This window comes from Caballeronia sp. PC1 (genome assembly GCF_021353155.1).
Taxonomy (GTDB): domain Bacteria; phylum Pseudomonadota; class Gammaproteobacteria; order Burkholderiales; family Burkholderiaceae; genus Caballeronia; species Caballeronia cordobensis.
The window spans coordinates 1819721-2742466 of the sequence record NZ_JAJUBH010000001.1 but is presented as its reverse complement, the minus strand read 5'-3'; the positions used below and the strand labels follow the sequence as shown (position 1 = coordinate 2742466).

The following is a 922746-nucleotide window of genomic DNA, read 5'->3' as shown; positions in this document are numbered from 1 at the left end:
CCGCGCGATCCCGCGGTCCGCTCGGAAGAGTGGCATCTGCCGGATCTGCCGTTTCTGCTGCTCGACAAGCGCGGCGAGCCGCAGCGCGCCGGCCGCGCGGCCCTCGGGCTGCTGCCGCGCGCGAGTGCGACCGTGCTGATCGTCGCCGCGCGCGACACGCTGCTGCTTGCCGCGTCCGTGCCGCCGCTCAAGGGTCCGCGCTTGCGCCAGGCGCTGCCGAACGTCGTCGAGGATCAGTTGATTCAGGATCCGCAGACGTGCCACATCGCGGTCGATCCGCTCGAACTCGCCGATGGCAAGCGCGTGGTCGCCGTGATCGATCGCGGCTGGTTCCGCTTCGTGCTCGGCGCGTTTTCGGGCGCGGGGCATCGCAACGTCAAGGCCGTGCCCGCGACGCGCTGCCTGCCCGTGCCGGCCGCGAGCGCTCCCGAAGAAGGCGAGCAAACGGTCGCGGCGCCGACGCCGTTCATCGCCGGGCTGTTCGGTCATGTCGTGTCGACCGCGCCCGCGCTGATCGGCGAGATGGCCGCGCCGTCGCCCGCCGCGTCCGGCACGCCGCGCATCGAGATCGCGATTGCGCGCGGCGAACGCGCGGCGCTCGGCGAAGGCCTCGCGCTGCCCGCCGATTCGATCGAAGCGACGCTGGCCGCGCTTGCGGGCGATCATCCCGCGACGCTGTATTCGCTCGTCGATCTGCCCGGCGACGAGCCGCGTCTGTCCGGCTCGCGCAATGCCGCGGCCGCTATCGCCGGCGCGCAGCCGATCGCCTTCGAAGCGCTCGCGCGCAACGCGCTTGCGAGCCGCTTCGATCTGTGCCAGTTCGAATTCGCCGCGCAGCCGTGGCGTCTCGACCGCGCGACCGTGCGCCGCCTGCGCGTGCCGATCGCGCTCGTGGCGGCGTCGATCATCGTGTCGGTCATCGGCGTCAACGTGCAATGGCTGCAGCTCGCGCGCCAGCGGGACGCCATCAGCGCGCAGATGACCGAGCTTCTGCTCAACGCGTTCCCGAAGACGACCGTCGTGCTCGACGCGCCGGATCAGATGGCGCGCAACCTCGACCGGCTGCGCGTGGCGTCGGGCCAGTTGTCGCCGTCCGATTTTCTGTCGCTCGCCGATGGCCTCGCGCGCTCGCTCGGTCCCGTGCCGGTGAACGGCGTGGCGGGGCTCGACTATCGCGACCGGCATCTTGAAGTGACCTTCAAGCCGGAAACGAAGGTCGATCCCGATCTTTCGAGGCGTCTCGCGGCTAATGGCCTGAACGGGTCGATCGACAGCAACACCGGCAAATGGATGATCAGGAGCGGCCAATGAAAGCGGAAATCGGACGTTCGCTGTCGGAATTCTGGGAAGTGCGCACACCGCGCGAAAAGACGCTGCTGATGTGGGGCGGCATCGCGCTCGGCATCGCGCTGGTGTATCTCGTGCTGTGGGCGCCTGCGTACGAAGGCCGCGCGCGGCTGCGCCAGAGCTTGCCGGCGATGCAGCGCCAACTCGCGACCATGAACGCGCAGGCCAACGAAGCGCGCTCGCTCGCGCCCGCCACGGAAGGCGTGATGCCCACCGGCGGCGCGCTGCGCGATGCGCTCGCGAAGTCGCTCGCGGACAACGGCATGCAGCCGACGCAGATTCAGGTGATCGGCGCGGCGGTGCAGATCCAGTTGAAAAACGCGTCGTTCCCGAACTGGACGATGTGGCTCGACGACGCGCGCAAGCAGTTCAAGGTGCAGGTGTCGGACGCGCGCGTCACGGCGCTCAAGCAGGATGGCCAGGTCGATCTGACCGCTTCGCTGCAACCGGCCGGCACGAAATGAGTTACTGGACGCGACGCATCCGGCTCGCCTTGCCGGCGATCTTCGTGATGCTGATATCGGTCGCGGGCACGCTGCTCGTGATGATGCCCGCCGCGTGGATCGTGCCGCAGTTCTCGAAGGCGACGGGCGGCCACGTGAATCTCGTCGATCCATCGGGATCGCTCTGGCAAGGCTCGGCGACGCTGATGCTCGCCGCGGGCAGCGACGGCGCGGGCGCGACGCTGCTTCCGGGGCGCATCGAATGGACGACGTCGTTCCTGCCGCTTTTCACCGGCCGCATTCACATGACGATGCGCCAGACGGACGCCATGCCCGATGCCGTGATCCTCGATGCCAGCCCGCGCGGCGCGACGCTCACGGCCGGACAGATCGCGGTGCCCGCGACGCTGCTCGCCGGTCTGGGCGCGCCGTTCAACACGCTGGATTTCGATGGCGCGGTGCGGCTCTCGTGGACCGAGTTCCGTTTGCTGAACCGCAACGCTTACGGACAAGTGGTCGTCACGCTCGACGACATGGCTTCGCGCGTCTCGCGCGTGAAGCCGCTCGGTTCATACCGCGTCGCGCTGCAGGCGCAGGGCGCATCCGCGACGATCGATCTGACGACGAGCAAAGGTCCGCTGATGCTCAGCGGCAACGGTTCGATCGCGCCGGAATCGACGTCGTTTCAGGGCACCGCGACCGCCGCGCCCGAGCAGCGCGAGAACCTGGCGGGTCTCTTGAACCTGCTCGGCCGTCACACCGATCCGGATACGGTCGCGCTCACCTTCATGCGATAGAACTCAGCGGCTGGCGGTTTGCGCCGGACCGGAAGCCGGCGCGGGCGCTTCCACGCCGCCCGTCTCGCGATCCATCTGCGCGACGTCCCAGCCGCCGCCGAGCGCCTTCACGAGTCCCACCGACGACACCATGCGCTGCCCCGCGATATTCGCGAGCTTCTGCTGCGCGGTGAACGCCGTGGTTTGCGCGGTCAGCACGTTGATGAACGCGACCGTTCCCGCCTTGTACTGATTGTTGATGATCGCGAGCGCCTGCTGCGCGGATTCGACGGCCTGCTGCTGCACGACGATTTCCTTCTCCAGAATACGCAGCGACGCGAGATTGTCTTCGACGTCCTGGAACGCGGTGAGCACCGTCTGCCGGTAGGTGGCGACGTTCTGGTCATAGGCGGCGCGCGCGGCTTCGGTGCGCGCGGCGCGCAGGCCGCCGTCGAAGAGGGTTGCGGCGATGTCCGGCCCGAGCGTCCAGAAGCGCGACGGCGCGCGCAGCAATTGCGACAGCACCGAGCTTTCGAAGCCGCCTTGCGCCGAGAGGGTGAGCGTGGGGAAATACGCGGCCATTTCGATGCCGATCTGCTCGTTCGCCGCCGCCGCCTTGCGTTCCGCCGAAGCGATATCGGGCCGGCGTTCGAGAATCGCCGACGGCATCTGTACGGGCACGGTGGGCGGTGTCGCGTCGAGCGGGATCGGCGGAATCGAGAACGTCGACGCCGGCTCACCGACGAGCACCGCGATCGCGTGCTCGAACTGCGCGCGCGCGACGCCGTTGTCGATGGCGGATGCCTGCGCGGATTGCAGTTGCGTTTGCGCCTGAATCACGTCCGAACGCGCGACGATGCCCTGCGCGTACTGGTTCTGCGTGAGCTTGAGCGACTGCTGGTAAGCCGCGACGGTCTCGTCGAGGAGCTTTTGCTGGGCGTCCAGCGAGCGCAACTGGAAGTAGCTCTGCGCGAGCGTGGCCTGCGCGGAGAGACGCGCGTTCGCGAGATCGGCGGCGGCGCCCTGCTGGCCCGCCTTCTGACCGGCGACCGTGCGCGAGACGCTGCCCCACAGGTCCGGCTCCCAGCTTGCGTCGAGCGCGAGGCTGAACTGGTTGTTCACCGAGCCTTGCTGGCCGAAGCTGGAACTGCTGGTCGAGCGGTTGCCCGCGCCCGTTCCCGCGCGCGACGCCGACGCCGACGCACCGATGACCGGGAAATAGGCCGCGCGCGCTTCGCCGACGAGCGCGCGCGCCTGCCGGTAAGCCGCCGCGAATTGCGCGATGCTCTGGTTCGACTGATTCAATTGCGCTTCGAGCTCGTCGAGGCGCGTGTCGTTGTAGATGGTCCACCACGCGCCGCGATCGGTCTGGTCGGCGGGCTGCGCGACCTTCCAGCCATCGGGCGCTTCCTTGTAGCTGGCCGGAACGGCGGTGGCGGGGCGCTGATAGTCGGGCCCGACGGCGCAGCCGGCGATAAATATCGCGAGCACGGCGGCAGTCAGGCAGCGCATGGCGGCGGGAGCGGAGGCGGGAAGGGCGGGGCGATACGGCATCTGCTTGTCGGAATTCCTGTCGGCGCGGCTCCGGTCGATGCGACGGAGGGCGAAGCCGAGATGGTAACGGAACGCGGCGCGCGCCGATGTGAGGCGCGCGTCAGGCAGACGTTAGGGTAACGGGTTCGCCGTAAGGCGGGTGTTACGCGGCAGGACGTATCGGTTACGACGCGTTACGGCGCGCCGTCGGTGCACGGCGGGCGGAGCAGCGGCCGCGCGGATGCCTGCTTGGACCCGGCAGCGGACGCCGAATTGCGCCGCCGATGCCGGTTCTCGAACCATCCCATGCCCAGCACCGCGAACGATCCGCCCGGCAGCAGGAACACGATCACATACAACGCGAGTTTCCACGAACTCAGCTTCGCCGGGACGAAGTGACGGGAAGCGTTGGCGATCATGCTGCCGATAGGGCCGATGCGTCGGCGGGCGGTGCGGGCAAAGCGGGTCATGGGTGGGTCCTTCGGGCGTCGAAACGACGCGGCTGGCGATCAGAACATGGTTGCGGGCGGCGCATCTTGCGCGTAACTCGTTGCATAGAATAATATTGACTGAGCAACTATTTTTCAAGATACTGCTGATTGCTTTTCAGCAGTTGTTGCCTTTGCGAAACGCGACCGAGTGTCGCAAGCGCGCATCATCCGTACGATTGACGTGGCATGAACAGCGAACCGCTTTACGATCCCGACACGATTCAACTCGAAACCAGCCTCGGCTACTATCTCGCCAAGGCGCGCAACGTGCTCGTCATGCGAACCGATCAGGCGCTCAAACCGCTCGATCTGACGTCGCCGCAAATCGGCGTGATCATGATGCTGGCGTCGGGGCGGGCGCGCACGCCGCTGGAGTTGTCGCGCGAGATGTCCTACGACAGCGGCTCGATGACGCGTATGCTCGACCGGCTCGAGAAGAAGGGTTTCGTGAGCCGCGCGCGCAGCGAGGCGGACCGGCGCATCGTCGAGCTGAGTCTGACGGCGCGCGGGCGCGATGCGGCGAGCCGTCTGCCGGCGATCGGCGCGGCGATGCTCAACGAGCAGTTGCACGGCTTCAGCCGCGCCGAGCTGGATCTGCTGATCGCGATGCTCGCGCGCATCATCGGCAATACGCCGATGGCGGACTGCGCGCCCTGCGGGATAGACGAAGAACCATCTGATTAATCCGAGAAACCAGGCAATTCTTTGCGCCATTTTCACTGCCTGAGCAGAGAATGCCCCGACAAGAAAATGCTCGCGCCTAATGCGCTTCGAGCACCGGAGAACCGAACATGTCCGCATCCACGACGAGCGCGCCCGCCTCGCCGCCCGCACCGATACCGCTCAAGGGCGGCATCCTCGCCTTGCTCACGATGGGCCTCGCCCTCGGCACCTTCATGGAGGTGCTCGACACGTCGATCGCGAACGTCGCGGTGCCGACCATCTCCGGCAGCCTCGGTGTCGCGACGAGCGAAGGCACGTGGGTCATTTCGTCGTACTCGGTCGCGTCCGCGATTGCGGTGCCGCTGACCGGCTGGCTCGCGCGGCGGGTCGGCGAGGTCAAACTGTTCACGATCTCCGTGCTGCTGTTCTCGATCGCCTCCGCGCTGTGCGGGCTCGCGCACAACTTCGAATCGCTGATCGCGTTCCGGCTGCTGCAAGGCCTCGTCTCCGGCCCGATGGTCCCGCTCTCGCAAACCATCCTCATGCGCAGCTATCCGCCCGAAAAACGCGGGCTCGCGCTCGGTCTCTGGGCGATGACCGTGATCGTCGCGCCGATCTTCGGCCCCGTGATGGGCGGCTACATCACCGATAACTTCACCTGGCCGTGGATCTTCTACATCAACGTGCCGATCGGGATGTTTTCGGCGGCGATCGCGTATTTCCTCCTGCGCGGCCACGAAACCAAGACCACGCAGCAGCGCATCGACGCCGTCGGTCTCGCGCTGCTCGTGATCGGCGTCGCGTGTTTGCAGATGATGCTCGACCTCGGCAAGGATCACGACTGGTTCAGCTCGAACCTCATCGTGACGCTGGCGATCGTTTCGGCGGTGTCGCTCGCCTTCATGTTCGCGTGGGAGCTGACCGAGAAGGAACCGGTGATCGACCTCTCGCTGTTCCGCGACCGCAATTTCGCGATGGGCGTGCTCATCACGTCGCTCGGCTTTCTCGCGTTCTTCGGCTCGGTGGTCGTGCTGCCGCTCTGGCTGCAAACCGTGCTGGGCTACACGCCGTGGCTCGCGGGTCTCGCGACCGCGCCGGTCGGCATTCTCGCGCTGGTGCTGTCGCCGCTCATCGGGCAGAACATGCATCGGCTGAATCTGCGGGTGATCGCGAGTTTCGCGTTCCTCACGTTTGCGTTCGTGTCGCACTGGAACTCGACGTTCACGCTCGACACGCCGTTCCACGAGATCATCTATCCGCGTCTGATTCAGGGCATCGGCGTCGCGTGCTTCTTCGTGCCGATGACGACGATCACGCTCTCCAGCGTTTCCGACGAACGGCTCGCGGGCGCGGCGGGGCTGTCGAACTTTCTGCGCACCTTGTCGGGCGCGATCGGCACGGCGGTGAGCACGACTTTCTGGGAAAACGGCATGATTCGCCATCACGCGCGTCTCACCGAATCGGTGACGCCGTATTCGGCGGGCACCACGGCCTATTCGGATCTGCTTTCGGGACTGGGGCTGTCGGGACAGGCGCTGACGGCGCAACTGGATCGCGTCGTGTCGGCGCAGGCGTACATGATGTCGACCAACGACTTCTTCCGCATCTCCTTCTATGCGTTTCTCGTGCTGGCGGCGATGGTCTGGCTGACGCGGCCGAAGAAGGGCGCGTCAGCCTCGATGGGACATTGATCCGGCGTTACTGCGGCGCGAGCGGCGTGACCGACTGGCCCGGCTGGCTTTCGAGATTGAGCGGGGCGGGCTGATCGAGCGGGCTGACCTGTACGCCGCCCGGAGCCGGCGCGGGCGCCACGGGCGAAACGCCGGCTTGCGGCGTCGCCGTCTTGCGAAGCCCCGGACCGTTGCGCACGAACTGCTTGAAATCCGCGCCCGCCTGCCACGGATTCGGCTCGCAGCCGAGCGGGTGCTCGCAGTGCGCCGCGAAGCCGATGGTCGCGGTGCCTTCGTTGGTCGGCGTCTTCGTGATCTGATACGCGAGCGCGCGCTTGCCGCTCGACGGTCCCGCCGTCTGGATGATCGAATCCGTGATGGTCTGGAGCTTGTACTCCGAGTGGTTCGTCACCCAGACTTGCGCGCGCGCCCACCAGGCGTCGCATTCGGCCTTGCTCATGCACGTGAGCGGCGCGGTGGCCTGTTCCATCGTCGTGCTGCTGACCTGGTCCTGCACCGCGCAGCCGCTCAACACTGCGAGCGACGCGGCCCCCAGCGCGGCCGCGCCGAAGAACTTCTTAATCATTGCTCCCCCGATCGTCGAAAAACTCGGCAACATTTTGACCTCACTCAGCCGATGATGTTGCGGTGCGTTTCCCACTGTTGCACAACCGGAAAAACTTGCCGTTCGCGAAAACCGCGAGCGCGGAAAATTCTGCGTCAGGCGCTCGCGGCGTTCAGTTTGTAGACCTGATAAGCGGCAACGAAGGCATCGAAGGTTTCGGTGTCGCGGCTTTCGACCACCGTCTGCTCGACAAGCGATTTCGCGGCGAGCTCTTCCATCGCGCGCTCTTCGTCGACGGAAAGCGGACGCGCGCGAAAGCCTTCCGCGTGACGCATGCTCAGTTCGAGCGCGAAGTCGTCGAACGACTGGTGCTTCTCGCGCATGATTTGGAGCACGCGCGCCGACGGCGTGAGCGACGCATCCGCGATGCGCGGCCGCAGCGCCGCGAGCGCGCGCGAGTGGTCGTCGTGGCCGTTGAGCGCATCGAGCGTCTTCGCGACGGGCGCGATGGCATCGAAGAGCTCTTCGGCCCATTGCCGCATCGGCACGCTCGCGCCGTCGCGCTGAAGCGCAAGACCCGGCTTGCGGCCTTCCTTCGCCACCGCGCTGAAATTGCCATTCGCCTCGATGCTCGCCTCGCGCGGCAAGAGCGGGCTGTCTTCGAGCGCGCAATACAGCAGATACGCATCGAGAAAGCGCGCGGTTTCGAGCGAAATGCCGGTCGGTACGAACGGATCGATGTCGAGGCAGCGCACTTCGATGTACTGCACGCCGCGCTCGGCGAGCGCATGCAGCGGACGTTCGCCCGAGTGCGTGATGCGCTTCGGACGGATCGTCGAGTAGAACTCGTTTTCGATCTGCAGGACGTTGGTGTTGATCTGCACCCACTCGCCGTTGCGCTGCGTGCCGATGGCTTCGTAGGGCGCGTAAGGCTGGCTCACCGCTTTGGCGAGCACGTCGAGATAGGCGTCGAGATCGTCGTAGCTCGGCAGCAGATCCGCCTGCGCCGGATTGTTCGTGTAGCCGAGATCGCTCATGCGCAGGCTGGTCGCGTGCGGCAGATAGAACGTGTCGGCGTCGAACGATTCGAGATGATGCGCCTTGCCTTCGACAAAGCGCTTGTTCAGCGCCGGCGACGCGCCGAACAGATACATCAGCAGCCAGCTCGTGCGGCGGAAATTGCGGATCAGCGCGAAGTAGCGTTCCGACTGGAAGTCCTGCGCCGACAGCGTGCTCGTGTTGTCGAGCGCCTGCCACGCGCGCCACACCGCTTCGTTGAGCGAATAGTTGTAGTGGATGCCGGCGATGCATTGCATCGTGCGGCCATAACGCAGCGCGAGGCCGCGCCGGTACACCGTCTTCAGCGTGCCGATATTCGACGTGCCGTAATAGCCGAAGGGGATTTCGTCCTCCGGCGGCAGCGAATTGGGCATCGAGTTATTCCAGAGCAACTCGTCGCCCATGTGCGCGTACGCGAAACGATGCAGCGTATCGAGCGAATCGAGCGTCACCGCGACATCCGATTCGGCCGGCGTGATGAGCTCGACGAGCGCCTCGGAGTAATCGGTCGTGATGAGCGGATGCGTCAGCGCCGATCCGAACGCGCGCGGATGCGGCGTCATCGCGAGCTTGCCGTGCGGCGTCACGCGCAGGCTTTCTTTTTCGATGCCGCGCAAGCCGTGGCGCAACGCGTCGGCGTGCGGGCCCGACGCGAGCGCGGCAAGCCTGCGCTCGAATGCGCCGGCCTTGGGGTGAGCGGGATTCTTGTTTGACATTGAAGCGTTCTGCGAGGAGCGCGAGCGGCGTGCGCGCGATCGTATTTTTAGGGTAGCGGGCACTTTAACATTTCGGTGTCAGGCGCGCTTGCACCCAGAAACAGCAAGGGTTTGCGGGCTTTTCGGGAGATTTGCCGGAGCCGCTGTGAACGGCTCGCGAGGGGTGGGAAGCGCTCGCGCGTCGCGATGACGGCGAGCGTTCGGGCGTCAGGCAACCTTGTCGGATTCGCGGTGCGCGCGCTCCGTTTCGAGCAGCACTTCCTTACGCGGCGCGCCCCAGCGATAACCCGCGATCGCACCGTCCTTGCCGATCACGCGATGACACGGAATCGCGAGCGCGACCGGATTCGATGCGCACGCATTCGCGACCGCCCGCACCGCGCGCGGCGAGCCGAGCGATTCGGCGATCTCCGTGTAACTGCGCGTCTGCCCGTACGGGATGCGCCGCAACGCGTCCCACACGCGCCGCTGAAACGCGGTCGCGCCGATGTCGAGCGGCAAGTCGACGCGCTCGCGCGTGCCTTGCAGATACGCGCGAACCTGCGCGATGAACGGCTCCATGCTCGCGGCGTCCTCGACGCGCCTGGCTTGCGCGAAATCGGCGGCAAGCTGCTCGACGAGCGCGGGCGCTTCGTCGCCGAAAGCGATCTTGCACACGCCTTTGTCCGTCGCCGCGACGAGCACGGCGCCGAGCGGGGTATCGGCGGTGGCGTAGCGCACCGTGAGGCCCGCGCCCCCGCGCCTGTACTCGGACGGCGTCATGCCAAGCTCGGCGGGCACCGCTTCGTACATGCGCGACGGCGAGCCGAACCCGGCGTCGTGCGTCGCGCGCGTGACGTCGCGGCCGCGCTGCAACGCGTCGCGCAGCACGCCCGCGCGCTGCGCCGCCTGATACTGCCGCGGCGAAATGCCGACGATCCGCGAGAACAGCCGTTGCAGATGAAACGGGCTCACGTGGACGGCTTCGCTCAACTGCGCGAGCGTCATGCGTTGCTGCGGATCGGCGTCGAGCACCTTGCAGGCGCGCTCGACGATGGCGAGCTCGCGCGGCAGGCTCGTCGGCTGGCAGCGTTTGCACGGACGATAACCGGCGTGCTCGGCGGCATCGGTCGTCGCGAAGAATTCGACGTTCTCGCGGCGCGGCGCCCGCGACGCGCACGACGGCCGGCAGAACACGCCGGTCGTGCGCACGGCGAAGAAGAAGGCGCCGTCGGCGCGCGGGTCGCGGTCCTGGACGGCCTGCCAGCGGCCTTCGTCGGAAGCGAAAGTGGGGTTCGATGCGGTTGTCATGACGACCTCGATGGCTCTTGGGTACGGGACCACTGTAGAGCCGTGCAGTCGAGGTTACGCGCCGATTCTTGCGGTGTCATCGCTAGGCAAAATCCGAAAAGTGACGCGCAGATACCACAACTCGACGCTATAGGGGTTTTTACTAAAATTTCTATTGCGTCGCATCAAGCGCCTGTGTATAGTTGGAACTGTCTCCTCCATGTCTCCTCCTGATATGGATTCAGCCCGCCCACCTAGGCGGGCTTTTTTTCGCCTGTACGAAACGCGACGGCGTAAAAAAACCGGGCGTCGCCGCCCGGTTCCGTATGCACGCTGCTGCGGCCGTTACAGCACGTAGCGGGACAGGTCTTCGTCCTGCGCCACTTCGCCGAGCGCGCGGTCCACGTACGCCGCGTCGATGCGCACCGGCTGGCCCGCATGATTGCCCGCCGCGAACGACACTTCCTCCAGCAACTTTTCGATCACCGTGTACAGGCGCCGCGCGCCGATGTTTTCGGTCTTTTCGTTGACCGAGTAGGCCACTTCCGCCAGACGCCGGATGCCGTCCTGCGCGAAATCCAGATCGACGCCTTCCGTCGCGAGCAGCGCCTTGTACTGCTTGACGAGGCTTGCGTCGGTCGCATTCAGGATCGCTTCGAAGTCCTCGACCGACAGCGAATCCAGTTCCACGCGAATCGGGAAACGCCCTTGCAGTTCGGGAATCAGATCGCTCGGCTTGGCGAGATGAAACGCGCCGCTCGCGATGAACAGGATGTGATCGGTCTTGATCATCCCGTATTTCGTGTTGATGGTCGTGCCTTCGACGAGCGGCAGCAGGTCGCGCTGCACGCCCGCGCGCGACACTTCGGCACCGCCGGTTTCGCTGCGCGACGCGATCTTGTCGATCTCGTCCAGGAACACGATGCCGTTTTGCTCGACGTTCTGCACCGCGCGGCTCTTGACCTCTTCGTCGTTGAGCATCTTGCCGGCTTCTTCGTCGGTGAGCAGCTTGAGCGCTTCCTTGACCTTCACCTTGCGGCGCGTCTTCTTGCCACCGCCGATATTCGCGAACATCGAGCGAATCTGCTCGGTCATGTCTTCCATGCCCGGCGGCCCCATGATGTCCATGCCGGCCTGCGGCATTTCCACGTCGAGCTCGATTTCCTTGTCGTCGAGCGCGCCTTCGCGCAGACGCTTGCGGAAGGTCTGGCGCGTCGCGTTGTCGCCTTCAGCCGGCACGCTGTCGGACGATGCGCTGAAGCCGACCGGCCGCGCCGTCGGCAGCAGGATATCGAGAATCCGGTCTTCGGCGCGGTCTTCCGCCTTCGTGCGCACCTTCTTCATCTCGGATTCGCGCGTCTGCTTGACCGAAATTTCGATCAGATCGCGCACGATGCTGTCGACGTCGCGGCCCACATAGCCGACTTCCGTGAACTTCGTGGCTTCGATCTTGATGAACGGCGCGTCCGCGAGCTTCGCGAGACGCCGCGCGATCTCGGTCTTGCCGACGCCCGTCGGCCCGATCATCAGAATGTTCTTCGGCGTGATTTCCTGGCGCAGCGGCTCGGCGACCTGCTGACGACGCCAGCGGTTGCGCAGCGCGACAGCCACGGCCTTTTTCGCGCGGCCCTGGCCGATGATGTGCTTGTCCAGTTCGGAGACGATTTCGGAGGGAGTCATGGTGGTCATCGCTGGGTTCCTTTACTCGATCGTCTCGATGACGCGATTGTGGTTCGTGTAGATGCACATGTCGCCGGCGATGGTGAGCGCCTTTTCGACGATATCGCGCGGAGAGAGATCGGTGTTCTCGATGAGCGCCTGCGCCGCCGCCTGCGCGTACGCGCCGCCCGAGCCGATCGCGGCGATGCCGTGTTCGGGATCGAGCACGTCGCCGTTGCCGGTGATGACGAGCGTCGTGTCCTTGTCCGCCGTGATCAGCATGGCTTCGAGCCGGCGCAGCATGCGGTCCGTGCGCCAGTCCTTCGCCAGTTCGACGGCGGCGCGCGTCAGGTTGCCCTGATGCTTTTCGAGTTTCGCCTCGAAGCGGTCGAGCAGCGAGAACGCGTCGGCGGTGCCGCCCGCGAAGCCCACCAGCACCTTGCCGCCATAGATGCGGCGCACTTTCTTCGCGCCCCCTTTCATGACGATGTTGCCGAGCGTCACCTGACCATCGCCGCCCAGCGCGACTTTGCCGTCGCGGCGCACGGAGACGATGGTCGTGCCGTGAAATTGTTCCATGTGCGTTCCTTGGATAAACAGACGATGCGTGGCGATGAAAGTCCGCCGCGCAGTCGAGAATTCGATGGAGTGCACGGCGCGGGGTTCCGCCCGGCCTAAGGCTTCGGGCGGACGGCGCCGCGCTCGCGCCCGTCGCATGGATGCTTTTGCGGGGCGCGTCCGGCTCATTTTAGGGCGATGGAAGATTTATCAAGGCGTAGGCCGCCGATGCTTCGCGCGAGGCCCAGGAAAAACACGCCAGAAAAGCAAAAAGGCACACGTCGATGTGTGCCTTTCCCTTGATGCGACTGCCTTCGCGCAGCTTTTTGCGGCGGCGTCTTCCCCGTGGCGGGCGATCCCGCACGACGCCGGCCGGCGGCGAGATCAGTCGCCGAACAGCTTCTGACGCAGTTCGCGGCGTTCCTGAGCTTCGAGCGAGAGCGTGGCCGTCGGGCGCGCGAGCAGGCGCGGAATGCCGATCGGTTCGCCGGTCTCTTCGCACCAGCCGTAGTCGCCGGATTCGATGCGCGCGAGAGACTGCTGCACCTTCTTCAGAAGCTTGCGCTCGCGGTCGCGCGTGCGCAGTTCCAGTGCGTGCTCTTCCTCGATGGTCGCGCGATCCGCCGGGTCCGGCACGATCACCGTTTCCCGCAGATTTTCGGTCGTCTGGCCGGCATTCTTCAGAATGTCCGCTTGCAACTGTTCGAGCCGGTTCTTGAAGAAGGCGAGTTGATCCTCGTTCATGTAGTCCTTCTCGCTCATCTTCAGGATTTCGGCTTCGGTCAAGAGTTTCGTTGTCATCTGCTTGCTTCTTCAATGTAGGGCGATGTCTTCGCAACGCCCGCACTTGCGTTACCCGCATGCAGCGCATCGGTACGCGGTGCTGCGCGACACGCCGATGCGGGGCCGAACTCCTCTGGAAACCGATATTGGATGATGCTCCGGAAAGGCCCAGGCGGTTTTCGCATGGCCCTTGGATTTCCGGCCCCGGTGCTTTGACTTGATTTGCCTTCCCCCGGCAAATCGAGGCATCGTCCCGACGGGACATCCCTTCTCCTAAACATCCCGCGGACGAGCCCGAAGACGCGCCATCAGCGGAACTGCCCTTCTCCAGTGGGGCTGTATTGTAACTGAACCGCAATTTCCGACGAAACCCACGGAAAACCCTGTCAATTCGCGCCGGAATTTCAAAAATATAACGCCTGGACGTGCAAAAAGCGATGTCGGTTCGTGGGCGCGGCTACATACGCGCATCGAAAGTCCGATCGTGAAAAACGCCGCGCACGAACGGCTCGCGGCGGCGTTTTGTTCCTGCGTGCGACTTTGCTCCGCGCGAGTCGCACAAATCAAGCGAGATGCGTGCCGGATTTACTTCACGAGGCAGGCGTCGAGACCGTCGGTGATCAGGTCTTTCGGCAGCTCGATACCGATGAACACCATCTTGCTGTTCTTCTTCTCGATCGGCATCCATTTGCCGGCGAGGTCGCTGCCCATCATCTGATGCACGCCCTGGAAGACGACCTTGCGATCGACGCCCTTCATGTAAAGCACGCCCTTGTAGCGCAAGAGGCGCTCGCCATAGATCTGCAGAATGCCGCCGAGGAAGTCTTCGAGGCGGTTCGGATCGAACGGCTTGTCGCTGCGGTACACGAACGACTTGATCTTGTCGTCGTGATGCGCGTGATGATGGTGATGCCCGTGCTCGTGATCGTGACTGTGATCGTGGCCGCAGGTCGAATGATCGTGGTCGTGCTCATGGTCGTGGCCATGCGCATGATCGTGATCGTCTTCCGCGAGGAAATCCGGATCGATCTCGAGCTTCGAATTCAGGTTGAAGCCGCGCAGATCGAAGATCTCCTTGATGTCCGCGTCGCCGAAATTCACGACCTTGATCGCCGCGCGCGGGTTCATGTGCAGCAGGCGATGCTTGAGCGCGTCGAGTTCGTCGGCGGAAACGAGATCGGACTTCGTGACGAACAGGCGGTCCGCGAAACCGACCTGACGTTGCACGACTTCGTGCTGATCCAGCTGCGAATCGGCGTGTTTCGCGTCGACCAGGGTGATGATCGCGTCGAGCAGGAATTCGTCGGCGACGGTGTTATCCATGAAGAACGTCTGCGCGACCGGACCCGGATTCGCAAGACCGGTCGTTTCGATCACCACGCGGTCGAACTGGAGCGTGCCCGCTTTATTGCGGTTCGCGAGGTCTTCGAGCGCGCGCGCCAGATCGCCGCGGATCGTGCAGCAGATGCAGCCGTTGCTCATCTGGATGATCTGCTCGTTCGTTTCCTGCACGAGGATTTCGTTGTCGATGTTCTCTTCGCCGAACTCGTTCTCGATCACGGCGATCTTCAGGCCGTGCTGCTCGTTCAGGATGCGCTTGAGCAGCGTGGTCTTGCCGCTGCCCAGAAAGCCGGTCAGGATGGTTACGGGAATCATGGTGTCGCCTGTGTCCTTGTCTGTGCGCTGAATCGATTATTGAAACATATTTGTCAAGCCGGTGCCGCTCGCGCCGTTCGCGCGGGAATTCCGCGTACTTTGGGCCAGTCACGCGATTTGCAACAGCAGCCCTTTCAGGTATTCGCCTTCCGGAAACGCCGTCAGCAGCGGATGATCGACGCCCGCGCCGAGGCGCTTGAGAATCCGCGCATCGACGCGCGCGTCCGCCGCCGCGCCCGCGACGATCTTCTGGAACAGATCCGCATCGATCGCGCCTGAGCACGAATACGTGAAGAGCAGCCCGCCCGGACGCAGCAGCTTGAAACCGCTCAGATTGATGTCCTTGTAGGCGCGCGCGGCGCGATCGACGGTTTCCTTCGACGGCGCGAACTTCGGCGGATCGAGCACGATCAGGTCGAAGCGCTGGCCTTCGTCGTAGAGGCGGCGCAGCGTCTTGAAGGCATCGGCGTCGAGCCAGTCGGCTTTGTCCGCGTCGAAACCGTTCGCCTTGACGTTTTCGCGCGCGAGCGCGAGCGCATCGCCGGACGAATCGACGGACACGACGCGCGTCGCGCCGCCTTTCAACGCGGCGAGCGAAAAACCGCCCGTGTAGCAGAAACAGTTCAGCACGTCGCGGCCGGCGGCGTACTGCGCGACCAGCACGCGGTTGTCGCGCTGATCGACGTAAAAGCCCGTCTTGTGGCCGTTTCTCACATCGACGTGATGCCGCACGCCGCATTCGTCCACGATGAACGTCTCGGGCGGCGCGTCGCCCGCGAGCACGCCCGTCGTCTGTTCGAGGCCTTCCTTCTGGCGGATCGAGACATCCGAGCGCTCGTAGACGTTCGGGCAGCCGGTCGCGGCAATCAGCGCCTGCACGATGGCCTCTTTCCACGCTTCGACGCCCGTCGCCATGAACTGGCAGACGAGCTGCGCGTGCGTGCCGTCGTCCGCGACGTAGTAATCGACGATCAGGCCGGGCAGGCCGTCCGCCTCGCCGAAGACGAGGCGCGTGGCGCCGGTGCCTTTCACCATCGTCTGCCGGTGCGCGACCGCGCGCTGCACGCGCCGCTTGAAGAACGCGTGATCGATCGGCTCGGCTTCGTCGAACGACCAGACGCGCGCACGAATCTGCGAGTGCGGACTGTACGAGGCGCGCGCGAGAAAGCGCCCATCGGCGGCGCGCACGACGACGGTCGCGCCCGCTGCGGGATCGCCGTCGATGCGCGCGATGGCGTTGGCGTAAATCCACGGATGGCGGCGAACGAGCGACTTGTCCTTCGCCGGTTTGAGCGTGATGGTGTTCATTGCAATCCGGAAGCGGCGCCGACGACAGACCGAAAACGGCGCTCGCGCAAGTTAATCGCGCTTTTTCGCGCGCGGGTGCGCCGCATCGTAGACGCGGGCGAGATGTTGAAAATCGAGCGAGGTGTACACCTGCGTGGCCGTGATGCTCGCGTGGCCGAGCAGTTCCTGCACCGCCCGCAGATCGCCGCTCGATTGCAGGACGTGCGTGGCGAACGAATGGCGCAGCACGTGGGGATGCACGTTCGACGGAATGCCCGCCAGCAGCGCGAGCCGTTTCACGCGCTCGCGCACCACGCCGGGCGACATGCGGTTGCCGCGCACCGACAGGAAAAGCGCCTGGGCGTCGAGCTTGACGAACTCGCCGCGCACCGCGATCCATGCGCGCAAGGCGTCGATCGCCTTGCTGCCGACCGGAACCTTGCGCTCGCGGCTGCCTTTGCCGCGAACGTGAACTTCGGCGTTCTCGATATCGAGCCAGCTGACCGACTTCTCGAAATGGCGAACGTCGAGGCTCACCAGTTCCGCGAGCCGCAAGCCCGACGAATAGAACAGTTCGAGGATCGCCTGATCGCGCAGCCCTTCGGTCGTATCGGCGCGCGGCGCGTCCATCAGTTGTTGCGCGTGATCGACGGAAAGCGCCTTCGGCAGCGTCTTCTCGCGCTTGGGCGCGCGCACCGTCGCGACCGGATTCGCCGGCATCTCGATGCGCTCGGCGAGCCATCGATAAAACGCGCGCCACGCCGACAGCCGATGCGCGATCGAGCGCGACGACAACCCTGCCGCATGCGCGCGCACGACCGCGCCGCGAATATCCGCCGCGGTCAGCGATTCGAGCGGACGGTCTTTCGCGAGCGCGCGCAGCTCGCTGAGTTCGTGCGTGTAGCCGCGCAGCGTGTGCTCCGACAGATGCCGCTGATGCTCCAGCATCGCGAGATAGTCGGCGATCGCATCCGCGGAGGGCACTACCTTCGGGGCGTCGGCGGCGGCGTTCATGTTCAGTGCGGCAGCAGGCGGGACAGCGCCGCACTCGCGAGCGCCCCGATCTGCGTGAGGAAGTCGGTCGCCATGCCGTCGTGAAAGCGGCGCGGATCGGGCGAGCCCATGACGAGCAGGCCGAAGCTCGGCGCATCCGGGCCGGCCTGCGGATCGCGCAGCGCGATCAGCGAAACGGACTCGACCTTGCGATCGATGTCGGACGGACCATCGCTCGGCGCGACCGTCGCCGATGCCGAGTTCGCGGCGCCCAGCCACTGCGCCGCCGCGAAGCCCGTGTTCACGCCGCAATACGGCGCGGCGAGGCTGCTCGTGAAAATGCGCACTTCCTCGCCGACCTGACGCGCGAAATCCGCCTGCCGATACGCTTCGTCGATATCCCACACGCGCAGCGCGGCATGCGGCACGTCGAAGACTTCGCACAGGCCTTTGCTGATCGTCGCGGGCAGCGCGTACGGATCGCGCTGCGCGATTACGCGCACGGTCCAGCGGTTGAACTTGGACGAGATGCTGTCGTTTTCGTGGCCGTAGCGCAGCAGTTCGGCAAGACGGCGTTCGAGCTGCTTGTTCTTGTCGCGCAGCATTTCCATCTGACGCTCTTGCAGCGACACGGCCGCCTTGCCGTGCGGATTCGAGAGCCGGATGGCGCCGAGCAGTTCCGCGTGCTCGGCGAAGAAATCGGGGTTGTCGAGCAGGTAGTCGGCGACTTCGCGTGGATTCATGATGACGTGGTTGCGTTTAAACGATGCGATCGAGCTCGATTTCGCCTTCGAACACGGTCGCGGCGGGGCCGGCCATGAAAAGCGCGGCGGATTCGTCGCGCGCGCCGTCCCAGGAAATCGTGAGCGTGCCGCCGTGCGTATGAACGCGCACGGGCGAATCGAGCAGACCGCGGCGGATGCCCGCGGCCACCGCCGCGCACGCGCCCGTGCCGCACGCGAGCGTTTCGCCCGCGCCGCGCTCGTAGACGCGCAGCTTGACCGTCTGACGATCGACGATCTGCATGAAACCCGCGTTCACGCGCTTCGGAAAGCGCGCGTGACGCTCGATCAAGGGGCCTTCGGTCAGCACCGGATACGCTTCCACGTCTTCGACGGTCTGCACGGCGTGCGGATTGCCCATCGAGACGGCCGAAATCCAGCGCGTTTCTCCGCTCACGTCGAGCGGCCAGAGCGTGTCGTGGCCCTGCCGAAGCCCTTCGAGTGCTTGCGCGTCGAACGGGACGTGCGGCGGATCGAACACCGGCGTGCTCATGTCGACGACGACTTCGCCGTTCTCCTGCACCGACAGCGTGATGACGCCGTTTTGCACCTGCACGCGCACGCTCGATGCGTTCGTCAGACCGCGATCGCGCACGAACTTCACGAAGCAGCGCGCGCCGTTGCCGCAGTGCTCGACCTCGCCGCCATCGCAATTGAAGATGCGGTATTTGAAGTCGACGCCTTCGATCGTCGGCTTTTCCACGAGCAGCAGTTGATCCGCGCCAACGCCGAAATGACGGTTCGCGAGCGCGCGCACCTGTTCCGCGCTGAGATCGAGCGCCTGCGAGTAGCCGTCGAGCACGACGAAGTCGTTGCCCGCGCCTTGCATCTTGGTGAATTTGAGTTTCATGGCCGCTATTGTATGTGACCTGCGGCGCGCGATTTCGCGCCGCTTGCGCGTCGATCGGGCCTCAATAAAACCCCGGCTCGCCGGGCGGCCGCGTCTTGAAGCGCTTGTGAACCCAATAATATTGCTCCGGCATGTGCGGAATCTGCTCTTCGAGAAACGCGTTCATGCGGCGCGCGTCGGCTTCGTCGTCGCCGGTGGGGTAGTTGTCCCACGGCTCGAAAATCTTCAGCCGATACCCCTTGTAGTTCGGCAGCACCTCGCCGATGAACGGAACGAGCTGCGCCTTGCCCGTTTTCGCGAGCCGGCCGACGGCCGTCAGCGTGCAAGTGGGAATGCCGAAGAACGGCACGAATGTGGAGTTGCGCATGCCGTAATCCATGTCCGCGCCGAGCATCACCGGCTTGCGGTCGCGCAGCCAGCGCAGCACGATGCGCGCGCTGTCGGCGCGGCTCGCCATGTCGGCGCCGAAGCGGGCGCGCTGCGTCTTGGCGAGTTCTTCGATCTGCGGATTCGAAAACGGCTGATACAGCGAGCCGCACTGCCGGTGCAGCGAGTAATTGAGAAAGATCGAGCCCGCCTCGATGCCGACGAAGTGAAATCCGAGAAAGAGCGTGGGCGGCAGATCGGGATCGGAGAGATCGACGGCGCTGTCCAGTTCGATCAGCTTCTCGAGCTTCTTCGCCGAGCCGAACCATTGCACGCTGCGCTCCACGTAACTGCGGATCGCGTGGCGGAAGTGCTTCTGCGCGATGTCCTCGCGCTTTTCGTCGCTCCACTCGGGGAAGCACAGTTTCAGATTCGTATGCACGATGCGCTTGCGGCGGCTCGGGATCTGATAGAGCAGCCAGCCGAGGCCGTCGCCGAAACGGGCGGTGATGCCATACGGAATGAGCGCCAGGAACTTGAGAAAGCCGATGGCGAGCGCGATGCCGATGCGCCCTAGCATGAGCGGCTCCAGCGTGCGGATGAACGATACGGGACCAGATAAGCCAAAAGGGTCGATTCTGTGAAATTCAGGGAAGCCGGTATAATAGAACCTTCGCCGAGTTAATGGACAACTTGCGGGGCGAAGCCGGCCGGCAGCACGAAGCTGCCAACCGGAGAAGGTATCCGCTAAAGCGTCGCCGCTTCAGACTCCAAACGAAGTCGGCTACGTGAATAAAAACCGTAACCAACTGGAGTCTGAAGCGTGAAGAACGACTATCTCTTTACCTCCGAATCTGTTTCCGAAGGCCACCCGGACAAGGTCGCCGATCAAGTCTCCGACGCCATCCTCGACGCCATTCTGTCGCAGGACAAATATTCGCGCGTCGCGGCGGAAACGCTCTGCAACACCGGTCTCGTCGTGCTCGCGGGCGAAATCACGACCACGGCCAATGTCGATTACATCCAGATCGCGCGTGACACCATCAAGCGCATCGGCTACGACAACACCGACTTCGGCATCGATTATCGCGGCTGCGCGGTGCTCGTCGCTTACGACAAGCAATCGCCGGATATCGCGCAAGGCGTGAACAAGGCACATGACGACAACCTCGATCAGGGCGCGGGCGACCAGGGCCTGATGTTCGGCTACGCGTGCGACGAAACGCCCGAGCTGATGCCGCTGCCGATCCACCTTTCGCACCGCCTCGTCGAGCGCCAGGCGAACCTGCGCCGCGACGGCCGTCTGCCGTGGCTGCGCCCGGACGCGAAGTCGCAAGTCACGGTGCGTTACGTCGATGGCAAGGCGCACTCCATCGACACGGTCGTGCTCTCCACGCAGCATTCGCCGGATATCGACCTGCCGCAACTGCGCGAAGCGGTGATCGAAGAAGTCATCAAGCCGACGCTGCCGAAGGATCTCATCAAGGGCGACATCAAGTTCCTGGTGAACCCGACGGGCCGCTTCGTTATTGGCGGTCCGCAGGGCGACTGCGGTCTGACGGGCCGCAAGATCATCGTCGATACGTACGGCGGCGCGGCCCCGCACGGCGGCGGCGCGTTCTCGGGCAAGGATCCGTCGAAGGTCGACCGCTCGGCGGCCTACGCCGGCCGTTATGTCGCGAAGAACATCGTCGCGGCGGGGCTCGCCTCGCGCGCGCTGATTCAGGTTTCGTACGCCATCGGCGTGGCGCGCCCGACTTCCGTGATGGTCAACACGTTCGGCACGGGCCGCGTGTCGGATGCCGAGATCACGAAGCTCGTGCTCGAACATTTCGATCTGCGTCCGAAGGGCATCATTCAGATGCTCGACCTGCTGCGTCCGATCTACGAAAAGACGGCGGCTTATGGCCACTTTGGTCGCGAAGAGCCGGAATTTTCGTGGGAAGCCACCGACAAGGCGCTTGTCCTGGCGGAAGCGGCTGGCACGGAACCGGTCGCGAGCGTCGCTTAACGCCGGCGTTCGTCGCCATTCAGAAAAACGGCAAGCCGCGCGCTTGCCGTTTTTTTTGCGGCGCATTTCTTGCGGGATAGGGCATCGGCACAACCGATCGCGCGGAACCGCCATGTCGTACGACACGCTCCTTTCTCCCGTCACTATCTGCAATCTCGAACTGCGCAACCGCGTCGTGATGGCGCCGCTCGCGCGCCATCGCGCGTCGCAACCCGGCGACGTGCCCGTCGAAATGAACGCTCATTACTATGCGCAGCGCGCGAGCGCGGGGCTGATCGTGACCGAGCCCGCGCACGTTTCGCGGCAAGGTCAGGGCGGCTGGGCCGCGCCCGGCATCCACTCGGACGCGCAGGCTGCGGGCTGGAAGGGCGTTGTCGGCGCGGTGCATGCGCGGCACGGGCGCATCGCGGCGCTGTTGTCGCATGCCGGACGCCTGTCGCACCGGCGCTTGCGCGACGACGGCTCGCCGCCCGTCGCGCCGTCCGCGATCCGCGCGCAACACGCGCAAGTGCTCGTGATGAGGGACGACGGCACGCACGGTTTCATCGAAGCCGACGCCCCGCGCGCGCTCGAAACCGGCGAAATCGCGCATGTTTTGCTTGAGTTCGTCGATGCCGCGCATCGCGCCGCGCGCGCGGATTTCGACCTGATCGAGATCGACGCAGCGAACGGCGGGCTGCTGCATCAGTTCATCGCGACCGGCTCGAACCGGCGCACCGACGCGTACGGCGGCAGCGTCGAAAACCGCATGAGGATCGTGGTCGACGTGCTGGAGGCGGTGGCGGGCGTGATCGGCGCGCATCGCACCGGCATTCGGCTGTCGCCGGCGTTCACCGGCGCGGATATCGAAGATGCCGAAGCGCTGGCGTCGTCGGCGTATCTGGCGGGCGAACTGAAGCGCATCGGCATTGCCTACGTGGATCTCGCCGATGCCGACGACGCGCTGCGCCACGCCCTGCGCGATGCGTGCGATGGCGCGATTATCGCGTCGGGAGAGGGCGGCACGGCGGAGGAAGCGAGTGCGCGGATAGAACGCGGCGACGCCGATGCCGTGTCATTCGGCCGCGCGTTCATCGCGAATCCGGATTTAGTGGAGCGGCTGAAATTGAGCGCGCCGCTCGCCGAAGCCGATCCGTCCACGCTCAACGGCGGCGGCGAGCACGGCTATACCGATTATCCGACGCTCGATTAGCGCGCGGCGAAGGCGTACCAGCCGGCACTGCTCGTCGACAGGCGGCGCGGGCGGCGGCTCGTCAGCGCGGCGGCTTTCGGTTTGGGCGCGGGCGCGCGCAACTGCATCGGACGGCGCAGCAGCGCCTGCAGCGACACGCGGCGCGAAGCCGTGCGCACGCGCAGGTTGAAGAAGAAACCGCGGAACCACGACCGGATGCCGTCGACCGGATGCACGTTCTTCAATTGCTCGGTGAGCGCCTGCGTGCGCGCGGAATGATGGCGCAACGCGCGGATCATGCCGCGGCGGGCAGGACGCGCCGCGCGTGCAGCAGCGCGGGTAAGGCCGATAGCGATTCGGTGGTTCATGTCAGCGGGAGGTCGGTTGCGTGGATGCAAACTCGACGATAGTCGTCTCAAAAATAGCGATCAAGGCATTCGATTCGAAGTGATTCAGCAAGTTGCACCGAACTGTCGCGGCCAATTTACACAAGCATCATTACCGGGGTAAGTCCGCGTTTTCCCTGCCGTTTTATGAAGCGGATGCTGATAAATAATCGGCGAAGCGTTGTCGTGCGGGCCTTTGCGCGATATCGGATTTACAATTCACGTATTCGCCCCAATTCCGGATATAGCGTCGCCGGCATGAGTTCATTCGAATGCCGCCGACGAGGAACTGAAATGTCAGATCAAAACACGCTCAAATCGAAAAAAGATCAGGTTCACGAACTGCGCGAAAAAGGCTACGTGATCGTGAAAGGGCTGGTTCCGAAGGAGCGGCGCGACGCGATGCGCGAAGTGGCGCGCCTGCAGCTTGCCGAGGCCGCCGCGCCGGTCGAGTTCGAAGCCGATCTGAAATATCCTGGCGCGCCGGACTCGAAGGAGGCGCCCGGCGGCCATACGGTGCGCCGTCTGCTCGACGCGTATGCGCGGCATCCGTTCTTAGCGGAGTTCGCGACCTCCCCCGAAGTGCGCGGCTGGATGGAGCTGTATTTCGGCGAAGCGCCGTATCTGTCGCGCGCGCATCACAACTGCATGATGACGAAGCATCCGGCCTACGGCAGTCTGACCGGCTGGCATCGCGACGTGCGGTACTGGGCGTTCGAGCGCGACGACCTCGTTTCCGCGTGGCTCGCGCTCGGCAACGAGACGGTGGACAACGGCGCGCTGTGGTTCGTGCCCGCGTCGCACAAGCTGCCGTTCACGTCGGATCGTTTCGACGCCGCCAAATTCTTCCGCTCGGACCTGCCTGAGAACGCCGCGCTGATCCGCACGGCGGTATCGCCCGAACTGGAAGCGGGCGACGTCGTGTTCTTCCATTGCAACACGCTGCACTCCGCCGGCAAGAACCTCACCGATCAGGTGAAGTTCTCGCTCGTCTTCACGTATCGCGGAGCGAGCAACGCGGCGCTGCCGGGCACGCGCTCGGCGTCGCAACCGGAAGTGCCGCTCGCGTAGGCTTCAGCGCTTCGAGGGAATCGCGAGACCGATCAGTCCCGCGAGCGACGCGACGATGCCGCCCGCGATCAGCCAGATGGTCTTGTTCGTGGGCGAGCCGGTGAAAAAGCGCGCGACGTCGTTGGAGAGCGAATGAAACGACGTGCCGCCGAAGTACAGCAGCACGATGCCGCCGACAAGCAGCGCAACGGAAATCGCTCGGGTCATAACGTGGTCTCGTCGGAAATGGGGCGTCAGATTATTCGGTCTGCGCCCGCGCGTCCAGTCACGCGGCGCGCGCCTGCTCGCGCGTGTAGGGCTGGATCTTGCGCAACAGATCGGCCATCACGTGCTGATGATCGCTCCGGCTCGTCCATGCGCCGAGGTTGTACTTCACGCCGGTGTCGGTGTAATCGGTCACGGCGACCCACGGCGCGGACGGTCCGTCCTGCGTAATGCGCGGATCTTCGCTCATCAGCCTGCGCAATTCGCCGAGCACCTGTTCGACGCCCAAACCATGCTGCGCCTGAAAATTGATGACGACGCGCCGGCGGTCGTTCGCGCTGTAATTGGTGATCGCATTCGCCCAGATGAGGCTGTTCGGCACGTACATGATGATGCCGTCGGCCTTCGTGAGACGCGTCGTGAAAAGGCCGATCTCGTTGACCGTGCCAGCCGTCGTGCCGACGCCTTCGATGTAATCGCCAACGCGAAACGGCCGCAGCAGCAAGAGCATCAAACCGGCGGCGATGTTCTGCAGCGTGCCTTGCAGCGCGAGACCGATGGCGAGACCGGCCGCGCCGAGCACGGTCAGGATGCTGGCCGCGGCGATGCCGAATTTGCCGAGCGCCGCGACGATCGCGACGACGCGGATCGCCCACAGCGCGAGACTGGCGAGCACCGGCGTGAGCGTCGCGTCCACGTTGGTGCGCCCGAGCGTGCGGCGCAGCGCGTTCGCGACGGCGTTCGAGATCCACCAGCCGATCGCGAGAATCAGAATCGCCAGCAGGATGTCGATGCCGTAGGTCACGGCAATCGCGGTAAAGGAATCGTAGGCGGGGCGCAGTCTGTCAATCGGGTCCATCGGTCAAGCTCCTTCATGCGGAATTTGCATTGGTCCGAGTTCGGGCGCGATCGTTCCCCGTGCTGGCCGATCGGCCAGTGCCGAATAACGGGACGGCGGGGCGCGCCGTGCGCGCTCAGCCCCGATTGGCTTACCATTGACGCCCTTGGCAGGCCGCCTCACGCCTGTCGCGAGTCTCATCCAGTCCCATTGAGTCCCATCAAGTCCGCAAATCCGCAGAGGAAATCCGTCATGGCTTACGAAGCAGCGTCCGAGCGTTACTCGCAGATGCAATACCGCACGTGCGGCAAAAGCGGGTTGAAGCTGCCCGCGTTGTCGCTCGGTTTGTGGCACAACTTCGGCGATAGCACGCCGATCTCCACGCAACGCGACATTTTGCGCACCGCGTTCGACCTCGGCGTCACGCATTTCGACCTGGCCAACAACTATGGGCCGCCCTATGGCAGCGCCGAGACCAACTTCGGCCGCATCTTCAAGGACGATTTCCGTCCGTATCGCGATGAATTGCTGATTTCGTCGAAGGCCGGCTGGGACATGTGGCCCGGCCCGTACGGTCAGGGCGGCGGCTCGCGCAAATACGTGCTTGCGAGCCTCGATCAGAGCCTGAAGCGCATGGGCCTCGATTACGTCGACATTTTCTATTCGCATCGCTTCGACGCCGATACCCCGCTCGAAGAAACCGCCGGCGCGCTCGCGACCGCCGTGCATTCGGGCAAGGCGCTGTACGTGGGCATTTCGTCGTATTCGGCGGCCAAGACGCGCGAAATGGCCAAGCTGCTCGCCGAACACAAAGTGCCGCTGCTGATCCATCAGCCGTCGTACAACATGCTGAACCGCTGGATCGAGAGCGAATTGCTCGACACGCTCGACGAGGTCGGCGCGGGCAGCATCGCGTTCACGCCGCTCGCGCAGGGCCTTCTGACGAACAAATACCTGAACGGCGTGCCGCAGGACGCGCGCGTGAACAAGCCCGGCGGCGGCTCGCTGAAAGCGGAACATCTGAGCGACGCGAACCTCGCGCACGTGCGCAAGCTCAACGAACTGGCGCAGAAACGCGGCCAGAGTCTCGCGCAGATGGCGCTCGCGTGGGCGTTGCGCGGCGGCCGCGTGACCTCGGTGCTGATCGGCGCGAGCCGGGCGGAGCAGGTCGCGGAGAATGTCGCCGCACTGAAGAATCTCGATTTCACGAAGGAAGAGCTCGCGGAAATCGATCAGCACGCGCAGGAAGGCGGCATCAACCTGTGGGAGAAGCCGTCCACGGATCAGCGCATCTGACGCGCGCCGTCCCTTGCCGTCCTTTCAGCGGCAAGGGACTTTCCGGATAGCCGAAGCATCCGTTGCTATCATGCGAATTCGGCGGCTTTTCGGCAGCGAGATGCTTCGAGCCGATCCGGTTGCCGACCCTTGCAGCCCGCCGGAACGCATTTTCTCAGCACGCACGTTCGCCCACGAGGCCGGCGTGCGCGCCTTTGCCGCCCTATCGACGTTCGGACCTCGAAGCGACTATCGGGTTAAAATAGCCGATTGCACCAGCCGGGCCGTCTCGTTTTCTGCGAGGCGAACGCAGGGCGCGCGTGATGCGCGGTCTTCGCGCTGTTTCCGAACGAACTCGCGGTCATCATCGATCGATCGTCCTCTTCGCGTAGTGCGGCGCTCCCGGAAGCGCACTTTTCGGCGCCGGGCGTCGGAGTGTCACCGCTTTTGCACAGTTAAAGCACAGTTCAAGAAGCCATGAGCAACCTTAATTCTCAAACCGTTCTGAGCGTCCATCACTGGACCGACACGCTTTTCAGTTTCACCTGCACCCGCGACGCCTCGTTCCGCTTTGAGAACGGCCAGTTCACGATGGTGGGGCTCGAAGTCGAGGGCAAGCCGCTTCTGCGCGCATACAGCCTCGCGAGCGCGAACTACGAAGAGCATCTCGAATTCCTGAGCATCAAGGTTCCCGACGGCCCGCTGACCTCGCGTCTGCAACACCTGAAGGTGGGCGATTCCGTGCTGATCGGCAAGAAGCCCACGGGCACGCTGGTCGCCGACAATCTGCTGCCCGGCAAGACGCTGTGGCTGCTCTCGACCGGCACGGGCCTCGCGCCGTTCATGTCGATCATCAAGGACCCGGACGTCTACGACCGCTACGAGAAGATCGTGCTGACGCATACGTGCCGTTTCGTCGATGAACTCGCTTACAAGGACTTCATCACGGAACACTTGCCGGCGCATGAGCACCTTGGCGAGATCGTGTCCGAAAAGCTCGTGTACTACCCGACCGTGACGCGCGAGGAATTCGCGAACCGCGGCCGCATCACCGACCTGATCGAGACCAAGAAGCTGTTCGCGGACCTCGCCGTGGAGCCGTTCTCGGTCGAAAACGACCGCGTGATGCTTTGCGGCAGCCCGCACATGCTGCGAGACACCCGCGAACTGCTCGACACGATGGGTTTCAAGGAAGGCAGCAACAACCATCCTGGCCACTATGTCGTGGAAAAGGCATTCGTGGGCTGATTGATCGTTCAGCGCTGCGTTTGCACGGAAGCCGGAGCTTCGCGCTCCGGTTTTTTTTCGCCTCGAAGAAGGCGGCGGCGCGAGCGGCGCTGTTACAAATCTCGCTTCGTCAGTAGGTGTTTTTCCTACGCATTATGTGCGCCGAACTTGGCAAAGAACATGAAGTTCGAGCGCCGCGCCCTTGCTAGACATAGATTTATAATATTTTTGAGATATGATTCATCCACGCTGAGACGGCGCGCTTGCGTGCGTAATCCGTCTTCGATGTTACAGAGTGTAAATTTGGTTACGCCGCTCGTGAGATGTCCGAGGACGTAGCTGAGGGTGCGCTCAAAGCGAGGAGTGTGAATGAATCCGTCGGCCACCATCACGCTCGATGAGAGCGCGCATCAGAGCCTGAATCGCCGCGCTTCGTTGCGCGGCGTTCCGTCACCGGCGCCGGACTGTTCCGGCGCGCCGTTCGTCTCGCCTTATTCCGCGCTGATCGACGCCAAGCTCAAGGGCGATCGGCAGATTCAGCGCCTGACCGCCCGCGTGCAGGAACTCGCCGCGCTGCTCGCCGCGACGGAAGAGCGCGCCCGCCAGTCGCTCGCGCAGGATCTCCACGACAACACCGGCACCGCGCTCACCGTCGCGAATCTCGCGCTCGCGCGCGCCGAACACTGGCTGCCGGTCGACGCGCCGCCCGCGCTCGGCGACGCGCTGCATCAGGCGCGCGCGGCGCTCGCGGAGGTCTGCGAGACGAGTCATCGCATCGTCGAAGGGCTGCAGACGCCGGCCTTCGATACGAGTTTTGCCGCGACGCTCGCCGACTGGATCGGAAGCTTCGGCGCGCGCACGGCGATCGCCGTCGATTTCGACTGCCCGGACGATGCGCGCCTCGGCCGCCTGTCGCACGACATGTCGCTCGCGCTCTTTCGCGTGATGCAGGAAGCGCTCGGCAACGTCGCGCGCCATGCGCAGGCGGCGCGCGCAAGCGTGGCGGTATCCGTGGACGCACAGGCGGTGACGCTCATCGTCGAGGACGACGGCGTCGGCATCAGCGCGGCGGCGCGCCGCAAGAGCGGGCGCTTCGGGCTTGCCGGCATGCGCGCGCGCTGCGAGGCGCTCGGCGGCAACTTGCGCGTCGCCGGGGCGAAGCCCGCCGGGACGAGCGTGCGCGCGCGTCTGCCGTGGGCGGCGGCGCGTCCTGGCCTTTTCGCGCTCAGCGTCGTCAACGCCTGAGGCCGCCCGCGATGCTCAAGATCCTGCTCGCCGACGATCACGCCATCGTGCGCCGCGGTGTCGCGCAATTGCTGCGGGAACGCGGCGTGGCGTCGGAAGTGTCGGAAGCCGAAAACGGCGTGCAGGCCATCGCGCTGGCCACGCGCCATCCGCACGACGTCGCGATGCTCGATATTTCGCTGCCCGACGTCAACGGTATCGATTTGCTGAAGCGCATCAAGCGCGAAGTGCCGCGACTGCCCGTCCTGATGTTTTCGATGTATCGCGAGGATCAGTACGCCGTGCGCGCGCTGAAGGCGGGCGCGTCGGGCTATTTGTCGAAGACGGCGGACCCGGCGCTCATGATCGGCGCGATCCAGCAGGTCGCGGCGGGCCGCAAATACGTGAGCCCGGAAATGGCGGAAGCGCTCGCGACCTACGTTTCGCTCGATAGCGACCGCCTGCCGCACGAGAAGCTCTCGGACCGCGAATATCAGACGCTCTGCATGCTTGCATCCGGAAAGCGGCTGACGGACATCGCGCTAACTTTATCTCTTTCAGTTAAAACGGTAAGTGTTTATCGCGCGCGGTTGTTGGACAAGATGAAGCTCGCGAACAACGCGGAGCTTACGTTTTACGTGATGAGCAACCGTCTGGTCGATATGAATCCGGCCATCGCCGGTTGATATTTTTAACTTGTGCAAGATAAAAAAGAGCGGTTTGTCACAAAGCATCGCCATTCTGTGTTGCATGCCCGGATCATGGGCAACATCCGAGTCTCCGATAAAATGTCGGGTTTTCCCGTAGCAGGGGCGCCCGCGCGCGCCAGAAGGAGACTCATCGCAATGTCGTTGTTCCGCAAGAAAAACATCGAGCACATGCTGGCCGGCGCGCACAGCACGTCGCTCAAAAAGACGCTCGGCGCCCTGGATCTGACGTTCCTCGGAATCGGCGCCATCATCGGCACCGGCATTTTCGTGCTGACCGGCACCGGCGCCGTGCAGGCCGGCCCGGCGCTCATGGTGTCGTTCATCGTCGCGGCGATCGCGTGCTGCTTCGCGGCGCTCGCCTACGCCGAGTTTTCATCGACGATTCCCGTCGCAGGCTCCATCTATACGTATTCGTACGCCACGCTCGGCGAGCTCGCCGCGTGGATCATCGGCTGGGACCTGATGCTCGAATACGGGCTCGCGACCTCCGCCGTGTCGGTCGGCTGGTCGGGCTATCTGCAATCGCTCCTGGCGGGCTTCGGCGTGTCGCTGCCGACCGCGCTCACGGCCGCGCCCGGCGCGCTGCCCGGTCAGGCCACCTTCTTCAATCTGCCCGCCTTCCTCGTGATGATGGCCATTACCTGGCTGCTGTCGGTCGGCGTGAAGGAGTCCACGCGCCTGAACAACATCATGGTCGCGATCAAGGTGACCATCGTGGTGCTCGTGATCGCGGTGGGCGTTTTCCACGTGAAGCCGGCCAACTGGCATCCGTTCATGCCCCACGGCTGGTCGGGCGTGTTCGGCGCGGCGGCCGTGATGTTCTTCGCATTCATCGGCTTCGATTCGGTGTCGTCCGCCGCCGAGGAAGTCAAGAATCCGAAGCGCGATCTGCCCATTGGCATCATCTCGTCGCTCGCGGTGTGCGCGGTGCTGTATGTGGCGGTGGCGGCGGTCGTGACGGGCATCGTGCCGTCGGCGCAGTTCGCGAACAATCCGCATCCGGTGTCGTTCGCGCTGCAAGTGGCGGGGCAGAACTGGGTCGCGGGCTTCATCGATCTCGGCGCGGTGCTCGGCATGCTGACCGTGATTCTCGTGATGAGCTACGGCCAGACGCGCATCATCTATGCGATGTCGCGCGACGGCCTTTTGCCCGCGCGGCTTTCGAAGGTGCATCCGCGCTTTTCGACGCCGTTTTTCACGACGTGGCTCGTCGGCATCTTCTTCGGGCTGATCGGCGCGCTCGTGCCGCTCAACGTGCTCGCCGAGCTGATCAACATCGGCACGCTCGCCGCGTTCTCGATGGTGTCCATCGCCGTGCTGATCCTGCGCCGCACGCATCCGGACCTGCCGCGCGCGTTCCGCTGCCCGGGCGTGCCCGTCGTGCCGGTTCTCGCGGTGGCGTCGTGCCTGTTCCTGATGATGAATCTCCAGGCCATGACGTGGATCGCCTTCGCGGTGTGGCTCGTGATCGGCCTCGCGATCTACTTCATGTACTCGCGGCGCAATTCGGTGCTCGGGCGCGCGCCGCTCGAAGCGCCCCGCGCCACCGCCGAAAAGCGCGAAGCCGTGACGCACTGAGCGTCTCGTCTTCACGCAAGCCACGCGAAAGCGCCGCCCGAAAGGCGGCGTTTTGCTTTGCGGGGCACGCCGCGCGGCGCGGAGGGATAAATTTGGGACGGGCGTTCGACGGATAGCGAGGCCTTCCGATTTGTGTTTTACTCATTGCCACAAACACATAACACCCAACCCAGCTGAACGCTCACGCGGCAGTAAAGGCAGGTGCATCGGCGTGAAGCTGGTTCGTCCTCATCAGGAGACAGTGAAATGGCGCTTAGCATCAGCCTGACGGTCAACGGGAAACCCGTGACCGCCACCGTCGAACCGCATCTTCTGCTCGTTCAGTTTCTCCGCGATCAACTCAGGCTTACCGGCACACATGTCGGCTGCGACACGGCGCAGTGCGGCGCGTGCACCGTTCATCTCGACGGCCGCGCGATCAAATCGTGCAACATGCTCGCCGCGCAAGCCGACGGCATGCACGTGACGACCATCGAAGGCATGGCGAAAGACGGCCAGCTTCATCCGATGCAGGCGGCTTTCAAGGAATGTCACGGCCTGCAATGCGGCTTCTGCACGCCGGGCATGGTGATGAGCGCGAGCGCGCTGGCCGCGCAGTCGCCGAATCTCTCGGAAGAAGAAGTGCGCGAGCAGCTCGACGGCAATCTGTGCCGCTGCACCGGCTATCACAACATCGTGAAAGCGGTTCTCCAGGGCGCGCAGGCTATGAAAGCCGGCGCCTGATCACACGCGCATCCTTCCTATTCGATGAATCGCGCCTAAATGGAGACCGCGATGAATGCCCCTGAGCAACAGAAACTGATCGGCGCCGGCGTCAAGCGCAAGGAAGACTATCGCTTCCTGACAGGCGCGGGCCAATACACGGACGACGTCGTCCTGCCACAGCAAAGCTATGGCGTGTTCCTGCGCTCGCCGCACGCGCACGCGAAGATCAAACGTATCGACACCGAAGCGGCGATGAAGTCGCCCGGCGTGATCGGCATTTTCACCGGCAAGGATCTCGCGGGCGAGAACGTCGGCGGCCTGCCTTGCGGCTGGCTGATCCACAGCATCGACGGCACGCCGATGCACGAGCCGCCGCATCCCGTCATCGCGCATGAGAAGGTGCTGCACGTCGGCGATCAGGTGGCGCTCGTCGTCGCGGAATCGGTGAAGGAAGCGAAGGATGCCGTCGAGCTGATCGAAATCGACTACGACGAACTGCCCGCAACCGTCGATACGGGCACCGCAGCCGACGCCGGCCGCCCGCTCGTGCACGACAGCGTGCCGAGCAATGTCTGCTTCAACTGGGGCCACGGCGACAAGGCCGCGGCCGACGCCGCGTTCGCGCAGGCCGCGCACGTCACGACGCTCGATATCGTCAATCAGCGCATGGTGCCGAACGCGATCGAGCCGCGCGCCGTGAACGCGAGCTTTTCGAAGCACGACGACAGCTACACCGTCTACGTGGCGAACCAGAATCCGCACGTCGAGCGCCTGCTGATGGCGGCGTTCGTGCTGTCGCTGCCGGAATCGAAGCTGCGCGTGATCGCGCCGGATGTGGGCGGCGGCTTCGGCTCGAAGATCTTTCTGTACGCGGAAGACGTGGCGCTCACGTGGGCATCGAAGAAAGTCGGGCGGCCGATCAAGTGGACGGCCGAGCGTTCGGAAGCGTTTCTCTCCGACGCCCATGGCCGCGATCACGTCACGAAAGCCGAACTCGCGCTCGACAAGGACGGCAAGTTCCTCGGCATGCGCGTGCATACGACGGCGAACATGGGCGCGTATCTCTCGACCTTCGCGTCGTCGATTCCGACCGTGCTCTACGCGACGCTGCTCGCCGGCCAGTACGCGACGCCCGCGATCTACGCCGAAGTGAAAGCCGTGTTCACGAACACCGTGCCCGTCGATGCCTATCGCGGCGCGGGACGTCCCGAAGCGACTTACGTGGTCGAGCGACTCGTGGAAACGGCGGCGCGCGAAATGAACATCGATCCCGTCGAACTGCGCCGCCGCAACTTCATCCGCTCGTTTCCGTATGCGACGCCCGTCGGGCTCACCTACGACACCGGCGATTACGACACGATCCTGAATCGCGCACTGGAACTCGCGGACATAAAAGGCTTCGCCGCACGCAAGGAAGAATCGAAGCAGAAAGGAAAGCTCAGAGGCATCGGCTACTCCTGCTACATCGAGGCGTGCGGGCTCGCGCCGTCGAACGTGGCGGGTGCGCTGGGCGCGCGCGCGGGCCTCTTCGAAGCGGGCGAGGTGCGCGTGCATCCGACCGGCTCCGTGACGGTGTTCACCGGCTCGCATAGCCACGGGCAAGGCCACGAGACGACCTTCGCGCAAGTGGTCGCGGACCGGCTGGGCATCTCGATCGATAACGTCGAAATCATTCACGGCGATACAGGGCGCATTCCGTTCGGCATGGGCACGTATGGATCGCGCTCGATCTCGGTCGGCGGTTCGGCGATCATGAAGGCGCTCGACAAGGTCGAAGCCAAGGCCAAGAAAATCGCCGCGCATCTGCTGGAAGCCTCGGCGGAAGACATCGAGTTCACGAACGGCGTGTTTCGCGTGAAAGGCACGGACCGCACGAAGACGTTCGTCGATGTCTCGCTCGCCGCGTATGTGCCGCACAACTTCCCGCTCGACCAGATGGAGCCGGGCCTCAACGAAAACGCGTTCTACGATCCGGCCAACTTCACGTATCCGTCGGGCGCGTACGTGTGCGAAGTCGAAGTGGATCAGGACACGGGCGAGACGCGCATCCAGAAGTTCACGGCGGTCGACGATTTCGGCAACGTGATCAATCCGATGATCGTCGAAGGACAGGTGCATGGCGGGCTGGGACAAGGCATCGGCCAGGCGATGCTGGAGCGCTGCGTCTACGACGACAGCACCGGCCAGTTGCTTTCCGGCTCGTTCATGGATTACGCGATGCCGCACGCGATCGATCTGCCGAGCTTCACGGTGGAAACCGCGAAGGGCACGCCATGCACGCACAATCCGCTCGGCGTGAAGGGCTGCGGCGAAGCGGGCGCGATCGGCTCGCCGCCCGCCGTCATCAACGCGATTCTCGATGCGCTCGCGCCGCTCGGCGTGAAGGACTTGCAGATGCCCGCGACGCCGCACCGCGTCTGGACCGCGATGCAGAACGCTCAGCACGCCTGAGACAGGGAGACCGACACCATGTACTCATTCGATTTTCAGAAAGCGGACGAAGCGAAAGCGGCGGTCGCAGCCTTGAGCGCCAACGCCGACGCCAAATTCCTCGCGGGCGGCCAAAGCCTCTTGCCGACCATGCGCCTGCGCCTCGCGCAACCTTCGGCGCTGGTCGACGTGACGCGCATCGCGTCGATGAAAAACATCGCGCTCGATGGCGACAAGCTCACGATCGGCGGCGCGATGTGTCATGCGCAAGTCGCGTCGAACGCGGAGGTGAAGAAAGTGCTGCCGGGCCTCGCGGATCTCGCGAGCCGCATCGGCGACATGCAGGTGCGCGAGCGCGGGACGATCGGTGGTTCGCTCGCCAACGACGATCCCGCGGCGTGCTATCCGTCCGCCGTGCTTGCGCTGAACGCGACCGTCGTGACGGACAGAAGGCGCATCGCCGCGGACGATTTCTTCATCGATATGTATCAGACCGCGCTCGAACCCGACGAACTCATCACCGCGGTCGAGTTTCCGCTCGCGGAGCGCGCGGGCTACGAGAAGTTTCGCAATCCCGCATCGCATTTCGCGCTCGTCGGCGTGTTCGTCGCGAAGTTCAAGGACGGCGTGCGCGTGGCCGTGACGGGGGCGGCGTCGTCGGTGTTTCGTGCGGCCGAGCTGGAGGCGGCGCTGTCGAAGGACTTTTCGGTGGCGTCGGCGCGTGGCGTGAAGATCGCGCCCGACACGCTCAACGACGACATGCACGCGAGCGCCGCGTATCGCGCGCACCTGATTCCGGTGCTCGCGGGCCGCGCGATCGAGCGCGCGATGTCGTTCTGACCGCGATGCAGGGCGAGCCCGCTTCCATCGACGAGACGCTCGCGCGCTTGCGCGAGCAGCAGTACTTCGCCAATCGCGAGCTCGCAACAGCGCTTTTTCTCGCGCTGAAGATGCAGCGGCCGCTCTTTCTCGAAGGCGAGCCCGGCGTCGGCAAGACCGAACTGGCGAAGGCGGCGGCGGGCCTGTGCGGCACGACGCTCCTGCGCCTGCAATGCTACGAAGGGCTGGATACCGCGAGCGCGCTGTACGAATGGGATTATCCGCGGCAGATCATGGCGTTGCGGCTCGCGGAGGCATCGGGCGACAGGCCGTCGAACGACTCGCTGTATCGCGGCGAGTTTCTGCTCAAGCGTCCGCTGCTCCAGGCGCTGCTGTCCGATGCCGCGAATCCCGATGCGCGCCGCGTCTTGCTGATCGACGAAATCGATCGCGCCGACGAGCCGTTCGAAGCGTTCCTGCTCGAACTGCTCTCCGACTTTCAGGTGTCGATTCCGGAGTACGGCACGGTGCGCGCGAAGACGCCGCCGCTCGTCGTGATGACGTCGAACCGCACGCGCGAAGTGCACGACGCGCTGAAGCGGCGTTGTCTTTATCAGTGGATCGGCTATCCCGAACGCGACGTCGAACTGGCGATCGTCGCGGCCCGCGCGCCGGAAGCGGGCAGCGCGCTGCAGGCGAGGGCGGTCGCGTTCGTGCATCGGCTGCGCACGCTGGATCTGTTCAAGGCGCCGGGCGTCGCGGAGACGATCGACTGGTGCCGCGCGCTGGCGGCGCTGTCGGTGTCGGAGCTCGATCCGCAATCGGTGCGGGACACCCTCGGCGTGCTGCTCAAATATCAGGACGACCTCGCACGCATGGACGCGGACACGCTCGCGCAGTGTCTTTCCACCGCGCCATGACGATGGAACCGTTCGCCCGCAACGTCGTGCATTTCGTGCGGCTCCTGCGCGGCGCGGGGCTCGGCATGTCGCCGGCGCATGCGGTCGATGCGCTCGACGCGCTCGGTCACATCGACCTGAACCGCCGCGACGATGTCCGCGCGGCGCTCGCCTGCCTGCTCGTGCACGCGAGCGACGAGCGCGACATCTTCGACGCCGCCTTCGATCTCTTCTGGCGCGATCCCGACTGGGAAGGCAAGCTGCGCGCGCTGCTGCTGCCGAAAGTGACGAACGGCATGCCGCCGCCCAAACGCAACAACCGTCTCGCGGATGCACTGGCGGCGCGCGCGGCGCAATCGCAGGCGCCGGCTGCGGAATCGAAGCCGGAAGAGGCGCACGCGCGCATCACCTTCAGCGCGCAGGAACGCCTGAGCCATCGCGATTTCGACACGCTCTCCGCCGACGAATGGCGCACGCTGCGGCATCAGATTCGCGCGCATCGCCTGCCGCTCGCCACCGAGCCGACGCGCAGACTGAAGGCCGCATCGCGCGGCACGCACGCCGATCTCAAGGCGAGCGCGCGCCACGCCGTGCGCTCCGGCGGCGACTGGACCGTGTGGAAATACCGTGCAGCGGTGGAGCGCAGACCGCCGCTCGTGCTCCTGCTCGACATCTCCGGCTCGATGAGCGCCTATTCGCGCGCCGTGCTGTATTTCTGCCATGCCTTGTTGCAGTCGCGCGAGCGCTTGCAAGTGTTTCTGTTCGGCACGCGCCTCACCAACGCGACGCGCGCCTTGCGCGAACGCGATCCCGATGTCGCGATCGCCGCGCTCGGGCAAAACGTGGCGGACTGGTCGGGCGGCACGCGCATCGGCGCGGCCCTTGCGGAGTTCAACCGGCGCTGGGCGCGCCGCGTGCTCGGCGGCCGGGCGACGGTGCTGCTCGTCACCGACGGCCTGGATCACGAAGCCATCGACGTGCTCGATGCGGAAATGCAAAGGCTCAGGCGGTTCGCGCATCGGCTCGTATGGCTCAACCCGCTGTTGCGCTTCGCCGATTTCACGCCGCGCGCGCGAGGCGTGCGGGCGATCCTGCCGCACGTCGATGCGATGCTCGCGGCGCATAACCTCGACAGCCTTTCCGCCGTCGGGCCGGAACTGGCCGCGCTGTCACGGCACACAGGAGACATCAGATGGAACTGACCGAAACGCATACCTTGCCGGTGCCGCAGGCGCGCGCGTGGGAAGCGCTCAACGACACGTCGATCCTGAAAGCCTGCATTCCCGGCTGCGACAGCATCGACGCGGACGGCGAGAACGCGTACAACGTCGCGATGACGGCGGCGGTCGGCCCGGTGAAAGCGCGCTTCAAGGGCAGAATGGAGCTCACCAATATCGACGCGCCGCATACGTATACGATCGTGTTCGAAGGGCAGGGCGGCGCGGCGGGCTTCAGCAAGGGCAGCGCGACCGTCAACCTCGAACCGGGCGACGAAGCCGACACGACGAAGCTCAGCTACAGCGCGAATGCGCAGGTGGGCGGCAAGCTCGCGCAAATCGGCTCGCGGCTCGTCGACGGCGCAGCGCGTAAGATTGCGGGAGAATTTTTCAAGCGGTTCAGCGCGCAGTTGCAAGGCGGTGAGGCCGCGCCGGAATCGCAGGACTCGCCGGCCGATGAAAATGGCGGCGAGAAGGAAGAGAAAGGAAAGAAATCATGGACAGCGTGGATCTCGAAGTCCTGAAGAACAGCGCGCGATGGCTCGAAGAGGGCAAACGCGTGCTGCTCGTGACGGTGGTGAAGACGTGGGGCTCGTCGCCGCGGCCCGAAGGCGCGATGCTCGCCGTGCGCGACGACGGCCATGTGGTCGGCTCGGTGTCGGGCGGTTGCATCGAAGACGATCTGATCGAGCGCGTGCGGCAACGCGGCATCGAGCAGACGACGCCCGAAGCGGTGAAGTACGGCATCAGCGCGGAAGAGGCGCATCGGTTCGGCTTGCCGTGCGGCGGCACGATTCAGCTCGTGCTGGAGCCGTTGACGGCCGCGAGCGGCATCGCCGATCTGTGCGCGGCGGTTGAAAGCGGCCGGCTCGTCGCGCGCACGCTCGACATGGCGACGGGCGCCGTGCGCCTCGAACCGGCGCGGGCCACCGACGGCGTACTCTTCGACGACGACCGGCTTCTGACCATTCACGGCCCGCGCTATCGCATGCTGGTGATCGGCGCGGGGCAGTTGTCGCGTTATCTGTGCAGCATCGCGGTCGGGCTGGATTATCAGGTGACAGTCTGCGATCCGCGCGAGGAATACACGGAAGAGTGGGACGTGCCGGGCACGACGATCGTGCGCACCATGCCCGACGACACCGTGATGGACATGAAGCTCGACGAGCGCTGTGCCGTGATCGCGCTCACGCACGATCCGAAGCTCGACGACCTCGCGCTGATGGAAGCGCTCAAGACGCCTGCATTTTATGTCGGTGCGCTCGGTTCGCGGCGCAACAATGCGGCGCGGCGCGAGCGTCTGAAAGAGTTCGATCTCAGCGACGCCGAACTCGCGCGGCTGCATGGCCCGGTGGGTATTTTCATCGGTAGCAGGACGCCGCCGGAAATCGCCGTGTCGATTCTCGCGGAAGTGACGGCGGCGAAGAACGGCGTGTCGCTGCCTGAACTCTTGCAGGTCGAAGGCGCGAAAGCGGCGCGAGAAATCGCGGGGAAGGGCGAAGTGTGCGGCGTTTGAGCGGCATCTCAATATTACAAAAACCTGACTGAATGCCGTTCGTGCACGCGGCGCGGCTATATAATAATCGTTCTCATTTGCGCGGCCGCAACGGCGGCTGACGCGAAGCCCGTTTCCTTCTGTTCAACTCATCATCGAATGTCCGGCAAGTTTCTGACCGGCGAGGGCCGGCGCGCAGCCGCACGCGCCGGCTCGCCGACCGACGCCCCTGAACGCGCGAATCGACGTCAGATGAGCCAGCGTGCGTTGCGCGTGTGGTCGATCGTGCATCGCTGGACGAGTCTCGTCTGCACAGCGTTCATGCTGCTGCTTTGTCTGACGGGCTTGCCGCTCGTGTTCGGCCACGAACTCGATATCCTGACCGGCGATGCGATCGAAGCGCCCGCGCTGCCCGCATCGCAGGCCGGCGCGCGCGCGAGTTACGACGCTGTCTTGCAGGCCGCCTTGAAGGAACATGCCGGCCACGTGCCGCAATACATGATCTGGGAGCCGGACGAGCCGCTTCTGCCGATCGTCGTGAGCGCGCCGCGCGCCGACACGCCGCCCGACGATACGCTCAGCACGACCGTCGACGCCCGCACCGCGCAGCCGCTCGGCATGCCGCCGGGCAAGGGCTCGCTTAAGTTCGTGCTGCTGAAGCTGCATGTCGACATGTTCGCCGGGCTCGTCGGCAAGCTCTTTCTGGGCGCGATGGGCGTGGTGTTTCTGGCGGCGATCGTGTCGGGCATCGTCGTGTATCTACCGTTCTGGCGAAAAGTCGGGCTCGGGCGTGTGCGCCTGAAGAAGAAGCGGCGCATCGTGTGGCTCGACTGGCATAACGCCATCGGCATGCTGACGCTCGCGTGGGCGCTGCTCGTCGGCGCGACGGGTTCGATCAACACGCTCGCCGATCTGATGCTCGAAGCGTGGCGCAACGATCAGCTCGCGCAGATGGTCGCGCCGTACCGCGGCCAGCCGCCGGTGACGGTGCGCGCGTCCATCGACGATGCCGTGAAGACCGCGCAGGGCGTCGCGCCGGCGATGATTCCGTCGTTCGTCGCGTTTCCCGGCACGCGCTTCGCGAGCCCGCATCACTATGCCGTCTGGATGCGCGGCGACGGCATTCTCACGACGCGCATCATGCGGCCCGTGCTCGTGGACGCATCGACGGGCGCGGTCACGGATTCACGCGAACTGCCGTGGTATCTGAAAGTGCTGCTCGGCTCGCAGCCGCTGCATTTTGGCGATTTCGGCGGCATGCCGCTCAAGATCTTCTGGGCGGCGTTCGATGTGCTGACGATCGTCGTGCTGGGGAGCGGGCTTTATTTGTGGATGACGCGGCATAACCCGGGGAGGGGGCGCAAGCATCTCCACCTGAAGATTCCGAAATAGCGATCACCTGCACAAGGGTCCGCCAATCCTGATAGCCGAGCAACGGAGCCAAATCGCGAGCGAACCAGAATTCAAGCTCGTCTTCATGAACCTGCTTGATGCTCTCAAACGCGACGCTGGAGACTTAGCAATGTTTAATAGTAGGCCTATCGCTGCAAGGCATTGCCCGAGGCGCTGCCTACGCCAGAAACAAGCATTCAGCAAATCGAGCGCGCACAGAAGAGAGCTCTGGATGACCCGCGGCAAAGCCCGGACGACGATCTAGCGCCATGAACGAAAGCAGCGCGACCATTTCGGTGAAGCCACCGAAATGGTCGCTGCGACAGGCCCGCTCGATCACATCAACCCGCAAGCAATCGCCGCAACCAGCGACGCCGCCACGATCACCACGCCCGCCGTGCGCCGCTTGTTCAGTTCCGTCCACAGCAGCACGCCCGTCAGCGACAGCAGGATGATGCTGCCCGCGAAGGTATCGATGAGCAGCACCCATCCCACGCTCAGGCCAACGCCTTTGTGCAGGTTGGTCATCATCGCGAGGAAGGTGTTTTCGGTGCGTTTCACCGAAACGAAGTTGTTGCCGACCCAGTACTCGGCCTGCACGCTGCCGCCAGGCGACGCCACCATGACCGACCATTGCTCCGGCTGCATCGTGCTCTTGTCGCCCCAGCCGACCGGATGCGCCGGCTCGCGGCGCGCGCGGCCGAGATTGCCGTCGAGTTTCAGTTCTTTCTTGAGCCAGTTGCCCATGTCGCGCGGCGTCTTGAAGCCTTCGGCGGGCAAAGGCATCTGCATCTGCGCCACCTGCGGCTCGCCCGTGGAAATGCGCAGCGGCGGCGCGCGGTGATTCAGCAAAAAGCCCGTCGCGCCGAACAGCAGGCCGAGCAGCGCGCCCCACAAACCGATCCAGCCATGCACCTTGCGCAGCCACTTCAGAAAGGTCGAGCGGCGCGAGCGGTTCTTGCGGACGATCTGCTCGGCATCGTCGATGAGGCGCCCGTGCGGACGGTAGTGCGTCGAGCCGCTCGTCGTGGTCGGCTGCGGATTGAGTGTTTCAGGCGCGTTCACGCGTCTCTCCGAATTCGGGCATTGGCAGGCAAAGCCGCGCCGCGATCGGCATTCACGCGATTCAGACGCGGCGATCGACGATGGGCGGGCAAATGAGAATCGTTATCATTGCATGCGCAGTCAAGCTTTTCAATGCTTTGCGATTGCCTGACAGTGCGTGAATGTCACGAAAAATTTCAGACCGCCCAGAGCGGGCCTTCCTGCATCGCGCCCACCTGCTCGCGCAATTCGAGGATGCGGTCTTCCCAGTAACGCTGCGTGTTGAACCACGGAAACGCCGCGGGAAACGCGGGATCGTTCCAGCGCCGCGCGAGCCACGCGGAGTAGTGAATCAGACGCAGCGTGCGCAACGCTTCGATCAAATGCAGTTCGCGCGGATCGAACTCGCAGAAGTCTTCGTAGCCGGCGAGCAGATCCGCGAGCGCGCGCGATGCGTCCGCGCGTCCGGCCGGCAGCAGCAGCCATAGATCCTGAATCGCCGGGCCCATGCGGCTGTCGTCGAAATCGAGGAAATGCGGGCCGGCGTCGGTCCACAAGACGTTGCTCGGATGGCAGTCGCCGTGCAAGCGCAGATGCCGCACGTCGCCGGCGCGCTCGAAGCATTGCGCGACGCCGTCGAGCGCCATCGACACGACGGTGTCCCACGCCTCGCGCACATCGCCCGGAACGAAGCCGTGCGTCAGCAGAAACTCGCGCGGTTCGCGGCCGAAGGTGTCGATGTCGAGCGTCGGCCGCTCGCGATACGGCTCGATCGCGCCCACCGCGTGAATCCGCCCGATGAAGCGTCCGAGCCATTCGAGCGTGTCGCTGCGGTCGAGATCGGGCGCGCGGCCGCCTCGCCGCTCGAAGACGGAAAAGCGAAAGCCGTCGAATTCATGCAGCGTCCGGCCTTCCAGGGTGCGTGCCGGGACCGCCGGAATCTCACGCGCGACCAGACTCGCGACGAACGCATGCTCTTCGAGGATCGCCGCATTCGACCAGCGTTTCGGACGATAAAACTTCGCGACGACCGGCGGGCCATCTTCGACGCCCACCTGATAGACACGGTTCTCGTAACTGTTGAGCGGCAGCAGGCGGCCATCGGTGCGCGCGCCCGTGGGCATCAGCACGCGGTCGACTGCGTCGAGCACGCGCTCGGGCGTGAGACCGGAGAAGGGCGGCGCGTCGCCGTCGTCGGGAAGGGGCACGCCCTGGGAATCGGGATGGTTCGAGTTCATCCCGGCATTGTGCCGCGCCTTCGCGCGGTTGGCATCGGCGCGCTCAGTGCGTGCGATGCGACGAATGCGCCCGCGTGGCGCTGCGCTCGCTCAATGAACGACCGTATTCGACGGGCGCACGACATCGCCGGTATCGATCAGGTCTTCGAGAAAAAACGGCTCCGTATTGAGCAGTTGGGTGACGCCGGGCTCGCCCGCGTACCAGGCGACCATCGCCATATCGCCGAGAATGCGCATGACGATGCCGCGCGCGCCCTGAGGCACGGCAATATGCACTGAGCGGACAATCGAACCGATTTGCATGATGAATCCCCGTTTCAGCGCCGGCTGAGGATAAAGCGCCGGTCAAATGTTTTCACCAAGCACAGGCTTTTCACGGCTCGTGCACCAGACTGTGCGCCGCGTTCGTTGCGGCAAGCGCGACATAGGCCGTTTCATGAACGGTTGTGCTACCACTTTAACGCAACGCGTCGCGTCGGCGCGATGCCAATCGCCGCCTTGTGTTGTCGATCGCAGACGGCCAGCAGTAATTATGGGGTGATCGACAGCGGACAACGGCCGCCGTATCAGGCAAAACCCTTAGGATCGGCGTATCGTCGAGGATTTTTCAGAGAATACTTCAAACGTGAACGCATCACCGGCACCGCAGCGCCCGCCATCCGGCAACGGCGCGAATCTCGCCGCGAACGCCGCGCCATATCTCGAACGTGGTTCGCGCGCGTACTGGCGCGCGTCGCTTGCGCTGCTGTTCGCCGGTTACGCGACGTTCTCGCTGCTGTATTGCGTGCAGCCGCTCTTGCCCGAGTTCACCCAGGCGTTCGGCGTGAGTCCGGCCGTGAGCGCGCTTTCGGTGTCGGTGAGCACGGCGGCGCTCGCGATCGCCATTTTCATCGCGGGATTCATGTCGGAAAGCTGGAGTCGTCATCGGTTGATGACGCTTTCGCTGCTCGCGTCGTCGCTGCTGACGGTCGTCGCCGCCGTGCTGCCGGACTGGCACGCGCTGCTCGTCGTGCGCGCGCTCGAAGGCTTCGCGCTCGGCGGCGTGCCCGCGGTCGCGATGGCCTATCTCGCGGAGGAAGTACATCCCGACGGCCTCGGCCTCGCGATGGGCCTGTATGTCGGCGGGACGGCTATCGGCGGCATGGCGGGGCGCGTCATCAGCGGTGTGCTCGCGGATCTGTTCGGCTGGCGCATCGCGATCGGCGGAATCGGCGTGCTGGGTCTGCTGGCCACGCTCGCTTTCCGCTCGCTGCTGCCGCCCTCGCGCCGCTTCCAGCCGCGCCGCGGCGTGGGATTCGCGCATCATCGGCGCTCGCTCGCGGGTCATCTGCGGCACGGCGGCTTGCCGTTCCTGTTTCTGCTCGGCTTCGTGCTGATGGGCAGCTTCGTCACGCTCTATAACTATGTCGGCTACCGGTTGCTCGGCGCGCCGTTTCGCCTGAATCAGACGCAGATCGGCGCGATCTTCACGGTTTATCTGACGGGCGTGGTCGCGTCGCCGTGGTCCGGCAAGATGGCCGATGTCTTCGGGCGCGGCCGCGTGCTGATCGCGAGTCTCATCCTGATGATGCTCGGCGTCGCGCTCACCTTGTCGAGCACGCTGCCGTTGATCATCGCGGGCATCGCCTGTCTGACGTTCGGCTTCTTCGCGGGGCATGCGGTCGCGAGCGGCTGGGTCGGGCGGCTCGCCGCGCAGGCGAAAGGACAGGCGGCCGCGCTCTATCTGCTCGCGTATTACCTTGGATCGAGCCTGATCGGCGCCTACGGCGGACATTTCTGGACCGCGTTCGGATGGACGGGCGTCGCCGGACTGATCGGCGTGCTGTTGTTGATCGGACTGGCCGGCGCGGTTTATCTGAACCGGCGCGAACGCGCTGCGGCCGCGTAAAACGAAAGCGGTTTGAAATACGACGAATCTAAGGGTTTACCGTGTCCGCTTAAAAACGGGCGCGTATAAGCCATTGTTCCGCAAGGCTTTGGCTGGCCGCGTCGGTCTTCCAGCGCACGAAGTCGCGCCGACGCCGCCCGAGGAGCGGCCTATACTCGAATCGTCGAGGCGGGCGTTTATCGCGCGACGATCGAAAAGCCAGAAGCAGGACGATGGGAGACGCACTATGACGTACTTCACGATCGGCGACTTCATTCTGATCATCCCGATGGCGCTGGCTGGCGCGCTGTTTCTCGGGGCCATTCCTTGCGCGACGCACTTCAAGAACAACGTGCTGCGCGTATTCGGCGCGCTGTTGGGCGTGCTTGCCGCGTTTCTACTGGTGGAAGGACTGCCCGCGCTGATATGACAGGCGCGCCGTTCAGGCGCGCCCACTCAGGCAGTTTCTTTTACAGATGCTCGCCGAGGAAGGTCAGCGTGCGCCCGTGCGCGAGCGCCGACGCCTTCGCGTTGTACGACGCGCGATCGCCGCAGTTGAAGCCGTGATCAGCCGCCGGGTACACGTGAAGCGCTGAATCCTGGCGGCCCGCGAACTTCTGACGCACGGCGTCCACCGCTTCGGCGGGAATGTGCGCGTCGAGTTCGCCGTAGTGAAACTGCATCGGCACCTTGACCTGTTCGGCCTGGTCGAGCGAATTCTGAATGCCGCCGCCGTAGTACGCCACCGCGAGATCGACCGAACCCTGCGCCGCCGCGAGATACGCGAGACGGCCGCCGAAGCAATAGCCGATCGCCGCGACCTTACCCGTTACTTCGGGCAGCGCGCGCAGCGCTTTGGCCGCCGCGCCGACATCCGCGACTGCGGTATTCGCATCGGTCTTTTGCAGCAGTTCCATCGCCTTCTGACGATCCGCGCCTTCGTAGCCCAGTTCGACGCGCGGCTGCGTGCGCCAGAAAACGTCCGGCGCGAGCGCGACGTAGCCATCGGCGGCGTATTGATCGGCAACGCTGCGGATGTGGCTGTTCACGCCGAAGATCTCCTGCAGGATGATGACGGCGGGGCCGCTGCCCGTCTTGGGCAGCGCGAGATAGCCTTGGAAGCTGCCGCCGTCGGCGGGAATGTCGATCCAGCGGGAAGTCACGGATACGGTCACGTCGAACTCCTTGTCGATGAGAGAGTGAGGCGATGGAGTGTGCCAGCTTTCCCTTTCAGTCGCCCTGAACGCCCGCGCGGCGTCAGGCACGCGCTTTGACGCGCGGCGGCATTTTTAGAGCAGTGGATCTAAACACGCGCTAAAACGGCATTAAAAAGACAGCTTAATGATGCCGGCGGGCAGAGATTATCGGCGCGCGCCCGGCGAACTTGAATGACGCCCAAACCTTTGCGCGCCAATGTCGCGGAAACCCGCATGTACAGGGCGTCTTCGCAGGAAACGCCACCACAAACGGCGGCGTATCACAACTAGCCGTTAATCGGTAGTGACACCAGTATCTTAAAAAGCTTCCCTAAATTAATTTGACAACCCTACACTTGCGCGCAGTGCGGATGGCGGCCGTCACAAATGGCCTGCCGGAAGGACTTGCCAAGTGCATGACGATGCATCCGGCGTGGTCGTCCACGGGACTGAGCGATCGTGATGAAAGACGGGGCACAGGGCGATTACGTTGTTTTTGGGACCGAAACTGGAGACTTACATGAACACCAAGCTTCACAAACTGTTGCCGATCAGCGCTGCAGCCGTGCTGTTCGCTACGTTGGCAACGTCCGCAGCAGCCGACCAGACGGTCAGGATCGGTCACGTCGCTCCGCTGACCGGCGGCATTGCTCACCTGGGCAAGGATAACGAAAACGGCGCGCGGCTCGCAGTCGAAGAAATCAACGCGAAGGGTCTCACGGTCGGCGGCGAGAAGATCACGCTGGTGCTCGACCCGCAAGACGACGCGGCTGACCCGCGTACCGCTACGCAGGTCGCGCAGAAGCTCGTCGACGACAAGGTCGTGGCGGTCGTCGGCCACCTGAACTCGGGCACGTCGATCCCGGCATCGAAGATCTACAGCGATGCGGGCATCGTGCAGATTTCCCCGTCGGCAACGAACCCGGCTTACACGCAGCAAGGCTTCAAGACGACGTACCGCGTCGTCGCGACCGATGCGCAGCAAGGCCCGGCGCTCGCCAACTACGCGGCGAAGCAACTGAAGGTGAAGACGGTCGCTGTCGTCGACGACTCGACCGCCTACGGCCAGGGTCTCGCGAACGAATTCGAGAAGACCGCCAAGTCGCTCGGCCTGAAGGTGATCTCGCATGACGCGACGAACGACAAGGCTGTCGACTTCCGCGCGATTCTGACGAAGATCAAGGGCGAAAACCCCGACGCCGTGATGTACGGCGGCATGGACGCGACCGGCGGCCCGTTCGCCAAGCAAGCCAAGCAGCTCGGCCTGCGCGCGAAGGTCCTGGCGGGCGACGGCGTCTGCACGGAAAAGCTGGCGGATCTCGCCGGCGATGCGACCGACAACATCGTGTGCTCGGAAGCGGGCATGGCGCTCGAGAAGATGGAAGGCGGCCAGGCTTTCGCGGCCAAGTTCCAGAAGCGTTTCGGCCAGCCGATCCAGATCTACGCGCCGTTCACGTATGACGCGGTGTACATCATCGTCGACGCGATGAAGCGTGCGAACTCGGTCGATCCGGCCAAGATTCTCGCCGCAATGCCGAACACGGACTACAAGGGCGTGATCGGCCAGACGACCTTCGATTCGAAGGGCGATCTGAAGCACGGCGTGATCTCGCTGTACGACTACAAGAAGGGCAAGAAGACGCTGCTCGACGTCGTGAAGATGTAATTTTTCGCGGCTAGAGGAAAGCGCGCGGCGCCGAAAGGCCCGCGCGCTTTTTTTATATCTTGAGGCGCCTGAGAATACGCGGGCCGATGAAGGTGATGATCGCGCAGCACGCGGCGACGACGCACAGGCCGATCGGCAGATTGCTGATCTGCGCGACGCCGCCGATCAGCACCGGCCCGAACAACAGGCCGAAGTACGCAAGGCCCGCGACCTGCGCGAGCCCTTCGGCCGCGGTCACGCCTTCGACGCGCGCCGCCGCCGCGAACAGCACCGGCATCATGTTCGCGAGACCCAGGCCCATCAGCGTGAAGCCCGTCATCGTGACGATGACGTTCGGCAGCACGAGCGCCATCACCATGCCGACGAATGCGAGGCCCGCGCTGCCGAAAATCAATTGCGGCGCGCCGAAACGCGCGCGCACCGCGTCGCCGCCGAAACGCCCGGCCGCCATGCCGCCCGAGAACGCCGCGTAAGCCGCGCTCGACACCGAAGGCGTGGCCTCGACGACATCGCGCATGTAGACGGTGGCCCAGTCGTACATGGCGCCTTCCGCGATCAGCGCGACGAGCGCGAGTCCGCCGAGCGCCCACAATGCGCCCGAGCGCCAGCGGTTCGACGACGACGCCTTCGCGTGCTCGTCGTGATGCGGCACGTGCGGCAGCACCGCGGGCATCGATACGAGCAGGACCAGCAGGCTCACGCCCGATGCGAGCGCGAGATGCGCGGCGGGCGCGAGCCCGTGCGCGAGCAGCGCGCCGCCCGCGGCCGCCCCCGCCATGCCGCCGATGCTGAACATACCGTGCAGCGACGACATGATCGGCAGGCCGAGCGCCTGTTCGACCGCGCTCGCTTCGGCGTTCATCGCGACATCGAGGGTCGCCATGCCGAAGCCGAAGATCGCGAGCACGACGAGCAGCATCCAGTAATAAGGCGTTACGAGAATCAACGCGCCGCAGAGCATCATCGTGATGCCGCCCGCCATGCATGCGGCGCGCGTGCCGGCGCGCGCGATCCACGATCCGGTGGTCAGCATGGCGAAGATCGAGCCGCCCGCAACGGCGAGCAGCGCGAAGGAGAGCATGCCCGGGCTCAGCGAGAACTTGTCGCGCACGGTCGGAACGTGCACGCCCCACGACGCGTACATCATGCCCGCGATGAAGAACACTGCCATCGTTGCGTAGCGGGCGCGGGCGCGCGTGGCGCGCGGAAGACTGCGATGCAGCGCGAGTGTCGGATTGGCGTCGTGGGCGGCGGAGGAAGCGGTGGTCGAGTCGGACACGAAAGAAACCGTCGTCGGAAAGATTGCGTGGAAAACAAGGGCGGCCGTGGATGATGCCGCCGGACGCGAAGGCTTTCGATTCTATCGAACGGTCAGGAGACACGCTCGCATGCGCTGCATTAACATCGTCCGACGATCGATGACCGCACGAGGCCCGGATGAACATTCCGTCGCAAGCGCCGCTTCACCTGCTGCATCGCGTGTCCGAGGGAACGCTCGCCACGCATTCGCGCGAGCCGCATGGCTTTCCGTATCCGACGGCGCTTCCGTTCGCGCCGACCGCGCGCCATGTTCCGATGCTGCTCGTCAGCCATCTCGCCGAGCACACGCGAAATCTCCACGCCGATGCGCGCGCTGGCTTTCTCGTCGCGCATGCGGCGGATGGCGGCGTGCTGGAAGGACAACGCCTGACCATGCTCGGCAGTTTCGCGCCCGCCGTGCCCGACGCGCGCGCCGAACTCGCGCGCCGCTATTTGCGCTATCACCCGGACGCCGAGCGCTATCTGCAACTCGGCGATTTCTCCTTCTGGGTGATGTCGGTCGAGCGCATGCGCTATATCGGCGGATTCGGCGCAATGGGCTGGCTGTCGGGCGATGAACTCGACTCGCTGGAGCCGCTTTCGGTTGCGCAAGAAATGTCGCTTTGCGCGGAATTCGACGCTTATCCGGGCCGCCCCGAGAATCTCCGATTATTGGGGATGGACCGATATGGCTGCGATTGGCTGTCGGGAAGTGTGCGCAATCGTTTTACATTCGATTACCCGAAACACACGGACGAAGAATTGAGGGCTGCGCTAATCGGCTTTACCGCGCAGCAAATGGACGCTTCGGGTCAGTGAATTAGCGCGTTGCGGTCCGAATCAACCTCGCTCGGACCGATTCCGAAAATGAAATGACGGCCAAGTTGCCATCCCATGAAACGTTCGGGGCGCGTCATATTGCCGTGTTTTCATCCGATGCCATCACGCAGTGTGCGGCTCGCCTCATTGCCATTTTTTACATTCGAACGATGGTCGCCCCAAACTTCGGATTTTTCGGCAATTGTTACGAAGAAAGATACTAAACTTTTATTGGACGGCAATTTGCGCACGCAGCGATTATAAGAACTGTGTTAATCTCCGTCCCAGTCCGAGGCTATACTGATAATTGAAAGCGAGCGTACCGATTCGCGAGTCAGCACACCACTTAGGGAATTGCCATGCCTTCATACAAGGAACTCCTCGCACAACGCGAGTCTCTCGAACGTCAGATTGAAGAAGCGAAGTCGCGCGAATACGCCGAAGTGCTTAATGAGATCAAGCAGAAAATGGCGGATTATGGCATCACGCTTCAGGAACTGGCTGGCGGCCGGGGCGCAAAAGGCGCGAAGGCGGCACGCAGCAGCCGGGCGGGCGTAGCACCGAAATACCGTGACCCGGAAAGCGGCAGCACCTGGTCGGGCCGCGGTAAGCCGCCGAAATGGATTGCTGGTCAAGATCGGGACAATTTTCTGATCGGCAAGTAATTCCTCGCCGTACCCAGCATTCCAAAGGCCGCGTTTCAAGACGCGGCCTTTTCGTTGTGGCGGGCGTATTTCGTATCGCCTAGAGCGTTCGGGCGGAGTTAAGTAGCTAAATTTTAAAAGATTGGCGCGAACCCTCGAAAGAGTTGGGGCACACGGCTGATAAGATGAGGGAAAGGACGGTTCGGGTAAATTACATGCCGCTTTCGACTACAGGCATTTCCGAAAAACAGCACGTGGCGCGGCGAACCACCTGGACGAGCATTGCCTTAAATAGCGGGCTTGCCACGGCGCAGCTCGTGGTCGGCTTTGTCGCACACTCTCAGGCATTGCTGGCCGACGGCATTCATTCGCTGGCGGACATCGTCTCCGATTTTATCGTTCTAGTTGCCAATCGGCGGGCATCCGCCAAACCCGACGTCGATCATAACTACGGGCATAACCGGTACGAAACGGTCGCCTCGTTATTCCTCGGCGGATTGCTGATCGCGGTCGGCGTTGGAATGCTATGGCGCGCCGGGACGCGCATCGTCAACCTTCAGGATATTCCGCCCGTAAAGGCGGGTGCGCTCGCGGTCGCGATAATCGTGCTCGTTTCGAAGGAGGCACTCTTTCGCTATATGCTTCGCGCCGCCGAACGCATTCGCTCCGCTTTGCTTGTCGCGAACGCGTGGCATGCACGGTCGGACGCGGCGTCTTCGCTCGTGGTCGCGCTCGGGATTATCGGCAGTTTGGCGGGATTCCGAATTCTCGATCCGATTGCTGCCGCCGTCGTGGGTTTTCTCATCGGCAAGATGGGATGGACGTTTGCGTGGGACGCATTGCAGGATCTCTCCGACCGGGCCCTAGACGAAGCGACCGCGCAAGATTTGCGCGGCATCCTGTCGAAGACGCCCGGCGTGCGCGAGGTCCACGACTTCCGTACGCGCAAGATGGGCGACCTGGCCATCGTCGACGCACATGTTCTGGTCGACCCACTCATTTCGGTTTCCGAGGGGCATTACATTGCCGAATCGGCGCGCGCGAACCTGCTGGCGGACTCACGCGTCATCGATGCGCTCATTCACGTCGATCCGGAAAGCGATGCGCTCAATCCGCAGCCCGGCAACTTCCCGCAGCGTTCTGCCGTGACCGACGCCGTGAGCGCCGCATTCGCGCAGCAAGGGCTGCCGGTCGAAGCGTTGAATCTGCATTACCTCGGCAGCGGCTTTAGCGTCGATGTGGTGTTAGCGGCATCGAGCACGATGGATGCGGCCATCCGCCTGAAGGCGATCGACTTCGACGCGCTCAAACGGCAGATCGGCGCGCGCGAGATTCGCGTCGCGCAGGCGCTCCGGTTCGCGCCCGTCACGACGCCGAGACGCGCAATCGATCTGCCGCGATGAAGCGTCGCGTCAGAGCGGCAGTTGCGTGTCGAATTTGATCTCGCGGAGCACGACGCTCGTTCGAACCTGCGCGACCGCGGGAATCTTGAAAATGCGATCGTGCAGGAACGCGTCGTACGCCTTGATATCCGGCGCGACGATCTTGAGGATGTAATCGGACTCGCCGGTCGTGCTGTAGCACTCGGTGACTTCCGGACAGGTGGCGATCTCGCGTTCGAATTGCTCGACGCCGCCTTCCGTGTGCCGGGTCAGATGGATATGCGCAAGCGCGCAGACGTGCAGACCGAGCTTTTCGCGATCGAGCAGCGCGGTATAGCGCTGAATGACGCCCGACTGCTCCATGTCCTTGATGCGGCGCCAGCACGGCGTGCTCGACAAGCCGACCTGGTCGGAGATTTCCTGAACGGAGCGCCGCGCGTCCAGTTGCAGAAGACGCAGGATTTTTTGTGAGAATGTATCGAGAGTCAACTGCGCCTCCGTTCGATCGCGATTTGACTCTAATGGTAGAGGCGTCGGAAAAGAAACGCAATGCAATGCGCCCGCACTGAGGGAGTTTCCCTAACTCGCTGGCCTCATGGCGCGGTTTTACCTTCAGTGCCGTCGTTCGGTTCGTCCGATGGCCGTGCCAGCGCTGCCTGCGACGCCCGTAGCTCCGCGAGCATGTTGCAGAATAGCGCGCCTTGCTCGATGGCGTCGTCGAGCGCGACGTGCGTGTGCGGCAGTTCATCGAACCAGTGCTTCGGCAAGCGCGGCTTGATCGCCTTTCGGTACGGCAGGCCGGTCATCGCGAAGGCGAGCGTCTTGATGTCGAGCGCCGACCACGAGAACGGGCAGCGCTCGGCGAAACGCATCATGTACCAGAACATATAGGTGAAGTCGAAGCCCGCCGGATAGGCGACGAACACGGGCTTGCCCGGCAACGCCTCCACCCATTCCACATAGGCGGGCAGCGCGATTTCCGGCTTCTGAAGATCCTTGCGGCATGCCGCCCACGCATCGGGCTGCGTTTTCCACCACGCGGCCTGGACCGGATGCGGCGCCGCGCCTTCGAGCGTTTCGAGATTCGCGGAGAACGTGGCGATGAGTTGCTTGTCGGCCGTGTACGCCGCCGAGGCGAAGCTCAGCATCGAATGCGGGCCGGGAATCGGACCGTCCGCTTCGACGTCCGTGCTGACGTAGATTTCGGGAACCGCGGTGGCATTGGCGTTCATGCGCTCACTCCGTCGCGCACGTACGCATTGCTGCGCCGTTCTTCGCCGAACGTCGATGCCGGGCCGTGACCCGGCACAAAGGTGACATCGTCGCCGAGCGGCCAGAGCTTTTCGCGGATCGAGCGGATGAGTTCGGCGTGATTACCGCGCGGAAAATCGGTGCGCCCGATGGAGCCGGCGAACAGCACGTCGCCCACGAACGCGAGCCTGTGCTCGCGGCTGAAGAACACGACATGACCGGGCGTGTGTCCGGGGCAGAAATACACTTCCATCGACTCGTTGCCGAATTGCACGGTGTCGCCGTCAGCGAGCCAGCGTTCCGGCGTGAAGGCCTCCGCGTTCGAAAAACCGAAGCGTTGAGTCTGCGCGGGCAACTGGTCGATCCAGAACGCGTCTTCGCGATGCGGTCCTTCTATTTGTATGCCGTAATGCTCCGCGAGCGCCTTCGCGCCGCCGCAGTGGTCGAGATGGCCATGCGTCAGAAGAATTTTTTCGACAGTCACGCCGTGCCGGTCGACCTCCGCGATGATCCGGTCGATGTCGCCGCCCGGGTCCACGATCGCGGCGCGCTTCGACGCTTCGCAGATCACGATGGAGCAGTTCTGCTGAAAAGGCGTCACGGGAACGAGAATGACTTTCATATGACTGTCGGCGGTACAAGTCGGGCTGTAAAAACGTTCATTGTACCGGTGCGGGGAAACCCGCGACGAGGGCGACATCAGCGTGCAAAACCTCAAGAAATCCGGCAATTCTTACGTTCATAGCGAAAATCAATGACGAATTGCACAGTCCGGCGAGCCAAACCCCGCTTTTTTTGTATAATGGCACTACTTGTGCATGGAGTTAACCATGCCGTCACTAGGCGACTGCTGAAACGTTAGTGCGTTTTTACAATCGCCGTCAGTACGCTGTTGGGGGCCAAAAGCCTCGCAATTGCAACTCAAGCACCATCAGTAGGTGCACACGTCTTGTCCGGCCAGACGCCGCGCGTCTGTGAGATGGCCTTAGCTGCCGTCACGCCGGATGGGGCCTACGCCGCCGTTCCTGCGCTCAACCAAGTTGTTATAGCGCACGAATGTGATGCCACGTTCGATGGCGGCATGTGGGGTCTGGTCAGGCTGCCGGGGACAGGTTGCGCCAGACGTGAACAATAACCGGGCGTTTGCGGCACGAGTACGCCGCATCCGAGCACAGTTCGCCGTTCGCTTGACCGAGCGGCGTTCTGCATTGCGCGGAGAAGCCTTGAGCAGCCTTGTGCGCGCCCAGCCGGCGCAGCGCGGCCGCTCCTTTATCGTTGATACACGTCTATGAATGCTCGATTTATTCGACATGTCGGGAGCCTGCTAGCAGTTGGCGTGCTGGCGGGTTGCGCCGCGCCGGGTTCGGGCGATGTCGCATCCAATCCTCAGACAACGAACTCCCTCAGCACGGTCGGTGCCCGCTCGACGGCGCCGCTCGCCTTCGATTCGCACCTGTCCGCACTGCCCGCCGACAAGCCCAGCCCGGCTCCGTCGCTCGCGAACGCCGAGCCGATCACCACCGGCCCGGACGCAGGCAGCTTCGAGCAGAAGGGCAAGGCCTCGTGGTACGGCCGCATGTTCCACGGTCGCAAGACCGCGAGCGGCGAGAAGTTCAACATGAACGCGATGACCGCGGCTCACCGCACGCTGCCGCTCGCGTCGTGGGTGCGCGTGACCAACGAAGCCAACCACAAGACCGTGGTGGTGAAGATCAACGACCGCGGTCCTTATGTGCGCGGGCGCGTGATCGACTTGTCCTACGCTGCGGCGGCCGTGCTCGGCATGCGCGGCGCCGGCACGCAGAAGGTGAAGATCGAAGGTCTCACGCAGCAGGAAGCGCGTGCGGCGCGTGAAGAGCAGGCTCAGGCGCTCGCCGACGACAGCGTGAACTGATCTCTCGCCGTACTGCATCCCGCAGTTCCCTGACGGGCCGTCTCGCGACGGCCCGTTTTCTATTCTTCTGCCGTATCGTCGCGTTTCGCGAGTTTCAGCGCGCGTTCATAGAGCGCATTGCGCGGCGCGCCCGTCAACGTGGCGGCGATGCGTGCCGCGCTCTTCACCGACAACTCTTCCAGTAGCGTCGTGAGCAGCGCGTCGTGCGCGTCGTCGGCGTCCTGCGCTTCGGGCGCGCCTTGCACCACCAGAACGAATTCTCCGCGCTGACGATTGGCATCGGCTTCGAGCCACGCTGGCCCTTCGGCCAGGGTGCAGCGATGCAGGCTCTCATGTAATTTCGTCAACTCGCGCGCGATCAGCAACTGCCGTTCGCCGCCGAAAGCCTCGCCGAGCGCACGCGTCGTTTCCACGATGCGATGCGGCGCCTCGTAGAAGACAAGCGCCATCGGATGATCGGCGAGCGTGCGCAACTGCGTGGCGCGCTGCTTCGACTTGGTCGGCAGAAAGCCGACGAACGAAAATCCCGCGACCCACGCGCCCGCCGCGCTCAACGCCGTCGTGAGCGCGCTCGCGCCCGGCAGCGGAATCACTGGCAAGCCTGCCTCGCGCACGGCATCGACCAGACGCGCGCCGGGATCGGAAATGCAGGGCGTGCCCGCGTCCGACACGCACGCAATGCGCTCGCCGTTCTTCAGATGCGCGATCACGCGTTCGGCCGCGCTGCGTTCGTTGTGCTCGTGCACGGCAATCGACGGCTTCGAGATGCCGTAGCGCGCGAGCAGTTGCGCCGTGTTGCGCGTGTCCTCGGCGGCGATGCGATCCACGAGTCCGAGCACATGCAGCGCGCGCACGGTGATGTCCGCCGCGTTGCCGATCGGCGTGGCGACGACGTACAGCGCGCCCGTCGGATAGTGCTGCCCGGCGGCGAGGTCGGAGATCTGAAGCATGAGCGCGGCGTGGAAGGAAAGGTCGTCATTTTGCCACGCGCTTGCCGCGTGCCATCGCGGCCGCGCGCCGACAACTTTTATGGAGGAACCTTGTCCAAATCGCTCGGCGATGTTTTCGAGGCGCATGCGCTCGACTTTTTGCGGCGGCAACGCATGCGCTTCGTCGCGCGCAACGTGACGTGCCGCGGCGGCGAGATCGATCTCGTCATGCTCGACGAATGCGGCGCGCTCGTGTTCGTCGAAGTGCGCGCGAGAAGGGGCGGGCGCTATGCGAATGCCGCCGCGAGCGTCGATGCGAGAAAGCGCGCCCGCCTCGTGCATGCCGCCCAGCATTTCCTCGCGACATGGCGCGGCGCGTTGCCGGCCTGCCGCTTCGATATCGTCGCGTTCGATGCCGGCCGTATCGCGTGGCTGCGCGATGCGTTTCGCGCCGACGAGGCATGAGCGCGGTTCGCCGCGTGATGCATGCGGTAAACTGCGCAACAACCGGCGCCTTGAGCGTTCAAGCCACACACCGCAGCGTATGCCGCGGCCGATGATCGAGAGTCGATGTCAGTCGAACGTATTCAACAGCAATTCCGCGACAGCGCGGCACTCAAACTCGAAGCACTCGACGCGCTGGCGGTGCCGATCGCGGCCGCCGTCGACACGCTCTTCGGCGCGCTCGCGAACGGCAACAAGATTCTCGTCTGCGGCAACGGCGGCTCGGCGGCCGACGCGCAACGTTTTGCCGCGCAACTGATCGGCCGCTTCGAGCGCGAGCGTCCGGGTTTGCCGGCGATCGCGCTGACGACCGATTCGTCGATTCTCACGGCCATCGGCAACGACTATGCGTTTGAGCAGATCTTCTCGAATCAGGTCCGCGCGCTCGGCCAGACGGGGGACGTGCTGCTTGCAATCAGCACGTCGGGGAATTCGGTCAATGTGCTCGCGGCGATTCAGGAAGCGCACGAGCGCGAGATGATCGTGATCGCGCTGTCGGGCAAGGGCGGCGGCGCGATGTCCGATGTGCTTGCCGAGACCGACATCCATATCAGCGTGCCGTCCGATCGCACGGCGCGCATCCAGGAAGTCCATCTGCTGATCATTCACTGTTTGTGCGACGGCATCGATGCGATGCTGCTCGGCGACGACTGAAACTGAAAAGGGGGAACGGAGTTGACGAACAAGACACGCGTCAAGGCGACGCTAGCCCAGGCCACCCTGGTGGTGAGCCTGTTGTCGGGAGTCGCATTGACGTTGCAGGGCTGCGCGCTCGCGGTCGTCGGCGCGGCGGCCGGCGGCACGTTGATCGCAACGGATCGCCGCACGCTCGGCGCGCAGACGGAAGACCGCGAGATCCAGATCAAGGCGACTTCGCGCATCAACGAGAATCTGCCCGATACGGCGCATGTCAACGTGACCGTCTTCAACCGGCGCGTGCTACTGACCGGCGAAGTCCCCGATGACGCGTCGAAGCAGAAGGCCGAAGCGGTCGTGCGCGACATCAACAACGTGGGCAGCATCGTCAATGAACTGGCGATCCAGGGTGCGAGCTCGATTTCGTCGCGCGCGAACGACTCGTACCTCGAAGGCCGCGTGAAGACCGCGATGGTCGGCGAGAAGGATTTGCGCGCGAACTACTACAAGGTGGTGTGCGAGCGCGGCGTCGTCTATCTGATGGGACTCGTCACGCAGGATGAAGGCGCGCATGGCGCCGATGTCGCCGCGCGCGTGCCGGGCGTCGAGCAGGTCGTGAAGGTCTTCCAGTACATCAAGCCGGAGGAAGCGCAGGCGCTCGAGGCGGCGGCCGCATCCGATGCGAGCGCGGTCTCGGCGGCGAGCGCGCCGGCCGAAGCGACGGTCGGCACGGTGCCCGATTCGGGCGTGAGCTCGCGTCCGCTGGACACGCAGTCGCCCGCGCCGGTGAAGAATTCGGATGTGCATCCGGGCAATCCCGCTCCGGTTCCGGCGGCGAAATGAGCGTGTTGCGTGTGATGTTCGGCGCGGCGGTGGTCGCCGCGTCGTTTGGCGCGGCCGCGGCGGAGCAGCCGGCTTCTTCCGCCAACGCGATGGCGATCGCGCGCGGCAATGCGTGCATGGGCTGTCATGCGATCGATCGCAAGCTCGTGGGGCCTTCGTTCCAGCAGATTGCGGAGAAGTACAAGGGACAGCCGCAGGCGAGCGCGCAGCTCGAAAAGAAGGTGAAGAACGGCGGCGCGGGCGTGTGGGGACCGATTCCGATGCCGTCGCATCCCAGAATGAACGACGCGGATATCAGGACCGTGGTCGCGTGGGTTCTGGCGGGGGCGCCGCAGAAGTGACGGGATGGGCAGCTTGCGCTGATGGCGATTTTGCTGTGGTACAATTTCGATTCGTTGGGGGGGTAGCTCAGCTGGGAGAGCGTCGCGTTCGCAATGCGAAGGTCGGGAGTTCGATCCTCCTCCTCTCCACCACGAATTTCCTTAAAAAACCGGCACTTAGGCCGGTTTTTTATTTGGTATTGCGTCCGTCATCGTTTGGTTTGACACCCCGCAGGGTGACATCAGGGTGACAGACAGTTTGTCTGTCTGATGTCGAGAATGACACACGGTCTCTCGCAGGGTCAATCCTGCGAAGCATATTGTGAGCGCAGCACCATCCTCGCGGCTGGTCTTCCGATCCGCCCGTCCGTTCAGTCTTGAGCCTCGTAGGTCCGTGACTTGATTTTTGCGGCATGTCCTTCCCCCAAGAAATCCTAAACTTTGACTTCAGGTCTGAATCGAAAGGAGGCTGCCATGCGTGACAACCAACGCGGGCTGACCGAAAGCGAAGACGCTCCGACTCGTCGTGTTCGGGCGCAGCGAGAACATCGTGATCGCCATATCGGCGGGAAAATACTGGCGCGACTATCTCCCTCGGCACTAGCTCATTGGCCCGCAGTGGCTAAACAGATGTCTGACGCTGGCGTGTTGGACACCGTTGATGAGGAGGCGCTGGCGCGCTACTGCGAAGCATTCGCGAACTGGTGCACAGACGGTGATCAGCTTGCCGCGAGGCTGATCGACCTTGGTCTGACGGCTAGCCGCAGGGTTCATGCTGAAGCCTACGTTTCGCAAAGCGCAACGCCGCCCCCTCCGGCGACACACACTGGGCCGGAATCGATTCGGCGAGCGCCTAATGCGATCATGCGTCGAGCCGAAATCGAAAGCGAAACGGGCTTGTCCCGATCAACCATCCATCAGCGCATCAAAGCCGGAACGTTCCCGAAGCCGGTGCACCTTGGGGCGCGGTCGGTGGGGTGGCGCGTCGCCGACATTGACGCTTTTTTGTCAGCGCCAGCCGACTACAGGGCATCAAACAGCGGCTTCTGAGATTTTTTATGGCGGGGCCTTCTGCGCCCTTATCACTCAGATTTTCTGGTGGTTAACGGAGGGCTTGCCAAGCATAATATGACACCCGCATCCGCCAATGCCACGAAACAAGCAAAAATGACCGCTCTCGAACTTCTCCTCGATTCCTTCCGCAAAGCAGCCGCATCCGAAAAAGAGAAGGGCACGTATTTCGAGGAGTTGATCCTCTGCTACCTTCGCAATGAGGCCACCTACCGAGACCTGTACAGCGACGTATGGTCCTACGCGGATTGGGCGGCGTCGCAAGGTCTCAGCAAGCAAGACGCTGGCATCGACTTGGTCGCGAAGACGGCGACTGGCGAGGTGCACGCTATCCAGTGCAAGCTATATGCGGCGGACTACAAGGTTCAGAAGTCCGACATTGACAGCTTCTTCACGGCTTCGGGGAAGAAACCCTTCAGTCATCGGATTATCGTCGCCACCACCAGCGCCCCTTGGAGTCACCACGCAGAGGACGCGCTGTTCGATCAGCAGACGCCTGTGACGAAAATCGACTTGGCCGCTCTCGAAAGCAGCCAGATCGATTGGAGCAAGTATCAGCCGAAGATTGCGCCGGTCATCAAACCGAAGAAGCGGTTGCGGGAGCATCAAGTCGCAGCGTTGAACGCGGTCGAACACGGTCTGGCAGACGCGGACCGGGGCAAACTCATAATGGCGTGCGGTACGGGTAAGACCTTCACCAGCCTCAAGATTGCGGAGAAGTTGGCGGGCGCTGGTAAGCGAGTCCTCTTCTTAGTCCCTAGTCTTTCCTTGTTGTCGCAGACGCTGACGGAATGGACGCAGGAAAGCGAGACACCGCTTCACAGCTTCGCCGTTTGCTCTGACACCGACGTTGGCAAGAAGAAGGGCGAGAAGGAAGATGACTCGATCCAGACCTACGTGCACGAACTGCAATACCCGGCGACGACGAGTTCTGCAAAGCTCGCCGCTGAAATGAAGAAGCGCCATGACACGGCCCACATGAGTGTGGTTTTCAGTACCTATCACTCGATTGAGGTCATTAGTCGCGCCCAGAAGGACGGTGAGATGGCCGACTTCGACTTGATCGTCTGCGATGAGGCACACCGGACGACGGGAGCGACGTTCGGCGACGATGACGAGAGCGCGTTCGTTCGGGTCCATGACGGCGATTACATCCGCGCCGCCAAACGCCTTTACATGACGGCGACGCCGCGCATCTACAGCGACATCGCTGAGGCTCAAGCGGAAGAGAAGAAAGCGCGTCTCTACGGCATGAATAAGAAAGAATATGGCGATGAACTATTTGTCATCACCTTCTCAGAAGCTGTCAAGCGTGGGCTGCTGGTCGATTACAAAGTGATCGTGCTGGCGGTTGAAGAGACGCACGTAAACAGGCGTCTGCAAGGTTTGCTGAAAGACAATGACAATCAATTGAAGGTAGACGACGCTGCTCGAATCGTCGGCTGCTGGAAGGCGCTTTCGAAGCAGGGATTGACCGAAGACTTGGCAGGCGACAGCGATCCGATGAAACGTGCCGTGGCCTTTTGTCAAGTCATCGAAGTGTCGAAAGGAGCGAAGACACACAAGGTCAGTTCGAAGCAGATTGCTGGAATGTTCCAAGAAGTCGTGGAAGCGTATCAAGAAGCCGAAGCGACTGAGGAGTTTGAGCAGGCGGCGCGGTTGGTGTGTGAAGCCAAACACGTTGACGGCAGCATGAACGCCAGTCAGAAAGAGGCGAAGCTCGCTTGGCTCAAGGCCGACGCGTCCGAAAATACCTGCCGGATTCTCAGCAATGTGCGTTGCCTATCCGAAGGCGTAGATGTTCCTGCGCTTGACGCTGTACTCTTCCTCACACCCCGCAGTTCGCAGGTCGATGTCGTGCAATCGGTCGGACGTGTCATGCGCAATGCGCCGGGTAAAAAGCGCGGGTACGTGATCCTTCCGGTAGTGATTCCGGCTGGTGTTGAACCGCACGAAGCCTTGAACGACAATCAGACTTATAAGGTGGTCTGGCAGGTGCTACAAGCCTTGCGGTCGCATGACGACAAGTTCGACGCGATGGTGAACAAGCTCGACTTGATCGGCAAAGACACCAGCAAGATGGAAGTGGTCGCCATCACCGACAAGGTTCAGAAGAAGCAGAAGGGCAAGTCGACGAAGAAACTTGGGAAGGGCAAGTTCGATCTCGGCAAGACCGTAAAGAAGGAAACCGCGCCCGCGCAGTCGGAACTGGAATTTGAGATCGGCGAGATCGAGAAGGCAATCTACGCCAAACTGGTCCAGAAGGTGGGAAATCGGCACCATTGGGAAGATTGGGCCAATGACATCGCCAAGATCGCACGGACGCATATCGATCGCATTGCAGGGATCATTGAGAACCCAGACAACGCGAAGGAACGTCAGGCGTTTGATTCGTTCGCCGCCGAACTGCGGGACGATTTGAACGGCAGCATCACGGATGTTGAGATCATCGAGATGCTGGCGCAGCATCTCATTACCAAGCCAGTGTTTGACGCGTTGTTTGAAGATTACAGCTTCGCGAAGCACAACCCGATGTCGATTGCCATGCAGGATGTGCTGGACGCCTTGCAGGAGCACCGACTCGACAAGGAAGCCGACACGCTGGATCGGTTCTATGAAAGCGTTAAGATGCGAGCCGAAGGCATCGACAATGCGGCTGGCAAGCAGAAGATTGTCGTTGAGCTTTATAACAACTTCTTCGCGAAGGCGTTTCCGCTTCTCCGGGACAAACTAGGAATTGTTTATACGCCGGTTGAAGTCGTGGACTTCATCATTCACAGCGTCGCCCACGTCTTGCAAGCCGAATTTGGCCAGACTTTGGGAAGTGAGGGCGTGCATATCATCGACCCGTTTGTCGGTACGGGTACGTTCGTGACGCGGCTGTTGCAAAGCGGACTAATAAAGCCGGAAGAACTGGCGCACAAGTACAAGCACGAAATTCACGCAAACGAGATCGTGCTGCTGGCGTACTACATTGCGGCGGTGAATATTGAAGCCGTGTATCACGGCACCGTCGGTGGCGAATATCAGCCGTTCGAAGGCATTTGTCTCAGCGATACGTTCCAGATGTACGAAAAGGAGGACATGGTGGATACGCTGCTGGCGCAAAACAGTGCGCGTCGGAAGCGTCAAAAGAAGCTCGATATTCGAGTTATCATCGGAAATCCTCCATATTCTGCGGGACAAACCAGCGCGAACGATAATAACCAAAACGTCCCATATCCGGGATTGGATCGTCGCATCGCAGAAACATATGTCGCGGGGGCAACGACTTCATCATCGGTGCAAAAACTCTACGACAGCTATATTCGAGCGATTCGATGGGCGTCGGATCGTGTCGGGGACAATGGGATCATCGGATTCGTCACAAGCGGTGGCTTCTTAGAATCCAACAACGCCACGGGTCTTCGAAAATGCCTCGCGGAAGAGTTTTCCGATATTTACGTGTTTCATCTTCGCGGAAATCAACGGACAGCTGGGGAGCTTTCAAGAAAAGAGGGTGGGAAAATCTTCGGAAGCGGTAGCCGTGCACCAATAGCGATTTCCGTGTTGATCAAGAATCCGCAAGCGAAGCAGCACGGTCGTATTCGGTTCCATGACATCGGTGATTATCTAACCCGCGAAGAGAAACTAGCGCGCATTGCTGAGTTTGGCAGTGTCGAAGGCATCACCGAAAGGAACCTTTGGACTGACATCGAACCCGATGAATATGGCGATTGGCTCAGTCGCCGCGATGGTTCGTTCGGTCAATACATCGTTTTGGGCGACAAAAAAGGGGATCAAGCGAAACTATTCGAGAATTTCTCCCTCGGGGTCGCTTCCGGCCGAGATGTCTGGTGTTACAACGCCTCTCGTTCCGGCATTCTTCAAAATATAAATCGTCTGATAGCGTTCTATAATGAAGAGGTGCACCGTTATAGAGATGCGTGCGCCGGCCTTCCGAAGGATCAGAGGCCGGACGTGAACGACTTTGCCAAAGTTGATCTTACGAGGATAAGCTGGAATTCAACGTTAAAGCGGAGTCTAGAAAACTTCTTGGCATGCCAGTTTGATGGCAGCGCGCTGAGACAAAGCATATATCGTCCGTTCATGCGGCAGTGGATGTATTTCGATCAACGCCTAAACGAACGGCGTTACCAGATGGCGAGCATTTTCCCAGAAGGGAGTGCTGAGAACCGGCTGATCTGCGTTTCAGGCGTCGGTTCAAGGAATTTTTCAGCACTGATGGTCGATTCGATTCCTTGTCTTGACAACATAGAAAAAGGCCAATGTTTCCCGCTGTATCTTTATCGATCCGCGCACATTGATGGAACGTCAGATGACGAGAATCGGCAGGAACCGTTGTTTGAGGAAGATGCGACCATACAGGGCGGGAACGGGTGCGTTTTTGAACGACGAGATGCGTTGACAGACGACGGTCTGGCCCACTTCCGCGCGGCTTATCCTTCGGAAACGCTTGCCAAGGAAGATGTGTTCTATTACGTCTATGGCCTTTTTCATTCGAGGGACTATCGGGAACGCTATTCCGACAATCTTTCGAAGGAGTTGCCGCGCATCCCGTGTGTGAAGACTGCTGCCGACTTCTGGGCCTTCTCAAACGCGGGCCGCAAGTTGGCCGACTTGCACGTCAACTACGAGACGGTCGAGAAGTATTCATTGCAGATCGAGGGCGGCGGACTGCTGCTGACCGACGCGGACTACCGCGTTGAGAAGATGAAGTACGGTAAGAATGGAAAGGACAAGGACCTTACGACCTTGATCTACAACGCCAAGATCACGGTGAAAGGTATTCCGGTTGAAGCGTATGAATATGTAGTCAATGGCAAACCGGCGCTGGATTGGGTCGTTGAGCGACAGTGTGTGAAGACGGATAAGGACAGCGGGATCGTCAACGATGCGAACGATTACGCCGTCGAGACGATGAACAACCCGCGCTACCCTCTGGAACTGTTTCAGCGTGTTGTGACGGTGAGTCTGGAAACGATGAAGATCGTGAGTTCCCTGCCCCCTCTTGACATTCAGCAGCCGGGGGGCACCAATGATACATTGGTGGAGCCGACCGATGCGCCGGACGCATTGACAGTCTGATTAATGTGCAAGGGTCGGTGTCTCGAATGGGAGACGCCGACGCTAGTGACTGAGTTTTCTAGCGGCGACTCTCTAACACCGTAGCTTGATGCTCAGATGCACGGGTCGTGAAGTGTCGAACCGGCTTCGGCCTCGGCAGCATGATCTTCTTTAATGGCTTTACTTCCAAAAAAAAGCCCGCTGTCAGCGGGCTTTTTTTTGAACCTGGTTGATCTAAGCAACAACCGCATGATCAGCGTATTTGGAACGCCGCTCCTTGACAATTGCTGGCATGTGTCGGTTCTTCTGGGCTTCACCGCCAAGGCCCAGCCGCTCATACACCGACCCGCCAATGCCAGGCAACACGTTTTCACCGTCCTTCTCGTCGTCAGTTGCGAACCAGACGTATTGGAATCTCTCCGAGATTTGTTTCGGAAATTCCGCCGACAGTCGCCCCTCTGCGCCTTCCAACATTACGGGTGCTGCGACAAAGACAGCACTGGGATTGCCGGATGAAAGGGCGCGAGTAAGGTTCGTTTTAACTACACAAGCACCGGAAATAATCGACTTGACGACAATAAAGATTGTCCCGGAAGGGTTGAACGTCTCTTTGTATTGCCTAAGAACTGGCGAAATGGAAATACCATCCTCTCTAACTTTCCCATTCCACAGGCATAAAAGACGAGTGCGCTCTCCCAATCCTCGCTCGGCGAGAGATTCAATGAGGCCGCGTGCGAGGAAGTCAGCGTCTTCGACGGTGCAAACCACGCAAATGTCGTGTTCCGTCTCCGGTCGAAGCGTTTCCAAGACGCCTGTGCCCAGATGCATCCCAAGCAAGCGCATTTGTTCGCGGTACTCTGCGACGCCAAGGTCCGAAGAAGCAATCGCGTCTACAAGTGAGCGCGCTTCTGCGTCTTGAATCGCGAATTTTGTGTACGTTCTGCTCATGGCATCAGGTCCCAGAAAGCGTCAATGTCGTTCGGCTTTGCGTTGATAACTCGCTGCTGGAAACGACCGAACTCTTCGCTAGCACAGTCGCGTTCCAATGTCACTGAAACCCCGTCGGCATTCCAACTGAAAAACCCCCTCTTGACACTGTAGCTGAGGCCAGGTATCCGAGCAAGGGCGTCTTTAAAAGCCTGCTGCAAGAATTCAACACCATCTGTGAGGGGGAACACCCGCAACAACTGAGGTGACTGCTTCCGAGCTGACTGAACAATTTCTTCTACCGAGCTACCCCCCAATACTCGAACCCACGCCAGCAACAGGGCGCTGAATGTAGCTTCGAGTTCGTCGTCCTTCGGATTCTCGACGCGGGTAAGAGCCGCCAGTTTTTCCCTTAACGGTGGATGTGAAAGGACCAACTGATTGACACTTCCAAAAAATGGAAAAAATTCGACCGATGAATGCTCGCTGATCTGAGCAGGAATCTTGCCACCCAACTTCGCGGCCAGGTCCGAATCGGCGACGACGAGTTGCACCGCCGGGGCAGGCTTCTGCAGGGCGCTTGCCAGGTCTACCTGAGACTTGAAGTCCGTTTCGATCGGGTGATCGCCGCCCGTCCAGCTCACGGAATCGGAATTCTTACATTGGTAATATTTAGTGGCGCGCTGCGAAGCTATGGCTAGATCGTCAACAAACCCGAAGGCCTGTTCCTCGATGACCGGAAGTGGCTCCGGGTGCTCGACGTGTTCAGCGAGTATTTCGGCAATTTTGAACGCGGCAAACTGGTCCTCGTAACGAGTGCCCTTCTTGCCATTCGTCCCGCCACGGTGTTTATTCTGCAGGTATTTAAGACCGGCTTCGCCGAAAAGACGCATGACAAGAGCGTCATCAAGCGCAGGAGGGGGCGTGTTGTTCGAGTTAACGGAAACGTCCACAGCAGTTGTTCTTAATATTGGCCTTAACCGTTCATGATGCCGTCTTTTCCCGAGGTTTGCAAGCAATGCAGGACCGAGCGACGGAGGTGATGGAGACAATCCACGCGTCCTTAGAATCCTTTCACGGTTGGGACAGTTCGGTCTGGAAACCATGAAGATCGTGAATTCATTGCCCCCTCTTGACATTCAGGAGCCGGGGGCACCAATGACACATTGGTGGAGCCGACCGATGCGCCAGACGCATTGACCGCCCGATTGATGTGCAATGGTCGGTGTCTCGAATGGGAGACGCCGACTGTGTTTAAAGTGGTCGGCAGCCGTCGCGGGCCACACACCATTGAGGAATGTTGCTCTGTAACGACCAATGGCGGCGCGTCAATGATGTGGGTGACTGTTGCTCTAGTGACAGTTGCCAGGTGATGCGCTTCGTGATCGTGACGGTGTGACTGTGATCGAGTGACCGTAGGCGGGCCAGAGCAGTCCGGGATACTGTCAACGCGATGACTGTTTTCTCTGGGTTTGGCCGCGTTTCCATTGTTACCAGTGGGCCGCCACCGTTGTGCTCACACGGATGCTCACCAAAATCACCGGCCTGCACCGTTGAGGAGGGCAACGGTCGGTCCAGTATCCACTGATAACCTGTCTTGGTTAGACCAAGGATGCTGTTCTTACTCTTGTCAAGCCGATCTTTGTATTGCCATCAAAGTGTTAGCGCGCGATCACAATCGATGCCTGGCGTCAAGGTTTGTGTTGTCGAAATCGACAAAATATGGCATAATGTCGTTTCTTGCAGTGGTGATGTCACTAATTGAGCATCATCGCAGTGAGTGCCAAGTGAAGGGTATCTCGCGATTCGCCGATAGCCCGCCTAAGCGGTGATTTATATTACTCACCGCATCTATATGAATTGTCTGGCTGCTTGTTGCCGAAGCCACGCGTTGTATGTCGCACGCGTGATGTTCGCACCTGTTCATGCGAACTTGCGGTGGCAGGCGAAATCCAACCCGAAGATCGATCCTCCGACTGGTACTTCATTGGCGAAGAAATGAGCCCTGCCGTCGGTCATGGGTTGATCGTGTGGCCTCGCATAAATCTGCGCGGGACAATCTCTTCCATGTACCAACAACAACATACCAATACGGAACCGGCGCACGTCGAGTTCCAAGAAAATGAAATCTTCTCGGCATTCGCCGAAGACGCATCAACCGCAAAGGTGCTGCCGGACAGCATCGCTGGTGTTCCAGATGTCGAATTGCAGCCGCAAATGAACCTGTTGCCGCAAGCCAGCATGACTGTTGTATTGTCGCCTGTCCCTGTAACTAAATCATTCTCCTTGTCTGCCGAAGGCGATGTCCCGAAGACAGTTGAAGGTTGGGACGGCGGGTGCGGCATAGGTTAGGCAACCTTCCGATCATGGTCAATTGATTTCGAGCGTGACCGTTTCAAGGCCGCAGCGAGAATCCAGAGTTCATTCACGCCGAGGATTTTTCGGAAGTGCTTCTCAGCTTCCAGGAAGCCCGCGGCTGTCCAGCGCAACGCCATGTCGGCGTCGCGATAGCGCTTCACGCGCCCCGCGACACGGCGCACCGCGCCGTTGGGATTCTCGATGATGTTGGTCGTCGACAGCCCGCGCATGAGCGCCGGCGTCAGGCCCAGCTTGTTCACCGTGAAAGTTTCCTCCAGCCCCTCGAGCAGTGCGGCCGAGGCGTCCGGATAGTCGGCCTTGAGCCACGCCGCGTGCGTCTTGAGCTTGGCGATGCCATCGTCGGTCGACAACTTGTAGGCGGCCTTCATGATCGCGGCGGTTTGCGAAACGCTCTCCTTGGGCAGGCGCTCGAGGACGTTGCGCTGCTTGTGCACACGGCAGCGCTGCACGTGGGCGCGTTCGCCGAAGAACTCCTCGATGGCCGAGCGCAGCGCTTTGGAACCATCGATCACGAACAGGTATTCGCGATCCGCAGGCACGCCGCGCTCGATCAGTCCGCGCAACAGATCCTGACGACCTGGGCGTTCTCACTCGACCCGCTCGCGAGACCCAGGAGGTGTTTCTCGCCGGGGCTGTCCACGCCGATAGCGGCGATGATGTGACGTGAGTCGACGATGATGCCGTCAAGGTAGATCGCCAGAAAGTCCTTGTCATCGAAGCGCCGCCCCATCAGCTCGGTGAGCGCCGTCTGGCTGGCCTTGATGAACTCGCGCGAGACGCTGCTCTTGGAGATGCCAACGGTGCCGGCCATCTCGGGCAGGACCTTGGCATATTTGCGCGTCGACACGCCCGTGACCATGATCTCGTGCACGCGCTCGGCGAGCCGCGGATTCTCGTTCAATTGCTCGTAGGCGGGGACCGGCACTTCGCCGCCGCCACGACGCCGAAGGCGCGGCCGCTTCACGTTCAACTTGCGTTCGTCCATCACAATCTGGCCTTGCTGCGAGCCGTGCCAGCGGATCTCGCCGCCTCTGCGGCCCGGATGCTTCTCGCCGGCGACTTCCGTCGCCGAGATCACCAGCAGTTGCTCGACAAGGCTACGGCCGGCTTCGTGCATCAACTCGTCGATGCTCGCGCGGGTGTTCTGAATCAGATCGAGCATGGGCAACAGGAGCTGACTGTTCTCGGCAAAACAGGCACGCAGTCCTTCCGGGTCCTGCTTGGGCACCACGTGCAACGGCGCGCTGGCGCTTTGGGGCTTCTTCTTGGTACGCTTCATTTGGCGGTTCTCCTTGGTTCCCTGTCCGGGAAGTTGGTCGTCGAAACCCGATTCTCTCGGATTTCCAACGGGGAACCGCCGCCTTCAACCTTCAACTACGCCCGGGACATTGCCCTGCCGAAGGCGATCTTAGAAAGCAGACGCACGGCAATGTCTCCGTCGGCGAACTTTACAGCCTCGATCTCGATTCCATCGAACAGTTTGCCGAGATGCTTCGACGTTTGACGCCAAGGCAATGCTGCATCTATGGGATTCCGCCCGACGCTGCAGTGAAGTTGATGACACAGTCGGCATGGGAAAGTGCCGGTCGTCCCGAAGACGCTGTACCGCGTACAACATCGGCTTTCTGTTGGCCCGATGGACCCGGCATCCTAATGCTCGACTACGATGCTCCGAAGGGCAATGTTGAACCGCTAACCCGCGACGATCTATTTTCTATCCTTCATCGCGCCTGCCCCGCACTGGCTGAATGCGATGCCCTGTGGATGCCAAGCACGTCGTCGGAAATCTACAACCGTGAAACCTGCGAACGCGTTGTAGGAACCAAGGGGCAGCGCATCTACTTCATCGTCGAAGATGCGACTGATATTCCGCGCGCCGGTCAGCAACTGTTGGTTCACCTGTGGGCGGCTGGTCACGGCCACTTCGACGTGTCATCTAGTGGTTCGCTGCTGGAACGTGGTGTCTTCGACGCGACAGTATGGCAGACGAATCGCATCGATTTCGCCGGTGGTGCGGATTGCCAAGCCCCGTTGGAACAGCGACGCGTTCCGTATATTCAGAAGGCCGCTAAACGCATGGTCGATAGCCGGACTGCAATTCCGACGGCGACACCCGAGATCGTGGCCGCTGCCAACAAGTGCAAAGCTGCTGCGAAGGTCGCCGTGGCAACCTCGACTGCGAAGGCACGCGAAGAGTGGCGTAGCGCACGCATCGAGCAGTACGCGAAGTCGAATCCGGCGTTGTCTTCCGACACGGTCACGCGCATGATTGATTTTGCTGTCGATCTGCAACGCAAACAGCTTATGGCCGACTGGCTCATCACCGTCGTCAATGATGAAGGCGATCAACAGACAGTGACCGTCGGCGAAGTGCTGTTCGATCCGCAACGATACGACGGAATGCAGACACTTGACCCGCTGGAACCCGATTACGACGGCGGAAGACCGGTCGGTAAGCTGTTCCTGTCTGGACGCCAGAACCTGTTTAGTTTTGCGCACGGTGGCGTCAACTTTGGTCTGTGCAACAAGACGGTCAAGATCGAGAAGCGCAAAGGCCGCGAACGCGAAATGGTCGATGACGTGTTGAACGTCATGCGCAGACACCCCGAAATCTTCGAATTCGGAAACTCAGTGGTGAGGGTCATCGACGGAAAGCCGGTGAGCTTGAACGACAATTCGCTGCGTTATTGGCTCGGTGGTGTCGTGCAGTTCTATCGTGTTGAGACTAGAAACGAGCGGCAGTTCGAGGTTCTCGAAGAGCCTACGGACAAGTTGTTGAAGATGGTCCTGTCGCCGGGCGTTCCGCGTAACTTCAAGCGTCTGAATGCAGTGATCTTTGCGCCAACATTGCGTCCCGATGGCAGTCTGCTGATCGAACCGGGCTACGATGTTAAGACCGGACTGCTTCTCGAAGTGGATCAGGAATTCGAGATCGCCGTTCCGGTGTCGCCAACCGAAGATCAAGCACGCAAGGCGCTGGAAACGCTGTGGTATCCATTCCGCCGGTTTCCCTTTGTGGACCAACTCGCCCGTTCGGCGCATCTCGCAGCCTTGTTGACCGCAGCTATTCGTCCAGCGGTGCCGACTGTTCCAGCGTTCGGTTACGACGCGCCCACGCAAGGCAGCGGAAAGACCTTGCTTGCACAGTGCGTCGCGGTGCTGACAACAGGTATCAGCCCCGAGCTTTATCCGCCTGTTTATGACGACGCCGAGATGCGCAAGCGTCTGTTCGCTGCGCTGCTGTCTGGTGAAAGGGCAATCTTGTTGGATAACATCGTCGGCACATTCGATAGTCCAGCGATGGCAAGCATGCTCACGACATCGACGTTCAAGGACCGCATCCTGTCAAAGTCTGAGGTCCCGAGCGTTCCTAACAACGCCGTCGTCCTGCTGACGGGCAACAACATGGTACTCGCAGGCGATATGGCAAGACGCGTGGTCTGCTGTCGCATCGACGCGAACATTGAAAGTCCGTTCGGACGTTCCTTCGATGTTGATCCGCTGATCTACTGCCAACAGCATCGCATCAAAATGATAGTTGCCGCGTTGACGTTGATCCGGTTCTGTTTGTCTTCTTCGGGGTTCAAGCCAGAGGTAGGGCGCGTTGCTTCTTTCGAAGATTGGGACAAACTGGTGCGCCAGACGGTCGTTTGTGCCGGGCAAGTACTCAAACCCAACGAGTTCGGCGATGTGATGGACTTGCTGAGGCAGAATCAGTCCGAAGACCCTGAGCGTGACGGACTGCGCGATCTGCTGTGTGCATTGCAGGCGTCCTTCGGCACGCGTCCTTTCACAGCGAACGAAATCTTTTCTGTGTGCAACCGCGCATCGCCGTCGCTCGATGCAAGCGACACGAAGCTGCACGAAGCCGTACTTTCTGTATCAGCAAATCCGAAACTCTCGACCTCTGGAATCGGAAAGCTGCTGAAGTACCGTCGTGATCGCATCTGCGATGGACTGGCACTGAAGGTCGTCAGCGATAACAAGAACGGACGTACTTGGCGAGTGGTCGGCGGGTCGTAGAGGGAGATGTAGGAGATGTAGGAGATATAGGAGATAAAACTAGGTTCTTCAGAAGATAGATTCGGTGACTCTAATAGCTAATGCAGTCTAGTCGAAATCATCTCCTGTATCTCCTTCATCGCCGCCTTCAACGATCGACCGGAACGGTTGCCTTGAGGCTGCTTACAGCCAGTTGGTCACAGAAGGGAGGGATTATCCTTTCGAGGCTATTAGACCCTCGACGACCTCCGCGAATTCTTCCGTCATTCTGATGCACGCGATGATCCGCTCGCATCCATGCTCAAACCATTCTGATGTCGCATCGACGGCCTCTGGCGTGTCCTTCCGCATCACCACGTTCCCATCGATCACCGCAACACCCGAAACGCGTTGGAGCGACAATCTTCCGGTGTTTTGATCATGGACCCAAATGCCGTGGCCGACAGTATTTCTCAAGTCGGCCAAATCGGAAACCTGCTGCTCGATTTCCGAAAGAAGTTGTGGTTCACGCTCCTTGGCGAGCGTATAAGCACACTTTATCGCTTGCAACGCGTCGTCGGCGCGGCCACTCAGGTCCTTCCGGCCCTGTTTCCTCCCCGAATTCATAAGGCGAAGTGCAATGCCAGTAAGCAACCATTCTTCGTAAGCCCATAACGATACGATTCTGCCGATGCCTGACTGCACGTCAGGGGTAAGTTCACGGGTTACGGGGTGGACTCGTACTTGCTCGCCTGTTAAATCAAGTCGCGATCCAATAGACAGTGCAGCAACCGCGGTTGCGGACTTCGGAACGTCGTCGCCCATGGCATCCCCTTAAAAGAAGGCTTACGATTGCGCACTTGTCATGTGTTGAGAACAACTCACCGCGTCGCCACCTCATTCTACTTGCAAAAGATTCGCTGAACTGCGGGACAGATGCTGTCCGAAAAAGGTTGATTGGTATCGAGGGGCAACTGCCCGAGAATCGTAGCGGCCTTTACTTCAACGGACTGTCGTTCAATTGAGTAATCGTTAGCGATTTGAGCGTTCCTGATTTGCTACTATTTTGGAGCGCCAGTACATGAATCTTGCATCCCTTCTCGTTATATTGCTTCAGCGCGCTGTGAAACAGACTTGTGGCCACTAGCTGGACGTTCCGCGGTGATCTGGCGGTGGGCGCGAGTTCAAATGCGATTGGTCGTCCATAACGGGCGATATAAATTCGACCTTTGAAAGTGTTGGAATTGTAACTGGAAACGCGGCCCTCAAACATTTCTGGCGTATCAGCCGAAATAGTTTCCTGAATGTACTCGAACGTTTCCATCGAAAGCTTCACCTTCAACGGGCGTCCGGTCTCGGTAGCTCCTCCAGTGAGAAGAGCGTGTGTTGCCGTCTCCGTCTTCACGATTGGACGATGCATCTCGATGATTGCTCGGTGGGCTTTTTCAATGAGCGCATCCGCCTGATGTTCCTTCACCGAGGGAAGTTCAGCCTTCTTCGCTTTTGCCTCATCGAATAGTGTGCCGAGCGACTTGTTATAGTCAACGTGTACTCCAAGGCTCTCTGAAATGACGTAGTCGTAGAGGGAGAACATCAAATGCCCAATTGGGCTGTTGTTCTCAAGCGTCCCCAACTTAAACATTCCTGCGCCGAGCATCGCAACGACTGCGGTCATTTTCCAGCTTCCGGGAGCGGCCGGTTCGGCATAAATGCGGGCACCCCGCAAAGAGGGTGCCTGCGTAATGATCTCCCCGTTCAAGAGCAAATGAGTGGTCAGCGCCAGAGAACGTTGAAAGCCAATCAACGCTTGGGACACATCGTAGAGGTCGATCGCGTGTTGATCCGCGTCTGCGCCCTCATAGGAAAGCGTGAATCTCAGCCCACTCATTTGTTGCCCTTATCCGTTTTTTTGTTGCGATTGGCCCCGCCCGTTACGAGCTCAAAAAGCACGCGTAGTGTGCCTCACTCGTTATTCATATGGAAGGCGAATGTGGGTTCCAAGAAACGCACAATGGCGAAAAAACTGAAGGCCGCCTCAAGAAATTCCCGTTTCCGGTTTCCCCCGTAGGCCTATCGTGCATTGAACAGGCTGTTGGCAGCCCACCAATGGGGTAACGGCACGGCAGTGAGCGTCCTTTAGGGGTTTGTTCCCAACGCGACACGACAATCACACTGGTGTGGTGCGAGCAAGGCGTGACGATTTTCAGAGAACGGTGCCCGCGTTGCGAGGGTCGGGCGTTCCTCACAGTCACCGTGGCGCGGGGATAGGTAAGGCACCCGCTTGTGCTGGGCCGCCCGGAAAGGGCAATACGCGCGGAATTCCTACTGATTGTATTCTTCCAGCAACTGGTGGCATGCCAGGTTGAAGATTGCAAGAGCAAAATCCGCCGTCAGGCGACGCTTCATTTGCCGGACAGCGCATTCCTAAGACCGAAGCATCCACCATGCAGACCTTTACTACCACAGTTTGTCCGGGCCCGCTCCCTGGTCCCGGATTGGGCGCAGGGGGTCTAATAGAATCACCTATTAATTTTAAATGCGAAATCGCGGGAATGTAAAACATGGCGCCATTGAATTGTGAATTTGCGGTCACAGTAATTGCGTCTTCCAAAGCGCTTACATTGCTGAAATTGCTTACTACCATCAATAATATCCCCTTTATGCCATAACATTGGTTCGCAGCTGGCGCCGGTTACAACGAGATCGCTGGTCAGTATCGTACTGGCTACATTTCCAACATTTCGAAAACGTAGTGAAAGAATTAGGGTGCTTCCGTTTAGTTTGCCATCGATGTAAAAGCCGCCGTCCTTCTGCTTGCACACACTCCAAGCATCGACGATGTTGGGATCGGCAACTAGTTGTAAAAGATTGATGTAGTTAGAATCGCTCATTGAATTGGCAACGTTGCCGCATGCGTTTGTCTTGAAGCTATTCGCGCTCCCTTGGTTATACGATCCACCAAGTTCGACCGGAATACCGTCTACTGGGAACCCAAGTTTCCGCCCGCCGCCGCTGTTATCTTGTGCCGTTTGTAAGCTATTTGAGCAGAAACCATTGGTCAGCGCAGAACGTAGATCGCCTGTCCTAGTACTCTGGTAGGTATTGCGAATACCTTGTTCTAGAATCGCACTGCAATCGTCTGCTCTCGCAAGAGGAAGCGAGAGTGTAAGAAAAGATGGCTATCTTTGTGACCGCTTCCAGCTGCTTTGCGACGCCATGACAGTCTCCTGCGAAAGAGGGTCAGCGTAACTAGCACAGTAGATAGTCTTGCTGGATGCGAAAGGAAGTTGATAGCTCAGGCGTCTGTATTCGTATCGAAAGCCTCCTCCTTGGACAGCCAAGATGTCCGAAATCGAGCACTGACGTACATCCCGAATCAATATGTTCAAAAGTAGGCTTGTAAACCTTCCGTACAGGTAGTAATATTCGGACTCCCTTTTCGGACATGTTGAGGTGTAGATGACACGACTCTTCGGTTACTGCCGGGTATCTACCGCCGACCAAACTACCGACAATCAAGTAAAAGAAATCGAGGCGGCAGGATTCTCAGTAGTGAAGCAGCGGATCATCACCGAGACGGTATCCGGGTCTGTCGCGGCGGTAGAACGTAAAGGCTTCGCCAAGCTCCTCGACAAGCTAGAAGAAGGCGATGTGCTGATCGTTACGAAGCTGGACAGACTTGGGCGCAACGCGATGGATGTACGTGCGACCGTTGAGCGACTCTACGCAATCGGCGTCCGGGTTCACTGCTTGGCGCTTGGCGGCGTGGACCTCACAAGCCCGGCTGGTCGGATGACAATGCAGGTCATAAACGCGGTTGCCGAGTTCGAACGCGACCTTCTCATCGAGCGGACCCAATCGGGTCTTCGACGGGCGAAGGCACAAGGGAAAGTCTTCGGACGACCCTCGGCCCTTACGGAAGCGCAGCGCGCCACTGTAGTCGAACGGCTGAACGCTGGTCTTCCGGTTGCACAAATCGCACGCGAGATGCAAACCAGTAGACAAACGATCATGCGGGTACGGAGTACTGTGACGGCCCAGCAGTGATCGCGCGGGAGTACCCGACGTGTTACCACCGGCGGTGTTGTGTTACCACCGGCAGTACTGCCGACGCGTTACCGAGGTAGTGCCGACCTACGTCACTAGTGGCGCTGCCGACCTGTGTCACCTGTGATGTTACCGATCTGTGTCACCGGTAGTGTTGCCGACCTGTGTCACCTGTGATGTTACCGATCTGTGTCGCCGGTAGTGTTGCCGACCTGTGTCACCGGTGCTGGTACCGCCGACGTGTTACAGGTGGTACTGCCGCCCTATGTCACCGGTGGTGTGCCGACCTGTATCCCCGATCGTGGTGTTGCCGACCTGTACCACCAACATATCGCCAACGACTTGTACTAATCGAACCCGGCGGTTGCAAAAAAATCCCAAGGAGAATTCATGGCGCAAGGTTCTGACTTCATGTCGTTTCAAGCCTGCCGCGACCGACGTGTGGGCGGTATCGTGGGCCTGCTGGTCGGCGACGCTCTGGGCGTGCCATACGAATTTCACGGGCCTGAGGACGTTCCCCAACGGGAACTCCTTGAGATGACGCCGCCGCCCGGATTCCGCCGCGCACACTCCGGCATTCCTACCGGAACGTGGAGCGACGATGGCGCACAAGCATTGGCGCTGCTTGCAAGCCTTCAAGGATGTGGTCGCTTCTCGCTTGTCGATTTCGCGGACAGGCTTCTACGGTGGGAGGGCGACGGCTACATGGCCGTAGACGGACATGTCTTCGACATTGGCATCCAGACTGCCGAAGCACTTTCTCGTTTGCGCGATGGCGTTCCTGCCCGAGAGTCAGGCGGTACCGACGGGTGGGACAACGGAAACGGATCATTGATGCGCGTTCTGCCCTTGGCGCTTTGGCATCGCGGTTCCGACGAAGAACTGGTCCTTGCTGCGCATCTAAGTTCACTGCCGACTCACGGTCATCCGCGTTCGCAGGTTGCCTGTGCGATGTACTGTCTTGTCGCGCGCGGCTATCTGGCAAGTGAAAACGACCCTTGGCCGGTCGCAGATGAGCGTTTGCGGACCATCTATGCTGATTGGCCGAAGGCGAATGAACGTGGGGCATTCATAGCTGAGATTGAGACGCTTCGTGAATTCGGCAGATCGGAACAGCCTCGCGGTACCGGGTACGTAGTTGACAGCCTCTTCTCGGCACGGTCAGCACTGCGTGAAGCGACGTTCGAAGATGTTGCCAAGGCAGCAATCAGCTTTGGTAACGATACGGACACAACCGCTGCGGTTGCGTGCGGATTAGCGGGGATCAGATTCGGCATCGACGGAGTTCCTTCGCGATGGTTGCAACATTTGCGAGGGTTCAACGTCGCCCAATCTTTGTTGAACGGACTGAGGAAAAACGGCCAGCGATAGCTGCTAAGGCGGCGAGCGGGGCGGGGTTGGGCCAGACGACGGTGCCTGCAAGACCAAGGCTCGATGAGGACCACCGCCTTCGGAGCGAGTGTCACCATCAGTAACGCTGCTGACTTCCCGCTACAGTCCCCTTCTAGGTCAACTGAGGCGGGAGGAGATCAATTTTTCTCTCAACGAATCGAGAGCACTGAATTTGCGGGCTTGACGAATTAGTTCGCCAAGCGATACGCCACGTTCCACACTCATATCGAGATGTCGGTAGGTCAATCGTAAGCGGCTCGGCAACTCACCTTGAATGTAGCTGAAACAGTTGGGAGTATCGTGTCCACTAAAGCGAATAAGCGGACACGTGAACACTATCGAAGAAGAGGCGTTGCCGACGCGTCGCCGTCGTCGGCGCTACACCGAAGAATTCAAGGCGCGCGTTGTCGCCGCTTGCCAAGGCACCGGCGTGTCAGTGTCGGCCGTGGCGCTGGAACATCGGCTCAACGCGAATCTATTGCGCCGCTGGCTTGATCAGGCAGAAGGCAAACTTCCAAAGCGTTTGTCTGAAGGCCCGGCAGAAGCTCAATCGACACCCCTACCAGCGTTCGTCCCTGTTGCTATGGGAGTAAAGGAGGTAGCCTCGACGGAGATCCGTGTCGAAGTTCGCCGGGGCAGTCAGTCGATAACCGTGAGCTGGCCGGTCTCCGAAGCCGCGCAATGCGCGACGTGGCTGCGCGAGTGGCTGCGGTGATTCGTGTCGACGAGATCTGGCTAGCAGTCGATCCGCTGGACATGCGGGCCGGCTTCGACACGGCGTTGGGGCGCGTGGTGAAGGTGTTCGGCGCCGCGCATCCGCACCACGCCTATCTGTTCACCAACCGCCGCGCCAACCGACTGAAGGTTCTCGTCCACGATGGCATCGGCATCTGGTTGGCAGCGCGCCGGCTGAACGAGGGGCGGTTCGTCTGGCCGCACGCTGGCAGCGAACCCAAGCAGCAGTTGCTCACGCACGAGCAACTGGCGGGCTTGGTGCTCGGGCTGCCGTGGCAGCGCATCGGCCAAGATGGCGTGATACGCATAATCTGACGCGTTAAGGGCGACGTATACAGTTCTGCTTCTCGCGTTTGCGGGGTTCTGGCAGACTGGTCTGCATGAACCCGCCGGCCGACCTCGACGACCTCAATCCAGAGCAGTTGCGCGCCCTCGCAGCGCAACTGCTCGCCGAGGTCCACGCCAAGGATCTGGAGGTAACGGAGAAACGGCGAGAGCTCGGTGAGCTAGAACGGGAGCTGCATTACCGACAAACTCGCATCGACCAACTGACTCACGAGATCTCCGTGCTCAGGCGCCAGCAGTTTGGCCGGCGCAGCGAACAGCTCAACAGCGAGCAAATGAGCCTGCTTGACGAGGCGATTGATGGCGACCTGGCTGCCATTGAGATAGAGCTCGAAGAGCTCGAGCCTTCACGCAAGCGCCAACACGAACCGTCCAAGCGCGCACCCTTGCCGCCGCAGTTGCCGCGTGTCGACATCCGTCACGAACCGGACAACACGGTGTGCCAATGCGGATGCGAACGTGTTCGTATCGGCGAAGACATCAGCGAGAAGTTAGATTACGCGCCGGGCGTGTTCAAGGTGGAGCGACACATTCGCGGTAAATGGGTATGTCGCCACTGTGAGACGCTAATCCAGGCACCCGTGCCCGCGCACGTCATCGACAAGGGCATCCCAACCACCGGACTTCTAGCGTCGGTACTGGTCAACAAATTCGCAGATCACTTGCCGCTGTACCGTCAGGAGCAGATCTTTGCTCGGGCGGGCCTGGCGATACCGAGATCCACGCTGGGAGCGTGGGTGGGCACATGTGGCGCGCAGTTGCAGCCACTGGTCGACGCCCTTCGTCGAGAGATCTTGCAGCAAGGCGTGTTGCACGCCGACGAAACGCCGGTGCAGATGCTCAGCCCCGGCAAGGGGAAGACGCATCGGGCTTATCTGTGGGCATATACGTCCACGCAATTCAGTCACCTTCGCGCGGTGGTGTACGACTTCGCGGGCAGCCGAGCTGGAGAGCATGCCCGTACGTTCTTAGACGGCTGGCGTGGCAAGCTGGTGTGTGATGACTACGGCGGTTACAAGGCCTCATTTCTTCAGGGCATCACCGAAATCGGCTGCGCAGCTCACGCGAGGCGCAAATTCTTCGAACTGCACGCCAATCACAGCAGCCAGCTTGCTGAGCAGGCGCTACCGTTCTTCACCGAGCTCTATGACATCGAGCGCGATGCCGCGACCTTGGATGTCGAAGCTCGACGCCAACTTCGTAAAAGCCGAGCCAAGCCCGTGTGCGACGCGCTCTATGAATGGCTTGTCACACAGCGGAAACTCGTTTCTGACGGATCGGCCATTGCGAAGGCTTTGGATTACAGCCTGAAGCGCTGGGAGGCGCTGACGCGCTACCTCGATGACGGGCACGTACCAATCGACAACAATTGGGTCGAAAATCAAATACGCCCATGGGCCATCGGCAGGACCAATTGGTTGTTTGCGGGGTCGCTTCGCGCAGGCCAACGTGGGGCTGTGATCATGAGCCTCATTCGCTCAGCGCAACTGAACGGGCACGAACCCCACGCGTATCTGAAAGACATCCTGACACGCTTGCCGGCCCACAAAGCGTGCGATATCGCATCTTTGCTGCCTCATAACTGGCAGCCTCTCACGTCTGTCGCGTAGCCCTTCGCCCGTCAAGACGGGTTCGCTGGCCGCTTACGGTCAATCGGTCCCGGATCACTTTCGACAGTAAACGGCATTCGCGGACATTCGCAATCCCTTCCGTGCGCAACATTCGGCTCAACTCCCTTCGTTGAAGATTCCTGCTCTTACGCTTGCGCTTCAGTGCTTCCTTGATAGATCGGTCAATTGCGATGTCTTGTACATCTCTGATCCACAAGGTGTCTCGTTGGCGCACTAACTCATCTCGGTGGTGTGCATCGCCATACCGCATGTTGCGAAGATCGTGGCCTTCACGCAGTAGACGGATCACTTCGATTCGTTCGGCATCGGGCGCGTGCTCACCCTCATTGCATTCCCGGAGCGTTATCCAGTCCCACATCGTGTCAGCGGCGTCCAATTTTCGTAAGAACGCGTATACGTCTTGTTGCGCTCGGAGAGTGGAATAAACGTGCTCGCGCACGCGGATTTCTACCGCTCTCCTTGTCTTACCAACGTAGAAGTATTCCCGCTTCCCCGCTTCGGCGACCGTAAAAAGTCCGTAAACGATGTAGGGCATGTATTCCGCGTCTCCAAAGGTGTTGCCGGAAGGATAGGAAGGGTACGGACGGCCACTTCAAGCGCGCGCCAATCAAACGGAACTATTTGACCGATGGGGGCCTTCTCTTTACGGTAAGCGGCACATGCTTATAGGTCGGCCGACTCCGCCGATCCTACTTCAGTACGCTGATGCGTATCGGCTGGTCGTCGTCGCCTTGTACTTGCATCTTGTAGCCCCCGGACTTCGAACCAAAGATAATGACTTTCGGTGAATAGGCGTAGTGATAGTGGTAATGGTAATCAGCTTGCTGAATGATATGTCCATCCATGAGTTTATAGACGGTTTCTCCCTCCCATCCGTGAAATTCCCCGTCGATCTGTCCCTCATATGCGCCCTGAGCCACAGCGGTGGCCGAAGTCATTGAGATCACCATTGCCGCCATAGCTATTCTTATCATCGACCCGTATCTCCGAAAAGTTGCACTTATGAAATCATTCACTCTCACCGTTCTATATCGGCAGCGGAGGAGCAAAGTTTATCCTCGTCGTAGTTGCGTCCGAGGATGAACGTTTGCGAGGGGCATCAGATTTCGTGAGAAATCGGGGTGGTGTTGGAATGATGCCATCGGTACGCTATCTGATTGGCGACTGCCTTCGCTCAAACCGTAGTCTTAATCCGTATCTTCGCTAGGTAAGATGTCCTCTGTGAGGATATAGAATCCCAATGCGTCGGCAGCGTCTGGTACGGTGTCGCCAACAAAAATCACATGACCTCGGGGGAATTACCATGAAAAGCAAATCGATTGTTGTCTGTTGCCTGTGTCTGATTTCATGCGCCGCGTTCGCGCGTGGTGGCGGCTTCGGTGGTGGACACAGCAGTTACCATTCGAGCGGGACCGGTGAACACTACGTCAGCGGATACACGCGTAGCAATGGTACGTACGTCGCGGGACATCACCAAACGAATCCCAACGACACCAAGTACGACAACTGGTCCTCAAGAGGGAACGTGAACCCCTACACCGGCAAGCCCGGAACAATCGATCCGTCCAAGTAAGGGCGACTCGGGCAAGGTGCAGATCGCGTAAAGGACGGGAATCTCGATGCGATTTCCCGTAGATGCGGCAGTCACTGACGTGGGCTGCTGCCCTGCTACCGTCCTCGAAGCAGTGCGCACTTGCACCGCCCCTTATCATCGAAATTCAGGCAAGTTCTGATACCGCCTTGGCTCGGGTCAAATCCGCGAAAACTGACGACACGACTCCTACTAAAGGCCAACGCAGAAAGCGCGCAGAGTCGTTCTACTTCGAACGTGCGCAAGGGTTGGTGACTTGCTGGCCGACTGGAACCATCGATGCAACAGGGGAGGAACCTGACATTCTTGTCGAAGGACCAGGGGTACGGTACGGCGTAGAAGTGACCGAGATGCTTCGCGGGAACGTGCGTGCTGTCGAAGAAAGTCGCAGGTTGATTTGCGAGAAAGCTCAGAAGCTATTCCTGCGAAGCGTCGACGCGGACTGCCTTGATGTGAAGGCAATCTTCCGGGAGCATGTCGCGCTAAGTCTAAAAGATCAAGATGCGGCGGCGACCAACCTTGCTGCGATAGTCGGCTGCCGGATCGGGTCGATACCTTCGGGTGTATTGTCGGTTATCCAGTGACACCTGCCATCCATGCGCGATCTCAGTGATGCCGCCGTTGATTCGCTTTGGAAACTGCGTCATGTTCGAGTGGAACCGATATTCATCGCTGACTGATGCTACTCCGGGCAAAGCGATCATCGTTTCCCGTTTCAGAGAGGGATGCACCATCACGTTGATGCGGTTTATCCTCGATGTTGTCTTCACGACGTAGACGATCTGACCGCAGGGGGCCTCGAACTCTGCTAATTTCGTCGTCTCCTTCGTTTGCCTGTATCCGGCTTTTCGGACCTCGGCGAGGATGACGGCAACGCCGTCAGAGGTTGCCCCTAGCTTGGCAGTACCACGACCCTTCCGGGCTACGGGCGTCACCTTTGCCAACGGGGCTGCGCCGGACTTCTGCGTCACCGGTGCTTCGTGGCGAACTATGACTGTAGGGGCAGTTCCTCCGAGACGGGAAGTCGTCGACGTGTGCATCCGCTCATACGCGCGGTCCAGCCACCCGGTCCTGTTATGGACCGGATCGTTGGCATCCAGTTCGTGCTTCGCCACTTCACGAAGGTAATAGCGCGTTGTGCTGCCGCCAGAATTGGACGGATGGCAGAACGATCCCAAGACTTGGTCGCGGCGAACGACGCCTTGCTGCACACACCATTCCAGTGCGGCTTCGGGACATGGACCGAGGCCGACAAATAGTGCCTCGGATTGCATCTCCTCGACTGACGGTAAGAAGCAGTCGCGGAAACATTCGCGAAGAAGTGGTGACTTGATGACTTCGTCGAAGCTTCCTGCGAACATCTTCCCGTTCTTAAAGGCGGCGTGCGGTACGACAGATGTCGAGTGAAGCAGATCGGCATCTGATCCCCACAGCGATTCAACATCCGAGATTCCTAGCAATTTTTCGAACCGGAAGTGCCGTAGCATTTTCAGCAGGTTGGGCCGCATTGAAGGTCCGCCGAACGCGCCGACCTTCTTGACTTCGCGGAGTATCACGTCGATGGGGTGCCCCTGCCTCAGAAGCTCCTGCGCCTTGCCATACGCGAGCGCAAGCTGTGTATTCCCCGGAGTGATACCAACTATGACAAGTTTTGCATCGCAGTTCACATATTCGAACGGTATGTATCGAAGCTCGCAGAACCCGGCTTGCCCTAGACTGAATTGAAGCGCATTGATCCCGTCAGCGCCAGCGCGGCAAATTTCATCGGCGAAGTGGTGGAAGAGATCACGCTCCATCTTATTTTCCTTGTTGTTGGCTTCTCGACGACGGAGAGTAACAATCCAACATGGGATGTGAAAGGGGTTGCCACGGACCTTATGTTCGAAGAGCCGCAGACACCGACCGTCGCAGTCTCAGCAATCGGACGACACGATCTCGACTGTTTAACGTTTGCGAAAGGGTCGCACCTCCGGACGAAGGCGAACCGATTAAAGACTACGAATCTGCGACCGTTATACCGGCTTTGCGCTTAGGTCGAGAGGACGGGAATGACGCGTCGTGTAATTGGAATTGGGCTGGTGCTTGCTTCAATGATGGCTGGCTGCGCTACCCCTCCGCCACAGACAACAGCGGGCGGCATACATCGAATGGTTGGCAAGTCCATCGACTATGCTATTGATGCCTTGGGGTATCCGACATCCGACAGGGAAATCGTTGGACATCGCGTGGTTCTATGGGAGGTCAACGAACAGGTAGGTACCACAGCGACATACGACGAGACATTACGAGCGAAAATAACGAGAAATGTCGTGAAGAAGTGCAAGATTGAATTGGAGATCGGCGCTGACATGCGGGTCATTCGTGGGCGCTATGAGGGCAGCGAACGCGATTGTTATGCTTATCGTGTGGCGATGTACAAAAGAGCCGAAGGTAGGAGTTGAGACCCACGACCGATGAACGGGATCAATCGAGTCGGGGACCGGAATCGACAGAAAGGGAAGCTGCGCAAAGCGTTTGCGAAATACGGCGAGCCTTTTCGCCTTGACGACCTGTTCTCGACCATTGATGACGGCTGCCAATCTGGCATCTGTGCGGATTCATAGAATAAGAAGAAGGGATAGGTGGGATGAGCAAAATCACCGAATCGAAGCCCTCTACGATTGGTCTCGATCCGACCATCCTTGGTGCAGGATGTCGATTCCGACCCAGGACCCGCGAACCGGTGCCAAGGGATTTCGGCGGGTCGAGAGCGAGACAGATATTCTTGTTGTCTTTCGCAAACCGGATTTGACGAGGTTTGCGCTTCATATAGAGAACAAGCTAGCGTCGGGTACGTTCACACCTGACCAGCCCGACCTGTACGCCGGGCGAGCGCGACGGATGGCCGGAAATCCGAAGTACGGCGACTACTCCGACTTCGAAACAGTGCTAATCGCCCCACGGAAGTTCTATGAACGATGGCCCGAGGGTTCTGCAAAGTTCGACTGTTACGTGTCGCACGAAGATATCTCTACGCGTCTTCAGGAATTTGCCGTAAGCGTGGTTTAACGGTTGGTATTGCGGCAGTGCGCCGTTATTGAAAGCCGATAACAAGATAGAAGGTGAAGTTATGAAGAAACTAGTTGCGCTCGCATTCACTGCCATGTTTTCCGGCTGTGCTACCACTGGTACAGACGGCGTAGTGCAGATTGGCCCTGACTTTTACATGATCGGTGGTCTGGGAAAATTCACCGATTTCTCGGCGAGCGCCGTCAAGGCGCGCATGTTCCAAGACGCCTCGAAGTATTGCGCAAACCAAGGTCGTGTTATGTCGCCTGTTGGAAGCACCGGCAGAGATTCAGGCTTCGGGACATACGCGTCCGCAGAGGTACAGTTCCGGTGCTTAGTGGCGCGTGAGTCGCAGCCGTCTACGTGATCACCAAACCGGCAAGTCGAAGCGCGGTCGATGTAGATGATGGACGCAGCCAGCAACACCATAAACGAGTTAGACGGGGTATTCGATGGGAACGATGTGGATGATCCGCTCAGACGGCGGCAGCCTTTACGAGGAGTTTCGCGAACGAGGTATCGCGGCGATAGGCTGGAACCAACTTGCCCCTCATGCCAAAGTCGGCATGACCAGAAAGGAGTTGACCGATCTTTACAGGTCGCTGGAACCGGCAACGAAAGAAAAGACGGCCATCTCCGGGGCATCGCAGGTATGGCGGTTCATGAACGAAATCAAGACCGGCGATCTGGTCGTCACCTATTCTCCTGCGAACCGTACGTACCTGATCGGTAGAGTGACGGGCGACTGCGAATATCGGGCCGATTTGGCGGAAGCGGAAATGTCGTTGGTACGGACCGTTGCTTGGAACGACAAGGAAGTCGAACGTGATAGCTTGACCGACGTTACCAAGAATAGCCTTGGCTCTACGCTGACCGTGTTTGTAATTGCCGGATTCGCCATGCAGGAGCTTCTGGGAGAGGCGACCGGCAAGCCTATGCAGCCAGCCCCCGAGATACCGGAAGATCAAGTGGAAGCCGATCCGCTGTCCGGGATGCAAGCACTCGCGCTCGAACGGATCAAGGACATCATCAGCAAACTGGATTGGGCCGAGATGCAGGAACTGGTCGCCGGAATCCTTCGGGCGATGGGATACAAGACGCAGGTTTCTCCGGCTGGCAGTGACCGAGGAAAGGACATCATCGCGTCCCCTGACGGCTTCGGATTCGAGCATCCACGAATCATCGTGGAGGTGAAGCACCGGAAAGGGCAGATGGGAACGAGCCACATCCGAAGTTTCCTTGGTGGGCGTCACCCCGATGATCGTGGTCTGTTCGTAAGCACTGGCGGATTCAGCAAAGAGGCGTACTACGAAGCTGACCGTGCATCAGTGCCCCTGACGCTGTGGACCTCGGACCATGTCGTGCGTGCGTTGAGCGACCATTATGAAGACACCGACGCCGAGACGAAGCGGCTTGTTCCGTTGAAGCGGACGTATCTGCCAGCCTGAGGCAATTTATGAATTTCACGGAAGCGTTTCGCGGCTACGGGGCAATCCCGACGAATCCGCAATGGGCTTTCAGTGCAGTTTCTGATCGCGGAGACATCGTCGTTAGCTTGTGGCAGCACAAGATCAAGAAAGACCGCGACTTGGCGGCGTTCGTCTACAGAGACTCAATCACCCGGTCTGGTAAGAATCAGCTAGGGCATAAATTGTTCGCCGACCATCTGCAACTTGCGTTCAACGATCAGGCCAGACTTCGAATTGTTGTCGCTACGGCGGAGGATTGGACGTTGGTTGAGGAGGGAAAAGACGGGAGCACGATCCGCAAGACGTTCCACCTGTGGCGGGAAGTGATTGGGAAAGTTCGAGAGTTTGATGGAGACAACTATCTGATCGTGTTTGAACCTGCCTGACCTAGTAGGCGATATATCAGGCGTCGGCGGCACGAACTGTTGAATTGGTATGCGCGAATCACGGGACTGTTGGGAGCATCGACCTTCCTGCCGGCGAATGTCTACAACCTAGAACTCACTTCCAGATGAAAGCAACTGTGCCCGAGTGGTTCGAGATTCTCGATGACGCGACGGAGAAGGTCATGCGACGCATCGCCGCTGCTTCCGCGTCAAACTCGATGTCACTACAGGTCAAATATTCGCCAACTTTGGCGTACTGGTTCATTTGCGACACACTTTCACTCGCAAATCAGGCGAACCGTGAGGGCATGCATGCAAATGCCCTTTCCCTGACTCGTCAGTGCATAGAAGCCGTTAGCGTTATCGAGGTCGGGATATGCAATCATCCCGACGCTGAAGCAATGCTGCTGAAGTGGGATGCTGATCGAGCAACGGCGGGGGAGATGCGCAAGTGGCTGCAAGCTAATGTATGGGTGAACTATGGTACCGGGCTTTGGAATGAGCCGTGGGATGTGTTCATGCGGGAACTTGCAGCCGCGATCCAACCATATGCGCACTACGGTCGCAATCTAGCGCAGTGGCAGCTACGATTTCATGGGTCTGTCGATATTGCTGAAGACTGCACTGCCGGAGCGGAGGGTTTGATGATGGAGTTACGCCCGCGCGCCTATGACGCCCAGAAGGCAACACGAATTACGCTGTTTCACGGGCTCTTAACGTACGTCCTTGGCCGGGTCTGGATGTCGAGCAATCCGGCGGATGGACATTTTGATGCTTTGATGGGTCGTTTGGGGAAGGCTCTTGGCGCGTCGCGATATTTGGACGGGCATGCTACGGATTGGAGCCAACAATTCTGGGCCACGCTGTGGGAACGTGGCGGCGGGACGATTCTAGAATGAAGTCGCTCGACGGCTTTCGGTAGAATTCGTCGTGATATCACGCGCCAAAGGTGCTCCTGTATGCCGATGTGTTTCGTAGTTCAGCCGTTCACCGATACGTATAACAAGCGATTCGATGATCTGTACAAGCCCGCCATCGAGGCTGCCGGGATGGCAGCATATCGGGTCGATCAGGATTCTTCGGCGACTGTGCTGGTCGAAGCAATCGAGAAGAACATCAAGCGAGCGGCGGTGTGTCTCGCCGACATCACGGAAGACAATCCGAACGTTTGGTACGAACTCGGGTTCGCTTACGCAGCCGGTCGTCCGGTAGTGATGGCCTGTTCCGATGAGCGCCAGAAGGCAGGAAAGCGGTTCCCGTTCGACATCCAGCACCGCGCCATCGTAACCTACAAGACTGAATCTCCAAGCGACTTCCAGGCGTTCAAGGACAATCTGACCGAAAGATTGAAGTCCATGCTCGAACAGGGGGAAGTGCTAGAAGAGATGGCGGAGCAGTCGAGCGTCGCCAGCGTTGACGGGCTGTCGTCGCAGGAACTCAATGTTCTCGTTGTCGTCGCCAGCAGTGTTCTTCAAGACGATGATGCTGCTTCCCTGTGGACTGTGCGAAACGATTGTGAACGCGCAGGGTTGAACAACTTGGGCTTCAATCTTGGGTTGCGCCGGTTGAAGGCGAAGGGGTTCATCGATGCCGTCGAGTTGCATGACGAACGCGGGGAGCCTTATTCTGCGGTGCGAGTGACCGAAAAGGCTGGCGGATTCAACCGGTCGATGCAACACCTAGAATCTGCATGAGCAGCGGAGGTGTTGCAAATGAAGCAGCGACCGAGAATCTACTACTCCGAGACCCAGAAAGCGCTGATGTGGGACCGATGGCGCAAGGGCGATACGATTCATCAGATTGCCAAGCTGTTCGATCGCGGGCATTCTTCGATTCAGCGGATACTATCGGAGACCGGCGGCATCCAGCCGGTGCAAAGGCACCGCGCGCCACAGGCATTGACGCTCGCGGAGCGCGAGGAGATTTCCCGCTTCCTGGTGTCCGGATTATCGATTCGGTCGATCGCAGCCAGGCTGGGACGCGCTCCTTCCACTATAAGTCGCGAGTTGCAGCGCAACGGAGGCGGCCAAGGCTATCGAGCAAGCCAGGCGGATGCGATCGCGTGGGAGCGGGCGCGTCGGCCGAAGGTTTGCAAATTGGTGCGCAACCAGACGCTGGCGCGAGTCGTCGCTGCAAAGCTCAACCTGCAGTGGTCCCCTGAGCAGATTGCTGGTTGGCTCAGACATGCTTATGCGTGTTTACGCCGACCGAAAATTGAGCCACTTGTAGGGATCGCGCCGACTGAAAAATGAGCCGGGCAATCAACCTATCCTGCTAGTTTTTCAGGCAGGGTGTTTGGGGATGATCCCGATGACAATGATTGGAAAGGTGCGGCGGATGTTCCACCGCCAAAACAAGTCGGTACGCGAGATCGCGCGTCTCACAAGCCTGTCGCGCAACACGATTAGCAAATACCTGAACATGGATGTTCAGGAGGAGCCGAAGTATCAGCGACGTTCGCAGCCGACCCGACTAGCACCGTTTCATGAGACGCTGGTGCAGGCACTCTGCGTGGACGCACGGCGGCCGAAGAAGGAGCGACGCACGGCCTGGATGCTGTTCCAGGAGATCAAGGCAAGCGGCTACGACGGTTGCTATTCGCGGGTGACCGATTTCATCCGGGCTTGGCGGCAAGGCGAAGGCAAGGCGGCTTCGAAGTCGGCGTTCGTGCCGTTGCAATTCGAGCTGGGCGAAGCGTTTCAGTTTGACTGGTCCGAGGAAGGACTGGTTATCGGCGGCATTTACCGTAAGCTGCAGGTGTCGCACATGAAGCTGTGCGCGTCGCGGGCGTTCTGGCTCGTGGCCTATCCGAGTCAAGGTCACGAGATGCTGTTCGACGCCCATACACGCTCGTTCGCGGCCTTCGGCGGGGTGGCCCGCCGTGGCATCTATGACAATATGAAGACGGCGGTCGACAAGGTCCACAAAGGCAAGGGCCGCACCGTCAACTCGCGCTTTGCGGTGATGTGCGCGCACTACCTGTTTGACGCGGACTTCTGTAACGTGGCCAGCGGCTGGGAGAAAGGCGTCGTCGAGAAGAACGTGCAGGACAGCCGCCTACGTATCTGGATTGAAGCTCGCGAGCAGCGATTCGGCAGCTTCGCCGATTTGAATGCGTGGCTCGGGAGCCGGTGCCGGTCGTTGTGGGAGCAGGTGAAACATCCTGACTATCGCGACCTGAGCGTTGCCGACGTATTCGAGCAGGAGCGCGCCCATCTGATGCCGATGCCGACACCGTTTGACGGCTACGTTGAACGCGCGGCCCGCGTGTCGTCGACCTGCCTGGTGGTAGTCGGACGCAACCGCTACTCGGTACCATGCGAATTTGCAGGCCAGATGCTTAGCACGCGGCTCTATCCGGGGCGTGTCGTTGTGGTGGGCGATGATGCCGTGGTGGCCGAACACGAACGGCTAGCCGACGAGGGTCTGGTGCGATACGACTGGCAGCATTACATCCCACTGATCCAGCGCAAGCCCGGCGCACTGCGCAACGGTGCGCCGTTCCTGGATATGCCCGAGCCGCTGCAACGCCTGCGCCGGGCGCTGCTGCGCGAGATGGGCGGCGAACGCGTGATGGCGAAGGTCCTGGCGCTGGTGCCGGACAGCGGCCTGGACGCTGTGCTGATCGCGGTCGCGTTGGCACTCGAACAGGCACCTCCCTCCGGACGCGTCAGCGTCGAGCACGTGGTGAATGTGCTCTCGCGCATGCGAAGTGTGCAGATGCCGCCTACGATCGATACAGCGCTACAGCTGAGCACCCCGCCGCTTGCCGACACATCGCGCTACGACGGGCTGCGCCCGGCGCTGCAACAGCCGGAGGCCGGTCATGCGTGATCTGATCGTCGAACTCAAGCAGTTGCGGCTGCACGGCATGGCCGCCGGCTGGGCCGAACTGCTTGAGCAGAATAACGTGGAAGTGGCGTCGTCGCAGTGGCTGCTTGAGCGGTTGCTGCAGGCCGAGAGTGCCGATCGGGCCGTGCGTTCGGTCAGCCATCAGATGAACGCCGCGAAGTTCCCGGTGCATCGCGATATCGCCGGCTTCGACTTCGATGGCTCGCCGGTCGATCGCCAGCTCGTCATGCAACTGGCCAGCATGACATTCACGGAGGGCGCGCACAACCTGGTTCTGGTCGGCGGGCCGGGGTCCGGGAAAAGTCATCTTGCGACGGCCATCGGCGTATCCGGCATCATGCACCACGCCAAGCGCGTGCGCTTCTACTCGACCGTAGATCTGGCCAACGCATTGGAGCAGGAAAGGCGCAGGGCCGCGCCGGACGAATCGCCGCGAGCTTGCTGCGTCTCGACTTGGTCATTCTGGATGAACTCGGATATTTGCCCTTCAGCCAAGCCGGCGGAGCACTGCTGTTCCATCTTCTAAGCCGCCTGTATGAGCACACGAGCGTTGCCATCACAACGAACCTGGACTTCGCTGAATGGTCCAGTGTGTTCGGCGACGCGAAGATGACCACGGCATTGCTGGATCGGCTGACGCACCACTGCCACATCGTGGAGACTGGAAACGAAAGCTATCGTTTCCGGCATAGCAGCGCCAGTGCAAAGAAACGCATCCGGTCGCGCGAAGCAGCGCGAAAAGGCGATGCCGCTGGCGTTTCCGAATCCGCCTGACCTCGTTCGCCGCGCAGGGGAAGCTGCTACGAGCTACGCCCTCCGCAGCTTCCCCTGCGCCACGCACTCTCATACGAAGGAGGACAACGACCACGGAAACCCATACACTTATCCACAACCGGTCCCACTTCAGACCGGTCTCCACCCCGGCTCAAAATTCAATCGGCGCGGTGGTTCAAAATTCAATCGGCGCGGACACCGAATACCCCATTCTTGCATCGCGATGCTGAAAACGTGTCCAACAAGCTGTAGTTCTCGCAATGCCGTGCCGGACGAAACTTCTCCGAGGCGGGCATCCCGCCACGACGCGACCATCTGCGGCGTTATCGAGGAGAGCGCGTGCTTCGCGAGGCTGAGTCTTTTGAAAGTTTCAATTCTGTAAGACTCGGCGCGACTTCCCCGCTTACCGCTACTGACTTCTTTGGAGTATCGGTCGAGGAGTTCTCCCAAGGTTGTCATCTGTTGATCTTGCGGGCCGTCGATCCAATGTCCGGCGTCCATAAGGCGTTCTTGCAATCTCGCCCATTTTTCCGCATCTTTCTTCAGGCCAAAGGTCTTCGATTGCGCCGGGTAGCCTTGTCGTTTGACGATTGCTTGCCAGCGGTCGTTGCGTTGTCGAATCGTAGCCATCACTTCTCCGAGGGTGACAGCAGGGTGACAAACCAGTCTGACGATGGGGGCACGAAACGCTAACCCCTTGATCTTGAAGGGTCTCAAGCTGGGAGAGCGTCGCGTTCGCAATGCGAAGGTCGGGAGTTCGATCCTCCTCCTCCCACGAAATTCAAAGGGCCTGGCTAACCGCCAGGCCCTTTTCCATTCCCGCAACACCCTCATCCCAACCCCCCCTCGCGCTAAACTGCCCTCACATTCACGCGCGAGGCATACATGCACTTCAACATCCGTGAAATCGATCACGTCGTGATTCGCTGCCTCGATCTCGACAAGATGATCCACTTCTACCGCACCGCCCTGTGCTGCCCCATCGAAAAAGAGCAGCGCGACCTCGGTTTAGTGCAGATGCGCGCCGGCCGTTCGCTCATCGATCTCCTCGCCGTTGGTGCAAAAATCGATCGCCCCGAGAGCGGCGCCCCCGACGCGGGCCGCAACATGGACCATTTGTGCGTGCGCGTCGAGCCGTTCGATCCCGATGCCTTGCGCGCGCACCTCGAACAGCACGGCGCGCGCATCGGCGAAGAAGCGCGACGGTATGGCGCCGAAGGCTTCGGCCCGTCGCTCTATCTGTTCGATCCCGAAGGCAACATGATCGAGCTCAAGGGACCGCCCGAAGCCTGAGCGTCATTGCGCGCCGGCTTTGAGGACGTTCCAGCGAATCGCAACAGGATCGACGCGTTCGCTGCTCAGCGACGCGTCGCCGTCCTGCATCATCAACTGCAAACGCATCGTCCGTTCGGCCAGCTTGCCGAGCGCTTCTGCAACGCCATCTTCCAGCGACCAGACCGTCACGTTGCGCAAGCGCTCGACCTTGCCCTTCACGCCCTGCCACCAGATATCCGCCGTTCTGCCCGCATAAGCGATGACGATCACGCGCTCCGAGCGGCCGCTCGCCTTTGAGATACGCCGCTCATCGGGCTGGCCGACCTCGATCCATGTCTGAATCTGCCCGGTGAGATCCTTTTGCCAAAGGTCGGGCTCGTCGGTATCGGAAAGGCCTTTGCAGAACTCGAGACGCTCGTCCGCGAAGAGGCCGAAGGCGGCGACGCGCACCATCATCCGTTCATCGGTCTCCGATGGATGACGCGCAATGGTCAGGGAATGATCGCCGTAATAGTGGCGATCCATATCGGCGACCTGGAGGTCGGCCTTGTAGATCGTGGATTTGAGAGCCATTCAGCATCGAACGCCGGTTCTTCGCCGGCGACAAGAATTGTCGATACGCACGACGACGTCGCGCGGAACCGACATTGTGCGTTGAATCGATGCTGATTTGGAAGACGGCAACGCGCGCGCCCGCTGCGGGCACGCGGCATAGCTGACGTTTATTTATCGAATCTTCAAAAACCGCTTATTGATCGATAAAGCGAGCCGCGGTCCACATGCCTTGTGTGTCATTATTCGAGGCATTGACGAATTCCACGTCATGTCCCACCACGCGAATCACGCGAAAATGCGATTCGACCGGAGTCGAAATGCATTCGAACCCCTCAAAAAATTGCTGCATCTTTTGATGCTCGCCGGCTCTCGCATGCTGATCGGCCGAATCGAACTTGTCTTTAGACAAGCAGCCATAAGAATTGGGCCGGAAGGTGAACGTCTGCTGAGGCTGAACGACTGCGTCCTGGGCTTGCGCTACGGAAACGACTGCAAACAACCCCATCATCGCGAAGAGAGCACTGGCGCGTTTCTGCATGTATATAGCCTCCAAACGTAATCGTTTCGACATTAGCTATGTATTTAAAAGCGGATAACCGCAAGACTCATGCTAATTGAGTATCTCGAAGTTGCAAGCATATGTTGTGTGCGATCGCAACACGTCAGAATGTCGCAGGGACGGTAACCAAATAGATCACGCAGTGGATTAAATGAAATTCGTTGAAAAGGCCGCTTCGAGCGAAATGAAAGCCTACGTTTTCGGCCGCAAAGGTGCGGCAATTTGCCTCTCGACGGAGATTGTTGCGCCGCATTAGGCGACCATGCGCGCAAGCCAACAGGGCGCGCGACGTCAAGCTGGCTGAACGGCCTATTGCAAGCCCTGCGCGTTCGTGGATAAATCCACTCATCGAACACAGGAGACCAGCATGACCCTCGCTCAATGGCTGCCGTTCGCGATTGCGTCGGCGATTCTCGTCGCGATTCCCGGGCCGACGGTATTGCTCGTCGTGTCCTACGCGCTCGGCCACGGCCGCAAGTATGCATTTGCGACTACCATCGGCGTCGCGCTCGGCGATCTCACCGCGATGACCGCATCGATGCTGGGCCTGGGCGTGCTGCTCGCGGCATCGGCTGAACTGTTCATGATCGTGAAGTGGGTCGGCGCGGCTTATCTCGTTTATCTCGGCTTCAAATTGTGGCGCGCGCCGGTCGTCGATACGGACGCCGTGCAGCCCACCGGCGAATTGCGAACGGGCCGCATCATGGCGCATGCCTACGCTGTCACGATGCTGAATCCGAAGAGCATCATTTTCTTCGTCGCGTTCGTGCCGCAATTCGTCGATCCGCACGCGGCAAGCGTCTCGCAGATCGCGATTCTGGAGGCGACCTTCGTCGGACTCGCGGCGGCCAACGCGTTCGCGTATGCGTTGCTCGCGTCGGGCGCGCGCAAGGCGATCCGCAAGCCTTCGGTGCAGCGCGCGGTCAACCGCACGGGCGGCGCGCTCCTGATGAGCGCGGGCGTCTTCGCCGCGGCATGGAAGAAGGCGGCATGAGCACGCCCGACGACTGGAGCGCGAGCGCACGGCGCGTCTACTTCGGCTTGCTGGACGACTGGAACCGGCAGGACGCGTCTGCGATGGCGGCGCGTTTTGCCGATCGCGGCAGTCTGGTCGGTTTCGACGGCAGCGCCATCGACGGGCGCGCGTGCATCGAGGCGCACCTTCAGCCGATCTTCGCCCAGCATCCGACGCCGCGTTTCGTAGCAAAGCTGCGCGAGGTGAGGCGCATGGCGAACGGGCAGACGCTGTTGTTGCGCGCCGTCGCGGGCATGTGGCCGCGCGGGGCGACAGCGCTCGAACCAAGTTTGAACGCGGTTCAGACGATGGTGCTGTCGCTCTGCGATGGCGCGTATCGAATCGAGATGTTCCAGAACACGCCGGCGGCGTTTCACGGGCGGCCGGAAGAGAGCGAGAAACTCAGCGCAGAGTTGCGCGAGGTCGGCAAGCCTGACGGCGCGTAGCGCAACGTCGCTTTATTTTCCGATGCAGAAGCGGCTGAAGATCACGCCCAACAAGTCATCCGACGTGAATTCGCCCGTGATCGCGTTGAGATTGTCCTGCGCGAGCCGCAGTTCTTCCGCGAAAAGATCGAGCACTTGCGAGTGCTGATCGGCGTGTTCCGCCGCCAGCGCGAGGTGATCGCGCGCTTCGCGCAGCGCAATCAGATGACGTTCGCGCGCGAGATAGACGCTTTCCGCGCCGGCCTGCCAGCCAGCAATCTTGAGCAACTCGTTGCGCAGCAGCGAGATGCCGTCGCCGGTTTTCGCTGACAGATTCACTTCCCGTGCGTGACCGATGCTGTCGTGCACGGCGGCGGGCGCTCCTGCGAGATCCGTCTTGTTCATCACCCGCACGACCGGCACGCCCGATGGAAACCGCGCGGCGATCAAGTGATCTTCCGGTGTTGCACCCTCGCGGGCATCGAGCAAATGCAGCACGACGTCGGCGCGTTCGATTTCGCCCCACGTCCGCTCGATGCCGATGCGTTCCACTTCGTCCTGCGTGTCGCGCAGCCCGGCCGTATCGATGATGTGCAGCGGAATGCCTTCGACCTGAATCGTCTGGGCGACTTTATCGCGCGTGGTGCCGGCAATCGGCGTGACGATCGCGAGTTCCGCACCTGCGAGCGCGTTCAGCAGCGACGACTTGCCTACGTTCGGCTGTCCCGCGAGCACGACCGACAAGCCTTCGCGCAGCAGCGCGCCCTGACGCGCATCGGCGAGCACCGTGTCGAGCCGCTCGCGGATACGCGCGAGCTTGCCGCGCGCGTCCGCTGCTTCGAGGAAGTCGATCTCTTCTTCGGGAAAATCCAGCGTCGCTTCGACGAGCATGCGCAGCGTGATCACGTCCTCGACGAGCGCGTGAATCTCGCGCGAGAACGCGCCTTCCAGCGAGCGCCCGGCCGAGCGCGCCGCTGCTTCCGTGCTCGCTTCGATCAGATCCGCGACGGCTTCGGCCTGCGCGAGGTCGAGCTTGTCGTTGAGAAACGCGCGGCGCGTGAATTCGCCGGGTTCGGCGAGCCGCAGACCGAAATCGCGGCCCGCTTCGATGGCGCGTTGCAGAATCAGTTGCAGCACGATCGGGCCGCCATGTCCCTGCAGTTCCAGCACATGCTCGCCCGTGTATGAATGCGGCGCGGGGAAGTAAAGGGCGATGCCGCGATCGAGCGCTTCGCCATTGCCGTCGACGAACGGGACGTAACTCGCATGACGCGGCGCGAGCGCCTGGCCGCACAACGCGTGCATCGCCTTTTGCGCGGCAGCTTCGCCCGCCCGGCCGAACGACAGGCGCACGACGCCGATACCGCCGCGTCCCGGCGCGGTGGCGATTGCGACGATCGGATCGGTGTCGTTGCTCAGCATGACGGATAAGGGAATGGTGGCTTCGGAGTGTCGGCATTGTATCGCGGAGCCCGCCGAGCGCTGCCGCGGTGCCGGCGCAAAGCGGTCGCATTCGTTATCTTTTTTGAGATAAAGTGACGAAACGGGGACGAAGAAGAAACGTTGCGTTGGGACGGTACGCCAGGCCCGACCAGCTTCCGAGAGCTGCGCGAAGTATGTTGCTTGAAGGCAACAATCTCTCACGCCTAATGAAGATAAAAGCCGGCAGCATCGAGATAAATCGAACCTAGTTGGTTGATTTGTAAGTGGCATTTGCCTTGCACAATCCAGCCCATGCCTACACCACAAGAAAAAGCCGATTTCTCCGAGCGGCTTAAATTCTCGATGACTCGCGCGCACGAAAGAATGCGCGGCGCGACTGATCTCGCATTGCAATTCAATTTGCGCTATCAGGGCGAGTCGGTTTCGCCGCAGACCGCGCACAAGTGGCTCACCGCGCGTTCGATTCCCACCGTCGATAAGCTGCAGACGCTCGCGGAATGGTTCAAGGTCGATCTGCATTGGCTGCACTACGGGCCGCCGCCGAGTGGCAATCCACAGGCGACGCCGAAACCGCTCGCCCGCGACGAACAATATCCGGCGACAGAGGAGACGCTCGAACTAGCGACGAAGATCGAATCATTGGCACCGCATCATCGGTATTTACTCGAAGAACTCGTCGAGCAGTTTTATGGGGCGGTGAAGCGGTGAATCTCCTTCTGGGGATTTTTCGTAACTTTGGGATAAATTTCCGTGGACTGAATCATCGGCCAAACCGCTACCGCGCAAGGCTCGGGACAGGCGTGGCGATTCCTGTTTGCCAAGCGGCATTTGGTCCGCCAAAAGGCTTTTGGCCGATAGAGAGAGACATTCGCGCATTCTGCACTCTATGAAACGTACTCACTCGCTTACCGTATTCAAGAAGCGGCTCCGCGAAGCGTTGATCGCGAAGCAGCCGGACTTTAATAAGCTGGCGCCTTTTCGCGGCGAAGCATTCAAACCAGGAAGCGGCAAAGCCGTGGCCACTGCCATATATGCCACGTTTGGCGTTCGACTTACGGATGCGACTGCGCAGCGCTGGATTAACGGACAGGGATTTCCGTCAGACAACAATTGGCCGCTCCTAACGGCGCTCGTCGGAAGGTCCCGTGACTGGCTCACAGGCGCATCAGACGCCTTTGGAAATGGCGTCATCACTCTTGAAGCGAGAGAGGCGGTCCATCCGTACGGCAAACTCTCCCCGAAAGAACGGCTGCTGGAGTTGCTTCGAGGGGCGACTCGCATTGTCGATGAAGAATTCTGAATAACAACAAAACGCCCGGCAAGCCGGGCGTTTTCACATTCAAACCAAATCCAACCGCAGCGCTTACGCCGCCTTCACCTTGCTCTTGCCCATCATGCGCGTGATGTAATACTGCTGCGCAATCGACAGCACGTTGTTCACCACGTAATACAGCACGAGACCCGCCGGGAAGAAGAAGAACATGACCGAGAACGCGATCGGCATGAACATCATCATCTTCGCCTGAACAGGGTCCGGCGGCGTCGGGTTCAGCTTGGTCTGCACGAACATCGAGACGGCCATCAGCACCGGCAGGATGAAGTACGGGTCCTGCTGCGACAGATCGTGAATCCAGAGAATCCACGGCGCGCCGCGCATTTCCACCGACGACAGCAGCACCCAGTACAGCGAGATAAACACCGGAATCTGCACGACCACCGGCAGACAGCCGCCGAACGGATTGACCTTTTCGGTCTTGTACAACTCCATCAGCGCGGCATTCATCTTCTGCGGATCGCTCTTCAGGCGTTCGCGGATTTGCTGCATGCGCGGCGTGATTTCCTTCATGCGCGCCATCGACTTGTAGCTCGCCGCTGACAGCGGGAAGAACACCGCCTTGATCAGCACCGTGAGCAGCACGATCGCCCAGCCCCAGTTGCCGACATAACCGTGGATCTTTTCGAGCAGCCAGAAGAGGGGCTTGGCGATGATCGTCACCATACCGTAGTCCTTCACGAGCTCCAGACCCGGCGCGATGCCTTCGAGCATGCGCTCTTCTTCCGGACCGGCGAAGAGGCGCGCATCGACATTCACGCTCTGCCCCGGCGCGACCGTTTGCGCCGGCAGCGTGACGCCCACGCGATACAGATCAGGATCGATCTTCTGCACGTAGATGTCGCGCTTCACGCCCTGCTGCGGAATCCACGCCGACGCGAAGTAGTGCTGCACCATCGCGATCCAGCCGTTGTCCGAAGACGGCTCGAACGATGCCTTGTTCTTGTCGATGTCGGAGAAGTCGATCTTCTGGAAGTGCTTCTGCTCCGTATAGACCGCCGGCCCGATGAACGTATGCGAGAAACGCGGCGTCTCGACCGGCGTGTTGTCGCGCACGAGCTCCATATAGAGCTTGGGCGAGACCGGCGCGGTGCCGACGTTCTCGATCTTCGTGTCGACGTTGATCACATAGCTGCCGCGCGTGAACGTGTAGGTCTTGATGACCTTCACGCCGCCCTTCACCGGCGATTCGAACGCGATCTTCAGCGTCTTCTCGTCGCCCGTCAGCGAGGTCTGGCCGGGCACCGGCGTGAAGACGTCGTTGTGGTTCGGGAAGTCGCCGCCGAGCAGGCCCGTGCGCGCGAGGTACGTGTGGTTCGCCGTGTGATCGAACAGCGTGATGTACAGGTCGGGCTGCTTGCCGTCGCCTTCCTTGAGCAGCGAAAGCTTCGAAAGCGTGCCGCCGCGCGTGTCGATTTCACCCGAGTACACGTCCGTCGTGAACTTGACGAGTTGGGCCTGCGCCGTGGCGGGCGGCGTCGCCGAGCCCGGTGCGGCTGTGCCCGCGGGCGCGTTCGGCAGCTCGGACGGCTGCGCGCCCGGCGTGGCGGAACCCGGTGCGGGATTGCTGGCGGTCTTGGCCGGCTGCGTCGCGCTCGGGAAGAACATCGACGGGCGCCCGTGGTCGCGTTGCCAGTTGTCGAACAGCAGGACAACTGACACGAAGAAGATGACCCATAGGACGGTGCGTTTGATATCCATGCGTTGTCTCAGTGTCGATCGGAAAGCGCTTCAGCGCCGTTTAGTGTTGAAAGCTTGTCTTGCCCGGGGCTTTTAGCGTCCGCGCGCGATTCATGTGCGTTGGGAGGCGGCACGAGATCGACGCCGCCCGCCGAAAAAGGATGGCAGCGGCAAAGCCGCTTCACGGCGAGATACGTGCCATGCGCGGCGCCATGATACTGGATTGCCTCGCGCGCGTAGTCGGAACAGGAAGGATAAAAGCGGCACCGGTTGCCGAGCAGAGGGCTCACAGCAACCTTGTAGAAGCGCAACAACGCGATGAGTGCCGTTTGCATAAGCTTCGCGCCGCGCGCCGGAATCGCGATCCGTGGAAGGCAAATCCGGCGCAATCCGCGCTTCATGACCCAGACGGGCCGGGTGTTTCGTCGACGGCGGGCGCATGAGGCGCCGCCACGGGTTCAACCGAGCGGCGCAGCGCTTCGCGCACGGCACGGTCGAGCAATGCCTCCAGTTCGCCGCCGATGAGCGCCCGAAGGGGCGGCGAGCTTGCGCTCGGCATCGCCTTACGGTCGATCTTCATGTGCAGCCGAATGAGGATATCGAATCCGTTCAACTGCCCGCGGCGCAACCGGAACGCCTCGCGCGCAAGCCGTTTTATCAGATTGCGCGTGACGGCGCGCGGCGCCTGCTTCTTGCCGATCACCAGACCGAGCCGCGCTTGCATCCCCGACGGCTTGCCGTACAGAACGAAGTGCGGCGAGCGACGCCAGGGGCGCAAACGAAAAACGGATGAGAACTCATCCGTTTTCAGCAGCCTTGCGGCCTTGGGGAACGCGGCCTGCGCCGGCAACTGAACGATGTCCTGTCTCAAGACTTCTGTGCGGCGCGTGAGCGGCTCGCTGACTGATGAATCCGACCGCGAGCTGCCATCGGCAGGCTTAGACTGCCAGGCGCTTGCGGCCCTTCGCGCGGCGAGCGTTGATGACCTTGCGGCCGCCAGCGGTCTTCATGCGAACGCGGAAACCGTGGGTGCGCTTGCGGCGCGTAACGGAAGGCTGGTAAGTACGTTTCATGGTGCTCTCACTTGAGTTGATCGACCGCGCGGGCTAAGGCTCCAGTGGGGTCACTGCAAGCGCGATGGCCGGAGGTTCAGGAATTCTGTTTTCGCGGAACCCGCTATTTAAACCGTTTTCCTATTGACCGTCAATAGTTTAGCCCCAGCGAACCCGTATTCCGATACAAATCCGTCCCGCGCGGCGCGTTGATTTGACCCTGTGGATAACTCGCGCGACACCCTCGTTTGGCGTTAGAATCTCGCCTTACTCCCAAATATCCGCCCGCTGCTTCGGCCCGCCAGTCGCCCGCAAACCCTTGCGGCGTAAGCCTCCGGAGCATGCCTGCTCGGCTGTGCCGGGACTTGCCGAACGTTCGGCAAGCACGGCCCGCAGGTGCGGAGCAACCATAACGACCGCATTCGATGAACGATTTCTGGGAACACTGTTCCGCACTGCTCGCGCGCGAACTCACGCCGCAGCAGTACGTCACGTGGATCAAGCCGCTGACCCCGGTCGACTTCGATGCCGACGCGAATACCCTGCGCATCGCCGCTCCCAATCGCTTCAAGCTCGACTGGGTGAAGAGCCAGTTCTCGGGCCGCATCACCGACGTGGCGCGCGACTTCTTCAGCGCGCCCATCGACGTGCAATTCGTCCTCGATCCGAAAGCCACCGCGCGCAACGCGATCGGCGGCGGCCCCGCCGCGGCGCCGCGCCCGACCGCGAGCGCGCCGGTCGCGCCGCGCGCCCCGGCGCCGTCGGCGGCCGCGCCGCAGTCGCCGAGCGTCGTCGCGCACGCGAACGCCACCGCGCACATCAACGCGCTCGCAGCCGAGGCGGCCCAGCAAGCCGCCCAGGCCACGCAGGAAGACCAGGCGGATCTCGACCTCCCGAGCCTCGACGCGAACGAAGCCGCCGCGGGCCGGCGCACGTGGCGTCCGGGCGGCGCGCCGTCGTCGGCCGGCGGTGAAACCGATTCCGCCTACGAGCGTTCGAAACTGAATCCGGTGCTGACCTTCGACAACTTCGTCACCGGTAAGGCGAACCAGCTCGCCCGCGCTGCCGCGATTCAGGTCGCGGACAACCCCGGCATTTCGTACAACCCGCTCTTCCTGTATGGCGGCGTGGGTCTCGGCAAGACGCACCTGATTCACGCCATCGGTAATCAATTGCTGATGGACAAGGCGGGCGCGCGCATTCGATACATTCACGCGGAACAATACGTGTCCGACGTGGTGAAGGCGTACCAGCGCAAGGCGTTCGACGACTTCAAGCGCTACTACCATTCGCTCGATCTGCTGCTCATCGACGATATTCAGTTTTTCTCCGGCAAGTCGCGCACGCAGGAAGAGTTCTTCTACGCGTTCGAGGCGCTCGTCGCGAACAAGGCGCAAGTGATCATCACGAGCGATACGTATCCGAAGGAAATCTCCGGCATCGACGATCGCCTGATCTCGCGCTTCGATTCCGGCCTGACGGTCGCGATCGAGCCGCCCGAGCTGGAGATGCGCGTGGCCATTCTCATGCGCAAGGCGCTTTCCGAAGGCGTGAGCCTGTCCGAAGACGTGGCGTTCTTCGTCGCGAAGCATCTGCGCTCGAACGTGCGCGAGCTCGAAGGCGCGCTGCGCAAGATCCTCGCGTACTCGAAGTTCCATGGCCGCGACATCACCATCGAGCTGACCAAGGAAGCGCTGAAAGACCTGCTGACGGTGCAGAACCGGCAGATTTCCGTCGAGAACATTCAGAAGACGGTGGCCGATTTCTACAACATCAAGGTCGCCGACATGTATTCGAAAAAGAGGCCGGCTAACATTGCGCGCCCGCGCCAGATCGCGATGTACCTGGCGAAGGAGCTGACGCAAAAGAGCCTGCCGGAGATCGGCGAGCTTTTCGGCGGACGCGATCACACGACCGTGCTGCACGCGGTGCGCAAGATCGCGGCGGAGCGCGGCAACGACGCGCAACTGAACCACGAACTGCACGTGCTCGAACAGACGCTGAAGGGCTGACGAACGCGCGAGGCGGCGTCGAGAACACACGCGTCATTTATTGCGCCCGAAAGGCTGTTTTTTGACGAAAACGTCCCCATTTTTAGGGAGCGGTTCCGTTTTGAGGCACAATATAGGTTTAGCCGTCCAAGGCCTGGGCGGCTTTCGAGCGCAAAGCTTTCGCGAGTGACCGGCGGGGGGCCGGCAACGCGTGTTACGAGGTTGTCCGTCGGGCAATTCTGGTGGCGAAACCGGCGGACAGGCCGTCACATCAACGAAGGAACTCTATGCAACTGGTCAAGACCGAACGAGATAATCTTCTAAGGCCGCTGCAAACCGTGAGCGGTATCGTAGAACGCCGCCATACGTTGCCGATCCTCGCAAATCTGCTCATTACCAAGAACGGCGCAGACGTGTCGTTCCTCTCGACCGACCTCGAACTCCAGATCACGACCCGCGCCGATTTCGGCGTCGGCAGCGACCAGGTCGCCACCACGGTCGCCGCGCGCAAGCTGCTGGACATTCTGCGCGCGATGCCTTCGGGCGAAGTCGTGCTCGACCTCTCCGACAAGCGCCTGACCGTGCGTTCCGGCAAGAGCCGCTTCGCGCTGCAGACGCTCGCCGCCGACGAATTTCCCACCGTCAACCAGGCTACTGACTTCGGCGCGAGCCTTTCGGTTCCGCAGAAAACGTTCCGCCAGTTGCTCGGCATGGTCTATTTCGCCATGGCGCAGCAGGACATCCGTTACTACCTGAACGGCATGCTGCTCGTGGTGGACGGCGACCAGCTCATGGCGGTCGCGACCGACGGCCACCGTCTCGCGTTCTCGTCGATGAAAATCGAAGGCTCGTTCGCGCGTCAGGAAGTGATCATCCCGCGCAAGACGATTCTGGAGCTCCAGCGCCTGCTCGAAGACATCGACGACGAACTGAAGATCGACATCGCCGCCACGCAGGTGAAGTTCAGCTTCGGTCAGGTCGAACTCGTGTCGAAGCTCGTCGAGGGCAAGTTCCCCGACTTCCAGCGCGTGATTCCGAAGGCGCACAAGAACTCGTTCGAAATCGGCCGCGAGGAATTGCAGCGCTCGTTGCAGCGCGCGGCCATTCTGACCTCCGACAAGTTCAAGGGCGTGCGCTGCCTCGTCGAGCCGGGCCAGCTCAAGATCATGTCCACGAACGCGGACCAGGAAGAGGCGCAGGAAGAACTCGAGATCGCTTATCAGGGCGATACCGTCGATATCGGATTCAACGTCACGTATCTGCTCGACGTGCTCGCGAATCTGAAGGTCGATACGCTCCAGGTGAGCCTCGGCGACGCCAATTCCAGCGCGCTCATCACGATTCCCGAGAACGAGGAATTCAAGTACGTGGTGATGCCGATGCGCATTTGAAGCGCGCAATACCGAAAACACTCCAAGGGGCGGCGCGCCCCTTTGGCGTTTTTAAGGTGTTTTGAAAAGTTCGAGCAGTAATCGCAGCAGTGTCGAAGCAGTGACGCAGAACCGGAAAAATTCCATGACTGAAAACACAAATTCGCAACCCGACAACAAGCCTGACAACAGCTACGGCGCCTCGTCGATCCAGATCCTCGAAGGTCTGGAGGCTGTGCGCAAGCGGCCGGGCATGTATATCGGCGACACGTCGGATGGCACCGGTTTGCATCACCTCGTTTTCGAAGTGCTGGACAACTCCATCGACGAAGCGCTGGCGGGCTATTGCGACGACATTCACGTCGTCATTCACGCGGACAATTCGATTTCTGTCACCGATAACGGCCGCGGCGTGCCGACCGGCCTCAAGCGCGACGACAAGCACGATCCGAAGCGCAGCGCCGCCGAAATCGTCATGACGGAGCTGCACGCGGGCGGCAAGTTCGACCAGAACAGCTACAAGGTGTCGGGCGGCCTGCACGGCGTGGGCGTGTCGTGCGTGAATGCGCTGTCGGAATGGCTGCGCCTCACCGTGCGCCGCGACGGCAAGAAGCACTTCATGGAGTTCGCGCGCGGCGTCGTGCAGAACCGCGAGATCGTCGAGGAAGACGGCGTGCAGTATTCGCCGATGCCTGTTGTCGGCGACACGGAAAACCGCGGCACCGAAGTGCACTTCCTGGCGGACGCGACCATCTTCGGCAATGTCGAATTCCACTACGACATTCTCGCCAAGCGCATGCGCGAGCTTTCGTTCCTGAACAACGGCGTGCGTATCCGCTTGACGGACCAGCGCACCGGCAAGGAAGACGATTTCGCGTTCGCGGGCGGCGTGAAGGGTTTCGTCGAGTACATCAACAAGGCGAAGCAGGTGCTGCATCCGACCGTGTTCCACGCGATCGGCGAGCGCGAGAACGTGACCGTCGAAGTGGCGATGCAGTGGAACGACAGCTTCAACGAAAGCGTGCTCTGCTTCACGAACAACATTCCGCAGCGCGACGGCGGCACGCACCTCACGGGCCTGCGCGCGGCGATGACACGCGTCATCAACAAGTACATCGTCGACAACGAGATCGCGAAGAAGGCGAAGGTCGAGACGACCGGCGACGACATGCGCGAGGGTTTGTCGTGCGTGCTCTCGGTGAAGGTGCCGGAGCCGAAGTTCAGCTCGCAGACGAAGGACAAGCTGGTGTCGTCGGAGGTGCGCGCGCCGGTGGAGGAAATCGTCGCGAAGGCGCTCGAAGATTATCTGCAGGAAACGCCGAACGACGCGAAGATCATCACGGGCAAGATCGTCGATGCGGCGCGTGCGCGTGACGCGGCGCGCAAGGCGCGGGAAATGACGCGCCGCAAGGGCGTGCTCGACGGCATCGGCCTGCCGGGCAAGCTCGCGGATTGCCAGGAGAAGGATCCGGCGAAGTCGGAGATTTATATCGTCGAGGGCGATTCGGCGGGTGGGTCGGCCAAGCAGGGCCGTGACCGCAAGTTCCAGGCTATTTTGCCGTTGCGCGGCAAGGTGCTGAATGTCGAGAAGGCGCGCTTCGACAAGCTGATCTCGTCCGAGCAGATCGTCACGCTGGTGACGGCGCTGGGCTGCGGCATCGGCAAGGACGATTACAACCTCGACAAGCTGCGTTATCACCGCATCATCATCATGACCGACGCGGACGTCGACGGCGCGCACATCCGCACGCTCTTGCTGACGTTCTTCTATCGGCAAATGCCGGAGATCGTCGAGCGCGGGTATATCTATATCGCGCAACCGCCGCTGTACAAGATCAAGGCGGGCAAGGACGAGCGGTATATGAAGGACGCGCACGAGCTGAATCAGCATATGTTGAAGCTCGCGCTGCAAGGGTCGGAACTGACTGCGAGCGAGGGCGCCGATCCGATTTCCGGCGACGCGCTCGGTGAGCTGGCGCGCGCGTACTTGCTGGCGCAGGCGGTGGTTGACCGCTTGAGCCGTATTTACGACGCAACGGCGCTGGAAGCGGTGATGGACGGCGTGATCATCGATTTGTCATCCGAGGAAGCGGCGGCTGCTTCGGCGAAGCGGCTGGAAGAGCGCTTGCGTGCCGATCCGCTGAAGCCGGAAGTGTCGGTGGAGGCCGCGTACGATCAGGTGCGGGAACTGCGTTCGCTGCGTATCAAGCGGCGTCATCATGGCAACGTGAAGGTGTCGGTGTTCGATGAAGACCTTCAGTTGACCGCCGACTACAAGCAGCTCGTTTCGACGGCGGATACGTTCAAGGGGTTGATCGGCGAAGGCGCGTTGATCAAGCGCGGCGAGCGGTCGATGGCCGTGAACGACTTCAAGAGCGCGATGAAGTGGCTGATCGCGGATGCGGAGCGGAATGTTTCGAAGCAGCGCTATAAGGGGCTGGGTGAGATGAACCCCGAGCAGCTTTGGGAAACGACGATGGACCCGAACGTGCGGCGTCTGCTGCGCGTGCAGATCGAAGACGCGATTGCGGCGGATGGTATTTTCACCACGCTCATGGGCGATGACGTGGAGCCGCGCAGGGCGTTTATCGAGAGTAATGCGTTGCGGGCGGGGAATATTGATGTTTGAGGCTTAAGTCTCTCCGCTCCATCAGACCCGTGTTCGCGAAGAGCGTCACGGGTTTTTCTTTGTCGTCGATGGCTTGTTCGACTAATGAGCACCTCCAGTCTTCCGGAAGTTCTTCAGCGTTTCGCGCATCTGAATATCTGGCAACGCCAGGGCGAGCGCGCGCCTCATAAGCCGCTTCTTGTTTTGCTGGCGCTCGGTTTGTTCGCCCGAGGTGTCAAGGATGTTCCCTTCCGTGAGTTCGAGGGCAAACTGTGCGAGCTTCTTCGCGAATTCGCGCCCGCACGTCGCACGCTTTATCCGGAGATGCCGTTCGTTCGGTTGAGAAACGACGATGTCTGGAAGGTGACGGTCGACACGTCCCCCGAGGTCATCGCGCGCCGAAATGATCTGACGAAGACGCAACTGCGCGGAATGAACGCGACCGGACACTTTTCGGACGAGGTTCATCAACTTCTCCTGCATGATCCGAAGGCGATCAATGCGATCGCCCGCTTGCTGCTCGCCGCGCACTTTCCCGAGAGCATTCACAGCGACATTCTGGATGCAGTTGGCCTTGCGCTCGATGACGAAGCAGCACTTACGGCCTGCGATGGCATCAACGTCGCACGCCGGCGACGCGATCCCGAATTCCGCAGCGACGTGCTCACTGCGTATCAATATCGATGCGCGTTATGCGATCTGGATCTGCGCATCGGGAACATGACGATCGGCCTGGAAGCCGCGCACATCATGTGGCATCAGGCGAACGGGCCTGACGTCGTGGAGAACGGCATCGCGTTGTGCTGCCTGCATCACAAGCTCTTCGATATCGGCGCGTTCACGTTGAGCGATGATCTTCGTGTTCTGGTTTCAGAGAAGGCGCACGGAACCCAGCGCTTCGACGAGGTCTTGCTCAGGCATCACGGCGGGCCACTGAACGCGCCCGTGCGAAGGGAGCACCACCCGGAACAGCGCTTCATCGACTGGCATCGCGAGCAGGTGTTCAAGGGCGGTGCGCGGCCGCTCTGACGTTACGCGGCTTGTTTCAACCCCACCCAAATCTCCGTCACCAAATCCGCCGGTGCCGTTTCCCTCGGATCGTTGACGTAAACCTCAAAAACCGGCGTCTCACCCGTCTCGCGTCCCGACTTCGGCAGCCACTCCCCATACAGCCACTGATACGCGAAACAAAGCTGCGCATACGGCCCGACGTGCGTCAGCACCGCGAACTCGCCGCCCGCGACCTCCACGCGCGACACCGGCGCTTCGAATTTCACGTCGCCGGGAGAGAACAGCTCGCAACACGCCATCGAACGCAGATCGTCTTCGGCCACCGCCGCCGGATCGTCGAAGTAAATGCCGAGCGAGCGCGCCCGAGGGTCCACCAACCCGCGCACGGCGAGCCAGTGAAACAGCATCTCGAACGCGCGCCCGATTTCCATGTACGACCCGCGATGCTCCATCGCAGCGACCGTAAAAGCCCCTTGAGTGCGAATATCAACCTGATGCATCGCCGTATCTCCTGATCGAAAGTCATCGAAAGAAACGAACATCGAAGCGCCGCCTTCGTTGCGAAACTGCCCCGGCGCCATCCTGTAGCTCGCCTGAAACGCCCGCGAAAACGCCTGCACACTGCTGTAACCGGCGCGTTCGGCAATCGAATCGATCGGCACCGCGCCGTGCACGAGCTCATTCGCCGCACGATGCAGCCGCAGCCTGCGCACCGTCGCCGCAGCCGTTTCGCCGTAGAACGCGTGATAAATCCGATGCCAGTGATACGGCGACAAACACGCCACCTCCGCGAGCCGATTGAGATCGAGCGGGTCATCGAGATGATCGTGGATATACGCGACCACGCGCGCGAGCCGCGTCTCGTAAGGCTTTTCGCTCATCGCCAGCTCCGAAGAAATTCGATTCGACTGGCAAGCAAAGTAGCACGACACGCTTTAGCTTTTCTTGCGGACTTTGCGAGACACGGCGCGCTTGCTCTCAGGCCGCGGCCGCGCCTGATGTGAACCGCTCGCTGGCAAACTGCTCGGCAGGCACGTTCGATGCAGCGGCCAACTGCTCGGCCGCCCGGATCAACGCGGGTGGTCCGCAGACGTAAATATCCGGCTGAGCATTCGCACTGGCCAACGCCGCGCGCAGCGCATCGACTGGCGTGCCGCGAAAACCTTGCCACGCATCGCTTGGTCTCCAGACGCACAACTCGACAGAAAGTTGTGGCAGCAGCGGACGGAGTTCTTTGAGTTCGTCTTCGAGGAACAACTCGCTTTCCTCGTTCACGCCGAAAAATAGCCGCGCGTCCTGGATCTCCTGAAAGTCGGCCATGCGCCGCAGCATCGAAAGCATCGGCGCCACGCCCGTGCCGCCGGCGACGAACCAGCGCGGTCGAAGGCTGCCCTCGCGGATGCCGAAGCCGCCCAACGGACCGCGCACGACGATCTGCTCGCCAAGCCGCGCGCGCTCGCGCAGAAAAGTGGAGAAGCGGCCGTCCGGCTGCAATCGGATCATGAATTCGAGCCGTCCCTCCCAATTGCTCGTGTTCGCGAGGGAATAAGGACGACGTTCGTCGGTGCCCGGAATCTCCAGTTCCATGAATTGCCCGGCTTCGAACTCGGCCGCCCAGCCGCCCTCCGCGTCGGGGGAAATTTCCAGCACGAGGCGCACGGTGTGCCGCGCAATCGTGTCGAGGCTCACGATCGTCGTCGTCCGGCGCGGCACGGGCTGGCGCAGCACTTTCGTGTGATCGTAGGGCAGGCTGACTTGCAGATCGCTGCATGGCGTCGTTCTGCACATGAGCATCGCGCCGGCTTGATCGCGTGAGAGTGCGTCGGCGCTGTGGTTGCCCATGCGGAAATCGCCGTGCGTCACGACGGCATGGCACGCACCGCAACTGCCTTTCCTGCACTGCGAGGGCAGCACGATATTCGCCGTCGCCGCGGCGGTGAGCAGGTCTTGATCGGGCGCGCAGTCGAACCTCAGTTGCTGCGCGTCTCGTGTCGTCAAATCGATGCGGAAGGTCATAGCAACGCGATAGGAATAGCCGGACGCGTATCCCGCATCCGGCGAAGGGGCTACGCCGCCTTGGCGGAAAGCGCGGCGGCTAGGTCGGAGCGCGCATCGCCGATCGGCTGAATCGTGAACTTATCGACGAGAATCGCGAGAATGTTCGGCGTCAGAAACGCGGGCAACGTCGGCCCAAGCCGGATATTCCTGATTCCCAGTGCGAGCAGCGTCAGCAGGACGGCCGCCGCCTTCTGCTCGAACCACGAAACGATGAGCGACAGCGGCAAGTCGTTGACGCTGCATTCGAACGCGTCGGCGAGCGCGGTCGCGATGCGGATCGCGGAATACGCGTCGTTGCACTGGCCGAGATCGAGCAGCCGCGGAATACCGCCGATATCGCCGAACGCGTGCCGGTTGAAGCGATATTTGTTGCAGCCGAGCGTCATCACAACGGTATCGTCCGGCGCCTGTTCGGCAAACTCGGTGTAGTAGTTGCGGCCGGGCGCGGCGCCGTCGCAGCCGCCGATCAGGAAGAAATGTTTGATGGCGCCGGTTTTCACGGCGTCGATCACCTTGTCGGCGACACCGAGCACCGCGTGGCGTCCGAAGCCCACGGTGATGGTCTGCTCCGGCGCGGTTTCCGCGAATCCCGGCAACGCCTTCGCAGCCTGAATGAGCATCGAGAAATCGTGGTTCTCGATATGGCGCACGCCAGGCCAGCCCACCGGTCCGGTCGTGAAGATGCGCTGACGATATTGAGGCCGCGGCTCGATGATGCAGTTGGACGTCATCAGGATCGGGCCGGGGAAATTCGCGAAATCCGACTGCTGATCCTGCCACGCGCCGCCATAGTTGCCCGCAAGATGCGCGTACGACTTGAGCCGCGGATACGCGTGCGCGGGAAGCATCTCGCCGTGCGTATAGATCTGAATGCCGGTTCCTTGCGTCTGCTCCAGCAGCGCGTGCAGGTCGCCGAGATCATGGCCGGAGACGAGAATCGCCTTGCCCGCGACCGGTGTCATGCGCACCGCGCCCGGCTCCTGAGGCCCGAAGCGGCCCGTGTTGGCTTCATCGAGGAGCGCCATCACGTCGAGATTCACGGTGCCGAGTTGCAGCGCTTGCGCGAGGAGCGCATCGACATCGACGGGATCGGTGGCGAGGAGGCAAAGCGCCGCTTCGACGCCCGCGTAGATCGCGTCGCTTTCCTTGCCGAGCACCTGCGCGTGATGGGCGTAGGCGCTCACGCCCTTAAGCCCATAAAGCACCAGCGCGCGAAGACCGATGACATCCGCGCCGACCGTCTCGATGCCGGCGTCGATCCCCACGGTCTGCGCCTGTGCGAGCAGGCCCGCCAGGTCGTCGGCCGGCTGCCATGCGGCTGCGCCAGTCGGAGTCTGAACCGGTTGGCCCGCCGCACCGGCGATGTTTTCGTACGATGTCCGCACGCGGTCGCGGTGCTGCGCCGCTTCGCGAAGCAAGACGACGAAGCGCGCGGCATTGAAGTTGACGTTCGTGAGCGTCGTGAACATCGCGTAGAGCATGAAGCGATCGGCTTCGCGGTCGACATGACCCATTGCACGGGCGAGGCTGGTGTATTGCGCGATCCCCTTCACCGCGTGCACGAGCAGGTCCTGCAGATCGGCCGTCGTCGCATCTTTTCCGCAATTTCCCTTCGCGGAGGCGCAACCCGGCTGCGCGCCCGTGCGATCGGTCTGCTCACATTGATAACAAAACACGGTGACTCCTTTTTCATGTCAGTCGTTGATCGGGCAACGAATCACGTCGCGGTAAGAGGCATGGTAAATGCATCTTTAAGCGCGATGACCGCGTGTCGGCGCTTCCATGACGGCCGTCATCGGAAGCGATAAAAATCTGTGACACAACGGCGCGGGCACGCTGGCCGCCGACCCCGCGTACACTCTCGCCTTTGAACCGATCAAACGCGTTACGCATGGAAGAGAGCCACCAAATGTTCACTTGTCGAAATCAGTCCTGCGGCGCGGAATGGGAACTATCGGACGTCGTCATCAAGAACGAGGGCCAGGGATTGCTGTTCCGTTGCCCGATGTGCGGCGCGCGTAACTACGTGACGCGCCACACGGCCGACGACGGCGCGACCACGTACGAGCAGATCACCGACATCCCGCCGCACGGAACACGCTGAAAACATGACGACCGACACCTCCTTCGCCAGCCTGCCGCTTTCGCCCGCGATGCAGTCGAACCTGCAGCAACTCGGCTATCTGTCGATGACGCCGATCCAGGCCGCGAGCCTGCCGCCCGCGCTCGCCGGCCACGATCTCATCGCGCAGGCGAAAACCGGCAGCGGCAAGACGGCGGCGTTCACGCTGCCGCTGCTATCGAAACTCGATTCGAGCCGGTTCGCCGTGCAGGCGCTCGTGCTCTGCCCGACGCGCGAACTCGCCGATCAGGTCACGCAGGAAATCCGCCGCCTCGCGCGCGCGGAGGACAACGTGAAAGTGCTGACGCTTTGCGGCGGCACGCCGATGCGCCCGCAGATTGCGAGTCTGGAGCATGGCGCGCATATCGTCGTCGGCACGCCGGGCCGCATCATGGATCACTTGCAGCGCGAGACGCTCTCGCTCGATGCCGTGCGCACGCTCGTTCTCGACGAAGCCGATCGCATGCTGGACATGGGCTTCTTCGACGACATCGCGTCCGTCGCGCGGCAGTGTCCGAAGGAGCGTCAGACCTTGCTGTTCTCGGCGACGTATCCGGAAGGCATCGCGAAACTGAGCCAGCAGTTCCTGCGCAATCCGCGCGAGGTCAAGCTCACCGAACAGCACAGCAACGCGAAGATCAAGCAGCGCTTCTATCAGGTCGAGGATCACGAACGCCTGCATGCGGTGGGGTTGCTGCTCGATCACTATCGCCCGGTGAGCACGCTTGCGTTCTGCAACACGAAGCAGCAATGCCGCGATCTGCTCGACGTGTTGCGCGCGCAAGGCTTCGAGGCGCTGACCCTGCATGGCGAGCTGGAGCAACGCGAGCGCGATCAGGTGCTCGTGCAGTTCGCCAACCGGAGTTGCTCCGTGCTCGTCGCGACCGATGTTGCCGCGCGCGGTCTCGACATCGCGCAACTGGAAGCGGTGATCAACGTCGACGTGACGCCCGACCCGGAAGTGCATGTGCACCGCATCGGCCGGACGGGGCGCGCGGGCGAAGAGGGCTGGGCGCTGTCGCTCGCGAGCATGGACGAGATGGGCCGCGTCGGCGCGATCGAAGAGGCGCAGCGCAAGGAAGTGGAGTGGCATCCGCTCGACGAGCTGACATCGGCGGAACCGGGACACCTGAAGCCGCCGATGGCGACGCTGCAAATCCTCGGCGGCCGCAAGGACAAGATCCGCCCGGGCGACGTGCTCGGCGCGCTCACCGGCGAAGCGGGCTTCGACGGCAAGCAGATCGGCAAGATAAACGTGATGGACATGGTCACGTACGTGGCTGTCGAACGAACCGCCGCCGATGACGCCGTGCGCAAACTGAGCGTGGGGAAGCTCAAAGGCCGCAAGGTGAAAGTGCGGCGCATGTGAGCTTCACGCCTTCCGGGAAGACTCCGCCGCGATTTTTTCCGATGCGGCCTGCGACGGCTCGCGCGTGACGAGCCGCAAGCCGCTCGCGACGCTGCCCGCGCCCGCGAACGCCGCACCGAGCGAGAGCGCGAGCGTCGGACCATGCTTTCCCGCGATGCTGAAGCACAGCGCGACGAGCGCCGCGCCCGTCGCTTGCCCGATCAGACGCGATGTCGCGATCGTGCCGCTCGCGCCGCCGCTTCGCTCGCGCGGCGCGCTCGACATGAACGCCTTCAGGTTCGGCGACTGAAAGAAGCCGAAACCGGCGCCGCAAATCGCCATGCGGATGCAGATTTCCAGCGCATGCGGCTCGGCGGGCAGCATCGCGAGCGACACCATCCCCACGCACAGAATGGCCAGTCCGACGCCGCCCAGCAAACCGGGCGAGTGGCGATCCGACATGCGGCCCGCGATCGGCGCCATCACCGCGACCAGCGCGGACCACGGCGTCATCAGGAAACCGGTTTCGACCTGACTGCGGCCCAGCACGCTTTCGAAGAAAAACGGCAGCGACACGAACGCGAGCCCCTGCGCGGCGAACGAGCAGATGGCGGTCATCGTCGAGAGCGCGAACATCGGGCGGCGAAAGAGATCGACGGGGAGCATCGGCGCGGGGTGGCCGCGTTCGCGTCGCAACAGCAGCGCGCCGGCGACGAGCGCGATGCCGAACGACGCGAGCACGATCTGCGCGCTCGCGCGCTGTGCCGCCTCGCCGAGCGCGAAGATCAGCGACGCGAACGTGACCACGTTGAGCAGCGCCGCGACGCGATCGAAGCCGTGGGCGGCGCGCTTGGTCTGCGGCAGCGAGCGCCACGCGATCATCAGCGCGAATATGCCGACGGGCAGATTGACCGCGAAGAGCCACGGCCAGGTGCCGAGCGAGAGGACGATCGATGCGACCGTCGGCCCGACCGCGAACGCAATGCCGACGACGAGCGCGTTCAGCCCGACGCCGCGTCCGAGCCGATGCGGCGGAAAGATCGCGCTGATGAGCGCCGCGTTGACGCTCATGATCGCGGCGGCGCCCAGGCCTTGTAGCAGGCGCGCGGCGACGAGCGTCGGCAGCGACCACGAGAACGCGCAGACCGCCGACGCGACGAGAAACACGATGAGCCCGGCGAGATACACGCGCCGATGGCCGAGAATGCCGCCGAGCGCGGCGAGGGGCAGCAGCGTCGCGACCATCGCGAGCTGATACGCGTTGATGATCCAGACGGAAGCGGCGGGCGTCGCGTGCAGATCGGCGGCGATCGCGGGCAGCGCGGTGTTGGCGATGGCGGTGTCGAGCGTCGCGAGCGAGACCGAGAGCAGGATCGCGGCCATGCCGCGGCGCTCGAGCGGGGTCATCGGCGCGTCGGGATCGCGGGCGGAAGTGTGGGGGCGTTCTTCGATGGGCACGGCGGCGATTCGGATGTAAGCGGAAGGAGAATAATCCGAAACGATACGGGAAGTTCGTGCGGTTCGCTGAGCGTGAGCGCGGGAGCTTTCAAAGCCATATCAGCGGTTATGCTGTCGCGTGCCTGTTTATCGAAGGAGACCGATGATGGCGATACGAATCGTGCGGCTCGGGTCGCCGCGCGCGGAGAACGAGGGCTTGCGGATCGGCACGGTGCGCCGGCCGCCGCGCGGGGTGCCCAAGGCCGAGTTTGCCAAGCGCGATTTTTATGACGTGTGGTATCCGGTTTTGTCGCCGACGCAGGCGTTGGTGACGGAAGCGCTGCACGCGGAGAGCGACAAGGACTGGCGCGCGTTCGTGAAGAAGTTCAAGGCGGAGATGGCGGAGCCGGATGCGAGCAGGACGCTGGATTTACTGGCGGCGTTGTCGCACGGCGCTAACTTTTCGGTGGGGTGTTATTGCGAGGATGAAGGGCGGTGTCATCGGTCGGTGTTGCGGGAGTTGTTGGTGGGGCGGGGGGCGGAGGTGGGGTAAAACATGGAGAGACGGGCGGCATTTCCCGATTTTTCCTGCTCGGTATCGACACGGAAGCCAGAAAGCAGAAAGCCCGGTCGCAATGACCGAGCTTTTTCTTGGCTCTATTGATGGACCGAAAATATTAGAGGCCCATGCAATTTTGCGTCGAGTTCTTTTCTATTCGGGGTCAACGTCCAACGACTCGAATTCAACAAGCAGATCCGCACCGATAGATGCACTAACAGAGGCAATCGGCTTGGGCGGTTTGTCTTTGCCCCATGGATATGAACCATCTAAAGTCGAACGCGCTTGTTTGAACTCGGGAGACGCGTAGTCCGTGAGTACATCTACAGAATGGATAATGTTCTGAATCAGGAAGTCTCTCACTAGGCATCGAGTTGCGCCGTTAAATCTCAGACGGACGCGACTTTTTCGGTCGTCAAACATTAATTTCAGTTCGACGATTTCGTTAAACATATCCGCCGATACACCACACAGGTACCAATCATGAAACGAATGATACTGGGCGATCACGCTTGAATTTTCTTCCATGTCAAGGGTTCCAAGGACTGAAAGGGACAACATCAATGCCACCGTCTCTCACTTCGTGGTTCCAATTGTGGGCGTGTGGGCGGAGGCCGTTATGCACGTGGTCGAAGTCGAGATCAATCACCGGCGCTCCTGTGTCCCCGTACAAGCGCATATGCCCGCTACCGGGATTCGTATACCATGTTCCCGGATCACCAGTGTTTGGTGTCTTGGTTTGCTGCGATGCGGCCTCGAAGACGTCACCGCCGGGTAAGTCCGACTGATACTCGAACGGTTGCGCGTCGCTAAGCAACGAACCGCCGCCTCCAGTGTCAGTATCGCTGAAGTTCTTGAATATCGAGTCGCCGCCACCGCTGTCGTCGTCCGAACCTGCGTCGTCATGCGCGGCCCCGGCGACTGCTTCGACAACACGGAGCCAATCGAAACCACTGCCGCCTCCACTGGCGCCGCCGCTGCCGATCGCGTTATCCGCGCCGGATGCGGTAGCTCGCACTGAAGCGAGAGTCGATTCGGCTTCGGCACGCTTGAATGCGGCGAACTCGCGCAGGTCCAATACGTCGTCGCTCCTGGCTTTAAAGCTGACGCCGCCGCCTGGTTTTAGCCAGTATTGTGGCGCATACCACTTGTACACCTCTTGCCCGCTCCACCAGTATCGCTTGCGATTAATCGAGGGCACAAGCCGGCCATCCTGAACGGCTCGGCGCAGCACGCGCGTGATGCCGTCGCCATCGACCGGTACGTCCCAACTCGATACCCGCAACTCATGACGGATGAAATCGACGTACTGGCGGAATTCAGTACTAAGGTAAGTCCTGCGTCGATCGATACGCGCCCGAAACAGCCGGTCGAAATCGCGCCGGTCCTGCGCGATCTGCCTCTCTTGCTCTTTCTCTTTAACGCTGCGCTCGTCGTAGGACAGATCTCCGTACGGGTGAGTCCGCCACATATACCAGTCAATCTGATGGAATTCGCGTCGCGTCATCAACGTGCATTGCAAGCCGAAGCCGCCTGACAGCGGCACATATAGCGCATTGAACGAGCGGCCCCATTCGGGAAACGCCATGTCATCCCCTTATTTGTATAGGATTGCTAATTCTAAAGGATGGCCGTTTTCTGCCCTTGGAATCGTCTCAAGAACGAAGTAACTCGGAACGGGATTTGTAGCCGAGAACACGCCACGCCCGCGCTTCCATCAGCGGGCGGCGCCGCTCAAAGCAAGTCCGTTCGGTGATACGGCGCTTTGACCTTGTTCGTCGCGGTATGCGAGCGCCCGCTCGGCAAGGTGACGCCCCAAGCGTATCGCCCTTGGATGCCATGAGCTGCCTGCGTTCCCCGAATTTTTCCTACGTAGCGCCTACACGGAAGCTAAAAAGCAAAAAGCCCGGTCAGCTTTCGCTAACCGGGCTCCAAAATGCTTGGTGGGGCGTGAGTGACTCGAACACTCGACCTACGGATTAAGAGTCCGCTGCTCTACCAACTGAGCTAACGCCCCAACAGAAGCGAAATTATAGCGTCTGCTTTTGCAGGAGCGCAAGCCCCCGCATCGAAAATTCTTAACTTTTTGAAGAACCCCTCTTACACAACCAACGAGCAGCTCCTCGACGGCCCGGTATCATGGCGCATCCAACCCGGCACACAAAAATGGACGAAACCGCAATCCGCGCCTTGCTCGACAGCATCCTCGCCCCGTGGGTCAAAGAGTTGCAGCTCGCCCCCGAATCCGTCGGGGAAAACACCGTCACGCTGCGCCTGCCTTACTCCGACCACCTGCGCCACGCAGGCGGCGTCATCTGCGGTCAGGTGTTCATGGCCGCGGCCGACACCGCGATGGTCGTCGTCGTCTCGCATGCAATGGGCGGTTTCCAGCCGATGACCACCGTCTCGCTCAACACGACTTTCATGCGGCCCGTGAAAGCCGGCGACGTCCTCGTGACCGCGCGCATCCAGCGCCGCGGCCGCAATCTCGTCTTCGGCGATATCGAACTGCGGGACGCGCAAGGCGAACTCGCCGCGCACGCCACGACAACCTACGCGCTCATCGCCAAGTAAATGTTCGATCAGGTCGTATTCGCCGGCGGCGGCAACCGCTGCTGGTGGCAAGCCGGATTCTGGGACGTCATCCAGCCGGAGCTGAATCTCAGGCCGCGCATCATCGCGGGAATATCGGCGGGCGCGGCCACGGCCTGCATGCTCTACACGAACGAATCGCGCTGGGTCATGCGCTATTACGCCGAAGCGCTGCGCGAGAACAAAAGAAACGCCTACTGGGGCAATCTGCTGCGCGTGCAATCGGTGTTTCCGCATTACCGCATCTATCGTCAGGCCTTGCTCGATATTTTCGCGGACCGCTTTCACGATCTCGCGAAAGCGCCCGAAATCCGTATCGGTGTATCGCATCTGCCGCGCTGGCTCGGCGCGCGCAGCGCGGTCGCCGCGGGTCTGATCGCGTACAACATCGAGAAGTACGTGCGCAAGACGCTGCATCCGACACTCGGACAGGCGCTCGGTTTTCATCCGGAATTCGTGAAAGCGCAGGAATGCGCGACCATCGACGATCTCGCCGATCTGATCCTGCAATCGTCGAGCACGCCGCCGTTCACGCCGATCCTGCGACGCAACGGCCGTCCCGTCCTCGATGGCGGCATGGTCGATAACGTGCCGGTCTCCGCGCTCGATGCATCGCCGGGTCTCGTGCTCGTCATGGTCACGCGGCTCTATCCGCGCGAGCGCATGTTCGTCGTGCCGCACGGCGAGCAAAGGCGCATCTACATTCAGCCGTCGCGCAAGGTGCCGATTTCGAGCTGGGACTATACGAGCCCGTCGCAAATGCAACATGCTTACGACCTGGGCCGCGCGGATGGCGAGGATTTTCTCGAGCGCCTGCCGCGTCTTGCTGAATTGGCCGAACATCTCTCCTGACGAGGAGCACGCCGTGTCGAAGAAGCACACGTACCAACTGACCATCGACTGGACAGGCAATCTCGGCTCCGGCACGTCCGCCTACGACGCCTACTCGCGCGATCATCTGGTGCGCGTCGGCGCGAAGACGGCGATCGAAGCATCGAGCGACCCGGCGTTTCGCGGCGATCCCGCGCGCCATAATCCGGAAGAACTGTTCGTGGCGTCGCTCTCGTCGTGCCACATGCTCTGGTATCTCCACCTGTGCGCGACGAACAAGATCGTCGTGACGGCTTATGTCGATGAAGCCATCGGCACGATGCAGGAGGAAAAGAACGGCAGCGGACGCTTCGTCGATGTGACGCTGCGCCCGCGCGTGACGATCGGCGCGGGAGGCGACGCCGGTCTCGCGGCGCGCCTTCACGAAGAGGCGCACCGCTTCTGTTTCATCGCGAACTCGGTGAATTTTCCGGTGCGCTGCGAGCCGTCGATCGAGATTTCGACGCTCTAGCCGCAGGCATCGCTCAGCGGCGGCGCACGTGCTGAAGCGCTTCCTTGTTGAAGACGCTCGACGTATCGCCGGCATCGAACGCGAGAATATTGCGGAACGCCGCGCCGAAGTACAGTTCGTAGCTCTCGCGTTCCACGTAGCCGATGTGCGGCGTGCAGATCACATTCTCCAGCCGCAGCAGGCCGTAGCCCTGCAGAATCGGCTCGCTCTCGAAAACATCGACCGCCACCATGCCCGGCCGGTTGTGATGCAGCGAATTGAGCAGCGCGTTCTCTTCGAGCAGCTCAGCGCGGCTCGTGTTGACGAAGAGCGCGGTCGGCTTCATGCGCATCAGATCGTCCTGCTTGACGATGCCCGTCGTGTCATCGGTCAGGCGCAGGTGCAGCGTCAGCACATCGCTCTGTTCGAAAAGCGCCTCGCGGCTCTCAGCGACGTCGAAGCCGTCTTCACGCGCCGCGCCCTGCGAATGCTCGCGTCCGTAGACGAGCACGTTCATGCCGAACGCCTTGCCGTAGCCCGCGACCAGCTTGCCGATTTTCCCGTATCCCCAGATACCGAGCGTCTGCCCGCGCAGCACTTGCCCGAGCCCGAAGTTCGGCGGCAGCGCCGATGTCTTCAGCCCCGATTGCTGCCACGCGCCCTGCTTGAGGTTCGCCACGTACTGCGGAATGCGCCGCTGGGCCGCCATGATGAGCGCCCAGGTCAGTTCGGCGGGCGCCACCGGCGAGCCCGTGCCTTCGAGCACCGCGATGCCGCGTTCCGTACAGGCATCGACATCGATATGGCCGCCGCCCGCGCGCCCGGTCTGGCTGATCATGCGCAGTTTCGGACATTTATCGAGCAGTTGAGAGCTGATACGCGTGCGTTCGCGAATCAGCACGAGCGCGTCCACTTCCGAAAGTCTGCTGGCCAACTGTCCGAGACCGCGCACCGTGTTATTGAAGACCTTCACCTCATGGTCATCGAGCAAATGGAAGCAATCGAGCTTCCGGACGGCGTCCTGGTAGTCGTCGAGAATGGCGATTTTCATGGGCATGGGTTGGCTTTTGTTAGGCATCAAACGTGCTGCTTTTTGATCGGAGGCGAGAATGGAGCGTCGCTTAAATTCGGGTAAATACCGATAAATTGCGCTTAATTGTGTCTTATTGCGCTGCATCACAAGATTCGCGCGATGCGGTGTTATGCTTGACTCCCCATTTTTCAGGAGCGTCGTGCGTCCCCGCCAAAATAGAGAATTTCCGCGCATCTAGCGGAAACACGTAATTCAGCGAGGAGGCAGGCCACTTAGTATCTCTTTTTAACAGTTTGTTCCTTTGCGACGCAAGCCGCGAGCAGGTACGGTTTGCTGTCGAAAGAATTCACGCCCGTGACGCCGCATTGGCTTGCGAACCGCATTTCGTGCGATGAAACCCTCTGTCAGAAGTGCACGAAAACGCCCGGCGGTTCGAATCGCAAACGCCTCTCGCATGCAGCGTCGAATGGGCAACTCGGTTTTCATTGCAGAAGAACGGAGACAACTCGATGAACCAGCCCGCAGTAGTCGAAGACCACAATAAAAACGCCGTCGAGATCGAGGCGCCGGCATATGTCCGTCACCGACGACTCATCGAATGGGTGCAGCAAATCGCGGCCCTGACCAAGCCGGACCGCATCGAATGGTGCGACGGCTCGCAGGAAGAATACGACCGGCTTTGCCAGCAGATGGTCGACGCCGGCACCATGAAGAAGCTCAATCCCGAGAAGCGCCCGAATTCCTTTCTCGCGTGCTCGGACCCGTCGGACGTGGCGCGCGTCGAAGACCGCACGTTCATCTGCTCGCAGCGCCGCGAAGACGCCGGCCCGACGAACAACTGGATCGATCCGCAGGAAATGCGCGTGACGCTCGACGGCCTGTTCGAGGGCGCGATGCGCGGCCGCACGATGTACGTCGTGCCGTTCTCGATGGGCCCGCTCGGCTCGCCGATCGCGCATATCGGCGTTGAGCTGTCGGATAGCCCTTATGTCGTGACGAACATGCGCATCATGACGCGCATGGGCCGCGCCGTGTACGACGTGCTCGGCGAAAACGGCGAGTTCGTGCCGTGCGTGCATTCGGTCGGCGCGCCGCTCGCGGACGGTCGCAAGGACGTTCCGTGGCCGTGCAACGACACGAAATACATCGTCCATTTTCCGGAGAAGCGCGAAATCTGGAGCTTCGGCTCGGGTTACGGCGGCAACGCGCTGCTCGGCAAGAAGTGTTTCGCGCTGCGCATCGCCTCGACGATGGGCCGCGACGAAGGCTGGCTCGCGGAACACATGCTGATCCTCGGCGTGACGTCGCCGCAAGGACGCAAGTATCACGTCGCGGCGGCGTTTCCGTCGGCGTGCGGCAAGACCAACTTCGCCATGCTGATTCCGCCCTCCGATCTCAACGGCTGGAAGGTGACGACGATTGGCGACGACATCGCGTGGATCAAGCCGGGCCGCGACGGACGCCTGTACGCGATCAACCCGGAAGCGGGTTATTTCGGCGTAGCGCCGGGCACGAGTGAAAAGACCAACTTCAACGCGATGGCCACGTTGAAGGAGAACGTGATCTTCACGAACGTCGCGCTGACCGACGACGGCGACGTCTGGTGGGAAGGCATGACCGACACGCCGCCCGCGCATCTCATCGACTGGCAGGGCCGCGACTGGACGCCGGATATCGCGAAGGAAACCGGCGCGAAGGCCGCGCATCCGAACGCGCGCTTCACGGCGCCGGCGTCGCAATGTCCGTCGATCGACGCGGACTGGGAAAATCCGGCCGGCGTGCCGATCGACGCGTTCATCTTCGGCGGCCGCCGCTCGAACACGGTGCCGCTCGTGACCGAGGCGCGCGACTGGAAGGAAGGCGTCTACATGGCCGCGACCATGGGCTCCGAAACCACCGCCGCCGCCGCGGGCCAGCAGGGCGTCGTGCGCCGCGATCCGTTCGCGATGCTGCCGTTCTGCGGCTACAACATGGCCGACTACTTCGGCCACTGGCTGAAAGTGGGCGAGCGGCTCGAATCGATGAACGCGAAGTCGCCCAAGTTCTTCTGCGTCAACTGGTTCCGCAAGGGCGACGACGGCAAGTTCGTGTGGCCGGGCTTCGGCGAAAACATGCGCGTGCTGAACTGGATGATCGGCCGCATCGAAGGATCGGCGAAGGGCGAGGAGCACGCGTTCGGCATTTCGCCGCGCTACGAGGACATCGACTGGGGCGCGCTCGGCTTTACGCGCGAGCAGTTCGAGCAGGTCATTTCGGTCAACGACACCGCCTGGCGCGACGAACTCGCGCTCCACGACGAGCTGTTCGCGAAGCTGAAACACGGTCTGCCGGAAGCCTTGCCGCAAGCCAAGGCGGGCATGGAGAAACGTCTCGCGGCGTGATGCCGCACCGGATTGACGTCAAAAACTGAATCAATCCCCAAAACAGCGGGCCGGCGAAAGCCGGCCCGTTTTTTCTTGCCTACACCGTCAAAATTGACGCGGCCAGTACTTTTCAGCATTGCGCCTGCCGGTATGCCGCCAGCCTTGTGTTGTGTGAACAGCAACAATCGGTGATCTTTCATCGATGTAACAAGCCTAACTAGCCGATTTTTTTCGACTTTTTAGTGCTTCCCGGCAACTTCTGCACGATTGCCTCAGTCCTAGGATAATCCTGAATTGCTTTGCAGCAGAATTCAAGCCGCGTAGCGGCAGGAGTTGTCTTATGGATCATTTGCAGTCGATGAGAGTGTTTGTGCGGGTCGCCGATCTCGGGAGTTTCGCCCGGGCCGCGAACGCAATGGACATCTCCAATGCGGTGGCGACGCGCCATGTCGCGGACCTCGAAGGCCGCCTCGGCACGCGCCTGCTCAACCGCACGACGCGCAGCCTTTCGCTCACCGAGTCCGGTCAGGTTTATCTGGAGCGGGCGCGGCAAATTCTCGACGAGCTGGAAGACGTCGAACAAATGGTGGTGGCGCGCAATCACGAACCGCTCGGGTCGCTCAGGATCGTCGCGCCCGTCGTGTTCGGTCTTCATAATCTCGCGCCCGTACTGCAGACGTACGCGCAGCGCTATCCGAAGGTCGTGCCCGATGTGACCCTCGTCGATCGACAGGTCGATCTGGTCGAGGAAGGTTTCGACGTGGGCATCGTCATCGCGCGGCAGGTGAAGAGCGCGAGCGTCGTCACGCGGCGGCTGACCACGGGTTGCATGACCGTCTGCGCGACGCCGGCATATCTTGAAAAGCACGGCACGCCGACGCGGCCCGAGCATCTGCTCGAACATCCGTGTTTGAGTTTGCCGTCCGAGTACTGGGGCGACGAGCGCGTGTTCACCGGCCCGGAAGGCGAAGTGCGCGTGCGTCCGCAAAACGTGATCATCGCGAACAATACGGAAATGCTGCGGCAGTTCGCGCTGCTGGGCATGGGCATCGCGATTCTGCCGAGCTATCTGATCGGCACCGACACGACGCGCGGACAGCTCGTGCGCCTGCTCGGGGACTATCAGTTGCCGCAGGTCGAGATCAACGTCGCGTATCCGAGCCGGCGGCACTTGCCTGCGAAAGTGCGCACCTTTATCGATCACCTCGTCGAGCATTTCAGCCAGACGCCGAATCATCAGCTTGGCGAGCAGTGGATTCGCGATGTCCGTGGCAGGCCGGCGCCGGCGGCGCACGCCCACTACGACCATGCCGACGAAACGGCGACGCCCGCGCCACGCTCGCGTCCGATCGACGGCGAACTCGCGCCGAAGCTGGCCAAACCTTCGCGAACGCGCGGACGCCTGCCTGCCGCTTCGCCGTTCTGAAAGCATCGCGCGAAGCCGCGCAAATGAAAAACCCCCGCGAAGCGATTCGCGGGGGTTTTTCTTTGGCTCGGGGAAAAAAACGGCGATCAGCCCGTTTTGCGCGCCGCCGTCTTCTTCACGGCGGCCTTTTTCGCCGGCGCTTTCTTCGCGGCGGGCTTCGCGCGCGTCGTCTTCGCGGCTACGGCGACATCGCTGTCGCCGCTTTCATCGCCGCTATCGGACTGCGCTTCCGCCGCAGCGCCGCGTTTGGCCGCAGCCGTCTTCGCGCCCGGCTTGGCTTCCTTCTTTTCGAATTCGAAGCCGATCTTGCCGTCCGGCTGCTTCACGAGGAACGCCTTGAAATTGCGTCCCGTGCGCGACGACTTGAAGTTGGTCAGCAAATCCGTGCGGCCGTCGCCCAGCAGCTTTTGCATCTGCTCGCGCGCGATTTCCTGTTGCAAGATCACCTTGCCCGAGCGGAAGTCGCAGGTCTTCGGATTCGATACCGAGTTCTCGCAGACGTAGCTCATGCCGTGCTCGAATACGCGCGATTGGCACTTCGGACACGCGCCGACCGGCGTCTGCTCGGAGAAATCGGGCGGTTCGCCGTCTTCGCCGCCGCTGTCCTGTCCGAAATCGAATTCGAGCTTGTAGTTCTTGATTTCGTCATCGAGCGCGAGCTTGAGAATCGCCGAGAACGGACGGCCCATCTTGCTGCGGAATCCCGACAGCGGTCCGATGGTTTTCTCGCGCAGCAACTCCTCGACTTCCGCGATCTCGAACTGCCGGCCGCCCGGAATCTTCGAAATCGAGAATTCGCACTTCGTGCACGCGAAGCGGCGATAGTTCTCCTTCACCTGCGAGCCGCAATTCGGACACGGCGTTTCGAGCGTCGCGTAATCGCCGGGAATGGTGTCGGAGTCGTATTCCTTCGCGCGCTTGACGATGGTCTGCGTCATCCGCGCGATTTCCTGCATGAACTGATCGCGATGCAGGCTGCCGCGCTCCATCTGCGACAGCTTGTGCTCCCATTGGCCGGTCAGTTCGGGCGCGGTGAGTTCTTCGACGCCGAGCCCCCGCAAGAGCGTCATCAACTGGAACGCCTTGGCGGTCGGAATCAGCTCGCGGCCTTCGCGCACCATGTACTTCTCGCCGAGCAGCCCTTCGATGATGGCCGCGCGCGTGGCCGGCGTGCCGAGGCCCTTCGCGGCCATGGCGTCGCGCAGTTCTTCGTCTTCGACGAGCTTGCCCGCGCCTTCCATCGCCGAGAGCAGCGACGCTTCGTTGTAGCGCGCGGGCGGCTTGGTCACGAGACCGTGCGCTGCGACCTTCTCGACATCGACGTTTTCGTTCTTCTGCACCGGCACGAGATTGCCGTCCTCGCCCGCGGCTTCGCGGCCATAGACCTGCAGCCAGCCCGGTTCGACGAGCACCTTGCCTTCCGTCTTGAAGTGATGCCCCGAGACTTCGGTGATGCGCGTTGTCACGAGATATTCGGCCGCCGGGAAGAACACCGACAGGAAACGCTTCACGACGAGGTCATACAGCTTCTGTTCCGGCTCGGACAGCGATTTCGGCGCCTGCAGCGTCGGGATGATGGCGAAGTGATCGCTGATCTTCGAATTGTCGAAGATGCGCTTGTTCGGCTTCACCCAGCCCTTGTCGAGCACCTGCTTCGCGAACGGCAGATAGTTGTTGCTCTCCTTGAGCATGGTCATCGTGTCCTTGACCGTGCTCAAGTAGTCCTCGGGCAGCGCGCGCGAATCGGTACGCGGATAGGTCAGGACCTTGTGCTTTTCATACAGCGCCTGCGCGAGTCCGAGCGTGTTCTTCGCCGAGAAGCCGAAGCGGCCGTTGGCTTCGCGCTGCAAACTCGTCAGATCGAACAGCAGCGGCGACATTTGCGTCGACGGCTTCGATTCTTCCGTCACCGTGCCGGTCTTGCCGCGGCACGCCGCGACGACCGTTTCCGCCGCCGCGAGACTCCACAGCCGCGAATCGCGCTGCTCGGGATCGTTTTCGACGCGCTTGAACTTCGGATCGAACCAGCGGCCTTCGTAGATGCCCTTCGCCGCGATGAACTCGGCGCGCACTTCCCAATAGTCGCGCGGCACGAAACGCCGGATTTTCTCTTCACGTTCGACGACGATGGACAACGTTGGCGTCTGAACGCGGCCAACGGTCGTCAGGAAGAAGCCGCCGCCCTTGCTGTTGAACGCCGTCATCGCGCGCGTGCCGTTGATGCCGACGAGCCAGTCGGCTTCGGAGCGGCAGCGGGCGGCGTCGGCGAGCGGCTGCATGTCGGCGTCGCTGCGCAGATTCGCGAAGCCTTCGCGGATCGCGGCGGGCGTCATCGATTGCAGCCAGAGGCGCTGGACCGGCTGCTTCGCCTTCGCGTGCTGCGCGATCAGCCGGAAGATCAGCTCGCCCTCACGCCCCGCGTCGCATGCGTTGATGAGGCGGTCGATGTCCTTACGCTTCATCAGCCTCGTCAGCACCTTCAGGCGCGACTCGCTTTTCGCGATCGGATTCAGGTCGAAATGCGGCGGAATGACCGGCAGATTCGTGAAGCTCCATTTGCCGCGCTTGACGTCGTATTCCTCGGGCGCCGCGATCTCGAGCAAATGGCCGACCGCGGACGAGATGACGTAATCGTCGCTCTCGAAATACTCGTCATGCTTGGTGAAGCCGCCCAGCGCACGCGCGATGTCGTTCGCGACGGAAGGCTTCTCAGCGATGATCAGGGCTTTGGACATGACTCTATAAGTGGGTAACTGGCAGCGACCCGGTTTGGGCTGCTTTAACGACCGCTTTATAGCACACGGTTTGTGCAGTGGTAGTCGAAGCGCGTATTTGGACGCTTCGATATGACGCTTGCGAAGCGCATTTCGCGCGCAAAAACGCTCAGGCCGTAACGAGCGCCGGACGCAGTTTCGGCGCACCGACCATGCCCGGCAGCGCGGTCAGATCGGTCAGCATGCGATCGACGATGGACGCCTGAGGCAGCACCGTGCCGAAAAACCGCGTAGTGACCGAATCTTCGATGAGAATTGTCGGAAAATTTTCCACATCGAGGTCGTCGAAGCGGTCGGCGTGATTCTCGATATCGATCCACGCGAAGCAGATATCCGGATGCGCATCCGCCAGCCTGTCGAATCCTTCGCGATATTCGCGGCAGGTGCCGCACCATTCGGCGCACAGACAGGCGACGAACAGCGTGCCGGGCACGGCGATGCGCTCCGCGATGAGATCGGCATCGGTATCGAGATTCAGCGCGGACATGGCGGGTGCGAAATCCTTTATTCGTGTGGACTGCGGGGACGGCTCATTTTTCCGCGAATGTAGCACGACGCAGCTTTACGAGCGCTCCACCGCCGTGTAGCGGCCGCCCGCGAGCGCCGCGATCTGGCCCGCCAGTTCGAGCGGCAGCAAGGCGGCCTGAAGCGCGGCGCCGTCGAGCCCGGTGCGCGCCGCGAGAATCTCCAGCGTCGCGGGCGCGTGGCCGAGCGCGTCGAGAACGCAGGCGGCGTCGTCGCTTATGTCGGAATCCACAATGCGCGCCGATGCCCACGATGCGCTCACCGGTCGCGGCTTCGACCGTGCCGCCGCCGGACGAACAGACGGCAAACCGAACTCTTCGAGCACGTCTTCCGGCGTTTCGACCAGCTTCGCGCCCTGCTTGATCAGCCGATGGCAGCCTTGCGAAAGCGGCGCGTGGATCGATCCGGGAAGCGCGAAGACATCCCGCCCCATTTCGTTCGCGAGCCGCGCGGTGATGAGCGATCCGGAGCGCATCGCCGCTTCCACGATCAGCACGCCGCTCGACAGACCCGCGATCAACCGGTTTCGCTGCGGAAAATTCGCCGAGCGCGCGGGCGTGCCGAGCGGCCATTCGGACAGCATCGCGCCATCGCGGGCGATTTCGTGCGCGAGCGTGTGATGCGCCGCCGGGTACACGAGATCGATGCCCGTGCCGATCACTGCGACCGTGCCGGCGGCGCCTTCCAGCGCGCCGCGATGCGCGGACGCATCGATGCCGAGCGCAAGCCCCGATGCCACCGCCAGTCCCGCGTCCGACATCGCGCGGGCAAAGCGCCGCGCATCTTCCAGGCCTTGCGGCGTGGCGTGCCGGCTGCCGACGATCGCGACCGCGCGCGTCTGGAGCAGATCGAGCCGGCCTTTCGCGTAGAGCAGCGGCGGCGGATCGGGCATGGTGAGCAGCGCTTGCGGATAGGCCGCATCGGCGAACGTCAGAACGTGGTTGCCCGGCTCCGATGCCCATGCCAGCACCGCTTCAATATAGTTGTCGAACGGGACACCTTCGATGCCGGACGGCGGCGCGAGCACGGCTTCGGCGGCGCGGGCATCGGCGGCTTCGGTGAGCGATGCGAAGCTTTCCGAAAGCACTTCGAGCGGCCCGCCGAACGCGCCGAGCAGCGCGCGCAGCGCGAGCGGCTTCAAGCCTTTCGCGTGCGCGAGCCGCAGCCAGGCGCGCAGTTCGTGGGCATCGGGTGTCGAGGCGGTTTTCCCGGTCGGCATGTCAGCGGTCGTCATGTTAAGATTTTTGATCCGGAAACAGATAAAGAAAGGTCGCTCAGGCCGGTCCAGAGCCCGAAGCGACACCGATTGGCCGCTTGCCGGCGGCGTTTGAATCCACGCGATTCACCCGCATATCTTCGGCATGCCGCCCCATTACCCGCAACCTGGCCGAATGGCCGATTTACACGCGTCGCGGCGCGCGTAGACAATCCGAATCATGGCTCTGCTCAAGATACTGAACTACCCGGACAAGCGGCTGAACAAGGTGGCGAAGCCCGTCGTCGTCGTCGATGACCGCATCCGCAAGCTCGTCGCCGACATGGCCGAGACGATGTATGCCGCGCCCGGCGTCGGCCTTGCCGCGACGCAGGTGGACGTGCACGAGCGCGTGATCGTGATCGACGTCTCGGACGCGCACGATCAGTTGATGGTCTTCATCAACCCGGAAATCGTCTGGTCGAGCGATCAGAAGAAGGAATGGGAAGAAGGCTGCCTGTCGGTGCCGGGCATTTACGATTTCGTCGAGCGGCCCGACAAAGTGCGCGTGAAGGCGCTGAACCAGAAGGGTGAGACCTTCGAGCTGGATTGCGATGGCCTGCTCGCGGTCTGCATTCAGCACGAGATGGATCATCTCGCGGGGCATGTGTTCGTCGAATACCTGTCGCAACTCAAGCAAACCCGCATTCGCGGCAAGATGAAGAAGCTGGAAAAGGCGCTGTAATCGATGACTCAATCGCTGCGCGTGGTTTTCGCCGGTACGCCGGAATTTGCTGCCGCCGCGCTCGCGGCCATTCACGCGGCGGGATTTTCCGTGCCGCTCGTCCTGACGCAGCCGGACCGCCCCGCCGGACGCGGCATGAAACTCACCGCGAGCCCGGTCAAGCGTTTTGCCGTGGAGCACGGCCTGAAGGTCGCGCAGCCCACGTCGCTGCGCCGCGCGGGCAAGTATCCGCAGGAAGCGGCCGAGGCCATCGATTTATTGCGCGACACGCCGCACGACGTCATGGTGGTCGCGGCTTACGGGCTGATCCTGCCGCAGGAAGTGCTCGACATCCCGCCGCGCGGCGCGATCAACATTCACGCGTCGCTGTTGCCGCGCTGGCGTGGCGCGGCGCCGATTCATCGTGCGATCGAAGCGGGCGACGCCGAGACCGGCATCACGCTCATGCAGATGGACGCCGGCCTCGACACCGGCGCGATAATCCGCGAGGCTCGCACGCCGATCCTCGCCGGCGACACCACAGCCACGCTGCACGACCGACTCGCGCAGATGGGCGCGGAACTGATCGTCGCGGCGCTGCGCGATCTCGAACGCGACGGCGCGTTGCCGTCCACGCCGCAGCCCGAAGAAGGCACGACCTACGCCGAAAAGATCGCGAAGCACGAGGCCGCGCTCGACTGGCGCCGCCCGGCGCAAGAACTCGCGCGCCAGGTTCGCGCGTTCGACCCGTTTCCCGGCGCGTTCGGCACGCTCGAGAACACCGCGATCAAAATCTGGTCCGCGCAGCCGGTCGACGGTTCCGGCGCGCCCGGAACGATCGCGGAGGTTTCGCCGGACGGCATCGTCGTGATGTGTGGCGAGGGCGCGCTGAAACTCACGCATCTGCAGAAACCCGGCGGCAAGCGCCTGCCCGTGCGCGAATTTCTCGCGGGCGCGGCGATCGAAAAAGGGCAGCGTTTCGCGCTCGGCGAGTCAGTCCGCGACCGGGGCGCGGCGCTAAAATGAGGCGTCTCGACATAGCGATCGCCTGGAGTTTCCGATGCTCGGCATTACCGGTTTCACCTTCTTTCTCATCGCGGTTTTTCTGCTGAATGTCACGCCCGGCCCCGACACCGCGTATATCGTCGGGCGTAGCGTCGCGCAGGGGCGCGGCGCGGGCATCGTGTCGTCGCTCGGCATTTCGGCGGGCTGCATCGTTCATACGCTTGCGTGCGCCTTCGGGCTGACGGCGATTCTCGCCGCATCGGCGACGGCGTTCACGGTCATCAAGATCGCGGGCGCGATCTATCTGATTTATCTCGGCGTGCGGCTGATCTTCGCGAAACACGACGACGCCGGAACCGCGCGCGAGCAAGCAAGCGACAAAGCCGCACCCAAATCGCTCGGACAGCTTTTCGCGCAAGGCTTCGTCACGAACGTGCTGAACCCGAAAGTCGTGTTGTTCTTCGTGTCGTTTTTCCCGCAATTCGTCGCCGCCGACAGCGAGCACAAAACCCTCGCGTTCCTCGCGCTCGGCGTCGTGTTCATCGCCATGAGCACGGTCTGGAACAGCTTCGTCGCGTGGATCGCGGGCAGTGTCACCGAGCGTTTCGCGGGCAAGTCGGCGTCAAGAAGTGGCTGGATCGCGGCGTCGGCACGGCGTTCGTCGGGCTCGGCATCAAGCTCGCGACGACGCATCGATAAATCGCTTCGAATTGCGTCGGCGCGGATTGAATTATTGACGGATGCCCCTATCTAACATTTTGCTTACAATCGTGGTCCCGGTCATGTCGGCCGGGGCAACCGCGCACTTCGCGCACTGCATTTGAGGAGAGGAGCTCCGGACATGTTCAACTGGGTCAAAACCGCGATGCTGATGGCTGCGATCACGGCCCTCTTTGTCGTGATCGGCGGCATGATCGGCGGATCGAAGGGCATGATGCTCGCGCTGATCATCGCGCTCGGCATGAATTTCTTTTCGTATTGGTTCTCGGACAAGATGGTTCTGCGCATGTACAACGCGCAGGAAGTCGACGAAACCACCGCGCCGCAGTTTTATCGCATGGTGCGCGAGCTCGCCACGCGCGCTCAGTTGCCGATGCCGCGCGTCTATCTGATCAACGAAGACGCGCCGAACGCGTTCGCGACGGGCCGCAATCCGGAACACGCGGCGGTCGCGGCGACCACGGGTATTCTGCGCGTGCTGTCCGAGCGCGAAATGCGCGGCGTGATGGCGCACGAACTGGCGCACGTGAAGCACCGCGACATCCTGATCTCGACCGTCTCGGCGACGATGGCCGGCGCGATCTCCGCGCTCGCGAACTTCGCGATGTTCTTCGGCGGGCGAGACGACGAAGGCCGTCCGGTCAATCCGATCGCGGGCATTTTGCTGGCGATTCTCGCGCCGATTGCGGGCGCGCTGATCCAGATGGCGATTTCCCGCGCGCGCGAATTCGAAGCCGATCGCGGCGGCGCGGAGATTTCGGGCGATCCGCAGGCGCTCGCAAGCGCGCTGGAGAAGATTCACGCGTACGCGAGCGGCGTGCCGTTCCCGACCGCCGAGCAGCACCCGGCGACCGCGCAGATGATGATCATGAATCCGCTGTCGGGCGGCGGCATCGCGAATCTGTTCTCGACGCACCCCGCGACGGAAGAGCGCGTCGCCCGTCTGATGGAGATGGCGCGCACGGGCCGTTTCTAACGCTCGTAACGTCGTCATGAAGGCCGTTCCGGTTGCGCCGGAACGGCCTTTTTCTTGTCCGCCCGCCGCCCGCCGGGGCGCGCAATCCCCGCACGTTACAATTCCCCGTTCGCGCGACTCCGCGCACAGCCGTTGACCGTTTCCGTTTCGCCATGACCGACAAGCCTTCCCGGCGGCCCGCCGCCGCGCATTCCCGCCTGAGCGCGCTGCATGTCGCGCCCGATTCGCTCGCGTTCGCGCTCGACAGCGCGGCGCAAGCCGTGGGCGCGGTGCGCGCGGGCTCGGCGCTGCCGGCGGCGTTGCAGACGGTCGTCGGCACCGGCAAATCCGCGGCGGCGCGCGGCGCGGTTCAGGACATCGCGTATCGCACGATGCGCCGTCTCGCGCTCGCCGATGCGCTCCTCCACAAGCTGGTGAAGAAAGCGCCGCCGCCGCATGTGGCCAACGTCCTCGTCTGCGCGTTCACGCTGCTCGCCGACGACGAAGCGCACGCGGCGTATACGCCGTTCACCGTCGTCGATCAGGCCGTGACCGCGATTGCCGCGCGCCGCGAGTTTGCCTTCGCGAAGGGGCTGGTCAACGCGGTGCTGCGCAATTTCCTGCGCGAGCGCGAGAGCGCGATCGACGAAGCGCGCAAGAACGAAGTCGCGCGCTGGAACTATCCGCAATGGTGGATCGACGCAGTCAGACGCGGCCAGCCCGGCGCCTGGGAGCGCATTCTCGAAGCGGGCAATGCGCAAGGGCCGCTCACGCTGCGCGTGAATGCACGGCATGCCAGCGTCGATGACTATCTGGCGCGTCTGCGCGAGGCGCATATCGAAGCGGACGCGGCGGGCCTGCATGCGGTGCGCCTGAAAACGCCGATGCCCGTCGATCGCATTCCCGGCTTCGAGGAGGGCGTCGTGTCGGTGCAGGATGCGGGCGCGCAACTCGCCGCGCAACTGCTCGCCGCGAAGGACGGCATGCGCGTGCTCGACGCGTGCGCCGCGCCCGGTGGAAAGACGGGCCATATTCTCGAACTCGCGGATGTCGATCTGATCGCGCTCGAAAGCGATGCCGAGCGCTCGGGCCGCATCGCGCAGAACTTGACGCGCCTCAAGCTCGATGCGCGAATCGAAGTCGGCGACGCCGGCGATCCCGCGCAATGGTTCGACGGCGCGCCGTTCGATCGCATTCTCGCGGACGTGCCGTGCTCGGCGTCGGGCATCGTGCGGCGTCATCCGGACATTCGCTGGCTGCGGCGCGCGTCGGACATCGATGCGCTCGTCGCCGAGCAGCGACGCATTGTGAACGCGTTGTGGCCGCTCGTCGCAAAGGGCGGCGAGCTGCTTTACGTGACATGTTCGATCTTTCCCGAGGAGGGCGAAGCGCAGGCACGCTGGTTTGGAACCGCGCATGAAGATGCGGTACGATTGGACGCGCCGGGCCAATTGTTGCCGACAGCGGCGCGCGCGAGCGCGGACGCGGTGCAAGGTTCACCGGACAGTACAAATCTCGCGAGTCCGGACCGGGACGCGGAAATCTTCGCGGACCACGACGGATTCTTCTACGCGCGCTTTCAGAAACGGTGACGATCAAACGCTTTTTTCCGCTTCGGCTCGCGGCCGTCATCTGGACTGCGCTGACGCTCTGGCTTACCTTCGCCACAGCCGAACCGGCGTTTGCCGAGACGATCGCCGTGCAGCGCGCGTCTTTGCAGGCCGACAATGCCGGCTGGAGTCTCGACGCGCATTTCGACTTCGATCTCAACAGCAGTCTCGAAGAAGCCGTGAACCGCAGCGTGCCGCTCTATTTCACCATCGACTTTGCGCTGTCGCGGCCGCGCTGGTATTGGTTCGACGAAGAGCCGGTCAACGTGTCGCAGAGCATCCGGCTTTCCTATCAGCCGCTGACGAACGAATATCGCGTGTCCACGGGCGGCCTTCAGTTGCGTTTCGCCTCGCTCAACGAGGCGCTCGCGGTCATCCGGCACGTGACTTCGTGGCACGTCATCGACCGCAATCAGGTGCATGGCGGAGAAACCTATACCGCATCGGTGCGCATGCAGCTCGACATCGCATTGATGCCCAAGCCGTTCCAGATCGATGCGGTGAACAACCGCGACTGGAACCTTTCCTCGGACTGGAAGCGTTTTACATTTACGGCGGCGGAACGTGCGAAATAGATTTCGACGCGGCCGCACGGACATGAAAAGTTTCGTTGTCCGGCTGCTCGTCTCCACGGTTGCGCTCACGGCGGTTCTGCTGCTCGTGATGCTCGCGCTCGCGAGCGCGAACACCGAGTTCTTCGACCGCTATTACGGCTGGCTCTACGCGGCGAACGTGGCGGTGGCGATCGTGTTCATGCTGATCGTCATCAGCCTGGTCGTGATCATCGTGACACGGGTGAGGCAAGGGCGCTTCGGAACGCGATTGCTGGCGAAGCTCGCGCTCATCTTCGCGCTCGTCGGCGTGGTGCCGGGCGCGATCATCTATGTGGTTTCGTATCAGTTCGTGTCGCGCAGCATCGAATCGTGGTTCGACGTGAACGTGGAAACCGCGCTCACGTCGGGCCTCACGCTCGGCCGCGGCATGCTCGAAACCTCGCTCGCCGACTTCAAGAACCGCGGCCGGCAGATGAGCGAGCAGCTCGCGAGCGCCGATCCATCGAGCCTCACGCTTTCGCTGCTGCGCTTGCGCGATCAGTACGGCGTGCAGGATGCCGTCGTGTTCGAGCGTCCGCGCGATCAGTACAACCGCGAGGATCTGTCGTCGAACAACGGCTTGCAGCGCGGTACGGGCTTGCGCACGGTGGCGCAGGCGTCGGGCAATTACTACGCGCTCCTGCCGACCAACGAGCCGACCAGCACGATGCTCAAGGAGGCGCAGGATCATCCGTATGGCGCGATCGAAGGCGAGATAGACGGCGATCCGAAATCGAACGGGCCGAAGGGCGCGCTGCGATTACGCGTGGTCACGAAGATTCCCGATCCGACGACAACGACCGAGTTTCAGCACGTCGACCGCTTCCTGCAGATCGAGCAGCCGGTGAGCCAGGAGCTCGCGCGCAATGCCGATGCCGTGCAGCGCGCGTATCGCGAGTATCAGGAGAAGCGGCTCGGGCGCACGGGCTTGCGCAAGATGTATATCGGCACGCTGACGCTCGCGCTCTTTCTCGCGACCTTCATCGCCATGATGCTTGCGCTCGCACTCGGCAATCAGCTCGCGCGCCCGCTGTTCCTGCTCGCGCAGGGCACGAAGGAAGTGGCTGAAGGCGACTACACGCCCAAACGGGAGATCAATTCGCGCGACGAACTCGGCTTTCTCACGCAGTCGTTCAATGCGATGACGCGCCAGCTATCCGAGGCGCGCGCGGCGGTCGAGAACAATCGCATCGCGCTCGAGCATTCGAAGGCGTATCTGGAAAGCATTCTCGCGAACCTCACGGCGGGCGTGTTCGTGTTCGACCGGCAGTTCCGCCTCGCCACGGCGAATCGCGGAGCGGAGCGCATCTTCCGCCAGCCGTTCGGCGCGCTGGTCAATCAGCCGCTCGATCATATCGATGTCCTCTCGGAATTCGGCGCGATGGTGAAAAAGGCGTTCGCCGAGCGCGATGCGGCATCGAGCGGCTCGGATCATCCGGTCGGCGATCGCGGCCACTGGCAACAGCAGGTCGCGGTGACCGTGCCGGGCGAGAACGATCCGCTCACGCTGCTCGTGCGCGGCACGCAATTGCTGAGCGTGACCGAGAGCGACTCCGAAGATGCGGAGACGACCGGCTACGTCGTCGTGTTCGATGACATTTCCGACGTCATCTCCGCGCAGCGCTCGGTCGCGTGGGGCGAAGTCGCGCGGCGTCTCGCGCACGAGATCAAGAATCCGCTCACGCCCATTCAGCTTTCGGCGGAGCGCCTGCAGATGAAGCTCGCTGACAAACTCGCGCCGACGGACGCCGAGGTGCTCAAGCGCGCGTCGACGACCATCGTCAATCAGGTGCAGGCGATGAAGCAGATGGTCGACGATTTCCGCGAATACGCGCGCACGCCGCCCGCTGTGCTCGGCAATCTGCAACTGAACGAGCTCGTGGGCGAAGTGCTGACGCTTTACGGCATCGAGGACGGCAAGACGCCGATCAAGGTCGATCTCGCGAAGCTGCCGGTGATTCGCGGCGACGCGACGCAGATTCGCCAGGTCATCCACAACCTGCTTCAGAACGCGCAGGACGCGGTGGCGGATGTCGCGGAGCCGCGCGTGCTCCTCGAAACGAGGACAGTAGAATATGGCGAGCCCGATGCTTCGGGTCATGCGCGCGTCGCGGTTCGCCTGACGGTCTCGGACAACGGCACGGGCTTTCCGGCGCGTATCCTTTCGCGGGCTTTCGAGCCTTACGTGACGACGAAAGCGAAGGGCACGGGTCTGGGACTTGCAACGGTGAAGAAGATCGTCGACGAGCATGGCGCGCGCATCGACATACGCAACCGCTCGAAGACAGCGGATGTGATCGAAGGGGCGCAGATATCGATTCTGTTTCTACAACTCGCGGACGATACCGCAGCGCCCGGCGCGACGCCGCCGGGGGCCGGTGCAGCGGGGAATCACGGAACGACAAAAGCAACAGTGCAGACAAGGGCAGCGTAAATGGCAACCATCCTGGTGGTAGACGATGAAATGGGGATCCGGGAACTGCTCTCCGAGATCCTGAGCGATGAAGGTCACGTTGTGGAAGTGGCGGAGAACGCGCAGCATGCGCGCGACTACCGTCTGCAGCAGACGCCCGATCTCGTATTGCTCGACATCTGGATGCCCGACACCGATGGCGTGACCCTGCTCAAAGAGTGGGCCGCGCAGGGCAAGCTCACGATGCCGGTGATCATGATGTCGGGCCACGCGACCATCGACACGGCGGTCGAAGCGACGAAGATCGGCGCGCTCAACTTTCTCGAGAAGCCCATCGCGCTGCAAAAGCTGCTGAAGGCGGTCGAGCAGGGGCTCGCGCACGGCACCGCGCCGGCGCCCGTGGCCGCGGCTGCGAAGCCGCCGGCGAGCGCGAGCGCATCGGGCGTGCCCGTGGCGGCTGCATTGCCGATGGCGTCGTCGCTGAACGCGTCCGGCGATGCGGCTGCGAGCGGCGCGGCGCAGAATCAGGCGGGACAGACGGCGTCCATCTCATTCGATATCCCGTTGCGCGATGCGCGCGACGCGTTTGAGCGCGCGTACTTCGAGTATCACCTCGCGCGCGAGAACGGCAGCATGACGCGCGTCGCGGAAAAGACGGGACTGGAGCGCACGCACTTGTATCGCAAGCTCAAGCAACTGGGCGTCGATCTCGGCAAGAACAAGAGCGAGGTCTGACGGCGTCTTCGACTATTCTGCAGAAAAATGCGCAGAGGGGCTTGAGGGGCGCGATAGTCTCTGCTATAGTTTCACCTCTTCGTTGGCCCGGTAGCTCAGTTGGTAGAGCAGCGGATTGAAAATCCGCGTGTCGGTGGTTCGATTCCGCCCCAGGCCACCAGAATGCAAGAAGCCCGAGAGTGTTATCGCTCTCGGGCTTTTTCTTTTTCCGCGATCCAGTCTCACTTCGGATTCGCCGCGACAAAGTTCTTGAACGCCGTGTACGCAGCCTTTTCCGTCTTGCCGTCGTTCTTCACGAGGCCGTAGCTGCCTTCGCCGTCCGACGGATCATCGTAAAGCTGATACACCTGAATGGCCTGCACGTCGTACTGCGAAGCCAACGACACGAACTGCGCCATCATCCGGTTTCCGACCATGTACGACGCGATTTGCTGATCGCTGCCGTGCCACGGACGCACACCGACCTCCGTCAGCCAGATCGGCTTGCCGAAGCGCTGCAGGACGCGAAGCACGTTGTGGCAACCGGTGCCGCCACAAGCGTTGGTGATGTCGCCTTGTTCCGAATACCAGTGCCATGCGGTGATGTCCCACATCACCACCGGATGACCGCCTGATCCGTCGGGCTGCGTGCCTGCCGCGAGCATCTGATCGAAGCTATAGTGCAGCCAGGTTTCGCCGCCCAGGATGATCTTGCCCGATGTGTCCACCGACTTGATGCCCGCGATCAACCCGCGGATCGCGCCGCGCGCCTTCTGAAAGATGGCGTTGTCGTAGTGTTCCGGATAGACGCCGTCCACGTTGCCGAGCAGTGCGCCGTTGCTGGAGCCGAGTTCGTTCGCGACCTCGTAGTAGGGATAGCGGTATGACTGCGCCGTTTGACGGCCGAGCGCGTAGCCCGCGTCATAAGCGTCGGACTCGCTGTCGAAGTCCGTGCCGACCAGCAGGACGGGGAACACGGTCACGCCGCCCGCGGCCATCATCTTCGCGATGCCGGCGAGCTTGTTCACCGATGCCCGGTTGTACACCTCGTTCCGATACAGCTTCACGCCCAGATTCTGCAATTGGGCAAGCTGTAGCGCCGGGCTCGAGATGTCGTATGCGCCGCCGCCGTTGTTGTGGCCGTTCGCACCGTAGAAGATGCCAGGCGACGTCGATGTCTTGTCACTTGAAGCAGGGGCGCTGCTGGCCGCGACGGGGCTGCTTGCGGCGGTGGCGTCGTTCGTGGGCGTTTCGGTCGTTTTCGTGCTGCTTGCGGCGGTCGCTTCGCTGGCCGAGACGGCGTTGCCCGGTGCGCTTGCTTCCACATTCGTGGTGGCGTTCGGAGCATCCTTGCCGCCGCCGCAGGCGGCGAGAAAAATGAGGGCAGCGAACACGCCGCCGATCAGCGCGACTTTCGGTGCTGAATTCATTCGGATGCCGAAGAATGATGTTTCCGACCGCAGGAGACGTGGCGCGAAGGCAGGCCGCTGAGCGTGCATGCCACCGAAACAAATTACCGATTTATTTCGCCAAAACGAGCAATATTTTCTGAAATTGGCGTCAACGCGCATAGGCTACTATCGGTCAGACGAAAACCAGAAACTGCTTCGTGAAATTCGCCGGTATCGCCGATGAAATGATCGACTCCCGCCACTCGCGCAGCGCTCAGCGAACAACCGTGCCCCGTGATAAAATTCGCGCCGAATTAAGGACTTGCCTCGTCCTCGGACCCGCAAGTCCTTTTCTTTTCGACGCTCCGAAACGCGTGCGCGACGCGCCGCTGTCCCGCTATCGGCGGCATAAGAGGCGTGCGCGTCCGGGCGAAGGCCGCCGGCCTATACTGGACTCGCGGGCATTGCCGCCCGCGTCGCCGCTCATTGCGAAGTCCGGTCGCTCCGACTGCCTGTGCGGCGCGCGACGCCATCTCATTCACGGAGTACGGAGTTTTCACGGTGACTCGTATAGACGCTAAAGACAGCGCGCTCGTGCTGTTCTCCGGCGGCCAGGACTCGGCCACGTGCCTCGCCTGGGCGCTCGAACGCTACAGAACGGTCGAGACGCTCGGCTTCGATTACGGACAGCGGCATCGCGTGGAACTGGAATGCCGCGACGGCTTTCGTGCCGCGATCGCGCGCGAATTTCCGCGGTGGGCCGAGCGTCTGGGCGAAGATCACATGATCGATCTCTCCGTGCTCGGCGCGATCAGCGATACCGCGATGACACGCGAGATCGAAATCCAGGCGACGGCGAGCGGCTTGCCCAACACCTTCGTGCCGGGCCGCAACCTGCTGTTCATGACGATCGCCGCCGCACTGGCGTATCGGCGTGGTTTGAAGGTGCTGGTCGGCGGCATGTGCGAGACGGATTTTTCCGGCTACCCCGATTGCCGCGACGACACCATGAAAGCGCTGCAAGTCGCGCTCAATCTCGGCATGGAAACGCGCTACGCGCTGGAAACGCCGCTCATGTGGCTCGACAAGGCCGATACGTGGCGGCTCGCGGAAGCGCTCGGCGGCGAAGCGCTCGTCGAGTTGGTCCGCGTCGAAACGCATACGTGTTATGTCGGCGAGCGCGCGGAGTTGCATGACTGGGGCTTCGGCTGCGGCCAGTGCCCGGCATGCAAACTGCGCAAACGAGGTTTCGAGGCGTATCGCGCGGGCGAGCAGGTCGACGTCGCGCCGGTTTGATTTTTTATTCGAGGTTCACAGAGCAGTCATGACGTACGCGGTAAAGGAAATCTTCTATACGCTGCAGGGCGAAGGCGCCAATGCCGGTCGTCCGGCCGTGTTCTGCCGTTTCGCGGGCTGCAATCTGTGGTCGGGTCGCGAGGAAGATCGCGCGGACGCCGTCTGCCAGTTCTGCGATACCGATTTCGTCGGCACCGATGGTGAGAACGGCGGCAAGTACAAGACGCCGGCGGAACTCGTCGCGAAAATCGCGTCGTTGTGGCCAGAAGGCGCGGCCCACAAATTCGTCGTGTGTACGGGCGGCGAGCCGATGCTGCAGATCGATCAGCCTTTCGTCGACGCGCTGCACGAAGCCGGCTTCGAAATGGCGATCGAAACGAACGGCTCGCTGCCGGTTCTCGAAAGCATCGACTGGATTTGCGTGAGCCCGAAGGCCGACGCGCCGCTCGTCGTGACGAAAGGCAACGAACTGAAGGTCGTGGTGCCGCAAGACAACCAGCGCCTCGCGGAGTACGAAAAGCTCGACTTCGACTACTTCCTCGTCCAGCCGATGGACGGCCCCTCGCGCGACATCAACACGAAGCTCGCGATCGACTGGTGCAAGCGGCATCCCAAGTGGCGCCTGTCGATGCAGACGCACAAATATCTGAACATCCCCTGAACCGCCGTGCAGACGATTACCCGAAAACTCGAATTCGACGCGGGCCACCGCATCCCCGATCACCGCAGCCAGTGCCGCAACCTGCACGGGCATCGCTACGTGCTCGAGATCACGTTGCAAGGCGATCTCGTCGATGTGGAAGGCGCGCCCGACCGCGGCATGGTGATGGACTTCGCCGACGTGAAAGCGCTCGCCATGGAGCATCTCGTCAACAAGTGGGATCATGCGTTTATCGTCTATGAAGGCGATGTCAAAGTGCGCGAATTCCTCCAAACGCTCTCGGACCACAAAACCGTCGTGCTGGACCGGATTCCGACCGTCGAGAATCTGGCGGCCGTCGCGTTCGACATTCTGGCCGACGTCTACGACGCCCACTACGGCGTCAATCTCAAGCTGAAGCGCCTGCGTCTGTACGAAACGCCGAACTGCTGGGCCGACGTCGAGCGCGGCTGATTGTTTCGACGCGCGCGGCCCGGTCACGTCCGGCGCGCGCGCTTTTGTCACGGTATGATCGTCCGATGAGTCGCCCGTCATTCGCGGCGACGAGCCACGGAGCGCGCATGCCGTCTTCTCTTCCGTCGTTCCCCTTGCCGCGGCTGCGCGCGGTCATCCTTCAACCCGCCGAAGGAGCCGCGCGATGAGCACATTCACCAATCCCCTCAAGCAGCGTTTTTCCGAGTCCGGCACGTTGTTCGGCCTGTGGCTTTCGCTCGGCAGCGCCGATGCCGCCGAAGCGCTCGCGCACGCGGGCTTCGACTGGCTGTGCATCGACATGGAGCACTCGCCGAACGATAGCGCCGACGTCGTCGCGCAGTTGCGTGCGATCGCTGCCGCGCATCTGCCGAGCGAGCCGATCGTGCGCGTGCCGGCCAACGAAGGCTGGCTCGTGAAGCGCGCGCTCGACGCGGGCGCGCGCACGTTGATGTTTCCCAACGTGCAGTCGGCGCAAGAGGCGGCGCGTATCGTCCGGCTCACGCAATATCCGACCGAGGCCGCGCTGCATGGCTTGCGCGGCGTCGCGGGCGCGGTGCGCGCCGCGGCATACGGAATGCGCCGCGACTACATGGCGAGCGCGAATGCGCAAATCGCGACCATCGTGCAGATCGAATCGGTGGCGGCGCTCGAAGCCGTCGATGAAATCGCCGCAACGCCGGGCGTCGATTGCCTGTTCATCGGGCCGGCGGATCTCGCGGCGAGCCTCGGCCATCTCGGCGATGCGAAGCATCCGGACGTGCAGGCGGCGATCGACAAGATCGTCGCTGCGGCGAATCGCGCGGGCATCGCGAGCGGCATTTTCGCGCTCGATGCGGCGAGCGCGAAGCAATACGCGCAGGCGGGCATCAAGCTCGTCGCGATCGCTGCGGATGTGATGTGGCTTTTAAAGGCGACGCGTCAGGCGTTGCAGGAGGCGAGATCATGAAAACCGCCATTGCGTCGACGATCGCGGCGGCGATCCTGTCGATATCGATCGGCGCGGCTCACGCCGACAACGCGCCGAAACCGACGGACATCGCGACGCAGAACGCCGTCGCCGACTACAACGCGGGCAATCTCGTCGCGGCGCGCTCGGAGTTTCGCCGCGCGGCGCAACGGGGCAGCCGGCTCGCGGAATTCAATTACGCGATGATGCTCTTGAACGGCGAAGGTGGCCCCACGGATATCGACGAAGGCAAGAAGTGGTTGCGCCGCGCTGCCGACGCCAACATGACGCATGCGCAATACGTGTACGGCAAGATGTACGACGACGGTCAGTTCGTCGAGAAAGACCCGGCGGAGGCGCATCGCTGGTTTCTGCGCGCGGCGAATCAGGGACACGTGCAGGCCGAACTCGCGCTCGCGAATCAGTTTCTCGACGGACGCGGCACGGCGCGCGACAACACGCAGGCGTTCGCCTGGTACAAGAAGGCGGCGGAAGGCGGCGACATGACGGCGCAATACGTCGCCGGTTCGTTCTACGAGCGCGGCGGCGACGGCGTCGAGCGTAATTTGAATGTCGCGCGCGCGTATTACGCCGCGGCTGCCGCGCAGGGCGATCCGGCGGCGAAGCTCAAGTACCTGCAACTGAGCGCGGAACTGGAAAACAAGAAGCCGCAGTAACGGCGCGAAGACGCGCTAACTCTGCATCAGCCGTTTCTGGCGCGCGACGCTCATGATGAGCCCGACCGCGATGCCGAGCGTCGTCAACGCCGTGCCGCCGTAGCTCATGAACGGCAGCGGCACGCCGACCACGGGCAGAATTCCGCTCACCATGCCGATGTTCACGAACGCGTAAGTGAAGAACGCGAGCGTGAGCGATCCGGCCAGCAATCGCCCGAAGAGGCTCGCGCCGTTTGCCGCGATGTAAAGTCCGCGCGCAATCAGCGCCATATAGAGGAACAGCAGCACCAGTCCGCCCGTCAACCCGAACTCCTCGGAAAAGACGGCGAAGATAAAGTCCGTGTGCTTCTCGGGGATGAATTCGAGGTGCGCCTGCGTGCCTTGCAGCCAGCCTTTGCCGAACGTGCCGCCGGAGCCGATTGCGATCACCGCCTGAATCGTGTGGAAGCCCTTGCCGAGCGGGTCGGAAGTCGGATCGAGCAGCGTGCAGATGCGATGCTTCTGATAGTCGTGCATCATCGGCCAGACAACGTCCGGCTGGCAGATTTTGTCCTGGAAGATCGCGATACCAGCCACCGCGACGACCGCGACCATGAGCACCGGCAGAATCAGCTTGAAACTGAGTCCAGCGAAGTAGATGACGAACATGCCCGCGGCGAACACCAGCACCGCGGTGCCCAGATCCGGCTGTTTCGCGATCAGGCCGACGGGCAGCATCAGAATCAGAAAGCCGACAACGTAATCCCACCAGCGAATGTTGCTTTCGCGCTTCTGGTAGTACCACGCGAGCATCAGCGGCATCGCGATCTTCATCAGCTCGGACGGCTGAATCACTACGCCGACGTTGAGCCAGCGTTTCGCGCCCTTACGCGTCAGCCCGAACGCGGCGACCGCGATCAGCAGCGCCACGCCGACCGTGTAGAGCGGCACCGCGAAGCGCATCAGCGTTTGCGGCGGAATGTTGGCGAGCACCCACATCAGCCCGAAGGTCAGCATGATGTTGCGCAGTTGATCCTCGACGCGCCCCGGCATGTCGAGACTCGCGCTGTACAGCGTCACGATGCCGACGCCGAGCAGCAGAAAGACGATGAGCGCAAGCGGTTTGTCGAAGCCCGCGAACATGCGCTTGGCGCGGTCGATGAGCTCGCGCTTGTCGAGTTGCATGTGCAATTGCATGGCGGTTTCCTTTACTCGTCGATGCCGCCGGACGGCGCGAGAACGCGCACGCCGTCGCTTTCGTTGCCGCGGACCATCGTGGGCGTCGGCTCGGCCGGGCGCTTTTTCGGCGCGGGCGCGCGGCCGGGCGTGGAGGCGGGCAGCGCCGCCGATGGCGTCGACGCGGCGCGAGGCTTCGCGGCCTTCGATGCGGACGCGGGCAGCGCCGGAGCCGACGCCGCTTTCGCGACCGCCGGGTTCGACGCGGCCTGAGGCGAAAATGCCGGCGATGAATTCGCGACCGACGCGGGCAGCGCGACCGCTGCGGGCGGCTGCGCGCCGCCGATCATCGGCAGGCCGGAATCTTCCGTCGCCGATGCAGCCGCGGCAACCGCCGCAGCCTGCGCGCCCGGTTTCAGGCGATCGATCAGATAGTAGTCCAGCACTTTGCGCGCGACCGGACCTGCGGATTCCGCGCCCCAGCCGCCGTTTTCGACGATCAGCGCGATCGCGATCTTCGGCTGCTCGGCCGGCGCGAACGCGATGAAGAGCGCGTGGTCGCGCAGATGCTCAGCCGTGCCGCCGTGGCCGCGATAGTTCGAGCCCTGCAGCGAATAGACCTGCGCCGTGCCCGTCTTGCCCGCCGCGGCATACGGGGCGCCCGCAAACACCTTGGCCGCCGTGCCGTTCGTCACGACGCCTTCCATCGCGCGCTTGATGAAATCGATGTCCTTCTGCGCCACCGGAATCTTGTTGCTCGGATCGCGCACGGTCACGCGCATGTCTTTCGTGATCGGATTCTCGATGTCGCGCACGAGGTGCGGCTTCATCACGACGCCGTTGTTCGCGAGCGTCGCGGTGGCGTGCGCGAGCTGCAGGATCGTGAACGAGTTGTAGCCCTGGCCGATGCCGAGGCTGATGGTTTCGCCTTCGTACCAGCGCTGCTGCTCGGGCTTTCGGTACGCCTTCTTCTTCCATTCCGTCGACGGAAGAATGCCGCGCGCCTCGCCTGCGATATCGATGCCCGTGATCTGGCCGAAACCCCACGGCTTCATGAAGCCAGCCATCGCGTTCACGCCGAGATCGCGCGCGAGCATGTAGAAGTAGGTGTCGTTCGACACCACGATCGCGCGGTTCATATCGACCCAGCCCTGACCCGAGCGCACGTCATTGCGAAAGGTGTGACCGCCGAACGTGAAGAAACCCGGATCCTGAAAGCCCCAGCCCGGCGTGCGCTTGTGCAGCGCCAGCGCGGCGAGCGCCATGAACGGCTTGTACGTGGAGCCGGGCGGATACGTGCCGTGCAGCGGCCGGTTCAGAAGCGGGTGATCCGGCGAATTGTTGAGCGCGTCCCAGGTCGGCTGATCGATGCCGTCGACGAAGGAATTCGGATCGAAGCTCGGCGCCGACACGAACGCGAGCACGTCGCCGGTGGAGGGCTCGATCGCGACGAGCGCACCGCGTTTGCCCGCGAACGCCTGCTCAGCGACCTGCTGCAAGCCGATATCGAGCGACAGCACGAGATTGTTGCCGGGCGTCGCCTGCGTGCGCGACATCGTGCGCACCGGGCGCCCGCCCGCTGTCACTTCCACTTCCTCGAAACCGGTCAGCCCGTGCAGTTCGGTTTCATAGCTCTGCTCGACGCCGATCTTGCCGACGTAATCCGTGCCCTTGTAGTTGTTGGCGTCCAGACGCGGATCGTAGTGATCGGAGCTTTCGTCGTTGGCGTCGCTCGCATCGTCGATGCGTTCCTGATCGCGCTGCGAAATGCGCCCGATGTAGCCGATCACGTGCGCGGCCGTCGTGCCGAGCGGATACTGCCGGAACAGGCGCGCGCGCACTTCGACGCCGGGAAAGCGATAGCGCTGCGCGGTGAATTTCGCGACTTCCTCGTCGGTGAGGCGGGTGCGGATCGGCAGGCTTTCGAAATTCTTGGAGTCTTCGAGCAGCTTCTTGAAACGGCGGCGGTCGCGCGCATCGACCGGAATGACCTGCGAAAGCTCGTCGATGGTCTCGTCCAGCGTGCCGTTGATCTTGGAACGCGTGATTTCGAGCGTGTACGCCGAGTAGTTCTTCGCCAGCACGACCCCGTTGCGGTCGGTGATGATGCCGCGGTTCGGCACGATCGGCGCAACGGAAATACGGTTCTCGTTCGCCTGCAACGAGTATTTGCTGAAATGCCAGACCTGCAGATAGAGGAACCGCAGCCCGATCAGCCCGAAGCAGACGAACACGAACAGTCCCGCCGCCGCGACGCGCAGGCGGAACTTCGACAACTGTTGCTCGGTGTTCTTGATTTCGGTCATGCAGCTTTCGCGGTTTTTCGCGATGTATCGCGATTCAAGTGTAGTTCGCGCGCGTGCGTTTATCCGGCGATGGATCGCGCGCTGTCATGCTCAGATCGGGCGCGTGTCGTCCGGATCGGCGGCGCGCCGCTGCGGCATGAGCAAGAGGAAGCTCGCGATCGGCCAGAGCAGCGCTTCCACGAACCCGTTGATCAGATAGCTCCAGCCAGGGAACGCGGCGCCCGTCATCAGGCGAATGATGAACGGCACGAGATGTGCGCCCACGAGCAGCGGCGCGACGACGAACATCTGCACGGGCAGCGAAATCCACAGCACGCGGCGGTGGATCGTAATCGCGCCGTACGAAAGAAGCGTGTAAGCCAGCGCATGCTCGCCGAGCAGATTCGCGTTATGCACGTCCATCAGGATGCCGAGCATGAACGCGATGCCCATGCCGACTTTGCGCGGCTGGTGCACGTTCCAGAACAGCAGCACGAGCGCGACGAAATCCGGCACGCCGATGAGCCGTCCCCAGGGCATCAGATTCAGCAGGAACGCGGCCGCGAGACTGAACGTGATGAAGTACGGATTGACCGGCTGAAGGATGTATTGCGGACGGTTCATCGCGCGGCTCCCGAGGATGCGGGTTTTGGCGCTTGCGCCTTCTTCGACGGTTTCGCCGCCGCATTCGATGCCGCTTTGGCCGCGGCCGCCTTGGGCGCGGATGCCGGCGCGGGTTTCGCGGCAGGCGCCGCCGCCGCTGCGGGCGCGGACCCGGCCGCCGGAGCCGAGGCTCCCGCCACCGCGGATGCGCCGCTCGCGCCCGCCGCGGCCGCCGCCTTCGGCGCGGCCTTCTTCTTGCCCTTGTTTTCCTTCGCTTCCTTGGCGGCCGCGGCCGCTTCGACTTCGATCGGATTCGGCGGGACGTTCAGGTTGTAATGCAGCACGAGCAACTGACGCGTGCCGCGCACGGCGGCGATCGGCACGCAGACAACACGCGCGAACGCCGTGTCCGCCTGCTTGTCGACGCGCAGCACCTTCGCGACCGGCAGGCCCGGCGGATAGATGCCGTCGAGGCCGCTCGTCACGAGTTCGTCGCCCGCTTGCACATCGGCGCTGATCGGCACGAAGCGCAAATCGAGCGTGTCGCCCTTCGGCGTGCCGTAGATCACGCTGCGCAAGCCGGTGCGCGCGATCTGCACGGGCACGGCCTGATCCTTGTCGGTGAGCAGCGTGACTTCCGATTGCAACGGAAACACGCGCGTGACCTGGCCGATGACGCCGTCTTCGGTGACGACCGGTGCGCCATCCTGGATGTTCTGTTGCGAACCCTTGCCGATGACGACCTTCTGCGTGAACGGATCGCGCGTGTCGTACTGGATTTCGGCGGGCGTCTCGTCGGTGGTCGCGCGCGATTGCAGGGTCAGGAGCGCGCGCAGATGCGCGTTCTCGATGGCGAGTTGCGCCGCATCGCCGGCCTTCACGGAGAGTTCGAGGTTCTTGTCGGCGAGCTTCGCGTTTTCGCTGCGCAAGGTTGCGCTCGTCACGGCGAGGTCCGCCGCGCCCATGAAGATGTCCCGCGGCACGAGCGCCGCGCGCTGCAGCGGGTAGAGTCCCGCGCCGAGCATGCCGCGAACGATTTCGAGCGTGCTGAAGCGAGCATCCGAGATGAGCAGCGCGATGGCGAGCACCACGAAGAAAATCAGGCGCGCGAGCGCGGAGGGGCCTTGCTTGAAAAGTGGCGGCGGACTGTATTCCATGGTCGGCGCCGAGGGCGTGAACGGATGGACAATGCTGCAGGTTATTTCGCCGGCGGCGAAACCTGCCCTACGCTGTTCCGACAACGACCCGGACACATGCCGGGTCGTGCGCGCGTCGCGTTACGCGGATGCTCGTGCGGGTCGCGTCGAAGCACATTGCGCCCGATGAAGGAGCGAAAGTCTTCAACGGGAGGATCACTCGTACGAGAAGATGCTGCCGAGCTTGTCCATGCGTTCGAGCGCCATGCCCGAGCCACGCACCACGCAGGTCAGCGGATCTTCGGCGACGAGCACCGGCAGACCGGTTTCTTCCGCGAGCAGGCGGTCGAGGTCGCGCAGAAGCGCGCCGCCGCCCGTCAGCATCATGCCGCGCTCGGCGATGTCCGCGCCGAGTTCCGGCGGCGTCTGTTCCAGCGCGATCTTCACCGACGACACGATCTGGTTCAGCGGATCCGTCAGCGCTTCGAGGATTTCGTTGCTCGAAATGGTGAAGCTGCGCGGAATGCCTTCGGACAGGTTGCGGCCCTTGACTTCCATTTCCTTGACTTCCGAGCCAGGGAACGCGGAACCGATTTCCTTCTTGATGGCTTCGGCGGTCTGCTCGCCGATCAGCATGCCGTAATTGCGGCGGATGTAGTTGACGATGGCCTCGTCGAACTTGTCACCGCCGACGCGCACGGAGCCCTTGTACACGATGCCGCCGAGCGAGATGACGCCGACTTCCGTGGTCCCGCCGCCGATGTCGACGACCATCGAGCCCGTTGCTTCCGACACCGGCAGGCCCGCGCCGATCGCGGCGGCCATCGGCTCTTCGATCAGATAGACCTGGGATGCGCCCGCGCCGTGCGCCGCTTCCTTGATCGCGCGGCGCTCGACCTGCGTGGACCCGCACGGCACGCAGATGATGATGCGCGGCGACGGCGAGAACATGCGGGATTCGTGAGCGGTCTTGATGAACTGCTTGATCATCTGCTCGGTGACGGTGAAGTCGGCGATCACGCCGTCCTTCATCGGGCGGATGGCCTCGATGTTGCCCGGCACCTTGCCGAGCATTTGCTTGGCTTCCTTGCCGACCGCCTGAATGGTCTTCTTGCCGTTGGGGCCGCCTTCCTGGCGAATCGAAACGACCGAGGGTTCATCCAGAACGATGCCCTTGCCGCGCATGTAGATCAGCGTGTTGGCGGTGCCGAGGTCAATCGCCAGGTCGTTGGAGAAATAGCTGCGCAAAAAACCGAACATTCAAAAATCCTGTCTCGCTGGGTGGCCGTTCGTCGCGAGAAGCGCCGGGGACGGCAGCGGAAAAAATAACGGTTTGCCGCAGCGGCGAACACTCGCCGTGAAGGGCAAATCCGGGATGAAATCTACCGCAGAATGGAACGCCGTACGCAAACGTTTCTCGCAATTGACTGATTCAGGGAGAAAGCCGCTGGCAGAGCGATCCGGAGGTGAGTCGAACGTGTAATGATACCTTATAATTTGTGGGCATCTATAGGAAAAGGATGGCAGTTTTTGCCATCGCCGAACCTGTTTTCGAGGGCTCCTTTCAAGATCGTAACTTGCTGTTGCAGCGAATGTTTTCGAATCTGGGGCCGTCCACGCTTTCTCCGGTGATTCCATGTCTTTGACCCTGACCGACGTAAAACGCATCGCGCACCTCGCGCGGCTCGAATTGCCCGAGCACGAAGCCGAGCCCACGCTCGCGCGGCTCAACGAATTCTTCGGTCTCGTCGAGCAGATGCAGGCCGTCGATACGACCGGCATCGAGCCGCTCGCGCATCCGATCGACGCAATCGAGGAAGTCGCGCTGCGCCTGCGTGACGACGCTGTCTCAGAGCGTGTCGAGCGCGAAGAGTTCCAACGCTCGGCGCCCGCCGTGCAGGACGGGCTGTATCTCGTGCCGAAAGTCATCGAGTAACCGTCGAATTTTCAGCAGAAGCGCGCGGCACGGGGTGCCGCGCTCATCAGGGAACTGCAATGCATCAAAAAAGCTTGACCGAACTGCGCGCCGCGCTCGACTCGAAGGACATCTCCGCCGTCGAGCTGGCGCAGTCGTATCTGCAACGCATCGAGGCCGCGAAGGCGCTGAATGCGTTCATCAGCGTCGATCGCGATATCACGCTCGACCAGGCGAAGGCCGCCGACGCGCTCATCACGCAAGGTCGCGCGGGCGCGCTGACCGGCCTGCCGATCGCGCACAAGGACGTGTTCGTGACGCGCGGCTTTGCGTCGACGGCCGGCTCGCACATGCTCGAAAACTACACGAGCCCGTTCGATGCGACCGTCGTCGATCGTCTGAAGGCGGCCGGCATGGTCACGCTCGGCAAGACCAATATGGACGAGTTCGCGATGGGCTCGTCGAACGAGAATTCGTACTTCGGCGCGGTGAAGAATCCGTGGGACCTGAAGGCCGTTCCGGGCGGCTCGTCGGGCGGCTCGGCGGCGGCGGTGGCCGCGCGTCTCGCGCCCGCCGCGACCGGCACCGACACCGGCGGCTCGATTCGCCAGCCCGCGTCGTTCACGGGCGTCACCGGGATCAAGCCCACGTACGGCCGCGTTTCGCGTTACGGCATGATCGCGTTCGCATCGTCGCTGGATCAGGCCGGGCCGATGGCGCAAACCGCCGCGGATTGCGCGCTCCTGCTCAACGCGATGGGCGACTTCGACGAGCGCGACTCGACGAGCCTGCAACGCGAGAACGAAGACTACACGCGTTACCTCGGCAAGAACTGGAGCGATGACGACGCTTCGAAGCCGCTGAAAGGCTTGCGCATCGGCATGCCGAAGGAATACTTCGGCGCCGGTCTCGCGGACGACGTGCGCGCCGCCATCGACGCAGCGCTGAAGCAATACGAAGCGCTCGGCGCCACACTTGTCGAAGTGACGCTGCCGAAGACCGAGCTTTCGATTCCCGTGTACTACATCATCGCGCCGGCGGAGGCATCGTCGAATCTGTCGCGCTTCGACGGCGTGCGCTACGGGCATCGCGCCGCGCAGTACAAAGACCTGCTCGACATGTACAAGAAGTCGCGCGCGGAGGGCTTCGGCCCGGAAGTGAAGCGGCGCATTCTCGTCGGCACCTACGTGCTGTCGCACGGCTACTACGACGCGTACTACCTGCAGGCGCAGAAGATTCGCCGCATCATCGCGCGCGATTTCCAGGAAGCGTTCAAGCAGTGCGACGTGATCATGGGACCGGTCGCGCCGTCGGTGGCGTGGAATCTCGGTGAAAAGACCGACGATCCCGTGCAGATGTATCTCGCCGATATCTACACGCTCTCCGTGAGCCTCGCGGGCCTGCCGGGCATGAGCGTGCCGTGCGGCTTCGGCGCGGGCGCGCATGCGAATCGGCCGGTCGGCTTGCAGATCGTCGGCAATTATTTCAACGAAGCCCGGATGCTTCAGGTCGCCGACGCGTTCCAGCGCGCGACCGACTGGCACCGCAAGGCGCCTTCAGCCTCGATGTCGGGAGAATGAACATGCAGTGGGAAGTCGTCATCGGTCTGGAAACGCACGCGCAGCTTTCGACCGTCTCCAAGATTTTTTCGGGCGCGCCCACGCAGTTCGGCGCGAGCCCGAACTCGCAGGCGAGCCCCGTCGATCTGGCGCTGCCCGGCGTGCTGCCCGTGATGAACCGCGGCGCCGTCGAGCGCGCGATTCGCTTCGGTCTCGCGATCGGCTCGCACATCGCGCCGCGCAGCATCTTCGCGCGCAAGAACTACTTCTATCCGGATCTGCCGAAGGGCTATCAGATCAGCCAGTACGAGATTCCGGTCGTGCAGGGCGGCACGATCACGATCCAGGTTCCGGCCAACGAGAAGGCCGGCAAGGAAGCGTATTCGAAGACCATCAACCTGACGCGCGCGCATCTGGAAGAAGACGCCGGCAAGTCGCTGCACGAAGACTTCGCGGGCATGACGGGCATCGACCTGAACCGCGCGGGCACGCCGCTGCTCGAGATCGTCACCGAGCCGGAAATGCGCAGCGCCGCGGAAGCGGTCGCGTATGCGAAGGCGCTGCACGGTCTCGTCGTGTGGCTCGGCATCTGCGACGGCAACATGCAGGAAGGCTCGTTCCGCTGCGATGCGAACGTGTCGGTGCGTCCGGTGGGCCAGCAGGAATTCGGCACGCGCGCCGAAATCAAGAACCTCAACTCGTTCCGCTTCCTCGAAGAGGCGATCCAGTACGAAGTGCGCCGTCAGATCGAGCTGATCGAAGATGGCGGCACGGTGGTTCAGGAAACGCGTCTTTACGATCCGGACAAGCGCGAAACGCGCTCGATGCGCAGCAAGGAAGACGCGCACGATTACCGCTATTTCCCGGACCCGGACCTGATGCCGCTCGTGATCGATGCATCGTGGATCGAGCGCGTGAAGGGCGAGATGCCCGAACTGCCGGCGGACATGCAGAAGCGTTTCGTCGATACCTACGGCCTGACGCCGTACGACGCGGGCGTGCTGACTTCGTCGAAGGCGATGGCGTCGTACTTCGAGGCGCTCGTGCAGAAAGCAGGCGAAAGCCAGGCCAAGATCGCCGCGAACTGGATGATGGGCGACGTCTCCGCGCAACTGAACCGCGAATCGCTCGATATCGGCGAATCGCCGGTGTCGGCTGCGCAACTCGCGCTGATTCTGCAGCGCATCGCCGACGGCACCATCTCGAACAAGATCGCGAAGGACATCTTTCAGACGATCTGGGAAGAGAAGGCGACCGACGACGCGGCCGCGGATCGCATCATCGAGGCGAAGGGCCTGAAGCAGATTTCGGACACCGGCGCGCTCGAAGCGATCATCGACGAGGTGCTCGCGGCCAATCAGAAATCGGTCGATGAATTCCGCGCGGGCAAGGAGAAGGCGTTCAACGCGCTGATCGGCCAGGCGATGAAGGCGACCAAAGGCAAGGCGAATCCGCAGCAGGTCAACGAGCTGCTGAAGAAAAAGCTATCCTGATCGCTCGATGTCTTCCAGAACGGGCTGCTGCCGGTTGAGCCTGGCAGCAGCCCGTTTTTTATTGGCGAACGCAAGAACAAGAAACATGGCAAAGAAATCCGAACTCGACGACTTCCGCGTGCCTTTCTTCGAAAGCGGCAAGAAGCTCAAGCCGTTCGATCTGACTTCCATCGATTCCGCCGCGAAGCCGTTTTCCACAGGCTCGAAAGACGCCGACCGCGCGCGGCTCGACGCCATCGGCGTACAGCTCGACGAGCTGCAGGAAAAGCTGCACGCGCAGCGCCGTCAGCGCGTGTTGCTCGTACTGCAGGGCATGGACACGAGCGGCAAGGACGGCACCGTGCGCGCGGTGTTTCAGAACGTCGATCCGCTCGGCTTGCGCATCGTGCCGTTTCGCGCGCCGTCCGAGCGCGAGGCGGCGCACGACTTCCTCTGGCGCGTCCACGCGCAGGCGCCGATGGCCGGCGAGTTCGCGATCTTCAACCGCAGCCATTACGAAGACGTGCTTGTGCCGCGCGTGCTCAAGGCGATCGACGAGGACGAATGCGAGCGGCGTTACCGGCACATTCGCGAGTTCGAATCGCTGCTCGCGGATACCGGCACGACCATCGTCAAATGCATGCTGCATATTTCGAAGGACACGCAGCGCGAGCGCCTGCAGGCGCGCATCGACGATCCGACCAAGCACTGGAAGTTCGATGTCTCCGATCTCGATGCGCGCAAGCAGTGGGACGCCTATCAGTCGGCCTACGCCGATGCGCTCGCCGCGACTTCGACGGAATACGCGCCGTGGTACATCATTCCGGCCGATTCGAAGACGCATCGCAACGTGATGGTCGCCGAACTGCTGTTGCGCACCTTGCAGGGCATGAAGCTCGAATATCCGCCGGCCAAGGAATCGCTGAAAGGCGTGAAGGTCGAGTAAATCCAATCAAAACAAAAGGAAGCGTATGTTTCGCGTGATTACCGCCAATCTGAACGGCATTCGATCGGCCGCCAAGAAGGGCTTTTTCGACTGGTTCGGCGAGCAGAAATCCGACGTGGTGTGCGTGCAGGAAATCAAATGCTCGCAGGACGACCTGACGCCCGAGTTTCTCGCGCCGCACGGTTTTCAAGGCTATTTCCAGCACGCGGTGAAGAAGGGCTACAGCGGCGCGGGCCTCTATACGCGTCATGAGCCGGACGATGTGATCATCGGTTTCGGTTCCGAAGAGTTCGATCCGGAAGGGCGCTACGTGGAAGCGCGCTTCGGCAAGCTCTCCGTGGTGTCGGTGTACGTGCCGTCGGGGTCCAGCGGCGACGAGCGGCAGCAGGCGAAGTATCGCTTCATGGACGAGTTCATGCCGCATCTCGCCGAGTTGTCGAAGGAGCGCGAAGTCATTCTGTGCGGCGACGTGAACATCGTGCACAAGGAAATCGACATCAAGAACTGGAAGAGCAACCAGAAGAATTCAGGCTGTCTGCCGGAAGAGCGCGAGTGGCTCACGAAGCTGTTCGACGATGTCGGTTATGTCGATGTGTTTCGCACGCTCGATCAGCGTCCCGAGCAGTACACGTGGTGGAGCAATCGCGGCCAGGCGTATGCGAAGAACGTCGGGTGGCGTATCGACTATCAGATCGCGACGAAGGAAATCGCCGCGACCGCGAAGACGACGTCGATTTTCCGCGACATCAAGTTCAGCGACCATGCGCCGCTGACGATCGATTACGACTGGAAGCCAGGCAAGAAGAAGTGAATCACCGTCCCGGTTTCTTGAACCGGCCCATGCCCGCATAGTTCGGCAAGGCATCGATGCTCTTGCCGAGCGCCTTCGCGTAGAGCGGCATCATGTCCGACATGCGCTTGAGCAGGTCCTGCCTGCGATCCGGCCCGTACGGATGCAGCCAGACGAAACCGTCGTCGTCGCGGCGCGTGGCCGAATCGATCTTGTTCCACAACGTGACGGCCGCGCGCGGATCGTAGCCCGCGCGCGACGCGATCTCGCTGCCGATCACATCGGCTTCGGTTTCGTCGGCGGGGGAATAGCGCATCGAAAGCAACTCGTCGCCGATGTCCGGCTGTTGCGACGCGTAGTTCGAAAAGCCGAAAAGCTGCGGCATGCCGCCCGACGAAAGCTGCGCCGCCTGCTGCCGCCCGAGCCGCTCGCGCGCGTGTTCGCGCAACGCATGCGCGATCTCGTGGCCGATCATCATGCCGACCTCGTTGTCGTTCAGCCGCAGCTTGTCGATAAGCCCGCTATACACGATGATCTTCCCGCCCGGCAGACAGACCATGCGCTCTTCGGGCGACTTGATGACGTTGATCTCCCACTTCCAGTTCTTCGCGCGATCGTTCCATTTGAGCGCGAACGGAATCTCGTGATTCGCGATATCGCGCACGCGCTTTACGAGCGGGTTGCTGTCGGGAAGCAATGTCTTGTTGCGCTCCGCGTCGTGGATGACCTGCGCGTATTCCTCGGCGGACTGCGCTTCGAGCGTCGCGGGCGGGATCAGGTTGCGAAAGAGCGCCGTATTGCCGAAGCGGATCTGGTTGTTCGGCGCGGAGTAGGGCGGCGGCGTCTTCGGTTCGTCCTGGGCCTGCGCGGACAAAGGCGCGAGCGACGCCCATGTCACGGCGCAAACCAAGGCGCGAAGCGTGAAGGAAACCGTCATCGTTGAGTTCTCCAGGGCGCGATTTTCGGCAACAGTAACATGCCCGGAATGGACAGCGCGACGCAGATCAGGAAGTACGGAAACCATCCCGTCTCAGCGACGATATAGCCGCTGCCCGCCGCCGCGAACGTGCGCGGCACGGCCGCGAGGCTCGTGAACAGCGCGAATTGCGTCGCGGTGTAACGCGGGTCCGTCGTGCTGGCGATGTATGCCGTGAACGTGGCGAGCGTGAGACCCGTGGCGAAGGTTTCGAAGCCGTACAGCACCCCGAGCGCGACTGGCGAAGGCCCGATCTTCGCGAGCCACGCGAAGCCCAGCGTCGCGATGATCTGCAGCACGCCGAAGATCCACAGCCCGCGCGCGATGCCGATCTTCACCAGCGCGATGCCGCCGAGCAAGCCGCCCGCGATGCTCGCCCAGAACGCGACCGCCTTCGCGATCACGCCGATCTGCGCAAGCGAAAAGCCGACGTCGATGAAGAACTTGGTGGCGAGCGCGGTCGCCATCGTATCGCCGAGCTTGTAGAGAAAGATGAAGCCGAGCACGACGAGCGCCGAGCGCCAGCCGTCGCGCGTAACGAACTCGTGAAATGGCTCGACGATCGCCTCGCGCAGATTCTTCGGCGGCGCGCCGTGAATCTGCGGCTCCTTCACGACGAGCGTCATGATGATGCCCGGAATCATGAACGCGGCGGTAATCAGAAACACCGTCTTCCACGGCAGAAAGCCCGCGAGAATCAGCGACAGCGAACCGGGCACGAGACCCGCGACCTTGTATGCATTGACGTGCACCGCGTTGCCGAGCCCTTGTTCGGTATCGGCGAGGAGTTCGCGGCGGTAGGCATCGATAACGATGTCCTGACTCGCGCCGAAGAACGCGACGAGCGCGGCGATCGCGGCGACCGTCCACAGGTTCTCCGCGGGCGAGAAGAACCCGAACGAGCCGATGGCGATCATCACGAGGATTTGCGTCGCAAACATCCAGCCGCGCCGCCTGCCCGGACGCCAGCCCGGATAGCGCGGAATATAGCGGTCCATGAGCGGCGACCAGACGAACTTCCACGTATACGGCAGGCCGATCAGCGCGAACAGGCCGATTTCCTTGACGTTGATGTGCGCGGTCGTGAGCCACGCCTGCAGCAGGCTGTAGAGCGTGAAGAGCGGCAATCCGGACGTGAAGCCGAGAAAGACGCAAATAAGGATGCGCGTGTTGAGAAACGCGCGCCAGCCAGGATGATCTTCGTGAGCAGTTAGAGCGGGCGCCTCGTGTGGCGTATCGGGCATATCGTGAGTAACCGGCGGTTGTCGATGCGTGAGCCGCCGGTCAACGTTACCGGCGCTTCACGCGATAGACCGCAAGACTACCACGCCAGTTCGCGCCCCAACGGACCGGTTGCCCGTCGTGCAGCACCACGCGATCCAGAATTTCGATGCCGACTTCCGGCGCGAGCGCCTCGAAGTCCTTGATCGTCAGCACGCGCACGTTCGGCGTGTTATGCCATTGATACGGCAGCGATTTCGACACCGGCATGCGACCCTGAATCACCGAAAGCCGATGCTGCCAGTAACCGAAGTTCGGAAACGACACGATGCACTGGCGTCCGACGCGCACTGTCTCGCGCAGGATCGCGGCGGTCTGGTGAATCGTCTGCAGCGTTTGCGAGAGGATCGCGAAGTCGAAGCTGTCGTCTTCGAAAAGCCGCAGGCCGTCTTCGAGATTCTGCTGGATCACGTTGACGCCCTTTTGCGCGCACGCGAGCACGCCGGCGTCGTTGATCTCGATGCCGTAACCCTTCACTTCGAGCTCCTCGCCGAGCAGCGAGAGCAACGAGCCGTCGGCGCAACCGAGATCGAGCACGGTCGAGCGCGGTTCGACCCAGCGGGCGATCGCGCGAAAGTCCGAGCGCAGCGCGAGCGAATCAAGCGTGTTCTGGTTCATGCGCCGATCTCCGTGGCGATGCGTTCGTAGTAGGCGCGCATCAGGTTGTGATAGCGCGCGTCGTCGAGCAGGAAGGCGTCGTGGCCGTGCGGCGCGTCGATTTCCGCATAGCTCACGGTGCGCTTGTTGTCGAGCAGCGCCTTGACGATTTCGCGCGAGCGCGCCGGCGCAAAACGCCAGTCGGTCGTGAAGCTCGTGACGAGGTATTTCGCCTGCGTGCTGGCGAGCGCTCTCGTGAGATCGCCGTCGAAGGCTTTGGCGGGATCGAAATAATCGAGCGCGCGCGTGATCAGCAGATAGGTATTGGCGTCGAAGTATTCGGCGAACTTGTCGGCCTGATAGCGCAGATACGATTCCACTTCGAATTCGACATCGAAATTGAAGTTGTACGCGTCGAGCGCGCCTTCGGCACGGCGCAGCGCGCGGCCGAATTTCGCGGCCATGTCGTCGTCCGACAGATACGTGATGTGGCCGATCATGCGGGCCACGCGCAAACCGCGGCGCGGCTTCACGCCGTGCGCATAGTAATCGCCGCCGTGGAAATCGGGATCGGAGAGAATCGCCGAGCGCGCCGTTTCGTTGAACGCGATGTTCTGCGCGGAGAGCTTGGGCGTCGACGCCACCACGATGCAATGCGCGAGCCGTTCCGGATACATCATGCTCCACGCGAGCGCCTGCATGCCGCCGAGGCTGCCGCCCATCACCGCGGCGAAACGCTCGATGCCGAAGCGGTCGGCAAGGCGCGCCTGCGCGTTCACCCAGTCCTCGACCGTAACGACGGGAAAGCTCGCGCCATACGGTTTGCCGGTCGATGCGTCGATGCTCATCGGCCCCGTCGAACCGAAACACGAGCCGAGATTGTTGACGCCGATGACGAAGAAGCGGTTCGTGTCGAGCGGCTTGCCCGGTCCGACCATGTTGTCCCACCAGCCGACGTTCTTGGGATTATCGGCATGAATGCCCGCGACGTGATGCGAAGCATTGAGCGCGTGACAGACGAGCACCGCGTTCGAGCGCGCGGCATTGAGCTCGCCATAGGTTTCGACGACGAGCTCGTAGTCGCCGAGCGACGAGCCGTTCTGCATGGCGAGCGGCTCGGTGAAGCGCAGTGTTTGGGGCGTGACGATGCCGATCGATTCCATTCATTCCGCCTTTGACCAAGCGGCTAAACGGGTGTCGGCGAAGCGCGGGAGAACAGCGGAGCAGCGCGGCTGACGACCTCTTTAGCCGCATTTATAGTGACCCTCGCGCCATGAGCAGTGAGGTTCGCGCGCCCGCAATCGAGTCAGCAAATCGGCGCGTACTTAAAGGATCGAGAAATTCCCGTTCGCGGTGGAGTATAGCGGAAAACGTAATAACGTCGCCAATTGCGGCGCCTTGCGCCCCGGCTTGGATGAGGTGCGTTCCAGCGTCTATATTGACTAATCGTTTCCAGTGTCGGTGAACGGAGATGAAACCGAGCCGCGTCAGACCGCTGAGTCACCTGAAGAGCCGTGCGGCCGAGATGATCCGCAATATCGTCGAGAGCCGCGAGCCGATGCTCATCACGCAGAACGGCGAAGGCCGGGTCGTCGTGCAGGACGTGCAGTCATACGAGGACGTGCATCAGACGCTCGCTCTGCTGAAGATTCTGGCGATGGGGCAGAGGAGCATCGAAGCCGGCCAGTGCGCGAGCGCGAGCGACGTTTTCGCCGAAATCGAACGCATGGACCGCGAAGAAGGCATCAAGTGAAAACCGTCTTCCTCGACCCCGTCAGGCAGGACTTGCGGGACTTCCGGCGCTACGTCATCAACAAGTTCGGCGGCACGGCCTGGGCCGCCACGCGCAACAAGATCGCGGACAGCATCGCGCAGATCGAAGCCGCGCCGCGCGACGGCACGACGCCGCCCGAACTCGTCGACTTTCGCATGTCGGGCTATTACGAAGTCGCGAGCGGCACGAATCGCATCGTCTATAAGGTCGAGGACGACATCATCTACGTGCATCTCGTCGTCGATGCGCGCTCGGACCTCGAAGACATCCTCGCGCGCCGGTTGTTTCGCATGTAGAAGCAATCGGCGCGATAAGCGTCAGAGCGCGTGGCCGCGCATGCCGAGCGTCAGCGCGCGCAGCGACCGCACGGTGCGATCCACGTAATGCGGCCGTCCCGCGCCCGGCTTGCGCACGGAGAGCCCGCCGCTCGACGTGCGCCCGACCGGCAAGTGACCGACGATCCACACCGTGCGAATGCCGAGCCGCCGATAGCTTTTCAGATGCCCGTGCGTATCCTCGACGAGAATCGCGTCGTCGAGACGCACGTGCGCGCGGCGCATGGCGTGGCGCAGCATGGGCGCGTCGGGCTTGGCGCGCCATCGGTCGCCGTGGCGCATGTCCTCGATCGCGATCACGCGCTCGAACAGCTTCGCGATGCCCAGTTCCGCGAGCACAGAACGCGCGTAGAGCGTCGGGCCGTTGGTCAGCACGATCTTGCGGCCCGGCAACGCGCGCAGCATGCGCCCGAGACCGCGTTCGGCGCGCACCATCGAGGGAAGATCGGCGAAGGTGTGGACTTCGCGCAGGAAATCGGCGGCATCGATGCCGTGATGCTTCACGAGCCCGAGCAGCGCCGCGCCGTAGCGCAGCGTGTAGCCGACGCGCAGCCGGTTCGCTTCGTCGAGACCGACGTTCAGCCGGTCCATGATGTACTGCGTCATCCCGCGATTGATCGCCGGGAAAATCGCGTGCGACGCGTGATGCAGCGTGTTGTCGAGATCGAAGAGCCAGACGGGGCCGTGTGTCTTGACGCGGCGCTGGCGGGACTTGCGATGCGCGGTCATGGATGAAAACGCCCGCGCTTGGGCGGGCGTTCGAGGGGCGGGAACGAACTCAATGCGAGCGGATCATCGTGCCGAACGGCTGCTCGGTCAGAATTTCGAGCAGCACCGAATGCTCAATACGCCCGTCGATGATGTGCACCGAGCGCACGCCGCTCTTCGCGGCATCCAGCGCCGAGGAAATCTTCGGCAGCATGCCGCCGGAGATGGTGCCGTCGGCGAAGAGGGCGTCGATCTCGCGCGCGGAAAGGTCGGTGAGCAGATTGCCTTCCTTGTCCATCACGCCGGGGATGTTCGTCATCATGACGAGCTTTTCGGCGTTCAGCACGACGGCGAGCTTGCCCGCGACCAGATCAGCGTTGATGTTGTACGAAAGACCGTCCTCGCCGAAGCCGATCGGCGAGATGACCGGAATGAACGCGTCGTCCTGCAGCGCCTTCACCACCGCCGGATTGATCGCCTCGACTTCTCCGACCTGCCCGATGTCGATGAACTGGCCCGGATTATCGCGATCCGGCATGAGTAGCTTGCGCGCGTGGATCAGCCCGCCGTCCTTGCCCGTGAGGCCGACCGCGTGACCGCCGAAATGATTGATGAGCGTGACGATGTCCTGCTGCACTTCGCCGCCGAGCACCCACTCGACGACTTCCATGGTTTCTTCGTCGGTGACGCGCATGCCCTGGATGAAGGTGCCCTGCTTGCCGATTTTTTTCAGCGCCTGGTCGATCTGCGGGCCGCCGCCGTGCACGATCACCGGGTTGATGCCGACGAGCTTGAGCAGGATGACATCGCGCGCGAAGCCCTGCTTCAGCCGCTCTTCGGTCATGGCATTGCCGCCGTATTTGATCACGACCGTCTTGCCGTGATACTGACGGATGTAGGGCAGCGCCTCGGCCAGGATTTCAGCCTTCAGGGTAGGCGCGATTTGCGTGAGGTCAGGGAGCTCGGACATGGCGGCAAATAAGGCGAGGGCGTTTAAACACGCCGAATTGTACAGGACTGACGCAGCGCAGCAGCTTGGAAATGCGCGGTGCGGGCGCTGCGCCCGGCATGCGATCATGGTTCGATCGGACCGGTGACAAAATGATGAAGGCACTCCGCGAAAACATCGATCGCGACGCGCCCGGCGCTCAGGTCTGCGAGCGCTGCGGCGCGGTGTTCCGCTGCGGCACGCTCGCGGGCGACGAGACCTGCTGGTGCGCGACGCTGCCCCCGCTTTCCGCCGATGCGCTGCGTTCCGGCGCGGGCTGCCTGTGTCCCGCGTGTCTAGCGGCGCAGCTCGGGCGAGCGGCACGTGCCGATTAGCAGGCCGCGCGCCGAGGTGCGACAAATCGCGCCAGATGCCGCAGCTAGCCCGATGCAAGCGGGATAATGTCGCATGAAGCACGAACGCGGCGGCATCATCGGACACTCGACTCAATGCATCGCATAACCAATACCGGACGGGTCAATCTCGGCCATCTCTTCTGGCTTCGCTCGCTCGCGATCATCGGCCAGTTGACGACCATCGCCGTCGTGCAGATCTTTTTCGGCGCGAAGCTCCCGCTGCCCGCGATGCTGCTCGTGATCGCGCTCGAGATGATCTTCAACGGACTGACGTGGCTGCGCGTCGCGCGGGCGCGGCCGGAGACCAATTCGGAGCTGTTCGGCCAGATGCTGGTCGATCTCGGCGCGCTCTCGGCGCTGCTGTTTCTGTCGGGCGGCGCGACCAATCCGTTCGTCACGCTGTATTTGCCATCGCTCGCGATCGCCGCCGCGGTGCTGCCCTGGACGATGATGGCCTGCCTCGCGCTCTTCGCCGTCGCCTGTTACGCGGTGCTGTCCTATAACTACGTGCCGCTCAACATCGAGAATCCGGCGAATCTCTTCGATTATTTCCGCACCGGCCTGTGGATGAACTTCATGGTGAGCGTCGGGCTGATCGGCTGGTTCGTCGCGCGCATGTCGCGGGCGCTGCGGGTGCGCGACGCCGCGCTCGCCGAAGCCCAGCAGCGGCATCTGCGCGATGAGCGGGCGGTCGCGCTCGGCGTTCAGGCGGCGACCGTCGCGCATGAAATGGGCACGCCGCTTTCGACCATCGCGATGCTGTCCGAAGAATTGCGCGACTCCGCCGCGCACGACAGCAATCTCGCGCCCTACGCGGCCGATTTCGAACTGCTCGAACAGCAAATGGCGCTTTGCACGTCGGCGCTTGCGCGTCTGCGCAGCCGCGCGACGGGGCCGTCGAGCCGGCAGGCGCTCGACGAATGGCTGTCGAGCTTCATCGAGCAATGGCGCTTGCGGCACCCGCAGGTCAAGTTCGCGAAGATCGTCGAGACCCCGGCGGATGCGTCCATCGACGACGCAGTGGCCGCCGGCCAAATTTTGACGATTCTGCTCGACAACGCCGCGCGCGCGAGCAGCGAATCGGTGACGTTGCAGGCGTCGCTGGAAAACATCGACGCAACGGATTACGTGCGCTTCGACGTGTGCGATCGCGGTCCGGGCATTCCGCCGGCGCTGCGCGCCTCGCTCGGCGCGGGACCGGTGGACAGCACACAGGGCGGTCACGGCGTCGGGCTTTATCTGGCGTTCGCGGCGGCGGCGCGGCTCGCCGGATCGGTCGAACTGATCGATGACAAGCCGCGCGGCACATGCGCGGTGTTGCGGCTGCCGAATCGCGGCGCGGTCGCGGCGGCGCACGCGGCAGGAACTGAACGAAGTAGCGCGGCCTGAACTCGAAGCAAGGCGCGCCACATCGGCACTACGGAGAAAAAAATGAGCGATACCAACTTTCTGATCATCGACGACGACGAAGTCTTCGCCGGCATTCTCGCGCGCGGCTTGACACGGCGCGGCTACACCACGCACCAGGCGCACGACGGCGACGAAGCGCTGAAGCTCGCCAACCAGCACAAGTTCGGCCAGATCACGGTCGATCTTCACCTCGGCAACGATTCCGGCCTGCGACTCGTCGCGCCGCTGCGCGACCTTCAGCCCGACGCGCGCATTCTCGTGCTCACGGGCTACGCGAGCATCGCGACGGCCGTGCAGGCGGTGAAGGACGGCGCGGACAACTATCTCGCCAAGCCGGCGAACGTCGAAACGATTCTCGCGGCGCTGCACGAACAGGCGAGCGAGCAGACGGCCGAGGAAGCGATCGAAAATCCCACGCTGCTCTCGGTCGCGCGGCTCGAATGGGAACATATCCAGCGCGCGCTCGCGGAGAACAACGGCAATATTTCGGCGACGGCGCGTGCGCTCAACATGCATCGGCGCACGCTGCAGCGCAAGCTGGCGAAGAAGCCGGTGCGGCAGTAACGCGTTTATCGCGCGGGCGTACAGGCGCTCGCGCATGCTTTTATTCGAAGACCGGCGAAAGGGCGACGGCTGCTGCTGCGCTGAAAAGCGAGCGCCCAAAAAAGAACCGCCCAAGCCGGGTGCCAAGGGCGGAAATCGGAGAGTTGCAACGACTACATGCGTCACATGGATCACGCACGTAGACAGCATACGTTGCAGCGTCAGACGTCCATATAAGAAAACTCCCAATTAAGAATCCACTTACTTTGTCTGCCATTCGGCAGTTATTAGTGGATTTCTTTCGTTTCACCTTCCGTTGTTCTTTCGCCGATATTTCATCCTCATTCTCGCGGCGATATCCCCGTCATCCGCGCTCAAGATAGTCGAGACGAGCGCCGTAAAGTCCCTTTGAGCGCGAACCGGAGTTTGCGCCGCGCCGTCCGCGGGCGTCGTCTGCGGGGCGCTGGCTTTTGCGTGGAACCGGAACGAGGCGGGCTAGCGCCGTCCGGCCCGACGAGAGGAGAAATCGATGAAATGGTTTGACCGGCTGTCCGTGCGCAGCAAGCTGTTGCTGTCTTTCGCGGTGGTGATTCTGTTTACCGCGTGCGTGGGCGCCACCGGCGTGGTTTCGCTCGCGAAGATGAACGGCCTGATCGAGGAAATCGGCGAGCGCCACATGGACGGCCTCTATTGGGTCGAGGAAATCAACAAGCACAAGCTCAATACGGATCTCGCCGCCGCGAACCTGACCTTCGCCGACGACACCGGCAAGGAAAAGCTGAAAGCAGGCATGGCCGCCTCGCTCGACAGCATGCACAGCGCGTTCGAGCGTGTGCGGCCGACCTTGCGCTCCGCCGAGGGCATCGCGCGCTACGATGCGGCGAGCAAATCCGTCGCGGCGTGGGAAGACATCGTGCTGATGCAGATGGGCAAGAAGCCCATGCCGATCGACGTCGATCAGATGGGCCTCGTCGCGCGCGCGATCGCCGCAAGCGAGACGGCGCGCGACTCGCTCGAACGCCTCGCCGAATTCAAGCGCACGCGGGCGACCGAGGCGCGCAATCACGCGGCATCGGAATACGAAACGATGCGCGTCGTCATGCCGGCGTTCGTCTTCGCCGCGATGGTGGCGGGCGCGCTGCTCGCGGTGCTGATCGGCCGGCGTCTGTCCGCGCAACTCGGCGGCGAGCCGGCCTACGCGGCCGATATCGCCGACCGCATCGCGCGCGGCGATTTGGCGACGCGCGTCGCCACGCGTCCCGGCGACGACAGCAGCATGCTCGCGAGCCTCGGCAACATGAGCGTGAAGCTCGCGGATATCGTCGGCGGGATTCGTCATTCGAGCGATTCGATCCTGCACGCGTCGAGGGAAATTGCGCAGGGCAACACCGATCTGTCGCAGCGCACGGAAGAGCAGGCGGCCTCGCTGGAGGAAACCGCGTCGAGCATGGAGCAGCTCACGCAAACCGTGCGTCAAAACGCGAGCCATGCCGACGAAGCGAGCGGCCTCGCGCGCGGCGCGTCAGACGTGTCGGCGCGCGGCAGCGAACTCGTCGGCGAAGTGGTGGAGAACATGCGCGAACTGGCGTCGGGCAGCAAGCGCATGACGGACATCATCGCCGTGATCGAGGGCATCGCGTTCCAGACCAATATTCTCGCGCTGAACGCCGCCGTGGAAGCGGCGCGCGCCGGCGAGGAAGGCCGCGGCTTCGCGGTGGTCGCGGGCGAAGTGCGCTCGCTCGCGCAGCGCAGCGCGACGTCGGCGAAGGAGATCAAGGAACTGATCGAAGCGTCCACGGCGCGCGTGGACAGCGGCGCGGCGCTCGCCGAGCGCGCGGGCTCGACGATGGCCGACGTCACGCAGGCCGTGCAGCGCGTGACGGACATCATGACGCAGATTTCATCGGCGTCGCACGAACAGAGCGCGGGCATCGAGCAGGTGAACCGCGCCGTCGCGCAGATGGATCAGGTGACGCAGCAGAACGCGGCGCTCGTCGAAGAAGCCGCCGCCGCAGCGGGCGCGATGGCCGATCAGGCCGAGCAACTGAAGCGTGCCGTCGCGGTCTTCGAACTGGAGCGCGGCGCCTGAGGCGCTGATCCGGACATGACACGTGGCGGGCGAACGACGGCCGAATGGTCGTAATATCGGCTCGCTTGCCACCCGGCAGCACGCTCCGTACACTCGCGCCTGATTTTTCATCACGCGCGCCGCATCGACGGCGCTTCACCGCCCGAGAAGGAGGCCCGCCCCATGTCCGATTCCTATTTCCCGCGCTGGCCGGTCCGGCCGGATGCCGGCGAGGGGCGCGTCGTCGCGCCCGACGAGCGCCTCGCCTGGCCGCAGATGATCGCGATGGGCATTCAGCACGTCGTCGCGATGTTCGGCTCGACCGTGCTCGCGCCGCTCCTGATGGGCTTCGATCCCAATCTGTGCATTTTCATGTCGGGCATCGGCACGTTGCTGTTTTTCGTGCTGGTCGGCGGGCGCGTGCCGAGCTATCTCGGATCGAGCTTCGCGTTCATCGGCCTCGTGATCGCCGTGACGGGCTACGGCGGGCATGGGCCGAACATGAACATCGGAGTGGCGCTCGGCGGGATCATCGCGTGCGGCGTGGCTTACGCGATCATCGGCGCGATCGTCGCGGCGGTCGGCACGAAGTGGATCGAAGCGCTGATGCCGCCGGTGGTCACGGGCGCGATCGTCTGCGTGATCGGGCTGAATCTCGCGCCGATCGCCGTGAAGGGCGTGATGGGCAGCAGTTTCGAATCGTGGATGGCGCTCGTCACGGTGCTGTGCGTGGGCGGCGTCGCGGTGTTCGCGCGCGGCATGGCGCAGCGTCTTCTGATTCTGATCGGCCTCGCGATCGCCTACATCATTTACGCGGTGCTGACCAACGGCATGGGCATGGGCAAGCCGATCGATTTCACGATCGTCGCGAACGCCGCGTGGTTCGGCATGCCGCATTTCACCGCGCCCGTGTTCGAAGCCTCGGCGATGACGCTGATCGCGCCGGTCGCGATCATTCTCGTCGCGGAGAATCTCGGGCACATCAAGGCCGTCGGCGCGATGACGGGCAAGAGCCTCGATCAATACATCGGACGCGCGTTTATCGGCGACGGGCTCGCGACGATCGTTTCCGGTTTCGCGGGCGGCACGGGCGTGACGACTTACGCGGAGAATATCGGCGTGATGGCTGTCACGAAGATTTATTCGACGCTCGTGTTCGTGATTGCGGCGTTGTTCGCGATCGTGCTGGGGTTTTCGCCGAAGTTCGGCGCGGTGATTCAGACGATTCCCGGGCCGGTGCTGGGTGGCGTGTCGATTGTGGTGTTCGGGCTGATCGCCGTTACCGGGGCGCGAATTTGGGTTGTCAATAAGGTCGATTTTTCGGATAACCGGAATCTGATTGTCGCGGCGGTGACGCTCGTGCTCGGGACCGGGGATTTCACTTTGAAGCTTGGCGGGTTTGCTTTGGGTGGCATCGGGACTGCCACGTTTGGGGCGATTATTCTTTATGCCGCTCTACGCAGACGCGAGTCGGGCGTGATCTGACGCGCCTCGGTCACGCGTGCCTTCGCGCGCGTGACCGCTTGATGTTGTGCCTTCTTCCGCGAGTTCTTCGCAACGCAAATAGCCCGATCCGCCGGCGACTGCGTTCATCGTTTTCCCTATCGTTTCATTCGGAATATTCCGGTTAGACACTTTCGAGTCCAGGGCTTAAAGTGCTTCCGGGCGAATTCCTGCCTCGTTGCAGTCGTTTCGTAAGATTGATTAGGTTTCCATATCAAATCGAACCGGGCGACAGGAAGACATGCAGCGGGCCATTCGTTCATTTATAAGATAAAAAACCGATAGACGATAAATAATTATTATGTACTACAGATCAAAATACGAGACCTATCAAGATGCGCTGCGAGATGCGGCCTGGCGCCGTGTGACGGCCGCGCTGTGCTCGTCCGCGGCTTTGCTGTGGGCAACCGAAAGCCAAGCTCAGACGGCGATTGCGGGCGGCACGGCATCACAATTCCCGGATATCGCGGTCGGCCCCGGCGCGCATGCATCGAGCAATGCGTCGGGCACGCCCGGTTCCATCGCGATCGGGTCAAACGCCCAGGCAGGCGACTTGCCGGGCGCGGTTGCGGGGTCGAGCGTGGCGATCGGTAACAGGGCGAAGGCGATCATCGACAGTGCGACGGGCGGCTCAGCGGTCGCACTCGGATTCGGCGCCGATGCATCCGGCGCGGCGTCTCAGGTCGCGATCGGCGACATGGCCCTGGCGTCGGGCAAGAATTCCGTAGCGATCGGCGGCCATCCCTACTCCACCGGTACGTGGGCCACGGGAGACTTCGCGGTGTCGATCGGCGCATCGTCGAAAGCGACGGGATACGGCGCACTTGCCTTCGGCGGCGACGAAACGTCGGGCGCCATCGCCTCCGGAAAATACGCGCTGGCCTTTGGCGCGCAGGCCGTGGCGGCTCAGGACAACACCGTATCGATTGGCGTTGGCGCACGCGCGCTCAATACCAACGACATCGCGCTGGGCACGGGAAGCGTGACGGACACCGCAGTGGGGACGTCATCGGCGGCCATCAACGGACACACGTATGCCTTTGCTGGAACCGCTCCCACGAGCGTGGTCAGTATCGGCTCGGCCGGTTCGGAGCGCACCATGACCAATGTCGCGGCGGGGAGAATCAGCGCGACGAGCACGGACGCCGTGAACGGTTCTCAACTGAACGCGACCAATCTGGCGCTTGAGGCCGAGGACCTCAAGGTCAACAACTTCGGCGCGGGTGCTGCTGCGGCGCTGGGCGGCGGCGCAGCGTTCGATCCGTCGACGGGTGCATTCAACGCACCGATCTACAGCGTGTACGGGCAGACGCAGAACAACGCGGGCGCGGCCCTCGCGGCTTTGCAGAACAACGCGCCGCTGCAATATTCGACGGCTGCTGCGCCGACAGTCGGGCTAGGCGCATCCGGCGTGCCGGTCTCGAACGATGTCACGCTCGTCGGTCCCAACAGCAGCGCGCCGGTCACGCTGCACAACGTGGCGGCAGGCGTGGTGGTGACCGACGCGGTGAACGTCGGGCAACTCGGCACACTGGCTGTCAGCACGGCTGATGCTCTTGGCGGCGGCGCTGCTTTTGACCCGTCCACCGGCAAGGTCAGCGCGCCAAACTACAGCGTGTACGGCCAGACGCAGAACAACGCGGGCGCGGCCTTCGCGGCTTTGCAGAACAACGCGCCGCTGCAATATTCGATGGCGGTTTCGCCAACCGTCGGGCTGGGCGCATCCGGCGTGCCGGTATCGAACGATGTCACGCTCGTCGGCCCCGACAGCAGTGCGCCGGTCAGTCTGCACAACGTGGCGGCAGGCGTAGCCGCTACCGACGCGGTGAACGTGACGCAACTCCAGCAGGCGGAGAACAGGGCGGCAAACTGGTGGATCACCAGCAATCCGGACACACGCACCGCGCCCGTCGCAAGCGGCGCGAATGCGTTGAGCGCGGGCTGCGGCAGCACGGCGTCGGGTGCGAACAGCGCGGCGTTCGGCACGGGCGCCGATGCGCGCGCCGACAACTCCATCGCGCTCGGTGCGAATTCGGTGGCGACGGAGGCCAACACGGTTTCGGTTGGATCGGCGGGGAGCGAGCGGCGCATCGCCAACGTCGCGCCGGGCATCAACGGGACCGACGCCGTCAACGTCAACCAGTTGAGATCCGGCCTGGACGACAACCTGAAGAAGTCGTACGGCGCAACTGCGGCTGCCATCGCCATTGCGGGGCTGCGTTACGACGACCGTCCCGGCAAGGTGTCGGCGGCCGCCGCCGCAGGCTACTACCATAACCAGATGGGCCTTGCGCTTGGTGTCGGCAGCACGTCCGATAACGGCCGTTGGCGCTTCAACGGCGGTCTCACGATGACGCCGACGCTGTCCTCGCCGGATATCGGCGTGGTGGTCGGCATGACGCATACTTTCGAGTAACGCGGCGTGAATGCGGCATCGGCGCGCGAAGCGTTGGCGATGCCGCGCTGTTTGCCACCATCGGTTCGACAACCGAGCGCGGCTGAGGAACCACGCAACGCACCAAGGCATGACAGCCCTCTCGGACGGCAACGCGGCCATTCCACAAAACCCTACCCCCCCGTCCCCCGCTTCCGATTCACAATCGCCGTCTCCGAAAGATCGATCTCCCGCATCAACTTATTGAGCGTCTCATCATTAATCGCCTGCGAGTACCGCAAATTCAACAGTTCAGCCCGCTCGGCCCGTAACGCAGCCATCTTCAACCGCGTCTCCATCATCTCGCTCTTCTTGGCCGCGGCCCGCGGTGCTTCGTCATCGCCCAACTGTTCCAGCCGGCGCCGATACAAACTCATCACCCGCGCCGTCGAATCGGCGCACCGGGCGGACGCGGCTTCATCCATCTGCTCGATCAACTCCTCGTGCGTGTCGTCGATCGCGCGAATCGCCGCTTGCGCCGCGCGCCGCCGCGCCATGCGCTCTTCCGCCGCATGCGGATTCTTCTCGCGCTCGATGCCGCGCAACATCAGCGGCAAACCGATCACCGCGACCAGAAGCGACACGAGAATCACCGCCGACGCGATGAATATCGCCAGATCGCGCCCGGCGAGCGGTGCGCCGTTCTCCAGCGTCACGGGCAGCGACAACACGCCCGCCAGCGTTACCGCGCCGCGCACGCCGCCGATCGTCGTCAGCGCGAGCGTGCGAACACCCGGCGCGGCGCTTTCGAGACCCTGCTTCACCGTCCGGCGCGCCGCGACCCAGCGCAGCGAATACACCCAGACGAAACGCAGCGCGTACAGCGCGATCACCGTCGCGAACACATAGCCGAGCAGAACGCCGACTTGCGCGTCGCTGTCGTGATGCGCCTCGATCACCGCCTGCCCGAGAATGTGCGGAAACTGCAGTCCGAGCAGGATGAACACCATGCCGTTGAAGACGAATTCGATCATCGTCCAGGTGCTCGTCATGCGCACGCGCACCGCGCTCGGAATGCTGTCGCGCAGGCTCTGGATGTTCATCATCATGCCCGCCGAGACCGCCGCCAGAATGCCCGAGCAGCCGAGATGCTCGGCCATCACATACGACGCGAACGGAATCAGGATCGTCAGGATCACGCCGGCGGCGGGATCGTCGTCTTCGGAAAACTTCAGGAGACGCGCCGGAATCTCCGTGACCGCCCAGCTAATCGCCGCGCCGATCGCAAGCCCGCCCGCCGCGATGATGAAAAAGCTGATGGTGGCATCGCGCAGCGAGAACACGCCCGTCAGCGCGGCCGCGATCGCGAATTTCAGTGCGACGAGGCCCGACGCATCGTTCATCAGCGCTTCGCCTTCCAGGATATGCATGAGGCCGGCCGGAATGCGCTTGCGCCCCGCGATGCCCGTCAGCGCGACGGCGTCGGTCGGCGAAAGCACGGCGGCGAGCGCGAACGCGACGGGCAGCGGCATCGACGGAATCATCGCGTGGAGGAAATAGCCGAGCACGACGACGGTGATGAACACGAGCCCGAGCGCGAGCATCAGGATCGCGCGGCGCTGCATGTAAAGCTCGCGCTTCGGAATGCGCCAGCCATCCGCGAACAGCAGCGGCGGAATGAACAGCAGCATGAAGAGCTCCGGATCGAACGTGACGTGCAGGGCGAAGCCCGGCCACGCGAGACACGCGCCGAGTGCGATCTGAATCAGCGGCAGCGGCAGTTTCACGGGAAGCAGCGAAAGGCCGAATCCCGAGAGCGCCACCGCGAGCAGAAGAATGAGGACGGTAAAAACGATTTCCATGTGTGCGATACAGCCGATACCCGTTACGTGCGGCGTCTTACATTGTTTCGATGAGCCGAAAGTTTAGCCCGTGCTCGCCGCGCAGGCAGCGATGCGGGCCGACGACGACGCACCGTGACGGTGCATGTGCACGCGAAATCGCCTGTCGGCGGTGCATCGGACGGGTCGAATCACGGCGATGCGCGGTACGCAGTGCGCATGGAGCTTGCTTTACCGCAAGCCACGGGACATCGAGACTCCCGACGAGATCACCGAGGGCGGCACTTATGACGAAGGCATGCAGGACGTGGGCGACCGATCAGGCGAGGGCATCGGCATGACGATCGCAAACCCCGAAAAGACGACCGTGTGCGCGCGCAGCTTCGAGTTGGGCGTGACATCGGGATACGACCGCTATTCGGTCGAGCATGGAGACTGGACGCTCTCGAGCGTCTTTCAGCCGGTGTTCAGCCTGTCGCACATGCGCGCGGTCGGCTACGAAGGACTGCTGCGCGCGCACGATTCGCTCGATCGGCCGGTGTCGCCGCTCGACGTATTCGGGCAGGCGTCGCGTGTCGGCGAAGCGCTGCAGATCGACCGGCTCGCGCAGGCGCTGCATCTCGAAAACTTCAAGATGCTCGGCGCGAAAGACGAATGGCTCTTTCTGAACGTGCATCCGGGCGCGCTGACCGAGCCGTATCACGCGGCGGCGCTGCTCGCGAATCTCAGGCGGCTCGGCATCGAACCGCGCCGCGTCGTGCTCGAAGTGCTGGAGCACAGCGCCGAGGATATCGAGCGGCTCGCGCTCGCGGTGCAGCAATTCCGCGACCACGGCTTTCTCATCGCGCTCGACGACTTCGGCGCGGGGCATACCAACATCGAGCGTATCTGGCAGCTCGATCCGGATATCGTCAAGCTCGACCGCGTGATGCTTTCGCACGCCGGCCATAACGTGCACGCGCCGCTGTCGGCGCGCACGCTCAAGCAGCGGCGCAACATGGAGGCGGTGCTCTCAGGCATCGTGTCGCTGCTGCACGAAGCGGGCAAGCTCGTGCTGATGGAAGGCGTCGAGACGGAGCACGAAGCGCAACTCGCGCTCGCGAGCGGCGCGGATTTCGTGCAGGGGTTTTTCTTCGCGCGGCCGCATCCCGGCCTGGCCGACGGCATTCACGCGCGCGATGTCATCGGCGAACTGACCGATCGGTATCGCATGCAGACCGAAGCGCGCGAACGGCGCGAAGCGACGCGTCTTCAGCCGTACATCCGCGCGTTCGAGCGCGCGGCGGAACGGCTCGCGGCGGGCGAGCCGCTCGACGAAGTGTGCTGGAATTTCCTCGCGCTCGACCACGCCGCGCGCTGCTTCCTGCTCGATCAGAACGGCCGGCAGGCGGGCCGCAACGTCGTGCTGCGCGCCGACCGTGCCGCGCACGAGGCGCGCTTTCTGCCGCTCATCGACGCGCAGGGCGCTAACTGGCTGCGGCGCCCGTACTTTCGCGCGGCGCTCGGCGATCCCGAGCGCGTGCACGTGACCCGGCCGTATCTGTCGATCAACGAGGCGATGCCGTGCGTCACGCTGTCCGTGGAGACGCGCTCGCAAGGCAAGCGCTGCGTGCTGTGCGGCGACATCGACTGGCTTCCCGAGGACGGTGACTGATCACTTCGCCACGACGACCGGAATGCCCTTGAGCGACGACGCGCCCTTCATCGTGGCGATGGCGGCGCGCACCGCATCGCCCGTCGCCGCTTCGATGCCGAGGCGCGCGGCGATGTCGCGTTCGCTGCGCTTGACCATCGCGACGTTCGCGAGCTTCACGTGGCCGTAGCCGCGCACTTTCTCGAACAGCGCGGCGAGCGCTTTCGTCTCGTTCGCGTTGCCGGCATCGAGACCCGCTAGCGCGCGCGTCATCGTGACCTCGAAGTCATCCGCGAGCTGACGCTCCATGCGGCGTTCGAGCGTCTTGCCGAACGGATCGAGCGCGGTGCCGCGCAGCGCGCGGAACTTCGCGAGTCCGCCGAACACGGGCCACATCCATTGGCCGAAGGTCTTCTTCTTCGGCACGCCGCCGTGCGACAGAACCGGCGGCGCGAGATTGAACTTCACCGCGTAATCCGAACCGGCCGTGCCCTCGAACTGCGCCGCGAGCGACGCGCGAAACGCCGGGTCCGCATGCAGGCGCGCCACTTCGTATTCGTCTTTCACGGCGAGCAGCTTGTAGAACGAGATCGCGATGGCGCGCTTCACGTCCTCGTTCGCCGACGCCTTCCCGACCAGCGCGCGATAACGCCCGACGACCTTCGCGCCGCCATACGCGAGCAAACGCTCTTCACGATCGCTGATGAGTTCGGGCAGCGTCATCTCGCTCATCGCGATATGTTGCGCCTGCACGCGCGCCGTCAGCGATTCGAGCGCTTTCATGTCGTGCGCCGCGAGACGGCCGATGGAAAACGCCAGCTTGTTCGCCGCGACCGCGACATTGTTCAGTTCGATCGCGCGCATGAGCGCCGCCAGCGACAGCGGCACGAGACCGAGCTGCCATGCGAAGCCGAGCATCAGAATGTTCGCGCCGATCGTGTCGCCGAGAAAACGCTGCGCGAGCGCCTGCGCGTCGCAACTGCGCATCGCGTCGCGTGCATTGGGGCCGGCGGCGTGACGCATCTTGTCGAGCAGCGCATCGGCGTGAAGATTCGCCTCGGGGTTCTGCACGAAGCTCGCGTTCGGAATCGCGTGCGTGTTCACGACGATCTTCGTGCGGTCGTGCCGCACCGTCTGCAACGCTTCCGGGCTCGCGCCGACGACCATGTCGCAGGCGAGCAGCAAGTCGGCCTGCTGCGTGTCGATGCGCACCTGGTTCAGCAGCGCGTCCGTGGCGGCGAAGCGCACGAACGACAGCACCGAGCCGCCCTTTTGCGCGAAGCCCATGAAATCGAGCACCGACGCGCTTTTGCCTTCCAGATGCGCCGCCATGCTGATGAGCGCGCCGACCGTCACGACGCCCGTGCCGCCGACGCCCGTCACGAGAATGTCGTAGGGCGCGTTATCGAGCGCGCCTTGCGGCAGCGGCATCGCATCGACGCGGCGCGCGAGCTCGGCGGGATCGAACGCGTGGCCTTCGGCCTTCTTGAGCCGCGCGCCTTCGAGCGTGACGAAGCTCGGGCAGAAGCCGTTCACGCACGAATAATCCTTGTTGCACGACGACTGATCGATGCGGCGCTTGCGTCCAAGTTCCGTTTCGACCGGCTCGACCGACAGGCAATTCGACTGCACGCCGCAATCGCCGCAGCCTTCGCAGACGGCCTCGTTGATGAAGAGGCGCTTGTCCGGATCCGGAAACTCTTTCTTTTTCCGGCGGCGGCGCTTTTCCGCGGCGCACGTCTGGTCATAGATCAGAACGGTGACGCCCGGCGTGTCACGCAGGCGGCGCTGCACGGCATCGAGTTCGCCTCGATGATGAAACGTCGTGCCGCGCGGAAACTGATCTTCGTGGCCGATGTACTTTTCAGGCTCGTCGCTGACCACGATGAGCAGAGCGATGCCTTCCGCTTCCACCTGCCGCGCGATCTGCGGCACGGAAATGCTGCCGTCGACCGGCTGGCCGCCCGTCATCGCGACGGCGTCGTTGTAGAGAATCTTGTACGTGATGTTCGCCTTCGCGGCCACGGCCTGACGAATCGCGAGAATGCCCGAATGGAAATACGTGCCGTCGCCGAGATTCTGAAAGACGTGCGGCGTTTTGGTGAACATGGAATGCGACGCCCAATCGACGCCTTCGCCGCCCATCTGAATGAGACCGGTCGTGTCGCGTTCCATCCACGACGCCATGAAGTGACAGCCGATGCCGGCCTGCGCGACCGAACCTTCCGGCACTTTCGTCGAGGTGTTGTGCGGGCAGCCCGAGCAGAAGTAGGGCGTGCGCTTCACGGCATCGGCGATGTTCGAGAGGATTTGCGGCGCGACGAGATCGACCACCTTGTCGCGGCGATCGAGCGCCGGTTTGTGACGCGCGAGCCACTGCGCGAACACCGGCAGCACGCGCGACGGGCGCAGTTCGCCGAGCGCGGAAAGCAGCGCGGAGCCGTCCTGCGCATTCTTGCCGACGACCACCGGCCGCGCGCCATCGACGCGGTTGTACAAATGATCCTTGATTTGCTGCTCGATGACCGGTCCTTTCTCCTCGATCACGAGCACTTCGCTCAAACCCTCGACGAAGGTTTCGAGCCGCGTCGTTTCCAGCGGATACGACAGCCCGACCTTATAGATGCGCACGCCGGCCGCATCGAGATCCGCGACGGTCAGATCGAGGCGGCGCAGCGCTTCCATCAGGTCCAGATGCGCCTTGCCGCACGTCACGATGCCCACGTTCGCGCGCGGGCTCGGCGCGATCCATTTGTCGATGCTGTTCGTGCGCGCGAAATGGCGCACCGCGTCGATCTTGGCGGCAAGCCGCGCTTCGATCGTCAGGCTCGGCAGATCGGGCCAGCGGTTGTGCAGGCCGCCTTGCGGCGGCGTGAAATCCTGGGGCGCGCTCCAGTCGGTGCGGATCGCGTCGAGATCGACCGTCGAGCCGGACTCGACCGTCTCGGAAATCGCCTTGAAGCCGATCCACGCGCCCGAAAAGCGCGACAGCGCCCAGCCGTAAAGCCCGAATTCCAGCATGTCCGCGACGTTCGACGGATTCACCACCGGCATGTGCCACGAAATCATCGTCTGGTCGCTCTGGTGCGGCATCGACGACGACACGCAGCCGTGATCGTCGCCCGCGACGACGAGCACGCCGCCGTGCGGCGACGAGCCGTAGGCGTTGCCGTGCTTGAGCGCGTCGCCCGCGCGATCGACGCCCGGGCCTTTGCCGTACCACATCGCGAACACGCCATCGACGGTGCGTTCCGCGTCCGATTCCACGCGCTGCGTGCCCAGCACGGCCGTGCCGCCGAGTTCCTCGTTGATCGCGGGCAGAAAGCGCACGTCGTGCGATGCGAGCAGTTTCTTCGCCTTCCACAATTGCTGATCGACCATGCCGAGCGGCGAGCCGCGATAGCCGCTGATGAAACCGGCGGTGTTCAGGTTCGCGGCGCGGTCGAATTCGCGCTGCATCAGCACGAGACGCACGAGCGCCTGCGTGCCGGTCAGGAAGATGCGTCCTTTGGTGGCGGACAGGTTGTCGCCCAACTGGTAATCGGACAAAGCGGGAGGCGAAAAGATATCGGCGGGGACGCGCGCGTTCATGGGTTCTCCGGTCTTTCTAGGTATGCGAGGCAATGCGACATTCTTTGTCGACAAATGCGGAATGTTTTTGCTCACTTGCCCGGATTCCGCGCGCATCGAGAAACATCCGGTCCATTTGGGCGAAGAGCGAGAGGAATTTTCTCGATTCGTCGCGGCTACGCGTATACCCGGATCAGGCGGCGGCGCGCGAAGGGACTAATCTGAACGCCTCGAAGCCGACAAAAAGCGACGCCGATGAAGCTCTTCTACTGGCCGAAGACGCGCGCCTTCCGCGCGCTGTGGATGCTCGAAGAAATGCGCGTGCCGTATGACCTGGCGTTCGTGAACATTCGCGCGGGCGCGCAGAACGACGCCAGCTTCTGCCGCGTCAACCCGATGTCGAAGCTGCCCGCGCTCGAAGACGGCAGCGTGCGCGTCGCCGAGTCGGGCGCGGTGCTGCTCTATCTCGCGGACCGGCATCCGGAAACCGGGCTCGGCGTGCCGCTGCACGATCCGTCGCGCGGCCGCTTTCTGCAATGGATGTTCTTCACCGGCTCGTGTCTGGAACCGGCGATGGCCGAGCGCATGACCGGCGCGCAGGGCAACACCGTGAGCTTTGGATGGGGCGATCTCGGGCGCGTCGAGCACGCGATCGAAAGCGCGCTCGAAGAAGGCCCGTGGCTGCTCGGCGATCCGTTCACCGCCGCCGATATTCTCGTGGCAAGCACATTGCAGATCGCGTTCAAGGCGAAGCTGATCGAGCCGCAGGGCGTGCTCTTCGATTACGTCGAGCGCTCGCTCGCACGCGAAGGCTACGAGCGCGCGTCAGCGATCGACCGGCGCGAGGCGGAGCGGCTCGCGCTCAATACGCACGTGGGCCTCGCGCACCCGTCGAACGAGATTTAGGGAAACGCGCGCGGCTTCGGAATGCCCGCGCCGGCTTCGATATCCGACACCGCGCGCTGGTGCGCGAGTTCGACCGCCTCGGCTTTGTCGGCGAGGCCGTCATCGCCGCCGACGGTCGTCCACGGCTGCACCGCCTTGTCGTGATGACGGATCTCGTATTCCGCGTCCCAGCGCGAGCCTTGCAGCTCGACCGGCCTCACGTGGATGGCGTAGACGCCATAAAGGAAGATCTGCTCCGGCATGATTTCCTCCGATGCATCTAGAGTTCGATTTCGCCAAGGATGCGGTGCGCGAGCGCCCGCGCTTCGTTCAGCGCTTCCTCTTCGTTCCCGGATGCGGCTTCCACTTCGTAGAGCGTCGCATCGGTATCCTCGCCGTCGTCGCGCGCGAGCGAGACGAGACCCTGGAACTTGCCGCCGTCGATGGCGCGCACGCCGATCGTCGCCGTATACAGGCCTTTCGTGTAGGTCGTGTCTTCCATGATGGCTGCGCCTCCCGGCAAGGACGAAATCCATGCTAGCACGCAGTTATTTAACGCGTGCGACAGCTTATTTCAGCAGATCTTCGACCTCTTCCAGCGACGGCGAATGCGCGCCCGAATGCCGGCACGCCGCCGCGCCCGCCGCGAGCGCGAACTTCAGGTGATCCGACCAGCCGCCGTGGCGCGTCATCAGGCTGTAGAGCAATCCGCCGATGGACGCATCGCCCGCGCCGACCGTATCCGCCACTTCGACGCTCGGCGGGCGCGCGCGAAATTGCTCGTCGCCGGCGTAGAGCGTGGCTTCGGCCGAACCGCGCGTGACGAGCACGGTGGCCTGGGGATTCATCGAACGGATTTTCGCGAGCGCGTCGGCTTCCGGCATGCCCTTGAACAGCATGTGCAGATCTTCGTCCGATACCTTGATGAGATCGGCGAGACCCGCCATGTTGCGCAGGATCGGCTCGTAGCCGTGTTCCATCAGATTGCGGTAGTTCGGATCGAAGCTGATCTTCACGCCATGCTCGCGCAACTGCGCGGCGAGCGCGGCGAGCGTGCGCCCGAGCGGCTGGCGCACGAGGCTGATGCAGCCGAAGTGCGCCCATTTCACGCGCTCCATCCAGCCTGGCGGCAGCCGCGACGGGTCGAACGCCAGGTCCGCGCCGTTTTCGCCCATGAAGTAATACGTCGGCGGCTGCGTCTTGTGCACGATCGCGAGCAGTGGCGGGCGCTCTACGCGCTGCATGAAGCGCATGTCGAGACCGGATGCGGCGCTCGCTTCCCACAGGTCGTCGGAGAAATTGTCCGTGCCGAGCGAGCCGGCGCAGGCGGTCGGCAGGCCGAGACGCGCCACGGCGCGCGCGACGTTCCAGCCCGCGCCGCCGGGACGAGAAAGCCAGCTCGACACGTCGGTGCGGATCATGTCGGTGAGGATGTCGCCCGCCGACACGAACTGCGGGAAGTTGGAATGCTCGCTTGCCATGGTGTTCACCGTGAGATTTGGGGCGAAGAAAGCGCGTTCAGCACTTCGTAGCACGCGCCCATCGTGTGATAGTCGGTCTTGCCGGCCGGACTCTTCTCGTCGCCGTACTTGCGGTTGTCGCACGTGAGGATGCGATACCACGCGCCGTATTCGTGATCGACGAAGTGCGCCCAGCTATAGCGCCACAGTTCGTCGTAGCAGTCCCAGAAACGTTCGCGGCCCGTGCGTGCGCCGAGCAGCGCCGCCGCGGCGAAACTTTCCGCCTGCACCCAGAAATATTTGTCGTGGTCGCAGATGCTGTCGTCCGGGCCGAAGCCGTAGTAGAGGCCGCCGTGACGGCTGTCCCACGCGCGGCTGAATCCGGCGTCGAACAGTTCGATGGCGCGGGGGCAAAGCCACGACAGCGCGCGATGCCGCTCCAGAATCAGCAGCAGCTTCGCCCATTCGGTCTGATGCCCCGGCTGAAAGCCCCACGGCCGGAAGATGTTCGAGCTGTCGGATTCGTTGTAGTGCCAGTCCACCGACCAGTCGCGGTGAAAATGCTCCCACACGAGCCCGTGCGACAGCTTCGCCTGCCGCAGCGTGATATTGCCCGCAATCTTTTCCGCGCGATCCAGATAGATGACGTGGCCGGTCGCCTCGTACGCGGCGAGCAGCGCCTCGGTCGCGTGCATGTTCGCGTTCTGCCCGCGATAGGCGGAAAGCTGCCAGTCGGGCGTGGCTTCGTCGGCGTAGAGGCCGGCGTCGGCGTCCCAGAAGCGCTTTTCCATGATCGCGAAGGTTTCGTCGATCATCGGCTTCGCTTCGTCGATGCCCGCCATCGCCGCATGCGCGCACGCGAGCAGCACGAACGCCATGCCGTAGCAGTGGCGCGTGCCGTCGAGCGTGCGCTTCTGTCCGCCGCGCCACTCGATTTCCCAGTCGTAGCCTTCGTTCGCGGCATCCCAGTGGGCGTCGCGCAGGAATTTGAAAGCGTGGCGCGCGTCGTCCTGATAGGCGGCGTCGCCGAAATGGCGGTAGGCCATCGCGTAATTGAAGACGAAGCGCGTGCTGCTGACGAGATGGCGCGTCGTGCGGTCGTAGACGCTGCCGTCGTCCCTGAAATAGTGGAAGAAACCGCCGGACGGATCGCGTGCGTTGGGCGCGTAGAACGCGAGCGTGTCGCGCACGTGCGAGAGCAGGAAGTCGCGGCTGCGGAAATCGGTCGCGCGTTTCACTGACACTTCTTCCGCGAGGGCAGGTGAGGCGGTCATGTTCATGGCGTGCTGATGTCCTGTTTCGTCCCCGAGCTCGCGCGCGGAACGAAGGTGACGGCGACGAGCGTGTCGGCCTGGCTCGGCGGGCTCGATTGATCTTCCAGCAGCAGCTCGACGCCGCGTCGCCCGAGTGCTTCCTTGTCGACGGTCACGGTCGAGAGCGGCGGCGTGCTTTGGGCGGCGGCCGGGATGTCGTCGAAACCGACGAACGCAATGTCGTGCGGCACGCGCAAGCCGTGCATGAGACAGACGCGCATCGCGGCGAGGGCTGCTGCATCGTTATAGGCGAAAACGGCGTCGGGCAGCGGAGCGGATTGCGCGCGGGCGTCGGCGATCAGGCGCTCCATCGCATCGGCGGCGGCGAGATCGGCGGGCAGGCCGGGCTGCGTCATGATTTCCAGCGTCGGATCGAAGAGCAGGCCGGCGTCGAAAAATGCCTTCCGATAGCCGAGCGCGCGCTGCGCGATGCTGTGATGCGCGAGCGATCCGCCGATGAACGCGATGCGCCGCCGCCCCTGCGCGAACAAATGCTGCATTGCGAGCGAAGCGCCCTTCACGTTGTCGATGTTGACGGAGCGAAAACCCGGCGCGCGAAGATCGATCAGCACGGTGGGCCGCGCGAGCGAATGCAGGTGCGCGAGCAGTTCGGGCTCGACGAAGCCCGCGACCGCGATGGCGTCGGGCGCATGCAGCCGCATTTGCTGCGCGAGATCGTGCGTCGGACCGGCGGTGAGCACCGACGGAACGAGACGCCGCTCGCGGCACGCTTCCTCGAAACCGTGCAGCACATGCGAAAAAAACGGGCTGACGGCGAAATTGTTGTGCTGTCGGTGCAGCAAAAAGGTCACGCGTCGAATGCGCGTGCGCAACTGTCCCGAGTCATAGCCGAGCTGCTGCGCGACTTCGACGACACGCACGCGCGTGGCTTCGGACAAACCCGGTTGATTCTTAAGCGCGCGCGACACCGTCCCGATCGAGACGCTTGCCGCACGCGCGACATCGCGAATGGTGGTGGCCATCGTGGTGTTCTCTGTCTCCGCCTGTTTTTCGGCTTTCTACCTCTTGCCCGCGGGGCGATGTTTACCGCGCCCGCCGGATTCGCTTTTCGAGAGCGATTGTATAGTAAAAAACCGGAAAAACAGCCTATTTGAGATAGGAGAAAACCAGTAGATCCTTGTTATATATGAGATTCCTTGCGATTTGTTTGTTTAGTAAAAAAGAAGAAACATCAAGCCGCCGATGCTTCCCGGTCGTGTATCGAGCGCGTGTCGGGTGCCCAGACATCGAGAACCAGGTCGTCGTCCCAATAGTGGCAAAGCACGGGCATGCTCATGCGGCCGCGCAGCTTGGCGTGAACGTCGTCGCCGTTCTGACTCCAGCCTTCGATTGGCCTGCGCCAGTGGCACGCGACCACCGCGCCATGGCGCGACAAGCTCTGATGAATATGCTCGACGATATGCCATAGCTGCGGCTCGTCAAGGTAATAGCCGATTTCGCTGATCACGACGAGATCGACCTTGCCGCTCGGCCATACATCGGGCAACAGCATCTGCTGAACCTCGACGTTCGGACAATGTGCGACTCGTTGCCGCGTCAGCGCGACGGCATCCTCGGAGATATCGGTGGCGATGAGTTGGTCGCATCGCGCCGCGAGCAGCGCGGTCAGTTCGCCGTTGCCGCAGCCGGGTTCGAACCCGCGCGCGTAGTGCTCGTGCGGCAACGAAGCGAGCGTGAGCGCTCGCTTTCGCCGTTCATACCAGCGATGCCGGATTTTCCAGGGATCATCGTTTTCGCGATAAAGATCATTGAAGTACTGCTTAGTATTGTTAGTGTTGTTTTTCATATGAGTACGACTTCGAAAGGCCGAGTCAGCCGGGCCAGCACATGATCTGGCAGTACTGGCGCCTGACCGGTTGCGGCGTCAGGTTCGAGTTGGCTTCGGAAAGCCTGCACGGCCCGAAGTTTCCGGGCGTGCGTTGCGCCGTCGAGAACGATGCGGCGGGCACGGCTCCATGGCACGCGCGTATCGTCCGGCGACGCCCAGTGCCAGGTCCAGAGCGGCACTTCCACGCAAGGCAATTCGAGCGCTTCGGCCGCTGCATGAACGGCGCGCCCGGCTGCCTCGTGGTCGGGATGCCCATCATAGCGCCAAGTCGTGAAAACGATATCACCCGGTTGAAGATGTTCGGATAGCATTCCTGATAAATTGGCATCGATACTGCCGGGCTCGCCATCCTGAAGTCCGAGCCTGACCACCTGAGCGTGACGCAGGCGCAGCCGTTGCAGCGCGGACCGCGTTTCCTGCGGCCGCACGCGTGCAAGGCGCTCGGGCGGCCATTCGGTCGAATCCGGGTGGCTCGCGGTGCCGTCCGTCACGGCGATGATCAGTATGTTTCGGCTGATTTCCGAAAGACGCGAGAGCAGTCCGCCGGTGCCGAGGATTTCGTCGTCGGGGTGTGGCGCGACTACGACAGCCCGCCCGCCGAAAGGCACGAGTACCGCGGGATCGACTTCGGGCAAAGCACCCAGACGCCCCCAGCCCTGCCAGGCGGCTTCGGGTGTGCCATCGCCGGAAATGGTTCGATCGATTGCTGTCGGGTCGGCCGACGCTCGCGTGCTCACACTTGCCATGAAATCCTTTCCTCCTCGATGACGCGCTCGGCGAGCGATGCTTCGTCGCGCTCGGCGTGGCTTTGTCGAATGAATACGGGCAGGTCGGCCATGAGCTGCGCGAAGTGCGCGTTCCGGCATAGCGGGCCCGCGCCCAGCGCACGGCCCGCGTGCTCGACGACGAACGCCGCCGCACGCTCCGCCGCGAGACGTGCGCGCATGACGGGAAGGAGCGCGTCGGCGGCGGGTTGGCGGTCGATCAACGCCGCCGTTTCGCGCAGCAGCGCCGCCGTTGCGCTGAGCGTGGTGTCGATGGCGCCGAGATGCGCGAGCTTGTGCGGTCCGGCGCGCTGTTTCGCGTCGCGCGCGACGAATTCGGCGATACCGGCCGCCGCGCCGAACCAGCACGCGGCGATGCCCGCGCCACCGTGCCAGAAGCCGGGACGCTCCAGATAGGCGCGCGGCGGTCCGATCAACCGCGCGCGCACGCGCTCGAACCGGACATCGACGCTCGCGCTCGCTCGCATGCCCACCGCTTGCCAGCCCGCACCGGTGATTTGCACGCCATCCTCGCTCAAGTCGACGGCTGCGAGCACCGGTTCGCCGCGCTCGTTCCAGGCGGTCACGAGCGCATGCGTGACCGATGCCGCGCCGGAACACCAGAACTTCGCGCCTTGCAGCAGTACGGTCGCCGCGCCGGGGTCGCCTAGCGCCGAAAGACGCGCGTTCGGCGGTTCGGCCGCCCATACGGCCCACGCGCTGCCATCGTTCGGCCGGTCGTTGTCGAGTTCGGCGAGAATCGCCAGAGCATCCGTATGACCTTCGTACAGCTTGACGAGCGACAAGTCGAAAGCGGCTACGGCGCCGAGCGCACGCCAGCGCTCGCTCGTTCTGCCGTGACCGGGCAAGGGCAGACGGTCCAGACCGGCATCGATCAGCGCGCGCAATGCACGGCCCGTGTCTTCGGCATTGCCGCGCTGAAACAGCATCTCGCCGAGAAAGGCGCGCAACGTGGATGCCGCGGCATGGTCTTCGGCTTTATTCATCTTTCGTCCCGCATGACGTGTCCTGTATTCGCTTCCTGGCTTGCTATGAACAGGAGTGTGGCAAGGGACATGCCCGGCCGCCATTCAGCCGAAAGGGGTAGGCCAAAACGCCGGACGAGAGGCAGCACACAGACGCGATTCGATGAGAAAAGTCAGGTGTTCTGGCCTATTCCGTTTGGCCGAATCGACGTTGGCGCGAAACCGCGCTCAAATGACACGAAGGCCGCATGTCGCGGCCTTCGTCGGGGAAGGGGAAAGAGGATGAAGCGAGGAACGCCCAGCGTGGGCGGGCGTGAATCAGCGGCGCGCGGGCGCGCCGACGTTTTTGCCGTCGCGTGCCGGTTCGGGCGCGGTTTTGCGCGCACCCCACCGTTGCGCGAGCACGGCGCACACCATGAGCTGGATCTGATGGAACAGCATGAGCGGCAACACGACCGCGCCGACCGCATGCGAAGCGAAGATCACCTTCGCCATGGGAATGCCGGAGGCGAGGCTTTTCTTCGAGCCGCAGAAAATGATCGTGATCTGGTCCGCGCGCGAGAAGCCGAGGCGCTTCGCCACGAACGCCGTGATGCCGAGCGCGGCCGCCAGCAGGAGAATGTTGACCGCAAGCAGGCCCGCGAGCGTGGACAGCGAGATCGAATGCCAGATGCCTTCGTTCACGGCCTCGCTGAACGCCACGTACACCACGAGCAGAATCGAGCCTTGATCCACGAACTTGAGCATCGCCCGGTGCTTGTCGATCCATTTGCCGATGGCCGGCCGCAGCAGTTGCCCGGCGATGAACGGCACGAGCAGTTGCAGCGTGATGTTGCCGACCGTGTGCCAGGGCGAGCCGGTCGTCGCGCCGTGATTGCTCACGACCAGCCCGACGAGCGCGGGCGTGATGAAAATGCCGAGCAGGCTGGACGCGGACGCGCTGCACACGGCGGCCGGCACGTTGCCCTTCGCCATCGAGGTGAAGGCAATCGACGACTGCACGGTCGAAGGCAGCGTGCAAAGGAACAGGATGCCGGTATAGAGCGCGGGCGTGACCAGCGGCGTGAGCACCGGCTTGAGCACGAGGCCGAGCAGCGGGAATAGCGCGAAGGTGCTGAGCAGCACCACGAGGTGCAGCCGCCAGTGGGTCGCGCCCGCGATGATCGCCTCACGCGAGAGCTTCGCGCCGTGCAGGAAGAACAGCAGACCGATGGCGAAATCGGTGATCCAGTCGAACGCCACCGCCACGCCGCCGCGGCATGGCAGAAAGCTCGCGATGATGACCGTGCCGACGAGCGCCAGCGTGAAATTGTCGGGTAGGAGTTTGGGCCGTGCCATTCAGAGAGTCTCGTGCCTGGGCTTGCCGGGTGTGCTGCTGCTCGGCGTGATGGGGGTCAAGTAGGGAAAAACCATGATTTTCGCTCGTACCCGATTAAATTGGCAAATTCATTTGCTGGATCGATTGATGACCAAAGCGCATGAGCGGCGGAGTTGAGCATCGGAATCGGCGTCTGGGGAGCAACATCCGGACCGTTGCGCATTGTCAAATCACGGGCAGAATTTCATCACATGATTGGGCGTCCGAAACGCCTGCCGAAAGCGAAAAACTCTGACGTAACATGGTGTTACAACCATCGAGCGGGCCTAACACTTTTTGGCTCGACTGCCGCCTCGACGCCCAATAAATTGTTGAATACACCGGTCGGCGGGTTTTTGCATCGTGTCGATGCCATACCTCGAATGCTCCGACTACGGCCGGGTGTCCCGTTGGCTCGCAGCCCCGCTTTCGATGCCACGGACGAGAATATGGGTCGGACGCAGGCAGTTTGGACATGGCGCTCACTGGCTTTCGCAAGACTACCCGGCTTTTCGCATCTGCCGCGCTCGGCGCGCTGGCGGTGGCGGGTTCGCTCGCGCTCGCCGGACCGCGTGCCGAGTGGCTGTCGTCGACAGTATTCAGCGATACCGCCAGCAGCAGACAATCGCTGCACTACACACCGGTCGCCGCCAAAGACGGTCTCACGCCCGTCAGCGCCGAAGTGCGCCCCGTGCCGCGCGTCGAGCAAGCCGTGCCCATGCGCGGTTCCGGTTCCATCCGCGCCGACATCACGCGTTACAACGAAGAGCGCAGTCTGCCACGCCCGCCCGGGCGCCCGGCGGACGATGGCCGTACACCGGCCAACGCAAGCTACCGCAACTGATCAATTCGTTTCACCCGCTCCGGTTCGGAACGCAAAAGTATTGGCGCGTCTAGTTCCGCTGTCACGATGACGTAATCTCACCACAGTTACGCATCGAATTTCCTCCAGACATTCCTCTCTTTTTTCCGTGCACGGACAATGCGCCGTGCGCCGCAATTAGCCACTTCCCAGCGTATTTCAAAAGACTTTCGACCTCTTAAAAGGCGCGCCGCTGCTCGCTTTGAAGGACGTCGATGCCGATGAAAATCCGGCGCGCGCGCACAACGGAATCCGTTTTGCCGCGTTTGCCAGCGCTCAGCATTATCCGAACCGCTATACCCGCAATAACCAAACATATTTTTGACCGGAAAAATGGTCCGTAAAGATGGTGTCGCTCCACACGCGACGCCCTTTCGCCCATTCGACCAACAGGCCCGGTCAGACGAGGCGAGTGCAACGCCCCTCGCCCGCCAAGCTTTCAATTTTCGACAAAGACAGGAGAGTTCATGAAGTCAATCGTCAACCGTGCGCCGAAGACCAGGGTGAAAGCAACGGTCAAGACCACCGTGGTCGCCGCAGCGATGCTCGGCCTCGTCGCCGCGGGCGCGGCACACGCGCAATCGAGCGTTTCGCTGTACGGGCAGGTCGACGAATGGGTCGGCGCAACCAAGTTTCCGGGCAGCGATCGCGCCTGGAACGTGAGCGGCGGCGGCATGTCCACGTCGTACTGGGGCATGAAGGGCGCCGAGGACCTCGGCGGCGGCTACAAGGCCATCTTCACGTTGGAAAGCTTCTTCCGCGCGCAGAACGGCCAGTACGGGCGCTTCCAGGGCGATACCTTCTTCGCGCGCAACTCGTACGTCGGCATTCAAGGGCCGATCGGCACGATCACGGCGGGCCGTCTGACGACGCAACTCTTCGTCTCGACGATTCTCTTCAACCCGTTCGTCGATTCCTACGTTTTCTCGCCGATGGTCTATCACGTGTTCCTCGGCGCGGGCACGTTCCCGACGTACCGGACGGATCAGGGCGTGATCGGCGATTCGGGCTGGAACAATTCCGTGCAGTACACGTCGCCGGACTTCAACGGTCTGTCGGGCAGCGTGATGTACAGCTTCGGCAACAGCGCCGGCGACGGCCGCTCGAAGAAGTACAGCGCGCAGTTCCTGTACTTCCACGGCCCGTTCGCGGCCACCGGCGTGTATCAGTACGTGAACTTCAACAACACGCCCGGCGACCTGACCTCGGTCGACGGTTTCGCCACGCCCGGCTACAAGAGCCAGAGCGTCGGACAACTCGGCGCGTCCTACGACCTGAAGTACGTGAAGTTCTTCGCGCAGTACATGTACACGAAGAACGACTACGAAGGCCCGGGCACGTTCCACGTCAATACCGGGCAGGGCGGCGTGACGATTCCTCTGGGACCGGGCACGGTGATGGCGTCGTATGCGTACTCGCGCAGCAACGGCGGCCTCGACCAGACGCACAAGAGCTGGGCGCTCGGCTACGACTATCCGCTCTCGAAGCGCACCGACGTCTACGCCGCGTACCTCAACGACAAGTACACGAGCCTGTCGTCGGGCGATACCTTCGGCGTCGGCATTCGCGCGAAGTTCTGAGCGGCATCGATTCAAACAAAACACCGCGCCTTCGAGCGCGGTGTTTTTGTTTTATGCGACAGAAAAATCAGCCGATCGCGAGGCGCGCCTTCGCGTCGTCGTATTCGCGCCTGAGCCGCTCAACCAGTTCGGCGACGCTCGGCACGTCTTCCATCAGCCCGACGCCTTGTCCCGCGCCCCAGATGTCCTTCCACGCCTTCGCCTTGCTCGTGCCTTCGGCAAAATTCATCGCGGTTTTGTCCGACTGAGGCAGCGCGTCCGGATCGAGCCCGGACCTGACGATGCTCTCGCGAATGTAATTGCCGTGCACGCCCGTGAAAAGATTCGTGTAGATGATGTCGGCGGCGGTCGAATCGACGATCGCGCGCTTGTAATCCTCCAGCGCGTGCGCTTCCTTGGTCGCGATGAAGCGCGTGCCCATGTAGGCGAGGTCCGCGCCCATCGCCTGCGCGGCGAGAATCGAGCCGCCGTTGGCGATGGCGCCCGACAGCACGATGGGTCCGTCGAACATGCGCCGCACTTCGCCGACGAGCGCAAACGGCGACGTGGTGCCCGCATGGCCGCCCGCGCCGGCCGCCACGAGAATGAGGCCGTCGACGCCCGCTTCGAGCGCCTTTTGCGCGTGCCGCAGATTGATGACGTCGTGCAGCACGATGCCGCCATACGAATGCACGGCGTCGATCATCTCCCTGACCGGCGCGCGCAGGCTCGTGATGAAGATCGGCACCTTGTGCTCCACGCACACGCGCACGTCCTGTTCGAGCCGCGCATTCGACTGATGCACGATCTGATTGACAGCAATCGGCCCGATGACCGCATCGGGATGCGCGGCCTTGTGCGCGGCGAGCTCGCCTTGAATCTGCGTGAGCCATTCGTCGAGCAATTCGGTGGGGCGCGCGTTCAGCGCCGGAAACGAACCGACGATGCCCGCCTTGCACTGCGCGAGCACGAGTTCGGGATAACTGACGATGAACATAGGCGAGCCGACGACGGGCAACGCGAGGTGCTGCAAGATGGCGGGCAGGGCCATGGCACGAGTCTCCTGATTGTGTCCGAGCAGCGTCGAGGTCCATTCTGGCACGCACCCTCATTCTGCGGATAGCGCGTGATTGTGACCAGCGAACGATCGTTCGATTATAGCCAGAGCATTCGCCGTGACATATCCGTCGAATCCCGAGGAAGTCTTCGGTTTCGGTGTTTGCGCGCATGCCGGCGCCCCGGCGAGTGCGGCGGCGCGCCTACAATCATCCGCAATGCCACGAACAAGAAAACCAATCATGTCTTTCGGAGACTACGCGCCGTTTCGTGTCGACGCGGCGGGCGTCGAGATCGTCGGGATGAAAGGCGGGGACGGGCCGCCGCTTCTGCTTCTGCATGGCCATCCGCAAACGCACGAGATCTGGCACAAGTGCGCCGGCGAGCTGGCGAAGCACTTTACCGTCATCGCGACGGATTTACGCGGCTACGGCGCTTCCGGCAAGCCGCCGAGCGACGCGCGCCACACACCGTATTCGAAACGCGCGATGGCCGCGGATCAGGTCGCCGTGATGCGCCACTTCGGCTTCGAGCGCTTCCTCGTCTGCGCGCACGATCGTGGCGCGCGTGTCGCGCATCGCATGGCGATGGATTTTCCCGACGCCGTCGATCGCCTGATGCTGCTCGATATCGCGCCGACGCTCGCCATGTACGAAGCCACCGACCGCGAATTCGCGACCGCGTACTTTCACTGGTTTTTCCTGATTCAGCCGACGCCGCTGCCCGAACTGCTGATCGGCGGCAATCCGAATGCGTACATCGACCGCGTGATGGGCAATCGTCACGCGGGCCTCGCGCCGTTCGCGCCGCACGCGTTGCAGGCGTATCGGGACGCGCTCGCGTCGCCGGGTGCGGTGTTCGCCATGTGCGAGGACTATCGCGCGTCGGCTGGCATCGACCTGGAGCACGATCGCGCCGATCTCGAACGCGGCCTGAAGCTCGCCTGTCCGTTGCGCGTGCTATGGGGCCGGGAAGGCGTGATCGAACGATGCTTCGATGCGCTCGAAGAATGGCGGCGCGTCGCGCGCGACGTGAGCGGCCGCGCGCTGCCGTGCGGCCACTACATTCCCGAGGAACAGCCCGAGATGCTGCTCGCGGAAATGCGCGCGTTCTTCGAGGCCGATGCACCCTGAAACCCGCGCCGGCATTGGTTCTTACGCGGGTTCAGGTGAGCGTTGGAAGTTTGTAGGGAAAGCACCGATGCACGTGAAATAGTGTCGCGCTACGATACGCTGGACGTTGATCACGTCCATATGATTCTGCCGCTTGCCGTAGCTGACAAGCGGCTTTCTTTTTGGTTTTCCTTTTTACCGGCGCGTGTGCGTTACGCCGCCGAGACGACGTCGCCGCTCACCTTCACCGAGCCGCCGCGCGCCAGTTCCCCCACGATCTTTTCGACGAGCGCACGGCGTTCGTGAGACGCCGCGAGCGTATCGGCGGCGGCGCGCATCGCGCGGGCGTGTTCCGTCATCGAGAGGATTGCCTCGAACGGCATGGCGCGCGCTTCCATCAACTTGAAGACGATCAGCACCTTGAGCGCGTTCTTCGCGTTGCGCGCGGGATCGGCCCGCAGATAGTCGAGGCGCGAAGCCGCCGTATCGAGCGCGCGCGCAACGTCGGTGAACGGCGCGCCGTGTCCCGGAATGACGATCTCCACGTCGAGCGTCGAGATGAGATCGAGCACGGCGCGCTCTTCCGCGAAGCCGCTTTCGCCTTCCAGTTCGGGAAAGATCACGCCGAAGCCGTTTTCCCACAACGCGTCCGCGCTGATGAGCACGCGCGTCTCCGGGCAATACAGCATCAGCGAATGCGGATCGTGGCCCGGCGCGCCGAGCACGTTCCAGTCGAAGCCGCCGAGCGCGAGCATCATGCCGTTTTCGATCGTGCCCGTGAAGCCGAAACGATCGCAGCGCTGGCCGGTCGCGCGGAAAGTGAGCGCTTCTTCGTCCCACGCGCGTACGGCGTGCGCTTCGCTCGCGGGAATCAGCGTGTCGCACGCATAGGTTTGCTGGAGCAGCGCATTGCCGCCGCAATGATCCGAATGAAGATGCGTATTGACGATCAGATCGAGCCCGCGCGCGCCGAGCGTGCGCCGCACGAGCGCCAGCGTCTGCGGCGCATGCGACGCATAGCCCGTATCGACCATCGCCGTGCCCGCCGCGCTCGTGAACAGCACGTTGTTCGACGAGAGCCATCCGCGTTCGAGCACCGTGATCGACTCGGGCAGCGCCTTCATGCGCCTTTCTCCAGTGGCATGACGACGATGGTCGCCGTCGCTTTCATTACGCTTTCGCCGAGCTGATTGCGCGCGCCGCCTTCGAGCTTCACGAGATCGCCGTTCAGGCTCGGTTTCCACTTCGCTTCGGTGACGCGCCAGTGCATCGTGAGCACGTCGTTCGCCTTCACCGCGCGCGTCAGTTTGATGCCGAACTCCAGGCCGAGCGGCTGCGCGTCGCGCGAGAAATGCGCGGCGAGCATCGCCATGAGATGCGCGGTCGGCTGCGTGCCCGATGCGATCAGCGTGCCGAAGCGGCTCGCGCGCGCATAGGCGTCGTCGTGATGCAGCGGGTTCGTGTCGTTGACGAGCGTCGCGAAATGCCTGATCGAGTCGGGCGGCAGTTCGAGCGTCGCGTCGAACGATTCGCCGATCGTCACGACGCGCGCGCCTTGCCGGCGGCTCTCGACGCGCGCGAGCACGGCGCGCTTTGCGTCATCGTCGCAGGCGGCCCACGCGGCGATTTCGTCGAGCGTGCGAAAACAGCCGTCGCAGAAGCCGGTTTCCGGATTCATGCGGCACACGTCGACGCACGGCGACGCGATCTCGGTCATGACTTCGCGCATTACGACACGACTTCGCGCAGCGCGACGTCCGCGACGGGCGCGCCCGTCAGCTCGATCAACTCCTGCGGCGACAGATTGAACACCGCGTGCGGATGCCCGGCGGCGGCCCACAGGCTGTCGAGCGCGAGCAAGTCTTCGTCGATGAGCGTGACCGGCGTGACCGCGTGGCCGATCGGGCACACGCCGCCGATCGCGTAGCCGGTTTTCTCGCGCACGAACTTCGCGTCCGCGCGCGCCAGTTCGCCGACGCGCGCCGCGACCTTGGCTTCATCGACGCGATTCGCGCCGCTCGCGATCACGAGCACGGGCGAGTCGTCTTTCTTGCGGCGAAAGAGAATCGACTTCGCGATCTGCGCGACCGCACAGCCGAGCCCCGCCGCCGCTTCCGCCGACGTCTTGCCGGTCTCGGGCAGCATCACGACGTCGTGCGGATGCCCGCGTTCCTTCAACATGAGCGCGACGCGGCGCGCGGATTCGGGTAATGAATCGATCATCGTGTTCCTTTTCGGCTCAGGCGCAAGCGGCGGCGCCGTCGCGCTTCTTCGTGAGGATCGCACGGCCCGCGCGCGACGAACTCGGCTTGTTGATGGCGCGCGAAATGAAATCGCCGATCTCGACGAGCTGATCGAGATCGACGCCCGTCTCGATGCCGAGCCCGTTCATCAGATACACGACGTCTTCCGTCGCGACATTGCCGGTCGCGCCCTTCGCATACGGACAGCCGCCGAGACCCGCGACCGACGCGTGATAAATCTCGATGCCTTCGAGCAGCGCCGCATAGATGTTGCCGACGGCCTGGCCGTACGTATCGTGGAAATGGCCGGACAGACGCTCGCGCGGAAACACCTTCTGCACCGCCGCCATCACTTCGCGCGTGCGTTTGGGCGTGCCGACGCCGATCGTGTCCGCGATGTCGATTTCATCGCAGCCGAGCGCCTTCATGCGCTCGACGACATCCACGACCGATTCGATGCTCACTTCGCCCTGATACGGACAGCCGAGCGCGCACGAGATGCTGCCGCGCAGCCGCATGCCCGCGTCTTTCGCGGCCTTGGCGACCGGCTCGAAACGCGCGATGCTCTCCGCGATGCTGCAATTGATGTTCTTCTGCGAGAACGCCTCGCTCGCCGCGCCGAAGATCACGATTTCGTCCGCTTTCGATTCGAGCGCGCCTTCGAAGCCGCGCATGTTGGGCGTCAGCACCGAGTAGATCGTGCCTGGACGGCGCTCGATGCCGGTCATGACGGCGGCGGCGTCGGACATTTGCGGCACCCACTTCGCCGACACGAACGAGGTCGATTCCACGTTCACGATGCCCGCCCGCGCGAGCCGGTTGACGAGCTCGATCTTGGTTTCGGTGGGCACGAATTCTTTCTCGTTCTGCAGGCCGTCGCGCGGCCCGACTTCGACGATTTTCACTTTTGACGGAATCATGGCTGTCTCCTTTTCTATGCGATGGGTTCAGTATCCGCGCCTGAAATCGACGATGCCGCTGATCGGCTCGCCGCGCGCGAGCGCCCTGATCTTGCCGGCGATCTGCACGATGCTTTCCTCGCGCAGCGTTTCCGCCGAAATGTGCGGCGTGACCGTCACGCGCGGATGCGTCCAGAACGCGTGATCCGGCGGCAGCGGCTCGGTGTGGAAGACATCGAGCGTCGCGGCGGCGAGCTGGCCGCTGTCGAGCGCGGCGAGCAGGTCGTCATCGACGAGATGCGGGCCGCGCGCCACGTTCACGAGATACGCGCCGCGCGCGAGCCGGGCGAACGTGCGCGCGTTCAGCATGCCCTCGGTGTCCGGCGTATGCGGCAACAGATTGACGAGCACCTTCACGCCGTCGAGGAAGGCGTCGAGCTGTTCCGCGCCCGCGTGGACCTGCACGCCTTCGATCGTCTTCGGCGTGCGGCTGTAACCGCGCACGGGCACGCCGAGTTTCAGCAAGCCCTTCGCCACTTCGCCGCCCAGCACGCCGAGGCCGAGCACGCCGACCGTGAACGATTCGCGCGGGTGCTGCGGCAGCTTCTGCCAGCGGCCTTCGCGCTTAAGCGCATCGTATTCGTCGAAGCGGCGCAGATAGCGCAGCACGCAATACGTCGCGTATTCGACCATCTGCTGCGCCATGCCCGTGTCTTCGAGACGCACGAGCTTCGCGTTCGGCGGCAGCGTGCCGGGTTCCTTGCGCTCGACATCGAGGATCGCATCGACGCCCGCGCCGAGATTGAACACGGCCTGAAGATCGGGGCGATTCGCAAATAGCTCGTGCGGCGCGCGCCAGACGATCGCGTAATCGGCGGGAGCCGTGTCGCCCGGTTCCCAGACGCGCAGGTCCGCATCCGGCAACTCGCGGCGCAGGCCGCCGAGCCAGGCGTCGAGGTCCGCGTTCTGTTCGTAGAAGATGATTTTCATGGCCGCATCGATCGGGTTCAGTTGGCGTGCGAGTGTCCGCAGGCACGCTCCGCCTGCTCGACGCTCACATTCTGCGCAGCGTCCGCGCGCATGCCCAGACGCTCGATCAGCTTGCGGTCGGCTTCGGCTTGCGGATTGCTCGTCGTCAGAAGCTGGTCGCCGTAGAAGATCGAATTCGCGCCCGCCGCGAAGCACAGCGCCTGCAGCGCTTCGTCCATCTGCTCGCGGCCCGCGGAGAGGCGCACCATGGCTTTGGGCATCGTGATGCGCGCCACCGCGATCGTGCGCACGAACTCGAACGGATCGAGCGCTTCCGTGCCGGTGAGCGGCGTGCCCGAGACCTGCACGAGATTGTTGATCGGCACCGATTCCGGATACGGCTCCATGTTCGCGAGCTGCGAGATCAGCCCCGCGCGCTCGCGCCGCGATTCGCCCATGCCGACGATCCCGCCGCAGCACACGTTGATGCCCGCGTCGCGCACGCGCTCCAGCGTGTCGAGCCGGTCCTGATACGTGCGCGTCGAGATGATCTGGCCGTAGAACTCCGGCGACGTATCCAGATTGTGGTTGTAGTAATCGAGGCCCGCATCGCTCAGCGCCTGCGCCTGATGCGCTTCGAGCATGCCGAGCGTCACGCAGGTTTCGAGGCCCATCGCCTTCACGCCGCGAATCATGTCCTTGATCGGTTCCAGATGCCGGTCCTTCGGATTGCGCCACGCCGCGCCCATGCAAAAGCGCGTCGCGCCGTTGGACTTCGCGACTTCGGCCGCTTTCAGGACTTCATCGACGTCCATCAGCTTTTCGGCCTTCAGGCCCGTGTCGTGATGCACCGACTGCGGGCAATACGCGCAGTCTTCCTCGCAGCCGCCCGTCTTGATGGAAAGCAGCGTGGAAAGCTGCACCGCGTTCGGATCGAAGTTTTCGCGATGCACGGTCTGCGCGCGATACAGCAGATCGTTGAACGGCAACGCGTACAGCGCGACGACATCGGCGACGCGCCAGCGCTGCATCGGTTGCGGCGTGGCCGTGGAAGGGGTCTCGGCAGCGATTTGTTGCGTCATGGTTCAATCCTTTCGATGAAGCGGGTGAGTCAGAACGCCGATATCGAGCGCCTCGGCGGCGCGCTTTGCGTCGTTCGGCGCGAGATGCGGAATCACGCCGATGAGCGGCGCGTCGATGCGTTGTTTCAGTGAAGCGATGTTCTCTTCCGGGTACAGCATGGCCGGATCGATGCGATTCGCGACCCAGCCCGCGAGCTTCAACCCGCGCGACGCGATCGCCTCGGCGGTCAGGAGCGCATGGCTGATGCAGCCGAGCCGCATGCCGACGACGAGCACCACCGGCAGATTCAGCGCGACGGCGAGATCGGCGGTGTCGTGCGTGTCGGTCAGCGGCACGCGAAAGCCGCCGACGCCTTCGACCACGACGATATCCGCTTTCGTGACGGCAAAGCGATGCGCGTCGACGATCTTTGAAATATCCAGCGCAATGCCTTCGCGCGCCGCGGCGATGTGCGGCGCGATCGGCTCGCGCATCATGAACGGCGTGCGAATGTCGTTCGGCAGCGCGACGTTCGCGGCGGCGTCGAGCTGATCGGCGTCTTCGTTGTGCAGCACGCCGTCGCGTTCGATCGCGCCCGAGGCGATCGGTTTCATTGCGGCGGCGGAGAGGCCCGCGCGCGCGAAGCCGTGCAGCAGCGCGCACGAGACGAAGGTCTTGCCGATCTCGGTATCCGTTCCGGCGACGAAGAAAGATAAAGCGCTCATAGGCTGTTCAGGGCGTGATCGAGCCGCGCAAGATCGTCTTCGCTGTGCGCGGCGGAAAGCGAAATGCGCAGGCGCGACGTGTTCTGCGGGACCGTCGGCGGACGAATCGCGGGCACCCAGAGGCCGTGCTTGTCGAGCGCGGCGGCGATGGCGAGCGTTTCGTCGTTGCCGCCGATCACGAGCGGCTGCACGGCGGTATGCGAATCGACCGGCATCCAGCGCGTGCGTTTGAGCATCGCACGCGTGGTTTCGATGAGCGACGCGAGATGCGCGCGCCGCTGATCGCCTTCCGCGCCCCCGATGATTTCGATGCTCTTCGACACCGCATGCGCGACCGCGGGCGGCGACGCCGTCGTGAAGATATACGGACGCGCGCGCTGCACGAGCCATTCGACGACGGTTTCATCCGCCGCGACGAACGCGCCTGACACGCCCGCCGCCTTGCCGAGCGTGCCGACATAGACGAGATGCGGCGAGCGCAACTGCAGCGCCGCGAGCGCGCCGCGACCCTGCGGGCCGAGCACGCCGAAACCGTGCGCGTCGTCGACGACGAGCCACGCGCCGTACTTTTCCGCAAGCTGGACCAGACGTTCGAGCGGCGCGATATCGCCGTCCATGCTGAACACCGTGTCGGTGACGATCAGTTTCGTCGCGGCGCTATCGCCGGAGGCGTCGAGCATGGCGTCGAGCGCCTGCATGTCCGCGTGCGGATAAATCTGCGTCTCTGCGCGCGAAAGTCGCACGCCGTCGATCAGCGACGCGTGATTCAGCGCGTCGGAGAACACGAGCGTGCCGCGTCCGGCGAGCGCCGTCACCACGGCGAGATTCGCCATGTAGCCGGTGCTGAAGTAGAGCGCGCGCGGCGTGTCGACGAAACCGCCCGAGAACGCGGCGAGATCGTCTTCGAGTTGCGCGTGCGCGCGCGAATGGCCGCCGAGCAAGTGCGAGCCGCCGCTGCCCGCGCCGTAGCGCGACGCGCCTTCGGCCAGCGCCGCGCGGATCGCCTCGTGCGCGGCGATGCCGAGATAATCGTTGCTCGCGAAGCCGACGATCTCGCGGCCATCGACGGTCATATGCGCCGAGCACGCGCTGTCGATGGTCTTGCGGCGGCGGCGCAGGCCGCGCGCGTCGATATCGGCGAGGCCCTGTTTTAGCGTGTCGTACAGCGCTTGCGAAGTGGCGGTGTTCATGCTGTCTCCGCAAGAGTGGCGTCGAGCGTTTCGCGCATGCGTCGCGCGAGGAGATGGAGCTCGTCGTCGGTGAGGATGTACGGCGGCATCGCGTAGACGGTCGTGCCGATCGGGCGCATCAGCAGTTCGCGCTGCAATGCCTGAGCGAAGAAGCGGCGCGAGAACGTTTTGTCGGCGATATCGACGTCGAACGCGAAGATCGTGCCGCGATTGCGCAGATTGCGTACGCGTTCGTGTTGCGCCAGCGGCTTGAGCGCTTCGTTCAACAGCGCCGATTTGCGGCGATTTTCCGCAAGCACGTTCGCGCTTTCGAACAGATCGAGCGTCGCCAGCGCGGCGCGGCACGCGAGCGGATTGCCCGTGTACGAATGCGAATGCAGAAAGCCGCGCGTGACGTCGTCGTCGTAGAAGGCGGCGTAGATCGCGTCGCGCGTGAGCACGATCGAAAGCGGCAGGTAGCCGCCACTGATGCCCTTCGAGAGACACACGAAATCCGGCCAGATATTCGCCTGCTCGCACGCGAAAAACGTCCCGGTGCGCCCGCAGCCGACCGCGATTTCATCGGCGATCAGGTGGACGCCGAATTCGTCGCACAAGGCGCGCAGTTGCGTGAGATACGACGCGTCGTACATCGACATGCCCGCCGCGCATTGCACGAGCGGCTCGACGATCACCGCCGCGAGATGCGCCGCGCGTCGCTCGAACAGCGCGCGCATCGCGGCGATGGCTTCATCGACGCCCGCCGCGCCCGGCGACGCGACCACGTGCGCGTGGCGAATCAGCGGATCGTAAGCGTCCTTGAAGATGGCGACATCGGTGACGCCGAGCGCGCCGATGGTCTCGCCGTGGTAGCTGTTCGCGAGACAGGCGAACTCGCGCTTGTCGCTCTGTCCGCGATTGCGCCAGTAGTGAAAGCTCATCTTCAGCGCGATCTCGACCGCCGACGCGCCATCCGACGCGAAAAACGCATGGCCGAGCGTGTGCTGCGTGAGCGCGGAGAGGCGCTCGGCCAGCTCGACGGCGCTCGTGTGCGTGCAGCCCGCGAGCATCGCGTGTTCGAGCGTGTCGAGCTGATCCTTGAGCGCGCGGTTGATGTCGTCGTTCGCGTGGCCGAAGAGATTCACCCACCACGAGCTGATCGCATCGAGATAGCGCTTGCCTTCGTGGTCGTAGAGCCACGCGCCCTTGCCGCGTGCGATCGGCACGAGCGGCGCGCGTTCGTGATGCTTCATCTGGGTGCACGGATGCCACACGGCTGCAAGCGAGCGGGCAACCCAGTCCTGATTGGCTTCTGTGTTCAAAAACGGCTCCGAGGCCCGCGCACGATGCCGGGCCGGATACTTCGGGCAGGCATCGAAGCGCCTGCGTTGCTGGGAAAACTGCGTGCGTCAATTATCCCTAAAACATGCGCAACCTTCCGTATTCGGAAGGTTTTTGCGCCATGCGTGTGCGCGCAATGGAAATGCGAAAACGCGCTATCGCCTCTAACTTCGCCGATTTCGATGCGTTGTCGCGCGAAAGACGCAAAAACGCCGGCGCGAAGGCCGGCGTTCGAGACGTGCGGGAAAGCGCGTTTCAGCGCGAGGCGGTCTGCGTCTCGGCCGCCTGATCGTTCCAGACGACGCGATTGTTCACCGCATAGAGCTTGCACGGGTCCGCGCTCTGCTTCTGGCAACTCGCGATGGCGACGGCCATCGGATCGTCGCCGCCTTCGGCCCACGACCACGCGCCGGAATCCGAAACCGCGAACGCGCGGCTCGAATACTGCGACAGGAAATTGCGATAGCCGGCGCGGCCATTGTCATCGAGAAAGGGCACGGACTGCACCGCGTCGAGATCGGCGAAGGTGGTCGCCTTCGGCATGTGCGGCTCGGAAACCTGATATTGCACGGACGTCGGCATGCCGATCTGCGCGAGGAACGCCTTCACGCGCGGCCACCAGACCTGCACGCCGTCGCGATCGCCGACCAGCCGGTGCGCGTCGTTCTTGTAGGTGCCGAAATCGACCATGCTCGAGCGCGCGCCGTGCGACGTGAACGCGGCGTACATCTGCGCGGAGAGATCGCCTTGCCAGACCGAATCGTTGTCGCCGTAGAGCCACAGCGAGGGCAGGCGCACATGCTCGCCGTAAGCGCCGAACGCGTTGACGAGATTCTTTTGCCAGCCCGCGCATTCGTCCTGACGCAGTCCGCCGGAAAAGTTGATGAGGCCGCGCACGCCGGGCGCCGCGACGGCATCGCGCGCGCCATAAGCGATCGTCGTCAGGCCGCCGTGCGACGTGCCCGCGACCACGATATGCGTCTTGTCCACATACGATTGCGCGCTCATGTACGCGACGGTCGCGGCGACGTCCTGCGCCTGCGCGAAGCCGTTCGCCTCGACGTTGCAGCCGTGACCCGTGTAATCGCCGCCCGAGCCCGCGAAGCCGCGGCGGTTCGGCACGACCACCACGTAGCCGTGGCGCACGAATTCACGCGCGAGCGCGACCGGACGATTGCGCGGCTGCGCGTGCGAATCGCCGGGCAGCTTGCCGTGATTGAAGACGATCATCGGGAACGGACCCGCGCCGTCCGGCTTGAACACGGTGGTTTCGAGCGCGATATCGCCTTCGGGAATGTCGATGACGCTTTCATTCAGACCGTTCGCGACGGCGGGCAGGCCGGCGTCGAGCGAATCGGGGATGCGCGAAAGCGATTGCGTGAACGCGGGCGCCTGGAGACCTTCGGACTGACGCACGCCGCCGATGGGTTCGGCGCGCGCCACGGATGTGACGAACGACGTCGCGAGCGAGCACACCATGCTGCATCCGACTAACCAAGTTCTGATCGCCATCCGTTGAACTCCGACCGCGCTTCCAATCAATGCGTTGATACGGCGTGACCCTGACAACTTTTGAAGTCAAACCTATCGCGCTGCTCGTATTGAGCAGTATCGGCTGCGGGTTCCGGGAGTCATGCCCGAATAAGGCATGACAATTGGCTTCAAAACGGGGCATCGCTGCGAACGTCCGGGCACGGAAATGACTGCGCCCTGACGTAACAGAGATTAACCGTTCAAAATTGCACTGCACAATAAGTGCAACCCCGTAACTGTTTAATCTGAAAGGAAATTCTTAGGAAATTACTACCGCGGCGCGCGCTATATTTCTGAAGTCCATATTTACTTTTCTTTTATCTGACCATCGACATATATCCATCGTCCGGCGGCGTTGCGCGTGAACCGGCTGGCTTCGTGGAGCCGATGCGCGCGCCCGCCCGTCTTGTAGCGCGCGACGAACTCGACTTCTTCGTGATCGGCATCGATTTTCGTATGGCGTCTGATTTGCAGGCCGAGCCAGCGCGTGCCGTCGCCGGAAGCGTCGAGGTCGGGCGGGCAGGTCGATTCGGCCCATGTTGCGCTCAGATACGCCGTGTCGCCGAGCACGTAGGCGGTGTAGCGCGAACGCATCAGTTCCATTGCGTTCGCGGGCGCTTCGCCGCGTTCGACGAAACGCCCGCAGCAATCGTCGTAGCGCGGCGCGCGTGCATCCGGTCGCTGGCCGGGCGCGGCGCCGCCGCAAGGGCAATCCAGCGGCTTCATTCAGCGACGCCCGGCATCTCGACGTGACGCGGCTGGCTGCGCACGCGATCGAGCCACGCGCGGATCGCCGGATAGCGCGACAAATCGACATTCGCCTGATCCGCGACGTGCGTGTACGCGTACAGCGCGATATCCGCAATCGTGTAGCGCTCGCCGACGAAGAACGCGCGCGTCGCGAGATGCCGTTCCATTACGTCGAGCGCGCGGTACGAGCCCGCGATCCTGTCGGGCAGGCGGGCGTCGTCGGGCTGCTTCAGGAATTGCAGGATGAAGCGCGCCACCGCGACGAACGGCTCGTGACTGTATTGCTCGAAGAACATCCATTGCAGCACTTGCGCGCGTTCGAGCCGGTCGGCGGGAAGGAGCGGCGAGCCGTCGGCGAGATAGGCGAGAATCGCGCCGGATTCGGCGAGCGTGGTGTCATCGTCGATGACGAGCACCGGCACCTTGCCGTTCGGATTGAGCTTTTTGAATGCGTCGGTGCGGGTCGCGCCGTTCATCATGTCGACTTCGTGCCAGACGTAAGGCAGGCCGAGCTGTTCGAGGACGAGGCGAACCTTGTAGCAGTTGCCGGATGCGGACACGCCGTGTACCTGATAACTCACTTTCGCTCCTCGTTGAGGTTTCACCATTCGATTTTCGTGCCGTCGTACTGCACGAAGCTGCCGTTGAACTGTTCGCGCAGCGCGCCCGCTTCGGCGATGACCGCGCGCATGCCCGAGACGCTGTGCGCAACGTCGATCGCCGCCGACGGCCCGCCCATCTCCGTGCGCACCCAGCCCGGATGCAGCGCGATGCACGCCGAATGGCGCGATTCGAGCGACGCCGACTTCAGCGCCGAATTGAGCGCTGCCTTGCTCGCGCGATACAGCCAGCCGGTCGTGCCGCTCGCCTCGGCGATGCTGCCCATCTTGCTCGACACGACCGCGAGCACGCCGCCGGCGGCATCGGTGAGCGGCAGGAGCACAGGAATCAGCTGCATCGGGCCGCGCACGTTGGTGTGCATCACCTGATCGAAATCCTCCGCGGCGATGGCTTCGACGCCTTCCGTGCGCGGGCCGTACACGCCCGACACGACGATCGCCACGTCGAGCTTTTCTTCGTCGAGCTGCCATGCGAGCGCGGCGATCTGCTCGGGTTGCGTGACGTCGAGGGGGAAGGTTTGCGCGCCCATCGCGTCGAGCGCGGAGAGCGAGGCTTTATCGCGGGCCGTGGCGAGCACGCGCCAGCCGTCGCGAACATATTCGCGGGCGAACTCGTGGCCGAGACCGCGCGACGCGCCGACGATCAATACCGTTTTCATGAGCGAACCATTCCGTGTGTGGGCGACCTTGCGACTATAGCGCGCGACCCGCTGTCGCGCCGCGTTCGGCGGCGTTTCGGCTATCGTTGTGCGCTTTCGAATACGTAAGACCACGAAGATGATGCATACCGATGTCGTGATCGTCGGCGCGGGGCCGGCCGGCTTGTGTCTCGCGAATGCGTTGAGCCGCGCGGGTTTGTCGATCGTGCTCGTCGAGCAGCAAAGTATCGATGCGCTGCGCGAGCCGGCCTTCGACGGGCGCGAGATCGCCTTGACGCAAAAATCTGTCGCGTACCTGAGGACGCTCGGCGCGTGGGAGCGCATCGATGCGCACGCGAAATCTCAGCTTGCCGACGCGCGCGTCTTCAACGGATCGTCGCCGTTCTCGATGAAGATCGGCCACGCCTTGAGCGGCCACGCCGAACTCGGCTGGCTGGTGTCGAACCATCTGATCCGGCGCGCGGCGTTCGAGGCGGTCGAGCATCTTCGCAATTCGGGTGCGCAGATTCGCGTGATGGCGTCGGAATGCGTGACCGATCTCGATACCGACGCGTGCGGCGCGCGCGTGCGGCTCGAAAGCGGCGCGACGCTCACGGCGCAACTGGTCGTGGCGGCGGACAGCCGTTTCTCCGCGACGCGCCGCATGATGGGCATCGCCGCCGAGATGCACGATTTCGGCAAGTCGATGCTCGTGTGCTGCATGACGCACGAGGCGCCGCACGATCACGCAGCGTGGGAATGGTTCGGCCATCGGCAGACGCTCGCGCTTTTGCCGATGAATGCAGATCCGCAGAGCGGCGCGCATCGGTCGTCGGTCGTGGTGACGCTCGGCGCGCGCGAGATCGAACAACTGAATCAACTCGATGCCGATGCCTTCGATCGCGAGATCGAACGCCGTTTCGAACGACGCCTCGGCGCAATGTCGCTGCGCTCGACGCGGCATGTTTATCCGCTCGTGTCGGTTTATCCGAAGCGCTTTGTGGCGAAGCGCTTTGCGACGGCCGGCGATGCGGCGGTCGGCATGCATCCGGTGACGGCGCACGGGTTCAACTTCGGGCTGGCGGGTATCGAAATGTTGGCGAGTGCGATTGCGGATGCGCGCGCGGCGGGGCTGGATATCGCGAGCGATGCGTTGCTCGCGCGGTATGAGCGGGAACACAGGCTGGCGACGCGGCCGCTTTATCTGATTACGCGGTTTATCACTGAGGTGTATACGCGGGACTCGCTGCCGGCGAGGATCGCGCGCGATGCGATGCTGCGGATCGGCGAGCGGTGGACGCCGTTCAAGCGCGCGGTGGCGATGTCGTTGGCGGGGTGAGTGAGATTTAGCCTATTTCGTTTGGACGACTAGGTATCTTTCGGGCGGGGTCGGTAGAGTGACGGCTGTCGCAATGTCGAAGGAGCCGAGCATGTATGGAAAGATCGTCCGGCAGAAAGCGCCGTGGAACATATCCGCCGAAGAGATTCGGGAGTACGCAGAGCAAGCGGCCATTCGGCGCAAGCTCGAGGTGGAAAGCAGAAAGGGGACGCCCGAGGAATATATCGATAGCCCGGAGTACAACAGTCGTTTCATCGAGCATCTCCTGAATTTTCCTAAGCTCGACGTGGAGGAGAACTTCTTCGATCGTCACCCGGACCGGGGAGCCTCCGATGTATCTGGCTGATACGAACGTGCTCAGCGAAACCAGGCGGGAGGAGCGTGCTAACGAAGGCGTTCGCGCGTTCTTCGAGCGGGCCAAGGGTGACAAGCGGGTCGTTCACCTGTCCGTCGTTACGGTCGCGGAACTTCGGCAGGGCGTCGAGCGCGTGCGCCGCAGGGGCGACGCACGGCAGGCCGCGAGGCTCGAGAAGTGGGTGAACAACGTCCTGCGGGAGTACGACAAGAAAATCCTGCCGGCAGGCAGGGAAATCGGCGGGCTATGGGGAAACTTGCGCGCGCCGCATCCTGAACCGGCCTTGGATAAGCTCATCGCTGCAACAGCTCTTTTTCACGGGCTGACGGTCGTCACGCGCAACGTCCGAGACTTTGAGGAAACGGGTGTCGAAACGCTGAACCCCTTCGAATAATGACGACTTCGGCCCGGCGTCCCCCGGGCCGCCCCAAAACCCTCAAACCAGCTCGATCCCCATCGCCGTAGCCTCCCCGCCGCCAATACACAAACTCGCCACCCCACGCTTCAACCCACGCGCCTTCAACGCGCCGATCAACGTAACAAGAATCCGCGCGCCCGAAGCGCCGATCGGATGCCCGAGCGCGCAAGCGCCGCCATTCACATTGACCTTGTCGTGCGGCAGATCGTGCTCGCGCATCGCGGCCATCGTCACGACGGCGAACGCCTCGTTGATCTCGTAAAGATCGACATCGCCCGCACGCCAGCCGTTCTTGTCGAACAGCTTGCGGATAGCGCCCACGGGAGCCGTCGTGAACAACGCCGGCTGCTGCGCGAACGTGCTATGCCCGACGACGCGCGCAACCGGATTCACGCCGAGCCGCAACGCCGTCGATTCCCGCATCATCACGAGCGCCGCGGCGCCGTCCGAAATCGACGACGAATTCGCCGCCGTCACCGTGCCGTCTTTCGCGAACGCCGGCTTGAGCGAGGCAATCTTTTCGATGTTGGCCTTGAACGGCTGCTCGTCGCGCTCGACAACGATATCGCCCTTCCTGCCCAGCACCGTCACCGGCGCGATCTCCCACTTGAACGAGCCGTCCTCGTTCGCCCGCTGCGCGCGCCGCAGCGATTCGATCGCGAACGCATCCTGCGACTCCCGCGAAAACGCATACGACGACGCGCATTGCTCCGCGAACGTGCCCATCAAACGGCCTTTCTCGTACGCGTCTTCGAGGCCGTCGAGGAACATGTGATCGAGCACCTGGCCATGCCCCATGCGCATGCCGCCGCGCGCTTTCGGCAGCAGATACGGCGCATTCGTCATGCTCTCCATGCCGCCCGCGACGATCACATCGACCGAGCCGGCGAGCAGCATGTCATGCGCGAACATGGCGGCGCGCATGCCGGAACCGCACATCTTGTTGACGGTCGTCGAGCCGGTGGAGAGCGGCAGCCCCGCGCCGAGCGCGGCCTGACGCGCGGGCGCTTGGCCTTGTCCTGCGGGCAGCACGCAGCCCATGATCGCCTCGTCGATCTGCTCGGGCTTCACGCCCGCGCGTTCGATTGCCGCGGCAATCGCCGCAGCGCCGAGTTGCGGCGCGGTCAGCGTGGCGAAGTCGCCCTGAAACGCGGCCATCGGCGTGCGCGCCGCCGAAACGATAACGATCGGGTCTTGCAGCGGGTCTTTCTGTGTCTCACTCATGTTTCATCTCCTTGATGACGTCTCGAATGACGCCGGGAACGTCTCCCAGACGGGCCGCGTCGGACGCGAGCACGTCGTTTTCCGTGGGATGCGCGCCGCCGCGCGTCAACGCGGCGATGCACGACCGGTACACCGGATCGATCTCCTCCTGGCCGCCGATCATCATGCCCATGTTGCGCAGGCGGCCGTCGTGCACGCCGTACGTCCAGCCGTGCACGGTGAGTTCCTGTCCGCGCGCCCACGCATCGTTGACGACGGTCGTGCGGCATACGTTAATGGTCTGCTCGATCGTGTTCAGCTCGACGAGCCGGCGATGCCGCGCGTCGCCGATCGGCCAGTCTTCGAGCAGCGCGGCGTGCTTTTCGCGCACGTCCTCGACGTGACGCAGCCAGTTATCCGCGAGACCGACGCGCCGCCCGACCAGCGCCGCACCCACGCCCGAACAGCCGTAATGGCCGACGACCATGATGTGCTTCACCTTCAGCAGATCGACGGCGAACTGGATCATCGAGAGACAGTTGAGATCCGAATGCACGACCACGTTCGCGATGTTCCGATGCACGAACACCTCGCCAGGCGGCAAGCCGATGATCTCGTTCGCCGGCACGCGCGAATCCGCGCAGCCGATCCACAAATATTCGGGCGTCTGCTGATGCGCGAGCCGCTCGAAGAATTTCGCGTCCTCGTCGAGCTTGTGCGCGACCCAGTTCTGGTTGTTCGCGAACAGATGGGCGAGGGGATTGTTGTCGTTGCTTTCGTTCATGTTCATTGAGCAATGCGGGGACGCACGCGCTCAGGCGGCGCGCGCGTCCGGTCGGCCGGGCAGTTCGAAGCGCTCCGGATAACGGATGCAGAATCGGACTTCCCGGTCATAGGGAAAGAAATCGGCGAGTTCGCCGCGCTGCAGTTGTTCCTTGTGATGCTGCCAGAGCGCGGGGTCGAAGAAATCCGCGTGATGGCGCATGAACGCCTCGCGCACGCGCGGATCGCCGAGCAAAAACGTGCCGTACGTTTCGGGAAAGATATCGTGCGGCCCGACGGTATACCACGGTTCGCCGGACATCTCGTCTTCCTCGAAGCGCGGCGGCGGGACGCGGCGCACGTTGCAATCGGTCAGGTACTCGATTTCATCGTAGTCGTAGAACACCACGCGGCCGTGGCGCGTCACGCCGAAGTTCTTGTACAGCATGTCGCCGGGAAAGATGTTCGCCTGAATCAGCTGCTTGATCGCATCGCCATACTCTTTGATGCCGTGATCGATTTCGTCGGCGCTCGCGTTTTGCAGGAAGAGGTTGAGCGGCAGCAAGCGGCGCTCGATATACACGTGCCCGATGACGAGATTCTCGCCTTCGTATTCGATCATCGAGGGCGCTTCGTTTTCGAGTTCGCGGATGAGCGCGTCGTCGAGACGCGCGACGGGCAGCGCGACGCTCGAATATTCGAGCGTATCGGCCATGCGGCCCAGCCGGTCATGCCGCTTCACGAGCTGATACTTGTCCTGAATCTTCTGGCGCGTGGTTTCCTTCGGCGGCGGGAACGCGTCCTTGATGAGCTTGAACACATACGGAAACGAAGGCAGCGTGAAGACGATCATCACGAGGCCCTTGATGCCCGGCGCGACGATGAACTTATCGCTCGAATGCGACAGATGATGCAGCAGGTCGCGATAGAAATCGTTCTTGCCCTGCTTCTGCAAACCCACCGACGTATAGATTTCCGCCTTCGGCTTGCGCGGCATGATGGTCGCGAGGAACTGCACGAACGCCGACGGCACTTCCATATCGACGAGAAAATACGAGTGCGAGAAGCTGAAGATGATGAGCACCTGCTCGCGCGTCAGCAGCACGGTATCGAGCGCGAGCAGGCCGGGCGACGTGTGCCGGATCGCGATGGCGAAAGGCAGAAGCGCGTCGCCGTTGATGATGCGCCCGACAACATACGCCGCCTTGTTGCGAAAGAACAGCGACGACAGCACGTGAATCTGGAAATTCGGCGCGGGCGTGAGATTGCCGAACTCGTCTTGCAACGCCTGCATCACGCATTGCACGTCGCGCGGCAGATCCTCGAAATGCGGCTCCAGCTGAAAATTGGTGACGATGCGTTCCAGCGTCGCGGCGAGGCCGTCGCGCTCCGGGTAATACGCGCGATACGTGGGCTTCGCGGCGGGCTCGTCGTTCTCGATGTATTCGGTCGAGATCGCCGGCCGCACGAAAATGAAATCGTTGTTGAAATACGAACGGTGCAGGATCTTGCAACACACCGAGTTGAAGAACGTTTCGGCGCATTCCGGCTGGCGGTGCGTCGTCAGCAAGCCGATGTAATGCAGCTTGATCTGCTGCCAGACGTCGTCGTCGATATTCTCGGCGTCGTATTCGTCTTCGAGCAGCGCCACGCACTCCGCGACGCGATCGTCATACGACGTGATGCGGTCGCGCGCAAGCTGCTGCACCGCGTGCCATTGTGCGCGCTCGAACAGCGTCTTCGCCTCGATCGCCGCCTCGCGGAACACGCGGTAGTGGTGCTCGAAGCCTTCGAGTATCGTCTTCGCGACATCGAAGCCGATTTGCGACGAGAGCAGCTTGGGAAAGTGATTCATGTCGTCGGCCCTGCGCTTCGTAACGGCGTCGGATCACGCGGCTTTCGGCTTGCGCGTGCGCTTGTCGGCGCCCGAAGCGAGCAGCGCGCGGCCCTGTTCCTCGTAGGCGGCGAGCTCGGCGAGCGTCGTGTTGAGGTCTTCGAGCTGGCGCGTCAGCACTTCGCGATGCGCCGCGATCGTATCGACGAACGCCTGAAGCTGCGTCGCGGTGCCCGTGGGCGAATCGTAGAGATCGAGCAGCGTGCGAATCTCCGACAGCGTGAAGCCCAGGCGCTTGCCGCGCAGCGTGAGCTTCAGACGCGTGCGGTCGCGCGGCGAATACACGCGCCGCAGGCCGTTCGAGCCTTCGCGTTTCGGCGCGAGCAGGCCCTGATCTTCGTAAAAGCGAATCGCCCGCGGCGTGATGTCGAATTCGCGCGCCAGTTCGGTGATCGTATAGTGCGTCGGTTGAGTCATCGCGGGCGGACAGCGCAAAAACGCGCGCAACGTTAGAATGGACGTTTACGTTATCGTCAACTTAGCCAAATTGCAACGCGGCGCAAACCCGGAGACGGCACCGAATGAACGCACTCGAACACCAGCTCGACTATGTTTTCGCCGATGCATTGCCCGAATCCGGCGGCGTCAGGGAAGTGGCGCCGGGCGTGTTCTGGCTGCGCATGCCCCTGCCGTTCGCGCTCGATCACATCAATCTCTGGCTGCTGCGCGATGAAATCGACGGCGAAAAGGGCTGGACCATCGTCGATTGCGGCATTTCGAGCGAGAGCATCCGCGCGAACTGGGAGCGCGTGTTCGATACCGCGCTCGACGGCCTGCCGGTGCTGCGCGTGATCGTCACGCATTGCCATCCGGATCATCTCGGGCTGGCGGACTGGCTGTGCAAGGGCGGCGACAAGGCGCGCTGGAACGTGCGCCTGTGGATTTCGCTCGGCGAATACGCGATGGGCCGCGTGATGGCCGCGGGCGACGGCTCCAACGCGGGCGGCGCGCGCGCGGCGGCGCATTTCGCGGCGCACGGTCTGACGGACGAAGCCTCGCTCGATGCCTTGCGCGGCCGGGACAGCTACTACCCGACGCTCGTGCCGTCGATTCCCGCGGAGTACCGGCGTATCCGCAACGGCGATGTCATCCGGATCGGGGCGCGCGACTGGGAAGTGGTGACGGGTTACGGACACTCACCGGAACACACCGCGCTGTTCTCTGCCGCGGACAAACTGCTGATTTCCGGCGACATGGTTCTGCCGCGCATCTCGACGAACGTCTCCGTGTTCGCGGTCGAGCCGGAAGGCAATCCGCTCGCGCTCTATCTGGAATCGCTCGGCCGCTACGAAACGATGCCCGCCGATACGCTCGCGCTGCCCTCGCACGGCAAGCCGTTTCGCGGCGTCGCGACGCGCATCGGGCAACTGCGGGAACATCATCGCGCGCGGCTGGCGGAGGTGCGTGAGGCGTGCGCGCAGCAACCGTGCAGCGCCGCCGATATCGTGCCGATCATGTTCAAGCGCAAGCTCGACATTCATCAGATGACGTTCGCGCTCGGCGAAGCGCTCGCGCATCTGAATCTGCTCTGGCTCGATGGAACCTTCAAGCGCAAGACCGGCGATGACGGCGTGATCCGCTTCTCGCCGGCCTGATCGCTCACTGAACCGACACGCCGCCGAAGTTCACGCGCCCGAACGGACTCACGCTATAGCCGCTGACGTTCGCACGCGTAAGCGCGGCCGCTGTCGGATACACGAGCGGAATCCACAGCGCCTGATCGTGGATGATCTTCTGTGCATCGACATACGCCTTCGTGCGTTGCGCGACATCCGCGGTGGCCTTGCCGTCGGCAATGAGCTTGTCGAGTTGCGGATCGCAAAAGCGCGCGAAGTTGATGCCCGACTTCACCGCGTTGCAACTGAAGAGCGGCGACATGTAGTTGTCCGGGTCGCCGTTGTCGCCGGCCCAGCCCATGAACAGCATGTCGTGCTGACCTTGCTTCGCCTCTTTGATCAGCTCGCCCCATTCGATGATCTTCACCTGCGCCTTCACGCCGATCTTCGCGAGATCGGCCTGCAGCAACTCCGCGCCGGCCTTCGGATTGGGATTGAGCACGCTGCCGTTCGGACGCACCCAGATGGTCGTGTCGAAGCCATTTGGAAAGCCCGCGTCGGCGAGCAGCTTCTTCGCGTCATTCGCGGAATACTTGTACGCCGCGATGTTCTTGTCGTAGCTCCACGTATTCGGCGGGTACGGATTCACGGCGGCCGTGCCCGTGTTGTCGAACACGGTCTTCATATACGTCGTGCGATCGAACGCCATGTTGATCGCCTGACGCACCTTCGGATTGTCGAGCGGCTTCTTTTGCGTGTTGAGCGCGACGAACGCCGTCATGAACGCGGGCGCTTCGCTGACTTTCAGCGACGTGTCCTTCTTCGCGTCGATGACGTCCTGCGGCTTCGGCGACAGCGCAATCTGGCATTCGCCCGCCTTGATCTTCTGCGCGCGCACGGCGGCATCGGGCGTGATCGCGTAGATCAGGCGATCGACCTTCGGTTTCGTGCCCCAGTACGACGGATTGACGTCGTAGCGAATGATCGAATCCTTCGTGTAGCTCTTGAGCACGAACGGACCGGTGCCGATCGGCTTGCTGTTCAGATCGGTTTGCTGGTTCGCCTTCAGCAGCTTGTCCGCGTATTCCGATGAGTAGATCGATGCGAAGCCCATCGTGAGGATCGGCACGAAGGTCGCGTTCGGCTCGTTCAGCTCGAATTTCACGGTGCGGTCATCGACTTTCGTCACGGCCTTGATGAGCTTCACGAGGCCCATCGACTGCGCGTGCGGAAAGCCGCTCGCGCCCGCGATCTTGTGCCACGGATTGCTGTCGGACAGCATGCGTTCGAACGTGAAGACGACATCGTCGGCGGAAAGCGGCCGCGTCGGCTTGAAGTAGTCGGTCGTCTGGAACTGAACGTTCGGACGCAGATGGAAGGTGTAAGTCAGGCCGTCGGCGCTCACGTCCCACTTTTCGGCGAGCGAGGGCGCGACTTTCTTCGCGGCTTCGTCGTAGGAGACGAGCGTGTTGAAGACGACGTCCGCGGAGGCGTTCGTCGTCACGAGCGAATTGAACTGCACGACATCGAAGCCGTCCGGGCTCGATTCGGTGCAGACCGTGAGCGGCTTGGACATCGCCAGCATCGGCGCGGCGAGGCATGCAAGCGCTGTCGCCGTGGCGAGAATTTTCAAACGCATGAGATCTCCCGTGATCTTCATTCTTGTTCGTGGATAAAGTGGCGCATGCGCAGCAAGCGGCGCGCCCGGCGCGGCTAGGGTAGCGAATGCATCCGTCCGCGACAACGATTCGATCGGCATACGCTTATGCGACGCGCGAATCGCACCCGCGCGGCTTGCCGAAACGAGGCGCATCGGGCTAAACTTGCGCCGTCTTTGGGGAGTAGCCTTCCTTCGCGTGCGAAGGAGAACGCGTCAACATCCTCGGCTCTGCTGCCGTGGCGCGTTCGACCGGACCGGTTTGGCGAGACCATCGATGCGCAACGTCGTTCTTGGCCGGACGGCGCGTGGCGCATCGTGGTTCGCTCGACGTCCGGCCGTGGAATCATCCGTGTCCCCACAACTACAACATTCCTGTCGTTCGCGCACGCCTGCGCGCCCATCGCTTTTTTCGATGCGAGGCGCCGCATGACGATGCTCTTTATCGAACTTGCGCTCATGCTCGTGATCATTCTGATCGCGTCGGAGCTTTTCACGAACGCGCTCGAACATCTCGGCGAGCGGCTCGGCATATCCGAAGGCGTGACCGGATCGCTGTTCGCGGCGGTCGGCACGGCCTTGCCGGAGACGACCGTGCCGATCATCGCGTTGCTCGGCGGCACGCCCAGCCGTGCGGTCAACGAGGAAATCGGCGTCGGCGCGATCCTCGGCGCGCCGCTCATGCTCGCCACGCTTTCCACCTGCCTGATGACGGTCGCGATTCTCAAGTCGCGCGGCTTGCACGGCCGGATCATGCCGGAGCGCAGCGGCTTCGTGCGCGATCTCAACTTTTTCCTGATCGCGTTTCTGATCGCCTGCGCCGCGATGTTCGTGCCGCATCATGCGTGGCAGGTGCGCGCGATGTTTGCGGTCGGTCTCGTCGCGCTTTACATCGTGTATGTGATTGCGACGTTCAGGGCCTCGGCGCAGCTCGTCGAGGGCGGGCACGGCACGGAAGCGCCCGAGGCGCTGTTTGCGTCGCGGCTCGGATTGCGGACGTCGTTCGGCTCGATCATGTTGCAGTTCGTGGTGGGTATCGCGCTGCTCGTGGGCGGCGCGAAGGGCTTCATTCACGGGGTCGAGGGCGTGTCGCAGGCGCTGGGCATTTCGGCGTTGTTGCTGTCGCTCATCATCATTCCGATTGCGACCGAGCTGCCGGAGAAGGTGAACAGCATTCTCTGGGCGCGAAGGGGGAAGGACACGCTCGCGTTCGGCAACATTACCGGCGCGATGGTCTTTCAGGGGACGCTGCTGCCGGCGATCGGCATCATGCTGACGCCGTGGGAGCCGCGCATCGAAGTGCTGACGGGCGTGCTGATCACGCTCGCGGCGGCGGCGTGGCTCAGGTGCAATGCGAAGGCGAATGGGGTCGTGCTGTGGGCGCTGCTGGGGAATGGCGTGCTGTACTGCGCGTATCTCGTGCTGACCCTGACGCGCTGAAGCCGCGCCGAAAGCTGGAAAGAAGAATGCCCGTCGAAACGGGCATTGAGAGCGAAGCAGCGCGCCGACAGATCGGCGCGTTGTTGTTCTTTGCTGGTTTATCGGCGCGGAGAAAGAAAACTTTAGACACGCGCCGCATGATCTCGCCTTGGGCTTCCGCAGGCAGCGTCATTTGCCGAAACTGGGGCGGTTTCCCGCCTTATCTCCGCGCTTTGAAACCGCGCCGCTGATCGGATAATTCGCCCGATACCGGCAATGCTGCCGCTCAATGAACTCGGGAAGGCCGTGCGACGACTCGCGCGGACGCTCCGGGTAACTCAAGCACACCATGAACAGCCTCGATCTGCCGCGCGCGGAAGCCGCGACGCCTGAACAACAATTCCAGCAGGATGTCGTCGTCATTCTGGAAGCGGCGCAACAGCACCGCCAGAACGGCGAATTCAGCGACGCCGAAACGCTTTACCAGACGATCCTCGAAGCGGTGCCCGGCCAGCCGGACACGAGCTTTCATCTCGGGACGCTGTACATCGAGACGAGAAATCCGTCCAAGGCATTGCCCCATTTCGAAGCCTGCATCGGCGCGATGCCGCAGAACAGTCACTACTGGTTCGCCTATATCAACGCGCTGATCGAGGACAAGCAGGACAAGGCGGCATGGATCGCGTTCGAAATCGGCCAGAAGCACGGGCTGAACGGGCCGATGGCCGAGCATCTGATTCAACGGATGACGGGCGCGCCCGTTCTCACGCTGGCGCGCGCCGCGCAGCCGGCGAGCGCGCCGGTCACGGAATCGAAGCCGAACAAGGCGGGCATGAAGGGCGTTCGCCGTCCGTCGTCGCAGGATATCAATCGCTTTACGCAGGCTTTCAACAAGGGCAATTTCAAGGATGCGGCCAAGATCGCGCAGACGCTGACGCAGCGTTATGCGCTGGACGGGGCGAGCTGGCGCTGTCTGGGCGTCGCGCTCAATCGCGACGGCCGGCATGCCGATTCGGTCGCGCCGCTGCGCAAGTCCGTCGAACTGATTCCCGACGATATTCAGACGCGCGTCCTGCTCGCCGATACGCTCGTCGTGCTGCAACAGCACGCCGCGGCGGAAGTGGAATGCCGCTCCATCATCGAAGCGCGAGCGGATGTTGCCGAAGCGCACCGTCTTCTGGGCATCGCGCTGGCGGGCATCGGCAAATTCGAAGAAGCCGCGGCGTCCTGCCGGCGGGCCATCGAGCTGGCGCCGACTTCGCCCGCGACGCACGGCACGCTCGGCATGCTGATGCTCGAAGCGGGCCGCATGAACGAAGCGGCCGAGTGCTTGCGCAATGCCGTCGATCTGAACGCCGACGACGTCGCGTCGCACAGCAATCTCTTGTTCAGCCTGGTGCATCGGATCGATATCGATCAGAAGTCGCTGTACATGGAGCATCTTAGATTCGCGGAGCGCCATGAGGCATCGATCGAAAGAGTGCCGCTGAACCCGAATATCGACCGGTCGACGGACCGGACATTGCGGATCGGATTCGTCTCGGGCGACCTCTTCAATCACGCGGTCACGTCTTACGTGCTGCCCGTGTTGAAGAGCCTGGCGAACGATCCGAGCCTCCAAATCGTCGTCTACCAGAACCACACCGTCGAGGACGCGCACACTCAGCGCCTGCAAAGCTGCGCGTCGCAATGGCGGCGCGTGGCGAGACTGTCCGACGATCGGCTCGCGAGCACCATTCAGGCGGACGGCATCGATATTCTGGTCGATCTGTCGGGTCACACCGGCCGCAACCGGTTGCTCACCTTCGTGCGCAAGCCCGCGCCCGTGCAGGCGACGTGGATCGGTTATCCGGCCACGACCGGACTCGCGGCAATGGACTATTACTTTGCCGACCGTTTCTGCGCGCCGTTCGAACTCGCCTCCGAGCAGTTCCGCGAAGCGCTCGTGCATCTTCCGGCGATCGCGCCTTTCATCGCGCCGGAAAACTGCCCGCCGGTCAATATCCTGCCTGCGTTGCATAACGGCTACGTGACCTTCGGCAGCTTCAACCGGATCAACAAGGTGCGCCCCGAAGTCATCGCGCTGTGGGCGAAGATTCTGCACGCCATGCCGTCATCGAAGATGCTGATCGGCGCCATTCGCAGGGAAGGCGACCGAAGCGACGAGGCGCACTACGCGGACCAATTCGCGAAGCAAGGCATTTCGCGAGACCGGCTGATGTTCGTGCCGCGGTCGGCGACGGCGGTTTATCTTCAGCAGCACCATCAAGTCGATCTGTGTCTGGACGCCTTCCCGTTCTCCGCATCGACCACGACCCTCAACGCACTCTGGATGGGCGTGCCGACCCTCACGATGGCCGGCAATTCGCTCGTCAGCCGCGGCGCCACGACCTGGCTGTCTCACGTCGGTCTCGAGTCTTTCGTCACGAAGGACAAGGATGATTTCGTGCAGTCGGCGTTGTCCATCGTCAGCGATCTTCCGGCGCTGAACGAACTGCGCCTTGGGCTGCGCGAGCGCTGCATTCAGTCGGCGGCCTTCCAGCCGGATGTCGTTGCGCAAGGGGTCGCGCGTGCGTTCAGAACCATGTGGCAGCGATGGTGCGAGGGGCAGCCGGTCTCGCATATCGATGTCTCGACGGCGCCCGGCGCGTGATGGTTTGAATCAAAAAGAAAGGCCGTTCTCGTGGTAGAGAGAACGGCCTTACTCTTTGCAAATGCCGTTCAGCTAATCCGAACGGCATTTCACGAATGGCTAGTCTTGCCCGCGCTGATAGAAACGCTGCTCGACCGGCACATAGAATTCGTCGAGCGATTCCGGCACGCGAGCGTTGAAACCCAGCACCTGACGCATCCAGCCATTGCACGTGTCGATATTCGAATAACCGAACTGCCGCGCGTAATCGAGCTGCGGCTTGAAGAACGGGCTCGTGAAGGTGAGCGTCAGCGCGCGTCGCGGGAGATGCGTCACATTGCGTCCCGTGGCGTGCCACAGACGCGAATCGAACATGAGAACCGAACCGCGCGGGCCCGTGGCGCGCGACGATTCCTTGTAGAACGATTCGTCGTCCGGCTTTTCCTGCACATTCTGCGAGTGCGACAGAAGATGGGTCGCGCCGTTTTCCGGCGTGAAGTCGTCGAGCATCACGAGAATATTCAGCATGAAACGCCGATGATCCGAACCGAAACGAATGTCGCGATGAACCTGGTGCACATACGAGCGGGAATCGTGTTCGTTGACCACGCCGCCGTATGAGTTGAGGATGAAGTTTCCGCCGAAGTACTGCTTGAGAATCGGCTCGACGACGGAAAGCGCGTCGAGCAGGCCGACATAGCATTCATCGTCCATCAACAGGTGATGCAGCGTGCCGGTGGTGTTGTCGAGCACACCGTTGCGCTGCCTGATCTGGTTGCGCCGCTCGAGCGACGAAGGCAGCGCCGCAACCAGCGAATCGATCAAGTCTGCGCGAACGATGTTCGGCAGGACTGCCCAGCCTTGCGCGGCAAGGGCAGCGTCCACTTCGTTGATATTCATTGTTTAATCGCCAACGGGCGCGGAAGATGGCTCGGCGAAATCGGTGGAAAGCAGAGCCATGGAAACGACATTGAGGTACTGGCCGTCTTTGAAAACGGCTTGTCTGTGCAGGCCTTCGGTGCGAAAGCCCAGCTTCTCGTAGAGGGCGATTGCGCGCGCATTGCCTTCCAGCACGTCCAGAGAAACGCGATGCAGATTGAGGTCGGTGAACGCATGCGCGAGTATCGAGCGCGCCGCGGCTTCGCCCATTCCCCGGCCGCGCGCGGATTCCGCGCCGATCTGTATCGAAAATTCGGCGCTTCGGTTGAGCCAGTCGATGCCAAGCAGATACGTCACACCGATGAGCGCGCCCGAACTCGCTATGCAGACGGCGAGCCGCACGTTATTGGCGCGCGAGCCGAGGTAAGCGTCGAACCATTTGTCGTCGATTTCACGGCCGACATGGCGGAAGTTTCCGCCAAGAAGACTCACGAGCGACCGGTCGGCGCGCCACGCATTAATGGTGGAAAGATCGCCGCGCTCAAGTTCTCGCAGGAAAATACCGTCTTTGCTCATGTGAGCTGCTCCAGAACACGTTGCATGATCGGCTCAAGTTCGCGAGGCGTGAGCCGTTGATCGCAAGGCAGAAAAATCGCGGATGCGGCAATGGCGCGCTCGAATTCGGGCGCGTCTTTCGCTTCCGTGACATCGGGCCAATACGTGGGCGTGTAGATGCGCTGTTGCCGCAAGCGATCGCGCAATGCGGCCGGCGCGCCGAAGAAGGGATAGCAAAGCGGAACAGCGCGCTCGCGCTCGAAGTGCAGCGCGGAGCGATTGTGCGTTTGCAGCCGTTCGTGCAGATAGTTGAAATTCGCGACGCGCCGCGAACGCACAGCATCGAAATCGATGCCGCCGAGCATGCGCTGCGTGAGGTCCGACATGCGCAGCGGCTCCTGATGCCTGAGGCTTTTTTCGGCGGCGGCGTAGGCGGCGTAGCCGGGCTCGGCATCGTCCGCGATACGGCGCAGAAGGTGCTCACAGCGTTGTATCGATGATCGATCGCTCGCCTCGGGCATGTCGATGCGCTCGCGCGTCACGAGCAGGCCGCCGTCGGGCACGCCGACGAATTTGCGCGGCGAGTAGATCGTCGCGAGGCAATCGCGAGGCTGCGCGAACAGCGCCTGTGCGTTGTCGATCACGACGCGGTCGCGCGGAAAGCGGTCGAGCACGTCGTCGACCTGACGATCGCATAGCCCGAAATAATTCACGTAGACGAGCCATTCGCCTGGCGCCAGATCGACGGGTTGCGGGCGCATGTTCCGATCGATCGCGTACCGTTTCACCGGTATGCGCGCCATGCGCAGCGGCTCCAGCATCGCGTCGCACATGAACCAGGGCATCCATACGGCTTTCGGACGCAGCGAACGCACGAGCGCGAGAAACGCGGCGCGCGACGACTGAAAGCGCAGCGCGTTGTCATGCAGGAAGGATCGGGTGGGCGGCAGTTCCAGTTCAAAATATCCGCCGACCGCGCGCGGCATCGGAGCGGCGTTCACGAACGAGCCTCTACCGAAAGCATGGCTCTGACCCGGTCTTTGCTATTGAACATGAGGACATCGAGAATGGACAAGCCAGGCTGAAACGCATGATCGAACTGCGCATACGTGCTCAGATTCGGTTCGACGAACGCCAGTTCGACGCCGTTCGAGCGGAACGTGGCGTCATCATAAAGATCGCGGCCGCCCGGGAGATTCACATAAATCCCGGCGCGCTCCTTCGCGCAAATATCCAGCACGCGATTCGCGCCCTTGAGTTCCGAGTTGCCGAACTGCGTCGAGCTGGGGACGAACGCCGTATCGATATCGAGGTAGTGACAGACATCGACGACCGACCGCGAAGCAAGCGCCGAAATCTGCGCGACAGGCGCCGAGAGGCACTGCTCGATCAACGCGCTGACGGCCGCATAATGCGGCGCTTTCGCATACGCGTGCCGGATCGATTCGAGCATCTTGCGCAGCCAGATTTCTCGCGGCTGCACGGCAATGTCCCTGATCTTCAGCGACGGACTCGCGCCCGACAGCGGCACGGTCACATAACGGTTGCGCTCGCCGTCGAGCACGCGATTGCGGTTGATCCAGCCGTTCTTGATGAAGTTGACGTCGTCATAGAAAACGAAGCGGTCGACGGCAGCCACGAGCTGAAAATAGCCGATATACGGGAAAAAATAAGGCTGCATGATAGCCAGCCTCATGGTCAGCAATCCTTGATGATATCGACGATTCTGCCGATGTTGGCATCGGACAGTCCGGGGTAGATCGGCAGGCACAACACGCTGGAAGACGCCTTTGCCGCGACCGGCAGATTGTCGCGATGCGCGGACGGCAGGCCGCGATACATCGGGAAATCCGAGATCAGCGGGTAGAAATAGCGGCGAACCATGACTTCGCGGTCGCGGAACTTCTGATACAGCGCGTCGCGCGTCAGCGGGAAGCCGGACTCGACCAGAATCGGGAAATAGGAATAGTTGGAGACGGCTTCGCCCGCGTCGCTGAGGCATCGAATGCCCGGCACGCCGCTCAGCAGTTCGCGATAACTCGCGTCGATGCGCTTGCGCGCGGCCAGCGCCTCATCGATATATTGAAGCTGCAGCAGGCCGAACGCCGCGTTCACTTCGCTCATCTTGCCGTTGATGCCGGGCGCCACGACCGTGACTTCATCCACGAAGCCGAAGTTTTTGAGATGGTCGATGCGCTGCTTCGTCTTGGCGTCGGGGCATACGATCGCGCCGCCTTCGAACGTGTTGAAGACCTTCGTCGCATGAAAGCTGAGGACGGCCATGTCGCCGTATTGCAGCACGCTGCCGGCGTCGGTCTGCACGCCGAATGCGTGCGCCGAGTCGTAGATCACTTTCAGGTTGTAGTTGTCGGCGATCTTTTGAATCGCCTCCACGTCGCACGGGTGGCCATAACAATGCACCGGCATGATGGCCGTGGTCTGCGGCGTGATCGCTTCTTCGATGCGCTTCGGATCGAGGTTCAGGGTCTTCGGATCGATATCGACGAAAACCGGCTTGATGCCGTTCCAGAGCAAGGAATGCGCGGTCGCGACGAACGAATACGGCGTCGTGATGACTTCGCCGGTGATGCGGTGCGCCTGCAGCGCCGTGACGAGCGCGAGCGTGCCGTTCGCGAACAGCGAGAGGTATTTCACGCCGAGATAGTCGCACAGCGCTTTCTCGAGCTGCTGATGAAACGGCCCGCCGTTGGTCAGCACCTTGCTCGACCAGATTTCCTCCAGATACGGAAGGAACTCGTTGAGCGGCGGAAGATGCGGCTGGGTGACGTACAGACGCTCATCGACCAACTCGGCGACGGATTCAAAGGGAAGGCTGGCGGTCATGATAGGTGGGCTCACGCTTCTGCAATTGATCAGAATTATGAGATGCATCCCGCGTGTCCAATGCGGCGATGTGGCGGCCAAATACCCGCCAATTCAAGGCTTGCGGCGCGGTGTGAAGACGAGCGGGGGAGCGAATGAAAACGGGCCGCCGAAAGGCAGCCCGAGAGGGAAGAAGTGCAGCGGGGCCGAAGCGCTCCGGCCCGTTCAGGCGCGGATCAGAACCGCGCGGCCTGCTGATATCGTCCGGCGGCCTGAGCCTGATCCATCGCGCGCCGATAGCCCGTTCCGAGCAGCGATTGCGCGGCTTCCGCGCGGCCCATCATCGATTCGATGCTCGCCTGAATCCGGCGGATGACGGCGAGCGCCTCCGCCGACTGATCCTTTTCGATCGCCATGACGAGCGGCGTGCGGGCCTGCGCAAGCTCGGCGGCCTTCAGCCAGTCCTGCGCGCCGACCGCCGTTTCCACGGCCTCCGTGAGCGCCCAGGCGCGCTGAACGATTTCATGCTGTTCCATGAGTCCTCTTCCTTACGACTTGTTGGTGGCCAGCGCGCCCGCGCTGTTCGTGCCGCCGAAGAGCGCGGTCAGATAGCTCGCCTGCGTCGCCATCTGCGACATCAGCGTGTTGAGCGCCGTGAACTGATCGTTGTACTGCGTCGTCAGTTGCTGCGTGTACGTGGTCAGCGCCGTCTGCTGATCGCCGATGCTGGTGAGGTCCTTGTTGAGCGCCGTCGTGCGGGCGTCGATGAGACCGCCCGTCGCGAGAAACGACGTCAGGCTGTTGTTCAGTTGCGCGGCGACGCCGTCGGTCGTGTTGAACAGCGAAGCCACCGCGTTGGTATTGCTGGTGAGGGCGTCGGTCAGCGCGTCTTCGTCGGTTTTCAGCGTGCCGTCCGGTTGCAGCGCAATGCCGATCGACGCGAGGTTCACCTTGTTCGCCCCGCTGCCGATGCCCTTGCTGACCGTGCTCGAGATCGTGTTCTTGATCGTGTTCATCATCGAGTCGCCGAGCAGCGCGCCTTGCGAGGTGGCCGTCGCGTCGAACGACGTGAGCGACGCCGCCGTGGTGATGAAATTGTTGTACGCCGTGACGAACGCTTCGATCGTGGTCTTCTGGCCGGTCACGTCCTGACCGATGGTCAGCGTTTGCGTGGTCCCGACCGAATCCGCGGTGAGCGTCATGTCGATGCCGGTGATCGAGCCTTTGATCGTGTTCGATGCGCTCGACACCGGCGTGCCCGCGACCGTCAGATGCGCGTCCACGCCCGCCGCCGACTGCGCCCAGCCATTCGCGCCGTCGATGACCGTATGTTCCGGCACCGAGATGGTGTTCAGCGGGTTGTTCGGATCGACATCCGTCGTCGTGGTCGAGGAGTGAACCGCGAGCTTGTTGATGGGCGAGCTGCCCGAACTCGCGTCCGGCGCGACATCCACGTTGATGGCGTTGTCGAGTCCCGTCGACGCGGAGCGCAGCACGAGGTGCGCGCCGTCCGTGCCGGTGACGATCGTCGCCGTGACGCCCGGGTTGTCGGACGCCGAATTGATCGCCGATGCGATGCCCGAAAGCGTGTTGTTGCTGTCGTCGAGCGTGATCGTGCTCGACTTGTCGCCGACCTTGATGGTCATCGTTCCCGAGCCGAGCTTGTCCGTCGTCGAAAAGACGCCGGAAGTCAGCGATTGCGCCGACGCGACGTTCGTCACGTTGACCGCATAGCTGCCCGCGACGGCGCCCTTGCCGGCGGTGGCGGTTAAGCCCTTGCCGTTCGTGGTCGCGGTGAAGGCGGACATCGTCGTGCCGTCGGCGAGTTTCGAGAGCGAGCTCTGCAAGAGCGAGAGCACGGATTTGAGCGAGCCGACCGCGGTGAGCTGCGTGGTGTCGGCCGTTTTCTTGGTGTTGAGCGCGTCGACCTGACCGGCGACCTTCGCATTGACGAGCGCCGAGACGAGCGAGTTCACGTCCACCGTCGAGTTGGTCGAACCGCTGATGATCGACTGCGCGGCCTGCTGCAGGGCGCTGTTCGGATCGACAGCGGCGCCCGATGAGGAGGTCGTGGCTACGGTGGTCATGTGTACTCCGTTCGTTTCGTCTGGCGATCGTCAGAAATTGGGCGGAAAACGCAGGTTTTCCGAAAACGCGAACCGGGAGACGAGCTCCCGGTGCGCTGACTTGCTTCTTTGCCGCGATGTTTCTTGATGCCCGGCGCGCGTTCCGCTGGGTTCGCGCGCCGGCTACTGCACGTGCGTCGTGGCTTAGCCGAGGAGCTTCAGCACTTGCTGCGGCATCGAGTTCGCTTGCGCCAGAACCGAGATACCCGCTTGTTGCAGCACTTGCGCCTTGCTCAGATTCGCCGTTTCCTGCGCGAAGTTCGCATCCATGATCTGCGACTGAGCCGACGACAGGTTCGTCGCCTGCGCCGACTGAGCCGACGCGACCGACGAGAAGCGGTTTTGCGTTGCGCCGAGGCTTGCTTGCAGCGTGTTGATCGTGGCGAGTGCGTTATCGACCGAGTAGATCGCCGCTGCCGCGCCGCCGGTTGCCGACACGTCGATGGCGTTGACGGAAGGCACGTTCGACGCCGTGTTCAGCGAAGCCAGTTCCGTAACTTGCGCGCCCGTCGTCGGCGCCGTGCCGCCGCTGAACGCCGCGCCCTTGAGCGTGAAGCCGCCAGCCGTTGCCGCCGTGAACAGATTCGTGCCGGTGAACGCTGCGCCGGTGTTGTCCTCGTAGGTGAAGCCGCCGCTGCCGTCGGCCTTGACCGTCACCGAGGTGATGGTCGCGCCGGTGGACGTGTACGCGCCGCTCGAATCCAGCGACAGACCGTCGATGGTGCCGAGCGTGGCGCCCTTGCCCGGGGTGCCGATCGCGCCTGCCGAGACGTTGGCCGTCGACAGATCGACAGAAATGCTCTGACCGACGTTCGCGCCAACCTGGAACGACAGGCTGCCAGCCGAGCCGTCGAGCAGGCTCTTGCCGTTGAACGTCGTTTGCGAGGAAACGCGGTTGATTTCGCTGATACGCTGGCTCACTTCCTGTTGCAGCGCGGACTGGTCCGACGCCGACAGCGAGCCGCTCGAAGCCTGCACGGCCAACTGACGAATACGTTGCAGGTTGTCAGCGATTTGCGACAGGCCGCTGTTTGCCGTCTGAACGAGCGACACGCCGTCGTTCGCGTTCGACACGCCTTGGTTCAGACCGTTGATCTGAGCCGTCATGCGGGTGGCGATGGCCAGGCCGGCTGCGTCGTCCGCGCCGCTGTTGACACGCTTGCCCGACGACAGGCGGGTGATGGCCGACGACAGTGCGTTTTGCGTGCCGTTGAGGTTCTGCTGGGCAACCAGCGAGTTGATGTTGCTATTGATACCGATCATTTTTTGCTCTCCTGGGAGACTTTGTCTGGCTTAGGCTTTGGCACCGAGTGTTGCCTGGCGGTCCTGCGCTCGGTGATAGCCGGCCGCCTACTTGTGGTTATCGGGCCCCTCGAAAAAAACTTAAGGCCTTCGCAAACGATTTGTGTAATGAATGACTTCGTAAGCCTTCGCGGCCCCGGCCGGCAAGGCTCGCGTTTCGCGCGTATGCTTTTCGGTCCGTTCTTTCGCGCACCCGGAGCACCCATGCAGACACGCAATATCGGCACATCGGACCTGAAAGTTGCGCCGCTCGTCTTCGGCGGCAACGTGTTCGGCTGGACCGCCGACGAGCGCACGTCGTTCTCGATCCTCGACGCGTTCGTCGATCACGGCCTCGATTTCATCGACACCGCGGACGTGTATTCCGCCTGGGTCGACGGGCATCGGGGCGGCGAATCGGAGACGATCATCGGCAAGTGGTTCAGGGACAGCGGCAAGCGGCACAAGGTCGTGCTCGCGACCAAGGTGGGCAAGCTCTCCACGCGCGCGGGCCTTACCGCGGCGAATATCGCGGCGGCGGTGGACGACTCGCTGCGGCGCCTCAAAACCGATTACATCGACGTCTACTTCTCCCATTACGACGACGCGAACACGCCGCTCGACGAAACCCTCGGCGCATATCTGAAGCTCGTGCAGGCGGGAAAGGTGAGAGTGATCGGCGCATCGAACTACACGGGCGAGCGGCTCGGCGAGGCGCTGAAGGTCGCGAAGGACTCGGGCCTGCCGGCGTATCAGATCCTTCAGCCGGAATACAACCTCTACGATCGCGAAGGCTACGAAACCGATCTCGAACCCGTGGCCGCGCAGCACGAGATTGCCGTCGTGCCGTATTACGCGCTCGCGAGCGGTTTCTTGTCGGGCAAGTACCGGTCGAAGGCCGATACGCAGCACAAGGCGCGCGGCTCGCGCGTCGAGAAGTATCTGAACCCGCGCGGCTTTAAGATTCTCGATGCGCTCGACGAAGTGGCGAAGCGCAATGGCACGACGCCGGCAACCGTCGCGCTCGCGTGGATGATCGCGCGCCCGAGCGTGACGGCGCCGATCGCGAGCGCGACCTCGGTGCAGCAGCTCGAAAGCCTCGCCGCCGCGACGCGCCTTCAGCTTGCCGCGGAAGACATCGAACTGCTCGACCAGGCCAGCGCCTGGCAGACGTGAAGGCGGAAATAAATCTGCCGCATCAATGAGTTGGGCGCACGCATGATAGTTGGCAGCGGCGCGGCGTTCTGGTAACATCGCGCCCGAATCGAGAAATGTGCCCGATTTCCTGCCTTCTCCGCCAAGAATGACAACGTCATGACAAACGCGGCGGCGAACGGCTCAGAAATGCGCTTTCAAGTCCTTCTTCGAAGGCGCACGCCGCTCCCGCGGCCGAATCTCAAACTCTCTCTTTTCCGGCCTCCGTGGCCGCTTTGCTCGTGTCCGCCGCGCATGTCGTATCCGGCGGACGATCGGAGTGCCGGGGCGCGGCGCGTTTCGTCGTCGCGCGCTTAGAAATACGTTTAGCAAACAGGATTTACATGACCACTATCGTCCTCAAAGAAAACGAGCCGTTCGATGTCGCGATTCGGCGTTTCCGCCGCACCATCGAGCGCAATGGCCTGATCGCCGAACTGCGCGAGCGCCAGTCGTACGAAAAGCCGACCACCGAGCGCAAGCGCAAGAAGGCAGCCGCCGTCGCGCGTCTGCGCAAGCGCCTGCGCAGCCAGATGCTGCCGAAGAAGATGCACTAAGCATCGTGTCCCGCGAGGCGTCGTTCCTCGCGCCGGACGGCAAAACGGCGGTGCGACCCGTGAGGGCGCACCGCCGTTTTGTTTTGATCGCGCAAAATCGCGTGTGGGTCAGACAAACGCGTGACGCTTGCCGAGCGCCGCGAGCAGTTCGGGCCACTCGTCGATATCGGCGTAGTCGTGAACTTCTTCCAGTTCGATCAGCAGATCGATGATGTTCGGATCGTAAGCGTTCACCTGCGACGCATAGAGCGCCCGCAGCAGCGTGCCGTCCTGCGCATGCCGATAGTAGGAAATCCCGACGCCTTCCAGTTCCGGCCGATACACGTCGTCGCGCACCAGCGAACCGATCGCGCACTTGCGGCCTTCCGGACTGCGCAGCCGGCAGGAACCGTTGTCGTCTTCCGACACCGCGCGCTGCGTCAGCAAATGTTCGCTGACGCGCTCGTAGATGGCTTTCGGGCTCAACATCGTAATGGGGCTCAACATCACAGCACCTGCAATAACTCAAGCAGCCGTTTTCAAAAGTTCGGCGGACAGCCCGAACTGACGCGCGATCGACGTAAGCCGCTCGCGCCACTCCCACTTGCCGAACACGTCGTGCACGTTCTGCAGGCAGGAAAGCAATTCGACGGTATTGGGATCGAACACATTGATGCGCGAACGCAGCAGCGCGCGCCTGAGCGCCGCGACGCCGACATCCATGTACGCCGGAATCTGCTCGGGCGGTTTCGCGATGTAGCGGATGGGCACGCCTTCCATCGCCGTGACATAGTCGCGCGGCTTGATGAAACTGCCGACAGGACAGCCGCCGCAGTAGCCGCGATACGCGCCGCCGCCGCGCGGCAGCAAGACCGCTTGCCCTTGCACGAAGAGATGCTGTACAGCGCTATTGAAAATCTCCTGATGGGTCAGGAAGTTCAGGCTTTTCATGATCTTCTCCCCTGCGCCCCTGCGCAGCGGCCATGCGTTTGAGTTCGAGAACCTGCGCTTGCTTCTCCGGAGCGGCGGCGTCGTTGCGAATGTGGCGCAACCTTGATCGACGCTTTTGCCGCCCGGACACTGCTTCGAGCACGACGGTTTTCCCGGCCTGGGCGTGAGGTCCCCACATCGCCCGATGTGCTCGCGTCGGATTCTCTAACACTCAGTGAACGATCCGTACACCGCCAGTTATAACGGTTCGGCCCGGTAAAAAGGTGCGCCAGCGCACGCGAGGACGCCATTTTTACACGAGCCGCACGTTCGTGCAGTGCGGAAAACCGGCCTGAAACCCTTGCAATTCGCGGCTTCGGGCGTGCTTCACTGCAATAAAAACCCGTTCTATCGGGATATACCCTTATTTTCGCGTTTTGCACTCACGGATGTTGTCGAAAAGCAAAAATCCCCTCCTTAGGGATACCTTCAATGTGAGGATTTCGCGACAGCCTTGCGTTTCGTCTTAGGTTTTCCTCGCGATATGCAACCAACGGCGTGGTCGTTGACCATGCCCGTCGCCTGCATGAAGGCGTAGCAAATGGTCGTGCCGATAAACTTGCAGCCGTACTTCTTGAGCGCGCGGCTCATGGCATCGGATTCGGGCGTGGACGCTGGCGTGGGATTGTTCGCGTCGCGCGGGGTGTCGATGGGCGCGCCGCCGACGAACGACCAGACGAAGTCCGCGAACGAGCCGTGTTCCTGCTGGATCTGCTGCACGGCGCGCGCATTGAGCACGGCCGATGCGATCTTCGCCCGGTTGCGCACGATGCGCGCGTCCAGCACGATTCGCTCGATGTCCTTTTCGGTGAAGCGCGCCACTTTGTCGATATCGAAGCCCGCGAAGAGCGCACGATAACCTTCGCGCTTGTTGAGAATCGTCGACCAGGAAAGGCCGGCCTGCGCGCCTTCCAGTATCAGCATCTCGAACAGGTGCCGGTCGTCGCGCGAGGGCACGCCCCATTCGTGATCGTGGTACTGAATCATCGCGTCGGTGGTTGCCCAGGCGCAGCGGATTGGATCATGGTCGGCCATCGCGAGTCCTCGTTATTTTCGATCGCGTGAGCATAACGGAATGCCCGCGCCGCGCCACCTCGTCCGTTCGGCTAATTGGCGGGCGTCGCGCGCGCCGGTAAGCTTGCGGCCATGACTCCAAACACCCATTCGGCAACTCAAGGTTTGCTGCTCGGCATCGACGGCGGCGGAAGCGGTACGCGCGTGATTCTGGCCGACGCGCAAGGCAACGAACTCGCGCGTGCGAGCGGCGGTCCGTCCGGCCTCGGGCTCGGCGTGTCGCTCGCGTGGCAAGCCATCGAGGACGCGTGCCGGCGTGCGTTCGACGCCGCCGCACGGCCCTTCGACTGGCGCCACTGCGCGCTCGGCTGCGGGCTCGCGGGCGTCAACAACGCGGACTGGCTCGCGGCATTTCTCGCGGCGGCGCCAGCGGTGCGCGCGCTGAGCGTGAAAAGCGACGCCTACACGACCGTGCTTGGCGCGCATGGCGGCGAAGCCGGCGTGATCGTGGCGCTCGGCACGGGCAGCATCGCGGCGTCGCTGGACGAGAAGGGCGAGTGCCGCATCGCGGGCGGCTACGGTTTCCCGAGCGGCGACGAGGCCAGCGGCGCATGGCTCGGCTTGCGCGCCGTGGTCCACCTGCAACGCGTGCTCGACGGCCGCGCGCAGGAAGACGGCTGGTCGCGCGCGCTGCTCGCGCTGACGGGCGCGACGGATCGTGACAGTCTCGTCGTCTGGCTTTGCAACGCGAATCAGACCGCCTACGCGACGCTTGCGCCCACGCTGTTCGAGTTTCGCGGTCATCCGGTCGCGGCGCGGCTGCTCAAGCGCGCGGGATTCGAGATCGAGCGGCTGGTCGCGGCGCTCGACCCCGCGGGCGCGCTGCCCGTCGCGCTGTGCGGCGGGCTCGCCGTGCCTTACGAACCGTTCGTGCCGGCCGCGTTGCGCGAGCGCGTGCGGGCTGCGCGCGCCGATTCGGCTGCGGGCGCGCTCGAACTGGCGCGCCGCGCGGCGGCCGCGTCGGCGGTCCCCGGCGATCCGCCGCGATAAAATAGCGAGCTTTGCGGCATCACAAAGGCTGTCATGTACTCGGTCATCGCTACAGATCTCGACGGGACGCTCCTCAACAGCGACCACCAGCTCGATCCCTTCACGGCTGAAACCGTGCGCACGCTGTCGGCGCGCGGCGTGCCGATCGTCATCGCGACGGGCCGGCATCATCGGGATGTCGCCGGCATCCGCGACGTGCTCGGCGTCGACGCATATCTCATCACGTCCAACGGCGCACGCGTGCATGCGCCCGGCGACGAGCGCATCTACTCGCGCAACCTCGACCCCGACGCCGTGCGCCGCCTCGTGCAGCCCGAACTCGCGGGCAGCGAGCGCGTCATCGTCAACCTGTTCGCCGACGACGCATGGCTCATCGACCGTCACGCGCCCGAACTGCTGGTCTTTCACCAGGATTCGGGCTTCAAGTACGAGGTAATGGATCTGCGCGAGCATGATGGTGAAAACATCGCGAAGGTGCTGTATATCGGCGATCCGGCGGATTTGAAGGCCACCGCCGCGAATCTCGAGCGCGAGTTCGGCGACTCGCTCTATGTGACCTATTCGCTGCCGGACTGCCTGGAAGTCATGACGTCGGACGTATCGAAGGGACGGGCGCTGCGCTTCGTGCTGGAGCGGCTCGACGTGGATGTCGCGCAGTGCGTCGCGTTCGGCGACAACATGAACGACATCGACCTGCTCGAAACCGCCGGGCATCCGTTCATGATGAACAACGCCAACCCCGATCTCATGAAACGTCTGCCAAACGTGCCGCGCGTCGGGAACAACTTCGAGGCGGGCGTGGCGCATCAGTTGCGCAAGCTGTTCGGCATTCGCGACGAACTCGCGTCGCCGGGACAGACCCCCGACTGAGCGTCGATCGTCGAATGCAACGGGCCGCCCGCCTGCGCGAGCGGCCCGTTGTCATTTATCCGCGATGCGCCCAGTTGTTGCCGTAGCCGCCGTGGTTCCAGCCCGCGCGGTTCCAGCGGCCGTTGTCGTGGCCGTAGCGGCCATGCCAGCGCGGCGCTTCATGACGATAGTACGGCGCGCCGCGGTAGACCGGCGCAGCGGGGCGCACATACACCGGAGCCGGCGCGACATAAGCGGGCGCGCCGAGATTGACGCCGATGTGCAGATCGCTATGGGCCTGAGCCGCTCCGACAGCACCGATTGCAAGGCCGGTCGCGACGAGCATATGGGTGACGATGCGCTTCATTGTCTTTCTCCTTTAGGGCGACGTGTGTCGCATGAGTCCAATGTAAGCGCCCGCCGTCTTACACGCTTCGACGACTTGTTACGGTGTGCAAGGGCGGCGTAAGGGACGGAGAGAGCGGATTTCTAAAGCAAAAATCGCTGGAAGCCTTGCCTGGTGGGGCTTCGCACGCGCCGCCGCCGCATGCGGATAGGCGTCTCGCAGCAATTAATAAGCATGCTGCGTAATTCGGCATTACATTTGTCGCGCGCGTTTAATCAATCCGCGGCGCGGTGTGGCGCAAAAACAAAAACGGGCGCATGGCGCGCCCGTTTTCCTTGCTGCTGATTTCGCTTACTTCTGACGCGTGAGCGACGGATAAAGCACGCCCGCGAGAATCGCGCCGATGATCGGTGCGATCCAGAAGAGCCACAACTGATCCAGCGCCCAGCCGCCGACGAAGAACGCCTGGCTCGACGAACGCGCCGGATTCACCGACGTATTGGTGACGGGAATCGAGATCAGATGGATGAGCGTCAGGCACAGGCCGATTGCGAGCGGCGCGAAGCCCTTCGGCGCGCGCTCGTCGGTGGCGCCGAGAATCACGAACAGGAAGAAGAACGTCATGGCGACTTCGCAGATCAGACCCGCGAGCATCGAGAAATGGCCCGGCGAGTGCGCGCCGAAGCCGTTCGCGGCGAAACCGCTCGTCGCGAAGTCGAAGCTCGGATTGCCTGTCGCGATCAGATAAATGACCCACGCGCCGAGTGTCGCGCCGATCACCTGAGCGGCGATGTACGGCACGAGATCGCGCACCGGGAAGCGGCCAGCGGTCGCCAGACCGATGCTGACGGCCGGATTCAGGTGGCAGCCGGAAACGTGACCGATGGCGTAAGCCATCGTCAGCACGGTGAGGCCGAACGCCAGGGCAACGCCCGCGAAGCCGATGCCGAGTTGAGGAAAGGCCGCGGCGAGAACGGCGCTTCCGCAGCCGCCCAGCACGAGCCAGAAAGTACCGAATAGTTCTGCGCCAAGACGCTTCGACAATTGCATGATCCTGCCCACGTGAAAAGGATGAAAACCGTTGATTTAAAACAAGAACGCGGAGTGCGCTTTGCGCAGCGGAGTTTAAGCGCGGTCTCTTTTGCAAACTGTCAAAAATGGTCGATCGGTTCTCAATTCACGGGCTTTGAGCTGAATCTTCGGATTGCTCCTTGTCGGAGGATAAAAACGCGTACGGCGCGCACAAAAAAAATGCCGCCCGGCAAGCGGGCGGCATTCCATGCGGCTTGAATCAGAAAGCGGGTGCGGTTAGCCCACCGCAACCTGACGCAGCACCGGACGCTTCGCGGCCTGGAGCAGCGCGGTATAGCTTTCGACGTAATTCTGAGCCATCGTCTGCGCGCTGAAGCGGCGCTCGAACTGCGCGCGGATTTCCGTGCGCGAGAGTTCGTCGAGGCGTTGCAGCGCGCCGACCGCGCCTTGCACGTCCTCGCAGATGAAGCCCGTCACGCCATGGTCGATGACTTCCGGCACCGAACCGCGGTTGAACGCGATGACCGGCGTGCCGCAGGCCATCGCCTCGATCATCACGAGGCCGAACGGCTCGTTCCAGTCGATCGGGAAGAGCAGCGCCTTCGCGCCCGAGAGGAATTCCGGCTTCTGCGCCTCGTTGATCTCGCCGATGAACTCCACGTGCGCCTGCGAAAGCAGCGGCTCGATCGTCGACTTGAAATATTCCTGATCGACCTTGTCCACCTTGGCGGCGATCTTCAGTGGCAAACCGCTTTGCGCGGCGATCTTGATCGCGAGATCCGCACGCTTTTCCGGGCAGATGCGGCCGAGGAACGCCAGATATTCCGGCTTCTTGTGCGGCTGCGGCGTCAGTAGTTCGTCCGGCAGACCGTGATAAACGGTGTTCAGCCAGTTCGCCTGCGGCAGCGGGCCGCGTTGATTGTCCGAAATCGAGACCACGTTCGCCTTCGTGAACGTGTTGAAGATCGGCTGCAGTTCCGGCAGGTCGAGACGTCCGTGCAGCGTCGTCACGAAGGGCGTGTCCAACTGCGTGAACAGCGGAAACGGCATGTAATCGAGGTGGAAGTGCAGCACGTCGAATTCGTGCGCGCGGCGGCGGACGTTTTCGAGCAGCAGCATGTGCGGCGCCAGGGCGTCGCGGATGGTCGGGTCCAGACGCAAGGCGCGCGGCCAGGCCGCTTCGAGCGTCGCCTTGGTTTGCGAATCGCCGCTCGCGAACAAGGTTACATCGTGGCCGAGGTCGACCAGCGCGTCCGTCAGATACGACACGACGCGTTCAGTGCCGCCGTAAAACTTGGGAGGTACTGCTTCGTGCAACGGTGCAATTTGTGCGATTCGCATAACGTGACTCTCCTTTTGTTGGGCATCGCAGTCACGCTCCGGTCGAGCGCTCAACACATGCCATTCGGGCGGGCCGCGTGTGGTATGACGCCGCCCGAGATCGGCCCGGAAATGAAGAAAACATCGCGACCGGGTTATCCCTTACTGCCCATTATCGGGATCGAGAGCGGCATTTCACGTCATTTTTCAATCGCTTATCGTTGTTACAGCGCGAAACATGTGCTGTTACGAAGTCAGAAATTGCACCGATGAGGATGATAGAGACGAGTCTGGTGCTTTGAAGCAGCCGCAGCGCACTAGTCAGCAAGTTTCGAACCCGGCCTCCAATGCAAATACGCAGTAAGCCATTAAGTCAGACAAATACGCGCCGATAATCATGAACCGGCCGAAATCGAAGAATTCTCGGATGTAGGAATTTTTCTTACTTCAAACTTCGCGAATGTCCGTCGCCGCGTCGGAAGCTTTGTCCGACAGGCGCGCCCGGGCGCATCGGCGACAATCGAATCGAAACCAAACCACATGCGCGGGGCCGGATTCGCCTTGTCCGTTGCGAATTCGCGCAAACGTTCCCCGCCGGGCCTGACCAGCCAACGTATCGATTCGGGGAAGAAGATGACGACCAGCAATACGAGTACGCTCGCGGAAATTCGCGAGGTGAATCTGTCGTACTTGCTCCTCGCACAGCGGCTCCTTCAGGAAGACCGCGTTTCGGCGATGTACCGACTCGGCCTGTCCGAACAGGTCGCGCAAGTCCTGGCCTCGCTCACGCTCGCGCAGACGGTGAAAGTGGCGGCGTCGAGCCATCTGCTGTGCCGCTTCCGTTTCGACGATCACGCGATCCTCGCCTCGCTCGCCGACAAGGACAAGAGCGCGTCGCTCGCGCACGCCCACGCGGCGATCCTGCTGGCCGACGGTCCCGTCGAGCAGATTGGCTAAGGCGCGCGCGAACCTCCGATGGCGACGAAAAGCGTGGTCGCGGAAGTCCGCGAAATCACTCTGGCGATCGAGCTGATCGAGCTCGGCGCGCGCCTTCAGCTGCTCGAAGCGGAAACGAGCCTGTCGCGCGACCGCCTCATCAAGCTCTACAAGGAGCTGAAGGGCGCCTCGCCGCCCAAGGGCATGCTGCCGTTTTCGACCGACTGGTTCATGGCCTGGCAGCCGAATATCCATTCGTCGCTGTTTCACGCGATCTACCGCTTCATGGCGGACAACGACAAGGCCCAGCCGACGATCCAGTCGATCGTCAAAAGCTACCGCCTGTACCTCGAACACGCGGCGCTGCACGGCGACGAGCCTGTGCTGTCGCTCACGCGCGCCTGGACGCTCGTGCGCTACTTCGAATCCGGCATGCTCCAGACGAACGCCTGCACGCGTTGCGGCGGGCGCTTTGTCGCGCATGCGTACGATCTGCGCGCCGGCTACGTTTGTGGACTGTGCCAGCCTCCGTCGCGCGCGGGCAAGACGCGCAAGGCCGCGCCCCCCGCGAGCGCGGCAAACCAGACGCCGCGCATCGCCGCCTGACGCGGCGAGAACGCCATATCTCAAAGTTTTTCAGTCGAGTGCCGTAAACCACTTAACGGCGGTCTTACCGCATCGAAACGTGAGGACTCGACTGTGCTGATTTTCATTGGATCGCTCGTGACATTGCTGTCCGTCTTCGGCGGCTACGCCATCGAAGGCGGGCACCTTGGCGCGCTCATGCAGCCGGTGGAGATCCTGATGATCGGGGGCGCGGGCGTCGGCGCGTTCATCCTCGGCAACAACGTCAAGACGATCAAGGCGACGATCCAGGTTCTCCCGACGCTCTTCAAGGGCGCGAAGTACGACAAGAGCATGTACATGGAGCTGATGGGCCTGCTCTACGTGCTGCTCGCGAAGGCGCGCAAGGAAGGCACGCTCGCGCTCGAAGCGGATATCGAAGATCCGTCGAAGAGCCCGGTTTTCAGCCAGTACCCGAAGATCGTCGCGGATCATCACATCGTCGAATTTCTGACGGATTACCTGCGTCTCATGGTGAGCGGCAACATGAATGCGTTCGAGATCGAAAGCCTCATGGACGAGGAAATCGAAACGCATCACGTCGAGGGCGAAGCGCCCGCGCACGCGCTCACCAAGGTCGGCGACGCGATGCCCGCGTTCGGCATCGTCGCGGCGGTGATGGGCGTCGTGCATACGATGGCCTCCGCCGACCAGCCGCCCGCGATTCTCGGCGAGATGATCGCGCAGGCGCTCGTCGGCACCTTCCTCGGCATTCTCCTTTCTTACGGTTTCATCGGGCCGCTCGCGAACGTGGCGGAACAGCGCGTCGCGGAGCAGACCAAGATGTTCCAGTGCATCAAGGTGACGATCCTCGCGAGCCTGAACGGCTACGCCCCCGCGATCGCGGTGGAGTTCGGCCGCAAGGTGCTCTTCTCGACGGAACGCCCGTCGTTCTCCGAACTGGAAGAACACGTGCGCCGGGTCAAGTCCAAGTGACCGGAGCACGTCAATGAGCAACGACAGCGGACGTCCCATTTTCATCAAGCGCGTGGTGGCCGGCAAGAAAGGGCATCACGGCGGCGCGTGGAAGCTCGCCTATGCGGACTTCATGACCGCGATGATGGCCTTCTTCCTGCTGATGTGGCTGCTTTCGTCGACCTCGCCGGTGCAGCGGCGCGGCATCGCGGAATATTTCCAGATGCCGCTCAAGGCGGCGATGGTCGGCGGCAAGTCCGTCGGCATGGACAACAGCATCCTCATCGGCGGCGGCCGCGACATTTCCAGCAACGAGCCCGGCGCGGCGCGCAGGACCGACGGCAGCACGCAGCTCGCGCAGCGCGCCTCGTCGAACGCGGACGAAGAACTGCTGAAGGCCGCGCAAGGCGAGCTCGAACGCCGTGAACAGGTGCGCCTGCACGATCTTCAGGTCAAGCTGATGGCCGCGATCGAGGCGAATCCGACGCTGCGCCAGTTCAAGCAGCAGATCCGTATCGAATCGACGCAGCAGGGCTTGCGCATCGAGATCGTCGATACGCAGAAGCGGCCCATGTTCGCGCTCTCCAGCGACAGCGTGCAGCCGTACATGCGCGACATCCTGCGCGAGATCGGCAAGAGCCTGAACGACGTGCCGAACCGCATCGTCGTGCAGGGACACACCGACGCCGTGAAATACGCGGGCGGCGACAAGGGCTACAGCAACTGGGAACTGTCGGCGGACCGCGCGAACGCATCGCGGCGCGAACTGGTCGCGGGCGGCATGGACGAAGCGAAAGTGCTGCGCGTGCTCGGTCTTTCGTCGACGCAAAACCTGAACCGGAAGGACCCGATGGACCCGGAGAACCGGCGCATCAGCGTCATCGTGCTCAATCGCAAATCCGAAATATCGATGATGCGCGACGACGGCGCGCCAGGGGCCACGCTCGACAACGGCACGGACGCGTCGGGCGCGCCGGCGACGGCGCTCGGCCAGCTCATTCCCGGCATCGCGGCCAACCCCGCTGCGCGCTGAGCAAATTCCCCAAAAACACGCTCAAGACTCGACACGTTTCGACCGTCATCACGGCAAGAGACAAACATGATCAAACACATTCTGGCAATCGACGATTCAGCCGCGATGCGGCAAATCCTCTCGGCGACGCTGGCGACGGCGGGTTACGAAGTGACCGTCGCGTCCGACGGCGACGAAGGCCTGGAGTGGGCGCTCGCGGAGCGCTTCGATCTCGTTCTGACCGATCAGCACATGCCGGGCAGAAGCGGGCTCGATCTGATCGTGGCGCTGCGCGCGAACCACGCCTACAAGGCCACGCCGATCCTGGTGCTCACCACCGAAGGCGGCGAGCCGTTCAAGGACGCGGCGCGCTCGGCGGGCGCGACCGGCTGGATCGAAAAGCCGCTCGATCCGGACCTGCTGACGGAACTGGTCGCCGCGCTCTCGGAAGACACGCAGCACTGAACTGAAGTCAAAAGACAACTAGCGCACGCACGCGCCGATGGTGACTCAAGCATGACACTCGACATTACCCAGTTCTATCAAACCTTCTTCGACGAAGCCGATGAACTGCTCGCGCAGATGGAGCAGTTGCTGCTCGTGCTGGATATCGCGAATCCGGACCCCGAAGATCTCGCGGCCATCTTCCGCGCGGCGCACTCGATCAAGGGCGGCGCGGCGACGTTCGGCTTCACCGCGCTCACCGAAACCACGCACATCCTCGAATCGCTGCTGGACCGTGCGCGCAATAACGAGCTCGTCCTGCGCCGCGACATGATCGACACGTTCCTCGCGACGAAGGACGTGCTGTCCGATCAGCTCGCCGCGTACCGCGCGAGCGCCGAGCCGGATGCGGCCGCGGCCGCGGCGATCTGCGCGAAGCTGGAGCGCCTGAAGAACGAAAGCGCCGATGGCGCGCATGTCGAAGCAGTCGCGAAGACGGAACCGCCCTCGCTGCCGGGCGCGCAACACGAAGTGAAAAGCGTGAGCGTCGCGCCGGCGTACGAAGGCCCGAACGCCCCGCCCGCGCACGTGCTCACGCAGGCGGCCGACGCCATCGAAGACGACGGCAACTGGGACGGCGCGTTCGAACTCGCCGATACGCATGCAGGAACCGCTGCCGACGCGACGCCGGGACACACCGGCGCGCCCGCGGCGGAAGTTGGACCCCACCTGAAAATTACGCTACGGGGGGTGGGCGAGAAGGACCTGGCGACTCTGATCGAGGAGCTGGGCAATCTGGGAAGCATCGTCGGAGAAAAGAAGACGGACGCCGAGTACGTGGTTTGGCTCGACTCGGACGTCCCGGCCGACGATATCGTCGCCGTGTGCTGTTTCGTGATCGACGAGAAGCAGATCACGATCGGCCGTGGCGACGCATCGGCGCCAGCCATCGAACACGCGCCCGCAACGGCGCCTGCGATGCAACCCACGCTACACGAGGAACCGGAGCAATCGCAGGCGGCGGCGCCTGCATCCGCTATCGGCAATGAAGCAAGAGAAGAAACGGCAGCGGCGGCAGTGCAAACTGCCGCCCAGCCGTCCAAGGCAGCAGCGAGCGACGCGGACAAGAAAGCGCGTCCGCAAGCCGCCGCATCGGCGGAGGGCAGCTCGATTCGCGTCGGCGTGGAAAAGGTCGATCAGCTCATCAATCTGGTGGGCGAACTCGTGATCACGCAGGCGATGCTCGCGGAAACCACGAGCACCTTCGATCCGGCGCTGCACGACCGTCTTTTCAACGGCATGGCGCAGCTCGAACGCAACGCGCGCGATCTGCAAGAGGCCGTCATGTCCATCCGCATGATGCCGATGGATTACGTATTCAGCCGCTTCCCGCGCCTCGTGCGCGATATCGCCGGCAAGCTCGGCAAGGAAGTGGAACTCGTCACGTTCGGTCAGGCGACCGAACTGGACAAGAGCCTGATCGAACGCATCATCGATCCGCTCACGCACCTCGTGCGCAATTCGCTCGATCACGGCATCGAAACCGTGGAAGCGCGCCGCGCGGCGGGCAAGTCGACGACCGGTCAGCTCGTGCTGTCGGCGGCGCATCACGGCGGCAATATCGTGATCGAAGTGAGCGACGACGGCGCGGGACTCCGCCGCGACAAGATTCTCGCCAAGGCGCAGAAGCAGGGCATGCAGGTCAGCGACTCGATGAGCGACGAAGAAGTCTGGCAACTCATCTTCATGCCGGGCTTCTCGACCGCCGAACAGGTGACGGATATTTCCGGCCGCGGCGTGGGCATGGACGTGGTGAAGCGCAACATCCAGTCGATGGGCGGTCATGTCGAGATCATGTCGCGTCAGGGCGCGGGCACGACGACCAAGATCGTGCTGCCGCTCACGCTCGCGATCCTCGACGGCATGTCGGTGAAGGTTGGCAACGAGATCTTCATTCTGCCGCTGAACTTCGTGATGGAGTCGCTGCAGCCGGTCGCCGAAGACATCTACACGGTCGCGAACGGCGAGCGCGTCGTGCGCGTGCGCGGCGAATATCTGCCGCTGGTCGCATTGCATCGCGTATTCGATGTCGAAGGCGCGCGCACCGAACCGACGCAAGGCATCGTCACGATCATGCAGACGGAAGGCCGCCGCTTCGCCATGTTGATCGACGAGCTCGTCGGCCAGCAGCAGGTCGTCGTGAAGAACCTCGAAACGAATTACCGCAAGGTGCACGGCATTTCCGCCGCGACCATCCTGGGCGACGGCAGTGTCGCGCTGATCGTCGACGTGGCCGCGCTCAATCGCGATTCGCGCGCACAGCACGGCGCGCATACCCACTAATACCGAAGGAGTTTTTCATGGCAGACGTCCAATCGATTCATACCGCTGCGCCTTCGCGACGTGACGCGCAACACGCCGAAGCCGCCGGACAGGAGTTTCTCGTGTTCACGCTCGGCGCCGAGGAATACGGCATCGACATCCTGAAAGTGCAAGAGATTCGCGGCTACGACAACGTTACACGTATCGCCAATGCGCCTTCGTTCATCAAGGGCGTGATCAATCTGCGCGGCATCATCGTGCCGATCGTCGACATGCGCATCAAGTTCAATCTCGGCCGCGTCGAGTACGACAACCAGACGGTCGTGATCATTCTGAACGTCGCGCATCGCGTGGTCGGCATGGTCGTGGACGGCGTCTCGGACGTGCTCACGCTCACGCAGGAACAAGTGATGCCCGCGCCCGAATTCGGCGGCACGCTCGCGACGGAATATCTGACGGGCCTCGGCACCGTGGACGGCCGCATGCTGATTTTGATGGACATCGAAAAGCTCATGACGAGCCGCGAGATGGAACTGATCGATTCCGTCGCCGCATAAAACGTAATCTGGAAAGCAGGAAGAAACCATGCTGAAGAAGTTGTCGATCCGCACGACGCTCACACTCGTGGGCCTGATGTTCACCGGATTCGCGGCGGTGATCGGCGCGCTCGCGCTCGTCGGCCTGAATACCGCCAGCACGTCGCTTACCGCGCTCGCGCAGGAAGACATGGTCGCGATGCGCGCGCTCGCGGAAACGTCGTCGTATCTGCTGCGCGCGCGTATCACGCTCGACAAGGTGCGCTCGCTCGCCGAAGCGGGCAACGCGGAGGAAGCCAAGAAATCGGTCGATCGCGGCCAGGTTCTGCTCGACAAGAGCAACGAGAACTGGAAGCTCTATCTCGACACGCCGAAGCCGACGCTGCCGAAGGAGGCGCTCGACGCGCTCGTCGCGACGCGCGAGACGCTCGTCAGGAATGGCGTGGAGCCGGAGTTCGCCGCGATCCGCGCGAACGACATGGCCGCCTACCACGCGATCGCCGACACGAAGATCAGCCCGATGTTCGTCGCGTTCGATCAGGCCGTGACCGCCGCCGTCGCCGCGCATCAGACGCGTGCCGAAGCGTCGCGCGCCAGTACGGCTTCGTATATCGCGACGCTCAGCGTGACGATCGGCGCGGTGCTCGCGCTCGCGGTGCTGATGCTGATCGGCTCGCGCATGGCGTTGTCGAGCCTGATCGTGAAGCCGATCAACGAGGCCGTCGATCACTTCGACCGCATCTCGCGCGGCGATCTCTCGCAATCGGTGCAGTCGGACAGCAACAACGAGATCGGGCGTCTGTTCGCGGGCATCGAACGCATGCGCGGCAATCTGACCGCGATGGTCGGCGCGGTGCGCCGCGGCTCGGAATCGATCGACGTCGGCGCGCATGAAATCGCGAGCGGCAACACCGATCTCTCGCAGCGCACGGAAGAGCAGGCGGCGTCGCTGCAAGAGACGGCGTCGAGCATGGAAGAGCTCACGAGCACGGTGAAGCAGAACGCCGACAACGCGCGCCAGGCAAGCCAGCTCGCGGTGAACGCATCGGATATCGCGTCGCGCGGCGGCGTGGTGGTCGAACAGGTCGTCGAGACGATGCACGCGATCGCGTCGAGCTCGAACAAGGTCGTCGACATCATCGGCGTGATCGAAGGCATCGCGTTCCAGACCAACATTCTCGCGTTGAACGCGGCCGTCGAAGCGGCGCGCGCCGGCGAGGAAGGGCGCGGCTTCGCGGTCGTGGCGGGCGAAGTGCGCTCGCTCGCGCAACGCAGCGCCGCGGCGGCGAAGGAAATCAAGGCGCTGATCGGCGATTCCGCCGCGAAGGTGGACAGCGGCACGGAACTCGTCGCGCGCGCCGGTCAGACCATGGGCGAGATCGTGCAGGCGGTGCGCCGCGTGACCGACATCATGGGCGAGATCAGCGCGGCGTCGGAAGAGCAGTCCGACGGCATCGAGCAGGTCAATCGCGCCGTCACGCAGATGGACAGCGTCACGCAGCAGAACGCCGCGCTCGTCGAAGAGGCCGCCGCCGCTGCCGCGTCGCTGGAAGAGCAGACGCGCCAGTTGAAGGACGTCGTCGCGCAATGGCGCATCGACAGCGCGGCGCCGGTGCGTGCTTCGAGCGCTTCGGCCGCGGCGGCGCGCCTGTCGCAGCCCGCGCGCGTCGAGCCTTCCGCGCCGGTTGTCGCGGCGAAAGCCGAAAAGCACGCGAAGCCTGCCGAGAAAGCGAAAGTTGCGCCGGAAGCGGCCGTTATCAAGGAAGTAGCCAGCGAAGCGCCCAAGGCCGCAAGCAAGCCGGCGGCGAAACCGTCGGCGATGGTGAAGCCTGCGCCGCGCGCGAAGGCGACGACCGCCGACGACGGCGACTGGGAAACCTTCTGACACTGACTGGAACGAGACGGCCATGCTGACATCGCGCGGCATCGACATACAGGGAAAGCGCGAGCCCGCATGGTCATCGACTTCAACGCGAGGCGCGCGCGCGACGAACACGCCAAGGAAGCACGAAACATCATGACGGCAACGCGCAACGTGCGCATCGAACTGGCCGGCGGCGTACGCGGTCCGGAAGTCGAGCGCGATTTCGAATTCACGACGGCGGATTTCGCCCGGATTCGCGAGCTGATTCATCGGCGCGCGGGCATCTCCCTGTCGGACCATAAACGCGACATGGCGTATAGCCGGCTCGCGCGCCGCCTGCGCGCCTGCGGCATCGACACGTTCAAGCAGTATCTCGACCGCCTCGAAACCAACGAGGACAATGCCGAGTGGGAAGCGTTCGTCAACGCGCTGACCACGAACCTCACGGCGTTTTTCCGCGAGTCGCATCATTTTCCGATTCTCGCGGACTTCGTGAAGCGCAGGCAGCAACCGTTCTCGGTGTGGTGCTCGGCGGCTTCCACCGGCGAGGAGCCGTATTCCATCGCGATGACGCTCGTCGAGGCGTTGGGCGAGCACGCCGCGCGCCAGTGCTCGGTGTTCGCCAGCGATATCGACAGCCAGGTGCTCGCGAAGGCCGAAGCGGGCGTGTATTCGCTCGATCAGGTGAAGGCGCTGCCCGTCGAGCGGCTGAAGCGCTTCTTCCTCAAAGGCACGGGCTCGCACGCGGGCCTCGTGAAAGTGCGCCCCGAACTGCGCGCGATGGTGAACTTCGGCCGCGTGAATCTGACCGACGCGCGCTATGACGTCAAAGGCCCGTTCGACGCGATCTTCTGCCGCAACGTGATGATTTACTTCGACAAGCCGACGCAAGGGCAGGTGCTCACGCGCTTCGAGCCGTTGATGAAGCCGGGCGCGCTCCTGTTCGCGGGGCATTCGGAGAATTTCACGTATGTGTCGCAGGCGTTCAGGCTGCGCGGCCAGACGGTCTACGAACTTGCGCGCGATGTGAAGGTGGCGGGCGCAACCAGGCGTGTGCTCGCCGGAGAACCGGTATGAGCGCGCTGCCGATGGCGTCGAACCTGTATTTCGACAATCACTTCCAGAAGCCCGGCGTGAAGCTGCTGCCGAACGAGTTCTACATGACGAGCGAAGACATGGTGCTCGTCACGGTGCTCGGCTCGTGCGTGGCGGCGTGCATCCACGACCGCACGGCGGGCATCGGCGGAATGAATCATTTCATGCTGCCCGACGACGGCTCCGATGCGTCGCTGGCCGCGTCCGATTCGATGCGCTACGGCGCGTACGCGATGGAAGTGCTCATCAACGAACTGATCAAGCGGGGCGGGCGGCGCGAGCGCTTCGAAGCGAAGGTGTTCGGCGGCGGCGCGGTGCTCGCGGGCATGACGACCATCAACATCGGCGATCGCAATTCGGAATTCGTGCGGCGCTATCTCGCGCTGGAGAAGATCCGCATCGTCGCCGAGGATTTGCAGGGCGTGCATCCGCGCAAAGTCGCATTCATGCCGCGCTCGGGACAGGTGATGGTCAAGAAGCTCAAGACCGCGCACGACCCGGTCGTGGTCGAGCGCGAGCAGGCGCTCGTGCAGCGCACGCCCGAAGAACGCGCGGAGCGGCTCGCGAAGGCGCGTGCGCGCGTCGAGCTGTTTCAGTCGAATGCTTCGGCGAATTCGAAGCCGCGCGCCGAGTTGTTCTCGACGAACGCTGCGGCGGCCAGGCGCCCGCGCGTCGAGTTGTTCACGTCACGGCTGAAGACGGCGGAGGAAGCATGAACTCAGCGCAAAAGATCAAGGTGTTGTGCGTCGACGACTCGGCGCTCGTGCGCAGTCTGATGACCGAAATCATCAACTCGCAGCCCGACATGCACGTGTGCGCGACCGCGCCCGATCCGCTCGTCGCGCGCGAGCTGATCAAGCAGCACAACCCGGACGTGCTCACGCTCGACGTCGAAATGCCGCGCATGGACGGCCTCGATTTCCTCGAAAAGCTGATGCGCCTGCGGCCGATGCCGGTCGTGATGGTGTCGTCGCTGACCGAGCGCGGCAACGAAATCACGCTGCGGGCGCTGGAACTGGGCGCGGTCGATTTCGTCACGAAGCCGAAGGTCGGCATTCGCGACGGCATGCTCGATTACGCCGAAAAGCTCGCCGACAAGATCCGCGCGGCGTCGCGGGCGCGGGTGAAGCAGGCGCATCACGCGCCGGCGGCGCCCGTCGGCGGCGCGGCGAAACCCGCGCCGCACTTCAACAATCCGCTCGTGTCGACGGAGAAGCTCGTGATCGTCGGCGCATCGACGGGCGGCACCGAAGCGATTCGCGAAGTGCTCGTGCCGCTGCCGCCCGATGCGCCCGCGGTGCTGATCGCGCAGCACATGCCGCCGGGCTTCACGAAGTCCTTCGCGCAACGGCTGAACGGCCTGTGCCGGATTACGGTGAAGGAAGCGGAGCACGGCGAGCGCGTGCTGCCGGGCCATGCGTATATCGCGCCGGGCCACGCGCATCTGGTGCTCGCGAGAAGCGGCGCGAACTACGTCGCGCATCTGTCGGATGCGCCGCCGGTGAACCGGCACCGGCCTTCGGTCGATGTGCTGTTCCGCTCGGCCGCGCAGCACGCCGGCAAGAACGCGATCGGCGTGATCCTGACCGGCATGGGCCGCGACGGCGCCGCCGGTCTTCTGGACATGCAGCAGGCGGGCGCGTACACGCTCGCGCAGGACGAAGCGAGTTGCGTGGTGTTCGGCATGCCGCGCGAAGCAATTGCAATGGGCGGCGCAAGCGAAATCGCGCCGCTCTCCGAAATGAGCCGGCGCGTGATGGCGCGGCTTGCCTCGATGGGCGAACGCGTGCAGCGCGTCTGATTTTTCTGGATTGAATACGCGGCCCCGCCGCATTGAGAACTCAAGGGAGTAGTGATGGACAAGAACATGAAGATCCTCGTCGTCGACGATTTTCCGACGATGCGCCGTATCGTGCGCAACCTGCTGAAGGAACTGGGCTACGGCAACGTCGACGAAGCCGAAGACGGCGCGGCCGGCCTTGCGCGTCTGCGCGGCGGCGGCTTCGACTTCGTGATCACCGACTGGAACATGCCGAACCTCGACGGCCTCTCGATGCTGCAGCAGATTCGCGCGGACGCGAACCTCTCGCATCTGCCGGTGCTGATGGTGACGGCGGAATCGAAGAAGGAAAACATCATCGCGGCGGCGCAGGCGGGCGCGAACGGTTATGTGGTGAAGCCCTTCACGGCCGCCACGCTCGACGAGAAACTCACCAAGATTCTCGAGAAGTTGGCCAAAGCCGGGAGCTGATCGTGAACGATCTGACCACTGAACTCGCAGCGGCCGTCGCTGCTGTCGCCGAAGCCGAGGGCGATCCGTCGAGCGATCGCATTCTCGCGCGCATCGGCCAGTTGACGCGCACGCTGCGCGATTCGATGCGCGAGCTCGGCCTCGACAAGCAGGTCGAAGCCGCGGCGCAAGCCGTGCCCGACGCGCGCGACCGGTTGAAATATGTCGCGACGATGACGGAGCAGGCCGCCGAGCGCGCCTTGAACGCGATCGAGCTCGCCAAGCCGATGCAGGAAGCGATGCAGACCGACGCGCAGGCGCTCGACGCGCGCTGGGCCAAATGGTACGACGCGCCGCTCGCGCAGGGCGAAGCGGGCGCGTTGCTTGCTGAAACGAGAACGTTTCTGCAAAGCGTGCCGGAGCGCACTCAGGCGACCAACGCGCAACTGCTGGAAATCATGCTCGCGCAGGACTTTCAGGATCTGACCGGCCAGGTGATCAAGAAGATTACGGACGTCGTGTATCTGATCGAGCAGCAACTGCTCGGCGTGTTGCTGGAGAACATCGCGCCGGAGCGCCGCGAGCAGTTCGCGGCATCGGCGGCGGCGTTGATGTCGTCGGCGAGCGGCAGTCCGGAAGGCCTGCTCAACGGGCCGCAGATCAATCCCGAGGGACGCAGCGATGTCGTGCAGGATCAGTCGCAAGTGGACGATTTGCTCGCGAGTCTCGGCTTCTGACGCCTATCTGCAAATAAACGTCATTTCGACCTGCTCAGCGTTACTGGACAACGCGAAGCGCATACCATTGCGCTTCGCGTTTTTCTTATGTGCGCTTGCGAACGTTAGGACTATTCCGTGTGGCTGGCATACTAGATGGTATTCGCGCCGCAAAAAGCCGCGCGAAAAGCGGTGGCACATCTGTCACTCAATCGTCAAGAGCCGGTTCGCACGCTTAAAGCGCGGGGACGGCCGGCAACCGATAGGAGGCCCAGTGAAGGCACCGAAGCAATCCCGTCATGGGCATCTGGCAAGCGCGCTCGCGATCGTCGCCGGCGCGTTGAGCGTGTGCGCCGCGGCGCCCGCCTATGCCGTGCTCGGCGGCGAGCCGATGACCGCGCCGCAAGGCGCCACGTCCGCAAAAGCCGTCGTGCGTGCGGCCGTCGCAAGCGGTGCGTCGAACGCATCGGCGACATCGGCATCGAACTACACCGTCCGCTCCACGACGCTCGCGAGCGGCACCGTCGTCAACGAATATCTCTCCGCGGAGGGCACCGTGTTCGGCATCGCGTGGAATGGGCCGCGCGTGCCGGATCTCGCCAGCCTGCTCGGCAGCTACTTCCCGCAATATCAGCAGGGCCTCAAGGCGCAGCGCGCCGCGCGCGGCGGACGGGGGCCTGTGAGCGTGCAGGATTCCGGGCTCGTCGTGGAATCGGGCGGTCATATGGGCGCCTTCGCGGGCCACGCCTATTTGCCGCAATCGTTGCCGGCCGGTGTGTCCGCCAGCGATATTCAGTAAGCGACGGGAGACTTCAGTATGCATAGCAAGACACTCGGCCTTCCCGGCTCTTTCCTTCGACGCGGCGATTTCGCGCGCTGGCTCGGCGTGCTCTGTCTGTCCGTCATGCTCGCCGCGTGCGGCGGTGGCGGCAGCGACAGTTCCAGTTCGAGCGGCGGCGGTTCGTCGGGCGGATCGGGCGGCGGCGGCGGCTCGGGCGGCGGCGGCAGTTCGGGCACCAGCACCGCGAACGCGCAGCCGATTCAACCCAACGGCACGAACGCGGTGCCGATCAACGTCAATGCCGGCGTCGCGAACTTCGTGAACATTCCGAACGTGTCGGTCACGGTGTGCGCGCCGGGTTCCTCGGTGTGCCAGACGATCGACAACATTCAGGTCGATACGGCGTCCTTCGGCCTGCGCATTCTTGGCTCGGCGGCGCAGAACGTGCTCGGCAGCCTGCCCGGCACGCGCGCGTCGAACGGCGGCCAGCTCGCCGAGTGCGCGGGCTTCGCGGACGGCTACACGTGGGGCACCGTGCGCACGGCCGACGTGAAGATGGGCACCGAAGTGGCGTCGGGCGTGCCGATTCAGATCATCGGCGATCTCGACGCATCGGCCGCGCCGACGGGAAGCAACGGCTGCCCGTCCGGCAACGACGAGAACGACGTCGGCGATATCGGCGCGAACGGCATTCTCGGCATCGGCCCGCAGACGGTTGACTGCGGCCCGAGTTGCGCGAGCACGGCGCTCAACGCGATGTACTTCTCCTGCAGCAACGGCACGAACTGCACGGGCGTCGCGACGCCGGTCGCCCAGCAGGTCACGAATCCCGTCACGAAGTTCGCGGTCAACAACAATGGCGTGATCGTGCAGTTGCCGCCGGTTCCGGACGGCGGCGCGGCGAGCGCGACCGGCGTGCTGATCTTCGGTATCGGTACGCAGAGCAACAACAGCATCAGCGGCGTGACGAAGTACGGCACGGACCCGTATGGCGACCTCACCGGCACCTACAAGGGACAAACGTACAAGACGTTCTTCGACTCGGGATCGAACGGCAACTTCTTCCAGGACAGCTTCCCGCTGTGTTCGAGTTCGAGCGCGTTCTATTGTCCGAGCTCGGAGCAGTCGCTTTCGACGACGATCCAGGGCACCGAAGGCAACAGCGCGAACGTGCCGTTCCAGTTGGTCAGCGCGCGCACGCTGACGCAAGGCGGCAACAAGTTCGCGTTCAACAGTCTCGGCGGCCAGTTGGGCATGTCCAACTTCTTCGACTTCGGCTTGCCGTTCTTCTTCGGACGGCACGTGTATGTCGGCTTCGAGTTGCCCAACAGTTCGGCGTATGTAGCGTTCTGACGGCTTGAGCGGTCTGCAAGTAAAAACCGGCTGCGTTTTCGCGCAGCCGGTTTTTTTGTGTCACTCGCTTTCGTTTGCCCGCGGCTTGCGCGGCGCGCGCTCGGCGAGCGCGTCGTAGAGGCGGCGCGGCAGCATGTGCATCAGCATGCCGGCGATGCGCATCTGCCACGGAAACGTCGCGTAGCGCACCTTGCGGGCGATGGCGTCGGCGGTTTTCGCGGCGAAGCGGTCGGCGTCCATCAGAAACGGCATGCGATACGGATTGTGCGCGGTCATCTCCGAGCGCACGTAGCCCGGCGCGATCGTGACGACGGCCACGCCCAGCGGGCGCATCTCGACGCGCAACGACTCCAGATACTTCGCGACCGCCGATTTCGACGCGCTGTACGCGCCGCCGCCCGGCAGCCCGCGCACGCCGGCGACGCTCGCGATGCCGACGAGCGTGCCGTGCCGCGCGGCCGTCATCGATGCGACGAACGGCTCGAACGTCGCGACCATGCCGAAGTAGTTGACATCCATCACGGTGCGGAAGGTGTCGAGATCGCCGTGACCCGTCAGCGCGCCGCGGCTCATGCCCGCGTTCGCGATGACGACATCCGCCGCGCCATGTTCCGCGATGAAGCGGCGTGCGGCGTCGGCGAGCGCATCGGGGTCGCGCACGTCGGCGGGATAGATCGAAATGGCGCTTTGCGGATGGCGGGCCGCGAAGGCGGCGAGGGCGTCGGCGCGGCGGGCGACGAGGCCGAGCACGGCCCCGCGCTTCACGTATTCCTCGGCCAGTGCGAGGCCGATGCCGCTCGAAGCGCCGGTGATGAAGACCTTCAGGCGAACTGCATTCATGCCGGCGCGGGAGAGGGGATTACTTCTTGTCGCGGGCTTGCTGGACGAGGAAGTCCATCACCTGCGTCGTGCCCGGCAGGCTGTTGGTCATCGCCGGACCCGTCTCGTACTTGCCCTGCACGACGACCGTCGGCACGCCGTCGATCTTGTAGTCCTGCATCAGCTTGGCGTCGCGCTGCACGGCGCTTTGCGTCGAGAACGAGTTATAGGCGTCCATGTATTTCTTCGGATCGACGCCCTGCGTCTTGAGGAAGTCCGCTTGCGCCTGCGGCGTGAGCAGATAGTTCTTCTTCACGTGGATTTCGTTGAACACGGCCGGCGTGACTTTCTCCGCGACGCCGAGCGCGTCGAGCGCGTGGTACATCTTCGAGTGCGGGATGAAATCGTCGCGGAACGCCACCGGCACGCGCTTGAACACGACGTCCGGGCCCTGCTTCTTCGCCCATGCTTCCAGATACGGCTCGAACTCGTTGCAGTGCGGGCAGCCGTACCAGAAGAACTCGATGACCTCGACCTTGCCCGCGGGCGCGCCGACCGGCTGCGCGGCTTGCAGCACCGTGTAGTCCTTGCCGGCGGTGGGCGCGGCCATTGCCGTGCTCGCGACGGTCAAGGAAGCGGCTGCGATGCCGAGGGAGAGAGCCAACGCGCTAAACAGTTTTTTCATGATGGAAGAATGGACGCAATGGGTACGCGACGGTACGAAAACAGGCCCATAAGTGGGACATACGACGCTTAAGCCACGCTTAAAAACCGTAGGTGCGCCCGCGCTTGCCGTGGAGCAAGCGCGAAGCGCGCTGACCTTATTGCTTCGAGAAGCGGATGACGGCGGTATCGACGCCCGCATCGGACAGACGCTGGCGCGCGGTGTTCATGTCCTCGAACTTCGCGAACGGGCCGACGCGCACACGATAGTACGTCACGCCGCCCGCATCGCGCTGCGTGACCCGCGATTCGAAGCCCTGGAAACCGAGCCGCGCGCGCTGCTGCTCCGCGTCCGCTTGCGTCTTGTACGCGCCCACCTGCAGGAAATAGCCGGTGTTGGGCTCGCCGGGCGCGGGCGGCGTGGTCTTGCCGGCCGTGGCTGCCGAGCCGCCCTTGGGCGGCGTGGCGTTGGCGTTGCTCGTGACGTTCGGCGCGGTGGGTGCGGCAGGCGCCGTCTCGGGCTTCTTCGCGATGGTCGCGCTGCCGCTCTTCGGTGCGGAGGCCGTCGCGCCCGACGGCGGCACTTCGACGATCTGCGGCTCGTCGAGCATGCCCGACGACTGCGTCTGATTGTTGGTCTGGCCCGGCGCGGTGTTGGGCGGCGTGGGCTGCGCGGCTTGCGGGACTGCCTGGCCCGGCGACTTGCCCTGCAGCGGACGATTCGGATCGTAGGGCTGCGCGGCGGGCGGCGCGGAGTTCGCTTCCGACGGCGGCGGCGCGACCTTCGCCACGAACGGCGTGGGCGCGCGCGTGATGTAGAGCGCGACGATCACGGCGATCGCGAGCCCGACGATCAGGCCCAGCACGATGCCGATAAACGTTCCCCCGGTTTGCTTCGACTGCTTCGATGTGCGGCGTGGTTTTGCCATCGTATGAATCACCTGCGAGAGAGTCTTCTGGTTGGGCGACGATTATAGCGGCGGCTCGTGGCGAGCCCGCGCCAGGCATCTGTTCACGCACGCCGAAAAATCCTATTTTCCGGGCGTGCGTGGCAGGTTTACATTTTTTGAGGAGCGGAAACGCCGATGGTCGCGAGCCCGTTTTCGAGAATCTGGCGTGTCGCCGCGAGCAGCGCGATGCGCGCGGTGCGTTCCTTCTCTTCGTCCACGAGCACGCGCTCCGCATTGTAGAACGAGTGAAATTCGCCGGCGAGATCGCGCAGGTAGAACGCGACCGCGTGCGGCGCGAGTTCTTCCGCGGCGTGCGCGAGCATCTCGGGATACTCGGCGAGCTTGTTCAGAAGCGCCATCGCGCGGTCGCTCGACAGCGGCGAAAGATCGGCTTGCGCCGCCTTCGCGATGTCGCCGCCGTAGCGTTCCTTCCAGTCGTTCAGGATCGTGCAGATGCGCGCGTGCGCGTATTGCACGTAATAGACCGGGTTCTCGTCGTTCTGCTTGAGCGCGAGATCGATGTCGAACACGAACTCGGTGTCCGCCTTGCGCGAGATGAGGAAGAAGCGCACCGCGTCGCGGCCGCGGCGGATGGTCTCTTCGTCGATCTGGTCGGGCGCGGTTTCATGGCCGGGAGCCAGGCCGCCCGACCATTCGATCAGATCGCGCACCGTCACGTAGCTGCCCGCACGCTTGGAAATCTTCACTTCCTCGCCGTCGCGCATGACGGTGACCATCTTGTGCAGCACGTAGTCGGGATAGCCCTTCGGAATGCCCACGCCGAGCCCTTGCAAGCCGGCGCGCACGCGCGCGATGGTGCCGTGATGGTCCGAGCCCTGGATGTTGATGACCTTCGTGAAGCCGCGCTCCCACTTGGTCACGTGGTAGGCGACGTCCGGCACGAAGTACGTGAACGTGCCATCGGACTTCTTCATGACGCGGTCTTTGTCGTCGCCGTCGTCGGTGGTGCGCAGCCACAGCGCGCCGTCCTGCTCGTAGGTCTTGCCCGCATCGACGAGCGCCGCGACCGTCTTCTCGACGCGCCCTTCCTTGTACAGCGACGACTCCAGATAGAACTGGTCGAACTTCACGCCGAACGCGGTCAGATCCATGTCCTGCTCGTGACGCAGATACGCCACGGCGAAATGACGGATGGCGTCGAGATCCTCGACGTCGCCCTTGCCCTTGACCGGCTCGCCATCTTTCGCGGCGACCGTTTCGCCCGCCATGTAGTCGCGCGCGATATCGGCGATGTACTCGCCGTTGTACGCGGCGTCGGGCCAGCCCGGCTCGTTCGGCTTCAGGCCGCGCGCGCGCAGTTGCGTGGAGGTGGCGAGGTTGCCGATCTGCACGCCCGCGTCGTTGTAGTAGAACTCGCGATGCACGTCGTAACCCTGCGTTTCGAGCAGGTTCGAGAGCGCGTCGCCGAGCGCGGCCTGGCGGCCGTGGCCGACGTGCAGCGGACCGGTCGGGTTCGCCGACACGAATTCGACGAGCACGTGCCTGCCGGCCTCGCGCGCCGAGCGGCCGAACGCGGCGCCCGCGCCCAGCACGGCCGGGATCACGTCTTGCTTCGCCGACGCGGCAAGACGCAGATTGATGAAGCCGGGACCCGCCACTTCGGCGCTCTCGACGAGACCCTTCGCAGCCGGCAGCGCGAGCGCCGCATCGACGATCTGCTGCGCGAGCTGGCGCGGGTTGGCGCGCAGCGGCTTGGCGAGCTGCATCGCGACATTCGATGCCACGTCGCCGTGCGCCGCGACCTTCGGTCGTTCGAGAACGATCGCGGGCGCGACGAAGGCCGCTTCGCTGGCGCCCTGAGTGACTAGCGCGACCTGCTTGACCGCGTCGGTGAGGAGCGTTTCGAGAGTGTGTTTATGTGCGGGCAGCATGCTGATGTGATCCGATGGAGCGAGTCCGATGGGGTATGGCGACTGGATGGATGCTGGCGTGCGCCCGGAACCCGGAGGCGCGAGAAAAACGCCGTTCGCCATGTCTGCGAAGCCTCGCGGACATATGACCGTTCGCCGGGTCATATACCTGCAAAGTGGGGATTTTAGCAGGTGCTAATATGTCGAATCAGGGTGTTGTCACGTTGTCAGGGAGACCGGCTCGTCTGCGCGGTTTGTGTTCAAACCGGTTTGCAAACCGCCTATGACCCAACATAAACAAAAGGACCATGCCATGCTGATCACATTCAAAACCCCGGCCGCACCGGATGTCCTGATGCTGGACAATCTCGCCGAGTACCTGCTCGGCATCATCGGCAAGAAGCTCACGGAGCGGGGCGTCATCACGCACGAAGAGCTGCCTTCGGCCATTCAGAAACTCGAAGCGGCCGTCGTCACCGACAAGAAAGAGCGCGCCGAGCACGACGGCCATTTTCACGAGGGCGAGGCGGGGCACGAGCCGCACGAGATTCCCATCGGGCTCGCGCAGCGCGCGTATCCGTTCCTCGACATGCTGCGCCTCGCGCAGAAGGGCAACACGGACATCCTCTGGGGCGTTTGAGACCCGCCGCGCCGTAGCGCCGCGCCTGAAACGAAAAAACCCGCATCGGCGACGACGCGGGTTTTTTCTTCCGATGAAACCGGCTTACTGCGACTGACCGTTCGTCCCGGATTTCGGCGTGGCCGCTTTCTTCGGCTTCTTCGGTTTCTTCTTGTGCTCGGTCTGCGGCACCGAGTACGACGACGCGGTCGTGCTGCTGGCCGGCTGCGCGATCGCCGCCGAGCTTGCGGCGAGAACGGCGGCTGCGATCGCAACGCTTACGGCGGGCGTCAGCTTCTTCATGCGACTTATCTCCGTGACGAAAAATGCGTGTCCGTCCTCGTGACGGCGCATCGCAGGAGCAAGTCTACGGAAGCCAAAAAATTCCCGCCTATTGCGTGGCGCTTTTCTTCGGCATCACGCGCCGCGTATGGTTTTTTCCAACGTTCCCGCGAAAGCCCTAGTACCGCCGCGCCTCGTTCAGCGCAGCGGCGCGAGCGCGCGTTCGGCGTCCGACGTGGACATCGCCATGCGTTCGGCATAGCTCGCCAGTTGATCGTCGCCGATCTTGCCCACAGAGAAATACGTGCTGTCGGGATGCGCGAGGTAGAAGCCCGAGACGCTCGCGGCCGGCAGCATCGCGAGCGATTCGGTCACGCTCATGCCGATCTCCTCTGCCTGAAGCACTTCGAACATATCGCGCTTGACGAGGTGATCCGGACACGCCGGATAGCCTGGCGCCGGACGAATGCCCACGTATTTCTCGGCGATCAGCGCGTCGTTGTCCAGCGTTTCGCTCGCCGCGTAGCCCCACAAATCGCGGCGCACGCGCGCGTGCAGCGCTTCGGCGAAGGCTTCGGCGAACCGGTCGGCGAGCGCCTTCAGCATGATCGCGCTGTAGTCGTCGTGATCGGCTTCGAACTGTTGTTCCTTTTTATCGACGCCAAGACCCGCCGTCACCGCGAAGATGCCGATGTAGTCCTTCACGCCCGAGTCCTTCGGCGCGATGAAATCGGCGAGCGAGCGGTTCGGACGCATCACGCCGTCGACGACCGGACGCACGCCTTGCTGACGCAGGTTGCGCCATGTCATCGCGACTTGCGAGCGTGATTCGTCCGTGTAGATTTCGATGTCGTCGTCGTTCACGGTGTTTGCGGGCAGCAGCATGACGACGCCGTTCGCCGTCAGCCAGCGGCCCTGGATGAGGCGCGAGAGCATCGACTTGCCGTCGGAGAACACGCGCCGCGCCGATTCGCCCACGATCTCGTCGTTGAGAATCGCCGGATAGGGGCCGGCGAGATCCCACGTCTGGAAGAACGGAGCCCAGTCGATGTAATTCGCCAGTTCCGCGAGGTCGTAGTTCTTGAACACGCGCCGGCCGATGAAGCTCGGCTTCTTCGGCGTATACGCGTTCCAGTCGATCTTCGTCCGGTTGGCGCGCGCCTGTTCGTACGTGACCATCGGCAGCGCCTTCTTGTTGGCGTGCTGCGTGCGGATGCGGTCGTAGTCGCTCTTCAGGTCGTCGAGATACTTCGCCGCGCCTTCGTCAGACAGCAGGCTCGACGCCACCGACACCGAGCGCGACGCGTCCGGCACGTACACGACCGGGCCTTCGTAGTTCGGCGCGATCTTCACGGCGGTGTGCACGCGCGAGGTCGTCGCGCCGCCGATCAGAAGCGGCGTCTGCTTGCCGCGGAAATAGTCGTCGCGCTGCATTTCCGACGCGACGTAGGCCATCTCCTCGAGACTCGGCGTAATCAGTCCCGACAGACCGATGATGTCCGCGCCTTCATCCTTCGCCTTCTGCAGGATGGTCGCGCAGGGCACCATCACGCCCATGTTGACCACTTCGAAGTTATTGCACTGGAGCACGACCGACACGATGTTCTTGCCGATGTCGTGCACGTCGCCCTTCACGGTCGCGATGACGATCTTGCCCTTCGGACGCACGTCCGCGCCGGCGTCGGCGAGACGCTTTTTCTCTTCCTCGATGAACGGAATCAGATGCGCGACCGCCTGTTTCATGACGCGCGCCGATTTCACGACTTGCGGCAGGAACATCTTGCCCGCGCCGAACAGGTCGCCGACAACATTCATGCCGTCCATCAGCGGGCCTTCGATCACGTTGATCGGACGGCCGCCGGCGGCGTCGATCTTCTGCCGGACTTCTTCCGTATCTTCGACGATGAAGTTCGTGATGCCGTGCACGAGCGCATGCGACAGACGCGCCTCGACCGGCTGATTGCGCCATTCGAGGTTTTCTTCCTTCTTCGCGGCGCCGGTCTTGAACTTGTCGGCGCTTTCGAGCAGGCGGTCGGTGGAGTCTTCGCGGCGGTTGAGCACGACGTCTTCGACCATGTCGCGCAGTTCGGCGTCGAGATCGGCATAGACGCCGAGCTGGCCCGCGTTGACGATGCCCATGTCCATGCCGGCCTGAATCGCGTGATACAGGAACACGGTGTGAATCGCCTCGCGCACCGGGTCGTTGCCGCGAAACGAGAACGACACGTTCGACACGCCGCCGCTCACCTTCGCGTGCGGCAGGTTTTCCTTGATCCAGCGCGTCGCGTTGATGAAATCGACCGCGTAATTGTTGTGCTCTTCGATGCCCGTCGCGATCGCGAAGATATTCGGATCGAAGATGATGTCTTCCGGCTCGAAGCCGACTTCGCTCACGAGAATGTCGTAGGAGCGCTTGCAGATCTGCGTCTTGCGCTCGAACGTGTCGGCCTGGCCTTGCTCGTCGAACGCCATCACGACGGACGCCGCGCCGTAGCGGCGGATCAGCTTCGCGTGATGTTTGAAGGCTTCTTCGCCTTCCTTCAGCGAGATCGAGTTGACGATCGCCTTGCCCTGCACGCACTTCAGGCCGGCTTCGATCACCTCCCATTTCGACGAGTCGATCATGATCGGCACGCGCGCGATATCCGGCTCCGATGCGATCAGATTCAGAAAGCGCACCATCGCGGCTTTCGAATCGAGCATGGCCTCGTCCATGTTGATGTCGATGACCTGCGCGCCGTTTTCGACCTGCTGGCGCGCGACGGCGAGCGCTTCGTCGAACTGGCCGTTCAGGATCATGCGCGCGAACGCCTTCGATCCGGTCACGTTCGTGCGCTCGCCGACGTTGATGAAAAGCGAGCCGTCGGTGACGTTGAACGGTTCGAGGCCCGAGAGACGCATCGTGTGGTCGGTCATGGTGAGAGCGGTTGCAGATTGGTCAGCCGCGTGATCCAACTATCGAAGTGTGGGCACGCGGCGCGAATGGTGCGTAAGCCGATTCGGCCCGCCAGAGCGGGGCCGTGAAGCACTTTGTCGTACTTTGGCTTGAGCAGACTTTTAAGTCGTTTCGACGGAGCAGTGTGCGGGGAATCGTTGATATGCTCCGGCGTTTCAAAGCGGTTCCTGACTTCCTTCAGAGCCGTTTCGTGCGCGGTCCACCCAGCTTCGAGTTCGCCGAACCGGCGAATGTCCGAGAACAGCAGCCCTTCGAACTCGTACGGCTGGATGTGAGGGATGAACCGGTCACGGCGGCAACCGATGCGAGCCATAACTTCGTTTATGAAAAGATCTTCGATCTGTGCGGCGCGAGTCTGCGGATTCATACCGCGCGATTCGGTGAAACCGGGAAAGGTCGGACCGAGGCCATACAAGTCAAACATCGTGGTGACGTAGGTGTCGTGCCGCTGCTTGAGGATTTTTTCAAGCCTCTTGCACGCCCGATCGAGAGTGACGCCACCACCACGACCTGTTTTCGACGTTTCGAGCAGGTACGCTTCTGCGAAGACATTGTGCACGACGAGTTCCGGCGCCAAAACGTCCCGGACGAACGCTTCCTCGGTTTGTCCTTCGCCGAGAATAATGAGATTCACCATCACGCCGGTCTCCCGCCTAGCACATTCATCTCCCACAGTTCGCCAAGCGAGTAGTCATCGAGCCATACGCTGAGTTGTGCTTCATCGAGACGGCGGAACGTCGATGCATCGTCTTTTCTGTCGACGACGATCACGTCTTCGGGTTCGAGGCAACTGAGCAACTGGATGGACTGAGTGGCGACGATCAACTGCCGCCGCTCCGATGCCCGCTTCAGCAGACTTGCCAGAATGTTGATCGCGAACGGATGCAGCCCAAGCTCAGGTTCGTCGAGCAGGATGATGGGCGGCATCAGATCCCACGGTTGCTGAAGCAGCGTTGCGAGGCAGATGAAGCGCAATGTGCCGTCGGATAGCCTGTGTGCCTTGTGCGGAGTGTCCGGATCGCCTTTCTCCGTCCATTCCAGTTCGACCGTTGCGGGATCGCCATCGCGATAGACGAAATCGTGGAAGAAGGGCGCGACGAGCCGAATTGAATCGACGATCATCCGGGCGTGGATTCCGTGTTGTTCCCGCAACATCCGCAGGAAGGGCGCAAGGTTCGATGCGTCAGGCTTCAGGCGCAGGTGGTCGTTCGATTGCTGGATTTGCTTGACTCGCGCGGAGTCGCCCGTGTCGTGAAAGTGATAGACCCTTATGCGGTCGATCGGCGGGTTGGTGGACTCGAAGTACTCCAAATCTCGGCCGTTCAGATTGGCGCGCACGGCTTGTACGTACCCTGGGAAAAGGGACTCGGCATGCCCACCAGTGAGCGTAGTACGCCCGAAATCGTGCTGCAACACAATCTCACGCTCGAAAAGGAGTCGGTTGTCGTTCGTCGGAACTAGCGAGAACTCGTAACTTCCCGAGTCGCCAAAATCGAGTTCAGCCTCGATCCCTGCGGTTCGCTTGCGGCCATGGTGCAAGAGCGCATCCGCGCCGGCCTCCGTTGCTACATGAAGCTGGAAACGTTCTCCATACATCTCCGCGAGCATCCGGAATAAGCCGACGAAGTTCGACTTCCCCGCGCCATTCGCGCCGATCAGCACATTCAGGTCGCGCATTTCGAATTCGCGCAGTTCGCGTATCGACTTGTACCCTGTGATGGTAAGTTTCGAGATGGCGGGCATGTTCAGATTCCAGTCGACGGCTCGTAACACGGCGGGCTCCGCTTGTAATGACGAGCCCATTTTGTGCATTCTGCGCCGGGCGCGTCAGTCGGCCAAACGGCCACCGTCGGCAAACCGCCGAATACGTTCAGGCTGCATCGCGATACTGCGACGGAAACGCGCGCGGCTTCACTTCCGCCAGCGCCTTCGCAATCTCCGCAATATGCTCCGGCGTCGTGCCGCAGCAGCCGCCCGCGATATTCACGAGGCCCGCCGTCGCGAATTCCTTCAGCAATCCGGACGTTACGTCCGGCGTTTCGTCGAAGCCGGTATCGCTCATCGGATTCGGCAGGCCGGCGTTCGGGTAGCAGGACACATACGTATCGCACAGCTTCGCAAGTTCGGCGATGTACGGCCGCATCAAAGCCGCGCCTAACGCGCAGTTCAGGCCGAAGGTCAGCGGCTTCGCGTGACGCAGCGAATTCCAGAACGCTTCGACCGTCTGTCCCGACAGAATGCGGCCCGACGCATCGGTCACGGTGCCCGAAATCATGATCGGCACGAGTTCGCCGGTATCGTCGAAAAGCTGGTCGAGGGCGAACAGCGCGGCCTTCGCGTTCAGCGTGTCGAAGATCGTTTCGACGAGAAACAGATCGCAGCCGGCATCGAGCAGCGCCTTCGCCTGCTCGTAGTACGCCTCGCGCAGTTCGTCGAACGTGACGTTGCGCGCGCCCGGATCGTTCACGTCCGGTGAAATGCTCGCGGTTTTCGGCGTCGGCCCGATCGCGCCCGCGACGAAGCGCGGCTTGTCAGGCGTCGAGTATTTGTCGCAGGCCTCGCGCGCGAGCTTCGCCGACTCGATGTTCATCTCCGCCGCGAGGTCTTCCATGCCGTAATCGGCCTGAGCCACGCGCGTCGCGCCGAAGGTGTTCGTTTCGAGGATATCCGCGCCCGCCGCAAGGTATTGCTCGTGAATCTCGCGAATGACCTGCGGCTGCGTGATCGACAGCAATTCGTTGTTGCCCTTGATGTCGCGGCCGTAGTCCTTGAAGCGCTCGCCGCGATAGGCGGCTTCGTCGAGCTTGTAGCGCTGGATCATGGTGCCCATCGCGCCGTCGAGGATCAGGATGCGCTTTTGCAGCAGCGCGGGCAGCGCGGCGCCGCGCGTGTAAGCGCGCGCGGGCGCTTTCGGAATCGCGTTCTCGGTCATGACGGACAAGGCCTGCAGCAAATGTGAAATAGCCTGACATTGTAGCCGCAGCGCGAAGCGGTCGCTGTCGCGCCCCGCGGGGCATGCCAGAGAAAAAAACCCCGCCGTTCATGGGGCGGGGTCTTCGATAAGCGGCGAGTGTCGCCTTGAGCCGCAGGATCGTGCGGCGGCCGGCGCGGGGCGGCGGGCCGCCCCGCGCAACGCAGATCAGTGAAGCACGACGGGTTGGTTCATCAAGATATCGAACTGGCCGAGGAATTCATCGACATCCTCCAGCGACGGTTCTTCCGCAATCAGTTGCTGCACGTGTTCCCGGAACTTCGCGGCGAGCTCTCCGTCGATGAAGATCTCACGCTGCGTGTTCTTGTCGACGATCTCGTAGCCGCCCGCCTTCATGGCGAGATGGTTGTCTTGCGGCGGAAATTCGACAACGCAATAGTTGGGGCTGTTGTAGATCATTTGCATGGCGACACTCCTTATTCCTTGTTGCTCCTGGCAATCCTGAAGCGTAGTTGGAGCGATTGGGTTGGAATTCAAGGGGTGGCCTCGATGTGATGCCGGTTGTATCGAGGCTTTCTCGTGTGCAGCAAAAACCGGAACAATCAGGCCGTCCCGCGTAAGAAGTTCCCCAGCAATGCGGAAAAGCGCTCCGATTCCTCCACTGGCGACAGGTGCGCTGCGTTGAGTATTTCGAATTGCGCGCCCGGAACCGTGTCTGCGACCACCTTTGAGGCAGCATGCGGCGTGCCAACATCGTGCTGGCCCGCGACGACCAGCGTGCGTTTGTTCACAGAGGCGAGCTTGTCACGCGCATCGAAACGGCTGACCGCCTCCGCCGCGCGCGCAAACCCTTCCGCGGGCGTGCGCGCGATCGATTCCCCGATCTGCTCGACCACTTCGGGATGCGCCTTGCGGAATTCGGGCGTGAGCCAGCGTTCGAGCGTCGCTTCCACGATACTCGCAGTCCCGTTTTCGCGCACGGATGCTGCTCTTTGCGCGAATGTCGGACGCGCCTCCTCGGGGATGAACGCCGGCGCGCCGACGACCGTCAGCGTGTCCACCTTGCCGGGGTGACGGATTGCAAGCTTTTGCGCGACCATGCCGCCGATCGACAAGCCGACCACATGCGCCGAAGGCGCGCCGAGCTTGTCGAGCAGCGTGGCGAGATCGTCGGCGAGGTCGTCGATCGTGAAGCCGTCGGGCGAGACGGCCGTGTCGCCGTGGCCGCGCAGGTCGTAGCGCAGCACGGTGAAATCGCGGCGAAAATAGCCCGCCATCTGATCCCATACGGACAGATCGCCCGCAAGCTGATGGATGAAGACGAGCCAGGGACCGCCGCCTTCGTTGTCGAGAACGTAACGTGTATCGATGCGATTGATCGTCAACTGCATATCGGCTCCGTAAAGAATGCGGTTTGCGATGCTGTTTCCGATGACTGCATTGAAATTGCGCGCTTTCGCCGTGCCCGATGTCACGAAGTGTGACAGCCGTGAGACGGCCGTTACGGATTGTCCGCGGGCGGCGCAGTCGGCTCGGGTGGCGCGGCGGGCGCGGATTTGTCTGACGCATCTTGCGTGCCCGGTGCCGCCGGCGGTGCGAGCGCGCCGGCCCAGAGCAGTTCGATCTGCATGCCGTTCGGCTCGGTTTGCAGAATCCGCACGGGCAGCCAGCCGATCGACGGCGCGAGCCAGATATCGAGCTTGCGGCGGTCGCCTTCCTTGCGCGGCAGGCGCGTAAAGTGCCGCGCCGTCGTGAAGCCGCCGCGCGCCTGCACGGTTTCGTCGCCGACGGTTTCGATCGGCCAGATTTCGTTGCTGTCGTTATCCGCCACGCTGAACTGGCGCGTGACGCCCGGCTTGTATTTGTCGGGCGCGCCGCGCACGAGGCTCGCCAGTTGCATCACGACGCTGAAGCGGTCCTGCGCGCCGTCCGCGAGCGGCTGGCTTTGCGGCGTCTTCGTGTAGACGATCTGCTTCGTCTCGCGATTAAAGATGGCGATATCCGCGGCGCGGCGGCCGCGCTGCTCGGAATACTGTTCCGGCGCGATGCCGAATCCGTCGAGATGACCTTTGCTCGAATACACAAAGGGTCCGACGAAAGGCACCGGAATCGAAACGACCATCTCGTAATGTTGGCCGTCGTTGATCCAGTGGATGATGCCGGTCTGATTCATCATGCCGTTGACGAGCGTGTCGTAACGCAGCTCGCCGGTCGGCGGAACGCTGAATTTGTCGCCCGATGCGGCGGTCGCGGCAGGCGGGGCGGGCGATGCGGGCGATGGCGTTGCGGCCGGCGCGGACGCATCGGATGTTCCGGAGGCCGCGACGCCGGAAGCGGAAACGGCGGCGGTCGCGTCGGGTTGTGGAGTCGCGGCGCTCAACACCGGCGCGGGTGCGGCGGGCGCGGCGGGCGCGGCGGGTTTCGGCTGAACGTGCGGGGCAGCGGCGGGTTTCGGCGGCGCGGGCGCGGGTGCGGGCGGCTGCGGCGCAGGCGGCGCAATCGGCTTTGGCGTCAGCAATTCGACTTGCACGGGCGGCGTTTCGGGCGGCGTGTTCACCGGCTGCCGGTTCCGGTCGATCCACCGCATCGCGCTCAAGTGCAGACCCGCGACGATCAGCACGGCCAGCGCCCAGCGCCCCCAGCGCCGTGGCGTGGCGGATTCGGCGGCGGCATCGGGCGGCTCGCCCGACGCGGGGCGAGGACGGCGAAAGGAAAACAGTGGCATCGTGCGGAGGTGAAAAGCGCGGAGCTTGCGTCTGGCGAAACGTATCAGACAAGCGCGATCGAAGCGATGTTCCTCACGCCGCCGACGCGTTTCGCAACGTTCGCGAATCAGCGACCCTGCGCTTTGTACCCCAGTTCATAAGACAGCCCGCGCGCGCATTCGCGCAACGCGGAATCGATTTCACCGCCCCAGCGCGTATCGAACGTACCTTCGTGCCCGAGCGCGATGAGACCGAGCGCGAGTTCGCCCGTCGAATCGAAGACCGGCGTGCAGAACGCGTGGATGGTCGGCAGCAGCATGCCTTCGACGCGCGCCGTGCCATGCTCGCGCACCTCGGCGAATAGCGGTTCGACGTCGGCGATGGTCTGCTTCATGGCAGCGAGTTCGCGATCGAGCATCGGCTGCGTCTTGCTGCGCGGCAGATACGCGGCGAAGAGCAGGCCGGTCGCGGACGTGAGCAGCGGCATGACATCGCCCAGCCTCAGCGATGCCTTCGCCGGATGGCTCGACTCCATCCAGTGCACGACCGTCGGCCCCTGATTGCCCCATACGGCGATGCCCACCGTCTGATCCAGCCGGTCGCGCAAGTCCGCGAGCGCGATGCGCGCCAGCCGCACGCCATCGACGCGCGCGAGCCGCGCGAGACCCATCTGCAACGCGAAACCGCCGAGCTCGTAACGCCCCGACACCGGGTCCTGCGACGCGACGCCGAGCCGCAGGAAACTCACGAGATAGCGATGCGCCTTCGCCGGGCTCATGCCCGCGCGGTGCGCGAGATCGCGCAGCATCATCGCGCGCGGCTCGTTGGTGAGCACGTCGAGCAGCCGGAAACCGACTTCGATCGACTGGATGCCGGAGCGGGTTTTCTCTTCAGCGGTGTCGTTGAGGTCTTCGTCGTCGTCGGAAGCGGCGGATTGGGTCGATTGCATGAAGCTCGAAGCACTGGCGAGGGATTCACCATCGTAAAATAGATTTCCCTTAACGTCATCTCAAGTCACCGAACCCCGCTCCATGAAACTCGCCACATTGAAGGACGGCACGCGCGACGGCCAGCTCATCGTCGTGTCGCGCGATCTGCGCACGGCGGCCATCGCCGATGGAATCGTATCGACGCTGCAACGCGCGCTCGACGACTGGGCCTTCTACGCGCCGCAGCTCATGGAAGTCTACGAAGCGCTCAATCTCGGCCGCGCGCGCAACACGTTCGCGTTCGATCCGAAGTCCTGCATGGCGCCGTTGCCGCGCGCGTTCCAGTGGGCGGACGGCTCGTCGTACGTGAATCACGTCGAACTCGTGCGAAAGGCGCGCAAAGCGGAAATGCCGCCCGAATTCTGGACCGATCCGCTGATGTATCAAGGCGGCAGCGACGACTTCATCGGTCCGACGGACGACATCGTCTGCGCAACGGAATCGTATGGCATCGACTTCGAAGCGGAAGTCGCGGTCATCACCTCCGACGTCCACATGGCCGCGATGCCCGACGAAGCGCTGAAGAGCGTGCGCCTGCTGATGCTCGTAAACGACGTCTCGCTGCGCAATCTGATCCCCGCCGAACTCGCGAAGGGCTTCGGCTTCTTCCAGAGCAAGCCGGCGACGTCGTTCTCGCCCGTCGCCGTCACGCCCGACGAACTCGGCGACGCGTGGCGCGAAGGCCGCGTGCATCGGCCGATGATCGTGCACTGGAACGGCAAGAAGGTCGGCCAGCCGGATTGCGGCACGGACATGGTGTTCCACTTCGGCCAGTTGATCGCGCACGCGGCGAAGACGCGCAACCTGCGCGCGGGCGCGATCGTCGGCTCGGGCACGATCTCCAACAAGGACGCAAAGCGCGGCTACTGCTGCATCGCCGAGAAGCGCTGTCTCGAGACCATCGAGCACGGCGCGCCGGAGACGGAATTCATGAAGTTCGGCGACAGCGTGAAGATCGAGATGTTCGACGAAGAGGGCAAGTCGATCTTCGGCGCGATCGATCAGGCGGTCGTACAGCCCGAGCATTGAACGGGTTTCGCCCGATGCGGCGTGCATGAGCCACGCCTTACACTTTGCCGGGCTGCTTTCGTGCAGCATTAAAACCAACAAAAAAGGAGACTTTCGATGGCGGCAGGCAAGTGGAAATTCCTCGCGGGCGCGGTGCTGACGGTTGGCGCGCTCGCCGCGACGACGGCGGCAATCGCGCAGCAGGCGCAGCACGTGAAGATCGGCCTCGTGCTCTCGCTCACGGGGCCGGCCGCGTCGCTCGGCATTCCGGCGCGCGACACCGTTGCGCTCTTGCCGAAGGAAATGGGCGGCAGGCCCGTCGATTACATCGTGCTCGACGACGCCTCCGACACCACGCAGGCCGTGCAGACCACGAAAAAGCTCATCAGCGAGGATCAGGTCGATGCGATCATCGGCTCGTCGATCACGCCGAATTCGCTCGCGATGATCGATGTCGTCGCACAAGGGCAGACGCCGATGATCTCGCTCGCGTCGTCGTCGAAGATCATCGAGCCGGTGGACGAAAAACGCCGCTGGGTCTTCAAGACGCCGCAAACCGACGCGATGATGGCCTCGGCAATCGCCGAGCACGCGAGCAATCACGGCGTGAAGACGCTCGCCTACATCGGTCAGGCGGACGCGCTCGGCGAGACCTTCTACGCCGAAGTCGCCAAGTTCGCGCAACTGCACAAGATCGAAGTGGTCGCGAACGAGCGCTTCAACCGCACCGATCCGAGCGTGACCGGGCAGATCCTCAAGATTCTCGCGGCAAAGCCCGATGCCGTGGTCGTCGGCGCGGCGGGCACGCCGGCCGCCTTGCCGCCGAAGACGCTCGCGCAGCGCGGCTACAAGGGCAAGGTCTATCACAACCACGGCGTCGGCAACCGCGACTTCCTGCGCGTGTGCGGCGCGGACTGCAATGGCACGTTCCTGCCCGCGAGCCCCGTGCTCGTCGCCGCGCAGTTGCCCGACGATCATCCGGCCAAGCGCCTCGCGCTCGAATACATCAAACTGTACGAGGCGAAGCAGGGCGCGGGCACGGTGTCGGCGTTCGGCTCGTACGCGTGGGACGCGGGCATGCTGCTGAACCGCGCGGTGCCCATCGCCATGAAAGCGGGCGCGCCCGGCACGCCGGCGTTTCGCGCCGCCCTGCGCGACGCGCTCGAAGGCACGAAGAATTTCGCCGACACCAACGGGCAGGTCAACATGACGCCCAACGATCACATCGGCCTCGATCAGCGCGCGCGCGTGATGGTCGAGATCCGCGACGGCAAGTGGATTTATCAGCCGCGCTAATCTTTCATCGACAAGACCATGAGCGATCTCTCCCTGTATGCGGGCTACAAGTCGCTGGCGCTGCGCCGCCATCCGCACGGCGTGCTCGAAGTGGTGATGCCCGGCGCGGGCGCGAACAAGAGCGGCCTCTCCACCGCCGACGCCAACATGCACCGCGAACTCGCGGACATCTGGCGCGACATCGACCGCGATCCGGACACGCGCGTCGCGCTGATTCGCGGCGAAGGCAAGGGCTTTTCAGCGGGCGGCGATCTTGCGCTCGTTGAGGAGATGGCGACCGACTTCGACGTGCGCGCGCGCGTGTGGCGCGAGGCCCGCGATCTCGTCTATAACGTGATCAACTGCGGCAAGCCGATCGTCTCCGCGATGCACGGCCCGGCGGTCGGCGCGGGGCTGGTCGCGGGGCTTCTGGCCGATATCTCGATCGCCTCGAAGTCGGCGCGCATCATCGACGGGCATACGCGCTTAGGCGTCGCGGCGGGCGATCACGCGGCGATCGTCTGGCCGCTGCTGTGCGGCATGGCGAAGGCCAAGTACTATCTGCTGCTGTGCGAGCCGGTGAGCGGCGAGGAGGCGGAACGCATCGGGCTGGTGTCGCTCGCCGTCGACGAGAACGAATTGATGCCGAAGGCGATCGAAGTGGCGAATCGCCTGGCGCAAGGCTCGCAGACCGCGATCCGCTGGACGAAGTACGCGCTCAACAACTGGCTGCGCTCGGCCGGGCCGACCTTCGATACATCGCTCGCGCTGGAATTCATGGGCTTCGCGGGCCCGGACGTGCACGAAGGCGTGCGCTCGCTGCGCGAGAGACGCGCGCCGGATTTTCCGGGCGGCGCGCCGTTCTGACCGAAGGGAACCGCGCCAACCTCACACGAAAACAAGGAGAGTCGAATGACCGATAACACTGGCGGCACGCCGCCCTACACGATTCCCGGTTTTCCCGGATTCGGCCAGGCCGACATGATGGGCAAGATGTGGGAACTGATGCGCCTCAATCCGTTCGCCGCCGCGATGCCGGGCGGCGGGCAGGGCGTGGGTCCCTCACTCTCGATGATGTCCGACATGCTCGCTCCGCTCACGAACATCGAAGAACTCGACAAGCGCGTGACGGACATGCGCGCCGTCGAGCAGTGGCTCAAGCTCAATCTGAACATGCTGCAATCGGCGATTCAGGCGCTCGAAGTGCAGCGTGCGACGCTCGCGACGCTGCGCGCGTTCGGCGCGTTCGCGCAGACATCGGTGGAAAGCGCGCACAGCGCGGCCGCCGACAAGGCGAAGTCCGCCGCCGCGGGCTGGCCGATGAGCGGCGCGGCGAAGCAGGAAGCGAGCGCCCCGGCGCAGCCGCCCGAAGAAGCGCCGGAAGGTGACGAAGCGGGCGAAAAAGCCTCCGCGCCGCCGCCGGGCTTCGATCCGAGCGGCTGGTGGAACGTACTGCAATCGCAATTCAATCAGCTCGCGCATCTCGCGATGCTGCAACCCGGCATGACCGGCCCGCTCAACGCGGGCGCGGCGGCGGACGATCAACCGGAAGCCGCTTCCGGAAACCGCGCCGAGCAGCCGCCGAGCGGCGGCGAAGACAAGCCCGACGCTGCGGCAAAGAAAGCGCCGGCCCGCAAGTCCGCGCCGCGCAAGAAACCCGTCTGATTTTCGTCTCCCGGTCCGGCGGCGCGCGACGCTCCGCCGGGCCCGCCGGTTTACCCGATTCCTCTGATGAATTAAGTCCCCATCGGACCGCGTCCCGCATCTTCATTCGCGCGCTGAAACGCATCTCAACCCACATGCCTGTTTCGATTCTGTCTATGATGAAATGTAGACGGCGCGAAAATTTGTCCACCGTCGAAGGCGGGCATGTAACGTGCATCAGATGGCGTGAGTACATCGGGAAAGATCTGTCCATGACAAACACATCAGAACAAGACTTCGATTCCGAACCGTCTTCCGACGCCGCGGACGCGCAGGAGCAAGCGCCGCAGGGCTTTGAGGCGCCGGGACTGGCGGGAATCGGCATCGGAGCAATCGCTCAGGAAATTGGTCTGACGAAGGACACGCTGCGTGTCTGGGAGCGCCGCTATGGTTTTCCGCAGCCGATGCGCTCGCCCGGCGGCGAACGGCTGTATCCGCAGGATCAGGTGACGAAGCTGCGGCTGGTCAAGCGTCTGCTCGACGCGGGGCATCGCCCGAGCAAGGTGCTCGCGCAGCCGATCGACCTGCTGCAACATCTGGCCGAAAGCTCTGGGGTCGGGCAGGACGCGCCCGACGCCGAGCTCGATCACCTGGTGTCGCTGCTGCGCAAGAGCGCCTACGAGGAATTCCGCTTCGGGCTGTTGAAGCGCGCCACGCGCGACGGCCTCGAACGCTTCGTGCTGGATGTCGCCGCACCGCTCGCCGCGCGTGTCGGCAATGCATGGGCGGCGGGCACCTTGCAGGTTTATCACGAACATCTGTTCAGCGAGGCGATCCAGTCGACCATGCGCACGCTGATGCGCCCGCTCGGCGACGCGTTGCGCGGGCGCGGCGGGCGTCCTCGCGTCCTGCTCACGACGTTGTCCGGCGAAGGCCACGGCCTCGGCATCCTGATGGCGGAAGCGATGTTTACGCTCTCCGAGTGCGAGTGCATCCAGCTAGGGCTGCAAACGCCTCTGCACGATATCGTCGATGCGGTGACGGCCCATCACGTCGATATCGTGGCGCTGTCGTTCACGGCGGTGCTGCCCGCGCAGGCGATCACCAACGGCCTGACCGATCTGCGCAACCTGCTCCCGCCGCACGTGCGCATCTGGGTCGGCGGAAGCAGTCCGGCGCTGCGCCGCAAGCTGAACGACGGCGTGTTTCACGTCGCAGGGTTGACCCCGATCGATGAAACCGTCGCGGATTGGCGTCAATCTGCCATGCTATGATCGACGACGCTCGCTGCGGCGGGCACTGGCGCGGACATTCGCAAGCGTGCGCTTCGCATCGCTGTCACGCGAGCACGTCATACTGCGCGGCCGGCGTGGTCCGGCGCAGTCCGGCGGCCGGCTCGGCGCCACTTGAACTTACCTCAGGCACAGGTTTCGCTCCTCACCCACGGTAGAACAAGACGCACAACAGGCAACATTTGCACGGGAAGTGCATTGTTTTCGCGGGACGCGACGCGTTGCCGCAGCGCCCAATTTGAGCGCTCGTTGTCGCATTTCGTCTTTGGCCGACCGAATCCCGCGTAAAATTGAAAGCTTGGCTGCTCGCATGCAAGGTTATTTCGCACGCGTGAGCTGAAAGTCAAATAGATATAACGTCGCATAAGTGGCATCAGGGGTGGACCTATGAACACCATGCTTTATCCGGAACTTTATAAATCGCTGGAATCCGTCCGATGGGACATGGAGAAGGACATTCCATGGGACAAGTTCGATGCGTCCCTGCTCACCGACGAGCAGGCCAGGACCATCAAGATGAACGCGATCACCGAATGGTCCGCTCTTCCCGCAACCGAAATGTTCCTGCGTGACAACCACCATGACAGCGATTTCTCCGCGTTCATGAGCGTGTGGTTCTTCGAGGAACAGAAGCATTCGCTCGTGCTGATGGAGTATCTGCGCCGCTTCAAGCCCGACATGGTGCCGACCGAGGACGAACTCCACGCGGTGCGCTTCGAGTTCGATCCGGCGCCGCCGCTCGAAACGCTGATGCTGCACTTCTGCGGCGAAATCCGCCTGAACCACTGGTATCGCCGTGCGGCCGAGTGGCACACCGAGCCGGTCATCAAGCACATCTACGAAACCATTTCGCGCGACGAAGCCCGTCACGGCGGCGCGTATCTGCGCTACATGAAGAAGGCGCTCGCGAATGCGGGCGACACGGCGCGCGCCGCGTTCGCGAAGATCGGCGTGCTGATGGCGTCGGCGCGCCGCACCGAAAAGCCGCTGCATCCGACCAACCTCCACGTCAATCAGGCGCTTTTCCCGCGTGATACCGTGCAGTCGCGCCTGCCCGATCCGGAGTGGCTCGAACGCTGGCTGGACGACCAGATCCGCTTCGACGACAGTTGGGAGAGGAAGGTCGTCGAGCGCATCCTGCATAACCTGTCGATTCTTTTCGAGCGTTCGTTCGCGACCGCGCAGGAACTGAACCGTTATCGCAAGGAAGTGACGCAGCGTCTGCAATCCGCGCCGGGCGGCGCGGCCGAACAGCCGGCCTGACGCATTCAAGCATTGCGAAATGAGACGGCCCGCCGGGTTGAACCGGCGGGCCGTCTTGCATTTCATGGATTCATTTGTGTGCGAAGCGCCGTGGCACAATGCGCGCTTTCAGTACACCGCAACGAGCGTCGCCATGTCCGCCATTTTCGAACGCAAGATCATCACGCGCGAAGCGCTCGCCGCGCGCCGTACGGCGCTTGCCGGCCCCGTCGTTTTCACCAACGGCGTTTTCGACATCCTTCATCGCGGACATGTCACTTATCTCGCCGATGCGAAGGCGCTCGGCGCGACGCTCATCGTTGGTGTCAACAGCGATGCATCCGTGCGCACGCTCGGCAAAGGCGACGATCGCCCGATCAATCGCGAGGACGATCGCATGGCGCTGCTCGCGGCGCTGGAAAGCGTCGACTGGGTCGTGAAGTTCGAAGAAACGACGCCGCTGCAACTGATCGACGCGCTGCACCCCGACGTGCTCGTGAAAGGCGGCGACTACGACATGGACAAGCTGGCCGAATCGGCGCTCGTGCGCGGCTGGGGCGGCAAGGCGCTCGCCATCCCGTTCGAGCACGACCGGTCGACGACCGCGCTGCTCAGGAAGGTCCGCGAGCAGTCCTGATTCTCTCGATTTCCCCGCGCACCGCTTATTGGCCGAGCGGCGTGCTCTGAACGTTCGCGGCCGGCGCAGGCCCGCCGACGCGCGGCTGGTCGAACGCTTCGTCCGGGCCGAGCGGACGCGTCGCGAGCGCTTCGGGACGCACTTGCTGCAACAGATGATGCGGCTCGCGCGCGCCGGCGGCGGGCAACGGTCCGAACATGCCGCGCATGACGGTGAACATCAGCAAGTTGGCGAGAATAAGGAGGGCGATCAGCCAGCGCAGCATTCCTGGGCTCCGTCCGTCTATCAAATCAGCGAATCAGGATGAATGGCGTGCCGCCGCGTCGCGCGCGATGAGCGCGAGGCCGGACAGCACGAGGGAATCGTGTCGAGTATGCGGTACGTCGAGCGCGCCGGCGATTTCATTGGCCGCGCCGCCGCCGAGCACGAGACGCACCTCCGCTTGCCAGTCCGCTTTCAGGTCGCGCCACGCGCGCTCGATCAGGCTCGCCTGCGCGAGCAGGCAACCGGCGGAAAGCGCGGCGGCGGTGTCGGTCGCGAACAGGTTGCGCTTCTGATTCAAGGCTTCGCGCGCGGCCGCGGGGTCGAGCGTCGGCAGTTGTGCGGTGTGGCTGCCGAGCGATTCCATCATCAGCGACCAGCCGGGCGCGATCAGGCCGCCGGTGAAAACGCCGTCGGCGCGCAGCGCTTCGAGCGTGGTCGCGGTGCCGAAGGTCGCGACCAGCAGATGCTCGCCCGGATACGCGGCGCGCGCGGCGATGAGACCAGCCCAGCGATCGCTACCGAGGCGCGTCGGGTCGGCGTAGTCGTTGGTCACGCCGCATTGCGCGGCGCGCGCCCGCACGACGGTGCGCGGCAACGTCGGCCAGCGGGCGTCGATGAGACGCTGGATGCGGTTCTGCACCGGCATGCCGGCGACGTTCGAAATCCACGCGCTCGCCGGCGCGGGCAGCGAGCCCCAGGCATCGAGCGCGGCGTCGTCGGCGCTGGTGGAGTGATGCGCGTGCTCGAAGGCGCCGTTCGCGAGCGGCGCGCCGTCTTCCTCGACGAGCGACCATTTGATGCGGCTGTTGCCCGCGTCGATGAGCAGATAGCGCGCTTCGTTACCCGACGCTGTCACGGACGCTCCTTCGCGAGGCGCAGCGTCAGTTCGCCGGTCGCGACGGCGCGCGGGCCTTCGGGCGCGTCGATCAGCAACTGGCCGCCGTCGTCGACGCCCGCCGCGATGCCGCGCGTCACCTCCATGCCCTGATCGATGAGCGCGACTTCGCGGCCCGCCCAGGCATGCGCGTCGAGCCAGCGCTGGCGGAACGGCCGGAAGCCTTCGGCTTCGAAACGCGGCAGCGCGCCGTCGAGCGCGTTAAGGAGCGCGGCGAGGGTATCGGTGAGATTCGCGTCGGGCCACGCGCGCGCGAGCGCGGCGGGCGTGGCGCCTTGCCCGGGCGATGCGGCGATGCGGTTGGCGTCGTCGACTTGCGCGGCGAGCTGCTCCGCGCCGTGCAAATTCAGGCCGATGCCGATCACGACCGCCGTCGCATCCGGCGCGTTCCACGCGGTTTCGATGAGAATGCCGGCGAGCTTGCCGTCGTCGAGCAGGACGTCGTTCGGCCACTTCAGCGCCGGACGCGCGGACGGCGAGAGCGGCAGGCGCGCGAGCGCGTCGAGCACCGCCGTGCCGATGGCGAGGCTCAGACCCGACAGCCCTTCGATCGGCCGCTTCAGCACGCATCCAACCGACATCAGCAGCGCATTGCCCGGCTCGGCGAGCCACGCGCGGCCGCGCCGGCCGCGCCCCGCGGTTTGCGAATACGCGACGCGGACCACGGGCGCGGGCGCAGGCGCGCCATCGCGGCGCGATGCGCGCAACTGCTCCATCAGGTCCGCGTTGGTCGACCCGGTTTCATCGACGATGTCGATGGTCCAGTCGCGCGCCGGACGCTCGGCGAGCGCCGCGAGCCGCGGAAGATCGATGCGCCAGGGCGCGTCGGGGGCGAAGGGGGTGGAGTTCATGGCGGCTATTGTAGCGGCGGGAAGGGCGTGCGAAGCCCCCGAAAACGTCACACGAAGGCGATGCGCAGCGTCTTGCCGCACGCCGTGGCGTATTTGCGCAGCGTCGCCACGGACGGCGAGTGTTTTTCGCTGATCAGCGATCCTTCGAGCCGCGCGACCGCGGAAGCGGTCGTGCCCATGCGCTCGGCGATCTGTGCCTGAGTGAGGCCGGCTTCCTTGCGCGCGCGAAGCAGTGCGTCGAGGGCTTCGTATTTCGGCCCCAGGGCGTCGTAGGCCGCCTTGAACTCGGGGTCGGCGAGCATGCGGCGGTCGTCTTCTTCGGTGTGCGGGACGGGGTTGTAGCGACGTGCCAATTCGCGTTGCAATCGGGTCTTAGACATTACCTTTCACCTCCTTCATTCGTGCGTGTGCGATGCGCAGTTCGTCTTCTGGCGTTTGGCGGGTCTTCTTGATAAACGAATGCAACATGACGATTCGCCTGCCGGTGCCCATACAGTAGAAGACGCGGCCAATGCCGTCTCTGCCGCGCGGTCGGAGTTCGAACAGACCGCCCCCCATCGCTCTCGAATGCGGCATTCGCAAGTTTGCGCCGTGTAGTTTCATGAGATCGACCAGCCGCCAATAGTCGGAGCGTATGCCGATGGGCAGATCGCGAATCTCGCGTTGAAGCTGTTCATCGTAGTAAGCGATCGTCCAGGAACGTTCATCCGAGAGTAGCATATTTGCTAAGTTGCACTGTAAAGAATGGTGCAACCCAGTCTTCCCGTTCCCCGCATTCCCGACCATTCATCCAATCGACATAGGCCCGCGGGCACCGTCCCCGCCTTCCCCCAACGCACTTCGCTACAATGTCCGTTCCCCTTCAACCGCGTTTCATCGCGCCATCGCTCCTTGGACTTCGACACGCCGCCGCGCCTTAGGGTGGAAGCCGGTCAGCAGGGCAAGGTGGTCCGGCTCTCCGGCCAGTGGACCGCGCTCGCGCTCGCCCGCGACCGCGCGAAGAGCGGCGTGACGCGGCGGCTGCGCGCGATCGGCCGCGAGGCAATCGGGCAGTGGGATCTGCTGTCGGTCGAGCGGCTCGATCACGTCGGCGGGCAGGCGCTCTGGCGCGTCTGGGGCCGCAAGATGCCCGCGACCATCGCGCTGTCGGACACGCAGCGCGAAATCTTCGAGCGCGTCGCGCTGCTCGACGCCGAGCGCGAAGAGCCCGAACCGGTCGATCGCATCGATCCGGTCACGAAGCTCGGGTCATTGATCTTCGCGTTCTTCGATCATCTCTACGACGGCCTCGCGATGTTCGGCGGTTTCCTGCTCGATCTCCTCGGGCTCGTCCGGCGTCCGAAGCGCATTCCGTGGACGGAAATCTCCGCCAATATCTACGCCGCCGGCGCGCAGGCGCTCGCGATCACCGCGCTCGTCGCGTTTCTGATCGGCATCGTGCTCAGTTATCTGTCCGCGCAACAACTGCGCGCGTTCGGCGCGAATCAGTACATCGTCAATATTCTCGGGCTCTCGGTGATCCGCGAGCTCGGGCCCGTGCTGTCGGCGATTCTCGTCGCGGGGCGCTCCGGCTCCGCGATCACCGCGCAAATCGGCGTGATGCGCGTCACCGAAGAACTCGACGCGATGCAGGTCATGGGCATTCCCCACGGCCTGCGGCTCGTGCTGCCGCGCGTGATCGCGCTCGGCATCGCAATGCCGCTGCTCGTCATGTGGACGAATATCGTCGCGCTGACCGGCGGCGCGCTCGCGGCGAAGCTCGTGCTGTCCATCGACGTCAATTTCTTCGTGCGCTCGCTGCCGTCCGTCGTGCCGATTGCGAATCTGTGGATCGGGCTCGGCAAGGGCGTCGTGTTCGGCATGCTGATCGCGCTCACCGCGTGTCATTTCGGCTTTCGCATCAAGGCGAATTCGCAGAGTCTCGGCGAAGGCACGACGACGTCCGTCGTGACCTCGATCACCATCGTGATTCTCGCGGACGCCGTCTTCGCGATCCTTTTCCAGAACGTAGGACTGTAATGTCGACCACGCTCGCCACCGCCGTGCGTCACCAGCCGCCGCCCGTCATCGCGGAGCCGGTGATCGAAGTGCGCGATCTGACGAAGCGCTACGGCCGCACGGTCATCCACGATCATCTGAATCTGGACGTGCGGCGCGGCGAGATCGTCGCGCTTCTGGGCGGCTCCGGTTCGGGCAAGACCACACTCGTGCGGCAGATCCTCGGGCTGGAATTTCCGACGTCGGGCACGATTCGCGTGCTCGGCGAGGAATGGGCGCAGATGGACGAGGAAACCGCGAAGATGCTGCGCACCCGCTCGGGCATGATGTTCCAGCAAGGCGCGCTGTTTTCGTCGCTGTCGGTCTATGACAACATCGCGCAGCCGTTTCGCGAGCTCGGCAAGATTCCGGAGGATCTGATCCGCGAGTTCGTCATGCTGAAGCTCGAGATGGTCGGCTTGTCGTGCAAGCACGCGACCAAGATGCCCTCGGCGCTGTCGGGCGGCATGGTGAAGCGCGTGGGCATCGCGCGGGCGATCGCGCTCGAACCCGAGCTGCTCTTTCTCGACGAGCCCACCGCCGGCCTCGATCCGAAGGCGTCGGACGAGTTCGTCGATCTGATCGCCACGTTGCATCGCGCGCTCGGTCTGACCGTCGTCATGGTCACGCACGATCTCGATACGATGGTCGCGCTCTCGACGCGCGTCGCCGTGCTCGCGGATCGGCGCGTGCTCGTCGCCGCGCCGGTGGAGGAGGCCTGCGCGGTGGACCATCCGTTCATCCGCGAGTATTTTCTCGGACGTCGCGGGCGGCGCGCGTTGCAGGCGCTGCCCGCCGAGCGCCGCGCGAAGCTGCCGCCGGCCGCGCTCGAAGACGCGCCGATCGCCGTCAACAAGTAGCCGCTGCTCGCGAACCGAAAGCGCCAAAGGAACCTGCCGATGGAAAACAAATCACATGCGTTCTGGACCGGGCTCTTCACGATCGTCCTCGTGCTGGCCATCGCGTTCGCCGTGTTCTTCTTCAACGTGGATCGCACCGTGCGCGTGCCCTACGACCTGATCGCGCGCACCAACGTCACCGGGCTTTTCTCGGACGCGCCCGTGCGCTATCGCGGCCTGGGCGTCGGCAAGGTGCAGTCGATCGCGTTCGACAGGTCGCATCCGGGGCAAATCCGCATCCGCATCCTCGTCGACAAGAACGCGCCGATGACGCACTCCACCTTCGCGACGCTCGGCTTTCAGGGCGTGACGGGCATCGCCTTCGTGCAGCTCGACGACACCGGCACCGACACCGCGCCGCTTGCGTCGTCGCCGCAGCACGTGGCCGAAGTGCCGATGCGGCCCGGTCTTTTCGAGCAATTGCAGCAACGCGGCGACGTCATCCTGAAGAAGTTCGAGCGCCTCGCCGACGACGCCGACAAGTTCCTCTCCGACGACGTCCGCAATCAGCTCATGGACACGACGAAAAGCCTGCAAGGCGCGGCGGACGGCATCGCGACGCTCGCGAGCCAGGTGCAGCCCGCGACGGCCCATCTGCCGCAGACGCTGAAGCAGATCGACGCCACGCTCGCCTCGACCAACCAGCTCATGCAGAGCCTGAACCGTCCGGACGGCCCGCTCGTCGTCAATCTGAACAAGGCGGGCAAGGCCGCGGAAGACGCGGGCGCCGCGCTTGCGGACATGAACGAGTCGTTGCGCTTCATCACGGCGCGCGTCGGCTTCGAGGCGTTGCCGCGCTTCTACTCGTTTTCCGATGACGTGAGCGCGGCCGCCCGTTCGGTCGATCGCGCCGCCGACGCATTCAGCACCAATCCGCGCAGCGTGCTCTTCGGCGCGCCGAAACGGGAGCCGGGGCCGGGCGAGCCGGGCTTTACGTGGCCCGCGAAAGCAGCAGCACACTGAGCCGCGCACTGAACGAGAAGAAAACATGGCAAAGATCGATTTGAGAGCAGCAACCGCGATGTTCGCGCTCGCCTGCGTCACCTGGCTCGCGGGCTGCGGATCGGCGCCCAGCGCGATGCCGAACGCGCGCTACGACCTGGGCTCGCCGCCCGCCGCGAACGCGGCGGCGAACGCCGCGCCGATGCCGCCCGTGAAAGTGCTCGCGGTCGGCGCGCCGCGCAATCTCGAAACCGATTCGTTCGCGTACCGGCTGAGTTACGTCGATGCGCAGCGCACCGGCAGCTATTCGGACAGCCACTGGACGATGCCGCCCGCGCAACTCCTGACGCAGCGCCTGCGCGAGGCGCTCGCGGCGCGCGGCCCGATCCTGTCCGGCGCGGACCCCGTGCGCGCCGTGCCGCTGCTCGAAGTCGAGCTGACGAGCTTCGAGCAGGTTTTCGACGCGCCCGAGCAGAGCCACGGCGCGGTTTCCGTACGCGCGACGCTCACGCAGCAAGGCCGGGTGGTCGGCCAGCGCAGTTTCGCCGCGAATGCGCCCGCGCCTTCCGCGGACGCGTCGGGCGGCGCGCGGGCGCTCGCGGCCGCATCGGATGACGTGATCGCGCAGCTATCCGCGTGGCTCGCCGCGCAACCGCTTTCCGCCGCGCGATGACGGTCCGCGGTTTCATCGTCGGCCGCGCACGGAGGCGTCCGCGCGGCTCATGACGATCAAGCAATGGCAGCGCCGCCCGTCGGCGTTTTCCCGGCAGGCGCTCGCGGCGTATGCGGCGCTCGTCGTCTATGGGTCGCTGTATCCGTTTTCCGGGTGGCGCTCGCTGGGCCTGAGCCCGTTTGCGTTTCTCGCCGATCCGCTGCCGCAATATCTGACAGCGTTCGATGTCGTCACGAACGTGCTCGGCTACATGCCGCTCGGCGCGCTGATCGTGCTTGCGCTGTATCCGCGCTTTCGCGGCACGCTCGCCGTGGGCGCGGCGCTCGCCGGCGGCGCGCTGCTCTCCGGCTCGATGGAAGCGATCCAGACGTATCTGCCGACGCGCGTCGCCTCGAATCTCGATCTCGCCGCGAATGCGTTCGGCGCGCTCCTCGGCGGCGTGCTGATCGCGCCCGCGACGAGCGCGCTGCTCGACCGCGGCCTGCTCCGGCGCATCCGCTTCACCTGGTTCGAGCGCGACGCGGCCTATGTGATCGGCCTCACGGCGCTATGGCCGTTCGCGGCGATGTTCCCCGCGCCGTATCTCTTCGGCGGCGGCGACCTGCCGCGCGTGCTGTGGGACGCGCTCGATCCGGCGATGCAGGACGCGATCCTCGCGTGGACGCCCGCTTCATGGGACGTCGAAAGCTGGCCCGACCGGCTCGGCGCGCTCTTGCCGGACGACGCCTGGGAAGCGCTCATCACCTCGACGAGCCTGTTCGCCGCGCTCGTGCTCGCGACGCTCCTCACGCGCGCCCGCGCGCCGCGCATCCGGCTCATGCTCGGTCTGGTCGCGCTGACGCTGTTCGCGAAGGCGGGCGCAACCTTTCTGCAATCGCGCGCGGGCCTGACCTTCGACTGGGCCACGGACGGCGCGCTCGAAGGCATCGCCGTTGCGACGCTGGCGGGCGCGCTCGCGGTGTCGCTGCCGCGGGGCTTGAGGGCCGCGCTCGCGGGCGGGGCGCTCGTCGTGTCGCTCGCGCTCGTCAATCTGCTGCCGGTGAATCCGTACTTCGACATCGTGCTGGCCGACTGGCGGCAAGGGCGTTATCTGCATTTCAACGGCCTCGCGCACTGGCTCGCGTGGGTGTGGCCGTATGCGGCGCTCGGCTGGCTCGCGTCGTCGGCGGAACGCGCGCTGCTGGCGCGGCGGCGGGCGAGAAAGGCGGCGCAGCGCTGAAAGGCGGGCACGAACATCGCTCGCTATAATCGACCGACACTCTCACCGCACCCGCTCATGGATTCCTTCTACAAGTACCACGTGTTCTTTTGCCTGAATCAGCGCGATGCCGACGCGCCGCGCCCGAGTTGCGCGAACTGCAACGCGCAGGCCATGCAGGAACACGCGAAAAAGCGCGTGAAGCAACTGGGCCTTGCGGGCGAAGGCAAGGTGCGCATCAACAAGGCGGGGTGTCTTGACCGCTGCGAACTGGGGCCGGTCGTCGTCGTGTATCCGGAAGGCACGTGGTACACGTATGTCGATGAAACCGACATCGACGAGATCGTCGAATCGCATCTCGCCAACGGCAAAGTCGTCGAACGTCTTCTGATCGATCAACCCGCATAAGAGCAGCATGAACGCGCAAACCGAAAAATTCCTCATCGACGGGCCGGTCGGCAAGATCGAATGCGCGCTCGACCGCACCGACCAGACGCCGCGCGGCATCGCGCTCGTCGCGCATCCGCATCCGCTCTTCGGCGGCACGATGGACAACAAGGTCGCGCAGACGCTCGCGCGCACCTTCGTGCAGCTCGGCTACACCACGTATCGCTCGAACTTTCGCGGCGTCGGCGAGACGGCGGGCGAACACGATAACGGCATCGGCGAGCAGGACGACTTGCTCGCGCTGATCGACCACATGCGCGCGCAACCGGGCCAGGCCGATACGCCGATCGTGCTCGCGGGCTTTTCGTTCGGCACCTTCGTGCTGTCGCACGTCGCGAAGCGCATGCTGGAGGCGGGAAAGGCGATCGAGCGCATCGTGTTCGTCGGCACAGCGGCAAGCCGCTGGGACGTCGCGCCCGTGCCCGACACCACGCTCGTGATCCACGGCGAAACGGACGACACCGTGCCCATTCAATCCGTCTACGACTGGGCGCGGCCGCAGGAGTTGCCGGTCGTCGTCATTCCGGGCGGCGAGCACTTCTTTCATCGCAAGCTGCATATTTTGAAGCGCGTGATCGTCGATGCGTGGCGTTGAGCGGCGCAAGCCATTCGAAGGCCTTCACGCGCGCATCGATTGCGATCGGTAAAAGGGGCTAGGCGCAGCCTGAAAAACGTTAAAACGCGCGGCAATTGCGCAGATTCAAAGGAAACGGCAAGCGGGCCGCGCGTATAATGGCGCAGATTTTTTACGCTGTTTCCGGCCACGCGATGCGCCCGTCCATGCGTCTCGCGGTCTTCGGACTCCGGCTTTCGAGAACCGTTTTCGCGTCCGTCTGTCGAACGAGCGCTTTTCGCCGCGGCGCCACGCGCACTCCTGTCACGGCGAAAGGCCCGACCAACAACGACGGTCTGCCTGTTCAACCCGTGCTTCGCCGATCTTCCGATCCTTATCGGCATCGTCGCAGCCTGCTTTTTCCGCCGATCGATCCTATGCGCTTTGTCCCTTCCGGCCTGTCTCTTCCGTCTGGTTCCACTTCCGTTTCCGTTCGCGCCAAAGCCGCTTTCGTTCTGCCCGCCCTGCTGGCGGCAGCGAGCGCCTTCGCGCAAGTGCCGCCGCCCGACGTCACCGCGCGTTCGTGGGTGCTCGTCGATGCAACCAGCAATCAGGTGCTCGCCTCGGGCAATCCTGACGAGCGCGTCGAGCCGGCGTCGCTCACGAAGCTGATGACCGCGTATCTCGTCTTCGACGCGCTCAAGTCGAAGAAGATCAACATGGAACAGACCGTCATGCCAAGCGAGGCCGTGCGCCGCGTGCGCACGGACGAGTCGCGCATGTTCATCGAGGCGAACAAGCCGGTCACGGTGCACGATCTCGTGTACGGCATGATCGTGCAGTCGGGCAACGACGCGGCCATCGCGCTCGCGGAGCTCGTCGGCGGCAGCGAAAGCAACTTCGTGCAACTGATGAACGCGGCAGCCAAGCGCATCGGCATGAAGAACACGAATTTCGCCGATGTGAACGGCATGCCCGATCCGCAGCACTACACGACCGCAGGCGATCTCGCCGTGCTGTCGACGCGCCTCATTCGCGACTTCCCCGAGCAGTACAACATCTTCTCGGTGAAGGAGTTCACGTATAACAAGATCAAGCAGCCGAACCGCAATCGCCTGCTGTGGCTCGATCCCACCGTCGACGGTCTCAAGACCGGCCACACGAAAGCCGCCGGCTACTGCCTGATCGCGACCGCCAAGCGTTCGCTTCCCAACGTGCCGGACGCGAGCCGCCGTCTCGTCGCCGTGATGATGGGCGAGCCGAAAGAGCACAACCGCGTGCAGGACAGCCTGAAGATGCTGAACTACGGCTACACCGCATACGACGCGCTGCGCCTGTACAAGGCGAATCAGGTGATCGAATCGCCGCGCGTGTACAAAGGCGCGACCGACAACGTGCAGGCCGGGGTCGCGACGGATCAGTACATCACCGTGCCGAAGGGTCTGGGCGAAAAGGTCAAGCCGACCGTCACGCACAACGACCTGATCGTCGCGCCGATCAAGAAGGGACAGCAGGTCGGCACCGTCAAGATGATGGCGGACGGCAAGGAAGTCGCGCAGTTCCCGCTCGTCGCGCTGCAGGACGTGCCGGAAGCGGGCATGTTCGGCCGCCTGTGGGATTCGGCGCTGCTGTGGTGGCAAAAACGTAAATAAGGAGTTGCGATGAGTCACGCCGACGCATTCGATCCCGTCGTCTACCTGAACGGCGAGTGGGGGCCGCTTTCCGAAGCGCGCATTCCCGTGCTCGACCGCGGGTTCATCTTCGGCGACGGCGTGTACGAAGTCGTGCCGCTCTACGCCCAGCCCAATGGCGCGCGTCTGCCGTTTCGTCTCAAACAGCATCTCGCGCGGCTGAATCGCAGTCTCGGCAAGATTCGCATCGACAATCCGTTCGACGACGCCGGCTGGCGCGCGCTGATCGATCGCGCGATCGCCGAGAACGCGGGCGCGGGCGATGCGCTCGTCTACATCCAGGTCACGCGCGGCGTGGCGAAGCGGCGCGGCCACGCGTTTCCGGCGGGCATCACGCCGACCGTGTTCGTCATGCTCGGCCAGCTCGTGTTTCCGAGCGCGGCCGATCGCGAGCGCGGCGCGGTCGCCGTGACCGCCGAAGACAAGCGCTGGCTGCATTGCGATATCAAATCGGTGTCGCTGCTCGGCAACGTGCTGATGGCGCAGCACGCCGCCGAAAACGACGCGCTCGAAACCATTCAGTTGCGCGACGGCCTGCTGACCGAAGGTTCATCGTCGAACGTGTGGGTCGTGAAGGGCGGCACGCTGCTGGGCGCGCCGCGCGGGCCGCGCATTCTGGAAGGCATCCGCTACGGGCTCGTCGAGGAACTGGCGCGCGAAACGGGCATCGCCTTCGAGGAACGCGAGATCACCGAAGCCGAATTGCGTTCGGCCGACGAAATCATGATCAGCTCAGCGACCAAGGAAGTCATGCCGATCACGACGCTCGACGGCGAGCGCGTCGGCGACGGCCGTCCCGGTCCGGTCTATGCTGCACTGTACGACGCCTACCAGCGGGCGAAGGCGCGCGAATTCGCCGAAGAGGCCGGGCGCGCCAAGTGAAGGAGAAAACCATGACCGACAAGCCCACGTCCACCGATCCGACCGATTCCGCCGCGCACAGCGCCGACGAGCTCTTCGACTTTCCCTGCGATTTCCCGATCAAGGTGATGGGCAAGTCGCATCCCGACTTTCGCGACACGATCGTCGGGGTGCTCAAGACCTTCGACCAGGACTTCGACGCCTCGCGCGTCGAGTCGCGGCCGTCGTCCGGCGGCAACTACACGGGGCTCACGTGCACCGTGCGCGCGCAGAATCGCGCCCATCTCGACGATATCTACCGCGCGCTCACCGGCCATCCGATGGTCAAGGTAGTGCTCTGATCTTGCCCGCGGGCGCATCGCACACCGCCGGCGTGCGCTCGTAGAGCAGCCTGAACTGCTCGGCTTCGTCGAAAATCCATTCCCGGAATGCCTGCACGCGCTTTGTCTGAAGCAGCGCCGTGGGGCACACGAAGTAGTATTTCCACGGGCTCGGGCCGTCGACGTTGAAAAGCCGCACGAGCCGCCCCGCGATGATCTCCTGCATCGCGAGCGAGCGGCGCACCAGCGCGATGCCCTGACCGTCTATCGCCGCCTGCAGCAGATTCGACGAATCCTCATACAAGACGCCGCGCTTCGGTTCCGCGAGATCGGTCAGCCCGGCGGCGTCGAACCACGGCCGCCAGAGCTCGTCGTCCGAGCGCAGCAGCGGCAGCGCCGCGAGATCGCGCGGCACGCGGGGCAGCGCGCCGCCGCGGAAATTCGGCGCGCACGCCGGAAAGAACACTTCGTCCATCAACTCTTCCGAGTGCAGACCGGCGTATTTGCCGTAGCCAAAGCGGATCGCGACGTCCGCGTCGTCGCGATGGAAGTCGATGAGCGCGCTCGTCGTCAGCAGTTCCAGATCGACGTCCGGATGCTGCTCGATGAACCTGCCGACCCGCGGCGTGAGCCAGCGCGCCGAAAATGACGGAATCGTGGAGACGATCAGCCGCCGGTCGCGATCGCCCGAGCGGATGCGGCGCGTCGATTCGGCCAGCGCGACGAGCGCCGCCCGCACGTCGGCGGCGTACTGCTTGCCGCGATCGGTCAAACGCACGCGTTTGCCGTCACGCGCGAAGAGCGGCACGCCGAGTTCGGCCTCCAGCGCGCGAATCTGATGACTGACCGCGCCGTGCGTGACGAAAAGCTCGTCGGCGGCGCGGGAGAAACTCTCGTGACGGGCGGCGGCCTCGAAGGCGCGCAGCGCGTTCAGGGCGGGAAGCTGTCGGAGGTCCATGTGGATTGTCGGCGTTGTCGTTGTCAATACAGCTCACATAGCAGTGAAAATTGATCGTTTTGCCTGATGCCTTGCCACGCCTAGGATTGTAGTCATCGAAACGTTCCCGGGCGGAGTGGATCATGCGAGAAATTTCAACAAGCGTCACCTTCGAAATCAAGCCCGGCGAAACCGTGCCGATGCGCATCGCGCGCGGCACGCGCCTCGCGGTCAACGGCGCCCCGGTGTGGGCGACACGCAGCAACGACATCGAAGACTACTGGCTCGCTCCGGGCGATCACCTCAAGCTGCGCGAGCGCGAGCGGCTGTGGCTGTCCGTGGAAGGCGACCGGCCGGCGTACGTCGTCTTCACGATCCTGCCCCGTTGCGACGAACGGGCGATGCACTGGCTTTCGACGCGCATCGAGCGAATCGCCCAGCGTTTGCGGTCGGGCTGGAGAACGGTTTGAGTGCGTCTGACCGCAACTATTCGTAATTGCCATCGAAGGCATGCGAATTCACCATCGGCGGGCATGGGGCTATTTCGGTAAACTACCGGCACCATGTCCGCCACACCGCTCGCAGTCCCACAAGAATTTCAAGACGCGCCCGACACCGTGCTCAGTTCCGGTGACTATCCGGTCGCGTTGCGCTGGCGCGGCCTCGAACAGTATGACGAAAGCTTCGACGCGATGCGCGCCTTCACCGACGCCCGCACGCCCGACACGCCCGACGAAATCTGGCTCGTCGAGCATCCGCCCGTCTTCACGCTCGGGCTGGCGGGCGATCCGGCGCATCTGCTGCTTGCGCAAAGCGGCATCCCGCTCGTCAAGGTGGATCGCGGCGGACAGATCACGTATCACGGGCCGGGGCAGATCGTCGCGTATCTGCTGATCGATTTGCGCCGTCGCAGGCTGATGGTGCGCGAGCTCGTGCGCCGCATCGAAGAGGCCGTGATCGAAACCCTCGCGACGTATAATCTCCCGACCGATCGCAAGGCCGGCGCGCCTGGCATCTATGTCGCGCCGCATCCGTCGGGCGCGAACGATCGTATTCAGGCGCATCAGGGCGCGAAGATCGCCGCGCTCGGACTCAAGATTCGCAACGGCTGCAGTTATCACGGCGTCAGCCTGAACGTGGACATGGACTTGCAGCCGTTCCTCGCCATCAACCCGTGCGGCTACGCGGGACTCGAAACGGTCGACATGGCGACGCTCGGCGTCGCGGCCGACTGGCGCGACGTAGCTCTCGTGCTGGCCGAACGGCTGGCGCTTCAAATCGGCGGCGTCCCCGCAACAGCCGCTGGAACAACCGGATCGACCGAATGACTGACGCAACCGCAAACCTGGCTGGCGACACCGCTGCTTCACCCTCGTCGCCTTCCGCTTACGACGCCACTGCGAAGCAGAAGGCACAGGCGAAGACGTCGCGCATTCCGATCAAGGTCATTCCGATCGAAAAGCTGAAGAAGCCGGAGTGGATTCGCGTGCGCACGGCGACGGGCAACTCGCGCTTCAACGAGATCAAGAAGATTCTGCGCGAGCACAGCCTGCATACGGTGTGCGAGGAAGCGAGCTGCCCGAACATCGGCGAATGTTTCGGCAAGGGCACCGCGACGTTCATGATCATGGGCGACAAGTGCACGCGCCGCTGCCCGTTCTGCGACGTCGGCCACGGCCGCCCCGATCCGCTCGATCCGGACGAGCCGCTGAACCTGGCGCGCACAATCGGCGCGTTGAAGCTGAAGTACGTGGTGATCACGTCCGTCGATCGCGACGATCTGCGCGACGGCGGCGCGGCGCATTTCGTCGAGTGCATTCGCCATGTGCGCGAGCATTCGCCGGAAACGCGCATCGAGATTCTGACGCCCGATTTCCGTGGCCGCCTCGACCGCGCGATCAACATTCTGACCGCCGCTCCGCCCGATGTGATGAACCACAACCTCGAAACGGTGCCGCGTCTTTACAAGGAAGCGCGTCCGGGTTCGGATTATCACCATTCGCTGAAGCTGCTGAAGGATTTCAAGGCGCTGCATCCGGAAGTCGCGACGAAATCGGGCCTGATGGTCGGCCTTGGCGAGACGGAAGAGGAAATCCTCCAGGTGATGCGCGATCTGCGCGCGCACGACGTCGATATGCTGACCATTGGCCAGTATCTGCAGCCGTCGGAGCATCATTTGCCGGTGCGGGCTTATGTGCATCCCGATACCTTCAAGATGTACGAGGAAGAGGCGTACAAGATGGGCTTCACGCACGCGGCCGTCGGCGCGATGGTGCGTTCGAGCTATCACGCCGATGAGCAGGCGCATGGGGCCGGCGTGGTTTGAGGTCGTTTCCGCGCTTTGTGAAAAACCCACGGGCGACCGTGGGTTTTTTTATGGGCGCTTCATCTACCGAACGGCTAACGCGGCGAGCCGTGTTGATCTCGAAATGAATTTTCGGCCAAGATGACGACACGATTTTCGGAGCCGAAGATGAACCAGCAGCAGACGAAGGCAGAACTGGTCTTGTATGAAACCGACGACGGAAGCGCGAGATTCTTCCTGCGGGCGGCGGACAGTTCGGTCTGGTTGACGCAGAGCGAACTGGCCGCGTTGTTTCAGACCACTGTCGCCAACATCAATATTCACGTCAGGAACCTGATCGATGAAGGGGAGTTGAGCGAAGATCGAACTATTAAAGAAGACTTAATAGTTCGATTCGAGGGTACTCGTGAGGTTCGGCGGAGCGTCAAGCACTACAACCTCGACATGATTCTGGCCATTGGGTATCGCGTGAAATCACGGCGCGGCACCCAGTTTCGCCAATGGGCCACGACACACCTGCGCGAATACCTGATCAAAGGCTTCGTGATGGACGACGAGCGCCTGAAGAGTCCGGAACGCTGGGACTACTTCGACGAGCTGCTCGAACGTATCCGGGACATTCGCTCATCGGAGAAGCGCTTTTATCAGAAGGTGCGAGACCTGTTTGCGCTCTCGACCGATTACGCCGACGACGCTGAAGCTACGCGTGAGTTCTTCGCCGAAGTTCAGAACAAGCTCTTCTTTGCGGTTACGGGCCACACGGCGGCGGAACTCATCGTGCAGCGCGCCGATGCCAACCGACCCAACATGGGCCTGACCACATGGAAGTGCGGCCGTGTGCGCAAAGGAGACGTCACGGTGGCCAAGAACTACTTGGGCCAGGAAGAACTCCACGACCTCAATCGCATCGTCAGCCTGTTTCTCGATTTCGCGGAATTGCGCGCGGTGCAGCGACAGAACCTGCGCATGGTTGACTGGAAAACCTACGTCGATAGCTTCGTGACGTTCAACGAGCAGCCGCTGTTGCAGGGCAATGGTCAAATGAGTCAGGCGTCCATGAGCACGATCGTGTCCGGGATATATGAAAAGTTCGATTTGGCGCGGCGTAAAGCAGAAGCCGAGAGCGCGGATGAAGCGGATTTGCGTGAGCTAGACGAGCTCGAAAGGCAACTGAGCGACCGTGCCAAAGTTCAGCGGTAGCACCGCGTCTCACCGCCGCCACCTTCCAGATCGCCAGACACCCCCATTCCGGATTTCCGGAAACTCGGATTCGGCCTAAACGCACCGGCATAAAACATCAACAAAATCAGCAACTTAAGAATTTTTAAACTTGGCATCGCCCTTGCAATATAAATGGCACGGCCACCGAGCCGCCCATAAAAGTTAGGAGACAAGCCGATGACCCCTCTCGCATCCCAACGTCCCTGAATCCGTCGACGAAGCGGCTATCGCTTACGCGGCGCGATTCGACGTGCGCATCCCACACACTCGCGCACCACAAACGCCCACCGCGCGTCATGCTTGCCGCTGGCCCCTTTCGCCAACTGCTTGTTATTGCCTGGAACCATCGTGAAAAAACCTCTCTATAAAGTCCTGTACGTGCAGGTTATCGTTGCGATCATCATCGGTATCGCGCTCGGGCACTTCTATCCGACGCTCGCCACCGACATGAAGCCCCTCGGCGACGCCTTCATCAAACTCATCAAGATGGTGATCGGGCCGATCATTTTCTGTACGGTCGTGACCGGCATCGCCGGCATGGAAGACATGAAGAAGGTCGGGCGCGTCGGCGGCAAGGCGCTGCTCTACTTTGAAATCGTCTCGACGTTCGCGCTGATCCTCGGCCTGTTCGCGACGCACCTGCTCAAGCCGGGCGTCGGCTTCAACGTGGACCCGGCCACGCTCGACCACAAGGCGATCGATGCTTTCGCCACCAAGGCGCACGGTCAGACCACGGTCGATTTCCTGATGCACCTGATCCCGGACACGCTCGTTTCGGCGTTCGCGCAGGGTGAAATCCTTCAGATCCTGCTGATCGCGCTGCTGTTCGGCGCGGTGCTCGCGCATATCGGCGAGCGCGGCAAGGTCGTGACGAACTTCATCGAAGGTCTGTCGAGCATCCTGTTCGGCATGGTCGGCATCATCACGAAGCTCGCCCCGATCGGCGCGTTCGGCGCGATGGCGTTCACCATCGGCAAATACGGCATCGGCTCACTGCTGCCCATGCTCAAGCTCATCGGCACGTTCTATCTGACGTCGATCGTGTTCGTCGTCGTGGTGCTCGGCGCGATCGCGCGCATGGTCGGCTTCAACATCTTGAAGTTCGTCGCGTACATCAAGGAAGAGATGCTGATCGTGCTCGGCACGTCGTCGTCGGAAGCCGCGCTGCCGCAACTGATGCTCAAGCTCGAAAAGCTCGGCTGCTCGCGCTCGGTCGTGGGTCTCGTCGTGCCGACCGGCTATTCGTTCAATCTCGACGGCACCAACATTTACATGACGATGGCCGTGCTGTTCATCGCGCAGGCGACGAACACCGATCTCACGTGGGGCCAGCAGTTGACGCTGCTCGCGGTGACGATGCTCACGTCGAAGGGCGCGAGCGGCGTGACCGGCGCGGGCTTCATCACGCTGGCCGCGACGCTCGCCGTGGTGCCGACGATTCCGCTCGCGGGCATGGTGCTGATTCTCGGCATCGACCGCTTCATGTCCGAGTGCCGCGCGCTGACGAACATCGTCGGCAACGGCGTGGCGACGGTCGTCGTGTCGGCGTGGGAGAAGGAGCTGGATCGCAGCAAGCTGAAGGCGGCGCTGTCACGCGATGTCGACGTGAGCGACCGAAACGAAGCCGAAACGGTCTGACGCGAGCTTCATCATGAACGCGGCGAAGCCTCAACCTGCGAGCGCTTCGCCGCGGCCGCTTTCGGAGCCGTACCCCGAAGGCGCGTATGCCACAATGAGCGATTCTCATCCGCGGGAATTTGCTCACGTGACGCGCCGCATCCTCGTGTTCTTCGCGCTCCTCGCCGCGCTCGTGGCGTGCTGCGCGCTCACGTGGCACGTCGCCTGGCGAAGCGGCATCGACGAATTGCGCCTCAATGCCGCTGCGCGCGTCGATCGCACCACGAACACGCTCAAGAGCACGCTCGACCGCTACGAATATCTGCCGTATCTGCTGTCGCGGCATCCGGTCGTGCAGAATGCGCTCGATCACCCGGATGCAGCCAACGTCGAACGCGCGAACCGCTATCTCGAAGATCTCAACGAACGCGCCCACGCCACGGTCACGTATCTGATCCGCGCAAACGGCATTGCTGTTGCCGCGAGCAACTGGAGCGCGCCGGACAGCTTCGTGGGCGTGGACTACAACTTCCGGCCGTATTTTATCGACGCGATGAAAGGCGGCGTCGGCCGGTTCTTCGGCATCGGCACGATCTCGACGGAACCCGGCTATTACATCTCTCAGCCCGTGCACCGGGAAAACGATCGCGACGGCACGAAAGAGATCATCGGCGTCGTGGTGGTGAAGCTCAATCTCGAATGGCTGCAAGGCGCCGATGCGTCCGAGCCGCTCATCGTCACCGACGATCACGGCGTGATCTTTCTGTCGTCGGTGCCGGCATGGAAATATCACACGGTGCGGCCGCTGCCGCAGAACATCGAAGCGTCTGTCTACGCGACGCGCCAGTATGCGCAGCAGGCGATCACGCCGCTGCCGATGACCATCGTGAAAACGCTCGAAGGCGGCGCGCAGATCGTGCGCGTCGGCGGCGGGCGGGACGGACGCCGCGCGCCGGCGTATCTCGCGACGCACCGCTCGATCGGTGAGCCAGATTGGCAACTGATCACGATGGCCGCGCTCGATCCGGTCGAAAGCGCCGCGCAGAACGCGGTCATCGTCACGGCGCTCGTGTTCGTCTCGCTGTGCCTGCTCGCGTTTTACTGGCGCATGCGCCGCTCGCGCGTGCGCGACATGATCCGCAGCCGCGAGCTTTTGCAGACCGCGTATGCGGAACTGAATCAGCGCGTCGCGGAGCGCACGGCGGATTTGTCAGAAGCGAACGCGCAACTCATTCGCGAAGTGAACGAGCGCACGCGCGCCGAACAGGATTTGCGCGCCGCGCATGACGAGCTCATTCAGGCGAGCAAGCTCGCCGCGCTCGGCCAGATGGCGGCCGGCATCACGCATGAACTCAATCAGCCGCTCGCCGCGCTGCGCAGTTTCTCCGACAACACACGCGTGCTGATCGACCGCGGCGATCAGGCGGCGGCGCGCGAGAATCTCGAAGCGATTGCGTCGCTGACCGAGCGCATGGGCAACATCACCAATCAGCTCAAACTGTTCGTCACGAAGGCGCGGCCGAAGAACGCGCGCGCCGACATTGCGCGCGCGCTGCGCAACGTGTTCTCGATGCTGCGTCCGCGCATGAAGAACGTGACGGTCGATATCGCGCCGGAACTCGCGGAGGGCGCCGCGCCGATCTTCGCGCGCTGCGAGGATTTGCGGCTGGAGCAGGTGTTCATCAATCTGATCGGCAATGCGCTCGATGCGGTCGCGTCGTGCGACCGGCCGCGGATCGTCGTCGAACTGGACGCGCGCCAGGACGCGATCGAGATCGTCGTGCGCGACAACGGCCCCGGCATTCCCGCCGACGCGCTGCCGCGTCTTTTCGAGCCGTTCTTCACGACCAAGGAAATGGGACACGGCCTCGGCCTCGGGCTCGCGATTTCATCGGCGATCGCGCGAGACTACGGCGGTTCGCTGATCGCGCGCAACCGCGTCGCGCCGATCGTCGCGGACGGTCCCGAAGGCGGCACGCAAGCCGACGCCGACGGCTCCTACGGCGCAGAATTCGTATTGACGCTGCGCCGCGCGTAACACTGGATGGAGTAACACATGAGCACCGGTTTGCAGGTGATCTTCATCGAAGACGACGAACTCGTGCGCCGCGCGAGCGTGCAGAGTCTTCAACTCGCGGGCTTCGACGTGACCGGGCACGGCAGCGTCGAATCCGCCGCGCGCGCGATCGACGCGAGTTTTCCCGGCGTGATCGTGAGCGATATCCGTCTGCCCGGCGCGAGCGGCCTCGATCTGCTCGCGCAGTGCCGCGAACGCGCGCCCGAAGTGCCGGTGATTCTCGTCACCGGTCACGGCGATATCTCGATGGCCGTGCAAGCGATGCGCGACGGCGCGTACGACTTCATCGAAAAGCCGTTCGCCTCCGAGCGATTGATCGAAGCGGTGCGCCGCGCGCTGGAGCGCAGGTCGCTGGTGCTCGAAAATCAGGCGTTGCGGCGCGAGCTCGCGGGCGCGGGGCAGAGCCGCATCATCGGGCGCAGCGCGGCGATCGAGCAGGTGCGGCGGCTGATCGCCAACGTCGCGCCGACGGACGCCGCCGTGCTCATCAACGGCGATACCGGCGCGGGCAAGGAGCTGATCGCGCGCAGCCTGCACGAGACATCGCCGCGGCGCGACAAGCCGTTCATCGCGGTGAATTGCGGCGCGCTGCCGGAACAGATGTTCGAATCGGAGATGTTCGGCTACGAGGCGGGCGCGTTCACGGGCGCGCAAAAGCGGCGCATCGGCAGGCTGGAGGCGGCGTCGGGCGGCACGCTCTTTCTCGACGAAATCGAGAGCATGCCGCTTTCGTTGCAGGTGAAGCTGCTGCGCGTGCTGCAGGACGGCGTGCTGGAGCGGCTCGGCTCGAATCAGCCGGTGCGCGCGAATTTGCGCGTGGTCGCGGCCGCGAAGGGCGACATGAACGAGCACGTCGCCGACGGCACGTTCCGGCGCGATCTGCTGTACCGGTTGAATGTCGTGACGATCACGCTGCCGCCGCTGAACGAGCGCCGCGAGGATATCGTTCCGCTCTTCGAGCACTTCCTGCTCGATGCCGCCGTGCGTTACGACCGGCCTGCGCCGCTCATCACGGACCGCCAGCGCACGGAGCTGATGCAGCGCGACTGGCCCGGCAACGTGCGCGAGCTGCGTAACGCGGCGGATCGCATGGTGCTCGGCATTCTCGACGACGGCGGTGCCGCGGCGCTGGATACGTCGACGCAACCGCTCAAGGAACGCATCGAGCAGTTCGAGCGCGCGGTGATCGCGGGGGCGCTGGAGCAGTGCGGGGGTGCGGTCGCGGTGGCGGCGGACAGGCTTCAGCTCGGCAAGGCGACGCTTTACGAGAAGATCAAGCGGTATGGGATCGTTGTGAAGGGCGATTCGGACCGTGGATGAAAAACGCCCGCATCTGCGGGCGTTTGCTTGTGTCTAGTGCCGGCTCACGCAGCCGACCCCAGCGCCTTGTCGAGCAGTTGATCCAGCTCCGCAAACGTCGGCTCGCCGACATAGCGCTTCAAAATCTTGCCGTTCTTGTCGATGACGAACGTGGTCGGCGTCAGTTGCACATTGCCGAACTGCTTCGCGGCGCTGCCGTCGTCCATCGCGACCTTGAACGGCAAATTGCGCGTCTGCGCGTAGTTATTCACGTACATCGGCGCGTCGTAGCTCATCGCGACCGCGACGAACTCCAGGCCGCGCCCCTTGAACTTGTTGTACGTATCGATCATCTGCGGCATTTCCTTCATGCAGGTTTCGCAGCTCGTCGCCCAGAAGTTGACGAGATAGACCTTGCCCTTGAGATCGGCCGATGTCGAAATCTTTTGTCCCGATAGCAGCGTGAACGTGGCGTCAGGCGCCTTCTGCTGGCCGCCGAAAGCGAAATAGCCGGTGCAGGCGATCACGCCCGCGACGAGCGCCATCAGGATATAGCGCAGCGGGCTCTTGGCGCGCGTGGTGGTGTCTTGCGTGGCTTGGGACATGTGGAACCTCGGAATGCTCTCCGGCCGAGCGGAGACTGCCGCATATTTTAGCGCCAATTTCGCGATGGGTTCGTGACGCGCCGATAAGCCCGGCATCGCAGCGCGATAATGATGGTTTTCACGCATCCGTCCGTCATGAAACGAGTTTTTCCGCTTTTTTTTCGTCTGAGAAATGGGGTGTGCGCGGGGCTGCGCGCGGCACTGTGCGCATCGGTCGCATGCGGCGCACTGCTCGCGTGCACGCCGTCCTACGACTGGCGCACCGTGATGAATAACGACGATGGCTACGAAGTGACGCTGCCGGCCAAACCGCGCTCGGACGAAAGAAAGATCGATATCGCCGGCCAGTCGATGACGATGCGCATGCAGACCGCCGAAGCCGGCGATGCCGTGTTCGCGGTCGGCACCGTCGTTCTGCCGAGCGCCGATCCGGCCCTGCAGCGCGCGACGCTCGATTTCCTCCAGCAAGGTCTCGCGCGCAACGTGAACGCGAAGCCCGAAGCTCGCGCGACGCAGTTCGACCTTGCGGCGGGCGGCCGGGTAGCGGGCAGCGCGATGGACGTAAAGGGAGAAGGCGGCGCGAAACGCGAATCGCGGACCATCCAGGCGCGATTCGTCGCGCGCGGCGTGCATGTCTATCAGTTGGCGATCGTGTCAGACAAATCGCCGCCGCAGGAGCAGGCCGATCAATTCTTTATGTCCTTCAAACTCTTTTAGAGGGAAGCCTCGAATTCTGCGAGTGCTGACTTAAGAGGCGTCTTAGTCCGTCTCAAAGATCCAAAGTTCATTCGCAAGTTTACGCGCTAATTCGCGGATTCGTATGGACTTTTTCCACTATCCACAATGTCTGTGGATAACTATGTGGAAAAGAGTGTGCGGCAACGCGCAAAAGCCCGCTTCACGCGGTTTACCTTACTTTGCCTTCGTTCACGGCAAGTTAAATAATTCAATAAAATCAATAATCTGTGAAATGAGTGCAAATCAGGGGCTTGGTCATACCAAAACACGGTGCAGAGCGCTTCATTGTGCATAAGTCAAGTCTTGACAAGCACTTTTTCGCCCAGCACACCGCGGACCAGCACGCGCGCATCGCTTTACGCGACCGTGAGCGCGCGCCGGTACTGCACCGCCTCGGCGACGTGCGAGACTTCCGGCATCTCCGCGCCGGCGAGATCCGCGATCGTGCGCACGACCTTCAGCACGCGGTAGTACGCACGCGCCGACCAGCCGAAGCGCTCGCCTGCGGCGCGCAGCAACGCCTCGCCGGCTGAATCCGGGCGGCATACGTCATCGGCCTGGCGGCCGTCCAGTTCGCGATTGGTTTTGCCCTGACGCCGCGCCTGAATGTCGCGGGCGGCGGCGACACGCGCCGCGACCATCGCGCTCGATTCGCCACGCTCCGCGCCCCGCGCCGACAACTCCGCAGGCGACAACGCCGGCAATTCGATCTGAATGTCGATGCGGTCCATCAGCGGTCCCGATAGCTTGCGCAGATAACGCGCGGCGACATCGGGCGAGCAGCGGCAGCGCCCGCCGGGATCGCCGCGCCAGCCGCACGGGCACGGATTCATCGCCGCAACGAGCTGACACGCGGCGGGAAAATCCGCCTGCTGTGCAGCGCGCGATATCGTGATTTGTCCGACTTCGAGCGGCTCACGCAGGGTTTCGAGCACCTTGCGATCGAATTCCGGGATTTTGCTTTCCAGCATAAAATGCGTGAAAAGTTGCTCAAAGCCCCACATCGGTTTTGCGGCCTTTCAGCACCCGATGGCTCGCAAACTGATGCCGTTCGTCTTAAGGCTATCTATCCAGGTTAGGGCAAGCCGGCAACGCCGGCGCGTCAGCCTCAAGTGTGTGCAACTTCGGCACCGCCGTCAGGCGGCTGTCCACACCCTCGTGGTGTGGGCAGCGAAGTTGTACACACGGGGAAGCTGCAAAGGCACATCTGGCCCGTCCGCAGGCAGTTCTTCCATAACGTTTTCGTACTTTTGCGCTGACTTGCCGGCTGTCTTGCGAGCGATAACGCCCGCGAAAAGCAACTTCTTGGCTAGATGCGACTGGAACGGGCCGGAGTAGTTGCACAAACTCTTAGTGCCGCGAATGTTTCGTCCGACCCGCCTCGCTTTGAGCGCTGCAGAGGCAGAGGTGTGTGGGTATGCTTCGAACAGGGCAGTTGGGGCGAGCGTCAGCCAATGGCATTCTGAGAGAGGTATCAGGTCATTTTTTGCGTGAATGGCGAGGCTTGCCGAGGTGCTCGCACATTTCCCAGAGCCACTTCCGGACGAAGGTCTGGTCGTCAAGCGAGAGTCGCTCGAGCAACGACGTCATTTCCAGGGCAACGTCTCCTGACCGAGACGACCCGCTTTGTAAAAGGTCGACCACTGGCACTGCCAGCACCTCAGCCAGCTGATACAAGCGAGGCAAAGTCGGAAGGACAATACCTCGCTCGAATCGTCCGATTGTCTCAATCGTTACATCCAGCCGCTCGGCGAGAAATTCCTGTGTATATCCCCGCTCCGCACGAAGGCGAGCGAGCGTAGAGCCAATTTGGTTGGCTAACCTTTTTTCCTTTATTTGCGTCACTACTCAACATTGTGTGTCGTTGACCGACACATATGGTCGTCTCAACTAGCATTTAAAGTAACGGCATGATATGTTGACATACGACATAGAATGTCATGTTGCTAGCAATGCAAGTTAAACGTTGCTCATTTCGTTGGTCATTCGGATGCTATTTACTGACAGCAGTTGGGAAGAGCCACATCCCATAAAGAAGAGGCTCATGCAGCCATTTCTTCCGTGGCGCTGTGTTGGATGGTCGGACGCCACGCCGAACTTCTTTGTCGTTGCCTCATCTCGCGGCGCGGACTGGCGTCCGGACGGTTGGGTGGTGGACGGTGCCGAGGCGCTGATTCAACTGGTACTGCAACTTGGCGATGTCAGCTTTTCGGTTCACTTGTTGGCTCGTAGTGAGGATGACGCTTCCGTCACGCTCTGCCGAGTAAGCGGGTTGTGGCAGGAGGCAGAGGGAAACGATAAGGGTGTCGTGAACTACTGGTATTCGACCGCCGACGGAGAAACGAGACGGTGTTTGCCTGTCGCATTCGGTACGCGTATTGAGAGACCACGGCTGGTGAAAGTATTGAGCTTCGAAAACGGGTGAGTACGTGCGAGATTCGAAATCTGCGGCGGGCTGCAGAATACGCTTATCCGTGAAGGCCGTCGAAGTCTGGAGACCATGCGGGCTCAAAAGCTCTCGCTTAAGTAAGGAATGACCATGCCGCGCTCTACGCGTGCTACAGAGAACGAAACATCGCTCGATGAGGAATGGGTAGACGACATCTTCCGTCGCGCCGTGATTGCAGCCATCCTGTTCGACCCGAAGGTCGCTGAAACACTGCTTGAAATCCCTGATGCGGCGCTTGGTCGGCTCTTCAAGAATCATCTTTGCAAGGCCGTTGGCCAGGCCATGGTCTACAGCATCGATTTCCCCGCGCTTTGCGAGGAGGAAGATAGGCTTCGCAAGCGCGTTAGAGCTGAGTCGAAGCAGGCGCTAGAAAATAGGCGCTCCCGTAGGTACCACAATGCGAACCCGGAGCGCTACCCTCTCGTGCTTCAAGGCAAAGTGCTCCGAATGCATGACTTCCGCATCTCGGCAGGCCTCACGGAAAAGAAACTGGCTAAGCTTGTCGAATCGCAACGAGTCTTTCGCGTCTACTTTGGTCCCGAAGCCTTTTACCCAGCGTTCTTCCTCTCGACGACGATTTTTCGCGACGACTTCAGAAAGGTCATACGTGGTCTCGGCAAAGTCGACCCATGGTCTATGTTCGACTTCTTCACGACTGCGATTGAGGCGTTGGGCGGGGCCACACCGCTTCAACGACTATCCGCGGGGGATGTTAAGGCGGTAGTTCAGGAAGCCAAAACCGCCGCCGAACAATATGCCCGACTGTTTCCATAGGTGACCAATATTTCGTACCTCTGCTGGCCAAGAAAGAACTTTTGAACTCCACTTTCAATGACCTTGACACTTCCGGTCGTGCCGGTGGTCGGGTTCGCTCTCAGCCTAGTCGGAGTTTTGTTTCGACGCTTGCCTACCGCGGAGCGCGCCAACCGCCCCTCAAAATCAGCGGAAGAAGAGATGAACTCTGATAGCCGTATCGACCTCGAAACTGCGCTTCGCAAGTTCCACGAATTGGGCTTAGAGGGCGGGGACCTAGGATATGCCTACTGGTATGAAGTCGGACAGCTACTGAAACGAGCGGCAGGCATGCAAGCGCGAATAGATGAGCTCAGCAAGGAGTTGGAACAATGTCGCGCCGCGCGGCGGAAAGCGGATTGAAATGAACGTAGCGCCGCGGTGCCTGTGAGCTAGCCTGGATTAACTTAGGCGCGTGGGGCCGGTTGCTTTGAGAAAGGGTGACCCACAATGTCGACGAACGCGAAGATTCCACCGCCACCTGACGCCGACGATTTCATGTCCACCGCCGAAGCCGCGAAGCTGCTATTCGTTTCCCGTCCACATGTCGTGAAGCTGCTCAAGCAAGGCAAACTCAAGCTTCACCATAAAACTCGGAACAACCAGTTCCTAACAAAGGCATCAGTGTTAGCTTATCAGGCGCACCAGGATGCTGCGGTAAAAGCCTACCAAGCTTCGGCAGCTGACGAATAAGCTGAATCTGATAAAGCGTAGTGGTGTCTGAATCGCAAGATGATAATGTTCAGGTGGGCGGGCGATAAATATGGAGGCCGTACGATAGTCGGTTCAGGCAACTGCCGCCGCGATGGAGTAGCGCCGGACGCGAGGAGGCTTCGATGAAGGAACGAATCGGTGTGGAAGAACGATTGTTCAGGAAATCGGACAAGCCGTCTGAGGACATGAGTTGCAACTGGCACTACAAGAAGTCCCCGAGCTACAACGACTTCGCATCTACCGATGCATCTGGGAAATGGTGCATCTTTGTGAGCCCCTCCGATGTGGACGAGGAGTGGAGCAGAATCAGCGACGCTATCGAGAGCAACCAACTGATGTGTGCCAAGGTGTCCACTGCTCTGCGCAGCATGGGTCGCGATGGGCACGTCATCTGTGTCTACACGCGCGACTGGGCCGATAGGCAGGACCTCATGCGCGCCCGCGAAGTGCTGCGGTCGCTGGGCTTCGTGAAGGAGCTTGGCTACAAGCGTGACATTGATACTCGGAGCGGGAAATACGGCCCTGATGAGTGGCACTTGCATGCGTAGCGTGCAGTTGCTATGGAGTATAGAATGACGGACCGACGTGTGCCTGATGATTTCCCGAGAGACCAAGACCTAGGCTCTGTAACCGGGGTTCAACCCAAACTTCTCGTTCGCGAAGTCGACGGGCGCTATCAAAGCGGTCCCACGGAGGAGGAGTTGTGGGCACGCTATGACGCGTGCGAGGACCTTGCTAGTCAGCTATCCGGGTACGTCTCGCGAAAGATTAATGCCTCTGGTCTGTCGCCAGACGTGGCATTGACCCGGGCCGAGAAAGGCTTGAGATTGAAGGTCGACTTGGGTGAGTGGGACTTCTCGGGCAATGTCCCGGGCGTAGTTGAAGGTTGAAGGCGGCGGTTCCCCGTTGGAAATCCGAGAGAATCGGGTTTCGACGACCAACTTCCCGGACAGGGAACCAAGGAGAACCGCCAAATGAAGCGTACCAAGAAGAAGCCCCAAAGCGCCAGCGCGCCGTTGCACGTGGTGCCCAAGCAGGACCCGGAAGGACTGCGTGCCTGTTTTGCCGAGAACAGTCAGCTCCTGTTGCCCATGCTCGATCTGATTCAGAACACCCGCGCGAGCATCGACGAGTTGATGCACGAAGCCGGCCGTAGCCTTGTCGAGCAACTGCTGGTGATCTCGGCGACGGAAGTCGCCGGCGAGAAGCATCCGGGCCGCAGAGGCGGCGAGATCCGCTGGCACGGCTCGCAGCAAGGCCAGATTGTGATGGACGAACGCAAGTTGAACGTGAAGCGGCCGCGCCTTCGGCGTCGTGGCGGCGGCGAAGTGCCGGTCCCCGCCTACGAGCAATTGAACGAGAATCCGCGGCTCGCCGAGCGCGTGCACGAGATCATGGTCACGGGCGTGTCGACGCGCAAATATGCCAAGGTCCTGCCCGAGATGGCCGGCACCGTTGGCATCTCCAAGAGCAGCGTCTCGCGCGAGTTCATCAAGGCCAGCCAGACGGCGCTCACCGAGCTGATGGGGCGGCGCTTCGATGACAAGGACTTTCTGGCGATCTACCTTGACGGCATCATCGTCGACTCACGTCACATCATCGCCGCTATCGGCGTGGACAGCCCCGGCGAGAAACACCTCCTGGGTCTCGCGAGCGGGTCGAGTGAGAACGCCCAGGTCGTCAAGGATCTGTTGCGCGGACTGATCGAGCGCGGCGTGCCTGCGGATCGCGAATACCTGTTCGTGATCGATGGTTCCAAAGCGCTGCGCTCGGCCATCGAGGAGTTCTTCGGCGAACGCGCCCACGTGCAGCGCTGCCGTGTGCACAAGCAGCGCAACGTCCTCGAGCGCCTGCCCAAGGAGAGCGTTTCGCAAACCGCCGCGATCATGAAGGCCGCCTACAAGTTGTCGACCGACGATGGCATCGCCAAGCTCAAGACGCACGCGGCGTGGCTCAAGGCCGACTATCCGGACGCCTCGGCCGCACTGCTCGAGGGGCTGGAGGAAACTTTCACGGTGAACAAGCTGGGCCTGACGCCGGCGCTCATGCGCGGGCTGTCGACGACCAACATCATCGAGAATCCCAACGGCGCGGTGCGCCGTGTCGCGGGGCGCGTGAAGCGCTATCGCGACGCCGACATGGCGTTGCGCTGGACAGCCGCGGGCTTCCTGGAAGCTGAGAAGCACTTCCGAAAAATCCTCGGCGTGAATGAACTCTGGATTCTCGCTGCGGCCTTGAAACGGTCACGCTCGAAATCAATTGACCATGATCGGAAGGTTGCCTAACCTATGCCGCACCCGCCGTCCCAACCTTCAACTGTCTTCGGGACATCGCCCCTTCTCGCAACGTGAGGTGGCTTGGGTCATGAAGCGCACGCGGCAACTGCTGCTGGACGGGACCGGTATCTCTCGGTAAAGCGAGGGTAGAGGGACGCAAGCAATCGCTACACCGCAACCCGTCGGTTGCGGTCGCCTGCAGGTCGGAGCAGCGATGCTCAGCGCGCTGCTGCTCCGGCTGTAGTTAACTTGCCGACACCTCAATCCGTCGTGGCTTCGCTTCTTCATGACGCGGTATGGTAAGTATCAGCACACCGTGCTTCAGTGAGGCTTCGACTTTTGATGTGTCGAAGTCCTTTATAATCTGACAGTCGATTTAATAATCACTTTGGCGTTTGCGCCTGACCGTCGTCGGGACTGTGCGAACGCCGGCCTTGAGATAAGTCCGACCTTAGCCCAGACGAGAGTTGGCACGAGAAGAACCCGCCGTGTATTCATATTAGTACCCTATTCTATGTGTTGAAAAAAGAGGTGTGCCGGCGAGCTCACGACGGTCGCTGGCCGGCACAAAAATGAAAACAGGCGTCTGGATAAGGCAGTCAGCCGCGTTTGCGGCCGACGCCGATTTGCATGAGGTCTTCGCCGATAATGAGTTGGCCGGAGAAGTTGCGTTGCGCCCGCATCAAGTTCGCGCGCGGGGCGTGGCCCGGCGCGATGTGAGAAAGCACCAACGTCTTCGCACCAGCGGCTTCAGCAACCTTACCCACATCGTCGATGGATGTATGTGAGCTGAGCAGATGCTGTTTGAATGCGGCTTCCTTCTCCCCCACCGGTGGTGGGAACAGTGCGTCGACCCACGTCGTGTCGATGACTTCGTGCACGAGCACATCGGTATTACGCGCGAGCCGTACCAGGTTCTCGCATGGCGACGTATCGCCGGAGAAGGTCACAGAGCCATCGTCTGTATCAAAGCGGAACGCGAACGCCGGCCAGATTGGAAAGTGATTAACCAGGGTAGCTGTGACACGGACGCGTTCGTCCTCGTGGACCAGGAACGGCTCCATCTTGGGAACCGGCGTCTCGTTGGGGCTTCTGAAACCGTTGACCGGCGGGATGGCGATGTCGTGGACCTGCATTAGGGTGCGCAAATCGGGGCGATGAGCATCTCGCAGGCGGTCGTTGATGTCGAGCGCATATGCCTGGTACAGATAGTTGGTCATATCGACCGTGCCTGGCGTCGGGTTCTCCGGGTTGACGATTGGCGGAGGTGCGGAAGGGGGCTGGCCTGGGATGTTGAAGATGGGTTCCATCTGACCGCGTCGGCCGGGACCATAAATCTGGACTGGCTGCTTTACACCTGTCAGACCGTCATACCAACCGTACAGAAACAGGTTGAAGTAATCGATTGTGTGGTCTGAGTGAAGGTGCGTGAGGAAAATGCCACGAAGGTTCTCCATTCCGGTCATGCCGGATACGGTATTGATGGGACCGAGTTCGGCTTGCTTGTAGCGCTTGCCGACACCGTCGCCACAGTCGACGACATAGACTGCGTCGCCCACAACCAGCGCAGAAGAGATGCCCTCTCGGTCACAGTTTGGCCACCACACCGGACCACCTGCCGTACCTAGAAGCACTAGGCGTGTATCGTGACTTTGCGCCTTGGAACGCGATTCGGCCATCGCCCGACTACGCTGCTCTACTTCAGTTGCGCTTGCGGGCACTCCCATGAGCAGCGGCAGTCCGGCGCCAGCCATTTTCCAGCCCGCGCCCAGAAACCCGCGCCGGGACATGCCCAACTCAAGGGCCTTGCCAATGCAATCACACATCTCTGTCTGCCTCAGATGTTCGAACGAGCGCAGTCACACCGGGAGAGCGTTGTGAGCTGGCTCTGTTTTTTGGGAACAACAGCCGGGACTGAGGTTGATGTCCCGGCCATACCTCAGTGTGCTTCGGCGTGCATTGCCTTCTTGACGCCTTCATCCCTCATTGGCTCGTTGCCGCCGGTGACGTGGATGGCACCTTCCGGGGCCTTCATGTCATAGCAACTCTTGATGAGCTCGCCGTCCTTCATGACAAGGGAAATCTTCGCCGGGTCTTGCAGGACCCTGAGGTCTTCGAGCGGGTTGCCGTCAACCAGCACGATGTCTGCGTAGTAGCCTTCAGCGAGTTTTCCGATGCGCTCAGGTTGCATCATCAGTTCGCCGCCTAGCTGCGTCGCGGAAAGGAGTGCTTCCTTCGGCGTCATGCCGATGTACTTGACGAAGTGTTCGAGGTCGCGGGAATTGGTACCGTGCGGCATCCACGCGAAGCCATAATCGCCGCCAGGTAAAATCCTGATGCCTCGCTTATGCATCTTGGTCAGCGTTTCGGAGGCAACCTCGAGCTCGCGCGCATAGCCCATCTTCGTCGCGACTTCCTGCGAGATGCCCCACTTTTCAGCGTGGTAGAGCGTGCTGACAAGCCAGCCGATACCGGGAGCCACGAAGTGCTTATCCTTGTTCGCTTCCAGCATATCCAGCGCTTCTTCGTCCGCGAAGCTTGCGTGGAACACCAGCTCGAGGCCATGACGCACGCACTGCTTGACCGACTCACTTGAACGAGCATGCGCTGCCACGCGTTTGCCGGCACGTTTGGCCTCCGACGCCAGCATCGCGATTTCTTCCTCGGAGAACGGAGAGGCTTCTGCGGGAATGCCTGCGATGTATTCGCCGGAAAGGTTGATTTTCAGATGGTCGACACCGTATTTAATGAACATGCGCGCTGCGCGGCGGACCTCTTCCGGGCCGCTTACCACCTCGCCAAAGTTCAACTCCCGGAATGGCAGATGGGGCAGCGTGTTGTCGCCAAGGCCACCAAGGGTCGTAATTTCCTGGCTGCCGGCGAGATAACGTGGCCCGGGGAATTCACCCGCATTGATGGCATTGCGCAACACGACATCAAGACGTGCCTTTGCTGCTGCTGCACCGAGCGCAGACGTGAAGCCCATTTCCAGATAGCGCTTGGCCACCCTGACGCACCACAGGATGTGCTCTTCTGGCGGCATGAACTGGATTGCTGATAGCGAAGGTTGGTCATTCCACGAAAAGTGCGTATGCGCTTCGGTCATGCCCGGCATGATGAAACGTCCGCGACCGTCGATGGTATGCGCACCACTGGCATTCACGCTGTCGCGGTTCTTCGCTACCTTGGAAATCCGGTTATCTTCGACCAGAATTTCACCGATGTACGGGTCCGCGCCAGTGCCGTCGAAAATATTGACGTTGGTAAAAGCGATTCTGTTCATGTCTCCTCCGATAGGTGGGAAACTTACTGCATTGACTTATAGAATGCCTTGAGCTCGTCGGCGCATTCGGCCGGCTTTTCAAAGGTCGTCCAGTGACCGCAGCCGGACAGGACCGTGACCCTGCTTCCCGCGATGCACTCGCCGATTGCCTTGACAGCAGCCGGTTGACCGACACCGTCTTCATCGCCGGTGACCAGCAACGTGGGCACCGAAATCTTTTCAACCTCGGCCGCCTGCGCGCCGGCCAGTGCTTCGCAGCTCTGCGCATAGCCTTCCGGGGACTGACGCATCACGCTTTCGCGTACGAGAGCGATGGTGACCGGACGTTGTGCCTTGGTTTCTGCGCTCGTCGCGCCCTTAACGATAGCGTCGGCAATTTCCTGGACACCCGCGATGCCTTTCTCCCGCGAAAGCGCTGCTCGCGCCTGAATGCCGGGACGGCCCTGCTCCGGTGGTGCCAGCAATGGTCCGAAAAGTGCAAGGCTCTGCACGAGTTCGGGATGTTTGATGGCCAGGTGTTGTGCGACGATGGTGCCCATCGAGTGCGCGACGATGTGCGCCTTCGAGACGCCCAGTTCGCTCAGCACTGCGGCGAGCGTGTCTACGTAGAGGTCGATAGACAGACGTTCGGTCGGGAGCGCCGAGCGGGCGCTGCCAGGCAAATCGGGACGGACAACTTTGAAGCCCTCGAAGGCCGAGAGAACGGGCGTCCAGTTGTTCGACGAACCGCCAAGACCGTGGATGCAAACGACAGCTTGTCCGTCGCCTTCGACTTCAACCGCGACATTCCTGATGACTTGCGTGGTCATTCGCCCACCTCGTTTTCCAGGACGCCGACGTTCTCGATTTCAATGCGAATGACATCGCCCTTCTGGAGGAATTTCGGCGGATTGAAGCCGATACCAACCCCAGCCGGCGTGCCGGTCGCAATCACGTCGCCGGGCTGCAGTTCAATGCCAGCCGAGAGTGTTTCGATAAGCGTCGGAATGTCGAAAATCAGTTGCTTGGTGTTCGAGTTTTGACGCAGCTCGCCGTTGACCCAGCATTTCACGTCGATGTTCTGACCGTCGACTTCGTCAGCGGTAACCAGATACGGACCCATCGGGCAGAAGCCGTCGAGCGATTTGCCGATGAACCATTGGCGATGGAGCTTTTGCAGGTCACGGGCGGTGAAGTCATTGATGACCGTGTAGCCGAAGACGTAGTCCATCGCGTCGGCTTTCTTAATGCCGCGACCCGCTTTGCCGATAACGACACCAAGTTCCGCTTCGTAGTCGAGCTGGCTGGTCACATCGACGTGGCGCGGAATTTTCACTCCCGGGCCAATCACCGTGCTAGCCGGTTTCGTGAAGACCACCGGTGCTTCCGGAGCGTGTTCGCCGTCTTTCGCGCTGCTGTCGAAACCCGAGTTCTGGAATTCAGCCGCGTGCTCGTGATAGTTCTTGCCCACGCAGAAGATATTGCGTCGCGGCTGGTCGATTGGGGCCAGCACCGCTGCTTCGCTCAGCGGTCGCCCTTCGCCCCGTGGGCGCAGGTCACCCTTGAACTTTGCGAAAGACCGGACCAATTGGACCATGTCTCCGTCGAATTCCGAGACCAATGCGGATACCGGCCAGAACACCGCTTTGTCAGTGTCGACGACGGCGACGAGCGCGGCGCCGTCTACCAAAAGATTTGCAAGTTTCATAAATGGCTCCTGGATAAGTCCAATTGGTTTGCGTAGGACGTACTGTAGAACCAAAATGGATGGGTCGCAAGTGCGGGTTAACCAATATCGCTACCAATTGGTACTTCTCATGGTATGATTCACGTTAACGGAAACGGGGAGCATCAAGATGGGCGACATGGAAACAAAGAGCCCAATACGGGCAGTCGGTGCGAAGGCGCTGGCGGCGTATCTTCAGGAAGAGATTGCGTCGGGTCGCATGCCGGACGGGGTGAAGCTTCCGGCTGAACGCCAGTTGAGCGAGCAATTCGGTGCGTCGCGCGGTGCGGTCAGGCGTGTTTTGCAGGACTTGAAGGACCGTGGCTTGATTACGCAGGCTGTCGGCAGCGGAACTTTTGTGCGTCCCGGCGCGGCGAAAGCATTGCCTGCGCCCGAAATCGTCATCGACGAGCTGTCGGAGACACAGACGAGCCCTGCTGAGTTGATGGAAGCGCGGCTGCTCATCGAGCCGCTGATGCCGAGGCTGATTGCACGCAATGCCACCTCATCCGACTTTGCGCGCATGACGGAGTGCGTCGAGCGGTCGGAGGCGGCACAGACAGTCGAAGAATTCGAGCATTGGGACGGCGAACTGCATCGGACCTTCGCTCTGGCCACCCACAACTCTTTTTTCCTGAAGATACTGGAACTTACCAATCGCGTTCGCGAGCAAGGCGAATGGGGTCGACTAAAGCGCCACTCGCTCACGCCAGAGCGGCGCAAGGAATACGAAGCGCAGCATCGGGCGATTGTTGAAGCATTACGCGACCGCGATGCTGAGAAAGCGGGCGAGGTTCTCACGGGTCATTTACGCCAGATTCAGCACAACCTGTTTGGGCTCTGAGTATTAGCGTGAAAGACCACGCGGTGAGCAAGCTCTCGACCGGCCAATCGCACCGGGGAGCATGTCACAACTGACAGAATTGCTCGACGGCCTGTCAGCGCAGGGGAGATTACGGTCACAGGATTGAAGAAAGACATCCGTCATCCAACGGTGCTGGAAGCCCACACTCATTCCGACGGGCAACCGGTATATGCGGCTACGGGCGTCATGGTTGTCGGCAGAGCGACGCGGGTTATTGCATGGCGCCGCCCACGCGGGCTGTGGCTGGCTCCCTGAGCGCGTCACTGGGCTAGGACGAGCGGAGACGTCAGGTTGCGCTCCGTCGTGTTTGCGCGCGGTGCAAGCAAGCCGGTGCTCGCGGAAAGCTACCGAGATAAGCTCGCCGTGTCAGGCGCGTCGCTGGGTCACACGCTCATTGGGAATATCAGTTACGCCAAGAAAAGAAATACCGCGTGTTGTACAAACCGTCGGGGACCTCGCATCGCTCGACGCAATTCTGGACGACCGGCCCGGTCCGACTGCGAGCACCGCCTCCCGGAATAAGCTCACCAACCCCTTCAGACCTTGGTTTCACCTTTCTCTCTTTCTATGTTTGTGCATTCTCTCTAGTATGCGTCTCTTGTTTTTGTGAATGCCCCTTGGTGGAGAGGAGCCCCGCCTTATCCTGAGCGGGGCCTTCAGACACATTCCCAAGCATCATGAGATGCCCCTCGGAGCCAGCGCCGCCCGTCAGCCGTTCGCCTCAGGGCGCTAACTTCGCCACCCTGTCCGGTGTCTCAAGGCTATCCCACAGTACCGGTTGTCCCGCGACCGCTGCCGTTGATGTCCGACCAGTCGCGCGGCTGCACCGCGGAACGGGCAGCAGTATGTATACGGCGCGACAGGGGGGATGATTTTGCATCGGACACGCTGCGAGCAGAAATCTGGCCGCCAGCGTGGGAGATTTGCCAGAAAAAATATTTTGGCGGACTGTCTGTGAGCGACGAGGCCCCGACCGTATGGGGACGCGATGCACTGCGGAAGGGGCAGCTGCATGTAAGCACCGGTCCGTGCAGAGTCCTACGAGCCGACAACCGGCGCTCACTGAGAGCCCGGCCATCCCATCACCGTGAGCAAACGCCCGCTGTTATGAGTTAGAGTCTGCACCGCCTCGGATTCAGAGCAGCCCCAACGCACGGCAAGCAGCTCTGCAGTCCGCGCCATGCTCCATGGTTGAATCGGAGCGCCACCTTCGGTAGCGAATGGCCCATCGCTCTCGGGAACGACTCTGTCTCGGGGAAGCTTCGTTGCAAGTGCGCGACCAGCTGCGCTCGCAAATGCAGCGGGGCCCAAGCTGAACCAGCAGCCCATTTTATGGGCGATTTCCACCTCGGCCAAGGTCCCACTGAACCAATGAAGAACGGCTGTACCGAATCTGGGATTTCTTAAGAGGATGGGCAACACCTCCTTTACAGCACCTCTGGAGTGGATGCTGAGGGTCCTGCCGCCGAGCTCTCTGCTGCGAGTTACTACTGCCTCGAACACCTTTCTTTGTATCGGTAAGCTCGATTTGAAGCGATACGAGCCATCTATTCCCACTTCGCCGACTGCAATCGCTTGCTCCATCTGCTTGAGCAGTTGAGGAAGCTCTCCTGCGCGCTGCTCGACCAGTTCTGGATGCAATCCTGGGGTGATAAGCACACGCGGAACGTGGCCAAGTACCTTCGACGTGGCTTCGAAGGCGCGAGGGCTTGTCGTCACGAGCCAGGTGAACTGGTTTCGACGTGACGCCTCTTCGGAAACAGTCCTCGCGCCCGGATAGAGGTCTAGGTGACAGTGGAAATCCATTAGAGCACGCCGTCCCGACGGAGAATTGCCTCGACTTCCGCAAGGCCGCGGCTCATAGTCTCCCGATACGACTCTCGGTATGCCGTTGGAGCAAAAGCGAGGGTCGCTCCGAGGAATCTCTCGAGTCCTCGCTCCTGCACGGTTAGGACCGCAAGGGCTGCGGCCATAGCGTCGTCCGGGCCGCTAGATTTCTCCGCTACCAGAAGTGACTCGTGTTTGTAGTCCGTTCTATCCCGCCCAGCGCCCCACGCATGAAATGCACCCTTCCGAATCATGCATGGAACGCATCGCCCGCAGTGACGTCGATTGTATGTTCGAAATCGTCCGCAACTTGTCGTGCCGCTCGCGAGTTTCTCCAGCAGCTCCTGATTGAGGCACTCTCGGAGCATCTCGCCCTTCGTTTTGAATCGATAGGGCAATTCAAGTACGATGCTGAGGCCAATCCCGTTCAGCAGCTCTTGCATCATCGAGATAAATTGAGGATGCGTCGTTTTCGTGCTTAAGCTTGATACGCGACCTGGTACAAGGGGAGGGTTGATACAGATGAACCCGTTCTCTGGCACGAACACCTGAACTTGTTCTCCACCCACTCGAGACGCAGCCAATACGGCGAAAGCATAAAAGGCAAGCGACCGAGCTCGCGTCGAAGGTTCGCGTTGTCCCGGAAAATTGATGCCATGACTCCATTGACAATGTGCATTGGGACCGCCTAGCTGTCGAGCGTACTCTATTTGCTTGGCAGAGTCGTCGTGAGCGAGTTGCGAAACGAACACGGGCCGGCGACCCTGCGACACAAGGTCGATGCCACCGACCAAGCTATCTAGGCCGCCCGAGAGAAGACATACGCAGTCGTGCGGCGCGGCTTCGACCTTGCCTGCAGGCGGTGCTTCACCGCCCACGACGAAGTGGAGTTTCCAGTAGTCGCCTGTCAGCAGCTTGAGCATCTTTTCTACGTGCTCTTCAAAGCCTATCCATCGCACTGGCTCGTGCAGGCCAACCGTGAGGTCGATGACTCGAGTCCAACCATCTGCGCTGGTCGCTCGAGGGCAAGCTAAGTCCGCGGCACAAACAGCGAGACAGAGTTGAACAAAATCCCACGCCGCAGCATCTGGAGCAAAGCCTGTGCGTTTCAACAATCGCTTCCAGCCAATCGCGATGTTTCCGACCCCTGCGCGCCTATTCGAACGGAAGAACGAGAAGGCTTGTTCGTCAGGTCCGAGGTTTGCCGGTAGGCTATCCGGGCTGGTGCATAAAATCTTCATTCCCCGAATACCTCCAGAGTTTTCGACAGGACATCGCGCGCGAGGCCGTGCGTGTCTACAGGGCGAGGCCCGAGTTTGTCGAGTTCTACTCGAACAAGCCCATGAACGTACTCACGGACATCATTACGACACGCTTGTACTTGCTGGGGCGTGTACTTTAACTTTTCGTAGGTTTGTCCGAGCAGCAAGTCCATTCGGTTGCAGATGTCGTACGCGACTGTAAAGCCGATGACATCAGCGATTTGTTGGTCAGTTAGACCAAAAACGTCGACGTCGGGGGAGGTCTCATACAGCAGTGAGAGCGTTTCTGTCGCTGCGTTGCGAACTGACTCTTCATCAACGCTTCCAGAGTTCGGCATGACCTCACGCACAATCTCCAAGATGAGGTCGTTGGCGGACAGATTCGCGGCGCGAACGCGCGCGACCCAATCTACAACGTGTGGATTTGTCCCATCACGTGCTTGGGTAAGAAATTGCCCCAACGCACCCGCACCCTGCGCAGTTGCACGCATGGTTCGTGCCGCGCGGGCTGGGCCACCCATCCCACGTCCAACCATGCGCCTCGCAGCGGACCTGATTTGGTCCGAACCGCCGCCGCGCAAAGCTCCTGCTAAAGCGGCACGGGCGCCAGCAAGACGTCTTGCCGGATTGAGAATGGGCGGCTGCTGGTCTCCGGGCACATCCGCGCCTTGGCCTACTGGCTGACCATTGTTGTCCCCGCCAATGTCTCCTTCATCAGCACCGTCTCCACCATCTCCGCCTTCGTCGCCATCTCCGCCACCGATGTCCCCGTCACCCCCGACTGCGGCGGGTCCCTCGAGCCATTCTGGGTCAAATGGTGAGCGGGGTCCGCCGCCCTTACTCGAAGTTGAGGTCCCCATTAGTTTTTCCTTTTATCCATGGGTTCAATTGCACGCTTCACCTTTTGGTCGAGGGCGTCGTCTGCTGACCACATATCTAGCACTTCCTTCGCCCAGGGTTGCGCTTGCAGTTCTGGAATAATGCCGGCGCCGATTTGCCCGACGGGAGCGGTGAGTAGTAACTCCTTCGCCCTTGCAGAATGCTGGGGGAAGACTTTGCAAGTCTCGATGAGCATCAATACGTCCTCTGCCTTCTTCCAAGTACGCTTCGAGGCCTTGAGCACCCACGCACGCGCCATCGCCAATCCCGCCTGTACTTCACCCGCCCCGGTAATTACCGCGGCAAGTTGCGGGCTCCGCGTTTTGGCTTCGACGAGAGCATCACGCAGCTCGCGTCCTCCCGCTGTCAAATCGTCCACACCGAAGTCGCGGGTTGCTGTATCGCGACTGAGGTGGAGAAGAGGGCGGAGGTCTACCTCGCCTAAGGGAGGAGCAAGCCCGAGCCATTGGGACACGAAAGGCTCGCTGGTGTTAAAGGGCTCTTCCAACGGCTTGCCGTCAGCACTCGCTTCTTCCGCAAGCCGCAATTTCTCAACGCGCCCATCATGCTCGGACGTTACAAGGTTCGCGAGTGCCGACGCAAGTGTTGGAGCACAACGTTCCACGAGGTGCCATTTTGCGAGAGCCTGAAGGTCAAGCTTGATGCCTTGCGGCTCAGCCAGGCTGGAGCGCAGGAAAACGGTGTTGAGAAACCGCTTCATCAGACGAGGGTTTCCGTCGACTGCAACAGACCTGGTAAGCAAAGGTGCTAACCCGTCCGCGAGACGCATCAGTTCGACTATGTTTTCGTCTCCAGCGGCCTGTGCCTCCAGAAATTCAAGAGTGACGGAATCCCCACGCCATGCTTCTCTTAGCCGTTTCGAGGTTGCTACTTGGGCATCTGAGAATTTATCTACCGAGAACTTGTCGTCCTGACATGCTCTCTGCAGAAGTAAGAGCGCGATGTATGCTTTTGCTTCATTCACGCCGAGTCGCGGAACATGCAGAGGAACCTGAATCAGCTTGTCGAAATAGTTCGTTGCGACCTCGTCCTTGATTTCCGTGCCAGCAAAATGAATGCGGACCGCCCCCTTGATGAAGTCGTTATCTGCCGCAATAACGAATGCGCTCCGCTTAATGAACAGCAGCAGCCGGATGGATTCGAGCGTGGAAATAGCAGTCTTGGGCAAGCAGCGGTCTAGGTCGTCCACGAAGACAACTAACGTGATTTTTAGCTCATCCAACAAGGCTTCGAGTGCTACACGAAACTCATGTATCTCGTTCGGCAGCGAAAGCGGCTCTGCCTTTTTGATAAGTCCATCGTCCTTCTTATCGTCTTCTTTTTTATCGCCTTCCTCACCGTTTTCGCTATCGAGCAAGCCAAATCTTTTCATGGCCCGGCCAATCATCCCAACGGGAACGCCAGTGAGATATGTTGCGGCGGCCTCACCACCCAGTTGTACGAGTCGGAGCACGTTTATACGCTTGAGAAGCCTTAGCGCTTTGTCGCGCAACCCTTCCCGGTTACTGGCTTCTTCGAGAATTTTGTCGCCAACTAACTGCAAAAGAGCGCTGCGGGCGCTGTCGAAATCTTGATATAACCAAGGATTGAAGGTGACAAAAACGTAGCTGTTCTCGTCGGGCTTGTTGAGCCCTTCAAGACGCTGTCCGACCATTTTTACCAGCGAGCTCTTGCCGGCGCCCCATCCACCGGAAATTCCAACAGAAATCGGCTCGCCGCGAGCTTGTTGGAGCAACTTTGCGCAGGCATCCGCTACGATGCCGAAATTTAGATAATCAACGGTAGTTTCGTTGTCATGCCACACTGATTTGGCCTCTCGATGTCGCAGCTCAACCTTGCGTTAAGCCCGTGTAAACGTTCTTGTTGTGGATTCGAAGCTGGATAACGTGTAAATCGCATAAGCGCTCGGTTATACCAGATTTCTGGCTAATAGAAGCCGTTCAATTGGTGTAGGATTACCTCAATAAAATGCGATATGCATCGGAGCTAACGGAAGTCGTACGATTAGATGCGCAACTCGTCAAGAAAGACCGCCGCGGTCGACTAGGTGCAGCGCCACGATGGACGTGGCCTCGCCTTCGCCCAGCCACATGCCCAAAATGCAACATCGCTTCATCGGTCCTCACGTGCAATACGCTAGTCATTAGGAGTCGCTGGGGGTGTTGCGAGAGCGTTGGCTGCTTGCAGTCTGGGAGGCCGAGCAGCTAATTGAGCTTGCCATAGCTGATGCGGTCGCAACGCAGCGGCCGCACTGAGCTGTTGATGCAAGGGCCGTCATCAAGGTGGCTATCGTCTGCGAGGCGCATGATGAACCGCTGAGTAAATCCTCCTCCGTCACCGCGCTTGCCCGTCAGTGCCAGAGAGCAAGGACCATCTGGTTACCGACCGCCTTGGACATGGAATTACCCTTCATGCCGACTTCGATGGCGTTCTCGTTGCATGCGAGCGTGTACAGCCCGACGTTGTGGAGGCGACCGCACTCGGACGGCTGGCTTACCCACGAGGTGACGATGCTATAGCCCTCTTTGCGGAGCTCAACAACTCGTGCCCGAGGGTCAATGATGTCAAGGAACCGCGTCGCTTCCAATGTCGTTATCCCCGTGAACAGCCTCATTGCATCGAGCAGGCGCCCTCGCTGATGCTCCGCGGTGTTGTCTGGCCAGTTGGCGATGATGCTGTCGAAGGACTGAAAGTTCGGCGGTTTGGTGTGTTTTTGCATTCGCTGCAGTGCGAGTTATGACAGGACGTATTGTTTGCCTGTCGGCCCGAAACACTGCTACCGAAATACCAAGCCAATTCAGCCGTAAAAAATCCGGAGGAAATAGGCCGGAAAACAGGCCCAATTTCCGCTGGTTTTTACCGCTCGGCCGAATCCGGCTCTATCCCGAGTTCGACGGCTGCGGTGCTCAGCGCGTCGTGAAGCACGGTAGCCGCGGTCTCATCGGCGAACCCACCCACGATGTCGAGAGCCTGAGCCAGCCGCTGGGCGTCGGTTCGGGAGTCGGGCACGGGCGAAGTGCGGTTTCGCGGCACGCTTGCCCGGCTTATCACGAGATGTGCTGTGTTCTCGCTGTCTGCTTGATTCCTGCGCTTTGCTTCGACGAGCACTCGGATACTGACGCGTTCGGCGGCAGTCAGCACATCGTAGACTTGCCGTTCTAAGGTTTCTTCCCACGCGCGCGCGACGACCGCGGTGATGAGTCGAACAGGGATTTCGTCGCACGCCTCGCAGATGGCGTGGGCGAGCCGAAGAATGAGCGTTCGACGCTGTGTCATCGGCAAGCGGCCCGCAGTCCGGACCGGCACAATCGATGGCATGGTCTGGAGTTTTCGTAGCGGTTCCTGGAAGCCGCGCGTTCGGGCATCGGGAGTAAGCCAGGAGGAGTGCGCTGCAGTTAGCTTGGTTGCCAGGTCTGTTGCGCTCTTCATGATGTCGCGCACTTCAGACCCGGTCGGTGCCAAGTCCTGTTCGCCTTCCTCAATACAGTCGACAATCGCGCGGGCAATCTGTGAAATGACCGTGACCTGCAGACCTGTGCCTTGCGCGAGCAACTTCTTCTTCGTGAAGAAGCCGCGAACATCTTTGTCGTCACGAAAGCTTCTGAACCAGTCCGACCGCGCGCGGGCCGCCTGGTCAAGGTTCAAGAAATCGCTTGCTTGTTTATACATCAAGGCAAGATGCGAACTTGTGGTCAGAGTGGTCATGGGCAATAAGAAGGGCGATTCACGCAAGTTGTAGCCATATTGTAGCTGCGTGCTATACGCCGACAGAGCGCATAAAGGGATAATTCCGGGGGGTGCAGTCTCGCGTGTACGCGCAAATCACGCGGCAAACGTCGACGTGTGGTGCACCCCGGACCCGTTTCCTCGAAGCCGCATACGCCGTGCTGGATGGCAGGGGGCAACTTTACTATGAGCACCGGCTGGCGGCTTGGAATATTGCGGGAATGCGCTGAGGAGCATCTTTTCTGCGCTTCGCAATCGTTTGCCTTTTGCTGCGATTCGTTATTCCGGAGCTCGTCTGACTGAACCGATTCGTTTCAAACCGACTGCCATGTGGATGTGCAAAACGGGGTTTTTCGGTATATGCCATAGCAAGTGTCTCCACCTATATGAGATTATGCGATGGGGCGCGACTCCCGTCGGAAGGGGGGCATTCGATTCCACAAAAAGCCCATATTCTCCTTGCCTGTTCGGCGTTTAGGGCGCGACGGAGCGACGGCATAATCAAATTGAGAGAAGACGTACAAGCGGAAGTTTTGGGGGCCAGATGAATGAGACTATCGTTGAGCCGGCAAAAATGCCGGAGGAGCCACGTTGCGTGCAGATTAAGGCCACGCTCGCTGGCAAAATAAATCTGGCCGACTTCCAGAATGCCATTCCGGTTGTCCACGAACTCTCGCTTGCCAACGGGACGGGCGATGACATCAAGGAGGCGATGCTTACCGCATCCTCCGAGCCGCCATTTTTCAAGCCGAAGACATGGCACCTGGACCACATCGCGACCGGAAAAGATGTTCGCATCAGCGAACTCGACTTGTCCCTGGATGGAACTCTTCTTGGCCGGCTGACCGAGTCGGAAAAGGCACACATTATTTTCAAGCTGACCGCGGGGTCGGAAAATCTTGATGAGCTTGCTTCGTTTGAGACAACCGTCGAATTATTGCCACGTAACCAGTGGGGCGGCCTAACGGCTCTCCCCGATATGGTCGCGGCATTCGTTCAGCCGAACGAGCAAGCGGTGGAGCGGGTCTTGAAGAAGGCCGCGGACGTCCTTCACAAAGCAGGCAAGTCAGGGGCTATCAACGGGTATCAGGAAGGTGCAAAGCGAGCTTGGGAATTGGCATCCGCCATCTGGAATGCCATCGGCTCGATGGGCATTGACTATGCGGTGCCGCCGGCGAGCTTCGAACAGACTGGGCAGAAGGTGCGTAGTCCCAGCCAAATAGCCGACTCGGGCCTTGGGACCTGTCTCGACCTCGCTTTGTTTATGTGTGCAGCGCTCGAACAGGCCGGTCTCAACGCTGTGCTCATTTTCACGGATGGACACGCATTCCCAGGCGTCTGGCTGAAACCCGAAGAATTCTCGACGTCCGTTATCGACGATGTTACGGCGCTTCGGAAACGTGTGAAATTGAAGGAGATGGTGCTGTTTGAGTCGACGATGCTCACGCATCGCCCTTATCCGGCATTCAGCTTTGCTATTGCGAACGGCGAGGAGCAGATTTCCGAAGAGGCGGAGCGAAAGTTCCATTTGGCTATCGACATCCGCCGCGCGCGAATGCAGCGTATCAAGCCGCTTGCCAGCGAGCAGGCGATTGAACGTGGGACTGTCGGGACGGAAGAAGTCAATCTCGAAAGAGGGTTCGAGGCCGCTCCGGAACTGCCAGAAGAACTGGAACGCTCCTCGGAAGACAAGGCTGTCGAACGCCCGGAGGACCGGCTGACCCGTTGGCAACGGAAGCTGCTTGACCTGTCACTTCGCAATAATCTGCTCAGTTTCAAGGCCGGCAAGAAATCGCTGAAGCTGGAAGCGCCGGACCCCGGCCAGCTGGAAGATATTCTGGCGGAGGGGCACGCCATCAAGCTGCTCACGCGTCCCGACCTTATGGACGGCAACGACCCGCGTAGCCAGGCAATTCATGAAGCTCGGGAGCGCGAAAACATTCGTCGTTCCCATGCGATTGACGCATTGAAGCGAAAAGAAGTTTTCGTCGGACTCTCGCAAGACGAGATGGATGCTCGGCTGGTCGAGCTCTTTCGGACCTCACGCACAAACCTGCAGGAGGGTGGTTCCAACACCTTGTATCTGGCGCTGGGCTTTCTTTCCTGGACACGCGAAGCGAAGGACGACAAGAAGTATCGCGCGCCGCTCATTCTTATTCCTGTGTCGCTTGAGCGGCGAAGCGCTCGCTCGGGGTTCAGCCTGACTCTGCACGATGACGAACCGCGCTTCAATCCGACGCTGATTGAGATGCTGCGTCAGGATTTCGAACTGGAGCTTGGCATCCAGGATGCCGAATTGCCCAAGGATGATTCTGGTCTGGATGTCGCGGGAATCTGGAAGACCGTATCCAGTGCAGTCAAGGACATCAAGGGTTGGGAGGTAGTCGAAGAAGTCGTTCTCGCGACGTTCTCATTCGCGAAGTATTTGATGTGGAAGGACTTGACTGAGCGAACCGAGCAGCTCAAACAGAACGCGGTCGTACGGCACCTCATTGAAACGCCGCGCGATTCGTATGAGAGCACGCTTGAGTTTCCTGACGCCAGAAGGCTCGACGCAGAACTGCCGGTCAAGAACACCTTCTGCCCATTGCCGGCCGATTCGTCGCAGCTTTCCGCGGTCGTGGCGGGAAGCAAAGGAAAAGACTTCGTCCTGATTGGGCCCCCAGGAACCGGGAAGAGCCAGACCATCTCGAATCTGATTGCGCAGTGTCTGGCGGAAAGAAAGCGTGTGCTGTTTGTTTCAGAAAAGATGGCGGCGCTTGATGTTGTATACCGGCGCCTCGCCGATGTTGGTCTTGGTAACTTCTGCCTCGAACTGCATTCCAGCAAAGCACGTAAGACGGAAGTGCTCGAGCAGCTACGTACTTCGTGGGATTCCGCTGCGGCGATGGAACCCGATGAATGGCATGCAGAAGCCGCTCGACTGGAGGGATTGCGCAACCAGTTGAATGGGTATGTTGAACGTCTGCATCTGAGATACCCGAACGGGCTCAGTGTATATGAGGCAATCGGCCGCGTTGTCGGCGGGCATGACTTGCCCGTCCTGCAACTGTCATGGCCATCCGCTCGGGTTCACGATTCAGTCGCTATGCGAACGCTGCGCGAGACGGCCGACCTGCTCGACGTTCACGCTAAAGTGATGGGAGAGGGACAGTTGACGTCCAGCCCGCTCGCTCACGTGGTTCAAACTGAATGGTCACCGCTGTGGCAAGCCGCGTTGCTGGATTCGGCCCGCGCTATTGGCCCAGTGGTAGCCCGCTTTGAAGCGGCCACTGAGCAACTACGTGCGGCCGTCGGTCTGCCGTCATCTGTTTCCGACACGCGTGTTAGGGAAGGCCTGCGTCTCCTGGCTGCGACTTTGCCCTCTGCATCCGGGCACGATTGGCAGTTCGTTCTGCGTCCGGATGCAAAAACCATCGCAGAGAGTTTGGGCGTCGCGAAACCATTGGTCGAACGACACCGCGAGCTGCACGCTTCTCTTTCGGCACCGCGGGGCAACCAGGTCTTGGAGGATGTACGACAAGGTATCGTTCAGCTCACCCGCTATCACGAACTTCATTCTCAGCTTGCCCGGCCGTGGAACGAATCGCTGAGGTTGCGGCTTTCCGCTGGCATTGAACTCCTGCGAAAGCGCCAGGACGTCGTTAGCCAACTGTCGCTCAAATACAAAGAGGGTATTTCGACGGCAACGGTTCAGCAACTCCAGTCCGATTGGAGGGAACTGCAGGATTCGTCCTGGCCGTTGAGCATGATGCGCCGCCGCTCGCTTTCGAAGAAACTGGTGGAGCTGTCGACCGGCGGAGGCGAGCCAGACATTGGCGGTGACATCGAACGTCTTAAGCAGATTGATTTGCTTCAGGAAGAAATCAAAGCGCTCGACGACCTTTCGCTGCCAACATCGAACGCATGGCTGGGACTAAGAACAGAACTCGATGTAGCGCGGGCTTCGCTCGGTTTCCAGACCGCCCTCGAACAGGCTCGCGTACGCGCGGCTTGGGAAGATGTTGGGCTTGACCCAGTCAGCCGAGGGCAGTGTGGCGAGACGGCGCGCGAAGACCTCGCTCGCATCAGAGAACTTCGTCAGATTGACCAGATAATCAGTCGCCTTTCCGGACTTGAAGAAGAGACCGACGCCGTTTGGGTTGGATATAAAACGGATTTGGCTGTCGCGAAGACATACGTCGTCTTTCAAGGTGCTCTGGCAGCAGCAGTGGCTGGCAGCCATTGGCAGGACGAAGGTTTCAGCGTTATCGAGCGCGGCAGCGCGGGTGCCATCGCGTCGGCGGACCTCAAGAAGATGCGCGAACTGGTTGCGCTTGGTGGTCGTCTAAAGGAGTTTGACGACCTCCCCGCGAAGACCGGCGGACTCTGGAACGGTTTGCAAACGAAACTGGAGGGCATCGAACCTGCGCTCGGTTTCTTTGAGGCGCTGTCGAGCGCGCTTGCATTGATGGCAAATTCGCCTGAGGCGCTGGCGGCAGTGAAGAGCCCCATTGCCTTGCTGTTGGGCGATAGCAATGTACTGCTTGAGCCGACGGGCGCGATTGCGGGTGCCGGGCGTATGTATGCCGAGGCACTACAGGCGTTTAATCAGGCAGTGACTCAATTCGCGGTCGCGAGCGGCTTGCCAGGGTCTGATAGCGCGACGCTTGGCTCGCTTCTCCCCACGGCGCTCGCCGCGCGTGCAAGCGACGTTCTAGCTAGCTCGAATCGGTTGAATGCCTGGTGTGCATGGCGCAAGACCCGAGCTGCGGCTCTCGCGTTGGGACTTGCTCCCGTCGTCGCTGGCGTTGAACAGGGTGCAATCCAGCTCGGACGCGTAAAAGAAGCGTTCGAGACTGACTACTGTCGCTGGTGGTTGAATGCTGTTGTCGATGTGGACGACGTGTTGCGCAGCTTTGTTTCAGCAGAGCACGAAAAACGTATTCGGGATTTCCGGGAGCTTGACGAGCGGTTCATTGGTTTGACGCAAGCCTGGGTGCGCGCGCAGCTTTCGGCCGGGCACCCCTCGCCTGACCGTGTCTCACGAGGCTCTGAATGGGGCCTGCTGCGATATGAAATGCAAAAGAAGACTCGCCATCTGCCTCTTCGCGAGTTGATGTCTCAAGCTTCGGGCGCAGTGATGCGCCTGACGCCGTGCCTTTTGATGAGCCCGCTGTCGATTGCACAATATCTGCCAGCCGAGACGGCGAACTTTGATGTGGTCATCTTTGATGAGGCGTCACAGATTCCAGTGTGGGATGCTATTGGCGCCATGGCACGTGCGAAGCAGGTCATCATGGTTGGTGACCCGAAACAGTTGCCACCGACAAGTTTCTTTGACCGCGCGGAATCGGATATTGATGACACTGATGTCGAGACTGAACTCGAGAGCATCCTTGAGGAGTGTATCGGCGCCAACCTGCCGACGATGAAGCTGTCGTGGCACTATCGTAGCCGCCATGAAAGTCTGATTGCATTCTCGAATCATCGTTACTACGACGGGGACTTGGTGACGTTCCCAAGTCCGGTCACGAACGACCGCGCCGTCAGCTTTAATCACGTTACGAATGGCCAATACGAGCGCGGTGGGGCGCGAACAAATAAGCCAGAAGCCAAAGCGCTAGTAGCCGACCTGGTCGGCAAAATGAAAGCGCCCGGCTTCCGCGACAGTGGTTTGACCATTGGCGTGGTGACGTTCAACTCTGAACAGCAATCCCTCATCGAAGACTTGCTCGATGAAGAGCGTCGTAGCGACCCGTCCATTGAGCACTTCTTCTTGGAAACGCAGCTCGAACCCGTGTTTGTAAAGAACCTGGAGAGCGTGCAGGGTGATGAGCGGGACATCATGTATTTTTCAACCACCTATGGCCCGGGGGTTGACGGCACCATGCCGATGAATTTCGGCCCGATGAACCAGCAGGGCGGAGAACGTCGTCTGAATGTTGCCATTACCCGAGCGAGGCAGGAGCTTCGAGTCTTCGGTAGCTTCCGTCCAGAGCAAATGGATTTGGCGAGAACCCAGGCGCTTGGAGTGCGTGACCTGAAGCACTTCCTGGAGTTTGCGGACCGCGGCGCACGTGCGCTCGGCGAGGCTGTTACAGGTAGCGTCGGAGACTTCGACAGCCCGTTTGAAAAAGCTGTATCGAACGCGCTTACCGAGAAAGGCTGGACGTTGCATCCGCAGGTCGGTGTGTCGGCTTTCCGCATTGACCTCGGTGTAGTCGACCCGGACGCACCGGGGCGTTACCTTGCCGGCGTTGAGTGTGATGGTGCGACCTATCATCGTTCCGCGACAGCCCGCGACCGCGACAAGTTGCGTGAGCAGGTCTTGCGTGGCCTCGGTTGGGAAATCCTGCGTATCTGGTCGACCGATTGGTGGATTGACATGCGAGGGACCGTCGAGAAGATTCATCGACAGCTCGAGGAATTGCTCGCAGAACAGCGGGCGAAGCGGGCGCAGACCGAGGAAGAGGCGGCAGTCCTTGCGGAGCACGTTATCGCGGAAGTAATGGCGATGCCGGATGAGCAGATGGACCAGTCGGCAGACACGACAACCGACCCGTTTAGCGAGGTGAAAATGGTGACGGACGCTACGACGCTGCCGGTTACCTACGCTCGGAACGCCGCCGTTGCTCATTCGAGCGACCAAGTCGAGGGACGTTTTGCGGAGGTCGATTTGACGCTTGAGAAATACGCGGTCGATGCCAACTCGTTCTTCGACGTCGTCTATAACCCAACGCTCCTTCGGATGATTGAGCACGTCGTACGTGTGGAAGGACCGGTTCGGGACGAAGTGCTGGCGCGTCGTATTGCGCGGGCGCATGGCTGGGTTCGGACAGGCGCGAAAATCCAGGACCGGGTCGTACGGCTGGCGTCGCAGCACTTCCGCGGTGACGCAGAAGATGTGGGTACGTTTTTCCGAGCTAAGAGTGAATCTGCTGATGTGCAGATTCAATTCCGGCGACCCATTGCTGGCACCGCACGGTCGGTCGATGAAATCTCTCTTGCCGAACTCCGAGCACTCGCGTTCGACATGATGCAGGCAGGGCATGACGAAGAGTCTGGCGTGCCTGCGATGGCCCGAGAAGTGGGTCTGCGCAAACTTAACGCGGGCAGCAGAATGCGTCTGGAAATGGCTTGGTCAAATGCGACGAAGGCCACTTCTTCGGACGTTGGTTCCCGAGACTAGAACAGTACGACGGTCGGCGCGACAGGTGTCCGGCCGTCTTCACAACGGGCAGAAAATTTCCTTTCGTACGGCGACGTCAGTTCGCTGGTCAAGGCATCTTGGGGGACAACATGGGTTGGGGCTTTAGGAAAAGCATAAAAATCGCGCCCGGTATCCGCGTCAATCTCAGTAAGAGCGGAATCAGCACATCAATCGGTGGAAAGGGCTTCACGTACAACACCCGTGGCCGCATCACCGCAAGCATTCCGGGAACCGGAATCAGATATACGACAAATTTGAAGAGCAGAGAATCGAGCCGTCGGGGCAGTCACGGCACGTCTGAGAGCACCGGTACTGAAAATACGAATACTGAGAACCTTTCAAAGAGAGAGCAGGCAACGCAGGACTTCGTCTACAAGGTGCAGTCGCGAACGACGAATGCGCTTCGACAGTATTTTATCTCCCACGGTGTTTACGTCGAAGATGATGACATCGGCGAAGCGGTCAAACTCGAGGCGTTTCAACCGTTCCTCAATACGCTCGCGAACGATTCGGCGCTCACAACGAAAGCTATCAAGTTAGCCGTAGACATCGGCACGGTCTCGCTCGCAGAAAAAGAAAAGGCGATGCTGGCGGTCTACGAGATGGAGCACAAATGTGCCGCGGCGCAAGGACCTCGCGGTGAGTTGCAGACAGCCGCCAGCGCTTTGATGGCCAGAGTGCAGGCATGGCCGAGTGCTCCTGGATTTGTTGGTCCTCTCTTTGCTGCGCTGTTGGGTTGCTTTCTAGTGGCCGTGCTTAGCGTGCCCGTGGGGCTTGCTTTGACTGGATTCGCGCTCGCCTACGGTGGATACAAGACTCTCAGTTTCATGCGCAAGAGGTCCGTTTCCTCCCAAGCCATAAAGGAGACGAACGAGTGGTTTCAGTCCAAACTAACTGTGGAGGTCACGCCGCGACCAGCCATCCGTTCGAGTAAGGACTATGTTGCCGTCAAGGCAGCGGCATCCGCAACAGTCACTGCAGCGGCGCTCATCTACACCATCATCGTCCATCCTCACCACCCAGCGTCCAATGGGAATGGCGAACAGGTCACGCTTCAATCCGCCACAACCGCAGACGGTTCGAATGGCGTTGTGCCGGCTGCCGCTACTGCCACGGCACTGAATACAGGCCACCCGGTTCCGGATTTTAGCTGGCTAGTGGGTAAGTACCCGTCTGATGTCGTGAATGACAAACGATTCCGTTCTGCTTTCAATGGCGTCTCGCGAGCGGACTGGAAAAAAATCTCGGAGCGGCTTGCCGTGGTGAACTCTTCCGGAATTCAGATGCAAGACGGTTATCTGGTCGCGCAAGGGTGCAAAGAACATGAGTGCAGTACGGAGCAAGCCGCGTTTGCCATCAATGCAACATCCGGCAAAGGCGTGATGCTCGTCAACCAAAACTCAAACTCTTCGGGTAGCGCCTCCATAAAGATATTCCAGTGGCCTGACTTGCCCGTCGGTGTCACTCCACTATCAAGCTGGGCGCAGGAGGCCGTAGGTACAGACGCCGCGCCTTCGGCTCAAACGGCTTCATTCCAGCAGACCAGCTTTGATTGTTCGAAGGCTCATTCCGACGCAGAGCACATCATATGTAGCGACGCTGAGCTGGCCTCAGATGACGTTCAGTTGGCTGCAATCTACGCCAAGGCCAAAGCCGTTGCGGATGACCCAGTAGCATTCAAAGAGCGGACCCGGGCTCAATGGAATTACCGCGAGCAGCAATGCCATGAGCGCGAATGCCTTATCCGGTGGTACGCCGACCAGAATGTTGCGCTTGCAGCGATTGCGGAGACCGGTAAGGTTGCTCAGTAAAGTAAGTGCTCGCGCGATTGCTGGCGCTGAGCGTGGTTGAAACGTAAGCGCGCGAAATGAAATCCAACAGAATAGACTCGACGAAGTAAGGGCCGGTGTGACAATTACGCAAATTAAAAAGCTGCAGGGTTATCGAATATTCCGGGACTTCACTTGGGATGGCCTGCCAGACTTCGGACGCTATAACCTAGTTTACGGTTGGAACGGTGCCGGGAAGACGTCGCTCTCGTCCTTGCTTCACTCCGTGCAGCGGCGACAGCCTCTGGAATCCGGGGTCGCTGAGTTGGTGATAGACGGAAACGTCGTGACCGGTACTGACTTCGCGAACTTGAATACGTCTCCGATACGTGTATTTAACCGAGATTTTGTCGACCGCAATGTCTTCGAGACACCGGGCGTGGCGCTCCCGCCCGTTTTCTACCTTGGCGAGGACAGTGCCGAAAAGCAGAGGGCGATAATCTCGCTCGGAGAGGAGCAGGACGCGCTAAATAAGGCACTGAAGGAACTCGGCGCCGAAAAGGACGCGGAGATTTCACTGCAGAACACGCTCTGCACCAATCAGGCGCGGAGCATTCGAAATCTCTTGATGGGTGACGCGCGCTACAACAACTATGAGGCACCGCGCTTCAAAGAATTGATGCGGACTTTTTTTTCCACGGCAGTGCTGCCCGAGGCGTTGCCGCGTGACAAGCGGGTTGAAGCGGAAAATGCAATTGTCGGAAAAGCTTTGCCTAAGCTGATGGTGCCAAAATTTGGTCAAGCTGACCTCGCGAGCCTTAATGGTAGATTGGCCGCCGAACTGAAGACGACTGTCGTTGCTAGCACAATTGAAGAACTTGTGGACAAGCCCGAAGTTGCTGCGTGGGTCGAACGCGGCCTCCACCTTCATTCGAACGGTCGGAAGCATTGTCACTTTTGCGAGCAGGAACTGAAGCCGATGCGGCTAGCAGCTCTGTCTGCCCACTTCAACGACCATTTCAATGCGCAGCAGGGACGATTGAGAGCGCTTTCGTCTGAGGTCGAATCGATGCGAAAAGCAGCGCGACAGCGTCAGATTCCTGAACGTTCTGCTATCTATCCACAACTCCTCGAACAATACGACCTCGCACTAAAGAAACTGGAGCAGCATTCGCTCTACGTGGACGCATATCTCGATGGGCTCACGCGTGCGATAGAGGCAAAGAAAGCGCAGCCATTTTCAGAGCTCGACTTGTCGGACTATCTTTACGTTAGCACCGCAGAAAATACAAAAGGTTTCTGGACGTTTCTAGCGCTTATAGTTGATGGAATCAACGCGGTGGGGGCCAGTTCCGGGGGAGTCGCAATGCAGACCATCTGCGACTTGGTCACGAAGCATAACGAGCACTCAGATAACTTTGAAAGAGCTGCCGAAGAAGCGCGTAAAAATCTGGAACTTGACGAAGGTTTGAAAGCCTTTGCCCAATGGGCAAAACACGAAGCTCGTGTGAACGAACTGGTTGACCGTATCAAAGTTTTGCGAGTGCAGCTGAGCCCGTTAGGCGGACGAATTGCGCAATTGCATCGAGCTATTCGCCATCATCATCAGCCTGCGGATGAGTTGACGCAAGAACTTGCTGCGTACCTTGGCCGCGACGAACTGCGCTTTGAGCCAATGGAAAATGGCTACACTATTATGCGGGGAAGGGTGCCGGCGATGCATCTGAGTGAAGGCGAGCGCATGGCCATCGCCTTTATGTATTTCCTCAAGACACTTGAAGATTCTGATTTCAAGCTACGGGAAGGCATTGTTGTGATTGACGACCCGGTGTCGAGCCTTGATGCAAACTCGCTATTTAGCGCGTTTGGATATATGAAGGAGAGGACAAAGAACGCGAAGCAGCTCTTCGTGTTGACACATAACTTTAGCTTCTTCAGGCAAGTGAAAAACTGGTTCAACTTCGCGGGCAAATTGAAGAACGGTATCTACAAGCCCGAGACATCCACGGTATCTCACTTCTATATGCTGTCGATGAAGGTGAATGATGGTGGACGCAACGCGTTTCTTCGGACCTTGGACCCACTGCTTCACGAATACGAATCGGAATATCACTACCTGTTCCGCCTTGTAAAAGACGGTGCAGCGATGGTCCCCCCCCAAAGCCTGTCCGACGTATACGGCTTGCCAAACGTTGCTCGGCGTCTTCTCGAATCCTTCTTGTCGTTCAGGGTGCCGGGACACGCCGGTAACTTAAAGCGACAAATGGAAGACTTGGAGGGTGAACCTGCAATGATGTCGAGAGTCATCCGATTCTTGCATACGCATTCGCACATGGAGCAAATTTCGGAACCGGAGCATGACCTTTCTGTCCTTTCTGAGGCGCCCGCGGTCCTCGCAGATTTGCTTGCGCTCATCAAGCGTAACGACGAGAGGCACTACGACGCCATGATGGCGTTGGCTTAACGCACTCAAACAACACGCAAGCTCCTGCTCAAGCCGCAGGAAGTAAAACAACATACAAGGACCAACTCCCTCGTGAACCTCGAGCTGTTCAAGAACTACGAATCTGCAACCGGGACTACCGAGGCCCACAAGGCGACCCGCAATCTGCATCCCTGCGCATGCACGGCAACGGCGACCTCGTGATGTATTACGCGCCGTTCGAGTGGGTGAATCCCTCGGCGAAGCTGGTGCTCGTGGACGCTACTCCCCCGAAGGCGCAGGCCGACATTGCGTTGACCGAGGCGAACCGCGCACTGGTTGAGGTGCTCCCGTCTCCGAGGTGCTACGCCGCGCCAATCTCGCGGCCGCCTTTACCGGTGTGACGCGCCAACGCGTCATTTCGCTGCTCGACCATATTGGCGCGCATCACGGGTTGGGGCTGGGCACGAGCGCAGACCTGCTAGGCGAAGCGGGCGACTTGTTGCAGGTGCGTCCGTGCTTCATTTTTCCGTGCTCAGGAGTCTCGTTCCGACGGAACTCTGCCAAGGCGCCCTGCGTACTCGGCCCACCGCAGCAAACCGCAAGGTCTCGTTCGCGGGCTCAAATCAAAGGGAAGTTCAAGCGCAGGCGGTAGTCGGAACAGGCAATGGGTCGGCGAACTGCCATGCACAAGGCAGTCGCCATGCAGCGGCCTTGTGCGCTAGCTAGCGCGCGATTCTTATCGACAGGGGATGGTGAGAGGACTTCAGAAGGTGCGGCTTATTTGGCGGATGACCGGAGGGGTAGCCGCCGGGCCGCCCGTCATGCTGTCTGCGAAATCAAGCGGTTCCCCGAGTGGGAAAGGGTTTGCAGGGCAACTCCAGACCTCGGCGGACGCTGCCCGAGAGGCCGCCCTCTCCGCAAGCGCACGCGACCGAAACTGGAGCCGCGATGTTCTGATAAGCGGCATCCTTCGATGGCTTACAGAGCCCAGCAGAACCCGCAACCGTTACGGTTACAAACTGTTTCAACTTTTGGTCTTAAAAGTTAATTTACGGGCAGCCTTTTTTCGTGGTTAATCGAGTGGCCTTGCAATATCCAACTGTCATTTTAGGATGAGTCTGTGGGAAGTAAAGATATTTTTCTGCTCGCAACCAACCGGGCTTAATGTCGCCACGATTGTTCATGGGGCACCCCGAGTCGCAACCTGATAGGAGTTTCCGCTAATGGACGTGATGCACCAATTCATACTGGGAAGTTCACTTACCGGGCAGCGGAGGGATATGCTATTAGCACCTTCGATTATTCGAACGCTTCGCTGGCCGCGTGAGCACACCATCGAACACATCAACCCTGCCGCGTACGCTAAGCTAGCAGACGCGATTCATCGTGCGCTGTTTAAGCAAGGCGACGTGATGTGTGGAGCGCTTTTTCAGATGCTGGACGCGTATCTAGCTATAACGGGACGACGTTTGTCGTTCGCAAACAATCGATTCAACTCGATTGACATTCTGGTGGGTTTTGCCGGCGCACTGTACTCCGAAAAGTTTCTTCACGCGAGTTTGGACACCCGGTACAAGTGGGCATATGGATGGAGAGCTGCGCTGGCGATTGCATGCCCCAGCGCGTTTTCTCGGATTGAAGCGCCGTCTACTACGAAGGTCTCCGCTTGGTTCACAGCTGGCGCAGCAGAATTTGAGACCATGAAACTGCGCAGCGACCAGGTTGACTTGTGGCGAGGATGGCCTGTTCCAAAATCAAACGGACTCATCGCATGGCCTGACCTGCGAAAGCTTTATCTCCGATATGGTAAAAAGTTCGCAGACGATATTGCTGTCTCGCTTGGCGGATGGACTGGCGGACGAAAAATCAATGGCTTATCGGTCGAGACTATTTTCCTTGACTTTATCGCAGACCAGCCGAGCGACTGGGACAAGAAAAATTTTCGTTCGTATAGTAAGTTATCCTATCTAATGGTGCAGTTCGTGATTCATTTGACTGGCCTGTACGCCCGGGAAGGAAATCAATACTCGACCCTCGCCTCCGATTGGAATCGCTTCGTGAATTTCGCGACATCATTTCTTTGCACAGGGGGCTTCTTTGCGAGGCTTTCGAAAGAGGATTTTCCAGCGTTGCCTTCGAAGCAGACGGGTCATCCGGGCACTCACCGGCGGACGGACAGCAACGGAGCGACGTACATTACCAAGCTGCTGACTGACATTCCGCTGCACCTTAGTCACGAGGAAGCTGCCGACCTCATTTACTTCAAGATTCAAGCACATCTGAATTTAGTGGAGCGGTGGGCGAAATGTGAGGTCGATGCATTGTGGGCCCGGTTTCAAAGACGTCAGGAACTTGCGAAAGTCGGTAGTGTGAAAAAAGTCCTCTCCTCGCAGTTGTGGGACGGGCGAACTGCTTTGATTGACCGACAGAACCCCAACTGGGAGGCCCATGCGTGCGCTACTTTCGCATATCACGGTTTCAAAATGAGAAGGGACGGAGGTCACCGCATGCTCTATCCACGCCCACTAGAGAACCTGGCACACGATGTTCTCGCTTTGCCGGTATCAGGGGCACTTCTGCCTCATCTGACCTTACTAGTCATTGACCATCCTGAACTGACTCCAAGCTTCCTTGAGAATCTTCGACTTTTTGATAGTGACAATCAGTTGTCTGGTGTGGCCGAAACCGACGGTGGCTGGATACTTGATGGTGACAAGTTCCGGCGAGGCCCGGAGAACTCAGAGCAGAAGATTCAGCTTTCAGAGCGAAGCATGGGAATTGTGGCTCAGGTAGTTCATATTACTCAACCTCTGCGAGACTACTTGCGGGCGAAGGACGACCCAAATTGGAGATACCTCTTTCTTCACTGCGGCAAGGGCTTCTCGAATCCTAGTCGAATCAGAATCTCACATGACACATCCAGATTCCGAAACATCGGCAGCTTGAAACACCAGTTCCTCGCCGGTGGACAAATGTCAGACTTGGACGCAGTTACCCTAGCTGCTCGCTTTTCTCTCGTTGTGGTACGCGCGACAACTGCTGTCGTAGCGTACATCCGTGAACCGGATATTCACAAGTTGGCTCGTCTGCTTGGTCACAAAGAGCTCGATGTCAGACTGCTGGAGCGGTACCTGCCGGCCCCTTTGCTGATGTATTTTGAGGAGCGATGGGTCCGTCTTTTTCAATGCGGAATCTTAGTGGAGGCTCTTAAAGGCAGTAAGTACCTCCTGCCGTCCATAGGCTTCCAAAGCCTCGAAGAGTTGAATCGGTTTATCGCTCATCATGCTCTCAAGTGGGCAGCCCGTCCGAAAGCCGACGAACAGGAGGACCCGGCACACCTCTTCGCCTCAGTTGTTTTTTCCGTTGATGAAGAAATATTGACGTTGTTACTGGCGGTCCAAGCTGCGGTTGCCAGTGCTCAGCAACCGGTGTCAAAGCTTGCCATCATGTGGGACGAATATGCCGGGAAGTTGTTTGAGTATATTGAGCACAGCTCTCCACCTCGTGACGACTTCCGAATGATGCTCAAAGCAGCGAGGCGGCGTGACTGTTCTGGACTGGTGTCTCCGGAGGCAATCTATGCTTAAGAACATGCCGGAAGGATTGTTGGAACGTCTCCAGTCTATGCTGCATTCGCGTACTTCAGCCCTGCAGGTGGCGACTTGGCTCAAAAGTCCCTTTCCGGCGAATACTTGGGTCATGCAATTCGGCGATTATGAACGCACGATTGAGTGGTCCGTAGCATTTGGAAAGGGGCGTCTAACGGACAAAGCTCACGCCGAAATGCTCGAGACGTTCAAATTGATAGTCACTAGTCGAGCACACCCAGCCACTATGAGAGGGAGAGTAATGGATGAGCCCGCGACCAAGCAGTTGGTTTACCGGGCGTGCCGGTTCGTCGACTTCTTCCTGCTACAGAACGACCGGTTCAAGCTCGACCGGTATGGATTCGATTTGGTCACGGAGAGTGACTTCGATGAACTTCTGTTCCGCTGTGCGGCAGGACCGAACGATGAAGAGGTCATATATCACTGGTCAGAGCGTCTCGCCCGATGGCTCGACGAGCAGGTACATGAGAACCAAGGTGATGTCGACCAGCTGTTGAAACGACACGAGGTGTTCGGCGACATTTCAGTTCCGGAAGAAGATTGGACTCTGACGTCGGATAGGACTCAACTCGCCTCCTGGAGAGCTGTGCTTTGGCTGCTGAAGATGTATCGAACTGCGGGAACTCACGACTACCGGTACGTGCCGTATGTCCCCAAATTGACGGAGATTATCTACAAAGATACGATTTTCGGAAGAGGGAGAAAAGCGATACCCGATGAGCTCTGTCTCTACCCCGTTGAAAAGTACCGCCGGGAGTATCCGGGTGTTGACGTCCGTACCATCGAAAGAGACAGGCCCTCCTCGAAGTACGTTCAAGCATGGAGAATGACAATCTTCAGCTTGTCAACGTTAGCTAGCGCTGGAGTGGATGTGCCTCTCGACGCCGTCGAAGCAATCCGGGACAAAGACGCGAGCCGCTATGAAGCGAGCACCCCGGGCCGGTACCGGAATCCACCGGTCTGGCAAGTATTGGACGGCATACGGCACGCTATTGAGTTCGCGATGGAACATGGCGAAGACTTACTTCTGAGCTACGCGAACCTGATGAAAGCCGCGAAGGCGGAGAATACCTCTCTCCAAGCGCTCGTTTGCAACAGAGATGTTCGGGAATTTATGACGGAAGGGGCACTCAACTTTGGAGTCTCCACGTTCTGCTTGCGACAGCGCGCAACAAACTGGCCGCAGTTTAGAAAATGCGACAACAGGCCCAATCCGAACAAATTTTTTGAGGACCTTCGTAAGGGGCGCGGACTGTTACAGAACATTCATGTCTTATACGGTTCGATTGCTCATGTGATTGGTCCAATCACAGCACGTAGGCAAATCGAGCTCCTGAAGTTGCCGACTGTTGGGTGTTTGGATTCCTCGCGGTCTTACATTGTCTTTAGGAATGCGAAATCGGGAGCTGGTGGATTACGTCAGGAAGAGTCTCGGCCGGTGCCACCTATAGTTGGGCAAATCGTTTCAATCGTGGAAGATTTTCAATCCCAGCTCGTTCATGCCGGTTGTACGGACGGCTTCGGAGCGTTGTTTAGTATGCCAGGACACTATGGACTGCGTGTCCCTCTCCCTGTTTCGTTCAACATGGCTTTAGACGTCTTCTGTGATTATTTCGTTACGCCAACAAACGAACATGGGTGTCGGCACTACCTGCGGGAGCATCAGTTCCGTCGGTTCTTGATTATTACCTTCTTCTTCGCCGCACGACAGGGCAATCTGAACACGCTTCGCTGGTTCGTTGGCCAAGTGGACGCCGCACATTTGTGGCACTACCTGACCAACACAGTCTCGGGGGATATGAAACGGGAGGCTGCCGCTTATTTCCTTGTCGATGAGCTACGCCTTCCCGAAGAGCAACAGGTCGTTGAACTTCATGAGCGTGTCCGTAAGGAGTTGGGTGACCTTGCCGAAGCGCATTTCGGAACGCGGAGGTTTTCGCTTATTGATGCGGACGCCCTTGAAGACTATCTAAATCTACAGATGAGAAAAGGGCTCGTGGTCGAGCCAGTGTTTCTTCCGCAGGCTGACGGCCATCAGTACAAGATTGTGGCTCGAATTGAGAGGCGGAAATGACTGCCAAGCGCAAACCACGTACGCCGAACGAGAAATCAGTGGTCGCGCTCGAAGTGTTTTTGGGAAAAATCATCGGAAACCCTCGAGCATATCTAGGTGACACCCATCTGTTTTCTGCGTTGAAGCGGCAAAGTCGTCTTGCCAAGTATTCGAATGTGGAGCATCGCATTACAGGAACCTCGAGGTCAACAGTCGAACGATTAGCCGCCGCAGTGCTTGACGGAGGGTTCGAGGGCCTCAATTCTCTTCGGGAGACGGCCCTAGCGGCCGTTGAAGAAGAAACGCGGATAAGCCTCAAATCCAAACATCGAACTAAAGCGCGGCTGAGCGAAGATTTGACGGCAGCGAATTTCGCGCACGTTCAAGCCATGGTTGACCTCTGGCATGTGACGACGGCGTTTCACGAAGCCCTCAAGGCTGGCAGACGCCTCGCGAATCGCTCGCGCAGTCCGGCCATGGTTGAACTATGGGATAAAGAGGAAGAAAGACTGCTTGCAATGTTTGACCTTGCGAATCGACCGGTTGTGGAAATTGGTAGTGCTACTGAAACTTGGCTGGTCCAGTTGAGGCAGCTATGAGTCGCGGAAAGGGACGCACACAGCTATTCGTCCGGGCGCCTGCTGGGACAGAAGTATTTCGCTCATATGAACGAAGTCAGATTCGCACGATTAGCGTAGGTGGAATGCCGCTGCCGAGATGGCCTGATGGGCGTTGGTGCATGGAGATTGCCGCCTACATGGCATTTCTGCTGGCACAGAGCCGCTCGCTATTTGACCGCGGCGGGACGCTTGGTACATACAGTTCAGAGTTGAGCCCGGTAGTGCGTTACTGCCATGCAAACAAATTGGATTTCCACCGTCTGACGGACGCGCAATTCGTACTGTTTATGCGTGGGCTGGCTGCGGAAAAAAGGTCGGATGGTGAGCAAGTCAAGTGCAACACAACAATTCTTAGAATCGGGCGACGCACGCTCAGCTTTCTCGACTTTGTAGGAAAGAGGCGGAACATCGCCGACTACGTGGCTCCAACAGGTCCACACATTCAAGCGTACAAAAAGACCTTTTCAAAAAAATTGTCTGGAAATCAGGAGGTCCGCGTCGAGTATTGGCATCACCCGTGTTTTCCCGAAAAAAGTGCGGAGAATCGTAGAAACCCGGTCACCGAGCACAACATCAATCTATTGCGTCAAGCAGCGGTTACATCGAGCCATACGTCTGCGCAAAAGATGCGTCGGCTAACAATTCTCCGGTTCCTAGAGGCAGTCGGACCGCGACGAATAGAGGCCGCAAATCTAAAGGTCGATGATGTCATGCGTGCCAAAAAAATGGAGCGACCTTTCATCGACCTAATGACCGTCAAACGTAGGGGGGCGCCGCAAATACGGAAAGTTCCGATTTCACATGCGGAATTGGATTTCCTAATCGAGTATATCGAGCTTTACCGAGCGCCGATTGTTGATAGATGTTTGGGAAAAAATGACCATGGGTTTGTTTTTGTCAATGTTAGAACCGGAAAACCCATCACTCCGGATACCGTGACGCTGGAAGTCCACATCTTGAGGAAGGCGGCTGGAATCAAGGAAAAGGCGCATCCCCATCTGTTCCGTCATCGATTTTTCACGATGAAGGTCTATCGGTTTATCGTCGCTCATAAAGTTACCAATGCGCAGCACTTCTTTGAGCTATGCATGAAATTCGAGCATTTGAAGGTCGAGATTATGCAAGAGACTGGCTTGACGACCGAAAGCACGCTGCACCGCTATGTGGACTGGGCGTTCGCATTAATGCCGCTACTGATGGAGGAGCCGTCGCCATCTGTCGAACTTCAACGATTGGCGCGGGAAGGAAGGGCTGAGCTAGCGGAACTCCAGGCTGAACGCGAGACGCTTGACGCCTTGCAGTACGCCGACAGGCTTGAAAAAGGTCTGATGCGTCTGGTCGACGAGTTGTCTAGGACTGTAGGCTTTGAGACCAAACGAAGTGAAAGCGGCGCCATGCTCGCGGACGCTCTCGGTCTGGCCAAGCGCTGACGCGCGCGCGGTCGGCAGAATATGAAGTTGCTCAACCCCAAAATGTTCAGAAGCCATACAAGCTTTTGATTTATATAGCAATCGGCGGTGAGCAACTTTTTGACAAAAGCGAAACAACTGGTTCGTCGAGGAACAGCACACCGAGATGCGCGAGCGTGATTTCGCCCGGCTGCGGCGGATTGCGCCCGCCGACGAGCGCCGCCGCGCTCGACGAATGATGCGGCGCGCGAAACGGCCTGCGCCGCCACTGCTCGGGCGTGAAGCCCGCCGCGCTCGCCGAGAGAATCGCGGCGGACGTGAGCGCTTCGTCGTCGCTCATCGGCGGAAGCAAGCCCGGCAGGCGCGCGGCGAGCATCGACTTGCCCGCGCCGGGCGGGCCGACCATCAACAGGTGATGACCGCCTGCGGCTGCGACTTCGAGCGCGCGCCGTGCCGCTGGATGACCGATCACGTCGGCCAGATCGGCGCTCGACGCTGGCTGGGGCGCAAGCGTCGCCGCTTCGACCGGTCTCAGCCGCGCATCTGGCACGCCGTTGAGATGCGCGCAAAGCGTCGGCAGATCGGCCGCGCCGAAGACGTCGATGCCGGGCACGAGCGCCGCCTCCGCCGCGCTCGCGAGCGGCACGTAGATTTCGGGGATGCGCGCGTCGGGCTCGCGCAGCGACGCGTATTGGCGCGCCGCGCCGCAGACCATCGCGAACGCACCGCGCATGGGGCGCAGCGCGCCGGTCAGCGACAGCTCGCCGGCGAATTCGCGATGTGCCAGCGACTCGGCCGGAATCTGCCCGCTCGCGGCGAGAATGCCGAGCGCGATCGGCAGATCGAAGCGGCCGGATTCCTTCGGCAGATCGGCGGGCGCGAGATTGACGGTGATTCTGCGCACGGGAAAGTCGAAGCCGCAGTTCTGCAGCGCGGCGCGCACGCGCTCGCGGCTTTCGCGGACTTCGAGATCGGGCAGGCCGACGATGGAAAACGACGGCAGCCCATTGGCGAGATGAACTTCGACGACGACTTCGGGCGCGCGCCCAGGGGCGGGCGCGCGGCTGCGGACCACGGCAAGCGACATGATTTCACCTGAATCGGCGCAAGGACCGCGCCGGCAATAAAACTAGAAACTCACGGCTCGCTAGCCGAGGTATGCGTTGGGCGCTCCCGGCGCCGTTAGTCTTGCGCGGTGGATGCTCCGCCGGCCGCGAGGCGCTGTTCGAGCTGCGCGACGCGCTTTTCGAGTTCTTCCAGGCGGGCGCGGGTGCGCACAAGCACCTGCGTCTGCGTGTCGAATTCCTCGCGCGTGACGAGATCGAGCTTCGAAAAGCCCTGCGACAGCATCGCCTTCATGTTCCGTTCGACATCTTTCGCGGGCGAGTTCTTGAAGAGTTCGCTCATCTTCTGCTGCAAGTCGTTGAACACGTCGTTGGGCTGCTTCATTGTTTTCTCCCTTCTTGCACAAAAAAAGTGCATTCATTGTTAGGTCAGTGCCCCGAATTATCGAATGATCGATATTGGTGCGCGCCGCACGGCGACCGGACGCACCTCGAAGCACCTTTGAGGCGCCGCGATTTTAGCGCTGCCGCGCCCTCGCGTTGTCCGCCCATGCCCCTTTTTACGGGACCCTGCGACCACTCTAGCAATGAACCTACCCCGGCGCCAGCACGCGAGACGCGCGTTGGCCGTTCGGCCGACCCCTCCGCTGAAGGTTTCGTAAAAATCGCGCAAAGCCCCATGAATACTCGCATGGCATACGAGTTGCATAAATGGCGCGCGGCATTTCAGCACGCTTCTCTGAGCGGCCCGGCAGGGCGGACGTGGCGGTAACACCCAGCGCATCCCGCTTTAGAAGGCAACGAAGGAACACACCACAGCGAGGGATACATGAAGCTCATTACCGCAATCATCAAGCCGTTCAAGCTGGACGAAGCGCGTGAAGCGCTGTCGGCCATCGGCGTGTCGGGCATCACCGTGACCGAGGTGAAAGGCTTCGGCCGGCAGAAAGGGCACACCGAGCTCTACCGGGGCGCGGAGTACGTCGTCGACTTCCTGCCGAAAGTGAAGATCGAAGCGGCCGTCTCGGACGACATCGTCGATCAGGCGATCGAAGCCGTCGAACGCGCCGCGCGCACGGGAAAGATCGGCGACGGAAAGATTTTCGTCACCGCGATCGAGCAGGTCATCCGCATCCGCACCGGCGAGACCGGCGCCGACGCGCTCTAACAAGAAATTGGCGATAAGAGGAACCAGAAGAATGCGTAACTTTTTGATGTCACTGTGCATGGCGGCCGCGCTGCTCGGCGCCAATGCCGGCACCGCGCTCGCTCAGGATGCGTCCGCGCCGGCCGCCGCGTCGGCGGCTGCATCGTCGGATACGGCTGCAAGCGCGCCCGCAAGCGCCAACACGGCGATGGCGTCGTCGGCGGATGCTGCCGCAGCCGCTTCGGGCGCATCGGACGCCGCGCCTGCCGCGCCGACCGAGCCGTTCATGGTCGATTCGTCGAAGATCAGCTCCGGCGACACCGCCTGGATGCTGACGTCCGTCGCGCTCGTGCTGTTCATGACGATTCCCGGGCTCGCGCTCTTCTACGCCGGCATGGTCCGCAAGAAGAACGTGCTCGCCACCGTGATGCAGAGCTTCGCGATCTGCTGCCTGATCACGATTCTCTGGACGGTGGTCGGCTATAGCATCGCGTTCACACCGGGCGGTTCGTTCCTCGGCGGCTTCTCGCGCGTGTTCCTGCACGGCATGGCCTACATCAAGGGCGACAAGGCGACGACGCTCTCCGTGAGCCACCTCGCCTCGACGATTCCGGAGTCGGTCTACTTCGCGTTCCAGCTCACGTTCGCGATCATCACGCCGGCGCTCATCACCGGCGCGTTTGCCGACCGCATGAAGTTCTCCGCGATGCTCGTGTTCATGACGCTGTGGTCGCTGATCGTCTATTCGCCGATCGCGCACATGGTCTGGGAACCGACCGGCTGGCTGGCATCGGCGGGCGTGCTCGACTTCGCGGGCGGCACGGTGGTGCACATCAACGCGGGTATCGCGGGCCTGATGTGCTGTCTCGTACTCGGCAAGCGCGTCGGCTACGGCCGTGAGGTGATGGCGCCGCACAATCTCGTGCTCTCGCTGATCGGCGCATCGATGCTGTGGGTCGGCTGGTTCGGCTTCAACGCGGGTTCCGCGGTCGCCGCCGACGGCCGTGCCGGCTTCGCGATGCTCACGACGCAGATCGCCACCGCGTTCGCCGCATTCGGCTGGATGTTCGCGGAGTGGATCACGAAGGGCAAGCCTTCGGTGCTCGGCATCATTTCGGGCGCGGTCGCGGGTCTCGTCGCCGTGACGCCGGCTTCGGGCTTCGTCGGCGTGACGGGTGCGATCGTGATCGGCATCGTCGCGGGCGTGGTCTGCTTCTGGTCGGCAACGTGGCTCAAGCACAAGTTCAACTACGACGATTCGCTCGACGCGTTCGGCGTGCATGGCGTCGGCGGGATCATCGGCGCGCTGTTGACGGGCGTGTTCGCGGTGAAGGATATCGGCGGCTTCGACGGCAGCGTGCTCGTGCAGGCGAAGGGTGTCATCGTCACGCTGGTCTATAGCGGCGTGGTGAGCTTCATCCTGCTCAAGGTCATCGACATGACGATGGGCCTGCGCGTCACCGAAGAACAGGAGCGCGAAGGTCTCGACGTCACGCTGCATGGCGAGCACGTCGAGTAAGACAATCGCCGCGACCGGCACGCCGGTCGCAGCGCAAAGCAACGAGCGCAGCGACTTTGCCCGCCTTTCCAGGCGGGCATTTTTTTGGCTGAAGGGTTTTCGTCCGGGTTTCGTCGAAGGCCGGACCGGGACTATGGGAACGATAGGCGAATTTCCTTGCGAGCATTGCGCCGCAAGGCCGGGAAACCTTGTCAATTGGCGGTTCATACCCAATTAGGCAAAGCAATTGCTCTACAATCTTTCCCTCCCGGTGTTCGGCGAAAGCCGCTTCCGGTTCCACGCAAAGCTCGCGAGAAATTCATGGTTCCGCACTTAGTTACGGCGTTAAGTGGCCCGCTGCTCGATCTCGAGCGGAAAATTCTCGAGGCCATGCCCGCCATCGAGCGGTGGTTCCGGCTCGAATGGCAAGAGCACACGCCGCCGTTTTACTGTTCGGTCGATCTGCGCAACGCGGGGTTCAAGCTCGCGCCGGTCGATACCAATCTCTTCCCCGGCGGCTTCAACAATCTGCCGCAGGAAGTGCTGCCGCTCGCCGTGCAGGCCGCGATGGCCTCCATCGAGAAAATCTGCCCCGACGCGAAGAATCTGCTGGTCATTCCCGAGCGCCACACGCGCAACGCGTTCTATCTGGAGAACGTCGCGCGGCTCGCGCTGATCATGCGGCAAGCCGGACTGCACGTGCGCTTCGGCACGCTCGACGAGAACATTCACGGCCCCGTGACGATCGCGCTCGCCGACGGCCAGAAGATCGTGCTGGAACCGCTCGAACGCACGCCGCGGCGTCTCGGACTGAAGAATTTCGATCCGTGCTCGATCCTGCTCAACAACGATTTGTCCGCCGGCATTCCGCCCGTGCTGGAAAATCTGCACGAGCAGTATCTGCTGCCGCCGCTGCACGCGGGCTGGGCCGTGCGCCGCAAATCGACGCATTTCTCCTGCTATGACGACGTCGCGAAGAAGTTCGCGAAGATGGTCGAAATCGATCCGTGGATGGTGAATCCGTACTTCGCGCACGTCGAAGGGGTCGATTACGAAGCGCGCACGGGCGAGGAAGCGCTCGCGGAAGCCATCGACGGCGTGCTCAAGAAGATCGCGAAGAAGTATCGCGAGTACGGCATCAGCGAGCGTCCTTACGTGGTGATCAAGGCCGACGCCGGCACCTACGGCAAGGGCGTGATGACCGTGCACGACGCGAGCGAGGTCGCCGCGCTGACCAAGCGCGAGCGCGCGAAGATGAACGACGCGAAGGAAGGCCTGCAAGTACACGACGTGATCGTGCAGGAAGGCGTGCACACCTTCGAGCGCGTGGAAGAGGCGGTCGCCGAGCCGGTGGTGTACATGATCGACCGGTATGTGGTCGGCGGCTTCTACCGCGTGCACGAGTCGCGCGAGCGCGATCAGAACCTCAACGCGCCGGGCATGCATTTCGTGCCGCTCGGCTTCGAGCACACGGCGCTGCCCGACACGCACGCCAAGCCCGGCGCGGCGCCGCCGAACCGCTTCTACATGTATGGCGTGGTGGCGCGGCTCGGGTTGCTGGCGGCGTCGGTCGAACTCGAAAAGACCGATCCCGAAGCCATTCAGGTGTGATCAGGTGCGAAAGTGCGGCTTGCGGTAAGCTCGCAGGCCGCGCACCGAACTAGCAAATTGCCATGAACATCCTCTTTATCGCCGATCCGCTCGATCGCTTCAAGATCTACAAGGACACGACCTACGCGATGATGGCCGAAGCCGCGCGGCGCGGCCACGTGCTCTACGCGTGCGAGCCGCAGCATCTCGCGTGGACGGGCGCGACGGTCGAGGCGAGCGCGCGGCGCTTCGCGATCGTCGGCGACGAGGCCAACAGCGACCGCTTTCCGTGGTACGCGGCCGAGCAGGCCGAGTATCTGCCGCTCACGCATTTCGACGCGGTGCTGATGCGCAAGGACCCGCCGTTCGACCTCGAATACGTGAACGCGACCTGGCTGCTGGAGATCGCCGAGCGCAACGGCGCGCGCGTCTTCAACAAGCCGCAGGCGATCCGCGATCACTCGGAGAAGCTCGCCATCGCGGAATGGCCGCAGTTCGTCACGCCGACGCTCGTCACGCGCGACGCCGCGCGTCTGCGCGCATTCCATGCCGAACACGGCGACGTCATCCTGAAGCCGCTCGACGGCATGGGCGGCATGGGCGTCTTCCGCGTGAAGGCGGACGGCATGAATCTCGGCTCGATCGTCGAGATGCTGTCCGAAGACGGCGCGCGCACGGTGATGGCGCAGAAGTTCATTCCGGAGATCAAGGACGGCGACAAGCGCATTCTCGTGATCGGCGGGCAGCCTGTGCCGTATTCGCTCGCCCGCATTCCGCAGGGCAGCGAAGTGCGCGGCAATCTCGCGGCGGGCGGCCTGGGTCGCGCGCAGCCGCTGTCGGCGCGCGATCGCGAAATCGCCGAGACGCTCGGCCCGGTGCTGCAGGCGCGCGGTCTCTTGCTGGCCGGGCTCGACGCCATCGGCGACTATCTGACCGAAGTCAACGTCACGAGCCCCACGTGTTTCCGCGAGATCATGGATCAGACCGGCTTCGACGTCGCGGGTATGTTCATCGACGCGCTCGAACGCGCGGCGCAGTGAGTCCGCCGGCGCACGGAACGCGTTCGGACGCCGCGTCAGACTGGCTCCGGCGAGACTGTTAGAATTGATGTCCCGGCGCCTGGCTTCTAGGGCGCAATCATGTCTTTACGCATATCGGATAACGAAGGCGCGGGGCGGTTGATTTCCGCCCGGGCAGCGCCACGTTAGTTTTGTGGTCCGCGCCGCTCGCGCGCTTTCGAGCGAAATCGGGCGTAATCGTCTGATTTTTGTCGCTAAATCGTCGCTTGAGGCAACATCCTGACATGGCTGGCATCCTGATCATCGCGCACGCACCTTTCGCCACCGCACTACGCGAGTGCATCGCGCATATTTACGGCGGCTTGCCCGCGCGCATCGGCGTCATCGACGTGACGCCCGACTGCGATCCCGTCGAAGTCCGCGCGTTCGCGCGCTCCGAAATCGATCGCCTGAAAGAAGACAATGGTGCGATCGTGCTCACCGATGTCTTCGGCGCGACGCCCGCGAACATCGCGGCGAGCCTGCACGACACCGACGTGCGTGTGCTCGCCGGCTGCAATCTGCCCATGTTGGTGCGCGCCGTCTGCTATCGCGCGACGCCGCTCGACACGCTCACCGAAAAGATTCTGCAGGGCGGCTCGAAGGGCATCCAGGAACTGGATTCGTCCACGCCGCTCAATCCCTGCGCGCTCGCGACCAAAGCCGCCGGTTCGCCCGATCCGGCGTGCTCGGCCAGCGCCGATCTCGTCAGCGCCAAGGCTGCCGCCAGCCACTGACGCCGCTCATTTTTTCCATCTAGCGTTTCGGAGCATCATGCTGCAACAAGAAACAACGATCGTGAACAAGCTTGGGCTCCACGCACGCGCTTCGGCCAAGCTCACGCAACTGGCGGGCAATTTTCAATGCGAAATCTGGATGAGCCGCAATGGCCGCCGGATCAATGCGAAGAGCATCATGGGCGTGATGATGCTGGCGGCGGGCATCGGCAGTTCGGTGACGATCGAAACCGAAGGCTCCGACGAAGCCGAAGCCATGCAGGCAATCCTCGCGCTCATCGCCGATAAGTTCGGGGAAGGGCAGTAAGCGCTTCATCGCCGTAATGGTTTTCCGTGAAAAGCCGCGCATCGACGCGGCTTTTTCGTATCCGCACGTCCAATTCGCCCGCAATGGGCAATTGGCCCGGCCCTGCCGCCGCCGTGTGTTCAGGGACTCATCGGCGCATTCGAATTTATAATGGACGCGCGGTTGCGCCCGCCGAGGGGGCGCTGAAGACCGCGACAATCAAAAATGAGAGGAGGTGCGCGTGTCGTTCACGCTGCATGGAATTCCCGTCTCGCGCGGTATCGCCATCGGGCGCGCGTACCTGATCGCGCCCGCGGCGCTCGACGTAGACCATTACCTGATCGAACCCGATCAGATCGACGCGGAAATCGCCCGGTTTCACGCGGCGCAGGCGGCCGTCCTCGCGGAGCTCGAAGCGCTGCGCGATGACCTTTCCGCCGACGCGCCCAGTGAAATGGGCGCGTTCATCAATGTCCATATGATGATCCTGAACGACGCCATGCTCGTGCAGGAAACCATCGATCTCATTCGCACGCGCCGCTACAACGTGGAGTGGGCGCTCACCGAACAGCTGGAAATTCTCGGCGGCTACTTCGACGAAATCGAAGACGAATACCTGCGCGAGCGTAAAGCCGACGTCGAACAGGTCGTCGAACGCTTGCTGAAGGCGCTCGCGGGCGCGCCGACGGCCGCATCGCTTGTCGTGCACACGGCGGCGAGCAACGGCCACAACGAGATGATCGTCGTCGCGCACGATATTGCGCCGGCGGACATGCTCCAGTTCAAGACCCAGGCGTTCAAGGGCTTCGTCACCGATCTGGGCGGACGCACGTCGCACACGGCGATCGTGGCGCGCAGTCTCGGCATTCCGGCTTCGGTCGGCGTGCAGCAGGCGAGCGTGCTGATTCGCCAGAACGATCTCATCATCGTCGACGGGGATCATGGCATCGTGATCGTCGATCCGGCGCCGATCGTTCTCGAAGAATATTCGTATCGGCAAAGCGAAAAGCTGCTCGAACAGCGCAAGCTCCAGCGCCTGAAATTCTCGCCGACGCAAACGCTCTGCGGCACGAAGATCGAGCTGTGCGCGAACATCGAGTTGCCGGACGACGCGCAGGTCGCCGTCGAAGCGGGCGCGATGGGCGTGGGCCTGTTCCGCACCGAATTCCTCTTCATGAATCACAAGAATCAGCTGCCCGAAGAAGAGGAGCAGTTCGAGGCATACAAGCGCGCGGTCGAGCTGATGAACGGCAAGCCGGTGACGATCCGCACGATCGACGTCGGCGCGGACAAGCCGCTCGATTCGATGAGCGGCGGCGATGGCTACGAAACCGCGCCCAATCCGGCGCTCGGCTTGCGCGCGATTCGCTGGAGCCTGTCCGAGCCGCAGATGTTCATCACGCAACTGCGCGCGATCCTGCGCGCGTCGGCGTTCGGCCCGACCAAGATCCTGATTCCGATGCTCGCGCACGCGGGGGAAATCGATCAGACGCTCGATCTGATTCGCGAGGCGAAGCGTCAACTGGACGAAGAAGGCGCCGCTTACGACCGCCAGATTCAGGTCGGCGCGATGATCGAGATTCCCGCGGCGGCCATCGCGGTGAGGCTGTTCCTCAGCCGGCTCGATTTTCTGTCGATCGGCACGAACGATTTGATTCAGTACACGCTCGCGATCGATCGCGCCGATAACGCCGTCGCGCATCTGTACGATCCGCTGCATCCGGCGGTGCTGAATCTGATCGCGTTCACGCTGCGCGAGGCGAAGCGCGCGGGCGTGCCGGTTTCGGTGTGCGGTGAAATGGCGGGCGATCCCGCCGTCACGCGCCTGTTGCTCGGGCTCGGGCTTACCGAGTTTTCGATGCATCCGAGCCAGTTGCTCGTCGTGAAGCAGGAAATTCTGCGTTCGAGCCTCAAGGCGCTGGAAAAGCCCGTCGCGGACGTGCTCGCCGCCTACGAACCCGCGGAACTGGAGGCGGCGCTCGCCGCGTTACAGAAGGCCTGATTCACCTCGGGTTTGCATGACGCGCGCCGCAAACCGGGCAATCCGGCTGGCGCGCGATCTTCATCGTGTTCCATTCCATGCGCAGCGAGTCGAGCATCATCAGGCGTCCGCTGAGCGTTTCGCCGAATCCGCCGACCACGCGCAGCGCTTCCGCGGCCTGCATCGCACCGATGATGCCGACCGTCGGCGCGAACACGCCCATTGTCGAGCAGGCGACTTCCTCGAACGGCTGATCCGGCGGAAACACGCACGCGTAGCAGGGCGAGTCCGGCGCGCGGAAATCGAACGTGCTGATTTGCCCGTCGAAGCGCAAGGCCGCGCCCGACACGAGCGGCACGCCATGCGCGACGCACGCCGCGTTGATCGCGTGACGGGTCGCGAAGTTGTCGCTGCAATCGAGCACCACGCTTGCCCGGCTCACGTTTGCCGCGAGCCACGCCGCGTCCGCGCGCGCGTTCACCGCTTCCACGGCGACATCCGGATTCAGCGCGTTCAGGGTCTCGCGCGCCGATTCCACCTTGGGCGCGCCCACCGAACGCGTCATGTGCACGATCTGCCGCTGCAGATTCGTGAGATCGACGGTATCGGCGTCGACGAGCGTGATTGTCCCGACGCCCGCTGCCGCAAGATACATCGCGGCGGGCGCGCCGAGCCCGCCCGCGCCGACGATGATCGCGTGCGCGTCGAGAAAACGCTGCTGCGCTTCGATGCCGATTTCATCGACGAGAATATGGCGGGAATAGCGGAGGAGTTGGTCGTCGTTCATCGCGAATGAAAGCGGCTTGCCGGAACGAAGCATTCTAAGCGCGCAAAAGACAAAAGGCTTCGCAGCGTCATGCTGCGAAGCCTTTGGAAGAACTACCGGCGGGTTACTTCGTTTGCTGTGCGGTCGGCGACGAAGCCGGCTGCGCGCCCGACGCCGGCGACGAGCCGGGCGTAGCGGGCAGCGCCGGCGGCGCGACGACCGGCGCGGACGCCGAGCGCGGCGGCTTGTTCTGCGCGAGCTTGCGTTCGCTGTACGACTTCGACTCGACCACCTGCTTGCCTTCGAGCTTGTTCAGGCCCTGCTGGAGCATGAAGTCGTCGGCGCTGCCGAACTCGACGGGCTTGCGTTCGCGATCCTTGCGGCGCTGCTCCGGCGTCTTCTTGTCGTTCTGCTCTTCGAGAATACGCAACTGCTCCAGGCGATCCGCCTCGCGCTGTTCCTGTTCCTTCTTCTCGTTCGGATCCTGCGTGTTCGCGAGGTGGTTCGAGTAATCGACTTCGCGCGTGACGAGCGCGTCGTCCGGATCGCCGTCGGCATATTGATCGACCGGAACGTCCGGGCGCACGCCCTGGTTCTGGATCGACTTGCCGCTTGGCGTGTAGTAATACGCCGTGGTCAGGCGCAGCGCGGTGTCGGCGGTCATCGGGCGGACGGTCTGCACCGAGCCCTTGCCGAACGTCGTCTTGCCGACGATCAGCGCGCGATGATGATCCTGCAGCGCGCCCGCGACGATCTCCGACGCGGAGGCCGAGTAGGCGTTCGTCAGCACGACCATCGGCACCTTCTTGAAGATTTCCGGCACGCTCTTCAAAGGATCGGAATCGAAGGACGGCAGACGGTAGTTGTCGTAGGTATCGCGGAAAGTCTGCTTCGCGTCCGCGATTTGTCCATTGGTCGACACGACCACCGCGTTATCCGGCAGGAATGCGCCCGCGACGCCGACAGCGCTTTGCAGCAGACCGCCGCCGTTGTTGCGCAGGTCGAGCACGAGACCCTTCAGGTTCGGCTGCTGGCGCGCGAGATCCTGCAGCTTCGCGGCGAGATCCGGCACCGTGCGCTCCTGGAAGCTCGTGATGCGGATATAGCCGTAGCCCGGCTCCGGCACCTTCATCTTCACGGACTGCACGCGGATCACGGCGCGCGTCACGGTAAGCGGGAACGTGCGGTCGTCGCTCTTGCGGAAGATCGTGAGCGTGACCTTCGTGCCCGGCTCGCCGCGCATCTGCTTCACGGCTTTGTCGAGCGTCATGCCGCGCACGGGCTTGTCGTTGATGCGCGTGATGAGGTCGCCCGGACGAATGCCGGCGCGGAACGCGGGCGTGTCTTCGATCGGCGAGATCACCTTGATGAGCCCGTCTTCGGACGAGATTTCGATGCCGAGGCCCGCGAAGCGACCTTTGGTCTGCTCCTGAAGTTCTTCGTAATCGGTCTTGTCGAGGTAGGACGAGTGCGGGTCGAGGCTCGACACCATGCCCTTGATGGCGGCGGTGAGGAGCTTTTTGTCGTCGACCGGTTCGACGTATTCGTGCTTGATTTGCCCGAAGACTTCGGCGAAGAGCCGCAATTGTTCGAGCGGCAGGGGCGTGGAGGCGGTTTGCTGGGCAGATGCGGAAATCTGCAGGGTCGCGAGTGCGCCGGCAGCAACGCCAACGGCGACCAGGCCGAAGTTTTTCAGGTTCTTTCGCATAGAGAGTGCGGTCGGAATCGGATGAGCTGCATCGTAGGTGTGACGGGCCAGTATACCTGCTCGTCTCGATCGACGACTTAATCGCAACTTAAATGCCCGAGGTTTCGCTGCACGGCTGCGCGGGATTGCGCACGTTTTGGGAGAACCTGTCGAGCGCGCTGACGCGCCGTCAGACGCGCGTCATGCGCGACGACGGCCCTTGTTTCAGCGGCTTGGTCCGGCGAGTCGCCTTCAGCCCGCCTTGCCCTGCTTGGCGACAGCCGCCTGCGCGGCCGCGATGGCTTCCGGATCGCCCAGGTAGTAGTGCTTGATGGGCTTCAGGTTCTCGTCGAGCTCATAGACGAGCGGCACGCCGTTCGGGATATTCAGCCCGACGATGTCCTGGTCGGAAATGTTGTCCAGGTACTTCACGAGCGCGCGGATCGAGTTGCCGTGTGCCGAAATCACGATCTGCTTGCCCGACTTGATGGCCGGCGCGATCGACTCGTTCCAGAACGGCAGCACGCGCGCGACGGTGTCCTTCAGGCATTCGGTGAGCGGCAGTTGCTCGCGCGGCACCTTCGCGTAGCGCGGGTCGCCGAAGGATGCGCGCTCGTCGTCCGGTGCGAGCGCGGGCGGCGGCGTGTCGTAGCTGCGGCGCCAGACGAGCACCTGGTCGTCGCCGTATTTCTTGGCCGTTTCGGCCTTGTTCAGACCCGCGAGCGCGCCGTAGTGCCGTTCGTTCAGCCGCCACGAATGCACGACGGGGATATACATCTGGTCCATCTCGTCCTGCACGTGCCACAGCGTGCGGATCGCGCGCTTCAGCACCGACGTATAGGCGATGTCGAACTTGTAGCCGGCTTCCTTGAGCAGCACGCCGGCCTGGCGCGCCTCGCGGTTGCCTTGCTCGGTCAGGTCGACGTCGACCCAGCCGGTGAAGCGGTTTTCCTTGTTCCACGTCGATTCGCCGTGGCGGATGAGCACTAGCTTGTACATGATGTCGGTCGGTCAGTTGGAAAAGCGGGTGCGCCGATCGCGCCCCGTCATCCTGCCATGTGCGGGCGGGGCGCGGCCATCGGCCGGACGGCGGAGGCCATCGCGGGAAACGGTTATTTTATAATGCCCCGATTGCCCTCATTTCCCTTTCTCCCTTTTCTACTCAATTTCGGCGGCCCTCGACGTGAAGTTTTTCACTGATTACACGAATATCGCACTCATCGTCATCGCGCTGGTTTCGGGCGCGCTGCTTCTCTGGCCCGCCATCTCGCGGCGCGGGCGCGGCGGCGTAAGCGCTGCGGAAGCCACGACGCTCATCAACCGGCGCAACGCGGTGGTGGTCGATCTGCGGCCCGCCGCGGAGTTCGCGAAGGGTCATCTGCCGTCGGCACGCAATATCGAACTGGCGGAGCTCCAAGCAAAAATCGGCCAGATCGCAAAGAATAAGAGCAATCCGGTCGTGCTTGTATGCCAAACCGGTCAAGAATCGCAACGTGCGAGCCGCACCGTGTCCGAGGCGGGTTACGCCGAAGTCCACGTTTTGCAAGGCGGAGTTGACGCCTGGCAAAAGGCAGGCATGCCGGTGGTGAAACAAGGAGCAGTCAAGTGAATAAAGTCGTCATGTACAGCACGGTCGTGTGCCCGTATTGCCAGATGGCCGAACGTCTTTTAAAGTCCCGCGGGGTCGACGCCATCGAGAAGATCCTGATCGACCGTGAACCGGGCCGGCGCGAGGAAATGATGACGCGCACCGGCCGGCGCACCGTGCCGCAGGTTTATATCGGCGATACGCATGTCGGCGGCTATGACGATCTGTCCGCACTCGACCGCAAAGGCGGGCTCGTGCCCTTGCTCGAATCCGCCTGACGACACACCCGCGGCGCGCGTTTGACCGTGTTTTGCGCGCGCCGCATACCGATTTACTAGGAAATCAATATGTCCGACGAGAACAATCAGCCGTTTTTCAACATTCAGCGCATCTACCTGAAGGACATGTCGCTCGAACAGCCGAATTCGCCCGGCATTTTCCTCGAACAGGAAATGCCGTCGGTGGAAGTCGAAGTCGACGTGAAGGCTGACCGCCTCGCCGAAAGCGTCTTCGAAGTGCTGGTCACGGGCACCGTCACGGCGAAGGTCGCAAGCAAGGTCGCCTTCCTGATCGAAGCGAAGCAGGCAGGCATCTTCGATATCCGCAACATTCCGGCCGAGCAGATCGATCCGCTCGTCGGCATTGCGTGCCCGACCATTCTGTTCCCGTATCTGCGCTCGAATATCGCCGACGCGATCACGCGCGCCGGTTTCCCGCCGATCCACCTCGCGGAAATCAACTTCCAGGCGCTGTACGAGCAGCGCGTCGCGCAACTCGCGGGCGGCCAGGACGGCGCGGCGAACGGCGCAACGCACTAACACTTCTCCAATCTGCCGGACCGGAGCCGAGCATGAAAGTAGCCGTTCTCGGCGCCGGCGCGTGGGGCACCGCACTTGCGGGCCACCTCGCGACCCGGCACGACACGAAGCTCTGGGCGCGCGATGCCGCGCTCATCGGATCACTCTCCCGCACGCACGAAAACACGCGCTATCTGGAAGGCGTGACGCTGCCGTCCACACTCGGCTTCGAGACGGATCTGGCCGCGGCGCTCGCGCACGCCTCGGCGGACGAGGCGCTGTGCGTCGTCGCCACGCCCGTCGCCGGCTTGCGCGAACTGTGCCGTGCGATGCGGCAGTCCGGCATCGTGCCGGCGCATATCGTCTGGCTCTGCAAAGGCTTCGAGGCCGACACGCAGAGCCTTCCCAATGAAGTCGTCGCGGCCGAATTGCCGGCGCATCGCAGCAACGGCACGCTTTCCGGACCGAGCTTCGCGCGCGAAGTGGGGCGCGGCCTGCCGGTTGCGCTGACGGTCGCGAGCGCGTCGCCGGAGCTTGCCGCGCGCACGGTCGCGGCGTTCCATCACGGCGCGATGCGCATCTACACCGGCGACGACGTCATCGGCGTCGAAGTGGGCGGCGCGGTGAAGAACGTGCTCGCCATCGCGACGGGCATTTCCGATGGCCTCGGCCTCGGTCTCAACGCACGCGCGGCGCTGATTACGCGCGGGCTCGCGGAGATGTCGCGGCTGGGCGTCGCGCTCGGCGGCCGCGCGGAGACCTTCACCGGGCTGACCGGCCTGGGCGATCTCATCCTCACCGCGACCGGCGATCTCTCGCGCAACCGCACCGTCGGCATGCAACTGGCGAGCGGACGCACGCTCGACGAGATTCTCGCGGCGCTCGGCCATGTCGCGGAAGGCGTGCGTTGCGCGCGCGCCGTGCTGGGCATCGCGCAGGCGCGAGGCATCGAGATGCCGATCACGCAGGCGGTATGCCGCGTGCTGTTCGAAAACGTGGCGCCGCGCGACGCCGTGCAAGCGCTGCTCAGCCGGGACGCGAAGGCGGAGTAATCGAAAGGGGCGTGGGCGATGGTCAAGCTCGAAGCGCTGAAAGCCGACATCACGACACTCGACGTCGACGCCATCGTCAATGCGGCGAACAAGTCGCTGCTCGGCGGCGGCGGAGTCGATGGCGCAATCCATCGCAAGGCGGGCAAAGGCTTGCTGCGCGAATGCGAGACGCTCGGCGGCTGTGATACCGGCGACGCGAAAATCACCGGCGGCCACGATCTTCCGGCGAAGCATGTCATTCACGCGGTCGGTCCGCGCTGGAGCGGCGGCCGCAAGAACGAGGCGGAATTGCTCGCGAACTGCTATCGGCGTTCGCTGCAACTCGCGGAAGATGCCGGCTGCAGGTCGATCGCGTTTCCCGCGATAAGCTGCGGCATCTATCGCTTTCCCGTGGAAGAGGCCGTGCCGATCGCGGTGCGCACGGTCATCGGAACACTGCCCTCCACGCCATCCATCACGCATGTCATTTTTGCGTGCTTCCAGGACGATATGCTCGCGCTCTATCGCGCCGAACTCGACGCGGCACAGGCTTAAGCGCCGCCCTCGAAGCCCGCCTGACGCCACGCTTCGAACGTCACGATCGCCACGGTATTCGACAGATTCAAACTGCGGTTGCCCGGCCGCATCGGCAGGCGCACGCGCTGTTCGGTCGGAAAGCGCTCCAGCAACGCGGGCGCGAGGCCGCGCGTTTCCGCGCCGAACACGAACCAGTCGCCGGGCGCGAACGCGTGATCGAAAAAGGGCGTCGAGCCGCGCGTCGTGAAGGCGAACATGCGCGTGGCGTCGGGCGCTTCTTTCGCGATGAAGGCATCCCAGTTCGCATGCACGTTCATTTCGGCATACTCGTGATAATCGAGACCGGCGCGGCGCAGCTTCGCATCGTCGAGCGGGAAGCCGAGCGGCTCGATCAGATGCAGCCGCGCGCCCGTGTTCGCGCACAGGCGGATCACGTTGCCGGTGTTCGGCGGAATTTCGGGTTCGACGAGTACGACGTTGAACATGGAGTGCAGTGGCTAAAGAGGGTTAAGAGGGTTAATCCTTCGGTGTGCGCAGCGCCACGAAATTGGTCACGCGCCGCGCACCGGCGAGCTTGAGCGTGCGCGCGAGGGCGTCGAGCGTCGCGCCGGAGGTCATCACATCGTCGACGACGCCGATATGTTGGCCGCGCACATCACCCGAAATCGAGAACGCGCTCGCGACGTTGCGGCGGCGCGCATCCCGGTCGAGCCGCGATTGCGCTGACGTATGCCGCACGCGCGCGATGATCGACGCATCGGCGCGCACGCCCATCGCGCGCGCGAGCGGACGCGCGATCGCCCATGCCTGGTTATAGCCGCGCGCGACGAGCCGTGCGCGCGAAAGCGGCACGGGCACGATCACGTCGGGCACGGGCAGGTCGCTATCTTCGAACAGTGCATGCAGATGATGCGCGAAGGCTGCGCCCGCGGCCAGCCGTGCACGAAACTTCAGTTCGACGGCGAGGGTGTCGAGCGGCGCGCGGTAGTCGGCGAGCGCCAGCGTGTCGTTGAAAGCGGGCGGTGATTCGAGGCACGCGGCGCAATGCGCGCGCGTATCTTCGCGTTCGCGTCGCAGGTCCGGCGCGGCAAGCGGCAGCGCGCAGGTCGCGCAGCGCAGGCGCGGCTCGTTCCAGTATTGCGCGTCGCAACCTCCGCACAGCAGCGCTTGCGACAAATTGCCGCATAACGCGCACTGACTCGGCATGGCGGCATCAACGAGCCGTTTCATCGCCGACGCGAATTCGCGCGCGCACGTCGTCACGGGCGTTCGGAACGGAAGGCGAAGACGGTCGGCTTTCATGACGGCGGAATCGGGAAAATCGCGGCTCGAAGCGCTAAACACGCGCAATCGTTGCGCCTCAGAAGGCTTTTATGCCTCGTATCAGCGCTTCGCATGGGTTGTTTTCGAGACGACCGAGTATACTTCGCACTCTCCGCAAAAAGATCGACATGTCCCCGACATCCCCCAACACTAGCCGTCCGGCCTATGATCCGCGCCGTCTGCGCGCGATCTTCGACGGACGCGCCGACAGCTTCGACGACGTCGCCTTCCTGCCGCGCGAAATCGCGCAGCGCATGCGCGAGCGGCTCGACTACATCAAGGTCGCGCCGGTGCGCGTCCTCGATGCGGCGTGCGGCGTCGGGGCGGACCTGGGCGGTCTGCGGGAGCGCTTTGCCGAGGCGTCCGTGACAGGCGTCGACATTTCGTCCGCGATGCTCGCGCGCGCCCGCGCCGCCGAAGCCGCGGATGGCGACAACGGCGCTGGCTGGCGGCGCTTTCTCCCGTCGACGCTCGCCAAGGCGTTCGGCGCACGCGGCCCGCAACTCGCGCAGGCGGATTTTTCCGCGCTGCCGTTCGCGGCGGGCGCGTTCGAATTGCTGTGGTCGAATCTCGCGCTGCACTGGCACGCGCGTCCCGACCTCGTTTTCCCGGAATGGCAGCGCGTGCTGAAGGTGAACGGCCTGCTGATGTTCAGCACCTTCGGTCCCGACACCTTGCGCGAGCTGCGCGCCGCGTATCGCGAAGCCGAGCGCACGCTCGGGCTCGAACCGGCGCCGCACGCGATCGATTTCGTCGACATGCACGACCTCGGCGACATGCTCGTGGAAAGCGGCTTCGAAATTCCGGTGATGGATCAGGAAGTCCTGACCATCACGTACAAATCGCCCGAATCGCTTTTCGCCGACGTGACGCGCTGGGGCGCCTATCCCTTCGAACGCGTGTTCGAGGCGGGCCGCGCCGACGCGCAAGCCTTGCGCGGCGCGGTGCATCGCGCGCTCGAAGCGCTGCGCCGCGACGACGGCACGATACCGCTCACGTTCGAAGTGATCTACGGTCACGCCTGGAAAGCGGTGCAGCGCACGACGGCCGAAGGACACGGCATCGTGCGGCTGGAAGATATCGGACGAGGCTCGAAACCGAAACGCTGACGGGGTAAAGAGCGCGGTTGTTATGTCTGAAATTTGCGCAAAAAAAGCGCGCAAAAAGGTGCGTCAAAAGGGCGCAGAAGCTTGTGGCGCTTGGCTTTGCGACGTTACGACCCTTGCTTGTGGATGCCACTTAAGACGCCTATAATGCGTCAGTTTGTCGCCCGGACTGACACAAATTTGGGCGAAATCCGAGCAAAAGTGTGTGATTGCGTGCGGATCGATGGAGGCAGCGATGCAGGCCAGCCAGACGCTGACGGAATCCGAGCCGGTCATCAAAGACTGGCTGATGAAGCGAAACTGCTCGGTGTCGCCGCGTCAGTTCGTGGGCTTTTACCTGTCGCTTGCGCTGTTTTCGCTGGCGATCGCAACGCCGCTGTTCCTGAACGGCGCCTGGCTGGTGCTGCCGTTCACCGGAGTCGAATTGACGGTCGTGGGCATCGCGTTCGTGATTTACGCGCGCCATGCCGTCGACTACGAGCGAGTCCGGCTGTATCAAAACCGGTTGTTGATCGAACAGATGAACGCCGAAGTGCTGACGCAGTTCGAGTTCAACCCGCGGTGGGTGCGGGTCGAAGCGGGCGCGACGCCGAGAGAGCCGCTCACGATCGTATCGCGCGGTCAATCGGTGAAAATCGGACAACACCTTGCACAGCATCGTCGCAAACAATTTGCAGCCGAGTTGCAGGCGTCATTGAGACGTCTTTGAGAGGAGCCGGCGCTGCCGCGATGCAACGGGGGGTCGAGGGTTTGAATGGAAAATTTGGGTAAGGATGCTATGAAAACAATCAAGCGAGCCCTGTCGGGCGTGCTGGCGGCAGGCGCACTGCTCAACGCCGGCGTGGCCCTGGCGGTCAGCGACGCTCCTGGCGGTCCTCGTGTGAACGAGATCAACTTCCAGCAGCCTGTGACGAAGATCGCCGAGGAGCTCTACGGCCTCCATATCTTCATGCTCATCATCTGCACCGTCATCTTCGTCGGCGTGTTCGGGGTGATGTTCTATTCGATGTTCGTGCATCGCAAGTCGAAAGGCTTCAAGCCGGCCAATTTCCACGAAAGCACCACCGTCGAAATCATCTGGACGATCGCGCCGTTCATCATCGTCATTCTGATGGCGCTGCCGGCAACGAAAGCCGTCGTCGCCATGAAGGACACGAGCAACGCCGATCTCACCGTGAAGGTCACGGGTTATCAGTGGAAGTGGGGCTACGACTACGTGAAGGGGCCGGGCGAAGGCATCAGCTTCCTCTCGACGCTGTCCACGCCGCGCAGCGAGACGAACGGCCAGAAGCCGATCTCGAATCTGTATCTGCAGGAAGTGGATAACCCGCTCGTCGTGCCGGTCGACAAGAAAATCCGCATCATCACCACGGCGAACGACGTCGTGCACTCGTGGTACATCCCGGCGTTCGGCGTGAAGCAGGATGCGATTCCGGGCTTCGTGCGCGACACCTGGTTCAAGGCCGAGAAGGTCGGCACGTTCCGCGGCTTCTGTACTGAACTGTGCGGCAAGGAGCACGCGTATATGCCGGTGGTCGTCGAAGTGCTGTCCACCGACGACTACGCGAAGTGGGTCGATGCGCAAAAGAAGAAGATGGCCGCCGGCCAGGACGATCCGCTCAAGACCTACACGAAAGAAGAACTGATGGCGCGCGGCCAGCAGGTCTACACGTCGAACTGCGCGGTCTGCCACCAGCCGACCGGCAAGGGCGCGGGCCAGTTCCCGGCGATCGACGGCTCGAAGATCGCGACCGGCTCGATTGCCGAGCACCTGAACATCGTGCTGCACGGCAAGGGCGCGATGCCGCCGTGGCAGGGCGTGCTGAACGACGTCGAGCTCGCATCGGTCGTCACGTTCGAGCGCAACAACTGGAGCAACCATACGGGCGATCTGCTGCAACCGAAGCAGGTCATCGACGCCAAGGCGGGCAAGATGCCCCAGGGCGGCGGCACGACGGCAGCGGCGGCGGCGCCTGAAGCGGCGAGCGCAGCGCCTGCGGCCGCGGAAGCGAGCGCGCCGGCGGCATCGGGCGCAGCAGCCACGCAGGCAGCCGGTTTGCCCGCCAGCATCTATTTCGAGACGGGCAAGGACACGCTGCCCGCCGACGCCAGCAACGCCGTGCAGGCTGCGGCCGCGTACGCGAAGGCCCACCCGGACGCGAAGCTCGCGCTGTCGGGCTTCACGGACGCGACCGGCGGCGCCGACCTGAACGCCGATCTCGCCAAGCGCCGCGCGCAAGCCGTGCGCGACGCGCTGAAGGCAGCAGGCGTGCCGGAAGACCGCATCGTGCTGAAGAAGCCCGAGTCGATCACGGGCGGCACGGATGCCAAGGAAGCACGCCGCGTAGAAATCAGTCCGGCTGCTTGACGTGACTCGCGCCTGCTCTTCCTTCGCACATCGGATGCAACGGAAGAGCAAGCGGGAAGCCCAAGTGCCCCGAGTATTCGCTTTAGGAGATGATTGTCATGTCTAGCATCGGACACGATGTAGGCGCAGGCCACGACCACGCGCACGACGACCATGAGCACCATGTGCCGCATGGCTGGCGCCGGTGGCTGCTCGCCACCAACCACAAGGACATCGGTACGCTGTACCTGTTGTTCTCTTTCATCATGTTCCTCTCCGGAGGCGTGATGGCGCTCGGCATCCGAGCCGAGCTGTTCGAGCCGGGCCTGCAGATCATGCGCCCCGAGTTCTTCAATCAGCTGACCACCATGCACGGCCTCATCATGGTGTTCGGCGCGATCATGCCGGCGTTCGTCGGCTTCGCGAACTGGATGGTGCCGCTGCAGATCGGCGCATCGGACATGGCGTTCGCGCGCATGAACAATTTCAGCTTCTGGCTGCTGCCGGCCGCCGCGGTGCTGCTCGTCGGCTCGTTCTTCGTGCCGGGCGGCGCGACGGCCGCGGGCTGGACGCTCTACGCACCGCTCTCCACGCAGATGGGCCCGGGCATGGACTTCGCGATTTTCGCGGTCCACATCATGGGTGCGTCGTCGATCATGGGCGGCATCAACATCGTCGTGACGATTCTGAACATGCGCGCGCCGGGCATGACGCTCATGAAGATGCCGATGTTCGCGTGGACGTGGCTCATCACCGCGTACCTGCTGATCGCCGTGATGCCGGTTCTCGCGGGCGCGATCACGATGGTGCTGTTCGACCGTCACTTCGGCACGTCGTTCTTCAACGCGGCGGGCGGCGGCGATCCGGTCATGTACCAGCACATCTTCTGGTTCTTCGGCCACCCCGAGGTGTACATCATGATCTTGCCGGCGTTCGGGATCGTGTCGCAGGTGATTCCGGCGTTCTCGCGCAAGCCGCTGTTCGGCTATAGCTCGATGGTGTACGCAACCGCATCGATCGCGATTCTCTCGTTCATGGTGTGGGCGCATCACATGTTCGCGACCGGCATGCCGGTGACGGGCCAGCTCTTCTTCATGTACGCGACCATGCTGATCGCGGTCCCGACGGGCGTGAAGGTGTTCAACTGGGTGGCGACGATGTGGCGCGGCGCGCTGTCGTTCGAAACCCCGATGCTCTTCGCGATCGGCTTCCTGTTCGTGTTCACGATGGGCGGCTTCACCGGCCTGATCCTGTCGATGGCGCCGCTCGACATCCAGATGCACGGCACGTACTACGTGGTGGCGCACTTCCACTACGTGCTGGTGGCGGGGTCGCTGTTCGCGCTGTTCTCGGGCTGGTACTACTGGGCGCCGAAGTGGACCGGCTGGATGTACAACGAAATGCGCGGGAAGATCCACTTCTGGGCGTCGATGATCTTCTTCAACATCACGTTCTTCCCGATGCACTTCCTGGGTCTCGCGGGCATGCCGCGCCGCTACGCGGATTACCCGGCGCAGTTCACCGACTTCAATCAGGTCGCGACGATCGGCGCATTCGGCTTCGGCCTCGCGCAGGTGTACTTCCTGTTCGCGGTCGCGCTGCCGACGTATCGCGGCGGCGGCGAGCTCGAAAAGGCGTCTGACAAGCCGTGGGATGGCGCGGAAGGCCTCGAATGGACCGTGCCGAGCCCGGCGCCGTTCCACACCTTCGAGCATCCGCCGACGGTCGAGTAAATAGTGAGTCTGGTTCGCGGGGCGTCCGGAAGGATGCTCTGCGAGCGGAAAGCAAGGAAAGCATGGCCCCGAATCCACAAAAAAGACGCACGCCCGAGGACATCCGCGCGGGCAACAAGCGGCTCGGAATCATCATGATGTTGATTGCCGCCGTCTTCTTTCTGGGTATCGTCGTCAGGCAATACCTGTTGTCGCGAGGGTAGGAAAGCAACGTGTCGACTCCGCAGGAAAATTCGCATATCGACCGGTCCTTCAACCGGTCGATGCTGGTGAAACTCTTCGTCGTGGCCGCGCTGATGTTCGGCTTCGGCTTCGCGCTCGTGCCGATGTACCGCGCGATCTGCGAGATCACCGGCATCAACAATCTCGTGCAGCGCGACGTCAGCGCGCGCGAGGCGAAGAACACGCAAGTGGACATGAGCCGCACGATTTCGATCGAATTCGATGCGAATGCGCGCGGCCCGCTGCAGTTCAAGCCGGAGCAGCACAGTCTCGACCTGCACCCCGGCGAAGTGACGACGGTGATGTACGAAGTGACCAACGAGCAGAATCGCACGGTGAAGGCGCAGGCCATCCCGAGCTATGCGCCGAAACAGGCCACCGAGTATTTCAACAAGATCGAATGCTTCTGCTTCACGCAGCAGACGCTTGCACCGAAGGAAACGAAGCGCATGCCGGTGGTGTTCGTCGTGGATCCGAAGCTGCCTAAGGATGTGAAGACGATCACCTTGTCGTACACGTTTTTCGAGCTGGACGCGCCGAAGCAGGCGTCGAACTGACGATGAACGAACCGCGCGCAAAGAGCGGCTTTCTCAAGCTCGTGAAGGCGGTGTTCTGGTCGTTTTTCGGCGTGCGCCGCCGGGCTGACCTCGAAAGCGATGCGGCGCAGCTCAATCCGCTGCATCTGATCGCGGCGGGCGTCATCGGCGCGGCGCTCTTCATCGTCGTGTTGCTGCTGATCGTGCGCGCGGTAGTGGGATAGACGGAACGCCGGGCGTATCGGTTGAACGCGCGGCGTCGAAAAAATTCAAGCAACTGGATCGAAGTGGAGAATCAACAATGAGCGGTCAAAACGAGAGCCCGTACTATTTCGTGCCGCATCCGTCGCGGCATCCGGTCATGGCCGCGACCGGCCTGCTGGTGATGCTCGCATCGCTGGCCATGTGGGTGAACGGGCACACCTGGGGCCCGGCCGGCACGTTCGTCGGCCTGCTGTTCGTGCTGTTCGTGCTGTGGCACTGGTTCGGCGACGCGATCTCCGAATCGGAAGGCGGCATGTACGGCAAGCGCGTCGACGTGTCGTACCGCTGGAGCATGAGCTGGTTCATCTTCTCCGAAGTGATGTTCTTCGGTGCATTCTTCGGCGCGCTGTTCTACGCGCGCGCCATCGCGATGCATCAGCTCGGCAGCCTCGACTACAAGCTGATCTGGCCGGACTTCACCGCCGTGTGGCCCAACACCGGCCCCGCCGCGCTCGTCGGTCACTTCCGCGCGATGGTGCCGTGGCCGCTGCCGACCATCAACACGGCGCTGTTGCTGTCGTCCGGCGCGACGCTGACGGTGGCGCACCACGCGCTGCGCGAAGATCATCGCAAGAAGGCGATCATCTGGCTGGGCGCGACGGTTCTGCTCGGTATCATCTTCCTGTTCTGCCAGGGCTACGAGTATTTCCACGCGTACAACGAACTGAACCTGACGCTCAATTCCGGCGTGTACGGCTCGACGTTCTTCCTGCTGACCGGCTTCCACGGCTTCCACGTGTTCCTGGGCGGCACGATGCTGGCGGTCGTGATGTTCCGTCTGATTCGCGGGCACTTCACGGCGGAGCATCACTTCGCGTTCGAGGGCGCCGCGTGGTACTGGCACTTCGTCGACGTGGTGTGGCTGGGCCTGTACGTCGTCGTCTACTGGCTGTAAGCGGATTATCGAAAGCGGGCGCGCGCTGCATGGCGCGCGACGCAAGACCGGCGGCGACGCCGGTCCGGGAGCAAAGAAGCTGTGATCAACACGCCGCCCTCGCTGTCTCAAGGGGCGGCGTTGTCGTTTAGAGGGACGTGATGAAAGTGCCGCGCCGCGACAATACGTCTCGTAGGGCAGGACCCGCGCGCGGGGTTATTGTCCGAACAGCGTCGCGAGTCAGCGTCCGATGGGAATGCCGGACGACTCGATCCAGCCCATCCAGTGCGCGAACAGGATGAAGAGGAAGAGCGTAATGGACAGCCCGACACGCATGGCGAGCGACCACACCATCCGCTTGGTCCTGCCGCGGTCGGTCATCATGAAGTAGAGCGCCGAACCGAGGCTGCCGATGATCAGGATGAATGCAATAGCAACGATGATGTGCATGAAACCAGCCAGCATTGGTGCTCAGAAACTACGATGAGCAGTATTGAATTGGATCATCTCATTATCTCACTCGATGCCCTGCGCCGTGCGGCGCCTCCATGGATGCCGCGCATATGAAGATTCGTTTCTGGCCCACGCTGCTGATTCTCGTGGTGGTCGCGGTGACGGTGCGGCTCGGCTTCTGGCAGCGCGATCGCGCGCATCAGAAGGAGGCGCTCAACGCGCAGATCGTCGCGTTCGAGAATGCACCCGCGCGGGACGTCGGCGCGCAGACGTTGCCGCTCAAGTCCATCGAATTCCATCGTGTGGAGGCGCGCGGCGAGTTCATGCCGGAGCGCGTCGTGTATCTGGACAATCGTCCGTATAACGACCAGCCAGGCTTTTATGTCGTGATGCCGCTTAAACTTGAGGGCGGCGGCTATGTGCTCGTGAACCGCGGATGGCTGCCGCGCAACATGGCGGACCGCACGGGCATCGAGCATTACGAGACGCCGAAGGGCGTCGTCGAGGTGAAGGGCATCGCGCGCGCGAACGCGTCGCAGGCGTTCGAACTGGGGCAGGGCGGATCGGCCGCGCACGCGCAGATTCGCCAGAACCTGGACATCGCGTCGTATGCGAACGAAACCGGGCTCGCGTTTCAGCCGTTCGTGATCCAGCAGACCAGCGACACCGGCGACAAGCTCGTGCGCGACTGGCCCGCGCCGACGCTCGGCGTCGAGCGCAATTACGGCTATATGTTCCAGTGGTGGGGCATGGCCGCGGCGGCCGTCGCGTTCGGCCTGTATGCCGCGCGTCGCGCCGCGAAGAAAGGCGACGGACTCGACGACGAAGCCGGACACGACGACGAAGCCGAACACCACGCCTGAAATTTGACCGAACAGAGGCAGTTTTTCCGATGCAATCACAACGCTCCACCGCCGACGCAGACAAGACGCGCACGCGGCAACGCACGCCCGGCAAGGGTTCATGGATCAGCGGCCGCTGGATGCTGCTTCTGCTTGCGCTCGTGTGCGCCGCGCCGGTGATCGCCTCGTACCTGATGTACTACGTGTTCAAGCCGGCGGGCGGCACATCGAGCTACGGCACGCTGATCGATCCGCAGCGGCCGATTCCCGCGCAACTCGTCGTCACCGACGAAAAAGGACAGAGCCTGCCGTTCAAGTCGCTCGAAGGCAAATGGCTGATGGTCATCGTCAACGGCAGCGACTGCGACGAGTCATGCGCGACGCGCCTCTACTTCATGCGTCAGGTGCGCGCGCTGCAATCGGGCGAGCGCGAGCGCGTCGTCAACGTCTGGCTGCGCACCGATGACAAACCCGTTGCCGACGTCATCAAGACCGCGTATCCGCAACCCGACACGCGCATGCTCGTGGCCGACGAAAAAGCCGTCGCCGCGTGGCTGCCGGTCGATGACGGCACGAAGCTCACGGATCACATCTTTCTCGTCGATCCGAACGGCAATCTGATGATGCGCTTCCCGAAGAACCCCGATCCGAAGAAGATCAACGCGGACGTGGCGAAGTTGCTGAAGTGGTCGCGGATCGGTTAAACGCGGGTTGAGGTAAGCGAATATGTTTCTGTTGCAACTGGGTCTGATCGGCATCTGCATCGCGCTCTTGCCGCTCTCGTATGTCTGGGTCAAGGCCGACGACGACAAGTTCAGGAAGCTCGTCTGGCTGACGACGTTCCTGACGCTCGATCTCATCATGTTCGGCGGCTTCACGCGCCTGACCGATTCCGGGCTCGGCTGCCCCGACTGGCCCGGCTGCTACGGCACGTCGTCGCCGTTCATCGCGCATGCGCAGATCACGGCCGCGTATCAGGCGATGCCGACCGGCCCGGTGAGCATGGTGAAGGCGTGGATCGAAATGCTGCATCGCTATTTCGCGATGGCGATCGGCGTGCTGATCATCGCGCAGGTGATCATCGCGTGGACGGCGCGCATCAAGAAGCGCCCGCTGCACGTGTCGCCGTGGTGGCCGACGGGCATTCTCGCGCTCATTCTCGTGCAGGGCGCGTTCGGCGCGTGGACCGTCACGCTGAAGCTGCAGCCGGTGATCGTGACGACGCATCTGCTGCTCGGGCTCGCGCTGCTCGGCGTGCTCGGCTGGCTCGCCGCGCGCATGACGCCGATTCCGTCGCTCGATTCGGCCGCCGCGCGCTGGATGCCCGCCGCGGCATTCGGCCTGCTGCTGCTGATCGTGCAGGTGGCGCTCGGCGGCTGGGTCAGCACGAATTACGCGGTGCTCGCCTGCACGGACTTCCCGCTGTGCAACGGTCAATGGATTCCGCCGATGAACTTCGAGCACGGCTTTCATCTGTGGCGCGCGCTCGGCATGACCGGCGACGGCGATGTGATCTCGCAGGACGCGCTCGTCGCGATTCACTGGACGCATCGCATGTTCGCCGTGGTCGTCGTGCTGTATCTGCTCTGGCTCGCCCTGCGGCTGCGACGATTCGAATCGCTGAAGAAGCCCGCGAACGGCGTATTGTTGATGATCGTGATCCAGTTCCTGACGGGCATGTCGAACATCGTGCTGCAATGGCCGCTGCCGGTCGCCGTGGCGCATAACGGCGGGGCTGCCATCCTGTTGCTGCTACTCGTTATGCTAAACTTTCGAATCTCTTCTAGCCGTCCCGGCCGCGCCGCAGTTCCCGCGCGCGACGTCGTTTCAGCGTGACTCCACATTCTCATGGATAGCACGACACTCCACTCCCACCTCGGCAGCCGCGTCTCGCAATACCTTGCGCTGACCAAGCCGCGCGTCACGCAACTCGCGGTCTTTTGCGCCGTCATCGGCATGTTTCTGTCCACGCCCGGCATGGTGCCGTGGGACAAGCTGGTCGGCGGCGCCGTCGGCATCTGGCTGCTGGCCGGCGCGGCGTTCGCGATCAACTGCCTCGTCGAACAGAAAGTCGATGCGAAGATGCGCCGCACCGCGTGGCGACCGTCCGCGCGCGGTCAGATCACCACGGCGCAGATTCTGACGTTTTCGGCGGTGCTCGGCGGCATCGGCATGTGGACGCTCTACACGTTCACCAATCCGCTCACGATGTGGCTCACCATCGCCACGTTCGTCGGCTATGCGGTCATCTATACGCTGTTGCTCAAGCCGTACACGCCGCAGAACATCGTGATCGGCGGCGCGTCCGGCGCGATGCCGCCGGCGCTCGGCTGGGCCGCCGTCACCGGCACGGTGCCCGGCGACGCGTGGATTCTCGTGCTGATCATCTTCGTGTGGACGCCGCCGCATTTCTGGGCGCTCGCGCTGTATCGCCGCAAGGATTATGAGAACGCCGGCCTGCCCATGCTGCCGATCACGCACGGCGAGAAATACACGCTGCTCAATATCTTCCTGTACACGCTGGTCCTGTTCGCCGTCACGCTGATGCCGTATATCTCCGGCATGAGCGGCGTGGTGTATCTGGCCAGCGCGATCGTGCTCGGCGCTGTGTTCATCGGTTACGCGTGGAAGATGTATCGCGACTATTCGGACGCGCTCGCGCGCAAGACCTTCCGTTATTCGATCGTGTATCTGTCGCTGCTGTTCGGCGCGCTGCTGGTCGATCATTACGCGCGCACGGTGATCGGCGCATGATGACCGTTCTTCGTCGCTTATTTGCGCTGCTGGTTCTCGCGGCGCTACTTTCGGCGTGCGAGAAAGCCCCGAACTTCAAGAATCTCGATATCACCGGCAACAAGCAGTTCGGCGCCGATTTCTCCTTGCCCGACACGCACGGCAAGACCCGCACGCTCGCGGACTTCAAGGGTAAGGCTGTCGTGCTGTTCTTCGGCTACACGCATTGCCCGGACGTCTGTCCGACGACGCTCGCCGAACTCTCGCAGGCCATGCAGCAACTCGGCGACAAGTCGAAGGACGTGCAGGTGCTGATGGTCACGGTCGATCCGGCGCGCGACACGCCCGAGTTGCTCGGTCAGTACGTCGCGGCATTCAATTCGTCGTATGTCGGCTTGCGGCCGGCGAACGATGCGCAGCTCGCGCAAGTCGCGAAGGACTTTCGCGTGTTCTACGCGAAGTCGCAGGGCAAGACACCCGACGACTACACGATGGACCACACCGCCGCCAGCTACGTGTTCGACAAGGACGGCAAGCTGCGTCTTTTCGCCCGCGACGGGCAAGGCGTCGATCCATGGGTCCACGATCTGAAGCTGCTGGTGGACTGATCGCTCGCTTCAGCTATCCAGCAACGGCTCAGGCAGATTCAGCCCCGGCGCAAGGCGCGTGGCCTCGAATTCGATGATGTCGTAATGCGCAAGTCCCTGCTTGGCGAACGGATCTTCCGCGATGATCGCATCGAGCCGCTCGCGCTCGATGTCCGACGCCAGAATGACGCCGCCTTCGCGCGGCACCTTCGGCCCCGCCACCACGAACACGCCCGCCGCGAAATAGCGTTCGAGATACACGCGGTGCGCGTCGAGCGCGTCATCGATTTCGGCGAGCGCGCCGGTATATCGCAGATTGATCACATACATGACGGGGTCGGCCTCCGGCGTGCGAGAGATTGTGACTTTCGTTTGCGATTTTATCCGCCTCTTGCCGCGCGTGATATTCACATGAACATTCTGTATTTCCCCTCGCACCAACGCTGTGCGAATATCCGTCGCCTCGGTCTGATTGGCTGACCGAAGACGAAAACTGGCAATCCCGCAGCAAGAACGTATCGAAACAGGAACACCATGCAGCGCAGAAATTTGCTCAAAGCCGTTGCCGCCGTCGCGGCGTCCGCCTCCTTGCTCACGAGCTTCGCCGCTCACGCCGATGACAAGGTCATCAAGGTCGGCACCATCAGCGGCCCCGATGCGCAGATCTGGCAAGTCGTGCAAAAGGTCGCGAAGCGCGAAGGACTGAACGTGAAGGTGATCGAATTCAATGATTACGTTCAGCCGAATGCCGCCCTCGATGCCGGCGATCTCGATGCGAACAGCTTCCAGCATCAGCCGTATCTGGACAGCCAGATCAAGCAGCGCGGCTACAAGATCGTGAACGCGGGCCTCACGTACATCTCGCCGCTTGGCGTGTATTCGAAGAAGCTGAAGTCGCTGAAAGACTTGCAGCAAGGCGCGAAGGTGGCGGTGCCGAACGATCCGTCGAACGAGAATCGCGCGCTTCTGCTGTTGCAGAGCCAGGGCGTGATCAAGCTGAAAGCGGGCGCGGGCACGAACGGCAACAACGCGACGGCGCTCGACGTGGCGGAGAATCCGAAGAAGATCAAGCTCGTCGAACTCGACGCCGCTCAATTGCCGCGCACGCTCGCCGACGTCGATGCCGCCGCCATCAATACGAACTTCGCGCTGGCCGCAGGCCTGCAGCCGACGAAAGATTCCATCGCGCTCGAAGACGTTCATAGCCCGTACGCGAACCTGATCGCTGTTCGCGCGAAAGACAAGGATCAGCCTTGGGTGAAGAAGCTGGTCGCGGCGTATCAGTCCGAAGACGTGCGCCAGTTCCTCAAGAGCGAGTTCAAAGGCTCGGTCGTGCCTTCGTTCTGATAGCGCGATTAAGTACGGCAGCATTGAACGGCGTCCCGCGGGACGCCGTTTTTCATGATGCGCGCGTTTATTCGATGCAGATCGGCTGCAACGCTCTCTGCCACAGGATGTCCGTGCCGTCCTGCACCGGCTTGAAACCGGTTCGCTGGAACAACCCGCAAAGATCGCTCTGCGATGCGTCGAGGCGGCAGACCACCTGATCGTAACGCGCGCCGTGCGCAAAGTTCATGCACGCCGCGATGAGTTGCTCACCGAGTCCGCGCCGCCGCGCACCCGGTTCGACGAACAGCAACTCGATGCTTGCCTGCTGCTGGGTTTTCGCCGCGAGCACTGCCGCACCGACGCGCGTTGAATTGGTCTGTTCCGCCACCCAGCATGCGATGCGCGGCGTATTTGCCTGCATCGCCGAGAGGAAATTCGACACCATCTTTGCCGCGCGCGTTTCGCTGAGGAGCTTCGGGCTGTCGCCGGAGTAGAGATGCGTGTAGCGCTCGATCATCCAGCCGAAGTCGCCGGTGCGCGGCACCCGCAGCCGCGTTTCGCTGTCGGCGTGGTTGGGCGAGAGCAGTCGTTCGACATCCCCCATTGCCGTGCAAAACTGATCGATTTCTGCGGACGTCAGGCACTTGAGCAGCGAGGCGGTTTCGACGGAAACGTGAAGGTCGATCTCGTCGACCTGCGTTTTCGCCTCGGGCGTGATTCGTAACAGATGCGCGCGACCGTCCGCTTCGTTCTTCCGCCGTACGATGAGGCCGAGCTTCTGGAAGTTGTTGATGAGCCGGCTCAGATAACCGGTGTCCAGCCCCAGAGTGCGTGAGAGGTCAGCCGCCGTGCTGGCGCGCCCTTGCGCGAGCTCGTGCAGGATGCGCACCTCGGTGAGTGAAAAGCGGCTTTTATGCAGCCGCTCGTGAAGCGCACCCGTATGGCGTGCATAAAAACGATTGAAGCGGCGTACCGCCTCGACGGCCCGGCCCGGATCTGAACTGCCCATTTCGTTAATCTCTCTCAGAGTTTCGTTAATTAATTTTGATTCCGAACTAATCCGAGTATTGTGCCAAAGAAGAACGACCGTGCGAATGCGAATATGCCCGAAAAACGGGTAGTCCGGCAACTAAGACCGCCGGGTGGCAACTGGATCGGCCATGCGGGTATGTCCCGATGGCGAATTTGTTTCCATCGCGTTTCTAAACATTCTGTAACACATTGATTTGTAGAGAATTTTGCCGTTTCTGCTCAAGTCGAATCTTAGAATTGACTGGTATTATGTTGGTTATATAATGGGCTCCGATTCGAGCGATGAGCACGTCGTCGCGAGGCGAGAACGTCGCTTTTCCATCACACCGCACGTCGAAGAACCCTGTCCCCGCTCACCGTTTCACTCGGAAGACGGCGCAGCCGGTTTCGACCACGGACCGCAGGCAGCGAATCGCGACAAAACCTTGCTTCTGGCTCAGCCGCCGCGCGCGGCGCTGCATCGAAAAGCGTCGGCACAGACGCGCATCACCTTAAGAGCATCACGAAAAGCGGAAAACAGAACGAGAGGACCCAAGGAAGCCGTTCGCATCTTTCGAACGAAAGCCTGCTCGCAGCACGGGGCGGACGGCGCTGAACCTCATCCAGGCATCGCGTACTTCCAGAGAACTTCATGCTGAAAGGAAACATACTCACCACCGACGGGTGGATCCACGGCTCCGTGCGTTTCGAGAACGGCCGCGTGACGGCGCTCGAAGGCCATATCGTGGATCCGCTCGCGAACGACGCGCCCTTCATCCTGCCCGGCTTCATCGATTTGCACGTGCACGGCGGCGGCGGGCGCGACATCATGGAAGGCGGCGACGCGGCGGACACCGTCGCGCGCCAGCATGCGCAGCACGGCACCACGAGCCTGCTCGCCACCACCATGACCGCGCCGCGCGACGAACTGATGCAGGTCGTCGCCGGCCTGGGCGAACAGGCGAAGCAACGTGCGGCGGGCGGCGCGCGCATGCTCGGCGTGCATCTGGAAGGCCCGTATATCAACCCCGGCAAGCTCGGCGCGCAGCCGGACGCCGCCGCCGTCGCCGTGCGCGACGAAGTGCTGAAGTACCTCGAACTCGCGCCGATCCGCGTCGTCACTATCGCGCCGGAAATTTCCGGGCATCTCGACATCATTTCGGACATGGCGGCGCGCGGCGTGCGCGTACAGCTCGGCCATTCGCTCGGCACGTACGACGACGCCGTCAACGCGCTCAAGCACGGCGCGCGCGGCTTCACGCATCTGTTCAACGCGATGTCGCCGCTGCATCACCGCGATCCCGGCATGGTCGGCGCGGCGCTCGCGCATGCGGAGTACGCCGAACTGATTCCGGACCTGCTGCACGTTCATCCGGGCGCCATCCGCGCCGCGATGCGCGCGATTCCCCGCCTGTACGTCGTGACCGACAGCACGTCGGCGGCCGGCATGCCCGACGGCGAATATCGCCTCGGCAGCCAGCACGTCACCAAATGCATGGGCGGCGTGCGTCTCGCGGACGGCACGCTCGCCGGCAGCACCCTGACGATGGATCAGGCGCTGCGCAATCTCGTCTCGCTGGGCATTCCGCTCGCGGACGTCTCGAATCGCCTGTCGCGCTACCCCGCCGACTATCTCGGGCTCGAAGACCGCGGCCGCATTGCGCGCGGCGCATGGGCCGATCTCGTCGTGCTCGACCGGGAACACGCGCTGACTGCCACGTATGTCGAAGGAGAATCAATTGTCGAATATGCTTAACGAGGCGCTGGAGTCCGCCGATGTCGTCGCGGCCCAGCTCGCCGATACCTCGCGTGTCGAGGCGCTCGCGGAAAAGCTCAAGGAGCAGCCGCGCAATGTCGCGCTGACCGTCGCGCGCGGCAGTTCCGACCACGCCGCCAGTTATTTCGCCAGCCTGACGATGAGCCGCATCGGCGTGCCGGTCGCCTCGCTGCCGATGTCGGTCGCCACGCTCCAGCAGGCGCCGTTGCGCGTGTCGGGTCAGCTCGCGGTCGCGTTTTCTCAATCGGGCAAGAGCCCCGATCTCGTCGGCACGATGCAGGCGTTGCGCGACGCCGGCGCGTTCACGGTCGCGGCTGTCAACGTCACCGGCTCGCCGCTCGAAAACGCGTGCGAGTACTTCCTGCCGCTGCTCGCCGGGCCGGAGTTGTCGGTGGCCGCCACCAAGAGCTATATCGCGATGCTGTCGCTCTCGGCCATCGTGATCGCGCATGTTCAGCGCGACGTCGAACTGCTCAATGCGCTCAAGACGCTGCCTGACGCGCTGCGCGCCGCGGGCAAGCTCGACTGGACGCGCGCCGTGGACGAACTGAAGAACGTCGATCGCATGATCGTGATCGGGCGCGGCCTCGGGCTTGCCATCGCGCAGGAAGCGGCGCTCAAGCTGAAGGAAACCTCGGGCATCCAGGCCGAAGCGTTTTCCAGCGCGGAAGTGCGTCACGGTCCGATGGAAATCATCGACAAGGACTATCCGCTGCTCGTGTTCGCGCCGCGCGGGCCGGAGCAGGCGGGCCTCGTTCAGCTCGCCGCCGACATGCGCGCACGCGGCGCGCGCGTGCTGCTCGCCGCGCCCGACGACGTCGCGCAAGCGGAATTGCCGCTCGTCGCGACCGATCACCCGGCGCTCGATCCGATCGCCGCGATTCTTTCCTTCTATGTGATGGCCGCGGGTCTGGCCGCCGCGCGCGGGCGCAATCCCGATGCGCCGCGCCACCTGAACAAGGTCACTGAAACCCACTGAGCGAGATAGCCGATGCGCCGTGCCGAGGAGTCCCTGTTGAATCATTCCACCGATAACCCGAACGACGTCGTGCTGCTCGCGCCGTTCACCGGTCCCGTCGTGCCGCTCGCCGACGTGCCCGATCCCGTGTTCGCCGAAGGCATGTTCGGCGATGGCATCGGCATCGATCCGCTCGATAACGTGCTCGTTTCGCCCTGCGACGGCACCATCACGCACCTCGCGCGCACGCATCACGCGGTCACGATGCGCACGAAGGAAGGCGCGGAGATTCTGGTGCATATCGGCATCGACACGGTCGAGCTGGGCGGCGAAGGTTTCGCGCCGCTGGTCGAGCAGGGTGCGACGGTGCGCGCCGGCCAGCCGCTGATCGAATTCCATGCCGATTACGTTGCGCAGCACGCGCCGAGCCTCGTCTCGGTGATCGCGATCGCTAACGGCGACGCGTTCGACGTTGCCGAGCGCGCGGGCCGCGGCGTGGTGAAGGCGGGCGAGCGATTGCTCGTGCTGCGCGCGAAGCGCGGCGAAAAAGCGGACTCGGCGCGCAACGGCGCGGTCGTGCTGGAAGAAGCGCGCCGCAGCCTGACGCTGGCGCACGCGGGCGGCCTGCATGCGCGTCCGGCTGCGCGGGCGCGCGAAGCCGCGCGTGGTTTCGACGCGAAGGTCGAGATTCGCTACGAAGGCAAGAAGGCGCCGGTGGAAAGCGTGGTCGGTCTGCTCGGTCTCGGCGCGGGCGAGGGCGCGACCATCGAACTGGTCGGCATCGGCTCGCAGGCACAACAGGCGGTGGAAGCCGTCGCCGTCGAATTGTTGCGCGCCGCGCATGGCGAAGTCGAAGAGACGCCCGCGCGCCAGAAATCGCCGGCGCCGCTCGCGAAGTCCGCTGCATCGGGCGAACCGCTGCCGCCGAACACGCTCGCGGGCGTGTGCGCGGCGCCGGGCATCGCCGTCGGCACGCTCGTGCGCTGGGACGATCAGGAGATCGTGCCGCCCGAACAGGCAAGCGGCTCCTCGGCGGCGGAAAGCCGTGCGCTCGATAAAGCCATCGCGCAGGTCGATGCTGAACTCGGCGAAACCGTGCGCACCGCGTCGCAGCGGGGCGCGGTCGGGGAGGCTGGCATTTTCGCGGTGCATCGCGTGCTGCTCGAAGACCCGACGCTCGTAGACGCCGCGCGTGATCTGATCAGCCTCGGCAAGAGCGCGGGCTTCGCATGGCGCGAGGCGATCCGCGCGCAGATCGCGCTGCTCTCGAACGTGCAGGACGATCTGCTCGCCGAGCGCGCGGCCGATCTGCGCGACATCGAAAAGCGCGTGCTGCGCGCGCTCGGCCTCACCAACACGACGGCGCGCGAGCTGCCGGCGGAAGCGGTGCTCGCGGCCACTGAATTCACGCCGTCGGATCTTTCGTCGATCGACCGCACGCGTGTCACCGCGCTCGTGATGGCGCGCGGCGGCGCGACCTCGCACGCGGCGATCATCGCGCGGCAGGTCGGCATTCCGGCGCTCGTCGCGATCGGCGATGCGCTGCACGCCATTCCCGAAGGCACGCAGGTCGTCGTCGATGCATCGGCGGGCCGTATCGAGCATGCGCCGACGCAACTCGACGTCGAGCGCGCGCGCGCCGAACGCGAGCGTCTCGCGAACGTGCGCGAGGCAAACCGGAAGCTGTCGCAGGAAGCGGCATCGACCAAGGATGGCCGCGCGATCGAAGTCGCCGCGAACATCGCGACGCTCGACGACGCGAAGGCCGCTGTCGAGAACGGCGCGGACGCGGTCGGCCTGCTGCGCACGGAACTGCTGTTCATCCATCGCCAGTCGGCGCCGACGGTGGCCGAGCACGCGCAAAGCTATCAGGGCATCGTCGATGCATTGCAAGGCCGCACGGCGATCATCCGCACGCTGGATGTCGGCGCGGATAAGGAAGTCGATTATCTGACGCTGCCGCCCGAAGAAAATCCGGCGCTCGGCCTGCGCGGCATCCGCCTCGCGCAAGTGCGCCCCGATCTGCTCGACGATCAGTTGCGCGGCCTGCTCGCCGTGAAGCCTGAAGGCCAGGTGCGCATCCTTCTGCCGATGGTGACGGATGCCGGCGAGTTGCAACGCCTGCGCGCGCGCATCGACGAATTGTCGCGCGAGGCCGGCCGCACCGAGCCGATCGAAGTCGGCGTGATGATCGAAGTGCCGTCGGCGGCCTTGCTTGCCGATCAACTGGCGAAGCACGCGGATTTTCTCTCGATCGGCACCAACGATCTCACGCAATACACGCTCGCGATGGACCGCTGCCAGCCCGATCTCGCCGCGCAGTCCGACGGTCTGCATCCGGCCGTGCTGCGTCTCATCAAGGCGGCGGTGCAGGGCGCGGAAAAGCACGGCAAGTGGGTCGGCGTGTGCGGCGCGCTCGGCGGCGATCCGGTCGCGGCGCCCTTGCTCATCGGACTCGGCGTGACGGAACTGTCGGTCGATCCGGTGTCGGTGCCCGGCATCAAGGCGCGTGTGCGCACTCTCGATTACCAGCTTTGCCGTCAGCGCGCCGAGGACTGCCTCGCGCTCGAATCGGCACAGGCAGTAAGAACGGCAAGCCGCGAAATCTGGCCGCAGGACTGAACTGACGTCCGTTCTGCACTCAGCGCCGGCAAGCTTTTTCAGCAATCCCCGAAGCAGTAACGACAAGACTTATATTTTTGGAGAACCCGATGGACGCCAACCCGTTTGCAAAAATGCAGCGACTAGGCCGCGCGCTGATGCTGCCGATCGCCGTACTACCGGTGGCCGGCCTGCTTCTGCGTCTTGGCCAGCCCGATGTGTTCAACATCAAGATGATCGCCGACGCCGGCGACGCGATCTTCACCAACCTGCCGCTGCTTTTCGCCATCGGCATCGCGGTGGGCTTTGCGAAGGACAACAACGGCACGGCGGGCCTGGCTGGTGCGATCGGCTATCTCATCGAAGTGGCCGTGATGAAGGACATCGACGCCAAGCTCAACATGGGCGTGCTGTCGGGGATCATCGCCGGTATGGTGGCCGGCTATCTGTACAACCGCTACAAGGACATCAAGCTGCCCGAGTATCTGGCGTTCTTCGGCGGCAAGCGCTTCGTGCCGATCGCCACAGGCGTCGCGTGTCTGATACTCGGCATCATCCTCGGCCACATCTGGCAGCCGGTGCAGGCGGCCATCGACACCGCCGGCAACTGGCTCACGACGGCGGGCGCGCTCGGCACCTTCGTATTCGGCGTGCTGAACCGCATTCTGCTGGTCACGGGTCTGCATCACATCATCAACTCGCTCGCGTGGTTCGTGTTCGGCTCGTTCACGCCGCCGGGCGGCGGCGCGGTGGTGCACGGCGACCTGCACCGCTTCTTCGCGGGCGATCCGACCGCGGGCGGCTTCATGACCGGCTTCTTCCCGATCATGATGTTCGGCCTTCCGGCCGCGTGTCTCGCAATGTTCCATGAAGCCCCGAAGGAGCGCCGCGCGATCGTCGGCGGCCTGCTGTTCTCGATGGCCCTGACCGCGTTCCTCACGGGCGTGACCGAGCCGATCGAATACAGCTTCATGTTCCTCGCGCCGGTTCTCTACGCGATCCACGCGGTGCTCACCGGTCTGTCGCTCGCGATCTGCTCGGCGCTCGGCATTCATCTGGGCTTCACGTTCTCGGCGGGCGCGATCGACTATGTGCTGAACTACGGTCTGTCGCAGCGCGGCTGGCTGGCGCTCGTGATCGGCGCGATCTACTTCGTCGTCTACTACGGTCTGTTCCGTTTCTTCATCCGCAAGTTCAACATGGCGACGCCGGGCCGCGAACCGGCCACGACCGACGCGCAAACCGATGCCGACGTCACGGTCGAAGGCGGCCTGATTCCGCCGGTTCCGGGCGTGGCGGCAACGTCCGCGAACACGCGCGCTGCAAAGTACATCGCGGCGCTCGGCGGCGCATCGAACCTGACCCTCGTCGACGCCTGCACGACGCGCCTGCGCCTGTCGGTGGTGGATTCGGCGAAAGTGTCGGAACCGCAACTGAAGAATATCGGCGCGCGTGGCGTGCTCAAGCGCGGGGCGACCAACGTGCAGGTGATCATCGGGCCGGAAGCAGATCTGATCGCCGATGAAATCCGCACCGAACTCGAACATTCTTCGACGCGCGGCGCGACGCCGGCCTCGTCCACGCCGGCGCAACCGGTAGCCGCAGCCGCTGCCGCGAACGTCGATCAGACGCCCGGCCCGCTCGATCCGGACCCGTTCCGCTGGCTCGCGGTGTTCGGCGGCGCGACCAATGTCGTTTCGCTCGATGCGGTCGCCGCGACGCGCCTGCGCGTGGTCGTGCGCGATCCGTCGTCGGTGGATCGCCAGCGTCTGTCGTCGCTGGATGTGGCGTGGGTGTCGGCCGATACGTTCCATATCGTCGTGGGCGCAACGGCGCAGCGTTATGCCGAGCAACTCTCGACGCGACTGTCGTCCAAAGGCGGCGGCGCCGCGCCGCTGCCCGCCTGATGCGGTAGTCGATGCATGATTGCGGACGGCGCCTTCGGGCGCCGTTTGCTTATAAGCGCGCGATCAAATGAAAAGCCCGCCGTCTCGATGACGGCGGGCTTCGCAATTACTGCTACAGCACAGTCAGGTTTTACGCGTAGTCGTGCAACGCCGAGCGCATTTTCTTCATGGCGCTCGCCTCGATCTGGCGAATGCGCTCCGCCGAGACGCCGAATTCGTCGGCCAGCTCGTGCAGCGTCTTGCCGCCCGATCCGTCGTCCTGCACGTCGAGCCAGCGCGCCTTGATGATGCGGCGGCTGCGTTCGTCCAGCGATTCGAGCGCTTCGGCCAGGCCGTCGCTTTGCAGCTTGTCGAACTGGCGCGCCGCGATCACGTTGGTCGGCTCGTTGTGCGAGTCAGCCAGATAGGCGATAGGCGCGAATGCTTCCTCGCCATCTTCCACCTGACCTTCCAGCGCAATGTCGCCGCCCGACAGACGCGTTTCCATTTCAGCCACTTCTTCGCGCTTCACGTTCAGCTCGTTCGCGAGACCTTCGATTTCGTCCGGCGTAAAGGCCGAATGATTGGTCTTGTGGCTGCGCAGGTTGAAGAACAGCTTGCGCTGCGCCTTGGTCGTCGCGACCTTCACCATGCGCCAGTTGCGCAGGATGTACTCGTGGATCTCCGCCTTGATCCAGTGCATCGCGTACGAAACCAGGCGCACGTTTTGCTCAGGGTCGAAGCGCTTCACCGCCTTCATCAGACCGATATTGCCTTCCTGGATCAGATCGGCGTGCGGCAGGCCGTAGCCCAGATAGTTGCGGGCGATCGACACGACCAGGCGCAAGTGCGAAAGCACGAGCTGGCGCGCCGCGTTGAGGTTGCCCTGCTCGCGGAATTCGGTGGCGTACTGACGTTCCTCTGCCGGCGACAGCATGGGAATTCGGTTCACTGCTTGTATGTAGGAATCGATGTTGCCGATCTGGCCGGTCAGCATCGACGACTGTGCGTACGTCAGCGCGCCTGCCGATGAGGCCTTGGCAGGTGCCGAGCTCAATACATTCGGAAGGGTCATCGCATTGGTCACGCTCATAAGCTCCTTATCAACAATTCGCGTGCCGCCAGACGGCGGCGACAAGTCAGACACGATATTAGCACTCCGGTTCATCGAGTGCTAAGTGTTAGAGGGCGCAGGAATGAGGGAGTTCCCACAAAAGCTATCGAATTTGCGGGTTTGATAGAACAGACTGTTGCGCCGAGCGCGGTAGATGATACCGATTCGTCCGATGGTTTCGAACGGATTACCGTTTTTGTGCGCTGCGGCGAAAGAAAATTCAACAAATAGGCGAGGTGTATGCGATTTCTGCAAAGGTGGCGGAAGATCACTAAAATCCGCAGACGACATCGTTAGTGAAACACGCCCGTCTTCCGAGTAAGTAATTGGGGTGCTCATGCATAAAAACAAGACTCTCTGGCAACGTCCGCTCGCGCGTCTGACGGTTTGCGCCGCGCTCGGTGTTGCATCCACGGCCGCTCACGCAGACCGGTTCGGCGTGCAGATCGCCGGCGGCATGTCCGATCGCGACATCAATAAAGTCGATCTCGGCCTCGTCTGGGACCCCGATCTGACCTGGTGGGAAATCGGCGGCTTTCACTTCACGCTCGTCGGCGAAGGGCACGTGTCGTACTGGCACTCGACCATGCCCTACACCACCAACCCGGATATCTGGGAGTTCGGGGTGACGCCGATGGTGCGGTTTGTGAAAAGCTCGGGCTATTTCCGGCCGTTCATCGAGGCGGGCGTCGGCGTGCGGCTGCTTACGCACGCGCGTTTCTCGCCGTTTTTCACCGCATCGACGGCATTCCAGTTCGCTGACGTGGTGGGCATCGGCGTGATCTTCGGCCAGAAGCAGAGCTATCAGGCCGGCTTTCGCTACCAGCATGTGTCGAACGCGGGTATCAAAGAGCCGAATCCTGGTATAAATTTCAGCCAGCTATATCTGCAATACAACTTCTGACGAGGCGCCGGCGCATCGGTTCCTCGACACAAGGGGAATCGACAGATGCCGGCAAAAACCATTGAGGCCATACGCGGCCTCGAGCGCGATCGCTTCCGGGCGATGGTCGAGGGCGACGGCGCGGCGCTGGACACGCTGCTGGCCGAAAACGTCAGCTACGTGCACACGAACGGCAAGCGCGAGACGAAGCGTCAGTTCATCGACGCCATTGTTGCGGGCCGCCGCCGCTATCGCCAGATCGAAATCCAGTCGCAGGACGTGCTGCCCGCCGGCCGCGATACCTGTCTGGTATCGGGCCGCGCGCTGGTCGAAATGGAGTCGAAGAACGGCGCGCTGCTCTTTCCGATCGCCTATACCGCCGTGCACGTTCAGACCGAAGGCCAGTGGCAACTGCTCGCGCTGCAGGCGACGCGCGTGGCGCTCGAATAACCACGCGCGCGTTTTTCTTACGCTTCGAGCGCTTCGTCCTGCGTTTGCTGCGCGCGCTCCACGATCCGTCCCGACCGGTTCACCGCGCTCACGACCGCATCCGCGACCGCCAGCCCCGGATTTTCATGCACCGCGACGCCGAAGCGCGTCGGACCGTCGCCGACCCGGCAGCCGACAAACGCAGCGGTATCGCCGCCCGCCGTGACCGCCGTTTCGAACCAGTTGACGGCCGCATCGACATCGAGCGCGGCCGCGACCGTCTGCGCCCACGCGTCGCCGCCTGCCGCGCTCGCCGCGGGTGAAACCGCGACGCGCCTTTCGAACACCGCCAGCGTCGCCGCATCGATGCGCGACACCGGCCCGCCCGCATCGAAATATTCGCGCCGGAAGAGTTCGCAGATCGCTTCGCCGCCGATCTCCGCGCCGGATGCATCGGTCACTTTCTGGACGGCGTGGCTGAATTCGATCTGCACGCGGCGCGGCGGCGTGAAGCCAAGCCCGCGTTCGAGCAGATACGTCGAGCCGCCTTTGCCGGACTGGCTGTTCACGCGAATCACGGCGTCGTAGCTGCGGCCGAGATCGGCCGGATCGATCGGCAAATAGGGCACTTCCCAGACCGTGCCCGGCGCGCGCTGCGCGAAGCCCTTGCGGATCGCGTCCTGATGCGAGCCCGAGAACGCGGTGAACACGAGATCGCCCGCATACGGATGGCGCGGATGCACCGGAATCTGGTTACAGCGCTCGACGACGCGGCGCACGGCGTCGATATCGGAGAAATCGAGGCCCGGATCGATGCCTTGGGTATAGAGATTCATCGCGAGCGTGACGAGATCGACGTTGCCGGTGCGCTCGCCGTTGCCGAACAGGCACCCTTCGATGCGATCCGCGCCCGCGAGCACCGCCATTTCCGCCGCCGCCACCGCCGTGCCGCGATCGTTGTGCGGGTGAACGGAAAGCACGATGCTGTCGCGATAGCCCATGTTGCGGTCCATCCACTCGACCTGGTCGGCGAACACGTTCGGCATGGCGGCTTCGACCGTCGCGGGCAGATTCACGATCATTTTGTGATCGGGCGTCGGACGCCAGGTTTGCGCGACGGCGTCGCATACTTCGCGTGCGAACGAGAGCTCCGTCATGCTGAAGGTCTCGGGCGAATATTGATAGATCCAGTGCGTATCCGGCCGCGCCGCCGCGCATTCCTTGATGATGCGCGTGCCCTCGACCGCCAGCGCCTTCACTTCGTCTTTCGACTGATTGAACACGATCTTGCGGAAGGAGGGCGCGATCGCGTTATAGAGATGCACGATCACGCGGCTCGCGCCTTCGACGGCTTCGAACGTGCGCTCGATCAGTTCGCGGCGCGACTGCACGAGCACTTCGATGGTCACGTCGGCGGGAATGCGGTTTTCGTCGATCAGCTTGCGCACGAAATCGAAGTCCGTCTGCGATGCCGACGGGAACCCCACCTCGATCTCCTTGAACCCGATTTTCACCAGCATCTCGAAGAATTCGAGCTTCGCGGCGATGCTCATCGGCTCGATGAGCGACTGGTTGCCGTCGCGCAGATCGGTGCTCATCCAGATCGGCGCGCGCTCGATCGTGCGGGTCGGCCAGCGGCGGCCATTCAGACGGACTTGCGGAAACGGGCGGTATTTCTCGGCGGGGTTCGGCATCATGATCGTCGATCTCTCTTCGGACGGTTTGCGTAGCGTCTGCGAGAGAGGCCGTGTCCGGCGGCTGGCCGGGCGTGGCGGCATGCACGTACGACGAAGCTGCGCGCGCGGACACACGAATCACCAGCGATGGTGACGCCTGTGACCAACGTGAACGTGCGCGAAGCAGCGTGCATGTGACCCTCGCGTTTTCGTTTCGCGGGATGAGCCAACGAAAAGCTGACGACTACAAGTGGTAAGGAAAGGAACTGCGGGACTGCTGGCAGGACCGCGCTTGGCCGGAAGACCCGACAACGCGCGGCGCTACGTCTGGCGACTTACGCTAGACGTAGCGATAGGGGCCGCGCTAGGCGGCCCGAAATAATTCGGAGGGAGGAAGACTGGGTGAAGCGCATGCGTTCGACTTTAAACCAGCGTTGAATACCGTGTCAAATGGGGTTTGTCTGATCGACGACCGGTTTGCGCACGGTTTGCGCGATGACTTCGACCTGGCGCGCCACCGCGGGCGGCACGGGCACATCGCCGCGCAGCACGCTTTCGGTCCAGCGCGCGGTCGTCGCGGCGTCGAGCGCTTCGGGAAGTTCGATGTGCGGCGCGTGCGGCTGCGAGTGCTCCGGCGAGATCAGCGTTTCGACGCGGCCGTCGTGAAACCAGTCCACCTGCACCTGGCGGCGCGTGTCGGCGACGGCTTCGCCTTCCGTGCCGCGCGCGAGCAGCGCGCCGCCCGCCGCCGCGTCGGGATGTTCGGCGAGCAGCCCCGTCAGACTCTCGCGATACTCCGGGTGCGTGTAGTTGACGAGCCGCAGGCCCGGCTCCGCGAACGGCTGCAGAATCTTCACGAGCGTATGCGTGGAGTTGCGCACGCCCATGCGCCGCCGCAGCGCGAGCAGGCGAGCGAGCTTGGGCGCGAGCACGGCGATCGGCGCGAAGGCGAGGCGGCGCGACGCGAGGCTGTCTTCGATTTCATCGTGCGAAGCCGCGTGCGCGATGCCTAGCTCGGTGAAGATTTCAGCGCTCGTCACGCGGCCGGGATCGGCGGTGACGCCATGCACCAGCACCGGCACGCCTTCGCGCGCGAGCAGCAGCGACAACAGCGGCACGAGGTTCGGCGTCTTGCGCGCGCCGTTGTAGCTCGGAATCGACACGGGGCGCGCGTGCTCGCGGCCGTCCTGCACGTGCAGCGGCTCGAACGAGCGATGCGCGGCCGAGAGCATCGCCGCGAGTTCGGCCGACGTCTCGCCTTTCACGCGATACGCGAGCAGCACCGCGCCGAGTTCGAGCTCGGGCACGCGGTCTTCGAGCATCGCTTCGTAGAGCGCGTAGGTGTCGTCGTGCGAGAGGGCGCGCGCGCCGTTCGGCCCGCGGCCGATTTCCTTGATGTAGCGTGCGCAGGCGAAAGTGGGGGAAGCGGATTCGGTCATCGGGAAAAAGAGGCGCGGATCGGGCGCGCAGTTCCGCTTGGTTTCCGAAGCGGGAGCGATGCCGTCGCGCGTTTCAAGGTACAGGAGCTTATTGAGTACCGCATTTGACGGGCGCTGGCAAGGTGCCGCGGCGCGACGTTTCGCGCGGATATCGTCGTTTGCTTACTAACGGGGACCCTTCGGGCGATCATGCGAAGGCTCGTCGAAAGCTCGCAGAGCCGCGTCCCGCAAGCCTTCAGGCCTCGCCACGATTTCAGCGCGCGCGTTAAACTCGCTCTTCTCGCCGGCGGTTCGCGCCAGCGCGTTCGTCCATCAATCTGCATATCGAAAACAGCAACAGGAGAGCGGGATGAGTTACGTATTTCCTCCGGCGCCGGCCGCAGCGGTGCCCGTCGACGGTTCGAACGAGCGGTTTCCCGTTCGCCGCATCTATTGCGTCGGACGCAACTACGAAGCCCATGCGCGCGAAATGGGCCACGATCCCGACCGCGAGCCGCCGTTCTTCTTCAGCAAGCCCGCCGATGCCGTGCTGTACGTCGCGCCGGGCTCGACGGGCGAATTCCCGTATCCGTCGCAGACCGGGAATCTGCACTTCGAGATGGAGCTCGTCGCCGCGATCGGCAAGCAGGGCAAGGACATTCCCGCCGAAAAAGGGCTCGACTATGTCTACGGTTACGCGCTCGGCCTCGACATGACGCGCCGCGATCTGCAAGCCGAGGCGAAGAAGCTGGGCCGTCCCTGGGACACCGCGAAGGGCTTCGACCGCTCCGCGCCGATCGGCCCGATCCATCCGGTGTCAAAGGTCGGCCATCTGGAAAAGAGCGCGATCTGGCTCTCCGTCAACGGCGAGGAAAAGCAGCGCTCGGACATCTCGCAACTGATCTGGTCGGTCGGCGAGACGGTCGCGTACCTGTCGACGCTTTTCGAGCTTTTCCCCGGCGATCTCATCTTCACGGGCACGCCCGAAGGCGTCGGCGCGGTTGTGAAGGGTGATCTGCTCAAGGGCGGCGTCGAGGGCATCGGCGAGTTTTCGGTGCGCGTCGTATGAAGCTTTACAGCTATTTCCGCAGCTCGGCGGCGTATCGCGTGCGCATCGCGCTGAATCTGAAAGGGCTCGATTACGAGTACGCGCCCATTCACCTACTGCGCGACGGCGGCGAGCAATTGAAGCCCGCGTATCGCGCGGTGAATCCGGACGGCATCGTGCCCGCGCTCGTCGATGGCGACGACGTGCTCACGCAGTCGCTCGCGATCATCGAGTATCTGGAGGAGACGCATCCCGAGCCGGCGCTTCTGCCGAAAAGCCCGTCCGATCGCGCTTTCGTGCGCTCGGTAGCGATGCAGGTGGCGTGCGAGATTCATCCGCTCGACAATCTGCGCGTGCTCAAGTACCTGAAGCACACGGTGAAGGTGCCGGACGAGGCGAAAGACGCGTGGTACCGGCATTGGGTCGAAAGCGGTTTCGAATCGCTCGAAAAGCGCCTCGCCGCCGATAAGCGCGTGGGCGCGCTCACCTTCGGCGACACGCCGACCGTCGCCGATCTGTGCATCGTGCCGCAGGTGTTCAACGCGCGGCGCTTCGGCATCGACGTGAGCCGCTATCCGACGATCGAGCGCATCGCCGATCACGCCGCCGCCATCGACGCCTTCGCGCGCGCGGAGCCCGGCGCTCAGCCCGACGCCGAATGACGGGAGCGTTTGGCAGTTATCTGTCGGGCGCGGGGCTGGGCGCGAGCCTCATCATGGCGATCGGCGCGCAGAACGCGTTCGTGCTGAAGCAGGGACTGAAGCGCAGGCACGTGGGCATCGTCGTGTCGATCTGCGCGTTCATCGACGTTCTGTTGATCGCGCTCGGCGTCGGCGGCATGGGCGCGCTCATCGCGCGTGCGCCGTTTCTGCTCGACGTGATTCGCTGGGCGGGCGCGATCTTCGTGTTTCTGTACGGGCTGCGCGCGTTTATCGCGGCGTGGCGCGGGCCGGGGCATCTGAACGCGTCCGACGGCGAATCGCAGACGGCCGTCGGCGCGGCGTCCACCGTGCTTGCGTTGTCGCTGCTCAATCCGCACGTCTATCTGGATACCGTGGTGCTGCTCGGCGGCATTGGCGCGCGGCGCGGCTGGCCCGGCAACGCATGGTTCGCGGCGGGCGCGATGTGTTCGTCGATCGTCTGGTTCACCGCGCTCGGCTACGGCGCGCGCCTGCTCGAACCGTGGTTCGAGAAGGACGTCTCCTGGCGCGTGCTCGACGTGATCGTCGGCTGCGTGATGTGGTGGATCGCCGCTTCTCTGGTGTTCTCGCGATGAAAAAAGGCGTCCACGCGGACGCCTTTTTGCGTTCTAGCCGAGCAGCGCGTCGGCGAACTCTTCCGCGCTGAACGGCTGTAGATCTTCGACTTTTTCGCCCACGCCGATGAAATACACCGGAATGGGCCGCTGCCGCGCGATCGCGGCGAGAATGCCGCCTTTCGCGGTGCCGTCGAGCTTCGTGACGACGAGGCCGGTCAGGCCCAGCGCGTCGTCGAACGCCTTCACTTGCGCGAGTGCGTTCTGGCCCGTGTTCGCGTCGATGACGAGCAGCACTTCGTGCGGCGCGTCGGGCATCGCCTTCGCGATCACGCGGCGCACCTTGCGCAGCTCTTCCATCAGATGCAACTGCGTCGGCAGGCGGCCGGCGGTGTCGGCCATCATCACGTCGATCTTGCGCGCGCGCGCCGCACCGACGGCGTCGTAGATCACCGCGGCGGCGTCGCCGCTTTCCTGCGCGATCACCGTGACGTTGTTGCGCTCGCCCCAGACCGTGAGTTGCTCGCGCGCGGCGGCGCGGAAGGTGTCGCCTGCGGCCAGCAGCACGGACTGGTTGAATCGCTGCAAATGCTTCGCCAGCTTGCCGATGCTCGTGGTTTTGCCGACGCCGTTGACGCCCGCGATCATCATCACGAGCGGTTGTGCGCGCCCTAGCATCAAGGACTTCTCGAGCGGGCGCAGCAGGTCGATCAGCAGTTCGCGCAGCGCCGCTTTCACCTGCGTCGCGTCGGTCAGGCGCTCGGCGCGCACTTTCTCGCGCAGCGATTCGAGCAGGAATTCGGTGGCGTCGACGCCGGCGTCCGACATCAGCAGCGCGGTTTCGAGTTCTTCGTACAGATCTTCGTCGATCTTCGCGCTGACGAAAATGCCGGTCAGGTTGTTGCTCGTCTTCGAAAGACCATGACGCAGGCGCGAAAGCCACGACTTCTTCGCGGCGGCATCGAGCATGGGCGGCGGCACGATTTCTTCGCTCGCCTGATCCGTCTCGGGCGCGCGCAGCCATTGCGACGTCGTGCGGCCTTGCCAGTATTCCTTCGATTCCGCCGTGGAGGGCGCGGCGGGTTTTACGGGCTCGGGCGCGACCGGCGCTGCTTGCTCATGAACCTCCGGCGCGGCTTCTTCCGGCTCGGCCTCAGTGCCGAGCGCCTGCCGTTCCAGTTCGGCCTCGGAGATTTCTTCGTCCTCGGCGGCCTCGACGGATTCGTCCTGAGGCGTATCGAGCGGCTCGTCGGCCGGCTTTTTGAATCGTTTGAAGAAGCTGAACATGGGTGTGTGACGATGATGCGCGTGTGATCCGACGGCCCCGTGCGCACTGTCGAGCCGCTTTGCGCGAGGCGCGCGCATTGGAATAGGAGGCGCATATTTTATCAGGCGCGGCCGCGCGCGCCCGTGCGGCTCCCGGCACGGCGCGCGCGTGTGGTAACGTTGGCTTTCATTGCCCGCGCCGGCCGGTCTTCAAGTAAAAACGCCCCGGCGCGTCCGACTCCACCAATCCATTCCATGTCTCGCTCGTCCGCCACCCGAACCGTATTGCCCAGCCACACGCCGTCGCGCGGAGGCAAACCGCACACGATCCGCATCATCGGCGGAGACTGGAAGCGCACGCCGCTGCCCGTGCTCGATCTCGACGGGCTCAGACCCACGCCGGATCGCGTGCGCGAAACGCTCTTCAACTGGCTCGGTCAGGACCTGACGGGACAAACCTGCCTGGACATGTTCGCCGGCAGCGGCGCGCTCGGTTTCGAAGCCGCGTCGCGCGGCGCCGCGCGCGTGCTGATGATCGAGCGCAGCGCGAAGGCCGCCGCGCAGATTCGGGCGAATCAGTCGAAGCTCGGCGCGCGCAATATCGAGGTCGCGGAAGCGGACGCGCTGCGCCTCGCCGCCAGCCTCGCGCCCGGCTCGTTCGACGTGATCTTTCTCGATCCGCCCTTCGGCGATCAGGCGCTTTTGCTACGCGCGCTGGACATCGCCGCGCCGCTCGCCGCGCCTGACGGCGCGATCTACGTCGAATGCGGTGACGCGCTCGACGTAGCGAACATCGAGGCCCTCGCCGGCTGGGCGATCGTGCGCGAAGGCAAAGCGGGAGCGGTCCGCTATCATTTGCTGCGCCGCGAAAATGAGGAATAATGCGCGTTCTCCATTTTGGCGCAGCCAATCTGGCGGGGAATGAGGCACAGTTGGTCGTCGCAGCCACGCGGCCCAATGTAAATAGAAGAGGAGAAAGCTCATGGTTGTCGCCGTGTATCCGGGTACGTTCGACCCGCTCACTCGCGGGCATGAAGACATCGTCCGGCGCGCATCGAGCATTTTCGATCAGCTCGTCGTCGGTGTTGCAGACAGCCGCGCCAAGAAGCCGTTTTTCACGCTGCAGGAGCGGCTCGATATCGCACACGATGTACTCGGGCACTACCCGAACGTGCAGGTGAGCAGTTTTACGGGGCTATTGAAGGACTTCGTGCGCAAGAACAACGCGCGCGTGATCGTGCGCGGCCTGCGCGCCGTCTCGGATTTCGAGTATGAGTTCCAGATGGCCGGGATGAACCGCTATCTGCTGCCCGATGTCGAGACGATGTTCATGACGCCGTCCGATCAGTATCAGTTCATTTCGGGCACGATCGTGCGCGAGATCGCGCAACTGGGTGGCGACGTGAGCAAGTTCGTGTTCCCGTCGGTCGAAAAGCGTCTGATCGACAAAGTCACCGAGCAGACGCAGAAAGATCCGGCGGCGCCTTGATACGCCGGGCCCGCGCGCTTATCTTCGAAGGTGCGCGGGTTTATGCCGGAGCTTGTCCGGCGCAAGAGAGTGAAGCATGTCCCTGATCATTACCGACGAGTGCATCAACTGCGACGTTTGCGAGCCCGAGTGCCCGAACGACGCCATTTCGATGGGTCCGGAAATCTACGTCATCGACCCGAACAAATGCACGGAATGCGTCGGCCATTTCGACGAGCCGCAGTGCCAGCAAGTCTGCCCGGTGGAATGCATTCCACGCGATCCGGCGCACGCCGAAACGCCCGAGCAGTTGCTGGCCAAATATCACGCGCTGATGGCCGCGAAGGGTTCCGCCTAAGCCAGGATCTCGCCCAGCGCCGTGACGAGCGCGTCGCATTCGTCCGGCGTGCCGATCGAGATGCGCAAATGCTGGTCGATGCGCGGCAGCTTGAAATGGCGCACGAAAATCTCCTTCGCCTTGAGCGCGGCGGCGAGCGTCGCGGCGTCGTGCGCGGGATGCTTCGCGAACACGAAGTTGGCCGCGGACGGCACGACATCGAACCCTAGCGTCTGCAACTGGGCGGTCAGCTTCTCGCGGCTCGCCACCACTTTCGCGCAGCTTTGCTCGAACCACGCGTCATCCTCGTACGACGCGAGCGCTGCCGCCTGCGCGAGCCGGTCGAGCGGATACGAGTTGAAGCTGTCCTTCACGCGCGTGAGCGCTTCGATCAGCGCCGCATCGCCGAACGCAAAGCCGACGCGCATACCCGCGAGCGAACGCGCTTTCGACGTCGTCTGCACGACGAGCAGATTCGGATACGTATCGATCAGATTCACGGCCGATTCGGCGCCGAAATCGACATACGCTTCATCGACGATGACCGGCGCGTCCGGATTCGCCTTCAGCAGCACCTCGATTTCCGAAAGCGGCAGGGCGCGGCCCGTCGGCGCGTTCGGATTCGGCAGCAGCACGCCGCCGCTGGGCGCGCGGTAGTCGTCGACATCGATGGCGAAATCGGAGTTCAAAGGCACCGTTTCGTACTCGACGCCGTACAACTGCGCGTAGACCGGATAGAAGCTGTAGGTGATGTCCGGAAAGCGGATCGGCCTGTCGTGCTTGAGCAGCGCGGCAAAGGTGTGCGCGAGCACTTCATCGGAGCCGTTGCCCGCAAACACCTGATCGACGCGCACGCCATGATGCTTCGCCACGGCTTCGCGAAGCGCGTGGGCGGTCGGATCGGGATACTTGCGCAGCGACGCGCCGTCCTCGCCGAGCTCGCGGCGAATCGCCTCGACGGCGCGCGGCGACGGCGGGTACGGATTTTCGTTCGTGTTCAGCTTGACGGGGTGCGCCAGCGCGGGCTGCTCGCCCGGCACATACGGCGTCAGACCATGGACGATTTCGCTCCAGAAACGGCTCACTTTATTCGACTCCAGTTCAAGAGTTGCGATGCAGGTTCATCACGGCGCGCTCGGTTTCGCCGGCGACGACGAAAGGCATCACGGCGAGCGCGCGCTCGATCGACTGATCGATCACATCCTGTTCTTCGCGGCGCGGCGGCTTGAGCACGAAGTTCGCGACATCGGGTTTTGCGCCGGCGCGCGCGCCTTCGGGAATCAGATCGCGCGGATGTCCGATGCCGATGCGCAGCCGCCAGTATTGCTGCGACGACAGATGCGCGGAGATGTCCTTCAGACCGTTGTGCCCGCCGCTGCCGCCGCCGAGTTTCATCTTGACGGTGCCGGGCGGCAGGTCGAGTTCGTCGTGCGCGACGAGAATCTCGTCCGGCAGGATCTTGAAGAACTGCGCGAGCGCGACCACCGATTGTCCCGAGCGGTTCATGAAGGTCTGCGGTTCGAGCAGGTGGATTTCGTGGCCGTGCAGGCGTCCCTTGCCGTAGAAGCCGTGAAAACGGCGTTCGTCGCGCAGCGTTGCGCCGGCGTCGCGTGCGAACTGGTCGACGAACCAGAAGCCCGCGTTGTGCCGCGTCGCGGTGTATTCGGCGCCCGGATTGCCCAGGCCGACGATCAGCTTGATCATGTCAATTTCGTCTAGTGCGAAAAAAACCCGCCGGGCTTGCGCTCCGGCGGGTCACGTCGACCGTTCCTGAGAACGAATCGAGAGGATAGCGTATTTCTGCGTGCTTACTCGGCAGCCGGCTTTTCGCCTTCAGCAGCTTCGCCCGCTTCCGACTGCACAGCAGCCGGAACGGTCGCCGATGCCACCACCGGGTTTTCCGCTTCGACCGACACCGTCAGGCTCACGCCCTTCGGCAGCGCGATGTCCTTCGCGTGCATCGTCTGGCCGGCTTCGATCTTCGCCAGATCGATTTCCAGGAACTCAGGCAGGTCTGCCGGCAGGCATTCCACTTCCAGTTCCGTCACGACGTGCGAGATCACCGCGCCCGACAGCTTCACGGCCGGGTTCGTTTCCTGGTTCATGAAGTGCAGCGGCACCTTGGTGTGCAGCTTCTTCTTCGCGTCGACGCGCTGGAAGTCCACGTGCAGCACGAGCTGCTTGAACGGGTGGTATTGCACGTCGCGCAGCAGAACCGGTTGCGACTTGCCGGCCACTTCCAGATCCAGAATGGACGAGTGGAAAACTTCTTTCTTCAGGGCGTGCCACAGGGCGTTATGGTCGAGTTCGACCAGTTGAACGTCCGTTTCACCGCCGTACACGATACCCGGGGTCTTGCCCGAGTTACGCAGGCGGCGGCTCGCACCCGTACCTTGCTTGCTACGCTCGAAAGCGACGACTTTCATGTTTGACTCCTCTATCTGCCCGCGACCAGGCAGGGAAACCGGGATCGTCGAAAATAGGCGATCCCAAAACAAGCAGCACGAACCTTCGTCCGTTCGCGCTGATCATGCAAAAACGCGAAGCGTCTGCTTCGCGTTCCTTGCTCAATTCTGATTAACCTTCGGCGAAGAGCGACATCACCGAGTCGCCGCGCCGGATTCGCGAGAACGTCTCCGCGAGCAGGCCCGCGCTCGACAGCGGGCGGATCTTCGGGCACGCGAGCGATTCGGCCGACAGCGGAATGGTGTCCGTGACGACGAGTTCGTCGAGTTCCGATGCCGCGATACGTTCGGCCGCGCCACCCGAGAGCACCGGATGCGTCGCGTACGCGAAAACCTGCTTTGCACCGCGCGCCTTCAGCACTTGCGCGGCTTTGCACAGCGTGCCGGCGGTGTCGACCATGTCGTCCATGATCACGCAGGTACGGCCTTCGACTTCCCCGATGATGTTCATCACCTCGGCGACATTCGCCTTCGGACGGCGCTTGTCGATTATCGCGAGGTCGGTGTTCAACTGCTTGGCGAGCGCACGCGCGCGCACCACGCCGCCGACGTCCGGCGACACGACCAGCAAATGGTCATGGTTCTGCTTGCGCAGGTCGCCGAGAAGAACGGGGGTAGCGTAGATATTATCGACGGGGATGTCGAAGAAACCTTGAATCTGGTCGGCGTGAAGGTCCATGGTGATCACGCGATCGACGCCGGCAATTTCCAGCATGTTCGCGACGACCTTCGCCGAGATGGCCACTCGCGCGGAACGCGGACGGCGGTCCTGGCGCGCATAGCCGAAGTAGGGAATGGCTGCGGTGATCCGGCCTGCGGATGCGCGCTTGAGCGCATCGACCATGATCATCAGTTCCATCAGGTTGTCGTTCGTGGGGGCGCAGGTGGACTGCAGAACGAATGCGTCTTTGCCCCGAACATTTTCCTGAATCTCGACCATGATCTCGCCGTCTGAAAAACGGCTGACCATCGCTTTACCGAGAGGAATTCCAAGGATCTTGACGACTTCCTGTGCAAGCGCGGGATTTGCGTTGCCAGTAAAAACCATCAGGCCGTCACTGCTCATCGTGCACCTGTCTGCGGCTGGAGGCGAGAGGAAAAACGCGAGAAAAGGAATGGCAGGGGAGGAAGGACTCGAACCCTCGCATGCCGGAATCAAAATCCGGTGCCTTGACCAACTTGGCGACTCCCCTACACAACTCTGAGTCTCGCCGGGAAGTGTAGGACATACCCGGCAAAACAAAACCTATGACGCGAAAGCGAAGAGAGGATGAGAATCCAGACTTGCCGCTACCACGCTCTTCCAGCTTGCCGGCAGTTTGGCTTGCGCCATTTCTGCTTCGGCTCGGCTTTGGAACGCAGCAAACACGCTTGCTCCAGATCCGGTCATTCGCGCTGGTGCGAGGTTCGAGAACCATTCGAGCACCTTTGCAACTTCCGCGTACTTCCCAGTCACAACTGCCTGCATGTCGTTTCGACCGAAGCTGTCAGGCCAACTAGCGTCTGACGTTTGCTGCACTAGGAAGTCCGCTATTGTGACGACTTTCGTATCCCGCGTCAAGCTTTTTTCGGAGAAAATCGCCGCGGTGGGGACGTGAGCATCGGGCGTTACTACGAGGAAGAAACGTTTCGGCAGATCGACTGCCTGAAGCGCTTCGCCCACCCCTTCTGCGAATGCATTCTGTCCGAAGACAAAAAACGGCACGTCCGCGCCGAGTTGCAGGCCGAGATTCTGCAGAATCTCACGCGGAAGCGCAAGCCCCCAGAGACGATTCAACGCTAAAAGTGTGGTTGCCGCGTCGGAACTGCCTCCACCGAGGCCCGCGCCCATTGGCAGGCGCTTGTCGATTTCAATCTCGACGCCGAACTGCGTGCCCGTGTGCGCCTGAAGCAGGCGCGCGGCGCGCACGATGAGATCGCCAGCTTCGGGCACGCCCGGCACGTCGGTCTTGCGTGCGATGACGCCGTCGTCGCGACGCGTGAAGTGCAGCCGGTCGCCCCAGTCGAGAAGCTGGAAGACGGTCTGCAGCGCGTGATAGCCGTCCGGGCGGCGGCCCGTGATGTGCAGGAAAAGGTTCAGCTTCGCGGGCGCGAGACAGTCACGAAGCGATTCGGTCGATGAAGCCATACGTGATGCTTGAAAACGATGCGGCAGGGTTATTGATCGAGCACGAGCTTGATGTCGAGCGGCGGTTCGTTGCGCACGAGATTCACGCGCTTCACGCCCGCGGCGGGCGCATCGGCATAGGCGAGGTAATCGATCGTCCATCCGTCCTGCCTGATCTCCTTCGGACGGCCATTGGCCGCTTCGGGATCGAGCGTGGTCTGGGCGCGCGAAGTCGGCGCGGCGGACGGCTGCAGCCAGTAGCGCAAGCCTTCCACCGGCAGCGCGAAGCCGAGCGTGTTCTGCATGAGCTGCGAGACGTTGTCGGCGCTCACCGGTTGCCGGTTGGGCAATTCGAGCGTCGCGAGCGACGGCGACGACGTAACGATCGCCATCGTCTGGCCGAGCGGATTGCGCAGTTGCAGCGTGACGGTGTCGCCCGTTTCCTGCCAGTCGAAGTTGCCGTACGCGTTGCGCTGCACACCGTTCTGGTCGTTGTACTGCACGGCGAAGCGTCCGTGATACGCGCGGCTCGTCTGTGTCGCGAGCGAGGTGCTGGCGGCCGATGTCGTCGGCAGGCGCGGCTGCATCGCGCAACCGGACAAAATCAGCGCGGCGAGCGTAGTGAAACCGAGCGCGCCACGTCGGAGCGACGCGCCGTTGAAGAACTCGAATGCCATCAAAGGTCGTTTACCTGGAGTCGTTTTAGCGTTTTGACGAGCGTGTCGTTGTCCGGTTCGAGCTTTTGCGCCTGCCGCCAGGTGGCGCGCGCCAGATCCTGCTGCCCGGACTTCCACTGGACTTCGCCCAGATGCGCGCCGATCTCGGCATTCGGCTGAAGGTTATAAGCGTTCTTGAGAATCTTCTCCGCTTCGGCCGAATTGCCCTGACGGAAGCGCGCCCAGCCGAGGCTGTCCATGATGAACGCGTCGTTCGGCGCAAGCGACACGGCCTTTTCGATCAGCTTCACCGCTTCGTCGAGCCGCTGATTGCGATCGACGAGCGAATAGCCGAGCGCGTTGTACGCCTGCGGATTGTTCGGCTGCGTGCGCATCAGGGTGCGCAATTGCGCTTCCATGACGTCGTAATGGCCGTTCTTTTCCGCGGCCATCGCGTAGTCGTAGATGAGATCGGGATCGTCCGGGAACGCTGCCACGGCCTTGGCGAGATTCGCTTCGGCCTCCTTGTAGCGATGCGCCTCGAACAGAATCGCCGAATCCGTGCGCGCGAGCAGCGCGAGATCGCGCGGATCGGAGCTTTGCAGATTGCCGATGAGCGCGCGGGCGTCATCGACCTTGCCTTGCTTCGCGAGCAGTTGCGCGCGCGTGATCTGCGCGGGCAAATACTGCTGGCTCGTGCGCGGAATCTTGTCGAGCCACTGGCTCGCGGCGGCATCGTTCTTTTGTTCGAGCGCGAGTTGCGCCAGATAGATGTACGCCTGGCCAGGGTCCGCGCCGGGCGTGCTTTCCGCCGTCTTCGCGTAGAGATTCAGAAAGTCCTGCGCCTTGTCGAACTGCTTCTTCTGAATGTTGATGAGCGCGAGCGCCATCAACGGCGTCAGGTCTTTCGGATCGTTCTTGCGCATGATCTCGAACTGCTTCTGCGCATCGTCGAGCCTGTCGGCCGACAGATACAACTGCGCGAGCGCGAGCCGTGCGTCATGCGATTTCGGATTCTTGTCGAGATACTTCTCGAACGAAGCGATGCCTTCCTTGCGCTCGTCCGGGCCCATGCGCGCGAGCGTCAGCGCGGCGGGCAGATAATCCGGCTTGAGTTGCAACGCTTTTTCGAGCGAGGCCTTCGCGCCCGGCGGATCGTCGGCGATGAGCTGCTGACGCGCGAGCGCAAGCTGCGTCTCGGGACGGTCGAGATCGTTTCTCGTCAGATCTTTGAGCACGTTCAGCCCGCCGACGCGATTCGGTCCGCGCGCGAGCAGGCTCTGCAACGAGAGAATGGCTTCGCCGCGCTGCTCGGGCGCGACCTTCGCGAGTTCGCGTTCGAGCGTGGGCTTCGCATCTTCCGGCTTGCCGGCGACGATCAGAAGCGATGCGCTCAACTGCGCCGCGCGCTCCGAATGCGGAGCGAACTGCTGCCAGAGTTGCGCCGACGTGAGCGCATCGTTCGGGCTTTGCGCGGCGATCGCGATTTCGGTGGCGCGCTGCGCGAAACGCGGATCGTGCGTGTCGCGGGCGAGCGCGAGGTACGTCTGATAAGCGGGCGCGGGCTGGCCACGCTGCAACGCGACTTCCGCGGCCAGAACCTGAAACACGATCTGGCTGGACATCGAGACGTTCGGCAGGTCCTGCTTTTCCGCGCCGCTCACCGGCGCGGTCAGCAGATCGGCCGCGCTTTGCGCGTCGGACTGGTCATCGGCGCTCGGAACGGGTGTCGCGTTCGGCGACTGAGCGTGCGCGGGCGCAAACGCCAGCGCGGCCATCGCGAGCGCGACGGCGCCGGCGATGCGCGACATGGGCACGGCGAACGAATGCGTCAAGCCGGCCTGACGCTTCGCAAACAGCTTCATGACGAACGAGTTCATGGAAATCCAGACGATGTTTCGGTCGATTGTAACGCGGTGGCTAAAATACCGGCACACTCGCCCCAGCAAGACTCTCTCCAGAAAAATGCCCGAACTGCCGGAAGTCGAAGTCACCCGCCGGGGAATCGAACCCTACGTCGCCGGAAGGCGCGTCGAGCACGTCGATGTGCGCACGCCCGCGCTGCGCTGGCCCATCCCGAAGCATCTTCCGAAGACGCTCGGTCATCTCAAGATCGACAAGGTCGAGCGGCGCGGCAAGTATCTGCTGTTCGAAACCGTCGAAGGCTGGCTGATCGTGCATCTCGGCATGACGGGCACGCTGCGCGTGCTGCGGCACGTGCCGAAGCCGCCCGAGGCGGCGCGGCACGATCACGTCGATATCGTGTTCGACGATTTCATCCTGCGCTTTCGCGATCCGCGGCGCTTCGGCGCGATTCTCTGGCATCCGCGCGCGGACGGCGACGTGCTCGATCATCCGTTGCTCGCGACGCTGGGCGTCGAGCCGTTCTCGCCGGCGTTCTCCGGCGCGCTGCTGTTTCGCGAGACGCGCGGACGCAAGGTGTCGGTGAAGCAGGCGCTGCTCGCGGGCGGCATCGTCGTGGGCGTTGGCAATATCTATGCGTCGGAGAGCCTGTTTCGTGCGGGCATCCGGCCGACGACCGCCGCGGGCCGCATCTCGCTCGTGCGCTACGACCTGCTCGCGGACGCCGTGCGCGTGACGCTCGCCGCCGCCATCGAGAAGGGCGGCAGCACGTTGCGCGATTTCGTCGGCAGCAACGGCGAGTCGGGCTACTTCCAGCTCGACTATTTCGTCTATGATCGCGCGGGCCTGCCGTGTCATGTCTGCGGCACCGCCATCAAACAGATCGTTCAAGGGCAGCGCTCGACTTACTTTTGTCCGCGCTGCCAACGCTAATTTCCGATGCTCGCTCTCACCGATTTTTCTTCGCGTCTCATCGCGTGGCAACGCATTCACGGCCGTCACGACCTGCCGTGGCAGAACACGCGCGACGCATATCGCATCTGGCTTTCGGAGATCATGCTGCAGCAGACGCAGGTCTCGACCGTCATTCCGTACTACGCGCGTTTCCTCGAACGCTTTCCGACGGTGACGGCGCTCGCCGATGCGCCCATCGACGATGTCATGGCGCTCTGGGCCGGCCTCGGCTACTACTCGCGCGCGCGCAATCTGCATAGCTGCGCGAAGGTGGTCGCGCACGAGCACGGCGGCGCGTTTCCGCAAACCGTCGACGATCTCGCGATGCTGCCCGGCATCGGGCGTTCGACGGCGGCGGCCATCGCGTCGTTTGCTTTCGGCGCGCGCGCGACAATCCTCGATGGCAACGTCAAGCGCGTGCTCGCGCGCGTGTTCGGCGTCGAGGGCTTTCCGGGCGAGAAGAAGGTCGAAAACGCGATGTGGGCGCTCGCCGAATCGCTGCTGCCCGACGCCGCGCACGAGGACGACGTGACCGCGTACACGCAAGGACTGATGGACCTCGGCGCCACGCTCTGCGTGCGCGGCAAGCCGGATTGCGCGCGCTGCCCGTTCGCATCGGATTGCGTGGCGAAGATCGAAGGGCGTCAGCGCGAGTTGCCCGCCGCGCGCCCCAAAAAGGCCGTGCCGACACGCAAGACATGGATGCTCGTCCTGAAGGACGGCGATTCGATCCTGCTCCAGAAGCGTCCGGCTATCGGCATCTGGGGCGGGCTGTGGAGCCTGCCCGAGGCCACGGACGAAGCTGCGCTCGCCGAAGTCGCACTGAATCTCGGCGCCGATGCGCAGTTGGAGCGGCTTGCGCCGCTGTCGCATGCGTTCACGCACTTCAAGCTGGATATCGAGCCGCGGCTGGGCGTTGCGCGCCATGCGCCGCGCGAGCTGGCGAGCACCGAAACGGTCTGGGCGCCGCTCGCGAAAATCGATGCCTACGGCGTGCCGGCTCCGGTGCGCAAACTGATCGACGCGCTCTCGGGCTCGCTTATTTAAAGCTAAAGCAACTGGTGGTGCTGCATATAGTGATGCACCACGTCGATACGCGCGCCGGCGTCCATTAACTCCATGAGTTTCTGGCGGGCGCGCATGGGAATCGGCAGAATTTCGGCGAGGCGATTCGACACCCACGTCGGGTCGTCATAGAGAAACGGTTCGACGAAAGGCAGGTTCTGCGGCTCGCGTTCCTTGATCGTGTCGATGATCCGCTCCAGCACTTCTGCGCACGCGCCGAACTTGGCGAGCGTCTCGGCGCCTTGCAGCGGCTGATCCTCGCCGAGCAATTCCGCCGTGCCGACGAGCAGATTGCTCGGCTCCACGCGATGATCCGTCAGCCTGAAGCGTGCCGTTCCGCGCGCCTGCACGAGCAGCAGACCGAAGGTATCGACATCGCATTCCGAGATCTCGGCAAGACAGCCGATGTTCTCCGGCACGGACGGATCGCCCGGCGACGCGACCTCGTGCCCGCTCTTCAGCAGGCACACACCGAACGGCGTCTGTTCGCGCAGGCACTCGCGCGCCATGTCCAGATAGCGCGCCTCGAAGATCTTGAGCGGCAGCAGGCCGCCCGGAAACAGCACGGTGTGAAGCGGAAACAGCGGCAAGTCGGACAAAACCGGATTTGCGGACATCGCGCCCCTCCAGAATGGACCGCCGGCGCGGCGATCGGGTTCGCGCGTGAACCGCGCCGTCATCCAGCGGGGATGGGCGCGTCACGATGCCGCACGATCACATTGGCCGTCTCGCAAAAGCGCGCGGCGAGCGCCTCTGCGATGAACACCGAGCGATGCTGGCCGCCCGTGCAGCCGATCGCGACGGTGAGATAGCTGCGATTGTCGTCGCGAAAACGCGGCAGCCATTTGCCGACGAACGCGCCGATGTCGTCGATCATCTCGCCGACCAGCGGCTGCGCGTTGAGAAAGTCGATGACCGGCCGGTCGAGACCCGTGAACGGGCGCAACTCGCGATCGTAATACGGGTTGGGAAGCGTGCGCACGTCGAACACGAGATCGGCGTCGAGCGGCACGCCACGCTTGAAGCCGAACGATTCGAACATCAGCGTGAGGTCGGCGGCGTCGGTCTCGACGAAGCGCTTGACCCACGCGCGCAGCACGTTCGCGCGCAGATTGCTCGTGTCGATCTGATGGCCGAACTCGGCGAGCCCCGCGACCAGTTCGCGCTCGCGTTCGATGGCTTCCGCGAGCGAGTTCAGCACGCCGACGTCGGCTTCGTGCTTCGGCGGTCCAGAGAGCGGATGACGCCGGCGCGTTTCCGAGAAGCGCTGAATCAGGGACTGCGTGCTCGCGTTGAGGAACAGCACGCGCAGATCGTAATCGTGCGAGAGCGTGTTGATGATGGCGGGCACTTCGTCGAGCAGAAGGCTCGAGCGCGCGTCGATCGCAACGGCGAGCCGCGTCTGGCCTTCCTTCGCGAGATAGGCGGCCAGCTCGGGCAGAAAACGCGGCGGCAGATTATCGACGCAGTAATAGCCGCCGTCTTCCAGGGCGTTCAGCGCTACGGACTTGCCGGAACCGGAGATGCCGGTGATCAGAATGATACGCATGGGTCTTCGGAGTTCGCTTTCCCTTAGCTTAGCACCTGCGCCCGATTCGTTTCGGCACGCGCAACGTCTTGCCGCGCGCGCTCAGATCAGCTTGCCGGGAAACTGGCTGTCGGGGTCCTGCATCGCAAGGCGTTGACGATCCATGAAGTCGCGCAAGGTATCGATCCCGCGCAGTTGCAGAATCGTGTTGCGCACGGCGGCTTCGACCAGCACGGCCAGGTTGCGGCCCGCGGCCACTTGAATCGTCACTTTGCTGATCGGCAGGCCGAGCACGTCGACGGTCTGGCTTTCAAGCGGCAGGCGCTGGAATTCGCCGTCCGGCCGCCGCACGAGCTGCACGATCAGCTTGAGCTTCATTTTCCGGCGCACGGCCGTTTCACCGAAGATCGTCTTGATGTCGAGCAGCCCGAGGCCGCGCACTTCGAGCAGGTTTTGCAGGAGAGGCGGGCAGCGGCCTTCCACGAAGTCAGGACCGAGGCGCACGAAATCCACGGCGTCATCGGCGACGAGACCGTGACCGCGGCTGATGAGTTCCAGCCCGAGCTCGCTCTTGCCGAGGCCCGAGTCGCCGGTGAGCAGCACGCCCATGCCGAGAATGTCGATGAACACGCCGTGCAGCGTCGCGCGCGGCGCGAGTATGCGCGACATGTACGCGCGCAGGCTGTCGATGACGGCGGCGGCGGACATGCGCGTCGTGAACAGCGGCGTGGACGAGCGCGTGCAGCGCAGGACGAGTTCCGGCGGCGCGCCGACTTCGCCCGCGACCACCAGAAACGGCGGTTCGAGCGCGATCAACTCGGCCATGTGGCGCGAGCGGTCTTCATCCGATTGACGCTGGTAGTAGTTGATCTCGGCGTCGCCGAGCACCTGGATACGGTTCGGGTGGATCAGGTTCAGGTGGCCGACGAGGTCGGCGCTCGATGTCGCGTTCGCGACTGTCTCACTCGAAAAACCACGCTCCCAACCCTCGTGCCCGGTGAGCCAGCTGAGCTTCAGGGCGGCGGCGTTGTCGTCGAAAATGCTTTGGGCGTTGATGCTGGACGTATCCATGAGGCCGGAACTCCGTTGGAAGCCGGGAGCAGCCTTCGCGTGCGGACGAAGCGGGTTGCTTCACTCTTTCGCATGGCGCTGCGTTTGACCGATTGTGCCCCAGAAGCCTTACGTAAGCGAGGCGCGCCGGGCGCGAAAGCCGCACGGGCGCGCCTCGGGCGCGATTCGCTATGTCTGGGCGGCTATCACGGTTGCCATTGCGTGAGCACTTGATAAAGCGCATCACGATCTTCTTCCTTGTGCAGACGCTCGCGCGCTTCGCCGTCGGAAAGCAGCTGCGCGATCTCCGAGAGAATTTCCAGATGCTGTTGCGTCGCCTGTTCGGGCACGAGCAGGAAGATCAGCAGGGAGACCGGCTGGCCGTCGGGCGATTCGAACGCGACGGGTTCGGCGAGGCGCACGAAGGCGGCGAGCGGTTGCTTGAGCCCCTTGATGCGGCCGTGCGGAATGGCGACGCCCTCGCCGAGGCCGGTCGAGCCGAGGCGTTCACGAGCGAAGAGATTGTCGGTGACGATGCTGCGGGCGATGCCGTTCTGGTTCTCGAAAATCAGGCCCGCTTGCTCGAATACGCGTTTCTTGCTTGTAACGGACAGTCCGAGAACCACGTTCTCGATGGGAAGAAATTTGGCTAAACGATTCATGTTGGCAGGCTGATGCGTGGCCTGATAGCTCCTCATCGTGGCCGCTGTCTGAAAGCGCTCACGGCGATGGTGAAACGAAAAGTGCGCTGGCGGCGTTTTTCCTGCAGCGTGCGTTCGTAACCGAAATTAACCGGACCATTATAGAACAGCGCACCGTTCGATGGTGCGCCGCGCCATTGCCGCGTCGTCGATCCAATGTGCAGGACAAAGCCCTGAAAATCAATGGCTTGTGCCTCGCTACGGCGAAAATCCAACAAAAAAGCCGCCAGTCGGGGCGGCTTCGGTTCCGTGCATGCTTTCGTCGACCGTTTTAGGATAGTCGAGGACTTCCTCGAATCATGCCCGCCGTCCCGTAGCGGCGGGTCTCGCTGTCATCCGTCGGCGAGCGCCAGCATGCGAGCAGCGCGTTCAGGGCGACGGCGCTTCCAGTTCCTGCGGCTCGCCACGGTACTTCACGGATTCGTGAGCGTGGCCCTGAATCTTGTCCTTGTGCTTGATGACTTGCCGGTCCAGCTTGTCGACCATCAGGTCGATCGCCGCGTACATATCAGCGTCACAACTCTCGATGAAAATGTCCTTGCCCTTCAGGTGCAGGTTGATTTCCGCCTTCTGCCTCTTTTCCTTTTCCCTATGATTGTCGACCGAGAGGACAACGTTGCCGTCGATAACTTGATCGAAATGACGGAGCACCCTGTCCAGCTTCGTGATCACGTACTCGCGCAACGCAGGCGTCAATTCGAGATGGTGTCCACTGATCTTCAGATTCATAGTTGCTCTCCAAGCTGATGGCCGTTAGATCACGTCGGCTCGTCCGATACCGGTCGGCTGTGCTTCCCGTCTGCGCGTCAACCTGACGCGGCTGAAAAACGGGATGCAGCGGCCGGCACGTCCGCGCTTTCGCAATGCGGCCGGTAAACGCCCACCGCAACACGCGATGGACTACAGAGACGGGTCATAGAGACTTGCGCAGATTCACTGCGGGGATCCTGAGGGCTTCGCGATACTTGGCGACGGTGCGCCGCGCGACCACGAATCCTTGCTCCGCCAGCAGTTCGGCGATGCGGCTGTCTGAAAGAGGAGTTTTGGTGTCTTCCGCTCCTATCAGTTGCTTGATGAGTGCGCGGATCGCCGTTGACGATGCCGCGCCTCCTGTGTCGGTCGAAACGTGTGATCCAAAGAAGTACTTAAATTCAAGCGTCCCGAATGGGGTGAGCATGTACTTGCCTGTGGTCACACGAGAAACCGTCGACTCGTGTAATCCCAGCGTATCAGCAATCTCCCGCAAAACCAAGGGCCGCATGGCGATTTCGCCATGTGCAAAAAAGTTCTTCTGACGCTCCACGATCGCCTGCGCGACGCGCAGGATCGTTTCAAACCTCTGCTGAATATTCTTGATCAGCCAGCGCGCTTCCTGGAGCTGCTGACGCAGCGAGCCACTGCCGGGATCGCCCCGATTGTTGCGCAGAATGTTTGCGTACAAATGATTGATGCGCAGCTTCGGCACGATTTCCGGATTGAGTTCGGCCGTCCATCCGCTCGCGGTCTTTCGCACGAGAATGTCCGGCACCACGTAGTCCGCTTCGCTCTTGCCATACGCCGCGCCCGGAAACGGCTCCAGCGATTTGATCAGCAAATGCGCGTCCCGAAGGGCGTCGTCGCTCGCCTTCAGTTGTTTGCGCAGACGCGTGAAGTCGCGCGCCGCGAGCAATTCCAGATGATTTATGACGATCTCGAGCGCGAGCGTGCGCGTGGGCGAGCCGTCGAGCCGCAGCAATTGCAGCTTCAGGCACTCCGACGCCGATCGCCCGCCGACGCCGGGCGGATCGAAACTTTGCAGCAATGCGAGTGCCGCGCTCAGTTCTTCGATCTCGACTTCGAGTTCTTCCGGCAGATCGGTTTGCACCTCGTCGAGCGACGATGTCAGATACCCGTCCTCGTCCAGCGACTCGATCAGGAACGTGACGAGCGCGCGATCGCGCTGATTCGCCGCAGTCATGCGCAACTGCGCGGTCAGATGGTCGCGCAGCGTCGTGGTCGATTCGTGGATTTGCAGCGGCGGGAGATCGTCGTCGTCGGACGCGTTGTTCGCGCGGCCGTAGTCTTCGAGATTCCACGAACTGGAATCCGGTCCGCTATCCGAACCCAGCCCGTTGTATTCGTCGACACCCTGCGGCTCGCTGCTTTCCGAACGTTCGGAACTCGACGTGGACGATGTCGAGCCGTTGCTCATCATCGGCTCGGAAGGCGTGCTGGGCGCACCTTGCTGCGCGATCAGCGAGCCGTCGGCGGCCACGCGCAGCGGGCTCGCGATCCAGTCGTCGTCGTTCTCGAGCAGCGGGTTCTGGGCGACGGCCATCGCGACTTCCTGCTGCAACTCGAGCGTAGACAACTGCAGCAGCCGGATCGACTGTTGCAGTTGCGGGGTCAGCGCAAGATGCTGCGAGAGGCGGAGTTGGAGGCTGGCTTTCATGGCAAAGTTTTAATCATTGTAGAGAGTTTGCCACGCGCGCGAAACCTCGCGGGGATTCCAAAAAAGCCGTGCCGCCCGGAAGAGGCGGCACGGCTTTTTTGCGTTTCGGCGTGGTGCGGCGCACGATGCGCGCCGCGACGTTGCACTGCGCGCGATTACATGCGGAAATGTTCGCCGAGATAGACGCGCCGCACGTTTTCGTTCTCGATGATTTCGCCGGGCGCGCCCGCCGCAAGCACGGAGCCATCGCTGATGATGTACGCATGATCGCAGATGCCAAGCGTCTCGCGCACGTTGTGGTCGGTGATCAAGACGCCGATGTTGCGCTGCTTCAGAAACTTCACGATCTTCTGAATTTCCAGCACGGCGATCGGATCGACGCCCGCGAACGGTTCGTCGAGCAGAATGAAGCTCGGATTGGTCGCGAGCGCGCGCGCGATCTCGACGCGCCGGCGCTCGCCGCCCGAGAGCGACAGCGCCGGGTTGTCGCGCAGATGGGCGATCTGCAATTCGTCGAGCAAGGCTTCCGCGCGCTGGGTTATGGCGTCTTTGGACAGGCGTTTGCCCGCTTCGTCCGTTTGCAGTTCCAGCACCGCGCGGATGTTTTGTTCGACCGTGAGCTTGCGGAACACCGACGCTTCCTGCGGCAGATACGACAGGCCGAGGTGCGCGCGCTCGTGGATCGGCAGAAGGCTGATCGAATTGCCGTCCAGATCGATTTCGCCGGCATCGAGCGGCACGAGGCCGACGATCATATAGAACGACGTGGTCTTGCCCGCGCCGTTGGGCCCGAGCAGTCCGACCACTTCGCCGCTCTTCACGTCGAGCGACACGTCCTTCACCACGGTGCGCGACCCGTAACGCTTCTTCAGATTGCGGACGACGAGCGAACTGGACTCGCCTTCCGGCTTGCGGTGGGGCATGGCGGGCGAATTCACTGCTGCGGCTGTCCTTGAATGGTGTTCGACGGAGTGAGCGTGGCGGGCGCGCCGTTCAGCGGCGCGGCGCCGCCGGAACGCGGCGCGAGCATTGCGCGCACGCGCCCGCTCGGATTGCCGGGTCCGGCCTGGTCCTTGCCCGCGCTTGCCGTGTAGAAATCTTTCTGACCGTCGTAGGTGATCACGCTGCCGTGCACTTCGTCCTGCACTTTCGTCAGGCCTTGCAGACGGCGCACGACGGCGCGCGTCGTGAGCTTGGTGAAGTCGTTCTTGCCGTCGTAGTCGATGCGCACGGCGTTGCCGTCGATATATTCGTCCACGCCGTCGCGCTTCTGGCGGAAGTACGAGAGGGTGTTGCCGCTCGACGTGCCTGTCGCGTATTGATAGCCCTGCGGGTCTTGCGTGACCTCGACGCGATCGGCCTTGATCATGATCGTGCCCTTGGTCGCGACGACGTGACCGGTGAAGATGTTCTTCTGGTTGAGGTCGTCGTAGGACATGTTGTCCGCTTCGATGTTGAGCGGCTTGTCGCGGTCCGCCTTTTCGGCGTGCGCCGGCAGCGCGACGAGCGCCACGGCGATGGAGAGCGCGGCCGCGAGTCCGGTCCGCACGGGCGTTGCGCGCGCAGGACCGCCATCGGGACGAGGGAACCTTTCGTTCATGCAGTCACAATTGGATGGGAGTGCCGGGGTTATTTGGACGATCCGCCGTTGATATCCGTGGCGGCGATTGCGCCGCGCACGTTACCGAACAGCTTCATTACCCGGGTCACGTTGTTGTAGTTCATGCCGTCGGCCGTCATCACGGACGGGCCGCGCTGAAGTCTAACCGGTTTTTCCGTTTCGATGACATCGTCGTTCACCAGCACGCGAAAATGCTGCGAATCCGCCTGCATCTGCGGATCTCCGTAACCGGCGGCGCGCAGGATGCGGGCGTCGTCGTAGAGATCGACGATCGAGACGTCGCCGTTGACCGTGCCGCGCAGCGCCGTGGCCGTGACGGTCGGCTTCTGCGGCTGGAACATGCGGATCGCGGGCAGCGTCAGATCGCTGATTTCGTCGTCTTCGTAATGCACCATCGATTTCGCGGTCAGACGATATTGCGTCGAACCGGTGGCGTCCAGCTCGGACACGGAAAAGTTGTTCGCGAAGTAATCGGGCGTGTGGCGCTTCTCCGGCGTCGGCGCCTGCTGGGCCGGGGGCAGGGTGGCCTGCAAGAGCCAGTACGTGATGCCCGCGAGCGCGGCCATTGCGAGGAGCGGCAAAAGCGAGGCGAGGCGGCCGGGACGGTGCATGCCTTCAGCCTCCGAGCGCCGCGGCGAGCAGCGCATCGTAACGGTGCTGCGCGCGCAGGATCGCGTCGCAGACTTCGCGCACCGCGCCGTGGCCGCCGCGCGCTTCCGCGACCCAGTGCACGCGCTGGATCACTTCCGGATGCGCGTTCGCGGGCGCGGCCGCGAAGCCGCAGCGGCGCATTACCGCGAGGTCGGGCCAGTCGTCGCCCATGTAGCCGCATTCGTCGGCGGCGATGCCGGTGGTTTTCAGCAGTTCGGCGAGCGCGACGGTTTTGTCCGCGACGCCCTGAAAGAGATGCGTGATGCCCAGCTCGCGCGAGCGCGCCGCGACGATGCCCGATTGCCGTCCCGTGATGATCGCCGTCTGCACGCCGACGGACTGCAGCATCTTCACGCCGTGGCCGTCGAGCGAATTGAACGATTTCATCGTGTCGCCGTCGGCGGAGAAATAGAGGCTGCCGTCGGTGAACACGCCGTCGACGTCGAACACCATCAGCTTCAGCCGGCTCGCGCGCTCGGCGGCGGTGGGAGGCGTGTGCGCCATCAGATTACCTTCTTGGAGAAGAGGTCGTGCATGTTCAGTGCGCCGATCAACGTGGCGTCGGCGTCCACGACCAGCATCTGATTGATGCGATAGCGCTCCATCAGTTCCACGGCCTCGACCGCCAGATGGTCCGGCGCGATCGTGCGCGGATTACGGGTCATGACATCGGCGAGCTTCAGCGCGCGAAAATCGCCGTCGCGCTGGAGGATGCGGCGCAGGTCGCCATCGGTGAAAATGCCGTGTACATGACGATTTTCGTCGATGACGGCCGTCATGCCCATGCGTTTGTCGGTGATCTGGAAGAGCGCGTCGGAAACGGTGGCGTCGAGCGGCACGACCGGCACTTCGTCGCCCACGCGCATCACGTCGCGCACGTAGGTGAGCAGACGCCGGCCGAGCGCGCCGCCCGGATGCGAGCGCGCGAAGTCGTCGGGGCCGAAGCCGCGCGCGTCGAGCACGGCGACGGCGAGCGCGTCGCCGAGCGCCAACGCGGCGGTCGTGCTGGCCGTGGGCGCGAGATTCATCGGGCAGGCTTCTTTTTCGACGCGCGCGTTCAGGTGCATGTCGGCCAGTTGCGCGAGGCTCGATTCGGGACGGCCGGTGATTGCGATGAGCTTTGCCCCGAGTCGCTTGATGAGCGGCAAAATGGCAACGAGCTCTTCCGTTTCGCCCGAGTTGGACAGCGCGATGAAAATGTCGTCGGCCGTGACCATGCCGAGGTCGCCGTGGCTCGCTTCCGCCGGATGCACGAAAAACGCCGGCGTGCCCGTGCTGGCGAGCGTCGCGGCGAATTTGCGCGCGACATGGCCCGACTTGCCGATGCCCGACACGACCACGCGGCCGCGGCAGCCGAGCAGCGTTTCGACCGCGTTCGTGAAGTTTTCGTCGAGGAGTTCGGAGAGCCCGCGAACGGCGTCGGCTTCGATCTGAATTACGTTGCGAGCCAGCGCCAGTGCCCGGTCGCCATTGATTTTCGCTATCATTCGCGGAGTATAGCAAAGGCGATTCCGAGCCGCCCCCGCGGGGACCCGGTGCGCCGCCGCCTATCCGCCCCCGCAAGCCCTGTCGTCAGGGGCCATTTTCAAGATGCCGGAGCGCGCGAGCAGCGCCTCGGAAACTGACGAACGAGGACGCTAGACGGATGACTTCTCCGCTCGAACTGACGCTCTTGCTGCTGCTCTGCTCCGTGGCAGGCGTCGTCGTATTCCGCTATTTCAATCTGCCGCCGATGCTCGGCTATCTGGCGGTCGGCATCATCGTGGGCCCGCATGCGGCGGGCATCGCGCCGGACGCGGATCAGGCGCAGCACCTCGCCGAATTCGGCGTCGTCTTCCTGATGTTCTCCATCGGGCTCGAATTCTCGCTGTCGAAACTGCGCTCGATGCGGCGCATCGTGTTCGGCCTCGGCGCGAGCCAGGTCGCGGCGACCATCGCGCTCTCGATGCTGTTCGGCTGGATCGCGAATCTCTGGACCGAGATGTCCTGGCAGGCGAGCTTCGCGCTCGGCGGCGCCATGTCGATGTCGTCCACGGCCATCGTCAGCAAGCTGCTCGCGGAGCGGCTCGAACTCGAATCGGAGCACGGGCGCAACATCTTCGGCGTGCTGCTGTTCCAGGATCTCGCCGTGGTGCCGCTGCTCATCATCATCGCGGCGTTCGGCAACGGCCAGTCGTCGCAGCTCGCGATGTGGCTCGGCATCGCCGCCGTGAAGATCGTCGTCGCGCTGACGGTGCTGCTGTTCATCGGCCAGAAATTCATGACGCGCTGGTTCGATCTGGTCGCGCGCCGCCGCTCGCAAGAGCTCTTCATGCTGAACCTGCTGCTGGTGACGCTGGGCGCGGCGTTCATCACCGACAAATTCGGCCTGTCGCTCGCGCTCGGCGCGTTCATCGCGGGCATGCTGATTGCCGAAACGCCTTACCGGCATCAGGTCGAAGAGGACATCAAGCCGTTTCGCGACGTGCTGCTCGGCCTCTTCTTCGTGACGACCGGCATGCTGCTGAACCCGCGCGTGATCTGGGAGCATCCGTTTCTCGTGCTCGGCTTTTTCGTCGTGCCGATCCTGCTCAAGGCGGTGATGATCACCGGTCTTGCGCGGCTCTTCGGCGCGTCGCCGGGCGTCGCGATGCGCACCGGGCTCGGGCTCGCGCAGGCCGGCGAATTCGGTTTCGTGCTGCTGAACCTGATCCTCGATTCGCATCTGGTGAATCCGACGGTCCTTCAGGCGATGCTTTCCGCGATGCTGCTGTCCATGCTCGCCGCGCCGTTCATCATCCAGAATGCGGACCGGATCGTGCTGCGGCTTTCCTCGACGGAATGGATGCTGCAATCGCTGCAAATGACGAAGATTGCAACGCAAAGCCTCAAGCAGAGCGGCCACGTCATTATTTGCGGCTACGGCCGCGCCGGGCAGAACCTTGCGCGCATGCTGGAGCAGGAAGGCATTTCCTATGTCGCGCTCGATCTCGACCCGGACCGTGTGGCGGCGGCCGCGGCGGCGGGCGAATCGGTCGTGTTCGGCGATGCCGGGCGGCGCGAGTCGCTGCTCGCGGCGGGTCTGCATCGCGCGGCGACGGTCGCGATCACCTACGCGAACACGCCTTCCGCGATGCGCGTGCTGCACAACATCCACGAGCTCGCGCCGACGCTGCCCGTAATCGTGCGCACGGTGGACGACGCCGATCTCGAAAAACTCACCGCGGCCGGCGCGACCGAAGTCATTCCGGAAATCGTCGAGGGCAGCCTGATGCTCGCGTCGCACACGCTCGTGCTGATGGGCGTGCCGATGCGCCGCGTCGTGCGGCGCGTCGAGGAAATGCGCGACGCGCGCTACAGCCTCCTGCGCGGGTATTTCCGCGGCGCCGACGACCTCGACGACGACGATGGCCACGAGCAGGTCCGGCTACAATCCGTACCGATCGACGCGAATTCCGAAGCCGTCGGGCATTCGCTCGACGATCTCGGGCTCGTCGGCAATGGTGTCGAAGTGACCGCGATCCGGCGCCACGGCATCCGGGGTGTCGCACCGGACCCCGACACCAAGCTGCGCGCGAATGACATCGTCGTGCTGCGCGGCCTGCCCGAAGTGTTGGCGCTTGCCGAGGAACGGCTCTCGCGCAACCGCCGGGCGGCGTAGTTTCCTCTTTTTGTCACCAAGGCGAACGCGCGGCCTCACGGCGCGGACTCCGGAGAAGTCATGTCCATTACCCCATCGAACGCTCAGCTCGACGCCGCGCGTTTCATCAAGGAGCGCGTGCGCACCGTCGAAAACTGGCCGCAGCCCGGCGTGCAGTTCCGCGACATCACGACGATCCTGCAAGACCGAAAGGCGCTGCGCCTCCTGATCGACCTGTTCGTGCAGCGTTATATCGATGAAAACGTCAACGTGATCGCGGGCATGGATGCGCGCGGTTTCATCATCGGGCCGATCCTCGCGTATGAACTGAGCCTCGGGTTCGTGCCGATCCGCAAGAAGGGAAAGCTGCCGTACAAGACGATCTCGCAGTCGTACGACCTGGAATACGGCAGCGCGACCGTCGAGATTCACGAGGACGCCTGCAAGCCGGGCGATCGCGTGGTGATCGTCGACGATCTCGTCGCCACCGGCGGCACGATGATGGCCGGCAAGATCCTGCTCGAGCGTCTCGGCGCGGAAGTGGTCGAGGCGGCGGCGATCATCGATCTGCCGGATCTCGGCGGCTCGAAGCTGCTGCGCGACAACGGCGTGCCGCTCTATACCGTGTGCGAATTTGGTGGACATTGAGATGCCGAACTTCCTGCTCTTTCTCGCCGCATCCGTCGCGATCACGGTCGCGCCCGGCCCCGACAACCTGCAAGTGCTCGCGCGCGGCATCTCGCAAGGGCGGCTCGCGGGCGTGGTCGCGGCGCTCGGCTTTGCGTTCGGCGTGATCTTTCACACGACGCTTGCCGCGTTCGGCATCGCGGCGCTGCTGAAGTCGTCGCCCGTCGCGTTTCAGGCGGTGAAGCTCGCGGGCGCGGCGTATCTCGTGTGGATCGGCATCAAGGCGCTGCGCAGCCACGGGCTCGCGACCGCGCACGCGCGCCCGAGCCAGCCGCTTTCGACCGTGTTCCGGCAGAGCGTGATCGGCAACATGCTGAATCCGAAGGTCACGCTGTTCTTCATCGTGTTCCTGCCGCAGTTCGTCGATCCGCACGGCGCGCAAAGCGTCATGTTGCAGATGTTCGAACTCGGCGGCCTCTTCATGCTGCAGACGGTCGTCGTGTTTTCGGCGTTCGGCATCGGCGCGGGCATAATCGGCGTGTGGCTGAAGCGCCGTCCGCGCGTCGGCGTGTGGCTCGACCGGCTCGCGGGCGTGACGTTCATCGCGCTCGGCATTCGCGTCGCGCTGCGCGACTGAGGTTTCGCCGATGACATTGCCCGCCATCGTCGCCGCGCGCCGTTTCGACGCGGCCGCCCACGCGCCGTTTTTCATCGACGACGAGCGCGTCGGCTGGATTCGCCATTCCGATCTCGAGACGCTGCGCCGCTGGCCTTTTTTTGCGATCGACGATGCCGTGCGATTGCACATGGAAAGCGTTGACGCACGCACCGAAGCGCTCCGCGAAGTCGTCGCCGCGCTGCACGCCGAAGGCAAGATTCCCGGCTGGCGCGACGAGATCTACGCGATCCGTAATTGCTTCGACGCGCCGCCGCTCGCGTTCATCGAGCGCGCGGCGTCGCGCTTTTTCGGCACGATGACCTACGCGGTGCATCTGAACGGCATCGTAAAATATCGAGACAAGGCGCAGCAGTTGTGGATCGCGCGCCGTAGCGACACGAAGGCGACCGATCCCGGCATGCTCGACAACGTCGTGGCGGGCGGTATCGGCTGGGGGCTGGACCTCATGCCGACGCTCGTGAAGGAGTGTTGGGAAGAGGCCGGCATGAGCGCCGAACTCGCTTCCACGGCGACGCCCGGCGGCACGTTCCACGTCCTGCAGACGCTGCTCGAAGGCACCCAGGCCGAGCAGATTTTCGTTTTCGACGTCGCGCTGCCGCCCGATTTCACCCCGCGCAATCAGGATGGCGAAGTCGGCGAGCACCGCCTCGCGCGCATCGAGGACGTCGCGCGCTGGATCGAGGAGGGCGCGCTCACCGTCGACGCGAGTCTCGCCACGCTCGATTGCATGCTGCGCCATCGGTGGCTCGACGAGGACGCGTGCGAAGGCATCGCCGCGCTGTACGAGCCGCCGCACATCTAAAAGAACCGAACGAGGACAGGGTCATGTCGACCGAACATAGTTTTTACCTGAAATTGTCGTGCCCGGACCGCCCGGGAATCGTGCATGCCGTGTCGGGCTTTCTGTTCAACCTGGGCGCGAATATCCTCGACTCCGCGCAGTTCGGCGACAGCCGCACCGGCGAATTTTTCATGCGCGTGCACTTTCAGGAAGTCGGCGGCGATCCCGGCATCGATGCGCTGCGCAAGGCCTTCGCCGATCTCGCCGACGAATTCGGCATGCGCTGGGAGTTGCACGACGCATCGGTGAAGCCGCGCGTTGTCATCATGGTGTCGAAGATCGGGCACTGCCTGAACGATTTGCTGTTTCGCTATCGCACGGGCCAGTTGCAGATCGAGATTCCCGCGATCATCTCGAATCACAAGGATTTCTATCAGCTCGCCGCGAGCTACGACATTCCGTTTCACCATCTGCCGCTGTTGAAGGCCACGCCGGAAGCCAAGGACGCGCAGGAAGCGCGCGTGCTGGAAATCGTCGATCAGCACGACACCGATCTCGTCGTGCTCGCGCGCTACATGCAGATTCTGTCGGCGAACATGTGCGAGAAGCTCGCGGGCCGCGCGATCAACATCCATCACTCGTTCCTGCCGAGCTTCAAGGGCGCGAAGCCGTACTATCAGGCGTTCGACCGCGGCGTGAAGCTGATCGGCGCGACTGCGCATTACGTGACCTCGGATCTGGACGAAGGTCCGATCATCGAGCAGGAAGTGGAGCGCGTCGATCACAACATGACGCCGGATCAGCTCACCGCGATCGGCCGCGACGTCGAGTGCGTGACGCTCGCGCGCGCGGTGAAATGGCACGCGGAGCATCGCATCTTGCTGAACGGGCACAAGACCGTCGTGTTCCGTTGAGCCTTTTCGTTTTCTGACGCCGCAAAAGCAGAACGCCCGCGCAAGCGGGCGTTCTGCTTTCCGGCCAACGCTCAAACGAGCCGCAGATAAATCAGCTCACGCTTGATATACGCGTAGAAAATCGGCGCGGCGATCACGCCTGGAATGCCGAACGCGGCTTCCATGGCGAGCATCGCGAGGAGCAGTTCCCACGCGCGCGCCTCGATCTGTCCGCCGATGATGCGCGCGTTCAGGAAATACTCCAGCTTGTGAATGAGGATCAGAAACGCGAGCGACGCGACCGCCGTGCCGAACGACACTGACAGCGAAATGCCGACGATGATCGTGTTGGAGATCAGATTCCCGATCACCGGCATAAGTCCGACGATGAACGTGATGAGCACGAGCGTCTTGGAGAGCGGCAGCTTCTCGTGAAAGAGCGGCAGCGCGACGAGCAGATACAGCGCGGTGAAAACGGCGTTGATCGCGGAAATCTTGATCTGCGCGAACACGATGCGGCGAAACGCGTCCGAGAAGCGCGACACGCGGGCGACGAGCGCGGTGGAAAGCGGCAGACGGTGATTCGACTGCTTCGGCGCACTCACCGCGATGATCGCACCGATGATCATGCCGATCAGGATATGGCCGAAGCCGCGCGCCATTTCCTTGCCGCCTTGCTGGAGCATCTCGGCGTGCCTGTGCATCAGGTCGGTGGCCTTTTCCTTCATCTGGATGGAATCGACGGGCAGGTAGTTCGCGATCCAGTCCGGCACGGAAAGACGCGCGCTCGACGTGATGCTCATGAGTTGATCGAGCAGTTTTTGCATGCTCGGGAAATCGTGCTCGAAATGCTCGATCGTCGCGACGGTCGCGCCCGTGAGCCCGCCGACGATGATCGCGGAGATCAGCCCGACCGAAATGAGCCGCGCGCCCTTGCTGACGACGTGGCGCTCGATGACCGGCGCGATCATGTGGGTGAGTTGATACACCAGCATGCCGGCCAGCATTCCGCCGAGCAGTTGCAGCCTGAGCGTGAGATACAGCGCCAGCAGCGCGAGCAGATAGCTGCCTATTTCCACCGCCGACAGTTTGGGCGAACTCATGTCGCTCGTCAGCCTGACATGGCGAGTAGGCAAGTCTCGTACTCGCCCTTCCTCATTGGCCGCTTCGTTGCGCTTCGCCATGACTGCGTTCCTTTCCCTGCTGCATACGACAGTTATTCGTGCCGCGGCGTGCGCGGCGCATTCGACAGTCCGGTTGGCGGCACCCGGTTCCCGGTTCCCGAGTCCGGGGCCGCGGATCAGGCCGCTGACTTGGCTCGTTGCAACAAGGGTGCCAGATATCTGCCGGTAAAGCTCGCCTTCGATTTCGCGACCTGCTCGGGCGTCCCCTGCGCAATGATTTGCCCGCCACCCGCGCCGCCTTCCGGACCGAGGTCGATGACCCAGTCGGCGGTTTTGATCACGTCGAGATTATGCTCGATGATTACGACAGTATTACCCTGATCGCGCAGCCGATGGATCACTTCCAGCAAAAGCGCGATGTCGTGAAAGTGCAGACCGGTGGTCGGTTCGTCGAGGATATACAGGGTCCGACCGGTATCGCGCTTGCTCAGTTCCAGCGAAAGCTTGACGCGCTGGGCTTCTCCGCCCGACAGCGTGGTCGCCGACTGACCCAGCCGGATATAGCCGAGACCGACGTCGAGCAGCGTTTTCAGCTTGCGCGCGACTACCGGCACCGGCTTGAAGAACTCGTGCGCGGCCTCGACCGTCAGGTCCAGCACTTCGCTGATGTTCTTGCCCTTGTACTGCACTTCGAGCGTTTCGCGGTTGTAACGCTTGCCGTGGCATACGTCGCAGGGCACGTAGACGTCCGGCAGAAAGTGCATTTCCACCTTCAGCACGCCGTCGCCCTGACACGCTTCGCAGCGTCCGCCCTTCACGTTGAACGAGAAGCGGCCGGGGTCGTAGCCGCGCTCCTTCGCCGCCGGCACGCCCGCGAAGAGTTCGCGGATCGGCGTGAAAAGGCCGGTGTAGGTGGCCGGATTCGAGCGCGGCGTGCGGCCGATGGGCGACTGATCGACCGCAATCACCTTGTCGAAGTGCTCCAGACCTTCGATCGACTCGTACGGCGCGGGCTCCGTCGACGAGCCGTACAAATGCTGCGCGACCGCGTGCTGCAGCGTGTCGTTGATGAGCGTCGACTTGCCCGAGCCGGAGACGCCCGTCACGCAGGTCAGAAGCCCCACCGGGAGATCCAGCGTCACGCGCTTCAGATTGTTGCCGTGCGCCTCGGCGATGCGCAGCATGCGCTCGTCCGGCGCGGTGCGCTCGGCGGGGTAGCTGATCGTGCGCTTGCCGGACAGATACTGGCCGGTGATCGAATTCGCGTCCTTCTGCACTTGGATTGGCGTGCCCTGCGCGACGATCACGCCGCCGTGCTCGCCCGCGCCCGGCCCCATGTCCACGACGTAATCGGCCATGCGGATCATGTCCTCGTCGTGCTCGACGACGATCACCGAATTGCCGATATCGCGCAGATGCTTGAGCGTATTGATGAGCCGGTCGTTGTCGCGCTGATGCAGGCCGATGGACGGCTCGTCGAGCACGTACATGACGCCCGTGAGCCCCGAGCCGATCTGCGACGCGAGCCGGATGCGCTGCGCCTCGCCGCCGGAAAGCGTCTCGGCGCTGCGTTCCAGCGACAGATAATCGAGGCCAACATTGTTCAAAAAGGAGAGCCGCGCGACGATTTCCTTGATGACCTTGTCGGCGATTTCGCCCTTCGCGCCTTCGAGCCGCAACGTCTGAAAATAGCCGAGCGCGTCGCGCAGCGGCCAGCCGCTGATTTCGTAGATGCCGCGCGCCTGATCTTCCGCGCCGACCTTGACGAAACGCGCCTCGCGCCGCAGACGCGTGCCTTCGCACGCCGGGCAAGGCTGATTGTTCTGATACTTCGCGAGCTCCTCGCGCACGGCGGCCGAATCCGTTTCGCGATAGCGCCGCTCCAGGTTCGGGATGATGCCTTCGAACGCATGTTCGCGCACCGAAGCGCGCCCGCGCTCGTTGATGTACGAGAACGGAATGGATTGCTTGCCCGAGCCGTACAGCAGGGTCTTGCGCACTTTTTCGGGCAGATCCTCGAACGGCGCGTCGATATCGAATTCGTAGAACGCCGCGAGACTCTGCAGCATCTGAAAGTAGAACTGGTTGCGCCGGTCCCAGCCTTTCACCGCGCCCGCCGCGAGCGACAGCGACGGATGCGCGACCACGCGCTTCGGATCGAAGAACGTGATCTGGCCGAGGCCGTCGCACTCGGGGCACGCGCCCATCGGATTGTTGAAGGAGAAAAGGCGCGGTTCCAGTTCCGGCAGCGAGTACGAGCAGATCGGGCACGCAAACTTGGAGCTGAAGAGCTTTTCCTTCTCCGTGTCCATTTCGAGCGCGATCGCGCGGCCATCCGCGAGGCGCAGCGCGGTTTCGAACGATTCCGCGAGACGCTGCTTCACGTCCGCCCGGACTTTCAGGCGGTCGATCACGACATCAATCGTGTGCTTGTCGTTCTTTTTCAGCTTGGGCAGCGAATCGACTTCATAGATTTTCGCCACGCCCTCGTTCGCCGTGCCGCCGCCCGAGCGAATGCGAAAGCGGATGAAACCCTGCGCCTGCATTTCCTCGAACAATTCGACATGCTCGCCCTTGCGATCCGCGACGACGGGCGCGAGGATCATCAGCTTCGTTTCCTCGGGCAGCGCGAGCGCGGCATCGACCATTTGGGAGACGCTTTGCGCTTCGAGCGGAATCAGGTGATCGGGGCAATACGGCGTGCCGACGCGCGCGTACAAAAGACGCAGATAGTCGTGAATTTCCGTGACGGTGCCGACGGTCGAACGCGGGTTATGCGAAGTGGCCTTTTGTTCGATGGAGATGGCCGGCGACAAACCTTCGATCAGATCGACGTCGGGCTTTTCCATCAATTGCAGAAATTGCCGCGCATACGCCGAAAGACTTTCCACGTAGCGGCGCTGGCCTTCCGCATACAGCGTATCGAACGCGAGCGACGACTTGCCCGACCCGGACAGCCCCGTGATCACGATCAGCTTGTGGCGCGGCAAGTCGAGATTGACGTTCTTCAGATTGTGGGTGCGGGCCCCACGAATGCGAATTTCTTCCACGAGTTGGTTCCGGCGTTTTTTCGGATGCTTTCGGGTGTTTTCAGCGGCTTTTTTCCCGTCCCGGCAGGGCGGGTTGCCTGCGCCGGGCGGAAAGGAAGGGGGCCAAACCTGCTACTATAACGACTTTTAAAGGGCGCAGCGCCCGGGCCCTGAGGGCCGGATGCGCGCCGGTCGGCCGGCGCGGGGACTTGCTGGCCCACGTGCGGCGTTTTCGGGCCGTGCGTCCCATATAGTGCCGTTTCGAGCAAGAACAAGGCGGCCGCGCCTGGCTGCGCCGCAGGCCAGGCCAGACGCGACTCTCATCCATTTCCCGTTTCTGATGTCCAATCCGTCTGCCACGTCCACACGTCTGAGCGCGCCGGAACTGCGCGCGACCGTGTCGCTCGCCGCCATCTTCGCGCTGCGCATGCTCGGGCTCTTCATGATCATGCCGGTGTTTTCCGTCTACGCGAAAACCATCCCCGGCGGCGACAACGTGCTGCTCGTCGGCATTGCGCTCGGCGCATACGGCGTGACGCAGTCGATGCTCTATATCTTCTACGGCTGGGTTTCCGACAAGTTCGGGCGCAAGCCGGTCATCGCGTTCGGCTTGCTGGTGTTCGCGCTCGGCAGTTTCGTCGCGGCGGTCGGGCATTCGATGGCGTGGATCATCGCGGGGCGCGTCATTCAGGGCATGGGCGCGGTGTCGTCGGCGGTGATCGCCTTCATCGCCGATCTCACGCACGAAGAAAACCGCACCAAGGCGATGGCGATGGTCGGCGGCAGCATCGGCGTGTCGTTCGCGGTGGCGATCGTCGGCGCGCCGATCGTGTTCCATTGGGTCGGCATGAGCGGCCTTTTCACGGTCATCGGCGTGCTCTCGATCCTCGCGGTGGGCGTGGTGTTCTGGATCGTGCCGGACCCGCCCGCGCCTCCGGTGCACGTCAAGGCGCCTTTTGCCGAAGTGCTGCACAACGTCGAATTGCTGCGCCTGAACTTCGGCGTGCTGGTGCTGCACGCCACGCAGACGGCGCTTTTTCTCGTCGTGCCGCGCATTCTCGTCGATGGCGGGTTGCCGGTCGCATCGCACTGGAAAATCTACCTGCCCGTGATGGGGCTCGCGTTCGTCATGATGGTTCCGGCCATCATCGCCGCCGAGAAACGTGGAAAAATGAAGAGCGTCATGCTGAGTGCGATCGGGCTTATCCTGATCGGTCAGTTGTTATTAGGCGCCGCTCCCCATACGCTGTGGTCCGTGGCCGCCATTCTGTTCGTGTACTTTCTCGGCTTCAACGTGCTGGAGGCGTCGCAGCCGTCTCTGGTGTCGAAGCTCGCACCGGGCACGAGAAAGGGCGCGGCAGCAGGCGTCTACAACACGACGCAGTCCATCGGCCTGGCGCTCGGTGGCGTGATCGGCGGCTGGCTGCTGAAGCTCGACGGGCCGAGCGCGGTCTTTTACGCCTGCTCCGCGCTGGTGCTCGCATGGCTCATCGTCGCGGCGAGCATGAAGGCGCCGCCGCGCAGAACCGGGCGCACGGCGTGAGCGCATTGTTGAATCATCGAATCAAACCGGCACGGTGCAGCCGAATCCGCGTCTGAAAGACGGGATCGTTCGATCGCACCGTACGGTTGACAGTTTGCAAGGAATTTTACCGGAGAAATCATGGCATCAGTCAACAAGGTCATTCTCGTGGGCAATCTGGGCGCCGACCCGGAAACCCGCTACCTCCCGAGCGGCGACGCCGTGGCCAACATCCGTCTCGCGACGACGGACCGATACAAGGACAAGGCCTCCGGCGAATTCAAGGAACTCACCGAGTGGCATCGCGTGGCGTTTTTCGGCCGGCTCGCGGAAATCGTCAACGAATATTTGAAAAAAGGCTCGTCGGTTTATATTGAAGGGCGTATTCGCACGCGCAAATGGACCGATCAAGCGGGCCAGGAGCGTTATTCGACCGAAATCGTCGCGGATCAGATGCAAATGCTTGGTGGACGCGGCGGCGCGGGCGGCGGCGATGAAGGCGGCTATAGCCGCAGCGCCCCTATGGAGCGTTCCGGCGGCGGCGGCGGCGGGCGTGCCCCGGCTGGCGGCCGGGCGAGTGGCGGCGGCGCGGGCGGCGGCTCCAGCCGTCCGAGCGCGCCGGCGGGCGGCGGTTTCGACGACATGGACGACGATATCCCGTTCTGACGTCGCGGCAACTTTTAGCGCATCCATCGATGGGTCTCGGGCTGTAAAGCCCGGGGCCCATTTTTCATTCCAGCAAGGCGCTTTCCGAATTGTGGCGCGCGTACTCCCTTTTTTCGCCGCGAAATATTAATCTCTCGAAATCGCGTGGATGACGAAGTTCAGCCCCGATTCAAGTTTGAGCGCGCGAGGAAGATTAATCGGATTTTTCCTATGGTCTGCGAAATATCCGCATTTTATTTTTGAAGTGAATTCAAGAATTAGAGGCGAATATTTATTTGCTTGTTGGCATTGAGTAAGACGCGTGGATGAATTGTTTATCGAGATCTGCTAAATGCGGGTTCGAAAACAAGTCCAAGGATGAGGAGTGCAGAAGAACATCCGGCGTTTCCAGAAAGACAACAACAAGAGAATCAAGACCTAACAATCAACCGGGGGCCTCCGTGAAGCTTCGAATTATATTGGCTGACGATCATCCTTTCGTTCTACTTGGGATGAAAGCGCTCTTTGCCGCCGACGCTGGAATGAAAGTCGTCGGCGAGGCGAACAACGCAAGCACGCTGTTGGCTGAACTCGCCATCAAGCCGTGCGATGTGCTGGTCACCGACTTCGCCATGCCCGAACCGGGCGTGGATGCAAACGACGGGCTTCGGCTTATTCGTCAGGTGCGCCAAGATTTCGCGAACGTCAGTATCGTGGTGCTGACGAGCGTCAGCAATGTCGCGATTCTGCGCTCGATTCTGAACGCCGGCGCGATCAGCCTCGTGAACAAGGCCGAACCGATCGAGCTCGTGGCGACAGCCGTGCGGCATGCGAGCTTCGGAAGGCGCTTCGTGAGCGCGTCCTTCGTCACCGCGCTCGCGGAGGCGGGCGCGGAAACCGAGTTTTCCTCGGAAGAGCCGCGTCTCTCGTCCAGGGAGATCGAGGTGGTTCGATTGTTTGCCAAGGGGCATTCGATTACTGAAATCGCGAAGGAACTCGATCGCGATGTCCGCACCATCAGCCGTCAGAAGCGCGATGCCATGAACAAGCTCGGCGTGCGAAACGATCCTGGATTGTTTGCCTTTATTCGCGCGCGCGGTCTCGGTTGAGTTTTTTGATTTGTTTATTTGAATTCGGATGCATCTTATGTATCGCAAGGTTTCGGTATCTCATGCTTCTAATTCGCCTGTTGATATCGATTTGAATTCGCGCAAAGCAATGAGGTTGGAGTCGATGGAATTTGAGAACGGGGAGCGCGTGTTCTCGCACGCCAAACGAATCAGAGTAGCCATAGCGGACGACCATCCGCTGGTCATTCTCGCCATCGAGCGGCTCGCCGGGCATTTTCCGAATGTTGAAGTGGTCAGTCGGAACACGAACTCCACGCAACTCGACGAGGCGCTCGCGCGGCGCGAATTCGACGTTGCCATCATCGATTTCTTCATGCCGGGCGGCCGCTTCGGCGACGGAATCGAGTTGATTCAGCATATTTCAACTCATTACCCGGAGGTCCGCATCGTCGTCCTGTCGCGCAGCGACGACGCCTCGCTCGTCAAACAGGCGCTGGAAGCGGGCGCCCATGCGTTCCTCAGCAAAGAGGACCGGCTCGATCTGATTTACGTCGCGATTGTCTCGGTCATGGCCGACGAGACGTATCTCGGACCCGCGGTGCGCCGCATGCTGGCTTTGGCGGACGCTGAAAGCCACGCGCGTTTCATTCGTCAGAGACTCACGAACCGCGAACTGGAAGTCATCGAGCGCTATGCGCGGGGGGCAAACGTGACTGAAATCGCCCGGGAACTCGGGCGCAGCGTGAAGACGATCAGTGCACAGAAATGCGCGGCGATGCGAAAGCTGGATCTATCCACCGACACTGATTTGTATCGATTCATCGCGGACAGCCATTCGATATAGACCGCTTGTACCGCAAGACACGGGTTTTACGAGGCCGGCAAGGAGACAAGGCTCAATCGATCAAAGAATGATGCGTGCCGGATTGTCTCTAGATAACGCATAAAAAAATGAGAACTAACACGCCGCTACGAGCGATCGTTGCCGACGACCATCCGGTTGTCGTTAAAGGAATTCAAACGTTTCTGGAGCGTGACGGGGCGGTCCAGGTTGTCGCGACTGCACGCGACACGCTGGAGCTTGCCAATGCACTCGATACCACGCCGTGCGACTTCGTCTTTTCGGACATCGGCATGCGTGGGATCGACGGTGAAAGCAGTTCCGTTTCGTTTCTCAAGCGACTGGCTTGGCAGGAACGCAGGCCGAAAGTGATCGTGCTCACCATGTTGTCGCAGGCACGGATGCTGGCGGGGCTCGTGCAAGTCGGCGTGGACGCCGTGGTCGACAAGCGCGACGGGCTCGAATATCTGGCTGACGCGATTTCCGTAGTTGAGGCCGGCGGCTGCTTCTTTTCGCCGTTCGTCGAAGCAGCAGTGAGCCGCCTGCCGCTTACATCGCCCGCGCGCGCCGGCGTGCTGAGCCGGCGCGAGTGGGAAGTATTCCAGATGTACGCCCGCGGGTTGCTGGTGCATGAGATCGCGGATCACTTCGGGAGAAGCCGCAAAACGATCGCCACTCAAAAACGCAGCGGCATGCGCAAACTCGGACTCGAGAGCGAAACCGAACTCGTCAGCTACTTGCAGCAAATCGGTTTGATCTGAACCTAAATTCCTAATGGCGCCGTGCATTTGCGGGGCAAATTGGGATCGCTCTGATTCGATCTCGATGCGTTGCGGCTCAGACTCAAGACACTAGCCTTCGACAGGCAGGCACGAAGCGCGCGGACGCTCACGGCGTTCCCGCGCTCCTGCTCAGCCGGCGAAGCAACTGTCGTTGCAAGCGTCGGCCCGCATCTAGGGGTTCGAATTGAGATCATTCTTCGCGCGTTGCCTTCTTCTTCTCTGGCTTTTTGCGCCTCTGTATTGTCACGCCGCCGAGTCCGGCATCCACGCCAGCGCCGCATCGCGTTCCGTTCGGGCAAACGCGGATGCCCAAAGCGCAACGGCTTCAGTCGATCTCGACGATTCCGAGCGCGGTTATCTGCGCACGCTGAAACCGATCGTCGTGGGCGTTATCGAGGGGGCAGAGTCCACGGACGCGAACCTGGAATCGCCGCGAGTCGCGCTCTCGAAAATCGAGAAGGCGCTCGGCGTGACGTTCGACGCGCAACACTTCAACGACTGGACCATGGCCGGATCGGCACTTCAGCGTGGCGATATCGACATGATCGTGACGCCGAGCCCGCCGGGACGCCTGAATTACGCCATGCGCTCCGAATTGCATCCGCTCGATCAGCTTGTCAGGCGCGCGTTCGTGCAGCTTCCCGAATTGAACGCTCCCGTTGCGCAGAACGGTCTGTCTGTCGCCACGGTCTGGAACGTCACGGCCTTGCGTCTGCTGCCGGCCCTCATCGGCATTGCGGCAGTATTGTTCGTGACGCTGCGCGCACTTCTCCGGCTGCAACACGAAATGAGCCGGCGCGTGGACACAGAGCAGCGTCTCGCCACGCAGCTGAGTTTTCAGCAAACCATGATGGAGGTCGTGCCGTATCCGCTCGTCGCCAAGGACATGCAGAATCGCTACGTCGCGGTGAATCGCGCGTTCGAGCAGGCGCTCGGCGTGCGGCGCGAAGACATTCTTGGGCGGACCAGCGTCGATGTGGCCGCGTGGGGCACGGAACATAGCGGCGTGCTGCACGAACTGACCGCGGTGACGCTCGCCACCGGCCAGCGGCAGGAGGTCGAAACGGAATTCCTCGATAACGACAATCATGCACGCTGCGGACTCTTCTGGACCGGAGCGTTTACGGCGTCGAACGGAGAGCGCGCGGGCGTCGTCGGCACGATGATCGACATCACCGATATCCGCGATGCCGAAACGCGCGCACGCCAGACGGAGCGCCGTCTTCACGACGTCACGCGATCGCTGCCGGCGGTCGTCTTCCAGTTGCGGCGCGCGCATGATGGCACGTACAGCCTTCCTTATATCGACGGCGATACGCGTCAATTGCTCGGGCTCAACGTTGCCGCGCTCGCCGACGACCCGATTCACGCGTTGACGCACGTTCACGCCGAGGACAGCGCCCGTCTGCTGGGCGAAATCGAGATGTCCGCGCGCACGCTGGAACCGTTGCACACCGAGTTCCGTTCGACCATCGACGGCGTCATGCGCTGGATTCGCGCCGATCTCGTGGCGCATCGCGAAGACGAAGGCGCCGTTGTCTGGAGCGGCTATTGGGCCGATGCCAGCGTGGAGCGCGCCCGAGCGGACGAACTCTCGCGCGCGCGCGACACCGCAGAAGCCGCGTCGCGTGCGAAGGACAATTTTCTGGCGATGATGAGTCACGAGATTCGCACGCCGATGAACGGCGTCCTGGGGCTCGTCGAAGTGCTCGAAAACACACGGCTGAATTCGGACCAGTCGCAGATGCTGGGCATGATCCAGGATTCCGCGAGCGCGCTCCTGCAAATCCTCGACGACCTTCTCGACTATTCCAAGATCGAGGCCGGGCGGCTGGCGATCGAGTCCACGCCCATCGACCTGCGTGAACTCGTCGATAGCGCGGTCGGCCTGCTTGCCGGGCGAGCGCATGAGAAGGGACTGCGCGTGCGAGTCGACGTGGCGCCGGAAGTGGCGGCGTCCGTGCGAGGCGACAGCGTGCGCCTCAGGCAGATCCTCTTCAATCTGATGAGCAACGCCATCAAGTTCACGATCAAGGGCGAAGTCGCGCTTCAAGTTCGCGCAGTTGAACAGCGCGACTCGGAGCAGGCGATCGAACTGTGCGTCAAGGACACGGGAATAGGCATTGCCGCCGAAGCTCAGCAGAGCCTGTTCGAGCCGTTCGTGCAAGCGGAGACTTCCACGACGCGCCGCTTCGGCGGCACCGGGCTTGGACTGACGATCTGCAAGCGCCTCATCGAACTGATGGGCGGAACGATGAGTCTGGATAGCGCGCTCGGCGTAGGAACCGCGATGACCGTTCGCCTGACTATGCCCGTAGAAACCCTGCATTATCAGATCGAAGGGCTGCGGGGCAAGCGCGGCATTGTCGCAATCGACGACGATCGCGTTGCGGCGGCGCTGATGCACTATGGCGAAGCGCTCGGTCTCGTATTGCAGCGTCATGCTTCCTGCGAACTGGCTCGGAAGGAATCGCAGTTGCTCGAAGAGGTCGATATCGTTTTCCGGAGTGATGCGCAAAAGAGTCCGGCGCTGCTCGGCTCGCGCGTGATTCACGTGACCGAGAAGCCGAAGCCAACCGGTTACAGGATTCTCGAAGACGACATCCGTGTGAGCGTGAATCCGATCTCGTGGCACGGTCTTGGCGCTGCGTGCGTCGCCGCGCTGACGGGCATGCCGCAGATCGCATCCGGTGTGACGCTCGGGCCGGATACGAAGATGGCGCCGCCGGACCGCGAAGACGCATTGCGTCGCGGCAAGCTCGTGCTCGTGGCCGAAGATCATCCGGTGAATCAGGAGTTGATCCGCCATCAGTTGTCGCTGCTCGGTTTTGCGTGCGACGTCGTGCACGACGGGGCCGAGGCGCTCACGGCGCTGGCCTATACGCGCTACGGCTTCCTTATCACCGATTGTCACATGCCGAACATGACGGGCTATGAGCTCGCGCGCCGCATCCGCGCCGACGAAGCCGGCACGTCGCGTCGATTGCCGATTCTCGGCATCACGGCAAGCACCGCGCCGGATGAGTTGCGCCGATGCCGCGAAGCCGGCATGGACGACTGTCTCGTCAAGCCCACCCGGCTCGCCACGTTGCGCGAGCATTTGAATCGCTGGTGGGTGACGACCGATTGCGCTGCGCCCGAAGCCGTCGCGCACGCAGGGCAAATCGCCGCCGACCCGCCGCGCGACGCGGACGAACTCGATCTGAATGCGATGGCGCAACTGTGGGGCACTGAATCGACGGTCAAGGCGTTGCTGGACGCGTTCGTGTCGTCGTTTCGCGAGGATCTCGTCGCGCTTGAACCCTTGCTCGATCGTGGCACGGTCGACGATTTGCGCGAATGGCATCATCGCGTGATCGGTGCGGCCAGTGTGTTGCAGTATCGGCCGCTGATTCGGGCGCTCGAAGACTTCCGTCGCGACTTGTCGAAGAAATCGCGAGAAGAGCGTCGTCGTGAGGGTTCGGCATTGATCACGCGATGTGAACACCTGCTCGAACGGATCGACGCGCAGGGCGCCACGATCCTCTAGATCCATTCGCCGCATGCGAGGCGGTGCAGAACCGCCGCTTCGCGCTTCAGTCTATCGGCGAATCGGCACTCTCGGTCGCCGCTTCGCTGTCGCGAAAAAATCCCAACGCGAAGTCCACGAACGAGCGCGTCTTGGCTGGCACGTGCTTCCGTCCGGGGTAGACGATCGACACCTCTTTGTCGGCGTCCTTCAGTCTGTAACTCGGCAGAAGCCGGACGAGTGCGCCCGTCTCGAAGTCCTGCTTCACGTGGCTCTCCGGCACCACGGCGATACCCATTCCCGACAAGGCCGCTTGCCGCAGCATCTGCGAACTGTTGACGGAATAGGCCGGATCGAGCACGACGTTTTCCAATGCGCCCGACGGCCCGATGAACGACCACGCGGCCCCGTGGATGTCGACGGACGGCGCGAGAAAGTCGTGCGTCGCCAGTGCGGCGGGGCGAGCGGGCGTGCCTTGCCGCGACAAATATTCCGGCGACGCCGCGAGCACTGCGGCAACCCTGAGCAGCGGGCGATTGATGAGCGTCCCGCTGTTGACGAGGTGAGGCACGACAATGCCGACATCGAAGCCCTCCGCCACAAGATCGACCGGACGATGCAACAACGAAAGGCGCAGTTTCACGCCTGGGTAGCGCTCGCGAAAGGCGCGCAGCATCGGCGTGAGACCGAGCACGGAAAACGAAGCCGAAGCGACGAGCTTGAGCGTGCCGGATGGATCGGCGGAACTGTTCGATACGGATGCCTCGATGGCTTCGACTTGCTCGATCACTGCGCGGCAGCCTTCCGCGTATGTGCGGCCGGCTTCGGTGAGCGAGACGCTGCGTGTCGTCCGGTTCAGCAAGCGAGTATTGAGGCGCGCTTCCAGCAGAGACACGTAGCGCGTGACCACCGCGTTGGACAAGTCGAGGGCGGCGGCGGCGCGGCTGAAAGATTCGGTTTCCGCGACCTCGAGGAAGACACGCATCGCGTTGAGTTGATTCATGCAGGAAGCGATCAGAAAAGCATTCGATGAACGCGCCGTAACGACTGTTCCGGACGAGACATAACGAGGTTGCCTCGCGTGCGCGATGGTAGCGGCACCGTGGCGATGTTCGAATCGGACGCTTCCGAACTTAGTTGACTGTGGCATGTTTGGCACTGTCGCGTGAATGCAACTAATGTTTCGCCGTGCCTGGACGTTCACGCGTTCTGACCGATCGTAAGTATAGGTAAGCTAAGCGTTTCCTCATATTGAAATTAGTCTTTTCGAATTTTTCGAAATGATTTTTGTGTTTCTCTCTTCGGTTTCTCAAAAAAGCAGGCCAATACACTTCGACGTGCCGAATAAAGGTGTAGGGCAGCGCGATTGAAGAGGCGCTTTCGCCCGATGCATGCCTTGGGCCTAAAGCAACCATCGAGTCACATGACTCTCAAGAGGGAACACTCATGAAAAAGCATCTGATCGGAGCAGCAGTGACTGCTCTGGCCGCATCGTTCGCGACTGGCGCGAGCGCACAAAGCAGCGTTACGTTGTACGGCATCGTTGACGCCGGTTTCACGTACGTGAATAACGTGTTCAATGAAAACCCGAACCGCGATGGGATCAAGGGCACCTACATCGGCATGAGCGGCGGCAACGTGCAGCAAAGCCGTTGGGGTATGCGTGGCGCAGAGGATCTGGGCGGCGGCATGAAGGCGATCTTCGTGTTGGAGAGCGGCGTCAATCTGGGCAACGGTACGCTCGCAAACGGCGGTGGACTCTTCAATCGCCAGGCTTACGTTGGTGTGTCCTCGCAGGCCGGTACCCTCACGCTGGGTCGTCAATACGACTCCACGATCGACTACCTGGCTCCGATCAGCGCGGCAGGTACGTGGGGTGGCACGTATTTCGGCCATATCGCGGGCAACGATAACCTGAACAGCAATTTCAGCATCGCAAACTCTGTCAAGTTCCAGACCGCCAACTACGCCGGCTTCTCCGCGAGCGCGCTGTATGGCTTCTCGAACCAAGGCGGTAACTTCAGCAACAACCGTGCGTACAGCGTCGGCGCGGGTTATGCCAATGGTCCGTTCAAATTCGGTCTTGCTTACATGCAAGCGAATGGCGTGAATTCGGCGACCAACCAAGGTGGTGCAGTCGTTGGCAACCAGTATGCCTCGTTGGCTGACGATCAAATCGCGTCTGTGCCCGGTCGTCGTCTGCGCACGTTCGGCGCTGGTGCTGGCTACTCCTACGATGCGATGACGTTCGGTCTTCTCTGGACTCAGTCGCGCCTGGATAGCTCGTATTTCAGCGGCAATTCGACGTACGTGAACAACTACGAAATCAATGGCCGCTACATGCTGAGCCCGGCACTCTCGCTCGGCGCTGCGTACACGTACTCCCAAGGCCGGACCGCAGTCGCGGGTAACTCGGCGGAAACGTTCCGCTGGCATCAGTTCGGTATTCAGGCCGACTACTCGCTGTCCAAGCGCACCGACGTCTACGTCGAAGGCGTTGGTCAGCTTGGTTCTGGCGGCGCTGCGGCATGGGTCTCGAACAACGGCACGTTCGGTCCGTCGAGCAGTTCGCGTCAGGTCGTCGTGAGCACGGGTATGCGTCACCGCTTCTAAAAGTGGTTGAGTTGTAAGCTGTAACAAAAGGGCACCGCAAGGTGCCCTTTTGCATTGGTTTGAGAGACGGGAAAGTTATGCATCGCGAGGCCGTATGCTCTACGATGAGATCGCGGCAGACGCCCGTGTGGAGATCGATCTTCGAGTTCCGGCCGCTACGAGGAGAGCAGGCATGATCGCGTTACGCAGATTGCATCGTCGTTGGACTGCTGGATTAGTGTGTTCGCTCCTTGCTTCGAGCGCCGCACTCGCCGATACCGTCGCACTCAAGGCCAACCTGCAACCTTCGAGCGAAGTCCCTCCGCGTGTCAGCAAAGGTCACGGCGTGCTCGACGCCACCTTCGACACCGACACGAAACTGCTTGCCTGGACTGCCACTTACGCCGAGCTATCCGGCCCGGTGACGATGGCCCATTTCCACGGCCCCGCGCCCGTCGGACAAAACGGCAAAGTGCAGGTGCCCGTCGACAAAAAAGCGCTCGCGAGCCCGATGACTGGCCAAGCGACGCTCACCGAGCAGCAAGTGATCGACCTCATGGCCGGGCAGTGGTACTTCAATATTCACACGCAGGAAAATCCCACTGGCGAGATACGCGGCCAGGTGATGCCCGTCAACTAAAACACGCAAAGCGAAACAGACGCCGATGAGCTGGCAAAGCGCCCTGGCTTGCTGGTGCGTGCGCATCGGTATGCGTCCACAATCGGCGAAACCGGAACTGGATGTCGCACTCGCGCGCAAATACGCGTCCCGCCGGCTCTGGTCGCCGCGCGTTCCTAAAGGCTGGCGCTTCGAGATACGCGATAACGGCGAATGGCTCTCGCCCGCAACCCGCGCGAGCGCAACCATCCTCTATCTTCATGGCGGCGGCTATTATTTCTGCTCGCCGCGCAGCCACCGCGCCATCACCTTCGGCCTGGCCACGCGGGCCCATGCGAGTGTCGTCTCGCTCGATTACCGCCTCGCGCCCGAGCATCGCTTCCCGGCTGCGCTCGACGACAGCGTCGCGGCCTATCGCCGCTTGCTCGCCGACGGCGTTCCCGCGCAATCGATCGTCATCGCAGGCGATTCGGCCGGTGGCGGCCTCGCGCTCGCGACGCTGCTCGCATTGCGCGACGCGGCCGATCCATTGCCCGCGGCGGCGGTCCTGTTCTCGCCGTGGACGGACCTGACCTGCGCCGGTGAGTCGATGCGATTCAACGAGGGCCGCGATCCGATGTATCACGCGTCGGTGTTTCCTCGCGTGGCCGCGCAGTATCTCGGTGGCGCCGACGCGCGCGACCCGTACGCATCGCCGCTATTCGGCGACTTTACGGGCTTGCCGCCGCTCATGATTCATGTCGGCGACACGGAATTGCTGCTGGACGATTCGACGCGCGTCGCCACGAAAGCCCGCGCGGCCGGCGTGCGCGTCGACATGCAAACGTGGCGCGACGTCCCGCATATCTTTCAGATCTGGGCGCCGTTCATGCCCGAAGCGCGCGAATCGCTGACGCGCGCCGCCGCGTTCATCGACGCGGCGACATGCGCCGCGCGGCCTCATCGTCCGCTCAAGACTTCGATCGTCTGATAAGCGCGCTCGACGGCTGATGCGCCATAGCGCCGCTCCAGCCTGCGCACGGTGAAATGACCATGCGCCATCTGCTGAAAGTGATCGATGAACACGGTGTTGACCATTGCGCCGAGCACTGCGCCGATCGCGGGAATCGACTTGGCCGCGACCTGCTCGCTGACCTGCACCGAGAACCGCGACGCGATCGTCTGGAGGAATTTGAGGAGCGCCGTCGATCCATGACTGCTCAGCCCCTTCGACGCGATGTCGCTGGTCGCGCGCGAAACCGACTGCGCGAGCGCGCCGCGCACGATGAAATAGCCGAGATCGGCGTTATCGTCGCTGGCTCGGGTGCCGCCCATGCCGAGCACCATCAGGCATTGCAACTGCGTTTCGACGCGATGCACGTCCTCGCCCTCGCTGCGGGCGATGTCGCAGATCGAGCGGAACATCAGCGTGGTCGTGACCGGCAGTTCGACCGGCAGCGCAAAAAGACCGAACGCGCCGCCCGCCGCGCCCGTCGTCGCGACGGCCAGCTTGTGCATCAGGTTATGCGGTTTGTCCGGCGGCGGCGCGAGCAGGGAATCCGATGGCGAACTTCTGCCCAGGGTGCGCAGCGCAAGTTGCAGACACTTCTTGAGCGCGATCTGCGTCGCTTCGTCGACTTTCTCCTGCGCGACGCCCGGCAGGCGGCCCATCAGCTTTTCGATGGGCGCGCCGACGACGCTCGCGAGCTTCATCGTCAACGACGGACTTTCCAGCAGCTCCTTCGCGCGCGAAAGGGCCGCGAAGTCTTCGGGCGTGAGCGGCGAAGTGATGATCGGCGTCGGTTCCATGCGATGTTTCAGTCCGGAAAAGGGTGACTTGTCTTGCAGATTAGAGCATGTACGCGTGCTATGATTCCCTTTCCGTTGACTTGTCAATCATTGCGCCCTCAAAGATGGCCGTTCACACAGCCGCGCACCATTCCAGCGGACAGGTTCTGCCTTTTCGCGAATCCCTCATGGCGATGCTGGGCGTCTCGTTCGTCACGATGCTCGTCGCGCTCGATCAGACCGTGGTCGGCACCGCGCTGCCGACGATCGTCGCGGAACTCAAGGGTTTCGATCTCTATGCGTGGGTCGCCACGTCATATCTTCTGACTTCCGTCATCACCGTGCCGATTTTTGGCCGGCTTGGCGATTACTACGGCCGCAAGCCGTTCGTGATCGCGTCGATCGTCGTGTTTACGGTCGCCTCCGTGCTGTGCGGACTGGCCAACAGCATGATGTTTCTCGTGCTCGCGCGCGGACTGCAGGGCATCGGCGGCGGGATGCTCGTCGGCACTGCATTCGCGTGCATCGCCGATCTTTTCCCCGACAATGTCGTTCGCCTGCGCTGGCAAGTCATGATGAGCTCCGCGTTCGGCATCGCGAACGCAGTCGGGCCGTCGCTCGGTGGTCTTCTCACCCAGTACACCGGCTGGCGTTCCGTCTTCTACGTGAACTTGCCGGTGGGCATCGTCTCGCTCTTTTTCGTGTGGCGTTTTCTGCCGCATCTCCGTCACGTCGCGCACGAAGGCAAGATGCGCCTCGACTGGCCGGGCGCCGCGCTGATCGCGGTGGCGCTCGGCGCGCTGCAACTATTCGTCGAAATGTTGCCGAAGTACGGCGTCGGCGTGGAAACCGCCGCGCTGCTCGCGATGAGCATCGCCGCCGGCTTCGCGCTGTGGAAATGGGAGATGCGCTGCGACTACGCGATCCTGCCCGTCGACATGTTCCGCAACCCGGCGCTCGCCGCGCTCTTCAGGCTCGCGATTCTCGGCGGCTTCACGATGTTCTCGCTGCTGTTCTACGCGCCGCTGCTGTTTCAGGGCGGATTCGGCATGTCGCCTAAGGACGCGGGCATGATGATCACGCCGCTCGTCGTGTTCATCACGATCGGCAGTATCGTGAACGGGCGCATCGTGACGCGCCTCAAGAACGCGAATCTCATGCTGTATCTCGGTTTCGCGCTGCTTGGCGTATCGTGTCTCGGCGTGGTCGTCGCGACGCACAACATGCCGCGCGCGCTGCTGCTCGGGATCATGCTGCTCGGTGGCCTCGGTCTCGGCTTCGTGATGCCGAATCTGACCGTGTTCGCGCAACAGACGGCGGGCCGCGCGCATCTGGGCATCGCGACGGCGCTCCTGCAGTCGCTGCGCATGATCGGCGGGATGATCGGCACCGCGCTCACCGGCACGCTCGTCAGTCATCTTTATGCGAGCGGCGTGAATCTCGCGCTCGAAAAAGATCACGCGCTGCGCTGGGCGAGCGACTTGTCCGATCCGCAAATTCTCATCAATCGCGAAGGGCAGCAGACGCTGCTCTCGCAACTGGCGGCCGCGGGCCACAACGGCGCCATGCTGCTCGAAGCCGCGCGCGAGGCGCTCGTCGCGGCGATCCACATCGGGCTCGCGCTGGCGGCGCTGGTCGCGCTGGTGTCGCTGTGGCAATCGCGCCGCGTGCCGCCGGTGCGCCTGAAGGGACCGCAGGAACCGGTCATCCTCGCCGAATGACTACGGAAGCAGAAAGCATGAATGAACAGGACCGTATCGCCGTGGTGCAGCAGTTCGGGCGCACGTATCGCGCGTTCATGTCGGCGTTCGAGGCGGCTGTCGGCCAGCCGATGCCGCGCTGGCGCATCCTGCTCGCGCTGCACGAGCATGCGGGCGTGCTGTCGCAGAAGAAGCTCGTCGAGCGCCTGAAGGTCGATCCGGGCGCGTTGACGCGTCAATTGAAGACGCTGGAAGGGCTCGGCTGGATCGTGCGCAGCGTCGATGCGCGCGACAACCGCGTATCGAACGTCGCGCTGACCTCGCAAGGGCGCGCGATCGCCGAAGAAAGCCTGCCGCGCCGCAATGCGTTCCTGCACGACACCATGGCCTCGTTGCCCGACGAGGCCATCGAAGCCCTGTCGAGCGCGCTGCACATGTTCGAGGGACGCATTCAGGAAGTGGCGGCCGCGAATGCGTTGCAAGCGGCCGCCATCGAAGACCGGGCTTAGAAGAACGTTTCGATCACTTCAGTGACGCGATATTTCGGATCGACGACGAGAATCTGACGCCACTTGTCGAACGTCAGGCACGGATGCGAGATGTCGAACGCGATCATGTCGCCCACTTTCAGATCGTCGCCCGGCTTGATGCGCAAATACGCGTGCTGATCCATCAGGCCGAAGATTTCCCAGCCTTCGTCGGGCGACACGTCGCGCGGCGCCTCGGTGCCCGGACGGAAATGCTTCGCCGGCTCGGGCATGCCCGCATCGAACGCGGAATCGCGCTTGCCGAGCCCGATGATCGCGCGGTCCGGTTCCGGAATCGACTGCACGTACGCCCACAATTGCAGCGCGGGCTTCAAACCCTGCCCCATCTTCTTCGCGATCGGGTTGCGCGCGAAGATCTCGTTTTGAGCCTTCTTGTAGATACCGACGTCATGCGTCAGATAGCAGCCCGGACGCAGCACGACTTCGATGGCGTCGCTGTTGGCCTTGGCGAATTCATCCGCGACGACGTCATACCACGCCGAGCCCGCGCCCGACAGAATGGCCGGCTTGCGCGCGATCTTGCCGTCCGCGATCAGCTTGCGCGTGACATCCACCGCGCTTTTCAAAAACTCGCGCACCTTTGTTTCGTCCTGCAGCACGCCTTCATACAGTTCGATGCCCGCGAGCTCGATCGTGCCCTGCCAGCGCGCGATCGCGGCGAGCACGGCATCGCGCTGGGCGTCGTCGCGCACGCCGGTGCGGCCGCCCGGCACGCCAAGCTCGATCAGCACGTTCAGCTTTTTGCGCACCGAGCTGAAGAACTCGCCAAGCTGATCGACGCCATCGGCTGAGTCGACCAGACAGAAGAATTCGAAGTTCGCGTCCGTGAGCAGTTCTGCGATCATGCCCATGTTGCGTTTGCCGACGAGCTGATTCGCCATCAGGATGCGATGCACGCCGCCGCGATACGCCGCGCGCACCTGATGCGCCGTCGCCAGCGTGATGCCCCATGCGCCGGTGTCGAGCTGGCGGCGAAAGAGTTGCGGCGCCATCGTCGTCTTGCCGTGCGGCGCGAGCTTCACACCGTATTCGCCAACGAACGCCTGCATCCATTTCAGGTTGTGCTCGATGCGATCGGAATAGAGCACGGCGGCGGGCAAGCTCACGTCCTCTTCGAGCAGATTCCATTGCAGGCGCGACGCGTCGTTTAACTGGATGCTCGTGCCCGGCACCATGCCGAGGCCCTTGCCGAACGGGTCGATCGTCGCGTTCTGATAGTTTGTAACTTTCATGTGCTGCTACTCCATCGTCCGTTTAAATAAACCTCGTGCACGATCCGATGCGCATCAAGGTTGACGGCACTATGTTAACCAAAGTAGCATCGCAGATGGAAATGTTATTTAGTAACACTGGCTCATCGTAAACCATGAACGGCCACGCCGACTCGCTCAGCATCGATATCGTCGCACGCATCGCGGAACGCGCGCCGGAATTGCGCAGCGCGGAGCGCAAGGTCGCGGCGCTGATTCTCGACGACATCGTGAGCGCGTCGCGCGCGAGCATCGGCGCGCTGGCGGACAAGGCGGAAGTCAGCATCGCAACCGTCACGCGCTTCGCGAAGGCCGTCGGCTGCGAGGACGTGCGCGAGCTGAAGCTGCGGCTCGCGCAGGCGGCGGGCGTCGGGCAGCGCTTTTTCAACCGTGATCCGGACGCCGTCCCCGATTCGCTCGCCGCGCGCATCTTCGACGAAGTGCAGGCGACGCTCGCGCAGAATCAGGGCGCGCTGGCCGCTGCGCCGATCGCCGAAGCCGCCGATGCACTCGCCGCGGCGTCGATGATCTACGTGTTCGGCATGGGCGGCGGCTCGACCGCGCTCGCCGACGAGATGCGCTTTCGCCTCGTGCGGCTCGGGCGGCCCGTCGCGTCGTATCAGGACGGGCTGTTGCAGCGCATGGTGGCGTCGACCTTGTCGAAGGAGCATGTGGTCATCGCGCTTTCCGTGACGGGGCAGACACCGGAAATCGTCGAAAGCTGCGGGCTTGCGAAGCAGTACGGCGCACGCGTGATCGCGCTGACCGCGCCCGCGTCGCCGCTCGGGGCGCTGGCGGACTGGCTGATTCCCGTCATCGCGATCGAGACGGACTTCATCTACAAGCCGTCGTCGTCGCGCTACGCGATGATGATGGCGCTCGATTTGCTCGTCACCGAACTGGCCGTCAAACAGGCCGACCACAGCCGCGAACTGCTGCGCCGCATGAAGCACGCGCTCGATTCGCACCGCGGCGGCGGCGAGCGTCAACCCTTGGGAGACTGATCATGGAAAAGGCCGACACGCTGATCATCGGCGCGCGATTGATCGACGGCACGGGCGCGCCCGCCGTCGAGCGCGATGTCGCGCTGCGCGACGGGCGCATCGTCGCGATCGAGGCGCCGGGCGGCTTGTCCGCGTGGAGCGCCGATCACGTGTTCGACGCGCAAGGCAAAGTGCTCGCGCCGGGTTTCATCGACGTCCACACGCATGACGACACGCACGTCATCCGCTCGCCGCAAATGATGCCGAAGATCACGCAGGGCGTGACGACGGTGATCGTCGGCAACTGCGGGATCAGCGCGTCGCCGGTGACGCTGAAGGGCGACCCGCCCGACCCGATGAACCTGCTCGGCGATGCCGCCGCGTTCAAATACCCGACCTTCGCCGCGTATGTCGATGCCGTGAACGAAGCGAAGCCGACCGTGAACGTCGGCGCGCTGATCGGGCATACGGCGTTGCGCAACAATCACATGGACCGGCTGGATCGCGGGGCGTCGAGCGATGAAGTCGCGGCCATGCGCGCGCAGCTCGAAGAAGCGCTCGACAACGGCGCGCTCGGGCTGTCGAGCGGGCTCGCGTATGGATCGGCGTTCAGCGCGCCGCCGGAAGAAGTGCAGGCGCTGGCCGAGCCGCTTGCGAAAGCGGGCGCGCTCTATACGACACACATGCGCACCGAATTCGACGCCATTCTCGACGCGATGGACGAGGCGTACCGCGTTGGACGTCACGCGCGCGTGCCGGTGGTGATTTCGCATCTGAAGTGCGCGGGTCCGTCGAACTGGGGGCGCAGCGCGGAAGTGCTGAAGTCGATCGAAGCCACGCGCGAAGGACAGCCGATCGGCTGCGACTGCTATCCGTACAACCGCAGTTCGTCGACACTGGATTTGAAGCAGGTGACGGGCGACATCGACATCACGATCACGTGGTCGACGCCGCATCCGGAGATGGCGGGCAAGCTGATTCGCGAAGTCGCCGACGAATGGCAGGTCACGCAGCAGGAAGCGGCGAAGCGTCTGCAACCGGCCGGCGCGGTGTATCACAACATGTCGGAAGACGACGTGCGGCGCATCCTCTCGCATCCCGCGACGATGGTCGGCTCGGATGGCCTGCCGAACGATCCGCTGCCGCATCCGCGCTTGTGGGGCGCGTTTCCGCGTGTGCTCGGGCATTACGCGCGCGACGAAGGCGTGCTGACGCTCGAAGAAGCGGTGCGCAAGATGACGAGCTTGTCGGCGCGGCGCTTCAGCTTGATGGAGCGCGGCGAAGTGAAGGTCGGCTATCACGCGGATCTCGTCGTGTTCGATCCGGATCGCGTGATCGATTCCGCGACGTTCGCCAATCCGCAGCAGGCGGCGGACGGCATCGACGCGGTGTGGGTGAATGGCGTGTTGACGTATCGCGAGCAGGCCGTGACCGGCGCGCGCGCGGGACGTTTCGTGGCGCGCGGCGCGGCATCGAAGCTCGATGCGGCCGGCGCGTTCTGACTATTGATTGCTTTGGTAAAGGAGTGAAACGATGAAGCGTTATGGCGTGGAAGGCGGCAAGGGACAAGGCGGCGCGCATATGCCGTTCGCACGCGCGGTGGAGGCAGACGGCTGGCTGTTCGTATCGGGCCAGACGCCGATGGAAGACGGTGAAGTGATCAACGGCGGCATCGTCGAGCAATCGCACAAGGCGATTCAGAATGTCATCGCCATTTTGAAAGAGGCGGGCTACGGCACGGAGCACGTCGTGCGCTGCGGCGTGTGGCTCGACGATCCGCGCGATTTTGCGTCGTTCAACAAGGTGTTCAAGGAGTACTTCGGCGCGAATCCGCCGGCGCGCGCTTGCGTGGTGTCGTCGATGGTCATCGACTGCAAGGTCGAGGTGGATTGCGTGGCTTACAAGAAGGCGTCCGCCTGATTGCGTCAGGCGGAATCAGGCGGCTGCGCGGCGGACCCGCCGCGCAGCCGCGCGCCTTATCCCTTCAACGGCTGCACCGTGAACTGAAGCCCGCTCAAGCAAGCGCGGCTTTGTTCGACCATCTTCTGGAATTCCGCGCTGACGATCTCGTCGTGCGCGAGCCACGCCACCTTGCGCGTCAGGCTATATCGATAGCGATAACCATCGGACGACGGCTTGCCCGACAGTTCAAGATCGAACCAGCGGTTGTGCACCGCGCATTCGCGCGCCTGTCCATCGGTGCGTTTCGCGACGAGCGTGACATCCGCCTTCGTGGTTTCCGGCGCGCCCAGATAAACGTCCGATAACTGGCCGTTGCGCTTGTAGCGCGCGAGGGAATCCCAGAGGTCCAGCATGCCCGGACGGCTGAACGAATACTGGTTCCCGCGCGTCTCGACTGCCCGCAGATCGACGACGCGCGCTTTCGTCTTGTATTGCTCCGGAATCAGGAAGCCGGTCGCCTGACGCTGCACGTCGCAGCGGCCGGGCTCGGTCGCGACGATGTTGCAGATCACGGTGTCGCTCGCGCTCTTGCCGTCGTTGCGATCGGCGACCGTCAAGTCGATCAGCGGGTTGCCGCTCAGTGCGAGCGCGGCGTCCACGTCGCCCTGATCGCCGTTCGTGAAACGCATCTTCATCGTCACGTCGAGGTTCGTGCGCGGCGCGGCGAGCGGAATCGCGTCCTGCCGCACGACGCCATCGGCGCCGATGACGAGCACCCAGCGGTCCTGAATGTCCGGCATCGCGACGCCGGGCGCGAACACGGGATTGGTCGCATCGAGCCACCAGACGGCGCCATCGACTTCCGCGCGCACGATGACGTGATTCACCGCGTAGATGCTCGGCGCGATCAGCGGCGCAGCGTAGCTGCCGCGTTCCAGCCAGACCGGCTCGGCCTTGATGCCGGATGCGCGCAGCATCGCGGTGAGAAGCATCGACAAGTCCTTGCAATCGCCGTAACCGTGCCGCTCGATTTCGGCGAGCGAGAACGGCACGATGCCGCGCTCGCTCGCGCGCCAGTCGTTCAGATAGCGGAAGTTCTGATTCAGATATTGCATGAACGCGCTGACGCGCTCGCGCGGCGCAAGGCTTTTCGTCTTCGTCACGACCGCCGCGGCGCGCGCGGGCAGGGGCGCGGCGAGCAGCGCGTTATAGCGCTTCGCAAACGGCCCGATGTTTTCCTGCAAGTCGAGCGAGCTGCCGAGTTCCAGACGCGGATAACGGCGCACGGCGCCGCTGGCCGGCTCGTTGACGTAGCTCTGAAAACGCGGCGCCTTCAGGTCGATGGTGAGCTTCTTCGCATCGGCGGACGGCACGATCGTGAAATCCTCCATCTTGTCGCTGCGATATTTGATCGGCCGCTCGGCGCTGAATTCCGCGTGGAAGCGGTCGTAGCGGATCGCCGACGGCGAGAACGCCTGCGAAAAGTGGAACTGCGTGGCGAAGGGCACAGGCGTATTGCGCTGCCGCACGCTGTACACGGCTGTCGATCCGACGCGCAAGTTCGGGAATGCCAACGATATCTGCTTGTCGCTGGAGAAACCCTGCGCAGGATTGGGCGCCGTGCGCGTTTCGATTTGCGATTTCGTCAGCGCGACAGGCTTCTGCCCCGGCTGCACGAGCTCGGCCTTTTCGATCTTGACGGTATCCGTTTCCGGAAAATCGATATCGATGCGTGAGAGCGCCTCGCGCCCGGCGTCAGTGAGAATCGTGTAGCGGAAGGTGTTGACGCATTCCGTGGCGCCATCGGCGAGAAAGCGGCATTCGGCGCGCTGGTCGAGTGCGAGCGGCGCTTCGGAGACGGGCTGCAGTGCGGCGAATGTATTCGTCGCCGCGAGCAAGGTGAAGCTGGACAGAGTTGCGCCAAAACTTCCTGCGAGGAAGGCGCGCGGGCGAGAGGTCATGCAAGGCTCCTGCGATGGATAAGCGGCCTCGGACGAGGCTGGGCCGCATTATCCCGAGCGCAGGTGGTCAAACGGTAAAAGAGTGTGGCAGTGCTTACTGCCGCGCGAGCCGCGCGTTATCCGGCATCGGCAAGTTGAAATTCGTGCGGAACGGGTTGATATCGAGCCCGCCGCGGCGCGTGTATCGCGCGTAGACGGCGAGCCGCTCCGGCCGGCATTCGCGCATGACATCCATGAAAATACGCTCGACGCATTGCTCATGAAAGCCGGTATGCCCGCGGTACGACACGATGTACCGCAGCAGCGAAGCATGATCGATCTGCCCGCCGTAATAGCGGATCTGCACGCTGCCCCAATCGGGTTGACCCGTCACCGGGCAATTCGATTTCAGCAGATTCGAGAACAGCGTCTCGTCGACGGGCACTTCATCGTGCGCCGCCTTCAACAAGGACGGGTCCGGCGAGAAAACCTCGCAATCGAGATCGAGCCGGTCCAGCGACAAGCCATCGAATTCCTCCATGACCAGCTTGCCGAAATCGCCCGGCGCGGCAAGCTGCACCGACACCGTCGCGCCGCAAATCGCGGAAACATCGCGCTTGATGGCGGCGCGCACGTCATCGACCGAGGCGAACTGCGTCTGCGCGAACGAACCGAGATAGAGCTTGAACGACTTCGACTCCACGATGTTCGGCGAATCCGCCGGCACGAAGAACGTCGCGACGGCGATCTGCGGCTTGCCGCGCGCATTCAGCCAAGACAGCTCGTAAGCGTTCCAGATGTCCGTGCCGAAGAAGGGCAGGCGCGCGGGCACGCCGATCGCATCGCGCGCGCGCTTGCGGTCGATCGGAAACAGCAGCGACGCATCGTACTGTTCGGTGTAATGGACGGGCTTGCCGAGCGGAGATTGATCGGGTGTCATGATGCGTTCGCTATGCCGCTGAGAACGTGCCCGGTCGCGGTCACGACGCGAGCCGATTCGCAGTGGCGAATTTGATCGTCGAAGAAAAAATCGGGCTCGAATTCACGCAGGAATTCGCCCTTGTCCAGTCCGCCGAGAAACATCGCTTCGTCGATTTCGATGTCCCAGGCCATCAGCGTGCGGATCGCGCGCTCGTGCGCGGGCGCGGAGCGCGCGGTGACGAGCGCGGTGCGGATGTGCATCGGCGACTTGCGCTCGGTGTCGTCGGCAATGCGTTGCAGCTTGTTCAGCGCCGCGAGCAGCGGCTTCAGCGGGCCGCCCGGCAGCGGCTCTTCGCGCCTGGTCGTCTCGTGGCCGACGAACGCGCTCAATCCATCGCTCTGAAACACGCGCTCGGCTTCGTCGGAGAAGAGCACGGCGTCGCCATCGAACGCAATGCGGATCTCGTCCGCGTAACGGCTCGCGGCGCGCGGCGTTTCCGGCAGCACGCGCGCGGCGGGAAATCCGGCGGCGAGGGCGTCGCGCACATCGTCCGGATTCGCCGACAGAAACAGCGACGCATGCAGCGGCTTCAGATATGCAAACGGCGAGCGGCCGCGCGTGAACACGCCGCGCTCGATCGCGAGCCCATGCTCACGGCACGAATGAAACGCGCGCAGACCGCTGATCGGATCGCTGCGCGACAGAATCACCACTTCCACGCGTTGCGCGCCCGCATTCAGCGCGAGCAGCTTGCGAATCAGGCCGAACGCGACGCCCGGCTTCGCGGGCGTGTCGAGCCGCGAGCGCTGCAGCGCTTCGTAGCGCGCCAGATCGCCGGTCTCGAAGACGCGGTTCTCGTCCTCGAAATCGAACAGCGCGCGCGACGAAATCGCGACGACGAGCTTGTCTTCGAGCGTGAACTTGGGCATTGCTCAAGCCAGAAACAGCTTGTAGACCGGATTGGCCTGCTCGTCCCACCACGGATAGCCGAGCGTCGCGAGAAAGCGCTCGAACTCCGCGTTGTCCGACTGCGGCACCTGAATGCCGACGAGAATCGAGCTGGTGTCCGCGCCCTGATTCCGATAGTGAAAGAGGCTGATGTTCCAGTCCGGCGCCATCGACGACAGGAACTTCATCAGCGCGCCCGGACGCTCGGGAAACTCGAAGCGCAACAGGCGCTCGTCGCGCGCGAGCGGCGAACGGCCGCCGACCATATAGCGGATGTGCTGCTTCGAGAGCTCGTCGTGCGAAAGATCGACGGTCGCGAAACCGTGTTCGATGAACGCCGACATCATCTGCGCCGTTTCCTTGCGCGCCTTGATCTGCACGCCGACGAAGATATGCGCGGCGTGCTCGTCGGCGATGCGGTAGTTGAACTCCGTCACGCTGCGTGTGCCGACGAGCTCGCAGAAGCGCCGGAAGCTGCCGCGCTCTTCGGGAATCGTCACGGCGAACACGGCCTCGCGCGCCTCGCCGACTTCCGCGCGCTCCGCGACGAAGCGCATGCGGTCGAAGTTCATGTTCGCGCCGGACGTCACCGCGATGAGCGTCTTGCCCTCGATGCCCTCGCGCTCCGCATACAGCTTCGCGCCCGCGACCGCGAGCGAACCGGCCGGCTCCAGCACGCTGCGCGTGTCCTGGAACACGTCCTTGATCGCGGCGCAGAGCGCATCGGTATCGACGGTGACGACTTCGTCGAGCAGTTCGTTGCACAGCCGGAAGGTTTCCTCGCCGACGAGCTTCACCGCCGTGCCGTCCGAAAACAGGCCGACTTCGGATAGCGTCACGCGCTCGCCCGCCTTGATCGACTGCGCCATCGCGCAGGAGTCCTCGGTCTGCACGCCGATCACCTTGATCTCGGGCCGCACCGCCTTGATGTACGCCGCGACGCCCGCCGCCAGCCCGCCGCCGCCGATCGGGCAGAAGATCGCGTGAATCGGGCCCTGATGCTGCCGCAGGATTTCCATGGCCACGGTGCCTTGCCCGGCGATGACATCGGGATCGTCGAACGGATGCACGAACGTGAGGCCGCGTTCTTCCTGAAGCTGCACGGCGCGCGCGTAGGCGTCGCTGTACGATTCGCCCGCGAGCACCACTTCGACCGTCGGACCGCCGTGCGCGCGGATCGCGTCGATCTTCACTTGCGGCGTAGTGGTCGGCACGGCGATGACCGCGCGGCAGCCGAGCCGCGCTGCCGAGAGCGCCACGCCCTGCGCATGATTGCCCGCCGACGCCGTGATCACGCCGCGTGCGAGTTCGTCCGCGGTGAGGTTCGCCATCTTGTTGTACGCGCCGCGAATCTTGAACGAGAAAACCGGCTGATTGTCCTCGCGCTTCAGGAACACGGAATTGTGCAGACGCGCGGACAGGTTGTGCGCGGGCTCCAGCTCGCTTTCGCGCGCGACGTCGTACACACGCGCGGTCAGCACTTTCTTCAGGTAGTCGGGATGTGTCATGCGAGAAATCGTCACGCGGCAGCGACGCGCGCGGGTTTTTGAGGGCGAAAGCATCAATGATAGCGCCAACCGCGCAGTTTCCGGATGCGCCGTGTGGTTCGACCGTCCGGACGGTCGTGCAAAAAAGTGTCGAAAATGACATGAACGCGTCGCGAAAATGCACGCAAAAGCCCCTTCTGGCTGCTAGCGTCCGCCGACGCGCGCCATCGCGATGGGTTAGAATTTCCTTTTACGAATCAGCAATCAGGATCGGCAGATGCACCGGCAGCTTCGGATCGATTTTCTGGCGCATGTTTCCCGCGGGTTGCATCCCGCGGCGGAAAAGCATGCGCGCCACGCGCGATCGTGGCGTTGATCCAGGGCACACCGAAGGCGCCGTGATGAGCCCCGGCGGCCTTCGCCAAGATAAGTCTCATTCGAAAATTTGCGCCCCCACGCGCATCGCCGGCATTTCCGCTTTTCGAAGCGCGAAGGCCGGCACACCGAACCGTCGAACATGAACGCACCTCAAGCCTTCGATCCGAACGGCGCCCATGCCGCCTTGGCGCTCGATAACGAGCCCCGTCTGCGCGAAATTCCCTATAACTACACGTCGTTTTCCGATCGCGAAATCGTCATGCGGCTTCTGGGCGACGAAGCCTGGGCCGTGCTCGACGAACTGCGCAACGAGCGCCGCACGGGCCGCTCGGCGCGCATGCTGTATGAAGTGCTCGGCGATATCTGGGTCGTGCGCCGCAATCCTTATCTGCAGGACGACCTGCTCGACAATCCGAAGCGCCGCGCGCTTCTGGTCGAAGCACTGAATCACCGTCTCGCCGAAATCGAGAAACGCCGCAGCGCCGATCTTTCCGCGCACAGCGACGAAGCCGGCAGCCGCGAGCGCGCCGGGCGCGTGCAATTGCTGATCGCCGCAGCACGCCGCGCCGTCGACGACTTCGCCGCCGAATTCGGCCACATGTCCGACTTGCGCCGCCGCGCATCGCGCGTGCTGGGCAAGGAAACGCAGAAGGACAACATCAAGTTCGACGGTCTCTCGCGCGTCGCGCACGTCACGGACGCCACGGACTGGCGCGTCGAATATCCGTTCGTCGTGCTGACGCCGGACAGCGAAGCCGAAATCGCCGGCCTGATCAAGGCGTGCTTCGAACTCGGCCTGACCGTGATCCCGCGCGGCGGCGGCACCGGCTATACCGGCGGCGCGATTCCGCTCACGCCGTTCTCGGCCGTCATCAACACGGAAAAGCTCGAACAGCTTGGTCCGGTCGAAATGACGGACCTGCCGGGCGTCGATCACAAGGTCGCGACGATTTTCTCGGGCGCGGGCGTGGTCACGCGGCGCGTCACCGAAGCCGCGGAGCAGGCGGGCTTCGTGTTCGCCGTCGATCCGACTTCGCTCGATGCATCGTGCGTCGGCGGCAATGTCGCGATGAACGCGGGCGGCAAGAAAGCGGTGTTGTGGGGCACGGCGCTCGACAATCTCGCGTGGTGGCGCATGGTCGATCCCGAAGGCAACTGGCTCGAAGTCACGCGTCTGGACCACAACTGCGGCAAGATTCACGACGTCGAAGTGGCGCGCTTCCGGCTCGACTGGTTCGACGGCAATCGTCCGCCGGGCGAGAAGTTGCTGCGCACCGAAAATCTCGATATCGCCGGCCGCACATTCCGCAAGGAAGGTCTCGGCAAGGACGTCACCGATAAATTCCTCGCCGGTCTGCCCGGCGTGCAGAAGGAAGGATGCGACGGTCTCATCACGTCCGCGCGCTGGATTCTGCACAAGATGCCCGCGCACACGCGCACCGTCTGCCTCGAATTCTTCGGCCAGGCGCGCGACGCGATTCCGAGCATCGTCGAGATCAAGGACTATCTGTTCGAGACGTCGAAGCAGGGCGGCGCGATCCTCGCCGGTCTCGAACACCTCGACGAGCGTTATCTGCGCGCGGTCGGCTATGCGACGAAGAGCAAGCGCAACGCGTTCCCGAAGATGGTGCTGATCGGCGATATCGTCGGCAATGACGCCGATGCCGTTGCCGCGGCCACATCGGAAGTCGTGCGCATGGCGAACGGCAAGAGCGGCGAAGGCTTTGTTGCGGTGAACGCCGAGGCGCGCAAGCGCTTCTGGCTCGACCGCTCGCGCACGGCGGCCATCGCCAAGCACACGAACGCGTTCAAGATCAACGAAGACGTCGTGATTCCGCTCGATCGCATGGGCGAGTACACGGACGGCATCGAGCGCATCAACATCGAGCTGTCGATCAAGAACAAGCTGCAACTGGTCGATGCGCTCGAAGCGTTTTTCCGCACCGGCAAGCTGCCGCTCGGCAAGACCGACGACGCAAACGAAATTCCGAGCGCGGAACTGCTCGAAGACCGCGTGACGCAGGCGCTCGATTTGTTGAAGCGCGTGCGCGAGCGCTGGACTTTCGTCGGCGACAAGCTCGACATGCCCTTGCGCGAGGCGCAGCACTATCTCGTGAATCTCGGCTACGAAGCGCTGGCGGAGAAGTTCGCGGATCGCGTGGACGTGCAGCCGGACGCGAACGTGTTTCACGTTGCGCAGGACCGCACGGTGCGCATTTCGTGGAAGCAGGAAATTCGCGCGGAACTGCGCCAGATCTTCAACGGCGGCGAGTTCAAGCCGATCCTCGACGAGGCGCAGGCCATCCACAAGCAAGTGCTGCGCGGCCGCGTGTTCGTCGCGCTGCACATGCACGCGGGCGATGGCAACGTGCACACGAACATTCCCGTCAACTCCGATAACTACGAGATGCTCCAGGACGCGCATCACGCGGTCGCGCGCATCATGAAGCTCGCGCGTTCGCTCGATGGCGTGATCTCGGGCGAGCACGGCATCGGCATCACGAAGCTGGAGTTTCTGACGGAAGAGGAAATCGGCGATTTCCGCGCGTACAAGCAGCGCGTCGATCCGCACGGGCGCTTCAACAAGGGCAAGCTGTTCGACGGCGCGGACCTGCGCAACGCGTACACGCCGTCGTTCGGGCTGATGGGCTACGAGTCGATCATCATGCAGCAGTCGGATATCGGCGCGATCTCCGATTCCATCAAGGACTGCCTGCGCTGCGGCAAGTGCAAGCCGGTGTGCGCCACGCACGTGCCGCGCGCGAATTTGCTGTACAGCCCGCGCAACAAGATTCTCGCCACGTCGCTGCTGGTCGAAGCGTTCCTGTACGAGGAGCAGACGCGCCGCGGCGTGTCCATCAAGCATTGGGACGAATTCAACGACGTCGCCGATCACTGCACGGTCTGCCACAAGTGCGTGACGCCGTGCCCGGTGAAGATCGATTTCGGCGACGTCACGATGAACATGCGCAATCTCTTGCGCAAGATGGGCAAGAAGAAGTTCAACGCGGGCAACGCGGCCGGCATGTTCTTCCTCAACGCGACGAATCCGCAGACGATCAACCTCGCGCGCACCGCGATGATGGGCGTCGGCTACAAGGCGCAGCGTCTGGGCAACGAATTGCTGAAGAAGGTCGTGAAGAAGCAGACGGCGAAACCGCCCGCGACGGTCGGCAAACCGCCGGTCGTGACGCAGGTCATTCACTTCGTCAACAAGAAGATGCCGGGCAATCTGCCGAAGAAGACGGCGCGCGCGCTGCTGGATATCGAGGACAACAAGATCGTCCCGATCATCCGCAATCCGCAGACGACCACCGTCGATTCGGAAGCCGTGTTCTATTTCCCCGGCTGCGGCTCGGAGCGTCTGTTCTCGCAAGTCGGACTCGCGACGCAAGCCATGCTCTGGGAAGCGGGCGTGCAGACCGTGCTGCCGCCGGGCTATCTGTGCTGCGGCTATCCGCAACGCGGCTCGGGCCAGTACGACAAGGCCGAGCAGATCGTCACGGACAATCGCGTGCTGTTCCACCGCGTCGCGAATACGCTGAACTATCTCGATATCAAGACGGTGGTCGTGTCGTGCGGCACGTGCTACGACCAGCTCGCGGGCTACGAATTCGAGAAGATCTTTCCGGGCTGCCGGATCATCGACATTCACGAGTTCCTGCTGGAGAAGAACATCAGGCTCGATGGCGTGAAGGGCACGCGCTACATGTATCACGACCCGTGCCACTCGCCGATCAAGACGATGGACCCGGTCAAGCTCGTCAATCAGCTGATGGGTTCGGAAAACGACGGCTACAAGATCGAGAAGAACGATCGCTGCTGCGGCGAATCGGGCACGCTCGCGGTGACGCGTCCGGATATCTCGACGCAGGTGCGTTTCCGCAAGGAAGAAGAGATCCGCAAGGGCGCGGCCAAGCTGCGCGGCATTCCACTCGTCGCGGAAGCGGGCGCGAACGCGATCAATCTCGCGAACGCGTCGGCGGGCGCGGCGGGCGCGCAGCCCGGTTCCGTGCTGAAGGCCGGCGACGGTCCTCAGACCAATGGCACCGACGTGAAAATCCTGACGAGCTGCCCGTCCTGCCTGCAAGGCCTCTCGCGCTACAACGAGGACGCCAACGTCGAGGCGGACTATATCGTCGTGGAAATCGCCCGCAAGGTGCTCGGCGAAAACTGGATGGAACAGTACGTCGAACGCGCGAACAATGGCGGTATCGAGCGCGTGCTGGTGTAATAGCGAAATCGAGGTTTGATTCGCTAGAGGTACGAGATGGACTGTGTGTTTTGCCGTGAAGACGGCGGCGAAGTGCTGTGGTCGGACGACGCATTGCGCGTCGTCCTCGCCGACGAGCCCGACTGGCCGGGCTTTTGCCGCGTGATCTGGCGCGCGCACGTCGCCGAAATGTCCGATATGGCGGACGGCGACCGCGCGCGCGTGATGACCGCCGTCAACGGCGTCGAGCGCGCGATGCGCCGCGTGCTCGTGCCCGAGAAGATCAATCTGGCGAGCCTCGGCAATCAGGTGCCGCACGTCCACTGGCACGTCATTCCGCGTTTTTCCAACGATTCCCGCTTTCCTCTGCCGATCTGGGCGCCGCGCCAGCGGACGGTCTCCGAGTCGCAGCTCTCGAAGCGGCGCGCGCAGGCCACGCTTTTGCGCGAACAGGTGCGCAACGAGCTGAACCAGGCGTTCGGCACTCACTAAGACCATTCCATCATGAGCGGACTCACCTCCACGACGCCGATTCCCACCGGCGTCGTCGTGCATTCGAAATCCCGTGTGCTCGAACTGCAGTACGGCGACACGTCGTATCGCGTGCCGTTCGAGCTGCTGCGCGTCTATTCGCCGTCGGCGGAAGTGCAGGGGCACGGGCCGGGACAGGAAACGCTGCAGACCGGCAAGCGCGAAGTGACGATCATCGGCATCGATCCGGTCGGGCATTACGCGCTGCAACTCAATTTTTCTGACGGTCACAATACCGGCATCTATTCTTGGGACATCCTTCACGACCTGGCGACGCGTCAGGACGCGTTGTGGAGCGAGTATCTGGCGAAGCTGCAAGCCGCGGGCGTGGACCGCGACACGCCGATGGCGGCGAAGCCGTCCGGCGGCGGGCATTGCCACTGAGCATCCAACAATATCGATGCGGCATAACGCCGCACAGCCGGCGCGATGATTGCGCACACTAGAACGAACAAACAGGCGAGGAAGAAGCGCGATGAGCAAGACCCACTTCGGATACGAAACGGTCGACGAGCAGGACAAGGCGAAGAAAGTGGCGGGCGTGTTCCACTCCGTCGCGAGCAACTACGACTTGATGAACGACCTGATGTCCGGCGGACTGCATCGGATCTGGAAGCATTTCACGATCGGGCAGGCCAAGGTGCGGCCGGGCTACAAGGTGCTGGACATCGCGGGCGGCACGGGCGACCTGGCCATGGCCTTCGCCAAGCAGGCGGGCGAGACCGGCGAGGTGTGGCACACGGACATCAACGAATCGATGCTGCGCGTGGGCCGCGACCGGCTGATCGACAAAGGCGTGCTGACGCCCACGCTGCTATGCGACGCCGAGAAGATTCCGTTCCCGGACAATTATTTCAATGTGGTTACGGTTGCCTTCGGTTTGCGCAACATGACCCACAAGGACGGCGCGCTGGCCGAAATGACGCGCGTCATCAAGCCGGGCGGCAAGCTGCTGGTGCTGGAATTCTCGAAAGTGTGGGAGCCGCTGAAGAAGCCGTACGATATCTACAGTTTCAAGATTTTGCCGTGGCTTGGCGAAAAAGTGGCCAAAGATGCGGAGAGCTACCGGTACCTTGCCGAGTCCATCCGCATGCACCCGGACCAGGAAACTTTAAAAACGATGATGGAACAAGCGGGCCTGGATCGAGTCGAATATTACAATTTGTCAGGTGGCGTGGTAGCGTTACACGTCGGGACCAAATTTTAGTGTTCCACTCTTCAAAGGATTCGATATGTTCGATTCGCGCAAACCCCAATCCCGGGGTTTCCTGAACATCTTCTTCAGGAAGGCCGGAATCTTGGCGCTGGCTGGCGTTATTGCGGCTGGCGCAATCTTCGCGGAAACGGCGGAAGCCAAGCGCATGGGCGGTGGCCGCAGCATGGGCCGTCAGTCGGCCACGGCGACGCAGCAGCATCAGGCGACGCCGCCGTCGCAGTCCATGCAGCAGGGTCAGCCGGGACAGGCCGCACAGGCTCAGCGCGCGCAGCCCGCGCCGGCCACGCCGGCCGCGGCGCAACCCGCGCGCAACCGCTGGCTCGGGCCGATCGCCGGTCTCGCCGCGGGCCTGGGCATCGCGGCGCTGCTGTCGCACTTCGGGCTCGGCGAGGCATTCGCCGGCGCGATGGCCAACATGATCATGATTGCCTTGATCGTGCTGGCGGCCGTCATGCTGTTCCGCTTCATCATGCGCAGGCGTCAGGGCAACCAGGCCAGCAACACGCCCGCCTATGCCGGCGCGGGCTCGGCCTCGCCGTACGGCGCGACCGCGCGCACGAGCCTGAATCAGGACCCGCCTCAGGTGCCGCAGCAGCCTACGGGTTTCGGCGCGAACTACATCGAGTCCGCGGCGCAACCGGCCCTTCCGGCGAACGTGCCGGCGGGCTTCGACACCGAGGCGTTCGTACGTAACGCGAAGGTCTACTTCGTGCGGCTGCAGGACGCATGGGACCGCGGCAACGTCAACGACATCCGCGAGTTCACGACGCCCGAAATGTTCGCCGAAGTGAAGCTCGACGTCGACGCACGCGGCAGCGCGCCGAATCGCACGGACGTGGTGCAACTCAACGCCGATGTCCTCGGCGTCGAGGATCGCCCGGCCGAGTATCTGGCGAGCGTGCGCTTCCACGGCCTTATTCGTGAGTCGGAAGGTGCGGCGGCGGAACCGTTCGTCGAGGTCTGGAACCTGTCGAAGCAGAAGGCGGGCAACGAAGGCTGGCTGCTGGCGGGTATTCAGCAAGTCAGCTGAGCGTGGCCGCGCGCCGGAGTGCAAGGCTCCGGCGTCCCGCCCCTGGCCGAATGGCCAGCAGCCGGCAACCGTCAGTGTGATCGTCGGCTGCGGCGGTAGAATAGAAACCCGCGCGAGCTTCTCGCGCGGGTTTTTTCATCTCATAGCCGATGACGAACGCAGACGAATCCGCCCGTTCCGCAGCAAATCCCGCCTTGAAGACCGCGTCCAGTGGGTTCGCGGCCGCCGTAAATCATCTGCTCGTGCGCGAGCCGTGGGCTCGTGAACGCGTGAAGCCGTACGCCGGCAAGCGCGTCAAGCTGTCGTGCACGCCGGTTTCGATCGCGCTCGTGGTGCAACCCGAGGGTCTTTTCGCCGCGACCACCGCTGCGGAAGCCGGCGAGTTCGACGTCACCATCGCCGTGCCGCTCGACGCGCTGCCCGCGTTTCTGCAAGGCGGTCAGGCGGCGGTGATGAAGCACGTTCGCATCGAGGGCGACGCCGAATTCGCGACCACGCTGGCCAAGCTCGCCGAACATCTGCGCTGGGACCCGGAGGAAGACCTTGCACGCGTGATCGGGGACGCGCCCGCGCATCGCGTCGGGCTCATCGCGCGCGCGGTGCAGGAGCAGGCGCAGCGCACCGGCCGTAATCTGCTGGACACATTCACCGAATATTTCCTCGACGAGCGTCCGCAACTCGTTCGCAAGAGCGCGCTCGACGCGTTCAACGCCGAACTGTCGAAGACGCGCGATGCGCTGGCGCGCGTCGAAAAGCGCATCGAGCGAATCGAGCAAAACGCTGATCAATCAAGACCGGGTCGCGGCGCTTCAGCGCGAACCGGTGGCGAGTCCGTGCGCGACTCGCACAAATAACGAGCTGAAGCGAACCCGAACATGCGTTTTCTGCGTTTCCTCAAGATTTTTTTCACGATCGTCCGCTTCGGGCTCGACGAGCTCGTGATGAGCGGCATCGACGATCGCCGTGTGCGCTTTCTCATGCGCATCACGACGTTCGGCCGCAGCTTCAACATCGAGCGCGGCATTCGGCTCAGGCTCGCGCTGGAAAGTCTCGGCCCGATTTTCGTGAAGTTCGGCCAGGTGCTGTCGACGCGGCGCGACCTGTTGCCCGTCGATATCGCCGACGAACTCGCGAAGCTCCAGGACCGCGTGCCGCCGTTCGATTCCGCGGTGGCCGTGTCGATCATCGAAAAATCGCTCGGCGCGCCGATCGACGTCCTGTTCGACGATTTCGAGCGCGTGCCGGTGGCGAGCGCCTCGATCGCGCAGGTGCATTTCGCGAAGATCAAGACCGGCGAGCATGCGGGCAAGCCCGTCGCGGTGAAGGTGCTGCGCCCGGGCATGCTGCCGGTGATCGATTCCGATCTGGCGCTGCTGCGCGATATCGCGATCTGGGCCGAACGTTTGTGGGCCGACGGCCGGCGTCTGAAGCCGCGCGAAGTGGTCGCCGAATTCGACAAGTATCTGCACGACGAGCTCGACCTGATGCGCGAGGCCGCCAACGGCAGCCAGTTGCGCCGCAATTTTCAGGGGCTCGATCTGCTGCTCGTGCCGGAAATGTACTGGGATCTGTCCGCGCCGACGGTGCTCGTCATGGAGCGCATGGTCGGCGTGCCGATCAGCCAGGTCGATACCCTGCGCGCGGCGGGCGTCGATATTCCGAAGCTCGCGCGCGAAGGCGTCGAGATTTTCTTCACGCAGGTGTTCCGCGATGGCTTTTTCCACGCCGACATGCATCCCGGCAACATTCAGGTGAGCCTCGATCCGGCGACGTTCGGGCGGTACATCGCGCTGGATTTCGGGATCGTCGGAGCGCTGTCGGACTTCGACAAGAACTACCTCGCGCAGAACTTTCTCGCGTTCTTCAAGCGCGACTATCATCGCGTCGCGACGCTGCACCTCGAATCCGGCTGGGTGCCGCCGAGCACGCGCGTCGAGGAACTGGAAAGCTCTATTCGCGCCGTCTGCGAACCGTATTTCGATCGCGCGCTGAAAGACATTTCGCTCGGGCAAGTGCTGATGCGCCTTTTTTCGACATCGCGCCGCTTCAACGTCGAGATTCAGCCCCAGCTCGTGCTGCTGCAAAAGACGATGCTCAACGTCGAAGGGCTCGGGCGCTCGCTCGACCCGGAACTCGATCTCTGGAAAACGGCCAAGCCTTATCTCGAGCGCTGGATGAACGAGCAGATCGGCTGGCGCGGCTGGTACGAGCGCCTGCAAATGGAAGCGCCGCAATGGAGCAAGACCATTCCGCAGTTGCCGCGACTCATTCACCACATTCTGGCGGAGCACCACGACGCGCCGAAAAGCGGCAGCGACGAACTCATGCGTCTTTTGCTCGCCGAGCAGAAACGCACGAATCGTCTGCTCGTGACGCTGCTCGTCGGCGGTCTCGTCGCCATTGCGGGCGTGGGCGTCGTGATCGCGCAGTGGTGGTTCGTTCATCCCTGAGGACATTCGCACCATGAGCGATCCGACGAATCCCGACGTGCCCGATTTCGAGAACCGCGATCCGAATTCGCCGGGGTTCTGGGACGAGCGCTTCGAGCATCGATTCACGCCGTGGGATCAGGCCGGCGTGCCGGAGATGTTCAAGACTTTCGTTGCCGGGCGGCAACCGCTGAACGTTCTCATTCCCGGCTGCGGCAGCGCCTACGAAGCGCTTTATCTGGCCGAACGCGGCTGGCCGGTCCGCGCGATCGATTTCGCGGCGGGCGCGGTCGAGGCGGCGCGCGCGCAACTGGGTGCGCACGCGGGTATCGTCGAAGAGGCGGATTTTTTCACCTACGAACCGCCTTTTACGCCCGGCTGGGTGTATGAGCGCGCGTTTCTCTGCGCGTTGCCGAAAAGCCGCTGGCAGGACTACGCCGATCGCATGGCGGCGATCCTCACGCCGGGTGCGCTGCTCGCGGGCTTCTTTTTTATCGGATCGACGCCGAAAGGACCGCCGTTCGGGATCGCGCGCGACGAACTGGACGCGTTGCTGTCGTCGCGCTTCGAACTCGTCGATGACCGCGAGGTGAGCGGCTCGCTACCCGTCTTCGCCGGCCGCGAACGCTGGATGACCTGGCGGCGAATTTGACCGGCGCGGCTTGAAATTCGCCGACTGCGCCCTGAAATAATCCCCGATCAAACTTGCGTCGGGAATCCCGAAAATCGCGGGTCAATATTGGTTTGCGGCTATAATTCAAGGCTTTGCAAGCGTCGACAGATAATTGTAGGAAGAGTGCCATGCCGATTTACGCGTACCGCTGCGCAGACTGCGGCCACGAAAAAGACGTGCTTCGAAAACTGAGCGATGCGCCGCTCACGCAATGTCCTGCCTGCGGAAAGGACACGTTTTCGAAGCAAGTGACCGCCGCCGGATTCCAGTTGAAGGGTTCGGGCTGGTATGTCACCGATTTCCGCGGCGGCAACAGCGCATCGAAAGATGCGAGCAACGCGTCGAACGCGCCGGCAGCGAAATCGGACGAGGCTTCTTCCAGTTCCGCCAGCCCCGCCAGCTCGAATAGCGGCGACAGCGCGGCGCCGGCAAGCACGTCTTCGCCGGAGGCAGCCAAGCCCGCCACGGGCGCGTCCGCCTCGTCGGGCGCCGCCTGAAGCGCAAGACGGCCGGCTCGTCCGGCCGCATATTGCAGATGCTGCAAGATGCCATCGCCGACCGCGCGTAGAACCAGCGCGGCCCGCCCAAGCCGAATCTCCCATGCAGCCGAGAGCCGGCGCAGCCTTCGCCCCGTGTAAATGACGACGAAAAAGACTACGCTGAAATCCGTGTTCCTCACCGGCCTGCTCGTGCTGGTGCCGCTCGCCATCACGTTGTGGGTGCTGGGCCTCGTCATCGGGACGATGGACCAGACGCTGCTTCTCCTGCCGCAGTCGTGGCAGCCCGAGCGCGTCGTCGGGTTTCATCTGCCGGGCGTGGGCGCGGTGCTCACGCTCGCGTTCATTTTCATCGTCGGATTGCTGACGCAGAATTTCGTCGGCCAGAAACTCGTGAAATGGTGGGACGCGATCCTGCGCCATATTCCGGTGGTCGGGCCGCTTTACACCAGCGTGAAACAGGTGTCGGACACGTTGCTGTCTTCGAGCGGCAACGCCTTCAGAAAAGCGCTATTAATCGAATACCCGCGCAAGGGCTCGTACACCATCGGTTTTCTGACGGGCATCCCGGGCGGCGACGTGCTGAATCATCTCGACGAAGATCACGTGAGCGTCTACGTGCCGACGACGCCGAATCCGACGTCCGGCTTTTTCCTGATGATGCCGAAAAGCGAAGTCGTCGAACTGGATATGACCGTCGACGCCGCACTGAAGTACATCGTCTCGATGGGCGTGGTGGCTCCCGCGCCGAGCGCGCCGGCGTCGGTCGCGCCCGCCCGCCGCCCCACCGAGCCGCCGATGTAATGCCGGCGCGCGCATTCGAGAGTCTGCCGAAGAAAGAGCGAGACCCGAACGCGCGAGCCGTTGATCAACGAACAACGAAAGACACAACATCATGTCGATGCGATCTGAATACTGCGGTCTGGTGACCGAGGCCCGTCTGGGCGAAACCGTCTCGCTGTGCGGCTGGGTGCATCGCCGCCGCGATCACGGTGGCGTTATCTTCATCGACTTGCGCGATCGCGAAGGGCTCGTTCAGGTCGTCTGCGACCCGGACCGCGCCGAGATGTTCAAGGTGGCCGAAGGCGTGCGCAACGAGTTCTGCGTGCAGGTGAAGGGCGTCGTGCGCAATCGTCCGGAAGGCACCATCAACGCCAATCTGACGAGCGGCAAGATCGAAGTGCTGTGTCATGAGCTGAACGTGCTGAACGCGTCGGTGACGCCGCCGTTCCAGCTCGACGACGACAACCTCTCCGAAACCACGCGCCTCACGCATCGCGTGCTCGACCTGCGCCGTCCGCAGATGCAGAAGAATCTGCGCCTGCGCTATCGCGTCGCGATGGAAGTGCGCAAATATCTCGACGCGCAAGGCTTCATCGACATCGAAACGCCGATGCTCACCAAGAGCACGCCGGAAGGCGCGCGCGATTACCTGGTGCCGTCGCGCGTGAACGCGGGCCAGTTCTTCGCGCTGCCGCAATCGCCGCAGCTTTTCAAGCAGCTCTTGATGGTCGCGAACTTTGACCGTTACTACCAGATCACCAAGTGCTTCCGTGACGAAGACCTGCGCGCCGACCGTCAGCCGGAATTCACGCAGATCGACTGCGAAACCTCGTTCCTGACCGAGCAGGAAATTCGCGATCTGTTCGAAGCGATGATCCAGCACGTCTTCAAGGAGACGATGGACGTCGAACTGCCCGCGAAATTCCCGGTCATGCTGTACTCGGAAGCCATGCGCCGCTTCGGTTCGGACAAGCCCGACCTGCGCGTGAAGCTCGAATTCGCCGATCTCACGGATGCCGTGAAGGACGTCGACTTCAAGGTGTTCAGCATGCCGGCGAATTCGAAGGACGGCCGCGTGGCTGCGTTGCGCGTGCCGAAGGGCGGCGAGCTCTCGCGTGGCGACATCGACGGGTATACGGAATTCGTGCGCATCTATGGCGCGAAGGGTCTCGCGTGGATCAAGGTCAACGACAAGACCAAGGGTCGCGACGGCCTGCAAAGCCCGATCGTCAAGAACCTGCATGACGCGGCGATCGCGGCGATTCTCGAGCGCACGGCGGCGGAAGACGGCGACATCATCTTCTTCGCGGCGGATCGCGCGAAGGTCGTCAACGACAGCCTCGGCGCGCTGCGTCTGAAGATCGGTCATTCGGAATTCGGCAAGGCGAACGGTCTGCTCGAAACCGGCTGGAAGCCGCTGTGGGTCATCGACTTCCCGATGTTCGAATACGACGAGGACGAAAACCGCTTCGTGGCCGCGCATCATCCGTTCACGAGCCCGAAGGACGAGCATCTCGAATACCTCGAAACCGATCCGGCCCGCTGCCTCGCGAAGGCATACGACATGGTGCTGAACGGCTGGGAAATCGGCGGCGGTTCGGTGCGTATCTTCCAGGAAGACGTGCAGAGCAAGGTGTTCCGCGCGCTCAAGATCGGCGCGGAAGAAGCGCGTCTGAAGTTCGGCTTCCTGCTCGACGCGCTGCAGTACGGCGCGCCGCCGCACGGCGGCATCGCGTTCGGTCTGGACCGCATCGTCACGTTGATGTCCGGCGCCGATTCGATCCGCGACACCATCGCGTTCCCGAAGACGCAGCGTGCGCAAGATCTGCTCACGCAAGCGCCGAGCGAAGTCGACGAGCGCCAGTTGCGCGAGTTGCACATTCGCCTGCGTCAGCCGGAGCAGAAGGCGCACTGAGCGCGTCCGGATTGTCGTGATGAAAAAGGCGCCGGGTGCGCCTTTTTCATTTTTTGCGTTACAGTCTTTGCCAAAGTGCAGACAAAGAAAACGCGCGTTCCAAACGACATGCTCAAGCCGCCGAAAATTCCCGAATCCGTACTCGTTGTCATCCATACGCCGGACCTGGACGTGCTCATCATCGAACGCGCGGATCACCAAGGCTTCTGGCAATCGGTGACGGGCTCGAAGGATCGCATCGACGAGCCGTTCACCGAGACCGCCGCGCGCGAGGTGCAGGAAGAGACGGGCATTGTGATCGGCAGCGCGCTCGTGCCAGAGAAAGCGCTCATCGACTGGCATCACAGCATTCAGTACGAGATCTATCCGCAGTGGCGGCATCGCTATGCGGAAGGCGTCGTGCAGAACACCGAACACCAGTTCAGCCTTTGCGTGCCGCATTGTCTCGAAGTGACACTCGCGCCGCGCGAACACACCGCACACTTGTGGCTGCCGTTTCGCGAGGCAGCCGACCGGTGCTTCTCGTGGTCGAACCGGGAAGCGATCCTGCAACTGCCCGAGCGCCTCGCGGCGCATAGCCGATGATCGGACTGCGTCCGCGGCGCAGTTTCAAGCGGCTGCGTCAGGCGCTGTTCTCGGGCCGCCGGCCGCTGCGCTTCTGCTTCACGTCCGGCAACCATGTTCGGCTCTTCAAGAACGGCGAGCAGTTTTTTCCCGCGCTGATCGAGCGCATCGACAACGCGAAGCAGTCGGTGTCGCTGGAAACCTATATCTTCGCCAACGACGATATCGGCCGCGCCGTCTCCGATGCGCTCGTGCGCGCGGCCGAGCGCGGCGTCGCGGTGCGCGTGATCACCGACGGCATCGGCACCGAAAGCAATCTGCCGATGTTCAAGCTGTGGCAGGAGCGCGGCGTCGAGCATCGCATCTACAACCCGCATCTGCTGTTCGGGCCGCAAGGCTGGTCGCGCACGCATCGCAAGCTCGCGCTGATCGACGAAACCTACGCGTTCTGCGGCGGCATCAATATCGTCGACGACTACGATCAGAACGGCACGCGCCTCGAACGGCCGCGCTGGGATTTCGCGATGGAAGCGCAAGGCCCCGTGGTCAAGGACGTGCGCGAGGCGTTCGACCTGCAATGGCAACGCATTCGTCTCGGCGTGAAGCCGCGTCAGCCGTCACAGCCGGGCTGCGAGCCGCAACAGGAAGACGAGCGCGCGCCGGGCCGCTGGAACGCCCGCCGCGCGATGCTGGCGCGCCGGCGCGCGCGGCTCGGGGAGATCCACGCGGTCGACAGGCCGTGCATCGCGTTCGTCGCGCGGGACAATCTGCTGAATCGCCGCGCCATCGAGAAGGCGTATCTGCGCGCCATCGCGCACGCCGAAAGTGAAGTGCTGCTTGCGAATCCTTATTTCATGCCGGGGCGCAAGCTGCGGCGCGCGCTCGTCTATGCGGCGCAGCGCGGGGTGCGCGTGTCGCTCGTCATCGGCCGCAAGGAGTTCGTCGCGCTGGATTACGCAACGCCCTTTCTCTACGGCAACCTGCTCAAGCACGGCGTGCGCATCGCCGAATACGAAAAGACGATGCTTCACGGCAAGGTCGCGGTCGTGGACGCGGACTGGGCGACGATCGGCTCGTCGAACCTCGATGCGCTCTCGCTCGTGCTCAACAACGAGGCCAACATGGTGCTCGTCAATCATCCGGAGATCGCCGGGCTGCACGACGCCATTCTCCAGGCCTTCGACGAAGGGCGTCCCATCGACGAAAAGCATTATGCTTCGCGGCCGATTACGGAGCGGGCGCTTAACTGGTTAGCCTACAACAGCTATCGTCTGATGATGAAAATGATCACGATCGGTCAGTACGATTAATCTGGCAAAACACTCACACTGCGCAAGATAATGGCGGCGAGCTGACGCAAGCGCGACCTCCCATGAAATGGGAACTCGGGCAGTCACTTACAGGCAGTCCGTATATAAAAACGAGACAATGGCTGCGGGCATTATTGAGATTTATCCTACATACAAGCCCTGCGTTTTAGAAACGCGTATCTAAAATTTTGCTTGTAACACCAACGTTCGGCCACAATAATAGAACGGCCGTTCGATTTTACGGGTCACATAAGAACGGTAGGGACATCATGCGAAAAGGCGAACAGACGCGGGCCGCGATTCTCGACGCAGCACTGGAATTGGCGAGCCGTGACGGTCTTGAAGGGCTGACCATCGGCCTGTTGGCCGAACGGATGCAGATGAGCAAGAGCGGTGTGTTTGCGCATTTCGGCTCGCGCGAGGATTTGCAGGTGGAAGTGGTGCGCGAGTACCACCGGCGCTTCGAGGATGAAGTGTTCTTCCCCAGCCTGCGCGAAGCGCGCGGCTTGCCGCGATTGCGCGCGATGATGAATCGCTGGATGGAGAAGCGCATCCAGGAAGTGACCACGGGTTGTATCTACATCAGCGGAGCGGTGGAGTACGACGACCGCGCCGCGAGCGCCGTGCGCGAGCAGTTGGTGCACAGCGTGAGCATGTGGCGCGAAGCGCTGTTGCGCGCGATCCGCCAGTCGAAGGACGAAGGGCATCTGAAGGCGGAGACCGATCCGCATCTGATGCTCTTCGAGCTGTACAGCTTCACGCTCGGCCTGCATCACGACGCGCGCTTCCTGCATCTGCCGGAGGCGGTGCAACTGACGCGGGACGCGCTGGAGAAGACGATCGTGTCCTATCAGACGCCGAATGCGAACGCCGAAGTGGGCGCGCCGCAACCGGCGCCGAACGGGGCGACGAACGTGACTTCGCATCAAACCGACAGCCGTTAGCGGCGCCGTTCGCATCGACAAGGTGGTTCGGCGGCGCGCAAACCAGAAGCCCGAGGAAACTGGAGAAATACATGGGACAGTACGCCGCCCCCCTTCGCGACATGCAGTTCGTGCTGCACGAAGTGCTGAAGGTCGAAGCCGAATTGAAGAGCATGCCCAGGCATGCCGACCTCGACGCGGACACCATCAATCAGGTGCTCGAAGAAGCCGGCAAGTTCTGCTCGGAAGTCGTGTTTCCGCTCAACCAGAGCGGCGATCGCGAAGGCTGCACTTACGAGGGCGACGGCGTCGTGAAGACGCCTGCCGGCTTCAAGGAAGCTTACCGCCAGTACATCGATGCAGGCTGGCCCGCGCTCGGGTGCGATCCCGAGTACGGTGGCCAGGGCTTGCCCGCGTTCGTGAACAATGCGCTTTACGAAATGCTGAACTCGGCGAATCAGGCCTGGACGATGTACCCCGGCCTTTCGCACGGCGCGTACGAATGTCTGCACGCGCATGGCACGCCCGAACAGAAATCCACGTACCTGCCGAAGCTCGTCTCGGGCGAGTGGACCGGCACGATGTGCCTCACGGAACCGCATTGCGGAACGGACCTCGGCATGTTGCGCACGAAGGCCGAGCCGAACCCCGACGGTTCGTACGCGCTCACCGGCACGAAGATCTTCATTTCGAGCGGCGAGCACGACATGGCGGAGAACATCGTTCATCTGGTGCTCGCGCGTCTGCCGGGTGCGCCGATGGGCACGAAGGGCATTTCGCTCTTCATCGTCCCGAAGTTCGTGCCTGACGCGAGCGGCGCGGTGGGCTCGCGCAACGACATCAAGTGCGGCTCGATCGAGCACAAGATGGGCATTCACGGCAATGCGACCTGCGTGATGAATCTCGACGGCGCGAAGGGCTGGCTCGTCGGCGAGGCGAACAAGGGCTTGAACGCGATGTTCGTGATGATGAACGCCGCGCGCCTGGGCGTCGGCATGCAGGGGCTCGGGCTGACCGAGATCGCCTATCAGAACTCGCTCGTGTACGCGAAGGAGCGTCTGCAGATGCGCGCGCTCACGGGTCCGAAGGCGCCCGAGAAGGCGGCCGATCCGATCATCGTGCATCCGGATGTGCGCCGCATGCTGCTCACGCAGAAGGCCTACGCCGAAGCGGGGCGCGCGTTCACGTACTGGGCGGCCTTGAACATCGACAAGGAACTCTCGCACGCGGACGAAGCCGTGCGCGCGGAGGCGGCCGATTTCGTCGCGCTGCTCACGCCGGTCATCAAGGCCTTTCTGACGGACAACGCGTTCGAAGGCACGAACATGGGGATGCAGATTTACGGTGGGCACGGCTTCATCTCCGAGTGGGGCATGGAGCAATACGTTCGCGATGCGCGCATCAACATGATCTACGAGGGCACGAACTCGATTCAGGCGCTGGATCTGCTCGGCCGCAAGATTCTCGGCGACATGGGGGCGAAGCTGAAGCGCTTCGGCAAGCTCGTGTCGGATTTCGTCGAGCAGGAAGGCGTGAAGCCGGAGATGCAGGAGTTCATCAATCCGCTCGCCGATATCGGTGAAAAGGTGCAGAAGCTCACGATGGAGATCGGCATGAAGGCCATGCAGAATCCCGACGAGGTCGGGGCGGCTGCGGTGCCTTATCTGCGGACCGTCGGGCATCTCGTGTTCTCTTACTTCTGGGCGCGGATGGCGCGGGTTGCGCTTGATGGCGCGGCGTCGGGGGATGCGTTTCATGTCGCCAAGCTGGCGACTGCGCGGTTCTACTTTGCCAAGCTTTTGCCGGAGACGGCTTCTACGATTCGGGCTGCTCGTGCGGGTGCCAAGCCGATGATGGATTACGACGAAGCGTTGTTTTGATTTTTTTCGGGGGATCCCGTGGTCGTGTCGGTTTATTAGCGCTGCCCCTGTGCGGGGCGGCACCTACTTTCTTTGCTGCTGCAAAGAAAGTAGGCAAAGAAAGCAGCTTCTCACCGCCCGCGGTCACACGCAGTTTGACCATGCTTGCCAGCCCACGGCGGCCCTCGCCTAAAGAGTGCCCGCGAAGGACTAATCGGGCGTGGATCGCGCACGGTCTGACAAACGATAACTTTGAGCGCGCTGGTTCAGCACGAAATAGCTTCGGCACAGCGCTGCGCGCTGCCGCGGGGTATGCGAGGGAAACCAACGGAACACGAAGGCGCACGCAAACCCGCTCTTCCCATCGGCCGCGAAGCGGGCTGGAGCTTGATATGGCTGTACCGGTTCGTTAAGCGGTGCGATGTGACGGACCGTGCGCGATCCAAGCCCGATTGGGCCTTTGAGGGCACTCTTTAGGCGAGTGCCGTTCCCGGAGGAGAAAAATGGCCAACGTGCGTGTGACCGCGGGCGGTGACAAAGCTGCTTTCTTTGGTGACTTTCTTTGCAGCAGCAAAGAAAGTTACCCCCGCCCCGGGGAGGGGCAGTGCTAATAAACCGACACGAAACCAGGATTCCACGAAAAACAAGCTTTCACGAAAAAAGCAGAACCAAAATCTTCACGAACATCAGGAGTGACCCCCTCGTGAGCAATCTGACAATCAAGAAAGTTGCCGTCCTCGGCGCAGGCGTAATGGGCGCGCAGATCGCTGCCCATCTCACCAACGCCCGCGTCCCGGTCATGCTCTTCGACCTTCCGGCCAAGGAAGGCCCGAAGAACGCCATCGCGCTGAAGGCGATAGAAAACCTCAAGAAGCTCTCCCCAGCACCGCTAGGGACAAAAGACGACGCCCACTACATCGAACCAGCCAACTACGACGACGACATCGAGAAGCTGAAAGAATGCGATCTCGTGATCGAAGCCATCGCCGAGCGCATGGACTGGAAGCACGATCTCTACAAGAAGGTGTCGCCGCACATCGCGCCGCACGCGATCTTCGCGAGCAACACATCGGGCCTGTCGATCACGGAGCTGTCGAACGGTTTCTCCGATGAACTCAAGGCGCATTTCTGCGGCGTGCATTTCTTTAACCCGCCGCGCTATATGCACCTGGTCGAACTGATCCCGACCGCGCAAACCCAACCCGAAATCCTCGACCAGCTCGAAACCTTCCTGACGAGCGTGATCGGCAAGGGCGTCGTGCGCGCGAAGGACACGCCGAACTTCATCGCGAATCGCGTCGGTGTGTTTTCGATCCTCGCGGTGATCGCCGAAGCGGAAAAGTTCGGCCTGCGCTTCGACGAAGTCGACGATCTCACCGGCGCGCGCCTGGGCCGCGCGAAGTCCGCGACCTTCCGAACGGCGGATGTCGTCGGTCTCGACACGATGGCGCACGTCATCAAGACGATGCAGGACAACCTGCCCGACGATCCGTTCTTCGCGGTCTACAAGACGCCGCCCGTGCTCGAAGCGCTCGTGAAGAACGGCGCGCTCGGCCAGAAAACCGGCGCGGGTTTCTATCGCAAGGAAGGCAAAGCGATCAAGGTGCTCGACGCGAAGACGGCTTCTTATGTCGATGGCGGCGCGAAAGCCGACGAACTCATCGGCCGCATTCTGAAGCGTCCGCCCGCGGAGCGCTTCAAGCTCCTGCGCGAAACCGACAACAAACAGGCGCAGTTCCTCTGGGCGATCTTCCGCGACGTGTTCCATTACATCGCGGTGCATCTGGAGTCGATCGCCGACAACGCGCGCGATGTCGATCTCGCGATCCGCTGGGGCTTCGGCTGGAATCAGGGGCCGTTCGAAAGCTGGCAGGCAGCGGGCTGGCAGCAGATCGCACAGTGGGTGCAGGAAGATATCGATGCAGGCAAGGCGCTCTCGAACGCGCCGCTGCCCGCGTGGGTGCTCGACGGTCCCGTCGCGCAGGCGAACGGTGTGCACACGAACGAAGGTTCATGGTCGCCCGCCGCGCGCCGTTTCGTGCCGCGTTCGACCTTGCCCGTGTATGAGAAGCAAGTGTTCCGTGCGCCGCTCGAAGGTGAATCGGGCGCGGATCCGAAGACCTTCGGCAAGACGCTCTTCGAAACCGAAAACGTGCGCGCATGGCTGGACGACGATCAGAGCGACGTCGTCATCGTGTCCTTCAAGACGAAGATGAACACGATCGGTCCCGGCGTGATCGACGGCCTCACGCAAGCGATCGAACTCGCGGAGAAGGCGTACGCGGGCGTCGTGATCTGGCAGCCGACGTCGCTGCAGCTCGGCGCACCGGGCGGCCCGTTCTCGGCGGGCGCCAACCTTGAAGAAGCCATGCCCGCGTTCATGATGGGCGGCGCGAAGGGCATCGAGCCGTTCGTCGCGAAATTCCAGCAAGGCATGCTGCGCGTGAAATACGCGAATGTGCCGGTCGTGTCGGCGGTATCGGGCATTGCGCTCGGCGGCGGCTGCGAGTTGCTGCTGCAATCGGCGAAGCGCGTCGCGCATGTCGAAAGCTATATCGGGCTCGTCGAAGTGGGCGTGGGTCTCGTGCCGGCGGGCGGCGGTCTCAAGGAAGCCGCGTTGCGCGCAGCGGAATCCGCGAGCGCCGTCAACGCGACCAGCGACTTGCTCAAGTTCCTGCAGAAGTCTTTCGAAAACGCGGCGATGGCGAAGGTCTCGTCGTCCGCATTCGATGCCCGCGCGATGGGCTATCTGAAGCCGTCCGACACGATCGTCTTCAACGTGCACGAGTTGCTCGACATCGCGAAGAAGGAAGCGCGCGCGCTCGCCGCATCGGGCTATCGGCCGCCGTTGCGCGTGAAGCAGGTGCCCGTCGCGGGCCGCTCGGCGATCTCGACCATCAAGGCGTCGCTCGTCAACATGCGCGATGGCCGCTTCATCAGCGATCACGACTATCTGATCGCGAGCCGCATCGCCGAAGCAATGTGCGGCGGCGAGGTCGAAGCGGGCAGTCTCGTCGACGAAGAATGGCTGCTGGCGCTGGAGCGCCGCGCGTTTGTCGACCTCCTCGGCACGCAGAAGACGCAAGAGCGAATCATGGGCATGTTGCAGACCGGCAAGCCGGTGCGTAACTAATCGCGGAGCACAGAATGAGCCATAAACAACTTCAAGACGCATACATCGTCGCCGCGAGCCGCACGCCGATCGGCAAGGCGCCGCGCGGTGTGTTCAAGAACACGCGGCCGGACGAGCTGCTCGTCCACGCGATCAAATCCGCCGTCGCGCACGTGCTGGGGCTGGACACGAGCGTGATCGAAGACGCGATCGTCGGCTGCGCGATTCCCGAAGCCGAGCAAGGCCTGAACGTGGCGCGCATGGGCGCGTTGCTCGCGGGCTTGCCGAACACGGTCGGCGGCGTGACGGTGAACCGCTTCTGCGCGTCGGGTCTTACGGCGCTCGCGATGGCGGCGGACCGCATCCGCGTCGGGGAAGCCGATGCGATGATCGCGGGCGGCTGCGAGTCGATGAGCATGGTGCCGATGATGGGCAACAAGCCGTCGCTGTCGCCGCATATCTTCGATCGCAACGAGGATGTCGGCATTGCCTACGGCATGGGCCTGACGGCGGAGAAAGTCGCGGAGCGCTGGAAGGTGAGCCGCGAGGCGCAGGACGCGTTCGCGGCGGAGTCGCATCGGCGCGCGCTGGCGGCGCAACAGTCGGGCGAATTCGCCGATGAAATCGCGGCCTACACGCTCAACGAGCGCTTTCCCGATCTCGCATCGGGCGAAGTGCGCGTGAACGCGCGCGAGATCGCGCTCGACGAAGGTCCGCGCGCGGAAACCTCGGTCGAAGGTCTCGCGAAGCTGCGTCCGGTGTTCGCGAACAAGGGCTCGGTCACGGCCGGCAACAGCTCGCAGACGTCGGACGGCGCGGGCGCGCTGATCGTCGTGTCGGAAAAAATCCTGAAGCAGTTCAACCTGACGCCGCTCGCGCGCTTCGTGAGCTTCGCGGTGCGCGGCGTGCCGCCGGAAATCATGGGCATCGGTCCGAAAGAAGCGATTCCGGCCGCGCTGAAGGCGGCAGGGTTGAAGCAGGACGACATCGACTGGATCGAGCTCAACGAAGCGTTCGCGGCGCAGGCGCTCGCCGTCATCGGCGATCTCGGTCTCGATCCGTCGAAGGTCAATCCGCTTGGCGGCGCGATCGCGCTCGGCCATCCGCTCGGCGCGACGGGCGCGATCCGCGCATCGACGGTCGTGCACGGCCTGCGCCGGCGCAACCTGAAGTACGGCATGGTGACGATGTGCGTCGGCACCGGCATGGGCGCGGCGGGCATCATCGAGCGGCTTTGATCGAGGCGCGTCCACGCGTCGGCAAAGGCGCGTGGACGCAATACAGGAGACAGCGGATGGAGATTCAGATCGAACGCGCGGACGGCGTGCTGAGCATCGTGCTCAACCGTCCGGAGAAGAAGAACGCGATCACCGCGGCGATGTATCAGGAAATGGCCGACGGCCTTTACGAAGCCGAGATGGACCCGACGGTGCGCGCGGTGCTGATCCGCGCCATCGGCACGACGTTCAGTGCGGGCAACGATCTCGACGACTTCCTGAACGATCCGCCGAAAGGGCTGGACGCGCCCGTGTTCCAGTTCCTGCGGCGCATCGCCGCTTTCCCGAAGCCGATCGTGGCGGCGGTGGCGGGCACGGCGGTGGGTATCGGCACGACGATGCTCCTGCATTGCGACATCGTCTACGCGAGTGCGAACGCGAAATTCTCGTTGCCGTTCTCGCAGCTCGGGCTGTGCCCGGAAGCGGCGTCGAGTCTTCTGCTGCCGCGCACGGCGGGCTATCAGCGCGCGGCGGAAAAGCTCCTGCTGGGCGAAGCGTTCGACGTGAACGAAGCGATCGGCATGGGCTTCGTCAACGGCGCGATCGATGCCGCCGGGCTCGATGCCTACGCGCTCGACAAGGCGAAGCGGCTCGCGCTGCTGCCGGCGTCGTCGCTGCGCGTGACCAAGTCGCTGATGAAAAGCGCGCACGCCGGCGAAGTGACCGCGCGCATGGAAGACGAAGCCGCGCATTTCGCGCGGATGCTCGTCGCGCCGGAAGCGCGCGAGGCGTTTCAGGCGTTCTTCGACAAGCGCAAGCCGAACTTCAGCCAGTTCGAATAAGCCGCGTCATTCCACGTCGTATTCGACGAAGCTGTTTTCGCGCGCGAAGCTGACGAGCCGCAGGCTCGCCTGCTTCGCAATCGCGATGGCGAGCGAGGTCGGCGCGGAGATCGTCGCGATCATCGGCACGCCCACGCGCGCCGATTTGCGCACGAGCTCGTAGCTTGCGCGGCTCGACAGGAACACGAAGCCCTGCGTCGTGTCCTCGCGCGCGAGGATCAACTGGCCGATGAGCTTGTCGAGCGCGTTGTGGCGTCCGACATCCTCGAACGCATGGCGCACGGAGCCGGTCTCGTCGCACCATGCGGCGGCGTGCAGGCCGCCCGTGAGTTTCGTCAACCGCTGATGCGCGGGCAATTCGCGCGCGGCGCGCTCGATGGCGTCGGGCGCGAGACGGTTCAAGAAGCCCGTGTCCGGCACGCGCTCGGGCTGAAGATCCAGCAAGTCGATGCTCTCGATGCCGCACACGCCGCAACCCGTGCGGCCCGCGAGCGCGCGCCGCTTGTCCTTGAGTGCCGCGAACGCCTGCTGCACGACCTGCAGGTGCACTTCGGCATGCGGCAAGGCGACGCCGTCGTCGCGGAAATAGACTTCGATGTCGTGGATATCGCTGCCGCGCTCGACGATGCCTTCGGTCAGCGAAAAGCCCACCGCGAAGGCTTCGAGATCGCGCGGCGTGCACATCATCACCGCGTGCGAGATGCCGTTGTACACGAGCGCGACGGGCCATTCCTGACCGACGTTATCCGCCGCGATCGCGCTCTCGCCGTGACGGTGCCGGCGCACCTGGCGCTCGACGAAGCCGGGTTGATCGTCGGTTTCGAGTTGGTTCACTTCAATGCTCCTGACCGCGCACTTCGAGTAAAGTCGGGTATGTGACTTGCTGCCTATTGTTGCTGTTCGGTTGCTGTCCGCACGCATCGAACCGCGAACAGCGGCTAGATTGCAATGGTTCCAGCCAGATCCTAGGCCCTACAATAACTTAAGCGGGCGATGCGCGCCGCGCACCCCGCGCAATCCAACGAGGCTTGTTATGGGACTCTACGACGCCGCCCGTCTCTTTGGATTCGAAGTCGAATCCTCGGACAATCTGCGCTTCATTCCGCTCGCCGTGCGCTTCAATCTCGATCGCTTCGGCATGCGCATCACGCTCGACCAATGGCAGCAGCTTCCGCACGCCGATCGCGTGCTGCTCGCGCGCTTTCCGGTCGAAGACGACGCCGAACTCGAAAAGAACTTCGATCTCGCGCTCGAAGAGATGATGAAGACGCACGCCAACGCCGCGCCCGAGCAGATCGAGCGCGATCCCGAGCCCGTCTGGGCGCATGCCGACGCCGTGCCGGAAGCCGTGATCCGGCAAAGCAGCCTGTGCGGCATCAGCGCGCCGAGCCTCGACGGCTGGGGCAAGCTCGACCGTTTCCAGCGCTATGCGCTCGCGAAACTCTCGCGCAACACGGACAAGGTCAATCACGACTTTCTGCCCGCGATGCGCGAATTCGGCCTCGCCGACTGACCCGCGGATCGGGAGCAGGGCACGCAAACGTTAAGCGTGCGCTTTAGTCGGATTATTTGCGGACAAGCCCTAAATATAGGGCGAGCGGTGCCGTTATTGGGCGTTATCCATTAATCGCGGCGTGGAATGCTTTCACGCCGCGCATTCGCGTGGACGCGCTCAGGCCTCGATGCGCGTTCGACGCGCATCCAAGGATTCAGCCCGCCGCTCATGACCCGATTCCTCTCCAGAGGTTTGCTCGTCAACATCGCCGTCGTTCTGGCCGCGCTCGGCGCGAATGCGTTCGTCGCGTGCGAACGCATCGGCGGATTGCGCGACAGCGACGCCCGCACGCTGCGCTCGATGAGCCTCCTGCGCGATCTCGCGGCGTATCGCGGCTCGCTCGGCGAATCGCTCACGCAACTGAGCCGTTTCGAAGCGACCGGCATCGCCGATACCGAAGCGCGCCATCAGGAGCGCGTCGCGCATCTCGATGCGCTCGAAAGCGGCCTGCGCGCGCAATTCGCGATGGAGCCCGGCCTGAGCGCCGCCTTCGATGCGCTCGCCGCACGCGCCGCCGTAATGCGCCGTGACGCCGATCAGGCGTTCGAGAAGGCGAAGCACGCCCGTCCCGACGACTCCCGCGCCTGGGCCGACGCCGCGTTCGTCACGCTGGGCGAAGATCAGCAGGCCGTCGACGAAGAAATCGCCGCCATGCGCACGCGCATCGACAATGCGACGATCAGCGCGCTCGACGAGTCCGCGCAGGCGTCGAGCGGCACCATGCTGCTGCTCGTCTTCACGATGCTCGCGGGCAGCGGCGTGCTCATCTATCTGTTCGCGAGCCACGAGCGTCAGTCGCGCGAAAAGCTCGGCGTCGTGCGCGCAAGGCAGCGCAGCAACGAACGCTTTCGCGGCATGTTCGAGGCGCATCCCGTGCCGATGTGGATCGTCGATCGCGAAACGATGCGCTTCATTGCCGTGAATCCGGCCGCGATCGCACGCTTCGGCTTCAACGAGCCGGAGTTCATGAACATGACGCTGCGCGATCTGCACCACGCCGACGACTTCGACAGCTTCGCCGCGCGGCTCGCGCGCAGCGGCCGCGAAACGGGCGACGGGCCGATGTCGGCGATCTCCGGACAAGGCCCGGCGGGCGTGTGGCGCTATCGCTGCAAGGACGGCTCGATCGTCAGCGCCGATGTGTCGCATCACGCGCTCGCCTATTCGAACCGGCCCGGCATCTTCATGCTGGCCAACGACGTCACGGATCGCATCAACGCGGAAGCCGAGGCGCGCCGCTCGAACGAGATGCTCGAAGCGGTCATCGACAATATTCCGCAGCGCGTGTTCTGGAAGGACCGCGAGTCGCGCTATCTCGGCTGCAACAACGCGTTCGCGCGCGACGCGGGTCTTGCGTACAACGAGCAGGTCATCGGCAAGACGGATTTTGAACTGCCGTGGAGCGCGCTCGCGGATGTCGTGCGCGCCGACGACGAAGAAGTCATCGTCACGACGGTGCCGAAGATGCATCACGAGCGCGATATCGTGATGGGCGACGAGTTGCGTACCGTGGTCTCCAGCAAGCTGCCGTTGCTCGATGGCGAAGGCCAGACGATCGGCATACTCGGCTCGTATCACGATGTCACCGATCACAAGCGCGCCGAGCTTGCGCTGCGCCTGCAAAGCCGCGCGCTCGACGCGAGCGTGAACGCGATCCTGATCACGGGCGTGGTCGACGGCGCGAACGTGATCGAATACGCGAATCCGGCGTTCAAGCGCATCACCGGTTACGACCCGAACGAGGTCATCGGCCACGATTGCCGCTTCCTGCACGGACCGGACGGCGATCAGGACGGGCTCACCGCGATTCGCCGCGCGCTCGCCGTCAACACGGAGGCGAGCGTCGTGGTGCGCAACTATCGCAAGGACGGTGCGCTCTTCTGGAATCAGCTTTTCGTCGCGCCCGTGCCGAACGCGCAGGGATTGACCACGCATCACATCGGCATCATCAACGACGTGACCGACCTGATGCGCTATCAGGAAGAGCTCGAATATCAGGCGAATTACGACACGCTCACGCGCCTGCCGAACCGCAATCTGCTGCGCGACCGGCTGCAGCACGCGATCGAGACGGCGCGGCGGCGCGAGACGAAGATCGCCGTCGTGTTCATGGATCTCGACGGCTTCAAGAACGTGAACGACAGCCTCGGCCATAGCGTCGGCGACCGGCTGCTCGCGGTGATCGCGGATCGGCTCGCGCGCTCGGCGCGGTCGAGCGATACCGTGGCGCGTCACGGTGGCGACGAGTTCGTCGTCGTGCTGCCCGATCTCACCGACGAAGCCGGCCTGATCGCGTGGATGGAGCGCACGCGTGCGGCGATCTCCGAGCCGGTCTGGCTCGACGACACCGAGCTGTACGTGGGCTGCAGCATGGGCGCGAGTCTCTTCCCGCAAGACGGCGACGACGCCGAAACCGTCATGAAGAAGGCCGATCTCGCGATGTACCGCGCGAAGGACATGGGCCGCAATACGTACCAGTTCTTTCAGCCGGAGATGAACGCGAGCGTCGGCGCGCGCATGAATCTCGAACGCCGCCTGCGCCGCGCGCTGCGTGACGGCGAGTTCCTGCTGCACTATCAGCCGCAGGTGGACATGACGACGCGGGCGATTGTCGGCATCGAGGCGCTCGTGCGCTGGCTCGATCCCGAGCAGGGACTGGTCTCGCCGGCGTCGTTCATTCCGGTGGCGGAGGAGAGCGGGCTGATCGGGCCGCTGTCCGAATGGGTGCTGCGCGAGGCGTGCCGGCAGAACAAGGCGTGGCAGGATGCCGGACTGCCGCCGGCGCGCGTTTCGGTGAATCTGTCGGCGCGGCATTTTCAGCAGCGCAACATTGCGCGGCTCGTGACGTCCGTGCTCGAAGAGACCGGCCTCGCGCCGCGCTATCTCGAACTCGAACTCACCGAAAGCGCGATCATGCGCAACGCCGAGGAAGCCATCACGATGCTTTCGGAGCTATCGGCGCTGGGTATCGGCATTGCCATCGACGACTTCGGCACGGGCTATTCGAGCCTTTCGTATCTGAAGCGCTTTCCGGTGCATCGGCTGAAGATCGACCGCTCGTTCGTCGCGGATATCGGCGCGTCGAGCGACGACGAAACCATCACGTCGGCGATCATCGCGCTCGCGCATTCGCTGGAATTGCAGGTGATCGCGGAAGGCGTGGAAACGCACGCGCAGCACGACTTCCTGCGCGAACGCGATTGCGACGAGATGCAAGGCTATCTGTTCTCGCGCCCGATGCCGCACGAGGCGATTCCCGGCCTGCTACAGCAAGGCGTGCTGCCTCACTGAGTCTCTTCAGTCGAGCGACGGCAGCACGCGCGGACGGCGGTCGCGGTCGGTCGCGACGTAGGTGAGCGTGGCTTCCGTCACCTTGACGACTTCTTCGGCGAGGCTCATGCGCTGCGCATACACCTCGACCGACACCGTCACGGACGTGTTGCCGGTCTTCACGATATCGGCGTAAAAGCTGAGCAGATCGCCGACGAACACCGGATGTTTGAACAGAAACGAATTCACCGCGACGGTCGCGACGCGGCCGTTCGCGCGGCGGCTCGCCGGAATGGCGCCGGCGATATCCACTTGCGCCATGATCCAGCCGCCGAAGACGTCGCCGTGGACGTTGGCGTCGCTGGGTTGGGGCACGACGCGCAGCGCGACGTGCTTGTCGGGAAGTGTCGATGGTTCGGCCATGGAAGAGAGTCCGGTTTGCGGGCATGGGCCGAGGCTCGCGGCGCCAAGCGGCCCCTTGAAGCTTCTGCGACAATGCCTATTTATGAAGAGGCCCGCGGGCGCGAGGCAATGACCTCGAAAGCGCCAGGGGCTTCCAGTAAATTGTACGGGAAAGCATGTGGCCGACGTGCTCCCGCTTCGACTATAAGCGTCCCCGACGCCGCGCCCCCACGCGACGCGCTCACACAATACGACTCATGCGCCGCTATTCCAACAGCGAGCCCGGGCCCATGCCCCAGGGCCCGCGCAACGACTGGCAGACGATCCGCTCGCTGCTGCCTTATCTCACCACGTACAAATGGCGCGTCGCGTTAGCGCTGACCTGCCTGATCGGCGCGAAGGTCGCGAACCTCGGCGTGCCGATCGTGATGAAGCATATCGTCGATGGTCTCGCCTCCGTGCAGCATCTCACCGCGCTCGGGCGCGCGAACGATGCGCCGGGCATCGTGCTGATCGGCGGTATCGGGCTGCTGGTGGTCGCGTATGCGGGCGTGCGGCTTTCGACCTCGCTCTTTACCGAGCTGCGCGAACTGCTCTTTGCCAAAGTCACCGAAAGCGCCGTGCGGCAACTCGCGCTGCAGGTGTTTCGTCATCTGCATTCGCTGTCGCTGCGTTTTCATCTGGAGCGGCAGACGGGCGGCATGTCGCGCGATATCGAACGCGGTACTCGCGGCATTCAGCAACTCGTCTCCTATTCGCTGTACAGCATCTTGCCGACGCTCGTCGAAGTCGGGCTCGTGCTCGCGTTCTTCGTGACGAAATACGAGGCGTACTACGCGATCGTCACGTTCGTCGCGCTCGTGACGTACATCGTGTTTACGGTGAAAGTGACCGAGTGGCGCACGCACTTTCGCCGCACGATGAACGATCTCGACTCGAAGGCGAACTCGCGCGCGATCGATTCGCTGCTCAACTACGAGACCGTGAAGTACTTCGGCAACGAAGCGTGGGAAGCGCGCCGTTACGATGAAAACCTGCAGCGTTATCGTACGGCGGCGATCAAGTCGCAGCGCTCGCTGTCGATGCTGAATTTCGGGCAGCAGACGATCATCGGCCTCGGGCTCGTGTTCATTCTGTGGCGCGCGACGCAGGGCGTGATGGCGGGGCGGCTCACGCTCGGCGATCTCGTGCTCATCAACACGTTCATGCTGCAGCTTTATATCCCGCTGAATTTTTTAGGCGTGGTGTATCGCGAACTGAAGCAGGCGCTGACCGACATGGATCGCATGTTCACGCTGCTATCCGCGGGCCGCGAAGTGCCCGATGCGCCAAACGCGCCGCCGCTCGCCGTCCGTGGCGGCGAAGTGCGTTTCGAGAACGTGAGCTTCGCGTACGAGAAGGCGCGGCAGATTCTGCATGGCGTCGATTTCACGATTCCGGCCGGCACGACGACCGCGGTGGTCGGACACAGCGGTTCGGGCAAATCGACGCTCGGCCGCCTGCTTTTTCGCTTCTACGATCTCGATCGCGCGCAGGGCGGAAGCATCACGATCGACGGGCAGGACATTCGCGACGTGACGCAGGATTCGTTGCGCACGGCAATCGGCATCGTGCCGCAGGATACGGTGCTCTTCAACGATTCGATCTACTACAACATCGCGTACGGACGGCCGTCGGCGAGCCGCGAGGAAGTGATTGCAGCGGCGCGCGCGGCGCATATCCACGAGTTCATCGAAGCGCTGCCGGCGGGCTACGACACGGCGGTCGGTGAGCGCGGGCTGAAGCTGTCGGGTGGCGAGAAGCAGCGCGTCGCGATCGCGCGCACGCTCCTCAAGAACCCGCCCATTTTGATTTTCGACGAAGCCACGTCCGCGCTCGATTCGAAATCCGAGCGCGCGATTCAGCGCGAACTCGATTCGATCGCGCGCGAGAGGACAACGCTCATCATCGCGCACCGGCTTTCGACGGTCGTGCACGCGCAGCAGATCATCGTGATGGATCACGGACGCATCGTGGAGCGCGGCACGCACGCGGAATTGCTGAGCGCGGGCGGGCTGTTTGCGCAGATGTGGGCGTTGCAGCAGCAACGCGCCGTCGTGCCCGGCGAGGGCGAGACGGCGCTCGCGGCGTTGGGCGAATGACCCGCGCTCACTCCATCGCATGCGCCCCGCCGATCGCGACGCCATCGTGCGAGTGCGACGAAGTCGACGACCAGCGCAGCCACTGCCCGCGCAGCACGAACAGCGCGCCGAACGCGCAGGTCGCGAGCACGCCGAAAGTGGCGAAGCCCATCTGATAGCTGCCGGTGCTTTCCTTGGCGATGCCCATGATCACCGGCAGATAGAACCCGCCGATGCCGCCCGCCGCGCCGACGATCCCCGACAGCAGCCCCGTCTTGCCCTTCCAGCGATGCGGCACGAGCTGGAACGTCGAACCGTTGCCCAGCCCGAACGCGATATACAGGCAAACGAGGATCGCGAGACCGCCCGCAACCGGCGGCATGAAGATCGCGAATGCGAAGTCGCCGGCGGCAATCGCGGCGAGCAGCACGAGCAGCGCGCGCACGCCCGTCACGCGATCCGCGACATAGCCGCCGAACGGTCGCACGATCGCGCCGAGAAACGCGAGCAGCGACATGAAGAGGCCGGCTTCGAGCTTCGGCATCTGATACAGCGACGTGAGCAGGAGCGTCACATACGACGACATCCCCACGAATCCGCCGAACGTGATGCTGTAGATGAGCATGACGACCCACGTATCGCGCTCGCGCAGCACCGACCGGTAGCGCCGCGGCAGCACCGCGATGGCGATCAGCGCGCCAATCACAGGCAACAGCAGCACGCCGGCCCTGCCGCCGCCGAACACGCCACCGTGCACCGCGAGCACGAGCACGATCAGGCTGAAAAGCGTCACCGCGAAGCTGGACAGCGCGCGCATCGTGCTGCCGGTTTTCTCGCCCGCATCCGCCGCCCACGCGTAGAGCGCGACCGCCGTGATGGCGAGCAGCGGCAAGGCGGCGGCGGTCGACATCCGCCAGCCGAAGGCATCGGCGAGATGCGGGAACAGGAAGCCGTCGAGCACCGCGCCGATGTTGCCCGCGGCGGCGAGACCGAGCACGAGCCCTTGCACCTTCGGCGGATAGTTGCTGCCGGCCATCGGCAGCGCGACGGCGAAGCTCGCGCCGCCCATGCCGAGAAACACGCCGAGCACGAGCAGAAGCGAATACGACGGCGCGCCGGACATGAGCGGCAGCACGATCGATGGAATCGACGACAGCGCGACGCCCATCAGCGCGACGCGCCGTCCGTCGGCGGATTGATAGAGATTGCCGAGCGTCACGCGCAGGATCGCCGCGGCGAGCACCGGCACCGCGACCAGAAAGCCCTGTTGCGCGGCGGACATCGTCACGTCGCGGCCGATGAACGGCGCGAGCGGCCCGTACAGCACCCAGACGGTGAAGCCCGTGTCGAAGTAAAGGAAGCAGGCGAGCAGCGAGCGCCAGTTGCCGCTCTTGAGCGATGCGATCAGATTGGACATTGCATGTACCGTGGATGCGCGCGCTGCCGAACCGGCAGGCGATGGCCCTGAAAATTGCAAGCATCATGCCAATGGAATACCCATTCGAGCGATGCGACATGTCGCGCCAGCGCTGACGCGGCCCGCGAGCGAGAGCGCGGGCGGCGTCGTCCGGACACGAGAGCACCGCGCGTGTGCGCCGCCGCCTGACGTTGGTGCGCTGCGCCTTTGCACGGTTCATGCGCCCGCTAGAATGTGCGGTCTTGGTCCTCACGCGCGCATCGACATGGAACTCAAATGGCTGGAAGACTTCGTCTCGCTTGCGGAGACGCGCAGCTTTAGCCGCTCCGCCGAACTGAGGCACATCACGCAGCCCGCGTTCTCGCGACGCATCCAGGCGCTGGAAGCGTGGCTCGGCACGGAGCTCATCGACCGCTCCGTGTATCCGACACGCCTCACGCAAGCCGGCAACGTGTTCTACGAACAGGCGCTCGCGATGCTCTCGCAGTTCCACGAGGCGCGCACGCTGCTGCGCGGGCAGGGCGGCGTGCCCTCGGCGACCATCGAATTCGCCGTGCCGCACACGCTTTCGCTCACGTACTTTCCGCGCTGGCTCGAACACATCGAGGCGCGGCTCGGGCGCATCCGCACGCGGTTGCGCGCGCTCAACGTGCACGATGCGGTGCTGTCGCTCGTTGAAGGCGGCTGCGATCTCGTGATGGGCTATCACCATCCGAGTCATCCGGTCGCACTCGATCCGGCACGCCACGACATGCTCACGCTCGGCGCGGAGCCGATCAGCCCGTTCTCGGCGGTCACGAAAGGCGGCCGCGCGCGCTTCACGCTGCCCGCGACGGCGGAGTCGCCCGCGCCGTATCTGTCGTACACGCCGAACGCGTATCTCGGGCGCATGACGGAAGTGATCATCGCGACCGCGCCCACACGGCTCTATCTCGACAAGGTCTATGAAACCGACATGGCCGAAGGACTGAAAGCGATGGCGCTCGCGGGCCACGGCGTCGCGTTTCTGCCGCACAGCGCGGTCGAGGACGCGGTGGAAGAGGGGCGGCTCGTGCGCCTCGATCGCGGCACACGCGGCACGCCCGCCGGCCAGTTCACGCTGACGATGGAAATCCGGCTTTATCGGGACAAGCTCGCCGCCGCCGGCGAGGAACCGCGTCAGGCGTTGATGCGCGCGCTCTGGGATGCCGTCGGCGAGGAGTTGCAGAAGGAGTCCGCGGAAAAGCCCGCCGCGTAGGGCGCTCCGACGTTATGCAGAAATTGCATGACGGGATGATCAAACGGCATTGGATTTGGAAACGCCGTTTTTCGACAATGAGCGCATTCCTTCACCGCTGGAGCCTCAATGTCTGCCTCGAAGCAACCTGTGCAAGCGCCGGACGCAAAACACGCCATTCCGTCGTATCTCCATGCCGACGATCTCGGACCGTGGGGAAACTATCTGCAGCAGGTCGACCGCGTCGCCCCGTATCTCGGTTCGCTCTCCCGCTGGCTCGAAACCCTCAAGCGTCCGAAGCGCATTCTCGTCGTCGATTGCCCCATCGAACTCGATAACGGCACCGTCGCGCACTTCGAAGGCTACCGCGTGCAGCACAACACGTCGCGCGGTCCCGGCAAGGGCGGCGTGCGTTACCACCAGGATGTGACGCTCTCCGAAGTGATGGCGCTGTCCGCGTGGATGTCGGTGAAGAACGCGGCCGTGAACGTGCCGTACGGCGGTGCGAAGGGCGGCATCCGCGTCGATCCGCGCACGCTGTCGCGCGGCGAACTCGAACGCGTGACGCGTCGTTATACGAGCGAGATCGGCATCATCATCGGGCCGAACACGGACATTCCCGCGCCGGACGTGAACACGAACGAGCAGATCATGGCGTGGATGATGGACACGTACTCCATGAACCAGGGCCAGACGGCGACGGGCGTCGTGACCGGCAAGCCGATCTCGCTCGGCGGCTCGCTCGGCCGCAAGGAAGCGACGGGACGCGGCGTGTTCGTCGTCGGCACGGAAGCGGCGCGGCGCATCGGCATGGAAATCGAAGGCGCGCGCATCGCGGTGCAGGGCTTCGGCAACGTCGGCGGCATCGCGGCGAAGCTGTTCCAGGAAGCGGGCGCGAAGGTGATCGCCGTGCAGGATCACACCGGCACGATTCATAACTCGAAGGGCCTCGATACCATCGCGCTGCTCGATCACGTCGCGAAGAACGGCGGCGTGGGCGGTTTCGCGGGCGCTGACCCGGTGCAGGCGGAAGAATTCTGGATGATCGAAAGCGACATCCTGATTCCGGCGGCGCTGGAAAATCAGATCACCGAGAAGAACGCGGCGAAGATTCGCACGAAGATCGTCGTGGAAGGCGCGAACGGCCCGACCACGACCGCGGCGGACGACATCCTCACCGACAAGGGCATCCTCGTCATTCCCGACGTGATCGCGAATGCGGGCGGCGTGACCGTGTCGTACTTCGAATGGGTGCAGGATTTCTCCAGCTTCTTCTGGACCGAGGACGAGATCAACCAGCGTCTCGAGCGCGTCATGCGCGAAGCGTTCGCCGGCGTGTGGCAGGTCGCGAGCGAGCACCAGGTGTCGGTGCGCACGGCGGCGTTCATCGTCGCGTGTACGCGCATCTTGCAGGCGCGCGAAATGCGCGGTCTGTATCCCTGATCCGATGCGCTTCGAAGCGTGTCCGGCGAGCAGCTCGCGGAAAGCGGGTTGCGATCGCGCCCTTTAAAAGTGCGGGCGGTATTCCCACGGGAATGCCGCCCGCATTTGCATTAAAACTACAGGTCGGCGGCCTAGCTGTATTCGGTCAAGCATCTGCGCTAAAACGCCAGTAATATGCGCGCTCGCAGCGGGTTGCACCGACCGTCTCGCAAATAAGACGACGTGGGTTAACAATCATTCTTTCAGAATAATTACCCTGCTAAACTTGCCCCGTTTTTTGCCACAGGAGATCGAACAATGAAGATTAAAAAGGCTGCGCTGCTCGTCGCCGCGCTCGGGTTCATCGCAACGAGCGCTTACGCTCAGGACGCCGGCACGCTCAAGAAGATCAAGGACACGGGTGTGATCTCGCTGGGGCATCGCGAATCGTCCATTCCGTTTTCCTACTATGACGACAAGCAGAACGTCGTCGGCTATTCGCACGAGTTCGCGCTGAAAGTCGTGGAAGCGGTCAAGCAGAAGCTCGGCATGCAGGACCTGAAGGTGAAGCTCACGCCGATCACCTCGCAGAACCGCATTCCGCTCGTGCAGAACGGCACCGTGGATATCGAGTGCGGCTCGACCACGAACAACGCCGAGCGCCAGCAGCAGGTTTCCTTCTCGAACACGATCTTCGTCATCGGCACGCGCCTCATGACCAAGAAGGATTCCGGCGTGAAGGACTGGGCCGACCTGAAGGGCAAGACCGTCGTGACGACCGCCGGCACCACGTCCGAGCGCCTGCTTCGCAAGATGAATCAGGACAAGAACATGGGCATGAACATCATCAGCGCGAAGGATCACGGCGAATCGTTCCTGACGCTGTCGACCGGCCGCGCCGTCGCGTTCATGATGGACGACGCCTTGCTCGCCGGCGAGCGCGCCAAGTCGAACAACCCGAACGATTTCGTGATCGTCGGCGCGCCGCAATCGCATGAAGCGTACGGCTGCATGATCCGCAAGAACGATCCGGAGTTCAAGAAGGTCGTCGATGACGCGATCGCCAAGGTCGAAACGTCGGGCGAAGCGGACAAGATCTACAAGAAGTGGTTCGAAAGCCCGATCCCGCCGAAGGGTCTCAACCTCAACTTCCCTGAAAGTGACGACATGAAGGCTCTCTACAAGAGCCCGAATGACAAGGCAATCGACTAACCGGTTCGGTAATCGAACAGACGAAACGGAAGGAGCTTGCTTCTTCCGTTTCTTTTTGGAGTGAGTCCATGTCTTATCACTGGAACTGGGGCGTACTGCTGAGTCCGGTTTCGACCGGCGAGCCCACCACTTATCTCGGCTGGCTGATCTCCGGCTTCTGGGTGACGATTACCGTGTCGCTCGCGGCGTGGGTGATCGCGCTCGTGGTCGGCTCGTTGTTCGGCATCTTGCGCACGGTCCCGAATCGCACGCTGGCAGGCATCGGCACCGTCTACGTTGCGATCTTCCGTAACATTCCGCTGATCGTGCAGTTCTTCGTCTGGTATCTCGTGATACCGGAACTGCTGCCCGTCTCGTGGGGCAACTGGTTCAAGCAACTGCCGCCTTCCGCGCAGTTCTTTTCGTCGTCGATCATCTGTCTCGGGCTCTTCACCGGCGCGCGCGTGTGCGAACAGGTGCGCTCGGGCATCAACGCGCTGCCGCGCGGACAGCGCAACGCGGGCCTCGCGATGGGCTTCACGCAATGGCAGACGTATCGCTATGTGCTGATGCCGGTCGCGTACCGCATCATCGTGCCGCCGCTCACGTCGGAATTCCTCAACGTGTTCAAGAACTCGGCGGTGGCATCGACCATCGGTCTGCTCGATCTGTCCGCGCAGGCGCGCCAGCTCGTGGACTACACGGCGCAGACGTATGAGTCGTTCATCGCGGTGACGATTGCCTACATGATCATCAACCTCGTCGTGATGCAGCTCATGCGCTGGGTCGAGGCGAAGACGCGGCTGCCTGGCTACATCGGAGGCAAGTAATGCATCAGTTCAACTGGAGTGACATTCTCACGCAGTGGCCCACGCTGATGACGGGCGCCAAGATCACGCTGCAGATCACCGTGCTCGCCATCGTGGTGGGCATCATCTGGGGAACGGTGCTCGCGCTTTTCCGGCTTTCGGGCGTGAAGCCGCTGCAATGGTTCGCGAGCGCGTATGTCACACTGTTCCGCTCGATCCCGCTCGTGATGGTCCTGCTGTGGTTCTTCCTGATCGTGCCGCAGCTGCTGCAGAACGTGCTCGGGCTCTCGGCGGATATCGACATCCGTCTCGCCTCGGCGATGGTCGCGTTCTCGCTGTTCGAAGCCGCGTACTATTCGGAAATCATCCGCGCCGGCATTCAGGCGGTGCCGCGCGGCCAGGTGAACGCGGCGTTCGCGCTCGGCATGACCTACGGCCAGGCGATGAAGCTCGTCGTGCTGCCGCAGGCGTTCCGCGCGATGGTGCCGCTTCTGCTCACGCAGGCCATCGTTCTGTTCCAGGATACGTCGCTCGTGTACGTCATCAGTCTCGCGGACTTCTTCCGCACGGCGACGAACATCGGGGACCGCGACGGCACATCCGTCGAGATGATCCTGTTCGCGGGCGCGTGCTATTTCGTGATCTGCGTGGTGGCGTCGGCCCTCGTCAAAAGTCTTCAGAAAAAGGTCGCAAGATGATCTCTATCAAGAATGTTTCCAAGTGGTACGGGCAGTTTCAGGTGCTGACGGACTGCACGACCGAAGTGAAGAAGGGCGAGGTCGTCGTGGTGTGCGGCCCGTCGGGTTCGGGCAAGTCGACGCTCATCAAGACCGTGAACGGCCTGGAGCCGTTCCAGAAGGGCGAGATCACGATCAACGGCCAGTCGCTCACCGACAAGAAGACGAATCTGTCGAAGCTGCGTTCGAAGGTCGGCATGGTGTTTCAGCACTTCGAGCTGTTTCCGCATCTGACGATCACGCAAAACCTGACGCTCGCGCAGGTCAAGGTGCTCGGCCGTTCGAACGACGAAGCCGCGCAAAAAGGCATGAAGCTGCTCGATCGCGTCGGCCTGCGCGCGCACGCGGACAAGTTCCCGGGCCAGCTTTCGGGCGGTCAGCAGCAGCGCGTGGCGATTGCGCGCGCACTGTCGATGGACCCGATCGCGATGCTCTTCGACGAACCCACGTCCGCGCTCGATCCCGAGATGATCAACGAAGTGCTCGACGTGATGGTCGAACTCGCGCAGGAAGGCATGACCATGATGTGCGTGACGCACGAAATGGGCTTTGCCAAGAAAGTGGCGAACCGCGTGATCTTCATGGACCGCGGGCTGATCGTGGAGGACGACCAGAAGGAAGCGTTCTTCGCGAATCCGAAGTCGGACCGGGCGAAGGATTTTCTGGCGAAAATCCTGCACTGATCTCGTTGCAAGAAGAAACGGCGCTTCACGAAATGAAGCGCCGTTTTTTTATTCGATACCGAGTTCGCTTTCCACCGCCGCCGTCGAGCGGATGTCGTCGATCTTCAACGCCGAACCGACGCACGCCTTCGCAAGCGGCACCGCCGCCTTCTTCGCGACTTCCTCCGGCACCGGAATGTTCACCGAACGCGCAAGATCGCCGCCCTGGAACATGGCGAGATCGCCGGGCGCGAAGCGTGTCCAGATTTCATTGTCGGTGAGCGGCGACGTGGCGATCACCGCGACGCGGTCTTCCGGCGTCGTGTACTTGGCGAAGTCGATCGACATGTCCGCGTCGATCAGATGCGCCGTCGAGAACGGCCAGCTCCGCACCAGATAGTACAAATGTGTCGAGCAGTGCGAGAAGAGCGCCTGCCCGTTCGACATCAGGAAGTTGAACACGCCGTGTTGCGTGATGCCGCGCGTGAGCTCGGCGAGCGCGTCGAAGAGTTCTTCGAGCGGCGGCTGCGAGCAGGGAAACGCGCGGCGCAAGCCTTGCAGCAGCGCGCAGAACGCAAGTTCGCTGTCCGTCGTACCGACCGGCTGATATACGCCCGTCAACTCCGGCGCATGGCCGACGAGATCGCCGTTGTGCGCGAAGATCCAGTGCCGTCCCCACAGCTCGCGCATGAAGGGATGGCAGTTTTCGAGCAGGATGTGCCCCTGCGTCGCCTTGCGGATATGCGCGATCGTGTTCTTCGATTTGATCGGATAGCGCTTCACCATGTCCGCGAGCGGCGAACTGGCGGACGACTGATGATCGATGAAAAGCCGGCAGGCCTTGTCCTCGAAAAACGCGATGCCCCAACCGTCCGCGTGATGATCCGTCACCCCGCCGCGCGCCGCGAAACCGGTGAACGAGAAGGTCACGTCCGTGGGTTCGGCGCAGTTCATTCCAAGAAGTTGGCACATGATGCTGGGGCGGGCGGCTAATGGAGCGGCTCAGGGCCTGGTTGTTACAATACGTCCGACAAGCATATCACCGAGGTCAGTGCGAAAAAATCGCGCGAGCGCTCTCAGGCGGGCGCGTTGTGGATTTTCCACGGCGATTTTTCCCATTCTTCGCGTGGACTTGCGCCATTCCAACGTCTCCCGTCATTTCGCCATGTCCGCTACCTCTTCCTCGCCTCAATCGCTCACGATCGCGCGCCCCGACGACTGGCACCTGCACGTGCGCGACGGCGCGACCCTCGCGGCGGTGCTGCCGCACACGGCGCGCCAGTTCGGCCGCGCAATCATCATGCCGAATCTAAAGCCGCCGGTGACGACCACCGAGCTGGCATCGGCGTATCGCGGCCGCATTCTCGCGGCGCTGCCCGCGGGTGCGCGCTTCGAGCCGCTGATGACGCTCTATCTCACCGACAACACGCCGCCCGACGAAATCCGCCGCGCGAAGGAAAGCGGCTTCGTGCACGGCGTGAAGCTCTATCCGGCGGGCGCCACGACCAATTCCGACGCGGGCGTGACGGATCTGCTCGGCAAGTGCGCGAAAACGCTCGAAGCGATGCAGGAAGTGGGCATGCCCTTGCTCACGCACGGCGAAGTGACGGATGGCGACATCGACGTGTTCGATCGCGAAAAGGTGTTCATCGATCGCGTGATGACGCCACTGCGCCGCGATTTTCCGGCGCTGAAGGTCGTGTTCGAACACATCACGACGAAGGATGCCGCGGACTACGTGCGCGAGGCCGATGGTCCGATCGGCGCGACGATCACCGCGCATCATCTGCTCTATAACCGCAACATCATGCTGGTCGGCGGCATGCGTCCGCATTACTACTGCCTGCCGGTGCTCAAGCGCGAGACGCATCGCGTGGCGCTCGTCGAAGCCGCGACGTCGGGCAATCCGCGTTACTTCCTCGGCACCGACAGCGCGCCGCATCCGAAGGGCCTGAAGGAGCACGCGTGCGGCTGCGCGGGCTGCTATACGGCGCTGCACGCGCTCGAACTCTACGCGGAAGCGTTCGACAAGGCCGGCGCGCTGGACAAGCTCGAAGGCTTCGCGAGCTTCCACGGCGCGGACTTCTACGGCCTGCCGCGCAGCGCGGAAAAGGTGACGCTGGAACGCGCCGCGTGGACGCTGCCCGCCGAATTCAACGCCGGCGACGCGACGATCGTCCCGCTGCGCGGCGGCGAGTCGATCGGCTGGCGTTTCTCCGACGCGCATTGATACGACGCACGTGAGCGCGGGTTTCGCCGATATCGACTGGGCGCGGCCCTGGCTCGCGCCGATCGAGACGCGCGGCAGGCGCTGGCAGGCGGCGGCGCTCACCGGTTACTCCGGCTATCTCGCGACGCTGAACGAAGACGCGTCCGCCGCCGGGCTGCTCACGGGCCGTGGCCGGCCGCTTGCGTTCATCGCGCAGGAAGAACTGCCGGCGGGCGCGTCATACGAAGGTCACATCGCGCAGACCGGCCGTGTGCCGACGCGCCACAATCTCCACGATTTCTTCAACGGTTCGATGTGGTTCGCGTATCCGCGCATCAAGGCGGCGCTCAACGCGCGGCAGGCGGAGCAGATCGACGAGCACGGCATCGGGCCGACACGCGGCGGCGTGCGCGACGCGCTCACGCTCTTCGATGAAAACGCGGTGCTCTTTGCCTGCGCCGATGCATCGCTTGGACACGCGCTGCGCGGCTTTGGCTGGCGCACGCTGTTCATCGACGAACGCGCGGCGTGGGGCGTGCGCTGCGAGGCGCGCATCTTCGGCCATGCGCTGCTCGAAAAGCTCGTCGCGCCGTACAAGGCGTGCACCGGCCACGCCTGGATCGTGGACGTTCCCGCGGACTATTTCACGCTCGACGATGCGGGCCGCCGCGCGCTCATCGACGAGCGCATCGCGCACGGCATTCTCGCCGAGCCGCTCGAGAGCCGCGCCTTCGCGCCGTTGCCGGTGCTGGGCGTGCCGGGCTGGTGGGAGGCGAACGCATCGCCCGGTTTTTATGACGACGTGTCCGTGTTCCGCCCGGGCCGGCGCAATCGCTGATGGTAAAATCGAAGCCGCAAAGCAGGCCAGGCAATCGCGGCTTCGGCGTTTCGGCGCAGAGGGCGAGGAAAGTCCGGACTCCACAGGGCAGGGTGATGGCTAACGGCCATCCGTGGCGACACGCGGAACAGGGCAACAGAAAGCAAACCGCCGATGGCTTCGGGCGCAAGTCCGGAGATCAGGTAAGGGTGAAACGGTGCGGTAAGAGCGCACCGCGGACGTCGCGAGACGTTCCGGCACGGTAACCTCCACCCGGAGCAATTCCAAATAGGCAGGCGCGCATCCTCGCGATGCAGGACGGGGCCCCCGTTTCGTCTGCGGGTAGGAAGCTTGAGCGCGTCAGCAATGGCGCGCCTAGAGGAATGATTGCCACGCGCGTCCGGCTTCGGCCGGCGCGTGCACAAAATCCGGCTTATCGGCCCGCTTTGTCGTCATTCAAAAAGAAAGAGCCGGCGTCTCGCGACGTCGGCTCTTTTCGTTTCCCGCGTGCTTCGAGCATTACGCTTCGACGATCTCGAACGAGTGCGTGAGCTCCGCCGATTTCGCCAGCATGATCGACGCCGAGCAGTACTTGTCGTGCGACAGGTTGATCGCGCGTTCGACCGTCGCGGGATTCAGGTTCTTGCCCGTCACCGTGAAATGGAAGTGGATCTTCGTGAAGACTTTCGGGTCTTCGCTCGCGCGGTCCGCCTTGAGCGTCACGGAGCAGCCCTGGATTTCCTGGCGGCTCTTCTTGAGGATCATCACGACGTCGTAGGCGGTGCAGCCGCCGGTGCCGAGCAGCACCATTTCCATCGGGCGGGGCGCGAGATTGCGACCGCCGCCTTCGGGCGCGCCGTCCATGTTCACGAGATGGCCGCTTCCCGTTTCGGCGGCGAAGGCCATGCCGTCTTGTCCCATCCAGCTAACTTTGCATTCCATGCTCAGGCTCCAGCTGCTCGACGCATCGTTACAGAGGCGTCCATTGTAGCGGCTCATCGCGTTTGATTCTCCCGCTGCTTACGAGCAAGCACTGGTTGACGAACCGAAAATCGGCGCGGTGATTCCTTCACCGGACGTTCGAGCGAATCCTCTAGACGTGGAAAGCTTGCGATCGGAGACTGGAAGTTGCGGCCAAGCGTATGAATTTACGTATGAAATAGGGCGAATCTTCGATCGAGTCGAAATTTCAAATAGTGAAATTCATTTTCACCATGCAAATCTTCTTGCTTCGCAGCATGACCGTGCCTATACTCGTCTCTGTCTCCTCCACCTCCTCCTTGGTGGATTAAGCCCGAGCCACAGCTGCCCGGGCTTTTTTTCGTCCATGCGCCGCGCGACATCAAATCTTTGACGCGATAGCAGAAATCCCTTTATAATTCAAAGTTCTCTTCGCCCTACGCCCGCGGAGGGAGGCCTGTGAGAGCCTGCAAGCGCCGGATTCACGAATCCTGGCGTCCATATAAGCAGGGCCGAGCAGCGTTCAAATCAGTTCAAGGGCAATTCAATTTTTTGGATCGATCATGAAGACGTTTTCCGCAAAAGCCGAAGAGGTGACGCGCGAATGGTACGTGATTGACGCGACGGATAAGGTTCTCGGCCGTGTCGCCAGCGAAGTGGCACGCCGTCTTCGCGGCAAGCACAAGCCTGAATTTACTCCGCACGTCGACACCGGTGATTTCATCATCATCGTCAATGCCGGCAAGCTGAAGGTCACGGGCAACAAGACCACGGACAAGAAGTACTATCGTCACTCGGGCTACCCGGGCGGCATCTACGAAACGACGTTCGGCAAGATGCAAGAGCGCTTCCCGGGCCGTGCGCTCGAGAAGGCTGTCAAGGGCATGCTTCCGAAGGGTCCGCTCGGCTACGCGATGATCAAGAAGCTGAAGGTCTACGCCGAAGCTACGCATCCGCACTCGGCGCAACAGCCGAAGTCGCTCGAGATCTAAGGGGAGCCCACATGATCGGTAACTGGAACTACGGTACGGGCCGCCGCAAGAGCGCGGTCGCTCGTGTCTTCATCAAGTCGGGCAAGGGCGAGATCGTCGTCAACGGCAAGCCCATCGCCGACTACTTCTCGCGTGAAACGTCGCTGATGATCGTGCGTCAGCCGCTGGAACTCACGAACCACGGCACCACGTTCGACATCAAGGTCAACGTGTCGGGCGGCGGTGAAACGGGTCAGGCAGGCGCGGTTCGCCACGGCATCACCCGCGCGCTGATGGACTACGACGCAACGCTCAAGTCGCAACTGTCGAACGCTGGCTTCGTGACGCGTGACGCGCGTGAAGTGGAACGTAAGAAGGTCGGTTTCCACAAGGCACGCCGCCGGAAGCAGTTCTCGAAGCGTTAAGCGCTTGGGGCATCGCTCTGGGCTGGTCTGCCGGATCGGAGCGAAACTGCCGCAAAAGCCGCCCGCACTCTGTGCCGGCGGCTTTTTCGCTTTGGCGCGCGCTGGCTGAACGATGTCGAATTTTCATATAGCCCATTGATTCCATGGACATTCGGCACGATATTGAGATCAGCCCTACAATAGCGGTAAGAAGCTTAATTGGAGAATTCGAATGAGCGCTGTCAGCGACACCCCCACGACCGAAATGCCGATGCCGTTCGTCTTCACCGACGCGGCCGCGGACAAGGTCAAGCAATTGATCGACGAAGAAGGCAATCCGGATCTGAAGCTGCGCGTGTTCGTGCAGGGCGGCGGATGCTCGGGTTTCCAGTACGGTTTCACGTTTGACGAGGAAGTCAACGAAGACGACACCGTGATGGACAAGGCGGGCGTGCAACTGCTCGTCGATTCGATGAGCTACCAGTACCTCGTCGGCGCGGAGATCGACTATAAGGACGACCTCAACGGCGCCCAGTTCGTCATCAAGAATCCGAACGCCACGACCACCTGCGGTTGCGGTTCGTCGTTCTCGGTTTAAGCGCGCGTTTTTGGCGCAGTAGAAAGCGGAGCCTCGGTGGCTCCGTTTTTTGTTTACCGCGGGTAGATCGCACCGAGCACGCGCGCGCCCGCTGCGCCCGTCACCGCGGGCAGATTGCCCGGCTCGCGCGCGACGCAGCGCATCGCAAGCCACGCGAAAGCGAGCGCTTCGACCTGCTGCGGCGGCACGCCGAGCGCTTCGGTCGTCATGACGGGCACGCCCGGCACCGCATTGTCTTCGAGCGCCTGCTGCAGCATCTGCAGCAGCACCGGATTGCGCGCGCCGCCGCCGCACACGTACACGGCGCGCGTGTCGGACGCGTGGCGCGCGATTTCGCGGGCGACCGTCATCGCGGTGAGCGCGGTGAGCGTCGCCTGGACATCGGCGGGATCGAGGCCCGCGAAGGCCGCGAGCTTCGCGTCCATCCACGCCGGATTGAACAGATCGCGGCCCGTGCTCTTCGGCGGCGCAAGATCGAAGAACGGTTCGTCGAGCAAGGCGTTCAGAAGCGGCTGGCTGATCCGGCCTTGCGCCGCTAACTGTCCGCCATCGTCATAGGCGCGCTGCGTGTGACGCAAAGCCCATTCATCGATGAGCGCGTTCGCCGGGCCGCAATCGAAGCCGCGCACTTCGCCGCTCGCCGCCAGAATCGTGATGTTGCTGATGCCGCCCAGATTGCACAGAACGCGCGTCTCGTTCGGCGCGCCGAACACCGTCGCATGAAACGCCGGCACGAGCGGCGCGCCCTGGCCGCCCGCGGCGACATCGCGGCTGCGGAAATCCGCGACCACGTCGATGCTGGTCATTTCCGCGAGCAGCGCGGGGTTGTTGATCTGCCGCGTGTAGCCCTTTTCCGGCCGATGCCGCACCGTTTGCCCGTGCACGCCGATCGCGCGCACTTTCGACGCCGAATAGCCGCTCATGCTCTGCAATTCGTGACAGCAGACGGCGTAGCGCGTCGCGAGCGCATTGGCGGCGAGGGCTTCGCGCTCGATTTCGTTCTCGCCGGGCGATTGCAGCTCGAAGAGCGCATCGCGCAGGCCTTTCGAGAAGGACACGTGCGCCTCGCCGAGCACGACAGGCGGTTTGCCGGTCGCGAACTGGACTGCGACGCCATCGACGCCGTCCATGCTGGTGCCGGACATCAAACCGAAGTACACGCCGTCCCACTTGCCGGTTTCCAATGCTTCGGTTTTCTTTCCCACGCTGCTCTCCTCTTCGATGCGGTGCCGCCGGTTTTCGCTCAAGCGGCGATTATCCGCGTTAAGGATCGAATCGTTAAGAATTTCCAGCGGTGCACGGGATGGGTGGCGCGCTAACACAGCGCAAAACGGCGCGAACAGGCGCGTCATCGCGTAAAATCCTCAGCCTGAACAAGCAATTGCGCGCGATTTTCGGCGCGCGCCGCTCGACTGAGCGGCCTTCCTTCCGGCACGGCGCCTGCCGCCACCTCGCCAGTCATCGAACCCTTTTGACTTCACAAGCCGCAAGCATGACCACTGATTCCAACGCCTCCGCCGCGCAGCGCTTCCCGATCACCGACGACGTGAAGAGCGCGCTCGCCATCGCCAAACGCGGCTGCGACGAACTGCTGATCGAAGACGAATTCGCGCAGAAGCTCGCGAGGAGCGCCGCCACGGGCAAGCCGCTGCGCATCAAGCTCGGTCTGGATCCGACCGCGCCCGATATCCACATCGGCCATACGGTCGTGCTGAACAAGATGCGCCAGTTGCAGGACCTCGGCCATCACGTCATTTTTCTGATCGGCGATTTCACGTCGCTGATCGGCGATCCGTCCGGCCGCAACGCGACGCGCCCGCCGCTCACGCGCGAACAGATCGAAATGAACGCGAAGACGTATTTCGAGCAGGCGTCGCTCGTGCTCGATCGCGAAAAAACCGAGATTCGCTACAACAGCGAATGGTCGATGCCCCTCGGCGCCGACGGCATGATCAAGCTCGCGTCGCGCTATACGGTCGCACGCATTCTCGAGCGCGAGGATTTCACCAAGCGCTTTCAGGGCGGCGTGCCGATCTCGATCCACGAATTCCTGTATCCGCTGATGCAGGGTTACGACTCCGTCGCGCTGAATTCGGACCTCGAACTCGGCGGCACGGACCAGAAGTTCAACCTGCTCGTCGGCCGTGAATTGCAGAAGCAGTACGGCCAGGAGCAGCAGTGCATTCTGACGATGCCGCTGCTCGAAGGCCTCGACGGCGTCGAGAAGATGTCGAAGTCGAAGCACAACTACGTCGGCATCAGCGAGAAGCCGACCGAGATGTTCGGCAAGCTGATGAGCATTTCGGACACGCTCATGTGGCGTTATTTCGAACTGCTGTCGTTCCGTCCGATGAGCGAGATCGAACGCTACAAGAGCGAAGCCGAAGGCGGACGCAATCCGCGCGACTTCAAGGTGATGCTCGCGCAGGAAATCGTCGCGCGCTTCCATTCGTCCGCGGACGCGGAGCGCGCGCTCGACGACTTCAACCATCGCGCGAAGGGCGGCGTGCCGGACGACATTCCCTCGGTGACGCTCGCCGGCGCGCCGCTTGCGATCGGCCAGTTGCTCAAGCAGGCGGGCCTCGTGCCGTCGACGAGCGAAGCACTGCGCAACATCGAGCAGGGCGGCGTGAAGATCGACGGCGCGACCGTTTCCGACAAGGCGTTGAAGATCGAAGCGGGCGAGTTCATCGTGCAGGTGGGCAAGCGCCGCTTCGCGCGCGTGACGTTAACGGCATGATCGCGCTGATTCAACGCGTGAAGCGCGCCGATGTGCGCGTAGGCGAACGCGTGACCGGCGCAATCGACGCGGGCCTGCTTGCGCTCGTCTGCGCCGAACGCGACGACAACGAAGCCGCCGCCGACAAGCTCCTCGCCAAAGTGCTCGCCTACCGCGTGTTCAGCGACACAGCGGGCAAGATGAATCTCTCGGTGCAGAGCACCGGCGGCGGTTTGCTGCTCGTCTCGCAATTCACGCTCGCCGCCGACACCAACAGCGGCCTGCGCCCGAGTTTCACGCCCGCCGCGCCGCCGGACGAAGGCAAACGGCTCTTCGATTACTTCGTCCAGCAAGCGCGCGCGAAGCATCCGATCGTCGAGACCGGCGAATTCGGCGCGGAAATGCAGGTGTCGCTCGTCAACGACGGGCCGGTGACTTTCTGGCTTCAGGTGCGACCATGACGACTCAGGTTCTCTTCATCCGCCACGGCGAAACCGGCTGGAACGCCATCAAGCGCATTCAAGGGCACATCGACATTCCTTTGTCCGCGCATGGCTTGCTGCAGGCGGAACAGCTCGGTCAGCGGCTCGCGCGCGAAGGGCGGATCGATGCGGTCTATTCCAGCGACCTGCAACGCGCGCAGCAGACGGCGCGGCCTTTCGCGGATGCCCTCGGTCTTAAATTGCGTCTGTCGGAAAGCCTGCGCGAGCGCTTCTATGGCGCGTTTCAGGGCCACGACAGCGACGAGATCAACGACAAGTTTCCCGCCGAATACATCGAATGGCAGACGCGCGACTCCGGTTTCGCGCCGCCAGGCGACGGCGAATCGCAGCGCGTGTTCTATCACCGCATCGTGCATGCGATGGAACCGATCGTCGCAGCGCATCCGGACGGCCGCATCGCAGTCGTAGCGCACGGCGGCGTGCTCGACTGCGTGTATCGATTCGCGAAGCGGCTTTCGCTGCAGGAGCCGCGCAACTGGCCGCTCCTCAATTGCAGCGTCAACGTAGTGGACTATGCGGACGGCGGCGCGGCGGTCGTGTCGTGGGGCGATATCGCGCATCTTTCAACCGATACCGACGACGACAATCTGCGCAAGCGCGCCTAGCCCTTGTTGGTATCCCAGAGATCGCGGATGGGCCCCGCGTCCGGCGCGGCGAGGCCGAAGTGCCGATAGGTGAGCATGGTCGCGACGCGCCCGCGCGGCGTGCGCTGCAAAAAGCCTTGCTGGATCAGATACGGTTCGAGCACGTCTTCGATCGTATCGCGCTCTTCGCCGATGGCCGCGGCGAGATTGTCCACGCCGACCGGCCCGCCGTCGAACTTGTGCAGAATCGCTTCGAGCAGCTTGCGGTCCATCAGGTCGAAGCCGACGGGATCGACGTCGAGCATCTTCAGCGCTTTATCGGCGACGTCGGCGGTGATCATGCCGTCCGCCTTCACTTCGGCGTAGTCGCGCACGCGCCGCAGCAGCCGGTTCGCGATACGCGGCGTGCCGCGTGAACGCTTCGCGATTTCCAGCGCGCCCTCGTTGACGATATCCGCCTTCAACAGCGACGCCGACCGCGCGACGATGCGCGCCAACTCACTTGCGTTATAAAACTCCAGCCGCGACACGATGCCGAAGCGGTCGCGCAGCGGATTCGTCAGCATGCCCGCGCGCGTGGTCGCGCCGACGAGCGTGAACGGCTGAAGATCGAGCTTCACGCTGCGCGCGGCCGGCCCTTCGCCGATCATGATGTCGATCTGATAATCCTCGAGTGCCGGGTACAGGATTTCCTCGACCACCGGCGAAAGCCGGTGAATCTCGTCGATGAACAGCACGTCGTTCGCTTCGAGATTGGTGAGCAGCGCGGCGAGGTCGCCCGCGCGCTCCAGCACCGGCCCCGACGTCTGCCGCAGATTCACGCCCATTTCCCGCGCGATGATGTGCGCGAGCGTCGTCTTGCCGAGACCCGGCGGCCCGAACAGCAACACATGATCGAGCGCTTCGGAACGGCGCTTCGCCGCCTCGATGAAGATTTCGAGCTGGCCGCGCGCCTTTTCCTGCCCGATGTATTCGTCGAGCTTGTGTGGACGCAGCGCCCGTTCGAACGCTTCCTCGTTCGGCGAGACGGGCGTGGCCGAGATGACGCGTTCGGCGGCGAGTTTGTCGGTTTCGATCATGGGTCGATTGTACAGCGAGCTTTTGCGCGGCGAAGCTGGCCGGATGGCCTAGGCCGTCACCCTTTCGACAGCGCCTTCAACGCCATCTTGATGCCTTCCGACACGCCCGTTCCCGAAGGCACGTTCTTGATCGCGGCGAGCGCTTCCTTCTCGGAATAGCCGAGCGCGAGCAGCGCATTGAGAATATCCGACGCGTGATCCGACTGCGAAACCGTCGCGGCGATCGCGCCGAGATCCGCGCCGAGCTTGCCTTTCAGTTCGAGCAACAGGCGCTCCGCCGTCTTCTTGCCGATGCCCGGCACGCGCGTGAGGCGCGCGGCATCCTGCGTCGTGACCGTTTGCGAGAGTTCGTGCACGCTCATGCCCGAGAGCACGGCCAGCGCCATGCGCGCGCCAATGCCGCTGATCTTCAGCAACTCGCGGAACGTCGAGCGCTCCTGCGCCGTGAGAAAGCCATACAGCAGATGCGCGTCCTCGCGCACGATCAACTGCGTGAGCAGCACGACTTTCTCGCCGGCGTTCGGCAGGTTGTAGAACGTGCTCATCGGCACGTCGATTTCGTAGCCGACGCCGTTGCAGTCGACGAGCAGATGCGGCGGATTTTTTTCCAGCAGAACGCCGGCAATGCGACCGATCATAGTTCGAGCTTAAGAGAAGTGTTAACCGATGAGACGCCCGCGCCGCACGCGCAAGCCCTTCTTCGCCAGCGACGGCGCGATGCCGCCGAGCGCCGCGAGCCCCGTGCCGCCGTGCGCGTGACAGATCGCCATGCCGAGCGCGTCGGCGGCGTCGGTGCCTGGCACGCCGGACAGGTTCAGGAGCCGCACGACCATCTGCTGCATCTGTTCCTTGGTCGCGCGTCCATAGCCGACGACCGCCTGCTTCAGTTGCAGCGCCGTGTACTCGGCAACCGGCACGCCGCTCGCGACGAGCCCGCAGATCGCGGCGCCGCGCGCCTGCCCGAGCAGCAGGGTCGATTGCGGATTGACGTTGACGAAGACTTTTTCGATCGCGGCCTGATCCGGATTGTGCTGCGCGACGAGCGTGGAAATGCCGCTGAAAATCGTGTTGAGACGCGACGGCAGATCGGCGTCCGATGTCTTGATGACGCCGCTCGTCACGTAATGGAGCGTGTGCCCGTGCTTCTCGATGATGCCGAAGCCGGTCACGCGCAGGCCGGGATCGATGCCTAGTATTCTCATTCGTTCGCGTTTTACGCTGGTTCAAAACATAAGGCCTGTTTGCGCCGTGCTCAGCGCAAACAGGCCCATGTTATCTGGAAATACGCGAATTAATGACGGAAGTGACGTGTGCCGGTGAAGATCATGGCGATGTTGTGCTCGTCGGCGGCGGCGACCACTTCGTCGTCGCGCATCGAGCCGCCCGGCTGGATCACGCACGTCGCGCCCGCGTTCACGACGACATCGAGGCCGTCGCGGAACGGGAAGAACGCATCCGAAGCCACGGCCGAGCCGTTCAGCGTCAGACCGGCGTTCTGCGCCTTGATGCCCGCGATGCGCGCCGAGTCCACGCGGCTCATCTGGCCCGCGCCGACGCCCATCGTCATGCCGTTCGCGCAGAACACGATGGCGTTCGACTTCACGAACTTCGCCACGCGCCACGCGAACATCAGATCGTCCATTTCCTTCGGCGTCGGATGGCGCTTGGTCACGACGCGCAGTTCGTGCGGCTGCACGTTCTTCGCATCGAGCGATTGCACCAGCAGACCGCCGCCGACGCGCTTCAGGTCGAACGTGTTGTGCCCGTCGCCGAGCGCGATTTGCAGGAGGCGCACGTTCTGCTTTGCCGCGAACACGGCGCGCGCCTCAACGCTGAACGCCGGCGCGATCAGCACTTCGACGAACTGTTTCGCGACGGCCTGCGCCGCGGCTTCGTCCACTTCGCGATTGAACGCGATGATGCCGCCGAACGCCGAAGTCGGATCGGTCTGGAAGGCCTTCGAGTACGCTTCGAGCGAATTGGCGCCGAGCGCCACGCCGCACGGATTCGCGTGCTTGATGATGACGCACGCGGGCGCGTCGAACGTCTTCACGCATTCCCACGCGGCGTCCGAATCGGCGATGTTGTTGTACGACAGTTCCTTGCCCTGCAACTGTTCGTAATTGGCGAGCGCGCCGGCGGGCACCGACACGTCGCGGTAGAACGCCGCGCTCTGATGCGGGTTCTCGCCGTAGCGCAGGTCCTGCACCTTCTCGAACGCCAGATTGAACGTGGCCGGATACGTGTTGCGGTCCGAGTGCTGAAGCGCCTCGGTCAGGCTCGTCAGATAGTTCGTGATCGCGCCGTCGTACTGCGCGGTATGCGCGAAGACTTTCGTTGCGAGCCGGAATTTCGTCGTGTAGCCGACGCTATTGCTGTTCGCGCGCATTTCGTCGAGCACGGTGGCGTAATCGGCCGGATCGACGATCACCGTCACGTCGCGATGATTCTTCGCCGCCGAGCGCAGCATGGTCGGCCCGCCGATATCGATGTTCTCGATCGCGTCTTCCAGCGAGCTTTCTTCCTTTGCGACCGTCTGCACGAACGGATACAGATTCACGACCAGCAAGTCGATGGTCGGAATGTCGTGCTCTTCGAGCGCTGCCACGTGCTCGGGCAAGTCGCGGCGCGCGAGAATGCCGCCATGAACCTTGGGATGCAGTGTCTTCACGCGCCCGTCGAGCATTTCCGGAAAGCCGGTGTAGTCGGCGACTTCGGTCACGGGCAGGCCTGCGTCGGCGAGCAGTTTCGCCGTGCCGCCGGTCGAAAGGAGCTTGACGCCGAGCGCCGACAGCGATTTGGCGAAATCGACGATGCCGGATTTGTCGGAAACGGAGAGGAGCGCTTGCTTGATCATGATGAACACTGAAACCGAAAAGGGAAACCAGGCCGGACCAAGGCGCTCGCCTCAGTCCGATGAATCAAATCAATCCGTGCTGCTGAAGCTTCTTGCGTAGCGTGTTGCGGTTGATGCCGAGATACTCGGCCGCGAGCGATTGATTTCCGCCCGCCTGCTCGAGCACGACTTCGAGCATCGGTTTTTCCACGCACGAAATCACCATGTCGTACACGTCGTGCGGGTTGGAGCCGTCCAGGTCCTGAAAGTAGTTGTCGAGGCTCTGGCGGACGCATTGTTCGATGTTATGTCTGCTCATGCGGCAATCAGTCGGTCTGTCGTATTGTTGTGCCCGCCACACGATTCTTCCCCGTCCGCATCTTCGGCGTCACCGCATTCGTCCACGTAGACGAGACGGTCCGACGACGCCTTTTGTGCGTCAAAGAATTCGTTGACAGCGAGCAATTGTTCTTTGGTCGTGTCCAGCGTATTCATCCGGTGCCGGAAGGTGTTGGCGCCGGAAAGGCCGCGAGTGTACCAGCCGATGTGCTTGCGCGCAGTCCGAACGCCCGTGAATTCCCCGTAAAAGGCGTAGTGATCTTCCAGGTGCTCGTTCATCACCTGCTGGATCTCGTCGATGCGCGGCGGCGGCAGGCGCTCGCCCGTCTGCAGAAAATAGTCGATCTCGCGGAACAGCCACGGACGGCCCTGTGCCGCGCGGCCGATCATGATGGCGTCGGCGTGCGTGGCGGCGAGCACGTCGCGCGCTTTTTCGGGCGTGGTGATGTCGCCGTTCGCGACGACGGGAATTTTCACCGCAGCCTTCACGGACGCGATGGTTTCATACTCCGCGTCGCCCTTGTAGAGATCGGCGCGCGTGCGGCCGTGGACGGTGAGCATGGCAATGCCGGCGTCCTCGGCGATCCTGGCGATGGTGAGCGCGTTCTTGTTCTCGCGGTTCCACCCCGTGCGAATCTTGAGCGTGACGGGCACGGCGTCCGGCCCGACGCCGACCGCCTGCACCACCGCCGTCACGATCTGCGCGACGAGCGGTTCGTTCTGAAGCAGCGCGGACCCCGCCGCGACATTGCACACCTTCTTGGCCGGGCAGCCCATATTGATATCGATGATCTGCGCGCCGTTCGCCACGTTGTGGCGTGCGGCCTGCGCGAGCATCTGCGGGTCGGCGCCGGCGATCTGCACCGAAATCGGCTCGACCTCGCCCGCGTGGTTCGCGCGGCGCATGGTCTTCTCGCTTTTCCAGAGCTGCGCGTTCGACGCGACCATCTCCGACACCGCGTAGCCCGCGCCCATGCGTTTGCACAGTTGCCGGAACGGGCGGTCGGTGACGCCTGCCATCGGGGCGACGAACAGGTTATTGCGCAGGACGTGTGAACCGATGGTGGGCATGAAGGCTAAAGGATCCGCTCGGTCGTCACGCGGTGACGCCGCGTCCGGCGGATGCAACATTGCTGAAAGGGAAACGCTTATTTTAGCGCGAATAGGCTGCTGAAATTAAGAGCAATCTCATGCAAGTCTTTAAATCTTCTATGAAAGAACGCGCGTTCATAGAGGATAAGTTCCTGACTTCAGCGCAGACGATTGCCCTTTTTTCGTGCTAGCCGTGCCGGCTCAACGCCGCTGGCCGAACATCATCTGGCGGGCGAGCGCCGTTTTTACCGGCGGCAGGAATTCGAGCGCGGTCAGCGCGAGGCCGCGCATCGCGGCGAACGGCGGGAAATCGACCGTGAAAATGCGCGCGAGCGTGTCGGTGGCGCCGATCGTCAGACGCCGGTCCAGCGCGCGGCGTTGAGCGAAGCGCGCCAGCGCGAGCGGACGGGCGCCGTCGGCGGAAAGGGCGTCGGTGAGCGCGAGCGCGTCGCGCAGGCCGAGGTTCAGGCCCTGTCCCGCGACCGGATGCAGCGTCTGCGCGGCATTGCCGATCGCCACCGTGCGCCGGTCGACGAGCACATCGAGCGCGCTCAGCCCGAGCGGAAAGGCGGCGCGCCCCGCGATGCGCGTGAAGCGCCCCATGCGCGTGCCGAAGGCGGCGCCGAGTTCGGCGAGGAACGTGTCGTCGTCGAGTTGCGTGCGGCGCGCGGCTTCTTCGGGCGAGCAGCACCAGACGAGCGAATAGTCGGCGTGGCGCTGGCCGCCGCACGGCAGCAGCGCGATCGGTCCTTGGTTCGTGAAGCGTTCCCACGCGACGTTGGCGCGCGGATCGGAGACGCTCACTGTCCCGACGATGGCCGTCTGGCCGTAATCGCGCGCGCGGCGATCGTCGGCTGACTCGTCTTTTTGATACAGGCCGCCTTCCGCATTCACCAGCACCTTCACGCGGATCGCGCGCTCGCCGGCTGCCGATTGCAGCGGCAACGTGACGCCGTCGTTATCCTGCAGCGGGGCAAGCGCGGAAGTATCGGTGAGCCAGTCGATGCGGGTCGCGCGCACGGCCTCGGCGAGCGCGCCGACCAGCGAGCCGTAGCGCACGACATAACCCAGCTCGGGCAACTCGTGTTCGTCGTGCTCGATCAGCGTGCGGCCAAAGTGTCCGCGCTGCGAAACGTGGATGCGGCGGATGGGCGTGGCGTCGGCGGGGAAGACGAGCGGCTGGAGCATCACGCGGCTGCCGTGCGACAGTGCGAGCGCGCGCGGATCGTTCGCGGCCGATTCGGGCGTGCGCGCGTCGATGAGCGCGATCGACAGCCGCGAGGTCGCGCTGCGCCGTGCGAGCCATCCGGCCAGCGCGAGCCCGACCGGCCCCGCACCGACGATGGCGATGTCGTAGTCGAAGTGCGCCTCGGCGCCTTGAACGTCGTTCATGGTCAGTTTGCGTTCGTTTCGCGCATCAGCGCTTCGATTTCGTCGGCGGCGACGGGCACTTCGCGTGTCAGCAGCTCACAACCGTTTTCCGTGACGACGGCGTCGTCCTCGATGCGGATGCCGATATCCCAGTACCGTTCCGGCACGTCCTCGGCGGCGCGCACATAGAGTCCCGGCTCGACGGTGAGCGCCATGCCGGGCACGAGCGTGCGCCAGGGCCGCGCGCCTTGTTCGTCGAGCGGGCCTTCGGCGTCGCGATACTCGCCCGCGTCATGCACGTCCATGCCGATCCAGTGGCCCGTGCGATGCATGTAGAAGCGCGCGTAGGCGCGTTGCGCGAGAACGTCGTCGACGCTGCCGAACTTCGACTTGTCGAGAATGCCGGTGTCGAGCAAACCTTGCGACAGCACTTTCAGCGCGGCCTGATGCGGCGCGTCGAAGCTGACGCCGGGGCGTGTCGCCTCGACCGCCGCGGCCTGCGCGGCAAGCACGATGTCGTAAAGCTCGCGCTGGGCAGGCGTGAAGCGGCCGCTCGCAGGAAACGTGCGCGTGATGTCGGACGCGTAGCCGTCGAGCTCGCACGCTGCGTCGATGAGAATCAGATCGCCGTCACGCGCGACCGCGTTGCCCGCCGGATAGTGCAGCACGCAGGCGTTCGCGCCCGCCGCGACGATCGAGCCGTACGCCGGCGCCTGCGCACCGTGGCGGCGGAAGGTGTACAGCAGTTCGGCTTCGATCTCGAACTCGCGCATGCCGGGGCGGCAGGCGCGCATCGCGCGGCGGTGCGCTTCGGCGGAAATCGAAGCGGCGCGGCGCATGATCGCGATTTCATGCGCGTCTTTCACGAGGCGCATTTCGTCGAGAATCGGCAGCAGATTTTCCGCGCGGGCGGGCGCGCGCACGCCGCTACGGCTCTGCGCGCGCACGGCGGCGAGCCAGCCGCGCACTTGCGCATCCAGTTCCGCCGAGGTGCCGAGCGCGTAATGCAGCGCGGGCTTGTCGGTGATCAGGCGCGGGACTTCCTCGTCGAGCGCGGTGATGGGCAAGGCGGCATCGAAACCGAAGGCGTCGCGCGCGGCGTCCGGGCCGAAGCGAAAACCTTCCCACGTCTCGCGCTCCGCGTTCTTCTCGCGGCAAAACAGCAGCGATGCGGGCTCGCCGTGTTGAGCGCTCGCGTTCAGCACGAGCGTTGCCTCGGGTTCGTTGAAGCCCGTCAGATAGTAGAAGTAGCTGTCGTGACGGAAGGGGTAGTCCGTGTCGCGATTGCGCATGACTTCCGGCGCGGTCGGCACGATGGCGACGCCGCCGCCTTGCGCACGCAGCGCGGCGAGCACGCGCTCGCGACGCGCGCGGTAGATATCGACGGCGATGGGACTGGCGAGTTCGGTCGGTGAGTTCATGCGCCGATTGTAGCGCCGGCTTTCACGCGCCGACACTCGGCCGTTCGGCATAGGCCGAAACACATGAACGGGCGACGCCGTAACGGCTGCGATTCGTGCAATTTGCTTATGCCATTTGGCCGAATGGCGTCAGGCGCGCCGCCGCTGCATACTCGTTTCGAAGGGGCGCTTATTCGTCGGCGGGGCGGTTGCGCACGCTGCCCGCGATCAGGTCGAAGCGGAACAGGCGGCATTCGAGCGCGCCGTTGAAGAGCGGCGTTTTCGTCGATTCGCGCAGGCGCAGCATGCCCGGCAGCTTGCGGTCGGAGGTGAGCACATAGGCGCGCCAGCCCGGAAAGCGCTGCTTGAGCGCGTTGCCGAAGTTGACGAAGAACTCCGTGTCGGCGGGATCGGGTTGCGCGCGGGCGAAGGCGTCGTCGTCCTCGCGGCGGGAGCGCGGCGTGTCGCGGATTTCACCGCGCGGGCCGCGTCCGCGCACTTCGATCCGCTCGCCGTACGGGGGATTCGCGATCAGAATGCCGGGCGCATCGGTCGGCGGCACCATGTTGCGGGCGTCCACCTGCTTGAGCGACAGGCCGGACACGCCCGCGCGGTTCAAATTCGCGCGCGCTTTTTCCAGCATGTCGCCGGAAATGTCGCTGCCGAAGATATTCAGTTCGGTTTGCGCGGCGCGTGCGGCGCGGCGTCGTTCGAGCGCGGCCGTCTTGAGCTTCTGCCACATGCCGGGGTGGAAAGGCTTGAGCTTCTCGAAGCCGAAGCGCCGCTCGCTCCCGGGCGCGATGTCGAGCGCCGTTTGAGCCGCTTCGGCGAGGAAGGTGCCGCTGCCGCACATCGGATCGAAAAGCGGCGTGCCGGGCGTCCAGCCGGTGAGGCGCAGAATGCCCGCGGCGAGATTTTCCCGCAGCGGCGCGGCGCCTTTGTCCATGCGCCAGCCGCGCTTGAAAAGCGGCTCGCCGGAGGTGTCGAGATAGAGCGTGCACTCGTTCATCGTAAGGAACGCGAACACGCGCACGTCGGGCTGCGCGGTGTCGATGCTCGGACGCGCGCCGGCCACGTCGCGCAGACGGTCGCAGACGGCGTCTTTCACGCGCAGCGTCGTGAATTCGAGACTCTTCACCGGCGATTTGATCGCGGTGAGATCGACGCGCATCGTCTGGCTCGGCGTGAACCATTGCTCCCAGCGCTGCCGATGCGTGAGTTCGTAGATGTCGTGCTCGTTGCGATACGGGCCTTGCGCGACTTTAAGAAGCACGCGGCTCGCGATGCGCGAATGCAGATTCACCGCCATGCCCGCAACCCAGCCGCCCCGGAAATGCACGCCACCGGGCACTTGCGCGCCGACGGCGAGCGACCCGCCACCCGACAGCGGCGCGCCGGCCACATGCCGTTCACCGATCTCCGCGAGCTCGGCGGCGAGCGGGGCTTCGAGACCGCGCGGGCAGGGGACAAACCAGTCGAAGAGAGGGGAGGACATGTGGTGCTTTCTGACGTTCAAAGGCGGTATTGTACGCGGGGTGGTCAAAACGAAAGCGCCAGCCTCTGTGAGAGCAGGCTGGCGCTGACTTTTCGACGACTTCGATCGCGGCTACGCCATGATCGTCACTCCACCGCCTTCATCATCTCCTCCACCACCTTCTTCGCGTCGCCGAACACCATCATCGTCTTGTCCATATAGAACAGTTCGTTGTCGAGACCGGCATAGCCTGCCGCCATCGACCGCTTGTTCACGATGATGGTCCGCGCCTTGTACGCCTCCAGAATCGGCATACCCGCGATCGGCGATTTCGGATCGGTCTTCGCGGCGGGGTTCACCACGTCGTTCGCGCCGAGCACCAGCACCACGTCCGTCTGGCCGAACTCGCTGTTGATGTCCTCCATCTCCTGAACCATCTCGTACGGCACTTCGGCTTCGGCGAGCAGCACGTTCATGTGCCCCGGCATGCGCCCCGCGACGGGGTGAATCGCGTACCGCACATCGATGCCTTTCTCGACGAGCTTGTCCGTCAGCTCCTTCAGCGCATGCTGCGCGCGCGCGACCGCAAGGCCGTAGCCTGGCACGATCACCACGCTTTCCGCATTGCCGAGCATGAACGCGGCGTCATCGGCGGAACCGGATTTGACGGGACGCTGCTCCGCCGATCCGCCTGTCGTCGCACCACCGGCCTCGCCACCGAAGCCGCCGAGAATCACGTTGAAGAACGACCGGTTCATCGCCTTGCACATGATGTACGACAGAATCGCACCCGACGAACCCACCAGCGAGCCCGCAATGATCAGCATCGGATTGTTCAGCGAGAAGCCGATGCCCGCCGCCGCCCAGCCCGAGTACGAGTTCAGCATCGACACGACCACCGGCATGTCCGCGCCGCCGATCGGAATGATGATCAGCACGCCGAGCAAAAACGCGATGATCGTCATGATGATGAACGGCAGCCACGATTCGGTGACCATGAAGATCACGCCGAAGCCGACCATCGCGACGGCCAGCAGCAGGTTGATCAGATGCTGCCCCGAGTACACGACCGGCGCGCCCTGAAACAGCCGGAACTTGTACTTGCCCGACAGTTTCCCGAACGCGATGACCGAGCCTGAGAACGTGATCGCGCCGACGAACGTGCCGATGAACAACTCGACGCGATTGCCGTACGGAATCGGCTCGCCGAGCGGCGCAAGCCCGAACGCGGCCGGCTCCGCCACCACGCCATACGCGATACACACCGCCGCAAGACCAATCAGCGAGTGCATCGCCGCGACCAGTTCGGGCATCTTCGTCATCTCGACTTTCGCCGCGATATACGCGCCCGCGCCGCCGCCGACGATCAGCGCGACGAACAGCAGCGACAGCCCGAGCGCCAGATTCGCTTCGAGAAACGCAGCCTGCTTCACGATCAGCGCGAGCGTGGTGAGAATGGCGATCGCCATGCCCGCCATGCCGAACGTATTGCCGATGCGCGCGGTCTTCGGATTGGACAAGCCCTTCAACGCCTGGATGAAGCACACCGAGGCGACGAGATACAGGAGAGTAACGACGTTAAGGCTCATTTACGTGCCCTCCTTGCTCGTGATCTTCTTGGGCTCTTTCTTCTTGAACATCTCGAGCATTCGCCGTGTGACGAGAAAGCCGCCGAACACGTTCACCGCCGCGAGCAGCACGGCGAGCGTGCCGAAGAACTTGCCCGCCGCGCCGACCGTCAGGCCGACCGCGAGCATCGCGCCGACGATCACGATCGCCGAAATCGCGTTGGTCACGGCCATGAGCGGCGTGTGCAGCGCGGGCGTGACGTTCCACACCACGTGATAGCCCACGTAAATGGCCAGCACGAAGATGATGAGGTTGATCACCGTGTGATTGATGACATCCATGTGCGTCTCCGTGTTAGGCGGTGGCGCGCGCCACTTGACCGTCGCGGCACTGGAGCGTGGCCGCGACGATGTCGTCCGCGAGATCGATGTTGAGCGTGCCTTCCTTCGTCAGAATCAGCTTCAGGAAGTCCAGGAGATTGCGGGCGTAGAGCGCGGAGGCATCGGCGCCGACCATCGAAGCGAGATTCGTGTGGCCGACGATATGCACGCCATGCTTCATCACCACCGTATCGACTTCGGTGAGCGGGCAGTTGCCGCCTTTCTTGCCCTCGAACTCGGGGCCGCGTCCGGCGGCGAGATCGACGATCACGCTGCCCGGCTTCATGTGCTTCACCGTTTCGACGGAGATGAGCGTCGGCGCGGGACGGCCCGGAATCAGCGCGGTCGAGATGACGATATCCGCCGCCTTCGCACGTTCGTGCACCTGCGCCGACTGCCGCGCGAGCCAGCTTGGCGGCATCGGGCGCGCGTAGCCGCCGACGCCTTCCGCCGCTTCGCGTTCCTCATCGGTTTCGAACGGCACGTCCACGAACTTCCCGCCAAGCGATTCGATCTGCTCCTTCACGGCCGGACGCACGTCGGACGCTTCGACGACCGCGCCGAGACGCTTGGCCGTCGCAATCGCCTGCAGGCCCGCGACGCCCGCACCGAGCACGAGCACACGCGCCGCTTTCACGGTGCCGGCGGCGGTCATCAGCATGGGCATGAAGCGCTGGTAGTACTGGCAGGCCATCAGCACGGCTTTATAACCGGCGATGTTGGCCTGCGACGAGAGCACGTCAAGACTTTGCGCGCGCGTCGTGCGCGGTGCGGCTTCGAGCGCGAACGCGGTCACGTTTGCGGATGCGAGTCGCGCGGTGTTCTCGGTGTTGAAGGGATCGAGCATGCCGATGAGCACGGCGCCCGGCTTGAGCAACGCCAGTTCAGTTTCGCTCGGCGATTGCACCTTGAGGACGATTTCGGCGGAAAAGGCCGTGGCGGCATCGACGAGATCCGCGCCCGCCTGAGCGAACGCATCGTCGATATAGCTTGCCGGCAAGCCCGCTCCGCTCTGGACAGAAACGCGATGTCCTTGCGTGACGAGCTTTTTGACCGTTTCGGGCGTGGCGGCGACACGCGCCTCGTTCGCCCGCGTTTCAGCAGGCACTCCAATATGCATCTTCAAATCTCCTGTCTTTGTTGCCTTCGTCACCGGGCATGGCTTAGGAAGGCTTAAGGCTGAGTTTTATATTTCAAATGCTGGAACTTACGGCTATCGCAACTGTAACCGAAGAATGCGCGCGCAAGAATCCGATCCGGCACTCGTTCCGTTTTGCCCACACTCGGCGCTAACCCTTAGGGCGGCTGCGCGGGAACTGAGCGAGGACGGTAAAATATCTGACCATGAAATCAGATACTTGGGCCCCCCACGTTACGGTGGCTGCCATCATCGAGCGGGACGGCCGTTTTCTCGTCATCGAGGAGCACACCTCGGCAGGGCTGCAAATCAACCAACCGGCCGGTCATCTCGAAGCGGGCGAAACGCTCGTCGAAGCCGTGGTCCGCGAGACGCTCGAAGAAACCGCGCATCGCTTCGAACCGGAAGCGCTCGTCGGCGCCTATATGACGCACTTCGCGCGGCCGGGCGGCGATGTCACGTATCTGCGGTTCACGTTCTGCGGCAGGTCGTCGGGAGAAGAGTCCGGCCGTTCGCTCGATGACGGCATCGTGCGCGCGATGTGGCTCACCGCGGACGAATTGCGGGCGTCGTCGGACCGGCACCGGACACCGCTCGTGATGAAGTGTGTCGACGATTATTTATCCGGGCGGCGCGTGCCGCTCGATTTCATTCATACGCATTCGGTCGCGCCGATAGTGCGGAACTGAGGCGTTCGTTCCTATGAGCAAGCGAAGAGTAGTGGTGGGCATGTCGGGCGGCGTGGATTCGTCGGTGACGGCATGGCTTCTGAAGGAGCAGGGCTACGACGTGGTCGGCCTCTTCATGAAGAACTGGGAAGACGACGACGACGGCGAATATTGCTCGACGCGGCAAGACTGGATCGACGTCGTTTCGGTCGCCGACCTGCTCGGCATCGACGTCGAGGCGGTCAACTTCGCCGCCGAATATAAAGACCGCGTGTTCGCGGAATTCCTGCGCGAGTATTCGGCGGGCCGCACGCCCAATCCCGACGTGCTCTGCAACGCCGAAATCAAGTTCAAGGCGTTCCTCGACCACGCGATGTCGCTCGGCGCGGAAACCATCGCGACCGGTCATTACGCGCGCGTGCGCGAGCAGAACGGGCTTTTCCAGCTACTCAAGGCCACCGATTCGACCAAGGATCAGTCGTACTTCCTGCATCGGCTGAATCAGGCGCAACTCTCGAAGACGCTCTTCCCGCTGGGCGAGATTCCGAAGACGAAGGTGCGTGAAATTGCCGCGCAGATCGGCCTGCCGAACGCCAAGAAGAAAGATTCGACGGGCATTTGCTTCATCGGCGAACGGCCGTTCCGCGAATTCCTGAACCGCTATCTCCCGACCAAGCCCGGCCCGATGAAGACGGCGGAAGGCAAGATCGTCGGCGAGCATATTGGACTGGCGTTCTATACGTTCGGGCAGCGCAAGGGCATCGGCATCGGCGGCGCGAAGGATGGCAGCGGCGAGCCGTGGTTCGTTGCGGGCAAGGACACGGCGACGAATACGCTTTACGTCGTGCAGGGGCACGATCACCCGTGGCTGCTGTCGCCGACGCTCGTCGCGGGCAACACGAGCTGGGTCGCGGGCTTCGCGCCGGAAGAGGGCGCGGCGTGCGGTGCGAAGACGCGTTATCGGCAGCAGGATGCCGCATGCCGCTTCGCGAATGCCGACGACGGCCGCTTCGCGCTCCAATTCGACGACGCGCAGTGGGCCGTGACGCCGGGGCAATCCGCGGTGCTGTATCAGGGCGACGTGTGTCTGGGCGGCGGCATCATCGAGCATGCATCGGCGGGCCGCGAGCAGGCGGACGCAGCAGTACTTTCCGCCGCGCGCTGACGTCGGATCATGCGCCCTGGCTCTGGTCAGGGCGTTTTGCATTTTCCTATCGATTCGATAAAAACTATTTTGATACAAGTGCTTGACCGTCTATCTAGTGATAGATAAATTAAGCACATCGAACGCAGGGGCAATGACCGAAATGGACCGCAACACCGTACGCGAAGCGCTGCTGGATCATGCTCAGACGCTCTTGATGACGCGCGGCTACAACGGGTTCAGCTACCGCGACTTGTCCGAACTGGTCGGGGTGAAGACGTCGAGCATCCACTATTACTTTCCGACCAAGGAAGACCTCGCGCTCGAAGCGGTGAACGCCTACAGCGCCGATGTCATGTCATCGATCTACGCCATCGACAGTTCGGCCCCGGCGGACAAGAAGCTCGATCGTTACGCGAAGCTGTTCGGGCGGATCATCGGCGGGGGCAATCAGATTTGCCTGTGCGGGATGCTCGCGGCGGACATCGAGTCGTTGCCGGAGAAGGTGCGGCACGCGGTGCAGTCTTTCTACAAGGCGAACGAGAACTGGCTGGCGAAAGTGCTCGCGGAAGGCGAGGCGCAGGACACGCTCGTGGCCGGCGGCAATCCCGAGGCGGCGGCGCGCACGTTGTACGCCGCGTTTCAGGGAAGCCTGCTTGCTTGCCGGCTGTTTCAGACGCGTGCGCGGCTGGAAGAAGTCGCGAATGCCGTCCGCCGGTAGATAAGCGGTAGGTAAGCCTGTGGATAACCTTGTGAAAATCGCGTGAATTGTCGTTTGAAAAACTATCTTCAGGTAGATAGATTTTGGCGACCGACATTGCCTTGATCGAATTTTTGCGCCTCTGTGCGCTTTTGCGGGCTTAAACGGGCTTTCTGTCCACGAAAGAAGCGCCAAAGGTCGTACGTCATATGTTCGACATGCGTTCGGTTATCTATCTAGTAGTAGATGTAATTGGTCATGCAGTTTGCGTTTTCGACAACTCAAAAGGAAGGAGTGCATCAATGAAAGAACTCAAAGCCGCTGTCATCGCCGCCGCTGTCGCAACCGCCGTGTGGGCGCAGCCTGCAGCGCACGCGCAATCCGCCGCGCCGGTTTTGGAGCCCGCGACGCAGCGGTTCATCGACGCCCTTGCCGCGAAAAACCTGCCGCCGATCTACACGCTCTCGCCCGCCGATGCGCGCAACGTGCTCGCCGGCGCGCAAGCGCAGCCGGTAAAGAAGCAAGCCGCGAAGATCGAGGATCGCGTGATCGACGCAGGACCGACCGGCAAGATCGCGCTGCGCATCGTGCGGCCCGAGCACGCGAAGGGCGCGCTGCCCGTCGTCATGTATTTCCACGGCGGCGGCTGGGTGCTCGGCGACAAGAACACGCATGACCGGCTCGTGCGCGAAATCGCGAATGGCGCGCAGGCGGCCGTCGTGTTCGTCGATTACGACCGTTCGCCGGAGACGAAATATCCCGTGCCGATCGAAGAGGCGTACGCGGCGACGCGCTACGTCGCGGATCACGCACGCGAATTCGGCGTCGATGCGTCGCGCATGGCTGTTGCGGGCGATAGCGTCGGCGGCAACATGACGGCGGCGGTCACGCTGCTCGCGAAGAAGCGCGGCGGCCCGGCATTGCGCGCGCAAGTGCTCTTCTATCCGGTGACGGACGCGAGCTTCGACGACGGCTCGTACACCCGTTTCGCGAACGGGCCGTGGCTCACGCGCGACGCGATGAAGTGGTTCTGGGACGCCTACGCGCCGAACGAAGCCGACCGCGAGAAGATCACGGCATCGCCGCTGCGCGCGAGCATCGATGAACTGAAGGGATTGCCGCCCGCGCTCGTCATCACCGATGAAAACGACGTGCTGCGCGACGAAGGCGAAGCCTATGCCCGCAAGCTGACGCAGGCAGGCGTGCCGGTCACGTCGGTGCGTTACAACGGCACGATCCACGACTTCGTGATGCTCAACGCGCTGGCCGACACGCCCGCCACGCGCGCGGCCATCGGTCAGGCGAACGCGACGCTGCGAGCCGCGCTTCAGAAGTAAAGGCAGCGCGCCTTTAGACGGGCGCGGTGTCGATGAACGACGGGCGCTGCGAGATGCGCGCGAAGTATTTGTCGAGGTTCGGATGCGCGTCGCGCCAGTTCAGGTCCGGCATCCGGAAATCGAGATAGCCGAGCGCGCAGCCGCACGCGATGTCCGCGAGCGTGAAGCGGTTCGCCGAGCACCATTGCTTCGAGCCGAGGCCGCGCGCCATCGCGCGCAGGCCGTCTTCCACCTTGCGCTGCTGCCGCGCCGTCCACTTTTCGCTGCGCTGCGCCTCTTCACGCACCACGCCTTCGAGCCGGATCAGCACGGCGGCGTCGAGCATGCCGTCGGCGAGCGCTTCCCAGCAACGCACTTCGGTGCGCTCGCGCCGCTCCTGCGGCAAAAGCTTGCCGACCGGCGTGAGCGTGTCCACGTACTCGCAGATGACGCGCGAATCGAACACCGCTTCGCCGTCGTCCAGAATGAGGCAGGGCACCTTGCCGAGCGGGTTGTAGTCGTGGATCTTCGAATCGGATGCCCAGACGTCTTCGAGCACCAGTTCGCAATCGATCTTCTTTTCCGCCATGACGATCCGCACCTTGCGGACGAATGGGCTGGGGTGCGAACCGATCAGTTTCATCATCTATTCTTCGCTGTTGATCCGGAATGCGGGCGACGACGATCTTAACCGGGCGCGCTCGAACCATCGGCAATTTAGAGATAGCGGCGGACGACAATGTCGCCTGCCCACAACATGCGACGACGCGCCCGGCGCGCTGCAGGGCGCGGCAAATTATTGCGAACTGGCGGTCGCCGCCGCGTTCGCCACGGGACACGGCAGCACCGGCGCGGACGCAGGTTTCGCCGCCGTTCCGCCGCCTTTGCCCTTCGCGGGCGCGGCCGGCGCGCTCGCCGTCGCGGTCGCGTGCGGCAGCGAGCCCAAGCTGCGCACGCCCGCGGAGATCGCCGACCCGAGTTCGCCGACCGCCTTGCGATGACCCTCCACGAGCGCGTCGTAGCCCGAGCCCACGCGCTCCTGCGCCACGGTCCGGCAGGTCAGCACGATGTCGGAGCCGGCGGCGCGCACGCTCCACACGGCGTCGATCACGGCTTGCGCGCCCGGCCACGATTCGAAGCGCTGCACGTTCACCTTGACGCGATACACCGGCACGGCGTCCGGATGCGGCGTGCCGTAGACATCGATCGCGCCGAGTTGCTGCGTCAGATCGGCCGACAGCGCGCGGCGCACTTCATCGCCAGGCAGCGACGCCCAGCGCTCTTCTTCGAGCACGCGCACCTGCGCGGGGCTCGTCTGCACCACCAACTGATTGCGCGCGACCTGCTGCGGCATATCGACCGGCGCGAGCTCGAAATAGAACGAAGCGGGCGCGGACGACACCGGGCGCGCGTCGCTGCCGCCGAGCGTATAGAAACGGCTCGCCGGCGAAGCGCAGGCGGCGAGCATCGCGGCCGCGCCCAGGGTCGATATCAACGAGCCGAACTTCATGGTTTGTCTCCCGATTTGCCGCGCACGAGCGATTCCGGATGACGTTCCAGATAATCCGCGAGCGAATTGAGCGATTGCAGCGTGCGCGTGAGTTCTTGCAGCGCCTGATGCACGTCCGATTGCAGCGGCGAATCCTGCTGCAAAGTGGATTGCGCGTCGCCGAAGGTCTTCTTCGCCTGCGTGAGCGTGTCCTTCATTTCCGGCATGACTTCCTTGTCGAGCCGGTTGAACAGCGCGTTGGCGTTCTTCAGCGAGCCGTTCAGGTTCGTGCCGATTTCGTCGAACGGAATCTTGTCGATCTTGCGCGCGATATCCGCGATCTGCAGTTGCAGTTCGTCGAGCGTATTCGGAATCGTCGGCAACTCGACCGGATCGGTGCTCGCGCTCACCTTGGCGGCGGGCGCCTTCGGGAAGAAGTCGAGCGCGATATACAACTGGCTCGTCAACAGGTTGCCGGTGCGCAATTGTCCGCGCAGGCCGCGTTTCACCAGCAATTGCAGCATGTCCTGGTTGGCGGTCGAACCCTGTTCCGGAAGCGCCCGGCTCACGCGACTGCCGAGACGATCGGGATAGATGTCGATCGTGACCGGCATTCTGAACTGATGCGAGACCGGATCGTACTGCACGCCGATGCCTGTCACCTGACCGAGCACGATGCCGCGGAAATCGACCGGCGCGCCGACCGACAGCCCGCGCAGCGACTGATTGAAGTTCATCACGACATGCAGGGCCTGGCCGTCGGGATCGCGCATCGCGTCGGCCTGATCGCCGGCGAGACGGAAGGTGGCGTTGTTCTGCGCCTGCGGGCCGGACTGCTGGTTGGGCGGCGTCTGGAAGGCGATGCCGCCGAGCACCACGGTCGAGAGCGACTGCGTGTTGAGCGTGAAGCCGCTCGAATCGAGCCGCAGATCGACGCCGCTCGCATGCCACCAGCGCGAATTGGTGCCGACGTACTGATCGTAAGGCGCGGTGACGAACACCTGCAGCGTGACGCCAGTGCCGTCCTTGTCGAGCGAAAACGCGACGACCTGGCCCACCTGCACGCGCCGGTAATACACCGGCGAGCCGATGTCGAGCGAGCCGAGCGATTCGCCATGCAGCGTGAACGTGTGGCCCTTCTGGTCGCCGGTGACGGCGGGCGGCGTTTCGAGCCCGACGAAATAGGACTCGTCGACGGTCGATTTGCCCGCATCGACGCCGATATACGCGCCGGACAAGAGCGTCGACAAACCGGTCACGCCGCTTGCCGCGACGCGCGGACGCACGACCCAGAAGCGCGTGTCCTTCACGGCGAAGTCGGTCGCTTCCTTGGTGAGCTGCACATCGACGAGCACGTGAGAATGATCCTTCGACAACGTGATGGAATTGACCGTGCCGATATCCACGTCCTTGAACTTCACCTTGGTCTTGCCGGGTTCGAGCCCTTCCGCGGAGATGAAGCTGATGGTGACGGTCGGTCCGCGGCTCGACACCGTCTTCACGACCAGAATCAACCCGATCAGCGCCGCGACGAGCGGAATGACCCACACGAGCGAGGGCAGCCAGCGGCTGCGCGGCTCGATCACGGGTTCGGGGAGATTCGGCGGCAGTCCGCCGCCTTTGCCTTGAACGCCGTTGCTGCCGTCGGCGGACGGCGGCGCGGGCTGCTTCGGGTCGTTCGGACCTTGGGCACTAGTCATGTTTCTTTCCTGACGGTTCTATGTTGTCCCAGATGAGGCGCGGGTCGAATTGCATGGACGCGATCATCGTCAGTACGACGACCGATGCGAACGCGAGCGCGCCCGGTCCCGGCGTGATGACGGCGAGCGACTTGAAGCGCACGAGCGCGATGGTGAGCGTGATCACGAAGACATCGAGCATCGACCAGCGGCCGATGCCTTCGACGATGCGAAACAGCGTCGTGCGCTGGCGCGGTTGCCATTGCGAATGCCGCTGCACGCTGACGACGAGAAAGCCGAGCGTGAAGAGCTTGAGCATCGGCACCAGAATGCTGGCGATGAAGATCACGGCGGCGAGCGGATAATCGCCGTCGTTCCAGAACAGCGCGACGCCGCTCATGATGGTGTCGTCCTCGGAGCCGAGGATCGACGACGTATGCATGATCGGAAACAGGTTCGCGGGAATATAGAGAATCGCCGCGCTGATGAGCAGCGCCCACGTGCGCGCGATGCTGTCGGGATGGCGCCGGTGCACGACCGCGTCGCAGCGCGTGCAGCGCTGCTTCTCGATGGTGTGCGCGAGCGGCTGCACGAGCCCGCACGCGTGACAGGCCACGAGATGCGCGCGCGAGGCGGTCGTCAATTGCGGCTGCGGCGCGTCGACGCCTGCCGGCTGTTCCATGGTGTCGCTCATTGTTTTGGCCTCGTGGCGGGGCGCGGGCCGAGCCGGCTCGCGATGTCCCACAGCGCGCGCGGATCGAAGCTCACGACGACTGCGAACATCAGCGTGAGCGCGCCGAATGCGAAGAGCGCCGCTTCGGGAATCACCCGCGCGATGCTCACCATTTTCACGAGCGTGACCAGCACGCCGAGCATGAAGACTTCGATCATCCCCCACGGGCGCACGAACTGGATCGCGCGCAACAGCGCGTGAAAGCCCGGCGGTACGTAACCCGAGCGCAGCGGGATCAGCACGTACAGCAGCGCGATGAGTTCGCTCAACGGAAAGAGGACCGTCGAGCAGAAGACGAGGACGGCCATGATCTCCATCTGCTCGTTCCACAGCGCAACGATCGCGCCGATGAGCGTCGTCTGCGAGGTCAGCCCGTTGGCATCCAGTTCGACGATGGGAAAGGCCTGCGCGATCACGAACGTGACGAGCGCGGCGAGCGTCATCGCGGAGATCTTGTCGAGATTCGACGAGATGCTGCGATAAAGCAGTGATCCGCAGCGCGTGCATTTCGCCGATGTGCGCCGGGGCAATGCACGTTTATAAAAAAGCGCGTCGCATTCGTGACACGCGATGAGTTCGTCCGGTTCGTTCGCGTTCATGGTCGAGGCCCGAGAAGGTCGAGCGGATTTTTCGGACGCCGCGAGAGCGTAGCAAGCCGCGGGCCAGCGCAATGCGCAGCAGCATGTTATCAAATGACGCATGGATGTCGGCCCCATGGCAGCCGGGCATGACGCTTCATTACAAGCGGAATGAAATCATCTCGTGGCTCGTTAACTCTTCCAGGCCGGATTGCGGCGCTGTTCACGCTGCCTCTTTGCGTTTCCATCGACCGTTGCACGCGTGAAATAGTTCGTTGCATGCGTGATACGCGAGCGCGTGCAAGCGTGGTCCGGCAGCCCGCAAAGCCGCGCCGCACGGGGCTTTGCGCCGTTGCGAGGCGCATTTTGCGCGCGCTGGCAAATCGTTATCGTTGATGTAGCATGGCGGCCTACGCTACTCGTCGCCGGCTGACGGCGAGCCGGGAACCATCGAACACACTGGGTGAAAGCAATATGGAAAGCAGTGCGCGCATCGCGGCGACAGCGCCGGAGCAAGGTTACAGCGCCACGGCGATCGGCTTGCACTGGCTGATCGCGTTGTTGATCGTCGGCGGCTTCGGCCTTGGCTGGATCATGACCGATATCCCCGGCATCACGCCCACGAAGCTCAAGTACTTCTCGTGGCACAAGTGGATCGGCGTGACGGTCTTCGCGCTCGCGCTGCTGCGCGTGCTGTGGCGCGCCACGCACCCGGCGCCGCCGATGCCCGGCGGCATGCCGCGCTGGCAGCAGAGCGCGGCCAATCTCACGCACTTTCTGCTCTACGTGCTGATGCTCGTCATTCCCGTGTCAGGTTATCTGTACAGCTCGGCGGCGGGGATCCAGGTCGTGTATCTCGGCGTGCTGCCGTTGCCGACGATCATCGGCCCGGACAAGGCGCTGAAGGCCACGCTGCGCATCGTGCATGTCGCGTTGAACTACACGCTGCTGTTCTTCGTCGTGATGCACGTGCTCGCTGCGCTCAAGCACCATTTCGTCGATCGCGACGGCTTGCTCGGGCGCATGCTGCCGTTTCTCAGATAAGCGCGCCGATTGTTTCCTCGCCGTTGGCAGGACGTTTCCCGGCGGCTGATTGTTCTTGCGTTCTTTTGATTTCCAATACCGGTTTGCCTTTTCAAACCGCATCGAATCGTTTCAACAGGGCACACATGAAAGTGAAACTCAATCGTTGGATGGCCGTGGCCGCTACGCTCGCTATCGCGGCCGCCGCGCATGCGCAGGTGGATGTCAGCAAGAGCACGGTGATCGCCACGTCGAAGCAGATGAACGTGCCTACCGACGGCAAGTTCAACAAGTTCAGCGCGCAGATCGCGTTCGATCCGGCCAAGCCGGCGGCAGGCACGGCGAACATCACGATCGACACCGGCAGCTACGACCTCGGCGACGACGAGTACAACAAGCAGGTGCGCGGCGCGGAATGGTTCGATGCGGGCAAGTACCCCACCGCGACCTTCGTCTCCAGCGCGATCGCGCCCGCGGGCGGCAACAAGTACAACGTCACGGGCAAGATCACGATCAAGGGCAAGTCGCAGACCGTCACGGTGCCGGTGACGGTCACGCAGCAGGGCGCGACGGAGACCTTCGACGGCGCGCTGCCGATCAAACGCACCCAGTTCGATGTCGGAACGGGTGAATGGAAGGATACGTCGATCGTGGCGGACGACGTCGTCATCAAGTTTCACATCGTCGCCGCGAAGAAGTGAGCGGTGCATTTTTCGCGTATCTGCGCGTATCTGGTTAGTCAGGAGAACAACTTGAAAAAGCTTTCGATCATCGCGGCGGGCGCGCTCGCAATGGGTCTTTCGTTCGGCGCAATGGCGGCGGACACGTATCAGCTCGACCCGAACCACACGTATCCGAGCTTCGAAGCGGATCACTTCGGCGGCATCTCGACGTGGCGCGGCAAGTTCAACAAGAGCAGCGGCAGCGTCGTGCTCGATCGCGCGGCCAAGACCGGCACGGTCGACGTGACGATCGACATCGCTTCGGTGAACACCGGCAACGTGAAGCTGGACGAGCATCTGCAAAAAGCCGAGTTCTTCGATGTCGCGAAGTACCCGACGGCGGTGTACAAGGGCACGTCGATCAAGTTCGACGGCGACAAGCCTTCGGAAGTGATCGGCACGCTGACGATGCACGGCGTGACCAAGCCGATCAACCTGAAGGTCGAGAGCTTCAAGTGCTTCGTGAACCCGATGATGAAGAAGGAAGTGTGCGGCGTGGAAGCCACGACGACCTTCGATCGCGGCGACTTCGGCATGGACTACGGCAAGGCATATGGATTCAGCCTGAAGACGGTGCTGCATATTCAGGCGGAAGGCGTGAAGCAGTAAATCTCCGCGCCTGAAAACAAAGCGGCCGGTCTGTGAAGACCGGCCGCTTTTTTACGTCCTGACGAAACGCGCGCCGCTCAAACCTGCGCGCCGGCGTTCGGATCGTTCGGATCGAACTTGTCCTTCTTGTCCTTCACGAGATCCTCGCGCTTCACGCCGAACCACATCGCGAGCGCCGCCGCGACGAACACCGACGAATAGATACCGAAAAGGATACCTACCGTCAGCGCCAGCGCGAAGTAGTGAAGCGTCGGGCCGCCGAAGAAGAACATCGACAGCACCATCATTTCCGTACAGCCGTGGGTGATGATGGTTCGCGACATCGTGCTCGTGATCGCGTGGTCGATGACTTCCTTGACCGTCATCTTGCGCTGCTTGCGGAACGTCTCGCGAATCCGGTCGAAGATAACCACCGACTCGTTCACCGAATAGCCGAGCACCGCGAGAATCGCCGCCAGCACCGACAGCGAGAACTCCCACTGGAAGTAGGCGAAGAAGCCGAGAATGATCACCACGTCGTGCAGGTTGGCGATGACGCCCGCCACCGCGTACTTCCATTCGAAGCGAAACGACAGGTAAATGACGATGCCGATCACCACGCACGCCAGCGCGAGCAGGCCGTTCGTGACGAGCTCCTTGCCCACCTGCGGTCCGACGAACTCCACGCGCTGCAGCTTCACTTGCGCGTTGTCGGCCTTGAGCGCGGTCATCACCTGATCGCTCTGCTGCGCCGAGGTGAGGCCCTGCTTGAGCGGCAGACGGATCAGCACGTCCTGCGAGGTGCCGAAGTTCTGCACCTGCGCATCGGCGTAGCCGAGCTTCGCCATCGACGCGCGCACGGGTTCGAGTTGCGCGGCTTGCGGATATTGCACTTCGACGACCGTGCCGCCGGTGAACTCCACCGACAGATGCAGGCCGCGATGCATGAGGAAAAACACGGCCACGAGGAACGTCACGAGCGAAATCACGTTGAAAATCAACGCGCGCTCCATGAACGGCAAGTCGCGGCGGATGCGGAAAAATTCCATGTCTTGTCTCTCCGGACTAGAGCGGGATCAGTGCGACTGGCCCGGTTTCTGTTGATCGATGCCAGGACCGGAGCGGCGGCGCACCGACGGCTTGCCGGTGCGCGGGCTCGCCTGAGTGGCCGGTTCCGCTGCGCGCGGCGCGGCCACGGCGGTCTTCGTCTTGCCCTTGGCCGTCTTCACGATTTCGTCCACGGGCGAGTCGTCGCCGCGCTGCGCCGCGAGATAAGCAGCCGCGGCCGCTTCGGCATTCGCGCCGTCCGGACGCCACACCTGACCGATCGCGAGCGACTTCAGCTTCTTCTTGCCGCCGTACCACAGGTTCACGAGGCCGCGCGAGAAGAACACGGCCGAGAACATCGACGTGAGAATGCCGATACAGTGCACGACCGCGAAGCCGCGCACCGGGCCCGAACCGAAGGCGAGCAGGGCGAGGCCGGCGATCAGCGTGGTGACGTTCGAGTCGAGAATCGTCGCCCAGGCGTGCTTGAAGCCTTCCTGAATCGCGGTCTGCGGCGGTGCGCCGTTACGCAGTTCTTCGCGGATACGCTCGTTGATCAGCACGTTGGCGTCGATCGCCATACCGAGCGCGAGCGCGATAGCCGCGATGCCCGGCAGCGTCAGCGTGGCCTGCAGCAGCGAAAGCACCGCAACCAGCAAGAGCAGGTTGACCGACAAGGAGAGCATCGAGAACAGGCCGAACAGCAGGTAGTACGCGATCATGAAGACGGCAATCGCGGCGAAACCGTACGTGACCGAATCGAAACCCTTCTTGATGTTGTCCGCGCCGAGGCTCGGGCCGACCGTGCGTTCCTCGATGATATCCATCGGCGCCGCGAGCGAACCGGCGCGCAGCAGCAGCGCGAGATCGGTGGCGGCTTGCGGCGTCGGCTGGCCGGTGATCGAGAAGCGGTCGCCGAGTTCGGACTGGATGGTCGCGACCGTCAGCACTTCGCCCTTGCCCTTTTCGAAGAGCACCATGGCCATCGGCTTGCCGATGTTGTCGCGCGACACCGCCGACACCGCGCGGCCGCCAGCGGAATCGAGACGGATGTTGACGGACGGGCGCTGATGCTCGTCGAAGCCCGCGGATGCATCGACGATGCGGTCGCCGGTGAAGATCACCTGCTTGCGCAAGAGCACGATGCGGTCGCCCTGCTTGAACGCCTCGTCGCCGGGCGGCACCGCGTCGTTCGGGCCGATATAGGTGTTGATCGGGTCGGCGAGACGCGCTTCGAGCGTCGCCGTGCGGCCGATGATGTCCTTCGCCTTCGCGGTGTCCTGCACGCCCGGCAGCTCGACCACGATGCGGTCCGAGCCCTGCTGCTGGATCACCGGCTCCGCGACGCCGAGCTCGTTCACGCGGTTATGCAGCGTGGTGATGTTCTGTTTGAGCGCGGCATCCTCGACGGTCTTCTGCGCGTCCGGCGCAAAGGTGCCGACGACCTGGAAGCCGTCGCCGCCCTGGCGCGTGGTCCACTGCAGTTCGGACACGCCCGTCTGGAGCAGCGTGCGCGCGTTGTCCGCCGCGGCCTGATCCGAAAAATTCACGGCGACCGATTGCCCGACGCGGTTCACGCCGCCGTCGCGGATATTGCGGTCGCGCAGGTACGTGCGCGCGTCGGCGGCGTCGGAGTCGAGCTTCTTGTTGAGCGCGCCGGCCATGTCGACCTGGAGCAGGAAGTGCACGCCGCCGCGCAGGTCGAGACCGAGGTACATCGGCAGCGCGTGCAGGGCCGTCAGCCAGCGCGGCGAGGCGCTCTGCAGGTTCAGCGCGACGATGTACTGCGGATCGGACGGATCGGCGTTCAGCGCTTTCGTGAGCAGATCTTTCACGTGCAGCTGCGTGTCCGTGTCCTTCAGGCGCACGCGGATGTTCGCGTTCAGTTGCGCGTTGTCGAAGGTGACTTCGTCGGCCTTGATGTTGCTCGCGGCGAGCGCGGCTTCGACGGTCGAGAGCGTCGACGAATCGAGCTTGACCGTCGCCTTGCCGCTCGACACCTGAACTGCGGGCGCTTCGCCGAAGAAGTTGGGGAGCGTGTACACGAGGCCGATGACGAGCGCCACCAGCATCACGACATACTTCCAGAGGGGATAACGATTCATGGGGATGGCCGACCGGAAAGTTGGCTTCGGGGGAGAGGGCGTCCGGCGATATGCGCTGCGGGCCGGTCGGAAGACGCGGATGGCTCGACAAGCGAGGCCGCGCCGGACGCGATGGAACGATTGGCCTTACCGCGGGCCTTACAGCGACTTGATCGTGCCCTTCGGGAGAATGGTCGTGACGGCGGCCTTCTGCACGGTGATTTCCGTGCCTTCGGCGATTTCCACGCCCACGTACGCGTCCGACACCTTCGTCACCTTGCCGACGATACCGCCGTTCGTCACGACTTCGTCGCCCTTTGCCATCGCAGAGAGCATGTTGCGATGCTCCTTCTGACGCTTCATCTGCGGACGGATCATGATGAAGTACAGCACCGCGAACATCAGGATCAGCGGCAGGAAGCTCATCAGGCTCGATTCCGCGCCACCGGTTGCGCCTTGTGCAAAGGCATTGGAAATGAACGACACGTTGGTCTCTCCGTTAAAAACGTCAGAAATACGTTCGAAAAACTCGAATAGAAATTAGCCCGGTATTCTACCACCCGCCCATGCCGCGAGACCCCGGGAATGCTTTGGCATCAAGCCGTTACGGCATTTTTTCCCGAAAACTCCCTGCATTTTCCGCAAGCGATAGAAAGCAGATTGTAAACCCCGTCGCGCTGTTTCGAGACGCGCCTCAATCGACGCCGCGCGCCCGGTTTTCCGCAAAGGTCTTGCGAAACGCTTCGAACGTGTGATTCTCGATCGATTCGCGCACTTCCCCGATCAACTCCAGGTAGTAGTGCAGGTTGTGGATCGTATTGAGCTGTGCGCCGAGAATCTCGCCCACGCGATGCAGATGATGCAGATAGCCGCGCGTGAAGTTCCGGCACGTATAGCAGCCGCAGGATTCGTCGAGCGGCTTCATCGAGTTCTTGTGCGTCGCGTTCTTGATCTTCAGGTCGCCGAAGCGCGTGAAGAGCCAGCCGTTGCGCGCATTGCGCGTGGGCATCACGCAGTCGAACATGTCGACGCCCGCCGCCACGCCCGCGACGAGATCTTCCGGCGTGCCGACGCCCATCAGGTAATGCGGCTTGTCCGCGGGCAGCTTCGGGCCGATATGGTTCAGCACGCGCATCATGTCTTCCTTCGGCTCGCCGACCGACAGGCCGCCGATCGCGAGGCCGTGAAAGCCGATATCGGAGAGGCCCGCGAGCGATTCGTCGCGCAGGTCCTCGAACATGCCGCCCTGCACGATGCCGAAGAGCGCATTCGGATTGCCGAGCCGCTCGAATTCGTCGATGGAGCGCTTCGCCCAGCGCATCGACATGCGCATGGAGTCGGCGGCGTCCTTGTGCGAAGTCGCAATGCCGTTGGTCGAGTAGGGCGTGCATTCGTCGAACTGCATGACGATGTCCGAGTTCAGCACCTTCTGGATCTGCATCGACACTTCGGGCGAGAGGAACAGCTTGTCGCCGTTGATCGGCGAGGCGAACGTGACGCCATCTTCGGTGATCTTGCGCAGATCGCCCAGCGAAAACACCTGAAAGCCGCCAGAGTCGGTGAGGATCGGCCGGTTCCAGCCCATGAACCGGTGCAGGCCGCCATGCGCGCCGATGACTTCGAGCCCCGGACGCAGCCAGAGGTGAAACGTGTTGCCGAGGATGATCTGCGCGCGGATTTCTTCGAGTTCGCGCGGCTGGATTGCCTTGACGGTGCCGTAGGTGCCGACCGGCATGAAGATCGGCGTTTCGACCACGCCGTGATTGAGCGTGAGGCGGCCGCGGCGCGCCTGGCCGTCGGTCGTGAGCAATTCGAACTTGAGCCCGTTTTCGGGCGGGGTATGTTGACCTTCGGTCATCTTCTGAAGCTCCTGCAACCGGAGAACAGTCCGGCGCAAAGTGTGTTGATGAAACGGGTTAAGCGCGCGTCAGCAACATCGCGTCGCCATAACTGAAAAAGCGATAACGCTGCTCGATCGCGTGTTTGTACGCGTCGCGAATCGTCTCCATGCCGGCGAACGCGGACACGAGCATCAGCAGCGTCGATTTCGGCAAGTGGAAATTCGTCACCAGCCGGTCGACGACGCGGAATTCGTAGCCCGGCGTGATGAAGATATCGGTTTCCGCCTGCGTTGCGGCGAGCGGTTTGCCCGCTTGCGCGGCGTCGCGGGCGGCGGCTTCCAGCGCGCGCATGGACGTGGTGCCGACCGCGATCACCTTATTGCCGCGCGCCTTCACCGCCGCGATGCGCTCGGCGAGCGATTGCGGCAGGTCGTACCACTCGCTGTGCATCTTGTGCTCGGCGATGTTCTCCACGCGCACCGGCTGAAACGTGCCCGCGCCGACATGCAGCGTCAAGGTCGCGCGCTCGGCGCCGCGCGCGTCCAGTTCGGCGAAGAGCGCGTCGTCGAAATGCAGGCCGGCGGTCGGCGCGGCCACCGCGCCCGGATTGGCCGCATAGACCGTCTGATAGCGCGTTTCGTCGTAGGCGTCGGCGTCGTGCTCGATGTACGGCGGCAGCGGCAAGCGCCCGTATTGCTCGATGAGCGTCAGGCATTCGGCCGGGAAATGCAGCGTGTAGAACGGCTCGACGCGCTCGCCGACGGTCACGTCGAACGCATCCGCGAGGCGGATCGTGCCGCCTTCGGCCGGGCTCTTGCTCGCGCGGATCTGCGCGAGCGCCGTGGTCGCGCCGGTCAGACGCTCGACCAGGACTTCGACGCGCCCGCCGCTGGCCTTCTGGCCGAAGAAGCGCGCCTTCAGGACTTTGGTATCGTTGAACACCAGCAGGTCGCCGGCATCGACGAGATTCGGCAACTCGGAGAAGCGCCGGTCGACGAGCCGGGTTGGCGCCGGGCCGCCGGACACGTCGAGCAGACGGCTCGCGCTGCGCTCGGCGAGCGCACTCTGCGCGATCAGCTCGGGCGGCAGATTAAAATCGAAATCGGAAAGCGTGAACATGGCTTGAACGTTGCGCGAACGGGCGCGAACGAAGTGTCATCGAGTTCAATCGCGCCGAACAAACCTCATATTGTACTTGCGAAGAGAGTCAATGCCCTTGTCCGACCGCCGTTTGGCCTCGACCGATCCGCTGCCCGTGGAGGAAAGCGAAGCGCCGCGCGCTCCCGCCGCCGCGCGCAAGAAGGCGAAAACGGAGGATAAGCCGAAACCTGTCGTGAAAACGGCGGACAAGCTCGCCAAGCTCGGCCTCAAATCCGACATCGATCTCGTGCTGCATCTGCCGATGCGCTACGAAGACGAGACGCAGCTCACGCCCATCGGCGAGCTGATTCCCGGCGATATCGCGCAGACCGAAGGCGTCGTGTTCGATAACGAAATCGCGTACCGGCCGCGCCGCCAGTTGCTGGTGAAAATTCACGACGAGGCCGGCGACGAGCTCACGCTGCGCTTTCTCAATTTTTACGGCTCGCAGGTCAAGCAGATGGCCATCGGCGTGCGGCTGCGCGTGCGCGGCGACGTGCGCGGCGGCTTCTTCGGGCTGGAGATGGTGCATCCGGCGGTGCGTCCGGTCGACGAAGACACGCCGTTGCCGCAAGCGCTCACGCCGGTGTATCCGTCGACGGCGGGCGTCTCGCAGGCCTATTTGCGCAAGGCGATCGACTCGGCGATTTCGCGCGTGTCGCTGCCGGAGCTTTTGCCCGAACCGATCGCGCATGCCTATCTGAAACCGCTCGACGTGCCCGGCCTGCTCGACGCCGTCAAGACGTTGCATCATCCGCGCGCGGATTCGGACGAAACCGCGCTCATCGACGGCACGCATCCGGCGTGGACGCGCATCAAGTTCGAGGAACTGCTCGCGCAGCAACTGTCGCTCAAGCGCGCGCACGAAGAGCGCCGCACCCGCGCCGCGCCCGCCATGCCGCGCCGCCTGGCCGGCGACGAACAATCGCTCGTCGTGCGGCTGCTCCAGGCGTTGCCGTTCGCGCTGACCGGCGCGCAGCAGCGCGTGGTCGCGGAAATCGCGGGGGAGCTCACGCTCGCGCATCCGATGCAGCGTCTCTTACAGGGCGATGTCGGCAGCGGCAAGACCATCGTCGCGGCGCTCGCGGCGGCGCAGGCCATCGACGCCGGTTATCAGGCCGCGCTCATGGCGCCGACCGAAATCCTCGCGGAACAGCACGCGCGCAAGCTGCGCGGCTGGCTGGAGCCGCTCGGCGTGTCGGTCGCGTGGCTCGCGGGCAGTCTCAAGGCGAAGGAGAAGCGCGCCGCGCTCGAAGCGGCCGCGCTCGGCACGGCGCAACTGGTCATCGGCACGCACGCGATCATTCAGGATGCGGTGGAGTTCGCGCGCCTGGGTCTCGTGATCGTCGACGAGCAGCATCGCTTCGGCGTCGCGCAGCGGCTTGCGCTGCGTGCGAAGGCAGCCAACGCGGCGGACGGCGCACGGGATTTCCAGCCGCATCAACTGATGATGTCCGCCACGCCGATCCCGCGCACGCTCGCCATGACCTATTACGCCGATCTCGACGTGTCCACGATCGACGAACTGCCGCCCGGACGCACGCCGATCCTGACGAAAGTCGTTTCGGACGGCCGCCGCGACGAGATCATCGGCCGCGTGCGCGAGGCGGCGCTGACCGGGCGGCAGGTCTACTGGGTCTGCCCGCTGATCGAGGAAAGCGAAACGCTGCAGTTGCAAACGGCTGTGGAAACCTACGAGACCCTCGCCGCCGCGCTGCCTAAATTGCGTGTCGGGCTGGTGCACGGCCGTCTCGCGCCCGCCGAAAAAGCCGCCGTCATGGACGCGTTTTCGCGCAACGAAGTGCAACTGCTCGTCGCGACGACGGTGATCGAAGTCGGCGTGGACGTGCCCAACGCGTCGCTGATGGTGATCGAGCACGCCGAGCGTTTCGGGCTCGCGCAGTTGCATCAGTTGCGCGGGCGCGTGGGGCGCGGCAGCGCGGCGTCCATCTGCGTGCTGATGTATGCAAATCCGCTGTCGCAGACGGCGCGCGAGCGTCTGAAGACGATGCGCGAGACCACCGACGGCTTCGAGATCGCCCGGCGCGATCTGGAAATCCGCGGTCCGGGCGAGTTTCTCGGCGCGCGGCAGTCGGGCGAAGCCATGCTGCGTTTCGCCAGTCTCGAAAACGACGGCTGGCTGATCGAACCCGCGCGCGAAGCCGCCGACCGGATGCTCAAGTCGTTTCCCGACGCGGTCACGCGCCATCTCGCGCGCTGGCTCGGCGCGCGCGAGCATTATTTAAAGGCGTAGTCGCTGAACTTGCGGGCGTCGCGTCGGTCCCTAATTGGGCGTTACAGCCTCGCTGTTGTCGAAGTGCGGTCAGCGGGTGTATAAGTCAAACCTATCGAATCAATGTATTTCATTGGCCTCCAATGACGCTCACTGAACTGAAGTACATCGTCGCGGTTGCGCGCGAACGGCATTTCGGCCGCGCGGCCGAGGCGTGCTTCGTCAGCCAGCCGACGCTGTCGGTGGCTATCAAGAAGCTCGAAGACGAACTGAACGTGCAGATCTTCGAGCGCGGCACGAGCGAAGTCAGCGTGACGCCCATCGGCGAGCAGATCGTCACCCAGGCGCAGCGCGTGCTCGAACAGACGCTCGCCATCAAGGAAATCGCCAAGCAGGGCAAGGATCCGCTCGTCGGACCGCTCAGGCTGGGCGTCATCTACACCATCGGACCGTATCTGCTGCCCACGCTCGTCAAGCAGATGATCAAATCCGTGCCGCAGATGCCGCTGATGCTTCAGGAGAATTACACCCTCAAGCTGATCGAGCTGCTGAAGCAAGGCGAAATCGATGTCGCCATCATGGCGCTGCCGTTTCCCGAAACCGGTCTGATGGTGCGCGCGCTCTACGACGAGCCGTTCGTCGTCGCCATGCCGTCGGGCCACGCGTGGGAAAACCGCGCGAAGATCGATCCGGACGATCTCAAGCAGGAAACCATGCTGCTACTCGGCAGCGGCCATTGCTTCCGCGATCACGTGCTCGGCGTCTGCCCCGAACTCATGCGCTTCTCGCAGAACGCGGACGGCATCCAGAAGACGTTCGAAGGCTCGTCGCTGGAAACCATTCGCCATATGGTCGCGAGCGGCGTCGGTATCACGGTGCTGCCGCGCATGTCGGTGAGCGAAGTGAAGCCGCATGCGCCCGGCATCGATTCCGGTTTGCTCAGCTACGTGCCGTTCGACGAGCCCGTGCCGGACCGGCGCGTCGTGCTCGCGTGGCGCAAGAGCTTTACGCGCATGCCCGCCATCGACGCCATTTCGGAAGCGATTGCCAATTGCGATCTGCCGGGCGTGAAGAAGCTCGATATGCCCGTCGCGGTCAACTGATCGCACCTCGCTTCGCTCAAAGCGAACGCCGCGCGCCGGAGACGGAGCGCGGCGTTTTCGTTTATGGTGCCGCATCGCAGCTATCAAATAGATAAAAATAATCGATTTATAAAAATCGATAGCGTTAGATACGATCCTCTTCAAGCTCACACAGAAAGAGGATTCCATGACCGCCACGACCTTCTTCGACCGCTGGAACAGCCTGCGCGACATGGCGGTGTCGATCCTCGCCGATTTCGCCCGCGTTGCCTGAGCACGCGCCGCGCATTCATCCAACGCCAACGCAAAACAGGAGCATCACGATGACGACCCAACGACTCACGACCGCAGCAGGCGCGCCCGTCGGCGACAACCAGAACGCGCAGACCGCCGGCCCGCGCGGTCCCGTCACGCTTCAGGACTTCTGGCTCGTCGAGAAGCTCGCGCACTTCGACCGCGAGGTGATTCCCGAGCGCCGTGTGCACGCGAAAGGTTCCGGCGCGTTCGGCACGTTCCGCGTGACGCACGACATCTCGCGCTACACGAAGGCGAAGCTGTTCGCGGGCGTCGGCAAGGAAACGCCGATCTTCATGCGCTTTTCGACCGTCGCGGGCGAGCGCGGCGCCGCCGATGCCGAGCGCGACGTGCGCGGCTTCTCGATCAAGTTCTACACGGAAGAGGGCAACTGGGACGTGGTCGGCAACAACACGCCGGTGTTTTTCATCCGCGACCCGCTCAAGTTCCCCGACTTCATCCACACGCAAAAGCGCGATCCGTACACGAATCTGCGCAGCAATGTCGCGGCGTGGGATTTCTGGTCGCGTCATCCGGAATCGCTGCATCAGGTCACGATTCTCATGAGCGACCGCGGCATTCCGAAGAACTTCCGGCAGATGCACGGCTTCGGCTCGCATACGTTCTCGTTCATCAACGAGGACAACGAACGCTTTTATGTGAAGTTCCACTTCAAGGCGCAGCAAGCGCTCGAGAACTACACGGACGCCGAAGCCGCAGCTGTCGTTGCAGGCGATCGTGAGAGCGCGCAGCGCGACCTCGTGAACAACATCGACGACGGCAATTTCCCGCGCTGGAATTTCCGCATCCAGGTGATGACGGAAGAGCAGGCCGCCAACTCGGCGATGAACCCGTTCGACATCACGAAGGTGTGGCCGCACAAGGACTATCCGCTGATCGACGTCGGCGTGATCGAGCTGAATCGCAATGCACAGAACTACTTCGCGGATGTCGAGCAGGCCGCGTTCACGCCGGCGAACGTGGTGCCGGGCATCGGCTTCTCGCCGGACCGCTTGCTGCAAGGGCGTCTCTTCTCGTATGGCGATACGCAGCGTTATCGGCTTGGTATCAACCATCACCAGATTCCGGTGAATGCGCCGCGTGCGCCGGTCGCGAATTCGTTTCATCGCGATGGCGCGATGCGCACCGACAGCAATCTCGGCCAGCGCGTGAACTACGAGCCGAACCGCTACGGCGAATTCGCGCAGGACGCGAGCGTGAACGAGCCGCCGCTCGCGGCCGGCGCGGTGTATCGCTACGACCATCGCGAGGACGACGATTACTACAGCCAGCCGGCCGCGCTTTTCAGGCTGTTCGACGATGCGCAGCGTGAACGCTTCTTCGGCAACATCGCGCGGCATATCCACGGCGTGCCGAACGAGATCGTCGCGCGGCAGGTCGGGCATTTCCGGCGCATCGATCCGGCTTATGCGCAGGGCGTCATCGATGCGCTCGCGAAGCTCGGCCAGATCATCGACGAGAAAGACACGGCCGCCGTCTGAAGGCGGCGCAACCGAACACCGGGAGAAAACATCATGTCTCAAGCGCTGGTTCATATCGCACAGGCCGTCGAACAGATCGAAGCGACGGGCCGTCAGGCGTCGCGCGGCGTGCGCGTCGCGATCGCGTTCGGCATTGTTGCGGCGGGCTATGGGCTCGTCGTCGCGAGCGGCGTGGCCGGCGCGTGAGCGTGATTGCGTCATCAGGGCGCAGCCGGAACGCTTCGAAGTCTCGCCGTGCAATAAAGCGTTCCCCGTTTCTAAGATAAACTGTCGGACGCTCGAAACGCCGCGCGGCAAGACGCTGCGCGCGGCGCCCGCACCGTTCGAATCACTCTCTCACGGAGTCATCATGGCGAAGAAAGGCACGGCACCTGCCGTCAATATCGGCATCAGCGACAAAGACCGCAAGAAGATCGCCGAGGGCTTGTCCCGACTGCTGGCCGATACGTACACGCTGTATCTGAAGACCCATAACTTCCACTGGAACGTGACAGGTCCGATGTTCAACACGCTGCATCTGATGTTCGAGACGCAATACAACGAACTCGCGCTCGCCGTCGATTCGATCGCGGAACGCATCCGCGCGCTGGGCGTGCATGCGCCGGGCAGCTACAAGGAGTTCGCGAAGCTGTCGTCGATTCCGGAAGCGGACGGTGTGCCGGCTGCCGAAGACATGATCCGGCAACTGGTCGAAGGCCAGGAAGCCGTGGTGCGCACGGCGCGCGAAATCTTCCCGGCGACCGAAGCGGCGAACGACGAGCCGACCGCTGACCTGCTCACGCAGCGCATGCAGACGCACGAAAAGACCGCGTGGATGTTGCGCGCGATGCTGGCCTGATCGCACCGGCCGTTCGCTGAAAACCCCGCTTTCGCAGCGGGTTTTTTGCTTTTGAGGCAGCCGCGACGCGCTGATCTAAAATAGTCCGTCGTGCTCTTCGGTCTGACTTCCATGCTCGCCCGTCTTCCGCTCTACATGCGCCTCGTGCGCCTCGACAAGCCCATCGGCAGTCTGCTGCTGCTGTGGCCGACGCTCAACGCGCTGTGGATCGCGTCGGAGGGAAGGCCGTCGCCGATGCTGCTCGTCATCTTCATCGTCGGCACCATTCTGATGCGCTCGGCGGGCTGCGCGATCAACGATTACGCCGATCGCGACTTCGACAAGCACGTCAAGCGCACGGCCGAGCGTCCGATCACGTCGGGCAAGATCAAGGCCTGGGAGGCGGTGGCGCTGGCGGCGGCGCTCGCGCTCGTCGCGTTTCTGCTGATCCTGCCGCTCAATACGCTGACGAAGGAACTGTCGGTGTTCGCGCTCTTCGTCGCGGGCACGTATCCGTTCACCAAGCGCTTCTTCGCGATTCCGCAGGCGTATCTCGGCATCGCGTTCGGCTTCGGCATTCCGATGGCCTTCGCCGCCGTGCTGAACCATGTGCCGATGCTCGCGTGGATCATGCTCGCCGCGAACGTGTTCTGGTCCGTCGCGTACGACACCGAATACGCGATGGTCGATCGCGACGACGACATCAAGATCGGCATTCGCACATCGGCGCTCACGTTCGGGCGCTACGACGTGCTTGCCGTCATGCTGTGCTACGCGGCGACGCTCGCGATCTACGTGGGTATCGGCTTCGCGCTGGGCTTCGGCTGGCTCTACTGGCTCGGCTGGCTCGCGGCGGCGGGTTGCGCGGTGTACCACTATGGGCTCATCCGGAATCGCGACCGCATGGCGTGCTTTGCCGCGTTCAAACATAACAACTGGCTGGGCGGGATGCTGTTCGCGGGCATTGCGCTGCACTACGCGCTGACTTGAAAAAAACGGCAGCTTCGAAGGCTGCCGTTTTCATACCGGTCGGGCGCGTGGGGCGCGTGGGATCAAGCCCCGCCCAGTTCATCCCCCATCTCTTTCGCCCGCGCTTGCGCCGCCAGCGCGCCGCGCACGATCGCGTCTTTCACGCCTTGCGCATCGAACGAAGCGAGCGCCGCCGCCGTCGTGCCGCCCTTCGACGTCACGCGCTCGCGCAGCACGCTCGCCGGCTCGCCGGATTGCGCCGCCAGTTGCGCCGCGCCCGTGAACGTGGCGACGGCGAGCGCGCGGCCTTGGTTCTCGTCCATGCCGAGCTGGCGCGCGGCTTCCTGCATCGCTTCGATGAAATAGAACACGTAGGCCGGGCCGCTGCCGGAAATCGCGGTGACGGCGTCGAGCTTCGCTTCGTCGTCGAACCAGACCGCCGTGCCGACCGCTTCCAGCACTTGCGACGCGAGCGCCTTCGCCGCATCGGAGACGCCCGGCAGCGCCGCGAGACCCGTCACGCCCATGCCGATCAGCGCGGGCGTGTTCGGCATCGTGCGCACGATCTGCGTGTAACCGTTGAGCCAGCGGCTGAGGTCCGTCGCGCGGATGCCCGCTGCGATGCTGATGACCGTTTGCGTCGACAGATGCGGCGCGAGCGCTTCGGCCACGCTCTTGAGCACTTGCGGTTTCACCGCGATCACGATGGCGTCGTAACCGGCGAGCGCCGCATCGACCGCCGCGCCCGTCGCGATGCCGAATTGCTTCGCGGTGCGTGCGCGCGCTTCGTCGTTGATGTCCACGGCGTAGATGTCCGCGGGCGAGGCGCCGCGCTTGATCAGACCGCCGATGAGCGCCGCGGCCATGTTGCCGCCGCCGATGAATGCAATTTTCATGATGGAAGGTGAGGTCAGGTGGTGTAAGTGCGTGCGCCGAAAATCGCCGTGCCGATGCGCACCATCGTCGCGCCTTCGAGCACGGCGGCTTCGAGATCGGCGGACATGCCCATCGAGAGCGTGTCGAGATCGAGGCCGTCGGCGCGCAAGGCGCTCATCAGTTCACGCAGGCGCGCGTGCGGTGCGCGTTGTGCATCGAGCGTATCGGCGGGTTCGGGAATCGCCATCAGACCGCGGAGCCGCAAGCCGGGCAGCGCGGCCACCGCATGGGCGAGCGCGGCGGCGTCATGCGGCTCGACGCCGCTTTTCGACGCTTCGCCGCTCACGTTCGCCTGCACGCACACGTTGAGCGGCTTCGCGCCCTCGGGACGCTGCGCGGAGAGCCGCTCGGCGATCTTCAGCCGGTCGATGGAATGCACCCAGTCGAACTGCTCCGCGACCAGCTTCGTCTTGTTCGACTGCAGCGGCCCGATGAAATGCCATTCGATTTCGCCGCGCAGATCGGCCAGCGAAGCGATCTTCGCGAGGCCTTCCTGCACGTAGTTTTCGCCGAACGCGCGCTGGCCGGCCTCGAAGGCGGCGCGCACGTCGTTCGCGGGAAAGGTCTTCGAGACGGCGAGCAGCGCGACCGAAGACGCATCGCGCGATGCGCCCTCTGCAGCCTTTGCGATGCGTTGGCGGACTTCTTCTAAATGTTGAGCGATGGACATGTGACAGCCTTCGGAAGCATCCGGGCATTATACGAATCGCTCATCCGTACAGCAGATGCTCCAGCAGTTGGATCCAGTGCGTGACGGGCGTCGACGTGCCGCTCTGCAGATGCGCGATGCAGCCGACGTTCGCCGACACGATCAGTTGCGGCTCCAGCTTTTCCAGCCGGTCGAGCTTCTGATTGCGCAGCGCGTACGAGAGCTTCGGCTGCAAGACCGAGTACGTGCCGGCCGAGCCGCAGCACAGATGCGAGTCGGCGGGCAGACGCACTTCGAGCCCGAGCGCGGTCAGCAGATGTTCGACGCGCCCGCGAATCTGCTGGCCGTGCTGCAACGTGCACGGCGGATGATAGGCCACTGTATGCACGCCGCGCCGGCGCGCGAGCGACACGAGTTCTTCCTCGTACAGCGGCAGGATTTCGGCGAGATCGCGCGTCAGATCGACGATGCGCCGCGCCTTCTCCGAATACGCCGGATCGTGACGCAGCAAGTGCGCGTATTCCTTCACGGTCGCGCCGCAGCCCGAGGCGTTCATCACGATCGCCTCGACGCCGCTTTCCACATACGGCCACCATGCGTCGATGTTGTTGCGCACGTCGTCGAGCGCGTCGTCGTTGTAGCCGAGATGCAGGCGGATCGCGCCGCAGCAGCCCGCGCCCGGCGCCGTGACGATCTCGATGCCGAGCGCATCGAACACGCGCGCGGTCGCCGTGTTGACGTTGGGCATCATCGCGGGCTGCACGCAGCCGGCGAGCATCAGCATCTTGCGCTCGTGCTTGTTCGTGGGCGCAACGAGCGGCCGCTCGGGCACGGGAATCTTCGCGCGCAGCTTGCGCGGGAGAATGCCGCGGACCTGCTGGCCGAGCTTCATCGCGGGCGTGAAAAGCGTGCTGTTGGGCAGGAAGCTCGCGAGAAAGCGCCGTTGCAGCCGGTGCCGCATCGGCCGCTCCACTTTCTCTTCCACTACTTTGCGCCCGATCTCGACGAGCTTGCCGTACTGCACGCCCGAGGGGCACGTGCTTTCGCAGTTGCGGCAGGTGAGGCACCGGTCCAGATGCAGCTGCGTGCTGCGCGTGACCGGCGCGCCTTCGAACATCTGCTTCATCAGATAGATGCGGCCGCGCGGCCCGTCGAGCTCGTCGCCGAGCAACTGATACGTCGGGCAGGTCGCCGTGCAGAAGCCGCAGTGCACGCACTTGCGCAAGATGGCGTCGGCCTCGTCGCCATCGGCCGTGCCGCGGATGAAATCGGCGAGATTGGTTTGCATCGAGGCGCCTGGCTAGAAATCGGGATACAAACGCGCGCGATTGAAGATGCGCGCCGGATCGAAAGCCTGCTTCAGCCCGCGATGAATCTTCATCAGCGGCGCGGGCAGCGGCGTGAACACGCCCGCATTGCGGTCGTAGGCGGAGCCCGCGCGAAAGATCGTCGCGTGGCCGCCGGCCTGCTTCGCGCTGATGCGCACGGTCTGCGGGTCGGTGTCGGTGATCCACCAGCGCTGCGCGCCGCCCCATTCCATCAATTGCGCGCCCGGCAGATGCAGCGGCTCCGCGATCGACGGCAACGCGAGCCGCCACAGCGCCGAGCGCGGCTCGATGACCGCGAAGAACGGATCGGTCTGTTCGCGCATGCCGATCCAGAAACGGTCGGCTTCGACGGCATCGACGACTTCGCCGCCGAGCGTGTTGCGCGCGGTCTTCACGGCCGCTTCTGCGCCCGCGAGACGCAACGCGAGCGTGCCGTCGCGCCACGCGCTGCCGCAGATCGGCAGCGGATGGCCGCCCCATTCGTTGAGCTTGCGCACGCCGTCGGTCGCGTGCATGTCGAACTTGAGCGTGGCCTCGGCGACGGGGCGCGGCAGCACCTTGATCGACAGTTCGAGAATCAGGCCGAGCGTGCCGAGCGATCCCGCGAGCAGGCGCGATACGTCATAGCCCGCGACGTTCTTCACCACTTGCCCGCCGAAGCGCAGCACTTGCCCGTGCCCGTTCATCACGACCGCGCCGAGCACGAAATCGCGCGGCGCGCCGGTCCACGCGCGCCGCGGTCCCGCGAGCCCCGCGGCGATGCAGCCGCCGAGCGTCGCGTTGCGTCCGAAGTAGGGCGGCTCGAACGGCAGCATCTGATTGTGCTCGCGCAGCGCGGCTTCGATCTCGGCGAGCGGCGTGCCGCTCCTCGCGGTGATGACGAGCTCCGCCGGATCGTAAGCGATGATCCCGCGATAGGCGCGCGTGTCGAGGATTTCTCCCTGGAGCGTCTGACCGTACCAGTCCTTCGTGCCGCCGCCGCGGATGCGCAGCAGCGTGCCGGCTTCGGTTGCCCGGGCGATCCTCTCCGACCAGCCGGCGACGATGTCGTCCTGTTCCATGCGTGTCCCGCTCGTGTTTCGATTTCTGTTGGGCTGCCCGGTCGATTGTACCGGCCGCTTAACGGCGCAATACCCGGTGAAACGTGGATAGCGGAACGTAATCCGCCGCCTAGAAGCGCGGCAAGTCCGGATGCGGCAGAAGCCCGCCCCGCACATGCATCTTGCCGTATTCGGCGCAGCGCGAGCGCGTCGGGATGCCCTTGTCCGGATTGAGCAGGCCGGGCGGATCGAACGCGCGCTTCACGGCGAAGAACGCGTCGCGCTCTTCGGGCGAAAACTGCACGCACATCGAATTGATTTTTTCGATGCCCACGCCATGCTCGCCCGTCACCGTGCCGCCGAGTTCGACACACGTCTCCAGAATGTCCGAACCGAACGCTTCCGCGCGATGCCACTCGTCCAGATCGTTGCCATTGAAGAGGATGAGCGGATGCATGTTGCCGTCGCCCGCATGAAACACGTTGATGCAGCGCAACGCGTACTTCTTTTCCATCTCTTCGATGCGCGCGAGCAGCGGCCCGATGGCGCGGCGCGGCACGGTGCCGTCCATGCAGTAGTAGTCCGGTGAGATGCGGCCCGCCGCGGGAAACGCGTTCTTGCGGCCCGACCAGAACTTGAGGCGCTCGGTCTCCGACCGCGATATCTGGATGCGCGATGCGCCGTGCTCGCGCAGCACGGCCGTCATGCGGACGATTTCCTCCGCGACTTCGTCGTGCGTGCCGTCGGATTCGCACAGCAGGATGGCGGCGGCGTCGAGGTCGTAGCCCGCGTTGACGAATTCCTCGACGGCGCGCGTCGCGGGTTTGTCCATCATTTCGAGGCCGGCCGGGATGATGCCCGCCGCGATGATTGCCGCGACGGCGTTGCCGCCTTTCACGACATCGTCGAAGCTCGCCATGATGACCTGCGCGGTCTGCGGCTTCGGAATCAGCTTGACGGTGATTTCGGTGACGATCGCGAACATGCCTTCGCTGCCGATCAGCACCGCGAGCAGATCGAGGCCAGGCGCGTCGGGGCCGAGCGAGCCGAACTCGACGACATCGCCGTCCATCGTCACCGCGCGCACGCGCAGAACGTTGTGAACGGTGAGCCCGTACTTCAGGCAATGCACGCCGCCGGAGTTTTCGGAGACGTTGCCGCCGATCGTGCAGGCAATCTGCGACGACGGATCGGGCGCGTAATACAGCCCGTATGGCGCCGCGGCTTCCGAAATGGCCAGGTTCCGGACGCCCGGCTGCACGGTTGCGGTGCGCGCGTACGGATCGACTTCGATGATCTTCCGGAAGCGCGCGAGCGACAGCACGATGCCGTGGCGAATCGGCATGGCGCCGCCCGACAGACCGGTGCCCGCACCGCGTGGGACGATCGGAACGGCGAGGCGCGCGCAGATCTGCACGACGCGCTGCACCTGCGCCTCGGTTTCCGGCAGCGCCACCGCGAGCGGCAGGCGGCGGTAGGCGGCGAGGCCGTCGCATTCGTAGGCGGCGGTGTCTTCCTCGCGAAAGAGCAGACAGTGCGTCGGCAGCACGGCCATCAGCGCCTGCACGACTTCACGCTGGCGCGCGGCGAGCTGATCCGCGCTGAGCGCTTCGGCTTCTTCGTGCGGCAGATTCGGCGACGCCGGTGTCGACATCTGCTCGGGCTTGAGCTCGTCGGGTGCGTTCATGTCTCCTCCGTTGCGGCGCTCGTTGCGCTCATCAGGCTATCTTGCTCGAACCGTTCAGCCTTCGAAAGCGAAGATTTTCCCCGGGTTCATCAGGTTCTTGGGGTCGAGCGCCTGCTTGATCGAGCGCATCACGGCGACCGCGCCGGCGCCGTGCTCGTCGATCAGAAAGCCCATCTTGTGCAGCCCGACGCCGTGTTCGCCGGTGCAGGTGCCACCCATCTCAAGCGCCCGTCCGACGATGCGCCGATTGATGCGCTCCGCTTCTTCCAGCTCTTCGGGCTTGGCCGGATCGAGCAGCATCGCGACGTGGAAATTGCCGTCGCCGACATGGCCGACGATCGGGCTCGGCAAATACGAGCCCTGCAAGTCCTTCTCCGTCTCCTCGACGCATTCGGCGAGGCGCGAGATCGGCACGCAGACGTCGGTCGTGACGGCGCGGCAGCCGGGCTTCAGTTGCAGCATCGCGAAGTAGGCGGAGTGGCGCGCGTTCCAGAGGCGGCTGCGGTCTTCGGGGCGCGTCGCCCATTCGAAGTCTTCGCCCTTGTTTTCCGCGACGATGTCCTGCACGGTCTGCGCCTGTTCCTGCACGCCGGATTCGGTGCCGTGGAATTCGAAGAACAGCATCGGCGATTCGCGCAGCGTCAGGTTCGAATGCTTGTTGATGGCACGCACGGCGAGCTTGTCGACGAATTCGACGCGCGCGATCGGCACGCCCATCTGAATCGTCTCGATGACGGCGCGCACGGCGTCGCCCATCGACGGGAACGCGCACACGGCCGCCGAGATCGCTTCGGGCTGCGGATAGAGCCGCACGGTGATTTCGGTGATGACGCCGAGCGTGCCTTCCGAGCCCACGAAAAGGCGCGTGAGGTCGTAGCCCGCCGACGATTTGCGCGCGCGCGTGCCGGTTTTGATGGCGCGGCCATCGGCGGTGACGACCGTGAGGCCGAGGACGTTTTCGCGCATCGTGCCGTAGCGCACGGCGTTGGTGCCCGAGGCGCGCGTCGCCGACATGCCGCCGATGCTGGCGTCCGCGCCGGGATCGATCGGGAAGAAGAGGCCGGTGTCTTTGAGCGCTTCGTTCAGTTGCTTGCGGGAGATGCCGGGTTGCACGGTGACGGTGAGGTCTTCGGCGTTGATCGAGACGACCTGGTTCATCTCCGACAGGTCGATGGACACGCCGCCCTGCACCGCGAGCAGATGGCCTTCGAGCGACGAGCCGTTGCCGTAGGGGATGATCGCAACGTCGTGCTGGGCGCAGAGCTTGACGATGGCCTGCACTTCCTCGGTGCTGCGCGCGAAGACGACGGCGTCCGGCAGTTGCGGGTCGAACGGCGATTCGTCGCGGCCGTGGTGTTCTCTGACCGCTTGCGACGTCGAAACGCGTTCGGCGAATTGTTCTTTCAACGCGTCCAGAAGCGCGGCGGGGAAGGGGCGTCTCTGGAGTGCGGCGTGTTCGGTGGGGTGGTTCACAAGATGTCTCCGGGCGGGGCGGCTTTGTGTTGTTTTGCTTCGCTGTTCGATCTTTCCATCTCATTTTACGCCGTCGCGGTGATGCCCGGCGGGCGGGCTTTCGGGCGCAGGGACGTGCCTATAATGGGCTTTGATCTCGGAGGCAGTGATGGGAAACCGCTTGAGCAAAATCGCGACGCGCACTGGGGATGATGGGACCACGGGGCTTGGCGATGGCAGCCGCGTATCGAAGGACGATGCGCGTATTGCCGCGATCGGAGATGTGGATGAGTTGAATTCGTGTATCGGCGTGTTGCTTTGTGAGCCAATGCCTTCGGACGTGCGCGATGCGTTGACGCGGATTCAGAACGATTTGTTCGATTTAGGCGGGGAGTTGTCGATTCCTGGGCATTCGATGATTCAGACTTCTCATCTTGCTCAACTCGATGCCTGGCTTGCAGAGTACAACGCGACGCTGCCGCCGTTGAAGGAGTTTATTTTGCCAGGTGGGTCGAGGGCGGCGGCTCTTGCGCATGTTGCGCGGACGGTTTGTCGGCGGGCGGAACGGTCCATTGTTGCGCTCGGGCGTGTGGAAACGGCTGGGGTTAATGAGGCGCCGCGGAGGTATGTGAATCGGTTGTCGGATTTGATGTTTGTGTTGGCGCGGGTTTTGAATCGGGTCGACGGTGGGACGGATGTGCTTTGGGATCGAAAAACCAACTAGTGTCGAGATGCGTGTGTCGCATCAAATGTGTTTGGTTAACATGAGTATTAGCAACAGTCTGCCCAAACTGTAAGCAATTTTCACACTTTGTCTTGCCCGCATTTCGGTTTTGAGTATTTCGGACTTCGTTTTTTTCCGAGGCAAGTAATTGAGGGCAATCAACATGCTTGACGGTGTTTTCATTAACTTGAGCCGGAGCGATGCTCGTCGGGCGCAGATGGAAGTTCAACTGGCCGATTGCCACAGCAGTGATTTTATTAAGCGTTTTGCAGCAACTGACGGGAGTGTTGAAGGACCGTTCGAAAATTCGGCGCTCAATGGAGCGTGGGCATGTCGCCGTTCACATGAGAATGTCATCAATTTTGCGTCGAACCTGTCTGCAACTGTTGTGCTCGAAGATGACGTTGAGCTTAGCGGATCCTTCAGCACGTTTATCAACGAGGCCGTTGTCTCGTCGTTTGTGGAATCGAATGAAAATTGCGATATTCTCTTTCTCGAGTGCTGCCCCTATTCTGCCCAAGTTCCATTTCTATTATCGCTTGCTGAAAAGCAAATGAGCGGGAGGACACGAGAAGATTTACTCGAAGGCGACAGGTATATACCGTTTGGTTTAAATATCGTGGATGCAAAGGGCATCTACGCATACAGCACTGCCTCATATATCGTTACGCCAAAGGGAAAACGACACTTCGGCGATTGTTTCAGGATAATCCAAGCCCGGCAACGGCAATCGACATGCTGTATAGAGACTGGCTTGCGGCTGGGGTTATCGAGGCCAAGATCACGGTTCCCTTTCTGGCTACCCCACGCTTTGTGATTCCATCCACCATCGATTACGATTGCTCAGACACAGTAGTGGTGGACGCTCGTGAGCAAGAGCTGTCGAATTTAATTCGGAGGCTGCTATTCGCGGGTGATCCGGGTCTAGACTTGGAGCAAATCTCACGAAACATAGCCGCTAAGCAGAATAGTTCTGCCGAATATAAACTCGGTATGCAATTGTACGAAGCACTTCGACCTAACTGTTGATTTCTTGATGCTCGCCTTGTCGAAACGAAGCGGCCTTCACGGCCGCTTCGTACGTGATGTTAATTGCCCCCACCCCTCACGACCCTTCTCTGCTTAACCGCCTCTGCCAACCCCTCCAACACCCCCAAACTCTCCTCCCACCCAATACAGGCATCGGTAACGCTCTGCCCGTACGTCAACTCACACCCTTCCCGCAAATCCTGCCGTCCAGCGACAAGATGCGACTCCACCATCACGCCCACAATCCGCTCATCGCCAGCCGCCAATTGCCGTCCGATATCCGCACAAACCGGAATCTGGTTCTCATGCTTCTTCGAGCTATTAGCATGACTTGCGTCAATCATTAACCGGGCAGCGAGACCCGCCTTCCCGATATCGCTACAAGCCGCATCCACACTCGCCGCATCGTAATTCGGTGCCTTCCCGCCGCGCAGAATGATGTGGCAATCCTCATTACCGGCGGTCGACACAATCGCCGAATGCCCGCCCTTAGTAACAGAAAGAAAATGATGCGGCTGCGACGCCGCCTTGATCGCATCGACCGCAATCTTCACATTCCCGTCCGTGCCATTCTTGAAGCCGACAGGGCACGACAGTCCCGAAGCCAGCTCGCGGTGCACTTGCGATTCCGTCGTCCGCGCCCCAATCGCGCCCCACGAGATCAGATCGGCGATGTACTGCGGGCTGATCATGTCGAGATACTCGGTCCCGGCCGGCAGCCCCATCTCGTTGATGTTCATCAGCAACTCACGCGCAGCCCGCAAGCCATCATTGATCTTGAAGCTGTTATCCATATACGGATCGTTGATGAGCCCCTTCCAGCCGACCGTCGTGCGCGGCTTCTCGAAGTACACGCGCATCACGATTTCCAGTTCCGAGGCAAAGCGGCGACGCTGCTCGATCAACCGCGAAGCGTATTCGAGCGCGGCCTTCGGATCGTGAATCGAGCAGGGCCCGATGATGACGATCAACCGGTCATCCATCCCGTGAAGAATGCGATGCATCGACTGACGCGCGTTGAAGATGAGTTCCGAAACCGGCTCCGCGCAAGGGAACTCGCGGATCAGGTGCGCGGGCGGGGTCAGTTCTTTCAACTCGCGGATGCGAACGTCATCGGTATTGTGCGGGGGCATTTCTGTTCTCCTACAGCGGCGTGCCATTCGAACTAAAAAGCGAAAAAAAACCGCCAGACTCGCTGGCGGTTTTTCGGGAATTTCGGTCTGTCCGACCTGTGTACGACTTACCCCTCTCGATCCGCCAGCGGCTTGAGATGCCAAAAGAAATAAAAATAAAACTTGGCGGACATGATGGGTCGAGAAGGAATCGAACGTCGGTCGAAAAAGTTATGACTGCTTTTATAACCGCAAACAGGCGGCGCTGACAAGCCTGGGCCAGGCAAAACGCGGACAATCCGCACCGGAGAACGCGGCAACGCCGCAAACAAACGCCTCCGATGCGGAAAACCCGCATAAATCACACCGTCCCGCCCACCGTCATCTTCTCGATTCGCAGGGTCGGCTGACCGACGCCCACCGGCACGCTCTGGCCTTCCTTGCCGCACACGCCGACGCCGCTATCGAGCGACATATCGTTGCCGATCATCGTCACGTACTTGAGCGATTCCGGCCCGCTGCCGATCAGCGTCGCGCCCTTGACCGGATACGTGATCTTGCCGTTCTCGATCATGTACGCCTCGGACGCCGAGAACACGAACTTGCCGTTGGTGATATCAACCTGGCCGCCGCCGAAATTCACCGCATACAGCCCGTTCTTCACGGAAGCCAGAATCTCGCCCGGGTCCTTGTCGCCGTTGAGCATGTAGGTGTTGGTCATGCGCGGCATCGGCAGCGCGGCGTACGACTCGCGGCGCGCGTTGCCCGTTACCGGCATTTTCATCAGGCGCGCGTTGAGTGAATCCTGAATGTAGCCCTTGAGAATGCCGTCCTCGATCAGCGTCGTGCACTGCGTCGGGTTGCCTTCATCGTCGATATTGAGCGAGCCGCGGCGATTCGGCAGCGTGCCGTCATCGACGACCGTCACGCCCTTCGCCGCCACCTGCTCGCCGATCATGCCGGCGAACGCCGACGATCCCTTGCGGTTGAAATCGCCTTCCAGACCATGTCCGACCGCCTCGTGCAACAGCACGCCCGGCCAGCCCGGCCCGAGCACGACGGTCATGGCGCCTGCCGGAGCCGGGCGCGCTTCGAGATTCACCAACGCGGCGTGCACGGCGTCATCGACATATTTGGACAGCACGGCGTCGGTGAAATAGCCGTAGTCGAAGCGTCCGCCGCCGCCGCCCGTGCCGATTTCGCGGCGGCCGTTCTGCTCGGCGATCACCGTCACCGAGACGCGCACGAGCGGGCGCACGTCCGCCGCGAGCGCGCCGTCGCTGCGCGCGACGAGCACGACATCGTATTCGCCGGCGAGACCCGCCATGACCTGCGTGATGCGCGGGTCCTTGCCGCGCGCCATTTGCTCGACGCGCTCCAGCAGCTTGACCTTCGCGGTTGCATCGAGCGAATGCAGCGGATCGGCGGGCAGATACAGATCGCGGCCCGAGACGCCGGTCAGCGTGCTTGCCGGCTTGATCTTCTGCTTGCCGCCGCCCGCCTTGGCGATTGCGCGCGTGGCGATCGCGGCCTGGCGGATGGAATCGGGGGAAAGATCGTCGGAATAGGCGAAAGCCGTGCGCTCGCCGGACACGGCGCGCACGCCGACGCCCTGATCGATGCTGAAGCTGCCCGATTTGACGATGCCTTCTTCGAGGCTCCACGCTTCGCTTCGCGTCGACTGGAAATAGAGGTCGGCGTAATCGACGCGATGCGTGAAGATTTCCGCGAGCGTGCGGGTGATCAGCGCTTCGTCGAGGCCGTAGGGCGTGAGCAGAACGTCCTTCGCCGTGACCAGATTGCGGATGCCGGGTTCGATGATGTTCATGTGGTGCCTTGTGGTGCCTATTGCGTGTTCGATGATGTTCCAGACGGATTTCAGACTATTCTACGGTCTGATCAGACAGGTTATGTGCGGGAAAGCAATCAAGTCTTCAAGTCGTCCGTCCGGTCGAGTGCGCGATCATCCGATCACGCGATGCCGGTAAGCCGGCAGGCTCTGCCGCACGGCGGCGATGCGTTGCAGGTCGATGCCGCCGGACACGACGCCCGGCCCTTCGTCCTTCACGTCGACAATTTCGCCCCACGGGTCGATCAGCATGCTGTGGCCCCAGGTGCGGCGTCCGTTCTCGTGCTGGCCGCCTTGCGCCGCCGCGAGCACGTAGCATTGATTCTCGACGGCGCGCGCCGTGAGCAAGGTCTGCCAGTGCGCGCGGCCGGTCGTATAGGTGAACGCGGACGGCACGACCATCAGCGCGCAATCGCCGAGCTTGCGGTACAGCTCCGGAAAGCGAAGGTCGTAGCACACCGAGAGCCCCACGCGCCCGAACGGCGCATCGAAGCTGCGGGGCTCGCTGCCGGGAAAGATCGTGCGCGCTTCGTCGAACGATTCCTCGCCGCGCTCGAAATTGAACAGATGAATCTTGTCGTAGCGCGCGACCTGCGCGCCGCGCGGATCGAACACGAGCGTGGTGTTGAGCACGCGGTTCTCTTCGGGCGATTGCAGCGGCAGCGTCCCGCCGATGATCCACACGCCATGCTCGCGCGCCGAGTCGGAAAGAAACTGCTGGATCGGGCCCGAGCCGGGCGTCTCGCGGATCGCGAGCTTATCGGTGTCCTTGAAGCCCATGTAGCAGAAATATTCGGGCAGGAGCACCAGTTTCGCGCCGCCGCGCGCCGCTTCGCCGATGAGGCGTCCGGCGTCGGCCAGATTGCGGTCGCGGTCCGGCGTGCTGACCATCTGCAACGCGGCCACCTGAAACGGCGCCGCGCTTTCGCTCGATCTTTCGCTCATGTCTCTCTGCGCTGTCGGGAAAATGGGGACGAACTGGGGGACGAAAACTGCGCCGGCGACGTCGCGGCGAAGGCCCCTTGTCAGCGGGCAGCGGACGGAACCACGGCGGCGGCGGGTGTTTCGATCTTACCCTGATCGCCCTTCAGACGCTGGATGACGGGTTTGCTCCACGAACCGGTGATCGAATAGTCGCGAGCGAACGCCTTCTGGATCGATGCCGACAGCGCGATATCCGCCGCCAGCACGCCCAGCCCGAGCAGCGGATTGATCACCGCCGCGCCGATCGCCGCCGCGCCCGCGCCGACGGTCGGAATCACCTTGACGTGCAGATCCTGCGTCTTCTGCGGCATGTCGACGATGCCCTGCATCTGCACGCGCGCGGGCGATGTCACCATCAGGAAGTCGTCGGTGTGGCTGATGCCGTTGGCGATTCGCGCGTTGCCCGTGATCTTCTCGAACGGCAGCCCCTTGCCCACGACATCCTCGAAATGCAGCGTCATCAGATTCGCGAGACTGCGCAGGCTGAAGATGCCGAGCCACTTCGCCGCTCCCGGCGCACGCAGGATCTGCCCGTGATGCAGATCGACGGCGACGTGGCCGTCGAGCGTGTTCACATCGACGGCGGTCGGACCGCCGTTCCAGGCCGCGTGGCCCGAGACCGTGCCGTTGCCCGAATTGACGACGCGCGGCGCGCCGAAGCGGTCGATCAGCTGGCCGCCGTTTTTCACGTCGAGCTTGAAATCGAGCGACGTGCGGCGCGCCACGCTATCGTCCGCGTCGCCGGGCGGCGTGCCCGCTTGCGCCGTCCGGATCACGTCGCCCGGCAGCGTGCGCCAGGTCGCGTTGGCGGTCAGTGTCGCGTCGGGGTTGGTGAGTTCGAGCTTGTCGAGCGTCCAGATCGGTTCGTCGGCGATGACTTCGTTGTGCGCATCGACCTGCAGCCGCCCGAGGCTGTGGCCGCGGAACACGAGTTCGTCGACGATGAGATCGATCGTCGGCATGTTGCGCGGCGGCCGTCCCATGGGCTTCTCGGCGGGAGCGTCGCCCGTCTTGTCCGGAATCACGACCTTCGCGAAACGCGCCTGCAACGCGCCGGGGCTGTCCTTCGTCGCGCCCGGCGTCCACGCGGCATCGCCCGTAATCTGATCCGACGCGATGTTCGCGCGCCACTTGCGGTCCTGCGCTTCGCTCGCGCCGATATCGACGTTGTCCCAGCGCCGGTCGAGCAGCGTGAGCGTCGTGAAGTGGATGGCGGCGCGCGTCGGGATGAACTGGCGGACGGCCTCGTTCATCGGCGGGCGCGGCGTATCGGCCGGGGACGAAGAGGGCGATGAAGACGGCGACGAAGAAGCGGACGCGCTGATTTCGGCGAAGAGTTTGCGCCAGGCGTCGGCATCGAATTCGTTGAAATCGGCGGCGGCGCTCACGCCTTCGGCCGGCAGCTCGGCCGGCTTGTTCAAGCCGATCGCGCCGCGTGCGACCTTGAGGCGCGCGCGCATGTTCATCGGCTCGGCGGCGTTCTGCGGATCGATCTTCACTTGCGCACGGCCGATCTGCTGCATGACGTAACGCGCGTCCAGCGCGCCGAACGACAGCCGCGCGTCGTGCAGGTCCGGCGCGCCGCCCGCCGCGGGCCGGAAGGTGAAGGAGAAGGGCATCGGCGCGCCTTTCGCCTTGCCGAAGGGCGCGGGCAGATCGATGCCCAGGCCCGTCAGGTCCGAGCTCGCCTGCACGTTCGGCAACGCGTTTCTCACGCCGCGCACATGCAGTTCATAGGGCGCGGCGCCGTCGATGTGCTTCAGGAACTGCACGACCTGCGGGCTCATGCGCGTGTTCAGGCGCTCGGCCGCATCTGCGCCGATGCGCCCGTTCACATCGAGCGCATAGCTGCCGTCGGGCTGCACGCCGCCTTTCGCGCGCACGTCGCCGCCGAGCAGTTGCGCGGTCATGTCATTGAGCGTGACGGTCTTCGCGGCGAAGTCGGCACGTCCGCGCAGATGCGTGAGCGGCGGCAGCTTGCCGTAGGCGACTTCGTTGTCGATGAAGGTGAGCGAGCCCTTGTATTCGGGCTTGATCGGCGGCAGCGGCGCGGCCGGCCGGTAGCGCGGAATGCCGAGCGTGAGCGCGAGATCGGCATTGCCTTTCGCATCGATCTTGCGCGTGGTGTGCTTCGCCATCAGGCCGAGCGAACTGTCGTCGACGTAGCGGAGCATGTCGGCGAGCGGGCCGCGCGCACGGCCATCGATCCACAGCTTCGTTTCGCGATTGCCCGTGTCGTCGATCCGCCCGATGACCCGCGACACGCGCACGCCGCGGTAATGCCCCTTGTCGATATCGAAGCCGAGCTTGTTCTGCGCGAGCGTGAACGTGCCGTCGATGCCTTCGAACGCCGGCCAGAAGTTCGGCAGGCCGTTGGCCATCTTGCGCGGCGGGAACGGCGTCGGATCGAACTTGCCGCCCGTAAACGGCGCGTTGATGCGAAAGATGCCCGCGTCGGGAAACTTGTTGTACGGAAAGCGCGTGAGATCGCCGTGGATCTCGATCGTGCCGTTTCTCGCGACGCCTGCCTGCAGCGCGTGGCCGAGATACACGCGCACGCGCTCGTTCAGGCTCGTCGGCAGATAGCGCACGAGGCGCGTCGCTTTCAGATGAGCGACCTTCGCCTTCAGATCGAGATTGCCGCGCCCGTGGCCCTGATTCCAGTAATCGGCGGTGACTTCGCCTTCGGCGTCCGCGTTTTTCACGCGCAGCGTCTCGAGATGGATCGTGAAGGCGCGCCGCAGCTCGCCCGGCGCGATCGCGTCCGCGACGCTCCAGCGCGCGTTGCCCTGCAGGGAATCGAAGGTGAGGCGCGGGTCATCGAACGCGCCGGGAACGATGACGGCCGCGTTCTTCGTGTCGATGGTGATGCGGCCTTCTTTCTCGTTGGCATCGACGGTTCCCCATAAATTGTCGACGCCCGGAATGCCCGCGCGCGGACGATTGTTGATCGTGAGACCGGGCGGCGGCTCCTGAGCCTGCACGCTGATGCCTTCGAGATTGGCCTTGAGCGCGTAATGCACGAGCGGCGCGTCGCCTTTCTTGCGCTGCTGCTCCGCCTCTTCCTCGGTCTTCGGCGCGGCGCGCTCGGAGTAGATCGTGTAGTTCGACACCTGTCCGCGCGGATTGAAGCGCACGAGCTCGTTGAGCACGCGCGCCGGCACGGGCAGCGCGCGCACGAATTCCGCGAGGATGCCGATATCGACGGTATCGCCCGTCAGCCGCAGCAGTTGGCCCTTGCCCACGCCCGGCGGCCTATACGTGCCCGTGAGCGAGCGCGACACGAGCAGGCGCGAGACTGGCGTGCCGTCATCGAGCGGCAACTGGCCGAGTTCCGCGTGCAGGTTGCGCAGATCGAGGGTGTATTCGGTGTCCCGCTTCTCGACGCTCCAGCCGAAACGCGCGACCGGCAGATCGAGACGCGGCTGCGTCGCGCGCACGCGCAGCGCGACGTTCGCGCCGGTCAGCTCGCCGGTCGCGCTCTGCAACTGCCCGCCCGCGAAGTTCAGCCAGATCTCGTTGTTGACGCGGCCGCCGTACATCTGGAACGGCGTCTTCACGTAGCGCGCGAGCGTGGGCAGATCGACGGGGCCGGTCGATACATACAGCCGGCCCGTCCAGTTCGCGGGCGCGCCCATCGCGGAAAACGGCTGATGGCGGAAGTCCGCGCGGAAGTCGAGCGGGCCGTGCAGCACTTCGCCGTCGGCGGGCGCCTTGAGCGCGAGCCGATGCCGCGTGCCGTCGTTGACGATCGCGAGATGCAGCCGCTTGAACGCGATCTCGGGCGCGGCGCGTTCGGCGTCGCGCCAGCGCAGCGTGCCGTCGCGCAAAAGGATGTGATCCTGGCCGAGCAGCCAGGTCGTGAATGCGTTCGAGCCGGTGCGTTGCCGGGGGAGGGGCACGCCCGCGACCGAGAGCGCGCCGTCGGCATTGCGCGCGATGATCACGTCGGGGCCATCGACGGTCAGGTCGGCGAGCTTCGGCCTCAGGTGCAGCAGCGACGCCCACGCGATGCTCGCGCTCGCATGCGGCACGGCGAGGCCCGGCGCGCCGTCGGCGGCGTCGATGCGCAGGTTGTCGATATCGAGTGTCGGCGAGAGCCCGGACCATCGCGCGGAAATCCTGCCGATATGCAACTGCGCGTGAATCTTCGACGACACCAGTTGCTCGATGCGCGGCCGGAACGAATCGACCTGCGGCATGACGATGTAGCGCAGGCCCACGTACACGCCCGCGACCGCGAAATACGCGATGGCCGCGATGACGAGAACGAATTTGAAGACGCGTGAAAGCACGCGCTCGGCGTTGCCGCTGGGCTTGGCTTGTCCAACTTCGGTCGGGTCGACGGATCGTCTGCTGTCGGACATGCTGCGGCTGTTCGGCGATATGGTAGTTTTGCGTGTTTGACGCTGAAATGTAACACGGGCATTGCGGGGACGGCCGCTGCCTGCGCACTCGTAGACGCTCGCGAAGCCGCGCCCGGCAAGACTCGCGGCGCGTTGTGCGAACTGCTGTGTCTTTCCGGAAGCAATGAGCGAACCCAACCTTTCATGACCGACGCCACTCTTCTCAGTTCCGATTATTCCAACTATGCGGCGCGCGCCTATGCAGCGCGTCCCGAACTGGCGTCGAACGTCGCGCAGTGGTCGCAGGCGCCCATCACGCGCGCATGGATCGAAGCGCGGCTCGATGCGCACTGCACGCCGTGCACCGAAAACGGCGTGCTCGACGAAGCCGCATTGAAGACCGCGCTGCGCCGCTTGCGAACCGATGTCTTCTGCACGGTGATGGAGCGCGATCTTACCGGCGCGGCGGATGTCGCCGAAGTCACCGGCGCGATGACCGACCTCGCCGAAGTCACCGTGCAGCGCGCGCTCGCGGTGCTGTCGGCGGATCTCGAAGCGCTCTTCGGCGAGCCGCGCGGCCCCGATGGCGAGCGGCTCACGCTCGGTGTCGTCGGCATGGGCAAGCTGGGCGGGCGCGAGCTTAACGCATCGTCGGATATCGACCTGATCTTCGTGTATGAAGAAGACGGCGAAACCTCGGGCGGCACGCGCTCGCCGCTGCCGACGCAGGAATTCTTCACACGGCTCGGCCGGCGGCTGATCGGCGCGCTCGCGGAGATCACGCAGGACGGTTACGTGTTTCGCGTGGACATGCGGCTGCGGCCCAACGGCGACTCCGGGCCGCTCGTGTGCAGCCTCGGCATGCTCGAAGAATATTTCTACGTGCAGGGCCGCGAGTGGGAGCGCTACGCGTGGATCAAAGGGCGGCTCGTGTCGGAGACGCAAAGCGATTCGGCAAAGCGTCTCGTGAAGCAGCTCGAAGCGATCGCGACGCCGTTCATCTACCGGCGTTATCTCGATTACGGCGTGATCGCGGCGATCCGTTCGCTGCATCAGCAGATCCGGCAGGAAGCGCGGCGGCGCGCGTCGATGCGCCCCGACAAAGCCGACGACATCAAGCTCGGGCGCGGCGGCATCCGCGAAATCGAGTTCAGCGCGCAGGTATTCCAGCTGATTCGCGGCGGTCAGGCAGCCGATTTCCGCATTCGTCCGACGCTCGCGGTGCTGGAACGCGCCGCGGCGCACGGCCTGCTCGCGCCGAACATCTGCGCGGCGCTCTCCGAGGCGTATCTCTTCTTGCGCACGATCGAGCATCGGCTGCAATACCGCAACGACGCGCAGACGCACGCGATGCCCGTCGCCGACGACGAACGCGCGCTGCTCGCGAAATCGCTCGGCTTCGCGGACTATCCCGCGCTGATGGAAAAACTCGACGCGCATCGCGAGCTCGTCGAGCAGCAGTTCGACGCGATCTTCGCCGACAAGGTGAGCGGGCAGGGCGGCTGCGGCGTCGCGGAAGATTCGGTGGCGTCTTGGATCTGGAGCAGCGCGCTCGCCGACGACTCCGCGCAGGAAGAGCTCGCCGCGCGTCTCATGGAGCTCGGCTTCGCCGATCCCGCGCCGGTGTTATCGCGTCTCACGGGCGTGTGGAATTCGGCGCGCTATGCGGGCTTGCCGTCGCAGAGCCGCGAGCGCTTCGATATCGTCGCGCAGCGGGCGCTCGAAGCCGTGCAGTCCATCGACGCGGCGCGGCGCGGCGACACCATCACGCGGCTTTTCGATCTGCTCGAAGCCATCGGCAAGCGCGGCGCCTATCTCGCGCTTCTGACGGAGTATCCGGCGGCGCTCGCGCGCGTGCTCTCGGTGCTGTCGGGCTCGCGCTGGGCAGCGGGCTATCTGATCCGCCATCCGCAGTTGCTCGACGAACTGCTCGACGACGAAGCCATCGCAAGCCCTTTCGACTGGGCCGCGTTCAAGCGCTCGCTGACCGCGCGCCTCGACGCCGCGGAGGACGCCGAACATCAGATGGATCTGCTGCGTCACGCGCATCAGGCCGAAGTGTTCCGCATTCTGCTGATCGATCTCGCCGGGCGCTTGAGCGTCGAGCATGTGAGCGACCGCCTGTCCGAACTCGCCGACGCCGTCCTCGACGTGACGGTGCAAACCGTGTGGAAGCACTTCCCGAAGCGGCATCGCGAGACGCCGCGCTTCGCGGTCATCGCTTACGGAAAGCTCGGCGGCAAGGAGCTGGGCTATGCCTCGGATCTCGATCTCATCTTTCTCTACGATGACCCGCACGATTCGGCCGCCGACCTCTACGCGATGTTCACGCGCCGTCTTATTACGTGGCTCACGGCCGCGACCGGCGCGGGCACGCTGTTCGACGTCGATCTGCGCTTGCGGCCCAATGGCGAGTCCGGCCTGCTCGTGACCGATCTCGCGTCGTTCCGCCGCTATCAGATTCGCGAAGGCGACGCGGCGAACACCGCATGGGTCTGGGAGCATCAGGCGCTGTCGCGCGCCCGTTACAGCGCCGGCGACGCCGAAATCGGCGAGCAGTTCGAAGCGATTCGCGCCGACGTGCTCGTCATGGAGCGCGATGCGGCCGCGCTCGCGCGCGAGATCGTCGCGATGCGCGAGCGGGTTTTCGCGGGCCATCCGAACCACGGCGCGCTTTTCGACCTGAAGCACGATCGCGGCGGCATGGTCGATATCGAGTTCATCGTGCAGTACTGGGTGCTGCTGCATGCGCGCGAGCATCGCGAGTTCTTGCGCAACGCGGGGAATATCACGCTGCTGAAGATCGCGGCGCGAAGCGGTTTGATCGCGGAGGACGAGGCCGACGTGATCGGCGCGGCCTACCGGCATTACCGCAAGCTCCAGCACACGCTGCGGCTCGACGGCATGGAAAAGGCGCGCGTCGATCCGGCCGAGGTTCAGGCCGAACGCGACGCGGTGACGGCGTTGTGGGAGCGGGTGTTCGCGGTGGCGGCGCAGTAAAACGGCTTACGCCGCCAGCATTTCCTTCGCGTGCTTGCGTGTGGTCGCGGTGATTTCGATGCCGCCGAGCATGCGCGCGACTTCCTCGATGCGCTTGCCCTTGTCGAGCGGCATGACGGTGCTGACGGTGCCGCCCACGTCGTCGGAAGACTTCGCGACCTGGAAGTGCTGATCGCCGCGCGCGGCCACTTGCGGCAGGTGCGTGACGCACAGAACCTGGCGGTCGCGGCCGAGCTGATGCAAGAGACGCCCGACCACTTCCGCGACGCCGCCGCCGATGCCCGTGTCCACTTCGTCGAAGATCAGCGTGGGCGTCGGGCTTGCGGTACTCGCGATCACGGCAAGCGCGAGGCTGATACGCGCGAGCTCGCCGCCTGAAGCCACTTTCGCGAGCGGCCTGAGCGCCACACCCGCGTGACCCGCGACGCGGAATTCGATCTGCTCCAGACCACTCGCCCCGCCTTCGGCGAGCGGCACGAGCGCGACTTCGAACCGTCCGCCCGCCATCGACAATTCCTGCATGCCTTCCGTGACCGCTTTCGACAGGTTTTTCGCGGCCTTGGCGCGCGCCTTCGACAGCACTTTGGCCTGGTCGAGGTACGCGCTCTTCGCCTTTTGGGCGGCGGCGTTGAGCGCGTCGAGATCGGCGGCGGCGTCGAGTTCGGCGAGCTGTTTGCGGCGCGCGTCGTGTTCCTCGGGCAGCGTTTCGGGCTGAAGCCGGAACTTGCGCGCCGTCGAATGCAATTGATCCATGCGCCGCTCGACCTGCGCGAGCCGGTCGGGATCGAGCTCCAGCCGCTGCGCGTAATGCGAGAGCGAGTACGACGCCTCCTGCAACTGGATCTCGGCCGGTTCGAGCGACGCGAGCACGTCGTTCAGCGCCGGATCGATATCGGCGAGGCCGCGCAGCTTCGAGACGATCGCGGCAAGCTGAGAGATCATGGCTTCGTCGGATTCGGAGAGCGCGCCGAGCGCACCCTGCACGCCGTCGATGAGACTCGCCGAATGCGACAGCCGATGATGCTCCGCGCTCACTTCTTCCCATTCGCCCGGCTGCGGCGCGAGCTTGTCGAACTCGCTCAGTTGCCACGCGAGGCGCTCGCGCTCCAGTTGCAGTTCGCGGTCGCGGCTCTGCGCGGCCTCGACCGCCTGCTGCGCGTCGCGCATCGCGCGCCACGCGCGGTTCACGGCGCCGGCGGTGTCGAGCAGTTGCGCGTGCGTGTCGAAGAGTTCGCGTTGTGCATCCGGGCGCATCAGCAGTTGATGCGCGTGCTGCCCGTGAATATCGACGAGCATTTCGCCCACTTCGCGCAGTTGCGCGAGCGTCGCCGGCGTGCCGTTGATGAACGCGCGCGAGCGGCCGCCCGAATCGATCACCCGGCGCAGCATGACCGAATCGCCGTCCTGCGTGAGCGCATGCTCGTCCAGCCAGTGCGTGACGACCGGATGCGTTGCGAATTCAGCGGTGATGTCCGCGCGTGCCTGACCGGTGCGCACGACGCTCGCGTCGCCGCGCGCGCCGAGCGTGAGCGCGAGGGCGTCGATCAGAATCGACTTGCCCGCGCCGGTTTCACCCGAAAAGACCGTGAAGCCTGGATCGAAATCGATATCCAGTGTTGCGACGATGACGAAATCTCGAATCGAAAGATGACGGAGCATGGACGCTTCGGAAGGGGAAATCGGTAGTTCAGAGAGAAGAGGCGTCCTGCGACGGATGCTCGTTCCAGTGCAGCTTCTTGCGCAGCGTCGCGTAGGTGCTGTAGCCGACCGGATGCAGCACCGGCACCGTATGCTTGGAGCGCCGCACTTCGATGGCGTCGTTCAGCTCGACGGCGGTGAACGACTGCATGTCGAAGTTCACGTTCACGTCGCGCCCGGCGATGATCTGAATGGTCACTTTGGAGTCGTCGGACAGCACGATCGGACGATTCGACAGCGAGTGCGGCGCGATCGGCACGAGCACGAAACCTTGCAACTGCGGATGCAGGATCGGCCCCGCGGACGACAGCGCATAGGCGGTCGAGCCGGTCGGCGTGGCGACGATCAGGCCGTCCGAGCGCTGGTTGTACATGAAGTGGCCATCGACGGACACGCGCAGCTCCGCCATGCCGGAGAAGCCGCTACGGTTCACGACGACATCGTTGAAGGCGAGCGCGTGGTAGATCGGCTTGTCGTTGCGCACGATGCGCGCTTCGAGCAGGCTGCGCTCCTCGCGCTCGAACTGGCCGGCGAGCAGCTGCGGCACGATCTCGCGCATGGCCTTGAGCGGAATGTCCGTGATGAAGCCGAGCCGCCCGTGATTCACGCCGATGAGCGGCGTCTTGTACGGCGCGAGCTGCCGGCCGATGCCGAGCATCGTGCCGTCGCCGCCGAGCACGATCGCGACGTCCGCGCGCGCGCCCATCTCGGCGATGGACAGCGCCGGGAATTCCGTGACGCCGACGTCCTTCGCGGTGCCCGCCTCGAACACGACCTCGAACCCTTGCTGCGCAAGGAGATCGGCGAGCGCTCTCAGCGGCGCCTCGATGCCCGGCGTGTTGGTGCGCCCCACGAGGGCGACGGTCTTGAATTGGCCAATTTCCATGCCGGCATTACACCATAGTCAGAGAGCGAAAAGAACCGTGGGTGACGGCCTCCGGACGCGCTTTCGCGGGGCCGCGCGACGCCGCACGGGCGGGCCCGCCGTTTCTCGCTAGAATGGAGCGGACGTTGAACGCGGCGCACGCGGCGCGGCTCGCCGCCCCCCGACTCGTTGAGCTAGAATTTGCCCATGCTAGACCCACGTGCACAAACCCTCCTGAAAACGTTGATCGAGCGCTACATCGCCGAAGGTCAGCCGGTCGGTTCGCGCACGTTATCACGTCATTCGGGCCTCGAACTGAGCCCCGCGACGATCCGCAACGTCATGTCGGACCTGGAAGAGCTCGGCCTGGTCGCGAGTCCGCATACGTCGGCGGGCCGCATTCCCACGCCGCGCGGCTACCGGCTCTTCGTCGACACGATGCTGACTGTAGAAGGCCCCGAAGACGAAGCGATGACCACTGCGGTCAAGACCCGCCTGCAAGGCGAGGAGCCGCAGAAGATCGTCGCGGCGGCGGCGAGCGTGCTGTCCAATCTCTCGTCGTTCGCGGGCGTCGTGCTCACGCCGCGCCGCAGCCACATGTTCAAGCAGATCGAGTTCATGCGGCTGTCGGACAAGCGCATTCTGCTCATCATCGTGACACCGGAAGGCGATGTCCAGAACCGCATGATGGCCACGCAGCGCGACTACTCGCCCTCGCAGCTCGTCGAGGCCTCCAATTACATCAACGCGCATTTCGCGGGCCTGTCCTTCGACGAAGTGCGCCGGCGTCTGCGCGAGGAAATCGACCAGTTGCATGGCGACATGACCGCGCTCATGCAGGCCGCCGTGGTCGCGAGCACCGCCGAGACGGACCCCACGGACACCGTGCTGATTTCCGGCGAGCGCAACCTGCTGGAAGTGGCGGACCTTTCGTCCGACATGGCACGGCTGCGCAAGCTGTTCGACTTGTTCGACCAAAAGACGAGCCTCCTGCAATTGCTGGATGTTTCGAGTCACGCGCAAGGCGTGCAGATTTTCATCGGCGGAGAATCGAATCTCGTGCCGATCGAGGAAATGAGCGTCGTGACGGCGCCGTACGAAGTCAACGGCAAGATCGTCGGCACGCTCGGCGTGATCGGCCCGACGCGCATGGCGTACAACCGCGTCATTCCGATCGTGGACATCACCGCGCGTTTGCTGTCGATGTCGCTCAGTCATCAGTGACATCCTGGCGCATCGCGCACGGGTCCGCCACTAGGCCGTTCGGCCAATGATGCGTCGAGAAGCGCGCCGCTATAATGGCTTCACCTTTTCCGACGACGACCTTCCGGCCCGCTTCCCCTATGCGTTTCGACCTCGAGTTGCCCTCGCAGCCCAGCGCTTCGCATCGCGTCGCGGTGCTGCTGATCAATCTCGGCACGCCGGACGCGCCCACGCCGCGAGCGGTGCGCAAATATCTGGCGCAGTTTCTGTCCGATCCGCGCGTCGTCGAAATTCCTGCGTTCGTCTGGCAGATCATTCTGCGCGGCGCGATCCTGCCGTTCCGCTCGCGCGCGTCGGCCAGGAAATACGCGCAAGTGTGGATGCCGGAAGGCTCGCCGCTGCGCGTGCACACGGAAAAGCAGGTCGAGGGGCTGCGGCGGCTTTTCGCGGCGAACGACTATCACGTGATCGTCGATTACGCGATGCGCTATGGCACGCCCGGCATCGGCGCGATGCTCAATCAACTGAAGCTCGAAGGCGCGGACCGCATTCTGCTGCTGCCGATGTATCCGCAATATTCGTCGTCCACGACAGCCACCGCGTTCGACGACGCGTTTGCTGCGCTCAGGCGCGTGCGCAATCAGCCCGAGGTCCGCACGATCCGCCATTACGCGGATCATCCGGCATATATCGCCGCGCTCGCGGAGCAGGTGCGCGACTACTGGCGGCATCACGGCGCGCCCGACTTCGCCGCCGGCGACAAGCTCGTGCTGAGCTTTCACGGCGTGCCCAAGCGCACGATGGACCTTGGCGATCCCTATCACGACCAGTGCCAGCAGACCGGCTCGCTGCTGACGTCCGCGCTCGGGCTCACGCCGGTCGAGTGCCGCGTGACGTTCCAGTCGCGCTTCGGCCGCGCGGAGTGGCTGCAGCCGTACACCGCGCCGACGGTCGCGGAACTGGGCGCGGGCGGCGTCGCGCGCGTGGACGTGTTCTGCCCGGGCTTCACGGCCGATTGCCTGGAGACCATCGAGGAAATCGGCATCGAGGTGCGTGACGAATTCCTGAAGGCCGGCGGCAAGCATTTTCACCGCATCGCCTGCCTCAATTCGTCGCCCGCGTGGATCAAGGCGCTGGGAGAGATCGCCGCGCAGCATCTTCAGGGATGGCCGGTGCAGACCGTGCAGCCGCTCACGGCCGTCGCCTGAACGCGGCTTTAGGAAAGATCGCTGATGAACTACAAGATTTCGACGGAACCCGGCGCGCGTTTGCGCATCGACAAATGGTTATGGGCGGCGCGCTTCTTCAAGACGCGTTCGCTCGCAAGCGATGCGGTCGAAAAAGGCCGCGTGAAGATCGGCGGCGCGAACGTGAAACCGTCGAAGGACGTGCGTATCGGGGATATCGTCGAGATCGATATCGAGCGGCTCGTCTGGCAGGTCGAAGTGCTCGGCGTGTGCGACGTGCGCGGCCCGGCGACGGTCGCGCAGACGCTTTATGCCGAAACCGAAGAAGGGCGCGCCAAGCGCGTGGCCGAAGCCGAGCGCCGCAAGCATTTCCGCGAGCCCGCGGCCAACATGCAAGGCAGGCCGACGAAGCGCGACCGGCGCGTCATCGACAAATTTTCAGATCCGGACTGAAGAAGCTTTCCATGGTCGCGTGAACACCGCCGTACTCGATGTTACGGTCGGTCACGGCGCCGGACATGCAAATGGTGGTCGTTCCCGCGACGAGTACCAGGGCGACCACCGCGATAGCAAAGGTCAGTTTCATGGTACCCCCAAGAGCGGGTTGCCCGGTCAGTGTTCGGCCGGGTCAGGAAACGGGCATGGGCTGAAGCGGATTGAAGCATTCGTAGGATTAGGGTTAACGTGCTTCCTGCGGTGCTTTTTCGAAGTGTAGGCGACTTAGGGCTTTCCCTCAATCTGAAGTTGGCGCGGCGCGCTGAAGTGTCTGTTCCGGGTCATTTTCGCGCCACCGAGGGGCGGATAAATTCATCCGAAGCCTTGAAAAAGTCCTGGACGCCCCAATTTCCGCCGCTAGTGCGAAAAACGCGGCCCCGGTGATCAACGGCCGCTTTCGCATCCGACTCAACTCACAGCAATACACATTCAGCGACATGGAAAACACGCAAGAGAATTCAGCGAGCCAGAACCCGGCGCCCGCCGACGAAAACGCGCGCCAGGCCGCCGACACGACCAACGCCACGGCTCAGCAGCCGCAGGCCGCACCGGCGGACGCGGCTGCCGCGCCGCAAGCGGCGCCGAATGAGGCCGAAAGCGCCCTCGCCGAAGCGCAGGCCACGATTGCCGCGCTCAAGGAAGATTTTCTGCGCGCCAAGGCCGAAGCGGAAAACGTGCGCCGCCGCAGCCAGGAAGACGTCGCGAAGGCGCATAAATTCGCCATCGAAAATTTCGCGGAAAACCTGCTGCCCGTGCTCGACAGCCTCGAAGCCGCGCTTGCGGATCAATCGTCGGATCTCGCCAAGGTGCGCGAGGGCGTCGAACTGACGCTGCGCCAGTTGACGGGCGCGCTCGAGAAAGGCCGCGTGATCGCGGTGAATCCGGTCGGCGAGAAATTCGATCCGCATCGCCACCAGGCCATTTCGATGGTGCCGGCGGAGCAGGACCCGAATACCGTCGTCACGGTGCTGCAAAAGGGCTACGTCATCGCCGACCGCGTCTTGCGCCCGGCGCTCGTGACGGTCGCCGCGCCGAAGTAACGCGCATGACCCGCGTCGCCGCCGGCGAACTTCGGCGGCGACCGGCCGGCATGGCGTCCCGCGCAAAAAAAGTTATAGACCGCATCGCTTTCAGGGTCTTGAAATCGAAACTGGCGCTCTTATCTTGCGTACAGGTATGAATTTTGGGCGTTCGGCCCGGTAAATCGGCATAAGCCGGCGTGGGGCGCGTAGTCCCGCCCGCCGCAACGCCACCGCGATCAAAGTTAGGAGAGTGATAAAAAATGGGCAAAATCATCGGTATCGACCTCGGCACCACGAACTCGTGCGTGGCGCTGATGGAAGGCAATCAGGTCAAGGTCATCGAGAACTCGGAAGGCGCGCGCACCACGCCGTCGATCATCGCGTACATGGATGACAACGAGATCCTCGTCGGCGCGCCCGCCAAGCGCCAGTCGGTCACGAACCCGCGCAACACGCTGTACGCGGTCAAGCGCCTGATCGGCCGCCGCTTCGACGAAAAGGAAGTGCAGAAGGACATCGGCCTGATGCCGTACAAGATCGTCAAGCACGACAACGGCGACGCATGGGTCGAAGCGCACGGCGCGAAGCTCGCGCCTTCGCAGGTTTCCGCCGAAGTGCTGCGCAAGATGAAGAAGACCGCTGAAGACTACCTCGGCGAGCCGGTGACGGAAGCCGTCATCACGGTTCCGGCGTACTTCAACGACAGCCAGCGTCAGGCAACGAAGGACGCGGGCCGCATCGCCGGTCTGGAAGTCAAGCGCATCATCAACGAGCCGACGGCGGCCGCGCTCGCGTTCGGTCTGGACAAGGCCGAAAAGGGCGACCGCAAGATCGCCGTGTTCGACCTGGGCGGCGGCACGTTCGACATTTCGATCATCGAAATCGCGGACGTGGACGGCGAAATGCAGTTCGAAGTGCTCTCGACGAACGGCGACACGTTCCTCGGCGGTGAAGACTTCGACCAGCGCATCATCGATTACATCATCGGCGAGTTCAAGAAAGAGCAGGGCGTCGATCTGTCGAAAGACGTGCTCGCGCTGCAACGCCTGAAGGAAGCCGCTGAAAAGGCGAAGATCGAACTGTCGTCGACGGCGCAGACCGACATCAACCTGCCGTACATCACGGCGGACGCGTCGGGTCCGAAGCACTTGAACCTCAAGTTCACGCGCGCCAAGCTCGAAGCGCTCGTCGAAGAACTGATCGAACGCACGATCGAACCGTGCCGCATCGCGATCAAGGACGCGGGCGTGAAGGTCGGCGAAATCGACGACGTGATCCTCGTCGGCGGCATGACGCGCATGCCGAAGGTGCAGGAAAAGGTGAAGGAGTTCTTCGGCAAGGACCCGCGCCGTGACGTGAACCCGGACGAAGCCGTGGCCGTGGGCGCCGCAATTCAAGGTCAGGTTCTGTCGGGCGACCGCAAGGACGTGCTGCTGCTCGACGTGACGCCTTTGTCGCTCGGCATCGAGACGCTCGGCGGCGTGATGACGAAGATGATCAACAAGAACACGACCATCCCGACGAAGCACGCGCAAGTGTATTCGACGGCGGACGACAACCAGGGCGCCGTGACGATCAAGGTGTTCCAGGGCGAGCGCGAAATGGCCGCGGGCAACAAGCTGCTCGGCGAATTCAACCTCGAAGGCATTCCGCCCGCACCGCGCGGCACGCCGCAGATCGAAGTGACCTTCGACATCGACGCGAACGGCATTCTGCACGTCGGCGCGAAGGACAAGGCGACGGGCAAGGAAAACAAGATCACCATCAAGGCGAACTCGGGTCTGACCGACGCGGAAATCGACAAGATGGTGAAGGACGCCGAAGCCAACGCCGAGGAAGATCACAAGCTGCGCGAACTGGCCGATGCCCGCAATCAGGGCGACGCGCTGGTGCACAGCACGAAGAAGGCCGTTGCCGAGTACGGCGACAAGGTCGACGCTTCGGACAAGGAGAAGATCGAAGCCGCGCTGAAGGACCTCGAAGACGCGCTGAAGGACAACGCGTCGGACAAGGCCACGATCGACGCGAAGGTCGAAGCGCTGTCGCAAGCCTCGCAGAAGCTCGGCGAGAAGATGTACGCCGACATGCAGGCGCAGCAAGGCGCGGCGGGCGCGGCCGCGGGTGCGGCAGGCGCGGGCGCATCGGCGGAAGCGGGCGCGAGCCAGCAGCACGACGACGTCGTGGATGCCGACTTCAAGGAAGTGAAGAAGGACTAAGCCGGGTGAGGCGCGTGGGCGGCAACGTCCACGCGCCTTTTCGGTGGTGTCACCGGGACGCGTTTTGCGTCTGACGTGGAACGCGCCTGGCGAGCCTTTTGGGCTCTCCGGGCACGTTGTTTTTAGAGGCGCGTTGCTTCAGGCGAGGCGCAAGAGTTTTACGCGCGGGTTGCAGCATGGAACCCGCAGCATCTGAGAGGAACCGTCGCGTGACGCGCGGCGGCAGCGAACCGACATGGCGAAACGGGATTACTACGACGTTCTGGGCGTGGCGAAGAACGCGAGCGACGACGAGATCAAGAAGGCGTATCGCAAGCTCGCGATGAAGTATCACCCTGACCGCAATCCGGACAACAAGAAGGCGGAAGAGAATTTCAAGGAGGCGAAGGAAGCCTATGAAATGCTCTCCGACCAGCAGAAGCGCGCCGCGTACGACCAGTACGGCCACGCGGGCGTGGATCCGAACATGGCGGGCGCGGGCGCGCAGGGCTTCGGCGGTTTTGCCGATGCCTTCGGCGATATCTTCGGCGACATCTTTGGGCAGGCAGCGGGCGGCGCGGCGCGCGGCGGCCGCGGCGGTCCGCAGGTGTATCGCGGCGCGGACTTGCGCTACAGCATGGAGATCACGCTCGAACAGGCGGCGCACGGTTACGACACGCAGATCCGCGTGCCGAGCTGGACGAACTGCAACGTCTGTCACGGTTCGGGCGCGAAGCCGGGCACCAAGCCGGAAACATGCCCGACCTGTCACGGCCAGGGCCAGGTGCGCATGTCGCAGGGCTTTTTCAGCATCCAGCAGACGTGCCCGAAGTGCCACGGCAGCGGCAGCTACATTCCCGATCCGTGCGCGAACTGCCACGGCGCGGGCAAGGTGAAGGAAACGAAGACGCTGGAAGTGAAGATTCCGGCGGGCATCGACGACGGCATGCGCATCCGCTCGGCGGGCAACGGCGAGCCGGGCATCAACGGCGGTCCGAGCGGCGACCTGTATGTGGAAATCCACATCAAGCAGCATTCGGTGTTCGAGCGCGACGGCGACGACCTGCATTGCCAGATGCCGATTCCGTTCACCACGGCGGCGCTCGGCGGCGAGATCGAAGTGCCGACGCTTGCGGGCCGCGCGAGCTTCACGGTTCCGGAAGGCACGCAGTCGGGCAAGACGTTCCGTCTGCGCGGCAAGGGCATCAAGGGTTTGCGCTCCAGCATCGCCGGCGATTTGTACGTGCATGTTCAGGTGGAAACGCCCGTCAAGCTGACCGAACAGCAGCGCGATCTGCTGAAGCAGTTCGAAAAGTCGCTCGAGCAGGGCGGCGCGCGGCACAGTCCGCAAAGCAAAAGCTGGTTCGACCGCGTGAAGAGCTTCTTCGACTGATGCGGTCAGTTTGCGACGTAAGGCCATGACGACCGAAGCGGAGCGCGGCGCACTCTTTGCGCTGCTCGACGATTGCGATGCGACCGCCGAAAGGCGGTCGAGTCGTTTGTACACGGACTTCGCGCACGAACGCGTGTGCGTGGACGGCCATGCGCTCGACGCGGTGTGCGCCGCCATCGAAGGCGATCTGCAGCGCGGTTTGCATGCGGTCGTCGTCGCGGACTACGAGTTCGGGCGCAATCTTCAGTTCGGTACGATCGGGCGTGGCGACGAACATGCGTTGCGCGTGCTGATGTTTCGCTCATGCGCGTTCCTCTCCCGCGACGAAGCGAGCGCGTGGCTTGCGTCGCATGAAGTCGAAGACATCGCGGGCATCGCGGGCATCGAAGCGAGCGTCACGCGCGGCGAATTCGACCAGGCCATCGCCGCCGTTCAGGAGGCGTTGAGAGAGGGCGAGTCGTATCAGATCAACTACACGTACCGGCTGAACTTCGATGTGTTCGGCGCGCCGCTCGCGCTCTATCGGCGCTTGCGCGAACGGCAGGCCGTGCACTACGGCGCGTTCATCGCGTTGCCGGATGGCAGGTCGGTCGTGTCGTGCTCGCCGGAACTCTTCGTCGAGAAAGCGGGCGATCTGTTGCGCGCGCGGCCCATGAAAGGCACCGCGCCGCGTGAATCCGATCCCGAAGCGCTCCACAACGACCCGAAAAATCGCGCCGAAAACGTGATGATCGTCGACTTGCTGCGCAACGACATGTCGCGCGTGGCGGTCACGGGTTCGGTGAACGTGCCGGCGCTATTCTCGGTCGAGCCGTATGCGTCGGTCTGGCAGATGACTTCGACCATCGAGGCGCGAGTGATTCCCGGCACGTCGTTCGCCGATATCGTGCGCGCGCTGTTTCCGTGCGGCTCGATCACCGGCGCGCCCAAGTACCGCACGATGCAACTGATCGACGAGATCGAAAGCACGCCGCGCGGGCTTTACACGGGCGCGATCGGATGGCTCGATGCGAGCGGCGATTTCTGCCTGTCGGTGGCGATCCGCACGCTCGTCGTCGATGCTTCGAAGCGGCGCGGCGTGCTGGGCATCGGCGCAGGCATCGTGCTCGACAGCGTCGCCGCCGACGAATACGAGGAGTGTCTGTTGAAAGCACGCTTTCTGACCGGCGCGGATCCCGGTTTCGAGCTTTTCGAGACGTGCTTTGCCACGCGCGATGCAGGCGTGCGCCACTACGCGCGTCACGTCGCGCGGCTGAAGGCGAGCGCGGCCTATCTCGGTTTTGCGTTCGATGAAACGGCGCTCGGCACGCAGGTCGCGCAGCAGTGCGCAGGGTTCGATTCGGACGAGCCGCATCGATTGCGTATCGCGCTGGACAAGAGCGGGCACATCGCGATCACGAGTGCGCGGCTCGCGCCTTTACCATCGAGTTCGGTCGATGTGCTGCTGGCGTCGGAACGCGGCTTCGCGCCGCAATCGTCGAGCGATCCTCTGCTCAGACACAAGACCACGCGCCGCGCCGACTACGATCGCGCGTGGAAAGCCGCCGAGGCCGAAGGCGCGTTCGACATGCTGTTCGTCAATGAACGCGGCGAGCTGACCGAAGGCGGGCGTTCGAGCGTCTTCGTGCAGCTCGACGGCACGTGGTTCACGCCACCCATCGACGTGGGCGTGCTGCCGGGCGTGATGCGCGCGGTGTTGATCGAAGAGTTCGGCGCCGTCGAGCGTGCGCTGACGCTCGACGAGCTGCTAAAAGCGCAAGACGTGCTCATCAGCAACGCGTTACGCGGCGCGGTGAAAGCGCGTCTCAGGCGCTAAACCTACATCACCACTCGGCCACGCTGCCGTCCGCGTGACGCCACACCGGATTGCGCCAGCGGTGGCCGATCTTCGCCATCTCGCGCACTTTTTCCTCGTTCACCTCGATGCCCAGGCCCGGCCCCTGCGGAATCGACACCATGCCGTCCTCATACTTGAAGACTTCCGGATTCCTGATGTAATCGAGCAGATCGTTGCCCTTGTTGTAGTGGATGCCGAGGCTCTGCTCCTGGATGAACGCGTTGTAGCTCACCGCATCGATTTGCAGACAGGTCGCGAGCGCGATCGGCCCGAGCGGGCAGTGCAGCGCGAGCGCGACATCGTAGGCTTCGGCCATCGTCGCGATCTTGCGGCATTCCGTGAGACCGCCCGCGTGCGACGCGTCCGGCTGAATGATATCGACGTAACCGCCCGCCAGAATGTGCTTGAAATCCCAGCGCGAATAGAGCCGCTCGCCGAGCGCGATCGGTGTGCTCGTCTGATTCACGATATCGCGCAGCGCCTCGACGTTCTCCGACAACACTGGCTCTTCAATGAACATCAGCTTGAACGGGTCGAGTTCCTTCGCGAGCACTTTCGCCATCGGCTTGTGCACGCGTCCATGAAAATCGACGCCGATGCCCACGTTCGGCCCCACCGCCTCGCGCACCGCCTGCACGTTGTCGATCACGCCCTGAACCTTGTCGAACGTGTCGATGATCTGAAGCTCTTCCGAGCCGTTCATCTTCACGGCCTTGAAGCCGCGCTCGACCACCGCGCGCGCATTGTTCGCGACATCGCTCGGCCGGTCGCCGCCGATCCACGAATACACCTTGATCTTGTCGCGCACCTGGCCGCCGAGCAGCGCGTGAACGGGCACGCCGTGGTGCTTGCCGAGAATGTCCCACAGCGCCTGATCGACGCCCGCGATCGCGCTCATGCCGATAGGACCGCCACGATAGAAGCCCGCGCGATACATCACCTGCCACAAGTCCTCGATATGACGCGGATCCTTGCCGATGAGATAGTCCGCGAGTTCATCGACGGCGGCGGCCACCGTATGCGCGCGGCCTTCGACGACCGGCTCGCCCCAGCCCGTGATGCCTTCGTCGGCTTCGATCTTGAGGAAGCACCAGCGCGGCGGAACGACGAAGGTCTCGAGTTTCGTGATTTTCATTGAGCGTCTCCAGAAGGGTTTTACATGGTAGCAAAATCCGTCGTGTGAGCATATTAATAGTATTATTGGGAGTGTATCGGGCTATCGAAACATCAGTCGAATACCCGATAATCGTGGCGAAACCGAGAAGGAGAATCATCATTCACCGCGATCTGCATGGCCACGTGGCCCACGAACTGGGCACGGCGATTCTGCGAGGCGACTTCCAGCCTGGCCTGTCGCTGCCGCGCGAGGCGGAACTCATGGAGCGCTTCGGCGTGAGCCGCACGGTGCTGCGCGAGGCGTTGCGCACGCTCACATCGAAAGGGCTGATCGAGTCGCGACCGAAGGTCGGCACGCGCGTGCGCGCTAAAGACGCGTGGAATCTGCTCGACGCCGACATGCTCGACTGGTATTCGCGCGTCACGCCGCCGCTGCAATTCGCGCTCAAGTTGCAGGAAATGCGCGAGATGATCGAGCCGTATGCCGCCGCGCTCGCCGCCGGCAATCACGAGGCGCGCACGCGCGAGCGCCTCACGCGCGCGCATCAGGCCATGGCGGACGCGCAGAACGTCGACGAATGGGTGCGCGCCGATCTCGACTTCCATCTGTGCGTGCTCGCCGCGTGCAGCAACGAATTGCTGATTCCGCTCGGCGCGCTCATCGAACGCACGCTCGAAGGCCAGTTGCGACTGAACGCGAAGCGCGCCGAGGTCTACAACGCGTCGCTCGCGGAGCACAGCGCCGTGTTCGAAGCGATCATCGCGCGCGACGCCGGTGCGGCCCGCCGTGCGATGGCCGATCTGCTCGGCGTGACGCGCGGACGAATCGAAGGATGAAGCGCGAAGCTTAAAGCGCGTTCAGCGGAATCTTCAGATACGTCGTGCCGTTGCCGGACGCTTCGGGAAAGCGGCCCGCGCGAATGTTCACCTGAATCGCGGGCAGGATGAGCGTCGGCATGCCGAGCGTGGCGTCGCGCGCTTCGCGCATCGCGACGAACTCGTCTTCCGTCTTGCCGCCGCCGACATGAATGTTGTTCTCGCGCTGCTCGCGCACGGTGGTCTCCCATCGCGGGCCGCGCGTGTCCGGCGGATAGTCGTGGCAGACGAAGAGCCGCGTGTCGGGATCGAGCGCGAAGAGACGCTGAATCGAGCCATATAGCCTGCGCGCGCTGCCGCCGGGAAAGTCGCAGCGCGCGGTGCCGACATCCGGCATGAAAAGCGTATCGCCGACGAACGCCGCGTCGCCGATCCGGTACGCCATATCGGCGGGCGTGTGGCCCGGCACGAAGAGCGCGCTCGCCTCGATCGCGCCGACCATGAAGCGCTCGCCGTCGGAGAAGAGATGGTCGAACTGCGAGCCGTCGAGCCGAAACTCGGGCTCGAGATCGAATATCTTCTTGAAGACGCCTTGCACGGTGCGTATCGATTCGCCGATGCCGATCTTTCCGCCGAGCACGCGCTTCAGGTACGGCGCCGCCGAAAGATGATCGGCGTGCGCGTGCGTTTCAAGAATCCATTCCACCGAGAGCCGTTCCTCGCGCACGAAGGCGATGACGGCGTCGGCGGAGCGCGTCGAGGTGCGCGCGGCGTTCGGATCGTAGTCGAGAACCGGATCGACGATGGCCGCCGGCGCGCCGGCCTGCTCGTAGACGACATACGTCATCGTGCCGGTGTTGAGATCGAAGAAAGGCTGAACGATGGGCTGCACGGTGATTCTCCCCGGTGCGGTGCGAAACACGGCCTGTCGATTTGTCGGACGGCTGGTCTGGGCCTGTTCGTCGGCTTCGCACCACAGTGTAACTCTTTGCGCCAGCCGGTCTTCCGCTGACTGCCATCACCATGACAAATCGCTCCAAGAGGTGCGAATGCCGCCAGCTTCGACTTCGCGCGCGTCGTCGTGGGGGCGTGAAGCATGCTCGTCTGCGTCGGCGGCACATCGTTCTGCGCGGATGCTCGCCGGCATGGTCGCGGATTCGAAAGTGTCCCGGGGTAAACGAACAGGCGGCGCGTGACTCGATGGCCAACGCGCCGCCCCGTGCGCGCTCATTGCAAGCGCGCATTCCAACGATCGACAGTGCTTACCAGCGATAGCCCGCCTGGACCTTGTAAGCGGTCGAACCGCCCGAAGAGCTTGAAACGCCCGCGCCGACGTTCAGACTAGCCGTTGCCTGATACGCCGCCGCGAGGCCGACAGCCGCCGAACCGCCGTATCCACCGACCGCGGCTCCGACCCACTTGTCGCCTGCCTGCAGGAACGGAATGCTCGGAATGGCCAGCGCGGACGACACGGCGCGATCCGTGTAACGGTTCGAATCGTGTACGCCTTGCGAGACGGCGCTGTTCATCTGGTTGACGTTGACCGCATCGGTGCCATTGACGCCGGGTGCGACGTTGCTGATCGTGCGCGTCATGCCGGTCGACGCATTGCCGACCGACACGGTGTTCGGATCGCTTGCAACGGAGCCTTGGCCCAGCGCGACCGAGTTCGAGCCGCTCGCGACCGTATTGGCGCCGAGCGCCATCGCGTTATCGGCTGATGCGTTCGCGTTAGACCCGATCGCGATCGAATTTGCCCCGCTTGCCGACGAGTTTCCGCCCAGCGCAACCGATTCGCTGCCCGACGCGCTCGCATCGGCGGCAGTCGAATTGACCGCGACGAACTTGAGCTTGTTGAGCGTTGCCTGGTCGATATTCGTGTTGTTCGTGATGTTGATGACCGTCGGGTTGATGGACGCGATGGCGGCATCCGTTGCCGCCTGGTTCGCCGCGATCTGCAAGGCGAGGTCGAACAGTTGCGCGCCGTTGACTGCGTCGGTGCTGCCAGCCGCGACCAAACCCGCGGCAACGTTCGTCAGCGCGACGGCTGAAGACGCGCCCACGCCGCCGAGCGTGACGCTCGTGTGCTCGACATTGTCGTACTGTACGCCGTTGGTATAGGACGTCGTGGCCGCGTTCAACTGGCTCACGTTCACCGCGTCGGTGTCGTTGACGCCGGCTGCGACGCCCGTCAGGCGGCGATCGCCCTCGGTGCCGGTGAAGTTGACGGCGGTGCCGCCGGTAGCCGCGCCCACGGTGACGATGCCGCTGCCCGGTGCGCCGCCGACCTGTTGCACGAGACCGAGCGTGCCGTTTTTGATCGACGTGATGTCCGTGGTGTTCTGAGCGACGTTGGCGGTGGCTGTGTTCAACTGGCTTACGTTCACCGCGTCGGTGTCGTTGACGCCGGCTGCGACGCCCGTGAGGCGGCGATCGCCCTCGGTTCCCGTGAAGTTGACGGCGGTGCCGCCGGTAGCAGCACCGACGGTGACGATGCCACTGCCCGGTGCGCCGCCGACCTGCTGCACGAGACCGAGTTCGCCATTTTTGATCGACGTGATGTCCGTGGTGTTCTGCGCGACGTTGGCGGTGGCTGTGTTCAACTGGCTCACGTTCACCGCGTCGTTGTTGGCCGTGCCGTCGGCAACGTTCGTGACGCGCACCGGATTGGCGTTGCCGCCGGTGGCCTTCGTGTTGCCCATCATGACGACGCCTTCTCCGCCCGCGTAACTGAGCGTGCCAGGCAGTTGCGAGACGGTCGCGGCGTCTGAGCCGGCCGTCCCTTCTGTGACGTTGATGATCGCACGCCGCTGAGTGGTCGACCCCACACTCACCACATTCTGACGTCCGCCGTCGTTGCTGTTTGTGCCTAGAGCAATGGAATTCGTGCCCGAGGCCCGGGAACCCGAGCCGAGCGCCATGGCGTTAGGGCCCGTCGCGGCCGCACCCTGACCGACGGCAGTAGTATTCGCGCCGCCGGCCTTCGCATCACTGCCGACTGCGACTCCATTGTCAAATGCTGCTGCACCGCTTCCGAATACGGCAGCATTCGTGGCGCCCATTGCCCCGGCGCCTACGACGACCGATTTTTCGCGTGCGATCGCCCCGAAGCCGATGGCAACCGCGGCCTGATCGTCTGTGGTGGTGCTGCCGTAAACGCCTGCCTGGTTGCCAATCACCACGCTCTGATCGATCCCATTGTTCGCGCCCACTCCGACGACCACGCCTGTCTGGGGGCTGGTGATGTTATCGCCAACGATGACGTAATCCCCACTCGGAGGCGTGGAGTTATTCGTGCCGTTATCAGGGTAGGCAAAGGCTGACCCCGAGAGGATCAGCCACGCTCCCAGTATCAGCCGGTGAAGGTATTTCTTTTTAAAATTCACTTGTTAGACCTCTGCGTTAGGGGGCTTCAAACGAACCGTTGGGCGCTGGGCTCGAAGGCGGAATTGCCGCAGGACCAGTCGCTGGTCGCATTGAAGCATAAAATAAGTTATGCGAATCAAATAATGCAGAAGGTGCCCCGGTGCTACTGCGCCGATGAATCCTCATCGGAAAAGAGCGGATGCGGCGCGCTTACATGCACGAACGCTCTAGTTCAATAGAGCAGCAGAGAAGATAGGTGCACACTTAGTTTGACTGAATAAGTGTAGTCCGAACTAAATTTGTTTTTCGGCAAGAATTCGGAGTGAAATTGTTGCCTAGATGCGAGTTTGGTGCCTATGACTAGTCATTGTTTGCGCGCCGGCCGGTTCACCAGCGCGATGCCCGCGAGCACCATCGCCGCGGCGGCCATGAAGCGCGCGGTGAAATGCTCGCCGAGCAGCAGCACGCCAAAGGCGACGCCGAAGATCGGCGTGAGAAACGAGAACACCGAAAGCCGCGACGCCATATAGCGCGTGAGCAGCCAGAACCACGTCAGATAGCTGATGAACGCGACGACGATCGCCTGATACGCGAGGCTCGCGATCGTGAGCGGGGACACCGCTTCGACGTGCGTCTGCCCGATGCCCGCCGCGAGCACGAGCAGCAACACCGCCGACACCGCCAGCTGATAGAACAACGTCTTGCTCGCGCTCGCGTGCGCCAGCGTGGACGCCCGCACGACGACCGTCGTCGCGGCCCAGAAGAGGCCGGCGAGAATGCCGAGCGCATCGCCCGCGATGCCGTGCAGCGTCGACGCGCTGTTCGGATTGCCGTGCAGGAAGCCATCGGCGAAGGCCAGCGCGATGCCGCAGAACGCGAGCGCGATGCCGCTCCACTGCGCGCGCGACAGCCGCTCGCCCGCGACGAACCAGTGCAGCCCGAGCGCGGTGAAGCACGGTGCGGTGTAGAGAAACACGGCCATGCGCGTCGCGGTCGTGAGGCTCAGGCCGAAGAAAATGCAGACGAACTCGCCGCCGAACAGCACGCCCGCGAGCAGGCCGGCGGGCAGGGTGTCGTCGCGCTGGAAAAGCGGCACGCCGCGCGTGCGCGTCCAGATCCAGACGAGAAACGTTGCGATCAGCGAGCGGATGCCGGCTTGCAGGATCGGCGGAATCGATGCGTTCGCTTCCTTGATCGCGACTTGCTGGAATCCCCATGCGCCGCACAGCGCGATCATCACGATGATGGCGGTGGCGTCCGGGGCGCGGCGCAGGGCGAGAGAGGGCGTGCTCATCGGCGGGCTCGGTCAGGCGTGCACTGATTTGGAGCGTCGATTGTGCCAGCGAACGGGCGCCGACGAGCGAAAGGTCGGGACGAGCCCGTGGAGATTGCGAAGTTTGCGCGCCGCGGCGAACGTGCGGCGCGCGAGGGTCCGGCGTGACTCAGGAATGCTTTTCGATCAGCTCGACCTTATAGCCGTCCGGATCTTCGACGAACGCGATCACGGTCGTGCCGCCCTTCACCGGACCGGCTTCGCGCGTGACCTTGCCGCCCGCCTGACGAATGCGCTCGCACGCATCGGCGGCGTCGTCGACTTCGAGCGCGATATGGCCGTATGCCGTGCCGAGATCGTACTTGTCGGTGCCCCAGTTGTAGGTCAGTTCGAGCACGCTGTTCTCGGTTTCCGGGCCGTAGCCGACGAACGCGAGCGTGTACTTGTACTCGGTGTTTTCGCTTTGACGCAGCACTTTCATGCCGAGAATGCGCGTGTAGAAATCGATGGAACGCTGCAGATCGCCGACGCGCAGCATCGTATGGAGAAGTCGCATGGTGGGTTCCTGTTTATGTGATTGCGGGGGGACAGGAAGGAAATTGTACCGTCGGCGCCTTTTATACGCTGGCGACGCTCACAGCGCCGGCAGCAGATCCGGCGGATGATGCTTGAGCGTATGCCGCGCCTCCCGGAACTCCGGAAAGATGGATTCGACCGTCTGCCAGAAGCGCGGACTGTGGTTCATCTCACGCAGATGCGCAAGCTCGTGCGCGACCACGTAGTCGATGATCGACATCGGAAAATGGATGAGCCGCCAGTTCAGGCGGATCTTGCCGTCGCTGGAACAACTGCCCCAGCGCGTCGCCGCCGCCGACAGCGCATACGCGCGATACTCCACGCCGAGCTTCGCCGCGTACACCGCGAGCCGATCGCCGTAGATGCGCTTCGCCTCCGATTGCAGCCAGCCTTGCACGCGGTCCTTGATCTGCTGCGCGTCCGCGTGCGCGGGCAGGGCGATCGAAAGGACGTTGGTTTGGTCATCGAAGGAAAGCGCGCTTGCTGAAGAGCCGAGCGACACGCTGATCGTCTTGCCGAGATACGGAAACTGCGCGCCGTCTTTCCACACGATCCGCGGCAGCGCGCGCTGCTCGACGCGCGTCTGCCATTCCGTGATCTTCTTGACGATCCAGTTCTGCTTGTCGAGGATCGCGCTCTCGATGTCCGCGATCGTCACCCAGCGCGGCGCGGTGATCGCGAGTCCGGTGCCGTCGATGCAAAAGCCGATCGTGCGCCGCGACGAGCGCTTCAGCCGATATTCGAGCGCGCCCGCCTTGAGCGCGATGCGGCGCAGGCGCACGCCATCGGGCAGCGGCGCCGCTGGCGTTGCGGGTGTCGCGGGCGTGAGGATGGGAACGGGATCGGCGCCCGGAACGTCGCCGCGCAAAGGCGCAGGACCGCTCGCGGGCGGCGCGCCGGAGTAGGCCGGCGCATGCTCGAACGGCAGATCGAGTTGCAGGGTGTCGAGCGCGACGGCGGGGCGCTGTCGCGAGGGGGCTTTCTGCATCGGCTCGGCTTTGCGCTCACGGCGCAGGAATGACGAGAAGAACGAGTAAGGCACGCCGCGGCTCGATAAACGAAGCGAGAGCCGCTCAGCGGCCCGCGCCCGCGGCGCCGGCTTCACCCGGCTGCGCGTTCGGCGCGGCGTAAGCCTGCGGATCGATGCGGCGCATTTCCGTTTCGATCCAGCTTTCGACGCGCGTGTTCACTTCTTCGGGCGTGAGGCCCGCCGTATCGATCGGCTTGCCGATCGACACCGTGACTATACCCGGATATTTGATGAACGAATTGCGCGGCCATACGTGCCCGGCGTTATGCGCGATCGGCACGACGGGCGCGCCGGTCGCCACCGCGAAGCGCGCGCCGCCCGTCTTGTACTTGCCCTGGCTGCCCACGCGCGTGCGCGTACCTTCGGGAAACATGATGACCCACGCGCCGTCATCCATGCGCGCGCGGCCCTGGCGCGTGACCGACGCGAACGCATCGCGGCCCTGCTTGCGGTCGATGTGCACCATCTTCAGGAGCCCGAGCGCCCAGCCGAAGAACGGCACGAACAGCAGCTCGCGCTTGAACACGTAGCAGAGCGGACGCGGCATGAGCGCGGGGAACGCGAGCGTTTCCCATGCGGACTGATGCTTCGAGAGCAGCACGGCCGGCCCGTTCGGCAGATTCTCCATGCCTTCGATCGTATAGCGGATGCCGATGAGATGCCGCAGCACGACGATCGTCGATTTGCACCAGCCCGCCGCCATCCAGTAGCGCTTGTCGGCGCGCATGAACGGAAACGCGATGAAGCACGCGACCGCGTACGGCGCGGTGTACACGATGAAGTAAAGCATCAACAGCAACGAACGGATGAAGCGCATGAATGAAGCCGGAATCAGTCTTGATGACGTGCGAGGAAATGCAGCGCGAACGCGCGCAGATCCTTGTGCACGAGCGTGCCTTCGGGCAGTTCGCCTTCCGCGAGCGTCTTTTCGCCTTTGCCGGTGAGCACGAGATGCGTGGGAAAGCCGAGCGCCGCGCCCGCCTGAAGATCGCGCAGCGAATCGCCGACGACCGGCGTGTCTTCCGGATCGATCTCGAAGCGGTCGATGATCTGCTGCAACATGCCGGGCCGCGGCTTTCTGCAATCGCACTGGTCTTCGGCCGTGTGCGGGCAGAAGAACACCGCGTCGATGCGCCCGCCGACAGCCGCCGCCGCGCGATTCATCTTCTGATGCATCGCGTTGAGCGCGGCCATGTCGAAGAGCCCGCGCCCGATGCCCGACTGATTCGAGGCGATCGCCACGCGATAGCCCGCCTGATTCAGACGCGCGATCGCTTCGAGGCTGCCGGGAATGGCGACCCATTCGTCCGGCGACTTGATGAACGCATCCGAATCGACGTTGATGACGCCGTCGCGATCGAGGATGACGAGCTTTCTGTTCATGACCATGATCGGCGCTCTATGCGGCGAGCTTCGAGATGTCCGCGACGCAGTTCATCTGCTGATGCAGCGCGCTCAGCAACGCGAGGCGGTTGTTGCGAAGCGCGGGGTCTTCGGCGTTGACCATCACGTCGTCGAAGAAGGTATCGACGCTTTCGCGCAATGCGGCGAGTGCCGTGAGCGCTTCCGTGTAGTTGCGCGCGGCGAGCTGGCTTTGCACGCGCGGCGCAACCGCTTCGATCTGCGCGTACAGGTTCTTCTCGGCCGCTTCGACGAGCAGTGCCTTGTTCACCGCGGACGGCGCACCCTGTTCGGACTTCTTGAGAATGTTCGAGATGCGCTTGTTGGCGGCGGCGAGCGCCGCGGCTTCCGGCAGCGCGCCGAACTCGCGCACGGCGTCGAGGCGCGCGACGATGTCGTCCAGCCGCGTCGGGTTCAGGCTCAGCACGGCTTCGATATCGTTCGCTTCGAAGCCGCGTTCGCGCAACAGCCCGCGCAAACGGTCGATGAAGAACGCGTACACCGCTTCCTGCGAATCGGCGACGTGCGGCACGCCGGCGAACTGACGCTGCGCCGCGCCGACGAGATCGCGCAGATCGACCGGCAGCTTCTTTTCCAGCAGGATACGCAGCACGCCGAGCGCGTGACGGCGCAGCGCGAACGGATCTTTCTCGCCGGTCGGCGCAAGCCCGATGCCCCAGATGCCGACGATGGTTTCCAGCTTGTCCGCGAGCGCGACCGCCGCGCCGACGCCTGTCGACGGCGTTTCATCGCCCGAGAAGCGCGGCTGATAATGCTCCGAGCACGCGAGCGCGACTTCTTCCGGCTCGCCGTCGTGGCGCGCGTAGTACGTGCCCATCGTGCCTTGCAGCTCAGGGAATTCGCCGACCATGTCGGTCAGCAGGTCCGCCTTCGCGAGACGCGCGGCGCGGCGCGTCAGCGCGGCATCGACGCCGACCATCGGCGCGATCTCGCCCGCGAGCGCTTCCAGGCGCTCGACGCGTTGCAGCGTGGAGCCGAGCTTGTTGTGATACACGACGTTGGCGAGCAGCGGCACGCGGTCTTCGAGACGCTTCTTCTTGTCCTGCGTGAAGAAGAACTTGGCATCGGCAAGACGCGGGCGCACGACGCGCTGGTTGCCTTCGACGATCTCGCCGGGCGTCTTCGTATCGATATTCGAGACGATCAGAAAGCGCGAGCGCAGCTTGCCGTTCTGATCCGTGAGCGCGAAGTACTTCTGGTTGGTCTGCATCGTGAGGATCAGACATTCCTGCGGAACTTGCAGGAATTCCTCGTCGAAGCGGCATTCGTAGACGACCGGCCATTCGACGAGCGCGTTCACTTCGTCGAGCAGCGCTTCGGGCATCACGACGCGGTCTTCACCCGCGAAGGCCTGAAGCTGCGTGCGGATCGATTCGCGGCGATCGTCAAAGTTGGCGACGACGTGGCCTTTGTGACGCAGCGTGTCGGCGTAACCGTCGGCGTGAGCGATGGCGACGAAGCCGTGCGACATGAACCGATGACCGATGGTCGTATCGCCCGAATCGACGCCGAGCGCGCTGACCGGCACGACTTCGCGGCCGTGCATCGCGACGAGGCGCTGCACCGGACGCACGAACTGCACGCTGGTGCCGTCCGGGCGCTGATACGTCATGACCTTCGGAATCGGCAGCTTGCCGAGCGTTTCATCGAGCGCGGCTTGCAGGCCGTCGGCGAGCGTGGCGCCGGGCGCGGCGTAGCGCAGGAAGAACGCTTCGGCTTTGCCGTCCTGCGCGCGTTCGAGCTCGGAGAGCGGAAAGTCGGGAAAGCCGAGCGCCGCGAGCTTCTTTGCGAGCGGCGGCGTGGGATTGCCCTCCTTATCGAGCGCGACCGTGACCGGCAGCACTTTCTCGCGCACCTGCTTTTCCGGCGCGACATCGCGCACGTTCTTGATGAGCACGGCAAGGCGGCGCGGCGTCGCGTACTTTTCGAACGCAGGCGTTCCGTCGATGAGATCGCGCGCGGCGAGCCGCTCCACGATGCCATCGGCGAAAGCGGTGCCGAGACGCGCGAGCGCCTTCGGCGGCAGTTCTTCGGTCAGGAGCTCGACGAGGAGCGAAGCGTTGTTGGATTGCGTCATTGTTCTGTCGAGCCTCGTCAAACCTGTTCGTTGTTGCGGGTTTCGCCCGGCGGCGCGCTTTCGACCTTCAGCGGCGGCGCCCATGCGGGGCGCTGCGCTTCCTGCTCGTCAGTGACGAGATCGCGATCGCCCCTGACCGGATTGCCGAGCATCGGGAAGCCGAGCGCTTCGCGCGAATCGTAGTAAGCCTGCGCGACGAGACGCGACAACGCGCGGATGCGGCCGATGTACGCCGCGCGCTCCGTCACGGAAATGGCGCCACGCGCATCGAGCAGATTGAACGTGTGGCCGGCCTTCAGCACGAGTTCATAGGCGGGCAGCGCGAGCTTCGCTTCGATCATCTTCTTCGCTTCTTCTTCGTAGCTCTTGAAGAAAGTGAAGAGCAGATCGACGTTCGCGTGCTCGAAGTTGTAGGTGGACTGCTCGACTTCATTCTGGTGATAGACGTCGCCGTAGGTCAGGCGGCGCAATTCCTTGCCATTCGGGCCGTCTTCTTCCCATTCGGTCCAGATGAGGTCGTACACGTTCTCGACCTTTTGCAGATACATGGCGAGGCGTTCGAGACCGTAGGTGATTTCGCCGAGCACGGGCTTGCAGTCGATGCCGCCCGCCTGCTGGAAATACGTGAACTGCGTCACTTCCATGCCGTTCAACCACACTTCCCAGCCAAGACCCCACGCGCCGAGCGTCGGATTTTCCCAGTCGTCTTCGACGAAGCGCACGTCGTTCTGCTTCAGGTCGAAGCCGAGCGCTTCGAGCGAGCCGAGGTACAGATCGAGGATGTTGTCGGGCGCGGGCTTCAGCACGACCTGATACTGATAGTAGTGCTGCAGGCGGTTCGGATTTTCACCGTAGCGGCCGTCTTTCGGGCGGCGCGACGGTTGGACATAGGCCGCGCGCCACGGTTCGGGGCCGATTGCGCGCAGGAACGTATGGACGTGCGAGGTGCCCGCGCCGACTTCCATGTCGATCGGCTGGAGGAGCGCGCAGCCCTTCTCGTTCCAGTAGGACTGCAGCGTCAGAATGATTTGCTGGAAAGTGAGCATGATTGCCTTGTGCGGGGCGCGGCCATCGTCGTGACGACGCGACTCGGAGGCTCGGCCGAAGTGCTGAAACGTTGAATTTTAGCCGAATGGAGTGGCGGGTGCGGCTTTTTGGGAGGAGGGTGAAGCGTACGCGCCGCGCCGCAGCGCGCGACGCGGCTTCGTTTCAAGCGGTGTTCAGCGCGTGCCGGAGCGTTTCCGGTTCGGCGCAAACGCAAACCCGAACGCCAGCAGCACGAGCGACACCGCGATCACCGTCATATTCCCGCTCGTCACATACGGCGTGTTGCCGGACGTGCCTTGCACACGCGCTTCGAGCACGCCGGTCGTGAATGTCGGCAGCTTGGACATGACATCGCCGTTCGCCGCGATCGCCGCCGTCATGCCGGTGTTGGTCGCGCGCAGCATCGGCCGGCCGGTTTCGATCGAACGCATGCGCGCGATCTGCAAGTGCTGGTCGAGCGCGATGGTATTGCCGAACCATGCGAGATTCGTCGAGTTGATGAGAATGCCCGCGGGCGTTTCCTGATCGCGAATCGTCTTCGCGATCTCTTCGCCGAAGATGTCCTCGTAGCAAATATCGACGGCGACCGGCTGGTTATGCACGAGGAACGCCTTCTGCGCGATCGGCCCGCGCGCGAGATCGCCGAGCGGAATGCCCATCATGCGGACGAACCAGTGAAAGCCGGGCGGCACGAATTCGCCGAAGGGCACGAGATGATGCTTGTCGTAGCGATACACGCCGTTCACGTGCGGCGTGACGCCGAAGAGGCTGTTGGTGAAATCGGTCGCGCGGCCATCGGGAAGGATCGTGACGCCGATCGCGCCGAACAGGATCGACGAGTTCGTATCGTCCGCGAAGTTGCGGATCGCCACCGCGAAATCCTGCGGAATCTGCACGGACAAAACGGGCAGCGCGGTTTCCGGCGTGACGATCAGATCGGCGGGTTTCGCGGTGATGAGCCGCTTGTAGAGCGCGAGCGATTCATCGACGCCCGCCTGTTCGAACTTCATCTCCTGCTTCACGTTGCCTTGCAGAAGCCGCACGTCGAGCGGCGCGTTCGCGGGCGTGGTCCATTGCACGAGCGACAGCAGCATGCCCGCGACGATCAGAAGAAGCGCGACGACACCCGGCGCGAACGCGAGCCGCCGTGTCTTGCGAACGTGATACACCGCCTGCACGACGAGCGCCGCGACGAGCGCGAGCACCCAGCCGACGCCATATACGCCGACGATCGCGCCGAAGCCCTTGAGCGGCCCGTCGACCTGCGCATAGCCGCTCGCGAGCCACGGAAAGCCGGTGAACACCAGACCGCGCAGCCATTCGCCGAGCGCCCACGCGCTCGCGAACGCGAACGCGCCGTGCCACGTCGGCGCATGACGCGGCGATGCGTCGATGTCGCGCGCCGTGGCAGCGTCTTCATCGCCGAAACGCGCGCGCCCCGCGACGAACGACCACGCCACCGCGGACAACGCCGGATAGAGCGCGAGATACAGCGAGAACAGCGCGACCGCGGCGGCGGCGAGCGGCGCGGCCATGCCGCCGTACACGTGCATGCTCACGTAGAGCCACCACACGCCCGTCACGAAGTTGCCGAAGCCGAACGCCCAGCCGGTCGCGGCGGCGCTCTTCCAGCCGTTGGTGCGCGAAAGCCACGCGAAGAACAGCGCGAAGATGACGAGTTCCATCCAACCGCCATGCGGCGTCGGCGCGAACGAGAGCGTGTTGACGGCGCCGAGCACGGCGGCGACGAGGTAATGCCAGAAGGGCAGCGCGCGCGGCGCCGTGGCGGTCACGGACACGTCGCGTTGACGGGAGAGAAAGGGAAACGATGAATCGGCCATTGATGACGGTCGAGATGAAACGGAAGCGGAAGCAGGCAAACGGATGAGGGCGGGCGCCGTTCGATCGGGTCGCCCGCCGTGCGCTTAGTCGCGCAATTCGTCTTCGTCGTCGCCCGATTGATGATGTTGCTGCGCGAGATTCGGCACGCGCCGCACGAGGATAACGTGAATCTGCCGGGCGTCGCCGCGCAGGATCTCGAACACGAAATCGTCGATGCGCACCTTTTCGCCGCGATGCGGCACGCGCCCGAAGCGATGCGTGACGAGGCCGCCGATGGTGTCCACTTCGTCGTCGGAGAAATCGGTGCCGAATTCGTCGTTGAACTGTTCGATGCCGGTGAGCGCGCGCACGCGATACTTGCCGTCGGGCGTCGCGATGATGTTGCCGGCTTCCTCGTCGAAATCGTATTCGTCCTCGATATCGCCGACGATCTGCTCCAGCACGTCCTCGATGGTGATGAGGCCCGCCACGCCGCCGTATTCGTCGACGACGATCGCGATGTGATTGCGGTTCACGCGAAAGTCGTGCAACAGCACGTTCAGGCGCTTCGATTCCGGAATGAAGACGGCGGGGCGCAGCATGCCGCGCACGTCGAATTCCTCTTCGGCGTAGTAGCGCAGGAGGTCTTTCGCGAGCAGCACGCCGATGACGTTGTCGCGATTGCCTTCGTACACGGGATAGCGCGAGTGTGCTTTTTCGAGCACGAAGGGGATGAACTCGGCGGGCGTGTCCGCGATATTGATGGCGTCCATCTGGGCGCGCGGAATCATGATGTCGCGCGCGCAGAGATCGGACACCTGAAAGACGCCTTCGATCATCGAGAGCGAATCGGCGTCGAGCAGGTTGCGCTCGTGCGCGTCCTGAAGCACTTCGAGAAGCTCGTCGCGGGATTCGGGCTCGTGCGAGATGAAATCGGTCAAGCGTTCGAGAAGCGAGCGCTTTTCCTGCGGTTTGTCGGAATGGCGTCGACTGGGATAGGGTTCGTTCATAGCGGGGCGCCCGGAAGCGACCGGGCGCGGGTTTGCGGAAAGTTAAGCATACACCAGGGAAAAACGCGGGCTGCGTGGCGCGGCGCGCATGTCGTGAGCCATGCTAGCCCATAAACATGCAACGTGTGTGTCCGCCCCCCACCGCTGGCCGAACGGCCGATGCACACCGACAAAATTTCATACGGATCACTGCGGCTTTTGCGCCTGGCATCGCCTCAACAACGCCTCCAGCGCCCGGTCCGGCATGCCGCTTTCTCTCAGCGCCTCGACCGTCCGGCTGACGTAATCGAGCGTCGTGCCGTAGCGGCCGCTCGCGCATCCCAGCACCGTGCGCACGATCGGGTCGGCGAGCTTGCCCGTGTACGAGGCCGCTTCGCGCCGCATCACGAATGCGAGCGCCTCGACGCGCCGTCCGTCGGCGAGCGTGCATGGCAGCCACGCGGGGCGGTACGAGCCCATCGCCATTTCGCGGCGCCACAATACGTCGAGATGTTCGGTCGCGCCCGCGCCTTCGAGGCGAAACGCCATGCCGGTGCACGAGCCGCCGCGATCGAGTGCGAGCACGAGGCCCGGCTGCTCCGGCGTGCCGCGATTCACCCGCGACCACAGATACAGCCCGCGATGATAGCCATGCACCTTGCCGCGCACGGCTTCGACCGTCGGCAGCCCGGGATTCCAGATCAGCGATCCGTAGCCGAAGAGCCACACGTCCGATTGGCCGTCCCAATGCGCGAACGCCGCTTCGCGAGACGCCGCGAGTTCGGCCTCCGTCCACAGCGCGGAATCGCCGAGCGCGGGCGGATAGCCGGCGTCGGGCGCAGACGCAATGTCAGCGAGTGAAGGGGAGTCGGGCGTCTTGTCGTTCACGGCGTTTTCAACACATCGGGGACATCGGACGGGCTCAGGTCAAGGGCACGTAGGGATCGGAAAATCCCAGAGATTGCATGATATCCGTCTCGATCGATTCCATCTCTTGCGCCTCGCTTTCGACCTCATGGTCGTAGCCCTGCGCATGCAGCGTGCCGTGGACGATCAGATGCGCGTAATGCGCCGCGAGCGGCTTGCCCTGTTCGGCCGCCTCGCGCTCGACGACCGGACAGCACAGAATCAGGTCGCCCGCGACGGGATCGTCCTCGGACTCCGCATAGGCAAAGGTGAGCACGTTCGTCGCGTAATCTTTCTGCCGATACGTGCGGTTGAGCATGCGGCCTTCTTCCTCGCCGACGAAGCGCACGGTCAGCTCGGCGTCGGCGAAGAGCGACGCCTTGATCCAGCGCACGACCGTCGCGCGCGGCAGGATTGCCTTGTGCGACGGATACGCCTTCGCGGCGGGAAACTGCAAGGTGAGCGTGAGGCGCGGCGTCATTCGGACTTGTGCTGCGACTGTTGCGCCTGGCGCGCCGCCTCGGCGAGAGCGGCGTCTTTCTGCGCCTGCGCGTCGTAAGCCTCGACGATGCGCGCGACGAGCGGATGCCGCACCACGTCCGCCGAGGTGAAATGCGTGATCGCGATGCCGCGCACTTCCGACAGCACGTGCTGCGCCTCGATGAGCCCGCTCTTCTGTCCGCGCGGCAAATCGACCTGCGTCGTGTCGCCGGTGACGACCGCCTTCGAGCCGAAGCCGATACGCGTCAGGAACATCTTCATCTGCTCGGGCGTGGTGTTCTGCGCCTCGTCGAGAATGATGAACGCGTGGTTCAGCGTGCGGCCGCGCATGTAGGCGAGCGGCGCGATTTCGATCATCTGGCGCTCGAACATCTTCGCGGTCTTGTCGAAGCCGAGCAGATCGTAGAGCGCGTCGTAGAGCGGTCGCAGATACGGATCGACCTTCTGCGCGAGATCGCCCGGCAGGAAACCGAGCCGCTCGCCCGCCTCGACGGCCGGACGCGTGAGCACGATGCGCTTCACCTGATCGCGTTCGAGCGCATCGACCGCGCACGCCACCGCGAGATAGGTCTTGCCCGTGCCCGCCGGCCCGATGCCGAAGGTCACGTCGTGCTGAAGAATCTGCTTGAGATATTCGCGCTGCGCCGGCGTGCGGCCGCGCAGATCGGCGCGTCGCGTGTAGAGCTTCGGACCGTGATCCTCGTCTTCGCCGAGATCCATCGTGGCGCTCGGTTCATCGAAGGGATGATCCGGATCGTCGCCGCGAAAACGCGGATCGACTTCGCTGCCTTCGCCGTTGGCCTCGCGCGCTTCCCGCGCACGGCGCGTCGCGTGGCGCGCCTCGACGAGCGCAAGTTGAATATCGTCGACGGAAATCGGATCGCGCGCGCGGTTGTAGAAGTTTTCGAGCGCGGCGAGCGCGACTTTCGCGCCACGGCCACGAATCGAAATCTTGTGGCCGCGCCGCGAAAGCGTCACGTCGAGCGCCTGCTCGATCTGCCGCAGGTTCTCGTCGAGCGGGCCGCAGAGGTTGGCGAGCCGCGCGTTGTCCTCGCGCGGTGCGGTGAATTCCAGATGCTGCGTAGGAGCGTTCTTCAAAGTGTGCTGTCTTCAATAAGCCACTGCGGTCGTCTCTGGCGCGAGCACCAGTTCGCCGCGCAGCGAATGCGGATACGCGTGCACGATCTTCACGTCGATCATCTGCCCGATCAGGCGCGCATGCGATGCCGCCGGCGCGGGGAAATTGACGACGCGATTATTCTGCGTGCGGCCCGCGAGCTCGTTCGGGTCCTTGCGCGCCGGGCGTTCGACCAGAATGCGCTCGGTTTTGCCGACCATCGAAGCGCTGATGCGCTGCACGTTTTCCTCGATCGTCGCCTGAAGATGTTGCAGGCGTTTGAGCTTGACTTCGCGCGGCGTGTCGTCGTGCAGATTCGCGGCGGGCGTGCCGGGGCGCGGGCTGTAGATGAACGAGAAACTCGTGTCGTAGCGCATCTCGTCGACGAGCGCCATCATCTTGTTGAAATCGTCCTCGGTCTCGCCGGGAAAGCCGACGATGAAGTCCGTCGACAGCGACAAATCCGGGCGAATCGCGCGCAGCTTGCGAATGACCGACTTGTATTCGAGCACGGTATAGCCGCGTTTCATCGCCATCAGAATGCGGTCGGAGCCGTGCTGCACCGGCAAATGCAGATGCGACACGAGCTTGGGCACCTTCGCGTAGGTGTCGATCAGACGCTGCGTGAATTCCTTCGGATGCGACGTGGTGTAACGAATGCGTTCGATGCCCGGCACTTCGGCGACGTACTCGATGAGCGTCGCGAAATCCGCGATTTCGGACGAACCGAGCGTCAGCGCGCCGCGGTAAGCGTTCACGTTCTGGCCGAGCAGCGTGACTTCGCGCACGCCCTGATCCGCCAGGCCGGCGATTTCGGTGAGCACGTCGTCGAGCGGGCGCGAGACTTCTTCGCCGCGCGTGTACGGCACGACGCAATAGCTGCAATATTTCGAGCAGCCTTCCATGATCGACACGAACGCGCTCGGACCGTCGACGCGTGCGGGCGGCAAGTGATCGAACTTCTCGATTTCCGGGAACGAGATGTCGACCTGCGCGCGGCCGGTGGCGCGGCGCTGATCGATCATCGCGGGCAGGCGATGCAGCGTTTGCGGGCCGAACACGAGATCGACATACGGCGCGCGCGCGACGATCGACGCGCCTTCCTGGCTCGCGACGCAACCGCCGACGCCGATCAGCAGATTCGGGTTGGCTTCCTTGAGCTCGCGCACGCGGCCGAGATCGGAGAACACTTTCTCCTGGGCCTTCTCGCGCACCGAGCACGTGTTGAACAGAATGACGTCCGCGTCTTCGGGCGTGTCCGTCTTGACGAGTCCTTCCGCCGCGCCGAGTACGTCGACCATCTTGTCGGAGTCGTACTCGTTCATCTGGCAGCCAAAGGTCTTTACATAAACTTTCTTGGTCATGAATCGTCGCCGGTCGCAGTGGTTAATCTGGGGGCGCTAGTTAGGGATTGAAGGGTTTTGCGAGCGCTTCTACCGTGAACGGCCCGCTTTTTACTGCAATTTAGCCCGATATTATAGCGCCGGCGGCCATTCCTGACGGCGTTAAGCGCTTGTCCGGCGGATAGGCAAGCTCGCCGAGCAGGTCGTCCGTGTTGATGCGGAAGCGCTCGACCAGAAAGTCCAGCAGCACGCGCACGCGCGGCGCCATGTAGCGGTTCGCGTGAAAGAGGGCGTGGACGGCGGCCTCGTGCGTGCACCAGTCGGGCAGCACCATCCTGAGCGTGCCGGCACGGACATCGGCCGCGATATCCCAGATCGACTTGTGCGCGATGCCGTGTCCGGCGAGCGCCCACTCGCGCAGCAGGGCGCCGTCGTTGGTTTCCCAGGCGTCCGCGAGCGGGATCGTGTACGCGTAACGCTCGTCGCCGCGCACGAAACTCAGTTCGTTGAGCGGCCCCGCCGCCGTGACCACGACCAGGAAGTCGTGTCCGACGAGTTCGGCGGGCGTCGTCGGCACGCCTTTCTTCGCGAGATAGTCCGGCGATGCGCACAGCACCCGGCGATTCGGCGCGAGCGCGCGCGCGGCGAGCCCGCTGTCGGGCGGCGCGCCGAAGCGGATCGCGAGATCGATTTCTTCCTGCAGCAGATTCGACACCGAATCCGACAGCGTGAGCGCAAACCGCACGTCCGGATGCAGCGCGCTGAATTCGTCGAGCCAGCCGCGCAGCAGCGAGCGCCCGAAATTCGAGGTCGCCGAAATGCGCACCTTGCCGCGCACGACGTTCTGGCCGGCCTGGAGCGCGGCTTCGGCGTCGTCGATCGCCTGCAGCGCGATGCGGCAATGCTGCAAATACAGACGGCCTTCGTCGGTGACGCGCAACTGGCGCGTCGTGCGCTCAAAGAGCCGCGTGTGCAGCGCCTTTTCGAGCTTGATGAGGCGCGCGCTTGCCGCCGCCGGCGATAGCCCGAGCTTGCGCCCAGCCGCCGACAGGCTGCCCGCCGCCGCCGCTTCCACGAAAAGGCGCATGTCGCCGAGCCGATCCATCGTCATTTTCAATCTGCCTTTGATAATGATTCAAAGCGTAGACCAATTCTCAAAAACGTGCGCGGCTCGCACAATGCACGGCAATCGCAACCTTCACGCGGTTCACGGAGCGTTCAAGCCATGCAACTCGATCACGTCACGCTCGTCGCGCCCGACTGCGATCCGCTCATGCGCTTTTTCGTCGATATCGCCGGGATGCGCGTCGGGCCGCGGCCGCCGTTCGGCGTCGGCGGCTACTGGCTGTATCTCGGCTCGCGCCCGGCGGTGCATCTGATCGCCTCGGGCGTCGGCGCTTCGGCCAGCAGCCCGGCCGCGACGCGCATCGACCATCTGGCGCTGCGCATCGACGAAGACACCGAGTGGCGCGCCTTGCTCGAACGCCTCGACTGTCACGGCTATGCCTATCAGCTTGCCGACGTGCCGCTCACGCGCGAGCGGCAGCTTTTCGTGCGGCTGGCGCCGGCTGTCGTCGTCGAATTCGTGACCGCGCAATCCTGAATCTGAACTGGAGTCACCATGCCTCTTCCGCTACTCGCGCTGGCGATCAGCGCTTTCGCCATCGGCACGACGGAGTTCGTCATCATGGGCCTGCTGCCCGACGTCGCACGCGATCTCGCCGTGTCGATTCCGTCGGCGGGCCTGCTCGTCACCGGTTACGCGCTTGGCGTCGCGGTCGGCGCGCCGCTGCTCGCCGTGCTCACCGCCAGAATGCCGCGCAAGCTCGCGCTGCAACTGCTGATGGCCGTGTTCATCGTCGGCAACGTGTTGTGCGCGGTCGCGCCGGGCTACGGATTGCTGATGGTCGCGCGCGTCGTGACCTCGTTCGCGCACGGCTCGTTCTTCGGCATCGGCGCGGTCGTGGCCGCGTCGCTCGTGCCGGCGGACAAGCGTGCGAGCGCCATCGCGCTGATGTTCACCGGGCTCACGCTCGCGAATGTGCTGGGCGTGCCGTTCGGCACGTTCATCGGTCAGGAACTGGGCTGGCGCGCGACGTTCTGGATCGTCGCGGGCCTCGGCGTGCTCGCGGCGCTCGGCGTCACGGCGCTGGTGCCGAACCGGCACGACGCCGCGCCGAGCGGCCTGGGCCGGGAAGTGCGTGTGCTGCGCGACCCGCAAGTCTGGCTCGCATTGACGATGACGGTGCTCGGCTTCGGCGGCGTGTTCGTCGTGTTCACCTATATCGCGCCGATTCTCGAACAGGTCGGCGGCTTCTCGCCGCGCGCGGTCACGCTGATTCTGGTGCTGTTCGGCGCCGGTCTGACGATCGGCAATACGATCGGCGGCAGACTCGCCGACCGCGCGCTGATGCCCTCGCTGATGGGCATTCTCGTCGCGCTCGCCATCGTCATGGCGGTGTTCGCGAAGACGAGTCACAGCCAGATCGGCGCGATCGTCACGATTTTCGTATGGGGCATCGCGGCGTTCGCGACGGTGCCGCCGCTGCAGACGCGCGTCGTCGAGAAAGCGAAAGACGCGCCGAATCTCGCTTCGACGCTCAATATCGGTGCATTCAACGTGGGCAATGCCGGCGGCGCGTGGCTCGGCGGCGCGGTGCTGACGCACGGCCATGCGCTCGATGCGCTGCCGTGGGCTGCGGCGCTCGTCGCGCTGGCCGCGCTCGGCGTGACGTTCTGGGCCGCGCGGCTGGACGCGCCGCGCATTACATCCGAAGTAAAAGCGGCCGACGCCTGCTGAGCGCTTATCATGTTGGCTCAACGTAATCCGAGCCAACATGATCGATCATCTCATCTGCGATTGCGACGGCGTGCTCGTCGATAGCGAAGTCATCGCGGATCGCGTAATGCTGGACGTCCTTACCGAGACGTTTCCCGGCATCGACTTCAAACCGGTCGTCAAGACGGCTTTCGGGCAGCAAACGTCGCGCTTTCTCGCGCATCTGGAGACCCGGTTCGGCATTGCCATGCCGCCGAATTTCGTCGATACGATCGAGGCGCGCGTCTCCGTGGAGCTTGCGCGCTCGGTCGGACCGATCGCGGGCGTGCGCGCCGCGCTGGAAGGCTGCGGCCTGCCGGTCGCGGTCGTGTCGAACAGCCGGATGGAGCGCGTGCGCGCGTCGGTGCGGCGTGCGGGGCTGGCCGAGATCGTCGGCGCGCGGGTGTTCAGCGCGCAGCAGGTCGAGCGGCCGAAGCCTTATCCGGATGTCTATCTGCTCGCGGCGCGCACGCTTGAAGTCGATCCGGCGCGCTGCCTCGTCGTGGAGGACAGCGTCGCCGGACTGACGGCGGCGCGCGCGGCGGGCATGAAAACCATCGCGTTCGTCGGCGCGAGCCATATTCCGTCCGGCTACGCTCAGGTGCTGCGCGAAACCGGCATCACGCGGATCATGGAGCACATGAACGAACTGCCCGCGCTCGTCGCGGCGGGCGTGCGCGGGGATTTCGGCGACGTGCTGTCCTGATTTTTAAGCCGCTTCTTACGCCACTTCTTCGACCGCTTCGACAGCCGATTCACGCGCGGCCGCCAGCGCCGCGCGGAATTCGACCAGTTCCGCGATGGTCAGCATCGGCAGGCCGTGTTCCTTCGCGAAGCGCTCGACTTGCGCGCCGCGCGTCATCGTGCCGTCGGCGTTCATCAGTTCGCACAAAACGCCTGCGGGCTTGAGGCCGGCGAGGACGGCCAGATCGACCGTGCCTTCCGTGTGGCCGCGCCGCGCGAGCACGCCGCCCGGCATCGCGCGAAGCGGGAAGACGTGACCGGGACGGACGATATCGCCCGGCTTCGCGTGATCGGCGATGGCCGCGCGAATGGTCGTCACGCGATCGGTTGCCGACACGCCCGTGGTCACGCCTTCGCGCGCTTCGATCGACACGGTGAACGCGGTGCCGTAGCGGCTGCCATTGGCGGCGGCCATCGGCGGGAGTTCGAGCGCGCGCACTTTTTCGTCGGGCAGGCACAGGCACACGATGCCGCTGCATTCGCGGATCAGAAGCGCCATCGTGGCGTCGGTGAGCTTTTCGGCGGCGACGATCAGATCGGCTTCGTTCTCGCGATCGTCGTCGTCCTGCAACACGACGGGGCGGCCTTCGCGCATGGCGTCGAGCGCGACGGCGATGCGCGACGGAATATCGAACGATGCGAGTTGCGGGAGATCGGCGGAGGCGTCATCGGCGATGACGGCGGGTGCGGCGAACGACAGGCTGCTGGTGGCTTGGGTCTGGGACATGTGAAACGCTCTCGCGCAAAAATTAAGCGAAAAACGTTTCAGGGCATTGCAAACAGACAGAACGGCACCCCACGGCGACGCTGGAGCGGCGTCGTCCGGATAGACGCGATGGATGGATCGCGACGGGGAACGAACATGACCATCTGCACATCTTCTCTCATCCGGACTATGACCGTCGGCTCTGGCGTCTCACCAGATCTGCTGACCCCGCGCATGGTGCCGGCGCGGGCGCTCGCGGGCTCATGGTCCGGCCGCGAAGCCTCGCCACATACCGCCGGTGGGGAATTGCACCCCGCCCTGAAGACGTACTGAATGCCTTCGGGCCGAATGACCCGTCAGCTTTTTTAGGATACCGCACGCGCCGGTTTTTTGCACCGCCGCATGCGTCATATGCTTTGCGCAAAGCGACATATGCGATTCGGCCCTCAGCTATCCGCCCAGGCCTTCGCCGCGTTGACCGCGCGCTGCCACCCGGCGAGACACGACTCGATCTCGCGTGCGGGCATCGACGGCGCGAAACGCCGTGCGAGCTGCCATTGCGCCTTCAGTTCGTCGATATCTTTCCAGTAGCCGACCGCGAGCCCCGCGAGATAGGCCGCGCCGAGCGCGGTCGTCTCGGCGACGCGCGGGCGCGCCACATCGACGCCGAGCAGGTCCGCCTGAAACTGCATCAGCAGATCGTTCGCGCAGGCGCCGCCATCGACGCGCAATTCGCCGATCCGCATGCCCGAGTCCGCCTCCATTGCCTTCAGCACGTCGAGCGATTGATACGCGATCGAATCGAGCGCCGCGCGCGCGACATGGCTTGACGTGGTGCCGCGCGTGACGCCGAACAGCGAGCCGCGGGCGCGCGCGTTCCAGTGCGGCGCGCCGAGTCCGGCGAACGCGGGCACGAAATAGACGCCGTCGCTATTCGGCACGCCGCGCGCGAGCGTTTCTATTTCGCTCGCGCGGCGGATGATGCCGAGCCCGTCGCGCAGCCATTGCACGACGGCGCCCGCGATAAAGATGCTGCCTTCGAGCGCATAGTTCACCCGATCGCCGATCTGCCACGCGATCGTCGTGACGAGGTTGTTGCGCGACTCGATCGGCTTCTCGCCGGTGTTCATGACGAGAAAGCACCCCGTGCCGTAGGTGTTCTTCACCATGCCGGAGTCCGTGCACATCTGGCCGAAGAGCGCCGCGTGCTGATCGCCGGCAAGCGACGCAAGCGGGATGTCCGCGGCGAACACCGTGCCTTGCGTCGCGCCGTACACCTCGGACGACGTGCGCACTTCGGGCAGCATGTTGCGGGGAATATCGAATGCGTCGAGCAGTTCGTCGTCCCAGCGCCGCTCGTGGATATTGAAGAGCATGGTGCGCGAGGCGTTCGTGATATCGGTGACATGCAGGCCGTGCCGCGTGAAATTCCACATGAGCCAGCTATCCACGGTGCCGAAGGCGAGCCGTCCTTGCCGCGCTTTTTCGCGCGCGCCTTCGACGTTGTCGAGAATCCAGCGGATCTTCGTCGCGGAAAAGTAGGCGTCGATGGGCAGGCCGGTCTTTGCGCGCACCATCGCTTCGAGCCCGCGCGACTTGAGTTCGTCGCAAAATCCGGCCATGCGCCGGTCCTGCCAGACGATCGCGTTATAAACCGGCTTGCCCGTTTCACGGTCCCAGACGATCGTGGTTTCGCGCTGGTTCGTGATGCCGACCGCCGCAATCGACGAGGCATGCACCCCCGCGCGCGTGACGGCTTCAGCGGCGACACCCGCCTGCGTCGACCAGATCTCCAGCGGGTCATGCTCGACCCAGCCCGCTTGCGGATAAATCTGCCGGAATTCCTTTTGCGCCACGGACACGACGTTGCCATTCCTGTCGAACAGCATGGCGCGCGAACTGGTGGTGCCCTGGTCGAGCGCGAGAACGTACTGATCCTGCATGGTCTCCTCCGGTCTGGTCGGACGTGGACGCGTTGTCCGTTTGCGCAATCTATCGGAGCGAGGCCGCGCGGACAACCTGGCCGAATGGCATAGGCCGCGCGACGTCTTTCGCATTCTCCGCAAAATGCCTATGCCGTCTGGACGAGTGGCGCACCCGTGCCGATGGGCCGATACTGGCGGCACCAGATCGAACGAAGGGTGAGTGCGATGCGAATGAGGTTGGTTTCAGGCCTGCTCGGCGCGGCGTTGCTGGCAGGCTGCGTGGGTACGCCGAGTCTCGATGGCTCGATGGGCGCGCCGTCTTTCAGCGCGCTTCAAGGCATGTGCTCAACGTCGCCGGTCGATTACGGCGCGGACGCGCAATCCGTCTACTCGGCCTTCTTCGACGCTTATGTGGCCGAGCGGCGCGGCGGGCTGTCGAAAGACCGTTTCTGCGCGTTCCAGACGGCGATCGCTGAACGGTATCGCGCCTATCGCGCGAATCCCGGACCTGAGGCGCAAAGCGCCTGGGCGAGCTTCTTCCTCGATCAGCGCGCGCAGGCGTTGAGCTGGCGTGCAGCGGTCGACCCCACGCTGCGAGCCGGTTGACGGGTTTGCTTCGAAGTGAGGAGAGATGAAACGGACGCGGCGGCCTGCCGCGCCCTGAGTCCGGCTGCGCGTGCTACGAGTAACGCTTGAAAGCCTTGACGGTGGAGTCGCCGGTGGCGGTAAGGCGCCACTGTTGACGTCCGGAGGCGAGATTCTCGAGCTGAACGAGCTGGCGTTCGAGCAGGGCATCGAGTTCTTCGCGTTCCATGTCGACCTGATTGGGTGCTTCCTGAACCAGTAGCAGCGTGGCAAATTCGTGCGGACTCAGCATTGTGTTCTCCATGACGACCGAACGGCATAAGCAGCCGGCTTTGTAAGCCGGATCTTTTTGCTTCGAAACGTTGTACGGGGAAACTGAAAAACCGCCGGGCAAAGGCGTTGATTTTGTGCTGCATTTGCCGGGAATTGTGATTGTAGGCAAGCGTCTGACAAGTGCCAAATTTGCAGCGAAAATTTTGGCTTTGACTTTTTGTCCATGCGGAGGCGGTCCTCTGCGCGCGCGATTTCGGAGAATCAACCTTAACTTCGTGCGGCGGCGCACACAAAGACGGCGGTCCGCGCGGAGCGAGTTCGGCCGCACGTTTGACTGATTCATGCGCATCGCTCATTAATTTATACGATAAATGAATTTGTTTTGGATTAAGCGGACAATGCAATATTCATCTTTCGCCCTGATGCAACGTAAAACCCTTCGGCACGCTTCGCCTGCTCGTATTTCGGACTTTCTTCAATGACTCGCTTCAACTGGCAAAACCCGTATCCAACGCCGCGCCTGCCGGTGTTCGCCCGTAATATCGTTTCGACATCGCATCCGCTCGCCGCGCAAGCGGGTCTGCGCATGCTGTGGAAGGGCGGCAATGCCGTCGATGCGGCCATCGCGGCGGCGGCGGCCATCACCGTCGTCGAGCCTGTTTCGTGCGGTCTGGGCGGCGACGCCTTCGCGCTCGTCTGGGACGGCAAGAAACTTCACGGCCTGAACGCATCGGGTGTGTCGCCGGCGGCCTGGAACGTCGATTACTTCCGGCGCAAATACGGCGAGGAAAACGGTCTTGCTCGTCAGCCCAAGCGCGGCTGGGACACGATCACCGTGCCGGGCGTCATCGCCGGCTGGGAAGCGTTGCACACGAAGTTCGGCTCGCTGCCTTTCGCCGATCTCATGGAACCCGCCATCGAGATCGCCGAGCGCGGTCATGCGGTGGCGAGCATCGTCGCTTACAAATGGGCCGCCGCGGTGCCGGAGCTGAAGGATCAGCCGGGCTTTGCGGACGTCTTCATGCCGCGCGGACGCGCGCCCGAGGTGAGCGAGCTCGTGCGCTTTCCCGGCCACGCGAAGACGCTGCGGCTGCTCGCGCAGCACGGTCCGCGTGCGTATTACGAAGGCGAGAGCGCCGAGCGTATCGCGTCTTTTGCGCGCGAGGGCGGCGCCGCGCTCACGATGGACGACCTGCGCAACTATCGCGCGGAGTGGGTCGAGCCGATCAGCAAGGACTATCGCGGCCACACGGTGCATGAGATTCCGCCGAACGGGCAGGGCATCGCGGCGCTGATCGCGCTCGGCATTCTCGACAAGTTCGACGTGAGCGCGCTGAGCGTCGATCGCATCGAGTCGCAGCATCTCCAGATCGAGGCGATGAAGCTCGCATTCGCGGATGTGTATCGCTACGTCGCTGATCCGCGCTCGATGGAAGTCACGCCCGAGCAGATGCTCGACGACGCGTATCTGACCGAGCGCGCGAAGCTCATCGACCCGTCAAAGGCCACGCAATTCGACTTCGGCATGCCGAAGGCGGGCGGCACCATCTACATGTCCGTCGCGGACGAGCGCGGCATGATGGTGAGCTTCATTCAGTCGAACTACATGGGCTTCGGTTCGGGCGTGGTCGTGCCGGACACCGGCATTTCGCTGCAGAACCGCGGCTGCGGCTTCTCGATGGATCCGAAGTCCGCGAACGTCGTCGAAGGCGGCAAGCGCCCGTTCCATACGATCATTCCCGCGTTCCTGACGCAGGAAGTCGACGGCCGCCGCGAAGCGGTCATGAGCTTCGGCGTCATGGGTGGCGACATGCAGCCGCAGGGCCATCTGCAATCCATCGTGCGCATGCTCGACTACGGCCAGCAGCCGCAGGCGGCGTGCGATGCGCCGCGCTGGAAGGTCAACCGCGACTTCACGATCGATATCGAAGCCACGCTCGATCGCGAAACCGCGCGCGCGCTCGAAGGCCTCGGCCACACGATCAAGTCCGTCGACGATCCCTACATGGACTTCGGCTCCGGCCAGTACATCTGGAAGCTCGACCGCAACGATCCCGAGCGCGGCTATGTCGCCGCAAGCGACAGCCGGCGCGACGGGCTCGCCGCCGGGTTCTAAATCCGCTGCGGGGGCCGCGTCGCATGACCGGCCTCCAATCACCACGACCTGGGTTCATTCGCTGCTTTTAGGCAAGCGAATGGGACCGTGCGCGCCCGCGTCGGGCGAAGAATAAGGAGACGGCATGAACGAAGAGGTGTACCGGGCGCGGAATATCGCAGCGCCCGCAGAAAAAACAGCGCTTTCCCGCGCGATGATCCGGCGCATCGTGTTCTCGTCGTCGGTCGGCAATGCGCTCGAATGGTTCGACTTTCTCGTCTACGGTTACTTCGCGACGGTCATCGCGAAGGCGTTCTTCCCGTCGAACGACGAGTGGCTCTCGACCATGCTGGCGATCGGCACGTTCGGCATTTCGTTTCTGATGCGCCCGCTCGGCGCAGTCGTGCTCGGCATCTACGGCGACCGCAAAGGGCGCAAGGCCGCGCTCACGCTCGCCATTCTGCTGATGATGGTCGGCACGTTCACGATGGCCGTGATGCCGTCGTATCAGCATATCGGTCTCGCCGCGCCGCTTCTGATTCTGCTCGCGCGGCTCGTGCAAGGCTTCGCAGTCGGCGGCGAATTCGGCAGCGCGACGGCGTTCATGGTCGAGCACAGCGAAGCGCGGCGCGGCTATTACGCGAGCTGGCAGTTCGCGAGCCAGGGGCTCGCCGCGATCATGGCCGCGGCGTTCGGCTCGATTCTGAGCGCGTGGCTGCCGCAGCCGCAGCTCGAAAGCTGGGGGTGGCGCATTCCGTTCGTGTTCGGCCTGCTCGTCGGTCCGGTGGGCTACTACATCCGCTCGCATCTGGACGAAACGCCGGAGTTTCTCGCGACGCGCGCCGCACAGAAAACGAGCGCGCCCGGCGTCTCGTTCTCGAACCAGTGGCTGAATCTCCTGCTCGCGGTCGGCATCGTCGCGCAATCGACGGTCGGCGTGTATGTCTTGCAACTCTACATGCCGATGTACGCGGTCAAGCAACTGCATCTGCCGGCGACGGCTTCCTTCGCCGTCGTCGTGCTCAATGGCGGACTTCAGTTCATCTTTTCCCCAGTCATGGGCGCGCTGTCCGACCGGCTCGGGCGCATCCGCATCATGCTCGCCACGTCGGTGTTCATGGGCGTCACGATTTATCCGATGTTTGCGTGGCTGCAAGCGCATCCGACGGTCGCATCGCTCGTCGTGCTGCAAGCGGTCGCGGGCATTCTGAAAGCCGCCTACTCCGGCCCGATGCCCGCGCTCATGTCCGAAATTTTCCCGACGCGCGTGCGCTCGACCGGTCTTTCGATCGGCTACGCGCTCGGCGTGACGCTCTTCGGCGGTTTTGCGCCGACGATCGTCGAGGCGTTCATTCACGTCACCGGCGACAAGCTCGCGCCGAGTTACTACGTGTTGCTGGCGGCGGCGTTGTCGGGCGTGTCGCTGGCGATCGTCGCGTGGCGTATGCATGCGGCGCGGCGCGCGGCGTAAAGACGCATCGTCACGGCCTTTTCCCGTTTCCAGGCTTCTGCTTCGAGGGCGCTGACCGGCACGTTTCATGCTGCACTGCACCGTTGGCCGCTCGCACGGCTTGCAAGAATTTGGTGCAGACGGAACCGCCGCGTTCCGCATGAGTCTGTCCCCATGTCTGCAAACTCGTTGCAGGGCGGCTAAGATGGAAAAACAAGCCGCTAATACTCGAAGTCGAGGGCACCAGGAACAGCGTTCCCGGTGTCACCTGAACCTCGGCCGTCTTGTTGGCCGATGGCGCGTTCAGTCCAGCCTGGGAGCGCGATATATGCAAACACTCAGTACTCACGTGATGCCGTGGCGCATCGAAGACATCGATCTCACGCGGATCGATCTCAAGAAGGCGGCATCCAACGAGCACCTTCTTTTGTTGTTATGCGCGTGCTCGTTCATCGAGAGCGGCACCGATCTCTACACGAGCAATCTGAGTAAGTATTTCCATGACGACCCGGAAATCTCGGCGTGGCTCAACAATGAGTGGGAGCCCGAAGAGATGCAGCACGGCAGGGCGCTCAAGACTTACATCAATCACGTGTGGCCGGAGTTCGACTGGGACACGGCGTTCAAGAACTTCTTCGAAGAGTATTCGCTCACGTGCTCCTACGAGGCCTTCGAGAAGAAGCGCGCGCTCGAAATGGTGGCGCGATGCGTCGTCGAGACGGGCACCGCGACGCTTTACCGCGCGATCAACGATTGTTCGGACGAACCGGTTCTCAAGGAGATCACGGACAACATTCGCACGGACGAAGTGCGGCACTACAAGCACTTTTTTCACTTCTTCAAGAAGTGGAACAAGATCGAAGGCAATGGGCGCATCGCGGTGCTGGGCGCGCTCGTGCGGCGCGTGGCCGAACTGAAGAGCGAGGATTCGGAGATCGCGCTGCGGCATGTCTTCGCCATTCGTTATCCTGAGCATGCGCACGATGCCGAGTACAACCGTGAGTTGTCGGCGCGCGTGAATGCGCTCGTGCGGCGTAATCTGTCGGCGGATCAGTGCATCAAGATGTTGCTCAAGCCGCTCGATTTGCCCGCGCGCATCCAGCCCGGCGTGCATTATCCGCTCGCCAAGATGACGCAGCTTTTCTTCCGCTAACCCTCACCCGGCGATGCCGGCCCGATGCCGGCATCCTCTCATGACCGACTCCAAAACGACGCCTTCGCTCGCCTCGCACGCCATTTTCGATGAATGGCCGCCCGAGTTGCGCGCGCTCTTCGACGGCACGTTCGCAAGCGCCGATGCCGGTTTTACCGCGTCGCTATGCGCCGCCGATCAGGGTCATCGCGTGCGCACCGCATTGTTGAGCGCCGGCGAGCTGCTCGCGCCCGACGCGCGCACGCTCGCATTTGCGCTGTGGCCGACTTCGCGGACCGCGCAGGCCGTCGCCACGACGGGCCGTGCGACGCTCACTTTCGTTTTCGACGAGGCGTTCTATCAGGTGCATCTCGACGTGCGCCGCGTGCCGCTCGACGACGTGCCGCTCGCGTGCTTCGTCGGCACGATCGAGAGCGGTGAAGTGCAGCGGGTGGGGTATGCGCGACTCACGAATGGAATCGCGTTCGAACTGACCGATGCGCAGTCGGCGCTCGCGCGTTGGCGCGAGCAACTCGACTGGCTGAAGCGGGCGGCGAGCGCCGCCGCCTGAAACAACGCCGGTGCGGCGCACCGGAGCATGTCCAACTTGATTAACGGCTGCGATCGCCCGAACGCAGGCCGTCGCGCCGTCCGCCGCTAAGCAGCGCGCCCGGATTGGCCGCCGGCTTGCGCGGATTCGCGGCATGGCCCGCTTGCTGCGATTCCGCGCGTCGCGGCGCCGGGTTTGCGTTCGCGTTCGGCTTGTTCGGGTTGCGCGCTTCGCGGTCGCGCGAAGGCTGAGCGCCGGGCTTGCCGCCATTCGCGCTCTTGCCCGCATTGCCGCCATTCGAAGGCCGCGCGCCGCGCGCTTCGCCGTTCGGCCGGCCGCCGTCGCGACGCGGCTCGCCGCTGCGACGCGATTCGCCGCCCGAACGCGCTTCGCCATTCGCACGTCCCTCGCCATTGCGCTGACCCTGACGCCCTTGGCCTTGACCCTGACCGCGTCCCTGGCTGCGGCGCTGGATCGGCTCCGGCTTCGCGCTCGGATCGGGCTCGAATCCGGCAATGACTTCTTGCGGAATCGGCCGCTTGATCAGGCGCTCGATATCCCGCAGCAATTGATGCTCGTCCACGCACACGAGCGAGACTGCTTCGCCTTCTGCACCCGCGCGCCCCGTGCGGCCGATGCGATGCACATAGTCTTCCGGCACGTTCGGCAGATCGAAGTTGACGACGTGCGGCAGTTGATCGATGTCGATACCGCGCGCGGCGATGTCCGTCGCGACCAGCACCTGCAGCGTCTCGGCCTTGAATTCGGCGAGCGCACGCGTGCGGGCCGACTGGCTCTTGTTGCCGTGAATCGCGAGGGCGCTGATGCCGTCCTTCGTCAATTGCTCGGCGAGACGGTTCGCGCCGTGCTTCGTGCGCGTGAAAACGAGCACCTGGAACCAGTTGTTGCCGCGGATAAGATGCGTGAGCAGTTCGCGCTTGCGGTCGCGATCGACCGGATGGATCTTCTGCTCGACCGTCTCGGCGGTCGTATTGCGGCGCGCCACTTCGATCAGCGCGGGCGAATCGAGCAGGCTGTCGGCGAGCGCCTTGATTTCATCGGAGAACGTGGCCGAGAACAGCAGGTTCTGGCGCTTGGCCGGCAGCTTCGCGAGCACGCGCTTGATGTCGTGGATGAAACCCATGTCGAGCATGCGATCGGCTTCGTCGAGCACGAGAATTTGGAGCTGCGAAACGTCGATCGTCTTTTGCTGCATGTGATCGAGCAGACGTCCCGGCGTTGCGACGACGATATCGACGCCGCGGCGCAGCGCATCGATCTGCGGATTGATGCCGACGCCGCCGAACATCACCGTCGACTTGAGTTTCAGATACTTGCCATACGCGCGCACGCTTTCTTCGACCTGCGCGGCGAGTTCGCGCGTCGGCGTGAGGATCAGCGCGCGCACCGGACGTTTCGCGCCGCTCGCGGCCGGGGCCGAGACAGGCCCAAGCTGCGACAGGCGTTGCAGGATCGGCAGCGTGAAGCCGGCGGTCTTGCCGGTGCCGGTCTGCGCGCCCGCGAGCAGGTCGCCGCCTTTCAGGACGGCGGGAATCGCCTGAAGCTGGATCGGAGTGGGAGTGGAATAGCCGAGTTCGTTGACGGCGCGAAGCAAAGGTTCGGACAAGCCGAGCGAATCAAAAGACATAAATTGAACGTTCTATTCGTTATATCGAACGTCGCGCATGCGAATCGAGGCTGCGGCGAATCGGGTTCGGCCGGCAGAGCGCATGTGCGACGCTCGGAAATGAATCGGGCGGCGGGCCTTTAGCGGCGATCACTGATCGCCCGGCGCTGCCGCGAAGTTCGACGTGCTATCAAGACACGTCATCTGGCGCTAAGTTGCATCGAAGACACTTCGACGCTGCGGCGCTCGCTCAGTCCGGCGCTCACGCGACATAGCGCGCGACGCTCACGAACTGGCACAGGCTGCCTGCGAGCACGAACAGATGCCAGATTCCATGTCCGTGCCGGATGCGCTCGTCGTTGATGAAAAAGTAAATGCCAGCGCTGTATATCACGCCGCCCGCCACCAGCCATGCGGTTCCCGCGGCCGGCAGCGTGGTCACGAGCGGATGAACGGCCACGAGCGCGAGCCATCCCATCAGCACGTAAAGCACCATCGACACGCTGCGGGTTCGGCGCCCGAGCGTGAGTTCCTGCGTGATGCCGAGCGCCGCGAGCCCCCAGCTTACGCCGAAGAGCGACCAGCCCCACGGGCCACGCAAGGTCACCAGTGTATACGGCGTGTAGCTGCCGGCTATCAACAAGTAGATGGCCGAGTGATCGCACTTTTGCAGTATCGCTTTCAGGCGCGGCGTGCGCGCCCAGTGATACAGCGTGGAGATGATGTAGAGCACGCAGAGCATCGCGCCGTACACCGCGAAGCTCACGACCTTGTAGGCGTCGCCGTCGAGCGCGCCCTTCGTGACGAGCGCGGCGAGCCCGGCCACGGACAGCACTGCGCCGACCAGATGGCTGATGCTGTTGAAACGCTCACCGACATGCATATCGAATCCACCAAAAGACAAGGGGCGCGGCCCCAACTACGAAGGCTGCGCCCCAGACGCGTATTGTACGCTGTCCCGGTGAATGACTTACGAAACCATCAATCGAGCGGCGCCGAACGCAGATTGCTCACCTGCTGCGGCGACACCGGCGTGCCGTGGTTGCCCCACGACATACGGATGTACGTCACGACCGCGGCGACTTCCGTATCCGACAGCGCCTGTGCGAAAGGCGGCATGCCGTGCGGCATCGGGTTGCCTTCCGTGCTCGGCGGATAACCGCCGTTCAGCGTCATGCGGATCGGGTTGACGGCCGACTGCATCTGGATCGACTGGTTGTTGGCGAGCGGCGGGTAAGCCGGCGGCTTGCCGAGACCGTTCTCCGCGTGACACTTCGCGCAGTTCTCGGTGTACACCTTCTTGCCCAGCGTAAGCAGTTCGCCGCCGAACTTGTCGGAGGTTTCGAGCTGCATGACTTCCGGCGCTTCCTTCTTCTGCGGGATCGATTTGAGGTACGTCGAAATCGCGTTGATGTCCGCGTCGGTCATGTATTGCAGGCTGTTGTGAACCACTTCGGCCATCGGACCGAACACCGCGCCGCGCTGCGACACGCCGGTCTTCAGCAGATCGTTGATGTCCTTCAGGTCCCAGTCGCCGAGGCCCGCTTCCTTGTTCGACGTGAGCGACGGCGCATACCAGTTCTGCAGCGGGATCAGGCCGCCGGCGAACGCCGCCGAGCTGACCGGGCCGCCCATCGCGTTGATCGACGTATGGCACATGCCGCAGTGGCCGAGGCCTTCGACCAGATACGCGCCGCGGTTCCACTCGACCGACTTGGTCGGGTCCGGCTTGTACTCGCCTTCCGAGAAGAACAGCGTGCGCCAGCCGATCAGCAGGTTGCGGTTGTTGAACGGGAAGCGCAGTTCATGCGGACGGCTCGGCTCCGACACCGGCGCCACCGAGCGCAGGTACGCGTAGATCGCGTCCGAATCGGCGCGCGTGACCTTCGTGTAGCTCGTGAACGGGAAGCCCGGGTAGAGCAGGGAGCCGTCTTTCGAGCGGCCCGTGTGCATCGCGCGATAGAAGTCGTCGGAGGTCCACTTGCCGATGCCGTATTGATCGTCCGGCGTGATGTTCGGCGTGAACATCGTGCCGAACGGCGTGGCCATCGGCAGGCCGCCCGCGAACTGCTTGCCGCCGCGGACCGTGTGGCACGCGATACAGTCGCCGGCGCGCGCGAGGTATTCACCCTGCTTGATGAGCGCGGCCTTGTCGGCAGGCGTCGCGGCGATGGCGCCGCCCGAATGCAGATTGTCGCCGCCCGACCAGAGGACGGCGCCGGCTGCGAGGGCTGCCACCACGACAGCCGAGGAAAGTGCGAACAGGGACTTGCGTTTCATTATGTTGTCGCTCCAGACGCCTTATTGCGGTTCGCTGCCGCACTTGAGCGGCATCTTCAACGAGCCAGCGGGCGCGGGCACCGGGTTGGCGGGTGCTTGTTGCGTGGACAGCCAGGCGGCGACGGCGGTGACGTCGTCATCCGTCAGGCGCGAGGCGATCTGCTGCATGCAATCGGGCGCCTTGGCGTGACGCGTGCCCGACTTCCATGCGCCGACTTGCGCGCTGATGTAGTCCGAATGCAGGCCGACGAGACCCGGGATGGCCGGCTGCATGCCGGTCAGGCCCTTGCCGTGGCAGGCCGCGCACGCGGGAATATTTTTCGCCGTATCGCCGTTCAGTACGAGTTGCTGGCCGCGCGCGAGCGTCGTGGCCGACACGTTCGACTTGGCCGGCGGCGGATACGGAGGACGCTGGTTCGAGAAGTACGTCGCGATCTGATGAAGGTAATCGTCCGAGAGATACGTGACGAGGTAGTTCATCGGCGGATACTTGCGCCGGCCTTCGCGGAAATTCTGGAGCTGGTTGTACAGATAGTCGGCGGGCTTGCCGGCAAGACGCGGGAAGTAGTCGTTGTCCGTGCCTTCACCGTGAACGCCGTGGCACGCCGTGCAGCCTTGCACGCGCGCGGCCATGCTGTCGGTCGCCGGCTGATTGGCGGTCTGGGCTTGCGCTTGTGCGCCGAAAACGCCAGCGCTGCCGATCAGTGCCAATGCGAGCAGCGGACGAAAAATGCGTCTTGAAAACACGCGACACTCCATGAAATTCGGGGACCTGCCGAGCTTCGTGCGGCTCGGTGCGAAGGTGGCGAACCACGGCCACGCAGGGGGCGGTGGGTGGCGGACCACGGCCACAGCGGCTCGAAGAGCCTCTGATGCGACGCGGCATTCTATCATCGATGCATGATGGTGACTATTTGACACAATCTCGCTCTAAGTCCTGCTGCAGCGCATTCGCGACAATTTGCCGCGCGGCTATTGACCCTCCGCGACGAACTTCTCCAGCGCGGCCGGTTCATTGCCTTTCGACAAATCTTCGACCGCGATTCGACCGCTCATTTGACCGGTGACCCACGCCAGTCCGATGTGCTTCATGCAGTTTCGGAAGCGCCCGGCAAAAATTCAAGGCGTTTCGTTCGCGTTCGATGCTGTGCCGCATCGTGCGCGCCCGTACACCTTCCACGAGATCGATTCTTCGATGACCTTTGTTTCAGTACCGCGCGATCACGCCGCGCCGCCTTCAGCATGATGAACGACGATCCGCTCTGGTTCGCGCAGACCGCGTTCGCGGCGCTCGGCGATCTGTCGTTCGCGTGCGCGCTCGGCGCGCTCATCCTCAAGACATGGCTGTCCGGCGAACAGGCGTTCGCGCCCGTCTCGCCCGCGCGGGGCGGCTGGCGCAGCGCCGCACGGGGCGGCGCGATTGCCGCGCTCGTGCTTGCGCTGTGCTCCTTCGTCTCCCTGTGGCTCGAATCGGCGGCGATGAGCGGCGCGCCGGTTACAGAAGCGGGCGCTTCGCTGTGGCTCGTCGCCACCGGCACGCATGCGGGCGTCGGCTGGTCGGTGGCGCTGGCGGGCGCGCTGCTCCTGTCGCTCGCGGCGGCAAGCGGCGGACCGCTATCGGTTTCGCGCAACGGATTGGCGATGCTCGCGGCGCTGATCGTCGCGGCGGGCAAGTCGGCGATCGGTCATGCCGCCGACGCCGGCGCGTTTTCCTTCGCGGAAGGCGTCCAGACGCTGCATCTGCTCGCGACCGCGGTGTGGGGCGGCATCGTCATCGCGGGGGCGTTCGTGCTGCCGGCGCTCGACACGTCGATGGCGCGCGCGTGTCTGATCCGCATCGTCGCGCGCATGTCGCGCATGGCGGCGATCGCGGTCGCGTTCGTGATCGTGACCGGCGTGTTCAATGGATGGCGCGGCATCGGCGGCGCGCCCGCGGTGCTGGGCGCGAGCACATGGGGTCATGCGCTGCTCGTGAAAATCGCGCTGGTCGCGGTGGCGCTCGCGTTCGGCGCGCTGAACCGATGGTCTGCGCTGCCGAGCCTGCAACGCTCGGCATCGACGATGGATGCGCACACGGTCATCAACGTGATGCGCCTCGAAGCGGTGATGATGGCGAGCGTGTTCGTGGCGGCCGCCGTGCTGTCGCACAGCATTCCGGGCTCGGCGCTCGCGGGATGAACGCGGCGCGCGTTATTCGTAGCCGAGCTTGTGACTGACGATCGGCGCGCAAAAGAGCGCGACCGCGCAGCCGATCACCTTGCCTTGCAGTTCGACGAAGGCCGTATGCGAATCGGCGACGAACATCACTTCGAGAAGTTGCGGCAGGCAGAAAACCGCCGCCGCGCCGATGAACCAGCGCGTCACGGCCGCAATGCGCCAGCCGTGCTGCGCGCCGATGCCCGCCGCCACCACGCGCGCGACGCCCAGCGCGACGAGCGAGCCGACCGCCAGTTGGGCCCGGACGTATTCATCGGGAAGGACGTGCCACATGATCGTTCTCGCTTTTCTAATTGACCGGTTTCGAGCCTATGCGCAAGAAGCTCGCCAGTATGTACGAGAAAACGCAGATCGTGAAGCGCGGCACCCGCGCGCTCAGAACGTGTGCTCGGGTCCGGGAAACGAACCGTCTTTCACCGCGCGCACGTAGGCATCGACGGCTGCGAAAATGCTCGGCTGACCTTGCATGAAATCCTTGACGAAGCGCGGACGCTTGCCGTGAAAAATGCCGAGCATGTCGTGCAGCACGAGCACCTGCCCCGAGCAGTCGATGCCCGCGCCGATGCCGATGGTCGGAATCGCGAGGGCTTCGGTGACTTCGCGCGCGAGGAGTGTCGGCACGGCTTCGATCACGATCAACTGCGCGCCCGCTTCCTGCAGCGCCATGGCGTCGCGCTTCATCTGTTGCGCCGCCGCTTCGGACTTGCCCTGCACCTTGAAGCCGCCGAACGCATGCACCGATTGCGGCGTGAGCCCGACGTGCCCGCACACCGGAATCGAGCGCTCGACGAGAAAACGCACGGTTTCAGCGAGCCATTCGCCGCCTTCGATCTTCACCATCTGCGCGCCGGCGCGCATCAACTGCACGGCGTTTGCATAGGCGTCTTCTTTCGAGCCGATCGTGCCGAAGGGCATGTCCGCGACGATCAGCGCGCTGCGGTTGCCGCGCGCCACCGACGCCGTGTGATACGCGATGTCGGCGAGCGTGACGGGCAGCGTCGTGTGATGCCCTTGCAGCACGTTGCCGAGCGAGTCGCCGATCAGCATGACATCGACGCCCGCGCGTTCGAGCAGCGCCGCGAAGCTCGCGTCGTAGCACGTGAGCATCGCGATGCGCTCGCCGGTCTCGCGCATGGCCTGGAGCTTGGGGACGGTGATCGTCGAGCGATTCGTTTCCTGCAGATACGTCATGATGGTTTCGCTAGAGAGAGCAGATCGGCCGGCGCGCTCGGGCCCGGTCAGGCCGACACGCCTTTGACAAAGAATTCCTTGCGCCCGCGCATGGACCCGATGCGCTCCAGGAGGAGCGCGAGATCTTCATCCGATGCGAGCGGATTCAGATGCTCGGCGTTGACCGTGAGCACCGGCGTCGCGTCGTAGTGATAGAAGAACTCGTTATAAGCATCGCAGAGCGCGCGCAGATAGGAATCGGAGATTTGCAGTTCCATCGGCAGCGCGCGTTTCTGGATGCGTGCGAACAGCACTTCCGGGCTCGCCTGCAGATAGATGACGAGATCGGGCGCGGGGCCGCTCGAACGAATGTGCGAGGCCATGTCCCTGTAAAGCTGGAACTCGTCGTCGGGCAGCGTGAGGCGCGCGAACAGCTCGCTTTTCTGCGTGAGGAAGTCGGTCATGAGCGTGGAGCCGCTCGTGACGATATCGGCGGCTTCCCGCGTCTGCGATGCGCGCTGCAAGGCGAAGCTCAGTTGCGTGGCGAGCGCATGACGCGTGGTGTCGCGATAGAAGCGCTCGAGAAACGGATTGTCCTGCGGGCGCTCGAACAGCGTGCGCATCGACCAGCGTTCGGCGAGCAAGGTCGCAAGCGTCGTCTTGCCGACGCCGATCGGGCCTTCGATTGCAATGTAGCGATGCGGCGGCCGCAGTTGCGGCGCGGTGACGGTCAGTGGCGGAACACTCATCGGCAGTCTGTCTTGTTGGAAGGGGCGGTGTCGGCGTTCGCGTCGCGCGCTGGCGCGCCGGCCATGCACTGGCACGTCGCCACTTTCTCGATGCGCTGATCGGCGACGCCGGCAATGAAGGCATCCGCGCGGCCGCGTTGAGGAAGAATGAGCTCGGGTTCGAGCTCGACGAGCGGCACGAGCACGAAGGCGCGTTCGGTCATGCGCGGATGCGGCACGACGAGATCCGCTTCGTCGATGCTCGATGCGCCGTACAGCAGAATATCCAGGTCGAGCGTGCGCGGCGCATTGCGATAGGGCCGCTCGCGGCCGAACTGCTCCTCGATGTGATGACACAGACGCAGAAGCGACCGCGCCGGCAGACTCGTTTCGAGCTTGACGACGCAATTGAAATAATCGTCGCCCGAAGCGTCGATCGGCGCGGTGCGATACAGGCTCGATTTCGCGAGCACGGTGATCGTGTGCTGCTGGGCGAGACACACGACTGCGTCTTTCAGGGTCTGGCGCGCATCGCCGAGATTCGCTCCCAGGCCCAGATAAGCAATCGTCATGGCAGAAGTCCTACGCGTAGGTTGCAGCGAAAAACGGGAAAGCCACAGCGCTTTCTCGCTACTGTAACCAAATCCGGCCTTACTCGTTGTCGGCGTCTTCGCGCTGAGTCGCCGCACCGGGACTTGCTTCACCTTCGCTTCCCTGCGCGGGCTGCTCCGCCGACTCGCCCGAGCGGCGCTTCGCGTTGCTGCGACGCCGCCGCTTCTTCGGGCCGCTCTTCTCCTTGCCGCCTTGCGACAACAGCGCTTCGCGTTCGGCGTGATCGCCGCTGATGAAGTCGCTCCACCATTGGCCGACTTCGGCGTCGAGCTCGCCCGATTCGCAACGCAGTAGCAGGAAATCATACCCCGCTCTGAATCTTTGGTGTTCCAGCAGCTTCAGCGCGCTGCGGCCGCGTTTTTCCAGCCGATGCTGAAGACCCCAGATCTCGCGCATATCGGACGAGTAGCGCTTGTGGATGGCGAGCTTCTCGGTCTGCATGTCGAGCACGTCGTCCATCGCGCGATGCAACGCGGGCACCGGATACTCGCCGTTCGCGGTGAATTGCTGCCAGCGCGTCTGCACGTCGTGCCACAGCAGCGTGGCGAAGAGAAAGCCCGGCGAAACCGGTTTGCCCGCGCGCACGCGTTCGTCGGTGCTGGTGAGCGCGAGCGTGACGAACTTCTCGCCGTGCGGCTGTTCGAGCACGACATCGAGCAGCGGCAGCACGCCGTGATGCAGGCCTTCCTGACGCAGCCGCGTGAGACACGCGAGCGCGTGACCCGAGAGCAGCAGCTTCAGCATCTCGTCGAAGAGACGCGCGGCCGGCACGTTGTTCATCAGGTCCGCGAGATCCTTGATAGGCGCGCGCGTGGCTTCGTCGATCTCGAAGCCGAGCTTCGCCGCGAAGCGCACGACGCGCAGCATGCGCACCGGATCTTCGCGATAACGCGTGGCCGGATCGCCGATCATGCGCAACAGCCGCGCGCGGATATCGGCCATGCCGTCGTGATAATCCAGCACGGTTTGCGTGGCCGGATCGTAGTACATCGCGTTGATGGTGAAATCGCGCCGCGTGGCGTCTTCGTGCTGCTCGCCCCAGACGTTGTCGCGCAGCACGCGGCCGCTTGCGTCGACGGCATGCGTGCGGCCATCGAGTTCGCCGCGCTTCAGCCGCCGCGGCGGTTCGGCGGACGGCTCCGGCGGCACATCCATGAGCGCGCGGAACGTCGATGTCTCGATGATCTCCTGCCCGAACTGCACATGGACGATCTGAAAGCGCCGCCCGATGATGCGGGCGCGGCGAAAGAGCTTTTGCACCTGATCGGGCGTGCCGTCGGTGGCGACGTCGAAGTCCTTGGGCGCAACGCCGAGCAGCAGATCGCGCACCGCGCCGCCGACGATGAACGCGCGGTGTCCCGCGTGCTGCAGGCCTTCGGTGACGCGCACGGCGTTCTTCGAGATCAGCGACGGATCGATGCCGTGGATCTCCGAGGACAGGATCACCGGCACGTTCGGATCGCGCTTCACGTGCGGGGCGGCTTTCTTGCGCGTGCTCTTGCGAGCGGGTTTTGCTTCTTGCGAAGCGTTCGGCGTGTCGTTGGCTGCGCCTGCATTGCCTTCGTCGGCGGAGGCGCTTTCTTGCCCGAACAGCTTGCGGATGAGTTTTTTAATCACGTGTGTCGAACAGGTTCAGGATGCGCCAGCCTTGGGCTTGCGCGTGCGCGCGCAGGGTGTCGTCGGGATTGGTCGCGACCGGGTCGGTGACGCGCGCAAGCAGCGGGATGTCGTTGTGCGAGTCGCTGTAGAAATAGCTGTGCTTGAAGTCGCCGAGTGTCTTGCCGATCGACGCGAGCCATTGCTCGACCCGCACGATCTTGCCTTCGCGATAGCTCGGCGTGCCCGTGGGCCGGCCGGTGAGCGCGCCCGCCGGATGATTGCCGACAGTTTCCACTTCGCACGCGATCAGCGTTTCGATGCCGAACGCCTCGGCGATCGGCGCGGTGATGAACGCGTTGGTCGCGGTGACGAGACAGCAGAGATCGCCGTTGTCCTGATGCTCGCGCACCAGCGTTACGGCCGCCGGCACGATGCGCGGATTGATCACTTCGCGCATGAACTGGGCGTGCCAGTCGGTCAGTTGCTCGCGCGAATATTTCGCGAGCGGCGCGAGCATGGCATGCAGATACGCGTTGATATCGAGCACGCCCGCCTTGTAATCGGCGTAGAAGGCATCGTTCTGACGGGCGAAAGATTCCGCTTCGACGATGCCGAGCTTCACCATGAAGCGGCCCCATTCGTGGTCGCTGTCGGTGGGGATGAGCGTGTGGTCGAGATCAAACAGGGCGAGGTTCATGGGTGCGCATTTTACTTGAAGCGGGTCGGATCGTTGTCCGGCGCGGCGGACGCGCCATCCGCGCCCGAATTCCGGGCCGGCGCGTCGTCGGTTGCGACCGGTGCGAGCGGCGCGGCGCGGCCGGTTTGCTGGAGCATCGCACGCAGAAGAGGGCGCGTCACCGCGCGTTTTTGTTCGAGCGAGAAGCGGTCGAGTTCGTCGAGCAGCGCCATGAGGCTCGGCATGTCGCGGCGAAAGTGCGTGAGCAGATAGCCCGGCACGTCGTCCGCCAGCACGATGCCGCGCTCGCGCGCCGCGTGCTTGAGCACCGACGCCTTCGCCTCGTCCGAAAGCGGCTGGAGATGGAACACGAGGCCCCAGCCGAGCCGCGTGCGCAGGTCTTCGCGCACGGTGAGCGCGAGCGGCGCGTCGTTGCCGGTGGCGACGAGCGCGCTGGTGGGCTGCGCGCGCACTTCGTTGAAGAGATTGAAGAGCGCGATCTGCTGCGCGGGCGACAGTCGGTCGCAATCGTCGATGGCATAGAGCGTCACGCGCGGATCGAAGCCGAACGCGTTGAGCGCGCTTTGCGGGCTCAGATAGCGCGCGTGGCCGTTCGCTTCGTGCGTGAGCGCCTGCAGCAAGTGGCTGCGGCCGCTGCCCGGCTCGCCCCACACGTAGAACGTGCGGTCCGCGACGGGGCCGGCCGCGAGCGCGCCTTCGAGCTCGCGCAGCCGCGCGATCAGCTCGTGATTGCCGGCGGCGAAGAAATTATCGAACGTGGCGGGCGGCGGCGTGCCCAGATCGAGCGTCAGTTGGCGTTGCACGGGAGATCGGTGTCGTCGGGCCTTGCGTCGGGCATATCTTGAAAACCGGCGGATGAGCCGTGCGCGAGACGCGCAAAGCCGCATCGGACCGTTTCGCGGGCATTTCGCGGCTGCGCTCGGGTTTTCGGGCTGAATCTCGAAAAGAGCGTTGCCGGCGCGTGCGCCGCGTGCGGGAAATCCGGTCGTCGGGTCATCATCGGGTAAAATCGCATTTTACCGACCTTCTCGCACTCCCCCCATGAATCAACCGAAATCCGCCTCCGGCACCCAGGGTCTGTCGTATCGCGACGCGGGTGTGGACATCGACGCGGGCGACGCGCTCGTCGATCGCATCAAGCCGTTTGCCAAAAAGACGCTGCGCGAAGGCGTGCTGGGCGGCATCGGCGGATTCGGCGCGCTTTTCGAAGTGCCGAAGAAGTACAAGGAACCGGTGCTCGTGTCGGGCACGGACGGCGTCGGCACCAAGCTGCGCCTCGCCTTCACGCTGAACCGCCACGACACGGTCGGCCAGGATCTCGTCGCGATGAGCGTCAACGATATTCTGGTGCAGGGCGCCGAGCCGCTCTTTTTCCTCGATTACTTCGCGTGCGGCAAGCTGGATGTCGATACCGCCGCGGACGTCGTGAAGGGCATCGCGCAGGGCTGCGAATACGCGGGCTGCGCGCTGATCGGCGGCGAGACGGCGGAAATGCCGGGCATGTATCCGGACGGCGAATACGACCTCGCCGGTTTCGCGGTCGGCGCGGTGGAAAAGAGCAAGATCATCGACGGCAGCACGATCAAGCCGGGCGACGTCGTGCTGGGCCTCGCGTCGAGCGGCATTCATTCGAACGGTTATTCGCTGGTGCGCAAGATCATCGAGCGCGCGAATCCCGATCTGAACGCCGATTTCGACGGCCGCTCGCTCGCCGACGCGCTGATGGCGCCCACGCGCATCTACGTCAAGCCGCTGCTTGCCGCGATGCAGAGCGTCACGGTGAAGGGCATGGCGCATATCACGGGCGGTGGTCTCGTCGAGAACATTCCGCGCGTGCTGCGCGAAGGGCTGACGGCGGAGCTGGATCATCGCGCGTGGCCGCTGCCGCCGCTGTTCGCGTGGCTGCAGAAGCACGGCGGCGTTGCGGATGCGGAGATGCATCGCGTGTTCAATTGCGGCATCGGCATGGCGGTGATCGTCGCGGCCGAAGATGCCGATGCGGCTACCGGTTTGCTGTCGGGTGCGGGCGAGCAGGTCTGGAAGATCGGCGTCGTGCGCGAAAGCAAGGAAGGGGAGGCGCAGACGGTGGTGGTTTAAGTCGCTTGCCGTTTGGTTGCAGCCAAAACCCTCGCTCGGTGCGAGGGTTTTGTATTTTTAGCCCGGATGTTGCAGTAGTAGCTGCTCGAGATCAGGCAGAGCGGTTTTCACCGTTTCCCATACGATATCGAGGTTTGTATCGAAGTAACCGTGTGTCATTCGATTGCGCATGCCGCGCAGTTTCTTCCAAGGTACGCCCGGCGTGGCCGCTGCGAATTCGGGAAACTCCGCTTCGATCTGAACCGCCGCCTCGCCGATCACGATTAGATTCAGAATGACGGCTTGCTGGATCATGCGGGTTTCGAGGAATTCGGATTTGTCGATTCCATCGAGGTACCCGCGCGCGGTTCTCGATGCGTCCCGCATGTGTTCCAGATAGTCCCCGAGACGCAATTGTCGCTGCTTTGCGTTCATACGATGCGCGCCTCGTCGAGCACTTCGCCGCGAAATGCCGCGGGCAGATCCTGCGGCGTCACGACGTCGACCGATACGCCGAGCAGATCTTCGAGCTCGACCTGAATCGCGCCGAGATCGAGCAATGTCGCTCCGGGCAGCGGGTCCACGAGAATATCGAGATCGCTCTCGTCGTCGTCGTCGCCATGCAACACGGAACCGAAGACGCGCGCGTTGGCCGCGCGATTGGCGGCGACAATGCGAAGAATGTCGTCGCGATGGGCGTATAGGGCCGCGGAAGGTCTGCTCATATCGAATCCGAATGGCGCGGTGGGGGCCCGTCAATCATAGCGCGGGTGGACGTTCAGGGCCTACCCGCAAAGCGGTGTCGGCCTCAGCGCCCTAAAATCCGCTCCACCGCCTCCACCACCCGCTCCGTCGCATCCCCCGCACAACAATCCACGACGACTCTTTCAGGCATCGCCCTCAACCACGTCAATTGCCGCTTGCACAACTGCCGCGTCGCGAAGATGCCTTTGTCGCGCATTTCATCGTAGCCGCATGCGCCGTCGAGATACTCCCACGCTTGCCGATAACCGACGCAGCGCATCGACGGCATCGAGAGATCCAGATCGCCGCGCGCACGCAACGCGCGCACTTCGTCGATGAAACCGTGCGCGAGCATCGCATCGAAGCGCGCCTCGATGCGCTTGTGCAGCACCGCGCGATCCGACGGCTCCAGCGCCACCGGCACGAAGCGGTACGGCGTTTCCCGATCCTGAATGCGCGGCGCGGCGAGCAGCGCGGACATCGGCTTGCCGGACAGCATGAACACTTCCAGCGCGCGCTGGATGCGCTGCGAGTCGTTCGGCGCGAGGCGCGCGGCGGTCTGCGGATCGACTTCGGCCAGGCGCGCATGCAACGCGGGCCAGCCGTCGCGGGCGGCGTCGGCATCGAGCGCGGCGCGCACGTCGGCATCGGCGGAGGGAAGATCGTTGAGTCCTTGCGTCAGCGCCTTGTAGTACAGCATCGTGCCGCCGACCAGCAACGGCACGTTGCCGCGCGCGACGATCTCGCCCACAAGCCGCAGCGCGTCCGCGCGAAACTGCGCGGCGGAATACGAATCGGCGGGATCGATGATGTCGATCAGATGATGCGGCGCGGCCGCGCGCTCCTCCGCGCTCGGCTTGGCCGTGCCGATATCCATCTCGCGATAGACGAGCGCCGAATCCACGCTGACGATCTCGACAGGATGCCGCGCCGCGAACGCCAGCGCGGCGGCGGTTTTTCCAGACGCCGTCGGGCCAAGCAGACAGGCTACCGGCAAGGCGCTCATTGTCCGCGCATGAAAAGCCGGTCGAGATCGGCGAGGGTTAGCTGATACCACGTCGGCCGGCCGTGATTGCACTGGTCCGCGCGCTCGGTCGCTTCCATCTGGCGCAAAAGCGCGTTCATCTCGTCGAGCGTGAGCCGCCGGTTCGCCCGCACCGCGTTGTGGCAGGCGAGCGTGCCGAGCAGTTCGTGCTGGCGTTCGGTCAGCACGCGCGAGCCGCCGTAGGCATGCAGATCCGCGAGCACGGCGCGCGCAAGCGCTTGCAGATCGGCGTCTTTCAAAAGCGCGGGCACGGCGCGGATCGCGATCGAGGTCGGCGAGAGCACGGCGAGATCGAAGCCGAGCGCGTCGAGCGTCTCGCGCTCTTCCTCGACGATGCCGATTTCGACCGGCTCGGCCGTCATCGAGACGGGAATCAGCAGCGGCTGCACGGCGATCGCGCGATCGGCGAGCGCGTGCTTGAACTGCTCGTAAAGAATGCGCTCGTGCGCGGCGTGCATGTCGACGATCACGAGCCCACGCGCGTTCTGCGCGAGCACATAGATGCCGTGAATCTGGCCGACGGCGAAACCGAGCGGCTGTTCGTCGTGGCTATCGAGCGGTGCGTTGTAAGCCGGCGTGTCCTCCGACGCCCACGCCAGCGCCGGCGACGGCGCGTCGCGCGTGGTCGTGGCATCGGGCGTGCCGGCGCCGGCATCCTTGCGGCCGAAGAGCGCATCGTAGAGCGCGAGCGGCTGCGCGACCGGCAGCGTGCCTTGCGTCATGCGCGACTGACGCATCCAGTTCGTGCCGTTCTCGCTTTTCAACGAGAGCGTTTCAGGCGTGCCGGAAAAAGGCTTCGCGCTGAACGACGTTTCGCCCGTGGGCGTGAGTTGCGCCGCGTGCCCGCCCGAGGTCGTTTCCGGCGATGCGCCCGCATGCCGCGCGAGCGCACGCTGCACGGCGTGAAACACGTACTGGTGAATCGAGCGCGAATCGCGAAAGCGCACTTCGATCTTCGACGGATGCACGTTCACATCGACCGATTCGGGCGGCAGGTCGAGAAACAGCACGTACGCCGGGTAGCGGTTGCCGTGCAGCACGTCTTCGTACGCGGCGCGCACGGCGTGCGTGAGCAGCTTGTCGCGCACGAAACGGCCGTTCACGAAGAAATATTGCTGGTCGGCGCGGCCGCGGCTCGCGGTCGGCAAACCGGCGCAGCCATAGACGGCGAGCGGACCCGCGCGCTCGTCGAGCGGCAGATGCGCGGTCTCGAACACCTCGCCGAGAATCTTCGCGACGCGCGCCTGCGGATCGCTCGCGTTCCAGTGCTCGACGGCGCGGCCGTTGTGCATCACCGAAATCGCGACGTCGGGCCGCGCGAGCGCCGTGCGGCGAATCACATCGAGGCAATGGCCGAGTTCGGTCTGCTCGCTCTTCAGGAACTTGCGGCGCGCGGGCGTGTTGAAGTACAGCTCGCGCACTTCCATCGTGGTGCCGACGGTGCCCGCGGCGGGCGAGATCACACCGGTCTGCGCGTCGATGCGCGTCGCGTGCGGGCAGCTTTCGGTGCGGCTCGTGATGAACAATTCGGCGACGGACGCGATCGATGCGATCGCCTCGCCGCGAAACCCGAGCGTGGCGACGGCTTCGAGTTCGGCGAGCGAGCGGATCTTGCTCGTCGCGTGGCGCATGAGCGCGAGGGGAAGTTCGTTCGGCGGCATGCCGTAGCCGTCGTCGGCGACCACGATGCGCTTCACGCCGCCTTCGTCGAGCGTGATGCGCAGCGTGCGCGCGCCAGCGTCGAGCGCGTTTTCCAGCAGCTCCTTGACGACCGACGCCGGCCGCTCCACGACTTCGCCCGCGGCGATCTGGCTGATGAGCTGGTCGGGCAGCGGGGCGATGGCGCGCGAACGGCGCGCGTCGCCGGCTGTCAAAGCGGCTGCCGGGCTGTCGATGGCGGCGCTGGCGGTGGGTTCGTTGAGATCGGCCATGACGAAATTATAGCGTTCGCGACCGGGCGCCTTCTTCGCGCACCGCATCTGTCCACGGCCGCCAACTGAACGCAGGTTGGCGCTTCGACACGGTTTTTTAACCGGCGCGCCGCGTCACTTCGGTATCATGGCGCGACTCCCCTGTTCGTTGCCGACGCGCAATTTTTTGCCGCGCCGGTGCAATTTTTTCGAGGAAAGCTTTTTTGGACACGCTGCTGCAATTCCTGGGACTCATCCTTCACATCGACAAGTCGCTCGGTGTCTTCATCCAGAATTACGGCGCCTGGGTCTACGCGGTCTTGTTCCTGATCGTGTTTTGCGAAACCGGGCTCGTCGTGTTTCCGTTCCTGCCGGGCGATTCGCTGCTGTTCATCGGCGGGGCGTTCGCCGCATCGCACGAGATGGATCTGTTCGCGCTGATCGCGCTGCTGCTCGTCGCGGCGATCGTCGGCAATACGGTGAATTACTGGATCGGGCGCGCCATCGGGCCGAAGGTCTTCGACACGAACATTCCCGTGCTCGAACGCTTTCTCGACCGGGCGGCGCTGCAAAAGACGCACAACTTCTACGAGAAACACGGCGGCAAGACTATCGTGATCGCGCGTTTCGTGCCGGTGGTGCGGACCTTCGCGCCGTTCGTCGCGGGGGTGTCGTCGATGAGTCACGCGCGCTTTCAGCTCTTCAATATTCTGGGCGCGCTCATCTGGGTGCTGCTGCTCGTGTTGCTCGGCTATTTCTTCGGCAACATTCCGTTCATCAAGCAGTATCTGAATGTGATCGTGCTGGTGGGGATCGGTGCGGCGATCGTGCCGATTGCGATCGGCGCGCTGTGGAAAATGAGCCGGCGCAACTCGAAGGCCTGAGTTCGGATGCATCCCCCCGCGAGGCCGCCGGACGGGCCGCCTCGCGAGCGCAGTGCAGCGGCGTTATCCGCGGCGGAACAGGCGGATGACGAAAATCAGCACCATCGCGCCGATCACAGCGGTGATCAGCGTGCCTAGGATGCCGCCGCCGAACGAGACGCCGAGCATGCCGAAGAGCCATCCACCGATGACGCCGCCCACGATGCCGACGAGGATATCGACGATCACGCCGAAACCGCTGCCGTTCATGATGAGGCCGGCGAGCCAGCCGGCCACGCCGCCGATGATCAGACTGAGGATGATGCCGTGTTGCAGGATTTGCATGCGTTGAGACTCCATTGAGATTGAGAATTGCGGGTTGCAGGGGGACCTGCAACCGGGCGCGGAAAATGTAGCGGAAAGGGTGGCCTGCTGACTGTCAAAGATTGTCGGCGCAGTGGTGCGCGAATTGCCCCGGTGGCGCGTGCTAAGAGGTCCCGCGATTTACGTCAAAAATTTAGAATGCCAAACGGTTACGTCGGCGGTTTTCAAAGTGAATCGTTTAGATCACAGCGACGAAATTGTTTCTGTAATGTTTTATGCTGGCGGGGTTTGTGTTTCTTCAGAGTTTGGAATTCGTTCGGAGCATCGCTCTGAGCATGTGTGCATAACGAGGGCGCCGCGTGCGAGCGCGGCCGGACTAGTCAGAAGAGTCAAGACGAAGAGCATGGAAAAGCTGGTTGTGGTGCATAAAAGCGCTTTCGGAGCGAAACCGTGGGCGGCGATCGCGGGCATGGCGCTCGTGGCGGGATTCGCCGGATGTTCATCGACGCCGCGCACGCCCGCGCCGATCGTCGAGAATTCGGCGTTGAGCGCGCCGCCGGTCGTGCAGACCACGTCGCCGAGCGTGACGCCCGCGCCGGTCGTGCCGCTCGGTCCGGCCACGTCCGCGGCCGTCGAGCCGGGCTTCTACCGCGTGAAGCCGGGCGACACGCTCTACGCCATTTCGCGCAACTTCAAGCAGAAGCCCGCCGATCTGGCGACGTGGAACAATCTGCCAGAAAGCAGGCAGGTCAACGTCGGGCAGGTGTTGCGCGTGACGCCGCCGGGCGCATCTGCGACGGCAAGCAACGCCGCCGCGGCATCCACGGGCGCGAAGATCGCCCAGCCGCCGCTTTTGCCCACGCCGGAGAAATCCGTGGCGCAGAAACCCGCGGCGGAAAAGCCAGCCGCGAGCGAAGAGCATCAGCCCGCCGTCACCGCCTCCGCTGCGAAGGGCACGTTCGTCTGGCCCGTGCGCGGCGAAGTCGTGCGCAAGTTCGGCGCGAGCGGCAACAAGGGCATCGATATCGAGGGCAAGGTCGGACAGCCCGTGAAGGCGGCGGCGGCCGGCAAGGTCGTCTATGCGGGCAGCGGCCTGCGTTCTTACGGGCGCATGATCATCGTCAAGCACAGCAACGACTATCTGACGGCGTATGCGTATAACGATAAGCTGCTCGTGAAGGAAGGCGATTCCGTCAAGCAGGGTGCGACGATCGCGGATATGGGCACGGCACCCACCGGTACGCCGGCCCTGCATTTCGAAGTCAGAAAGTCCGGTGCCGCGGTCGATCCGATGCCGCTGCTCGGCGCGGGCGGCTGATCCGGCGCACGCGGAAGGAGTTACCCATGAAGAAGACCGTGATTGCCGCGCTGGCCGCGGCAGTGTCGATGTCGCTGTTGCTGTCCGGCTGCGATCAGCAGCAAAGCGAGGAAGGCTTGAACAAGTTGAAAGCGCTTTTCAACGCCGTGAAGCCGGACAATTTGCTGCTCAAAAATCTGCAGCCGGGCGTGACGACCGAAGCGCAGATCCGCGAGCAGATGGGCGAGCCCGAAACCGAACGTAACTACACGGACGGCAGCAAGCGGCTGGAATATCCGCGCGGACCGGCGGGCACGAACACCTATATGGTCGATCTCGACGCGAGCGGCCGCTTCGTTTCCGTGACGCAGGTGCTGACCGCCGCGAATATCGCCAAGGTGCGGCCCGGCATGACGATGGACGAAGTCCGCAGGCTGCTCGGCAAGCCGACCGAGGTCGCGGAATACCGGCTCAAGAAGGAGCGCGTGTGGAGCTGGCATTGGCTCGAAGACGGCGTCAATCAGGACGCCATGTTCAACGCGCATTTCGATCCTGACGGCATCGTTGTGACGACATCGCGTTCCGAGTCTATCCGCGGCGGCCAGCGCTGATTCCACGCATACGATGAGCGAATTTCCTCTCTCTGAAACGCGCCTTCGTCTGATGGACGAGGCGGCGACCTATCGCGATCAGATGCTGCAAGGCGCCGGCGCGACAGTGATTCCCGTATGGGAATGCGGGCGCGGCCATCACTGGGACACCGCGCTCGACATCGCGCAGAACGTGCGCTGCATGAACTGCGCGTCCGAGCGCATGACCCTGGAGACGAAGCGCCTGCACGAAGTGGCGCGTGTGCGCGGCGGCATGCTGCTCTCGAGCAGCTATGTGGACGCCTCGACGCCCCTGCGCTGGCAATGCGCCTACGGTCACGTCTGGGAAGCGCGTGCCGATGCGGCGTCGCGTCGCTGGTGCGCCGAATGCGCGCGGACGGTGTTCGCCGCCTATCGCTGATCCCGGGTCCGCCATCGCCGGCGGCGCGTGCGCGAAACGACGAACCGTGCCTCGACGCAAAAAGAAAAAGCCGGCGAATGCCGGCTCTTGAACTTCTTTGTCGGGACGATGGCTTCCTTCACCTGCGACTCGCTGCGTCGTTGGCAAAAACTCGCGCTTTGATTCTTGTTGTTGCGCTCTGCTTTCACCCACACCGCGGCAGAGTGCCGCCCATCCTGTTTCTCGGTCTCTCAGCGCGTTCTGCTGCTTCCCCCCGTGCGCTGGAACAGAGTATTGCGAACCTTGCGTCGTAACAATGTACGTTCGCAAACACATTCGCAATTTGATCAGCCTATTGGGGGAAAGCCCTGATTCGCAACCGAATTTTCAGCCTGCCGACGACACCGTCTGCGCGCGCCCGATGCCCGAGCGCAGGTTCGCCGCGACGAGCGATTGCGTGACCATGCTCGCCTCCGCCTGCGCGATATGTTCGAGCGTCGCGTCTTCGAGTTGCGCCGCAAAGAGGTCGAGCGCGTCGCACAGCACGGCATGTTCGTCCGCGCTCAACGACCACGCCGCTTCCGCCGCATGGCGCGCATCGAGCGCGACGAGCGCTTCGTGCGCGAGCGTGATCTCGTGCCCGGCGTCCGGCGCATGGCCGAGCTGACACAACTCCTCGGCAACGAGCATGTGACGGCAGAGCGTCATGAAAAGCGGCTGCGAGCCCTGTCCGCGATGAAACGCATCGAGCGCCACATAGCATTGCAGCAGCATCGCCTCGATCATCGGCTCGCGCGCCGTGCGGCTATAGGTCAGCGCGCGCAAGAGCGGCGACATCGCCGGACGGCTGGACTTCTTGTTCGTCGTCTTTTTCTTCACGACAGTGCTCCCGAAGCTATGCGGATTGGTGCGTTGAACGTGGGAAACATCATCGCACCGGAAAATTAGCCGTGTCTTAAGGCGCGTCGCCGTTTGCTCAGGCGGGCGTCAGCGTCTCGCCGGACACATGCACTTTCTGGCCGACCGCCACGCCGGGCGCGGTCTCGTAGTTGAAGCTGCGCACGCTGCCGTCGTTCATGCGGACCTGCACCTGATACGTCGTCGCCTTGTGGACCACGCGCTCGATCTGATTGCCCGCGAGGCCGCCTCCGATCGCACCGATGATCGTCGCCGCCGTGCGCCCGCGGCCGTTGCCGATCTGCGTGCCCGCGAGGCCACCCGCCACCGCGCCGCCGATCGCGCCCAGGCCGGTCGTCGGCTGCGCGGTCTGCACCGCGTTCACGGCGGTCACTTCACCGGCGTAGGGATCGTAGGCGGGCGCTGTGGCCGGTGTGTAGGACGTGTTCTGCTGAGCGGGCGCAGGCGCGGGCCGGTGAACCGGCGTCGGATGATGTCCGCGCACGGCGCGCGGCAACGATGCGGCTTCCTGCGCCGGGGCCTGCGCCGAAGCCTGCGTCACGGGCTTGGCCGTTTGCACATCGACGAGCGGCGAGGCCGTGACCGCGGCGGCCGTTGCCGTCGCTTTCGACAGTGGCAGCAGGCCCGTCATGGCCGCGATACCCGTTCCGCACGCGAGGATGACCGACACGGCGGCCGCAGCGACGAGCGGATGAATGCGGGACGGCTTCGTTTGAATCTCGGTAGCGACGTTCATGGCAGCGACTCCTGTGGATGCCTGTCAGCTATAACGCCGCGCAACGCGCACGGTGGACGCGCCGGCTGTGACATTTGTAAGCAAAAGTCGCGGCGTCTCGCGTCACGAATCAGCTAAGGGTGAATACATATGTTGCTCAATATTTTGAAATGGCAACATATGTATCATTCCATCCGAAAAGGAAATGCCATGCACTCCAAGCCGCTCGCCGCATCCGTCGTCGCGTTCGCCGCGCTTTCGCTCGTCGCGGGCGCAAGCCATGGCCAGGAGGGCCAGGGCACGCTCGCCAAAATTCAGCACGTCAATCTGATCGCGATCGGCCATCGCGAAACGTCCGTGCCGTTCTCCTATGTCGATGCGAACAACGATGTCATCGGCTTTTCGCAGGACTTGTGCAACAAGGTGATCGACGCCGTGAAGGCGAAGACGAAGCATCCGGACTTGCGCGTGCGCTTCATCCCGGTCACGTCGCAGAACCGCATTTCGCTGGTGCAGAACGGCACGGTCGATCTCGAATGCGGCGTGACGACCAATCTCACGTCGCGGCAGAATCAGGTCGCGTTTTCCGACACGTTTTTCGTCGCGACGACGCGCTTGCTCACGAAGAAGGATTCGGGCATCAAGGATTTTCCCGATCTCGCGGGCAAGACCGTGGTCACGAATCAGGGCACGACATCCGAGCGCATTCTTCGCAAAATGAACGAAGAGAAGAAGATGAACATGAGCATCATCAGCGCGAAGGATTACGGGGAAGGGCGCGCGACGCTCGAAACCGGGCGCGCGGCGGCTTACATGATGGACGACGTGCTGCTGGCCGGCACGCGCTCGCTCACGGCGAAGCCTTCGGACTGGGTGATCGTCGGCACGCCGCAGTCGTCGGAGGCGTACGGGTTCATGCTGCGAAAGGACGATCCCGAATTCAAGAAGCTCGTCGACGACGCCATGACCCAGGTGATGAAAAGCCCCGAGATCAAGACGATGTACGACAAGTGGTTCATGAAACCCGTGCCGCCGAAGAGCATCAACTTCGATTTCCCCATGAGCGAGACGATGCAGAAGCTCTACGCCGAGCCTAACGACAAGGCGTTCGAGTGACCGTCATTCGCCGAAGGGCAAACTGGTTTGCCCTTCGGCGCGCATGCCGAAGGTATTGAGCGTCATGGCGACGAGCGCGTAATAGCCCAGCAGGCCGACGAGATTCACCACCACCGTATGCCCGAACCGCGCGACGGCGGCGTCGAACGTCGCGTCGCTCACGCGTTTCGTTTCGTAGAGCTCGGCCGCGAAATCGTGGATGAGTTTGTCGTCGGCATCGGCGAAGACGGGAGTCTGGCCCGTGCGCAATGCTTCGGCGAGTTCGGCGGGCAGGCCGGCATCCAGCGCGATCGGGTGATGAATATGCCATTCGGCCTGCGAGCGCCAGCGCGCCGCGGTCACGAGAATCGCAAGTTCCGAGAGGCGCAGCGGCAGGCCCGTGTTGTAGCGGCAGAACGCGCCGAGCTTCTGCGCGTTCTGCGCCAGTTCCGGGCTGAAGATCCAGCCGAGAAACGGACCGTTGAGATTGCCGCGCGGACCGCTCAGGATGTCCTGCAGCACGGCCTTTTGCGCATCCGAAGCCTGCGCGATGTCGAAATCGGGAAGTCGCTTTTTCATGTTCGTTCTCAGCGGATGAGCGCAAGCGCGCCGTCGATCGCATCGGACAGCCGCTCGACGATGGTTTCGATTTGCGCGCCCGTCGTGATGAACGGCGGCGCGATGAGCACGTGATCGCCGATCCGGCCGTCGACCGTGCCGCCCATCGGATAGACCATGAGGCCGCGTTGCATCGCCTCGCGTTTGATGAGCGCGTGCAGCTTGTGCTTCGGATCGAACGGCGTCTTGCTCGCACGATCCTGCACGAGCTCGACGCCGGTGAAGAGGCCGCGCCCGCGCACGTCGCCGATGTACGGATGATCCGCGTGCCGCTCGCGCAACAGCGCGCGCAGTTGCTCGCCGCGCGCCTTCACGTTGTCGAGCAGCTTGTCTTCCTCGATGACCTTCTGCACTTCGAGCGCCGCCGCGCAGGCGGTCGCGTGCCCGATATAGGTATGACCGTGCTGGAAGAATCCCGAGCCGCCGACGATCGTATCGAAAATCTCATTGCTGACGAGCGTCGCGCCGATCGGCTGATAGCCCGCGCCGAGGCCTTTCGCGATGGCGAGAATATCGGGCGCGACGCCGTCTTCCTCGCACGCGAACAGATGGCCGGTGCGGCCCATGCCCGACATCACTTCGTCGAGAATCAGGAGCACGCCGTATTGGTCGCAGATCGCGCGGATCTTGCGGAAGTACTCGCGCACCGGCGGCACCGCGCCCGCCGTTGCACCGACCACCGTTTCCGCGACGAAGGCCGCGACCGACTCCGGCCCGAGTTCGAGAATCTTCGCTTCGAGTTCGTCGGCGAGACGCTGCGCGAAGGCTTCGTCGCTCTCGCCGGCCTGCTGCTCGCGATACGCGAAGCAGGGCGTGACGTGATGCGCTTCGATCAGGATCGGCAGGAACGGCTCGCGACGCCATGCGTTGCCGCCGATCGCGAGCGCGCCGAGCGTATTGCCGTGATAGCTCTGCCGCCGCGCGATGAAATGCCGCCGCTCGTGCTCGCCCTTTTCGACGAAATACTGGCGCGCGAGCTTGAGCGCCGCTTCCATCGCTTCGGAGCCGCCGGACACGAAATACACGTGGCCGAGATTTTTCGGCGCGTGTCCGACGAGAAAATCCGCGAGTTGTTCGGCGGGTTCGGTCGTGAAGAACGACGTGTGCGCGTAGGGCAATTGCTGCACCTGGCGCTGGATGGCCTCGATCACGCGCGGATGGCTGTGGCCGAGACACGAGACGGCCGCGCCGCCGCACGCGTCGATATAGCGCTTGCCGTCCGAATCGACGATCTCGATGCCGTCGCCACGCACGGCGACGGGAAGCCTGGCGCGCGGCGCGCGATGAAATACCGTGGTCATGATGCCCTGCCTTTTAAGTGCGCGCACAACACGCGATGTCTAATTCTAGACTAAAAACAACATATGTTGTCAAGTGCGCGTGTTGGCGGCCCCGTTCGCGCGCGGCGGGGAAAACGCGGACGGCTAGTTCGCCGCGTAGGCGCCTTGCGAGTGGAGCGCGGCTTCGGCCTGTTCCAGATTCGCGATGGCGTCCTTGCCTTCGAGCGCGAGCAGTTGCGCGACGAGCATCTCGGCGAGCGCCGAGGCCGCGACGAGCGACGGAAAGAACGACGGCGACTCGTGCGAGAAGATCAGCGTGTGATCCGCGTTCAACGCGATGGGCGACACGGCGCTGTCGGTGAGCGCGATGAGCTTCGCGCCGCGCTCGATCGCCGCCTGCGCGACGCGCACCGCTTCGACGGAATACGGCGCGAAGCTCACGACCACCACCGCGTGCCGTTTCTCGATGCCGCGCAATTGCATTTCGAGCGTGCCGGCTTCGCCCGAGATCAGGCTCACAGACGGGCGAAACAGCCGATAGCCGTAGAGCAGGCCGAACGCCACGGGATAGCACGAGCGAAAGCCCGCGACGTGGATCTGCGGCGCCTTCTTCAAGGCCTTGGCCGCTTCGATGACGCTTTCGGCGTTTTGCGCCAGCGTGAGTTCGAGGTTGTGCGCCTGGGCGCTGGCCAGCTCGCGGCTCAGATGATTGTCCGCGCCGCCTTTGACGAGCGAGCGCGCGCGGGCCGTCAGCGGCTCGGGGCGCGTGCGCACGCGGCTCACGAAGATTTCGCGCAACTCGTTCCAGCCCGGAAAACCGAGCTGCTGTGAGAGACGGACCATGGCGGCGGGCTGGACTTTCGCGCGTTCGGCGACCTTGCGCATCGAGAGGACGGCGACTTCGTCGGGATAGTCGAGCAGGAATGCGGCGCCGGCCTGGAACTGCGGGCTCAGGTCAGGGAAGCGGTCGCGGATGGTCGCGGCGAGTTGGTCGAAGGTGGGCACGTTTGGCTCGTGAAGGGCGCAGCGGATTGCGCTATTTAAACACGGGGTAGGTGGTCGATCGGCGTTTGACGCCTCTGCTTGGAGCGGGAGCGGCTTTTTGACTGACGTCAAACGCGCGGACGAATTCCGATCCAAAGAGCCTCCGACGAATCGGAAAATAATGTTCCGGTAGCTATCTGCGCCACCGGTACGAGATATAGTTCTGCGCTCGCACCGTTGCTCGACAGCAACTTCTTTTTTGTAAAAAACTAAGGATAACGATTTAGTTTTCGGAATAAGTCGTAGCGCAACACAAATATCAACATTTCGCACGACATACCTGAACGAGTGCATATCGTGCGAGCTCAGCGTTGACTTTCCGCCGAGAAGTGTCGACTGAGAACATTCCATCGCATTGTTTATGAAGCTCAACAAAAGGCTCGCGGCCTTTCCGCTCACAGCCCTTGTATCCCTTACGTCGAACGCGCAAGTCGGTCCAACGCCCGCCGACGAAGCCGCAGCCGCGCGCGCCAACGCCGAACAAAACCAGCAGATTCAGCAACAACGCGAGGCGCAGCAGCGCGAAGCCGCCGTGCAGGCGCCCGCCGTGCGTTCGAGCGTCTCGGAGAAGGAGACGTATCCCGAATTGCCGCAGGAAGCGCCATGCTTTCGCATCGACTCGTTCGCGCTCGACGTGCCGGCGACGTTGCCCGAAGCCTTGCGCGCCAAAGGCGCATCGGCGCTGCCGCTCGATCCGTTCGCGTTCGCGCGTGACTGGCTCGCGCACTACGCGGGCCAATGTGTCGGCAAGAACGGCGTGAACCTGCTGACCAAGGGATTGCAGCAAGTGATCCTGAGCCGCGGCTACATCACGACGCGCGTGCTCTTGCCCGAGCAGGATCTGTCGCGCGGCGTGCTGAAGGTTGCGCTCGTGCCGGGCGTGATTCGCAATGTCCGTTTTGCCGAACCTGTGTCGTGGGGAACGTGGAAGAGCGCCTTTCCGACGAGACCGGGCGATGTGCTCGATTTGCGCGATCTGGAGCAGGGGCTCGAGCAGATGAAGCGCGTCTCGAACCAGGACGTCGACATGAAGATCGAGCCGACCGACATCCCCGGACAGAGCGACGTCGTGTTGACGCTCAAGCGCACGAAGCCCTGGTCGATCGTCGCTTCGGTCGATAATTCGGGTAGCCGCGCCACGGGCAAACTGCAAGGCAATCTGAGCTTCGGCTTGAACAATCCGCTCGGCTTGAACGACGTGCTGACGCTCGGCGCGAATCAAGACCTCGAACTCGCCGACAAGGGGCTTGGCTCGCACGGATTCAACGGCGCCTATTCCGTGCCCTGGGGTTACTGGACAGCCACGCTGTTCGGCAACACCAACACGTACTACCAGCAGATCGCGGGCGTGAATCAGACGTTCGTCTCCAGCGGCAATTCGCAGACGGCCGGTTTCAAGCTGGCGCGCGTGCTGCGCCGAAGCCAGAACGACGTGTTCGGCGCATACGCTCAACTGTCGAAGCGTTTCGGCGCGAGTTTCATCGACGACACCGCGATCGAGCTGCAGCGGCGCAACAACACGTTCCTCGAACTCGGCATGACGGACCGCCACTACTTCGGCGGCGCCCAGTTCGACGGCACGCTCGCGTATAGGCAAGGCATCGGTGCATTCGGCGCGACGCCGGACCCGTCGCTGCCGCCCGATCCGGCAATCGCGCCCACGCCCGCAACGAAGCCGGACGGAGCGACGTATCGTTTCCATATGGCCGTGCTCGACATGAATGTGTCGGTGCCGTTCGCCGTGGCGAACCAGGCGTTGCGCTACGTGACGACGTTTCACGGTCAGTACACGAACGACACGCTGTTCTATCTCGACGATCTGACTATCGGCAGCCGCTACACGGTGCGCGGTTTCGACGGCGAACATATGCTCGCGGCAGAACGCGGCTTCTACTGGCGCAACGAATTGCAGGCGCCGATCGGAAAGACCGGGCAGTCGCTCTATGCGGGCATCGACTATGGTCGCGTGTTCGGACCGAACACCGCGTTTCTGGCTGGCACGCAACTCGTGGGCGCGGTCATTGGCATTCGGGGCGGCGTGCCGTTGAAGGCGGTCGGCGTGAGTTACGAGTTGTTCGCCGGCACGCCGATCTACAAACCGTCCGGGTTTCCGACGGCTCGTGTGACGGTCGGCTTCCAACTGACGGCGCAGCTTTGAGCCGTCGTGCGTCGCGTGCCCATCCGGCGCGCGGCGCCGCTCGGCGGAATGGACTGGAATAGGGATAGGGCGCGAGGCGAAAAAAAAGCGGCTCACATTGCTGTGAGCCGCTTTCTACATCTGGTGGCGAATCAGGGACTCGAACCCCGGACCTGCGGATTATGATTCCGTCGCTCTAACCGACTGAGCTAATTCGCCGAAAGAAGACGAGATTATGGCGAGCAGTGAACGCGCTGTCAACCCCTTCCACGCGATTTGTTAAAAGCTCGCCAAACCCGCGTCGATCAATCCTCGTGATAGACATTCGACTTGCGCGTGTCCTTCACGAACAGCATGCCGATCACGAACGTAATGAGCGCGATCACGATCGGATACCACAAGCCCGAGTAGATATCGCCCTTCGCTGCGACGATCGCGAACGCCGTGGCCGGCAGGAAGCCGCCGAACCAGCCATTGCCGATGTGATACGGCAGCGACATCGACGTATAGCGGATTCGCGCCGGGAACATCTCGACGAGCATCGCCGCGATCGGGCCGTACACCATCGTCACGAAGATCACGAGGATCGTCAGGATCACGATCGCCATCGGCCAGTTGATGAGCGCCGGATCGGCCTTCGCCGGATAGCCCGCGCTCTTCAGCGTGCCGGCAAGCGTCTTGTCGAACGCCGAACCCTGAGCCTTCGCATCGGCGGCCTTGCCGTCATAGGTGTTCACCACCGTTTCGCCGACCTTGATCTGCGCCTGCGTGCCCGCCGGGGCCGCCACGTTCTCGTAGTTCAAACCGGCCTTCGACAGCGCGCTCTTCGCGATATCGCACGACGACGTGAACTTCGCCGTGCCCACCGGATTGAACTGGAACGAGCACTCGTCCGGATTGGCGATCACGACGATCGGCGATTTCTGCGTCGCGGCTTCGAGCGTCGGGTTCGTGTAGTGCGCGAGCGCCTTGAAGAGCGGGAAGAAGCTCAACGCGGCGATCAGGCAGCCCGCCATGATGATCGGCTTACGCCCGATGCGGTCCGACAACGACCCGAAGAACACGAAGAACGGCGTGCCGATCAGAAGCGCCACGGCGACCATGATGTTCGCGCTGGTGCCATCGACCTTGAGCGTCTGCGTGAGGAAGAAGAGCGAATAGAACTGGCCCGTGTACCACACGACCGCCTGGCCCGCCGTCAGGCCGAAGAGCGCGAGCAGCACGATCTTCAGGTTCTTCCACTGGCCGAACGCTTCCGTGAGCGGCGCCTTCGACGTCTTGCCTTCGGCCTTGATGCGCTCGAAGACCGGCGATTCATGCAGCTTCATGCGAATCCAGACGGAAATCGCGAGCAGCAGGATCGACACGAGGAACGGAATGCGCCAGCCCCACGCGCTGAACTGCTCTTCGCCCATGATCGTGCGCACCGCCAGAATCACGATCAGCGAGATGAAGAGGCCGAGCGTCGCCGTCGTCTGGATCCATGCCGTCCACGCGCCGCGCTTGTTCGAAGGTGCGTGTTCCGCGACGTAGGTCGCAGCGCCGCCGTACTCGCCGCCGAGCGCGAGGCCTTGCAAGAGACGCATCGCGATGAAGATGATCGGCGCTGCGATGCCTATGGTCGCGTAACCGGGCAAAAAGCCGATCAGAAACGTCGACAGACCCATGATCACGATCGTCACGAGGAACGTGTACTTACGCCCGACCATGTCGCCGAGCCGCCCGAACACGATCGCGCCGAACGGCCGCACCGCGAAGCCCGCCGCGAAGCCGAGCAGCGTGAAGATGAAGCCGGCCGTCGGGTTGACTCCCGAAAAGAACGTCTTGCTGATGTAGACGGCGAGCGAACCCGCCAGATAGAAGTCATACCACTCGAACACCGTGCCGAGCGACGAGGCGAAGATGACTTTCTTCTCCTCCGACGTCATCGGTGCGTGCGAAACGCGCCCCTCAACCGTAGCCATGTATCGTCTCCTGATTTGATATTCGAATACGACGGTCCGCGGCAACGCGGCTCCGGTGCATGGATTATTGGAACGAAAACTTACGGCGTTCTGACGCGTCGTGCGCACGGCGAGATCACAGCGAAAAACGCGAACTTACGCGAAATTGCCGCAAAGCTGATTCGAACGATCGTTTAAATTCGTTTAAGTTCGTTCTTCGTGCGCGGTTCTTCGCCGCGCGCCACGCTTGCGCTCAGGGTTTGTCCCGGGCAGGAAAAACCCGCTGCAGGCTGACGCGGACAAGCGTTCCGGCGAGCCGCGGGTTCTCCTGATACACGTGATCCTCGATCGCGAGCGCGCCGCCGTGCATCGCCGCGATCTCCTTGACGATCGCAAGGCCGAGACCGCTGCCGTCGCCCTCGCGTCCGAGAATGCGATAAAAACGCTCGACCACGCGAGCGCGTTCCGCGGGCGGGATGCCGAGACCGGTGTCTTCCACTTCCAGATGCACGAGATCGAGATCGTTCTCGTCGGTCCGCACGCGCACGGTGATGCGCCCGCCGGCGGGCGTGTAGCGGATCGCGTTGTCGATCAGGTTCGAGAGCATCTCGCGCAGCATGACGACGTTACCTTCCACGTCGACCGGAAACGGCGGTTCTTCATAGCCCAGGTCCATGCGCTTCGCGAGCGCGGCCTGCACCCAGTCGCGCACGGCGAGCCGCGCGAGCGTCGTCAGCTCGATGCGCGAGAAGATTTGCCCCGTCGCGCGATTTTCCGCCCGCGCGAGCGCGAGCAGTTGCGTGACGAGACGCGCGGCGTGCTCGGAGCTCGTCGCGATCTGTTCGAGCGAACGCTGCACTTCCGCCGACACGTCCTGGCGCATCGCCAGTTCCGCTTGCATGCGCAGGCCCGCGAGCGGCGTTTTCATCTGATGCGCGGCATCGGCGATAAAGCGCTTCTGAAACTCCATGTTCTGTTCGAGGCGCGTGAGCAGATCGTTGAACGACGCAACGAGCGGCGCGATCTCCGGCGGCGCGCGGTCGGCTTCGAGCGGAGAGAGGTCGTCGGGGCGGCGCGCGCGGATATTCGACTGCAGCGCGTGCAGCGGCGCGAGCCCGCGCGAGAGCCCGAACCACACGAGGATGATCGCGAGCGGCAGGATCACGAACTGCGGCAGGATCACGCCCTTGATGATGTCGTTGGCCAGTTGGCTGCGCTTGTCGAGCGTCTCGGCGACCTGCACGAGCACCGGCTGCGCGTTGTCGGGATCGCGTCCGGGCACGAGTCCGGGCAGATCGACGGTCGTGTACGCGACGCGGATGTCGTTGCCGCGCAGTACGTCGTCGCGAAATTCGACGATGCCCGGCTGCGGACGGTCGTCGTCATGCGGCAAAGGCATGTCGCGGTCGCCGCCGACGAGTTCGCCGCGCGTGCCGAGCACCTGAAAGAACACGCGATCGACGTTATCGGCGCGCAGGAAATCGCGCGTCGCGTCGGGCAGCCGCAATTCGGCGACGCCATTGACCGGCTGGATCTGACGCGCGAGCACGTAGGCATCGGCTTCGAGCGCGCGGTCGAACGGCCCGTTCGCGATCGACTTCGCGACCAGATACGTCACCGCGATGCTCATCGGCCAGAGCAGCAGAAGCGGCGCGAGCATCCAGTCGAGAATCTCGCCGAAGAGCGAGCGCGGATGCGCTTCGTTGTCGGGTTCCAGCTCGTCGGGCGGCGCGAAGGGATTGGCGTAGCGGGCGTCGCGTTCGGCGTCGGAATCGGAATCGGCGCGCGCTTCTGCCTTCCGATGAGCTTCCGTGGACGCGTGCGACGCCATGCGGGTTACTTATAGTGATGGCTGGCGGGCATCGAGTCGCCGGACGGCTGCGCGCCCGCACCGTTGGACGACGCCACGGCCTTCTCCAGCGTGTAACCCAGGCCGCGTACCGTGATGATCTTCGCGCCGCTCGGCTCGATCTTCTTCCTCAGCCGATGCACATAGACTTCGATCGCGTTGTTGCTGACTTCCTCGCCCCATTCGCACAAGTGATTGACGAGCTGTTCCTTCGACACGAGCCGGCCGGTTCGTTGCAGCAGCACTTCGAGCACGCCGAGCTCGCGCGCGGAAAGATCGATGACCTGATCGCCGATGGTAGCTATCCGCCCGACCTGATCGAACGAGAGCGAGCCGTGCTTGACGACGGTCGGGCCGCCGCCCGCGCCGCGGCGCGTGAGCGCCCGCACGCGCGCTTCGAGCTCGTTGAGCGCGAAGGGCTTGGCCATGTAATCGTCGGCGCCGAGATCGAGGCCTTTCACGCGCTCGTCCACGCTGTCGGCCGCGGTGAGGATCAAGACGGGCATCTGCGAATTGCGCGCGCGCAGGCGTCGCAAGACTTCGAGGCCGGGCATGAGCGGCAGGCCGAGATCGAGGATCAGCAGGTCGAAGGTCTGCAGGGAGAGCGCGGTGTCCGCCTCGACGCCATGCTTGACATGGTCAACGGCGTATCCCGATTGGCGGAGTGATCGGACGAGACCGTCCGCGAGTATGCTGTCGTCTTCGGCAATGAGGATTCGCATCGTCGTGTGCGCCTTTGTACGCCTTTCGTGCGCGATGAAGCGCATCGGCATTGCCGGCACCGTTCGTCGCCCGGTGCGGCGGTCTCCAGGTGTTTAGTGGTTTTTGCGCGGCGCGCGCAAGCGTGGAAAAAAAGCAGCACCACGCAGTTGCGAGCTTGCAAAAACTACTGTTTTTTTATACAGTGTCTGCGTGAGTGTAAAGGACGGCTTCGAGAAGCTCAATGAGCAGTCGAAAAGCCCGCGAACACTGCCTCAGACGCCGTTCATCATAGCAAAGGACGATTCATGGAAGAAAGCAAGAAAGGCCCGGCTGGAATGACTGCGGACAAGAGCAAGGCCCTGGCCGCCGCGCTCTCGCAGATCGAAAAGCAATTCGGCAAAGGGTCGATCATGCGGCTCGGCGCGGGTGAGGCGGTCGAAGACATTCAAGTGGTGTCCACCGGTTCGCTCGGCCTGGACATCGCGCTCGGCGTCGGCGGCTTGCCGCGCGGCCGTGTGGTGGAAATCTACGGTCCCGAGTCGTCGGGCAAGACCACGCTCACGCTGCAAGTGGTCGCGGAGATGCAGAAGCTCGGCGGCACCGCGGCGTTCATCGACGCGGAACACGCGCTCGACGTGCAATACGCGGGCAAGCTCGGCGTGAACGTGCCGGAACTGCTGATCTCGCAGCCGGACACGGGCGAGCAGGCGCTCGAAATCGTGGACGCGCTGGTGCGCTCCGGCTCCATCGACATGATCGTCATCGACTCGGTCGCGGCGCTCGTGCCGAAGGCGGAAATCGAAGGCGAAATGGGCGACTCGCTGCCGGGTCTGCAAGCGCGTCTGATGTCGCAGGCGCTGCGCAAGCTCACCGGCTCCATCAAGCGCACGAACTGCCTCGTCATCTTCATCAACCAGATCCGCATGAAGATCGGCGTGATGTTCGGCAACCCGGAAACCACCACGGGCGGTAACGCGCTGAAGTTCTACTCGTCGGTGCGTCTGGATATCCGCCGCATCGGTTCGATCAAGAAGAACGACGAAGTCATCGGCAACGAGACGCGCGTGAAGGTCGTGAAGAACAAGGTGTCGCCGCCGTTCCGCGAAGCCATCTTCGACATTCTTTACGGCGAAGGCATCTCGCGTCAGGGCGAAATCATCGATCTCGGCGTGCAGGCGAAGCTGGTCGACAAAGCGGGCGCCTGGTACAGCTACAACGGCGATCGCATCGGTCAGGGCAAGGACAACGCGCGGGAATTCCTGCGCGAGAATCCGGACATCGCGCGCGAGATCGAGAACAAGATCCGCGAATCGCTGGGTGTGGCCGCATTGGGCGAGACGGTCGTCGCGGGCGCTGAAGCGGCCGACGGCGAGTAAGCGTCGAGCTTGAAGGACGATGCAGACGCGCCGCTCCGGATCGAAGGCTGATACGGCGGATCAAGGAACCGGCGACGGTTCCGACTCCGCCGACCGCTACGAGCGAAGCAGCGAGCGGCGTGGCGCATCGTCGAAGCAGGGCAGATTCAAGCGCAGTGACAAGGAACGCGCCGACGCGGAGCCATTCGCGTCGGCGCGTCGCGTTTCTGATGCTGTTCTCGGTGAGAGCGTCGACGGGGCGCGGGGCGCGTCCGGCTCACAGACGAATGCAGACGACCGGTCAGCGCGGCTCGATCAAGCGCGCGCATTGCTCAAGCAGGCGACCGCGCAACCCAAGGCGCCGAGCGTCAGTAGTGCGCCCGCCGAGTCCGCAAGCAATATCGACAAAGCGGACTTCACACCTTTTACGGACCCATTCGAAGAAGCCGATCCCTTCGAGCCCTTCGAACAATGCGCGCCAGCAGCACCCGCACGCGAGGAAACGGTCTACAGCCGCTCCAGCCAGCGCACGCGCAAAACCTCGGCAAGCGAAGCCAACAATCCCCGACGTCCGCAACGCTCGCTCAAAGGGCGCGCGCTCGCGTTCCTGTCGCGGCGCGAATACAGCCGCGCGGAACTGTCGAGGAAGCTGCGTCCGTACGTCGAAGAAGCCGACTTGCTCGAAACGCTGCTCGACAGCCTGGAGCGCGACGGCTGGCTGTCGAACGAACGCTTCGTCGAAAGCGTCGTGCATCGGCGGGCTTCGCGCATGGGCGGCAGCAGGATCATCAACGAACTAAAGCGCCATGCCGTCGGCGACACGCTCATCAGCGAAACCGCTGACAAGCTCGCGCAGTCCGAAACCGCGCGCGCGCAGGCCGTCTGGGAAAAGAAGTACGGCGTATTGCCCGAAACGCCCGCCGAACGGGCCAAGCAGGCGCGCTTTCTGGCCGCGCGCGGTTTCTCGGGCGGCACGATCGGCAAAATCCTCAAGGGCGGCGAGGAAGACTGGACCGACGAGCCCATCGACGATTGAGCGCCGCGCCGGCTGCTCGCCACGGCCCGATCTGCACGCACGTTCCTTTCGTCAGGCGCATGCCCGGCCAGGAATACCCAATATGCTAAAATTGCACGGTTTTCCCCGTACCGGCTCACTCCCAGCATGCCTCTCTCCCCTCCCGCTTCCCGACAGCTGCGTCATCGTCGCGCGATTCGGCTGGAAGCGTTCGAGCGCGAAGACGGCCTCTGGGACATCGAAGCCTGTCTAACCGATGAGAAGCCGCGCGACGTTCGACTCGCGGCGGGCGTCCGGCCCAACGGCCTGCCGATCCATGAACTCTGGCTGCGCATCACCATCGACCGCAAGCTCACCATCGTCGACGCCGAGGCCTCGTCCGACTGGACGCCCTATGGCGGTCAGTGCGCCGAGTCCAATTCCGCCTATCGCCAGCTCATCGGCCTCAATCTGCTCCAGAGTTTTCGCCGCGAAGCCAATAAGGTATTGCGCGGCACGGCCGGCTGCACGCATCTCACCGAGTTGTGCGGCGTCCTCCCGACCGCGGCCGTCCAGGCATTCGCCGGCGACGTCTGGAAGATCGAGGACGGCAATCCCTTCAAGCGAACTGACGAAACGAGCCCAGATGCGGCCGCGCCTCACGACGAGCCGCCGTTTCAGCTCGGCCGTTGTCACGCATTGCGTTTCGACGGACCCGCGGTCAAGGAACATTACCCGCGCTGGTTCGGTTACGCGCCCGCGGACAAGACAGACTCACCGACAGCGGTGCAGGACAGGCCGGAGACATAGCCCGATTTATCGCGCGTGAGCAGCGCTCGCGCGTACGCACGGCATTCGAAAAAAAAGAATCGAAGAATCAGCGGTTCAAGCAAACAGAAGTTCACTCCAACTCTCAGACTGAAGGAATCACGCATGAAGATTCACGAGTACCAGGGTAAGGAAATCCTGCGGAAATTCGGCGTCGCGGTCCCGCGCGGCAAACCCGTGTTCTCGGTGGACGATGCGGTCAAGGCCGCGGAAGAGCTGGGCGGCCCGGTCTGGGTCGTCAAGGCGCAGATCCACGCGGGCGGCCGCGGCAAGGGCGGCGGCGTGAAGGTCGCGAAGTCGATCGAGCAGGTCCGCGAATACGCGAACCAGATCCTCGGCATGCAGCTCGTCACGCACCAGACCGGCCCGGAAGGCCAGAAGGTGAACCGCCTGCTGATCGAAGAAGGCGCGGACATCAAGAAGGAACTGTACGTCGGCCTCGTGCTCGACCGCGTTTCGCAGAAGATCGTCGTGATGGCGTCGAGCGAAGGCGGCATGGACATCGAAGAAGTCGCGGAAAAGACGCCGGAACTGCTGCACAAGTTCGCCGTCGAGCCGTCGACGGGTCTGCAGGACAAGGACGCCGACGACCTCGCACGCAAGATCGGCATTCCGGACGCATCGATCCCGCAAGCGCGCGCGATCCTGCAAGGCCTCTACAAGGCGTTCTTCGAAACCGACGCATCGCTCGCGGAAATCAACCCGCTGATCGTGACCGGCGACGGCAAGGTCATCGCGCTCGACGCCAAGTTCAACTTCGATTCGAACGCGCTCTTCCGTCATCCGGAAATCGTCGCGTACCGCGATCTGGACGAAGAAGATCCGGCTGAAGTCGAAGCGTCGAAGTTCGATCTCGCGTACATCTCGCTCGACGGCAACATCGGCTGTCTGGTGAACGGCGCGGGTCTGGCGATGGCGACGATGGACACCATCAAGCTCTTCGGCGGCGAACCGGCCAACTTCCTCGACGTCGGCGGCGGTGCGACGACCGAGAAGGTCACGGAAGCCTTCAAGCTGATGCTGAAGAATCCGAACCTGAAGGCGATTCTGGTGAACATCTTCGGCGGCATCATGCGCTGCGACGTGATCGCGGAAGGCGTGATCGTTGCGTCGAAGGCGGTGGACCTGAAGGTGCCGCTCGTCGTGCGCATGAAGGGCACGAACGAGGACCTCGGCAAGAAGATGCTGGCCGACTCGGGTCTGCCGATCATCTCGGCGGACAGCATGGAAGAAGCCGCACAGAAGGTCGTCGCGGCAGCCGAAGGCAAGTAAGCGCGTTCGCTTGACGAGCCTAAGAGAGCGTTCCACCAGATACGAATGGCGGCGCAAAGCCCAGGCTTTGGCGACGCCAAACGAACAGAGGTCACTACATGTCGATTCTGATCAACAAAGACACGAAGGTCATCACGCAGGGCATCACCGGCAAAACCGGTCAGTTCCACACGCGCGCCTGCCGCGAATACGCGAACGGCCGTGAAGCCTACGTCGCGGGCGTGAACCCGAAGAAGGCCGGCGAAGACTTCGAAGGCATTCCCATCTACGCGTCCGTGAAGGAAGCGAAGGCCGAAACCGGCGCGACCGTTTCGGTCATCTACGTGCCGCCCGCGGGCGCCGCAGCCGCGATCTGGGAAGCCGTCGAAGCCGATCTCGATCTCGCGATCTGCATCACGGAAGGCATTCCGGTTCGCGACATGCTCGAAATCAAGGACCGCATGCGCCGCGAAAATCGCAAGACGCTGCTGCTCGGACCGAACTGCCCCGGCACGATCACGCCGGACGAGCTGAAGATCGGCATCATGCCGGGTCACATCCACAAGAAGGGCCGCATTGGCGTCGTGTCGCGTTCGGGCACGCTGACGTATGAAGCAGTCGGCCAACTGACGGCGCTGGGCCTCGGCCAGTCGTCGGCGGTCGGTATCGGCGGCGATCCGATCAACGGTCTGAAGCACGTCGACGTGATGCAGATGTTCAACGACGATCCGGAGACGGACGCCGTCATCATGATCGGCGAGATCGGCGGTCCGGACGAAGCGAACGCGGCTTACTGGATCAAGGACAACATGAAGAAGCCGGTCGTCGGCTTCATCGCGGGCGTGACGGCGCCTCCGGGCAAGCGCATGGGCCACGCCGGCGCGCTGATCTCGGGCGGTGCTGACACGGCTGACGCGAAGCTGGAAATCATGGACGCGTGCGGCATCAAGGTCACGAAGAATCCGTCGGAAATGGCGCGTCTCCTGAAGTCGGTTCTCTAAATCGAAGCGGGCAAAATACGCGAGGCTTTGGTACTCTTACTGATTCCTTTCGTATAAGCCGACAAAAAGCGAGGGAGCGCTGCTTCCTCGCTTTTTTATTTTTGCCTCATGCTTGAATTCTTCTCGACGCTTCATTGGGGCGCGGTCGTTCAGATCATCGTGATCGACATCCTGCTCGGCGGCGACAACGCCGTCGTGATCGCGCTCGCGTGCCGCAATCTGCCCGACCGGCAGCGCACGCGCGGCATCGTCCTCGGCACGCTCGGCGCGATTCTGTTGCGCGTGATCTTGATCGCCTTCGCGGTCATGCTGCTCGACGTCCCGTTCCTCAAGTTCGTCGGCGGTGTGCTGCTGCTGTGGATCGGCGTGAAGCTGATGCAGCCGGATCACGACGAGCATCACATCGACGCGTCCGACCGGCTGTGGGCGGCTGTGAAGACGATCGTCATCGCCGATGCCGTGATGAGCCTAGACAACGTGATCGCGATCGCGGGCGCGGCCGAGGCGGCGGACCCGCGTCATCGGCTCGCGCTCGTGATCTTCGGTCTGATCGTGAGCATTCCGCTGATCGTGTGGGGCAGCACGCTGGTGCTGAAGCTGCTCGACCGCTTTCCTGTCGTCGTGCTGCTCGGCGCGGCCTTGCTCGGGTGGATCGCGGGCGGGCTCATCATCGACGATCCGTTCATCGACCGTTGGCCGGCGCTCAATACCGACATCGTCGGATACGCGGCGCGCGTGGCCGGCGCGCTCTTCGTCGTCGGGGTGGGCTGGTTGCTCAGACGCCGCGCGCTCGCCGACGGCAATCGCGCGACCGGGTAAAGATGCCTAGGCCGTCCGGCCGACTGTCGCTCGTCCCGCGCTCTCAATACGATCGAAGCGTCTGTCCGCATTGCGCGGCGGACGCTTTTCGATCTTCTGGGAGCAGCAATGACGACGATGGTGTGTGATGTGAGCGTGCCGCGACAGCGGTACGCAGTATGGCTTGGACGCGCGCGGGCAGCGCTTTCGCGCGGCTTCACCCTGATCGAACTGATGATCGTGCTGGCGATCGTCGGCGTGATCGCGGCGTATGCGATACCCGCGTATCAGGATTATCTGGCGCGCAGCCGCGTGGGCGAGGGCATGGCGCTCGCGGCGTCGGCGCGGCTCGCGGTGGCGGAAAACACGGCGAGCGGCGCGGATCTCGCGGGCGGCTATGCTTCGCCGCCGGGCACGCGCAACGTCGAATCGATTCATGTGGACAGCGACACGGGACAAATCACGATCGCCTACACGACGCGCGTCGCGCCGGCCGGATCGAACACGCTGGTGCTCGTGCCATCGACGCCCGACAACGCCGATACGCCGACCGCGCGCATCGCGCTCAGTCGCGGCGCGGTGCAGCCGGGTTCGGTGACATGGGAATGTTTCGCGGGCGCGAAGAGCGCATCGTCGCTGCCTGCCCCGGGCGCGGGGCCACTGCCTGCGCTGGCGCCGACCTTGCCCGCCAATCTGGCGCCGCCGGAGTGCCGTGCCTGAGCGTGCTTGAGCGTGCAGGCGCGCGCATGAAGGCATGAGGCGTGACGCGCGGCGGCAGGAATTACGGTGCCGCCGCGCGCTCGCACACGTCGTTTTTGCGGGAAAGGCGGCAATTTCGTAGCAAATCCGGCCGTTCGCCGGACAGCCGGGGCAAAGTTTTGTATAGTGCGCCGGTCGCCGACGTTCCCAGTCCCTCATGCCTTCCCAATCTTCCCAATCGTCCCAATACGCGCGCTTTCTCTGTTTTGCCGTTCTGTGCCTTGCGCTGACGTTCCCTTACGCGGTCGTCAACCACACGTATCCGATTCCGACCTTCTACGCCGAGTACAGCGCGCTTGCGCTCTATCTGGCGCTCGGCGCGACGGTCGCGCTGCTCGTGCGCGTATCCGAGCCGAAAGTGCCGTTCGCCTCGCCGGTCGTCGCGCTGATGCCGCTCGCCTTCGGCTTGCTGCTCGTCGCGCAGACGGTGCTGTTGCCGGTCGCTCAGCCGTCGATGAACTGGCTCGGCGGCGCGTTTCTGCTCGCGTCCTTCGTCGCGGTGCATACGGGCTTCGGACTCGTGCGCGCGGGCCTTGCGGAGAAGACGCTTCGTGTTGCCGCCGCGGCGCTCATGGTCGGCGGCCTGTTCGCGGTCTTCTGTCAGATCGTGCAGTTGCTGCATCTCGAGGTGAAATTCACGCCGTTCGTGGTCGCGTACAACGTGATGATCGAAAGGCGTCCGTTCGGCAACATGGCGCAGGCCAACCATCTCGCCACCGTCATCGCGTTCGCGCTGGCGGCGGCGTTGTACTTCGTGCAGACGCGGCGGCTGCCGGTGGTGCTGTGGCTGATTCTGTCCACGGTGTATTCGCTCGGGCTCGCGCTCACGGTGTCGCGCGGTCCGTGGCTGCAAACGGCGGTAATTGTCGTCGCCGGATTCTGGATGGCGTTCGTTCTGGGCCGCCCGATCGCGTCGGAAGGCTTCGACGGGCCGGGCCGCCGCGACACGCGTGCGTGGATCGTCCCGATCGTGCTCGCGATCCTGTTCGTCGCCGTCAACGCCGCCGTGCGCTGGGCGAACGTGCGCTACGGATTCGGCCTCGCGCAGTCGGCGGCGGAGCGCATGCAGGACGCCAACCAGATCGCGCCGCGTCTCGCGCTCTGGAAGTACGGCTGGACCATGTTCAAGACGCATCCGCTGCTGGGCGTCGGCTGGGGCGAGTTTCCGCGCTATCAGTTCGATCTCGTGCGCGATCTGGGCGGCGTCGAGATTGCGAACAACGCGCATGACATCTTCATCGATCTGCTCGCGAAGACGGGCGCGCTCGGCGTCGCGATTCTGGTCGCGGGCGTCGTGTTCTGGCTGATTCGCGTGCTGCGCGCACCGCAGACGCCGGCGCGCATTTTCGCGCTGTCGTTGCTCGGCGTGTTGATGATGCACGCGCTCGTCGAGTATCCGCAGCAGTACATGTTCTTCCTGATGCCGGCGATGTTCGTCATCGGTCTGCTGGAGACGCGGCCTTTGCGGCTCGTCGCGCGGCCGCTGTCATATGGCGTGTATGTCGTGCTGGTGCTGGGCGGGCTCGCGGCCCTTTATCCGACGATGCGCGATTACAACCGCGCGGAAGTGCTGTACTACGGCGCGCGGCCGGCGGAGCAGTATCGCGACGATCCGTCGTTCCTGTTCACGGCATGGGGCGAGTACGGCGCGGCGACGCTCTTGCCGATCAATGCGCAGAATGTCGAAGAGAAGCTCGCGGCGCATCGCAAGGCGATCGCGCTGTTGCCGGGCGAAACCGTTTTGCGGCGCTACGCGGTGCTTCAGGCGCTCGCCGGCCAGAAGGCCGAGGCGCTCGACACGATGGCCCGCCTGAAGATCTTCGCGATGCAGTTGCATGACTGGCCGAAGCAGCTTGCGGCCGTCTACCAGATGGTGGACGAGGCGGGCAAGCCGCTGGAGTCGTTCAGGGCCGATCTGGTGAAGCTGTACGGCGTGCCGGCGCAGACCGAGACGCCTGCGGCGGAGGATGAGGACGAGTGAGGGAAGCGGGTCAGGCTGCGGGTGGTGCGGGATCTCCCGCCACCCAATCCCCCGACTTCCCCCCATGCTTCTCCATCACCTTCACATCGGTGATGACCATCCCCCGATCCACCGCCTTGCACATATCGTAGATGGTGAGCAGCCCGACCTGCACCGCGGTCAGCGCTTCCATCTCGACACCCGTGCGCCCGACCGTTTCCACGCGCACTTCGCAATGCACGCCGGGCAGGGTTTCATCGATCGTGAAATCCACCGCGACGCGCGTCAGCGCCAGCGGATGACACAGCGGAATCAGATCGGCGGTGCGTTTTGCGCCCTGAATCGCGGCGATGCGGGCGACGCCGAGCACGTCGCCCTTCTTGGCGCGGCCCTCGCGAATCAGCGCGAGCGTGCCTTCGAGCATCGCGATCGAGCCGCGCGCCACGGCAATGCGCCGCGTTTCGCCTTTCGCGCCGACATCGACCATGTGCGCCTCGCCGGCGGCATCGAAATGAGTGAGTCCCGACATAGCATCTCCTTCGAATGGGCGCCTATCATACCAGCGTGAATTCGCGCGTTTTTTCGCGCAACGCCCCGGTCGCGCACGCCGCACGCCGCGGATGAAACGCCCCATGCGCAACACTTGATACGATAAGCTCGTTTTCATCGTCGAGCCGACCATCGGCGCCCCGAACGTTCCGCGCCATGCATCCGACACGTCTGAGCCGCGCGCTCGCCTCCTTCCTGTGCATCGTCCTCGCCATGCCGCCCGCGGCGCTGGCGCAGACCGGCGCGCCGGCAGCGGGAGCGAACGCCGTGAGCGGAAGCGGCACGCTCGCGGCATCGCAATTGCGCGCATCGCAAGAGAAAAGCGACGTGCCCGGCAATGTGGCGGAAGGCGTATTCGGCGTCTACGGCGGCGCGGAAAGCCGCTTCGCGAACCGCCCCGGCACGATGTCCGGCCTGCGCGCGCCGCTCGCCTCGGTGCAACTGCCCGATCTGGGCGACGGCTCCGGCGGCTCGCTCACGCCGCAAGCCGAGCGCAAACTCGGCGAGCGGATGATGCGCGAAGTGCGCGCCGATCCCGATTATCTCGACGACTGGCTGCTGCGCGACTATCTCGACTCGATCTCGTCGAGGCTGTCCGCAGCGGCGGCCACGCAGTATCTCGGCGGCTATCAGCCCGATTTCGACCTCTTCGCGGTGCGCGATGCGCAGATCAACGCGTTCTCGATGCCGGGCGGCTTCATCGGCGTGAATACGGGGCTGATCGCGGCGACGCAGACCGAATCCGAACTGGCGTCGGTCGTCGGCCACGAAATGGGGCACGTGCTTCAGCGCCATATCGCGCGAATGCTCGGCACGCAGGAAAAGAGCAGCTATGCCGCGCTCGCCGGCATGCTCGCCGGTCTGCTCGCCGGCCTGCTCGCGCACAGCGGCGATCTCGGCATGGGCATCGCGATGGGCGGCCAGGCGTTCGCCGTCGACAATCAACTGCGCTTCTCGCGCGCCGCCGAACACGAAGCGGATCGCGTCGGATTCCAGATGCTCACGGCCGCCGGCTACGATCCGTACGCGATGACCACGTTTTTCGAACGCCTCGACCGCTCGACGATGGGCGATAACGGCGTGCCGCCCTACGTGCGCACGCACCCGCTGACGACCGAGCGCATCGCGGACATGGAAGGGCGCGCGCGCCGCGTGCCGTACCGGCAGCCGCGTCAGTCGGCGGAATACGCGTTCGTGCGCGCCCGCGCGCGCGTGCTGCAGGTGAGCTACGCGAGCGATTATCGCGATGTCGCGAGCCGGCTCAAGACGGAAATCGAGGATCAGACGGCGCTCAATCCGGCGTCGAACTGGTACGGCATCGCGCTCGCGCAATCGCTGATGGGCAACTACGACGCCGCCACCGATGCGCTCGCGAAAGCGCGGCGGCTGTTCGAAAGCGACGAGGTGAGCGCGGCGGCGGCATCGGCGCAGGTTCAGCAGGAAGATCGCGCGCGCACGTCGAAGCCGGTCGAAACCGCGAAACTGCCCGCGCCGCCGTCGCGCAGCCTGGATGCGTCGATGACCGCGACGCCGCTCAACAACGCGCGCGCGACGCTCGACCTCGGCAACACATCGACGCCAAAACCGCCGCGCGCCGCAAGCGATATCGCGTTGCCGCCGGTTCACGTGTACGGCGGGACGGCGCCGCGGAGCAAACCGTCGCCACCGTCATCGCCGACGCCGGCCACCGCGACGGCGCCGCTGCGCAGCACGCCGAGTCTCGACGTGCTCGCGGCCGACATCGCGCGCCGCGCCGGCCGTAGCGACGACGCGATCCGGCTCGCCGATCTCGCGCAGAAGCGCTGGCCCGAGTCGCACGCGGCCATCGACGTGCATTTGCAGGCGCTGCTTGCCGCGCGCCGCTTCGCCGAAGCGCAGGCGCTCGCGCGTCACGAAACGCGCGCCGAACCGGCGCGGCCCGACTGGTGGCTTTATCTCGCGCAGGCGAGCAAGGGACTCAACGATCCCTTGCAGCAGCATCAGGCGATGGCCGAGAAATTCGCGCTCGACGGCGCATGGCCGTCCGCGATCCGCCAGCTCAAGGAAGCGCGCGACGTAAAGACCGCGAGTTTCTACGATTTATCGGCGATTTCCGCGCGCCTGCATGATTTCGAGGCGCGCTACAAGGAAGAGCGCGAGCAGGAGAGAAACGGCTAGCTTTTCGATGCCGCGCGCGCGGCGGGACTCGCGACGAAGCCGAAACGCTCCGCCACGCGGGCGCGGGCGATCGGCTGCACGGGCAGATCGACGCCGTCGCGCCAGTGGAAAATGCCGCCTGAGCCCGCATCGTCGAGCGATGCGTGATCCGCGAACAGTTCGAGATCGTGATCGTGCAGGGCGGCGACGCGCGCGGGCGATGCGTCGTCGGAAAAGAGAATGCCGCCTTCGTCGTCGATCCAGGCGTGCGCCGCTTCGAACGGCGCGCCGGACTGATCCGTCAGGTGCAACGCGCCGTCGGCAGCATTCAGACGCACGATCGACGGCGTGTACACGAGTTCCACATACACGCGCTGCGGCCCGTTCTGAAAGAACCACTGGCCTGTTTCATCGCATTCATAGTTGCGATTGATGAAACCCAGCAGCGCTTCATGCCGGATCGGCGTGCCGAGTTCGCCCGCGGCTTGCGCGGCGTCGTCGCGCATGCGCCACTGGCCGCGCCGGTCGAGCAGCAGCCAGCCCGTGCAATGCGGAACGTCGGGCCATTTGGCGAGCGCCTGCTTGACGATGTCATCCATGATGGTTCACGAAACAAAGTTCTCCAGATAACCGAACACGCGCTGCGACAGCCAGTCGATCCGCCCCGGAAACGGCCCCGTCATGAAGCCGACGTGCCCGCCGTGGTTCGGCTGATCGAGCGTCACGCGCGCGGAGACTTCCGCCATCGACGGCAGCGCGAACTCGGGCAAAAACGGATCGTTGCGCGCGTTCAGAAGCAGCGCCGGCACCTCGATGTCCTTCAGATGCGCGCGCGTCGTCGCCGTCGACCAATAATGGTTCGTATCGCGAAAGCCGTGCAAGGGCGCGGTGACGACGTTGTCGAATTCGTACAGCGTGCGCGCGGCGAGCACCGCGTTGCGGTCGTAGAGGCCGGGATACTGGCCGAGCTTCGCGAGCGCCTTGCGCTTGAGCGACTTCATGAAGCTGCGCGTATAGACCATGCCGAAGCCCTGCGAGATCGCCATGCCGCCCGCGTGGACGTCGAGCGGCGCGGAGATGGCCGCGGCCGCGCTGACGATCGATGCATCCCTGCCGCGCTCGCACAGCCAGTGCAAGAGCACGTTGCCGCCGAGCGAGACGCCCGCCGCGACGACCGGCCCGCGATGCGCCGCCGCGAGCCGCCGCAGGATCCAGTCGGCTTCGGCGCTGTCCGCGAGATGGTAGAAGCGCGGCAGCAGATTGAGCGGCCCGCTGCAACTGCGAAAGTGCGGCACGACGCCGTGCCAGCCGCGCGCTTTCGCTGCGGCCATCATCGTGCGGGCGTAGTGCGAGTCGGAATTGCCTTCGAGGCCGTGAAAAAGCACGAAGAGCGGGGCGTTCGCGGCAGGTTCGGCGGCGGGGTCGTGCGCGAGGAAGTCGAGATCGATGAAATCGCCGTCGGGCGTATTCCAGCGCTCGCGCCGGTAACGCACGGCGGGTTTGCGCCCGAAAAGCGCGGGCACGATGGTCTGCGCGTGGCTCGTCGGCAGCCAGCGCGGCGCGCTGTAGAGCCACTCGGTGCCCGGCAGCGCGAGCACGCGCGCCGCTTCTCTCAGCGCCACGGCAGGCGCCTTGTCCACGAACGACGAATCGTGTTTCAACAACGGATCGCGCTTCATGGCCCCTCCCCGACAAACGTCTTCTTCAGTGCAGCGGTCCTTGACCGTGACGCATTTTTGCGGCGAACTGGCCCGCCGTCTCTAGCGGCATCTCGCTCGCGTGAATGTGCGCGATGCGCCACTCGCCGCGCTCGTGAACCATCACGTAAGTCGTGTAGATCATGCGGGGCACGCTCGCCGGTTGGGCCGGCTGATGCGCCTCCGCGATCGCATACACGACCGTGCCGAGACTGTCGTACACGCGAATGTCGAGCGGCTCGATGGTCACGGGCTGCGTTTCGAACTGCTTGCCGAGACCGGCGCGGATGCTTTCCAGCCCATGCAGATGCGTGCCGTCCGCGCAGACGCAGGTGGCGAACTCCTCGTCGATCCACAACGACATCACCGTGTCGATGCTGTTGTCCGCGACTGCCTGATAGTAAGCGTTGAGAGTATCGGCGGCGGCTTCGAAGAGGCGGGCGAAACGTGGCATGGCTCGTGGGTCTCTGGCATTCGGTGCGCACGCCGCGCGAAGCCGCTCGTGGCGGCATGACGGAACGGCGCGCTGCATCGGTCATTGGTCAAAGCATGCCCCCGTTCGGAGACATTCGCGTGTCCGCACCCGCACACACGGCTGGAAACCGCCCGAAAACCCGCTCGAACGACGATGCGCGCGCGCACTTTCGACGCGCGCACGCAACATCAACGATGCGCGAGCAGCATCCCGCGCAGATCGCCGAATACCTGTTCGGCCGACAGTTCGCGAAGGCAGTTCAGATGGCCGAGCGGACACTCGCGGGCAAAGCACGGACTGCATTCAAGATGCAGCCATTGTACCTTTGCAAGATCGGACAAGGGCGGCGTGTGGCGCGGATCGGTCGAGCCGTAGACCGCGACGAGCGGCCGGCGCGACGCGGCCGCGACGTGCATGAGGCCCGAGTCGTTCGTGACGACCGCGCTCGCCCGCGAAATCAGAGCGCAGGCCTCGCCAAGTGAGGTCTGGCCGCACAGATTGCGCACCATCGGCGCGAGATCCGCGATGGCCTGCGCGATCGGCGCATCCTTCTTGGAGCCGAGCGCGATGATGCGCGCATACGGAAACGACTGCGCGATGAACTGCGCGAGCGACGCGAAATGCTCCGGCGGCCAGCGCTTGGCCGGGCCGTACTCCGCGCCGGGGCAGAACACGACGAGCGGCGTGCGCGTATCGAGATTGAAGCGCGCCGACACGCGCGCGGCTTCGTTCGGATCGGATTCGAGGCGCGGGACCGGGAGCGTCTGAGCCTCGGGCTGCGCGGCGGCTTCCGGCTGCGCGAAGCGGTCGACGAAAGGCAGCTTCGCGCCCGGCGTGTAGGCGAGCGCGGCGTAGTGCGCGGTCATCGGCGGGCGTTCGGTCTTCGGCGGATTCGCGTGCCGCACGTTCAAGAGCCCGTAGCGGCTCTCGCCCGTGTAGCCGATGCGCAGATTGATGCCCGCCATCCACGGGATCAGCGCGGATTTCACGGAGTTGGGCAGCACGTAGGCGGCGTCGTAGCCGACATCGCGCAAATCGCTCGCGAGCTGCCAGCGGCGCAGCAGTTGCAGCTTGCCGTGGGCGAGGTCGGTGGCGTACACGTCGCGAATTTCCGGCATGCGTTCGAGCACGGGCGCGACCCAGGTGGGCGCGACGGCGTCGATCGCGATGCGCGGATGCAGCTTGCGCAAGAGCGTGAAGAGCGGCTGCGCCATCAATGCGTCACCGATCCAGTTCGGTGCTATAACCAGCGCACGGCGCATCTTTCGTTATCCGATCTCAAAATGAACGCGGCCCGCCGCCTTGGGGCGGGCCGTCGGTTGTCGTGGGTGTGAGCCGCGCCGGCGGGGGCACGGCGCAAAGCGGGCGCCAAGCCGGGTCGCGGCTAGCGCGCGGCGTGTCTTAGTGACCGCCCTTGAGCACTTCGCCGTCTTTCAGCTTGTAGCGCGTGCCGCAGTACGGGCAGCGCGCTTCGCCGTGCGTCACGTCGATGAACACGCGCGGATGCGTGCTCCAGCGTTGCATCTTCGGGTTCGGGCAGAAGGCGGGCAGGTCCTTCGCCGACAATTCCACCAGCGGCATTTCCTTCAGGTCGCTCATTGCACTCTCTTTTCCTGATGTCCAGCGGACGGCGAGCCGGCGGCCCGCCGCGTTGCATGCGATCGATTAAACCTTCGCGAGCCAGCTCGCGTACTTCTCGTTCTTGCCGCCGACGACGTCGAAGAACGCGCTTTGCAGCTTTTCCGTGATCGGGCCGCGCGCACCCGAGCCGATAGTGCGGTTGTCGAGCTCGCGGATCGGCGTGACTTCGGCGGCGGTGCCGGTGAAGAACGCTTCGTCGCAGGTGTAGACCTCGTCGCGGGTAATGCGCTTTTCGATGACCGGGATGCCGAAATCGCGCGCGAGCGTGATGACCGTGTCGCGCGTGATGCCGTCGAGGCACGAGGCGAGATCCGGCGTGTAGATCTTGCCGTTGTTCACGAGGAAGAAGTTTTCGCCGGAGCCTTCGGAGACGTAGCCGTCCACATCCAGCAGAAGGGCCTCGTCGTAGCCGTCGGCGACGGCTTCCTGGTTCGCGAGAATCGAGTTCACGTACCAGCCGGACGCCTTCGCGCGCACCATCGACACGTTCACGTGATGGCGCGTGAACGACGACGTCTTCACGCGGATGCCCTTGGCGAGGCCGTCTTCACCGAGATACGCACCCCACGGCCACGCGGCGATGGCCACGTGGATCGTGTTGCCCTTGGCCGAGACGCCGAGCTTTTCCGAGCCGACCCAGATGATCGGGCGGATGTAGCAGCTTTCGAGTTCGTTCGCCTTGACGACTTCCAGTTGCGCGGCTTCGAGCGTGGCGGCGTCGAACGGGACGTCCATCTGGAAGATCTTCGCCGAGTTCAACAGGCGCTTGGTGTGCTCTTTCAGACGGAAGATCGCCGTGCCCTGCGCGGTCTTGTACGCGCGCACGCCTTCGAATACGCCCATGCCGTAGTGCAACGTGTGCGTCAGGACGTGGATCTTGGCGTCACGCCAGTCGATCAGCTTGCCATCCATCCAGATCTTGCCGTCGCGGTCGGCCATTGACATACGGTTCTCCTAGCTGTCTCGTTCAAGTGTTTCGGGCTGGCCGCCCCGCGGGGTCGGGCGGCGACGCTCGTGCGCCGCGTCTTGCGTGCTTCCGCGCGGAACTTGCTGCCGGGGAACGCGCGCATCGAAGGCGCAAAGGCGGTGAAAGTCCGTCATTTTAGCGTCTTTTCGCGACGAAACCGATCTTGAAGCGCCTTTCACGACGCTATAATTTGCCTTTCGCCGTCCGCTTAATTGGTGGGATGAATAGGCGAAGCTGCACTAATTCCGGTTTTCCCGGTTCTTCCCGATCCGCCGCGCTATCGGTCGAGGCAGCGCGGTGGCGTCACGGGCTCGCTCTTTCGCCTCGCTTTCGCCTCTTTTTGCCGCCTCTCACTGGCCTCGAATCCGCTCATGCCCGACCGGTTGTCCGACACGAATCGCCGCGCATTCTTCGAAGGCGTGCGCACGTTCTCGCCCGCCGTCCTCGCCACGTTCTCCTGGGGCCTCGTGACCGGCGTCGCGATGACGAAGTCCGTGCTCACCGTGCCGCAGGCGCTCGGCATGTCGTTTCTGGTGTACGCGGGCTCGTCGCAACTGGCGGTGCTGCCGCTCTTCGCCGCGAAGCTGCCGCTCTGGACCGTGCTGCTCACCGCCGCGATGGTCAATCTGCGCTTCGTCATCTTCAGCGCGGGGCTTGCGCCGCATTTCGCGTATCTGTCGCTGCGGCGGCGCTTGCTGCTCGGCTATTTCAACGGCGACATCATCTACCTGATGTTCTCGAAGCGGAATTTCCCGACCGGCTGGCAGCCCGGCAAGGAAGCGTTTTTCTGGGGCCTTGCGGTCTCGAGCTGGCTGTCGTGGCAGATTTCGTCCGTGCTCGGGATTCTGCTCGCGAGCCTGATTCCCGATAACTGGGGGCTCGAGCTCGCCGGCACGCTCGCGCTGATCCCGCTCATCGTTTCGGCGATCGCGACGCGCTCGACGCTCGCGGCCGTCGCCGTGGCAAGCGTCGTCGCGCTGCTGACCTTCGACCTGCCGTATCGCTTCGGCCTGCCGCTCGCGGTGTTCGCGGCGCTTCTCGCCGGCACGCTCGCCGACGTCATCGCGGAAAAACGCGACAAGCGCAACAAACCCGCCGCCTCGGGGAATACGCGATGAGCACGCTGCAAGTCTGGCTCGCCATCATCGGCATGGGGCTGGTCACGGCGGTGACGCGCGCGCTCTTTCTGATCGGCGGCGAGCGCATGGTGCTGCCGCCGCGCGTGCAGCGCGTGCTGCGCTATGCGCCGGCCGCGGCGCTCGCGGGCGTCGTCGTCCCGGACCTGCTCGCAACACCTTCGGGCATTTCGCTCGGACTCGGCAATCACGCGCTGTGGGCGTCGGTGGCCGGGCTCGCGTATTACCTCAAGCGGCGCGGCATGATGGGCACCATCGCCGTCGGCATGATCGTGTTCACCGTGCTGCGGCTCGCCGCATGAAGCAGCGCCCGCGTTGCGGCAAATACGCGTCATCAACGATTGCACGCTAAAAGCGGTCAGGTTGATCGGTTAAAATGGCGGTCTTTCCCCAGTGAGCGAGGTCGAAAGTGTGTCCGGCAGTCACCGCGCCACGGTTGTCAAGGTCGTACAACCCGCCGTCGCTCCCGGCTGCATCGCCGTGTCCGCGCGATCCCTTTCTTCCGCTTTCCGCACGCGCGTTCTTCTCCGCGCGGCCCTCGCCTCCAGCTTGATCCGCGCGCGTGCCGTCCTGCCCGGCGGCCCGCGCGCGGCAAATCCACGAACCGGCCGCCCCCGACGGCCGTATCCGCCCGAACCGCTTCTCTATCTACGTTGACTCCCATGACGAAAGTACTGCGTTTCACCGATCTGATCGCCGAAGGCAAAGTCTCCGGCAAGCGTGTGTTCATCCGCGCGGATCTCAACGTGCCGCAAGACGATGACGGCAACATCACCGAAGACACGCGCGTGCGCGCCTCGGTGCCCGCGATCAAGGCCGCCCTCGACGCGGGCGCGGCCGTGATGGTCACGTCGCACCTCGGCCGTCCGACCGAAGGCCAGTTCAAGCCGGAAGACTCGCTCGCGCCGGTCGCCAAGCGCCTGTCGGAGCTGCTCGGGCGCGACGTGCCGCTCGTCGCCGACTGGGTCGATGGCGTGAGCGTGCAGCCGGGCAACGTCGTGCTGCTGGAAAACTGCCGCGTCAACAAGGGCGAAAAGAAGAACGACGACGGCCTCGCGCAAAAGCTCGCGAAGCTCTGCGATATCTACGTGAACGACGCCTTCGGCACCGCGCACCGCGCCGAAGCCACGACGCACGGCATCGCCAAGTACGCGCCGGTGGCCTGCGCGGGCCCGCTGCTCGCCGCCGAACTCGACGCGCTCGGCAAGGCGCTCGGTAACCCGAAGCGTCCGCTCGTCGCGATCGTCGCGGGCTCGAAGGTGTCCACGAAGCTGACCATCCTCAAGTCGCTGGCCGAGAAGGTCGATCAGTTGATCGTCGGCGGCGGCATCGCCAACACGTTCATGCTCGCGTCGGGCCTCAAGATCGGCAAGTCGCTCGCGGAAGCGGATCTCCTGGGCGAAGCGAAGGAAATCATCGAGCAGGCGCGCACGCGCGGCGCATCGGTGCCGATTCCGAGCGACGTCGTCACCGCGAAGGAATTCGCCCCGACGGCGAAGGCGCAAACCAAGCCCGTCGCGGATGTCGCCGACGACGACATGATTCTCGACATCGGCCCGGACACCGCGAAGGCGCTCGCCGCGCAACTGGAAACGGCCGGCACGATCGTCTGGAACGGCCCGGTCGGCGTGTTCGAGTTCGACCAGTTCGGCAACGGCACGAAGACGCTCGCCGCGGCCATCGCGAATTCGTCGGCGTTCTCGATCGCGGGCGGCGGCGACACGCTCGCGGCCATCGCAAAGTACGACATCGCCGACAAGGTGAGCTACATCTCGACCGGCGGCGGCGCGTTCCTCGAATTCCTGGAAGGCAAGACGCTGCCCGCGGTCGAAGTGCTCGAATCGCGCGCAGGGGCCTGAGGCCTTGGCCGCCCGACAGAATCCGGCGAAAGCAGGGCAGAAGGGCGCGCCAGCCGGCGGCGCGCAAGAGGACGGTCTCGACAACGGTAATCAACTCGACGCGGCCGCCGAAGCGGCCCTGGTGATCGCGCAGGCCGCGCAGCCAGAAAGCGAGGCGGCGCTTCCGAAGACGGAAACGCCGCCGGTCATCATCGGCGGCGTGCCCGCCCATGCCTTGAAAGATATCGACAAAGCGACGCCGGCACGAACCGGCGCGCGCGCGCAACCGGTGAGCAACAGCTCACTGCAAGCGCAACGTGCTCGCAGCAGCGTTGTTACGGGCAATCCTACTGAGACGAGGAATTCCATGCATCGCGCTACCAAGATTGTTGCCACCATCGGTCCGGCTTCCACGAGCCCGGACATCCTGCTGCAAATGCTTCAGGCGGGGCTCGACGTCGTTCGCTTCAACTTCTCGCACGGCACCGCCGACGATCACCGCCAGCGCGCCGAAATCGTCCGCGAGGCGGCCCGACAGGTGGGCCGCGAAGTCGCGATCATGGCGGACCTGCAAGGTCCGAAGATCCGCGTCGGCAAGTTCGAAAACAACAAGACCATGCTGGTCGCGGGCAATCCGTTCATCCTCGATGCGGGTTGCGAGCTCGGCAACAGCGAGCGTGTCGGCCTCGACTACAAGGATCTGCCGCGCGACCTGCGTGCAGGCGACGTGCTGCTGCTCAACGACGGCCTGATCGTGCTCGACGTCACGCGCGTGATCGGCGAAGAGATTCACACGACCGTGAAGGTCGGCGGCGAGCTGTCGAATAACAAGGGCATCAACCGTCAGGGCGGCGGGCTGACCGCGCCCGCGCTGACCGAGAAGGACATGGAGGACATCAAGACGGCGATGTCGCTCGGCGCGGATTTCGTCGCGGTGTCGTTCCCGAAGAATGCGACCGACATGGAAATGGCGCGGCAACTCGCGAACATCGCGGGCGCGCCGTACGGCATCAAGCCGAAGATGATCGCGAAGATCGAGCGCGCCGAAGCCATTCCGGCGCTGCAAGGCATTCTCGATGCGTCCGACGGCATCATGGTCGCGCGCGGCGATCTCGCGGTGGAAGTCGGCAACGCGGCGGTGCCGGCGCTGCAAAAGCGCATGATCCGCATGGCGCGCGAGTCGAACAAGCTCGTGATCACCGCCACGCAGATGATGGAATCGATGATCCACGCGCCCGTGCCGACCCGCGCCGAAGTGTCCGACGTGGCGAACGCCGTGCTCGACGGCACCGACGCCGTGATGCTGTCCGCCGAAACCGCGGCGGGCAAGTATCCGGTGACGACCATCGAAACGATGGCGGCGGTCTGTATCGAAGCGGAGAAGTCGGAAGAGTCGCAGCTCGACCGCGATTTCCTCGACCGCACGTTCACGCGCATCGACCAGAGTATCGCGATGGGCGCGCTCTTCACCGCGTATCACCTGGGTGCGAAGGCCGTGGTCGCGCTGACGGAATCCGGCTCGACGGCGCTGTGGATGTCGCGTCACTGGACGCACGTGCCGATCTTCGCGCTGACGCCGCGCGTGGCGAGCGAACGCACGATGTCGCTGTACCGCAACGTCACGCCGCTGCATGTCGACACGAACATGGACCGCGACGCCGCGTTGAATTCGGCGCTGGAAGTGGTCGTGTCGAAGGGTTATGCGGCGCGCGGCGACATGGTGGTGCTGACCGTCGGCGAGCCGATGGGTCAGGCGGGCGGCACCAACACGCTGAAGATCGTGCGTGTGGGCGACCACTTCTAAGTCTTATCGAGAAAGAGGCGCGGTCAATGACCGCGCGGTTTGCCGCAGTTCCGAGGCGCGCGCCGTACCGGCAGCGGCGCGTGCCTCATCAAGCGCGCAAGACGGCGAACGAGCCGACCACCGCCACAGAGCGGCATCGCGCTGAAGAATTCGTTTCACATCATGGAGTCTCACCACAATGCCTCTCGTATCAATGCGTCAACTGCTGGATCACGCTGCGGAACACGGTTACGGCCTCCCGGCGTTCAACGTCAACAATCTGGAGCAGGTGCAGGCGATCATGTCGGCCGCGAACGAAGTGAACGCGCCCGTGATCATGCAGGCGTCGGCCGGCGCGCGTAAGTACGCGGGCGAGGCGTTCCTGCGCCATCTGATCGAAGCGGCCGTCGAGTCGTATCCGCATATTCCCGTCGTGATGCATCAGGATCACGGCCAGTCGCCGGCGGTGTGCATGGCCGCGATCCGCTCCGGTTTCACGAGCGTGATGATGGACGGCTCGCTCGAAGCCGATGGCAAGACCGTCGCATCCTACGAGTACAACGTCGCGGTGTCGAAGCAGGTCGTGGAGTTCTCGCATTCGATCGGCGTGACCGTCGAAGCCGAACTGGGCGTGCTCGGCTCGCTCGAAACCATGAAGGGCGACAAGGAAGACGGCCACGGCGCCGAAGGCACGATGACGCGCGAGCAGCTTCTGACGGACGTCGAGCAGGCCGCCGATTTCGTCAAGCAGACGCAGTGCGATGCGCTCGCCATCGCGATCGGCACGTCGCACGGTGCGTACAAGTTTTCGAAGAAGCCCACGGGCGATATCCTCGCCATCGACCGCATCCGCGAAATTCACCAGCGCATTCCGAACACGCACCTGGTGATGCACGGTTCTTCGTCGGTGCCGCAGGAACTGCTGGCCGAAATCCGCGAATTCGGCGGCGACATGAAGGAAACCTACGGCGTGCCGGTCGAAGAGATTCAGGAAGGCATCAAGCACGGCGTGCGCAAGGTGAACATCGACACCGATCTGCGCCTCGCGATCACCGGCGCGATTCGCCGCTATCTGTTCGAGAATCCGTCGAAGTTCGATCCGCGCGACTATCTGAAGCCGGCGCGCGAGGCGGCCAAGGAAATCTGCCGCCAGCGCTACATGCAGTTCGGCTGCGAGGGCATGGCGGGCAAGATCAAGCCGGTTTCCCTCGACAAGATCGCCGAGAAGTACAAGTCCGGTGCGCTGTCGCAGATCGTCAAATGAGACTCTTCTGAGTCGGTCGGCATTTGTAAAGTAAAATCAACGGGTTCCGGGTTCGGAGCCCGTTCGTCTTTTTCGGTTTTGTCTCTTGCCCTTTTGTTGATTCCGCGCCGCTTTGCAATTCGAAAGCGGCGAATCACTTTTTTCCGGTACACGACGATGTCCACGCTATACGAATCCACGATCAAATCGCTGCCCCTGCTTGGCCGCGGCAAGGTCCGCGACAACTACGCAGTCGGTCAGGACAAGCTCCTGATCGTGACGACCGACCGCCTCTCCGCGTTCGACGTCGTCATGGGCGAGCCGATTCCGAACAAGGGCCGCGTGCTCAACACGATGGCCGATTTCTGGTTCGAAAAGCTCGGTCACATCGTGCCGAACCACAACACGGGCATCGACCCCGCGACCGTCGTCGCGCCCGGCGAAGCCGAGCAGGTCAAGGGCCGCGCGGTCGTCGTGAAGCGCCTGGAGCCGATTCTCGTCGAAGCGGTCGTGCGCGGCTATCTCGCGGGCAGCGGCTGGAAGGACTATCAGGCGACCGGTTCCGTGTGCGGCGTCGAACTGCCGCCGGGTTTGCAGAACGCGCAAAAGCTGCCCGAGCCGATTTTCACGCCCGCCGCGAAGGCCGAAATGGGCCATCACGACGAAAACATCACCTACGATGAGATGGAACGCCGCATCGGCACGGAGCTTTCCGCGACGATCAAGCGCATTTCGATTCAGTTGTACGAGGAAGCCGCTGCGTATGCGGCCACGCGCGGCATCATCATTGCGGATACGAAGTTCGAATTCGGGCTCGACGACAAGGGCGAGCTGTATCTGATGGACGAAGTGCTCACCGCCGATTCGTCGCGTTTCTGGCCCGCCGACGGCTATCAGGTCGGCACGAATCCGCCTTCGTTCGACAAGCAGTTCGTGCGCGACTGGCTCGAAACGCAGCCGTGGAAGAAGGAGCCGCCCGCGCCGAAGCTGCCCGATGACGTGATCGCCAGGACGTCGGAGAAATATCAGGAAGCGCTGCAGCGTCTGACCGGCAAGACGCTCGACTGAGTAGAAGAGACATGACGAACGAAGTTCATACGCATAACGCGCCGCTCGTCGGCGTGTTGATGGGCTCCAGCTCCGACTGGGACGTGATGAAGAACGCGGTCGCGATTCTTCAGGAATTCGGCGTGCCGTACGAGGCGAAGGTCGTGTCGGCGCATCGCATGCCGGACGAGATGTTCGCCTACGCCGAAAGCGCGCGCGAGCGGGGCGTGCGCGCGATCATCGCGGGCGCGGGGGGCGCGGCGCATCTGCCGGGCATGCTGGCCGCGAAGACGACGCTGCCGGTGCTCGGCGTGCCGGTGGCGAGCAAGTATCTGAAGGGCGTCGACTCGCTGCATTCGATCGTGCAGATGCCCAAGGGCGTGCCGGTCGCAACGTTCGCCATCGGCGAGGCGGGGGCGGCGAACGCGGCGCTGTTCGCGGTATCGATTCTGAGCGCCACCGATTCGAAGTACGCCGATGCGCTCGCCGCTTTTCGCGTGAAGCAGAATCAGGCCGCGCGCGACATGGCGCTGCCGCCGCTTTGAGTCTCGCCGTTCCCACTTTCATGGCGCGACGAAGCCGTATCGGACCGCCCGCCAGCATCCAGACTCCACGATGAACCCACAAAACTCCCCGATCTCTCCCATTCTGCCGGGCGCGTGGCTCGGCATGGTCGGCGGCGGCCAGCTCGGCCGCATGTTCTGCTTCGCCGCGCAATCGATGGGTTATCGCGTCGCCGTCCTCGATCCGGACGAGACGAGCCCCGCGGGCGCCGTCGCGGACCGTCACATCCGTGCCGCCTACGACGATCGCGCCGCGCTGACCGAGCTCGGCCGGCTGTGCGCGGCGGTATCGACGGAATTCGAGAACGTGCCGTCCGCGAGCCTCGAATTTCTCGCGTCGTGCACGTTCGTGAGTCCGGCGGCGAGTTGCGTGGCGATCGCGCAGGATCGCGTGGCGGAGAAGCGTTTCATCGCGGAATCGGGCGTGCCGGTCGCCCCGCATGTGGTGATCGAATCGGCGGACGCGCTCGGCGCGATACCCGACGAGAAAATCGCCGCCGTGCTGCCGGGCATTCTGAAAACCGCGCGCATGGGCTACGACGGCAAGGGGCAGGTCAATGTGCGCAATGTCGATGAAGTGCGCCACGCGCATGCATCGCTCTCGGGCGTGCCATGCGTGCTGGAAAAGCGCATGCCGCTCAAGTACGAAGTGTCGGTGCTGATCGCGCGCGGCGGCGACGGCAAGTCGGCCGTGTTTCCGCTCGCGCAGAACGTGCACACGAGCGGCATTCTCGCGAAGACGGTCGTGCCCGCACCCGATGCATCCGCTGCGCTCGTCGCTCAGGCGCAGGACGCGGCGCTGACCATCGCGGCGAAGCTTGGCTACGTGGGCGTGCTGTGCGTCGAATTCTTCGTGCTGGAAGACGGCTCGCTGATCGCCAACGAGATGGCGCCGCGTCCGCACAATTCCGGCCACTATACGGTCGACGCCTGCGCGACGAGCCAGTTCGAGCAGCAGGTGCGCGCGATGACCGGCATGCCGCTTGGCGACACGCGCCAGCATTCGCCTGCCGCGATGCTGAATCTGCTCGGCGATATCTGGTTCGACGGCAATAAGGCGCGCGCGCCCGCGTGGGCGGAAGTCGCCGCGATGCCGTCGGCGCGGCTGCATCTGTACGGCAAGGAAGAGGCGCGCCGCGGCCGCAAGATGGGCCACATCAATTTCACGGCGGCGACGCTCGAAGAGGCGCGCACGGCGGCGCGCGACTGTGCGCGCATGCTGCACATCACGATTGATTGAGTTTTTCTCGTAGTTGTTGACGCAATGACCATCATTTATCCGGGCGCGGCGCAGATCGACGAAGCCGCCGCCTTGCTCGATGCGGGCGAACTCGTCGCGTTTCCGACCGAAACGGTCTACGGGCTGGGCGGCGACGCCGAGAATCCCGACGCCATCGCGCGCATCTATGCCGCGAAAGGGCGGCCGGCGAATCATCCGGTGATCGTCCATCTCGCGCCCGAGGCCGATCCGGGCTACTGGGTGCGCGAGATGCCCGCCGATGCGCAAAAGCTCATCGATGCGTTCTGGCCCGGTCCGCTGACACTGATTCTGAAGCGCGCGGCGCATATTCCGGCGGCGGTGAGCGGCGGGCAGGATTCGGTCGGCGTGCGGTGTCCGTCGCATCCGGTGGCGCAGCAGTTGTTGTCGGCGTTTCATGCGCGGCGTCGCGGCACGGGCAAGCAGGGCGGTGTCGCGGGGCCGTCGGCGAATCGCTTCGGGCACGTCAGCCCGACGACCGCGCAGCATGTTCGCGATGAATTCGGCGGCGCGGTGCATGTGCTCGATGGCGGCGCGGCGGATGTCGGCATCGAATCGACGATTCTGGATTTGTCGCGCGGCTTTCCGGCGCTGCTGCGGCCGGGGCATGTGAGTCCGCAACAGATCGCGGATGTGATCGGCATTGCGCCTCGCTTGCCCGATGGCTCGGATGCGACTGCGCCGAGGGCGTCGGGGACGTTGAAGGCCCATTACGCGCCGAGGACGCCGCTCGTGCTGCTGCCGTTTTCGGCGATGGAACCGCTGCTTCGTCGTGATGGCGACAGGAAAATCGCGCTGGTGGCGCGGGCTTCGAGCGCGGGGGAGTGGGCGCGTGCCTCGCATGTTCACTTCGTGGCGGCGCCGGAAGATCCGCAGTCTTATGCTCGGGATCTTTATGGTTTGCTGCGGGCGCTCGATCGGGCGAATGTGGAGCGGATTCTGATCGAGAAGCTGCCGGAGACGGTGGAGTGGATTGCGGTGAATGACAGGTTGGGACGGGCGGCGGCGGCGTTTGAGGCTGAGGAGTGATTCGCTCTGCGGGTTTTGGGGTGAATGTGAAGATCGGTTGTCGGGATTCCGCTTTTGGAACAGTTGGTTATGATCTAGGGGTTTCCTCCGTGTGGGCGGAGATAGGCCGCGTCGAGCTGTTCCGTTTTTCTTCAAGATCGGGTTTCCTCCGCGTGGGCGGAGATAGCCCGATGATGACGCCGCCGTTGCGAATCTCGACCATGTTTCCTCCGAGTACGCGGAGATAGCCCCGAGCCCGCGACCGCCGAGCGCTGGCGTTCGCTGTTTCCTCCGAGTACGCGGAGATAGACCCCGATAGTTTCGAGGCAATTGGCCGGCTCGTCGGTTTCCTCCGAGTACGCGGAGATAGACCGCACTATCAAGTCGCCGCCGACGCCATGCAAGAGTTTCCTCCGCGTGCGCGGAGATAGACCCCTCTTCGCGCGCTTTCTGAACAAGTGCACGAGGTTTCCTCCGCGTGCGCGGAGATAGACCCACCATCCGCCGCCTGCTGAATTTGTGTCTCGAGTTTCCTCCGCGTGGGCGGAGATAGGCCCGTCATCAAACGCAATGCGGATGGCTTGTACGCGTTTCCTCCGCGTGCGCGGAGATGGACCCGCCTGTGTCGCGCTGCCTTGCGCGGCTTGCGAGTTTCCTCCGCGTACGCGGAGATAGGCCCAAGCGCTGCGAGATCGCCGGCATTCGCTTCGAGTTTCCTCCGCGTACGCGGAGATAGGCCGATGACCGTCAGCACGATCATGGGTAAGGGTTCGTTTCCTCCGCGTGGGCGGAGATAGGCCGGCTTGACCGTAGTTCGCGCTCTGTGAGGACTGGTTTCCTCCGCGTGTGCGGAGATAGGCCGTTTCCGGCCCCGTTCGGCTATGGGCGCATCGCGTTTCCTCCGCGTACGCGGAGATAGGCCCCCGCGCATCGAAGTGCGCATTCGGCCGATGCAGTTTCCTCCGCATGCGGAGATACCCCCCCGCCCGACGATTGGGCTCGCCCAACCTCCGCGCAAATCCTCCGCCTCGTAACGGAGACCTCCAAAAAACAAAACCGCCCGGACGATCCCTCATCCGGGCGGTTTCCCCATCCTCAAAGAGAATCGCTTACTTCCCCAACCCCGACTTCGCCACCACCTGTTCCGCCGCTTGCGCATACAACGCGCCCAGATGCGTCGTCGGATGCACGGTATCGGCGTACATGTAGGTCTGATCCGCGCCTGCCACAGTCAAAGTCTCCGGCGAGCAAAACAGGGAAGTCGCGAAAGCGGCCGGGTTGGGTTCGCCGAACTTCTGCGCCGCCGCCGCCATCGCCTGCAGATTACAGGCCGTGCCGGTATTCGACACCGTGAATCCGAACTGGCCAAAATTCGCAGTGACTTTGGCAAGCACCGGCACGATGTCGAGATAGATCACTTTCGACATCAGCCCCGCTTGCGTCAGCGCCCCGGCAAGCGCCTGGTTGAAGCCGAGCGATGCCTGCGTGAGCAATGCCCGATTCGCCGCCGAACTCATCATGCCCTGCGGCGTCGTGCCGATGTCCGGCACATTCGACACCAGCACGTGCGTCGCGCCGCTCTGCAAGACTTTGCCGATTATGCCCGCAAGATCGATGGCAGCCTTGCCGATCGCCGCGCTAGCCTGAGCCGGCGTGATCGCGCCCGTCTGCGCCAACTGGAAGTTGTACAGGATATCGTTACCGCCGCCATTGACGATCACGAGCTGGTTCGAATTGAAGCTGCCGTGCGCGCTGAGATAGTTCGTCACCTGCTGGACGACCGGCACCGTCAGCGCACCCTGATAATTCGCCGGATCGTTCGACACGTGATTGATACCGATCGGGTTCGTCACCAGTGCGCCACCCTGCGCATACCCCAATCCCGACTGCGTCGCCGGCGGGACCCCAAAACCGCCGGTCATCGCGGGCGTCAGCGTGTCGCCGTAATACTGCGCGACGTTCTGCACCCAGACCTGGCCCGGATTCGTCGTGAAGCGCCCGCCGCCGAAGTTCGCCGCCGCGACGGGTGCGTACGTGCCGACATCGGAAAGGCTGTCGCCGAAGGACACGATCTGCAGCTTGACGCCGCCCGGCGGGGTGGAATTGTTGTCGTCACCGCCGCCGCCGCACGCGGCGATCAGGGCAAACGCGGCGCTGGCCGTCGCGACTTGAGCAAAGCGCGTCAGGGCGGCGCGCATCGAGCGTTGCTTCTTCATGGACCTCGTCTCCGTTCTTCGGTGTTTTCTAGTTCGATTGCGGTGTCCGACCGTCGTGCGGTCTTCACGCCGCGTAGCTGCCATTTTAGGCGATGCAACACGCCCCTCCTGATACGCGTCGCACCCGGCCAAAGCGCCGTGCCCGACAGCGTACAGGCGCGCGCGCCTTCCCGGGCGCGACTTCGTAGAAGAAATCTTCGGTCACGCCGGGCGGCCGTGCCCGGCGCCGCGCTCACTCCGCCAGATCCGCCTTGCGCGCGCCCTCGTAGACCCATTCGAGCAGCGCGTCGTGGGCGGCGCGCGCGGCCTCGGCGCGCGGATCGTTGATGAAGCTCACGATCACGTAACTCTCGCCGTTCGCCGCGCCGACATAGCCCGCGATCGCGCGCACGTCGCGCAGCGTGCCGGTCTTGATGTGCGCATTGCCGAACGCGCCCGCGTTGGTGAGACGGTTGCGCATCGTGCCGTCGACGCCCGCGATCGGCAGCGATTCGACGAACACCTGCGCGACCGGACTCGCGTTCGCCGCCTGCAGCAGATCGGCGAGTGACGCCGCGCTGATGTGCTCGTCGCGCGAAAGGCCCGAACCGTTGTCGAGCGCGAGGCCGTTCATGGGCAAGGCGCTGCGCTTCAGGAACGACTGGATCGCCGCGGCGGACTTCGCCGTCGTCGCGGGCGGCTTCAGCTGCGCCGCGCCGATCGTGAGGAACAGGTTGCGCGCCATCACGTTGTTGCTGAACTTGTTGATGTCGCGCACGACATCCGACAGCACCGGGCTGCGATGCGTGCCGACGAGCCGCGCGCCGGACGGCGTCGGGCCTTCGCGCGTCGCGCCCTGGAACGTGCCGCCGGCCTGCTTCCACAGCGCGAGAAAGCCGCCCGCGAAGAACGTCGAATGATCGAGCGCGGCGACGTTGACGGTGCGCGAGCCGCAGCGCAGCGGATAGTCGCCGATGAACGACGCCTGCACGAAGCCGCCCTGCGTCTGCGCGACGCTCGGCGACGCCGCCGAAAGCGAGCCGACGCACGCGCCGCGCGTGACGCGCAATTCGTTGTCGATCTGCAGTTGCGCGAGCTGCGGCAACACGTCGATGGCCACTTGCCCGTCCGCGTTCGGCGTCAGGGTGAAGGACAGCGACTTGAACGCATAGAGCAACGGATCGGGACCGACGTTGTACGGCGCGCTGTCGTCGTTGTCGAAGGCGGGCAGGTCGCGCGTGGAGGCGTCGAAATAGCGCTTGTCGAGCACGAGCGCGCCGTCGATGCCGGTGATGCCGTTCTTGCGGATCTGGTCGACGAGATCGATCAGTTCTTCCGGCACGAGCTTGGGATCGCCCGTGCCCTGAATGTAGAGATTGCCGTGCAGCACGCCTTGCGTGTCGATCTGGCCGTCGGCGTAGGCGGTCGTCTTCCAGCGATAGTCGGGCCCGAGAATCGAGAGGCCCGCGTACGTGGTGACGAGCTTCATCGTGGAAGCGGGCAGCATCGGCTCGTTCGCGTTGATCGAGACGAGCGGCGTGGGCGCGCCGATGCGTTGCACGACGACGCTCATCGACGAGAGCGGAACGTGCGCGCGGGCGAGCGCCGTCATGACCGATGCGGGCAGCGGTCCGGCCGGCACGCTCGCTTTGGCGACGCGCGAGGCTTTCCCGTTCTTCGCGGCGCGCTTGCCTTTCGCCGCGCGCTCCGGCGACTGCGCCTGCGATTCGGCTTTCGTGCCGCCGCGCGCGAAGGCAGCGGGCGCAGGGCCGAGGGCCGCGCAGGCGAGAACGGCGGCGAGCGCGAATGAGGAAAGACGGCGGGACGCGAAACGGGAAGCGAGCGGCATGGACGAGCGTTGTTCTTGGGCTGATTACTGGCTGCGGCGCGTGCACGGGCGGGCGTCGCGGCGCGGGAAGCGGCTATTGTAGACAAGCTGGCTTGCGGAAATCGAAAGGGCGGAAATCGAACGGGCCGAGCGGGCAGATTCGCCGCCGTTCTCTGCAAATGGACGATGTGCGCGGTTAAGTCCCGTTTAAGCCTGTGGCGCGGCCTCGCGGCTACAATGAACCGCGCATCACCACGCCAACCACCAACAGACATGTGCCATGCGAATCCTGCTTGTCGAAGATGACCGGATGATCGCCGAAGGCGTGCGCAAGGCGCTGCGCGCGGACGGCTTCGCAGTCGACTGGGTGCAGGACGGCGAGGCCGCGCTCACCGCGGTGGCCGGCGAGTCCTACGACCTGATGCTGCTCGATCTCGGCCTGCCCAAGCGCGACGGCCTCGACGTGCTGAAGACGCTGCGCGCGCGCGCCAATGCGCTGCCGGTGCTGATCGTCACGGCGCGCGACGCCATCGCGGATCGCGTGAAAGGCCTCGACGCCGGCGCGGACGATTACCTCGTGAAGCCCTTCGATCTCGACGAGCTCGGCGCGCGCATGCGTGCGCTGATCCGCCGTCACGCGGGGCGCGGCGAGTCGCTCGTGCGTCACGGCGAACTGACGCTCGATCCCGTGGGCCATCAGGTGACGCTCGCGGGCAATCCCGTGGCGCTGTCGGCGCGCGAGTTCGCGCTGCTCGAAGCGCTGATGGCGCGGCCCGGCGCGGTGCTGTCCAAGAGCCAGCTCGAAGAGAAGATCTACGGCTGGGGCGAGGAAATCGGCAGCAATACCGTCGAGGTGTATATCCACTCGCTGAGAAAGAAGCTCGGCGCCGATCTCATCCGCAACGTGCGTGGCCTCGGCTACATGGTCGCGAAGGACGCCTGATGCGGTCGATTCGCCGGCAATTGCTGATCTGGCTGCTCGCGCTCGTGATCGTCGGCGTGGGGTTCGCGGGGTGGCTCATCTATCGGCAGGCGCTCGCCGAAGCCAACGAACTGTTCGATTATCAACTGCAGCAGATCGCGGCGGCGCTGCCTTCCGAGCCGTTCTCGTCGGTGCTCTCGTCGCGCAGTGAAAGCGACGAAGGCGTCGTCATCCAGATCTGGAACCGCAATGGCGTGCTGATGTACTACTCGCATCCGCGCGTGCCGCTCGCGCCGCATGCGGAACTCGGCTTCTCCACCGAAATGACGCCGCGCGGCGAATGGCGCGTGTATAGCGCGATCGTCGGCGATAACGTCGTGCAGCTCGCGCAGCCGCTGTCGATCCGCAATCGCGTCGCGGCGGGCGTCGCATGGCGCACCTTGTGGCCGCTCGTGCTGTTGCTGCCGCTGCTTGGCGTCGCGATCTGGGTGATCGTCGGACGCGGGCTCGCGCCGTTGCAGCGCGTGACGCGCGCGCTCGACACGCGTCATCCCGAGGCGCTCGATCCGCTCTCCGATCAGCGTCTGCCGCAGGAAGTGCGGCCCGTGGTGCGCGCGTTGAATGCGCTGCTCTCGCGCTTGTCGGCGGCGCTCGATACGCAGAAGGCCTTCGTCGCCGATGCCGCCCACGAACTGCGCACGCCGCTTGCCGCCGTGCAGATTCAGGCGCAGCTCGTCGGCCGCGCGCAGGACGACGACACGCGGCGCGAGGCGCTCGCGGACCTGAACGAAGGCATCGCGCGCGCGACGCGGCTCGCCGAGCAACTGCTCGCGCTGGCGCGATCGGAGCCGGATGGCAAGGCGGTCGAAACGCGCGTCGATCTCGACGAACTGCTGGAAGGCTGCGTGCGCGGCTACGTGCTCGTCGCGCAGGAACGCGGCGTCGATCTCGGCATCGAGGCGAGCGAATCGGCGAGCGTCAAGGGCGATCCGGATTCGCTGCGGGTGATGTTCAACAATCTCATCGACAACGCGACGAAGTACACGCCGAGAGGCGGTAGAGTCGATGTCTGCGTGAAGCTCGAAGGCGGTAATCCTCTCGTCGAGATCGCCGACACCGGCCCCGGCATTCCCGGCGAAGAGCGCGAACGCGTGTTCGACCGTTTCTATCGCGTGGGCGAAGGCGTGAATCGCCCGCGTACCGATGTCGCCGGCAGCGGCCTCGGTCTCGCGATCGTGCGGCGCATCGCGGTTCAGCACGGCGCAACGGTGTCGCTCGGGGAGTCGGAGGCGGGTGGGCTCAAGGTCGCCGTCAGGTTCTGAAGCCGCGTTCGCGGTGTCGCGTTCTGCAACCAACTTTCGGAGTTATCGACTTCGAATAAGAATTCCTAATCGCTAATATCTCGCTCGTCGTTTGAGGTTCTGAAGCAGCAAAGAAGTTGAGTTGAAGTTGGCAGTGGCAGCATCGCAGTGATGAAGTAAATGGGGTGCAGTAAAGCAGTAAGTCGGTCGTAGTGCGAAGGGCGCTCGTTCATGAACGAGCGCCCTTTTTATTGGCCTTTCCCGCGCGAAGTTCAATTTTTAAGAAAGGTTTAAGCGACGCCCCGTAAGCTCCTTTCATCGATATAGCGCGCTCTCCGGGAGCGCATCCCTCGTCAGGAGCACACGATGAAAGCAAAGATCCTCACCCGTAGCGCCGTCGCGGCGGCCGTCGCCGTTGCCTTGTCGGCGGGCTATGTGGCCGGTCATAACAACGTGCCTGCGCCGCAGGTCATCGCGCCCGCGCAAGCCGCCGCGCTGATGCCCGCCGAAGCCGCAGCCAAGACGGGCATTCCCGATTTCTCCGGCCTCGTCGAGACCTATGGTCCGGCGGTGGTGAACATCAGCGCGAAGCATGTCGTCAAGGAAACCTCGGCGCGCAGCAGCCGCAACCAGTTGCCGATGGACCCTGACGATCCGCTCTACCAGTTCTTCAAGCGCTTCGGCGGCTTCCCGGGCTTCGGCGGCGGGCAGGGCGGCCCTGGCGGCCCCGGCGCGGATCGTCCGAGCGAAGGCTTGGGCTCGGGCTTCATCGTGAGCAGCGACGGCTACATCCTCACGAACGCACATGTGGTCGATAACGCCAACGTCGTCACCGTGAAGCTCACCGACAAGCGCGAGTACCGCGCGAAGGTCATCGGCGCGGACAAGCAGTCGGACGTCGCCGTGCTGAAGATCGAGGCGAAGGACCTGCCGACCGTGAAGATCGGCGATCCCAACGGCAGCAAGGTCGGGCAGTGGGTCGTCGCGATCGGCTCGCCCTACGGCTTCGACAACACCGTGACGTCGGGCATCATCAGCGCGAAGTCGCGCGCGCTGCCCAACGAGAACTACACGCCGTTCATCCAGACCGACGTGCCCGTGAACCCCGGCAACTCGGGTGGTCCGCTCTTCAACCTGCAGGGCGAAGTCATCGGCATCAACTCGATGATCTATTCGCAGACGGGCGGCTTCCAGGGTCTTTCGTTCGCCATCCCGATCAATGAAGCGATCAAGGTGAAGGACGCGCTGATCAAGACGGGTCACGTGGATCGCGGCCGCCTCGGCGTGACGGTGCAGGGCATGAACCAGACGCTCGCCAATTCGTTCGGCATGAAGTCGCCGCAGGGCGCGCTCGTGAGCTCGGTCGAGCCGGGCGGACCGGCCGCGAAGGCGGGCTTGCAGCCGGGCGACGTCATCACCGCGCTCAACGGCGTGCCGGTGTCGGATTCGACTTCGCTGCCGTCGCAGGTCGCGGGCCTTTCGCCGGGCAGTTCGGCGAAGGTGACGGTGTGGCGCGACAAGAGCGCGAAGGATCTGAGCGTGACGATCGGCGCGCTCAAGGACGCGAAGACCGCGAGCGCGAAAACCGGCGCGGGCGGCGACGAGGCGTCGGCGCAGGACGCGCGGCTCGGCGTCGCGGTGCGTCCGCTCACGCCGGAAGAGAAGCAGAACGATTCGCTCTCGCGCGGCCTGCTGGTGCAGCAGTCGGGCGGCGCGGCGGCGAGCGCGGGCATCCAGCCCGGCGACGTGATCCTCGCGGTCAACGGGCAGCCGGTCACGTCCGTGCAGCAGTTGAAGTCGATGGTGGAGCACGCCGGCGACAGCATCGCGCTCCTGATCCAGCGCGACGACGCGCAGATTTTCGTGCCGGTCGATCTCGGCTGAGCGCGGTAGTTCGAACGCGATGCGGGCACGAACCATGCTCCGGGGTTCCCGGGTGCCCCATCGCGCGATACCGGCGCATCGGGCGTGACGCCGCTGGCGCGCTTTCAGGGCGCGGCGGCATCGGATAAAGGAGCACGAAGATGACGAACAAAACCACGGGCAGGCTGGCGGCCGCACTCGTCGTTGCGGCCATGAGCGCGGGCATGACGGGCGGCGCCTGGGCGCAGGCATCGGGCACGACGGGCGGCACCACGGCCGATACGTCGAGCGCCGGCAACACCAACGGCGGCGGCCTGCCGCAAGTCCAGCAGCAAGGCGACGTCTCCTACACCTCGGGCGGTGTCGGACTCGACGAATCGCGCGCATTGTTGCGCGAACAGGCGCACTGGCCGCTATCGCTGCGCTTCACGGGACCGACCGCGGAATACCTGTCGGGCGTCACCGTGCGAATTGCCGGCGGCAAGGGCGGCGACGTGCTCTCCACCGAGGCGATGGGTCCGTACATGCTCGTCAAGCTGCCGCCGGGCAACTACACGGTCTACGCGAAGTATAAGGATCAGGAGAAGAAACAGTCGGTGAACGTCTCCGGCCCGGGCAAGGCCAAGGCGGCGTTCCACTGGAACATTCAGTAAGCGCAAGCGTCCAAGGGGGACACGCGCGAGGCATCGAAAGCGCTCACCCAGCATCGTCAGTTTGTCTCATAATTAAGCCACGGGTATTCGATGCCCCGTGGCTTTTTCTTGGGCATTTCGTTCGGACGCGGGAGGCGCATCAGGATGGGCACGGAACTCAAAGACGGGCACGAGGCGGCGCATGGCATCGAAATCACGCTGAACGGCCGGCGTTGCCGCGTGATCCATCAGGGCGTCACCTACGCCGACACCCACGCGTCCTTCACGCTTATCGAGGCGGGCGCGGAGAAAGTGCACTACTTTCCGCGCGCCGACGTCAACATGGCGCGGCTCGAACGCTCGATTCACACCACGCAGTGCCCGATGAAGGGCCAGGCTACGCACTATCATCTGCTGACGGAAGACGGCCCGATCGAAAACGCCGCGTGGAGCTACGAAGCGCCGCTCGACGCCGCCGTGAAAATCAAGGGCTATCTCGCGTTTTACGGGTCGCGCGTCGATCGCATCGACGAAACGTCTTAGCGCGCCTTCGAACAGACACCGCCACGCCACTCAGCCATAACGAACGCATGCGGACCTTGTAAGCGGAGGCTCGAATGGAAGTCACCGATGCATTGCGCGTTCCGCTCGACCCGGCGCATGTCCGGGACGCGCTCGGCGATCTCGCGCTCTTGCGGGCGAGTCTGGACAACTGCGAATCGTTCACGCGCACGCCCGGCGGCGAGTATGTCCTCACGCTGATCGTGCCGCTCGGCGCGCTGCGGGCGCGCTACGAAATCCGCGCGCATGCCGCCGGGCGCACGCGTCAGGCGGCGCACGCGGAAGGCGAACCCGCCGAACCTGCCGACGCCGCCGATACCGCTTACGCCCGCACGCTGAGCTTCAAGGCGCGCGGCGAGGGCGTGGGTTCGCTGCGCGGGCAGATCGCGGTCGCGCTCAATCCCGACGAAGACGACAGCGATTCGACCTGGATCGAGTACACGGTCTGGGCGACGGTCTCGGGCCCGCTCGCCGGCTTGCCGTCGCGGCAGATCGAGAACGCGCTGCGCGAAGGCGCCGACGATTTCTTCGCCGAATTCTGCGAAGTGGTGCGGGCGAAGCACGGTCTGCCGTCGATGCGCGCGGCGGGCGAAAACGCCGCGCGCCGCCATGTGTTTCTGCGCCCGAGCTCGATGTCGGCGGCCTTCTCGCGCCGCCCGGGTGCGATGCGCGCGCCATCCGCCGATGCGCACGCGAGCGGCGTGCTGCGGCATCGTCTGCACGGTCATGGCTTCGTGCATCACGACCGCGATCATTCGCACGATCCGCATCCGCTCGGCCTGCCGGCCTGGGCGTGGGCCGCGATGCTGGTGTGCATCGCACTGTTCGCGTATCTCGCGCAGCACGTCGGGCTAGGTTAGACCCCGCGAAACGCGCGCCGGTACGCCGAGGGCGACGTCTTCAACGTCTGCGCGAATTGCTGGCGCAGCGTCGCGCCGGTGCCAAAACCGCACGTCTGCGCGATGCGATCGACCGGCAAGTCCGTATCTTCGAGCAGCCGTTGCGCCAGCGCGACGCGCTGCCCGACGAGCCACGCGCCGACCGTCGTGCCCGTCGTCTGCCGAAAGCGCCGTGTAAAGTTGCGACGGCTCATCGCCATGCGCGCGGCGAGCGCATCGAGCGAATGATCCGTTTGCAGGTTGGCGCGCAGCCAGTCGAGCAGCCCGGCGAGCTTTTCCCCGTTCGCGCGCCCAGGCAGCGGCTCGTCGATGAACTGCGCCTGCGAGCCCTGGCGATGCGGCGGCACCACGAGCCGCCGCGCGACCTGATTCGCCGCGTGCGAGCCGGCGAGCGCGCGCAGCACGTGCAGACAGCAATCGAGCCCCGCCGCGGTGCCGGCCGAGGTCGTGATGTTTTCATCGTCGATATAGAGCACGTTCGGATCGAGCCGCACGCGCGGATAGCGGCGCGCGAAATCGTCGGCCCATGCCCAGTGCGTCGTCGCCGCGCGGCCGTCGAGCAGGCCCGCCGCCGCGAGCACATACGAGCCGAGACACAGCCCGACGATGCGCGCGCCCCGTGCATGCGCCGCGCGCAACGCATCGAGCAGCGCGCCGGGCGGCGTTTCGGCGGGATCGCGCCAGGAAGGGACGATGACGACATCGGCCGAATCGAGCGCATCGAGCGAATGCCGGGCCGCGATCGTGAAGCCCGCCGATGTCGCGAGCGCCCGCGGCTCGGCGGCGCATACGCGGAAATCGAACGGCGGCACGCCGATCCCGCCGCGCTCCTCGCCGAACACGATGCACGGCACGGCGAGATGGAACGGGCTGATGCGGTCGAACGCGACGACGGCGATCGAATGGCGACTCATGGGCGGCCCTTTGAAAACGATGGTTCAGGCCATTTTGGCCTGAATCCATCGAAAGTTGGCGATCGGGCCACTTATGGCGTTGCGCGCGCGCGGCGACAATGCGCTCAACCGACCGAAGGAGAAGAACCATGCCGCGCCGCGCCCTGATCGTCATCGACGTGCAGAACGAGTATGTCGAAGGCAATTTGCTGATCGAGTATCCCGATGTGAACGTGTCGCTTGCCAATATCGGCCGGGCGATGGACGCCGCCCAGGAGCACGGCGTTTCCGTCGTCGTCGTGCAGAATTTCGCGCCGGAGAGCGCGCCGATCTTCGCGCGCGGCTCGGCGATGGCCCAACTGCATGAAACCGTGGCGTCGCGGCCGCGCGCGCATTACGTCGAGAAGTCGCTGCCGAGCGCGTTCGCGGGCACCGATCTCGCCGACTGGCTGAAGGCCAACGACATCGACACCATCGTGATCGCGGGCTACATGACGCACAACTGCGACGATTCCACCGTGAAGCACGCGGTTCACGCCGGGCTTTCAGTGGAATTCCTCGCGGACGCGACGGGCGCCGTGCCCTATGAAAACCGCGCGGGGAAGGCGAGCGCGGAAGAGATTCACCGCGTGTTCACGGTGGTGATGCAATCGCGCTTCGCCGCCGTGCTCAGCACCGATGAATGGCTCGCCGCGCTGGAAAGCGGCGAGCCGCCCGCGCGCGACAACATCTACGCGTCGAATCAGCGGGCGCGCGCCGGTTCAGCCGCCAGCCGGTGACAGCAGCGCGGCGCTGCAACGCAAGGCGTCGAAGCACGCGTCGATGAGCGCTTCGGCGTCGCGCTCCGGATGAACGAGGTCCGGCAGCATCAGCGAATCGTGCAGGATGCCGGTGAAGAGGCAGTGGAGCATGGTGGTCGCGCGGTTCGTATCGAGCGTCGCGGGAAGCTGCTTCTTTTCGACGGCGTTGCGCAGCGCGCGCTCGATGCGCTCCATGCCGTCGCGCATGTTGTTCTGATGCCGCTCGCGCACCGGCCCCATCTCTTCGACGAATTCGCACTTCATGAACAGGATGTCGAAGACGCGGCGGCGCTGCTCGTCGCTCGTGATGTTGCGCATGCACCAGACGAAAAGCTCGCGCAGGCGTGCGAGCGGATCTTCTTCCTTGCCGTCGAGCGTCGCTTCGACGAGTTCGTCGAGCGGCAGCAGGCTGCGGTCGAACATCGCGTTGAAGAGATCGCCCTTGTTCGCGAAATGCCAGTAGATCGCGCCGCGCGTCACGCCCGCGGCGTGCGCGATGTCCGCGAGCGTCGTGCGCGACACGCCCTTCTCGTAAAAGACGCGCTCGGCGGCATCGAGTACACGGTTGCGCGTCGCCTGCGCTTCTTCCTTGGTTCGTCTGACCATATCCTGCGGCCTGGGGCCGTCTGTTCCTGCTGCTGCCGTTAAAAAGCCGCTTGTCCGCGGTCTTGTCGAAGGTTCGTCGAACGTAATCGATTCCCCGGAGCGGTTTGTTCTCGCCTCCAATGGGGAAAAACACGTACAGTTTTTTACATTCATTCGTGAATGTATATACAATACCACCCGTCAACAAATTTCGACAAATTGAATCGGCGAGCAGATTTCCGTAAGCTTTCAATCCGTTGTCCGTTCTGACCGTCCTTGGGTCAAGCGCCGGCGCCTCGGGCGCCCAGCACGGACATGAAGCGCAGGCTGAACCGCCTGCCGCTTAGCTCACTCGTCGAACCGTTGATTTGTCGGACAGCGTCTCACGACGCTCGTGCGCGGCATTGCCCGGGGAAGGCCGCCGCGCACCCAACTTCACTCTCAGTCTTAGACAGAGGTCGCTCCATGCGCGTCGAACGGGTTCCACTCCGCTTAATCACCGCCGCGACGGCTGCCGTGTTCCTGGCAGCGTGCGGGCAAAAACAATCAGCACCTCCGCCGCAAACGCCCGAAGTGGGCATCGTCACCGTGCAGCCGACGAGCGTGCCGGTCGTCGTCGATCTGCCGGGCCGCACCAACGCGTATCTCGTCGCGCAAGTGCGTGCGCGCGTCGACGGCATCGTGCTGCGCCGCGAATTCACCGAAGGCGCCGAGGTCAAGGCCGGTCAGCGGCTCTACAAGATCGATCCGGCGCCGTACATCGCGCAGTTGAACAACGCGAAGGCGTCGCTCGCGAAGGCGCAGGCGAACGTCGCGTCGCAGAACGCGCTCGTGTCGCGCTACAAGATCCTCGTCGCGGCGAACGCCGTGTCGAAGCAGGACTACGACAACGCCGTGGCCGCCCAAGGCCAGGCCGTCGCCGATGTCGCCGCGGGCAAGGCCGCCGTCGATACCGCGCAGATCAATCTGGGCTACACGGACGTCGTCTCGCCGATCACCGGCCGCACCGGTTTGTCGCAAGTCACGCCGGGCGCATACGTGCAGGCGAGCGCGGCGACCCTGCTCACGACCGTGCAGCAGCTCGACCCGATCTACGTCGATCTGACGCAATCGAGCGTCGAGGGCCTCAAGCTGCGCCGCCAGATTCAGGAAGGGCGCCTGCAGACCGAGGGCATTCACGCCGCGAAGGTGTCGCTCGTGCTGGAAGACGGCCGCACTTATACCGAGCAGGGCAAGCTCCAGTTCTCCGACGTGAGCGTCGATCAGAGCACCGGCTCCGTCACGGTCCGCGCGATCTTCCAGAACAAGGACCGCGTGCTGCTGCCGGGCATGTTCGTGCGCGCGCGCATTCAGGAAGGCGTGAACGACCACGCGCTCGTCGTGCCGCAGATCGGCGTCACGCACGACCAGAAGGGCCAGCCGACGGCGCTCGTCGTGGGCAAGGACGACAAGGTCGAACTGCGCCAGCTCGTCACGGGCGGCACTTACGGCAACAACTGGGTCGTCGATAACGGTCTGAACCCGGGCGATCGCGTGATCGTGAACGGCGTCGACAAGGCGAAGCCCGGCATGCAGGTGAAGCCGGTCGCGGCGAAATTCCCGTATCCCGCCTCGGACGCGCAGGTCGCGCAGGCGCCGGGCGCGGCTTCAGGCGCGCAGGGAGCGGCATCGGCCCCGGCATCGGCCCCGGCGAACGCGAGTGGTGCGCAAGCCGCATCGGCCGCTTCGGGCGCGCAATAAAAGGGAGCCTGTTAAATGGCAAAGTTTTTTATCGATCGGCCGATCTTCGCATGGGTGATCGCGATCATCCTCATGCTCGCGGGGATGGCGTCGATCTTCACGCTGCCGGTCTCGCAGTATCCGACCATCGCGCCGCCCGCGATCCAGATCAGCGCGAACTATCCGGGCGCATCCGCGAGCACCGTCGAAAACACGGTGACGCAGGTGATCGAGCAGCAGATGACCGGCCTCGATCACTTGCTCTATCTCTCGTCCACCTCCGATGACTCGGGCACGGCCACCGTCACGCTGACGTTCGCGGCCGGCACGAATCCGGATATCGCGCAGGTGCAGGTGCAGAACAAGCTGCAGCTCGCCACGCCGCTTCTGCCGCAGGTCGTGCAGCAGCTCGGCACGAAGGTCACGAAGTCGAGTTCGAGCTTCCTGCTCGTGCTCGCGTTCGTGTCCGAAGACGGCAGCATGAGCAAGTACGACCTCGCGAACTACGTGGCGTCGAAAGTGGCGGACCCGCTTTCGCGTCTCGACGGCGTCGGCACCACGACGCTGTTCGGCTCGCAGTACGCGATGCGCATCTGGCTCGACGCGACCAAGCTCACGAACTACTCGCTTACGCCGGTGGACGTGAAGAACGCCATCAGCAATCAGAACGTGCAGGTGGCGGCGGGCTCGCTCGGCGGCACGCCGTCGGTGCCGGGGCAGATGCTGCAGGCGACCATCACCGAAGCGACGTTGCTGCAGACGCCCGAGCAGTTCGGCAACATCCTGCTGAAGGTGAATCAGGACGGCTCGCAGGTGCGCCTGAAGGATGTGTCGCACATCGAGCTCGGCGGCGAAAACTACAACTTCGATACGAAGTACAACGGCCAGCCGACCGCGGGCTTCGGTATTCAGCTCGCCACGGGCGCGAACGCGCTCGCGACCGCCAAGGCGGTGCGCGCCAAGATCGACGAGCTGTCGAAGTACTTCCCGAATGGTCTCGTCGTGAAGTACCCGTACGACACCACGCCGTTCGTGCGCCTGTCGATCGAGGAAGTGGTCAAGACGCTGATCGAAGGCATCGTGCTCGTGTTCCTCGTGATGTATCTGTTCCTGCAGAACCTGCGGGCGACGATCATCCCGACGATCGCGGTGCCGGTCGTGCTGCTCGGCACGTTCGCGATCATGTCGGCGGTGGGCTTTTCGATCAACGTGCTCTCGATGTTCGGCCTCGTGCTCGCGATCGGTCTGTTGGTGGACGATGCGATCGTGGTCGTGGAGAACGTCGAGCGGGTGATGTCGGAAGAGCATTTATCGCCGCGCGAGGCGACCCGGAAAGCGATGGGCCAGATCACCGGCGCGCTGATCGGCGTGGCGCTCGTGCTGTCGGCGGTGTTCGTGCCGGTGGCGTTCTCGGGCGGCTCGGTGGGCGCGATCTACCGGCAGTTCTCGCTGACGATCGTGGCGGCGATGGTGCTGTCCGTGATGGTCGCGCTGATTCTGACGCCGGCGCTGTGCGCGACGCTCCTGAAGCCGCATCCGGAAGGGCACGAGCCGGAAAAGAAGGGCTTCTTCGGCTGGTTCAACCGCAACTTCAACAAGAGCCAGGACAAGTATCACAAGGGCGTGCAGCATGTGATCCGGCGCTCGGGACGATGGCTCATCATCTATATCGTCGTGATCGTCGCGGTGGGCATGCTGTTCCTGCGCCTGCCGAAGTCCTTCCTGCCCGATGAAGACCAGGGCACGATGTTCGTGCTCGTGCAGGCGCCGCCGGGCTCCACGCAGGAGTACACCGCGCACGTGCTGAAGGACGTGCAGGACTGGCTGCTGACCGACCAGAAATCGATCGTCGAATCGGTGTTCACGGTGAACGGCTTCTCGTTCGCGGGACGCGGCCAGAACTCCGGTCTCGTGTTCGTGCGGATGAAGGACTATGCGGAGCGCCAGCACAGCGATCAGAAAGTACAGGCGCTCGTCGGCCGGATGTTCATGCACTTCGCGCCCTACAAGGACGCGCTGATCTTCCCGGTCAACCCGCCGTCGATTCCGGAACTTGGCACGGCCGCGGGCTTCGACTTCGAGCTGCAGGACCGCTCGGGCGTGGGTCACGCGAAGCTGATGGAAGCGCGCAACATGCTGCTCGGCATGGCCGCGAAGGACCCGACGCTCGCGCAGGTGCGCCCGAACGGCCTGAACGACACGCCGCAGTTCAAGGTGAACATCGACCGCGAGAAGGCGAATGCGCTCGGCGTCTCGGTATCGGACATCGACCAGACGTTCTCGATCGCGTGGGCCTCGCAGTACGTGAACAACTTCCTCGATGTCGATAACCGGATCAAGAAGGTCTACGTGCAGGGCGACGCACGATTCCGCATGACTCCGGAAGACCTCGAAAAGTGGTACGTGCGCAACGGCTCGGGAACGATGGTGCCGTTCGGCGCGTTCGCGACGGGCAACTGGATCTACGGCTCGCCCAAGCTCGAACGCTACAACGGCATTTCGGCGGTGGAAATCCAGGGCGCGGCAGCTCCCGGCAAATCGACCGGCCAGGCGATGAGCGCGATGGAAGCGATCGCGGCGAAGCTGCCCGCGGGCATCGGCTACGAATGGACGGGCTTGTCGTATCAGGAGCGCCAGTCCGGTTCGCAGGCGCCGATCCTGTACGGCATCTCGATCCTCGTCGTGTTCCTGTGTCTCGCGGCGCTGTATGAAAGCTGGTCGATTCCGTTCTCGGTGATCATGGTCGTGCCGCTCGGCGTGCTCGGCGCGCTGCTCGCGGCGACCTTGCGCGGGCTGGAAAACGACGTGTTCTTCCAGGTCGGCCTGCTGACCACGGTGGGGCTGTCGGCCAAGAACGCGATTCTGATCGTGGAGTTCGCGCGGGAGCTGCGCATGCAGGGCATGTCGACGGTCGAGGCGGCAATGGAAGCGGCGCGCCTGCGGTTGCGCCCGATTCTCATGACCTCGCTCGCGTTCATTCTCGGCGTGCTGCCGCTCGCGATCAGCAATGGCGCGGGCTCGGCGAGCCAGCACGCGATCGGCACCGGCGTGATCGGCGGTATGTTGACGGCGACGTTCCTTGCCATTTTCATGATCCCGATGTTCTTCGTCGTGATCTCGAAGTTCAGCAAGAGCAAGGATGTGCCGTCGGTCGGCACGTCGGAAGGTCCGCACGGCGGCGAACCGTCCTCGGACAAGGAAGGACACTGAGATGATTAAACATTCGTTGATCGCGGCCGCCGCGGCCATGCTCGCCGCCGGCTGCACGCTGCAGCCGAAGTACGAGCAGCCGGCGGCGCCCGTCGCGCAGACGTTTCCGGAAGGCGGCGTGTACGCGCACCAGCCGGATGCGTCGTCGACGGCGAGCAATGGCCGCACCGCGAACGGGCAGAGTGCGCCGGACATCGGCTGGCGCGACTTTTTTGCCGATGCGCGCCTGCAGAGGATCGTCGAGCTCGCGCTGAAGAACAACCGCGACCTGCGCGTCTCGGTGCTCAACGTCGAGGCGTCGCGCGCGCAGTATCAGATCACGCGCGCGGCGCTCTTCCCGACGCTCGATGCCAGCGCGTCGCAGAGCAAGCAGCGCACGCCGAAGAATCTCTCGTTCTTCGGCAACACGATCTCCAACACGTATTCGGTCGGTCTGAACGCGTCGTGGGAAATCGACTTCTTCGGGCGCATCCGCAGCCTGAAGGATCAGGCGCTCGCGCAGTATCTGTCGACGGCGGAATCGCGCAAGGCGGCGGAGATCGCGCTGGTGTCGTCGGTGGCGGACCAGTATCTGACGATGCTCGCCTTCGACGACGCGCTCACCGTCACGCAGAACACGCTCAAGACCGCGCAGGAGTCGTTCCGCATCACGAAGCTGCAATACGAGAACGGCACCGGCACCGAACTGGATCTGCGCCAGTCGGAGGGCGTCGTCGAAGAGGCGCAGGCGAATCTGCAAACGCAGTCGCGTCTGCGCGCGCAGGCGGAAAACGCGCTCGTGCTGCTGGTGGGCGAGCCGCTGCCGGCCGATCTGCCGGCGGGCATGCCGCTCGACACGCAGAATCTGCTCTCCGACATTCCCGCGGGACTGCCGTCCGATCTGCTCGCGCGCCGTCCTGACATCGCGGCGGCCGAGCAGTCGCTGCTTGCGGCGAACGCGAACATCGGCGCGGCGCGCGCGGCGTTCTTCCCGCGCGTGTCGCTGACGGGCAGCTTCGGCACGCTCTCGCCCACGCTCGGCGGCCTGTTCAAGCCGGGGTCGGCGGCGTGGTCGTTCGCGCCGCAGATCACGGTGCCGATCTTCGAGGGCGGCCAGAACAGGGCCAATCTCGATCTCGCGAACGTGCAGAAGCGCATCGAGATCGCCAATTACGAGAAGGCGATCCAGACGGCCTTCCGCGAAGTCGCCGACGGTCTCGCCGCGCGCGGCACCTTCGACGAGCAGATCAAGTCGCTCGAACGCTTCGTGAATTCGCAGAGCCGCCGGCTGGAGCTGTCGGACTTGCGCTATCGCAACGGCGTGGACAGCTATCTGGCGGTGCTGACCGCGCAGACGGCGCTCTACGAGGCGCAGCAGTTGCTCATCACGGCGCGCCTGAACCGCCTGACCAACCTCGTCGATCTGTATCAGTTCCTGGGCGGCGGATGGATCGAGCGCTCCGGCGATGCCCCGCGCCCGGCGGATGCGCCCGTCGACTACGGCTCGCAAGGCGCGCCGCCGCAACCCGCCTCGGCGCCCGCGGCGAGCTGAAGCCGCGTCGACACGATGCAATAGAGCCCGGCCTCGCGCCGGGCTTTTTCATGCGCGCTCGCAATCGCGCGGGAATTCGCCGTGCGGTATAGGCCGCTGCGCGCCTTTACCGCATTTGTTTTAATCAGAGTCAAATTATCACAGTTATGCCTGCCGTTTAGTCAGTCTCGGCGCGGGCGATCTCTATAATCGGCTGCTTGTCTCAGCCATCGCTGCATCCGGCTCGAAGACTGTCGCCCGAGAGCGAATTTCATTTAGGTATCCAAAAAATATGGCTTTCATCCCGAGGCGGGGATGACTCCGCCGGATGGTCCGGCGGCGCTTTGCCATGCGACGCGGTGAACAGCCATTTACGACGCGCATCCGGCCCATTGGCTTGGCCAGCGCCGCCTTCTGTTTGCTCGCATCGCACTGAACACGTCGCGTGCGCGTCCCGCCATGAGCGGGGGGCGCGCGCTCGTCTTTCATTTTTAGCACTTACGGAGGTCTGCGTTCATGCGTCCCAAACGGATTCCATTCCGCCTCATCGGTGTCACGACGGCCGCACTGCTGGCGGCCGGCTGCGGAGAGAAACATGCCCCGATGGCGCAACACACGCCGGAAGTGGGCGTCGTCACGCTCGACACGGCGGCCGTGCCGGTCACCGCGGAACTGACGGGCCGCACGAGCGCGTTCCTCGATGCGCAGGTGCGTGCGCGAGTCGATGGAATCGTGCTGCGCCGCGAGTTCACCGAGGGCAGCGTCGTCAAGGCCGGTCAGCGTCTGTACAAGATCGACCCCGCGCCGTTCATCGCACAACTGAACAACGCGAAGGCGTCGTATGCGAAGGCGCAGGCGAATCTCGTTTCGACGAGCGCGCAGGCCGAACGCTACAAGGTGCTGGTCGCATCAAGCGCGGTCAGCAAGCAGGACTACGACAACGCGGTCGCGGCGCTTGGCCAGGCGCAGGCCGATGTCGCTTCGGCGAAGGCGGCCATCGAGACCGCGCAGATCAACCTCGGCTACACGGACGTGAAGTCGCCCGTGACGGGGCAGGTCGGGATCTCGCAGGTCACGCCGGGCGCCTACGTGCAGGCGGCGCAGGCCACGCTGATGGCAACCGTCCAGCAGCTCGATCCGATGTACGTCGATCTCACGCAGTCGAGCCTCGACGGCCTCAAGCTGCGGCGGCAGATTCAGGAAGGCCGTCTTTCGACGAGCGGCCCGCACGCCGCGAAAGTCACGCTGATTCTCGAAGACGGCCGCGTGTATCCCGAGCAGGGCAAGCTGCAATTCAGCGATGTGACCGTCGATCCGTCCACCGGCTCGGTCGCGGTGCGCGCTGTCTTCCTGAATGCGGATCGCGTGCTGCTGCCGGGCATGTTCGTGCGCGCGCGCATCGAGGAGGGCGTGAATCCCAAGGCGATCGTCGTGCCGGTCCAGGGCGTCACGCACGACCAGAAGGGCACCGCGCTCGCGATGGTCGTCGGCAAGGACAACAAGGTGGCGCTGCGTCCGCTCGTGACGTCGGGCACCTACGGCCAGAGCTGGGTGGTCGACAGCGGCCTGAATGCGGGTGAGCGCGTGATCGTCGAGGGCATCGACAAGGTGCGGCCGGGCATGGAAGTGAAGGCGGTGCCCGCGCATCTGCCCGCCGCGCCGAACCCGGGCGCAGACCAGACCGCGGCGAAGCCCGCGGACAAGCCCGCGGACAAGCCCGCGGCGGCCTCGGGCGCGTCCGGCGCTGCCGGCGCATAAGGACGGGAGGCACGCCACATGGCCAAGTTTTTCATCGATCGCCCGATCTTCGCGTGGGTGATCGCCATCATTCTGATGCTGGCGGGCGTCGCGTCGGTGTCGACGCTGCCGGTCGCGCAGTATCCGACCATCGCGCCGCCCGCGATTCAAATTTCCGCGATGTACCCGGGCGCATCGGCCAAGACCGTCGAAAACACGGTCACGCAGGTGATCGAGCAGCAGATGAGCGGTCTCGACCATCTGCTGTATCTATCGTCCACGTCCGATGACAGCGGCACCGCGACCGTCACCCTCACGTTCGCGGCGGGCACCAATGCCGACATCGCGCAGGTTCAGGTGCAGAACAAGCTGCAGCTCGCCACGCCCAATCTGCCGCAGGTCGTGCAGCAGCTTGGCATCAGCGTGACGAAGTCGAGCAGCAGCTTCCTGCTCGTGCTCGCGTTCGTGTCGGAAGACGGCAGCATGAGCCGCGACGACCTCGCGAACTACGTGGCCTCGAACGTTCAGGACCCGATCAGCCGTCTCAACGGCGTGGGCACAGTGACGCTCTTCGGCACGCAGTACGCCATGCGCATCTGGCTCGATCCCAACAAGCTCGCGAACTACGGCCTCACGCCGGTGGACGTGCAGAACGCGCTGCAAGCGCAGAACGTGCAGGTTGCGGGCGGCCAGCTTGGCGGCGCGCCGGCCGTGCCGGGCCAGTCCATGCAGGCGACCATCACCGAGGCGACGCTGCTGCGCACGCCCGAGCAGTTCGGCAACGTGCTCCTGAAGGTGAATCAGGACGGCTCGCGAGTGCGCGTGAAGGACGTCGCGCGCGTCGCGCTAGGCGGCGAGAACTACACGTTCGAGACGCAGTACAACGGCAGCGTGGCCGCGGGCTTCGGCATTCAGCTTGCCACGGGCGCGAACGCGCTCGCGACGGCGACGGCGGTGCGCGCGAAGATCGATGAACTGTCGAAGTACTTCCCGCCCGGTCTCGTCGTGAAGTATCCGTACGACACCACGCCGTTCGTGAAGCAGTCGATCGCCGACGTGGTGAAGACGCTGTTCGAAGCCATCGTGCTCGTGTTCCTCGTGATGTACCTGTTCCTGCAGAACCTGCGGGCAACGATCATCCCGACCATCGCGGTGCCGGTCGTGCTGCTCGGCACGTTCGCGATCATGTCGGCGCTGGGCTTCTCCATCAACACCTTGTCGATGTTCGGCCTCGTGCTCGCGATCGGCTTGCTGGTGGACGACGCGATCGTGGTCGTCGAGAACGTCGAGCGTGTGATGTCGGAAGAGGGCCTGCCGCCCAAGGAAGCCACGAAGAAGGCGATGGAGCAGATCACCGGCGCGCTCATTGGCGTGGCGCTCGTGCTGGCGGCGGTGTTCGTGCCGGTGGCGTTCACGGGCGGTTCGGTGGGCGCGATCTACCGCCAGTTCTCGCTGACGATCGTCTCCGCGATGGGCCTTTCCGTGTTCACCGCGATGGTCCTGACACCCGCGCTGTGCGCCACGCTCCTGAAGCCGCTGCCGAAGGGGCACGAGGAGAAAACGACTGGCTTCTTCGGCTGGTTCAACCGGACGTTCAAACGGAGCCAGGAGAAGTATCACACCGGCGTGTCGCACGTCATCAAGCGCTCGGGGCGTTTTCTGATCCTCTATCTCGTGATCATCGCGGCGGTCGCGCTGATGTTCACGCGCCTGCCCAAGGCGTTCCTGCCCGATGAAGACCAGGGCACGATGTTCGTGCTCGTCGCGACGCCGGCCGGCTCGACGAAGGAAATGACGCAGCGCGCGCTCGACGACGTGTCCGGCTATCTGCTGAAAGACGAGCATTCGATCGTCGAGTCGGTGTTCACGGTGAACGGCTTCAGCTTCGCGGGCCGCGGACAGAACTCCGGCCTCGTGTTCGTGCGCCTGAAGGACTTCGCGCAGCGCACGGCCGCGAACGAGAAGATTCAGGCGCTCGTCGGGCGCACCTTCGGCCGCTTCGCGGGCTACAAGAACGCGCTCGTGTTCCCGGTGAATCCGCCGTCGATTCCCGAACTCGGCACGGCGTCGGGCTTCGACTTCGAGTTGCAGGATCGCGCCGGCCTCGGCCACGAGAAGCTCATGGAAGCGCGCAACATGCTGCTCGGCATGGCGGCGAAAGACCCGTCGCTCGCGCAGGTGCGTCCGAACGGCCTGAACGACACGGCGCAGTTCAAGGTGAACATCGACCGCGAGAAGGCGCTCGCGCAGGGCATCGAGCCGTCCACGATCGACCAGACGTTCTCGATCGTGTGGGCCTCGAAGTACGTGAACAACTTCCTCGACACCGACAGCCGCATCAAGAAGGTGTACATGCAGGGCGACGCGCCGTTCCGCATGTCGCCCGAAGACATGAATCGCTGGTACGTGCGCAATTCGTCGGGCTCGATGGTGCCGTTCTCGTCATTCGCGACGGGCGAATGGAGCTACGGCTCGCCCAAGCTCGAACGCTACAACGGCCTTTCGTCGACCGAGATTCAGGGCATTGCCGCGCCGGGCAAGTCGACCGGCCAGGCGATGGCCGCGATGGAAGCGCTCGCGGCGAAGCTGCCGGCGGGCGTCGGCTACGAGTGGACGGGGCTGTCGTTCCAGCAGATCCAGTCCGGCTCGCAGGCGCCGGTTCTGTACGGCATCTCGATTCTCGTCGTGTTCCTGTGTCTCGCGGCGTTGTACGAGAGCTGGTCGATTCCGTTCTCCGTGATCATGGTCGTGCCGCTCGGCGTGATCGGCGCACTGCTGGCCGTCTCGCTGCGCGGTCTGGAGAACGACGTGTTCTTCCAGGTCGGCCTGCTGACCACGGTCGGGCTGTCGGCGAAGAACGCGATTCTGATCGTCGAGTTCGCGCGTGACCTTCAGGTCTCGCAGAAGATGGGTCCGGTCACAGCGGCGATAGAAGCGGCGCGCCTGCGCCTGCGTCCGATCCTGATGACTTCGCTCGCGTTCATTCTCGGCACGATGCCGCTCGCGATCAGCAACGGCGCGGGCGCGGCGAGCCAGCACGCGATCGGCACGGGCGTGATCGGCGGGATGATCACCGCGACCTTCATCGCGATCTTCATGGTGCCGATGTTCTTCGTCGTCGTGCGCGCGCGTTTCGGCGGCGACAAGGAGGACGCGGCTGCCGCGATCGCGCGCTATGACGCGCAGCGGCGCGCCCAGCAGGGCAACGAAGGACATTGACATGCGTAGACTTTCCTTGATTGCGGCGGCCATCGCCGCACTGGCGACCGGCTGCACGATGGCGCCGAAGTACGAGCGCCCGGCGGCCCCGGTGTCGTCGAGCTTTCCGACGGGCGGCGTCTACGCGACGCAGCCAGCCGCGGCGCATGGCGGCGCGCGCACGGCGAACGGCGCGTTTGCGGCGGATATCGGCTGGCGCGATTTCTTCGTCGATGTGCGCTTGCAGCAGCTCATCGACATCGCCTTGAAGAACAACCGCGATCTGCGCGTGGCGATGCTCAACGTGCAGGCCGCGCAGGCCCAGTACCGCATCACGCGCTCGGAGCTGTTCCCGACGCTCGGGGCGCAGGGCAGCCAGTCGAAGCAGCGCACGCCGGCGAACATGTCGTTATTCAACCAGACGATTCAGAACACGTATTCGGTGGGACTGAACGCGTCGTGGGAGATCGACTTGTTCGGCCGCGTGCAGAGCCTGAAGGATCAGGCGCTCGCGAAGTACTTCGCGACCGGCTACGCGCGCAAGGCGGTGGAGATTTCGCTGGTGTCGCAAGTGGCGACGCAGTATCTGCAAGTGCTGCAAGCCGATGATCTGCTCGCCGTCACGCGTCAGACCTTGAAGAGCGCGAGCGATTCGTACCGCATCGTGAAGCTGCAGTTCGACAATGGCGCGGCGTCGGAGCTCGATGTGAGCCAGGCGAGCACGGTGATGGAGAGCGCGGCGGCGAACCTTCAGGCGCAGGAGCGCGCGCGGGCGCAGGCGGTGAATGCGCTCGTGCTGCTGCTCGGCGAGCCGATGCCCGCCGACCTGCCGGGCGGCATGCCGCTCGACGGCCAGAAGCTGCTCACGGACATTCCGGCGGGCGTGCCGTCGGATCTGCTGCTGCGGCGGCCGGACATCATGGAGGCGGAGCAGAACCTGCTCGCGGCGAATGCCAATATCGGCGCGGCGCGCGCGGCGTTTTTCCCGCGCATTTCGCTGACCGGCAGCTTCGGCACGCTGAGCCCGACGCTCGGCGGATTGTTCGCGGCGGGCTCGGCGGCGTGGGGTTTCGCGCCGACCATTACGTTGCCGATCTTCGAAGGCGGGCAGAACCTGGCGAATCTCGATCTCGCGAACATCGAGAAGAAGATCGAAGTCGCGCAGTACGAGAAGACGATTCAGTCGGCGTTCCGCGATGTCGCGGACGGGCTCGCCGCGCGCGGCACGTTCGATCAGCAAATCGCGGCGCTCGAGCGCGATACGGCCGCGCAGCAGCGGCGTCTCGATCTTTCGGCGCTGCGCTACAGGCAGGGCGTCGATAGTTATCTCGGTGTGCTGACCGCGCAGCAGGATCTCTACGCTGTGCAGCAGACCTTGATTGCTGCGCGGACGCAGCGGCTCGCCAATCTCGTGACGCTGTATCAGGCGTTGGGCGGCGGGTGGATCGAGCGGACGGGAGATGTGCCGCGGGAGGTGGGGGCGGGCTAGCGCTTCGCCTCAAGGCGTGCTTCGCCTCATTGGAACACCCCAGACGATCGAACTTCGGCGTCTGGGGTGTTGTTCATTTCGTCAGCAAAAAAAACGCCGCGGCTCCCACCGCGGCGCACAACGCAAACACCCAGCAAGCACAGCCCAAACTCCTCAATGCGCATCGCCCGCATGCGCCGCGCCTTCGAACTCGTGCGCGGCTTCGTGCGCTTCGCGGCGCGCCTGGCGTTCCTTGCGCACGCCGTTGAACACGATGTTCAGCACCACCGCCGTCACCGAAGCCAGCAAGATCCCGCTATGCAGAATCGGTTCGAGCGCGTGCGGCAGTTGCGTGAAGAACTTCGGCGCGACCACCGGCACCATCCCCATGCCGACACTCACCGCGACAATGAACAGATTGTGCTGGTTCTTCGAAAAGTCCACGCGCGAAAGCGTCTTGATGCCGTTCGCCGCCACCATGCCGAACATCACGATGCCCGCGCCGCCGAGCACGAACGGCGGCACCGAAGCCACGACCTGCGCCATCTTCGGAAAGAGGCCGAGCGCCACGAGAATCACGCCGCCCGTCGCGCAGACGAAACGGCTCTTCACGCCCGTCACGCCGATCAGACCGACATTCTGCGAAAACGAGGTATGCGGAAACGAGTTGAAGATGCCGCCGATCAACGTGCCGAGCCCATCGACACGCAAGCCGCGCACGAGCGCCTTCTGATCGACGGGACGCTCGACCAGATCGCCGACCGCGAGGAACATGCCGGTCGATTCGATGAACGTCACGAACATGACGATGACCATCGTCGCCACGGAAAGCGCGTCGAAATGCGGCATGCCGAAGTGAAACGGCAGCACGATGCCGACCCACGGTGCGTGCGCGACGCCTTCCATGTTCACGCGGCCGAGCATCGCGGCAATGCCGAAGCCCACGACAATGCCGAGCAGCACCGAAATATTCGCGATGAAGCCGCGCGCGAACTTGTTGATGAGCAGAATCAGCGAAAGCACGACGAGCGAGAGCAGCAGATACACCGGATTGCCGTAGTCGGGATTGCCGATGCCGCCCGCTGCCCAGTTGATGCCCACGCCCATCAGCGAAAGCCCGATCACCGCGATCACGGTGCCGACCACGACCGGCGGGAAAAAGCGCAAGAGCTTGCCGATCATCGGCGCGAGCACGATGCCGATCACGCCCGCCGCGATCGTCGCGCCGAACACGTCGAGAATGCCGAGCGAGGGATTCGTGCCGATCGCGACCATCGGGCCGACGGCGGCGAAGGTGCAGCCCATGATGACAGGGAGGCGAATGCCGAAGATCCACAAACCGAGCGTCTGGATCAAGGTGGCGACGCCGCACGAAAACAGATCCGCGCTGATGAGGAACGCGATCTGGTCTTTCGGCAGGTTCATCGCGGCGCCGAGGATCAGCGGCACCGCGACGGCGCCCGCGTACATCACGAGAACGTGCTGAATGCCGAGTGTCAGCAACTGGCCGGTCGGCAACCGCTCGTCGACGGGATGCACCCTGGAATCTGTCGAACCCAACGCCATGTCTCTCTCCTTGTTTGCCAATCCGTTTGAATGGCCTCCAAGTTACGGGCATAAAAAAGCACGAACAAGACCGCACGGCGCTATACGTCGCGTTCGCGGGGCGATATGGGTTTCGCGCGCCACCGGTGGCGCAAACGTGCGCAAGCCCTTGCCACAAGGCGTTCGACGCATGCGCAAGGAATTTCGTCGCGTGACGGAAGGTCGCAATCTTCGGGCGCTCGTTATGATGTGCATCACGCGGCGCGTATAGTCCGTTTTTCGCCTTCGTCGCGCGATGGCGGGGTAAACCCGCGATTTACGCGTTTTCCCTAACGTCTTTTCAGACTCGACATCCCATGCGTTTTTTAGGCATCGATCTCGGTACGGGCTCTCTCAAACTCGCCATCGTCGACGAAGACGGGCGCGAAATCGCGTTCGCCAATGCGGCGTACGCGGTCACGAGCGCGCATCCCGGCTGGGCCGAAACCACCGTCGATGCATGGTACTCGGCGCTCGTCGATGCCGCTTCGCGTCTGCCCGCGAACGAGCGCGACGCGGTAAGCGCGATCGGTTTCTCCGGACAGATGCACGGCGTCGTGCCGACCGCCGCCGATGGCCGCGCGTTGCGCGCCGCGATGCTCTGGCCCGACACGCGCGCCCGCGATCTGCTCGACGCGTGGGGCCCGCCGCAGCCGAATCCGGTCGCGCCCGGCATGGCGGGGCCGTTGCTGCGCTGGCTCGTGCAAAACGAACCGCAGGTCGCGGCCGAAACCCGCTGGGCCTTGCAGCCGAAAGACTGGCTGCGCGTGAAGCTTGGCGGCGGCGCGCCCGCGAGCTTCGTCACCGATGCCTCCGATGCCTGCGCCACCGCGCTCGCGACGCCATCCGGCGCGTGGGACGACGTGCTCATCGAGCGGCTCGGCTTGCCGCGCGCATGGTTCGCGCCGCTTGCGGCATCGCATGAACGCGGCGGCGCGTTGTCGAAGGAAGCGGCTTCGGAACTGGGCTTGCGCGCGGGCATTCCGATGGCCGTCGGCGCGGGCGATACGCCCTGCGCCGCGCTCGGCAGCGGCCTGTCGTCCGATGGGGACGCGCTGCTCACCACCGGCACCGGCGGTCAGATCGTCGTCCTGTGCGCCGACGCGCCGGCGCCTGTGCACGGCCTGCATACCTATCGCGCGGCGACGCCCGCGTGGTATCGCATGGCGGCGATGCAGAACGTCGGCGTCGCGCTGGAGGCGGTGCGCGGCTGGCTCGGCTATGCGTCCTGGCCCGACGCGTATGACGACGCGTTCGGCGCGAACGCGAGCGCATCGGTGAGCTTCCTGCCGTATCTGAGCGGCGAGCGTTCGCCGTGGATGAACCCGGACGCGCGCGGCGGCTGGCTCGGCCTCGGTCTCGACGACACGCGCGGCACCTTGATGCGCGCCGCGTTCGAAGGCGTGGCATTCGCATTGCGTGCCGGACTGGACGCCATCCGCGAGAACGGCACGCCGCTTGACGCGATGCGGCTTGCGGGCGGCGGCTCGGTCGATCCGCGTTGGCGGCAACTGCTCGCGGATGCACTGCGCGTCGAGCTGCACGCCGTCGATTGCCCGAACGCCGCGACGCGCGGTGCGGCGATGCTCGGCGGCATCGTGGCGGGCCACTGGCGCGTCAACGATCTCGGTTCGCTTGCGCCTGGCGCCACGCTCGCCGCGACGCCGCGCGCGGATGCATCCCTCGACGATCGGTTCGCGCGTTTCATCGGTCTGTACAGGCGTGCCGAAGACTGGTTCGCGCCGAATCGCAAGTCCGCTTAAACTTGGGCGCTCTGCGGAAGCGCGTCGTCCCCGCTCATGAAGCGCGGCTTCATATGGGCGCTCACGATGCCTGCTTCATCACGATCACATCGAAATCTGCCATGGCCGCATCCACACCGTCGCATCCTGATTTCCGCTCGCGCGCGTTCCTGCTCGATCACGCATTGCGCACGATGACCTTCTATCACCCGCACTGCATGGACCCGGCGGGCGGCTTCTATCACTTCTACAAGAACGACGGCACGGTCTATGACCGCACGTCGCGGCATCTCGTGTCGAGCACGCGCTTCGTCTTCAACTACGCGATGGCGTACAAGCATTTCGGGCTCGACGAATATCGCGGCGGCGTGGCGCATGGCATCGAATATCTGCGCGCGTTTCATCGCAATCCGCAGACGGGCGGCTATGCGTGGACGCTGAACGGCCGCGACGTCACCGATGCGACCAATCATTGCTACGGCCTCGCGTTCGTCGTGCTCGCCTATGCGAAAGCCGTCGAAGCCGGTTTCGACGAAGCGCGCGCGTATCTCGACGAAACCTGGAACGTGATGGAATCGCGCTTCTGGGACGCGCAGCATGGTCTTTACAAGGACGAAGCGAGCGCGGACTGGCGCGTGTCGGACTATCGCGGCCAGAACGCGAACATGCATGCCTGCGAGGCGCTGCTCGCCGCATTCGAGGCGACGGGCGAAGCGCGCTATCTCGATCGCGCGGCCTTGCTCGCGGACAATATGGTGAACCGTCAGGCGTCGCTCGCGGGCGGGCTCGTGTGGGAGCACTACAAGCCGGATTGGTCGATCGACTGGGACTACAACAAGGGCGATCGCAGCAACATCTTCAGGCCGTGGGGCTTTCAGCCGGGCCATCAGACCGAATGGGCGAAGCTGTTGCTGATTCTCGACCGTCACCGGCCCGCGCCGTGGCATGCAACGCGCGCGCGGGAGTTGTTCGATCGCGCGCTGGCGCTTTCATGGGACCACGAGCACGGCGGCATGGTGTACGGCTTCGATCCCGACGGCAAGTTCTACGACGAGGACAAATACTTCTGGGTGCAGGCGGAATCGCTCGCGGCGGCGGCCTTGCTCGCGGATCGCGCGCAACGCGATGGCGACGCCGCGCTTGCCGCGCGCTACTGGAACGATTACGACCGCTTGTGGACCTATAGCTGGGCGCATTTCGTCGATCACAAGTGGGGCGCGTGGTATCGCATCCTCACGCGCGACAACCGCCAGTACAGCGACGAGAAAAGCCCGGCCGGAAAGACCGACTATCACACGATGGGCGCATGCTACGAAGTCCTGAACGTCGTGCGCTGAAGACATTCATAACCGGGAGCCGAACGATGAAGACGAAAGCAGCAATCGCATGGAAGGCGGGCGCGCCGCTCACGATCGAGGAAGTCGATCTCGAGGGCCCGCGCGCGGGTGAAGTGCTGATCGAGGTGAAAGCGACGGGCATCTGCCATACCGATTACTACACGCTGTCGGGCGCTGATCCCGAAGGCATTTTCCCGGCGATTCTCGGGCACGAAGGCGCGGGCGTGATCGTGGACGTGGGCCCGGGCGTCGGCACGCTGAAGAAGGGCGATCACGTCATTCCCCTCTACACGCCGGAATGCCGGCAATGCAAGTTCTGTCTGTCGCGCAAGACGAATCTCTGTCAGGCGATCCGCGCGACGCAGGGCAAAGGCCTGATGCCCGATGCGACCTCGCGCTTTTCGCTCGACGGCAAGCCGCTCTTTCACTACATGGGGACATCGACGTTTTCGAACTACATCGTCGTGCCCGAGATCGCGGTGGCGAAAGTGCGTGAAGACGCGCCGTTCGACAAGATCTGCTACATCGGCTGCGGCGTGACCACGGGCGTCGGCGCGGTCGTGTATTCGGCGAAGGTCGAGGCGGGCGCGAATGTCGTCGTGTTCGGTCTGGGCGGCATCGGGCTGAACGTGATTCAGGGCGCGAAGATGGTCGGCGCGGACAAGATCATCGGCGTCGATATCAATCCGGGGCGCGTCGAGCTCGCGAAGAAGTTCGGCATGACGCACTTCATCAACCCGAAGGACGTGGAGAACGTCGTCGACCACATCGTGCAGCTCACCGATGGCGGCGCCGATTATTCGTTCGAATGCGTCGGCAACGTGAAGCTCATGCGTCAGGCGCTGGAATGCACGCACAAGGGCTGGGGCCAGTCGTTCATCATCGGCGTGGCGGCGGCGGGCGAAGAGATCAGCACGCGTTCGTTTCAGCTCGTCACGGGCCGCGAATGGAAGGGCTCGGCTTTCGGCGGCGCGCGCGGCCGGACCGACGTGCCGAAGATCGTCGACTGGTACATGGAAGGGAAGATCAACATCGACGATCTGATCACACATCATCTCAAGCTGGAGCAGATCAACGACGGCTTCGACCTCATGAAGAAGGGCGAGTCGATCCGTTCCGTCGTCATCTATTGATCGAGGAGAAGTCGATGCTGGAACTGGTGGAAGAACATCGTTGTTTCGATGGCGTGCAGCGCATCTATCGTCACGAATCGAAGACGATCGGCCTGCCGATGCGGTTCTCGGTTTTCCTGCCTGCGGGCGCGGCGTCGGGCAAGGTGCCGGCGCTGTTTTATCTCGCCGGCCTCACGTGCACGGAAGAGACGTTCCCGATCAAGGCGGGCGCGCAGCGTTACGCGGCGGAGCATGGCATCGCGCTGATCGCGCCGGACACGAGCCCGCGCGGCGCGGAGATTCCCGGCGAGAAGGATGCGTGGGACTTTGGCGTCGGCGCGGGATTTTATGTCGATGCGACGCGTGAGCCGTGGGCGGGGCGTTATCGGATGTATTCGTACGTGACGCAGGAATTGCGGGAGGTCGTGCTGGCGGAGTTGCCGGTGCGTGGGGACCGGCTTGGCATCTTCGGGCATTCGATGGGCGGGCACGGGGCGCTCGTGCTTGCGTTGCGCAATCCGGATGTGTATTGCAGCGTGTCGGCGTTTGCGCCGATCGCGGCGCCTTCGACGTGTCCCTGGGGAGTGAAGGCTTTTACCGGCTATCTCGGGGATGATCGTGCGGCCTGGGCGCAGTACGATGCCAGCGAGTTGATTTCCGGCGATGCGGCGTCACGGTTCGAAGGGGGGATTCTGATCGATCAGGGACTGGCGGATCAGTTTCTTGCGGAGCAGCTGCATCCTGAGGTGCTGGAGCGGAATGCTCAGGCGGCGGGGCATGATCGGGTGGTCGTGCGGCGGCACGAAGGCTACGATCATGGGTATTTCTTTATCTCGACTTTTGTCGGGGAGCATGTGGCGCATCATGCGCGGGTTTTGTGTCGGTGAGTTTTTTTCGTCGTGAAGGTTGTATTCGTTCGTGAAGCTTGTATTCGTGTCGGTCTATTGGCTCTGCCCCTCCCCGGGGCGGGGGTAACTTTCTTTGCTGCTGCAAAGAAAGTCACCAAAGAAAGCAGCTTTGTCACCGCCCGCGGTCACACGCACGTTGGCCATTTTTCTCCTTCAAGGCGGCACTCGCCTAAGTGTCGCCCTCGAAGGACCAAGCGGGCTTGGATCGCGCACGGTCCGTCACATCGCACCACTCAACAAACTGGTACAGCCATTTCAAGCTCCAGCCCGCTTCGCGGCCGATGGGAAGAGCGGGTTTGCGTGCGCATTTGTGTCCCACTGGTTTCCCTTGCATACCCAGCGGCAGCGCGCAGCGCTGTGCCGAAGCTATTTCGTGCTGAACCAGCGCGCCAAAAGTTATGGCTTGTCAGACCGTGCGCGATCCAAACCCGATTGGTCCTGTGAGGGCACTCTTTAGGCGAGGGCCGTTCCCCGAGGAGAAAAGTGGCCAACGTGCGTGTGACCGCGGGCGGTGAGAGAGCTGCTTTCTTTGGTGACTTTCTTTGCAGCAGCAAAGAAAGTTACCCCCGCCCCGGGGAGGGGCAGTGCTAATAAACCGACACGACTACGGGATCCGGCAAAAAAAAACAAAAAACCTCAATGCCCCCGCCGCCCCACCAAACTCCCCCCATAAACCACCGCAGCCAGCATAGTGATCCAAAAACTAGTCGGCCAGTCGGTGTAATAAGCAAGCGTAAGCCCCACCCAAGCTTGCCCGAGCGCGAACAACGCCGCGAGCACCAACCCTGACGAAAGCCGCGTCGTCACATTCTGCGCGGCGGCCGCCGGCCCCACCATCAACGCAAAAACCAGCAACACGCCAACGATCTGCGTACACGCCGCCACCGCAAGCGCGGTGATCGCAAGAAACAGCACCGACACGAGCCGCAGCGACACGCCCTTGGCTTCGGCCAGCTCCGGCTGCAACGACGCAAACAACAGCGGCCGCATGATGAACGCGAGTGCGACGAGACTCACGACCGCGAGCCCCGCAAGCACCACAAGCGTCTGATGACTCACGCCGAGCACGTTGCCGAACAACAGCGCCGTGGCCTGCGTCGCATACGCGGTGAAGAAGTGCAGGAACAGCAGCCCGAACCCGAGCGATAGCGAAAGAATCACGCCGATCGCGACATCGCGGCCCGACAGCCGCTCGCCCAGCGCGCCCATGCCGACGCCCGCCGCGAGCGTAAAGCCGACCATGCCCCAGAGCGGCGGCATGCCGAGCAGCACCGCGCCGGTCGCGCCCGTGAAGCCGACGTGCGAAAGCGCGTGACCCGCGAAAGTCTGTCCGCGCAGCACGAGAAAGTACCCGACGATCCCCGAAAGCACCGCGACGATGCCCGACGCCGCAAATGCATTCACCATGAAGTCGTAATCGAACATTGTGCTTCTCTACTTGGCGTGACTGTGACTGTGACCGTGACTGTGCTCATGACCGTGGTCATGTTTGTGCTCGTGCTCGTCGCCTTCCTCGTGCGCGTGATCGAGCTTGTCGATTTCGACATCGCCCGACATCACGAAGATGCGGCCATTCACGCGCATCACGTCGATAGGCGAGCCGTACAGGCGCGAAAGGACGGGCTTCGAAATGACCTCGTCGACGGTGCCGAGCGCCGCGCGTCCGCTGCCGAGATACAGCACGCGGTCGAGCGAATTCAGCAACGGATTGAGCTCGTGCGCCGAGAACAGCACGGTGATATTCAGCTCGCGCTGCACGCGCCGCACGAGTTCGACCACGCCCGTCTGATGCCGCGGATCGAGACTGATGAGCGGTTCGTCCAGCAACAGCAGGCGCGGATCGCCGAGCAGACACTGCGCGAGCAGCAGCCGCTGACGCTCGCCCCCCGACAGTTCCGACAGCGGACGCGAGGCCAACTGACGCGCGCCGACGAGTTCGAGCACGCGCTCGACATCGGCGCGGATGCGCGCATTGCGATGCGGCAGCCCCCAGTGATGCCCGTCCGCGGCCATCGCGACGAAATCGCGCCCGAGCACGCGGCGGTTCGCAAGGCCGGTGCGAATCTGCGGCATATAGCCGATCGACGGATTGCCGCGCACGACCGCCTCGCCGTTCACGCGTATCGAGCCGCTTTTGAGCGGCACGAGGCCGAGCAGCGCGCGCATCAGCGTGGTCTTGCCCGCGCCGTTCGGCCCGAGCACGCCGATGAACTCGCCGTTGCGCACGGTGAAGCTCGCATCGTTGAGAATCTCGCGCCCGCCGAGCGCGAGCGTCACGCGATCGACTTCCAGCGCGGCTTGCGCCGTTGCGGCGGTGTTCATCGTTGCCATCCTTGCAGCGCGCCCGCGAGCGCGTCGAGCTGCGACTGCATCCATTGCTGATACGTCTTGCCGGCGGGCAAGGTCTCCGTCACGCTGACGCTCGGCACGTGAGCGTCCTTCGCGACGGCGAGCAGACGCTTCGTCAGCGCGCCCGTCGCCTGGCTGTTATAGATGAGCACGTGCACGCGGCGCTCGCGCAGATCTTTTTCGAACGCGGCGATATCGGCGGCGCTCGGTTCGGTTTCGTTCATCTCCGCCAGCTGGAAGCGCTGATTGCGCATCTCGAAGCCGATCGCATCGGCCATGTAGCCGAACACCGGCTCGGTCGCCGTGACCGGCACGCCCTTGTAGTGCGTTTTCAGCCGCGCGACGCTCGCGTCGATGGGCTTGAGCGTGTCGAGAAAGGCCGCGAGGCGCGTGTCGTAATCGTTCTTGTGCGACGGGTCCGCGCTCGACAGATACGCGCTCACCGCTTTGGCGACCGCGGGCATGGTCGACGGGTCGTACCAGAGATGCGGATTGTCGCCGGCCTTCTTGCCGACGAGTTGCGCCGCGACGATCACCGTGCGCTTGTCGTTGCTGCGCGATACGGCGAGCAGCTTGTCCATCCACGGATCGTAGTCCGCGCCGTTATAGACGACGAGCGCCGCGTGCTGCAGCGCGCGCGCCGTCTTCGGGCTTGCCTCGAAGAGATGCGGGTCTTCGTCCGGATTGCTGAGGATGCTCGTCACCTGCACGTGATCGCCGCCCAACTGGCGCACGACATCGCCGTAAAAGTTCTCCGCCGCGACGACCGGCACGCGCGCGGTCTGCGCGGAGGCCGCGTTGCAAATGCCCAGTGCGATGGCGAAGCAGGTCAGGACGTGCGCGAGTTTCATCGAGTTCCTTTGTTGTTGCCGATGGATGACGGATTCAGACATTGCGATGCTTCTTCTGGCAGTCGCTGCACAGCCCGCTCAGTTCGACGACTTGGTGATGCACCTGAAACCCATGCGCGGGCGGGCTCGCGGACAGCGACGATGCGAGTTCGCGGCCCTGTATTTCGAGCGTGTTGCCGCACTCGTCGCAGATCAGGAACTGGCTTTCGTGCGGCTTGCCGGCGTCGCAGCACGCAATGAACGCGTTCTTCGATTCGATGCGATGCACGAAGCCGTTCTCGACCAGAAAGTCGAGCGCGCGATACACGGTGGTCGGGGGCACGCGCGCGCCGCGTTGCGGCTCCATCGCGTCGATGAGGTCATAGGCGCCGATCGGCTTGTGCGCCTTCAGCACGAGTTCGTACACCTGACGCCGCAGCGGCGTGAGCGCGACGCCGCGCTCGACGGCGAGGGCCTCGGCGCGGGCCAGCATGGTTTGGACGGATACGGTCATGGCATGTCGGCCACGCTCGGCGCGGCCTTCGCAAGAGGTTATGCACGAGCGTTGAAGCCGCTCATAGGATGATTGAGCGATGATATAACGTATCACACTTTGTTGCACGTCCGAAGGCATGTCTTCACGGCGACGCGGAACGCCGCTTGCTCCCTGTCAGCCTTACCAGACGGGTTTTCCCGAGTCTTCGGAAGTTTGCGCGACGCAACATCGAAACCTGTGCCGATGCCTTGACACGATCACGCGCAGCGCCGATCATTCGATCAACCAACGAGCAATTGTTCATTCGCAGAGCGTTCGCTCACTATGCGAGAACGGTGCGGAGAATCGGAGACATCGGTGAGACTGAGAGAGAAGGTCGCCATCATCACGGGCGCGGCGAGCGGCATCGGCGAGGCCGTCGCGCGGCGCTATCTGGAGGAAGGCGCGCAGGTCGTCGTGGTCGACGTGAAAGACGAGCACGAACTGGCGCAGCGCTTCGCGGACGTCCCGGCGCGCGTGCTCGCGCTCAAGGCGGACGTCACGCGGCGCGAAGACATCGAGCGCATCGTGGCGCGCACCGTCGAGCGTTTCGGCGGCATCGACATTCTCTTCAACAACGCGGCGCTCTTCGACATGCGCCCGATCCTCGACGAATCCTGGGACGTCTACGACCGCCTCTTCGCGGTCAACGTCAAAGGCATGTTCTTTCTGATGCAGGCCGTCGCGAAGCGCATGGTCGAGCAGGGACGCGGCGGCAAGATCATCAATATGTCATCGCAGGCCGGGCGGCGCGGCGAAGCGCTCGTGTCGCATTACTGCGCGACCAAGGCGGCGGTGATCAGCTACACGCAATCGGCGGCGCTCGCGCTCGCGAAAGAGCGCATCAACGTGAACGGCATCGCGCCGGGCGTCGTCGATACACCCATGTGGGAGCAGGTCGATGCGCTCTTCGCGCGCTACGAGAACCGTGCGCCGGGCGAAAAGAAGCGGCTCGTCGGCGAGGCGGTGCCGCTCGGGCGCATGGGCGTGCCCGCGGATCTGACGGGCGCGGCGCTCTTTCTGGCGTCATCGGATGCGGATTACATCACCGCGCAGACGATCAACGTCGACGGCGGCAACTGGATGAGTTGATGATGCACCGCGTGCGTGCAGCATGCGGCTTGAAGCGCGGAAAGCACCGTCTATAGTGAAACGGCGTCGCGATGAATGCGGCAACCGTGACGCGAAACGCTGCACAAGGATAACCACGGCAACCGCGCGTTTTTCAGCGCGCACCTCGAAAGCAGGCAGCGGCATACACGGCACATGCGGTCGAGCAAGAGAGCACGCTGTGCCCGTGCCAACAAAACGGAGACGAACCAACATGAAACGCACTCAACGCATCGTTCGGGCACAACCGCGGGCACGTCACGCCGCAAGCGCGCTATGCGCCGCGCTGGCCGCCGCCGCGCTCGCGCCGGTCTCGGCGCATGCCGCGACGCTCACCATCGCCACGCTGAACAACCCCGACATGATCGAGTTGAAGAAGCTCGCGCCGGCGTTCGAGAAGGCGAATCCGGACATTCAGTTGAAGTGGGTGATTCTCGAAGAGAATGTGCTGCGTCAGCGCGCGACGACCGATATCACCACGAACAGCGGCCAGTTCGACGTCATCACGATTGGCACGTATGAAGCGCCGCAATGGGGCAAGCGCGGCTGGCTCTCGCCGATGACCGGCCTGCCCGCCAACTACGATCTCGACGATGTCGTGAAGTCCGCGCGCGACGGCCTCTCGTACAACGGCACGCTGTTCGCGCTGCCGTTCTACGTCGAAAGCTCGATGACGTATTACCGCAAGGACCTGTTCGACGCCGCGGGCCTGAAGATGCCCGATCAGCCGACCTACGACCAGATCAAGCAGTTCGCCGACAAGCTCACCGACAAGTCCAAAGGCCAGTACGGCATCTGCCTGCGCGGCAAGGCCGGCTGGGGCGAGAACATGGCGTTTGTATCGACGGTCGTGAATACGTTCGGTGGCGAGTGGTTCAACGAGAAGTGGCAAGCCCAGCTCGATACGCCCGAATGGAAGAAGGCGGTCGGCTTCTACGCCGATCTCCTGAAGAACGACGGCCCGCCGGGAGCGAGCTCGAACGGCTTTAACGAAAACCTCACGCTGATGTCGTCGGGCAAATGCGCGATGTGGATCGACGCGACGGTCGCCGCGGGCATGCTCTACAACAAGTCGCAATCGCAGGTCGCCGACAAGATCGGCTTTGCGGCTGCGCCCGTCGCCGTCACGCCGAAGGGCTCGCACTGGCTGTGGTCGTGGTCGCTCGCGATTCCGAAGACGTCGAAGCAGCAGGAAGCCGCGAAGAAGTTCGCCGCGTGGGCGACCTCGAAGGAGTACATCGAGATGGTCGGCAAGGACGAGGGCTGGGCCTCCGTGCCGCCGGGCACGCGCAAGTCCACGTATGCGCGCCCCGAATACAAGCAGGCCGCGCCGTTCGGCGACTTCGTGCTGAAGGCGATCGAGAGCGCGAATCCGAACGATGCGACGCTCAAGAAGGTGCCGTACACCGGCATCCAGTTCGTCGGCATTCCGGAGTTCCAGTCGTTCGGCACGGTCGTGGGCCAGTCGATCGCGGGTGTCGTCGCGGGCCAGACGAGCGTCGATCAGGCGTTGAAGGCGGCCAACGCCGCCGCCGATCGCGCGGTCAAGCAGGCCGGTTATCAGAAGTAAGGCCGGTACGCGGGCCGTGTCGTTCGATGCGGCCCGCCAGCATCATCATCGAGAGGTGTCACGATGAGTCAACTGAATCCCCCCATCACCGATCATCATCTGGAGGAGTCGGCCGCCGAGCGCGACAAGCGGCGCGCGAAGTCGGTGCGCTGGCTGATCTCGCCCTCGACGGGACTGCTTTTCCTGTGGATGGCCATTCCGCTCGCGATGACGATCTGGTTTTCGTTCTCGCGCTACAACCTGCTGAACCCCGATGTCAAAGGCTTCGCGGGCTTCGATAACTTCGAATTCCTCGTCACCGATCCGGCGTTCGGGCCGTCCATCGGCCATACGCTGACGCTGATCATTTCGGTGCTCGTCATCACGGTCGTGGGCGGCACGCTGCTCGCGGTGTTGTTCGATCGCAAGTTCCTCGGTCAGGGCATCGCGCGGCTGCTCGTGATCGCGCCGTTCTTCGTGATGCCGACGGTCTCCGCGCTGATCTGGAAGAACATGATCCTGCATCCGGTGTACGGCCTGATCGCGGGACTCATGCGCTCGATGGGCATGCAGCCGATCGACTGGTTCGCCGAGTATCCGCTCTTCGCGGTCATCGTGATCGTGGCGTGGCAATGGTTGCCGTTCGCGTTCCTGATTCTCTTCACGGCCATTCAGTCGCTCGATCAGGAGCAAAAGGAAGCGGCGCGCATCGACGGCGCGGGTCCGTTCGCGATGTTCTTCTTCATCACGCTGCCGCATTTGAAACGCGCGATCGCCGTCGTCGTGATGATGGAAACCATCTTCCTGCTGTCGATCTTCGCGGAAATCTATACGACCACCGGCGGCGGCCCCGGCACCGCGACGACGAACCTGTCGTACCTGATCTACGCGCTGGGCCTGCAGCAATTCGATGTGGGTCTTGCGTCGGCGGGCGGCATTCTCGCGGTGATTCTCGCCAATATCGTCGCGTTCTTCCTCGTGAGAATGCTCGCGAAGAACCTCAAAGGGGAGTACGAGTCATGAGCACTCAATCCGTCACAGGCGCGCCGCGAACCTCCGCGCTCGATCACGTGAAGAACATCGTGCCGGGCATCGTCGCGTGGATCGTGTCGATCCTGCTGTTCTTCCCGATCTTCTGGATGACGATCACCGCGTTCAAGACCGAGCAGCAGGCGTATTCGTCGTCGCTGTTTTTCACGCCGACGCTGGATAGCTTTCGCGAAGTGTTCGCGCGCAGCAATTACTTCGGCTTCGCGTGGAATTCGGTGCTGATCTCGGTGGGCGTCACGGTGTTGTGCCTGATTCTCGCCGTGCCGTGCGCCTATGCGATGGCCTTCTTTCCCACGAAGAAAACGCAGTCGGTGCTGCTGTGGATGCTTTCCACGAAGATGATGCCGTCGGTCGGCGTGCTCGTGCCGATCTATCTCCTGTGGAAGAACACGGGCCTGCTCGATACGGTGTCGGGACTCGTCATCGTCTACACGCTGATCAACCTGCCGATTGCGGTATGGATGGCCTTCACGTACTTCAACGAAGTGCCGAAGGACATTCTGGAAGCGGGCCGCATCGACGGCGCGACGACCTGGCAGGAGATCGTCTACCTGCTGATGCCGATGGCGCTGCCCGGCCTCGCATCGACGGGTCTGCTGCTCATCATCCTGTCGTGGAACGAGGCGTTCTGGAGCATCAATCTGTCGAGTTCGAACGCGGCGCCGCTCACGGTGTTCATCGCGTCGTATTCGAGTCCGGAGGGCTTGTTCTGGGCGAAGCTGTCGGCGGCGTCGCTGCTTGCGGTCGCGCCGATCCTGATCGTCGGCTGGGTCTCGCAGAAGCAGCTCGTGCGCGGCCTTACGTTCGGCGCGGTGAAGTGAGGGCGCGAGCGTGAATCTCACTCCACTGGAACGGGCCAATCTCGAAGATCGCCTGTTGATCTGCGATTGCGACGGCGTGCTCATCGACAGCGAAGCGGTGGCGGCGCGCATGCTCGTCGCCGAACTGGAAGCCGTGTGGCCGGGCGTCGATGTCGAGCCGGTCGTCATGCCGCTGCTCGGCCTGCGCATCGAGGCGGTGCTCGCGAGCGCCGCCGATACGGTCGGCCGCACGCTGACGCACGATCAGGTCATCGCGATCCGGCGCGCCGTCGAGGCGGCGGCGATCGAGGCGCCGACGGTGCAGGGCATCGCCGAAGCGCTCGCGGCCGTGCCGTTCACCAAGGCGTGCGCGAGCAACAGCTTTTCGACCTATGTCGATGCCGTCCTGCAACGCACCGGCCTCGTGCGCTTCTTCGGCGAGCGCCGCTTTACCGCGGACATGGTCGAAAACCCGAAGCCCGCGCCGGACGTCTATCTCGCGGCGGCGCGCGCGCTGCGCGTCGATCCGCTGCGCTGTCTCGTCGTCGAGGACAGCGTGACGGGCGTCACGGCGGCGAAGGCGGCGGGCATGCCGGTGCTTGGTTTCATCGGCGGCGGGCATGCGACGGAAGGACAGATCGGCGCGCTTCAACGAGCGGGCGCGCAAACCGTATTCGATGACATGACGCGATTGCCTGCGCTCGTCGATCAATGGCTGCAGAACGCGTCGTTCGAAACAGGAGACACACATCATGGCTAGCCTGACCCTGCGCAACATCACCAAGCGTTACGAGGAAACCGAGGTGATGCGCAACATCAACCTCGATATCGACGACGGCGAGTTCGTCGTATTCGTGGGCCCGTCGGGCTGCGGCAAGTCGACGTTGATGCGCATGATCGCGGGTCTCGAAGAGATCAGCGGCGGCGACCTGATGATCGACAACGCGCGCGTGAACGAATTGCCGCCGGCCAAGCGCGGCATCGCGATGGTGTTTCAGTCGTATGCGCTCTATCCGCACATGACGCTCTACGACAACATGGCGTTCGGCCTCAAGCTCGCGGGCGAAAAGAAGCCCGCGATCGACGCCGCGGTGAAGAACGCCGCGAAGATCCTGCATATCGATCATCTGCTCGATCGCAAGCCGAAGCAGCTCTCGGGCGGTCAGCGTCAGCGCGTGGCGATCGGCCGTGCGATCACGCGCAAGCCGAAGGTGTTTCTCTTCGACGAGCCGCTCTCGAACCTCGACGCCGCGTTACGCGTGAAGATGCGCCTCGAATTCGCGCGCCTGCACGACGACCTCAAGACGACGATGATCTACGTGACGCACGACCAGGTCGAAGCGATGACGCTCGCGGACAAGATCGTGGTGCTGTCGGCGGGCAATATCGAGCAGGTCGGCACGCCGAACACGCTGTATCACGCGCCGGCGAACCGGTTCGTGGCGGGGTTCATCGGTTCGCCGAAAATGAACTTTCTGTCGGGCACGGTGGCGAGCGTGCAGAGCGACGGCGTGCTCGTGAAGTACGCGACGGGCGAGACGCAGCTCGTCGGCGTGCTGCCGGGCAATGCCAGGCCGGGCGATGCGGTGACAGTGGGCGTTCGTCCCGAGCACTTGCAGCCGCATTCGACGGAGGCGGGCGACTACGGCCTGTCGGCATCGGCGATGACGGTGGAGACGCTCGGCGATGCCGCGTATCTGTATGCCGAAACCGAAGTCGCGCCCGATGGCCTGATCTCGCGCATTCCGCCGCTCGAAAAGCACGCGCGCGGCGAGAAGCTGAAGCTCGGCGCGGCGCCGGATCATTGTCATCTGTTCAACGCGGAAGGGCAGGCGTTCACGCGCAAGGTCGTCGATTCGTGGCAGCGGGAGCATGCGACGGCGGCCTGAGGCTTTTTTGCGAGTTCGTTCAGAAGCGCGATAATCGCGGTTCGACCGGCCACACGCGATGGCCGGCGCCCCTCCCACACGATATCGCCATGCCCGTCCTGAACGAACTCTTCGTCTATCCGATCAAGTCCTGCGCGGGCGTGCGGCTGCACCGCGCGACGCTCTTCGACACCGGCCTGGAATACGACCGTCACTGGATGGTGACGGACGCGCAAGGTGGCATGTTCACGCAGCGCGCGCATGCGCGCATGGCGCTGATCAGGACCGCGTTCGACGGCGACGATCTCTTGATCGATGCGCCCGGCATGCCGACGCTGCGAACGCCCCTGCGGGCCGAAGCGCTCGCGGATGCGAGGCCGATGCGCGCGACCGTCTGGCGCGATACCGTCGATGCGCTCGACACCGGCGATCACACCGCGCAATGGTTCACCGCGTTCCTCGGCCTGCCGGCGCGTCTCGCGCGTTTTTCGCCGGCGTCGCGCCGCGATGTCAGCGACGAATGGACCGCGCCGCTCGCCGCGCACACGCGTTTCGCCGATCAGTTTCCGCTGCTCGTGGTCGGCCAGTCGTCGCTCGACGATCTCAACGCGCGCCTTTCGGCGAAGGGCGCACCGGGCATCGTGGCGAATCGCTTCCGGCCGAATCTCGTGATCGGCGGGCTCGATGCCTACGAAGAAGATTATGTGGGCGAGATGCGCATCGGCGACGTGCATGTGCGCCTCGTGAAGCTGTGCACGCGCTGCCCGATTCCGACGATCGATCAGGACACGGGCGCGCCGAATCCGTCGTGGCCACACGAACCGCTCGACACGATGGCGGCGTACCGCGGCAGCGAGCAGTTCGACGGCGCGCTGACGTTCGGCAAGAACGCGATCGTCGTGAAAGGCGAGGGCGTCGCGCTGGAAGTCGGGCAGGATGTGGAAGCCGAAATCGACTTCTGAGCGCGGCTACGCTTCGAGCGCCGCCTTCGCGCACAACTCGTCGGTCACGAGCCCCGACAGCCATTGCCCGTTCAACGCCGCGATCAGCGCCTCGCGCTTGCGCTCACCGCCTGCAAAGCCGATCGTCGGGCGTTTGGGCGGCGAATCGAGCGCGAGGCTCGTCGCGCGCGAGCCGGTTTTCGACTGCACGCGGCGGCCGTTCGCATCGATCGGCAGCCCGAGCCATTCGGCCACCGCGCCCGCCGACATCAGCTCGTCGACTTCCGCGCGCGTGATGAAACCGTCCTCGTGCAGCGGACAGTTCACGCCCACATTGCCGATGCCGACGAAGGCCACGTCCGCCTGCTTCGCGAGTTCATCGACGATGCGATACAGGCGGTGATTGACCCATTGCGCGCGCTCCGCGACGCTGTCGGCCATGAGCGGCGCGGGCAGCATGAAGTGCTTGCCGCCGGTTTTCTCCGATAGCTGCTGTGCGACGTCATAGCGATTCGACGAGCCGTCCTGCGCGATTGCGCCGACCATCGACACGAAGCGATGCTGCGGCCGGTCGAGCTGCCCGATCTGCGCGACGCAGGCCTTGAGCGTGCGCCCGCTGCCGATCGACACGACGATCGGCTTTTCATCGACGAGATAGCGTTCCATCACCTGCGCGCCGGCCACCGCGAGCTTGCGATCGACCTGTTCCGGCGCGTCGCCGTCGATGGGCACGACTTCGCACATCGCGAGGCCGTAGCGGTCGCTGAGCGCCTTCGCGAGCGACAGACAATCGGCGATGCGATGATCGACGCGCACGCGGATCAGGTTCTTCTCGACCGCGAACGCGACGAGGCGCTGCGCCACCGGGCGCGAGATCTGGAGCTTTTCGGCGATCTCGTTCTGGGTGTTGCCGGCGACGTAGTAGAGCCACGCTGCGCGGGTTGCGAGGTCGAGTTTTTCGGTGGATTTGGGCACTTTGGTTGCTTTTTTTGCTTTCGCTTGTTGTATCGCCGGATCCCGGATTCGTGTTGGTCTATTAGCACTGCCCCTCCCCGGGGCGGGGGTAACTTTCTTTGCTGCTGCAAAGAAAGTCACCAAAGAAAGCAGCTTTGTCACCGCCCGCGGTCACACGCACGTTGGCCACTTTTCTCCTCGCGGAACGGCACTCGCCTAAGTGTCGCCCCCAAAGGACCCATCGGGCGTGGATCGCGCACGGTCCGTCACATCGCACCACTCAACAAACTGGTACAGCCATTTCAAGCTCCAGCCCGCTTCGCGGCCGATGGGTAAATCGGGTTTGCGCGGGTCCGCGCGCTTCTCCCTCGGTTTCCCTCGCATACCTCACGGCAGCGCGTAGCGCTGTGCCGGAGCTTTTTCGTGCTGAACCGGCGCGCTTAGAGCTATGGCGTGTCAGATCGTGCGCGATCCACGCCCGGTTCGGCGATGGGGGCACTCGCTACTCTGGGTTCCATTCAGCCAATCGCCTGTGCCGGGGCCGGCGTGAAGCACTTTGGATGGGGAAAGCTGCTTTCTTTGGTGACTTTCTTTGCAGCAGCAAAGAAAGTTACCCCCGCCCCGGGGAGGGGCAGTGCTAAAAAACCGACGCGACTACAAGTTCCATAGAAGCCCACGCAAAAGCGCACGCAACCCCCACCCCTAATAGAAGCCCACGAAACCCACAAAATCAAGCCAACCTCGGCCGCGCCGAATCAAACAACGGCCTCACATGCTGATACAGCTCCCTGAACCCTTTCAACCGCTGCCGCAACACCTCATGCCGCGCCGCATCCGGCGTGAACTCCTGCTTGATCTCGGGCTTGGCGAGCACCGTCGCCGGATCGCCCCCGGCTGCGAGCCACCCGAGCCGCGCCGCCCCCAGCGCCGCGCCCGTTTCGCCGCCGCCATGCGTGCGTGTCGGGGTATCGAAAGCATCGGCGAACATTTGTGCCCAGTAGGCGCTGCGCGCACCGCCGCCGAGCATCGACAAGGCATGCGCCTGCGTGCCCGCCGATTCGAGCGCATCCAGCCCGTCCGTCAGCGAAAGCGTCACGCCTTCGAGCACCGAATAACCGAGCAGCGCGCGATCGGTCGCGTGCGTCATGCCGAAAAACACGCCCTGCGCGTACGGATCGTTGTGTGGCGTGCGTTCGCCGCTCAGATACGGCAGAAAGAGCGGCGCGGAGGGCAGCGCATCCGGAGGCAGAGCCTCGATTTCGGCGAGCAGCGTCGGTTCGTCGGTCGATGTCAGCTTGCACACCCAGCGCAGGCAACTCGCCGCCGACAACACCACGCTCATCTGATGCCAGCGATCCGGAATCGCGTGGCAGAACGCATGCACGGCGGATGCCGGATTCGGCCTGAAACGGTCGCCGATCACGCACAGCACGCCCGATGTGCCGAGCGACAGGAAGCCGTCGCCGGGGTCCGTCGCGCCGATGCCCACCGCGCTCGCGGCATTGTCGCCGCCGCCCGCCGCGACGATCACGCCATCGCGCAAGCCGAACTCGCGCGCCAGCTCCGCACGCAATGTGCCCGAAGGCGCGCTGCCTTCGGCGAGGGAGGGCATCTGCTGGCGCGACATGCCGCACGCGGCGAGCAGCTCGTCGGACCAGTCGCGGCGCGCGACATCGAGCCAGAGCGTGCCGGCGGCATCCGATGGATCCGACACCTTCGTGCCCGTCAGATGCATGCGCAGATAATCCTTCGGCAGCAGCACGCACGCGGTCTGATTGAAGATGTCAGGCTCGTTGTGCGCGACCCACAGCAGCTTCGGCGCGGTGAAACCGGGCATCGCCAGATTGCCGGCGATCTGGTGCAGGTTCGGCGCGCGCTCGTAAAGCTCCGTGCATTCCTTGTCGCTGCGCATGTCGTTCCAGAGGATCGCGGGGCGCAGCACGTTGTCGTGCGAATCGAGCAGCACCGCGCCGTGCATCTGCCCTGACAGGCCGATGCCGCGCACTTGAGCGAACTCGTTGGGAAACTTCTCGCGCAGCTTGAAGAGCGCCGCGCGCGTGCCTTCCCACCAGTCGAGCGGATTTTGCTCGGACCAGCGCGGCTTCGGACGCGATACGGTGAATGGCGTGCCCGCCGTGCCGATCACGGCGCCATCGCCGGCGAGCAGCAGAACTTTCACTTCGGACGTGCCGAGGTCGATGCCTAAGTACATGACCAAACCTTTAGTCGTTGCGGGAGTGAAGCCCAGCGAAACACAGAGTGAGCCGGTGCGGCGAGAGGCGCTAATTTAACGCCACGCGGCGCGCCGCGCCATGAGCACATTACCCGAGCGGCGCGGCTTGCGGTTCACGATTACGCTGAGCGCGGCGATAACGGCCCGCTTATGTCGTGCTTATGGCCGATTCCTGAGCCACGCATCGACCTTCGCGATCGCGTTGCGCATCACGCGTTCGAGCCCTTCGGTCTGCGCCATGCTGCCCCACAGGAGCTTGTCGCCGGTGAACGCCTTGATCGGATCGGGCGCGGTGGAAAAGCCATGCGCGACGGCCGGGTCCATCACGCCATCCTGATACGCATAGGGCAGCTTGCCTTCGTGCCATCGTTCGAGAAAGCGAAAGAAGAGCGCTGGCAGGATCGCGGTCGATTCGGGATCGACGCCGCGCGCGAAACATTCCGAGAGCGTCGGCGCGATAAAGCCCGGCAGCTTCGAGAAGCCATCGGCCGCGACGCGCTGGTTCGTATCCTTGATATACGGATTGCTGAAGCGGTCGAGCACGACGTCGCGATACTTCGCGAGATCGATCGGGCTCGGCGTGAGGCATGGAATGACGTCGTCGGTGACGTAGGCGTCCGCGAGCGCGCGAATCTCCATGTCCTGCGTGCCTTCGTGAATATATTGAAGGCCGACGAGCGTGCCCGCCCACGCGATGCAGCTATGGCTCGCGTTGAGGATGCGGATCTTCGCCTCTTCGTACGGATGCACCGATTCCACCATCTCCGCGCCGACCCGCTCCCACGCGGGCCGCCCGGCGATGAAACTGTCTTCGATGACCCACTGGATGAACTTTTCGCCCATCACCGGCGCGCGGTCGTCGAAGCCGGTCGCGGCCTTCACGCGTTCGGCGACATCGGGCGTCGGACGCGGCGTGATGCGATCGACCATCGCGTTGGGGCACGACGTGTTCGCGATCATCCAGTCGCGCAGCGCCGTCTCGCCGCGCCGTTGCAGGAACTCGAGCATGCCCGCCTTGAAGCGATCGCCGTTGCTGCGCAGGTTGTCGCAGTTTTGCAGCGACACCTTGCCCGCGCCGTTTTTCATGCGCGCATCGAGGATCGCGGCGAGCGCGCCGTAGATCGTGTTTTTCGAACCTTTGAGATCGGCGGCGAGATCGGCGTTGGCGGTATCGAGCTTGTCGTGCTCGTCGAGGTAATAGCCGCCTTCCGTGACGGTGAAGGAGACGATCTTCGTTGTCGGGTCCGCGCCCACGGCGATGAGCTCGGCCAGATCTGCCGACCACGGCACGACCTTCTTGATCGCGCGAACGGTTTCGTACTCGCGCTCGCCTTGGGGCGTGACGGTTTCGAGCGTGTATTCGCCATTTTGCGCGGCAAGCGCGTCGAGCACGGCGTTCATGTCGCCGCGAATATTGCCGACGGCGAGCGACCAGCTCGTGTCGCCCGACTCGTTCAGTCGATGCAGGTACCACGCCTGATGCGCGCGATGAAAAGACCCGGCGCCGATGTGCAGGATCACGTTGGCTTCGCTAGTCATGTCGTCTCTTCCTCTGATTGGCTGTGCGCCCGTTCTGTGCGGACGGCGGTTCGCATCGACGCAAGAGGGCGGTCAAAGCGGATGAATGAACATTTGCTCGTTCGATGGTCGAATGATCGTATTCGTTCCGGGGAAAGTCAAGGCGCGGCGATGCGGGCGGGCGTCCCGCGATGCGGCGCAATTCGCGCGCCGCGTGGCATCCGATTGCGAAGCAGGTGCGCGACCGAGCGGCGTTGCACCGCACCAACTGCAGCGACGGATGCGGATCGGGAATAACCCGAATAGGCAAGCTATCGGCCATTGAACGAAGGTGCGTGGGCCAGTATTTCAACGATAGGCGCAAAAAACAGCCCGCGGGAGACAGACATGGATTACGTGATCGGCATCGACATCGGCACGCAGAGCACGAAGGCGTTGCTCGTCGATACGAACGGCGCGATCGTCGCGCAGCATTCGAGTGCCTACCATCCCGATACGCCGAAGCCTTTGTGGGCCGAGCAATGGCCATCGGTCTGGTTCGACGCCGTGACCGCGTGCATCGCGGGCGTGGTGTCGAAGGCACGCGAGAAGGGCGTTGCCGCGAGCGATGTGAAGTCGCTTTGCGTGAGCAGTCTTTACGGCGGCTCGGGCATTCCCGTCGACGAGCACATGGAGCCGCTGTATCCGTGCCTCATCTGGATGGACCGGCGCGCGACGGCGGAGGTCGACTGGGTGCGCGCACACGTCGACATGACGCGGCTCGCGGCCATCACGGGCAATGGCGTGGACAGCTATTACGGCTTCACGAAGATGCTCTGGCTGCGCAACAACCGGCCGGACGTGTGGACGAAAACGCGTCATTTCCTGCCGCCCAATGCGTTCGTGATTCAACGCCTGACGGGCGAGCTTGCCGTCGATCACAGTTCGGCGGGCAACCTGGGCGGCGTGTACGACGTCGCAAACCGCGCCTGGTCGCACGAGGCGCTCGACATGCTCGACATTCCCGTATCGATGATGCCGGAGCGGCTCGTGGAGTCATCGGACGTGGTGGGTGGGCTCTTGCCGCAATGGGCCGATGCGCTTGGACTTGCCGCGGGCACGCCGGTGGTCGCGGGCGGCGTCGATGCGGCTGTCGCGACGTTCGCGGCGGGCGTCACGAAGGCGGGTCATCATGTCGCGATGATCGGCACGAGCATGTGCTGGGGTTACATCAACCAGAGCGTCGATGCGAGCCACGGACTCGTGTCGATGCCGCACGTCTACAACGGCAAGCGCGATCTCTACGTGTTTGGCGGCGCGAGCACGGCGGGGCAGTGTGTCGCGTGGTATCGCGATCAGTTCTGCGAAGGTGAGATCGCGGCGGCGAAGACGATGCCGCATGGCGATCCGCATCGGTTGCTGGAAGAGGCGGCGTCGAAGGTCGCGGCGGGTTCGGATGGCGTCGTGTTCCTGCCTTATCTGATGGGCGAACGCAGCCCGGTCTGGGATGCGCGCGCGTCGGGCACGTTCGTCGGATTGAATCTGTTTCATACGCGTGCGACGCTGTATCGCGCGGTGCTCGAAGGCGTCGCGTTCGCGTTGAAGCACAACATGGAGGCGGGTCGGCGTGGCGCGCAATCGCTCGATGACCGGTTGATCGTCGTGGGCGGCGCGGCGCATTCGGATCTCTGGATGCAGATCATCGCGGATGTGACCGGGTATCCGGTGTTGTCGATCGAGCAGGATGTCGAGGCGGCGATGGGGGCTGCGTTGTTGGCTGCGTTGGGGGTTGGGCTGGTTTCTGCCGAGACGGCTGAGGGAGGATGGGTGACGCTCGTGGAGCGGGCTCTGCCGGATGCAGAGCGGCAACGGGTTTATGCGGAGCGGTTTGCGGTTTATCTGGAGGTTTATCCGGCATTGAAGACGGTGATGCATCGGTTGAGGGGGTGATGGGGTTTGGTTTTTTGCTTTTTGTTTTTTGCTTTTTGCCGGATCCCGGATTCGTGTCGGTCTATTAGCACTGCCCCTCCCCGGGGCGGGGGTAACTTTCTTTGCTGCTGCAAAGAAAGTCACCAAAGAAAGCAGCTTCGTCACCGCCCGCGGTCACACGCAGTTTGGCCACTCTTCTCCTCCAAGGCGGTACTCGCCTAAGTGTCGCCCTCGAAGGACCAAGCGGGCTTGGATCGCGCACGGTCCGTCACATCGCACCACTTAATACGTTGGTACAGCCATTTCAAGTTCCAGCCCGCTTCGCGGCCGACGGGAAGAGCGGGTTTGCGTGCGCCTTCGTGTTCCGTTGGTTTCCCTCGCATACCCCACGGCAGCGCGTAGCGCTGTGCCGAAGCTATTTCGTGCTGAACCAGCGCGTTTAAAGTTATGGCTTGTCAGACCGTGCGCGATCCAAGCCCGATTGGGCCTATGGGGGCACTCTTTAGGCGAGGGCCGTTCCCCGAGGAGAAAAATGGCCAACGTGCGTGTGACCGCGGGCGGTGAGAAAGCTGCTTTCTTTGGTGACTTTCTTTGCAGCAGCAAAGAAAGTTACCCCCGCCCCGGGGAGGGGCAGTGCTAATAAACCAACAACAAAACGGGATCCGGCTAAACAAAAAACCCCCTACCGAACCTGCAAACTAGGATGCGCATCAAACACCGGCCCCTGCACAAAATGCACATCAAACTGCTGAAGCGCATTAAACATCGCCTCGTCGCAGACATTAGAGAAAATGAGCGGGATCTTCAACCGATGCGCATACCCCACGAGATGCTTCACGACAGAATCCCGTAAAGCCGCCCCCGCATCCATCTTGATGAAATCGAGCCGCGCCATATCCGACACCGCCATGATCTGCCCGGCATTCGGCAGATTCCCGGCCACCTTGAAGCCGTAATGCTGATAGCTCTTGGTGAGATACCCAAGAAACGTCTTGTGTGCCACCGCCGCCGCAGGCAGTTCGATCACCACACGCGACGGACTCATGCCGAACTCCATCAGCACGGAAGAAAAATGCAGCCCGTGATCGTACTTCACGCTCTTCAAAAGCCGCTCATGCACGCGCAAGAACAACAACCCAGGCAGATGCGGCCCGAAGAAATTGAACGCATGCAGCGCCCGCGATAACCGGTCGAGCACGACCAGCTCGCGATCATCCTCCAGTTGCCCGAACGGATCGCGCGGCGCATCGCCTTGAATGAGCGTCAGCGCCTGCACGCCGAGTTCGTCGCCGAAACGCTCGGCGCTCTCCGGCGACGCGCTCAAGGTCTGCGGAAAGCTATGCGTGCCGACATCGAAGATCGGCTCGTACGCGCTCGATATGCACAAGTCGCGGTAATGCGCGACAGCCTGCCCCGCATGCTCGTTTTCTCCAAGCACGACATGCGCGCCAAGAAACGGATGCTTCGCGGCGCGGGCGACGAGTTCAGGCAAGGAAGGCGAAATCATGAATGGAGCGATCGGGTTCGCAGGGCATGCCGTACCGGGCAATTTTCATTGGAATGGGTCGATGGTAACAGCGCGAAACACCGCGTCCAGCACCAAATTCACATATTGATATGCCCGGACGAGGCCGTCGATTAAGGGTTTACGATGAATTTCACTAATCGTAATTGGTTTTACTATGCGTAAAATGTCGCGACGAGAGGCCGCACGCTGCTTCGTCGCTCCGATCTGCCGTTCTTTTCGTCGAGGATTTCGACCATGCCCACGTTCGAGACGCACACGGACGCCAATCAGCACTATCAATCCGGCTTCGCCAACGACTTCGCCACCGAGGCGCTGCCGGGCGCGCTGCCGATCGGCCGCAACTCGCCGCAGCGCGCGGCCTACGGGCTCTATGCGGAGCAATTGTCGGGCTCGGCCTTCACCGCGCCGCGCGCGCACAATCGCCGCTCGTGGCTCTATCGCATCCGGCCGGCAGCGGTGCACAAGCCGTTCACGCAGATCGGACGCGGCAAGCTCGTCGCCAACTTCGCCGACGTGCCGCCGACGCCGCCGAATCAGCTGCGCTGGGACCCGCTGCCGATGCCCGCCGCGCCGACCGATTTCATCGACGGCTGGGTGACGATGGCAGGCAACGGCGCCGCCGAATCGATGACCGGTTGCGCGATCCATCTCTACGCCGCGAACCGGTCGATGCAGGACCGCTTCTTCTACAACGCCGACGGCGAATTACTGATCGTGCCGCAGCAAGGCCGGCTCGCGATCTTCACGGAACTCGGCAAGCTCGATATCGAGCCGTACGAAATCGCCGTGATTCCGCGCGGCGTGCGCTTTTCGGTGGCGCTGCCCGACGGCGAAGCGCGTGGCTATATCTGCGAGAACTTTGGCGCGCTGCTGCAACTGCCGGATCTCGGCCCGATCGGCTCGAACGGGCTCGCGAATCCGCGCGACTTCCTCACGCCGAACGCGGCGTATGAAGACCGCGAGGGCAAGTTCGAGCTCGTCACGAAGATGAACGGCGTGCTCTGGCGCGCGGATATCGGCCATTCGCCGCTCGATGTCGTCGCGTGGCACGGCAACTACGCGCCCTACAAGTACGACCTGCGCCACTTCAACACCATCGGCTCGATCAGCTACGACCATCCCGATCCGTCGATCTTTCTCGTGCTGCAATCGCCGAGCGACACGCCGGGCGTCGATACCATCGACTTCGTGATCTTCCCGCCGCGCTGGCTCGCCGCCGAGGATACGTTCCGCCCGCCGTGGTTCCATCGCAATGTCGCGAGCGAGTTCATGGGCCTCGTGCACGGCGTCTACGATGCGAAGGCGGAAGGCTTCGTGCCGGGCGGCGCGAGCCTGCACAACTGCATGTCGGGACACGGGCCGGACGCGGAGACGTTCGAGAAGGCATCGAACATCGATACGACGAAGCCCGCGAAAGTCGACGCCACGATGGCCTTCATGTTCGAGACGCGCACGCTCATCAAACCGACGCAGTTCGCGCTCGAAACCGCGCAACTGCAAGCCCATTACTACGAGTGCTGGCAAGGCCTCGCGAAACATTTCAACCCGGAGCAACGATGAACGACGCGCTCAAAGCCACACTCGCGCCCACTTTGAAAAGCTGGATCGAATCCGCGAACGACCCCGCGAGCGATTTTCCGATTCAGAATCTGCCGTTCGGCATTTTCAGCGACGCGGTGAACCCGCAGGCGCGCGCGGGTGTCGCCATCGGTGACTGGATCGTCGATCTCGCCGCGCTCGAACGCGCCGGCCTCGTGGATGCGCAAGGCACGTTCGACAGGCCGCGCCTGAACGACTTCATCGCGCTCGGTCAGACCACCTGGCGCGACGTGCGTATCGCGCTGTCGGCCTTGCTCGCCGAAGGCAACGCAGCGCTGCGCGACGATGCCGACTTGCGCCGCCGCGCGCTCGTGCCGCGCGCGGATGCGACGATGCATCTGCCGGTCGAGATTCCCGGTTACACGGATTTCTACTCGTCGAAGGAGCACGCGACGAACGTCGGCTCGATGTTCCGCGATCCGAAGAACGCGCTGCTGCCGAATTGGTCCGAGTTGCCCGTCGGCTATAACGGGCGCGCGTCGTCGGTCGTCGTGAGCGGCACGAAGGTGCGCCGTCCGAACGGCCAGATCAAGCTGCCAAACGACGAGCGGCCGGTCTTCAGCGCGTGCCGCAAGCTGGATATCGAACTGGAGACGGGCTTCATCGTCGGGCGTGGCAATGCGCTTGGCGAGCCGATCGCGTGCGAGGATGCCGAGGCGCATATCTTCGGCATGGTGCTGCTGAACGACTGGAGCGCGCGCGATATCCAGCAATGGGAATACGTGCCGCTCGGGCCGTTCAATTCGAAGGGTTTCGCGACGACCATCTCGCCGTGGATCGTGACGCTCGACGCGCTCGAACCGTTTCGCACCGCCACGCCCGCGCAGGATCCGCAGCCGCTCGCCTATCTGCGTCACGCAGGCGATCACGCGTTCGACATCGAGCTGGAAGTCGCGCTGCGTCCGGAAGGCGCGCGACGGGCGACGACCATTTCGCGCACCAATTTCAGGCTGATGTACTGGTCGATGGCGCAGCAGCTCGCGCATCACACGGTCGGCGGCTGCAATACGCGCGTCGGCGATCTGATGGGCTCGGGCACGATCAGCGGACCGACGCCGGATTCGTGCGGCAGCCTGCTCGAAAGCACCTGGAACGGCCAGCGGCCGCTCAAGCTGGAAGAGGGCGGCGAGCGCGCGTTCCTGCAGGACGGCGATGAAATCACTCTGCGCGGATGGTGCCAGGGCGAAGGGTATCGCGTCGGCTTCGGCGAGTGCGTCGGGGAGATACTGCCGGCACGCGCTTGACGCTCACGCGGCGGCGCGCCTTTCCCACCACGCCGCGACGAGAAACGCGCACGCCGCCGCCGTCAGCACGCCGATGAGTGCATCGGCGCCGACGCGCTCCATCAGCGTGCCCGCGACGATCGGCCCGCCGAAGCTCGCGACGCTCCACGACGCGCCGACGATTGCCGTCGCGGAAACGAGCGTCGGCCCGCGAAAGCGTTCGCCGCACGCGACGATCGACAGCGTGTAGACGCTGCCCGCCGCCGCGCCGATGACGAACAGCAGCGGCCAGCAGATCCACGGATGCGCGACGGCCCACGGCAGAAGCGGCAACAGCAGCGCCGTAACGACGCCCGCGCCCGCGTGCACCTTCGCGCGCCCGATGCGATCGGCGAGCCAGCCGATCGGGAATTGCATCGTCGTGTCGCCGAGCAGGATCGCCGATGCGAACAGCACGCCGGCTTCCTCGCCAATGCCGTGCGACATCGCGAAGAGCGGCATCAGCGAGAGCGCGAGCGTGTCGAAGAGCGCGAAAAAGCCCGTGCCGATCACGAGCGCGGGCATGCGCGGCAACACGCTGCGCCAGTCGCCGTGCTCGCCTTCACCGGCTGCCAGTGCGTGCGGCGCGCCGCGTATCGTCGCGAGCGCGGGCAGCGCCAGCAGAAAGATCGCGCCGCAGATCGCAAAGCGCATCGACGGCAATCCGCCGATTGCCGTGATGAGCACGGGACCCGTCATCTGAAAAAGCGTGAAGTTGGTCGCGTAGATGGCGACGACGCGGCCGCGCGTCGAATCGTCGGCGAGCTGCGTGACCCACGCCTCGCCGATGGTGAACAGCAGCATCAGCGCGCCGCCGCACAGAAAGCGCAGCACGGCCCACAGCCATAGATTCGCGGTGAACTGCATCGCGATGGTCGACAGCGCCGCGACGATCACCGTGCCGACGATCGTCTCACGCGCGCCGAGGCGCTGCGCGGCGCGGCTCGCGAACGGCGCCACGGCGAGGCCGCCGCCCGCCTGCATCGCCGTCATCAGGCCGATGAGATCGTTCCCGTGCCCCGCCTGCGCGAGCGCGAGCGCGGTGAGCGGCAAGGTCGCGCCGAGCCCCAGCCCGACCACCGCCACGCTCAGGATCAGCGCAAGAAAGTCCCGCGAGAGAATGCCCTTCATCCACCGCACCACATCGTCGAAATCAGGCAGTTTGCCCGATCGACATACGGCGCGCGCGCTTATCGAGCGTCGCCGAGAGCAGCGTGAGGCCGAACGCGCTCGCCGCCATCAGAATGCCGACCCACGGCAGCGACGTGAGCGGTGCGCCCGCGCCGATCACGCAGCCGCCGAGCCACGCGCCCGTGGCATTGCCGAGGTTGAACGCGCCCTGGTTCAATGTCGATGCGAGATTCGGCGCATCGCTCGCGCGGTTCACGATCAGCATTTGCAGCGGCGGCACGATCGCGAACGCGAGCACGCCCCAGAAGAAGATCGTGATCATCGCGGCGACGGGCTCGTGCATCGTGCCCGCGAAAATCGTCAGGATCACGACGATCGCCAGCAGGAACGAGAGCAGCGAGCGCAGCAGCTTCCAGTCCGCGAGCTTGCCGCCGAGCGTGCTGCCGACCGTGAGACCGAGGCCGAACAGCAGCAGCACGTACGTGACCGCGTGCGGCGTGAAGCCGGTCACGTCTTCCAGAATGGGCGTGATGTACGTGAACACCGAGAACAGGCTGGCCGAGGCGAGCACGCTGATGCCGAGCACCATCAGCACTTGCGGATTCTTGAGCACGTCGAATTCGCGCAGGATGCTGGTGTCCTGCATCTCGATGTGCTTCGGCAGGCACACGTGCAGCGCGCCCGCCGCGAGCAGGCCGATCAGCGTGACGACCCAGAAGGTCGAGCGCCAGCCGGCCGCCTGCCCGAGCGCGGTGCCAAGCGGCACGCCGAGCACGTTGGCGAGCGTGAGCCCGGTGAACATCAGCGCGATGGCCTGCGCGCGGCGGTTCGGCGCGACGAGGTCCGCCGCGACCACCGAGCCGATGCCGAAGAACGCGCCGTGACAGAACGCGGTGACGATGCGCGCGCCCATCAGCACCCAGTAGTTCGGTGCGAGCGCGCACAGCAGATTGCCGACGATGAACACGCCGATGAGGCTCATCAGCGCCTTCTTGCGCGGCATCTTCGCGGTCACCACGGCGAGAATCGGCGCGCCGATCGTGACGCCGAGCGCGTAGCCGGACACGAGCATGCCCGCCGCCGGAATGGACACCGCGAGATCGCGCGCGACGTTGGGCAGCAAGCCCATGATGACGAATTCGGTCGTGCCGATGCCGAACGCGGCAATGGCGAGAGCGAAAAGAGGCAGGGGCATGGCGGGGACGAGGAAAGTGACGCGCGAGCGCAAGGAAGGCTCGAATTCTACCGAAGTGTCAATATTGATGCTGGTATAAACCCTAATCCCGCTGGCCTGCGCGCCGCCGCGCGCAGAACGGATATTCTTGCGGATGACGCGACCGCGCAGGACTGTTGCCCGCACGTGTCTCCCAAGCGTCAGATGTTTCCGGTAACACACGCGCCGACGCTCATTCCTTGCGCATCGCACATGCCGGGAAGTGTTGGAAAAACGCAGCAAAACCCATGAGAACGATGTCCCTGAAACAACTTTGCCTCACCGCCGCGTTCGCCTGCGCGATGTCGCTGGCCCCGTCGATTCATGCTCAGAGCAGCGAGGCCGGTCCCATCGCCACGAAGGCGGGTACGCTGCATTTCCTGCGCGACGAATCCGGCATGGCGGCGCTCATCGACACGCAGGCGTTCGATCGCTTCGACGCCAAACGCATCGTCCATTTCGACGAAACGTCCGCGACGGGCGACAGCGTCACGCGCATGGTCGTGCAATCCGACGCTGGCCCGCTGCTCTACGATTTCCGCCGCAACCCGCCGCTCGTGCAGCGCATGGGCCAGCGCATGACCGTCAAGCGCGTGTTCTGGCAAGGCGAGGAAGTGGTGATGCAGTCGAATCTCGGCTGGTATGGCTATCAGCGCGGCAAGCTCACGAAGCTGCAATCGACGACGACGATCTATCACTGAGCGCGAATACGCGTTCGCCGGCGATCACGTAGACCGCTTCGCCGCGCGCATCGGCGTTGACTTCGAAGCCGCCCGTGAATGCGCCGAACGCCGGCAGCACGCCCGCGCGCTTGCCGAAGCGAAAGCACGGCAGGCGCGCGCTATCGGTGCGCGTCGCGAGGCGGTACACCGGATGCTCGTGACCGGCGAGCGCGTAAGCGCCATCGACCGTTTGGGGATGATGGCACAGCGCCCACGGTCCGAGCCCATGCGGTTCCTTCACGACATCGACGCCGAAGAGGGCGGGGAGTGCGCCTGCGTGCTTGTCGTGATTGCCTTCGATGAGCAGGAGCCGTATTTCGCGATGCTTCGCGCGCCAGGCGGCGAGGGCGTCGAGCGTTTCGTCCGCGTGTGATTCGCGTGCGTGGAGCAGGTCGCCGAGGAAGGCGATTTGTTCCGGTCGATGTGACGCGACGAGTGCATCGAGGCGGGTGAGGCTTTCGGGGGTTGTGCCGACGGGAACGGGGATGCCTCTTGCTCGGAAAACGGCGTCCTTGCCGAAGTGGGCGTCGGCGATGAAGAGGGTTTTTTCTTGAGGGTCGAAGGCGGCGCGGTCTGCTGACAGCAGCAGCGTGTGGCCGTTCACGTCGATTTTCAAGGATTCAGTGGGTGGGTTCATGTCTGCTGCTGCGGTTTGTCGTGCGTTTTGTTCAGTAGCCGCCTCCCCGGCGGAGGGGTAACTTTCTTTGCTGCTGCAAAGAAAGTCACCAAAGAAAGCAGCTTCTCACCGCCCGCGGTCACACGCACGTTGGCCACTATTCTCCTCGGAGATCGGCCCTCGCCTAAAGAGTGCCCTCACAGGACCAACCGGGCTTGGATCGCGCACGGTCTGTTTCATCGCACCGCTTCACCTTTTGGCGCAGCACGAAATGGCTCCGGCCCGCTTCGCGGCCGAGGGGCTTTTTTTGGTGGGGTTCCTCACCCCTTCGCGGCCTTCTCCAGTTCCGCCAGCATCCTTTCCACGCGATCCGATAGCTTCTCCGTGCTCACCTTCTCCCGCAAGCGCGCGACGATCAGCGGGAACGCAAAAGGCGTCGGCTTCTTCGGGGCGTGGAACGCGAGGCGGCTTTCGTTCATGCGTTCCAGCGCCGCGCGAATACGGCCAAGTTCAAGTTCCTGCAGCATGACTTCCTGATCGGCCTGCGCTAGCAGCAAGTTGTTGCTGTCGTGTTTGCGGAAGACTTCATAGAAGAGCCCGCTCGATGCCTGCAATTGCCGCGCGCTTTTCTGCTGTCCCGGATGCCCCTGATAGATCAGCCCCGACACGCGCGCGATCTCGCGAAAACGCCGCGCCGATAGCTCCGATGCATTCAGGCTCGCGAGAATGTCATGCTCCAGATTCTCCGGCGAGAACAGGCCTTCTTCGATGAGCGTCTCCCAGTCGAAGGGGCGCGCCGACAGCAATTCGAAGCCGTAGTCGTTCATCGAGATGGAGAACGTGCCGGGCTCATCGCGCGCGGCGCGCCAGCCGAGCAGCGAGCCCAGTCCGATATGCGCCATGCGTCCCGCGAACGGATAGCAGAAGAAGTGATGCCCTTCGCGCGAGCGCACCCGCTCCACGACGAGCACGCCCGGCCCCGGCAGCGCGGACCACTTGGCCTGCAGGTCGAGCAGCGGCTTGATCGCGCGCATTTCCGGCTCGTCGTAGATGCCGTCGTTCGCGCGCGCAAGCATCACGAGCGCGGCGTCCGCAAGCTCGGACGATAGCGGCATCTTGCTGCCCGCCCATTGCGGCATCGCGCCGCGCGATGATGTCGCGCGCTTCACGTAAGCGGTCATGTCGCGCACCCGCACGAGTTCGAGCGCGCGTCCGCCGAACGTGAAGACATCGCCGGGCTTGAGACGCGAGATGAACGATTCCTCCATCGCGCCGATTCTCCCGCCGGTCATATACGCGACGCTGATGGTGGCGTTCGCGACGATCGTCCCGACGTTGTTGCGATGCCTGCGCACGAGATCCTCGCGCGGCACGCGATACACGCCGTCATCGTCTTTCACGACGCGATGAAAATCCGGATACGCCCCGAGCGACGCACCGCCGCGCTCGACGAACGCCAGCGCCCAGTCGAACTCACGCTGCGTCAGATCGCGATACGCGTACGCCGTGCGCACTTCGTCGATCATGTCCGCGGGCGTGAAGCCGCCGCCGATCGCGACCGTCACGAGATGCTGCACGAGCACGTCGAGCGGTTTCAACGGCATGTCGCGGCCTTCGATGCGCCGCTCTTCGATCGCCCAGCGCGCCGCCGCCGCTTCGACGAGTTCGAGCGCGTGCGTCGGCACGATCGTCACGCGCGATACGCGGCCCGGCGCGTGGCCCGAGCGTCCCGCGCGCTGCATGAGGCGCGCGACGCCCTTCGGCGAGCCAATCTGGAACACGCGATCCACGGGCAGAAAATCGACGCCGAGATCGAGACTCGACGTGCAGACGACCGCCTTCAGTTGCCCGTTCTTGAGGCCCAGTTCGACCCAGTCGCGTACCTCCTTGTCGAGCGAGCCGTGATGCAGCGCGAGCAGGCCGGCCCATTCCGGGCGCAGCTCCAGCAACGCGCGATACCAGATCTCCGATTGCGAGCGCGTGTTGGTGAAAACGAGCGAGCTTTGCGCGTGGTCGATCTCGTCGGCGACGGGGCCGACTTGCCGCACGCCGAGATGCCCACCCCACGGAAAGCGCTCGATGGTCTCGGGAATCAGCGTATCGACGACGAGCGTCTTCGGCTGCGCGCCGCGAACGACCACCCGCGGCGTTCGCACGGGATAGAGCAGCGCATCGTGCGCGAGCGCGAGATTGCCGAGCGTCGCGGACAAGCCCCAGATTTGCAGATCGGGCCGCCAGTGCGCAAGGCGGGCGATCGCGAGTTGCGTCTGCGTGCCGCGCTTGTTGCCGAGCAGTTCGTGCCATTCGTCGACGACGATCATGCGCAGATGCTTGAGTTCTTCCTGCGCGTTGGCGCGCGTCAGCATCAGCGTGAGGCTTTCGGGCGTCGTCACGAGCGCGGACGGCATGCGGCGGCTCTGGCGTGCGCGTTCCGTCGATGTCGTGTCGCCGGTGCGCAAGCCGACCGTCCACGGCACGTTGAGCGCCGAGACCGCGGCTTGCAGCGCGCGGGCGGTATCGGCGGCGAGCGCGCGCATCGGCGTGATCCAGAGGACGGTCAGCGGCGCGGGCAGTGCGTTCGCTTTGGGCGCTCTGTCGGCGTAGGCCGCGAGCGCGCCGAGCCACACGGCCCACGTCTTGCCCGCGCCGGTCGTGGCGTGCAGCAGGCCGCTTGCGCCGCGCCCGATCTCACGCCACGCCTCGCGCTGGAACTCGAACGGCTGCCAGCCGCGTTCGTCGAACCAGCGATCGATGCGCGCATCGATCGGCTTCGCGGCTTCGTTCGCGTCGTAGGCGAAGGGCGCGGGCGTGAACAGTTCGGCGGCGGAATCGAGCTTCGCCTGGGCGGCGCGCGTTCGCGGGACGCGGCGCGGGCGCGGCGCGCGGCGTCGTTCCTTCGCGGCGGACTCGGGCGCGTCGTTCATGCCGTGGCCTCGTTGAGAAAGCCCTTGAGCATGTCGAGCGTATCGGCGTCTTCGATCTGCTTGTCGGTGCGCCAGCGCAGCATGCGCGGAAAGCGCACCGCGATGCCCGATTTGTGCCGCGGGCTCGCCTGTATGCCTTCGAAGCCGATCTCGAAGACGAGCGTGGGCGTGACGCTCCTTACCGGCCCGAACTTCTCGATCGTCGTCTTGCGCACGATGGCATCGACCTGGCGCATTTCCTCGTCGGTCAGACCGGAGTACGCCTTCGCGAAGGGCACGAGGGTGCGCATGCCATCGGCTTCGTCCCAGACGGCGAAGGTGAAATCGGTGTAGAGGCTCGCGCGCCGTCCGTGGCCGCGCTGCGCGTAGAGCAAAACGGCGTCGATCGCATAAGGATCGATCTTCCACTTCCACCACGTACCCGATGCCTTCGTGCGCCCGACGCCGTACATCGACGCGCGTTCCTTGAGCATGAGTCCTTCGACGCCGCGCGCGCGGCTTTCCTCGCGCAACGCGGCGAGCGCTTCCCAGCCGGATGCAGCGACCATCGGCGATACGCGCAGCACGTCCACGGCGAGCGATGCCGCGAGCGTATCCAGCCGGGCGCGCCGCGCATGCAGCGGCTCGGTGCGCAGATCGCGCCCATCGGCTTCGAGCAGATCGTAGGCGAGCAGCGCGGCGGGCGAATCGGCGAGCACTTTCTTCGTCAGCGACTTGCGCGTGATGCGCGGCTGCAGGCGCGCGAACGGCAAGGGCGCGTCGGCGCCCGGCTCCCACGCGAGAATCTCGCCATCGATCACGGTGCCGTCGGGCAACGCTGCGCCCAGGTTGGCGAGTTCCGGAAAGCGTTCCGTGACGAGATCTTCGCCGCGCGACCAGATCCACACGCGGCCCGCGCGCTTCACGAGCTGCGCGCGTATGCCGTCCCACTTCCATTCGGCGATCCACTCGGATGTCGCGCCGAGCGTCGCCGGATCGGTCTGCAACGGATGCGCGAGGAAGAACGGATAGGGCAGACCGATATCGCTTTCGTGAGGCGTATCGACATCGTCGCCATCGGCCGCGGGCGCGATGAGCCGTAAATAGCGCGCGGCGCTCGGCGTCTGCCGCGAATCGGTCCAGCCGACCATGCGCTGGGCAATGCGTTTGTGATCGACGCCCGCGATCTCGGCCAGCGCGCGCACGACGAGCTGCCGCGCGACGCCCACGCGAAAGCCGCCGCCGATCAGCTTGGTCAAAAGGAAGCGCTCGCTCCAGTCGAGTTCGTCCCAGTACGACAGGAGCCGCTCGCGCAGTTCGACGGGCGACGCGCCGCGCAGCGTGAGCACGCGTTCCTCGATCCATTGCGCAAGTCCGAGCGACGATTCGCCCGACGCCGCCGGCAACACATGCGCGATGGTTTCCGCAAGATCGCCGACCGCCTGATACGACTCTTCGAAGAGCCATTCAGGCAAGCCCGCGCGCTCGCGCGCGAACTCGGCGAGCAGGCGCGTCGGCACCGACTGGCGCGGCTTGCCGCCCGCGAGAAAGTACGACGCCCACGCGGCGTCTTCCGGTGCCGCGCCCGCGAAATACGCGATCAGCGCTTCGAGCTTTTCGTTGGTCGATGTCGTCGCGTCGAGCGCGGTGTAGAGCGTCGCGAAGCGCTTCATGTCGCGGCGCTCCCGGCGCTATCGTCGTTCTGGGCGATGTTGTCCGCTTCGACGGCATCGTCGCCGTATTCGGTCTTGAACGCGCCCGCGTCGAGTCCTTGTTCGCAGAGCCAGCGCACCATCGGCTCGATCTGCCCGTGCGTGACGATCACGCGCTCCGCGCCCGACGCGCCGATCGCGAGTTGCAGGCCGGGCCAGTCCGCGTGATCCGACAGCACGAAGCCGCGATCGACGCCCTTGCGCCGTCGCGTGCCGCGCAGGCGCATCCAGCCGGAAGCGAAGGCGTCGCTGTAATCGCCGAAGCGGCGCATCCATGTGCTGCCTTGCGCGGACGGCGGCGCCACGATCAGCGCGCCCTTGAACGCGGCCTTGTCCTTCGCTGCGATCTCGCCGACGAGGCGCGTGGGCGGCAGCGCGACGCCCGCTTCGCGGTAGGCGCGATTGAGCGGCTCGACCGCGCCGTGGCAAAAGATCGGCCCGATGGCGGCATCGACGCCCGCGAGAATGCGCTGCGCCTTGCCGAACGAATAGCTGAAGAGCACGGACGCGCGTCCTTGCGCGGCGTTGTGCCGCCACCATGCATCGATGCCGTCGAAGACTTCGCGCGCGCTGTCCCATCGATAGATCGGCAGGCCGAACGTCGATTCCGTGATGAAGGTATCGCAGCGCACCGGCTCGAACGGCGCGCAGGTCGGATCGGGCTCGACCTTGTAATCGCCGGACGCGACCCACACGCTCCCCTTGTATTCGACGCGCACCTGCGCCGAGCCGAGCACGTGCCCGGCGGGATGCAGCGACACGCGCACACCGTTCACGACGATGGCTTCTCCGTAGGCGAGGCCCTGCACGTCGATCCCCGGCAATCGCGACAGCAGCACGCCGACGCCCGGTTCGGCCGCGAGATAACGCGCATGGCCAAAGCGCGCGTGATCGGCGTGCGCATGCGTGATGACGGCGCGTTCGACCGGCCGCCAAGGGTCGATATGGAAGTTGCCCGGCACACAGAAAAGACCTTCTGGCCGCGCGACGATGAGATCGGAAGAGGTGTCCACTGATCGTTGGACCGGCATATCGCCGGTTTATGCCGCTCTGTTTGATTCCGGCAACAAAAGCACGCGACGTGCCCGTCATGGCGCTTTCACGAATCGCGGCTAGGGTGTAAAAGTTTAGCTGGCGTTGGCGAGATTATCGGCGGCGATTCAAGAGCGCCGGCCTTTTTGCCGATAGTCGCAGGTATGCGAAACACGCGCGCACGGGGCGCGCGCGCCGCAGTCTTCTACTCATGACGAACATGGACACGATGGTTGCGCCGACCGCCGCAGAAGCGGTCTGGATCGTCAGGCTCCAGAGGCATCAGCAGTATGACTTCGTGCGCCTGAAACGCGTCTTTACCGACCTCGGCTCGCGCCATCAGGTCGTGCTCGTCGACGTGCGAAAGCTGCTCGAGTGCGCCGATCGCGACGACACCGATTATGTGCTCAAAGCCGTCGACGACTGGCACGCGGGCAAGGTGCGCGGTATTCGCGAGTTTCTCGACCCGGATAATCCCCGCGTGCCGGAAATGCCTTACGTGACGATCAGCGTGCGCCGCTCGTCGGGTTTGCTCGGGCTTTTAGGCGTTCATCGCCAAGGGGTCGTCGCGTTTCGCAATGGGCAGCATCGCGCGCGCTATCTGGCTTACGCCGGCGCGTTGTGCATGCCGGTCGAAGTGCACGAGCGCGAGGCGGCGCTTCTGCGCGAAATGTGCGCGGCGCCGGATGCATCGAATTCCGAGTACGGGGAAATTTGAACGCGCCGGGCGGTGCGCGAAAATGAACGGGGCCAGACGGCTACTCGCCGTGCTGGCCCCGAGGCCGGCTGCGCTCAGCCGGCATATAGTGCTTCTGCTGCTCCTACTTTAGTTCGCGGTCGCCGAGGCGCGCATCGCCGTTTGCAAGGGCATCATCTGCTGCGGCAGGGGTTGCCGTACGACATCGTCGGGCCGGGAACTGCTGGCCGCGAATTCCTTGCTTAAATAATCGAGCGCGTAGTCGATGAAATAGCGCGTCTTCGCGGGCAGATATTGCCGGCCGGGATAGACGATGGACACTTTCATGTCGGGGTCGTCGATCGAGTAGTCGTCCAGCAGGCGCACGAGCGCGCCTTCTTTCAGATCGGCGCGCACGATGCCTTCGGGCAGGATCGAGAAGCCCATGCCTTTGAGCGTGGCGAGCCGTACCATCAGGCCGTTGTTGACCGAATAGACCGGCGCGAGCGTGACCTGCTCGGCGGTGCCCAACCGATGCCGGAAGTGCCAGGTCTGGCTGCGAATGTCGTTGGGTAGTCCGACGGACGGCAACGTTTGCAAGTCGCCCGGCGCGGAGGGCATGCCGTGTTCGGCGACAAACGCGGGCGTGGCGATGGGAACGAGCGCGCTGGTGCCGACTGGCCGCTCGATCAACGCCGTGCTCGACACCATGAACGCGGTGACGATGCCCACGTCGTAGCCATCCTCGACAAGATCGACGTGGCGCTCCGCAAGCGTCAGGCGCACGTTGACCCTGGGGAACAGCTTGCGGAAGCCGTCGACGAGCGGCGTCAGCGTGAGCAGCGACAGCGCGCTCGATGCGACCACGCGCAACGTGCCGCTTGGCTCGCCCTCGGTATGCGTGACGGTGGATTCCAGATGGTCCAGCTCTTCCAGAAGCGCGCGGCAGCCCTCGAGATAACGCGTGCCGGCTTCGGTGAGCGAAAGATTACGCGTGGTGCGATTGATCAGTCGTGTGCGCAGGTGCGCTTCGAGCATGGCGATTGCCCGGGTGACCAGCGCATTGGAGACGTCGAGTTGCTGGGCGGCGCGGCGAAAGCTTTCCGTGTCCGCCACCCGCACAAAAACGCGCATTGCGTGGATCTGGTTCATCTTGTTGCCCCTCTCAGTAGTACCAACACATACCGGACCGATGTTCTGTTTCACATGCGAGTGTCCGGTTTTTGAACAACGTGTGAAGTTGATAATATTGATAGCTAAGAAATATTGCAATAAGTAAGTTTGAGGTTGATGAATTTTTTTCCGGATAGCTCACTTTCGCAATAATGCCGGATGATTCTCTCTCATGCCCGATACAATGCGCGGCGCATAATATTTCGAAGAAGATGTATTTGTAAAATAATGTGTCAACTCGCCGTGCGATATTGACGAATGTTTGATCTTCTTAAAACACGATGCTTTCTTCGAAAAGGCGGAAAAAACTGCATCGGATATGCCACGATTGGCCGTGGCGAGATTTTATTAATCGCCTCGAAAGAGCGATATAGACAGGATTGTTGAAACACCGCCGCGGTTCTCGCGCGTTCTTCAATTAGAAGAGGCAGATGAACACGCGTCATTCGATAAGCAACACTTAAATCGCGTTTTCGCTTCGGGATAAACCCGTAAATTTCGCTGATTTTTCCGGCTTTTTTGCGGCGGGTTGTTTCCACCTCTTGTCCACCGTCCGTCACAGTTTTGAAATAGCGGCGGGCATAATCGCGCGCTTTGGTGGCGAGCGCGCCTCCCGATTGGGCGTGCTGCTTGCGCCATAATCGCCGGACACACAAGGAGGCTTCTTATGACGCAATCCAATTCGGCGACCGTCACGCTCCCATCGGGGGAAGCGATTCCAAAGCTCGGTCAAGGCACCTGGGAAATGGGCGAGCGCCCGAACGCGCGCAAGAGCGAGATCGCCGCGCTGCGTGAAGGCGTCGAACTCGGCATGACGCTCATCGATACCGCCGAAATGTACGGCGACGGCGAAAGCGAAAAGCTCATCGCCGAAGCGCTCGGCGACAGGCGCGACGAACTGTTCATCGTCAGCAAGGTGTATCCGCACAACGGCAGCGAGCGCGGCGTGCAGGCCGCGTGCGAGCGCAGCCTGAAGCGCCTGAAGACCGATCGCATCGACCTGTATCTGCTGCACTGGCGCGGCGGCGAGGATCTGCAAGGCGTGGTCGCGGGTTTCGAGCGCTTGCAGCGCGACGGCAAGATCCGCCACTGGGGCGTGTCGAACTTCGATACCGACGACATGGAAGAGCTCTTCGCGCTCGATGGCGGCGACGCCTGCGCCACCGATCAGATTCTCTACAACGTCGCGCGGCGCGGCGCGGATTTCGATCTCCTGCCGTGGCTGCGCGAGCGACGCATGCCCGCTATGGCGTATAGCCCCGTCGATCATGCGCGCCTGCCGCGCGGCGGCGCGCTGGAAAGCATCGCTGCGGCGCGCGGCGTGTCGGCGTTTCAGGTCGCGCTCGCGTGGGTGCTGCAACAGCCGCAGGTGTTTGCCATACCGAAGGCGGCGGACATCGCGCATGTGCGCGAGAACCGGGCGGCGCTCGATCTGCGCTTGTCCGCCGACGAGCTCGCGGACATCGACCGGCAATTCAGGCCGCCGAAGTCGAAGCGCTCGCTCGAAATGCTCTGATATCGCGTTCGGTCAGGTGCACGCGTGATGCGCATGCACCGAGCCGAGCACGGCGACTTCCGCAGGCGTGCGCTTCAGATCGGCTTCGTTGACCTGTTTCGCGTCGGCGAGGAAATCGTCGACGATCGACGACACCTTCGTGTCCGTCAGGCACAGCGACACGCGCCGGGTTTCGCCTTCCGGCAGCGATGCGCGCTGCGACAGGAACAGCACGCCGTACTGATAGCCGCGCACGATGCCGCGCACCGCGCCCACGCATTGCCCTTGCGCGGCGTTGTCGGACTTCGCGGCGCATTGCTGGGCGAGCGCATAGGCAGAGAAGGTCGGATCGGCCGCGCCGGGCGCGGGGGATTGCGGCGCGTTCTGCGCATGCGCGGCCAGCGCGACGCCGAGAGTCAGTGCGCCAAGCGCGGCGGAAAGGGCGGGTTTCATCGATTGAATCCTCGTTGTTTTGAACGGTGAACCGATGAGAGACGCACAGGATCGCTTTGGTTCCGATGAAAGCCGCGTGCTTTTTGCGCGCGCTCAGCCTTCTTGACGCTGCAACACGCGCAATTCGTCGACGGGAATGTGGCAGTGAATGGCGTGGCCGTCGCCGGCATCGCGGCAGGGCGGCGTTTCGCTTTCGCAAATCGCGCCGAGCTTGCGCGGGCAGCGCGTATGGAAGACGCAGCCGGTGGGCGGATTCGCCGCGCTCGGCAATTCGCCCGACAGGCGGATGCGCTTGGCGACCGTTCCATCGATCGATGGCGCGGATGACAGCAACGCTTCGGTGTACGGATGTTGCGGGCCGCCAAACACGGCGGCGGCACGTCCGATCTCCATGATGCGCCCGAGATACAGCACCGCGATGCGATCGGACAGATAGCGCACCACATGCAGATCGTGCGAGATGAACACGTAGCTCACGCGCCGTTCGCGCTGCAAATCCGCGAGCAGATTGAGGATGGCGGCCTGCACGGAAACATCGAGCGCGGAGGTGGGCTCGTCGCAGACGACGACGCGCGGATCGCCCGCGAACGCGCGCGCGATCGCCACGCGCTGCTTCAGCCCGCCCGATAGCTGCCGCGTGCGCGAACTCAGATAGCGCTCGGGCAGGCGCACGGCCTGAGTCAGCGTATGCAGACGCGCTTCCTTCGCCTCGCCGCGCAGCGCGCCGAGCTTCGACAGCGAACGCGCGATGAGTTGGCGCACCGAATGCGCGCGGTTCAGCGCGGAATCCGGATTCTGAAACACGATCTGCAGCGACTTCACCTGCTCGCCGCTGCGCTGGGTCACGCGCTCGGGCAGCGCCGCGCCGTCGAGTTCGAGCGACGCGCCCTTGTCCGGCGAGACGAGGCCGAGCAACAGCTTCGCGAGCGTGGTCTTGCCGCTGCCCGATTCGCCGACGAGCCCGAGCGTCTCGCCTTGCACGAGATCGAGCGAGACATCGTGGACGGCGCGCACGTCTTCATCGCCGACGCGGAAGGTCTTCGAGAGATTGCGCGCCGACAGCGCGAGCGGCGGATCGTCGCCGTTCGCGAGCGGCACGGGCGTTTCATCGGCCGAACGTGGCAGCGTGTGCGCGCGTTCGTGATAGTGGCACCGCGCCATCTGATCGCCGTGCGCCGATGCGATGCGATAGGGCGGCGGCGCGTCCTTCAGACAGCGCTCGTCGGCGAGCTTGCAGCGCGGCGCGAAGATGCAGCCCTGCGCGATCGATCCGGGCAGCGGCAGCGAGCCCGGAATCGTGTCGAGCCGCCCGGTTTCCTTCGCGCGACCTTCGCGCGGCAGGCAGCGCAGGAGGCCGACCGTGTACGGATGGCGCGGCTTGGCGAAGACATCGGCCGCCGCGCCTTCCTCGACGAGCTTGCCCGCATACAGCACGCCGACGCGATCGCACATGCGCCCGATCACCGCGAGGTTGTGGCTGATGAAGAGCACGGCCGTGCCGATCTCGTCCCGCAATTGCGCGATGAGATCGAGCACTTCGGCTTCGACGGTGGCGTCGAGGCCGGTGGTCGGTTCGTCGAGAATCAGCAGTTCGGGATTGCATGCGAGCGCCATCGCGATCACGACGCGCTGCTGCATTCCGCCCGAGAGCTGATGCGGATAGCTTTCCATCACGCGTTCCGGCGAGGCGATGCGCACGCGCCGCAGCATCTCGGCGGTGCGGGCCAGCGCTTCGTCGGCGGATGCGCCCGTGACTTCGAACGCTTCGGACACTTGCCGCGCGATCGTCAGCGACGGATTCAGCGCGCGCCCCGGGTCCTGATAGACCATCGACACGGCATTGGCGCGCATGCCGCGCAGCGCGTCGGCGTCGAGCGAAGCCACGTCGCGGCCGGCGATCGAAATGCGGCCCGCCTTCACGCGGCCATTGCGCGGCAAATAGCGCAGCACCGCGAGCGCGGCCGTCGACTTGCCGCAGCCCGATTCGCCGACGAGCCCATACGTCTCGCCGCGCTTCACGCGCAAGGTGACGTCCTGCAGCACTTCGCGCTCGCGTCCGCGCGAACGGTACGCCACCGTCAGGCCGACGACCGTCAGCGCGTCGGCCTGCTCGCCTTTCGCGGCGCCGAACGTGGGAAACGCCGATGGCGGCGGTCCGTTCATCGGTCGAGCACTCCCTGCACGGCGTCCGCGACGAGATTCACCGCGACGACCAGCGAGGCGATCGCGGCGGCGTCGAACACGACGGTCCACCACGCGCCGCCCGCCATCAGCGTATAGCTTTCGGAGAGCGCGAGGCCCCAGTCGGCGGACGGCGGCTGGATGCCGAAGCCGAGAAATGAGAGCGTCGCGACGGCGAAGATCGCGTAGCCGAGCCGCACCGTCGCCTCGACGATGATCGGCGGCAGCACGTTCGGCAGGATCTCCGCGAACATGATGTAGAGCGCGTGCTCGCCGCGTAGCTGCGCGGCGAGCACGTAGTCGAGATGACGCTCGCTCAGCACGGCGGCGCGCACGGTGCGCGCGGTGATCGGCGCGAAGGTGAGGCCGATGACGAGAATCACCGTCGTGTTGCTCGCGCCGACGGCCGCCAGCGCGAGCAGCGCGACGATCACGAGCGGCAGCGCGAGCAGCGCGTCGATCACGCGGCCGATGACGGCATCGACCCAGCCGTCGAAATAGCCGACGACGAGCCCGATCGCCGTGCCCGCCGCCGTGCCGAGCAGCGTCGCCAGAGGCGCGATCGTGAGAATGTCCCGCGAGCCGACGATCACGCGCGCGAACACGTCGCGGCCGAGCTGATCCGTGCCGAACCAGTGATCGGCGGACGGGGCGTTAAGCGAGTTGAGCGGATCGGAGGCGTAGGGATCGTGCGGCACGAGCCAGTGTCCGAACAGTGCGCACACGACCCAGAACAGCAGCATCAGCACGCCGATATCGAAGGTGGCCGAGCGCATCAGCGCGCCGAGCGCTTCGAAGCGGCGCGGTTTCGTCGGCAGGGCGGCCGCGGTGCTCATGTCGCGTCCCCCGTGCGCAGGCGCGGATTGAGCACGACGTAGAGCGCGTCGGCAATCAGATTGGCGGCCGTATAGATCACGCCGACTGTCAGCACGCCGGCTTCGAGCATCGGAAAGTCCTTCGATTTCGCGGCGTTGTAGATGAGCGAGCCGATGCCCTGATAGTGGAACAGCGTCTCCACGACGACGAGTCCGCCGATCATGTAGCCGAGCTGCGTCGCGGCGACGGTCACGGTCGGCAGCAACGCGTTGCGCAGCACGTGCCGCCCGATCACGACGCGCTGCGGCAGGCCCTTGAGGATCGCGGTGCGGGTGTAGTCGGCGTCGAGCGCTTCGACCGTGCCCGCGCGCGCCATCCGTGCGATATAGCCGAAGAACACGAAGACGAGCGGCAGAACCGGCAGGATCAGATGCTTCAGTTGCGTGAAGAAGCCGGCCTCGGCGGGCGCGGTCGCTTCGATCGGCAGCCATTGCAGCCACACGCCGAAGATCAGGATCAGCACGATCGACGAGACGAACTCCGGCACGACCGTCGCCGTCAGTCCGCCGATGCTGATGACGCGGTCGATCCAGCGTCCCGAATGCAGCGCCGCGTACACGCCGCCCGCGATGCCGAGCGGCACCACGACGACGAACGCGAGCGCGCCGAGCTTGGCCGAATTCCACAGCGCATCGCCGATGAACGGCGCCACGGCTGAGCGAAACGCATAGGACTCGCCCATGTCGCCGCGCAGGAAGTGGCCGATCCAGCCGGTGTATTGCGTGAGAAGCGGCCGGTCGACGCCCAGTTGATGATTCAGCGCCGCGACCGCGCGCGCATCGGCGAGCGGGCCGAGAATCGCGCGGCCGACATCGCCGGGCAGGAGCTGGCCGCCCGCGAAGACGATCATCGACAGCAGCCACAGCGTGACGAGCGCAAGCAGGAGCCGCACCCCGACGAAGCGCGCGACGCGTTTCATTTTGGCGAAATCGGCTACGCGCGCCGTCGGCGTGATCGTGCTCATTTATGAGGCTACCGTCGCGCGGTCGAACCACATCTGCGAGATCGCGTTGAAGCGCACGCCGGACACGTTCGCGCGCGTGACGATCAACTGGTCGTAGAAGTAGGGGATGACGACCGGCGTTTCGTCGAGCAGCAGACGCTGGATCTGGCCGGAGAGCTTTTTTTGCGACGCGACATCCAGCGCGGCGACGAACTGCGCGACGAGCTTGTCGTACTCGGGGTTCTTGAAGTGCGCCGCGTTCCAGGTGCCGCCGCTCGTGAGCGGTGCGTTGAGGAAGACGTTCGGCACGCCGCGATGCCCGTAATCGGTGATGCCGAGCGGCGAATCCAGCCAGTCCGACTTGCCGAACGTGCCGGAGCCGTAATACAGGTCCTGGCTCTCGACCTTCAACTGGATGCGAATGCCGATCGCCTTCGCCGCGTTCTGCACGACGACCGCGAGATCGGGAATCTCCATGTACTTCTCGGTCGTCAGCGTGACGTCGAAGCCGTTCGCGACGCCGGCTTCGCTCATCAGCTTCTTGGCTTGCGCGATGTCGATCTTGCGTTGCGGCACGGCGAGATCGCTCGACGGAAACACCGGCGCGAACGGGCTGTCGTTGCCGACCTGCGCGCGCCCGCGGAACAGCCCCTTCACGATGACTTCGCGATCGATCGCGAGCGCCAGCGCCTGACGCACGCGCTTGTCCTTGAAGGGCGCCATGTCGCAGCGCATGTGCATCTGCCGGTGCGAGCTCGATTTCGTGCCGAGCACCTTGAACTGCGGATTGCTCAGCATCGCGAGGCCGCCCTGCACGGTGAAGTCGCCCATCACGTCGGCCTGGCGGCCTTGCATCGCCAGCAACTGCGCCTGCTGGTCGGCGTAGAAGGAAAACTGGACGCGGTCGGGCAGCGACTTTTCGCCCCAGTAATCCGGATTGCGCACGAACGAAGCGCCGACCTTCGGCGTGTATTTCTCCAGCTTGAGCGCCCCCGTGCCCATGAACGACTTCTCGTACGGGCCGCTGAAGTTCGCCGGGAGAATCACCGCGTTATACGTATTCGAGGAAACGTAATACGGGAAATTGCCGTTGGGCGCGTCGAGATGGAACTCGACGGTGTGATCGTCGACGGCCTTCGCGGAATCCTTCGACAGCACGCCCTTGAGCACGGAGAGCGCAGCCGAGCCCGCGCCCGGATCGGACAGGCGATTGAACGTCGCGACGACGTCCTTCGCCGTCATGGGCTGACCGTCGTGGAATTTCACGTTCGGGCGCAGCTTGAAGGTCCATACGTCGCCCTTGTCGTTCGACTTCCACGACAGCGCGAGCGCGGGCCGCAAGGTGAGATGCTCGCTGTCGTCGTCGATGAGGAACTCGCCCGTCTGGTTGATGAGCGCGAGACCGGCCGCGTCCGTCACGGTGAGCGGATCGACGGCGCCCGCGGGCGTCAGATGCGCAACGCGGATCGTGCCGCCCGGCTTGCCGGCACCCTGCGCGCGCGCCATCGGCATGCCGAAGAGGCCGCCCGCGGAGAGCGCGAAGCCGAGCACGCTCGCGTGGCGCAGCAGTTCGCGGCGCGTGAGACGCCCGGCCATGAATTCGTCGATCGCGTGATTGCCCAGTTCGCCGGCTTGCGGGCGGGCGAGGTCGAGGAGATGCGCGTCGGTCGAATGTTTCTTCATCGTGTGTTTGTCCGTTGTAGTTGTGATGGCGCGCCGTCGTCACGCGAACGGCTCGACCGCGCCCGGAACGCGGCGCATCAGGCGCATGTAGCAAGGAACGCGCCGCATGCCGGCCGCGCTCCGAGCGCTTCAGTGGTCGTGTGGATGCTTGTGAATCGGATCGACCCAATAGACTTCCTCGGGCTTCTCCACCGCATCGATGTTCAGATTCACGACGACCGCCTCGTTGTCGCTGCGCACGAGCACGCATTCGAGCGGCTCGTCGGTGCGCGCGTTGATTTCCTGATGCGGCACGTAAGGCGGCACGAAGATGAAATCGCCCGGACCGGCCTCGGCCGTGAATTCGAGGTGCTCGCCCCAGCGCATGCGCGCCTGGCCGCGCACGACATAGATCACGCTCTCGAGCGCGCCGTGATGGTGCGCGCCCGTCTTCGCGTTCGGATGGATCGTGACCGTGCCGGCCCAGATCTTCTGGGCGCCGACGCGCGCCGCGTTGATCGCAGCGGCGCGGTTCATGCCGGGCGTCTGCGGTGTGTTGGTGTCGAGCTGATCGCCCTTGATGACCTTGACGCCGTGTTCGCGCCAATCGATGTGCTGATGTGCGTCGCTCATGTCGTTTCGTCTGCGGATATGAAAAGTCCGTTGCCGCCACCAACGGAGCGCACAACGGACTTCCGATACTACACGTTTAGGCCGCGATCATTTCGCTTTCGAGTTGATGATCGCCTCCGACACGTTCGACGGCGTCTCCGCGTAATGCTTGAACTCCATCGTGTACGTGGCGCGGCCCTGCGTCAGCGAGCGCAGGGATGTGGAGTAGCCGAACATCTCCGCGAGCGGCACTTCCGCGCGCACGAGCTTGCCGCCGCCGCCCGCGATGTCCTCCATCCCCTGCACGATGCCGCGGCGGCCCGACAGATCGCCCATCACGTTGCCCATGAAATCCTCGGGCGTCTCGACTTCGACGGCCATCATCGGTTCGAGCAGCACGGGCTTCGCGCGGCGCATCGCTTCCTTGAAGGCCATCGAACCGGCCATGCGGAACGCGTTCTCGTTCGAATCGACATCGTGGTACGAGCCGAAGGTCAGCCGCACCTTCACGTCGACGACCGGATAGCCCGCCAGCACGCCGGCCTTGAGCGTTTCCTGAATGCCCTTGTCGACCGCCGGGATGAATTCGCGCGGAATCACGCCGCCCTTGATCTGATCGACGAATTCGTAGCCCTTGCCCGGGTCCGGCTCCAGCGCGATCACCGCGTGACCGTACTGGCCGCGTCCGCCCGACTGCTTGACGAACTTGCCCTCCACGTCCTCGACCTTGTTGCGCACCGTCTCGCGATACGCGACCTGCGGCTTGCCGACGGTGGCCTCGACGCCGAATTCGCGCTTCATCCGGTCGACGAGAATTTCGAGGTGCAGCTCGCCCATGCCGGAGATGATCGTCTGGCCGGATTCCTCGTCGGTCGTCACCCGGAACGACGGGTCTTCCTGCGCGAGACGATTCAGCGCGATGCCCATCTTCTCCTGGTCGGCCTTCGTCTTCGGCTCGACGGCCTGCGAAATCACGGGCTCCGGGAAAATCATCCGTTCGAGGATGATGACGTTCTGCGGATCGCAGAGCGTGTCGCCGGTCGTGGCTTCCTTCAGGCCGACGGCTGCGGCGATGTCGCCCGCGCGCACTTCTTTGATTTCCTTGCGCTCGTTCGCGTGCATCTGCAGGATCCGCCCGAGCCGCTCCTTCTTGTCCTTCACCGGGTTGAACACGGTGTCGCCCGAATTCACCACGCCCGAATACACGCGGAAGAAGATCAACTGGCCGACGAACGGGTCGGTCATGATCTTGAAGGCGAGCGCGGAGAACGGCTCGTCGTCGCTCGGATGGCGCTCCGCTTCCTTGTCGTCTTCGGTGTGGCCGAGAATGGCGGGGACGTCGACGGGCGAGGGCAGGTAATCGATCACCGCATCGAGCATCGCCTGCACGCCCTTGTTCTTGAACGCGCTGCCGCAGAGCATCGGCACGATCTCGTTGGCGATCGTGCGCTTTCTCAACGCGGCCTTGATCTCGTCCTCGGTCAGGCTGTGGTGATCTTCGAGATATTTTTCGAGCAGTTCCTCGCTCGCCTCGGCAGCCGCCTCGACCATCTTGTCGCGCCATTCGTGCGCGAGATCGACGAGATTCGCGGGGATGTCCTCGTACGTGAACTTGATGCCCTGGCTGTCGTCGTCCCAGACGATCGCCTTCATCTTCACGAGATCGACCACGCCCTGAAAATGATCTTCCGCGCCGATCGGAATCTGGATCGGCACCGCGACGCCTTTCAGGCGCTCGCCGATCTGCCGCTGCACGCGGAAGAAGTCCGCGCCGACGCGGTCCATCTTGTTGACGAACGCGATGCGCGGCACCTTGTACTTGTTCGCCTGACGCCACACGGTTTCCGACTGCGGCTGCACGCCGCCCACCGAGTCGTACACCATGCACGCGCCATCGAGCACGCGCATCGAGCGCTCCACTTCGATCGTGAAGTCGACGTGTCCCGGCGTATCGATGATGTTGATGCGATGCTCGGGATAGTTGCCGGCCATGCCTTTCCAGAAGGCGGTGGTCGCCGCCGACGTGATCGTGATGCCGCGCTCCTGCTCCTGCTCCATCCAGTCCATCGTGGCCGCGCCGTCGTGAACCTCGCCGATCTTATGCGTCACGCCAGTGTAGAAAAGGATGCGCTCGGTCGTAGTCGTTTTGCCGGCGTCGATGTGAGCGCTAATCCCGATGTTCCGATAGCGCTCGATGGGAGTCTTGCGGGGCACGTGAACCTCCTGTTGAAGATGTCAGCACGGCGTCGCGTGAGAGCCGTGAATGCGACGCGCTGAATCTTTTTAGCATAGCGCGTCGGCAGGCTCTTTGCAGGAATCCTGCCAGCTCGCGGGAAGGCGCGCGGCGGCTGGCGGCAGGCGAAAAAAAACCGGCGAGGCGCGCCGGCTTTCGTCATCGCGGAGTCATGCAGCGACGTTCACTGCAGGCGCGGCAGGCCCTTGATCTGCGTGCCGGGCTTGATGCCCTTCGCCGCGAACCAGCCTTTGGGCATTTCGAGCGCATAGGTGCCGTTGTTGCGCGGGCAGTGATTGTTCTCCGTCTCGGCCTGCATCTCGTCGATGTCGGTGATGGTGCCGTCCGCGCGAATGAACGCGATCGACAGCGGAATCAGCGTGTTCTTCATCCAGAAGCAATGCACCGCGTTTTCGCCGAACACGAAGAGCATGCCTTCGTTGGCGCCGAGCTTCGTGCGATACATGAGACCTTGCTCGCGATCGGCATCGTTCGCGGCGACGGCGGCGTCGATCACATACATGCCCGCGGTGAGCTTCGCGCGCGGGAAATCGGACGGCTGCTTCGCACCGGGCGGCAAGGCTTGCGCTTGCGCGAGCGGAAGGGCGGCGAACGGCAGCGCGAACGCGATGACGGCTGCGCGCGCGGCGCGCAAGATGTGCTGCAGATTCACGACGATGCTCCTTTGACGATCGATGCGCCGGAAAGCGGCGGCTACGCGGATGTTACTCGATGCCCCCCATACAGAACAAAAGGGCAGATGCCTTGCGGCCATCTGCCCTTCAACGCCGTACAGACGGCGGTAATGCTCGTTCTTGACTTCGCTTTACCGCCTCTTACAACGAACTTACTGAGCTGCCGAAGCGGCTTCCGGAGCAGCTGCTGCCTTCTTGTGCGACGACTTGTGCGACTTGTGCGATGCCTTCTTGTGAGCCGACTTGTGAGCCGACGAAGCAGCAGCTGCCGGAGCAGCAGCGGCCGGTGCCGAAGCTTCTTGTGCGAAAGCAGCCGTTGCGAACAGGCCAGCGACGAGAGCAGCGATCAGTTTGTTCATCTGTGATTCCTCAGCTTGAGTTAATTAACCAAAGACCCGGTCATTGAGTCATGTCGGTAAACGAGCCACCTACCTTTCGGTTGACAGTCGCATCGATAAAATCAATGTCGATACTTCTGTGAACGCTTGAACCTTTCAAACAGCCTGGAGCACACAGGTTGTTGTAATCGGTTGTTCGCTCATGCCGGATAGCTTTACGCGGCATCTGAGGCCCTTAACGCATCGTGAGAAGAGTCGGTTGACGCGAATTACAGAGATTTGCGCAGCGGAGCAAAAATTTTTTCGAAGCCCGAAATGCATTAGCCGATCTCGATGACAAACGCATTAAGCACGATCCGAGAAAAGACGCAATGCAGCTTTATCAAAAATAGTTGAATGCTATTCACCCAACGCGTTGCCACGGCGCGCGCGGTGCAACCTCGACGGTTTCGCCCGGCGCGAGCCCCAGCGCGAAGATATCGAGCGCGCCGATCGCGACGCGCACGAGCCGCAACGTCGGGTAACCGACGGCTGCGGTCATGCGTCGCACTTGCCGGTTCTTGCCTTCGGTGATCGCAAGCTCGATCCACGTCGTGGGAATGGCGGCGCGGTAGCGGATCGGCGGATTGCGCGGCCAGAGCAGCTCGCTGTCCTCGGCCGCGACGAACGCGGTGCGGCAGGGGCGCGTCACGTAGTCGCCGAGATCGACGCCTTTGGCCAGCCGCGCGAGAGCGGCCGCGTCGGGCGCGCCTTCGACTTGCGCCCAGTAACGCTTCACGAGCTTGTGCCGCGGCTCCGCGATCCGGGCCTGCAGCGCGCCGTCGTCGGTGAGCAGGAGCAGGCCCTCGCTGTCGGCGTCGAGCCTGCCGGCCGGATACACATTCGGCGTCTTCACCCAGTCGCCGAGCGACGCGCGCGTTTCATGCTCGGAAAACTGGCAGATCGTGCCGAAGGGCTTGTTGAGGGCGATGAGTGACATGCTTGCGGCGCGCGGCGTGAACGGATCCGGCATCTTAAAGCATGCCGATGGCCGCCTCGGGCGCGCCGGCGCGGGCCAGCATGGTTAGAATGACGTTGCAGGGTTCACGCGTGCGCATCGCCGCCGCGCGCCGTATCGCGTGGCGCTTTTCCAACCAGTTTGCTTCCATTCAAGCCCGGCCTTATTGGAGTCGATCATGCCGTATCAGCACATCAAGATTCCGGCGGACGGTGACAAGATCACCGTCAACGCGGATTTCTCGCTCAATGTCTCGGATCAGCCGATCATCCCGTACATCGAGGGCGACGGCACGGGCGTCGACATCACGCCGGTGATGATCAAGGTCGTCGATGCGGCGGTGGAAAAGGCCTACGGCGGCAAGCGCAAGATCCAGTGGATGGAAATCTTCGCCGGCGAAAAGGCGACGCGCGTCTACGGCCCGGACGTCTGGCTGCCGGACGAAACCCTCGACGCGGTGAAGGATTACGTCGTGTCGATCAAAGGGCCGCTCACGACGCCAGTCGGCGGCGGCATCCGTTCGCTCAATGTTGCGCTTCGTCAGCAACTCGATCTGTACGTGTGCCTGCGCCCGGTGCGTTACTTCAAGGGCGTGCCCTCGCCGGTGCGCGAGCCCGAGAAGATCGACATGGTGATCTTCCGCGAGAACTCGGAAGACATCTATGCGGGTGTCGAATGGCCGGCGGAGTCGCCCGAAGCGAAGAAAGTCATCAAGTTCCTGCGCGAGGAAATGGGCGTGAAGAAGATCCGCTTTCCGGATTCGTCGGGGCTCGGCATCAAGCCGGTGTCGCGCGAAGGCACGGAGCGGCTCGTGCGCAAGGCGATCCAGTACGCCATCGACAATGACCGCCGCTCGGTCACGCTGGTGCACAAGGGCAACATCATGAAGTTCACCGAAGGCGCGTTCCGCGACTACGGCTACGCGCTGGCGCAAAAGGAGTTCAACGCGGAACTGATCGACGGCGGCCCGTGGATGAAGGTCAAGAATCCGAAGTCGGGCAACGACATCGTCGTGAAGGACGTGATCGCCGATGCCTTCCTGCAGCAGATCCTGCTACGCCCGGCCGAATACGATGTCATCGCCACGCTCAACCTGAACGGCGACTACATCTCGGACGCGCTCGCGGCGCAGGTCGGCGGCATCGGCATCGCGCCGGGGGCGAACCTGTCCGATTCCGTCGCGATGTTCGAAGCCACGCACGGCACCGCGCCGAAATACGCGGGCAAGGATTATGTGAATCCCGGCTCGGAGATTCTCTCGGCTGAAATGATGCTGCGCCATCTGGGCTGGTTCGAGGCGGCGGACCGCATCATTGCGTCGATGGAGCAGTCGATTCTGTCGAAGCGCGTCACCTACGACTTCGCACGCCTGATGGAAGGCGCAACGCAGGTCTCGTGCTCGGGATTCGGCGCGGTGATGATCGAGAATATGTGAGGACTCACCTCAATTCGCGGTCTTAAACAAAGACCCTGGAAGGCCTACGCTTTCCAGGGTCTTTTGCCGTGGGCGAATGCTTCGTCGATGTGCCTGATGCGCCTGGCGCAAGACGAAAAAAACCCGGCGCCAGGGCCGGGTTTCACGAGGCAAAGTATCGATCGAACGGTCAGACAGCGTCCTGGATGTTCGAAGCCTGCTTGCCCTTCGGTCCCTGGACGATCTCGAAGCTGACCTTCTGGCCTTCCTTGAGTGTCTTGAAACCGTTCATTTGAATCGCCGAGAAATGTGCGAACAGATCCTCGCCGCCTTCATCGGGCGTGATGAATCCGTAGCCTTTCGCGTCGTTGAACCACTTGACCGTACCAGTAGACATTCGTACTTCCCCTCTAACTCTCGTCGCAACCTGAGCACGCTCGAAAAGCTTGACGGCCCACCCCACACGTGAACCGCCCCCTCCTCACAAGCTCGCCTCGGCCTCTTTTTTTCGCCCGTGGTTGGCCCCCGGAAAAAAGTGCCAGTTTGATTGTTAAATCTCTTAAATCGAGTGTCAAGGAATTTTTGGGATAGCCGTTAAGCTCGTTGCAAAGACCGCATTTGTAGGGTAATTCCTGCATTGCGTGTGCGCTGCCGTCCAAGCACGCCATCTTGAAAAGTCGCATAATCGACTCACTTGTGTGTTACCCGGCGGCCCGCGGCGTCAGGTGCTCGGTTTGTTTTTTTTGAAGCTGTGCGATACTGATTTCGACGAGGTGCAAGCGGGCCGCGCCGAAATGTCGGGCAGCGGCAGGAATCGATGGACAGTCATGGTGCAAGGGCGTTTCCAGTGTTTCATTCCGACCGTGCGGTCGGTGCTGGAGCGGCGATTGCGATGACGTCCGTGTTGTTTAGAATGGGTGTATGGCGATCAATCCCAACAAGCAGGATGGCACGGTACTGGAACGGCAGGAGCAAAAGCTCAAAAAGCCGGCCATGTACAAGGTGGTGCTGCTGAATGACGACTTCACGCCGATGGAATTCGTCGTGATGGTCGTGCAGGAATATTTCAATAAGGATCGCGAGACTGCGACGCAGATCATGCTGAAGGTTCATCGCGAAGGCAGGGGAGTTTGTGGGGTCTACACGCGAGATATTGCGTCGACCAAAGTTGAGCAAGTCGTTAGCCATGCACGGCAAGCGGGGCATCCGCTGCAGTGCGTGATGGAGGAAGCATGATTGCCCAGGAACTGGAAGTCAGTCTGCACATGGCGTTTATGGAAGCACGTCAGGCGCGGCATGAGTTCATAACGGTCGAGCATCTGTTGCTCGCCCTGTTGGACAATCCGACCGCGGCTGAAGTGTTGCGCGCCTGCGCAGCCAACATTGAAGATTTGCGTCAGAACCTGCGCAATTTCATTCATGACAACACGCCGACCGTGCCCGGCACGGACGACGTCGATACTCAGCCGACGCTTGGTTTCCAGCGCGTGATCCAGCGCGCGATCATGCACGTGCAATCGACTTCGAACGGCAAGAAGGAAGTGACCGGCGCGAACGTGCTGGTCGCGATCTTCGGCGAGAAGGACTCGCACGCGGTGTACTACCTGCAGCAGCAGGGCGTGACGCGTCTGGATGTCGTGAATTTCATTTCGCATGGCATTGCGAAGACGAACAGCGGCGACGCCGCGAAGACGAACAGCGAAGCGAATCCCGAATCGGAAGACGCCGCCGCGCAAAAGGAAACGCCGCTCGCCCAGTTCACGCAGAACCTCAACCAGCTCGCGAAGGACGGCAAGATCGATCCGCTCATCGGCCGCGAACTGGAAGTCGAGCGCGTGGTGCAGGTGCTGTGCCGCCGCCGCAAGAACAATCCGCTGCTCGTCGGTGAAGCCGGCGTGGGCAAGACCGCGATCGCCGAAGGTCTCGCGTGGCGCATCACGCGCGGCGAAGTGCCGGACATCCTCGCTGACGCGCAGGTGTATTCGCTCGACATGGGTGCGCTGCTCGCGGGCACGAAGTATCGCGGCGATTTCGAACAGCGTCTGAAGACGGTGTTGAAGGAACTGAAGGAGCGTCCGCACGCCATTCTGTTCATCGACGAGATTCACACGCTGATCGGCGCGGGCGCGGCTTCGGGCGGCACGCTGGATGCATCGAATCTACTGAAACCGGCGTTGTCGTCGGGGCAGCTGAAGTGCATCGGCGCGACCACGTTCACGGAATATCGCGGCATCTTCGAGAAGGACGCGGCGCTCTCGCGGCGCTTCCAGAAGGTCGATGTCACGGAGCCGACCGTCGAGCAGACCGTCGCCATTTTGCGCGGTCTCAAGACGCGCTTCGAAGAGCACCACGGCGTGAAGTACTCGTCGGGTGCGCTGTCGGCGGCGGCGGAACTCTCGGCGCGTTTCATCACGGATCGTCATCTGCCGGACAAGGCGATCGACGTGATCGACGAAGCGGGCGCGGCGCAACGCATCCTGCCGAAGTCGAAGCAGAAGAAGACCATCGGCAAGAGCGAGATCGAAGAGATCATCTCGAAGATCGCGCGCGTGCCGGCGCAGAGCGTGTCGCAGGACGACCGCAGCAAGCTGCAGACGCTGGATCGCGACCTGAAGGCTGTCGTGTTCGGGCAGGACCCGGCCATCGATGCGCTGTCGGCGTCGATCAAGATGGCGCGCGCGGGCCTCGGCAAGCTGGACAAGCCGATCGGCGCGTTCCTGTTCTCCGGGCCTACCGGCGTCGGCAAGACCGAAGTCGCGAAGCAGCTCGCGTTCACGCTGGGTATCGAACTGCTGCGCTTCGACATGTCGGAATACATGGAGCGCCACGCGGTGAGCCGTCTGATCGGCGCGCCGCCGGGCTATGTCGGGTTCGATCAGGGTGGTTTGCTGACCGAAGCCGTCACGAAGAAGCCGCATTGCGTGCTGTTGCTCGATGAAATCGAAAAGGCGCATCCGGACATCTACAACGTGCTCCTGCAGGTGATGGACCACGGCACGCTGACGGACAACAACGGGCGCAAGGCCGATTTCCGCAACGTCATCATCATCATGACGACGAACGCGGGCGCCGAGGCGATGGGCAAGTCGGTGATCGGTTTCACGTCGCGCCGCGAAACAGGCGACGAGATGTCCGACATCAAGCGCATGTTCACGCCGGAGTTCCGCAACCGGCTGGACGCGATCATCAGCTTCCGTTCGCTGGACGAGGAAATCATCCTGCGCGTGGTCGACAAGTTCCTGATGCAACTGGAAGATCAGCTGCACGAGAAGAAGGTCGATGCAGTGATGACCGATGCGCTGCGCAAGCATCTCGCGAAGCACGGTTTCGATCCGCTGATGGGCGCGCGGCCGATGCAGCGCCTGATTCAGGACACGATCCGTCGCGCGCTGGCCGACGAGCTGCTGTTCGGCAAGCTGGTCAACGGCGGCCGCGTGACCGTGGATGTCGATGCGGACGACAAGGTGCTGTTGACGTTCGACGAGAACTCGGCGCCGCCGCGCAATCCGAATCCGGAAGCGATCGAAGTGGATTGATTGAAGGGGATTAATCGAAGGGGTCTTGGAAGTGAAAACGGCGCGGTTTCGACCGCGCCGTTTTTTTTCGCCTGTGCGGCAAGAGACTCAGTGCTTGCCGGTGCTGCCGAAGCCGCCCGCGCCGCGCTCGCTCACATCGAACTCATCGACGATATTGAACTGCGCCTGCACGACCGGCACGATGACCATCTGCGCGAGGCGTTCCATCGGATTGAGCGTGAATGCGGTATCGCCGCGGTTCCACGTCGAGACCATCAGTTGACCTTGATAATCCGAATCGATCAGCCCGACGAGATTGCCGAGCACGATGCCATGCTTGTGACCGAGACCCGAGCGCGGGAGGATGAGCGCGGCATAGCCGGGGTCGGCGAGGTGAATGGCGAGGCCCGTCGGCACGAGCACCGTCTGATGCGGCTCGATGACGAGCGGCGCATCGAGGCACGCGCGCAGGTCGAGGCCCGCGCTGCCGGGCGTGGCGTAGGCGGGCAGGAAATCGCGCATGCGCGCGTCGAGAATCTTGACGTCGAGTTTCATGTGTTCGGGATTCAGCGGCCGAGCGCGAAGGCTTCGGCCAGAAGTTCATAGGACCGCGTGCGCGCGGCGTAGCTGCCGGCGACCGTGATCACGATCAGTTCGTCGGCGTTGAAGCGTTGTTGCAGGATATGCATTTGCTCGGTCACACGCTCAGGCGTGCCGATGATGCTGCGCGCCTTCTCATGCGCGATCACCGCGCGCTCACGTTCGCCGTACTGCTGCGCGGCGCCCTGCGCGATCGATGGGATCGGCTCATTGAGGCCGTACGCCATCTGCACGCGACGCAGATCGACGGCCTTTTCGAGCGCTTCGGCTTCTTCGTCAGTATCGGCGCAGATGACGAAAACCGCTGCCGCAAGATACGGCTTCGCTTCCTGACCGGCGACAAAGCGCTCACGATACGCCTCCGCCACGCGATGCCCATACTGCGCGTTGATGAAATGCGCGAACGCGAAGCGAATACCGAGTTGCGCCGCCAGCAGTCCGCCGAAGTCGCTGGAGCCGAGCATCCACAGTTCGGGCCGCGTGTCGATCTGCGGTTGCAGCAGCACGCCTTTGGCGAGGGAATCGTCGGGCACCTTGCCGCTGAATAGCGCGATGAGTTCCGCGACCTGCTGCGGAAAGACGTCGCCACGATTGTACGAACCCGCGGCGACCGCCTGCGCGGTGCGCATGTCGCCGCCGGGCGCGCGACCCACGCCCAGATCGACGCGATTCGGGAACAGCGCTTCGAGCATCAGAAACTGCTCGGCGACCTTGAACGGCGAGTAATACGGCAGCATCACGCCGCCCGAGCCGATGCGAATGCGCTTCGTCAGACTGCCGATACGCGCGAGCATCACTTCAGGACACGGATTCGATACGCCGTGCAGGCCGTGATGCTCCGCGCACCAGTAGCGCGTGTAGCCGAGATCGTCGGCGAGTTGCGCAAGATCGAGCGTCGCGGCGATGGCGTCAGCCACGCTATGGCCGTGGATGACGGGCGTCTGGTCGAGTACCGAAAGTCGGGTCATGAGAGCAGTGAACCGCCATCGCGCGGCGCGCGTTTCGCGATCTCCGCGATCAGTGTGCGTGCGAGTGTCTGCTTGTCGGCACGCGGCAGCGGCGTCGAACCGGAGGCTTCGAACAGCACGACTTCGTTGTCGTCGCGACCGAAGGTCAGTTGTCCGATATTGCCGATGAGAAGGGGCACGTTCTTGCGCTTGCGCTTCTCTTCGCCGTGCACATCGAGATCGCCGCTTTCGGCCGCGAATCCGACGCAATACGGCGGATTCGGCAGCTTCGCCACCGTCGCGAGAATGTCCGGATTCTCGATGAAGTTGAAGGTCGGCTGCGTCGCGCCGGGCGTCTTCTTGATCTTCTGCTCGCTCACGTGATCGACGCGCCAGTCCGCGACCGCCGCCACCGCGATGAAGATATCGGCGTCGGGCGTGGCCGCCATGACGGCGTCGTGCATCTGCTGAGCGGTCTGCACGTCCTGCCGGAGCACACCCCACGGCGTCGGCAACGAAACGGGACCGGCGACGAGATGCACGTCCGCGCCGGCCTGCGCCGCCGCGCGCGCGAGCGCAAAGCCCATCTTGCCCGACGAGCGATTGGTGATGCCGCGCACCGGATCGAGCGGCTCGAAGGTCGGACCCGCGGTGATGAGCACGCGCCGGCCCCGCAGCAGCTTCGGCTGGAAGAACGCGCAGATCGCTTCGAAAGCGGCTTCGGGCTCGATCATGCGGCCGTCGCCGATCTCGCCGCACGCCTGCGATCCCGAATCCGGCCCGAGCACTTCCACGCCGTCCGCGCGAAGCTGCGCAACGTTGCGCTGCGTCGCCGGGTTTTGCCACATCTGCCGGTTCATTGCCGGCACGACGAGCAGCGGGCAATCGCGCGCGATGCACAAGGTCGAGAGCAGGTCGTCGCACATGCCGTGCGCGAGCTTCGCCATGAAGTCCGTGGAGGCGGGCGCGATGACGATCGCATCCGCCTCGCGCGACAAATCGATATGCGGCATGTTGTTCGGCATGCGCGCATCCCATTGCGACGTGTACACGGGACGGCCCGAAAGCGCCTGCATGGTGACGGGCGTGATGAACTGCGTCGCCGCCTCGGTCATCACGATCTGCACGGTCGCGCCGGCCTTGGTCAGAAGGCGCGTCAGCTCGGCGATCTTGTAGCACGCGATGCCGCCGGTCAGCCCCAAAACGAGATGTTTACCCGCGAGTTCCAACTTGCCTCCGTCGCAGAAAAAAGCGCGGCTCCGAAGTGGGAGCCGCGCCAGGAACATCACTTCGAACCGCGCACGCGCCGCAGTTCGTCGAACACGAGCAGCACCGCGCCGATGGTGATTGCGCTGTCGGCCAGGTTGAACGCCGGCCAGTGCCATGCGTTCACGTGAAAGTCCAGAAAGTCGATCACGTGGCCGTAGGCGATCCGGTCGATCACATTGCCGATCGCGCCGCCCATGATGAGCGAGAGCGCGAGGCAGAAGAGCCGCTGCGCCGCATGCTTTTTCAGCAGATAGCAGATGACGGCCGCCGCGACGACGCCCAGCGCCGTGAACGCCCAGCGCTGCCAGCCGCCCGCCATCGCGAGGAAGCTGAACGCCGCGCCGCGGTTGTAGACGAGCAGCAGGTTGAAGAACGACGTGAGCGCATGCGGATCGCCGTAGGCGAACACGCGCTGCACCGCGATCTTGGTCAACTGGTCGAACAGAATCACGATCAGCGCGACGCCGAGCCACGGCGCGAGTGACACACCGCTTGTTCTGCTGGAAGTTTGTTTCGCCATCGTTCGAGCCATTATGCTGCGCCTCGCGTTTCGCCGGCGCCGAAGAGGTTGGAGAAGCAGCGGCCGCACAGGCCCGGATGATCGGCGTGCGAGCCGACGTCCGCGCAATAGTGCCAGCAGCGTTCGCACTTCATGTAGCTCGACGCGGCGACATCGACGCCTTCTTCCGCTTCGCCCGCCACGCGCTCGACTCGCGCCGACGACGTGATGAGCACGAAGCGCAGCGCGTCGCCGAGGCTCGCCAGCGCGTCATAGCGCGCGCCGCTCGCACGCACGACGACTTCGGCCTGCAGCGACGAGCCGATCTGGTTCGCCGTGCGCGCCTCTTCGAGCGCCTTGGTGACGTCGCCGCGCGCGCTGCGGATGAGCGTCCATTTGTCGAGCAGGTCGCCGCCGTTCGCGATGTCCGGATAGGCCGCGAAGACTTCCGTAAAGATCGTTTCCTGACCGGGCTTGAGCACCTTGTACGCTTCTTCCGCCGTGAACGACAGATACGGCGCGACCAGACGCAGCAAACCGTGCGCGATGTGGAACAGCGCGGTCTGCGCGCTGCGGCGCTCGCGTGAATCGGCCTGCGTCGTGTAAAGGCGATCCTTCAGCACGTCGAGATAGAAGCCGCCGAGGTCTTCCGAGCAGAACGTCGCGATCTTCGCCACGACCGGATGGAACTCGTACTTTTCGTAATGCGCGAGCGCGTCGTCCTGCAGATTGCGCGTGAGCGCCACCGCGTAGCGGTCGATCTCGAGCCAGTCCGCGACCGGCACGGCGTTCTTGTCGAAATCGAAGTCGGACAAGTTCGCGAGCAGGAAGCGCAGCGTGTTGCGAATACGGCGATACGTTTCCGTCACGCGCTTGAGAATTTCTTCGGAGATCGCGAGCTCGCCGGAATAATCCGTCGAGGCGATCCACAGGCGGATGATTTCCGCGCCGAGCCGGTTCGACACCTCATGCGGATCGATACCGTTGCCGAGCGACTTCGACATCTTGCGGCCTTCGCCATCGACGGTGAAGCCGTGCGTGAGCAGCGCGTCGTAGGGCGGGCGGCCATCGAGCATCGAAGCCGTCAACAGCGACGAATGGAACCAGCCGCGATGCTGGTCCGAGCCTTCGAGATACAGATCGGCCGGAAACTGCAGCGAATCCTTGTGCGAGCCGCGCAGCACGTGCCAGTGCGTCGTGCCGGAGTCGAACCACACGTCGAGCGTGTCGCGGTTCTTTTCGTACATGTTGGCGTCGTCGCCGATCAATTCGCGCGGATCGAGCGATTGCCACGTCTCGATGCCGCCTTCCTCGACGCGCTTCGCCACTTCTTCCAGCAATTCCAGCGTGCGCGGATGCAACTCGCCGGTTTCCTTGTGCACGAAGAACGCCATCGGCACGCCCCATTGACGCTGACGCGAGAGCGTCCAGTCCGGGCGATTGGCGATCATGCTGTAAAGACGCTGCTTGCCCCACGACGGATAGAACGCCGTATTCTCGACGCCTTCGAGCGCGATGTCCCGCAGCGTGCGGCCGCCGTCCTTGGGCTTCACGTCCATGCCCGCGAACCATTGCGAGGTCGCGCGATAGATGATCGGGCTCTTGTGACGCCAGCAGTGCATATAGCTGTGCGTGTACTTTTCGCTCTTGAGCAGCGAGCCCGCGCCTTCGAGCGCTTCGACGATCTGCGGATTCGCCTTCCAGATCGACAGCCCGCCAAAGAGTGGCAGCGATTCGATATAGCGGCCATCGCCCATCACCGGATTGATGATGTCCGAATCGGCCATGCCGTGCGCCTTGCACGACACGAAGTCTTCCACGCCATACGCCGGCGACGAGTGCACGACACCTGTGCCGCTTTCGGTCGTCACGTAGTCGCCGAGATAGACGGGCGCGGTGCGCTTGTAGCCGGGATGCGCCGCCGCGAGCGGATGATGAAAGCGCAGGTTCGCGAGCTTCTCGCCCGGCGCGGTCGCGATGACCTCGCCCGTGAGTCCGTAGTTCTTCAGGCATTCCTCGACGCGTTCCTGCGCGAGGATCAAGACGCCGCGCGGCGTGTCGACGAGCGCGTAGACGATCTCCGGATGCACGTTCAACGCCTGGTTCGCGGGAATGGTCCAGGGCGTCGTCGTCCAGATAACGATGCCGCCTTCCTGCTTCGGCAGCGCGCTCAGGCCGAACGCCTGCGCGGTCTTTTCCGGTTCCGCGAAGGCGAACATCACGTCGATGGTCGGATCGGTCTTGTCCTTGTACTCGACTTCCGCTTCGGCGAGCGCCGAGCCGCAGTCGAAGCACCAGTTCACCGGCTTCAGGCCGCGGAACACGAAGCCTTTTTCCATGATCTTGCCGAGCGCGCGGATTTCGCCCGCTTCGTTGGCGAAGTTCATCGTCTTGTACGGATTGTCCCACTCGCCGAGCACGCCCAGACGCCGGAAGCCGACCTTCTGCTTTTCGATCTGCTCGCCCGCGTAGGCGCGCGCCTTTTGCATCACTTCGATAGCGGGCAGCGTCTTGCCGAACTGCTTTTCGATCTGGATCTCGATCGGCATGCCGTGGCAGTCCCAGCCCGGCACGTAGACGGCGTCGAAGCCCGCGAGATTGCGCGCCTTGACGATCATGTCCTTCAGGATCTTGTTCACCGCGTGGCCGAGGTGGATGTCGCCGTTCGCATACGGCGGGCCGTCGTGCAGGATGAACTTCTTGCGGCCCTTCGATGCCGCGCGGATCTTCTCGTAGATCTTGTTGTCCTGCCATTCCTTGACCCAGGCCGGCTCGCGCTTGGGCAGATCGCCGCGCATCGGGAAGGGCGTGTCGAGCAGGTTGACGGGGTACTTCGAGGAGGCTTTCTCTTTCTTGTCGCTCATGGGTGACTCAGTGAATTCGGTGAGACGGCGCTCAGGCGCGCGCGATGATTCGTCAGGGCGATGGCAGCGGGCGATGCGCTTTTCTCAAAGCGGCACCGCGCGCTCACCTAATTCGGTCCGTCGCCGAAATGGCGAAGCCGGTGGCGCGGCTGCCCGCGTTGCTCGCGGGCGGCAGGCCGAAGTAGGCGCGCGCGTTGTCGACATCTTTCGCGATGGCCGCGCCGAGCGTTTCGAGATCGACGTACTTCTCTTCGTCGCGCAGCTTCTTCAGGAATTCGACGCGCACGAGCTTGCCGTAGGCGTCGCCGTGCCAGTCGAGCACGAAGACTTCGAGCAGCACGCGGCCGGAATCGTCGACGGTCGGACGCAGGCCGAGGCTCGCGACCGCGGGCAAAGGCTCATCCGCAAGGCCGTGCACGCGCACCACGAAAATGCCCGCGAGCGCCGGCCGCTTGTGCGCGATCGGCAGATTCAGCGTGGGAAAGCCGAGATCGCGGCCGAGCTTCGCGCCGTGCACGACGTGCCCGCTGATGACATAGGGACGCCCGAGCGCGACTTGCGCGGCGTCGAGATCGCCCGCGACGAGCGACGCCCGCACCGACGACGACGAGATACGCGTGCCGTTCGGATGCGCGACGGTCGCCATCTGCTCGACTTCGAAGCCGTATTGCTTGCCGGCGGCCTTGAGCGAAGCGAAATCGCCCGCGCGCTTCGCGCCGTAGCAGAAGTCGTCGCCGACCATGACCCAGCGCGCATGCAGCCCGTCGACGATCACGTTCTTCACGAACGTATCCGGCGACTGGCTCGCGAACGTCTTGTTGAAATGCTCGACCACCACGCGATCGACGCCGTTGGTGCGCAGTGCTTCCAGCTTGTCGCGCAGCATGGCGATGCGCGGCGGCGCGCCGGCCGGATTGAAGAACTCGCGCGGATGCGGCTCGAAAGTCATCACGCAGACCGGCAGGCCGCGCGCGTCGGCGGCGGCCCGCACGTGCGCGAGCAGCGCCTGGTGGCCGCGATGGACACCGTCGAAATTGCCGATGGTCAGTGCGCAGGGCGCCCGGCTTTCGGCATTGGGGAGGCCGCGAAAGACTCTCACGATAGGCGTTGGTCGGTGGGAGGGGCTGATGCTGCAAAGCGTTAGATTATAAACGCTCGCGCCGGCGCACGGGCGCGCCGGCCCGGGTGCGATGCCGCGCGCGTCCATTGGCACGATTTTCGCACCCGCCGAATGATAAAATCCGCGGATGAAAAAAATCGTTATTCTGATCTCCGGACGCGGGAGCAACATGGAGGCCGTCGTGCGTGCATGCGCGCGCGAAGGCTGGCCGGCTCGCGTCTGCGCGGTCGTCTCCAACCGGCCCGATGCCGCCGGGTTAGGCTTCGCGGCCGCGAACGGCATCGAAACGTGTGTGGTGGATCATCGTCAATTCGACGGGCGCGAATCGTTCGATGCGGCGCTTGCGCGTGAAATCGATCGTTTCGAGCCCGATCTCGTCGTGCTGGCGGGCTTCATGCGCGTGTTGACCGATGCCTTCGTCGGGAAATACGCGGGGCGCATGCTCAATATTCATCCGTCGCTCTTGCCGTGCTTTCCGGGCTTGCGCACGCATCAGCAGGCGCTCGACGCGGGCGTGCGCGTGCATGGCGCGAGCGTGCATTTCGTGACGCCGACGCTGGATCACGGACCGATCGTCGCGCAGGGCGCGGTGCCGGTCGCAGCCGGCGACGACGCCGCCGCGCTCGCCGCGCGCGTGCTGAAGATCGAGCACGTCATCTATCCGCGCGCGGTGCGATGGTTCATCGAAGGGCGACTTTCTATCGAGGGCGAACGTGTCGCCCTCACGCCGTCTGAGCCGCAATGGCTCTTTGCCGACATTGCCGGGGAGGGCGCATGAGGCTGCATGGATTTCTGATCGGACAAACCGAAACTTTGCTCGCGGACGTACTCCGCTTCTCCGGCCCCGCCGACGCCGCGACGAGCCGCTTTTTCCGCGCGCATCCGAAGCTCGGCCACGGCGAGCGCGGCGTTATCGCGGAGGCCGTGTTCGCCGTGCTGCGCCGGAAAATGGAGTTCTCGCACCTCGCGGAAAGCGGCAGCGGCAATCAGGCGCGCCGTCTCGCGCTGCTCGGCCTGATGCAGACGGCAGGCCTGTCCGCGCTGAAGCCGTTCGTGTCCACCGATGAACACCAATGGCTCGCGCAGGTTTCGAAGATCGACCCGGCGAGCCTGCCGGTGCGCGTGCGCACAAATCTGCCGCAGTGGATCTACGACGCGATGGGCAAGCGTTTCGCGCCCGAGGAGCTCGCGCAGCTCGCCGCCGCGCTGAACTATCCCGCGCCGCTGGACCTGCGCTCGAACCCGATCAAGGCGGATCGCAAGGTCGTGCTGAAGGCGCTGACCGAGGCCGGCATCGACGCGGGCGAAATGCCGTTCGCGCCGTTCGGTATCCGCGTGGACGGCAAGCCTGCGCTGACGCGTCTCGCGCCGTTCCAGGAAGGCTGGATCGAGGTTCAGGACGAAGGCAGCCAGTTGCTCTGTTCGCTGATGGCGCCGCGCCGCGGCGAGATGATCGTCGATTTTTGCGCGGGCGCGGGCGGCAAGACGCTGGCGCTCGGCGCAATGATGCGCTCCACGGGCCGGCTCTATGCGTTCGACGTGTCCGATCGCCGGCTCGCGAAGCTCAAGCCGCGCCTCGCGCGCAGTGGCTTGTCGAACGTGAATCCGGTGCTGATCGACAGCGAGCACGACGCGAAGATCAAGCGTCTCGCGGGGAAGATCGACCGTGTGCTCGTCGATGCGCCGTGCTCCGGCCTCGGCACCTTGCGCCGCAATCCGGACCTGAAGTGGCGTCAGTCGCCCGCAACCGTCGCGGAACTGACGCCCAAGCAGCTCTCGATTCTCACCAGCGCCGCGCGCCTCGTGAAAACCGGCGGCCGGCTCGTCTACGCGACCTGCTCCATGCTCGAAGCGGAGAACGAAGACGTCGTCGCGCAGTTTCTGGCGGCGCATCCGAATTTCCGCGTGGTGCCCGCGCGCGACGTGCTTGCGGAACAGCGCATCGATCTGGATACGGGCGACTATCTGTCGCTGTGGCCGCACAAGCATGGCACGGACGGGTTCTTTGCGGCCGTGCTGGAGCGCGTGCCCGACCCCGCGAAAGCGCCTAAAGCGCCCGAAGCGCCTGAAGAAACCGCCTGAACACGCCGCATAAGCGATGCAAAACCGCTTCCTGACCGAGCTTTCCGCGCGGCTTTTCCGCGATTTCGGCGAGCCGGAAGTGCTCTGGCAGGTCGCGGCGCTGATCGGGCTGCTCGCGGTGGCGTGGTGGTGCGCGCGTCTGCTTCGCAAGAAGCTGGACGCGCGCCGTCAATCGCGTTTCGAAGCCGTGCGCTTCGGCGCGGAAAGTCTCAACAAGGCGCTGTTTCCGCTGCTGGGTGCGGTGTTCGTGTCGATCGCGCAGGTCGTGCTGGCGCCGTTCATCCACACGTCGTTTCTGCGTCTCGCGCTGGTGCCGCTGTGCGGCATTGCCGTGATTTACACGATGCTTTACGTCGCGCGGCGCGTGTTCAGCCGCGGTCAGGCCGAGCACGAAGGCAACGCGCTGCTGTATCTGTTCGAGAAACTCGTGACGGTGATCGTCTGGGTCGCGATGGCGCTCACCGTCATGGGCATCCAGGACGACGTCGTTCACTGGATGGCGAGCGTGCGCTTCAATTTCGCGAACGCGCACATGACGCTGCTTTCGCTCGCCTCGGGCGTGCTGTGGGTGTGCGTGACGCTAATCGTCGCGATGTGGGCCGGCGCGCTGCTCGACGACCGCCTGATGCGGGCCCGCACGCTCGACGCGAACCTGAAAGTGGTGCTCGCGCGCGTCGGACGGGCGCTGATGATCCTCGCCGCCATTCTGGTGAGCCTGTCGATCGTCGGCATCGACATCACGGTGCTCGGCGTCTTTGGCGGCGCGCTCGGCGTCGGGCTCGGCTTCGGCTTGCAAAAGATCGCGAGCAACTACGTGTCGGGCTTCATCATCCTGCTGGATCGCTCGTTGCGGCTCGGCGACATGATCAACGTCGCGGGCAGCCAGGGCACCGTCACGCAGATCCGCACCCGTTACACGGTCGTGCGCGGGCTCGACGGCATCGAAACGCTGATTCCGAACGAAAAACTCATCACCGATGTGGTGCAGAACCATTCGTCGTTTCTCACTCGCGGCAACGCCAAAATTGCCGTGCAGGTGAGCTACCGGTGCGACGTCGAGCGGGCGATGCAATTGCTCGTCGATGCGACGCAGGGCGTCGAGAGGGTATTGCAGGACCCGGCGCCCGCGGCGCTGCTCGCGAGCTTCGGTGCGGACGGCATCAATCTGGAGTTGAGTTTCTGGATCGAGGACGCCGCAAAGGGCACGGGCGGCGTTAAGTCGCATGTCAACCGGGCGGTCTGGCGGCTATTCTCGGAGAACGGCATCGAGATTCCGTACGCGCAGCGGGAGATAAGGATTATCGACGGCGTGGCCCGGGCAGGTGGCGAATCGGTACTAAATACCGAAAATCGCGCCTCCGGACCGGCTTCCGCGGCTTGATATCGGCCAGTTGCACCAAACTTACGATCTGGCCGATGAATCAACCTCAAATCGGGGCGTAGGTTTTTCCTCGTTTTGCTACGATTCAAAAAATTTCACCTTTAGGACAAAGACTTGGAACGCATGCAGTAGAATGCGATCGAACTTGCGCGCGTTCCTTTCATGCGCACAACACGTTGTCCGCGGTCGGTGCGACCGGCCATTTTTCCCGAATTTCACAGCTATACAGGTAAAACGCCTTGCTGAATTCTTCGCTCGAATTTCTCGCCAACGGATTGCTCGACTTTTCCTGGTGGCAGATTCTGCTGTTCACGCTCGCGATGACGCACGTCACCATCGCCGGCGTCACCATCTATCTTCACCGTTGCCAGGCGCACCGCGCGCTGGACCTGCATCCCGTCGCGGCGCACTTCTTCCGCTTCTGGCTGTGGATGACCACCGGCATGCTGACCGGCCAGTGGGCGGCCATCCATCGCAAGCATCACGCGAAGTGCGAGACCGAGGAAGACCCGCACAGCCCGCAGACGCGCGGCATCTGGAAAGTGCTGCTCGAAGGCGCGGAGCTCTATCGCACCGAAGCCAAAAACGAAGAAACAATGCGCAAGTTCAGTCACGGCACGCCGAACGACTGGATGGAGCGCAACGTGTACACGCGTTATCCGATTCTCGGCATCAGCGTCATGATGGTGATCGACGTTGCGCTGTTCGGCATCGTCGGGCTGTCGGTGTGGGCTGTGCAGATGATCTGGATTCCCTTCTGGGCGGCGGGCGTCGTCAACGGCCTCGCGCACTTCTGGGGTTATCGCAACTTCAATTCGGCGGATGCCTCGACGAACATCTTCCCGCTCGGCATTCTGATCGGCGGCGAGGAGCTGCATAACAATCACCACACGTTCGCGACCTCGGCGAAGCTGTCGAGCAAGTGGTACGAGTTCGATATCGGCTGGATGTATATCCGCATGATGTCGATGGTCGGTCTCGCGAAGGTCAAGAAGGTCGCACCGACGCCGAAGCTCGCCGCGAGCAAGGCGGTGGTCGATCAGGACACGCTGCAGGCCGTGCTCGCGAATCGCTATGAAGTGATGGCGCGTTACGGCAAGGCGCTCAAGCATGCCTACGCGCAGGAACTGTCCAAGCTGAAGGAAGCCGGCGCGCGCGAGAAGTACCAATTGATGCGCGGTGCGCGCACGTGGTTCCACAAGGAAGAAGACGGCCTGAACGAGCCGCAGCTCAAGCAACTGCCGGAGCTGACGTCGGACAATCAGAAGCTGCGCACGTTTATCGAACTGCGCAAGGATTTGTCGGCGATGTGGGACCGTTCGAACGCATCGCGCGAGCAACTCGTCACGCAATTGCAGGACTGGTGCCATCGCGCGGAAGAGAGCGGCATCAAAGCGTTGCAGGATTTCGCGCTGCGTCTGCGCCGCTACGCCTGACGCGCGATATCCGTTAAAATTTAAGGACGTCACAAGACCCCGCTCTGGCGGGGTCTTTGTTTTTGGGCGACGGATTTTCGCGTTTCGCATTCGTATTGCTTGAGCAGCGAGCAGGGGACAGGGACATGGAAGCGATCAGAAGCGTCGAGTATGACCGGCCGCAAGGCCTGACGTGCGGAGTGGGCGAGGCGTGGGCGCGCGTGCCGGACGCGCCGTCGCCGGAGCAGAAGCGCGAGTTGAAGGAGCGCATCCGCGCACTGCTGCGGCGGGAAGAGGCGGTCCTCGTCGCGCATTATTACGTCGATGCCGAACTTCAGGAACTCGCCGATGAAACCGGCGGTTGCGTTGCCGATTCGCTCGAAATGGCGCGCTTTGGCCGCGATCACGCGGCGAAAACGCTGGTCGTCGCGGGCGTGCGTTTCATGGGCGAGACGGCCAAGATTCTGAGCCCGGACAAGCGGGTGCTGATGCCCGATCTCGATGCGACCTGTTCGCTCGATCTGGGCTGCCCCGCCGACGAGTTCGCCGCCTTCTGCGATGCGCATCCGGATCGCACGGTGGTCGTGTATGCGAACACGAGCGCGGCCGTGAAGGCGCGCGCGGACTGGATGGTGACGTCGTCGATCGGGCTGGAAATCGTGGCCGACCTCCATGCGCGCGGCGAGAAAATTCTGTGGGCGCCGGACCGGCATCTGGGCAATTACATCCAGAAGAAGACCGGCGCGGACATGCTGCTGTGGCAGGGCTCGTGTCTCGTCCACGACGAATTCAAGGGCATCGAGCTCGATCTGCTGCGAAACGAATATCCCGACGCGAAGATTCTCGTGCATCCGGAATCGCCGGAGGGCGTCGTTGCGCTCGCGGATGTGGTCGGCTCGACCACGCAACTCATCGACGCCGCCGTGAAGCTCGACGCGAAGCGCTTCATCGTCGCGACGGATCTCGGCATTCTGCACAAGATGCGGCTCGCCGCGCCCGGCAAGACGTTCATCGAAGCGCCGACCGCCGGCAACAGCGCGACCTGCAAGAGCTGCGCGCACTGCCCGTGGATGGCGATGAACGGCCTCGCCAATCTTGCCGAGGTGCTCGAACGCGGTCACAACGAGATTCATGTCGATCCGGCCATCGGGCTGCGCGCGCGCCTGCCGATCGACCGCATGCTCGACTTCGCCGCGCGTCACAAGAAGCGCGTGCAGGCGAGCGGCGACCTGGCGAAAGATACGTCGCTGTTCACGAACGTGGGGGCCGCGTAATGTCGATATTCGAAGAAGTGCGCGCCCAGTACGGCGAAGCGTTCGACGCCGCGCTCGTGCGCAATGTCGAGGACGCGCTGAAAGAAGATGTCGGCAGCGGCGATGTCACCGGCCGCCTCGTACCCGCCGATGTGCGCACGGCGCGCATCATCGTGCGCGAAGAGGCAGTGCTGTGCGGCGTGCCGTGGTTCGAGGAGGTCATGCGCCGCGTCGATCCCGCGATCGAAACCGAATGGCAATACCGCGAAGGCGACCGCATGGCGGCGAATGCACCGGTCGTGCTCCTGCACGGTCCCGCGCGATCGCTGCTGACGGCCGAGCGCAACGGCCTCAATTTCCTGCAATTGCTTTCGGGCGTCGCGACCGCGACACGCCGCTATGTCGATGCGATCGAAGGCACGCGCGCGCGTATCCTCGATACGCGCAAGACGCTGCCGGGCCTGCGGCTCGCGCAGAAGTACGCGGTGCGCGTCGGCGGCGGCGCGAACCAGCGGCTCGCGCTCTACGACGGCATGCTGATCAAGGAAAATCACATCGCGGCGGCGGGCGGCGTGGCAGCGGCAATGAGCGCGGCGCTCGCGCTGAACGCGGGCGTGCCGATCCAGATCGAAGTGGAAACGCTGGAGCAGCTCGAAACGGCGCTCGGCTCACGCGCCGAATCGATCCTGCTCGACAACTTCACGCTCGACATGATGCGCGACGCCGTGCGCATCACGGCGCAACGCGCGTTGCTCGAAGTCTCGGGCGGCGTGAACTTCGACACGGTGCGGGCCATCGCGGAAACAGGCGTGGACCGCATTTCCATCGGCGCGCTCACGAAGGACGTGCGCGCGACCGATTTCTCGATGCGCCTGCTTTAAACGGCGCGGCGGCGCGCGGCCGGCGGCATGAGCACCGTCGGCAGGGCCTTCGGCAGCGTTTCGGGCCAGTCGCGGCTGTAGTGCAGGCCGCGGCTCTCGCGTCGCGAACACGCACTTTCGACGATCAGCGACGCCACATCCACCAGGTTGCGCAATTCCAGCAAATCGCGGCTCACCTTGAAATTCGCGTAGTACTCATGGATTTCGTCGCGTAGCAGGGCGAGGCGATGCTGCGCGCGCGCAAGGCGCTTGTCCGTGCGCACGATGCCCACGTAATTCCACATCAGACGCCGCAACTCGTCCCAGTTGTGCGCAACGACCACTTCTTCGTCCGGATCGGACACGCGGCTTTCGTCCCAGTCGGGCAATTCGGCGTGACAACCGTTCGAGTATCCGTCCGCTTCGATCGCCTGCGCCGCCGCGCGGCCGACCACGAGGCATTCGAGCAGCGAATTGCTCGCGAGCCGGTTCGCGCCGTGCAATCCCGTGTACGAGGTTTCGCCGACCGCGTACAGGCCCGGCCGGTCCGTGCGTCCTGCGAGATCCGTGACCACGCCGCCGCATGTGTAGTGCGCGGCGGGCACGACCGGAATCGGCTCTTTCGCAATATCGATGCCAAATTCGCGGCAGCGCGCGAGGATCGTCGGAAAATGCTCTTCGAGGAACGCGCGCGGCTGGTGGCTGATGTCGAGATACACGCAGTCGATGCCGCGCTTCTTGATCTCGAAGTCGATCGCGCGCGCGACGATATCGCGCGGCGCGAGTTCGGCGCGTTCGTCGTGCGCGGGCATGAAGCGCGTGCCGTCCGGCAGGCGCAGAATGCCGCCTTCGCCGCGCACGGCTTCCGAGATGAGAAACGACTTTGCGTACGGGTGAAACAGGCACGTCGGATGGAACTGGATGAACTCCATGTTCGCGACGCGGCAGCCCGCGCGCCACGCCATCGCGATGCCGTCGCCGGTCGCGGTGTCGGGATTCGTCGTGTAGAGATAGACCTTGCCCGCGCCGCCCGTGGCGAGCACCGTGTGCGGCGCCTGAATCGTCACCGTGCGGCCGGTGCTCAGATCCAGCGCGTACAGTCCGTGGCAGCGATGGCCCGGCAGCCCGAGACGGTCGGACGTGATCACGTCGATCGCGACATGATCTTCGAGAATGGTGATGTTCGGATGGTTGCGCACGCGCTCGGAAAGCGTCGTGACCACGGCGTGGCCGGTGGCGTCGGCCGCGTGAATGATGCGGCGATGGCTGTGACCGCCTTCGCGCGTCAGGTGGAAACCGAGTTCGGCGGCGGCGTCGCGCGTGAAGGGCACGCCTTCCTCGATCAGCCATTCGATCGCCGCGCGCCCGTTCTCGACGATGAAGCGTGTCGCCGCCTCGTCGCATAGGCCGCCGCCCGCAATGAGCGTATCGCCGACGTGGTTGTCCACGCTATCGGCCGAATCCAGCACGGCCGCGATGCCGCCTTGCGCCCAGTCGCTCGCGCCGACGTTCGCCGCCCGCTTCGCGAGAATCGCGACACGCCGCGTCTGAGCCAGATTCAGCGCGACGCTCAAGCCCGCGAGCCCGCTCCCCACGATCGCTACATCGAAATTCATGCTGCCGGTTCTCCGTCCGTGTTCTCGTCGATAGCCGGCAAGCATACCCCGCATGAACATTCAGTGACAGCGAAAACCCCCGCACGAGCGTGTGAAAAGGGGGTTAAAAGCGGGGGAGAAAACGCCGGGAAAAACAAAAAGCCCCGCGATTGCGGGGCTTCTCGTGTCTTCGCCTTTTTACAGGCAGGCTCTCAAAATCAAGATTTACTTGATCTTGGTTTCCTTGTAGTCAACATGCTTGCGTGCGACCGGATCAAATTTCTTGATCAGCATCTTTTCCGGCATGTTGCGCTTGTTCTTGGTCGTCGTGTAGAAGTGACCCGTGCCTGCGGTCGACTCCAGCTTGATCTTGTCGCGTGCGCCCTTGGCCATGTGCGTGCTCCTTAGATTTCACCGCGTGCGCGCAGGTCTGCGAGCACGGCGTCAATACCGTTCTTGTCGATCAGGCGCAGACCGGCGTTCGAGACGCGCAGACGGACCCAGCGATTTTCGCTTTCAACGAAGAAACGGCGGTTCTGCAGGTTCGGCAGGAAACGACGCTTGGTCTTGTTGTTTGCGTGGGAAACGTTGTTGCCCGACATCGGGCCTTTCCCAGTTACTTGGCATACGCGTGCCATGAGGACACTCCTAATACACGATTAAGTCCGAGTCGAACGCTCGAGTGAAGGACATGCCTTCGTTCGATGCCTCGTTTCGCCCAATTTGCCGATCGGGGACTTGGCAGCACGGTTATGCCAATGAGGACTGCGCCCAGTTTCGCCGGTTCGTTACTCCGGCACTCAGAACAGGGGGGTGAGAAAAGCAAACGAGAAGTGTAGCAGAAAAAATGCTGCAATATCAAACCATTTATGCTTCACAGCCACCCGTGCCGCGCGAACGAGAACACGTCGTTCGCCGCCACGACGACGTGATCGAGCAGTTGCACGTCGATGAGCGTGAGCGCCCCCTGCAGCGTCTTCGTGAGACTGCGGTCGTTCGCGCTCGGCGTGACCCCGCCCGACGGGTGATTATGCGCCACGATGAGCCCCGCCGCGTTGAGCGAGATCGCGCGCCGCACGATCTCGCGCGGATACACCGCCACGCGCGTGAGCGAGCCGCGCGCGGATTCTTCGGCATGCAGCAGCTTGTGCCGCGCGTCCAGATACAGGCAGACGAACACCTCGTAAGGCCGCGTGCCGATCAAAAGCCGCAAATAGTCCTCGACGGCGCCCGGCGAGTTCAGCAGTTCGCGATCGCGCGCCTTCTCTGCGAGCGCGCGCCGGCACAGCTCGGACACCGCCAGCAGGGTCGCGGCGCGCGCGGGGCCAATGCCGCGCTGCTCGCGCAAATCCAGCGCCGTCGCGTCCAGAACGCCGCGCAGCGAGCCGAACCGGCGCATGAGCTGGCGCGCGACATCGACGGCCGATACGCCCGCCACGCCGGTGCGCAGGAACAAAGCGAAGAGTTCGGCGTCGGAGAGGGATGCCGGGCCGGTATCCAGCAGCCGCTCGCGCGGACGGTCGGCGCGCGCCCATTCGCGGATCGGCGTATGAGGCGCGTCCTCGGCATGGCCCGATCCGGGCGCGTCAAACGGCTTCACGAGCCGCAGGTCGGCGCTCATCGCGGCGCTCCGGGACGTTCTGTCGCGCGGGTCAGCGCACGCAGGACATGGCCGCGAGACGCGTGCTGCCACAACTGTGTCTTACAATAGCGGTTTTGGCGCCCGGTTTGCACCGGCGCCGCGCGGTTCGCCGCCTCGCGTCGCGAAGCCGCCTCGAGCGGAGCCTGCGCCCCGCCTTCAAACGAACGGCCACATCCAATACTCATGAGCATCATCGATATCTCCGAGGTGAAACCCGGTTCGCACGTCACGCTTCATTACCGGCTCGCACTGGCCGATGGTGCTGACATCGTCAACACGTTCACCGACAAGCCCGCGACGCTCTTGCTCGGCGCAGGCCAGCTCGCGGAGCCCCTGGAAGAGATTCTGCTGGGACTGAAGGTCGGCCACCATTCGACCTTTCAGCTAACGCCGGATCAGGCTTTCGGGCCGCGTAACCCGGAGCTGGTCCAGTGGGTGTCGCTCGCGACGCTGCGCGAAAACAGCATGATCGGCGAGGATTTTTCTCCCGGCGATCTCGTCGAATTCAACGCGCCGAACGGCGGCCGCTACGCGGGTGTGCTGAAGGAAGTCGGGGAAACCGCTGCCTTGTTCGATTTCAATCACCCGCTCGCGGGCCAGGCGCTCGTCTTCGAAGTGAAAATCATCGGAATTCTGTAACCATGATTGAAAGCCTCAACGAAGTTCAGACCGACGTCGAAATCCTGCTCGCGCAGCCGCGCGGGTTCTGTGCAGGCGTCGACCGCGCGATCGAAATCGTCGAGCGTGCGATCAAGCTGTTTGGCGCGCCCATCTACGTTCGCCACGAGATCGTCCATAACGCGTATGTCGTTGCGGATCTGCGTGAGAAGGGCGCCATCTTCATCGAAGAGCTGTCCGACGTGCCCGAAGGCGCCACGCTGATCTTCAGCGCGCACGGCGTCTCGAAGGCGGTGCGCGGCGAAGCCGAGGCGCGCGGCCTGCGCGTGTTCGACGCGACGTGTCCGCTCGTGACCAAGGTGCATATCGAAGTCGCGAAGATGCGCCAGGACGGCTTCGACATCGTGATGATCGGCCACAAGGGGCATCCCGAGGTCGAAGGCACGATGGGCCAGTCGGGCGAGGGCATGCATCTCGTCGAGGATATCGAGGACGTGCTCAAGCTCGATCTGCCCGACCCGCAGCGCATCGCGTACGTCACGCAGACCACGCTTTCGGTCGACGACGCCTCCGCGATCATCGGCGCGCTCAAGAACAAGTATCCGGACATCAAGGAGCCGAAGAAGCAGGACATCTGCTACGCGACGCAGAACCGCCAGGACGCGGTGAAGTTTCTCGCGCCGCAGTGCGATGTCGTGATCGTCGTCGGCAGCCCAAACAGCTCGAATTCGAGCCGTTTGCGCGAAGTGGCCGAGAAGCGCGGCATCCCCGCCTATATGGTGGATTCGCCGACGCAGATCGATCCGAAGTGGGTCGAGGGCAAGAAGCGCATCGGGGTGACGGCGGGCGCGTCGGCGCCGGAAGTGCTGGCGCAGGCGGTCATCGCGCGGCTGCGCGAACTCGGCGTGCGCAACGTGCGCTCGCTGGAAGGCATCGAGGAGACGATCTCGTTCCCGCTGCCGCGCGGTCTCTCTCTGCCGCAGTGAATGAAATCGTTGCTTCGAAAAAGCGCCTCCGGGCGCTTTTTTTTCGTCCATCATCGATAGAAAGCAAAGAGAAAGGAACCCTTCCGCGCAAGACGAAACCAATGCGTGAGCACCATTAACGGGCGTGCGTCGAAATAGGCGTTATGGTCTAAAACACTTAAGGGTTTGCCCGTAATTCCGATAAGCAAACGTAACCGTTAAATTGCCCCGATTGAACCCGTGCTCGTTATGGTGCAACTACTGCACAAAATCGGATCGCAACCTGGTTGCGCCTGAGCGGGAAAATCGCCGGAAAATGGCGGTTGCAATGCTGGAAAACCCCGCCACGCAAGAATATTGCTCGTCTCATATTTAGCGTTACAATGCGCGCGTCTTGAGGCCAGAAGGGTTCACGACGACTGTTTTTAGAGGCGCAGGAGACCTATTTGATGCGATTCAAGTTTGCTCACGCCGTGTCCATCGCGGCTGCGGTTGCAATGGTGACCGCATGCGGCAAGAAGGACGAAAGCGGGGCGAATACGGCGGCATCGGCGGCGAGTTCCGCAGCGTCTGCTGCGTCCGCGCCAGCGCCTGCGCCTGCGAGTGAGGCAACGGTCGTGAAAATCGGTCATGTCGCGCCTCTGACGGGGCTGCAGGCACACCTCGGCAAGGACAATGAAAACGGCGCGCGTCTGGCACTGGAAGAGATCAGCGCGCAGGGTTTGACGATCGACGGGCGTTCCATCCGCCTCGAACTCGACAGTCAGGACGATGCCGCCGATCCGCGCGTCGGCACGGAAGCCGCGCAAAAGCTCGTGGACGATCACGTGGTCGCGGTCATCGGCCATCTGAATTCGGGCGTGTCGATTCCGGCGTCGAAGATCTACAGCGATGCGGGCATCGCGCAGATTTCGCCGTCGACGACGAATCCGGAGTACACGAAGCAAGGCTACAAGACGACGTTTCGCGTCGTCGCGACCGACGCGCTGCAAGGCCCCGTGCTGGCCGGCTACGCGATGAAGACACTGCATGCGAAGAAAGTCGTCGTGGTCGACGACGCGACCGCATACGGACGTGGGCTGGCCGATGAATTCGCGAAGTCGGCTCAGGCTGGCGGCGTGAAAATCGCCGCGCGCGAGCAGACGACCGAGAAGGCCCGCAATTTCAAGGCGATCCTGACCAAGATCAAGCGCATCCAGCCGGATGTCGTGATGTACGGCGGCATGGACGTGACGGGCGGCCCGTTCGCGAAAGAGGCGGCGGCGCTCGGCATCAAGTCGAAGATTCTCGCCGGCGACGGCGTCTGCACCGAGAAGCTCGCCGAGCTCGCGGGCGACGCGGTGCAGAACATCGTCTGCTCGGAGGCGGGACTCGCGCTTTCGAAGATGGACAAGGGCGCGGACTTCGAGAAGAAGTACGAAGCGCGCTTTCACGCGCCGGTGCAGATTTACGCGCCGTTCACGTATGACGCGATGTACGTGATCGTCGATGCAATGAAGCGCGCCAATTCGATCGAAGCGCCCAAGGTGCTCGCTGCGATCGCCACGACGGACTACAACGGTCTGACGGGGCGCATCGCATTCGACGACAAGGGCGATTTGAAGGCGGGCACCATTACGCTTTACGACTTCAAGGACAAGAAGAAGGACGTCCTGGATGTCGTCAGGCAGTAAGCAGCAGCAGGATGGCGGCGCTCAACCGACGGCGCCGTTTTCGTATCCGTCCGGGAAACGCCCGCAGCCTCATCCGGCAGCGAGCGGACGATCGGACGATTAACCCTTACCGGTTTTTCCAAAAGTACGCGCAGTGCCGTTTCAGATTTCGCTTCACACCGGTTTATCGGCCGGTGATAAAAGCGTTATCCGAACGCACGGGGCTAAGGAGCTTTAGATGGATATTTTCATCCAGCAGATCATCAACGGCTTGGTGCTTGGCAGCGTCTACGCCATCATCGCACTCGGCTATACGATGGTGTACGGCATTCTCGGCATCATCAACTTCGCGCATGGCGACGTGCTGATGGTCGGCGCGATGGTCGCGCTGTCCGCGATCGGCGTCATGCAGAACCACGCGCCGGGCTTGCCCGGACCGATCATGCTGACGATCGCGCTGATCGTTGCCGCGATCGTCTGCGCGCTGGTCGGCTACACGATTGAAAAAGTGGCGTACCGGCCGCTGCGCAAGGCGCCGCGTCTCGCTCCGCTGATCACCGCGATCGGCGTGTCCATTCTTCTGCAGACCATCGCGATGATGATCTGGGGCCGCAATCCGCTGGCCTTCCCGCAGCTTCTGCCGACCGATCCGATCAACGTGATCGCCGCCGACGAAACCCGTCCGGGCGCCGTGATCTCGATGACCGAAATCGTGATCATCGTGGTTGCGTTCATCGTGATGGCCGGTCTGCTGCTCCTCGTGCACAAGACCAAGCTCGGCCGCGCGATGCGCGCCATCGCCGAGAACCCGGCCAATGCCTCGCTGATGGGCGTGAACCCGAACTTCGTGATTTCCGCGACCTTCATGATCGGCTCGGCGCTCGCAGCGCTCGCCGGCGTCATGATCGCGTCGGAATACGGCAACGCCCACTTCTACATGGGCTTCATTCCGGGCCTGAAAGCGTTCACGGCGGCGGTGCTCGGCGGTATCGGCAACTTAGGCGGCGCAATGGTCGGCGGCGTGTTGCTGGGTCTCATCGAACAGTTGGGCGCCGGGTATATCGGCAACCTGACGGGCGGCGTCTTCGGTTCCAACTACCAGGACGTGTTCGCCTTCATCGTGCTGATCATCGTGCTCGTGTTCCGTCCGTCGGGTCTGCTCGGCGAACGTGTCGCGGACCGCGCTTAAAGATTGTCTGAGGAGCCAGAAAAATGACTTCGATTCAACCGATTGAGCCGTCCACGACGCTCATCCCCGAGAAGAACATGACGAAAACGCTCGTCGTGGGCATTCTCACCGCCGTGTTCGTCATTGCCGCGCCGATGGTCATCGGCGCCGCGGGCGGCAACTACTGGGTCCGCGTGCTCGACTTCGCGATGCTCTACGTGATGCTCGCGCTCGGCCTGAACGTGGTGGTCGGCTTCGCCGGCCTGCTGGACTTGGGCTACATCGCGTTTTACGCGGTGGGCGCCTATACGGCGGCGCTGCTGTCGTCGCCGCAGCTTTCGACGCAATTCGAATGGATCGCGGCGCTCGCGCCGACCGGACTCCACTTCCCGTTCTTCATCATCGTGCCGATCGCGATGGCGCTCGCGGCGACCTTCGGCGTGCTGCTCGGCGCACCGACGCTGCGTCTGCGCGGCGACTATCTCGCGATCGTGACGCTGGGATTCGGGGAAATCGTCCGGATCTTCATGAACAACCTCGATCGTCCGATCAACATCACGAACGGTCCGAAGGGCATTACGGGCATCTCTCCGGTGCACATCGGCGACTTCAGCCTCGCCCAGACGCACGAGTTTCTCGGCTTCAAATTCCCGTCGGTGTACCTGTATTACTACCTGTTCGTGCTGTGCGCGTTGTTCGTGATCTGGGTGTGTACGCGTCTGCAGCATTCGCGCATCGGCCGCGCATGGGCCGCTATTCGCGAAGACGAAATCGCCGCGAAGGCGATGGGCATCAACACCCGTAACGTGAAGCTGCTCGCGTTCGCGATGGGCGCGTCGTTCGGCGGTTTGTCCGGCGCGATGTTCGGCGCGTTCCAGGGCTTCGTGTCGCCGGAATCGTTCACGTTCTGGGAATCGATCGTCGTGCTGGCGTGCGTGGTGCTGGGCGGCATGGGCCATATTCCGGGCGTGATTCTCGGCGCGGTGCTGCTCGCCGTGTTCCCCGAATTCCTGCGCACGACGATGGGTCCGCTGCAACACGCCATCTTCGGCCATCAGATCGTGGATACCGAAGTCATCCGCCAGTTGCTGTACGGCCTGGCGATGGTGCTGATCATGCTGTATCGCTCGGAAGGCCTGTGGCCCGCCGCGAAACACGAAGACAAAATCGCGAAGATCGCGAAGCGCGGCAATAAAAAGCCGGTGCGCGCATAAGCGGGGGATCCAGAAAATGAGCCAAAAGCAAACGCGACTTTCCGTCAAGGGCGTCAACAAGCGCTTCGGCGGCTTGCAGGCATTGTCCGATGTCGGCCTCGAAATCGAGGAAGGCACGATTTACGGCCTGATCGGCCCGAACGGCGCGGGCAAGACGACGTTCTTCAACGTGATCACGGGCCTCTACACGCCGGATTCCGGCGAGTTCCGTCTCGACGGCACGGCCTACACGCCGACCGCCGTGTATCAGGTGGCGAAGGCGGGCATTGCGCGCACGTTCCAGAACATTCGCCTGTTCGGCGGCATGACCGCGCTCGAAAACGTGATGGTCGGCCGGCACGTGCGCACGAAGCACGGTCTGCTCGGCGCGGTGTTTCAGACGCCGGCGGAACGCCGTGAAGAGCGCGAGATCAAGGAACGCGCGCTCGAACTGCTCGAATATGTCGGCGTGCTGCAATACGCGGACTACACGTCGCGCAATCTGTCGTACGGTCACCAGCGTCGTCTGGAAATTGCGCGCGCCCTCGCCACCGATCCGAAGCTGCTCGCGCTCGACGAACCGGCGGCCGGCATGAACGCCACGGAGAAGGTCGAACTGACGCGTCTGCTCGACAAGATCCGCTCGGATGGCAAGACGATTCTTCTGATCGAACACGACGTGAAACTCGTGATGGGATTGTGCAACCGCATGACGGTGCTCGATTACGGCAAGGTGATCGCCGAAGGTCTGCCGCAGGACGTGCAGAAGGACCCGAAGGTGATCGAGGCATATCTGGGTGCGGGGGTGCACTAAATGGCGACCATGAACGCGATGTTGAAAGTCAAAGGTCTGCAGGTGAATTACGGCGGCATCCAGGCGGTGAAGGGTGTCGATCTGGAAGTCGGGCAGGGCGAACTCGTCACGCTGATCGGCGCGAACGGCGCGGGCAAGACCACGACGATGAAGGCGATCACGGGTCTGAAGCCGTACTCGGGCGGCGATATCGAGTACATGGGCCAGTCGATCAAGGGCGTGCCGACGCACGAACTTCTGAAGCGCGGCCTCGCGATGGTGCCGGAAGGCCGCGGCATCTTCGCGCGCATGTCGATTCTCGAGAACATGCAGATGGGCGCGTATCTGCGCAACGACACCGACGGCATCCAGAAAGACACCGAGCGCATGTTCGGCTTCTTTCCGCGCCTGAAGGAACGTGCTTCGCAGTATGCGGGCACGCTCTCGGGCGGCGAGCAGCAAATGCTCGCGATGGCGCGCGCACTGCTGTCGCGTCCGAAGCTCTTGTTGCTTGATGAACCGTCGATGGGTCTCTCGCCGATCATGGTCGAGAAGATCTTCGAAGTCGTGCGCGAGATCTCGAAGGAAGGTCTGACGGTGCTGCTCGTGGAGCAGAACGCGCGTCTCGCGTTGCAGGCGGCGAATCGCGGCTACGTGATGGATTCGGGCACGGTCACGATGTCCGGCGACGCGAAGATCATGCTGGACGATCCGAAGGTCCGCGCGGCGTATCTGGGCGAATAAGTCTTCGGCCAGTTCGAAAAAAAGCCGACCGTTGTGAGACGGTCGGCTTTTTTCATAGCCGCTTGCCGAGGCTCACGACTTCATCCATCCGATACCCCAGCTTTTCATAGAACCCGCGCAGTTCCGTCTTCACGCTCAGAATCTGCAAGTTGACCTTCGGGCAACCGAGCTTTGCGAGCGCGCGTTCCGCGTGCTGCATCAACGCGCTGCCGTAGCCGTTGCCGCGCAACGACATAGCGACGGCGAGCGAATACACCCATCCGCGATGCCCGTCGTAACCGGCCATCACCGTGCCGGCGATCGCTCCATCGAGCAAACCGACGAAGAACAGTTCCGGCTGCGTCTTCATCTTGTTGGCAATCGACAGCGCCGGATCGCGCTGCGGCCGCGATGCATCCGCGTACTCCGGAAACACATCGCGCCACAGGGCGATCACGGCGTCGCGATCGCCCGGCTCGAACGCGCGGATGATCACAGCGAATCGAGCACTGAACGCAGCATCGACATCATCTGGTCGATCTCGTCCTTCGTGACGTTCAGAGCGGGCATGAAGCGCAGCAGATTCGGACGCGCCGCGTTCAACAGCATGCCGTCGGGCTGCATCAGGCGCGCCTTTTCGACGATCTGCGGACCCTTGTCGCTATCGAGCAGCAGCGCGCGCAGCAGGCCTTCGCCGCGCTCGCCCTTGAAGCCGCGCTCATCCGACAGCTTCAGCAACTCGTGCTTCAGATAGTCGCCCTTTTCGCGCACGCTTTCGAGAAAGCCCGGCGCGACGAGTTGCGAGATCACCGAATGGCCGACTGCCGTCATCAGCGGATTGCCGTTGTAGGTGCCGCCCTGATCGCCGGCTTCGAAGCACGCGACCTCGGCCGTCGCCAGCAGCGCCGCGAGCGGCACGCCGCCGCCGATGCCCTTGCCGAGCGTCATGATGTCCGGCTCGATGCCCGAGAGCTCATAGGCGAAGAGCGTGCCCGCGCGGCCGCAGCCGCTTTGCACTTCATCGACGATCAGAAGCAGGTTGTGCTGCTTCGTCAGCGCGCGCAACTGCTGCATGAATTCGCGCGTCGCGGGAATCACGCCGCCTTCGCCCTGAATCGGCTCCAGCATGACGGCGACCGTCTTCTCGTTGATGAGCTTCTCGACCGACGCGATGTCGTTCAGATCGGCCTTCGGAAATCCCGGCACTTGCGGCGCATAGATGGTGTCCCAGCCGGCCTTGCCGCTCGCGGACATCGTCGCGAGCGTGCGGCCGTGGAAGCTGTGATCCATCGTGATGATCTCGAACGCGCCGTTCTTGAACTTCCTGCCCCACTTGCGCGCGAGCTTGATCGCGCCTTCGTTCGCTTCGGCACCGCTGTTCGCGAAGAACACCTTGTCGAAGCAGCTATGCGCGGTGAGAAGGCCCGCGAGCTGCGCCATCGGACCGTTATAGAAGGCCGGCGACGGGTTGATCAGCGTACGCGCCTGCTTCTCCAGCGCTTCGATCATGCCTTCGTTGCAGTGGCCGAGCGAGTTCACGGCCCAGCCCTGGATGAAGTCGAGATAGCGCTTGCCCGTGTTGTCGTAGAGCCAGGAACCCTTGCCGTGCGTGAAGACGATCTCGGGACGGTTCGTGATGTACATCAGCGAATCAACGGGGTACTCATTGAAATTCATGACAGCGGGCTCCACGAAGGCAAAAGAGGAAGTGGTGCGGAAAAAACAAAAGCCACGGAATGTCCGTGGCTTCATTTCGTACGTTTCGGCGATGACCGAACGTGAGCGCAAATGCATGACGTGCCAGCGGCATCCCTAGGGGAGCGGCGAGCGGCGACGTCGAAGTGCGTTCAGGATTTTGATCATTCGCGAAGGATACGTTAAGGGGTTGCTGCCTGTAAACCGTGCACGCGGATTTTTTCCGCGCGCACGGCGCAGCGCATGTTGCTCAGACCGGATGCGCGAGGTCGGCCGCGCTCGTGAACGAATCGGCGTAGAACTCGTCGTCCGGCAGCCGGTGATGCTGCGTGAAGTCGCGCTGCGCGGATTCCACCATGACGGGGGCGCCGCACGCGTACACCTGATAGCCGCTCAAGTCTGGCAGATCTTCGATGACAGCGCGATGAACGAAGCCGGTGCGGCCCGTCCAGTTGTCGCTCGCGTCGGGCTCGGAGAGCACGGGGACGAACTTGAAGTTCGGAATCTCTTTCGCCCACTGTTCGGCGAGATCCATCATGTACAGGTCTTTCGCGCGCCGGCCGCCCCAGTACAGCGTCATCGGACGGTTCAGGTTCTTGAAGACCGCATGCTCGATGATCGCCTTGATCGGCGCGAAACCCGTGCCCGACGCGAGCAGCACGATGGGCTTCTCCGATTCGTCGCGCAGGAAGAACGTGCCGAGCGGGCCTTCGAAGCGCAGGATGTCGCGCTCTTTCATCGCGCCGAACACGTGATCGGTGAAGGTGCCGCCCGGCATGTGGCGGATATGCAGTTCGAGCGGGCCTTCGTGATGCGGCGGGCTCGCCATCGAATAGCTGCGGCGCTTGCCGTCCTTCAGGATGAATTCGATGTACTGCCCCGCGTAATACTGCAGCCGCTCGTTGGCGGGCAGTTGCAGCTTCAGCTCGATGACGTCGTCGGCACGGCGTTCCAGCGCGTTCACGCGGCAGGGCAGCTTTTTGACCTGCACGTCGCCGACGCCCGCGACTTCGCGCACGTCGATGGTCAGGTCGGTCTGCGCGGTCGCGCAGCAGAAGAGGGCCATGCCGCGCGTTTTCTCATCGTTGGAGAGCGCGGACGACGAATGCGGCGCCTGCTCGACTTCGCCGCTCACGACGGCGCCCTTGCAGGAGCCGCACGCGCCGTTCTTGCAGCCGTACGGCAGGCCGATGCCCTGACGCAGCGCCGCGGTCAGCACGGGTTCGTCGGGTTCCACTTGAAACTGCCGGCCGCTTTGCCGGAGCGTTACGTTAAAAGCCATAGATCGATGTCATGCAATGGGGTGAATGTGTCTCGATGCTGCCGAGCGCGCGTTCCTGAAGCGGCGGATACAATGACCGGCATGATCGCCACTCGAATCCTGCGCCGCGCGCGCGTGCTGATCGTCGGCTGCGGCGATGTCGGCATGCGTGCGCTGCAGATCCTCAACGCGCGTGCCGCGCCGCCCCGCGTGATCGCGCTCACGCATCATCCGGAGCGCGCGGGCGAGTTGCGTGCGGCGGGCGCAACGCCCGTTCCCGGCGATCTCGACGTGCGTGCGAGCCTGCGGCGTCTGGCAGGCATTGCGCGCAGCGTACTGCATCTCGCGCCGCCGCCGCGCGATGGCCTGATCGACAGCCGCACGCGCGCGCTCGTCGCCACCTTGCGCGCGCCGCGCCGTTCGGCCGCGCGCCCGGCGCAGTCGGCCGTCATGCGGCAACGGCATGCGTCCGGCGCGCCGCTGAAACGCCGCGTTCAACGTCCGGGTTCCTTCGCGAAAACGTCTTTCATTGTACCCGACGGCCCTTTCCCGGCCAGCATTCGAAAGGCCGGCTTTCGCCCCGGCCTGCGCTTCGTCTATGCGAGCACGACCGGCGTCTACGGCGATTGCGGCGGCGCGTGGATCGATGAAACGCGGCCCGCGCGGCCGGAGAACGAGCGCGCGCGGCGGCGTGTCTCGGCGGAAATGCAGTTGCGTGCGGCGGGCGCGGGGAGCGGCTGGCGGGTTTCGATCGCGCGCATTCCGGGCATCTACGCGGGCAACCGGCTGCCGGTCGCGCGCATCGAGCGGGCATTGCCGGCGCTCGTCGAATCCGACGATGTCTATACGAACCATATCCACGCCGACGATCTCGCGGCGATTCTGGTGCGCGCGCTCTCGCGCGGACGGCCGCAACGCGTGATCAACGCATCGGACGACACCGACTTGCGCATGGCGGATTATTTCGATCGCGTGGCCGATGCGTACGCCTTGCCGCGCGTGCCGCGCATTACGCGAGAAGAGGCGCTGTCGCGTCTCGAGCCGATCACGCTCTCGTTCATGCGCGAATCGCGGCGGCTGTCCAACGCGCGCCTGAAGCGCGAGCTGGGCTACGTGCTGCGCCATCCGACGGTCGACGATTTCCTGAAAGCGAACGCGAACGCGCCGCGCTAGATCAGCGCAGGAATCGTTTCGAGCAGGATGAAGCACATCAGCGCGCCGATCAATGCGCCGATGAGATTCGGCGAATATTTATGGCGCACGTGCATGACGGCGGCGAGCACCCCGATGAGGACAACACTCAGCGCGACGAACGCGATCAGTGCGACGGTCGAGTGGGAGACCATGATGCCCTCCTGCTTTTTTGATAGTCATTATTGGTATCCGTTAGACCAGTATATGAGGACGGCAGAAGGAAGGCATGCTGCGCCGCAGCGCACGGATTTAGGGGCTTTCACTGATTTGCATGCTGAATGAAGGAGGCCGTGTCATGCGCGGGCAGCGCGCAGCGCCCGTCAGGCGCCGCGCAGCGCAGCGAGGTCGCTTTCATCGAGCCAGCGCCACGCGCCTTCGGCAAGTGTGGCCGGCAGCGCATAACCGCCGACCCGCTCGCGATGCAGTTGCTCCACGCGGTTTCCCGCGGCCGCGACCATGCGCTTCACCTGATGATATTTGCCTTCGAGCACGGTCAGTTCCAGCAGCCGCTCGTCGCGTCGCGCGGCGGCGAGCGCGGCGCTCGGCTTCGTTTCGCCGTGCAGCAGCACGCCTTCGCGCAGTTTCGCGAGCTGCGCATCGTCGAGCGGATGACGCACGGTCGCGAGATAGACCTTCGGCACCTTGCGTTTGGGCGATGTGAACGCGTGAACGAACGCGCCGTCGTCGGAGAGCAGCAGCAGGCCGGTCGTATCCTGATCGAGCCGGCCGACAGCCTGCACGCCGCGCTCGGCCAGTTGCGGCGGCAGCAGATGGAACACGCTCAAGTGATGCTGCGGATCGCGCGAGCATTCGTAGCCCGCGGGCTTGTTGAGCGCGACATACGCTTTTTCGCGATACGTCCAGAGATGATCGTCGACTTCGAATTCGAGAGCGGGTGTGACGGGAATATCGGCGCGCGGGTCGTCGCGTGTCTCACCGCCGATGCGCACGCGGCCTTCGGCGACGATCCCGCGGCACTGGCGGCGCGACCCGAAGCCTTGGGAGAAGAGGAGGGTTTCGAGGTCCATCGGATGAGCGGAGTTGAAGCGCGCATTCTAGCAAGCCGCGCTTTCTTCGCCCGAAGCGGCAAAAAGAGCGCCGTCCGCGCGAACGGACGGCGCACAGGCTGGCGATGCGCACGCGGACGAGGAGTTGTCCGGGCTCGCGTCATCGCCCAGGGAAAGCGACGCGCGCGTTACTGCATGTCGATGCGGCCGTACGCGCCATCGGCCTCCGCGTTCGGCCCCGCGGCGAAGAACAGCGTGTTGGACGGCTGCGCGTTCAGGTTGTTGCCGAACGCGATGCCCCACAGGCCGGGTTGCACGAGCGGCGTGCCGTCCGTGTTGATCAACTGGCCGACGAACGCGCCGGTGTTTGGATCGAACGCGTTGATCGTGCCGTCGCCGAAATTGCCCACGAGAATGTCGTTGCTGAAGGTGCCGAAGTTGCCGGGCGCCTGCGCGACGCCCCACGGCGCGTTCAGCGGGCCGTTCGGCGCGAGGCGAAGCATGAGATTGCCGTCGATATCGAACACGTCGACGAAGCCCTGGCCCGCGCCCGGCACGTCGTCCTCGGCGTCTTCGTCCTGCTTCGCGTAGGTCACGTAGATCTTCGCGCCGATCGCCTGAATGCCGAACGGCGCGAAGCCCGCGGGAATCTGCGTGTCCCGGAAGCCGCCTGGCACGGCGATCTTCGTGAACGTGCCGTCGAACACGTCGATCCGGTTGTTATGAAAGTCGGTCGCATACAGGCGATGGCCGCCCGACGCGTTCACCGCGATCGCGAGCCCCTTGTAGATCGCGCCGGACGCGCTCGAATCGACGACGGTGAATGCATGCGTCGTGTCGACCGCCGGCGCCCACGCGGTGATCGAGCCGCCTTCGCCCGCGAAAATGAACGCCGCGACGCCGGACTTGCCGTTGCGCGCGAGCGTGAGATCCGGGCCCTTGTTGAAGACGATGCCGGTCGGGCTGGCGGGACCGGTCGCGGACGGAGGAATCGACACGACGAGCGATTGCACGACGCCGTTGCCGTCGTAGAGCGTGGCCGTCTGCGTGCCGTTATTGGCGACCCAGACGAAGCCGTTCGGATTGAACGCGACGCCCCAGCTGTTCTTCAGATTCGGGTCCGTGTGCGGCGCGGGCACGGCGCCGTCCGATACGACGATCGACGCCTTGAAGCGCGTCGGCGCGGGCATGTCTCCGTCCGAGCCGCCGCACGAGGCGAGGCCCGTGAGGGCCACGACCGCGGCGGCGCAAGCGACGATACGGTTCCACAAGCCGGTTTGCATGATGGTGACTCCTCGGGTGCGACGCGCCCTCAGTTCGTTCGTCACCTCTAAACGGACAGGCCCGCGAGCTTATTCCCGTTTGCAATCCGGCAAGCTGTTTCCGACGCATTTCCCGACGCATTTCAGTGCGCGTCGCCGCGGCCCTTGGCGACCGTCGGTACGCCCCAGCCGAACACCGTGAAGTTAGGCGCGCCGTTCTCGCCGGAGGCCGCGCCGTGCCGCGTGCCGGCGCTCCAGCGGCCGTCGAAGGTCATCGCCGGAACGGTCGGCGTGGGTATCGCGCTGGCCTGACGGAAGTACTCGGTATTCGATTCGTTCTGCACAGCGAGCGCGCGGCGCAGCGTCGCCTGCGTTTGCGCGTTGCGCGGATCGAGCGATACCGCGCGGCGCGCATGGCGCAGGGCGCAGGCCGGGTCCTGATTCGCGGCGCATGAGCGGGCGCTGGCCATTGCGCTGTCGCGCGCGCGTTCCTGGCGCGACACATCGGCCGCAAGCTGCTGGATTTCCGGACTCCGTGGCAGGCTCGCGTAGAGGCCACGCATGTGACGGCGCGCGGCGGTGAGATCGCGGTTGGTCAGCGCTTGCTGGACCGCCGCGATGCTGTGCGCGACTGCCGCGGGAAGCGGCTCCGTGACGGGCGCGGCGGGCTTGTCGAGTGCGGCCACGGTCGGATTGTTTTTGACGCTCGTTGGTTGGGACGCGGTTGCGGTCGGCTGCGTGACCGGTTTTGCCGGCGCTTCCGCCTTTTGTGCCGGTGCGGGCGCCGAAGGTTTTGCTGTCGCGAGCACTGTGCTTTGGACCGCTGCCGGCGTCGTCGGCTTTTGTGTGGACGCGATGGCGGGTGCGGGCGTCGGCAGTTTCGCGCTTTCGAGCGACGCCGGCTTTTGTGCCGGTGCGACGGCGGGCGTTTGCGCAAGCGCGGCGGTCTCGCGCGGTTCCGGTTTCTGTGCCACTGCGATGGTCGGCGCAGGCGGTTTGATCGACGGCGTAGCAGCGGCGTCGGAAGCGCCCGTCGAAGCGGCCACGCTCGTCGTCGGAACTGGCGCGGGCTTCGTCGCGACGATCGTCACTGGCGGCGCGATATCGTGTGCAGGCGCCTTCGCCGTGGCGACCGGAGTGTCGACGCGCGGCTGAAGCGGCGCGGCTTGAGTCGTCGAATGCGCTGCGACCGGCGCATCGTGCGCCGCGGATGTCTTTGCTTCAGAAGCGTCGTTCGCCTTCGCCACGTTGGCCGGGGCGGGCGCGTCGTCACGGGACCGCGTCAAAGCGGCAGGGCGCGTCCTCTCGGCGGCGGGCGCGACGGATGCGCCGTCATGCACCGAACCCGCCGCGCTGATGCCGGTCTCTGGGGTCGCCGGCGCGACGTTGTCGTCGAGCGTCAGATAGAAATAGCCGCCCGCCGCGATGCTCGCGACCACGCTGCCGACCAGCATCGCGATGCCGGTGCGCGCGGGCTTGCGCGGCTCGCCGTCCGGCAGATCGCCGGGCTCGACGAAGTTCGGATACGACGTCAGCATCTTGCGGCGCACGAGGCGTTGCAGCCAGCCGCTGTCGCTCAGATCCACGATATCGAGCGGCGCGGGAAGGCGCGCGGCGGCGGTATCGGCATGACTCGTGAAAATCGCGCCCTGACGGTCGGCGCCGCACGCCGGGCAGGTGAGTTCCTCCGCCGCGGAAACGGTGCTGCAGCGGCGGCAGATCACCGAGTCGAGCGACAGCGAGTATTCAGGTCGATTCATGTCGCACCTTTTTGGAGTTATGGCTCGACGCATCGCGTGAGCGGCGCACGGCATCGCAAGTCCTAAGCAACCCGAAATGCGGGCGCTGCGCGCGCGAGCATCCCCGTGAGGCTCCGCGCGCCGGGATTTCGAATGCCGATGGTGGCCGATTCTTGCGCGAGCGGTGACGCGCGTATACGCGATGGCGCACATTCCGAAGGCGAAAGCGGTTGGCCATTCGGACGACTTTCTGCGCGCCGCATCATCGGCGACATTCAGCCATCGGGTACGAAAGGATGATGACAATGCAATCGAAGGGCTTCGATACGACCGCGCGGCAGTTGATCGTCGGACTGCCGCTTTTCATGGGCGCGATCGAATATATCTTGCGCGTGGCGCTGAAACAGCCCGGAAGGGACGATTTCTTCCCGATCTCGCTGGTCGCCTCGAGCGTCAGCCTCAACATGGCGCTGACCTTACTGCCGAATCAGTTTCGAAGCGGCTTCTCTCGCTGGGCGACAGGGCGTCGAATCAAACTCGTGGCGCTTATCGCGAATATGGGAATCTTCGCCTCTCTGATTGGCTTGCTTCTGTGGCTATACTTGCTCGTCGCTTCGTTTAGTGACGAAGTCAGGGGTCTTCTGCCGATGCATCCGCTGCGGGATTCTTTGGTGTACTACGTATTAACGATTGCCTTGAATGAATGGAAGGCCTGGGTGGAGAAATGTTGAACTTCGTATTGGGATTTTTTAGAGAGTATTGGCCCGTCGTGCTCGCGTCCGCGTTTGCATGGTATGGCGCGCCGGTCGTAGGGAAGTGGCTGGGACAGCTCACTCTGAAGCTGATTCCCGACGAATCCGACCATCACCCCGGCCCCGATTGAACGCACCACGCACGACCCTTCAGAACCCAGCCAGAAACCGCCCGCCCAAACGTAAAAAAGCCGCTCACAACGGAGCGGCTTTCTCGGAAATCGTGGTGCCCAGGGCCGGAATCGAACCGGCACGCCTTGCGGCGGGGGATTTTGAGTCCCCTGCGTCTACCAATTTCACCACCTGGGCCTGAATGGTTCGCATGGAAAATCAGTAACGAACCAATCGAGTCGGCGATTATGACCGAAAACGCCGTCGCCGGCAAGCGGCGGCGGCACCGTTTCACAAACTCGGAAATTACTGGGCGAGATACGTAAATTGCCCGTTCTTGATCACGCCCATCACGCTCGCGCGCTGATCCAGACCCACGTGATCAGTCGCGCTCGTGTTCACCACGCCGTTCGGCACGACGAGTTCATGCGCGCGCTCCAGTTCCGTGCGAAGCGCCACGCGGAATTCCTTCGTGCCGGGCTTGCCGGCCTTCAGCGCGCGGGCCACGGCATCCTGCAAGCGCGGATACACGCCGGCCGCATCGCCCGCGAACTGCGTCACGCTGCCCTTGCCGTACTTGTCCTCGTAGGCGCTGACGAACGCGAGCGCCGCTTTCTTCGACGGATGATCCGCCGGCAGCGTACGCGCCACGACGACCGGCTGCGTCGGGAAGAGCGTGCCTTCCACGTCCTTGCCGCCGAGCTTGATGAACTCCGGCGTCGCGATGCCGTGCGTCTGATAGATCGCGCCCTTGTAACCGCGCTCGACGAGCGTGCGCTGCGGCAGCACCGTCGGCGTGCCCGCGCCCGCGATCAGGACCGCGTCCGGCTTTGCCGCCATCAGCTTGAGAATCTGGCCGGTGACGCTGGCATCGGTCCGGTTGAAGCGCTCGCTCGCCACGATCCTGATATGCCGCAGATCCGCGAACTTGGTGAACTCGTTGAGCCAGCTATCGCCGTAGCTGTCCGCGAAGCCGATGAAACCCACCGTCTTCACGCCGTGATTCGCCATGTAACGCGTCATCACGTCGGCCATCGCGCGGTCGGTCTGCGCCATCTTGAACGCCCACACCTTCTTGCCTTCCTGCGGCTCCACGACCGACGCCGAGCCGATCAGCGTGATCATCGGCGTTTCGGATTCGGCGACGGGATCGAGCGCCGCGAGCGCGGCCGGCGTGATGTTCGGCCCGACGATCACATCGACATGATCCTCGCTGATGAGCTTGCGGATATTGCGCACCGCCGCGCCCGGGTCCGAGCCGTCGTCGAGGATGATGTACTCCGCGTTCTGTCCGGCGATGGTCTTCGGCCACATGAGCATCGCGTTCTTGCTGGTGATGCCGATCGCCGCGGCGGGCCCCGTGCTCGACAGATCGATGCCCACTTTCAGTTGCGCCTGCGCGGCGGCGGCCAAGACGGACAAGGCAACGCCGGCCACGAGCCGGCGCGTGAACTTCGACAACGTCATCGGAAAGGTCTCCAAGGGAAGGGTCTTCTTTTTTGAGGCGGCGCGCGCCGCCGTTTCTCTAAAGCTCGTAGCTTTCGTGCTCGCCGGAGAGCGCCTGTTCGATCAGCTTGCGGTTGAGCGACGGCGACAGCAGTTCGACGAGCGTATACACATAGCTGCGCAGATACGCGCCCTGTTTCAGCGCGAGCCGCGTCACGTTCGTACCGAAGAGATGCCCGACCGGCATCGCGCGCAGGTGCTTGTCGCGTTCCGGATTGAACGCGATATCCGCCATGATTCCGATGCCCAGACCGAGCTCGACGTAAGTCTTGATCACGTCCGCGTCGATGGCTTCGAGCACGATGTCCGGCGTCAGATTGCGCAACTGGAACGCCTGATTAATTTTCGTGCGCCCGGCAAAGGAGGCTTCGTAGGTGATGATCGGGTACTGCGCGAGATCGTCGAGCGTGAGCGTCTTGCGCTCCAAGAGCGGATGATCCGGCAGCATGACCGCGAGATGCTGCCACTGGAAGCAGGGCAGCGACACCAGTTCCTTATAGTTGGCGATGGCCTCGGTCGCGATGGCGATATCCGCCTGATCGTGGATCACCATTTCCGCGACCTGCGTCGGGCTGCCTTGCAGAATCGACAGGTGAACCTTCGGAAAGCGCTTCTTGAACTCGGCGATGGCGGCGGGCAGCGAGTAGCGCGCCTGCGTGTGCGTCGCGGCGATCACGAGATTGCCCTGATCCTGCGCCGCGTAATCTTTACCGACGCGCTTCAGGCTCTCGACTTCCTGCAATATTTTCTCGACCGACGCGAGGATGATGCGCCCCGGCTCGGTGAGTGATCTCACGCGCTTGCCGTGCCGCGTGAAGATCTCGACGCCCAATTCGTCTTCCAGCTCGATGATCGCCTTGGAGACGCCGGGCTGCGATGTATACAGCGCTTTCGCGGCTTCCGTCAGGTTGAAGTTCTGCCGGACGGCCTCGCGCACGAAGCGGAACTGATGCAGATTCATTTATAACTCAGCCGCATATCAAAGTAATTTTTCAGTCGTTTGCAATATATAGCAGGTTCTTTACTATCAGTCCAATTTTTCCAATATCCATATCTCTATCTGTCATAAGCAAATGAGCGTTCCGTCTGAACGGCTCGCGCGACAGGCACTCAATGGATATTCGATGGATGAGACGCGCAACGGGTCTGGAACACCGAGCTAGGACGTCGCGCTTTACACAAGAACTTGGGGCCCCCGAATGTACCAATACGATCAGATCGACCAACGCATCGTCGACGAACGTGTCGCGCAGTACGCCGACCAGGTCCGCCGCCGTCTGTCGGGCGAGTTGAGCGAAGAAGAATTCCGTCCGCTGCGTCTGCAAAACGGCCTGTACTATCAGCGCCACGCGTACATGCACCGCATCGCGATTCCGTACGGCAACCTGCGCAGCGACCAGCTCCGCATGCTGGCCACCATCGCGCGCGAGCACGATCGCGGCTACGGCCACTTCTCGACGCGCACCAACATCCAGTTCAACTGGGTCGAGCTCGAAGAAACGCCGGAAATCCTGCGCAAGCTCGCGTCCGTCCAGATGCACGCGATCCAGACGTCGGGCAACTGCATTCGAAACATCACGGCGGACCAGTTCGCGGGCGTCGCGCCGGATGAAGTGGTCGATCCGCGTCCGTGGGCGGAAATTCTGCGTCAATGGTCCACGTTCCATCCGGAATTCGCGTGGCTGCCGCGCAAGTTCAAGATCGCGGTGAACGGCTCGGCGGAAGACCGCGCGGCCGTGCAGATTCACGACATGGGCGTGTATCTGAAGAAGAACGCGCAAGGCGAAGTCGTGATGGACATTCTCGCGGGCGGCGGTCTGGGCCGCACGCCGATCGTCGGCGCGATCATCAAGCGCGATCTGCCGTGGCAGCACCTGATTACGTATTGCGAAGCCGTGCTGCGCGTGTACAACCGCTACGGCCGCCGCGACAACATGTACAAGGCGCGCATCAAGATTCTGGTGAAGGCGTTGTCGGCGGAAAAGTTCAGCAAGCAGGTCGAGGAAGAGTGGCAGCATCTGAAGGACGGCCCGTCGACGATCACGCAGGAAGAAGTCGATCGCGTGTCGACGTTCTTCGCGCCGCCCGCCTACGAAAAGCTCGCGGACACCGACGCCTCGTATGAAAAGCATCTGATCGACAGCAAGCCGTTCGCGCGCTGGGTCGAGCGCAACGTGCGTCCGCACAAGGTGGCGGGCTACGCGTCGGTGACGCTGTCGCTCAAGCCGCGCGAGATCGCGCCGGGCGACGCCACCGACAAGCAGATGGACGACGTCGCCGCGCTGGCCGACGAGTTCTCGTTCGGCGAAATCCGCGTGTCGCACGAGCAGAACCTGATTCTCGCGAACGTGAAGAAGCACGACCTGTACACGGTGTGGGAGCGCGCAAAGGCGCTGGGTTTCGCGACGGCGAACATCGGCTTGCTGACGGACATCATCGCGTGCCCGGGCGGCGATTTCTGCTCGCTCGCGAATGCGAAGTCGATTCCGATCGCGCTCGCCATTCAGGACCGCTTCAACGATCTCGACTACGTGCACGACCTGGGCGACCTGTCGCTGAACATCTCGGGCTGCATCAACGCCTGCGGTCATCACCATGTGGGCAACATCGGCATTCTGGGCGTCGATAAGGACGGCTCGGAGTGGTATCAGGTGACGCTCGGCGGCGAGCAAAGCTCCGGCGCGACCGGCGCGCATCTCGGCAAGGTGATCGGCCCGTCGTTCTCGGCGGAAGAAATGCCGGATGTGATCTCGCAAGTGATCGATACCTTCGTCGATAACCGTGTCGAAGACGAGCGCTTCATCGAGACGTTTAACCGCATCGGCATCGCGCCGTTCAAGGAGCGCGTGTACGCATCGCGCCAGGCACACGCTTAAAGGATTTCAGATGACGTTGATTATCAAGAATCGCGCGATTGTAGAAGACAGTTTCACCGTGGTGCGTGCAGCCGAAGACGGCGCACTGCCGGCCGTCGATGCGCTTCCGTCCGGCAAGATCATCGTGCCGTTCGCGCTGTGGAAGGAACACAAGGCAGCGATCGTTGCATCGCGTGCGAAGGACGAGATCGGCGTGTGGCTCGCGCCCGACGACGAACCCGCCGACCTCGTGCCGGACTTCGATTCGCTCTCCGTGATCGCCGTCGATTTCCCGGTGTTTCGCGATGGCCGCGGCTTTTCGATCGGCCGTCTGTTGCGCGAGCGTTATCAGTGGGCGGGCGAATTGCGCGCCATCGGCGATGTGCTGCGCGATCAGGTCGCGTTCCACGCGCGCTGCGGTTTCGACGCATTCGCCGTGCGCGCCGACAAGGACATCAACGACGCGCTTAACGCGTTCACCGAGTTCACCAATCTGTATCAGGGCGCGACCGACAATCCGGAGCCGCTGTTCCGCCGTCGCGCCGCGCTCGTCGCCGCTCTCGGAGCCTGATGTATGACGCCTGAATTGCAAGCCAAGGTTGAACGCCTGGACGCGCTGCTCGATTCGATCGCGGCGCGCCACCAGAACGTCAAGCTAGCCAGCAGCCTCGCCGCCGAAGACATGGTGCTCACGCACGCCATTCTTTCGCGCGGCGTTGCGATCGGTATTTTCTCGTTGAACACGGGCCGTCTGCACGCGGAAACACTCGGCATGCTCGACATCGTGAAGCAGCGTTACGGCTACGACATCGAGCAGTTTCATCCGCAACAGGATGCGGTCGATGCCTACGTGCGCGATCACGGCCTGAACGCGTTCTACGAAAGCATTGATTTGCGCAAGAGTTGCTGCCATATCCGCAAGGTCGAGCCGCTCAATCGCGCGCTTTCGGATGTGTCCGCGTGGGTCACGGGCCAGCGTCGCGAGCAATCGGTGACGCGCGCCGAGCTGCACGAGGAAGAGCGCGACGACGCGCGCAACATCGCGAAGTTCAATCCGCTCGCGGACTGGACCGAGACGGACGTGTGGGATTACCTGAAGGCGCTCGACGTGCCGGTGAATCCGCTGCATGCGCGCGGTTATCCGAGCATCGGTTGCGAGCCGTGTACGCGCGCGGTGCGTCCCGGCGAGGACAGCCGGGCCGGACGCTGGTGGTGGGAGTCGCGCGATACGAAGGAATGCGGCCTGCACATCACGAACATCAAGATCGTCGAAGAAGCACCAAGCTCCGCGATCTAACAGGCGCACAAGACGCCGCATCAAACCCTGTCATTGAACGCATCGTCAAGGTGAACCATGGCGCTGCATAAAAAAGGATCGACGAACATGAGCACGACGCTCGACTCTACCGTCACCGCACCGATCGTCAACAAGGCGAATCGGATGGATCACCTGGATTGGCTCGAAGCCGAGTCGATTCACATCATTCGCGAACTCGTCGCGGAATGCAGCAAGCCTGCGCTGTTGTTCTCGGGCGGCAAGGATTCGGTGGTCGTGCTCGCGCTCGCGCTGAAGGCGTTCGGCCTCGGCGGCAACCGCAAGACGACGCTGCCGTTTCCGCTCGTGCATATCGACACGGGCCACAACTTCCAGGAAGTGATCGACTTCCGCGACCGCCGCGCGGCGGAAATCGGCGCGGAACTCGTGGTCGGCCACGTCGAGGATTCGATCAAAAAGGGCACCGTGCGCCTGCGCCGCGAAACGGATTCGCGCAACGCCGCGCAAGCGGTGACGCTGCTCGAAACCATCGAGGAATACGGCTACACGGCGATGATCGGCGGCGCGCGTCGCGACGAAGAAAAGGCCCGCGCGAAAGAGCGCATCTTCTCGTTCCGCGACGAATTCGGCCAGTGGGACCCGAAGGCGCAGCGCCCGGAACTGTGGAGCATCTACAACGCGCGCTTGCACAACGGCGAGCATCTGCGCGTATTCCCGATCTCGAACTGGACCGAACTCGACGTGTGGCAGTACATCGCGCGCGAGAAGCTCGAATTGCCGAACATCTATTACGCGCATGACCGCGAAATCGTGCGCCGCAACGGTCTGCTCGTGCCGGTGACGCCGCTCACGCCGGTGCGCGAAGGCGAGACCGCCGAGATCGCGCAGGTGCGCTTCCGCACGGTCGGCGATATCAGCTGCACGTGCCCGGTCGCGAGCGATGCCGATGACGTCGAGAAGATCATCGCGGAAACGGCCGTGACGGAAATCACGGAACGCGGCGCGACGCGCATGGACGATCAGGCCTCCGAAGCCGCGATGGAACAGCGCAAGAAGCAAGGTTATTTCTAAGCGACACGCCACAGGAAGAAACGAATCATGAGCATCTATCAAGCTGAAGATCTGGGCGTGTTGCGCTTCATCACCGCGGGTTCCGTCGACGACGGCAAGAGCACGCTGATCGGCCGGCTGCTGTACGACAGCAAGGCTGTGCTGTCGGATCAGTTGTCCGCCATTTCGCGTGCGAAGAACAAGCGCACCGTCGGCGATGAAATCGACCTCTCGCTGCTCACCGACGGCCTCGAAGCCGAACGCGAGCAGGGCATCACGATCGACGTCGCGTATCGCTATTTCGCCACGGCCAAGCGCAAGTTCATCATCGCCGACACGCCGGGCCACGAGCAGTACACGCGCAACATGGTGACGGGCGCATCGACGGCGCACGCGGCGATCATTCTCGTCGACGCGACGCGCGTCACGTTCGAAGACGGCGTCGCGCAACTGCTGCCGCAGACCAAGCGCCACAGCGCGATCGTCAAGCTGCTCGGTTTGCAGCATGTGATCGTCGCGATCAACAAGATGGATCTGGCCGAGTACAGCGAGGCGCGCTTCAACGAGATTCGCGATTCGTATGTCACGCTGGCGCGTCAGCTCGGCTTGTCGAACGTGCGTTTCGTGCCGGTGTCGGCGCTGAAGGGCGACAATATCGTGACGGCGAGCGAGCGCATGCCGTGGTACGCGGGCGAGCCGCTGCTCGATCTGCTGGAGTCGCTGCCGGTCGCGCAGCCGAACGATCAGGCGCTGCGTTTCCCGGTGCAATGGGTCGCGCGTCAGGACGGCTCGCAGGCCGACGATTTCCGCGGCTACATGGGCCGTGTCGAGGCGGGCGAAGTGCGCGTCGGCGATGCGCTGACCGTGCTGCCGGCGGGCCGCGAAGCGACGGTCGCCGAGATCATCGCGCCGGTGCCGGGCGGCGTGGCGCCGGTGGATCGCGCGTTCGCGGGCCAGACCGTGACGATTCGCCTGACCGAAGACGTCGATGTCTCGCGCGGCGATACCTTCGTCCCGGCCACGCAGAAGGTCGAGCCGGCGAAGAAGCTGGAAGCCGACCTCTGCTGGTTCGACGAAGAGCCGCTCTCGCCGCAGCGCAAGTATCTGCTGAAACAGACGACGAGCACGGTGTTCGCGCGCATCGGCGCGGTGAAGCAGGTGCTGGACGTGCACACCCTGTCGCATTCGGTCGATCGCAGCACGCTCGAGATGAACGATATCGGCCGCGTGGCGCTCACGCTGCAGAAGCCGATCGTCGCGGACGAGTACGATACGCATCAGGGCACCGGCGCGTTCGTGCTGATCGACGAAGCGACGCATCACACGGTCGCGGCCGGTATGATTCGTTCCATCGCGGCTTAATCGACAAATACGCTTATGGGCAAGGTCTATCTCATCGGAGCGGGGCCGGGCGCGGCGGATCTCATCACCGTGCGCGGCATGCGGCTGCTCGAACAGGCCGACGTCGTCCTGCACGATGCGCTGATCGAACCGGCCATGCTCGACTATGCGCCGAACGCGAAGAAGATCGCGGTCGGCAAGCGTTGCGGACAGCGCTCGACGGCCCAGCATTTCATCAACAAGCAGATCGTGGATGCGGCGCTGGAGCATGGTGTCGTCGTGCGTCTGAAGGGCGGCGATCCGATGCTCTTCGGCCGCGCCGACGAGGAAATGCGCGCGCTGGAAGCGGCGGGCATCGAGTACGAGGTGGTGCCGGGAATCACTGCGGCGTTGGCCAGTGCCGCGACGCTCAAGCGCTCGCTGACCTTGCGCGGCGTGTCGCGCAGCGTGGCGCTCGCGACGCATTCGCGCGCTGCCGACAGCGACGATATCCGCGAGCAGGCGAAGGCGGATTCGCTCGTGTTCTACATGGGCCGCGACAGCGCGCCGGATATCGCGCAGCAATTGATCGACGCGGGCCGTCCAGGTTCGACGCCGGTGGCGATCGTCGAGGCGTGCAGCACGCCGCGGGAGCGCACGCTGACGTTGACGCTCGCGCGCATGGCGCTGGGCGAGGCGCAGGCATGGCTGGACCCGTCGCAACCGAGTTTGCTGATGATTGGAGAAGCGTTTCGCGAGCGGGCTGCTTCGGCGAAGCCGAAGGTGCATCTGAAGGGGATGCAGGCGGCGGCTTGATGCGTTGGGTTTGGCGGGATGGAAAGACGAAGCGCACCGGGGACGGTGCGCTTTTTGTTTTGCGAGCCGCGTGATCTAGATGTCCACCGAATCGATGTCTTTTACTTTTGCAGCGCGCGCGAGCGCAGCATCCAGCGTCGCCATCGCGTGAGCCTTGCAGTCGAGGGCCGTTGCGAGATGCAGGGCGTCTCCGGCACGCAAGGCAATCGACGCGTCGAGCGACAGCACCGCTGCTCGGTGAAATACCGGCGGTTCGATCGGCGTAAGTTGAAGATCGGTCGCGCACAGGCGCTCGAAGTCTCGCCACGCCGACGCCGATTGCTCGTCGGAAATCTGTCCGGTTCTTTGCTTGAGGGCCAACGCGCTCGCGAACTCCGTCACGCACCAGACGCCGGAAATCAGTTCGTCATGGCAGGACGCGTACCAATTCGCGGACGCCTCGCTCTTCGGTTCTCGCACGCAAAGCGCGACGAGCACGCTCGTGTCCACGTACACCATCAGTAACGTGCGCCGCCGCGTAGCTCATCCATGACCGATTCGGTCATGGGCATCGCGTCCCGCGTCTTGGCGAGTTCCTTTGCGAATGCGAGACGGTCCCACTTCGCTGGGCGAAGCGAAATCCCTCCGTCAACGGTCAAGCTCACTTGGACCTGATCGCCTTCGGATAGACCGGTGTGCCGAAGCAGATCGGCGGGAATACGAACGGCGAGGCTATTGCCCCATTTCGAGATAAGTAGATTCATCGCTGCCCCTGTGGCTATACGCACTTGTATAGCCATTATAGGATGCGATTCGTGGACGCGACATTCAGCCGAATGGCCTAAGCGCCGTGGTCGGTCTGCCGCAAACAATACTCCGCTACCGCCTGCAGCACCGCATCGTCTTCCCCAACGGCCGTCGCGCAATGAATCGCGACGCCCGGATGCGCTTCTCGACACGTCTCGACGATTTCCGGCAGATCCCGCCGCACGTGTCCGCCTTGCCCGAAAAACACCGGCACGACCGTAACCGCATCGCAACCGTCGCCGGCGAGCGAAGCCACCGCCGAAGGCAGATCCGGCGACATCAGTTCGAGAAACGCCAGCGCCACAGGCCGATCGCCGCGCGAAGCGCGCAGTTTCGCCGCCAGCCGCTCGAACGGCTCTTTCCACCGCGGATCGCGCGCACCGTGGCCGAACAGGATGATGCCGTGCTTACCCATCGCGCGCTCCCCGGAAGAAACGTCAGTGCCGCTCCACCCACTTCAGCCCGATCAGCCCGATCGCCAGATAGGCGAGGGCGGGCGCTGCCGCCGTGATCGGCGCGGGCCACGTATTCAGGTTGCCGATGTGCGAGAACAGCGTGTTGAACAACTGGAAGCTCATGCCGATCATGATGCCGCCGAACACCTTCACGCCGACCACGCCCGCGCGCGTATGCAGATACGCGAACGGCAACGACAGAATCAGCATCACGAAGACCGCGAACGGATACAGAATCTTGCGCCAGAACGCGATCTGATAACGCTGCGTGTCCTGATGATTTTCCGTCAGATGCTGGATATAGCGGAACAGATTGAACATCGACATGCGATCCGGCGAAACCAGCAGCACCGAGAGAATCTGCGGCGTCAGTTCCGAACGCAACGAATATTCGGGCAGCGTCGTCTGCGTCGCGCGATACACCGGGTTCAGCGTATCGCCCGGATTCACGGCTTGCGGCGGCGCGTCCCTCAGTTGCGTGTCGGTGACGCCCGTGAGCTTCCAGTGGCCCGGCGGCTCATACACGCCGCTCTTCGCGATGCGCACGTTGGTCAGGCGGAATTTCGAATCGAATTCGTAGATGCGCACGTTGGCGATCGTCGTGTCCGGATTGAGCGTCCCCACGTTGACGAAGCGCGTGACCTGCTCGCCGTTTTCCTTTGCCGTCAACGTGTCCTTCACCCACACGCCGGACTGAAAGTTCGACGACACCGACGACCCCAGCGCTTCCAGCCGCACGCGTTCGGACAACTGATCCGTGTAAGGCCCGACCACCTCGCCGATGAGGTACGTAATCAGCACGAGCGGAACGCCGATCTTCAGCAGCGAGCGCAGCGCAGCGCCGGTCGAAAGCCCCGACACGCGGAAGATCGTGAATTCCGACGCCGCGGCCATCTGCGCGAAAACGTAGATGGCGGAAATGAGCGCGGCGACCGGAATGATTTCGTAGAAGCGCGAAGGCGTCTGCAAGCCGACCCGCAAGATCGCGAGCGTGAATTTGTAGTTGCCGTGCCCGACCGTGTTCAGTTCGTTGATCAGGTCGAAGAAAAAGAACAGGCCCGAAAACGCGAACAAAATAAAGATGAACGCGAGATAAATCTGGCGCGCGAAATATCGTTCGTAGATGCGCATTGCGTCAGGCCCCCTTCGAACCCGTCAGCGACGAGAGCTTGAAAAGCGGCCGGTTGCGCACGCGCAGCCAGAAGATGAATGCGACGAGCGCGCCCACGATGACATGCAGCCCGACGAGCCCCACGCCGAACGACAGCTTGCCCTGTTCGATCCACGACTGCACCACGTTCAGCAGGTTCGAATAGGTGAGATAAATCAGCACGGCCATCACGAGATTGATGGTGCGGCTGCGGCGCGGGTTCTGATACGAAAGCGGAATGGCGAGCAGCATCAGATTGATTGCGATGAGCGGCAGACCCGCGCGCCACGCGAATTCCGCGAGATTTTGCTGAGTCGGATCGGCGAGCAGATCCGGCGTGGAAATGCCCGTGGTAGTGGGCGTGTTGACCACCTGATGATTCAAAATCTTCACACCATAGCGCTCGAACTCCATGATGCGGAAGTTCGGCTGGCCGGGTTCGCCGTCATAGCGGCGGCCGTTGTCGAGCACGATGAAACGGTCGCCGTCCTCGCGCGTTTCCGTGTGGCCGGTCTGCGAGACGATCACGCTCACCTTGCCGCCTTCCGTGCTCGTCACGAACACGTTCTGCACCGCGCTTTGATCCGGCGACATCTTCTCGATGAAGAACACGCGATGGCTCGACGGCGACTCGCGGAACTGTCCGGGCGCGAGCAGCGACACTTCATCGCGCTGCTGAAAGCGCGCCTTGATCAGCTTGCTTTGCTGGTTCGACCACGGCCAGCCGACGAACGCAAAAAAGATGATGAGAATGATGATCGGCGTGGCGAACACCGCGACCGGCTTGATGAGTTGCGTCTGGCTCACGCCCGAGGCCAGCCAGACGACCATCTCCGAGTCGCGATACCAGCGCGTGAGCACGAAGAGAATGGAGACGAAGAGCGTCACGATCAGCATGACCGCGAGATAGCCGATGACGGTGAGACCGATCAGCACGACGACGTCTTTCGGGTCGATCTGACCTTGCGCCGCGAAGCCGACGATGCGGATCATCATCGTCGTGAGCATGATCGTGAGCAGCACCATGAATACGGCGCCGGCCGTATACGCGAGTTCGCGCTGCAGGGAGCGTTCGAAGATCATTTGGTTAGCTTTGAGCCGGCGGGGGATGCGGAAATCTTGCGCGCACCTCTGGCAAACGGGAAGGCGTCAGCTCATCCTCGTTTCGCGCCTGTGACCGCCGCGGAAAAAATAGCGGATAATTGCGGCTTTCATCCTTCAGCCAAGATTTTATCCGAGGATAAGCGCGATGGACTTTAGCATAAAAGCCTGTGATTGGAGCAAAGGCGAGGCAAATGGTTTCCTTACCGGAAAGTCGGATGTCATCGTGCTCGGCATCTTCGAAGCGCAGACGCTCACGGGCGCGGCGCGCGACATGGATGTCGCTACCAAGGGCCTGATCTCGCGCGTTGTGAAAGCCGGCGACATGAGCGGCCGCGCGGGCACGACGCTCATGGTTCCGGAAGTCACCGGCATCGGCGCATCGCGTGTTCTGCTCGTCGGCCTCGGCAAACAGGACGCCTTCAATCAGAAAGCCTATGGCGAAGCCGTGCGCGCCGCATGGCGCGTGGTGCTCGGCTCGAAGATCGGCCAGGCCACGTTCACGCTTGCGCAACTGCCCATTCAGGAGCGCACCGGCGACTGGGCCGTGCGCGCCGCGATCCTCGCGCTGCGCGAGCTGACCTACAAGTTCACGCAGATGAAGAGCAAGCCCGACAACGGCGCTCGCTCGCTGAAGAAGATCGTGTTCAGCATCGATTCCGCCGACGAGAAAGCCGCGAAAACCGCGCTGAAGCAGGGCGTCGCGATTGCGAACGGCATGGATCTCACGCGCGATCTCGGCAACCTGCCGCCGAACGTCTGCACGCCGACCTATCTCGGCCAGACCGCGAAGAAGCTCGGCCGCGACTGGAAGCTGAAAGTCGAGGTGCTCGGCCAGAAGCAGATCGAAGCGCTCGGCATGGGCTCGTTCCTGTCGGTCGCGAAGGGCTCGGTCGAGCCGCCGCAATTCATCGTCATGCAGTATCAGGGCGCGGGCGCCGAATCGGGCAAGGCCAAGAGCAAGAACGCGCCGATCGTGCTGGTGGGCAAGGGCATCACCTTCGATTCGGGCGGCATCTCGATCAAGCCGGGCGAGGCGATGGACGAGATGAAATATGACATGTGCGGCGCGGGCTCGGTCTTCGGCACGATGCGCGCGGTGGCCGAAATGGGCCTCAAGCTCAACGTCATCGGCGTCATTCCCACGTGCGAGAACATGCCCGCGGGCAACGCGGTGAAGCCGGGCGACATCATCACGTCGATGAACGGCACGACCATCGAAGTGCTGAACACGGACGCGGAAGGCCGCCTCATCCTGTGCGACGCCCTGACCTACGCGGAGCGCTTCAAGCCCGCCGCCGTGGTCGATATCGCGACGTTGACGGGCGCGTGCATCATCGCGCTCGGCCATCACAACACGGGCCTCTTCTCGAAGGACGACGCGCTTGCGGGCGAGTTGCTCGACGCATCGCGCGAGGCGGTCGATCCGGCCTGGCGCCTGCCGCTCGACGACGAGTATCAGGACCAGCTCAAGTCGAATTTCGCGGATGTCGCGAACATCGGCGGCCGTCCGGCGGGCAGCGTGACGGCGGCGTGCTTCCTCTCGCGCTTCGCGACGAACTATCCGTGGGCGCATCTCGATATCGCCGGAACCGCGTGGAAGAGCGGCGCGGCGAAGGGCGCGACGGGCCGTCCCGTGCCCTTGCTGTCGCAGTTCCTGATCGATCGCGCCGGCGCATAAGAGCGGCATGACCCGTATCGACTTTCACACTAACGTAGGCGATCCGCTCGCGTACGCCTGCCGCCTCGCGCGCAAGGCGTATCTGAGTGGCAAGCCGCTCGTCGTGCTCGCCGAACCGCAGCGCCTCGCCGCGTTCGACGAGCAGTTGTGGACCTTCCAGCCGCTCGAATTCGTGCCGCACTGCATGGCGAAGAGCCCGCTCGCGGAGGATACGCCGGTGGTGCTCACGTCGAATCTCGACGAAGCGCCGCATCATCACGTGCTCGTGAATCTCGGTGCGCCGGTGTCCGCGCAGTTCGCGCGCTTCGAGCGTCTGGTTGAGATCGTCGGCAGCGATGGCGACGATCTCGCCGCGGGCCGCGAGCGCTATCGCTTCTATCGCGATCGCGGCTACGCCATCGAAACGCACAATCAGGGCGGTTGAGCGAACAGAGCGTGTGTGCTCCAGGCGCTACGCTTTCAATAAAAGTAGAGACCACCCAAGATGACCGACAAGCCCGATTCCTTCGATCCATCCATTCCCGTTCTGACCGATGTCGTCGTGCCCGGCAAGCCGGAATATGCGCGCGCGCCGTCCGTCGACGAAGCCGCGATCGAATACGATGCCGAGCAGATCGCCGACCGGCTGCGCGGCCGTTTCACGAATTTCCTGACGGGCGAAGCGCGCGCGCTGATCGAAGAGCGCTGCCGCGAAGTGCTGCGCGAGCATTCGTCGCAACTTGTTTCCGCGATCACGCGTGAAGTCGCGATGGCGCTCGAAGGGCGCATGAGCGAATGGGTGCGCGAGGCGGTGGAGAAAGAGTTGCGGCGGCAGCGCGGGGAGTAAGGGTTATCACGTAGCAAGCTTCGAGCAACAAGAGGGCTTTGGGATTCGCGTCTGCCTCTTTGCCTGTCTGTTCGAAGCGCGCACCGGACGCGGCAAGGAATGCCCGGCGCGCCCTTACCGCATCAAAAGAATGCAGCACGTCCGTTTGGTTAGGAAGCGGCCGCCATTTCTTCGTCGCGCGTGTACCACGAGACGCATGCTTTCAGCCTGTCTGCGAGATCAAAGATGTCATCCAGGCTTTGCAGAGGTACGCGGTCTTCCTCTTTCTTTTCATCGAAGACGCCGATGACGAGGCGGTTCTCGTTATTAAACCGCAATCTGCAGATCGGCTTACGATTGTTGTCATCGAACAAGACGGCACAGTAGCTGGCCGCACCGCGTATGGCTACTCTGTCAGCATGTACGGCGGGGCGCAAGATCGCGCGCACAATCTGATATGCCTCGACCTCGATCCGTGTCGGCTCTGTCGTCTCGGCAGACGCGTCATCAGACTCGGCATGAGGAACCGACGCGAGCAGTGTGGGCTCAGGGGTCATCGCGCCCTTCAGTCGCTCGTTTATCTTGTCAGCCACCAATTGCTGGAATGCGTGCTTCGTGATCTGAGTGAATTGATCCTTCACCGCGTTCTTGAAATGTTTGCCAGCTAGAAATTCCGCCGACACGAGACGCACGAATTCCTCAGGCGGCTCGGCCATCCACTCGTTCAACGTGTTCTTGATGGCGCGTGTGTATTTCAGATGATTTGCCGTCGTGAGTATGTTTTCAAGATCAAAAGCTATCTTGGCAAATTTTTTCAGTTCCTCGACATCTTGTTCGCGAAAATCAGCGAAGTTGAATTCGAAGAAAGGCTTCTCGTCCATCTTGTTTGGTTGTTCAAGATCAGTGAAAAACCGATAAACAAGGCCATTCGTCAACACGCCAAATCTCGCTTCCGTGACGTGGAAATAGCGAAAGAGTTGGCTAGCGTGGTTGATGCTCAGATCCCCGCCGCACTTCTTGCACTCGAACAGCATGATTGGCTCGCCATTTTTCAGAATCGCGTAGTCGACTTTTTCGCCTTTCTTCGTGCCGACGTCAGCGATCAGCTCGGGCGTAACTTCGAGTGGATCGAAAACGTTGTAACCCAGCAGGTGAATGAATGGCATTACCATTGCATTCTTGGTCGCCTCTTCCGTCTGTACCATGTCCTTTGCTGCGACGACACGTGCTGCCAGGGCTCTAACTTCGTCGATGAAATCCATACTTTTTTACCGTCTATGTTTGCGGGAGTTGCGTTCGCTTGTTGTCGTCAAGCAGTGCAAAATAAAAAATAGATGCGAATCTTGGTAGAAATGGAAAGCCTAGCGACCATTCGTCTATAAATCAACTCGATGCATTCGATTAAGCTCGCTACGGCGTGGCTGGCGGGAGCGACGTAATCCAAATTGGCTGATTGGGAAGAAGGGACTTCACCTCTCATTGTCTCGGTCAGTTACTTCACCGTCCGGGACGAAGAGCGTTCCGCATTCGAGCCGATCACGTTGTCGCTTTTTATTGCGCGTTGGCAGTTTTAATCTGGAAGAAGCAAAAAGGCTGCTTCAGCTCAAAGCCGAAGCAGCCTCTTTTGCGCCAACGGAACCGCGCTGCAGCTACATGCCTAGCCCGTCACCGCCCCCTTGTTCGCCGGCCCCGCGAGCGCCGCGAACTTCGCCAGCACGCCGCGTGTGTACTTCGGCGCGGGCTGCTTCCACGCGGCGCGTCGTTTCGCCAGTTCGGCATCGTCGACATTCAGTTGCAGCAACAGCTTGTGCGCGTCGATGGTGATCGAATCGCCTTCGTGCACGAGCGCGATCGTGCCGCCCGCGAACGCTTCCGGCGCGACGTGCCCGACCACCATGCCCCACGTGCCGCCCGAAAAGCGCCCGTCGGTGATGAACCCGACCGATTCGCCCAGCCCCTTGCCGATGATCGCCGATGTCGGCGCGAGCATCTCAGGCATGCCGGGACCGCCTTGCGGCCCGAGATAGCGCAGCACGAGAATGTCGCCGGCCTTGATCTTGTCGGAGAGAATCGCGTCCATCGCGCTTTGCTCGTCGTCGAACACGCGCGCCGGGCCCGTGATGACCGGATTCTTGAGGCCCGTGATTTTCGCGACCGCGCCGTCTTCCGCCAGATTGCCGCGCAGGATCGCCAGATGCCCTTCCTTGTACAGCGCCTGCTCGATCGGGAAGATGACCTTCTGATCCGCGCGCGGCTTGCCCGGCACATCCTTGAGTTCTTCGGCGATCGTGCGGCCCGTGATCGTCATGCAGTCGCCGTGCAGCAGGCCCGCATCGAGCAGGATCTTCAGCACTTGCGGGATGCCGCCTGCCTTGTGCAGATCGGTCGCGACATATTGACCCGACGGCTTCAGATCGCAGATGACCGGCACTTTCTTGCGCATGCGCTCGAAGTCGTCGATGCTCCATTCCACTTCCGCGGCATGCGCGATCGCCAGATAGTGCAGCACGGCGTTGGTCGAGCCGCCCGTCGCCATGATCAGCGCGACCGCGTTTTCGATCGACTCCTTCGTGATGATGTCGCGCGGCTTCAAATCCTTCTTCACCGCTTCGACGAGCACGCGCGCGGATTCGGCGGCGGAATCGACCTTTTCCTGATCGGGATTCGCCATCGTCGACGAGTACATCAGCGACATGCCGAGTGCCTCGAACGACGAGCTCATCGTGTTCGCGGTGTACATGCCGCCGCACGAGCCGGTGGACGGACACGCGTTTTTCTCGACGCCCTTGAAATCTTCCTCCGACATGCGGCCCGCCGTGAATTCGCCGACCGCCTCGAACGACGACACGATCGTCAGGTCGCGGCCCTTCCAGTTGCCCGGGCGAATGGTGCCGCCGTACACGTAAATCGACGGCACGTTCATGCGCGCCATGCCGATCATGCCACCGGGCATGTTCTTGTCGCAGCCGCCGATGACGACGACGCCGTCCATCCATTGCCCCTGCACGGCGGTTTCGATGCAATCCGCGATCACTTCGCGCGAGACGAGCGAGTACTTCATGCCTTCGGTGCCCATCGACATGCCGTCGGAAATCGTCGGCGTGCCGAAAATTTGCGGATTGGCGTCGGACTTCCTGATCGATTCGATGGCGGCGTCCGCCAGGCGCTGCAGGCCCGCGTTGCAGGGCGTGATCGTGGAATGCCCGTTGGCGACGCCGATCATCGGCTTGTCGAAGTCGGCTTCCTGATAGCCGAGGGCGTAGTACATCGAACGGTTGGGCGAGCGGGCGACGCCCTGGGTGATGTTCTTCGAGCGGCGGTTGAAAGCCATGATGTGCTCCTTGAGGGGATGTTTTTGATCTCGTGCAGCAAGAATGCAGCCCCGGCATGTGTCTGTCCAATATATTATTCAAGGCTTATTAGGTCGCGGAATGTATCAATGGAACAGAGAGATCCGCCCATCGAACTGCGTTTGCTGCGCTACTTCGCGACAGTCGCCGAAGAGATGCACTTCGGCCGCGCCGCCGCGCGTCTCGCGATGACGCAGCCGCCGCTCTCGCAGGCGATCCGCGCGCTGGAAGAGGCACTGGGCGTTCAGCTTTTCGCGCGCACGAAACGCACCGTGGAACTGACGCCGGTTGGGAAAGACCTGCTGCCGGAAGTTCGCCGCCTGCTCGCTTCCGCCGACGCGCTGCGCCCGCTCGCGCAATCGCTCGCGCGCGGCGAGGCGGGCAGGCTGTCGCTCGCGTTCGTCTCCACCGCCGATTACGGCCTCTTGCCCGCGTTATTGCGCGATTTCGGCGCGCGCTATCCTGGCGTGCGCCTGCAACTGACGGAAGCGACGAGCGACGTGCAGATCGAGGAGCTCGTCGCCGGGCGCATCGACGCCGGCCTCGTGATTCCGCCGCTGCCGCCGCGCTACGCGAGTTCGCTCCAGTATGTGCCGATCGCGCGCGAGCCGCTGATGATCGCGATGTCGGAGAAACAGGCGGAAGAACTGGATTCGGCGGAGGATGTGCCCGTCGATCTGCACGATCTCGCGGCGGCCCCGCTCGTCGTCTTCCCGAGACGGCTCGCGCCCGGTTTGTATGACATCATCATGGGTTGCTACGGCGCGGCGGGGCTCACGCCGCGCATCGGCCAGGAGGCGATCCAGATGCAGACCATCGTGAGCCTCGTGTCCGCGGGCATGGGCGTCGCGCTCGTGCCGCAGTCGCTGCGTCATCTGCGGCGCACGGGCGTCGTGTATCGTCCGTTGCTCGACCCCGGTCCCATCGTGGAAACGGGACTGGTATGGCGCTTCGCGGAAGTGAGCCCCGTGCTCGCCGGGTTCATCGAAATCGTCCGTTCGCGGGCTGAAAGCGCCGGTTCTGTATGATTCGCCTTTGAAAGTCGCTCAGCTCCCCACATCAGAATGCTCATACATCCCAATTTCGATCCCGTCGCGATTCATCTCGGTCCGCTCGCCGTGCGCTGGTACGGCCTCATGTATCTGGTGGCGTTCGTGTCGGCCATCGTCATCGGCCGGCTGCGCCTGCGGCTGCCTTACGTCGCCGCTCAAGGCTGGAACGCGAAAGACATCGACGACATGCTGTTCTACGGCGTGCTCGGCACGATTCTCGGCGGACGCCTGGGCTACGTGATTTTTTACAAGGCGAGCTTTTACGCGGCGCATCCGCTCGATATCTTCAAGGTCTGGGAAGGCGGCATGTCGTTTCACGGCGGCTTTCTCGGCGTGACGCTCGCGATGGTGCTGTTCGCGTTTCAGCGCAAGCGCACCTGGCTGCAAGTGACGGATTTCGTCGCGCCGATGGTGCCGCTCGGCCTCGCGGCGGGGCGTCTCGGCAACTTCATCAACGGCGAACTGTGGGGCCGCGTGACGGACCCGAACGCGCCGTGGGCGATGCTCTTCCAGAATTCGACGAACGACGACGCGATCTGGCTCGCGAAAAATCCGCAACTCGATGCGCAATATCATCTCACCGAGATTTTTCAGCGCTATCACATGCTGCCGCGCCATCCGTCGCAGTTGTACGAGATCGCGCTGGAAGGGCTCGTGCTGTTCGTCGTGATCTGGACGTTCTCGCGCAAGCAACGGCCGGTGGGCGCGATCTCCGCGCTGTTTCTGATCGGTTATGGACTGGCGCGCTTCACGGTGGAATTCGCGCGCGAGCCTGACGATTATCTCGGCCTGCTCGCGCTCAATCTCTCGATGGGTCAATGGCTCTCGCTGCCGATGATCATCGCGGGCGTCATCATGATGATCTGGGCGTACAAGCGCAATCTGCGCCTGCCGCCCGAGCCTGTCCGGACGTAATCAGCGTCCCATTTGCACCGAACCCGACACGTCGACGGTCACGGTCGCCGTGCCGGCTTCCATCGCGATGGGCGAGGCCATCTTCGCGTCGGCGCTCATTGCGCGCGATTGCATCATCATGATCGGGCGCGGCTGATTCCCGCTGCGCCCGACGTTCACTTCCCGAATCGTGAAATTGCTGTAGCCGAACGCCTGCGCGGCGGTCTGCGCCTGCTTGCGGAACGAATCGATGGCTTGCGACACGAGCTTCTGCTCGGCCGCGCGCTGCGCTTCGGGCGACAGCGAGAACGCCACGCTGCCCACCTGCATCGACGAGCTCATCTTGCCCGCGAGCTTCGACGCCGCCGCGAAGTCATGCGATTCGAGCACGACTTCCGTGCGCCCGCGCCACGCGGAAATCTTGCCGTCGCGATCCGTCGACGGATACACCGTGAACGAGCCGCTCTTCGCCGTCACGCCTTCGACGCCCTTGGCTTCGCGCAACGCAGCCTCCGCGCGCTGATTGAGCGTGTTGGTGAGCGAGGAGGGATCGGCCGCTTCCTGCTCGTAGAAGAGCGTGATGTTGACGACATCCTGCGGCACCTGCGAGCTCGCCTGCGCGGAGAGCGAGAGCACGCCCGAGGGCTGCGGCTGGGTAATCACCGTCTGCGCGGCGGCGGATTGAGAGAAGCTGAGCGCGGCGCCGGACATCGCGAGGAGGGCGAGCGCGGCTGCGGTTTTTTTCTTGATCATCGAAGGACTCCGAATATCGCGTAATGTACGACGCGTTTTAGGCGTTGCCTTCGAGTAGTAAGTTCCGTGTTAGACGAGGCGCTCGGTAATGAATTGCCACTGCGCTTGCGTGACCGGTGTAATCGACAGCCGGTTGCCGCGGGCAAGCACCTGCATATCGGCAAGCTCTTCGTGTTCGCGCAGCGCCGCGAGTGCAATGAGCGGCGTCTTCTTCACGAACTTCACGTCCACGAGCATCCAGCGCGGCGTTTCCTGCGTCGATTTCGGATCGTAGTAGTCGCTTTCCGGATCGAACTGCGTGGGATCGGGATAAGCCGTCGAGCACACCTTCGCGATGCCCGCGATGCCCGGCTCGGGGCAGCTCGAATGATAGAAGAGCACGCCGTCGCCGATGCTCATCTGATCGCGCATGAAGTTGCGCGCCTGATAGTTGCGCACGCCCGTCCACGGCAGGGTTTTCTTCGGCGCGTGCGCGAGGTGATCGATGCTCGCTTCGTCCGGTTCGGACTTCATCAGCCAGTAGCGCATGATTGTTCGCTATGCGGAAATCGTCGGGGCAAATCGTCGGGGCTAGTCGTCGACGCAAATGAAAACGGCATCGGTAAAACCGATGCCGTTTGAGATAGGTCCCCGCCACAGCCGCTAGGCCGGCATCCTGAACCTGGGTTCAAGATTGGTCGCGGTAAGCAACACTTCGGGTACATCGGACTAGCGACGCGCGCGCCCGTGCTGCAAGGTTCCGCAACCGTGCCAATGTAGCATTGGTTCAAGGAATATATGACCTTGGCGAACCAGGCAGGGAAACGTCACTTTACACCAATCGTTTGCCCGTTGCAGCTATCTGGTGGCGTTCGCGCGGTTTCTTTTTTCGATTGACATTGCGCGCTGATTGACTCGACGCGCAAGCGCTTCACCGTGCCTGCTTACTGCGCTTCGTATTGCGCGATCACAGCGCCCAGTTGCTCGTTCATCGAGTGCATGGTGCGGCGGATCTCCTCGGCGGGAAACGCCTCGCCGTGGCGCACGCTGTCCTGCAGCTTAAGCAATTCCGACGCCAGCGAAAGCGCGGCCATCACCGCGATGCGATCCGTGCCGCGCACGCTGCTCGCGTTGCGCACCTTGTTCATTTCGGCATCGACGCGCGCGACGGCTTCGCGCAGCGCGGCTTCCGTTTCGGGCGAGCACGCGAGGCGGTATTGCTGCCCGAGAATGGATACTTCGATCTGCGTGGTCGTCATGCCTTCTCCCCTTGATGATGCTCGCCGTGCAACTCCGCTTCATGTGCTTCCTGCGAATCGGCTTCGAGGAGATCGAGTTGATTGTCGGATTCGGCATGCTGCCCGGACTTGACGCGCGGCAGCTTTTCGAGAATGGCGTTGAGACGCACTTGCGCGTCGTCGATTTTGGCGGAGAGCGAATCGCGTTCGGATTGCAGCGTGTCGCGTTCTTCGCGCACTTGCGCGAGCTCGGCCTGCACGTTCGCATAATCGGCGCGCAGTTGTGCGAGTTGGTCCTGCAGCGCCTGATGCGCCTGCTTGTGGCGCTCGCTGATCTGGATCAGCCGGCCGATATTTCCTGACAGTGATTCGAGTTCGTTGAGCATGTGCTGCGTCCTCTAAAGACCTCGCATTTTAGCGCGGTTAAACAGCGCTTCCGATAAATGTCTCGTTTCGAGACGTAACAGCACGCGATCTCGCGCTTAAACCATCGATCGCGTGCATTCGTGTGCAGAAAACGCGAGCGCTGAGTGCGACCCGTGAGGACAGGTCGGCCCGGCTGCGCGTTCGGTTCTTGTTCGATTCGTCGTGCGCCGCGCCATGTTGTCCGTGCCGTTTTCTTGACGGCCCCAACCCGCGCTCCTACACTTGCCGCACTTTTGGTGCTCGCATTTGCGTTTCTCGCGGATGCAGTCAAACGGGAAACAGGGAGTGAAGTCCTCGAAGTCCAACCAGGACTCGCCGCGGACGAGCCAACCTGTGCTGCCCCCGCAACGGTAAGCGACCGCAACGCAAGTTGCAAGTCGTCTCATGCGCGTTTTTGCAGCGCGTGCGTGCCGATCCGGTATCGCGCATGCCTCACTGCAAGAAACGTGACGACGCCACTGCGCACGATGCGCGGGAAGGCGAGACGATGCGTCGCCAGCCCGGATACCGGCCAGAGTTCGACGCATGCGCGCATGAATGCGCGCTGCGTTTCGTCGCGCATCGTCCTCGCGGGGAGCGGGGCCGCGCTCACGCGGACACGGATACTTCACGCATGGTTTCGCCACTGGCCGCGCTCAGGGACGGCCTCGCCCGTCATGGCGCGCTCGCCGCCACCGTCATCGGCTTGCCGTTCGCACATGCCGCTCACGCCGCGGATGATGCATCGCAAACGCTTGCGCCCGTCGTCGTGACGTCGACGCGCGCCCCGCAACCGCTCGCGGATTCCATTCCGCAGACTTCCGTTTTCGACGAACAGGATATCGCCGACGCCAACGCCAGCGACGCCCTCGGCCTCGTCGCGCTCGCGCCCGGCGTGCAGATCACGCGCAACGGCGGGCCGGGCGCGAATTCGGGGCTTTACATACGCGGCGCGGCCTCGTCGCAATCGCTCGTGCTGATCGACGGCGTGCGCGTGGAGTCGGCATCGCTCGGCGCGGCGCAGTTGTCGCAACTGATGCTCGATCAGATCGGGCGCGTCGAGGTCGTGAACGGCAACGTGTCCGCGCTGTATGGCTCGAATGCGATCGGCGGCGTCGTGCAAATTTTCACGAAGGAGGGCGAGCCGCATCCGCCGCGCTTCAACTTCGAGGCCGAGTACGGCAGCTATCACACGCAGCGGCAGTCGGCGGGCGTGAACGGCGCGCTCGACAAGGACGGCCGCACGACCTTCAGCGTCAACGTCTCGCGCGAGAAGACCGACGGCTTCACGTCGATCGATCCGAACATCGCGCCCAACGCGAATCCGAACGCGAACGGCTATCTCAACGAAAGCCTCGCGGCGACTCTGCGCCACAAATTCAGCGACAAGTGGGACGCGGGCGTGCGCTTTCTGCAATCGAACGGCGTCAACAGTTTCGACGATGCCTACGGCCTGCCGACCGATATCAACGAAACGCACGATCGCGTGCGCTCCGCGTCCGTGTTCGCGAACGGCAGGATCACGGACAACTGGACCACGCATTTCACCATCGCGCAGGGGCAGGACCGCTCGAACATCGAGCAGAACGGCGTCTACACGAGCCGCTTCAATTCGGAGAATCGTCAATACACCTGGCAGAACGATGTCAGGCTGAGCGATGCGCACAAGCTGCTGTTCGGCTACGAACATCTCGATCAGACGCTCGACTCCGATCAGTTCGACGCGCCCGATCGTCACGTGAATTCGGTGTTCGCGGGCTATGTCGGGCGCATCGGAGCGAGTGAATTGCAGGCGAATCTGCGGCACGACCAGTATTCCGATTTCGGCGGCGCGAACAGCTACTATCTGGGCTACGCCTACAACTTCGATGCGCACTGGCGCGCGAGCGCGAGCTATGCGGCGTCGTTTCGCGCGCCGAGCTTCGACGACCTCTACTATCCGATGAGCGGCAATCCGTCGATCCAGCCGGAGCGCAGCCATTCGGTCGAGGCCGCGCTGCAGTACGCATCGAATGCGCTGGGCGTCGCGCGCGTCACGCTGTTCCAGACGCGCTATTCGAATCTGATCGACTATGTATCCAACGGCGGCTTCTACTATGTCGCGCAGAACGTCGGGCGCGCGAAGGTGCAGGGTATCGAAGGATCGTGGGCGGGGCATCTCGGCGCAACCGACGTGCGCGCGGGCGTGACGTTCCAGAATCCCGTCGATGAAACGAACAACGAAGACCTGACGCGGCGCGCGCGGCATTTCGCGACGCTCACCGCGCATCGGACCATCGGGCGCTGGCGCGTCGGCGGCGAATGGATCGTGAGCGGCGAGCGCCACGATTACGACTCGACGCTCAGCGGTTACGGCATCGTGAATCTGTCCGCGCGTTACGACATATCGAAATCGTGGTACGTCACGGCGCGCATCGACAATCTGTTCGACAAGGACTATGAACTTGCGTACTCGTACAACACGCCACGGCGCGGCGCTTACATCACGCTGGGCTGGCATCCGTCGTGAGTGATGCCATTCCGCGCGTCCATGCGATGAACGCCGCTCGCGCCACGACCATCTGGATCGCACTCGGCGCCGCGTGCGTGTGCGTGCTCGTCGCGTCGCTCGCGATGGGCAGCGTCGCGTTGCCGGTCTCGCGCGCGCTCGGCGCGCTCTTTCACATGCACGCCGCGACGCCGGATATCGCCGATGACATCGTGCTCACGCTGCGTCTGCCGCGCGCGCTCGCGGGCTTCGCATCGGGCGCGCTGCTCGCGACGGCGGGCGCGTTGCTGCAAGTGCTGTTGCGCAATCCGCTGGCGGAGCCGTATGTGCTCGGCGTGTCCGGCGGCGCGGCGGCGTTCGCGCTCGCCGCGATGCTCGCCTCGCTGCCGTGGTGGAGCGTCGATATCGCGGCATGCGCGGGCGCGCTGGCCTCGATCGTGCTCGTGCTCGGACTTGCGCGCGGCGACGTCTGGCGCAGCGGCCAGGACGCATCGCCACGGCTTCTGCTGACGGGCGTCGTGATCGCATCGGGATGGGGCGCGCTGATCACGCTGATGCTGAGCATTGCGCCGGAGAACCGCTTGCGCGGCATGATCTTCTGGCTCACGGGCGACCTGAACGGCGCGGCGGCGCCGTGGCCCGCGCTGGCCGCGCTCGCTGTCGTGCTCTTGGCGATCGTGCCGGCCGCGCCGCAATTGAACGTGCTGCTGCGTGGCGATGCGGCGGCGCAGTCGCTCGGCGTGCCGGTCGCGCGCCTGCGCTTGCGCGTGTATCTCGTCGCGTCGCTCGCGGCCGCCGCCGCGGTGACGACGGCGGGGACCATCGGTTTCGTCGGCCTGGTCGTGCCGCATCTGCTGCGCCTTGCCTTCGGCAACGACCAGCGCATGCTCGTGCCCGCCGCCGCGCTCGCGGGCGGCCTCGCCGTGATGGCCGCCGATCTCGCCGCGCGCACGGTCATCGCGCCGGCGCAATTGCCGGTGGGTGTCGTGACGGCCCTGATCGGCGTGCCGATGTTCCTGTGGATGCTGCTGGGCAGACCGCGATGACGCTGCATCTCGACAATCTCGTGCTTCGCGTGGGCGCACGCACGCTCATCGACGGACTCACGCAATCCATCGAAGCGGGCGAGGTGTGGTGCATCGCCGGGCCGAACGGCGCGGGCAAGACCACGCTCATCAACGTGCTTGCGGGGCTGTCGAAACCGGCGTCGGGCGTCGTGTCGCTCGATGGCCGCGCGCTCGCGACATGGCGCGCGGCGGACCTCGCACGCCAGCGCGCGCTGATGCCGCAGGCCACGCACGACGCGTTCAGCGCAACCGTGCTCGATACCGTGCTGCTCAACCGCTTTCCGTATCTGACGGGATGGGGCTGGGAGAACGAAGACGACCGCATTGCGGCGCGCGCGGCGCTCGACATGCTCGGGCTCGCCGCGTTCGCGTCGCGCGACGTGCTGACGCTGTCGGGCGGCGAACGTCAACGCGTCGCGCTGGCCGCCACGCTCTGCCAGAACGCGCCGCTCGTGCTGCTCGACGAACCGCTTACGCACCTGGATCTGCATCATCAGATCGACTGCCTGCATGCGCTGCGCGATGCGGCGCGCGAGCAGAAGCGCACCATCGTGTTCTCGTGCCACGATCTGAATCTCGCGCGCCGTTTCGCGACGCACGCGCTGTTGCTCGACGGCCACGGCGGCGCACACGCGGGCCTCGTCGCCGACGTCTTGACGCCCGAGCGCGCGAGCGCCGCCTTCGGCTATCCGCTCGCGCTGATCCGCGACGGCGAGCATGAAGCGCTCGTGCCTTCCATTCATCGCCTCTGAAGGACTTCCGATGCAGAACGACATTCCCATGCCCCGCGCGCTCGACCGCACCCTCGAAGCGGAGCTGCGCCGCATCATCGACATGAAGACGAAGCCGCCCGGCAGCCTCGGGCGGCTCGAATCTCTCGCGCTGCAGATGGGCCTGATTCAACGCACCACGAAGCCGCGCATCGAGCGTCCCGCGATGATCGTGTTCGCAGGCGATCACGGCATCGCGAAAGAGGGCGTGAGCGCGTTTCCGCAGGAAGTGACCGCGCAGATGGTCGCGAACTTCCTGACCGGCGGCGCGGCGATCAACGCGCTGTCGCGTTCGGTCGGCATGACGCTCGAAGTGGTCGATGCGGGCGTCGCGACGCCCATTCCCATCGATCATGGCTATGAACGTCTGTCGCTCGGGCTGGGCACGCGCAACTTCGCGCACGAGCCCGCGATGTCGCGCGAGACTGCGCTCGAAGGCATCGCGCGGGGCGCGGCGCGCGTGCGGCATCATGCGGCGCTCGGCACGAATGTGATCGGCTTCGGCGAGATGGGCATCGCGAATACGTCGGCGGCGGCGTGCCTGATGAGCCGGCTGTGCGACGTGCCGATCGAAGATTGCGTGGGCCGCGGCACCGGCCTCGACGACAAAGGTCTCGCGCATAAACGCGATGTGCTGTCGAAAGCGCTGGCGCTGCATCGCGGTGAAGGCGATGCCATCGACACGCTCGCGACCTTCGGCGGCTTCGAAATCGCGACGATGACGGGTGCCTATCTCGCCGCCGCCTGCGCAGGCATGACGATCCTCGTCGATGGCTTCATCGCGACTTCCGCGCTTCTGGTCGCCTCGAAGATCGCGCCCGACGTGCTCGACTATTGCGTGTTCGCGCATGCATCGGACGAAGCGGGGCATCGACGCATGCTCGCTCATTTCGATGCCGCGCCGCTCCTGCAACTCGACTTGCGCCTGGGCGAAGGCACCGGCGCGGCGCTCGCGCTGCCGGTCCTGCGCGCGGCGGTCGCGTTCGTCGATGAAATGGCGAGCTTCGAGTCGGCAGGTGTGTCGAACAAGGAAGCGAACCAAGCCGATTGAGATGAACCGTCCGCTCGACGAACTGCGTTACTTCTTCACCGCGCTCGGCTATTTCACGCGCGTGCCGGTGCCGCGCTGGGTCGGCTTCGAGCGCGAGTACCTGAACGCGGCGGCGCGCTATTTTCCGCTTGTCGGCGCGATGGTCGGCGGGGTCGCGGCGCTCGTCTATCTCGCGGCGCTGCGCGTGTTTCCGGCGAGCGTGGCGGTTTTGCTGTCGATGGCCGCGACGCTCGTTCTCACCGGCGCGTTCCACGAAGACGGCCTGGCCGATTGCGTCGATGCATTCGGCGGCGCCTATACCCGCGACGATGCGTTGCGCATCATGCACGACTCGCGCATCGGTGCGTTCGGCGCGATCGCGCTCGTGGTCGCGCTGGCGCTCAAGTGGCAGACGCTGGCTTCGCTGCCGCCGCAACGCGTCGCATGGACGATGATCGCCGCGCACGCCGCAAGCCGCGTCTTCGCGATCAGCTATCTCGTCACGCTCGAGTACGTGCGCGCCGAAGGCAAGGCGAAGCCGGTCGCGCAGCGCATGCGCTGGCCGTCGTTCGCGATGGCGCTCGTGTTCGGCTTGCCGTGGCTTTTTATGATCGATATCAGGCTCGCGTGCGTGACCCTCGTCGTGCTCGCGGTCCTGCGCTTTTTCATCGGACGCTATTTCGTGCGGCGCATCGGCGGCTATACCGGCGATTGCCTCGGCTTCGCGCAGCAAGTGTTCGAAATCGCGATCTATCTCATCGGGCTCGCATGGATCTCGTCCTGATCCGGCATCCGGAAGTCGCCATCGAAGCGGGTGTCTGCTATGGACAAACCGATGTGCCTTTGCGATGCGACGTCCGCGATCTGGCCGGCAAGCTCAACGCGCGCATGCACGCGCTAAACGTGCCCGCTTGCGCCGATGGCTGGCACGCGAGTCCCTTGCAGCGATGCGCAACGCTTGCTCAAGCCCTTTCGTCCGATGCGCATATCGACGCACGCCTCGCCGAAATGCACTTCGGCGCGTGGGAGGGCCGCGCATGGGACACGATCGATCGCGCGCTCATCGATGCCTGGGCCGCCGACATCGAGCACGCGCGCCCGCACGGCGGCGAGAGCCTCGCGCAGTTTGCCGGTCGCGTGCTGGCATGGTTCGGCGAAACATGCGCGAACCGCGACGAAGCCGTGCATGTGCTCGCGCATGCGGGCGTCGTGCGCGTGCTCGCGGCGCATCTGCTCGGCATCGCGCGCGAGAACACGCTGCAATGGCCGCTCGATTTCGGCGGTGTCGCGTGGTTCAGGCGCGTGCGCGGACAGTGGCTGCTCGTGCGCTGGAACGCGTGACTACTTGGGTCGTTTCTCGCGCGCTGCATCGAGATCGCGGCACAACTCAGTCGCGCCCAGCGCGAGCCGAGGCGTTGGCCGGTTGATGAGATCGCCGTCGATGCCGAAGAGATTGCCGCGGGACACGGCGGTGAGCGCTGGCCAGCGTTTCCATCGGTCGAGCGCGGGTAACGTGCGCTCGGGCTTCGTCGCGCCGGGCGTCGCGGTGACGATCGCTTCGGGATTCGCCGCGAGCACGGCTTCGGTCGATATCGTCGGCACGCGGGGTTTTTCCGCCGCGAACACGTTCACGCCGCCGCACAGTCCGATCACTTCATCGAAGACGTTGTCGCGGTTGAGCGTCATCAGCGGATCGTCCCAGACCTGATAGAACACGGAGACGGGCGGTTTTTGCGCATAGCGCGTACGCAGTTGCGCGATATCGCGTGTGAATGCGCTCGATGCCGCTTGCGCGCTCGTCTGCGTGCCGAGTAACGCGCCGAGCTTGCCGATGCTCGCGGCGATATCGTCGAGGCGCTTCGGTTCGCTGAAATAGATCGGAATGCCAAGCGCCTGAAGGCGGTCCATCTGACGCGCCGCGTTCCCGTGCCGCCACACGACGATCAGATCCGGATGCAGCGCGACGATGCGTTCCAGATCGAGCGCCTTGTTGTCGCCGACGCGCGGAATGGCTTGCGCTTCCTTCGGGTAATCGCTGTACGTCACCGCGCCGACGATACGCGCGCCGCCGCCCGCCGCGAACAGCAATTCGGTGACATGCGGCGCGAGACTGACGACACGTTCGGCCGGCTTCGCCAGCGTGACGGATGCGCCGCTATCATCGGTGACGGTGATCGCATGCGCTTGCGTCATGAAGACGCTGATCAAAAAGCCCAGCGCGCGGCGTAACATCACGCGCATACCTCCCGCAAGGCGAGCGACAGACGCGCCCAGTCGCCTTCCGCGCCCGGCAAGCCGATGCGCAGGCTCGGCATCATGCCGGGCAGATCGAAAAGACGCGTCCAGATGCCGCGCAACGCGAGCGCGTGATGGAGCGCGGGCGCGTCGGGCGTCGGCGTCCAGGCGAAAAGCGGCGTCGCGCGCACGTCGAAGCCGAGGCCCGCGAGCAGCGCCGCGAGGCGCGCGCCGTCGCGTTGCAGGCGTTCGCGCGTGGCGCGCTGCCATTCGGTATCGGCGAAAGCGGCCTCTACCGCGTGGCGCGCGGGGCCGCTCACGGTCCACGCGCCGAGCGCGTCGCGCAACGGATCGATGACCGACGGCGACGCCAGCACGAAGCCCGCGCGAATGCCCGCGAGCCCGAAGAACTTGCCGACGGAGCGCAGCACGATCAACCCGTCGCGCGCGGTTTCGCTCGCAAGGGACGCCGCGGGATCGACATCGGCGAACGCTTCATCGACGATCAGCGTGCCGCCGCGCGCCGCAAGCCGCGCATGCCAGCGCAGGAGCGTGGCGCGCGTGAGCCGCTCCGCGGTCGGATTGTTCGGATTCGCGACGATGACGTGATCGACGGTATCGGGCACATCGTGCGCGGTGACGTCGAGCGTCGCGATGGCGTGGCCCGCGCGCAGGAACGCCGGCGCATATTCGCCGTAAGTCAGCGGCGCGACGCCCGCCGTGCCGCGCGGCAACAGCGCGGGCAGTGCGCGGATCGCGGCTTGCGAACCCGCCACGGGCAGCGCGTGCGGCGCGCCGTAATGACGCGCGGCGGCGTCGGCGAGACCGTCGTCGTCTTCGGGCAGGCGGCGCCACGCATCCGGCGGCACGGGCGGCACCGGATAGCCGTGCGGATTGATGCCCGTCGAGAGATCGAGCCAGTCGTCGAAAGGAATCGCGTAGCGGCGCGCGGCTTCGCGCAGATTGCCGCCGTGACGGATGGAATGCGTCATCTCAACTGCCCGTGGTTGCGAAGAGCGCGGCGAAGATCAGCAGCACCGCGAGCCACATGAGGGTGGCGCGCTCGACGAGCCGCAATGCCGCGACGATGTGCTTCGGGCTCGCGCTATGGCCCGCGCCGAGCGTCGGGCGCGTTTCGAGCACGCCGTGATAGACGGCCGCGCCGCCGATCAGCACGTTCAGGCTGCCCGCGCCCGACGCCATCACCGGCCCCGCGTTGGGGCTGTCCCACGAGCGCGCCTGGGTGCGCCAGCAATGCCAGGCCATGTGCGTGTCGCCCGCGAGCGCGTAGGTCGCCGCCGTGAGGCGCGCGGGAACGAAGTTGAGGACGTCGTCGATGCGCGCGGCGGCCCAGCCGAAGCGCAGATAGCGCGGCGTGCGATAACCCCACATGGCGTCGAGCGTGTTGGCGAGGCGGAACATGAGCGCGCCCGGCCCGCCCGCGACGGCGAACCAGAAGAGCGCGCCGAAGATCGCATCGTTGCCGTTTTCCAGCGCCGATTCGACGGCGGCGCGCGAAAGGGCGTTTTCGTCGGCGCGTGACGTGTCGCGCGACACGATGCGCGAGGCCAGCGTCCGGGCGTTCTCGATATCGCCGAAGCTCAACGCCCGCGCGATCGGCGCGATATGCTGGCGCAGGCTTTTCGCGCCGAGCGCGAACCACAGCAGCACGACGTGCACGAGACACGCGTAGCCGAAGGGCAGGGCGCCGACGAGCGCCCACGCGATCGCGACCGGCGGCGCGACCGCGATGAACCACGCGAGCATGCCCGCGGGCCGCGCGCGAAAGCCGGTGTTCAGGCGCGCTTCGAGCTTCGTCGCGAGGTTGCCGAAGGCGACGAGCGGATGCCGCGCGCGCGGCTCGCCGAAAATCCGGTCGACGATCACGCCGAGCACCGCGAGCAGGGCCATCGCGTAGGCGGAGAGGAGAAGCATGGCGGTTCAGCCCTTGAGCACGGCGGCCAGGCCCGCGACCATCATGACCGCGCGCGTGCTCGCGGCGGCGACGCGCTGATTGAGCCGCCCGAGCTCATCGACATAAAGCCGCGTGACCGAGCCGAGCGGCACGACGCCCAGCCCGATTTCATTGCTCACGACGATGAGCTTCCCGCGCGTTCGGGCGAGCGCGGCATCGAACGCATCGAACGCCTGCTGCGCGGATGGCGGCAAGGTGGCGATGTCTTCGTCCGCGCTTTCGGGCGTGAAAAGCAGATTCGCGAGCCATAACGTCAGGCAATCGATCATCACGCAATGTCCCGCGCGATCCGCGTCGCGCAGCGCGCCCGCGAGATCGAGCGGCGCTTCGAGAAGCGTCCAGTGCGCGGGCCGGCGTTCGACGTGATGGCGAATGCGTTGCGCGAATTCGTCGTCATGAACGCGCGCCGTCGCGATATAGGTCACGGGCAAGCCGCTCTCGCTCGCGAGCCGCTCGGCATGCGCGCTCTTGCCCGAGCGCGCTCCGCCGAGCACGAAGGTGATATCCCGTGGATTCATCGCGCCATTGTACCGGCGGGCTAAGATAGCGCGTTGTCGCATAAGAGGATTTTGAGAATGCCATTCACGCCACGCGGCTCGCTGATGATTCAGGGCACGACGTCCGATGCCGGCAAGAGCACGCTCGTCGCGGGCCTGGCGCGTCTCGCGCGGCGCGGCGGCGTGCGCGTCGCGCCATTCAAGCCGCAGAACATGGCGCTCAACAGCGCAGTGACCGTCGATGGCGGCGAGATCGGCCGCGCGCAGGCGCTGCAGGCGGTCGCGGCGGGCGTCGAGGCGCGCATCGACTTCAATCCGGTGCTGCTCAAGCCGACGAGCGATCGCGGCGCGCAGGTCATCATCCACGGTCACGCGCACGCGAATCTCGATGCGCGTGCGTATCACGACTACAAGCGCATCGCCTTCGATGCCGTGCTCACGTCCTACGAGCGCTTGCGCGGCGAGTTCGATGTGGTGATCGTCGAAGGCGCGGGCAGTCCCGCCGAGATTAATTTGCGCGACGGCGATATCGCCAACATGGGCTTCGCCGAGCGCGTCGATTGCCCGGTCGTGCTCGTCGCGGATATCGACCGCGGCGGCGTGTTCGCGCATCTCGTCGGCACGCTCGCGTGTTTGTCGGAGAGCGAGCGCGCGCGCGTGCGCGGGTTTGTTATCAACCGGTTTCGCGGGGATATCGGCCTGTTGCAGCCGGGGCTCGACTGGCTGGAAGCGCAGACGGGCAAACCGGTGTTCGGCGTGCTGCCGTATCTGCACGGCCTCACGCTCGATGCCGAAGACATGCTGCCGAGCCAGCCGCATGCGCGCGGGGCCGATAGCGTGCTGAAAGTGATCGTGCCGGCGCTGCCGCGCATCAGCAATCACACCGATTTCGATGCTTTGCGGGCGCATCCGCAGGTCGATTTCTCGTATGTCCGCGCGGGCATCGCGCCGCCTGCTGCCGATCTCATCGTCCTGCCCGGCTCGAAAAGCGTGCAGCGCGATTTAGCGTGGCTGCGCGACAACGGCTGGGATCGCGCGATCGAGCGGCATCTGCGCTACGGCGGCAAGGTGCTCGGCATTTGCGGCGGCATGCAGATGCTAGGGCGCGAGATCGACGATCCGGCGGGCGTCGAAGGCGCGGCGGGGCGCGTTCGGGGATTGGCGCTGCTCGAACTGTTCACCGAGCTCACGGCGCACAAGCAACTGGAGAACGTCAGCGGGCAATTGATGCTCGGCGACACGCGAGCGCCCGTGCGCGGCTACGAGATCCATATGGGCCGCACGCACGGCGCGGCGCTTTCGCGGCCTTTCGTTGCGCTGGATGCGGGGCGTGTGGACGGCGCGTTGTCGGACGACGGCCAGATTGCCGCGACGTATCTGCACGGTGTTTTCGATACACCCGAAGCCTGCGCGGCGCTGCTCGCGTGGGCGGGCGTGAACGACGCCGCGCCGCTCGATTACCCGGCGCTGCGCGAAGCGTCGCTGGACAGGCTGGCCGATTCGTTTGCGGAAGCGCTGGATCTGGGCGCGTTGCAGGCCGCCTTCGCTCAATAAAGAATCATCTGCGTACACCGGAACATGGCGATGAGCTTGCCGTCGCCATTCGTGACGGTCGCGTCCCACACTTGCGTGCTGCGCCCGAGATGCACCGCTGTTGCCTTCGCGATGATCTTCCCCTCGCGCGCCGTCGAGACGTGATTGCTCTTGAGTTCGAGCGTGGTGAAGTTCTGCGCCTTCTCCGGCAAATGCGCGATGCACGCGTAGCCGCAGCACGTATCGGCGAGACCGACGACCGTCGCCGCATGCAGAAAGCCGTTCGGCGCGAGCAGTTCCGGGCGAATCGTCAGCTCGCCGGTCAACTGGCCCTGGTCGAGCGAGAGCAATTGCACGCCGAGCAGGTCGGGCAGGCGGCCCTTCTGGCGGTTGCGCAGGAAGTCGAGCGTAACGTCGGGGCGGAGCATCGTCGTCATGGCGTTGAATCCAAAATGAACAAAAAAGGAGTACGGCCGTTCGGCCAGTATGCCGGATGCACCCGTTTTGCCGATAATATCAACGCTCGACTCATGCACCTGTTCTTCTAAAGACGAAATCGTGCGCGCGGCGAAACCGGCGCGCCCAACAAAATCCGGGACACTTCATGACCGTGATCGTGGTGGCAAATCCGAAGGGCGGCGTCGGCAAAAGCACGCTCGCAACCAACCTGGCGGGCTATTTCGCCGCGCAGGGCGAGTGGGTCGCGCTCGCCGATCTCGACAAGCAGCGCTCGTCGCATGCGTGGCTCACGCTGCGCGCCGACACGTTGCCGAAAATCGAGGAATGGGCCATCGACGTCGATTCTCCCGCGAAGCCGCCCAAAGGTCTGGAGAAAGCCGTCGTCGATACGCCGGCCGGCGTGCACGGCAACCGTCTCGCGCTCGCGCTGGACGTGGCGGACAAGGTAATCGTGCCGCTGCAGCCGTCCATGTTCGACATCCTCGCGACGCAGGACTTTCTCGCCAAGCTGGCGAAGGAAAAGGCGGTGCGCAAAGGATCGATCCAGGTCGGCGTGGTCGGCATGCGCGTGGACGCGCGCACGCGCTCGGCAGACCAGTTGCATCGCTTCGTCGAAGGGCTCGATCTGCCGGTGCTCGGCTTTGTGCGCGATACGCAGAACTACGTGCAGCTTGCCGCGCACGGCCTCACGATCTGGGACGTGGCGAAGAGCCGCGTCGAAAAGGATCTGGAGCAGTGGGAGCCGATCATCGAGTGGGTCGCCAAAAAGTAAAAAGCCGGCGTTTCGTGAAAAACGCCGGCTTTTCTTGCATGACGAGAACGCTCAGGTCCAGTTCTGCGTCGGCACGTGATCGCGGCTGCCCTTGATGCGGTTCTTTTCATCGACGAACACGAGGTCCGGCTTCCAGCCTGCCTTGATCTCCTCTTCGTCGACCGAGGCGAACGCCGCGATGATCACGAGATCGCCCAGTTGCGCGCGGCGCGCGGCGGAGCCGTTCAGCGAAATCATGCCGCTGCCGCGCTCGCCCTTGATCGCGTACGTGGTCAGACGCTCGCCGTTATTGACGTTCCAGATGTCGATCTGCTCGTTCTCCATCAGGTTCGCGGCTTCGAGCAGGTTTTCGTCGATCGCGCACGAGCCTTCGTAGTGCAATTCGCAATGCGTGACCGTCGCGCGGTGAATCTTCGATTTCAGCATGGTGCGCTGCATGACGCCTCCTTCCTAATTGCCTTGATGTGCTTCAGATTTCGAGATTGTCGATGAGACGCGTCGCGCCCAGCTTTGCCGCCGCGACCACGACGAGCGGTGCGTCGGTTTCATCCGCGCCGGGCGCGAGCAGGTTCGAACGCTTGCGCACGCTGATGTAATCGGGCTTCCAGCCACGTTCGGCGAGCGCGTTCATCGCGTCGCGTTCGAGCGCGGCGATATCGCGATTGCCCGACAACACGGCCTCGCGCACGCGCTGAAGCTGCTCGGCGAGCTTCGGCGCTTCGGCGCGCTCATCGGCCGACAAAAAGCGGTTGCGCGAGGACAGCGCGAGGCCGTCTTCGTCGCGCACGGTTTCCGCCGCGACGATTTCGGTGGGCAGCGCGAACTGATGACACATGGCGCGCACGATCATCAACTGCTGATAGTCCTTCTTGCCGAACACCGCGACGCGCGGCTGCACGCAGGACATCAGCTTCATCACGACCGTGCACACGCCCGTGAAGAAGCCGGGGCGGAATTCGCCTTCGAGGATATCGCCGAGATTGTGCGGCGGATGCACGCGATACTCCTGCGGCTCCGGATACATGTCCTTCTCGGTCGGCGCGAAGAGCACGTAGACGTTCTCTCGCTGCAGCTTTTCGATGTCGTCCTGAGGCGTGCGCGGATATTTGTCGAAATCTTCGTTCGGGCCGAACTGCAGGCGGTTCACGAAAATGCTCGCCACGACCGGATCGCCATGCTGGCGCGCGAGGCGCATCAGCGAAAGATGGCCTTCGTGGAGATTGCCCATCGTCGGAACGAAGGCGGTTCGGTTCTGGCCGCGCAACTGGTCGCGCAGTTCATGGATGGAGCTGATGACTTTCATCGAGCGGGTGTCTCCTGTCTGCGCGGCGGGACGCGGCGCGGCGAAACAAGGGTAAAGGAAATTCTCAGGCGGGAGAGTACGCGAGTCTCACGTAAATGGGCGCGTAAGGCTCGGGCTGCGTGATCTCGATCAGCGATTCCCGCGACAGCTCCAGCATGGCGATGAAGTTCACCACGACCACCGGCACGCCGCGCGAGGTGTCGAAAAGCTCGGTGAATTCCATGAAGCGCGCGCTTTGCAGGCGCCGCAGGATCACGCTCATGTGCTCGCGCACCGAGAGCTCCTCGCGCGTGATCTTGTGATGCTGCACGAGCTTCGCCCGCTTGATGACGTCGGCCCACGCTGCGCGCAGGTCGTTCATGTCGACGTCGGGAAAACGCTGCTCCGCGGCCTGCTCGATATAGATGTCCGCGCGCAGGAAGTCGCGCCCCAGTTGCGGCAACTGGTCGATCTTCTGCGCGGCGAGTTTCATCTGCTCGTATTCGAGCAGGCGGCGCACGAGTTCGGCGCGCGGGTCTTCAGCGTCCTCGCCGGTGTCGGCCTTCTTGACCGGCAGCAGCATGCGCGACTTGATCTCGATCAGCATGGCCGCCATCAGCAGATATTCCGACGCGAGTTCCAGATTCGATTCGCGGATCTGGTCGACATAGCCGAGATACTGCGCGGTGACATCCGTCATCGGAATGTCGAGCACGTTGAAATTCTGCTTGCGGATGAGATAGAGCAGCAGGTCGAGCGGGCCTTCGAACGCTTCGAGAAAGATTTCGAGCGCATCGGGCGGGATGTACAGGTCGGTGGGCAGCTTCCACAGCGGCTCGCCGTACAGATGCGCGATCGCGACGCCGTCGACGGTGTCGGGCGTCGAATCGGTCGCGGGCGTGGCGAGCGCCACGGCGCGGTCTTCGCGTGCGTCGTCCCGCTTCGCCTCGTTAGGCGAATGCGGTTCGCGGCCGGCTGCGCTCACGTTCAGAAGTTCTGGTAGTAGACGTAAGGCGTCTGGTTCACGCGCGATTGCTGCTGCTTGCTGCGCTCGTCGAGGTCGATCGGCTGCTTGTCCCACAAAAGCGCGCGGCCGCGGCGCTGCTCTTCTTCCAGCGAGGGCTTCTGCTCTTTCAACTGATTGATGAACTGGGTGATATCCGATTGATACATGATCCGGCTTCCGTTGAGTCGAGGCGTGTTCGTGGGGCGAAGTTCGCGTGGGCGGCCAAGCCGCTTTTCGCCCGTGCGCCGCAATTTTACCGCAAGCGTGCCGCGGCAAGGCATCGCGTGGCGCATGTGTTCCGTGCCTTGAGCGCCGCACGCGCGTGCCGGTTTCGCGGAACCCGGCCGGAGGAAAGCCGTCCAATGGCGCACGTTGTGCGCGCGCCGGGCCGCTTTACGGCGTCGGCGCATGCCGATGTGGTGAAATAGCGCCTGCGTCCTATTCGCGGCGCTGCAAGTTTTACCATTCCATGTCACTCATCCCGATGCCGGAGGTCACGTTTGGCGGGCCGTTCGTTTGATACGCTGCGCGCGAAGCGCGTGAAGCCGCATGGCCCGAGGCGCATGTCCGTCTTGTCGATGGTGTTCGTCGCGTTAGCCGCGTTCGGCTGCGCCGCGCCCGCTTTCGCCAAATACGAAGTCGATGTCGATGCGCCGCGCAGCGTGAAGAAGCTCCTCAAGGAGAACCTCGACATCGCCCGTTTCGCCAAGCGTGACGACGTGAGCGACGACCAGTTCCAGTTCCTCGTCACCGCGACGCCGAAGGACGTGCGCGATCTCGTCGCGACCGAAGGCTATTTCTCGCCGGTCGTGCGGACCGACGTGACGACCGAGGGCGACGAGCGCAAAGTCAAGGTGAGCGTCGATCCCGGCCCGCGGACGACGGTTGCCTCCGTGCAACTGCATTTCACCGGCGCGGTGACGACCGAAGACCGCGCGCAGGAAAATGCCGCGCGTTTCGCTTTTTCGGTCAATGAGGGCGATCCCTTCACGCAAGACGGCTGGAGCGACGCGAAAAATGCGGCGCTGCGGGCGCTGCAGTCCAGGCGCTATCTGGGCGCGAAGATCGTGCGCTCGCAGGCGCGCATCAATCCGCGCGCGCATATCGCCGATCTCTCGGTCACGTTCGACAGCGGCCCGACCTTCACGCTCGGCAAGCTCGACGTGAGCGGGCCGAAGCGCTATCCCGCGTGGATCATCGATCACGTCAATCCGATCCGGCAAGGCGAAATCTACGATGTCGCGCGCGTGAACGAGTTGCAGCGCCAGATTCAGAACACGCCGTATTACGCGAGCGTCGCGATCGACGCGGACGCCGACGTCAACAAGCCGGTCGACACGACGCTGCATGTGAAGGTGAGCGAGTATCCGTACAACAGCATCCGCTACGGCGTGGGCTACGCGACAGATACCGGATTTCACATTCAGGGCGCGTATAGCTATCTCAACACCTTCAACGCGGCGTATCCGTTCACCATCTCGGGCCGGCTCGATCAGACGCAGCAGTACGGCCGCGTGCAGCTCGCCATGCCGCCGGATCCGCACGGATGGGTGAACGCGGTGTTCGGCTCATACACGATCACGGATGTATCCGACACGGACATCTACAGCGCGCGCGTCGGCGTGCAGCGCTCGCGCTCGCGCCAGAACATCGATACGACGTTTTCGCTCACGTTCTACGACGACCGCCTGACGCAGAACGAGCCGAATCCGTCGTCGGCGCGTGCGCTCGTGCCCGCGTGGACGTGGGTGCGGCGCGACGTCGACGATCCGCTCTTTCCGCGCCGCGGCAACATCATCCGCGCGGAGGCGGGCTTCGCCGTGAAAGGCGTGATGACCGATCAGACCTTCGCGCGCCTTTATACCAACGCGGTGCAGTACTTCCCGCTCGGCAAGAACGACCTGCTGCTGTTTCGCGCGGAGTTCGGCGGCGTGTTCACGAGCGGGCCGTCGAGCGGCGTGCCCGCCTCGCTGCTGTTCCGCGCGGGCGGCGCGAACTCGGTGCGCGGCTACAGCTATCTGAGCATCGGCAATAACGTGTCGGGCTCGATTCTGCCGACCAAATATATGGTGACCGGCAGCAGCGAATATCAACACTGGTTCACGCACGACTGGGGCGGCGCGGTGTTTTTCGACATCGGCACGGCGACCGATACCTGGGGCGAGCGCGTGTTCCAGCCGGGCGTGGGCGTCGGCGCGCGCTGGCGCAGCCCGGTCGGACCGGTGAATGTCGACCTGGCGTATGGATTGAAGAACAAGAGCATCAAGCCGTATCTGACGCTCGGCATCGCGTTCTGATGGAAAAGGCATGACGGATTCGACTCATTCCGCCGACGCGCCCGCTTCCGGCGACGGCAGCGCAGGCAACGCGGGCAACAACGAGACGCCGCCGAAAAAGAGCGGCTGGCGGCGCCTTGCGCGCTGGATCGGCGCGCTTGTGCTCGTCGTCGTGCTGATCGCCGCGCTCGCGGCCGGCGGCGTGCTGTTCGTGCTGACGACCGAGCGCGGCACGCGCTACGCGTGGGACGCGGCGACCTCGCTTCTCAAAGGGCAGTTGACCGGCAAGCTCGACGGCGGCGCGATCGCCACGGGCCTGCGCTTGCGCGATGTGCACTGGAAAGACGGCAAGGGCACGGATATCGCGGTGGATAGCGTCTCGGGCCGCTGGGCGCTCACGCGCGAGCCGCTGCGCTTCACGATCGACTATCTGCATGTCGGGACGATCGACGCGCGCATCGCGCCATCGAACGAGCCGAGCAAGAAAACGGCGTTGCCCAACGATCTGCGCATTCCGATCCAGCTTGCGATCCGCGATTTGTCGGTCGAGAAGCTGCGCCTGCATCAGGGCACGACGACGACCGAATTCTCGCGCCTGCTGTTCAATGGCCGCAGCGACGGCCAGCATCACGAAGCGACGGTCCAGCGCCTCGACACGCCGTTCGGCTCGGTCACGGCGGCGGCGAAGCTCGACGGCGGCGCGCGCCCGTTTCCGCTCTCCGGCGACCTGGGTTATGCCGGCAAGGTCGCCGGCGAGGCGGTGAACGTGAGCGCGCGGCTCTCGGGCTCGCTGGAAGACCTGATCGCCGATATCGACGCGAGCGGCATGAAGCTCAAGGGCCAGGCGCACGTCGAAGCGCTGCCGTTTGCCGACGTGCCGCTCAAGTCCGCGCTCGTCACCTTCGATCACGTCAATCCGCAGTCGTTCGCGCCGGGCGCGCCCGAAGCCGATCTCGCCGTGCGCGCCGAAGTGAAGCCGGTCGAGAGCGCCGACCCGAAGGCGTTCGTCGTCGCCGGGCCGGTGTCGATCGTGAACGCGAAGCCCGGTTCCATCGACAAGAAACTGCTGCCGCTCATCGACGCGCGCGCGAACGTGCGGCTCGACGCCGCCGAGCAAAGCATCACCGATCTGAATGTGCGGCTCCTGAAGAACGCGTCCGTCACGGGCGGCGGATCGCTCGCGGGCGGCAAGGGCAAATTCGACCTGAAGGTGGCGAAGCTCGATCTGAACGCGATCGAACCCATGCTGCGTCCGACCGATTTCGCCGGGCCGATCAGCGTCGTGCTCGCGGGCGACACACAGACGATCACCGCCGATCTCAACGACCCGAAAGCGGCGCTGCGCGCGCAGGCGAAAGTCAAGCTCGACCCGAAGCAGACATTGCTCGACGAAGTGAAGCTGACGGTCGGCAAAGGCCGCGTGGAAGCAAGCGGCGCGCTCAAGAAAGACGCCCATTCGAGCTATGACCTGAAGGCGAAGTTCGTCGATTTCAATCCGCTTCTGCTGCAACAGCAGTTGATCGCGCCGAAGCCCGCGCCGGCGAAGAAGGGCGCGACGAAAAAGGCGGCCGCGCCGCCGCGCACGATCGAGGCGCGCGTGAACGGCACGCTCGCGGCGTCCGGCCAGCTCGCGCCGACGCTCACGGCGAAAGCCGCGTTCAAGCTCAACGACAGCATGTACGACAACCTGCCGCTCACGGGCGAAGGCACCGTGCAGGTCGCGGGCACGCGGCTGCTGCCGAGCAAGGCGTCGCTCTCGGTCGCCGGCAACGACGTCGATCTGAACGGCAGTTTCGGCGCGCCGGGCGATCGCCTGCGCTTCAAGGTCGATGCGCCCGCGCTCGAACGGCTCGGCTTCGGCATCGCGGGCACGGTGAAGGCGGACGGCGATCTGACCGGCTCGATCGCGCATCCGAACGTCGTGGCGAACTATCAGGCCGATGGCGTCGTGTTCGGCGCGAACCGCCTCGGCCACGCGGAAGGCCACGCCGATATCCGCGACGGCGCGAACGGCCCGCTCGTCTTCACGCTGAAGGCGCGCGATTTCAGCACGCAAGACGTCGAAATCGCGAATCTCGACGCGAATCTGAACGGCACGCGTATGCATCACACGCTCGACCTGACCGCGACGGGCAAGGTGCGCGGCCAGCCGGTGAATCTCGCGGCCGCGGCGAACGGCAAGTTCACCGACGCGCCCGACGGCCCGCACTGGGACGGCGCGATCACGAAACTGTCGAACAAGGGCACGCCGTCGCTGAATCTCGAAGCGCCGCTGTCGGTGAGCTACGGCCCGCAGCGGCTCGTGCTCGGCGCGACGCGGCTCGTCGCGGAAGGCGCGGTGCTGAATCTGAAATCGTTCGCGATGGAAAACGGCCGCGTGCAATCGACGGGGACGCTCACGAACCTGTCGGTGCCGCATCTGCTCGAAGTGCGCCGGGAGCTGACGGGCGCGGAGCCGCCGATTCGCACCGATCTCGTTTTCGACGGCGACTGGAACTTCGCGCTCGGCGCGACCGCGACGGGCTACGCGCAGATCAAGCGCCGCAGCGGCGACGTGACCATCGACGGCGCGCGCGGGCTTGCCGCGCTCGGCATCACGGATATCACGGCGCGCGCCAATTTCACCGATGGCAATCGCCTGAACGCTTCGCTGCATGCGCAGGCGAGCCGCATCGGCGTGATCGACGCGAACGTGCACACGCCGCTCGTCAATCGCGACGGTATGCTCGCGATCGACGATAACGCGCCGCTCACCGGCGGCATCGACGCGAACATTCCCGAACTGCGCACGACCGGCGGGCTGCTCGGCGCGAACTATCTGCTCGGCGGCAAGATTGCGCTCAAGCTGGTGATCGCGGGCATCGTCGCGAAGCCGAATCTGTCGGGCTCGCTCACCGGCGACAACGTCTCGGCGACCGTCGTCGATCAGGGCGTGCAACTGAAGGACGGCACGATCCGTATCGCGCTGTCGGAGAATCTCGTCGATCTCCAGCGCGTCGAATTCCACGGCGCGAGCGGCACGCTGCGCGCGACCGGCAAGGTGCGGCTCGACGAGCAAAACCCCGATCTCACGGCGAGCATCATCGCGGACAAGCTGGAACTCTTCGCGTCGCCGGACCGCGAGCTGATGCTGTCGGGCGAAGCGAAGATCGCGAACGCGGGCTTGCAGGGCGGCATGGCGATCGACGGCAAGTTCACGGTCGATCACGCGCTGATCGATCTGCCCGAATCGTCCGCGCCCTCGCTCGGCGACGATGTCGTGATCGAACGCCCCGATGGCACCATCAAGGGCGAAAACACGGACAAGCAGATCGTGGCGGCGAGCGAGAAGCCGGTCGGGCCGTTTACGCCGCGCGCGAACATCGAGATCAACCTGGGGCAGAAATTCCGCTTCAAGGGCGCGGGCGCGGATCTCGGGCTCGCGGGCACCATCACCGCGACGAGCGCGCCGAACATGCCGCTGCGCGCGGTCGGCAATATCCGCGTGACGACGCCGGGTTCCTCGTACACGGCGTTCGGCCGCAAGCTGAATATCGAGAACGGCTTCTTCACGTTCAACGGACCGGTGGCCAATCCCGGCATCAACATTCTGGCGATGCGGCGCAATCAGGAAGTGGAGGCGGGCGTGCAGGTGACGGGCACGGTGCAGGCGCCCGTCGCCAAGCTGATCTCCGAGCCGAACGTGACCGACAACGAAAAGCTTTCGTGGCTGCTGTTCGGCCACGGCACGGATCAGGGCAACAACGTTGGCCAGCAGAGCGCCATGACGAGCGCGCTCGCGCTGCTCGGCAGCAAGGGCGGCGCGAAGATCGCGCAGACGGTCGGGCTCGACGAGTTCACCGTCGGTTCGAGCGAAGTCGGGCTGACCGACCCGCAGGTCGTGCTGCTTTCCAAAGCGATCAACGAGCGGCTTGTGATCGGCTACGAACAGGGACTGCAATCGGCGAGCAACGCGGTCAAGGCGACGCTGAGCCTCTCGCGCTTCTGGTCGGTGACGGCGTATGGCGGCACGTATCAGGGCGTCGATCTGTCGTACACGCGCAGGTTCAATTCGTGGGCGCGGTTGTGGTCGGGCTCGCCGGGAACGCAGGCCGTGCAGCCTTCGGCTGCGTCGGGCGCGTCGGGGGTGAGCGCGCCGTTCGGGGCATCGGCTACGGCGGTGGATTCGGACTGATCGCCGGATCAGGCATGACTGCCACAGACAACGAATACGCCATTGGGCAGCGTGCGCAACATGATCCGGCTTGCTTCGAACGACATGCCGCGGCCATCGCGATGATGCAGAAATGCGAGCACGCCGCCGCCGATGAAATGCAGCGTGTGAGAGGTCGTGTCAGACGTGGTCACGACGTCATGCCGTAAAACCTGCGCGAGATCGCCGATCTGCACCTGACGAATCTCGGGGATCGTCCCGCTGATGCTGCCGTCCTCGGTGAGGATGTACTTGTCTCCATCCCGGCCTTCGATCAATTGACTGCCATCGGGAAAATCGGTGCGCTTGCCGCCGGGAATGTCGACGAATGCACCGTTTGGCGCCGTCGCGCGTGATGAATCCCTGCGTTGTTCATCTGTCATCGCGTCTGCTTTTTATTTGATCAGGAAAGCAGAGTAAAACGCAGACGCGCAGAAGAATCAACGCTTGCCAATTGGCATAAAAAAAGGCCACGCACGTTTGAACTGACCCCGCAAAGTTGGACAGTTTTGGGCTAGGCCGCTAAGGGCTGAGTTCTGTACATCACAGGACTCAGCCCTTTCAGCTTCAGCTTGATGCGGTGGTGATTGTAGTAGTGAATGTAGCGTCTGATTCCGGCCTGAAGGGCTTCGATGCTCTCGAAGCGGTTGGGGTAGAAGAACTCCGACTTCAAAGTGCCGAAGAAGCTTTCCATGGTGGCGTTGTCGTGGCAGTTGCCCTTGCGCGACATGCTTTGCGTCAGGGCTCGTTGCGAGAGCAACGCCTGGTAAGCGCCCATCTGATAGTGCCAGCCTTGATCCGAGTGGACCAAGGGGCGATCATCGACTTCCAGCCTTCTGAATGCCTTTTTGATCATGTTGGCGACCATCGCGAATGCCGGACGAGTGGCCGTCTCGTAGGCGATGATCTCGCCGTTATACAGATCCAGCACCGGCGATAGATAAAGCTTTCGCTCGCCCACCCGGAATTCAGTGATATCGGTGACCCACTTCTGGTTCGGCCCCGCGGCATCGAACTGTCTTTGCAGCACGTTCGGCGCAACCCGTCCCACCGTCCGCGGAAGGCTTGAAACTTCTTCGGGCGCACCAGCGACTTCAGTTTCATGAGGTGCATCAACCGCTGGACGGTCTTGTGATTCACAACCGTGCCCAAATGCCGGACTGCGTGAGTAATGCGTCGATAGCCATAACGCCCTTTGTGCTGCTCGAACACAGAACGAATACGCGCCTTGAGCTGCGCGTGTTTGTCCGCCTTGCGTGAAGCCTTGCATTGGTAGTAGAACGTGCTGCGCGCCAGGCCGGCCACTTTCAGCAGGCCGTCGAGCGCAAACTCATGCCTCAACCCGGCCACTACTTGCGCTTTTTGCGCTGCGCTGTAGGGCTTTCCGAGCGGATCAAGGCATCGAGTTTTTTTAGGTACGCATTCTCCATGCGCAGATAGTTCAGCTCCTTCAGGAGCTCTTCCTTCGTGCGGGCCTCGTCGGGTTTGGACGAAACAGCTGGCGCAGATGACTTGGGTTGCTTCACGGAGCGTCCTCGGGGGCGCGGCTCAAGGGCCTGCATACCTCCCGAATCATACCGGCGCTTCCAGACATTAATCGCGCTCGGATTGCGGATATCGAAGATCGCGGCCGTCTCTCGGCACGACAGAGCCTTGGTGTGCATGAACTGCAGCACCTTCAGTTTGAATGGGCCGTCGTAGAAACTGTACTTCTTCTTAAACGCCGCCTCGCCATGCGCCCGCCACGCCGCCACCCATTTATGCACCGTGCCACGGCCCACGCCATGTTGACGCCCCACCTCTCCGAAACCGCCGCGCTCGCCTGATAAATAGTCTTGAACGACTCTGCGCTTGAGTCGTGCGCTGTACTTGCTCATGAAAAAACACCCCAAATCGTTGAACGGGTGTCCAACTTTTGGGGTGCAGTTCAGTTGTGCGTAGCCTTTTCGTGACGGCGCGACGTCGGGACGGCGCGCCTTACTTCACGCGCATGCCCGGCTTTGCGCCACCGTGCGGCTCCAGGATATACAGGCCCGGTTCAGCCTTCTCGTCAGCCGCCGACGCCGCCAGCACCATGCCTTCGGACAGGCCGAACTTCATCTTGCGCGGCGCGAGATTGACGACCATCACGGTGAGCTTGCCGATCAGATCCTGCGGCTGGTACGCCGACTTGATGCCGGAGAACACGTTGCGCGTCTTCTCTTCGCCGACATCGAGCGTCAGTTGCAGCAGCTTGTCGGAGCCTTCGACCGCCTTGCAATCGACGATCTTCGCGATCCGCAGATCGACCTTCGCGAAGTCATCGATGGAAATGACGCCGGCATCGTCCTGTTTCTTCGCGACGGTCTTGGCCGGAGCGGCGGCCGCCGTTGCTGTCGCCGTCTCCGCGGCCGGCGCGAGCGATTCGCGGTTGGCCGCCAGCAGCGCCTCGATCTGCTTCGGATCGACCCGCGTGGTCAGATGCTTGTACGCATTGATCGCGCTTTCCGACGACAGCGGCTTCGCGGCGTCGGCCCAGACGAGCGGCGCGATGCCGAGGAACGACTCGACCGCTTCGATGAGCTTCGGCAACACCGGCTTCAGCGCGAGCGACAGCAGGCGGAACGCTTCGAGGCTCACGCTGCATGTCTCGTGCAGCGCGACGGCGTTCGCCGGGTCTTTCGCCTGCTCCCACGGCTTCGCGGTATCGACGTAGGCGTTGACGGCGTCGGCGAGTTCCATCGTCGTGCGCAGCGCGCGGCCGTACTCGCGCGATTCATAGAAAGCGGCGATCTGCGAAATCGCGGCGCGCAGTTGACCGAGCAGCGGATGATGCATCGCGCTGTCCTGCACGCGGCCGTCGAAACGCTTGATCAGAAAGCCCGCGGCGCGGCTCGCGATATTCACGTACTTGCCGACGAGATCGCTGTTCACGCGCGCCTGGAAGTCATCGAGATTGAGGTCGATGTCTTCCATCGTGCTGTTGAGCTTCGCCGCGAAGTAATAGCGCAGCCACTCCGGGTTGAGGCCCGTGTCGATCACGCTCTGCGCGGTGATGAACGTGCCGCGCGACTTCGACATCTTCGCGCCGTCGACGGTGAGAAAGCCGTGCGCGAACACGTTCGTCGGCGTGCGATGGCCGGAGAATTCGAGCATCGCCGGCCAGAACAGCGTATGGAAATACAGGATGTCCTTGCCGATGAAGTGATACTGCTCGGCTTTCGAGCCGGGCGCGATCCACGCATCGAAGTCGATGCCCGCGCGGTCGGCGAGATTCTTGAAGCTCGCGTAATAGCCGACCGGCGCATCGACCCAGACGTAAAAATACTTGCCCGGCGCGCCGGGAATCTCGAAGCCGAAGTAGGGCGCATCGCGCGAGATGTCCCAGTCGGCGAGCTTCGCTTCACCCTCGTCGCCGAGCCACTCGCGCATCTTGTTGGTCGCTTCCGGCTGCGCGAGGCCGCTGACCCAGCCGCGCAGGAATTGCTCGCAGCGCGGATCGGACAGTTTGAAGAAGTAGTGCGTGGACGTCTTGCGGATCGGCGTCGCGCCCGAGACGACCGAATACGGATTGATGAGTTCGGTCGGCTGATAGGTCGAGCCGCAGACTTCGCAGTTGTCGCCGTATTGGTCCTTCGCGCCGCACTTGGGGCACTCGCCCTTGATGAAGCGGTCCGGCAGGAACATTTCCTTGACCGGGTCGTAAGCCTGCTCGATGTCGCGCGCTTCGATCAGGCCCGCCTCCTGCAGCGAGGTGTAGATCGAGTTGCACAGCACGCGATTTTCCTCGGCATCGGTCGAATAGTAGTTGTCGAACGAGATGCCGAAGCTGTCGAAGTCGCGCTTGTGCTCTTTCCACACGCGCTCGATCAGTTGTTTCGGCGTGATGCCTTCCTTCTCGGCGCGCAGCATGATCGGCGTGCCGTGGGTGTCGTCGGCGCCGACGTAGTAGACCTCGTGGCCATGCATTCGCAGCGCCCGAACCCAGATGTCCGTCTGAATGTACTCGACCATGTGGCCGATATGAATCTGACCGTTCGCATACGGCAGCGCGGACGTGACGAGGATCTGGCGGCGGCCGCTTTCGTGGGCCGAAGCGGTCGGCGCGGCGGAGGCAGTGGCTGAAATCGGTGCTGACATAGAGGGCGCGGCCTGGGGTTTGAAATGCGTGGGTTGCGAAAAAACGCGGATTTTGATTTTAGCAGGGTGGCGTGGCGGGGCTTTGGCGACGCTTCAGAACGAAATGATCCGCCAGGGCGTGCGCAAGTCCGAACTCGCGCGCCGTCTGAACGTGCATATGCCTCAGGTGGACCGTCTGCTCGACCCGCGTCATTCGTCGAAGATCGAAGCGATCGAGGCGGCTTTCCGTTCGCTCGGCAAGCGCCTGAATATCTCGGTCGCGTGAGCGTCGCGCAAAATCGCGCGCGCAAAAAAAACCGGGGTCCAATCGGGCCCCGGAGCAACAACGACAAGAGGAGAATGGCAGGTGATGGCCTCGCCATCCACCTACCGTAAGAACAGACAAGCGCCGCACGCCCAAGTTTCAAATTTTTTTCAGCCTGATGCGCGCACTTGCCGGCCGGTTCGCGCCGCCACCGTCGCGGCGGCGGTTTCCTCTTTCAAATCAAGCGCTTTACTGAACTTGCTGACCCGGCTGCGCGGTCGCGCGCAAATAGATTTCCACGCGACGGTTCTGCGCGCGGCCGGCTTCCGTCGAGTTGTCCGCGATCGGCTGGTTCTGGCCCATGCCCTGCGACGACAGACGCTGCGCCGGGACGCCGTGCGTCGAAATGTACGACGCGACGCTCTGCGCGCGATTCTGCGACAGCGTCTGGTTGTACGCCGGCTGGCCCGTGTTATCCGTATGGCCGATGACGTTGGCGATCAGCTCGGGATGCTGCTGCATCGTCTGCGTGACGGAATTGAGCACCGGATCGAACGACGGCTTGATCGCGTAGCTGTTCGTGTCGAACGAGATCGAATTCGGAATGTTCACCTTGAGCGAGCCGTCCTGCTGTTCGGTCACTTGCGTGCCCGTACCCTTCGAGTCGCCCGAAATCTTGTTCTTGATCGACTGCCAGTTGTAGCCGACGATGCCGCCCGTGGCCGCGCCCGCAGCCGCGCCGATCGCCGCGCCCTTGCCGCCGCCGAAGATCGCGCCGATGGCGGCGCCGGTTGCCGCGCCAGCGCCGGTGCCGACCGCCGTGTTGGTGCCCTGTTGCGTCTGGCAGCCCGCCAGCAGCGCGCCAGCGACGACGAATACGGACAGACGGGTCAAGAGTTTAGTGTTCATCTACGATCTCCTTTGAATCGACAAGCGGATTCGGCAAACGGTGCCGACAGTGCGAAAGGGTCTTCGGACGAGCCTTTGAACGAGCCTCTACAATAATGAGAAAGACGTCCATCTGCCCGATTCGATGCGTCCCCGGAAAGATTTGCAGCGGCATAGTGCAGTGCACGAGCCGCCGGGCGCAATGGCGTTAACAATTACTTTCAATTTCTTCAGTCTGTTGCGCCCGCCGAAGGCGATAAGCAACAACCGTTCCAATGGAGTCCCGATGAGTATTGACCGCGCCAAGATCGACGCCGCACTCGCCACACTGACCGATCCGAACACCAACCGCAAGTTCGCCGATACCAAAAGCATGCGCAATGTCACGGTCGATGGCGGGAACGTCGCGGTGAGCGTCGTGCTCGGCTATCCGGCGAAGACGCAGTTCGGCGCCATCCGCGAGCAGGTCGAGACCGCGCTGCGGCAGGTGCCCGGCGTCGCGAACGTCGCCGTGGACGTGTCGTCGCAGGTCGTCGCGCATGCGGTGCAGCGCGGCGTGAAGCTGCTGCCGAACGTCAAGAACATCATCGCGGTGGCGTCGGGCAAGGGCGGCGTCGGGAAGAGCACGACGGCCGCCAACCTTGCGCTCGCGCTCGCGGCCGAAGGCGCATCGGTGGGCATGCTCGACGCCGACATCTACGGCCCTTCGCTGCCGATGATGCTCGGCATCACGGGGCGCCCCGAGTCGCCCGACAACCAGACGATGAACCCGCTCGAAGGCCACGGCATCCAGGCGAATTCGATCGGCTTTCTGATCGAGCAGGACAACCCGATGGTCTGGCGCGGCCCGATGGTCACGTCCGCGCTCGAACAACTGCTGCGCCAGACGAACTGGAAGGATCTCGATTACCTCGTCGTCGACATGCCGCCGGGCACGGGCGACATTCAGCTCACGCTGTCGCAGAAAGTGCCGGTGACGGGCGCGGTGATCGTCACGACGCCGCAGGACATCGCGCTGCTCGACGCGAAGAAGGGCTTGAAGATGTTCGAAAAGGTCGGCATTCCGATTCTCGGCATCGTCGAGAACATGAGCACGCACATCTGCTCGAACTGCGGCCACGAGGAGCACATCTTCGGCGCGGGCGGCGGCGAGCGCATGGCGAAGGAATACGGCGTCGAGATTCTCGGGCAACTGCCGCTCGATATCGCCATTCGCGAGCGCACCGATACGGGCCGGCCGACCGTCGTGTCGGACCCGGACAGCCGCATCGCGGAAACGTATCGCGCGATCGCGCGACGCGTCGCGATTTCGATTGCCGAGCGTCAGCGCGACATGACCTCGAAGTTTCCGAGCATCGTCGTGCAGAACACCTGATTTCGAGCATTCCGACGAATCTTCGCGAGCCTTGTGCAATGCGGCTCGCGGTATCATGTCGCCTTCGATGCGCGGCAGCGCGGACGCAAAGGGCGTTCGCGGGCCGCCGAGAGGATCGCATGAGACACAGATTCGACGGGAGGGCAGCAAGGACGCCGGGCGCCTTGATCGCGATGGCCGTTTTCAGCGTGATGCTGAGCGGTTGCGGCCTCATCTTCCAGAATCACGAGAAACGCGCGGACGCGGTGCTTCAGCCGACGCCCGGCAACGCGGCGCGCGGCACGGTCACGCTGATCGAGCGCGCGGACGGCGTCCAGGTCTCGTACAGTCTCACCGACATGCCGCCGAACAGCGATCACGCGCTCGCCGTGCACGAGCGCGGCGATTGCATCGCCGTGAACGATCAGGACGCGAGCCCGGTCTTCGCGCTGCCCGCCGAGCGCCGGAAGGCAAGCGCGCGCCTCGAAGGCGAGCTCGGCAATATCCACGCGGACGCAACCGGTTCGGCCACGGGCTTCATCGTGGCGACGGACGTCTCGCTCGACGGCGTGCGCTCGGTCATTTCGCGGGCGATCATGCTGCACCGCGAAGCCATGGACCCGTATGCGAGCGCCCCGCACAACGTCGGCCCGGCGCTCGCCTGCGGCGTGATCCGCCGCTAGTCGCGCGGCGACACGCACGCAGGTCTCGGCCGCTCGACCAATCGCGTAAAATACGCGCTTTCGTTCGTCAGACGGCGCGGCGTCACAAGCCCGCAGCCTTCACAGCCAGGTAACGCCCCCTATGAGCATCAAGTCCGACAAGTGGATTCGCCGCATGGCGGAAGAGCACAAGATGATCGAGCCGTTCGTGCGCGATCAGGTGCGCGTGGCCGAGGACGGCCGCAAGATCGTGAGCTACGGCACGTCGAGCTACGGCTACGACATCCGCGTCGCGGACGAATTCAAGATCTTCACGAACATCAATTCCACGATCGTCGACCCGAAGGCCTTCGATGAAAAATCGTTCGTCGACTTCAAGGGTGATGTCTGCATCATTCCGCCGAATTCTTTCGCGCTCGCGCGCACGGTCGAATACTTCCGCATTCCGCGCTCGTGCCTGACCGTCTGCCTCGGCAAGTCCACGTACGCGCGCTGCGGCATCATCGTCAACGTGACGCCGTTCGAGCCGGAATGGGAAGGTTACGTGACGCTCGAATTCTCGAATACGACACCTTTGCCTGCCAAAATCTACGCGAACGAGGGCGTCGCCCAGGTTCTGTTCTTCGAAAGCGACGAGATCTGCGAGACGTCGTACGCGGATCGCGGCGGGAAGTATCAGGGGCAGCACGGCGTGACCTTGCCGAAAACCTGATCGCGCTTAATAGAACGCGCACGCACTAAAGCTTGTCGAAAGACCGCTCGCCTCGGGATCGCGTCCCGGCCAGCGGTCGTTTCCATTCTGGAGATTCGCCTCATGAAGTTCCGCTTTCCCGTCGTCATCATCGACGAAGACTTTCGCTCCGAGAATATTTCGGGTTCCGGCATTCGGGCGCTCGCCGAGGCGATCGAGAAAGAAGGCGCCGAAGTGCTCGGCCTGACGAGCTACGGCGATCTCGCCGCGTTCGCGCAGCAGTCGAGCCGCGCGTCGTGCTTCATTCTTTCGATCGATGACGACGAACTGCTGCCCTACGCGGACAACGTCGTGGTCGAGGGCGACACGCCGGAACTCGCGTCGGCCATCGTGGCGCTGCGCGCGTTCATCAACGCGGTGCGCCGCCGCAACGCGGACATCCCCATCTTCCTGTACGGCGAAACGCGCACCTCGCGCCATTTGCCGAACGACATCCTGCGCGAGCTGCACGGCTTCATCCACATGTTCGAGGACACGCCGGAATTCGTTGCGCGCCATGTGATCCGCGAAGCGAAGGTGTATCTCGATGCGCTCGCGCCGCCGTTCTTCAAGGAACTCGTGCAGTACGCGGACGAAGGCTCGTATTCATGGCACTGTCCGGGGCACTCGGGCGGCGTTGCGTTCCTGAAGAATCCGCTCGGCCAGATGTTCCATCAGTTCTTCGGCGAAAACATGCTGCGCGCGGACGTCTGCAACGCGGTGGAAGAACTCGGCCAGCTGCTCGATCACACCGGCCCGGTCGCGGCCTCGGAGCGCAACGCGGCGCGCATTTTCGGCGCGGATCACCTGTTCTTCGTGACCAACGGCACCTCGACGTCGAACAAGATCGTGTGGCACGCGACGGTTGCGCCCGGCGATATCGTGCTGGTCGACCGCAACTGCCACAAGTCGATCCTCCACGCGATCATGATGACGGGCGCGATTCCCGTGTTCCTCACGCCGACGCGCAATCACTTCGGCATCATCGGACCGATTCCGCGCGACGAATTCAAGCCGGAAAACATCCGCCGGAAGATCGAGGCGAACCCGTTCGCGCGCGAGGCGCTGGCGAAGAACCCGAAGATCAAGCCGCGCATCCTGACGATCACGCAGAGCACCTATGACGGCGTGATCTACAACGTCGAGATGATCAAGGACCTGCTCGGCGACATGCTCGACACGCTGCATTTCGACGAAGCCTGGCTGCCGCACGCCGAGTTCCACTCGTTCTATCAGGACATGCATGCGATCGGCGCGGGCCGTCCGCGTACCGGCGCGCTCGTGTTCGCGACGCACTCCACGCACAAGCTGCTCGCGGGCATTTCGCAGGCCTCGCAGATTCTCGTGCAGGACAGCGAGAACAGCACCTTCGACCGTCATCGCTTCAACGAGGCGTATCTCATGCATACGTCGACGTCGCCGCAATACGCGATCATCGCGTCGTGCGACGTGGCCGCCGCGATGATGGAAGCGCCGGGCGGCACGGCGCTGGTGGAAGAATCGATCGCGGAAGCGCTCGATTTCCGCCGCGCGATGCGCAAGGTCGACGCCGAATACGGCGACGACTGGTTCTTCAAGGTCTGGGGCCCGGACGCGCTGGCCGAAGAGGGCATCGGCGACCGCGAGGACTGGATGCTCAAGCCCAACGACCGCTGGCACGGATTCGGCCCGCTCGCGGAAGGCTTCAACATGCTCGATCCGATCAAGGCGACGATCATCACGCCCGGACTCGACGTGGACGGCGAGTTCGGCGAGAGCGGCATTCCGGCCGCGATCGTCACGAAGTATCTGGCGGAGCACGGCATCATCGTGGAGAAGACGGGGCTGTACTCGTTCTTCATCATGTTTACGATCGGCATCACGAAGGGCCGCTGGAACTCGATGGTCACCGAGCTCCAGCAGTTCAAGGACGACTACGACAACAATCAGCCGCTCTGGCGCGTGTTGCCGGAGTTCGTCGCGCAGCATCCGTCGTACGAGCGCATCGGCCTGCGCGATCTGTGCGAGCAGATTCACAGTGTCTATCGCGCGAACAACATCGCGCGCCTGACGACCGAGATGTATCTGTCGAGCATGGAGCCGGCGATGAAGCCTTCCGAAGCGTTCGCCAAGCTCGCGCACCGCGAGATCGACCGCGTGCCGATCGACGAGCTCGAAGGGCGCGTGACGTCGATCCTGCTGACGCCGTATCCGCCGGGCATTCCGCTCTTGATTCCCGGCGAGCGTTTCAACCGCACGATCGTCGAATATCTGCGTTTCGCGCGCGAGTTCAACGAGCGCTTCCCGGGCTTCCATACGGATATCCACGGGCTCGTCGGCGAGATGATCAACGGGCGCATCGAGTATTTCGTCGATTGCGTGCGCGATTGACGTGATGCAAGAACAAACGGCCCGCAAGGGCTAATGCCGTTCAGTTAAGGTCCTTTCTAAGGTACCGGACGGAGTAACGTGAAGGGCGCGATTTGACGACTCGCTCGCATGTGCGGCCGGGTCGTTTTTCATTTGGCAATGCCTTCAGCCGTTCGCGCAGTCGCTGAAGGCATGCGGGCAGCTTGGCGAACGCAGGGGTGACAGCGGCCCACATCATCTCGTGCTGGATTGTGTGGACGGCGCGCACAAAGCTGATGTCCGTTGGAGCGAGTTTCACTTCGAAGGCGGCATTGGCGATCTCGCGACGGATCAGATTGTAGGCAATCAGGGCTCCCCAAATTTCCTGATAGACGCCTTCGACTGTGCGGCTACGCAGGGTCAGTTCCATCCCCAGCATCGACTGCTTGAGTTCTCGGTAGCTGGTTTCAATCTGCCAGCGGCGCTCATAGCAGGCGACGATATCGGCCGGTTTGAAGCGTCGGCGATCGCTCAACGAGGTCAGCAACACGCGTTCGCGCCCGCGCGCATCGATGGTGCGAATCGCGCGCGCCTGCCAGAACTCAGGCAGTGCAGGACACTTCTTGCGTGCCGGAACAGAGACGCGCATGCGCACGGTCGCATCCTCAGCGGTGCCCGCGATAACGTCCCAGCGAGTATTGGACTTGGCCGGAATCAGAAAGTGACGATTGCGGCCATTCATGGTCAGGCCACACAAGATCTCAGCGGCCAAAAAACCCCTGTCGAACACAGTGAGTGAATCGTCCGGCACCTGCGGCAGCAGGCTTTTGGCATACACCATTTCATTGGTGTCGTAGCGGCCGAAGTTCACGTCGGCGACCAGGTGGGTCGGAATGGAGGTCAGCGTGACCGCCCGGACCTGAGGATAGCTGGCGACCTTGCCGCTGGCATAGCCTTGGGCACCAAAGTGCTCGCGGTTGGCAGGGCTGTCGGCAATACGCAGCGTAGTGCCATCCATCGCCCACAAGCTCAGCCCTTTGAACCCGTGGTGAACCGCGTCCTGTGTGCACCAGGCGCGCGCCGTGCGTTCGAACAGCCATGCAAGCGGGGCCTCGCCGATGCGCTGTCGTGCCTGTGCCACCGCGCTCTTGCTCACAAACGGTGCTGCGTTGTCAGGCAGGGCCAAATCCAAATTATCCAGGACTTCGCTGATCGACCAGTGTCGATACATCGCCAGCGCAATCACGAGCCATACCACCTGTTCGGCCGGCAGCCGGCGACGCCGGATGCTCGCCACTCCTGTGGCCTGAACCGCTCGCTCGATCCACTCATACGGCAAATGCTCGGCCAGCCGACTCGGATCGGCCGGCTGCTGCGCTTCGAGAAGAAAAGTCAGGTGGCTGGAAAGCATCGCGCCGTCAAGTTAACAGCGCGGCGCCTCGTTTACAACCACTACTTACCGCTCAAAAACAAAATGCCGTTCAGTCTTAACTGAACGGCATTAGCCCGCAAGGGCCGTTTGTTCATTCGAGGCTCGATGACCGATTACAGCAAGCCTTCGGCCTTCATTGCCGCCTGCACGCCGTGACGCGCGCCGACACGTTCCTGATACGCGACGAGCGCCGGCCACTTGCCGAGATCGAGATCGATGTGCTTCGCCCAGCCGAGCACGGTGAAGAGATACGCATCGCCGATGCTGAATTCGTTGCCGAGCAGGAACTGCTTGTCGTCGACCTGTTGCGCGACATAGCCGAGACGGCGCTCGAGATTCGCCATGGCCGCGGCTTTCCAGTCGCTGCTCGCAGCCGGGTTGAAGAACGGCGAGAAGTTCTTGTGCAGCTCCGTGCCGATGAACGTGAGCCAGCTTTGCAGGCGATAACGCGCCATGCCGTCGTTGAGCGGCGCGAGATGCTTCGCCGGAACTTGGTCAGCGACATACTGCATGATCGCCGGGCCTTCGGTCAGCAATTCGCCGTTGTCGAGCAGGAGGGCGGGCACGTAGCCCTTTGCGTTGATCTGGGTGAAATCCGCGCCGCTCGCGGTGAGCTTGGTCTTGAGATCGACGGCTTCGATTTCGTAAGGCAATCCTGATTCTTCGAGCGCGATATGCGATGCAAGGGAACAGGCGCCTGCTTTGTAGAACAGTTTCAAAACTTTTCCTCCGGGATGAGTCGGTGCGATTATGAACGAAGTCGTACATGCACAACATCCAGGAGCGTGAAACTGATTGTGTCGTTTGGTGAAAGTGTCAGTCGAGAATGAAATCGCGCGGCGGCGCGAAGGGTTTCGGCGGCATCTCAAAACCCGCATCTTTCGCCATGTCATGCAACGCGACCTCGATCGCCTCGCAGATCGCATTCAGCGCGAGATCGTTTTCTTCGAGCCCGAACGGGTCCTCGATCTGCGCGGCGATCGCTTCCAGCGCCATGAACGCGTAGGCGACGAGCAGCGCGAAAAGCGGTGTCAGCAGGCCCGCGCCATCGACGAGCCCGAAAGGCAGCAGCGCGCAGAAGAGATAGATGGTGCGGTGGATCATCACCGAATACGAGAACGGCAGCGGCGTGGATGCGATGCGCTCGCAGCCGCCGATCACATCGGACAGTGCATTCAGATTGTGTTCGATCGCGAGCAGCGCGTAGCCGTCGATGGCGCCCTGGCGCTTGCGATCGGCGACCCATTCGCCGAGCCAGAGCATGATCGTGGCGGGCCGAAATTGCGCCGACGCCACGCGCGCATGCAGTTCAGGCGGCAGGCGCGGCGCGAGATCGGCGAGGGCGTCGGAGCCGCGCAACTGATGACGCAGCGCGTGCGCCAGTGCGCCCAGCGCGCTCAGAAAGCGCCGCGACTCGGCCGCATCGCGCGGATCGGGCAGCGACAGCGCCTGCCGCCCGAGCGAGCGCGACGTGTTGAGAAGCGCGCCCCACAGCTTGCGGCCTTCCCACCAGCGCTCGTAGCTCGCGCTGTTGCGAAAGCCGAGAAACACCGCGAGCGCGATGCCGACGAGCGCGAACGGCGGCGTGCCGAGCCCGATCGGATAGTGGCGCATGTGGTCGTGCATGAAAATCGCCGCGACGGACAGCGCGAAGATCAGCCCGAGGCGCGGCAGCAGTTGCGGCAGCACCGAACCGCGCCATACGAACAGCAGCCGGAACCAGTTGAGCTTGGGACGGATGATCATGGCCGGGCGTTTCGATGAGCACAGTGGACGACCATCGGATTATCCCGAAATTAATCGGCGCGGGGTCGAGACATGAAGACGCACGCGGCAAAAAGAAAGGCCGTCATTGCGGACGGCCTTGTCTCGAAGCACGAAGCGTCAGGGCATCACAGCGCCGCGCGCGCCGCCTGCGCCGCCGCGCGCACCTGATCGGGTGCGGTGCCGCCCGGATGATTGCGGCTCGCGACCGACCCTTCGAGCGTCAGATACTCGAACACGTCCTCGCCGATGAGATGCGCGACGTTCGGCAACTCGATACGCATCGCGTCCAGCGACAAATCCGCGAGGTCGCAGCCGCGGTCGTCGCAGATACGCACCGCGTGCGCGACCGCTTCGTGCGCGTCGCGGAAAGGCAGGCCGCGCTTCACGAGATAGTCCGCGAGATCGGTCGCGGTCGAGAAGCCCTGCAACGCCGCCGCGCGCATCGCCTGCGGCTTCACCGTGATGCCCGCGGCCATTTCCGCGAAGATGCGCAGCGTGTCCGCGACGGTATCGACGGTATCGAAGAGCGGTTCCTTGTCTTCCTGATTGTCCTTGTTGTACGCGAGCGGCTGGCCTTTCATCAGCGTAAGCAGCGCCATCAGATGACCGTTCACGCGGCCCGTCTTGCCGCGCGCGAGCTCGGGCACGTCGGGGTTCTTCTTCTGCGGCATGATCGACGAGCCCGTGCAGAAACGGTCCGCCAGATCGATGAAGCCCACGCGCGGGCTCATCCACAACACGAGCTCTTCGGAAAAGCGCGAGACGTGCGTCATGACGAGCGCGGCGGCCGCCGTGAATTCGATCGCGAAATCGCGGTCGGACACGGCGTCGAGCGAATTCGCGCAGATGCCGTCGAAGCCGAGCGTCGCGGCGACCGCCTGACGGTCGATCGGATAGCTCGTGCCCGCGAGCGCCGCCGCGCCCAGCGGCAGGCGGTTCACGCGTTTGCGCGCGTCCTGCATGCGTTCGGCGTCGCGCGAGAACATCTCCACGTACGCGAGCAGGTGATGCCCGAACGTCACCGGCTGCGCGACCTGCAAGTGCGTGAAGCCGGGCATGATGGTGTCGGCGTGCTTCTCGGCCATGTCGATGAGCGCGAGACGCAAGTCCTTGAGCAACGCGCCGATGCGGTCGATCTCGCCGCGCAGCCACAGACGGATATCGGTCGCGACCTGATCGTTGCGCGAGCGGCCGGTGTGCAGGCGCTTGCCGGCATCGCCGATCAGCGCCGTCAGACGCGCCTCGATATTCAGATGCACGTCTTCCAGATCCAGCTTCCACTCGAACTCGCCGCGCTCGATTTCGCCCTTGATCTGCGTCATGCCGCGCTCGATCGCGGCGAGGTCGTCGGCGCTGATGATTTTCTGCGCCGCGAGCATCGATGCGTGCGCGAGCGAGCCTTGAATATCGACGAGCGCGAGACGTTTATCGAAGAACACCGACGACGTGTAGCGCTTGACGAGCTCCGACATCGGCTCGGAGAAGCGAGCCGACCAGGCTTCGCCTTTTTTGTGGAGTTGGGACGTCATGGTGTTCTCAACGGAGTTGGGTTCGTTTCTGCTTCGGGAAGTCTGGAATTTTAACATTCGACACTATGGCGACCCGACCAGAATCACGAGCTTCAAATCCTCGCGGTGCGCCGGCTTGAAGGTGATCTGATTGAACACGATCCGCCCGCGCGACGGATGATCGAACGCGCGCTCGCCGCCTTCGCGCTCGAACACGTCCTGCGACGCCCAGTAGCGGGCGAAGGCATCGCTCGCGGCGGAGAGCGAGTCGATGAGCGCGCGCATCGGCGCATCGTTCAGATGGCGGATCGAATCGGCGCGGAATTCGGCTGCGAGCCGCCGCGCGCGGGTGTCCCAATCGACGATCAGCGCGCGCGCCGCCGGCGACGTGAACGTGTAGGTGAGCAGATTGCGGTCGTTCGCGCCGTCGAGCCAGCCGACGAAGAGATCGGCCGCATGCTCGTTCCAGCGCAGCGCGTTCCATTGACGGTCGAGCACGTAGGCCGGCGCGCCGATCAGCGCGACCGTCTGCAACAGCGCCGCGGGCGCGTCCTGCGAGGCGGGGTCCGGCTCGGCGGGATCGCGCTGGGCGGCGAGCTCGAACAGATACGCACGTTCGGCGCGCGAAAGCTGAAGCGCGACCGCGATGCGCGCCAAGGCGTCGGCGGACGCGGAGACCGGGCGGCCTTGCTCGATCCACGTGTACCAGGTCGGGCTTACGCCGCACAGTTGCGCGACTTCCTCGCGGCGCAATCCCGGCGTGCGCCGGCGCGGTCCGGGCGCGAGCCCGACGGCCTGCGGCGAAAGCCGTTCGCGATGCGCGCGGATGAATTCGCCGAGCGCGTGCGCGGCGGTTTCGGTCTGAGGTTCTGGATGTTCGGGGCGGCTCATACGGACTGCGTCGGCTGGTGTTTCGGATACCAGGATATCTGCTCAACTTGTACTGGTACAAAGCGCGCTCTATTGTAGCGGCACACGCCCCTAGGAGCCCACGATGAAACACCACGATCAGGTCGCCGACGCGTTCGGCTCGACCGCCGCCGCTTATCTCACGAGCCAGGTTCACGCGAGCGGCGCGGACCTGGAAAACCTCGCCGCGACCTTCGCCGCGACGTGCGGCAATGCGCGCGTGCTGGACATGGGATGCGGCGCCGGTCACGCGAGCTTTGCCGTCGCGCCGCACGTGCGCGAAGTCGTCGCCTACGACATCGCGCCGCCGATGCTCGCCACCGTCGATGCCGCCGCGAAAGATCGCGGCCTCGCGACGATCCGCACGCAGCAGGGCGCGGCGGAAAAGCTGCCGTTCGACGATGCCTCGTTCGACTGGGCCGTGAGCCGCATGAGCGCGCATCACTGGCGCGACGTGCCGGCGGCGCTCAAAGAAGCGCATCGCGTGCTGAAGCCGGGCGGGCGGCTCAAGTTCATCGATATCGCGGGCATCGACGATCCGCTCTACGACACGCACATTCAGGCGATCGAACTCCTGCGCGATGCATCGCATATCCGCGACTATCGCGCCGACGAATGGATCGCGATGCTCGACGCCGCCGGTTTCGACGCGCGCGTGACCGAACGCTGGCGCATTCCGCTCGAATTCGATTCGTGGGTTGCGCGCATGCGCACGCCGCCCGAGCGCGTCGCGGCGATCAGATCGATGTGGAAGAACGCGCCCGATGAAGTGCGCCAGTACTTCGGCGTAGAGGAAGACGGCTCGTTCGAGCTGGACGCGATGATGATCGAGGCGAAGCGGCGCGACTGACGCCGCTTCGCCCGGCACGCGCATCAGCCGGTATTGCGCAATCCCGCCGCGATACCGTTGATCGTCAGGTGAATCCCGCGCCGCAGCCGCACGTTCTGATCGCCGGCGCGGTGGCGCTTGAGCAATTCCACCTGCAGGTGATTCAGCGGATCGAGGTATGGGAAGCGGTTCTTGATCGAGCGCGCGAGCAGCGGGTTGTCGGCGAGACGATCGGCTTTCCCGGTGATTTCGCCGAGCACGTCGCACGTGCGCTGATGCTCCGCGACGATCTTGTCGAAGACGAGCTTGCGCAGCTTCTTGTCGCTGACGAGCTGCGCATAGCGCGACGCGACGGCGAGATCGGTCTTCGCGAGCACCATGTCCATGTTCGACAGCAGGTTCTTGAAGAACGGCCACGTCTTGTGCATCTTGCGCAGCATGGCGAGGCGCTTCGCGCGTTCATCGTCGGAGCCGGCTTTGTCGAGATAGGCCGTCACCGCGCTGCCGAAGCCGTACCAGCCCGTGAGCAGCAGACGGCATTGTCCCCACGAGAAACCCCACGGAATCGCGCGCAGATCCTCGATCTTGCGCTGCTTGGGGTCCTGCAGCTTGCGCGAAGCCGGCCGGCTGCCGATGTTCAGTTCCGCGATTTCCGAAATCGGCGTCGAGAGGAAGAAGTAGTCGGTGAAGCCGGGCGTCTCGTAGACGAGCGCGCGGTACGCGGCCATCGCGGAGTCGGAAAGCGTCTGCATCGCCGCTTCGAATTGCGGCAGTTGCGCGGGCGCGTTTTCGTGCGGCAGCACCGAGGCTTCGAGCGTCGCGGCGACCACCGTCTCCAGATTGCGCCGCCCGATCTCCGCGTTGGCGAACTTGCTCGCGATCACTTCGCCCTGTTCGGTGAGGCGGATCTGCCCGTCGACGGTGCCGGGCGGCTGCGACAGAATCGCCTGATAGGTCGGGCCGCCGCCGCGTCCGACCGTGCCGCCGCGGCCGTGGAACAGCCGCAGCGTCGTGCCGCGCGCCGTGAAGAGCGTGACGAGCGCCAGTTCCGCGCGATACAGCTCCCAGTTCGACGTGAGAAAGCCGCCGTCCTTGTTGCTGTCGGAATAGCCGAGCATCACTTCCTGCTCGTTGCCCTGATTCTCGATGAGCGCGTCGATGCCCGGCAGTGCGAAAAACTCGCCCATGATGACGGGCGCGTTGCGCAAATCCGCGATGGTCTCGAACAGCGGGATCACCATGAGGCCGTCGCGCGGGGAGTCGTCCTTCGCGCCGAGGCAGCCGTGTAGCACGCCGGTTTCCTTCTGCAGCAACATCACTTCCAGCAGGTCGCTGACGGTTTCCGTGTGCGAGATGATGTAGTTGCGCACCGCGCGCGCGCCGAATTTTTCGCGCGTCTCGCGGGCCGCTTCGAGCACGCCGAGCTCGCTCTTTGCGAGGTCGGAATACTGCGCATAGGGCAGGCGCAGCGGACGCGGCTGCGCGAGTTCCTTCAGCAGCACGTCGCGCTTCTGCTCTTCGGATAGCGACGCGTAATCCGCGACCACGCCCGCGCGCGCGAGCAGTTCCGAAATCACGGCTTCGTGGATGTCCGAGCTTTGCCGCAAGTCGATGCTCGCGAGATGGAAGCCGAAGACTTCCGCCGCGCGCACGAGCGGCGACAGACGCAGGATCGACATCGACTCGCCGTGATGCTCGGCGAGCGAATCGACCAGCACGTGCAGATCGCGCACGAACTCGGCGGAATCGGCGTAGGGCGTCGCGCGAATCTGCGGCGCGCCCGGTCCCGCGCTGCGCACCGAAACCACGCCTTCGCCGAGCCGCACGCGCGCGCTCGCCGCAAGCCGCGTATAGATGCCGATGAGCGCGCGCCGGTACGGCTCGTCCGTGCGATGCGGCGACTGATCGGGCGAGGCATCGGCGAGCGCTTTCAATGCATCGCTCGAACCGGCCAGCAGATTCGATACGGACAGTTCCGCGCCGAGCTTGTGCACCTCTTCCAGATAGTGCTCGAAGATCACGATCGCCTGACGCGTGATCGCGGTTTCGAGCGTTTCGCCCGTGACGAACGGATTGCCGTCGCGGTCGCCGCCGATCCAGCTACCCATCTGGAAGAACGGCGGCAGGCGCACGGGCAGGCCGTGCTCGGCGAGTGCGGCTTCGATATCGGCGTAAAGACCGGGAATTTCCGCGAGAAAAGTCGCGCGATAGTAAGACAGCGCGTTGTCGATTTCATCGGTCACGGAAAGGCGCGTGTCGCGCAGCATGCGCGTCTGCCAGAGCGAGGTCACGCGCGCGCGCAGCACGGCTGCGTTATTGGCGCGCTCACGGGCGGTCAGTTCCTGATCGCGCTCGGCGAGCAGGCGCGCGATGTCGTGCTGCGCGTCGAGAATGCTCTTGCGCGACACTTCGGTCGGATGCGCGGTGAGCACGGGCACGATCAGCGCATCGCCGAAGAATTTTTCGAGCATCTTGCGCGTCGCGCTGATGTTCTTGTGCTCGCGCATGCGCTCGATCGCATAGGCGATCGTGCCGGGCTGCGAGCCGGAACCGGCGAGCGCGTGAATGCGGCGGCGCCGATTGTGATGACGGTCTTCTGCGATATTCGCGAGATGCGAGAAATAGCTGAACGCGCGCACGACCGAAACCGTCTGTTCCGGCGACAAGGCGCGCAGCTTCTTTTCGAGCGTCTGCGAGGCCTCGACGTCGTCCTCTCGGCGGAATTTCACGGCCGTCTGACGGATGGCCTCGACCACATCGAACACGGCGTCGCCTTCCTGTTCACGCAGCACTTCGCCGAGCAGCCGGCCAAGAAAGCGGATGTCTTCGAAGAGCGGGCGGTCCTTGTCGTCGCGCGTGCGGCTCGCGGGTCTCGGCGCCGGTGTGCCGTTCGCGCGCGGCGTTTTCGCGCGAACGGTTTTCGCGGCAACGGCTTTCTTCGCCGGCTTCGGCGCGATGGCCGCTTTCGACGCTTTCACCGCGGTTGCGGCCTTCGCGGCCTTCGTGACGATGGGCGACGACGCCGGGCGGGGCGCGTCGGAGGAGGAAGACTGGGGCGATGCGGCATTGCGGCGCGTCGGGCGAGCCGATCCAGAAGACGTCACGTTGGGTTCCTCTCAGAAGCTGCGAAGCCAGGCACATCGACAGGATGCCGCAACCTTTAGAGGGCGCCGCATCGGACAGGAAACCGCACACCGCGCGAACGGCCGTGCGTCAAACCGGCGAATGCATGCCGCGGCGTCGGGCGCGCCACGGCGCGTTCATCGCGCGCGAGGCGGCAACCGCTGCCGTTCGCGCCGGTGAAAACACACCGTGGACGCCCCGAAAGGCGCACCGGACAAGGCTCTCGCGCGCTGCCCGTGTGTCGGTGGACCGTGGCGTGCGTGCTACCATTGTTCGCTAATGTCTATTCATCCATCCCGTCATTCGATCGAGCATCAATGAATTCCGAGACGCATTCCACGACACCGCCCGCAAGCATTACGATCGCTTCGCGGGAAAGCCGGCTTGCGATGTGGCAGGCCGAGCATGTGCGGTGTGCGCTGCACAAATTATATCCATCTTGCGACGTGAAAATCCTCGGAATGACGACGCGCGGCGATCAGATTCTGGATCGCACCTTGTCGAAGGTGGGCGGAAAGGGTCTCTTCGTCAAGGAACTCGAAGCCGCGCTCGCCGACGGCCGCGCCGATCTCGCCGTGCATTCGCTCAAGGACGTGCCGATGGAACTGCCCGAAGGCTTCGCGCTCGGCGCCATTCTCGAGCGCGAAGATCCGCGCGACGCCTTCGTGTCGCCGCACTTCGAATCGCTGGCGGCGCTGCCCGCGGGCAGCATCGTCGGGACGTCGAGCCTGCGCCGCGAAGCGATGATCCGCGCGCGCTTTCCTGATCTCGATGTGCGTCCGCTGCGCGGCAATCTCGACACGCGTCTTGCCAAGCTCGATCGCGGCGAGTACGCGGCGATCATCCTCGCGGCGGCCGGCCTTAAGCGGCTCGGTCTCGAAGCGCGCATCCGGGCGCTGCTCGATCCCACCGACAGTCTGCCGGCGGCGGGGCAGGGCGCGCTCGGCATCGAGATTCGCGCGGATCGCGCCGATATGGCCGCATGGCTCGCGCCCTTGCACGATGAACAAACCGCGCTCGCGGTCGAAGCGGAACGCGCGGTCTCGCGCGCGCTCGGCGGCAGTTGCGAAGTGCCGCTCGCGGCCCACGCCGTATGGCGCGACGGCGCGCTCTTTCTGCGCGGCGCGGTGTCGATGCCCGATGGCCGTCGCGTGCTGCGTGCCGAAGAGACCGTCCGTTCGCCCGATCTGGCCGGCGCGCTCGCGCTGGGCAAACGCGTCTCGGCGGATCTCGAGGCGCAGGGCGCGATCGACATCGTCAACGCGCTCACGACGATGAGCCGCACGGACGGCCCGAACACCGCGCCCTCGGGGCCCGCCTCCTGATGGCGAGCGAGCGCCGCGCCACCGTCGTCGTCACGCGTCCGGGCGGGCAGTCGTCCGCGCTGCTCGCGCTTCTTACGAGCGCCGGATTCGAGACGCTGGAATTCCCGCTCATCGACATTGCTCCCATCGCCGACGATGCGCCGTTGCGCGCCGCGCTCGACGAACTGTATCTCCCGCCGGACGCGCCCGGGCGTTATGCGCTCGTCGTGTTCGTGTCGCCGAATGCGATCGATCATGCGTTCGGGCGGCTCGGCGCGCCGTGGCCCGCGGATCTGCCGGTCGCGGTCGTCGGTCCCGGCTCGGTCGCGGCGCTCGCGCGGCAGGGCGTGACAGCGCCGTCGCATCGCGTGATCAGCCCATCGGCGGAAGACGCCGATCCGCGTTTCGATTCCGAAGCGCTCTATACGGCCATCGAAGCGCATTTCGGCACGAACGGTCTGGAAGGCAAACGCGTGCTGATCGTGCGCGGCGACGGCGGCCGCGAATGGCTCGCCGAGCGCCTCGCGGAAGCCGGCGCGAAGGTCGAGAAGGCGAGCGCGTACCGGCGCGTGCTGCCCGAGCCGTCCATGCAGAAGTGGGAGCGCATCCACGAACTGCTCGCCGGGCAGCCGCACGCATGGCTGCTGACGAGTTCCGAAGGCGTGCGCAATCTCGCGGAACTCGCGCACGAGCATCTCACCGCCGACGAAATCGCGCGCCTGAAACGCGCGCCGCTCGTGTGCCCGCATCCGCGCATCGCCGAAGCCGCGCGGGGAGCGGGTTTTGATAGGATTACGGTGTCCGGCGCGGGCGACGAACGCATCGCACATTCGCTGGAAGCGCTGTTCCCGGCCGTAGAAACGCAACGCGAAGCGGAGGCCCACGCACGAGCGAGCGCATCGAGCTCGGTTCATTCCCCATCCGCGCCGGCGCACGCCAATCCGGCCACCGCGCCGGCTCACTCAACGGCCTATGAAACGGCTCAATCACGCATGACTGATTCGAACGATTCCAAGAAAGCTTCACCTCAGCCGAACGTGACACCGCCCCTGCCGCCGAACACGCCTTTCACGCCTTTCGAGCAGCAGAAGCATCGCGGCGGCGTGGGCATCGTGTTGTTGTGGCTCGTGGTCGTCATTCTGGCGGTGGCGGCGGGCGCGGGCGCCTTCGTGCTGAACCGCAAGTTCGATCGTGCCGACACGCAATTGTCGCAACGTCTCGCCCAGGCCGACGAACAGAACGCCGATCTGCGCGCAAAAGCCGATCAGGCCGCGAGCGCGACCACCACGCTCAACACGCAGATCATCCAGCTGCAAGGCAAGCTCGCCGACGCCGAAGCGCACAGCCAGGCGCTGCAGCAGCAATATCAGGATCTCGCGAGCAATCGCGACGACTGGACGGTCGCCGAAGTCGAGCAGATTCTGTCGAGCGCGAGCCAGCAGTTGCAGTTGACCGGCAACGTGCAGCTCGCGCTCTTTGCGCTGCAAAGCGCCGACGAGCGCCTCGCTTCGACCACCGGCCCGCAAGTGGTGGCGATCCGCAAGGCGATCGCGGCGGACATCGACAAGCTGAAATCCGCGCCCACGACCGACCTCACCGGCCTCGCGATCAAGCTCGATACGGCCATCGACCAGATCGGCCAGTTGCCGCTGTCCGGCGAAGCGCCGATCGAGCGCGCGCGTGCGCAGGCCGCCGAGCCGGCCGATAGCGCGTCGATCGCGGCGGCGACCGGCGAGCCGCGCTGGAAGGTGCTGTGGCGTCAGATCACGGGCGGCATCGGCCAGCAACTGTCGAGCCTCGTGTCGGTGCGGCGCATCGACAACGCCGACGCCATGCTCACATCGCCCGATCAGGGGTATTTCGTGCGCGAGAACGTGAAGCTGCGCCTGTTGTCCGCGCGTCTGTCGCTGCTTTCGCGCAGCGAGCCGACGCTCAAGTCGGACCTGCGCGCCGCCGACGCCGCCCTTGCGCGCTACTTCGATGCATCGTCGAAAAAGGTTCAGGCCGTGCGCGATCTCGTGAAGCAGGTCGATCAGGCGTCGCTCGCCGTCGCCGTGCCGAATCTGAACGCGAGCCTTGCCGCCGTCCATCAGTTCAAGCGAGGCGGATGATGACGATTCGAGGACTCATCTGGCTCGCGCTGCTGTTCGCCTTCGCGGTGATCATCGCGACCGTCGGCGGCTTCAACGGCGGGCAAATCCTGCTCGTGATGCCGCCGTATCGCGTGGACGTGTCGCTCAACCTGTTCGTCGTGGCGCTCGTCGTGCTGTTCATCGTGCTCTACGGGATCATCCGCGCGGTGCGCGGCGTATGGAAAATGCCGGCGCGCGTGGCCGCCTACCGCGCGCGCAGCAAGCTCGCGAAGGCGAATGCCTCCTTGCGCGATGCGATCGGGCATCTGTATGCCGGGCGCTTCTCGAAGGCGGAAAAGGCCGCGCGCGACGCGCTTTCCGCCGAATCCAACAAGGGCGCGGCCGGGCTCATCGGCGCGAACGCGGCGCATCGTCTGCACGAGTACGCGCGCCGCGACGAATGGCTCGCGCAAGTTGCCGGCACGGACTGGCAGGACGCGCGCCTGATGGCGACCGCCGACATGCGCGCCGATGGCCGTGACGCCGACGGCGCGCTCGTCGCGCTCACCGAGATGCAGGCGCAGGGCGGCCGGCGTATCCATGCGCAGCAGATCGCGCTGCGCGCCCAGCAGCAGTTGAAGAACTGGGGCGAGGTGCTGAAGCTCGTGCGCATGCTGGAAAAGCGCGAGGCGCTGCATCCGGCCGTCGCGGTGCGGCTGCGTCAGGTGGCGGCGGAAAACCTGCTGCGCGACCGGCGCCACAATCCCGACGCGCTGCTCGAACTGTGGCAGTCGCTGTCGGCGACCGAGCGCCAGTCGCCGCGTCTCGCCGACCTTGCCGCCGAACTGCTGATCGCGCTCGACCGGCGCGCGGAGGCGAGGAAGATCGTCGAGGATGCGCTCGCGCATAACTGGGACGCGCGGCTGCTGCGGCGCTACCCGGACTGCGTCGTGGGCGGCGATGCCTTCCCGCTGATCCAGCGCGCCGAGGCCTGGCAGAAGGAGCGCTCCGAAGACGCCGATCTGCTCTTCACGCTCGGGCGGCTGTGCCTGCATCAGCAGTTGTGGGGCAAGGCGCAGGCGTTCCTCGAATCGGCGCTCAAGCTCGCCGATACCGAGCACAACGAACCGCTGAAGATCCGCACGCATCGCGCGCTCGCCCGTCTGCACGAGCAGCTCGGCGACGCGCAGAAGGCGGCGGAGCATTACCGCGCGAGCGCGCTGGCGATGAATATCGTCTGATAACAACCAACATCGGGCGCTCGAAAAACGAGCCGCATGACGAACGGTCATGCGGCTCTTTCTTTTTGACTTGGGGTTTTCCGCTGTCTGTACGCCAGCGCACGGCTATCGATCTGGCCGCATGGTCTAGTTCCACACCAACAATTTGAATGATGGCTCGCGCGCATTCGATGCGACGCTGCCCATCACACAGGAGGCGACGTGAAACGACGACTTCATAGGTTCATCGGACTCGCGCTGGCTGTGTTTCTCTCGTGGCCCGATACATCGCACTATTTCGCGCAGGGCGTCATCACCAATGCACCGTGGACGGGCACCTGGGCGGCCTCGACCGACATCACGGGCGATCCCGGCTTCAACAACCAGACGATTCGTCACATCGTGCATACGAGCATCGGCGGCACGGCGGCACGGATGACGTTTTCCAACGTCTTCGGCACGCAGCCGGTCACGCTCGGCGACGTGCATATCGCACGCCGTGCGAGCGGCCCGCGCACGGTGCCTGGCACCGACAAGCCGGTGACGTTCAAGGGTCAGCCGTATGTGACGATCCCGGTGGGCGGCACGGTGCAAAGCGATGCGGTCGCGTTCGAAGTGCTGCCGCTCGACGACCTCGCCATCAGCTTCCATGTGCCGTCGAAGACACCGCCGCGCTCGACGGGCCACATGCAGGGCTTGCAGGACAACTACATCGCGCCCGGCGACGTCAGCGCGGACACGGAGTTCGCAGCGGGCGTCGCGAACGCGGCGGGCGAGCAGTCGTACTACTTTCTGACCGGCCTCGACGTGATGAACGCCGCCGCGACGGGCGCGATCGCGACGTTCGGCGCGTCGATCACGGATGGCTTTTCGTCCACGCCCAACACGAACGGCCGCTGGCCGAACCGGCTCGCGGAACGGCTCATCCGCGCGGGCATGAACGTGGGCGTGCTGAATCAGGGCATCAGCGGAAACGAGCTCTTCGCGGACGGCAACGGCCAGGCCGGCCTGACGCGCTTCGGCCGCGACGTCATCGGGCAGACGAACGTGAAGTGGGTGATCATTTCCGACGATGCGGTGAACAACCTCGTCAACGGCAATCCGCAGAGTGCGCAGCGGATCATGGACGCCTATCAGCAGCTCGTGTCGCAGGCGAACCAGGCGAAAGTGATGGCGATCTGCTCGACGCTCACGCCGTTTCAAGGTCTGGACGAGTGGACGCCGGACATCGAGACAACGCGCCAGACGGTGAACGCGTTCCTGCGCGACAAGAATGCCAGCGGGTGCGATGCCGTGCTGGACCAGGCGGCGGCGCTGGGCGATCCGGCGGGCAGCGCGACGTCCACCGCGTTCGCGCGTGCCTACAACAGCGGCGACAATCTGCATCCGAACGACGCAGGCATGCAGGCGATCGCCGATGCGGTCGATCTGTCCTGGTTCGCCTCGCTGCCGCTGATCAGCTCGGCGAGCGCGTGCGGCCGCCTCTCGATGGGAGAGGGCATCGCGATGGGCGGATCGCTGCCGGCATGCAGCGGAAATGTGCGACTGAACCTGCAGGGGGACGGCTTTCTCGTCGCCGTGCTCAACGGCTCGACGATCTGGTCATCGAAGGTGAGCGGCGCGCCTGGCGTGCGCTTGCGCATGCAGGAAGACGGCAATCTGGTGATGTACGACAACAGCGGCGCGGTGGTCTGGCAGACGCGCACGAACGTTCCCGGCTCGTACGCGCTGATTCAGAAAGACGGTCATCTCGTGATCTATTCGCCGCAGGGCACGGCGCTGTGGTCGAGCGCGGGATGACGCACGGCCCGAGAAAGATCAGTACGTGGGAACCGACGGATCGACCTGACGCGACCACGCGTCGATGCCGCCGTACAGGTTGAACGTCTTCGTAAAGCCGCGCGATTCCAGGAACATCGCGACCTGGGCGCTGCGCGCGCCGTGATGACAGATGCAGACGATCTGTGCTTCGTCGTCCAACTCCTCGCTGCGCGCGGGGATGTCGCGCATCGGGATCGACACGATGTTCGCCATCTGCGCCGTCTGGATTTCCCAGGGCTCGCGCACGTCGAGCAGAACAGGGGCGGGGCGCGAGGCATCCGCGAGCCACGCGGCGAGTTCGGGTGCAGTCAGGTTTTGCATGGAGATTCCGGCAGGACGCGCGGTGCCGGCCGGGCCGGCGCCGCGCTTTCGGCTTAGAACTTGAAGAGCGACGGATGCACCGCGTTCTTCAGCGGCGCGACGAGCGTTTCGAAGACATCGGACACGCGGAACTGCTTTTCGTCCACGCGCGTGATGATTTGCGCCTTCATGACCGGCGCGGCCCCGACGAACGCCGCGATGCGCCCGCCGATTTTCAGCTGCTCCAGAAATTCCTGCGGAATGACGGGCAGCCCGCCCGATACGCAGATCACGTCGTAAGGCGCGCCCTGATTCCAGCCGAGCGCGCCGTCGCCGGTGATCACTTCCACGTTCGTCACGCCGTTGGCCGCGAGGTTCTGCTTCGCGAAATCGGCGAGTTCGGGGGCGATTTCGACCGTCGTCACGCTGCGGCCGCGATGCGCGAGCAGCGCCGCCATGTAGCCGGAACCCGTGCCGATTTCCAGCACCGTTTCGCCCTTGTGAATCGCGAGCTCCTGCAGGATGCGCGCTTCGATCTTGGGCGCGAGCATGCGCTCGCCGCCGGGCAGCGGAATTTCGAGGTCGGCGAAAGCGATGTTGCGGTACGCGGCGGGAACGAAGTTCTCGCGCTTGACGATCGCGAGCAGGTTCAGCACGTCCTGGTCCAGCACTTCCCACGGACGAATCTGTTGCTCGATCATGTTGAAACGCGCTTGCTCGATGTTCATGTTCTGTGTGCGTGATGACGACCGGAGCGGTTGCATCGCGGCCGGATGCGGGGCTTGAAAACTCCGCGATTGTAGCAAAAGGACGGGTTTTCCCGCACGTTTCGCGCAAGCGCCCGTCTGTGGCGGGCCGTTAATGCGGCAGACGGATATCGAATTTGTAGGTGACGAGACGCGCGAGCAGGATGAACGCCGTCGACGCGAGCACGTTGTAGATCGTGTCGACGTCGAGCCGTTCGAGCCCGAGATAGATCCAGCAGCCGGCGAACGCGCAGACCGCGTAGGGGCGCGAGTCGCGCAGGATCAGCGGCACTTCGTTGCAGAGCACGTCGCGCAGAACGCCGCCGAACACGCCGGTGATGACGCCCATCATCGTCGCGGTGAAGGCGGGCATTTGCGCGTCGAGCGCGATCGACGTGCCCGACACGCTGAAGAGACCGAGCCCGACCGCATCGGTGACGAGGAGCGCGCGTTGATCGAACAGACGCGAGGTCACGCGCAGGAAGAACGGCGCGAAAATCGCCATCGCGAAAATGAAGAGCACGTAATCCTGATGCTCGACCCAGTAGAACGGGCGGCGCGAGAGCAGCACGTCGCGCACCGTGCCGCCGCCGAACGCGGTGACGAGCGCGACGAGAAACGCACCGACCGCGTCGAGCCGGCGCTTGCGCGCCTCGATGAGCCCGGAGAAGGCGTACGCGAAAATCGCGAGCGCCTCCATGACCGCGATGGCGAGGCTGAGTCTAGGATGCACTGTCCGGCCCCGGATGCGGGTTCTTGCCGAGGCGCTGCGCGTGCGTTTTGTCCTGCGGATGGTTGTGATGCCGCGGCGCGCCGCCCGGCTGCAGCAGCACGAGCACCGCGCCCGCGCCGCCGTCGTGCGGCCGCGCCTGACAGAACGCGATCACTTCCGACTTCTGCACGAGCCACGCGCGCACCTTGCCCTTGAGCACCGGTGCCTTGCCGATGGAGCCGAGCCCTTTGCCGTGAATCACGCGCAGGCATCGCAGTCCGCGCTTCACGGCTTCGCGGATGAATTCGGCGAGCGCCTCGCGCGCTTCCTCGCGGCGCATGCCGTGCAGATCGAGTTGCGCCTGCACGATCCACGCGCCGCGCCGCAGCTTCTTCACGACTTCCTGACTGATGCCGGGACGGTAGTAGGACAGCGTTTCATCGATATCGAGCAGGCTTTCCGGGTCGTATTCGTCGGAGAGCGCTTCCTGCAACACGGCTTCCTCGTCACGGCGGCTTTGCAGCGGCTCGGGCGGCGGCGGCACGCGTGTGATGGTCGTGCGCGGCGGCGTCTTGAGCCGCTCGACCTCGCCGATCGCGCGACGGAACTCGTCGGCATCCGCGACGGCTTCGCGTTCAGCGCGCACCGCCGCGACGCGCTGCACTTCACGCTTCTCGGCGTTGTCTTTCAGCGCGCGCTTCAGCGACGACAGGCCCGCAAGCCCCTCGCGCCGGACGGCCGCGGCGACATCCGCCGGCTTGCTCGGCGCAGGCTCGACGGGCCGCGGCGCGGGCTTCTGCCGGGCTTTCGGTTCGTTCGGATGGGGGAGGTTCTTCGGCATCGTTCGGCCAGCGGAATTCGTCGAAAATCGGGCTCGGACCGCGGCGCACGCGCGCCGAAACAAAAACGGGCCGGCGGCGCGAACCGTGGCCCGTTGCTGACCAGCGTGCGTCACGCGAGACGGCCGGCATTCATTTTACCGGCTCGCCGCGCGTTGTTCGCGTCGCAGGGTCGATCAGCGATCCGCTTCGTGGCTCATCGAATGCGGCGTCGGCGTCTCGTTGATGGTTTCGAGATAGCGCTGCGCGTCGAGCGCGGCCATGCAGCCCGTGCCCGCGCTCGTGATCGCCTGGCGATAGACGTGATCCTGCACGTCGCCCGCCGCGAAGACGCCCGCGAGGCTCGTCGCGGTGGCGTCGCCGCTCGTGCCGCCCTTCGTGATGATGTAGCCGCCCTTCATTTCGAGCTGGCCGGCGAAGAGATCGGTGTTCGGCTTGTGGCCGATCGCGACGAACACGCCCTGCAGCGCGAGATCGGTGGTCTGGCCGCTTTGCGTGTCCTTGATGCGCAGGCCCGTGACGCCGGAATCGTCGCCGAGGACTTCGTCGAGCACGTGATTCCATTTGATGTCGACGACGCCTTCCTTCTCCTTCGCGAGCAGCCGGTCGATCAGGATCGGCTCGGCGCGGAACTTGTCGCGGCGATGCACGACCGTGACCTTCTTCGCGATGCCCGCGAGATAGATCGCTTCCTCGACGGCCGTGTTGCCGCCGCCGATCACCGCGACTTCGCCGTTGCGATAGAAGAAGCCGTCGCAGGTCGCGCAGGCGGACACGCCCTTGCCCATGAACGCTTCTTCCGACGGCATGCCGAGATACTGCGCCGACGCGCCCGTGGCGATGATGAGCGAATCGCAGGTGTACTCGCCCGAGTCGCCGATGAGGCGCATCGGACGCTCGTTGAGCTTCGCGGTATGAATGTGATCGAAGACGATGTCGGTGTTGAACGCGCGCGCGTGCTCTTCGAGACGCTGCATCAGTTCGGGACCCTGGACGCCCGAGGGATCGCCCGGCCAGTTCTCGACGTCGGTCGTGGTCATCAGCTGGCCGCCTTGCGCGAGGCCCGTGATGAGCAGCGGCGACAGGTTCGCGCGCGCGGCGTAGACAGCGGCGGAGTAGCCGGCGGGGCCGGAACCGAGAATCAGCACTTTGGCGTGTTTGGGCGAAGACATGATGATGGTCCGTTATCGATGGTCAGTCTGGAAGCCTGTCTGGCGTCTGCGATGCAGCAATAGCGACGCCAGCGGGACGGCAAAAGGCGCGTCGAAGCTTCCGCTGAACCGTATTTAGGTGCAAAAGGGGCATTATAAAGGCCGCCGGAAAAGCCTTCCGAGTGAACCTTTCAATCGGATTGATAGGCGAAATGCGTGGATCAGCGCGGATTCGCGCAGATGACGCAGCCGTGACGAGTGTTATAGGTTGCAAGAAGCCGCCCGTTTTTGCGCCTTTCACCGCAATGCAGCGTTTACAATAGGCCACCGTTCCATGCGGCCCCGCGCAACAGGCGAGAGGCCGCAAGAAAGCGACACCGAATCAATGGCCAAAGCTACTTATTCCGCGAGCCCGCAGGCATTGCCGCACCGCATGTCGCGGCTCTTCACCGAGATTCGATGGATTCTCCAGGTCGCCCTCGGACTGTTCCTCGTCATGGCGCTCCTCTCGTACAGCCGCAAGGATCCGAGCTGGACCCACGCCGTGAGCGTCGATCACATCGCCAACTGGGCGGGGCGCGTCGGCGCTTATACGTCGGATATCCTGCTGCTCGTCTTCGGGCTGTCTTCGTACTGGCTGATCGTGCTGCTCGCGCGGCGCATCGTCGCGAATTATCGAAAAATCACGCTGCCGCCCGCCGTCGATGAAGACGCGCCCAAAGACCGCACCTGGCTCGCCGAAGCCTTCGCGTTCGTGCTCGTGCTGCTCGCTTCCGACGGCATCGAGGCGCTGCGCATGTGGTCGCTCAAGGTGCAGTTGCCGCGCGCGCCGGGCGGTGTGGTCGGCGACGTCGTCGCGCGGCACGTCTCGCATGCGCTCGGCTTCACCGGCGCAACGCTCTTTTTGCTGATCGCGCTCGCGATCGGCCTGTCGCTGTATTTCCGCTTCTCGTGGCTGTCGGTCTGCGAGAAGGTCGGCGACGGCATCCTCAACGCGATCACCGGCGCGCAATTGCGCCGCGAAGCCGGCCGGGACCGCAAGCTCGGCGAGGAAGCCGCGTCGAAACGTGAGGGCAAGGTCGTGCGTTCGCGCGAGAAAAGCGAGGATCACGAGCCGGTGATGATCGTGCCCGCCGCGCCCGCGCCCGCGCGCTCCGAACGCGCCGAGAAGGAAAAGCAGGTGCCGCTCTTCAAGGACTTGCCGGGCGATTCCACGCTTCCGCCGCTGGCGCTCCTCGATCCGCCGCCGAAGACGCAGGAAACCATCGCTGCCGACACGCTCGAATACACGTCGCGCCTCATCGAGAAGAAGCTGAAGGATTTCGGCGTGGACGTGAGCGTGGTCGCGGCGTATCCGGGGCCGGTCGTCACGCGCTATGAAATCGAGCCGGCGACGGGCGTGAAGGGCAGCCAGATCGTCGGTCTCGCGAAGGATCTGGCGCGCTCGCTGTCGCTCGTGTCGATTCGCGTCGTCGAGACGATTCCGGGCAAGAACTTCATGGCGCTCGAATTGCCGAATCAGCGCCGCCAGACGGTCAAGCTCTCCGAGATTCTCGGCTCCGAGGTCTATGCGAACGGCGCCTCGCCGCTGACGATGGGTCTCGGCAAGGATATCGGCGGCAATCCGGTCTGCGCCGATCTCGCGAAGATGCCGCACTTGCTGGTTGCGGGGACCACGGGCTCGGGCAAATCGGTCGGCATCAACGCGATGATCCTCTCGCTGCTCTACAAGGCGAGCGCGGATCAGGTGCGCCTCATCCTCATCGATCCGAAGATGCTCGAAATGAGCGTCTACGAAGGCATTCCGCACTTGCTGTGCCCTGTGGTCACCGACATGCGGCAGGCGGGCCACGCGCTCAACTGGGCGGTCGCCGAAATGGAGCGCCGCTACAAGTTGATGAGCAAGATGGGCGTGCGCAATCTCGCGAGCTTCAACACGAAGATCGACGAAGCGAAGAAGCGCGACGAAAAAATTCCGAACCCCTTCAGCCTCACGCCCGACGAACCCGAGCCGCTCACGCGCCTGCCGAATATCGTCGTGGTGATCGACGAACTCGCCGACCTGATGATGGTGGTCGGCAAGAAGGTGGAAGAGCTGATCGCGCGGATTGCGCAGAAGGCGCGCGCGGCGGGCATCCACCTCATTCTCGCGACGCAGCGGCCTTCGGTCGATGTCATCACGGGCCTCATCAAGGCGAACGTGCCGACGCGCATGGCGTTCCAGGTGTCGTCGAAGATCGATTCGCGCACGATTCTCGATCAGCAGGGCGCGGAATCGCTGCTCGGCATGGGCGACATGCTCTATCTGCCGCCGGGCTCGGGTCTGCCGGTGCGTGTGCACGGCGCGTTCGTGTCGGACGAGGAAGTGCATCGCGTCGTCGAGAAGCTCAGGGAGCACGGCGAGCCGAACTATATCGAGGGCATTCTCGAAGGCGGTCTCGCGGGCGACGGCGACGAAGGCTCGGCGGGCGCGGGCGGAACCGGCGGCGCCGACGGCGAGTCGGATCCTTTGTACGATCAGGCCGTCGAGGTCGTGATCAAGAACAAGCGCGCGTCGATCTCGCTCGTGCAGCGGCACTTGCGCATCGGCTACAACCGCGCGGCGCGTCTGCTCGAACAGATGGAAAACTCGGGGCTCGTGTCGGCGATGTCGTCGAACGGCAACCGCGAAATCCTTTCGCCGGCGCGCGATGCGGAATGACGCAAGCGTCGAGGCGGAATGACGCGCGCGTCCCAACGGAGAACATAACGATGAAGCAATTTACGGGGAATCCCTTCACGAAGGCGCTCGGCGCGGCGATCTTTTCGGCGTCGATGCTGTTCGCGTCGCACGCGTTCGCGAGCGGCACGGAGCAGTTGAAGGCGTTCGTGTCGCAGGTGCGCGCGGCGCGCGGCGACTTCACGCAGCAGGAAATCAAGGCGCCGGGCAAGACGAACAACGGCGCGACCTCGAACGCGGTGCCGACCAAGGGCGCGACGTCGAGCGGCACCTTCATGTTCGCGCGGCCGGGCAAGTTCATCTGGTCGTATCAGAAGCCGTATTCGCAAGTCCTTCAGGCCGACGGCGACAAGCTGTACGTCTACGACAAGGATCTGAATCAGGTCACGGTGCGCACGCTCGGCGGCGCGCTCGGTGCGAGCCCGGCGGCGATTCTTTTCGGCAGCAACGATCTGGACAAGAACTTCAACCTGCGCGATGCGGGCGAGAAGGGCGGCATCGACTGGCTCGAACTTACGCCGAAGTCGAAGGACACGCAGTTCGAGACGGTCGGCATCGGCTTCAAGGACGGCAACCTGCAGGCGATGGAACTGCACGACGTGTTCGGCAACGTCACGCTTCTGACGTTCTCGAACATTCAAAAGAACCCGCCGATCAAGAGCGACACCTTCAAGTTCACCGTACCGAAGGGCGCGGATGTGATCAACGGGTAACGCTTCGTAGTGCGGCTCGCGCGAGCCGCACGTTTCGCTAGCGATAGTTCGTCACGATCGTCACGCGCGTGGCGGAGGAAGACGCATCGTCCTTCGTGCGTATCGCCAGCGTTCCGCCGAGTGCGCCGAGGTGATATTCCCCGCCGATACCGGGTGTCATCTTGCGTCCCTTGCCGTCCCGAAAGCTCGCGGCAAGCGCCTGGCCGCCGCTCGTCGCGGGGCCCGCAACCGATAGGGAAACGTCCGCGTTGGGCGGATTGCGTGGATCGGCGCCGTACGTGACGTACAGGGTGTTGCCGGACGACTCGCCGCTGCGCGTCTGTTCGGCGGTCGATATGCCCAGCGTCGGCGTAGTTCCGATCGACACATCGAACGGCGGCGCGACCAACGCGCCTCTGAATGTGATGACGCCGCCCGGGACCCGAGTCGTCGATGCGCCTGTCATCGGGTAAAGGACCGACGCGCCTGTCAGAGCGATCAGCAGTGTCACCTGTGCACCGTTTCGTTTCATCATCGTTCCCCCTGTTGGACATATCGCGTGTCGTGCTTCGGCTTATTTTTGAGATGCGCGCGAGCTGATATTCGGAGAAATCTGATTGTTCTGACAATGTACTTTCGATAACTAAATTGTCAAAAACTGTCGGTGCAAAAAGGCAGTTTTATCGTTGAAATTGCTGCTAAAAATCATGAATGCGCGGCCTGCATGTCCTCGATGAACGCTTCCACGATCTCGCGCTTCGCGCCGCGCACGCCGCTCGCGCGTGTCGCCCGCGTGACCATCTGAAACGCGACGCGATAGCGCATCGTTTTCGGATTCAGCGGTGCGAGCAGCCCTTCCTTCACATACGGCGCGGCGAAATGCTCGGGCAGATAGCCGAGATGGCGGCCCGAGAGCACGAGCATCGCGACGGCCTCCATGTTGTCCGCGACCGCTCCGATATGGCGCGGTACCAGCTCGCCGGCTTCGGGCAGCGGATAGCTGCGCCACGCCCAGTCGTGCTCGAACGCCTGCGCCGCGCTCACACGCCCCGCGCGCGCGAACAGCGGATGCTCGCGTCCGCAATACGCGAGTTGATCCTCCGCGAAGATTTCCGTGTATTCCAGCGACGGCACGCGATGCCAGAAATAGCCGATCGCCATCTGAATCCGCTCCGACAGCAGCATCTCTTCGAGCTCGCCGGGCGAGCGCACCAGCACCGCGATGCGCACCGATTCGTCGCGCTGCCGGAAACGCGCGATCGCCTCGCTCACGCGTGCATTCGCGCTGACAGGCGTGTTGCCGATCATGCCGAGCGTGAGCGTGCCGACGAGCTTCCGGCCGACGTTGCGCGCGGTGGAATCGAACGTGTCGACAGCCGCGAGCAGCGTCCTGCACGCATCGACGAACTGCTCGCCGCGCGAAGTGAGCGCGAAGCCGCCGCGCCCGCGTTCGCAGAGCCGGTAGCCGAGCCGCGTTTCGAGCGTGGCGAGCTGCGTGCTGATGGTCGATTGCCCGACGTTGAGCGTGGCCTGCGCGGACGACACGCCGCCCGCATCGACGATGGCGAGAAAGACGCGGATCAGGCGCAGATCGAGATCGGAGAGGTGAGTGAACATGTGCGGCGGCGAAACATCGATAAATATCGATGTTAAGGTATTTTCGTCGCCATTTTAACTTCGCCGAAAAGCGGCTGATAATGGTCTTATCGCAACGAACATTCATTCGACGCCATGAATACGACCTCGCCGTCTTCGCTCTTCGCGCCCGCCGAACACTTCGATTCGCACTTTCTCGAACAGCGCGCCGAGCGCCCGCAGCCGCTGTCGGGCAACCAGATGCCGCGCTGCGGCGGCATCACGACGATGATGCGTCTGCCGCACGTTCCGTCGGCCGAAGGGCTGGATGCGTGTTTCGTCGGCGTGCCGTTCGATCTCGGCACGTCCAACCGCACGGGCGCGCGCTTCGGGCCGCGTCAGGTGCGCAGCGAATCCGTGCTGCTGCGGCCGTACAACATGGCGACGCGCGCCGCGCCGTTCGACTCGCTGCGCGTCGCGGATCTGGGCGATGTCGCGATCAATCCGTACAACCTGCTCGATTCGATCGACCGCATCGAGCGCGCGTATCGCGAAATTCTGAAGCACGGCTGCAAGCCGCTCACGCTCGGCGGCGATCACACGATTGCGCTTCCGATCCTGCGCGCGATTCACGCGAAGCACGGCAAGGTCGGGCTGATTCACATCGACGCCCACGCGGACGTCAACGACACCATGTTCGGCGAGAAAATCGCGCACGGCACGCCGTTTCGCCGCGCGGTGGAAGAGGGCTTGCTGGATTGCTCGCGCGTCGTGCAGATCGGCCTGCGCGGCACGGGTTACGAAGCCGGCGATTTCGACTGGTGCCGCGAGCAGGGCTTTCGCGTCGTGCAGACCGAAGAGTGCTGGAACAAATCGCTCGCGCCGCTCATGGAGGAAGTGCGCGCGCAGATGGGCGACGGTCCGGTCTACATCACGTTCGATATCGACGGTATCGACCCGGCCTTCGCGCCGGGCACGGGCACGCCGGAAATCGCCGGGCTGACGGTGCCGCAGGCACTGGAAATCGTGCGCGGCGCGCGCGGGCTGAATATCGTCGGCGCGGATCTCGTGGAGGTCGCGCCGCCTTACGACCCGTTCGGCACGACCGCGCTGCTCGGCGCGAATCTCGCGTTCGAACTGCTCTGCGTGCTGCCGGGCGTGGAGTACCGGACGGCGAAATAGCGCCTACGCGTACGCGCGGCGCTTGCCCGACACCAGCAGCAAATAGCACACCGCGCCGAGTGCGAGCGCGGGCAGCGTCGCGCCGAGATTCGGCAGCCATTGATTGATCGCGTGATACGCGGCGATGCCGATGCCCCACGCGATGAACGCGCTCACGTGCCAGCCGCCCGAATAGCCGTAGCGGCCGTGCACGTCGGCGAGCACGGCGGCGTCGATGCGACGCTTTCGCACGATGAAGTGATCCGCGAGCACGACGCCGAACAGCGGCGCGAACACCGAGCCGATGAGCAGCAGGAAGTTCTGGTACTTGCCCATCTCGACGACGAGCGCGACCAGCGTGCACAGCGCGCCGAACGCGCACGAGAGCATCGGCACGCTGGCGCGCGCCCAGAACGTGCCGGTGGAAACGGCGGCGGAATGGATGTCGGCGAAGGCGTTATCGGTTTCGTCGATCAGGATGAGAAACAGCGCGAGGCCGCCGCCCGCCTGCGCGAAGGCGGTCGTCAGGAGCGCGTCTCCTCCGCCCGCCGCGAGTCCGTAGATCGCGCCGAGCGCATAGAACCACAGGTTCGCAATGCCGTAGCCGAGCAGCGTGCCGCGAAACGTGCCGCCCGCGCTCTTGCCGAAACGCGTGTAGTCGGCGATCAGCGGCAGCCACGAAAGCGGCATCGCCACCACGAGATCGATGCCCGCGCCGAACGCCATCTCGCCCGTGCCGGGACGTGACATCAGCGCGGAAATATCGTGCTTTGCGAGCAGATTCCACGTGAGCCAGCCGGCGCCGCCGAGCAGCAGCCAGATGCCCCAGGAGCGCAGAAAGCGCCGCACGAAGGAGAGCGGTCCGCTCACCGCGAGCAGCGTCGCGAGCGCGCCGAAGATGAGCGTCCAGACGAGCGGCATCGAGAAATGGAAGGATTGCTTCGCGAGCGCATCGGCGGAATCGCGCATCACGATGATTTCGAACGAGCCCCAGCCGACGAGCTGGATTGCATTGAGCACGGCTGGCACCGACGCGCCGCGCACGCCGAGCGTCGGTCGCAGCGACGACATCGCCGCGAGCCCCGTATCCGTGCCGACGACGCCCGCAAGCGCGAGCAGCACGACGCCGATCGAGGTGCCGATGGCGATCGCCACCAGCGCGTGCGGCAGCGACAGGCCCGGCACGAGCAGCGCGCCCGCCTGCGCGACGAGCAGGCCGATGCCGAGCGAAAACCACAGCGCGAAGGCATCGCTCGTGCCGAACGCGCGCCGCTCGGGCGGCACCGGCGTGAGCGGCGCGTACGTGGCGCTGTCGTCGTGTTGGCCGATAGTCTCTTGCTGCATGGGTTTGGTTCCCTATATTGTCCTGACGGGCTGAACGCGTCTGCCCGCCCGGCTGTCATAATTGTCCGATTCTGCGGTCTGATTGCCTTGCGCGACAACCTGGCCATTTGGCCAATGGGCACGCGCGCCGGAAAAGGGCAAGATTATCGCCGTCTTTGATTCACCCGCGCCAATCGAGCAAGCGCCGATTGCCGCTCACGCGCATTCGCTGCGCCGACCCAAGCACATGTTCGAAGAAAACCGTGGCACCGTTCCGCTCGCGGAGCGCCTGCGCCCCCGCACCATCGACGACGTCATCGGCCAGAAGCATCTGCTCGGACCGAGCAAGCCGCTGCGCGTCGCATTCGAATCGGGCGAAGCGCACTCGATGATTCTCTGGGGCCCGCCCGGCGTCGGCAAGACCACGCTCGCGCGCCTCATGGCCGACGCGTTCCATGCGCAATTCATCTCGCTCTCGGCGGTGCTGTCGGGCGTGAAGGACATCCGCGAGGCGGTGGAGACGGCGCAGATCCATCGCGCGAACGGGCATCAGACGCTCGTCTTCGTCGATGAGGTGCATCGCTTCAACAAGAGCCAGCAGGATGCGTTCTTGCCGCATGTGGAGTCGGGCCTGTTCGTGTTCGTTGGCGCGACCACTGAAAATCCGTCGTTCGAGGTGAACAGCGCGCTGTTGTCGCGCGCGGCGGTGTACGTGCTGAGGAGCCTCGACGCCGACGAGCTGAAGGAACTGCTCGAGCGCGCAACCAAGGAACTCGGCGGCCTCACGTTCACCGATGAAGCGCGCGACGCGCTCATCGGGTCCGCCGACGGCGACGGCCGCAAGCTCCTGAACAATCTGGAAATCGTCGCGCGCGCGGCGGCGCAGCAAAAGCAGACCGATGTCGACGGCGCGCTGCTCGGCAGTGCGCTCGCGGAAAACCTGCGCCGCTTCGACAAGGGCGGCGACGCGTTCTACGACCAGATCAGCGCGCTGCACAAATCGGTGCGCGGCAGCAATCCGGACGCCGCGCTGTACTGGTTCTGCCGCATGCTCGACGGCGGCGCGGACCCGCGCTACATGGCGCGGCGCATCGTGCGCATGGCGTGGGAAGACATCGGTCTTGCCGATCCGCGCGCCGCGCGCATCACCCTCGACGCGGCCGAGACGTACGAGCGGCTCGGCTCGCCCGAAGGCGAACTGGCGCTCGCGCAGGCGTTAGTTTATCTGGCGGTCGCGCCGAAATCGAACGCCGGATATAACGCGTACAACGAGGCGCGGCGCTTCGTGAGCAAGGATCAGTCGCGCGGGGTGCCGGTGCATCTGCGCAACGCGCCGACCAAGCTGATGAAGGAGCTCGGCTACGGACACGAATACCGTTACGCGCACGACGAACCCGACGCGTACGCAGCCGGCGAAACCTATCTGCCGGACGGCATGCGCGATCCGCACTGGTACCGGCCGACGCCGCGCGGGCTCGAAGGCAAGATCGGCGAAAAGCTCGACCGGCTCGCCGAACTCGACGAGGCCTGGCGGCGCGAGCATCGCGAGGAGAAGAAGCGCTGAAGTCCGGGCGTTGAAGCCGCGCGCGGCCGTTTCGCGCGCGGGCATTTGCCGTTTCGCCGGCCGGTGCGCGATTGCGACCGGCGCGCGATGACCGTGCGCTAAAATCGGCGTTTCCGATTACTTATCAAAGCAGCCCCCGCCATGCTCGACATCCAACACCTCCGCAAAGACCTGGACGGCGTCGCGAAGCGCCTCGCCGATCGCGGCTACACGCTCGACGTCGCCGCGTTCGCCGCGCTCGAAGCCGAGCGCCGTGAGATCCAGACCCGCACCGAAGAACTGCAGGCACGCCGCAACAGCCTGTCGAAACAGATCGGCGCGATGAAGGGGCGCGGCGAGGACACGTCGGCGGTGATGGCGGAAGTGAGCGGCATCGGCGACACGATGAAGGAATCGGCAGCGAAGCTGGATGACGTTCAGAAGCGTCTGTCGGACCTGATGCTGACCGTGCCGAATCTGCCGCACGAAAGCGTGCCGGTGGGCAACGACGAAACGCAGAACGTCGAAGTGCGGCGCTGGGGCACGCCGCGCGCGTTCGACTTCGAAGTTCGCGATCACGTCGATGTCGGCGCGCCGCTCGGCCTCGACTTCGAAACCGGCGCGAAGCTGTCGGGCGCGCGCTTCACGCTGCTGCGCGGACAGATTGCGCGGCTGCATCGCGCGCTCGCGCAATTCATGATCGACACGCATACGGAGCAGCACGGCTATACCGAGGCGTACACGCCGTACATCGTGAATCCGGAGATTCTCTACGGCACGGGCCAGTTGCCCAAATTCGCCGACGACATGTTCCGCGTCGAGAAGGGCGGCGACGAGAACACGGTCACGCAGTACCTCATTTCGACGTCGGAGATCTCGCTCACGAACACGGTGCGCGACAGCATCCTCGAAGCGGACGCGCTGCCGGTGAAGCTCACCGCGCATTCACCGTGCTTCCGCTCGGAGGCGGGCTCGTACGGACGCGATACGCGCGGTCTGATTCGCCAGCATCAGTTCGACAAGGTCGAGATGGTGCAGGTCACGTCGCCGGAGCATTCGTACGCAGCGCTCGACGAGATGGTCGGCCAGGCGGAGACCATTCTGCAGAAGCTGGAATTGCCGTATCGCGTGATTACGCTGTGCACGGGCGACATGGGCTTTTCGGCGGCGAAGACGTTCGATCTCGAAGTGTGGCTGCCGGCGCAGAACACGTATCGCGAGATTTCGAGCTGCTCGAATACCGAGGCGTTTCAGGCGCGCCGGATGCAGGCGCGCTTTCGCAACGCGCAGGGCAAGCCGGAGTTCGTGCATACGCTGAACGGCTCGGGGCTGGCGGTCGGGCGCACGCTCGTCGCGGTGCTGGAGAACTTCCAGAACGCGGACGGTTCGGTGACGATTCCCGCCGCGTTGCGCCCGTACATGCGCGGTGCGGAACGGATCGAAGTCGCCGCTTCCGTTTGACACCTATTTGCAAAAAGGGGCTTGGAAAGGTCGGAAGAGTTCGATATACTTTCGTTCTTCGTTGAGCAACGACCGGCTCACGAAGGCCAGTAAGTTGTCAAATGAACTGGTAGCCGGAGAGGTGGCAGAGTGGTCGAATGTACCTGACTCGAAATCAGGCGTACGGTTTTCCCGTACCGTGGGTTCGAATCCCACCCTCTCCGCCAAAATCTGAAAACCCCGCAAGTCGTAAGGCTTGCGGGGTTTTTGTTTTTGGGCTCCGGCGGGGGGGCGGCGGAGGAAGCGAGCTCACTAAGCGGGGCGAACAGATCACCTAGGGTCAATCTCCGCGCAGGTGGAGGAAACCAAGGAGTCAGCGAGACGACCCTTCGCCGCGAGGGCCTATCTCCGCGCACGCGGAGGAAACGCGCAGTCGCGCATCGTGGCGTTAAGTGCCGAGGGCCTATCTCCGCGCACGCGGAGGAAACTTCACGAATCTGCCGGCATCCCGCGACGATGGGGGCCTATCTCCGCGCACGCGGAGGAAACATCACTGGCTCTTGGGCGTGCTGACGATGCGCGGGCCTATCTCCGCGCACGCGGAGGAAACGGCGCGAGATTCAGCAATTCTTCATCGCTCGCGGGCCTATCTCCGCGCACCCGGAGGAAGCCGACAACCGAGAGGAACACGAAGTCGTGAACAAGGCCTATCTCCGCGCACGCGGAGGAATCTTTTTTATTTCGCGAACAAGTCTCCCTGTCCAGGGCCTATCTCCGCGCACGCGGAGGAATCGCGATCGCACCGGCGTCGATGAAGACCGTCAACGGCCTATCTCCGCGCACGCGGAGGAATCCAAGCGGCTAACTCACAATATTTCCGATAATCGGGTCTATCTCCGCGTACGCGGAGGAATCTCGCTCCACGATTGGCCGAGATTCCACACGCTGGGTCTATCTCCGCGCACGCGGAGGAATCTCAAGTGCTGCTTATTCATCGATCACTCCACGCGGTCTATCTCCGCGCACGCGGAGGAATCGAAATCGCCTTCCCGTCCGCGCAGGAAAACGACGGTCTATCTCCGCGCACGCGGAGGAATCGGTGCAGACGTGGACCGCGTGAGGATGACGCCGGGTCTATCTCCGCGCACGCGGAGGAATCGGTCTGGTCCGCCTGAATGTCCCTCACTCTGCCGGTCTATCTCCGCGCACGCGGAGGAATCACGTCATCGGGGCTCTGCAAGCCATCGTACAAAGGTCTATCTCCGCGCACGCGGAGGAATCCGCCTCGCCCGCCCGCGTATCGAGCGCGACGCCGGTCTATCTCCGCGCACGCGGAGGAATCCTCTGGACGAGGTGGACAATGCGGTCATGGTGCGGTCTATCTCCGCGCACGCGGAGGAATCCGCGAAGATCGCGGTCCAGGCGGGCGTCAGATAGGTCTATCTCCGCGCACGCGGAGGAATCGCTTCCTTGCCGACGTGTCCCGTGAGCACCGCGGGTCTATCTCCGCGCACGCGGAGGAATCCCTAGATCATAACCTCATGATCCCAAACACCAAATCACCCAACCCATCCTAGAAAACACCCCTCAAGTCGTACACCTCGCAATATCAAACCGAAGCTCCGGCTCCGGCACGCCACCATCGTCGCTCGATGACTGCTGCACCTTCACCACCGATCCATACACCGAAGGCGTCAGCGTGACGAGCCATGCGTTCGATCCGACCATCAACTCCGTCGAGCCTTGATCGCGTCTTGCTTGCGCCGATGGAATCATTCGCTGCAGACAACTCGATATATCCGACGCCGCCCGCGCCGACGAAACGTGAATCACGGGCTTTGAAGCGCGCAGTTCCGGCTCGCTCGTCGAACTGCATGCTGCAAGGGCGGCCGCGCCCGACAGCGCCGCGCAGAAGAAGGCAAATCGATGCAAGGTCATAACGCTCCGGCAAGTCTGAAAACGGGCCACTAAAACACAAACGCGTGCTCGCTACAAGAGCGGGCGATGAGCGCGGCAACCCCGAAATGCCGCGCCCAGGCGGTTCTTCGAGAGGCGACGCTGCGCGGGAGTGCTATCATCGGCCCCATTGTCCTCGCGCGCCGCCCGCCGCAAACACCGGCGAAAACGCCCGCGCCAGGCAGCAAGAACCCGGCACGAACCCATCGCATTGCTCAATGGCCATCACGCTCAAGACCCCCGCAGACATCGAAAAGTTGCGCATCTCCGGCCGCATGGCCGCCGAAGTCCTCGCGATGATCGCCGAACACGTCCGCCCGGGCGTCACCACCGATGAACTCGACGCCATCTGCAATCGCTTCATCGTCGACGAACTGAAAGCGATACCCGCCAACGTCGGCTACATGGGCTTTCCGAAAACGGTGTGCACGTCGGTGAATCACGTCGTGTGCCACGGCATTCCCGGACCGAAAGAATTGAAGGACGGCGACATCATCAACATCGATGTCGCGATCATCAAGGACGGCTACTACGGCGACACGAGCCGCATGTACTACGCCGGCACGCCGAGCGAGCAAGCCCGCCGCCTCGCCGAGACGACCTATCAAGCGATGGTCGCCGGCATCCGCGAAGTGCGCCCGGGCGCGACGCTCGGCGACGTCGGCGCGGCCATTCAAAGCGTCGCGCATCGCGAAGGCTTTTCCGTGGTGCGCGAGTATTGCGGCCACGGCATCGGCCGCGTCTATCACGAAGATCCGCAAGTGCTGCACTACGGTCAGCGCGGCGCGGGCCTGCGCCTCAAGCCGGGCCTCGTCTTCACCATCGAGCCGATGATCAACGCGGGCCGCGCGGCCACGCAGCAATCGCGCGACGGCTGGACCGTGACGACCAAGGACCGCTCGCTTTCGGCGCAATGGGAGCACATGGTCGCCGTGACCGAAGAGGGCTTCGAACTCCTCACGCCGTGGCCGGACGGTACCGGCCCTTATGAAGCGCCCTGAGCGCCGCGGGCTATGCCCGTGTGCGTTGTAAAGCAGTTTCCCGGATTTAGGAATTGACGGGTACGCCCGTTCGGTTGAAGCTATGCCAATGGCCTGCGCGCCGGACCGGCCGACAGAGCCGCACGCGCTAAAGAGCCTGAAAGCCAGAGAGAAATAGTCTGCATGAGCGCACGCATGAGTCCCTCATTGACCGTCAGCCGCATCGCCGCGCAACAAGGTTCGGTTTTGCGCGAGCTTCGCACGGCATCGCTGCGCGAAGCGCCGTACGCTTTCGGCGAAACGCTTGAAGATGCGCTGCTCGTCGACCCGTCGTCGTTCGAAGAAACCGCGGCGCTGCATGCGAATTCGCCGCGGCTCGCAACGTTCCTGCTCTACACGGAAGGTCATCCCTGCGGTCTCGTCCACGCGTACATCGAAGAGACGCCGGGCGCGCGCGCGTTCGTGAGCGCGCTCTGGGTCGCACCCGCCGTGCGGCATCTGCGCGGCGGCGAGCTGCTCATGAACGTCGCGACGCGATGGCTCGCCGCGCAGGGCGCCGCCGAGGTGCATGCGTGGATCTCCGAGGAAAACCGCACCGCGATGCGCTTCTACGAGCGTCTCGGTTTCGGCCCGACGGGCGAGCGCCGCGCGATGCCGTCGCACGAAGAAGAAGCCGAGTCGCTCTTCGTGCGTCACATGCAGGCCGAAGACGACCTCTGACGCACGTCAGTGCGTGTCCTGTGCCCGGTATCCGCGTGCCTGTCGTGCGCACTTCGCGCCCGCATTTCTCGTTATCGATAGCTGAAATCGGTCCTAAAAATTATGGCCGTGTGCGACAACGCCTGTAAAATACGCAAAATTTTTGGCCGTTCCTATGTCGCTCAACAAAACGCCCTTCTTCGAACTGCGCAGCGGCTCCGTCGACACGCTTCTCTTCGTCGTCAAGACTCCCGACCTCAACGCCCTGCGCACTGAACTCACGCGGCGCTTCGAGGCGACTCCCGAATTCTTCGCAGGCGATGTCGTTGCCATCGACGTGCGCCGTCTCGCCGAACAGGAGCGCGTCTCGCTCGTCGATCTCGAAGCCTTGCTCAAGAGCGTGCGCATGCGTCCGATCGGCATCGTCGCGCTGCCCGCGCAGACGTGGGCGATTCAATGGGCGAACGAAGGCGGCCTGCCGATTCTCGAAGCACGCGACAGGCGCGGCGCGCCCAAGCCCTCGGCCGACGAAGCGAAGCCGAACACCGAAGCCGCCGCCGTGATCGAAGCGGCGGTCGCGAAGGAACCGCCGCCCGCGAGCCTGCCGCAGCCCGCGACCATCATCGACCGTCCGCTGCGCTCGGGCCAGCAGGTCTATGCGAAGGGCGATCTCATCGTGCTCGGGCTCGTGTCGTACGGGGCCGAAGTGATCGCGGAAGGCAATATCCATATCTATGCGCCGTTGCGGGGCCGCGCGCTCGCCGGCGTGCATGGCAATCTCGACGCGCGCATCTTCTGCACCTGTCTCGAGCCGGAACTGATTTCCATCGCGGGCATCTATCGGACGACCGAGAACCCGCTGCCCGCCGATGTCGCGAGCAAGCCGGTGCAGATCTGGCTGCAAGAAGAAAAACTGATGATCGAACCGCTGCGGCTGACCTGACGAGTTGTATCGGCTCGCGCGCTTGATTTGTGCGGCGCGCGCTCGTAGACAGCGCGAGCGGACCTATTTGACGAACACAAGGTACTTGTATGGCAAAAATCATTGTGGTGACTTCGGGGAAGGGCGGCGTCGGCAAGACGACCACCAGCGCGAGCTTCGCATCGGCGCTCGCATTGCGCGGCCACAAGACGGCCGTGATCGACTTCGACGTCGGTCTGCGCAATCTCGACCTCATCATGGGTTGCGAACGCCGCGTGGTGTACGACCTGATCAACGTCATCCAGGGCGAAGCGAATCTGCATCAGGCGCTCATCAAGGACAAGAAGAGCGAGAACCTCTACATCCTGCCGGCCTCGCAGACGCGCGATAAAGACGCGCTCACGCTCGAAGGCGTCGAGAAGGTCATCGAGGAACTGATCAAGATGGACTTCGAATACATCGTCTGCGATTCGCCGGCGGGTATCGAATCCGGCGCGCTGATGGCGATGCACTTCGCCGACGAGGCGCTCATCGTGACCAATCCGGAAGTGTCGTCCGTGCGCGACTCGGACCGCATTCTCGGCATCCTGTCGTCGAAAACGAAGCGCGCAATCGAAGGCAAGGAGCCGGTCAAGGAGCATCTGCTGATTACGCGCTACAACCCGAAGCGCGTTTCCGAAGGCGAGATGCTGTCGCTGTCGGACATTCAGGAGATCTTGCGCATCGACCTGATCGGCGTGATTCCGGAATCGGAAGCGGTGCTGCATGCATCGAACCAGGGCTTGCCGGCGGTGCATCTGGACGGCACGGATGTCGCCGAATCGTACAAGGACGTGGTGTCGCGTTTCCTCGGTGAGGAAAAGACGCTGCGCTTCACCGATTATCAGAAGCCAGGGCTGTTGCAACGCATCTTCGGCACCAAGTAAGGGGACGCAATGTCGATTCTTTCGTTTTTGCTGGGCGAGAAAAGAAAGTCCGCTTCGGTCGCGAAGGAACGCTTGCAGTTGATCATTGCGCACGAGCGCGCGGGTGGCAAAGCCGCCGCCGATTATCTGCCGGCGTTGCAACGAGAACTCGTTGCCGTGATTTCGAAGTACGTGAAGATTTCCGATGACGATATTCGAGTGAGCCTCGAACGTCAGGACGACCTCGAAGTGCTGGAAGTGAAGATCGAGATTCCGCAGGCGTGATGCCGCGCGCCGCGATGCGGCGCCATGTTTCTCGAAAAGAGCCGGAATCATGTGATTCCGGCTCTTTTTCCTGGTGCGTTATCGTTTGCGTCGCACTGCATGATGCATCGAGCGGCCGCGCCTCCGCTGTGACATTTGTCGTACATTCATCGACAAACTATTCCAAGTTCAACCTGATCGACCTTCCGCGCGTGTCATCGCGCGTTCTCCCTCGCACATTGAGAAAAGACGCGGACGTTTCTTACCCGCGAAGCCTTCATCCGCGCACCACGCGCGCGTTCAATGTCTTTAGGAAAACGAGGTCGATCATGAAACTGTCCTGTCGTCATTTGCTTGCCCGGGCCGCGCTGCTTGCCGCCGGCGTCGTGAGCATGTCCGGCGCGTTCGCCGACGTGGTGATCGTTGCACCGAGCGCGCCGCCCGCGCCGCGCTTCGAGCCTGTTCCGGCAGCACGCGCCGGCTTCGTGTGGGATGCGGGACACTGGAACTGGGAAGGCCGCTATGTGTGGGTGCCGGGCCACTGGATTGCCGTGCGGCCGGGCGCGCGCTGGGCGCCGGGCGTGTGGGCGCCGTTCCGCGGGCGATACCGCTACATTCCGGGTCACTGGATCTGAATCGCATAGCCCGTTCATTCGCCGTCGCGCGTGTTCACACGGCGGCGGCGAACGAAGGGGCCAGAAAAAAGAAGAGGCGCGAGGCTTTCGCCGGGCGCCCGAGAAACGCTCCCGCATAAGCAGGAGCGGAGAGGAGAAGAGAGCCGCGTTCAGGTCCGAAAGCCGGACCACGCACACAGCAGTACTTGCTCGGAGCGTAAGCGCGGGGAAAAGTTCAATCGAAATGAAAATTTCCGCAGGCTCGGCTAGATCACGCGGTCAGCACTTCGAAGGCGAGCACCGCCAGAATCGCGCCGACGTTCGCCACGACGGCTTCCAGAACGACGCCGCGCCAGGTCGCCGGACGAAACTTCACCGCGAGCAGCAGCGCCGTCACAAGCGCAATGGTGACGATCGCGACGAGATGCGCGCTTTGCAAATGAATATTCATGGCCTCTCCCGGGTGCGAGCACTCTGTCGAACTTTTTTCAAGCTTGCTTCGAGTATAAGCAGCGACTTTTTTACTGGAAAGCGGACGAAAAAGTCATTTTCCCGCCAGCTTGCCGACGGGCATCGAGTGTTAATTTAAATACCTGCTGATTCAGGGAATTTTCTTTTCAGACTCAGTACAAACCCCGTATATGCGCCATTGCCATTCCGGCGGCGCGTCGAAACCGCAGGTTCGTGGAGCATTTGCCAGATGACTTCCCCGACGCGTTCTCTCGAAGTCGATTTCTTTCGGGGAATCGTGCTGCTCATTATCGCGGTGGACCATATAACGGGAAGCGTGCTATCGCGCTTTACGCTGCATCAGTACGCGTTTTGCGATTCCGCTGAAGTATTCGTATTTCTCGGAGGTTATGCGTCGGCGGCGGCTTATACGGCGCTTGCGACTCGCCGTAGCGATTCAGCGGCCCGCCGACGCTTTTTCAAACGCAGTTGGGAGATTTATCGCGCGTACCTGTTCACGGCGTTTCTCATGCTGATCGGCGGCGGACTGCTGATGGCGCTCAAGATCGATACGCCGATGGTCCAGTACACCGAATGGCCCGCCTTCCTCGCGCGCCCGGCCGGCCTCCTCGTCGACATCGCCTTGCTGCGTCAGCAGCCCTATCTCTCCGCCGTATTGCCGATGTATTCGGTCTTCGCGCTGGCCGTGCCGGTGATCGTGCCGCTCGCGCAGAAAAGGCCGGTCGTCGCCGTGTTCGGCAGCCTGCTCGTGTGGCTCGCGGCCATGCCGCTCCTGCGCTTTTTGCCCGGCACGTACGGGGAAGCGTGGTCGTTCAATCCGTTCGCGTGGCAGTTGATGTTCATGACCGGCGTGCTGGCGCGCATTCAGCCGGTCAGCGGCACGTTCCACGCCGGCAAGATCGCGCGCTGGCTGACGGCGGGCGCGATCGCCCTCGCGTTGACGTTCGCGTTCTTCAAGCTGTTCCTCGAGACGCAAGCGCTGCCCGGATACATGAAGCAGAACCTCGCGACGCTGCGCATCGTGAGCTTCGCGGCGATCGCCTGGATCGTCGCGCGCGCGGTGTATGCGGGCTGGGTCGCTCGCCTCGCGCGCAGGCTGCCGGGCATCGTGACGATCGGGCAGCAAGGGCTCGTGTGCTTCATCGCGGGCGCGTGCGTTTCGCTCGTGCTCGATTCGGCACTGCGCGCGATGGGTGTGCTCGGCCTCGGGCGCTATCCGTCGCACTGGATTCTCGGACTCATCGCCGACGGCATCGCCATCGCCAGTCTGTTGTGGCTTGCGCGCTTCTGGGCGGATCGCAAGGCGGCGAAGGCGGCGCGCGCGAAGGTCGCCGAGCGGCAGGCGTCGCGCATTCCCGTCATGAAAGGGCCGCTGCCCGCGCACATCAGCAACCGGCGCGATCGCTGAGCGCGCCGGTTCGTCGCTGCTTCAGTTCAGCTTGATGTGACGCGTCTCGCGCATGCACAGCACCGCGATGAGGCTCACCGCCGCCGCAGCCGACACGTAGCCGCCCACCCACGACAGTCCGCCGCGATTCGCCAGCAGTTGTGCGATATACGGCGCCACCGACGCGCCCAGAATGCCGCCAAGGTTGTAGGCGACGCCCGCGCCCGTGTAGCGGACGTTGGTCGGAAACAGCTCGGGCAGAAGCGCGCCCATCGGGGCGAAAGTGACGCCCATCAGGAACAGTTCGATCGTGAGAAAGAGCGCGACCTGGATCGTGTCGCCGCTGCCGAGGAGCGGGGCCATCGCGAAGCCGGACAGGATCGCCGCGACGCAGCCGACGACCAGCACCGGCTTGCGCCCGAAGCGGTCGCTGGCGATGGCCGAGATCGGCGTGGCGATCGCCATGAACAGCACGGCGAAGCACAGCAGGCCGAGGAACGTCTCGCGCGCGAAATGCAGCTTGGCGACGCCGAAGGACAGCGAGAACACCGTCGAGATATAGAAGAGCGTGTAGCAGACGACCATCGCGAACGCGCCGAGCAGCGTCGGCGCGAGATGGCTGGACAAGAGCGTCGCGACGGGCACCTTCACGCGCTCGCGACGCTCGACGGCGGCGCGGAACGCCGGCGTTTCCGCGATCTTCAGCCGCACGTAGAGACCGAGCGCGACCAGCACCGCGCTGACGATGAACGGCACGCGCCAGCCCCAGCTGCGGAACTGCTCATCGGAGAGCGAGAGCGCGAGGCCGAAGAACAGTCCGTTCGACGCGAGAAAGCCGATCGACGGCCCGAGTTGCGGGAACATGCCGAAGAGCCCGCGCTTGCCTTGCGGCGCGTATTCCGTCGCGAGCAGCGCCGCGCCGCCCCATTCGCCGCCAAGCCCGATGCCCTGCCCGAAGCGCAGGATGCACAGCAGGACCGGCGCGGCGCTGCCGATCGAATCGTAGCCGGGCACGAAGCCGATGAGCGTCGTGGAGACACCCATCACCAGCAGCGAGGCGACGAGCGTCGATTTACGGCCGATGCGGTCGCCGAAGTGACCGAACAGAAACGAGCCGATGGGCCGCGCGAAGAACGCGATGCCGAACGTGACGAACGCGGAGAGCGCCTGCGCGGCGGGCGAGTCGTGCGGAAAGAACACCGGCCCGATGACGAGCGCGGCGGCGGTCGCATAGACATAGAAATCGTAGAACTCGATCGCGGTGCCGATGAAGCTCGCGAAAATTACGCGCGACGCGCTTTGAGATCCGTCGCCGGGCTGTGCGGCGGAAAGCGAGGGTGCGGCCATAGTGTCTCCGTTGTCGTGTTGCCGTGGTGCGAAGCATTGTCGCGCGCATCGCCGGGCAAGGGCGATCCGATGCGCGTCGGCTTTTTGTAAGGAATGCGATGCGATGGGTTCGACGGCGCGAGTAGCGCCTGCGATGACGGCGCAGCCTGGCTGCGCTCGGGCGCTTCGCGCGTCGCGCGGGATGGGCGCGAGGCGAAGGCGGCGCCGGACGCGGTCCGGCAGGGGTGTCAAAAATTATAACGAGCGTGCGCGGCGCGCGCCAATCAATCGAGGCTCGTCGCCTGGGGCGAGTGCGACGTTTGGAGCTGGAACTGGCCGTTGTCGTTGAACATCCAGCCTTCGAAGAGCTCCAGTTGACCGTTGCCGTTCAGAAGGCGCGAGGGCGGCGCGGGTAAGGGCGCCGAGCGGCGCAGCGACGCGAGCGCGGTGGCCTCGGCTTCGTCGTCGCCGTTGGTGCGATACACCGACGATTCGACGACCCGCCCGCCGCGGTCCACCGTGAAGGACACCAGCACGAAGGAGCGCAGCATTGCTTGCGGCGTGCCCTTGAGCACGAGCGACGGATTGCGCTCGAAGATGCGCTGCGCGATCTGCGCTTTGTACTGGTCGAGCGTCTGCCCGGGCGCGGGCGGCGCGACGGCACGCGTCGCCACGACGCCCGGCGGGGGCGTGATCGTGCAGGCGCTCATCGCGAGTGCGCCGGTGAGCGCAATGACGACAAGGCGAAAGCGTGACGCGAACATCGCAAGCATCGAAAAGATGACGTTACTTCAATGGTAGTCGCTGCAAAGACGGAGAGTGAGACGAAAACGTGCGCCGCCGCGCGTTCGGGCGCGAGATTTGCTGCCCATGAACTATCTGAAAGCAATCGAGGAGAGAGCCATGAGCACCGAGACGAATCGGCCGGATGACGGCAAGTCAGTCGAGCATAGCGACAACGAAAAAAGCAAGTTGCCCGAGCGCGATGACGAAAATCGCAAGCAAGCCCCGAACGACCGGCCCGGGAAGCAGACGGGAGAGGGCGAAGCGCCCGTCGGCTGAAGGTTGGCTGAAGGTCGGCTGAGACCCGCCGCGGTGCGTGTGCGGCGTGAGCGCGGCGGTGCTAAGGTATCAAGGGGATGTCCCCGGCTTCTCGGGAGAAGATCATGTCACGCAAGACCCAGCCTGCGCCGTCGAGCGCGCCCGCCCGGCAGCAACCGGCTTCCGCGGCGCATGTGAAGAGCGACGCGAAGCGAAGCGCGCCGAAGACGGATGCGGCCAAAGCGGAGCCCGTTCCGCATGTGCGCCCGCCCGTCAGATCGGACGACAATTGAGTTTTCCGAGTCAGTCCGTGTAAGGCTTGACTAGCTCGGCGCAGCGTAAGGGCGCGGTCGATCGGGCCGTGCCGGTCTCGGCCGCCCGCGTTTCCACGCAGCGATAGACGCTATTGGTTTTCTGAAGCACGTAGGTGTCTTCGGGCAAGCCTGTACTCCGCGCGGCGACACTCGTCACCGCGACGATTCCATATCCGTTCTGAATCAGGTCGAAGAACGTGGCTTCGGTCGCGCGCCATTGCGCGTTGTGCTGAGGCTGGGCATGCGCCGGCAGGCTCACGGCGATGGCGCAGCCGAAGAGGACGGGCATGAGGCGGCGTGACTTCATGGGCGGTTCTCCGCGTTGTCTCGATGAGGCGGTTAGATGGCGCCATGGCCGCCGTGTTCACATCGATTTGCAGGTGATGGAAAAAAACTGGCCTCGCGCGCTGCGAGGCCAAAATCCAACCTTACCCATTGAAGGTCTCCGTCACCCGAGAATGGGGGAAAACTCGGGATGGAGACAAGGGCAATGTACGTGGGGTGGGGAGTATCGGATATGCGTATTGTCTGAATTTCGTGGTGACCTCCGTCAGGATGTCGAAGCGATCAGGCGGGCGATACTAGACCGAGGCCACGAGTATGGAGGATGAAGCACGCACCGCGGTGGGTGGGGGATGATTCAGACACAACCGGACGGTTGAGAATAGGGGTATGGCGGAGGCGGTGAGATTCGAACTCACGGAAGGATCGCTCCTTCGCCGGTTTTCAAGACCGGTGCCTTAAACCGCTCGGCCACACCTCCAGCAAGGCGCGTATTGTAGCGCAACTCATCGGCGAAGAGAGGAACGTTCACCCTTCGAGCGATTTCGTCGCCCGCAGCGCGGGAAACAGGCGCATCCACAACAACGCGACGGCAATCGTGCCGATTCCGCCGATCAGCACCGCCGGCACCGCGCCGAACAGCCCCGCCGTCATCCCCGATTCGAATTCGCCGAGCTGATTCGACGTCCCGATGAACAGCGAATTGATCGCGCCGACGCGTCCGCGCATCTCGTCGGGCGTCTGCAACTGCACGAGCGACGAGCGCACGACCACGCTGATCACATCCGATGCGCCGAGCGCCGCCAGCGCCAGCAGCGAAAATCCGATATCGCGCGACAAGCCGAACAGAATCGTCGCGATGCCGAACGCGATCACGCCGCCGAACAGCGCCGTGCCCGCGCGCTGGCGCAGCGGATGATGCGCGAGCCAGATCGATCCGGCGAGCGCGCCCACGGCGGGCGCCGCGCGCAACACGCCAAGCCCCCACGGGCCGGTATGCAGGATATCGCGCGCATACACCGGCAAGAGCGCCGTCGCGCCGCCGAGCAACACGGCGAACAGATCGAGCGACAGCGCGCCGAGAATCACCGGCTTGCTCTTGATAAAGCCGATGCCGGAAAACAGCGCTTCGAACGACAAGGGCGCGCGCATGCGCACGGCCTCGTCGATCCTGATGGCGGCCACCGCCGACGCCGCGCCCAGAAACGCGATCGTCACCGCGCCATACACGGTCAGTGCGCCGAGGCCGTACAGCAGGCCGCCCATCGCGGGACCGAGGATCATCGCCGTCTGGTTCGCCGAGGTCGACCACGCGGTCGCCTGCTGCAGTTGCGAACGCGCGACGAGGTTCGGCAGCAACGCCGCCATCGACGGCGATTCGAACGCGCGCGCGGCCCCGGTAATCATCGCGATCGCGTAAATGGGGGCGACGCTATCCCAGCCGTGCCACGCGCCGAGGCACAGCGCCAGCGCGCCAACGCCCTCGATAGCCTGACACACGTACGCAATCGTGCGCCGGTCGTAGCGATCCGCAACGTGCCCGACGACCAGCGTCAGCACGAACATCGGCAGAAACTGCGCGAGCCCGACGAAACCGAGCGCGTAGGCGCTGTGCGTGATCGAATAGACCTGCCATCCGATCGCGACCGACATCATTTGAAATGCCACCGAAGACATCACCCGCGCGGTCCAGAAAAGCGCGAACGGGCGATGCCGCATCACCGAGCCCGGCGTCATCGTCGGCGCGCTCAATTCTTCGAGTCCTTCAAGAACAGCTCCTGTAGATCGTTGAGAAAGCGCTGGCCGAGCTCGGTCGGCGCGATGCGCTCGATGGTGCGCGTAATCAGCCCGCGCTTCTCCGCTTGTACGAGGGCGGGCTCGATCGCCGACAGGGCGAGACCCGTGCGCTCGACGAACGCATGCACCGGAAAGCCTTCGACGAGACGCAGCGTGTTGAGCATGAACTCGAACGGCAGATCGCGCGGACCGACTTCGCGCTCTTCCTGAATCGGGGTTTCGTCGGGCGCAAGCGCGTGATCCATATAGCTCGCCGGATGCTTGAAACGCGCCTGACGCAGGATCTTCGACGGAAACGACAGCTTCGTATGCGCGCCCGCACCGATGCCGAGATAGTCGCCGAAACGCCAGTAATTCAGATTGTGCCGGCTCTGCCGGTGCGGCTTCGCATACGCCGACACTTCGTAGCGCTCATAGCCCGCCGCGTGCGTGCGCTCGTGAATCCAGTCCTGCATGTCGGCGGAAGCGTCGTCGTCGGGCAGGGCGGGCGGATACTTGGCGAAGACCGTGTTCGGCTCCATCGTCAGGTGATAGAGCGACAGATGCGGCGGCGCGAACGAGATGGCCGTTTCGATATCGTGCCTGCATTCGTCGAGCGATTGCTGCGGCAGCGCGAACATCAGATCGAGATTGAAGTTGTCGAAGTGCTTCGCCGCGATCTCGACGGCGCGCCGGGCCTGCGTTGCATCGTGAATGCGGCCGAGCGCCTTCAGATGCGCCTCGTTGAAGCTCTGGATGCCGATCGACAGACGGTTCACGCCGCTCGCGCGAAACGACGCGAACTTCGCCGCTTCGAAGGTGCCCGGATTCGCTTCGAGCGTGATCTCGGCATCGGCGTCGATGGGCAGAAGCGCGCGCGCATCCGAAAGCAGCCGGTCGAGCCCTTTCGCCGACAGGAGCGAGGGCGTGCCGCCGCCGATGAAAATCGTATGCACCTGCCGTCCCCACACGAGCGGCAGCGCGCTTTCGAGGTCGGCGCGCAAGGCGTCGAGATAACGTTCCTCGGGGAACGCGTCGTCCTTCCATTCGTGCGAGTTGAAGTCGCAGTACGGGCACTTGCGCACGCACCACGGGAAATGCACGTACAACGAGAGCGGCGGCAGCGATGTCAGCCGGATGCTGCCCGGCGACGTGAAAGCCTGCACCACGTTGATCGTCTTCGGTCCGGCGCTCACGCAAGTTCCTTCAGTCGTTGCAGCAGATCGCGCAGCGCGAGCGCGCGATGGCTCAGCGCATTCTTGCGCGCGGGATCGAGTTCCGCGGCGGTCGCGTTCAGCGCCGGCAGGAAGAAGTGCGGGTCGTAGCCGAAGCCGTGCGCGCCGCGCGGCGCATCCAACACTTCGCCGTGCCAGCGGCCTTCGGCGATGAGCGGCTCGGGATCGTCGGCGTGACGCACGAGCACGAGCACGCAGAAGTAGTACGCGCGGCGATCGGCCTGGTCGGCGAGATCGGCGACGAGTTTCGCGTTGTTCGCGGCGTCGCTTTTCGCTTCGCCGTTCATCGACGCATAGCGCGCGGAGTACACGCCCGGCGCGCCGTTCAGTGCGCGCACGCAGAGGCCGGAGTCGTCGGCGAGTGCGGGCAGGCCGGTCAGCGCCGACGCATGCCGCGCCTTCGCCAACGCGTTTTCGACGAACGTCGCGTGCGGCTCCGGCGCTTCGGGCACGCCAAGCTCGCCCTGCGTGATCAGCTCGATTCCCGCCGCATCCAGAAGGGATGCGAACTCGCGCAGCTTGCCCGCATTGTTCGATGCGAGCACCACGCGGCTCAGACCATGCGCATCAGACACCATGACTCTCCAGCGCTTCCTTCTGCTTCAGGATCAGCGCGCGGATGCCGCTGTCCGCGAGCGCGATCAGTTCGTTCATCTCGTCACGCGTGAAGGGCGCGCCTTCCGCCGTGCCCTGCACTTCGACGAAACCGCCCGCGCCCGTCATCACGACGTTCATGTCGGTATCGCATTGCGAGTCTTCGTCGTAGTCGAGATCGAGCACCGGCGCGCCTTCGAAGATACCGACCGAAATCGCGGCGACGAAGTCCTTCACCGGCGTCTTTGCGATCTTGCCCGCCGCGAGCAGCTTGCTCACCGCGTCGTGCGCCGCGACGAACGCGCCCGTGATGCTCGCCGTGCGCGTGCCGCCATCGGCCTGAATCACGTCGCAGTCGATGTGCAGCGTGCGCGCGCCGAGCGCGTTGAGATCGAACACCGAGCGCAGCGCGCGGCCGATCAGACGCTGGATTTCCTGCGTGCGGCCCGTCTGCTTGCCGCGCGCGGCTTCGCGGTCGCTGCGCGTGTGGGTCGCGCGCGGCAGCATGCCGTACTCCGCGGTGAGCCAGCCCTGTTCGCGTCCGCGCAGAAACTCGGGCACGCGCTCGGCGATGCTCGCCGTGCAGATCACCTTGGTATCGCCGAATTCGACGAGCACCGAGCCTTCCGCGTGCTTCGTGTAATGGCGCGTGATGCGCACGTCGCGCAGTTGATTCGCGCGGCGGCCGCTCGGGCGCGGGGGGGAAGGCTTGAGCAGGGGAGAGTCGGTCATGGATCGGGTTCGAGAAAGTTGGACGGGAAATCCCCGCCATGTTTATCGTCATTCGCCGCCGATTTTATCGTTATTCACCGGCAGGCGTCGGTCGCGGACATGCCGACCGGGCGGGCCGCGCGACAAAAATGGGATAATGCGGATTCCTCGCCCGGCCGCCAAACGCGTGCCATCCCCAAAGCACTTTCGAGAGCGCCGGGCGTTTCGTTGAATCGGCCTTCGCAAGGAAGGCTCACATCGCGAGACGTACCATGATCTACAGCATGACAGGCTATGCCAGCGCGACGCGCGAAGTCGTCGCGGATGGCGCGGGACCCAATGGCGCGGGCGGATCGGGCGTCGGTGTATCGGTGGAATTGCGCACGGTGAATTCGCGCTTTCTCGATCTGAACTTCCGCATGCCCGAAGACGTGCGCGCAACCGAGCCGCAATTGCGCGAAATGCTGATGTCCAAGCTCTCGCGCGGCAAGGTCGATATCCGCATCAATCTGAATCGCGTCGAGCAGACGGCGAACGCGGGCGCGCTCAACCGCGAAGCGCTCACGCAACTCGCGACGCTCGAACGCGCCGTGCTCGATGTCTTTCCCGATGCCGAGCGCATGCGCACCGGCGAAATCCTGCGCTGGCCCGGCGTGCTCGCCGAAAGCGCGGTATCGCAGGAAACGCTGCGCGAAGCGGTGCTCGCATGCGGCAAGCAGGCGATCGCGGACCTCATCGAAGTGCGCGCGCGCGAAGGCGCGGCACTGGGCAAAGTGCTGATCGACAACGTGACGGAAATGGAAGCGATCGTCGCGCGCATCACGCCGCTCGTGCCCGAACTCATCGCCAAGCATCAGCAGAAGATCGTCGAGCGTTTGCAGGATGCGCTGGGCATTGCGACGAACGAAGGCGGAACGTCGACGAGCGTGCCGCGCGAGGAAATCGCCGAACGCATTCGTCAGGAAGTGACGATGTACGGCATTCGCATCGACATCGCCGAAGAATTGCAGCGCCTCACCGCGCATCTGAACGAAACGCGCCACGTGCTGCAAAAGGGCGGCAAGGTCGGCAAGCGCCTCGACTTCATGATGCAGGAGCTGAACCGCGAAGCGAACACGCTCGGCTCGAAGGCGGCGGCGAAGGAACTCGCGGATGCATCGATGACGCTCAAGCTGCTCATCGAGCAGATGCGCGAGCAAGTACAGAATCTGGAGTAATGCAACATCATGCCGAATACCACGCACCGCTCGCACAGCCACTATACGGGCATCTATCCCGGCAACCTGTTCATGGTCGTCGCGCCTTCGGGCGCGGGCAAGTCCACGCTCGTGAACGCGCTGCTCGCCGAGGATAAGGAGATTCTGCTGTCGGTTTCGTATACGACGCGCGAAGCGCGTTCGAAGGAAACCAACGGCGTGCAGTATCACTTCGTGTCAGTAGACGAATTCATGGAGCGGCGCGAAAACGGCGAGTTTCTGGAAAGCGCCGAAGTGCACGGCAACTACTATGCGACCTCGAAGCTGTGGATCGCCGATCAGATGAAGCAGGGCCACGACGTGCTGCTCGAAATCGACTGGCAGGGCGCGCAGCAGGTGAAGAAGCAGTTTCGCAACGCGGTGGAGATTTTCATTCTGCCGCCGTCGCTCGACGCGCTCGAAGACCGCCTCAAGAAACGCGGCCAGGATTCCGAAAAAGTGATCGTGCGGCGGCTGCTCGCGGCCGGCAGCGAAATGGCGCATGCATCGGAAGCGGAGTATGTGGTGATCAACGAAAACTTCGATCGCGCGCTCGCGGAACTGCGTTGCCTCGTGGCCGCGACGCGCCTGCGCTTCACGTCGCAATACGCGCGCAATACGCAGCTTTTCGTGGATCTCGGCATTCATTCGACGCCGCAATCCTGACACGCCGCTGTGACCGGGTCGTTCGGTCACATAAGGTAGAATAAAACCCATATCGAGAAGGAACTCAACATGGCCCGCATCACCGTCGAAGACTGCCTTAAACAAATCCCGAATCGCTTCGAGCTCGCGCTCGCCGCGACGTATCGCGCGCGTCAGCTCGCACAAGGCCACACGCCGAAAATCGAGAGCCGCGACAAGCCGACCGTCGTCGCGCTGCGCGAGATCGCGGCGGGTCAGGTCGGCATCGAAATGTTGAAGAAGGTGCCCGTCTAAGGGCTGCGGCATCCCGGTTTCAATTTCTGCAACCGACAACCCAACGCGTCACATCACCACGGAGGCGAAGATGAGTCAGACACCGTTGCCCATCTCCGCCGCCGTGGACCCCGACATCGACATCGATCAGGATTCGGTGCTCGATGCGGACAAGCCGCATGCGGCGCGCAAGTACATCGACGCGGTCCTCGAACAGTCGTTTCGTCACCTGTTCGGCCCGACCGCCACGCCTGAACAGCCGCGCAAGCACGACGTCGTTTCCATCGCGAAACTTACGAACACGCTCGCCGGCTACATCTCCGCCGAGGAGATCAAGGAAGTCAAGGCGGCGTTCCATTTCAGCGACGAAGCGCATCTCGGGCAGTATCGCCAGAGCGGCGAGCCGTACATCACGCATCCGGTCGCGGTCGCGGAAATCTGCGCGGGCTGGAAGCTGGACGCGCAATCGATCATGGCTGCGCTGCTGCACGACGTGATCGAAGATCAGGGCGTCACCAAGACGGAGATCGCGGAGCGCTTCGGCGCGAAAGTCGCGGAACTGGTCGACGGCTTGTCCAAGCTGGACAAGATGGAATTTCGCAATCGCGAGGAAGCGCAGGCGGAGAATTTCCGCAAGATGCTGCTCGCGATGGCGCGCGATGTGCGCGTCATTCTCGTCAAGCTCGCCGACCGTCTGCACAACATGCGCACGCTCGGTGCGGTGCCGCCGGAAAAGCGCCGGCGCGTGGCGCGCGAGACGCTGGATATCTACGCGCCGATCGCGCATCGGCTCGGTCTGAACAATACGTATCGCGAACTGCAGGATCTTTCCTTCGCGAACTTCAATCCGAATCGCTACGCCACGCTCGAAAAAGCGGTGAAGGCGGCGCGCGGCAACCGGCGCGAAGTGGTCGGCAAGATTCTCGAAGCGGTGCAGCGCACCATCGCGGACGCGAAGATCAATGCGGAAGTCACCGGCCGCGAGAAAACGATCTACAGCATCTACAAGAAGATGCGCGACAAGCAGTTGTCGTTCTCGCAGGTGCTCGACGTGTACGGCTTTCGCGTCGTGGTCGAGAGCGCGCTCGAATGCTATACGTGCATCGGCGCGCTGCATGCGCTCTACAAGCCCGTGCCGGGAAAATTCAAGGACTACATCGCCATTCCGAAGGTGAATGGCTATCAGTCCCTGCATACCACGCTCGTCGGCCCGTTCGGCGCGCCGATCGAGTTCCAGATTCGCACGCGCAAGATGCACGAGATCGCCGAGGCCGGCGTCGCGGCGCACTGGCTCTACAAGAATGGCGGCGCCGATCTGAACGACGTGCAAAAGCGCGCGCATCAGTGGCTCAAGTCGCTGCTCGACATTCAGAGCGAAGCGGGCGATTCGAGCGAATTCCTCGAACACGTCAAGATCGACCTGTTCCCGGACGCGGTCTACGTGTTTACGCCGAAGTCGAAGATCATGCCGCTCCCACGCGGCGCGACGGCGCTCGATTTCGCCTATTCGATCCACAGCGACCTCGGCAATCAGTGCGTCGCGGTGAAGATCAACAACGAGCTTCTGCCGCTGCGCACGGAGCTTAAAAGCGGCGATATCGTCGAAGTGATCACCGCGCCGTATTCGAAGCCGAATCCCGCGTGGCTCGGCTTCGTGCGCACGGGCAAGGCGCGCTCGGCCATCCGTCACTATCTGAAGACGATGCGCCTGAACGAGTCGGTGCAACTGGGCGAGCGGCTCGTCGATCAGAGTCTCAAGGGCTACGGCCTCGCGCTTTCGGATGTCACGCCGGAAGTCTGGGAAAAACTCGTGCTGTGGACCGGCAACAAGACGCGCCAGGAAATTTTCGCGGACATCGGTCTCGGCCGGCGCGTGGCGGCGGTCATGGCCAAGCGCATCGAAGTGTTGATGAACGGTATCGCCGATGACGAAGATCATCCGCGCGAGCACCACAGCACGAACACCGCGCCGCCGGTGGTCATCACGGGTACCGAAGGCATGTCGGTGCAGCTTTCGCCGTGCTGCCGCCCGATTCCTGGCGACGACATCATGGGCTATATCGGCATCGGCCTCGGCATGGCGATTCACACGACGGAATGCCGCGTCGCGCAGCGCATCCACCGGCGCGATCCGGGCCGCTGGATCGACGTCGCATGGGCGCCGCAGCCAGGCCGTCTCTTCGACGTCGCCGTGAAGGTGCTCGTGAAGAACACGAAGGGCGTGTTCGCCCGCGTCGCGGCGGACATCACGTCGGCGGATGCGAACATCGTGCATATCGCGATGGACGAAGACGTGTCGCAGGAAGCCAAGCTGCTGCGCTTCGTGATTCAGGTCAGCGACCGCGTGCATCTGGCCAACGTCATGCGCCGCGTGCGCACCAATCCGGACGTGATGCGCATCGCGCGCGAGCGTCCGAGCGACGAACCGCATCACCGCAATCAGGACGGCGGCATGCGCATCGACCGCGAGCGCGCCGACTACTGACGCGCCGGCGCGGGTACGCGGCATGCATGCCTGTCGTCGTCCGACGAACAGGAGAAGGCGCCGCATGAACACTTCCGATCTCGAAGGCACCACGCTCGATTACTGGGTCGCGCGCGGGCTGCACGAATTCATCCGCGAAATCCACTTCACCGATAGCGGAGAGACGCTCTCTATCCGCGGCAACGACCGCGGCAAGCCCTGGGACGGACGCTTTCTGCCATCGACGTCATGGGAGGCTGCATCGGTCGTCCTGGAGCGCGCCTGCAAGCTGGAGATGCAGGATCACGGGCGCGGCGAGGTGAGCTGCACCGTGACGTTCGGGAAGGAAGGCAAGCCGGTGGAAGGGCGGGGACCGTCGCTGCGGATCGCATTGCTGCGCGCGTTCGTGCGGCACGCGTTCGGCGACGAGGTAGAGGACGAGTATTTGCGGCGCCCCCAGTCGCTGCTTGGCGAGCGCGCGGAACCGATCGGAGAATCGAGCGCGACGGCTTCGGTGGAGGATATGCCGTCGCCGGAGAGGCATATCGGCGATATCAGTCCGGTTCCGCGTCAGTAGGCCATTCCGGCGCGCACAAACAAAAAGGGCCTTCCGTTTGGAAGGCCCTTCAAAAGTGGCGCGGCTGGCAGGATTCGAACCCACGACCCCTTGGTTCGTAGCCAAGTACTCTATCCAACTGAGCTACAGCCGCACGCAAAACGGTACTGCTTATACTGCACTGCGCTTGTGGTTAAGCGCTTGATGCCCTCATTCGAGAACATCAGAAAAAGTGGCGCGGCTGGCAGGATTCGAACCCACGACCCCTTGGTTCGTAGCCAAGTACTCTATCCAACTGAGCTACAGCCGCACGCAGAAGCGGAATTATAGCCAAGGTAATTTAAAAAAGGAAGCGGTTTTGGCCGATGTTTCGATCTTTCTGTCGACGAAACGGCCGCGAGGCGTGGTAACTTGATGTTTGCAAAGCCAGAACTTCTCAGATTCCGTTATCGATCCGCATCATGAACAAGGCATTTGTCAAAGAGTCGGACGACACCGACGACGACCTCGACCTCGGCCAGCCGGACGTTCCGGCGGGCACGAAGAACTACATCACGCCAGCGGGCCATCAGCGGCTGCGTGACGAGCTCCTGCAGCTTCTCGACAACGAGCGGCCCGAAGTGGTCAGGCTCGTCTCGTGGGCCGCATCCAACGGCGACCGCTCGGAGAACGGCGACTACATCTACGGCAAACGGCGGCTGCGCGAGATCGACCGGCGCATCCGCTTTCTGGGCAAGCGCCTGGATCTCGCGGAAGTGGTGGACAGCAGCAAGCAGGAGAACGTCGATCAGGTTTTTTTCGGCGCGACGGTGGACTACGCGGGCGACGACGGCGACGTGAAGACCGTAACGATCGTCGGCGTGGACGAAGTCGATCTGGAGCGTGGTTATGTGAGCTGGATCTCGCCGGTCGCGCGTGCGCTCCTGAAGGCGAAAATCGGTGATACGGTCGCTTTGCACACGCCGGCGGGCGTGCAGCAGATCGATATTCTGGATGTGCGCTACCCGAGTTGAGCGCGAGTTGAGCGCGAACTGAGCGCAGCGGCAACCTACCTGACCCGCAGACGAAAAAAAGCCGCTCCGAAGAGCGGCTTTTGCACAACTGAACTGCCGTTGAATCTTAGAAGCGGTGACGCATGCCAACCGTCGCCGACACCTGATTCGAGTTCGACGACATGCCGACGCCGTTGATCACTGCGCCGATGGGCAGGTTGTCCTTGTCGGTCATGTGCTGGTACTCGCCCTGCAGGTACACGTCGGTGCGCTTGGACAGCGCGTAGGCCGTCTGCAGGCTGAACTGGTGGAACTTCGGCTTTTCGCCGTCGATGCGGCTGTCCGTGTACGTGTAAGCACCGGCGAGCGACAGAGCCGGCGTCAGGTTGTAACGGCCGTTGACTTCGTAGTTCGTGAAGCGAACGTGGCCGTCGGTCAGGTTGATCGAGCCGGCGCCTTGCGTGCCGACGCTGGTGATCGACGAAGCGTTGTCGAGCATCGTCTGCGTGAACACGAAACCAACCGTTGCCGGGCCGAACGCGTAGTTCAGACCGCCGCCGAAGATGCGCTGACGGCCAGCGACGAACGGCGTGTTGTCGGTCGTGATCGCGCCGTTGACGTTGTTCGTCGGCGAGCCGACGTTGTTCAGTTGCATGTACGCTGCGGCGACGTTCAACGGGCCGTAGTTGTACGACGCGCCGACGCTGTACGCGCGGTTATCCGCGAAGCCGCCTGCTTCGTTCGAGAAACCGTACATCGCGCCCAGCTTGAAGCCGGCGTAGTTCGCGCTCGTGTACTTGACCGAGTTGTTCACGCGGAACGTGTTGTCGAGGTTGTCGTTGTCGAACGGGTGGGCGAACTGCGTGCCGCCGTATTGCGTGCCCGTCAGAGCCAGAGGCCCGAGGAAGTCGACCACGGAGTCATACTGACGGCCGAGGGTGATCGAGCCGAATTGCGTGCTCGACAGACCGACGAACGCCTGACGGCCAAACTCACGACCGCCTTGACCGTTCTGGCCGTTCATGATGTTGAAGCCGTTCTCCAACGTGAAGATCGCCTTCAGGCCGCCGCCGAGGTCTTCAGCGCCGCGCAGGCCCCAACGGCTGCCGTTCACCTGACCGCTCGTCGCCTTGAAGTTGCTGTGGCCAGGGCCGCCGACCGTCGTGATCTGGTTGTTCGTGTAGGTGATGCCCGCATCGATCAGGCCGTACAGCGTGACGCTGCTTTGCGCATGGGCGGCGGTAGCAAAAACGCCCGACAGGGCAGCGACCATGAGAGTCTTTTTCATCTTTGTAACTCCGAGAGCAGATAGGGCCGGGGACCCAGGCTTGAGGAAACCTCGAACCGGCGCGCTGCGAGAGGCGCGGGGCGGATGAGCATGCATCGGCGTTGCGACACATTTGTTTCCGGACCAGACGAAGTGTAAAGACGGCGTTACAGAACGAGGCGTTCCAATTTCCGCAATAAACCATTGTTGATGCGGCAATGATCGTCGCATCGTGTATTTTTGTTTATATACAATGATTTACCGGCGAATAAAGCCGTAAGGCGAGAGGTGTCAACCAATCGACGTTGCGCATGCGCTACATCAACGGACGATGAAAATGACGGCTAAATGGCAGAAATGCATTGTTGAGATATTTGAAACAGAAGTTTGCTATTTTTGCAGGTAATACATTCGGATCGGATCGCTATACTGCGGTTTCTGCTTTCCGAAGCAGACTTTTTCGTTGACGGAAAAAGATCTCCAAACTTTGTCAGCGCGACTTCCCGGTCGCGCTTTTTTTTTGCGCGGTCGATGCGTCTGGATGCCACGCCGGGCGGGGCTGTGATGGGGTGTCGTCTGGCGTGAGCGATTGTGAACCGGCGAGACTGGATCGTTGCTCGATATTACATTTAAGTCGCGACTTACTTTCCAGAATGCTTAATGTCAGAGAATCGAGCAAGTGGGGTGAACGCTTGTGCGTCGAGAGGTGGATTGATTCTCACGTGCGGCACTGCGCTATTAATTTGTTTCCAGAAAAGTTTAACGATTTCGGTTTGAATCGTTGGAAAAATTCTGATTTGGAAGCGCTTGAAACTTTGCGGGGAAGAGTCCCGCTGTTAATCGATGCTCGATTATTCGAATCCAAACGGTGATTTTAAATGCGGCTGTATTCAATTGGGCCCGCACCCACGCCAAAGCCCGCCGTTCCTTGCCCAGCTTGGCTTGTCGCTCCCTCTCTCGTCGCCAGACCGATGCTTCGCGGAATATCGACCCAGACGTGCTCGGTCACTGGCATTCGTCTGAGGACGACCAAATAAATATTTCCGGTAATCGGGGAAAGTTATTACGGGTTACACGCTATTGCTTTTCTAAAAAGACGATAACCCGTGCGCTAGAAATCCGCTGCCTCTGGGGCGCAGAACTTCCATCGAACTTCAAGCGGGTCTGTCGAAAGCCCGCCACACCGTGCTGCGTTAGAATGGGCAATCCAACGCACGCTCCATCCCGCCTTCCGCGCCGCCTCCCACGCCGTCCACGATGCATCTCGACCCGTCTGAACACTTCGCCTTTCCTTCCGCGCCCATCGCATTCGTCGATCTCGAAACGACCGGCGGCACCTTCGGTGTGGACCGCATCACCGAAATCGGCATCGTGGAAGTCGGGCCGTCGGGCGTCTCGCAATGGACGTCGCTGGTCAATCCGCAAAAGCCGATTCCCGCTTTCGTCCAGCAACTGACGGGCATTACCGACGCGATGGTCCGCGATGCGCCCACGTTCGAGCAACTCGCCGCGGACTTGCTCGAACGGATGAACGGGCGTCTCTTCGTTGCGCACAACGCTCATTTCGACCACGGCTTTCTCAAGGGCGAATTCAGGCGTCTGGGCCTTCGTTTCGCGCCCGACGTGCTCTGCACGGTGCAGCTTTCCCGCGCGGTGTATCCGGAGCAGACACGCCACGGGCTCGATGCGCTCGTCGAACGGCACGCGCTGGTGCCCGCCGCACGCCACCGGGCGCTCGCCGACGCCGATCTGCTCTGGCAGTTCTGGCAACACCTGCACAGCGCGCATGCGCCGGATGTCGTGCGCACGCATCTGGAGCGCGTGACGCGCCGGTTCCAGCTCGCCGCGCACATCGACGAAGACACGATCGAGCAGATTCCTGCAGGCTGCGGCGTGTACATGTTCTATGGCGACGACGACGCGCCGCTCTACGCAGGCCGCAGCGTCAAGCTGCGCCAGCGCGTGCGCGCGCATCTCGTCGGTCCGAGGCGTTCGGCGAAGGACATGCGTCTCGCCGCACTCGTTCGCCGCGTCGAATGGAAGGCGACGGGCGGCGAGATCGGTGCGATGCTGGCCGAGGCGCAATGGATTGCCGCCGCGCGCCCGGCGCACAACCGCGCGTCGAAGTCGCGAAGCGGGGACATGCGCGGCGCGCCGTGGCCATACGGCGGCGCGATCGCAATCGAAGAGCGCGATGCGGCATCGGGGCTGCGCGTGTGGCACGTCATCGACAACTGGTGCTATCTCGGCTCCGCCGCAACGCTGCCGCAGGCGGGCGCGCTGCATGCGGGCGCGGCTACGTCCGGCTTCGAACTCGCGACCTATCGCGTGCTCAGCGAGCGCCTCTCACGCGGGCTTGCCGTGACGCCGCTCACCGCGGCGATGCACGCCGCCACGCTCTAAAGCGCGATCAGCCGACCGCGCCCACGCCGCCCGTCGCGCAGACGTGCGACAGTGCGCGCATGAGCGGCTCGTTCATCGACGAGTTGTAGCGCGTCAGATGCTTCCATCGCGCGACGCTTTCGGCGAGGCGCATCGGGCAGTCGTCGGCGTGGCGAATCGGCTCGACGTGAGCGAGCGCCGACACGAGCGATTGCGTCAGCCGGTCGAGTTTCGGACGCGTGTCGTTGGCGAGATCGGGCGGGGATTCTTCCGGCGCGGCCCTGACCGCGCGCCAGTTGGCGAAAAGCACGTTCTGCACGTCCTTGCTCGCATCGATCTGATCGCGGAAGAACTGCCGCGCGAACGCGGGATCGACTTGAGCGGCTCTGGCCTTTTCCTCGACCTGTTTGAGCAGCGCCTCCTCGCGTGGGGCGTCGGTGATCGGTTCGTGCTTCGCCCACTTCCAGCGCGCGACCGGCTCGGCGAGCGCGAGCCGTTGCGAAACGAGCGCGATGATGTTGGTGAATGGGGTGTCGTCGCCGTCGGCGTGCACGGATGCGGGCGCGGCGAACGCGAGCACGCAGGCGAAGGCGGAAGCGAGGAGGGAGGTGTTCGATCGACGGCGCATCGGTGTCCGGGCAAAAGCGCCAGAATAACGCACCGCCCGCTTCAACCTGAATGTGAGAGACGAGTCGTGTCCACACGACTCGCCCGGGCGGTCATGAACGAAGAGCGCGACGCGTCCTGGCGTGAGCCATGCGCGGACCGGTCGGTCCGTGTGCGCCGCGCGCGGCGGGCGTCGTTCTCACGACGACGGCGTGATCCAGCGTGTCCGCCTACTTCGACTGCGACGAGTTGCGCTGTTCATCGAAGAACGCGCGCACGTGCTCGGGCAGTTCCGTCGCGAGAAATTCGACGCCAACCGGTTCCGGATCCGGACAATACACCTTGTCGGGCGTCGGGATTTTCGTCGGTTTTGCGTCCATGATTTCTCTCCTTGATGTCTACGGCAATTGCGCCAACTGGCCGATGCGGTTTTTTGCGCCGCCGCATACAGCCGAATACCAAATACGGGTCCCTCTAGTTATGCGTTATCGGATCGCGGCGGCTTCGGCTTGAGCCGAATCGCGCGTGTGAATCATCAACGCATGATCGTTCGTCTTCGGGCCGGTAAAGATGTCGGTAGATCATTACCGGCCCTCAAATCCATTGCTGCAAAAAGTACGGTTTCCAGTGCTGCGAAGAACAGTCCGAGAGCCGCGCCGCGCATGGCTTCGCGCAATCTCGATCGCCGCGTACTTAAACTGTAGCTTTTCCTCTATGGATATAACGATACCGGGAAACCTGCGTTGACGCTTGATGGTGCAGGGCGGAAAATAGCTTGTTGTTGTACGTAACCGCACATATAAGGAGAATCAGGCGGGCGGCGGGTGCTAACGTGAAATCGGTGAAGCCGATTTTTGCGGTAAATCGCAATAGCGTGCACAGCGCGGGGAATTGTTGCGAAAGCGCAAACCAAAGCAAAAACCCGCGTAACTTGCGTGTACGCGGGTTTTTATGTGCTGCCTGAATTCTCTCTGGTGCCGGAAAGAGGAATCGAACCCCCGACCTTCGCATTACGAATGCGCTGCTCTACCGTCTGAGCTATTCCGGCCCCTCTGTTGCGTTCGTTTAGTTCGTCAGCAACGAAGAAGTGAGATTATGCAGAGCATTTTTCGTCTTGGCAATACCTAAGATCAATTTTTCTGATCGAGATGGTAGCGGGTCACGCGATCGACTTCGCTCTTGGAGCCGAGGAACACCGCGACGCGCTGATGCAGGCTCGTCGGCTGGATATCGAGAATGCGTTGCTCGCCGTTGGTCGCCGCGCCGCCCGCCTGCTCGACGATGAACGCCATCGGATTCGCTTCGTACATCAGGCGCAGCTTGCCGGGCTTCGACGGATCGCGCTTGTCGGCGGGATACATGAAAATGCCGCCGCGGTTCAGAATGCGGTGCACATCGGCGACCATCGACGCGATCCAGCGCATGTTGAAGTCTTCCTTGCGCGCGCCGTCCTTGCCCGCGTTCAGCTCGTCGATGTAGCGCTGCACCGGCTCATACCAGTGACGCGTGTTCGACGCGTTGATCGCGTATTCGCGCGTTTCGACGGGCACCTTCATATCGCGCTGCGTGAGCACCCACGAGCCGAGCTCGCGATCGAGCGTGAAGCAGTTCACGCCGTGACCGGTCGTGAGCACGAGCACGGTCTGCGGGCCGTACACCGCGTAGCCTGCCGCGACCTGCTGCGAACCCGGCTGCAGGAACGCCTGCTCGCTGGGCTCGACGCCGTCCGGGCAACGCAGCACCGAAAAGATCGTGCCGATCGACACATTCACGTCGATGTTCGACGAGCCGTCGAGCGGATCGAACGTCAGCAGGTAATTGCCCTTCGGATAGCGGTTGGGAATCGGGAAGATCTTTTCCATTTCTTCCGATGCCATCGCGGCGAGGTTGCCGCCCCATTCGTTGGCTTCGAGCAGGATTTCGTTCGACAACACGTCGAGCTTTTTCTGCACTTCGCCCTGAACGTTCTCGCTGCCGGCGGAGCCGAGCGCTTCGCCCAGAGCGCCCTTGCTGACGTGGTAGCTGATCTGCTTGCACGCGCGCGCGATCACCTCGATCAGAAGCCGCAGGTCGGCGGGGAGGTTCTGGTGTTCGCGTTGCTGCTCGATCAGATACTTGGAAAGCGTGGTACGGCTGGAAATGGAGGACATGCGGGACTCCGTGAGCGTTAGACGAATATCCACGATTCTAACCGCTCGACCTGTCGCGTCGATGTGACAGCATCCGCCATAAGCGAGAACGGCCGCCGCGCGAATGTCGCGCGGCGGCCGCCAAACATCGGATAAAACCCGGCGAAACGGTGCTCAGGCTGCGAGCGCCTTCTCCACCACCTCGCGCACGTCGCGCGATTTCGCCTTCGATGCGACTTCCGAGAGCGCCGCATGCATTTTTTCGCGCAGCTTCGGCGTGAAGCGGCGCCACAGTTCGAGCCCGCGCGCGAGGCGCGCCGCGACCTGCGGATTGAGCGCGTCGAGCGCGATCACCTGTTCGGCCCAGAACGCGTAGCCCGAACCGTCGGCAGCATGAAACTGCGCGGGATTGCCGCTGCAGAAGCTGAAGATCAGCGAGCGCGCGCGGTTCGGATTCTTGATGTTGAACGCCTGATGCTGCATCAGCTTGCGCACGATCTCGATCACCTTGCGGTCCGGCCCGCCGCGTTGCGTCGCCTGGAGCGCAAACCACTTGTCGATGACGAGCGCCTCGTTCTCGAAGCGGCGGTAGAAGTCCGCCAGCGCCGCGTCCGCGACGCTCGCATCCGCGCCCTTCGTCGCGCTCGCGAGCAGCAGGGCCGCAAGCGCCGCCGAGCGGTCCGTCATGTTGTTGGCGGCGTCGTATTGCGCCTGCGCAAGCGTGACCGCTTCGCGCGGATCGTCGAGCTGGCTCAGATAAGCCAGCGCCAGATTCTTCAGGCCGCGCTTGCCGGCGTCTTCCGGCGTCGGCCGGTACTCGCCCGGCGTGCGGTTCGCCTGATACGTCGCGATCCATTTCTCGCGCAACTGCGATGCGAGACGGCGGCTCATGAAGACCCGCGCCGCGTGCACGGCGGCCGGATCGGACACGGCCATCTGCTCGGCGAGGTAGCTTTCGGACGGCAGCATCAGCGCCAGTTCGCGGAACGCGGGCGTGAGCGTGGTGTCGTCGAGCACGCGCGCGAACGCGGCGATCACCTGATCGTCGATCGACAGCGCTTCGCCACTGGCCGCGCGCTCGGCAAGCCCGAGCAGTTCGCGCGTGGCGAGACGCTGGCCGGCTTCCCAGCGGTTGAACGGATCGCTGTCGTGCGCGAGCAGGAACGCGAGTTCGTCGTTCGTGTAGTCGTATTCGACGATCACCGGCGCCGAGAAATTGCGCAGCAGCGACGGCAGCGGCGCCTCGTTCACGTCGACGAAGGTGAACGACTGCTCGCGCCCGGTGAATTCGAGCACGCGCGTCGTGCCGTTCGGCTCCTTCTCGCCTTCGAGGCGCAGCGGCAGATCCGCGCCGTTCTGGCCGATAAGGCCGACCGAGAACGGAATCAGCAACGGTCCTTTCTGCGTTTCGCGCGCCGCTTCCGACCCTTCGCCGTACCCCTGTGCGAGCGTGAGCGTGTAACGCTTCTTCGCGGCGTCGTACTCGGCACGCACCGACACGCGCGGCGTGCCGGCCTGGCTGTACCAGCGCTCGAACTGCGCGAGATCGCGATGATTCGCATCCGCGAGCGCGTGCCGGAAGTCGTCGCAGGTCACGGCCTGACCGTCGTGGCGCTGGAAGTAGAGGTCCATGCCGCGGCGAAAGCCGTCGCGGCCGAAGAGCGTCTGATACATCCGCACGACTTCCGAGCCTTTCTCGTAGACGGTCATCGTGTAGAAATTGTTGATCTCGACGTAGCTTTCCGGACGCACGGGATGCGCCATCGGGCCGGCGTCCTCGGCGAACTGCATCTGACGCAGCACGCGCACGTCCTCGATGCGCTTGGTCGCGCGCGCGGCGGCGCTGCTTTGTCCACCGTCGGCGCCGTCGGCGTCGCCCGCGGCCATGTCGGCGGAAAATTCCTGATCGCGGAACACGGTCAGGCCTTCTTTCAGGCTCAACTGGAACCAGTCGCGGCACGTCACGCGATTGCCCGTCCAGTTATGGAAGTACTCGTGGCCGACCACGGCTTCGATATTGGAAAAGTCCGTGTCCGTCGCCGTTTCCGGATTGGCGAGCACGTACTTCGTGTTGAAGATGTTGAGCCCCTTGTTTTCCATCGCGCCCATGTTGAAGTCGCTCACCGCGACGATCATGAAGCGGTCCAGATCCAGCTCCAGCCCGAAGCGCTTTTCGTCCCAGCGGATCGAATGGATGAGCGAATCCATCGCGTGACGGGTTTTGTCGAGATCGTGCGGCTCGACCCACACTTGCAGCAGCTTCTCCCGGCCCGAGCCCGACTGGATGCGTTCCTCGATGCACACGAGCTTGCCCGCGACGAGCGCGAACAGATAGCTCGGCTTCTTGAACGGATCTTCCCATTTCGCGAAGTGACGGCCGCCGGGCAATTCGCCTTCCTCGATCAGATTGCCGTTGGATAGCAGCACCGGATACGCGGATTTGTCGGCGCGCAGCGTGACGGTGTAGGTCGCCATCACGTCGGGGCGATCGAGGAAGTAGGTGATGCGTCGAAAGCCCTCGGCTTCGCACTGCGTGAAGAAGTTGCCGCTGGAGACATAAAGTCCGGAGAGCGTCGTGTTCTCCGCCGGATTGCAGATGCTCTCGATGCTAAGCTCGAAGGCATCCGCCGCGGGAATACCGCCGATGGACAGTCCGTTCTCATGAACACGGACATCCGCGTGCGCGACGCCGTCGATCGCCGCGCTCACGAATTCCAGTTGCTCGCCCATCAGTTCGAGCCGGGGCGCGTCGCCTTTCGCGTCGGGATTGCGGCGCAGCGTCATCGTGCTCTTCACGACGGTGCGCGCCGGCACGAGGTCGAATTCGAGCGCGACGGAGTCGATCAGAAACGCGGGCGGCGTGTAGTCCTGGCGGCGGATCACTGCGGATGCGGTCGTGGTAGACATGGCGAGATCTTCAAAGTGAATGGGGCGGCGCGGGCGCATCGAGCGGACATTCTGTCACGGCACGAATACGGGCGCGGCATGTCGAACCATTGTACAAAACGCCCGTCGATCGTGAGCGCCGCCCGCTGCTGCTTCGCCGGGCCTTGGCATATGACCGGGGTGCGTGCGCGGATCGCGCGCGCTATCTATAACTAAGAAGAGCAGTTTCCGAAGTGAGGACGACCATGAATGTTCCGATCAAGGCGCTGTGCCGGTGGTTGCTGGTACTCGCCGCGCTATGGCTTTCGGGCTGCACGACCTATGTGCAGACGCAGGTGACCGCCTTCTCCGACTGGAGCGGCAGCGACGCGACCCGCACCTACGCATTCGCGCGCCAGGGCGAGCAGCAGAACAGCATCGAGCAGACGACTTACGAGACGCTCGTGGCGAACGAGTTGTCGAAGTACAACTTCCGGCAGACGCCGGACGCGAGCGCGCGCTATCAGGTGGCGCTCGGGTATTCGGTGCGCGGCGACCTCGTGACGGTGCGCCAGCCGGTCTATTACGACCCGTGGCCCATGTACGGGCCGTACGGCCGTCCGTTCTGGGGGCCGTGGGGCGGCTGGGGGCCGTACGGCCCGTGGGGTCCGACCGGTTACGTCGATCAGAGCTATCCGGTCTATATCCACGCGCTGCAGATTCGCATGACCGACCGCCAGACCGGCCGCGAGGTCTACAAGGTGACGGCGGTGAATTCGACGGGCGACCCCTCGCTCTATCAGGCGATGCCTTATCTGACGCGCAGCGCGTTGGCGGATTTCCCGCTCGGCAATGGCACCGTGCGCACCGTGACGCTGCCCGTGGACAAAAACGGCGGCATCTCGAACGAGACGGCGGCCTCGCTGACGCCGAACGATCGCGGCGTCGCGCCTGCGCCTGCGTCCAAGACCGTCGAATGAGCGTGGCAGCGGCGGCGCGCGCACGCACCGGAAATAATTTCCGGCGCGCGTCGCGCCGTCGAGCGCGGGATCGCCACGCATCATTTCAAAAACGCCCGGCGGCCTTGATCGAACTGGGAATTATCGCTGCGATACGAAGCCGCAATATATGCAGCTTCGCGCAATTAGCGATATATTTCCGTGATGACAAAATCGTGTCCGCCCAATCCTGAAGCCGTTCCCCAGCCCACGACGTGGGACGCGCGGCTCGCCCGCCGCCTCGTCACGCCGCTCGTCGGCACGCCGGTGACGCCCAATCATCTGACGACGCTGCGCCTCGCCATCGGTCTGGCCGGGGCGTATTATCTGTCGCTCGGTCAGTTCTGGCTGTGCACGCTCGGCGCGCTTCTCATCGCATTGTCGAATCTCGTCGATCACACGGACGGCGAGCTCGCGCGCATCAGCGGCCAGTCGAGCAAGATCGGCCACTTCTACGACCTCGCAGCCGATGCGCTCGTGACCGTGCTGTTGTTCCTCGGCATCGGGTTCTACGTGGCGGTGCATCATCCGTCGATGTTCCTGCCCGCGCAATGGCTCGGCGGCGTCGCGGGAGTGGCCGTCGCGCTGATCTTTTTCCTGCGCATGCGCATCGAGTCGATGGTCGGCAAGTCGGGCACGAAGCAGGCGTCGATGGCCGGTTTCGAAACGGAAGACGTGCTGTATCTGCTGCCCGTCGTGACCATCCTGAACGGCATGACGCCGTTTCTGATCGCCGCGGCGATCGGCGCGCCGCTCTTCGCGGTGTACGTGGCGATCGACTATCAGCGCGTCGGCAAACAGATGAAGCAGCGCGCGCAAGCGTCGCATGCGAACAAGAGCAACGATTTCCAGGCGGTGAGATGAGCGATACGGCAACTCCGGTCAACACCCCGATGCAGGAACGAGGCGCGGCGCCGGCGGCGCGCCTGTCGAAGCGCGACATCGACGCCACGCTGAACGCGCGCCTCGCCGCGCTGCCCACGCCGGCGCTGCGCAACGAGTACGGCAAGCAGGGCTCGTTTCTCTATATCGAGGATTTCCTGCCGCGCGATTACACCGAGCGCCTGATCGCCGCCGTGCACGACACGTTGCCGTCCGTGAACCGCAACTACCTGCCGGGTCACAAGGCGGGCGGCAGCGTGAGCCGCCATACGCTCGACAAGCTCGCGCCGTTCATCGCCGATCTGTACCGCTCCGAGGCGCTCATCAAGTGGCTGGAAGCGCTCACCGGCGACAAGCTGCAACTCTCGCCCGAAGACGATCCGCACGCCTACGCGCTCTATTTCTACACGCGTCCGGGCGACCATATCGGCTGGCATTACGACACGTCGTATTACGAAGGCCGCCGCTACACGCTGCTGCTCGGCGTGATCGACGATTCGTCCTGCGCGCTCGAATACGAACTGCACACCAAGACGCCGGGCGCCGCCGCGCAGCCGGGCGCGGTGCAGTATCCGCCGGGCGCGTTCGTATTTTTCGACGGCGACAAGCTGCGCCATCGCGTGACGCCGCTTCGCGAGAACGAAATGCGCGTGTCGCTCACATTCGAATACGTGACGAACCCGAACATGCGGCCGTTTCAGCGCTTCATCTCGAACATGAAGGATTCGATCGCGTATTTCGGATTCAGGCAGGTCTTTCGCCGCAACGGCGGCAAGAACGGACAGGCATGAGCCGCGCGGGCACATTTTTGTTGTCGGTCGGCGTGGTGCTGTTCATCGCGCTGCTCGGCTGGCAGGGCTTCGGCTCGGTCGCGGCGACTCTGGCCGCCGCCGGCTGGGGGCTCGTCGCGGTCGCCGCGTTTCACTTCGTGCCGCTTTTCGTCGATGCCTTCGCGATCAGCGTGCTCTTTTCCCGCAAGGAGCGCGACGTCTCCCTGCGCGACGCGCTGCTCGCGCGCTGGGCCGGCGAATCGGTGAACAGCCTGATGCCCGCCGGCCAGATCGGCGGTCCGATGCTGATGGTCCGCTATCTTGCTCAGCGCGGCATGCGCGCGCGCGACGCGGCCGCCGTCATCACCATCAGCACGACGATGCAGACCGTCGCGCAACTCATCTTCGCGCTGATCGGCGTCGTGCTGCTGACGGGCTTCGCGGCGGGCGGCTCGTCCTCGACGGTGACGATCGCCGTGCTGGCGGTGATCGGCGTCATCGGTCTGATGATCTTCGGCTTCTATCTGGCGCAGCGGCGCGGTCTCTTTGGCCGCGCGATGCGTTTCGCCTCCGGCATCGCCGCGAAATTTTCGGCCAAGCGCGACTGGTCGTCGCTCGTCACGCGCGCCGAAGCCGTCGATGCTGCCGTGCACGAGCTGTATCGCGAGCGCGCGAAAGTGGCGTCGAGCTTCGGCCTGAGCTTTATCGGCTGGATCGTCGGCACGGGCGAGGTGTGGCTCGCGCTGCATCTGCTCGGCCATCCGGTCGGCTGGACCGAAGCGCTCCTGCTCGAAAGTCTCGGCCAGGCGATACGCGGCGCGGCCTTCGCCATTCCCGGCTCGCTCGGCGTGCAGGAAGGCGGCTATCTGCTGCTCGCGCGCCTGATCGGCCTGCCGCCCGAGGCGGCGCTCGCGCTCTCGCTCGCCAAGCGCGCGCGCGAACTGCTGCTCGGCGTGCCGGGCATCGTCTATCTGCATTTCGTTGAAAAAGGCTGGCAGCGCCGCCGTCTCGCGCGCGTGCCGGATATCGACTGATCACCCACGAAGGGAACACAACCATGCGCGCAATTATTCTTGCGGCCGGGATGGGCTTGCGCCTCGTTCAGCCCGAAGGCCAGCAAAAGCCGAAGTGTCTGTTGCGCTTTGGCGATGCGTCTCTGCTCGAACGGCACCTCCACTTTCTGAAAGCCGCGAATGTCGATGAAGTCGTCTTCGTGACCGGCTTCAAGAGCGAGCAGATCGAAGCGGAACTCGCCGCGATCGACTGGAAGCCGAAGACCGAAATCGTCGTCAACGATGAATTCACCCTCGGCAGCGTGCTGTCCGTGCACACCGCGCGCGACGCGATGACGCGCGGCGGCGATGTCCTCCTGATGGACGCCGACGTGCTCTACGACGAGCGCATTTTCGCGCCGCTCGTCGCGGGCGGCAGCGTGAACCGTCTGCTGATCGACCGCGATTTCGAAGCGGGCGACGAGCCCGTGAAGCTGTGCGTCGAAAACGGCGTGCCGGTCGAGTTGCGCAAGCAGGTCGCGGCGGGGCTCGCGTACGACACCATCGGCGAATCCGTGGGCTTTTTCCGCTTCGACGAAAAGACCGCCACGCGCCTCGCCGAAATCTGCGCCGATTATGTCGCGACGGGCCGCGCGAAGATGCCGCACGAAGAAGCGGTGCGCGACTTGTTGCTGGAGAACCTGGACAACCCGCGCCACGCGTTCGATATCGCCGATGTGACCGGCGCACCGTGGATCGAAATCGATTTTCAGAACGACGTGAAGCGCGCGGCCGACGAAGTGCTGCCGCAACTCAACGCGCTGCGTCAGTTTGCAGGAGCCTCGCAACAATGAACGCACTCACACAAATCCCGGTCGGCTACTCGCGCACGATGCGCCTGCGCGAAATGCTGCAAAGCAATCGCCTCGAATTCCTGATGGAAGCGCACAACGGCATCTCCGCGCGCATCGCGAAGGAAGCGGGCTTCAAGGCGATCTGGGGCTCGGGCCTGTCGATTTCCGCGCAATTCGGCGTGCGCGACAACAACGAGGCAAGCTGGACGCAAGTCGTCGACAACCTCGAATTCATGGCGGACGCGAGCGATCTGCCGATTCTCCTCGACGGCGACACCGGCTACGGCAACTTCAACAACGTGCGCCGGCTCGTGAAGAAGCTGGAACAGCGCGGCATCGCGGGCGTGTGCATCGAAGACAAGCAGTTTCCGAAGACCAACAGCTTCATCAACGGCGAGGCGCAGCCGCTCGCGGACATCGACGAATTCTGCGGCAAGATCAAGGCCGGCAAGGATTCGCAGAGCGATCCGAATTTCTCGATCGTCGCGCGCGTCGAGGCGCTGATCGCGGGCTGGGGCATGGAAGAAGCGTTGAAGCGCGCCGAGGCGTACCGTCAGGCGGGCGCGGACGCGATCCTGATTCATTCGAAGCTCTCGAAGCCGGACGAAATCCTCACGTTCGCGCGTGAATGGGCCGGGCGCGGCCCGCTCGTCATCGTGCCGACGAAGTACTACAGCACGCCGACCGACGCGTTCCGTCAGGCGGGCATCAGTTGCGTGATCTGGGCGAACCATCTGATTCGCGGCGCGGTCTCGGCGATGCAGGCGATCGCGAAGGAAATCCACGACAGCGAGACGCTCGTCAACGTGGAAGACCGCATCGCGGCGGTCAACGAGATTTTCCGTTTGCAGGACGCGGACGAATACTCGGCCGCCGAGAACATCTATCTGACGGCGGCGAATGAAAAGCGCAGCGCGATCGTGCTGGCCGCGAGCCGCGGCGCGGGCCTCGAAGCGCTGACCGAAGCGCGTCCGAAGGTCATGCTGCCGGTCGCGGGCAAGCCGCTTTTGCGCCATCTCGTCGAGGCGTTCAAGAAGGAAAGCATCAACGACATCACGGTCGTCGGCGGATATCGCGCGGACGCGATCGAGTCGGGCGGCATCCGTCTCGTCGTCAACGAACGGCATGAAACGACGGGCGAGCTCGCCTCGCTCGCCTGCGCCGCGAAGCACATGAACGGCGACACCGTGATTTCCTACGGCGATCTGCTGTTCCGCAGCTACATCCTGCGCGATCTGACGGAATCGGACAGCGATTTCTGCGTGGTCGTGGATTCGTCGCAGGCGCCGCAGGCGGGCGACACCGTCACCGACTTCGCGTACTGCTCGACCGGCGACGACCGCGCGCTCTTCGGCCAGAAAGTGTGGCTCGAAAGCGTGGTCGGCGCGGGGCAGTCGCTGATCGAAAATCGCGCGCCGCAGGGCCGCTGGATGGGTCTCATCAAGGTGCGCGGCGGCGCGCGCGAGCGTTTGCTCGCGACGCTCGGCACGCTGCAGCAGCGCGCCGACTTCGACCAGCTCGACATGGCCGCGCTCCTGAACGCGCTGATCGCCGCCGGCCAGAAGATCGAAGTGCAGTACGTGCACGGCCACTGGCGCGGCGTGAACGATCTCGACGATTTCCGTCGCGCGGGCGATTTCGCGCACGGCCAGACGCCGATCGGCTCCGAAGGCGCGGAGAACGCGCGTGATTGAGGCCGCCCAGTTCGTCGAGGCCGCGCGCGAGCGCGGTTTCGACTGGTACGCGGGCGTGCCGTGCTCGTTCCTCACGCCCTTCATCAACTACGTGCTGCAGGACGACACGCTCAACTACGTGTCGGCGGCGAACGAGGGCGATGCCGTCGCGCTGATCGCGGGCGTCGCGCTCGGCGGCGAGTCCGCTAAAGATCGTAAGCGCCGCGGCATCGCGATGATGCAGAACTCCGGGCTCGGCAACGCCGTGAGCCCGCTGACGTCGCTGACCTGGACCTTCCGTCTGCCGCAACTGCTGATCGTCACGTGGCGCGGCCAGCCGGGCGTCCACGACGAGCCGCAGCACGCGCTGATGGGCCCGATCACGCCGCAGATGCTCGACACCATGGAAATTCCGTGGGCGCTGTTCCCGACGGACGCCGACGAGATCGGCCCGGCGCTCGATCGCGCGACGGAGTACATGGACAGCACCGGCCGTCCGTATGCGCTCGTCATGCAAAAGGGCAGCGTCGCGCCGTATGAACTGAAGCAGACGGGTCTGTCGGGCGTGCGCGCGCCCGCGCAGCCGGCGGCCGTGCAGCGCTTCGAAGGCGAGCGCGTGACGCGTCACGACGCGCTGGCCAAAGTGATCGCGAACACGCCGAAGGATTCGACGGTCGTGCTCGCGTCGACGGGCTTTTGCGGGCGCGAGTTGTACGCGATCGACGACCGCGAGAACCAGCTCTATCTCGTCGGCTCGATGGGCTGCGTCACGCCGATGGCGCTCGGCCTCGCGCTCTCGCGTCCCGATCTGCGCGTCGTCGCGCTCGACGGCGACGGCGCCGCGCTCATGCGCATGGGCGTGTTCGCGACGCTCGGCGCATACGGCCCGCCGAACCTGATTCACCTGCTGCTCGACAACGGCGCGCACGAATCGACCGGCGGCCAGGCAACGGTGTCGCGCGGCGTCGATTTCGCGTCGATCGCGGCGGCGTGCGGCTACGCGCTCGCGCTCGATGGCGACGACATCGGCGTGATCGACCGTCTTTTCGACGCTAAAGATGTCGATGGCGTGCGCTTTGCCCGCCTGTCGATCAAAACCGGCACGCCGGGCGACCTGCCGCGCCCGAAGATCACGCCCGAAGACGTGCGCGCGCGCCTGCAACAACACCTAGGAGGCCGTTGATGCTGCTGCTCAATCCCGGTCCTGTCACGCTCACCGAACGCGTGCGTCAGAGCCTGCTGCAAACCGACTTGTGTCATCGCGAGCCGGAGTTCTTCGATCTTCAGGACGAGGCGAGAAAGCGTCTCGTCGCCGCTTACGCGCTCGATCCGGCCACATGGAGCGCCGTGCTGATGACGGGCTCGGGCACCGCCGCGGTCGAAAGCATGATCGCCGGCCTCGTGCCGGAAGGCGGGCGGCTGCTCGTCGTGGAGAACGGCGTGTACGGCGATCGCATCGCGCAGATCGCGAAGCAATACGGCATCGATCACGAAGTCGTCAAGTACGAGTGGATGCAGGCGCCGGACATCGACGCGATCATCGAACGTCTCGACGGCGGCACCTTCACGAACGTCGCGATCATCCATCACGAAACGACGACCGGCCGCCTGAACGCGATCGACCGCCTGTCGCGCGCGTGCGCGGAGCGCGGCATCGGCCTCTTGCTCGATGCGGTGAGCAGCTTCGGCGCGGAGGCCATCGATTTCGACGGCGGCGGCATCGCCGCGATCGCCGCGACGGCCAACAAGTGCCTGCACGGCGTGCCGGGCGCGGCGTTCGTCATCGCGCGGCGCGATGCGCTCGCGAAGGCCGCGAACCGCACGTACTACCTCGGCATCGCCCGGCTCGCGAAGCTGCAGGACGAGCGCAATACGCCGTTCACGCCCTCGGTGCACGCGTACTACGCGCTCGTCGAGGCCTTGCGCGAGTTCGAGGAAGAGGGCGGCTGGCGCGCGCGTCATCAGCGTTATGCGAAGCTCGCGGAACAGGTGCGCTCGGGCCTGGCGTCGCTCGGCATGGCAAGCGCGTTGCCGCCGGAAGAATCGTCGGTGGTGTTGCGGGCGTACCGGCTGCCAGCGGGCATGACCTACGAGAAGCTCCACGACGCGCTCAAGGCGAAGGGCTTCGTGATCTACGCGGGGCAGGGCGGCTTGTCGAAGGAGCTGTTCCGCATTTCGACGATGGGCGCGCTCGACGCGAACGACATGGATCGGCTGATCTCGGCGTTCGTGGAACTGGTGCGCTGATCACGGCTTGCAGAATATCGCCGTGATGAAGGGCGCGACGTGGTGTACATCCGCGTCGCTGCCCGCGGCCTTCACTTTCTCCGCGACTTCCGCGTCGCCGCCCCACACGACCACGCCATACGCGGAATCGGCGATCGGTTCGCCTTTGCCGAGCCGAAAGATCGGATCGTCCTTCTGATACGCGACGACCACATACACCTTGAATCCGTAGGCCGTCAGCGTCGCGCCCTTGACAGGCTTGAACGCGTTGACCGAATTCGGCTCCACGCGCATCGGTTTGGTTTCGAGCAGCCCGTTCTGCTGCAACGGCGCGACGAAATCATGCGCGGTCGATTTGCAGTCGAGCTGCGCTTCGATCGGCTTCGCATGCGCGAGCGCAGCGAGTGACGCAAGCGTCACGGCGAGGGCGATTCGGATTCGGGCGATGTGCTTCATGTCGACGCGATGTTCAGGACAGCTTGCACTTTAGCGAGAATGCAACAAATCCGCACAAAACGTCGAGCAAAACCTCGCGCTCGCGTGGCCGGGCAGACGAACCACGCCGACAAAAAAGCGGCCCGCAGGCCGCTTGTCGGATGAATCGCTGACGGATCAGGCGTTTCAGGCCGCCAGCTCCAGCTTCGCCGTCTTGCGCGTGTCGCGCGAATGCACGCGCTTGCCGGCGGCATAGGTTTCGAATACCGCGCGATCGTCGCCGAGCAGCGCGAACGCGAACAGCAGTTCTTCCAGCGATTCGGTCCGCGACGTGCGGCGCGCGAGCAGCGGCGTCGCGTTCGGATCGAGCACGACGAAATCCGCCTCGCTGCCCGGCTTGAGCGTGCCGATTTTGTCGTCGAGTTCGAGCACTTGCGCCGCGCCCGTGGTCGCGAGCCAGAACATGCGCGTCGCGGTCAGATGATGGCCCGTCAAGCGCGCGACCTTGTGCGCTTCGTTCATCGTCTGCAGCATGGAAAACGACGTGCCGCCGCCGACATCCGTCGCGAGCGCGACCGGCATGTTCGACGCGCCGGCCTTCTCGAAATCGAACAGGCCGCTGCCGAGAAACAGGTTCGAGGTCGGGCAGTGCGACGCCACCGCGCCCGTTTCCGCCATGCGCTCGCGGTCTCGGTCATCGAGATAGATGCAGTGGCCGTACACCGCGCGGCGGCGCAGCAGGCCGTAGTGATCGTAGATGTCGAGATAGCTGCGATGCCCCGGGAAAAGGCTTTCGACCCATTTGATCTCGTCGGTGTTTTCCGCGACGTGACTCTGGATGAACACGTCCTGATGCTTCTGCGCGAGCGCTCCGCACGCTTCGAGCTGCGCTTCGGTCGAGGTCGGCGCGAAACGCGGCGTCAGTGCGTAATGCTGACGCCCGCGCCCATGCCAGCGCGCGATCAGTTCCGCGCTGTCGTCGTAGCTGGATTGCGCCGTGTCGCGCAGAAACTCGGGGCAGTTGCGGTCCATCAGCACCTTGCCCGCGACCATGCGCAGATTGCGCGCTTCGCTTTCGGTGAAGAAGGCGTCGGCGGATTGCTTGTGCACCGTGCAGTAGACGAGCGCGGTCGTCGTGCCGCACGCGAGCAGTTCGTCGATGAAAAAGCTCGCCGTTTCGCGCGCGACCGCCGGGTTCTCGAAGCCGCGCTCGGTCGGAAACGTGTACGTGTTGAGCCACGGCAAGAGGCCCGCCGCCGGCGACGCGATCATGTCCGTCTGCGGATAGTGGATGTGCGAGTCGATGAAACCCGGCACGATCAGCTTGTCGCGCATCGTGTGGACGGTCGCGTCGGGCGAGAGCGTGTCGCGAAGCGACGCATACGCGCCCGCTGCGCTCACTTTGCCGTCCTCGACGATCAGAAGGCCATCGGCCTCGTAGACCGCGCCATCGGCGGCATGCGCGGGGTCTTCGCGAAAGGTCAGCAACTGGGCGCGGTAGGCGGTCTGAGTCATGGTGCAACGTCTCCGATATCTAGAATTTACAACTGCGAAAGCAGTACCAAAGCGCAAGCCGCGATGATCCACATCGCCGGCTTGATTTCCTTTGCGCGCCCCGTCGCCGTCTTGAGCACGACGAACGCGAGAAAGCCATACGCGACGCCGTCGGTGATCGAGTAGGTCAGCGGAATCAGGATCATCGCGAGGAACGCGGGAATGGCTTCGTCGAAGCGATGCCATTCGATCTTCGTGATCGCTTCCATCATGAACACGCCGACGAGCACGAGCGCGGGCGCCGTCGCGATCGCCGGAACGAGCGACAGCAGCGGCGACAGGAACAGGAACGGCAGGAAGCACAAGCCGGCGACGACGGCGACGAGCCCCGTGCGCCCGCCCGCCGAAATGCCCGCCGCCGATTCGATATACGCGTTCGCCGGGCTCGTGCCGAGCGGCGCGGAGATCAGGGCCGAGAACGAATCGACCATCATCGACTGGCGGATGTTGCGCGGATTGCCGTCGCGGTCGTAGAGCTTGCCGGCTTCGGAAATCGCCATGAAGGTGGAGAGCGCGTCAAAGAACGACGTGAACAGCATCACGAAGATGAACGGCCAGTAGATCACCTTCAGCGCGCCCATGAAGTCGAGCTGCATGACCGCCGAGAAGTCCGGCGCGGAGAAGAGACCGTTCCAGTTGACGAGCGTTTTCGTGGCGATGGCGGCGGGCCAGTAGGCGGTGCCGTCGCCATAGAAGCGGCCGATCGGAATCGCGATGATCGTCGTGAACACGATGCCGAGCATCAGCGCGCCCGTGACCTTGCGCGCGACGAGCACCGTCGTGACGGCAAGCCCGATGAGGAACGTGATGACGACCGGATTCAGCGACGCCGAATGCACGACCGTGACCGGATCGCCGACGACGAACTTCGCGTTCACCAGACCGATGAGGCTGATGAAGAGACCGATGCCGCACGATACCGCGTGCCGCAGATTCGCCGGAATCGCATCGACGACGAGCTTGCGCGCGTTGAACGCCGCGAGTACCGCGAAGATCACGCCGGACCAGAACACGCAGCCGAGCGCGGTCTGCCACGGCATCTTGCCGCCGTGCACCATGACGAACGCGAAGAGCGCGTTCATGCCCATGCCGGGCGCGACCAGCACCGGGTTGCGCGCGTAGAGGCCCATCGCGCAGCTGCCGAGAAAACTGACGATGACGGTCGCCGTCAACGCCGCCGGAAAGGGCACGCCCGCCGCCGACAGAATGCCCGGATTGACGACGATGATGTACATCGCCGTGAGAAAGGTCGTGATGCCCGCGACGACTTCGGTCTTCGTGCGCGAGCCCGCCGCGCGAATGCCGAAAAAGCGTTCGAGCGCGGTGTTATCGCGTTGAGTGCTTGCTGTGGTATCCATCGTTCTTCTTTTATTGCTTCCAGTACTGATCCAGGCGCGCGATCATGCCGTCGCGTTCCGCTTCGGTGACGAACGAGGCTTCGAGGCTGTTTCGGAGCAGCGTGTAGACCTCGTGATCCGTGAGCTTCAGCGCATCGACGATGGCGAAGTAGTTCGCGTTGACGTAGCCGCCGAAATAGGCGGGATCGTCGGAGTTGATCATCACCGCGACGCCCTGATCGAGCAGGTCCTTGAGCGTGTGCTTCGTCATGTCGTCGAACACGCAGAGCTTGAGGTTCGACAGCGGGCAGACGGTCAGCGCGATGCGTTCATCCGCAAGACGCGCGACGAGCGCCGCGTCCTCGATGCTGCGCACGCCGTGATCGACGCGATCCACCTTCAGCAGATCGAGCGCTTCGTAGACGTACGACGGCGGGCCTTCCTCGCCCGCATGCGCAACGAGCTTCAAGCCGCGCTCGCGCGCTTTCGCGAACACGCGCTCGAACTTCGACGGCGGATGGCCGCGCTCCGACGAATCCAGCCCGACGCCAATCAGCCGGTGGCTGTACGTGTCGAAGAGCGGCAGTGCGCTTTCATAGGTCGCGAGCGCGTCTTCTTCGGAAAGATGACGCAGGAAGCAGAGAATCAGCTTGCTCGACAGGCCGCGCTTCTCGCCTTCGGCCAGGGCGGCGTCGATGCCCGCGACGACCGTTTCGATCGGCACGCCGCGTTCCGTGTGCGTCTGCGGATCGAAGAAGATTTCCGTGTGCGCGACGTGGTCCGCGAGTGCGCGCTCGACGTAGGCCATCGTCATGTCGTAGAAGTCCTGCTCGGTGAGCAGCACGCTCGCGCCCGCGTAATAGATGTCGAGAAACGACTGCAGGTCGGTGAATGCGTAAGCGTCGCGCAGCGCTTCGATCGAGTCATACGCGAGCTTCACGTTATTGCGTTTCGCGAGCTCGAAGATCAATTCCGGTTCGAGCGACCCTTCGATGTGGATATGCAGCTCGGCTTTGGGCGCGCGCGCAATCTTGTCGGCGAGTGTGGGATTCATGGGGCTTATTTGTGTCAGGGCGATTGCAGGGGATACAGCGTGGTCAAGCGGTCTGCGACGACCTTGTGAGCGCATGGGCTTCGACCGCCTGCAGCAGTTGGGCTGCCGCTGCGACGGCGATCACTTCGGGCGCTTTATCGACGATGCCGTCGATGCCGATCGGACACACCATGCGCGCGATACGCGCCGGGTCGATGCCGCGCGCCGCGAGCCGGTGCTCGAACTGCTTCTTCTTGGTGAACGAGCCGATCATCCCGAAGAACGCGAAATCGCCGCGTTTCAGGATGCACTCGGCCAGCGCGAGGTCGACCGTGTGGTTGTGCGTCATCACGAGGAAGTACGCGCCGGGCGGCGCGTTGTCGACGGCTTCGTCCGGCGCGTCGTTCGGCTCGATCGACACGTTGTCCGGCACGAACTGCGCGGGCGGGAAAGCCGCGTCGCGCGAATCGACCCACGTGACGTGACAGGGCAGCGTGGCGAGCACGCGAACCAGTGCCGCGCCCACATGACCCGCACCGAACAGCACGACCTGGAAGTCGCGCGGCGCGAGGGTTTCCGTGAGCAGCGCGCCGCTTTCGTCGAAACCGGCGCCGTCCCACAACAGGCAGTCGGCGTCGGTTGCGCCCGGCTCGGGATCGGAGAGCATCACCGCATCGGGCAGCGGCGCGAACGAAACGCTGCGCACGGTCGACAAACCCTGCGCCGTGCGTTTCGCGAGCGTCGTCACCCAGTTGAGATCCGATACGTCGAGCCGCTCGAACGCCAGCACGACCGCGCCGCCGCAGCATTGGCCGAGGCTCGGGCCCAGTGCGAAACGCTCCAGCCTGCGCATGCGTTGCGTGCGCATGCCGTCCTTCAGCACTTGCCGTGCGGTCTCGATGGCCTTCCATTCCAGATGGCCGCCGCCGATCGTGTAGCGCGCGTCCTCGCGTGTGACGATCATCTTCGTGCCCGGCTCGCGCGGCGCGGAGCCTTCGACACGCGCGACCGTCACGAGCACGACGGCGTCGCCGTGCGCGAGCAGGTGTTGCAGGTCGTTCAGCCAAACTTGCATCGATGGGGCTCCAGAGAAGAATCGTCGAAAGGTCGTCGCAGGCGCTAGTTTACCGGGGCGGCTTCCCGCGCCGGAACGGCTAGCGCGTCGAGCGCGTCGAGAATCGCTTCGGGCGTCGCGGGCGCGCGCAGCTTCGGCGCATCGGCGTTATCCGGCGCCACCGAGGCGATCGCCGCGCGTATCGCCAGCAGCACCGAGAACGACAGCAGGAGCGGCGGCTCGCCGACCGCTTTCGAACGGAAGATCGTCGGCTCGGCGTTGTCGTTGTCATAAAGCGCGACGTTGAAGACGGCGGGCGCGTCGTTGACGGCCGGAATCTTGTAGGTCGAAGGCGCGTGCGTCATCAGGCGGCCGTCGCGGTTCCACCAGAGCTCCTCGGTCGTGAGCCAGCCCATGCCCTGGATATAGCCGCCTTCCACTTGCCCGATATCGATGGCCGGATTGATCGAGCGGCCCGCGTCGTGCAGCAGATCGGCGCGCAGCAGCTTCCATTCGCCCGTGAGCGTATCCACGACGACTTCCGACACGGCCGCGCCGTACGCGAAGTAGTAGAACGGATGGCCTTGCAGCGTCTTCGCGTCCCAATGGACTTTCGGCGTCGAATAAAAGCCGTCGGACCACAACTGCACGCGCGCGAGATACGCGGCGGCGACGAGCTGATCGAAGGGCAGCCGCGCGCCATTCGCCTCGACGCCGCCGCCATGAAATTTGACGTCGGCCGCCTTGCAGCCGAGCTGCAGCGCGGCGAGATCGGCGAGACGCGCGCGGATCGCGAGCGCCGCGGCTTCGGCGGCCTTGCCGTTCAGATCGCTGCCGGTCGATGCCGCCGTCGCCGACGTATTGGCGACCTTCGACGTATCCGTGGCCGTCACCCGCACCTGCGCGAGGCCGATGCCGAGCACGCTCGCGACCACCTGCGCGACCTTCGTGTTGAGGCCCTGGCCCATCTCGGTGCCGCCGTGGTTCACGAGCACCGAGCCGTCCTTGTAGACATGCACGAGCGCGCCGGCCTGGTTCAGAAACGGCACGTTGAACGAAATGCCGAACTTGACCGGCGTGAACGCGATGCCGCGCTTCAGGACGCGGCTTTTCGCATTGAACGCGGCGACTTCGGCACGGCGCGTTGCGTATTCGCTCGATGCGATCAGCGCATCGGTCAGCGGCGCGATGACATTGTCCGCGACCGGCTGGCCATAAGGCGTCACGTTGCGCTCGCCGATGCCATAGTAATTCGCGCGCCGCACGTCGAGCGGATCGCGCTTCAGGCGATGCGCGATTTCGTCGAGCATCACTTCCATGACGAGCGCGCCTTGCGGGCCGCCGAAGCCGCGAAACGCGGTGTTCGACTGCGTGTTGGTCTTGCAGCACAGCGCACGGATTTCGACGTCGCCCAGATAGTAGGCGTTGTCGAAGTGGCACACGGCGCGCGTCGCGACCGCGCCCGACAAGTCCGCCGAATAGCCCGCCCGCAACGCGATTTCGACCCGCGCGCCCGCGATACGGCCGTCGTCGTCGAAGCCGCATTCGTATTCGTAGACCGCATCGTGACGCTTGCCGGTGATCATGAAGTCGTCGTCGCGGTCGGCGCGCAGCTTCACCGGGCGCTTGAGCACATGCGCCGCGAGCGCCGCGACGCATGCGAACACCGCCGATTGCGATTCCTTGCCGCCGAAGCCGCCGCCCATGCGACGGCATTCGCACAGCACGGCATGCGTCGGCCAGCCGAGCATATGCGCGACGACCTGCTGCATTTCGCTCGGATGCTGCGTCGAGCTATGAACGAGCATGCCGTCCTGCTCCTGAGGCAGCGCGTACGCGACTTGTCCTTCGAGATAGAACTGCTCCTGTCCGCCGACTTCGAACTCGCCTTTCAGACGATGCGCCGCCGCCGCGATGCGTGCGGCCGGATCGCCGCGCCGCAGATGCAGCGGCGGCAGGACGAATTGATTGCGCGCCTTCGCTTCACGCGGCGTGAGGACGGCTTCGAGCGGCTCGTAGCGCACCACGTCCTCGCTTTTCGCGAGCGCGGCGGCGCGGCGCGCCAGATCGTGCGTCTCGGCGATGACGGCGAACACCGGCTGGCCGAGATACTGCACTTCGCCTGCCGCGAGGATCGGATCGTCGTGCAGCACCGGGCCGCAATTGTTCTCGCCGGGGATGTCTTCGGCCGTGAGCACCGCGACCACGCCGGGAGCGGCGCGCACCGCATCCAGATCGAGCGACACGATGCGCGCATGCGCATGCCGCGAAAGCCCGAGCGCCGCGTGCAGCGTGCCGCGCGCTTCGGGAATGTCGTCCGTGTAGCGCGCTTCTCCGCTCACGTGCAGGGCCGCCGATTCGTGCGGCAACGCGGCGCCGGCGGCGTCTTCGAGCTGGATCGGATCGCGGGCCTTGTTCATGGCGCTTCCTCCACATGGGAGCCATACGCGAACGCGTTGACTTCGGCGAGCGCAAGCGGGGCATCGCGGCGCGTTTCCAGATAGAAACGCCACAGCACGTTGCGCGCCACCTTCGCCCGGTACGCACTCGATGCGCGCATGTCGGTGAGCGGCTGGAAATCGGTATCGAGCGCGGCCATCGCGGCGTGCGCGGCGGCTTCGGTCCATTCGTTGCCGGTCAGCGCGGCTTCGGCGCGCGCCGCGCGTTTGGGCGTCGCCGCCATGCCGCCGAACGCGATGCGCGCCTCGGTGATGCGGTTGGCGTCGTCGAGCCTGACCGCGAACGCCGCGCAAACCGCGGAAATGTCCTGGTCGTAGCGCTTCGACACCTTGTAAGTGCGAAAGCGCAGCGCGGCGGCCGGACGCGGCACGCGGATCGCCGCGACGAATTCGCCCGCGTCGAGCGCGGTTTTCTGATAGCCGAGGTAGAACGCGTCGAGCGGCATCGTGCGCGTTTTATCGGCCTTTTGCAGCACGAGTTGAGCATTCAGCGCGATGAGCGCGGGCATCGAATCGCCGATGGGCGAGCCGTTCGCTACGTTGCCGCCGAGCGTGCCGGCGTTGCGGATCGGCCGGGAGGCGAAGCGCGTCCACAGTTCGGTCAGTTCGGGATAGTCGGCGGCGAGCGCCGCGTAGGCATCTTCGAGCGATGCCGCCGCGCCGATCGTCAGCGTGCCGGCGTCGCGTCCGATCGTCTTCAATTCGTCGACGTTGCCGATGTAGAGCATCTCGCCGAGATCGCGGAACTGCTTCGTCACCCACAGGCCGACGTCGGTGCTGCCCGCGAGCAGCCGCGCGTTCGGATGCGCGGCCCGCAGCCGGGCGAATTCGGCGCGCGTGACGGGCGCGTGGAAGGCGTGATACTCGAAGGTTTGCGTGCGCTTGATCGCGGCGAGTTGCCGGGCGACGGCGTCGGCATCGAAAGGCGGGCGCGGAGTGTCGAACATGCGCTGCCCCGCATCGACGATCGGCCGATAACCCGTGCAGCGGCACAGGTTGCCCGACAGCGCCGTGGCGATGTCATCGCGCGACGGCGGCCCCGCATCGCGCGGATGGCTGTGATAGAGCGCCCAAAGCGACATCGCGAAACCGGGCGTGCAGAAACCGCACTGCGAACCGTGACAGTCGACGAGCGCCTGCTGCACCGGATGCAGCGCGCCGTCTGCGCCGCGCAGGTCTTCGACGGTGAAGAGCGCGCGCGAATCGAGCGTCGGCAGAAACTGGATGCACGCGTTGACGGCTTTGAGCGCAAGCTGGCCGCGCGCGTCGAGTTCGCCGATCACGACGGTGCACGCGCCGCAATCGCCCTCGGCGCAGCCTTCCTTGGTGCCGGTGCAAAGCGCGGTCTCGCGCAGATGCTGAAGCACCGTGCGCGTGGCGGGCGCGTCGCCGATCTCGCGCACGGCGCCGCGCTGATAGAAGCGGATGGTTTGCGTTGTCATGATTCAGAAAGACATTGCGGACCGGGCGCGCGTTACGCGGTTTCCGTTCGTTTCATGGGTTGCCGCGAAAAACTTCGGGCTGCCTTTGAGCGAATCGGACTGCGCGCACGTAGATCGCCATCCAGACACGACCTTAACACCCCAATATCTCAAAAAGATTGGCGGGCCCGTATCAAGATTATGCGGATGCGCTGATGCGCGAAAGGAAAAGCGCGCGGAAGGGGATAAAGCGGGGAAGAACGGGCGGCGCGCGAAACGGCCGCCCGGAAGAAATTACCGCACCGTCGAGCGCAGTTTGCGCTTGAGCCGCAGGCTGGCCGCGACCAGCACGAAGATGAGCGCGAACGCGATCAGCGACCATTGCGGCAGCGACAGCCCAAGGATCGGCGGATACGGCGTCTCGCACAGGCCCGCGACCTTGAACACCTGCGGCAGCCAGGCGGCGGGCGGCAGACCGTCCACGATCGGCTGAAGCGCATCGAACCCGCAACTGAAGCCCGGATGCGATTGCACGTACACATGGCGAATCGCGGTGACGAGCCCGCCGAGCGCAGAAATCGCGACGAGCGTTTCCAGCAGCGCAATGCCGCGCCAGTTGCGAAACGCCGCGCCGAGAAACGCGAAGATCGCGACCAGCACGAAGAAATAGCGCTGGATGATGCAAAGCGGGCAGGGATCTTCGTTATGGAAGAACTGCAGATACAGCGCGCCGCCGACGAGACCGAGACTGACGAAACCGAGCAGCACGAGCAGGCGTCGCTCGCGGCGCATCACCCGGTCGTCCTGATGCATCGTGAAGTGATGTAAAGAGTTGTTCATTATTTCGCAACGATTCGAGAAGGAAGCACCTGAGTTGCGTGAGTATCGCGAGGAATTCTAGCGCGAACGCCGGATGCGCAAAAAGAGCCGCATCGCCGGGCGCTCAGCGCGTGGTCGCCAGCACGGCTTCGACGGCGCGGCCGATCGAGAGCAGCGCGTCGTCCGAATGCGGCGCGCCCGCGAGCATCAGGCCCACGGGCGCCGCGCCGCGCGGATGGCAGGGCAGCGACAGCGCGCAGGCGTCGAGGAAGTTGAACGCGGTCGGATTGCGCAGGATCAACGCGTTGACGCGCGTGAAGGCGTCGTCGTCGGAGGCGAGATCGGCGATGCGCGGCGGCAGCACCGGCACGGTCGGGCAGACGATCGCGTCGAAACGTTGCCAGAGCGTCGTGCGGGCTTCCTCGATCATCGCGGCGCGCGCTTCGCACAGGTCGATATAGTCCGCCGCGCTGGCCGCTTCGGCGCGCGTGAGGCGCGCGAGCACGCGCGGATCGTAGTCGCCGCCGTGCTCGGCCATCAGCTTGCGATGCCACGCATACGCTTCGATCGCGACGAGCGGGTAGCGATTGATCTCCGGCAGCCGGTCGAGCGGCGCGAAGCGCACGTCTTCCACGAGCGCGCCCGCCGCGGCGAGATGGTTCACGGCGGCGGCCACCGCGGTCGCGACGGGCGTTTCGACGCCGTCGGTCACGTAGTTCGTCAGCACGCCGAGGCGCACGCCGTCGAGCGGGCGCGTGGCGGGCACGCCAGGATCGCGTCCGGCGAGAATGCGGTCGACGAGCGCGCAGCACGCGACCGATACGCCGATCGGCCCGAACGAATCGAGCGTCTTCGAAAGCGGCACGCCGCCTTGCTTCGGAATGCGGCTCGCGGTCGGCTTGAAGCCGGTGAGCCCGCACAGCGCGGCCGGAATGCGGATGGAGCCGCCGGTATCGGTGCCGAGCGCGACCGCCGCCATGCCGTCGGCGACCGACGCCGCCGCGCCCGAGGACGATCCGCCCGCGATGCGCGCGTCGCCGTCGTCCGCCGGGTCGGCGCGCCACGGCGAGCGCGGCGTGCCGTAATGCGGGTTGAGGCCGAGGCCCGAGAACGCGAATTCGCTCATGTTGGTGCGCCCGACGATCACCGCGCCCGCGCGGCGCAGGCGCGCGACGGTCACGGCGTCGGCACGGGCGGGCGGGGCGTCGGCAAGTGCTTTGGAGCCGGCGCGCGTCACCTGGCCTTCGATGTCGAAGAGATCCTTGATCGAGACTGGAATGCCCGCAAGCGGGGAGAGCACCGTGCCGGCGCGCAGGAGCGCATCGTGCGCATCGGCGGCGGCGCGGGCGTGGTCGGCGTCGACCTGGAGGAAAACGGTCGAGCCCTGGCCCGCCGGATCGGCGATGCGTTCGAGCGCGGCCTCGACGAGCGCGCGGCTCGTCGTGCGGCCGGCGCGCAGATCGGCGGCGAGTTGAGCGAGTGGAGCGAACTGCGGCGAAGTGGTCGGCATGGCGTCGGGCAGTGGCGTCGCCGTCTGCGAGAAGGCCGGGCGTGCCCGGCGCTTCGCATCGGCAGTGAAAGGATGGGCGCGCCGCAACGCGAAGCCGGGCCGTCCAAGGTGGCTGACATTCTAAGCCACCGACGCGTGCGGCGAGCGCCTCAGATGGTGCGCGAGAAACGCCGCAGGCTGGCTTGCCCGAGATAGCGGTCGAACACCGACGCGACGTTGCGCACCAGCATGCGTCCGGCGGGCAGCACGCGGATCGCGTCGCGCGACAGGTCGATGAGCCCGTCGCCGGCCATCGGCGCGAGGCGCGCGAGCTCGCCGGCGAAAGTCGCGGGAAAGTCGATGCCGTGGGTCGCGGCGACATCGTCGAAACGCAGCTCGCCGCCGCACATGAGGCGCATGATGACGTCGCGGCGCAAGGTGTCGTCGGCGGACAGGCGCACGCCGCGCGCGATGGCGAGTTGGCCCGCGTCGATCGCGCTCGCGTAATCGGCCAGCTCGCGGGCGTTCTGCGCGTAGACATCGCCGATCTTGCCGATCGACGACGCGCCGATGCCGATCAGATCGCAGTCCGCATGCGTGCTGTAGCCCTGGAAGTTGCGCTGGAGCGTGCCGGCTTCCAGCGCGCGCGCGAGTTCGTCGCCGGGCAGCGCGAAATGGTCCATGCCGATATACACATAGCCCGCCTCGATCATGCGCGCGATCACGCGTTCCAGAATCGCGAGGCGCACGGCGGGCGAGGGCAGCGCGCTTTCGTCGATCTGACGCTGCATCTTGAAAAGCGTGGGCATGTGCGCGTAGCCGAATACTGAAACGCGATCCGGCTTCAGTTCGATGATCGCGTCGAGCGTGCGCGAAAAGCGTTCGACGGTCTGATGCGGCAAGCCGTAGATCAGATCGACGCTCACCGACTGAAAACCGTGCTCGCGCGCGGCGTTCAGCACGGTTTCGGTCATTTCTCTCGGCTGGATGCGGTTAACGGCCCGCTGCACACGCTCGTCGAAGTCCTGGACGCCGAGGCTCAGGCGGTTGAAGCCGAGTTCGCGCAGGAGCGCGATCGTGTCCGCCGATGCCTCGCGCGGATCGACTTCGATCGAATATTCGGCGCGCGCGTCGTCGACGAGCGCGAAGTGCTCGCGCGTCGCGGACATCAGCTCGGCCATCTCGTCGTGCGAGAGGAACGTCGGCGTGCCGCCGCCCCAGTGAAGTTGCGTGACCGGGCGCGATGCATCGAAGAGCGCGGCCTGTAGCGCCAGCTCGCGCTTCATGCGATCCAGATACGGGCGCGCATGCGCGCGGTTTTTCGTCGCGACCTTGTTGCAGCCGCAGTAAAAGCAGACGGTGTCGCAGAACGGAATGTGGAAATACAGCGAGAGGTCGGCGTTTGCCGGGCCGCGCTGCGCGGCTTCGCGGTAATGCGCGGGATCGAACGATTCGGCGAACTGGACAGCGGTAGGGTAGGACGTGTAGCGCGGGCCGTGCGCATCGTAGCGCGCGAGCAGGTCGGGGCGAAAGAGCGGGGCGGCGGGAGACATGACGAACCTCTGGGAATCGTCCGAGTGTAATCGGCGGCCGGGTGTGGGCGTTGCGTGATAAGGTCGCAGCCCGACGTCAATGATTGACGAAGCGCAATGTGAAGGCGTGGGACAATGCCGGTTTGATCTCGTCGTTCCCGTATCGTCATGCCGATTGTTTCTTCGCCTCATGCCTGCCGCGAAGGTTGCGGCGCGTGCTGCATCGCGCCTTCCATTTCGAGTCCCATTCCGGGCATGCCGCATGGAAAGCGCGCGGGCGAGCGTTGCGTGCAACTGGATAGCGACCTGCGCTGCAAGATCTTCGGCGATCCGCGCAGGCCGGCCTGCTGCGGCGGATTGCAGCCATCGAACGAGATGTGCGGCGAGACGCGGGAACATGCGCTGAAGTGGATCGAGCGGCTGGAGCGTGAGACGCAGCCGACGCAACTGTCGTGACGCGCCGCAGTCCAAGCCCGGACCGCGCCGCACGGCGCAGACTTGAAGAAAAGCACTGGAGGATCACGCATGACGGAACCCGTCGCGCCGCTGCGGCGCCGGTTCGTGCTGGCCACGCTGATGTCGCTGCCCGCACTCACTTTTGCAGCGAAGGCAAGAGCCGCTTCGAACTCGATATTCCCCTTCATTCCGGATCACTACACATTTTCCACCCAGCAGGTTCAGGACGCGGTCGCGCGCAAGTTTCCGCTGCAGCGCACCGCATCGCAGATTTTCGACGTGGTCCTGAGCAATCCCGTCGCCGGCATGGCGCCGGATCGCAATCGCGTGACGGTGCGCGTCGATGCGCGCCTCGCGACCCCTTTCATGCCGAATCCCGTGACGGGCGTGTTCACGCTCTCGACGCAGCTCGGCTACGACGCACCGAGCCGCTCGGTCATTCTCATGTCGCCGACTGTTGACGCCGCGCAGTTCAACGGTGACGCCGCGCAGTACAACCAACAGATTGCGTCGGTCGGCGCGCAACTCGCGGCGCAATTGCTCGACCGCTATCCGATTCACACCTTCAAGCCCGAAGAACTCCAGTTCGCCGGCGTGTCTTACGAACCCGGTACAATCACAGTCCTTACAAACGGCATACGTGTGCAGATCGTCGAGAAGTGAGTCGAAAACTCTGCGCGGCATGTTTGACAACCAACGGCGATAACAGCGAACAAGGGCTGACGGATGGACTGGATATTGATGGTGAAGGCGCTGATTCTCGGCGTCGTCGAGGGCTTGACCGAATTCCTGCCGGTCTCCAGCACGGGGCACCTGATCGTGGCGGGCAGCTTGCTGAACTTCACCGACGCACAGTCGAAAACCTTCGACGTCGTCATTCAATTCGGCGCGATTCTGGCGATCTGCTGGGAATACCGCGCGAAAATCGGCTCGGTGGTGACGGGCCTGCCGGTGCGCGCCGACGCACGGCGCTTCACGATCAACGTGATCATCGCGACCATTCCCGCCATCGTGCTCGGCCTGCTGTTCGAGAAGCACATCAAGTCGGTGCTGTTTTCGCCCGTGCCGGTGTCGGTGGCGCTGATCATCGGCGGCATCGTGATTCTGTGGGCGGAAGCGCGTCAGCGCGAACGCGGCGCGCTGACACGCGTGCATTCCGTCGACGACCTGACCTACGGCGACGCCTTCAAAGTCGGTCTCGCGCAATGCTTCGCGCTGATTCCCGGCACGTCGCGCTCGGGCGCGACGATCATCGGCGGGATGCTGTTCGGGCTGGAGCGGCGCGTTGCCACCGAGTTTTCGTTCTTCCTCGCCATTCCGATCATCTTCGGCGCGACGATCTACGAAATGGCGAAGTACTGGCGCACGCTGACCGTGGACGATCTCGGCCTCTTCGCCATCGGGCTGATCGCGGCGTTCATCAGCGCCTTCGTCTGCGTGCGCTGGCTGCTGCGCTACGTCGCGTCGCACGATTTCACGGCGTTCGCATGGTATCGCATCGGCTTCGGCTTGCTGATTCTGATTGTGGGATATAGCGGCGGCTTGAGCTGGGCCGACTGATCTCCTGCTGCGCGTCACAAGCAACAACGCCACGGCTTGCCGTGGCGTTTTCATTTGATGGCCGATGCGCTCAGCGGCGGCGGAACATCAGATCCCACACCCCGTGCCCGAGGCGCAAACCTCTTCGCTCGAACTTCGTGACCGGACGGAAATCCGGGCGCGGCGCGTAACCGTCGGCGGTGTTTTCCAGCGCGGGTTCGGCCGACAGCACGTCGAGCATCTGCTCCGCGTAGTTCTGCCAGTCGGTCGCGAGATGAATATAGCCGCCCGGCTTGATGCGCGACACGAGCAGCGCGACGAACTTCGGCTGAATCAGGCGGCGCTTGTGATGACGCGCCTTGTGCCACGGATCGGGGAAATAGATATGCACGCCGTCCAGGCTGTCGGCTGCGATCATGTGTTCGAGCACTTCGACGGCGTCGTGCTGAAGGATGCGGATATTGCCGAGCGCCTCTTCGCCGATCAGCTTCAGCAGCGCGCCGACACCCGGCTCATGCACTTCCACGCCGATGAAATCGTCGCCGGGACGCGTGGCGGCGATCTCCGCCGTGGTCGCGCCCATGCCGAAGCCGATTTCGAGAATACGCGGCGCCTGCCGGCCGAAGACTGCGCTCCAGTCGGCGAGTTGCGGCGAGTAGGGCACGACATAGCGCGGACCGAGTTCGTCGATCGCGCGCTGCTGGCCCGGCGACACGCGGCCCGCGCGCGTGACGAAGCTGCGAATGCGGCGGTGATGCAGCGTCGAGGCTTCGTTCGTTTCGGGTGTGCCGTTATCTTCGATGCCGTCGGCGGCGTCGTCCTGGGGATCGTGGTTCATGACTAGGCGATGCTGGAAATCAAAAAGCCGCCCAAGCGTGACTTAGGGCGGCTTTCGAGATGATTCTGGAGCGGGCGATGGGAATCGAACCCACGTCTGTAGCTTGGGAAGCTACGGTAATAGCCATTATACGACGCCCGCGAGAGCCGACTATTGTAAGCGCAACGCGTCCCGCGACGCAATTGCGCGGCCTTCAGATCCCGAACAAGGTCATCGAAACGGCAGCCCGCGTTACGACCATCAGCAACACCTGCACGATCACGAACAGCAGGATCGGCGAAAGGTCGATACCGCCCAGACGCGGCAGAATGCGCCGCAGCGGATCGAGGAAAGGCGCGGTGATCTGATAGAGCAGCGGCATGGCCGGCGACTGCGGATTGAGCCACGAAAGCAGCGCCATCAGAATCGTCACCCAGATGATGAGGTTCAGCGCCCACTTGACGACGGTCAGCAACGCGACGAGCAGCAGCATCGGCAGCATGAGCGTCGGATCGATGCCGGCGAGCACGACCATCAGCGTGACGTACACGGCCGACGCGATGAACGCGGCGAGAATGCTCGCCCAGTCGATCTTCCCGCCGGGCAGGATCTTGCGCAGCGGCAGCACGATCCAGTTGGTCGCCTGCATCACGGCATTCGAAACGGGGTTGTAGGGCGGCATGCGCACGACCTGCATCCATGCGCGCAGCAGGAGCGCCGCGCCGAACAGCGTGAACAGCGTATTGAGCAAAAAGCGGGCGATATCGCCGAACATCTCGGGTCCTCTAGGATAACTGCGCAGTGTCGCGACTTGCGCCGGGTCGTGAAGCGGAAAAGGCAGGAAAGACGAAAGGCGCTACCGGACGATGCGAAACCCGCACGTCATTCCGGTGAGGCGGCCGTCCGCGCGGCGCGAATCGTGAAAGCTGACCTTGATCATTGTTCGTTCTCTGGACTCGAATATCGTGCAGAAGTCATCGGAACGCGCGGCGCCCGTTCGATGAAGCCTTGCGATTTCCTGCTTGCGGCGCCTGAATGCCCCGTCCATCGAGCCTGCCCGATGGAGCGCCGGACGTCACCATAACATGGCTTTAATGCGGCTTGGGGACGTTGTCGCACGCGCCGCGCGCGATTCGCCGCGCGCGCACGCGAAAGACGATGTAAGCATTCGGAAAGCCGGTTTTCTGGCCGGCCGCCAGCATCGGAAAACCCTAGTGTTGCCATTTCGAGACGGTCCCGAAAAGCTAATTTCACGCAAAGCTGGCAGGATATAAAGACAGAAAGCGAAACGGCGGATCGACGGTATGACGGCGATTGTTGCCGCGCCGGCGGTACGGGTTTTGAGCGAAACGCGGTTTTCACGCCGCGGCTGGCGGCTCGAAACGGCATGCTTTCTGCTGAATGTGGTTAAACGCACATGCGCGCGAAGACTTGGTTTCTTTGCGAACATCGAGGGACGAACAGGGCGCTCAATATTAAAGACAACACGATTCAGCGGGAACGGCGCGGCGCTAGCTGACGGCTTTTCCCTTCACGGGTTTCATTCGCTACGTTCGGAGGTCGCCATGAGCATTTTCTCTTATCGAAAGCATCTGCGATTCTTGAGCCAGACCCAGCGGCGCTGCTGGTGGGATCAGAAAAAGCGCCTGACGCCCCGGGTCGTGATCGGCGCGGCTTATGTGCCGCCCAATGTCACGCGCGAATTTGCGTATATCAAAGTGGGCTGAGCCGCGCTTTAGGAATATCAGGTAATACATGAAAAGCCCCGCTGGGCGAATCGTCCGGCGGGGCTTTTCCGTTGTTTTGTAAATATACGTTACGCGGTTTTATTCGCGACGCGTGCAGTCTGACCCGCGCCGCCTGCCGAGGTGCGTCGAACGGTCGATCGCGGCCTTGCTGCGCGCTTCGTCTCGCTTTCAGATTCGCATGCGCGTTAAGGAACTTGCAATTTGCAACAAATGGCCGCTGCGACGCCCCCGCTTTTTCGATAAATTGCTTTCATGCCGTCGCTCGCGAGCCGTTTAGACCGGCCAACGCGCGAAGCGACGAGGAGAACGATAGTGAAAAAGCTCGGTGGGTTACTGGTTGCCGGCGCGCTTGGCGCGGGCTTCGTGAGCGCTGCACAAGCGCATGTTTCGGTGGGCGTCGGTATCGGGGTGCCGGCTTATCCGGTGTATGCCGCACCGCCGGCTCCCGTTTATGTCGCGCCGCCGCAGCCGGTGTACGTGGCGCCGCCTCCGCCGGTCGTCTATGCGCCGCCGCCCGCGGTGGTCGTCGGCGGTTATCCCGGTTATGGCTATGGCTACTACGGCCGGCCCTATTACCGGCATCACGGTTATTACCGTCACGGGCCGGGTTACGGGCCGGGCTACTGGCGCCGCTAAGCGACCTTGCCGGAACGACATGAGAGGCGATGCAACGTGCATCGCCTTTTTCATGCGCGCGCGGCTTTTGAATTTTGCGATGGAACTGGGACAATGGTGATCCTCTTCACCTCACGCTCCCACGCCGATGTCCTCACTTCCCGCTCCCACATTCGATGACGTCGCCGACGCCGCGCGCCGCATCGAAGGCTTCGCCCATCGCACACCCGTCCTGACTTCGCGCACCGCCGACGACATCGCGGGCGCGTCGCTCTTCTTCAAGTGCGAGAACTTCCAGCGCATGGGCGCGTTCAAGTTCCGCGGCGCGTACAACGCGCTCTCGCATTTCGACGAGCGCCAGCGCGCCGCGGGCGTCATCACGTACTCGTCGGGCAATCATGCGCAGGCGATCGCCTTGTCCGCGAAACTTGCCGGCATCCGCGCGACGATCGTCATGCCCGAAGATGCGCCCGCCGCCAAGATGGAAGCGACGCGCGGCTACGGCGGCGAAGTCATCACCTACGACCGCTACACGCAAAGCCGCGAGGAAATCGGCCGCAAGCTCGCCGAGGAGCGCGGCATGACGCTGATTCCGCCGTACGATCATCCGCACGTGATCGCGGGGCAGGGGACGGCGGCGAAGGAGCTGATCGAGGAAACCGGCCCGCTCGACTATCTCTTCGTGTGTCTGGGCGGCGGCGGGCTCATCGGCGGATGCGCGCTCGCGGCGGCGGCGCTGTCGCCGGACTGCAAGGTGATCGGCGTGGAGCCGGAAGCGGGCAACGACGCGCAGCAGTCGCTCGCGCGCGGCGAGATCGTGCATATCGAGGTGCCGCGCACCATCGCCGATGGCGCCGCGGCGACGCACATCGGCGAATACAACTTTCCGATCATCCAGCGTCACGTCGATCGGATCGTCACCGTGAGCGACGCGCAGCTTGTCGAGACGCTGCGGTTCTTCGCGCAACGCATGAAGATGGTCGTCGAGCCGACCGGTTGTCTCGCGGCGGCCGCGGTGCTGCAGAAGGTCGTGCCGGTCGAGGGCAAGCGCGTCGGGGTGATCGTGTCGGGCGGCAACGTCGACTTGCCGAAGCTGGCTCAGTACCTCGCGTGAAGTGTGAGCGCGGGTGAGCGCGGCCGTTACGACGCCGCGTGCACGATCAGATCGCGGTAGCCGTTGACGATCACGCTGTAGGCGAAGTACGCGAAGAGCACGGCGGACATCACGTGGCAGGCGCGCAGCAGTTGAGTTCCCGCGCGCTTTCTGCCGTGGCTCGCGAGCGTGCAGACGAAGAGCGTCCAGCCGAGCCCGCCGGCGAAGAAGCCGGCGAGAAACACGGACGCGCTGATCGGACTCGTCGCGCCCGCTTTCGCGATGAGCGCGCCGCCGACCGCCGCGAACCAGAGAATCGCGCTCGGCGACGACACCGCGAGCAGGCAGCCGCGCACGAAACTCTTCCAGTGCTTCGGACGCGGCACGGTGAAATCCGCTTCGCCTTCGACGGGCGGCGCGGACGCCGGATTGAGCGCTTCGCGCGCCATCTTCCAGGTGAGAAACAGCAACACGATCGAGCCGCCGATCCACACGCCCCAACGCACCGGCTCGAACTGCAACAGCGCCGACATGCCGGCAAGCGCGAGCGCGGCATAGGCCAGATCGCCAAAACACGAGCCAAGACCGAGCACGAAGCCCGGCTTGAAGCCGTGCGTCAACGCAAGCGAGATAATCGCGACATTCGCGATGCCGATATCCAGGCACAACGAGAGCGACAGAAAAAACCCGTCCGACAGCAACGACCACGAGTGCATTTTTATTCTGGATGAGGGTGAAGCGTGAAGCTCACGTCGAGGCGGCCGGTCGGCACGCCCATCGTGTTGCGCGTCGGCGGATTGCGGAAGGCGGCGAGCGCGTCGCGCTGCTGTTGCGTGCCGATGCCGAGCTGGTCGAGCACGTGAACGACGATCGCGTTCACCACCGACGTGTTGCCGTCCTCGACCTTCACCGCGATGCCGAGCGGTCCTGCCTCGCGACGCACGCCGATCGCATAGCTCGCGTCCGCGCCCGTCTTGCCGACGAGTTCGCCGCCGAACGCCTGCATGAGCAGCGTGCAGAAGCGTCCTTCGCCCGCGACAAGCTCGGGATGCGACGTCATTGCGCGATGAATACGCGCGAGCGGCGAGCCTTCGGGCGCGCCCGCGATTTTCATGTACAGCCGCGCGAGACGATCGAGCGGGAACGCGGGTGTGGGCAGATTGCAGCCGTCGATGGCCCATTGCACGTCGTCATCGGCGAGATCGAGCACGCGCGCCATGGTGTGCTTCACGCGCACTTGCAGCGGATGGTCCGGCAAGTGGTAATCGAGCCTAGGCAAGTCCATCGCCCGCGCGCCCGCGAGCATGCCGGCGTGCTTGCCGGAGCAATTGCTGCAGGCGGGCGTCGGCGTGAAATCGCGCCTGATCCAGTCGCGATACACCGCGTCCGAAATCGGTGGATGGCCGCCGCAGCGCAGATCGGCTTCGCTCGCGCTCGACTTCGCGAGCATCGCCAGCGCGCGTTCGATATGACGCGGCTCGCTGCTATGCGAGCCGCACATGAGCGCGAGGTCTTCGTCGCTGAAGCCGAAGCGCTCCAGCGCGCCGGTCTCGATGACGGCAAGCGCCTGCGCGGGCTTCGCCGCCGAGCGCGGCAGCGTCACGCGATGCGGATCGCCGAAGGCATGCACGAGCCGCCCGTTGGCGTCGACGACGGCGACGTGCGCCTTGTGCGTGTTTTCGATGACGTCGCCCCGATAGAGCGTGGCCGCGATCATCGCTTGTCCTCCAGGCCGAGTTCGGACCACAGCGCATCGACGCGGCGTTTCACGGCTTCATCCATCACGATCGGGCGGCCCCATTCGCGATTCGTCTCGCCGGGCCACTTGTTGGTCGCATCCAGCCCCATCTTCGAGCCGAGGCCCGCGACCGGCGACGCGAAATCGAGATAGTCGATCGGCGTGCTGTCGACCATCACAGTGTCGCGCACCGGATCGACGCGCGTCGTGATCGCCCAGATCACTTCCTTCCAGTCGCGCACGTTGACGTCTTCATCGACCACGACGATGAACTTCGTATACATGAATTGCCGCAGGAAGCTCCACACGCCGAACATCACGCGTTTCGCGTGGCCGGCGTAGCTCTTCTTCATCTGCACAATCGCCATGCGGTAGCTGCAGCCTTCGGGCGGCAGATAAAAATCGGTGATCTCGGTGAACTGCTTCTGCAACAGCGGCACGAAGACTTCGTTGAGCGCGACGCCGAGCACGGCGGGCTCGTCGGGCGGTTTGCCGGTGTAGGTCGAATGAAACAAGGCGTCGCGGCGCATCGTGATCTTCTCGACCGTGAAGACCGGAAACCATTCCTGTTCGTTGTAATAGCCGGTGTGATCGCCGTAGGGGCCTTCGAGCGCGTGCTCGTATTTCGCGGCGGCGGAGCCCGACGGTCGCGGCGGCGCGCCTTCGGGCGCGGGCGGCGGCGCGCCGTCTTGCGGGTAGATGAAGCCTTCGAGCACGATCTCCGCGCGTGCCGGCACCTGCAACGTATCGACGCCCGGCGTCAGGCACTTCGCGAGTTCGGTGCGCGAGCCGCGCAAGAGCCCGGCGAACTGATATTCGGACAACGAATCGGGCACAGGTGTCACGGCGCCGAGGATCGTCGCGGGATCCGCGCCGAGCACGACCGCCACGGGATACGGCTTGCCCGGATTCGCGAGCGCGAATTCGCGGAAATCGAGCGCGCCGCCGCGATGCGCGAGCCAGCGCATGATGAGCTTGTTGCGCCCGATCAACTGCTGACGGTAGATGCCGAGATTCTGGCGCGGCTTGTTCGGCCCGCGCGTGACGGTGAGGCCCCACGTGAGCAGCGGTCCGGCGTCGCCCGGCCAGCAGGTCTGGATCGGCAGCCGATGCAGATCGACGTCCTTGCCTTCCCACACCACTTCCTGGCAAGGCGGCGCGCTCACCGACTTCGGCGCCATGTCCCACACGGCTTTCGCGAGCGAGAGCAGCTTGCCGGCGTCCTTGAAGCCCTTCGGCGGCTCCGGTTCCTTGAGCGCGGAAAGCAGTCTGCCGACATCGCGCAGCGAGCTCAGCGCGGCGACATCGCTGCCGAGGCTCACATCCGCACCGCTCTGCGCTTCGGTCTCGATGCCCATGCCGAGCGCGACGCGGCGCGTCGTGCCGAACAGGTTCGCGAGCACGGGCATCGTGTGGCCGGTGGGCGCTTCGAAGAGCAGCGCCGGACCGCCCGCGCGCAACACGCGATCGGAGACTTCGGTGATTTCGAGAACCGGAGAGACGGGCTGCCGAATGCGGCGCAGTTCACCGAGCGCTTCGAGGCGGGCGGTGAAGTCGCGCAGATCTTTGTATTTCATCGATGGTCGAAAGTGGGCTCGAAGGCGCCCGGCGCACGAGGCAGGCAGGGCGGGACGGCTGCGCGCTAAGCGATTGTCGATTTTACCTGCGTAGGCGTCCGTGCGTTGGGGGACATTCAGCCTAATCCACTTGGAATCGCCCGAAAGACGTGCTCTTCAGGCGCTGAACAGTGTTCAATATAACTGTAAGTAATTGAAACAGAAGTCTTTAGCATTGACGGATCATTAAACGCTGGTAGAATCGCTTGGCATTGACTGCAGGTTCTTAAACTTTTTACCTTAGCCTCAGGTTCTTCGGACGCACATGCGTCGCCTGCGCCGCTCCTGCCCGGCGATTCATGGCTGTTTGGTTGTCACGGCCGGCGTTTTGCACGCCGGTTTTTCGCGTGGAAGGCCACGTGCGCATTCAGGGCATGCAGTTCGTGCCGCGCAACCCGGCGATCTTTTGCCGGATCGGCTTTCCAGACGGCGCATGCCGTATCCCCGATGCCGCTTATGCTTGCCAAGCGCGAGCGGTGTCTGATTTGCGCGTCGAATACGTCGTTTATTCGTATTCATCTGCGCAAATCATGCAACATTGGGAGTATCGATGAATGCTTCAGCTTGGTGGGGTTCGGACACCCGCGCCGCGCAGATCATGCGCGTGGCGCTGCGTCGCGGACGCCGTTTGAGTCACCATCTCTTCGCCGTGGTCGGTTGCGCGGCTGTCGTGAGCGCGCTCGCCTTGTGGCTGGCGCCGTCCTGGCGCACCACGTTCGCCGCCAGAATCATGCCGTTCGTGTCGGCGGCCGTGCAGGCCGGACCGGCGCGCCTGCTCGCCGGTCAGCCGCTGCCGCCGTTCTCGGCCGTGCATCGCCAGCCGAGCGATCCCATGCTCCCCGTGAACCTCGCGGCGAACGCCGCCTCGGCCAAGTCGAAGGCGCCCGCCGCTGTCGTGCCGTCGCTCGGCGCCGCCGCTACCGACGACGCCAGCACGCATCACCTGACCGGCGGCATCAGCCTCGCGGTTTCGCCTAACGGACTCGATCCGCGCACGATGCCGTCCGTCGGCATGCTTGCCAACCTGATCCCGGCGCAGCGCATCGCCGCCGACGCGCGCGACGATCGCGTGCTCATCTCCACGCGCGAGCAGAAGCTCGTCGCGAACTTCATCGCTCGCCGCTATCGCGTGGCGGAAGACCCCGTCAGCCAGCTCGTGCGCGCGGCATTCGACACGGGCCGCGAAGTCGGTCTCGATCCGCTGCTCCTGCTCTCCGTGATGGCGATCGAATCGGGCTTCAATCCGTATGCCGAAAGCGGCGTCGGCGCGCAGGGCCTGATGCAGGTGATGTCGAAGGTTCATTCGGACAAATTCCAGTACTTCGGCGGCTCGCACGCGGCGCTCGATCCGCTCGCGAACATCAAGGTCGGCGCGCTCGTGCTGAAGGACTGCATTGCGCGTGGCGGTTCGGTGGCGGGCGGCCTGCGGTATTACGTCGGTTCGACGACGCAGGACGACGGCGGCTACGGCGCGAAGGTCCTGGCCGAACGTTCGCGTCTGCGCGATGTCGCGCGCGGCCGCAACGTGCCGATCAATGCACCGCAGGCGCCGGTTCAGACCGCCGCGCCGAAGCAGGTGCTGGCGTCGGCCGCCGCGGACAAGCGTGTTCACGTGACCATCGATACGGCGAAGAAGTCGGCATCGCAAGACGATGGCGACGGCGACACGAAGCATGTCGCGTCGGCGGAATTCGGCGCGTAAGGTTTTACGTCAGCCAAAAGAAAAGGGCACCGGTCGGTGCCCTTTTTTCATGTCATCGGCGGAACAGGGTGCCGAGCCGATCGACCGCTTCTTCCAGCTTCGCGTACGCGGTGGCATACGAAACACGGATATAGCGCTGCGGCGCGTGAAAGCCGAAGTCCATGCCGGGCACGAGCACGACGCCCGCGTCATGGAGCATCGAGTGCGTGAGCGCGTCGCTGTTGCCGGCGGCGGCGTGGTGGACGGTGGTCGTGTCGGCGTAGACGTAGAACGCGCCATCGGGCACGACCGGCACGCCAAAACCGAGCGAGCGCAGCGCCGGCACGATGTAATCGCGCCGCCGCTTGAATTCGAGCCGGCGCGCTTCGTAGATCGCGATGGTTTCCGGCTCGAAACACGCGAGTGCCGCATGCTGTGCGAGCGCCGACGCGCAGATGAACAGATTCTGCGACAGCTTCTCGACCGCGCTCACCATCGCGTGCGGCACGACGAGCCAGCCGAGCCGCCAGCCGGTCATGTTGAAATACTTCGAGAAGCTGTTGACCGTCACCACGTCGTCGCCGAAGGAGAGGGCGGAGACAGGCTTCGCGTCGTAGCTCAAGCCCTGATAGATCTCGTCGACGATCGTGAAGCCGCCGCGCGCGCGCACCGTCTCGACGATGCGCCGCAACTCGTCCGGCTCGATCGACGTTCCCGTCGGGTTCGACGGCGACGCGAGCAGCACCCCGCGCGTCTTGTCGTTCCAGTGTTCCTCGACGTGCTCGGCCGTGAGTTGAAAACGCTCGGCCGGGCCGCTTGCGACGAGCACCGGCTTGCCATCCGCCGCCGACACGAAATGCCGGTTGCACGGATAGCACGGGTCGGGCATCAACACTTCGTCGCCGTTATCGACGAGCGCCATGCACGCGAGCAAGAGCGCCGCCGACGCGCCCGCCGTCACGACGATGCGCTCCGGATCGACCGTGAGGCCGAACGTATCGCGATAATGCCCCGCGATCGCCTCGCGCAACGCGTGAATGCCGAGCGCGTTGGTGTACTGCGTGACGCCGCGCTTCAATGCGTCGGCGGCGGCTCGGGTGACGGGCTCGGGCGCGGTGAAATCCGGCTCGCCGATGCTCATGTGGATGACGTCGCGGCCCGCGCGTTCGAGCGCCTGAGCCTCTTTCATCAGCTCCATCACGTAGAAAGGCTCGATCGCGCCGACGCGCGACGCGAGCCTGACGAGCGGTTCGGCGCTCTCGCTCATCACGCGCCGCGCCCGCGTGCCTGCGCTTCGGCGGGGCGCATCACAACGGCGAGCTTGTCCAGCACGCCGTTCACGTATTTGTAGCCATCCGAGCCGCCGAAGGTCTTCGTCAGTTCGACCGCTTCATTGATGACGACGCGATACGGCACGTCGATGTGATGCTTGAATTCGAAGGCGGCGACGAGCAGCACGGCGCGCTCGACCGGCGACAACTGCTCGATCGGTCGGTCCAGACACGGCTGCAACTGCTCGGACAAGGCGTCGGATTCCTTGATCACGCCATGCAGGATCGCATCGAGATGCGCCTGGTCGGCCTTGTCGAAGCCCTGCGCGCTGCGCAACTGCGCGTCGATTTCGCCGGCGGGCGCACCCGACAGCAGCCATTGATAAAGCCCTTGCGTCGCGAGTTCGCGCGAACGGCGTCGAGCGCTCTTCATGCGCGGTCCTCGTCTTCTTCTTCGTCTTCTTCATCGCCGTCGAGCTGTTCGAGCGCGACGGACAGATTCGCCATTTCGACCGCCACGCGTGCGGCGTCGCGGCCCTTTTCGGTCATGCGCGCGACGGCCTGCTCGTCGTTCTCGGTCGTCAGCACGGCGTTGGCCACCGGAATGCCGAAGTCGAGCGCGATGCGCGAGATGCCCGAGCCGCTTTCGTTCGACACGAGTTCGAAGTGATACGTCTCGCCGCGCACGACGGCGCCAAGCGCGATGAGCGCGTCGAACTGGCCGGATTCGGCGAGCTTTTGCAGCGCGAGCGGAATTTCCAGCGCGCCGGGCACGGTGACGAGCAGCACGTCCTGGCCGATCACGCCGAGGCGTTCCAGTTCCTCGATGCACGCATCGGCGAGGCCGTTGCACACCGGTTCGTTGAAGCGCGACTGCACGATGCCGATGCGCAGGCCGTCGCCGTCGAGGTTCGGCTGATATTGTCCGATTTCCATGAATGTTTTTTCCGTTGGTTCAGATAGTTTTGCGTCAGGCCGAGCGAAGCTGCGTAATGCTCAGATTGCCCGTATCGACGGGCGCGGCCGTCGCGGGGCAGCCGGGCATCGGCACGAAGCCCGTCACTTCGAGCCCGTAGCCCGACATGCTGCCGAGCTTGCGCGGATTCGCGAGCACCTGCATTTTGCCGACACCCAGATCGCGCAGAATCTGCGCGCCGATGCCGTAAGTCTTGAAGTCGATCGGCCGGCGCTTCAGTTCGGCCGCCTTGTCCTGCTGTTCGAAGGCGCGGAACACATCGATGAGATGTTCCTTCGTGTCGCCGCAGTTGAGCATGACGATTGCGCCGAGATCGCGCGCGGCGATTTCCTTCATCGCGGCGTCGACGGTCCACGAATGGGTCGAGGAATCGATTTCGAGCAGGTCGAGCACCGACAGCGGTTCGTGCACCCGCACCGGCGTTTCGCGGTCGGGGCGCGGCGTGCCGCGCACGAGCGCGATGTGCGGCGAGCGCGTCGGCTCGTCGCGATACAGCACCGCGCGAAACGGGCCGTGCGCGGTCTGCATCGTCCGCTCGCAGACTTTTTCGATGATCGATTCGGTGCGGCTGCGGTAATGGATCAAGTCGGCGATCGTGCCGATCTTGATGCCGTGCTGCTGACTGAATTCGATGAGATCCGGCAGGCGCGCCATTTCGCCGTCGTCCTTGATGATCTCGCAGATCACCGCGGCGGGCGTGAGCCCGGCGAGCGCGGTGAAATCGCAGCCCGCTTCGGTGTGGCCCGCGCGCACGAGCACGCCGCCCGGCTGCGCCATGATCGGGAACACGTGGCCGGGCTGCACGATGTGTTCGGCGCGCGCGTCGTGCGCGACCGCGGCAGCGATGGTTTTCGCGCGATCGGCGGCGGAAATGCCGGTCGTCACGCCTTCGGCCGCCTCGATGCTCACCGTGAACGCCGTGCCGTACTGCGTGCCGTTGCGATGCGTCATGAGCGGCAGGTTCAACTGCCTGCAGCGTTCCTGCGTGAGCGTGAGGCAGACGAGGCCGCGGCCGTGCTTCGCCATGAAGTTGATGGCTTCGGGCGTGACGAATTCGGCGGCGATGACGAGATCGCCTTCATTCTCGCGGTCTTCTTCGTCGACGAGGATCACCATCCGGCCGGCTTTCAGTTCAGCGATGATCTCAGGAGTGGAGGCGAGCGACATGATGACGTCCCGTGCGGGTCCGGTTTGGGGAAAGCGCGTATTTTACGCCACGGCCGATGGACAGTCGTTGAAATCGGCGGCGTTTCTCCAGTGGACTTTTCCTAACCCATTCGGACGAATGGCGCTGTAGCGGCGGTACTGCGACACTGGCGTCATCTCAATTCAAACAGGTGCGAATTTTGTACAATGCTCAGTACATTAAATCGAATGGAGCCGGCCATGGCTTACACCGCAAAGGACATCATCCCGCTGTCGCAGGCGCGCGCCAATCTCTCCGAACTCGTCGACGAGGTGCGCGGCGGGACTGAAAAAATCATCACGAAAAATGGAGAGAGCTGCGCCGCGCTGATCAGCACGGAGAAGCTCGAGATGTACTACCGAATGGAACGCAATCGAATCCACATGTTGCTGCTGCAGGATGCCCTCGCAGGCCTGGACGATCTCAAGACCGGGCGACACGAAGATGCCGACGACTATTTCAAACGCCTGAGGGCGCGTTTGAAGGCAGGGCGTGAAGAAGGCGGAGGCGCGGACCGTGAATGATGAACGCAAGCGCTTTTCCGTGCGCATCATGGGCTGTTTCGACACGCGGCTCACGGATATCGAGCGGCACTACGATCGAACCGGCCGTCTGCAGGCCTTCGATCTGCTGGTCGAATCGCTTCACGACCGGGCGCTGCCGCTGTTGCGCAGGTTTCCCGCAATCGGCCGGCGCGTGCTGAATACGAACCCGGACACGGTTCATGCGCTGCAGGCGTACGAGCAGGTCGTCGAGGCCACGGTCGTTGCGAGCAGCGCGCCGGAGCTGCGCGAGTATATTTTCGACGACTATGTGCTGCTTTATCTGCTGACGGACGACACGATCTATCTCGTGTCGATCCGTCACAGCAAGGAAGTGTCGTTCGACTTCGAATACTTGTGGGGAGCCGAGCGCTGACATCGCATCGGCAGCAACCTCGTTACCCCGCGCTCATCATCCGCTCGACATACCGCGCGATCAGATCGATCTCCAGATTGACCTTCGCGCCTTTCGACAGGGCGTTGAGCGTCGTCACTTCGACGGTATGCGGAATCAGGTTGATGGAGAATTCGCAGCCATCGGCGCGGTCGCTGACCGAGTTCACCGTGAGACTCACGCCGTTCACCGTCACCGAGCCCTTGTAGGCCAGATACTTGCCGATCTCCTTCGGCGCGACGATGCGCAACTCGTGCGACTCGCCGACCGGCTCGAATTTCGACACGACGCCGAGCCCATCCACGTGACCGGACACGAGATGCCCGCCCAGTCGGTCGTGCGCGCGCAAGGCCTTTTCCAGATTCACCTTGGCGCCCGCATCGCCGAGACCGACGGTCTTGTTCAGGCTTTCGCGCGACACCTCGACGTCGAAGGCGTCGGCGGATTTCTGGATCACCGTCATGCACGCGCCCTGAATGGCGATGCTGTCGCCGAGCTCGACGTCGGCGAGATCGAGGCCGCCCGCCGCTACCGTCAGACGAACGCCCGCTTCCTCCGCGCCGAGCGGCGTGACTTTTTCGATGCGGCCTACCGCCGCGACAATTCCTGTAAACATCGGCTAGCTTCCTTGAATCGGGGGTAATCAGTTCGCGACGTTCGCCTCTGCGAAGCGCGCGAGAATGCGCAGATCGTCGCCGAGCCGGTCGATACGATGAAACTTCAGATGCGGCCGCGCATCGAGCGTCTCGGGCGGCGCGAAGTCGAACATGCCGGGCGCGCTGCCGAGCAGGCTCGGCGCAAGATAGACCAGCAGTTCGTCGACGCAGCCCTCGCGCAACAGCGAGCCGTTCAGCTTGTGGCCCGCTTCGACGTGCAATTCGTTGATGCCGCGATCCGCGAGCGCCGTGAGCATGGCGGGCAGATCGACCTTGCCGTGCTCGTTCGAAAGCTCGATCGGCTCAGCGCCTTTTTCGCGCAGCGCGTCGATGCGCGCGGGTTCAGCGTCGGCGGCATGGAAAATCCACGGCGGCGCACCGTCGAGGATGCGCGCGTGGAGCGGCACGTCCAGACGGCTGTCGATCAACACGCGCTGCGGCTGACGCGGCGTGTCCACCGCGCGCACGGTCAGTTGCGGATCGTCCTCGCGCACCGTGCCGATGCCCGTCAGGATCGCGCAGGCGCGGGCGCGCCACGCGTGGCCGTCGGCGCGCGCGTCTTCGCCCGTGATCCACTGGCTTTCGCCCGAAGGCAGGCCGGTGCGGCCGTCCAGCGTCGCCGCGACCTTCATGCGCACCCACGGGCGGCGGCGCGTCATGCGCGACACGAAGCCGATGTTCATTTCCTGCGCCTCGTTCGCGAGCAGGCCGCAGCGAACGTCGATGCCCGCGTCGCGCAGCATCGCGAGACCGCGGCCCGACACGGCCGGATTCGGATCTTCCATCGCGGCGATCACTTTCTCGACGCGCGCATCGATCAGCGCATGCGTGCACGGCGGCGTGCGCCCGAAGTGGCTGCACGGTTCGAGCGACACATACGCCGTCGCGCCGCGCGGGTCCTTGCCGCGCGAACGGGCGTCTTTCAGCGCCTGTACTTCGGCATGATCCTGACCGGCCGGCTGCGTAAAGCCCATGCCGATCACTTCGCCGTTCTTGACGAGCACGCAACCGACGCGCGGATTCGGCGTCGTCGTGTACATGCCCTTCGAGGCGAGCGCGAGCGCGCGCTCCATATGGGTGAAGTCGGTTTGCGAGAACATCGGCGCGGCCCGGAAAGCGTCAGGCCGCGAGCGACGCGAATGCTCCGCGCGCCGCGTCGAGGGTCGCGTCGATGACGGCGTCGTCGTGCGCGCTCGACACGAAGCCCGCTTCGAACGCGGACGGCGCGAAGTACACGCCGGCGTCGAGCATCGCGTGGAAGAACGCGTTGAAGCGCTTCGTGTCGCCTTGCTGGATCTGCGCGAAGCTGCCCGGCACGTCGTTCATGAAGTAGAGGCCGAACATGCCGCCGATGGAATCGGCGGAGAAGGGCACTTTGGCGTCGCGGGCCGCGTTCGCGAGGCCATCGACGAGCTTGCGCGTTTGCTTGGCCAGATCGTCGTAGAAGCCGGGGCGCTGGATCAGTTGCAGCGTCTTGAAACCCGCGGCCACCGCGATCGGATTGCCCGACAGCGTGCCCGCCTGATAGACGCCGCCGAGCGGCGCGAGATGCGCCATGATGTCGCGCCGTCCGCCGAAGGCCGCCGCCGGCATGCCGCCGCCGATGACCTTGCCGAGGCAGGTGAGATCCGGCTTGATGCCGTAGACCTGCTGCGCGCCACCGAGCGCGACGCGAAAGCCGCACATCACTTCGTCGAAAATCAGGACCGCGCCGTACTCGTTGCAGCGCTCGCGCAGCGCATTCAGGAACTCGGGCGTCGCGCGCACGAGGTTCATGTTGCCCGCGACCGGCTCGACGATCACCGAGGCGATTTCCGCGCCGAACGCCGCGAACGCTTCGTTCAGTTGCTCGACGTTGTTGTATTCGAGCACGGTCGTGTGCTTTGCGATATCGGCGGGCACGCCGGCGGAAGTCGGGTTGCCGAACGTGAGCAGGCCGGAGCCGGCCTTCACGAGCAGGCTGTCCGCGTGGCCGTGATAACAGCCCTCGAACTTGACGATGCGGCTGCGGTTGGTGAAGCCGCGCGCGAGACGCAGCGCGCTCATGGTCGCTTCGGTGCCGGACGACACCATGCGCACCTGTTCGATCGACGGCACGAGCTTGCAGATTTCCTCGGCGATTTCGATTTCGGCTTCGGTCGGCGCGCCGAACGAGAAGCCGTTCGCGAGCACGCGCTGAACGGCGTCGAGCACTTCGGGATGCACGTGGCCGAGGATCATCGGGCCCCACGAGCCGATATAGTCGATGTAGCGCTTGCCCTCGGCGTCCCAAAAGTACGGTCCCTCCGCGCGCTCGATGAAACGCGGCGTGCCGCCGACCGAGCGGAACGCCCGCACCGGCGAGTTCACGCCGCCGGGAATGGTTCGCTGGGCGCGTTCGAAGAGAGCTTGATTCTTGGACATGGAGAAAGCCTGCGCTGAAAGTGGATGCGGGAGTCGCGGGAGGCGGCCGGACGCGAAAGCGGCGAGGAACGCAGCGCGCAAGGCGCGCGGGCCGACGCGAAAACGATGCTGAAATTGTACCGGAGTCGATGCGAACGGGCCGTGTCGTTTCAGGCGTCTAGGCCCGCGATGGCCGCCGCCCGGTGCGTTCGGTCCAGAGCTTTTCCAGCGCGCCTTCGGCCATCGGCTTGATGAGCGTGCCGGACATTTGCGCGTCCCATGTCTGCACCGAGAACGGATGCGCCCGCAGTTCGTCGCGCGTGACGACGACTTTTTCGTGCGCATCGGCCAGAAAGTCGTACACGAAATCGATGCACAGCCGATAGCCGCGTTTGCTGCCGGCATCGGGCACTTCGTAGGGCGCGCGCGTCACCCAGCCCGACGCGAACACGCCCTTCGGTTCCTGCGACACGCGATGCACGAACACGCGGTCGCCCGGCATCAGCCCGCGCGCGGTGCCGCAGCCCCAGACGTCGGCGACCGCTTCGCCCGCCGCGACGCGCCGCGCGAAATCGGGCAACTCGGGCCACGGCCACTTTTTGGGGCTCCAGATCAGCAGAAAGGCGGTCATCGGTTCGATGAGACGGTGAAGAAGAGCGAAGAGCTTAGCGCAACGCGCCGCACAGGGCCGGATCGCGACGAGGCGTCGCGTACAATGATTGCTCCTTACGCTGCCGAAAGGCTGCGTGACCTCGACACTTCCCCCTCCCGCGAACCCATGTCCGACACCCCCCGGCGCCGGCCCGATGCCCGTCTGATCCTGTTGCTCGGCGCGCTTGCCGCGTGCGGCCCGCTGTCGATCGACATGTATCTGCCGAGCCTGCCGGCGCTCGCCGCATCGTTCGGCACGAGCCCGGCCGCCGCGCAAAGCACGCTCACGAGCTTCATGTTCGGCTTCTCGTTCGGCATGCTGCTCTACGGCCCGCTCTCCGACGCCTACGGCCGGCGGCCCGTGTTGCTTGGCGGCATCGCGTTGTACGCGCTCGCGAGCATCGGCTGCGCGGTGGCGTTGTCCATCGACGCGCTTGTCCTCGTGCGCTTCCTGCAGGCGCTCGGCGCGGGCGCGGCCTCGGTGCTGGCGCGCGCGATCGCCCGCGACGCTCACGAGCCGGGCGACGCCGCCCGCGTGCTGTCGATGCTTTCCATCGTCACGTCGATCGGACCGTTGCTCGCGCCACTCATCGGCGGGCAGCTTCTGCTGCTGGGCGGCTGGCGCGTGGTGTTCGTCGCGCTGACGCTCTTCGGCGTGACCTGCGCCGTGACCGCCTTTCTGCGCGTGCCCGAGACGTGGCCGAAAGAGAAGCGCGCGAGCGCGGCGGTGGGCAAATCGTTCGCGGCCTACGGGCATTTGCTGACCGATCCCGTCACCTGGGGCCACATGATGTGCGGCGGCATGGCGTTCGCGTCGATGTTCGCGTATATCACCGCGACGCCGTTCGTCTATATCGATTACTTCCACGTCAAGCCGCAGTACTACGGGCTGCTGTTCGGGCTGAACATCGTCGGCATCATCGCGGGGAATGTGCTGAACACGCGGTTCGTCGGGCGCGTCGGCGCGATGAAGATGATCTCGGCCGCGTCGTTCGTGAGCGTCGCGGCGGCGCTCGCGGTCGCGCTCGTTTCGCTGACCGGCTGGGGCGGTCTGTGGTCGATCGTCGCGACGCTCTTTTTCGTTGTCGGCGTGGTCGGTCTGCTTTCGGCGAACTGCACGACGGAACTGATGCATCGCTATCCGAGGAACGCGGGCGCGGCCGCCGCCGTGTTCGGCGCGATGCAGCTTGCGCTCGGCGCGCTCGCGAGCGTCGCGATCGGGCTCTTTCACGATGTCTCGCCGCACGGCATGGGCGTGGTGATCGGCGTGTGCGGCGTGCTGACGTTCGCCGGGCGCACGCTGGTGCTGCGCTCGCATGCGGCGCCGGTGAAGGTGTGAGCGCGGCTGCGGGGCGCTCTTTCTCTCATCGGCTCGCGACGAAAAAAAGCCTCGCGCGGAGGCGAGGCCAAAAGGTCGAACTTGTTTGAAACTCGTGATCGGTGGTGCCTGGTCAAAGGTGCATTCCGGGTCGAGCGTCGATTTTTTGCTGGTCCCTCGCGTCTGGTCAAAGGTGCTTTCGGGCCGGTTCGGTTTCAGTGGCGATAGGCATGTTCCTTGGAATGGACGGTCAGGTGTCTGGTCAAAGGCGCTTCTGATCAGTCCGGGTCGATTCGGTATGTCGTCACTATATGCGGCGGCAACGCGCCGCTGTATCGACGGAATTTGAATCGAGACCGGACCCCTGTCTTTTCCGGGAAATGCTCTGTTTCGCCGCGCGAATGACAGAATCAACCGAGCGGGCCTATGGTCGCCGCGAGGAACGTGAAGGCCGCCGCTTCCGCCTGCGCGACTGCTTCCGGCTCCACGCCCGCGCCGTGTCCGCCTTCGCCGGTTTCCTGATACCAGACCGCCTCGTGGCCTTGCGCCTGCATCTTCGCGGTCATCTTGCGCGCGTGGCCGGGATGCACGCGGTCGTCGCTCGTCGATGACGTGAAGAGCGCCGGCGGATACGCCACCTTCGCCTTCACATTCTGATACGGCGAATACGCCAGCAGATGACGCAGATCGTCGGCGTCGTCCGGATCGCCGTATTCATCGATCCACGATGCGCCTTGCAGCAGCAAGTGAAAGCGCGCCATATCGAAGAGCGGCACTTCGGCGAGCACCGCGCCGAACAAGTCGGGCCGCTGCACCATGCATGCGCCCGTGAGCAGGCCGCCGTTGCTGCCGCCGCGAATCGCGAGTTGCTTCGCCGTGGTGACGCCGGTATCGACGAGCGCCTGCGCGACCGCGATGAAATCGTCGAACGCAATCTGACGATGCTCGCGCAACGCCGCCTGATGCCACGCCGGCCCGAACTCGCCGCCGCCGCGAATATTGGCGACCGCGTAGAGCCCGCCGCGCTCGAGCCACGCGATGCCGGTGGTCGCGTCGTACTGCGGATCGAGCGCGACCTCGAAGCCGCCGTAGCCGTAAAGCAGGCACGGGCGCGCATGCGTCGCCGTTTCGACATCTTCGCCGATCAGCCAGTATGGAATGCGTTCGCCATCCGGCGCGAACGCGTGGCGGCGCACGGCGGTGAGACCCGCCGCGTCGAACTGCGCGGGCAGGCGCGCGAGCAGTTGCCACGGCGCGTCGCTCGACAGATCGGCGTGATGCAGCGACGGCGGCGTCAGAAAGTGCTCGACGTGGATGAGCACGGTATCGTCGCGCTCGCTGTCGATCGAATCGACCCACGACTGGCTCGCGTCCGGCAGCGCGAATTCGCGCGCTTCCCAGTCGCCGTTTTCCTGCGATGGCGCGCGCATGAGCGTGACGCGCGGCGTGCCGTCGTCCATCTGCGAGACGATGAGGAATTGCTTCGTGAAGTCGATGCCCGCGAGCACAAGCCGCTCGGACGGCGCAAACAGCGTGGTGAAATGGCGCGAGCCCGCGAGGAACGCATCGCGCCGGATGACCGTGAGCGTGCCGGGCGCATGGCGGCGGCCGCCCGCGTTCCAGAACTTGCGCGGCGTAACGAAGAGCCAGCCGTTCCAGTGCTCGATCTCCACGTGCGCGGGCAGATCGTACTGACGCCATGCGTTGGCGGTTTCGTCGAGCCAGTAATTGAGCGTGTCGTAAAACGTCACGGCGCGCGACGCGAGATGCAGCTTTTCGATCGGATCGTAGTCGACGCCCGCCGACACGTCGCGCCGCTCGCCTTCGAACACGACGGGCGCACTGCTAAGCGGCGTGCCGCGCTTCCATCGACGCGACTGGCGCGGAAAGCCCGAGGTCGTCAGCGCGGGGCGCGGGTTCGTCTTGCTGTCGTCCCAGCCGACATAGACCGCATCGCGATCGATCCACGAAATATCGTGCTTGCCGACATCGGGCAGCGCGAAGCCGTCCGCGACGAAGGCCTTCGATGCGATATCGAATTCGCGCACGATCACCGCATCCGAGCCGCCCGGCGACAGGCTCACGAGCGCCCGGTCGTAATCGGGGTAGAGCATGTCGAAATCGGCGAGCGCCCAGCGCGTGTCGTCATCGGCGCGCGTGTTGAGATCGAGCGCGTCGACGTCGAGGATCGTTTCCCATTCGGTCGCGCCGGCGAGCCAGGACGCCCACGGCGTGCGCCGCACGATGCCAAGCGGATGCGCCTCGTCCTGCCATGTGTTGTAGGCCCAGTCGCCATAGCGGGAGCAGGCGACGATGCGGTCCTTCGATGTGTACGCTTTTTCGAGCTTCCCGGCGAGCGAGCGCGCTTCGGGCGTGGTGCCGAACGCGGCTTCGGTGCGGCGGTTCTGGGCGTCGACCCAGGCTTGCGCGCGGGCGTCGTCGAGGGATTCGAGGCCGATGAAGGGATCGGCGCCGCTCGCTGCGGGCCACGCGAGTTCGGGATGCGAGGAGAGGAGAGTCATGCGGCTTTGGTCGTTCGAGATGCAGAACGAGGATTGTGCCTGTAATGGCGCCGCAATGAAAAACGCCACGGCTGACCGTGGCGTCCGGAGTCAACCAAAAAACAACCTCAAGCCAGCCTTTCCTCCGTCTGCGGATCGAACAGCACCGCCTTCGACACATCGAACAGCAGCGTCATGTCCGACGTCGGCTTCGGGTTCGACGCCGGATGCACGCGCGACACGATGCGCTTGCCGTTCACCTGCGCGAACACGAGCGTGTCCGGGCCGGTCGGCTCGATCACGTCGACGCGCACATCGACCGGTTGCAGGCTCGCATCGGACACATCGTGCGCCGAACGCGAATCGGTGATGCGTTCCGGACGCAGGCCGAGAATCACGTCCTGCCCGATCTTGCCGCGCAGCTTCGACGCATCGAACGGCAGATTCAGCACTTTCTGCGCGACGCCCGTATCGAGCTGCAAGCCGATGCCCGAGCCCGACTCGACCAGCTTGCCGGTGATGAAGTTCATCGGTGGCGCGCCGATGAAGCCCGCCACGAACAGATTCGACGGCGAATCGTAAATCTCCTGCGGCGCGCCGAACTGCTGCACGATCCCGTCCTTCATGACCGCGATGCGGTCGCCGAGCGTCATCGCTTCGATCTGATCGTGCGTCACGTAGACGATCGTCGTGCCCAGGCGCTGATGCAGCAGCTTGATTTCGGAACGCATCTCGATGCGCAGCTTCGCATCGAGGTTCGACAAAGGCTCGTCGAACAGGAACATCACCGGATCGCGCGCGAGCGCCCGGCCCATCGCCACGCGCTGACGCTGGCCGCCGGAAAGCTGCCCCGGCTTGCGATCCAGCAGATGGCCGATCTGCAGCGTCTCCGACACGCGATCGACGATCTTCTTCTGCTCGTCCTTCGGCACCTTGCGGATGTTGAGGCCGAACGAGATGTTGTCGCGCACGCTCATCGAAGGGTAGAGCGCGTAGGACTGGAACACCATCGCGATATCGCGGTCCTTCGGCGAGAGGTCGTTGACCGTCTTGCCGTCGATCATGATGTCGCCCTTGGTCACGGTTTCGAGCCCGGCGATCATGTTCAGCAAGGTCGATTTGCCGCAGCCCGAGCCGCCGACGAGGATCAGGAACTGACCGTCCTCGATGTCGATGTTGACGCCCTTGAGAACCGGCACCCCGTTCGGGTAGGTCTTGTACACGTCACGGATGGAAAGGCTTGCCATGTGAATCCTCTATATCTCTGTCGAACGATGTCCGATTAACCCTTCACCGCGCCGGCCGTCAGCCCGCGCACGAAATAACGTCCGGCGATCATGTAGACGAGAATCGTCGGCAATGCGGCGATGATCGCGCCCGCCATGTCCACGTTGTATTCCTTCACGCCCGTCGATGTGTTCACGAGGTTGTTCAGCGCGACCGTGATCGGCATCGAATCCACGCCTGAAAACACGATCCCGAACAGGAAGTCGTTCCAGATCTGCGTGAATTGCCAGATCAGGCACACCATGAAAATCGGCAGCGAGACGGGCAGCAGGATCTTCGTGAAGATGGTGAAGAAACCCGCGCCGTCGATACGCGCCGCCTTCACCAGTTCAGCCGGAATGCTCACGTAGAAATTGCGGAAGAACATCGTGGTGAACGCGATGCCGTAGATCACGTGCACGAGCACGAGGCCGGTCGTGGTGTTCGACAGGCCGAGATAGCCCTGCAGGCGCGCCATCGGCAGAAGAATGGCCTGGAAGGGGATGAAGCAGCCGACCAGCAGCATCGTGAAGAACGCGTCCGCACCGCGAAAGCGCCAGTGCGTGAGCACATAGCCATTGAACGCGCCGACGAACGACGAGATCAGCACGGCGGGAATCACCATGCGCACGGAGTTCATGAAGAACGGCTGCATGCCGTCGCAGCGCACGCCGGTGCACGCTTCCTGCCATGCCTTCACCCACGGCGCGAACGTGAAGTGCGACGGCGGCGTCAGCAGGTTGCCCGTGCGAAGCTGATCGAGGTCCTTGAACGACGTCGAGAGCATCACGTAGATCGGGAACAGGAAGTACAGCGCGAACAGAATCAGCACCGCGTAGATGACGGCGCGGCTCAAAGTCATCTTAGGCTGCATTTCGCGTGCTCCTCGATTCGAGATACATGAGCGGCACGAGCACCGCGACGACGGTGGCGAGCATCATCATCGACGACGCCGCGCCCACGCCCAACTGTCCGCGGTTGAACGAGAACGTGTACATGAAGATGGCGGGCAGCGACGACGACGTGCCCGGACCGCCCGCCGTCAACGCGACCACGAGGTCGAAGGTCTTGATCGTGATGTGGCAGAGAATCAGCAGCACGGAGAAGAACACCGGGCGCATGCTCGGAATCACGATCTTGCGGTAGATGGTCGGCAAGGTCGCGCCATCGACTTGCGCGGCCTTGAAGATTTCGCTATCGACGCCGCGCAGGCCCGCGAGGAATAGCGCCATCACGAAGCCGGTCGATTGCCAGACCGCCGCGATCACGACGCAGAAAATCGCCTTGTCCGGGTCGCCGAGCCAGTTGAACGAGAAGCTCGTCCAGCCCCAGTCGTGAAACACTTTCTCCAGACCGAGGCCCGGGTTCAGAATCCACTGCCACGCGGTGCCGGTCACGATGAACGAGAGCGCCATCGGGTAGAGAAAAATCGCGCGCAACGCGCCTTCATTGCGGATCTTCTGGTCCAGAAGGATCGCGAGGAAGAGGCCGAGGAACACGCAAATTCCGATGAACGGAATGCCGAACCAGCCGAGGTTGGCGGCGGAAGTCCACCAGACATCGTTGGCGAAGAGTTGCCGGTATCGGTCGAGGCCGGCGAAATCGTAGCGCGGCATCAGCCGCGATTCCGACAGCGACAGATACCCGGTAATGGCGATGAAGCCATACACGAAGACGAGCGCGATCAAGACGCTGGGAGCGAGCACCAGCTTCGGAATCAGGCGATCGGCGAGCGCCGCCGTCGGTGAAGCGCGACGGGGCGGATTTTGCGGTTTCTTGTCCGCGGTGATGGAGGCAGTCACGACTCGACTCCTGGAAGATGCGCCCGCGCGTCTCGTGCGTTTAGGTGCACTGATTTGCGCGTCTGTGGCGAAAGGGCTGCTGGCGCTGAATGGCGCGACGCTACCTGGGTGTCTCGTTTTTCCGCCCGGCACGCGCCGGGCGGACACTGCGTTACTTCGTCTTGGCGGCGTTCGCGAGCGCTGCGACCGCGCTCTTCGAATCCTGCGACGAGTTCATGAACTTCGTCACGACGTCGGTCATCGCGCCGGCGACGGCATCGCCCTGCGCCATGCCGTGCGCGAGCGACGGAACATAGCCGCCCGATTTGATCGCCGTTTGTTCATCAGCGTAGGACTTCTTCGCGCAGTCGTCGAATTTATCCATCGACACGCCCAGACGCACCGGGATCGAGCCTTTGTTCAGGCTGAACTGCTCCTGGAATTCCGGCGTCATGATGGTCTTCGCGAGCGCGAGCTGACCCGGCGTCGCGGCCTTCTGGCCCTTCTGCTGGAAGAACACGAACGAATCGACGTTGAAGGTGTAGGCCTTTTCCGTGCCCGGCACCGGCGCGCAGATATAGTCCGTGCCCGCCTTCTTGTTCGCGCCGGCGAATTCGCCCTTCGCCCAGTCGCCCATGAACTGCATGCCGGCCTTGCCGTTGATGACCATGGCCGTTGCAAGGTTCCAGTCACGGCCCGTGCGGCCGCTGTCGAAGTAACCCTGGATCTTGCGAACCGTGTCGAACACCTGAACCATCTTGTCCGAGGTCAGGGTTTTCTGGTCCAGATCGACGATCGCCTTCTTGTAGAAGTCCGCGCCCTGCGACAGCACGACGTCTTCCCACAGCGTCAGGTCCTGCCACGGCTGGCCGCCCATCGCGATCGGCATGATGCCCGCGGCTTTCATCTTGTCGGCGACCTGGAAGAACTCGTTCCAGTTGGCCGGCACCTTGCCGCCGGCCTTATCCAGCGCGGCCTTGTTGATGTACAGCCAGTTCACGCGATGCACCGAGAAGGGCGCGGCGACATAGTGGCCGTCGGCGTGGATGATCTTGTCGATTTCCGGCGGCAGGTTCTTTTTCCAGTCGCTGGCGACGGAATCGATCGGCACGAGCACGCCTTGCTCGGCCCATTCCTGGATCAGCGGGCCCTTGATCTGCGCCGCCGACGGCGCATTGCCCGAAATCACCTGCGTCTTCAGCGCGGTCATGGCGGCCGCGCCCGCGCCGCCCGCGACAGCGAAGTCCTTCCAGGTGTAACCCTGCTTCGTCATGTCGTCCTTGAGCACGCCGACTGCCTTGGATTCGCCGCCGGACGTCCACCAGTGCAGCACGGAAACGGCTTCGGCAGCCTGAACCGCCGACGCCGTCGCGCCGCACAGAAGACCTGCGGCGCACAGCGCGCCCATGAGCTTACGGACTTTCATTGTTAATCTCCTCCAGACACCTGATCAAGAAACGATTGGCTCCCGATGCCGCCAGAAGCATGGCTAAGAAGCGGTGGTCAAAAGCGGTGGTCAAAAAAACGGCAAAGCTGGATGGCCGGAAATCGGCGGTGTCGGCGGGGAAGCGGGCAAGGCGCACGTCACGCGAGCGCGGCATGCCGGGCCGGCAGACCGATGTACGGCCGCACGGCGCTCAAGAGATGAGTGAATTGAATCGCAACGGCTTGTCTCCTCTTTTGATTTTTGCCCGGCCGTTCATGCTTCGCCACAAAGGGCGCGCTCGACGGCGAGGCGCGAGGCTCGATTGCATGGGAACCGGCACGCGCGCTTTCCGGGGAAAGCGGCGAGCCGCTGGCTCCATTACCATGCGCTCAGAACGTCTATCCAAAAAACCGCAAATCACCCAGGTTGATCCGGTTGACGAAGGGCCGTTTTTCAGAGTTCGACATTTCCTCTTGATTTGGATTGTAGTTAAACTACAATTCAGTGTCAAAAAAATTTTTATCGGACTACGGCGCGTGCCGGGCGTCCGGTGACTTCTTGGGCAGCGCGCCCCGATTCGACTCACATCCGGTTCTCGAACCCACGTTCAGACACATGCACAGCGACTCGAACTTCACCTTCGTACTCTTCGGCGGCACCGGCGACCTCTCGATGCGCAAGATTCTTCCCGCGCTCTTCGAGGCGCATCGCGCGGGCATGCTCAACCCGTCGGGCAAGATCGTCTCGGTCGCGCGCGAAGCCAAGGAGCAAGCCGAATACCGCGCCTGGGTGGAAGATCACGTGAAGCCTCACGTGTCGAAGCACGGCGTGGACGAGTCCGCGTGGCGCAGCTTCGTCGAGCGCTTCGAATACGTCGGGCTCGACCTCGGCCGCGCGGAAGACTTCGTTCTGTTGCGCGACGTGCTCGGCCGCCACGGCGGCACGCGCGTCTTTTATCTCGCGACGGGGCCGTCGCTTTTCGTGCCGATCTGCCGCGGGCTCGCCGATGTCGGGCTGAACCAGGATTCGCGCATCGTGCTGGAGAAGCCGCTCGGCTACGACCTGAAGTCGTCGAACGCGATCAACGACGCGGTCGGCGAAATCTTCCAGGAAGAGCAGATCTACCGGATCGATCACTATCTCGGCAAGGAGCCGGTGCAGAACCTGCTCGCGCTGCGTTTCGGCAACGCGCTCTTCGAGCCGCTGTGGCGGCGCGAATGGGTCGAGAGCATCCAGATCACGATCGCGGAAGAATTGGGCGTGGAAGCGCGCGGCGACTTCTACGACAATACGGGCGCGCTGCGCGACATGGTGCAGAACCATTTGCTGCAATTGCTCTCCATCGTGACGATGGAGCCGCCGCACTCGATGGATTCCGACTCCGTGCGCGACGAAAAGCTGCGCGTGCTGCGCGCGCTCAAGCCCGTCGACGAACGCGATATCAGCCGCGTCGCGGTGCGCGGGCAATATCATGCGGGTGTGATCCGCGGCACGCAGGTGCCGGCGTACGCGACCGAGAAGGGCGTGCGGCCCGATAGCGGCACGGAGACGTTCGTCGCGCTGAAGGTCGAGATCGAGAACTGGCGCTGGGCGGGCGTGCCGTTTTTCCTGCGCACGGGCAAGCGGCTCGCGGATCGCGTCGCGGAGATCGTCGTGAATTTCCGCGCGGTGCCGCACTCGTCGCTCGGGTCCATGCCGTTGCGCGCGGGCGCGAACCGGCTCGTGATCCGGCTGCAGCCCAACGAGTCGATTCGTCTCTATTGCCTGGCGAAGCAGCCCGGCGAGGGCATGAATCTCGCGAGCGTGCATCTGGATCTCGCGTTCGATCAGTTCTTCAAGGAAGGACAGATGGAGGCGTATCAGCGCCTGCTGCTCGATGTGATCAACGGGCGGCTCGCGTTGTTCGTGCGGCGCGACGAGCAGGAAGCGGCATGGCGCTGGGTTGAGCCGATTCTGAACGCGTGGGCGTCGTCGACAACGCGGCCGAAGCCGTACGCGGCCGGCACGTGGGGCCCGGCGGCGTCGAGCGCGATGCTCGCGCAGGCGGGCACGTGCTGGCTCGAAGAGGAAAATTGACGGCGTGAGCCCGGCGCCGCCCGAACGGGAATGCAGAACTCCGCTTCGCCCATCGTCGCGATGGTGCGAACCCATGGCGGATCGATAAACCAGAACAAGCAGGAGGAGCAAGTGATCGAGCTTCGTACATTCGACGATCCGCGGGCCCACGCGGACGCGCTCGCCAAAGCCGTGGGCGACGCGCTGAAGGCGACCCTCGCGGCAAGGGGCGCGGCTTCGGCCGACGCCACGGGACAAACCGCTCACGCCACGCTCGCGGTATCGGGCGGATCGAGCCCGAAGCCGTTCTTGCAGACGCTTTCGCGCGCGCCGCTCGACTGGGCGCATATCGACGTGACGCTCGTCGACGACCGCTGGGTGCCCGAAACCGATCCGGCCAGCAACGCGACCTTCGCGCGCGAGACGCTGCTCCAGAACGCGGCCGCGTCGGCCTATTTTCTGCCGCTCGTCGATACGGCCAGCCCGCTCGACGCGCACATCGCCGCACTGAACGCCGATCCCCGCCGCCGTCTGCCGGATGTCGCCGTACTCGGCATGGGCGAGGACGGCCACACGGCCTCGATCTTCGCCGATGCGCCCGAATGGGATGTCGCGATCTCGACGCCTGAGCGCTTCGTCGCCGTGCATCCGGGCGCGGCGCCGCATGCGCGCGTGAGCCTGTCGATGTCGGCGTTGCAGCAGATCGGGCAGTTGTATCTGTTCATCGCCGGGCAGAAGAAACTCGACGTCCTGAACGCGGCGCTCGCCGCGCCGCAGAAGAACGCCATCTCGACGCTGGCCCACGCTCAAGGAGTGAAGCTCGATGTCTACTGGTGTGCATAAGGCAGCGGCTCAGCACGCCGACGGACCGAGGCTACTCGCCGACATCGGCGGCACCAACGCGCGTTTCGCGCTGGAAACGGCGCCCGGCGAGATCGGGCAGATCCGTGTCTATCCGGGCGCCGACTACCCCGGCATCGCGGAGGTGATGCAGCAGTATCTGAAGGACACCAAGGTCGGGCGCGTGAATCACGCGGCGATCGCAATCGCCAATCCGGTCGACGGCGATCACGTGAAGATGACCAATCACGACTGGAGCTTCTCGATCGAGGCGACGCGCCGCGCGCTCGGCTTCGATACGCTGCTCGTCGTCAATGATTTCACCGCGCTCGCGATGGCGCTGCCCGGCCTGACCGATGCGCAGCGCGAGCAGATCGGCGGCGGCGCGCGGCGGCAGAACAGCGTGATCGGCCTGCTCGGACCGGGCACGGGGCTGGGCGTCTCGGGCCTCATTCCCGCCGACGACCGCTGGATCGCGCTCGGCAGCGAAGGCGGTCACGCCACGTTCTCGCCGTTCGACGAGCGCGAAGACCTCGTGATGCGCTTCGCGCGCCGCAAGTTTCCGCACGTCTCGTTCGAGCGCGTATGCGCGGGGCAGGGGCTGGAGCTGATCTACCGGGCCCTGGCGGAACGCGACAAAGTCTCCGTCGCGGACGATTTCACCGCCGCCGACGTGACGCACCGCGCACTGCAAGGCGAAGCGCTCGCGCTCGAAACCGTGAACTGCTTCTGCGCGATTCTCGGCACGTTCGCGGGCAATATCGCGGTGACGCTGGGCGCGCTGGGCGGCATTTATATCGGCGGCGGCATCGTGCTCAAGCTCGGCGAGCTGTTCCACAAGTCGCCGTTTCGCGAGCGCTTCGAGGCGAAAGGGCGCTTTCAGCAGTATTTGTCGGGCATTCCGACGTACATCATCACGGCGGAATATCCGGCGTTTCTCGGCGTCTCCGCGATTCTGTCGGAGCAGTTGTCGAACCGCGCGAACAGCGGCTCGTCGGCGGTGTTCGAGCGAATTCGCCAGATGCGCGACGCGTTGACGCCCGCCGAGCGGCGCGTCGCGGATCTCGCGCTGAATCATCCGCGCTCGATCATCAACGATCCGATCATCGACATCGCGCGCAAGGCCGACGTGAGCCAGCCCACCGTGATCCGCTTTTGCCGCTCGCTCGGCTGTCAGGGCTTGTCCGACTTCAAGCTGAAGCTCGCGACCGGCCTGACGGGCACGATTCCGGTGAGCCACAGCCAGGTGCATCTGGGCGACACGGCCACCGACTTCGGCGCGAAAGTGCTGGACAACACCGTGTCCGCGATCCTGCAGTTGCGCGAGCATCTGAATTTCGAGAACGTCGAGCGCGCGATCGATATTCTCAACGGCGCGCGGCGCATCGAGTTTTACGGACTCGGCAATTCGAACATCGTCGCGCAGGACGCGCATTACAAGTTCTTCCGCTTCGGCATCCCGACGATCGCTTACGGCGACCTGTACATGCAGGCGGCCTCCGCCGCGCTGCTCGGCAAGGGCGACGTGATCGTGGCGGTGTCGAAGTCGGGGCGCGCGCCGGAACTGCTGCGCGTGCTCGAAGTGGCGATGCAGCAGGGCGCGACGGTTATCGCGATCACGTCGAGCAACACGCCGCTTGCCAAGCGCGCGACCGTAGCGCTCGAGACGGATCACATCGAGATCCGCGAGTCGCAGCTTTCGATGATCTCGCGCATTCTGCATCTCGTGATCATCGATATCCTCGCGGTCGGCGTGGCGATCCGCCGTGCGGCGCCGAAGCCGGGCGCGAAGATCAGCGAGGCGGTCGCGAAGGCGCGTCAATCCGGCGACGATGACGCCGCAGCGGTGCTCGACTGGCTGAGCCACGGCGCATCGGGCATGGCGCGGGATTGAGGTGAACGGCCCGCGCGTGACCGTGCGGGCCGTTACGCGAGATCCAGAAACTGCAACACGTTGCGCTTGACGACCTCGCGGTCGTTATCGACGCAAATCAGGTGATAGCTGTTCTCCAGCACCACGAGTTCCGAATCGCCGATGCGCTCGCGCAGGAAGGTCGCCGAGCGCAGGCTCGTCAGTTCGTCCTCGCGCGCATGCATGACGAGCGTGGCGCAGCCGATCGCGTGCGCTGAACGCTTCAC

Annotated in this window: 842 protein-coding genes, 13 tRNA genes, 2 other RNA genes, 9 pseudogenes, 1 CRISPR repeat array and 3 riboswitches (2 of these 870 only partly in view); of the genes and pseudogenes, 446 read left to right on the top strand and 420 right to left on the bottom strand. The window is 63.4% G+C overall.

The annotated features are described in order from the left end of the window. The 3 genes in view from gspL to LY284_RS13100 are tightly spaced (each overlapping or abutting the next) and all read left to right on the top strand, a layout consistent with a single transcriptional unit that may run on beyond the window. Nucleotides 1-1311, top strand: the 3' portion of a protein-coding gene (gene gspL, locus LY284_RS13110; protein WP_045451540.1) for a type II secretion system protein GspL. The gene continues 27 nt to the left of window position 1, outside the view; only the last 1311 of its 1338 coding nucleotides appear in the window; its start codon lies beyond the left edge, outside the window; it ends in the stop codon at nt 1309-1311. Further along, nucleotides 1308-1811, top strand: a complete 504-nt coding sequence (gspM, locus tag LY284_RS13105; RefSeq protein WP_014192724.1) for a type II secretion system protein GspM — start codon at nt 1308-1310, stop codon at nt 1809-1811. Before gspL ends, gspM begins: the two co-directional genes overlap by 4 nt. Then, complete coding sequence (locus LY284_RS13100) at nt 1808-2587, top strand: type II secretion system protein N (protein ID WP_045451543.1); 780 nt, start codon at nt 1808-1810, stop codon at nt 2585-2587. The genes gspM and LY284_RS13100 overlap by 4 nt, the downstream gene beginning before the upstream one ends. 3 nt (nt 2588-2590) lie before the next feature. On the opposite strand, the gene LY284_RS13095 is transcribed toward LY284_RS13100, so the two are convergent. Both LY284_RS13095 and LY284_RS13090 read right to left on the bottom strand, forming a co-directional pair. Then, a complete protein-coding gene (locus tag LY284_RS13095; RefSeq protein ID WP_233386653.1) occupies nt 2591-4120 on the bottom strand; it encodes an efflux transporter outer membrane subunit in 1530 nt (509 codons plus the stop codon). A 173-nt stretch (nt 4121-4293) separates the two neighbouring features. Continuing rightward, the gene (locus tag LY284_RS13090; protein WP_045451548.1) at nt 4294-4569 is read right to left on the bottom strand and encodes a hypothetical protein; all 276 of its coding nucleotides are present in this window, start codon (nt 4567-4569) and stop codon (nt 4294-4296) included. Between the two features lie 207 nt (nt 4570-4776). On the opposite strand from LY284_RS13090, the gene LY284_RS13085 reads away from it, so the two are divergent. After that, complete coding sequence (locus tag LY284_RS13085) at nt 4777-5274, top strand: MarR family winged helix-turn-helix transcriptional regulator (protein ID WP_045451550.1); 498 nt, start codon at nt 4777-4779, stop codon at nt 5272-5274. Nucleotides 5275-5381: 107 nt separating this feature from the next. Continuing rightward, nucleotides 5382-6944 (top strand): DHA2 family efflux MFS transporter permease subunit, encoded by a 1563-nt coding sequence (locus tag LY284_RS13080; RefSeq protein WP_045451552.1) that lies wholly within the window; start codon nt 5382-5384, stop codon nt 6942-6944. A gap of 7 nt (nt 6945-6951) precedes the next feature. On the opposite strand, the gene LY284_RS13075 is transcribed toward LY284_RS13080, so the two are convergent. The 12 genes from LY284_RS13075 to LY284_RS13020 all read right to left on the bottom strand — a co-directional run bounded on the left by LY284_RS13075 (nt 6952) and on the right by LY284_RS13020 (nt 20046). Next, on the bottom strand, nt 6952-7509 hold the full coding sequence (locus LY284_RS13075) for a hypothetical protein (RefSeq protein ID WP_041730855.1): 558 nt from the start codon (nt 7507-7509) through the stop codon (nt 6952-6954). Nucleotides 7510-7643: 134 nt separating this feature from the next. Next, nucleotides 7644-9263: a glutamate--cysteine ligase gene (gene gshA / locus LY284_RS13070; RefSeq protein WP_045451554.1), complete on the bottom strand. Its 1620-nt coding sequence runs from the start codon at nt 9261-9263 to the stop codon at nt 7644-7646. 207 nt (nt 9264-9470) lie between these two features. Continuing rightward, nucleotides 9471-10553 (bottom strand): bifunctional DNA-binding transcriptional regulator/O6-methylguanine-DNA methyltransferase Ada, encoded by a 1083-nt coding sequence (ada, locus tag LY284_RS13065; RefSeq protein WP_045451557.1) that lies wholly within the window; start codon nt 10551-10553, stop codon nt 9471-9473. A gap of 324 nt (nt 10554-10877) precedes the next feature. Further along, entirely contained in the window at nt 10878-12221 is a 1344-nt protein-coding gene (gene hslU, locus LY284_RS13060) for an ATP-dependent protease ATPase subunit HslU (RefSeq protein WP_014192733.1), read from the bottom strand. A gap of 12 nt (nt 12222-12233) precedes the next feature. Continuing rightward, nucleotides 12234-12770, bottom strand: coding sequence for an ATP-dependent protease subunit HslV (gene hslV / locus LY284_RS13055; RefSeq protein WP_045451560.1), 537 nt, complete (start codon nt 12768-12770; stop codon nt 12234-12236). 363 nt (nt 12771-13133) lie between these two features. Then, the gene (dksA, locus tag LY284_RS13050; RefSeq protein WP_008352366.1) at nt 13134-13550 is read right to left on the bottom strand and encodes an RNA polymerase-binding protein DksA; all 417 of its coding nucleotides are present in this window, start codon (nt 13548-13550) and stop codon (nt 13134-13136) included. Between the two features lie 567 nt (nt 13551-14117). Further along, nucleotides 14118-15188: a GTP-binding protein gene (locus LY284_RS13045; protein WP_045451563.1), complete on the bottom strand. Its 1071-nt coding sequence runs from the start codon at nt 15186-15188 to the stop codon at nt 14118-14120. A 108-nt stretch (nt 15189-15296) separates the two neighbouring features. Next, a complete protein-coding gene (locus LY284_RS13040; protein WP_045451566.1) occupies nt 15297-16496 on the bottom strand; it encodes a class I SAM-dependent rRNA methyltransferase in 1200 nt (399 codons plus the stop codon). Nucleotides 16497-16547: 51 nt separating this feature from the next. After that, nucleotides 16548-17489, bottom strand: a complete 942-nt coding sequence (gene xerC, locus LY284_RS13035) for a tyrosine recombinase XerC (RefSeq protein ID WP_233386651.1) — start codon at nt 17487-17489, stop codon at nt 16548-16550. A gap of 2 nt (nt 17490-17491) precedes the next feature. Then, a complete protein-coding gene (locus LY284_RS13030) occupies nt 17492-18211 on the bottom strand; it encodes a DUF484 family protein (protein WP_014192738.1) in 720 nt (239 codons plus the stop codon). Between the two features lie 16 nt (nt 18212-18227). Next, a complete protein-coding gene (dapF, locus tag LY284_RS13025) occupies nt 18228-19100 on the bottom strand; it encodes a diaminopimelate epimerase (RefSeq protein ID WP_045451570.1) in 873 nt (290 codons plus the stop codon). Nucleotides 19101-19161: 61 nt separating this feature from the next. Next, entirely contained in the window at nt 19162-20046 is an 885-nt protein-coding gene (locus LY284_RS13020) for a lipid A biosynthesis lauroyl acyltransferase (RefSeq protein WP_233386642.1), read from the bottom strand. Nucleotides 20047-20289: 243 nt separating this feature from the next. Here LY284_RS13020 and metK point away from each other — a divergent pair, with 243 nt between their 5' ends. Both metK and LY284_RS13010 read left to right on the top strand, forming a co-directional pair. Then, a complete protein-coding gene (gene metK / locus LY284_RS13015; RefSeq protein ID WP_014192741.1) occupies nt 20290-21477 on the top strand; it encodes a methionine adenosyltransferase in 1188 nt (395 codons plus the stop codon). Between the two features lie 112 nt (nt 21478-21589). Then, on the top strand, nt 21590-22669 hold the full coding sequence (locus tag LY284_RS13010) for an alkene reductase (protein ID WP_233386640.1): 1080 nt from the start codon (nt 21590-21592) through the stop codon (nt 22667-22669). Here the strand turns inward: LY284_RS13010 and LY284_RS13005 are convergent. Further along, nucleotides 22666-23016: a hypothetical protein gene (locus LY284_RS13005; RefSeq protein ID WP_014192743.1), complete on the bottom strand. Its 351-nt coding sequence runs from the start codon at nt 23014-23016 to the stop codon at nt 22666-22668. The two genes, LY284_RS13010 and LY284_RS13005, sit on opposite strands and share 4 nt — an antisense overlap. Before the next feature lie 312 nt (nt 23017-23328). Between LY284_RS13005 and LY284_RS13000 the strand changes: the two genes are divergently transcribed. Continuing rightward, nucleotides 23329-24105, top strand: coding sequence for a phytanoyl-CoA dioxygenase family protein (locus tag LY284_RS13000; RefSeq protein ID WP_233386638.1), 777 nt, complete (start codon nt 23329-23331; stop codon nt 24103-24105). A 3-nt stretch (nt 24106-24108) separates the two neighbouring features. On the opposite strand, the gene LY284_RS12995 is transcribed toward LY284_RS13000, so the two are convergent. Together LY284_RS12995 and LY284_RS12990 are read right to left on the bottom strand one after the other, a co-directional pair. Further along, nucleotides 24109-24312 carry a DUF3185 family protein gene (locus LY284_RS12995; RefSeq protein ID WP_014192745.1) on the bottom strand — a complete coding sequence of 68 codons (204 nt, stop codon included), beginning with the start codon at nt 24310-24312 and terminating at the stop codon, nt 24109-24111. 58 nt (nt 24313-24370) lie between these two features. Beyond that, a complete protein-coding gene (locus LY284_RS12990; RefSeq protein WP_053567214.1) occupies nt 24371-25168 on the bottom strand; it encodes a mechanosensitive ion channel family protein in 798 nt (265 codons plus the stop codon). 231 nt (nt 25169-25399) lie between these two features. Between LY284_RS12990 and mgrA the strand changes: the two genes are divergently transcribed. From mgrA to LY284_RS12925, 13 genes are all read left to right on the top strand, one after another. After that, nucleotides 25400-26443, top strand: coding sequence for an L-glyceraldehyde 3-phosphate reductase (mgrA, locus tag LY284_RS12985; protein ID WP_233386628.1), 1044 nt, complete (start codon nt 25400-25402; stop codon nt 26441-26443). Between the two features lie 456 nt (nt 26444-26899). After that, the gene (locus LY284_RS12980) at nt 26900-27670 is read left to right on the top strand and encodes a ferredoxin--NADP reductase (protein ID WP_045451585.1); all 771 of its coding nucleotides are present in this window, start codon (nt 26900-26902) and stop codon (nt 27668-27670) included. Nucleotides 27671-28018: 348 nt separating this feature from the next. Beyond that, nucleotides 28019-28894, top strand: coding sequence for a sensor histidine kinase (locus LY284_RS12975; RefSeq protein ID WP_233386626.1), 876 nt, complete (start codon nt 28019-28021; stop codon nt 28892-28894). Nucleotides 28895-28905: 11 nt separating this feature from the next. Next, nucleotides 28906-29559, top strand: a complete 654-nt coding sequence (gene rqpR, locus LY284_RS12970; protein ID WP_233386624.1) for a response regulator transcription factor RqpR — start codon at nt 28906-28908, stop codon at nt 29557-29559. A gap of 159 nt (nt 29560-29718) precedes the next feature. After that, complete coding sequence (locus LY284_RS12965) at nt 29719-31161, top strand: amino acid permease (protein ID WP_014192751.1); 1443 nt, start codon at nt 29719-29721, stop codon at nt 31159-31161. A 246-nt stretch (nt 31162-31407) separates the two neighbouring features. Then, complete coding sequence (locus LY284_RS12960) at nt 31408-31884, top strand: (2Fe-2S)-binding protein (RefSeq protein WP_077157743.1); 477 nt, start codon at nt 31408-31410, stop codon at nt 31882-31884. Between the two features lie 51 nt (nt 31885-31935). Continuing rightward, complete coding sequence (locus tag LY284_RS12955; RefSeq protein WP_233386613.1) at nt 31936-34317, top strand: xanthine dehydrogenase family protein molybdopterin-binding subunit; 2382 nt, start codon at nt 31936-31938, stop codon at nt 34315-34317. An 18-nt stretch (nt 34318-34335) separates the two neighbouring features. After that, the gene (locus tag LY284_RS12950; RefSeq protein ID WP_233386611.1) at nt 34336-35136 is read left to right on the top strand and encodes a xanthine dehydrogenase family protein subunit M; all 801 of its coding nucleotides are present in this window, start codon (nt 34336-34338) and stop codon (nt 35134-35136) included. Nucleotides 35137-35141: 5 nt separating this feature from the next. Then, a complete protein-coding gene (locus tag LY284_RS12945; RefSeq protein WP_233386609.1) occupies nt 35142-36035 on the top strand; it encodes a MoxR family ATPase in 894 nt (297 codons plus the stop codon). Continuing rightward, nucleotides 36032-37216, top strand: a complete 1185-nt coding sequence (locus LY284_RS12940; RefSeq protein WP_233387175.1) for a VWA domain-containing protein — start codon at nt 36032-36034, stop codon at nt 37214-37216. The genes LY284_RS12945 and LY284_RS12940 overlap by 4 nt, the downstream gene beginning before the upstream one ends. Continuing rightward, on the top strand, nt 37207-37755 hold the full coding sequence (locus tag LY284_RS12935; RefSeq protein WP_053567223.1) for a CoxG family protein: 549 nt from the start codon (nt 37207-37209) through the stop codon (nt 37753-37755). The genes LY284_RS12940 and LY284_RS12935 overlap by 10 nt, the downstream gene beginning before the upstream one ends. Continuing rightward, nucleotides 37728-38747 (top strand): XdhC family protein, encoded by a 1020-nt coding sequence (locus LY284_RS12930; protein WP_045451606.1) that lies wholly within the window; start codon nt 37728-37730, stop codon nt 38745-38747. Before LY284_RS12935 ends, LY284_RS12930 begins: the two co-directional genes overlap by 28 nt. A 138-nt stretch (nt 38748-38885) precedes the next feature. Further along, a complete protein-coding gene (locus LY284_RS12925; RefSeq protein ID WP_233386607.1) occupies nt 38886-40118 on the top strand; it encodes a PepSY domain-containing protein in 1233 nt (410 codons plus the stop codon). 336 nt (nt 40119-40454) lie between these two features. Here LY284_RS12925 and LY284_RS12920 read toward each other — a convergent pair whose 3' ends face one another. From LY284_RS12920 to LY284_RS12910, 3 genes are all read right to left on the bottom strand, one after another. Beyond that, the gene (locus LY284_RS12920) at nt 40455-41183 is read right to left on the bottom strand and encodes a PepSY-associated TM helix domain-containing protein (protein ID WP_233386604.1); all 729 of its coding nucleotides are present in this window, start codon (nt 41181-41183) and stop codon (nt 40455-40457) included. Nucleotides 41184-41359: 176 nt separating this feature from the next. Further along, complete coding sequence (locus tag LY284_RS12915) at nt 41360-42400, bottom strand: serine/threonine protein kinase (RefSeq protein ID WP_233386602.1); 1041 nt, start codon at nt 42398-42400, stop codon at nt 41360-41362. Between the two features lie 90 nt (nt 42401-42490). Continuing rightward, a complete protein-coding gene (locus LY284_RS12910) occupies nt 42491-42703 on the bottom strand; it encodes a hypothetical protein (RefSeq protein WP_014192763.1) in 213 nt (70 codons plus the stop codon). Nucleotides 42704-43025: 322 nt separating this feature from the next. On the opposite strand from LY284_RS12910, the gene LY284_RS12905 reads away from it, so the two are divergent. Further along, nucleotides 43026-44288, top strand: coding sequence for an MFS transporter (locus LY284_RS12905; RefSeq protein ID WP_233386593.1), 1263 nt, complete (start codon nt 43026-43028; stop codon nt 44286-44288). A 226-nt stretch (nt 44289-44514) separates the two neighbouring features. After that, nucleotides 44515-44697: a hypothetical protein gene (locus LY284_RS12900; RefSeq protein WP_041730863.1), complete on the top strand. Its 183-nt coding sequence runs from the start codon at nt 44515-44517 to the stop codon at nt 44695-44697. 40 nt (nt 44698-44737) lie between these two features. Here the strand turns inward: LY284_RS12900 and LY284_RS12895 are convergent, their stop codons facing one another. Next, entirely contained in the window at nt 44738-45442 is a 705-nt protein-coding gene (locus LY284_RS12895; protein WP_045451613.1) for a dienelactone hydrolase family protein, read from the bottom strand. A gap of 541 nt (nt 45443-45983) precedes the next feature. Between LY284_RS12895 and LY284_RS12890 the strand changes: the two genes are divergently transcribed. Further along, entirely contained in the window at nt 45984-47129 is a 1146-nt protein-coding gene (locus tag LY284_RS12890) for a branched-chain amino acid ABC transporter substrate-binding protein (RefSeq protein WP_041730864.1), read from the top strand. Between the two features lie 52 nt (nt 47130-47181). Here the strand turns inward: LY284_RS12890 and LY284_RS12885 are convergent, their stop codons facing one another. Beyond that, entirely contained in the window at nt 47182-48408 is a 1227-nt protein-coding gene (locus LY284_RS12885; RefSeq protein WP_233386591.1) for an MFS transporter, read from the bottom strand. 158 nt (nt 48409-48566) lie between these two features. Here LY284_RS12885 and LY284_RS12880 point away from each other — a divergent pair, with 158 nt between their 5' ends. The 3 genes from LY284_RS12880 (at nt 48567) to LY284_RS12870 (ending at nt 51294) form a co-directional block, all read left to right on the top strand. Then, on the top strand, nt 48567-49247 hold the full coding sequence (locus tag LY284_RS12880; RefSeq protein ID WP_233386589.1) for a HugZ family protein: 681 nt from the start codon (nt 48567-48569) through the stop codon (nt 49245-49247). A 359-nt stretch (nt 49248-49606) separates the two neighbouring features. Further along, nucleotides 49607-49912, top strand: coding sequence for an H-NS family nucleoid-associated regulatory protein (locus tag LY284_RS12875; protein WP_014192770.1), 306 nt, complete (start codon nt 49607-49609; stop codon nt 49910-49912). Nucleotides 49913-50106: 194 nt separating this feature from the next. Further along, entirely contained in the window at nt 50107-51294 is a 1188-nt protein-coding gene (locus LY284_RS12870) for a cation diffusion facilitator family transporter (RefSeq protein WP_045451618.1), read from the top strand. A 9-nt stretch (nt 51295-51303) separates the two neighbouring features. Here the strand turns inward: LY284_RS12870 and LY284_RS12865 are convergent, their stop codons facing one another. The 3 genes from LY284_RS12865 to LY284_RS12855 form a co-directional block, all read right to left on the bottom strand. Further along, a complete protein-coding gene (locus LY284_RS12865; RefSeq protein ID WP_008352298.1) occupies nt 51304-51762 on the bottom strand; it encodes an Lrp/AsnC family transcriptional regulator in 459 nt (152 codons plus the stop codon). 104 nt (nt 51763-51866) lie between these two features. Next, a complete protein-coding gene (locus LY284_RS12860; RefSeq protein WP_045451620.1) occupies nt 51867-52505 on the bottom strand; it encodes an exonuclease in 639 nt (212 codons plus the stop codon). Then, a complete protein-coding gene (locus tag LY284_RS12855) occupies nt 52502-53146 on the bottom strand; it encodes an MBL fold metallo-hydrolase (protein ID WP_045451623.1) in 645 nt (214 codons plus the stop codon). The genes LY284_RS12860 and LY284_RS12855 overlap by 4 nt, the downstream gene beginning before the upstream one ends. Nucleotides 53147-53812: 666 nt before the next feature. On the opposite strand from LY284_RS12855, the gene LY284_RS12850 reads away from it, so the two are divergent. Further along, nucleotides 53813-54418 carry a septal ring lytic transglycosylase RlpA family protein gene (locus LY284_RS12850; protein WP_014192774.1) on the top strand — a complete coding sequence of 202 codons (606 nt, stop codon included), beginning with the start codon at nt 53813-53815 and terminating at the stop codon, nt 54416-54418. 59 nt (nt 54419-54477) lie between these two features. Here the strand turns inward: LY284_RS12850 and rsmI are convergent, their stop codons facing one another. After that, nucleotides 54478-55368: a 16S rRNA (cytidine(1402)-2'-O)-methyltransferase gene (gene rsmI / locus LY284_RS12845; RefSeq protein ID WP_045451625.1), complete on the bottom strand. Its 891-nt coding sequence runs from the start codon at nt 55366-55368 to the stop codon at nt 54478-54480. Nucleotides 55369-55398: 30 nt separating this feature from the next. On the opposite strand from rsmI, the gene LY284_RS12840 reads away from it, so the two are divergent. The 7 genes from LY284_RS12840 (at nt 55399) to LY284_RS12805 (ending at nt 63809) form a co-directional block, all read left to right on the top strand. Further along, nucleotides 55399-55812: a YraN family protein gene (locus LY284_RS12840; protein WP_255724250.1), complete on the top strand. Its 414-nt coding sequence runs from the start codon at nt 55399-55401 to the stop codon at nt 55810-55812. Between the two features lie 105 nt (nt 55813-55917). Next, entirely contained in the window at nt 55918-56505 is a 588-nt protein-coding gene (locus LY284_RS12835) for a phosphoheptose isomerase (RefSeq protein ID WP_045451627.1), read from the top strand. 21 nt (nt 56506-56526) lie between these two features. Next, nucleotides 56527-57330, top strand: a complete 804-nt coding sequence (locus LY284_RS12830) for a BON domain-containing protein (protein WP_233386584.1) — start codon at nt 56527-56529, stop codon at nt 57328-57330. Continuing rightward, nucleotides 57327-57671 (top strand): c-type cytochrome, encoded by a 345-nt coding sequence (locus tag LY284_RS12825; protein ID WP_045451639.1) that lies wholly within the window; start codon nt 57327-57329, stop codon nt 57669-57671. Before LY284_RS12830 ends, LY284_RS12825 begins: the two co-directional genes overlap by 4 nt. Before the next feature lie 56 nt (nt 57672-57727). Then, nucleotides 57728-57803, top strand: a tRNA-Ala gene (locus tag LY284_RS12820). A gap of 321 nt (nt 57804-58124) precedes the next feature. Then, nucleotides 58125-58700 (top strand): AlpA family phage regulatory protein, encoded by a 576-nt coding sequence (locus LY284_RS39040; protein WP_309243183.1) that lies wholly within the window; start codon nt 58125-58127, stop codon nt 58698-58700. Between the two features lie 117 nt (nt 58701-58817). After that, a complete protein-coding gene (locus tag LY284_RS12805; protein ID WP_233386575.1) occupies nt 58818-63809 on the top strand; it encodes a type ISP restriction/modification enzyme in 4992 nt (1663 codons plus the stop codon). 213 nt (nt 63810-64022) lie between these two features. Here LY284_RS12805 and LY284_RS12800 read toward each other — a convergent pair whose 3' ends face one another. Both LY284_RS12800 and LY284_RS12795 read right to left on the bottom strand, forming a co-directional pair. Continuing rightward, complete coding sequence (locus LY284_RS12800) at nt 64023-64736, bottom strand: hypothetical protein (RefSeq protein ID WP_233386574.1); 714 nt, start codon at nt 64734-64736, stop codon at nt 64023-64025. Continuing rightward, nucleotides 64733-65668: a hypothetical protein gene (locus tag LY284_RS12795; RefSeq protein ID WP_233386571.1), complete on the bottom strand. Its 936-nt coding sequence runs from the start codon at nt 65666-65668 to the stop codon at nt 64733-64735. The genes LY284_RS12800 and LY284_RS12795 overlap by 4 nt, the downstream gene beginning before the upstream one ends. Nucleotides 65669-66653: 985 nt before the next feature. Here LY284_RS12795 and LY284_RS12790 point away from each other — a divergent pair. Beyond that, entirely contained in the window at nt 66654-67067 is a 414-nt protein-coding gene (locus LY284_RS12790) for a hypothetical protein (RefSeq protein WP_233386569.1), read from the top strand. Here LY284_RS12790 and LY284_RS12785 read toward each other — a convergent pair. Further along, nucleotides 67064-68373 (bottom strand): annotated as a pseudogene (locus LY284_RS12785) (IS256 family transposase). The gene LY284_RS12790 and the pseudogene LY284_RS12785 overlap by 4 nt on opposite strands. A gap of 374 nt (nt 68374-68747) precedes the next feature. Here LY284_RS12785 and LY284_RS12780 point away from each other — a divergent pair. Next, complete coding sequence (locus LY284_RS12780) at nt 68748-71117, top strand: hypothetical protein (protein ID WP_233386550.1); 2370 nt, start codon at nt 68748-68750, stop codon at nt 71115-71117. Between the two features lie 192 nt (nt 71118-71309). Here the strand turns inward: LY284_RS12780 and LY284_RS12775 are convergent, their stop codons facing one another. The 3 genes from LY284_RS12775 to LY284_RS12765 form a co-directional block, all read right to left on the bottom strand. Next, nucleotides 71310-71900, bottom strand: a complete 591-nt coding sequence (locus LY284_RS12775; RefSeq protein ID WP_233386547.1) for a hypothetical protein — start codon at nt 71898-71900, stop codon at nt 71310-71312. Nucleotides 71901-72072: 172 nt separating this feature from the next. Beyond that, nucleotides 72073-72963 (bottom strand): hypothetical protein, encoded by an 891-nt coding sequence (locus LY284_RS12770; RefSeq protein ID WP_233386539.1) that lies wholly within the window; start codon nt 72961-72963, stop codon nt 72073-72075. Between the two features lie 631 nt (nt 72964-73594). Beyond that, a complete protein-coding gene (locus tag LY284_RS12765) occupies nt 73595-73966 on the bottom strand; it encodes a hypothetical protein (RefSeq protein ID WP_233386537.1) in 372 nt (123 codons plus the stop codon). A 568-nt stretch (nt 73967-74534) separates the two neighbouring features. Here LY284_RS12765 and LY284_RS12760 point away from each other — a divergent pair. The 5 genes from LY284_RS12760 to LY284_RS12740 all read left to right on the top strand — a co-directional run bounded on the left by LY284_RS12760 (nt 74535) and on the right by LY284_RS12740 (nt 79204). Continuing rightward, nucleotides 74535-75122, top strand: a complete 588-nt coding sequence (locus tag LY284_RS12760; RefSeq protein WP_233386535.1) for a recombinase family protein — start codon at nt 74535-74537, stop codon at nt 75120-75122. A gap of 390 nt (nt 75123-75512) precedes the next feature. Further along, a complete protein-coding gene (locus LY284_RS12755; protein WP_233386534.1) occupies nt 75513-76493 on the top strand; it encodes an ADP-ribosylglycohydrolase family protein in 981 nt (326 codons plus the stop codon). A gap of 349 nt (nt 76494-76842) precedes the next feature. After that, nucleotides 76843-77229 (top strand): transposase, encoded by a 387-nt coding sequence (locus LY284_RS12750; protein WP_014194150.1) that lies wholly within the window; start codon nt 76843-76845, stop codon nt 77227-77229. After that, the gene (gene tnpB, locus LY284_RS12745; protein WP_014194149.1) at nt 77196-77564 is read left to right on the top strand and encodes an IS66 family insertion sequence element accessory protein TnpB; all 369 of its coding nucleotides are present in this window, start codon (nt 77196-77198) and stop codon (nt 77562-77564) included. Before LY284_RS12750 ends, tnpB begins: the two co-directional genes overlap by 34 nt. 65 nt (nt 77565-77629) lie before the next feature. Beyond that, nucleotides 77630-79204, top strand: a complete 1575-nt coding sequence (locus tag LY284_RS12740; RefSeq protein WP_233386516.1) for an IS66 family transposase — start codon at nt 77630-77632, stop codon at nt 79202-79204. Here LY284_RS12740 and LY284_RS12735 read toward each other — a convergent pair. The 3 genes from LY284_RS12735 to LY284_RS12725 form a co-directional block, all read right to left on the bottom strand. Beyond that, nucleotides 79188-79760 carry a hypothetical protein gene (locus LY284_RS12735; RefSeq protein ID WP_233386506.1) on the bottom strand — a complete coding sequence of 191 codons (573 nt, stop codon included), beginning with the start codon at nt 79758-79760 and terminating at the stop codon, nt 79188-79190. The two genes, LY284_RS12740 and LY284_RS12735, sit on opposite strands and share 17 nt — an antisense overlap. Nucleotides 79761-79914: 154 nt before the next feature. After that, nucleotides 79915-80163 carry a hypothetical protein gene (locus tag LY284_RS12730; RefSeq protein WP_233386503.1) on the bottom strand — a complete coding sequence of 83 codons (249 nt, stop codon included), beginning with the start codon at nt 80161-80163 and terminating at the stop codon, nt 79915-79917. Nucleotides 80164-81304: 1141 nt separating this feature from the next. Continuing rightward, nucleotides 81305-82612, bottom strand: coding sequence for a hypothetical protein (locus LY284_RS12725; protein WP_233386501.1), 1308 nt, complete (start codon nt 82610-82612; stop codon nt 81305-81307). A gap of 252 nt (nt 82613-82864) precedes the next feature. Between LY284_RS12725 and LY284_RS12720 the strand changes: the two genes are divergently transcribed. The 8 genes and pseudogenes from LY284_RS12720 (at nt 82865) to istB (ending at nt 90345) form a co-directional block, all read left to right on the top strand. After that, a complete protein-coding gene (locus tag LY284_RS12720) occupies nt 82865-83257 on the top strand; it encodes a hypothetical protein (protein ID WP_233386499.1) in 393 nt (130 codons plus the stop codon). Nucleotides 83258-84316: 1059 nt separating this feature from the next. Then, complete coding sequence (locus LY284_RS12715; protein ID WP_233386497.1) at nt 84317-85312, top strand: restriction endonuclease; 996 nt, start codon at nt 84317-84319, stop codon at nt 85310-85312. 8 nt (nt 85313-85320) lie between these two features. Next, a complete protein-coding gene (locus LY284_RS12710) occupies nt 85321-85719 on the top strand; it encodes a hypothetical protein (protein WP_233386490.1) in 399 nt (132 codons plus the stop codon). Between the two features lie 182 nt (nt 85720-85901). Next, nucleotides 85902-86618, top strand: a complete 717-nt coding sequence (locus tag LY284_RS12705; protein WP_233386488.1) for a hypothetical protein — start codon at nt 85902-85904, stop codon at nt 86616-86618. 60 nt (nt 86619-86678) lie between these two features. Then, a complete protein-coding gene (locus LY284_RS12700; RefSeq protein WP_233386486.1) occupies nt 86679-87413 on the top strand; it encodes a nucleoside 2-deoxyribosyltransferase in 735 nt (244 codons plus the stop codon). 18 nt (nt 87414-87431) lie between these two features. After that, a pseudogene (locus LY284_RS12695) lies at nt 87432-87911 on the top strand (transposase); the annotation flags it as partial. A 118-nt stretch (nt 87912-88029) separates the two neighbouring features. Beyond that, nucleotides 88030-89553, top strand: a complete 1524-nt coding sequence (istA, locus tag LY284_RS12690; protein ID WP_233387171.1) for an IS21 family transposase — start codon at nt 88030-88032, stop codon at nt 89551-89553. Beyond that, a pseudogene (gene istB, locus LY284_RS12685) lies at nt 89546-90345 on the top strand (IS21-like element helper ATPase IstB). Before istA ends, istB begins: the two are co-directional and overlap by 8 nt. Before the next feature lie 129 nt (nt 90346-90474). Here istB and LY284_RS12680 read toward each other — a convergent pair. Then, a complete protein-coding gene (locus LY284_RS12680; protein WP_233386484.1) occupies nt 90475-90975 on the bottom strand; it encodes a hypothetical protein in 501 nt (166 codons plus the stop codon). Between the two features lie 77 nt (nt 90976-91052). On the opposite strand from LY284_RS12680, the gene LY284_RS12675 reads away from it, so the two are divergent. Beyond that, nucleotides 91053-91120, top strand: a tRNA-Ala gene (locus LY284_RS12675). A 110-nt stretch (nt 91121-91230) separates the two neighbouring features. Further along, nucleotides 91231-91638 (top strand): VOC family protein, encoded by a 408-nt coding sequence (locus tag LY284_RS12670; RefSeq protein ID WP_233386474.1) that lies wholly within the window; start codon nt 91231-91233, stop codon nt 91636-91638. 3 nt (nt 91639-91641) lie between these two features. Here the strand turns inward: LY284_RS12670 and LY284_RS12665 are convergent, their stop codons facing one another. Further along, on the bottom strand, nt 91642-92193 hold the full coding sequence (locus LY284_RS12665; RefSeq protein WP_045451732.1) for a YaeQ family protein: 552 nt from the start codon (nt 92191-92193) through the stop codon (nt 91642-91644). A gap of 175 nt (nt 92194-92368) precedes the next feature. Continuing rightward, entirely contained in the window at nt 92369-92713 is a 345-nt protein-coding gene (sap1, locus tag LY284_RS12660) for a surface attachment protein Sap1 (protein ID WP_014192781.1), read from the bottom strand. A 388-nt stretch (nt 92714-93101) separates the two neighbouring features. Here sap1 and LY284_RS12655 point away from each other — a divergent pair, with 388 nt between their 5' ends. Both LY284_RS12655 and LY284_RS12650 read left to right on the top strand, forming a co-directional pair. Then, nucleotides 93102-93728 carry a LysE family translocator gene (locus LY284_RS12655; protein WP_233386465.1) on the top strand — a complete coding sequence of 209 codons (627 nt, stop codon included), beginning with the start codon at nt 93102-93104 and terminating at the stop codon, nt 93726-93728. Further along, nucleotides 93725-94195: an SgcJ/EcaC family oxidoreductase gene (locus LY284_RS12650; RefSeq protein WP_233386463.1), complete on the top strand. Its 471-nt coding sequence runs from the start codon at nt 93725-93727 to the stop codon at nt 94193-94195. Before LY284_RS12655 ends, LY284_RS12650 begins: the two co-directional genes overlap by 4 nt. Nucleotides 94196-94207: 12 nt before the next feature. On the opposite strand, the gene mnmE is transcribed toward LY284_RS12650, so the two are convergent. Next, nucleotides 94208-95596: a tRNA uridine-5-carboxymethylaminomethyl(34) synthesis GTPase MnmE gene (gene mnmE, locus LY284_RS12645; RefSeq protein ID WP_233386455.1), complete on the bottom strand. Its 1389-nt coding sequence runs from the start codon at nt 95594-95596 to the stop codon at nt 94208-94210. A gap of 312 nt (nt 95597-95908) precedes the next feature. Between mnmE and LY284_RS12640 the strand changes: the two genes are divergently transcribed. Both LY284_RS12640 and LY284_RS12635 read left to right on the top strand, forming a co-directional pair. Continuing rightward, the gene (locus LY284_RS12640; protein WP_077157763.1) at nt 95909-96325 is read left to right on the top strand and encodes a helix-turn-helix transcriptional regulator; all 417 of its coding nucleotides are present in this window, start codon (nt 95909-95911) and stop codon (nt 96323-96325) included. A 178-nt stretch (nt 96326-96503) separates the two neighbouring features. Then, nucleotides 96504-96917: a hypothetical protein gene (locus tag LY284_RS12635; RefSeq protein WP_045451738.1), complete on the top strand. Its 414-nt coding sequence runs from the start codon at nt 96504-96506 to the stop codon at nt 96915-96917. Nucleotides 96918-96980: 63 nt separating this feature from the next. On the opposite strand, the gene yidC is transcribed toward LY284_RS12635, so the two are convergent. From yidC to rpmH, 4 genes are all read right to left on the bottom strand, one after another. Then, nucleotides 96981-98651 (bottom strand): membrane protein insertase YidC, encoded by a 1671-nt coding sequence (yidC, locus tag LY284_RS12630; RefSeq protein ID WP_233386453.1) that lies wholly within the window; start codon nt 98649-98651, stop codon nt 96981-96983. Between the two features lie 8 nt (nt 98652-98659). After that, entirely contained in the window at nt 98660-98965 is a 306-nt protein-coding gene (gene yidD / locus LY284_RS12625; protein WP_014192788.1) for a membrane protein insertion efficiency factor YidD, read from the bottom strand. A 62-nt stretch (nt 98966-99027) separates the two neighbouring features. After that, complete coding sequence (gene rnpA / locus LY284_RS12620) at nt 99028-99480, bottom strand: ribonuclease P protein component (RefSeq protein ID WP_233386450.1); 453 nt, start codon at nt 99478-99480, stop codon at nt 99028-99030. 88 nt (nt 99481-99568) lie between these two features. Then, entirely contained in the window at nt 99569-99703 is a 135-nt protein-coding gene (rpmH, locus tag LY284_RS12615; RefSeq protein ID WP_006998755.1) for a 50S ribosomal protein L34, read from the bottom strand. 404 nt (nt 99704-100107) lie between these two features. On the opposite strand from rpmH, the gene dnaA reads away from it, so the two are divergent. From dnaA to LY284_RS39235, 4 genes are all read left to right on the top strand, one after another. After that, nucleotides 100108-101694 carry a chromosomal replication initiator protein DnaA gene (gene dnaA, locus LY284_RS12610; protein ID WP_233386447.1) on the top strand — a complete coding sequence of 529 codons (1587 nt, stop codon included), beginning with the start codon at nt 100108-100110 and terminating at the stop codon, nt 101692-101694. A 266-nt stretch (nt 101695-101960) separates the two neighbouring features. After that, nucleotides 101961-103064 carry a DNA polymerase III subunit beta gene (gene dnaN, locus LY284_RS12605; protein WP_014190082.1) on the top strand — a complete coding sequence of 368 codons (1104 nt, stop codon included), beginning with the start codon at nt 101961-101963 and terminating at the stop codon, nt 103062-103064. Between the two features lie 124 nt (nt 103065-103188). Beyond that, nucleotides 103189-105672: a DNA topoisomerase (ATP-hydrolyzing) subunit B gene (gene gyrB, locus LY284_RS12600; protein WP_045451752.1), complete on the top strand. Its 2484-nt coding sequence runs from the start codon at nt 103189-103191 to the stop codon at nt 105670-105672. 84 nt (nt 105673-105756) lie between these two features. Continuing rightward, a complete protein-coding gene (locus LY284_RS39235) occupies nt 105757-106680 on the top strand; it encodes a phosphorothioated DNA-binding restriction endonuclease (protein ID WP_375294245.1) in 924 nt (307 codons plus the stop codon). A gap of 2 nt (nt 106681-106682) precedes the next feature. Here the strand turns inward: LY284_RS39235 and LY284_RS12585 are convergent, their stop codons facing one another. From LY284_RS12585 to hcp, 3 genes are all read right to left on the bottom strand, one after another. Further along, nucleotides 106683-107543: a GyrI-like domain-containing protein gene (locus tag LY284_RS12585; RefSeq protein ID WP_233386436.1), complete on the bottom strand. Its 861-nt coding sequence runs from the start codon at nt 107541-107543 to the stop codon at nt 106683-106685. A gap of 97 nt (nt 107544-107640) precedes the next feature. Further along, on the bottom strand, nt 107641-108678 hold the full coding sequence (locus LY284_RS12580; protein ID WP_233386435.1) for a 2Fe-2S iron-sulfur cluster binding domain-containing protein: 1038 nt from the start codon (nt 108676-108678) through the stop codon (nt 107641-107643). A 50-nt stretch (nt 108679-108728) separates the two neighbouring features. Further along, nucleotides 108729-110396 carry a hydroxylamine reductase gene (gene hcp, locus LY284_RS12575; protein ID WP_233386434.1) on the bottom strand — a complete coding sequence of 556 codons (1668 nt, stop codon included), beginning with the start codon at nt 110394-110396 and terminating at the stop codon, nt 108729-108731. Between the two features lie 233 nt (nt 110397-110629). Between hcp and LY284_RS12570 the strand changes: the two genes are divergently transcribed. Both LY284_RS12570 and dbpA read left to right on the top strand, forming a co-directional pair. After that, a complete protein-coding gene (locus LY284_RS12570; protein WP_053567266.1) occupies nt 110630-110824 on the top strand; it encodes a hypothetical protein in 195 nt (64 codons plus the stop codon). A 4-nt stretch (nt 110825-110828) separates the two neighbouring features. Then, a complete protein-coding gene (gene dbpA, locus LY284_RS12565; RefSeq protein WP_045450139.1) occupies nt 110829-112211 on the top strand; it encodes an ATP-dependent RNA helicase DbpA in 1383 nt (460 codons plus the stop codon). A 3-nt stretch (nt 112212-112214) separates the two neighbouring features. Here dbpA and LY284_RS12560 read toward each other — a convergent pair whose 3' ends face one another. Next, complete coding sequence (locus LY284_RS12560) at nt 112215-113597, bottom strand: MFS transporter (RefSeq protein ID WP_077157764.1); 1383 nt, start codon at nt 113595-113597, stop codon at nt 112215-112217. Between the two features lie 196 nt (nt 113598-113793). On the opposite strand from LY284_RS12560, the gene LY284_RS12555 reads away from it, so the two are divergent. Beyond that, nucleotides 113794-114180 carry a DUF488 domain-containing protein gene (locus LY284_RS12555; protein ID WP_233387168.1) on the top strand — a complete coding sequence of 129 codons (387 nt, stop codon included), beginning with the start codon at nt 113794-113796 and terminating at the stop codon, nt 114178-114180. Between the two features lie 159 nt (nt 114181-114339). On the opposite strand, the gene LY284_RS12550 is transcribed toward LY284_RS12555, so the two are convergent. The 3 genes from LY284_RS12550 to LY284_RS12540 all read right to left on the bottom strand — a co-directional run bounded on the left by LY284_RS12550 (nt 114340) and on the right by LY284_RS12540 (nt 116203). Continuing rightward, a complete protein-coding gene (locus tag LY284_RS12550; RefSeq protein WP_233386432.1) occupies nt 114340-114714 on the bottom strand; it encodes a hypothetical protein in 375 nt (124 codons plus the stop codon). A gap of 1 nt (nt 114715) precedes the next feature. After that, a complete protein-coding gene (locus tag LY284_RS12545; RefSeq protein ID WP_233386430.1) occupies nt 114716-115774 on the bottom strand; it encodes a hypothetical protein in 1059 nt (352 codons plus the stop codon). 353 nt (nt 115775-116127) lie between these two features. Then, nucleotides 116128-116203 (bottom strand) — tRNA-Lys (locus LY284_RS12540). 149 nt (nt 116204-116352) lie between these two features. On the opposite strand from LY284_RS12540, the gene LY284_RS12535 reads away from it, so the two are divergent. From LY284_RS12535 to LY284_RS12525, 3 genes are read left to right on the top strand one after another with little or no spacing between them, the layout of a single operon-like run. Then, a complete protein-coding gene (locus tag LY284_RS12535; protein WP_014190091.1) occupies nt 116353-116760 on the top strand; it encodes a PaaI family thioesterase in 408 nt (135 codons plus the stop codon). After that, nucleotides 116761-117630: a patatin-like phospholipase family protein gene (locus tag LY284_RS12530; RefSeq protein WP_233386423.1), complete on the top strand. Its 870-nt coding sequence runs from the start codon at nt 116761-116763 to the stop codon at nt 117628-117630. 13 nt (nt 117631-117643) lie between these two features. Further along, nucleotides 117644-118120, top strand: a complete 477-nt coding sequence (locus LY284_RS12525; protein WP_014190093.1) for an OsmC family protein — start codon at nt 117644-117646, stop codon at nt 118118-118120. Nucleotides 118121-118133: 13 nt separating this feature from the next. Here the strand turns inward: LY284_RS12525 and LY284_RS12520 are convergent, their stop codons facing one another. Next, nucleotides 118134-119150, bottom strand: coding sequence for a D-2-hydroxyacid dehydrogenase family protein (locus tag LY284_RS12520; RefSeq protein ID WP_014190094.1), 1017 nt, complete (start codon nt 119148-119150; stop codon nt 118134-118136). A 491-nt stretch (nt 119151-119641) separates the two neighbouring features. Between LY284_RS12520 and LY284_RS12515 the strand changes: the two genes are divergently transcribed. Both LY284_RS12515 and LY284_RS12510 read left to right on the top strand, forming a co-directional pair. Beyond that, nucleotides 119642-121513, top strand: coding sequence for a phosphoenolpyruvate carboxykinase (GTP) (locus LY284_RS12515; RefSeq protein ID WP_053567270.1), 1872 nt, complete (start codon nt 119642-119644; stop codon nt 121511-121513). 322 nt (nt 121514-121835) lie between these two features. Beyond that, nucleotides 121836-122921 carry a LysR family transcriptional regulator gene (locus LY284_RS12510; RefSeq protein ID WP_045450151.1) on the top strand — a complete coding sequence of 362 codons (1086 nt, stop codon included), beginning with the start codon at nt 121836-121838 and terminating at the stop codon, nt 122919-122921. A gap of 86 nt (nt 122922-123007) precedes the next feature. Here the strand turns inward: LY284_RS12510 and LY284_RS12505 are convergent, their stop codons facing one another. From LY284_RS12505 to dprA, 3 genes are all read right to left on the bottom strand, one after another. Continuing rightward, entirely contained in the window at nt 123008-125656 is a 2649-nt protein-coding gene (locus LY284_RS12505; RefSeq protein ID WP_053567271.1) for a DNA topoisomerase III, read from the bottom strand. A gap of 148 nt (nt 125657-125804) precedes the next feature. Further along, entirely contained in the window at nt 125805-126182 is a 378-nt protein-coding gene (locus tag LY284_RS12500; RefSeq protein ID WP_014190098.1) for a thioredoxin family protein, read from the bottom strand. A 75-nt stretch (nt 126183-126257) separates the two neighbouring features. Beyond that, nucleotides 126258-127454: a DNA-processing protein DprA gene (gene dprA / locus LY284_RS12495; RefSeq protein ID WP_233386421.1), complete on the bottom strand. Its 1197-nt coding sequence runs from the start codon at nt 127452-127454 to the stop codon at nt 126258-126260. A 202-nt stretch (nt 127455-127656) separates the two neighbouring features. On the opposite strand from dprA, the gene def reads away from it, so the two are divergent. The 9 genes and pseudogenes from def to LY284_RS12450 all read left to right on the top strand — a co-directional run bounded on the left by def (nt 127657) and on the right by LY284_RS12450 (nt 136330). Continuing rightward, a complete protein-coding gene (gene def, locus LY284_RS12490; protein WP_233386391.1) occupies nt 127657-128160 on the top strand; it encodes a peptide deformylase in 504 nt (167 codons plus the stop codon). A 3-nt stretch (nt 128161-128163) separates the two neighbouring features. Next, nucleotides 128164-129165, top strand: a complete 1002-nt coding sequence (gene fmt / locus LY284_RS12485) for a methionyl-tRNA formyltransferase (protein WP_233386383.1) — start codon at nt 128164-128166, stop codon at nt 129163-129165. A 34-nt stretch (nt 129166-129199) separates the two neighbouring features. Continuing rightward, a pseudogene (locus tag LY284_RS12480) lies at nt 129200-129843 on the top strand (LysE family translocator). A 142-nt stretch (nt 129844-129985) separates the two neighbouring features. Further along, nucleotides 129986-130840: a zinc metalloprotease HtpX gene (gene htpX, locus LY284_RS12475; RefSeq protein WP_041730039.1), complete on the top strand. Its 855-nt coding sequence runs from the start codon at nt 129986-129988 to the stop codon at nt 130838-130840. A gap of 152 nt (nt 130841-130992) precedes the next feature. Continuing rightward, nucleotides 130993-132411, top strand: a complete 1419-nt coding sequence (gene rsmB, locus LY284_RS12470) for a 16S rRNA (cytosine(967)-C(5))-methyltransferase RsmB (protein ID WP_233386381.1) — start codon at nt 130993-130995, stop codon at nt 132409-132411. Next, nucleotides 132408-133004, top strand: a complete 597-nt coding sequence (locus tag LY284_RS12465; RefSeq protein ID WP_014190105.1) for a DUF4390 domain-containing protein — start codon at nt 132408-132410, stop codon at nt 133002-133004. Before rsmB ends, LY284_RS12465 begins: the two co-directional genes overlap by 4 nt. Nucleotides 133005-133026: 22 nt before the next feature. Then, nucleotides 133027-135456 (top strand): PAS domain-containing sensor histidine kinase, encoded by a 2430-nt coding sequence (locus LY284_RS12460; RefSeq protein ID WP_255724116.1) that lies wholly within the window; start codon nt 133027-133029, stop codon nt 135454-135456. Further along, entirely contained in the window at nt 135457-136170 is a 714-nt protein-coding gene (gene esaR, locus LY284_RS12455) for a response regulator transcription factor EsaR (RefSeq protein ID WP_041730041.1), read from the top strand. Nucleotides 136171-136254: 84 nt separating this feature from the next. After that, nucleotides 136255-136330, top strand: a tRNA-Phe gene (locus tag LY284_RS12450). 61 nt (nt 136331-136391) lie between these two features. Here the strand turns inward: LY284_RS12450 and LY284_RS12445 are convergent. Next, a complete protein-coding gene (locus LY284_RS12445; protein ID WP_233386377.1) occupies nt 136392-137579 on the bottom strand; it encodes a glycosyl hydrolase in 1188 nt (395 codons plus the stop codon). Nucleotides 137580-138101: 522 nt separating this feature from the next. Between LY284_RS12445 and queC the strand changes: the two genes are divergently transcribed. From queC to LY284_RS12420, 5 genes are all read left to right on the top strand, one after another. Continuing rightward, the gene (gene queC / locus LY284_RS12440) at nt 138102-138836 is read left to right on the top strand and encodes a 7-cyano-7-deazaguanine synthase QueC (protein ID WP_014190109.1); all 735 of its coding nucleotides are present in this window, start codon (nt 138102-138104) and stop codon (nt 138834-138836) included. A 28-nt stretch (nt 138837-138864) separates the two neighbouring features. Continuing rightward, the gene (gene queE / locus LY284_RS12435; RefSeq protein WP_014190110.1) at nt 138865-139497 is read left to right on the top strand and encodes a 7-carboxy-7-deazaguanine synthase; all 633 of its coding nucleotides are present in this window, start codon (nt 138865-138867) and stop codon (nt 139495-139497) included. A 6-nt stretch (nt 139498-139503) separates the two neighbouring features. Next, entirely contained in the window at nt 139504-139950 is a 447-nt protein-coding gene (gene queD, locus LY284_RS12430; protein ID WP_014190111.1) for a 6-carboxytetrahydropterin synthase QueD, read from the top strand. A gap of 184 nt (nt 139951-140134) precedes the next feature. Next, a complete protein-coding gene (locus tag LY284_RS12425; protein ID WP_014190112.1) occupies nt 140135-140917 on the top strand; it encodes an HpcH/HpaI aldolase/citrate lyase family protein in 783 nt (260 codons plus the stop codon). Then, a complete protein-coding gene (locus LY284_RS12420) occupies nt 140914-141594 on the top strand; it encodes a tetratricopeptide repeat protein (RefSeq protein WP_041730043.1) in 681 nt (226 codons plus the stop codon). The genes LY284_RS12425 and LY284_RS12420 overlap by 4 nt, the downstream gene beginning before the upstream one ends. A 15-nt stretch (nt 141595-141609) precedes the next feature. On the opposite strand, the gene rodA is transcribed toward LY284_RS12420, so the two are convergent. The 5 genes from rodA to LY284_RS12395 all read right to left on the bottom strand — a co-directional run bounded on the left by rodA (nt 141610) and on the right by LY284_RS12395 (nt 148033). Continuing rightward, the gene (rodA, locus tag LY284_RS12415) at nt 141610-142758 is read right to left on the bottom strand and encodes a rod shape-determining protein RodA (RefSeq protein ID WP_014190114.1); all 1149 of its coding nucleotides are present in this window, start codon (nt 142756-142758) and stop codon (nt 141610-141612) included. A 23-nt stretch (nt 142759-142781) separates the two neighbouring features. Then, complete coding sequence (gene mrdA / locus LY284_RS12410) at nt 142782-145055, bottom strand: penicillin-binding protein 2 (protein WP_014190115.1); 2274 nt, start codon at nt 145053-145055, stop codon at nt 142782-142784. A 90-nt stretch (nt 145056-145145) separates the two neighbouring features. Then, complete coding sequence (mreD, locus tag LY284_RS12405) at nt 145146-145658, bottom strand: rod shape-determining protein MreD (RefSeq protein ID WP_014190116.1); 513 nt, start codon at nt 145656-145658, stop codon at nt 145146-145148. Then, nucleotides 145655-146794 (bottom strand): rod shape-determining protein MreC, encoded by a 1140-nt coding sequence (gene mreC, locus LY284_RS12400; RefSeq protein ID WP_077156196.1) that lies wholly within the window; start codon nt 146792-146794, stop codon nt 145655-145657. The genes mreD and mreC overlap by 4 nt, the downstream gene beginning before the upstream one ends. A 195-nt stretch (nt 146795-146989) precedes the next feature. Next, nucleotides 146990-148033: a rod shape-determining protein gene (locus tag LY284_RS12395; protein WP_004189550.1), complete on the bottom strand. Its 1044-nt coding sequence runs from the start codon at nt 148031-148033 to the stop codon at nt 146990-146992. A 376-nt stretch (nt 148034-148409) separates the two neighbouring features. On the opposite strand from LY284_RS12395, the gene gatC reads away from it, so the two are divergent. The 5 genes from gatC to LY284_RS12370 all read left to right on the top strand — a co-directional run bounded on the left by gatC (nt 148410) and on the right by LY284_RS12370 (nt 153476). Then, complete coding sequence (gatC, locus tag LY284_RS12390) at nt 148410-148709, top strand: Asp-tRNA(Asn)/Glu-tRNA(Gln) amidotransferase subunit GatC (RefSeq protein WP_014190118.1); 300 nt, start codon at nt 148410-148412, stop codon at nt 148707-148709. 59 nt (nt 148710-148768) lie between these two features. After that, nucleotides 148769-150268, top strand: coding sequence for an Asp-tRNA(Asn)/Glu-tRNA(Gln) amidotransferase subunit GatA (gene gatA, locus LY284_RS12385; RefSeq protein WP_233386369.1), 1500 nt, complete (start codon nt 148769-148771; stop codon nt 150266-150268). Continuing rightward, nucleotides 150265-151740: an Asp-tRNA(Asn)/Glu-tRNA(Gln) amidotransferase subunit GatB gene (gene gatB, locus LY284_RS12380; protein ID WP_014190120.1), complete on the top strand. Its 1476-nt coding sequence runs from the start codon at nt 150265-150267 to the stop codon at nt 151738-151740. Before gatA ends, gatB begins: the two co-directional genes overlap by 4 nt. 85 nt (nt 151741-151825) lie before the next feature. Beyond that, complete coding sequence (locus LY284_RS12375; protein ID WP_014190121.1) at nt 151826-152665, top strand: PPK2 family polyphosphate kinase; 840 nt, start codon at nt 151826-151828, stop codon at nt 152663-152665. 25 nt (nt 152666-152690) lie between these two features. Then, nucleotides 152691-153476, top strand: a complete 786-nt coding sequence (locus LY284_RS12370) for an exodeoxyribonuclease III (RefSeq protein WP_014190122.1) — start codon at nt 152691-152693, stop codon at nt 153474-153476. 1 nt (nt 153477) lies between these two features. Here LY284_RS12370 and LY284_RS12365 read toward each other — a convergent pair whose 3' ends face one another. From LY284_RS12365 to LY284_RS12350, 4 genes are read right to left on the bottom strand one after another with little or no spacing between them, the layout of a single operon-like run. Continuing rightward, a complete protein-coding gene (locus LY284_RS12365) occupies nt 153478-154392 on the bottom strand; it encodes a M48 family metallopeptidase (protein WP_041730044.1) in 915 nt (304 codons plus the stop codon). Next, nucleotides 154389-155675, bottom strand: coding sequence for an AmpG family muropeptide MFS transporter (locus LY284_RS12360; RefSeq protein ID WP_014190124.1), 1287 nt, complete (start codon nt 155673-155675; stop codon nt 154389-154391). The genes LY284_RS12365 and LY284_RS12360 overlap by 4 nt, the downstream gene beginning before the upstream one ends. 46 nt (nt 155676-155721) lie before the next feature. Beyond that, nucleotides 155722-156330 (bottom strand): methionine biosynthesis protein MetW, encoded by a 609-nt coding sequence (gene metW, locus LY284_RS12355; protein ID WP_014190125.1) that lies wholly within the window; start codon nt 156328-156330, stop codon nt 155722-155724. Beyond that, entirely contained in the window at nt 156327-157472 is a 1146-nt protein-coding gene (locus LY284_RS12350) for a homoserine O-acetyltransferase (protein WP_014190126.1), read from the bottom strand. Before LY284_RS12350 ends, metW begins: the two co-directional genes overlap by 4 nt. Before the next feature lie 308 nt (nt 157473-157780). Here LY284_RS12350 and LY284_RS12345 point away from each other — a divergent pair, with 308 nt between their 5' ends. Continuing rightward, the gene (locus LY284_RS12345; protein ID WP_045450173.1) at nt 157781-158062 is read left to right on the top strand and encodes a type II toxin-antitoxin system Phd/YefM family antitoxin; all 282 of its coding nucleotides are present in this window, start codon (nt 157781-157783) and stop codon (nt 158060-158062) included. Further along, the gene (locus LY284_RS12340) at nt 158059-158379 is read left to right on the top strand and encodes a type II toxin-antitoxin system RelE/ParE family toxin (RefSeq protein WP_014190128.1); all 321 of its coding nucleotides are present in this window, start codon (nt 158059-158061) and stop codon (nt 158377-158379) included. The genes LY284_RS12345 and LY284_RS12340 overlap by 4 nt, the downstream gene beginning before the upstream one ends. A gap of 21 nt (nt 158380-158400) precedes the next feature. Here LY284_RS12340 and LY284_RS12335 read toward each other — a convergent pair whose 3' ends face one another. Together LY284_RS12335 and argB are read right to left on the bottom strand one after the other, a co-directional pair. Next, nucleotides 158401-159147, bottom strand: a complete 747-nt coding sequence (locus LY284_RS12335) for a pyrimidine 5'-nucleotidase (RefSeq protein ID WP_077156203.1) — start codon at nt 159145-159147, stop codon at nt 158401-158403. Nucleotides 159148-159196: 49 nt separating this feature from the next. Then, nucleotides 159197-160096 (bottom strand): acetylglutamate kinase, encoded by a 900-nt coding sequence (argB, locus tag LY284_RS12330; RefSeq protein ID WP_014190130.1) that lies wholly within the window; start codon nt 160094-160096, stop codon nt 159197-159199. Nucleotides 160097-160227: 131 nt separating this feature from the next. On the opposite strand from argB, the gene LY284_RS12325 reads away from it, so the two are divergent. The 6 genes from LY284_RS12325 to LY284_RS12300 all read left to right on the top strand — a co-directional run bounded on the left by LY284_RS12325 (nt 160228) and on the right by LY284_RS12300 (nt 168410). After that, a complete protein-coding gene (locus LY284_RS12325; RefSeq protein WP_233386346.1) occupies nt 160228-160449 on the top strand; it encodes a cysteine-rich CWC family protein in 222 nt (73 codons plus the stop codon). Between the two features lie 114 nt (nt 160450-160563). Further along, a complete protein-coding gene (locus LY284_RS12320) occupies nt 160564-161859 on the top strand; it encodes an ATP-binding protein (protein ID WP_233386338.1) in 1296 nt (431 codons plus the stop codon). 42 nt (nt 161860-161901) lie between these two features. Continuing rightward, nucleotides 161902-162444 (top strand): response regulator transcription factor, encoded by a 543-nt coding sequence (locus LY284_RS12315; RefSeq protein ID WP_014190132.1) that lies wholly within the window; start codon nt 161902-161904, stop codon nt 162442-162444. Nucleotides 162445-162952: 508 nt separating this feature from the next. After that, on the top strand, nt 162953-164512 hold the full coding sequence (locus LY284_RS12310; RefSeq protein WP_233386336.1) for a methyl-accepting chemotaxis protein: 1560 nt from the start codon (nt 162953-162955) through the stop codon (nt 164510-164512). A gap of 162 nt (nt 164513-164674) precedes the next feature. After that, nucleotides 164675-165976, top strand: coding sequence for a solute carrier family 23 protein (locus LY284_RS12305; protein ID WP_045450178.1), 1302 nt, complete (start codon nt 164675-164677; stop codon nt 165974-165976). Nucleotides 165977-166295: 319 nt separating this feature from the next. Continuing rightward, a complete protein-coding gene (locus LY284_RS12300) occupies nt 166296-168410 on the top strand; it encodes a YadA family autotransporter adhesin (protein WP_233386334.1) in 2115 nt (704 codons plus the stop codon). 152 nt (nt 168411-168562) lie between these two features. Here LY284_RS12300 and LY284_RS12295 read toward each other — a convergent pair whose 3' ends face one another. After that, nucleotides 168563-170230 (bottom strand): Na+/H+ antiporter, encoded by a 1668-nt coding sequence (locus LY284_RS12295; RefSeq protein WP_045450180.1) that lies wholly within the window; start codon nt 170228-170230, stop codon nt 168563-168565. 316 nt (nt 170231-170546) lie between these two features. Here LY284_RS12295 and LY284_RS12290 point away from each other — a divergent pair, with 316 nt between their 5' ends. Next, nucleotides 170547-171863, top strand: a complete 1317-nt coding sequence (locus LY284_RS12290) for an EAL domain-containing protein (RefSeq protein ID WP_053567581.1) — start codon at nt 170547-170549, stop codon at nt 171861-171863. Here LY284_RS12290 and LY284_RS12285 read toward each other — a convergent pair whose 3' ends face one another. Next, nucleotides 171864-175433, bottom strand: a complete 3570-nt coding sequence (locus LY284_RS12285) for an indolepyruvate ferredoxin oxidoreductase family protein (RefSeq protein WP_233386323.1) — start codon at nt 175431-175433, stop codon at nt 171864-171866. Nucleotides 175434-175667: 234 nt separating this feature from the next. Here LY284_RS12285 and LY284_RS12280 point away from each other — a divergent pair, with 234 nt between their 5' ends. After that, on the top strand, nt 175668-176318 hold the full coding sequence (locus LY284_RS12280) for a glutathione S-transferase family protein (protein ID WP_233386321.1): 651 nt from the start codon (nt 175668-175670) through the stop codon (nt 176316-176318). Here the strand turns inward: LY284_RS12280 and LY284_RS12275 are convergent. The 9 genes from LY284_RS12275 to LY284_RS12235 all read right to left on the bottom strand — a co-directional run bounded on the left by LY284_RS12275 (nt 176315) and on the right by LY284_RS12235 (nt 184007). Next, the gene (locus LY284_RS12275; RefSeq protein ID WP_014190139.1) at nt 176315-176560 is read right to left on the bottom strand and encodes a hypothetical protein; all 246 of its coding nucleotides are present in this window, start codon (nt 176558-176560) and stop codon (nt 176315-176317) included. The two genes, LY284_RS12280 and LY284_RS12275, sit on opposite strands and share 4 nt — an antisense overlap. A 17-nt stretch (nt 176561-176577) precedes the next feature. Next, nucleotides 176578-176799, bottom strand: coding sequence for a hypothetical protein (locus LY284_RS12270; protein ID WP_041730052.1), 222 nt, complete (start codon nt 176797-176799; stop codon nt 176578-176580). Nucleotides 176800-176866: 67 nt separating this feature from the next. After that, nucleotides 176867-177778 (bottom strand): carbohydrate kinase, encoded by a 912-nt coding sequence (locus LY284_RS12265; protein ID WP_233386319.1) that lies wholly within the window; start codon nt 177776-177778, stop codon nt 176867-176869. Between the two features lie 5 nt (nt 177779-177783). Beyond that, a complete protein-coding gene (locus tag LY284_RS12260; protein ID WP_233386317.1) occupies nt 177784-179037 on the bottom strand; it encodes an AGE family epimerase/isomerase in 1254 nt (417 codons plus the stop codon). Continuing rightward, the gene (locus tag LY284_RS12255) at nt 179034-180053 is read right to left on the bottom strand and encodes a LacI family DNA-binding transcriptional regulator (protein WP_014190143.1); all 1020 of its coding nucleotides are present in this window, start codon (nt 180051-180053) and stop codon (nt 179034-179036) included. Before LY284_RS12255 ends, LY284_RS12260 begins: the two co-directional genes overlap by 4 nt. A 209-nt stretch (nt 180054-180262) precedes the next feature. After that, a complete protein-coding gene (locus LY284_RS12250; protein WP_014190144.1) occupies nt 180263-180877 on the bottom strand; it encodes a trans-aconitate 2-methyltransferase in 615 nt (204 codons plus the stop codon). Beyond that, nucleotides 180874-181665 (bottom strand): PIG-L deacetylase family protein, encoded by a 792-nt coding sequence (locus LY284_RS12245; RefSeq protein WP_014190145.1) that lies wholly within the window; start codon nt 181663-181665, stop codon nt 180874-180876. The genes LY284_RS12250 and LY284_RS12245 overlap by 4 nt, the downstream gene beginning before the upstream one ends. Then, a complete protein-coding gene (locus tag LY284_RS12240) occupies nt 181653-182690 on the bottom strand; it encodes an acyl-CoA dehydrogenase (RefSeq protein ID WP_233386315.1) in 1038 nt (345 codons plus the stop codon). The genes LY284_RS12245 and LY284_RS12240 overlap by 13 nt, the downstream gene beginning before the upstream one ends. 297 nt (nt 182691-182987) lie before the next feature. After that, a complete protein-coding gene (locus tag LY284_RS12235; RefSeq protein WP_014190147.1) occupies nt 182988-184007 on the bottom strand; it encodes a bile acid:sodium symporter family protein in 1020 nt (339 codons plus the stop codon). Nucleotides 184008-184501: 494 nt separating this feature from the next. On the opposite strand from LY284_RS12235, the gene LY284_RS12230 reads away from it, so the two are divergent. The 3 genes from LY284_RS12230 (at nt 184502) to LY284_RS12225 (ending at nt 186468) form a co-directional block, all read left to right on the top strand. Continuing rightward, the gene (locus LY284_RS12230) at nt 184502-184870 is read left to right on the top strand and encodes a hypothetical protein (RefSeq protein ID WP_014190148.1); all 369 of its coding nucleotides are present in this window, start codon (nt 184502-184504) and stop codon (nt 184868-184870) included. 220 nt (nt 184871-185090) lie between these two features. Further along, on the top strand, nt 185091-185213 hold the full coding sequence (locus LY284_RS38645) for a hypothetical protein (protein ID WP_255727833.1): 123 nt from the start codon (nt 185091-185093) through the stop codon (nt 185211-185213). A 142-nt stretch (nt 185214-185355) separates the two neighbouring features. After that, nucleotides 185356-186468 (top strand): porin, encoded by a 1113-nt coding sequence (locus LY284_RS12225; protein ID WP_041730057.1) that lies wholly within the window; start codon nt 185356-185358, stop codon nt 186466-186468. A gap of 67 nt (nt 186469-186535) precedes the next feature. Here the strand turns inward: LY284_RS12225 and LY284_RS12220 are convergent, their stop codons facing one another. Further along, on the bottom strand, nt 186536-187498 hold the full coding sequence (locus tag LY284_RS12220) for a nitronate monooxygenase family protein (RefSeq protein ID WP_014190150.1): 963 nt from the start codon (nt 187496-187498) through the stop codon (nt 186536-186538). A 247-nt stretch (nt 187499-187745) separates the two neighbouring features. Between LY284_RS12220 and LY284_RS12215 the strand changes: the two genes are divergently transcribed. Further along, nucleotides 187746-188636 carry an alpha/beta fold hydrolase gene (locus LY284_RS12215; protein ID WP_041730059.1) on the top strand — a complete coding sequence of 297 codons (891 nt, stop codon included), beginning with the start codon at nt 187746-187748 and terminating at the stop codon, nt 188634-188636. Nucleotides 188637-188827: 191 nt separating this feature from the next. On the opposite strand, the gene LY284_RS12210 is transcribed toward LY284_RS12215, so the two are convergent. The 13 genes from LY284_RS12210 to LY284_RS12145 form a co-directional block, all read right to left on the bottom strand. After that, on the bottom strand, nt 188828-189739 hold the full coding sequence (locus tag LY284_RS12210) for an MBL fold metallo-hydrolase (protein ID WP_014190152.1): 912 nt from the start codon (nt 189737-189739) through the stop codon (nt 188828-188830). Further along, nucleotides 189736-190293, bottom strand: coding sequence for a DUF1289 domain-containing protein (locus LY284_RS12205; RefSeq protein ID WP_014190153.1), 558 nt, complete (start codon nt 190291-190293; stop codon nt 189736-189738). The genes LY284_RS12210 and LY284_RS12205 overlap by 4 nt, the downstream gene beginning before the upstream one ends. Before the next feature lie 50 nt (nt 190294-190343). Continuing rightward, nucleotides 190344-190838 carry a YbaK/EbsC family protein gene (locus LY284_RS12195; RefSeq protein ID WP_233386306.1) on the bottom strand — a complete coding sequence of 165 codons (495 nt, stop codon included), beginning with the start codon at nt 190836-190838 and terminating at the stop codon, nt 190344-190346. 16 nt (nt 190839-190854) lie between these two features. Continuing rightward, the gene (locus LY284_RS12190) at nt 190855-191778 is read right to left on the bottom strand and encodes a hydroxymethylglutaryl-CoA lyase (RefSeq protein WP_014190155.1); all 924 of its coding nucleotides are present in this window, start codon (nt 191776-191778) and stop codon (nt 190855-190857) included. Nucleotides 191779-191805: 27 nt separating this feature from the next. Then, complete coding sequence (locus LY284_RS12185) at nt 191806-192747, bottom strand: glyoxylate/hydroxypyruvate reductase A (RefSeq protein ID WP_014190156.1); 942 nt, start codon at nt 192745-192747, stop codon at nt 191806-191808. Between the two features lie 17 nt (nt 192748-192764). Next, nucleotides 192765-193808 carry a biotin synthase BioB gene (gene bioB, locus LY284_RS12180; RefSeq protein WP_014190157.1) on the bottom strand — a complete coding sequence of 348 codons (1044 nt, stop codon included), beginning with the start codon at nt 193806-193808 and terminating at the stop codon, nt 192765-192767. A 3-nt stretch (nt 193809-193811) separates the two neighbouring features. Continuing rightward, complete coding sequence (gene bioD / locus LY284_RS12175) at nt 193812-194513, bottom strand: dethiobiotin synthase (protein ID WP_014190158.1); 702 nt, start codon at nt 194511-194513, stop codon at nt 193812-193814. Next, complete coding sequence (gene bioF, locus LY284_RS12170) at nt 194510-195703, bottom strand: 8-amino-7-oxononanoate synthase (protein ID WP_014190159.1); 1194 nt, start codon at nt 195701-195703, stop codon at nt 194510-194512. The genes bioD and bioF overlap by 4 nt, the downstream gene beginning before the upstream one ends. After that, nucleotides 195700-197004: an adenosylmethionine--8-amino-7-oxononanoate transaminase gene (locus tag LY284_RS12165; protein ID WP_014190160.1), complete on the bottom strand. Its 1305-nt coding sequence runs from the start codon at nt 197002-197004 to the stop codon at nt 195700-195702. The genes bioF and LY284_RS12165 overlap by 4 nt, the downstream gene beginning before the upstream one ends. A gap of 274 nt (nt 197005-197278) precedes the next feature. After that, complete coding sequence (locus tag LY284_RS12160) at nt 197279-198535, bottom strand: dienelactone hydrolase family protein (protein WP_233386304.1); 1257 nt, start codon at nt 198533-198535, stop codon at nt 197279-197281. Nucleotides 198536-198862: 327 nt separating this feature from the next. Then, the gene (locus tag LY284_RS12155; RefSeq protein WP_014190162.1) at nt 198863-199282 is read right to left on the bottom strand and encodes a YchJ family protein; all 420 of its coding nucleotides are present in this window, start codon (nt 199280-199282) and stop codon (nt 198863-198865) included. Further along, nucleotides 199279-199887, bottom strand: coding sequence for a glutathione S-transferase family protein (locus tag LY284_RS12150; protein ID WP_014190163.1), 609 nt, complete (start codon nt 199885-199887; stop codon nt 199279-199281). The genes LY284_RS12155 and LY284_RS12150 overlap by 4 nt, the downstream gene beginning before the upstream one ends. Nucleotides 199888-199907: 20 nt before the next feature. Further along, a complete protein-coding gene (locus LY284_RS12145; RefSeq protein ID WP_014190164.1) occupies nt 199908-200585 on the bottom strand; it encodes an SDR family oxidoreductase in 678 nt (225 codons plus the stop codon). A gap of 88 nt (nt 200586-200673) precedes the next feature. Here LY284_RS12145 and ubiM point away from each other — a divergent pair, with 88 nt between their 5' ends. The 3 genes from ubiM to LY284_RS12130 all read left to right on the top strand — a co-directional run bounded on the left by ubiM (nt 200674) and on the right by LY284_RS12130 (nt 202652). After that, nucleotides 200674-201903: a 5-demethoxyubiquinol-8 5-hydroxylase UbiM gene (ubiM, locus tag LY284_RS12140; protein WP_309243182.1), complete on the top strand. Its 1230-nt coding sequence runs from the start codon at nt 200674-200676 to the stop codon at nt 201901-201903. 91 nt (nt 201904-201994) lie between these two features. After that, complete coding sequence (locus LY284_RS12135) at nt 201995-202249, top strand: hypothetical protein (RefSeq protein ID WP_148276028.1); 255 nt, start codon at nt 201995-201997, stop codon at nt 202247-202249. Beyond that, on the top strand, nt 202236-202652 hold the full coding sequence (locus LY284_RS12130) for a type II toxin-antitoxin system VapC family toxin (protein WP_014190166.1): 417 nt from the start codon (nt 202236-202238) through the stop codon (nt 202650-202652). Before LY284_RS12135 ends, LY284_RS12130 begins: the two co-directional genes overlap by 14 nt. Before the next feature lie 42 nt (nt 202653-202694). Here the strand turns inward: LY284_RS12130 and LY284_RS12125 are convergent, their stop codons facing one another. From LY284_RS12125 to LY284_RS12110, 4 genes are read right to left on the bottom strand one after another with little or no spacing between them, the layout of a single operon-like run. Beyond that, nucleotides 202695-203900: an acetyl-CoA C-acetyltransferase gene (locus tag LY284_RS12125; RefSeq protein WP_233386294.1), complete on the bottom strand. Its 1206-nt coding sequence runs from the start codon at nt 203898-203900 to the stop codon at nt 202695-202697. Further along, nucleotides 203893-204669, bottom strand: a complete 777-nt coding sequence (can, locus tag LY284_RS12120) for a carbonate dehydratase (protein ID WP_233386292.1) — start codon at nt 204667-204669, stop codon at nt 203893-203895. Before can ends, LY284_RS12125 begins: the two co-directional genes overlap by 8 nt. 24 nt (nt 204670-204693) lie before the next feature. Beyond that, nucleotides 204694-206496: a bifunctional isocitrate dehydrogenase kinase/phosphatase gene (gene aceK, locus LY284_RS12115; protein ID WP_014190169.1), complete on the bottom strand. Its 1803-nt coding sequence runs from the start codon at nt 206494-206496 to the stop codon at nt 204694-204696. Nucleotides 206497-206529: 33 nt separating this feature from the next. Continuing rightward, nucleotides 206530-206952: a MerR family DNA-binding transcriptional regulator gene (locus LY284_RS12110; protein WP_014190170.1), complete on the bottom strand. Its 423-nt coding sequence runs from the start codon at nt 206950-206952 to the stop codon at nt 206530-206532. 104 nt (nt 206953-207056) lie between these two features. Here LY284_RS12110 and LY284_RS12105 point away from each other — a divergent pair, with 104 nt between their 5' ends. Then, complete coding sequence (locus LY284_RS12105; protein WP_014190171.1) at nt 207057-208130, top strand: MBL fold metallo-hydrolase; 1074 nt, start codon at nt 207057-207059, stop codon at nt 208128-208130. 4 nt (nt 208131-208134) lie between these two features. Here the strand turns inward: LY284_RS12105 and LY284_RS12100 are convergent, their stop codons facing one another. After that, a complete protein-coding gene (locus tag LY284_RS12100) occupies nt 208135-209730 on the bottom strand; it encodes an ABC transporter substrate-binding protein (protein WP_041730884.1) in 1596 nt (531 codons plus the stop codon). 180 nt (nt 209731-209910) lie between these two features. After that, nucleotides 209911-210088: riboswitch (yybP-ykoY riboswitch) on the top strand. A gap of 89 nt (nt 210089-210177) precedes the next feature. Here LY284_RS12100 and LY284_RS12095 point away from each other — a divergent pair. The 3 genes from LY284_RS12095 (at nt 210178) to LY284_RS12085 (ending at nt 213820) form a co-directional block, all read left to right on the top strand. Continuing rightward, a complete protein-coding gene (locus LY284_RS12095) occupies nt 210178-211188 on the top strand; it encodes a sodium:calcium antiporter (RefSeq protein ID WP_014190173.1) in 1011 nt (336 codons plus the stop codon). A 26-nt stretch (nt 211189-211214) separates the two neighbouring features. After that, complete coding sequence (locus tag LY284_RS12090; RefSeq protein WP_148276029.1) at nt 211215-211418, top strand: hypothetical protein; 204 nt, start codon at nt 211215-211217, stop codon at nt 211416-211418. Between the two features lie 98 nt (nt 211419-211516). Next, nucleotides 211517-213820: a tetratricopeptide repeat protein gene (locus LY284_RS12085; RefSeq protein ID WP_014190174.1), complete on the top strand. Its 2304-nt coding sequence runs from the start codon at nt 211517-211519 to the stop codon at nt 213818-213820. A gap of 99 nt (nt 213821-213919) precedes the next feature. Here the strand turns inward: LY284_RS12085 and LY284_RS12080 are convergent, their stop codons facing one another. From LY284_RS12080 to LY284_RS12045, 8 genes are all read right to left on the bottom strand, one after another. Further along, entirely contained in the window at nt 213920-214699 is a 780-nt protein-coding gene (locus LY284_RS12080; RefSeq protein ID WP_014190175.1) for a phytanoyl-CoA dioxygenase family protein, read from the bottom strand. A gap of 3 nt (nt 214700-214702) precedes the next feature. Then, nucleotides 214703-215254: a GNAT family N-acetyltransferase gene (locus LY284_RS12075; protein WP_014190176.1), complete on the bottom strand. Its 552-nt coding sequence runs from the start codon at nt 215252-215254 to the stop codon at nt 214703-214705. Beyond that, nucleotides 215251-216234, bottom strand: a complete 984-nt coding sequence (locus LY284_RS12070) for a hypothetical protein (RefSeq protein ID WP_233386289.1) — start codon at nt 216232-216234, stop codon at nt 215251-215253. The genes LY284_RS12075 and LY284_RS12070 overlap by 4 nt, the downstream gene beginning before the upstream one ends. Then, the gene (locus LY284_RS12065; protein WP_014190178.1) at nt 216231-216929 is read right to left on the bottom strand and encodes a WbqC family protein; all 699 of its coding nucleotides are present in this window, start codon (nt 216927-216929) and stop codon (nt 216231-216233) included. The genes LY284_RS12070 and LY284_RS12065 overlap by 4 nt, the downstream gene beginning before the upstream one ends. Before the next feature lie 2 nt (nt 216930-216931). Further along, nucleotides 216932-218077 (bottom strand): dTDP-4-amino-4,6-dideoxy-D-glucose aminotransferase VioA, encoded by a 1146-nt coding sequence (vioA, locus tag LY284_RS12060; RefSeq protein ID WP_014190179.1) that lies wholly within the window; start codon nt 218075-218077, stop codon nt 216932-216934. A 215-nt stretch (nt 218078-218292) separates the two neighbouring features. Next, entirely contained in the window at nt 218293-218592 is a 300-nt protein-coding gene (locus LY284_RS12055) for a hypothetical protein (RefSeq protein ID WP_014190180.1), read from the bottom strand. 12 nt (nt 218593-218604) lie between these two features. Then, on the bottom strand, nt 218605-220143 hold the full coding sequence (fliD, locus tag LY284_RS12050) for a flagellar filament capping protein FliD (RefSeq protein WP_014190181.1): 1539 nt from the start codon (nt 220141-220143) through the stop codon (nt 218605-218607). A 183-nt stretch (nt 220144-220326) separates the two neighbouring features. After that, nucleotides 220327-221445: a flagellin gene (locus LY284_RS12045; RefSeq protein ID WP_014190182.1), complete on the bottom strand. Its 1119-nt coding sequence runs from the start codon at nt 221443-221445 to the stop codon at nt 220327-220329. Between the two features lie 243 nt (nt 221446-221688). Here LY284_RS12045 and LY284_RS12040 point away from each other — a divergent pair, with 243 nt between their 5' ends. Continuing rightward, nucleotides 221689-222639, top strand: a complete 951-nt coding sequence (locus LY284_RS12040; RefSeq protein ID WP_014190183.1) for an aldo/keto reductase — start codon at nt 221689-221691, stop codon at nt 222637-222639. 362 nt (nt 222640-223001) lie between these two features. Beyond that, the gene (gene rpsU / locus LY284_RS12035; RefSeq protein WP_008351904.1) at nt 223002-223214 is read left to right on the top strand and encodes a 30S ribosomal protein S21; all 213 of its coding nucleotides are present in this window, start codon (nt 223002-223004) and stop codon (nt 223212-223214) included. A gap of 108 nt (nt 223215-223322) precedes the next feature. Here the strand turns inward: rpsU and LY284_RS12030 are convergent, their stop codons facing one another. The 3 genes from LY284_RS12030 to LY284_RS12020 all read right to left on the bottom strand — a co-directional run bounded on the left by LY284_RS12030 (nt 223323) and on the right by LY284_RS12020 (nt 225218). Continuing rightward, the gene (locus tag LY284_RS12030) at nt 223323-223700 is read right to left on the bottom strand and encodes a hypothetical protein (protein WP_014190184.1); all 378 of its coding nucleotides are present in this window, start codon (nt 223698-223700) and stop codon (nt 223323-223325) included. An 18-nt stretch (nt 223701-223718) separates the two neighbouring features. Next, nucleotides 223719-224144, bottom strand: a complete 426-nt coding sequence (locus tag LY284_RS12025) for a hypothetical protein (RefSeq protein WP_014190185.1) — start codon at nt 224142-224144, stop codon at nt 223719-223721. Between the two features lie 468 nt (nt 224145-224612). Then, a complete protein-coding gene (locus LY284_RS12020) occupies nt 224613-225218 on the bottom strand; it encodes a DNA-3-methyladenine glycosylase I (RefSeq protein WP_233386287.1) in 606 nt (201 codons plus the stop codon). A gap of 111 nt (nt 225219-225329) precedes the next feature. Between LY284_RS12020 and LY284_RS12015 the strand changes: the two genes are divergently transcribed. Together LY284_RS12015 and LY284_RS12010 are read left to right on the top strand one after the other, a co-directional pair. Next, nucleotides 225330-226247 carry a BadF/BadG/BcrA/BcrD ATPase family protein gene (locus tag LY284_RS12015; RefSeq protein WP_014190187.1) on the top strand — a complete coding sequence of 306 codons (918 nt, stop codon included), beginning with the start codon at nt 225330-225332 and terminating at the stop codon, nt 226245-226247. A 33-nt stretch (nt 226248-226280) separates the two neighbouring features. Next, the gene (locus LY284_RS12010; protein WP_014190188.1) at nt 226281-227117 is read left to right on the top strand and encodes a Cof-type HAD-IIB family hydrolase; all 837 of its coding nucleotides are present in this window, start codon (nt 226281-226283) and stop codon (nt 227115-227117) included. A 55-nt stretch (nt 227118-227172) separates the two neighbouring features. Here LY284_RS12010 and LY284_RS12005 read toward each other — a convergent pair whose 3' ends face one another. Together LY284_RS12005 and aqpZ are read right to left on the bottom strand one after the other, a co-directional pair. Beyond that, nucleotides 227173-227463, bottom strand: coding sequence for a hypothetical protein (locus LY284_RS12005; RefSeq protein WP_041730071.1), 291 nt, complete (start codon nt 227461-227463; stop codon nt 227173-227175). A 330-nt stretch (nt 227464-227793) separates the two neighbouring features. Next, nucleotides 227794-228492 (bottom strand): aquaporin Z, encoded by a 699-nt coding sequence (gene aqpZ, locus LY284_RS12000; protein WP_014190189.1) that lies wholly within the window; start codon nt 228490-228492, stop codon nt 227794-227796. A 21-nt stretch (nt 228493-228513) separates the two neighbouring features. On the opposite strand from aqpZ, the gene LY284_RS11995 reads away from it, so the two are divergent. Beyond that, the gene (locus LY284_RS11995; protein WP_148276030.1) at nt 228514-228732 is read left to right on the top strand and encodes a hypothetical protein; all 219 of its coding nucleotides are present in this window, start codon (nt 228514-228516) and stop codon (nt 228730-228732) included. Between the two features lie 18 nt (nt 228733-228750). Here the strand turns inward: LY284_RS11995 and LY284_RS11990 are convergent, their stop codons facing one another. Beyond that, nucleotides 228751-229815: a glycosyltransferase family 4 protein gene (locus tag LY284_RS11990; protein WP_014190190.1), complete on the bottom strand. Its 1065-nt coding sequence runs from the start codon at nt 229813-229815 to the stop codon at nt 228751-228753. Nucleotides 229816-230427: 612 nt separating this feature from the next. Between LY284_RS11990 and flhD the strand changes: the two genes are divergently transcribed. The 15 genes from flhD to LY284_RS11915 all read left to right on the top strand — a co-directional run bounded on the left by flhD (nt 230428) and on the right by LY284_RS11915 (nt 244622). Next, nucleotides 230428-230751 (top strand): flagellar transcriptional regulator FlhD, encoded by a 324-nt coding sequence (gene flhD, locus LY284_RS11985; protein WP_014190191.1) that lies wholly within the window; start codon nt 230428-230430, stop codon nt 230749-230751. 18 nt (nt 230752-230769) lie between these two features. Then, entirely contained in the window at nt 230770-231336 is a 567-nt protein-coding gene (gene flhC, locus LY284_RS11980) for a flagellar transcriptional regulator FlhC (protein WP_233386285.1), read from the top strand. Nucleotides 231337-231429: 93 nt separating this feature from the next. Continuing rightward, on the top strand, nt 231430-232290 hold the full coding sequence (gene motA / locus LY284_RS11975) for a flagellar motor stator protein MotA (RefSeq protein WP_014190193.1): 861 nt from the start codon (nt 231430-231432) through the stop codon (nt 232288-232290). A 13-nt stretch (nt 232291-232303) separates the two neighbouring features. Then, nucleotides 232304-233302 (top strand): flagellar motor protein MotB, encoded by a 999-nt coding sequence (motB, locus tag LY284_RS11970; RefSeq protein ID WP_014190194.1) that lies wholly within the window; start codon nt 232304-232306, stop codon nt 233300-233302. A gap of 66 nt (nt 233303-233368) precedes the next feature. After that, nucleotides 233369-233746: a response regulator gene (locus LY284_RS11965; protein WP_014190195.1), complete on the top strand. Its 378-nt coding sequence runs from the start codon at nt 233369-233371 to the stop codon at nt 233744-233746. A 51-nt stretch (nt 233747-233797) separates the two neighbouring features. Continuing rightward, nucleotides 233798-236068 (top strand): chemotaxis protein CheA, encoded by a 2271-nt coding sequence (gene cheA / locus LY284_RS11960; protein WP_233386268.1) that lies wholly within the window; start codon nt 233798-233800, stop codon nt 236066-236068. A gap of 17 nt (nt 236069-236085) precedes the next feature. Then, nucleotides 236086-236604, top strand: coding sequence for a chemotaxis protein CheW (cheW, locus tag LY284_RS11955; RefSeq protein ID WP_014190197.1), 519 nt, complete (start codon nt 236086-236088; stop codon nt 236602-236604). Nucleotides 236605-236632: 28 nt separating this feature from the next. Next, a complete protein-coding gene (locus LY284_RS11950) occupies nt 236633-238468 on the top strand; it encodes a methyl-accepting chemotaxis protein (RefSeq protein WP_014190198.1) in 1836 nt (611 codons plus the stop codon). Between the two features lie 132 nt (nt 238469-238600). Beyond that, on the top strand, nt 238601-239524 hold the full coding sequence (locus LY284_RS11945) for a CheR family methyltransferase (RefSeq protein ID WP_014190199.1): 924 nt from the start codon (nt 238601-238603) through the stop codon (nt 239522-239524). After that, complete coding sequence (gene cheD, locus LY284_RS11940; protein ID WP_014190200.1) at nt 239521-240258, top strand: chemoreceptor glutamine deamidase CheD; 738 nt, start codon at nt 239521-239523, stop codon at nt 240256-240258. The genes LY284_RS11945 and cheD overlap by 4 nt, the downstream gene beginning before the upstream one ends. Continuing rightward, the gene (locus tag LY284_RS11935) at nt 240255-241343 is read left to right on the top strand and encodes a chemotaxis response regulator protein-glutamate methylesterase (RefSeq protein WP_014190201.1); all 1089 of its coding nucleotides are present in this window, start codon (nt 240255-240257) and stop codon (nt 241341-241343) included. Before cheD ends, LY284_RS11935 begins: the two co-directional genes overlap by 4 nt. 54 nt (nt 241344-241397) lie before the next feature. Next, on the top strand, nt 241398-241793 hold the full coding sequence (gene cheY / locus LY284_RS11930; protein ID WP_014190202.1) for a chemotaxis response regulator CheY: 396 nt from the start codon (nt 241398-241400) through the stop codon (nt 241791-241793). 2 nt (nt 241794-241795) lie between these two features. Beyond that, nucleotides 241796-242509, top strand: coding sequence for a protein phosphatase CheZ (cheZ, locus tag LY284_RS11925; RefSeq protein WP_014190203.1), 714 nt, complete (start codon nt 241796-241798; stop codon nt 242507-242509). Nucleotides 242510-242762: 253 nt separating this feature from the next. Beyond that, entirely contained in the window at nt 242763-243287 is a 525-nt protein-coding gene (locus LY284_RS11920) for a DUF2844 domain-containing protein (protein WP_014190204.1), read from the top strand. 18 nt (nt 243288-243305) lie between these two features. After that, nucleotides 243306-244622, top strand: a complete 1317-nt coding sequence (locus LY284_RS11915) for a DUF3443 domain-containing protein (RefSeq protein WP_041730073.1) — start codon at nt 243306-243308, stop codon at nt 244620-244622. Nucleotides 244623-244682: 60 nt separating this feature from the next. On the opposite strand, the gene LY284_RS11910 is transcribed toward LY284_RS11915, so the two are convergent. The 4 genes from LY284_RS11910 to argS form a co-directional block, all read right to left on the bottom strand. Next, the gene (locus LY284_RS11910) at nt 244683-245462 is read right to left on the bottom strand and encodes an SDR family oxidoreductase (RefSeq protein ID WP_014190206.1); all 780 of its coding nucleotides are present in this window, start codon (nt 245460-245462) and stop codon (nt 244683-244685) included. Nucleotides 245463-245481: 19 nt separating this feature from the next. Next, nucleotides 245482-246126, bottom strand: a complete 645-nt coding sequence (locus LY284_RS11905) for a thiol:disulfide interchange protein DsbA/DsbL (RefSeq protein WP_014190207.1) — start codon at nt 246124-246126, stop codon at nt 245482-245484. 136 nt (nt 246127-246262) lie between these two features. Next, nucleotides 246263-247033, bottom strand: a complete 771-nt coding sequence (locus LY284_RS11900) for an SPOR domain-containing protein (protein WP_041730075.1) — start codon at nt 247031-247033, stop codon at nt 246263-246265. A gap of 128 nt (nt 247034-247161) precedes the next feature. After that, entirely contained in the window at nt 247162-248946 is a 1785-nt protein-coding gene (gene argS / locus LY284_RS11895) for an arginine--tRNA ligase (protein ID WP_014190209.1), read from the bottom strand. Between the two features lie 292 nt (nt 248947-249238). Between argS and LY284_RS11890 the strand changes: the two genes are divergently transcribed. Continuing rightward, a complete protein-coding gene (locus LY284_RS11890) occupies nt 249239-249565 on the top strand; it encodes a DUF1840 domain-containing protein (RefSeq protein WP_014190210.1) in 327 nt (108 codons plus the stop codon). 84 nt (nt 249566-249649) lie between these two features. Here the strand turns inward: LY284_RS11890 and LY284_RS11885 are convergent, their stop codons facing one another. The 9 genes from LY284_RS11885 to LY284_RS11845 form a co-directional block, all read right to left on the bottom strand. Further along, entirely contained in the window at nt 249650-249847 is a 198-nt protein-coding gene (locus LY284_RS11885) for a hypothetical protein (protein ID WP_081478133.1), read from the bottom strand. Nucleotides 249848-250024: 177 nt separating this feature from the next. Further along, the gene (metH, locus tag LY284_RS11880) at nt 250025-252742 is read right to left on the bottom strand and encodes a methionine synthase (RefSeq protein ID WP_014190211.1); all 2718 of its coding nucleotides are present in this window, start codon (nt 252740-252742) and stop codon (nt 250025-250027) included. Beyond that, complete coding sequence (locus LY284_RS11875) at nt 252739-253419, bottom strand: DUF4276 family protein (RefSeq protein ID WP_014190212.1); 681 nt, start codon at nt 253417-253419, stop codon at nt 252739-252741. Before LY284_RS11875 ends, metH begins: the two co-directional genes overlap by 4 nt. Beyond that, nucleotides 253419-254525 carry an AAA family ATPase gene (locus tag LY284_RS11870; protein ID WP_014190213.1) on the bottom strand — a complete coding sequence of 369 codons (1107 nt, stop codon included), beginning with the start codon at nt 254523-254525 and terminating at the stop codon, nt 253419-253421. Before LY284_RS11870 ends, LY284_RS11875 begins: the two co-directional genes overlap by 1 nt. 127 nt (nt 254526-254652) lie before the next feature. Continuing rightward, nucleotides 254653-255714, bottom strand: a complete 1062-nt coding sequence (locus LY284_RS11865) for a homocysteine S-methyltransferase family protein (RefSeq protein ID WP_041730889.1) — start codon at nt 255712-255714, stop codon at nt 254653-254655. A 207-nt stretch (nt 255715-255921) separates the two neighbouring features. Then, nucleotides 255922-256179, bottom strand: coding sequence for a DUF3567 domain-containing protein (locus LY284_RS11860; protein ID WP_014190215.1), 258 nt, complete (start codon nt 256177-256179; stop codon nt 255922-255924). Between the two features lie 137 nt (nt 256180-256316). After that, entirely contained in the window at nt 256317-257105 is a 789-nt protein-coding gene (locus LY284_RS11855; RefSeq protein WP_233386265.1) for an alpha/beta fold hydrolase, read from the bottom strand. A 110-nt stretch (nt 257106-257215) separates the two neighbouring features. Beyond that, a complete protein-coding gene (locus LY284_RS11850; RefSeq protein WP_014190217.1) occupies nt 257216-258439 on the bottom strand; it encodes a DUF3108 domain-containing protein in 1224 nt (407 codons plus the stop codon). 107 nt (nt 258440-258546) lie between these two features. Then, nucleotides 258547-259368 carry an IclR family transcriptional regulator gene (locus tag LY284_RS11845; RefSeq protein WP_014190218.1) on the bottom strand — a complete coding sequence of 274 codons (822 nt, stop codon included), beginning with the start codon at nt 259366-259368 and terminating at the stop codon, nt 258547-258549. Nucleotides 259369-259450: 82 nt separating this feature from the next. Here LY284_RS11845 and LY284_RS11840 point away from each other — a divergent pair, with 82 nt between their 5' ends. The 7 genes from LY284_RS11840 to rfaE2 all read left to right on the top strand — a co-directional run bounded on the left by LY284_RS11840 (nt 259451) and on the right by rfaE2 (nt 266506). Further along, a complete protein-coding gene (locus tag LY284_RS11840; RefSeq protein WP_014190219.1) occupies nt 259451-260437 on the top strand; it encodes a fumarylacetoacetate hydrolase family protein in 987 nt (328 codons plus the stop codon). Between the two features lie 96 nt (nt 260438-260533). Continuing rightward, nucleotides 260534-261712, top strand: coding sequence for an ABC transporter substrate-binding protein (locus LY284_RS11835; RefSeq protein ID WP_014190220.1), 1179 nt, complete (start codon nt 260534-260536; stop codon nt 261710-261712). 18 nt (nt 261713-261730) lie between these two features. Further along, nucleotides 261731-262558, top strand: coding sequence for an enoyl-CoA hydratase/isomerase family protein (locus tag LY284_RS11830; RefSeq protein WP_014190221.1), 828 nt, complete (start codon nt 261731-261733; stop codon nt 262556-262558). Nucleotides 262559-262603: 45 nt separating this feature from the next. Next, nucleotides 262604-263356: a PhaM family polyhydroxyalkanoate granule multifunctional regulatory protein gene (locus LY284_RS11825; protein ID WP_014190222.1), complete on the top strand. Its 753-nt coding sequence runs from the start codon at nt 262604-262606 to the stop codon at nt 263354-263356. A 251-nt stretch (nt 263357-263607) separates the two neighbouring features. After that, the gene (locus LY284_RS11820) at nt 263608-264609 is read left to right on the top strand and encodes a MerR family transcriptional regulator (protein ID WP_014190223.1); all 1002 of its coding nucleotides are present in this window, start codon (nt 263608-263610) and stop codon (nt 264607-264609) included. A 405-nt stretch (nt 264610-265014) separates the two neighbouring features. Further along, nucleotides 265015-265890 carry an acyl-ACP desaturase gene (locus LY284_RS11815; RefSeq protein WP_014190224.1) on the top strand — a complete coding sequence of 292 codons (876 nt, stop codon included), beginning with the start codon at nt 265015-265017 and terminating at the stop codon, nt 265888-265890. A gap of 133 nt (nt 265891-266023) precedes the next feature. Beyond that, nucleotides 266024-266506 (top strand): D-glycero-beta-D-manno-heptose 1-phosphate adenylyltransferase, encoded by a 483-nt coding sequence (gene rfaE2 / locus LY284_RS11810; protein WP_014190225.1) that lies wholly within the window; start codon nt 266024-266026, stop codon nt 266504-266506. Nucleotides 266507-266531: 25 nt separating this feature from the next. On the opposite strand, the gene LY284_RS11805 is transcribed toward rfaE2, so the two are convergent. From LY284_RS11805 to LY284_RS11785, 5 genes are read right to left on the bottom strand one after another with little or no spacing between them, the layout of a single operon-like run. Further along, nucleotides 266532-266771, bottom strand: coding sequence for a hypothetical protein (locus LY284_RS11805; RefSeq protein WP_014190226.1), 240 nt, complete (start codon nt 266769-266771; stop codon nt 266532-266534). A 33-nt stretch (nt 266772-266804) separates the two neighbouring features. Beyond that, the gene (locus LY284_RS11800; RefSeq protein ID WP_014190227.1) at nt 266805-267626 is read right to left on the bottom strand and encodes a type III pantothenate kinase; all 822 of its coding nucleotides are present in this window, start codon (nt 267624-267626) and stop codon (nt 266805-266807) included. Beyond that, entirely contained in the window at nt 267623-268516 is an 894-nt protein-coding gene (locus LY284_RS11795; protein ID WP_014190228.1) for a biotin--[acetyl-CoA-carboxylase] ligase, read from the bottom strand. The genes LY284_RS11800 and LY284_RS11795 overlap by 4 nt, the downstream gene beginning before the upstream one ends. 47 nt (nt 268517-268563) lie before the next feature. Continuing rightward, complete coding sequence (locus LY284_RS11790; protein ID WP_041730893.1) at nt 268564-268881, bottom strand: helix-turn-helix domain-containing protein; 318 nt, start codon at nt 268879-268881, stop codon at nt 268564-268566. 7 nt (nt 268882-268888) lie between these two features. After that, nucleotides 268889-269236 carry a type II toxin-antitoxin system RelE/ParE family toxin gene (locus tag LY284_RS11785; RefSeq protein ID WP_014190230.1) on the bottom strand — a complete coding sequence of 116 codons (348 nt, stop codon included), beginning with the start codon at nt 269234-269236 and terminating at the stop codon, nt 268889-268891. 171 nt (nt 269237-269407) lie between these two features. On the opposite strand from LY284_RS11785, the gene LY284_RS11780 reads away from it, so the two are divergent. From LY284_RS11780 to LY284_RS11735, 10 genes are all read left to right on the top strand, one after another. Next, nucleotides 269408-270535, top strand: a complete 1128-nt coding sequence (locus LY284_RS11780) for an ABC transporter permease (RefSeq protein ID WP_014190231.1) — start codon at nt 269408-269410, stop codon at nt 270533-270535. Continuing rightward, nucleotides 270535-271413 (top strand): ABC transporter ATP-binding protein, encoded by an 879-nt coding sequence (locus LY284_RS11775; RefSeq protein WP_014190232.1) that lies wholly within the window; start codon nt 270535-270537, stop codon nt 271411-271413. Before LY284_RS11780 ends, LY284_RS11775 begins: the two co-directional genes overlap by 1 nt. Before the next feature lie 39 nt (nt 271414-271452). Next, nucleotides 271453-272415: an MlaD family protein gene (locus LY284_RS11770; protein ID WP_014190233.1), complete on the top strand. Its 963-nt coding sequence runs from the start codon at nt 271453-271455 to the stop codon at nt 272413-272415. Between the two features lie 25 nt (nt 272416-272440). Further along, nucleotides 272441-273067: an ABC-type transport auxiliary lipoprotein family protein gene (locus LY284_RS11765; protein ID WP_014190234.1), complete on the top strand. Its 627-nt coding sequence runs from the start codon at nt 272441-272443 to the stop codon at nt 273065-273067. Between the two features lie 49 nt (nt 273068-273116). Further along, a complete protein-coding gene (locus LY284_RS11760; protein WP_014190235.1) occupies nt 273117-274286 on the top strand; it encodes a VanZ family protein in 1170 nt (389 codons plus the stop codon). 57 nt (nt 274287-274343) lie between these two features. Further along, a complete protein-coding gene (locus LY284_RS11755) occupies nt 274344-274673 on the top strand; it encodes a ferredoxin (protein ID WP_014190236.1) in 330 nt (109 codons plus the stop codon). 7 nt (nt 274674-274680) lie between these two features. Further along, nucleotides 274681-275307, top strand: a complete 627-nt coding sequence (locus LY284_RS11750) for an alpha/beta hydrolase (protein WP_014190237.1) — start codon at nt 274681-274683, stop codon at nt 275305-275307. 395 nt (nt 275308-275702) lie between these two features. After that, entirely contained in the window at nt 275703-276917 is a 1215-nt protein-coding gene (locus LY284_RS11745; protein ID WP_014190238.1) for a D-alanyl-D-alanine carboxypeptidase family protein, read from the top strand. Nucleotides 276918-276926: 9 nt separating this feature from the next. Continuing rightward, nucleotides 276927-277838 (top strand): D-amino acid aminotransferase, encoded by a 912-nt coding sequence (locus tag LY284_RS11740; RefSeq protein WP_014190239.1) that lies wholly within the window; start codon nt 276927-276929, stop codon nt 277836-277838. 11 nt (nt 277839-277849) lie between these two features. After that, nucleotides 277850-278158 (top strand): DUF493 family protein, encoded by a 309-nt coding sequence (locus LY284_RS11735; protein WP_014190240.1) that lies wholly within the window; start codon nt 277850-277852, stop codon nt 278156-278158. Here the strand turns inward: LY284_RS11735 and LY284_RS11730 are convergent. Next, nucleotides 278142-279095, bottom strand: coding sequence for a transcriptional regulator GcvA (locus LY284_RS11730; RefSeq protein WP_014190241.1), 954 nt, complete (start codon nt 279093-279095; stop codon nt 278142-278144). The genes LY284_RS11735 and LY284_RS11730 overlap by 17 nt on opposite strands. 122 nt (nt 279096-279217) lie before the next feature. Between LY284_RS11730 and LY284_RS11725 the strand changes: the two genes are divergently transcribed. The 7 genes from LY284_RS11725 to LY284_RS11695 all read left to right on the top strand — a co-directional run bounded on the left by LY284_RS11725 (nt 279218) and on the right by LY284_RS11695 (nt 287614). Further along, nucleotides 279218-279544, top strand: coding sequence for a DUF2917 domain-containing protein (locus LY284_RS11725; RefSeq protein WP_014190242.1), 327 nt, complete (start codon nt 279218-279220; stop codon nt 279542-279544). Between the two features lie 93 nt (nt 279545-279637). Continuing rightward, a complete protein-coding gene (gene lipB / locus LY284_RS11720) occupies nt 279638-280402 on the top strand; it encodes a lipoyl(octanoyl) transferase LipB (RefSeq protein WP_014190243.1) in 765 nt (254 codons plus the stop codon). Then, complete coding sequence (lipA, locus tag LY284_RS11715) at nt 280399-281400, top strand: lipoyl synthase (protein WP_014190244.1); 1002 nt, start codon at nt 280399-280401, stop codon at nt 281398-281400. Before lipB ends, lipA begins: the two co-directional genes overlap by 4 nt. A 147-nt stretch (nt 281401-281547) precedes the next feature. Further along, on the top strand, nt 281548-282579 hold the full coding sequence (locus LY284_RS11710; RefSeq protein WP_014190245.1) for a virulence RhuM family protein: 1032 nt from the start codon (nt 281548-281550) through the stop codon (nt 282577-282579). 369 nt (nt 282580-282948) lie between these two features. Next, the gene (locus tag LY284_RS11705; protein ID WP_014190246.1) at nt 282949-284238 is read left to right on the top strand and encodes a dicarboxylate/amino acid:cation symporter; all 1290 of its coding nucleotides are present in this window, start codon (nt 282949-282951) and stop codon (nt 284236-284238) included. A gap of 13 nt (nt 284239-284251) precedes the next feature. Beyond that, complete coding sequence (locus LY284_RS11700) at nt 284252-286255, top strand: ATP-binding protein (protein ID WP_014190247.1); 2004 nt, start codon at nt 284252-284254, stop codon at nt 286253-286255. A gap of 18 nt (nt 286256-286273) precedes the next feature. Beyond that, nucleotides 286274-287614, top strand: a complete 1341-nt coding sequence (locus tag LY284_RS11695; protein WP_014190248.1) for a sigma-54 dependent transcriptional regulator — start codon at nt 286274-286276, stop codon at nt 287612-287614. A 44-nt stretch (nt 287615-287658) separates the two neighbouring features. On the opposite strand, the gene LY284_RS11690 is transcribed toward LY284_RS11695, so the two are convergent. After that, complete coding sequence (locus LY284_RS11690) at nt 287659-288198, bottom strand: peroxiredoxin (RefSeq protein WP_014190249.1); 540 nt, start codon at nt 288196-288198, stop codon at nt 287659-287661. A 135-nt stretch (nt 288199-288333) separates the two neighbouring features. Here LY284_RS11690 and LY284_RS11685 point away from each other — a divergent pair, with 135 nt between their 5' ends. Then, the gene (locus LY284_RS11685; protein WP_148276032.1) at nt 288334-288915 is read left to right on the top strand and encodes a hypothetical protein; all 582 of its coding nucleotides are present in this window, start codon (nt 288334-288336) and stop codon (nt 288913-288915) included. A 377-nt stretch (nt 288916-289292) separates the two neighbouring features. Here the strand turns inward: LY284_RS11685 and LY284_RS11680 are convergent. Together LY284_RS11680 and LY284_RS39230 are read right to left on the bottom strand one after the other, a co-directional pair. Continuing rightward, nucleotides 289293-289895 (bottom strand): annotated as a pseudogene (locus tag LY284_RS11680) (ATP-binding protein); the annotation flags it as partial. A 520-nt stretch (nt 289896-290415) separates the two neighbouring features. Then, the gene (locus LY284_RS39230; protein ID WP_375294244.1) at nt 290416-290781 is read right to left on the bottom strand and encodes a helix-turn-helix domain-containing protein; all 366 of its coding nucleotides are present in this window, start codon (nt 290779-290781) and stop codon (nt 290416-290418) included. Between the two features lie 199 nt (nt 290782-290980). On the opposite strand from LY284_RS39230, the gene LY284_RS11675 reads away from it, so the two are divergent. The 5 genes from LY284_RS11675 to LY284_RS11655 all read left to right on the top strand — a co-directional run bounded on the left by LY284_RS11675 (nt 290981) and on the right by LY284_RS11655 (nt 295176). Next, nucleotides 290981-291361, top strand: a complete 381-nt coding sequence (locus tag LY284_RS11675; RefSeq protein ID WP_233386259.1) for a hypothetical protein — start codon at nt 290981-290983, stop codon at nt 291359-291361. A 114-nt stretch (nt 291362-291475) separates the two neighbouring features. Further along, nucleotides 291476-292159 carry a hypothetical protein gene (locus tag LY284_RS11670; protein ID WP_233386258.1) on the top strand — a complete coding sequence of 228 codons (684 nt, stop codon included), beginning with the start codon at nt 291476-291478 and terminating at the stop codon, nt 292157-292159. 516 nt (nt 292160-292675) lie between these two features. After that, complete coding sequence (locus LY284_RS11665) at nt 292676-292870, top strand: excisionase family DNA-binding protein (protein WP_233386250.1); 195 nt, start codon at nt 292676-292678, stop codon at nt 292868-292870. A gap of 143 nt (nt 292871-293013) precedes the next feature. Continuing rightward, on the top strand, nt 293014-293439 hold the full coding sequence (locus tag LY284_RS11660; RefSeq protein WP_233386240.1) for a putative phosphothreonine lyase domain-containg protein: 426 nt from the start codon (nt 293014-293016) through the stop codon (nt 293437-293439). Between the two features lie 426 nt (nt 293440-293865). Then, a complete protein-coding gene (locus tag LY284_RS11655) occupies nt 293866-295176 on the top strand; it encodes an IS256 family transposase (RefSeq protein WP_008345072.1) in 1311 nt (436 codons plus the stop codon). A gap of 235 nt (nt 295177-295411) precedes the next feature. Here the strand turns inward: LY284_RS11655 and LY284_RS11650 are convergent. The 5 genes and pseudogenes from LY284_RS11650 to LY284_RS11630 form a co-directional block, all read right to left on the bottom strand. Then, nucleotides 295412-295531, bottom strand: a pseudogene (locus tag LY284_RS11650) (Hsp20/alpha crystallin family protein); the annotation flags it as partial. Between the two features lie 235 nt (nt 295532-295766). Then, entirely contained in the window at nt 295767-296957 is a 1191-nt protein-coding gene (locus LY284_RS11645; RefSeq protein ID WP_233386238.1) for an MBL fold metallo-hydrolase, read from the bottom strand. 149 nt (nt 296958-297106) lie between these two features. Continuing rightward, nucleotides 297107-298450 (bottom strand): amidohydrolase family protein, encoded by a 1344-nt coding sequence (locus LY284_RS11640; RefSeq protein WP_233386229.1) that lies wholly within the window; start codon nt 298448-298450, stop codon nt 297107-297109. Between the two features lie 23 nt (nt 298451-298473). Beyond that, on the bottom strand, nt 298474-299259 hold the full coding sequence (locus LY284_RS11635) for an alpha/beta fold hydrolase (RefSeq protein WP_233386227.1): 786 nt from the start codon (nt 299257-299259) through the stop codon (nt 298474-298476). Next, nucleotides 299256-300137: a fumarylacetoacetate hydrolase family protein gene (locus LY284_RS11630; RefSeq protein WP_233386220.1), complete on the bottom strand. Its 882-nt coding sequence runs from the start codon at nt 300135-300137 to the stop codon at nt 299256-299258. Before LY284_RS11630 ends, LY284_RS11635 begins: the two co-directional genes overlap by 4 nt. Nucleotides 300138-300285: 148 nt before the next feature. Here LY284_RS11630 and LY284_RS11625 point away from each other — a divergent pair, with 148 nt between their 5' ends. Then, a complete protein-coding gene (locus LY284_RS11625; protein ID WP_233386218.1) occupies nt 300286-300999 on the top strand; it encodes a FadR/GntR family transcriptional regulator in 714 nt (237 codons plus the stop codon). A gap of 1080 nt (nt 301000-302079) precedes the next feature. On the opposite strand, the gene qatD is transcribed toward LY284_RS11625, so the two are convergent. The 3 genes from qatD to LY284_RS11610 are packed head-to-tail and all read right to left on the bottom strand — an operon-like array spanning nt 302080 to nt 304600. Then, nucleotides 302080-302826, bottom strand: a complete 747-nt coding sequence (qatD, locus tag LY284_RS11620) for a Qat anti-phage system TatD family nuclease QatD (RefSeq protein ID WP_233386216.1) — start codon at nt 302824-302826, stop codon at nt 302080-302082. After that, nucleotides 302826-304088: a Qat anti-phage system QueC-like protein QatC gene (gene qatC / locus LY284_RS11615; RefSeq protein WP_233386200.1), complete on the bottom strand. Its 1263-nt coding sequence runs from the start codon at nt 304086-304088 to the stop codon at nt 302826-302828. The genes qatD and qatC overlap by 1 nt, the downstream gene beginning before the upstream one ends. After that, nucleotides 304085-304600: a hypothetical protein gene (locus tag LY284_RS11610; RefSeq protein ID WP_233386162.1), complete on the bottom strand. Its 516-nt coding sequence runs from the start codon at nt 304598-304600 to the stop codon at nt 304085-304087. Before LY284_RS11610 ends, qatC begins: the two co-directional genes overlap by 4 nt. Nucleotides 304601-304777: 177 nt before the next feature. Between LY284_RS11610 and LY284_RS11605 the strand changes: the two genes are divergently transcribed. Further along, nucleotides 304778-304930, top strand: a complete 153-nt coding sequence (locus tag LY284_RS11605) for a hypothetical protein (protein WP_233386160.1) — start codon at nt 304778-304780, stop codon at nt 304928-304930. Nucleotides 304931-304968: 38 nt separating this feature from the next. Here LY284_RS11605 and LY284_RS11600 read toward each other — a convergent pair whose 3' ends face one another. The 3 genes from LY284_RS11600 to LY284_RS11590 all read right to left on the bottom strand — a co-directional run bounded on the left by LY284_RS11600 (nt 304969) and on the right by LY284_RS11590 (nt 308714). Then, complete coding sequence (locus tag LY284_RS11600; protein ID WP_233386145.1) at nt 304969-306813, bottom strand: P-loop NTPase fold protein; 1845 nt, start codon at nt 306811-306813, stop codon at nt 304969-304971. 546 nt (nt 306814-307359) lie between these two features. Next, nucleotides 307360-307728 carry a helix-turn-helix domain-containing protein gene (locus tag LY284_RS11595; protein WP_233386143.1) on the bottom strand — a complete coding sequence of 123 codons (369 nt, stop codon included), beginning with the start codon at nt 307726-307728 and terminating at the stop codon, nt 307360-307362. A gap of 137 nt (nt 307729-307865) precedes the next feature. After that, on the bottom strand, nt 307866-308714 hold the full coding sequence (locus LY284_RS11590; RefSeq protein WP_233386141.1) for a hypothetical protein: 849 nt from the start codon (nt 308712-308714) through the stop codon (nt 307866-307868). A gap of 565 nt (nt 308715-309279) precedes the next feature. Between LY284_RS11590 and LY284_RS11585 the strand changes: the two genes are divergently transcribed. From LY284_RS11585 to LY284_RS11555, 7 genes are all read left to right on the top strand, one after another. After that, a complete protein-coding gene (locus LY284_RS11585; RefSeq protein ID WP_233386132.1) occupies nt 309280-315906 on the top strand; it encodes a DUF3320 domain-containing protein in 6627 nt (2208 codons plus the stop codon). 110 nt (nt 315907-316016) lie between these two features. Continuing rightward, nucleotides 316017-317738, top strand: coding sequence for a DUF4236 domain-containing protein (locus LY284_RS11580; RefSeq protein ID WP_233386130.1), 1722 nt, complete (start codon nt 316017-316019; stop codon nt 317736-317738). A 97-nt stretch (nt 317739-317835) separates the two neighbouring features. Then, the gene (locus LY284_RS11575) at nt 317836-320160 is read left to right on the top strand and encodes an AAA family ATPase (RefSeq protein WP_233386122.1); all 2325 of its coding nucleotides are present in this window, start codon (nt 317836-317838) and stop codon (nt 320158-320160) included. Between the two features lie 1184 nt (nt 320161-321344). Beyond that, a complete protein-coding gene (locus LY284_RS11570) occupies nt 321345-323708 on the top strand; it encodes a hypothetical protein (protein WP_233386119.1) in 2364 nt (787 codons plus the stop codon). Then, nucleotides 323701-325803 carry a hypothetical protein gene (locus LY284_RS11565; protein WP_233386116.1) on the top strand — a complete coding sequence of 701 codons (2103 nt, stop codon included), beginning with the start codon at nt 323701-323703 and terminating at the stop codon, nt 325801-325803. Before LY284_RS11570 ends, LY284_RS11565 begins: the two co-directional genes overlap by 8 nt. Continuing rightward, on the top strand, nt 325800-326381 hold the full coding sequence (locus tag LY284_RS11560; RefSeq protein ID WP_233386114.1) for a hypothetical protein: 582 nt from the start codon (nt 325800-325802) through the stop codon (nt 326379-326381). Before LY284_RS11565 ends, LY284_RS11560 begins: the two co-directional genes overlap by 4 nt. A gap of 140 nt (nt 326382-326521) precedes the next feature. Beyond that, entirely contained in the window at nt 326522-327832 is a 1311-nt protein-coding gene (locus tag LY284_RS11555) for a tyrosine-type recombinase/integrase (protein ID WP_233386106.1), read from the top strand. A gap of 121 nt (nt 327833-327953) precedes the next feature. Here the strand turns inward: LY284_RS11555 and LY284_RS11550 are convergent. Together LY284_RS11550 and LY284_RS11545 are read right to left on the bottom strand one after the other, a co-directional pair. After that, nucleotides 327954-328898 (bottom strand): annotated as a pseudogene (locus tag LY284_RS11550) (YifB family Mg chelatase-like AAA ATPase); the annotation flags it as partial. Nucleotides 328899-328993: 95 nt separating this feature from the next. Next, nucleotides 328994-329260, bottom strand: coding sequence for an accessory factor UbiK family protein (locus LY284_RS11545; RefSeq protein WP_014190272.1), 267 nt, complete (start codon nt 329258-329260; stop codon nt 328994-328996). A gap of 444 nt (nt 329261-329704) precedes the next feature. Between LY284_RS11545 and LY284_RS11540 the strand changes: the two genes are divergently transcribed. The 7 genes from LY284_RS11540 (at nt 329705) to ptsP (LY284_RS11510) (ending at nt 337193) form a co-directional block, all read left to right on the top strand. After that, complete coding sequence (locus tag LY284_RS11540) at nt 329705-330043, top strand: P-II family nitrogen regulator (protein ID WP_014190273.1); 339 nt, start codon at nt 329705-329707, stop codon at nt 330041-330043. Between the two features lie 31 nt (nt 330044-330074). Beyond that, a complete protein-coding gene (locus LY284_RS11535) occupies nt 330075-331541 on the top strand; it encodes an ammonium transporter (protein WP_041730094.1) in 1467 nt (488 codons plus the stop codon). 300 nt (nt 331542-331841) lie between these two features. Then, nucleotides 331842-333131, top strand: coding sequence for a glutamate--cysteine ligase (gene gshA, locus LY284_RS11530; protein ID WP_014190275.1), 1290 nt, complete (start codon nt 331842-331844; stop codon nt 333129-333131). Between the two features lie 62 nt (nt 333132-333193). Then, nucleotides 333194-334150, top strand: a complete 957-nt coding sequence (gshB, locus tag LY284_RS11525; protein ID WP_014190276.1) for a glutathione synthase — start codon at nt 333194-333196, stop codon at nt 334148-334150. Nucleotides 334151-334413: 263 nt separating this feature from the next. Continuing rightward, complete coding sequence (locus LY284_RS11520) at nt 334414-334905, top strand: PTS sugar transporter subunit IIA (RefSeq protein ID WP_014190277.1); 492 nt, start codon at nt 334414-334416, stop codon at nt 334903-334905. A 37-nt stretch (nt 334906-334942) separates the two neighbouring features. Beyond that, complete coding sequence (locus LY284_RS11515; protein WP_014190278.1) at nt 334943-335212, top strand: HPr family phosphocarrier protein; 270 nt, start codon at nt 334943-334945, stop codon at nt 335210-335212. Nucleotides 335213-335432: 220 nt separating this feature from the next. Then, entirely contained in the window at nt 335433-337193 is a 1761-nt protein-coding gene (ptsP, locus tag LY284_RS11510) for a phosphoenolpyruvate--protein phosphotransferase (RefSeq protein WP_175582445.1), read from the top strand. 1 nt (nt 337194) lies between these two features. Here the strand turns inward: ptsP (LY284_RS11510) and LY284_RS11505 are convergent, their stop codons facing one another. The 3 genes from LY284_RS11505 to gpmA form a co-directional block, all read right to left on the bottom strand. Then, nucleotides 337195-337959, bottom strand: a complete 765-nt coding sequence (locus LY284_RS11505; protein WP_014190280.1) for a molybdopterin-synthase adenylyltransferase MoeB — start codon at nt 337957-337959, stop codon at nt 337195-337197. Between the two features lie 103 nt (nt 337960-338062). Beyond that, nucleotides 338063-339646 (bottom strand): S41 family peptidase, encoded by a 1584-nt coding sequence (locus LY284_RS11500; RefSeq protein WP_014190281.1) that lies wholly within the window; start codon nt 339644-339646, stop codon nt 338063-338065. 231 nt (nt 339647-339877) lie between these two features. Then, nucleotides 339878-340624, bottom strand: coding sequence for a 2,3-diphosphoglycerate-dependent phosphoglycerate mutase (gene gpmA / locus LY284_RS11495; protein ID WP_014190282.1), 747 nt, complete (start codon nt 340622-340624; stop codon nt 339878-339880). A 184-nt stretch (nt 340625-340808) separates the two neighbouring features. On the opposite strand from gpmA, the gene LY284_RS11490 reads away from it, so the two are divergent. The 5 genes from LY284_RS11490 (at nt 340809) to LY284_RS11470 (ending at nt 343596) form a co-directional block, all read left to right on the top strand. Next, a complete protein-coding gene (locus LY284_RS11490) occupies nt 340809-341234 on the top strand; it encodes a rhodanese-like domain-containing protein (protein ID WP_014190283.1) in 426 nt (141 codons plus the stop codon). Continuing rightward, nucleotides 341231-341491 carry a glutaredoxin 3 gene (grxC, locus tag LY284_RS11485; RefSeq protein ID WP_014190284.1) on the top strand — a complete coding sequence of 87 codons (261 nt, stop codon included), beginning with the start codon at nt 341231-341233 and terminating at the stop codon, nt 341489-341491. Before LY284_RS11490 ends, grxC begins: the two co-directional genes overlap by 4 nt. 69 nt (nt 341492-341560) lie before the next feature. Next, complete coding sequence (gene secB / locus LY284_RS11480) at nt 341561-342031, top strand: protein-export chaperone SecB (RefSeq protein WP_014190285.1); 471 nt, start codon at nt 341561-341563, stop codon at nt 342029-342031. A 32-nt stretch (nt 342032-342063) separates the two neighbouring features. After that, entirely contained in the window at nt 342064-343062 is a 999-nt protein-coding gene (locus tag LY284_RS11475) for an NAD(P)H-dependent glycerol-3-phosphate dehydrogenase (RefSeq protein WP_014190286.1), read from the top strand. Between the two features lie 18 nt (nt 343063-343080). Continuing rightward, entirely contained in the window at nt 343081-343596 is a 516-nt protein-coding gene (locus LY284_RS11470; protein ID WP_014190287.1) for an O-acetyl-ADP-ribose deacetylase, read from the top strand. On the opposite strand, the gene trmL is transcribed toward LY284_RS11470, so the two are convergent. Both trmL and LY284_RS11460 read right to left on the bottom strand, forming a co-directional pair. Next, nucleotides 343593-344063, bottom strand: coding sequence for a tRNA (uridine(34)/cytosine(34)/5-carboxymethylaminomethyluridine(34)-2'-O)-methyltransferase TrmL (gene trmL, locus LY284_RS11465; RefSeq protein ID WP_014190288.1), 471 nt, complete (start codon nt 344061-344063; stop codon nt 343593-343595). The two genes, LY284_RS11470 and trmL, sit on opposite strands and share 4 nt — an antisense overlap. Before the next feature lie 31 nt (nt 344064-344094). Beyond that, nucleotides 344095-344880 (bottom strand): phosphoribosyltransferase family protein, encoded by a 786-nt coding sequence (locus LY284_RS11460; protein WP_014190289.1) that lies wholly within the window; start codon nt 344878-344880, stop codon nt 344095-344097. Nucleotides 344881-345029: 149 nt separating this feature from the next. Between LY284_RS11460 and LY284_RS11455 the strand changes: the two genes are divergently transcribed. The 8 genes from LY284_RS11455 to LY284_RS11420 all read left to right on the top strand — a co-directional run bounded on the left by LY284_RS11455 (nt 345030) and on the right by LY284_RS11420 (nt 352004). Continuing rightward, nucleotides 345030-346010 (top strand): methyltransferase domain-containing protein, encoded by a 981-nt coding sequence (locus LY284_RS11455; RefSeq protein WP_014190290.1) that lies wholly within the window; start codon nt 345030-345032, stop codon nt 346008-346010. Between the two features lie 232 nt (nt 346011-346242). Then, the gene (locus LY284_RS11450) at nt 346243-346716 is read left to right on the top strand and encodes a DUF2244 domain-containing protein (protein ID WP_014190291.1); all 474 of its coding nucleotides are present in this window, start codon (nt 346243-346245) and stop codon (nt 346714-346716) included. Between the two features lie 45 nt (nt 346717-346761). Beyond that, nucleotides 346762-348375 carry a cytochrome c oxidase subunit II gene (coxB, locus tag LY284_RS11445; RefSeq protein ID WP_041730096.1) on the top strand — a complete coding sequence of 538 codons (1614 nt, stop codon included), beginning with the start codon at nt 346762-346764 and terminating at the stop codon, nt 348373-348375. A 98-nt stretch (nt 348376-348473) separates the two neighbouring features. Then, entirely contained in the window at nt 348474-350087 is a 1614-nt protein-coding gene (ctaD, locus tag LY284_RS11440; protein WP_014190293.1) for a cytochrome c oxidase subunit I, read from the top strand. 62 nt (nt 350088-350149) lie between these two features. Then, nucleotides 350150-350290, top strand: coding sequence for a cytochrome oxidase small assembly protein (locus LY284_RS11435; RefSeq protein WP_014190294.1), 141 nt, complete (start codon nt 350150-350152; stop codon nt 350288-350290). A 9-nt stretch (nt 350291-350299) separates the two neighbouring features. After that, complete coding sequence (locus tag LY284_RS11430; RefSeq protein ID WP_014190295.1) at nt 350300-350866, top strand: cytochrome c oxidase assembly protein; 567 nt, start codon at nt 350300-350302, stop codon at nt 350864-350866. Between the two features lie 2 nt (nt 350867-350868). Then, complete coding sequence (locus LY284_RS11425; protein WP_014190296.1) at nt 350869-351069, top strand: DUF2970 domain-containing protein; 201 nt, start codon at nt 350869-350871, stop codon at nt 351067-351069. A 77-nt stretch (nt 351070-351146) separates the two neighbouring features. Next, nucleotides 351147-352004, top strand: coding sequence for a cytochrome c oxidase subunit 3 (locus tag LY284_RS11420; RefSeq protein WP_014190297.1), 858 nt, complete (start codon nt 351147-351149; stop codon nt 352002-352004). A gap of 219 nt (nt 352005-352223) precedes the next feature. Here the strand turns inward: LY284_RS11420 and LY284_RS11415 are convergent, their stop codons facing one another. Then, on the bottom strand, nt 352224-352433 hold the full coding sequence (locus tag LY284_RS11415) for a twin transmembrane helix small protein (protein ID WP_041730903.1): 210 nt from the start codon (nt 352431-352433) through the stop codon (nt 352224-352226). Between the two features lie 113 nt (nt 352434-352546). Between LY284_RS11415 and LY284_RS11410 the strand changes: the two genes are divergently transcribed. The 5 genes from LY284_RS11410 to LY284_RS11390 are packed head-to-tail and all read left to right on the top strand — an operon-like array spanning nt 352547 to nt 356619. Continuing rightward, nucleotides 352547-353299: an SURF1 family protein gene (locus LY284_RS11410; protein WP_014190299.1), complete on the top strand. Its 753-nt coding sequence runs from the start codon at nt 352547-352549 to the stop codon at nt 353297-353299. A gap of 29 nt (nt 353300-353328) precedes the next feature. Continuing rightward, nucleotides 353329-353982: a cytochrome c oxidase subunit I gene (locus tag LY284_RS11405; RefSeq protein ID WP_014190300.1), complete on the top strand. Its 654-nt coding sequence runs from the start codon at nt 353329-353331 to the stop codon at nt 353980-353982. 22 nt (nt 353983-354004) lie between these two features. After that, nucleotides 354005-355114, top strand: coding sequence for a heme A synthase (locus LY284_RS11400; RefSeq protein WP_014190301.1), 1110 nt, complete (start codon nt 354005-354007; stop codon nt 355112-355114). Nucleotides 355115-355126: 12 nt separating this feature from the next. Continuing rightward, nucleotides 355127-356032: a heme o synthase gene (cyoE, locus tag LY284_RS11395; RefSeq protein ID WP_014190302.1), complete on the top strand. Its 906-nt coding sequence runs from the start codon at nt 355127-355129 to the stop codon at nt 356030-356032. Next, nucleotides 356029-356619, top strand: coding sequence for an SCO family protein (locus LY284_RS11390; RefSeq protein ID WP_014190303.1), 591 nt, complete (start codon nt 356029-356031; stop codon nt 356617-356619). The genes cyoE and LY284_RS11390 overlap by 4 nt, the downstream gene beginning before the upstream one ends. Nucleotides 356620-356628: 9 nt before the next feature. Here LY284_RS11390 and LY284_RS11385 read toward each other — a convergent pair whose 3' ends face one another. Then, nucleotides 356629-356928: a YciI family protein gene (locus LY284_RS11385; RefSeq protein ID WP_014190304.1), complete on the bottom strand. Its 300-nt coding sequence runs from the start codon at nt 356926-356928 to the stop codon at nt 356629-356631. Nucleotides 356929-357132: 204 nt separating this feature from the next. Between LY284_RS11385 and LY284_RS11380 the strand changes: the two genes are divergently transcribed. Further along, nucleotides 357133-357945 carry a MetQ/NlpA family ABC transporter substrate-binding protein gene (locus tag LY284_RS11380; RefSeq protein WP_014190305.1) on the top strand — a complete coding sequence of 271 codons (813 nt, stop codon included), beginning with the start codon at nt 357133-357135 and terminating at the stop codon, nt 357943-357945. Between the two features lie 67 nt (nt 357946-358012). Here the strand turns inward: LY284_RS11380 and LY284_RS11375 are convergent, their stop codons facing one another. Further along, nucleotides 358013-359056: a bifunctional helix-turn-helix transcriptional regulator/GNAT family N-acetyltransferase gene (locus LY284_RS11375; RefSeq protein ID WP_233386093.1), complete on the bottom strand. Its 1044-nt coding sequence runs from the start codon at nt 359054-359056 to the stop codon at nt 358013-358015. A 534-nt stretch (nt 359057-359590) separates the two neighbouring features. On the opposite strand from LY284_RS11375, the gene nagA reads away from it, so the two are divergent. The 4 genes from nagA (at nt 359591) to nagE (ending at nt 366181) form a co-directional block, all read left to right on the top strand. Continuing rightward, nucleotides 359591-360694: an N-acetylglucosamine-6-phosphate deacetylase gene (gene nagA, locus LY284_RS11370; protein ID WP_014190307.1), complete on the top strand. Its 1104-nt coding sequence runs from the start codon at nt 359591-359593 to the stop codon at nt 360692-360694. Beyond that, complete coding sequence (locus tag LY284_RS11365; protein ID WP_014190308.1) at nt 360687-361694, top strand: SIS domain-containing protein; 1008 nt, start codon at nt 360687-360689, stop codon at nt 361692-361694. The genes nagA and LY284_RS11365 overlap by 8 nt, the downstream gene beginning before the upstream one ends. Nucleotides 361695-361706: 12 nt before the next feature. Beyond that, nucleotides 361707-364295, top strand: coding sequence for a phosphoenolpyruvate--protein phosphotransferase (gene ptsP / locus LY284_RS11360; RefSeq protein WP_050878257.1), 2589 nt, complete (start codon nt 361707-361709; stop codon nt 364293-364295). A gap of 89 nt (nt 364296-364384) precedes the next feature. After that, entirely contained in the window at nt 364385-366181 is a 1797-nt protein-coding gene (nagE, locus tag LY284_RS11355) for an N-acetylglucosamine-specific PTS transporter subunit IIBC (protein ID WP_014190310.1), read from the top strand. Between the two features lie 130 nt (nt 366182-366311). Here the strand turns inward: nagE and rpoH are convergent, their stop codons facing one another. Continuing rightward, nucleotides 366312-367247, bottom strand: coding sequence for an RNA polymerase sigma factor RpoH (gene rpoH / locus LY284_RS11350; RefSeq protein WP_014190311.1), 936 nt, complete (start codon nt 367245-367247; stop codon nt 366312-366314). Between the two features lie 364 nt (nt 367248-367611). Between rpoH and LY284_RS11345 the strand changes: the two genes are divergently transcribed. Both LY284_RS11345 and LY284_RS11340 read left to right on the top strand, forming a co-directional pair. After that, nucleotides 367612-368178 (top strand): acyloxyacyl hydrolase, encoded by a 567-nt coding sequence (locus LY284_RS11345; RefSeq protein ID WP_014190312.1) that lies wholly within the window; start codon nt 367612-367614, stop codon nt 368176-368178. 45 nt (nt 368179-368223) lie between these two features. Beyond that, nucleotides 368224-368607: a nuclear transport factor 2 family protein gene (locus LY284_RS11340; RefSeq protein ID WP_014190313.1), complete on the top strand. Its 384-nt coding sequence runs from the start codon at nt 368224-368226 to the stop codon at nt 368605-368607. 17 nt (nt 368608-368624) lie between these two features. Here LY284_RS11340 and leuA read toward each other — a convergent pair whose 3' ends face one another. Continuing rightward, entirely contained in the window at nt 368625-370283 is a 1659-nt protein-coding gene (gene leuA, locus LY284_RS11335; RefSeq protein WP_014190314.1) for a 2-isopropylmalate synthase, read from the bottom strand. A 425-nt stretch (nt 370284-370708) separates the two neighbouring features. Next, nucleotides 370709-371701, bottom strand: a complete 993-nt coding sequence (gene ybiB, locus LY284_RS11330; protein ID WP_041730098.1) for a DNA-binding protein YbiB — start codon at nt 371699-371701, stop codon at nt 370709-370711. A 349-nt stretch (nt 371702-372050) separates the two neighbouring features. Here ybiB and LY284_RS11325 point away from each other — a divergent pair, with 349 nt between their 5' ends. The 3 genes from LY284_RS11325 to LY284_RS11315 are packed head-to-tail and all read left to right on the top strand — an operon-like array spanning nt 372051 to nt 374004. Then, nucleotides 372051-372749 (top strand): fumarylacetoacetate hydrolase family protein, encoded by a 699-nt coding sequence (locus LY284_RS11325; protein WP_014190316.1) that lies wholly within the window; start codon nt 372051-372053, stop codon nt 372747-372749. Then, a complete protein-coding gene (maiA, locus tag LY284_RS11320; RefSeq protein ID WP_014190317.1) occupies nt 372746-373390 on the top strand; it encodes a maleylacetoacetate isomerase in 645 nt (214 codons plus the stop codon). Before LY284_RS11325 ends, maiA begins: the two co-directional genes overlap by 4 nt. Next, nucleotides 373387-374004 (top strand): LysE/ArgO family amino acid transporter, encoded by a 618-nt coding sequence (locus tag LY284_RS11315; protein WP_014190318.1) that lies wholly within the window; start codon nt 373387-373389, stop codon nt 374002-374004. Before maiA ends, LY284_RS11315 begins: the two co-directional genes overlap by 4 nt. 33 nt (nt 374005-374037) lie before the next feature. Here LY284_RS11315 and ftsY read toward each other — a convergent pair whose 3' ends face one another. Further along, nucleotides 374038-375270, bottom strand: a complete 1233-nt coding sequence (ftsY, locus tag LY284_RS11310; protein ID WP_233386084.1) for a signal recognition particle-docking protein FtsY — start codon at nt 375268-375270, stop codon at nt 374038-374040. Between the two features lie 234 nt (nt 375271-375504). On the opposite strand from ftsY, the gene rsmD reads away from it, so the two are divergent. The 3 genes from rsmD to LY284_RS11295 all read left to right on the top strand — a co-directional run bounded on the left by rsmD (nt 375505) and on the right by LY284_RS11295 (nt 377075). Next, entirely contained in the window at nt 375505-376131 is a 627-nt protein-coding gene (gene rsmD, locus LY284_RS11305; RefSeq protein ID WP_041730102.1) for a 16S rRNA (guanine(966)-N(2))-methyltransferase RsmD, read from the top strand. Between the two features lie 100 nt (nt 376132-376231). After that, entirely contained in the window at nt 376232-376738 is a 507-nt protein-coding gene (gene coaD / locus LY284_RS11300) for a pantetheine-phosphate adenylyltransferase (protein ID WP_014190321.1), read from the top strand. 76 nt (nt 376739-376814) lie between these two features. Continuing rightward, nucleotides 376815-377075, top strand: a complete 261-nt coding sequence (locus tag LY284_RS11295) for a YfhL family 4Fe-4S dicluster ferredoxin (RefSeq protein WP_014190322.1) — start codon at nt 376815-376817, stop codon at nt 377073-377075. On the opposite strand, the gene hisC is transcribed toward LY284_RS11295, so the two are convergent. The 8 genes from hisC to LY284_RS11255 form a co-directional block, all read right to left on the bottom strand. Continuing rightward, nucleotides 377072-378139, bottom strand: a complete 1068-nt coding sequence (gene hisC / locus LY284_RS11290) for a histidinol-phosphate transaminase (protein WP_014190323.1) — start codon at nt 378137-378139, stop codon at nt 377072-377074. The genes LY284_RS11295 and hisC overlap by 4 nt on opposite strands. 16 nt (nt 378140-378155) lie before the next feature. Beyond that, nucleotides 378156-378758 carry an aminoacyl-tRNA hydrolase gene (pth, locus tag LY284_RS11285; RefSeq protein WP_014190324.1) on the bottom strand — a complete coding sequence of 201 codons (603 nt, stop codon included), beginning with the start codon at nt 378756-378758 and terminating at the stop codon, nt 378156-378158. 104 nt (nt 378759-378862) lie between these two features. Further along, on the bottom strand, nt 378863-379480 hold the full coding sequence (locus tag LY284_RS11280) for a 50S ribosomal protein L25/general stress protein Ctc (protein WP_014190325.1): 618 nt from the start codon (nt 379478-379480) through the stop codon (nt 378863-378865). A 151-nt stretch (nt 379481-379631) separates the two neighbouring features. Continuing rightward, nucleotides 379632-380585, bottom strand: a complete 954-nt coding sequence (locus LY284_RS11275; RefSeq protein WP_014190326.1) for a ribose-phosphate pyrophosphokinase — start codon at nt 380583-380585, stop codon at nt 379632-379634. 50 nt (nt 380586-380635) lie between these two features. Then, nucleotides 380636-380712 (bottom strand) — tRNA-Gln (locus LY284_RS11270). Nucleotides 380713-380765: 53 nt separating this feature from the next. Beyond that, nucleotides 380766-381647, bottom strand: a complete 882-nt coding sequence (gene ispE / locus LY284_RS11265) for a 4-(cytidine 5'-diphospho)-2-C-methyl-D-erythritol kinase (RefSeq protein ID WP_014190327.1) — start codon at nt 381645-381647, stop codon at nt 380766-380768. 29 nt (nt 381648-381676) lie between these two features. After that, nucleotides 381677-382303 (bottom strand): lipoprotein insertase outer membrane protein LolB, encoded by a 627-nt coding sequence (gene lolB / locus LY284_RS11260; RefSeq protein WP_041730104.1) that lies wholly within the window; start codon nt 382301-382303, stop codon nt 381677-381679. Continuing rightward, nucleotides 382303-384162 carry a tetratricopeptide repeat protein gene (locus tag LY284_RS11255; RefSeq protein ID WP_041730106.1) on the bottom strand — a complete coding sequence of 620 codons (1860 nt, stop codon included), beginning with the start codon at nt 384160-384162 and terminating at the stop codon, nt 382303-382305. Before LY284_RS11255 ends, lolB begins: the two co-directional genes overlap by 1 nt. An 85-nt stretch (nt 384163-384247) precedes the next feature. On the opposite strand from LY284_RS11255, the gene mutM reads away from it, so the two are divergent. Together mutM and mutY are read left to right on the top strand one after the other, a co-directional pair. Then, nucleotides 384248-385078: a bifunctional DNA-formamidopyrimidine glycosylase/DNA-(apurinic or apyrimidinic site) lyase gene (mutM, locus tag LY284_RS11250; protein ID WP_014190330.1), complete on the top strand. Its 831-nt coding sequence runs from the start codon at nt 384248-384250 to the stop codon at nt 385076-385078. A 6-nt stretch (nt 385079-385084) separates the two neighbouring features. Further along, complete coding sequence (mutY, locus tag LY284_RS11245) at nt 385085-386146, top strand: A/G-specific adenine glycosylase (protein ID WP_014190331.1); 1062 nt, start codon at nt 385085-385087, stop codon at nt 386144-386146. A gap of 2 nt (nt 386147-386148) precedes the next feature. Here mutY and LY284_RS11240 read toward each other — a convergent pair whose 3' ends face one another. From LY284_RS11240 to kdsD, 12 genes are all read right to left on the bottom strand, one after another. Beyond that, the gene (locus tag LY284_RS11240; protein WP_014190332.1) at nt 386149-386781 is read right to left on the bottom strand and encodes an LON peptidase substrate-binding domain-containing protein; all 633 of its coding nucleotides are present in this window, start codon (nt 386779-386781) and stop codon (nt 386149-386151) included. Between the two features lie 59 nt (nt 386782-386840). Further along, nucleotides 386841-387713, bottom strand: coding sequence for an RNase adapter RapZ (rapZ, locus tag LY284_RS11235; protein ID WP_014190333.1), 873 nt, complete (start codon nt 387711-387713; stop codon nt 386841-386843). Between the two features lie 81 nt (nt 387714-387794). Continuing rightward, a complete protein-coding gene (gene hprK, locus LY284_RS11230; RefSeq protein ID WP_008351692.1) occupies nt 387795-388763 on the bottom strand; it encodes an HPr(Ser) kinase/phosphatase in 969 nt (322 codons plus the stop codon). Nucleotides 388764-388948: 185 nt separating this feature from the next. Further along, nucleotides 388949-389404 carry a PTS IIA-like nitrogen regulatory protein PtsN gene (ptsN, locus tag LY284_RS11225; protein WP_041730905.1) on the bottom strand — a complete coding sequence of 152 codons (456 nt, stop codon included), beginning with the start codon at nt 389402-389404 and terminating at the stop codon, nt 388949-388951. 32 nt (nt 389405-389436) lie between these two features. Then, nucleotides 389437-389661: a hypothetical protein gene (locus LY284_RS11220; protein ID WP_143281592.1), complete on the bottom strand. Its 225-nt coding sequence runs from the start codon at nt 389659-389661 to the stop codon at nt 389437-389439. Nucleotides 389662-389812: 151 nt separating this feature from the next. Continuing rightward, a complete protein-coding gene (gene hpf / locus LY284_RS11215; protein ID WP_014190335.1) occupies nt 389813-390172 on the bottom strand; it encodes a ribosome hibernation-promoting factor, HPF/YfiA family in 360 nt (119 codons plus the stop codon). 184 nt (nt 390173-390356) lie between these two features. Next, nucleotides 390357-391874: an RNA polymerase factor sigma-54 gene (locus tag LY284_RS11210; protein WP_014190336.1), complete on the bottom strand. Its 1518-nt coding sequence runs from the start codon at nt 391872-391874 to the stop codon at nt 390357-390359. A gap of 155 nt (nt 391875-392029) precedes the next feature. Then, complete coding sequence (gene lptB, locus LY284_RS11205) at nt 392030-392797, bottom strand: LPS export ABC transporter ATP-binding protein (RefSeq protein WP_085952622.1); 768 nt, start codon at nt 392795-392797, stop codon at nt 392030-392032. Between the two features lie 11 nt (nt 392798-392808). Then, on the bottom strand, nt 392809-393474 hold the full coding sequence (lptA, locus tag LY284_RS11200; protein WP_014190338.1) for a lipopolysaccharide transport periplasmic protein LptA: 666 nt from the start codon (nt 393472-393474) through the stop codon (nt 392809-392811). A 29-nt stretch (nt 393475-393503) separates the two neighbouring features. Continuing rightward, nucleotides 393504-394106 (bottom strand): LPS export ABC transporter periplasmic protein LptC, encoded by a 603-nt coding sequence (gene lptC / locus LY284_RS11195; RefSeq protein WP_014190339.1) that lies wholly within the window; start codon nt 394104-394106, stop codon nt 393504-393506. Nucleotides 394107-394110: 4 nt separating this feature from the next. After that, entirely contained in the window at nt 394111-394650 is a 540-nt protein-coding gene (locus tag LY284_RS11190) for an HAD family hydrolase (RefSeq protein ID WP_014190340.1), read from the bottom strand. Continuing rightward, nucleotides 394650-395633: an arabinose 5-phosphate isomerase KdsD gene (kdsD, locus tag LY284_RS11185; protein WP_014190341.1), complete on the bottom strand. Its 984-nt coding sequence runs from the start codon at nt 395631-395633 to the stop codon at nt 394650-394652. Before kdsD ends, LY284_RS11190 begins: the two co-directional genes overlap by 1 nt. A gap of 158 nt (nt 395634-395791) precedes the next feature. On the opposite strand from kdsD, the gene LY284_RS11180 reads away from it, so the two are divergent. The 5 genes from LY284_RS11180 to purU are packed head-to-tail and all read left to right on the top strand — an operon-like array spanning nt 395792 to nt 400766. Continuing rightward, nucleotides 395792-397786 carry a monovalent cation:proton antiporter family protein gene (locus LY284_RS11180; RefSeq protein WP_014190342.1) on the top strand — a complete coding sequence of 665 codons (1995 nt, stop codon included), beginning with the start codon at nt 395792-395794 and terminating at the stop codon, nt 397784-397786. Nucleotides 397787-397846: 60 nt separating this feature from the next. After that, on the top strand, nt 397847-398413 hold the full coding sequence (locus LY284_RS11175) for an adenine phosphoribosyltransferase (protein ID WP_014190343.1): 567 nt from the start codon (nt 397847-397849) through the stop codon (nt 398411-398413). Between the two features lies 1 nt (nt 398414). Further along, a complete protein-coding gene (locus LY284_RS11170) occupies nt 398415-399029 on the top strand; it encodes a LysE family translocator (RefSeq protein WP_014190344.1) in 615 nt (204 codons plus the stop codon). Between the two features lie 10 nt (nt 399030-399039). Then, nucleotides 399040-399873, top strand: a complete 834-nt coding sequence (locus LY284_RS11165) for an NUDIX hydrolase family protein (RefSeq protein ID WP_014190345.1) — start codon at nt 399040-399042, stop codon at nt 399871-399873. A gap of 23 nt (nt 399874-399896) precedes the next feature. Beyond that, the gene (gene purU, locus LY284_RS11160) at nt 399897-400766 is read left to right on the top strand and encodes a formyltetrahydrofolate deformylase (RefSeq protein ID WP_014190346.1); all 870 of its coding nucleotides are present in this window, start codon (nt 399897-399899) and stop codon (nt 400764-400766) included. 71 nt (nt 400767-400837) lie between these two features. Here the strand turns inward: purU and LY284_RS11155 are convergent, their stop codons facing one another. Together LY284_RS11155 and uvrA are read right to left on the bottom strand one after the other, a co-directional pair. Further along, nucleotides 400838-401929, bottom strand: a complete 1092-nt coding sequence (locus LY284_RS11155; RefSeq protein ID WP_014190347.1) for an AI-2E family transporter — start codon at nt 401927-401929, stop codon at nt 400838-400840. 116 nt (nt 401930-402045) lie between these two features. Then, nucleotides 402046-404919 carry an excinuclease ABC subunit UvrA gene (gene uvrA, locus LY284_RS11150; protein ID WP_014190348.1) on the bottom strand — a complete coding sequence of 958 codons (2874 nt, stop codon included), beginning with the start codon at nt 404917-404919 and terminating at the stop codon, nt 402046-402048. A 319-nt stretch (nt 404920-405238) separates the two neighbouring features. Here uvrA and LY284_RS11145 point away from each other — a divergent pair, with 319 nt between their 5' ends. From LY284_RS11145 to LY284_RS11120, 6 genes are all read left to right on the top strand, one after another. Continuing rightward, nucleotides 405239-406441 (top strand): MFS transporter, encoded by a 1203-nt coding sequence (locus tag LY284_RS11145; RefSeq protein ID WP_014190349.1) that lies wholly within the window; start codon nt 405239-405241, stop codon nt 406439-406441. A 120-nt stretch (nt 406442-406561) separates the two neighbouring features. Beyond that, the gene (locus LY284_RS11140; RefSeq protein ID WP_014190350.1) at nt 406562-407086 is read left to right on the top strand and encodes a single-stranded DNA-binding protein; all 525 of its coding nucleotides are present in this window, start codon (nt 406562-406564) and stop codon (nt 407084-407086) included. Between the two features lie 305 nt (nt 407087-407391). Next, on the top strand, nt 407392-408174 hold the full coding sequence (locus tag LY284_RS11135) for a response regulator transcription factor (protein WP_233386083.1): 783 nt from the start codon (nt 407392-407394) through the stop codon (nt 408172-408174). 37 nt (nt 408175-408211) lie between these two features. Then, nucleotides 408212-408979, top strand: a complete 768-nt coding sequence (locus LY284_RS11130) for a response regulator transcription factor (RefSeq protein WP_233386076.1) — start codon at nt 408212-408214, stop codon at nt 408977-408979. A gap of 107 nt (nt 408980-409086) precedes the next feature. Then, nucleotides 409087-409737: a response regulator transcription factor gene (locus LY284_RS11125; protein ID WP_233386073.1), complete on the top strand. Its 651-nt coding sequence runs from the start codon at nt 409087-409089 to the stop codon at nt 409735-409737. A gap of 205 nt (nt 409738-409942) precedes the next feature. Next, complete coding sequence (locus LY284_RS11120; protein WP_233386057.1) at nt 409943-413287, top strand: ATP-binding protein; 3345 nt, start codon at nt 409943-409945, stop codon at nt 413285-413287. 46 nt (nt 413288-413333) lie between these two features. Here LY284_RS11120 and LY284_RS11115 read toward each other — a convergent pair whose 3' ends face one another. Continuing rightward, on the bottom strand, nt 413334-414269 hold the full coding sequence (locus LY284_RS11115) for a LysR family transcriptional regulator (protein ID WP_014190355.1): 936 nt from the start codon (nt 414267-414269) through the stop codon (nt 413334-413336). A 443-nt stretch (nt 414270-414712) separates the two neighbouring features. On the opposite strand from LY284_RS11115, the gene LY284_RS11110 reads away from it, so the two are divergent. From LY284_RS11110 to LY284_RS11100, 3 genes are all read left to right on the top strand, one after another. After that, nucleotides 414713-415879, top strand: a complete 1167-nt coding sequence (locus LY284_RS11110; RefSeq protein WP_014190356.1) for a porin — start codon at nt 414713-414715, stop codon at nt 415877-415879. A 172-nt stretch (nt 415880-416051) separates the two neighbouring features. After that, nucleotides 416052-416498, top strand: coding sequence for a CHRD domain-containing protein (locus tag LY284_RS11105; protein WP_014190357.1), 447 nt, complete (start codon nt 416052-416054; stop codon nt 416496-416498). Nucleotides 416499-416523: 25 nt separating this feature from the next. Beyond that, complete coding sequence (locus tag LY284_RS11100) at nt 416524-417447, top strand: alpha/beta hydrolase (protein ID WP_014190358.1); 924 nt, start codon at nt 416524-416526, stop codon at nt 417445-417447. On the opposite strand, the gene LY284_RS11095 is transcribed toward LY284_RS11100, so the two are convergent. Further along, nucleotides 417417-418265, bottom strand: coding sequence for an EcsC family protein (locus LY284_RS11095; RefSeq protein ID WP_014190359.1), 849 nt, complete (start codon nt 418263-418265; stop codon nt 417417-417419). The genes LY284_RS11100 and LY284_RS11095 overlap by 31 nt on opposite strands. A 104-nt stretch (nt 418266-418369) precedes the next feature. Here LY284_RS11095 and LY284_RS11090 point away from each other — a divergent pair, with 104 nt between their 5' ends. Next, nucleotides 418370-419965 (top strand): MFS transporter, encoded by a 1596-nt coding sequence (locus LY284_RS11090; RefSeq protein WP_014190360.1) that lies wholly within the window; start codon nt 418370-418372, stop codon nt 419963-419965. 17 nt (nt 419966-419982) lie between these two features. Next, a complete protein-coding gene (locus LY284_RS11085) occupies nt 419983-420453 on the top strand; it encodes a MarR family winged helix-turn-helix transcriptional regulator (protein ID WP_014190361.1) in 471 nt (156 codons plus the stop codon). On the opposite strand, the gene LY284_RS11080 is transcribed toward LY284_RS11085, so the two are convergent. Next, complete coding sequence (locus LY284_RS11080; RefSeq protein WP_014190362.1) at nt 420450-421724, bottom strand: amino acid deaminase; 1275 nt, start codon at nt 421722-421724, stop codon at nt 420450-420452. The genes LY284_RS11085 and LY284_RS11080 overlap by 4 nt on opposite strands. A 134-nt stretch (nt 421725-421858) precedes the next feature. Between LY284_RS11080 and LY284_RS11075 the strand changes: the two genes are divergently transcribed. From LY284_RS11075 to LY284_RS11065, 3 genes are read left to right on the top strand one after another with little or no spacing between them, the layout of a single operon-like run. Next, the gene (locus LY284_RS11075; RefSeq protein WP_014190363.1) at nt 421859-422746 is read left to right on the top strand and encodes a MurR/RpiR family transcriptional regulator; all 888 of its coding nucleotides are present in this window, start codon (nt 421859-421861) and stop codon (nt 422744-422746) included. A gap of 2 nt (nt 422747-422748) precedes the next feature. Beyond that, complete coding sequence (locus LY284_RS11070) at nt 422749-424227, top strand: amidohydrolase family protein (RefSeq protein WP_014190364.1); 1479 nt, start codon at nt 422749-422751, stop codon at nt 424225-424227. A 31-nt stretch (nt 424228-424258) separates the two neighbouring features. Next, nucleotides 424259-424645, top strand: coding sequence for a RidA family protein (locus LY284_RS11065; RefSeq protein WP_014190365.1), 387 nt, complete (start codon nt 424259-424261; stop codon nt 424643-424645). Nucleotides 424646-424701: 56 nt separating this feature from the next. Here the strand turns inward: LY284_RS11065 and LY284_RS11060 are convergent, their stop codons facing one another. The 4 genes from LY284_RS11060 to ilvA all read right to left on the bottom strand — a co-directional run bounded on the left by LY284_RS11060 (nt 424702) and on the right by ilvA (nt 429945). Then, on the bottom strand, nt 424702-426588 hold the full coding sequence (locus LY284_RS11060) for a DUF3857 domain-containing transglutaminase family protein (RefSeq protein ID WP_014190366.1): 1887 nt from the start codon (nt 426586-426588) through the stop codon (nt 424702-424704). Between the two features lie 94 nt (nt 426589-426682). Next, nucleotides 426683-427507, bottom strand: a complete 825-nt coding sequence (gene queF / locus LY284_RS11055; protein WP_014190367.1) for an NADPH-dependent 7-cyano-7-deazaguanine reductase QueF — start codon at nt 427505-427507, stop codon at nt 426683-426685. Beyond that, nucleotides 427504-428418, bottom strand: coding sequence for a 5'-nucleotidase (locus LY284_RS11050; protein ID WP_014190368.1), 915 nt, complete (start codon nt 428416-428418; stop codon nt 427504-427506). Before LY284_RS11050 ends, queF begins: the two co-directional genes overlap by 4 nt. Nucleotides 428419-428421: 3 nt before the next feature. Further along, on the bottom strand, nt 428422-429945 hold the full coding sequence (gene ilvA / locus LY284_RS11045; RefSeq protein ID WP_014190369.1) for a threonine ammonia-lyase, biosynthetic: 1524 nt from the start codon (nt 429943-429945) through the stop codon (nt 428422-428424). A 496-nt stretch (nt 429946-430441) separates the two neighbouring features. Between ilvA and LY284_RS11040 the strand changes: the two genes are divergently transcribed. The 18 genes from LY284_RS11040 to LY284_RS10955 all read left to right on the top strand — a co-directional run bounded on the left by LY284_RS11040 (nt 430442) and on the right by LY284_RS10955 (nt 453416). Further along, nucleotides 430442-434536, top strand: coding sequence for an FAD/FMN-binding oxidoreductase (locus LY284_RS11040; RefSeq protein ID WP_233386035.1), 4095 nt, complete (start codon nt 430442-430444; stop codon nt 434534-434536). Nucleotides 434537-434572: 36 nt separating this feature from the next. Next, nucleotides 434573-435007: an HIT family protein gene (locus tag LY284_RS11035; protein ID WP_014190371.1), complete on the top strand. Its 435-nt coding sequence runs from the start codon at nt 434573-434575 to the stop codon at nt 435005-435007. A gap of 12 nt (nt 435008-435019) precedes the next feature. Then, nucleotides 435020-435430: a gamma-butyrobetaine hydroxylase-like domain-containing protein gene (locus LY284_RS11030; RefSeq protein WP_014190372.1), complete on the top strand. Its 411-nt coding sequence runs from the start codon at nt 435020-435022 to the stop codon at nt 435428-435430. Between the two features lie 91 nt (nt 435431-435521). After that, complete coding sequence (ubiE, locus tag LY284_RS11025; protein WP_053567397.1) at nt 435522-436253, top strand: bifunctional demethylmenaquinone methyltransferase/2-methoxy-6-polyprenyl-1,4-benzoquinol methylase UbiE; 732 nt, start codon at nt 435522-435524, stop codon at nt 436251-436253. A gap of 25 nt (nt 436254-436278) precedes the next feature. Beyond that, nucleotides 436279-437292, top strand: a complete 1014-nt coding sequence (locus LY284_RS11020) for a Tim44 domain-containing protein (protein ID WP_045450321.1) — start codon at nt 436279-436281, stop codon at nt 437290-437292. 194 nt (nt 437293-437486) lie between these two features. Continuing rightward, complete coding sequence (locus LY284_RS11015) at nt 437487-438146, top strand: SCP2 domain-containing protein (RefSeq protein ID WP_156902980.1); 660 nt, start codon at nt 437487-437489, stop codon at nt 438144-438146. Nucleotides 438147-438167: 21 nt separating this feature from the next. Further along, entirely contained in the window at nt 438168-439742 is a 1575-nt protein-coding gene (ubiB, locus tag LY284_RS11010) for a ubiquinone biosynthesis regulatory protein kinase UbiB (protein WP_014190376.1), read from the top strand. Nucleotides 439743-439755: 13 nt separating this feature from the next. Beyond that, a complete protein-coding gene (locus LY284_RS11005) occupies nt 439756-440373 on the top strand; it encodes a TPMT family class I SAM-dependent methyltransferase (RefSeq protein ID WP_233386026.1) in 618 nt (205 codons plus the stop codon). A gap of 149 nt (nt 440374-440522) precedes the next feature. Beyond that, nucleotides 440523-440891 carry an FmdB family zinc ribbon protein gene (locus LY284_RS11000; protein ID WP_075644195.1) on the top strand — a complete coding sequence of 123 codons (369 nt, stop codon included), beginning with the start codon at nt 440523-440525 and terminating at the stop codon, nt 440889-440891. Nucleotides 440892-441032: 141 nt separating this feature from the next. Next, the gene (locus tag LY284_RS10995; RefSeq protein WP_014190379.1) at nt 441033-441695 is read left to right on the top strand and encodes a DUF502 domain-containing protein; all 663 of its coding nucleotides are present in this window, start codon (nt 441033-441035) and stop codon (nt 441693-441695) included. A gap of 91 nt (nt 441696-441786) precedes the next feature. Beyond that, nucleotides 441787-443589 (top strand): aspartate--tRNA ligase, encoded by a 1803-nt coding sequence (gene aspS, locus LY284_RS10990; RefSeq protein WP_053567402.1) that lies wholly within the window; start codon nt 441787-441789, stop codon nt 443587-443589. Between the two features lie 108 nt (nt 443590-443697). Then, on the top strand, nt 443698-444174 hold the full coding sequence (gene nudB, locus LY284_RS10985) for a dihydroneopterin triphosphate diphosphatase (protein WP_077157782.1): 477 nt from the start codon (nt 443698-443700) through the stop codon (nt 444172-444174). Continuing rightward, entirely contained in the window at nt 444171-445463 is a 1293-nt protein-coding gene (locus LY284_RS10980) for a phosphatidylserine/phosphatidylglycerophosphate/cardiolipin synthase family protein (RefSeq protein ID WP_014190382.1), read from the top strand. Before nudB ends, LY284_RS10980 begins: the two co-directional genes overlap by 4 nt. A 269-nt stretch (nt 445464-445732) precedes the next feature. After that, the gene (locus tag LY284_RS10975) at nt 445733-446407 is read left to right on the top strand and encodes a TetR/AcrR family transcriptional regulator (protein WP_014190383.1); all 675 of its coding nucleotides are present in this window, start codon (nt 445733-445735) and stop codon (nt 446405-446407) included. A gap of 71 nt (nt 446408-446478) precedes the next feature. Further along, nucleotides 446479-448266, top strand: coding sequence for an acyl-CoA dehydrogenase C-terminal domain-containing protein (locus LY284_RS10970; protein WP_233386024.1), 1788 nt, complete (start codon nt 446479-446481; stop codon nt 448264-448266). 682 nt (nt 448267-448948) lie between these two features. Further along, nucleotides 448949-451378, top strand: a complete 2430-nt coding sequence (locus tag LY284_RS10965) for a 3-hydroxyacyl-CoA dehydrogenase/enoyl-CoA hydratase family protein (RefSeq protein WP_233386016.1) — start codon at nt 448949-448951, stop codon at nt 451376-451378. 14 nt (nt 451379-451392) lie between these two features. Then, complete coding sequence (locus tag LY284_RS10960) at nt 451393-452595, top strand: acetyl-CoA C-acyltransferase (RefSeq protein WP_233386014.1); 1203 nt, start codon at nt 451393-451395, stop codon at nt 452593-452595. A 56-nt stretch (nt 452596-452651) separates the two neighbouring features. Further along, nucleotides 452652-453416, top strand: coding sequence for an enoyl-CoA hydratase (locus tag LY284_RS10955; protein WP_233386006.1), 765 nt, complete (start codon nt 452652-452654; stop codon nt 453414-453416). Between the two features lie 6 nt (nt 453417-453422). Here the strand turns inward: LY284_RS10955 and fdhD are convergent, their stop codons facing one another. Beyond that, entirely contained in the window at nt 453423-454250 is an 828-nt protein-coding gene (gene fdhD / locus LY284_RS10950; protein WP_233386005.1) for a formate dehydrogenase accessory sulfurtransferase FdhD, read from the bottom strand. A gap of 199 nt (nt 454251-454449) precedes the next feature. Here fdhD and LY284_RS10945 point away from each other — a divergent pair, with 199 nt between their 5' ends. After that, nucleotides 454450-454929: a nitrate reductase associated protein gene (locus tag LY284_RS10945; RefSeq protein WP_014190389.1), complete on the top strand. Its 480-nt coding sequence runs from the start codon at nt 454450-454452 to the stop codon at nt 454927-454929. A 210-nt stretch (nt 454930-455139) separates the two neighbouring features. Further along, the gene (locus LY284_RS10940; protein ID WP_233385984.1) at nt 455140-458262 is read left to right on the top strand and encodes an EAL domain-containing protein; all 3123 of its coding nucleotides are present in this window, start codon (nt 455140-455142) and stop codon (nt 458260-458262) included. A gap of 6 nt (nt 458263-458268) precedes the next feature. Here the strand turns inward: LY284_RS10940 and LY284_RS10935 are convergent, their stop codons facing one another. Then, entirely contained in the window at nt 458269-458664 is a 396-nt protein-coding gene (locus LY284_RS10935) for an acyl-CoA thioesterase (protein ID WP_014190391.1), read from the bottom strand. Nucleotides 458665-458900: 236 nt separating this feature from the next. On the opposite strand from LY284_RS10935, the gene LY284_RS10930 reads away from it, so the two are divergent. Then, entirely contained in the window at nt 458901-460784 is a 1884-nt protein-coding gene (locus tag LY284_RS10930; protein ID WP_233385975.1) for an ABC transporter ATP-binding protein/permease, read from the top strand. Nucleotides 460785-460791: 7 nt separating this feature from the next. Here the strand turns inward: LY284_RS10930 and LY284_RS10925 are convergent, their stop codons facing one another. Continuing rightward, nucleotides 460792-462180, bottom strand: coding sequence for an MFS transporter (locus tag LY284_RS10925; RefSeq protein ID WP_045450326.1), 1389 nt, complete (start codon nt 462178-462180; stop codon nt 460792-460794). A gap of 265 nt (nt 462181-462445) precedes the next feature. On the opposite strand from LY284_RS10925, the gene LY284_RS10920 reads away from it, so the two are divergent. The 6 genes from LY284_RS10920 to LY284_RS10895 all read left to right on the top strand — a co-directional run bounded on the left by LY284_RS10920 (nt 462446) and on the right by LY284_RS10895 (nt 468238). After that, nucleotides 462446-463417, top strand: a complete 972-nt coding sequence (locus LY284_RS10920) for a LysR family transcriptional regulator (RefSeq protein ID WP_233385965.1) — start codon at nt 462446-462448, stop codon at nt 463415-463417. Between the two features lie 108 nt (nt 463418-463525). Next, nucleotides 463526-464839 carry a Glu/Leu/Phe/Val dehydrogenase gene (locus tag LY284_RS10915; RefSeq protein WP_041730119.1) on the top strand — a complete coding sequence of 438 codons (1314 nt, stop codon included), beginning with the start codon at nt 463526-463528 and terminating at the stop codon, nt 464837-464839. Nucleotides 464840-465136: 297 nt separating this feature from the next. Continuing rightward, nucleotides 465137-466030: a glutamate/aspartate ABC transporter substrate-binding protein gene (locus LY284_RS10910; RefSeq protein WP_014190396.1), complete on the top strand. Its 894-nt coding sequence runs from the start codon at nt 465137-465139 to the stop codon at nt 466028-466030. 68 nt (nt 466031-466098) lie between these two features. Further along, on the top strand, nt 466099-466839 hold the full coding sequence (locus tag LY284_RS10905) for an amino acid ABC transporter permease (RefSeq protein WP_014190397.1): 741 nt from the start codon (nt 466099-466101) through the stop codon (nt 466837-466839). Beyond that, nucleotides 466839-467516, top strand: coding sequence for a glutamate/aspartate ABC transporter permease GltK (gene gltK / locus LY284_RS10900; protein WP_014190398.1), 678 nt, complete (start codon nt 466839-466841; stop codon nt 467514-467516). The genes LY284_RS10905 and gltK overlap by 1 nt, the downstream gene beginning before the upstream one ends. After that, nucleotides 467513-468238, top strand: a complete 726-nt coding sequence (locus LY284_RS10895; protein WP_014190399.1) for an amino acid ABC transporter ATP-binding protein — start codon at nt 467513-467515, stop codon at nt 468236-468238. Before gltK ends, LY284_RS10895 begins: the two co-directional genes overlap by 4 nt. A gap of 48 nt (nt 468239-468286) precedes the next feature. Here LY284_RS10895 and LY284_RS10890 read toward each other — a convergent pair whose 3' ends face one another. Further along, nucleotides 468287-469189 (bottom strand): class II glutamine amidotransferase, encoded by a 903-nt coding sequence (locus tag LY284_RS10890; protein ID WP_014190400.1) that lies wholly within the window; start codon nt 469187-469189, stop codon nt 468287-468289. 193 nt (nt 469190-469382) lie between these two features. Here LY284_RS10890 and pyrC point away from each other — a divergent pair, with 193 nt between their 5' ends. From pyrC to rnpB, 3 genes are all read left to right on the top strand, one after another. Further along, nucleotides 469383-470447 carry a dihydroorotase gene (gene pyrC, locus LY284_RS10885; protein WP_014190401.1) on the top strand — a complete coding sequence of 355 codons (1065 nt, stop codon included), beginning with the start codon at nt 469383-469385 and terminating at the stop codon, nt 470445-470447. Further along, nucleotides 470443-471264, top strand: coding sequence for a DUF3025 domain-containing protein (locus LY284_RS10880; protein WP_144403868.1), 822 nt, complete (start codon nt 470443-470445; stop codon nt 471262-471264). The genes pyrC and LY284_RS10880 overlap by 5 nt, the downstream gene beginning before the upstream one ends. Before the next feature lie 18 nt (nt 471265-471282). Beyond that, nucleotides 471283-471695, top strand: an RNA gene (gene rnpB / locus LY284_RS10875) — RNase P RNA component class A. Nucleotides 471696-471762: 67 nt separating this feature from the next. Here rnpB and LY284_RS10870 read toward each other — a convergent pair. Then, nucleotides 471763-472185: an OsmC family protein gene (locus tag LY284_RS10870; protein ID WP_014190403.1), complete on the bottom strand. Its 423-nt coding sequence runs from the start codon at nt 472183-472185 to the stop codon at nt 471763-471765. 581 nt (nt 472186-472766) lie between these two features. On the opposite strand from LY284_RS10870, the gene rplM reads away from it, so the two are divergent. From rplM to erpA, 3 genes are all read left to right on the top strand, one after another. Beyond that, nucleotides 472767-473195 carry a 50S ribosomal protein L13 gene (gene rplM, locus LY284_RS10865; RefSeq protein WP_041730123.1) on the top strand — a complete coding sequence of 143 codons (429 nt, stop codon included), beginning with the start codon at nt 472767-472769 and terminating at the stop codon, nt 473193-473195. An 11-nt stretch (nt 473196-473206) separates the two neighbouring features. Beyond that, on the top strand, nt 473207-473599 hold the full coding sequence (gene rpsI, locus LY284_RS10860; protein ID WP_014190405.1) for a 30S ribosomal protein S9: 393 nt from the start codon (nt 473207-473209) through the stop codon (nt 473597-473599). A 211-nt stretch (nt 473600-473810) separates the two neighbouring features. Then, on the top strand, nt 473811-474176 hold the full coding sequence (gene erpA / locus LY284_RS10855) for an iron-sulfur cluster insertion protein ErpA (RefSeq protein ID WP_014190406.1): 366 nt from the start codon (nt 473811-473813) through the stop codon (nt 474174-474176). 53 nt (nt 474177-474229) lie between these two features. On the opposite strand, the gene LY284_RS10850 is transcribed toward erpA, so the two are convergent. Beyond that, nucleotides 474230-475360 carry an anhydro-N-acetylmuramic acid kinase gene (locus tag LY284_RS10850; protein ID WP_014190407.1) on the bottom strand — a complete coding sequence of 377 codons (1131 nt, stop codon included), beginning with the start codon at nt 475358-475360 and terminating at the stop codon, nt 474230-474232. A gap of 308 nt (nt 475361-475668) precedes the next feature. On the opposite strand from LY284_RS10850, the gene tyrS reads away from it, so the two are divergent. Genes tyrS through LY284_RS10835 form a run of 3 tightly spaced genes read left to right on the top strand, consistent with a single transcriptional unit; the run spans nt 475669 to nt 478003 of the window. Further along, on the top strand, nt 475669-476916 hold the full coding sequence (tyrS, locus tag LY284_RS10845; protein WP_014190408.1) for a tyrosine--tRNA ligase: 1248 nt from the start codon (nt 475669-475671) through the stop codon (nt 476914-476916). Beyond that, nucleotides 476913-477356, top strand: coding sequence for a D-aminoacyl-tRNA deacylase (gene dtd, locus LY284_RS10840; protein ID WP_014190409.1), 444 nt, complete (start codon nt 476913-476915; stop codon nt 477354-477356). Before tyrS ends, dtd begins: the two co-directional genes overlap by 4 nt. Next, nucleotides 477353-478003, top strand: a complete 651-nt coding sequence (locus tag LY284_RS10835) for a histidine phosphatase family protein (protein WP_233385963.1) — start codon at nt 477353-477355, stop codon at nt 478001-478003. Before dtd ends, LY284_RS10835 begins: the two co-directional genes overlap by 4 nt. On the opposite strand, the gene ruvB is transcribed toward LY284_RS10835, so the two are convergent. From ruvB to LY284_RS10775, 12 genes are all read right to left on the bottom strand, one after another. After that, on the bottom strand, nt 478000-479061 hold the full coding sequence (ruvB, locus tag LY284_RS10830; RefSeq protein ID WP_041730125.1) for a Holliday junction branch migration DNA helicase RuvB: 1062 nt from the start codon (nt 479059-479061) through the stop codon (nt 478000-478002). The genes LY284_RS10835 and ruvB overlap by 4 nt on opposite strands. 56 nt (nt 479062-479117) lie before the next feature. Further along, nucleotides 479118-479699, bottom strand: coding sequence for a Holliday junction branch migration protein RuvA (ruvA, locus tag LY284_RS10825; protein WP_014190412.1), 582 nt, complete (start codon nt 479697-479699; stop codon nt 479118-479120). 21 nt (nt 479700-479720) lie between these two features. After that, nucleotides 479721-480263, bottom strand: coding sequence for a crossover junction endodeoxyribonuclease RuvC (gene ruvC, locus LY284_RS10820; protein ID WP_014190413.1), 543 nt, complete (start codon nt 480261-480263; stop codon nt 479721-479723). Between the two features lie 89 nt (nt 480264-480352). Beyond that, nucleotides 480353-481918, bottom strand: coding sequence for a bifunctional phosphoribosylaminoimidazolecarboxamide formyltransferase/IMP cyclohydrolase (gene purH / locus LY284_RS10815; RefSeq protein WP_014190414.1), 1566 nt, complete (start codon nt 481916-481918; stop codon nt 480353-480355). 64 nt (nt 481919-481982) lie between these two features. Beyond that, nucleotides 481983-482216 (bottom strand): Fis family transcriptional regulator, encoded by a 234-nt coding sequence (locus tag LY284_RS10810; RefSeq protein WP_008351548.1) that lies wholly within the window; start codon nt 482214-482216, stop codon nt 481983-481985. Further along, the gene (gene dusB / locus LY284_RS10805) at nt 482213-483307 is read right to left on the bottom strand and encodes a tRNA dihydrouridine synthase DusB (RefSeq protein ID WP_233385961.1); all 1095 of its coding nucleotides are present in this window, start codon (nt 483305-483307) and stop codon (nt 482213-482215) included. Before dusB ends, LY284_RS10810 begins: the two co-directional genes overlap by 4 nt. Before the next feature lie 222 nt (nt 483308-483529). After that, nucleotides 483530-484720, bottom strand: a complete 1191-nt coding sequence (locus LY284_RS10800) for a UbiH/UbiF/VisC/COQ6 family ubiquinone biosynthesis hydroxylase (RefSeq protein ID WP_014190416.1) — start codon at nt 484718-484720, stop codon at nt 483530-483532. A 2-nt stretch (nt 484721-484722) separates the two neighbouring features. Further along, nucleotides 484723-486120, bottom strand: a complete 1398-nt coding sequence (locus LY284_RS10795; RefSeq protein WP_041730909.1) for an aminopeptidase P N-terminal domain-containing protein — start codon at nt 486118-486120, stop codon at nt 484723-484725. 169 nt (nt 486121-486289) lie between these two features. Next, the gene (locus LY284_RS10790; protein WP_014190418.1) at nt 486290-487594 is read right to left on the bottom strand and encodes a class I SAM-dependent RNA methyltransferase; all 1305 of its coding nucleotides are present in this window, start codon (nt 487592-487594) and stop codon (nt 486290-486292) included. A 125-nt stretch (nt 487595-487719) separates the two neighbouring features. Further along, complete coding sequence (locus tag LY284_RS10785; protein WP_014190419.1) at nt 487720-489162, bottom strand: NAD(P)(+) transhydrogenase (Re/Si-specific) subunit beta; 1443 nt, start codon at nt 489160-489162, stop codon at nt 487720-487722. Next, nucleotides 489163-489483: an NAD(P) transhydrogenase subunit alpha gene (locus tag LY284_RS10780; protein ID WP_014190420.1), complete on the bottom strand. Its 321-nt coding sequence runs from the start codon at nt 489481-489483 to the stop codon at nt 489163-489165. Between the two features lie 13 nt (nt 489484-489496). Next, on the bottom strand, nt 489497-490642 hold the full coding sequence (locus LY284_RS10775) for a Re/Si-specific NAD(P)(+) transhydrogenase subunit alpha (RefSeq protein ID WP_014190421.1): 1146 nt from the start codon (nt 490640-490642) through the stop codon (nt 489497-489499). A gap of 224 nt (nt 490643-490866) precedes the next feature. On the opposite strand from LY284_RS10775, the gene LY284_RS10770 reads away from it, so the two are divergent. The 4 genes from LY284_RS10770 (at nt 490867) to LY284_RS10755 (ending at nt 494509) form a co-directional block, all read left to right on the top strand. Beyond that, complete coding sequence (locus LY284_RS10770; protein ID WP_233385947.1) at nt 490867-491349, top strand: NUDIX hydrolase; 483 nt, start codon at nt 490867-490869, stop codon at nt 491347-491349. 13 nt (nt 491350-491362) lie between these two features. Then, complete coding sequence (mnmA, locus tag LY284_RS10765; RefSeq protein ID WP_014190423.1) at nt 491363-492493, top strand: tRNA 2-thiouridine(34) synthase MnmA; 1131 nt, start codon at nt 491363-491365, stop codon at nt 492491-492493. 142 nt (nt 492494-492635) lie between these two features. Further along, nucleotides 492636-493193 carry a TetR/AcrR family transcriptional regulator gene (locus LY284_RS10760; protein ID WP_014190424.1) on the top strand — a complete coding sequence of 186 codons (558 nt, stop codon included), beginning with the start codon at nt 492636-492638 and terminating at the stop codon, nt 493191-493193. Between the two features lie 281 nt (nt 493194-493474). Continuing rightward, nucleotides 493475-494509 carry an alpha/beta hydrolase gene (locus tag LY284_RS10755; protein WP_041730127.1) on the top strand — a complete coding sequence of 345 codons (1035 nt, stop codon included), beginning with the start codon at nt 493475-493477 and terminating at the stop codon, nt 494507-494509. 13 nt (nt 494510-494522) lie between these two features. On the opposite strand, the gene LY284_RS10750 is transcribed toward LY284_RS10755, so the two are convergent. The 5 genes from LY284_RS10750 to LY284_RS10730 form a co-directional block, all read right to left on the bottom strand. Next, entirely contained in the window at nt 494523-495134 is a 612-nt protein-coding gene (locus LY284_RS10750) for a glutathione S-transferase family protein (protein WP_014190426.1), read from the bottom strand. A 150-nt stretch (nt 495135-495284) separates the two neighbouring features. Further along, nucleotides 495285-495998 carry a membrane integrity-associated transporter subunit PqiC gene (locus LY284_RS10745; protein ID WP_014190427.1) on the bottom strand — a complete coding sequence of 238 codons (714 nt, stop codon included), beginning with the start codon at nt 495996-495998 and terminating at the stop codon, nt 495285-495287. After that, a complete protein-coding gene (locus LY284_RS10740; RefSeq protein ID WP_014190428.1) occupies nt 495995-497677 on the bottom strand; it encodes an intermembrane transport protein PqiB in 1683 nt (560 codons plus the stop codon). The genes LY284_RS10745 and LY284_RS10740 overlap by 4 nt, the downstream gene beginning before the upstream one ends. Next, nucleotides 497670-498350 (bottom strand): paraquat-inducible protein A, encoded by a 681-nt coding sequence (locus LY284_RS10735; protein ID WP_045450327.1) that lies wholly within the window; start codon nt 498348-498350, stop codon nt 497670-497672. Before LY284_RS10735 ends, LY284_RS10740 begins: the two co-directional genes overlap by 8 nt. Beyond that, on the bottom strand, nt 498347-498988 hold the full coding sequence (locus LY284_RS10730) for a paraquat-inducible protein A (protein ID WP_014190430.1): 642 nt from the start codon (nt 498986-498988) through the stop codon (nt 498347-498349). Before LY284_RS10730 ends, LY284_RS10735 begins: the two co-directional genes overlap by 4 nt. 453 nt (nt 498989-499441) lie before the next feature. On the opposite strand from LY284_RS10730, the gene LY284_RS10725 reads away from it, so the two are divergent. The 3 genes from LY284_RS10725 (at nt 499442) to LY284_RS10715 (ending at nt 501321) form a co-directional block, all read left to right on the top strand. Next, complete coding sequence (locus LY284_RS10725; RefSeq protein ID WP_014190431.1) at nt 499442-500011, top strand: cytochrome b; 570 nt, start codon at nt 499442-499444, stop codon at nt 500009-500011. 125 nt (nt 500012-500136) lie between these two features. Beyond that, nucleotides 500137-500691, top strand: a complete 555-nt coding sequence (locus tag LY284_RS10720; RefSeq protein WP_014190432.1) for a YceI family protein — start codon at nt 500137-500139, stop codon at nt 500689-500691. 90 nt (nt 500692-500781) lie between these two features. Beyond that, the gene (locus LY284_RS10715; RefSeq protein WP_375294258.1) at nt 500782-501321 is read left to right on the top strand and encodes a YceI family protein; all 540 of its coding nucleotides are present in this window, start codon (nt 500782-500784) and stop codon (nt 501319-501321) included. 77 nt (nt 501322-501398) lie between these two features. On the opposite strand, the gene secF is transcribed toward LY284_RS10715, so the two are convergent. The 5 genes from secF to queA all read right to left on the bottom strand — a co-directional run bounded on the left by secF (nt 501399) and on the right by queA (nt 507391). After that, nucleotides 501399-502349: a protein translocase subunit SecF gene (secF, locus tag LY284_RS10710; RefSeq protein ID WP_014190434.1), complete on the bottom strand. Its 951-nt coding sequence runs from the start codon at nt 502347-502349 to the stop codon at nt 501399-501401. Between the two features lie 27 nt (nt 502350-502376). Beyond that, nucleotides 502377-504452, bottom strand: a complete 2076-nt coding sequence (gene secD / locus LY284_RS10705) for a protein translocase subunit SecD (protein WP_014190435.1) — start codon at nt 504450-504452, stop codon at nt 502377-502379. Nucleotides 504453-504590: 138 nt separating this feature from the next. Further along, nucleotides 504591-504917: a preprotein translocase subunit YajC gene (gene yajC / locus LY284_RS10700; RefSeq protein ID WP_014190436.1), complete on the bottom strand. Its 327-nt coding sequence runs from the start codon at nt 504915-504917 to the stop codon at nt 504591-504593. A gap of 208 nt (nt 504918-505125) precedes the next feature. Further along, a complete protein-coding gene (gene tgt, locus LY284_RS10695) occupies nt 505126-506289 on the bottom strand; it encodes a tRNA guanosine(34) transglycosylase Tgt (protein ID WP_041730913.1) in 1164 nt (387 codons plus the stop codon). A gap of 58 nt (nt 506290-506347) precedes the next feature. Next, complete coding sequence (gene queA / locus LY284_RS10690) at nt 506348-507391, bottom strand: tRNA preQ1(34) S-adenosylmethionine ribosyltransferase-isomerase QueA (protein WP_014190438.1); 1044 nt, start codon at nt 507389-507391, stop codon at nt 506348-506350. A gap of 91 nt (nt 507392-507482) precedes the next feature. Between queA and recG the strand changes: the two genes are divergently transcribed. The 6 genes from recG (at nt 507483) to ubiA (ending at nt 514330) form a co-directional block, all read left to right on the top strand. After that, nucleotides 507483-509666 (top strand): ATP-dependent DNA helicase RecG, encoded by a 2184-nt coding sequence (gene recG, locus LY284_RS10685; RefSeq protein WP_233385938.1) that lies wholly within the window; start codon nt 507483-507485, stop codon nt 509664-509666. A 122-nt stretch (nt 509667-509788) separates the two neighbouring features. Then, nucleotides 509789-510748, top strand: coding sequence for a hydrogen peroxide-inducible genes activator (locus LY284_RS10680; RefSeq protein ID WP_014190440.1), 960 nt, complete (start codon nt 509789-509791; stop codon nt 510746-510748). Nucleotides 510749-511050: 302 nt separating this feature from the next. Further along, nucleotides 511051-512523, top strand: coding sequence for a catalase (locus LY284_RS10675; RefSeq protein WP_014190441.1), 1473 nt, complete (start codon nt 511051-511053; stop codon nt 512521-512523). Nucleotides 512524-512556: 33 nt separating this feature from the next. Then, complete coding sequence (locus LY284_RS10670; RefSeq protein ID WP_175582447.1) at nt 512557-512709, top strand: hypothetical protein; 153 nt, start codon at nt 512557-512559, stop codon at nt 512707-512709. 163 nt (nt 512710-512872) lie between these two features. Further along, nucleotides 512873-513361, top strand: coding sequence for a Dps family protein (locus LY284_RS10665; RefSeq protein WP_014190442.1), 489 nt, complete (start codon nt 512873-512875; stop codon nt 513359-513361). A 111-nt stretch (nt 513362-513472) separates the two neighbouring features. Further along, the gene (ubiA, locus tag LY284_RS10660; RefSeq protein ID WP_014190443.1) at nt 513473-514330 is read left to right on the top strand and encodes a 4-hydroxybenzoate octaprenyltransferase; all 858 of its coding nucleotides are present in this window, start codon (nt 513473-513475) and stop codon (nt 514328-514330) included. Between the two features lie 62 nt (nt 514331-514392). On the opposite strand, the gene proC is transcribed toward ubiA, so the two are convergent. The 6 genes from proC to LY284_RS10630 all read right to left on the bottom strand — a co-directional run bounded on the left by proC (nt 514393) and on the right by LY284_RS10630 (nt 521422). Further along, on the bottom strand, nt 514393-515205 hold the full coding sequence (gene proC, locus LY284_RS10655) for a pyrroline-5-carboxylate reductase (protein WP_014190444.1): 813 nt from the start codon (nt 515203-515205) through the stop codon (nt 514393-514395). A 14-nt stretch (nt 515206-515219) separates the two neighbouring features. After that, nucleotides 515220-515915, bottom strand: coding sequence for a YggS family pyridoxal phosphate-dependent enzyme (locus tag LY284_RS10650; protein ID WP_014190445.1), 696 nt, complete (start codon nt 515913-515915; stop codon nt 515220-515222). Nucleotides 515916-515955: 40 nt separating this feature from the next. Next, on the bottom strand, nt 515956-517182 hold the full coding sequence (gene glcF, locus LY284_RS10645) for a glycolate oxidase subunit GlcF (protein WP_014190446.1): 1227 nt from the start codon (nt 517180-517182) through the stop codon (nt 515956-515958). 12 nt (nt 517183-517194) lie between these two features. Beyond that, nucleotides 517195-518283 (bottom strand): glycolate oxidase subunit GlcE, encoded by a 1089-nt coding sequence (gene glcE, locus LY284_RS10640; protein WP_014190447.1) that lies wholly within the window; start codon nt 518281-518283, stop codon nt 517195-517197. A 109-nt stretch (nt 518284-518392) separates the two neighbouring features. After that, nucleotides 518393-519916: an FAD-linked oxidase C-terminal domain-containing protein gene (locus LY284_RS10635; RefSeq protein ID WP_045451833.1), complete on the bottom strand. Its 1524-nt coding sequence runs from the start codon at nt 519914-519916 to the stop codon at nt 518393-518395. 87 nt (nt 519917-520003) lie between these two features. After that, nucleotides 520004-521422 carry an FAD-binding oxidoreductase gene (locus tag LY284_RS10630; protein WP_014190449.1) on the bottom strand — a complete coding sequence of 473 codons (1419 nt, stop codon included), beginning with the start codon at nt 521420-521422 and terminating at the stop codon, nt 520004-520006. A gap of 148 nt (nt 521423-521570) precedes the next feature. Between LY284_RS10630 and LY284_RS10625 the strand changes: the two genes are divergently transcribed. Beyond that, nucleotides 521571-522125 carry a cob(I)yrinic acid a,c-diamide adenosyltransferase gene (locus tag LY284_RS10625; RefSeq protein WP_041730131.1) on the top strand — a complete coding sequence of 185 codons (555 nt, stop codon included), beginning with the start codon at nt 521571-521573 and terminating at the stop codon, nt 522123-522125. Nucleotides 522126-522288: 163 nt separating this feature from the next. Continuing rightward, on the top strand, nt 522289-522942 hold the full coding sequence (locus tag LY284_RS10620; protein WP_233385923.1) for a hypothetical protein: 654 nt from the start codon (nt 522289-522291) through the stop codon (nt 522940-522942). 271 nt (nt 522943-523213) lie between these two features. Here the strand turns inward: LY284_RS10620 and aroG are convergent, their stop codons facing one another. From aroG to LY284_RS10600, 4 genes are all read right to left on the bottom strand, one after another. After that, nucleotides 523214-524287, bottom strand: a complete 1074-nt coding sequence (gene aroG / locus LY284_RS10615) for a 3-deoxy-7-phosphoheptulonate synthase AroG (RefSeq protein ID WP_014190450.1) — start codon at nt 524285-524287, stop codon at nt 523214-523216. Between the two features lie 340 nt (nt 524288-524627). After that, on the bottom strand, nt 524628-526094 hold the full coding sequence (gene tldD / locus LY284_RS10610) for a metalloprotease TldD (protein ID WP_014190451.1): 1467 nt from the start codon (nt 526092-526094) through the stop codon (nt 524628-524630). A 135-nt stretch (nt 526095-526229) separates the two neighbouring features. Continuing rightward, nucleotides 526230-527060: a carbon-nitrogen hydrolase family protein gene (locus LY284_RS10605; RefSeq protein ID WP_041730135.1), complete on the bottom strand. Its 831-nt coding sequence runs from the start codon at nt 527058-527060 to the stop codon at nt 526230-526232. Nucleotides 527061-527140: 80 nt separating this feature from the next. Next, nucleotides 527141-531466 (bottom strand): YhdP family protein, encoded by a 4326-nt coding sequence (locus tag LY284_RS10600; RefSeq protein ID WP_045450329.1) that lies wholly within the window; start codon nt 531464-531466, stop codon nt 527141-527143. Nucleotides 531467-531649: 183 nt separating this feature from the next. Here LY284_RS10600 and glnE point away from each other — a divergent pair, with 183 nt between their 5' ends. Then, the gene (gene glnE / locus LY284_RS10595; RefSeq protein ID WP_014190454.1) at nt 531650-534445 is read left to right on the top strand and encodes a bifunctional [glutamate--ammonia ligase]-adenylyl-L-tyrosine phosphorylase/[glutamate--ammonia-ligase] adenylyltransferase; all 2796 of its coding nucleotides are present in this window, start codon (nt 531650-531652) and stop codon (nt 534443-534445) included. A gap of 6 nt (nt 534446-534451) precedes the next feature. Here glnE and recN read toward each other — a convergent pair whose 3' ends face one another. Beyond that, nucleotides 534452-536104 carry a DNA repair protein RecN gene (gene recN, locus LY284_RS10590; RefSeq protein WP_045450330.1) on the bottom strand — a complete coding sequence of 551 codons (1653 nt, stop codon included), beginning with the start codon at nt 536102-536104 and terminating at the stop codon, nt 534452-534454. A 28-nt stretch (nt 536105-536132) separates the two neighbouring features. Further along, entirely contained in the window at nt 536133-537029 is an 897-nt protein-coding gene (locus LY284_RS10585; RefSeq protein WP_014190456.1) for an NAD kinase, read from the bottom strand. A gap of 186 nt (nt 537030-537215) precedes the next feature. Between LY284_RS10585 and hrcA the strand changes: the two genes are divergently transcribed. The 3 genes from hrcA to LY284_RS10570 all read left to right on the top strand — a co-directional run bounded on the left by hrcA (nt 537216) and on the right by LY284_RS10570 (nt 539851). Then, complete coding sequence (hrcA, locus tag LY284_RS10580) at nt 537216-538232, top strand: heat-inducible transcriptional repressor HrcA (protein ID WP_014190457.1); 1017 nt, start codon at nt 537216-537218, stop codon at nt 538230-538232. Between the two features lie 119 nt (nt 538233-538351). Beyond that, on the top strand, nt 538352-539419 hold the full coding sequence (gene hemH / locus LY284_RS10575; RefSeq protein ID WP_014190458.1) for a ferrochelatase: 1068 nt from the start codon (nt 538352-538354) through the stop codon (nt 539417-539419). Between the two features lie 24 nt (nt 539420-539443). Beyond that, nucleotides 539444-539851, top strand: a complete 408-nt coding sequence (locus tag LY284_RS10570) for an RNA-binding S4 domain-containing protein (protein WP_014190459.1) — start codon at nt 539444-539446, stop codon at nt 539849-539851. Here LY284_RS10570 and LY284_RS10565 read toward each other — a convergent pair. Next, the gene (locus tag LY284_RS10565; protein WP_167350973.1) at nt 539823-539984 is read right to left on the bottom strand and encodes a hypothetical protein; all 162 of its coding nucleotides are present in this window, start codon (nt 539982-539984) and stop codon (nt 539823-539825) included. The two genes, LY284_RS10570 and LY284_RS10565, sit on opposite strands and share 29 nt — an antisense overlap. Before the next feature lie 346 nt (nt 539985-540330). Here LY284_RS10565 and grpE point away from each other — a divergent pair, with 346 nt between their 5' ends. The 4 genes from grpE (at nt 540331) to pabB (ending at nt 546319) form a co-directional block, all read left to right on the top strand. Continuing rightward, on the top strand, nt 540331-540933 hold the full coding sequence (grpE, locus tag LY284_RS10560) for a nucleotide exchange factor GrpE (RefSeq protein ID WP_233385920.1): 603 nt from the start codon (nt 540331-540333) through the stop codon (nt 540931-540933). A gap of 242 nt (nt 540934-541175) precedes the next feature. After that, nucleotides 541176-543131, top strand: a complete 1956-nt coding sequence (gene dnaK / locus LY284_RS10555) for a molecular chaperone DnaK (RefSeq protein ID WP_045450331.1) — start codon at nt 541176-541178, stop codon at nt 543129-543131. Nucleotides 543132-543366: 235 nt separating this feature from the next. Next, nucleotides 543367-544503: a molecular chaperone DnaJ gene (gene dnaJ / locus LY284_RS10550; RefSeq protein ID WP_014190462.1), complete on the top strand. Its 1137-nt coding sequence runs from the start codon at nt 543367-543369 to the stop codon at nt 544501-544503. A 25-nt stretch (nt 544504-544528) separates the two neighbouring features. Next, a complete protein-coding gene (pabB, locus tag LY284_RS10545) occupies nt 544529-546319 on the top strand; it encodes an aminodeoxychorismate synthase component I (RefSeq protein ID WP_014190463.1) in 1791 nt (596 codons plus the stop codon). Between the two features lie 7 nt (nt 546320-546326). On the opposite strand, the gene dgoD is transcribed toward pabB, so the two are convergent. Further along, complete coding sequence (dgoD, locus tag LY284_RS10540; RefSeq protein ID WP_233385918.1) at nt 546327-547475, bottom strand: galactonate dehydratase; 1149 nt, start codon at nt 547473-547475, stop codon at nt 546327-546329. 137 nt (nt 547476-547612) lie between these two features. On the opposite strand from dgoD, the gene LY284_RS10535 reads away from it, so the two are divergent. After that, nucleotides 547613-548293 (top strand): FadR/GntR family transcriptional regulator, encoded by a 681-nt coding sequence (locus LY284_RS10535; protein WP_374730221.1) that lies wholly within the window; start codon nt 547613-547615, stop codon nt 548291-548293. Between the two features lie 10 nt (nt 548294-548303). Here the strand turns inward: LY284_RS10535 and LY284_RS10530 are convergent, their stop codons facing one another. From LY284_RS10530 to LY284_RS10455, 17 genes and pseudogenes are all read right to left on the bottom strand, one after another. Continuing rightward, nucleotides 548304-549164, bottom strand: coding sequence for an MBL fold metallo-hydrolase (locus LY284_RS10530; RefSeq protein WP_014190466.1), 861 nt, complete (start codon nt 549162-549164; stop codon nt 548304-548306). A gap of 370 nt (nt 549165-549534) precedes the next feature. Further along, on the bottom strand, nt 549535-551100 hold the full coding sequence (locus LY284_RS10525) for a YadA family autotransporter adhesin (RefSeq protein WP_233385916.1): 1566 nt from the start codon (nt 551098-551100) through the stop codon (nt 549535-549537). Nucleotides 551101-551142: 42 nt separating this feature from the next. Next, nucleotides 551143-551334, bottom strand: a pseudogene (locus LY284_RS39225) (adhesin); the annotation flags it as partial. Between the two features lie 668 nt (nt 551335-552002). Then, on the bottom strand, nt 552003-552932 hold the full coding sequence (locus tag LY284_RS10520) for a DMT family transporter (RefSeq protein WP_014190468.1): 930 nt from the start codon (nt 552930-552932) through the stop codon (nt 552003-552005). Between the two features lie 148 nt (nt 552933-553080). Then, on the bottom strand, nt 553081-553467 hold the full coding sequence (gene gloA / locus LY284_RS10515; protein WP_014190469.1) for a lactoylglutathione lyase: 387 nt from the start codon (nt 553465-553467) through the stop codon (nt 553081-553083). Nucleotides 553468-553545: 78 nt separating this feature from the next. Further along, nucleotides 553546-554475 carry a M48 family metallopeptidase gene (locus tag LY284_RS10510; protein WP_014190470.1) on the bottom strand — a complete coding sequence of 310 codons (930 nt, stop codon included), beginning with the start codon at nt 554473-554475 and terminating at the stop codon, nt 553546-553548. Nucleotides 554476-554560: 85 nt separating this feature from the next. Further along, nucleotides 554561-555334 carry a 1-acyl-sn-glycerol-3-phosphate acyltransferase gene (locus LY284_RS10505; RefSeq protein WP_014190471.1) on the bottom strand — a complete coding sequence of 258 codons (774 nt, stop codon included), beginning with the start codon at nt 555332-555334 and terminating at the stop codon, nt 554561-554563. A 14-nt stretch (nt 555335-555348) separates the two neighbouring features. Further along, on the bottom strand, nt 555349-555906 hold the full coding sequence (gmhB, locus tag LY284_RS10500; RefSeq protein WP_014190472.1) for a D-glycero-beta-D-manno-heptose 1,7-bisphosphate 7-phosphatase: 558 nt from the start codon (nt 555904-555906) through the stop codon (nt 555349-555351). Nucleotides 555907-555916: 10 nt separating this feature from the next. Continuing rightward, nucleotides 555917-558016 (bottom strand): glycine--tRNA ligase subunit beta, encoded by a 2100-nt coding sequence (gene glyS, locus LY284_RS10495; RefSeq protein WP_014190473.1) that lies wholly within the window; start codon nt 558014-558016, stop codon nt 555917-555919. Nucleotides 558017-558033: 17 nt separating this feature from the next. Further along, entirely contained in the window at nt 558034-559062 is a 1029-nt protein-coding gene (glyQ, locus tag LY284_RS10490; RefSeq protein ID WP_014190474.1) for a glycine--tRNA ligase subunit alpha, read from the bottom strand. A gap of 174 nt (nt 559063-559236) precedes the next feature. Beyond that, nucleotides 559237-560904, bottom strand: a complete 1668-nt coding sequence (gene lnt / locus LY284_RS10485) for an apolipoprotein N-acyltransferase (RefSeq protein ID WP_045450332.1) — start codon at nt 560902-560904, stop codon at nt 559237-559239. A gap of 84 nt (nt 560905-560988) precedes the next feature. After that, nucleotides 560989-561894: an HlyC/CorC family transporter gene (locus tag LY284_RS10480; RefSeq protein ID WP_014190476.1), complete on the bottom strand. Its 906-nt coding sequence runs from the start codon at nt 561892-561894 to the stop codon at nt 560989-560991. Between the two features lie 186 nt (nt 561895-562080). Next, nucleotides 562081-562761, bottom strand: coding sequence for a gamma-glutamylcyclotransferase (locus LY284_RS10475; RefSeq protein WP_014190477.1), 681 nt, complete (start codon nt 562759-562761; stop codon nt 562081-562083). Between the two features lie 34 nt (nt 562762-562795). Then, complete coding sequence (gene ybeY, locus LY284_RS10470) at nt 562796-563260, bottom strand: rRNA maturation RNase YbeY (RefSeq protein ID WP_014190478.1); 465 nt, start codon at nt 563258-563260, stop codon at nt 562796-562798. Continuing rightward, a complete protein-coding gene (locus LY284_RS10465; protein WP_014190479.1) occupies nt 563257-564378 on the bottom strand; it encodes a PhoH family protein in 1122 nt (373 codons plus the stop codon). The genes ybeY and LY284_RS10465 overlap by 4 nt, the downstream gene beginning before the upstream one ends. A gap of 12 nt (nt 564379-564390) precedes the next feature. After that, entirely contained in the window at nt 564391-565761 is a 1371-nt protein-coding gene (gene miaB / locus LY284_RS10460; protein ID WP_014190480.1) for a tRNA (N6-isopentenyl adenosine(37)-C2)-methylthiotransferase MiaB, read from the bottom strand. Nucleotides 565762-565861: 100 nt separating this feature from the next. Beyond that, on the bottom strand, nt 565862-566845 hold the full coding sequence (locus LY284_RS10455) for a LysR family transcriptional regulator (RefSeq protein WP_014190481.1): 984 nt from the start codon (nt 566843-566845) through the stop codon (nt 565862-565864). A gap of 120 nt (nt 566846-566965) precedes the next feature. On the opposite strand from LY284_RS10455, the gene LY284_RS10450 reads away from it, so the two are divergent. From LY284_RS10450 to LY284_RS10440, 3 genes are read left to right on the top strand one after another with little or no spacing between them, the layout of a single operon-like run. Continuing rightward, nucleotides 566966-567343: a VOC family protein gene (locus LY284_RS10450; RefSeq protein ID WP_014190482.1), complete on the top strand. Its 378-nt coding sequence runs from the start codon at nt 566966-566968 to the stop codon at nt 567341-567343. A gap of 18 nt (nt 567344-567361) precedes the next feature. Then, a complete protein-coding gene (locus LY284_RS10445) occupies nt 567362-568540 on the top strand; it encodes an MFS transporter (RefSeq protein WP_014190483.1) in 1179 nt (392 codons plus the stop codon). Between the two features lie 37 nt (nt 568541-568577). After that, the gene (locus LY284_RS10440; protein ID WP_014190484.1) at nt 568578-569264 is read left to right on the top strand and encodes an HAD family phosphatase; all 687 of its coding nucleotides are present in this window, start codon (nt 568578-568580) and stop codon (nt 569262-569264) included. Nucleotides 569265-569279: 15 nt separating this feature from the next. Here LY284_RS10440 and ribB read toward each other — a convergent pair whose 3' ends face one another. Both ribB and glpK read right to left on the bottom strand, forming a co-directional pair. After that, on the bottom strand, nt 569280-570029 hold the full coding sequence (gene ribB / locus LY284_RS10435; protein ID WP_014190485.1) for a 3,4-dihydroxy-2-butanone-4-phosphate synthase: 750 nt from the start codon (nt 570027-570029) through the stop codon (nt 569280-569282). Nucleotides 570030-570174: 145 nt separating this feature from the next. Continuing rightward, nucleotides 570175-570338: riboswitch (FMN riboswitch) on the bottom strand. Nucleotides 570339-570454: 116 nt separating this feature from the next. Next, nucleotides 570455-571951 (bottom strand): glycerol kinase GlpK, encoded by a 1497-nt coding sequence (glpK, locus tag LY284_RS10430; protein WP_014190486.1) that lies wholly within the window; start codon nt 571949-571951, stop codon nt 570455-570457. 207 nt (nt 571952-572158) lie between these two features. Here glpK and LY284_RS10425 point away from each other — a divergent pair, with 207 nt between their 5' ends. After that, a complete protein-coding gene (locus tag LY284_RS10425; protein ID WP_041730137.1) occupies nt 572159-572539 on the top strand; it encodes a hypothetical protein in 381 nt (126 codons plus the stop codon). Nucleotides 572540-572612: 73 nt separating this feature from the next. Here LY284_RS10425 and LY284_RS10420 read toward each other — a convergent pair whose 3' ends face one another. Then, nucleotides 572613-572810 carry a hypothetical protein gene (locus tag LY284_RS10420; protein ID WP_008351420.1) on the bottom strand — a complete coding sequence of 66 codons (198 nt, stop codon included), beginning with the start codon at nt 572808-572810 and terminating at the stop codon, nt 572613-572615. A gap of 459 nt (nt 572811-573269) precedes the next feature. On the opposite strand from LY284_RS10420, the gene LY284_RS10415 reads away from it, so the two are divergent. From LY284_RS10415 to LY284_RS10400, 4 genes are all read left to right on the top strand, one after another. Further along, nucleotides 573270-574907 carry a gamma-glutamyltransferase family protein gene (locus LY284_RS10415; RefSeq protein ID WP_014190488.1) on the top strand — a complete coding sequence of 546 codons (1638 nt, stop codon included), beginning with the start codon at nt 573270-573272 and terminating at the stop codon, nt 574905-574907. Between the two features lie 124 nt (nt 574908-575031). Next, a complete protein-coding gene (locus tag LY284_RS10410) occupies nt 575032-576357 on the top strand; it encodes an MFS transporter (protein WP_014190489.1) in 1326 nt (441 codons plus the stop codon). Nucleotides 576358-576664: 307 nt separating this feature from the next. Continuing rightward, the gene (locus LY284_RS10405; RefSeq protein WP_014190490.1) at nt 576665-577489 is read left to right on the top strand and encodes a ferritin-like domain-containing protein; all 825 of its coding nucleotides are present in this window, start codon (nt 576665-576667) and stop codon (nt 577487-577489) included. A 40-nt stretch (nt 577490-577529) separates the two neighbouring features. Next, a complete protein-coding gene (locus LY284_RS10400; protein WP_014190491.1) occupies nt 577530-578039 on the top strand; it encodes a hypothetical protein in 510 nt (169 codons plus the stop codon). Nucleotides 578040-578079: 40 nt separating this feature from the next. Here LY284_RS10400 and LY284_RS10395 read toward each other — a convergent pair whose 3' ends face one another. From LY284_RS10395 to LY284_RS10380, 4 genes are all read right to left on the bottom strand, one after another. Then, nucleotides 578080-579666 carry a DEAD/DEAH box helicase gene (locus tag LY284_RS10395; protein ID WP_233385913.1) on the bottom strand — a complete coding sequence of 529 codons (1587 nt, stop codon included), beginning with the start codon at nt 579664-579666 and terminating at the stop codon, nt 578080-578082. A gap of 241 nt (nt 579667-579907) precedes the next feature. Further along, entirely contained in the window at nt 579908-580528 is a 621-nt protein-coding gene (locus LY284_RS10390) for a hemolysin III family protein (RefSeq protein ID WP_014190493.1), read from the bottom strand. A gap of 98 nt (nt 580529-580626) precedes the next feature. Continuing rightward, complete coding sequence (locus LY284_RS10385; RefSeq protein WP_014190494.1) at nt 580627-581925, bottom strand: cytochrome c; 1299 nt, start codon at nt 581923-581925, stop codon at nt 580627-580629. A 21-nt stretch (nt 581926-581946) separates the two neighbouring features. Next, nucleotides 581947-582684: a cytochrome c gene (locus LY284_RS10380; RefSeq protein ID WP_041730139.1), complete on the bottom strand. Its 738-nt coding sequence runs from the start codon at nt 582682-582684 to the stop codon at nt 581947-581949. Between the two features lie 331 nt (nt 582685-583015). Here LY284_RS10380 and LY284_RS10375 point away from each other — a divergent pair, with 331 nt between their 5' ends. Both LY284_RS10375 and LY284_RS10370 read left to right on the top strand, forming a co-directional pair. Next, a complete protein-coding gene (locus LY284_RS10375) occupies nt 583016-583171 on the top strand; it encodes a hypothetical protein (RefSeq protein ID WP_233385905.1) in 156 nt (51 codons plus the stop codon). Then, complete coding sequence (locus LY284_RS10370; RefSeq protein ID WP_014190496.1) at nt 583171-584103, top strand: copper resistance D family protein; 933 nt, start codon at nt 583171-583173, stop codon at nt 584101-584103. The genes LY284_RS10375 and LY284_RS10370 overlap by 1 nt, the downstream gene beginning before the upstream one ends. 12 nt (nt 584104-584115) lie before the next feature. On the opposite strand, the gene LY284_RS10365 is transcribed toward LY284_RS10370, so the two are convergent. From LY284_RS10365 to hda, 7 genes are all read right to left on the bottom strand, one after another. After that, complete coding sequence (locus tag LY284_RS10365) at nt 584116-584415, bottom strand: hypothetical protein (protein ID WP_014190497.1); 300 nt, start codon at nt 584413-584415, stop codon at nt 584116-584118. Nucleotides 584416-584517: 102 nt separating this feature from the next. Continuing rightward, on the bottom strand, nt 584518-585333 hold the full coding sequence (gene panB / locus LY284_RS10360) for a 3-methyl-2-oxobutanoate hydroxymethyltransferase (RefSeq protein ID WP_014190498.1): 816 nt from the start codon (nt 585331-585333) through the stop codon (nt 584518-584520). 47 nt (nt 585334-585380) lie between these two features. After that, nucleotides 585381-586061: a deoxynucleoside kinase gene (locus LY284_RS10355; protein ID WP_014190499.1), complete on the bottom strand. Its 681-nt coding sequence runs from the start codon at nt 586059-586061 to the stop codon at nt 585381-585383. Next, a complete protein-coding gene (gene folK / locus LY284_RS10350) occupies nt 586058-586612 on the bottom strand; it encodes a 2-amino-4-hydroxy-6-hydroxymethyldihydropteridine diphosphokinase (protein WP_014190500.1) in 555 nt (184 codons plus the stop codon). Before folK ends, LY284_RS10355 begins: the two co-directional genes overlap by 4 nt. A gap of 79 nt (nt 586613-586691) precedes the next feature. Further along, nucleotides 586692-588269 carry a polynucleotide adenylyltransferase PcnB gene (pcnB, locus tag LY284_RS10345; protein ID WP_014190501.1) on the bottom strand — a complete coding sequence of 526 codons (1578 nt, stop codon included), beginning with the start codon at nt 588267-588269 and terminating at the stop codon, nt 586692-586694. Continuing rightward, nucleotides 588262-588948, bottom strand: coding sequence for an HAD family phosphatase (locus LY284_RS10340; protein WP_014190502.1), 687 nt, complete (start codon nt 588946-588948; stop codon nt 588262-588264). Before LY284_RS10340 ends, pcnB begins: the two co-directional genes overlap by 8 nt. Before the next feature lie 11 nt (nt 588949-588959). Next, nucleotides 588960-589751 (bottom strand): DnaA regulatory inactivator Hda, encoded by a 792-nt coding sequence (gene hda / locus LY284_RS10335; RefSeq protein ID WP_014190503.1) that lies wholly within the window; start codon nt 589749-589751, stop codon nt 588960-588962. Nucleotides 589752-589989: 238 nt separating this feature from the next. On the opposite strand from hda, the gene purM reads away from it, so the two are divergent. After that, the gene (purM, locus tag LY284_RS10330) at nt 589990-591045 is read left to right on the top strand and encodes a phosphoribosylformylglycinamidine cyclo-ligase (RefSeq protein ID WP_014190504.1); all 1056 of its coding nucleotides are present in this window, start codon (nt 589990-589992) and stop codon (nt 591043-591045) included. A 57-nt stretch (nt 591046-591102) separates the two neighbouring features. Here the strand turns inward: purM and LY284_RS10325 are convergent, their stop codons facing one another. From LY284_RS10325 to mutL, 4 genes are all read right to left on the bottom strand, one after another. Then, nucleotides 591103-591459 carry a DUF86 domain-containing protein gene (locus LY284_RS10325; protein WP_014190505.1) on the bottom strand — a complete coding sequence of 119 codons (357 nt, stop codon included), beginning with the start codon at nt 591457-591459 and terminating at the stop codon, nt 591103-591105. Then, nucleotides 591456-591749, bottom strand: a complete 294-nt coding sequence (locus LY284_RS10320; protein ID WP_014190506.1) for a nucleotidyltransferase family protein — start codon at nt 591747-591749, stop codon at nt 591456-591458. Before LY284_RS10320 ends, LY284_RS10325 begins: the two co-directional genes overlap by 4 nt. Nucleotides 591750-591832: 83 nt before the next feature. Further along, nucleotides 591833-592774 (bottom strand): tRNA (adenosine(37)-N6)-dimethylallyltransferase MiaA, encoded by a 942-nt coding sequence (gene miaA, locus LY284_RS10315; protein WP_014190507.1) that lies wholly within the window; start codon nt 592772-592774, stop codon nt 591833-591835. Next, nucleotides 592771-594744, bottom strand: coding sequence for a DNA mismatch repair endonuclease MutL (mutL, locus tag LY284_RS10310; protein ID WP_041730923.1), 1974 nt, complete (start codon nt 594742-594744; stop codon nt 592771-592773). The genes miaA and mutL overlap by 4 nt, the downstream gene beginning before the upstream one ends. A 203-nt stretch (nt 594745-594947) precedes the next feature. Between mutL and LY284_RS10305 the strand changes: the two genes are divergently transcribed. Next, nucleotides 594948-595607 (top strand): DedA family protein, encoded by a 660-nt coding sequence (locus LY284_RS10305; protein WP_014190509.1) that lies wholly within the window; start codon nt 594948-594950, stop codon nt 595605-595607. Nucleotides 595608-595670: 63 nt separating this feature from the next. Here LY284_RS10305 and LY284_RS10300 read toward each other — a convergent pair whose 3' ends face one another. Continuing rightward, entirely contained in the window at nt 595671-595922 is a 252-nt protein-coding gene (locus tag LY284_RS10300) for a GlsB/YeaQ/YmgE family stress response membrane protein (RefSeq protein ID WP_041730925.1), read from the bottom strand. A gap of 391 nt (nt 595923-596313) precedes the next feature. Here LY284_RS10300 and LY284_RS10295 point away from each other — a divergent pair, with 391 nt between their 5' ends. The 3 genes from LY284_RS10295 to LY284_RS10285 are packed head-to-tail and all read left to right on the top strand — an operon-like array spanning nt 596314 to nt 598218. Further along, the gene (locus tag LY284_RS10295) at nt 596314-597228 is read left to right on the top strand and encodes a peptidoglycan DD-metalloendopeptidase family protein (protein ID WP_041730141.1); all 915 of its coding nucleotides are present in this window, start codon (nt 596314-596316) and stop codon (nt 597226-597228) included. A 26-nt stretch (nt 597229-597254) separates the two neighbouring features. Next, nucleotides 597255-597818: an outer membrane protein assembly factor BamE gene (gene bamE / locus LY284_RS10290; RefSeq protein WP_041730142.1), complete on the top strand. Its 564-nt coding sequence runs from the start codon at nt 597255-597257 to the stop codon at nt 597816-597818. Nucleotides 597819-597831: 13 nt separating this feature from the next. After that, nucleotides 597832-598218 (top strand): hypothetical protein, encoded by a 387-nt coding sequence (locus tag LY284_RS10285; RefSeq protein ID WP_014190513.1) that lies wholly within the window; start codon nt 597832-597834, stop codon nt 598216-598218. A gap of 366 nt (nt 598219-598584) precedes the next feature. On the opposite strand, the gene LY284_RS10280 is transcribed toward LY284_RS10285, so the two are convergent. Next, nucleotides 598585-599076: a hypothetical protein gene (locus LY284_RS10280; RefSeq protein WP_014190514.1), complete on the bottom strand. Its 492-nt coding sequence runs from the start codon at nt 599074-599076 to the stop codon at nt 598585-598587. Between the two features lie 97 nt (nt 599077-599173). Then, nucleotides 599174-599851, bottom strand: coding sequence for a glycine zipper 2TM domain-containing protein (locus LY284_RS10275; RefSeq protein ID WP_045450351.1), 678 nt, complete (start codon nt 599849-599851; stop codon nt 599174-599176). A gap of 189 nt (nt 599852-600040) precedes the next feature. Here LY284_RS10275 and LY284_RS10270 point away from each other — a divergent pair, with 189 nt between their 5' ends. After that, entirely contained in the window at nt 600041-600946 is a 906-nt protein-coding gene (locus tag LY284_RS10270) for a glutamate/aspartate ABC transporter substrate-binding protein (RefSeq protein WP_045451851.1), read from the top strand. A 3-nt stretch (nt 600947-600949) separates the two neighbouring features. On the opposite strand, the gene LY284_RS10265 is transcribed toward LY284_RS10270, so the two are convergent. The 3 genes from LY284_RS10265 to LY284_RS10255 form a co-directional block, all read right to left on the bottom strand. After that, a complete protein-coding gene (locus LY284_RS10265) occupies nt 600950-601504 on the bottom strand; it encodes a carboxymuconolactone decarboxylase family protein (RefSeq protein ID WP_045450352.1) in 555 nt (184 codons plus the stop codon). An 8-nt stretch (nt 601505-601512) separates the two neighbouring features. Further along, a complete protein-coding gene (locus LY284_RS10260) occupies nt 601513-602844 on the bottom strand; it encodes an aspartate aminotransferase family protein (RefSeq protein WP_045450353.1) in 1332 nt (443 codons plus the stop codon). 123 nt (nt 602845-602967) lie between these two features. Further along, on the bottom strand, nt 602968-603828 hold the full coding sequence (locus tag LY284_RS10255) for a MurR/RpiR family transcriptional regulator (protein WP_045450354.1): 861 nt from the start codon (nt 603826-603828) through the stop codon (nt 602968-602970). Nucleotides 603829-604228: 400 nt separating this feature from the next. Between LY284_RS10255 and LY284_RS10250 the strand changes: the two genes are divergently transcribed. After that, nucleotides 604229-606025, top strand: coding sequence for a ShlB/FhaC/HecB family hemolysin secretion/activation protein (locus tag LY284_RS10250; protein WP_233385902.1), 1797 nt, complete (start codon nt 604229-604231; stop codon nt 606023-606025). Between the two features lie 121 nt (nt 606026-606146). Here LY284_RS10250 and LY284_RS10245 read toward each other — a convergent pair. The 4 genes from LY284_RS10245 to LY284_RS10230 form a co-directional block, all read right to left on the bottom strand. After that, nucleotides 606147-606223, bottom strand: a tRNA-Met gene (locus LY284_RS10245). An 86-nt stretch (nt 606224-606309) separates the two neighbouring features. Beyond that, on the bottom strand, nt 606310-607968 hold the full coding sequence (locus LY284_RS10240) for an MFS transporter (protein WP_014190521.1): 1659 nt from the start codon (nt 607966-607968) through the stop codon (nt 606310-606312). A 232-nt stretch (nt 607969-608200) separates the two neighbouring features. Continuing rightward, nucleotides 608201-609778 (bottom strand): sensor histidine kinase, encoded by a 1578-nt coding sequence (locus LY284_RS10235; protein ID WP_014190522.1) that lies wholly within the window; start codon nt 609776-609778, stop codon nt 608201-608203. A gap of 5 nt (nt 609779-609783) precedes the next feature. Continuing rightward, nucleotides 609784-610518: a response regulator transcription factor gene (locus LY284_RS10230; protein WP_045451853.1), complete on the bottom strand. Its 735-nt coding sequence runs from the start codon at nt 610516-610518 to the stop codon at nt 609784-609786. A gap of 285 nt (nt 610519-610803) precedes the next feature. Here LY284_RS10230 and recA point away from each other — a divergent pair, with 285 nt between their 5' ends. The 8 genes from recA to LY284_RS10190 all read left to right on the top strand — a co-directional run bounded on the left by recA (nt 610804) and on the right by LY284_RS10190 (nt 619465). Continuing rightward, entirely contained in the window at nt 610804-611874 is a 1071-nt protein-coding gene (recA, locus tag LY284_RS10225) for a recombinase RecA (protein WP_014190524.1), read from the top strand. A gap of 19 nt (nt 611875-611893) precedes the next feature. Further along, nucleotides 611894-612889: a recombination regulator RecX gene (recX, locus tag LY284_RS10220; RefSeq protein WP_045450356.1), complete on the top strand. Its 996-nt coding sequence runs from the start codon at nt 611894-611896 to the stop codon at nt 612887-612889. Nucleotides 612890-613015: 126 nt separating this feature from the next. Further along, the gene (locus LY284_RS10215) at nt 613016-613657 is read left to right on the top strand and encodes a DUF2889 domain-containing protein (protein WP_045450357.1); all 642 of its coding nucleotides are present in this window, start codon (nt 613016-613018) and stop codon (nt 613655-613657) included. A gap of 108 nt (nt 613658-613765) precedes the next feature. Then, complete coding sequence (gene sucC, locus LY284_RS10210) at nt 613766-614947, top strand: ADP-forming succinate--CoA ligase subunit beta (RefSeq protein WP_309243196.1); 1182 nt, start codon at nt 613766-613768, stop codon at nt 614945-614947. Between the two features lie 98 nt (nt 614948-615045). Beyond that, nucleotides 615046-615927 (top strand): succinate--CoA ligase subunit alpha, encoded by an 882-nt coding sequence (gene sucD, locus LY284_RS10205; protein ID WP_233385871.1) that lies wholly within the window; start codon nt 615046-615048, stop codon nt 615925-615927. A gap of 108 nt (nt 615928-616035) precedes the next feature. Continuing rightward, nucleotides 616036-616746 (top strand): TerC family protein, encoded by a 711-nt coding sequence (locus LY284_RS10200; protein ID WP_014190529.1) that lies wholly within the window; start codon nt 616036-616038, stop codon nt 616744-616746. 108 nt (nt 616747-616854) lie between these two features. After that, complete coding sequence (locus tag LY284_RS10195) at nt 616855-617445, top strand: pilin (RefSeq protein WP_255724139.1); 591 nt, start codon at nt 616855-616857, stop codon at nt 617443-617445. Between the two features lie 196 nt (nt 617446-617641). Next, on the top strand, nt 617642-619465 hold the full coding sequence (locus tag LY284_RS10190; protein ID WP_045450358.1) for a PglL family O-oligosaccharyltransferase: 1824 nt from the start codon (nt 617642-617644) through the stop codon (nt 619463-619465). A 10-nt stretch (nt 619466-619475) separates the two neighbouring features. Here LY284_RS10190 and moaC read toward each other — a convergent pair whose 3' ends face one another. Beyond that, entirely contained in the window at nt 619476-619973 is a 498-nt protein-coding gene (gene moaC / locus LY284_RS10185) for a cyclic pyranopterin monophosphate synthase MoaC (protein ID WP_045450359.1), read from the bottom strand. Between the two features lie 176 nt (nt 619974-620149). Here moaC and LY284_RS10180 point away from each other — a divergent pair, with 176 nt between their 5' ends. Further along, the gene (locus tag LY284_RS10180) at nt 620150-622150 is read left to right on the top strand and encodes a M48 family metalloprotease (protein ID WP_045450360.1); all 2001 of its coding nucleotides are present in this window, start codon (nt 620150-620152) and stop codon (nt 622148-622150) included. Here LY284_RS10180 and LY284_RS10175 read toward each other — a convergent pair. The 6 genes from LY284_RS10175 to LY284_RS10150 all read right to left on the bottom strand — a co-directional run bounded on the left by LY284_RS10175 (nt 622147) and on the right by LY284_RS10150 (nt 626887). After that, nucleotides 622147-622728: a DUF2946 family protein gene (locus LY284_RS10175; protein WP_045450361.1), complete on the bottom strand. Its 582-nt coding sequence runs from the start codon at nt 622726-622728 to the stop codon at nt 622147-622149. The genes LY284_RS10180 and LY284_RS10175 overlap by 4 nt on opposite strands. A 6-nt stretch (nt 622729-622734) precedes the next feature. Then, the gene (locus LY284_RS10170) at nt 622735-623808 is read right to left on the bottom strand and encodes a YheT family hydrolase (protein ID WP_045450362.1); all 1074 of its coding nucleotides are present in this window, start codon (nt 623806-623808) and stop codon (nt 622735-622737) included. A gap of 25 nt (nt 623809-623833) precedes the next feature. After that, entirely contained in the window at nt 623834-624280 is a 447-nt protein-coding gene (locus LY284_RS10165; RefSeq protein WP_014190537.1) for a nuclear transport factor 2 family protein, read from the bottom strand. Nucleotides 624281-624489: 209 nt separating this feature from the next. Beyond that, nucleotides 624490-625563, bottom strand: a complete 1074-nt coding sequence (waaF, locus tag LY284_RS10160) for a lipopolysaccharide heptosyltransferase II (RefSeq protein ID WP_045450363.1) — start codon at nt 625561-625563, stop codon at nt 624490-624492. Between the two features lie 139 nt (nt 625564-625702). Continuing rightward, complete coding sequence (locus LY284_RS10155) at nt 625703-625900, bottom strand: zinc-finger domain-containing protein (RefSeq protein WP_008351333.1); 198 nt, start codon at nt 625898-625900, stop codon at nt 625703-625705. Between the two features lie 66 nt (nt 625901-625966). Then, nucleotides 625967-626887 carry a branched-chain amino acid transaminase gene (locus LY284_RS10150; RefSeq protein ID WP_075644198.1) on the bottom strand — a complete coding sequence of 307 codons (921 nt, stop codon included), beginning with the start codon at nt 626885-626887 and terminating at the stop codon, nt 625967-625969. A 393-nt stretch (nt 626888-627280) separates the two neighbouring features. Between LY284_RS10150 and LY284_RS10145 the strand changes: the two genes are divergently transcribed. From LY284_RS10145 to LY284_RS10105, 9 genes are all read left to right on the top strand, one after another. Next, entirely contained in the window at nt 627281-628027 is a 747-nt protein-coding gene (locus LY284_RS10145; protein ID WP_045450364.1) for an AzlC family ABC transporter permease, read from the top strand. Beyond that, complete coding sequence (locus LY284_RS10140) at nt 628024-628347, top strand: AzlD domain-containing protein (RefSeq protein ID WP_014190541.1); 324 nt, start codon at nt 628024-628026, stop codon at nt 628345-628347. The genes LY284_RS10145 and LY284_RS10140 overlap by 4 nt, the downstream gene beginning before the upstream one ends. Nucleotides 628348-628707: 360 nt before the next feature. Further along, nucleotides 628708-629904, top strand: coding sequence for a phosphoglycerate kinase (locus LY284_RS10135; protein ID WP_045450365.1), 1197 nt, complete (start codon nt 628708-628710; stop codon nt 629902-629904). Nucleotides 629905-630250: 346 nt separating this feature from the next. Further along, the gene (pyk, locus tag LY284_RS10130; protein WP_014190543.1) at nt 630251-631687 is read left to right on the top strand and encodes a pyruvate kinase; all 1437 of its coding nucleotides are present in this window, start codon (nt 630251-630253) and stop codon (nt 631685-631687) included. A gap of 178 nt (nt 631688-631865) precedes the next feature. Then, the gene (gene fba, locus LY284_RS10125; protein ID WP_014190544.1) at nt 631866-632930 is read left to right on the top strand and encodes a class II fructose-bisphosphate aldolase; all 1065 of its coding nucleotides are present in this window, start codon (nt 631866-631868) and stop codon (nt 632928-632930) included. 156 nt (nt 632931-633086) lie between these two features. Further along, nucleotides 633087-633977 (top strand): phosphoribosylaminoimidazolesuccinocarboxamide synthase, encoded by an 891-nt coding sequence (locus tag LY284_RS10120; protein WP_014190545.1) that lies wholly within the window; start codon nt 633087-633089, stop codon nt 633975-633977. A gap of 11 nt (nt 633978-633988) precedes the next feature. Beyond that, nucleotides 633989-634501: a 5-(carboxyamino)imidazole ribonucleotide mutase gene (gene purE / locus LY284_RS10115; protein ID WP_045450366.1), complete on the top strand. Its 513-nt coding sequence runs from the start codon at nt 633989-633991 to the stop codon at nt 634499-634501. A gap of 70 nt (nt 634502-634571) precedes the next feature. After that, on the top strand, nt 634572-635759 hold the full coding sequence (locus LY284_RS10110; protein ID WP_045450367.1) for a 5-(carboxyamino)imidazole ribonucleotide synthase: 1188 nt from the start codon (nt 634572-634574) through the stop codon (nt 635757-635759). Nucleotides 635760-635783: 24 nt separating this feature from the next. Next, nucleotides 635784-636806 carry an L-threonylcarbamoyladenylate synthase gene (locus tag LY284_RS10105; RefSeq protein WP_045450368.1) on the top strand — a complete coding sequence of 341 codons (1023 nt, stop codon included), beginning with the start codon at nt 635784-635786 and terminating at the stop codon, nt 636804-636806. A 1088-nt stretch (nt 636807-637894) separates the two neighbouring features. Here LY284_RS10105 and LY284_RS10100 read toward each other — a convergent pair. Beyond that, on the bottom strand, nt 637895-639001 hold the full coding sequence (locus LY284_RS10100; RefSeq protein WP_045450369.1) for an SGNH/GDSL hydrolase family protein: 1107 nt from the start codon (nt 638999-639001) through the stop codon (nt 637895-637897). A gap of 232 nt (nt 639002-639233) precedes the next feature. Continuing rightward, a complete protein-coding gene (gene dacB / locus LY284_RS10095; protein WP_045450370.1) occupies nt 639234-640829 on the bottom strand; it encodes a D-alanyl-D-alanine carboxypeptidase/D-alanyl-D-alanine-endopeptidase in 1596 nt (531 codons plus the stop codon). 259 nt (nt 640830-641088) lie between these two features. Here dacB and LY284_RS10090 point away from each other — a divergent pair, with 259 nt between their 5' ends. The 6 genes from LY284_RS10090 to LY284_RS10065 all read left to right on the top strand — a co-directional run bounded on the left by LY284_RS10090 (nt 641089) and on the right by LY284_RS10065 (nt 646947). After that, a complete protein-coding gene (locus tag LY284_RS10090) occupies nt 641089-641751 on the top strand; it encodes a response regulator (RefSeq protein ID WP_014190551.1) in 663 nt (220 codons plus the stop codon). After that, entirely contained in the window at nt 641751-643052 is a 1302-nt protein-coding gene (locus LY284_RS10085) for an ATP-binding protein (protein ID WP_045450371.1), read from the top strand. Before LY284_RS10090 ends, LY284_RS10085 begins: the two co-directional genes overlap by 1 nt. 345 nt (nt 643053-643397) lie before the next feature. Next, the gene (locus LY284_RS10080) at nt 643398-644915 is read left to right on the top strand and encodes a DegQ family serine endoprotease (protein WP_045450373.1); all 1518 of its coding nucleotides are present in this window, start codon (nt 643398-643400) and stop codon (nt 644913-644915) included. 140 nt (nt 644916-645055) lie between these two features. After that, nucleotides 645056-645547, top strand: a complete 492-nt coding sequence (locus tag LY284_RS10075) for a hypothetical protein (protein ID WP_014190554.1) — start codon at nt 645056-645058, stop codon at nt 645545-645547. Between the two features lie 144 nt (nt 645548-645691). Next, the gene (locus LY284_RS10070) at nt 645692-646069 is read left to right on the top strand and encodes a DUF427 domain-containing protein (protein WP_045450374.1); all 378 of its coding nucleotides are present in this window, start codon (nt 645692-645694) and stop codon (nt 646067-646069) included. A 74-nt stretch (nt 646070-646143) separates the two neighbouring features. After that, on the top strand, nt 646144-646947 hold the full coding sequence (locus tag LY284_RS10065) for a CoxG family protein (RefSeq protein WP_014190556.1): 804 nt from the start codon (nt 646144-646146) through the stop codon (nt 646945-646947). On the opposite strand, the gene LY284_RS10060 is transcribed toward LY284_RS10065, so the two are convergent. Next, nucleotides 646944-647900 (bottom strand): helix-turn-helix domain-containing protein, encoded by a 957-nt coding sequence (locus LY284_RS10060; protein ID WP_045450375.1) that lies wholly within the window; start codon nt 647898-647900, stop codon nt 646944-646946. The genes LY284_RS10065 and LY284_RS10060 overlap by 4 nt on opposite strands. A gap of 128 nt (nt 647901-648028) precedes the next feature. On the opposite strand from LY284_RS10060, the gene LY284_RS10055 reads away from it, so the two are divergent. Next, the gene (locus tag LY284_RS10055) at nt 648029-648658 is read left to right on the top strand and encodes a cysteine hydrolase family protein (RefSeq protein WP_233385869.1); all 630 of its coding nucleotides are present in this window, start codon (nt 648029-648031) and stop codon (nt 648656-648658) included. Here LY284_RS10055 and LY284_RS10050 read toward each other — a convergent pair. Then, the gene (locus tag LY284_RS10050) at nt 648641-649285 is read right to left on the bottom strand and encodes a TetR family transcriptional regulator (protein WP_014190559.1); all 645 of its coding nucleotides are present in this window, start codon (nt 649283-649285) and stop codon (nt 648641-648643) included. The two genes, LY284_RS10055 and LY284_RS10050, sit on opposite strands and share 18 nt — an antisense overlap. Before the next feature lie 444 nt (nt 649286-649729). On the opposite strand from LY284_RS10050, the gene LY284_RS10045 reads away from it, so the two are divergent. The 6 genes from LY284_RS10045 (at nt 649730) to LY284_RS10020 (ending at nt 662127) form a co-directional block, all read left to right on the top strand. Then, nucleotides 649730-651004, top strand: coding sequence for an efflux RND transporter periplasmic adaptor subunit (locus LY284_RS10045; RefSeq protein WP_014190560.1), 1275 nt, complete (start codon nt 649730-649732; stop codon nt 651002-651004). A gap of 15 nt (nt 651005-651019) precedes the next feature. After that, a complete protein-coding gene (locus LY284_RS10040; RefSeq protein WP_045450377.1) occupies nt 651020-654193 on the top strand; it encodes an efflux RND transporter permease subunit in 3174 nt (1057 codons plus the stop codon). 1 nt (nt 654194) lies between these two features. After that, entirely contained in the window at nt 654195-655724 is a 1530-nt protein-coding gene (locus tag LY284_RS10035; RefSeq protein WP_045450378.1) for an efflux transporter outer membrane subunit, read from the top strand. Between the two features lie 495 nt (nt 655725-656219). Continuing rightward, on the top strand, nt 656220-657461 hold the full coding sequence (locus tag LY284_RS10030) for an efflux RND transporter periplasmic adaptor subunit (RefSeq protein ID WP_045450379.1): 1242 nt from the start codon (nt 656220-656222) through the stop codon (nt 657459-657461). 18 nt (nt 657462-657479) lie between these two features. Next, nucleotides 657480-660659 (top strand): efflux RND transporter permease subunit, encoded by a 3180-nt coding sequence (locus LY284_RS10025; protein WP_045450380.1) that lies wholly within the window; start codon nt 657480-657482, stop codon nt 660657-660659. Between the two features lies 1 nt (nt 660660). Then, the gene (locus LY284_RS10020) at nt 660661-662127 is read left to right on the top strand and encodes an efflux transporter outer membrane subunit (RefSeq protein WP_045450381.1); all 1467 of its coding nucleotides are present in this window, start codon (nt 660661-660663) and stop codon (nt 662125-662127) included. 153 nt (nt 662128-662280) lie between these two features. Here LY284_RS10020 and LY284_RS10015 read toward each other — a convergent pair whose 3' ends face one another. Continuing rightward, nucleotides 662281-663672 (bottom strand): nucleobase:cation symporter-2 family protein, encoded by a 1392-nt coding sequence (locus LY284_RS10015; protein ID WP_041730158.1) that lies wholly within the window; start codon nt 663670-663672, stop codon nt 662281-662283. Nucleotides 663673-664007: 335 nt separating this feature from the next. Between LY284_RS10015 and LY284_RS10010 the strand changes: the two genes are divergently transcribed. The 4 genes from LY284_RS10010 (at nt 664008) to fghA (ending at nt 668768) form a co-directional block, all read left to right on the top strand. Further along, the gene (locus tag LY284_RS10010; protein WP_045450382.1) at nt 664008-665453 is read left to right on the top strand and encodes a xylulokinase; all 1446 of its coding nucleotides are present in this window, start codon (nt 664008-664010) and stop codon (nt 665451-665453) included. Between the two features lie 101 nt (nt 665454-665554). Then, nucleotides 665555-666769 carry an AGE family epimerase/isomerase gene (locus LY284_RS10005; protein ID WP_045451865.1) on the top strand — a complete coding sequence of 405 codons (1215 nt, stop codon included), beginning with the start codon at nt 665555-665557 and terminating at the stop codon, nt 666767-666769. 26 nt (nt 666770-666795) lie between these two features. Continuing rightward, on the top strand, nt 666796-667902 hold the full coding sequence (locus LY284_RS10000) for an S-(hydroxymethyl)glutathione dehydrogenase/class III alcohol dehydrogenase (protein ID WP_045450383.1): 1107 nt from the start codon (nt 666796-666798) through the stop codon (nt 667900-667902). A 14-nt stretch (nt 667903-667916) separates the two neighbouring features. Beyond that, nucleotides 667917-668768: an S-formylglutathione hydrolase gene (gene fghA, locus LY284_RS09995; RefSeq protein WP_045451868.1), complete on the top strand. Its 852-nt coding sequence runs from the start codon at nt 667917-667919 to the stop codon at nt 668766-668768. A 657-nt stretch (nt 668769-669425) separates the two neighbouring features. Here fghA and LY284_RS09990 read toward each other — a convergent pair. The 4 genes from LY284_RS09990 to LY284_RS09975 are packed head-to-tail and all read right to left on the bottom strand — an operon-like array spanning nt 669426 to nt 672482. After that, nucleotides 669426-670214, bottom strand: coding sequence for a metal ABC transporter permease (locus LY284_RS09990; RefSeq protein WP_045450384.1), 789 nt, complete (start codon nt 670212-670214; stop codon nt 669426-669428). A gap of 9 nt (nt 670215-670223) precedes the next feature. Next, nucleotides 670224-671111: a metal ABC transporter ATP-binding protein gene (locus LY284_RS09985; RefSeq protein ID WP_045451871.1), complete on the bottom strand. Its 888-nt coding sequence runs from the start codon at nt 671109-671111 to the stop codon at nt 670224-670226. Continuing rightward, entirely contained in the window at nt 671108-671989 is an 882-nt protein-coding gene (locus tag LY284_RS09980; RefSeq protein ID WP_045450385.1) for a metal ABC transporter solute-binding protein, read from the bottom strand. Before LY284_RS09980 ends, LY284_RS09985 begins: the two co-directional genes overlap by 4 nt. A 34-nt stretch (nt 671990-672023) precedes the next feature. Further along, entirely contained in the window at nt 672024-672482 is a 459-nt protein-coding gene (locus LY284_RS09975) for a Fur family transcriptional regulator (RefSeq protein ID WP_014190575.1), read from the bottom strand. 339 nt (nt 672483-672821) lie between these two features. Here LY284_RS09975 and LY284_RS09970 point away from each other — a divergent pair, with 339 nt between their 5' ends. From LY284_RS09970 to LY284_RS09940, 7 genes are all read left to right on the top strand, one after another. Then, nucleotides 672822-673595: an L-iditol 2-dehydrogenase gene (locus LY284_RS09970; protein ID WP_014190576.1), complete on the top strand. Its 774-nt coding sequence runs from the start codon at nt 672822-672824 to the stop codon at nt 673593-673595. A 232-nt stretch (nt 673596-673827) separates the two neighbouring features. Further along, nucleotides 673828-675183 carry a sugar ABC transporter substrate-binding protein gene (locus LY284_RS09965; RefSeq protein ID WP_045450386.1) on the top strand — a complete coding sequence of 452 codons (1356 nt, stop codon included), beginning with the start codon at nt 673828-673830 and terminating at the stop codon, nt 675181-675183. 63 nt (nt 675184-675246) lie between these two features. Next, complete coding sequence (locus LY284_RS09960) at nt 675247-676185, top strand: carbohydrate ABC transporter permease (RefSeq protein ID WP_014190578.1); 939 nt, start codon at nt 675247-675249, stop codon at nt 676183-676185. Beyond that, nucleotides 676182-677033 carry a carbohydrate ABC transporter permease gene (locus LY284_RS09955; protein WP_014190579.1) on the top strand — a complete coding sequence of 284 codons (852 nt, stop codon included), beginning with the start codon at nt 676182-676184 and terminating at the stop codon, nt 677031-677033. The genes LY284_RS09960 and LY284_RS09955 overlap by 4 nt, the downstream gene beginning before the upstream one ends. A 10-nt stretch (nt 677034-677043) precedes the next feature. Further along, nucleotides 677044-677772 carry an HAD family phosphatase gene (locus tag LY284_RS09950; protein ID WP_014190580.1) on the top strand — a complete coding sequence of 243 codons (729 nt, stop codon included), beginning with the start codon at nt 677044-677046 and terminating at the stop codon, nt 677770-677772. Continuing rightward, on the top strand, nt 677765-678901 hold the full coding sequence (locus tag LY284_RS09945; RefSeq protein WP_045450387.1) for an ABC transporter ATP-binding protein: 1137 nt from the start codon (nt 677765-677767) through the stop codon (nt 678899-678901). Before LY284_RS09950 ends, LY284_RS09945 begins: the two co-directional genes overlap by 8 nt. Nucleotides 678902-678990: 89 nt before the next feature. Next, nucleotides 678991-679842: an MOSC domain-containing protein gene (locus LY284_RS09940; protein ID WP_045450388.1), complete on the top strand. Its 852-nt coding sequence runs from the start codon at nt 678991-678993 to the stop codon at nt 679840-679842. 6 nt (nt 679843-679848) lie between these two features. Here the strand turns inward: LY284_RS09940 and LY284_RS09935 are convergent, their stop codons facing one another. From LY284_RS09935 to dalD, 3 genes are all read right to left on the bottom strand, one after another. Then, entirely contained in the window at nt 679849-680796 is a 948-nt protein-coding gene (locus LY284_RS09935; RefSeq protein ID WP_014190583.1) for a sugar-binding transcriptional regulator, read from the bottom strand. Between the two features lie 709 nt (nt 680797-681505). Beyond that, nucleotides 681506-682987 (bottom strand): xylulokinase, encoded by a 1482-nt coding sequence (gene xylB / locus LY284_RS09930; protein ID WP_045450390.1) that lies wholly within the window; start codon nt 682985-682987, stop codon nt 681506-681508. Between the two features lie 180 nt (nt 682988-683167). Continuing rightward, nucleotides 683168-684547 (bottom strand): D-arabinitol 4-dehydrogenase, encoded by a 1380-nt coding sequence (gene dalD / locus LY284_RS09925; protein WP_045450391.1) that lies wholly within the window; start codon nt 684545-684547, stop codon nt 683168-683170. A gap of 366 nt (nt 684548-684913) precedes the next feature. Between dalD and LY284_RS09920 the strand changes: the two genes are divergently transcribed. Beyond that, on the top strand, nt 684914-686455 hold the full coding sequence (locus tag LY284_RS09920; protein WP_014190586.1) for an FGGY-family carbohydrate kinase: 1542 nt from the start codon (nt 684914-684916) through the stop codon (nt 686453-686455). 661 nt (nt 686456-687116) lie between these two features. Here the strand turns inward: LY284_RS09920 and LY284_RS09915 are convergent. Beyond that, nucleotides 687117-687941: an EAL domain-containing protein gene (locus tag LY284_RS09915; protein ID WP_041730162.1), complete on the bottom strand. Its 825-nt coding sequence runs from the start codon at nt 687939-687941 to the stop codon at nt 687117-687119. A 255-nt stretch (nt 687942-688196) separates the two neighbouring features. On the opposite strand from LY284_RS09915, the gene hmgA reads away from it, so the two are divergent. Continuing rightward, complete coding sequence (hmgA, locus tag LY284_RS09910) at nt 688197-689522, top strand: homogentisate 1,2-dioxygenase (protein ID WP_045450393.1); 1326 nt, start codon at nt 688197-688199, stop codon at nt 689520-689522. Next, entirely contained in the window at nt 689519-690805 is a 1287-nt protein-coding gene (gene fahA, locus LY284_RS09905) for a fumarylacetoacetase (RefSeq protein ID WP_014190589.1), read from the top strand. The genes hmgA and fahA overlap by 4 nt, the downstream gene beginning before the upstream one ends. A gap of 3 nt (nt 690806-690808) precedes the next feature. Here the strand turns inward: fahA and LY284_RS09900 are convergent, their stop codons facing one another. Next, a complete protein-coding gene (locus LY284_RS09900; protein WP_045450394.1) occupies nt 690809-691954 on the bottom strand; it encodes an MFS transporter in 1146 nt (381 codons plus the stop codon). A 22-nt stretch (nt 691955-691976) separates the two neighbouring features. After that, nucleotides 691977-693149, bottom strand: a complete 1173-nt coding sequence (locus LY284_RS09895) for an MFS transporter (protein WP_014190591.1) — start codon at nt 693147-693149, stop codon at nt 691977-691979. Between the two features lie 275 nt (nt 693150-693424). Here LY284_RS09895 and LY284_RS09890 point away from each other — a divergent pair, with 275 nt between their 5' ends. Further along, complete coding sequence (locus tag LY284_RS09890) at nt 693425-693868, top strand: hypothetical protein (RefSeq protein ID WP_175582448.1); 444 nt, start codon at nt 693425-693427, stop codon at nt 693866-693868. Here LY284_RS09890 and pdeM read toward each other — a convergent pair. The 4 genes from pdeM to LY284_RS09870 form a co-directional block, all read right to left on the bottom strand. Next, on the bottom strand, nt 693831-694526 hold the full coding sequence (gene pdeM, locus LY284_RS09885; RefSeq protein ID WP_014190593.1) for a ligase-associated DNA damage response endonuclease PdeM: 696 nt from the start codon (nt 694524-694526) through the stop codon (nt 693831-693833). The two genes, LY284_RS09890 and pdeM, sit on opposite strands and share 38 nt — an antisense overlap. 299 nt (nt 694527-694825) lie before the next feature. After that, the gene (locus tag LY284_RS09880) at nt 694826-697429 is read right to left on the bottom strand and encodes a ligase-associated DNA damage response DEXH box helicase (protein WP_014190594.1); all 2604 of its coding nucleotides are present in this window, start codon (nt 697427-697429) and stop codon (nt 694826-694828) included. Continuing rightward, a complete protein-coding gene (locus tag LY284_RS09875) occupies nt 697426-699081 on the bottom strand; it encodes an ATP-dependent DNA ligase (protein WP_014190595.1) in 1656 nt (551 codons plus the stop codon). Before LY284_RS09875 ends, LY284_RS09880 begins: the two co-directional genes overlap by 4 nt. Next, complete coding sequence (locus LY284_RS09870; RefSeq protein WP_255724143.1) at nt 699078-700151, bottom strand: ligase-associated DNA damage response exonuclease; 1074 nt, start codon at nt 700149-700151, stop codon at nt 699078-699080. The genes LY284_RS09875 and LY284_RS09870 overlap by 4 nt, the downstream gene beginning before the upstream one ends. Nucleotides 700152-700363: 212 nt before the next feature. Here LY284_RS09870 and LY284_RS09865 point away from each other — a divergent pair, with 212 nt between their 5' ends. Next, nucleotides 700364-700870, top strand: coding sequence for a hypothetical protein (locus LY284_RS09865; RefSeq protein ID WP_014190597.1), 507 nt, complete (start codon nt 700364-700366; stop codon nt 700868-700870). Nucleotides 700871-700978: 108 nt separating this feature from the next. Here LY284_RS09865 and LY284_RS09860 read toward each other — a convergent pair whose 3' ends face one another. Next, nucleotides 700979-701980 carry a LysR family transcriptional regulator gene (locus LY284_RS09860; RefSeq protein WP_014190598.1) on the bottom strand — a complete coding sequence of 334 codons (1002 nt, stop codon included), beginning with the start codon at nt 701978-701980 and terminating at the stop codon, nt 700979-700981. A 254-nt stretch (nt 701981-702234) separates the two neighbouring features. Next, nucleotides 702235-702657 carry a hypothetical protein gene (locus LY284_RS09855; protein ID WP_233385865.1) on the bottom strand — a complete coding sequence of 141 codons (423 nt, stop codon included), beginning with the start codon at nt 702655-702657 and terminating at the stop codon, nt 702235-702237. Between the two features lie 11 nt (nt 702658-702668). On the opposite strand from LY284_RS09855, the gene LY284_RS09850 reads away from it, so the two are divergent. After that, the gene (locus LY284_RS09850; protein WP_014190599.1) at nt 702669-703517 is read left to right on the top strand and encodes an aldo/keto reductase; all 849 of its coding nucleotides are present in this window, start codon (nt 702669-702671) and stop codon (nt 703515-703517) included. A gap of 12 nt (nt 703518-703529) precedes the next feature. Here LY284_RS09850 and LY284_RS09845 read toward each other — a convergent pair whose 3' ends face one another. The 11 genes from LY284_RS09845 to LY284_RS38640 all read right to left on the bottom strand — a co-directional run bounded on the left by LY284_RS09845 (nt 703530) and on the right by LY284_RS38640 (nt 714637). Beyond that, entirely contained in the window at nt 703530-703949 is a 420-nt protein-coding gene (locus tag LY284_RS09845) for a hypothetical protein (RefSeq protein WP_014190600.1), read from the bottom strand. A 93-nt stretch (nt 703950-704042) separates the two neighbouring features. After that, entirely contained in the window at nt 704043-706112 is a 2070-nt protein-coding gene (locus tag LY284_RS09840) for an ABC transporter ATP-binding protein (protein WP_014190601.1), read from the bottom strand. Beyond that, complete coding sequence (locus LY284_RS09835; RefSeq protein ID WP_014190602.1) at nt 706109-706966, bottom strand: ABC transporter permease; 858 nt, start codon at nt 706964-706966, stop codon at nt 706109-706111. The genes LY284_RS09840 and LY284_RS09835 overlap by 4 nt, the downstream gene beginning before the upstream one ends. After that, a complete protein-coding gene (locus LY284_RS09830) occupies nt 706963-707970 on the bottom strand; it encodes an ABC transporter permease (protein WP_014190603.1) in 1008 nt (335 codons plus the stop codon). Before LY284_RS09830 ends, LY284_RS09835 begins: the two co-directional genes overlap by 4 nt. Continuing rightward, entirely contained in the window at nt 707971-709632 is a 1662-nt protein-coding gene (locus tag LY284_RS09825) for an ABC transporter substrate-binding protein (RefSeq protein WP_014190604.1), read from the bottom strand. 129 nt (nt 709633-709761) lie between these two features. Next, entirely contained in the window at nt 709762-710244 is a 483-nt protein-coding gene (locus tag LY284_RS09820; RefSeq protein ID WP_014190605.1) for a cupin domain-containing protein, read from the bottom strand. An 87-nt stretch (nt 710245-710331) separates the two neighbouring features. Beyond that, nucleotides 710332-712437 carry an elongation factor G gene (gene fusA / locus LY284_RS09815; protein WP_014190606.1) on the bottom strand — a complete coding sequence of 702 codons (2106 nt, stop codon included), beginning with the start codon at nt 712435-712437 and terminating at the stop codon, nt 710332-710334. Between the two features lie 203 nt (nt 712438-712640). After that, complete coding sequence (locus tag LY284_RS09810) at nt 712641-713153, bottom strand: DUF192 domain-containing protein (RefSeq protein ID WP_014190607.1); 513 nt, start codon at nt 713151-713153, stop codon at nt 712641-712643. Nucleotides 713154-713303: 150 nt separating this feature from the next. Then, nucleotides 713304-713510, bottom strand: a complete 207-nt coding sequence (locus LY284_RS09805) for a hypothetical protein (RefSeq protein ID WP_075644200.1) — start codon at nt 713508-713510, stop codon at nt 713304-713306. Nucleotides 713511-713892: 382 nt separating this feature from the next. Further along, nucleotides 713893-714468 carry a pseudouridine synthase gene (locus LY284_RS09800; protein WP_041730941.1) on the bottom strand — a complete coding sequence of 192 codons (576 nt, stop codon included), beginning with the start codon at nt 714466-714468 and terminating at the stop codon, nt 713893-713895. A 34-nt stretch (nt 714469-714502) separates the two neighbouring features. Beyond that, entirely contained in the window at nt 714503-714637 is a 135-nt protein-coding gene (locus LY284_RS38640) for a hypothetical protein (RefSeq protein WP_255724144.1), read from the bottom strand. A gap of 27 nt (nt 714638-714664) precedes the next feature. On the opposite strand from LY284_RS38640, the gene icd reads away from it, so the two are divergent. Continuing rightward, complete coding sequence (gene icd / locus LY284_RS09795) at nt 714665-715921, top strand: NADP-dependent isocitrate dehydrogenase (protein WP_014190609.1); 1257 nt, start codon at nt 714665-714667, stop codon at nt 715919-715921. Between the two features lie 169 nt (nt 715922-716090). On the opposite strand, the gene LY284_RS09790 is transcribed toward icd, so the two are convergent. Then, entirely contained in the window at nt 716091-716297 is a 207-nt protein-coding gene (locus LY284_RS09790; RefSeq protein WP_041730164.1) for a cold-shock protein, read from the bottom strand. Nucleotides 716298-716821: 524 nt separating this feature from the next. On the opposite strand from LY284_RS09790, the gene clpS reads away from it, so the two are divergent. Together clpS and clpA are read left to right on the top strand one after the other, a co-directional pair. Beyond that, nucleotides 716822-717136, top strand: coding sequence for an ATP-dependent Clp protease adapter ClpS (gene clpS, locus LY284_RS09785; RefSeq protein ID WP_014190611.1), 315 nt, complete (start codon nt 716822-716824; stop codon nt 717134-717136). After that, nucleotides 717133-719436 carry an ATP-dependent Clp protease ATP-binding subunit ClpA gene (gene clpA, locus LY284_RS09780; RefSeq protein WP_014190612.1) on the top strand — a complete coding sequence of 768 codons (2304 nt, stop codon included), beginning with the start codon at nt 717133-717135 and terminating at the stop codon, nt 719434-719436. Before clpS ends, clpA begins: the two co-directional genes overlap by 4 nt. Before the next feature lie 87 nt (nt 719437-719523). Here the strand turns inward: clpA and dut are convergent, their stop codons facing one another. The 6 genes from dut to LY284_RS09750 form a co-directional block, all read right to left on the bottom strand. Beyond that, nucleotides 719524-719970, bottom strand: coding sequence for a dUTP diphosphatase (gene dut, locus LY284_RS09775; RefSeq protein ID WP_014190613.1), 447 nt, complete (start codon nt 719968-719970; stop codon nt 719524-719526). Between the two features lie 11 nt (nt 719971-719981). Beyond that, a complete protein-coding gene (locus LY284_RS09770) occupies nt 719982-720983 on the bottom strand; it encodes an LLM class flavin-dependent oxidoreductase (protein WP_014190614.1) in 1002 nt (333 codons plus the stop codon). Further along, on the bottom strand, nt 720980-722248 hold the full coding sequence (coaBC, locus tag LY284_RS09765) for a bifunctional phosphopantothenoylcysteine decarboxylase/phosphopantothenate--cysteine ligase CoaBC (protein ID WP_045450395.1): 1269 nt from the start codon (nt 722246-722248) through the stop codon (nt 720980-720982). The genes LY284_RS09770 and coaBC overlap by 4 nt, the downstream gene beginning before the upstream one ends. Beyond that, entirely contained in the window at nt 722248-722763 is a 516-nt protein-coding gene (gene lspA, locus LY284_RS09760) for a signal peptidase II (protein ID WP_014190616.1), read from the bottom strand. Before lspA ends, coaBC begins: the two co-directional genes overlap by 1 nt. Beyond that, nucleotides 722763-725594, bottom strand: coding sequence for an isoleucine--tRNA ligase (gene ileS, locus LY284_RS09755; RefSeq protein ID WP_014190617.1), 2832 nt, complete (start codon nt 725592-725594; stop codon nt 722763-722765). The genes lspA and ileS overlap by 1 nt, the downstream gene beginning before the upstream one ends. Before the next feature lie 103 nt (nt 725595-725697). Further along, nucleotides 725698-726693 (bottom strand): bifunctional riboflavin kinase/FAD synthetase, encoded by a 996-nt coding sequence (locus LY284_RS09750; RefSeq protein WP_014190618.1) that lies wholly within the window; start codon nt 726691-726693, stop codon nt 725698-725700. Between the two features lie 148 nt (nt 726694-726841). Between LY284_RS09750 and purN the strand changes: the two genes are divergently transcribed. From purN to nadC, 6 genes are all read left to right on the top strand, one after another. Continuing rightward, complete coding sequence (gene purN / locus LY284_RS09745; RefSeq protein ID WP_014190619.1) at nt 726842-727492, top strand: phosphoribosylglycinamide formyltransferase; 651 nt, start codon at nt 726842-726844, stop codon at nt 727490-727492. Then, entirely contained in the window at nt 727489-728796 is a 1308-nt protein-coding gene (locus LY284_RS09740; RefSeq protein ID WP_014190620.1) for an RsmB/NOP family class I SAM-dependent RNA methyltransferase, read from the top strand. The genes purN and LY284_RS09740 overlap by 4 nt, the downstream gene beginning before the upstream one ends. Nucleotides 728797-728812: 16 nt before the next feature. Beyond that, nucleotides 728813-730177: a mechanosensitive ion channel family protein gene (locus LY284_RS09735; protein ID WP_014190621.1), complete on the top strand. Its 1365-nt coding sequence runs from the start codon at nt 728813-728815 to the stop codon at nt 730175-730177. Nucleotides 730178-730416: 239 nt separating this feature from the next. Next, on the top strand, nt 730417-731613 hold the full coding sequence (locus tag LY284_RS09730) for an acyl-CoA desaturase (protein ID WP_014190622.1): 1197 nt from the start codon (nt 730417-730419) through the stop codon (nt 731611-731613). A 125-nt stretch (nt 731614-731738) separates the two neighbouring features. Continuing rightward, nucleotides 731739-732866 (top strand): quinolinate synthase NadA, encoded by a 1128-nt coding sequence (nadA, locus tag LY284_RS09725; protein ID WP_045450396.1) that lies wholly within the window; start codon nt 731739-731741, stop codon nt 732864-732866. Beyond that, entirely contained in the window at nt 732866-733726 is an 861-nt protein-coding gene (gene nadC, locus LY284_RS09720) for a carboxylating nicotinate-nucleotide diphosphorylase (RefSeq protein WP_014190624.1), read from the top strand. Before nadA ends, nadC begins: the two co-directional genes overlap by 1 nt. On the opposite strand, the gene nadB is transcribed toward nadC, so the two are convergent. The 4 genes from nadB to radC all read right to left on the bottom strand — a co-directional run bounded on the left by nadB (nt 733723) and on the right by radC (nt 736921). Then, the gene (gene nadB, locus LY284_RS09715) at nt 733723-735321 is read right to left on the bottom strand and encodes an L-aspartate oxidase (protein ID WP_014190625.1); all 1599 of its coding nucleotides are present in this window, start codon (nt 735319-735321) and stop codon (nt 733723-733725) included. The two genes, nadC and nadB, sit on opposite strands and share 4 nt — an antisense overlap. 204 nt (nt 735322-735525) lie before the next feature. Continuing rightward, nucleotides 735526-735693, bottom strand: coding sequence for a 50S ribosomal protein L33 (gene rpmG, locus LY284_RS09710; RefSeq protein WP_014190626.1), 168 nt, complete (start codon nt 735691-735693; stop codon nt 735526-735528). An 11-nt stretch (nt 735694-735704) separates the two neighbouring features. Next, nucleotides 735705-735938, bottom strand: a complete 234-nt coding sequence (gene rpmB / locus LY284_RS09705) for a 50S ribosomal protein L28 (protein WP_008351171.1) — start codon at nt 735936-735938, stop codon at nt 735705-735707. Nucleotides 735939-736174: 236 nt separating this feature from the next. Continuing rightward, nucleotides 736175-736921: a DNA repair protein RadC gene (gene radC, locus LY284_RS09700; protein ID WP_041730166.1), complete on the bottom strand. Its 747-nt coding sequence runs from the start codon at nt 736919-736921 to the stop codon at nt 736175-736177. A 204-nt stretch (nt 736922-737125) separates the two neighbouring features. On the opposite strand from radC, the gene LY284_RS09695 reads away from it, so the two are divergent. The 7 genes from LY284_RS09695 (at nt 737126) to LY284_RS09665 (ending at nt 744075) form a co-directional block, all read left to right on the top strand. Next, nucleotides 737126-737581: a peptidylprolyl isomerase gene (locus tag LY284_RS09695; protein WP_014190628.1), complete on the top strand. Its 456-nt coding sequence runs from the start codon at nt 737126-737128 to the stop codon at nt 737579-737581. A 2-nt stretch (nt 737582-737583) separates the two neighbouring features. Beyond that, the gene (gene ispH, locus LY284_RS09690) at nt 737584-738546 is read left to right on the top strand and encodes a 4-hydroxy-3-methylbut-2-enyl diphosphate reductase (protein ID WP_041730169.1); all 963 of its coding nucleotides are present in this window, start codon (nt 737584-737586) and stop codon (nt 738544-738546) included. 428 nt (nt 738547-738974) lie between these two features. Next, nucleotides 738975-740198, top strand: coding sequence for a branched-chain amino acid ABC transporter substrate-binding protein (locus LY284_RS09685; RefSeq protein WP_014190630.1), 1224 nt, complete (start codon nt 738975-738977; stop codon nt 740196-740198). A 217-nt stretch (nt 740199-740415) separates the two neighbouring features. After that, entirely contained in the window at nt 740416-741366 is a 951-nt protein-coding gene (locus tag LY284_RS09680) for a branched-chain amino acid ABC transporter permease (protein ID WP_014190631.1), read from the top strand. Nucleotides 741367-741389: 23 nt separating this feature from the next. Then, a complete protein-coding gene (locus LY284_RS09675) occupies nt 741390-742559 on the top strand; it encodes an ABC transporter ATP-binding protein (RefSeq protein ID WP_014190632.1) in 1170 nt (389 codons plus the stop codon). A gap of 16 nt (nt 742560-742575) precedes the next feature. Then, entirely contained in the window at nt 742576-743352 is a 777-nt protein-coding gene (locus LY284_RS09670; RefSeq protein ID WP_014190633.1) for an ABC transporter ATP-binding protein, read from the top strand. Beyond that, entirely contained in the window at nt 743353-744075 is a 723-nt protein-coding gene (locus LY284_RS09665; protein ID WP_014190634.1) for an ABC transporter ATP-binding protein, read from the top strand. Nucleotides 744076-744127: 52 nt separating this feature from the next. On the opposite strand, the gene LY284_RS09660 is transcribed toward LY284_RS09665, so the two are convergent. From LY284_RS09660 to LY284_RS09650, 3 genes are all read right to left on the bottom strand, one after another. Then, nucleotides 744128-744550, bottom strand: a complete 423-nt coding sequence (locus LY284_RS09660; protein WP_014190635.1) for a GNAT family acetyltransferase — start codon at nt 744548-744550, stop codon at nt 744128-744130. Then, nucleotides 744547-745731: an acetylornithine transaminase gene (locus LY284_RS09655; RefSeq protein ID WP_041730171.1), complete on the bottom strand. Its 1185-nt coding sequence runs from the start codon at nt 745729-745731 to the stop codon at nt 744547-744549. Before LY284_RS09655 ends, LY284_RS09660 begins: the two co-directional genes overlap by 4 nt. Nucleotides 745732-745999: 268 nt before the next feature. Further along, nucleotides 746000-747031, bottom strand: coding sequence for a CDP-6-deoxy-delta-3,4-glucoseen reductase (locus tag LY284_RS09650; protein WP_014190637.1), 1032 nt, complete (start codon nt 747029-747031; stop codon nt 746000-746002). Nucleotides 747032-747112: 81 nt separating this feature from the next. Between LY284_RS09650 and LY284_RS09645 the strand changes: the two genes are divergently transcribed. After that, nucleotides 747113-748183: an NAD-dependent epimerase/dehydratase family protein gene (locus tag LY284_RS09645; RefSeq protein WP_014190638.1), complete on the top strand. Its 1071-nt coding sequence runs from the start codon at nt 747113-747115 to the stop codon at nt 748181-748183. Here the strand turns inward: LY284_RS09645 and LY284_RS09640 are convergent. The 4 genes from LY284_RS09640 to LY284_RS09625 form a co-directional block, all read right to left on the bottom strand. Next, nucleotides 748180-748356, bottom strand: coding sequence for a hypothetical protein (locus tag LY284_RS09640; RefSeq protein WP_014190639.1), 177 nt, complete (start codon nt 748354-748356; stop codon nt 748180-748182). The genes LY284_RS09645 and LY284_RS09640 overlap by 4 nt on opposite strands. Nucleotides 748357-748524: 168 nt before the next feature. Next, a complete protein-coding gene (locus LY284_RS09635; protein WP_014190640.1) occupies nt 748525-749232 on the bottom strand; it encodes a pseudouridine synthase in 708 nt (235 codons plus the stop codon). Nucleotides 749233-749399: 167 nt separating this feature from the next. Then, nucleotides 749400-750494, bottom strand: a complete 1095-nt coding sequence (locus tag LY284_RS09630) for a TIGR03118 family protein (protein WP_014190641.1) — start codon at nt 750492-750494, stop codon at nt 749400-749402. A 122-nt stretch (nt 750495-750616) separates the two neighbouring features. After that, nucleotides 750617-752233 (bottom strand): hypothetical protein, encoded by a 1617-nt coding sequence (locus LY284_RS09625; protein ID WP_233385858.1) that lies wholly within the window; start codon nt 752231-752233, stop codon nt 750617-750619. 284 nt (nt 752234-752517) lie between these two features. Here LY284_RS09625 and LY284_RS09620 point away from each other — a divergent pair, with 284 nt between their 5' ends. After that, a complete protein-coding gene (locus LY284_RS09620) occupies nt 752518-752943 on the top strand; it encodes a hypothetical protein (RefSeq protein WP_144403871.1) in 426 nt (141 codons plus the stop codon). A 245-nt stretch (nt 752944-753188) separates the two neighbouring features. Here the strand turns inward: LY284_RS09620 and LY284_RS09615 are convergent. The 3 genes from LY284_RS09615 to LY284_RS09605 form a co-directional block, all read right to left on the bottom strand. Then, nucleotides 753189-753273: transfer RNA gene (locus LY284_RS09615), tRNA-Leu, on the bottom strand. 108 nt (nt 753274-753381) lie between these two features. Beyond that, nucleotides 753382-754542 carry an ABC transporter substrate-binding protein gene (locus LY284_RS09610; protein ID WP_014190644.1) on the bottom strand — a complete coding sequence of 387 codons (1161 nt, stop codon included), beginning with the start codon at nt 754540-754542 and terminating at the stop codon, nt 753382-753384. A 58-nt stretch (nt 754543-754600) separates the two neighbouring features. Further along, a complete protein-coding gene (locus LY284_RS09605; RefSeq protein WP_014190645.1) occupies nt 754601-755542 on the bottom strand; it encodes a CysB family HTH-type transcriptional regulator in 942 nt (313 codons plus the stop codon). 238 nt (nt 755543-755780) lie between these two features. Between LY284_RS09605 and LY284_RS09600 the strand changes: the two genes are divergently transcribed. From LY284_RS09600 to cobA, 6 genes are all read left to right on the top strand, one after another. Beyond that, a complete protein-coding gene (locus tag LY284_RS09600) occupies nt 755781-757457 on the top strand; it encodes a nitrite/sulfite reductase (protein WP_014190646.1) in 1677 nt (558 codons plus the stop codon). Between the two features lie 10 nt (nt 757458-757467). Then, a complete protein-coding gene (locus LY284_RS09595) occupies nt 757468-758007 on the top strand; it encodes a DUF934 domain-containing protein (protein WP_233385852.1) in 540 nt (179 codons plus the stop codon). Nucleotides 758008-758010: 3 nt separating this feature from the next. Further along, a complete protein-coding gene (locus LY284_RS09590; protein WP_014190648.1) occupies nt 758011-758733 on the top strand; it encodes a phosphoadenylyl-sulfate reductase in 723 nt (240 codons plus the stop codon). 87 nt (nt 758734-758820) lie between these two features. Next, nucleotides 758821-759783 (top strand): sulfate adenylyltransferase subunit CysD, encoded by a 963-nt coding sequence (cysD, locus tag LY284_RS09585; protein WP_014190649.1) that lies wholly within the window; start codon nt 758821-758823, stop codon nt 759781-759783. Nucleotides 759784-759810: 27 nt separating this feature from the next. Then, entirely contained in the window at nt 759811-761124 is a 1314-nt protein-coding gene (locus tag LY284_RS09580) for a sulfate adenylyltransferase subunit 1 (RefSeq protein ID WP_041730173.1), read from the top strand. A 15-nt stretch (nt 761125-761139) separates the two neighbouring features. Beyond that, entirely contained in the window at nt 761140-761898 is a 759-nt protein-coding gene (gene cobA / locus LY284_RS09575) for a uroporphyrinogen-III C-methyltransferase (RefSeq protein WP_014190651.1), read from the top strand. 75 nt (nt 761899-761973) lie between these two features. Here the strand turns inward: cobA and LY284_RS09570 are convergent, their stop codons facing one another. The 5 genes from LY284_RS09570 to lptF form a co-directional block, all read right to left on the bottom strand. After that, the gene (locus LY284_RS09570; protein WP_041730175.1) at nt 761974-762396 is read right to left on the bottom strand and encodes a type II toxin-antitoxin system VapC family toxin; all 423 of its coding nucleotides are present in this window, start codon (nt 762394-762396) and stop codon (nt 761974-761976) included. After that, complete coding sequence (locus LY284_RS09565) at nt 762396-762641, bottom strand: AbrB/MazE/SpoVT family DNA-binding domain-containing protein (protein ID WP_041730945.1); 246 nt, start codon at nt 762639-762641, stop codon at nt 762396-762398. Before LY284_RS09565 ends, LY284_RS09570 begins: the two co-directional genes overlap by 1 nt. A gap of 77 nt (nt 762642-762718) precedes the next feature. Continuing rightward, entirely contained in the window at nt 762719-763099 is a 381-nt protein-coding gene (locus tag LY284_RS09560) for a sirohydrochlorin chelatase (RefSeq protein ID WP_014190654.1), read from the bottom strand. Nucleotides 763100-763121: 22 nt separating this feature from the next. Continuing rightward, nucleotides 763122-764270: an LPS export ABC transporter permease LptG gene (lptG, locus tag LY284_RS09555; RefSeq protein ID WP_014190655.1), complete on the bottom strand. Its 1149-nt coding sequence runs from the start codon at nt 764268-764270 to the stop codon at nt 763122-763124. A gap of 4 nt (nt 764271-764274) precedes the next feature. Continuing rightward, nucleotides 764275-765372 carry an LPS export ABC transporter permease LptF gene (gene lptF, locus LY284_RS09550; protein WP_014190656.1) on the bottom strand — a complete coding sequence of 366 codons (1098 nt, stop codon included), beginning with the start codon at nt 765370-765372 and terminating at the stop codon, nt 764275-764277. Between the two features lie 166 nt (nt 765373-765538). Here lptF and LY284_RS09545 point away from each other — a divergent pair, with 166 nt between their 5' ends. From LY284_RS09545 to LY284_RS09535, 3 genes are read left to right on the top strand one after another with little or no spacing between them, the layout of a single operon-like run. Continuing rightward, entirely contained in the window at nt 765539-767071 is a 1533-nt protein-coding gene (locus LY284_RS09545; RefSeq protein ID WP_014190657.1) for a leucyl aminopeptidase, read from the top strand. Between the two features lie 7 nt (nt 767072-767078). Continuing rightward, on the top strand, nt 767079-767495 hold the full coding sequence (locus LY284_RS09540; RefSeq protein WP_014190658.1) for a DNA polymerase III subunit chi: 417 nt from the start codon (nt 767079-767081) through the stop codon (nt 767493-767495). Nucleotides 767496-767555: 60 nt separating this feature from the next. After that, complete coding sequence (locus tag LY284_RS09535; protein WP_014190659.1) at nt 767556-767897, top strand: DUF2486 family protein; 342 nt, start codon at nt 767556-767558, stop codon at nt 767895-767897. A gap of 149 nt (nt 767898-768046) precedes the next feature. On the opposite strand, the gene LY284_RS09530 is transcribed toward LY284_RS09535, so the two are convergent. Then, the gene (locus tag LY284_RS09530) at nt 768047-769138 is read right to left on the bottom strand and encodes a type I restriction endonuclease (RefSeq protein ID WP_014190660.1); all 1092 of its coding nucleotides are present in this window, start codon (nt 769136-769138) and stop codon (nt 768047-768049) included. 395 nt (nt 769139-769533) lie between these two features. Continuing rightward, on the bottom strand, nt 769534-771207 hold the full coding sequence (gene ilvD, locus LY284_RS09525; RefSeq protein WP_014190661.1) for a dihydroxy-acid dehydratase: 1674 nt from the start codon (nt 771205-771207) through the stop codon (nt 769534-769536). A 108-nt stretch (nt 771208-771315) separates the two neighbouring features. Here ilvD and LY284_RS09520 point away from each other — a divergent pair, with 108 nt between their 5' ends. Together LY284_RS09520 and lgt are read left to right on the top strand one after the other, a co-directional pair. Next, entirely contained in the window at nt 771316-772254 is a 939-nt protein-coding gene (locus LY284_RS09520) for a LysR substrate-binding domain-containing protein (RefSeq protein ID WP_014190662.1), read from the top strand. A gap of 36 nt (nt 772255-772290) precedes the next feature. Further along, nucleotides 772291-773193 (top strand): prolipoprotein diacylglyceryl transferase, encoded by a 903-nt coding sequence (gene lgt / locus LY284_RS09515; RefSeq protein WP_014190663.1) that lies wholly within the window; start codon nt 772291-772293, stop codon nt 773191-773193. On the opposite strand, the gene LY284_RS09510 is transcribed toward lgt, so the two are convergent. The 5 genes from LY284_RS09510 to LY284_RS09490 all read right to left on the bottom strand — a co-directional run bounded on the left by LY284_RS09510 (nt 773194) and on the right by LY284_RS09490 (nt 775528). Further along, on the bottom strand, nt 773194-773883 hold the full coding sequence (locus LY284_RS09510) for an SIMPL domain-containing protein (RefSeq protein WP_375294257.1): 690 nt from the start codon (nt 773881-773883) through the stop codon (nt 773194-773196). It lies immediately after the preceding gene. Between the two features lie 111 nt (nt 773884-773994). Then, nucleotides 773995-774453, bottom strand: coding sequence for an EVE domain-containing protein (locus LY284_RS09505; protein WP_014190665.1), 459 nt, complete (start codon nt 774451-774453; stop codon nt 773995-773997). A gap of 95 nt (nt 774454-774548) precedes the next feature. Next, nucleotides 774549-774730: non-coding RNA, 6S RNA (gene ssrS / locus LY284_RS09500), on the bottom strand. Nucleotides 774731-774848: 118 nt separating this feature from the next. Further along, a complete protein-coding gene (locus LY284_RS09495; protein WP_014190666.1) occupies nt 774849-775163 on the bottom strand; it encodes a cell division protein ZapA in 315 nt (104 codons plus the stop codon). Further along, nucleotides 775160-775528, bottom strand: a complete 369-nt coding sequence (locus LY284_RS09490; protein WP_014190667.1) for a hypothetical protein — start codon at nt 775526-775528, stop codon at nt 775160-775162. Before LY284_RS09490 ends, LY284_RS09495 begins: the two co-directional genes overlap by 4 nt. A 257-nt stretch (nt 775529-775785) precedes the next feature. Beyond that, nucleotides 775786-776099: riboswitch (cobalamin riboswitch) on the top strand. An 82-nt stretch (nt 776100-776181) separates the two neighbouring features. Here LY284_RS09490 and LY284_RS09485 point away from each other — a divergent pair. Genes LY284_RS09485 through LY284_RS09460 form a run of 6 tightly spaced genes read left to right on the top strand, consistent with a single transcriptional unit; the run spans nt 776182 to nt 782243 of the window. After that, complete coding sequence (locus LY284_RS09485; protein WP_014190668.1) at nt 776182-778056, top strand: TonB-dependent receptor domain-containing protein; 1875 nt, start codon at nt 776182-776184, stop codon at nt 778054-778056. A gap of 26 nt (nt 778057-778082) precedes the next feature. Continuing rightward, nucleotides 778083-779081, top strand: a complete 999-nt coding sequence (locus tag LY284_RS09480) for an iron ABC transporter permease (RefSeq protein ID WP_045451877.1) — start codon at nt 778083-778085, stop codon at nt 779079-779081. Further along, a complete protein-coding gene (locus tag LY284_RS09475; RefSeq protein ID WP_041730181.1) occupies nt 779078-779854 on the top strand; it encodes an ABC transporter ATP-binding protein in 777 nt (258 codons plus the stop codon). The genes LY284_RS09480 and LY284_RS09475 overlap by 4 nt, the downstream gene beginning before the upstream one ends. Nucleotides 779855-779864: 10 nt before the next feature. Further along, nucleotides 779865-780923 (top strand): nicotinate-nucleotide--dimethylbenzimidazole phosphoribosyltransferase, encoded by a 1059-nt coding sequence (gene cobT / locus LY284_RS09470; RefSeq protein WP_014190671.1) that lies wholly within the window; start codon nt 779865-779867, stop codon nt 780921-780923. 1 nt (nt 780924) lies between these two features. Next, nucleotides 780925-781686: an adenosylcobinamide-GDP ribazoletransferase gene (locus LY284_RS09465; protein WP_014190672.1), complete on the top strand. Its 762-nt coding sequence runs from the start codon at nt 780925-780927 to the stop codon at nt 781684-781686. Beyond that, nucleotides 781671-782243, top strand: coding sequence for a histidine phosphatase family protein (locus LY284_RS09460; protein ID WP_014190673.1), 573 nt, complete (start codon nt 781671-781673; stop codon nt 782241-782243). The genes LY284_RS09465 and LY284_RS09460 overlap by 16 nt, the downstream gene beginning before the upstream one ends. On the opposite strand, the gene LY284_RS09455 is transcribed toward LY284_RS09460, so the two are convergent. The 4 genes from LY284_RS09455 to cobU are packed head-to-tail and all read right to left on the bottom strand — an operon-like array spanning nt 782244 to nt 785630. After that, nucleotides 782244-783134, bottom strand: a complete 891-nt coding sequence (locus LY284_RS09455) for a cobalamin-binding protein (protein WP_014190674.1) — start codon at nt 783132-783134, stop codon at nt 782244-782246. Next, a complete protein-coding gene (cobD, locus tag LY284_RS09450) occupies nt 783134-784129 on the bottom strand; it encodes a threonine-phosphate decarboxylase CobD (protein ID WP_014190675.1) in 996 nt (331 codons plus the stop codon). Before cobD ends, LY284_RS09455 begins: the two co-directional genes overlap by 1 nt. 1 nt (nt 784130) lies before the next feature. After that, nucleotides 784131-785072, bottom strand: a complete 942-nt coding sequence (cbiB, locus tag LY284_RS09445; RefSeq protein ID WP_045450399.1) for an adenosylcobinamide-phosphate synthase CbiB — start codon at nt 785070-785072, stop codon at nt 784131-784133. A gap of 6 nt (nt 785073-785078) precedes the next feature. After that, nucleotides 785079-785630: a bifunctional adenosylcobinamide kinase/adenosylcobinamide-phosphate guanylyltransferase gene (gene cobU / locus LY284_RS09440; RefSeq protein ID WP_014190677.1), complete on the bottom strand. Its 552-nt coding sequence runs from the start codon at nt 785628-785630 to the stop codon at nt 785079-785081. A 57-nt stretch (nt 785631-785687) separates the two neighbouring features. Here cobU and LY284_RS09435 point away from each other — a divergent pair, with 57 nt between their 5' ends. Beyond that, nucleotides 785688-787163: a cobyric acid synthase gene (locus tag LY284_RS09435; protein ID WP_041730183.1), complete on the top strand. Its 1476-nt coding sequence runs from the start codon at nt 785688-785690 to the stop codon at nt 787161-787163. Here the strand turns inward: LY284_RS09435 and LY284_RS09430 are convergent. Next, nucleotides 787157-787579 (bottom strand): PaaI family thioesterase, encoded by a 423-nt coding sequence (locus LY284_RS09430; RefSeq protein WP_014190679.1) that lies wholly within the window; start codon nt 787577-787579, stop codon nt 787157-787159. The genes LY284_RS09435 and LY284_RS09430 overlap by 7 nt on opposite strands. A 167-nt stretch (nt 787580-787746) precedes the next feature. Here LY284_RS09430 and LY284_RS09425 point away from each other — a divergent pair, with 167 nt between their 5' ends. Further along, nucleotides 787747-788373, top strand: coding sequence for a ParA family protein (locus LY284_RS09425; RefSeq protein ID WP_014190680.1), 627 nt, complete (start codon nt 787747-787749; stop codon nt 788371-788373). A 51-nt stretch (nt 788374-788424) separates the two neighbouring features. Here LY284_RS09425 and panD read toward each other — a convergent pair whose 3' ends face one another. The 4 genes from panD to LY284_RS09405 form a co-directional block, all read right to left on the bottom strand. After that, nucleotides 788425-788811, bottom strand: coding sequence for an aspartate 1-decarboxylase (gene panD, locus LY284_RS09420; protein WP_014190681.1), 387 nt, complete (start codon nt 788809-788811; stop codon nt 788425-788427). Between the two features lie 31 nt (nt 788812-788842). Continuing rightward, the gene (gene panC / locus LY284_RS09415; protein WP_233385849.1) at nt 788843-789676 is read right to left on the bottom strand and encodes a pantoate--beta-alanine ligase; all 834 of its coding nucleotides are present in this window, start codon (nt 789674-789676) and stop codon (nt 788843-788845) included. A 64-nt stretch (nt 789677-789740) separates the two neighbouring features. Next, nucleotides 789741-790568: a ScpA family protein gene (locus LY284_RS09410; RefSeq protein WP_041730950.1), complete on the bottom strand. Its 828-nt coding sequence runs from the start codon at nt 790566-790568 to the stop codon at nt 789741-789743. Nucleotides 790569-790642: 74 nt separating this feature from the next. Next, nucleotides 790643-790831, bottom strand: coding sequence for a DUF3460 family protein (locus tag LY284_RS09405; RefSeq protein ID WP_175582480.1), 189 nt, complete (start codon nt 790829-790831; stop codon nt 790643-790645). 330 nt (nt 790832-791161) lie between these two features. Here LY284_RS09405 and LY284_RS09400 point away from each other — a divergent pair, with 330 nt between their 5' ends. After that, nucleotides 791162-792958, top strand: coding sequence for an autotransporter assembly complex family protein (locus LY284_RS09400; protein ID WP_233385840.1), 1797 nt, complete (start codon nt 791162-791164; stop codon nt 792956-792958). A 10-nt stretch (nt 792959-792968) separates the two neighbouring features. Then, on the top strand, nt 792969-797111 hold the full coding sequence (locus LY284_RS09395) for a translocation/assembly module TamB domain-containing protein (RefSeq protein ID WP_014190686.1): 4143 nt from the start codon (nt 792969-792971) through the stop codon (nt 797109-797111). An 8-nt stretch (nt 797112-797119) separates the two neighbouring features. On the opposite strand, the gene LY284_RS09390 is transcribed toward LY284_RS09395, so the two are convergent. The 3 genes and pseudogenes from LY284_RS09390 to metG all read right to left on the bottom strand — a co-directional run bounded on the left by LY284_RS09390 (nt 797120) and on the right by metG (nt 801248). Continuing rightward, a complete protein-coding gene (locus tag LY284_RS09390) occupies nt 797120-797512 on the bottom strand; it encodes a hypothetical protein (protein WP_014190687.1) in 393 nt (130 codons plus the stop codon). A gap of 131 nt (nt 797513-797643) precedes the next feature. Next, a pseudogene (locus tag LY284_RS09385) lies at nt 797644-799006 on the bottom strand (IS3 family transposase). 100 nt (nt 799007-799106) lie between these two features. Then, nucleotides 799107-801248 carry a methionine--tRNA ligase gene (gene metG, locus LY284_RS09380; RefSeq protein WP_041730186.1) on the bottom strand — a complete coding sequence of 714 codons (2142 nt, stop codon included), beginning with the start codon at nt 801246-801248 and terminating at the stop codon, nt 799107-799109. Between metG and LY284_RS39030 the strand changes: the two genes are divergently transcribed. Beyond that, a complete protein-coding gene (locus LY284_RS39030) occupies nt 801226-801513 on the top strand; it encodes a hypothetical protein (protein ID WP_175582449.1) in 288 nt (95 codons plus the stop codon). The two genes, metG and LY284_RS39030, sit on opposite strands and share 23 nt — an antisense overlap. 228 nt (nt 801514-801741) lie before the next feature. On the opposite strand, the gene LY284_RS09370 is transcribed toward LY284_RS39030, so the two are convergent. Beyond that, nucleotides 801742-802401: an OmpA family protein gene (locus LY284_RS09370; protein WP_014190690.1), complete on the bottom strand. Its 660-nt coding sequence runs from the start codon at nt 802399-802401 to the stop codon at nt 801742-801744. Between the two features lie 265 nt (nt 802402-802666). Here LY284_RS09370 and apbC point away from each other — a divergent pair, with 265 nt between their 5' ends. The 4 genes from apbC (at nt 802667) to LY284_RS09350 (ending at nt 807496) form a co-directional block, all read left to right on the top strand. Then, complete coding sequence (gene apbC / locus LY284_RS09365; RefSeq protein WP_014190691.1) at nt 802667-803755, top strand: iron-sulfur cluster carrier protein ApbC; 1089 nt, start codon at nt 802667-802669, stop codon at nt 803753-803755. A 119-nt stretch (nt 803756-803874) separates the two neighbouring features. Beyond that, nucleotides 803875-804417, top strand: coding sequence for a superoxide dismutase family protein (locus tag LY284_RS09360; protein WP_014190692.1), 543 nt, complete (start codon nt 803875-803877; stop codon nt 804415-804417). A gap of 121 nt (nt 804418-804538) precedes the next feature. After that, nucleotides 804539-805108: a dCTP deaminase gene (dcd, locus tag LY284_RS09355; RefSeq protein WP_014190693.1), complete on the top strand. Its 570-nt coding sequence runs from the start codon at nt 804539-804541 to the stop codon at nt 805106-805108. Nucleotides 805109-805210: 102 nt separating this feature from the next. After that, nucleotides 805211-807496 (top strand): arginine/lysine/ornithine decarboxylase, encoded by a 2286-nt coding sequence (locus tag LY284_RS09350; RefSeq protein WP_014190694.1) that lies wholly within the window; start codon nt 805211-805213, stop codon nt 807494-807496. Nucleotides 807497-807536: 40 nt separating this feature from the next. Here the strand turns inward: LY284_RS09350 and LY284_RS09345 are convergent, their stop codons facing one another. The 5 genes from LY284_RS09345 to LY284_RS09325 all read right to left on the bottom strand — a co-directional run bounded on the left by LY284_RS09345 (nt 807537) and on the right by LY284_RS09325 (nt 813052). Next, nucleotides 807537-808865 (bottom strand): IS4 family transposase, encoded by a 1329-nt coding sequence (locus LY284_RS09345; RefSeq protein ID WP_233385838.1) that lies wholly within the window; start codon nt 808863-808865, stop codon nt 807537-807539. A gap of 134 nt (nt 808866-808999) precedes the next feature. Continuing rightward, on the bottom strand, nt 809000-809605 hold the full coding sequence (gene gstA / locus LY284_RS09340) for a glutathione transferase GstA (protein ID WP_014190696.1): 606 nt from the start codon (nt 809603-809605) through the stop codon (nt 809000-809002). Nucleotides 809606-809702: 97 nt separating this feature from the next. Then, complete coding sequence (locus LY284_RS09335; RefSeq protein WP_014190697.1) at nt 809703-810632, bottom strand: bestrophin family protein; 930 nt, start codon at nt 810630-810632, stop codon at nt 809703-809705. Between the two features lie 146 nt (nt 810633-810778). After that, nucleotides 810779-812182, bottom strand: a complete 1404-nt coding sequence (gene argH, locus LY284_RS09330) for an argininosuccinate lyase (RefSeq protein ID WP_014190698.1) — start codon at nt 812180-812182, stop codon at nt 810779-810781. A 63-nt stretch (nt 812183-812245) separates the two neighbouring features. Continuing rightward, complete coding sequence (locus LY284_RS09325) at nt 812246-813052, bottom strand: helix-turn-helix transcriptional regulator (protein ID WP_014190699.1); 807 nt, start codon at nt 813050-813052, stop codon at nt 812246-812248. A 103-nt stretch (nt 813053-813155) separates the two neighbouring features. Between LY284_RS09325 and LY284_RS09320 the strand changes: the two genes are divergently transcribed. Next, nucleotides 813156-813920: a class I SAM-dependent methyltransferase gene (locus LY284_RS09320; RefSeq protein WP_014190700.1), complete on the top strand. Its 765-nt coding sequence runs from the start codon at nt 813156-813158 to the stop codon at nt 813918-813920. Nucleotides 813921-813943: 23 nt separating this feature from the next. On the opposite strand, the gene ppc is transcribed toward LY284_RS09320, so the two are convergent. Next, a complete protein-coding gene (gene ppc / locus LY284_RS09315) occupies nt 813944-817003 on the bottom strand; it encodes a phosphoenolpyruvate carboxylase (protein WP_041730188.1) in 3060 nt (1019 codons plus the stop codon). Between the two features lie 336 nt (nt 817004-817339). Here ppc and hemC point away from each other — a divergent pair, with 336 nt between their 5' ends. The 4 genes from hemC to LY284_RS09295 all read left to right on the top strand — a co-directional run bounded on the left by hemC (nt 817340) and on the right by LY284_RS09295 (nt 823418). Then, nucleotides 817340-818347, top strand: a complete 1008-nt coding sequence (gene hemC, locus LY284_RS09310; RefSeq protein ID WP_041730189.1) for a hydroxymethylbilane synthase — start codon at nt 817340-817342, stop codon at nt 818345-818347. Further along, a complete protein-coding gene (hemDX, locus tag LY284_RS09305; RefSeq protein WP_045450400.1) occupies nt 818347-820437 on the top strand; it encodes a fused uroporphyrinogen-III synthase HemD/membrane protein HemX in 2091 nt (696 codons plus the stop codon). Before hemC ends, hemDX begins: the two co-directional genes overlap by 1 nt. Then, a complete protein-coding gene (locus LY284_RS09300; protein WP_014190704.1) occupies nt 820437-821639 on the top strand; it encodes a heme biosynthesis protein HemY in 1203 nt (400 codons plus the stop codon). The genes hemDX and LY284_RS09300 overlap by 1 nt, the downstream gene beginning before the upstream one ends. A 201-nt stretch (nt 821640-821840) precedes the next feature. Further along, nucleotides 821841-823418: a GDSL-type esterase/lipase family protein gene (locus LY284_RS09295; RefSeq protein WP_045450401.1), complete on the top strand. Its 1578-nt coding sequence runs from the start codon at nt 821841-821843 to the stop codon at nt 823416-823418. Nucleotides 823419-823436: 18 nt separating this feature from the next. Here LY284_RS09295 and LY284_RS09290 read toward each other — a convergent pair whose 3' ends face one another. The 5 genes from LY284_RS09290 to trxB form a co-directional block, all read right to left on the bottom strand. Beyond that, the gene (locus LY284_RS09290) at nt 823437-823760 is read right to left on the bottom strand and encodes a rhodanese-like domain-containing protein (RefSeq protein ID WP_014190706.1); all 324 of its coding nucleotides are present in this window, start codon (nt 823758-823760) and stop codon (nt 823437-823439) included. Nucleotides 823761-823813: 53 nt separating this feature from the next. After that, on the bottom strand, nt 823814-824467 hold the full coding sequence (locus LY284_RS09285; RefSeq protein ID WP_014190707.1) for a protein-L-isoaspartate O-methyltransferase: 654 nt from the start codon (nt 824465-824467) through the stop codon (nt 823814-823816). A gap of 130 nt (nt 824468-824597) precedes the next feature. After that, nucleotides 824598-825218, bottom strand: a complete 621-nt coding sequence (locus LY284_RS09280) for a trimeric intracellular cation channel family protein (protein WP_014190708.1) — start codon at nt 825216-825218, stop codon at nt 824598-824600. Further along, entirely contained in the window at nt 825208-826038 is an 831-nt protein-coding gene (locus tag LY284_RS09275) for a Smr/MutS family protein (protein WP_041730191.1), read from the bottom strand. Before LY284_RS09275 ends, LY284_RS09280 begins: the two co-directional genes overlap by 11 nt. Before the next feature lie 174 nt (nt 826039-826212). Next, nucleotides 826213-827208 (bottom strand): thioredoxin-disulfide reductase, encoded by a 996-nt coding sequence (trxB, locus tag LY284_RS09270; RefSeq protein WP_014190710.1) that lies wholly within the window; start codon nt 827206-827208, stop codon nt 826213-826215. A 364-nt stretch (nt 827209-827572) separates the two neighbouring features. On the opposite strand from trxB, the gene LY284_RS09260 reads away from it, so the two are divergent. Continuing rightward, nucleotides 827573-829888: a DNA translocase FtsK gene (locus LY284_RS09260; protein WP_014190711.1), complete on the top strand. Its 2316-nt coding sequence runs from the start codon at nt 827573-827575 to the stop codon at nt 829886-829888. Between the two features lie 50 nt (nt 829889-829938). Continuing rightward, entirely contained in the window at nt 829939-830619 is a 681-nt protein-coding gene (lolA, locus tag LY284_RS09255) for an outer membrane lipoprotein chaperone LolA (protein ID WP_041730955.1), read from the top strand. Nucleotides 830620-830656: 37 nt separating this feature from the next. Here the strand turns inward: lolA and LY284_RS09250 are convergent, their stop codons facing one another. Beyond that, entirely contained in the window at nt 830657-831133 is a 477-nt protein-coding gene (locus LY284_RS09250) for a hypothetical protein (protein ID WP_014190713.1), read from the bottom strand. 170 nt (nt 831134-831303) lie between these two features. After that, entirely contained in the window at nt 831304-832215 is a 912-nt protein-coding gene (locus LY284_RS09245; RefSeq protein WP_014190714.1) for a LysR family transcriptional regulator, read from the bottom strand. Nucleotides 832216-832329: 114 nt separating this feature from the next. On the opposite strand from LY284_RS09245, the gene speB reads away from it, so the two are divergent. Next, nucleotides 832330-833355 (top strand): agmatinase, encoded by a 1026-nt coding sequence (speB, locus tag LY284_RS09240; protein WP_014190715.1) that lies wholly within the window; start codon nt 832330-832332, stop codon nt 833353-833355. A gap of 3 nt (nt 833356-833358) precedes the next feature. On the opposite strand, the gene cytX is transcribed toward speB, so the two are convergent. Next, nucleotides 833359-834678 (bottom strand): putative hydroxymethylpyrimidine transporter CytX, encoded by a 1320-nt coding sequence (gene cytX / locus LY284_RS09235; RefSeq protein ID WP_014190716.1) that lies wholly within the window; start codon nt 834676-834678, stop codon nt 833359-833361. Between the two features lie 226 nt (nt 834679-834904). Here cytX and LY284_RS09230 point away from each other — a divergent pair, with 226 nt between their 5' ends. The 3 genes from LY284_RS09230 (at nt 834905) to LY284_RS09220 (ending at nt 837867) form a co-directional block, all read left to right on the top strand. Next, nucleotides 834905-836221: a replication-associated recombination protein A gene (locus tag LY284_RS09230; RefSeq protein WP_041730193.1), complete on the top strand. Its 1317-nt coding sequence runs from the start codon at nt 834905-834907 to the stop codon at nt 836219-836221. 141 nt (nt 836222-836362) lie between these two features. Next, entirely contained in the window at nt 836363-837661 is a 1299-nt protein-coding gene (gene serS, locus LY284_RS09225) for a serine--tRNA ligase (protein WP_045450402.1), read from the top strand. 115 nt (nt 837662-837776) lie between these two features. Next, a tRNA-Ser gene (locus tag LY284_RS09220) sits at nt 837777-837867 on the top strand. A gap of 111 nt (nt 837868-837978) precedes the next feature. Next, a CRISPR array of direct repeats spans nt 837979-839165; the repeat unit is 23 nt; unit sequence CTATCTCCGCGCACGCGGAGGAA. Nucleotides 839166-839227: 62 nt separating this feature from the next. Here the strand turns inward: LY284_RS09220 and LY284_RS09215 are convergent. Next, the gene (locus LY284_RS09215; protein ID WP_014190719.1) at nt 839228-839578 is read right to left on the bottom strand and encodes a hypothetical protein; all 351 of its coding nucleotides are present in this window, start codon (nt 839576-839578) and stop codon (nt 839228-839230) included. Nucleotides 839579-839814: 236 nt separating this feature from the next. Here LY284_RS09215 and map point away from each other — a divergent pair, with 236 nt between their 5' ends. The 6 genes from map (at nt 839815) to LY284_RS09185 (ending at nt 844001) form a co-directional block, all read left to right on the top strand. Further along, nucleotides 839815-840597: a type I methionyl aminopeptidase gene (map, locus tag LY284_RS09210; protein ID WP_233385836.1), complete on the top strand. Its 783-nt coding sequence runs from the start codon at nt 839815-839817 to the stop codon at nt 840595-840597. Between the two features lie 174 nt (nt 840598-840771). Continuing rightward, nucleotides 840772-841296 carry a GNAT family N-acetyltransferase gene (locus tag LY284_RS09205; protein ID WP_014190721.1) on the top strand — a complete coding sequence of 175 codons (525 nt, stop codon included), beginning with the start codon at nt 840772-840774 and terminating at the stop codon, nt 841294-841296. A 154-nt stretch (nt 841297-841450) separates the two neighbouring features. Beyond that, nucleotides 841451-842218, top strand: a complete 768-nt coding sequence (gene minC / locus LY284_RS09200; RefSeq protein ID WP_014190722.1) for a septum site-determining protein MinC — start codon at nt 841451-841453, stop codon at nt 842216-842218. A gap of 89 nt (nt 842219-842307) precedes the next feature. Further along, a complete protein-coding gene (gene minD / locus LY284_RS09195; protein WP_014190723.1) occupies nt 842308-843123 on the top strand; it encodes a septum site-determining protein MinD in 816 nt (271 codons plus the stop codon). Nucleotides 843124-843132: 9 nt separating this feature from the next. Beyond that, the gene (gene minE / locus LY284_RS09190; protein ID WP_006999197.1) at nt 843133-843387 is read left to right on the top strand and encodes a cell division topological specificity factor MinE; all 255 of its coding nucleotides are present in this window, start codon (nt 843133-843135) and stop codon (nt 843385-843387) included. Between the two features lie 308 nt (nt 843388-843695). Continuing rightward, complete coding sequence (locus tag LY284_RS09185; RefSeq protein WP_014190724.1) at nt 843696-844001, top strand: YXWGXW repeat-containing protein; 306 nt, start codon at nt 843696-843698, stop codon at nt 843999-844001. Nucleotides 844002-844251: 250 nt separating this feature from the next. On the opposite strand, the gene LY284_RS09180 is transcribed toward LY284_RS09185, so the two are convergent. Then, nucleotides 844252-844431, bottom strand: coding sequence for a hypothetical protein (locus LY284_RS09180; RefSeq protein WP_014190725.1), 180 nt, complete (start codon nt 844429-844431; stop codon nt 844252-844254). Nucleotides 844432-844680: 249 nt separating this feature from the next. Here LY284_RS09180 and LY284_RS09175 point away from each other — a divergent pair, with 249 nt between their 5' ends. Further along, nucleotides 844681-845859, top strand: coding sequence for an OpgC domain-containing protein (locus tag LY284_RS09175; RefSeq protein ID WP_014190726.1), 1179 nt, complete (start codon nt 844681-844683; stop codon nt 845857-845859). Between the two features lie 21 nt (nt 845860-845880). Here LY284_RS09175 and LY284_RS09170 read toward each other — a convergent pair whose 3' ends face one another. Both LY284_RS09170 and LY284_RS09165 read right to left on the bottom strand, forming a co-directional pair. Next, a complete protein-coding gene (locus LY284_RS09170; protein WP_014190727.1) occupies nt 845881-847185 on the bottom strand; it encodes an MFS transporter in 1305 nt (434 codons plus the stop codon). A gap of 263 nt (nt 847186-847448) precedes the next feature. Continuing rightward, a complete protein-coding gene (locus LY284_RS09165) occupies nt 847449-847928 on the bottom strand; it encodes a TonB family protein (protein ID WP_041730959.1) in 480 nt (159 codons plus the stop codon). A gap of 139 nt (nt 847929-848067) precedes the next feature. Between LY284_RS09165 and LY284_RS09160 the strand changes: the two genes are divergently transcribed. Then, the gene (locus LY284_RS09160; protein WP_175582450.1) at nt 848068-848226 is read left to right on the top strand and encodes a hypothetical protein; all 159 of its coding nucleotides are present in this window, start codon (nt 848068-848070) and stop codon (nt 848224-848226) included. A 104-nt stretch (nt 848227-848330) separates the two neighbouring features. Then, nucleotides 848331-848498: a hypothetical protein gene (locus LY284_RS09155; RefSeq protein ID WP_175582451.1), complete on the top strand. Its 168-nt coding sequence runs from the start codon at nt 848331-848333 to the stop codon at nt 848496-848498. A 10-nt stretch (nt 848499-848508) separates the two neighbouring features. Here LY284_RS09155 and LY284_RS09150 read toward each other — a convergent pair whose 3' ends face one another. From LY284_RS09150 to rph, 6 genes are all read right to left on the bottom strand, one after another. Beyond that, nucleotides 848509-848826, bottom strand: a complete 318-nt coding sequence (locus tag LY284_RS09150) for a hypothetical protein (protein WP_014190730.1) — start codon at nt 848824-848826, stop codon at nt 848509-848511. A gap of 366 nt (nt 848827-849192) precedes the next feature. After that, nucleotides 849193-849282: transfer RNA gene (locus LY284_RS09145), tRNA-Ser, on the bottom strand. A 47-nt stretch (nt 849283-849329) separates the two neighbouring features. Then, on the bottom strand, nt 849330-850538 hold the full coding sequence (locus tag LY284_RS09140; protein ID WP_175582482.1) for an MFS transporter: 1209 nt from the start codon (nt 850536-850538) through the stop codon (nt 849330-849332). An 11-nt stretch (nt 850539-850549) separates the two neighbouring features. Beyond that, nucleotides 850550-851773, bottom strand: a complete 1224-nt coding sequence (hemW, locus tag LY284_RS09135) for a radical SAM family heme chaperone HemW (protein WP_014190732.1) — start codon at nt 851771-851773, stop codon at nt 850550-850552. After that, on the bottom strand, nt 851770-852390 hold the full coding sequence (rdgB, locus tag LY284_RS09130) for an RdgB/HAM1 family non-canonical purine NTP pyrophosphatase (RefSeq protein WP_014190733.1): 621 nt from the start codon (nt 852388-852390) through the stop codon (nt 851770-851772). Before rdgB ends, hemW begins: the two co-directional genes overlap by 4 nt. Then, nucleotides 852380-853138: a ribonuclease PH gene (gene rph, locus LY284_RS09125; RefSeq protein ID WP_014190734.1), complete on the bottom strand. Its 759-nt coding sequence runs from the start codon at nt 853136-853138 to the stop codon at nt 852380-852382. The genes rdgB and rph overlap by 11 nt, the downstream gene beginning before the upstream one ends. Before the next feature lie 251 nt (nt 853139-853389). On the opposite strand from rph, the gene LY284_RS09120 reads away from it, so the two are divergent. The 5 genes from LY284_RS09120 to LY284_RS09100 all read left to right on the top strand — a co-directional run bounded on the left by LY284_RS09120 (nt 853390) and on the right by LY284_RS09100 (nt 858311). Beyond that, entirely contained in the window at nt 853390-854334 is a 945-nt protein-coding gene (locus LY284_RS09120; RefSeq protein WP_014190736.1) for a YicC/YloC family endoribonuclease, read from the top strand. A 9-nt stretch (nt 854335-854343) separates the two neighbouring features. Further along, complete coding sequence (gene gmk / locus LY284_RS09115; protein WP_014190737.1) at nt 854344-855018, top strand: guanylate kinase; 675 nt, start codon at nt 854344-854346, stop codon at nt 855016-855018. A 69-nt stretch (nt 855019-855087) separates the two neighbouring features. Beyond that, the gene (gene rpoZ / locus LY284_RS09110; protein WP_006999799.1) at nt 855088-855291 is read left to right on the top strand and encodes a DNA-directed RNA polymerase subunit omega; all 204 of its coding nucleotides are present in this window, start codon (nt 855088-855090) and stop codon (nt 855289-855291) included. A 70-nt stretch (nt 855292-855361) separates the two neighbouring features. Further along, nucleotides 855362-857755 carry a bifunctional (p)ppGpp synthetase/guanosine-3',5'-bis(diphosphate) 3'-pyrophosphohydrolase gene (locus tag LY284_RS09105; protein ID WP_081478139.1) on the top strand — a complete coding sequence of 798 codons (2394 nt, stop codon included), beginning with the start codon at nt 855362-855364 and terminating at the stop codon, nt 857753-857755. A gap of 64 nt (nt 857756-857819) precedes the next feature. Beyond that, nucleotides 857820-858311, top strand: coding sequence for a phage protein NinX family protein (locus tag LY284_RS09100; RefSeq protein ID WP_014190739.1), 492 nt, complete (start codon nt 857820-857822; stop codon nt 858309-858311). A 56-nt stretch (nt 858312-858367) separates the two neighbouring features. Here LY284_RS09100 and LY284_RS09095 read toward each other — a convergent pair. Together LY284_RS09095 and LY284_RS09090 are read right to left on the bottom strand one after the other, a co-directional pair. Next, nucleotides 858368-858444, bottom strand: a tRNA-Arg gene (locus LY284_RS09095). Nucleotides 858445-858523: 79 nt separating this feature from the next. Further along, a tRNA-Arg gene (locus LY284_RS09090) sits at nt 858524-858600 on the bottom strand. Between the two features lie 151 nt (nt 858601-858751). On the opposite strand from LY284_RS09090, the gene greB reads away from it, so the two are divergent. Continuing rightward, nucleotides 858752-859303 carry a transcription elongation factor GreB gene (greB, locus tag LY284_RS09085; RefSeq protein WP_014190740.1) on the top strand — a complete coding sequence of 184 codons (552 nt, stop codon included), beginning with the start codon at nt 858752-858754 and terminating at the stop codon, nt 859301-859303. A 106-nt stretch (nt 859304-859409) separates the two neighbouring features. On the opposite strand, the gene LY284_RS09080 is transcribed toward greB, so the two are convergent. After that, a complete protein-coding gene (locus tag LY284_RS09080; RefSeq protein ID WP_041730198.1) occupies nt 859410-860570 on the bottom strand; it encodes a porin in 1161 nt (386 codons plus the stop codon). Nucleotides 860571-861806: 1236 nt separating this feature from the next. On the opposite strand from LY284_RS09080, the gene LY284_RS09075 reads away from it, so the two are divergent. Then, a complete protein-coding gene (locus LY284_RS09075) occupies nt 861807-862952 on the top strand; it encodes an exonuclease domain-containing protein (protein WP_014190742.1) in 1146 nt (381 codons plus the stop codon). Nucleotides 862953-862959: 7 nt separating this feature from the next. Here LY284_RS09075 and LY284_RS09070 read toward each other — a convergent pair whose 3' ends face one another. The 5 genes from LY284_RS09070 to pepN form a co-directional block, all read right to left on the bottom strand. Beyond that, nucleotides 862960-863559 (bottom strand): chorismate mutase, encoded by a 600-nt coding sequence (locus tag LY284_RS09070; RefSeq protein ID WP_014190743.1) that lies wholly within the window; start codon nt 863557-863559, stop codon nt 862960-862962. Between the two features lie 208 nt (nt 863560-863767). Then, the gene (locus LY284_RS09065; RefSeq protein WP_014190744.1) at nt 863768-863917 is read right to left on the bottom strand and encodes a hypothetical protein; all 150 of its coding nucleotides are present in this window, start codon (nt 863915-863917) and stop codon (nt 863768-863770) included. Nucleotides 863918-864509: 592 nt separating this feature from the next. Next, a tRNA-Thr gene (locus tag LY284_RS09060) sits at nt 864510-864585 on the bottom strand. An 82-nt stretch (nt 864586-864667) separates the two neighbouring features. Continuing rightward, complete coding sequence (locus LY284_RS09055; RefSeq protein ID WP_014190745.1) at nt 864668-865687, bottom strand: class 1 fructose-bisphosphatase; 1020 nt, start codon at nt 865685-865687, stop codon at nt 864668-864670. A gap of 153 nt (nt 865688-865840) precedes the next feature. After that, the gene (gene pepN / locus LY284_RS09050) at nt 865841-868573 is read right to left on the bottom strand and encodes an aminopeptidase N (RefSeq protein WP_014190746.1); all 2733 of its coding nucleotides are present in this window, start codon (nt 868571-868573) and stop codon (nt 865841-865843) included. Between the two features lie 224 nt (nt 868574-868797). Here pepN and LY284_RS09045 point away from each other — a divergent pair, with 224 nt between their 5' ends. From LY284_RS09045 to LY284_RS09010, 8 genes are all read left to right on the top strand, one after another. Next, complete coding sequence (locus LY284_RS09045; protein ID WP_014190747.1) at nt 868798-869511, top strand: DUF4136 domain-containing protein; 714 nt, start codon at nt 868798-868800, stop codon at nt 869509-869511. Nucleotides 869512-869694: 183 nt separating this feature from the next. Further along, entirely contained in the window at nt 869695-870393 is a 699-nt protein-coding gene (locus LY284_RS09040; RefSeq protein WP_041730200.1) for a CDP-alcohol phosphatidyltransferase family protein, read from the top strand. Next, a complete protein-coding gene (locus LY284_RS09035) occupies nt 870390-871202 on the top strand; it encodes a 2OG-Fe(II) oxygenase (RefSeq protein ID WP_014190749.1) in 813 nt (270 codons plus the stop codon). Before LY284_RS09040 ends, LY284_RS09035 begins: the two co-directional genes overlap by 4 nt. Then, nucleotides 871199-872215 (top strand): flippase-like domain-containing protein, encoded by a 1017-nt coding sequence (locus LY284_RS09030; protein WP_014190750.1) that lies wholly within the window; start codon nt 871199-871201, stop codon nt 872213-872215. The genes LY284_RS09035 and LY284_RS09030 overlap by 4 nt, the downstream gene beginning before the upstream one ends. Before the next feature lie 23 nt (nt 872216-872238). Then, nucleotides 872239-873027, top strand: a complete 789-nt coding sequence (locus LY284_RS09025) for an NTP transferase domain-containing protein (RefSeq protein ID WP_014190751.1) — start codon at nt 872239-872241, stop codon at nt 873025-873027. After that, the gene (gene aepX / locus LY284_RS09020) at nt 873024-874721 is read left to right on the top strand and encodes a phosphoenolpyruvate mutase (protein WP_014190752.1); all 1698 of its coding nucleotides are present in this window, start codon (nt 873024-873026) and stop codon (nt 874719-874721) included. The genes LY284_RS09025 and aepX overlap by 4 nt, the downstream gene beginning before the upstream one ends. Next, a complete protein-coding gene (gene aepY, locus LY284_RS09015; protein WP_014190753.1) occupies nt 874714-875883 on the top strand; it encodes a phosphonopyruvate decarboxylase in 1170 nt (389 codons plus the stop codon). Before aepX ends, aepY begins: the two co-directional genes overlap by 8 nt. After that, nucleotides 875883-876947, top strand: a complete 1065-nt coding sequence (locus tag LY284_RS09010; protein ID WP_014190754.1) for a 2-aminoethylphosphonate aminotransferase — start codon at nt 875883-875885, stop codon at nt 876945-876947. The genes aepY and LY284_RS09010 overlap by 1 nt, the downstream gene beginning before the upstream one ends. Here the strand turns inward: LY284_RS09010 and LY284_RS09005 are convergent, their stop codons facing one another. From LY284_RS09005 to hemN, 10 genes are all read right to left on the bottom strand, one after another. Then, nucleotides 876948-877382, bottom strand: a complete 435-nt coding sequence (locus tag LY284_RS09005; RefSeq protein WP_041730202.1) for a hypothetical protein — start codon at nt 877380-877382, stop codon at nt 876948-876950. Between the two features lie 165 nt (nt 877383-877547). After that, a complete protein-coding gene (gene guaD / locus LY284_RS09000) occupies nt 877548-878876 on the bottom strand; it encodes a guanine deaminase (RefSeq protein WP_014190756.1) in 1329 nt (442 codons plus the stop codon). A gap of 26 nt (nt 878877-878902) precedes the next feature. Beyond that, nucleotides 878903-880273, bottom strand: a complete 1371-nt coding sequence (locus tag LY284_RS08995; protein WP_014190757.1) for an NCS2 family permease — start codon at nt 880271-880273, stop codon at nt 878903-878905. A gap of 10 nt (nt 880274-880283) precedes the next feature. Continuing rightward, entirely contained in the window at nt 880284-881306 is a 1023-nt protein-coding gene (locus LY284_RS08990) for an adenosine deaminase (RefSeq protein ID WP_014190758.1), read from the bottom strand. A gap of 43 nt (nt 881307-881349) precedes the next feature. Beyond that, nucleotides 881350-882360 (bottom strand): xanthine dehydrogenase accessory protein XdhC, encoded by a 1011-nt coding sequence (gene xdhC, locus LY284_RS08985; RefSeq protein WP_014190759.1) that lies wholly within the window; start codon nt 882358-882360, stop codon nt 881350-881352. Between the two features lie 44 nt (nt 882361-882404). Continuing rightward, on the bottom strand, nt 882405-884759 hold the full coding sequence (xdhB, locus tag LY284_RS08980) for a xanthine dehydrogenase molybdopterin binding subunit (protein ID WP_014190760.1): 2355 nt from the start codon (nt 884757-884759) through the stop codon (nt 882405-882407). Then, entirely contained in the window at nt 884756-886240 is a 1485-nt protein-coding gene (gene xdhA / locus LY284_RS08975) for a xanthine dehydrogenase small subunit (RefSeq protein WP_014190761.1), read from the bottom strand. Before xdhA ends, xdhB begins: the two co-directional genes overlap by 4 nt. Before the next feature lie 273 nt (nt 886241-886513). Beyond that, nucleotides 886514-887032: a disulfide bond formation protein B gene (locus LY284_RS08970; RefSeq protein ID WP_014190762.1), complete on the bottom strand. Its 519-nt coding sequence runs from the start codon at nt 887030-887032 to the stop codon at nt 886514-886516. 130 nt (nt 887033-887162) lie between these two features. Continuing rightward, complete coding sequence (locus tag LY284_RS08965; protein ID WP_014190763.1) at nt 887163-888548, bottom strand: amidase; 1386 nt, start codon at nt 888546-888548, stop codon at nt 887163-887165. 149 nt (nt 888549-888697) lie between these two features. Further along, entirely contained in the window at nt 888698-890080 is a 1383-nt protein-coding gene (gene hemN / locus LY284_RS08960) for an oxygen-independent coproporphyrinogen III oxidase (RefSeq protein WP_014190764.1), read from the bottom strand. 147 nt (nt 890081-890227) lie between these two features. On the opposite strand from hemN, the gene LY284_RS08955 reads away from it, so the two are divergent. The 3 genes from LY284_RS08955 (at nt 890228) to LY284_RS08945 (ending at nt 892075) form a co-directional block, all read left to right on the top strand. Then, complete coding sequence (locus LY284_RS08955) at nt 890228-890515, top strand: YkgJ family cysteine cluster protein (RefSeq protein ID WP_014190765.1); 288 nt, start codon at nt 890228-890230, stop codon at nt 890513-890515. Between the two features lie 69 nt (nt 890516-890584). Then, nucleotides 890585-891178 (top strand): DUF1439 domain-containing protein, encoded by a 594-nt coding sequence (locus LY284_RS08950; protein ID WP_014190766.1) that lies wholly within the window; start codon nt 890585-890587, stop codon nt 891176-891178. A 63-nt stretch (nt 891179-891241) separates the two neighbouring features. Then, nucleotides 891242-892075, top strand: a complete 834-nt coding sequence (locus tag LY284_RS08945; protein WP_014190767.1) for an undecaprenyl-diphosphate phosphatase — start codon at nt 891242-891244, stop codon at nt 892073-892075. A gap of 70 nt (nt 892076-892145) precedes the next feature. On the opposite strand, the gene trmB is transcribed toward LY284_RS08945, so the two are convergent. From trmB to LY284_RS08930, 3 genes are all read right to left on the bottom strand, one after another. Further along, complete coding sequence (gene trmB, locus LY284_RS08940; protein WP_014190768.1) at nt 892146-892892, bottom strand: tRNA (guanosine(46)-N7)-methyltransferase TrmB; 747 nt, start codon at nt 892890-892892, stop codon at nt 892146-892148. A 66-nt stretch (nt 892893-892958) separates the two neighbouring features. Further along, nucleotides 892959-893033, bottom strand: a tRNA-Gly gene (locus LY284_RS08935). Nucleotides 893034-893085: 52 nt separating this feature from the next. Further along, nucleotides 893086-893646, bottom strand: coding sequence for a YggT family protein (locus LY284_RS08930; RefSeq protein ID WP_014190769.1), 561 nt, complete (start codon nt 893644-893646; stop codon nt 893086-893088). A 529-nt stretch (nt 893647-894175) separates the two neighbouring features. On the opposite strand from LY284_RS08930, the gene LY284_RS08925 reads away from it, so the two are divergent. The 3 genes from LY284_RS08925 to LY284_RS08915 all read left to right on the top strand — a co-directional run bounded on the left by LY284_RS08925 (nt 894176) and on the right by LY284_RS08915 (nt 896348). After that, entirely contained in the window at nt 894176-894598 is a 423-nt protein-coding gene (locus tag LY284_RS08925) for a hypothetical protein (protein ID WP_144403872.1), read from the top strand. 333 nt (nt 894599-894931) lie between these two features. Further along, nucleotides 894932-895255 carry a hypothetical protein gene (locus LY284_RS08920; protein WP_014190771.1) on the top strand — a complete coding sequence of 108 codons (324 nt, stop codon included), beginning with the start codon at nt 894932-894934 and terminating at the stop codon, nt 895253-895255. 127 nt (nt 895256-895382) lie between these two features. Further along, a complete protein-coding gene (locus tag LY284_RS08915) occupies nt 895383-896348 on the top strand; it encodes a threo-3-hydroxy-L-aspartate ammonia-lyase (RefSeq protein WP_014190772.1) in 966 nt (321 codons plus the stop codon). 26 nt (nt 896349-896374) lie between these two features. On the opposite strand, the gene LY284_RS08910 is transcribed toward LY284_RS08915, so the two are convergent. From LY284_RS08910 to LY284_RS08900, 3 genes are read right to left on the bottom strand one after another with little or no spacing between them, the layout of a single operon-like run. Next, nucleotides 896375-897043, bottom strand: a complete 669-nt coding sequence (locus LY284_RS08910) for a LysE family translocator (RefSeq protein WP_014190773.1) — start codon at nt 897041-897043, stop codon at nt 896375-896377. 2 nt (nt 897044-897045) lie between these two features. Continuing rightward, a complete protein-coding gene (locus LY284_RS08905) occupies nt 897046-898044 on the bottom strand; it encodes an asparaginase (protein WP_014190774.1) in 999 nt (332 codons plus the stop codon). Then, a complete protein-coding gene (locus LY284_RS08900; protein ID WP_014190775.1) occupies nt 898041-899642 on the bottom strand; it encodes a UbiD family decarboxylase in 1602 nt (533 codons plus the stop codon). The genes LY284_RS08905 and LY284_RS08900 overlap by 4 nt, the downstream gene beginning before the upstream one ends. A 398-nt stretch (nt 899643-900040) precedes the next feature. Here LY284_RS08900 and LY284_RS08895 point away from each other — a divergent pair, with 398 nt between their 5' ends. Then, entirely contained in the window at nt 900041-900235 is a 195-nt protein-coding gene (locus LY284_RS08895) for a hypothetical protein (RefSeq protein WP_053567711.1), read from the top strand. After that, nucleotides 900232-901383 (top strand): transglycosylase SLT domain-containing protein, encoded by a 1152-nt coding sequence (locus LY284_RS08890; protein WP_045450408.1) that lies wholly within the window; start codon nt 900232-900234, stop codon nt 901381-901383. Before LY284_RS08895 ends, LY284_RS08890 begins: the two co-directional genes overlap by 4 nt. A gap of 52 nt (nt 901384-901435) precedes the next feature. Here the strand turns inward: LY284_RS08890 and LY284_RS08885 are convergent, their stop codons facing one another. The 4 genes from LY284_RS08885 to ribBA are packed head-to-tail and all read right to left on the bottom strand — an operon-like array spanning nt 901436 to nt 904776. After that, entirely contained in the window at nt 901436-902629 is a 1194-nt protein-coding gene (locus tag LY284_RS08885) for a pyridoxal phosphate-dependent aminotransferase (protein WP_014190777.1), read from the bottom strand. Further along, nucleotides 902629-903066 carry a transcription antitermination factor NusB gene (nusB, locus tag LY284_RS08880; protein WP_014190778.1) on the bottom strand — a complete coding sequence of 146 codons (438 nt, stop codon included), beginning with the start codon at nt 903064-903066 and terminating at the stop codon, nt 902629-902631. The genes LY284_RS08885 and nusB overlap by 1 nt, the downstream gene beginning before the upstream one ends. After that, nucleotides 903063-903569, bottom strand: coding sequence for a 6,7-dimethyl-8-ribityllumazine synthase (ribH, locus tag LY284_RS08875; RefSeq protein ID WP_014190779.1), 507 nt, complete (start codon nt 903567-903569; stop codon nt 903063-903065). Before ribH ends, nusB begins: the two co-directional genes overlap by 4 nt. Before the next feature lie 34 nt (nt 903570-903603). Continuing rightward, nucleotides 903604-904776: a bifunctional 3,4-dihydroxy-2-butanone-4-phosphate synthase/GTP cyclohydrolase II gene (gene ribBA, locus LY284_RS08870; RefSeq protein WP_014190780.1), complete on the bottom strand. Its 1173-nt coding sequence runs from the start codon at nt 904774-904776 to the stop codon at nt 903604-903606. Between the two features lie 219 nt (nt 904777-904995). Between ribBA and LY284_RS08865 the strand changes: the two genes are divergently transcribed. Continuing rightward, entirely contained in the window at nt 904996-905319 is a 324-nt protein-coding gene (locus LY284_RS08865; protein WP_041730207.1) for a type II toxin-antitoxin system Phd/YefM family antitoxin, read from the top strand. After that, a complete protein-coding gene (locus LY284_RS08860) occupies nt 905312-905713 on the top strand; it encodes a type II toxin-antitoxin system RelE/ParE family toxin (RefSeq protein ID WP_014190782.1) in 402 nt (133 codons plus the stop codon). The genes LY284_RS08865 and LY284_RS08860 overlap by 8 nt, the downstream gene beginning before the upstream one ends. A 22-nt stretch (nt 905714-905735) precedes the next feature. On the opposite strand, the gene LY284_RS08855 is transcribed toward LY284_RS08860, so the two are convergent. The 4 genes from LY284_RS08855 to LY284_RS08840 form a co-directional block, all read right to left on the bottom strand. Next, on the bottom strand, nt 905736-906347 hold the full coding sequence (locus LY284_RS08855; protein ID WP_014190783.1) for a riboflavin synthase: 612 nt from the start codon (nt 906345-906347) through the stop codon (nt 905736-905738). A 27-nt stretch (nt 906348-906374) separates the two neighbouring features. Beyond that, the gene (gene ribD, locus LY284_RS08850) at nt 906375-907487 is read right to left on the bottom strand and encodes a bifunctional diaminohydroxyphosphoribosylaminopyrimidine deaminase/5-amino-6-(5-phosphoribosylamino)uracil reductase RibD (RefSeq protein ID WP_014190784.1); all 1113 of its coding nucleotides are present in this window, start codon (nt 907485-907487) and stop codon (nt 906375-906377) included. A 19-nt stretch (nt 907488-907506) separates the two neighbouring features. After that, the gene (hemL, locus tag LY284_RS08845; protein ID WP_014190785.1) at nt 907507-908790 is read right to left on the bottom strand and encodes a glutamate-1-semialdehyde 2,1-aminomutase; all 1284 of its coding nucleotides are present in this window, start codon (nt 908788-908790) and stop codon (nt 907507-907509) included. Nucleotides 908791-908947: 157 nt separating this feature from the next. Further along, nucleotides 908948-909400, bottom strand: coding sequence for a hypothetical protein (locus LY284_RS08840; protein ID WP_014190786.1), 453 nt, complete (start codon nt 909398-909400; stop codon nt 908948-908950). Nucleotides 909401-909547: 147 nt separating this feature from the next. On the opposite strand from LY284_RS08840, the gene LY284_RS08835 reads away from it, so the two are divergent. Continuing rightward, nucleotides 909548-910759: a Bcr/CflA family multidrug efflux MFS transporter gene (locus LY284_RS08835; protein WP_014190787.1), complete on the top strand. Its 1212-nt coding sequence runs from the start codon at nt 909548-909550 to the stop codon at nt 910757-910759. A 389-nt stretch (nt 910760-911148) separates the two neighbouring features. On the opposite strand, the gene LY284_RS08830 is transcribed toward LY284_RS08835, so the two are convergent. The 5 genes from LY284_RS08830 to LY284_RS08810 form a co-directional block, all read right to left on the bottom strand. After that, nucleotides 911149-913260, bottom strand: coding sequence for a prolyl oligopeptidase family protein (locus LY284_RS08830; RefSeq protein ID WP_014190788.1), 2112 nt, complete (start codon nt 913258-913260; stop codon nt 911149-911151). Between the two features lie 107 nt (nt 913261-913367). Next, nucleotides 913368-914486 (bottom strand): ABC transporter ATP-binding protein, encoded by a 1119-nt coding sequence (locus LY284_RS08825; RefSeq protein WP_014190789.1) that lies wholly within the window; start codon nt 914484-914486, stop codon nt 913368-913370. A 35-nt stretch (nt 914487-914521) separates the two neighbouring features. Next, complete coding sequence (locus tag LY284_RS08820) at nt 914522-915379, bottom strand: carbohydrate ABC transporter permease (RefSeq protein ID WP_041730209.1); 858 nt, start codon at nt 915377-915379, stop codon at nt 914522-914524. After that, on the bottom strand, nt 915369-916307 hold the full coding sequence (locus LY284_RS08815) for a carbohydrate ABC transporter permease (RefSeq protein ID WP_014190791.1): 939 nt from the start codon (nt 916305-916307) through the stop codon (nt 915369-915371). Before LY284_RS08815 ends, LY284_RS08820 begins: the two co-directional genes overlap by 11 nt. A 151-nt stretch (nt 916308-916458) precedes the next feature. Next, nucleotides 916459-917712, bottom strand: coding sequence for an ABC transporter substrate-binding protein (locus LY284_RS08810; protein ID WP_233385827.1), 1254 nt, complete (start codon nt 917710-917712; stop codon nt 916459-916461). A gap of 59 nt (nt 917713-917771) precedes the next feature. Here LY284_RS08810 and LY284_RS08805 point away from each other — a divergent pair, with 59 nt between their 5' ends. From LY284_RS08805 to LY284_RS08790, 4 genes are all read left to right on the top strand, one after another. After that, the gene (locus LY284_RS08805; protein WP_148276039.1) at nt 917772-918266 is read left to right on the top strand and encodes a hypothetical protein; all 495 of its coding nucleotides are present in this window, start codon (nt 917772-917774) and stop codon (nt 918264-918266) included. A 61-nt stretch (nt 918267-918327) separates the two neighbouring features. Next, a complete protein-coding gene (zwf, locus tag LY284_RS08800) occupies nt 918328-919788 on the top strand; it encodes a glucose-6-phosphate dehydrogenase (protein WP_014190793.1) in 1461 nt (486 codons plus the stop codon). 111 nt (nt 919789-919899) lie between these two features. After that, on the top strand, nt 919900-920610 hold the full coding sequence (gene pgl / locus LY284_RS08795; RefSeq protein WP_014190794.1) for a 6-phosphogluconolactonase: 711 nt from the start codon (nt 919900-919902) through the stop codon (nt 920608-920610). Further along, the gene (locus LY284_RS08790) at nt 920591-922501 is read left to right on the top strand and encodes a bifunctional transcriptional regulator/glucokinase (RefSeq protein WP_014190795.1); all 1911 of its coding nucleotides are present in this window, start codon (nt 920591-920593) and stop codon (nt 922499-922501) included. The genes pgl and LY284_RS08790 overlap by 20 nt, the downstream gene beginning before the upstream one ends. A 32-nt stretch (nt 922502-922533) precedes the next feature. Here LY284_RS08790 and LY284_RS08785 read toward each other — a convergent pair whose 3' ends face one another. After that, on the bottom strand, nt 922534-922746 hold the 3' portion of the coding sequence (locus LY284_RS08785; protein ID WP_014190796.1) for a carboxylesterase. It continues 552 nt past the right edge of the window; the window shows 213 of its 765 coding nt (coding positions 553-765); the start codon falls outside the window, past its right edge; it ends in the stop codon at nt 922534-922536.

Coding starts and splice junctions, on each gene's coding strand:
- LY284_RS10760 (WP_014190424.1), top strand. CDS start 492,636: ATGGACCGCAACACCGTACGCGAAGCGCTGCTGGATCATGCTCAGACG.
- lipB (WP_014190243.1), top strand. CDS start 279,638: ATGTCCGCCACACCGCTCGCAGTCCCACAAGAATTTCAAGACGCGCCC.
- LY284_RS12425 (WP_014190112.1), top strand. CDS start 140,135: ATGAGCACATTCACCAATCCCCTCAAGCAGCGTTTTTCCGAGTCCGGC.
- LY284_RS11365 (WP_014190308.1), top strand. CDS start 360,687: ATGCTTAACGAGGCGCTGGAGTCCGCCGATGTCGTCGCGGCCCAGCTC.
- LY284_RS09545 (WP_014190657.1), top strand. CDS start 765,539: ATGGACTTTAGCATAAAAGCCTGTGATTGGAGCAAAGGCGAGGCAAAT.
- LY284_RS11505 (WP_014190280.1), bottom strand. CDS start 337,959: ATGAACGACGACCAACTCCTCCGCTATTCCCGCCATATTCTCGTCGAT.
- LY284_RS12515 (WP_053567270.1), top strand. CDS start 119,642: ATGAACCAGCCCGCAGTAGTCGAAGACCACAATAAAAACGCCGTCGAG.
- LY284_RS10520 (WP_014190468.1), bottom strand. CDS start 552,932: ATGAGCACGCCCTCTCTCGCCCTGCGCCGCGCCCCGGACGCCACCGCC.
- LY284_RS13045 (WP_045451563.1), bottom strand. CDS start 15,188: ATGATTCCCGTAACCATCCTGACCGGCTTTCTGGGCAGCGGCAAGACC.
- LY284_RS12195 (WP_233386306.1), bottom strand. CDS start 190,838: ATGATCGATTCATTACCCGAATCCGCGCGCCGCGTCGCGCTCATGTTG.
- LY284_RS10425 (WP_041730137.1), top strand. CDS start 572,159: ATGCGAATGAGGTTGGTTTCAGGCCTGCTCGGCGCGGCGTTGCTGGCA.
- fba (WP_014190544.1), top strand. CDS start 631,866: ATGCCTCTCGTATCAATGCGTCAACTGCTGGATCACGCTGCGGAACAC.
- tyrS (WP_014190408.1), top strand. CDS start 475,669: ATGACCACTGATTCCAACGCCTCCGCCGCGCAGCGCTTCCCGATCACC.
- grpE (WP_233385920.1), top strand. CDS start 540,331: ATGGAAAACACGCAAGAGAATTCAGCGAGCCAGAACCCGGCGCCCGCC.
- LY284_RS11050 (WP_014190368.1), bottom strand. CDS start 428,418: ATGCCCAAGTTCACGCTCGAAGACAAGCTCGTCGTCGCGATTTCGTCG.
- LY284_RS11540 (WP_014190273.1), top strand. CDS start 329,705: ATGAAGCTCATTACCGCAATCATCAAGCCGTTCAAGCTGGACGAAGCG.
- hmgA (WP_045450393.1), top strand. CDS start 688,197: ATGCCCACGTTCGAGACGCACACGGACGCCAATCAGCACTATCAATCC.
- LY284_RS10570 (WP_014190459.1), top strand. CDS start 539,444: ATGAACTACAAGATTTCGACGGAACCCGGCGCGCGTTTGCGCATCGAC.
- LY284_RS11060 (WP_014190366.1), bottom strand. CDS start 426,588: ATGACCTCTCGCCCGCGCGCCTTCCTCGCAGGAAGTTTTGGCGCAACT.
- LY284_RS09890 (WP_175582448.1), top strand. CDS start 693,425: ATGTCCCTGAAACAACTTTGCCTCACCGCCGCGTTCGCCTGCGCGATG.
- LY284_RS11130 (WP_233386076.1), top strand. CDS start 408,212: ATGTATCGCAAGGTTTCGGTATCTCATGCTTCTAATTCGCCTGTTGAT.
- LY284_RS09685 (WP_014190630.1), top strand. CDS start 738,975: ATGCGATTCAAGTTTGCTCACGCCGTGTCCATCGCGGCTGCGGTTGCA.
- LY284_RS12730 (WP_233386503.1), bottom strand. CDS start 80,163: ATGACTTCGGCCACCGCTGTGGCTCAGGGCGCATATGAGGGACAGATC.
- LY284_RS10270 (WP_045451851.1), top strand. CDS start 600,041: ATGCACTCCAAGCCGCTCGCCGCATCCGTCGTCGCGTTCGCCGCGCTT.
- LY284_RS12320 (WP_233386338.1), top strand. CDS start 160,564: ATGCATCGCATAACCAATACCGGACGGGTCAATCTCGGCCATCTCTTC.
- panB (WP_014190498.1), bottom strand. CDS start 585,333: ATGACGTATCTGCAGGAAACGAATCGCTCGACGATCACCGTCCCCAAG.
- gspM (WP_014192724.1), top strand. CDS start 1,308: ATGAAAGCGGAAATCGGACGTTCGCTGTCGGAATTCTGGGAAGTGCGC.
- cyoE (WP_014190302.1), top strand. CDS start 355,127: ATGGATAGCACGACACTCCACTCCCACCTCGGCAGCCGCGTCTCGCAA.
- LY284_RS11005 (WP_233386026.1), top strand. CDS start 439,756: ATGAGCGATCCGACGAATCCCGACGTGCCCGATTTCGAGAACCGCGAT.
- mreC (WP_077156196.1), bottom strand. CDS start 146,794: ATGGAATACAGTCCGCCGCCACTTTTCAAGCAAGGCCCCTCCGCGCTC.
- gatA (WP_233386369.1), top strand. CDS start 148,769: ATGCATCAAAAAAGCTTGACCGAACTGCGCGCCGCGCTCGACTCGAAG.
- miaB (WP_014190480.1), bottom strand. CDS start 565,761: ATGACCAAGAAAGTTTATGTAAAGACCTTTGGCTGCCAGATGAACGAG.
- LY284_RS11000 (WP_075644195.1), top strand. CDS start 440,523: ATGCCGATTTACGCGTACCGCTGCGCAGACTGCGGCCACGAAAAAGAC.
- LY284_RS10510 (WP_014190470.1), bottom strand. CDS start 554,475: ATGCAGAAAGCCCCCTCGCGACAGCGCCCCGCCGTCGCGCTCGACACC.
- LY284_RS11410 (WP_014190299.1), top strand. CDS start 352,547: ATGAAGATTCGTTTCTGGCCCACGCTGCTGATTCTCGTGGTGGTCGCG.
- LY284_RS09360 (WP_014190692.1), top strand. CDS start 803,875: ATGAGACACAGATTCGACGGGAGGGCAGCAAGGACGCCGGGCGCCTTG.
- LY284_RS11035 (WP_014190371.1), top strand. CDS start 434,573: ATGGACTGTGTGTTTTGCCGTGAAGACGGCGGCGAAGTGCTGTGGTCG.
- LY284_RS11820 (WP_014190223.1), top strand. CDS start 263,608: ATGACAAACACATCAGAACAAGACTTCGATTCCGAACCGTCTTCCGAC.
- secB (WP_014190285.1), top strand. CDS start 341,561: ATGTCCGACGAGAACAATCAGCCGTTTTTCAACATTCAGCGCATCTAC.
- LY284_RS11700 (WP_014190247.1), top strand. CDS start 284,252: ATGAACGCGGCGAAGCCTCAACCTGCGAGCGCTTCGCCGCGGCCGCTT.
- LY284_RS11555 (WP_233386106.1), top strand. CDS start 326,522: ATGGAGATTGCCGCCTACATGGCATTTCTGCTGGCACAGAGCCGCTCG.
- LY284_RS09185 (WP_014190724.1), top strand. CDS start 843,696: ATGAAACTGTCCTGTCGTCATTTGCTTGCCCGGGCCGCGCTGCTTGCC.
- LY284_RS11695 (WP_014190248.1), top strand. CDS start 286,274: ATGAGCACCGGTTTGCAGGTGATCTTCATCGAAGACGACGAACTCGTG.
- LY284_RS12900 (WP_041730863.1), top strand. CDS start 44,515: ATGACGTACTTCACGATCGGCGACTTCATTCTGATCATCCCGATGGCG.
- LY284_RS09595 (WP_233385852.1), top strand. CDS start 757,468: ATGACGTTGATTATCAAGAATCGCGCGATTGTAGAAGACAGTTTCACC.
- dnaJ (WP_014190462.1), top strand. CDS start 543,367: ATGGCGAAACGGGATTACTACGACGTTCTGGGCGTGGCGAAGAACGCG.
- LY284_RS10025 (WP_045450380.1), top strand. CDS start 657,480: ATGGCCAAGTTTTTCATCGATCGCCCGATCTTCGCGTGGGTGATCGCC.
- LY284_RS12445 (WP_233386377.1), bottom strand. CDS start 137,579: ATGAATTCAGCACCGAAAGTCGCGCTGATCGGCGGCGTGTTCGCTGCC.
- LY284_RS09040 (WP_041730200.1), top strand. CDS start 869,695: ATGACAAAATCGTGTCCGCCCAATCCTGAAGCCGTTCCCCAGCCCACG.
- LY284_RS11405 (WP_014190300.1), top strand. CDS start 353,329: ATGCAATCACAACGCTCCACCGCCGACGCAGACAAGACGCGCACGCGG.
- secD (WP_014190435.1), bottom strand. CDS start 504,452: ATGAATCGTTATCCCCTCTGGAAGTATGTCGTGATGCTGGTGGCGCTC.
- queF (WP_014190367.1), bottom strand. CDS start 427,507: ATGACACCCGATCAATCTCCGCTCGGCAAGCCCGTCCATTACACCGAA.
- LY284_RS11630 (WP_233386220.1), bottom strand. CDS start 300,137: ATGAAACTTGCAAATCTTTTGGTAGACGGCGCCGCGCTCGTCGCCGTC.
- LY284_RS11315 (WP_014190318.1), top strand. CDS start 373,387: ATGACGGGAGCGTTTGGCAGTTATCTGTCGGGCGCGGGGCTGGGCGCG.
- LY284_RS12005 (WP_041730071.1), bottom strand. CDS start 227,463: ATGAAGCGCATCGTCACCCATATGCTCGTCGCGACCGGCCTTGCAATC.
- LY284_RS12520 (WP_014190094.1), bottom strand. CDS start 119,150: ATGAAAATCGCCATTCTCGACGACTACCAGGACGCCGTCCGGAAGCTC.
- pabB (WP_014190463.1), top strand. CDS start 544,529: ATGACGACCGAAGCGGAGCGCGGCGCACTCTTTGCGCTGCTCGACGAT.
- LY284_RS11515 (WP_014190278.1), top strand. CDS start 334,943: ATGCTGCAACAAGAAACAACGATCGTGAACAAGCTTGGGCTCCACGCA.
- LY284_RS08965 (WP_014190763.1), bottom strand. CDS start 888,548: ATGCCGACCACTTCGCCGCAGTTCGCTCCACTCGCTCAACTCGCCGCC.
- LY284_RS12995 (WP_014192745.1), bottom strand. CDS start 24,312: ATGACCCGAGCGATTTCCGTTGCGCTGCTTGTCGGCGGCATCGTGCTG.
- LY284_RS12270 (WP_041730052.1), bottom strand. CDS start 176,799: ATGGAAGACACGACCTACACGAAAGGCCTGTATACGGCGACGATCGGC.
- trmB (WP_014190768.1), bottom strand. CDS start 892,892: ATGAACCACGATCCCCAGGACGACGCCGCCGACGGCATCGAAGATAAC.
- LY284_RS09165 (WP_041730959.1), bottom strand. CDS start 847,928: ATGTTCGCGTCACGCTTTCGCCTTGTCGTCATTGCGCTCACCGGCGCA.
- LY284_RS11830 (WP_014190221.1), top strand. CDS start 261,731: ATGAGCGATCTCTCCCTGTATGCGGGCTACAAGTCGCTGGCGCTGCGC.
- LY284_RS13040 (WP_045451566.1), bottom strand. CDS start 16,496: ATGAACACCATCACGCTCAAACCGGCGAAGGACAAGTCGCTCGTTCGC.
- cobT (WP_014190671.1), top strand. CDS start 779,865: ATGCAGAACGACATTCCCATGCCCCGCGCGCTCGACCGCACCCTCGAA.
- LY284_RS09180 (WP_014190725.1), bottom strand. CDS start 844,431: ATGAATATTCATTTGCAAAGCGCGCATCTCGTCGCGATCGTCACCATT.
- LY284_RS11750 (WP_014190237.1), top strand. CDS start 274,681: ATGAACGCGCAAACCGAAAAATTCCTCATCGACGGGCCGGTCGGCAAG.
- LY284_RS09030 (WP_014190750.1), top strand. CDS start 871,199: ATGAGCCGCGCGGGCACATTTTTGTTGTCGGTCGGCGTGGTGCTGTTC.
- proC (WP_014190444.1), bottom strand. CDS start 515,205: ATGAAAATTGCATTCATCGGCGGCGGCAACATGGCCGCGGCGCTCATC.
- hrcA (WP_014190457.1), top strand. CDS start 537,216: ATGCTAGACCCACGTGCACAAACCCTCCTGAAAACGTTGATCGAGCGC.
- LY284_RS09495 (WP_014190666.1), bottom strand. CDS start 775,163: ATGACGACCACGCAGATCGAAGTATCCATTCTCGGGCAGCAATACCGC.
- LY284_RS12290 (WP_053567581.1), top strand. CDS start 170,547: ATGACGATCGCAAACCCCGAAAAGACGACCGTGTGCGCGCGCAGCTTC.
- LY284_RS12950 (WP_233386611.1), top strand. CDS start 34,336: ATGTACTCATTCGATTTTCAGAAAGCGGACGAAGCGAAAGCGGCGGTC.
- LY284_RS10150 (WP_075644198.1), bottom strand. CDS start 626,887: ATGTCAATGGCCGACCGCGACGGCAAGATCTGGATGGATGGCAAGCTG.
- LY284_RS10355 (WP_014190499.1), bottom strand. CDS start 586,061: ATGAGTGTTCCGCCACTGACCGTCACCGCGCCGCAACTGCGGCCGCCG.
- mnmE (WP_233386455.1), bottom strand. CDS start 95,596: ATGCTGAGCAACGACACCGATCCGATCGTCGCAATCGCCACCGCGCCG.
- LY284_RS11435 (WP_014190294.1), top strand. CDS start 350,150: ATGGCCCCGAATCCACAAAAAAGACGCACGCCCGAGGACATCCGCGCG.
- LY284_RS09345 (WP_233385838.1), bottom strand. CDS start 808,865: ATGCTTTCCAGCCACCTGACTTTTCTTCTCGAAGCGCAGCAGCCGGCC.
- zwf (WP_014190793.1), top strand. CDS start 918,328: ATGCACAGCGACTCGAACTTCACCTTCGTACTCTTCGGCGGCACCGGC.
- LY284_RS09980 (WP_045450385.1), bottom strand. CDS start 671,989: ATGAAACTCGCGCACGTCCTGACCTGCTTCGCCATCGCACTGGGCATT.
- LY284_RS12910 (WP_014192763.1), bottom strand. CDS start 42,703: ATGCAAATCGGTTCGATTGTCCGCTCAGTGCATATTGCCGTGCCTCAG.
- bioD (WP_014190158.1), bottom strand. CDS start 194,513: ATGAGCGCTTTATCTTTCTTCGTCGCCGGAACGGATACCGAGATCGGC.
- LY284_RS12560 (WP_077157764.1), bottom strand. CDS start 113,597: ATGACCCCGCTCGAGCGCCGCGGCATGGCCGCGATCCTGCTCTCGGTC.
- fmt (WP_233386383.1), top strand. CDS start 128,164: ATGACTCAATCGCTGCGCGTGGTTTTCGCCGGTACGCCGGAATTTGCT.
- ribD (WP_014190784.1), bottom strand. CDS start 907,487: ATGTTCTCGCAAACCGACTTCACCCATATGGAGCGCGCGCTCGCGCTC.
- LY284_RS11905 (WP_014190207.1), bottom strand. CDS start 246,126: ATGAAAAAACTGTTTAGCGCGTTGGCTCTCTCCCTCGGCATCGCAGCC.
- LY284_RS09570 (WP_041730175.1), bottom strand. CDS start 762,396: ATGGTGTACGTGGACACGAGCGTGCTCGTCGCGCTTTGCGTGCGAGAA.
- LY284_RS10240 (WP_014190521.1), bottom strand. CDS start 607,968: ATGGCTACGGTTGAGGGGCGCGTTTCGCACGCACCGATGACGTCGGAG.
- LY284_RS11125 (WP_233386073.1), top strand. CDS start 409,087: ATGAGAACTAACACGCCGCTACGAGCGATCGTTGCCGACGACCATCCG.
- LY284_RS09680 (WP_014190631.1), top strand. CDS start 740,416: ATGGATATTTTCATCCAGCAGATCATCAACGGCTTGGTGCTTGGCAGC.
- LY284_RS12945 (WP_233386609.1), top strand. CDS start 35,142: ATGCAGGGCGAGCCCGCTTCCATCGACGAGACGCTCGCGCGCTTGCGC.
- LY284_RS08905 (WP_014190774.1), bottom strand. CDS start 898,044: ATGATCGCGGCCACGCTCTATCGGGGCGACGTCATCGAAAACACGCAC.
- fghA (WP_045451868.1), top strand. CDS start 667,917: ATGCTGGAACTGGTGGAAGAACATCGTTGTTTCGATGGCGTGCAGCGC.
- yidC (WP_233386453.1), bottom strand. CDS start 98,651: ATGGATATCAAACGCACCGTCCTATGGGTCATCTTCTTCGTGTCAGTT.
- LY284_RS11590 (WP_233386141.1), bottom strand. CDS start 308,714: ATGACCACTCTGACCACAAGTTCGCATCTTGCCTTGATGTATAAACAA.
- metH (WP_014190211.1), bottom strand. CDS start 252,742: ATGACCGACCACACGATGCGTCTCTCGGGCCTCGAACCGTTCAACGTC.
- LY284_RS12960 (WP_077157743.1), top strand. CDS start 31,408: ATGGCGCTTAGCATCAGCCTGACGGTCAACGGGAAACCCGTGACCGCC.
- LY284_RS10910 (WP_014190396.1), top strand. CDS start 465,137: ATGAAGATTAAAAAGGCTGCGCTGCTCGTCGCCGCGCTCGGGTTCATC.
- LY284_RS13030 (WP_014192738.1), bottom strand. CDS start 18,211: ATGAATCCACGCGAAGTCGCCGACTACCTGCTCGACAACCCCGATTTC.
- LY284_RS10070 (WP_045450374.1), top strand. CDS start 645,692: ATGGGCACGGAACTCAAAGACGGGCACGAGGCGGCGCATGGCATCGAA.
- LY284_RS10960 (WP_233386014.1), top strand. CDS start 451,393: ATGAGCCATAAACAACTTCAAGACGCATACATCGTCGCCGCGAGCCGC.
- LY284_RS10180 (WP_045450360.1), top strand. CDS start 620,150: ATGCATCCGACACGTCTGAGCCGCGCGCTCGCCTCCTTCCTGTGCATC.
- queA (WP_014190438.1), bottom strand. CDS start 507,391: ATGTTCACGCTTTCCGATTTCGATTTTAATCTGCCGCCCGAGCTGATC.
- LY284_RS12130 (WP_014190166.1), top strand. CDS start 202,236: ATGTATCTGGCTGATACGAACGTGCTCAGCGAAACCAGGCGGGAGGAG.
- miaA (WP_014190507.1), bottom strand. CDS start 592,774: ATGAGCGCCTTGCCGGTAGCCTGTCTGCTTGGCCCGACGGCGTCTGGA.
- LY284_RS12670 (WP_233386474.1), top strand. CDS start 91,231: ATGCACTTCAACATCCGTGAAATCGATCACGTCGTGATTCGCTGCCTC.
- LY284_RS09490 (WP_014190667.1), bottom strand. CDS start 775,528: ATGCTCAACGAACTCGAATCACTGTCAGGAAATATCGGCCGGCTGATC.
- ispE (WP_014190327.1), bottom strand. CDS start 381,647: ATGGCTTCATCGACCGAATCGCTTCGTGACTGTCTCGCGCCCGCGAAG.
- LY284_RS09230 (WP_041730193.1), top strand. CDS start 834,905: ATGTTCGAAGAAAACCGTGGCACCGTTCCGCTCGCGGAGCGCCTGCGC.
- LY284_RS10260 (WP_045450353.1), bottom strand. CDS start 602,844: ATGACCACGGTATTTCATCGCGCGCCGCGCGCCAGGCTTCCCGTCGCC.
- LY284_RS10030 (WP_045450379.1), top strand. CDS start 656,220: ATGCGTCCCAAACGGATTCCATTCCGCCTCATCGGTGTCACGACGGCC.
- LY284_RS08950 (WP_014190766.1), top strand. CDS start 890,585: ATGACGGAACCCGTCGCGCCGCTGCGGCGCCGGTTCGTGCTGGCCACG.
- LY284_RS13010 (WP_233386640.1), top strand. CDS start 21,590: ATGTCGTACGACACGCTCCTTTCTCCCGTCACTATCTGCAATCTCGAA.
- LY284_RS10080 (WP_045450373.1), top strand. CDS start 643,398: ATGAAAGCAAAGATCCTCACCCGTAGCGCCGTCGCGGCGGCCGTCGCC.
- LY284_RS09845 (WP_014190600.1), bottom strand. CDS start 703,949: ATGAAACCCGCCCTTTCCGCCGCGCTTGGCGCACTGACTCTCGGCGTC.
- LY284_RS11210 (WP_014190336.1), bottom strand. CDS start 391,874: ATGAAAGCCAGCCTCCAACTCCGCCTCTCGCAGCATCTTGCGCTGACC.
- LY284_RS13085 (WP_045451550.1), top strand. CDS start 4,777: ATGAACAGCGAACCGCTTTACGATCCCGACACGATTCAACTCGAAACC.
- LY284_RS09635 (WP_014190640.1), bottom strand. CDS start 749,232: ATGGACCTCGAAACCCTCCTCTTCTCCCAAGGCTTCGGGTCGCGCCGC.
- cobU (WP_014190677.1), bottom strand. CDS start 785,630: ATGAATCCACGGGATATCACCTTCGTGCTCGGCGGAGCGCGCTCGGGC.
- vioA (WP_014190179.1), bottom strand. CDS start 218,077: ATGACCGCCAGCCTTCCCTTTGAATCCGTCGCCGAGTTGGTCGATGAG.
- aqpZ (WP_014190189.1), bottom strand. CDS start 228,492: ATGCAATTGTCGAAGCGTCTTGGCGCAGAACTATTCGGTACTTTCTGG.
- LY284_RS10790 (WP_014190418.1), bottom strand. CDS start 487,594: ATGTCCTCCCCTCTCTTCGACTGGTTTGTCCCCTGCCCGCGCGGTCTC.
- LY284_RS08865 (WP_041730207.1), top strand. CDS start 904,996: ATGGCTTACACCGCAAAGGACATCATCCCGCTGTCGCAGGCGCGCGCC.
- LY284_RS09475 (WP_041730181.1), top strand. CDS start 779,078: ATGACGCTGCATCTCGACAATCTCGTGCTTCGCGTGGGCGCACGCACG.
- LY284_RS10105 (WP_045450368.1), top strand. CDS start 635,784: ATGACCATCATTTATCCGGGCGCGGCGCAGATCGACGAAGCCGCCGCC.
- LY284_RS10620 (WP_233385923.1), top strand. CDS start 522,289: ATGCTTGACGGTGTTTTCATTAACTTGAGCCGGAGCGATGCTCGTCGG.
- cobA (WP_014190651.1), top strand. CDS start 761,140: ATGGGCAAGGTCTATCTCATCGGAGCGGGGCCGGGCGCGGCGGATCTC.
- LY284_RS11795 (WP_014190228.1), bottom strand. CDS start 268,516: ATGAACTCCACCCCCTTCGCCCCCGACGCGCCCTGGCGCATCGATCTT.
- rplM (WP_041730123.1), top strand. CDS start 472,767: ATGAAGACGTTTTCCGCAAAAGCCGAAGAGGTGACGCGCGAATGGTAC.
- LY284_RS11470 (WP_014190287.1), top strand. CDS start 343,081: ATGGTCAAGCTCGAAGCGCTGAAAGCCGACATCACGACACTCGACGTC.
- lptF (WP_014190656.1), bottom strand. CDS start 765,372: ATGATCTTCGAACGCTCCCTGCAGCGCGAACTCGCGTATACGGCCGGC.
- LY284_RS12025 (WP_014190185.1), bottom strand. CDS start 224,144: ATGAAAAGCCTGAACTTCCTGACCCATCAGGAGATTTTCAATAGCGCT.
- LY284_RS12855 (WP_045451623.1), bottom strand. CDS start 53,146: ATGAAAGTCATTCTCGTTCCCGTGACGCCTTTTCAGCAGAACTGCTCC.
- LY284_RS08945 (WP_014190767.1), top strand. CDS start 891,242: ATGGACTGGATATTGATGGTGAAGGCGCTGATTCTCGGCGTCGTCGAG.
- LY284_RS10090 (WP_014190551.1), top strand. CDS start 641,089: ATGCGAATCCTGCTTGTCGAAGATGACCGGATGATCGCCGAAGGCGTG.
- dacB (WP_045450370.1), bottom strand. CDS start 640,829: ATGCCGCTCGCTTCCCGTTTCGCGTCCCGCCGTCTTTCCTCATTCGCG.
- LY284_RS09505 (WP_014190665.1), bottom strand. CDS start 774,453: ATGCGCTACTGGCTGATGAAGTCCGAACCGGACGAAGCGAGCATCGAT.
- LY284_RS12285 (WP_233386323.1), bottom strand. CDS start 175,433: ATGAACGCGCGCGTCCCCGCCGATATCTTTTCGCCTCCCGCTTTGTCC.
- LY284_RS12210 (WP_014190152.1), bottom strand. CDS start 189,739: ATGAAGGCGCTGCCCGAGTCGATCACGGTGCTCGAACGCGGATGGCTC.
- LY284_RS12680 (WP_233386484.1), bottom strand. CDS start 90,975: ATGGCTACGATTCGACAACGCAACGACCGCTGGCAAGCAATCGTCAAA.
- LY284_RS09025 (WP_014190751.1), top strand. CDS start 872,239: ATGCGCGCAATTATTCTTGCGGCCGGGATGGGCTTGCGCCTCGTTCAG.
- dnaA (WP_233386447.1), top strand. CDS start 100,108: ATGAACGATTTCTGGGAACACTGTTCCGCACTGCTCGCGCGCGAACTC.
- LY284_RS11875 (WP_014190212.1), bottom strand. CDS start 253,419: ATGGTGAATCTCATTATTCTCGGCGAAGGACAAACCGAGGAAGCGTTC.
- LY284_RS11450 (WP_014190291.1), top strand. CDS start 346,243: ATGCAGGCCAGCCAGACGCTGACGGAATCCGAGCCGGTCATCAAAGAC.
- LY284_RS12365 (WP_041730044.1), bottom strand. CDS start 154,392: ATGACGGTTTCCTTCACGCTTCGCGCCTTGGTTTGCGCCGTGACATGG.
- LY284_RS11860 (WP_014190215.1), bottom strand. CDS start 256,179: ATGCAAATGATCTACAACAGCCCCAACTATTGCGTTGTCGAATTTCCG.
- ftsY (WP_233386084.1), bottom strand. CDS start 375,270: ATGTTCAGCTTCTTCAAACGATTCAAAAAGCCGGCCGACGAGCCGCTC.
- LY284_RS11385 (WP_014190304.1), bottom strand. CDS start 356,928: ATGTATGTGATCAATCTGCGATATACCGGCGCGCTCGCCGAAATCGAT.
- LY284_RS11070 (WP_014190364.1), top strand. CDS start 422,749: ATGGAAAAGGCCGACACGCTGATCATCGGCGCGCGATTGATCGACGGC.
- LY284_RS10325 (WP_014190505.1), bottom strand. CDS start 591,459: ATGAACGCAAAGCAGCGACAATTGCGTCTCGGGGACTATCTGGAACAC.
- LY284_RS09175 (WP_014190726.1), top strand. CDS start 844,681: ATGACTTCCCCGACGCGTTCTCTCGAAGTCGATTTCTTTCGGGGAATC.
- panC (WP_233385849.1), bottom strand. CDS start 789,676: ATGAAAGTCATCAGCTCCATCCATGAACTGCGCGACCAGTTGCGCGGC.
- LY284_RS09540 (WP_014190658.1), top strand. CDS start 767,079: ATGACCCGTATCGACTTTCACACTAACGTAGGCGATCCGCTCGCGTAC.
- LY284_RS09790 (WP_041730164.1), bottom strand. CDS start 716,297: ATGTCTACTGGTACGGTCAAGTGGTTCAACGACGCGAAAGGCTACGGA.
- LY284_RS10755 (WP_041730127.1), top strand. CDS start 493,475: ATGAAAGAACTCAAAGCCGCTGTCATCGCCGCCGCTGTCGCAACCGCC.
- LY284_RS10785 (WP_014190419.1), bottom strand. CDS start 489,162: ATGAGCCTTAACGTCGTTACTCTCCTGTATCTCGTCGCCTCGGTGTGC.
- LY284_RS09010 (WP_014190754.1), top strand. CDS start 875,883: ATGCTGCTGCTCAATCCCGGTCCTGTCACGCTCACCGAACGCGTGCGT.
- LY284_RS09390 (WP_014190687.1), bottom strand. CDS start 797,512: ATGACAGATGAACAACGCAGGGATTCATCACGCGCGACGGCGCCAAAC.
- secF (WP_014190434.1), bottom strand. CDS start 502,349: ATGGAATTTTTCCGCATCCGCCGCGACTTGCCGTTCATGGAGCGCGCG.
- metW (WP_014190125.1), bottom strand. CDS start 156,330: ATGAACCAGAACACGCTTGATTCGCTCGCGCTGCGCTCGGACTTTCGC.
- rodA (WP_014190114.1), bottom strand. CDS start 142,758: ATGCAACTCGACAAGCGCGAGCTCATCGACCGCGCCAAGCGCATGTTC.
- cheY (WP_014190202.1), top strand. CDS start 241,398: ATGGACAAGAACATGAAGATCCTCGTCGTCGACGATTTTCCGACGATG.
- LY284_RS11635 (WP_233386227.1), bottom strand. CDS start 299,259: ATGACCACGCAAGTCATCAGGAATGTCGCGGTTGAAGTCGAAGGCGAC.
- ilvA (WP_014190369.1), bottom strand. CDS start 429,945: ATGACACATCCCGACTACCTGAAGAAAGTGCTGACCGCGCGTGTGTAC.
- fliD (WP_014190181.1), bottom strand. CDS start 220,143: ATGACCACCGTAGCCACGACCTCCTCATCGGGCGCCGCTGTCGATCCG.
- LY284_RS08805 (WP_148276039.1), top strand. CDS start 917,772: ATGGCTAAGAAGCGGTGGTCAAAAGCGGTGGTCAAAAAAACGGCAAAG.
- LY284_RS08910 (WP_014190773.1), bottom strand. CDS start 897,043: ATGCACTCGTGGTCGTTGCTGTCGGACGGGTTTTTTCTGTCGCTCTCG.
- LY284_RS09870 (WP_255724143.1), bottom strand. CDS start 700,151: ATGCCGGTCCAACGATCAGTGGACACCTCTTCCGATCTCATCGTCGCG.
- xdhC (WP_014190759.1), bottom strand. CDS start 882,360: ATGCAAGTTTGGCTGAACGACCTGCAACACCTGCTCGCGCACGGCGAC.
- dnaN (WP_014190082.1), top strand. CDS start 101,961: ATGCAACTGGTCAAGACCGAACGAGATAATCTTCTAAGGCCGCTGCAA.
- LY284_RS11585 (WP_233386132.1), top strand. CDS start 309,280: ATGAATGAGACTATCGTTGAGCCGGCAAAAATGCCGGAGGAGCCACGT.
- LY284_RS11915 (WP_041730073.1), top strand. CDS start 243,306: ATGCATAGCAAGACACTCGGCCTTCCCGGCTCTTTCCTTCGACGCGGC.
- LY284_RS11545 (WP_014190272.1), bottom strand. CDS start 329,260: ATGAAGCAGCCCAACGACGTGTTCAACGACTTGCAGCAGAAGATGAGC.
- yidD (WP_014192788.1), bottom strand. CDS start 98,965: ATGCAAACGGCACTCATCGCGTTGTTGCGCTTCTACAAGGTTGCTGTG.
- LY284_RS11725 (WP_014190242.1), top strand. CDS start 279,218: ATGCGAGAAATTTCAACAAGCGTCACCTTCGAAATCAAGCCCGGCGAA.
- htpX (WP_041730039.1), top strand. CDS start 129,986: ATGTTCAACTGGGTCAAAACCGCGATGCTGATGGCTGCGATCACGGCC.
- ada (WP_045451557.1), bottom strand. CDS start 10,553: ATGACAACCGCATCGAACCCCACTTTCGCTTCCGACGAAGGCCGCTGG.
- rqpR (WP_233386624.1), top strand. CDS start 28,906: ATGCTCAAGATCCTGCTCGCCGACGATCACGCCATCGTGCGCCGCGGT.
- LY284_RS10605 (WP_041730135.1), bottom strand. CDS start 527,060: ATGAGCGAAAGATCGAGCGAAAGCGCGGCGCCGTTTCAGGTGGCCGCG.
- ruvA (WP_014190412.1), bottom strand. CDS start 479,699: ATGATCGGTCGCATTGCCGGCGTTCTGCTGGAAAAAAATCCGCCGCAT.
- LY284_RS10720 (WP_014190432.1), top strand. CDS start 500,137: ATGAAAGTGAAACTCAATCGTTGGATGGCCGTGGCCGCTACGCTCGCT.
- LY284_RS10155 (WP_008351333.1), bottom strand. CDS start 625,900: ATGAGCGACCTGAAGGAAATGCCGCTGGTGGAATTGTCGGCGAAGGAC.
- LY284_RS10445 (WP_014190483.1), top strand. CDS start 567,362: ATGCCTCTTCCGCTACTCGCGCTGGCGATCAGCGCTTTCGCCATCGGC.
- LY284_RS09455 (WP_014190674.1), bottom strand. CDS start 783,134: ATGTTACGCCGCGCGCTGGGCTTTTTGATCAGCGTCTTCATGACGCAA.
- ribB (WP_014190485.1), bottom strand. CDS start 570,029: ATGTCCCAGACCCAAGCCACCAGCAGCCTGTCGTTCGCCGCACCCGCC.
- dgoD (WP_233385918.1), bottom strand. CDS start 547,475: ATGAAAATCACGAAACTCGAGACCTTCGTCGTTCCGCCGCGCTGGTGC.
- xdhA (WP_014190761.1), bottom strand. CDS start 886,240: ATGACAACGCAAACCATCCGCTTCTATCAGCGCGGCGCCGTGCGCGAG.
- LY284_RS11340 (WP_014190313.1), top strand. CDS start 368,224: ATGCCGGCAAAAACCATTGAGGCCATACGCGGCCTCGAGCGCGATCGC.
- LY284_RS12825 (WP_045451639.1), top strand. CDS start 57,327: ATGAGCGTGTTGCGTGTGATGTTCGGCGCGGCGGTGGTCGCCGCGTCG.
- trxB (WP_014190710.1), bottom strand. CDS start 827,208: ATGTCTTCGCCCAAACACGCCAAAGTGCTGATTCTCGGTTCCGGCCCC.
- pdeM (WP_014190593.1), bottom strand. CDS start 694,526: ATGAACCCACCCACTGAATCCTTGAAAATCGACGTGAACGGCCACACG.
- LY284_RS12655 (WP_233386465.1), top strand. CDS start 93,102: ATGACCCTCGCTCAATGGCTGCCGTTCGCGATTGCGTCGGCGATTCTC.
- LY284_RS10635 (WP_045451833.1), bottom strand. CDS start 519,916: ATGTCGACACCGGCGTCGCCGAATCTGCCGCACGAAGAAGCCGAAGCG.
- lolB (WP_041730104.1), bottom strand. CDS start 382,303: ATGGCATTCGAGTTCTTCAACGGCGCGTCGCTCCGACGTGGCGCGCTC.
- rsmB (WP_233386381.1), top strand. CDS start 130,993: ATGACCGACAAGCCTTCCCGGCGGCCCGCCGCCGCGCATTCCCGCCTG.
- LY284_RS12240 (WP_233386315.1), bottom strand. CDS start 182,690: ATGAATAAAGCCGAAGACCATGCCGCGGCATCCACGTTGCGCGCCTTT.
- LY284_RS09120 (WP_014190736.1), top strand. CDS start 853,390: ATGATCTACAGCATGACAGGCTATGCCAGCGCGACGCGCGAAGTCGTC.
- hemL (WP_014190785.1), bottom strand. CDS start 908,790: ATGTCCAAGAATCAAGCTCTCTTCGAACGCGCCCAGCGAACCATTCCC.
- LY284_RS39235 (WP_375294245.1), top strand. CDS start 105,757: ATGAGCACCTCCAGTCTTCCGGAAGTTCTTCAGCGTTTCGCGCATCTG.
- gshB (WP_014190276.1), top strand. CDS start 333,194: ATGAACATCCTCTTTATCGCCGATCCGCTCGATCGCTTCAAGATCTAC.
- recG (WP_233385938.1), top strand. CDS start 507,483: ATGCCCTTGTCCGACCGCCGTTTGGCCTCGACCGATCCGCTGCCCGTG.
- LY284_RS12075 (WP_014190176.1), bottom strand. CDS start 215,254: ATGAGCAAAGACGGTATTTTCCTGCGAGAACTTGAGCGCGGCGATCTT.
- LY284_RS11610 (WP_233386162.1), bottom strand. CDS start 304,600: ATGCGTGCAACTGCGCAGGGTGCGGGTGCGTTGGGGCAATTTCTTACC.
- LY284_RS09900 (WP_045450394.1), bottom strand. CDS start 691,954: ATGAAGGGCATTCTCTCGCGGGACTTTCTTGCGCTGATCCTGAGCGTG.
- LY284_RS10945 (WP_014190389.1), top strand. CDS start 454,450: ATGGGACTCTACGACGCCGCCCGTCTCTTTGGATTCGAAGTCGAATCC.
- LY284_RS12325 (WP_233386346.1), top strand. CDS start 160,228: ATGATGAAGGCACTCCGCGAAAACATCGATCGCGACGCGCCCGGCGCT.
- dusB (WP_233385961.1), bottom strand. CDS start 483,307: ATGCCCACCATCGGTTCACACGTCCTGCGCAATAACCTGTTCGTCGCC.
- LY284_RS10405 (WP_014190490.1), top strand. CDS start 576,665: ATGCAAACACTCAGTACTCACGTGATGCCGTGGCGCATCGAAGACATC.
- LY284_RS10020 (WP_045450381.1), top strand. CDS start 660,661: ATGCGTAGACTTTCCTTGATTGCGGCGGCCATCGCCGCACTGGCGACC.
- LY284_RS10135 (WP_045450365.1), top strand. CDS start 628,708: ATGACGAAAGTACTGCGTTTCACCGATCTGATCGCCGAAGGCAAAGTC.
- LY284_RS09830 (WP_014190603.1), bottom strand. CDS start 707,970: ATGAGCACGATCACGCCGACGGCGCGCGTAGCCGATTTCGCCAAAATG.
- LY284_RS08900 (WP_014190775.1), bottom strand. CDS start 899,642: ATGAAATACAAAGATCTGCGCGACTTCACCGCCCGCCTCGAAGCGCTC.
- LY284_RS09605 (WP_014190645.1), bottom strand. CDS start 755,542: ATGAATCTGCATCAGTTCCGCTTCGTGCGCGAGGCCGTCCGGCAGAAC.
- LY284_RS12735 (WP_233386506.1), bottom strand. CDS start 79,760: ATGCCCTACATCGTTTACGGACTTTTTACGGTCGCCGAAGCGGGGAAG.
- LY284_RS12925 (WP_233386607.1), top strand. CDS start 38,886: ATGTCCGGCAAGTTTCTGACCGGCGAGGGCCGGCGCGCAGCCGCACGC.
- LY284_RS12110 (WP_014190170.1), bottom strand. CDS start 206,952: ATGACTCAACCGACGCACTATACGATCACCGAACTGGCGCGCGAATTC.
- LY284_RS11175 (WP_014190343.1), top strand. CDS start 397,847: ATGTCCATTACCCCATCGAACGCTCAGCTCGACGCCGCGCGTTTCATC.
- LY284_RS11180 (WP_014190342.1), top strand. CDS start 395,792: ATGACTTCTCCGCTCGAACTGACGCTCTTGCTGCTGCTCTGCTCCGTG.
- LY284_RS11760 (WP_014190235.1), top strand. CDS start 273,117: ATGACGATCAAGCAATGGCAGCGCCGCCCGTCGGCGTTTTCCCGGCAG.
- moaC (WP_045450359.1), bottom strand. CDS start 619,973: ATGTCGGGACTCACTCATTTCGATGCCGCCGGCGAGGCGCACATGGTC.
- LY284_RS11850 (WP_014190217.1), bottom strand. CDS start 258,439: ATGCCACTGTTTTCCTTTCGCCGTCCTCGCCCCGCGTCGGGCGAGCCG.
- lolA (WP_041730955.1), top strand. CDS start 829,939: ATGAAGCAATTTACGGGGAATCCCTTCACGAAGGCGCTCGGCGCGGCG.
- LY284_RS09880 (WP_014190594.1), bottom strand. CDS start 697,429: ATGAACGACGCGCCCGAGTCCGCCGCGAAGGAACGACGCCGCGCGCCG.
- LY284_RS08995 (WP_014190757.1), bottom strand. CDS start 880,273: ATGGATACCACAGCAAGCACTCAACGCGATAACACCGCGCTCGAACGC.
- LY284_RS10970 (WP_233386024.1), top strand. CDS start 446,479: ATGGGACAGTACGCCGCCCCCCTTCGCGACATGCAGTTCGTGCTGCAC.
- LY284_RS10075 (WP_014190554.1), top strand. CDS start 645,056: ATGACGAACAAAACCACGGGCAGGCTGGCGGCCGCACTCGTCGTTGCG.
- ubiA (WP_014190443.1), top strand. CDS start 513,473: ATGCTCGCCCGTCTTCCGCTCTACATGCGCCTCGTGCGCCTCGACAAG.
- LY284_RS12940 (WP_233387175.1), top strand. CDS start 36,032: ATGACGATGGAACCGTTCGCCCGCAACGTCGTGCATTTCGTGCGGCTC.
- LY284_RS10200 (WP_014190529.1), top strand. CDS start 616,036: ATGCTTGAATTCTTCTCGACGCTTCATTGGGGCGCGGTCGTTCAGATC.
- LY284_RS13080 (WP_045451552.1), top strand. CDS start 5,382: ATGTCCGCATCCACGACGAGCGCGCCCGCCTCGCCGCCCGCACCGATA.
- LY284_RS12255 (WP_014190143.1), bottom strand. CDS start 180,053: ATGGCCACCACCATTCGCGATGTCGCGCGTGCGGCAAGCGTCTCGATC.
- LY284_RS11690 (WP_014190249.1), bottom strand. CDS start 288,198: ATGTCCCAAGCCACGCAAGACACCACCACGCGCGCCAAGAGCCCGCTG.
- LY284_RS09205 (WP_014190721.1), top strand. CDS start 840,772: ATGAGTCCCTCATTGACCGTCAGCCGCATCGCCGCGCAACAAGGTTCG.
- LY284_RS11945 (WP_014190199.1), top strand. CDS start 238,601: ATGACGGCAACGCGCAACGTGCGCATCGAACTGGCCGGCGGCGTACGC.
- LY284_RS10050 (WP_014190559.1), bottom strand. CDS start 649,285: ATGGTCAGACGAACCAAGGAAGAAGCGCAGGCGACGCGCAACCGTGTA.
- LY284_RS12775 (WP_233386547.1), bottom strand. CDS start 71,900: ATGGGCGACGACGTTCCGAAGTCCGCAACCGCGGTTGCTGCACTGTCT.
- LY284_RS09770 (WP_014190614.1), bottom strand. CDS start 720,983: ATGACCCGACTTTCGGTACTCGACCAGACGCCCGTCATCCACGGCCAT.
- LY284_RS10110 (WP_045450367.1), top strand. CDS start 634,572: ATGAACCCACAAAACTCCCCGATCTCTCCCATTCTGCCGGGCGCGTGG.
- queE (WP_014190110.1), top strand. CDS start 138,865: ATGACGTACGCGGTAAAGGAAATCTTCTATACGCTGCAGGGCGAAGGC.
- LY284_RS12965 (WP_014192751.1), top strand. CDS start 29,719: ATGTCGTTGTTCCGCAAGAAAAACATCGAGCACATGCTGGCCGGCGCG.
- LY284_RS12770 (WP_233386539.1), bottom strand. CDS start 72,963: ATGAGTGGGCTGAGATTCACGCTTTCCTATGAGGGCGCAGACGCGGAT.
- ptsP (WP_050878257.1), top strand. CDS start 361,707: ATGCGCCGTGCCGAGGAGTCCCTGTTGAATCATTCCACCGATAACCCG.
- LY284_RS10235 (WP_014190522.1), bottom strand. CDS start 609,778: ATGGCGTCGCACGCGTCCACGGAAGCTCATCGGAAGGCAGAAGCGCGC.
- LY284_RS11805 (WP_014190226.1), bottom strand. CDS start 266,771: ATGCTGCGCTGGCTGATCGCCCTCCTTATTCTCGCCAACTTGCTGATG.
- LY284_RS09645 (WP_014190638.1), top strand. CDS start 747,113: ATGATCGCCACTCGAATCCTGCGCCGCGCGCGCGTGCTGATCGTCGGC.
- LY284_RS10015 (WP_041730158.1), bottom strand. CDS start 663,672: ATGGCGTTGGGTTCGACAGATTCCAGGGTGCATCCCGTCGACGAGCGG.
- hpf (WP_014190335.1), bottom strand. CDS start 390,172: ATGAATCTGAAGATCAGTGGACACCATCTCGAATTGACGCCTGCGTTG.
- LY284_RS12215 (WP_041730059.1), top strand. CDS start 187,746: ATGTCTTTCGGAGACTACGCGCCGTTTCGTGTCGACGCGGCGGGCGTC.
- LY284_RS11755 (WP_014190236.1), top strand. CDS start 274,344: ATGGATTCCTTCTACAAGTACCACGTGTTCTTTTGCCTGAATCAGCGC.
- LY284_RS10780 (WP_014190420.1), bottom strand. CDS start 489,483: ATGGATGTCATCAATCACACGGTGATCAACCTCATCATCTTCGTGCTG.
- LY284_RS09075 (WP_014190742.1), top strand. CDS start 861,807: ATGCATCTCGACCCGTCTGAACACTTCGCCTTTCCTTCCGCGCCCATC.
- LY284_RS09650 (WP_014190637.1), bottom strand. CDS start 747,031: ATGGCTTTTAACGTAACGCTCCGGCAAAGCGGCCGGCAGTTTCAAGTG.
- LY284_RS08810 (WP_233385827.1), bottom strand. CDS start 917,712: ATGAAAGTCCGTAAGCTCATGGGCGCGCTGTGCGCCGCAGGTCTTCTG.
- LY284_RS10955 (WP_233386006.1), top strand. CDS start 452,652: ATGGAGATTCAGATCGAACGCGCGGACGGCGTGCTGAGCATCGTGCTC.
- LY284_RS11825 (WP_014190222.1), top strand. CDS start 262,604: ATGACCGATAACACTGGCGGCACGCCGCCCTACACGATTCCCGGTTTT.
- LY284_RS11625 (WP_233386218.1), top strand. CDS start 300,286: ATGGGCGACATGGAAACAAAGAGCCCAATACGGGCAGTCGGTGCGAAG.
- LY284_RS11420 (WP_014190297.1), top strand. CDS start 351,147: ATGAGCGGTCAAAACGAGAGCCCGTACTATTTCGTGCCGCATCCGTCG.
- LY284_RS12705 (WP_233386488.1), top strand. CDS start 85,902: ATGCGACGCATCGCCGCTGCTTCCGCGTCAAACTCGATGTCACTACAG.
- LY284_RS09865 (WP_014190597.1), top strand. CDS start 700,364: ATGACGAACATGGACACGATGGTTGCGCCGACCGCCGCAGAAGCGGTC.
- LY284_RS10600 (WP_045450329.1), bottom strand. CDS start 531,466: ATGTCCGACAGCAGACGATCCGTCGACCCGACCGAAGTTGGACAAGCC.
- LY284_RS11325 (WP_014190316.1), top strand. CDS start 372,051: ATGAGTTACGTATTTCCTCCGGCGCCGGCCGCAGCGGTGCCCGTCGAC.
- LY284_RS09675 (WP_014190632.1), top strand. CDS start 741,390: ATGACTTCGATTCAACCGATTGAGCCGTCCACGACGCTCATCCCCGAG.
- ptsN (WP_041730905.1), bottom strand. CDS start 389,404: ATGAATCGTTTAGCCAAATTTCTTCCCATCGAGAACGTGGTTCTCGGA.
- LY284_RS10415 (WP_014190488.1), top strand. CDS start 573,270: ATGACTCGCTTCAACTGGCAAAACCCGTATCCAACGCCGCGCCTGCCG.
- dalD (WP_045450391.1), bottom strand. CDS start 684,547: ATGACTAGCGAAGCCAACGTGATCCTGCACATCGGCGCCGGGTCTTTT.
- LY284_RS12300 (WP_233386334.1), top strand. CDS start 166,296: ATGTACTACAGATCAAAATACGAGACCTATCAAGATGCGCTGCGAGAT.
- dut (WP_014190613.1), bottom strand. CDS start 719,970: ATGAAACTCGACGTCAAGATTCTCGACGCGCGCATGCGCGATTTCCTG.
- gpmA (WP_014190282.1), bottom strand. CDS start 340,624: ATGTACAAGCTAGTGCTCATCCGCCACGGCGAATCGACGTGGAACAAG.
- LY284_RS09825 (WP_014190604.1), bottom strand. CDS start 709,632: ATGAAGAAACATTCGACCGACGCGCATCTCCTCGACCTCGCCCGCCCG.
- LY284_RS09425 (WP_014190680.1), top strand. CDS start 787,747: ATGACCGTGATCGTGGTGGCAAATCCGAAGGGCGGCGTCGGCAAAAGC.
- hemDX (WP_045450400.1), top strand. CDS start 818,347: ATGGCGAGCGAGCGCCGCGCCACCGTCGTCGTCACGCGTCCGGGCGGG.
- coaD (WP_014190321.1), top strand. CDS start 376,232: ATGGTTGTCGCCGTGTATCCGGGTACGTTCGACCCGCTCACTCGCGGG.
- LY284_RS11885 (WP_081478133.1), bottom strand. CDS start 249,847: ATGAAGAAGCTGACGCCCGCCGTAAGCGTTGCGATCGCAGCCGCCGTT.
- LY284_RS12875 (WP_014192770.1), top strand. CDS start 49,607: ATGCCTTCATACAAGGAACTCCTCGCACAACGCGAGTCTCTCGAACGT.
- LY284_RS10625 (WP_041730131.1), top strand. CDS start 521,571: ATGGGAAACCGCTTGAGCAAAATCGCGACGCGCACTGGGGATGATGGG.
- LY284_RS10450 (WP_014190482.1), top strand. CDS start 566,966: ATGCAACTCGATCACGTCACGCTCGTCGCGCCCGACTGCGATCCGCTC.
- LY284_RS12145 (WP_014190164.1), bottom strand. CDS start 200,585: ATGAAAACGGTATTGATCGTCGGCGCGTCGCGCGGTCTCGGCCACGAG.
- LY284_RS08915 (WP_014190772.1), top strand. CDS start 895,383: ATGTCCTCACTTCCCGCTCCCACATTCGATGACGTCGCCGACGCCGCG.
- LY284_RS12030 (WP_014190184.1), bottom strand. CDS start 223,700: ATGTTGAGCCCCATTACGATGTTGAGCCCGAAAGCCATCTACGAGCGC.
- istA (WP_233387171.1), top strand. CDS start 88,030: ATGACAATGATTGGAAAGGTGCGGCGGATGTTCCACCGCCAAAACAAG.
- recA (WP_014190524.1), top strand. CDS start 610,804: ATGGAAGAAAGCAAGAAAGGCCCGGCTGGAATGACTGCGGACAAGAGC.
- coaBC (WP_045450395.1), bottom strand. CDS start 722,248: ATGTTCCTGGCGCGGCTCCCACTTCGGAGCCGCGCTTTTTTCTGCGAC.
- LY284_RS09960 (WP_014190578.1), top strand. CDS start 675,247: ATGAGTCAACTGAATCCCCCCATCACCGATCATCATCTGGAGGAGTCG.
- LY284_RS11275 (WP_014190326.1), bottom strand. CDS start 380,585: ATGAGCAGTGACGGCCTGATGGTTTTTACTGGCAACGCAAATCCCGCG.
- LY284_RS10680 (WP_014190440.1), top strand. CDS start 509,789: ATGACGCTCACTGAACTGAAGTACATCGTCGCGGTTGCGCGCGAACGG.
- LY284_RS09395 (WP_014190686.1), top strand. CDS start 792,969: ATGACGGATTCGACTCATTCCGCCGACGCGCCCGCTTCCGGCGACGGC.
- LY284_RS11135 (WP_233386083.1), top strand. CDS start 407,392: ATGAATTGTTTATCGAGATCTGCTAAATGCGGGTTCGAAAACAAGTCC.
- LY284_RS12530 (WP_233386423.1), top strand. CDS start 116,761: ATGTTCGATCAGGTCGTATTCGCCGGCGGCGGCAACCGCTGCTGGTGG.
- rpoZ (WP_006999799.1), top strand. CDS start 855,088: ATGGCCCGCATCACCGTCGAAGACTGCCTTAAACAAATCCCGAATCGC.
- ybeY (WP_014190478.1), bottom strand. CDS start 563,260: ATGACGCCGCGCCTCACGCTCACCTTGCAGTTTCCCGCCGCGAAGGCG.
- rpmB (WP_008351171.1), bottom strand. CDS start 735,938: ATGGCACGCGTATGCCAAGTAACTGGGAAAGGCCCGATGTCGGGCAAC.
- LY284_RS09430 (WP_014190679.1), bottom strand. CDS start 787,579: ATGACGACGATGCTCCGCCCCGACGTTACGCTCGACTTCCTGCGCAAC.
- gshA (WP_014190275.1), top strand. CDS start 331,842: ATGGTTCCGCACTTAGTTACGGCGTTAAGTGGCCCGCTGCTCGATCTC.
- LY284_RS11080 (WP_014190362.1), bottom strand. CDS start 421,724: ATGAAAGTTACAAACTATCAGAACGCGACGATCGACCCGTTCGGCAAG.
- LY284_RS12080 (WP_014190175.1), bottom strand. CDS start 214,699: ATGAATATCAACGAAGTGGACGCTGCCCTTGCCGCGCAAGGCTGGGCA.
- LY284_RS11840 (WP_014190219.1), top strand. CDS start 259,451: ATGAAACTCGCCACATTGAAGGACGGCACGCGCGACGGCCAGCTCATC.
- ribBA (WP_014190780.1), bottom strand. CDS start 904,776: ATGTCGCTCGCCTCCACTCCTGAGATCATCGCTGAACTGAAAGCCGGC.
- LY284_RS11570 (WP_233386119.1), top strand. CDS start 321,345: ATGGACGTGATGCACCAATTCATACTGGGAAGTTCACTTACCGGGCAG.
- glyQ (WP_014190474.1), bottom strand. CDS start 559,062: ATGCTCACTTTCCAGCAAATCATTCTGACGCTGCAGTCCTACTGGAAC.
- LY284_RS11255 (WP_041730106.1), bottom strand. CDS start 384,162: ATGAACTCGTTCGTCATGAAGCTGTTTGCGAAGCGTCAGGCCGGCTTG.
- LY284_RS10375 (WP_233385905.1), top strand. CDS start 583,016: ATGCAGTTTCGGAAGCGCCCGGCAAAAATTCAAGGCGTTTCGTTCGCG.
- LY284_RS12020 (WP_233386287.1), bottom strand. CDS start 225,218: ATGGCCGACCATGATCCAATCCGCTGCGCCTGGGCAACCACCGACGCG.
- hprK (WP_008351692.1), bottom strand. CDS start 388,763: ATGGATACGTCCAGCATCAACGCCCAAAGCATTTTCGACGACAACGCC.
- rph (WP_014190734.1), bottom strand. CDS start 853,138: ATGACCGACTCTCCCCTGCTCAAGCCTTCCCCCCCGCGCCCGAGCGGC.
- dbpA (WP_045450139.1), top strand. CDS start 110,829: ATGACGACCGACACCTCCTTCGCCAGCCTGCCGCTTTCGCCCGCGATG.
- LY284_RS12395 (WP_004189550.1), bottom strand. CDS start 148,033: ATGTTCGGTTTTTTGCGCAGCTATTTCTCCAACGACCTGGCGATTGAC.
- LY284_RS10410 (WP_014190489.1), top strand. CDS start 575,032: ATGAACGAAGAGGTGTACCGGGCGCGGAATATCGCAGCGCCCGCAGAA.
- LY284_RS11415 (WP_041730903.1), bottom strand. CDS start 352,433: ATGCACATCATCGTTGCTATTGCATTCATCCTGATCATCGGCAGCCTC.
- ileS (WP_014190617.1), bottom strand. CDS start 725,594: ATGAGCGACAAGAAAGAGAAAGCCTCCTCGAAGTACCCCGTCAACCTG.
- aepX (WP_014190752.1), top strand. CDS start 873,024: ATGAACGCACTCACACAAATCCCGGTCGGCTACTCGCGCACGATGCGC.
- LY284_RS10005 (WP_045451865.1), top strand. CDS start 665,555: ATGGCCGCATCCACACCGTCGCATCCTGATTTCCGCTCGCGCGCGTTC.
- LY284_RS08790 (WP_014190795.1), top strand. CDS start 920,591: ATGTCTACTGGTGTGCATAAGGCAGCGGCTCAGCACGCCGACGGACCG.
- coxB (WP_041730096.1), top strand. CDS start 346,762: ATGGAAAATTTGGGTAAGGATGCTATGAAAACAATCAAGCGAGCCCTG.
- LY284_RS10040 (WP_045450377.1), top strand. CDS start 651,020: ATGGCAAAGTTTTTTATCGATCGGCCGATCTTCGCATGGGTGATCGCG.
- LY284_RS09530 (WP_014190660.1), bottom strand. CDS start 769,138: ATGGATTTCATCGACGAAGTTAGAGCCCTGGCAGCACGTGTCGTCGCA.
- nusB (WP_014190778.1), bottom strand. CDS start 903,066: ATGAAGAGCGCTCGACGCCGTTCGCGCGAACTCGCGACGCAAGGGCTT.
- LY284_RS09630 (WP_014190641.1), bottom strand. CDS start 750,494: ATGCAAACCGGCTTGTGGAACCGTATCGTCGCTTGCGCCGCCGCGGTC.
- LY284_RS09485 (WP_014190668.1), top strand. CDS start 776,182: ATGGTTTCGCCACTGGCCGCGCTCAGGGACGGCCTCGCCCGTCATGGC.
- apbC (WP_014190691.1), top strand. CDS start 802,667: ATGAGTATTGACCGCGCCAAGATCGACGCCGCACTCGCCACACTGACC.
- LY284_RS10770 (WP_233385947.1), top strand. CDS start 490,867: ATGAAATCAGATACTTGGGCCCCCCACGTTACGGTGGCTGCCATCATC.
- dksA (WP_008352366.1), bottom strand. CDS start 13,550: ATGACAACGAAACTCTTGACCGAAGCCGAAATCCTGAAGATGAGCGAG.
- LY284_RS08930 (WP_014190769.1), bottom strand. CDS start 893,646: ATGTTCGGCGATATCGCCCGCTTTTTGCTCAATACGCTGTTCACGCTG.
- lgt (WP_014190663.1), top strand. CDS start 772,291: ATGCTCATACATCCCAATTTCGATCCCGTCGCGATTCATCTCGGTCCG.
- LY284_RS09945 (WP_045450387.1), top strand. CDS start 677,765: ATGGCTAGCCTGACCCTGCGCAACATCACCAAGCGTTACGAGGAAACC.
- ispH (WP_041730169.1), top strand. CDS start 737,584: ATGATTGAAAGCCTCAACGAAGTTCAGACCGACGTCGAAATCCTGCTC.
- LY284_RS12155 (WP_014190162.1), bottom strand. CDS start 199,282: ATGAAGCCGCTGGATTGCCCTTGCGGCGGCGCCGCGCCCGGCCAGCGA.
- mreD (WP_014190116.1), bottom strand. CDS start 145,658: ATGAACCGTCCGCAATACATCCTTCAGCCGGTCAATCCGTACTTCATC.
- ubiB (WP_014190376.1), top strand. CDS start 438,168: ATGCGTTTTCTGCGTTTCCTCAAGATTTTTTTCACGATCGTCCGCTTC.
- xylB (WP_045450390.1), bottom strand. CDS start 682,987: ATGTACTTAGGCATCGACCTCGGCACGTCCGAAGTGAAAGTTCTGCTG.
- LY284_RS12860 (WP_045451620.1), bottom strand. CDS start 52,505: ATGAACGCCAATGCCACCGCGGTTCCCGAAATCTACGTCAGCACGGAC.
- LY284_RS11670 (WP_233386258.1), top strand. CDS start 291,476: ATGCCGCGCTCTACGCGTGCTACAGAGAACGAAACATCGCTCGATGAG.
- esaR (WP_041730041.1), top strand. CDS start 135,457: ATGGCAACCATCCTGGTGGTAGACGATGAAATGGGGATCCGGGAACTG.
- LY284_RS12980 (WP_045451585.1), top strand. CDS start 26,900: ATGAGCAACCTTAATTCTCAAACCGTTCTGAGCGTCCATCACTGGACC.
- LY284_RS10230 (WP_045451853.1), bottom strand. CDS start 610,518: ATGCGAATCCTCATTGCCGAAGACGACAGCATACTCGCGGACGGTCTC.
- LY284_RS09565 (WP_041730945.1), bottom strand. CDS start 762,641: ATGAATCTACTTATCTCGAAATGGGGCAATAGCCTCGCCGTTCGTATT.
- LY284_RS10035 (WP_045450378.1), top strand. CDS start 654,195: ATGATTAAACATTCGTTGATCGCGGCCGCCGCGGCCATGCTCGCCGCC.
- recX (WP_045450356.1), top strand. CDS start 611,894: ATGCAGACGCGCCGCTCCGGATCGAAGGCTGATACGGCGGATCAAGGA.
- nudB (WP_077157782.1), top strand. CDS start 443,698: ATGCTCAAGCCGCCGAAAATTCCCGAATCCGTACTCGTTGTCATCCAT.
- LY284_RS12460 (WP_255724116.1), top strand. CDS start 133,027: ATGAAAAGTTTCGTTGTCCGGCTGCTCGTCTCCACGGTTGCGCTCACG.
- LY284_RS11785 (WP_014190230.1), bottom strand. CDS start 269,236: ATGCTACTCTCGGATGAACGTTCCTGGACGATCGCTTACTACGATGAA.
- LY284_RS13020 (WP_233386642.1), bottom strand. CDS start 20,046: ATGCTAGGGCGCATCGGCATCGCGCTCGCCATCGGCTTTCTCAAGTTC.
- LY284_RS11040 (WP_233386035.1), top strand. CDS start 430,442: ATGAACGCACCTCAAGCCTTCGATCCGAACGGCGCCCATGCCGCCTTG.
- kdsD (WP_014190341.1), bottom strand. CDS start 395,633: ATGATAGCGAAAATCAATGGCGACCGGGCACTGGCGCTGGCTCGCAAC.
- guaD (WP_014190756.1), bottom strand. CDS start 878,876: ATGACTCAGACCGCCTACCGCGCCCAGTTGCTGACCTTTCGCGAAGAC.
- LY284_RS10835 (WP_233385963.1), top strand. CDS start 477,353: ATGACGACTCAGGTTCTCTTCATCCGCCACGGCGAAACCGGCTGGAAC.
- LY284_RS09275 (WP_041730191.1), bottom strand. CDS start 826,038: ATGCCGAAGAACCTCCCCCATCCGAACGAACCGAAAGCCCGGCAGAAG.
- LY284_RS10935 (WP_014190391.1), bottom strand. CDS start 458,664: ATGGCCGAACCATCGACACTTCCCGACAAGCACGTCGCGCTGCGCGTC.
- LY284_RS09940 (WP_045450388.1), top strand. CDS start 678,991: ATGCCCGTCCTGAACGAACTCTTCGTCTATCCGATCAAGTCCTGCGCG.
- LY284_RS09045 (WP_014190747.1), top strand. CDS start 868,798: ATGAATGTTCCGATCAAGGCGCTGTGCCGGTGGTTGCTGGTACTCGCC.
- LY284_RS09105 (WP_081478139.1), top strand. CDS start 855,362: ATGAGTCAGACACCGTTGCCCATCTCCGCCGCCGTGGACCCCGACATC.
- LY284_RS10665 (WP_014190442.1), top strand. CDS start 512,873: ATGGCGAAGAAAGGCACGGCACCTGCCGTCAATATCGGCATCAGCGAC.
- LY284_RS10055 (WP_233385869.1), top strand. CDS start 648,029: ATGCCGCGCCGCGCCCTGATCGTCATCGACGTGCAGAACGAGTATGTC.
- sucD (WP_233385871.1), top strand. CDS start 615,046: ATGTCGATTCTGATCAACAAAGACACGAAGGTCATCACGCAGGGCATC.
- LY284_RS12650 (WP_233386463.1), top strand. CDS start 93,725: ATGAGCACGCCCGACGACTGGAGCGCGAGCGCACGGCGCGTCTACTTC.
- LY284_RS11030 (WP_014190372.1), top strand. CDS start 435,020: ATGAGCGGACTCACCTCCACGACGCCGATTCCCACCGGCGTCGTCGTG.
- LY284_RS12125 (WP_233386294.1), bottom strand. CDS start 203,900: ATGAGTGAGACACAGAAAGACCCGCTGCAAGACCCGATCGTTATCGTT.
- rdgB (WP_014190733.1), bottom strand. CDS start 852,390: ATGGTGTCTGATGCGCATGGTCTGAGCCGCGTGGTGCTCGCATCGAAC.
- LY284_RS12740 (WP_233386516.1), top strand. CDS start 77,630: ATGAACCCGCCGGCCGACCTCGACGACCTCAATCCAGAGCAGTTGCGC.
- LY284_RS11020 (WP_045450321.1), top strand. CDS start 436,279: ATGTTCGATTCGCGCAAACCCCAATCCCGGGGTTTCCTGAACATCTTC.
- glyS (WP_014190473.1), bottom strand. CDS start 558,016: ATGACGCAATCCAACAACGCTTCGCTCCTCGTCGAGCTCCTGACCGAA.
- LY284_RS10165 (WP_014190537.1), bottom strand. CDS start 624,280: ATGCCACGTTTCGCCCGCCTCTTCGAAGCCGCCGCCGATACTCTCAAC.
- metG (WP_041730186.1), bottom strand. CDS start 801,248: ATGTCAGCACCGATTTCAGCCACTGCCTCCGCCGCGCCGACCGCTTCG.
- LY284_RS10920 (WP_233385965.1), top strand. CDS start 462,446: ATGGAACTCAAATGGCTGGAAGACTTCGTCTCGCTTGCGGAGACGCGC.
- minE (WP_006999197.1), top strand. CDS start 843,133: ATGTCGATTCTTTCGTTTTTGCTGGGCGAGAAAAGAAAGTCCGCTTCG.
- LY284_RS10745 (WP_014190427.1), bottom strand. CDS start 495,998: ATGAAGTTCGGCTCGTTGATATCGACCCTGGGCGCGGCCGCGATGCTC.
- LY284_RS11345 (WP_014190312.1), top strand. CDS start 367,612: ATGCATAAAAACAAGACTCTCTGGCAACGTCCGCTCGCGCGTCTGACG.
- LY284_RS12665 (WP_045451732.1), bottom strand. CDS start 92,193: ATGGCTCTCAAATCCACGATCTACAAGGCCGACCTCCAGGTCGCCGAT.
- rfaE2 (WP_014190225.1), top strand. CDS start 266,024: ATGTCCGCCATTTTCGAACGCAAGATCATCACGCGCGAAGCGCTCGCC.
- hslV (WP_045451560.1), bottom strand. CDS start 12,770: ATGGAACAATTTCACGGCACGACCATCGTCTCCGTGCGCCGCGACGGC.
- LY284_RS12765 (WP_233386537.1), bottom strand. CDS start 73,966: ATGAGCGATTCTAACTACATCAATCTTTTACAACTAGTTGCCGATCCC.
- LY284_RS09300 (WP_014190704.1), top strand. CDS start 820,437: ATGACGATTCGAGGACTCATCTGGCTCGCGCTGCTGTTCGCCTTCGCG.
- LY284_RS08955 (WP_014190765.1), top strand. CDS start 890,228: ATGCCGATTGTTTCTTCGCCTCATGCCTGCCGCGAAGGTTGCGGCGCG.
- gatC (WP_014190118.1), top strand. CDS start 148,410: ATGTCTTTGACCCTGACCGACGTAAAACGCATCGCGCACCTCGCGCGG.
- LY284_RS11995 (WP_148276030.1), top strand. CDS start 228,514: ATGAAAACCGTTGATTTAAAACAAGAACGCGGAGTGCGCTTTGCGCAG.
- LY284_RS09800 (WP_041730941.1), bottom strand. CDS start 714,468: ATGTCACTCATCGCCCTCAACAAGCCCTTCGGCACGATCTGCCAGTTT.
- LY284_RS12225 (WP_041730057.1), top strand. CDS start 185,356: ATGAAGTCAATCGTCAACCGTGCGCCGAAGACCAGGGTGAAAGCAACG.
- pyrC (WP_014190401.1), top strand. CDS start 469,383: ATGTCCGCTACCTCTTCCTCGCCTCAATCGCTCACGATCGCGCGCCCC.
- LY284_RS10395 (WP_233385913.1), bottom strand. CDS start 579,666: ATGTCTTTTGATTCGCTCGGCTTGTCCGAACCTTTGCTTCGCGCCGTC.
- LY284_RS09735 (WP_014190621.1), top strand. CDS start 728,813: ATGCAAAACCGCTTCCTGACCGAGCTTTCCGCGCGGCTTTTCCGCGAT.
- LY284_RS12915 (WP_233386602.1), bottom strand. CDS start 42,400: ATGAACTCGAACCATCCCGATTCCCAGGGCGTGCCCCTTCCCGACGAC.
- LY284_RS10000 (WP_045450383.1), top strand. CDS start 666,796: ATGAAGACGAAAGCAGCAATCGCATGGAAGGCGGGCGCGCCGCTCACG.
- greB (WP_014190740.1), top strand. CDS start 858,752: ATGAACAAGGCATTTGTCAAAGAGTCGGACGACACCGACGACGACCTC.
- LY284_RS09695 (WP_014190628.1), top strand. CDS start 737,126: ATGAGCATCATCGATATCTCCGAGGTGAAACCCGGTTCGCACGTCACG.
- LY284_RS11815 (WP_014190224.1), top strand. CDS start 265,015: ATGAACACCATGCTTTATCCGGAACTTTATAAATCGCTGGAATCCGTC.
- glpK (WP_014190486.1), bottom strand. CDS start 571,951: ATGCAGGATCAGTACGTTCTCGCGCTCGACCAGGGCACCACCAGTTCG.
- LY284_RS11425 (WP_014190296.1), top strand. CDS start 350,869: ATGAACGAACCGCGCGCAAAGAGCGGCTTTCTCAAGCTCGTGAAGGCG.
- LY284_RS12990 (WP_053567214.1), bottom strand. CDS start 25,168: ATGGACCCGATTGACAGACTGCGCCCCGCCTACGATTCCTTTACCGCG.
- LY284_RS10195 (WP_255724139.1), top strand. CDS start 616,855: ATGACGACGATGGTGTGTGATGTGAGCGTGCCGCGACAGCGGTACGCA.
- LY284_RS11390 (WP_014190303.1), top strand. CDS start 356,029: ATGATGACCGTTCTTCGTCGCTTATTTGCGCTGCTGGTTCTCGCGGCG.
- LY284_RS12420 (WP_041730043.1), top strand. CDS start 140,914: ATGAAAACCGCCATTGCGTCGACGATCGCGGCGGCGATCCTGTCGATA.
- LY284_RS12275 (WP_014190139.1), bottom strand. CDS start 176,560: ATGCCGGAGCAGATCTTCCTTTATGGCGTCTACGCCATCCACGTGAGG.
- cheA (WP_233386268.1), top strand. CDS start 233,798: ATGACACTCGACATTACCCAGTTCTATCAAACCTTCTTCGACGAAGCC.
- mgrA (WP_233386628.1), top strand. CDS start 25,400: ATGGCTTACGAAGCAGCGTCCGAGCGTTACTCGCAGATGCAATACCGC.
- LY284_RS11190 (WP_014190340.1), bottom strand. CDS start 394,650: ATGGCGCACACGCCTCCCACCGCCGCCGAGCGCGCGAGCCGGCTGAAG.
- LY284_RS11155 (WP_014190347.1), bottom strand. CDS start 401,929: ATGGCGAAGCGCAACGAAGCGGCCAATGAGGAAGGGCGAGTACGAGAC.
- LY284_RS10455 (WP_014190481.1), bottom strand. CDS start 566,845: ATGGATCGGCTCGGCGACATGCGCCTTTTCGTGGAAGCGGCGGCGGCG.
- bioB (WP_014190157.1), bottom strand. CDS start 193,808: ATGACGCAACAAATCGCTGCCGAGACCCCTTCCACGGCCACGCCGCAA.
- LY284_RS11665 (WP_233386250.1), top strand. CDS start 292,676: ATGTCCACCGCCGAAGCCGCGAAGCTGCTATTCGTTTCCCGTCCACAT.
- LY284_RS11165 (WP_014190345.1), top strand. CDS start 399,040: ATGACATTGCCCGCCATCGTCGCCGCGCGCCGTTTCGACGCGGCCGCC.
- LY284_RS10060 (WP_045450375.1), bottom strand. CDS start 647,900: ATGAGTCGCCATTCGATCGCCGTCGTCGCGTTCGACCGCATCAGCCCG.
- nadA (WP_045450396.1), top strand. CDS start 731,739: ATGGAAGCGATCAGAAGCGTCGAGTATGACCGGCCGCAAGGCCTGACG.
- LY284_RS08970 (WP_014190762.1), bottom strand. CDS start 887,032: ATGCATCAGGACGACCGGGTGATGCGCCGCGAGCGACGCCTGCTCGTG.
- LY284_RS10120 (WP_014190545.1), top strand. CDS start 633,087: ATGTCCACGCTATACGAATCCACGATCAAATCGCTGCCCCTGCTTGGC.
- LY284_RS08855 (WP_014190783.1), bottom strand. CDS start 906,347: ATGTTTACAGGAATTGTCGCGGCGGTAGGCCGCATCGAAAAAGTCACG.
- LY284_RS12335 (WP_077156203.1), bottom strand. CDS start 159,147: ATGACCGCGCATCGCAAGTCCCGCCAGCGCCGCGTCAAGACACACGGC.
- LY284_RS11520 (WP_014190277.1), top strand. CDS start 334,414: ATGGCTGGCATCCTGATCATCGCGCACGCACCTTTCGCCACCGCACTA.
- lptA (WP_014190338.1), bottom strand. CDS start 393,474: ATGAACGAAAGGTTCCCTCGTCCCGATGGCGGTCCTGCGCGCGCAACG.
- nagA (WP_014190307.1), top strand. CDS start 359,591: ATGCTGAAAGGAAACATACTCACCACCGACGGGTGGATCCACGGCTCC.
- LY284_RS12880 (WP_233386589.1), top strand. CDS start 48,567: ATGAACATTCCGTCGCAAGCGCCGCTTCACCTGCTGCATCGCGTGTCC.
- hemC (WP_041730189.1), top strand. CDS start 817,340: ATGAATTCCGAGACGCATTCCACGACACCGCCCGCAAGCATTACGATC.
- LY284_RS10320 (WP_014190506.1), bottom strand. CDS start 591,749: ATGAGCAGACCTTCCGCGGCCCTATACGCCCATCGCGACGACATTCTT.
- LY284_RS10800 (WP_014190416.1), bottom strand. CDS start 484,720: ATGAACGACGTTCAAGGCGCCGAGGCGCACTTCGACTACGACATCGCC.
- LY284_RS12315 (WP_014190132.1), top strand. CDS start 161,902: ATGAGCGATACCAACTTTCTGATCATCGACGACGACGAAGTCTTCGCC.
- aceK (WP_014190169.1), bottom strand. CDS start 206,496: ATGAATCACTTTCCCAAGCTGCTCTCGTCGCAAATCGGCTTCGATGTC.
- LY284_RS09740 (WP_014190620.1), top strand. CDS start 727,489: ATGAGGCTGCATGGATTTCTGATCGGACAAACCGAAACTTTGCTCGCG.
- ruvB (WP_041730125.1), bottom strand. CDS start 479,061: ATGATCGAAACCGACAAACTCGCCGCCGAACGCGTCATCTCGGCCACG.
- LY284_RS12700 (WP_233386486.1), top strand. CDS start 86,679: ATGCCGATGTGTTTCGTAGTTCAGCCGTTCACCGATACGTATAACAAG.
- LY284_RS10215 (WP_045450357.1), top strand. CDS start 613,016: ATGCCTCTCTCCCCTCCCGCTTCCCGACAGCTGCGTCATCGTCGCGCG.
- clpA (WP_014190612.1), top strand. CDS start 717,133: ATGATTGCCCAGGAACTGGAAGTCAGTCTGCACATGGCGTTTATGGAA.
- LY284_RS10190 (WP_045450358.1), top strand. CDS start 617,642: ATGCCTTCCCAATCTTCCCAATCGTCCCAATACGCGCGCTTTCTCTGT.
- LY284_RS12720 (WP_233386499.1), top strand. CDS start 82,865: ATGACGCGTCGTGTAATTGGAATTGGGCTGGTGCTTGCTTCAATGATG.
- LY284_RS10380 (WP_041730139.1), bottom strand. CDS start 582,684: ATGGAGTGTCGCGTGTTTTCAAGACGCATTTTTCGTCCGCTGCTCGCA.
- LY284_RS11115 (WP_014190355.1), bottom strand. CDS start 414,269: ATGAATCAACTCAACGCGATGCGTGTCTTCCTCGAGGTCGCGGAAACC.
- LY284_RS12760 (WP_233386535.1), top strand. CDS start 74,535: ATGACACGACTCTTCGGTTACTGCCGGGTATCTACCGCCGACCAAACT.
- radC (WP_041730166.1), bottom strand. CDS start 736,921: ATGAGCGCCGACCTGCGGCTCGTGAAGCCGTTTGACGCGCCCGGATCG.
- LY284_RS12975 (WP_233386626.1), top strand. CDS start 28,019: ATGAATCCGTCGGCCACCATCACGCTCGATGAGAGCGCGCATCAGAGC.
- LY284_RS12955 (WP_233386613.1), top strand. CDS start 31,936: ATGAATGCCCCTGAGCAACAGAAACTGATCGGCGCCGGCGTCAAGCGC.
- waaF (WP_045450363.1), bottom strand. CDS start 625,563: ATGCGCCGTGCGCTGGTTATAGCACCGAACTGGATCGGTGACGCATTG.
- LY284_RS12725 (WP_233386501.1), bottom strand. CDS start 82,612: ATGGAGCGTGATCTCTTCCACCACTTCGCCGATGAAATTTGCCGCGCT.
- LY284_RS10650 (WP_014190445.1), bottom strand. CDS start 515,915: ATGTCCATCGCTCAACATTTAGAAGAAGTCCGCCAACGCATCGCAAAG.
- LY284_RS09290 (WP_014190706.1), bottom strand. CDS start 823,760: ATGCAAAACCTGACTGCACCCGAACTCGCCGCGTGGCTCGCGGATGCC.
- LY284_RS10145 (WP_045450364.1), top strand. CDS start 627,281: ATGCCCGACCGGTTGTCCGACACGAATCGCCGCGCATTCTTCGAAGGC.
- LY284_RS11145 (WP_014190349.1), top strand. CDS start 405,239: ATGTCCAATCCGTCTGCCACGTCCACACGTCTGAGCGCGCCGGAACTG.
- dprA (WP_233386421.1), bottom strand. CDS start 127,454: ATGACGACCGCTGACATGCCGACCGGGAAAACCGCCTCGACACCCGAT.
- LY284_RS11295 (WP_014190322.1), top strand. CDS start 376,815: ATGTCCCTGATCATTACCGACGAGTGCATCAACTGCGACGTTTGCGAG.
- LY284_RS09520 (WP_014190662.1), top strand. CDS start 771,316: ATGGAACAGAGAGATCCGCCCATCGAACTGCGTTTGCTGCGCTACTTC.
- LY284_RS12135 (WP_148276028.1), top strand. CDS start 201,995: ATGTATGGAAAGATCGTCCGGCAGAAAGCGCCGTGGAACATATCCGCC.
- LY284_RS11835 (WP_014190220.1), top strand. CDS start 260,534: ATGGCGGCAGGCAAGTGGAAATTCCTCGCGGGCGCGGTGCTGACGGTT.
- LY284_RS10890 (WP_014190400.1), bottom strand. CDS start 469,189: ATGTGCCAACTTCTTGGAATGAACTGCGCCGAACCCACGGACGTGACC.
- LY284_RS10905 (WP_014190397.1), top strand. CDS start 466,099: ATGTCTTATCACTGGAACTGGGGCGTACTGCTGAGTCCGGTTTCGACC.
- cheW (WP_014190197.1), top strand. CDS start 236,086: ATGGCAGACGTCCAATCGATTCATACCGCTGCGCCTTCGCGACGTGAC.
- LY284_RS09610 (WP_014190644.1), bottom strand. CDS start 754,542: ATGACGTTGTCGAAGTTCACGCGCCGGCTCGTGGCCGGCGTTGCCTTG.
- cbiB (WP_045450399.1), bottom strand. CDS start 785,072: ATGCTTCTCCTCTCCGCCTACGCGATGGCCCTGCTCGCGGTGCTCGGC.
- LY284_RS09480 (WP_045451877.1), top strand. CDS start 778,083: ATGAACGCCGCTCGCGCCACGACCATCTGGATCGCACTCGGCGCCGCG.
- LY284_RS09370 (WP_014190690.1), bottom strand. CDS start 802,401: ATGAACACTAAACTCTTGACCCGTCTGTCCGTATTCGTCGTCGCTGGC.
- LY284_RS12160 (WP_233386304.1), bottom strand. CDS start 198,535: ATGGCGATCAGAACTTGGTTAGTCGGATGCAGCATGGTGTGCTCGCTC.
- LY284_RS09875 (WP_014190595.1), bottom strand. CDS start 699,081: ATGAAGCGCTTCGCGACGCTCTACACCGCGCTCGACGCGACGACATCG.
- cysD (WP_014190649.1), top strand. CDS start 758,821: ATGAGCACGACGCTCGACTCTACCGTCACCGCACCGATCGTCAACAAG.
- LY284_RS09535 (WP_014190659.1), top strand. CDS start 767,556: ATGACCGACAAGCCCGATTCCTTCGATCCATCCATTCCCGTTCTGACC.
- LY284_RS12555 (WP_233387168.1), top strand. CDS start 113,794: ATGGCGATACGAATCGTGCGGCTCGGGTCGCCGCGCGCGGAGAACGAG.
- LY284_RS11655 (WP_008345072.1), top strand. CDS start 293,866: ATGAAGCGTACCAAGAAGAAGCCCCAAAGCGCCAGCGCGCCGTTGCAC.
- LY284_RS12065 (WP_014190178.1), bottom strand. CDS start 216,929: ATGAGGCTGGCTATCATGCAGCCTTATTTTTTCCCGTATATCGGCTAT.
- LY284_RS12260 (WP_233386317.1), bottom strand. CDS start 179,037: ATGAACATGACCGCCTCACCTGCCCTCGCGGAAGAAGTGTCAGTGAAA.
- hemN (WP_014190764.1), bottom strand. CDS start 890,080: ATGTCTCCCGCCGCCCCGCTCTTTCGCCCCGACCTGCTCGCGCGCTAC.
- LY284_RS12055 (WP_014190180.1), bottom strand. CDS start 218,592: ATGGAACAGCATGAAATCGTTCAGCGCGCCTGGGCGCTCACGGAGGCC.
- glcF (WP_014190446.1), bottom strand. CDS start 517,182: ATGCAAACCAATCTCGCCGATTTCATCCGCGGCACGGCCGATGGCGAC.
- serS (WP_045450402.1), top strand. CDS start 836,363: ATGCTCGACATCCAACACCTCCGCAAAGACCTGGACGGCGTCGCGAAG.
- LY284_RS10420 (WP_008351420.1), bottom strand. CDS start 572,810: ATGCTGAGTCCGCACGAATTTGCCACGCTGCTACTGGTTCAGGAAGCA.
- LY284_RS10915 (WP_041730119.1), top strand. CDS start 463,526: ATGTCTGCCTCGAAGCAACCTGTGCAAGCGCCGGACGCAAAACACGCC.
- LY284_RS12545 (WP_233386430.1), bottom strand. CDS start 115,774: ATGGCGTTTCCCGAATGGGGCCGCTCGTTCAATGCGCTATATGTGCCG.
- LY284_RS11900 (WP_041730075.1), bottom strand. CDS start 247,033: ATGGCAAAACCACGCCGCACATCGAAGCAGTCGAAGCAAACCGGGGGA.
- LY284_RS09820 (WP_014190605.1), bottom strand. CDS start 710,244: ATGAGCGACGCACATCAGCACATCGATTGGCGCGAACACGGCGTCAAG.
- LY284_RS08990 (WP_014190758.1), bottom strand. CDS start 881,306: ATGAATCCCACACTCGCCGACAAGATTGCGCGCGCGCCCAAAGCCGAG.
- LY284_RS10505 (WP_014190471.1), bottom strand. CDS start 555,334: ATGCGCTTCATCCGTTCGTTGCTGTTGATGCTTTACTTCATCGTGTAC.
- LY284_RS11280 (WP_014190325.1), bottom strand. CDS start 379,480: ATGAAAGTCGTCGCTTTCGAGCGTAGCAAGCAAGGTACGGGTGCGAGC.
- LY284_RS11580 (WP_233386130.1), top strand. CDS start 316,017: ATGGGTTGGGGCTTTAGGAAAAGCATAAAAATCGCGCCCGGTATCCGC.
- LY284_RS12230 (WP_014190148.1), top strand. CDS start 184,502: ATGGCGCTCACTGGCTTTCGCAAGACTACCCGGCTTTTCGCATCTGCC.
- bamE (WP_041730142.1), top strand. CDS start 597,255: ATGAAGAAGACCGTGATTGCCGCGCTGGCCGCGGCAGTGTCGATGTCG.
- LY284_RS11890 (WP_014190210.1), top strand. CDS start 249,239: ATGCTGATCACATTCAAAACCCCGGCCGCACCGGATGTCCTGATGCTG.
- erpA (WP_014190406.1), top strand. CDS start 473,811: ATGAGCGCTGTCAGCGACACCCCCACGACCGAAATGCCGATGCCGTTC.
- LY284_RS11845 (WP_014190218.1), bottom strand. CDS start 259,368: ATGCAATCGACCCAATCCGCCGCTTCCGACGACGACGAAGACCTCAAC.
- LY284_RS10265 (WP_045450352.1), bottom strand. CDS start 601,504: ATGAAAAAGCGACTTCCCGATTTCGACATCGCGCAGGCTTCGGATGCG.
- purE (WP_045450366.1), top strand. CDS start 633,989: ATGACGAACGAAGTTCATACGCATAACGCGCCGCTCGTCGGCGTGTTG.
- aspS (WP_053567402.1), top strand. CDS start 441,787: ATGTCGATGCGATCTGAATACTGCGGTCTGGTGACCGAGGCCCGTCTG.
- LY284_RS10715 (WP_375294258.1), top strand. CDS start 500,782: ATGGGTCTTTCGTTCGGCGCAATGGCGGCGGACACGTATCAGCTCGAC.
- LY284_RS09070 (WP_014190743.1), bottom strand. CDS start 863,559: ATGCGCCGTCGATCGAACACCTCCCTCCTCGCTTCCGCCTTCGCCTGC.
- LY284_RS09005 (WP_041730202.1), bottom strand. CDS start 877,382: ATGAAGCACATCGCCCGAATCCGAATCGCCCTCGCCGTGACGCTTGCG.
- map (WP_233385836.1), top strand. CDS start 839,815: ATGGCCATCACGCTCAAGACCCCCGCAGACATCGAAAAGTTGCGCATC.
- LY284_RS11595 (WP_233386143.1), bottom strand. CDS start 307,728: ATGCAAAAACACACCAAACCGCCGAACTTTCAGTCCTTCGACAGCATC.
- LY284_RS11765 (WP_014190234.1), top strand. CDS start 272,441: ATGGCAAAGATCGATTTGAGAGCAGCAACCGCGATGTTCGCGCTCGCC.
- LY284_RS08840 (WP_014190786.1), bottom strand. CDS start 909,400: ATGACCGCCTTTCTGCTGATCTGGAGCCCCAAAAAGTGGCCGTGGCCC.
- xerC (WP_233386651.1), bottom strand. CDS start 17,489: ATGAACGCCGCCGCCGACGCCCCGAAGGTAGTGCCCTCCGCGGATGCG.
- LY284_RS11560 (WP_233386114.1), top strand. CDS start 325,800: ATGACTGCCAAGCGCAAACCACGTACGCCGAACGAGAAATCAGTGGTC.
- LY284_RS10170 (WP_045450362.1), bottom strand. CDS start 623,808: ATGAAGCGCGATCCGTTGTTGAAACACGATTCGTCGTTCGTGGACAAG.
- speB (WP_014190715.1), top strand. CDS start 832,330: ATGAATACGACCTCGCCGTCTTCGCTCTTCGCGCCCGCCGAACACTTC.
- purM (WP_014190504.1), top strand. CDS start 589,990: ATGAATCAACCGAAATCCGCCTCCGGCACCCAGGGTCTGTCGTATCGC.
- LY284_RS09670 (WP_014190633.1), top strand. CDS start 742,576: ATGAGCCAAAAGCAAACGCGACTTTCCGTCAAGGGCGTCAACAAGCGC.
- LY284_RS09625 (WP_233385858.1), bottom strand. CDS start 752,233: ATGAATCGACCTGAATACTCGCTGTCGCTCGACTCGGTGATCTGCCGC.
- LY284_RS12250 (WP_014190144.1), bottom strand. CDS start 180,877: ATGAAAAACAACACTAACAATACTAAGCAGTACTTCAATGATCTTTAT.
- LY284_RS10930 (WP_233385975.1), top strand. CDS start 458,901: ATGCGCCGCTATTCCAACAGCGAGCCCGGGCCCATGCCCCAGGGCCCG.
- sap1 (WP_014192781.1), bottom strand. CDS start 92,713: ATGCAGAAACGCGCCAGTGCTCTCTTCGCGATGATGGGGTTGTTTGCA.
- xdhB (WP_014190760.1), bottom strand. CDS start 884,759: ATGAACAAGGCCCGCGATCCGATCCAGCTCGAAGACGCCGCCGGCGCC.
- lptC (WP_014190339.1), bottom strand. CDS start 394,106: ATGCACCGTCCCGGCCGCCTCGCCTCGCTTTTGCCGCTCCTCGCAATG.
- LY284_RS09150 (WP_014190730.1), bottom strand. CDS start 848,826: ATGAAGTCACGCCGCCTCATGCCCGTCCTCTTCGGCTGCGCCATCGCC.
- LY284_RS11935 (WP_014190201.1), top strand. CDS start 240,255: ATGAACTCAGCGCAAAAGATCAAGGTGTTGTGCGTCGACGACTCGGCG.
- purH (WP_014190414.1), bottom strand. CDS start 481,918: ATGATCAAGCAAGCGCTCCTCTCCGTTTCCGACAAATCCGGCATCGTC.
- LY284_RS09620 (WP_144403871.1), top strand. CDS start 752,518: ATGCAATCGAAGGGCTTCGATACGACCGCGCGGCAGTTGATCGTCGGA.
- LY284_RS12640 (WP_077157763.1), top strand. CDS start 95,909: ATGCCTACACCACAAGAAAAAGCCGATTTCTCCGAGCGGCTTAAATTC.
- LY284_RS12095 (WP_014190173.1), top strand. CDS start 210,178: ATGACGATGCTCTTTATCGAACTTGCGCTCATGCTCGTGATCATTCTG.
- LY284_RS10995 (WP_014190379.1), top strand. CDS start 441,033: ATGACGACGAAAAAGACTACGCTGAAATCCGTGTTCCTCACCGGCCTG.
- pepN (WP_014190746.1), bottom strand. CDS start 868,573: ATGTCTACCACGACCGCATCCGCAGTGATCCGCCGCCAGGACTACACG.
- leuA (WP_014190314.1), bottom strand. CDS start 370,283: ATGATGCCGAACCCCGCCGAGAAATACCGCCCGTTTCCGCAAGTCCGT.
- tnpB (WP_014194149.1), top strand. CDS start 77,196: ATGCGCGACGTGGCTGCGCGAGTGGCTGCGGTGATTCGTGTCGACGAG.
- LY284_RS09665 (WP_014190634.1), top strand. CDS start 743,353: ATGGCGACCATGAACGCGATGTTGAAAGTCAAAGGTCTGCAGGTGAAT.
- LY284_RS12345 (WP_045450173.1), top strand. CDS start 157,781: ATGAAACCGAGCCGCGTCAGACCGCTGAGTCACCTGAAGAGCCGTGCG.
- cytX (WP_014190716.1), bottom strand. CDS start 834,678: ATGCAGCAAGAGACTATCGGCCAACACGACGACAGCGCCACGTACGCG.
- LY284_RS12220 (WP_014190150.1), bottom strand. CDS start 187,498: ATGGCCCTGCCCGCCATCTTGCAGCACCTCGCGTTGCCCGTCGTCGGC.
- LY284_RS10895 (WP_014190399.1), top strand. CDS start 467,513: ATGATCTCTATCAAGAATGTTTCCAAGTGGTACGGGCAGTTTCAGGTG.
- panD (WP_014190681.1), bottom strand. CDS start 788,811: ATGCAGCGCACCATGCTGAAATCGAAGATTCACCGCGCGACGGTCACG.
- rsmD (WP_041730102.1), top strand. CDS start 375,505: ATGTCTCGCTCGTCCGCCACCCGAACCGTATTGCCCAGCCACACGCCG.
- LY284_RS11475 (WP_014190286.1), top strand. CDS start 342,064: ATGAAAGTAGCCGTTCTCGGCGCCGGCGCGTGGGGCACCGCACTTGCG.
- LY284_RS11095 (WP_014190359.1), bottom strand. CDS start 418,265: ATGGAACCGACGCCGATCATCACTTCGCCGCTCACGCCCGAAGACTTC.
- LY284_RS12800 (WP_233386574.1), bottom strand. CDS start 64,736: ATGAGCAGAACGTACACAAAATTCGCGATTCAAGACGCAGAAGCGCGC.
- LY284_RS11730 (WP_014190241.1), bottom strand. CDS start 279,095: ATGGACCTCCGACAGCTTCCCGCCCTGAACGCGCTGCGCGCCTTCGAG.
- LY284_RS11990 (WP_014190190.1), bottom strand. CDS start 229,815: ATGCGAATCGCACAAATTGCACCGTTGCACGAAGCAGTACCTCCCAAG.
- LY284_RS10390 (WP_014190493.1), bottom strand. CDS start 580,528: ATGCATGTCGGTGAGCGTTTCAACAGCATCAGCCATCTGGTCGGCGCA.
- LY284_RS11075 (WP_014190363.1), top strand. CDS start 421,859: ATGAACGGCCACGCCGACTCGCTCAGCATCGATATCGTCGCACGCATC.
- hemH (WP_014190458.1), top strand. CDS start 538,352: ATGCGTTTCGACCTCGAGTTGCCCTCGCAGCCCAGCGCTTCGCATCGC.
- LY284_RS12835 (WP_045451627.1), top strand. CDS start 55,918: ATGTCAGTCGAACGTATTCAACAGCAATTCCGCGACAGCGCGGCACTC.
- flhC (WP_233386285.1), top strand. CDS start 230,770: ATGGCGACGAAAAGCGTGGTCGCGGAAGTCCGCGAAATCACTCTGGCG.
- LY284_RS09560 (WP_014190654.1), bottom strand. CDS start 763,099: ATGGGTAAGCACGGCATCATCCTGTTCGGCCACGGTGCGCGCGATCCG.
- flhD (WP_014190191.1), top strand. CDS start 230,428: ATGACGACCAGCAATACGAGTACGCTCGCGGAAATTCGCGAGGTGAAT.
- LY284_RS10735 (WP_045450327.1), bottom strand. CDS start 498,350: ATGAGCGACACCATGGAACAGCCGGCAGGCGTCGACGCGCCGCAGCCG.
- LY284_RS09600 (WP_014190646.1), top strand. CDS start 755,781: ATGTACCAATACGATCAGATCGACCAACGCATCGTCGACGAACGTGTC.
- LY284_RS11910 (WP_014190206.1), bottom strand. CDS start 245,462: ATGAATGCAGTTCGCCTGAAGGTCTTCATCACCGGCGCTTCGAGCGGC.
- LY284_RS08925 (WP_144403872.1), top strand. CDS start 894,176: ATGACGGCGATTGTTGCCGCGCCGGCGGTACGGGTTTTGAGCGAAACG.
- LY284_RS12360 (WP_014190124.1), bottom strand. CDS start 155,675: ATGCCCGATACGCCACACGAGGCGCCCGCTCTAACTGCTCACGAAGAT.
- rpsI (WP_014190405.1), top strand. CDS start 473,207: ATGATCGGTAACTGGAACTACGGTACGGGCCGCCGCAAGAGCGCGGTC.
- LY284_RS09035 (WP_014190749.1), top strand. CDS start 870,390: ATGAGCGATACGGCAACTCCGGTCAACACCCCGATGCAGGAACGAGGC.
- LY284_RS11645 (WP_233386238.1), bottom strand. CDS start 296,957: ATGTCCCGGCGCGGGTTTCTGGGCGCGGGCTGGAAAATGGCTGGCGCC.
- LY284_RS09260 (WP_014190711.1), top strand. CDS start 827,573: ATGGCCAAAGCTACTTATTCCGCGAGCCCGCAGGCATTGCCGCACCGC.
- folK (WP_014190500.1), bottom strand. CDS start 586,612: ATGACGATTGCTTATCTGGGCCTGGGAGCGAATCTCGGCGATGCGCGC.
- lspA (WP_014190616.1), bottom strand. CDS start 722,763: ATGGCTCGAACGATGGCGAAACAAACTTCCAGCAGAACAAGCGGTGTG.
- LY284_RS09155 (WP_175582451.1), top strand. CDS start 848,331: ATGTCACGCAAGACCCAGCCTGCGCCGTCGAGCGCGCCCGCCCGGCAG.
- LY284_RS13000 (WP_233386638.1), top strand. CDS start 23,329: ATGTCAGATCAAAACACGCTCAAATCGAAAAAAGATCAGGTTCACGAA.
- LY284_RS09985 (WP_045451871.1), bottom strand. CDS start 671,111: ATGAACACCGCCGCAACGGCGCAAGCCGCGCTGGAAGTCGATCGCGTG.
- clpS (WP_014190611.1), top strand. CDS start 716,822: ATGGCGATCAATCCCAACAAGCAGGATGGCACGGTACTGGAACGGCAG.
- LY284_RS12010 (WP_014190188.1), top strand. CDS start 226,281: ATGTACTCGGTCATCGCTACAGATCTCGACGGGACGCTCCTCAACAGC.
- LY284_RS39040 (WP_309243183.1), top strand. CDS start 58,125: ATGCGTGACAACCAACGCGGGCTGACCGAAAGCGAAGACGCTCCGACT.
- LY284_RS11110 (WP_014190356.1), top strand. CDS start 414,713: ATGAAAAAGCATCTGATCGGAGCAGCAGTGACTGCTCTGGCCGCATCG.
- gshA (WP_045451554.1), bottom strand. CDS start 9,263: ATGTCAAACAAGAATCCCGCTCACCCCAAGGCCGGCGCATTCGAGCGC.
- LY284_RS12245 (WP_014190145.1), bottom strand. CDS start 181,665: ATGGCAAGTGTGAGCACGCGAGCGTCGGCCGACCCGACAGCAATCGAT.
- LY284_RS11400 (WP_014190301.1), top strand. CDS start 354,005: ATGTTTCTGTTGCAACTGGGTCTGATCGGCATCTGCATCGCGCTCTTG.
- LY284_RS13090 (WP_045451548.1), bottom strand. CDS start 4,569: ATGACCCGCTTTGCCCGCACCGCCCGCCGACGCATCGGCCCTATCGGC.
- LY284_RS09915 (WP_041730162.1), bottom strand. CDS start 687,941: ATGATTTCGCCTTCCTTGCCTGAACTCGTCGCCCGCGCCGCGAAGCAT.
- LY284_RS12930 (WP_045451606.1), top strand. CDS start 37,728: ATGGACAGCGTGGATCTCGAAGTCCTGAAGAACAGCGCGCGATGGCTC.
- gltK (WP_014190398.1), top strand. CDS start 466,839: ATGCATCAGTTCAACTGGAGTGACATTCTCACGCAGTGGCCCACGCTG.
- LY284_RS09805 (WP_075644200.1), bottom strand. CDS start 713,510: ATGAACAAACTGATCGCTGCTCTCGTCGCTGGCCTGTTCGCAACGGCT.
- nadC (WP_014190624.1), top strand. CDS start 732,866: ATGTCGATATTCGAAGAAGTGCGCGCCCAGTACGGCGAAGCGTTCGAC.
- LY284_RS09320 (WP_014190700.1), top strand. CDS start 813,156: ATGAAACACCACGATCAGGTCGCCGACGCGTTCGGCTCGACCGCCGCC.
- can (WP_233386292.1), bottom strand. CDS start 204,669: ATGAACATGAACGAAAGCAACGACAACAATCCCCTCGCCCATCTGTTC.
- LY284_RS09160 (WP_175582450.1), top strand. CDS start 848,068: ATGAGCACCGAGACGAATCGGCCGGATGACGGCAAGTCAGTCGAGCAT.
- tgt (WP_041730913.1), bottom strand. CDS start 506,289: ATGACCGAAGGTCAACATACCCCGCCCGAAAACGGGCTCAAGTTCGAA.
- ribH (WP_014190779.1), bottom strand. CDS start 903,569: ATGGAAATCGGACAATATCAGCCGAACCTCGACGGCGACGGCCTGCGC.
- LY284_RS10400 (WP_014190491.1), top strand. CDS start 577,530: ATGACCGACTCCAAAACGACGCCTTCGCTCGCCTCGCACGCCATTTTC.
- LY284_RS11685 (WP_148276032.1), top strand. CDS start 288,334: ATGAAACGAGTTTTTCCGCTTTTTTTTCGTCTGAGAAATGGGGTGTGC.
- LY284_RS10175 (WP_045450361.1), bottom strand. CDS start 622,728: ATGGATGACATCGTCAAGCAGGCGCTCGCCAAATGGCCCGACGTTCCG.
- LY284_RS12205 (WP_014190153.1), bottom strand. CDS start 190,293: ATGAATCCGGAAACCGGCTTCTGCGACGGCTGTTTTCGCACGCTCGAC.
- LY284_RS10100 (WP_045450369.1), bottom strand. CDS start 639,001: ATGAAGAAGCAACGCTCGATGCGCGCCGCCCTGACGCGCTTTGCTCAA.
- LY284_RS10975 (WP_014190383.1), top strand. CDS start 445,733: ATGCGAAAAGGCGAACAGACGCGGGCCGCGATTCTCGACGCAGCACTG.
- fahA (WP_014190589.1), top strand. CDS start 689,519: ATGAACGACGCGCTCAAAGCCACACTCGCGCCCACTTTGAAAAGCTGG.
- gmk (WP_014190737.1), top strand. CDS start 854,344: ATGCCGAATACCACGCACCGCTCGCACAGCCACTATACGGGCATCTAT.
- LY284_RS09350 (WP_014190694.1), top strand. CDS start 805,211: ATGAAGTTCCGCTTTCCCGTCGTCATCATCGACGAAGACTTTCGCTCC.
- mutM (WP_014190330.1), top strand. CDS start 384,248: ATGCCCGAACTGCCGGAAGTCGAAGTCACCCGCCGGGGAATCGAACCC.
- LY284_RS12870 (WP_045451618.1), top strand. CDS start 50,107: ATGCCGCTTTCGACTACAGGCATTTCCGAAAAACAGCACGTGGCGCGG.
- dnaK (WP_045450331.1), top strand. CDS start 541,176: ATGGGCAAAATCATCGGTATCGACCTCGGCACCACGAACTCGTGCGTG.
- LY284_RS12100 (WP_041730884.1), bottom strand. CDS start 209,730: ATGCGTTTGAAAATTCTCGCCACGGCGACAGCGCTTGCATGCCTCGCC.
- rpmH (WP_006998755.1), bottom strand. CDS start 99,703: ATGAAACGTACTTACCAGCCTTCCGTTACGCGCCGCAAGCGCACCCAC.
- lipA (WP_014190244.1), top strand. CDS start 280,399: ATGACTGACGCAACCGCAAACCTGGCTGGCGACACCGCTGCTTCACCC.
- rpmG (WP_014190626.1), bottom strand. CDS start 735,693: ATGGCCAAGGGCGCACGCGACAAGATCAAGCTGGAGTCGACCGCAGGC.
- gyrB (WP_045451752.1), top strand. CDS start 103,189: ATGACTGAAAACACAAATTCGCAACCCGACAACAAGCCTGACAACAGC.
- LY284_RS11565 (WP_233386116.1), top strand. CDS start 323,701: ATGCTTAAGAACATGCCGGAAGGATTGTTGGAACGTCTCCAGTCTATG.
- LY284_RS09975 (WP_014190575.1), bottom strand. CDS start 672,482: ATGACCGTATCCGTCCAAACCATGCTGGCCCGCGCCGAGGCCCTCGCC.
- cheD (WP_014190200.1), top strand. CDS start 239,521: ATGAGCGCGCTGCCGATGGCGTCGAACCTGTATTTCGACAATCACTTC.
- LY284_RS12585 (WP_233386436.1), bottom strand. CDS start 107,543: ATGAGCGAAAAGCCTTACGAGACGCGGCTCGCGCGCGTGGTCGCGTAT.
- LY284_RS12570 (WP_053567266.1), top strand. CDS start 110,630: ATGTTCACTTGTCGAAATCAGTCCTGCGGCGCGGAATGGGAACTATCG.
- LY284_RS10365 (WP_014190497.1), bottom strand. CDS start 584,415: ATGTGGCACGTCCTTCCCGATGAATACGTCCGGGCCCAACTGGCGGTC.
- LY284_RS08820 (WP_041730209.1), bottom strand. CDS start 915,379: ATGCAGCCTAAGATGACTTTGAGCCGCGCCGTCATCTACGCGGTGCTG.
- LY284_RS11240 (WP_014190332.1), bottom strand. CDS start 386,781: ATGTCCGCAAATCCGGTTTTGTCCGACTTGCCGCTGTTTCCGCTTCAC.
- LY284_RS11745 (WP_014190238.1), top strand. CDS start 275,703: ATGCGCTTTGTCCCTTCCGGCCTGTCTCTTCCGTCTGGTTCCACTTCC.
- cobD (WP_014190675.1), bottom strand. CDS start 784,129: ATGACGCATTCCATCCGTCACGGCGGCAATCTGCGCGAAGCCGCGCGC.
- LY284_RS09250 (WP_014190713.1), bottom strand. CDS start 831,133: ATGATGAAACGAAACGGTGCACAGGTGACACTGCTGATCGCTCTGACA.
- LY284_RS08890 (WP_045450408.1), top strand. CDS start 900,232: ATGAATGCTTCAGCTTGGTGGGGTTCGGACACCCGCGCCGCGCAGATC.
- LY284_RS12280 (WP_233386321.1), top strand. CDS start 175,668: ATGAAGCTCTTCTACTGGCCGAAGACGCGCGCCTTCCGCGCGCTGTGG.
- LY284_RS12710 (WP_233386490.1), top strand. CDS start 85,321: ATGAATTTCACGGAAGCGTTTCGCGGCTACGGGGCAATCCCGACGAAT.
- maiA (WP_014190317.1), top strand. CDS start 372,746: ATGAAGCTTTACAGCTATTTCCGCAGCTCGGCGGCGTATCGCGTGCGC.
- LY284_RS10275 (WP_045450351.1), bottom strand. CDS start 599,851: ATGAACGTCGCTACCGAGATTCAAACGAAGCCGTCCCGCATTCATCCG.
- LY284_RS09990 (WP_045450384.1), bottom strand. CDS start 670,214: ATGTTCGATTACGACTTCATGGTGAATGCATTTGCGGCGTCGGGCATC.
- ybiB (WP_041730098.1), bottom strand. CDS start 371,701: ATGACCGAATCCGCTTCCCCCACTTTCGCCTGCGCACGCTACATCAAG.
- LY284_RS12505 (WP_053567271.1), bottom strand. CDS start 125,656: ATGTCCAAAGCCCTGATCATCGCTGAGAAGCCTTCCGTCGCGAACGAC.
- minC (WP_014190722.1), top strand. CDS start 841,451: ATGTCGCTCAACAAAACGCCCTTCTTCGAACTGCGCAGCGGCTCCGTC.
- argH (WP_014190698.1), bottom strand. CDS start 812,182: ATGACGTCCCAACTCCACAAAAAAGGCGAAGCCTGGTCGGCTCGCTTC.
- LY284_RS13100 (WP_045451543.1), top strand. CDS start 1,808: ATGAGTTACTGGACGCGACGCATCCGGCTCGCCTTGCCGGCGATCTTC.
- LY284_RS12780 (WP_233386550.1), top strand. CDS start 68,748: ATGCTCGACTACGATGCTCCGAAGGGCAATGTTGAACCGCTAACCCGC.
- LY284_RS11170 (WP_014190344.1), top strand. CDS start 398,415: ATGCCGAACTTCCTGCTCTTTCTCGCCGCATCCGTCGCGATCACGGTC.
- LY284_RS09850 (WP_014190599.1), top strand. CDS start 702,669: ATGACGCAATCCAATTCGGCGACCGTCACGCTCCCATCGGGGGAAGCG.
- recN (WP_045450330.1), bottom strand. CDS start 536,104: ATGCTCCGTCATCTTTCGATTCGAGATTTCGTCATCGTCGCAACACTG.
- LY284_RS10670 (WP_175582447.1), top strand. CDS start 512,557: ATGTCTCAAGCGCTGGTTCATATCGCACAGGCCGTCGAACAGATCGAA.
- trmL (WP_014190288.1), bottom strand. CDS start 344,063: ATGTTCAACGTCGTACTCGTCGAACCCGAAATTCCGCCGAACACCGGC.
- LY284_RS10010 (WP_045450382.1), top strand. CDS start 664,008: ATGCGTTTTTTAGGCATCGATCTCGGTACGGGCTCTCTCAAACTCGCC.
- gatB (WP_014190120.1), top strand. CDS start 150,265: ATGAACATGCAGTGGGAAGTCGTCATCGGTCTGGAAACGCACGCGCAG.
- gloA (WP_014190469.1), bottom strand. CDS start 553,467: ATGCGACTTCTCCATACGATGCTGCGCGTCGGCGATCTGCAGCGTTCC.
- LY284_RS09335 (WP_014190697.1), bottom strand. CDS start 810,632: ATGATCATCCGTCCCAAGCTCAACTGGTTCCGGCTGCTGTTCGTATGG.
- qatC (WP_233386200.1), bottom strand. CDS start 304,088: ATGAAGATTTTATGCACCAGCCCGGATAGCCTACCGGCAAACCTCGGA.
- LY284_RS11865 (WP_041730889.1), bottom strand. CDS start 255,714: ATGACCGAGAACGCGATTCCGAAAGCGCCCGCGCGCGCTTACACGCGC.
- LY284_RS10675 (WP_014190441.1), top strand. CDS start 511,051: ATGACGACCCAACGACTCACGACCGCAGCAGGCGCGCCCGTCGGCGAC.
- LY284_RS11100 (WP_014190358.1), top strand. CDS start 416,524: ATGAGCTGGCAAAGCGCCCTGGCTTGCTGGTGCGTGCGCATCGGTATG.
- LY284_RS12500 (WP_014190098.1), bottom strand. CDS start 126,182: ATGTCCGCGCTGAATCTCGATACCGATGCCGATCTCATCGCGGAGCGC.
- LY284_RS12510 (WP_045450151.1), top strand. CDS start 121,836: ATGGATCATTTGCAGTCGATGAGAGTGTTTGTGCGGGTCGCCGATCTC.
- LY284_RS09920 (WP_014190586.1), top strand. CDS start 684,914: ATGGATTACGTGATCGGCATCGACATCGGCACGCAGAGCACGAAGGCG.
- LY284_RS11855 (WP_233386265.1), bottom strand. CDS start 257,105: ATGCAGTTGACGATCAATCGCATCGATACACGTTACGTTCTCGACAAC.
- LY284_RS09840 (WP_014190601.1), bottom strand. CDS start 706,112: ATGAACGGACCGCCGCCATCGGCGTTTCCCACGTTCGGCGCCGCGAAA.
- LY284_RS10140 (WP_014190541.1), top strand. CDS start 628,024: ATGAGCACGCTGCAAGTCTGGCTCGCCATCATCGGCATGGGGCTGGTC.
- LY284_RS10285 (WP_014190513.1), top strand. CDS start 597,832: ATGAGCGAATTTCCTCTCTCTGAAACGCGCCTTCGTCTGATGGACGAG.
- LY284_RS11870 (WP_014190213.1), bottom strand. CDS start 254,525: ATGCCCGCCATCTCGAAACTTACCATCACAGGGTACAAGTCGATACGC.
- LY284_RS10440 (WP_014190484.1), top strand. CDS start 568,578: ATGATCGATCATCTCATCTGCGATTGCGACGGCGTGCTCGTCGATAGC.
- purN (WP_014190619.1), top strand. CDS start 726,842: ATGAAAAAAATCGTTATTCTGATCTCCGGACGCGGGAGCAACATGGAG.
- LY284_RS11105 (WP_014190357.1), top strand. CDS start 416,052: ATGATCGCGTTACGCAGATTGCATCGTCGTTGGACTGCTGGATTAGTG.
- LY284_RS11500 (WP_014190281.1), bottom strand. CDS start 339,646: ATGCGAAAGAACCTGAAAAACTTCGGCCTGGTCGCCGTTGGCGTTGCT.
- LY284_RS12350 (WP_014190126.1), bottom strand. CDS start 157,472: ATGGAATCGATCGGCATCGTCACGCCCCAAACACTGCGCTTCACCGAG.
- LY284_RS11770 (WP_014190233.1), top strand. CDS start 271,453: ATGGAAAACAAATCACATGCGTTCTGGACCGGGCTCTTCACGATCGTC.
- ctaD (WP_014190293.1), top strand. CDS start 348,474: ATGTCTAGCATCGGACACGATGTAGGCGCAGGCCACGACCACGCGCAC.
- argS (WP_014190209.1), bottom strand. CDS start 248,946: ATGCTGCCCGCACATAAACACACTCTCGAAACGCTCCTCACCGACGCG.
- purU (WP_014190346.1), top strand. CDS start 399,897: ATGTCGACCGAACATAGTTTTTACCTGAAATTGTCGTGCCCGGACCGC.
- gmhB (WP_014190472.1), bottom strand. CDS start 555,906: ATGGTCATGAACAGAAAGCTCGTCATCCTCGATCGCGACGGCGTCATC.
- LY284_RS11640 (WP_233386229.1), bottom strand. CDS start 298,450: ATGAACAGAATCGCTTTTACCAACGTCAATATTTTCGACGGCACTGGC.
- LY284_RS09215 (WP_014190719.1), bottom strand. CDS start 839,578: ATGACCTTGCATCGATTTGCCTTCTTCTGCGCGGCGCTGTCGGGCGCG.
- LY284_RS09460 (WP_014190673.1), top strand. CDS start 781,671: ATGGATCTCGTCCTGATCCGGCATCCGGAAGTCGCCATCGAAGCGGGT.
- LY284_RS10480 (WP_014190476.1), bottom strand. CDS start 561,894: ATGAACGAACCCTATCCCAGTCGACGCCATTCCGACAAACCGCAGGAA.
- LY284_RS11085 (WP_014190361.1), top strand. CDS start 419,983: ATGAATGAACAGGACCGTATCGCCGTGGTGCAGCAGTTCGGGCGCACG.
- LY284_RS11140 (WP_014190350.1), top strand. CDS start 406,562: ATGGCATCAGTCAACAAGGTCATTCTCGTGGGCAATCTGGGCGCCGAC.
- LY284_RS12635 (WP_045451738.1), top strand. CDS start 96,504: ATGAAACGTACTCACTCGCTTACCGTATTCAAGAAGCGGCTCCGCGAA.
- LY284_RS09465 (WP_014190672.1), top strand. CDS start 780,925: ATGAACCGTCCGCTCGACGAACTGCGTTACTTCTTCACCGCGCTCGGC.
- LY284_RS10925 (WP_045450326.1), bottom strand. CDS start 462,180: ATGTCCAATCTGATCGCATCGCTCAAGAGCGGCAACTGGCGCTCGCTG.
- LY284_RS09285 (WP_014190707.1), bottom strand. CDS start 824,467: ATGAACATCGAGCAAGCGCGTTTCAACATGATCGAGCAACAGATTCGT.
- dapF (WP_045451570.1), bottom strand. CDS start 19,100: ATGAAACTCAAATTCACCAAGATGCAAGGCGCGGGCAACGACTTCGTC.
- LY284_RS10385 (WP_014190494.1), bottom strand. CDS start 581,925: ATGAAACGCAAGTCCCTGTTCGCACTTTCCTCGGCTGTCGTGGTGGCA.
- LY284_RS12535 (WP_014190091.1), top strand. CDS start 116,353: ATGGACGAAACCGCAATCCGCGCCTTGCTCGACAGCATCCTCGCCCCG.
- bioF (WP_014190159.1), bottom strand. CDS start 195,703: ATGAACACCGCCACTTCGCAAGCGCTGTACGACACGCTAAAACAGGGC.
- LY284_RS10565 (WP_167350973.1), bottom strand. CDS start 539,984: ATGAAACTGACCTTTGCTATCGCGGTGGTCGCCCTGGTACTCGTCGCG.
- glnE (WP_014190454.1), top strand. CDS start 531,650: ATGACCGACGCCACTCTTCTCAGTTCCGATTATTCCAACTATGCGGCG.
- LY284_RS09835 (WP_014190602.1), bottom strand. CDS start 706,966: ATGAGCACCGCGGCCGCCCTGCCGACGAAACCGCGCCGCTTCGAAGCG.
- LY284_RS09640 (WP_014190639.1), bottom strand. CDS start 748,356: ATGGTCTCCCACTCGACCGTCGCACTGATCGCGTTCGTCGCGCTGAGT.
- LY284_RS12550 (WP_233386432.1), bottom strand. CDS start 114,714: ATGGAAGAAAATTCAAGCGTGATCGCCCAGTATCATTCGTTTCATGAT.
- lptB (WP_085952622.1), bottom strand. CDS start 392,797: ATGCCCCACCGCAAGCCGGAAGGCGAGTCCAGTTCGCTCGTCGTCCGC.
- LY284_RS10750 (WP_014190426.1), bottom strand. CDS start 495,134: ATGATGAAACTGATCGGTTCGCACCCCAGCCCATTCGTCCGCAAGGTG.
- LY284_RS12755 (WP_233386534.1), top strand. CDS start 75,513: ATGGCGCAAGGTTCTGACTTCATGTCGTTTCAAGCCTGCCGCGACCGA.
- def (WP_233386391.1), top strand. CDS start 127,657: ATGGCTCTGCTCAAGATACTGAACTACCCGGACAAGCGGCTGAACAAG.
- lptG (WP_014190655.1), bottom strand. CDS start 764,270: ATGCGCATCTACGAACGATATTTCGCGCGCCAGATTTATCTCGCGTTC.
- LY284_RS09435 (WP_041730183.1), top strand. CDS start 785,688: ATGCCATTCACGCCACGCGGCTCGCTGATGATTCAGGGCACGACGTCC.
- aroG (WP_014190450.1), bottom strand. CDS start 524,287: ATGCCCCCGCACAATACCGATGACGTTCGCATCCGCGAGTTGAAAGAA.
- argB (WP_014190130.1), bottom strand. CDS start 160,096: ATGTCCGAGCTCCCTGACCTCACGCAAATCGCGCCTACCCTGAAGGCT.
- LY284_RS11660 (WP_233386240.1), top strand. CDS start 293,014: ATGAAGGAACGAATCGGTGTGGAAGAACGATTGTTCAGGAAATCGGAC.
- LY284_RS12310 (WP_233386336.1), top strand. CDS start 162,953: ATGAAATGGTTTGACCGGCTGTCCGTGCGCAGCAAGCTGTTGCTGTCT.
- LY284_RS10045 (WP_014190560.1), top strand. CDS start 649,730: ATGCGCGTCGAACGGGTTCCACTCCGCTTAATCACCGCCGCGACGGCT.
- LY284_RS11455 (WP_014190290.1), top strand. CDS start 345,030: ATGTCCCCGACATCCCCCAACACTAGCCGTCCGGCCTATGATCCGCGC.
- LY284_RS12935 (WP_053567223.1), top strand. CDS start 37,207: ATGGAACTGACCGAAACGCATACCTTGCCGGTGCCGCAGGCGCGCGCG.
- LY284_RS09055 (WP_014190745.1), bottom strand. CDS start 865,687: ATGTCCTCCATTTCCAGCCGTACCACGCTTTCCAAGTATCTGATCGAG.
- LY284_RS11710 (WP_014190245.1), top strand. CDS start 281,548: ATGAACCAGCAGCAGACGAAGGCAGAACTGGTCTTGTATGAAACCGAC.
- LY284_RS10065 (WP_014190556.1), top strand. CDS start 646,144: ATGGAAGTCACCGATGCATTGCGCGTTCCGCTCGACCCGGCGCATGTC.
- LY284_RS12715 (WP_233386497.1), top strand. CDS start 84,317: ATGGGAACGATGTGGATGATCCGCTCAGACGGCGGCAGCCTTTACGAG.
- LY284_RS11740 (WP_014190239.1), top strand. CDS start 276,927: ATGAGTCACGCCGACGCATTCGATCCCGTCGTCTACCTGAACGGCGAG.
- LY284_RS09140 (WP_175582482.1), bottom strand. CDS start 850,538: ATGACGCCGGGCTCGGTGATGCGGCATCGCCCGTTCGCGCTTTTCTGG.
- LY284_RS10085 (WP_045450371.1), top strand. CDS start 641,751: ATGCGGTCGATTCGCCGGCAATTGCTGATCTGGCTGCTCGCGCTCGTG.
- LY284_RS10870 (WP_014190403.1), bottom strand. CDS start 472,185: ATGGAATGCAAAGTTAGCTGGATGGGACAAGACGGCATGGCCTTCGCC.
- LY284_RS10340 (WP_014190502.1), bottom strand. CDS start 588,948: ATGAACCTCGCCCTGTTTGATCTCGACCACACGCTCATCCCCACCGAC.
- LY284_RS12370 (WP_014190122.1), top strand. CDS start 152,691: ATGTTTCGCGTGATTACCGCCAATCTGAACGGCATTCGATCGGCCGCC.
- ilvD (WP_014190661.1), bottom strand. CDS start 771,207: ATGGCTTTCAACCGCCGCTCGAAGAACATCACCCAGGGCGTCGCCCGC.
- dcd (WP_014190693.1), top strand. CDS start 804,539: ATGAGCATCAAGTCCGACAAGTGGATTCGCCGCATGGCGGAAGAGCAC.
- LY284_RS09170 (WP_014190727.1), bottom strand. CDS start 847,185: ATGGCCGCACCCTCGCTTTCCGCCGCACAGCCCGGCGACGGATCTCAA.
- LY284_RS12185 (WP_014190156.1), bottom strand. CDS start 192,747: ATGAAAATCATCTTCTACGAACAGAACGCGGACCTCGACGCCTGGCTC.
- glcE (WP_014190447.1), bottom strand. CDS start 518,283: ATGGAACAGGACGACATCGTCGCCGGCTGGTCGGAGAGGATCGCCCGG.
- pyk (WP_014190543.1), top strand. CDS start 630,251: ATGCATCGCGCTACCAAGATTGTTGCCACCATCGGTCCGGCTTCCACG.
- LY284_RS11090 (WP_014190360.1), top strand. CDS start 418,370: ATGGCCGTTCACACAGCCGCGCACCATTCCAGCGGACAGGTTCTGCCT.
- LY284_RS12850 (WP_014192774.1), top strand. CDS start 53,813: ATGAATGCTCGATTTATTCGACATGTCGGGAGCCTGCTAGCAGTTGGC.
- LY284_RS09895 (WP_014190591.1), bottom strand. CDS start 693,149: ATGCCCCTGCCTCTTTTCGCTCTCGCCATTGCCGCGTTCGGCATCGGC.
- mutY (WP_014190331.1), top strand. CDS start 385,085: ATGCTCGCTCTCACCGATTTTTCTTCGCGTCTCATCGCGTGGCAACGC.
- LY284_RS10725 (WP_014190431.1), top strand. CDS start 499,442: ATGGAAAGCAGTGCGCGCATCGCGGCGACAGCGCCGGAGCAAGGTTAC.
- LY284_RS08830 (WP_014190788.1), bottom strand. CDS start 913,260: ATGACTCTCCTCTCCTCGCATCCCGAACTCGCGTGGCCCGCAGCGAGC.
- LY284_RS10795 (WP_041730909.1), bottom strand. CDS start 486,120: ATGAACTCACCGACCGAACTCGCCAGTCCCATCGCCGTCGATATCTAC.
- LY284_RS11775 (WP_014190232.1), top strand. CDS start 270,535: ATGTCGACCACGCTCGCCACCGCCGTGCGTCACCAGCCGCCGCCCGTC.
- LY284_RS09065 (WP_014190744.1), bottom strand. CDS start 863,917: ATGGACGCAAAACCGACGAAAATCCCGACGCCCGACAAGGTGTATTGT.
- LY284_RS08825 (WP_014190789.1), bottom strand. CDS start 914,486: ATGGCAAGCCTTTCCATCCGTGACGTGTACAAGACCTACCCGAACGGG.
- LY284_RS11965 (WP_014190195.1), top strand. CDS start 233,369: ATGATCAAACACATTCTGGCAATCGACGATTCAGCCGCGATGCGGCAA.
- LY284_RS12890 (WP_041730864.1), top strand. CDS start 45,984: ATGAACACCAAGCTTCACAAACTGTTGCCGATCAGCGCTGCAGCCGTG.
- LY284_RS09100 (WP_014190739.1), top strand. CDS start 857,820: ATGAACACTTCCGATCTCGAAGGCACCACGCTCGATTACTGGGTCGCG.
- LY284_RS13075 (WP_041730855.1), bottom strand. CDS start 7,509: ATGATTAAGAAGTTCTTCGGCGCGGCCGCGCTGGGGGCCGCGTCGCTC.
- mnmA (WP_014190423.1), top strand. CDS start 491,363: ATGAGCAAGCGAAGAGTAGTGGTGGGCATGTCGGGCGGCGTGGATTCG.
- LY284_RS11535 (WP_041730094.1), top strand. CDS start 330,075: ATGCGTAACTTTTTGATGTCACTGTGCATGGCGGCCGCGCTGCTCGGC.
- LY284_RS09510 (WP_375294257.1), bottom strand. CDS start 773,883: ATGTCCGGCGCCGCGCTCAGCTTCTCTCAATCCGCCGCCGCGCAGACG.
- LY284_RS11735 (WP_014190240.1), top strand. CDS start 277,850: ATGACCGACAAGCCCACGTCCACCGATCCGACCGATTCCGCCGCGCAC.
- rsmI (WP_045451625.1), bottom strand. CDS start 55,368: ATGCTTCAGATCTCCGACCTCGCCGCCGGGCAGCACTATCCGACGGGC.
- LY284_RS12305 (WP_045450178.1), top strand. CDS start 164,675: ATGTCCGATTCCTATTTCCCGCGCTGGCCGGTCCGGCCGGATGCCGGC.
- minD (WP_014190723.1), top strand. CDS start 842,308: ATGGCAAAAATCATTGTGGTGACTTCGGGGAAGGGCGGCGTCGGCAAG.
- LY284_RS10740 (WP_014190428.1), bottom strand. CDS start 497,677: ATGACTAGTGCCCAAGGTCCGAACGACCCGAAGCAGCCCGCGCCGCCG.
- lnt (WP_045450332.1), bottom strand. CDS start 560,904: ATGGCCGATTCATCGTTTCCCTTTCTCTCCCGTCAACGCGACGTGTCC.
- LY284_RS11675 (WP_233386259.1), top strand. CDS start 290,981: ATGCAGCCATTTCTTCCGTGGCGCTGTGTTGGATGGTCGGACGCCACG.
- LY284_RS10730 (WP_014190430.1), bottom strand. CDS start 498,988: ATGAACGCGAACGAACCGGACGAACTCATCGCGTGTCACGAATGCGAC.
- LY284_RS10940 (WP_233385984.1), top strand. CDS start 455,140: ATGACCCGATTCCTCTCCAGAGGTTTGCTCGTCAACATCGCCGTCGTT.
- mrdA (WP_014190115.1), bottom strand. CDS start 145,055: ATGACCGAAATCAAGAACACCGAGCAACAGTTGTCGAAGTTCCGCCTG.
- LY284_RS13005 (WP_014192743.1), bottom strand. CDS start 23,016: ATGAACCACCGAATCGCTATCGGCCTTACCCGCGCTGCTGCACGCGCG.
- tldD (WP_014190451.1), bottom strand. CDS start 526,094: ATGAACATCATCGAACCCGGCATCCGCAATCTGGTCACGGCGAAGGAC.
- LY284_RS11380 (WP_014190305.1), top strand. CDS start 357,133: ATGCAGCGCAGAAATTTGCTCAAAGCCGTTGCCGCCGTCGCGGCGTCC.
- LY284_RS10295 (WP_041730141.1), top strand. CDS start 596,314: ATGGAAAAGCTGGTTGTGGTGCATAAAAGCGCTTTCGGAGCGAAACCG.
- LY284_RS08885 (WP_014190777.1), bottom strand. CDS start 902,629: ATGAGCGAGAGCGCCGAACCGCTCGTCAGGCTCGCGTCGCGCGTCGGC.
- LY284_RS09080 (WP_041730198.1), bottom strand. CDS start 860,570: ATGAAAAAGACTCTCATGGTCGCTGCCCTGTCGGGCGTTTTTGCTACC.
- nadB (WP_014190625.1), bottom strand. CDS start 735,321: ATGAATTTCGATGTAGCGATCGTGGGGAGCGGGCTCGCGGGCTTGAGC.
- LY284_RS09325 (WP_014190699.1), bottom strand. CDS start 813,052: ATGAGCCGCCCCGAACATCCAGAACCTCAGACCGAAACCGCCGCGCAC.
- icd (WP_014190609.1), top strand. CDS start 714,665: ATGCCGTATCAGCACATCAAGATTCCGGCGGACGGTGACAAGATCACC.
- hslU (WP_014192733.1), bottom strand. CDS start 12,221: ATGACCACCATGACTCCCTCCGAAATCGTCTCCGAACTGGACAAGCAC.
- LY284_RS11460 (WP_014190289.1), bottom strand. CDS start 344,880: ATGAAAGCCGACCGTCTTCGCCTTCCGTTCCGAACGCCCGTGACGACG.
- LY284_RS10250 (WP_233385902.1), top strand. CDS start 604,229: ATGAAGCTCAACAAAAGGCTCGCGGCCTTTCCGCTCACAGCCCTTGTA.
- LY284_RS09245 (WP_014190714.1), bottom strand. CDS start 832,215: ATGTTCACTCACCTCTCCGATCTCGATCTGCGCCTGATCCGCGTCTTT.
- motB (WP_014190194.1), top strand. CDS start 232,304: ATGAGCAACGACAGCGGACGTCCCATTTTCATCAAGCGCGTGGTGGCC.
- LY284_RS10775 (WP_014190421.1), bottom strand. CDS start 490,642: ATGCATATTGGAGTGCCTGCTGAAACGCGGGCGAACGAGGCGCGTGTC.
- LY284_RS09580 (WP_041730173.1), top strand. CDS start 759,811: ATGAGCATCTATCAAGCTGAAGATCTGGGCGTGTTGCGCTTCATCACC.
- LY284_RS12580 (WP_233386435.1), bottom strand. CDS start 108,678: ATGACCTTCCGCATCGATTTGACGACACGAGACGCGCAGCAACTGAGG.
- LY284_RS38640 (WP_255724144.1), bottom strand. CDS start 714,637: ATGGAAGCAAACTGGTTGGAAAAGCGCCACGCGATACGGCGCGCGGCG.
- LY284_RS09860 (WP_014190598.1), bottom strand. CDS start 701,980: ATGAACCAGATCCACGCAATGCGCGTTTTTGTGCGGGTGGCGGACACG.
- LY284_RS13095 (WP_233386653.1), bottom strand. CDS start 4,120: ATGCCGTATCGCCCCGCCCTTCCCGCCTCCGCTCCCGCCGCCATGCGC.
- LY284_RS09590 (WP_014190648.1), top strand. CDS start 758,011: ATGACGCCTGAATTGCAAGCCAAGGTTGAACGCCTGGACGCGCTGCTC.
- ruvC (WP_014190413.1), bottom strand. CDS start 480,263: ATGAGAATACTAGGCATCGATCCCGGCCTGCGCGTGACCGGCTTCGGC.
- LY284_RS08835 (WP_014190787.1), top strand. CDS start 909,548: ATGTCCGACACCCCCCGGCGCCGGCCCGATGCCCGTCTGATCCTGTTG.
- nagE (WP_014190310.1), top strand. CDS start 364,385: ATGGACGCCAACCCGTTTGCAAAAATGCAGCGACTAGGCCGCGCGCTG.
- LY284_RS12295 (WP_045450180.1), bottom strand. CDS start 170,230: ATGGAAATCGTTTTTACCGTCCTCATTCTTCTGCTCGCGGTGGCGCTC.
- LY284_RS12375 (WP_014190121.1), top strand. CDS start 151,826: ATGGCAAAGAAATCCGAACTCGACGACTTCCGCGTGCCTTTCTTCGAA.
- LY284_RS10980 (WP_014190382.1), top strand. CDS start 444,171: ATGATCGGACTGCGTCCGCGGCGCAGTTTCAAGCGGCTGCGTCAGGCG.
- dtd (WP_014190409.1), top strand. CDS start 476,913: ATGATCGCGCTGATTCAACGCGTGAAGCGCGCCGATGTGCGCGTAGGC.
- mutL (WP_041730923.1), bottom strand. CDS start 594,744: ATGGCCGATCTCAACGAACCCACCGCCAGCGCCGCCATCGACAGCCCG.
- LY284_RS10810 (WP_008351548.1), bottom strand. CDS start 482,216: ATGAGCAGACATAACATCGAACAATGCGTCCGCCAGAGCCTCGACAAC.
- LY284_RS10370 (WP_014190496.1), top strand. CDS start 583,171: ATGAACGACGATCCGCTCTGGTTCGCGCAGACCGCGTTCGCGGCGCTC.
- LY284_RS12105 (WP_014190171.1), top strand. CDS start 207,057: ATGAACGCACTCGAACACCAGCTCGACTATGTTTTCGCCGATGCATTG.
- LY284_RS09955 (WP_014190579.1), top strand. CDS start 676,182: ATGAGCACTCAATCCGTCACAGGCGCGCCGCGAACCTCCGCGCTCGAT.
- LY284_RS11065 (WP_014190365.1), top strand. CDS start 424,259: ATGAAGCGTTATGGCGTGGAAGGCGGCAAGGGACAAGGCGGCGCGCAT.
- qatD (WP_233386216.1), bottom strand. CDS start 302,826: ATGGATTTCCACTGTCACCTAGACCTCTATCCGGGCGCGAGGACTGTT.
- LY284_RS09655 (WP_041730171.1), bottom strand. CDS start 745,731: ATGAATTTCAATGAGTACCCCGTTGATTCGCTGATGTACATCACGAAC.
- LY284_RS12085 (WP_014190174.1), top strand. CDS start 211,517: ATGAACAGCCTCGATCTGCCGCGCGCGGAAGCCGCGACGCCTGAACAA.
- LY284_RS12265 (WP_233386319.1), bottom strand. CDS start 177,778: ATGGCAAGCGAGCATTCCAACTTCCCGCAGTTCGTGTCGGCGGGCGAC.
- rpsU (WP_008351904.1), top strand. CDS start 223,002: ATGACCACTATCGTCCTCAAAGAAAACGAGCCGTTCGATGTCGCGATT.
- LY284_RS12040 (WP_014190183.1), top strand. CDS start 221,689: ATGCAGACACGCAATATCGGCACATCGGACCTGAAAGTTGCGCCGCTC.
- LY284_RS12045 (WP_014190182.1), bottom strand. CDS start 221,445: ATGATCGGTATCAATAGCAACATCAACTCGCTGGTTGCCCAGCAGAAC.
- LY284_RS09965 (WP_045450386.1), top strand. CDS start 673,828: ATGAAACGCACTCAACGCATCGTTCGGGCACAACCGCGGGCACGTCAC.
- rapZ (WP_014190333.1), bottom strand. CDS start 387,713: ATGCGTATCATTCTGATCACCGGCATCTCCGGTTCCGGCAAGTCCGTA.
- LY284_RS12090 (WP_148276029.1), top strand. CDS start 211,215: ATGCCCGTCGAAACGGGCATTGAGAGCGAAGCAGCGCGCCGACAGATC.
- LY284_RS12190 (WP_014190155.1), bottom strand. CDS start 191,778: ATGATTCCGTCAAAAGTGAAAATCGTCGAAGTCGGGCCGCGCGACGGC.
- LY284_RS12235 (WP_014190147.1), bottom strand. CDS start 184,007: ATGGCACGGCCCAAACTCCTACCCGACAATTTCACGCTGGCGCTCGTC.
- LY284_RS12015 (WP_014190187.1), top strand. CDS start 225,330: ATGACTCCAAACACCCATTCGGCAACTCAAGGTTTGCTGCTCGGCATC.
- LY284_RS12805 (WP_233386575.1), top strand. CDS start 58,818: ATGACCGCTCTCGAACTTCTCCTCGATTCCTTCCGCAAAGCAGCCGCA.
- ubiE (WP_053567397.1), top strand. CDS start 435,522: ATGAGCAAGACCCACTTCGGATACGAAACGGTCGACGAGCAGGACAAG.
- pth (WP_014190324.1), bottom strand. CDS start 378,758: ATGATCAAGCTGATCGTCGGCCTGGGCAATCCGGGCGCCGAATACACC.
- LY284_RS11950 (WP_014190198.1), top strand. CDS start 236,633: ATGCTGAAGAAGTTGTCGATCCGCACGACGCTCACACTCGTGGGCCTG.
- LY284_RS10585 (WP_014190456.1), bottom strand. CDS start 537,029: ATGGAAATTGGCCAATTCAAGACCGTCGCCCTCGTGGGGCGCACCAAC.